This is a genomic window from Pantoea sp. USHLN256 (assembly GCF_037149875.1).
In the GTDB taxonomy this organism is placed as follows: domain Bacteria; phylum Pseudomonadota; class Gammaproteobacteria; order Enterobacterales; family Enterobacteriaceae; genus Pantoea; species Pantoea nemavictus.
In genome coordinates this window covers 115,344-951,322 of sequence record NZ_JBBCQO010000002.1, presented here as the reverse complement: position 1 = coordinate 951,322, position 835,979 = coordinate 115,344, and the positions used below count along the sequence as shown (strand labels likewise).

The window sequence follows — 835,979 nt, the reverse complement described above, 5'->3', positions numbered from 1 at the left end:
GCAGAGGGCGCGGCCAGGCGTCCTCTGCTCGGTCGCCGCACGGCATGACTGAAACTGCCTCAGCCGATGGCGAACGAAAGTCGCTCAGCGCTTAACTGATCGGCATTACGCCATAAATGGCGCCCCAATTCCCGGAGGTGCGCATTAATGCGCACCTCGATTCAGACTTTGTTTTTATAATTGAAACTAATCTGAGAGTTCTGTTCTTTCGGCAAGCGTCGTGCCTCTAAATAAACCGATTTCCAGTACGGATTATTTAACGATGAGCGCATCACGCCCTGGCTTACTGACGCATGCAGGAACTGATGATCGGTGTCATAAAAGCCGACGTGCAGCTCACGTTTAATACGGAAGAAGACTAAATCGCCGGGCTGTAAATGCGCTTGATCCACCGGCTTGCCCATGGCAATTAACTCTTTGGTGGTGACGCGATCCATTGGAATATTGAAGCGATCTTTTAGCGTGCGCCAGACAAATCCGGAGCAATCAACACCGGTTAATTGCGTGCCGCCCCACTGATATTTGGTCCCTTCCCACGAATGCATCTGATCGTGCAGCGCGGCAATCACCGGAATTAAATCGGGCTGCTTGCCGCCCTCTGCCGAGGTATCAACGCTCTCTTCAGCAGGCACATGCGAAGACTTAGAAGAACAACCGGCCAGGGTGAAAATAAACAGGCAGGCGATAACTTTGCTGGCGGCAGAATTGATCATGTGTTGGTGTTTTCGCTGAGGGAAACTGGGATGAGTGATTTATACCGTAAAGAAGTTGCAGAAATAAATAGCCTCGCGCTGAAATCTTTTAATTGCCGCTTGGTTTTACCTAAGTTTACGCTTCGGTAACATCTTGTATTTGAGTTAAAAATCTATTTTCCACACTGCTATTTTTTTGTGCAGGAGAATATTTGTTCTCCTGCACAGAATGGCATCACTTTCGGCTTACAACTGTAAGTTTAATACTTGCCGGAGAAATTCGCGCTAATACGCTGGGCCAGATAATCCTGCGCGGAAATAGGCGGATATTTTTTCTCCGGTCCCTCAATAATGACATCTTCATTGGCCTGGCAGAAAAATGCCAGGCTGTAGCGCGCCGGCACCGATTCTCCCGGCAGCGGATTACTGACGCGATGGAAATTTGACGGCAGTTTATCGTCACTCCAGCGCATTAACATATCGCCGATATTACAGGTGATTACACCTTCGAGCGGCGGGATCGGCGTCCAGATTTGCTCCTCCATCTCTCTACCCGGACACACCTGCAAACCGCCCTGCCCATCGCGCTGGAACAGCAACGTCAGGCAATCAAAATCGGTATGCGCACCGGCGCGCCACGGACCATCTGGCTCACCGCTGATGGCAAAATAATGCAGCATACGCAGCGTGCTTTGGTAGGTCTCGCGCGAAGGCTCATGCGCTTTAGCGAAGAAATCGTCGGGGAACCCTAGCTTAAGAGCAAAACATGAAAGCAAACGCATGCCGACTTCCCAGCACTGACGTTCAAACTGCAGTACATCGTGCTGGAAGTCGGGCAAAACGTCATCAGGCCATAAACCTTCCATACGCGGACGCGTTACCTGATATGACTCTTTCTGATCGGGTTTGCCGGTGGAAGGACGAATTTGTGCGCGATATTCCCAGCCCGCATTGCGGCGCAGCGGATGGCGAGCTTTAGCGCTTTGCGGCAACGCAAAAAAGCGTTCTGCATTAGCAAAAGCCGCAGTGATGTCGTCGAGTGGAATGCCGTGTCCGGAAACCTGGAAAAAGCCAATTTCGGTGGCGGCCTGCCACAGTTGATCGGCAATTTCCGCTTTGCGTTCGGCAAAATTGGAGAGATCGATGATGCGCACATCGCGCGCCGCCTCGATGCCGCGCGCGCCCATGCGCGATTCTTTGGTCAGTTCATGCATAGCAAAAGTGGTCTTTTCCATTAGTGCACCTCGTTATTGAGCAATAACGGATGACCTGCCGGCAAAAGGCGGTCATCCCCGCGCCTGGCGAATGCAACAGGCGATCGAGCAATGACCCACCGAATGAAACCACGGCTGACAGCTTCTACTCACTTTAAGCCAAGCAAAGCCTGTGCCAGCTCGATATAGCACGCACAATCAATGATTTAAAGGAAGTGACGCATCCTGTCTGCACAAAGCCGGTGCAAAAAGTGCAAGCATGCATCCTTAACGCGCAGCGGCTGAGAGAAATGTGACTGTCTGGTTGCTGTAAAGAGAATTTATTCAAAGGGTTATATCAATGGCACGCCGTTTGCTAAATCCTAACTGAGTATAAGCGGTCAGCGTGACATCAGATTCACGCAGGACATTGCTCTACAGCAATAGCTGTACCTCGTCAGGGGGCGGTGCTTTTTAGGCATCGTGATGCATGTCATACGCTGGCATCCCCTGATGACGACAACAAACTCAACGTTTATTGGGGGTTTTATGACAATGTCGCGTTTCCGTTTCTCTTTATTTATTGCGTTACTGAGCACTTCTGCACTGTCGCATGCCGCAGACAAACTGGTATTGCAAACCACCTGGGTCGCACAGGCGGAGCAAGGCGGCTATTACCAGGCTGTCGCGACGGGCATCTATAAGAAATATGGGCTGGACGTTGAGGTGCGCTCCGGCGGCCCGCAGCTGAATAACATGACGCTGCTACTGGCGAATCGCGCCGATGTGATCGTCAGCTATGACCTGCAAGTGTTACAGGGCGTTGAACGCCATTTCCCACTCAAAGCGATAGCCGCGCCGTTTCAGTTCGATCCGCAAGGCATTGTTACCCATGGCGATGTGAAGTCATTGGATCAGCTCAAGGGCAAAACCGTGCTGGTGTCAGCCAGTGGTCAAGCCAGCTGGTGGCCGTGGCTCAAAGGTAAATATCAGCTGCAGGATGGTCAGGCGCGCCCTTATACCTTCAACATGCAACCTTTCCTCGCCGATAAAAACACCGCGCAGCAGGCTTACGCCACCTCTGAAGTTCAGCAAATCAAAGCCGTCCAGCCCGACAGCCAGTTCTATCTGTTTGCCGATTATGGCTATCCGGCGTACGGCGGCATCCTGGTTACGCGTGACGATTTGCTGCAAACACAGCCCGACGTGATGAAGCGCTTTGTCACCGCATCGATGGAAGGCTGGAAATCTTACCTCGCCAATCCGGCGGCGGGGAATGCACTGATCAAAAAAGAGAACCCGCAAATGACCGATGCCATTCTGGCCTTTGGCGTGTCACAAATGAAAGCGCTGCACCTGATTGACGGCGGCGATGCCGCGAAACAGGGGCTGGGCGTGATGACGGATAAACGTTGGCAGGCGACGCGTGACTTTATGGTCAACGCCGGTTTGTTGAAAGCCTCAACGGATTGGCAGAGTGCTTTTAGCACGCAGTTCGTCCCGGCAAAAACGGAGTGAGGTGACATGAGCCAACTGTTGATTAAAAACTGTGCTGCGATACTGACCGGCGACAAACAGCATCCACGCAGCAGCGCGCGCGATATTCGCATCCGCGATGGCCTGATTGTGGCGTTGGGTGAACTCAACGCCGTCAGGGAGGAAACCGTGATCGACGCGCGTGATTGCGTGGTGTATCCCGGCTGGGTCAATACGCATCATCATCTGTTTCAATCGTTGCTTAAAGGCGAGCCGCAGGGTCTGAATCTTAGCCTTGGTGGCTGGCTTGCAGCGACGCCGTATCGTTTTCGCGGCGCATTCGATGAACAGACATTTCGCATTGCCGCGCGCGTCGGTCTGGTCGAGCTGGTACGTTCCGGCTGCACCACCATCGCCGATCACCACTATCTCTACTGGCCCGATATGCCGTTTGACGGTGCCGACATCCTGTTTGAAGAGGCCGCGAAACTCGGTGTGCGTTTCGTATTGTGTCGCGGCGGCGCGACGCAAACGCGCGGGCTGGAGAGCGACTTGCCCACCGCGCTACGTCCGGAAAATTTCCACAGCATGATGGCCGATGTTGATCGCCTGGTGGCGCGCTATCATCAACCGCACGATCGGGCGATGCGCCGCATCGTGATGGCGCCCACCACCACCCTGCACTCCACCACCCCGCAGGAGCTGCGTGAAAGCGCGCGCCTGGCTCGCCAGCTCGGCATTCGCCTGCACAGTCATCTCTCCGAAACCGTTGATTACCTCGACGCCGCCCAGGCGAAATTTGGCATGACACCGCTGCAGTTTTGCGCTGAGCATGACTGGATTGGCGACGATGTCTGGTTCGCGCATCTGGTGAAACTGCTACCGGAAGAGATTGCCATGCTGGGTGCAGCGGGTAGCGGTATCGCACACTGCCCGCAAAGTAACGCGCGTCTTGGCAGCGGCATTGCCGATTTAGTGGCGCTGGAACACGCCGGCGTGAAAATTTCCATTGGCGTGGATGGCGCTGCATCGAACGAAGCGGCAGATATGCAAAGCGAAACCCATGCTGCCTGGCAGCTACAGCGCGTACGCAAAGGTATGCTGGCGCAGCCGCGTTATGCGGGCGGAACCTATGAGGGCGGTGGCGATGCTGCCAGTATTGAAGACGTAGTTCGCTGGGGCACGTCCGGTGGTGCGCAGGTGTTGGGGTTGCGCACCGGTCATATTGCGCCAGGCATGGCCGCCGATATTGCCGTCTATCGTCTGGACGATCCGCGCTATTTCGGCCTGCACGATATCACCATCGGCCCGGTTGCCAGCGGCGGACGCGCCCGGTTAAAAGCGCTGATCTGTGATGGGAAACTGCTGATGCAGGATGACGTCATCCCGGGGTACGATCTAGCGGAACTCGGCCGCGACGCTGCGCAAGCGGTGAAAAAATTGCAGCAGCGCGCGGGCGTTTTATAAGGCGTATTTACGCCGCTGTGTTTTTCTTACGCAGCGGCGCTTCTGGCAGAAACAGTGAGAGCACAAAGGCCAGCAGCATCACGCCGGTCGCCATTTGGAAGGCAGCGTGCACCGCACCGCCAAACACCTGAAGATAGGCTTGCTGTACGTCATACGGCAGTTGATGCACGGCATTGGGATCGAGCGCGCGCGGCAGCGCTTTGCCTTGCTCCACCAGCGTAGTCAGACCCGATTTCAGCACCTGACTAAACACTGCTCCAAACAGCGCTACGCCAATCGAACCGCCAACTGAACGAAATAGCGTGACGGATGAAGTTGCTACGCCAATGCTGTCTGGCGTCACCGTGTTCTGCACCGCTAGCACCAATACCTGCATCACCATCCCCATTCCCATGCCCAATACGCAGGCAAACAGATAGATATGCCACAGCGGTGCAGAAAGGGTCAGCGTGGTGAGCAGCGCCATGCCGATGGTGGCCAGCAAGGTGCCAGCAATCGGGAACAGGCGATATTTGCCGGTGCGGCTAATAATGCGCCCGCTGACGATGGAGGTGATGAGTAATCCTCCCATCAACGGCAGCAGCTGTAAGCCCGCTTCTGTCGGCGTTGATCCTTTTACCACCTGCAAATAGAGCGGTAAAAAAGTGACGCTACCAAACAGCGACATACCGACGATAAACGCCATCAAACTGGCGAGCGAGAAGCTGCGATTGCGGAACAGCGATAGCGGAATAATCGGTTCCCACGCGCGGCGTTCTTCATAAATAAAGCCGATCACCCCAATTACACCAAACGCCAGAATGCACCACAGCAGCGGATCGGACCAGGCGCGCAAGGTGCCGCCTTCGCTGGTAAACAGCGTGATGCCGACCAGCGCCATGCTAAGAAATACTGCGCCGGGATAATCAATCTCGTGCGGCTTGCGCTTATTGTCGGTTTTGAACACCGCATTGATGATCACCAACGCAAACAAGCCCAGCGGCAGATTGATATAGAAAATCCAACGCCATGAGGCGTGCTGCACGATAAAACCGCCCAGTAGCGGACCAATAACCGTCGCCAAACCAAAGACGCCGCCAAACAGGCCCTGATATTTGCCGCGATCCTGCGCTGGAATGACATCCGCGACGGCGGCCATACTCACCACCATCAAGCCGCCGCCGCCCAATCCTTGCAGCGCACGCGTGAAGATGAGCTGCTCCATATTCTGCGCCAGACCGCACAGCGCCGAGCCGATAAGGAACAGCACCACCGAGATTTGCAGCACAGTTTTACGGCCAAACAAATCGCCAAACTTACCGTACAGCGGCACCACGATGGTGGAGGCCAGCATATAGGCGGTAACGATCCACGACAGGCGATCCAATCCACCCAGTTCGCCGACAATGGTGGGCAATGCGGTTGAGACAATGGTTTGATCTAATGCAGCGAGCAGCATGACCAGTAATAAAGCGCTCATCAGTAAACGGACGGAAGGAGGATTCTCCTCCCCGCGATCCGACTGCGGCGCGCGTGTTTGGGGTTTCATAACAGACACCAATTGAAATTAATTAAATACACAATTAATATTGCTCGCAGTCTGACATGAATCAAGTGAGCGAGTAAAGATGACCGCACAAAAACTCCCTGCTGACAAAATGGCCAATGCTGCCAAACCACGCCGCCCTGGTCGTCCACGCGGCGGTGCGATCAACGTGCAGCAGCGCGAACACCTGCTGGATATCACGCTGGAGCTGTATGCTGAAAGCGGTATTGGCGAGACATCGCTCAATGCGATTGCGCGCAAAGCAGGTGTCAGCCCGGCGATGCTCAATTACTATTTTCAATCACGTGAATCGCTACTGGATATTGTGGTTGAGGAGCGTTTCTTACCGTTACGTCAGCGGCTGGTTTCCCACTTCATGGACGACCCACGTGACCCTGTCACCACTTTTAGCGCCTTTATCCGTGAAGTGGCGGATATTGTCACCACCTATAACTGGTTTGCCCCGCTGTGGATGCAGGAAGTGATGCAAGGCGAAGGGGGTTTAGGCCAGCACATTAAAAAGCGTTTCGGTCACGGCGAGCGTGATGAAGTGAAAAAATTGATTGAAGGATGGCAGCAGCAAGGATTACTCAATGCGGATCTGGAGCCACAACTGCTGATGACGTCGATTCTCAGCCTGGTGCTGGTGCCCTTCACCCGCTTTGCTAACGATCCCGCTTACAATCGTGACATCATCGTCCAGCATACCTTGAGTCTGTTTTGTCAGGGGATAAAACCAAAAAAATCCACCGCATTTTAAAGATTGAATCCTATCTCTGATATTTCAATGGGTTATCTAAATATGGCGCGAGTACATATCTTTCATTATCCCTTACAGGGGATACGCATTATTTTATCCTCTCTAAGGGATAAGGTCATCTATATCCCCTGCTGAGGATAATTACCCTCAATCATGCTTCACTACGATGAGAATTCGAAATGATTTACAGTCCACGCCAACTTGCAAATCATGTCAGGCTGATTCGACAGAAGAACCAATGGACACAAAGTGAACTGGCGCAAAAAGTGGGTCTCAAGCAATCCACCATTTCTCACTTTGAAAACAATCCCGATCTGACCACGCTGGCAACCTTATTCAAGATTTTACAATCGCTTGATGTGAGCATGGGTGTGCAGGAAAAAGGCGAGGACGCTGCGCCAGCTCAGGAGGATGACTGGTGAAAAAGGAATTAATCACCCGGATGAACGGCGAACGAGTTGGTGTACTTACTCGCAATACCAACGGTGCACATACGTTTCAGTACGATCCTGGCTGGTTGGGAAATAGGCTGGCGAGGCCGCTATCACTTTCATCACCATTACAGCGACAAAAATGGCGCAGTTAATTGAACGCGTGGCGAAAACCCTGTCCAAGGATTTTCCGCTGCATATCGCTGAATCCCTGTTAGAGAACAGCATGCGCATGTTGGCACGCCTGCAAAAATAATTTTTCTCTAGCGAAACTTTCCTCTCTGCTCCAGCGAACTGAACGACTGAGTCACCCAAATCGGAACTCCCCTACTTCGCAGGAGCAGATAATGAAACGCATGAAATCCCTCGTTTGTACCCTGACCATCACGGCAGCACTTGGCTTGTCCGCGTTCAACGCCGGTGCCGCATTGCCGGTCGGCGCGAAAGCACCTAACTTCGAACTGCAGGGCGCGTTAGCCGGTAAGCCGTTGACCTTCTCGCTGGATAAAGCGTTGCAGAAAGGCCCGGTAGTGCTCTATTTCTTCCCGGCGGCGTTTAGCAAGGGCTGCACCCTCGAAGCCCATGATTTTGCTGAAGCCACTGATAGCTTCACCAAAATGGGCGCCACGGTGATTGGTGTTACTGCGGGCAATACCGATCAGGTTAGCGACTTCTCCAAACTGGAGTGCCGCGATAAATTCACCGTAGCAGCCGATCCCGGTGCGAAAGTGGCGGCGCAGTACCAAACCACCATGCAGATGAAGGGCAAAACCCTGTCCGATCGTACCTCATACGTGATCGCCCCCGATGGCAACATTCTGCTGAGTTACACGGATAGAAACCCCGATACGCATATCGAGAAAGCGCTTGCCGCCGTTAAGCAGTACGACGCTTCTCATCCGCAGACTAACTAAAAAAAGAGGCCAGCGATGTTAACCGCCATGCTGGCCGCCTTCATCGGCGGCATCATTCTCAATCTCATGCCCTGCGTGTTTCCGGTGGTATCGCTGAAAGCGCTCGGCCTGTTACGCCATACTGACAACGCCGCCAGCGCGCGCCGTGAAGGTTTGGGTTTTTTACTCGGTGTTGTGGTCACCATGATGGCGCTGGCAGGCATCTTACTGGCAGCGCGTGCCGGTGGTGCGGCGGTGGGCTGGGGCTTCCAGCTGCAATCCCCGCTGGTTATCGCCTTGCTGTCGCTGGTGATCCTTGCTGCCGCGCTTAACTTGCTTGGCGTGTTTGAAGTGGGCTTATCGGTTCAGCGTGTGGGGGGCTCGGTTGATGTGGGTCGCGGTGCGTTTACGCGCTCAGCCCTGACCGGCGCGCTGGCGATTATCGTCGCGACACCCTGCGCCGCACCCTTTATGGCCAGCGCCATCGGATATGCACTGGTACAACCGCCTGCCGTAGCCTTGGTGATTTTCTTTGCATTGGCGCTCGGCTTTGCTGCGCCGTTCACGCTGGTTTCACTGTTCCCGGCGCTGGCTAAATTCCTGCCGCGTCCCGGTGCGTGGATGGATGTACTCAAACGCGGCCTGGCGTTCCCAATGTTTGGCGCTTACGCGTGGCTGGTGTGGGTGCTGGCACAGCAGGCGGGTAGCGCAGCGCTGGCCACCTTGCTGGCAGCCTCGGTCGTTGTCGCCTTCGCCGGCTGGTTGTACGGTATGGCGCAACATCGTCACTTTGCCGGTAAAAGTCATAAAGTGCTGTTTGCGGTAACGGCAGTGCTGATTGTCGCGGTCATCGCCCCGCTCCCCAGCCTGATGAAACCTGGCGTGGGACTGGCGGGCGATCAACTCACGGCCGACGTCACTAAAGCCAAATGGACGCCGCAAGCAGTCGCAGCACAGCGTGGACACGGTAAAGCCATCTTCGTCGATTTCACCGCTTCCTGGTGCATCACCTGCCAGGTGAACGAGAAAACCTCGCTCTCTACCCAGGCGGTGAAAGATGCCTTAGCCAAGACCGGCACGCTGTACATGGTGGCAGATTCCACTAAATTTAACCCGGACGTGGATGACACCATGAGTGAATTTGGTCAGGGCGGATTACCGATGTATCTGGTTTATCCTGCCGACGGCGGACCACCGAAAGTGCTGCCGCAGGTGCTGACACCGAGCATTGTAGTGAATGCGCTAAACCAGGCGGCGAGCAAGAAGGCGTAAGAACAACAAGGCGGATTATGCAAACAAGCGATAGCGCGCGCGAAAGTTGGCCCGCGCTAATGGAACAGGCTCAGGCGGGCAATCAGCTCGCCTATACCCGACTGCTGAAAGCGCTGGTGCCGGTGATTCGTTCGCAAGTGCGTAAACAGATCTCTGATGAGGCGCTGGTAGAAGATGTGATTCAGGATGTGCTGCTAACGGTGCATCGGGTGCGTCACACCTATAATTCCGCCTACCCTTTTTTACCCTGGCTGCTGGCAATTATCTCGGCGCGCGCCATTGATACACTGCGGCGACGGGGTCGTCATCAGCAGTGGGAAGTGAATGACGAGGCACTACCGGAAGCGGCCAGCGCCCCCATTGCGCCGCGGCAGGAGTCGCAGGAAGAGCTGGCCGGTTATCTGCGACAGCTACCGGCGCGTCAGCGCGACATTGTCGAACATGTGCATCTGCGCGAAATGAGCCTGACGGAAGCGGCCGCGCATAACAATTTAAGTGTGTCGGCGGTGAAATCGCTGTTGCACCGCGCATTAACCAATCTGCGCCGCTTTGGAGCCAATCATGACCGATCATGAGCTGTTAATTGAAAAACTCGGACGCGAGATGCGCCCGGTTAAGCCGCTGCGATCTACCGGCTGGCGCGTCTTCGCCTGGCTGCTGCTGGCGTTACCCTGCGGGATTGCCGCTAGCCTATTGGTGCAGCGCAGTTTCACCGATTGGGCACAGCCCGGCGCGCTGCAGGCCATTTCTCAACTGGCGCTGGCCTTTGTACTCGGCACACTGGCGATCCGCAGCGCCTTTGATATGAGCATCGCTGGACGTCGCAGCATCAGCTGGAAAGCGCTGCTGCCGATCGGTTTGCTGTGGCTGGGCATGAGCATCAGCCAGATTCCCGGCGAAGTGCCACTGGTGCACGACAACGACAGCACGCGCTGCTTTACCTTTCTGTTAGTGGTGAGCACACCCATGATGGTGCTGATGATCGCCAGCCTGCGCCGCACCCGCGCGCTGCATCCGGTACGCAGTTTAGCCATGGCAGGACTGGGCGTTTCTTGCATGGCGGTGACGCTGCTGGCATTTTGTCACCCGGTGCATCTGCATCCGCTGGACTTTATTATGCATCTGGCGGCGATCGTGACGATTGTGGCGATGACGGTGCTGGTGGGGAAGCGCTGGGTGACGCTGAAGTGAAGACGAAATAAACAAGGGGGATTTTAATCCCCCTTGCATCTCAACCGCCCGCTGCCAACTGCTGCACTTCACGCCAAACGCCCTCATCCACCGGAATGCCTTCCAATCTATTACGCTCACGCGTGGCTTTTTGACGCTGACCCGGCCAGGTGACGCTGCTAAATCCTTCCGCCACAGCGGATCCATTCACATACTGCTGGATAGTTTCAGCCAACTGCTCAGTAAACCCTTTGCCGCTTAGCTGCGCGGGATCGAACACCATAAAGATCTGACTAGCGCCGGTACAGCTGCCTTGTTGGATAGCATCGATCTCAGCAGTACAGCTGCCCCCCGACAGCAGCGCAGCCATCGCATCCAGCAAAATCGCCATGCCGGAGCCCTTCCAGAAACCGGTGGGCAGAATGCGCATGGATTGCTCGATGGGCGCGGGATCGCGGGTCAGGTTTCCTTGCTGATCAAAGCCGCCAGGATACGGCAGCTGTTCTCCTTGCAGACGCGTCACCTGCAACTTGCCATACGAATATTGTGACATTGCCATATCCAGCACCAGCGGCCCCTGCTTGCCTGGCACCGCCATCACAAAAGGGTTATTGCCGAGGCGAGTATTTTTACCCCCCCATGCCGGCATGCAGGATTCGGTGTTAGTCCAGCAAATCGCTGCCATGCCCTGCTCTGCCGCACGCCAGCCATAGGTGCCTCCACGCATCCAGTGCGTTGTGTTGCGCATGGCCACCAGCCCCATCCCGTGCTCACGCGCTAACTCTGTCGCGCGATCGACAGCCAGAACAGCATTGGTAATGCCCGCTCCGCGCTGTCCATCCCATACTTCCATTACGGAAAGACTTTTTACCCGTTCCGGCACCGCATGCGTATCAACCCACCCCTTTTGCAGGTAATCGACGAAGCGCGCTACCCGGTTGAGGCCGTGCGACGGAATACCGTCACAGCTGGTCTCAGTATGAATTTGTGCGCACAGTGCCGCGGGTTTAGCCGCCATACCAGCGTTGAGCAGGGCCTGTTCGATGGTGGACTGCATGATCTCAAAGGTTATGCGTGTCATGTTGCTGGTTTCCTTTAGCCGTAAGGTTTTCAGCGCGTGGATCAATGCGCTGCATAATATCGTTCTTGCCCCATAAACTGGCCCACGGCCAGCCGGTAAGTTTTTCGGCCACTGCGCGCGTCTCAGCGGACGCCTCAGCGCCAGTGCCACCTGCATGACGACGCTGGATCTCGGCGATTAACAGCGCGTGATTGTGGCGATTCAGGCTGAAGCCGCGTGCGCTAAATAGGCCGACGACGAGGAAGATCAGCGCGCCAATACCAAACACCAGCGCGATGCCGTGAACGGCTTCAGGTGGCTGGCTCACCGCACCTTTGCCGGCAAAACCATAGGATTGCAGTACCAACCCAACGATAAACAGCGCCACCGCCTGCACCGCTTTGCGCACAAACGTCATCACGCCAGCAAAAATGCCTTCGCGACGCTGGCCCGTCAGCATTTCATCCACGTCAGGAATAAAGCTGTAGATGTTCCAGCAAACGTACTGCGTCCCCGAACGTCCCATTCCCATCACAATGGCCGCACCCCATACCATCCACATCTGCGCGCTAATGCCAAACGCGTAGAAACTGATAAACAGCGCCACGCTGGTCAGCATCAGGTACTGCGCCAGCTTATAGGCCGCGCCGTTGCCAATATGAATGCAGAAAGGAATCCACGCCGCGATGCAGAAGAACTGCACTACTGACATAAAGGTCATGCTGTTGGCGGCATCGATGGCGCTATGGCCCAGGACAAAGATGATGTAATACGCCAGCACGGCGCCAAGTACATCGAGCGCCACATAAGCCCCGAGATACATGCCAACATGCTGACGGAAAGTACGCACCTGGAAGGTGGAGAGCAGTGAACGAAACAGCGCTTTCATATCGCGCTTGAACTCAACCGGCGCAGGCTTCTCAGTGATTTCAATGGCGCGCTCCCAGGTAAAGAAGTAGAGCCCAAAAATCACGATAGCGAAGAGCGTGGCAAAGATAACCGCCATATACAGGAAGGAGGATGACGCATCATCACCCAGCACAGCAATAATTGCCCCTGGAAGCCAGGCGGCAAGAATGCCCGCGCCCATGGAAAAGAACATGCGGACGCCGGTGAGACGGGAGCGCACATGGAAATCGTGGGCCATTTCTGCCGCCAGCGTTTCGTAAGGCACGATAACCAGCGTGTAGCAGGCGTAGAACAAGATGTATGTGGCGAGGTAGTAAGCGAATCCCATGTCGCTCACCCACATCATGATGTAGCTGAAGAACACCAGCGGTGCGCCGATCAGGAAGAAAAAGCCACGGCGACCAAAGCGCTGACCAAGACGATTGCGCCAGAAGTTGTCCGTGACATAGCCCATTAACGGATCAAAAAAGGCGTCCAGCAGACGTGCGAAAGCGATAACGGCACCGGCTTCTGCCGGGCTTAATCCGCCGTAAGTGGTGTAAAAATACATTAGCCAAAGGCCAAGTATCGTGAAACTGCCGCCACCAAAAACATCGCCGCCGCCATAGGCCAGCATGTTTCTCAACTTGATGGGTTTCTCTTCGGAACGGTTAATCATCAGCAGCACCTTGTCAGGAGTTATGCCTTAATGATTTACATTTGATTAACTGCCATACAAGAATGTTTCTAATGTTTTGTGAGACTCAACCACTTTTCACCATGAGGGGGCGATTAAATTGTGACCGGTAAGAGATTTTGGGGATAACCATGAAATTGCGGATTGACCAGGCGGTCCTGTGAGCTGCACTGACGATGAGAAAAAGAACGCTCCAAATCGGTATCGGCGTGCTACCAGAATAGCTCTCCTGGATGGGGCGGTACTGAAGTGAAGTAATGATACCTATAAGGTTATTGTTTTGATGCGAGAGACAAGAAGCAGAAGATTAAAAATTAGCGCAGTCACATGGTAAAGGTCACATTTGTAAACTATAAAATAATAGCAATAAGAGAACTATTCCCATCATTTACCTCATCCAAGGACACGTATGAAAAAATTAATTTTCGTATTATTAGCAAGCTCATTATCATTTAGCGCCTTTGCTGCAGAGCTAATGACAAAAGTAGAGTTTGAAAAGGTAAAAGATCAGTATGTTGAGGTGGGCGAGATTTCTACCTCAGGTGAAACCGATGCTGCCAGTGCTAAAGAGGAGTTGTCGAAAAAGGCCGATGAAAAAGGTGGCGATATTTATATTGTTACCTCAGCGAATACCAATAACAAAATATATGGTACCGCCATCGTCTACAAGAAAAAGTAATAGCAAAAACGGCCTTAGCATGGCGTTATAATATAACTACGGCTTAGGCCGTTCTTTTTTCTTTATAAGTCTGGCCCGCCGTATTGCAATAAAAAAGGGCGATTCCAGCGAACCGCCCTTTTAATTCAGCGAACTTTTACTGCGGAATGACCTTCTCCGCCTTCAGCCGATTAAATAGCTGTGTGAATGAATCCAGCGTGGAACGATAGCCGGTGAAGCCCGCTTTGCGGCTCTTGCTCATGTCGGTAAAGGCTTCCATCGGACGGCCCAAATCGGCATCGGTGTGCCACCAGGATGCGAGCTTAGTAATGTCCGCTTCGCGCAGCTGATAACGTGCTGCCACATCACGCCAGGCGTCCGCCGCTTCTTGCATGCGCCCTTCCAGCGGCATCATCTGTGCCGGATACGCCGCCGCTTCCACGCCGAAATAGGCCGCCAGACGTGGCCACAACCAATTCCAGCGGAACACGTCACCGTTGACTGCGTTGAAATCCTGATTGGCCGCTTCGGCCGCCGTCGCCGCCCACAGCAACTGCTCGGCCAGCAAACCGGCATCGGTCACATCGGAAACACCGTTCCACTGCTCTGGCGAGCCTGGGAAAATAAACGGCAAGCCCTGCTCGCGACACAACGTGGCGTAAACCGCCAGCGTCTGGCCCATATTCATCGCGTTACCCAGCGCAAAACCGACGATGGAGTGCGGACGATGCACGCTCCAGCGATAGCCATATTTCTCCGCACCGGCAAAGACTTCGTCTTCTTGCGCGTAATAGAAGTTATCGACCGGCTGACGCCCCTGCTCCTCGCGGAATGGCGTAACCGGCACCGCGCCTTTACCGTAGGCTTCAAACGGACCGAGGTAATGCTTCAGGCCGGTTACCAGCGCCACATGCGCGCCATTCAGGCGTTCACCCAGGGCTTCAATCACGTTACGCACCATGCCGCCATTGACGCGAATGTTCTCTTTCTCATTTTCCTGACGCGACCACACGCTAAAGAACAGGGCATCCGGCTTCTCCTGCGCCAAAGCGGCACGCACCGCGTCTGCATCAGTGAGATCGGCGGTCAGGCTGCGACAACCTTCCGGCACCGCGCCGCGTCCACGTGATAAGCCGCTTACCTGCCAGCCTTCGCGCTGCAGTTTTTCTGCCAGCGCGCGCCCAATAACGCCGCTGATGCCTACAATCAATGCCTGCTTTTGCATTTTAATTCTCCTCAGTTTCAGTAATGATGAGTTTAATAGAGAATTAAATTCCTATCTCTGGCATTAATTCACGGCATTCACAACCTGAGTTCACTAATCAATGCACGATCAACGCCTGAAAGATATCGTCCCCTTTGTCGCCAGCGTGGAGAGCGGCAGCTTTGCCGCGGCTGCCGAGCGTCTGCACTTAACCGGTTCCGCAGTGAGTAAGAGCGTCACGCGGTTGGAAACACGCCTCGGCTCGCGCCTGCTGGAGCGTACCACGCGCAGCCTGAAACTCACCGACGCTGGCAACGCTTATTACCAAACCTGTTTGCGCATTATGGAGGAGCTGGCTGAAGCCGAAGCGGTGCTGGCGGCGCAGCGCACCATTCCCTCTGGCCGCTTGCGCCTCGCGGTGCCGAATACTTACGGTCGCCTCGGCGTGATGCCGCTGTTGATTCCCTTTTGTCTGCAGCATCCGGATGTCGAACTGAATCTGACGTTTTCCGATCGTTTTATCGATCTCTTCGACGAGGGAATTGACGTGGCGGTGCGCATTGGCGGATCGCCCGATCTGCCCGCCTCGCTCGGCTGTCGCCAGATGGGTCGCGAACGCATGGTGTTTTGCGCCTCAGCGGATTATCTGGCGCGCGTCGGTCGACCGAACAGTGAAAGCGAGCTGTTACATCATCAGGCGATCCTGTATGAACGCGTCGATGGCAGCACCAAACCGTGGTTATTCACTACCGAAGATGGTCATCCACACTGGCGCAACGTGCCGCACCGTATGGCGCTGGGCGATGTGGATGCACAAGTGCAGGCGGTGTGTGGCGGGCTTGGCATCGCGCAGATGCCATCGTGGTTGATACGTGAGCCGCTGGCGCGCGGCGATCTGCAGATCATTCTGCCCGAACAGCAGCCGGACGGGTTAGCCTTAACGCTGATCTGGCCGCGCCGCAAACAGCTGCTTCCCAAAGTCGATGCGTTGCTGGCAGCGCTAGAAGGATTATCGATCCGTTAAATTGCGGGTGCGCATTAATGCGCACCCTACAGTGTGTTTTGTAGGGTCGCCATTTATGGCGTAATGCTCGTCAGTTAAGCAGCGCAATGGCTCCGCGGGGGTTCCGCCCGCTAAGCATATGGCAGTTTCAGAATGTGTGAAGCAGGCGGCCGGGCTAAGGTCCGAAGGCGCGGACCTTAGCAATCCGCGCCTGCGCCGTCCTCGCTGTTCCCTCGCTTATCACTCCGGCCTGACGGACCGCGCGGATTCGCCATCCCTGGCTCATGCCGCGCTTTCGCCGACGTCGTGTCGGCTCATCCTGGCCGTCACTCTGCGCTCGGCGCTGCGGATAGCGCCCAACACCATCGCCTGCCATTACCGTATCTGGTTTGAAATTTTGCAGGCTGAAGATTTTGGGTTACCTGGTCGCCATGAATGACGACCCTACAGGCGTTACAGCGGTGATAATTCAGGACCAGGCATTGCTGCTGCAGCGCGGGTGTTGAGGCGACATCCCAGCCCGCTGAGCGAGTGAGTGATTCCAGGGCGAGCCGCAGGGATGCGGCGAGAGGCGGCGCTGAGCAGGAGCGAATCGCCGCCGGTCCGTCAGGAATTGCGAGGGAGCGAAGGCACCGCGCAGCGGCGGGATGGGCTGGCGCAGGGCCCGGGAGTGCAGAGGGCGCGGCCAGGCGTCCTCTGCTCGGGCGCCGCACGGCGTAGATGAAACAGCCCCAGCCGAGGGCGAACGAAAGTTGCTCAGTGCTTAACTGATTGGCATTACGCCATTTATGGCGACCGCTCATATCAGCGGTGATTTAGCCTGCGCGACAACCTGTCGCCAAAAAACTGCAATACCGCGACCAACGCCACCAGCACCACAATCACCGTCAGCATCACCTGCATATCAAAGCGCTGATAGCCATAGCGATATGCCAGATCGCCCAAACCACCGGCACCAATCGCGCCGGCCATCGCGGAGGCATTAATCATCGTCACCAGCGTAATGGTAAATCCGCTGACGATGCCCGGCCGCGCTTCGGGCAACAGTACATGCCAGATAATATGCCAGCGATGAAAACCCATCGCCTGCGCCGCTTCGGTCAATCCTTTATCCACTTCACGCAGGCTCACTTCGGCGATGCGCGCAAAGAACGGTGTTGCCGCCAGCGTGAGCGGCACTACCGCCGCCCACACGCCGTAGGTGGTGCCGACGATCCAGCGGGTAAAGGGGATCAGCGCCACCATTAGGATTAAAAACGGAATCGAACGGAACAGGTTCACCACCCAGCCAAGCACACGATTCAGCAGCGGACTGGGAAACAGATCGCCGCGTCCAGTCACCACCAAAACCACCGCCATCGGCAAGCCCAAGGCCAGCGCCAGCAGCGACGACACGCCAACCATAAGCAGCGTATCCAGCAGCCCCACCCATAAACGATCAATAGCCAGTGACATAGCCCGCAATCTCCAGTTGGTCAGCAACAGAGGTTAATAGTGCACGCGCAGCGTCAGATTCATGGCGCGCATCTAGCAGCAGCAACATCTGCCCGGTCGGTTTGCCGTCCACCCACTCCACCGCGCTAAACAGCAGAGTCAGCTCACCGGCAACGCGCGTACTGAGCGCGGCCAAGTCCGGCTGCGCGCCTTGTCCGGTGTAGCGCAGCCGCACCAGCAGACGCGAATCGCTGCGCTGGCGCGTCGGCGTCAACAGCGGTTGAATCGCTTCCGGCAGCGCGCTGAATTGCGGATTCAGCAGTTGCCGCGTGGTCTCCTGCTGCGGATCGCTATACACCTGCCACACCGGCCCGCGCTCAATGATTTCGCCCTGATCGATCACCGCCACCTGATGACAAAGATCGTGTACCACGTCCATCTCATGGGTGATCAAAATGATGGTGATGTGGCGCTGTTGATTGATCTTCTTCAGCAACGCCAGAATCGCGCGCGTGGTTTCCGGATCGAGCGCCGAGGTTGCCTCATCGCACAGCAGCAGTTCGGGATCGTGCACCAAGGCGCGCGCAATGCCGACCCGCTGCTTCTGGCCGCCGGACAGCTGCGCAGGCCAGGCGTGCTGGCGCTGTTCCAGCCCCACCAGCGCCAGCAGTTCATCCACCTTGCGCCGCCGCTCAGCCGCAGGCACGCCCGCCACTTTCATCGGCAGCTCAATGTTTTCACGCACCGTTTTGGCAGAGAGCAAATTGAAGTGCTGGAAAATCATGCCGGTACGACGTCGCCAATCTACCAGCTGACGATCGCTCAGGCTGCCGAGATCGATGCCGTCAATCACCACCTGCCCGCTTGTCGGGTTTTCCAGCCGGTTAAGGCAGCGAATCAGCGTTGATTTTCCGGCGCCGCTGCGGCCAATAATGCCGAAAATCTCGCCGCGCTTAACCTGCAGATCGACCGCTTTCAACGCGTCCAGGCTTTGTCCGGGATAGCGTTTACTTAAGCCGCGAATCTGCACGTGCACTCTCCCAGCCGTCTCGGCCGTCGGTGACAGCAACGCATCGCGCTCGCCGGGTAGCGTCAGGCTAACCATGCTTACTGGCTCCAGCCCGGCTGATACAGCTTGCCGTAGAAGTCATCCAGTTTGGCGCGCACTACCGGTGAATGCTGGTAGATATCGACAAACTTCGCCAGGCGCGGATCGTTCTGATGGCCATCACGAATCACGAACTGAATCACATATTCCGGATGCTCAAGGCCATCAAACAGCAAGGCCTTGTTGGGATCGATGGTCTTCGACAGGCGCAGATAGTGCGGATAGCCTTGCGCTAAATCGACTTCATCCAGCGATCGCGACAGCTGCACCGCTTCCACTTCGATAATCTTCAGATGCTTTGGATTGCTGACAATGTCATCCACGGTCGATTTGAGGCCCGCGCCCGGTTTCAGCGTAATCAGTTTGGCTTTTTGCAGCAGCAGCAGGCCGCGCGCGCCATTGATCGGATCGTTAGCAATCGCTACCGTGCCGCCATCGGGAATCTGGTCAATCGCAGTATGTTTTTTCGAATAGAGGCCGATATTGTTGATGATGGCGGGTGCAAAAGGCACCAGATGGAATCCGCCCTGCTGGTTGGCGTTCTCAAGGAACGGCTTATGCTGGAACAGGTTGACGTCGATGTCGCCGTTTTCCACGCTGACGTTTGGCGCCGTCCAGTCGGTGAACTCCACCAACTCAACGTTCAAACCCTGTTTCTTCGCTTCGGCCACCGCGGTTTCCAGCGGCGGCGCAAAGGCTGCGGTGGTGCCGACTTTGAGCGGTCCGCTGTAGTTCTCGGCAGCGACGGCGCTAAACGCCAGCAGTGCGACGCTGGCAGCCAGCGCGAATTGACGTGCAATTTTCATATCAGATCCCTGAGGTTAAATTAACGAAGGTTAACGCCGTCGCGCCAGCGTGCCGCCGGATGACGATCGGGCAAACGGTCTTGCTGTTGAAAGATTTTTTGCCGTAACGAACCGGGCTGATAGGCGGTTTTAAAGCGGCCGCGCTGCTGCAATTCCGGAACAACCAGATCGATAAAATCACGGTAGCTCTGCGGGTTGAGGATGCGCGTCAGGTTAAAGCCGTCAATATCGCCTTCATCGATCCACTTGATCAACGCATCGGCGACCTGGCTCGGATTGCCGACGATCAGCGGATAGCGGCTGCCCATCGCGTGCTGCTCCAGCAAGCGACGACGCGTCCAGCCGCTAAAGGCTTTGCTTACCGATTCTATCGCGCGCGTGTCGCCGGTCTGAATCGGCTCATCCAGCTCGAAGGCCGCCAAATCCAACCCAATCGAGCTGGAGAAGTGGGCGATGCCGGCTTCCGGGCTGGCATAGTCGAGATAGCTGCGCTGCTTCTCCTGCGCCTCACGCTCGCCAGGCGCCACAATCACGCTGACGCCCATAAAGATGCGCAGATCGTCAGGATGGCGTCCGGCAGCCACCGCCGCCTGACGCAGACGCGTGGATTGCTCGCGCATCGCCGCCGGTGACGCCGCATTAACAAAGCTGCACTCGGCATGACGCCCGGCAAACTGCATGCCGCGCGTCGAGGAACCGGCCTGAAATAGCAGCGGCGTGCGCTGCGGTGATGGGCTGCTGAGGTGATAGCCCTGCAGCTGATAAAACTCGCCCTGATGATTGATTTGCTTGATCTTGCTGGCATCGGCGTACAGACGATTGGCCTTATCCTGTACCAACGCATCGTCCTGCCAGCTGGCTTCCCACAATTTGTAGGTGACATCCAGAAACTCATCGGCCTGATCGTAGCGGCGATCGTGCGCCAGCAGCTGATGTTGGCCCATGGCGCGCGCGGCGCTATCAAGATAACCGGTGACGATGTTCCAGCCGATGCGCCCATTGGTCAGGTGATCGAGCGTGGAAAGTCGGCGCGCGAACGGATATGGCGCTTCATAACTCAGGTTGGCGGTGACGCCAAAGCCCAGATGCTGCGTAACGCTCGCCATGCCGGAAATCAGCATTAGCGGATCGTTAACCGGCAGCTGAATCGACTCTTTGGCGGTCAGGCCAATACCCTGCTGATAGACGTCATACACACCGAGAATATCGGCGATAAACAGCCCATCAAATAGCCCGCGCTCCAGCAAACGCGCCAGATCCAGCCAGTAATCGAGCGAATTGAAATCCACTGAACGATCCTGCGGATGTGTCCACATGCCGTGATGAATGTGCCCAACGCAGTTCATATTGAAGGCGTTAAGCAGAATCTGTTTTTGACTCATATCGTTCCCCGACGCGGTGGCAGCACGCCATTCAGCAGGTAGTTGCCAATCGCCGGATATTTCCAGCGCACCGGATCGTGCAGGGTGTGGGTGCGCGCATTGCGCCAGTGGCGGTCAAAGTTGTGTTCACGCAGGCTGGAACGCGATCCGCCCAGTTCAAACAGCAGATTACTGGCCTCCAGCGACACTTCAGTGGTCCAGGCGCGCGCCTTCGCCACGTCGACTGAAGCTAGCGCCACGTTTTCCGCACTGGGTTCGCGCTGCGCCACGTCAACGGCGTCACCGGCAATTGCCAGCAGCGCATCACCGGCGCTAAGTCGCGCGGCAAGGCGACCGGTACGATCGAGCGTCAACGGATCGTCGCTGGCGCATTCCACACCGCTGTCCGGCCACGGACGTGCACGCTGGCGCAGAAAATCAAGCATGTCATTAAAGGCTGCACGCGCGATGCCTTGATCGATGGCGGCATGCATAATCTGCGCAAACGGCCCAACGGTGCTCGGCCGCTCAAACGCCGTCTGGAAGGGCACCACATCTTCCGGCGCAATCGCCACATCGCGGAACTGCACGCTGCCGCTGCCGGTGGTGCGCTGACCAAAGCCGCTCCAGTCATCGATCACGTTGACGCCTGGCTGCTGGCGCGGCACAAACACCAGCTGTTCTTTACCGTCATCGGCAATCGCCAGCGTCGGAATACGATCGGCGTATAACGCGCCGGTGCAGTAAAATTTGTTGCCGTTGAGACGCAATCCCTCAGCCTGCTGCGAAACTGCAGTTGATCGCTGATGCGCGGCCGGCGAGCTGAACTCCGCCAGCGCATTGCCGTGATGCACGCCGTCCAGCACCTCGGCATACAGCCGTTTTTTCTGCGCCTCGCTGCCGTTGATGCGCAGCACTTCCAGCGCGTAAAAATGGTTCTGCGGCACCTGACCAATCGAACCGTCGGCAGCGCTTAACATCACGAAAATCTCAGCCAGTTCAGCGCTAGAAATTTCAATGCCACCGAAGGCGCGCGGCACGGTGATGGCGCCGAGCCCGGATTGAAACAGCTGCTGCAACTCGGTGTGCGGCAGCTCACGTTCGCGGTCGCGCTGGGACGAACCGGCACGAAAACGCGCTGCTAATTCCTGCGCCACCTGTAACGCTTGCTGGGCTGTCGCGATGCGCGTCGCGCGCTGTTTAGGCAATACCTGCGTCATGGTTGCTCCTTAAATCCACGCATGACGCGCAGGCAGCGCATCATTGAGGTAATAGTTGCCGATAGCGTGGGTTTTCCAGCGCACCGGATCGTGCAAAGTGTGGGTGCGCGCATTGCGCCAGTGGCGATCGAGCCCGTGGCGCAGCAGCGTGCCGCGACTGCCGCCCCATTCCAGCAATTTCTCACTGGCGCGCAGCGCAACGTCGGTGGTGAGCACTTTGGCTTCCGCCACCGCAATCGACGCGCGCGCACAATTTTCAGCGGTCAGCGCTTGCCGATCGATGCTGTCCAGTACGCGGGCGGCACGCGCCAGCAGCGCATTGGCGGCGCTCAGTTCGGTGCTGATGCGGCCCACGTCGGCGAGAATATAGGGATCGTCGGCATTGCGGCTGACATTGGCATCCACCCACGGTCGCGAGCTGCTGCGCACAAACTCCAGTGCCTCATCCAGCGCGCCCTGAGCAATCCCGGCATCAATCGCTGCCTGAATCAGCTGTGAAACCGCGCCGCGCAGCGTCGGCTTTTCCGGCGCAGGCAGCGACATCAGCAGCGCCGGATCCACCACCACCTGCTGCAGTTTCACCGTGCCGCTGGCAGTAGTGCGCTGTCCAATGCCAGACCAGTCATCGACAATTTCTACGCCCTGCGCTGGCAACGGAATAAACGCCATGGTCGGCTGCTGGTCATACATGGCGGTGGTGACCAGAATGTCGGCGAATAGCGCGCCGGTAGAGTAGAACTTCTCCCCAGTGAGCTGCACACCTTGTGACGTTGTCACCAATTGCGCTTGCACATCGCGCGTGTGTTTGGTGTTTTTCTCTGGCCCTCCATTGCCAAGGCGCTTGCCGTCGACCACCGCATGCAACAACTGCTGTTGTTGCGCTGCAGAACCTTCACCGAGGATGAACTGAATCAGGCCAAAGTGGTTTTGTGGGATTTGCCCGAGCGACGGATCGCTGGCGGAGATCAGTCGAAATACCTCGGCTACCGTCTGGAACGACAAGCCTGCGCCGCCAAATTCACGCGGCACGCTGATGCTACCAAGGCCCAATAAGGTGAATTGGTTCAGCAGCTCAATCGGGTATAGACGTTGTTGATCGCGCTCGACTGCACCGCTTTTCGCCTGTTCGGCTAAATGGCGTGCGGCGGCAATCGCCTGTGCATCGCTGCTTAATACCGCGGCGCGGTTAATAATCTCGTCACTGTTTTGCGTCATAGCTGATTTCACTTTTACTGCACAGCGAATAGTAAGCCTGCACTGAATAAGCCAGCAGGCGGTGGAATTAATAACGGGTTGAAAGCGATGATAATCAGCGGAGTTTAAGCAAGTAAATAGCGCGGTTATGCTATATCTGGCAATGGGTTGCCATTATTAAGCTATCGATTTATTTAGGCACAACAAAGGGCTACAGGCGGCGCTGCGAGGCGTAGCTGAGTATAAAAAAGCGGCGAGTAATTCTTAAGATCAAATAACGCTAAGAAAAGTTTTATTTTGCAAATAATGATGTTTGCACATACTCGTAGCGGCGCAATTTATTGCGCGTCTCAGTTTAAACGTCAAAAGAGCGCGATAAATCGCGCCGCTACAAATTGTGCGAAGGTTAACAGCGGCGCTGGACTATTAATTATTTAATTGCGCATCAAACTGCGCGGCGGCGAATAAACGGCTCGATTCGCTTTTCGCGCTGTGCGGGATCTCTACGCTGTCGATCAACTGCGCCAGCTGATAGGTTTTCACCGTCTCATTTTGCGTCAGCTGCTGCGAATAGTTTGCAGTCAAATCCCCTTTCTTATTCTGCGTCACCGACGTCTGGCTGCGCTCTTCATCATCAATCAGATGATATTTGTAGTTCTGCGACGATTTCTGTTCGGTGAGTTTCACCGCTGAGGCGGAATCCAGCGCGGTATGGAAACTGGCTTTCAGTTTAAACAGCGTCTGCTGGCTCAAATCCTGGCTATCGCCATGCTGCTGCGTGGTGGTTTTTTGCGCCACATTGAGTGAGAAGCTATCTTCCTCTTCCGGCTTATACGGATTGCCGGAAATCGGCGTCTGCTGATAAGTGGCGGAGAAATCGGCCAATCCGCTGATCGCGCCACTCTTCGCCGCATTGGCATCAATCGCTTTCACTCGCTGCGTATTAATACTTTCGGCCGCTTTGCCTTCGGTGGTATTGAGCGCACGGAAGCTCTCTTTAAACAGCGACAGCATGGCACTGTTGCCATGACCGCGTGCCGCCGCCTGGTCAAATTTGGTGCTCCACTGATCCAGCGCCGCGGCTTGCTGCGCCGCACTACCCGCTTGCGTCAGTTTCGACATATCGGTGTCCAGTTTGATGCTGACATCACCATTGTGGAAACCGAGCCAGCGCTCTTGATCGTCGGCATGCAGATTCAGCGACTGCGTGACATTATTGCCGTTGCGCAGATCGGTCTTCAGATCGACGCTTTTCAACACCGAGCTATCAAACTTCATCAGATCGCTGATATCAAGTTGAGTCGTGCTGGCATCCAGGCCATCCAACGCCTTCTGCAAACCCGCTGACAAGCTGCCAATCGCCGCTGCTTCATCGTTATTCAACTGGCCACCGCTGGTTTTCAGCTCCACCACCATGCCGCCCTGCTGGCGCGTCATTTGCAGGCTAACCTGCACGCCAGATTGGGTGGTGATGGTCAACGCCAGCGCACTTTGGCTGCTGCTTTGTGCGCTGTTAACCGCGTCGGTTGCGGGAACGCTCAGGGTCACATCACCGCGATTGCTGGCCAGATTACTGAGCAAGGAGCTGCCCAGACCGTTCATGCCAACGCCTTTCGCCTGCGCGGCACCGTTCAGCTGCGCTTGCAGGCTGCTGGTGACATCCACGGAGCTTTGTACCTGTGCAGGCACGATTTTGTAGATCGCGGCGATGGCGTCACTCGCCTCGCTGAAGGTCACTTTGGTGGAGGCTTCTGCCGTTAAGGCATTTTGCGCGGTTTTGTTGTTGACCGTCGCTGTAACCACCGCGTTAGAAGCGATTAAATTTCTCAGTACGCTGCTGCCAATCCCATTTAGCATGAAAATAATCCTCGTTATGTACTATTCCGCTATGTTATCGGCGAGAATTTCGGCAGCTTTAGTGTTTTGTCACCCGCACCCCACCACGGGTTGGCATTTCTGGCACAGCATCTGTCTGGTTAAACACAGCCCGCACCACGCACCTGACTTAGGTTATTCATCAGCACATCTCTCACTCACGAGGAAAGGTCAGGATGAATAATCTGCATTACAAAAGCTTGCTGGAAATTGGCCGTCTGATTCAGTCGGGCGACATCTCCTCGCTTGAGGTCACGCAAACGCTGCTGGCGCGTATCGATACGCTGGATCGTGACTTACACAGCTTCTTCTACATCATGCGTGATAGCGCGCTGAAGCAGGCGGCCGAAGCCGATGCAGAGATTGCCCAGGGTAAAATGCGTGGCCCGCTGCACGGTGTGCCGATTGCGTTGAAAGATCTAATCTGGACTAAAGATGCCCCCACCAGCCACGGCATGATCATCCACAAGGATCACTATCCAGACGAAAACTCCACTGTGGTGGAACGCTTCCGCGCGGCGGGTGCGGTGATTCTCGGCAAGCTGACGCAAACCGAAAGCGCCTTCGCCGATCACCATCCCGAAATCACCCGCCCCAATAATCCATGGGGCAGCGCGTTGTGGACCGGCGTCTCCTCCAGCGGATCCGGCGTGGCTACCGCAGCGGGCTTGTGCTTTGGCTCGATTGGCACCGATACCGGCGGTTCCATTCGCTTCCCGTCTAACGCCAACGGCCTGACTGGCATTAAACCAACCTGGGGTCGCGTGACACGTCACGGCGCCTGTGAACTGGCGGCATCCCTCGACCACATCGGCCCTATGGCGCGCAACGCCGCTGACGCCGCCGCCATGCTGCAAGCCATTGCCGGTCGCGATGACAAAGATTCCACTTCCAGCAGCGAACCGGTACCTGATTATCTGGCGCTGATGACGCGCGGTATTAGCAAAATGCGCATCGGTGTCGATAAAAGCTGGGCGCTGGAGAAAGTGGATGAAGAGACGCGGGCGGCGCTGCAAGCGGCTATCGCCACGTTGAGTTCGCTTGGTGCCACGCTGGTGGATATTACGCTGCCGGATACCGAACAAGCCGCCGCCGAGTGGAGCGCGCTGTGCGCCGTGGAAACCGCGCTGGCACATGAAAAGACCTATCCAGCGCAGAAAGATCAATACGGTCCGGGTTTGGCGGGTCTGCTGGATCTCGGTCACAGCGTCACCGCACTCGAGTATCAGCGGCTGCTGCTCAATCGTGCGGCGCTGCGCGGCGATATTTCCGCACTCTTTACTCAGGTCGATTTGATTCTCGCTCCCGCGACCGCCTATGCCGGATTAACCTGGGACACCATGACCCGTTTTGGTACCGATCAGGCACTGTTTAACGGCGTGCTGCGCTATACCAGTGCATTCGATGCCAGCGGACATCCCACCATTACCTTGCCGTGCGGCATGACGGCAACCGGTGCACCTATTGGTTTCCAGCTGGTCGCGGCGCATTTCGCTGAAACCATCATGATTCAGGGCGCGTGGGCCTTCCAGCAGGTTACCGATTGGCATAAACAGCATCCTGCGCTGTAAATCTTTCGCCTTTGCCGCCTCGACAGCATCGGGGCGGCCCTTTCACCCGCTGATGGCCTGAAACTTGCTTTAACTCCTCTACTTCCGCCCTTTTTCGCCATGTTTAGGGGATGCTGATATGAAAGAGCTGTTCACCACCGATGATCTCGATAATCGTCATCGCTTCGATGCCTGGCGCGATGCGGTGTGCTCACGTTTGATCAAGGCCGAAGCGCGGCAAATGCACGCCGGTGCGTTTTCCGGCAGCTTCGCCTATTCGATGTTAGGCCAACTGGACATCGCTAATCACGTATCGCATACCGCGCTGATGTGGCAACGCACGCCGGAGTGCATTCGCCGCCATCCTAATCACGATTTCTATCTGGGTTACGTCAGTGCGGGCAGCGGTACGCTGCGTCAGAATGGTCACCAGTCACGCGTTAGCGCTGGCGACGTGGTGATTTACGATGCAGCCACGCCGTTTGATTTTGCGATGGACAATGTCGCCATCAATATCGTGCATCTGCCGCGTCACATCATGGAGAAAGAGGCACCTGCCACGGCAAAACTGGCGGGTAAAACGCTGGACCTTACGCGGCCCGGCATGACCTCGCTTAAACAACTGCTGCAGGAAGCCTTTGTGTTTAACGCCGAGCGGGAGAATGCGTTTCTGGCCGCGCAGTTTGCTAATACGCTGCTGAATATGATTTCGGTCAGCGTTAATTTGCAGCACAGCGAGCAGGCGTTGAAACCCGATCTCTATTCGCGCGTAGTACTTTTTTTGCGCCAGAATCTGCAGGAGCCGGAGTTATCAGTGGCGCAGATAGCCAATGCGCATCACGTTTCTCCGCGCACCATCAGCCGGGTGTTCGCCGCTCACGGCACCACCCCGATGAACTTCCTCTGGCAGGAGCGCCTGCACGCCTGCCGCCGCATTCTGGCGGAAGGCAAAGCGCGCAATATCACGCAGGTGGCGCTGGATCATGGCTTTAGCGACATGTCGCACTTCAGCCTGGCGTTTCGCAAAGCCTTTGGTTATACGCCCAGCAGCCTGCTGCGACTGCCGGACGCTCAGGCGCAGGAGTAACTACTTTTGCAGAGTATTAATCACGCGTTGCGCGGTAAATTCCAGGCTGCTGCGCGTGTTCATCGCTTCACTGCGCATTAAACGATACGCGCCGGACTCATCAAGGCCAAAGGTTTGCATTAGCACGCCCTTGGCCTGCGCTAACCTTTCACCACGCGCTCTGCGCACCTGCAGCCGCTCGCGCTGGCGCACGGTTTTTAACGTGCCGATGATCTGCACAATCAAGGCAAAGGGATTGATTTCTCGCTCGGCGATGGCGCTGGGCTGAAGTTGCAGCAGCAGCGGAAACAGCCGCGCATTGTGGCAATCGGCCAGCGCAACAAGGGGGATGTCCCGCTGCTGGGCGCTGCTGAAGAGGCCAGGCAGCGCGTGCTGCTGATGGGCGTCAATCGCCACCAGCAGCAGTTGTGTTTCCGCAGGGAATGACGCCGCGGGCGGCCAACTGTGTTGCGCGTGACAGCCCAGCTGCGCCAGCGAGGCGCAAAACGCGCGCACGCTTTGTGAGTCAGGATGGAAAATATGCAGCCGAACACCAGAAAGCGTTGCCAGTAATGATTGTTCAATCATGATTCATCCTATGCGCATCCCGAAAAAGGAAGCTTCACAGTAAGCGAGCGGATGAGTTAACGCTTTGCTGATGCTGCCGGGTGCTGTGTCAGGGAGGACAAACGTGCCGCCAGTCCCTAACCCTCTCCCGCAAGCAGGAGAGGGAACCGTTCGGCGCGCTTCTCCCACCCTCTCCCGCAAGCGAGAGATGGCTGGGGTAAGGGCAATCTACCTCACACGTGAAACCCCAAAAACTGCTCGGCCACGCTGGCGCTCGACTGGGTTTTCGGATCGATTTTCTGCACAATCTGCCCCTTCTCGATCACATGAATCTGGTCGGAAAGCGCATACAGAAACTCAATATCCTGCTCCACCAGAATGATTGAAATATCCATCTCATGGCGCAGCCGCTGTAACGTCGCAATAATCTCCTCGCAAATATTCGGTTGAATCCCCTCCGTCGGCTCATCCAACAGCACCAGCTGCGGTTGCCCGCACAAGCAGCGCGCCAGTGCCAGCAGTTGCTGCTCGCCACCCGAAAGCGCGCCGCCGGGCTGTGCCAGCAGGCGTTTCAGGCGCGGAAAGATCTCCAGCATCTGCTCGATAATCTGCCCGGCGCGTGAAAAGTGTTTCACGCAGCCCATGCGCAAATTCTCTTCTACCGTTAGCAGCGGAAAAATCTGGCGCCCCTGCGGCACAAATCCAATCCCCGCCGCCGCGCGCTGGTGCGCCTGGTAACGCGTAATGTCGATGCCATTCAGCGCAATGCTGCCCTGCCAGGCAGGCAGTTCGCCCATAATGGTGCGCAGTAGCGTGGTTTTGCCCATGCCATTGCGGCCCAGCACTCCGGTAAAGGATTTAGCACCGACAAACAGCTCGGATAGGTTCAGCACCGGTATTTTGTTATAGCCCGAGACCATCTCTTTTATTTCAAGCATGTTTAATCTCCAGATTGCCGAGATACGCCTCTTTCACCAGCGGATTTTGCGTCACCTCGCGAAAACTGCCCTCCGCCAGCACCGCGCCCTGATTAAACACCGTTACTCGCTGCGCAATCATGCTGATGAACTCCATGTCGTGCTCCACCACCACCACCGTGCTCTGCTGGTTAATGGTTTTGATCAGCTGCGCCGTTTTGCGCACCTCCTGATGCGTCATGCCTGCCGCCGGTTCGTCCAGCAGCACCAGCTGCGGTTTTGAGATTAGAATCATGCCCAACTCCACCCACTGCCGCTGACCGTGTGCCAGCTCCGAAAGCACCGCATGCTGCAGTTCGGCGAGCCCGATATCCTCCAGCACGCGATCAATCGCCGCCGGCAGCGCGGCTTTTGCCAGCTTATTCGCCGCCGCCTGCCACAGGTTTTCCCGGATGCTTAAGCCCTCGAACACGCTCGGCACCTGGGTTTTAATGCCGATCCCCAGACGTGCAATCTCCCACGGCCGTTTACCGGAGATCACCCGATCGCGATAGCGACACTCGCCGCGCGTTGGCGTCACCTGCCCGCTTAACATTTTGAAAAAGGTACTTTTGCCGGCACCGTTTGGGCCGATCAGGCAGCGCAACTCACCTTCATGCAGAGTAAAATCCACCTCTTTTACTGCATGAACGCCACCAAAGCTGACGCCCATCTTGTGGGTTTCCAGCAACACATTGGCCGTCATGGTTTCACCTCACTCACCTGCGCACGGCTGGCCGTGGCGCTCATCGTTCGCTTGCGCCGCACCAAACGCTGCAGCGTGGGCAAAATGCCGCCCGGAATCAGCAACACAAACACCGCCAGAATCACCCCCAGCACTAAATTGACGTCCACGGTTTGCTGCGCACCCAGCCGCGTCACCATCCACTGCAACAGCACGCAGCTGATCACCGGGCCGAGCAGCGTGCCGCGCCCGCCGACAATCACCCAAATAATGATCTGCGCTGACTGGCTGATGCTGAACACGCCAGGACTGACAAACGCGCCCCAGTTGACGTACAGACAACCGGCTAAACCGGCAATCGCTGCGCCGATGGCAAAGGTCGCCAGCTTATGTGCCGGCACGTTATAGCCGAGCAAACCGGCGCGCTGTTCGTTCTCGCGGATCGCCACCACGGTTTTGCCGAAACGGCTCAGCAGCACAAATTTCAGCAAGGCGTAACAGAGCGCCAGACAGCCCGCCGTGACCATAAAGATCGCTTCCGGTGACAAAATAGCGTCGGGCTGGAACGGCAGGTTGAGCGTCGGCACCGACGGAATCCCATTGAAGCCGCCCAGCAGCGCCTCACCAAGGTGATACTCGCTACCGGAAGTGGAGTTGATCCAGTTAAACAGCACCAGACTCACCGCCAGCGTTATTGCGCCGAGATAAACATCGCTGACGCCGCCATAAAAAATCACATAGCCGAGCAGCAGCGAGAACAGCGTAGGCAGCAGCACCGCCATCACCACCGCCCAGGTGGAGTCGCCCCAGTTAATCGCGCAGATGGCATAGGTGTAAGCGCCCAGGCCGAAAAACGCCGCCTGACCGAAGCACAAAATACCGCCGTAACCCCAGATAAACGCCAGACTGAGTGACAGCAATCCCATCACCAGAAACACCGTCAGTGATAGCAAGGTGTAGAGCTCAATCGTGCCGGAGAGCCACAGCGCCACTAGCACCATTACCAGCGCAGTAAGCACAATCTGGACTTTCTCAGAGAAAAATTTCATTACAACGATCTCCTGAAGAAGCGTCCGGTGATGCCCTGCGGCATCAGGCGGAGCAACACAATCGCACTCAGCAGCAGCGCCACCGCCCCGAACACCGGCGTGGAGGCATAGGTCACCAGCTGGGAAATGGTGCCGAACAGCGTGGATGAGGAGAGCGTGCCGGCGATAATCGCGCTGCCGCCGCCGATCACCGTGATAAAGGCTTTGGCAATAAAGCTGACGCCAATGGTTGGGATGACGCCGGTGATCGGCGCTAACAGCGCGCCGCCTAAACCGGAAAGCGCCGCGCCGAGTCCAAACGTCAGGCTGTAGATTTTGCCCGGATTGCTGCCAAGCGCCGCGGCCATGCGGGCGTTTTGCATGGTGGCGCGAGCGCACAACCCTAAGGTGGTAAAGCGCAGCAGCAGCCACAGCGCCCCGATCAAGCCCAGCGCAAATACAATCATGAACAGCGAATATCCGCTGGTGCTGTAGCTGCCCACGTTAACGCTCGGCAGCGGTGAGCTGATGCCTAAAGTGGTGTTGCCGAACAGCATGGTGGCGGCACCAATCAAGGCCAGGCTCAAGCCCCAGGTGGCCAACATGGTGTCGATCATCCGCCCATACAGATGACGAATGATCACGCGCTCCACCACCGCGCCGAAGACGCCCACGGTGAGCGGTGCGATCACCAGCATGGCGATCCAAATCGGCACGCCCCACTGGTTGGTTGCCAGAATCGCGCTGTAGCCGCCCAGCATCATGAATTCGCCGTGCGCCATATTGACGATTTTCATCATGCCGAATACTACCGCCAGCCCAACGCTCATGATGATCAGTACGGCAATGGCATTGAGCACTTCAATGCCGTAGATAATGAACAGATCCATAGCGGCTCCTGTTACAGCTCAATTTGATACTGTTTGGTATCGCGCGGATTTTTCTTCAGATCGCACACCATCGCGGTATCCACCGGTGCTTGATTGGGGAAGGTTTCCAGAATTTTCATCTGATGGTTTTCCACTTCGGCGATGTGCACATCCAGCGAACAGTGATGGGTAGCCGGATCGACGCTGAGCTTGCCGCTGGGCGACGTTAGCGTGATGCCGGATTCCAGCGCCTCAATCACCTTCATGCGGTCAATATCGCCCGCTTTGCGCACCCCCTCAGCCCAAATCAGCATGCCCTGATAGGCGCCCATGGCTAAATCGCTGATATACGGCGTATTGGCACCGTAGCGTGCATGGAATTTTTCGACGAAGGCCTGGTTCTCTGGCGAGGGAATTTCCTGCATATAGTTGGCCGCCACCAGAATGCCGTTGCTCTCTTCCGGCGATAGAATGATGTGTTCGTTGCCGCCGCCAAACACCGTCGAGGCAATCGGGATCTTGCCGCTCATACCGGCGGCATGCCACTGGCGGTAGAACGAGATGTGCGCGCCGCCCACCAGCGCCGACCACACCATGTCGGGTTTTGCGCTCTGGATTTTAGAAATTGCGGCACCAAAATCGGTGACATCCAGCGGGAAGAATTCCACGGTCATTACTTCGCCACCGTTATCACGCACCGATTTTTTCACCCAGGCAGAGACGATTTGACCGTAGTTATAATCCGCCGCCAGCACGTAAACTTTTTTACCCCACTTTTTCACCGCATAAGGCACCAGCTTTTCCACGGTTTGTGCCGGAGTAGAACCTGAGGAGAAATAGTTGCGGTCACACACTCCACCTTCATACTGCGCCGGATAAAAATAGAGCGAGCGAAAACGATCCAATACCGGACGAATTACTTCGCGTGAGGCTGAGGTTATTCCACCGTGCACCACCGCCACTTTGTCTTTTAGCGCCGCCTGCTGCGCATATTGCGCATAAAGCTGCATGTTGGACTGCGCATCGTAATTAATTACCTGCAGTGGACGCCCTAATAATCCACCTGCGGCATTGATCTCTTCCGCGGCCAGATTAACCGCATTCGACATCGGCTTACCGTAGATATCGAGGCCGCCGGAGAGGTCGAGAATACTGGCGATTTTAATGGCGTCCTTGCTATCGGCGGCGAAAGTAAATTTAGGCGCTACGCCCGCAGCTAATCCCAATGCCGATACCGCTGAACCCTGGATAAATGAACGACGACTAATAGCCATAACATCCCCTTAAGGAAGTAAAGAAAAATAATTGGGAGGTTTCCGGGAGGCCGGAGAGAATAAGAGAGATCGGCAGACGGCGTTGTCTACATTAACCAGAGGGTTGCCACAGCGTTGGGGCGTTATTTTTTATAAAGCAAGAAGTGGGCCAAATAACATAACCCCCGCACATTGTCGTAATAGCGTGATTAAATGCGCAATAAATTGCGCCGCTACGGCAATGTGCGCACTGTTAAATGGCAATGGGCACCAATAAGGTGCGAAAGATTAAATATAAATTTAATGCAGACTGTCCGTTTAAATATAATGGATGGCACGACTAACCAAGACGTTATTAACGGTCGCCATAAATGGCGTAATGCCGATCAGTTCAGCGCTGAGCGACTTTCGTTCGCCATCGGCTGAGGCAGTTTCATCTACGCCGTGCGGCGACCGAGAAGAGGGCGTCTGGGCCACGCCCTCTTCACTCCCCGGCCCTGCGCCAGCCCATCCCGCCGCTACGCGGTGCCTTCACTCCCTCACGATTCCTGACGGACCGGCGGCGATTCGCTCCTGCTCAGCGCCGCCTCTCGCCGCATCCCTGCGGCTCGCCCTGGAATCCCTCACTCGCTCAGCGGGCTGGGATGTCGCCTCCACACCCGCGCTGCAGCATCAATGCCTGGTCCTGAATCATCACCGCTGTATCGCCTGTAGGGTCGCCATTCATGGCGACCAGGTAACCCAAAGTCTTCAGTCAGCAAAATTTCAAATCAGATACGGTAATGACAGGCGATGGTGTTGGGCGCTATCCGCAGCGCCGAGCGCAGAGTGACGGCCAGGATGAGCCGACACGACGTCGGCGAAAGCGCGGCATGAGCCAGGGATGGCGAATCCGCGCGGTCCGTCAGGCCGGAGTGATAAGCGAGGGAACAGCGAGGACGGCGCAGGCGCGGATTGCTAAGGTCCGCGCCTTCGGACCTTAGCCCGGCCGCCTGCTTCACACATTCTGAAACTGCCGGATGCTTAGCGGGCGGAACCACTGCGATGCCAGTGCGCTGCTTAACTGACTTGCATAACGCCATAAATGGCGACCGCAATCCCCCCCCCCCTTAATTAAAGAACTTGATATCCGTCGGCGTCGCGATCTTCGCCACCTCGCCCGCGGCTTTTAACGCACCGCTTTCCGCATCAAAATGGAACAGGGTGATGTTGTTAGTGAACACGTTTGCCACGTACAAATATTTGCCGCTAGCATCAAAGGCGAAGGCGCGTGGCTCGATACCGTCCGCCTTATAGCGCACCGGTGAACCCAATGAGCCATCCTGCTCAATCCTGAACACCACTAAACTGTTGTCGGAACCTCGGTTAGCGGCAATCAGATACTTGCCGTTCGGGCTAAGGATGATGCCGCCACCGCTTCTGTACTCGGCGCTGCTGTTTTCTGTATTCAGTTTGACCGCCGCTTGTCGCTCCAAACGATCGTCCTGCACGGCAAACACCACGACTTCAGCGGCCATTTCGGTGGTGACATAAGCGTGTTTGCCATCGGGTGAAAACACCATATGACGCGGGCCCGATCCGGCCGGGAAAGTGACGTCACGCGCGGTATCCGCCTGCAGCGGCTGGGTTTTCCCCGCGTGATAGGCGTAAGCGTGGAGTTTATCGCCGCCGAGATCGGCCGCGTAAAGATATTTGCCGTCGGGGGTGAAGGTCGTAGAGTGCGCGTGACCGCCATCCTGACGATCTTTCACCGCGCCGCTTCCATCGGCAAATGGGAAGTTCTGCACCTGTTCGCCGAGTGAACCATCATGATGAATCGGGAATACCGCAACGCTGGCACCACCTTTTGCCACCGAGTAGTTGGCAACAAACAGGAATTTGCCATCCGGGCTGATGGTCGCATGAGTGGGTTGTTGGCCGTGGCTATCCACCGCATTGATCACCCGCACCTTGCCGCTGTTATCGATGGCGAGCGCGGTAACGGCGCCGGCATTTTCTTCATTGGTGGTATAAGCAAAGCGGCCGTCGTGGGATTTCACGATCCACGAGGGGCTTTTCATTTTGATGAAATCAAGTGGCGTTAAGGTGCCGTCGCTATTGACCTTCAATCGGTACAAGCCTTCGCTAGGATGTCCCGGATTTTGCACTAACGGCGCATCCGGAATGCTGGTCCATGTGCCGACTAACGCCGTTTGGTTGTGGTGTTCCGCTGCAGTTGCCATTGCACTTCCCGCTAAGATGAAAACAACCGCAGATAATGCCATGGATAGGTTGGATGCTAAACCCTGCCTGTTAAAATTATTTGATTTATTCAACTTAACACTCCGCCTAAATAATAGATTTACCGACTGTTAAGCGAATATAGCGTGCGTCAGATGACAGCACGGCCACTGAAGGTGACCGCCTTCACATTATTGAAGTAAACACGCTAATTAAACCCGCCACGTCATTCTGCGATAAGTTTATTAGCGCCAGGTGAAGCAATCTGCATGGAAATCCTTAAGGTTAATTTCGTGTTGATTTACAGCCTGAATGAGCGATTTTTTCAGACCTTCAGGACCACAGAACCAAATATCCAAGGCTGCCGAGTGCAGATTATCTTTGATTGCGCTCACGCGTTGTTCCAGAGTTTGTATAGCGTTGGCGGTAAAATAGTGCAGCACCACATCTGTTTGCTGACACAGCGCTGGTAAATAGTCGGGATAACTAATTCCACTCTCGAGTCGGGTGAAATACCACAATTCTACGCCAGAAAGTTTTTCGCCTCTTCTGGCGGCGTCTTTAAGTTTCGCCATAAATGGCGTAATACCAATTCCGCCGGCAACCCACAATTGCTGATGACCTGTCGCCTTGAAGGTGAAATCACCATAAGGCCCCTCCATGTTTACGCGCTGGCCGGGCTGCAGATGGTGAGCCAACTGCCGGGTATAATCGCCGAGTTTTTTTATCGATAAGGTCAGCGATTGCTGTTGCGGATTAATATCAGACAGCGTAAAGGGATGACGCTCGGTTGAGTGTTCAAACTGAACGAAAGCAAATTGCCCGGGTAACATGGCGATATTGGCAGGGTTGCGCAGTTTAACTTCTACAATATCTTGCGGTGCCGCAACGACTTGTAGAATCTCGCCCTGAGCGGAATGACGGCGCCCGGTGCGTTGAAACAGCGAGATTAACGCACAGCCAACCGCAACCAACGTTACCAGCGCCAGCAGGTAAGCCGCCGGTGTTTGCCACCACTCGGTTTTAAAGAGTGAGGTCATTACATGATACGCACAGGCAATATACACCACCGGGAAAGCTTTGTGCAGATAATAGAAAATATGATATGGAATCTTTTTAGTAACGGAAACCAGTGAAAGCGCGATTAAAATATACAAACCATACTCTGCCAGTATCAGTCCAAACTCTAATAAACTCTCCTGCCATGACGTCATGACTATATGGCCCAATTCACCGGGATGAGTAACCACCCCGGCATCAACTAACCAATGCGGCACTTTCTCTGCCAGCCAGTGAATAAGCGCAAACACTACCGATGAAATAGCACACCACTTATGCAGCTTATACGCTTTATCCAGACCGCCGCACCAGCGAGAAAGTAACGGATGGCGAATACTCAGAATAATGGTAAACGACATGCCAAACCAAGCTAATACACCTGCCAGAAACACCGTATTCTGCCGTAAACTCCACAATAACGCATTGGCGTTAATATTGGCATATTCTGCTGAGAGCAGATAAGTCAGGAGCGCGACGATAAAAATAGAGAGATAGAGGTGTTTAATTTTCTTCATTGATTAAGCACCTCGTTATTAACATTTATTCCAATCGGGTATAACAATTCCATTCTGATAGCAATCATATTCATCCCTCATAAAGTTGCCGGATAAATTATCACGCTCAATATCAAGATTTATAAGCAAGCTAAAAGGAGATTAAACATTGTGATAAGAACGTGGAGTCACTTACGGCTGAATTAGCATAATAAGAATGAATTGTGTGAGTGCAGCATTAATGCCTGCATGCAGCGCGATAAATTGCCCGCGACGAATAGTGCGACTTGTGACATCACGTTGTGATTTAATAACACTCCATTTACATGCCAGGGATGCTGACATTGCTATGTTGCAGTTTTCAAATGGTTTTCTGCTGAGTTTATCGTTGTGCCTGGATATTGGTCTCGCCAATATCGCCATGATTACGCTGGCGATGCAGCGCGGCTATTTTCACGGTTTCTGGCTGGGGATTGGCACCTGCATTGGCGACCTGGTCTATGCGCTGCTGGCGCTAGCGGGAATGGCCGTGGTGTTGCAATTTACTGCCGTACGTTGGGTGCTATGGATTGGTGGCGGCGTGCTGTTGCTGTGGTTTGCCGGCAAGATGCTGTATGCCGCACTGCGTAAACAGACAGAATTGCCGGAAGCGGAACAGCAGCCGTACCGATCGCTACTGCGCGAGTTTAGCCGTGGCGTGATGCTGGCGATGTCGTCACCTACTGCAATTCTGTGGTTCGCCAGCGTGGGCGGTGCCTTGATTTCGCGTATGGGACACGGCAGCGCCGCCGCCACCTCATCCTTCCTCGGCGGCTTCTTTATTGCGGGCGTGGTGTGGACCTGCGTACTCTGCCTGGTGGGCAGCATGGGCGGTAAGTTGCTCGGGCAGCGCTTGCTGAAGTACTCCTATCTCGCCTCGGCGTTGATCTTTGTCTATTTTGCGATCTATGTGATTTGGTCGGGTTATCGGGAATTTATTCTGGTTTGATGGGAGGTCGCCATAAATGGCGTAATGCCGATCAGTTAAGCGCTGAGCGACTTTCGTTCGCCATCGGCTGAGGCAGTTTCATCTACGCCGTGCGGCGACCGAGAAGAGGGCGTCTAGGCCACGCCCTCTTCACTCCCCGGCCCTGCGCCAGCCCATCCCGCCGCTACGCGGTGCCTTCGCTCCTTCACGATTCCTGACGGACCGGCGGCGATTCGCTCCTGCTCAGCGCCGCCTCTCGCCGCATCCCTGCGGCTCGCCCTGGAATCACTCACTCGCTCAGCGGGCTGGGATGTCGCCTCAACACCCGCGCTTCAGCATCAATGCGTCTTACTGATTCATCATCGCTAAAACGCCTGTAGGGTCGCCATTGATGGCGACCACAACCAAGATTACAAACCGGCAATGCGCTTCAAATCGGCTTCTGCACCCGGTGCCACGGCCAGTACCTGCGCGCCTTTCAGCAGACGTTCGCCTTCGGTGTTGAACGGGTGATACCAGCCGCCCGCCTCTTTCACCAGGCAATAACCCGCCAGACAATCCCACGCATGCATGTAAGGCTCGTAATAACCGACCACGCGGCCGGCGGCGACCCATGCCAGCATCAATGCGCCCGAGCCGATGCGGATAAAGTTGCCGCCCGCCGCCAGCAGCGAGGCGAGAATTTTGCCCACTTCATCCGGGCTGACGTGGCTGTTGGCACCAAATCCGGTGACGTGGTTTTGCAGCGTGCGCGTCGCGTCCACCTGCAAGCGCTTGCCGTTGAGCGTCGCGCCCTGACCGATCGCTGCCACGTAGCACTCTTGATAATAAGGCGCGAAAATCACGCCAATTACCGGCACGCCGTCATGTAACACCGCCACTGACACGCACCAGTTTGGCATGCCGTTCAGGAACGGACTGGTGCCATCGATGGGATCGACCACCCACGTATAACCTGATGAACCCTGCTGCAGCCCGTACTCTTCGCCGAGGAAACCGTCATCCGCAAACTGCGCGCGAATTTGCTGATCGATCATCTGTTCCACTTCACGGTCAGCGCGCGACACCACATCCTGCAAATCGTATTTGGTTTCCACCACTAAGGTCTCGCGCTGATGGAAATACTCGAGCGCTTTGGCACCGCCGGCGCGCGCGACTTTTTCCGCCAGAATCAGGCGTGATAACAGCGGATCGTTGTCTAATTCACTCATCATCCATCCTTACATTAACGGGCAATCAGGGCCAAACCCTGAGGTTTAAAATCGATGGCGACGTTCGATGCCAGCGGCAGCTGCTGCTCCATCTCCGCATCGACAATGAACAGCGAACCCAATTCGGTAGCCACCTCATATTCGATATGGTCGCCGAGCCACGTGCTGTGCGTCACTTCCCCGCGTAGTGCTCCCGCGCCCTCACCGCGCAGCGTAATGAACTGTGGCCGCACCGACAGCTGTGCTGCACCGGTTTTCAGGCCATTACCGCGCACGCGATAACGCTGGCTGCCTAAGCGCACCAGCGCTTCGCTGCCTTCCAGTTGCTCCACTTCGCACGGCAGAATATTCGCTTCGCCCATAAAATCGGCGATAAACACCGAGTTTGGCGCGTGATACAAGCTTTCCGGCGCGCCCTGCTGGGCAATATCCCCCTCTTTCATGACAATAATCTTATCGGACACCGCCAACGCCTCTTCCTGATCGTGCGTGACATACACAGCGGTGAAACCGAGTCGCTGCTGTAGATCGCGGATATCGGTGCGCACGCGCCGCCGTAAACGTTCATCAAGATTAGAGAGCGGTTCATCCAGCAGCAGCACCTGCGGCTCCAGCACCAGCGCGCGCGCCACCGCAATACGCTGCTGCTGCCCACCGGAGAGCTCCGACGGCAGCCGCTGGCCCTGATGTTCCAACCCCACCAGCTTCAACCCTTCGCGCGCACGGTCCTGCGCTTCTCGTTTATTCATGCCGGACGATTGCAAGCCATACATGATGTTGTCGAGCGCGCTCATATGCGGGAACAGCGCGTAAGACTGAAACACCATCGCCACGTCGCGCTCGTTGGCCGGCAAGTTGGTGACATCTTTGCCACCAATCAAAATGCGCCCGGCGGTGGGATGCTCCAACCCGGCCAGCAAACGCAGCGTGGTGGTTTTACCGCAGCCGGATGGACCCAGCAGCGTGACCAGCGTGCCGGGCTCAACAGTCAATGAGAGATCGGGAATGGCATCAAAACCGGCGAAGCGTTTCGAGACATGTTCAAACACCACAGAACCGGCGGTTACGCGTGTCATACGGCACTCTCCTGAGTTAATGAAGTTGAAGCAGGCGGCACAACGAGATCGACCGGACGGGCTACGCGGCGTAGACGCCGTTCCCCCACCAGCCACTGGAACATGCCGATAATCAGCAGCATCACCACAATCAGCACCGTGGAGTAGGCAATCGCTACGCCGTATTCGCCGTTTTCTACCAGCCCAACGATATAAGACGTGGCCATGTTGTACTGCGCACTGACGAGGAAGATCACCGCACTGATTGAGGTAATGGCACGCACAAAGGCGTACACCAGCGCGGCGCTGATTGCCGGTTTCAACAGTGGCAGCACCACTTTGCGCAGCGTGCGGAAGCTATTGGCGCCCAGCGTTAATGACGCTTCATCGAGGCTTTTATCCAGCTGGCTCATCGCCGCGATGCCGCCGCGTACGCCAACCGGCATATTGCGGAACACAAAGCAGGCTACGAGGATCATCGCCGTGCCGGTGATCTCTAGCGGCGGCAGGTTATACGCCATCACGTAGCTCACGCCGATGACCGTGCCGGGAATGGCGAAGCTGAGCATCAGCAGGAATTCGAAGGTCTGACGACCGGCAAACTTCTGCCGCACGATCAGCCAGGCGGTAAGCAGGCCGACGATTGCCGTTAGCGGCGCAGCAATCAACGCAATCTCCAGCGTGGTCCAGAAGGAGTTCCACGCCACGCCGCTCCACAGCAGATGTCCATTGCTGAAGCTGACGCCAAAGGCACGCACGTAGTGCTCGATAGTAAGCGCATCATTTAAGCCCCACGACTGCACAAAGCCGCCCACCACAATCATGCCGTAGATCACCAGCGTGAACAGGCCCCACGGAATCACCATGCCGTAGACGCCGTAACGCAGCACGCGCGGCAGCTGCACGTGTTTACCGCCGTCGCCTTTACCGGTGACGGTGGCGAAGTTTTTGCCGCCCAGCCACCAGCGTTGCAGCACAAAAGCGGTGAGCGTGAAGCACAGCAGAATCATCGCCAGCACCGCAGCGCGGCTGGGATCGTTTTGCGCGCCCACCACCGAGAAGAAGATTTCGGTGGAGAGCACGCCGTGACTGCCGCCCAGCACCATCGGGTTACCGAAGTCAGCCATGCTTTCAATAAAGCTAATTAAAAACGCGTTGGCTAAACCCGGCGCCATCAACGGCAATGAGACGCGAGTAAAGGTGCGCCAGCGATTGGCACGCAGCGTTTGTGAAGCCTCTTCCAGTGAGGGACTGACGCCTTCCACCACGCCAATCAGCACCAGAAACGCAATGGGCGTAAACGACAGCACCTGCGCGATCCAGATACCGGTTAAGCCATACAGCCAGCGACCTGGTTCGATGCCAAACAGCGCCGCCAGATGTTCAGTGACCACACCGGAACGACCAAACAGCAGAATCAGCGCCAGACCAATCACAAACGGCGGCGTGATGATGGGCAAAATGGTCAGCATGCGCAGCGCCTTTTTGCACGGCAGCGGCGTGCGGGTTGCCGCCAGCGCAAAGGCCAGGCCGAGCAGCGTGGAACCGGCGGCGGTCATCAGCGCCAGCCACAGCGTGCGCCACGCGGTGCCACAGGTGCCGCCCGACAAACAGGAGAGACTCCAGATGGAGGGATCCTGAAGGTTGCTGATCAAGCCATCCGGCTTAAAGCTGCCGTCCACATCCTGTACGGACACCACGAACATGCTCAGCACCGGATAGAGCACAAAGATGCTCACCAGCGCGGTGAGTAGCACCAGCGATGCCACCACAAACGCATCGCCTTTCATCACGCCGCGTTCGGCCAGCGCGAAGGAGAACAGCAGCAGGAAGGTAGTCAGCAACAACAGTGCGCCTGCCCCCATAGCCGGTTGACCGGACGCCAGCGCGCCGAAGCGGTTTTCCAGCCACAGCCAGCTCCAGCCGCTGTAACCGATGGCGTGGCCTTCAACGATCAGGAACAGCACGCCGAGCGCGCTAAACAGCAGCAGCAAACGGCTGCGCACGGCGCTGGGCAAGACACCACAGGTGCCGCATAACACCCACAGCGCGATGGCGACCATCAGCCACGGATGTTCACCCAGTTGCCAAAGTGCAGGCGCGCTGGCGCTGTCGCTCCACAGGCTGGTTAGCCAGCCGCTGCTGAAGAAACCGGCTTCCAGGCTAAACCACGGCAGCAGCAGCAATGCCACTGCGCCGATAGCCAGCGCGCCTGTCAGACGGCGATTATGTGCATTCATGCATTCCCCCAAAGTGTCATTGCGTGCACGTATCCGTAGCGGCGCGATTTATCGCGCGGTTTTAACGGCGCGCAATGAATTGCGCCGCTACGATGTCTGCAAATCATCACTGCGCGCTAGCGCCGATCTCTTTATCCCAACGTCCCAGCAGCGCTTTGCGTTTTGCCGAATCGCCGTAGGTTTTGAAGTCGTAATCGATCAGTTTGATGTTCTCGAAACGCGGCGCGTACTCCGAAATCTCCGCGTTGCGGTTCGACGGCAGCTGGAAGGATTTGGCCTCTTTCATGTGCGATTGCGCTTCGGCACTCAGCGCCCAGTCGTACCAAACTTTGGCATTCGCCAGGTTGCGTGCCCCTTTCACAATCGACATCGAGCCAATTTCATAGCCGGTGCCTTCGCACGGCGCGACGGTCTTGATCGGGAAACCATCCACCTCCATCGCCACCGCATCATGCATAAACACGATGCCGACGGTGGTTTCGCCACGCGCGGCGGATTTCACCGGGGCGGAACCGGATTTGGTGTACTGCGAAATGTTGGCATTGAGCTTCTTCAGGTAATCGAAGGCTTTATCTTCGCCCATGATCTGCACCAGCGTGGCCAGCGTGTTGTAGGCCGTGCCGGAGGAGTTCGGGTTAGCGATCTGGATTTCACCTTTGAAGCTGGGATCCAGCAGATCGGCCCAGCATTTCGGTTCTTTCAGCTTTTTCGATGCCAGCAGCTTGGTGTTGTAACCCCAACCGAGCGCACCGGCGTAGATGCCTACCGTGCGATAGCCGGAGTTTTCCGCCTGCTTCTGCGCCCAATCCTGCTGCTGATCGAGCAACGGCGATTTGTACACCTGCGTCAGCCCCTCTTCCGCCGCCTGCATATGCGGATCGCCGGTACCGGCCCACCAGATATCGGTGCGTGGATTGCGCGCTTCACTGCGTAGACGTGCATAGGCTTCGCCTGCTGAGAGTCGCACCATGCTGACTTTAATATCCGGATGCGCCTTGCTGAAGATGTTGGTCATGTGTTCGCACACCACCACGTCGGCGGAACAGACCATATTCAAGTTGCCCGCTGCCGAGGCGGCAAACGGCAGTGCACTGCAGCAGAGGGATAGCGCGATGGCCATTGAGGTGACTCGCATAGTGTTCTCCTGGATTGTAGGGTTGGTGCTTCATTGGCACCTTTTCTTGCACGTGTGTGCAAAGTAGTAATGAACAAGAATTGTCCTGTCAAACACCACAGTGCGCAAATGTCAGGCGATGTCACAAAAATGCAACAAATGAGATCTCAAGCTGTTTGCACAGCTTTGCAATCTCAGGCAGACTCTGTTCAGCCAGAATGTGAAGAGGTGTGGAGCATGCAGTATGAGAAAGCGGTGGTGAGCGCGCAGGATGTGGCCGATCGTGCCGGCGTTTCGCGCTCAGCGGTATCGCGCGCGTTTACGCCAGGTGCCAGCGTGTCGCCGGCGACGCGTGAACGCGTGATGAAGGCGGCGGAAGAGTTGGGCTATCACGTCAATCATCTGGCGCGCGGGCTGGTGCGTAACCGCAGCAGTATTGTCTGCCTAATCGTCTCGGAAATCGCCACGCCGTATCGCGCCAGTCTGGTGCGCTGGCTGACGCAATTTTTACAAGAAGCGGGCAAAGTGGCGATGCTGATCAACACCGACCGCTCGGATAACAGCGTTTCAGCGGCGCTGCAGCAGGCGATTAATTTCCGCGCCGATGCTTCGATCATCCTCTCTGGCATGCCGGATCGCACCATCACGCGCCAGTGCTACAAACATGGCCAGCGCATCATTCTTATCAACCGTGACGAAGCGTTACCCGGCTCGCTCAGCATCAATCTTGATGCGGAGAGTGCCGCACAAACCGCGGTGATGGCGTTTCAGCGCGCTGGTTGTCAGCACCTGGCGTTCGCCAACTCGCTGGCGGGCACGCCGAGCCTGAAAAAACGTGAAGCCACCTTTGTCACGGCGGCGGAACGCGCTGGTTTAAGCGTGACGGTGGAGCGCTTTGGCACCACCTCCTACGAGAGCGGGCAAATTCTGGCGCACCGCTTACTGACGCGTCATCAACGTCCAGATGGCGTGTTCTGCGTGACGGATTTGGTGGCCTGCGGATTTATGGATGAAGCGCGGCACCGCTTTGCGCTGCGCGTGCCGCAAGACCTCTGTTTGATCGGCTATGACAACATCGCCCAGGCTGGCTGGTCATCTTATAATCTCACCACCTTTGCCCAGCCGGTAGAGCAGTTCGCCCAGGACGCGGTGAAATGGTTGATACAAACCGAGCAGGACGACACCGGCTTCACGCCACAAGGTGAACAGCAGCACGACAGCCTGCTGTATCAGGCCGATGTGGTGTGGCGCGGTTCGGTACGCGGCGGCTGACAAACACATTTTACTACGCCGCGCAGCCAACGATGTGCGGCGTCATTTTCCAGCCTGGGATGCCACAGTTGTGACACCGTCATTTCAGGCGTCGGGAACGGCAGTTCAAACATCGCTAACCTGTTGCTGTTTTTGATCAATGGATGATGAAGAAACAGTGAACGCGGCACCAGCGCGACAAGATCCGATTCCTGCGCCAGCGCCACCGCCGTTGAAAATGCGGGCACCACCGTCGCCACCTTGCGCGTTAAGCCGGCCTGCAGCAGCGCATCATGAATCGGCCCGCCCAGCTCACCCCGGCGTGACGCCACAATATGTCCAAAGGCCGCAAACTGCGCGATATCCAGCTGTTGCGTGAGCGCATGTCCGGCACGCACCACGCCAACAAAGCCATCGCGAAACAGCGCCTGCAAGCGAATCTCCGGACCCATATTGCCCAGCACACCAATCTCCAGATCGATATTGCCTTCACGCAAGTCGCGCGCGCTTTTTTCCGGCTTTGGCACAAAACTGAGCCACGCCTGCGGCGCTTGTTCGGCCACGGCGGCGATTAGCGCGCCGCCGAAGGCTTCGACAAACCCTTCATTGGTGCGCAGGGTGAAACAACGATGTAACTGGCGCAAATCCAGCGACTGCGCCGTCGGGCTTAACACTGCCCGCGCTTCACCTACCGTGTGATGGGTGCGCTCACGAATGGCTTCGGCATAAGGCGTCAGCACCATCTGACGCCCGGCACGCACTAATAGCGCATCGCCAGTAGTGGCGCGTAAGCGCCCAAGCGTGCGGCTCATCGCCGATTCGCTCAGGCCCAGACGACGCGCTGCGCCAATCACGCTGCCTTCAATCAACAGCGCATCCAGGGCAATTAACAGGTTTAAATCGGCATTATTCATGCGCGCTATCCTCGCTGATTCATGGCCAGGTGACAAGGCGTTTGCTGCAGGTTATCAATGCAGATGCTGCGTATTCCGCCTGCCCTCACCCGACGCTACACTCTTTGCATCGCATCTACACAAAGGAGAGCTCGATGAGCGAAGCAACACGCGTATTACTGATTGGCGCTTCACGCGGACTGGGTTTGGCGCTGGCGGAAACCCTGCTCCAGCGCGGGTATCAGGTGGTCGCCACCGGACGTGAAAACTCAACTGCAAACCTGCAACACCTGGCGCAGCGCTTCCCGCAGCTGATGACGGTGGAAAGCGTGGACATCAATCAATCTGAACAGGTGCAAGCGCTGCACACGCGGCTGGCGGATCGGCAGTTCGATATGCTGTTCGTCAACGCCGGGGTAAAAAATGACGACCGCGAAACCATCGCTGATGTGTCAACCGAGGAGTTCATCCGCGTCATGGTGACTAACGCGCTGAGTCCACTGCGCGTGATTGAGACCTTTAAAGATCGCGTCAGCGCCACTGGCACCATCGCGGTAATGTCATCCGGCCAGGGCAGTTTGACCAACAACACTAACGGCAATTACGAAGTGTATCGCGGCAGTAAAGCGGCGCTGAATATGTTGATGCGCAGCTTCGCCGCGCGGAGCGCCGACGATCGTACGCTGTTGCTGATGGCGCCGGGTTGGGTACGCACCGACATGGGCGGACCGGAAGCGCGTTTAACTATTGAAGAGAGCATCCCGAATTTGCTGAACACCATGGAAAGCTACGCCGGACGGCGCGGGATTCATTATTTAGATTATTTAGGGCGCGTGGTGCCGTGGTGAGTTCGCTGGTCGCCATGAATGGCGACCTTACAACATGGCGGTAGGGGCGCCATTTATGGCCACCTCAAAATCTGCTTACTCTTTATCAACGTACGTAACGTGTCCCGCAGCCAGCAATTGGCGGCATCTTCGCTGCGCGCGTTGTGCCACAGCAGCGAAACCTCATAATCCGGCATGCTAACCGGCACCGGCGCAGCGTTCAGGTCAAACAGCTCACGCCAGGACTCCACCAATCCTTGCGGCACCGTGGCAAACAGCGGCAGGCGTTTTAACAGCAGCGGTAACGAGGAAAAATTCGGTGTGACATAGCGCACGCGTCGCGTTAAACCCTGCTGCAACTGGCGATCCAGCGCGCTTTCGCTCACGCCACGATACGACACCAGCGCATGCTGGTAGCGAACAAACTGCTCTAGCGTCAGCGGTGCATTTAAGGAAATTTGCTGGCGATCCCACAGGGTGCTGAAACCGGCACGCAGGATCTTCTCTCGCGTGAGATCGCGGCTGGTTTCATTACCTACCGCGATCGCCACATCGGCCTGCTGCTGCTCCATTAACGGCACCGCCTGCCACGGATCGGCGGCTATCACTTTCACCTCAATATTCGGCGCTACGCGCGCCAGCTCAGCCAGCAGATCCGGCATCAGCCAATGCTCCAGCCAATCGCTCATGCCGATACGAAAACTGTGGCTATCCTGCGCGGCATTAAACGGCTGCTGGGTGAAGATCACGCGATGCAGATCCTGCATCAACGGCGCAAACTGCTGCACCAGTTGCTCAGCACGCGGCGTCGGCGTCATGCCATTTGAAGCGCGCACAAACAGCGGATCGTCAAACATTTCACGCAGTCGTTTCAACGCCGCGCTGACCGCTGGCTGTCCCAGATAGAGCCGATGTGCCGCCTGCGTGACGCTGCGCACTTCAAACATCACCAGCAATACCACCAGCAAATTCAGGTCGATGCGGCTGAAATCATTTTCATTGATGTTTCGCATGATTTTAATCGATTTAAATAATGTTAGTGCCGTCAGTATAGTGAGGCTTCTTCGCTGATACCAAGCCATAAGGAGCACCTGATGACGATTCGCGTGGGCGATTGCCTGATTACCAAAGTGAGCGAACAAACCGCATCCTTGCCAATGGGCGTGCTGTTTACGCCGCATCGGGCGGAAATGAGTGATGAACTGGCTCAGCAGCCAGCGGAAATATCGATCCACAGCTGGGTGGTGCGCCACGCTGAACAGACCATCATTATCGATACCGCGACCGGCAACGGACGCCATCGCGATAACAAGCCGCTGTTTCATCAGCTCAATACGCCGTATGCAGAAAACCTGGCGCAGGCGGGTGTCGATCCGGCAGAAGTGACGCTGGTGCTGATGACGCATATTCATACCGATCATGTCGGCTGGAATACGCATCTAAAAGACGGCCAATGGACTCCGATGTTTCCCAATGCGCGCTATATCTGCTCGGCACGCGAACTGGCGCATTGCCAGCACCATCCGGCAACTCAGGAACTTTATCGCGACAGCATTTTGCCGCTGATCAAGAGTGGGCAACTGGAGAGCATCGACGTGCAGCAATCGCCGCAGTTTGCTGGCGTGCTGCGTTATCTCTCCACGCCGGGGCACAGCGGCGATCATGCGTCGATTGAGCTGGAGAGTGCCGGTGAGTGCGCCATTTTTGCTGGCGATGTGATGCACAATCCGATTCAGTTCCAGTATCCGCATTGGAACTCACTGTTTTGTGAAGATAAAGCGCTGGCCGTTACTTCGCGTCAACGCGTGATGGACTGGTGCGCACAACATCAGGCAATCTGGTTCAGCACCCACTTTACTGGCAGCTCGTGTGGACGCGTCACGCGCGACGGGCAATGGATTCCGCTGGAGGTTTAACCTGATGCAATACGCCGATTATCTCACCGCTTCAATCAACGACTTACTGCAGGCGCTAGCGCAACGCACGGTGAGCGCTCGCCAGTTAACTGCCTTTGCGCTGCAGCGCATTGCCGATGTAGATCAACCACGCTACAACGCCATTACGTGGCTGTTTGCCGAAGAAGCGTTAGCAGCGGCGGACGCCAGCGACACGCGTCGCCAGCGCGGTGAGCGGGTGCGACGGCTGGAAGGTATTCCGGTGCTGATTAAAGACAATATCGACGTCAAAGGCTGGCCAACCAGCGCCGGTTCGGTGCTGCTGCGTGAAGTGATTGCCAGCGAGGATGCGCCGCTGGTCACCCGGCTGCGCGATGCAGGCGCGATTCTGATCGGCAAAACCGCCATGCATGAGCTGGCGGCGGGTATCACCGGCGCGTCGTCACTGAGCGGCTTCACCCACAACGCGTGGGTTGCGGGGCGTTCACCGGGCGGATCGAGCAGCGGTTCCGCCGTGGCGGTGGCGGCTGGCTATGTACCGCTGGCGATGGGTAGCGATACCGCTGGATCGGTGCGCATTCCGGCGGCGTTTAATCATCTGTTCGGATTGCGCATGACGCGCGGCGGCATCAGCACCCAAGGCATTGTGCCGCTGTCGCCAACCCAAGATATTCCTGGCCCGATGGCGCGTTCGGCGGCGGATTTGCGTTTAGCGTTGGAGATTTTAGGCGAACAACCGTTAGCAGTAAGCGATGAACCGCTGCGCATCGGCATCTGGCAGCAAGGTTTTGCGCAGGATGAAGATGAGATTAATCAGGCAGTGCGTGCCGCGCTGGCCGATTTTGCACCGCGAGAGGTGAGTTATCCGCAGCTGGCAACGCTGGCCGCTGAGGCCAATATCATCGGCTATGAATTTGCTGCAGCGCTGGCGGCCTGGCTGGCAGATAAACCGCAGGCCAGATGCCGAACGCTTGCCGATGTGGTGGCCTCCAGGCGCTACCATCCGCAGCTGGAAACGGTATTTACTTCGCGTGCGCAGCATGCGGGAACCGACAGCGAGGATTATCGGGTGGTGCAACAGCGCCAGCACGATCTCTATCAGCAACTCGCGCAGTTCTTCGCTGCGCATCAGATCAATCTATTGGCCTATCCGGTGGTGCGCCATCCGCCGGTTAAGCACGGTGAGATGCAGGAAGGCAGCAATGCGTTAGTTTCAGCGGTGACCGGTGCGCCAGCTATCAGCATTCCAGCCGGATTTAGTCAGGAAGGTTTGCCGATTGGGCTGGAGTTGCTGGCGTTACGGGGGCGGGAAGATTTGTTGCTCAGGGCGGCGGAGAGGGTAGAAAGCGCCCTCACCTTAGCCCTCTCCCACAAGTGGGAGAGGGCATAATTAGGTGGAGCGAGTGATGAACGTTAAAACCGCACTTGCGATTCCCTCTCCCGCCTGCGGGAGAGGGTTAGGGTGAGGGAAACCCCGCACTAACCGTGCAACGCCAGTCCCTTAATCGCCTTATCCACCGCCTTCTTCGGGCCGCGTAGTGCGATACCCACCAGGTTCAGATTATCGGCGTCCTCCGCCTTAAACACTGCGCGGTTGGCCGCGTCGTGCCCGGTGGAAAACATCGCTTCCACATACGGAATGAGGGTTAATTCACGCTCTAGCCCCTGGCGATGCGCGCGCTGTAATCCCGCTAAATCACCGGCAAACACCAGCATCGGCTGACCGGCCATATTGCCGTACTGACGCTCTTTGGCATCAACATAGGGTGCACCCATCATTTCGGGCGCGGCGGAGGCCACGCCGGTGGCGAGAAATGCCACCACGTTCAGGCGCTGCCAGGTGGCTAGATCATCACGTACGATCAGGGCGATTTTGGTATCAAACATCTGTAACAACTCTCCGATGACAACAAAAACCTTATCATCTAAGAGCTGGCAGGGAAGCGTATAGAACGTTTGTGCACTGGCGTTGATAGGCGGCGGGCGTCATGCGATAGGCACGCTGAAACCAGCGGCCAAGATGGCTTTGATCGGCAAATCCCACCTGCGCCGCCACCTGCACCGGTTCAATACCCTGCGCCAGTAATGCGCGCGCGCTGCGCAACCGCAGGCGTACCAGATAGGCGTGCGGGGATTGGCCAAATGCCTGTTTGAACTGACGTGTGAGACGAAAACGATCGATGCCGGAGAGGCGCGAGAGATCATCCAGGCCAATATCCTGCGCCATAAAATCGTGCAGATAGTCGCGCAGCAGCTGCATCTGGCGCATGGCTTCGCTGCGCTGCACGCTGGGCTTGGTGTCCAGATGGCGCGACAGCAGGGTAAGTAGATGATCGAGGCTTTGATCGCGTGCCAGCCGCCCTTCGCCCTGATGCACCGCAAACCACGCTTGCTGAATCGCACTCGCCAGCAGCGCGTCGTCGGTGAGCGTGTGGCGGAAAGCGCCTTCAATCTGCGACACGTCGCCCAAGCCGCGACGCTGCATCATCTCCGCCACCCAACGCTGCGGCAGATAGAGCATGACATAGGTGAAACCTTCAGCGTCCGGCGCGTGCCCATCATGCACTGCGCCCGGCTCAATCAATATCGCCCGGCCCGGCGTGCTGGTGTGCAGCGCGCGGTGGCAGTTGAAACGTTGTAACCCCTGCTGCGTAACGCCCACCAGCAGTTCATCGTGATCGTGCGGATCGTAAGCGTGCCCGCGAAAATGCGCGTTCACGCTCTCAATTCCGGTCTCGTCGTCACGACGAAAATCAACCCAATCGTTATTGGCTGGCATACAGCATCTCAGCGAGAAAGTTCAGACATAGCCTAGCAGCCGAAACCACAGGTAATCCAGCGGTAACAGCAGCAGCACGCTGAACAGGAAGATCAACGCGCACAGCTGCAAACCGGCTTTGGCCGGCACGTTACCTAAGCCCATCGCCACCACCACCGGCGATGCCTGGTAAGGCAGCAAAGGCGTGGCGTAAGCAAACACCTGCAGCATGATGATGGTGAGCAGCGGAAAGCCGGATGCATGCGCCAGCTCTTGCGCCATCGGCGTCACCATCGCCGGTACGCCATTGGCGGTAAGCACAAAATTCATCAGCGACACCAGCGCATTCAGCACGCCAAAATTGCCGAACGAGGGGTGATCCTGCAACGGCAGCACGCTGAGCAATGCGTTGGCAATCATGCGCCCCAAACCGGAATCCACTACCAGCGTGGCAACGCCAAGTATCCCGGCGATGTAAATACAGGTGCGGAAGTTCACGCCGCTGGCAAAATCCTCGCCGGAGATAAAGCCGACGCGCGGCAGCAGACAAATACAGGCCGCTGTTAATCCGACCCAAGCGGCTGGCAGGCCGTGTACGCTGTCGGTCATCCATAGCATTAAGGTAATCGTGAGCAGGCCGATTAATCGCCATTCGCTGCGGCTTAACGCGGTTAATCGATCGCGCTGCAGCACCGCCTGAGGTTTGGCACGAAACAGCCACAGCAGGCAGCCAATCAACAGCAACCCCTTGCCGATGCCGACCACCGGCATGTGCAGCAGCCACCACGGCAACCACTGCAGATGTAGCTGATACGCGCTTTCTGCCGCCCCGCTCAGCACCAGATTCGGCACGTTGGCGGGCAGAATACTGGCGGAGAGCTGAAAGGTGCCAAATCCGACGGCCAGCGCCAGACCGATGCTGCCGCGGCTGCCCGCTTTGATGCCCGCGCGTTCGCCCATCGCCAGTACCACCGGCATCAGCAGCGCGATACGGCCCATGTTCGAGGGCATGACAAACGCCAGTAAATATGTGAGCAGTACCGTTCCCGCCACCATGCGCGGCCAACTTTGGCTCAACGGCACCACCAAATAGTTGGCCCAACGCTGCGCGAGGCCGACTTTGCGGATCGCCGCACCCAGCACAAAACCGCTCAGTACTAGCCAAAATGCCGACGATGCAAAACCGCTGAACACGCTGCTGGCAGGCGCCAATTTTAACAGCATCGCCGCGGCAAAAAACAGCAGCGCGGTAACGTATTCCGGTAAATGCGCGCTGGCCCACAGCACAATGGTGACAGCAACCACCAGCGCGGTGAGCCAAAAATTGAGATCTGAGGTCACGACTGAACTCCCTTTCCTCGAGCCATTACTGCAAAGCGCAACAGCTTACTGCAAACCTATGCAGAGAAAGATGAATTTGTTAACAGTTTTTTAACTTGAAAGCGCCGTGAGCCAGTTGATCAGCGCATCGCTGCCGGGCTGGCTGAGCGAGCGCTGTGGCCAGGCAAGGAAATAGGGTTTGCTGAGCGGCAGGCTGAGTGGATCGACCATCACCAAATCACCGCGCGCCAGTTCGGCAGATATTAATCGGCGCTGACCGAGCAGCAAGCCCGCGCCTGCCACGGCGGCATCAATCGCCAGCGACGTGAGATTAAAGCTGAACGACGGCTGCGGCGGCGGATCGTCAATCCCTTTAGCCTGAAACCAGCTGCGCCAGTCAGGCAAGAAACGCCCTTCGTTGCCCCAATCAAGATGAATCAGCGGCGCCTGCTGCAGAACGTCCTGCCCGGCAAAGCGTTGCAGCAGCGCCGGACTGGCGACCGGCACGACCTCGTCGCGGAACAGCAGCTGCTTATCGAGTTGTGGGTAACGATCTTCCCCAAAACAGATGACAAAATCAGCCGGCGTGGCGTTGAAATCTACCTGCGTATGCGTGCCGTGCAGGGATAAATCGATCCCGGGGCACTGCTGGCGCCACTGGGCAATGTTGGGCAGCAACCATTTCGATGCTAAAGCCGGCAATGAATAGAGCGTCAGCTTTGGCGCCGCTGCCGCATGGCGCAGGTTTTGCTGGCCGAGATGCAGAATGTCGAACGCCTCGGTGACGTAGCGCAAATACTCTTTGCCGATATCGGTCAGCATCACGCCGCTTTGGGTGCGCACAAACAGCACGCTGCCCAACTGCTCTTCCAACTGACGAATCTGCTGGCTGACGGCGGCAGGCGTTAACGCCAGCTGCGCCGCCGCTTTCGCCAGGCTGCCTAACTCCGCCGCCACTTTAAACGAATGAATGACGCTGATTTTTGGCAAACGCGGTGATTGCGCAGGCATTAAGGTTTCCTTAGCAGGGTGTTAAATATTTATCGTTACGCACTAACATATCAGCGAGTTACAGTGATTACCCACCCGTAAACAATGAGAACTGCTGCTATGTCTGCCTTGATTCGTTTCGATCTGCATCCGCTGGCCGACGCCGACTGGCGCCGCACCTGCCGCGAGCAACTTAACCAGCACGGCGCGCTCGTGTTGCGCCAGTTCTTACAGCCCGCAGCGCTGCAAACCATCATTGCCGAAGGCGATGCGCAGCGCCATCTGGCTTATCACACCGCCAGCAAACACAACGTCTATTTGCTGAAAAAGGATGAAAGCTTCAGTGACGAGCATCCGCGCAACCGCGATGTCATCAGCACTAAAGGCTGCATCACCGATGACGTGATTGGCAGCGATTCGCCGCTGCGTCAGCTCTACAATGACGCCTTGTTCAAAAGCTTCCTGTGCGATGTGCTCGGTGAAGAGGCGCTTTATCCGTATGCCGATCCGCTCTCGTCGATCAATCTGCACTACGCGCCCGACGGCCAGGAGCTGGGCTGGCACTTCGATAACTCCTCGTTCGCCATCACTCTGCTGCTGCAAAAACCGCGCGCGGGGGCGGTGTTCCAGTATGTGAAAGATCTGCGCAACGCCGATGCCGGTGAGATGAACTTTGACGGTGTGGCGGCGGTGCTGGATCAGCGCCATCCGGTTGAGGCGCTGGCGATTGACGCCGGGGATCTGGTGCTGTTCCGCGGACGAAATTCACTGCATCGCGTCACGCCTACCGAAGGCGATATCACCCGCATGTTGGCGGTGCTGGCCTATAACACCGCGCCGGGTATTGCGCTGTCGGAAACCGCACGTATGACGTTTTATGGCCGGTTATAACGTCGCCAGCAACGCACGCCAGCCGCGCACAAAGATCTGCTGAGTGCGAAACGCCACCAGCGCCCGCCAGTCGGCATCGGCGGGCCAGAATCCCTCCACTAACGCCTGCTTGATCACCCGCCCTGGCTCGCTGGCGGGATCGCCTTGCAGATGCAGCCAGTGATCGTCGCGCACGCGGCGATGCATCTCTTCGCCAGGATAGGTTCCGCACTCCACCACCAGTGGCAAAATCTGCACCTCAGGTAACGCGGTGAGTAAAAATTGCGACAGATAACCGGTGGCGGTGGCGGTCACGCCGGTTTCACTATCGCGACCTGCGCCGGTAAACAGCAGCGTTAGCCATTCGCCGTATATTTCTTTGCCCCAGTCGTGCGCGGCGAAACGCTGCTCGGCAATCGACAGCAGCATCGGATGTCCCCACGCGCCCGCGCCGGTGTGCAAGTCGAAACTAATAACGGTTTTCGCCTGCGACAAATGGTTAGCGATAATGCTTTGCAGGGTGCGGTATGACCAACTGGCTTGCTGACCGCCGTAAAAAAAGCCGTCCGCCGCGACATATTGTCCCGCTTCCACCACGCGTTTGACGGCCTGCCAACCGGCATGGTTTAGCGTCTCCGCAAGCAGTTGATCGGCGTGACTGCGCTCGCCGTGATAGATGCCGTGCCATGCAGCGTAATCAGGATTCGCCGGCGCAGGATGCGAGAAATCGATGAAGTTACGGTTAAGGTCGATGTTGTCCTCATTAACGCGCCGCAGGTGCGCGGCACCCCACGGATTCAGCAGATGCAACAGCACAATCGCGGTATCAGCGGGCAGCGAGGTGAGATTGAACAGATCCAGCCAGGCAATCTGACAATCGGAGCCGTAATACCCTTCCACGCCGTGGGTGCCGGAGATCACCAGCATCAGCTTTGCAGCGTTAGCAGCACCGATGACGGCAACATCGGTAAACAACTCTTCACCTTGCGGGCCGGGTAACGGATGGGGGTAAGAGGTTAATGCGCCGTTATGGCGTCTGACGGCGGCAAGAAAACGCGCGCGCTGGATAGTGTAGTGAGGTAAGTCAGGCATGATTGATCTTGCTCTAATTAATCGCGGTCGGGATTGATCTGACCAGCATGGTACGGTTTGCGGCGAGGTCGCCATAAATAGCGACCCTACGGGAATTGTAGGGTGCGCATTAATGCGCACCGTTCCAATGGCCGCGCCTTCTGATTACGGGTAGACCTTGAATTTAAAATACTTCTGCGCCAGTTGATCGTAGGTGCCGTTGCTGTGCAGTTCGGCCAATGCGCTATTGATCAATTTAAGGTTGGCCTCATCACCTTTGCGTAGTCCAATGCCCACGCCGTTGCCGAGGATCTCTTTATCTACCAGCGTGGCGCTGATGACGTAATCTTTGCCTTCCGGCGTGCTGAGGAAACCCTGCTCAGCCGAGACCGCATTCGCCAGGCTGGCATCAAGACGACCGGCGACAAGGTCCGGATAGATCTCCATCTGGTTCGGGTATGAGACCACGTTCACCCCTTGCGTCGCCCACTTCCCTTTAGCATAGGTTTCCTGAATGGTGCCCTGTGCCACGCCAATCTTTTTACCGCGTAACGCTTTGATGTCGCCAGTCAGCGGACTTTTTGCCGGTGTCAGCAGCGCACTCGGCGTGATGTAGAGCATGTCACTGAAAGCTACCTGCTCGCGACGCTTCTCGGTCATCGACATCGCCGAGAGAATGGCATCAAATTTCCTCGCTTGCAGCGCCGGAATGCTGCCATCAAAGCCAATCTGCACCCACTGGCATTTAACCTTGGCCTGGGCGCAAATCGCGTTGCCGAGATCGATATCAAAGCCCTGCAGCGAACCGTCGCTGGCTTTGGATTCAAACGGTGGGAAAGTGGGATCAACACCGAAGCGCAAGGTTTGCTCGGCAAACGTCACATGGCTGAAAGCGCTCAGGGAAAGCAGTAACGCGAAGGACAGCTTTTTGTTCATTGTTATCTCCGGCAGGCAGGTAAATTCACAACAGCATGCAGAGTTAATAACATGATGGAAACAATGTCACCACTAAAAAGAGGGTTAGTGTGCAGATGAATTTCTTATTAAACAGAAGGAGTTAAGTGATTTTATCTCCGGCAGTAAGAGAAACTTAATGCCGGAGATAGCGCGCATCAGACCGCAACGGGACGAGAAACGTGTTCAGCTGCCGCCTGATTGGCTTTGTCTGCTGCATCCACCAGACTGAGGCCCGCCAGCAGCGCCTGACTCAGCACCCCGACGAAGCAATCGCCCGCGCCATGTGTACTCACCAGCTTGACCGGAATGGCCGCAATGCTAAACGCCGTACCGCCCGCTTCACACAGCGCCAGCCCGTGTTCCCCCGCCGTAACGATCACCTGCGGGAAACGCTGCGCCAACGCTTGCGCCGCTTCACAGGCCGAGGCCAGGTCGGTTACCGCGATCTGACACATATCACGCGCTTCCACCGCGTTGACGATCAGCAGCTGTACGCACTCCGTCAGTTCCGGCGCGATGTCACGTGCCGGAGCCGCGTTGATGCACACTGGAATACCCCGCTGCTGCGCCTGCTGCGCCAGTTGCATATTCACGCTGGCCGGCACCTCGTTTTGCAGCACCAGCATACCGGCATCGCGCCACAACTCAGCGTTCAACGCCGCGACATCAATATGCAGATTGGCATTCGACACCACCACCGCGCCGTAATCCCCTTCGGCATCGCTAATTGCCACGCTCATACCGGAAGGCGTGCCGGTCAAAATCGCCACCGCCTGGGTATCCACGCCCGCTGCCTGCAGCGCGCTGATGAGAAATTCGCCCTGCATATCATCGCCCACGGCGCCGACAAAACTCACCGGTACACCGGCACGCGCCGCCGCAACCGCTTGATTACCGCCTTTACCACCAAATTTATAACTGCAGCCGTTCCCGATAACCGTTTCGCCTTTTTCCGGGCGATGGTGAGCCGCCAGCATAATGTCGTAATGCAAGCTTCCGGCAACAATGATTTTGTTCATGGTTTAAAAGTCCCGCAGGTCCTGAACCGCACGCTGGGTTTTCATCAGATTAGTTTCTGCCAGCTTAAGATCTTTTTTGGCAATCGCGACGAATAACGCATCGAGAATATTTAACTGCGCGATACGTGAAGCGGCATTTTCGCCAAGCAGATGCGATCCCTGAGAAGTTGATGTAAGAACCACATGCGCAATTTGCGCAATAGGCGACTCGGCATAATTCGTAATCGCAATAATTTTTGCGCCGTTACGTGCCGCCAGCTTAATAGGATCATTTACCGCGCGTGTGGCACCGGAATGGCTGATGGCGATAACCACATCATCATCAGACAATACCGCTGCCGACATCAGCATAATATGGGCATCATCATAAGCCGTCGATTTAATACCAATCTTGAGTAGCTTATGCGATAAATCGCGCGCCACTGTGGCAGAGCCACCCACAGCATAAAGATCAATATGACGTGCTTTAAATAATATATCTGCCGCGCGGTTAAACTGCGCAATATCCAGAATTGATAAGGTCTCTTCTATCGCCTGAATCGAGGTTCTGAATACTTTCGCCAGCAATTGTTCCGACGAATCATCCGGCTCAATTTCCGCATGCAAACCGGCCACTTCCGACTGATTATAATAGATCAGCCCGGTACGAAAATTACGAAAGCCGGTAAAGTTAAGCTTCTTGGTAATTTTCACAATCATCGCCTGTGAGACACCATTTTCCTCAGCGATCTCTTGCAGCGATGTTTGTTCATTAATGTCGGTTCTGGCAATAATCGCTTCTGCTACGCGTCTTTCTAGCGGCGTCAGTTGCGGTAAGCGCATGCGAATTTGAGCGCCAATGGCTCGCGGATCTTGCTTCATTACCTGCCTCTTGTCGCCCGGTCAATCAACATCGCTATGATAATGATTAGGCCTGTAGCAAGCAATTGATAAAAGGCCTGAATATTTAGCAGAGTCAAGCCATTACGCAAGGCACCGAGAATAATAGCACCAATTAACGTGCCGATAATGCTGCCTTTGCCGCCCATCAGCGAGGCGCCACCAATGGCCGCCGCCGCAATGGCATCGAGTTCCCACAAATTACCGATGGTGGGTTCAGCTGCCCCTAAGCGACCAATCAGAATTAACGATGCCAGAGATGCCAGCGTGCCGGAAATAATATACACCGTGACTTTAGTGCGCTTAACCGGTACGCCAGCCACGCGCGCCGCTTCTTCATTACCGCCCACCGCAAGAATGTATTCGCCCAGCGGGGTTTTATTCATTACTACCCATAACAGCAGCGCAATCACCGCCACAATCACAATCGGCGTCGGCACACCGAATACCGTACTATTAATAATACTGCGGAATTCCATCGGAATACCAAACACCGGATTACCGCCAGTATAGATTAGCGCAATGGCACGGAATAATGATAAACCGCCGAGCGTAACAATAAACGGCTGCAATCCCGCGTAGGCAATTAATGTGCCGCTAAATACGCCGCACAGTGCGCCAATACCCAGGGTGGCCATAATCGCTACCGGTACCGGTACGCCCGCTACCATCATGGTGGCACCTAATACCGCAGACAGCGCTGCCGTAGGCCCCACGGAAAGGTCAATGCCGCCCGAAATAATCACCAGCGTCATACCTAACGCAATTAAAGCGTTAATCGATGACTGCTGCAGAATATTCAGCAGGTTTGGTACGGTAAAAAATACCGGCGATAAGAATGAAAAGGTTACGACGATAATGATCAGACCGATTAACGTGCCCGCGTCGCGCAGATTAAATTTGAGCAGCGCCGACGGCGCAGTCGTAGACTGAGTGGTACTTTGCGTCATCATAATTTAGCCTTGATAGAATAAGCGTTAAACGGCTTCTTTAATTTCTTTAATCGCAAAGCTCGCGATATTCTCTTCGGTAATTTCCGCACCCTGCAGCTCGCGGGTAATTTTTCCTTCGCGCATCACTAATACGCGATCGGATACCCGCAGTATTTCCGTCATTTCCGAAGAGACCACCACAATAGCTTTGCCTTGTTGTGCCAGTTTCTCAATCAGATTATAAATTTCTGACTTGGCACCGATATCAATTCCCCGGGTCGGTTCATCAAATAAAAATACGTCTGCATCTGCCGCTACCCAGCGACCAATAATCACTTTCTGCTGATTACCGCCGCTGAGCGTGCCGATCGGTTTTTCGATATTCAGCGGGCGCAGTTTCAGATCTGACATCACCTCCTGCGCCACCTGGTTCAGTTTGGCTTTACGGATCAATCCGCCCAGCGTGAAGTTGCGCATCGACGGCAGCGCCATGTTCATTTTCACGGCGCGCGCCTTGATGATGCCCTCTTTCTTACGATCTTCCGGCACTAAACCAATACCGGCACGAATGGCGGCGCTGACATTGTGATTGCGCACCGCTTTGCCGTTAACGCGCACTTCACCCGCGCTGCGTTTATCGATGCCCGCAATCAGCTTCAGCAACTCGGTTCGACCGGCTCCCACCAACCCGGCAATGCCCAGCACTTCTCCCGCGCAGACAGTGAAGCTGGCCGGTTTAATCTCGTTGCCGCGTGCCACATTTTCCACCTGCAGCACCTGACGATCGCTGGCCCAGGAGTGATGTTCCAGCTTTTCGATTTTACGCCCGACCATTTTGGCGACGATGCTCTCTTCGGTTTCATCGAAGATGTTCACCACGCCAACCTGGCGACCATCGCGCATGATGGTGGCGCGATCGCACACCTGGAAAATCTCGTTCATCTTGTGCGACACGTAAATCAACGACACACCGGTGGATTTCAAATCCGCAATCAGTTCAGCCAGACGGTCAAACTCGCGTGGCGTCAGGCTCGAGGTGGGCTCATCCATGGCAATGATTTTGGCCTCATCCAGCAGCGCGCGGGCAATTTCGACGATCTGCTGCTGTGATACCTTGAGATTCTTAATCGGCTCGGCCGGATTAATGCTCGGGTCAAGCTGCTTAAGAATGTGCACCGCTCGGGCCAGCTGTGCGCGCTTATCGACAAACAAACCGTTCATGGTGGTCAGCGGGCGACCGAGAAACATATTCTGGGCTACGGAGAGCTCGGGAACATGCTGTAATTCCTGGTGAATCATCGCGATGCCGGCATGGCGTGCGCTCAACGGATTCTTCATCTGCACCTGCTGACCGTTGACATAAATCTCACCGCTGTCAGCCGGACGCACACCGGAAAGAATGTTCAGCAGCGTCGATTTACCCGCGCCGTTCTCACCGATGAGCGCGTGTACTTCACCTGGCCGCACCATAAAGTCCACCTCTTGCAGCGCCGCAGCGCTGCCGTAGGTTTTTGTGATGCTGCGCATCATTAAGCGATACTGTTCCATACGCTCTCCGCCTGTTTTACTGCTGTGCCAGCAACTGACGCAGTTTGTTGTTGTCTTTGGTTGAAAACGCCTCGGCGTTATCTTTGGTGATCAGCGCCTGCGGCGTGGTCACCACGCGCGACAGTTTCTGACCACCGATCAGACGCAGGATCACTTCTGTCGCCACTTCCCCAGTCAGCACCGGGAAGCTATCCACCGTGCCGGTCAATTCACCGCGCTTGATTGAGGCATAGGCATCTGAAATGCCGTCGGTGCCAAATACCGCAGTTTGTTTGGCTTTATTCTGCGCGCTCACCGCTTCAACTACGCCCAACGCCATGGTGTCGTTATTGGCGTAGAAACCGATCAAATCAGGATGCTGCTGCAAAATGGTCGACGCGGCGTTGAATGCCTGCTCACGGCTCCAGTTGGCCGGCACGCTGGCCACGATGTTGAACTTGCCATTAGCCTGCAGCGTTTCTTTGAAACCGGCGGTGCGCTGGCCTGCCGCATAAACGCCCGGCTGCCCTTCAATCACCGCCACTTTGCCGCCTTGCGGATGGTGCTGGATAAACCATTTCGCCACGCGTGCCCCGTTATCTTTCTGCACGTTGCCCACGTAATATCGCGCGCTTGGTACCACCGCATCGTTAACGTTCACCACCGGAATACCTTTGCTGCTGGCGCTCTCCAGCGCCGGTTCGAGGTTGATATCCGTTTGCGGCGAGACCAGCAGGCCATTAAAGCCCTGCGCAATCAGCGTTTCGGCAATCGACAGCTGACCGAGCTGATCGTCCTCATTGGCCGCCGCCTGGTACGCCACGGTGAAACCATATTTCTTCGCGACGTTTTGATAGCCTTCGCCGAGAGAACGCCAGTATTCGTTGGTCAACGTTTTCGACACGCCACCAATTTTCAGTTTGGCATCGACTTTAGGCATCGGGCCGTACTTGCTTTCCAGTTGCGTCCAGTCGGTGCGATCCGGCTCGGAATCGGATTTCAACGGCGCTAATGTGGCGGCGTAAACGCTGGAGCACAACAACGCTGAGGTCAGGGCAGAGAGTAAGAGTTTTTTCATGGTGTTAGCCTTTTTATAGTTTTCGCGGAACGTTGGTGTTGTTGGTTTGCTTAACGGGCAAGCATGATGTCATTGACAATTTGTTGCGATGCCACCGCATCCTGACGGCTGATGGCTTCATCCAGCGCCGGATTATTATTGAGTTTCTCGCACAGTTTCAGCAGGCGAGTCACCGTCGCGATATTGATTTCCGCTTCACGAATCGGATCCAGACCGCTGGCATCCGGGAAGGTATCGAAGTAGTACGCGCCCTGATAACCGTCGCGCTGCATCTGCCAGAGGAATTCCAGCGTGGCGCGCGGATTCACCGAACCGGCCATCAAACCGTCATCGCGTTTGCCCCAGCCGTCGTTAAGATCCAGACCCAGCAGGCGCGAACGGCGCGCAACCATCGCGGCGGCAAAGGCGGGGATTTCGTTAGCAAACAACACGTGGGCGAAATCCAGCGTAATGCCGAGGTTGGCGCAACCGGCCTCTTCTACCGCCAGCAGACACGTAGTGGCGTTCGGGAAGATGCTGTAAGCGCGTGGTTCGTTGGGTTTGTATTCGATGCTGACGTCGATATCTGGCGCATATTCCGCAACTTCACGTACCGCGCTCACCGCGTCTTCCCACATCTTTTTATAGTCAGCCTGGAAGCAGTAATCGAAGCCGTCCTGCCCCATCCACAATGTCATTAAACGTGAACCGAATTCGCGACCGGCGTCGATACCACGCTTAGTCAGTTCGATAGCTTCGCGACGAATCTTCGCATCCGGGTTGGTAAAGGCACCAATTTTGAACTGCGGCGCATCCCAACGCATCTGCATGCCGTTGACGGCTAAGCCGGCATCGTCAATCGCCTGGCGCATGGTGTGGATATCCGTGGTGATGTGCTGCGGATAGTTGAGGTCCAAATGCGTGAGCCCCTGCACTTTTCCTGCACGCGCAATCATCTGTAAAACAGAAGGTTTTCCCTGAAGATCTGGCCAGTAAAGGTGCGCCCCAGAGGCGAAAGAGTTCAAACGTGTAGCAAACTTTAATTCGGACATGAGGAAGGATCCTTGATGACGGTTGTAATGTACTTTCCGTCTTCACGATTATTTGTGAAGTTATGGGATAAATTACACTCAGTTTGTCTTTTGGCAAGCAGTGACGCTCTGGAACTATTCAAAATGCGAGGATGTTCACGAAATTTTTGATCGATTGCGCGGGATCGACATATGCGTTTTGGTCGATGTCATTCTTTTGTCATAACTCGCTCACCCTGCTGTCAGCGCCTGTTCCCTATCCTGTAGGCCAACCTTCGCAATCAGGATTAACCAAATGAAAATGAACAAACTGACTCTCGCAGCGAGCATGCTGCTGGCTATCGCAGGCGGCGCGGCTCAGGCTCAGGCGCAGCCGGTGAACAACATTGTGCTGGTGCACGGCGCGTTTGTCGGCGGTGCCGGCTGGCGTCCGGTGTACGATCGTTTAACGCATGATGGCTACAAAGTGACGCTGGTGCAGGAGCCGCTGACGGGTTTTGCGCAAGATGTGACGGCGACGCGACGCATTATCGATCAGCAAAACGGGCCAGTGATTTTGGTCGGCCACAGCTACGGCGGCGCCATCATCAGCGAAGCCGGTAACGACAATAAAGTCGCGGGCCTGGTTTATATCGCTGCCCACGCGCTGGACAACGGCGAGACGGAAGCCAGTAATGGCAAAAAATTCCCTAACAGTGCGCATCCGTTCGCGAAATCGAGTGATGATTATCTGACTATCGCCCCCGAAAATTACCACGGCGATTTCGCTGCCGATTTACCGGCTGCCCAGGCCGATTTTGAAGCCCACGCACAGATGCCAACTAACGCGGCGGTGTTCACCGCCAACATTCCTGATCCGGCGTGGAAGACCAAGCCTAGCTGGTACATGGTGGCGAAAGCTGACAAAATCATCAGTCCCGATCTGGAGCGCATGTATGCCAAACGTGCGCACAGCCACACGGTGGAAATTGCCGGTGCCAGCCACTCGGTCTATCAATCGCATCCTGATGATGTCGCGAAATTGATAGAACAAGCCGCGCTGCACGCGCAGCCCTGAAACTTTGTCCCGCGGAGCAGCGCATGAAAATTTTGGTGATTGAAGATGAAGCCAAAGCGCGCGATTACATGCGCAAAGGATTGACGGAAGCGGGATTTATCGTCGATGTGGCGGATAACGGCCAGGATGGCTTGTTCTATGCGCAGGAGCATCATTACGATTTGATTTTACTCGACGTAATGATGCCCGGTATGGATGGCTGGCAGGTGATGGCGGCGCTGGATAAACAGACGCATACGCCGGTGATTTTCCTCACCGCCAAAAGCACGCTGGAAGATCGGATCAAAGGGCTGGAGCTGGGCGCGGATGATTATCTGGTTAAACCCTTCTCGTTTGCCGAGCTGCTGGCGCGCGTGCGCACGCAGCTGCGGCGCGGCGGTCAGCAGAAGCTGCCGGATATTCTGCGGCTTGCCGATTTGCAGCTCGATTTCTTGAAGCGGCGCGTCGAGCGTGGTGGCCAGCGCATCGATCTCACCAACAAAGAGTTCAACCTGCTGCACCTGTTCATGCTGCATCCGGGCGAAGTGCTGACGCGTACTTTAATTGCTTCACGCGTGTGGGACATGAATTTTGATAGCGACACCAACGTGGTGGATGTGGCGGTGAAACGTCTGCGGCAGAAAATTGATGGCCCGTTTGCTCAGCCGCTGATTCATACCGTGCACGGCGTGGGTTATCGCTGCGAAGCCGAATCATGAAGCAACGTTCACTCGCCGCACGCCTGTCGCTGCTGCTGAGTGCGACGGTGATAGTGATTTTTTCCCTCAGCGGCCTCGCGCTCTATCACTCGCTGGCGACGCAAATTGGCGTGCGCGACGATGCGGCGCTGCTCAATCGTATCGATCAGATTCGCACCCTGCTGCGCGATGAAGATGCCGTGACGCTGATTCAGCAGAAGCCGCGCTTGTTTGCCAACATGCTCGGCAATACCGAGTCGCTATTGGTGCTGCGCTTTCCCGGCCAGCCGCCGCTGATCGTGGTCAATCCCGGCCAACGCCCGATCCCCACGATTACGCCGGTAGCGGCCGATCAACCCTTATCGCTTGCGTCGGTGCATCATCTCGCCGCCGCTGACGGCACGCCGTTTATCTCGGCTGCGGCGCTAACGCCCACGCGCGATGGCAGCGGAGAGATTGAGATCATCACCGGCCGCCTGATGAGCGATCGTACGCAAACGCTGAACAGCTATCGCGATCAAATCATCCTCACCACCGCGCTGGCGGCATTGCTGGTGGCAGCGATCAGCATTTGGCTGGTGCGGCGCGGCCTAATTCCGCTGCGGCGTTTGGCGGCGCAGGCGGATGCGATTGATGTGCGCCACTTGTCACAGCGCATGCCCGAGCGGGCGCCTGCAGAACTGCAGCCATTGGTCGCCGCGTTTAACCAAATGCTCAGCCGCCTCGAAAGCGGTTATCAGCAGTTAAGCCAGGTCTCAGCGGATATGGCGCACGACCTGCGCACGCCCATCGGCACCTTGATCGGTCAAACCGAAGTGGCGCTCAGCCAGACCCGCAGCGTCAGCGACTATCAGGCGCTGCTCGGCTCCAATTATGAGGAGCTGGAACGTCTGGCGAAGATGATCGACAACATGCTGTTTCTGGCGAAGGCGGAAGATGCCAGCCAGGCGATGGATGTGCAAAACATCGATCTGGCGCTGCTGGGTGAGAAGTTGCAAGCGTACTTTGACGGCATGGCGGAAGAGCAGGCAATGCGGCTGGAGATGACGCTGTGCGGCGAACTGCGCGCCGATCCCCAGCTGTTGCAGCGCGCGCTGGCGAACCTGATGGCCAACGCGCTGCGCTATGGCGATGGCGATAGCACCATCCGGATTTTTAATCACGGCAGCAGCCTGATGGTGGAAAATCACGGTCCAGCGCTCAGTGCCGAACAGCAGGCGCGCATCTTTGATCGTTTCTGGCGTGCCGATACATCGCGTCATCAGGGCAGCAGCGGATTGGGATTATCGATTGTGCGCAGCATTATGCGCCTGCATCAGGGAAGCTGCGAGGTGCACAGCGAGCATGGCGTGAACCGCTTTACGCTGCGATTTCCTTAGCGTAAGAGCGGCCATCGAAAGGGTGCGCAGCAATGCGCACCCTACGACAGGCAATCCGGCGTCAAATGAAGGTGAAAATCTCTTCACGCGGCAAGCGTGATTTTGGTAACGCGGCGTTGAAATCATCTTCGCTGCGGTAACCCAGCGACACCAGCACCACGCTGGTAAAGCCCTTCTCACGCAGACCGAGCGCCTGATCTAACGCGCGCGGATCAAATCCTTCCATCAGCGTGGCATCAATGCCCAACATCGCCGCGCCCAGCAGCAAACCACCCAGCGCCAGGTAAACCTGTTTTTCCATCCACTGCGGCACATCGCGCTGCTCGTAACGATGCATATCCACGTAGCTGCGGCGGCTCTTATCCTGCCCCGCTTTGCCTTCCGGCTTAGCGAATCGACCGTCAGCCTCTTCCTGCGCCAGCACATTTTGCAGATGCGCTTCATCCAGATCGGTACGCATGCACAGCGCGATAACGTGCGACGCGTTCAGCACTTTCGGGCTGTTATAGACGAACGCGCCGTCAGTGGATTTTGCCATCTGCTCGCGACCAGCAGCCGTTGATGCCACTACAAAGTGCCACGGCTGCGAATTTACCGAAGACGGGCTGTTGCGCAGGACGTTCAGCAAGGTATCAATTTCGTCCTGCGGTAAATTTTTGCCGCCCGCAAAGGCTTTTACAGTGTGACGACGGGCAACGGCATCATTGAGTGTCATGTCAGATTCCTTGTTTTCGGATCAATAAAATTCTGGTGTCGACATTGCGCGATAAATCGCGCCGCTACAGCAGCGTGCAGTTATCTGTAGCGGCGCAATTTATTGCGCATGGTTAAAGCTTAAAACCCGCTCAGCACAATCTTGCCGCGCGCGCGTCCGCTCTCGATCAGCGCGTGGGCTTTACGCAAATTAGCGGCATTAATCGTGCCGTGATGTTCTCCCGCCGTGGTTTGCAGGGTTTTGTCATCAATCAACTGGCTGATGCGCTGCAGAATTTCATGCTGACGCTGCATATCGGCGGTGTGGAACAGCGAGCGGGTAAACATCAACTCCCAGTGCAGCGAAATGGCTTTACGCTTCAGCGGTACCGCATCCAGCGTTTCTGGATCGTCAATTAACGCCAGTTTGCCCTGCGGGGCGATAGCATCGATCAGCTGCGGGTAATAGCTGTCGGTATGGGTGAGCGAGGCGACATAGCGCACCTCCGGGTGGCCAATCGCTGCCAGCTGCTCGCCCAGCGGACGGTGATGATCAATCACATGATGCGCGCCCAGGGAACGTACCCAATCGGCGGTTTCCGGGCGCGAGGCGGTGCCGATCACGGTCAGTTTAGTGAGTTTGCTGGCGAGCTGAGTCAGCATCGAACCGACGCCGCCGCCTGCGCCGATAATCAGCAGTGCCGCGTTGTCTTCGGCCTGCACTTCCAGACGATCAAACAGCAACTCCCAGGCCGTAAGCGAGGTCAGCGGCAGCGCGGCCGCATCCGCTTCGTTCAGCGAACGTGGTTTGTGCCCGGCGATGCGTTCATCCACCAGCCCATATTCGGCATAGCTGCCCGCGCGCGTGATATCACCAGCGTAAAACACGGCATCGCCCGGCTGGAACAGCGTAACGTCGCTGCCAATCGCCTCCACCACACCGACCGCATCCCAGCCCAGAATGCGCGGCTTATCGGTGGGCGCACCGGCGCGCACTTTGGTATCCACTGGATTCACCGCAATCGCGTGAATTTTTACCAGCAGATCGCGTGCGCCGGGTACCGGCTTCTCTACATCGAGTTCATACAGCGCATTTTCATCAGAAATCGGTAAACCGTTTTGGCTATAGACGATGGCTTTCATCGGACAGATCCTTATTCATCAGCAGGTTTCGTTAATTGAACTCAGCATAGCGGGCTGCAGCGGATTGAAAAATGCCAGTTGCAGGTGAACACTTTCACTCTTAGAGTGAAAATCCCTGCTGACTACCCTGGCTAGAAAGAAGATGATCCGACTGGAAGATGTCACCCTATTTGTGCGTTCTGCCGCGTTAGGCAGCTTCTCGCGCGCGGCGCGTGAGGTGAATTTGTTACCTGGGCAGGTCAGCGCGGCGATTCAGCGCCTGGAGCGGGAGTTAGATCGTCGCTTGTTTGCCCGTTCCACACGCAGCCTGCGCCTGACCGCGGAAGGAGAAAAATACCTGCCCTATGCGCAGGAGATGCTGGCGCTGATGCATGCGGGCGCCGACAGCCTGCAAAACGATGAGGACGCCCTGAGCGGCGAACTGAAAATCGCCCTGCCATCCGATATTGGTCGCAACATCTTGCTGCCGCTGATCACCGACTTTTGTCGTCAACACCCTGCGCTCGCGGTGCGTCTCTCGTTCTCCGACCAAATCAGCGATGTGTTTCGCGATCCGGTGGATATTGCTATTCGCTACGGCAAGCTGGAGGACAGCAGTTACGTCGCGCTGCCGCTGGCCGAGGACAATCGCCGCGTGATGGTGGCATCGCCGGATTATCTCGATCGCCATGGACGCCCAGAAAAATTGGAAGATATCGCGCAATACCATCACTGTTTGCTGTTCATCATGGGCGGCCATGTTTATGACAAATGGACCTTTCCGCAGGAGGGCATGCGCCGGCAGATCACGGTGAAAAGCCGCATGCAGTGTGATGACGCCGAAGTGGCTCGCCGCTGGGCAATGGCGGGCATGGGTATCGCCTATAAATCCTGGATTGATGTGTGTGAGGATGTGCTGGCAGGAAGGTTGGAGATTGTCATGCCGGAGATGCCGGGTGAAAGTACCCCGCTGCATCTGATCTGCCCACACCGTAAACAGTTTTCTCCAGCGATTCGCGCGCTGCATGAGGTGTTGCGCCAGCCTCTCCGTGCCTTAACGGCGAAGCTATGAGTTGACTCGTCCTCTCATCATCCGTACATCACCGATGAGATCGCCTATGGAATATACTTTGTCACCACCCCACCTGATTTTCTGAAATCGATAACCAGCACGTTATTATCTTTAAACGCGTCATAATCAGGCCCCTGAGAATGGTATTCCCGCGGCTTAATCATTCTCATTTCATCGCTGGCCTCCACGGTTTTTAGTGATAAGTTGACTTGCCACATCATTGCCTGCCAAATCCAGGGTTCTGACTCACCCAGCATTTTCATCCGAATAGGGTTGATGATCGGGAAATTACGAATATTAATTCTTACGTCAGGTGCATCATTTAATTGTCCAATAAAGGCGACTGAGTCAATGGTCTGTGCAGGGAAAGAGGAGAAATCCATTTTAATTTGGTTCATCACACTCATTTGATATCGCTGGTCGTTGACCACCGTATTGAAACACACCAGCATTAACACCAAATGGTAGCACAGCAGAATAAGGCTCGAGCCTGCTAACAGTTTTATGCCGCGAGGAAATGCCAGCGTGCCCACATAAAAACAGAATAATAATGTAATACTCCACGCCATTAACATGCGCGGCGCAAACAGAGGCATCGCTAGCGCCAGTGATAAACCTGGCACCGCCAACACAGCGATAAAAAACGCAGGCAACAATAGCCATTTACCCGAGCTTGCATGACGTTGCACAGAACGGATTTTAGAGCTGATAATCAGTGTACTGATCAACGCTATCGCAATCGGTAGCAATACCAACGCCAGCGCAGCCGCAGGATAGGCGTTAAGAAAGAATTCGCTATAACGCTTTATGCTGGTCTGCATCACCGCCAATGATTCGAGATTAAGTGGCAATAACGTGAAGTGTTTAAGGGTATACCAATCCATTTTGACCGGTAATAAATAGCTGATAAATAATTTATAGGCCAGGACCGCAATCAGCAAAGCCGCAACTTTACTCAACAGCCATTGCCATACCGGTTGATGGTGATAGACGCGAAAAAAGATAATTAACGCGATGCAGGCGATGTAAATATTCAGGCCGGATTGATAGAGCGTTTGAACCAGCAATAATAACAGCACACAGCAGGTAATCGATTTATAGCGGCGGATTCCCTCTATTTGACTTGCCATCATCGCGCAGGAAATAGAGACCAGCATCGTTAGGCTGTCATAAGAGTAGAGCATCACCTGCGTTAAAAAAGGATTCAGAACAATGAACAGCGGAGGAATTAATGCCCAATAGCCATCGAGCCTAATTTGCAGCCTCTCGGTAAACACAACGCTGGCAATACTTAACGCCAGCAATCCTATAATAAGGTTTAGCGGCGAGATATCACTGACGCTCTGCCCGAATGAGAGTATGGATTGCATAATCCAGGTCGCCGGTCTGCCGTTGGTTAACCAGGTTTCCGTACTGCCATTCAGCACCCGATAGAGATCATCGCGGTAATAAATTTTACTGCTCCAAAGCGGGAGTGTTGCCAGTAAAGCTATCGCCATGGTGAAAACCATTTTATTCATGCGGCTGACGATAAAGGCATCATTGGCAGGCATTTCCACTCCGAATCAGTTGATTGATGAGCAAAATTTTACGCGGTCACTCAGTCAATATAGAAGGAAACGCTTAAGTCATTGAGACTATTCTCGTACCTTGCGTCAACTCTGTGAACGTTAACGGTAAAGTTGTCATGCGCAATTGCGCATAGCTTATGCAAACATGCGTTTTGGCTTAGCCATCACCGCGCTTTATGATTTTGCAATCATAAACTTTCAAGGATTTTCCATGCGCGCGCTGACCTCGCGAATGATCGCGTCACTCACTCTTGCTGCTGCCTTTTATAACGCCAAGCTGCTGCCGAAACCGATCAATGCCCAGGCGGTTGGCACCTGGCAGCCGTCAGCACATTAATTAGATATTGCTGGCTCTGTAGCGGCGATCTGACGCTGGGAGTCAAAATGTCAGGCGGCGAACAAGTCGATTTAATTGTGTAATGCGCAAAACGCATTGAAGGGGCATCAAACTGATACCCCTTCACATCCTTACGGATACAACCCGCGCTCTTTGCGTGCTGTCAGAATCCGTTCACACGCCACCGCATAGGCAGCCGTTCTTAAGGTTGCGCTAATTTCCTGTGATTTTTGCCACACCGCCAGCAGCGCTTGTTCCATGATGCGGTCCAGCCGGGCGTTGATTTCATCCTCGCTCCAGAAAAAGCTGGAGAAGTCCTGTACCCATTCAAAATAACTCACGGTTACGCCACCAGCGTTACAAATCACATCAGGAACCACGATGATGTTTCGCTCGCGCAAAATGTCATCCGCGGCGGGTAAGGTTGGACCATTTGCTCCTTCAAGGACCAGGCGGCAGACCAGCTTTCTGGCACGATCGGCGGTAATTTGTCCTTCCAGCGCCGCCGGGATCAGAATGTCATAGCCTTGCTCCCAGAAGGCTTCGTGGCTGATGGCGGTGGCGCCGCTAAAACCGGCAATGCCGCCCTTCTGCTGTTGCCAGGCGACCAGCGCAGAAATATTGATACCATTCGCGTTGTAGAGCGTGGCGCTGTGATCCTGCACGCTGACCACTTTCGCTCCGGCCTCACTGAACAACTCGGCGGCGACGCTGCCGACGTTCCCCAATCCTTGCACCGCCACGCGGCAGTTTTCCAGTGACAACCCGATGCGTTGCGCCATGGCTCTGCCGGTGATAAATACGCCGCGCCCGGTCGCTTTCACACGCCCCAGTGAACCGCCGAGATGGATTGGTTTGCCGGTGACCACGCCGGTGCAGGTGGTGCCGACATTCATCGACCAGGTATCCATCATCCACGCCATCACTTGCGGATTGGTACCGACGTCTGGCGCCGGAATATCCTGCTGCGGTCCAAGAATAGTGCCGATTTCACTGGTATAGCGGCGCGTCAGCCTTTCCAGTTCTTTATGTGACAGCTCGCGCGGGTCGACACGAATGCCGCCTTTTGCGCCGCCAAACGGTAGATTGAGTGCGGCGCACTTCACCGTCATCCATGCTGACAGCGCCATCACCTCTTCCAGCGTGACATCTGGATGATAGCGCACGCCGCCTTTGCCGGGGCCGCGTGAGAGATTGTGTTGTACCCGATAACCTTCGAAATGACGCACGCTGCCATCATCCATTTCTAATGGAATATCAACGATTAATGCCCGCTTCGGGTGACGCAGCGTGTCGGCCCAGCGCGCCAGCTCTCCAAGATGTGGCAGCACGCGCTCAACCTGCGCCAGGTAGGTCGCCCACGCGGAATTGTTATCTGCTGAAACATACGAAAGTACACTCATCATTTCACCTTATTGCCGGATGCAGGGCGCACGATGGCCTCACAGGGCGATGTGATAGTTAGATGTTGCTGAGAAATGGCCGCGCGAGGCGGCCTGGATTATTTGCTGCGGCTGGCTTCGACGGTAAATTCATTCGCGGTAGCGAAGCCGCGTAAACCGCCAACCAGAACCGACATCAGCTGGGTTCCCACCTGTTTTTCCGTGAGTCCCACCGTGTCCAGCAAATCAAAAATTTCACGTGGATCGAAAAGGATATTCCACAGGAACACCGCCTTATCGCCGATATCTGGCAGTTCCATCTCTTCCATCGCTTCGCGTAGCGCGGGTCGCAGCGCGTCAGCCTGTACTAGCAGGTATTCCGCGCCTTCCCATAAGCGTTCCAGATAGCCGCGCCGATTACGCATCGGCACCATCGCCGCACCGCGCTCACGTACCAGCTTGATCCAGTAACGGCTGACTTTTTCCAGCTTCAGTAAACCGCTGCAGGATTGTTCCAGACTGTAATCCAACAGCAGTTGTCCCACGTCCTGACGATAAGCATTCAGCACCTCTTCTACCGACGTAAACTGACGATAGGCGGTGGCCACGGAGACGCCAGCTTCTGAGGCGATTTCCGTCATGCTTATCGGGGTTTCGGAGCGCTCAAACAAGCGGGCAGCTGCCTGAATCAGGTTCTTGCGGTTTCTTTCGGTATCACTGCGCATCGGTTTTCCCGTCATGGTGGGTGTGCTTCCTCAAACTTGCTGATGTTACTTGAAACTGGCCAGGCCGCGCTTCAAACGGCGCACACCTTCAATGATGGCTTCACTGCTGGCAGCGTAAGAGAGGCGTAAATGCCCTTCGCCCGCCGCGCCAAACTCACTGCCAGGCCGCACCGCGATGCCTTGTTCGCGTAGCAGCGATACCATATCAATCGCCGGAATCGACAACGAATAAGCCGGGAAGCAGTAAAACGCGCCTTCTGGTTCATTCAGTTTTAGCTCTGGAATGGCCGATAATCCTTCCATCATCAGCACGCGACGCTGGCGGTAGACATCATACATACGTTTTACGTCATCTTTACACTGCGTCAGCGCCACCAGCGCCGCACGCTGCACCGCGCTGTTCACCGATCCGTTCACCGTATTGTGCACGCGCGCCGCAGCGGCGATCATCTCCGCTGGCCCCGCCAGATACCCCACGCGCCAGCCGGTCATCGCGTAGCTTTTAGAGAAAGTCTGACAGAACAGCGTGCGTCCGGCAAAAGCGGCAATGTGCAGCACCGAAGTAAACGGACGATCGGTAAACACCAGATCGCTATAGGCTTCATCGGCAATTACCAGCGTATCGTGCTTATTCACCAGTTGGCCGAGCGCGTCAATTTCCGCGCGGCTGTGCACAATGCCGGTGGGATTGCCGGGATTGCAGAACACGAACAGTTTCGCGCCGTCGAGCGCGTGATCCAACCGATCCAAATCCCAGTGCAAATCAGCCCGGCACGGCATTGGCACGCAGATGCCGCCTGCCATATTTACTAAATCCGCGTACAGCGAATAGGTGGGATCGGGGATCACCACGCGGTCGCCAGGATTGACGATGGAGAGAATCGCCGCCGCCAGACCGGCGGTGCCGCCGTGGGTGACAAGGATCTCACCGGCTTTCACCGCTTTGCCGCTCTGTGCTGACACCTCATCCGCCAGCGCGCTACACAGTGCTTTGTCACCGAGCAACGGCGCGTAATGGGTATATCCCGCCTGCAGTGCTTCCACCGCCGCCTGCACAATCCGCGGCGGCGTGTCGAAATCCGGTTCGCCCATCGCCAGTGAAACCATATCGCCGCTGGACGCGGGTTGCTGCACCCGCAGCGAAGTGCGCTCTACGCGTAACACCGCCTCGGCGGCTTTAAACATTTGGCTCGACATAAGGTGTCCTATTCAGGTTTTTCACGTTCGGCCTGGCACGTTGCCGGGGCATTTTTCCAGCGGCTGATCTCGAGATCGCCGGAGAGATCGCGCAGGAAAGTCGGCGCGACAATCAACTCTTCCACCACCGTACGTGCCGGCAAACTGGCACACAGCAGAATGGCTTCAGCCACATCTTCCGGCTGCACCATGCCATCGCGAATTGCCTGAGCCGGTGGATTGGCGCGGTTATCCATAATCGGCGTGTTCACCTCTCCCGGCAGAATGCAGGTTGAGCGAATGCCGTCATTGCGAAAGGTGTTGTGCAGATAGGTCATGAAGTTACGCACCGCCGCCTTCGCCGCGCCGTATGCCGCGCCGCCCAGCAGATTAGGCCGCAGCGCAGCGAGCGAGGAGACGGTGATGATGGTGCCGTCCTTGCGCGCTAACATCTCCGGCAGCAGCGCCTGCGTAAGCAGGAACACCGCTTTCATATTGACGTCCTGTACCTGATCCCACTCCTCTTCGGCAATCCAGCGCGCGTTCAGGGTTTTACTGGCGCTACCGGCATTGTTGACCAGAATATCGACGCGTCCCAATTCGGCAATCGCCCACGCCACCAGCGCATCAACCTCGGTTTTTTGCGCGATGTCTGCGGCATAAGCGCATACCTTGCTGCCCTGCGCCTGCAAGCTTGCTGCGACCTCGTCCAGCACCGACTGGCGACGCCCCACTAACACCACCTGGGCGCCACGTGCGGCAAATCCCGCCGCGGCTGCTTTGCCAATGCCGCTGCCAGCACCGGTAATCAGCACTACTTTTCCCGTTAACGAATCCATGCTTTAGCTCCTTTTAGCTTCATTCAGGTTCACGCCATAATCACGCAACGCGCCTGCTTCAGTGATGTAACCTTCCTGTACGTCCCACAAAATGGCCTTAAGATCGCGTTCGGCCACCGGCATCTTGCCGCCGCCACCTGGCATTTGAATGGTGACTTCATCGCCAGGTAACACATCATGGCGGCCGACCGGTTTCGCCAGCGATTCGCCGTTAATTGCCACAAAGTTAGGCGCACCCGCCGCCGCGCCCAAAACGCCTTCTGCCGCGTGTTTTTGTCGCGAATAGAACATGCTGTGCGAAAGCGGATATTTGCTGGTATTACGAATCACCATGCGTTGCGCCACGCCGCCACGATAGCGACCGGCACCGCCGGAATCGGGAACGATGGATTTCTGCAGGAACAGCAGCGGTGTGGCAGATTCAATCAGTTCCACCGGCGTGGAGGACATGTTGCCGGGAAAGCCGGTGACAATGCCGTCTGCGGCAGGGCGTGCGCCGGTACCGCCGTTCACGCACAGGCTTTCAACAAACCGCCGCCCGTCATCAAACTGCCCGGCGAACACATCGCAGGTCACCGGCGCACTGCCGGAGTGGCCCATCACGCGATCCGGCATGATCTCCGCTAGCGCAGTAAAAATCGCCGCGTGCGCCATATGCCCAACACGGTTGCGCATCTCGACCGCACAAGGTGGACGCGCATTGGCAATCGAGCCTTCCGGCGCGGTGACGGTGATGGATTTGAAGCAGCCTTCGTTATTCGGCAGATGCGGCTCCAGCAGGCACTTCAGCGGATAAACGCTGTAGGCATAGGTGAACGATATCGGACAGTTGCTGCCAAACAGCGATTCCGCGGAGGAGCCGGCGTAGTCGATAGTGATGTTGCTCCCCTCAACAATTACCGCCACGTTGAGATGGATATCCCCTTCATAGTCACCAATATCGACCGCCGCTTCATAGCGCCCATCCGGCACCGCCTCAATCGCTTTGCGCATGGCGATTTCAGTCAGCGAGTGAATTTTTTCCGCCAGCGGCGTAACGGATTCCAGCTGCAGGTCATCCATCAAACCCAGCAGACCGTTGGCACCTATCTGATTAGCCGCCAGCATGGCGTGCAGATCGCCCTCAACCTGATCCGGCGAGCGCACGTTGGCAAGGAACAGATCCAGCAGTTGCTGATTCACCTCACCCGCAATCATCAATTTGCTTGGCGGGATCAGGAAGCCCTCTTCGAACATGTCGCGCGACGATCCCATATTCAGCGAGCCGCCAATGTCCGACATGTGCGCCGCCGCGCCGGTAAACGCCACCAGCTTGCCCGCGCGGAACACCGGCGTAACCACCGTCACGTCATTGAGATGGCCGGTGCCGAGCCAGGGATCGTTGGTGATCAGCGCATCACCGGGTTTTAGCGTCTCCGCCGGGAATTTTGCCAACAGATGGCGCACCGTGGCGGGTAGCGTGCCAATAAACACCGGGACGCTGGTTTTCGGTTGGGCCAGCGAACTGCCGCTGGCGTCCATCAGCAGGCAGGAGTAATCGCCAACTTCGCGGATAATGCTGGAAAACGCCATATTGACCAGCGTGGCCGCCGCTTCTTCCGAGATACTGACCAGCCGATCCCATGTAATGCGCAGACTAATGGGATCGTCGAGAAAACGCAGATGATCGGGGGTTGTCGCACTCATCAATTCAGCTCCATCAAAATATTGCCTTGTGGGTCCAGCTGCGCTGACGCGCCAGGACCGACATAAATCGCGCACTCTTTTTCCTGCAGCAGCGCCGGGCCGTGAATCGCTTCACCGGTTACCAGCAAGCTGCGCGGGATCACGCGGCAGGCGCTAAAGCCCTGCTCGCGCCCCAGATACACCTGCAAGCTTTTCTCACGCGCTTCGGGTTCAGCGTGGCGCAATCGATCGCTGGTATTCAGCGTCGGCGGCGTGGTCTGCACGCGGCCACGCCAGTTCACCACTTCCACCCCTTGTCCCGGCAATGTGCGACCAAAGCGCGCCAGGTGCGCCGCTTCAAAGGTATCAATTAAGGCGGTTACATCGCCTTGGGTGAGGAAGGTTTCCGGCAGCGTCACGGTCAGTTCCGAGCCTTGACCAACATAGCGCACGCCCGCGAGTTTCTGCTGAAGCGCTGTGTTGGGATCGGCGTTAGCCGCCGCCAGCGTAGTGATCGCTTCGTCAAAACCTTCGGCAAACAACGCCGCGATGCGTTTGACATCAATGCCCGGCTGCAGGCGGCAGCGATCGCTGCGTACGAAGTCGGCGCTTGGCGGTGCGGTTAGTAAACCGAAGGCGGAGTAAACGCCCGCACCATTGGGGAAATAGACGCGCTTGACGCTCAGCTGTTTTGCCAGCGACCAGGCGTGGCTCGGGCCTGCGCCGCCGAACGCCAGCATGGTCATCTGTGCTGGACTCACGTTTTTCTCAACGCAATGGGTGCGCAGTGCCTCGGACATTTTGCTATTGGCGACTTCGTGAATGCCCCAGGCGGCATCTTCAATGCTCAATCCGAGCGGCTCGGCCACGCGGCGTATGGCCTGACGCGCCGCCGCGACATCCAGCGGCATGCGTCCGCCGAGGAACGCATCGGGATCGAGCAAGCCCAGCACCAGGTTGGCGTCGGTGACGGTTGGCCGTTCGCCGCCGCGCGCGTAACACGCCGGCCCCGGCCAGGCGCTGGCACTTTCCGGACCGATTTCCAGCAACCCGAGTGAATCGACGCGGGCGATACTGCCGCCGCCGGCACCAATCTCAATCATGTCCACCACCGGCAGCTTGACCGGCAACCCGCTGCCTTTCAGCAAGCGATCCGCACGCCCGACTTCATAATCAATGGTGATGGAGGGTTGGCCATCGCGCACCACACAGGCTTTGGCCGTGGTGCCGCCCATATCAAACGCCAGCACCTGCGGCTGGGCGTTTTTCCGGGCAAAAGCGGCAGTGGCGACAATACCGCCCGCCGGACCAGATTCTATGATGCGCGTGGGATAATCAGCGGCAACCTGCGGTGCCATTAACCCCCCGTTTGATCCCATCACCAGCCAGTCGCAGACGAAGCCGCCCTCACGCAGTTTGTTCTCCAGCCGCGCCATGTAGCGTCGCGCTTTGGGCTGAACAAACGCATTCATGGCGGTTAATACGCCGCGGTCGTATTCGCGGATTTCACGCGACACTTTGTGCGAAACCGAGATCGACACACCGGGCAGTTCGCGGCTGAAAATAGCCTCGATTTGATTTTCATGATCCGGCCAGGCATAGGCATGCATACACAGCACGGCAACCGCTTCATAGCCTTTGTCGCGCAGCTCTGCGGCCAGCTGCACTACTTCGGCTTCGTCGAGCGGCGTAATTACCGCGCCGCGCGCCGTCACGCGTTCGCTAATTTCATATGACTGCGAACGCGGCAGTAACGGCTGTGCCGGTGCACCGTTCAGGTCGTAGATGTCATAACGATACTCACGCCCCAGCACCAGCACGTCTCGGAAACCGCGCGTGACCACCAAGGCGGTCTTCGCGCCCCGTCGTTCCAGCAGCGCATTGATAGCCAGCGTGGTGCCATGGGTGATGGTATAGATGTCGTTGGCTTTAAGCCCGGCCATTTCCACCAGCTGAGTTAAGCCGGTGTAGGCACCTTCCGAAGGATCCTCCGGCGTGGTGAGGGTTTTATGCCGCAGCGCTTCGCCAGAGATATCATTCAACAGCACCAGATCGGTAAAGGTGCCGCCAATATCAAACCCTATCCGCCAGGGTGACGCGTTTTTCATAGTGACCTCGAAATCCAGATGTGAGCTGATTGCTACGGCGTTCACTCGGCAGCGAGTGGCTTACCGGCGGTTTCTTTCAGATACAGCGTGCTGATGAGCGTCAGCGCGGCGGTGAAAATCACCATATAGCTGGGAATACTGGCGATGCCGGTCAGACCGATTAGCCAGGTCATTAGCAATGGCGCGGAGCCGCCAAAGATCACCGTGGAGAGGTTGAAACCGATGCTGTAGGCGCTGTAACGCACGTTGGTAGGAAACATTTCGGCCAGCGTGGCTTGAATCACGCCAGCATGTCCGGCGAAGGCAAAGGCCAGCAGAATCGCCGCCATACACGCCAGCGGGAACATGCCGAGCGTCAACAGCCAGAAACAGGGCCAGGCCAGCACCGCCATGGCGATAGCGGAGGCCACCAGCAGCGGCTTACGCCCCAGACGATCCGACAGCCAGGCCATCATCGGAATCGCGCCAATAATGGTGATCAACCCGCAGGCGGTGACCATCAGGCTTTGAATCTGCTGGAAGTGCATTACTTTGTTCAGATAAGTCGGCATGTAGACAAAAAGGATGTAATAGCCAGGTCCGTTGACCGCCGGCAAGGTGATCGCCAGCCCAATCGCTTTCAGATGACGCTTTGAGGAAAGCACTTCACGCAGCGGATTGCGCACCACGCGCTTGTTGGCTTTTACCATCTGAAAGTGAGGCGTATCTTCAATGCGCGTGCGGATGTAGACGCCAATCAACGCCATTGGAATAGCCAGCAAAAACGGCACGCGCCACACCCAGGCGGTCATCGCCTCGCTGCCGAACACGTTGATCAATCCACTGATCAGCAAGCTGCCGAACAGCAGAGCGATAAACGATCCCATTACCAACGGTGACATCACCATCGCACGGCGGTGATCTTCGGCATACTCCGCGACGAACGAACCGGCGCCGGAGACTTCACCACCGGCAGAAAAGCCCTGCACAATGCGCAGCAAAATCAGCAGCGCCGGTGCCGCCCAGCCGATGCTGGCGTAGCTGGGCAGCAGGCCAATTGCCGCTGTCGCCAGTGAAATCATCAGCAATAAAATCGCCAGCAGCTTCTGACGCCCCATTCTGTCGCCGAGATAACCGCAGATCACGCCGCCAAAGGGGCGAACAAAAAAACTCACGGTGAAGCCGAGGTAAGTCAGCATCAGGCCTGAGTCGCTGCTACTCATGTCACTGGCGGAAAACACCAGCACCAGCGAGCTGACTAATAGGCCGTAAATACCGTAGTCATACCATTCAACAAACGAGCCGACACCGCCCGCCAGAGAGGCGCGACGTACGACGTTATTTTTGGTTGTTCCGTCCTTCGGCAAAGCGTAATCCATTGTTACCGCATGTGATTTCGTCATTGGTTTGCCCTGAAAGTGTGTTGATACATCCCCGGAATTCGTGAAGCCAAAGGCTTACTTATATTGACGCGTCACTTCTGCCGTCATCTCTGCTTCACGGCGCGCGACTTCCTGCACCGCCGCTAATACCGCCTCTGCACGCCAGAACGGAATGATGATGACGCCATCATCGTCGCCGACCACAATATCGCCGGCGCAGCACACCACGCCGCCAATCGCGACCGGCTCACCGATGACGCCAGGACCGTTTTTGAACGGACCTGCCGGCGTGGTGCCGCGACAGAATGTGGGTAAGCCGGTGGACTCAATCACGCTGCGATCGCGAACCGCGCCGTCGATAACCTGCGCCACCGCACCGGCATGCTGAAAACGCTGCGTCAATTGCTCGCCCACCAGCGCCCGATCGATGTGTCCCTGGCCGTTGATCATCATCACGTCGCCCGGCTGGATGTAATCCAGTGCGCGAATCACCGCAGCGTTATCGCCTGCCGTGACCTGCACCGGAAAGGCAAAGCCGACAAATGCCGTTTTTGAGGAGACCGGAACAATGCCGCCATCGCACATATTCAGTCTTTCCATCGCATCACCAATATTGGCAACCGGAAATTCAGCAAATGCCGCCAGCCATTTATTCTCTGGGCGCTGCCATGAGGTAGAAATACGCACTTCAGCCGTTTCAAGAGCCATTGTTGGTCACCTTTAAAATGAGAAATAATTAGCAAGTGAGAAACTTTTATCATTTTAAAAAATGGATATGCAACGGTTTTTTTACATGAATATGACAGGTGCGTGGTTTTAAATTAACCACGAGATGGGGAACTCACACGAAAGAATCACAAATAAACATATGATAGATAACAATAATTTTAGTAAGTTATTTATTACCTGCAGCTGGCATAAATCGAAATAAAGCGGATTGTACGCAGATATATTGTTTTCTTATGTCGATTTCATGATGAGCAGCACAAATTCAGTGCACTACTTATTAAATTGAGGGATGAGCGTCACAAATTAGTGCAGGAGTTAATAAATCGTCATAAGCAAATAAATAATACCTGCAGTTTTCAGCGGTTAAATATTTGCGGGTAGGGTTAAATTGCACCGTTGCGGTGCGTAGAGGGATGAGTGGTCGCCATAAATGGCGACCCTACGAACGGCTGTGCCGGTTTTCCTGGATTAACTCACCATCATCACATCAATTTTCCCTGGAAAATCGGCACTGATTCGAACAGATAACCGTCGAAGTCTGGTGCATCCGCATCGGACAACTCTAGCAGCGTGTTCTTGACGTTTTCCAGGTGCTGCCACATCGCCTGCCAGGATCCCATCACATCACGACGTCGCAGCGCCGCCAGAATCGTTTGATGATCGCCTAACCACTTCAGGCGATAGGCGCGGGTTTCATACTGCGGTCGCAGTTGCTGCCAAAGCGGGCTGGCTTCGTGATGACGCCAGACGCTGGTGACCGTGTCGAGCAGCATCTGATTTTGCGTTGCGCCCGCTAACAGCAAATGAAATAACTTGTCGTTATCCTGGCTGCTGTCATTGAGTGCGATGGCGCGCTGCTCCTGCTCCAGCGTACGACGCAGGTTTTCGATATCGGCTTTGGTGGCCATTTTGGCGGCGAAGGCTGCAATGTTGCTCTCCAGCAGCTGACGCGCCTGCAACATCTCGAACGGGCCGACATCGCTGCGGAAAAAGGCCTCTTCCGCATCTTCACTGGCGGAAGGAATGCGCATCACGTATACGCCGGAGCTCTGGCGAATATCTACGGTGCCTTCCAGCTCCAGCATCAGCAACGCTTCACGCACAATGGTGCGGCTCACGCCCCAGGTTTCAGCTAACTGGCGCTCAGGCGGCAGTCGTGAGCCAACGGGATAATGGCCATCAAGGATTTGCTGACGCAGATGTTGACCAATTTCCTGATACTGCTTTTTCTCTTGTGGCGCTTCGGCTTTTTCCACGCTCTCACCCTTTTCCATCATGGTGCACCAGGTCCGGTCGCATCCTCTGCGAGCCGGAACCCTACTGCTATCTGGGCGCTAGTGTACCAAAGCCAGCGCCTGATCGAGTACCTTTGCACCATTCAACGTGCCGTAAGCCACGCTATCAATCACCGCAATCGGCAGCTGATAGCTGTCGGTCAACTTTTTATTCTCCTCCAGCTTAAAGCGTACCTGCGGCCCCAGCAGCACCACGACCACCTCCTGGCCGTAATTTTGTAACTCTTCACGCAGGTTTTGCTCGGGGATGGCATAAATTTGATACGCAAGGCCACGTGCTATCACCTCTTTTTCAATGCGGGTGACCAGCAGCGAAGTCGACATGCCGGCCGCGCAGGCAAGAATAATACGTTTCATAGGTCGTCCTTATTTGGCTTCATCGTCAATATTGAGGGTCAATTGCTGCGAGTCACGCAACTGACGGAACCAGTGCGCCGATTTCTTCATCCGCCGCTGGCGTTGATTGTCGAGATCAATCTCGATCAGTCCGTAGCGGTTTTTGAACGCATTCATCGGTGAAACATTGTCGGTGAACGCCCACAGCATATAGCCCAGACAGTTGCTGCCCGCTTCACGCGCGCGCACCGCCTGGTAAAGATGTTCAGCAATAAAGTTAATGCGGTAGTCGTCCTGAATTTCCCCCTGCGCATTCTTAAATTGCGCTTCGTTTTCGATGCCCATGCCGCTCTCCGCCACAAACCACGGCAGATTGCCGTACTCCTCTTTCATACGCTGCGCCATGTCGAAAACGATGCGCGGCTGAATTTCCCAACCGCGCGAACTGTTCATGCGGCGGCCCGGTAACTCAAAATGCTCGTAATAAAAAGCGGGGTGAAACGGCGTCTCCGGATGCCAGGCACGGGAAGGCGCTTTCACGCGATGCGGATAGTAAAGATTGAGCCCCACTTCATCGACGGTATTGGCGCCGATGATCGCCAGCTCCTCCTCCGTCGCGTCCCACTGCACGTCATGTTTAGCCAGCAGCTGCAGCAGTTCAGCGGGATAGGTGCCTTTGATCGCCGGGTCGAGAAATACCCGGTTATAAAACAGATCGTAGCGTTGCGCGGCTTGAACATCGTGCGCGGCAGACGATCGCGGATAAGTCACCTCAGGATTAAGAATGGTGCCAATCGTGCCGGCGTATCCCTGCTGGCGGAACAGTTTCACCACCTTCGCCGTGGCAAGATTTTTATGGTGATTCCACTGCATCCACTTATGCGTGTTCTGCTCATAGGGCCAGCGTATCGCATCAAGATAGACGCGGGTCTGCACCACAATCGGCTCATTAAAAACAAACCAGCGCGTCACTTTTCCGGCGTAGCGGGCAAACACCTTTTCGACATAGCGCGTAAATAGCTCGACCACATGCTTTGACTGCCAGCCGCCATACGCCTCCAGCAATTGCAGCGGCAGTTCGTAATGTTCGAGGCATAACATCAGTTCAATGCCCTGGCGCTGCATCTCATCAATCAACTGGTCGTAATAGGCCGCGTACTCTTCATCAACAATCGCGTTTTCATAATCGGTGAGAAAACGTGACCAGTTGATGGAGGTGCGATAGTGCGTCAGCCCTGCCGCTTTCATTAACGCCACATCTTCGCGAAACCGGTTGATAAAATCCGTCGCCACTGCCGGCCCGTAACCGTTATGCCAGACATGACGATCCTGCTGATACCAGGCATCGAGGTAAGAGTCCTGCCCCGCTTTTTTGCCACTCCAGCCTTCGGTTTGCCAGGCCGACGCCGCCGCGCCGAGAATAAAGCCTTCCGGCAGCCTAATGGTGTGCTTACTCATAGGTTCTCCTTAATTTTGTGCCAGCTCTGCCTGCAAATTTTTCGCTTCCGCCGCTTCAGCTCGACGCGCAGCTACTTTGACAAAGGGCAGATAAATCAATACCGAAACCACGATGCAGATAATTTGTGTCACCACCGCACCCATCGAACCGGCGGTAGAGAGCCACGCGTTGATGATCGGCGGCGTGGTCCAGGGAACCATCACCACCGCTTTACCGGCGAAACCCATCACCGTGGCGAAATAGCCAATCGAACCGGTAACCAGCGGCGTAATGATGAAGGGAATGGCAAGAATGGGATTGAGCATGATCGGCATACCAAAAATCACCGGCTCATTGATATTAAACAGGCCCGGTCCAAACGACAGTTTGGCGATTTCACGCATCTCTTTACGTTTGGTGGCAATCATCACCGCGGTTAACAAACCAATCGTCAGGCCTGAACCGCCAATGCTCATATACACATCCCAGAACGGCATGGTGATGATGTTTGGCGCTTCCTTACCCTGCTCGAAGGCGTTCATGTTGACCAGAATTGCCCCCAGCAGCAGCGGCTCGCGAATCGGTTTCACCATTTGGTTGCCGTGAATACCAATCACCCAAAACAGCTGGGCAACAAACATCAACAGCAGAATGCCCCACAGGCTCTGCACCACTGACTCCAGCGGCTGCTGCACCACTTTATATACGGCGTCATACAGGTACATGCCGGTGATCTGATGGAAGATAAAGCCAAAGGTAGCCACCAGCGTGACGGTGATGATCGACGGAATCAGCGCGGAAAATGACGCGGCCACGTTCGGCGGCACGGTATCCGGCATCTTGATTTTCAGCCGCTCAACCTGCTCCAGCCGGCAGTAAATCTCCACCGAGAGAATGGCAATAAACATGCCGAGGAACAGACTTTTGGTATCGGAGAACTGTTTCGCCAACACATCGGTGACCACATGCATCTGCCCGTCCACCAGCATTTGCAGTGTGGTGGGCGTGACGGAGATAAAACAGATGATCGCCAATAAGCCCGGAAACAGCGTTTTAATGCCGTTGATGCGGCCGAGTTCAATACCAATCAGGAACACTGCGCCAATATTCAGAAAGCTCAGCGTCGCGTAATTAATGCTGCTGGTGATCGGTTTTAAATCGGCGAGAAACGACAGTGACGCGAAACTGGCGAGGCCATTTTTCGGATCGAGCACCATGTTAGAAATCAGCACCGAAAAAGCACCGACTATAATCACCGGCATCAATGTAATAAACGAGGCTTTGATCGCCATGATGTAGCGGTAGCTGTTGAATCGCGTGGCAAAGCTACCCAGTGAATCGATAAGACGTTCCTGTAGAGACATTGGTCAACCCTCAGCGGTTTTAAGTGTTATGCGTGAGCTTGATGGTTCGTGGCATACCAAAATGGCGATCATCGTGATTAATTTCTGTGATCCTGCTCGCGGAACCTCTTTTTGGTATTCCGGTAGCATCGTTAACGTTAATTTGGCATACCAATAAGTGAGGCGGCTATGGATTTTGAACAAACGATGATGGAGTTGCTGATTAATGCCGGTGAGGCGAGATCGCAAGCCATGATGGCGATTCAGCAAGCCCGCAAAGGCGACTGGCAAGGGGCGGATGACGCGTTAGCGGCGTCGGACGAAGCTGCAAAGGCGGCGCATAAGATCCAGACTGCGTTAATTGGCGCCGATGAAGGCAGCGGCAAAGTGCCGGTCACGCTGATTATGGTGCATGCACAGGATCATCTAATGACGGCGATGCTCTGCCGCGACCTGGCGGGCGAGTTAGTGCTGTTGCGTAAGGAGTTGCAAGGTCACTGAAGTTAAAACAGCAAAATCCAAATGGAGAATGAATTTGATACGGCTATTAACCGTACGCATTGACATGATTATGCGGTAAGGGTAATTTGTCCACATACGGTTATCAGCCGTACAAGGCTAACTGAATTGAAAGACATCACTCATAATGCAACGCTGCATAAGTTTAAGGACTGACGTCAACAGGAGGCGTTTTTACTCTACGAGGCTCTCGCTATGCCAAAAGCACCCGCACTTAGTACCGATACACGCGCTGTTAAAGATGCGCGCGTCGAATTAAAAACCAGTTCAAATCTTAAAGAAGTTCTTAAGGAAGCAGCTACCGCTGCAGGATTAGATTTGAGTGCCTTTATCTTAAATGCGGCGCTTGAGCGTGCAGAAACCGTTTTGGATAATCAGCGACGTCGTCAGCTTTCTGAAGAGAGTTGGCAGCAAGTGAATCAGCTCATGTCTGAACCTGCAGCTCCGACGCTGGCATTACAAGCGTTGATGCGAAGGAAAAGAGCAGATGGAAAAGTCGACAAATAGCACCGACGTTATGGTGTGCGCTTACAAGGCAGACATCACCTATCCCGGCAATAAACACTTCGATTGCGGCAATGCAATCATCAATTCCTTTGTACGAAACTCGCTTAAAAAAAGCGTAAAAGATGGAAACTGCGCAGCTAAAGCGTTGATCGACGCTAACACAGGCGAGCTATTAGGAATATGTACGTTCAGCGCTTATTCCCTATTGAAACAGAAACTTACTGGTGTGTTGTCAGGTTCATTGCCAGCTGAAGTAGGCGTTGTGCGCTTAGTCATGCTGGGAGTGGCAATCCGTGAACAAAAGAGAGGTTATGGCCAGGATTTGTTGGGGGCATTCTTCGACCACGTCAAAATTATTCATGAAGCATTGCCTGTAAAAGGCGTTTATCTGGATGCCGAACCGCAAGCCGTGAATTTTTACACCCGTCTGGGGTTTGTAACATTGCATGAGCCGCCAAATGTATTTGGCGCAATCCCGATGTTTCTGGCGATTCAACACATTCTGGCGGCATGAAGCATATTCATTAGGAAAGCAGCCGTCTGGCCGATATAACAGAATGTTAACAAAGCCATCGCAGAGGAACCTATGGCGCTTTCACATGAATTGATTTTGATCTACACCACTTATTTCGTCGCCACCGCCAGTCCGGGTCCCAGCAACATGGCGATTATGGGCACGGCCATGAAACAGGGACGCGGCGCGGCGTTAGCCTTAGCCAGTGGCGTGATTGGCGGTTCGATGATGTGGGCGCTGTTGGCGGCCTGCGGCGTACTCACCGTGTTGGCTACCTTCGCGCAACTGCTGATTGTGCTGAAGATTGGCGGTGGTTTATATCTGCTGTGGCTGGCCTACAAGGCTGGAAAATCGGCACTGCGTAAGTCGGATGTCGGGGAATTAGCGCCGGGCAACGAAAAAGCGCGTTTTGGCACAATGTTCCGTCAGGGGATTTTAATGCACGTCGGCAATCCCAAGGCGATCCTGACCTGGGTAGCCATCATGTCGGTAGCGCTTAAACCGGGCGCCGCTGCGTCAACCTTACCGATGATTATCGCTGGCTGTGCGGCAATTTGCGTGCTGGTGTTTGGGGGATATGCGCTGCTGTTTTCCACCGCAGTGATGGCGGCCTTCTATCGCCGCATCCGCCGTGGATTAGATGCGCTGCTGGCCTGTTGCTTTACCGTTGCGGGTTTGAAGTTGGTGTTCAGTCGCAGCTGAGGTCGATACGGTCGCCATAAATGGCGACCCTACAGAACACGCGGCGCACAAAGCAAAATCAGGAATTATTCGGCGGTGTAGCGTCGGTTTCACTGAACGCTGGCTTCTGACGCGTAACAGAATAAACCACGTTTTTTGGGCTGTTTGGATCGGTGGTGACATCCACGGAAGCAATCGTCACTTTGCCAAAACCAAATAGCGTCTGCACGTAACCACCAATCTGGTGTTTACCTGGCGCCACGCGAATCTCGCGCTTCTCACCCTTCTTCAACAAACCGGCATCCTGACCATCAACCGTCACATAAACGGAAGAGCCGTCATCGGTGCGCGTGACCAGATGCGAAACGTTGATTACCGTTGGGCCGGTCTCAAAAGGAGAAGGCGAGTCATTGTTGTCGATGGGTGCGCCGGTCGCAGGCTGGGCCGCGGAGGTATCAGCGGCGGCTGTGGTGTCAGTGGATGTACCGGTAACGGCGGCAAGGCGAGCGCAGCCGGTAAGCATGATTGTTGCCATCAAAGTGGCCAAAGTGAAACGCGATAACATCGTGACGAAAAACCCCTGCTAAATGAGAAGCGTTCATTTTAGCGTGCCTTGCAGAGTGATGACAGTCACACAAATACAGTATTTTCCGAAAACCGGTCAGGAAATGTTTCATTGGCAGGCGTGCCGCACGCGATGTGCAACGAAACGGCGGCCGGTCAGGCCGCCGCGGGAATTACCAGCTGTAGTTAACCGAGGCGACGATCGAACGACCGCTGCCGTAGAAGCAGGCGCTGGAGTTACTGCAAGAGGCCACGTAGTGCTTATCCGCTACGTTATTAACGTTCAGCTGCAGCGTGGTGCCGCGCAGCGAATTCATCGCTTCACCCAGCTCATACTTTGCCATCACGTCATACAGCGTGTAGTGCGGCACGTTGTCGGTGCCGGTCTCATCCGCTGGCGTGGTGCCGGTGTAACGTACGCCGCTACCCAATGTAAAGCCGTTCAGTACGCCATCGAGGAAGGTATAGCTGCCCCACGCTGACGCCGCATGACGCGGAATGCTCGACGGTGAGTGACCAATACGTTCGGTGATGCTGCTCTCTTTGGTCACCGCATCGGTGTAGGTATAGGCGGCCAACAGTTTGATCTCAGGCGTAATCTGCGCATGCGCTTCGGTTTCAATACCCTTCGAACGCACTTTACCGATCTGCTCGTTATAGCCAGTCACGTTGTTATAGGCAGTGATATTTTTCTGCGTGATATCAAACGCCGAAACGGTAAAGACCGCATCCCAGCCAACCGGCTGATACTTCACGCCCACTTCCGTCTGTTCGCCGGTGGTCGGTTTAAACGGATCGGTGCCCGGCGCGCCGCTGCTCAGGTTTGGCTCAAATGAAGTGCTGTAACTGACATAGGGTGAAATCCCGTTATCAAACGCATACAACAAACCCGCGCGGCCGGTAAACTTGTTGTCATTCTGCTGGGTTTCGCTGTTATCGGTGCGATCCTGGGTGCGAATTTCGCTCCAGTCATGACGCCCCGACAGCAGCAGATTCCACTGATTCCACTCCAGCTGATCCTGCAGATAAACGCCAACCTGATCGAGCTTCTTGCGCGTGCTGGTGGTCAGCGTCAGATCGCTCTCGTTAATACTGATACGCGTAGGATTAGCCCAGTCGAGAATGTATTGATCGCCGCTGTCGCGCCACAGTTTGTTATCGACGTCGCTCCACTTGTAATCCAGCCCGCCGAGCACAGTGTGCGCGACATTGCCAGTATCAAAGATGGCTTTTAGCTGGTTATCAAGGCCCAACTCTTTCGACTTGATCTTGTCGTGCTGCGGACGACGGTTGATCGAGTGATCGTTATCGGCATCAAAGGTATACACCAGATATTTGTACGATTCGTCCATGTTGCTGTAGCGCAGATTCTGCGTGAAGCTGACGTTGTCGCTCAGGTTGTGCTCGAAGATATACCCGACTGACGTCTGCTCGCGCTTGGCTTCATTGAAGCTCGGATCGCTAACGTTGAAGTCGTAAGGAATGAAGCCTGCGCTGCTCTCTTTCAAGGTCCCGCTGGCGGGCAGGAAGTTACGATAGCCCGCTTTTGGCTCGTTCTGATACATCGTCAACAGTGTGAAGCTGGTATCGGCATTGGGCAGCCAGGTGATCGCTGGCGCAATCGCCATTCGCTGCTGTTTGTTGTCTTTGACGAACTCATGTTTGGTGCTGGCGATGCCGTTCAAGCGGTAGAACAGCGTGTTGTCATCATTCAGCTTGCCGCCGAAATCAAACGCCGCTTCCCCCAAATGCTGATTGCCGCTACTGAGCTGTACTTTGTGAATGCTCTGCGCGGTCGGGCGTTTGCTGGTCATGGCAACAATACCGCCCGGATTAACCTGGCCGTACAGCACCGAGGCTGGGCCATGAATCATCTCTACGCGCTCCAGCAGCCAGGGATCGATCTGCCCTGCTGCGCCCCCCTGACCGGACAAACCATAGCTCAGGCCATCCAGGAACTTCGGCGCATAGCGGAAACCGCGCGCAATGATCTCATCGTTACGATTGGAGTTGCCGCGATAGTTAGTCAGCACGCCGCTGGTGTAGCTCAGCGCATCCGCCACCGAGGCCGCCGCCTGGTCGTCCATCTGCTCGCGCGTAATCACCGAAATGGATTGCGGCGTTTTACGCAGCGGCGTGGATGTTTTAGTGCCTGCCGCGCTCTCTTTCGCCACATAACCCTGCAGCGGTGAGGTCACACTTTCACGCGTGTCGGCATTCACGGTAAGGGTTTCTTCCGCGGCCGCGCTGAATGCCGCAGGTGCCAGCAACAAAATTGAGGCCAGAGAGAGATATAACCGATTGAATCTGAATTGCAGTGCCACAGCAGGTATTGCTGATTTTTTTGCGTTAACGGACATAGTTGCCATCTCTATTTCAAACTGCCTTGTAGATGAAATAATCCGTTCGTTCGCCATGCCCAACGGCGCGGCTGTAACGGATTGAAATATTACTGCCTTGAGTTATTTACGGTCCTAATCTCCCTGCGTGACGTCCTTCACAAAATAATCCACTGAAAATACGAAGGTTTATTAGGCGCGAAAAATCATATTGCAAATGTAAATCGTTATCAATAGCATTTGCATTAGCTTTGATTAAGTAAAGATCATGAACAAAATGTGGAGATGGATTGCAGGATGTTTCTAGCTAGCGCAGATAAAACGACAGATGAGTGGTTGCCCGCCGGGACAGTTGCGCAATGGTTGCAGCAGGCAGATGTGGGTGAAGATGGCTGGTGGCAGCGGCTTTACGCCGCTGGAACGCCGCTGGTGGAGCGTGACGACACCGGTCAAACCACCATGCACTTCTTCTGGCGCGATCCCGAAGGTCATTCCGCACTTTCATCCACGCAACGGGTGTATGTCGATATTAATGGCGTAACCGATCACCACAGCGAAGCACCGGAAAGTTTGCAGCGGGTGGGCGACAGCAACGTCTGGCATTGGTCGACGCATATTGAGTCAGACTGGCGCGGCAGTTACAGCCTGATCCCCGCCACCGCGCAGCAGTTGCCGCCGCTGTTTTGTGGCGACGAAGAGGCGTGTCGCGCGCTGCAGCGCAAATGGTGGATTTCGCTGATGCCGCTGGCGATTCCCGACAAACTCAACCCCACGCCGCCGTTTCTCAGCAGCCGACGCTTTGCCCTGAGCAACGCACATATGCCGGATGCGCCGGATCAATCGGCATGGCGCGCGCTGGATGCCGGACTGGCTGAAACCTGGCCTGATGCGCTGCAAACCTTGCAGTGGCACAGCGAGTTGCTCAACGTGACGCGCAACGTCTGGCTGTACAGCACCGGGCAAACCGATCGGCCTGAACAGCGTCCGCTGGCGATTCTGCTCGACGGACAAAACTGGGTGTATGGCCAACCGATTTTCAGCGCGCTGGATCAGGTCACCGCGGATGGCGAACTGCCGCCGACCTGCTGGCTGTTTATCGATGTCATCGACAGTCAGCATCGCGAAGCTGAATTGCCGTGCAACGCCACCTTCTGGCAAGCAGTGCAGCAGGAACTCTTACCGCTGGCGCGCCAGCACGCCGCGTTCAGCAGCGACGCCAATCGCACGCTGGTGGCTGGGCAAAGTTACGGCGGACTGGCCGCGCTCTATGCCGGTTTGCACTGGCCGCAGCGCTTCGGCCGCGTTCTGACCCAATCCGGCTCCTTCTGGTGGCCCAATCTGCAGTACATCCGCGATTACGCCAACCGCGAGCATCACGCGCCTGGCCTGCTGCTACAGCGTCTGCAGCAAGGCACGCTGCCGCCGGGCAAGCTGAAGATCTTTCAGGAAGTGGGCGATCGCGAGGCCGACATGGTGTACGTCAACCAGCAGATCGCCCCGGTGCTTCAGGCTGCAGGCCATGAATTACATTTTCGCCGCTACGCCGGAGGGCACGATGCGCTGTGCTGGCGTGGCGGTTTGATCGACGGCTGCCGCTGGCTGCTGGCCGATTTTCTTTCCCCAACCTCACCCTCTGAAGGTACTCATCATGTCTGAACAACAAAATCCGTTTGATAACGATGCGCTGGATTTTCTGGTGCTGCTCAACGCGCGCCAGCAATACAGCCTGTGGCCAGCGTTTGCCCCGGTACCGGCGGGTTGGCATAACGTGGCAGGGCCGCTAACGCGCGCCGCCGCCATCGCGTTTATTGAAGCCAACTGGCACGACATGCGACCAGCGACGCAACAGACGTCGTCTACCGCAGCCTGATTTTCACTTTTAATCATTTAATTAATTTATTCCCATCATCCTTCGGGTTGCAGCCAACGCCGCTGCAGCCTGAAGGATGACGGGAATCAGACAGGAATTGTCCTTTGGCAACGTACAAACAACCTCCCTCTGCGGCCTATCCTTTGGTGGCGGCGCAGCCCGGCATCTGGATTGCTGACAGTATTGCGCCGCAGCGCAATCAATTTACCGTGGCGCACTACAGCGTATTGCACGGCAACATCAACCGCGCCGCGCTGGATAGCGCTATTCGTCAGGCGATGGCCGAAGCGGATACCGTGCAGGCGCGCTTTGGTCTCGACGATGAGGGCAATCCAGCGCAGTGGTTCAATGCACAAGCACCCATCGCACCGGAATGGCACGATTTCAGCCAGCGCGCCGACGCCAGCAGCCAGGCACACAAGCTGATGCAGGCGGATCTCGCCGCTGAGCTGCCTGCCGACGGCGACAAACCGCTCTATCGCCACGCGTTATTACGCATCGGCGACGGCAGCTGGCTGTGGTATCAGCGTTATCACCATTTGCTGGTGGATGGTTTCAGCTTTGAAGCGCTGACCCAGCGCGTCGCAGCGATCTACGCCGCCGTGTGTGCCGGTGAAATGCCAGCGCCCACGCCGTTTACCCCCTTCACCAGCGTGATTGAGGAGTATCAACAGTGGCAAAATTCTGCCGCCTTTACTCGCTCAGCCAGTCACTGGCACAGCTACGCAGCGGACCTGCCGGAAACCCTTTCGCTCTCCAGCGAAAGCGTGATCGCTGCTGGCGCGCGCCCAATCAGCTGTCAGGTGACGCTGCCGCAGCTGGCAGCGCTGCGCCAACAACCACAGCTCGCTGACAGCAGCGAAGGCGATATCGTCAGCGCCCTGTTGGTCGCTTATCTTGCACGCATGAGCCATCGTGCGCGCTTATCGATTGGCTTCCCGTTTATGCGTCGCATGGGTTCAGCGGCAATCTCAACGCTCGGACCGGTGGTGAACGTCTTGCCGCTGATTTTTAGCGTCAGCGATGAGATGACGTTGCCGGATTTGGTGCAGCAGCTGCAGGGTGAAATCCGCAAGGCGCGCCGCCATCAGCGCTATGAGGCGGAGCAGCTGCGTCGTGATTTGGGTTTGGTTGGCAGCAGCCAGGCGCTGTATGGTCCGGTGATTAACGTCAAGGTCTATCACGACGATCTGCAATTCGATGGTCATCCTGCCGCCACCCATACGCTGGCGATGGGCCCGGTTGACGATCTGGAATTTGAAGTGGGCTTCCGCGATGGCGCACTGCAGCTGACGCTGGTGGCAAATCCGCAACGTTACGATGGGCAAACGCTACAACGTCACGCTGATCGCATCAGCCATCTGTTAAGTCAGCTCGCCTCACAACCCACACTCACCCTTAGTGCACTGTCATTATTGGCACCGCAGGAGCAACGCGATCTGCAGCGCTGGTCTAGCGGCCCAACTATCCTGCCACCCGCCAATACCACCACTATCGTGGATATCCTGCTGCAACGTGCCGCGCAGCATGGCGATGAGATCGCGGTGGTGTGCGGCGAGCATAGTCTGAGCTATCGCCAGCTCGCCGATCGCGCCATGCAGCTCGCGCATCTGCTGATCGCCCGCGGTCTGCGCGCTGACGACGTAGTCGCCATTGGCATTCCGCGTTCGGTGGATTCACTGGTGGCCATCTTTGGTGTGCTGGCGAGCGGCGCGGCCTATATGCCGCTCGATCTCGATTACCCGCGCGAACGTTTAACCCTGATGTGCGATGACGCACAGCCTAAACTGCTGCTGACACACACCAGCACGCTGGCGCAGATGCCGGTGCTGCCGCATCTGTGCATCGATGATGCAGCGCTAAACCATCAACTTAACGCCCAGGCCAGTTGTCCGCCGGTCACCCAGCTGTGCGGTGACGATCTGGCTTACATGATCTACACCTCGGGATCGACCGGACGTCCCAAAGGTGTGATGAGCACCCATCAGGGCTTGCTCAATCTGTTCCTGTCGCACCGCGAACACCTGTTCGGCCCGGCGATTGCGCGCTTTAGCGCCAATAGCCCGCGCCGCATGCGCGCCGGTCACACCGCGTCATTCTCCTTCGACTCCTCGTGGGAACCGCTGTTCTGCATGCTGATGGGCTGCGAGCTGAATATCTTTGACGAAGATCTGCGCCGCGATGCCTGGGGATTGATTCAGCAGATGAATGCGGTGCCGGTCGATTTGCTGGATATCACGCCGTCTTTCTTCTCGCAGATGATCGACAGCGGCCTGCTGGAAGCCGACAACCATCGCCCATCGTTTGTGATGATTGGCGGGGAAGCGGCGACGCCGACATTGTGGAAGCTGATGCAGCAACAGCAGCAGATGGAGATCCACAACTATTATGGCCCGTCGGAATACACCATCGATACGCTCGGCGCCAATGTCATGGCCTCGCCGCAGCCGGTGATTGGTCGTCCGGTGGGAAACAGCGAAGTCTATCTGCTGGATAACCAATTGCGTCAGGTGCCCATCGGGTGTGCTGGCGAACTGTATATCGCCGGAACCGGCATCGCGCGCGGCTATCTGCGTCGTCCCGATCTCACCAGCGCACGCTTTGTTGCCAACCCGTTCCGCGCGGGCGACGTGATGTATCGCAGCGGCGACCTGATGCGCTGGCGTCAGGATGGCCAGCTGGCCTTTATTGGCCGTACCGATCACCAGATTAAAGTGCGCGGCTTCCGCGTCGAACTCGGTGAAGTAGAGAACGCGCTGGTGGCGCTGCCGGAAGTCAGTACCGCCGTGGTGATCGCCGAAGTGATCGGCGCGACGCATCGCCTGATTGGCTACTGCTCGGTGCAGGATGACGCGCTGCGTGCGGATAGCGCGCTCAACGCGCGTTTACTGGCGCAGCTCGCCACTCAGCTGCCGGATTACATGGTGCCGGCGGTGTTGATGGTGATGGCGGATTTGCCGCTTAACGTGAATGGCAAGATTGACCGTCAGGCGCTGCCGAAGCCGCAACAGGCGCAGCAGAGCCAAGGCCGCGCCGCCAGCACGCCGCAGGAGCAGCTGATTTGCTCGGCGATCGCGGGCCTGCTCGGGTTGGAAAGCGTAGGTGCCGAAGATGACTTCTTTGCGCTCGGCGGTGACAGCATTTCGGCGATGGGACTTAGCACCGCCGCGCGCCGCGCCGGTTATCTGCTGCGTCCGCGCGAAATCTTCGCTGAACGTACCGCTGCACGCATGGCGCGTGATTTACAGCCGCTGGCGCAGCACACCACCAGCGAGCGCGTGGCGCAGCAGGGCGCGCTGGGCGGATTGCCGATCCTGCACTGGTTCAATGCGCAAGCGGGCATCAACGCACGCTTCGCGCATGGCGTGCTGCTGTCGGTGCCGCCGCAGTTACAGCTCGCGCAGGTAGAACAGCTGATCGATCAACTGGCGCAGGCGCATCCGGCACTCAATGCCTTCACTCGCGGCGATCGACTGGTGGTCGGTGAAACGCTGGCGTCACGCCCTGCCCGCGTACGCGCCTTGGCCGTGGAGGATCGCGATAGCGCGGCGGAGCAGGCGTTTAGCGAGGATGCTAATGCGCTGGATCCGGCGGCCGGTGCGCTACTCAAAGCCACGCTGCTGCAACAACATGGCGCCAGCTGCGCACTGGTGCTGACGCTGCATCATCTGATCGTTGATGGCGTTTCCTGGCGTGTGTTGCTCGATGAGCTGCAACTGGCCGGTGAAGCGCTGCTGCATAACTCGCCGCTGACCCTCCCCGCCGAGGAAACCTCGCTGCATGATTGGTCGGCAGCCTTGCTGGCGAACCTCGCAGCGCGCGCTAACGAAATGCCCTTCTGGCAACAGATGCTGGCTGAACCGCTGCCGCCCATTGGACAGCGCGCCATGCAGCTCAGCGATCGCCAACAGCATCAACGCACCCTGCTGGATGCAGCCACCACGCATGCGCTGCTCAACACGCTGCCGCACCATTATCGCGCTACTAGCGAAGAGTTACTGTTGACGCTGCTGACCCTTGGGCTGCGCCAGCATTACGGCAGCGCCTTGCAACGCGTCACGCTGGAGTCGCACGGTCGCGCTGAACTGCATGCGCAGCAGGATCTGGCGCGCACCGTCGGCTGGCTGACGGCGGAGTTCCCGCTGCTGCTGCCGTTGCCAGACAATCCACACGCGCCGCTCAATGACAGCGTGCGCGCGGTGAAAGCGGTGCTGCGCGCGGTGCCGGATCGCGGTATCGGTTACGGTCAGCTGCGCTGGCTCGATGCGCATCGTAGTGTGGCGCTGGCCCAGCTGGCGGCACAACATGCGCCGCAGGTGCTGTTTAACTACCTCGGCCGCTTCACGCAGCGCAGCGGTTACTGGTCGCCACAGCGCACTGCGCAGCAGTTCCGCGACACCTTTGCGGTGCTGCAGGATGAGGCGCTGCCGCTGCAGCACGCGCTGGAACTCAACGTCTTCGTCGAGGAGCAATCTCACGCGGCGCAGCTGGCGCTTAACTGGAGCTGGGCCGCCGGCGTGCTGAACGCCGAAGCGATTGACAGTCTGCATCAGGCCATGGCCAGCGGCGCACAGGCGTTAAAGGCACTGGCTCACCAGCAGCCGCAACAGGCCGCCAACACGCTGGTCGCCGCCGACGTCGCGCTTGAAGGCATCGACGATGCGGTGCTGCAACAGCTGCATGCGCGTCACGGCGCTTTTAGCCATGCGTTGCCGCTGCTGCCGTTACAAAAAGGCCTGCTGTTCCACGCACAAACCAGCGCACAGCAAGGCAGCTATAACTCGTTAACGCGCCTGACGCTGAGCGGCGCTATCGATGTGACCTCGGTACAGCAGGCGCTGAACGCGGTGCTGCGCCGTCATCCACAGCTGGCGGCACGCTTCGACGCCGAACTCAGCCTACAGCCGCTGCAGCTGTTACCAGCAGGTGAACTGCACTGGCCGCTGGCGGTGCATCAGTTGACTGAGGAAGACGAAGATCAGGCGCTGCTGGCGCTGGAGCATCAGGCGCTGGCGCAGGATCTGTTCAACCAGCCGATGATGCTGCAGGCCACATTGATCGCCCATCGCGACGGCCTGCACTGGACGCTGCTGCTCAACGCGCATCATCTGGTGGTGGATGGCTGGTCAACGCCGGTGATCCTCCACGATCTGCTTTGTGCGCTGCGCCAGCAAACCTTGCCCGCGCACAGCAGCAGTTACGCCGATATTGTGCGTCAGCTCAGCCAGCGCGACAGCGATGAAGCGCGACAGCAGTGGCAGGCGTGTCTGCGCGAGGTGCGGCCGACGCTGCTCTATCCGCAGGCCGCCGACAGCGTGGTTCATGAGCAGCGCATTACGCTGGATGCCACGCTGGAGCGCGACCTCTATGCGCTATGCCGCGCACGCGGATTAACCCTGAACAGCGTGATGCAGGGCTTATGGGGCCTGATGCTGTCCGTTGCCAGCGGTCAGCAAGATGTGGTGTTTGGTGCCCCAGTGTCCGGTCGTTTTGGTCATATCGATGGCATCGATGCGCACGTTGGCCTGTTCAGCAACACGCTGCCGGTACGCATGCGGTTCGATCATCAGCGGCCACTGCTGGAGCAGCTGGCCGATCACCAGGCGCAGCAAATTCAACTGATTGAGCAAGATTGTCTCGGTCTGGCCGAGATTCAGCAGCTGGTCGGCGCGGGTACGCTGTTTGATACCCTGCTGGTGGTGGAGAACTATCCGGACAACCAAACGCTGCTGGATGCCCATGCTGCCGTGCGCTGCGAAGCGATTCACAACCGTGGTTACACGCACTATCCGCTGACGCTGCTGGTGCTGCCGGGCGAACAGCTGACGCTGTTAATGGAGTATCGCGACTGCGTCACTGAGCCGCAACGCCTCGCCGAGCGGCTGTTACTGCTGCTGCAGCAGCTGGTCTCCACGCCGGATCTGCCGCTGGCGCAGTGGCGACTGCAAACGCTAGCTGAGCAATCGCTGCTTGCCTGGGTCAACAACACTGGCGTGCAGCTGGAAACCGAAACCCTGCAGCAGGCGATTGCCCAGCAGGCGGCGCGTACCCCGGACGCGTTGGCGCTGCTGGACGTTGAACATCAGCTGAGCTACGGCGAAATGCAGCGTCAGGCAAGATTACTGGCGGATCGTCTGATTGAAGCGGGCGTGATGCCGGGCGATATCGTTGCCGTGGCGCTGCCGCGCTCGGTTCGCCTTAGTATTGCGCTCACCGCCATTCTGCAAGCGGGTGCGGCGTATCTGCCGCTGGATATCGGTTATCCCGATGAGCGTCTGGCTTATATGGTGGACGATGCGCGGCCATGGGTGGTGATCACCGAATCCGCGCTGGAGAGCCGCTTCGCCAGCTTTGGTACGTTGATGCTGTTTGATGCCTTAGCCGCCAGCCAGGCGCAGGCCCGCCACAATCTGCCGCCAGCGGATGCCCAGCGCCCGGCATACGTCCTTTATACCTCGGGTTCCACCGGCAAACCGAAAGGTGTGGTGGTGAATCAACACGCCATCGTCAACCGCCTGCGCTGGATGCAGGCCAGCTATCCACTGCGCGCCGACGATGTGGTGTTGCAGAAAACGCCGTGCAGCTTTGATGTGTCGGTATGGGAGTTCTTCTGGCCGCTGATGACCGGCGCGCAGTTGCTGATGGCGCCGCCGGAGGCGCATCGCGATCCGCAGGCGCTGTGGCAGCTGATCGACGACTATCACGTCACCACCCTGCACTTTGTGCCCTCGATGCTGGCCGCGTTTGTCGGCCATCTGGCGGCGCAGACTGACCAGGCTTGCCCGAGCCTGCGTCGCGTATTCTGCAGCGGTGAAGCGCTGGCGTGCGATTTGGCGCGCAGCTATCAGGCACTGATTACCGCGCCGCTGCACAATCTGTATGGTCCGACCGAAGCCGCCGTCGATGTCACCTGGCAACCGGCCAGCGGCAGCGCGCTGGAGGGGCTGAACGGGCCGGGCGTGCCGATTGGTCGTCCGGTATGGAACACGCAGCTGCATATTCTGGATAGCCTGCTGCGTCCGGTGCCGGTAGGCGTGCCAGGCGATCTCTATCTCAGCGGCGTGCAGCTGGCCGATGGCTATTTGCATCGTGCCGATCTCACCGCGCAGCGCTTTGTCGCCGCGCCGTTTGCCGAAGGGGAACGCATGTATCGCACCGGCGATATCGCCAGCTGGCGCGCCGACGGTGCGGTGGAGTATCTGGGGCGCAGCGACGATCAGCTGAAGATGCGCGGACAGCGCATTGAGCCGGGCGAAATCGAACAGGCATTAGTCGCGCTGCCGGGCGTGGCGCAGGCCGTCGTTGCGGCGCGCAGCCTTACGCAGCAGTCGACACCGGGCGTCGATAACCGTCAGCTGCTGGGCTGGCTGGTAGCAGATGCGGGCGCCACGCTGGACATCGAGCGCGTGAAGCAGCAGCTGGCAGAACGTTTGCCTGCGCATATGCAACCGGCCAGCTATCTGCTGCTCGACGATCTGCCGCTGAGCGCCAACGGCAAGCTGGATCGCAAAGCGCTGCCGATGCCGCAGCTCAGCACGCGCAGCGGTAGAGTGCCGGACAGCGCCAACGAACATCTGCTGGCCGATCTGTTCCAACAGCTACTGGGCTGCGACAGCGTGTTCGCCGATGACGATTTCTTCGCGCTCGGCGGCCATTCGCTGCTGGCAATGCGCCTGGCGGCAGAACTGCGTCGTCGTGATGTGCCGCCGCTGAGTATTGGGCAGATCATCGCAGCACGCAGCGTGGAGAAGCTGGCGGCGCTGCTCGACGGCGACGCCAGCAGCGAAACCGGCGGCAACGGTGAACTGCTGCCGCTGCGCGCAGGCAGCGGCCCCACGCTGTTCTGTATCCATCCGGCATCCGGTTTCGCCTGGCAGTACAGCGCCCTGCTGCACTATCTGGACGGCGACTTCCCAATTGTCGGCCTGCAATCGCCGCGCCCTGGCGGGGTGATTGCGGCGTGTCACAGCGTGGAGGCGATGTGCGACCAGCATCTGGCGACGATCCGCCAGCAGCAGCCGCGCGGGCCTTACTTCCTGCTCGGCTATTCACTCGGCGGCACGCTGGCGCAAGGTATCGCCGCACGTTTGCAGGCGTTAGGTGAAGAGGTGGCCTTCCTCGGCCTGCTGGATACCTATCCGGCAGAAGGTCAGGACTGGCGCACGCCGGATGCCGATGAGGCGGAGCGCGAAGTGGCACGCGAGCAGGCCGAGTTTATGGCCGCGACCGAAGACGAACGCGATCCACAGCTGCGAGCGGAGAAAGCGGCGATGTTTAGCACCATCGTGGCCAACTACAAAGACGCCGTAGCGCGCCTGGCGGAAGCGCGCACCCCGCGTTATGCCGGCAGCGCCACGCTGTTTATGGCGCAAAAAACCGTGCCGCCGGATATGGATGTCCGCGCCAGCTGGGCGCCGTTTGTGGATGAGCTCACCCTGTTCCCACTGGATTGCGAACACGCCGATATTCTCTCAGCGGATTCGCTGAAAGTGTTGGGGCCGTTGATAAATCAGCTGTTAGCTGGGCGTTAAACAAGGCACACACCGTAGCGGCGCGATTTATCGCGCTCTTTTTAAAGACGCGCAATGAATTGCGCCGCTACGGGTGATGCAAATGGGATTTATTGTTGGAGATATATGGCTAAGCCCTCGATATTTTTAGATTTTAGTTTGTTGAAAAACAACGCATCGTTCCGCGCGATTTTCTGCGCTCGCATGCTATCGGTGTTTGCGCTCGGCATGCTGGCAGTGGGCGTACCGGTGCAGATTCAGGCGATGACCGGCTCCACGCTGCAGGTGGGCGTGGCGGTGATGCTCGATGGCATCGGCATGTTTATCGGCCTGCTGCTCGGCGGCGTGCTGGCCGATCGCTACGATCGCCGCAAGCTGATTCTGTTCGCACGCGGCACCTGCGGCATCGGCTTTGTGCTGCTCAGTCTGAATGCCTTCAGCCCGGCGCCTTCGCTGCTGGCGCTCTATTTCCTCGCCTTTTGGGATGGCTTCTTTGGCGCCCTGGGCATGACCGCGCTGATGGCGGTCATCCCGCTGATTGTCGGTCGCGAACATCTGGCGGAAGCCGGCGCACTCAGCATGCTGACGGTACGCCTCGGCGCGATTCTGTCACCCGCGCTCGGCGGCATGATCATCGTCGCAGCAGGCGTCGGCTGGGCCTTTGCCGTCGCCGCTATCGGCACGCTCGCCACGCTAATTCCGCTGGTGCGTTTACCGACGATGCAGCCTGAACAGCAGGAGCCAGAGCATCCGCTGCGCGCGCTGGCGAGCGGCATGCAGTTTGTCTGCCAGCATAAAGTGGTCGGCGCGGTGGTGCTGGTTGGATTGCTGCTGAGCATGGTCGGTGCGGTGCGTATCCTGTTCCCGGCGCTGGCGCTGGCGTTTCACGCCGATGCCTCGGCATTAGGTTTGATGTACTCGGCGGTGCCGCTGGGTGCGATGATTGGCGCGTTTACCAGCGGCTGGGTGCGACAGTTAACGCGTCCGGGGCTGGTGCTGATTGGCTGTGCGCTGCTGGCGTTTACCTGCATCGCCTCGCTCGGTCTCTACAGCCATTTGCTGCCCGCGCTGCTGGCGCTGGTGTGTTACGGCTACAGTAACGCCATCGCCTCGCTGCTGCAGTTTATGCTGACGCAGCATCATACGCCGGATGCGCTGCTGGGCCGCGTGAACAGTCTGGGAACGGCACAGGATGTCACCGGCGATTCGGTGGGTGCGCTGGGTTTAGGCGCGCTGGCACGGGTGCTGGCGCCGCTGAGCAGCGTGCTGTGGTTTGGCGGCCTGGCCGCGGGCCTGTTGGTCCTGCTGTCGCTGGCGGCGCGCGGCCTGCGCACCGCGCGTCTTAGCCATCAACCGGAGACACCGCAGCCGGCCACCGCCGATGCTTAATGTGAGAACTGCCGCTCGATGCTGCTGAGCATATTGCTGGCGCTGTAGTAATCGAGGCGGAAAGTGTCGTTACCCATGGCAAAAATGTCGTGCTGCTGCACCGCTGGCAAATGGGCGAGGAACGGATTCTTCGCCACCTGCGGCACGGTTTTTTCATCGGCGGCAAACAGCAATAGGGTGTTGCCGGTGATGCCATCGGCCATGTTTTCCCCGCTCATCTGGATAATGTCATTGCGCTTGCCCATGCTGGTGCTGCCCTGGAAACTGGCGGGCGGCGCGGCTAAGGTAAAACCCAAATCCTTTAACAACGCGCCCTGCGCCGACGCCGGTGTCCACAGGTTTAAACCCCGCCCATCTTCGTAGTAGACCAGCGCAGAAGTCGGCTGCGGCGGCAGCGTAATCTGGTCGCGCACCGCGGCAACGCGCTGATCGAACGCCGTAATGACCTGTTGCGCATCCGCGTCGTGACCGGTGATCTCGCCCAGCTGCAAGGCCAGCGCCTGCCAACTCTTATCGCCGTAGTCGATCACTAAAACCGGTGCAATGGTGCGTAGCTGATCGTAAAGACGCAGCGCCGAATCCCCGCCGGTAGCGGCCATCACAATCAAATCCGGGGCTTCGGCAGCAATCGCTTCGGCGTTCGGCTGCGACACATACAGCGGTTTTACCTGACGCGCTTTCGCCACTTCACTCCACTGAGTAAAGAAGCCCTGCGCATCCGCGACGCTGCTGTTGCGGCTGGTGGCGCCAGAGCCGATCAGCGGCGCGTTAATTGCCAGCAAGGTGCCGCTCAGCGTGACGCTGGTCGAAACAATACGCTGCGGCGGCTGTTGCAACGTAAATGGGCCTTGCGGTGTTTCGATGGTGCGCGGCCAGCTGGCGTTGGCCTGGACGTTAGTGCAGATGACAAATAGGCTGAGCAGCAGAGAAAGAGCGGGGAAACGCATCAGGTTGTCCATGACTTGATAGTTGAGAATAAATATCATTATCAAAAATACAGCGGTGTGCAAGCGTAATTCTTTGTGTATTTCGGTCGCCATGAATGACGACCCTACATATTCGTAGGGTGCGCATTAATGCGCACCTGGCAGAAGTTACTGCAGTGAATAACGCGCCATCGGCGCCACATCCTTAATCACGCCATTCGCTTTCATATAATCACCAAATGCCTGATAGCGCGCCCGATCAAACTCTGCGCTGTGCGCAGCGAAGTACGGCAGCGTCGCCTGCCACGCTTGATGATTCAGTTTGGTGTTCAGCTCCGGATATTGCTTGATAAACGCCTGCCACGCCTCTTGCGGATGCGCGCGCAGCCACGCCACGCCGGCATCCAGACCGCGCAGGAACGCCGGAATACGTTTATCCTGCGCCGCTGTTTTCTGGTTCGCCAAAATGATCAGCTCGTCGTACGCTGGCACACCATGATCTTCCGGCTTGAACACCGTCGGATGGGCGCCTTTGTCCTGCAGATCTAACAGCTCATAGTTGCGGAAAATGGTCATTGCACCATCAATCTTGTGCGTCAATAGCGCCGATTCACCGTCCATATTCAGGTTAATCAGCTTCACTTTATCGGCATCAACGCCCTGCGATTTCAGCATATTGCGGATCGCTACATCCTCGGTGCCCGGCACGGCGTAGCCCAAGGTTTTCCCGGCAAAGTCCTTGAGCGAGTGGATATCACTCGACAGCGTCGTCAGCGTGTTCAACGGCTGGTTGACCATAGTGCCAACGCGGATCACCGGCACCTGTTTCTCCACCAACGTATACAGCTGCGGCTGGTAGCTGATAGCGAGATCGACTTTCCCCGCCGCCAGCAGCAGCGGCACGGATGCCGAATCGGCCGGTGCGATCATCTCCACCTCCAGCCCCTCTTTTTTAAAGGCGCCGCTGTGCTGGGCAGCAAAAATCGCCGCGTGGTTCGGGTTGATAAACCAGTCGAGCAGCAGACGAACTTTCTCTGCAGCGTGCGCGCTGCTGGTCGTCAGCAACAGCAAAGCGGTGATGGCGATACGTAGGGTGTTCAAGGTGCATCCTTATAGAGTTTGCCAGAGGGTTTTCTTACGAATAAGCGCTACGCTGCCGGAAAGCAGCAGCGCCAGAATCAGTAACAGCAGCAGCGCAGCAAAGCTGGTGGCGGTTTCAAGGCGAGCGTTCGATTGCATCATCAGATAGCCCAGCCCTTCACTCGCCCCAACCCACTCACCGATTACCACGCCGATCGGTGCCAGCACTGCCGCCATCTGTAAGCCGGAAAAAAACTGCGGTAAGGCGGCGGGCCAGCGCACGCGCCAGAAGATGCGGAAGCGCGATGGCGTGGTGGTTTGCGCCAGCTCCAGCCAGCCGCTCGGCGTGCGGCACAGCCCATCGAACAGTGACAAGCACAGCGGAAAAAACAGAATCAACGCCGCCACCACCACTTTCGACGCAATGCCAAAACCGAGCCACAGCACCAGCAGCGGCGCGAGGGCAAATACCGGGATCGCCTGGCTGGCAGTCACCAGCGGAAACAGCACGCGACGCAACAGCGGGCTGGCGGCCATCAGCACCGCCAGCGTCACGCCGGCACCCACGCCGAGCAGCAGCGCCAGCACAATTTCCGCCAGCGTATACAACGTGTGATGCCAGAGCAGTTGGCGATGCAGCCATAGCGCTTCAAGCACCGCCTGCGGAGCGGGCAGTAAAAAGGTCGGCACGCCGCTGTGACGCGCCAGCAGCCAGCCGCACAGCAGCACCACGCACAAATAGATCGCGCTAAACAGTGTTTTCATGGGTATTCAATCGGGAGAAAAGTTGCGCCTGTGCCTGCAACACGCCGGGATCATCGAACGGTCGCGGTGTTACACCGTCAGGCACCGGCCAGTTTTCGATGTCCAGCGGTTGGCCATCGAGCAGTAAAATGTCATCGGCCATGCGGCAGGCTTCCAGGGGATCGTGGGTCACCAGCAACACGGTTTTACCTTGCAGCAAGCGTGCGGTCAGCGTCTGCAGGCTAAGTTTGGTCATCACATCAAGCGTGGCGAACGGCTCATCCATCAGCACCACCTCACGCTGCGCATAGAGCGTGCGCGCCAGCGCCACGCGTTGCCGCATACCGCCAGAGAGTTGATGCGGCGGTGCGTGTGCCACCTCGCTGAGCTTTACCTGCTCCAGCAGCGCCAGCGCGCGCGGACGATCTGCTTTTTCACCGCCCAGTCGTGCCGATAACATCACGTTTTCCAGCACCGTCAGCCACGGATAGAGCAGATCCTGCTGCCCCATCCACGCCACATTGCCGCTCAATCCCTGCACCGCGCCCTGTTGCGGCTGAAGTAATCCCGCGATCAAGCGTAGCAGCGTGCTTTTGCCGATGCCGCTGCGTCCCAGCATCACCGTGGTTTTGCCGCCGCGCAGCTGCAGATTCAGCTGCTGGCACAGCGGTTTATCGCCCCAGCTAAAGCTCACGTCGTTGAAAAGAATGTCGTGGCTCATGGGCGATTTGCCGCCAGAATCGCCAGCTGGTTAAAGCCACGCTGCGCCAACACTGCAGCGGCCTGCGCGGCACGAATGCCGCTGGCGCACACCAGCACAATGCGTTGCTGCGTCGGTGGCTGCCATGTGGCGATCGCCTGCGGCAGAAGGCGTTCAACGCTCTCTGCGACGCTGACTGGCGCTTCTTCATGGCTACGCAGTTCGACAATGCAGTCATCCGCCGCCAGCAGTTGCCGATCGATAAACGGCACCGCCTGTTGCGGTTCTTCGGCCTGATCAAAGCGGAACGGGCGGAAGTGCCAGTTAACAAAATCACAGTTCACCAGACAGCCAAGCGGCGATGGCTGCAGCTCAAGCAGCACGCTGAGCGCCATCTGCGCCTGCATCGCGCCCAATGCAGCGACCGCCGGCCCCATCACGCCTGCGGTGTTGCAGTTCGCCGCCGAGGAGGGCAAGCGGGGAAATACCGCGCGATAGCTCGGCGCTCCGCCACAAAAACCGCCCACGTAACCTTGTCTGCGTAGAACCGAGGCGCTGATCAGCGGGATGCCCGTTAGCATGCACGCATCGGAGAGCTGATAGGTGACGGCAAAATTATCCGCCGCGTCGATCACCAGATCGCACTGCGCCAACGCCTGCTGCACATTGCTGGCGCTCAGTGACTGCTGCAGCGCGTCGATCTGCACCTCGGGATTACGCTGCTGTAATGCCTGCTGTGCGCTGAGCACCTTGGGCTGGCCGATATCCTGCAGAGTAAACAGCGTTTGCCGATGCAGGTTATGCAGCGCCACTTCGTCGTCGTCGTAGAGCCGAATATGGCCGACGCCCGCGCCCACCAGCTGCGGTAGCAGCGTCGCGCTTAACCCGCCGGCACCCACCACCACTACGCGCGCGTTGCGCAGTTTGCGCTGCCCGTCTTCACCCACTTCCGGCAGCATCATCTGGCGTTGATAGCGTTCCATATCGCCGCCCATCAGTTGAGATTTGCCAGGCCAAAGATGGGCGTGGACGCACTCGCCATATCGCGCTTCTCCATCAATCCGGCGCTACGTGCCGCTCGCCCGCCTTCAATCGCCTGACGGAAAGCGTTGGCCATCACGATGGGATCGCCCGCTTTCGCGACCGCGGTATTCAGCAAAATGCCATCGAAACCCATCTCCATCGCCTGCGCCGCCTGCGACGGCGCACCAATCCCGGCATCAATGATCAGCGGAACATCGCTAAACCAGGCGCGCATCGCGCGCAGGCCGTCGATGTTGCGCAATCCCTGGCCGGAACCGATCGGCGCGCCCCACGGCATCAACAGTTCACAGCCTGCCGCCAGCAACTTTTCGCCAACGATCAGATCTTCAGTGGTGTAGGGAAATACCTGGAAGCCGTCTGCACAGAGAATGCGCGCCGCTTCTACCAGCGCGAACGGATCGGGCTGCAGCGTGTCGGCGTGGCCGATCACTTCCAGCTTGATCCACGCGGTATTGAACAGTTCTCGTGCCATATGCGCGGTGGTGACCGCCTCTTTCACCGTGTGACAGCCGGCGGTGTTCGGTAACACGCGGATGTTGAGTCCGGTCAGCAGATCGCGAAATGCTGCACCGGCAGCGCCTTCACGTCGCAGGCTAACGGTGATGATTTCGCTGCCAGAGGCGGCAATCGCCTGCTGTAAAATCGCCGGCGAAGGATAGCCCGCGGTGCCGAGCAGGAAGCGTGATTGGGGATCATGATCGTAAAACATCGCTTAGCCTCCCTGCATCGGTGACAGCACTTCCAGCTGGCAACCTTCATCCAGCAGCTGCGTGTGGTACTGGCTTTTCGGCACGAAGGCGCCGTTAAAGGCGGTGGCCACGCAGGCCACATCAATTTGCTGCTCGATCAACAATTCGCTCAGGCTGGTGGCCTGGGTGCTGATGGCGCGGCCATTAAGCTGAATGTTCATAGGATTGCTCTCCAGATAGGCGCTGCATCAGCTGCTCTGCCAGCATTGGTGCCAGCAGAAAACCGTGGCGATACATGCCGTTGAGATAAAAGGTGTCATTTTGGTAGTGAATTTCCGGCAGATTGGCCGGATAGGCCGGACGCAGCCCGCTGCCGCTCTCGATGACGCTCGCTTCCGCTAATGCTGGATGAATAGCGTAAGCGGCGCTGAGTAACTCCATCATGGCGCGGGCACTGATTGGGCTGGCATCGTCGCTCTCAACCATGGTGGCGCCGAGCATGAAATGGCCGCCGCGACGCGGCACCAGATAGCAGGGAAAACGCGGATGCAACAGGCGGATCGGACGGGAAAACTGCACCTCATCGCTGTGCAGAATCAGCATCTCACCGCGCACTGCGCGCAGGCGCGGCAGTTCAGGCGCCGCATGGATACCACGACAATCGATAATCTGGCCGCTTGGCGCATGCGAGCTGAAGGCTACGCCGCGGGCGATCAGCTTTTCACGCATCTCCTGTAGCGCCAGGCGCGGATCGAGATGCGCTTCCTGAGCGAAGAACAGACCGCGCGCAAAGCGTCCTTCCAGCGCCGGTTCGATGTGGCTGGGATCGACCCATTGATGTTGCTCGGTCATGCGGGCGAAACGGTTGAGTTCCTGGCTATCGCGTGGCGGCGCCACCACCAGCGTACCCTGATGCTCGACGCTGCTGACGCGCTGTTGCCACCACGCGGCAGAGTGCTGTCCAAGGGAGATCACCTCGCGCGGTGCGCTTTCGGCTTCGCACCAGGGCGCCAGCATGCCACCCGCAAACCAGGAAGCCGGACGCCGCGATGCATCGCCGATCACCTCAACGTCTTCACCGCGTTCCGCCAGCAACGTTGCCACGCACAAGCCGGCCACGCCGCAGCCGAGCACGCTCCAGCGGCTCACAGCGCCTGTTCCAGGATGTTTAAAAAGGGGAAGTTCACATCGGCCTCTCAGTGTTGACTGAGACCCGCAGATACAGGAGAAGGGAAAGGGCGCCAACCATCGAGCTTGCCTTAGCGCCAGACAGCCAAACTAACAAGCTGTCAGTCTTCCTACGCCAGTATCAACTGGGTCAGGTTCAAAGGGTCGCTAAGCCGCGCAGTGCGCTATTAGCCTCTCAGTCTCTGTGGCGAGACTCCCCCGACGCGTCTATTTGTATTGCAGGCGATGGTCGCCGTCAAGCGCGGAATAACTGCACTAAGGGTGTGGTTAAATTGTCTTCTCCATACTTAAACCCAAAATAATTCGAGTTGCAGGAAGGCGGCAAGTGGGTTCATCCCCAGGAGCATACTGAAGTATGTGACTGGGGTGAACACGCGCAGCCAACGCACCTGCAGCTCGAAGTATGACGGGTTTCGCGTCGGTGGATCATAAACGTAACATATGGTATACAAACACATTATTATATGCGCAAGAACAATTACAGGTGATGTCGGAATAATCATGAACAATATTAAAATTGCATTTATTAAAGCCGGATGGCACAAAGAAATTGTCCATAACGCTCTGGTTGGTTTCGAAAAAGAATTAGCCGATCAATCCGTTGAAGCGCAATTAAAAGTGCTGGAAGTGCCTGGCGCATTTGAAATGCCGCTGTTGGCTAAGCGTCTGGCAGAAACCGGCAAATACGATGCGATTGTCTGCGCGGCGCTGGTGGTGGACGGCGGTATTTATCGCCATGATTTCGTCGCGGCAGCCGTGGTGGATGGCCTGATGAACGTACAGCTGACGACCAACGTGCCGGTGTTTTCCGTGTCATTAACCCCGCATAATTTCCAGCCGGTTGATGTCATCGAAAACTTCTATACCGAGCATTTCATCAAGAAAGGCAAAGAAGCCGCGCGTGCTGTGCTGGCTATTCATAATCTTTCGATTGATTGAAACGTATAAAAGGGAGCAACGGATTAGCTGCTCCCTTTTTAATTATTACGCGTACTCAAGGTTAAATTTCAGAATAGTGCCAGCTGCATATAGGCAATTTTCCGTCCCCCTTCCTGACTTGCCTCGACTTAATGTTTCACACTCATCAAATGATTTTCCTTTACCTGTCGGCGCGGCTCGGAAGGATTGATATCGCACGCTTTTGGCAGTAATAGCGTAAAGATGCCCGCAATCACCAGCGATCCCGCCAGCCAGCAAATCGCCACGTTTTGGCTGTACAGCAGCGTCATGATGCCCACCAGATACGGCCCACAGAATCCGCCCAGGTTGCCTAAACCGTTAATGACACCGCGTGCGCTCCCTGCCACTTCCGGCGCGGCGATACGTCCGGGAATCGACCAGAATGGGCTGGTCGCCGCTTTCAGGAAGAAGCCGCACACCACCAGCGCGATGTAGGCGGCGACGACGTTGTCATGCAGCACCACCGAAGCCAGCAACGCAGCGGCGAAACAGAACAGCGAAACCATCACCCACAAACGCCGCTTGCCGGTGCGATCGCTCAACCAGGAAATGGCGTAAATGCCCAGAACTGTGGCGACAAACGGAATCGCCGCCAGCAGGCCAACGCCCGCCATATTGCTGCCGGTAAGATTTTTCAGGATACTCGGCAGCCACAGCGTGTAACCGTAATCCCCGGTTTGGTAGAAGAAGTTCAGCGCCACCAACTTCATCAGACCCGAGTTCCGGAACACCGCTTTTAACGGCGCTTTGCTAACCGGTTCCTTTTTAAGATGCTGGGCCTTTTCACGTGCCAGCTCGCGCAGCAAATACTCTTTTTCTCGGGCGGGTAACCAGCGCGCATCCTCAGGACGATCGGCGATCACTAGCCACCACACCAGCAGCACAGCGGCAGAAAGCAGGCCTTCAATAATGAACAGCCAGCGCCAGTCCAGCACGTTAATGATGTAGCCCGATATCGGGGCGGTGAACATGCCGCCCAGCGGCGCGAACATCATGACAAAGGCGTTAGCGCGTCCCAGCTCCTTTTCCGGAAACCAATTGCTGACCATGGTTAATACCACTGGCAGCATGCCGCCTTCGGAAATCCCCAGTACGAAACGCAGCGCCAGCAGCTGATAGTGATTGGTGACAAACCCGGTGGCGATCGAGACCACCATCCACGCGGCCAGCGACCAGGCAATAAAACGTTTCCCGCTGCCATTCACCGCGATACGACCGCCAGGCACTTGTAAAAACAGATAACCGATAAAGAAGATGCCGCTGACCACACCGGCCATTTGGCTGGTGATCGCCAAATCCTGATCCATACCGCCAGGCAGCGCGAAGCTAATATTGACGCGATCCATGAATGAAACAATGCAGGTGATAAGAATTGGGGCAATGACGCGATACCAACGCGTTCCGGGGATTTTTTCGTGCATGCTGCCCTCTCCATGTTTAGCCATGATGCTTAGGTTCAATGGCTATCTATTAAAGAGAGTATGGAAATAATTATTGCGATCTTAATCACTGCAATTAATGTTAAGAAAAAGTGTTACATACGCTGTGATCGCGCATAAAAAAAAGCAGCGCGATGGCTCGCACTGCTCTTTGCGCTCTTTTTAATCATTAACGCTGCGGATGATTCACTTCCAGCGGACGCAAATCAAATACCAGCACTTCCGCATCATCAGCGTTAGCGAACTGCAGCGCAGTTTCGTTGCGAACCCGTGCACCGTCGCCCTCTTTGAACGTCACACCGTTCACTTCGATGCTGCCGCGTGCCACGTGAATATAGGCGTAGCGATCGGCATCCAGTTCGAAAGTCTGCTGCTCTGCTCCGTCAAACAGTCCGGCATAAATACGAATATCCTGATGCACGCTGAGCGAACCGTTGTCGCCGTTTGGCGAAATGATCAAACGCAGCTGGCCGCGCTTGTCACTCTCTGCCACGGAAACCTGCTGATAACCCGGCTGCGTGTTACGTTCAGCAGGCACAATCCAGATCTGCAGGAAGTGCACCTTATCCGTTTTCGAGTGGTTAAACTCGCTGTGCGTGACGCCGCTACCGGCGCTCATCAGCTGCACATCGCCCGGCACAATCACCGAACCGGTGCCCATGGAATCTTTATGCTCCAGCGCGCCTTCCAGCACATAGGAGATGATTTCCATATTGTTGTGCGGGTGCGCACCAAATCCACGGCCTGCGGCAACGCGGTCATCATTGATCACCAGCAGATCGGAGAAGCCGGTCTGTTGCGGATCCCAATAGTTAGCGAAGGAAAAAGTGTGATGTGAGTTCAACCAACCGTGGTCACCCACTCCGCGTTGTTCTGACAGGCGTTGTTCAATCATGATCTGCTCCTCAAATGTGCTGTTGGAGGGCGATTACCCTTCCCGTTGCAGATCAGTATACGTAAACTGTTTTGCCTAACAATGCGTTCAAATGACAATGAGTGTCACCGATGAGTGGACAATATGCAGATTGAAGATCTCCGCATTTATGTAGCCGTAATCAAAGCCGGTAACTTCACCGCCGCCGCCGAACAGCTCATGCTGTCGAAACAATATGTCAGCCGCCGTATTGCCGCTCTGGAAGAGTCGCTCGGCACGCGTCTGCTCAATCGTAATACGCGTAAGTTATCGGTGACGGATAACGGACAGCTGTTTGCGCAGCACGCGCAGCGCATTCTCGATGATGTGCAGGAAGCCGAGCTGGCGGTATCGGGACGCCGTCAGGCGCTGCAAGGCAGTTTCCGTCTCAGCGTGCCGATGTCGTTTGGCATCAGCCATCTGTCGCCGTTTATTGCCGAGTTTCTCAGCTTGCATCCGGGATTGCAGTTCCAGGTTGAACTGGCCGATCGCTATGTCGATATGGTGGGCGAAGGTTTCGATATGGCGATCCGCATTGGCACGCTGCCCGATTCCAGTTTGATCGCCAAACGACTCGGCGAGTTCCGGCGAGTCATTTGCGCCAGTCCGGCCTACCTGCAGGGCGCCGGCGCACCGCGCACGCCAGAAGCGCTCACCGAGCATTTGTGCCTGCGCTACGGGCGCGAAAGCCAAACGGGCTGGGAACTGTTTAGAGGCGATGAGCGCAAAGTGATTAGCGTGCAAGGGCCGATGGTTAGCAATAACGGAGAGATGCTGCGCGATGCGGCCGTTGCCGGGCTGGGGCTGATTCTGCTGCCCGAGTTCATCGTGGCACCGGCGTTAGCCAGTGGCGAGCTGATTACCGTGCTGGAAGAGTGGCAACCGGCAACGCTGAATCTGAATGCGCTTTATCCACAACATCGCCAGCGCAGTGAAATTAATCGGGTGTTTATGGCTTTTTTGCAGGAGAAGCTGGCGTAATCAATGACTTGCACCAAACGTAGCGGCGCGATTCATCGCGTTTACCAATGGAGGCACTATGCCCATCCTGGCAATGCGCAATAAATTGCGCCGCTACGGTGTGTGCTTATTAATAAGTATCAGTGACTTTCGTGAGCAAAAGTGATGGATTTACGGCGCGCATCGCGCATCGCCACCGCATGAATCAGCAGGCCTAACACCGCCAGAATCGCGCCCACCCAACCGGTTGACTGCCAGCCCAGGCCAGCTGAAATGGTGACGCCGCCCAGCCACGCGCCGAGTGCATTCGCCAGGTTAAACGCCGAGTGGTTCATCGCTGCCGCCATGGTTTGCGCATCACCGGCCACGTCCATCAAGCGGATTTGCAGCACCGCCGCCAGCGCCACCATGGTGCCCACCAGCATCACATTGATGGCACCCGCCAGCGCATAGTGCGCGGCAAACACAAAGGCGCTGAGCACCAGAAATGACCAGATCAGCAAAATGCGGATGGTCTTTTCAATGCCGCGATCGGCCAGACGGCCACCGGCAATGTTGCCGATAATCATGCCCAGCCCGAACAGCGCCAGCACGGCGGGAATCCAGCTCACCGGCATCTGCGCCAGTTCGGTCATGGTCGGTTTAACGTAGCTAAACACCGAGAACAAACCGCCGCTACCCACCGCGCCAATCGCCAGCGTTAAAAGCACCTGTTTGCGCGTCAAAGCGGAGAGTTCGCGCAGCGGGCTGGCCTGTTTGTCGCCAGCCACGTTCGGCACCCACAGCCAAATTAACAGCAAGGTCACCAGCGCCAGACCGCCGACAATGGCAAACGCATCACGCCAGCCGAACCATTGACCTATGGCAGTGACGGCGGGCACGCCGAGTAAGTTGGCGATAGTCAGGCCAAACAGCACCATCGACACCGCCTGCGCGCGCTTTTTGCGTTCGACCAGGCCAGCAGCTACCAGCGCCGCCACGCCAAAGAAGGTGCCGTGCGGGAAACCGGCGAGGAAACGCGCCAGCAGCATCGAGTAATAGCCGGGCGCAATCGCACTCAGCAGGTTACCGGCGGCAAACAGGCCCATCAGCGTCATCAGGAAGTTACGACGTGAGGCGCGCGCGCCTAACACCGCCAGCAGTGGCGCACCAATCACCACGCCGAGGGCGTAAATACTGATGAGATGCCCAGCGGAGGGAATCGATACGTTGAGGCCTTTGGCTGCATCGGGCAGCAGGCCCATGATGACGAATTCGCCGGTACCAATGGCAAAACCGCCGGTGCCGAGCGCGAACAGGGCTTTCAGCACGCTCTGACGCGGCAGCGATGCCTCATTCGGCAGCTGAGTAAGTTGGGGTTGTACTGATGACATGAGTTTTCCGAACCACAGGTGAAGAACTCAGTCAGGATCGTGGGCGCATTAAACAGCAACCATCGTCGTAACTGAGTTAAGTAAGCGGCATATGATAGCGTAAAAACCCGCACATGCCGTAGCGGCGCAATTTATTGCGCAAAATAGGAATTGGCACACTGCAGCCAATGATTCGCGCGATAAATCGCGCCGCTACAAAACGTGCATGAATTCAGTATTGGCGACTTTGCCGGGCCAATAGCGCGGCGCCCATCATGCCGCCGTGATGCGCGAACTCGCCGGGAACCACTAAACGCTGTGAGGTGCGGCGTAATACATAGCCCTGCACCACCTCGTCCAATGCTGCGATCAGCGATGTTACGGACGCCAATCCGCCCCCCACCGCCACGCGTGAGGCACCAGTAATATTGATGCTGTAGGCCAGCGGCTGACCGACCAGCTGTAGCCACGCCTTGATGGTTTGCTGTGCCAGCGCATCCTGCTGCTGCCAGCGTGTAATTATCTCAACGCTGCTGGCGGTGCAGTTATGTAACGTCTGATGCAGATTCTCCAGACCGCGCGCGCCTCCGTAACTGTCGAGGCAGCCCTTTTGTCCGCACGGGCAGCTCAGGCGCGGCAGGCGCACGGTGGTGCCATCAATTTCCACTTCGGTGAGCGTAATCGGCCCGTGTCCCCATTCGCCGGTCAAACCATTTTGTCCGGTAATAATGCGGCCATCCGCCACTAATCCGCCGCCCACGCCTGAGCCGAGGATGGCGCCAAACACCACTTTATGCCCTTTGCCGGCACCGGCTAACGCTTCGGCCACGGTAAAGCAGTCAGCATCGTTATGCACAATGACCTGGCGGTGCAGCAGCGCGCCCAGTTCGTTAGCCAGACTGCGCTGATGAAACGCGGGAATGTTACTGGCAAACATCTCGCCTGACTCTGGCGCCACAATGCCGGCGGTGGAGATCGCCAGCGGGCTATGGGTGGCAAAATGCGCCTGATGTTGGGCAATCATCTGGCTAACCAGCGCGGTGAAATCTTCCCAGCTGGCGGCCGGGATCGGTCGCTGATCGAGCAGGGTTAATTGATCCTGCGCATCCATCGCGCCTAACTTGATAAATGAGCCGCCCAGATCGAGGCAAATTACCGCAGGTTGTTCACTCATAAACGTTTATCCATCACATCACGTAATCCATCACCGAGCACGTTGAAGCCCAGTACGGTAATCAAAATCGCCAATCCGGGAAAGAGTGACACATAGATATTCAGGCCAAGGAAGTTGCGCCCGTCGCTCATCATTGTACCCCACTCTGGCATTGGCGGCTGCACGCCTAAGCCGAGGAAAGAGAGGCTGGCGGCAGAAAGCACCACTGCGCCCGCCGTTAACGTCGACTGGACAATCAGCGGGCCAATTGAGTTGCGCAAAATATAGTGCGTGATGATGCGCGGATAGCGCACGCCAAGCATATGCGCCGCTTCGATGTACTCCATATTCTTCAGGCCGAGTGTCAGGTTGCGGCTCAGGCGCGCATACACCGGAATCGAGAACAGCGAGATGGCGATCAGCATATTGGTAAGTCCTTCGCCCAATACGCTAACAATCAAAATCGCCAGCACAATGCCGGGAAAGGCAAAGATGATATCCATCACCCACATGATGAGCGCATCAATCTTGCGTCCGGCCAATCCGGAGATGATGCCGAGCGGAATGCCGATCACCATGGATATTGCCACGCTGAGGCTCACTTCAAATAGCGTGATGCGCGCACCGTAAATCACGCGTGAAAAGATGTCGCGACCATAATCGTCGGTACCAAACCAGTGCGCGGCCGAAGGCGCTTGTAAGGTATTAAGTAAATCCTGCTCGACCGGATCCCAATGGGTAATCAGCGGAGCCAGCGCGGCGGCGAGGACTACCAGCAGCACCAGCGCGCCGCCAATGGCAATTGACGGATTGGCGATCAGGATTCTGAGCAGGTTTTGGCTGCGCGAACGCGGCGGCAGCGCGGCGCTTTCAATACTGTTCATCAGTCGAACCTTATTTTCGGGTTGAGCAAGCCAATCAAAATTTCGCCCACCAGGTTCATCAACACCACGCCGGTTACGGCAACCAGGGTGACGCCCTGAATCACCGGATAGTCGCGGTAACGCACTGAATCCACCAGCAAGCGGCCAATCCCCGGCCAGTTGAACACCGATTCGGTGACCACCGCGCCGCCAATCAGGCTACCGAAGTTGAGGGCGACAATGGTGACGATGGGGATCAGCGCATTACGCAGCGCGTGCTTCCAGTGAATGCTGCCAGAGGACAATCCCTTGGCTTTGGCGGTGCGAATGTAATCCTGACTCAACACATCCAGCATGCTGGAACGCGTCATGCGGGCAATCATCGCCATCGGCAAGATCGCCAGCGTGACGGTGGGCATGATGTAGTTTTTCCATGAATCAGCGCCCAGCAGCGGCAGCCAGCCCAGCTCTACGGCAAAGTAGTTCATCGCCAGTAGCGCCAGCCAGAAGTTAGCAATCGACGCACCGGCGATGGTCAGCACCATAACGATTTGGTCGGGAATGCGCTGGCGATAAATTGCGCCAGTCATCCCCGCCGGTACACCAATCGCAATCGCCAGCAGATAAGCCAGCGCCGCCAGCGATAAGGTGTAGGGCAACCGCTCACTGATTTCCGTCATCACCGGACGCTGCGACTGCAGCGACAATCCGAGGTTGCCATGCAGCGCTTCCCCGGCAAACTTGACGTATTGCAGCGGCAAGGGCTGATCCAGCCCCAGCCGCACGCGCATACTGTCCACCGCTTCCTGCGGCGCTTCCGGGCCGGCCATCAGCCGCGCCGGATCGCCCGGCAGCGCACGGATGGCGATAAACACGATGATCGACACGCCGAAGATAATGAGCGGCAGCGAAAGCACCTTTTTTGCGACGTACGCTTTCATTTCACATCAGCCATTGGTTTATTGCTTCACCGCATCGCGCACGACAATTTGTCCGCCCGGCTGCATGATCACACCGCTGATATTTTTACGTGCGGCATAGAGATCGTCCTGATAGAACAGCAGCACCTGCGGCGCTAATCCGCTGATCTGCTTTTGTGCCTGGAAATAGAGATCTTTGCGTTTGGCATCGTCGAGCGTGGAGGCTGCGGTATCGATGAGTTCATCCGTCTGTTTGTCGCTAAAGAAGCCGAGGTTGGCGCCGCCCGGCGCGAAACTGCTGGTGTGATAGAGCGGACGCAACTGCAGGTCTGAGCCGTATAAGCCAGAAGACCAGGATGCCAGCACCGCATCGGTCCCCTGCGCGGCTTTCTCTTTGCCATCGGCAAAGGCGGCTTTGGTCCATACGCCGCTCTCCATCTGGCGCACGGTAAGTTTTACGCCAATTTTGCTCCACATGCCCTGTAACACCTGCGCGGTGCGCGCATCTGGCGCCTGTACCGCAATCGAAAGCGCGAAGCCATCGGCGTAGCCCGCCGCTTTCAGCAGATCTTTGGCTTTCTGCACATCGTACGGATAGTCGTGCAGATTCTTGTCGTAGTTTGGATCAACCGGTGCCAGCGCAGAGTTAGCCGGTTGCGCATAGCCAAACATGATGGCTTTGACCAGCGCCTGTTGGTCCGTGGCGAAATTCAACGCCTGGCGCACGCGGACATCGCTGAGCGCTTTGCTCTGGGTATTGAGATCGACCCAGAACACCGCCGCACCCGGCGACTGTTTCAGATTGACGTTGGCATTGTTTTTCAACATGCCAGCAAACTGCGGCGGCACCGGGTTAATAATATCGACCTGCCCCGATTGCAGCGCCATATTCATTACTGAAGGTTCGCTGCTCCACGTCCATTTAATTTCATCCGGACCGGAGGATTTTCCCCAATAGTCAGTATTCTTTTGTTCAAGCACATATTCGCCGGATTTGTATTGCACCAATTTATACGGGCCCGTGCCGTCAGCTTTATTGTTAATTGTGCCGTCTTTATCTGCTTTTGGGCTCACCATTAAACCCGGACCAGAGGCTAATACGGTTAAAAATGCCGGATTGATTTTTTTCAGCTGAAACGTGACAGTCAAATCGTCTTTTTTCTTCACATCCTGAATAAAGGTGCGAATTTTGCCGCTGCCCGCTAAACCGCGCTGCGTATTTAAATGGCGCTGAAAGTTTTCTACTACCGCATCGGCATTAAATGGCGTGCCGTCATGGAATTTCACATTGGGCCGCAGGGTAAATGTCCAGTTGAGTCCGCTTTCATCGGATGTCCACGACAGCGCTAATGCCGGAATGATTTTGCCGTCATCACCGAGACGTGTAAGGCCTTCATACATCGGGTCCAGCACCGTACCGGTAAAGGTCGCGGTTTGGTTGCCTGGGTCCATGCTGCGCGGCGGTTCGTTTTGCATGATCACCAGCTGACTGGCGAAAACGGAGGCGCTCGCCAGTGACGCCAATAGACAACCGGCCAGCGTCAGTACCTTGAAATGCTTATGTTTGCTTTCCATGAAGGCCCTCAATGAATCATTGAAACGATCGGTGAATGAATGCACGTCATTACCACCACGCACCATCTGTAGCGGCGCAATTTATTGCGCAATAAATTGCGCCGCTACGAAATGTGCGGGCAGCGATACGATATCTACTGCTTTGTTGATAAACATTGCGCTATATAAGCCACAATCCCTAAACAAAAGCCAAGACGTAGGTTCATATAATTTACTTATAATTAGATCTGCATTCAGAAAATTAACTAAATATCGTTGTATTTGTTTTCTGGCCTTATTATTGTCAGCGCATAAGTGTTAACGCTGTGAGAACCCGCATGCTCAATCCCCATCAGCAACAAATTTTACGTTTGCTTATTGCCTCGCATGGGATGAGCCGCACCGCGCTGGCGGAAAAGATGAAGTTGAGCAAAGCCGCAATTAGTCCGCTGGTAAAAGAGATGCTGAGCGCCGGACTGCTGGAGGAGAGTGCTGCTGAATCTACTGGGCAGGGTCGTCCATCAATTTTATTAAAAATGCGCGCCGACAGCGCCTATTTTCTCGGTGCTTCGCTGCTCGGTGAGCGCGTGGTTTTAGTGTTGATTGATATGCATGGCCGCACGCTGGCTTCCACCGACATGGCGCTGAATCTCGATCCTCAGCAGCTGGCGGTGACCATTGCAGCTGCGATTCCGGCGCTGATTGCGCAAAAAGCGATTTCGCCTGATCAGCTGATCGGTCTTGGCGTTACCCTCTCCGGCTTTGTCGATGAAAATCAGGCTGTTTGCGTGCAGTCGGCGCTGCTGGGCTGGAAGAATGTGCCGCTCGCCGAGCTGTTGAAACAGCAAACCGGGCTGGATGTTTCGCTGGAGAACGATGCCAAAGCGCTGGCGGTGAGCGAGAAGATATTCGGGGTGGCGAAAAAGGCGCGCAATTTCAGCCTGATTTCCCATGGTGATGGCATTGGCGCGGCGCACTTTTTTCAGGGGCAACTGCATCGCGGGGCGCACGGCGGCGCCGGTGAAATTGCCCACTGCACCATCGAACCAGGCGGGCGTCCCTGCCGCTGCGGCAAACGCGGCTGCCTTGATACGCTGGCGTCGTTAACCGCCATTCGTGAAAGCATGCGCGATAAAGCGCTGGAGAGCGGTTCGATTACCGAGCTGGAGGCGCTGGCGGTGAAAGGCAACAGCGCAGCGATCGCAATTTTACATCAGGCCGGCCATGCGCTGGGCCTGGCGATCGCCAACATAATCCAGATGAATGACCCCGAAATGATTGTGATTGCCCATCAGCCCGATGCGTTTGACGGGCTGCTAAAAACCGTGGTGCTGCAGGCGATTGATAGCCACGTGTTGCCATCGATTATCGGCAAAACGCCGATATCCAGCATGGTCATTGATGAAGAGAGCTGGGCCAGAGCCGCGGCCAGTGTGGCGGCGTATCGTTTTATCATTCACTTACCCGACTAGCGGAGGCTGCTATGCGCATTGCTTTTGGTGGAATTCATACTGAGTGCAGTACTTACAATCCGGTGCTGAATTATGCCGACGACTTCCGCATCGTGCGCGGTGATGACCTGATTACCAACCCCTACTTTGCCTTTCTGCAGGATTATGATGCCGAGTTTCTGCCCACCTTCCACGCGCGCGCCATCGCCGGCGGCCCGGTGGCTCGCATCACTTACGAAGATTTTAAGCACGATTTCCTGACGCGCCTGGCCGCACATTTACCGGTGGATGGCGTTTATCTCGCCATGCACGGTGCGGTGTACGTCGAAGGCATGGAAGATGCCGAAGGCGACTGGATCAGCGCCACCCGCGAGTTAGTTGGCGCAGATTGCCCGATTACGGTGAGCTACGATCTGCATGGCAATGTTACGCAGCGTATCATCGATGCCATCGATATGTTCTCCACCTATCGCACTGCGCCACACATTGATGTGGAAGAGACCATGCGCCGCTCGGTATCGATGCTGGTTAAAAGCCTGCAAAGCGGGGTTAAACCGGGCGTGGTGTGGGCGCCGATTCCGGTAGTGTTGCCCGGTGAACGTACCAGCACGGAAGATGAGCCAGCCAAAAGTTTGTATGCACGTTTACCTGCAATTAATGCGCTGGAACACATCTGGGATGCGTCGCTGATGGTTGGCTACGTTTGGGCCGATGAACCGCGTGCCACCGCCGCTGCAATCATGACCGGTACCGACGCGGATGTGTTATCTGAGCAAGCCGCCAAACTGGCATTGGCTTACTGGCAGGCGCGCGACGAATTCAGTTTTGGCTGCGTTACCGGCAGCATTGAGGCGTGCGTAACCATGGCCATCGCCAGTGAAACCGCACCGGTAATTCTGGCTGATTCTGGTGATAATCCTACCGGCGGCGGCGTGGGCGATCGTGCTGATGTGTTGGCCGAACTGATTCGCCAGCGGGCTCAGAACGTTATCGTGGCAGGAATTACCGATAAACCCGCCACCGATGCGGCGTTTGCCGCTGGCGTGGGCGCCACGCTGCAGCTCAACGTGGGTGCCTCGCTCGATCCGGCAGGCGGAAAAGTGCAAGGCGAATTCGTGGTGAAGCATCTTAGCGACGATGCCCGTTCGCTGGCAAAACAGGCGCTGCTGCAAATCGACGGCATTACGCTGGTGGTGGCCGATCGTCGCCGTCCCTATCACAATCTGGCGGATTTCGCCCTGCTCGGCCTCGATCCGGCAAGCGCCAAAATCGTGGTAGTCAAATCGGGCTATTTGTCGCCGGAGCTGGCGCCGCTGGCTAATCCCAATTTAATGGCGCTGTCGGAAGGCGTAGTCGATCAGTATGTGGAACGCTTAACACGCAAGCGCAAATTGCAGCCTGCTTACCCGTTTGATACTAACTTCAGCTTCCTGCCGGTAAGCCACCTGTCAGCGCGTTTTGTGGCAGCGAAATGAGCAACTCTTCTGCAGCAGTCGAACCGGTTCTGCGCATTGAAAATCTGACGGTCGCCTTCCGCGTTGACCATCAATGGCGCGAGGTGGTGAGAAATGTGTCGTTAACCGTCGCGGCGGGCGAAACGCTGGCGATCGTCGGTGAATCGGGATCGGGCAAAAGCGTTACCTCAATGGCGATTATGCGCTTACTCAACATGCGCCACGCGCGCGTAAGCGGCAAGGTTATGCTCAATGGCGTTGATCTGCTGACGCTGAGCGAGTCCGCCATGCGCGATATGCGGGGCAACGCGGTAGCGATGATTTTTCAGGAGCCGATGACCAGCCTCAATCCCTCCTTCACTATCGGTAATCAAATTGCGGAAGCGCTGATCAATCATCGCAAAATCAGTAAACGTGCCGCGCGTGAACAGACGATTCGTCTGCTGGAGAAGGTACGCATCCCGAACGCCGCCAAACGTTTTAATGATTATCCGCACCATTTCTCCGGCGGGATGCGTCAGCGTGTGATGATTGCCATGGCGCTGGCGCTGCGGCCAAAGCTGTTGATTGCGGATGAACCCACTACCGCGCTCGACGTGACGATTCAGGGGCAAATTCTCGACCTGATCAAAACGTTGCAGGAAGAGGAAGGCACCGCCGTGCTATTTATCACGCATGATATGGGCGTGGTTGCCGAAGTATCCGATCGTACGTTGGTGATGTATCAGGGCGATGTAGTAGAAACCGGCACCACCGCCGCCATCTTCTCGGCACCCGCCGCCGATTATACCCGCACGCTGATTGCCACCGTGCCGCAGTTAGGTGCGATGCGCGGTATTGATGGCCCGCGTAAGTTCTCCCTTGATGATACGGCGACAGCGGTCGCCGCAGCTGCCGCGACACCGCACCAGCCGCTGTTATCAGTGAAAAATCTCAGCACCCGCTTCAGTATCCATGAAGGGGTCTTTAGCCGCAAAACCGGCGCGGTGCATGCGGTGGAGAACATCTCATTTGATTTAATGCCGGGCGAAACCTTGTCGCTGGTGGGCGAATCGGGCTGCGGAAAATCGACCACCGGACGATCGTTAACACGGCTTGTTACGCCAGCGGCGGGCGAAGTGGCCTTTGATGGTTACGACGTGCTGAATCTCTCCGCCAATGAACTGCGCACCCTGCGCCGCGCCATGCAGATGATTTTCCAGGATCCGTTCGCCAGCCTTAATCCGCGTATGTCGGTGCTGGAGGCGCTTACCGAACCCTTTCTGCAGCATCGCTTAGGCAGCAAAGCCGAGGCGCGCGCAAAAGCGGCGTCACTGATGGAGCGCGTTGGCCTGGCCGCCAGCATGATGAAACGTTATCCGCATGAATTTTCCGGCGGCCAGCGCCAGCGCATCTGCATCGCGCGCGCTTTAATGCTCGATCCTAAAATGATCATCGCCGATGAATCCGTGTCGGCGCTGGATGTCACGGTGAAAGCGCAAATCATCAATCTACTGCTCGACCTGCAACAGAGTCTTGGCTTGTCGTATCTGTTTATTTCACATGATATGGCGGTGGTAGAGCGCATTAGCCATCGCGTCGCGGTGATGCTGCTGGGAGAAATCGTCGAGATTGGCCCGCGTGCGGCTATCTTTGAAAACCCGCAGCATGACTACACGCGCAAACTGTTGTCCTCGGTGCCGGTGCCCGATCCGGCTCGTCGTCATGTGAAACGTCAGATTGACATCAGCGAACTAAAAAGTCCGGTGCGCGCGCTGGGATTTGTCCCGGAAACGCGCCGCTACCGTGAAGTGAGCGCTGGGCATTGGGTGATGGAGTAATTTATATTCACCCATCGCCTATGCTGTAGCGGCGCAACTTGTTACGCACAGATTTATATGCCATGCGCGACAAGTACGGTTCTATTGGATCATACCCAATTCAAACATTTCGCCGCTGCTAAAACTCCAGTCTTCGGGTTGAGTGTGTTGAGTAATGATCATCAGATCATTGGGATCGAGCCCAAGCCGCTGCTGCAGGCGTTCACTCAACAGGCGATAGGTTGCTCGCTTCTGTTCCATGCTGCGCGGCTTACCCGCCACGATAGTGAGCAGCACATAACGGTCGCTGCGACCGCCGCTGAGGTAGCTGCGATCATAAATAAATCGCTGCGCGCTGACGGTTTCAATCACCTGAAAACGATCGCTGGCTGGCACGTTAAATTCTGCCACCAATACCTCATGAAGCGTCTCTGATAATGTCTGCAGATCGGCATCGCTCCAGCCGTCACGCACCGTTATTCGGCTAAAGGGCATGAGTGGTTCTCCTCTTGCAGCAAAGCCAGTGCAGTTACCGCCGCAGGCCATCCTGCATAAAAAGCCTGATGAGTGAAGAGTTCCACCAGCTCTTCCCGGCTCAGTCCGTTTTTCTGGGCAAAATCGAGATGCCACGGCAGCTGCTGCTCACGACCGAGCGCACTAAGCGTGGCGAGAGTAATTAGACTGCGCTCACGCGCTGACAATAGCGATCGCTGCCAAATATCGCCAAAAAGCACCTGCTCGGTTAATTCGGCTAATTTCGGTGCAACGCGCTGTAACGAATCACGATCGAGTGGCTTACTCATGTTTTTCTCCGGCCTTGAACATGCAGCGATTGTGATGCGCTGCTACAATCCTGAAAATCAAATTATTCAGGACTGATAATCCCGATTTGAAGGATGGTTATGGAGAAGATTCCCGTCTCGCTGGATAGCGATGCGCTGCGCAGTTTTGTGCTGGGGATTGAGTGCGGTAGCTTCGCGCTGGCAGCGCAGCAGCTGTGTCGCTCAACATCGGCAGTCAGCGCCCAGCTGAAAAAGCTGGAGCAGCAGTGCGGCATGGAGCTGGTGACCAAATGTGGACGTCATCTGGCGCTTACGCCCGGCGGCGAAATCCTGCTGAGCTACGCGCGTCGTCTGCTTTGTCTGAACGATGAGGCCTGGCGCGCCGTGCGCGGCGAGCTGCTGCAGGGCGCAGTGCGTATCGGTATGCAGGAGGATTTTGGTGAGTCACTGATGCCGGGCATTCTTGGTCCCTTTAGTCGCCAGCATCCCAGTGTGCGTATCAGCGCGCGCGTGGATCGCAATCAGCCGTTACTGCAGGCGATGACGGAGCAAAGTCTCGATATGGCGCTGCTGTGGCAGGGTGATAATCTTCCCGCGCAAAGTGAACTGCTGGGACAAACACCGCTGGCGTGGATCGGCGCTGAGGATTTTTCTCTCAGCGCCCTTCTCTCAAGCGGCGACGCCTTGCCGCTGGTGATGTTTGACGCTCCGTGTCTGATGCGTTCACGTGCACTTGCCGTGCTGGAGCAAGCGGGCATCGACTGGCGCGTGGTGTTCACCAGCCACAGTCTCAGTGGCGTATGGGCGGCGGTGCAGGCTGGGCTCGGCATCACGTTGCGTAGCCAAATTGGGTTACCTGCGGGTTTACGCTCGTTCAACGCCCAGTTGCCGTCGCCTGGCAGCATGGGCATCGCCCTGTGGCAGCATGACGCTAACGATGCTGCCCAGCAGATGTTGGTGCAGCTCACCACCCGCGCGGTTGCAGGCTACCTTTAAGGAGATGATGTGACACAACTCAATCAATATGGTCAGCCCGTTGGTGTGGCTTTACCCGACTGGCAACCCGCCACTTTTCCTCCCACGGCAGTGCTAACGGGCCGCTTTTGTCAGCTAGCCCCGCTGCAGCGGGTGCACAGCGAGGCGCTGTTTACTGCCTTCTCGCTGGCACCGGACGATCGCGACTGGACCTGGCTGGGCGCTGCCAAACCGCAATCATTAATTGAGATGGAACAGTGGATTTCCAACAAAATTAGCGACAGCGCATTGGTGTGTTATGCGGTGATCGACAATGCACGCCAACAGGCTGTCGGTGCGGTGTGCTTTGCCAATATCGATGTGCAAAACGGGGCAATCGAGATTGGCCATGTCACCTGGTCGCCGCTGATGCAGCGCAACGTATTGGGCAGCGAGGCGTTAACTCTATTACTCAAACAGGCCTTCGCACTGGGTTATCGCCGCGTCGCCTGGCGCTGTGACTCGCTGAATCAGGAATCGCGTCGCGCGGCAGAGCGCATGGGATTTACCTTCGAAGGCCGTTTCCGTCAGGCGATGACGCGCAAACAGCGTAATCGTGATACCGATTGGTTATCCATTATTGATAGCGAATGGCCGGTGATTGATCAGGCATTAAGCCGCTGGCTGGCGGCGGAGAATATCGATGAGAGCGGGCGCGAGCGGCAGAAACTGCGCTTTTTTTTTCCAGACCCAACCCGTGTTCCATAAGCCGTCAGTGGCGCTAACCACAATCGCATCCTACACTTGCCAGCTTTCAAACCCACCAGAGAGGCCTATATGTCCAAGGTATTTATCATTGGCGGTGCGGGAAATATTGGTCGCCGCCTTGCTGCCCTGTTGGCTAAAAAGGGCCATGTTGCCCATCCACTGTTCCGTAAAGCTGAACAGGAACAGCCGTTACGTGAGCTGGGCGCCGAGCCGATTAACGGCGATTTAACCGCGCTGGATGTGACTTCTCTCGCAGCATTGATGGCGGGCAGCGACGTGGTGGTGTTTACCGCCGGGGCCGGCGGCAAAGGCGGCGAAGAGATGACAAACGCTATTGACGGCGAAGGATTAAACACCGCCTTAGCCGCCGCGCAGCAGGCCGGCATTGCACGCTTTTTGCTGGTTTCGGCGTTTCCGGAAGCCGGCAGAGCTAAGAACCTCTCCGGCACCTTTGAAAACTACATGCGCGTGAAGAAGATGGCAGACGTCGCGCTGGCGGAAAGTAACCTTGATTGGGTGATCCTGCGCCCCGGCACGCTGACGGATGAGAAAGGCAGCGGCCTGGTGCGCGCCGGGCTGGCGATCCCTTATGGCGATATCTCCCGCGATGACGTCGCGGCTACGCTGGCAGAGCTGGTCGAGCAGCCGGGCGTCAGCCGCATCATCATCGAGCTGACAGGTGGAGAGGTGCCGGTGCAGGAAGCGATCAAGCAAATGGTAAACCGCTAAAACCTATTGCACCTCATTATTCGGCTGGCGGGATCGGCCGAATAGCTTTTCGTTTTACCATCAACTTTACAGACAATGTGCCGATAACAGCTGCGGTTATTTTATAAGGGAAGGAATACCGCATGCTGTTATCCATTCAATCATTGTCACGCCTGGTGGCCTTTATTCCGGCTAGCCTACTTGCAGGCTGCTCCGCGCTGTTACCGCTCGACTATAAAGATTATTCAGGTGCTGATGCTGCAACCTTGGTGGTGCAGGAATATAAAGGCCATGTCGGCACACTTTATGTCGCTTTCTATGAAAAGAAAGGCGATTGTTATGACCGCGTTGAACGTTACGAATTAGACTCCAGCGTGCTGGGCGCCGATGGCAGCGTCATCACCCGTAAAGTCCCGCCAAACAGATTGGTTGCTTTTCAGCAGCTGACCGGCGGCGGACCCAATGCCGTGGTCGCCGGACAGTACCTCTATAACCCATCTGGCTATGTGATAACCCAGTGGGTTTCGTTGATTCCAAAACCGGGTAAGCGCTATTTCCTCGCCCCACGCTACGGTGCGCGCGAAATTCCACAGTCGTACACCATTATGGCTAAGACCAATCCCGCGAATGTGTTTACCGAATTCCAAACGGTGCCGGAACCGAGCTGGGATGTGAATAAACGTTGTACTCACCTTGTTGGCGGCAGTTAATTGTTTTCACCGGGCGCAGCGCAAAGGCGCCCTTTTACATCAGACGTCACTGTTATTCATCCAGCGATCGCAAATGATCTCTCTTATTTAACGTCATCAGTGCTGGAATACTGATCGCGGCGGTCACCATAATGTACCAGGCCGGAATATCCAGATTACCCGTTTGTTTAATCAGCGAGGTGATGATCAGTCCCGCACAGCCGGAGAAAATCGCATTGGATAATGAATAGGCCAGTCCAAGTCCGGTGTAACGCACGCGCGTTGGGAACATTTCCGCCAACATCGCCGGGCCCGGTCCGGCCAGCAATCCGACAATTCCACCCGCGACAAACACCACCATCGCTTTGATCAGCAGCGTCGAAGATTCGGCCTGTAATACTTTCAATAATGGAAGCGCCAGCACCAATAATAAACAGGCCGCGATCACCATTACGCTGCGCCGACCGATTTTGTCGCTGAGGATGCCCGCCGGAATGATGGTCGCCGCAAAGCCAAGATTCGAGATCACCGCAATCAGCAGCGCCTGATTAAAACCGGTGTGCAGCGATGACTGTAAATAAGTAGGCATAATCACCAGATAGGTATAGCCCGCCGCCGACCACACCATCACGCGGCTAATTGCCAGCAAGATAGTTTTTAATGTTGCCCCCACGCTGGCGCTAACCGGTTGAGGTTGGCGCTGTTGTTTGGCCTGTTGCTGACGCACAAAGCTCGGCGTCTCTTCCATGCTATAGCGCAACCACAGCGCTACTGCACCCATCGGCAAGGCGAGGAAGAACGGAATACGCCAGCCCCAGCTGTGCATCTCATCCGCCGTCAATAGCGCAGAGAGCAGTGCCACAATGCCTGCCCCCGCCAGCAGGCCTAATGCCACGGTGAAAGATTGCCAGGCGCCGTAGCGTCCGCGCTCTCCTTTGGGCGCGAATTCCGTCATCAGGGAAACCGCGCCGCCGTATTCTCCACCGGCGAACAGGCCCTGCAGAATACGCAGCCCGGTAATGATCAGCGGTGCCGCCACGCCAATGCTGGCGTAGACAGGAATGAGACCAATGGCTGTCGTCACCAATGTCATCATGATTAAGACGAAAATCAGCGTAGGCTTGCGCCCAAGGCGGTCGCCCATGCGGCCAAAAAATATCGCCCCCAACGGCCTGAAAAAGAAGGCCACCGCAAAGGAAGCATAGGTCAGGATAATACCGGTCAGCTCCGCTTCGCCCTGCAGACGAAAGAAGTTTTGCGCGATCACCGTGGCGAGAAAGCCGTAAACGGCAAACTCATACCACTCAATGAAATTACCCACAGAACCGGCGATCAACGCGCGCTTCTGGGCATCGGATGTAGTGTGGGGCTTCGGCATGCGGCAGTCTCTCGTCCAATGATGAGTCAACAGAATGCGTCATGCGCCATCAAGGTCAAGGACATCGTCTTATTTATCCGATTTATGTGAAAGCGTTCAACGAGATATAAACAGCTATTCAGCCACTTCTCTCATAGTACGGCTTCCGCCCTTTATCGCTACCAGCGTGCCGAGCAGCGCGCTGCCCGCCAATCCCCACATCACTGCTTGAAAACCTAAGGTCGCAGCGGTTTGATAGATCTGTGTAGCGATCGCCAGTCCTAACGCGCCACCGAGATTGTGCAGCGTCCAGGAGATGCCTATTCCCTGCGCATGGCGCGCCGCAGGTAATGCGCTGAGCGCGGCGGCGACTGAGGGTCCAAGAATTGCGCCCCAGCCAGCTCCCATCAATACCAATGCCAGCATGTAATGGGATAACGATGAGCTGCTTATGCTCTGCAGCAATGCAGAAGCGGTAAGCAGGGCAAATCCTGCCGCCATCACCGGCCAGGCCGTTAAGCGATCGGCAAGACGACCGGCTAAGGGCGAAATTAGCGCCATCACCAGCGTCACCGGCAGCAGCATCAGGCCAAGCTGCGCATCGTTTAGATGGAAAATGGCAATCAACCGGAACGGCATCAGCATAAATGCGCTGCAGTAAAATATCGCCAGCAGCACCGATAACAGACAAGCGGCCGCAAAGCCACTGTTACGCAGCATGCGGAAATCGATGACCGGTTGCAGCGAACGTCTCTCCACCATGACAAAGGCCAGCAGCAACAGCAGCGATAGCGTCAGTGTTAAAATTGACGGCAGCGATAACATGCCCCAGCGCGTGACATGGCTGGTCCAGATTAGCAATGGAACCAATCCAGCGGTCATCAGCAGCCAGCCGGGTATATCCAGCCGGGTGTCAGCACATCTTTTTGATGCCGCCACGCTGCCGCAGCAAAACAGGAAGCTCAGCGCCAGCAGTGGCACATTCAGCAAGAACACCGCACGCCAACCCAGCCAGCTGACCAGCACGCCGCCCGCCACCGGCCCCAGCGCCAACCCGAGGCCGTTGGCAGCAAACAGCCAGCCAAGCGCGCTCCCCCGTCTGGCTGCAGGCATCGCCTCCATCAGAATAGTGGCGCTAACGGTATACAGCACCGCGCAGCCCGCCCCCTGCAGCAAGCGAAAAATATTCAATGCCAGTAGGTTGAATGCCAGTCCAGCGCCCAGCGAGGCGATACCAAACAGCAACATTCCAGCGTACAGCACCCGACGTGCACCAAAACGCTCAGCCAGCCTGGCGGACATGACCATGCAGCAACAGAGCGCCATCACAAACAGCGTCATCGCCCACTGCACATCTTCAATATCGCCGCCAAAGTGCCGCTGTAGCGCGGGCAACGCGGTATTAATAATTGTGAAATCAATACAGCCGAGAAAGCTGGCCAGGCAGATACCGAGCTGTAGCCTGATCAAGGTTGCCGGAGAGTGTGAGATTGGACGGGTCATGCCAGGTTTCCAAAGAAGAAAACCTTAGCCTGCCACGATTTTAATTCGCCAGTTACGCCATTAATTCGCCATACTGACGAATTAACATCGCCAATAAAGCGAGCTTACTGATGATTAACGTCGACAGGTTGAACAGCATCCGCGCCTTTGTGCAGGCCGCGCAGGCCGGTGGATTTAGCCCGGCAGCCGAGCAGTTGGGATTATCACGCTCGACGGTGGGAAAAGCGGTGGCCCGCCTCGAATCACGTTTGCAGGTAAAGCTGTTCCAGCGCACCACCCGTTCACTGTCGCTCACCAGTGAAGGTGAACAGTTTTACCAGGATTGTTTGCAGATCCTCGCCAGCCTCGACGCGGCAGAGAATCGGCTGATGTCACATGCCAGCGAACCCACAGGACAGCTGCGCGTCGCGGCCCCGCCTCTGCTGGGCGAAAAATGGGTGATGCCGGTGTTATTGCCTCTCACCCAACGCTGGCAAGGTTTGTCACTGGATGTGCGACTCTCCACCCAGCGTATCGATCTGGCAGCGGACGGTGTGGATTTGGCGATACGGATCGGCGCGCCTGGGCATCATGCCGATCTCACCGCGCGCCTCATCGGCCAGCAGCCGCTGCTGCTGTGCGCCGCCCCTGCACTGCTGGCAGCGGGTAAAGCGCTGGCACAAACTGACGATCTGGCCCACTTCCCGCATCTGACCCTGCTTGAGCAAGGGCGATCCCAGCAGTGGCTGCTGAAGAACGCGCAGGAAGAGATGGTTTATTGGCAGCCGGACGAGCGCTTGCGCTTCAGTAGCATGAGCGCGGTGTATGCGGCGACGCAGCAAGGTTACGGCATCGCGCAGTTGCCACGCTGGCTGGTCAGTCGGGATATTGAGGAGAAAAAGCTGATTGAGGTCTTGCCGCAAACGCGCAGTAACAGCCTACCGATTTACGCGGTGTGGTTGAAAACCGCCGCGATGCCCCAGCGGCTTCGCTGTGCGATTGATGCGCTTAAAGAGGCCTTTGCGCAGCAACCTCTTTAGGGGCGCTTGTGATATCCACCGTTTGTGGCATGTTTCGGCTGAGTAAGCTTGACCTCACTCTTTCATACACAACAGACAAAGCGCGGCCCGGTGCTCACCGTGATGGGTATAAAAATATTGCCAGGCGTGTTCAGACGAATAAAAGGATCCCATAAACACACGATTGTTATAGGCAGGGCTCAAACGGCAGCCATCACGATGAAGATAGCAGCAGCCATCAGCATCTTCCCGACTAAACACGTAGAAATCGGTTACGGTTAATTTCATCTGCTACTCCACATGAGGCATAAGATAAATAGGATTAACACCACTCTTAAAAATCGCCCTTTGCGGAAGCTGTCTTGCACGCTTTTTTAGCAACCAAATCAGAATGAGCCATAAATTAATTATAGCCCTATGAAGTCCGCCACCTCTAATTAAATAGCAACCTAAATAAGCCGAACGGAATAAACGCCAGGTTAATTAATTTAATATCATATGAATGAATATCGCTGCGCTTAATAGTGCCAATCATTACTAAAAATAATAACCTGCACCCTTCGCTTATAGCTCAATGCTCGTTAGGATTTATCTTAAACTGGAAATAAAATTTTCGGACGAATTAAAATTAAGTAAACTTAAATTTTATTTAGCCGGAGATGACATTATGCTCAGTTACACTATTCGCATCGAACTGAAAGATCCCACTGCAGGCACGCAAATTGAACTGCTGTATGCCATGCTGGAACATGGATTTTCGCGTAGCCTGGTCTGTGAGAAAGGTTATGCTTACGTTTTACCCACCAATGAATATGTTTATGTAGGCAGTGAAAATATAAGGAGTTTAACCGATAGGATTGTTACGTTAGTGAGTGAGTTTAGCGAGGAACCCTCGGTGATGATTACCCAGTCGGCGGCGCGCTGCTGGTCAGGCCTGCGTGGGGTAAATCTGGCATGAACCACAGGATAAACGTCCTCTCGCAGCGGCGATGACGTTTTATCAATGCATTTAGCTTTTCTTACATTAATCAAATAAATGCACTGCGTTTAATTCTAAAAAAGCAATTAAAGCGAAGCGTAATATTACGACGCTAGACAGAGTGTGTTTTCCGATGAAGCCGGTTATTTGAGGAAATTAAAACCGGAAATGGTATCACTCCCGGTTTTGCACAGCAGCGTTAACAACAAAGTAAATTAGCCAGGATAAATACCGCGATCTTTACGTGCCAGCAGAATACGTTCGCAGGCAACAATATAAGCGGCGGTGCGCAGTGAACAGCGTTTTTCTGCCGCCTTATCCCAAACGTGAATCATCGCTTCGGTCATGATGCGATCCATACGCTTATTAATTTCGTCTTCGCTCCAGAAGAAACTCGCCATATCCTGCACCCACTCGAAGTAACTGACCGTTACCCCGCCGGCATTACAGATCACGTCCGGAACCACCTGCACGCCACGGTTGGCCAGTACATCATCGGCATCCGGGTAAGTTGGGCCGTTCGCCCCTTCAAGTACCAGTTTTGCACTGATAATTTCCGCACGCTCACGCGTAATCTGCCCTTCAAGCGCCGCCGGGATCAGAATATCCATCGCCGTGGTCCAGAATTGCTCTTTCTCGATTTCACGCGCACCGGGGAAACCGGCGATCTGCTTGTGCTCAATCTGCCACGCACTCAGCGCATTCAAATCGATCCCGCCCTCGTTGAACAAGGTAGCGGTGTGATCCTGAATCACCACCACGCGCGCCCCGGCTTCGGCAAATAGACGGGCTGCTTCGCTACCTACGTTACCAAAGCCCTGCAGCGCCACGCGTGCACCTTCAATGGTGATGTTAGAGCGTTGCGCCACTTCACGTCCGGTGATAAATACGCCGCGGCCAGTGGCTTTTTCACGGCCTAGCGAGCCACCAAGATGGATCGGTTTACCGGTCACCACGCCCGTAATGGTGGTGCCATGGTTCATCGAGTACGTGTCCATCATCCAGGCCATGACTTTGCCGTTGGTACCGACATCTGGCGCTGGAATATCTTTCTGAGGCCCAATAATCAGACCGATTTCACTGGTATAGCGGCGAGTTAATCGCTCCAGCTCACCTTCTGATAACGCATGAGGATCAACGCGGATGCCGCCTTTTGCCCCGCCATATGGCAGGTTGACCGCCGCACATTTGATGGTCATCCAGGCAGAGAGCGCCATCACTTCGTTCAGGTCTACCGCTGGATGGTAACGCACGCCGCCTTTGCCTGGCCCGCGCGATAAGTTGTGCTGCACGCGATAGCCTTCAAAGTGGCGGATGGAGCCGTCATCCATCTGTACCGGGATGTCGACAATCAGTGCTCTTTTGGGATGACGCAGCGTTTCAATCCAGCGAGACAATTCACCGAGGTAAGGCGCAACGCGGTCAATTTGGCTCAGGTAGGTAGTCCAGGGAGATGTACTGCTTTCAGACGCGTAAGATAACTTTTCCATGAGAAGCCTGTTTATTCAGAGTTATTTATATTGAAAAGACGTGGAAAGGTAATGCATTGCACTAGGCAGGCTTTAATTTAGCACTTTTAAAAAAACAGAATCACGACGAAAAAAGAAATCATTAATTTTTCCCATGCCAAATCGTGTTGATGAATGAATAAATAAGCAATGAAACGTCCCTTTAAGGCATGCATTTTTATGCATAAAATATTCACCAAACTGCATAATGTTGGATTTTTTTCCTATTTTTCAGTTCTTTGATGGTCATCAAAAAGTGAATAAAGTGTTATTTTATCGCATTGACTTTGTTAACTCAGGCAACCACGATGAGTGAAACTCAGCGGGAAATATCGATCATGAATTAGGCTTTTATTAGTTTTGTTTTTCTTTCAACTATTTAAACGTGCCTGTTTCACTGCGCTTAACAGATTCGTTTAGCTTTGCCTTTGCGGAAAGAATAAAACCCTAACTTGCCACTGATGCTTGCGGGCAGGCATCGCTATGCGCCTCTTTGCCAGACTGAAGGAATTATTGTGTCTAACAAACCGATACGAGAGCAGATTCAGCCTGCTCGGGCTAACGACGCCCCGCAAAAACTGCAGCGCGGGCTCAGCGAACGTCATATTCAGATGATCGCGCTGGGAGGCTCCATCGGCACCGGGCTGTTTATGGGAGCAGGACGCAATATTGCCGTTGCCGGAACCTCTATTTTGATCATCTACATTCTGGTCGGTTTTTTCAGCTATATGGTGATGCGCGCGATGGGTGAGTTGCTGCTGACCCGGCTGGACTATCGTTCATTTGCCGATTTTGTCGGTGATTATCTCGGGCCGAAAGCCAGCTTCTATTTGGGTTGGTCGTATTGGCTGAGTTGGGTCGTCACCTGCATTGCCGACGTGGTGGTATGCGGCGCCTATATGCAGTATTGGTTCCCGGAAATGTCGGCGTGGATACCGGCACTATTTACCTTAGGCATTCTCTGTCTGTTTAACATGCTGTCGGTGAAAGCCTTTGGTGAAGCGGAGTTCTGGTTCGCACTGATCAAAGTGATTACCATCATTGCGCTGATTTTAACCGGTGGATGGATGGTGTTTACCGGCTGGACCTCGCCTGATGGCGTCACCGCATCGCTACATAATCTGACCGATCCCGCCGTGTTTATGCCGCATGGCATCACCGGCTTTCTCGCTGGTTTCCAAATCGCTATTTTCTCTTATACCGGGATCGAGCTGATAGGCACCATGACCGCGGAAACGCGCGATCCCGAGAAAATTCTGCCGCGCGCCATCAACGCTCTGCCGCTGCGTATTGTGGTTTTTTACCTGCTCTCGATGATGGTGATTATTGCGGTCACCTCCTGGCAGGGCGTTTCGCCAGACACCAGCCCGTTTGTCACGCTGTTTGCTAAGGCAGGCCTGCCTGCGGCGGCGGCGATCATCAATTTTGTGGCGCTCACATCGGCGATGTCTTCCGCCAATAGTGGCGTCTATTCCAGTACCCGCATGTTGTATGGCTTGTCGGTTGAGAAGCATGCGCACTGGCAATTCCGCATTCTGTCGCGCACCACGCGCATTCCGCTGCGCAGCCTGCTGTTCTCCTGCTTCTGTATGCTGAGCGGTACCCTGCTGCTGTTCCTGGTGCCGAATGTCACTACGCTGTTCACCATCGTTTCCACCCTGGCCGCGATTCTGGTGATCTACTGCTGGGGAATGATTCTGGTGTCCTATCTGGTGTATCGCCGGCAACGTGCGGATCTGCATCAAAAATCGAAATTTAAAATGCCCGGCGGCGTCGTCATGGCCTGGGCCACGCTGATGTTCTTCCTGTTCTCGGTAGTGATTATGGTATTTGATCCCGACACGCTCGCCGCTTTAGCGGTTTCGCCGACGTGGTTTATTGCGTTGTGGTTAGTCTGGAAGGTGAAGGAGAAGCGGGCACGATCGTTGAATGGTGAGTTGAACGCCAAATCTGCCTCGTCCTGAGGCAGACATCTTAGCCGTAACCCGATTTTGCTGACGTTTCCCACTTTAGCGCCTGACTCATTTCCATCTCCAATCGAATAGCAGCGCAGTTCGTCTCAAGATGCTCCACTTTACTTTCAAAGTCGCTGAGACTGCTGCTCTCTATTTCGAGGATCATATAGGCGATCTCATGGCGACACTCTTCACCAAAGGTTTTCAATTTTTTCTCTTTAAGCAGCCACTGAACCAGCAACTCTTTTTTCTCCTCTTCTGGTGTTCGCCGCTTACTGAATTTCAGAAAGCGAACCTGAAGCAGTAGCTGATGGTAAAAGTGAGCAATGCTATCGAGTTGTTTTAGATTCATGTCGCATCCTCTTTTATGAGTCGATAAAAATGAGGAACCAGCCTGCTTTCACAGGCTGAGGAAAGCGCTTAAAGCGGGGAAGCAGGTGCAGCAGCTTGATCGTATCCACCCCAGACTGACTGATCGAACTCAATCATTGAGCCGGTCATCAATCCGGACTCTTCGCTGGCGAGGAATGCCACTGCGCGCGCCACTTCTTCCGGTTGGATCAGGCGGCCAAACGGCTGAGACGCCGCCGCTTTCTCCAGCCAATTATCCTCTGCGCTGTGATATTGCTTCATGATGCGATCTTCGCCTTCCGATGCCATCCAGCCAATGTTGAGGCCATTCACACGAATGCGGTTACGCAATAAGGCGTAGGCGGTGTTGCGTGTCAGGGTGGCCAGCGCGCCCTTGGACGAGCAGTACGCGGCGATAAAAGGTTGCCCCGCCAGCGATGACATCGAACAGATATTCACGATGCTGCCCGCAATGTTATCGCGGCGCATTAGCTTAATGGCTTCCTGCATCAGAAAGAACGGGCCGCGTACGTTGGTGGCGAAGATGCGGTCGAAGAGTTCGGGATCGGTATCTAAAATGGTACCGCGATCGCTCATGCCGCCGGCGTTAACCAAAATATCGACGCGGCCATGCAGTTTATCTGCGGTGGCGATGACGTGACGGCAATCCTCTACGTTAGATAAATCCGCGCGCACGAAATCCACTTTAGTTTCACTTTCCCCGTTTAAACGCTCGGCAACCTTGGTCCCTTTCTCCTGATTGCGACCACAAATCACCACTGCGCTAGCACCCAACTGCGTAAACTGACGCGCAATCGCTGCGCCCACGCCTTGCGTACCACCGGTAACCACGGCCACTTTACCTGTTAACTGGTTCATCATAGTGCTCCTGAAATGACTGAATAACCGGCTGCGTCGAGCGCCGAACGAAGTGTTTTATAACCAAGAAGCGCGTATTCCAGCGGCGGTGCTTTCGCTGGGTCTTGCTCTGCTTCCACCACAAACCAGCCCTGATAGCCGATTTGCGCCAACTTATTAACAATGGCACTGAAATCGATCATGCCATCGCCGGGGACGGTATAAATCCCTTGCAGCACCGCATCGAGGAAGGAGTCGCGATGTCGATCTAAGGCGCGCAGGACCTCTTCGCGCACGTCTTTGGTATGCACGTGAATGATGCGGTCGCCATGTTTTTCCAGAATGCGCAATGGATCGACGCCTGCAAACACCAGGTGACCGGCGTCAAACAGGAGCCCAACCTCTGGCGTGGTGACGGCCATCAAGCGGTCAATATCATGTTCATCCTCAATGGCGGTTCCCATGTGATGATGGAAAGCCAGCGGCACGCCGTAGTCCTGGCAAAACGCTGCAAACTGGATCAGTTTTTCGCCGTACTCGCGCATCTGTTCATCGGTAAGACGACGACGCTGCGCCAGCGGCACATGTTGCTGATTTTGGATAGTGCCGGCCGTTTCGCCATACACCAGGCAAGTCGCGCCGCAATCACGAAACAGCTGCATTTGCGGCAGTGATTTTTTGATCTCCTCCTCCACGCCGTTGTCCAGCAAGGTGCCGGAGTACCAGCCTGACACCAAATCCAGCTGATACTCTTGCAGTAGCGGCTTTAGCGCGTCAGCAGTTTTGGGAAACTTACCGCCGGTTTCGACACCCTGAAATCCCGCCTGATGACTTTCAGACAAGCAGGTCGTGAGCGGCGTATCCCCACCCAACTGCGGCAGGTCATCGTTCGACCAGGCAATGGGCGCGATGCCCAGTTTGGCTTTTAACATCATGAACTCCCTGATTAAATGCCGACGCGCTGCGCCAGGCGACCCTTTACGTGCTCTTCACGCGCCTGGTTAACGCTGTCTCGTGCGCTGACTTCCGGCACGCCGACATCCCACCAGGCATCGCCCGGCGTCCAGTCAAACGGATGAGTATCGATGGAGATGACCGTGGTGCGATCGTTTCCTTTGGCCCAGCCGATCGCTTCCTCAAGCTCATCCAGCGAGGAGACCTTGCGCGCCAGCGCCCCCATGGATTGCGCATGAGCGACGAAATCGACGTGAAACGGCTCCTGTACCCGACAATCTTTCAGCAGGTTATTGAATGAGGCGCCGCCCTTGGCATTTTGCAGACGATTGATCACCGCATAGCCGCCGTTATCGCACACCAGCAAAATGAATTTGTGGCCCGAAAGAACGCTGGAGTAGATATCGGAATTCATCATCATGTAGGTGCCGTCACCAATCATCACGAACACGTCGCGATCCTGCTCAGCCATCGCCACGCCCCAGCCAGCGGAGAGTTCATAGCCCATACAGGAGAAGCCAAATTCGCAATCAAACGTGCCTGGATTCTTCACCCGCCAACCCTTCACCAGTTCACCGGGCAGTCCGCCCGCCGCGCTGATGATGTAATCTTCTGCCGCCGCCGCCGCATTCACAACGCCAATCACCTGCGCGTAGGTGGGATCGCCCTCCGATACCGTGCGTTCCTGCCGCGCCGCAATCAGTTCGTTCCATTTGGCAAACGCCCGGCGACCTTTTTCCAGCCAGCTATCGGCTGCTTTCCAGCTGCCGAGCGCCGTGTGCAGTTCGCTAATGCCTTCACGGGCATCACACTCCAGCGGGATGGCCAGATGCTTGTGCGCATCAAAGCGCGCGGCGTTGAGCGCAATAAATTGTGCTTGATGATCGAATACCGTCCATGAACCGGTGACGAAATCCATCAAACGCGTCCCCACCGCAATCACCACATCCGCCTCGGCGGCCAGCGCATTGGCCGAGGTTGAACCGAGAATGCCAATCGGCCCGCAATGAATCGGGTCATCGTGGGTAAACGCGCCCTTTCCGGCGATGGTTTCCACCACCGGGATGCCATGCGCCAGGGCAAACTGCGCCAGTTCTGCTTCAGCCTGCGAATAGCGCACGCCGCCACCGGAAATAATCAGTGGACGTTTCGCCTGTTTCAGGCACTCAGCAGCGCGTGCCAGCAGTTGGCGATCGGGACGTGGACGTGGCATCAGATGCAAACGCGGAGCAAAGAACTCTTCTGGGTAATCCCACGCCATCTCCTGGACGTCCTGGCATACGCCAATAAAGGCTGGGCCACAGTCGCCGGGATCGCGCATCGTTGCCACGGCTTGTGGCAGAGAGGAGAGGATCTGTTCAGGATAGGTAATCCGATCCCAGTAGCGCGACACCGCTTTAAAGGCATCATTCACCGTTTGGGTCGGATCATTGAAATGCTCGACCTGCTGCATTACCGGATCGGGATGGCGACGGGCAAAGCTGTCACCGCAGATCATTAAAAGCGGCAGACGACTGGTATGCGCTACGCCCGCAGCGGTGAGCAGATTGGTGGTGCCAGGACCAATCGAGGCGGTAACTACCATGATTTGACGTCGCACCATCGCCTTGGCAAATCCCACGGCAGCAAACGCCATCGACTGCTCATTCTGCCCGCGCCAGGTGGGTAATACATCTTGCGCCGCTTCTAGCGCTTCGCCCAGGCAAGTGACATTACCGTGGCCAAAAATGCCATACACGCCCGGGAACAGCGGCACGCGTTTGCCATCCACCTCGGTAAACTGATTGCTCAGATAGCGAACTATCGCCTGAGCCGTCGTGCAACGAATCGTAGCCATATCCTTACTCACTTTTCAGAGATGCTGCTGTGCAGCATGGTGTTATATTTCACAACTTAAATTGCTAAAAACAAATTACCGCAATATAAGTTGCAACTTCAGGCGACAAAACTCCCACTCAGCTGCGAGCGGGAGCCCGTTAATTCAATTAGGCGCGGTTGCGTTTACGCGGTGATTCTGTGCGCTTCTCACGTTCAGTAATGGTTTCGATGCGCGGCTGCGCCACTTCCGGCTGCAATACTGCTGCCAGCGCCATGGCGATGCTTTGCGCCAGACACACCGGCGCGGCCAGCGATCGCGAAAAGCTGTACTCCTCTTCCGGAATGTTGAACAGCACGCTGGCGCTTTTCGCTAAGGGTGATAGCGGCCCATCGCTAATGGCGATGACCGGAATGGTGCGCGCGCTGGCATGGTCGGCAATGGCGATCACCTCTTTGGCATAATGGCGAAACGCGATGGCGATAAGCACGTCACTTTCACGCATATTGTTAGCCATTTCCGGCGCCAGCCCGCCGGCGGAATCCAGCAGGATCACCCGGCGATTCAGCATGGTGAGCAGGTAGCGTAGCAATAACGCAATCGGCTCGGAGCGCAACTGACCGGCGATATAGATAGTTTCCGCCTCCTTCAGATACCCCGCGGTCGCATCGAGATCGCTTTCCGCTACGTTGCTCAGCAGCTCCTGCAGCGTAGCGATGTCCCGTATCACCAGGCTTTGCAAAAAGCCGAGGCTGCCCTTCTGCTCATTCTTGCGCAGATCATTCTCCAGGGCGGTGATGCGCTCGTTGTAACCCGGTGCCGCCGTGGCGAGTCGGGTCTGAAATACGCTCTGCATCTGTTTAAAACCGCTATAGCCAAACACCTGCGCAAAACGCACGAGCACCGAGGGGTGCAGACCACATTTCGCGGCGACAGCGTTAATCGATTCCAGCGCCACCGTGTTCGGGTTTTGCGTCACATAGCGTGCCGCCTGCTGATGCCGCACCGACAGCTGCGCATAGCGTTTAGTAATCTCATCCACAATTTGCTCGTAATTTTCATGCGGCAGCGTGGTTTGCATCTTCTCAATCTTGCTCATCCATCATTCCTTTTCGGCGTACAGCCCATCTCGCCAGCACGCTACCGCAATAAAAATTGCAAGTAAAACCTTAATGCAATTAGTTCTAACCCATTCGCTGCCAACAGGGAAAAGCTCTGCGTGATATTTGTGATTTGGTTCGAAGAATTCACTTTTAGTCTGAATGAAACACCTTTTCCGACGATACTCAACCCACTTTAGGTTCTGATTTATATAGATAATTTAAACTAAAACCTCAATTTAACCTCACGCCTGCCATTGCATTGCAATTTTTATTGCTCCAATCCTAACATTGCAACTATCAATGCTGCTGAGGGATTCCCATCCCAGGTCTTCCCTCCCAGCTGACCGTTTCAGGCTGTCGCTTAAGCCTGAAACCGCTACCGGAGGAATGGATCAACATGTATCAAAACTTTGGACAGTTTATTAACGGCGAATGGCGTCAGGGCAGCGGTGCAGAACCGGTGATCGTCACCGATCCCGGCAACGGGCAAACGCTGGGTGAAATTGCCGCCGCCTCTGTTGCCGACACCCAATCTGCGCTGGCCAGCGCAGAAGCGGCGCTGGTCGCATGGCGAACCACCTCAGGCTGGGCGCGGGCGGATTTGCTGCAGGCGATGGCAAAAGAGATGACGGTATTGGCGGCAGAGGCCGCACAGATCATCTCGAAGGAGAGTGGCAAACCGTTGGCGCAGGCCAGGCGCGAATGGGAATTATCGACCGACCAATTTATCTGGTACGCCGAAGAGGCGCGTCGTATCTATGGCCGCATTGTAGAAAGCCGGGTGCCAGGCGGACGCTGTGAAGTGTCGCACGAACCGGTCGGCGTGGTGGCGGCGTTTACCGCGTGGAATTTTCCGGTGGTGCTGGTGGCACGCAAGCTTGCACCCGCGCTCGCGGCTGGCTGCACGGTGGTATTACGTCCATCCAGTGAAGTCCCCGGCTCCGCCATGATGATTTTTGAGTGCCTGCGCAAAGCGGGACTGCCGGCTGGCGTGGCAAATTTGGTTGTTGGGCCGACTGCCGCAACCTATGAACCCTTGATTGCTTCGCCCGTGGTGAAGAAAGTCTCACTAACCGGCTCAACGCAACTCGGCCAGCAGATGATTCGGGATTCAGCGGCCACGATTAAGCGCCTTAGCATGGAGTTGGGCGGCAACGCGCCGGTCATCGTCTATGACGATGCCGATCTGGAAAAAGCGCTCGACCTTTCCGTGGCCACCAAATTTGCCAACTGTGGCCAGGTTTGTGTCACTTGCGATCGCTTTTATGTCCACCAAAGCCGCTATCACGACTTCGTACAAGGCTTTGCCGAGCGTGCGAAAAAACTCAAGGTCGGTTACGGGCTGGATGAAGGCACGCAAATGGGCCCGCTGATCAATCCTCGTCGCCTCAAAGCCATCGAGGCGATCGTGGCGGATGCGCGCGAGAAAGGAGCACGCATCGTGGTCGGCGGCGAACGTATCGAATTAAACGGCGGCTACTTCTTCGCTCCAACCGTGATTGCCGACGTCCCCGACGATGCGCTGGCGATCGCCGAAGAAAATTTTGGTCCGATTGCCGCCATCACCTCATTTAGCGACAGCGACGATCTGTGGCGCCGCGTTAATAACTCTGATTTTGCCCTCTCCGCTTACGCCTTTACCCGCGATCCGGCCCGCATTCGTGAAACCGTGGCGCGCCTCGAATCCGGCATGGTCGGTATTAACAGCTATGCGCTGGCCGCTGCCGAAGTGCCGTTTGGCGGCGTGAAAGCCAGCGGCATGGGGCGTGAAGGCGGAAGTGAGGGTATTCACGACTATATGAACATCAAACTGGCGCAAATCGTGCTGTAAGGAACGGATTGATGAAGCTGAATAATATCAAAGCACGCTGGAATGCAGGGCAAACCGTACTCAATGGCTGGCTTAGCATCGCCAACGCCTTCACAGCTGAAATCATGGCTGAGCAAGGTTACGACGCGCTAACCATCGATTTGCAGCACGGCTTTGTCGGCTATGAGCAGGCAACGCATATGCTACAGGCGATGCGCGCCAGCGGCGTTGCCCCAATGGTGCGCGTGCCCTGGCTAGAGCCGGGCATCATTATGAAGTCACTGGATGCCGGTGCATGGGGCATTATCTGTCCGATGATCAGCACCGCAGAGCAAGCGCAGACGCTGGTCTCCTGCGTGCGTTATCCACCCCACGGTAGCCGCAGTTTTGGCCCAACGCGCGTGACATTCTCCGCTGGCCAGGATTACGGCCAGCAGGCCGACGATCACGTGGTGTGCCTGGCGATGATCGAAACCGCCGAAGCCTTTGACAATATCGAAGCGATTGTCGCTACCCCCGGACTGGACGGCGTCTATATCGGCCCAGCCGATCTGACGTTAGGACTTACCGGCAGAAAATATCGCACGGGTTTTGATCGCACTGAACCGGAAATTGTCGATGCGATTAAGCATATTCTCGTCACTGCGCATCGTGCTGGGAAAAAGGCGGGGCTGCACAATGGTTCTGCCGCTTATGCGGCCAACGCGGCGCAATGGGGATTCGATTTAGTCACGCTTTCTAACGACGTCCAGCTGTTGCGTGGCGCAGCAGCCAGTAGCGTGCAGCAATTCCGCGAACTCAACGGTAACGGCCAGGCAACGCCATCAACCCAGCCGGGAGGTTACTGAGATGCCAAACATTCTGGTTGCCGGAAAAATTCATCCGGCCGGGCTCGATATTCTGCATAACGCGCCTGGATTCAACGTGCAGTTGGTGCACGAGGTCAGCGTGGCGAGTTATGCGCCCTTTATTGCCGAAGCGGATGCGCTATTAATCCGTACGCAGCCGCTTACGGCTAAAGAGATCTTTGCTGGAAAAAATCTGCGCATGGTGTCACGTCACGGCGTGGGTTATGACTCGGTTGACGTTGCCGCCCTTACCGAACGCAACATTCCGCTGACCATTGTCGGCAATGTGAATTCACTTTCCGTGGCGGAACACACGCTGTCCTTGCTGCTGGCTCTGGCAAAACGCATCTGCTATTTCGATAGCAGCATTCGTGAGGGTGAATGGAATCGTCGCAACAGTTTTTCCGCCGTAGAGGTGGCTGGCAGAACCTTATTCATTCTCGGTTTTGGTCGCATCGGCCGTGAAGTGGCGCGCCTGGCGAAAAGCTTTCGCATGAAAGTCATCGCTTACGATCCTTTCCTGCCCGATAACAGTTTCGTAGAAAGCGGCGTAACCCGCGTTGCAGACATCAATGAGGGCCTGCAACAGGCCGATGCGGTGACTATCCATCTGCCTTTAAGCGGTGATAAAGCGGTGATTGGCGCGGACGAACTGGCGCTAATGAAACGCCACGCCATTTTAATCAATACCGCGCGCGGCGGCATTGTCGATGAAGAGGCGCTGGCAACCGCCCTGCAAAACGATGCATTGGGTGGCGTGGGTCTTGATGTATTACAGCAGGAGCCGCCCGCGCTAAATACCGCGCTACTGGCCCAGCGCGACAAATTAATTCTCAGCCCACATTCCGCAGGACTGACCGAAGAGGCGGCGATGCGCATGTCGATTTCCGCTGCCACCAATATCGTCAATTTTTTCACTGGTCAGCTCGATACGGATCTGGTGGTCAATAAGCAGGTTCTGGCGCTTAACGACCTGATGAGCCAATTGCCCTGATAACAATAAACCTCTCGACCCGGAGAACATCATGCTCAAAATTGCCATCCTCGGCGCTGGCCGCATTGGCCAGGTTCATGCCGCCAACGTGGCGCGTCATAAAGACGCTCAGCTGGTTATGGTTGCCGATCCCTTTATTGAAAATGCCCATGCGTTATCTGCCCTGTGGGGCGGCCGCGCGGTGCAAGATCCGCTTGAGGCGATTAACGATCCGGCTGTCGATGCCGTGGTGATCGGGACACCGACCGATACCCACGTTGAGCTAATGCTGGCCGCGGCCAACGCGGGCAAAGCCGTGCTGTGCGAAAAACCGGTCGACCTTGATATCCACAAAGCTCTGGCGGCCGAAAAAGCGCTGGGCGAGAAGGCCAGCAGAGTGATGCTGGGTTTCAACCGTCGCTTCGATCCAGGCTTTAACGAAATTCATCAGCGCATTGCTCAGGGAGATATTGGTGACCTGCACCAGGTGGTGATCACCAGCCGCGATCCTGGTTTGGCACCGTTGAACTATCTCAAGCATTCCGGCGGTATCTTCCGCGATATGGTGATCCATGATTTTGACCTCGCGCGCTGGATTTTGGGTGAGGAACCCGTTGAGGTGTTTGCCACCGGCAGTCGCCTGTTTGAGCCTTCGCTGGAAGCGTTAGGGGATTACGACACGGTGATGGTGCAGCTGCGCACCGCCTCCGGTAAACAGTGTCAGATCAACTGCAGCCGCCAGGCGGTATATGGCTACGACCAGCGTCTGGAAGCGTTTGGTTCTGGTGGCATGATGATCAATGACAACCATCGTGAAACCACGGTGCGCCATTTTGGCGCCCAGCACACCGAAGTGCGTGGCCCGCTGCTGGACTTCTTTATGCAGCGCTACACCGATGCCTATCGGCTGGAAGTCGACGCTTTCATTCAAGCCATCGGCAACGGCAGCGCGCTACCTGTCACCATTCATGATGGCTGTCAGGCGCTGCGACTTGCCGATGCCGCTCAGCTGTCAGCCGACACTCAGAGCGTAGTGAAATTGAATTAAGGACTTTATTGGCAAGGACGCCACCCTAATTTTCGTTATTACTCTTTAAATCACGCACAAAATTAAGCGCGTTGTTAGTAAACCCTACGTAAGTGAAGTGAATAATAAAACACCCGACATCAGATTAGTTCTGAGACTAATAATTAACGTGGAAGACCATTATGAAAAAATTCATCTTACTCTGTCTTACCTTACTTTCGCTAAGCCCTGCAGTGAATGCCGTACAGGTTGGCGTCAGCATCGCCCAAATGGATGATGTATTTCTCTCTCGCCTGAGAGGCTATATTATCGAGCAGGCGAAAACCCATCCGGATATGAAAATTCAATTTGAGGATGCTCAGGGCGCCGTTGATAAACAATTGAGCCAGGTGCAAAGTTTTATTAACGGTAAAGTCGACGTAATTATTGTTAACCCGGTTGATACCCAGGGAACCAAAAATATGGCTGATGCGGCACGCGCCGCTAAGGTCCCCCTCATCTTCCTCAACCGTATGCCTTCAGATGCGAAAATGGGTGATGGCGTGAGCTATATCGGCAGCGATGAAATAGAAGCCGGACGTTTACAGATGCAGTATCTGGCAGATCAAGTGAAAGATCGTAAAAGCGTTAACGTCGCCATCATGAAAGGGTTATTAAGCAATGATGCTACCCGCTTCAGAACCCAGGGAGCAAAAGAGATCATTGCCAAACATCCTAATATGCATGTGATTGTTGAAGATACCGCGAAATGGATGCGTGAAGATGGCATGAATCTGATGAATAACTGGATTCTATCGGGAGACAAAATAGATATTCTTTCTGCCAACGCAGATGAAATGGCTATTGGTGCCGCCATGGCCATTAAAAGTAATGGCATTAAAATTGGTAAAGATATTTTAGTCGGTGGTACCGACGGCGGACCAAATGGATTGCAGGCGATTAAAACCGGCTTACTTACCGTTACCGTATTCCAGGATGCAAAATCACAAGCTTATGGCGCGGTGGATATGGCAGAAAAAGCGGCCAAAGGTGAAAAGGTCCAGGATATTAACTTTATTCCGTTCCAGTTAGTCACACCGCAAAATTACCAGAAGTTCATGACAAATTAACCGTCGTTTTTTTCTGTGTCTGACGTTGGCACCTGTGAAGGTTGCAGGTGCATTTTTTAATTTGGAGACGTTATGAAAACCATTAAAGGCCCTGCGGTATTTCTGGCGCAGTTCGCTGGCGACGATGCACCATTTAACTCTTTATCTGGCATGGCTGGCTGGGCAGCGGAAAAAGGATTTAAAGGCGTTGAAATTCCCAGCTGGGATCATCGCCTGATTGATTTGGCGCAAGCCGCCGAGAGCCAAACCTATGCGGATGAGATCCTTGGCGTGCTGGCTGAACATGACCTGCAGTTGACCGATTTAGCCAGCCACTTGCAAGGACAGCTGGTTGCGCTGCACCCTGCGTTTGATTTACCCGCCGATAGCTTTGCCCCAGCCAGTCTGCGCAATGACCCACAAGCACGCCAGCAGTGGGCAACTGAACAGCTTTATCTCGCAGCGCGCGCATCACGCCGCTTAGGCCTGGAGAAACATGTCACTTTTTCCGGCACGCTGCTGTGGCCATTCCTCTATCCCTATCCGCAGTGGCCAGAAGGCTTGATTGATGAGGGCTTCAACGAGCTGGCACGGCGCTGGACACCGATTCTTAACGCATTCGACGAACAGGGTATCGATCTTTGTTATGAAATCCACCCCACGGAAGATTTGCATGATGGTTTGACCTTTGAGCGTTTTTTGGAAAAAACCCACAACCATCCACGCTGCAACATCATGTATGACCCCAGTCATCTGATATTACAGGGCATCGATTACCTGACCTATATCGATCACTACCACCCACGCATCAAGGCTTTCCACGTTAAAGACGCTGAATTTAGGCCGAATGGTAAAACCGGCGCCTATGGCGGCTATCAATCCTGGACCAGCCGCGCTGGCCGCTTTCGTTCACCCGGCGATGGCCAGACCGATTTCAGCGGCATTTTCTCTAAATTGACCGGCTACGGCTTCGATGGCTGGGCAGTGCTGGAGTGGGAATGCTGCTTTAAAAACCCGGAAGATGGCGCACGTGAAGGCGCGCAGTTCATCAGCGACCACATTATTCGCGTTACCGATAAACCGTTTGATGATTTCTGTAAGTCCTGGGCCGACCCATCACTTAATCGTAAAATTTTGGGCATTGAAGGAGCAAAACATGCATAGGTCACCGTTGAGTGGACGTCGTATCCGATTAGGCATGGTTGGCGGTGGCGAAGGTGCCTACATTGGCGGAATCCATCGTTTTGCCGCACGTCTTGACGATCAGTATGAACTGGTCGCGGGGGCGTTTGACGTTGATGCCGAGCGCGGGCATCGCTTTGCAGCGCAAAACTACATCGCGACCGAGCGATCTTACCGTGATTATGCCAGCATGGCGCAGGCTGAGGCGGCACGCGCTGACGGCATTGATGTGGTCGCCATCTGCACCCCAAACTTCACCCACTTCCCCATCGCGAAGGCTTTCCTCGAAGCCGGCATTGATGTGATTTGTGAGAAACCGCTCACCACCACGTTACAGGATGCTGAAGCGTTGGCCGAGGTTGTGAGTCAGACCGGACGCTTTCTGGGTGTCACTTATACCTATTCTGGCTATCCGCTGATTGTGGAAGCCCGGATGCGCGTCCAGGCCGGGCTGATTGGCAAAGTGCGAACGGTGCAGGTGGAGTACCCGCTGGAGTGGATGGCAACCGGCGTCGAGCTGAAAAACAATCAGCAGGCGGCATGGCGAGTCGACCCGCAAAAGAATGGGCGCGGCGGCTCGATTGGCGATATTGGTACCCATGCTTATCATCTCGCGGGATATGTGACCGGCTTAAAAGCGGAGAGCGTGATGGCTGATCTAGCCACCTTTGTAGAAGGACGTGCTCTGGACGATAACGCCCACGTACTGATTCGCTACGAAGGCGGCGCGCGCGGCATGCTGTGGTCTTCGCAGGTGGCGATTGGTTGTTCCAATGCGCTGCGGCTGCGGGTGTATGGTGAAACCGGCAGCCTGACATGGGCGCAAGAGCAGCCAAACGAACTGATTTACACCTCATTGGAAGGGTATACCCAGATCATTAAACGGGGACGTGACGATCTGGATGCGATAACCCGGGCGCGCACCCGCACGCCGCCCGGCCATCCTGAGGGTTATATCGAAGCCTTTACCAATCTGTATAGCGGCTTCGCGGCGGCACTGCGGGCGCGTGATGAAAAGCGTGCTGTTTCAGGCATTGGCGCAGTTATCCCACAAATCCATGATGGCCTGAAGGGCGTAGCCTTTGTCGATGCGGTGGTCGATAGCCACCAGCAGGGAACGGTGTGGAAACAACCGAAATATCGCTGATGCCCTCTGAAGCCTGACGCCGTCAGGCTTCTTAGGTGTACATGTTGTAGCGCATGATGATATTGATACGCGAATAAGGCGCATAGTTGCGCTCTTCCGGCAAAAATCCGTGAAACTCCAGCAGTGTTTTGAAAGAGTGTTGCGCATCCAGTTGCAGATTATGCTCAATCAGCGCATCGATTTTTCCCGCCTGCATCAGGGCGCGATTCTCCCGGTCCAGATCGTGCCCAACAAAAACCTTCGGCTGAATGTTACGTTCATCCAACGCCCGCAAAATCCCGCCATTTCCTCCGCCTACGGTATAAACCGCATCGATGTGAGGATGATCCTGCAGAAACAGTTGCAAGGTTTCATACATCAAATGGTCAATGCCCGATCCACCCGCGATAACCTTAATCTGATGCTGTGGGGAAAAGGATTTCATCCCCTGCTGAAAGCCGCGAATACGATCCTGCTCACCGACAAAAGCTTTATTGCCGGTAATTGCGGCAATGGTGCCCGCTTCGCTTCCCAACCACTTTGACATCAGGAAGGCCGCTGACTGGCCCGCGCTAACGTTGTCCATGCCGATATAACGCAGGCGATGACTGCCGGTGATATCCGTGACCACCGTGACCACCGGAATACGCTGCTTAATCAAATTATTAATAACTGGCACCAGCTGACTCGAATTCATCGCTTTGAGGATGATGCCGTGCGTGCTAAGCGAGCACTTTTTCAATAGCCGTTCAACTTCGTCCACCGTCATCTCTTCACTGCAGTGGAAGCGGAGCTGGATTTTAAATGAGGCGAAACTGGATATCTGGCTGCTGAACGCCTCTTTCACCAGCTCACTGAAACGCTCCGGCGTATGCATGATGACATCGAAATAAAGTGTTCGCCCTTGCGCCAGGCTGCTTTTCTGCTGCAGTTCCAGGTCGGCTAAGGCTTGCTGGATGCGGTGCTGCGTTTGAGGATGCACACGACCGCGATTATGCATGGCACGATCAATGGTGGCGAGGCTCAAACCGGACTGAGCTGAGATCTGTTTCTGGGTAAATTTAGGCATAGGTCACATGATGTAGTTGTGAGGTTTTTTTGATGTGCTGTTAATGAAATGTAGCTGCTATTTTAACACTCATCAACCCTGTCATGCCGCCTGCTGATAACCTGCTGGCGTACGATGACACTCTATCACTCCATCAATAAAATGAGGTCGTTATGATGTCACCCTATTTTGCCCGTGAAGATCAGGTCTCTGTTGAAGACTTCAAAACATTCTGTACCCAGCAGCTCGATGCCAGTGAATATCCGCTGGCGAGCGAAGCGGCGGCAAACGTGCTGATTTACGATCGTGTCACGCTGGATATAGCGGCCGAAAAAGATAAGAAAGCGTTGCTGAGCGAGTTGCACAAAGCGCTCTCATACGGCCCTGGCGTGTTCGTGGTGCGGGGGTTATTCAGCGATCTTGACGTTATTGATCGCGCCTCGCAGGTTTTCGAAACCATTATGAGCAATGAGGCCAAATCCAAAATTCAGGCCGATCACTTCTCGCGAGCGGGCAACAATGGTCGTATCTGGAATGCGCTGCAAAAACTGGGTGAAACCAGCCCGCAAACCTTCGTGGATTACTACGCCAATCCGACGCTGGAGTTAATTTGTCAGGCCTGGCTGGGCCCGGCGTGGAGCATGACCTCGCAAGTGAATCAGGTGCGCCCCGGCGGTGAAGCTCAGCAGCCGCACCGGGATTACCACCTTGGCTTCCAGCAAAGCGCATTTGCTGCAGAATTCCCGGTGCCGGTGCAGATTCTTTCGCAATATCTGACCTTGCAAGGTGCTGTAGCGCATACCGACATGCCGCTGGCGTCGGGCCCGACGCGTTTACTGCCGTGGTCGCATCAGTATGAGCTGGGTTATATCGCCTATCGTGACCCGGCGTTCGTTGAGTTCTTTAACCAAAATTACGTCCAGCTGCCGCTGGAAAAAGGTGATGGTCTGTTCTTTAACCCGGCGCTGTTCCATGCCGCAGGTAACAACACCACCACCGATCACATCAGGACCGCGAATCTGCTGCAGGTTTCCTCCGCATTTGGCGTGCCGATGGAGAAAGTGAACCACGAACAGTTACTCAAGCTGATTTATCCGTTGCTGAAAAACAGCCAGCTTACCCAGCAGGAGCTGAACACCGTAATCAACGTGGCTGCGCGGGGTTACTCCTTCCCCACCAATCTCGACACCGATCCACCGCTGGGCGGAATGGTGCCGCAAACGCAGCAGGCACTGGTACACGAAGCGGTGCAGCAAGAGTGGAGCGCCAGCCAGTTCAATCAAAAGCTGGATGAGCAAAGTACCAGAAGGGAAGCGTAAAGCGTCAGGCCGGACAGTTGTCCGGCCTGATCACTTCATCAACACCTGAAACTGCGGATTAAACTCGTCGAAAATCGGCAGCGCTGCGGCGCCAAGCGCGGCGGTATCGCTGCCGGTCATACCGATTTTTAAGCGGGTGCCGGTGAGATAGCGGCCACGCACCGATTGATACAGCGGCGGCAGGCGACGGATGATTTTGTCCAGCAGCGCGGCGGGCATCATGCCGCCGATGATCACGCTTTCGGCATCGAAGATGCACTCCAGCAGATTAATCGCCTGGCGCAGCGGCGTGAGCATGGTATCAATCCAGCGGTCGAACAGCGCCGGATCGACCTCGAGCAGATCTTCCGGCAGCGCCGTCATCGGGTCGAGGCCACAGAACTCATACGCCGCCTGTAGCGACACATAGCGCTCAAGACAGCCGTGATTGCCGCAATAGCATTCGCGTCCGCCCGGTTCAACCACCACATGTCCCACTTCACCGGCGTTATGCGCGTGGCCGCTGTATACGTGACCATCCATGATGATGCCCGCGCCCAAACCGGTGCCAATGTAGAGATAGATAAACGAGTTCAGCTGGCGCGCCACACCATGAAAACGCTCGCCAATCGCCGCTACCGTGGCATCGTTCTCCAGCGTTACCGGCACGCCACTCATCGCTGCCAGTTTGGCTTCAATATCCACCTGCTCCCAGCCGTGCAGCGTGGTGGGTCCAACCGAAGAGATGCCCTCAACGCCAAACGGTCCCGGCATCACCACGCCAATGCCGAGCACCTTTTGCCAGCGATCACCCAGTTGCGTTTTGATCTCGCTCAGCACCGCTTCAATACGCGCTAATGTGGCATCCGGCTCCGGCTTTTGCACCAGAATCAGGCGGCGGAAGTGAATTTCGCCGGTGAGATCCACCAGCACAATCAGCAGCGTTTGGTGATCAAGATGGATACCAATGGAAAAAGCGCTGGCCGGATTGAGCGTCACCGGAATGGCCGGCTGTCCGCGCCCTTGCTTACGCGGTTCGCGGCTGGTCAGCAGTTCCGCCTGCTCCAGTTCAGCGACGATGTTTGACACGGTCTGCGGGGTTAGCGCGGTCAAACGAGCCAGTTCGGCGCGGGTCAATTCGCCATGCAGGCGAATGGCTTCAATGATTACGCGACGATTGTGCGCGCGTGCATGTTCCAGATTGGTTCCCGACGTTTTCACCTTGCTCCCTTACCTCTTCAACCGCGCTGTGAATAGCCGCATCAATATCCCTGATCGCCCACAGTGATTACAACCCCTTCGGGGTGTTGAATGGGTGTTGGTTGTGCGCAACAGCAAATTGGCCATGCCGGTAGGGACACTAAATTAACTTAATAGCTAACTTCGCGTTGCTGATGAAGAATGACATATATCTTGATAGTTATTCATCGGGAAGCTGGTTAGTGAGTTTCTGGTTGATAGCAAATCTTTAGTTACTAAATGTCCGCAATGTGCCATAAGCGGAAGTTCGACATTTTGTACAGATCCTCAACACAACATTTTCTCCATGCCAAAAATTTTTTGAAAATATCGAATGGCGGAAGCCTTTCACAAGCGTCAGACAGGCAGCGCGCGATCTTTCACAACCGTTTTCATAACCAGTGTTGAGGTAAGCCGCTGCACGCCTGACATACCAGAGAGTTTTTCATCGTACAGCTCCTGAAAAGCCGGCAGGTCACGGGTGATAACATGAAGCAGATAATCCGGATCGCCAAACAGTCGCTGCGCCTGAATAATTTGCGGTATCTCCTTTACTGCCTCCTCGAAAGCACTGACCGCCTTTCGGTCCCCTTCGCGCAGGGTAACGAAAACTATGGCTGAAAAGTTCAGCCCGAATCTTGCCGCATCCAGATGCGCCCGGTAGCCGGTGATTACCCCTTCCTGCTCAAGGGCTCTGACCCGGCGCTGGCATGATGACAGGCTGATCCCCACCCGTTCCGCCAAGTCAGTGAGCGAAAGCCGCCCGTCCTTCTGTAGTTCTGCAAGAATATTGCAGTCTATTCTGTCCATTACTGAAAACCTCCCGTAATGCCTTCGTTTTTAAGCTGTAAATGAAAGCACATTCCGCATAATAAGAGATATTCTTTCTTCAACTTTTAAAAGTATTTGTCAGGTAAAAGTTTCCCCTACATGCAAGTTTCAGGCACTGATAAATGGCCGTTAAGAGATGAGGTCAATGAGGATAACGACACATGTCACTGAGTATGTTCGCCGCCTTCTGGGCTGTTTCCGTGCTTTTCGTAATCACGCCCGGCGCCGACTGGGCTTACGTCATTTCAGCCGGCATCCGGGGACGCCGCGTAGTGCCGGCGGTTACCGGCATGCTGAGCGGCCATCTAATTGCAACACTAATAGTGGCTGCGGGGGTCGGCTCAGTCATTGCAGGCACACCGGGCGTACTGACGCTCCTGAACGTAGCCGGGGCGGCCTATCTGCTCTGGCTCGGCCTCGGCATGCTGCGCCATCCAACAGCGCCAGCGGCGGGGCAGAATGATGATGCAGGTTCGCCACTGAAATGGGCGCTCAAGGGCTTTTGCATCAGTGGACTTAATCCGAAGGTTTTTCTGTTGTTTCTAGCCCTGCTGCCCCAGTTCACTGACGTCCACGCTACCTGGCCGCTTCCAATGCAGATGATCGCGTTGGGGCTGGTGCATGTAATCAGCTGCGGCGTGATCTACCTGCTTGTGGGGTATGGCTTCGGCACGGTGCTTAAAACGCGACCGCGCGCCGCACTGAACGTCAGCCGGATTTCGGGCAGCCTGATGATCATTATTGCGGCCCTACTGCTGACAGAGCAGTTTCTCTGACGCCTGGCCATAAAGGCTTGTAACAACGCATCATGCTGCAGGAACTCTATGAATACATTCAACGTCATGGAAACGTCAGCCCGGGATTTATCGCGTCTTGCAGACCGAGCAATACGGTTAGCATTGCGAAAGCGGATATTATCGCCCCCGCAACATCCCTCATCAACGTAACGAATTAGCAGAGAACACCATGTCATCTGTCACACTGACACATCTGAAAAACCTCAAGCAGCGCGGCGAGAAAATCACCATGCTCACATGCTACGACGCCACGTTTGCACACGAGCTGAGCACGGCTGGCGTTGAGATGCTTCTCATCGGCGATACGCTGGGAATGATTCTACAGGGTCATGACAGCACCCTGCCGGTCAGGCTGGAAGATATGGTTTATCACACGGCCTGCGTTAAGCGGGGAAACAACGGCGCCTTCATCATAGCCGACCTTTCATTCATGACCTGCTGCTCGCCTGAGCAGGCACTGCATAGCTCCGCGCAGTTAATGCAGGCCGGTGCGCAGATGGTCAAGATTGAAGGTGGAGAGTGGCTGTGCGACACAGTGCGTCAGCTGACGCGTAACGGTATACCGGTTTGCGCCCATATTGGACTCACCCCTCAGTCGGTTAACGTTTTTGGCGGTTTTAAAGTGCAGGGACGTGACAGCCATCAGGCGGCCGCACTGGTCGACACCGCGAAAAAGCTTGAAGAAGCTGGCGCGGCAATGGTGCTGGTTGAAGCCGTCCCCGCTTCGCTGGGCAGAACGCTTAGCGGGGCGGTGTCCGTCCCCGTCATCGGCATCGGCGCTGGCCCGGATACAGATGGACAGGTTTTAGTGCTGCACGACATGCTCGGCCTTAGCATCACCGGCAGGTCCCCGAAATTCGTCAAAAACTTTATGAAAGGTCAGGATGACATTCAGGGCGCATTAAAAAGTTACATTGCTGCCGTCAAAGACGGCAGCTTCCCGTCTGCGGAGCACTGCTACTCAGAATAAGTAACAGATGTGACCTCTTAAATTAGCGGCTTATACCTGTAATCTAGCTAAAGAGACTAATCACCGACGTCCGCTGATCGCTCATAGCGGACCTTATTTCCGCGTCCGCTTCGTGCCATCAACGGACGTTTCTAATATCTGTATGTAATAATCTAAGGAGAGCAGATCTATCTGCATATTCATGCATGCGCACAAAAATAATCGGGTATGTTTTTAAACATGATGTGCATTAAAGATGCCAGAAAAGGCTATCCCACCTTAAAATGGTGCTAAGGCGCAGTGTGTAGTAGCAGTAGAAAGCTTATATGACATGTATCCTTGCTGGAAAGCGGAGCCGTACAACTGAGGCCTGTAGTCTGGTTAACTGACAAAAACAGGGAGAGTTATGACAGGAAAAATTATCTACGTCGTGCACAGTCCCAGCCCCACGTTGGGACGATCACCGCTGCAAAAGGGATATTTTCCTTACGCGCTTACAAAAAAGTATATCGAGTCGCTTCAACGAGAGTTGGATAGGCTCGACATAAACTGCAGGGTTATTGCTGACGATACAGAGTCCGATATTGAGGTATTGATAACGCGCTACCCTGTACTTCTCGTCTGCGCCCCGGGACTTCGTTATCAGTTTTACCATCAGGGTTTCGACAAACAAAAAATTGTCTGGTTAGGCGTCATGGAATATTGCTCGTCAGATCCCCGTTCTGCGCTCAAGAAGCTGGCGGAACTGGCTTTTGCTGATTTTTAGCAGGGTTGTTATTATTGATGTGGTAGAGCTACTCAGTCGCCATGTTTTTGACGTCCGCTCCTCGCTCATAGCGGACGACAGGACGATGAACCTGTCAGTAAGAAATAGCGACTATTCTGCCGGCGTTTCCATTCATGAGCTCTTCCAGCTCGCTCAATCCCCTGCAAGTGGTTTCATCAAGCGTGGGTATGCCTGAGATAAATACGTGATGATGGAGCAACAATAGCGTCGGTACATCGCCTACTATTATCCGGCGCGGCATGAATATCTGAAACCTGTGCTCTCAACCTCTAAACGTCATCAGCAACCAACACTAATGACGTTAATTTGCCATTATGGCATGCGCGTTAATATCGCAATGCACAATGCATCTGCACCTAAACCATGCATCCTGAAAAGAGTTATTGCGACCTCTTAGGCTTGCCCTCATTTATACCCGCCTGAATATCTATGATCGGCCACACAATTTACAACCTGTTTACCTGACAGCCACAAAAATCTGTGCCAAAAAGTGTCCAGCGGCATTCGAGATTTATGCCCTGGCACGTCAATTGCTTTAGCTACCCGATGTCAGCTGCAGCAATCTGACAACCTGTGTGCATTATTAAATCCATCAAATTGATTTAATAAATTGCTTTCCATTAGCTTCAAGGCGGAAACACCATGAAAATCCGATTCAATCCAGTCATAAAAGGTTGTTTTGCAGCGGTTCTGTTAGCCAGCGTTGGCAGCGCGGCGGCGGCAACCACGTTAAATGCGCTATTTATGACGCAGGCGGCGTACAGCGAAAATGATATTCGCGCGATGACGCAGGAGTTTCAGAAAGCGCACCCGGACGTGCAGGTTAATCTTGAGTTTGTGCCGTACGAAGCCCTGCACGACAAAATTGTCGCAGCGCGTGGTGCAGGCGGTAACGGCTACGATGTGGTGCTGTTTGACGCCATCTGGCCGGCGGAATTCACCAAGTTTGATCTGCTGCAGGATGTTAGCAGCCGTATCAGTGCCGACGAAAAAGGGCAGATTTTTCCTGGCGCGATGAACACCGTGCAGTTCAAAGGCAAAACCCTCGGCATGCCGTGGATCCTTGATACCAAATATCTCTATTACAACAAAGCGATGCTGGAAAAAGCCGGTATCACCACGCCGCCTCAAACCTGGCAGCAGGTGATGGACGATGCGCGCATCATCAAGCAGAAAAATATCGTCAAATATCCGCTGGTGTGGAGCTGGTCGCAGGCAGAAGCGCTGGTGTGCGATTACACCACGCTGGTATCCGGCTTCGGCGGCAAATTCTATAACAACGACAAACTCGATTTCTCCTCACCTGCCTCGCTGCAAGCGGTCAAGTTGATGAAAAGCTCGCTGGATGAAGGCTTGAGCAATCCGGCCTCGCGCGAGTATCTGGAAGAGGACGTGCGTAAAGCCTTCTCCAACGGTGATGCGGCCTTCGCGCTCAACTGGACCTACATGTACAACATGGCCAACGATCCGAAACAGAGTAAGGTCGCCGGCCAGGTGGGTATCGTTCCAGCGCCGGGCGACGCGCCAGGCAAATTTGGTGCGGTAAACGGTTCGATGGGCCTCGGCATCACCAAAGGCAGCACACATGCAGATCAGGCATGGCAATACATTAGCTACATGACCTCACAGCCGGTGCAGAACAAATACGCCACGCTGAGTCTGCCCATCTGGAAAAGCTCGTATCAGGATCCGGCGGTGCTGAAAAATCAGGAAAGCCTGATCGCCGCCGCGGATAAGTCGCTCAACGTGATGCTGTCGCGTCCGGAAACCGCCGACTATTCACGCCTCTCCAATACCCTGCAGCAGCAGTTGCAGCAGGTGCTGGTCGGCAGCGCGACGCCAGATGCCGCGCTGCAGGCGGTAGATAAAAGTGCGGCGCGTCTGCGCTAAGGGGCAACAATGCTGAGTTTGCGTCAACGCGAACAACGGCAGGCATGGGTGCTGCTGGCACCCATGCTGTTGGTGATGCTGTTACTCACCGCATGGCCGCTGTTACGCACCATCTGGCTAAGCTTCACCGATGCCGCCTTAATTGGCAGCGGTGATGCGCCGGGCTGGATTGGTCTGGAAAACTACCTGTTCGCGATTACCGATGAAGATTTTCGCAGTTCACTGTGGCGCACGCTCTATTTCACCGTGGTGTCGGTGGCGATTGAGGGGGTGATTGGCGTGCTGGTGGCACTGTTGCTAAATCAGAAATTCGCCGGACGCAACGTGCTGCGCGTGCTGGTGATTCTGCCGTGGGCGCTGCCAACCATCGTTAACGCCATGATGTGGCGCCTGAATTTCAACCCGGATTACGGCAGTATCAACGCCCTGCTGACGCAACTCGGCATCATTGACGGCTATCGTAGCTGGCTGGGTTCGCCCGATTCGGCGCTCAATGCGGTGATGTTTGCCGATATCTGGAAAAACTATCCGCTGGTGACCTTGCTGGTGCTGGCAGCGCTGCAATCCATACCGGACGATCTGTTCGAAGCCGCGCGGCTGGATGGCGCATCGGCATGGCGCCGTTTTCGTGCCATCACCTTCCCGGCGATTGTCGGTCCGCTCAGCGTGGCATTGGTGCTACGTACCATCGACGCCTTCAAAATCTTCGACATCATTTATGTGATGACGCGCGGCGGCCCGGTTGATAGCACCAAAACCCTCAGTTTCTACGTTTATCAGGAGTCATTCAGCTATCTGCGTGCCGGCAGCGGCGCGGCTTACGCGATGTTGATGACCTTGTTGTGCGCGGTGCTGATCACGCTTTACATGCTGTTACTGTGGCGGCAGCGCCGCAAAGGAAGCGCGCATGAAGCTTAAATTACGTCATGTCGGCAAATATGCTGCCGCACTGTTGGTGGCGTTTTCAGTGCTGGCACCAATGGGTTGGCTGTTCTTGATGAGCGTCAGCGCCGCCAGCGATCTTACCCGCGTGCCGCTGGAGTGGCTGCCGCGCCAGTGGGATTTCACCCGCTACGGCAAACTGCTGTCGCTGGAACCCGGCCAGCCCGGCGTGCTGTTCCTGCATGCGCTGGGGAACAGTTTGCTGGTGGCCACCGGCGCGACCCTGATCTGCTTGTTGCTGGCCATTCCGGCAGCGTTCAGCTTCTCACGCTATCGCGGTCGCGACGGCTGGCTGTTCGCCTCGCTGGCGATCTATATGGTGCCACCGGTGGCGTTTGTGTTGCCGCTCTACTTCCTGTTACAGCAGTTTGATCTGTTGAACACGCGGCCTGGGCTGATCATCGTTTACTGCTCGCTGATTCTGCCGTTCCTGACCTGGATGCTGAAAAACCAGTTCGATACGCTGCCGCAGGATATTGAGCAGGCGGCACGGCTGGATGGTTTGCGCGTCTGGCAGGTTCTGCTGCGCATCACGCTGCCGCTGGCCAAGCCGGTGCTGGGCGCCGCGGCGCTGTTTGGCTGGCTGCTGGCGTGGGATGAATTTTTCTACGCGCTGCTGTTCACCAGCAACATCGCAGCACAAACTTTGCCGGTCACCATTGCCGGATTCACTGCCGGTCGCGCCACCGATGATGGCTTGATCGCCGCCGTCGGCATTCTGGCCTCTGTGCCACCGCTGTTTATTGCCATCTGGCTGCAAAAGACGCTGGTCAGCGGCCTTGCTAGTGGCGGGAGTAAAGGATGATGGAACATAAACTCACCGCCACGCTCTACGTGGTGGGTAACATTAATGTCGATTTGATCATGGGCACGCTGGATAGCTGGCCGCAGCGCGGCACCGAAGTGATGCTCAATCACAGCGAGCTGCGCCCTGGCGGATCGGCCGGCAACTGCGCGCTGGCGCTGGAAGCGATGCAGGTGCGCCATCGCGCGGTCGCCAATCAGGGCAACGATGGCCTAAGCGCCTGGCTGGCGAGCCATTTCCCTCACAGCGCCGCGCACTGGACGCGCTACAGCTGTGAAACCTCGCTCACGGTTGGCGTCACGCATTCGGATCACGAACGCTCCTTCCTCAGCAATCTCGGGCATATCGTGAAACTCAGCGCGCAGGATGTGCTGGATCAGCTGCCCACTACGGCGGCTGACGGCGATATCGTGCTGCTGTGCGGTACCTTCTTGTGTCTGCACTTGTATGACGAATATCCCGCGCTGCTTGGCGAACTGCAGCAACGCGGCTTTATCACCGCCGTAGATACCGGTTGGCCACCGCAGGGCTGGAGCGACGAGGTGCGCCAGCAGGTGATGCAGTGGCTGCCGCTGTGCGACTGGCTGCTGCTCAATGAAGTGGAAACACGCGGATTGGCAGCGGCAGAGAATCTGACGCAAAGTGCGCAATGGCTGTCGCAGCAGCTGAGCGGACGCGGAGGCTGCGTGGTGAAATGCGGCCCGCAGGGCGCCAGCTGCTGGCAAACTGAACATACCGTAAGTCAGCCTGCGCGTGCGGTGACGGTGGTGGATACCATCGGTGCAGGCGACAGCTTTAATGCCGGATTTCTCACCGCCCTGCTGCATCAGCAAGATCTTAATACGGCTTTGCAATGGGGCATTGCGGTGGCGTCGCTGGCCATCAGCACACTGCCGCGTCGCTATCCCGACTGGCATCAACTGCAACTTTCTCAGGAGTGTTAATTTATGGCCAGTGTTGAACTCGTTAAAGTGGCCAAACGCTACGCAAAACAGTCGGTGCTGCATCCGCTCGATCTCACTATTCCTGACGGCAGTTTTACCGTTTTGGTCGGCCCATCCGGCTGCGGCAAATCCACGCTGTTACGGCTGCTGGCCGGGCTGGAAAGCCTGTCGGACGGCGCGATTTTGATGGACAAGGTGCAGATCAACGATCGCGATCCGGCCGATCGCGATATCGCCATGGTCTTTCAGAGCTATGCGCTCTATCCGCACTTAACGGTGGCGGAAAACCTCGCGTTTCATATGCAGGTGAAGAAAGTGAAGCGTGAGGAGCAGCAGAGCAAAATTGCGCGCATCGCCGGGATTCTCGGCATCGACAAGCTACTGCAGCGCTATCCTCGCGCCTTATCAGGCGGGCAGCGCCAGCGTGTCGCGATGGGCCGCGCGATGGTGCGGAATCCCAAAGTGTTTCTGTTCGATGAACCGCTCTCGAACCTTGATGCCCAGCTGCGCATGGAGCTGCGCGCCGAGATCAAATCGCTGCATCAGCGATTCAAAACCACCATGGTTTATGTGACGCACGACCAGGTGGAGGCGATGACGCTCGCCGACCAAATCGTGGTGATGAAGGATGGCCGCATTGTGCAGCAAGGCGCGCCGCTGGCGATTTACGATCGTCCGGCCGATACCTTTGTTGCGCGCTTTATCGGCTCACCGCCAATGAACCTATTACCGGCGCAGCTGATCACGCGTGATGGCGTGCCCGGCGTGCAGTGCCAGGATCTGTGGCAACCGCTGCCCACGCGCTGGCAAGCGGCGGCGCGCGAGCGTGCAGGCGCAGCAGTGACGCTCGGCGTGCGTCCACACGATTTGCTGGAAAGCCGCAGCAACGCGGCGGCGCAGGTGAAAGTGGTGGAGATCACCGGCGAATCAACCTTGTTGCATCTTGAATGGCACGGTCAGGCGCTGCATATGCAGATCGCCGGTCGCCATGCAGCGGTGAGCGGCGACAGCATTATGCTGGGCTTTAACGCCGAGAAGATTCATTTGTTTGATGCGGAGACCGGACTGAGGTTAGGTGAGTCTTAATTTTATCGTTTCCAGGTGCGCATAAATGCGCACCCTACAACATACGGGTGCTGACTTGTAGGATCGCCATTTATGGCGACCAGAACTTAGGTGAGTGCAAAATACCTTTACCCTTCCGCCGTTACCGGCTGAAAGGTGCGGCGATTGAGGCTGGTGAAAATCACCAGCAGCGCCATCATCCCCAGCTCTACGCCGAGCGTGCCGGTAATCGCCGTCAGATGATTACCGTGCGCGTAGATCTGCGTGAAGACCCCGCCGAGCAGCATCGGGCCTAAACCCAGCGCCGATTGCTGGACGGTAGAAAGCACCGCACTACCGGCACCCGCCTGGTGATGCGGCACACCGCTCATGCCGATGCGGTAGAAGGTACTGACGATAAACGACTGGCCAAAACCAATCAGCACCGTGGCGGGAATCAGCGTGAAAATGCCGACCTGCGGCCAGGCGAGTTGTAACGTTGCGATCAGCACCAGCAGGCCAACCATCTGAATACCGCAGCCCATCAACAAGGTTGCACGCTTGCCTAAACGCTCGACGACACGCGTCGATTGCATCGCGCCAATAAAATACGCTACGCCAAGCGCAATAAACGCGTTACCCGACTGAAACGCCGTCAGCCCTAATCCGGCCTGCAACGTCAACGCCACTGAGAACATAAAGCCGCTCCAGCAGGAGAAGAACAGCACCGCCAGAGTTAAACCAAAACGCACGCTTGGCAGACGTAGCAAAGAAGGTGGCAGCAGCGGCGCTCCTTGTGCCGCTTCCAGCCGCAGCGAACTCTGGCGCAGACGATGCAGAAACAGCGGGAACAGTACCAGCAGCAAAATGCACGGCCACGACCAGTGCAGTAGCGGACCTAGCGCCAGGGCCAGCATCAGACAACCAATCGCGCCCGCCAGCAGCAATGTGCCGCTAACATCTACCGGCACTCGCTGGGTGTTCTGGGTTTCCGGCACAAAGCGGCGCGCGGTGATCAATACAAACAGGCAGATCGGCAGATTAATCAGGAACACGCTGCGCCAGCCGTAACCGCCAATGTCGGCTTTGATAAGAAAACCGCCCAGCACCTGACCGATGATAAATGCCAGTCCGCCAATCCCACCGTACAAGCCGATAGCGCGCGCGTGCGCTCTGCCCTTTAGCGTGATGTGCAGCGTAGCGAGGATTTGCGGCACGATAAAGGCTGCGCCCACGCCCTGTAACGCACGGGCAAACATCAACAGACTGACGCTGTTAGCGATGCCGCATAATAAAGATGCAATACCAAAGATCCATACTCCCGCGAGGAATACGCGACGGCGTCCGTAGTTATCACCCAGACGTCCGCCCATCGCCAGACAGATGGCAAAGGCAATGCCGTACACCGCAACGATTAACGCCAGCTCAATCGCAGTGGCCTGTAGCGTGTGGGCCATCGCGTCCAACGCCACGTTAACAATTGAAAAATCGATCATGGGCAGCAGTTGCCCGGCAAGCAGGACCATCAATCCTGTGCGTTGTAGTTGCGATGTTTGCATCGGTTTTACCCTTGTTTTTGGTTGCTATACCACATAGCATCACCTAACCGTTAAACGGGTACCAGTTCTTGTTTATCATGGTATAAATACTACCCGCTTCGTCTAAGGATCTGTTTATGAGCCTGGCATCCGCGCCTGTTAGCGCCGAACATAACAACCGCAAATTACTGGGGACTTTTCTGCGCACGCGGCGTGAAAACCTTGACCCTAATCGTCTGGGTTTGCCGCGCATGCGCCATCGCCGCACACCAGGTTTGCGACGTGAAGAGGTCGCGCAGTTAGCGGATGTCGGCGTCACCTGGTATACGTGGCTGGAACAGGGGCGGGATATTAAGGCCTCGCCGAAAACCCTGACGGCGATTGCAGCCGCGTTGCAGTGCAATGATGTGGAAACCCAGCACCTGTTTTCGCTCGCCGGGCATTCGTTGCCGTCAGTGCGCGTTGCGGCGGCCTGCTGCAAAATCGCCGCACATAATCAGCAAATGCTCGATGCCATCCAGTTGCCCGCCATTATTGAGACGCCGCGCTTCGATATCCTTGGCTACAACGCTGCATGGTGTGCGCTGATGGGCGTCGACCTGGCCGAAATCGCGCCGGAAGATCGCAACTGCATCTGGCTGGCGTTCAACCATCCGATATGGCGTAACGTCATTAGTGACTGGGATGAAGTGATGCCGCAAATGGTGGCGATGTTTCGTGGGCAGATGGGCGAGCACCTTGGCGATCCACACTGGGAAAGCTATCTTGCCCGCTTATTGAATAGCTCAGATGAGTTTGCCCACACCTGGCAGCGCTATGAATTGGGCCAGGTGGAGAACCGGGTGAAACGTTTCTACCGCGCGGAAGTGGGTGAACTCACGCTGCGGCAAAATAACTGGTGGTCGGCGTCGCGCAACGGCGATCGACTGTTGGTGTATGTGCCGGACGATGAAAACAGCGCCACGGCACTGCAACAGCTGATCAAGCCCTAATCGGCTACGCCTTGCCCGTCAGCGCCGGAATCGGTGTTTGCGGGCGAGCGTCCTGCTGGCGAGTCAACAAGATCTGTCCCAGCAAGCTATCTTTGTTCACCACGCCATATTTCAGGTTAGTGTCGAGATATTTACGATCAAACCCCGTCAATTTGGTCAGCGGCGGCAGCACCGCAGGCAAACGATCCACCATCAACATGCGGCTCAATTTAACCGGACGCCACTCCACCAGGCTCTGATAAAGCAACGCGCTGGCTTCGCATTTCCGCAGATAGAAGTTGTATTGATTGTTTTCGCGTAACGCCTGCTGCTGTGCGATATACACCACCAGATAATCGGGCGGCGTAATGCCCTGCACAATAGTTTCATAATCAGGCAGCGCGAGCAGACGACGAAAAAACTCATCGGCACCGACTTCCACAATCGGGCGGAAGAAGTGCAGCCAGCGCGCTATAAAGGCGTTATTTTTCGGCGCGGCAAGAAACCAGGATTCAATCACCGGATAGGCTTTATCCAGCGTGGAGCTGTCGCGATAAAACGCGATCAGGTCATAACGATCCGCGCTGTTTACCGCCAGCAACTCATCCATGGTGCGATTGAGAATAATGGTGGCATCCATCCAGATCCCGCCGTAGCGATGCAGCAGTTCCAGCCTGATGACATCACTTTTGTGTGAAGGTCGCATATCCTGATGCACGAAGTGCAAACCCGGCAGGTAGTCCTGAATATTCAGGTTATTAATCACCGTAACCTGATAGCCGGGATTTTCGCGCACGATTTTATCGACAAAAATCTGCACTTCCGCCGGCAACGTTTCACTTTCCCAATACATCCAAATCTGACGCGGTATGGCTGCAGGTGCCGTCTGGCGCGGCAGCAAATTGATATCCTGCTCCGCAGCCGGATTGTAGTCAGGTAGCGTTCTGCGTTTGGTAAGCTTTTTCTCTGCCAGTAAACCTAATGAGACCAGATGGGTTTTGAATTTATTCTTTTTCATGGTTTCTCCAGCAGCACGGCCGCTAGTGACTTAATCATTGCTGTTAAAAAAAGGCGTGCATTAGCCCTACGGCAAAGGGTCGTAGATAGCTGATAAAAGCCCGGAAAATTGAGACAAAATTAACAAACAGCACCCGGAACGACAATTTAATAAACGGGTTAAGCGTCACTTTAAGAGAATACGTAGAACTGTGGGGTCGCCGCGCCCCTGGTTTGTGAAACGTTACGCAAAGCCGAACATCTTACAAGAACGGTTAAAATTAATACTGGATATATAAACAGTAATGCGTATACTAATCCAACAGCCAAAGGGCTAAGTGAGTCTGCAAGAGGTGATAATGATGATGATCTCAACCGAAAGTCTGTCTGCTTTGAATACATCCTTGTTGATGGGCAGTCGTGAAATTGCCAGGGTCACAGGCATCACACACGGTGAAGTGAAACGACTGATTAAAAGTCTGGAAACTGCCCAGCGTCTTTCCCAGCCGCTGACGGTTAATCATTATGAGCATCTGGGTGAAATGCGGCAGGAGTTGCAGCTCAATAAGCGGGACTCATTGTTAGCCGTGGCGCGACTCTCGCCCGGTTTTACTGCGGAAATACTCGATCTTTGGCAGCAGCGTGAACAATTTACTCATCTGCCCGATTTCACCAATCCGGCCGAAGCGGCCCGCGCCTGGGCGGAACAGTTTGAACAGCGTCGCGCTGCCGAACAGCAACTTGCGTTATCTACGCCTAAGGCTGAATTCTTTGACCGCTTTGTCGAAGTTGAAGACTCGCTCGGCTTTCGTCAGTTATGCAAAATGTTGAAAGTGAAGGAAACGGAGTTTCGTGAATTTCTTTTAGCGCGCAACATTATGTACCGTGAAAAAGGCACCCTGGCACCACAGCAGCATCATATGCAGGCGGGTTATTTTACGCTGCGATCCGGCCGCGGCGAAAATCAGCATGCGTTTTCGCAGGCACGTTTCACCGCTAAAGGCGTGAAATGGGTGGCGAGTTTATGGGCGGGACATATGTCGGACCAACCGAAAGGTGTCGCGGCCTAGATGTGCATTTTGCGCATCAGGCCTGGCACGTATGACGCACCTGACGGTCTCGTCGGGTGCGCACTGGAATAATTACAGCGTCATCAGCATCTCGTGCCACGCCATCCCGCCATGATCGGACTCGGACGGTTTGATGTATTGATATCCCCACTTTTTATACAGCTCAACGTGCTGGGTTTTACACATGAGGTGAATGGTTTGCTTGTTCATCAGCCTCATGCGCTCAATAAACTGGCGCATCAGCAGCGACGCATAGCCTTTGCCCTGGAAAGTAGGATCGAGCACTACTGACATAATCACCGCATTGGGTGCAGCAGGATCGTGGCCGATAAGCTCTTTGAAATCCTCATCCGACATCACCACGTCCCACGCACAACCCGCATTGATAAAACCGATGACTTCACCGTCTGCTTCCAGGCACAAAAAGCCCTGTGGATATTGCGCGATGCGGGTAGCGATTTTCTCGTGCGTTGCCGCCTCATCGCCTTCATAGGCTTCAATTTCAATCGCGTAACAACGATCCACATCTGCCCGCTTCGCTTCTCTAAACACTAACGTCGACACAACTAAACCTCATCGTTTTACTTCTGAACGACGGTCATTCTAACAGGCGAGGAGAATAGGCGTGCTGATTGATCTGCCTGCTGCATATAAAGTTACCTGGTCGCCATGAATGGCGACCCTACAGGCGTTAAAGCGATGATGCTTCAGGAATAGGCATTGATGCTGCAGCGCGGGTTGAGGCGACATCCCAGCCCGCTGAGCGAGTGAGGGATTCCAGGGCGAGCCGCAGGGATGCGGCGAGAGGCGGCGCTGAGCAGGAGCGAATCGCCGCCGGTCCGTCAGGAATCGCGATTGAGTGAAGGCACCGCGAAGCGGCGGGATGGGCTGGCGCAGGGCCGGGGAGTGCAGAGGGCGCGGCCAGGCGACCTCTGCTCGGTCGCCGCACGACATAGCTGAAACTACTCCAGTCGATGGCGAACGAAAGTCGCTCAGCGCTGAACTAATCGGCATTATGCCATTCAGGGCGACCGATGAACCGAATATCAGGTTAATCGATGGTCACCACGCGATTTTCCCGCGCGCTGATAAAGGCGGCATCCAGCACCGCCAATACGTCAATGGCTTGTTTGGCGGTCACCGGCGGTTCGTTACCGTTACGCACCGCTTCGGCAAAGGCTTCATAATAGGCGTGATAGGCGCCCTGCTCCGACGGCACCGCTTCGTCGCCCTCTGCGTGGTGTAAAGTGCCCCAACGGTCACGTGGCTCGAAGCCCCAGTTGGCCAAATCATCCGCTGGGCGCTTACCGGCAAAAATCGCCTGCGCCTGTACATCGGTGCCTTGAGAAAGATAGCTGCCCTTCTCGCCGTAAACGCGCAACTCACGCGCGACAAGATGATTCACCTTGCTGGATGAAACTTAGGAATGGCTGCCATTTTTATGCGTGAGTGTGATGAAGAAGCTGGCGTCGGTTGGACCTTCATCCACCTCAATAATGTCCAGTTGTGCGTACACGCTGCATACCGGGCCCAGCAGCCATAAAGCCTGATCGACCAGATGACTTCCCATATCACGCAGCAAACCGCCGTTGGGGCCGCCTTCCAGTGTTTGCGGTTCGTCGAGATCCATACGATTATGCAAACGCCATACTTTGCCCAGGCGTTGCTGCTCAATCAGTTTCTTCAGCGTCTGGATATCTGCATCAAAGCGACGGTTGTGATAAACCCCTAACACCACGCCTTTCTCCTGCGCCGCCGCAGCCAGCTCACGGCCGGTTTTGGCATCCGGCGCAAAGGGTTTATCGGCTATCACCGCCACACCCGCATCGATCGCTTCCAGCACCAACTCACGGCGGGTTTGCGGCGGCGTGGTGATGGTGACGATATCTACCCCCGCCGCCAGCATTTCGGTCAGGCTGGCGTAAATCGGCACGTCGGGGAAATCCGCTTTCACTTTCGCAATGGTTGCCGGTGCGCGGGCGACAATCCCCGCCAGCTCAAGCCCTTTTGCTGCCGTGATAAAGGGGGCGTGGAAATTTTTGCCGCCGGTGCCGTAACCCACAATGCCAATTTTCATGCTTGCTCCGTGTGCGTTAAAAGAGAAGTTAATGTCATTACCAATAACATATTAGTAACAACTTAACGCGTTCAGCCACACAAAATTGGCATAAAAATATCATTTTAATAGAAAATGGCTTTACTGTGCCGCCGGGAAATTCCGTTTGATCGGGGCGAATTCTTCCACACTTTTCCCCAACAGACGCTGCGGGCGGAAGTCACTCAGTAATTCACTCGCCACATCCTTGACCAACTCCTCAGCCACCAGCTTGCCAATCAGCGGCGAAAGCGTGATTCCGCTGTGCGTCACCGCCACATACACGCGCTGATGCGGCGTCACATAACCCAGCGCGGGCAAACCATCTGCAGGTCGCGCACGTTGCCCCACCACGATCTGTTCAATCTGCAACTCGCCAGCATCGTCAAACAACGCGTGATAACGTTCGCGGAACTGCCCGGCGATATCGCGGTGGAGGGATGGTGGTGCGGCGGAATCGGCCAGATGATCCAGCTCCAGCGCTTGTAGCAGCAAACGTCCGCCGCCATCCGGGCGCACGTTAAGCTGCGGCGAGATAAGATTGGCGTGCAGCGACAGCGGTTGCGGCGCGGTACGCACCAGGAAGCTGCAGGCCACCGCGTTGGGTTTGCTGGTATCCAGCAGCGCCAGATTGAGGCCAAGTGAATTCAACAGCTGATTGGCCCAACGCCCGGTGGCCAGCACCAGACGATCGCCCTGCCACTGCTCGCCGTTTTCAAGTTGGAGGGTAACTTGCGTAGCACTCTCGCTGATGCTGATGATGCGCTGTTGCTGATACAGCACCGCGCCATGCGCTTTAGCCTCTGACCATAAACGCGCCAGATAAATCGCGGGATGCAACACCGATTCGCTGGGGAAATGCCACACGCTGCCGCTAATCGCTTGCGCGCGCAGCTCAGGAATATCGCGCAGCACATCAGCTGGCGAAGCTTCACGCGCCGCATAGCCAAGCGACTGCAGCGACGTTGCGCGCTGCAGTAAGCGCTGCTGCGCATCGCCCTGCGCGGCCCACTCCCAGGTGCCGCCGGTCTCCAGCCAGCGCAAACCGTTCGGCTGCGCCTGTTGCAGTTTGCGGTGCTCTTCCATTGATAGCGCATTAAGCTGGTGATAACTGTGCGGCTGTTTGCCGTTGGAGTTAACCCAGGCGAACGTGGTGCTGCTGGTTCCTGCACCGATATGCTGCTGTTCGAATATTGTGACTTCAATGCCCTGCAAGGCTAAAGCGCGCGCCACCGCTAAACCGATAACGCCGCCGCCAATAATTGCAATTCTTTGTGCTGTCATAATGGGCTCCTGAATAAAGTGCCAATAGCATAACAGCCCAAACAGATGAGAATTGCGATATCTTAATAAGGATTGTGGCTCAGGTTATAAGAATTTCATCTGAATACCGACATCATAATTATACCGCCGTCAGAATCTTCCCATCAGCGAAATAGGCCAGCAAATTCTCCAGTACATTATTGGTCATTTGCGCACGTGTTTCATGAGTTGCGCTGGCAATGTGGGGAGTTAATAGCACATTATCCAATTGACGCAGCACCGGATTAATAATCGGTTCTTGCGGATAGACATCCAGCGCCGCACCTTTAATGGTTCCCTGCTGTAAAGCAGCGATCAGGTCCGCTTCATTGATGACCGTGCCGCGCGCGATATTGATCAGCACGCCCTCTTTACCCAGCGCTGTCAGTACTTTTGCATCAACTAATTGCAGGTTTTCCGCGCTGCCCGGTAATGCCAGCACCAGAAAATCGCTAAATGCTGCCAGCTGCTCAATGTTGTCGCAACGCTTGTAACTCACCTCTTTCGCCGTGCGCGCGGTATAAGCCACCTGCATGCCAAAGGCTTCGGCTCGGCGGGCAATGGCTAATCCAATTGCACCCAAGCCAGCAATACCGATTCTTTTCCCGCTGGCGCGGCTGGATAGCGCCACCGCGTTGTTTTCCCAGGCTCCCGAACGCGCAAATTGATGGTAAGCCACCAGATTGCGGGAAAATGCCAGCGTCAACGTCAGAGCTAAATCCGCAACGTCATCGGTGAGGATATCGCGCGTAATACTGATCTGAATATCATGCGCCGCAGCATAATTAAGGTCGATACGATCGGTGCCCACGCCAAATACCGCAATCGCTTTACACTCTGGCAGCTGCTCCAGCAGTGCAGTCTCAACCCCAACGTCGCCACGCGTGACAATCGCCTTAATCGCTGTGCCGTGCCGCGCAATAAATACCGCCGGATCGGGCTGTTCATATAAACGATAGCAGTGAAAATGCTGGGTTAGCTTTTCATCCAGCTGTGGCATCAGCGGCTGAATTATCAAAATGGCAGGTTGTGAAGTTGTCATTATATTTTCCATTAGGTGTATTTATTTGCCACCAGCCTAACGGAGTTATTTATGTTACGGCGCAGCTGTTACTTTTTTCGCTAATACGATCACACTGAAAAGGGGAAATGATAAATCGCGTGGAATGAGAAAAATGACAGTTAGTATCCATGGTTTAGGTAGCGCACAAGGTTTTCTTGCTCGAAATCTTGCCTAATTTTATGGCAACAGGCCCAAATATTAATAAAAATACAAAATCAACGAGGTTAAATTAGAAAGCGAAACTTGTCTAAAGCACTTACTGTCATAGGTAAACCTTGTCGTAAAAGAGAACTAAGATAATCGGTCACACACATTTCAGGATTTTTAAAGCATGCGCGCTGAGCATTCACTGCTTGCAATACCAACGCCTGATTTAAGTCGAAAAGATCCATTATAAACTCGTCAGGGTGAAGGGCTTCAATGTGAAATTCTGTCATCAAATCTGCTGGAAAATCTTTTAAATTCATCGTGACAATGATTTCAGCCTTACACCTGATAGCGGTCGCTACCACATGGCGGTCATTCGGATCGGGCAGTGTGATGCCTGGAATTAGCGGCTCAAATCCAGATACCATGGCATCCGGAAGCGCTTTTTTCATCAACGCCTCAGTACGAGCAAGCTGCTCATAAGTTATTTCAGGTCGATTTGCGCGTAAATTACGCTGCCATTCATTCTGAATAATTGAGGTCCATTTCGGTTGGTAAAGCCCCGTCAAACCAAGACGAATCAATACATCACGCAACGTGGATGGATATAAAACACATGCATCCAACACGACGGCAAAAGGTGAATGGTTCATTAGTAAAAATTAAGTTCCTGGCCTTGGTCAGCCAACGCTTGCATTGCATCATTGCTCTCTTGGGCGCGTTTTTCTTTGAAATTCATAAGATCAGCGAAGAGTACGCGACGATGACGACCTGTTTTATGGTATGGAATCTGACCTTCTTCTAATAGCTTCACTAGATGTGGACGTGAAACGTTTAAAATATTCGCCGCTTCCTGCGTTGTTAATTCAGCGTGTACAGGAACCACCTGAACTGCATTTCCTACAGCCAATTCACCCAACACCGACATCAGCAGCGTTAGCGCCGACGTAGGAAGTTCGATGTAATGTGTCTCGTTATGCACATCCTGAATGGATATTTTTTGCGTTTCCAGTTTGGTGGAAAGATAAGTCGCGAGATCCCTCTGCCCACGCAAAGCAGCCTCAATCTCCTTCGGAGCCGGGAGGCTCAAGTTATCCAGAATTGAGTTTTTCATAAGTTTTCCAACTAGCAGTGAGTGATTAACACGGGTTTTAATGAGCGAATAGTAATCGAAACAAACGAAAAAAACAATATTCGAAATAAACGAAAAGAACCGATACCGATCACAACGTGAAGCAGCTCAGATTTAAGTCAATCCTACCCTTGGGGTGTTCTAAATCTTTCGACCACGCGGCGCCCGCTGGCGAACTCACCTTACGCAGTCTACGGTTAATCAAAAAGCATAAAAATTTCACCAACCATGGATAGCCACGATGACCGCCCATGTCGATACCACAGCACATCAGGAAAGCGAACTTCTTCAGCTGCAGCAAAATTTACAGGCACATCTTGAACATTTGCTGCCTGCGGGTCAGCCTACCGATCGCGTGCGTGCCGCCATGCGGGCCGGGACTTTGGCGCAGGGCAAACGCATTCGACCTTTATTACTGATGCTGGCCGCGCGCGACATGGGGTGCGAGCTGACTCAACATGGTCTTCTCGATCTCGCCTGCGCGGTAGAGATGGTGCACGCAGCATCGCTGATTCTTGATGATATTCCATCAATGGATAACGCGCAGATGCGGCGTGGTCGCCCCACCGTGCATCGCGAATTTGGTGAAAACGTGGCGATTCTGGCGGCCGTCGCCCTGCTTAGCCGTGCTTTTGAAGTGATTGCGATTGCACCCGGCTTGCTCGCGCAGCATAAATCCGAGGCGATTGCTGAACTCTCCTCAGCCGTTGGCCTGCAGGGATTGGTGCAAGGGCAATTTCAGGATTTGCACGAAGGCGCGCAAAGCCGCAGCCCGGAAGCCATCGCGCTAACCAATGAATTGAAGACCAGCGTGCTGTTTCGCGCCACGCTGCAAATGGCGGCGATTGCCGCTGATGCTGCGCCGCAGGTGCGGCAACGTCTCAGCCTCATCGCTCAGGATTTGGGTCAAGCTTTTCAGTTGCTCGACGATCTCACCGATGGCTGCAAACACACTGGAAAAGATGTGAATCAGGATCAGGGCAAATCCACCCTCGTACAAATGCTTGGTGCTGATGGTGCGGAACGCCGCCTGCGCGATCACCTGCGCAGCGCTGATGCGCATCTCGCCAGCGCCTGCCATCGCGGCATCGCCACTCGCCAATATATGCACGCCCTGTTTAATCAACAGCTGGCGATGTTCAACTGAGCGCGGCTCCGCCCGTGGGCCACTTTGCGGTGATTGCGCCGCCGCTTTACAGCCACTTTCACGCCTTGCAGGCGCTGGCACAAACGTTGCTGGCGCGCGGCCATCGCATCACGTTTATTCAACAAGCCGATGCGCGCACCTTGCTCAGCGACGAACGTATTGATTTTGTTGCCGTCGGGCAGCAGACGCATCCTGCCGGATCGCTGGCGCCGGTGTTGCATCGCCTGGCGTCGCCGGGCGGCTTATCGCTGTTTCGCGTGATCAGGGATCTTGCCAGCACTACCGACATGCTGTGCCGCGAGCTACCGGCAGTATTAAAGGCATTAAAGATTGATGGTGTGATTGCGGATGAAATGGAGGCGGCGGGAGGTTTAGTCGCGGAGGCTTTACGTCTGCCGTTTGTGTCGGTGGCCTGCGCGTTGCCGGTCAATCGTGAAGCCGGCATTCCACTGGCGGTCATGCCCTTTCGCTTTGCCCAGGACGAGAAAGCGCTGAAACGTTTCCAGGCCAGCAGCGATATCTATGATCGTATTATGCGGCGTCACGGCGAGGTGATCCGCAAACATGCACGCGCATTTAACTTAACCGAGCGCAGCGGTTTGCATCAGTGCCTGTCGCCGCTGGCGCAAATCAGCCAGATGGTGCCCGCGTTTGATTTTCCGCGTCAACATTTGCCAGCCTGTTTTCATGCGGTGGGCCCGCTGCGCGCCCCGATTTCGCCTGCGCCGCTCAATGCGCCCTGGCCAGCGCTACGCCAGCCGGTGGTGTATGCCTCGCTTGGTACGCTGCAGGGACACCGTATGCGGCTGTTTGTGCGTCTGGCACAGGCGTGCCGCCAGCAGCGGCTGTCGTTGGTGATCGCCCATTGCGGTGGCCTGAATGCGCATCAGGTGCACCAACTTGAGTTGGCCGGTGCCGCGTGGGTGACCGATTTCGTCGATCAGCGCGCGGCACTGCAGCATGCGCAGCTGTTTATCACCCACGCTGGCTTGAATAGCGCGCTGGAAGCACTCGAGTGCGGCTCGCCAATGCTGGCGCTGCCGATAGCCTTTGACCAGCCCGGCGTGGCGGCGCGCATTGAGTGGCACGGCGTGGGCCGCCGCGCTTCACGTTTTAGCCGCGTCCCGCAACTGGAACGTCATTTACACCAGCTGCTAAACGACGAGCGCTATGTGCTACGCATGTCCGCGATTCAGGCGCAGCTGCAGCGCGCAGGCGGCTGTCAGCGTGCGGCGGATATCGTCGAGCAAGCGTTATGCCAGCAACAAGTTGTGCTCGCGGAGGCCACCTAATGCACGCCCAGTATGATGTGATTCTGGTCGGCGCCGGACTGGCGAATGGCCTGATTGCGCTGCGCCTGCGCCAGCTGCAACCGCAATTGACTTGCCTGCTACTGGAGAGCAACGCGCATCCGGCGGGAAATCATACCTGGTCCTTTCATCGCAGCGATCTCACTGCTGAACAGCTGAATTGGCTGGAACCGCTGATTTCCGTGCGCTGGCCGGGTTATCAGGTTCGTTTTCCCGCGCTGCGTCGTACATTGCACGGTGAGTATTGTTCGATTTTCTCAAGCGATTTTGCTCGCCAGCTGAAAGACGTCATCGGCGACGATCTGTGGTGTAACGCGCCGGTAAGCGTGGTTTCACCTACGCAGGTGACGCTGGCAGATGGCCGCGAACTTCATGCGCAGGTGGTGATCGATGGTCGCGGCTTGCAGTCAACGCCGCATCTTCAGTTGGGTTATCAGGTGTTTGTCGGACAAGAGTGGCAGCTGGCACAGCCGCATGGTTTGCAGCAGCCAATATTGATGGATGCCACCGTCGATCAGCAAGCGGGCTACCGTTTCGTCTACACGCTGCCGCTCAGCGCCGACCGCCTATTGATTGAAGACACCTACTACGTTAATCAGCCCACGCTGGACGAAAACAGTGTACGCCAACATCTCGCCGACTATGCCGCGCAGCAAGGCTGGAAGCTCAGCATGCTGCTGCGTGAAGAGCATGGCGTGTTACCCATTACTTTAAGCGGTGATATCGATCGGTTTTGGCAGCAACAGCGCGACCAGCCTAGCAGCGGGCTGCGTGCCGGATTATTTCACGCCACCACCGGCTATTCATTGCCGTCAGCCGTCGCACTGGCAGAACGGGTTGCCCGCAGCTTGCCGGGCGACGCCAGCACGATCAGCCAGCAGATCGAACGTTTTGCGCGTCAGCAGTGGCGCGATCAGCGCTTTTTCCGCCTGCTGAATCGCATGCTGTTTCTCGCCGGACGTCCCGAGCAGCGCTGGCGCGTGATGCAACGTTTCTACCGGCTCGACGCCGGACTGATTAGCCGCTTTTACGCCGGGCGACTGCGCCTGCGCGACAAAGCACGAATTTTATCCGGCAAACCGCCGGTGCCCATCGGCGAAGCGCTGCGCGCGCTATTGATGACTTCAGGTAATACAGGGAAGAAAAAATGAAACGCACTTACGTGATTGGCGCAGGCTTTGGTGGCCTGGCGCTGGCGATTCGCCTGCAAGCCGCGGGCGTGCCGACAACCTTGCTGGAGCAGCGCGATAAACCGGGCGGACGCGCTTATGTGTTTGAGGATGAAGGTTTTACCTTCGATGCCGGGCCAACGGTGATCACCGATCCCAGCGCCATTGAAGAGTTGTTCACGCTAGCAGGAAAATCGCTCAGTGATTACGTCGAACTGATGCCGGTGACACCGTTCTATCGCCTGTGCTGGGAAGATGGTAAACAACTCGATTACGATAACAATCAGCCGATGCTCGAGCAGCAGATTGCCACGTTCAACCCGCAAGATGTCGCTGGCTATCGCCAGTTTCTCGCCTATTCGCGCGAGGTGTTTAAAGAGGGTTATCTGAAACTCGGCACGGTCCCGTTTTTGCATATTCGCGACATGCTGCGCGTCGCCCCGCAGCTGGGTCGTTTGCAGGCCTGGCGCAGCGTTTACAGCATGGTAGCGAAATTTATTCAGGACGATCACCTGCGCCAGGCGTTTTCCTTTCACTCATTGCTGGTCGGCGGTAATCCTTTTGCAACCTCATCGATCTATACCTTAATCCATGCGCTGGAGCGTGAATGGGGGGTGTGGTTTCCGCGCGGAGGCACCGGCGCGCTGGTTAAAGGTATGGCGCGACTGTTTGAAGATCTCGGCGGCGAACTGCTGCTGAATGCCGAAGTCAGCCAGCTTGAAACCACAGGTGACCGGATTAGCGGTGTTGAGCTCAAGGATGGCAGACGTTTCGCCGCCGCCGCCGTGGCCTCAAATGCCGATGTGGTCCATACCTACGACACGCTGCTGCGCCATCATCCGCACGCCCGCAAGCGGGCGACCTCGCTGAAGCGTAAGCGTATGAGCAACTCGCTGTTTGTACTCTATTTTGGCCTGAATCAGCCCCATACGCAGCTCGCGCATCACACGGTGTGTTTTGGTCCGCGCTACCGCGAGTTGATCGATGAAATTTTTAACAGCAGCGAGCTGGCAGAGGATTTTTCGCTCTATTTACACGCGCCCTGCAGCAGCGATCCTTCGCTGGCACCGCCGGGCTGCGGCAGCTTTTATGTGTTAGCGCCGGTGCCGCATCTCGGCACCGCTGACATCGACTGGCAACAGGAAGGACCGCGCTTGCGCGATCGAATTTTTGCTTATCTGGAGCAGCACTATATGCCGGGACTACGTCAGCAATTGGTGACACACCGCATGTTTACCCCGTTTGATTTTCGCGACACGCTGCATGCCCATCACGGTTCGGCGTTTTCGCTGGAACCGATTTTGACGCAAAGCGCCTGGTTCCGTCCGCACAATCGTGATGCTGATATCAGCAATCTTTATTTAGTTGGCGCGGGCACGCATCCCGGTGCGGGCGTGCCGGGTGTGATTGGATCGGCCAAGGCCACCGCCCAGCTAATGCTGGAGGATCGCCACCAATGAACCGTCAGCCACTCCTTGAGCAAGTCACGCAAACCATGGCGGTAGGTTCGAAGAGTTTCGCCACCGCCGCAAAATTATTCGATGCGCCAACGCGCCGCAGCACGCTGATGCTGTATGCGTGGTGCCGCCACTGCGATGATGTGATTGATGGACAAACGCTAGGCGAAGGGGGCACGCAACACGCGGTGGAGGATGCGCAGGCACGCATGCACCATCTGCAGATTGAAACGCGTCGCGCCTACAGCGGTGCCCACATGGATGAACCGGCGTTTAAGGCTTTTCAGGAGGTGGCGATCATCCACCAGTTGCCTCAGCAGCTGGCGTTTGATCATCTGGAAGGTTTCGCCATGGATGCGCGCGATGAACACTACGCAACCTTCGATGACACGCTGCGCTACTGCTACCACGTCGCGGGCGTCGTCGGCTTGATGATGGCCCGCGTGATGGGCGTTCGCGATGAAGCGGTGCTGGATCACGCCTGCGATTTAGGGCTGGCATTTCAGCTTACTAACATTGCTCGCGATATCGTGGAAGATGCGCAAAACGGCCGCTGCTATCTGCCGCAAACCTGGCTCGAGCAGGCTGGATTACGTGCCGAAACGCTTGGCGATCCGCAACATCGTACCGCGTTGGCATTGCTGGCAGCGCGCTTAGTGGCGGAAGCGGAACCTTACTATCATTCGGCACGATCCGGCTTGCCGGGTTTGCCGCTGCGTTCGGCGTGGGCCATTGCCACCGCACACGGCGTTTATCGCGAAATTGGGCTAAAAGTTCAGCAGGCCGGCGCGCACGCCTGGGATGCTCGGCAGCGCACCAGCCGGGCGGAGAAACTGGCGCTGCTGGTGAAAGGTGCGGGTTCCGCCATTACTTCACGCGTGGCTCGTCCTGAGCCGCGTCCGGCTGATTTGTGGCAACGTCCTCGTTGAGTTTGCGTCCGTGACGCTGGCGCAGCGTGGCCTGCAGCTTGCTGAGCGACGGCGCATACAGGAAGCCAAATGATACGCAGCCTTCACGTCCACGTACCGCATGATGCATGCGGTGCGCCATGTACAAGCGCTTAAGATAGCCTTTGCGCGGGATGTAGCGAAACGGCCAGCGTTGATGTACCAGACCATCGTGCACCATGAAATAGAGCGCGCCGTAAGTGGTCATCCCAGCGCCAATCCACTGCAGTGGCCACAAGCCCTGCACACCGACATAAATCAGCACAATCGCCAGCACCGCAAATACCACTGCGTAGAGATCGTTAAGCTCAAACTTACCGCTGTGCGGTTCGTGGTGTGATTCATGCCAACCCCATCCCCAACCGTGCATGATGTATTTATGCGAGAGCGCCGCGACGATTTCCATCACCACCACGGTCGCTAACAGAATAAGCGCGTTCCATAACCAGAGCATTGTTCGTCCATTTGTGGAAAAAGGGGGAAATACTAAAGGTGGACGCGGATAGCGGATGGCGCAAGGTAAGATGATTGAGTTTTTCAGGTTTATGGGAGGCGCGCATTGAAGTATCAGCAAACATCACACATACTCATCACACATACTCATCACACATGTTTATACACGTGTAATGTACACGGGGAAATTATGCCATCTACAACTGTAAGACAAAAAAAAACAGTCAGTGTGACACTTGAACCCACTTTGCTTGAACAAGCGAGAGAAGCTGGCCTTAATCTATCAGCAATCCTCTCCCGAGCTTTGCAACATGAGATCCGAGCAACAGAAGCAGAAAGATGGAAGCGTGAAAATAGCGAAGGTTTACAAGAGTTGAACCGCATCACTGAAGAACATGGATTACTGTCGGATGAATACAGGACGTTTTAGCAATGCAATATTTCATTTATCGCAACACTAACAAGAATAGCGAATACCCTTTTTTGATAGATGCCCAAAGCGAGATTATCGGCGAGCTGGCCTCGCGAATCGTTATTCCACTTTATCCCGTTAATCTATTCAAAAAAAACCAGGTGAAGCGACTCAATCCGGTGATTAATGTTGAAGGTGAGGAATACTTAGTCATGACCCACGAAATGGCAAGCGTACGCGAATCACTTCTCGGCGATCAAGTTATGGATGCGCATGTTTATCGACAGCGCATTAAAGATTCGATTGATTTTATCTTCGATGGGTTCTGAGAACTTTACATCAGCACATCCCCTCGTTAATATTGCCCTCCTTTCAGCGGCCTGCCGCCGCTGCGTAAGCGTTAACGTCAACCAACGCACCATATGCAGACCTGGTCTGCCTCATTGCTATGGTGCGAAAATATGACCCATACCGCCTTATCTGCGAATCCTGCCCTACGTCGTTCTGGTTTTTTCCTGTTTTTGCTGCTGCTGACGGCGGCCAATTTGCGCACGCCGATTACGGCGGTCGGTCCGGTGCTGGAAAATATTCGTCTGACGTTTGGCCTGAGCGCCAGCGCGGCGGGGGTGATTAACTTCTTACCGCTGCTGATGTTTGCCACCTTAGCGCCACCGGCTGCGTGGTTCGGCAATCGTTTTGGTCTGGAGCGCAGTTTATGGGGCGCGTTGCTGCTGATTACGCTGGGATCGGTGCTGCGCATTAGCGGCAGTGAAAATGCCCTGTGGGCCGGCACCGTAATTCTCAGCTCCGGTATTGCTGCCGCCAATGTGCTTCTGCCGCCGCTAATTAAGCGTGATTTCACCGAGCATACCGCGCGTTATATTGGGCTGTATGCAATGACCATGGCGATTACCGCCAGTATCGCGTCTGGCGTTGTCGTGCCGCTGGCAGAGTTGAGCAGCGCAGGCTGGCGTCTTTCGCTGGCGGTATGGCTGATTCCGGCGGTAGTCGCGCTGCTCGCCTGGCTGCCGTATTTGAAAAAGCCCGCCACTCAGAAAAAAGGTACAGCCAGCGCCACTCTCACGCGATCGCCCTGGCGCGCCGCATTAGGCTGGCAGGTTTCCCTGTTTATGGCTTGCCAGTCGCTGGTGTTTTACACCTTAATTGGCTGGTTCACCCCTTTCGCGCAAGACAGCGGCATCAGTCAACTGGAAGCCGGCGGCATGCTGTTTGTGTATCAGATAGTGGCGATCGTTTCGAATCTGGCCTGCATGAGCGCCTTGAAGAGAATGCGCGATCAGCGCGTAATCGGTTTTCTCGCGTCACTGGCAATCTTTGTGGCCGTAGCAGGGTTGCTGCTTGCGCCGAACTACGCGCTACTGTGGCTGATTCTGGCGGGGCTGGGGGCGGGAGCATCAATGGTGATTTGCCTGACGCTGTTTAATCTGCGCACCGGTGATCATCTGCAGGCCGCGAAATTATCGGGCATGGCGCAATGCGTCGGTTATGGATTGGCGGCGCTCGGGCCGTTGTGCTTTGGCCTGCTGCATGACGTCAGCGGCAGCTGGCAGTGGCCGCTAATGTTGCTATTAGTGATTGCGGCGTTGCAGATGGTGGTGGCTACGCTGGCGGGCCGCGCGCGGGTTATTTAACGTGGAACTCATTCAGCGTGGCGGTGGTGAGCGCATCTTGCTCAGTGGCACTCAATAACGAATCCAGTAAACCGGGAAAACGCGCGTCGAGATCGTCGCGTCGCAATGACAGCAGGTTTTCGCGGCCGGACGGTTTCTGCCAGATAATGCCGCCCTCGCGCAGCACGCGCCAGTGATGGGTCAAGGTGGATTTCGATACGCCTTTCAGCAGCGATCCGCAGGTATGTTCACCGCCATCCGCCAGAATGCTGACTACCGTCATGCGCATCGGATTGCCCAGTGCCGCCAGTACATTTTCCAGACGAATATCAGCGCGCGGTGGGTGATTTTCCAGCATGGCTTGCCTCTCAATGGTTCGTATAAGCACGAATTATCAGGCAGGCGCTGGAGGAAGTACAGCACACGGCGAGCGCAAACCCGCCGTGTATTGCACCTTACTGGCTAAGGGTTTGCTTGAGTGCCGCAATTGATGAGGTGATGCCGGCGTCCACCGACATGGTAAGATCTTCCATCTCCAGCGATACCCAATCGTTGTAACCCATCATGCGCACCACCGAGAAGAACTCCTTCCACCACTGCAGATCCTGGCCGCAGCCCACTGCAACATAGTTCCACGCACGGTTGGCAACGTCTTCCACCGGTTTGGTTTCCAGTAAGCCGTTAATGTTCACCAGCCCACGTTCCAGTCGCACATCCTTGCCGTGGCAGTGATGAATCGCCGGGCCGAGCGCGCGCGCGGCAGCAATCGGATCGGCTCCCATCCACAGCAGATGGCTGGGATCGAGATTCAGCCCGACCATATCGCCCACCGCATTGCGCAGACGGAACAGGGTTTCCGGATTCCACACCAGCATCGAGCTGAAGTTTTCAAGTGCAAACTTTTCGACGCCGCTGGCTTTGGCACGTTCCACCAGCCCTTGCCAGTAAGGAATTGCCACTTCATTCCACTGATAATCGAGGCAGTTTTTCAGCGTGGGCGGCCAGCTTACGGTGTAGGTGATCCAGTTGGGAATGGTGTCATGCGGGCCAGCGGGCGGCAGGCCACTCATCATGACGATTTTCTTCACGCCCAATTCACCGGCCAAAACCAGCGCGTTTTCCGTATCGCGCTTGTGCTTATTGCCCAACTCGCCCGGATCGAGCGGATTTCCCGACACATTCAGCGCCGCAATTGACATGCCGCGACTCTCCAGCGCCTGCAGCAACTGCTGCCGTTGCGTCGCGCTCCCCAGCAGCGCTTCGGTGCGCAGATGCGGCGCCGGGGACCAGCCACCGGTGGTCATTTCAACGCCGTAAACCCCCAGCTCCAGCAGTTTATCCAGCATCTGTTCAAACGGCAGATGACCCAGGCTATCGGTACAAAAAGAGAGTTTCATGGCATTCCTTATTCGTAATTAACCCAGCTCGCGCCGTTATCCGCAGACCGCACGCAGTTTTCGATCCAGCGCACACCTTCAATCCCGGCGTTGATGTCCGGATATATCAGGTTATCGAGCGTCTGTTGGTCGCCGCGTTGCGTGGCGCTGATGGCGATGGCAAATTTGAGATAGATATTGGCCCAGGATTCCGCCAGCCCTTCGGTATGCAGCGCCCCGAGACGTTCATCAGCCAGGGCGCTTTCGTGCAGATACGGCATGCCGTGATGCATAATCTGATTCGGTTGGCCCTGCACTTCATACTTCAGCTCGCCCGGGTTGTAATCGCTCCACTCCAGGCTGGCGCGCGAACCAATCACCCGAATGCTTTGGCTGTCCATCGAACCGGCGTTGATGGAGGACGCCCACATGCGCCCTACCGCACCGTTGTCGTAATGCATCAACACCATCGCGTTATCTTCCAGCGGCGCGCGTGACGGAATAAAGCTCTGGCGATCGCACAGCAGCGATTTCACTTTCAGCTGCGGCAGCACCAGCTGTGAGATGTAGAAGGTGTGAGTAGAGATATCCCCAAGGACAAACGAAGGTCCGGCAATTTTGGGATCGACCCGCCATTTCTGCGCTTCGCTGAACTTGTCGGCGCTGTCATTGGCGCTAAAGCCGTGGGTGTATTGCAACTCCACCATGCGCACATCACCAATTTCGCCATTAGCGATCATCGCGCGCATCTGCATCAGCAGCGGATGGCCAGAGAATCCGTACGTCACGCCAACGATCAAGCCTTTCGTCGCGGCCAGTTGTTTGATTTCCTGCGCTTCGGCACAGGTGAAAAACAGCGGCTTCTCGCAAATCACGTGAATACCAGCATTCAGAGCGGCTTTGGTAATTTCATAGTGAGTGCCATTTGGCGTGGCAATCGATACCACTTCCACGCCATCTTCCCGCTTCGCCTCTTCGGCCAGCAGCTGCTGATAATTGTCGTAGCAGCGTTCTGCCGCCAGGCCGAGATTGACGCCAAAATCGCGACCGCGCTCGGCATCAATATCAAACGCGCTCGCCACCATTTGATAGGCGGTGTTATCACGCAGGGCGCCAGAACGGTGTTTATAGCCAACCTGGCTTAAACGACCGCCGCCGATCATGGCCCAGCGCAATGGACGTGGGATACTCTTTTCACCGTTGAGCATAACAACTCCTGTTAATTTTGCACCCGGGTGCAAACTGAGTGACAGTAAGATTCGAGGGTATTTATTCTGCTAACATTAACTTTGTTACCGGGTGCAAAAAAGCCTGCACTCATGAGTATAAACGCCATTTTCTCGCGTTAAACTGAGCGAAATGTCAGCGATATTGACTTTCCCGTCAATCTGGCAAAGTGCAAATCAGCGAAATCGATCACAAAATCTTAATGTAATGCACCCGATTGCAAAAAATGTTGCAATCGGGTGCACTGATCAAACATAATCGCAACATCATAAAAACAAGATTATTTGTCGCGCTTTGCGCCAAATGCGTGCGCTCAGGTGTTTATTTTCCGTTGGCTTTAACGTTCAATGCTGGGGGTCTTCCGTTAATACCCCTACGCAGGTGCTATGAGTAAACCAACCGATAAATCACACAAAGCCACCGCCAGCGACGTTGCCCGGTTGGCAGGCGTCTCGAAATGGACGGTCTCGCGCGCTTTTACGCCGGGCGCGTCAATTTCTGACAAAGCGCGCGAACGTGTCATGGCCATTGCCAGCGAGCTCGGCTATCGCCCTAACCTGCTGGCACGCAGCCTGTCGCAAAAGAAGACACATATTATTGGCGTGGTGATCGACGAGCTAAAAAATCCGCACACCATGTTGATGCTCGACACTGTCACCCGCCAGCTGCAACAGCGCGGTTATATGGCATTGCTGTTAAATATCGGCAGCGGCGAAAATTATCGCGCAGTGCTTTCGCTGGCCGACCAGCTGCAGGTTGATGGCATGCTGTTTCTCGGCACGGTGCTGAGTGATGAATTAATCGCCGTAGCGCGCGAGATGCACCACATTCCGTTAGTGCAGGTGTGCCGTAACAATGATGAGCCTGGCATTGAAGTGGTCAGCATTGATGGCTTACATGCGGGCAAAAAGCTAGGTGAACTGCTGCTGGCACAGGGTTATACGCGCATCGGTTACATGATGGGACCCGCCACCAGAAGCCACCACACGTTGCGTCTGGAGGGCCTTCAGCTCGCGCTGAACGATGCCGGCTTGCAGCTCGACGTGCTGCTGATGGCAGGCGCTTATGCCCGCGAGTGCAGCTATACGGCGTTAACCGATTACCTAAACGCGCAAGCGCCCGATCAGCGCATCGAAGCGCTATTTTGTGAAAACGATGTGCTGGCACTCGGTGCGTTAGCCGCCCTGCGCGAAGGTGCAGGCAATAAATTTATGGCAGTGGTGGGCTTTGATGACATCGATGAAGCCAGTCTGCCGAGCTGGCAGCTCACCAGCTTCAGCCAGCGTATTGATTTGATCATCACAGAAGCCTTAAACCGGCTGATTGATGGACGTGCCACTCCAGGTGGCGTTTGGTCTCAGGGAGAATTGCGTGTTCGTCGCTCTCACCTGAAGCCGTGAGGTAACAAGGAGGAGAGATGAAGTTGTCGTTGCATGGCGTGTCTGTTTGGTACAGCAATGCCGTCACTCAGTTACGCATCGCCCATGAAACGGGCTTTAGCGGATTAGAAATCCTGCCAGAACATCTGTATCGCTATCTGGATAACGGTGGCAGTTATGCCGCCTACCGCGATTTGATGGCGAAATACAGCATCGAGATTACCTGCATCAATGCACTGAAACGTATTGGTCGCCATGAGCCACAAGCGCGAGCCGAGCTGCTGCAAGAAGCGGAAAAAATCTGCCAGGCCGCTGTGGAGCTGCGTTGTCCAGTGGTGCAAATCATGGCGCTGACCGAACTCGATCACCTGACTAATGCCGAGCGCGATGCCATCCTGCTGGACAACATCTCCGCGATTGCCGATATCGGTGCGCCACTCGGCATCAAATTCCAGATTGAAGTAGTGGCGTTCACCGCATTCAACTCACTGCAGCACGCGCTCGATCTGATCAAACAGAGCGGCAAAGATAACCTGGGTGTGGTAGTGGATTTCTGGCATCTGCATGCGGGCGGCGCTACCACGCCAGCGGAAGTGGCGCGCATGGATAAAGCTCTGATTTACGGCGTGCATTTCTGCGATGGCCGCGCGGCTAAACCGGGCGAGGCCTGGGACGAATGGGTGCAACGTAACTATGCGCCGGGTGAAGGCGATGTGGATATTGCCGCCTGGGTCGAAGCGGTGAAGGCTACCGGATACGATGGCGTCTGGTCGCCAGAATTATTAAGCCCGCATAACTGGGAAGATGACCTGTGGGATATTTCCCGTCACTGCATTGATGATATGAATAAATATATTAATTAACAGAAAGGGAGCCCGATTAACGGGTTTCCCGTGAAGCTTATTTGCCATGGCGCGGAAAACCTCCAGCCTGATAAATAGCGCGTTGGCCCTATTGCAACGCGCGATGCGTATTTTAATACCTTCTGCCAAAAAATAATAACGAACGCGGATTCGTCGATGACGCCTGTGCGCTATTTGCATTGGGCATCACTGCGTCTGTCAGTTTAGAACGTCGTGCTCTGTAAATAATAATCTGTGGTGTCCATCTGAGGATGGAATGATTAAGGGATAAGAAGTATGAACCGAAGAGAAGCGCTCTTTTCACTCAGCGGCATTGTTGCATCGCTCGCCGTCGCGCCGCAGCTGCGCGCCAAAGAGCTGCATAACGTCCCGCTGGAGACCCAACTCAGTTCTGATCACCTGCCCCAGCCGGCATGGCAAGACGGCTATCAGGTACTCACCAACCCATTGGATCGACAAAACCTGGCGGCCATTTTTGATCGTCTGATCCCCGCCGATGATCTTGGCCCATCCGCCAGTGAAGCGGGCGCGATTGAATTCCTCGATAACCAATTAGCGGGTGATTATGGTTCTGGCGCAGCGCTCTATTTACAGGCGCCGCTGCACCCGGAAAATGAAGAAGCATTGATGGGCAGCCCGCAATTTCTCACGCCACCGAAAGCGCGCTATTTAACCGGCTTAGCGGCGCTGGAAAAGTGGGCACAACAACATCATCAGGCCTCATTGCATACCTTATCTGCGCAGCAGATCGATGAATTTCTGACAAAGATGGAAGACGGCAAAATTGATTTAGGAGCAGACGTAAATAGCCAGGCGCTGTTTGAATTAATGCTGCAAAACGCGCGTGAAAGCTATTTGGCCGATCCGATTTATGGCGGTAATAAAAATATGGCGGGCTGGAAGATGATCGGTTTTCCCGGTGCGCGCTATGACTATCGTCCTTATATCGAACGCCGTAACGAAAATCTGGCACTTATTCCCGTCAGTCTGATTCCTAACGATTAAATAGCCGGAGCTGAGTTAATGTCACTAGTAAGAAATAAAGCTGACGTGGTGATCGTCGGCCTGGGTTGGGCCGGTTCGGTGATGGCGGAAGAGCTATCCCGTGCGGGACTCAATGTGGTTGCCATTGAGCGCGGAGCCTGGCGTGATACCTCGACCGATTTCCCGGTCGCCATTGATGCCGATGAACTGCGTTTTCATACCCGCCGTAAAATTTTGCAGCCAATGAGCGTGGAAACCACCACCTTCCGTAACCGCAGCGATCAGCTCGCCGCCCCGGTGCGTAACTGGTCAGCGTTTCAGTTTGGCTGGAACGTCGGCGGCGCAGGCACACACTGGGCTGGCATGTCATGGCGTTTTACGCCGTGGGATTTTGAAGTGGCAAAGCAAACCCGCGAGCGCTACGGCGTTAAAAAGATGCAGGGTTTGCAGCTGCAGGACTGGGGCGTGACCTACGACGACATGGCGCCGTTTTACGATCGCTTTGAGCGTATTGCCGGGACGTCTGGAATCGCCGGCAATCTCAACGGTCAGTTGCAGAAAGGCGGCAACGTGTTTGAAGGACCGCGCTCGCGCGACTATCCGACGCCACCGCTGAAAGATACGCACTGGATGAGCAAATACCGTAAAACCACCGAGAGCATGGGTTATCACCCCTTCACTATCCCTGCAGGTAATCTCTCTCAGGCTTACGTGAACCCACTCGGCGTCAGTATGGGCCCGTGCACCTATTGCGGCTTCTGCGACTTCCACGGCTGCGGCAACTTTTCCAAATCATCACCGCAAGCGTGCATTCTGCCGGTGCTGATGCGCCGCCCGAACTTCACGCTGCTGACCGAAACCGAAGTGCTGCACGCGGTGAAACATGACGATGGCAAAACGGTAAAAGGCGTTAAATTCATCACGCAGGATGGCGTGGAAGGCTTCCAGCCAGCCGATATCGTCTGCATCACTGCTTATCAGATGGATAACGTGCGCCTGATGCTGCTCTCCGGCGTAGGCGAGCAATACAATCCGCTGACCGGTCGCGGCACCATTGGCCGAAACTACAACTATCAAACCTGCTCCACGGTCACCGGTTACTTCGATAACGAATATATGAACCCGTTCATCGGCGGCGGCGCGCTTGCGGTGCAAATCGATGATTTCAACGGCGATAACTTCGATCACAGCGAACTCGATTTCATTGGCGGCGCGGGCATCATGGGCTTCTCCACCAACGGCCGTCCGATTCAGAACATGAATAGCCTGCGTCCTGGCACCAGGCGTTGGGGCAGCGAGTGGAAAGCGGGCTACAAACGCGATTACCAAAGCGCTGGCACCATCTTCTGCCAGGGCACCTCAATGCCGATGCGTGAAGCCTATCTCGATCTCGATCCGAACTATAAAGATCGTCACGGCCAACCGCTGATCCGCACCACCTTCGACTGGAACCAGAACGATGTGCGCATGGCGAGATATGTTACCGACCGCGCTATCAACATCATGAAAGAGATGGGCGGCCAGCACATGGTGGTCGATAACCAAGCAGAGAAGAGCTGGAACCCTTACCAGCAGCACAGTTCGCATACCATTGGTGGTGCGGTGATGGGCGCCGATCCCAGCACCTCGGCCCTCAATCCTTATCTGCAAAGCTGGGATGCGCACAACCTGTTTGTGGTGGGCGCGTCGGCCTTCCCGAATAACGGCGGTTACAACCCCACCATCACCATTGGTGCGCTGGCGGTTCGCGCCGCACAGGCGATTCACCAGAAGTACATCAACAATCCGGCACCGCTGGTGGGGGCGTAATCATGGCGAAAGCAAAGAAAATAACTTACACCCTCGCCGCGCTGGCGGTGCTGGCGGGCATTGCGGCAACAGGCAGATTATGGGTGGTGTTAGACAGCGCTCGCTCCAACGTTGCCGACGATAAGGTGCAGTTGGCCGATTTTCACAGCAACGATGATGCGGCCATCAAACGCGGCGAATATGTGATGCGTCTTGCCGACTGTGCCGCCTGCCACAATGCCGACTTCTCCGGCGGCTACAACATCGATACGCCGTTTGGCGCGCTGAAAACCTCGAACATTTCGCCAGATCGCGCCACCGGAATCGGCAAAATGACCGAGCGCGATTTCTTCAACGCGGTGCGTCAGGGACGTGGCGATCACGGCTTCCTGTATCCGGCGATGCCGTACACCGCGTACACCCAGATGAACGATGGCGACATGCACGATCTTTGGGCCTACTTCTCGGCGCAAAAACCGGTGAACAACGCCGTGGATGAAAATGCGGGCATGAACTTCCCGTATAACATTCGTCTGGCGATGGCGGGCTGGAACCTGTTGTTCTTTGATAACAATGCGTTTAAACCGCAAACCGCGCAGAACGACGAGTGGAATCGCGGCAAATATATCGTGGACGGTCCGGCGCACTGTAGCGTTTGCCACACCGCACGCAACGCGCTAGGCGGCGAGATCGGTAGCCAATATCTGCAAGGCGGTAATCTGGGCAGCTGGTACGCACCGGATATCACGCCAAATCCACACGCTGGCATTGGTAAATGGAGCGACACGCAGATTGCCGACTACCTGAAAACCGGCTCCAACGGAGAGAGTGTGGCGGCAGGCCCGATGGCGGAAGCGGTTGAACACTCAACGCAATATTTTAACGATCGCGATCTGCAATCCATCGCTACCTATCTGCGCAGCTTACCGGCGTCGTCCAGCGCAAAAGCCAGCGGATTTGTGATGGATAAAGCGCGTCAGGATCAGGCCGCACTGCGTTATGAAGTGGATTGTTCTGCCTGCCACGGTTTGTCAGGTGAAGGTATCACCGGTATGGTGCCAGCCTTCGCCAACAATGGCGCAATGCAGAACGATCCGACCAACATGATTCATGCGCTGCTGGATGGCGCTCGTGCGCCGCACACCGAAGGCCGCCCAACGTCCGCAGGCATGCCGGCATTTTCCTGGAAGCTTAACGATCAGGAGATGGCCGACGTGCTCAACTACGTAAGAAACTCGTGGGGCAATCAGGGTGCAGAAGTGAAAGCCAGTCAGGTTGCCGATCTACGCAAAGCCACCGGCGCAGGCGATAAGTTGAAACTGCCCGCGATGAAATAAACAGTCATTGTTTTCATCAGAAGCGGCGCAATTTATCGCGCCGCTTCACGTTGGATTATCAGCGCAGCAGCTGGGTAATTCCCCACAGCGCTAACGCATGATCGTCTGCGGAAGGTAAACCACTGATGGTGACGGCGCCGAGGATCGCGCCCTGAGAAGTCAGCAGTGGGAAGGAACCACCGTGATCGGTGTAATCTTCCTGACGGATATTGCGCTGCTGTGCCATCCGCTCGCCCTTCTGCTCATTAAAAAGCCCCACGTACATCGACGAGTGACCGGTTAACAACACGGTGTTACGTTTGCGTCGCATCCATTCCAGATTCTCTGGCGCGGAACCTGGCAATGCAGACAGAAACAGCACCTGACCAAATGCATAGACTTCGATAGCGATAGGCGCATTCTCTTCACGGCCACGCTGCTGGATGCTTTGTCCAATTTGCCAGGCTAAATCGAAATCAAACTGCGGTAAACGGTGCTCGGCTTCCTGCTGCAACAGGCTGTCCAGAGACGGGAGCGATGACATGATAGAATCCTCTCAAATTGAAATTAATTTTCCATATTTTATAACATGGAATATATTTTTCGCACGTGATGAGGCTCTCAGTTCATTAGTCACTGAGCGGAATCGTGCGCCACCCTCTCAACCTCAAGATCATAGGCGCGCCGCTGGACCACGTTGACGCTCAGCGTCGGCAAGCGTCCTTAAGCCAAATCCGTCGGCAGCGCGCCGAAATGCACCGCGAGCCACACGGTTGGGCCGCTGCTGTCCGTCCAGTTAACGCGATGGCGGCAGCCTGCTGGAATCTCGACAAAATCGCCGGCATGCAGATGGCGCTCCTGCGCTTCGCCTTCCAGCTGCAATCCGGCCGAACCTTGTAAAACCATCACCCATTCACCCTGCGTCTGGCAGTACCAAAAATCGGGTGGACTCGCTTGCCCGGTCGAAACGATGCGTTCGATATGCAGATTAGGCTGCGCCAGCAGCGCTTCATACGTCTCAGCGCTGCCGTTCTGTGCGGCGGCGGGGAAATCGCGGAATAGGTTGGTTATCATCGCGCGGGCTCTACAGTTAATGAAAACAGCCCGCACTGTAACGCAGGCTTCACCCAGAAGGCTCACAGAATTTCGCGCTGCCGATTGACGCGCTGCGTGCAAATCACCATTATCCTGGCCACGATTGGCTACCCGGAGCGTGAAGGTGTCGGAACTCAGTAATGCACTGCTTGAAGAGATAGTTAGCGAAGTTCGCCCATTAACCCAGCAGGGAAAAGTGGCGGATTATATTCCGGCGCTGGCCGATGTAGACGCTGATCGGCTCGGCATCGCTATTTGCACGCCCGATGGCCGCTGTTTTCAGGCGGGCGATGCTGCGACCCGTTTCTCCATCCAGTCAATCTCCAAAGTGTTGTCACTCAGCGTGGCGCTGACGCTGTACGAAGATGGCGAGATCTGGCAACGCGTCGGTAAAGAGCCTTCCGGGCAGGCATTTAATTCGCTGGTACAGCTTGAGCTGGAACAGGGCAAACCGCGCAATCCGTTTATTAATGCCGGCGCGCTGGTGATGTGCGATCTGCTGGAAAGCCGCCTCACCGCACCGCGTCAGCGCATGCTGGAAATTGTGCGTCGTCTGGCGCAGCAACCGGACATCAATTACGACCGCGTCGTGGCGCGTTCTGAATACGAGCATTCGGCGCGCAACGCGGCGATTGCCTGGCTGATGAAATCGTTTGGCAATTTCCACAACGACGTCAGCAAAGTGATGGAAACTTATTTTCACTACTGCTCGCTGTCGATGAGTTGCGAAGAGTTGGCGCGCACCTTCCTGTATCTCGCGAATCACGGCCGCACTCAGGATGACGAATCGGCGGTGATCTCGCCGCGTCAGGCGCGTCAGGTGAATGCGTTGATGATGACCAGCGGCATGTACGATGGCGCCGGTGAGTTCGCCTGGCGCGTTGGGATGCCGGCTAAATCAGGCGTTGGTGGCGGTATTGTGGCCGTGATTCCCGGCGAGATGAGTATTGCGGTTTGGTCTCCTGCGTTGGATCACTCGGGCAACTCATTGGCCGGCACCGCGCTGCTGGAAAAACTCACCGAGCGGCTGGGACGATCGATTTTTTGATTTTCTCGGCCCGAGCGGTAATGTTTCTTCTCTGTTTTTATCAAGTTACATAGGGGTTAACAAACGCGGCGCGTTAAGTGACTATTTTCAAAAGGTGCGAATTTTTTCTTAAATAGCCTCTATTTTTTTAACCCATCCACGTCAATCGCGTTACACTTCGGCCTCATTTAAGGAATCATCCACTAGCAACCATGACGTTTACACATCACTTCCGCCAGCGTTTGACTGCCTGTGTCGCCATTGTGGCGGTGCTGCTGCTGTTCGTCGCGCCGATTGTGTCGAAAACGTTGATGGAGCGGCAAAACCAGATGATGGCGATGCCGCAACACAGCATGATGACCAGCTCGATGAGCCATCATGAGATGATGATGGCGGATATGCCGATGCCCGGCATGAGCCATCACATGATGGATGACGGCGAGTTCGCCTGTGGCTATTGCGATCTGCTGGTGCATGTCCCGCTGCTGATGTGGGTGTTCATCCCGTTCATCTGGCTGATCATGGTGATTTCGCGTGCGCCGCCGCTGCCACATGTGGTTGCGCCGATTGTACGTCGCATTAGCAGCATCCATCGACCGCGCGCCCCTCCTGCACTTCTTCCCTGCTGACTTAATTTATTGCAGTGCACGCTCAACTGTAGCGTTGCGCTAAGACAATTTCTTTTTGGAAGGAAGACGGCTTTGTCTGCTGCTCACTCTGCAGCACCGCGCGGTGCGGTGCTTAATTTGCTACGTCGCTTACATTTTTACATCGGTCTGTTTGTCGCCCCGTTCATCTTTATCGCGGCACTCAGCGGCACGCTTTACGTGTTAACACCCCAGCTGGAAAACCTGATTTATGCCGATGCGCTGACCGCCGAACCGCACGGCAATGCGCAGCCGCTGTCGGCACAAATCACTGCCGCGCGCGCTTATGCTGGGGAGAACCAGCACATCTTCGCGGTACGTCCGGCGCCCGGCGCAACGGACACCACGCGCGTGCAATTCAGCGATTCGTCACTCGGCACTTCGCAGTCGCGCGCGGTGTTTATCGATCCTTACAGCCTGAAAGTAGTCGGTGATCTGCCGGTGTATGGCACCAGCGGCGTATTGCCGCTGCGTACTACCATCGACTTACTTCACAGCAGCCTGCTGCTTGGCGATTTCGGGCGCAATTACAGCGAACTGGCCGCATCCTGGCTGTGGGTCGCCGCACTTGGCGGTGTAGTGCTGTGGTTGGGAACGCGTCCAAAACGTAAGCTGAAACAGCCGCGCAAAGGATTTGCCTTCAGCCGCCACTGGCATGTCACGCTCGGTTTAACGCTGGTGGTCGGATTGGTGTTCTTCTCGGTCACTGGCCTGACATGGTCGCAGTGGGCGGGCGGCAATATTGATCGCATGCGTACCGAGCTAAACTGGCTGACGCCGCAGGTCAATACCTCGCTGAACAGTGATGCGCCCATGGCACCGGCCGATCCGCATGCCGATCATATGCCGGATATGGATATGGCGGGCATGAATATGTCGATGTCATCCATGACCAAACCGGCGGCGGCGCCGGCAAAACCGATGCGTAATAACGCCGCCGATGCCGATTGGGATCGCGTGCTGAATGCGGCGCGTCAGGATGGACTCAGCGCGTCCAAACTTGAATTGCGTCAGCCAAAAAGTACGGAAAAAGCGTGGGCGGTAACGGAAATTGACCGCAGCTGGCCAACTCAGGTGGATGCGGTTTCGGTTAATCCACAGGACTTTAGCGTGGTGGATCACGTCTATTTCGATCGTTTCCCGTTAGTTGCGAAGCTGACGCGCTGGGGCGTCGACGCACACATGGGCGTGCTGTTTGGTTTGCCTAATCAGCTGTTACTAGCGTTCTTTGGTTTGGGTTTGTGCAGCATGATCGTGTTGGGTTATCGCATGTGGTGGATTCGTCGTCCGAAAGATGTGGAAGCGAATCCGGCACAAACCCTGACCGAAAGCTGGATGGTGCTGCCGCATTATGCGAAAGGTGCCTGGTTGATGGTGGCGCTGGCGCTTGGCTATGCGCTGCCGGTGATGGGGGCGAGTTTGCTGGCTTTCCTGCTGGTGGATATTCTGCGCTGGCGCAAGCAGCAACGTGCGCCGCTGGATGAGGCGGCCCTGCTGGCTTCTCAGCAATCGCCGCTGGGCATTATCCGCGCGCGTTTTGCGGTGAAGCGCAAAGAGATGCGCTACTTCCTGCGCGGTTTGTTTATTCTGGCGCTGATTGTTGGCACCGTGATGAGCAATGCCATTATCGGTGGGGTGATCGATCAATATGGCATTCCGTTTAGCCATTGGTCGCTGACCATGTATATCACGCAGGGCTTTATGATCGCGTTGTATACCACGGTGTTTACCGCGCTAACGTCGATTCCGTTGTGGTATTTCTTCCTCGGCGAGAAGGATGATTCGCGGGGCTGATGTAAAACGGTGCGCACTTTTTCTTTATCAATGCACTAAGTTGTAGCGGCGCAATTTATTGCGCGATAAATCGCGCCGCTACGGTATGTGCTAATACGCGTTTAAAAATCCGCTTTCATCACCACACGATAATGCGCTTTACCCGCGCGCACGTGATCCAATGCGGCATTCACCTGCGACATCGGAAACTCCTCCACCTGCGGCGCAATATCAGTACGCGATGCCAGTTTCAATAATGCACGCAGTTGTCCCGGTGAACCGGTAGACGAACCCGTTAACGCCCGATCGCCCACAATCAAACTGAATGCCGGCACTTCAAATGGCTTCATCACCGCGCCGACGGTGTGAAACGCGCCTTTGCGCGCCAGCGCCTGATAATAGGGCTTCCAGTCCAAATCTACCGCCACGGTGCTGATAATCAGGTCAAACTGCCCTGCCAGCGCGCTTAACGCCTGCGGATCGCGGCTGTTCACCACCCGATCGGCGCCCATCGCCTTGATCGAATCGGTTTTCGTCGCTGAGGAGCTGAACGCAGTAACCTGAGCGCCCATGGTGCGTAGCAGTTTGATCGCCATATGCCCCAGCCCACCGATGCCAATTACGCCAACGCGACTGGTGGCCGAAATATTGTGCATCAATAGCGGTTTGAACACGGTGATACCGCCGCACAGTAAAGGGCCGGCAGTGGCGATATCCAGCGCCTCCGGCAGCGGAATCACCCATTGCCAGTTGGCACGCAGATGGCTGGCAAAACCGCCGTGATTATTGATGGTGGAGGTTTTACCGTTTTCGCAGTTCACCTGATCGCCTTCGATGCAGGCATCGCAGTGTTGACAGCTTTTCGCCGTCCAGCCGATGCCCACGCGCTGGCCTAATTTCAGCCCTTTATTGTGCGCCGCATCACCCAACGCCACGACGCGACCAATCACTTCGTGGCCAGCGATCAGCGGATAGCGCGAACCGCCCCATTCGTTATCGATCATCGACAAATCGGAGTGGCAGACGCCGCAATAATCCACCTCAACCTGCACATCTTCCGCGGCCAGTGGACCGGCATCATATTCGTAAGGCACCAGCGCCTCACCCGCCTGCAGAGCGGCATAGCTGGAAATCTTCATTGCTGTCCTCGATGTTGGGTTTGCTGGCAGCAGTTTATCAAAGCACCACGTAATATTGTGCCGAATAATCAGGTGATTAAGAGGGTGGATGCTGTTTGAAGGGAGGTGAGTGCAGTAAAACGGTGCGCAGCCGTGCGCACCTTGCGAACTGAGGTCGGCATTCATGCCGACCTGGTCATCTGAGGTTAGAAATCAGCTTTCAGAACCACGCGGTAATTGGCTTTACCCGCGCGTACGTGATCCAGCGCTTCATTGATTTTTGACATCGGGAACTCTTCAACCTGCGGCGCGATATCCGCACGCGATGCCAGTTTCATCAGTGAACGCAGCTGGCCTGGCGAGCCGGTGGATGAACCCGTCACCGCGCGATCGCCCATAATCAGGCTAAACGCTGGCACTTCGAACGGTTTCATCACCGCGCCAACGGTGTGGAACTTGCCGTGCGGCGCTAACGCCTGGAAGTACGGCTGCCAGTCAAGATCGACCGCGACCGTGCTGATAATCAGATCAAATTGTCCAGCCAGTGCATTCAGCGCCTGCGGATCGCGGCTGTTCACCACCCGATCGGCACCCATCGCTTTAATTGACTCGGTTTTGCTGGCATTGGAGCTGAACGCCGTCACTTCTGCACCCATCGCGCGCAGCAGTTTAATCGCCATGTGGCCTAAGCCACCGATGCCAATCACACCGACGCGGCTGGTGGCGGTGACATGATGCATCAACAGCGGTTTAAACACGGTGATGCCACCGCACAACAGCGGGCCTGCTGAAGTGTAATCTATCGCTTCCGGCAGCGGGATCACCCATTGCCAGTCGGCACGCAGATGGCTGGCAAAACCGCCCTTGTTCATGATGGTGGGCACGGAACCATTTTCACAGTTGACGTGTTCGCCGTTGATGCAGGCATTACAGTGCTGGCAGCTTTTTGCCGTCCAGCCAATGCCCACACGCTGGCCGACTTTCAACCCTTTGCTCTGCGCTGCAGCACCTAACGCGCTGATACGACCAATCACTTCATGGCCGGCAATCACCGGAAAGGAGGAGATGCCCCATTCGTTATCAATCATCGATAGATCTGAGTGGCACACTCCGCAGTAATCGACCTCAACCTGCACCTCTTCCGCAGCCAGTTCACCTGCCTCATACTCGTAAGGCACCAGCGCTTCACCCGCATTCAAGGCGGCATAACTTTTGATTTTCATTACTGTCCTCTGTATCTACGTTTTTGACAGGGCAAGTCTAGCAGAGCGTGTTTACCGCTCATGACCATAAATCCGCCACTTAGTCACTTTGCCGCGAATAGACAGGGGAAAAGCATCCAGGGTTAAAGAGGATCGTGATTAAGCGGCGAGCGGTACGCCACGCGCGCTTCTTCTATCAGTTGGCTGGCGGTGACCGTGGGCGGTAAGCGCATCAGCACTTTGCTCGCTTGCCAGTAACAGAGCACCATTAATTCATCGGTTTCGCTTTCAGCCATCTCCAGCAGCCGCTCGCGCAGTGTGGGGACATCCAGCGTTTGTTGCTCATCCATGAGTTCTGCAATGGTTTCATTGAGAACCTGATGGATGATTTTCCAGGAGAGATTGGCAAACACATTGAACCTCGATGCTTAACGTTTGGCTCCAGGCAAATGAATTAAAAATGCTGCAAGAAACAAAATTGAAACAGAACTAACTATAGTCGCTTATTTTATGCACAAAGGCGCTGCGGGCTGACTTTCTTGTAGCTCGCGGATCTATAAAACGATTTTTATTTCAGCGCATTTTCGCTAGCCGAATGGCCTTGTAACAAAAAAGCACAAGCCTGCACTGGCTGTCGGCGCAGCGCTTTGCCAAAGTAAGGCAGCGTTATCCGTTCAACTGCATTTCTACAGGGAATAACAATGAGCCAATCCGCCGCATTACATGCCGACCCGCTGGTTTGGGGCCACGGCCCCAAGGTGTTTGAAGTGTTTCTGGAGCCGACCTGCCCGTTCTCGGTACGTGCATTCAATAAGCTGGATGCGCTGCTGCAGTTAGTGGGAGAAGAGAAGATGACGCTGAAGATTCGCCTGCAATCGCAGCCCTGGCACATGTATTCCGGCGTGATTGTGCGCTACATCCTTGCCGCGTCCACCCTGCCCGAAGGCAAAGCGGCCGCTAAAAAGGTGCTGCAGGCGGTCGCCGATCATCGTGAAGAGTTCGAATTTACCGATCACAGCCACGGTCCAAATATGGATGCCACGCCCAATCAGATACTCGATCGTCTGGAGAAATACAGCGGCGTAAACGCTCGCGAGCCTTTCCTGCGCGCCGAGTTGCAGAACGAGATTAAATGGCACAGCAAGTATTCGCGCCAAAATGGCATTCATGTTTCACCAACTTTCATCACCAACGGTTTGGTGCAGCTGGATATTGGCAGCGGTGACGACATCGAATCCTGGGCAAAGCGCATCCTCGCATAGCCGCTTCGGCCCGTTGCGACGGGCCTTTAGTATGATTTCGCAATAGATTTTCACTTGCACTGTCCGCACTAATTCCGATAATCGTTATCTACCTAATTATATAGCGAGAAAGGGAATGCGATTTACTCACCTCAGCGCGCTGCTGCTTACCGTCGGCGCGGGCTTTACGCTGCATGCACAAGCCAATACCGATATCCGCGTCACTTATGCCGGTTCGATGGGTAAAGTGATGGATCAATCTTTAGGTCCAGCTTTCGCTAAACAAAACAACGGCAACTATGAAGGCCAGGGTCAGGGCGCCTATGGCATGGCACGTTTGCTGGCGAGCAAGAAAATCACCGCTGATGTGTTCGTCTCGATTACGCCGGGGCCGATGCAAATCCTGAAGGATGCGGGATTGATTGATGACGCGATTCCAGTGGCGAGCACCAGCATGGTGGTGGCCTATAGCCCAAAAGGCAAATACGCGCAGCAGTTCGCGCAGGCCAAAGGCAGCGATGCCAGCTGGCTGAAGGTACTGGCAACGCCGGGCATTAAATTTGGTCGCACCGATCCGATCAACGATCCCAAAGGTCAGAACATCATCTTTACCCTGCTGCTGGCTGAGAAATATTATCAGCAGCCTGGCATCGCCGATAAAATCATGGGCGGCTATCAAAACCCGGCGCAAACCCATCTGGAAGGCGGCCTGCTGACGCGTCTGGAGAGCGGCCAGGTGGATGCTGCGGCGGGTTATGAGAGCGAGGTGATCTCCGCACACCTGCCCTACGTGGCGCTGCCCGACGAGATTAATCTGAGTAATCCGGCGATGGCGAAGCAGTGGTACGACACGGTGAGTTTCAATGTGAAAGACAGCGCAGGCAATGACGAAGTGCTGCACACCCAGCCGCTGGTTTACTACGCTGCGGTGCTGAAAAATGCCCCACACGGCGCGGCTGCAGGTCAAGCCTTTGTGGATTTTATGCTGAGCCAGCCGGGCCAGGCGCTGTTTAAACAGAATGGTTATGCCGCGCCAAAAGGCGGTTCCCTCTACCCGTAATGAAAACCCGTCACGCCACTGCGCTATGGCTGTCACTGCCGGCACTGCTGCTGTTGGCGGTGCCCTTTATCACGTTGATTGGCGTTACGCACTGGCAGCATCTGCAGCTGGCGTGGGGCGATGGCAATGCCATCGCGACCTCGCTTGGCCTGGGTGCTGTCGCGCTGATACTGATTTTTGTCAGTGGATTGCCGGTGGCGTGGTGGTTGTCGCAGGCACGCGGTCGTGCGCGATTGATCGTTGAATTGCTGGTGATGATTCCGCTGCTGACGCCGCCGCTGGCAATGGGCATTTTGCTGGTAAGCGCTTACGGCCCTTATAGTTTGCCAGGTGAGCTGTTGGGGAGGTTTGGCTGGACGCTGGTTAACAATCCTGCCGCGTTTATTCTCGCGCAATGGTATGGCGCGCTGCCCTACTTCGTCACCACCGCACGTTCCGCGTTTGCCGGTGTACCGCAGGATATTCTGGAAGCGGGTCGCACGCTTGGCGCTTCTGCGTGGCAACGTTTCTGGCGTTTGTCGATACCGCTGGCCGCGCCGGGATTGGCCTCCGCTAGCGCACTGGCATGGGCGCGAGCAATGGGCGAATTTGGCATCGTGATGATTTTTGCTTATTTCCCCCAAGGCATGCCGGTTCAGCTGTATAACAACCTGCAAAACAACGGTATTGATGCGGTTTATGTACTGCTGTGGCTGCTGCTGCTGTTTACTTTGCCGGTGCCGTTGATCAGCTTTGCGCTGTCACGACGCGTTTAAGGTCGTCATTGATAGCGACCAGGTGCGCATTCAAGCGCACCTTACGCAAAACGATTACTGAATCGCTTTCAGCGCATCCATCGCACAGGCTTCATCCAGATTACCGCCCGGCGCACCGCCGATACCAATCGCGCCAATCACCTGATCGCCGCTTTTCACTGGCACACCGCCAGCCAGCAGCAGGAAGCCTGGAATATCACGCATATTCTGCGCACCGGCATTGTTCTGCGCCGCTTCCATCACTTTACCGCTTGGATTTTTGGTGCTCAGAGCGGTTTAAGCTTTCATCTGACTGGCTTCGACGGTATGCGGACCGGCGTTATCCATGCGCTGCACGGCTTTAACCAGACCAGCGCGATCCACGACGGTCACGGTAACGTTATAGTTTTTCGCTGCGCACGACTGAATCGCGGCGCTTGCCAGCTTCTGTGCATCTTCCAGCGAAAGGTTGGATTCGGTAAATGCCGCGTGGCTACCGAAGGAAACAAAGGCCGCCGCAGCGGCAATCAGAGAAAGGCGAATGTTCATGGGTCACTCCTGAATAGTTGATGAGTGACACTTTACGGTGCAGAGCGGGAAAGAAATATTCGGGCGATTACGCGTTCGGCCTGGTAGTTATACCTGGTTTAGCTGCTGCCAGGCGTGAATCAGCTGGGCGAGATTACTCAGCTCCAGCTTGGCAAACACCGCAGCCCGGTGCGCTTCAACGGTGCGCGGCGACAGCGATAAATCCCGCGCGATCTCTTTGCTGGTTTGCCCGGCAATCATCAACTGCATCACTTCACTTTCGCGCGCGGAGAGCAGCGCAAACCGCGCCTGCAAACCCTGTTGCGATTGCCAACGTTGCGCGCGCTGCTCACTTTCGTTTATCGCCTGGTGAATGGTTTCCAGCAGCGGTTCAATATCCAGCGGCTTGGTGAAGAACTCAAACGCGCCCTGACGAAACGCGCGACGGCAGGCTTCAATGGTGCCGTGGCCAGTCATAATGATCACCGGCAGCAGCGGATGACGATCGCCCTGCTCCGCCAGCCAGCTCAGACCGCTAATGCCCGGCATGCGCACATCCAACAGCAAACAGCCGCGCAGCGGCTCCAGCGCTTGAGTGGCCGCTTCAAACGAGGCCAAATCGGCAAAATCTGCCACGTCGTATTCCAGTGTTTTCAGCAGAAAACCGAGCGATTCCCGTACCGATAAATCATCGTCCACTAACCAAACCTTCGCGCCCATTCCTTTACTCCGCCAGTTGGAAAATTAAGGTGATTTCCGCGCCGCCCTCAGCGCGATTCCCCAGCCTAAGCTGGCCATTCATACGTAACATCAAACTCTCGACCAGCGTCATGCCTAATCCCATGCTGTTGGCGCGCGAGCTATAAAACGGCATACAGGCCTGCGCTAATCCTTCCGCAGAGAAACCCGGGCCGTTATCGCTGATGATGATTTTGATACCTTGCGGAACCTGTTCCGATGCAATGTTCACCCACGCATCCGGGCGTCCCTGCTGCATGTGAATCGCGTTTTGCAGCAGGTTATGAAACACCTGCTCCAGCCACTGGGGATCGCTGAGCACCTTCGCCTGACCATGCTGAAACTGCTGGCGCAACGCCACATCACCATCATCCAGCTCCTGCTGCAGCAGGAGCGTCACGCGCCGCCATACCGCTTCGGGGCTAACGGCAGTCATTGCCACCGGACGTTCACTGACGATGTCGCGAAAACGTTGCAGCAATCCCGCAAGGCGCTCGGTTTGCAGACTCATAGCATTGAGCGCTTGCGGCAGATTCTCGTGTTTGCCCTGTTTCAGCAGCAGTTGGCTGCTGTGCAGCCAGGTGTTGATTGCGGTCAGCGGCTGATTAATTTCATGGATAATGCCCGCGGTGAACTCGCCCAAGGCTTCGCGACGCGTGCGCTGAAAATAGTCGGCACGCAAACGCATCTCTATGTGCTGGCGCCAGTGGCGCAGCAGCCACCAGCCGAGTCCGCCGATCACCAGCCACAATAGCAGCGCCAACATAAACGGCAGCGCATGCAGCGCGCGCAGATCAGGATTAGCGCTGCCTTTGAGTAAAAACGGTTGATAGTGATTGATGAACGGTCGCTGCCATTGCCAGCGGGCATTTGCATCATAGTTTGGCGTCTGAATCGCCGTTGGCGCATGAATATGAAAGGCCAGTGCCAGCGCCACGTCCGAGGTTTGCAGCGCAAAATGCAAATCCACCAGCATGCGTATCTGACGATAGGGATTGTAAAGCCAGTATTGACCGCCGCTGACCTCTTCAAAACGCGGCGCTGTTAACGCACGATTCACCGTGTGTTCGATCAAAACCAGCTGCGGAAATTTCGACTGTAACAAGGCAAGATCTTCGTCACCGGTCAGTAACGGCAACAGCGTTTCATTCTGCGTTTGATAGGCCGCGAGTCGATTAAACTGTTGGTTAAAATGCGCTTCGCCCGCGCGCTGTTGCTGCAAAATTTGATCGGCGAACAGTGCGATCAAGGTGATCAACGTTAACAACAGCCAGACCAGCCAATACCTTTTCATCCATGGTCGGTAAGTGTGAGGCATAAATTTCCATCGCTCTGCAGTCAAAAAAACCTCCATTACGCATAGCGAGGAGGTCAGCTCTTAACGAGTTAAGTCAAACGTTGTAACCCGCGCCGTATAGGGATTCAATGACTTTCCCTGGATTGCTATGGTTTTCAGAAGTCTACCTGGATTGACCATAATTATCAGTGGATCTTGCTATGGATGGTGAAGGTAAGATTTTAGCATTACGGCAATCCAGGCTGCATGCCATGAGCAGGGCTCTACGCCGGTCGTTAGATAGTGATGTTGAGATGAAGCCATTGCTGTATTCGGTGCTGGCTCAAAGGGGTGCACGGGCATCCAGATAGTGCTGCTGTTTCATATGGCGGATCAGCATGCGGCCTTCCGGCATAAATTCGGTGCCGAAGCGAACCAGCCCGATCTCTTTAAGTTCGGCATCAATGGCATAACGCAGCTCGCCGGGCATATTCTGTTCCAGTAACACCACGTCAAGGCGCTTCAGGCGCGGCTCGTATTTCAGCAGCACCGCAGAGAGCGTATACAGCAGCTGATGCGCGGTGCCGGGCATGCCCTGCAGGATGCGCGTCATGTCGGGCAGGCCGTAATCGGGGAGATGCGACAACGATCCGGCGCGGGTGTTAAGGATGCGCTGCATATTATCGAGCACGGAAAGGATCACCTGATCCTGCTCCTTGACGCGATCCAGCTCAAGACCACCAGAAAAGCTGCCTTTCAGCAGCTCATACAGCGAAGGTTGATGATTGCCGCCACTCATGGTTTTGCCTCGCTGATCAGGCGCAGGCTGTTGCTGCTTAACTCAATCACGCGTGCTTTATCCGGATCCAAATCGTTGCGCTCCAGCACCAGCCGCCAGCTGTTTTTCATCATATCCGGCTGCTGGAACAGTGCGACTACCGCGACAAATTTTGCTTCTTTTTCCATCGGCATATTCAGCGACACGTCGCCGCCCGGCGTCAGCACCACATCGCGATCGGCGAGGAGTTCTGACTTGAGCACGTCCGCCGCATCGCCGGTCAGATGCTGATATACCGCGCCGTCGAACGCCTTACGCTCGCTGAGCTGGAACACGCGCACCATCACCGGCTGCGACAGCGGATTATGCTCGCGGCTGTCGCTGTTGAGGCTTGCGCGCGCGCTGAAATCAAGGTGCAGGGTTTTAATCTGCTTGTGGAAAATCGCGTCAAACGCCGCAACGGATCCATCAGTGACTTTCTGCTGCAAACCGCAGCCGCCAAGCAGCAACAGTGCGCTGCACATCATAATGTTAATCAAAGTGGTAACTGACACGTCGCTGCTCCTCGCAGGGTTTGACCGGGCTCATGCCTGCATAGCAGCCCAGTTCAGTGGTAAAGGTTTGGGGGATATCGCTGCACCCGTGGTCCGCGCCGAGCACGCCGGTCATGCCGAGCCAGAACGGCGCATCGCCCAGTTCCGGCGGGGCCAGCAGTTGGGTATCAAGACACAGCCGGATGCGCGCGCGATAGCGCCAGCCAAGGTACACCCGCAGCATCACCAGAAAGTCCTGATACAGCTGGCCATCCGGCAGCCAGCGATGAGCCTCATCCGGGCAGGCGGTCTGCAGTTCAATCAGTAGCTGGCTGTTAGCATCCATCGCTTCTTCGCCGAGCGGCGCATTGCCGTCGAGTACGAACTCGCATTCCAGCGGATGGCTTACCGGCACCGGGCGCAGACAGTGCGGCTGCACGCGAACCGAGGTGCCAGGCGCCAGTAAACGCACCAGCGCGCGAATGCCCTCTTCCGTTCTGCCCGGCTGGCGCATGACGCCGAGTAACGCCAGAAAGCGCGAAACCGGCGTGGCGATATGCCTGCCGGTGCCCGGAATACCCAGCCCCACCAGCCCGAGCAGCGACTGCGAGGTCTTATCGCTGCCGCCCGCTTCAAAAGTTGCCGGATACGAGTATTTGCGCCAGATGCGATAAAACTGCGTCAGGATGCGATGATTGAAAATATCGAGAAAACCCTGCAGCGCTTCATACCCTTCATCGCGCTGGGTGATGTCATCGATATAGCTGCCGGGCAGCGGCGAATCCACGCCGTATAAACCCAAAAACGTGGTGCGCACCACCGGCGGCGCGGCGGCATCGGTTTCAGGGTATTCAACCGCTTTCAGCTCGCCAGCCGGAAAACCCATGCCGGGATGCGGCAGCAGCCGCACCGCGTCGTTTTCCGGTTTATTAGTGCTGCCCAGCGGCGGCTTATCTTTGTGTTGATGCTCTATCAGCTGACAGAAGCGGTAAAAGTTCAGCCGTGTTAGCTCCTGCTCCAGCCGTGGCGTCAGCCGGAGATGCGGCGATTGTGCTTCTCTTCCCATTCGAGGCGCTCTCCGGTTGGCTGCAGGATTAAAATCAGACGGTTAAACAGGTGGATATCGGTATACAACGCGAAGAAGCGGCTGAGCATTTCGCCAAACAGGCAGATATCGCCGCTGCCGGCAAAGCCGCTGCTGTCGAGGGTAATTTCAATCTGCACGCCGCGCAGCAGATAACCCTGCTCAAAGCGTTCGGTCTCTTTGTGGCAAACGTGCAGAATCGCCTCCAGACGACGGCAGTTCATTTCACTGTGCGTCCAGTCATACAGCGCCAGCGTGCCGCGCAGTACCTCGGCGTTATCCATCATCCACAGGAAGCTGGAACCGAGATGGCTCAGCACGCGCCAGTGAAAACGATCACGATTGGGCGGATAGCACGGCAGCGTCGGCGCGCACAGGTTGCGCACCTGCATCGCCACGTCGGTGCTGCTCACCGCGGTATCCAGCAGCGTGCTCTGCAACGCGCGGCGCGGCAGCTGGCCGTTGGTGCCGGTGACGCTCACCGACAGGCTTTCGTTCTCCGGCAGGCTGTGATTATCAAAGGCTTCGCCACCGAGGATCATCCAGGTTTCATGCAGCCCGGACGGGCCGCGCCGCACGCGCGTGTGATAGTAATGTTCCGGCGCGTCGTGACGCAGCATGCCGCCTTTGTGGCGGAAGCTGCTGAACGGTACGTACGGCAGACCTTTCGAGGAAATCACTGAATCCACCGAGTAAATTTCAGTATGTCCGTCCTGCACGCGCATCGGTCGCAGCATATACTCGGTCTGTAATCCGTTGATCATCAGCGGATCAGATTCCATCGCGAACAGATTAATCACCGGCACGGCGTTGAGGCGCAGATGTTTTTCGCTGAACTGGAAATCATGCTCCCAGCGCTGGGCCAGCACCACGTCGAGTTCAAACCACGGCAGAGAGGCGGGCAGCGCCACCTGCTCCAGCCCGCGCAGGTTCACCGCCATAAACTTCTCGCGGAAGGTGAAGTATTCCAGCAGCAACTGATAGCCGCTGAAGCTGCCCTCATCGCCCGGCCACAGCCGATCCTCCTCGCTGAAGCCCTGCGCGCTGAAGTGCCCGTCGAAGCGGCGGTTGTCGGTTTCGCCTGGCAAACGCAGTGCGATGCTGGCGACGTTAAGCGTCAATGCTTCGTGCAGCGCGCAGGCCAGCGGCGCATCGGCATTGAGATAGAGTGGAATGTGGCTGACATCGATGCGGCTCCAGTCGGCCAGCGCGCCGCCGTTAAAGCGCAGGCGGATCATCGACCGGCCGGCGGCATCGGTGTTTAACTTTGCCGACTCCAGCGCCAGCGGCAGCACCTGCACCTCACGCGTGGTGGTGTAGCGACAGCGCGTGCCATTTTCACCCACCGGACGTGAAATCACTTCAAAGCCGCGCGCCAGGCGCATCGGTTCCTTCATCTCACGCCAGTCGGGCGTGAATTCCACCACCGACATCGACGGAATGGTGCGCAGATAGTGCGGCCACAGCAAGCTCACCAGCCCTTCGGTGAGCTCAGGCAGGTCATCGTCGAGCTTTTCCCGCAGTCGACCGACCATAAAGGCAAAGCCTTCGAACAGCCGTTCAACGTAAGGGTCGCGGGCACCGGCTTTGTCGAGATTGAGCATCGCCGCCTGTTCAGGGTGCGCGCGGGCGAACTCTTCGCCCGCTTCCTGCAGGTAGCGCATTTCAGCGTCGTAATAACGCAGGGTTAAGTCGTCCATGGTATTCACTAAGTAATGTGCCGGCGGAGTGAATCAGGCGGCAGAAAGTTGAAAGGCGGATGTCAGCTGCAGAGGATGGCGGCCCTGACCGGGTCAAGCGTGATAAGGCCGGACAACAGCGCGTCCATTTCCGGTTGAATGCGCGTGCGTTCCCTTTCGCTACGCGCCGCTCTGGCACGCAGCAACTTCAGTCGTCGGGCTCGCACTTCGAATAATAAGGTTGGTTCCCACTGTGCAAGCGTCAGTGCACCTGCCTGCTGGTTAAGTTCATCCAGCAGATGCAGTGCCATTTCGCTCTTACCAAACTGCTCGCACACGCGCGCCATAAGCAGGCGCAGCAGCCACTGATCTTTCGTATTGCTGGTGCCCGGACGCATTTGCAGCCAGCCGAGTGCGGCTTCGACGCTTTCCGCTTCCGCTTTTTCCGCCGCTTCACTTTCCAGCGACAGAATGTCGTTGCCCGGCCCGGCAAACGGCGCGTTGCTCTCTGTTAAGCGCACATCGCCCATCACTTTCTGCGCGATCCAGCTGCGGGTCACCTCATCGGCAAACGGAGTGCCGTCTGAATACGAGAGCGTTTCCAGTCCCGGCAGCCTTGATAAAAGCCCATGCAAATCCTGCTGCACAATGTTCGCCAGCGCCGCGCCCTTGTCCTGACGATTCAGCGCTTCACAGGCGTACCACTGCAGATCGAACCACACGTGATTGATGGCCTGCGCAAACAGCGAGTCGGTCAGTTCCAGCAGCTCCGTCCAGCTTTGCTGCAGATACAGGCGCTTGAGATGTGCACGATGATCGGGTTTCGGCGGTGGCAAACGCGTATTGCCGCCGGGTCCGAGCGCGGGAAGATTGAGGATGGTATCCCAGCGCACGCTTTTCATCAGATGATGTGCCGAAAGCCAGCCGCCGGGCTGCTCGCGCAGGTAGTTTGCCAGCACTTTTGCCTGCGCCTTTAGCGTTTCACCGGAGTTGACCGGCGCGAGTGCGGCAAGGGCTGAATCATCCACGTCCGCATGCGCCGGGCTGTGAAGCGGCACCATAGCGCTGGCTCCGCCGTTCTGCGCCAGCCGCAACTCCAGCGCACGCAACAGCGGCTGAAGTCCGTTACGCTCATCTTCACTGAGCGCATCTTCAATCAGCAACAGCGCGCCGCTGATACGACAAACCCGCGCGATATCGGCTTCCGGCCACAGCGTCAGGCTGTCGAGCATTCTGGCGCTGCCGAGCCAGGCCAGCGCGCCCTGGCGACTGCGGCTGCGCTGCGGATGAAGCTGGTCACCATACTGATGCAGCGCGGCCGCCAGCAGTTCCAGTCCTTCCGCCAGCCCCTGCTCACCGTCCTGATGCAGGCGCGCCCACGCGTAAAAAGTGACCACGCGGATGTCCTTGCTTACCGTTGTCAGCAGCGATTCAGCCAGGCGGGCAATGGCGTCGGTATCAAAGCCGGAAAGCTTGTTCACCTCTTCGCGGATCTGCATAAACTGATCGTCGTAAGCCGGATCGTCTCCGGCGGGCAACGCTTGACTGATTGGTTTAAGCCAGCGCGCCCAGTCGCTGCGGCGCTGTTGTGCATCGGTTCTCAGCGTAGACTCATCCACGCCGCAGGCGTGCACCAGTTCGGTCATCGCGCTCATTATTATGCTCCGTCCATATTGGTGGTGAAGTCATCCGTGCTTGTTTCACGCGGGGCCATCGCTTCTGAAGCACTCGCCGCATCCACGCTGAAAATTTCTGTCGGCAGCGTAAAACCACGCAAACGTAGCAGCGCCAGCGGACCGTCGCGCATCTGGGTACGCAGCACCCACGTCAGGCTGCGTTTATCCGGCGTGGTGAAACTTAGCAACCAGCGGCTGCGATCGAGGCGCTCACGTTTCGCCTGCTCCAGCCAGCGGATAAAGCCCCAGGTGCCAGGATAATCGCCGTATATCTGTGCGCTGCTTTTCACACCGGTCCAGGTCAGCAGCGTACCCGGCTTCAGGCTGTCGCCCGGCCAGCGCATCGCCTGCCACGTCGCCATCTGGTTGAAATACCGCAGCGGCTGACCATCAAGCATTAGCTGGGTTTCAATCACCTCCGGCGCAGCGCGGCCCTGCAATTCAAAGCTGATGCCCTGCGTGCCGTCGGTAAACAGAATATCGGACAGCTCGCGCAGCTGATTTACCGCCTTGAGGAAAGCAGGATTGAAGGTCAATCCCTGGCTGTGCGCCGCATCCGGTACCCAGCTGCTGCCCTCTTTTTGCAACACGCCACCGAGGCGGCTGCTGAGAAAGCTGTCGATACGTCCGGCGTCGCGGCGGATAAACTCCGCCAGCATCGGCAGCGACGCGTCGCTTTGCCCGGCAGCAAACGGATAACGACCATCAAACGCAGTGCGCCAATTTTCCACGATGGCGCGCTGCCACTGCGCGTTCAGGCTCACCGCCGACGGCTGCAGGATGGTTTCCCACGCCTGCGTCAGCGGCTGCACAAACATCGTCTGCCCGAATCCACTCCACTCTTCGCCGAGGCTCGCCGCCATCAGGCTGCCGTACTGCTGGGTATCGGTGAGATCAACGCTCTTGCCCTGGAAAACCGTTTGCGCCAGAGTTTGCAGCATCTCCTGCGGATCCGGTGCGGCGGCAACCTGCTGCAGACGCAGGCGCACGCGGGTGATGCGGGTTAAATAGGTCTGCAGCGTCAGGCTGCTGTCGGCGGCCATCAGCTGCGATCCGCTGTTTTTGCCAGTGAGCGCCAGCAGCGGGCCGAAGGTCACATCCAGCGGACCTTCGGGGCCGGTGGCTTTCTGGCTGATAACCGGCTTGTCTTTCTGGCCAATCAGATCTCTGGCCGAATTGATCAGCGTGTCGGACAGCGCCTCGCGCTGCTGCCCGGTCTGCCCCTGCCATGCCAGCGTGTTCATCAGCGCAATCAGCGGCGACTGCCGCACGTCGCTCATCAGCGTCAGCTGGTCCGTGACGTCGGCAATGTTCTGCGCCGGGTTAAGCCGGATGCCGTTAAGGACGTTGAGCCAGCTGGCGGCAAAGTCACTGAAATAGCGCTCAGTTAACCGCGCCTTCAGCGCCTCGGGGGAAATTTCCTGCGGCACGGCGCTGCGGGTGTCACTGAGCACCCAGTCGATTTCATCGCGCCGGGTGTTAGCCGCTTTCTCAATCTCCTGGCGCACGCCGCCTTCCCACGCCTGGCGCGTAAACACGCCGGGCACTATGTCCTCGCTGCTGAACAGCCGGCGCATATCGGTGCCCGGCGTCATGTCTTCCAGCGTCAAATCGGTATAGTTGCGGCGCACGTCGCGCAGGACGTTTTGATACAACGTCATCTCGGCGTTGCGCTGGCCGGTCTGCAGCAGCAGTACCTGACGCGCCTGACTCAGCAGCGACGCATCAAGTTTGATGCGCCAGCCCGGCTGCGACGGCAACGACGCGGCATAGAATGCCCACAAATTCGGGGCCAGCGTCTGCCACAACGACGTGGAAATGCCAGGATATTCCGGCTGAACGGTCGCCATGGTCTGCGCATAAAACGCCGGTTCGGCACGCTCCGGGCGCGCCATCATCAGCCAGGCCTTTAACTGCTTATAACCCGGCTGCGCCAGCGTGGCGCGCAGTGAGCTGGCAGCAGGTAAACCAGCCAGATAAGTCAGCTTTTCTTCCAGCGCGATGCGCGCCGGTTCGTGGATCAGCCGCTGCGCCGCGACGCCGTACCACGGCAGCAGCGCATCATGTAGCTGCTGCGTATGGTTAATGCCAAAGCGCTGATACCAGGGCGCGCCGTGCTCCAGCCAGTGCTGCTGCTGCCCGAGGTCATTACGCAGGCCGTGCAGCGCAATCAGCTGCGCATCGTCAACCTTCGTTGAATTCACCAGTACCTGGGCTTTTTCCGCCGCACTGACAATCTGATGACGATTGAACAATGAGGAGGCCAGCATGCCTGCACCAGCGAGCAGCATCAGGCTCATCAGCGACCAGGCCAGCGTCTGTTCCCACGGCAGCCCGGTGCGACGCCCTCTGGCGCGGTCTGACGAGATTCCCTGCCAGAGCGCGCTGTCGGATAATGCATGAGGATGCACGCTGTCCAGCGCAGGCTTTGCTTCCGGCAGGCTGAACATCAAGCCTCGCAGTAAACTGCGACGCGCCGGGTCCAGCCACGGCGCTAAGCGCTGCTGCCAGACCTGACTTTCACCGCTGGCAAGCTGCTGCGACAGACGCAGCAGCCAGTCGTGGCTAAGGCTATGATCGACCTGCGCCAGACCGCGTTCACGCAGCGGAGCGACCAGGCTTTCGAGCTGTTGAGCTATATCTTCCGGCAGCGCTTTCGCCGGAAACACTGCGCCTACCGCGTTGTTTTCACGCTCTGGCTGCGGCCAGTCACTGTGACCGAGCTGCCAGATCCACACCGGCGCACGCCAGCGCAGCGCGGTGGCAATCTTATCCAGCGAGCGCATCGCCGCATCGCTTTTTTGTGGTGTGAGAGTGGAATTGGAATCCTTAACCAGCACAATGCCGTCCAATGGGCGGCTGCGGCGCAGCTTGCGCAGGAGCTGAACCAGCATTGCATTCTGCCCAGCCTCAAGACTCGCACTGTGAATCAACACGACGCCATCGCCTTCTAGCCACTGCTGTTTAACCAGGCCGGGAATCAGTGATTCAAGAGCGGCAGTTTCGCCAGTAACCAGTAGCAGGCGCACTTTCTTGCGCCACAACCAGCCATAGCGCGCACTGAGATGCTGGCGCAATGCCAGAAGCGTCTCATGCGCACTGTTTTCCGTAACCGCTTTTTTAGATGCTGCAGGTTCTGAAATGACGGTTCGTTTGATCCACAAACGCCAGACAATTACTGAAATTACGGCCAGGCTGCCCGCCATGATCCAGACCAAAAAGCTGACCAACAGAAGCGGGCGAAGCTGCTCCCACTCAGTGGTTAGCTGTAAAGAAAGCCACCACCAGAGTGCGCTGCCGAAGAGATCGGCTAACGTGATGAAGATAAAGAAGAGTGCTGCGGTGGCCACCGGTGAGATTGCGGCAGGCTTTTGAACCTTATCCATAGGTTTTAACTATTCCCGTGGTGTAACCCGCAACCGGATCGCGTGCAATCCAGCCGCTGGGTTTTCCTTGCTGTTGCGTATGAAGTGCAGCGAGTGACATGACAACCAGCGCTTCCATACTTCCTGTGTTTCCCCAGTTACCGTCCTGAATATGGTGCGTCAGATTCCATCCGCTGGCAGCGGGCATATCATTTTCAGGCAGAGAGAAAAGCAAACAGGCATCAGGCGGCTCGCTTATTTCGCCCTGTTCCATGGTGCGTAAACAGGCAGCGGAAAGTGCGTCAGCATCACCCGCATCGCTGATTTCACCACGGGTTAACTGCACCTCGCCTTCACGGCCTACCAACCAGAGCACCGCCGCTTCGCCAGCAGGTAGAGCGGCATCCGCCACGGCGAGATGCGATTCGCAACCAGCGACGAGAATAGTTTGCTCTGCTGTAAGATGTGGCATCTTCTCTGCGATTGCCGACAATGAAGCCTCTCCCAGCCAGCACTCGGGATATTCCGGTAATGAAAGTTCAGGAAAGGTCACTGATGCCTGTTGAATGAAAGCCTGCCAGGCATCCTGCGTGCCCTGCCAGAAACAAACTCTTGGGGATGTTAACAGCGTATCCGCTTTATGTTCCCGCCACTGCATCACCAGTAAACGCGCCAGTTGCGCTTCGCGCGTGGTTTGACTTTTACTGAAAATCTGCGGTAAACGCAGTGCCTGAGCGTTGGATTCCAATACAGAGTGCGGCGATCGATGCTCTCGTAGCAACAGCCGATTCCAATGCTGTAGCTCCGTTCCAGCGGGGCCAAGCAATACGATGTCCTGAAGACCAATTGCCTGCCGATGCTGGCTCCACCACTGCTGCTGCTCGTACTCCACCAGTTGCTGATGAAAGCGGCTGTTATGCCGGGCGCAGCGATACCACAACATGCGTGTGAGCCAAGCCATTAACAGCAGCATCATAATTACCGCCGCCGCCGCGATAGTGTTCAGTCCACGCTGTTCCTCCGGTGTGAGTAAAGCGATTACCGCAGAGCTGAAGGACAACAATGCGGCACTGATAAGCAGCCAGCGCTTATTATTCAGCGATGCTGGTTCAGGGCGCGGCGGAAAAGAAGGCGGCAGCCTCACGATGCGATACCGCAATCCGGAAACGAACTGACCAGCGTGCAGCCACAGGCGCATTTATGGCCATGAAGTGCAACAGGCTGACCATCGATTTTCGCCAACGAACTGCCTTCAGCAATCGAATTCATACCGTGAAAGTTGCACTGAACCGGATCGCCGACCACGGCGATACCTTTACCAAAACAGAGATAATGTCCTGCCAGAACTTTACCGCCGAATTCCCATAAGGCATCGCCTTCTCGAATGACTTGTATCATTGGAATTCCTTTTCTTAACACCAGATATCTCGATAGGGATTTATTAACTACTTATCTGTTTAAAGCCTGCTATGACCACAACTCTGCTATCGCCGATTTGGTGCTGACAAGCTGTTCCTCGTTAATAGAATGCTGGATGGCATCACTTCCTGTAACTGTATTTGTCAACGCTAACTGAACGGGTAATTTGGATGTATTTTCTACTTGAAGATTTTCCGACGAATTTATCAGGGAGATTTTCTGGTTGATGCATGTACCAGAAGCTTCGGCTGAAGCTGTTGGCATTTTCTCATAACGTTCAACCACTACGCCAAGCCCTGGAACGGCTTTTTTCATTTGCCACTCAAGGAAACGACCATATTTAATTATCGGTGTGACGTTCTTACTCATCACCTCACCAAAGTAGATCATGCGGTAAAGGAAATAACTTCCCCAAGGTTCTCTGTCACCAAAGGTTCCATGCAGAAACCAGGCTCTGGAGTCGTGTATCTGATCATCGAACAATGCAACAACCAAGTTTTTAGCAGCAGAGTCATCGTTTTGTGATGAGAATAATATCTTAACTTTATCGGTAGCCGATTTTTTAATGCGTTCATATTCAGCAGATTTATCATCATCACTGAATATGTAAACAAAGCTAGTTAGGCTATCGGCAAGACGAAAAATATAATTACCAGTGCGTGGTCGAGGTTTTTTCTGATAATCGGCACGGAACTCTTCCGCGGCTTCGCGTAATTGCGTTTGACCCAACGCAGGATCAAAGTCCTTTATCCCGGGGGGTAGTGAGATATATTCACTGTCCCAGCGTGACATTCTTAGCTTTGTTCTTTCAGCTTCAGTTTTAGCTTGAGCTTTATCGCGTTCTGATTCAGATTTCTCCCTAATATCGGGGGCGCTATCTTTGTCCATTCCATCTGCGGCGGAATCGATGTAAAAGCGTATTGTTTTATAACTTCCATTTGCATAGCGACCTATACGCCATGCAGTGATCCAAGCAAGTTGATCATTTATAGCTTCTATAATATTAACAGGGCAACGAATAGGTTTATACTGATAGGTGTCCTCATCTGAAACTTCGTAATCACTGTAAATATTCAATGTTAATTGCCGCCAGCTGTTAAATTTAGCAGCCAGAGACTCGGTTGTAGAAAACTCAATGACCTGCTCAGCTGATAGCGCTCTCCATTTATCATTGACTAAATCATTGGGTAGTGATTCTTTAATTACTTTCAAAGGGGCCCCGGATGAGAATGCAGCAGCATACAAATCATTAAGGGCTATTTGAGATAATAGGTCATCACCATTACTTCCACTAGCTTTTCCCTGGTCTCCCGGTGGATAACCGCCGCCGATATCCGAGTGCATTCCTGGATAGACAACTTCTTTAGCATAGGAAGGATAGGTTCCATCATGGCGACAGATTGAATCCATTGGAAAACAGAGTCGCTGCTCATGGGCAGAAGCAAAATGTACGCAGTTTTTAATCAACCCGTTATCTGGCAACTCCATTGCACCATCTGCCCATCCCATATGCCCTTCCGCAAACGGAGAAATATGAGCCACACCAACAGAGGCTACCGTATCAAGTAAACCAAGAAACTCAACACTCAGAGGGAGTTTCCAATCAGCTCCATCAAGTGTCAGACAAAGTTCCGGCTTTGCATTTTGGTTCAATCCTCCCGGCAAGAGCCTGACTAACCAATTAATAAAAGCCCTAGCGGATGCAGCACCACGAGAAAAACCATAGACATAAAGCTTAATGCCTAACAGCTTAGGTTTTCCAGGTTCAGGTTGTTGTAGTGCCAGCTTAAGACTGGGTTCGATATCTTTTAATAATTTTCTGAACTCTCTCAATCTTGAGAAATACCCGGGTACGGAACTGGATACGATTTTGCTCGTCATCGCTTTTACAGATTTCCAACTCTCAGCATCGGAGAGTTCAGGCAATCCCAGCGTGCGTCGTAGTGCATCGATAATTCGAATCAATGCCCAGTTAATTCTTTCTTCACCATAAGTCGCCGCTGCAAGTCCTGGTGTACTGTAATCAAGGTCCATCACTTCAGGAAACGGAGTTCCGACACCAGGAATATAATATTTATAGTATTTATTCCCAGATGTATCCTTAGGATCAACCAGTGTTTCACCATTACCTGGAACCCCACCTGCGTATCCCTGGCCAATAGTGGCACGAAATAATCGAGATATATTGGTTGGATGTTTTATTTTAGATAAAAAAACATCATTATTGATATTATTTCCGGTACCATCGAAAAAAATACTAATGTGCAATGTTTTGCAGCAAGGCGGCTCAACTCTACGTTCAGCTACTTTACAAAGCTCATTCCGATAAGCCAATTCCAGGCTATCCTGTTGCTTACAATTATAGCCCACCAAAACAGATCTGGTAGGCAGCCGTCCTTTTCTTGGGAATAATGGTGGGTACCAGGAAATATCTAAATTCACTTTGGACATGACTTTGGCTCCTCCATTTCAATGGGTTCTTTAATTGGATATCTAGGGTTACCATATCCATCACAACTGGTTGTCACCTTTATTTTATCGCAAGGAAAAAAATGGACAGTAATGCCACATGTTTTTTTTCCATTGTAATCTGGGACAGGTACAGTTTTCGTGATGTTTCTATGACTATTTATTATCATCTTTTCCCATGCACGGTATTTTTCAGTATTTTCAAAGCCAGGAAAATCTTTAGTAGAAGCCTCACCTGTTTGCCAATCGACTTTCACTGTCATTCCTGGCTTCCATTTTTCTGAAACACCAAAACAGCACCCCCCACCACCACCCTGCCAGGGACCAATGATATCAATTGCTGATTGATTATTTACGCTAAAATGATTGATTGCCCAATGTGTATGATTTATTCCTTTAATTGTACCACCTCCGCCACGAGCATCATCACCACGATCACACCCCGTGATGGAAAGAATGCTTAGGAAAATAAAAAATAATGTAACAACCTTTAAATTTTTCGTTATTTGCACTCTGTAGGCCCCTCCATTTCAATAGGTTCTTTAATTGGATAGCTTGGGCTCCCATAACCACCACAACTGGTTGTCACCTTTATTTTATCGCAAGGAAAAAAATGTACCGTAATGCCACAAGTTTTTTCTCCATTGTAATCTGGTAAAGGTGCATTTTTTGTGATGTTTCTGTGACTGCTTCTTATCATATTTTCCCAAGCGAGATATTTTTCGGTATTTTCAAAGCTAGGAAAATCTTTAGTGGAAGCCTCACCTGTTTGCCAATCCACTTTCACTGTCATTCCTGGCTTCCATTTTTCTGAAACACCAAAACAGCAACCGCCACCTCCGGCTTGCCAGGGACCAATAATATCAATGGCAGATTGATTATTTACACTGAAATGATTGATTGCCCAGTGAGTGTGATTGATACCTTTAATCGAACCTCCTCCACCGCGAGAACTATCAGTATCATCGCATCCTTTAAGTAACATTAAAGAACCAGCAAGAATTAATAAGAAGACTTTCATAATGGGTTCATATTATTTGGCGGAGAATCGTTCATAAATCGACCTTCAGCAATACCTTTCATAACCCATTCATACCTTTTTTCTTCAAAGAGAACATGATTTTTGGTCGCATCTAACATGCCATTAAAAGAATAAAAAAACTCAGCTTCTTTTGAATTGAAGTAATGTTCAGGAAACGGTTGATATCGGAGATATTGTTTCGCATCTGATAAACACATCAGGCTTTCAAATTGATGGTCGGTTAAGGTGAAAGGCTGGCAAGGTACATCATTCTCTCGAATAGAACCGTCCCCCTGTTTTAAAACAGGTTTTCCATCTCTATCTAACCAACTCCAGAACAGTGCAGGATTGTTAAGAGCCTGTTGCTGATCGTCATTAAGTATATGACTAAATAAAAAAGGGAATAATCGACAATCCCAAAACCGAAAAATTCCTGGTCTTTCCTCGTGATTAGCATCTGTACACTGCCCAAGCCATTCAGATAAGTCTTCAAATGACCAGGAGGAGCCTATTACCATTAAAGGCGCATTGCTTGCGACTTCACGAGCAAGCTCATACATCCAGATAATTTGCTGCTCTTTTTTCAGATTAATACGTACTAATAGTGGAGCATCTTCTAAATAGATGTTCTCAGGCAATCCTTCATAAAGCGAATGCCATCTAATCTCGGAACCAAAAGCTTTAATCGCCGGAATAACGGAAAACCCAGCACCGCATTGATCAATAATAATATCAATGTGCTCATGTTCTATTTTTTGGCAAGTCAGCTCGACTTTATTCAACCAGTGACTAATGTTATCCATAATTACGTCTCCCTCGGCACAAAGCCTTGCGCCCGCTGCTGAGCTAATTTGAGACACTCTTTACAAACTGATGAAGGCAAATCAGGTGCAGGAAAATCCTCACTGGCCGGCCCTTGCCAGTCATGCTGGCCTTTCAGGCTAATTAAACCCGGTCCATGAATTTCGATATCTCCCGCTGGCGTTAGCTTGATATACGCACCACCGCAGCCAATAGTAATGCCATTTTTGGCCGTGAGTTGCAGGTGGCCTTGCGTGGACTGCACGCTGATATCTTTTAGCGATGTCAATGAAAGCGTATCGGCGTGAGATTCAACCTCTAACGGACCTTTCGCCGAGACCAAACGCATACCTTCCTGTTGGGCAAGCAGCGATATTCCTTTCGTTGCATTAGCTGACAATCGCTGTGCACTGGCAAGGTTTACTTCACCCTGACTCTGTAAATACAGCCCTTTACCACTGTTGAGCAACATGCCTTCCGGCGTCACGACAGCAATGCCACCAGGCGCGCTTAGCAGCATGGCCGAACCTTTAAGTTCATCCGCGCTTTTCTGCAAAGACTTCAGTGGCTCCACATCTGGCGAATAATTACGGTGTGTCTCCGTAACACTTCCCCATTCGGTAAGCTGGTTGATCGCCCCTTTCAGTAGGCTGATCGATTGCTTCATCTCCAGCGCTTTACCCTGCGCCGCCGCCTGCCCGTCGGCGCTGATAAACAGCCCTTTGCTGGCGCGGATGGCTCCCCAGCTGTCAGTGCGCAGCTCAAAACCTTCGCCGCGCGGCTGGCGCTCACCGTCCACCAGATGTCCGAGATTCAGCTGGCTCTTGCCGCCGTACTCGGTGCTGAGCTTGATGTGCTCCTGGCCGCGCGTGTCATCGAGGCGCAGCTTGTTGTTGGCTGGCGTGCGCAGCACGTTGCGCTTGTAGTTGCGGATGGTGACGTGGTCGGCACGCGAGGAATCGTGCAGCACGCCAGCTATGTACGGACGGTCCGGGTTGCCGTGCTCGAAGCCAATCGCCACCTCGGTGCCCGCCAGCAGCGGCAGATGCAGGCCGTAGGTGTCGCCGGCGAACGGGCGCGCCTGGCGCACCCACAGGCTTTCGAAGCCGCTCTCCCAGCCCGCGCGGTCAAACAGCATATTGACGCGATAGCGTCCGTCGCGGTCAATGTGCCCGTAGGTATCGTTGGTGGTGGTGCTGGTGATGCGCGCCGGTAAGGTGCCCGCCATCACCGGGCGCGGTGCGGGTTCCGGACGGTAGCCGTAGCGGCCCTCAGCCGGGATGCCGTGGAACGCGGTTTCCATGCTGCTGTCGCGCGCCGCGCGGCAGACCAGCGCGGTGATGACCACGCCGCTGCGGAACACCTCCGCCGCGTTGCTGCCGCTGGCGCGCACCACCACGCCCGGCAGCAGCGCCGCGCTGCTGGACCTGCCGCTCAGCTGCGCCTGGCCGTTGAGGTAGCGCTCGTGGCGCAATCGGGCGTAGAACGCGCCGCTTTCCGTCGCGGGGTTCGCGCTGTATGCCTCGCCCGCCTGCAGATAGTTATCCGCCCAATGATAGGCTTCGCCGTAAGTGGTGTCGTCGCCGCCGGTGACGTCGGCCTGCGCGTTCATGTCGGCGCTGGCATCGCGGTAGTTGTAGTCGCGGGTGCTGACGGTTTTCTCCACCACGCGATAGCGGCTCTCCATCGCCCACACCGACTCCACGCCGCTGTCGTGCAGGCCGGACGGCGGCACGGCGGGCAGCGTCAGGCCGGTCACGTAGCCCTGCGGGCCGTCGTAAAACTCCACCACGTCGATGTTGAGGCGCGTGTCGGTGGTGAAGCGGAACCAGATGCCGACCTCCGCCAGCAGGCGCGAGATGAAGCGCAGGTCGTCCTCGTCAAACTGCATCACCTGCTCGCGCTTCGGGTAGTCGCGGCTGAGGTTAAACATGAAGTCCTGCCCGCGCATGCCGTGGCGGTCGCGCAGGATGGCTTCGACAATCTGCGGCACCGACATGTCCTGCCAGATGGCGTTCTGACGGGTGCGGGCAAGCAGCGCCAGGCGCGGCTGCAGCGTAATGGCGTAGCGCGCTTCGTCAGCCGACACGCCGAGCGCATCAAAGCCGGTGACCACGCCCTGCACCACGCGCAGCGGTTCATTTTTTTTCAGCAATTCGCTGAGGCTCTGCTGCGACGACTGCAACGTCAGCGACGCGGCTTTCATCAGCATCGCTTCGCGGCTGATGTGCTTGTCAGTGCTGGTGAAAATGATTATCCAGCTGAACGGCGCGCTCAGCGCTTCTGCGCCTTCGAAGCTCAGCACGTCGAGCGATGAGGTACTGTCGGTAACTTTGAGCAGATGATGATTGTGGCTGAAAAAGGGAATGGGCGGGTTATCACTCATGAATAAATCCTTTTATATCGCCTTCATGGCGTCAACGTTTTCCCGCCACGGCGACGGCAGCGGGAGAACCCGGAAAGATCAGGCCTGAGGTTCCTGCGTGTTTTCATCAGTGCTGTCAGACACGCTGTGAATGCTGTCACGGGTGTTCTTTTGCACCGCTACGGCACCAAACAACGTCATAAAGAACGACACGCCATAAAAGCCTTTTTCACTCGGCATCAGAGTGGCATTCCACAGACCGGTAACCAGCAATATCACGGCAATAGTGAACGCCATCAGGCAAACCATGTGGTAAAGGTGTGTGGTCGGGATACCTTCCAGTCGATCACGCACGGTTTTCTGCAGCGAAACCGCCGCGAACAATCCAAGAATCAATACTGCAAAATAATAACCTTTTTCATTGAGCTGCATTTCTGCACGCCACAGGCCCGCCAGATAAACCAGCATGCCGCCCAGCATGGCAACCCAGGAAATCGCGATAAATGCGGGTGAAACGGGAACATTTTGTGTTTTCATACACACTCCTTGTCATTAAAAAGAACGTCACGTGTTCAGAAGATGAAGACCACTTCCCCTTCTTCATTGGTGTCCAGCGTCAGGCAGTTGCTCAAGGTGTCGCTGGCGCGGCGCTGCAAAATCATCTGGCTCAGCACCGGCAGGATTTGCTGATTGAGCAAACTGTCGACGTTGCGCGCGCCGGTGTCTGGTAGCAGGCAGGCGTCGGTGAGCATGTCGTACAGACCTTCGCCGATGGTGGTGCGGATGCCGTAATGGCGTTGCAGCCGCTGGCTGACCTGCTTCAGTTTCATTTCTACGATGATGCGCATTGCGTCGCGCGCCAGCGGACGGTAAATCACCGTCTGGAACCGTGCCAGCAGCGCGGGCTGGAAGTGGTCGCGCAGGATCGGGCGCAGGCACTCCTGCAGGTCGGATTCGGTAGCGTCCGGCGTTTCGTCCAGCAGCTGCATCAGCGCATCGCTGCCGAGGTTCGAGGTCATCAGAATTACCGTGTTGCGGAAGTCGATTTCGCGCCCTTCGCCGTCGCGCATAAAGCCACGGTCAAATACCTGATAGAACAAATTGATGACGTCGCGGTGCGCCTTTTCCACTTCGTCGAGCAGCACCACGCTGTACGGACGCTTGCGCACCGCTTCGGTGAGGATGCCGCCCTGGCCATAGCCGACGTAGCCCGGCGGCGAGCCTTTCAGCTGGGAAACGGTGTGCGCTTCCTGGTATTCGCTGAGGTTGATGGTGATTAATGACTTCTCGCCGCCGTACAGCAAATCGGCCAGCGCCAGCGCAGTTTCGGTTTTGCCGGTGCCGCTGGTGCCGACCAGCAGGAACACGCCCTGCGGGCCGTTTTCCGAAGTGAGTCCGGTTTTGGCGGCGCGCAGGCGCTGGGCGATGGCGCTGATCGCCGCATCCTGCCCCACCACACGCGTCGCGAGCTGGGTTTCCAGCGTCAGCAGCTCCGCCTGCTCATCCTTCATTAATGAAGAGAGCGGTACGCCGGTCCAGTCGGCAATCACGCCCGCCACGATGCGCGCGTCGACGTCAGCGGTCAGCAGCGGCTCGCCGGGCTGCAGCGTGTCCAGCTCGGTCTGGAGCTGAGTGATGGCGCTGCGCTGGCTGGCGTCTTTGCGCCCCTCCAGCAGCTGCTGCATCAGCGACTGCACGATGCCGTAGCGCTGCTCCAGCGCTTCCAGCTCTTCATCAGTGAACGCAATCTGCGTCGCGATGTCGGCCAGTCGCTCCTGCGGAATGGCGCCGCCGAGCGCTTCATCGTCGAGGATGGCGCGCTGCTCAATATTGAGCGCGTCGAGTTTTGCTCTGAGTCGTGTGATGGCTTCTGGCACCGTGTCCTGGCTCATTCGCACGCGCGCGGCGGCGGTGTCGAGCAGGTCAACCGCCTTGTCCGGCAGTTGGCGGCCGGTGAGATAGCGACGCGACAGCGTGACGGCGGCGCGCACCGCCGCATCGGTGATGTGCACGCCGTGATGTTCGGCGTAGCGGGATTTCAGGCCGCGCAGCATCAGGCAGGCGGTATCGTCATCCGGCTCGTCGACTTTGACCATCTGGAAACGGCGCTCCAGTGCGGCGTCCTTCTCGAAATACTGTTTGTACTCGCTCCAGGTGGTGGCCGCGATGGTACGCAGCTCGCCGCGCGCCAGCGCCGGTTTCAGCAGGTTGGCCGCGTCCGCGCCGCCCGCTTGGTTGCCCGCGCCGATGATGGTGTGCGCTTCGTCGATAAACAGCAGGACCGGATGAGGCGCAGCCTGCACCTCGATAATGATGTTTTTCAGGCGCTGCTCGAACTCGCCCTTCACCCCCGCGCCGGCCTGCAGCATACCGAGATCCAGCGTATGCACGCTGACCGGCTTCAGGCTGTCCGGCACGTTACCTTCAACAATGCGCAGCGCCAGCCCTTCCACCAGCGCGGTTTTACCCACGCCCGGCTCGCCGACCAGAATCGGGTTGTTCTTGCGGCGACGCGACAGGATATCGACCATCTGACGGATTTCGTTGTCGCGGCCAAACACTGGGTCGATTTTGCCGCTGCGCGCGTCAGCGGTGACGTCGCGGGTGAAGCGGGCAAGGGCTTCGGTGGTTGGGGTTTCGGTTTCACGTGCCGCGGTTTGTTCGAGGCTGCTGACGGGCATCTCCAGCTGTTCCGCTTCCGCACGCTCCTCAGACTGCGCTTCGAGCATCGGCTGTAAACGCTCAAGCTGGCTCATGCGTAGACTGAGCAGCGGCCACAGCCCTTCGCAGCGCACCAGCGACGGCTGTTCGGCCAGCGCCATCAGCAGATGGATGCTGCGGATTTGTGGGGCGTTATCGGAAGCCGACGCCATCAGCCACGCCTGCTTTAACAGGCTTTCGAGCGAAGCGGAGAGCTGGGGACGCCCGCGCACAGCGCGCGGCTGACGGTCGAGAAACACCAGTAAATCCTGCCAGATGGTGTCCATATCCCACTCGTAGCGTCGCGCGATGACGGTGATGTCACCCTCGCCCTGCTCCAGTAGTTTGAGCAGCCAGTGTTCCGGCTGGATTTCTGCGTGCGCGCGGGTCTGACACAGCGACGCGGCAGCCTCCAGCGCCTGCGCGCAGAAAGGGTTGAGGCGACGCAGCAAGGCGGCTGACTGACTGTCCATAGCAAAGTTCTCCTGATTGGGGGCACGCTACCGCCCCTCGCCGTGTACCGAAGCGCATAAGGTCAGCAGGTCTGAGGTGGAAATGACTTGTGGTTTCACCCGTCGAAGATGAAATCACCAGGCATCTGGCGTGGTGGGTATTAAGGTCGCCATAAATGGCGACCCTACGATCCGGCGGGTGTAGAAATCTCCGCCCGGCGGAGGGATTACGCTAAATAGTTCGTGTCGCAGGAAGGCGGCAAGCGAGTGCAGCCCCGGGAGCTTACATAAGTAAGTGACCGGGGAGCGCGAGCGCAGCCAACGCCGTTACAGCACGAAATATGACGCGTAATCAGGCGGTGGCGCGTTCGTTCCACGAGTCGGAATGAATAATGTTGCCGTCTTTATAGGTCCAGGTGATTTTTTCGTAGCGCAACTCAATCTGCTCCAGATGGTTGTGCTTCTCTTTCGACGGGTCTTTGACGTCATGCATGATCGGATTGACCTTCACCACCTTCACGTTCTCGAGTTTGGTGTTGAAGTACTCCACTTCCTGACCGGCATCGCTGATGCGGTACCATTTGAACTCCGCCGACTTCAGCGTCTGACCGGTGGTGACCGCTTTATAGAGATACGGGCTGGATGAGTCGATTTCCTTGGTGAACAGGAACGGCGTGTGAATGCGCGTGCCGGTCAGCTTGCCGGTGTTGTTATCGGTCGGGATGTAGAGGTTGTGCTGCTGCGCCACCACCTCAATGCTGCCCTCACGGTCCTGCACGTCCACCGATCCCTTGATGTCCGCACCGCCGTCGTCCTTCAGCCACAGATAAACCGGAATTGCCATGTTGTTACTCCTTTTCTTCATGATTGCCGTCACCATCCTGTGATGACGGAGGGATTGCGTCCGCTGCCTGGCAGGCATCAGCCTGCGGCACCAGACTGATTTCAACGCGCCGGTTGGCTGCGCGGCCTTCGGTGGTATCGTTGGACGCCATTGGGCGACTCTGGCCAAAGCCCTGCACCGCGAAACAGCTTTCATCCACATCACCGGTGTCGCGCATCCAGTCGCGTACCGCTTCCGCGCGCTTCAGCGACAGACGCTGATTCAGCGCCGGATTGCCGGTATCGTCGGTATAACCCGCGACTACAATCAGCCAGCCCGCGCGCGCTTTGATGTTGACCAGCGCGTTCACCATCACTTTGGTCGAGTCCGTTTTCAGATCGGATTTGCCGGAATCGAACAGCGACATCGCATCCAGACGCACCAGCGTCGGCTGCGGTTTGGGCTTCGGCGCCGGTTTAGGTTCAGGCTTAGGTTCAGGAACCCATGAACTGATGGCGTGCAGCACCGGCAGACGCAGATGACCGCCCTGATACAGTCCCAGCCCCAGGCGCAGCGGCACGCCCTGACGCGCATAGTTATCAAGCTGGCTGGCGTCCTCGCGCAGCACATGTACAGCAGCAAGCTTCGGCGCGTAATCCGTCATAGCAATGCGGTGGTAGTGTTCGAGGTCGAATACAATGCGCCGGATCAGCGACTGGTTATTCCAGGCCACCGCACAGAGTGCAATGACAGCGGCAACGGCGAAGGCCGTGATCGCCCTGTGCAACGCACGAATGACTGGCGTCACGCCACGGCCTTCTGGAAGCAGCGGAAGGATAAAGTCAGGCAGGATGACGGCTGTATTCGCTGCGGCACCGGCGCTGCGGATGGTGGTGTGCTGCCACAGCCAGGCGCACCACAGAGAGTCATTGCCAGTGCCAGGCGTAGCGGGTTGCAGCTGCAACACATATGCGGCGGGTATCACGGCGGCGACATCACTGTGTGCCTCCGACAGCACGCGCAGCACATGCTGGCGCGTCCACGCATCCAAAGAGTTGAGCAGGACCTGCTGCTGCATCGCCACGCTGCCACCCGACTGCAGCCATTCGCTGGTGCCACGCGGCGCGGCGTCATCCTGCCAGATTTGTGGGCTGTTTCCCGCCAGCTGCACCTGCCAAAGCGGTGCAGCACACTGCGTCATCTCGCTGGCAACACCGACATTAAGCAGCAGCGGCAGCGACTGGCGGGTTTCACGGCGCAGCAGCGCGATTTGCCAGCGCAGAGCAAACAGCGCATTTTCCAGCACTGCGCTGTCCTGCTGTTGCTGGGGACTGATATTGAGGCAGATTGAAATCTGGCGGCCCCAGTCAGGGCGTTGCTGCAGCAGCTGGCGCACGCTGTGTTGCAGTTCGCTGCTGTCTTTCACGCGAATAAAACAACCCTGCGGCAGAATGCGTACCGCTTCCTCGTCTGACAAGCCACCTGCATCGCAGCACAGCACCACCGGCTGGCGGTAAGCGGCATCGGGTAAATCAGTCCATTCCTGACTCACTACCTGCCTGCGGCGGCGCAGCACTCTGAACGTTACCGTGCCAGCAACCAGCAGTATCGCCAGCAGCACGAGAAAATCGCTGCTGCGCGCAAAGCTTAGAAACTGCGTGCACAACACCGCTGCAAGCAGCCAGATCCAGAGCACCAGCAGGCGGGGAAGCAGCGGCTTCATCCTTTAACTCCGGGCAGCAGCGTCGTGATGAGGTGATCTAGCCAGTGATTCAGTCCCCACCACAGCGCGGCCAGCAGCAGCGCGGTCAGGCCAAGACGTGCGGGCCAGCTACTGAGCCAGCCCGCGCGGAGCCCACCGCTTGCCAGCGATAACAACGGCGCATCCGCCGCTCGCGTGAAAGGGGGGACGCGTTTAGTCAGCGCGCTCATCAGTTGCTGGCGTGCGGGCGTATCAGCAGACACATAACCGCCAAGAAATCCCAGCATCATCACGCGATGAAAGCAGGTCAGCACCCTCTCGTCGGCTTCCGGCTGTGCGAGAACCTGCTGCATGCGATCGCACAGCGTTTCACCCGCGTCCATGGTTTGCAAAAAATGGCCCTGCAGCGGCATGTGATACCACTGCAGGCAGGCATCATCCTGCACGCCGCGCCCTTTCACCGCCTCATCCAGCAGTGCGCACTGCGCCAGCAGAATGTCCTGACAGCTCTCGCGGCTGACGCCCGCGTCACGCAGCGCCAGCTGCACCCGCTCCGCATCAGCGACGCAACGCTGCCACAGCACCAGCCCTTCACCGTCGGCAAATTCCGGGCCGTGTCGCAGGCTGATCACCTGCAGCCAGGTGTTTTGCAGCAGCGCATCAATATCGATATTTTTTGCTTCAGCACTCATGATCTCAGCACCGCGAAGAGTTCCAGTTCCGGGTCGCCCAGCGTGCCGGGGACATAAAACATGCAGCTGGCGCTCTCGAGCATGACGCGTGCCGCCGGATGCGACAGATCCAGTGAGAAATACTGGTTCTCCAGTCGCAGCGGAATGGCGGCCGGCACGTGGCTGAGCGGTTTCAGTGGAATACCCAGCTGCGAGCTGTTGACCAGCGCAGTCACGTCATCCGGACTGCCCACTTTGCACTGGCGCGGGAACTGCTCTTGAAGTTGCGCCACCGGCAGCGGCGAGCGCACCGACAGGTAGAAATCCGCTTCCTCGCGCAGGCGTGGATCGTTGAGACGCGCCTGCCACTGGCGCAGTCGACGATCGTGGCTCATCTCTATCGCCACCATGCGCGAAGGCAGACTCGCCTCGAGCAGCGTGCCGAGCAGGCTGAACAGCGGCGGGAACACCTCATTCAAATTGTCATGGTGGTAAGCCGGGATAGCGCTCACCTGATGCTCCAGCGAGAACGTCAGCAAACTGCCCGCCAGCCTTGCCAGCTCCGGATAAAGCCGTTCCGGTGGGCTTTGCGGATGGCGCAGAAAATCAGCCAGCAGCGGTTCGGCACTGTTGAGCGCGTTGAGCAGCCAGAACAGCGACACATCGGCAACGGCGAAATCGGCCATGCGCTGGTTGCTTTCGCGGCGCATCGCCATCAGACGCACCAGCCGTGCACGCAGCTGCGTCACCAGTTGTTCAAGTGCCGTCATCAGCCACGGGCTGGATTGCAGGGTCAGCAGCGGCGGCAGGAACTGGCTGTCCAGCGCCCAGCCGCCCTGCGCATCCTGCTGCAGACGCGCCACCGCACAGGTCAGCCAGTCGCTGTTGTCCTGATGTGCATAACGCAGCGTCAGTTCAGGATGCAATACCGCAACCTGCCGGATGTCATCTCCGAACAGGTTGCGGATATCGCGCCAGCGCTGGCGAAAGCGTACCGGGCGCTCGGCCACGTCGCTCTCCTGCAGGCAGTTGCCGCCGTTGGCATAGAGCTGCGGCAGCGCCAGAACAACCGTCACTTCCTTCTGCTCCGCCTCAAGCGTCAGCGTCGGTGGCAGCGGATCGGCGTTGTGCGTATCCACCAGCGTGCCGTCGCGAAAGCGCAGATGCAGATGGCGCGGCTTAAGCCGACCAAGCTTCAGCGCTTCCGGCTCAAACTCAACCTGAAATACGCCCCACGGCTGATTAAGCCCCATGCGCGCAATGCACTCGCTTTGCCACGCCTGCCAGGCGGACTGCTGCTGAAAGTGCTGGGGCGAGATCATGGTGCCCCGGCCCCAAAGTGGTTGTTCTGTTTTCATCCCTGAGTTCCGCCTTACGCTTTAGCTTTTGGCATCTGCGACACCAGCGACAGGTTCACGTCCATGCCTTCCACCTGGAAGTGCGGAATGGCGAACAGCTTGACGCGGAAGAAGCCCGGGTTGTCTTCGATATCTTCCACCAGCACTTTGGCATCGCGTAGCGGATGTGAAGACTGCAGCTCGTCGCCGGGATCGGTCATCTCGGTCACCAGCGTGCGCACCCAGGTATTCAGCTCCAGCTCCAGCAGGCGGCGATCCTTGGTGGTGCCGATGTTTTCGCGCTGAATCAGCTTCAGGTAGTGCGCGATGCGTGACAGCAGGAAGATATACGGCAGACGCGCGTTGATGCGGCTGTTAGCGGTGGCATCGGCGGTGTCGTAGATTGCCGGTTTCTGCGTGGAATTGGCCGAGAAGAAGCAGGCGTAATCGCGGTTCTTGTAGTAAGAAAGCGGGATGAAGCCGAGGTTGGCGAACTCAAACTCACGGGTTTCCGGGATCATCACCTCAGACGGGATTTTCACCTGGTTGCCGGTGCCGAGATCGTAGAGATGGATCGGCAGATCCTGCACCGCACCGCCCGCTTGCGGGCCGCGAATTTGCACGCACCAGCCGTTGCTGATGAAGCTCTGCACCATATTGGCAGCAAAAGCGAACGAGGCGTTGGTCCACAGATATTTGTCGTGGTCCGGGCCTTTCACCTCTTCAACGTAGTTGAAGCTGCGCACCGGCACGGTGTCCGGGCCGTACGGCAGACGACCAAGCACGCGCGGCATGGTCAGGCCGATGTAGCGTGAGTCGTCGGTGTCGCGGAATGATTTCCACTTGATGTATTCAGCGCGGTCAAAGTAGTTGCCGATGTCTTTGATCGCCGCCACCTCTTCCATCGAATCTTTCAGGAAGAACTGCGGGCCAACCGAACCGATAAACGGCATGTGCGCCGAAGCGGCGACTTTGGACAGATTACGCAGCAGCGCCACGTCCTGCGCCGAGGCATCGAACTCGTAAGCAGAGATCACCGCACCAATCGGTTCACCGCCCGGCGTGTCGTATTCCGCAACATAAGTTTGCAGGTAAAGGCCGCTCTGGATAATTTCCGGCGCATCTTCAAAGTCCTGACGCAAATCGTCTTTCGACACGTCCAGCACTTCGATCTTCACGTTCTGGCGGAAGTCAGTTTTATCCACCAGCGACTTCAGGCCGCGCCACGCCGATTCCACTTTCTGGAATTCGTCGTGGTGCATTACCGCGTCCAGCTGGCGGCTAATCTGGCGATCCAGCTCGGCGATGTGATGATCCAGCAGGTTTTTATCCAGCTTTTCTACTTTCGCGCCGCTGATTTTCAGACGCGTCAGGAACACCTGCATGGCTGCGGTGACGCGCTCGTCAGCGGTGGCATCCGACATCGCCTGGTTGTCCTGCCAGACATTCAGGTCACTCAATTCTGACACCGGATTGAGGTTAATTTTTTCAAACAGCGACGCATAGACGCCGCCCGCCGCAGGGCGATCCAACACGGTGGTTGCGCCATTGGCATGGGTTTCATTCTGAACTGACATCAGCATTCTCTCTCAATAGTCCGTTACGGGGATGTTTAGGCTTGATCGGTGGCTAACGCAGACAGTTCGCTGCGCAGTTCGTCGCTGAGGGCGGGATCTTTCAGGATAACTTCCAGCTCCTTGCGGAAGGTGACGTTATCCAGCAGGTTGGATTTGAGGTCGCGCAGCAGGTTGCGCATCGCCAGCATGGCGCGCAGCTGGGGGATTTGGCGCGCAACCTGCTCCGGCTCGAAGTCCTTCATGTCGCGGAAGTTAAGCGCCACGCTCTCTTCGCTGCCGTCGCCGGCCAGCGTATTCGGCACGGCAAAGGAGACGGCAGGCGCGATATCGGCCAGCACGCTGTTGAAGTTGTTTTTGTTGACGTTGATTTTTTCGCGTTCAGACAGCGGGCGATCTTCTGCGCCGTTACTGAAATCGCCGGTCACCAGCAGCTTAAGCGGCAGCTCGGTTTTTTTGGCTGCGCCACCGGTGTGCAGGTCGAGCTTCAAATTTATACGGGCTTTAGGGATTTCATTCTGATAAGAGTTGCTCATGTTTACTCCTTGTAAAAATGGCGTGGAAAGCACGCGTAGGCACACTTCCCCTGTGTGTTACCGCGTGAATATATAACTGAATAATTTGGAAGGCAATAAAGCGGAGCGATGAATTTCATCTGATTTTTATAGGAAAATTCTTTCTTCCTAGGTTAAATCATTGATTGACGCTGGAAGTACACCTAAGATTAATCTCAATGTAAGTTTTTTTAAATCACGTTGATTTAATACAAGCGATACTTTTACGCGAATAAATAATTCAATTTCGCTAATTCTTAATGAATTGAGAGGGGTGAGGCTTGTCAGTTGCGGAAAAGAGCACCAGCTCAGTTGAAAGCTGGTGCAAAGGGGAGTTATCGGCAGGTTAACTGTTGCGCTGTAAGTGACTGCTTACAAATGCGCGGCAGCGCGGGGAGATGGGATCGCTAAATACCTGCTGCGGCGAACCGGCTTCCTCAATCTTGCCCTGATGCAGGAACACCGCTTTGTTCGACACATCGCGCGCGAAGCCCATTTCATGCGTCACAATAATCATGGTGCGCCCCTCTTCGGCCAGGCTACGAATCACGCGCAGCACTTCACCTACCAGCTCAGGATCCAGCGCTGACGTTGGCTCATCGAACAGAATCGCTTTCGGCTGTTGCGCCAGCGCTCGAGCAATCGCGACGCGTTGCTGCTGGCCACCAGAAAGTTGCGACGGCCAGGCATTGCGCTTTTCGTACAAACCTACCTTATGCAGCAGCGCCTCAGCCTCTTCTATCGCCTCTTTACTGCTGCGCTTTTGCACATGTACCGGCGCTTCGATGATGTTCTGCAATACCGTTTTGTGTGGCCACAGATTGAAGCTCTGGAAGACAAAACCCAGCTGCATGCGCATCAACTTGATGCGTCGCTGCTGCTCGCGGCTGAGCTTCTCATCGGGATTATCGATAGTGACCACTTCGTCGCCCACCGCAATTTCGCCGCCCTGCGGTACTTCCAAAAACGGAATGCAGCGCAACAGGGTACTTTTACCTGAACCGCTGGCACCAATCAGCGAAATCACGTCGCCATCCTGCGCCGTCAGGCTGATGTCGTGCAGCACTTCGTGCCCGCTATAACTTTTTCTGAGATGGCTCAGGGCAATAGTGGGTTTACTCATGGACGTGCTCCAACGTGATAAGGGGACAAACGGCGCTCCAGCAGCGCCACCGCTTTACTCACCAGCACGGTCAGTAGCAGATAGATAATTGCCGCGCTGATAAACACCTCCAGCGCGCGGAACGTCTCAGAGACGATCGAGTCGGCAATGCCGGTCATCTCCATCAGGCTGATGGTGCTGACCAGCGAGGTTGATTTGATCATCGAGATAATTTCATTGCTGTAAGCCGGCAGCGCCTGACGCACCGCCAGCGGCAGCGTGATGCGCCGCAGTAGAGTAAAGCGCGACATGCCGCTCACTTTGGCCGCTTCCAGCGACTGCACGCTCACCGCATTGAGGCCGCCGCGCAATATCTCCGAGGTGTAGGCCGCATCGTTAAGCACCAGCGCAATCAAACCGCACCAGTACGGATCGCGCAGCAGCGGCCACAGCACGCTTTCGCGTACCGCCGGCAAGCTGCCAAGGCCGTAATAGATCATGAAGATCTGTATCAGCAGCGGCGTGCCGCGAAATACCCAAACGTAGAAGCGCGTGACATAACTGCCAAGCCGATGCTGCCGCAGCAAATTCAGCAGCAGCGCCAATACGCCACCGCCCAATAGCGACAGTAGCGCCAGGTTGAGCGTCAGCGGCAGGCCGCGCAGTAAAGCAGCTAAGGTGTGCTGCAGGAAAGTGACATCCATCGTGGCTCCTTACAACCGCGCGCGTTGTTGCCCGCGCATGGCCACTTTTTCCACATAGCGGAAAACAAAATCGGAACAGGTGGTGATGATCAGATAGATCACCGCGCCAACGCTGTAGAAGAAGAACGGCATCTGCGTGGAGTTCGAAGCAGTGGAGATCTGGTTCATGGTTTCCACCAAACCGGTCACTGAAACCAGCGCCGACTCCTTGATCACCGATTGCCACTGATTGCCCATGCCCGGCAGCGCGGTTTTCAACGCCTGCGGCACAATCATGCGGCGGAACAGCATCAGACGTCCCATCCCGGTCACCGTGGCGGCTTCCAGCGTCCCTTTCGGAATCGCGTAAAATGCCCCGCGAAACACGCTACTTTGATAGGCGCCAGAGATCAGGCCGATGGCGATCGCGCCGGCGACAAAGCCGTTTACATCGAACGGGCCTTGCAGGCCAAGGCTTTCCCCCACAAACGACACCACCTGACGACCACCAAAATAGAACAGATAGATCACCAGCAGCTCCGGCACGCCACGAAATAGCGTGATGTAGCCGTTGGCGAGGCGCTGTTGCCAGCGCGCACCGCCAATCTGCATCCAGCACAATAGGCTGCCGAGGATTGCCCCGAGCAGCCACGCACATAACGAAACGGTGACGGTCACCGTGGCGGCGTTAAGCAACACGCCGCCCCAACCTTCGTCACCAAAACCTAAAATTTGCCAATCAATAGCCATAAGCGCCTGGAATTACTCTTTAGGTGCGACGTTTTCGCCGAACCATTTTTCAGACAGCTGCTTCAGCGTGCCATCTTTGATCATCGAATTTAACGCGCTATCCAGCGCCGCTTTCAGCTCAGGATTGTTTTTCTGAATCGCAATCGCCGAGCCCTGGCCGAGCACGCCGCCCGAGAAACCATAGCCGGTGCTGTTCACGGTATCCGCATGTTTTTTCACGTAAGCGTTGAGGTTAGTACGAGACGCCATGACCGCATCAACGCGCCCATTCAGCAGGTCAGCGAAGGTTTCCGGACCGGCCTGATAGGTGCGAATCGTCGCCACGTCGGCCAGGTATTTATTCAGGAAGTCAGCCTGAATGGTGGCAACCTGCACCGCGATGGTTTTGCCTTTGAATTTCGCTTTTAGCGCATCAATAGATTTGGTCATGCCGGCTTCGTCATCCGCCAGCACCACTTCGCCATTGCCCGGCAGCGTATCCACCGCGCTGCCCTTCAGGGTGACGAACCCCGAAATACTCACGGTGTATTGGCGCGAGAAATCCACCACTTCTTCACGTTTTGGCGTTACGGTCACCGCATCTATCACCGCGTCATATTTACCGTCAACCAAACCTGGAATCATACCGGACCATTTCTGCGCCACGATTTCATATTTGAAACCGGCACGTTTGGCGATTTCAGCCACCATATCCGGTTCATAACCAACGATTTTGCCGCTTGGCGTCGATTGGTTAAACGGGGGATAGGCCGCTTCAGTAGCGAATTTCAGCGTACCAAAATCTTTAGCCTGTACCAGAGCGGAAGAGGCAAGCAGCAGCATGCCAACAGAAGCGGTAAACAGTCCTTTACGCATCATCATAAGACCTCAGAGTTGGTTATTTTTTAAGAGAGTAAATCAATGGCTAAACGGGCTAGCGCCTGCGTGCCGGCATGGATACTGCGCTCGTCGGGTTGATAATCCGAGTTGTGCAGATGGTCGTCGCGTCCCGGAGCGCCGGATCCAATGTGGATCTGGCAGCCTGGCGCACGCTCGGTAAACAGGGAGAAATCTTCGGCCCCAAAGCTGGCGCTCGGTTTAGCAACAATGGCTTTACCAAACTGGTGCGACAAAATCGGTTCCAGCGCATCAATCAACGCATCATCATTCATCAACGGCGGCACGCCACGCTGATAATTGACCTCAACGCGCACGTTCAGCGACAGCGCCACACCGGCGCAGACACGTTTAAACGCCTCTTCGATATGCGCGCGTGCGGCAGGAGATTTAGCGCGCACTGTGCCCTGAAGCAGACAGCTGTCGGAAATGATGTTGTGAGTGGTGCCACCATGAATGTGACCAATGGTCAGCACCGCCGAATTAGCGGGATCAAGTTCGCGCGAAATAATGGTTTGCAGCTGGCTGACCAGATTCACCGCCGCAATGATAGGATCGGTGCCCATGTGCGGCCGGGCGGCGTGGGTAGATTTACCGTGCACCACCACATCAAACTCGTCGCTGGAAGCGGTGCTGGCACCGCGCGTCAGACCAATTTCACCGGCGGCCAGTTCCGGTTTGTTGTGTAGCGTGATGGCAAGGTCAACACCTTCTGCCGCGCCGTCGGCGATCATCGCTTCAGCACCGCTATCGGGCGTCTCTTCCGCAGGCTGGAAAATCAAACGTAAGGTGCCATGCAGCTGCTCGCGGTAGTGCGGCACAATCGCCGCGACACCCAGCATGGTGGCGGTGTGAATATCGTGGCCGCAGGCGTGCATTTTGCCGGGATATTGGCTGCTGAAGGGCAGGCCCGTTTGTTCGTGAATCGGCAAGGCATCCATATCGGCGCGTAACAGCACGGTTTTGCCGGGATGCGCGCCAACAATATCCACCATGACGCCGGTTCTGCCGACGCCGGTTTTTGGCGTAAGTCCAAGGCGTAACAGCTCCTGCTCAACGATGTGAGCGGTGCGCACGGTGTCGAAACCCAACTCTGGGTGCGCGTGAATGTCACGGCGAATGGCGATGAGATGCGCTTGCATGCTTTCGCTTTTGGCGCTGATGTTCCTGGCTAAAACATCTTTATGATCGGTCATATTTGCGAAGATCTTTCTCAGGCGCGAGCCTGGCCTTTATGGCATTTTTATTAAAATTGATTCCGTATTTATTCACAGCATCCAGCAGAATGCAACGCGCAATATTTTTGGTTACTTGCTGAATTTGCGCGATATTTTGCTAATCCACTGCGCAAGCAGGATAAAAGCCCATGTCTGCATCATTAAGCAGTTATAACATTCATGATCCAAGGTGGATCATCAGTTTTACTGATTTCGTTATTGAACAAATATCAGCCGTTAACCTGAGCTAATAGCCAGTCGCGCACCGCTTTTACCGTCGTTTGCTCACGCGGACGCTTTGGCCATATCAGATACCAACCCGCCTCCAGGGCCATTTGCCTGCTAAACGCCGCCACCAATCGCCCACTCGTCAGGTCGTTCTGAACAAAATGCGGGCTAGTGAGCGCTATACCTTGCCCGCCAATTGCCGCCTCAAGCGCCAGCGCGGTTTGATTGAAACGGAGATGATGGGCGTGATGCAGCGACAGGCTGGGAAAGATAAACGCGAGAAATGCCGGCCACAGGTGATGCCCATCATGCACCAGAGCGTAGCGCTGGAAGTTCTGACTCTCGGCCGGATCGCCCAGCTCGGCCAGTAAGGTGGGGCTTACCACCGCCAGCACCGTTTGGCTAAACAGCAATGTAGCATCGAGGCCGGCGCCGAACGGCGGGCGACCATAGCGTACCGCTAAATCAACGCCTTCATGATGAAACTGAACCAGCCGTTCCGAGGCCAGCACGCGCAAATCGATATCTGGCCAGGCGGCGGTAAAACCCGGCAGGCGCGGCAGCATCCAGCGGCTGGCAAAGGTGGGCGTCACGCTCAGGGTTAAGCGATTTGGCTCCGGACGTAATGTCCGCGTGGCCTCATCAATCAGCTCAAATGCCTGGCGAATACTGACCGCATAACCTGCACCCGCACCCGTCAATGCCAGACTGCGCGGCAATCGCTCAAACAGTTTTAGACCAAGGCTGGCTTCCAGCCCACGAATTTGCTGCGCAACCGCGCCTTGTGTCACGCCTAGCTCTTCCGCCGCCAGACGGAAATTAAGATGGCGCGTGACGGCTTCGAATACCTTTAACGCATTCAACGGCGGAAGCTGGCTAAATCCGTGACTCATCCTGTAGTTTTCCTATCGTCAAATGACAATCAAACTGACTCTCTGTGGCTGAAATTACCTTTTATACTGGCTTAAATCGATTTTTAATTGAGAGGATAGCGGATTATGACAGTAGAAAAAGTTGCAGTGATTGTCGCTGGCGGCAGCGGTATGGGGGCGGCAGCTGCCGAAAAGCTGGCAAGTGACGGCTATAAAGTGGCGATTCTCTCTTCGTCCGGTAAAGGCGAAGCGCTGGCAGAACGGCTGGGTGGGTTGGGCGTAACAGGCTCCAACCAATCGGTAGACGATCTGCACAAGCTGGTGGAACACACGCTGGCACGCTGGGGCCGTATTGATGTGCTGGTTAACAGCGCCGGACACGGTCCACGCGCACCGATTCTGGAGCTGAGTGATGAGCAGTGGCAGCTCGGCATGGAAACGTATTTTTTAAATGTGGTGCGCGCCACGCGACTGGTGACGCCAATCATGCAGAAACAAGGCGGCGGCAGCATTATTAACATCTCATCAGCGTGGACCTTTGAGCCCACCGATATGTTCCCGACCTCCGCGGTGTTCCGCGCTGGTTTAGCCTCGTTCACTAAAATCTTCGCTGACACCTACGCGACCGATAATATTCGCATCAACAACGTGCTGCCTGGCTGGATCGACAGCCTGCCGAAAACCGATGAACGCCGCGATAGCGTGCCATTGCAGCGCTACGGTACGTCTGCAGAAGTGGCGGCGACCATTGCTTTCCTCGCCTCGCCGGGCGCGGCCTACATTACCGCTCAGAATATTCGCGTAGATGGTGGCGTAACACGCAACGTATAACCAGACAATTCCTTACCGAAATTCCGCGCATGGATCAGGTCCATTCGCGGCTTTATCTTGATTAGCTGTTCATCATTTGCGCACAAAACCAAGACTGGTCTTGTCGATCTCATTCCTTAAAAGCAGTCAGAATGTTCTCATTCGCTGACAGTATCTTCTTACTGCAGCTTGCGAGTTAATCATTTAATTTTCGGAACTGAGGTCACTATGCAAACCCTTATACGCACTCATTTTTCTACTATTTTTAACGTCGAACGTCACCGTGTTTGGCAACTGGTATTGTCCGGTTGCGCGCTGTTCTGGATTCTGGCTGTCGTCGCCGTCATGGCGATTCGTTAAGTTAATGTGCCAGTAAACGGCCGGACAACTGTTCCGGCGGTAACAACTCAAACGCCCGCTTCATTATCCGCGCCTCTTCTGCCGGGCTTCGACCAAACATCCGTTTGAACTCACGATTAAACTGCGAGTCGCTCTCATAACCTACGCGCGCTGCCGCGCCAGCGGCGGTGAGATTATCGCGGATCATCATCAAACGCGCCTGATGTAAACGCAGCGATTTAACATATTGAATCGGCGAGGTTTGCGTGACGGTTTTGAAATGCAGATGAAAACGCGGCACGCTCATTCCGGCTTCGTTTGCCAGATGCGGCACATTTAGCGGCTGACGCCAGTCCTGATGAATACGCTGCAGAGCACGGGCGATGCGGCCAAAATGGCCTTGATAGGTTAACGCCGCGCGCACCGCGCCGCCCTGCTCGCCCATCAGCACGCGAAAACAGATCTCTTCAACCCGCGCTGGCGCCAATACTTTGGCTTCGAGTGGATCGCTCAGCGCTTCCAGCAAGCGTAAGGTACTTTCCGCTAATGCCTGATCAATGGGCGTCGAGATAATGCCCGCTGGTGCCGCAGTCATCGCCGTTTCAACGCTGGCCAGCTGCGCCACCAGCCGCGCCACCATGGCAACATCCAGGCGAACAGCAATACCCAGCAACGGCTCTTCGGAGGTTGCCTCAGTCTCAGCAGAGAATGGCAACGGTACCGACAGCACCAGAAAATGCTGTGCATCGTAGCGATACATTTTGTCGGCCAGAAACGCGCGTTTCGAACCCTGGCAAATAATAATGATACTGGGTTCATACAGCACCGGCGTGCGCGCCCACTGCCGATCGGCACGCATAAAGCGCACGCTGTCCAGCAGCGATTCGGTATAGCCTTCCTGACGTGCCAGCTGACTGAGCAATGCGCAGGTACGTTGTTGAACTGAGAGCGCCATAAATGATGTTCCGCAGAGAGATTCAGGCAAAGCATAGCCATCAAGGTGATAAATACACAATGGTAGCGAGAGAATCAGGCAAACATGCGCCACGATCGGGTCTGTCGTCTAACGTATGATTCATCAACAATAGCCTCGTCAACTTAACGAGGAGTACGTCATGACCCACTCAAATCCTAAAGTGATTATTTTAACCGGCGCCAGTAGCGGCATAGGCGAAGGCATTGCACGTCATCTGGCGCAGCAAGGTCACAAACTGATTCTCGGTGCTCGTCGCGCCGATCGCCTGACGGCGCTTTACGATGAGCTGCGTTTAGCGGGCGCAAGCGTGGATTATTTGCTTACCGACGTCACTCGGCGTGCCGATACACAGCAGCTGGCCGATTTTGCGCTGGAGAAATATGGCCGCATTGATGTGATGATTAACAATGCAGGTGTCATGCCGCTGTCGCCGATGAGTTCTATGAAAGTCGAAGAGTGGGATTTGATGCTGGACGTCAACATTCGCGGCGTGCTGTATGGTATCGCGGCAGTGCTTCCTACCCTGCAGACCCAGCAGTTTGGCCACATCATCAACATCGCGTCGGTTGGCGCCCTGACGGTTTCCCCCACCGCGGCGGTGTACTGCGCCACTAAATTCGCAGTGCGTGCCATTTCCGATGGTCTGCGCCAGGAATCACAGCATCTGCGCGTTACGGTGATCAATCCGGGCGTGGTGGAGTCTGAACTCGCCGATAGCATCAGCGACCGTGTTGCGCGTGAGGCAATGAAGAGTTATCGCCAGATTGCACTGCAGCCGGAAGCGATTGCCAAAGCGGTAAGTTGGGCCATCGAACAACCTGGCGAGGTTGATACCAGTGAAATCACCGTGCGCCCTACTGCCAGCGCACATTGAGGGTAAAAATCCGTGGCGATTTCAGGCTGAAATCGCCAGATTTCATACTCATCTGTCGTATTAGCGCTTTAGCCTTGCCGCTGCCTGCTCGGTTGCCAAACGGCGTCGGGCAATAAAATCCTGCATCTGATTTTTCGCCTGGGCCAGTCGCGCTGGTGAGGCGCTGCGCGGAGAGCCAGAGTGGAATGGCGGCGCCGGATCGTACTCCATCTGCAGCTGAATATTCTCCGCTATCTCGCAGCCAAACAACTCCTGCGCCACCGTTAAGGCAAAATCAATGCCTGAGGTGACGCCCGCGCCGGTGATGCGGTTGCGGTCACGCACCACGCGTTCCGCTACCGGCGTGGCGCCTAAAAGGCTGAGCTGATCCAGCGATCCCCAGTGCGAAGTTGCCCGATATCCTTGCAGTAATCCCGCAGCGCCTAACACCAGCGAGCCAGTGCACACCGATGTCACCCATTGCGCGTTTTGCGCCATACGCCGCACAAAATCCAGCGTTTCGTCGTCGTCCATCAGCGCGATTTGTCCTGGACCGCCGGGAATGCAAATTAGATCAAGTTGCGGACAGTCGGCAAAGGTCGCGGTTGGCACAATCGCCATGCCACGATCGGACATCACCGGCTGGCGATCTTTCCAAATCAGATAATTTTTGACGTTGGGCATGCGGGCAAACACTTCCCACGGGCCGGTGAGATCGAGTTGCGTGAGGTTGGGAAACAGCAGCAGACCGATAGTGAAAGGCGAAGAAGCCATGACAATCTCCTTGAGCAATCAGAGCGTTATCATGGCCTTGCTTTTAAAGTGAACGCAATGGATTAATTCAGCAAACTGCACACGACCAATACGGCCACGTTACAGCCAGCCGGCCTTTTTCAACCGCCACCACATCACGCAGCAGATGACGATTGTCACGCCCACCACCGCCGGATAACCGAAGTGCGTGTGCAATTCCGGCATATCGGGAAAGTTCATGCCGTACATACTGAAAATAATCGTCGGTACAATCAGGATCGCACCCCAGCCGGCGAGCTTTTTATTCACTTCGCTCTGCTGCACCGACACCAGCGCCAGATTGACCTGCATCGCGCTGGTGAGCATCTCACGCATATCTTCCGCATCAATCATCACGTGATGCGCATGATCCTGCACATCACGCAGATAGGCGCGCAGATTTTTCGGGATGATATCTTCATGAAAACGCACCAGCTGCTGACAAATTTCTGTCACCGGCAGCGCCGCATTGCGCAGCGCTAACAGTTCGCGACGCAGGTGGTAAACGTTTTGCAACGCATCGCTGTCGAAGCGAGTGGTAAACATGCCCTCTTCCAGCCCACCAATTCGATCGTTTAGGGATTCGGTGATTTTGCTGTAGTGATCAACGATGAAATCGAGGATGCAATAAAGCGCATAGCCCGGACCTTCACACAGCATCGATTGATTTTTTTCCGCTTTAGTGCGAATCGCAGCATAGCCTTCTGACGATCCATGACGCACGGTGATCAAGAAGTTTTTGCCAAGGAAGAAGTGCGTTTCACCAAAAGTGATGCGCTGCAGATCGTCCATATGTGCGGTTTTCACCACGATAAATACTGAATCGCCATATTGCTCAATCTTCGGTCGCTGATGTGCCACTAGCGCATCTTCTATCGCCAGCTCGTGCAGGCTGAACTCCTGTTGCAGCGTCTGCATAAAGGCCGGTTCAGGTTGGTACAATCCCATCCAGACAAAGGATTTCTCCTCTTTCAGCACTTCGCTGATGTCCGCAACATCAACATGCTCTTCACGCTTACCGTGGCGATACGCAACGCAGTTAATTACCATATTCGCGCGATCCTTGTTGTTTGCACTGTTTATCATTTTAAGCCTTAAAGCTCGCGGACCATTTCAACACAGGCGAGATCGGCTTGCGCCAGCGCCGAAGGGTATAACGCGTCACGCACCACGTGAAAACCGTGGCGTTGATAGAAACTGCTGGCGTTGGGCGTGGCGGCGAGCGTCAATTGTTTAAAACCGCGCTGCCGTGCTTCATCAATGATCGCCTGCATGATCGCGCTGGCATAGCCTTTGCCATTACAGGCGGGCAGCGTGAAAATTGCCTCTACGCTGCCGTTATGGAGATCGAGAAATCCGGTAGCGGCCACGCCTGTTCAGGATCGTCTATCACAAAGAACGGATTGCGTTTTACCGCCGCAAAGTAACCAGCGGGTAACGCATCGGGCGTCCATGCATTGATGACTTCTGCCGGATAAACACCCTGACAACCGTGGCGTATGGCGAGATTGCGAATGCGCCACAACGCGGCAGTTTCATCGCAGCGGGCTAAACGCGGTTTCATATAGGTTCCTGTTTGCTGTTGTTCCGGGATATCACACAGTAGCAAAAAGGTTTAAGGCACGCCTAAATAACGCAACAATGCCGTCATCAGCGCAGCGCCAATGATGACTAAAATCAACGGGGTGCGACGCCACGCGAGAAACACCGCAAACAGCACGCCGGCGATACGCGCCACTCCGGCGAAGTGGGTACCTTCAAACAGTGCGGTGGTGACCGCCACCGCCAACAGCAAAACGGTGGCGGCATCAGATAACATGCTGCGTACCCGTTCCGACATCTGCATGCGGCTGCCAAGGCGGTAACCCGCAAAGCGGATGGCATAGGTGCCAACCGCCAGCAGTGCTATGCCCGCGATGATCAGATTATTTTGCATTCTTACGCTCCCGCCAGCTCAATAATCCGAGTAGTGAAAACAGCACCGGCATCCCCGCCGGAACAAACGGTGTCGCCAGTACCGACAATGCCGTGCCAAGCGTCGCCGGAATAAGCGTACGACGCTGGCGCAGCGCGGGGAAAATCAAGGCAATCAGGATCGCCGGAAACACCGCATCAAGGCCAATAGAGGAAACGTCAGGAATAAAGCGTCCGATCACCGCACCGCCAATCACTGACAATGGCCAGATGGTAAAAATGCCTAAGCCACAGATCCAGAACGCCGCCCGCCGCTGTGGCAGGTTGGGTTGAGAAATGCCGAACACCACGCTTTCATCATTCATGATGTGGCAGCCCAAAAGGCTGCGACTGCCCTTACCGACCAGATCTTTCACCGCAATACCAAACGGCAGATGACGCGCATTGACCAGCAAACCGGCCGCTGCCGCCGTCAGCGGACTGCCGCCACCGGCCACAATGCCGATAAACAGAAATTCCGATGCGCCTGCCAGCACCAACGTCGAGAGGGCAATCGGCACCCACAGCGGAAAACCTTCTGCTGCTGCCAGCGAACCATACGAAAGCCCGACAATACCGTCGGCCAGACACACCAGGAAAATGGCTTTTATTACTCCGCGATCAAGCGGCACTGCACCCAGACGCATCACAATTTGATCTCATATCGAACAGGAAAGCCGTTATAATGAACGCAGTGTGATTGTTTTACAAGACGAACAAATCGTTCGATATAAAGAACAGGAGTAGGTTTGACCACGCCAATTGATATTATTGCTGCCGGGTTATTACGTGAACGCCAGCGTGCAGGGCTGTCGCTGACAGAAGTGGCGCGCCGCGCCGGGATTGCTAAATCTACACTTTCGCAGCTTGAAGCAGGTAACGGCAATCCTAGCCTCGAAACCTTGTGGGCGCTGTGCGTGGCGCTGAATATACCTTTTGCGCGTCTGATGGAGCCGGAAGTGAAGCGCTTACAGATCATTCGCCGTGGCGAAGGGATGATTGTGTCGGCGGAGATGGCAGATTATCAGGCGGCATTACTGGCCAGTTGCCCACCCGGCGGGCGACGCGATCTTTATCTGGTAACCAGTCAACCTGGCGCGCCGCGCGCTTCCGAGCCCCATCCGCCGGGTTCAGTTGAACATATCATCATCGCCCGCGGCCGGGCGCTCGTTGGCCCTAGCGATGCACCGGTTGAATTGCATCCAGGCGATTATATTTGTTACCCCGCCGACGAACCGCACGTGTTCGAAGCCTTAGAGCCAGATACCATGGCGGTGCAGCTTTCTGAGCAAAATTAATTGCGGATTGTTCCAGGTCGCCATGAATGGCGACTCTACGCTGCAGGATATCAGCCATCACAATTTCCTATTGTTAAATCCGGTGATTAGCGTGCGGCGTGGTGGCATGCTGTGATTTTCTACGCTGATAATCAGGAACATATGGACATTATTCCCGCCAGACCGCATCACGCAGCGGCCATTCAGAAGATCTACGCCTGGCATGTGCTGCACGGCACCGCAACTTTTGAAACCGAACCGCCTTCTGCGAGCGAAATTCTCAATCGCGTGCAGGATGTGCAGCAGCGCGGCGGTTTCTGGCTGGTGGCACAAGAGAATGAACAGGTGCTGGGTTATTGCTATCTGGCACCGTACCGCCCGCGTTACGCCTATCGCTTCACGCTGGAGGATTCGATTTACCTCGATCAGCAGCAAACGGGTAGAGGCATTGGACGCGCGCTGCTGCAAAAAGCCATTGCGCTGGCGGAAGCGGCTGGATTTCGCCAAATCATTGCGATCGTTGGCGATAGCGCCAACGCAGGATCGCTGGGGTTACACCGGGCGCTCGGTTTTGAGCACACCGGCGTAATGAAGTCGGTGGGTTTCAAACATGGCCGCTGGCTCGATACCGTGGTGATGCAGCGTTCCCTCGGTCTCGGTGATAGCCAGCCGCCAGAACGCTAATTCCGGGTTTCCATTGCGATTACCCGATGCGTACCTTTTTCCAGCAGATCGCGATCGTGGCTCACCAGCAGCACCGCGCATTGCTGCTCGCTTGCCAATGAGGTGATGAGCTGAATGGTTTGCTGTTGCACCCGCGGATCAAGCCGCGATGTGGGTTCATCGGCGAAGAGAAACACCGGTTCCAGCAGCATTACGCGTAGCAACGAGAAGCGCTGTAGCTCGCCGCCCGAGAGCGCATCGGGCCGACGTTTCAACAGATCCGGTGCCAGCGCCAACTGCTCCATCAACGCATCTCGCCTTGTGGAAGCAATGCGATGACGTCGCAATAGATCGTTCAGGCTCTGCCCTAGCGTGCGGGTTGGTGGAAATAACGCGGATGGATCCTGATAAATCTTCTGATATTTCAGCGTATCCACCGCAGCATGGCGCGTAATGCGGCCTCGCTGCGGCGTTAATAATCCAAGCAGTACATCGCCAAAGCTACTTTTCCCGCTACCGCTGGCACCGTACAGCCCAACGACTTCACCCGCGTGCAGCGTGAAGTTTTCCGGCACCCCGAGCATTTTCCCTCTGCGCTGCAGCTGAATCCCCTCGGCACTGACTACTGGTTTACTTGCAATGAAAGTTTGCTGCCGCGCGGGCCATGCGGCCGGATCGGCGGCGAGCAATTTGCGCGTGTAGCTTTGCTGCGGTGAATGCATTACCTGCTCCGCCCTGCCCTGTTCAATGACTTTCCCTTTGTGCATCACGATCACCTCGCCGCCCAGCTGTCGGGCCAGGGCGATATCGTGCGTGATGGTGAGTAGCGTGCCGCCCTCAGCCACTTCCCTGCGCAACAAGGCCGCTACCTCATCACGACGCGCCACATCCAGTCCTTTGGTTGGCTCATCGGCTAGCAATATCTGCGCACCGCCTGCGCGAGCGGCTGCAAAGGCGGCGCGCTGCGCCATACCGCCGGAGAGTTGCCACGGATAACGGGATGCCGATTGTGCCAGGCCCAGCTGCTGTAAATCACTGCTGGCAGCGTTTTCGCTGTCTGCTTTTGTTTGTCCGCGCACAAAACGATAGCCTTCCGCCACCTGCTGTAGCACTGACATGGTGGGATCGAGCGATAACCAGGGTTCCTGTGGCAACGAAGCTAAGGTGTGGCCCCACAAAGTGCGTAATAGCGCGACATCCTGCGGTAGAGTGAAGCATCGATCGTTGATAATAAGCGTGCCGCTCGCCTGCAGATCGTCTGGCAAAATACCCATGATGGCCTGCGCCAACAGGCTTTTACCCGAACCCGTTTCGCCCAGTAACGTGAGTGGCTGACCTGGCAGCAAGGTGAGATCTACCGGTTCCACCAGCGTCTGGCTGGCGGTGGTAACGCTGATGCCGATGGCGTGTAATCCTTTCATCGACGCTCCTTTTTCATTAAGAGATTCAGACTAATGAGCAGCAGAAATAGCGCAATCACCGGCTGCATCAGCAACCACGGCGCTTCCCAGGCAAATGGCAGTAGCTCAGTCATCATCAATCCCAGTTCCGGCGTCGGTGGGCGCACGCCAACGCTGATAAAACCGAGTGCCGACACCGCCATGATGGCGCTACTGAAAGAGAACAACGTCAACGTCGTTAACACTGGCGCTAAGGCTGGCAACAGATGTCGGCGGAAACGGTAGAACGCCGAGAAGCCAAGCAGCATTGCCGCCTGCATACCGGGCGCATGCACCACTGGACGTAAGGTGGCACGTGTCACGCGGAAAAATTCCACCCACAGCACCAATGAAATGCCCAGCCACAGCATGCCTGGGGAATCGGGCGCAATCGCGGCTAAAAGTAATACCAGCAGCAAACCCGGCAGCGCGAGGCACATGTCGCCGAGCATGCTGAGTGCGCGATCGAGCCAGCCGCCATAGAGCGCACTTATTACGCCAGCGAATACACCGACCAGCATGGCGCTTATTACGCACAGCGCCGCGAGGCCGAGGGACAGACGCAATGCCGCACTGAGGCGCGACATCATGTCGCGACCAAGATGATCAAACCCGAGAAGGTTGCCGCTGCTGGGCGCATGCAGGATCTGCAATAGATCCTGTTCCAGCGGATCGCCGTGATGAACCAGTGGCAGCAAGAAGGCGAAGCCGAGCAGTGAGCACAACATCAGCCAGCCAATCAGACGTGCAGGCGAAAGCATCATGCGCGTCTCCCTCTTGGATCAAGTAGATGACAACCCGCATCCACCAGCATGTTGAGCAAGACAAACAGCAGGCCGAGCGTCATGGCGCTCGCCTGAATCACCGGTACATCGCGCGCAAAAATGGCATGCACCAGCGCGTGGCCAATGCCCGGCCAGGCGAACAGCGTTTCTACCACGACGACCCCTTCCACCAGCCAGACGAACTGCATGCCGAACCAGGTCATTACCGGCGATGCCAGATTTCGTAACCCATGACGGCGCAACAACGTGGCGGGCGCTAAACCTTTTTGCGCGCCCCAGCGGTAATAGCCGGACGTGACAACCTGAAAAGTGGCTTCACGCACCACGCGGACGCCAACGGCGGTTAACGATAACGCCAGCGTCAACGCCGGTAACAGGAAATGACGCAGCTCGCCGTGACCGGCGCTGGGTAGCCAATCAAGCTGAAGTGCCAGCAACACGATAAGCAGCATACCCAGCGCGAAATGCGGTACCGATTTCAGCAGCGCGCTCAGCCAGAACAACGCACGATCGAGCTTACCGTGGGCGTGGCATCCCGCCCAAATACCTAACGGCAAGGTGAGCAATAGGGTCAGAACAAGCGATGTGCCAGCGAGCGCCAGCGTCTGGCTAAGCTGCCAGCGCAGCTCATCCATTACCGGCTCGCCCGATACCAGCGAACGGCCAAAATTGAACTGCAGCAGATCGAACAACCAGTGCAGCAACGCGCTGCCCTGCTGTAATGATCCACTCAACTCCTGCTGTACCCGCGCGACTGCGTGGGCATCCACGCGATCGTAGCCATAGCGACCGCTGGCAATACGCCAGGCCATGTCGCCCGGTAGCGCCTGCACCAAAAACCAGGTGAGTAAACCGACCGCCAGCATCACAAAAACCGCTTGTCCAAGGCGCCAGCCAAGAAGCTTTATCATCATTGCTCCCACTGCATCTGACGCAGACCAAAGTGACGTTCAAACGCATCGAGCGTGACGTTTTTCAGCTTGCTGTTAATCGCGGCCGATTGCTGATACCAGGCGATAGGGATCACCGGCAAATCCTGCTGCAGTGAGGTGGTGATCAGATGACGGGCCTGCGCACGTGCAGCCTCATCGGTGGACTGGGTGAGCGTATGCAACGCCGCGTTAAACGCTGCCGGATGCCAATTCATCGCCCCCCAGTCGCCGCCGTGGGTGGCGTAATCCTGCAGTAAGGTGCCGGTTGGATCAGGCGTTAGGGCAAAGTTGCGGGAGAACAGCGCCAGCTGCAGACGATTACTGTGATGCTGTGCAGGAATTTCGCTGGCGTTGGTGGCGTTGATCTTCACTTCAATGCCCACTTTGCGCAGTTGCTGCTGGATCACCATCGCCATTAGCGGCAGTTCGGGACGATCCGGGAACGTCAGCAGCGTCAGGCTGAAGCGCTGACCGTTGCGCACTAAGACGCCATCGGTCCCCACTTTCCACCCCGCCGCCTGCAGCTGTTGTGCTGCCTGTTGCAGGTTGAACTGCAGCGGTTGCAGGTTGCTGTTATGCCAGGCGCCCATATTGGGTGGAAACAGTTGGCTGGCCGCGCCCGGATAACGCAGCACCGCCATCGCCAACGCGTTACGATCAATCGCCATGCTGATCGCTTCTCGCACCGGCTGCTCGGCTAACAGCGGATCGCCCAGGTTCAGCTTTAGCATTAGGGTGCGCGGCACCGGAATGGCCGGCAGTTGCAGCGATGGCTTACGGGCTAAGCGCTGACGGCTGGCGGCATCAAGATTGAAAACGTAATCTGCATCACCGCTTTCCGCCAGCAACGCGCGAGTTTCAGCACGTCCAGAGGAGAGATAACTGGCGGCTGCAATGGCAGGCTTTTCGCCCCAGTAATCATTGAAGCGTTTCACCGTCAGCGACTGTGGTGGCTGAAACGATGTCAGCATGAACGGACCGCTACCGATGATACGAGTGATCTTGTCCTGCGCATCCCAGCTGGCTAAAGCAAGAATCTGCGAACGACTGTCTGCCAGCACCGAAAGCAAGGGGACGAAGGGTTCGCGTAAAGTGATGGTGACCTGTTGCCCTTCTCCGCTGATTTCGGTAATCGGCGTTTTATCCAGTAGACCCGCTTTACTCCGCGCGGTGTTCAGTGATTTCACCACAGCGGCGGCATCCAGCGGCGATCCATCATGGAAACGGACGTTATCGCGCAGCTGTAATTGCCAGCGCAAACCATCAGCAGAGACTTGCCAGCTTGCGGCCAGCGCCGGGATAGGCTCGGCGCGTTCGTTAACTTCCACCAGCGTTTCGACCACATCCATGCGTAGCAGAATGTCACCGGAGAGCGCGGGATCGGCACCTTTGATTTCGAACGGTGCCGCAATACGCACAGGTTTATCCTGATGTTCCGCCGCTAATGAGGCGCAAGAAGCCAGGCCTACCGCCGAGGCGATAAGCAAATTTTTAATTGATTTCATTATGTTTTCCGTAAAATATCGCGACAAAAAGAACGCTATAATTACGTTATAACATAACAATTCACATTTCAACACAGATTGAATTTATGGAACGCTGAACGGATTAGCGGCAGGCTACATTTTGCTGAGATTCACGCTGCCGGATTGCCTTTGCCTGAGGTATGCTGAAAATCGATATTCACTGTCAAGGAGAAGCAGATATGCCAGAAATCGTTGTTTATGCGGCAGAAGGTCGCACCGTCGAGCAGAAGAAAAAGTTATTAAGGGCCGTCACCGCAGCGGTGGCGGATTCGTTCGAGATCGATGCTAATTCGGTGACGGTTTCCATCATCGAAACGCCAAAACACCATAAGTCCAAAGGTGGCGTGCCGTTTGATGAGCGTTGATTTTGAGTTTCGCATTATGAAAAGCCCCAAAGGGGCTTTTATTGTTTTTAAAGCATTTATTCGTGATATCCATGCTGATCGAATACTTCGCCCGCCGCAAAAAGTCAGTATCATAGCGTTCTGCCGCTTACCGGATTGAGTGAACCAACCTGCTATGACCGACCCAACAGCACTATTTTCGCGGCTTACTTCTACCCTTGCCGATGAGAGCCGCACGCCGCTGTACAAACGTTTCGCTAGCGCGATTAAAGATGCGGTGCGCGATGGCGTGCTGGTGCATGAAGAGATCCTGCCGAGTGAACGTGAATTCAGCCAATCGCTGAGTATTTCGCGTATTACGGTCCGTAAGGCCCTGGATGCGCTGGAAAAAGAGGGGGTGGTGCTGCGCTCACGCGGCTACGGCACGCAGATTTGCAGCCAGTTTGAGTATTCACTGAAAGAGCCGAAAGGTTTGTCGCAACAAGCGGTATTACGCGGTAAGAAGCCGGATACGGTGTGGATTAACAAAAGTAAAATCCACTGTAGCGCCGAAATTGCCGGGAAGCTGGGCGTGAGTATAGGCAGTGAGGTTTTTCTGCTGAAGCGAATTCGCTATGTCGATCAACTGGCGGTGTCTGTTGAAGAATCCTGGGTGCCGGCGCGCTTGATCGCTGATGCAGATGAGATTGGTATTTCGCTTTACGACTATTTCCACCAGCAGCAAATCCTGCCGGTGAAATCGCAAAGTAGAGTGAGTGCTCGCATGCCTGATGAGGCGCTCCAGCAGCAGATCGCCCTGCCCGACAACGTACCCATTTTGGTTATTAAGCAGCTGGCGTTAGATGCGCAGGGCAATCCGCTGGAGTACAGCATTAGCTACTGTCGTAGCGACATGTATGTGTTTATTGCTGAGTAAGGCGCTGCTGCCAATAGGTGCTTAACGTGGCGCGGTCGGGCGCGCAGTCGCCGCCGCGTTGTGAAACCACATAAGACGCGACGATGTTGCCCAGCGCGACGCTCTCCGCCAGCGACCAACCTGAAGCCAATCCCGCCAGCAGACCACCAGCGTGGCTGTCGCCTGCGCCAATGGTGTCAACGACCTGAGTCGGCAGCGCTGGTATCCAGCCGTGAGCGTCAGCGTCAGCGTCAACGAAACCTGCACCTTCGCTATCAAGCCGCACCACCAGCGCAGCATCAAAACGCTGCTGCCAGCGCGTCATTAACTGCTGCACATCAAAGGGTTGATGCTCATCGAGACGTTCATGCCACAGCAGTTCTGCTTCCTGTCTGTTCACTGTAATCAGTGGATGGCAGGCCATAATGCGATCAAAATGTGTATTAGCGATATCAGCCAGCCGTGGTCCAAAATCCACCAACAGCTGATAGGGCTGAGTTTGCTGCTCCAGCCAATCGATCAGCACTTCACCGCTTTTGCTGGTGAGTTGATAACCTGAAAGGTAGATCCAGCGATTAGCCGGCTGCGGCAGCGAGCTGAGCAGTGCAGCATCCCACTGGTTTTCCACGCCGCTTACTGAAAGAAAGGTGCGCTCGCCATCCGGTTCAACTAATGCCAGGCACCAACCGTTATCGCCTTTCACTGTTTCCAGTACGCTGTGAATCCCGTATTCCGTTAGCTTCTGCCGCACGATGCTCGCCCAGATGCCATTGCCGAGCGGCAGCGCGTTGGTTGATGGAATACCGAGTCGATGCAGCGCAATCGCTACATTCAATGCACAGCCGCCTATATTGACGCCCTGCTGGTGGAGCTCGATATCGCTGCCGCGATGCGGCAACGAGTACGCATCGGCAATCACATCCACCACCGCCGCACCAATTACGCACACCGGCAGGCGCGCTTTAAGTCGCTTTAGATCGTCAGGCTTCAGCATAAGCGGCCTCGCGCTGCTGGCGGAAAACGAGAAAGGCTTGGCTGTAGCGCGTGAAATCCAGTGCGTTAGCGGCATCAAGTTCGGCTTTCAGCTCAGTATCAATGCTATCGATACCGTGTAACGCGCCGCAAATAGCCACCGCCATCGCGCCAATCGTGTCGGTATCGCCGCCGAGGTTAGCGCAGAGAATCGCACAGCGATTAGGATCGGTTTCTGCCAGTTCCACCATGGCAATCGCTGCCGGTACCGATTCAATAGTGCTGGTGCCGGTGCCGACCAGATCGTAAATCTGCTGCATGCTGGATTCCACGCCCCTGCCCTGCTTAACCACGCCCAACGCCAGCTCCAGACGCGCCGCCATTGACGCGCTAAAGGTAGTCACGCGCTTTTCCTGCGCCTCACGTGCGATGGCAGGCAGCTCATCGCAAATGGTTACCCAGCTAGCGCCATCAATAGCGCGCGACACCGCCCAGGCAATCACCGTGGCACCGGAAATCGCAACATCTGATTTATGCGTTGGGCTCGATGCCAGCGCGACGGCATCAATAAAAGTGGAGAGATCGCGGGCTGGTAGCAGGCAACCGAGCGGCGAGACGCGCATTGCCGCGCCGTTGGTCATACCATTATTTTCCAGCTGCGACACCGGCGTGCCGGCTTTCATGGCATTGAGCGCGATTTTTGAGGTTGGCCCCAGTACGTTTTTATTGAAGGCATCAAACGACTCCGCCCAGTGCAAAATATTCGCGCCAATGGTTTCCGCATTGATCTCGCCATGATGAGTCACGATCGCATCAGCTAATGCCAGCGCCATCGACGTATCGTCAGTGAAAGATGCGCGTCCAAAGTAACAGGCGGCGTTATTTTCTGCCGGACCGGGCAGGAAACGATCGATCCAGCCAAAATGTTGTTTCACGCGCGATCGCGGCCATAATTCTGATGGCATGCCCATCGCATCGCCCAGCGCCTGGCCATAAAACGCGCCTAAAATCCGTTTTTCTTGCAGTGTCATCGTCATGGTGAAATCTCTTATTTATGGCTTTCAGCAGTTGCTGAGTTATCAAAAGCGGTCAGTTCATCGCTGCGTTTTTTGCCGTCGCGGAACAGCACAATAAAGGCGATGGTGATTATCACAATCATCACGCTGCCAAACATCCACATGCCCGCCCAGTTGAACGTCTGGCCATTGCGCGGCTGGTCATAGGCGAACATTTCCTGCATCAGATAGCCGCCAAGACGATAACCGAGCAGGCTGCCGATGCCCTGGCAGGCGAGCGTTATCAAACCTTGCGCGGCATTGCGCATCGCCACGGGCGCTTTCTTATCAACGTAGATATAGGCAGTAATGAAGTAGAAATCGTAGCTGACGCCATGCAGCAGAATGCCCATAAACAGCAAACCGTAAGTCAGCATGTTTTGATCGCCGCCGAACACAAAGAACACATAGCGCAGTGCAGCGGTGGTTAACCCCAGCAGCAGCACTTTGCCGATGCCAAAGCGCTTAATGAAGAAGGGCAGCGCCAGCAGGAAGAAGATTTCAGATACCTGTCCAAGCGTCATCCAGCCGGTCGCGTGCGGCAAGCCGACTTCGGTCAGATAGCCTTCAGCAAAGATGTAGTAGAACGCCAGCGGCATGCTGAACAGGAACGAACAGATGAAGAAGACGAGGAAGCTACGATCTTTGAGCAAATGCAACGCATCCAGGCCAAGCGCTACGCGCAGGCTGAATTTACCGCTACTTTTCGGCTCCGTTGCGGGCAGTGTCAGCGCATAAATGCCCAGTAACAGTGAGCTGGCGGCGGTGATCAATAGCGGCACATTACTTGCGGAGATATCGCCATATCCCAGCAGCGGCGGCAGAAAACCGCAAACGATGCCAGACGCGATCCAGCCAATCGTCCCCATCACACGAATGCGCGGATAATCACGCTCCACATCAGCGACATGCGAAAAGGCGATGCTGTTGGTGAGCGCAATGGTTGGCATATAAGTGAGTGCATACAGCAACAGCAAAGGGAAGAAGCCGCTGAAATGCGTTTGCTGGGCGGCAAGAAACATCAGAATAGATCCGACGATGGTCAGTAGCGACAGTACTTTCTGTGCCTGGAAGAAGCGATCGGCCAGCGATCCTACCAGGATCGGTGACAGGATGGCGGCTATTGAGGTGCAGGCGTAGCACCAGGCGATCTCAACCGGCGAGAAGCCGTTTTTGCTGAGAAATGCCCAGAGCGGCACAAACCATGCGCCCCAGATAAACCACTCTAAAAACATCATGAATGACAGTTTTGGGATTGTTGTTTTCATTTAAATTGGACTCCCCGGTGTAGGTGGGGCAAATCTAACACCAGATGTAATACCTTTATAATACCACTGGTGGATATTTTGAACTGGTCCACAACATTTTAACGGTTGTGTAACGGTCTTAGGCGGGGATGCAGGCAGGAGTAAGGGCGCGGTTTACGCGCCCCTGGAGAATTAACGGCGGTTTTTCCACACGGTTTGAATGTTACAGAACTCATGGACACCAAAACTTGAGAGCTCACGGCCATAGCCGCTTTTCTTCACGCCACCAATAGCGACACGCGGATCTGATGCGCCATTGCCGTTGATGAAGACCGCGCCAGTTTCCAGCTTTTCTGCCAGTTCATTGGCAACGGCTTCATTACTACTCCACACCGTGGCGCTCAGGCCGAATTCGCTGTCGTTGGCCAGTTCAAGCGCGTGCTGCGCATCTCGCGCTACGGTAATCGCGGCAACTGGGCCAAAAATTTCCTGCTGGAAAGCGGTCATGGCTGGCGTGACATCTGCAAGGATCGTTGGAGCGTAATAGTTACCAACGCCATCGATCTTATGACCACCTAACACTAAACGCGCACCTTCTCTGATGGTTTGCTGAACCTGATTATCAAGTTCATCGCGTAGATCGTAACGCGCCATTGGTCCGATGTAGGTTTCTTCATCTAAAGGATCGCCGATCTTCAGTGCCTGAACCGCTGCGCTGAAACGCGCCTCAAACGCTTCTGCGACGCTTTCTTCAATGATGAAGCGCTTGGCTGCCATGCAGACCTGTCCGGTGTTCTGGTAGCGTCCTGTGACCGCTGAGGCCACTGCAGCATCGAGGTCTGCATCTGCCAGTACAATGAAAGGATCCGCGCCGCCCAACTCTAATACCGTTTTCTTTAGTACCGCACCGGCTTGTGCTGCAATTGCGCCACCAGCACGTACGCTGCCGGTGACCGCTACCGCGGCAATGCGCGGATCCTTAATCGCGGCTGAGACGCCATCGTTGTCGACGTTAATTACGGTGAATCCACCTTTTGGCAGATCGGTCGCATCAAACAGTGAAGTCATCAGATTCGCTGATCCCATGACGCTTGGCGCATGTTTTAGCACATAGGTATTACCAGCCAGCAGCATGCTCACTGCGCCACGCAGCACTTGCCAATAAGGGAAGTTCCACGGCATGACTGCGAGGATCACACCTAGCGGTCGAAATGACTGCCATGCCTGCTGATTTTCTACCAGCGTCGGTTTGTCGGCGAGGATCGCGGGACCATGCTCTGCGTACCAGTCACAAAGGTTGGCGCACTTAAGAACTTCAGCGCGCGCCTGAGCGATGGGCTTGCCCATTTCCAGTGTGGCCATTGTTGCCAGCTCATCCTGACGCTGACGAATTTGCTCTGACAGCTGACGCAATACTTTTACACGTTGTGGCATTGCGGTGTAACGCCATTCAGCGAATGCATTTGCGCTTTCTTGCAGTGCAGACTGAAGCTGAGCTGGGCTTTGCAGCGGATAGGTCGCAATGATTTCGCCGTTGGTGGGATTGCGAGAAATAACGTTGTCAGTCATGGAAATGTCCTCTGCCTTAGTGAAGTGATGCTCAATGGTGTTTACCTTACGCTCGGCAGAAGTTTCTTTAAAATGAATAATAATGAGGAAGTTGTTCATATCAGGAGAAGTGGGAGGATCTTCCTTGCCAGGAACTGATGGTTTTAAGGGATCGAAAGGTATGTTGACGCGATGAAGGTGTTTTAGGTGTTTTAAGGGGTGCAAGCCGCTTCAGAACTGATGTTGTTCAGTTATACAGTGAATAGATCTTAAAGAAAGATCATATAGAGATCTTAAAGAGATCCTAAGAGATCCCCGATCGTCGCAGGCCGCACCCCACAAGGCCTTAGAAGGTGATCACGTTCACTATAATGAGTAAAGTGTCCACTGTAGTCAGTAGTTTATTCACTATAGAGAGTAGAATGTTCACTATAAACAGTGTTAATGTTCACTGTAATCAGAAAACGACCCTTTTCATCCACAGAATGAAGATCTCAGGCTATGGCAGATAAAGAGAGTGAAAACAAGGCGTTACTCGAGCCTTTTCTGTCGGTGACAAAAAACAGTGGTGAAGTTATTCAACTGCACCCAAATAAAAATAACACCGTACAACCGGTCGCTTTGATGCGCCTAGGTCTGTTTGTTCCTACATTGAAATCAACTGCGCGCGGTAAGTCCGGTGCGATGGCATCGACAGATGCGACAAAAGAGTTGAAAAACCTTTCACTGGTGAAGTCTGAAGGCTATGAAAAGATTACCATTACCGGCGCAAGGCTGGATATGGATAATGATTTCAAAACCTGGGCTGGCATCATTCAGTCTTTCTCGCGTTATCCCTCAAAGGGCGATACCGTGACGCTGCCGTTCATCGATTTCGTTAAGATGTGCGGGATCCCGTCAGCGAACTCGTCAGCAGCGCTACGTAAGCGTTTAGATGCTTCTTTGCGACGCATCGCAACCAACACGTTGTCCTTTGAAGGTAATGGCAAAGCCTATCACACTCACCTTGTGCAATCGGCGTATTACGATCGTGAGAAGGATCTGGTGCGAATCCAAGCCGATCCAAAGTTATTTGAACTGTATAATTTTGACCACAAGGTGTTGTTACAGCTGCGTGCGATTTCACGCCTCAAACGTAAAGAGTCGGCGCAAGCGTTATACACCTATCTTGAAAGTCTGCCGACGAACCCCGCGCCGATTTCACTTGCTCGTTTACGTATGCGACTCAATCTTGGTTCAAAGACTACAACGCAGAATCACGTGGTTCGACGTGCAATGGAGCAACTGAAAGAGATTGGCTATCTCGACTACTCGGAAGTGAAACGTGGCCGCTCGGTGTTTTTTATCATTCATAGCAGAACACCAAAACTTGATGGCATTAGCAATCTTGAAAGTATCGATTCGCTGGAAGATATCGAGTTTGAAGAGTGATGCGCTCTGTTCACTGTAATCAGTAATCGCCTATCAGCGGTGTCACTTTTTGAGCAAAAGTGACACCTGCTTTTTCCCCTTCGTTCACTGTAATCAGCAATCCTCGCGGCATTCACTGTAATCAGTAGTGTTCACTGTAATCAGCAACTCATTGCCAAATGCCATTCATCGTAAGAATATCATTTCAACGAATCCACGTTTTCACTGATGATTAGTGATAGTGAGTACTTACAAGGGCGGTTCTGCATCACGTCATACAGGCTTATATCCTTATTCTACTGTTCACAGTGAACGTCAAATACCACGAGTAGCTCTACTGATTGCAGTGAATGACGTAGACTTAAAGTATTCCTGATTACAGTGAATGTTTAGGTGTAAATTTTTGAAAAGATTACGGTTTTATTGCTTTTGTTGTCAGCGTTCATTGTAATCAGCATTTATCCTGTTGATACGAACAGTAAAAGTGACAGGGTTGGTCACAACACTGATTACAGTGAACGTTGAGCTCATCTGCTTATTACAGTGAACATAGTTGAAGCACTCTATTAAGGACTAAAGTGTCATCTTAAAACAACGTCACGCCGCCACTGATTACAGTGAATGTTTGTCTCTCCTCCCCTGCCCTGTCCGGATTTGAAGCAAAATAACCATCATCGGAAATGCATCCGTTTTACTGAATACAGTGAACGTTCCCGGCTGAGTTTCTCGTGGTAAGTTTACTGATTACAGTGAACACCAATACCAAAACCCCGAGTTAATCCGACCGAATGAAAGTGAAGTGCGTACTGATTACAGTGAATGTTTAACTCAACGCGCGCACGGTATCAGCATCCTTTTTCCGGGCATTACATTCTCTGATTTAGACTGCCAGAAGATGCCCTACTGATTACAGTGAATGTTCTTCTTCGCGTCATAACATTTACTGATTACAGTGAATGCCCAGCTCATCTTTCCGATTTGGGTTACTGATTACAGTGAACGTTAAACCAAGCCACTTGGTTATCCACTGATTACAGTGAACGTTTGCTGGAATGGAGCTCAAGCCATTTTGCTGATTACAGTGAATGTTTATTGCCGTTAGGTCGTTACCATCCAAATGTGCTGATTACAGTGAACGCTCGGTTGGTCAAGGTTAAACCGTAGCGTATGTTCCAGAACGGAAAGAACAAATGAGGTCCCCTGATTACAGTGAATCTTTATCGGAGGGTTACTGATTACAGTGAACCTTTTACTGATTGCAGTGAACGTTAGCTTTCAACTGATAACCTCTGCTGATTACAGTGAATGATTGGCCTATTTCAGTCGTAATCGCCCTCCTCTGCCTTTTCTTTAAAGCAGCAAAAGTAAGAACCCAGTTGCTGATTACAGTGAATCTTTACGTAACGAAGAAAGAACGAGCGATTCATTTCTGAGCGAAATAACCTGAAAGATTAAAACGTGATCACTGATTACAGTGAACGTTTGCGATAAGCCCATCTTAATCAAGGTGATTTCGCAGAACATATTGTTCCTGTGTAGAAGAGATATATTTGCCTCATGTGCAGGATTTATGTATAAAGTCATAAATCCTACATGTGTGGAGCAAGTATGGCTAACGATGAGAAGCAGGTTCTGAAAGTCGCACAACGTTCAGAGCGCATGCTAATGAGCCTGACCGAACAGATTCAGGCACAGAAAGAAGAGTTGCGTGAAAACACGTTTTATCAGGTTTACGCGAAAGCGGCGTTAGCCAAACTGCCTAAATTGACGCGTGCGAGCGTTGATTATGCGGTGAATGAAATGGAAGAAAACGGCTATCCATTCGATAAACGCGCGGCGGGTAGCTCTACCAAGTATGCGATGTCGATTCAGAACATCATCGACATCTACCACCACCGCGGCGTACCTAAGTATCGCGACCGCCACGCTGAAGCGTTCACCCTGTTTGTGGGTAATCTTAAAGGCGGCGTGTCGAAAACGGTATCCACTGTCTCGCTTGCCCATGCTTTGCGTGCGCATCCTCATTTGCTGTTTGAAGATTTGCGTATTCTGGTCATCGATCTTGACCCGCAATCTTCAGCCACCATGTTCCTGAATCATCAGCGTTCAGTGGGATTAGTGGAAGCGACAGCCGCCCAGGCTATGCTGCAAAACGTCAGCCGTGAAGAATTGCTCAATGAGTTTATCGTTTCGTCGATTATTCCCGGCGTCGATGTGCTGCCGGCTTCGATTGATGACGCCTTTATTGCCTCACGCTGGGAAGAGCTTTGTGCTGCCCACTTGCCGGAGCAGAATATTCACGCGGTCCTGTATGAAAATGTGGTGGCCAAGCTGAAGAAAGATTATGACTTCATCTTTATCGACAGCGGCCCACATCTGGATGCCTTCCTGAAGAACGCTATTGCCGCTTCAGACCTGCTGATGACGCCAGTGCCCCCCGCGCAGGTGGATTTCCACTCCACGTTAAAGTATCTGACGCGTTTGCCGGAGCTGATTGGCATCATTGAAGAGTCAGGCGCAACCTGCCGCTTACAGGGCAATATCGGTTTTATGTCAAAGCTCTCCAATAAAGCCGACCACAAACTGTGCCACAGCCTGGCAAAAGAGATTTTTGGCGGCGATATGCTGGATGCTGCGTTACCGCGTCTGGATGGCTTTGAGCGCTGTGGTGAGTCGTTTGACACGGTAATCTCAGCCAATCCCTCAACCTATGTGGGCAGCACCGAGGCCTTAAAAAATGCGCGTTCAGCGGCGGAAGATTTCGCCAAAGCCGTATTTGATCGTATTGAATTCATTCGCCTGAACTGAGGTTATTATGAGCGCAAAAAGAATCACTATTGGCCGAACCTTCAGCCAGACACCTTTGCAAACTGAGGAGAGCGCGGATAGCCATTCTCAGACCTTCATCCTTTCAACCGGCAAGCGCGCGCTGTTCACGCTTGAACACATCACGGCGAAGGAAATAGAAGAGAAAACCTTCGTCAAGATGGAAACCAATGGTCGTGATCAGTCAGGACTGACGCCGGAATCATTGCGCGACATTATCCGCACCATCAAACTGCAGCAATTTTTCCCGGCAATTGGCGTGAAGCGCGATGACCGCATTGAAATCCTTGACGGCTCCCGTCGTCGTGCTGCGGCGCTGCACTGCAAAACCGGGCTTGATGTGTTGGTCACCGAAGTCGCTATTACCGCTGATGAAGCGCGCCGATTGGCTCAGGATATTCAAACCGCGCGAGAGCATAATCTGCGCGAAGTGGGCATGCGTCTACTGGCACTGAAAGACGGTGGCTTGTCGCAAAAGGAAATAGCGCAGAGCGAAGGTCTTTCGCAGGCTAAAGTGACGCGTGCTTTGCAGGCCGCCAGCGTACCGCTAGAGCTGGTAACGTTATTCCCCAATCACTCTGAATTAACCTATCCAGATTACAAAACGCTGCTGCAGGCCTACGAAAAACTGCAGGAAACCGGCCAAACGGTTGATGCGTTGATCGATACCATTAGTATGGATGTCGATACCGTATGCGCTCGCGATGGATTGGCAGAAGATGAAGTGAAGAATGGCATTCTGCGTCTGGTGCGCAACGGCAGCCAGACGCTGATTCAATCGCCGACCAAAGACAAAACCATCGCAACTCCGCTGTGGAGCTTTGCAGACAAAGATCGCTTTGCGCGGAAGAAAACGCGTGGACGTATGTTTAGCTATGAGTTTAATCGTCAGTCGAAAGAGCTACAGGAAGAGCTGGACAGGGTAATCAACGAGACGCTCAACAAATATTTAAATCAATAATCGCAATGCCGCCCTCGGGCGGTTTTTTTTGCCCTTCTCTTTCCTTCGCCAGTCCGATTTCATCGCTAACTGTATGAAAAATAGGTTGTCGCCAACGAAATTTCAGGCTGAAATCGCCGCTATTCCAAGCCAATCATTGTCGGCTACCCAAACCAATTAACCAGTACTTATTAACTAACTGCAGGCTATTTGACCAGCTGCATGCTCAAACAACAGCAGCCAGTTTAAGAAGAGATAATTATCGGTAAGAAGGGTGAAATTTCAGCTATTCGCCCAATGGATTTCAATGTTATATATATGAATGTAAAGGGTTTTTATAAATAATTTCAGGGTGAAATCGCCAGCTTATAACGCTTATTTAGCCTGAAATCTCGTTTCCGAGTCACGTTTAGCCAGATGATATTCAATGCTTTATCCACAGAAAGCGTGGATAACTTTAACCGTGAGAATTACTCAACCAGTGATAACGCTGATGAAAACTGCCAGATTGCATCACGCACGCGAACAGGTTTATTAATCAGCCCCAACGCATAAAATCGGTCAGCAATAATTTGCTGCTCTTTAATCACTTCAAATGCCATGGCGCGGGTTTTATGACTGCGGCGCGTCAGTGCACGTTCAACCGATGCGATTTCCATCCCTAGTTCAAGCGCCAATAAAGCGGAAGCTTCGTGACGATGACTATCAATAAATAATCCCGTCTGTTGCAAAGTTTCAACCAGCTGCCTGAGAATATCATCATGCTGCTCAACGTAATCACGTCGCGCCAGGTAGAACTGATGATTACGCACGCGCCCTTCACCATTCACTAAAATGCGCAGTGCTGGATTGCTTTCGGCCGCGCTAAGCAGCGGATCCCACATCATCCACGCATCAACTGACAGATAATCACTGGCCGTTAAGGGATACTTTGGCGGAGTGTAAACCACTTTGAGTTCCTCAAGACCGATTCCCGCCTCCTCCAGTAATTGCAGCAATAACCAGTGAACGTTGGAACCTTTATTAACCGAAATGCGTTTGCCGCGTAAATCACTGACGCTGCGAATATCACTATCTTGTGGCACCACAATGCCAACGCTGCTTGGCGCCGGGGGTTCCCAGGCGATATAGGTCACGGTGCTACCGTTGGCCTGTGCGAAGATCGGCGGCACTTCGCCAGTGGTGCCAAAATCAATCTCATTATTTTGCAGCGCGTACAGCAGTTGCGGCCCTGCCGGGAATTCACTCCACACCACATTAATGCCCTGCTGAGCAAAGCCGTGTTCAAGGCTCTGGCGTGCTTTCAACACGCCAAGATTACCGAACTTCTGATAACCAATACGTAGTTCACGCTCTTGCGTGCCCTGCGGATCAGACACAGTTGGTGATAGCGTGACCTTGCGGCGTCCTTTAATCACACCCTGATTTGCCAGATGCGTACGTAACGTATGCCGACTAATACCCAGCAGCGTAGCGGCCTGGGTTTGATTCTGTTCGGTCATCTCCAGCGCATTATTAATCAGGCTGTTGATGACCCGGTCAAACAGCTGCAGTGGTTGATTACTTAGCTGCTGCTTGAGAAAGCTGTCGAGTGTGGAATCTGTGGTGTCGTTGAAGCCGCGTTCACTGTAACCAGCAAGTCGCAGTTGCGCTGGCGTCAGCGTTTCTTCGCGGCTAAGCAATACGGCATTGTGTAGCGTATTTTCCAGTTCACGGATATTGCCCGGCCAGCTGTACTCAAGCAGCGCTTCAAGTGCATCAGGCGAGAGTCGACGTGCGGGACGTCCCAGCCTTCGTGCGTAGAGGGCGAGGAAATGTTGTGCCAGCAGCGGAATATCGTCACGCCGCTGGCGCAAAGGCGGCAAAGGAACCACGGCAATATTTAACCGATAAAACAGATCTTCGCGGAAGCGTCGCTCGCGTATCGCCTGAGCCAGATCCACATGCGTGGCAGCAATCACGCGCACATCCACCTTAATCGGTTTGCGCGAACCCACTCGCGTAATCTCACGCTCCTGTAAAACGCGCAGCAATTTAACTTGCAGCGATGGACTCAGCTCTCCAATTTCATCCAGCAACAAGGTGCCGCCTTGCGCTGATTCGAACCAGCCGGGATGTGATTGAGTCGCGCCGGTAAACGCGCCTTTCTCATGGCCAAACAGTTCGGCTTCAGCCAGGCTTTCGGTCAGTGCTCCGCAGTTGACGGCCAGAAAAGGGCCATGACGTCGCTGACTGTGATGGTGAAGATAGCGCGCGACCACTTCTTTGCCAGTTCCCGTCTCGCCGACAATCAGCACTGTGGCATCAGTCGGGGCGAATTTATCCAGCAGCGACTGGAACGCCAGAGAAGCGGGATCGACAAGGCGAGGAGAATCATTAAGGTTGGCGTAAGGCGTTAACATGGCAGTAAATCCTTGAGCGAGCGTAGCACCACGCTAAATGCTCTCGCAGACTAAGAACACCATGAAAAAAGCATAAGCAGTTGCATATGCAGCAATTGCTGTTGTGCCTGAGTTGCAAACGCGACTGTGATCAAATCGGGTCTAAGTGCTAACAGCCTGATATACGGCGATTCGTACGAAAAAGTGACCTGGCACGCTTCCTGCTAAGAGCTATATAACTAAATAAACACTTCAAAATAATCATTTATTAATAAAGTTATATAGGAAAAGCATAATGGCCGATTCCGCGAACGATAAAATTAATGTCTTCTGGTTTTTACCGACACACGGCGATGGACGGTATCTTGGCACCACTGAAGGTGGACGCCCGGTCGATTTACCCTACTTACAGCAAGTGGCGCTGGCCGCCGACAATCTCGGCTTCTACGGCGTGTTAATTCCTACCGGCAAAAGCTGCGAGGATTCGTGGCTGGTTGCATCGGCCTTAGCGCCTATCACCCGCCGCTTGCGTTATCTGGTGGCGGTGCGTCCTGGCTTACAGCCGCCAACGCTCGCCGCGCGCATGGCAACCACGCTAGATCGTCTATCCGAAGGCCGCCTGCTGATTAACGTGGTGACCGGAGGCGATCCGATTGAGAACAAAGGTGACGGCATTTTCCTCAACCACAGTGAACGTTATGAGGTCACCAAAGAGTTCCTTGATGTCTACAGTCGCCTGATGCGCGGTGAGAAAGTGGACTACGAAGGGAAGCATATTCATGTGGAAGGGGCGGAAGTGCTGTTCCCGCCGGTGCAGGAAAATGGCCCACCGCTCTATTTCGGCGGCTCCTCTGAAGCGGCAATTGATGTGGCGGCTGAGCAAATCGATACCTATCTTACCTGGGGCGAACCGCCAGCCCAGGTTGCTGAGAAGCTAGAAGTGGTGCGTGCACGTGCTGAACAGCGTGGACGAAAACTAGAATATGGCATCCGCTTACACGTGATTGTGCGTGAGACTGAAGAAGAGGCTCAGGCGGCGGCTGATAAACTGATTGCGCATCTTGATGAAGAGACCATCGCGCAGGCGCAGAAAATCTTTGCGCGTATGGATTCCGCCGGTCAGGCGCGTATGAGTGCCTTGCACAACGGCTCGCGCGATAATCTCTACATCTCCCCCAATCTCTGGGCGGGCGTGGGGCTGGTGCGCGGTGGTGCCGGAACTGCACTGGTTGGCAGCCCAGAGCAGGTGGCGGAGCGCATCCGTGAATATCAGGCTTTAGGCGTTACTAACTTCATTCTTTCGGGTTATCCGCATCTGGAAGAGGCCCATCGCGTAGCCGAACTGCTGCTGCCGTTGTTGCCACTGGCTAACGGTCAGCAGCAGCGTGAACGCACCATTAATACCGGTCCGTTTGGTGAAACCATTGGTGGCGACAAACGTCCGTCAAAACAGACAAGCGCCAGCTAATGCAGGAGAAGGCGATGGCAACGGCACAGGTAATCATTGTGGGTGGCGGCTTCAGCGGTACTGCGTTGGCGATTCATCTCGCACGTTATTCGTCATCCGAATTACTGATTACAGTGGTCGAACCGCGCGATCATCTCGGCGGCGGCGTTGCCTATTCCACGCAGGAGCCTGCGCACCGCATCAATGTGCCTGCTTCACGCATGCAGTTGAGTGGTGAAGAGCAGGGCGCCTTTGATCGCTGGTATCGCGCTCAGCCGGAATGTTCACTGGATTCAGTAGCGCATTGCGCTGATGGCGCGGTCTATCCGCAGCGTGGGATGTTTGGTCGCTATCTGACAGAGCAGTTTGCGGCAGCAGCGCAAGCGCATCCGCACATCACGTTGCGCCACATTCAGGCCAGCGCGATTGCCTGGGAAGGGCAGCAGTTGTTGCTCAGCAACGGTGAAACCCTGCGAGGTGATGTGCTGGCATTAGCAATCAGCCATCCGCCGCCGTCGCTGCCGCGTGCGTTGCAGCCTTTTTCGGCGCACCCGGCGTTGATAGCCAATCCGTGGCAGCATGGCGTGTTAGATGCCATCGATCCGGCGGTATCGGTAGCGATTATTGGCACCGGTTTAAGTATGGCTGACGTGGTGGCGTCGTTGGGAACGCGTCAGCATCGTGGTCCGCTTATCGCCTTCTCGCGCCGTGGACAGCTCTCGCGTGACAACCTGAGCGGTGACTGGCCAGAATGGACGTTAGCTCCGCAGGATGTGCCTAGCGCACGTCACTGGCTCCGTCATATCCGCGCGGAAGTGGCGCGTGCAGCGCAACAACAGTTACCCTGGCAGCGCGTGTTGGATCAGGTGCGTGTGCAAGGTCAGGACATCTGGCAATCGCTGCCGTTACGCGAGCAGCAGCGTTTTGTCCGCCATTTGCGCTCGTGGTGGGATGTGCATCGCTACCGTATCGCGCCGCAGGTCTCCGCAGTAATCCGCCAGCGTCAGCAGCAAGGCAGCCTTAACGTGCAGGCTGCGCGCCTGGCCGCTATTGCCGCGCGCGGTAAGCAGCTGGAGATTACACTCCGCACACGCGAGGGCGATCGCCAAACGCACCTTCTCGATCATCTGATCGTCACCACCGGCCCCGGCCATGAAGCCCTAACTGCCAGCCAACCTTTGCTGCAATCGCTCAGCCAGCAGGGTTTGATTCGCCCCGATCGGCTGGGCTTCGGTATTGATGTCGACAGTCAGTCGCAGGCACTCAACCGCGCAGGCGAGGTAAACGCGCGTCTGTGGGTCGTGGGTCCGGCGGCCCGTGCACGCTTCGGTGAACTGATGGGCTTGCCGCAGGTCGCCGATCACGCCGCCGATGTGGCGAAAAACATTTTAGAAGAACTGCAAATCGCTCAGGTCGAGCGATGTCCCCCTTCAGCGCTTTAATCTCTCAACATCCTAAAAATTAACTGACGAACGCCGGGTCGTAACACGATCACGGCCTCGCTATGGAGATTGCTATGCCATCGCAACGTGAAATTCGCTTGAATGCATTTGATATGAACTGTGTCGGACACCAGTCGCCGGGCCTGTGGGCGCATCCGCGTGACCGTTCCTGGCAGTATAAAGATCTGGAATATTGGGTGGATTTGGCGCGCCTGCTCGAGCGCGGCAAATTTGACGGTCTGTTTATTGCAGACGTGCTCGGCGTTTACGACGTGCTGAACGGCAACGGCGATGCAGCCATTCGCCAGGCGACGCAAGTCCCGGTTAATGATCCGCTGGCGCTCATCACCCCGATGGCGTTGGTCACCGAACATCTCGGCTTTGGTCTCACGGCGTCATTGTCGTTTGAACATCCTTATCCATTTGCCCGCCGCTTATCCACGCTCGATCACCTGACCAAAGGGCGCATTGGCTGGAACATCGTGACCTCTTATCTGGAGAGCGGTGCGCGCAATATTGGCCACAAAGCGCAGACCGATCACGATAGCCGCTACGATTATGCCGATGAGTATCTGCAGGTGGTGTACAAGCTGCTCGAAGGCAGCTGGGAGCAGGATGCGGTGTTACGTGACCGCGAACGCCGTATCTTCAGCGACCCGCGTAAAATCCATCCTATCAATCATCAGGGTACCTTCTTCAACGTGCCAGGCATTCATCTGTGCGAACCGTCACCGCAGCGGACGCCCGTGTTGTACCAGGCTGGTGCATCCAGCCGTGGTAAGCAGTTTGCCGCAGAACACGCTGAATGTGTATTTGTCGCTTCCCCGTCGAAAGTGTTGCTGAAGAAAACCGTCGCCGATATTCGCCGTCGTGCGGTGGAAGCTGGCCGCGATCCCTACAGTATTAAAATCTTCAATCTGCAAACCGTGATTGTTGGTGAAACCGACTTAGCGGCGCAGGCCAAGTGGAAGGAGTACACCAGCTGGGTGAGCTACGAAGGCGCGCTGGCGCTGGTATCGGGTTGGACAGGTATCGACTTCGGTCAGTATCAGCCGGATCAGGTACTGAAATACATCCACACCAACGCCATCCAATCAGCGGTTGAAACCTTCTCCACTGCCGATCCCGATCGCCAGTGGACGGTGCAAGCGCTGGCGGATTGGGTGGGCATCGGCGGCTTTGGCCCATTGATTGTTGGCAGCGCAGAAACCGTCGCCGATGAGTTGCAGGGCTGGATAGAGGATACCGACGTCGATGGCTTCAACTTCGCCTACGCCTTGACGCACGAAACCTTTGAAGATGTGGTTGAGCTGCTGATCCCGGAACTGCAGAAGCGCGGTGTTTACAAAAAAGAGTACGCGCAGGGCACATTGCGCGAGAAGTTATTTGCTGCCGGTCCACAGCTGCAGGCACCGCATCCGGGCGCGGGTTACCGCGTCAAAACTTCCACGCCGCAGGAGGTTTCATGATCGAGATAGATCAGCTAAGCAAGCACTACCGCGCGCCGGACGGCCGTGTGACCGAGGTGCTGAAAGCTATCAGCCTGCAAGTACCGCAGGCCAATATCACTGCGGTGGTGGGGCCGAGCGGCGCAGGGAAATCGACGCTGGCGAAATGCATCAGCCTGCTGGAGCAACCGAGTTCTGGCAGCATTCGCGTTAACGGCAGCGATCTCTCCCGGCTGGATGGCGAAGCGTTGCGCCAGGCGCGTCGTTCAATCGGCACGGTGTTCCAGTCTTCCGCACTGCTTCAACGCAAAACGGCGTGGGAGAACATCGCGCTGCCGCTGCACTATCTCGGCGTGGTGGATCGCGACATCACAGCGCGCGTGAATGAACTGCTGGAGAGCGTTGGCCTCAGCCACAAAGCCAAAGCCTATCCCGGTCAGCTCTCCGGCGGCCAACGTCAACGTATTGGCATTGCGCGTGCGCTGGCGTTGCGTCCCTCGGTGTTGCTGGCCGATGAAGCCACGTCCGGCCTCGATCCTGAAGCCACTGTCACCATCCTCGATCTGCTAAAAAGACTGCGCGATGACTACAAGCTGGCGATTGTCCTGATCACCCATGAAATGGACGCGGTAAGACAAGCAGCCGATGCGGTCGCCGAAATTCGCGATGGCCAAATTGTGCAGTATGGCGTGGTGAAAGAGCTGCTGGCACAGCCGGATTCTGTGCTGGGTCAGCGCCTGTTCCCGCTGACGCCGCAAGCGGGCGACGCCGAGCTGATACTACAGCTTAGCTATCGTACCGATGTGGCAGTTGCCAGTGACTGGATCTCACGCCTCAGCCAGCAGTTGGGTTTGCGTATTGACCTGCTCGGCGCGCACGTCGAGCAGGTCAATGGTCTGCAGGCCGGACGCTTGCAGGTGGGCATTCACTTCCAGCATGAGCGTGTTCCTCTGGCGCGTTTGCTGGCGCAATTAGAGCAACTGGGCTTAATCGCCAGCGTTTCGGGCAGCGTGTTACCACTGAGGGAAGCGGTATGAGCGTATCAGTGATAAGTCAGGATACGCCGTGGCCAGAAATCCCGGCATTGATGCTGCCCGCACTCGGTGAAACGGCGCTGATGGTCGCCATTGTGATGCTGTTCGTGGTGACGTTCGGCGGCGTAGTGGGCGTGGTGCTGTTTAACACCTCGCCGCGCGGTCTGTTTCCACATCGCGGCATTCATCGCGTACTCAGTTGGATCGTCAACATGGGCCGCTCGCTGCCCTTTCTGGTGTTAATGGCCGCCATCATCCCGTTCACCTTCTGGCTGACCGGAACCACCATCGGCATTCCGGCAGCGGTAGTGCCGATGATCGCCGCAGGCATTCCGTTCTTTGGTCGTCTGGTGGATAACGCGCTGCGCGAATTGCCTGGCGAAGTGACTGCGGTCGGCCTGGTATGCGGCGGTTCGCGCTGGCAAATCATCCGTTCGGCACAGCTCAGCGAAGCGCTACCAGCGATTGTCGCGGCGGTGACGCTCAATTTGATCTCCATGATTGAGTACTCCGCCATTGCCGGTACCATCGGCGCGGGCGGTATTGGCTATCTGGCGGTGGTGTACGGCTATCAGCGCTTCGATAACCACATCATGATCGCCACCATCGTGGTGCTGATCGCCTTAATTCAAACCATCCAGTTTCTCGGCGACCGCCTGGTTACCGCATTACGCCATCCTCAGGGGACCTCGTTATGACAACACAAGATTTTGAACTGCGTAAAACGCGGCGCTGGCCGTGGCTGCTACTGATTATAGTGGTCGTTGTACTGGCGGCAGGCGGTTGGTTCTGGCGCAGCCAGCAGCCGCAGGCGGTGGTATTTGGCAGCACGCTGAAAGTGCATTTTGAGCCGGCAATGGCGGGCGAACAGAAGTTGATTGAATACGTTGGCGAGCACATTGCGCCGGATTACGGCCTAAAACTTGAAGCCGTTGGCGTGCAGGATCCGGTGCAGGCCGACCGTGCAGTGGCGGAAGGGCAGTATGCCGCCACGGTGTATCAGCATCAGTGGTGGCTGAAGCAAGTGGTGGATGCCAACGGCTTTGCGCTGACTTCGGCATTACCGCTGTTCCAGTGGGCGTTTGGTATTTACTCCGATCGCTACAAATCAGTGGCCGATTTGCCGCAGGGTGCGACAGTTGTGGTGCCGGATGACGGTGCTAATCAGGGCCAGGCATTATGGCTGCTGGCGCGTCAGGGCTTAATCACGCTCGATCCCAACGTGGAGCCGCGCACCGCCAAGCTGAAGAATATCGTCGGCAATCCACACGGTTTTGTCTTTAAAGAGCTGGATTTGTTGACTATGCCGCGCGCGCTGAACTCGGTAGATGCGGCGATTGGCTATGTGTCGCAGTTCGATGCCGGTAAGGTACCGCGCGAGAAAGGTATTCTCTTCCCGCCTGCGCCGCGCACTTTCGCTTCGCAGCTGGTGATTGGTACGCCGTATCTGGAGCAGGAAAATATCGAGAAACTGAAAAAGGCTTTCTCCGATCCGCGCGTTCAACAATGGCTCAAGACCACCGACGATCCGCTGGTAAAAGGGGTGCTGGTGCCGGTTTCTGCTGACTAATTTTTCCCTTATTGCTACCACCCGGACTCGCCATGCGCGTCCGGGTTTTCCTGTTGCCTGATTTTAATTATGTTATTGATATATTTGTAAATTTATATCACTAAATGTTGTTTTGGCTCTACAAATTAAACGCTTATAACAACCTCACCTGCACTACAAAACAACAACGTGAGGCGTTATGAGTTCTCTTCCTTTAGAAAACACCTTTCCGTTATCTGAACCGGTGCGTTCGGTCAGTGACGTGTAGCGCGCTGGCGTCAGGCAGTGGCTGCACGTCATAAAAGTAGGGTGCGCATAAATGCGCACCCTACGAAACCCTCGTCAAATAACTGCACGGCGACCAGCTAGTTTGTGATGACTTACTTCTTATCCAGCGACCAGGTTGCGCTGCGTACATCCACTTTTACCGGCAACAAACCTACACGCGTAAAGGTATCGGCTAATGCCTGCTGCTCATCAAACACCTGCGGTGTCATGCGTGATGCGCCGTAAGGCAGACGTTTGATGGTGGTTTGCCAGATGGCTTTATCCAGGCCGGTTGATTTCGATAGAATGGCAGCGGCTTCGTCCTGATTCTTATTCGCCCAATCGCTGAGTTTGCTGAGCTCATCCACCACTTGCTTCGCGGTATCAGGATGGCCTTCGGCAAACGGACGGCTGGCAAGATAGAAGGTGTAATGTGGGACTAACCCTTCGGCGTTGCGGATTTCACGCGCATCGGCGTTCGCTTCTACTTCTGCAAGGTACGGATCCCAGATTACCCATGCATCAATCGCACCTTTCTGAAACGCCGCGCGGGCATCGGCCGGCGGCAGATACACTGGCGTGACATCCTTATAATTCAGTCCAGCATCTTCTAATGCTTTCACCAGCAGATAGTTCACGTCGGAGCCTTTATTCAGGCCAACACGTTTACCTTTTAAATCGGCAACGGTTTTAATCGATGAATCTTTAGGCACCACAATGGCTTCGGTTTTAGGGTTGGCGGGTGAATGGCCAAGATAGATTAAATCGGCTTTGGCTGCCTGAGCGAAAGCGGGTGGGGCATCGCCGGTAGCGGCCAAATCAATGCTGCCAACGTTTAATCCTTCCAGCATCTGCGGACCCGCCGGGAATTCTACCCAACGAATGTTGATGCCTTCTTTTTTAAAGGTTTCATCCAGCGTGCCGCGATATTTCAGCAAGGCAAAGATATTGGCTTTTTGATAGCCAATAGTGACGGTTTCTGGGTTAGCGGCAAAGGCGTGTGCGGAGAGCAGGCCAACGCTGAGGGCTAACGCACTCAGGACAGGAAGTTTTACTTTCATGATGATTCTCTCGTGGTTTTTTTGCCACCTTAGCAAAGGCCTTATATAACCAATAAATAACTAATTTCGATCGCTTATAACTGATTTTTATGTGATCCAGATCATTCACTGTAATCAGTATCCAACGCAATAGGGCACAGATATTTCCATAGATGCCCACATAATTAGCACGGTAATAATTTGTATAACAAATCAAAATGCCATTGCGATAAGCTTCTGTCAGGATAAGTAATTCCGCTGCCTGCATAAGGTCTTACCTGTTCTATGAAGTGGTTTTCACGAAGCGCAGTGCTGTTCTCTGCCAAAACCTGTCTTGCAGCCTTTCTGGCTTTTTATATCGCTCTGGAACTGAATCTCGATAAACCGGCCTGGTCACTGACTACAGTGTACGTTGCCTCACAGCTCTATTCGGGGTCGACAGTATCGAAATCGATTTTCCGCTTTTTCGGCACCGTGCTGGGCGGGCTGTTTACCCTGTTGATCTATCCCGCTACGGTGCAGGATCCGCTGCTATTTAGCCTGTGTATCTCGCTGTGGGTGGCGGTTTGCCTCTATCTTTCACTGCACGACCGCACGCCGAAAAGCTATGTGTTTATGCTGGCAGGCTATAGCGCGGCGATCATGGGCTTTCCCGACGTGGTGTCGCCCTCGGCCATCACCTACACGGTGATTTCCCGCATTGAGGAGATTACCGTGGCGATCATTTGCAGCAGCCTGGTCCATCGCCTGCTTTGGCCGGTTTCGATGCGCAATCTGTTAGAGCAGAGCGTCAACCTGTGGTATCAGAACGCGCGCAAGCTGTGCAGCGAACTGGTCACGGTGATGCCGGCCGATAAGTCAGTCGAGCGCGAGGATATTCTGGTGCAGATGGCTAACTATCCGCTGAATGTCGAAACGTTAATTACCCATTGCGTCTATGAAGGCGATGCGGCGCGGCGGCTGGTACGCTTAGTCAGCGTACAGTATCAGCACCTGTCATATTTTATTCCCACGCTGACGGCGATTGAATCGCGTCTGAATCTGCTGGCGCAGCAGCAAATCCACTTTCCTGACTACATCGCCGAGGTGTTCCAGCAGTTCTTGCTGTGGCTGAACGGCGAAGATCAGCTGCCGGTGCGCGATAAGCTGACTGGCGCGCAACAACAACTGAAGCAGGCCTGGCAACAGGGCAGGCTCAACAGCGAAGAGAGCATTCTGCTGATGGGCTTGCTGGAACGCTTGCTCAATTTCGTGCGCATTGTCGATGCCTATCAAAGCGTCAGCGAGCGCGTGAGTGAGTGGACGCCAGCGGTGAAAGCCGGAAAAATGGCGCGTGCGCACAAACATGTTGATAAAGGATTGCTGTTGCTGTCGTCGTTTACCGCCTTTATCGCCACGTTTGTGACCTGCGTATTCTGGATTGGTAGCGGCTGGGTTGATGGTGCCACCGCGCCGATGATGGCGGCCGTGCTCTGTTCCTTCTTTGCCGGAATGGACAGTCCGATTGCGCCGATGAAGTTGTTCCTAAAAGGCGTGTTGATCTCGGTGGTCATCAGCCTTCTCTACATCACCTTGCTGATTCCGCAGGCGGTCACCTTCGAAGCGCTGGTGATCTGCCTTGCGCCGGGTTTGCTGGCGCTGGGCTTGGTAATCGCCAATCCGTCGACCAACCTGATTGGTTTGATTGTCGCCACGCAGATTCCAGGCTTAATTGGCATGAGCCACAATTTCAAACCCGATCTACAGCTTATAGTGAACGCTATTCTCTCGACGCTGGTGGGCATTGCTTTCGCGGTGGTGATTACGGCGCTGATCCGCAACAAGCGTCCGTCGTGGACCGCTAAACGCGCGGTGCGCAAAGGTATACGCGAGCTGCTGCACTTTATCGCCACGGTACGTCTGAACAGCGTCACGCTGACGGCGCGCCAGCAGTTTGTCTCGCGCACGCTGGATAAGGTCAACATTATCCTGCCGCGTAAACGTGTCGATCCGGTACCGGAGCTGGTCTCTGGTGGCAATCTGATTGCTGAAGCCTGGTTGGGCGCGAACTGCTATGACTATTACACACGTCATCGCGAGCTATTACTTGCGCATCACATTGAGAGTGCGGCGATGTTTCATGAATTAAGCCAGTTTCTTAAACGTCGGCTGAAGTCGTTACAAAGCGTGCCACAACCAGAATTACTGGCGGAATTGAATACGCTGCTACTGCGGCTGGAGGCGGCGGCAATGCAGGAGAATTCGCTGTTTGCGCCGATGTTCCACCTGTTCAATATCCGCCTATCGCTGTTTCCCTCAGCGCGCTGGCCGGAAATCCCGTACAGTGCTGAACAGGATGTTTAAAACGGAGTTAAGCAGATGAAAGTGATCGGATTAATTGGCGGGATGAGCTGGGAATCTACCGCGCTCTATTACCGCATTATCAATGAACAGGTGAAACAGCAGTTGGGCGGTTTGCACTCTGCACGCAGCCTGATGTACAGCGTCGATTTCCATGAGATCGAAAAGTTGCAGGCCGCGGGTGAATGGCAAAAGGCGGGTGAAATTCTGGCAGCTGCCGCCATCAGCCTTGAGAAGGGCGGGGCGGATTTCATCGTGCTTTGCACCAATACTATGCACAAAGTGGCGCAGCAGATTACAGATGCGGTGAATATTCCGCTGCTGCATATCGCTGATGCTACGGCGCAGCGTATTCGGCAGGCTGGTGTGAAAAAGGTGGGTTTGCTGGCGACAGCGTTTACCATGGAGCAGGAGTTCTACAAAGGTCGGCTTCATCGGTCGGGAATTGAGGTGTTGGTGCCTGAAGCAGCAGAACGCAAGGTGGTGCACGACATCATCTATCAGGAGCTGTGTCTTGGCGTGATCCGCAACGAATCGCGGGCGCGTTATCGCGAGATTATCGCTGGGCTGGTGGAGCAAGGTGCCGAAGCCATCATTCTCGGATGCACTGAAATCACCCTGTTGGTGAAGCCCGAAGATGCCAGCGTGCCGTTGTTTGATACCACGTTGATTCATGCTGAAGATGCTGTAAAGCTGGCGCTATCGTAGGGTCGTCATTCATGGCGTAATGCTTGTCAGTTAGAGATGAAAACGCCTACCGAGCGCACACATTGTAGCGGCGCCATTCATTGCGCGATAAATCGCGCCGCTACGCAATGTGCGGTGTGTTGATGCGGCGCTTCACTGATCGGTAGCAGGCGATTCATGGCGACCTGGTTAACTACCGATCAATCTCCTCAAAATGCTGTTTCCAGTGAATCTGTGACGCAATAATCATCATCCACCAGCGGCAGATAGCGCCATTTATCGAAGGCAGTGCACGGATGCGAAATACCGCAGCCTACCCAATCGCCGACTTGCAGCTTTTCGTCGTCTGGCAGCAGTAAATACGCGTGTTGATCGTTAACGTCGCTGATGCGCAGGTGAGTCGCCGCGCGCGGTGCACTGCCATCGGCATTCCGGATCCATAAAGGATTGGGTAAATCCTGGTCGAAAGGCACATCGCGACGACCAAAATCCACGAAGGCTAATCCCGGTTCGGGACGTGATAATACGCGGCCCCAAATCTCGAGCGCAGCGTCAAAATGATGGCTTGCGCCCGGCTGGGCAAAGGGTGCAATGCGTGCGTACAGTCCGCTATCGTGCGCCATATAAGCACCGGAGCGAATCAGCGGCGTCATCGGCAGCGGCAGTTTGGCGGCAGTAAAACACGCTGTCACCACATCAAACCAGGCACCGCCACCGGCGCTGAGAATAATATGATCGCTGCTAAATAGCTGCTTTTCGGCCAGCAGTTCTGCAGTAGCGATCATCATCTGGCAGTAATCTTTGACTCGCTGAATACCTGCCGCATCGCGCCCTGCGCCCAGCGCGCCTTCATAACCGGCTACGCCAACCAGCTTGAGCGCAGGGCAGGCGGCGATAGCTTTTGCGATCGCCACCGCGTCCTGCGGGGAACGGCAACCGGTACGCCCGCCGCTGACTGACATCTCCAGCAGTACCGAGATCTGGCTATCGCCAAGATGTTGTGCCAACAGTTTTACGCCTTGCAGTGAATCGACGTAGCAGAGGAAACCGTGATCGGGATGCTGCCGTTGCCACTGCGCGATCCAGCGAATGCCCGCCGGATCGACCAATTGATTGGCAAGAAACACATTTCGAATGCCGAACTGCCGCAGTGCACGCACCTGCGCCGGCGTTGCCGCCCCCAAACCCCAGGCGCCGCCTTCGGTGATAGCGCGGCGCAGAATGGCCGGAGACATCGAGGTCTTACCGTGTGCAGCCAGCAGCACACCGTTTTCGCGGCAGAAGGCCGCCAGCTGACGCAGATTATTCTCCAGAGCTGACTGCTTCATGATCATCAGCGGAGAAAATACCGCATCGCTGCTCAGCACCGCTGTACCGAGAGCCAGCGGCGTATCGCCGGCGCCGGCTACCGATTTAAAACGGGGGGCGGGCTGTTGTGCATCGAGCAAACCTTCTGCCTGCAGTGGAAAACGAATCGACATAGCTCCTCCTTAATGCTCAAGTACGCGGGACAAAAACTGCTGGGTGCGCGGATTCTGCGGATTAACGAAAATCTGCTCGGGCGAACCCTGTTCAGCAATCACGCCTTGATCCATAAACACCACGCGGTCGGCGGTTTTACGCGCAAAGCCCATTTCGTGCGTGACCACCACCATCGTCATGCCTTCGCGCGCCAGGCTGCGCATCACTTCCATCACTTCACCCACCAATTCCGGATCCAATGCCGAGGTGGCTTCATCGAAGAACATGATTTTCGGCTCCACCGCCAGCGCGCGGGCAATCGCTACGCGCTGCTGCTGCCCGCCGGAGAGTTGTGCCGGATAATGATGTGCGCGTTCAGCGAGCCCAACGCGCGTCAACGCAGCCATACCGCGTTTGTTGGCTTCGGCTTCTGACAGCTTTTGCGCTTTGATCAGCGCCAGCGTGACGTTGCCGAGCGCGGTTTTATGCGGGAAGAGATTGAACTGCTGGAACACCATGCCGACGTGACCGCAGATTTCGCTGGCACGCTTGCGTTCGTGCAGCGGCACTGCGTTAACCCAAACTTCGCCGCCGTCGGCCACTTCCAGCCCGCTCATAATGCGCAGCACGGTACTTTTGCCGGAACCAGAGGCGCCAATCAGCACCAGCACTTCTCCCGGCGAAACATCAAGGCTGATCTCTTTCAATACCTGGGTTGAGCCAAAAGATTTGGTGATCCGGCTCAGCGTAATGGCGGATTTGCTCATGAAATTTGGCTCCTGGTTTGATGATGTTGAACCCAACGGGAAAGCGGGAAGCAGACGGCGAAATAGAGCAGGGCCACCAGGCCATAAACCACCACCGGCTGGCCGATACGATCGACAATCGCCTGGCCCTGATGCATCAGTTCGGACATGCCGATCATGCTGACAATCGAGGTGTCTTTAATCAGCGAAAGATATTGACCCGCCAGCGGCGGCAGCACGATGCCGCGCGTTTGCGGCAGGATGACGTTGATAAACGTCTGGCGCTTTGACAGCCCAAGAATCCATGACACTTCCCACTGGCCTTTCGGCACCGCTTCAATGCCGGCACGAAATACTTCGGCGATATACGCGCCTTGATAGATGCTCAGGCCCAGAATCCCGGCGGCAAACAGGTTGATGTCATAGCCAAAATAGGCCACACCGAAGTAGATGAACATCAGTGTGATCAGCACCGGCGTACCGCGAAACAGTTCGGTGTAGATAACAGCGATTTGTTTGGCAACCGGCAAGCGGCTGGTGCGCAGCACCGCAGCCAGTAGGCCGAGTAGCGTACTGCCAATAATTGCGGCGAAGGACAGCAGTAGCGTGATACCCAATCCTTTCAACAGAATCGGTAACGAACTGAAAATGAGGTCATTCATAGCGCGTTCTCCCGCTTCATCGGATTAGTCAGCCATTTTCTTGCCCACCACCAGGCGGACTTTTTTACTGGTGTCACCAGCGGCGGGTGGAACATGCGCCGTCCTGTAACCGTGCCCAACCATGAGAACAAATTACTCAATGCCAGATAGACCAGCGCAACCACGCTGAAGGTTTGGATATACAGCAGCGTCCGTGCGTTGATTACCGTGGCGGTGCCGGTCAGTTCTGGCAGCGCAATCGCTGACAAAAGTGAGGTGCCGAGCAGTAGTTGAATCAGGTTATTGATGATGGCCGGCCACACCGCGCGGGCCGCCTGTGGTAGCACGACGGTGAGAAACACCTGACGACGCGGAATACCCAGCACCCATGCGGCTTCGAGCTGGCCTTTCGGCACCGACTGAATACCCGCACGGAAGGTTTCGGAGAGATACGCACCGACGTTTATCCCCAGCGCCAGTACACCTGCGGTAAAGGCGCTCATGGTGATGCCGAGCGAAGGCAGGCCAAAGAAGATGATGAAAATCTGCAATAGCACCGGTGTATTACGGATGAACTCCACATAGCAGTGGCTGATCCAGCGCAGCGGCGCCAGCGGGGACGATTTTGCCAGCGCAGACAGCAAGCCGAGTACGACCGCCAGCCCGAACGCCAGCAGCGTCACCTGCAGGGTCAGCCATGCGGCTTCGAGGAAGGTGTCGGCATAGCGCCACAGGGTTAGCCATTGATAGCTCATGGTTCTGCTCCTTGGGGCGGCGCAGCATCAACTGCCGCGCCGCGTGCCATCAAAATTGCGGATTCAGCGGGTAGCGCGGTTTGTTACCAAACCATTTCTGATACAGCTGGGCGTTTTCGCCAGAGGCGTTAATTTCAAACAGGAATTCGTTTAGATAGTTGGTCCACACCTGGTCACCCTGTTTCACGCCGAAAGCGTTGTACTCCAGCGGGACCAGCGCTTCGTTGGTGACGGTTAAGGTGGGGTCGAGCTTGGCCTGATAGGCGAGGAAGTTGTTATCCTCGATCATCGCATCGGCCTGGCCCTGTTTCACCGCGAGAATCGCCGCCTGCGATGAGTCATATTCCTGAATCTTCACGTCGATACCCAGGTTGCGCACTTCGTCGCCGTTGGTCGAGCCTTTCACTGTGGCAATGGTTTTGCCGCCCATGTCGTGGGCCGATTGAATGCCGCTATTTTTGCGTACCAGCATCGCTTCACTGGCCACCACATACGGATGGGTGAAACCAATCTCTTTGGCGCGCTCCAGATTGCGAGTGAAATTACAGAACACGACATCCACTTTATTGGTTTGCAGATTAGGAATACGGTTGGCGCTGGTGGTATTGACCATTTCCAGCTTCACGCCCATCTCTTTGGCCAGCGCTTTGGCAAGGTCAACATCGTAGCCATCCGGGTTGCCGTCTTTATCGTAAAAACCAAACGGTGCGAAGCTCAGGCAATCACCCACGCGCAAGGTGCCACGCTGCAATACGCTTTGCAGGGCCGATTGCGGTGCCGCACCGGCTTCTTTTTTTTCTTCCGTTGGCGTACAACCCGCCACAGTCAGTAATACCAGCGCACTGGCTACCGCCTTGACGCCTGTTTTTAGCGATGTTGTTTTCATATCTATGCTCTCTTAAAGAATTTTGACGAGACGGCTTATTGCCGTTATTCAACAGCAAAATAGAAAGGCATCAATTAATAACAGGCTGTCCTGGTGTGAGCGCGGAAAGTAAAATTTCGCCAGCCTGATTTAACGGTAATAATTATTTACGGTCGGCGCGGAAACATTTCATATCTACTTCAACTTTGCAGTCGACGACCAAATCCTGCACGCTACAAATACGCGCTGGCGGATTGCCACTGAATATCTCACTGAATACTTTATTGAATGAACTGAAATAGCGTGCGTCGGTTAATACGGCAGTAACGTGTACCACATCTTCTACACGGTAACCGGCTTCGCGCATGATGGTCAGGCAGTTCTCGAAGGCTAGCTGCGTCTGTTCGATGATGCCGCCTTCTACCACTTCACCGTCGCGCATCGGGGTTTGGCCGGAGATATAGAGCCAGCCATCAGCCTCAACTGCCCGAGCGAACGGTAATTTTTGCCCGCCGGTTCCTGTTCCGCCTTCAACGCCATAACGTTTAATCGTCATTCCCTGCTGCTCCTTTTTGCGCATGGACGCGCATTCTGTGTTGTCTGGTATATCAGATTGCTATCTGCAATACCGGATAGGGCAAGATTTGCACAGGACGTTTTCATTTGCAATATGTGAAAGGCTATTTAATTTTTTGTGATGTCGTCGGGATCGCAAAATAAAACTCTGTGAGTAAGAATTAAAAATAATAGTGTGATGGCTATCGTGATTTTATAAAATCCGTAGAGATGCAATGCGCCATAATGAGGCCCCAAAACTGTACGCATTAATAAAGTGGTCATAATTAATTTTTATTTAATCCGGGATGGGTAAAAGCAGGTGTGCGGTGTATGATGTTTTTCTTTTATCGCCTTAACTATTGGTATCAGTGCAACAGGAGAGTGAGTGTATGCCGGATGAAAAACCCTCGCGGGCGCGCGGCGTTGACCGGGTTATCGATATATTTCGGCAGTTGCATAGCGCTCGCCAACCGATGTCAATGCGCGATCTGATCGAAGCGACAGGTGCGCCGCGATCCAGCATTTATGAATTAGTCAGCCTGCTGAGTGAAGCCGGTTTAGTTGAGCTGGATGCAGAGGGCGCGGTGTTTTTTGGCCGGGAGATGCACTATTACGGTGCGGATTATATGGCGCACAATGATCTGATTCGCCGGGCACATGAGCTGATGGTGGAGATTGTGGCGCGACACGGTGAAACCGTGCAGCTCTGTATGCTGGAGGGCAACAAATACACCGTGGTACTTTCTGAAAGTAATGCGCATCCATTTAAAATCACCTCTGATATTGGCGTGCGCGTGCCGATTACCTGGACGGCAACGGGCCGCTTGCTGCTAAGTAATTGGTCAGATAGCGCAATCCTGGAGCTGATCCCCGAAGAGGATTATCGTCTGGCCAGCGGTCAGATTCTCGACAAACAGGCGTTTCTCAATGAAATCCATCATGCCGGTAAACTCGGCTACTGCATGACAGAAGGGTTGTCCGAGAGCTTCACCTGCTGCATGGCGGCGCCTATCCGTTCGCGCAGCGGCCAGGCGGTGGCGGCGATCTGCTTTATGGTTAGTCGCGATACGCCGCAGGAACGGCGTCAGATGCTGCTACAGGAATTGATCACTTCAGGGCAAAAGCTGTCAGATTTCACCTAGCCAGCCAAATGCAAAACTCCGTTACAACTGATTGAAGTGGCGTTTATTTCCGTCACTTAAGGTTGTGTTAAGGTAATTGATAATAATAACTATTCTTCTTACCACGGAGTTTTGGCATGAAAACGCGCCTGCTTTTGGCAATGGGGTTACTGGCTTCAACGGCGGCTGCCGCCACCACCTATCCGCTCACCGTCACCGATATGGACGGCAACACGCAAACTATCAGCAAAGAGCCGCAGCACATCATCTTGCAGGACGGGCGCGACATCTTAACGCTGGCGCTGCTCGATCGGGACGATCCATTTAAGCGCGTGGTCGCGTGGAACAACTTGCCGAAAAAGCAGGACACGCAATTCTGGAATGTGCTGAAAGGGCGCTGGCCGGAAGCAACCAAAATTGTTGATATGGGCTTTAACGATCAGGGCCAGGTCGACCTTGAAAGCGTACTGGCGCAGAAGCCGGACCTGATGATTGCGCAGCTGCGCGCCAAACCGGCATTACAGCAGTCTGGCGTGCTCGGCACCCTGAATAATCTGCATATTCCTGTGGTGTTTGTTGATTACGAACTGCACCCGGCACAGAACACTGCGCCGAGCGTCACGCTGCTGGGTAAAGTGTTGAATCGCGAAAGCCAGGCTGCCGCCTACACAGATTTCTACCAGCAAAAATTTGCACGCATTAGCAAAGGCGTGGCTGAAGTGAAAAACAAGCCGACCGTCTTCATCGAACCGATCGCCGGTAATAGCGATAACTGCTGCTTCACGCACAGCCACAACGGCTGGGGTGGACTGGTGGAAGCGGTGGGCGGGAAGAATATTGGATCGGAGTTACTGCCAGGTAATGCCGGGTTTGTGGCACTGGAAAAGATCATTGCTATGAAACCTGATGTTTACATCATGACCGGTTCTAAGCGTCCGAATGCCAACGTGCTGCCGTTTGGTTATGGCGTCCAGCCGCAAGAAGTTAAAGCAACCTTCCAGACGCTTTTGAAACGCACCGGTTTAGCGCAGATCGAACCGGTGAAAGAAGGGCGCGTATATGGCGTTTATCACCACTTCTATAATCACCCGTACAACATCATTGGCATGGAAATTCTGGCGAAAGATCTTTATCCGCAGCAGTTTGCCGACCTGACACCGAACGCAGATTTCCGCACCCTCGTGAAAACCTTCACTACCTTGCCGGATGACGCGATTGACTTGAGCTACCCCAACAATCAGTAATCTTCGTTTGCCAGGTGCGCACAATGCGCACCTTACCTCTCCCACTCTGGTTTTATAGCGGCTATCCGCAATCAACCCACATTCCTCAATGACAATATTAATTGTTATGTTATAACATAACGAAAACATCAGCACACTTGTCTTTCCATGTTGTGAACTTTGTCTTTTGAAGGAGTTGTCATGTCTGCAAAAAACCATCCATCCCGCGAATACAAAAAACTGCCGGTCACCGTGCTTTCCGGTTTCCTCGGCGCGGGTAAAACCACGCTGCTCAACCACATTCTCAATAACCGCGAATGCCTTCGCGTGGCGGTGATCGTCAACGATATGTCCGAGGTGAATATTGATGCTGCGCTGGTGCGCGACGGCGGGGCGGAGCTATCGCGTACCGACGAGAAGCTAGTGGAAATGAGCAATGGCTGCATCTGCTGCACGCTGCGTGAAGATTTGCTGCTGGAGGTGAACCGTCTGGCAAAGGAGGGGCGTTTCGATAACCTGGTGATTGAATCCACCGGGATTTCCGAACCGCTGCCGGTAGCCGAAACCTTTACCTTCGCCGATGAAGAAGGGCAGAGTTTGTCTGCAGTGGCGTCGCTCGACACCATGGTGACGGTGGTCGATGGTTTCAATTTCCTGCGCGACTATGAATCAAATGAAAGTATTCAGTCACGTGGTGAGTCGCTAGGTGCAGAAGATGAGCGCACGGTGGTGGATCTGCTGGTCGATCAAATCGAATTCTGCGACGTGCTGATCCTGAATAAAACGGATCTAATAAACGAGGCAGAAAAGGAGCGTCTGATGGCGATTCTGACCTCACTCAACCCGCGCGCCAATATCATCACCTCTGCATATGGCAAAGTGGAGCTGGACCAGGTACTCAACACCGGATTATTCGATTTTGACGCTGCGGCGCAGGCGCCAGGCTGGCTGCAGGAGCTGCGTGGCGAACACACGCCGGAAACCGAAGAGTATGGCATTCACAATTTTGTCTTTCGTGCGCGCCGTCCTTTTCATCCAGTGCGCTTTTCCCAAGTGATTGAAAACGAGCTCAACGGCGTGGTGCGCTCCAAAGGATATTTCTGGCTCGCCAGTCGTCCACGTCATGCCGGTTCATGGTCACAAGCGGGTGGTGTGTCACGTCAGGGCTTAGCGGGAATGTGGTGGGTCAGCGTGCCGAAAGAGCGCTGGCCACAAGACGAAGAAAACCTGCAGTACATTCTCGATAACTGGGTTGATGGTAGCGGTGATGCGCGCCAGGAACTGGTATTTATCGGTATCGATATGGATGAAGCGGTGCTGCGCGACAAGCTGGAAAATGCGCTGTTAACCGATGACGAGATGGCGTCTGGGCCGGATCGCTGGGTAGAACTCCCCGACCCGTTCCAGCCGTGGTTTAATTAATACGTTACCTCTGCGGGAGGCTTGCCGGCCTCCCTAAGGCTTCCCCAACCACATCGACACTTCCACGCCATCATTAAACGGCAGCGAGATGAATTCGCCGCTGCCGTGCACCAGCTGGAGATATTCCGGGCTGAAGTCAGCATCATCCGCGACGATCAGCGCGCCGGGACGCAAATACGGTTGCACTAACGCCAGAATCTCCGGATAGATCGCTTTCGCACCGTCCAGCACCAGCATATCAATGGATGCAGGTAAATCGCTGCTCAAGGTGGCTAACGCATCACCTACGCGCACTTCAATCAGATCATTGACGCCGGCATCAGCGAAATGATTGCGCGCCAGAGCCACTTTACCCGGCTCGAATTCGCAGGTGATGATGTTACCGCCGCCGTTATCACGTAGCGCTGCAGCTAAGTGCAGCGTGGAAATACCAAACGAGGTGCCAAACTCGATGATCGTTTTTGCTCTGCTACTGCGTGCCAGCATATAGAGCAACTTGCCGGTTTCGCGCGAAATCGCCAGCGGCACATCTTTCAGGTGAGCATACAGTTCGATGTAATCAGTTTTGCTACGCAGCAGGCGATTTTGCTCTGCGTCAGACATCGTTCTAAACGCTTCATTAGTGGGATGGGCCATATTATCGGCGAGCTCAAACAGGTAGTTCAGCAACGGGGCTAATGGCGCGGAGGTTAAGGTGTTCATGGTTTTTTCCGTATATCAAAAAGTGGATTAAGCTGTGCGAACAGAATACGATGAATCATTCGCATTTCACTATTCGTGTTCTGGAGTTACTGATGACGGAAAGACGTAACGCTAAGATTTCTGAGAGAAAACGGCCAAAGCAAGCGCGCTCCAGCGAGTTGGTTTCGGCTATTTTACAAGCCGCTACTCAGGTTTTAGAGCAGGAAGGCGCCACGCGTTTTACCACCGCGCGCGTGGCGGAGCGCGCGGGCGTAAGTATTGGCTCGCTTTACCAATATTTTCCCAATAAGGCCGCTATTCTTTTCAGATTACAAAGCGAAGAGTGGCAGCGCACCGGCAATCTATTAGGCGCGATATTACGCAATAGCGCCGCTACACCGCGCCAGCGTTTGCACGATCTCACTCTGGCTTTTTTGCAATCGGAATGTGAAGAAGCTGCGATGCGCACGGCGCTTAATGATGCCGCGCCGCTCTATCGCGATGCCCCGGAAGTTCAGGAAGCACAAGCCGCCGGCGAGAACGTTATCAGTGATTTCCTGCTTGAACTGCTGCCGCATTCGGAGGAGGAAGATCGGGCGCGTGCCGCCGATTTGATCAACAGCACGCTAGGCAATGTGGGTAAACATTTTTCTGAATCGCCGCGCACGGCCGCTGAGATTAAAGCCTATGCACATGACATGGCGGAGATGTTCTGTGCCTGGATCAGAGAAAAAGGCGCTGACTTACAGTAAAAGATGGACTGGAAATCTCTGAAAGCGGTGATCAAACTCATTATTCACATTCTCAATAATCCACACCGCGAGTAAGCTTAACAAAGACCTTTTTAAAGCCAATGGCGAGCAAATACGGGAGAGCAAAATGGCAGTGAAAATGATTGCAGTGGACATGGATGGAACGTTTCTCGACGACAATAAGCAGTACAACGTGCAACGCTTTGCGCGTCAGTATGCGCTGTTGAAAGAGAAGGGCATTCGTTTCGTGGTCGCCAGCGGCAATCAATATTATCAACTGCAGCGCTATTTTCCTGATATCAAAGATGAGATTGCCTTTGTAGCGGAAAACGGCGCCTGGGTTTCTGATAATAATGAAGAGATCTTCTGCGGCGAACTGGCGCCGGAGCGCGTGCATCAAATCCTCGATATTTTGGCCAAAGAGCCGGACATTAGCACGGTAGTGTGCGGCCGTAACGGCGCCTATGTGCACACATCGATGCCCGATGAGGTGATTGGTATGTTGGCGAATCACTACCATCGCCTGGAAAAGCGCGACAATCTTTACGATATCGATGACACCATCTTCAAGTTTTCCCTGAATCTGGCGCATGAAGGCGTAGAGGCTTTGATGGAGCGCCTGCACGCCGAACTGGGCGCGATTGAAAACATTATGCATCCGGTTTCCAGCGGATTTGGCTTTGTCGACCTGATCATTCCTGGCTGCCATAAAGCACACGGCATCGCATTGCTGCAGGAAAAATGGGGTATTGATGATTGTGAAGTGGTAGCGATTGGTGACAGTGCCAACGACATCGAAATGCTGCGTCAGGCCTGTTATAGCTTCTCAATGGCTAACGCCGCCGCACCGGTGAGCGCGGTATCGCGTTACAGAACCGAAAGCAATAATGATGAAGGCGCACTGAATGTGATAGCCCGCCTGCTGGCGCGCGAAGAGCCATTTAGTTAAGTACGCCGTTCATTCACTGCACATCCTGAAGCGGCGCAATAAATTGCGCCGCTTCAATGCCTAAACAGGCTAACTAAAATATCCCGCCTCATTCATATCCTGCAGTAAACCCGGTCCGTTTGGCTGCCAGTTAAATGTCTGGCGCGTCCACGCACTGGATGAAGGATTATCAGCCGACGCAAAGAAAGCCATCCAGCCCAGCCAGGTTTTGGCTTCTTCCAGCGTCAGGCTCTTCACCGGCAGCGCTAATCCTGCACCGATAGTTTCGGCAATCTGCCGAAACGGTATACCTTCCTCCTGCACGGCATGCAGAATGGTACCCGGTTCAGCCTGTTCAGCGGCAAGGCAAAATAGCTCGGCGGCATCGTCGCGATGCACCGCAGGCCAACGATTTTCTCCTTCGCCGACATATACCGCTGCGCCTTTTTCCTTCGCCATATTGATGATCATCGGGATAAAACCATGGTCGCCCGCACCATGCACCGTCGGCGGCAAGCGAACTAACGCCACGCGCACACCGCGATCGGCTAGCGCCAATGCGGCGACGTTAGAATTAGACCGTGGATGTGCGCCCGCTGCCGGACGAATCTGTTCGGTGGCGAGTTGTCCTGGTGCGACTAACGCGGTGCCGGTGGTGACAATCAGCGGGCGGTTGGAGCCAGCCAGCACGTCGCCCATTGCCAGAATAGCGCGTTGATCGACTGCGGCAGCATGATCCATGCGGCTAAAATCGTGGATGTATCCGGCATGAATGACGCCGTCGCTTTGCTCTACCGCACTGCGTAAGCTGGCGAGATCTTCCAGCTCACCGCGTATTACCTGCACACCTTGCTGATGTAATTTCTCTGCTGAAGCTTCGCTGCGTGCTAAACCCAGCACTTCAGCGCCTCGTGCCTGCAGTTTTTTCACAATGGCGGAACCAATAAATCCGCTCGCCCCAGTCACAAAAATTCGCATAATCGTGCTCCACTTTTTCAAAGTTGAAGCACTATCATAAAAGTCTGCGTGGCGGCGAAAAGCCGTGAGCTTATACAGGTATACGCACTAACAGGATGAAGGCATGACTCAGCAAGATGACAATGTGCTCGGCAACTATCTGCGTGAACGCCGCCAGCGGCTGGATGCAGCGAAACTCGGTTACACGCTGCTCCGCCGTCGTACGCCGGGCCTGCGTCGGGAAGAAGTGGCGGTGCGCGCCTGCGTCAGTACCACATGGTACACGTGGCTGGAGCAGGGCAGAGGTGGCGCGCCCTCTGAAGAGGTGCTGGAACGCCTGGCCAAAGCATTAGAATTGAGCGCTGCTGAGCGCGATCACCTGTTTTTGCTGGCGCAGAACCGGCTGCCGGGCGTGACCTGGCAAGCAGGCGTAGACGTTTCGCCTTCGCTGCAACGCGTGCTCGACAGCATGGAACACACGCCCGCGCTGGTGAAGACCGCTGAGTGGCAAGTGGTGGCGTGGAATCGTGCCGCCACCAAAGTGTTTGTGGATTACGCCGAGTTGCCGCCGGAACAGCGCAACATTTTGCTGATGATGTTCCGCAACGAAGAGATGAAAAAACGTTTACCCGATTGGCATCAGGTCACTCGCGGCATGGTGGCCAACTTCCGTGCGGACGTGGCGCGCACCGGTGCCAGCGAGCATGTGCGCGCGCTGGTAGAGGAGCTGAGCGAAATGAGCGAAACCTTCCGCCAGCTATGGCAATCGCAGGAAGTTAGCCAGCATGGCGAAGGCATCAAACAGTTGTGGCTGCCGGACGAAGGCGTGCTGGAGCTGGAGTACAGCACCTTTGCCGTGGAGGGCAAACCCGGCTTGAGTCTGGTGGTATTTAATCCGCGTCAGCAGCGCGATCGAGATTGTGTGGCTCGACTGATGACGCGTCCTTAGCATGGCGATAGCAGGTTTCCATTTCATCCAGCGCCGCCTGATTTTCCAGTCCCCACTGATACATCTGCTCGATCGGTGCCGCGAACGTCATGCCGAGCGGCGTTAAGCGGTAATCCACTTTCGGCGGTATCACATCATAAACATGGCGGGCGATCAGCCCGCGCTGCTCCAGCTCTTTCAACGTTTGAAACAGCATCTTCTTCGATATCCCCTGCAGGCTGCGCTGTAACTCACCGGTGCGTGCACGGTGATTCGGCCAGTGATACAACGCATGCAGCACCATGCTGCTCCATTTCACAGAAAACAGATCCATTAAGCGTCGCGGCGGCGAATCCGCATAAAAAAATAGTTTACCGTCAACGATTGCGGGCACCGTATGCGCCTCCTGTATGGTTACCAAATGGTAACTACTATCAATTCTGCACCATGTTCACTATAGTCTGCCGCCTTCAGTTAGCCAACGCCAGCCCATTTTGGAGGCAGTATGAAAATCAATGCATTAGTGGCGCACGACGCGACCAAACCTCTCTCATCCAGTCAGATTGCGCTGCGTCCGCTGCAGCAGCAGGATGTCAAAATTGAAATTCTCTACTGTGGCGTATGCCACTCCGATTTGCATATGGCACGTAACGAATGGGCGGTAAGCCGTTATCCACTGGTGCCGGGCCATGAAATCATCGGACGTGTGGTGGAAACCGGTGCGGATGTGACGAATTTTAAAGCCGGCGATGTAGTAGGCGTGGGCGTGATGGTGGATTCCTGTCGTGAATGCCATTTCTGCCAGCATAAAGAAGAGCAGTATTGCGAATCCGGTTTCGTCGCGACTTACAACGGTATCGATAAATACACCGGCGACAGCACCTGGGGCGGCTATGCGCAAAACGTGGTGGTTGATCAGCATTTTGTGGTTTCGGTACCGCAGACATTGCCGTTAGCCGGCGTTGCGCCGCTGCTGTGTGCCGGTGTAACGGTGTGGTCACCGCTGCGTCACTTTAATGTTAAAGCCGGTGATAAAGTTGGCGTAGTCGGTTTGGGCGGCTTGGGTCATATGGCGGTTAAATTGGCGAGCGCGATGGGCGCAGAGGTCACGCTATTTACTACTTCGCCTGCTAAAGGTGAGGACGCATTGCGCTTAGGAGCGAAGCGCGTCGTCGTTTCCCGTGATGCGCAGCAGATGGCCGCCGCGCAAACGTCACTGGATTTCATCGTTGACTGCGTTTCTGCACCACACGATCTCGATCCTTATCTCGCCACGCTGAAAACCAACGGCCGTTTAGTGCTGGTGGGGATTCCGGAGCAACCGCATCAGTCGCCTAACGTGACGCCAATGGTAAATCGTCGATTAAGCATCAGCGGTTCTTCGATTGGCAGCATTCAGGAAACCCAGGAAATGCTGGATTTCTGCGGCAAGCATAACATTACCGCCGATATCGAACTGATTGCCGGTGAAGAGATTGAAACGGCCTTTGCACGTATGCTGAAAGGCGAGGTGAAGTATCGCTTCGTTATCGATATGCAAGCGACTCACTGGTAAAAAAGTACCGCCCGTGCCTTGGCATGGGCGGTTTCAGTCTGAAATCGCCACATCGGAAGGGCTATAACTGATTGATGTGGTTGGAAATAAGCAAAGATAAAGTTCTGAAATTCTCCCTTCATCAAAATTACGCCATATAGTTACAACATACTGTAATGCATAGATTGAACAGCGCCGAATTTTGACTTCTGCAAATGCATTGTTTAATCAGGGGAGGTTGGCAGATGTGGTCAATCACGATGAAATCCTATGCATTTTACATCGTGAAGTTTTGACATCCTCCCCCTTATATCCGCTAGTGTTTAATTCCTTTTCAAGGAAAAACTTCTTCCTGGAGAGATAAAGCTAAAACTCTATATCATTGAAAAAACTCTGTTATTTTTATGGCATATAAATTGCAAAGATTGGCGCAATGTAGGATGTACCTCCGACGCGTGAAATGATTTTCACGATGAAATAAGAGGTTATCTGTTCTCTCTTTCAATCGGCTATGAAATGAAAATAATTATTACCTTTGGCACCTTTGACGTTTTCCATGTAGGGCATGTGAATATTTTGCGACGCGCAAAAATGCTGGGCGATCGGTTGATTGTGGGAGTTTCATCAGATGCACTGAATTTCCATAAAAAAGCACGCTATCCGATCTATGAAGAGAGTGACAGGTTATCAATAATCGCGAGCATGAAGTATGTTGATGAGGTTTTTCTGGAAGAGTCTTTGGAGTTAAAGCCTGACTATATTAAACAATATAACGCAGATATTTTAGTTATGGGTGATGACTGGAAAGGCAAGTTTGACCACTTCTCATCGCTGGCTGAAGTCGTTTATCTAGAGCGCACGCCGACTATTTCAACCACATCGCTGATTGAGGTGATAAAAAAGCGGTTATAACATCAATCCTGTCACCAGACTGATGTTTATGTAGCCGCTTTCAGTCTAATGCTTGTATAGCATCAACAATGACCTGTGCTGCGCGCATACCCGCGCTTCCATCATTAAATGCATCACAATACTCAGTCTTGATATTTTGCAGCGTGTCAATATTGTTGCGCCAGGGATACTCATCAGATAAATAATGCCTGATGTCTGGCATATCACGCGCTACGGGTAGAAATTGTCGAACTTGTTGTTCCGGGCTTTGGTGATTGCTATAGGATTTATTATCTTTTAGTAAGTCACCCATTCCTTCCCAGTCCAGTAAAATAATTTTTTTATCTGCGTTGATGGCGTCAAAAATAAAACCACTATTATCGCTAATGACATAATCTGCATGTTTTAGCAGTGCAAAGGTGGCGCTATTATCCACTACAATTCTTTTCAGGAAACGCTTGGCCGTTTTGAGTGCCTGTCTTTCACTCGCTTTATAGAGGGTCGCATGATGCAATTTAGTGATGACATTGTATTCAGTGCTCAGACGGCCCAGCCGTTCTGCCCAGTGTGGTAATGAGCTTAGATCGCCATAGGTAGGCGCATAAAGAAGCGTGGATTTGGTTGCAGATAGTTTCAAATTATCCGGAATATCTTGCGAATAAGTCTTGTTATGCCAGTCATCAAAGCGCGGATTACCGACAACCTTAACACGCGCAGGAAGATTTAATGATTTTTCCGTATAGTGGCTATAACATAAAATAGAGTGATATTTTTTATTCCATTCAGCATGATTCCATTCGTTTTTAGCCAGACCATAAACGGTACGAATATGAACTCTGGCCATATCCTGAGCATAGGGAAGGTGATAAGGACTAACAAGACATAAGTATGTTTTAGACTGTTTTATTACCGTGGATAGCAAAGAACAGGTTAGCTTTTTAACCTTAACTGTGCGTAAGAAATCGAGCATGTTTTTGACAAAATCATCTTCTATCAAGTCATTAATAATAATTTCGCACGAAATTTTACTATCAAGTAGTTTCAGAATGATGTTTCGATAGACATCATAATGAAACGATGTCTCCATAAAAAAACCTACAGCAGGTCCTTTATTGAGCGTAGTAGATGACATAATTATTTTAATCCTGAGCAGAATGATGTTTGTATGAAGCAAAAACCATGCCAGACAAAAAATGTGTCATGACGGGGAATTCAACGCGGAACGGCGGATGCTGCGGAAGCCACATTTCCCGTAGCGGAAAAGGTAATACCACGAGAAAATAGTCAAGATATGAAAGTATGGCAGGGCATTTTAGCCGCTTTCATATCTTATTTCGTCAGGTAACCGTTATAGCAAGCCTATCCATGCGACTTTTCGGAAGTGCGTCACATCCTGCAATCACTTTTAACGCAATCCCTAATAAATATTTTCCGCCGTGTTCCGATAACTCCCTTACAAATCTACAAAAACAACAAACGCAGGAGTAGGGAACATGGGGCTGGTATCCCGTTTACGTAATGTGCGCATTACCCGTAAGTTGTCGGCAGGATTCGGCATCGTACTGTTGTTAGTGGCGCTAGCCACCGGATTAAGCGTGCAGCGCTTTAACGCCATTCATGACATCTATCAGAAAACCAACCTGATTTATGACATCAATATTGAAGTGTTTCAGGCCAAAATTAATCGCCTCAAATATCTTTATGGTGATGACAAATCCGGTCAGGTCATGGCGAACTACGTCACTCACGCGCAACAGTTGACGAGTGAAGCGAAACAGCTCTCCTGGACAGAAGGTGCCAAAGAGCGGGTTGATGAATTGACGACGCATCTCGCCAGTTTCCACAACAGTATCGGCGCAATGACGCAGGCCACGCAGCAACTCAACAGCCTGCGCTCGCAGCTTGATAGCTTAAGTCAGCAGGATATGACGTCACGCTACACCCAACTTATCCGCACTCCCGTCACCAATCCCGATCTCACCAACCAAATTTATCAGCAGCTTTTTGCCATCAGTAATGTGCGTGAAGAGGCGTGGGCGCTGCGCTTTAACGTCAGCGATGCGCTGCGTAAAACGCTGGAGAACCATTTCCAGCAGGCCGATCAAGGTATGAAAGCTTTACTTGCACAGCTGCCGCCAGAACAGCAGGGTGAATTTAACGCGCTGTGGAATGAGACACAAAAATTCAAAAGTTTGAGCCTGCAAGCGGCAGATGCCTATGGGCAACTGCGTAGCGCGGAAGACACCGTTAAAGTGGCAGGCGATAAGAGCAGCGCCGCAATCAAACAGATTATTACCATCGTCAAAGCGCGTAACGATGAACTGGCCAACGGCTCGGCGGCGATTTCGTTGCTGATAGGTGGCCTGGCCATTCTGTTTGGCGTTTTGGTGGCGTGGTACATCATCCGCCAGATTACGCGTCCGGTTTTCCACAACCTGGAACTGGCGGAGCGTATCGCCAATGGCGATCTCAGTTCGCAGTTTGCTACTGACCGGCATGATGAATTAGGTAAATTGACTTCGGCGATGGGTCGCATGAACGAACGCCTGCGCAGCATGATTGGCGATGTGTTGAGCAGTGTCAGTAGCGTATCGCAGGCGGCCAGCGCGATTAATCAGGGTAACCTGGATTTGTCATCGCGCACCGAGCAACAGGCTGCGGCAGTAGTGCAAACGGCCGCCAGCATGGAACAGCTCACCGCCACGGTGAAAAATAACGCCGCGAATGCGCGTCAGGCGAGCCAGATCGCCGCTGAAGCCTCACACAATGCCAATAAAGGCGGCATCGCGGTGCGCGATGTGGTGAATACCATGGGCGAAATCTCTGAAAGCTCGAAGAAAATCGCCGATATCACCGCCGTGATTAACAGCATTGCTTTCCAGACTAACATCCTCGCGCTCAACGCTGCGGTGGAAGCGGCGCGTGCCGGTGAGCAGGGACGCGGTTTTGCTGTGGTCGCCAGCGAGGTACGTAATCTGGCCCAGCGCAGTGCTGGTGCTGCGAAAGATATCGAGCAGCTCATCAGCGAATCGGTGGGCCGCATCAGCAATGGCCACCAGCAGGTAGCGCGCGCCGGTGAAACCATGGATCACATTCTCGGCAGCATTGCGCGCGTGAATGAGATTATGGGGGAGATTTCAGCGGCGTCCGATGAGCAGAGCCGCGGCATCGAGCAGATCGCCCGAGCGGTCGGCGAGCTGGATACCACCACGCAGCAGAACGCCACGCTAGTAAGCGCCTCTTCACACTCGGCGAATTCGCTGGAAGAGCAGGCGATGATGCTGGAACGGCTGGTGGCGCAGTTCCGATTGCAGGGCGCGGCACGCTAGGCCACAGGGCAGTGGACGTCGGTCCAGACTGATCTCCACTGCCTCTCTTTTGCACACAATGCGATATTTTTGTTCTTCTAGTAAAGCGCAAGGTAAATATTCTTAAAATAAAGCGATCCGCGGCTACTTTTTCCCGTTAAACTGCAATTCTTGTCGCCCTGATATCTCCCATGCATGAACTACTACTCACCTGACGATAGCCATTTGAAGCGGCGTTCCCAACGCTTCGTACGTCGCATGTTCATCATGCGTCAGCTCGGCACGATTTTATGTTTTTTCCCGATTCTATCGGTATTGATGGAGATGAATCGCAGCGTGGGATTTAGCGCGCTGTTATTCGTGAATGCCTTTTTCTGGCCGTGGCTGGCTTATCGCCGCGCGCTACGCGCCGAGGACTCTACGACCAGCGAGCGACATAATCTCACCCTTGACGCCGCATTTGGCGGCATCTGGGTGGCGCTGATGGCGTTAAGTCCGCTGCCCTCGTTTATCATCATGGCGGTGCTGGCCTCCGATCGCTATGCCGCTGGCGGCGCGGCACAGTTAATCGCCGCGATGCAGGCCTTTCTGTTTGCGTTTGTGCTGGTATGGCTGGTGGATGGTGCAGGCGTGCATTTGGCGTTTAGCACGCAAACCGTGTGGTTAACGTTGCCGCTGGCAACCTGCTACATGCTGGTGCTGAGCGTCACGTCATACAATCTTACCTGGCAACTGCGCAAACGAAATCGTGAGCTGGAGCGCATCGCGCTGATGGATCCGGGCCTGGAGATCCCTAACCGTCGCCTGTTTGAACGTCGGCTGGAAAGTGAATTTCTCAGTACCCGGCGCGGTGACAGCGCGGGCTATTTATTGCTAATGGATCTCGATTACTTCAAATCGGTAAACGATACCTGGGGTCACGAGGCGGGCGATTTCCTGTTAGCGGAGATCTCGGCGTTGCTGCGTAACCATGTAGGATTGCAGGATATCCCGGCGCGTTTTGGCGGCGATGAGCTGGGCGTGATTGTGCACCATGCCAGCGACGAATCGGTGGTGGCGCTGGCCAGGCGTTTGCAAGAGAAAATAGCGCAGGTGCGCCTACCGGCTTCAGCGGAGTTTCATTGCTCGGTGAGTATTGGCATTGCTTCTGCGGCACATGCGGAATCAATCCGTCAATGGCTGCGACATGCTGATGAGGCGCTATACGAAGTGAAACGCGCCGGACGCAACGGTGTGCGCTTATGGCAACCCTCGCTGGCCGGCGCGGCCTGACTTAACTGAACTCGGGTGCGCAATTTACCGGAAAGTTAAGCGAATTGGCGATAAAACAGGCCTCATGTGCCTGATGATGTAGCGCGCGCGCGCGGTCCGCATCTGCCGGGTCGCGCAGCGTAATTCGCGGCTTCAGGGTAATCTGGGTAAAGCGACCGCGCGTCCCTTCAATCATGGTGCCTTCTGCCGCATCTTCATACGCTTCCACCACAATCCCGGCATCTGAACAGAGATGCAAATACCACAATTTGTGGCAGGCCGAGGCTGAAGCCAGCAGTAACTCTTCCGGATTCCAGCGCGCCGCATCGCCACGAAATGCCGGATCGGCGCTCAACGCCACCGTCTCTTTTCCTGCGGCAATCAGCTCTGCGTTACGATCGTAAGCGGTATAGGATGCCGTGCCGTTGCCGCGATTGCCGGTCCAGCGAACCGTGACTTGATAATGATGTTCCCGTGCTGCCATTTCTGAAGCTCCTTTCGAATGAACAATGCCTCAGCAGACTAACATGGCGCCCCGCGCGCCAGATCCTCAATATCCAGCTTTTCCGTCTGACAGATGGAGATCAAGCTGGCGGCTTCATCACTCAGACGCACAAAAGTATGGCGCATGGTGCTGTCGATATAGGCGCTATCGCCTTTGGCCAGCCGCAGCGGTGCGTACAGCTGCGTGTGCAACATCACTTCACCACTTAGCACGTAGATAAACTCTTCGCCCGCATGCTGCGACCAGGCTTCTGGCGGCGGCAATTGCTGGGTTTCAATGCCCATCACCACCGGAATCATGCCTTTTACCAGCAGCTCAGCGGCGTGCACTTCATAGCGAAACCACGGATTGGTGAATGCAATTCCTTTGCCCGCCAGCGTATAAGTGCGACGCCCCTGAATGGCGCCGCGGGTCAGCGGTGAATCAGGCAGCTCTTCAGCAAAGAGTTCGGCCAGCGAGTAATCAAAAGCGCTGGCGATTTTGGCGATGGTATCGAACGACGCCGAAACCTGGCCTTTCTCAATCTTCGACAACGTGGAGATCGATACGCTGCTGAGCTCGGCAACCTGCTCCAGCGTGAGTTCACGCGCCTGACGTAGGGTCTTGATGCGCATACCAAAATTCTGCTCGCCGGTGGTGGCTGCGCCCAGCCCGGAGGCTTCATGCTGTCGGGTGGTTTTCATCGTGCTGACTCTCTTCCACAGAGTGAATATGAACACTAATTTCTCACATATGATAAAAAATTTCCTATAAGAAAATTGTATTGGTCATAGTGTGAGTTACGTAGCAGCTTAGAAAAAAACTTCTGGGAGCTGTAGTCATGACCGCCATCACCATTGCCAGCGTCACCTTAACGGCGTTTTACGATAAAGCTCGCAATCTCAATAACCTGCTGGCGTGGATGGAGCATGCGGCGCAGGAAGGTGCCGATCTGGTGGTATTTCCAGAGCAGATTTTACAGGGCTATCTGCCAGACACGCTCAACTGGAACGGCGATGCGGTGGCGTGGCAAATGGCACAGGCCGAAGTGGTGCCGCAGGGTGAAAGCGTTCAGGCACTGCAGCGCCTGGCGACTCAGCTTGGCCTGCATGTGGTGTTCGGCATGACGGAGCGCCACCCCGAACGTGCCGAAGTGCTGTTCAACAGCGCGGTGCTGCTGGGGCCGCAAGGTTTAATCGGCGTATATCGCAAGGTGCATCAGCCGGGCGATGAGAAGCACGTTTACTATCCTGGCAGCGACTTCCCGGTGTTTAACACAGCGCTGGGTCGCATCGGCATGCTGATTTGTTACGACAAGGTGTTCCCGGAGAGTACGCGCGAGCTGGCGCTGAAAGGGGCGGACATCATGATCATGCCCACCGCGTGGGGCTACGGCGGTGATGACAGCGCTGAGGATGCCGACCCCATGGTCGATAGCTACACGCTGTTTGGCCGGGTGCGCGCCCTGGAGAATCAGTGCTGGATGGTCGAATCCAATCTGTGCGGGCAGCACGGCAATCTGCACTATCACGGCCACAGTCGCATCATTGATCCGCTCGGCAAGATTATTGCCGACAGCGGCAGCCGCGAAGGCATGGCGCTGGCCAACGTGGAGATCCAATCCGCCATCCTGCGTGCGCGCAGCAGCGACTATCTCGGTTATCACTTCCTGAAAGATTACGTTCCGGTGCAGGCGCCGCCTTCACCCTTGACGGTTCAAAATCGCCATGCGCGACCTCTGGGGGAAAACCATGACTAAGGTACTGGAAGCCGCAGGCATCCATAAAAGTTATCCGACGGCGGGCGGCGAAGTGACGGTTCTGCGTAACCTGAACTTCCACGCTAACCAAAATGAATTCGTCTCGTTTGTGGGGCCGAGCGGCTGTGGCAAATCGACGCTGTTCAACATTATTACCGGCCTGCTCATGCCCGACAGCGGCAGCATTCTGCTGAAGAATCGTGAAACCACCGGCACGCCATCGCCGGAACTCGGTTATGTGCTGCAAAAAGATCTACTGTTTCCGTGGCGGACGGTGATCGACAACGTGATTCTCGGCCTGGAAGTACGCGGCACGCCGAAAGCCGAAGCGCGCGCCAGAGCGCGTGAACTGTTTGAGCTCTACAAAATGACCGGCTTTGAACAGAAATATCCTGCGCAATTGTCCGGCGGCATGCGCCAACGCGTGGCGCTAATGCGCACCATGGTGACCAACCCGGAAATCATCCTGATGGATGAAGCCTACAAAGCGCTGGATTACCCGCTGAAAATCGCGCTGGAGAGCGAGTTGCTCAGCGTGGTGAAGGAGCAGCATAAAACGGTGATTTTCATTACGCACGATATCGAAGAGGCGGTGACGATGTCGGATCGCGTCTACGTAATGAAAGCGCGTCCAGGAGAGATCGTGCAGGAAATTAAGGTCGATCTCGGCACCGACAGCTTATCTATTCCCGAACGCCGCCTGGCGCCGCGCTTCAATGAATATTACGAGCGCATCTGGCGCAGCATCGGCACGCAACCTGAGCCGGTTAACTAACGAGAGGATCACATGGTGATGAATACGCTGTCTTCGCGCCCGACGGTCGGCGCGACCGCAAATCGCAGCAGCCGCGAAACCTTCTTCCGCTCGGTTAACGCGCGCCGTTACACGCTGCTGGTCCTCCAGATTGCGATTGTGGTGGTGCTGCTTGGCGGTTGGGAACTCGGGGTTCGCAGCGGCAACATCAACGCGTTTCTGTTTTCCAGCCCATCGCAGGTCTGGGAAGTGCTGGTGGCACGCTTCCACAGCGGCGAAATGCTCACCGACATCCGCGTCACCGCGGTGGAAACGCTGGTTGGCTTTGCGGTGGGCGCGATTGGGGGATCGATCCTTGGCCTGCTGCTGTGGTATTCCCGCTTTATCTCCGATCTTGCCGCGCCATTTATCGCGGCGATTGGCTCAATTCCGGTGCTGGCGATTGCACCGATGACCATCATCTGGTTCGGCACCGAAATGCTGTCGAAAGTGGTGATCGTGGCGTTCTCCTGCGTGGTGGTGTCGTTGACCACCTCGTATAAAGGCGCGATGCGTACCGATCCTGACCTGATTAATCTGTTGCGCTCCTTCAATGCCGGGCGCGGCACGATTTTCTTCAAGCTGGTGGTGCCGTCAGCGATGTTGTGGGTGCTCTCCGGTTTACGCCTTAACGTGGGTTTTGCGCTGGTCGGTGCCATCGTTGGCGAATACATCTCGTCCGATGCGGGCGTCGGGCACATGATCCTGCTCGGCAGCTCCAACTTCGGTATGAACATTGTGCTGGCTGGCATCGTGCTGGTCATGCTGATGATGCTGTGTTTTAACGCGCTGGTGGCTTTTCTTGAACGCCTCATTCTCTCCTGGGACAGGAAATAATCATGAAAACATTTCGCTTCGCTACGATCTCTGCCGCAGTTTCTTTGGCTTCATTGGTATGTGTCAATTCGGCGTTAGCTGCTGACACGCCGGTACGCATCAACCAGGCTTTCCAGTCGCTGCTTTATCTGCCGCTGTACGTGGCGCAGGAGCAGGGTTTTTTTAAGCAGCAGGGCGTTGAGGTAAAAATCAGCACCGGCGGTGGCGGGGCGCAATCCTGGGCGGCGGTGATTGGCGGCTCGGCGGATTTCTCGATTCAGGATCCGGTTTTTGTGCCGAAAACCCGGGAAAACGGCGGTAAAGGCGTGGTAGTGGCGGGTGTGCAGAATGCGCCGACCATCTTTGTCTTCGGCAAAGAAGCCGCTTCGCTGCAGGACAATTTGTCGCTGTTATCCGGTAAACGCGTGGTGACCAGCCCGCAGCCGGATACCACTTGGGCGTTCATGAGTTATCTGATCAAACAGAACAACCTCAAGGACGTGAAGCTAGTGCACGTGGCGATCGGCAATGAAATCCCGGCGGTAGCGGCGGGGAGAGCCGATTACGCGCTGGCAGCGGAACCGCAGGTCACTATGGCCGAGCAGCAGAATGGTTTGCATGTGGTCTATTCGTTTTCGGCGGCACAATCCTGGTATCCGTTCGCCTTCTCCAGCCTGACGACCACGCAGCAGTACATCGACAAAAATCCTCAGGCGGCGCAGGCGGTAGTGACCGCATTCGAACAGGCTTCGCGCTTCATCTATAAGCATCAGGAAGAGTCGGTACAGATTGCACGCAAATACTTCCCGGCGTTGCCGGAAGCGGTGGTGAAAAAAGCGGTACAGCGTGAGATTGACGCTAAGGGTTATCCGGAGAATGTACTGGTGTCGCAGAAAGCGTGGGATAACAACATGAACATTGCGCTGTATGCCAAAAACATCAAAGCCTATCCCTCGGAAGCCACCTCTTATCAGAACAACGTGAATGTCGATCTGGCAACCAAAGCCAAAGCGGCGGTGGATGCGCTTGGCGATAAATAAGGAGCCGCCATGGAGAGTATTGCACTACGGCTGGCGCTGATTCAGCGCCACTGTGCGGCCGATGCCGCTGAGCTGCAGCATTTACTGACCGATTGCGAAGCGCGTGCGGCGGGTGTCAGCGCCTTTGCCGCGCAGCACTTCCCGCCAACTTTATTGCCGGCGCTAGCGTGGGTTTCGGCTTTACAACCGCCGCTGGAGTTGCCGCATGACTGAACTTATTGATGCCTCGATGCTGGCGCTGGCGCAGCAGCTGCGTACGCGACAAACCAGCGTGCCCGAGTTGGTGGAAGCCTGTCTGGCACGCGAGGAGGCCACCCGCGATCTGAATGCGTTTACTGAGGTCTATGCTGCGCAGGTGCGGCAAACGGCCAAAGCCAGTCAGCGCCTGCTGGAGCAGGGTTACGATCTTGGCCCGTTGCACGGCATGCCGATCGCCATCAAAGCCAATATCGATCTGGCGGGTGAAGAGATGCATGCCGGCAGCAAAATCCTCAGCGGTAACATCGCCAGCCGCGATGCGGTGGTGGTGCAGCGTCTAAAGCAGGCGGGCGCGCTGATTATTGGCAGCACCAACATGCATGAGTTCGCGTGGGGAGGCACCACCAATAATCCGCATTATGGCGCCAGCAGCAATCCGTGGGATGACTCGCGCATCCCTGCCGGTTCGAGCGGCGGCTCGGGTGTCGCGGCCTCGGTGCGCAGCGCCGTGGCAACGCTGGGAACCGATACCGGCGGATCGATTCGTTTACCGGCATCGATGAATGGCATCACCGGTTTGCGCCCGGGCGTTGGCCGGCTTTCCACCGAAGGCATTTTCCCGCTGGCCACCAGCCTCGATACCGTGGGTCCGCTGGCGCGTTACGCTGAAGAGTGCGAAGTACTGTTCGATGTGCTTGAGGGCAAAGCAGGAAAACTCAGTGCCATGCCAGAACTGGCAGGCTTGCGCATCGGTTTGTTGCCGGATGTGCATCAGCAGGTGCAAGCGGATGTAGCGAGCGCTTACGATCAAATGGTGCAGTGGTTTAGTGCCGCCGGCGTGCGTTGCCAGACGCTAAGTTTCACCGGGCTTGATCAGGCGGTGAATGCGCTGGTGCTGATCAATCTCGCAGAACCGGCCTCGCTGCACGCTGCGTGGCTGGCAGACCGCCCGCAGGAGTACGGCGCGGACGTACGCAAATTATTACAGGCCGGGTTGAGCATTACGGCGGTGGAGTATCTGCAGGCGCAGCGCTTCCGTACCGGGTTACGCATGCAGATGCTGCAACAGCTTAATCAGGTGGATGTGATTCTGGTGCCGACGCTGCCGTTTACTGCGCCGCATAAAGGTCTGGAAGTGATTCAGATGGGCGATCGCGAAGAGAGCGTGTTGACCGGCAACATGCGCTACAACGCGCTGGCAAGTTTGTCGGCGCTACCGGCCATCAGCCAACCCGCGGGTTTTGATCGCGACGGCATGCCGATTGGCATGCAGCTGATTGGCCGCGACGGCGCCGAACGTCAGCTGCTGGCACTGGCACGCCGCTTCCAGCTGGAGCACGATTATCACCAGCAAACGCCTGGACGGTTGCGCGCGTGAAAGCGCTGTCGCTGCGCGATGTGCTGATTCTGGTACTGGTGGTCAACGGTTGGGCGTTTAACGTCATCGCCATGAAATTCGGCCTCATGGAGCTACCGCCGCTGTTTATGTTGACGCTGCGGTTTATGCTGGTGGCGACGATTCTGCTGCCGTTTCACCGTCTGACACGGCGCCAGCTGCCCGGTATGTTGTTGCTGGCGTTCACCTTCGGCTTTGTGCATTTCGGGCTAATGGTGATCGGCATGCAAACCGCTGATGCCGGTACCACCGCGGTGTGTATTCAAATGGGGACGCCGCTGGCCATGTTGCTGGCGGCGTTCTGGTTGAAAGAGCGGCTCGGCTATCGGCAAATTTCCGGTGTGGCGGTGGCATTTATCGGCGTGATGATTCTGGCGGGCACTCCTGCGCTTACGCACTGGCAGGGCATGATGTGGCTGCTGATCAGCGCCTGCGGCTGGGCATGCAGCACGGTGATTATCAAGCGTCTGCCGCCCATTGCACCGCTGGCGATGACCGGCTGGCTATCGTTGTTTGCCATCCCGCTGGTCGGCATAAGTTCGCTACTCACCGAGCAACATCAATTCACTTTACTGCTGCAAGCGGGCTGGCGTGGCTGGCTGGGTGTGATTTACAGCGCATTAGGTTCTTCGGTGTTCGCCTATTCGCTGTGGTACGGCTTGCTGAAACGCTATCCCGCCAGCCAGATTTTGCCGTGGTCGCTGCTTAGTCCGGCGCTGGCGCTGCTGATGGGCGTGGCAATCCTGCATGAAACCCTCGATCACAGCAAAGTACTCGGCACGCTGCTGATTGTGGGTGGGATATTGCTGGCGGTGGTGCGGCGGCAGGTGTTCAGACGGCGGATGCTGGCATAAACAAGTGACGCACTGTCACGGCATAAGCCTGAGTTCCAACTCAATGCTATTTAATAAAGTAGTAACGCTACCGAAATAGGATAGGCAAAGAAAGTGAACGAGAAAATGAAGTGAACTGAAGGTTGAATAGTTCGGTAATGACAATTCTACCCGACATATCTCCCGGCTTTTGCATAATTCGGGAGATATGCCAGGTTGGACCTGCATGACCATTTACTCACCAGTCAAAATAGGCCCATCGCTCTTCTTCACCTGGGGTATATCCCACGACGACTTTGAGCGCATTAATTAATACATCAAGTTGTGCTTCATCAGAGGTGTTTTCAATGGCTGCGATGAGATGCAGAATCATGGCGCTGCTGGTGAGGTTCTCTCCATGATTCATAATGTCGCGAATTGCGGCGTCCATCACGGCCGCTTCTGCCGAAAACTGGTCACCCGCACTGCGGAAGTGGTGAATAATATTTGCTTCGACAGACGACTGCTGCGTGCTTTGGTGCATTTTATTTTCTCTCCTTTGTCCGTTAGGCGGGGCAGTGTGCTTATTAAGAGAATCTCTGTGCTGTTATCAGCCATGCGGAGACAATCTCGGTACTCATCAACCTTCAGGCCACAGGCTGACGCATGGCGAACTTTCCTAAAAATATAGCCGGTGATGTCTAAATGTAAAGTTATACATGGCTGGAAAACTTGTACAGCGATTGTCTTTATGTACAACCTAATTTTTTATGCAAAAAGTGCTAATTGTTCATCAAAAATGAGGAAGTTCGCCTCTGGCCGGGTTTGCTCTTGGTGAAGAAAAATGACCAGCATATCGGCAAGTTCCGTCAGGCTGGCTTGAGCACAATAACGGCATAGCGGCACACTTCGTCAGTGTCATTTCTGAATACACAATCGGCGGGATCGCCCAGCTCAAGGCAATCGCCCGTGAGCATCTCAAAGGTATGCGTGCCTTCCTCAAACGACAGTTTGCCCTCAATCACCCATATCAGCTGGCGGCGTGAAAGATACGAGATGGCTGGCATCGGCACCGCCGTGTTGGGCGGGAGCGCGACACTGACCAGGTCAACGGGCATTTGTCCAGGTGAGACATGGCGGCGGATGTAGCCGGTTTCCGGATCCTGCCAGACAGCCTGATTCTCATATTTGACCAGCGTGCCCGATCGCATCTCTGTTAGCGCCAGAAGTTGCGACATGGACATATCAAACGATCCTGAAAGTCGTGCCAGCAGGGTGGCGGTCGGGCTACTCTCTCCGCGTTCGATTTTGTGGATCATCGCCCGCGAAACGCCTGAGTTCTGAGCCAGATCCGTTAATGACCAGCCCCGTTTTTCCCTTTCCTGTCGTACCTTCTGCCCGATGCGGGCGCTGAGCTGATCTTCTTTACTAGACATTTCATCTAACATAATGGATAACTACGATAGTGTACGATTTATCTACTTTAGTGAATCAACGATGAGGTGTCTACCATGCTTATTCGTAGTGCAACAGAACGCGATGCGGAAGTGATTGCGGAGATTTATAACGATGCCGTGCTTAACACCACCGCAATCTGGAACGACAAAACTGTCGATTTTGTTAACCGCATCAAATGGATTAGCGAGCGGCACGCTGCCGGTTTTCCGGTCATCGTAGCGGTAAACGAAATGGACGCGGTGCTGGGCTATGCGTCTTATGGGGACTGGCGTCCCTGGGATGGATACCGATATACCGTAGAACTCTCGGTATACGTCCATAAGAGTGCACGCGGGAGCGGAGCAGGGACTGCACTGATGCAAGAGCTTATCCGGCTGGCGACAGAACAGGGCAAGCACGTGATGGTCGCTGGCATTGAATCTGAAAACGTCGCATCCATTGCGCTGCACAAAAAGCTAGGTTTTGCCGAAGCGGGCCGTATGGCCGAGGTTGGCACTAAGTTTGGCCGCTGGCTTGATCTGACGTTTATGCAGCTGTTTTTGAACACATCTGAAGCAAGCTGAAACGGGCAGGACATTTCTAACCTGCGAACCGGCGCGATCCTCCAACGCAGAGGATCACGCCCAGCGTGACCGCAATCATCAAAGGGCTGACGGCTTCATCCAGCAATGTAGCGGACAGGCCAAGCCCAAAAAAAGGTTGCAGCAGCTGTAGCTGACCCACAGCGGCGATGCCACCGATGGCGAGGCCCTTGTACCAGAAAATAAAGCCAATCAGCATGCTAAACAGTGACACGTAGCCAAGCGCTAACCAGGCGGATGTACTGATGTGACCCAAGGATTCAGGCAGAGTGACAAATGATGCCGCCAGCATAAAAGGAAGCGAAAGAATCAGTGACCAGCTGATGACCTGCCAACCTCCCAGCTGACGTGAAAGTCTGGCCCCCTCGGCATATCCCAAACCACAAACCACCACCGATGCGAGCATCAGCAAATCGCCGGTTAATGAGACGGCAACCTGCTGTGACAGCGCGAACCCCACCACGAAGAGACTGCCAAGTATGGAAAATATCCAGAAAGCGAATCGTGGTCGCTCTCCTCCACGAATGACACCAAAAATAGCGGTAGCAAGTGGCAGAAGACCGAGAAATACAATTGAATGCGCGGAGGTAACGTGCTGTAAAGCCATTGCAGTTAACAGCGGAAAACCGACCACGACACCCAAAGACACGATGATTAATGAGCAGACCTGGCGAGTATCAGGGCGCTTTTCTCTGAAGCAACCAATTAGCATCAGTGCCAACACTCCAGCGATGGACGCTCTTATAAAGGTCAAAAAGAACGGGTTTATTTCTTGCACCGCAATGCGTGTTGCCGGAAGTGAGCCGCTGAAAATAATCACGCCCAGCAGGCCATTCAGCCAGCCCGACAGGGCGCTTCGGTCCCTGTTATTAACCACCGTATTAACCACGTTAAAACTCCCTTGAGTGATGTGTACCGATGAATATTTTCTGACACGTTGACGCTGCGGATGGTAAACGCCAGAATCCATAACAATCAAAATATTGTCATGGATACATTTGATGAAGGCTCGCTATAAGGCAATTGTTGACGAATTCGCGGCTGCTATTCGCGCAGGTGGTTTGTCTGCAGGTACGCGTTTGCCGACTCACCGTGCGTTATCTGCGTCGCGGCGCATCTCACTGGCCACCGCAACGCGCGTTTATGCAGAGCTTGAAGTGATGGGGCTGGTCAGCGGCGAAACCGGGCGTGGAACCTTTGTCAGGGAGATTTCCCTGCCGCCGGGTCTGGGAATGGATCAGCAGGTGGTAGCCACCGATGTAGTGGATCTCAATTTTAACTATCCCTCTTTACCAAACCAGGCAGAACTGCTGCGCGATGCGCTACGCCATCTCACGACCTCCGGTGATTTAGCTTCGTTGCTGCGTTATCAGCCTCATGCTGGCAGACAAAACGATCGCGAGGCCATTGCAAGTTGGCTTACCGCTTCAGGTCTCAAGGCGGCGGCTGAAAATATTCTCATCGTTAACGGTGCTCAGCATGGATTAACCGTTGCCGCGATGGGGATGCTGCGCCCGGGTGATGTAGTCGCTGTGGATGCGCTGACTTACTCGGGATTCAAAGCGTTGGCCAGTCTTTATCATCTGGAGCTGGCTCCCATCCCTGTCACGGCGACAGGTCCAGATCTGAGTGCGCTGAGACAGCTTTGCCAACGTCGCCGCATAAAGGCGCTATACACCATGCCAACCCTGCATAATCCACTTGGCTGGGTATTGGACCATGCGCAGCGCCGTGAGATTAGCGAAATTGCGCGTCAACATGATTTGGTGATTATTGAGGACGCTGCTTATGCTTATCTCGCGCACGGTTCTCCACCGCCGCTGGCCCATTTCGCACCGGAAAGAACCCTGTATGTAACCGGCTTTTCTAAAAACATTGCTACCGGCCTGCGGGTTGGCGCGGTGGTATGTCCGCCGGCTTTTCGTCCTGCGCTTGAACGCGCTATCCGTGCCACTGCCTGGAACACGCCCTCGCTGATGACGGCGTTGGTATCCGGTTGGCTGGAGGATGGAACGATTACCCGGCTGGAATCGCTCAAACGGCAAGATGCTCGTCAGCGGCAAACACTCGCGCGGGAATGTCTGGCACCGCTCGACTATGTGAGTCATGCCAGCTCTTATTTTATCTGGCTGCCGCTGCCAGAAGAGATTCGTGCTGAACAGGTGGTACGCCAGCTGATGAATGAGCAGATTTCTGTTTCATCAGCCGAACCCTTCAGTACGACTCAAAACGTCCCGCATGCCATTCGCCTCGCCTTAGGATCCGTAAGCCTGGATAAGCTGAAAGACGCGCTAAATAAAGTCAGGGAGGTGGTTGAGTATCAGCGCTATTTATAAGGAACCTCGGCAATCCGGTTAATTAGATACGCGGCAGCCGCGGCGGGCATCAGGTATATTTTTCCGTTACTTTAACTACACGATCTGAGGCGTGGGGTTAGCGATAGGTCATGGTAAATGATGCCGTGGCGCTCACCGAGCCTGACTGGGCATTCGCTGAGGTCATGTAATATGCGGCTTTAAAGGGAATATTAACGACCTCCCCTGGCGAGGTTGTTGTGCCGTAGTTAATGAGCTTGCCGAACTGAACAGGCACATCGTTATATTTCAGCTGAATGCCCAGCCCTTTTGCTGTCGAGCTGCTGTTTAACCCCAATACGCCGTTGGCAGGATCGGCAAGCGGGCTGACGTTATCCAGCGTCACATTGACTGCGGTCTGTTCACTACAGATAAGCGGTATGGAAAAGGTCACTGGATTTTGGGTGCTGCCCACACCGTTAAACTTCGGCAACAACGCAATCCCCATATTGATATTCAAATTTTTATCTTCGATCTGACAGGATGCGGTGCTGATATTCATCGGCGAAAATATATATTTATAAAGCGGCAGGCGTGTAATGTTATTGCTGACCGGCGTGCTGTATTCCATATTTATCGTCAGCGCGGGTATTAAGCCCGTCGCTGGCGTGGTGCTGGTTTTGATTAGCTCAAAGGTATCCGTGAACGTTGATACGCCATTCTGGAGAATTCCTCGCCTCCAGCTCGCGTTATTGAGGTTCATTCGTGAGACAAACTCGCTGGTAGACGTGGTGCTGGAAAAGTTCTTCCACCGGATGCCAATGCCCTGAACCTCCGTCGCCCGCACGTTGGCCAGCGGCGAGGTGCCATAATCCGCATTCGCCCCCGAGAGCTGAATAAACCACGAGCCATCGTAGCCAATGACCTGCCCCTCAGGATCACATTGCATGGGATTAGTGGTAGTTATGGTTGCTAATACCGTCCCAACGGGCGCATCCCGCTGAACGACAATATTGTTATCAAAGTTGATCGATACGTCATTTGCAGAACAAAGCGCTAAGGCGTTAAGAGAGATAGCGCTACCCATAGCAGCCGTCGAAATTTTAAATACGGTGGACATTGTATGTTCCTTGATTTTAGGCGAGGCGTAGGCCTTCTCTCGCAAAAGCAATAATGCGAATCAACGCAGTGAGTAATTTAACGACATGCTGCGTTGGTGCGCTGAATTTTACCCGGTAACGCGTTCAAGGTTATTTTGGCGCGGCAGGTATTCGCTCCCCACTGTACCGTCAGGCCGTCACCGTCGTTCAGTCCGCTCATATAGACCTCGCCGTCGCTTCCCACAATGCTCATCGCATCGCTTTCGTTAAGCTTGACCATCGCGCCAAAGGGCACCGGCGAGTTCTGATACATCAGCGTTATTAAAGCCCGAACCCCAGTTCGCGTATTGAATTTAGCGCGCACCACGGCGCCGCGCGTAGGCACAACGTTGACCACAGACTCGTCAACATCCACGTCCGCCCCCAGCGATCCCGTGTCTAGCGCAATACGGTTTTCCTGATAGGCACTGGCATAGGGCACCACCGCGTAGCCGCGCCAGTCCGTTTTAACGCCGGGGTTATTGCGCACCCTCACGCCGGATGCGCCGCCCTGTGCCTCCAACAGCACAACCGTATCTCCCAGCGGCTGAGAAAACGTCACGCCATGTTCATGGGCGACGATCCCGCCCTGCAGGCCGAAATTCAGTTGGCTATTCTGTTGGCTGTGGTTGTAGCCCGCGCTCACGGTGCCATAGCCGCCCTTATAGGTCCCACTTAGGGAGCTTCTCGATTCCCCACCCGAAGAGGTATAGCCCTGCTGAACCAGGTAGCTCAGGTTATTATCGGCGAGCGCGGTGCCGCTCAGCCCCACCTGGTGCGTTTCAGGGCCGTTCTTTTGCATATTCACGCTGTAGCTGCCCCAGCTTTGCGGTAGCCACTTGCTCAGCGGCACCTGCAGGCTAAAGGCCAGAATCTGGTCCCTACGATCTTTACCGGGCGTTTCGCTGTAGGTGTAGCCGAGCGAGTAATTGATATCGCTGATACTGGTGTTAAAGCCGGTACTGACGTTGCGTTCATAGCCCCGTTTGCTCCAGTAATCCTGCTGGTATGCCGAGATATAAAAATTTCCCCAGCTTTGCAGTGACTGGCTGAGGTTGAGCTGCAATCGGCTTCGCTTGTTGTAGCGCTGGCTGCTGAATTCATTCACTTCCTGAAAGGTATAAAACCCTTCCGTGGAGTAGCGATAGCTGGCGAGCGTCACGGTGGTGTCGGTCGTGGCCACCGTTTTCGAATACTGCACGCGATAGGACTGCCCCCGGCTGCGGCGGTTTTTCTCATCAACGAGCTGGCTATCGGCAGCGGTAATGTCCGCCGACAGCGAGCCGATATCGCCAAAGCTGAGGCCAGTACCGAGTACCCCGGACGCATAGTTGCTCGCCCCCAGGACGCCGGCGTACAGCGTGAGATTATTGGAGAGGCCATAGGCCAGTGTGCCCAGGCCGAATGAGGGCGTTTGCGCACCACTCTTCGTGGTTCGGTACTCACCTGCGCTCAGCGCATACTTCACGCGTCCTTGCCGCAGCATGACGGGAACCGCAGAGAAGGGCTGCACGAAATGCTGGACGCTGCCGTCGGCTTCTGTAACGACAATGTCCAGATCGCCGCTCGCCGACGTAGGATAGAGATCGCGAATTTCAAAGCTGCCGGGCGCCACGTAGGTTTGATAAACCGTGTAACCGTTTTGCTTCACGGTAACCGTGGCGTTGGTGCGGGCAATCCCCCGAATGATGGGGGCAAAGCCGCGCATGCTCTCCGGCAGCATGGTGTCATCGGAAAAAATTTGCGCGCCGCGAAACATCACGCTGTCAAACACCTCGCCAGGTGTGCTGGTTTCCCCCAGCTGAAACTGCCCTCGCAAAAACTGGACGTCGCGGCTCAGGGTGGTATTTAGCGACGAAAACGACTGTTTTCCGTTGTTCTTCGTCGCGATGCTGTAGTTACGCAGGCGCCACGGCCCCGCGTTAATACCGCTTTGCAGGTTGGTATATAACTGCTCCTGCGTCTCACCGTCCCTGCTCCAGTTGCGCGATCCGTTGATGCTGTAATTTACCAGCAATGCAGAAATACCCTGGTTCCAGAGCGACGGGTCAACGGTGCCGCGCGCGCGCGCGTTAAGCGCCGCTTGAGGGATAGAGATATTCAGTCTCTGCTTGTCAAAATCCAGGCGGGTGGTGGCATCCGGTATAAACGCGCCGGGATCGGTAATAATGACCTCGGCCGGCAGCATGGCTAATTCAGGAAATGCCTTAACCCTGACGCCGAGTGATTCCAGCACTCCACGGTTAAGCTCCGGCGCCAGCCCGATTCCATTAACAGGAACAAAAGAGATATTTTCCGTTCGGATATAATTTTCATTAAGCCATATTTCCACCCTGTAGGTGCCGGGTAACTGCTCTCCCCGCTCGAAGCGGCCCAGATCGATTCCTCCGGAAGTCGAGTGTGTTTTTTCAAGCGCATCGGCCATGAAATAAAGATCGCCCGCGGCTGCGGGGAAAACGCCCGAAATAAAAAGTGCTATCGTCGAAAGCTGACTAATGCGGTTAGGCCACGAGTCAGAGAAAAATGCATATCGAGAAAAAGAAACAGTATTCACCTTGCTTACCTGCGCGAGTGACATAGCGTGTTGTTAATATTTTTATTTCAGCATCTGGCGTTTTTCTGTCGTTACTCCACCAAAATCATTTATGGCTTTCCAGGCCACTTGATTTCCACTTCCGGCTATCGTTTCTGAACCAAAGGGTGAAATCATTGGCGGCTGCGTAATCGTTTTATTGCCAATCTTTAATGAATGAAGGGAAACATAGAACGGCGTCGGATTAATAATCGCCAGGTGTTCGCCGTGCGGCTCAAATTTTAATTGCATCCATGCATCACCTGCTTTTTCTGATGACAGCGCCGCAGGACGATAGAAAAGTTTCATGCGCGCCTTAACGGCAATGAGCAGTCGATTTTCATCTGACCGGGTCATCGAGGGAATAGACTTTACGTTTAGCCAAAAAATAGACTCGCGATTTTCAGGTAGCTTCTTCTCGCCGGTATAAATGACCCGCAGCGTATTTTCATGACCACCGTCGAGGCGGAAAAGCGGCGGCGTGACGATAAAAGGAACCTGCTCCTTCGAGTTTTCACTTAACTCTACCCAAGACTGAATTAAATAGGGAACGCCATCCTGACTGTTACTCACCGGGAGTGAGGCTTCGTTTTCAGGCTCATTATAAATTAAGCGCGTTCCACCGACGGTTATGCTGGCCTTACCCGGCAGGGAGAGCAAGCAAGCCCCTAATAATATAGTCGTTCGAATAAGTTGACTCATCATACTTCCCCGACATTTCAGCAAGAGACAATAGGGCGTACCTTAGGTACGCCCGGCGTATTACTGATAGGTAATAGTAAAATCTGACGTTGCGTTTGCAGTTCCCGCAACCACGGAAGCCTGCATCGCTTTATATTTCGCCACGAAGGTCATTTTATTGCTGTTAGCGGGTTCTTCGCCTGCGCTGGTATCAAGCGTGATGCTCTTAGACTGAGTAGCCAACGGAATCGCGGTGATGCCATCCTCTTCATAAAAGGCAATGCCAACGCCCTTTGCCGTTTGACCGCTGTTCAGTGCAAGAATATTGGTGTCGGAGCTGTCTGCATTACCATCAAACTTAATGGAGGCAGAGGTAACGGCCGCTGGGCAGTTGTTCAACATAATGCTGAAGCGGGTTGCGGCAGCAACGGCCCCGGCCGCGTTAAACGAGCTTTTAGGGATTTTGCCGAGGTTAACGGTCTGATTCGCCGTATTGGTATCAATCGTACAGGCAGAATCCAGAATGGTGCCGGTAAAGTTGATCTTTCCATCTGCTGCGCTGGCGGCAAAGCTTATTCCAGAAACGACTGCAGCCGCGACCATATTTCGAAAGACACTGCTTAACTTTATTTGCATTGCTATATATCCTCAGGATTGAAGTTGTCTGCACAAAAATAATTTTTGCGCAGGAAGGGCGGAACAAGGCCGCTAAATTAGATTTTTTATTCGACGCAATGAATAGACGTTATTTATCTATGAGCATTTCAGGCTCTGCGATGATAAAAGTAAAATAAGCTGTTTCATCTCCAGGCCGCTGCCTAACGCCAGACGATTTTGCACATGATAATTTTTGTTATTTTCACATTTATTTCTGATTCGATACTGGCCCGTCGATTTATCATAAACCCTCAGAAGAAAATTTAAATGTTCGCTCGATAGTCGCGTCGATAGCCTCTTATACAATATGTCTTTTAATAAACATGGGCTTTCTGCTGCCCGGTATCGAGTGACGCGATCACACAGCTGCTTAAGATCTTTAAGCGTGGTGACAAGCTGGAAGTCTTTTAAATAAACGTTATCCTTATTGCTCTCTGGCGCAATAAAATAGGTTGAACGTAATAACTCCCTCGCCGCAAGTCGGAAACAGAGCCACCGTATGTCTTGGCTATTTTCTCCTATTGTATCGATAAGAATGTTAGATTTATTTAGGACGGTCGCGCTTACTAAAAACTCTAACCGGTTGTCAAAATAAAATATTTTTCCATTGGCTGTGGTTAATGAAGAAATTGCCTGTTTCATGACAAAATTTCGTGAGAAAACCAATAGCGCTGTCAAAATTTAATCCTTACGAAATTAATGATCGTCATTGTGAAGAAGGTTTGAATATATATATGCGTTCTAAAAATTCGCTGTCGATTTTGTACGCTTTCCTATATATCCTTGTAAAAGGGTAGCGTTCAAATCCCACGCTATTGAACGCGTTTTGGATTTTCTTCATCATTGACAACAAATAGGATTTCGAGCAACGGAGTCCATAATCTTCGAAAACGTGTATGATGATGTCATTGTCGTAGACTATTTCATTATTCATCCCCGCCAGGAGATACTCGAACAGTCTCGCTTTCGTCCTACCAAATCTTTTAATACGTCCATTCTTGGTGTTAATAAGCGTTCTGGTTGAAAGCCGATACTCAAGATACTGGAAAATCGTGTATCCATACAGACGCCCGTCAGAGACTAAAGGCACAAAGACTCCTTAGAAGTTTAACGTTCCCATTTCCATGTCAGCGCTCTCTCCATTCGATAAGGTGTCGGTGATCATCTGGTGCAATAAATGTTATTAAAATGGAGAAAATGTGACAATGGGACTGATTTATTAAAGTAAATCACTATTTTAAACATTGAGTGCGATACAAAAATCTATTTGATGAGTTTTTTAAAGTTTAAAAAAACAAATGTTTCTTTTTTGTTTCGGTTATTCACATTGCAAAACAAGAAATTTACTAAAATATATTTAGCTAAAATTCACATAAAAACAGCAAAAAAACCTGCATTAGCTAAACATCATCTTATAATCAATGGGTTATAAAGATAATCCAGTTCTGTTAAACCTAGTCTTAATAGGGTTGTTTTAGGATTTTTCATGGCATCTATGACGATCTTTCCAAACGGAAACAAACAAACCATCTGCCCACAGCGGACGTGGTTCACACATCGCGTTAGGGCTTGGCGGTATCCGAAGTGGCATATACGGTATTGAACGTTTGTGTGGCTGCTTTCAGTCACGGATATGCCCTTGGTTCTGGCCATGGCGACGCGAGCACGGTTTGTCAGGAGAAATGGTTTATCAGAAGGATGCTGGGCTTCGTCCGCTTCAGCGAAAAGCGGACGATAGCAACACGGAGCGTATGAAAATGACTGAGTGGCTAACGACACGCATAATGATTCCCGCCATCAAGACGGGTAGAGCATTGCCATGTCGTTAGAACGTCAACTGTATTTTTGCCGCACTTTCTTTATCTGACGCCGTTTCCAGGGCGGTAACGGCATCTTCCATGCTAAATTCTGCAGAGAGTAGTGGGAGCGGGTTTATTTTACCGGACTCCAGCCATCTGACTGCGGTCGTAAATTCATCAATGAATCGGAATGAACCTCGCAGCTGAATCTCTTTTACCAGTAATGGGCCGACCGGATAATTTACCTCAGCAGTTCCCATGCCCAGCTGGACGATAATGCCTGCTGGACGTGTGTAAGACACGACAGAAGCGATGGCAGCCGCTGCGCCTGAGGCCTCGAAGCAGACATCAAAAAGTCCCCCATCGGCAGCCCAGGATGAGCACATTATTTCGTCACGCGGGTCATATGCGGCTGAAGCGCCCATAGTTACTGCCAGAGCGCGGCAGCGCTCACTGATATCGGTGGCGATCACTTCCGTTGCGCCTGAAGCTAATGCGGCGGCAATGATAAGACAGCCGATTGGACCGGCACCGGTGACCAGCACGCGGCTGCCTGCTAAGTTCCCCGCTTGCTTCAGCGCGTGGATGCATACCGCGAGCGGCTCGGCAAAAGCGATAATTTTTGCATCAGCGTATTCTGCGTAAGGAACGCACTGCTGCGGGCTGACGACCACATACTGCGCAAAGCCGCCGTTCACATGCGGAAAGAACTGTGCGCTACCCATAAAGCGCATTGATCGGCAAAGATTTTGCCTGCCGCTGCGGCAAATATTGCATTGCTGGCATGGCTGCGAAGGGTTGATGGCGACAAGCTGGCCAGTGCGAAGAGGACTCGTGGAAGGCGCTTGTTCAACGACGCCGACAAATTCATGGCCCAACACCATCGGCGATTTCAGCACCGACATTCCGGCTTTGCCGTGTTGAAAATAGTGGATGTCTGAACCGCAGATCCCGCCGCGCTCGACCCGTACCAGGACTTGTTCTTCATCCCAGCTGATTATTTGCGTTTCTACGGACACCTCGCGTGCCCCTTTAACCATGACCGCTTGCACTGTTTTCTGCTGCATAACTTATCCCTGCACATTTGATGGCGTATTTAAGGTGTTCTCTTCGTGACTGTTTTGTTCTTCACCTGGTGGCGTGATCAATTCAATTTTGCCGACCAGGAAGAGATAGGCGAGGAAACCGGCCAGCGCGACGGCGGCGATATACCACATCGCATATTGGAAATTCTGCGTACGTTGCAGGATTACGCCGATGATGATCGGGCTGGCAATACCGGAAAGATTGCCAAAGATATTGAGGAAGCCGCCGATGGTGCCGATCAGATGACGCGGAATAACGTCACTGCATACCACCCATCCCAGGTTTGAGAAAGCGTTGGCGAAGAAGGCGACAGACAGGATACCAATGGCAATCACCGGTTGATCCTGGAAGAAATTCACCAGGGCAATCGAGCAGGTCAGCAGCATGCCGACCATCACCGGTAGTTTGCGCGCAAAGGTACGGCTGCGACCGCGCTTAAGCAGCATGTCACTTAAGGTGCCGCCACACAGCACGCCCGCCATCGCCATCAAATAGGGAAACATCGCGCCGATGCCGGCTTTATCAATCGACAGATGTAAGCCTTTCTCCAGATAAACGATGAACCAGGTCAAAAAGAAATAGAGCGTTGAGGAAGCGGCGAACTGCGCGATGAACAAGCCCCACGTAGTGCGCTGACGCAGGATATAGCGTACCGAATGCCAGTTTACCCGGCTGTGGGTGTTTTGCGAGGCGGAACCGTAACCTCCACCTTTACGGATGATTTTCAGCTCGGCCTGATTTACCGCGCGACTGTGCTGCGGGTCGCGATAGGCGACCAGCCAATAAATACCAAAAATGATGCCCACCGCGCCGGAGAGATAAAAGGACATCTCCCAGCCCCATTTGCTGACGATAAACGATAGCGCCGGAGTCAGCAGCGCCAGGCCAATGTATTGCGCACTGGAGTAGGTTGCGGTGGCGCGTGCGCGCTCATGGTCCGGGAACCAGGTTGCGATGATTTTTGTATTGGAAGGGAAAGACGGCGCTTCGGCCATGCCAACCAGCGCGCGGCACGCCAAAAGCATCATAAAAGAGGCACTTGCGGTGGTGAAGAGGTTGTGCGACGCAAAGCCCATCAGTAACGTGAAGACGCTCCACAAAACAATGGCGCTGCCGTATAGCCAGCGCGAGCCAATCCGATCCAGCAAATAGCCGACAGGGATCTGACTCATGGCATAAAACCAGGTAAACATGGAAAACAGCAGGCCCAACTGCGTGGCCGACAGGGCGAATTCACCCTGAATATGTGAGCCTGCGACGGACAGATTTGCGCGATCCATGTAGTTAATTGCGGTGACAACAAACAACAGGGTCAGCACCGAGAAACGCGTTCGAGTAGGTTTGGTCGTCATGAATGTGCCTGTATCAGTAAGCATTTGAGGGACGCGTTAACATTTCGACTTTGCTGTTGAACGTCGTCAGCACGGTTAACAGCACGGCGAAAACCAGCGATCCACCCATGAATACATAAGATGCGGCCGGGCTGCCGGTCAGGCCGTTCAGATAGCCGACAATCCATGCGCCGATAAAAGAACCGAGCGCGCCGAAACAGACGACGAAAGACATCGCGCCCGCGACGACATTGCGCGGAATCATTTCGGGAATCGCGGCGAAGAAAGGACCATAAGGCGTATACATCGCGCCGCCGGCGACCACTAACAGCGTGTAAGAGATCCAAAAGTGCGAGGCGCCCAGCGTGAACGACGCAATAAAGCACACTGCGCCAAGGCCGAGGAAAGTCACTACGATAGCTTTGCGCTGCTGATATTTGTCGGAAAACCAGGATGCAGCCAGCATCAGCGGTACGGCGAGTAAATAAGGTGCCGCCGACAGCCAGCCGGTGGCGATGATGCCAAGTCCCGAGGCAGTTTTGAGAATCGACGGCAGCCACATGATGAAACCGTACATGCCGATGTTCCAGAAGAAATGAATAAACGCCAGCGCAATCACTTTGGGCGAACGGAAGGCTTCACGGTAATTTTTAACCGGCTTGATTGCCTGCTGTTCGGCAGCCAGCGCGTTCTCCACAGCACGTTTTTCGGCTTCACTGAGCCATTTGGCATCTTTTGGCCGATCGGCGTAGACCGCCCACCAGATAAACGCCCACAGGATGGCCGGCACCCCTTCAATGATGAACATGCCGCGCCAGCCAAAGGCGTTTACCAGATACCCGGAGAGAATCGACATCCACAGTACGGTGATGGGATTACCGAGAAACAAGAACGTATTGGCTTTGGAGCGTTCTGCGCGAGTAAACCAGTGGCTCAGGAAGATCAGCATCGCCGGCATCACCACACTTTCGGCGACGCCAAGCAGAAAACGGATAACGGCCAGCAGTGCAACGTTGTGCACCATGCCGGTAGCGGCGGCCAGCGCGCCCCAAAGAATCAGGCTCCAGAAAATCAGCCGTTTCGCGGAGTGCTTTTCTGCATAGATTCCACCCGGTACCTGGAAACAGAAATAGCCGAGGAAAAACAGCGCACCGAGCAGGGATGACATCGCGGGCGTGATGTTGAGATCTTCCGCTAATCCAGCTGCCGCGCCGAAGCCATAGTTGGCGCGATCAAGATATGCCAGACTGTAGGTGATGAAAGCGATGGGGATCAGTCGCCCCCATCTTTTTGTGGGTAATATCCCTGCAATGGTCTGATTCATGGTTCTGACCTCTTATGGTTTTGTCGGTAGGGTAGGTTTGCGTCTTGATGCTCAGAGGATCGATGGCGAACGCTATAGCGTGGCGAGCCAGCCGCCATCCACGTAAATCATCTGGCCATTGACGTAGTTGGAAGCGGATGACGCAAGATACACGGCGGTGCCAATCAGCTCTTCGGGTTTGCCCCAGCGGCCTGATGGATTGCTGTTACAGACCCACTGATTGAATTCCTGGTTATCCACCAGCGCGGCGTTCATGTCGGTCAGGATATAGCCGGGACCAATACCGTTTGTTTGGATATTGTGTACAGCCCATTCTGCGGCCATTGATTTGGTCAGAAGCTTAATCCCGCCTTTTGCTGCGGTGTAAGGCGCAACCGTCGGGCGCGCGGCTTCGCTGGTCAGTGAACCAATATTAATGATTTTGCCGCCGCTGTTACGGGCAACCATTCGTTTTGCTGCCGCTCGCGCGACCAAAAAAGCGCTGGTGAGATTGACATCCAATACGCGCTGCCAGTCACTCAACGCCAGTTCCAGCATCGGCTGACGAAATTGAATGCCGGCATTATTGATTACGATATCAACGTGAATATTGGCGCGATCGAGCTGGTGGAACACGTTCTCAATTTCATCTTCTTTGGCCACGTCAAAGATAAAGCCGGAGGCGTTGTAGCCTTTGCCCTGCAGCTCGCTGAGTGCGGCATCCATGTGATTCTGACGTGTGCCGTTCAGGATGACGTTGGCACCGGCTTCAGCTAATCCGCTGGCATAAGCTAATCCCAGGCCACGAGTTGATCCGGTAATCAGCGCAGTTTTACCTTCAAGGTTGAAAAGGGAGTTCATTGCACATCCTCATGTAACATGACTAACAAGTTGATGTGGATTGTTGTACTTGAGGTTATGGAAACCGGCAATTCCCCTGAAAGCAAAATGCAAGGTGCTTCACAAAAATTGGGTTTACTCAGTTGCAGGATTAAATTGAGGTTTAATCGTTAGATAGCTGATAAATAATAAATTAAGCTAAATGCAAATGGTGTCAGGCTAGCCTGTGCTGGCAAAATTTATCTTGTGCTGCTTAGCCATAAACGATACAAAACCAAACATGTAGGACAAGTGAGTAATGATTGTGACACTGGAAAGCGTGCCAAAACATAACATCGTGGATGTCATCTACGAGCAGATGAAGAAAAACATCCAGGAGGGCATCTGGGAGCCGGGGTGCAAATTGCCTTCAGAGCCAACGCTTACGGCTACTTTTCAGGTGAGTCGGGTGAGCGTGAGGAGTGCGGTACAAAAGCTGCGAGACCTGGGCGTAGTTGTTACACATCACGGTAAAGGTACCTACGTTACGCGCGATGTGGCACGCTACGGAGCGTTCAATGATAACCAGCCAATTCTGCATCTTTCACAGGAAGAGTTTGATCACATGCGGGTTTTTCGTCAGACGGTTGAGTTTCGCTGCATGGAGCTAGCGGTGCAAAATGCCACCGATGACGACATCAAAGAGTTGGAAAAAGCATTAAATCGTATGCTGGTGAATAAAGATGACTATAAAAAGTATTCGCTGGCAGATTACGACTTTCACCTCGCAATCGTGAAGGCATCACATAACTCCATCTTTATACATGTGATGGAGTCGCTGAAGGGCATTTACGTTCATTATCTGGAAGAACTCAACCGCGTGTTGGGGATTACGCTGGAAAGTGTTGAAGCCCATATCAAAGTCTTTATGGCGCTGAAAAATCGTGATGCCGCGCTGGCCACTGAAACGTTGAATAGCGCCATGACCCACAACGTGCACGCTATTGAAGATGTACGCCACAATTAAATTATCCCAAAAGCCCGCTGGGCTTTTTAAAGCCTATTACATGTAGGACATCTTACAAGATATTGAGAGGTAGCATGAGCCAGCTGAAGATTACAAACGTTCAAACCATTCTGACTGCGCCCGGCGGCATTGATTTGGTTGTGGTCAAAATTGAAACCAGTGAACCCGGTTTATATGGCTTGGGCTGCGCCACATTTACGCAGCGTATTCACGCGGTAGCTGCGGCGATCGACAATTATATGAAGCCGTTTTTGTTAGGCAAAGATCCCGCGCGCATTGAAGATATTTGGCAATCGGCAGCAGTAAGCGGCTACTGGCGTAATGGTCCGGTGATGAACAATGCCCTGTCTGGTGTGGATATGGCGCTGTGGGATCTAAAAGGCAAAGTGGCCGGCTTGCCGGTGTATGAGTTGCTTGGCGGTAAATGTCGTGATGGCGTGGCGCTTTATCGGCACTGTGACGGCGCTGACGAACTGGAAGTGGAAGACAACATTCGTGCGCGCATGGAAGAGGGCTATCAGTACGTGCGTTGCCAAATGGGCATGTACGGTGGGGCAGGAACGGACGATTTGCGATTGATCGCGGGTAAACTGGCGAAGGCGCGCAATATTCAGCCCAAAGTTTCGCCGCGTACACAAACGCATGGGGTTTATTTCGATCCTGATGCCTATGCGCGCGCAGTGCCGCGCTTGTTTGATCACCTACGTAACAAGCTCGGCTTCGGCGTGGAGTTTATCCATGATGTGCACGAAAGAATCACGCCCATCGCCGCGATTCAGATGGCCAAATCGCTGGAACCCTATCAACTGTTTTTCCTCGAAGATCCGGTTGCGCCAGAGAATATTGATTGGCTGGATAAAATGCGCGCACAGAGCAGCACGCCGATTGCGATGGGCGAACTCTTTACCCAGATCAACGAGTGGAAGCCACTGATCCAGAATCATTTAATTGATTACATCCGCTGTCATGTCAGCACTATAGGCGGTATCACACCCGCGAAAAAGTTAGCCACTTTTGCAGAGCTTTACGGTGTAAGGACCGCCTGGCATGGGCCAGGAGATATTTCACCCATTGGTGTGGCGGCGAATTTGCACATTGATGTGAGCATCACGAATCTTGGTATTCAGGAATTTACACCGGTTAACGACGCATTAATGGAGGTGTTTCCAGGGTGTCCGGAGATAGATCGCGGCTATGCATATCTCAGCGATCGTCCAGGGCTCGGGGTCGATATTGATTTGAAAGAAGCAGCAAAATATCCGGTGATGGGAGATATTCCTGAATGGACTAATGCTCGCTTACCGGATGGCACTGCAGCACGGCCTTAACAAGCTATTCATCACCAATAGGTAGTGCGCCAGAAAATATGCAGTAGCGCGCACGACCTAATTTTAGTACTACCAACAGTGAATCATGCCGTTCATACGATTGAGATTTGATTAAAACCGTCTTCTGTCAATTAATTCCGCTTCGGTCACGAAGCGGATGCGCGAGGCATGTCCGTGATAAGCAAAAAGCGGACGAACTTACCCTAAAGTGTATGTCTGCGCTTCCACTCATCTACCACATCCCCTAGATTTTTTGGTACGTCATTTTGTATCCATGCCATAAACTCGCGATCAAACCGGAAATCTGGACCGCACTCATCCACCATAAAACGGCGAACGTTTTGTGTGTTTTTGTAGTCTTTATCCACGATTGTAGAACGTGTTAATGAAGAACTATGCCAGTCAATTTTCACTTGTTGACACCTGTATTAAAAAACGTTAGCAGCGTTAAAATTTAACACACTGACTATGAAATGCCCCCTTCTGGCATAAAGCAGACAGATTTATCGACGCACAGTCCGTTAAAAACGTTTCCGGAAAAGTGAGAATCTTGACCTGCTGAATAGCCGCCTGTTCAATTTATTCACAGATAAAGTCGCTGAAGGTACTCAACCGCTAAGCATCAACCTAAATTCGTGCTCCCTTATCAAGAGTAGCTAAGTGGGCAATCGGTGGGCACGAACAAACTTCCCCATTTTTTAAAGTGAGGCCACGAGTTTTGCATAACTGCCTTTTCTCTTTATTAGCGTAAGATGATCGCCTGTTTCTGTTATTTTCCCGTGCTCCAGTAGGAAGATACGATCGGCATTTTTCAACATTGATAATCGATGTGCGATCATAATTATGGTGCGAGTTCCTGACAGGGAATCTAATGCTGCAATAATTCGCTTTTCATTTTCACTGTCCAGTCCTGCTGACGTTTCATCCATTACAATTACCGTCGCCGGACTGATCAACGCACGCGCCAGAGTAATGCGTTGACGTTGTCCGCCAGAAAAAAGCGAGCCGCCATTTCTGCAGATGGTTTGATATCCGAGTGGCAGTTGGTTAATAAATTCGGCGGCCTGTGCGAGTTGTGCAGCACATTCCACCTGGGCCATGGTTGCACTGGGATTACCAAGTCGTATGTTGTTCTCAATGGTATCGTTAAATAACCAACTTTCCTGAGATACCCAGGCAATGTGATGGCGAAGGGTAGAGAGACTCACATCAGAATATTTGTGTTCACCCAAAAAGAACGTGCCAGATTGTGGGTCATAAAATCGCAGAAGCAGATGTGCTAAGGTAGTTTTACCGCTTCCTGATGTACCTGCAATAGCCACTCGCTCACCCGGTTCAATGGTTAAACTCAACTCTTCCAGAACTTTTATCGAACTCTGCGGATAGCAGAAGCTGACGCGATCAAAATGGATGCCAAACCCCTGCGGTTGCAGAGTCGAAGAGGAATCCTCTACGCTGTCAGGTAGACGCTGCAGATTAAATATTCTTTCTGCGCTGACTTTGAGAGATTCCCATTGCCCACCAAGATGTAAAACTTCCAGCACCGGTAAAAGTGCTGCTGCCACAATGCTGATAATTAAAGGCAACCTCTCAATGGGAAGTGTTGATCGCTCAACCATAAAGAGGCTGCTAGCTAATAGAGTTATGAGTGTTATGGACATCAATGCATCCAGCAGTGCCTGCCCCGTTCCAACGCGCCTGCCATAATCACGTTGTGCCCTAATGAGCTGTTTATTGGCATTCTCAAGCTTTCCGGCATAACGATGTTCAGCCCCGAACATCTGAATATCTTTCCAGCCATGAACTAACTCAATGATCTGATTATTGAGTACCTGTTTCAGGTTAAGTGCCGTACTGCCTTGTATTTTTAAACGCCCGGAGGAGAGTAATGGAGTTGCCATGATCATCAGGGCACAGGGTAAAAATATTAGGCAAAGTAGGGGGGAAAGTAGTGCCAGCATAAGCAGCGCGATGCAAGGCATAACAAAAGCAGTCAGGTAATCAATCAGCAGGTGCGCATAAAAACGCTCCATAAATTCCGCATCACTTGTTGCTGTTGCGGCAACCTCACCGAGTGAATGTGTTCCGGTATGCGCGGGTGTCCCGCGTGCCAGTCCATCAAAAATGTCCATTTGCAGGGTTTCAATCAGGGCGAAAGCCAAATCGTGTGATAACCATGCCAATGCCCATCGAGAGACCGCAGTGATTATTACGCACCCGATGAGGAGTCCACCATAAAACATGACTGTATTTGGCGTTGCCCCACTTAATACGCTCATGCAGATCCAGCCAGCCATTACTATGCAGGTAAAGGCACCGCATTGTGTCAACAAACCGACAAGTAACGTCATAAACAGGTGGCATTTATGCTCTGCCATAGGCGACATAAGCGATTGCCATAGAGAAGGATGTTTTGTATTCACGTTGCACTCTCCACGGATGTCTTAATAGAAGCGTAATATCCATCGAGTCGGCTTAGCTGGGCAGGTGTGCCCTGCTCAAGAATCTTGCCTTCATGCATCACCACAATATGATCAGCCTGAGCTACCGTGGTCAGACGGTGGGCAATGCTAATAAGCGTGCATGTCCCACGTAGTGAAGCAATAACTTTCTCAAACGCTGATTCATTGGCTACGTCCAGATTCGAAGTCACTTCATCGAGGATCAGAATGGGTGATTTTTTTAACAATGCGCGTGCAATTGCCAGTCTCTGGCGTTGGCCACCGGACAGCAACCCACCATTATCGCCAATATTCGTATCCAGCTGATGCGTAAGCCCCCGAACCCAGTCATCCAGTTGTGCCTGTTGCAATACCTGCCAGATTTCCTCATCAGATGATTCCGGTCTACCTAAACGCACGTTTTCACTAAGCGTACCCTCAATAAGAAATATGTCCTGTGTTACCCAACTGATACGCGATCGCAGGTCTGCTATGGATAGCTGTTCAATGGGTACATCACCGAGAGATATCGCGCCGCTTTCGGGGCTGACAAAACGGGTTATTAACTGAATCAGGGTACTTTTGCCCGAACCTGAAGGACCAATAAATGCGGTATGACGGTTTTCGGCGATCTGAAGAGAGAGATTTTCAAAGAGTGGCTTCTGTTGGCCTGGCCAACGGAATGTCACCTCTTCAAAGTGCATATTATGATGAGCGGATGGGGTGTAAGGTGAAGTCGGCTCATGAATGCTTGCAGTCGTTGCAGCTAACGCTTCCACCGCAGGTCGCATTGCTTGCGCAGCCCACAATGTATGGAAGACATTTTCCAACTGTAAAATGGGGCGGAAGGCTTCCCATGAAATAAATAGCGTAAACAGTAAGACGTCCGTTTCAATCTTGCCTTCAACTGCACGCCCCGCATTAATAATCAGCAGAACCGCGATGCCCAGTAAAGAAATCAGACGTGTCAAACCGCCACGTATCATGGTGACACGCAGGGTTGACATCGATTCATGACGCAAAAGTGCAGCGCGATCGGCCATTCGTGCGCGAAATAGGTGAACGGCATTAAACGCCTTTAACGTGAGCATACCGCGCAGCGTATCCATCAGATCATCGGCAAATTGTTGCATGGCCGCAAAGACGCCCACAATATGCGGCCGCTGATGGCGCATAAACAGCGCATCGAGAACAGGGCAGGCTACCAGGAACAGCAGAAGAATGACTCCGGATATCAGGTCAATGCTCGCCAGCGTAACGACTGTAATGATTCCTCCGATGATGGCCAAAAGCAGGGCGGGCAGATAACGACTATAAAAGCTTTCCATCGCTTCTACGCCCGCTAACAACGTTGCCTGCAGTTGCGCTGCGGAGTGACTTTGCAGTACCGCATATCCGGGAGCCAGAAGTGGACGAAAGAGCTGCTCACGAAATCGGGTTCTTACGTCGGCTGCCAGCTGTTCGATTTGTGTAGACCGTAGAGCAATCAGCAATGCCCTTACCAACACATTGCCGACTAACGTCAGGATCAGAGCGATATTCATGCCGGTATTAGGTAAGAGGGCATGCTGGATAATGTGGGTAAACAGCCATGCCTGTGTCAGATAGCTAGCGGTGATCAACATCCCATAGAGTAGGTTTACTACGAGTGAAGGCGTGAGTTGGGCAATGAGTCCTGCAGAAGGTGATTTAATCATAACGGTCCTTAGGGCAGCGGCGTAATTACCGCTGCCACTTACCTTATTTGACCGGCAACGCGGTCCAGAATGTTCCCTGTAGCGGCACTGAGAGCCACTCGCTGATTACCGTATGCAAGGTTGCGTCGGGATCAACATCAGCAAACAGTGATGGATGGAACATTTTTGCCATCGCTTCAATGCCGACGAAGTAGAGAGGGCTATCGAAGAAGAACAGCCAGACGCCCCCCGTGTGTCCTGCTTTCACTGCCGACAAGTTGGCTATTTCCGCCGCTTTCAGCAAATGCGTGCTGCTCTGAGCAACCTGTTGAGCACTCGCTCCCGTGCCTATCTGTAATCCGTCTCGGCTAACGGCTGAACCGCCGCCCATCAGGTAAAAATCAGGATTGCGTGAAAGGACATATTCCGGATTGAGCTTGCCAATCGGTGCACTGATCTTATCAGCACCAATATTGTGGCCTCCCGCCGCCGCGATAAAATCACTCATATTGCCGGGACCGGAGGTGAAACAGCAGTCGCCTTTACCGGGATTGAGATGGAAGAACACGGAAGGACGCGTGCTGACCGAATTCAGTCGCTTTTGAACCTCATCCATATGTTGCTGCCAGAAGGCAATAATGTGATCTGCTCTTGCCTTCTCATCCAGAACATCACCCAGTAATTTCAGGCTCGGCACGGTATTGGCCAGTGGTTTGCGGAAAAAATCCACGAACACATAAGGAATGTGCGCAGCATCCAGTGCCTTGAGATCCGGCGGAATCGGACCGTAGAGGGTGAAAATAACCAGATCGGGTTTAGCCGCAATGGTCGCTTCCATTGAGAAGGTGCCACTGTTCATGGTACCCAAAACGGGAATATTACGTGCCGCTGGATATTGCTTTGCAATCGCATCCCAGGTAGCTGGTGAATAGCGTTGCAAATCGTCGCCCCAGCCAACCAGGTTGCTGATAGGATCTTTCTCCAGCAGCGCCAGCGTTATAATGTGGCGGCTTTCGCCCAACACAATGCGTTTCGCGGGGCCCGGCAAAGTGACCTGACGCTGCAACATGTCGGTAACGGTTATTGAGGCCCAGGCGGATGAAGTGCTCCATGCAAAGCACATCATAATCAGCAATGAAAACCAGCTTATTCTCTTCATAAAATCCTTCATAACTTACCAGCGATAGGAAAGGGTGGCGCTCAGTGAGCGGTCATAGCCGGTGCTACAGCTGGTGGTTGAACAACTCACCCAGTAATGTTTGTTGAACAGATTGTTCGCGTTGAGCGCCACATTCAGTCCCTGCAGCTGGCTATTTAACTGGCCAAGATCGTAACGAATGGCGGCATCCACCAGCGTGTAGTCCGGTACCTTGATGGTGTTGTTCGTATCGGCCCAGGTAGAACCGACATAGCGCACTCCTGCACCTAAGCCCAACGAGGCCAGTGGACCGCTTGCCACGGTATAGTTGCTCCACAATGAAGCCATGTTTTCCGGCATGGCGACGGGCGTGTTGCCCTGGGCACCTGCCACGTTGGATTTTGTGGTTTCGAGATCATTCCAGCTGTAGCTAGCGATAAGCTTCCACTGCTCCGTCAGGTTGGCTGTCGCCGAGGCCTCGATTCCTTTTGACGTGATCTGGCCGGTCTGGACTTTGTTCAGTGAGTTATTGGGATCGCTGGTCTGAACGTTATTTTGCTGCAAATCAAACCAAGCCAAGGTAAAGAGCGCATCTATCTGTTCAGGCTGATATTTCACCCCCACTTCCCACTGCTTACCGGTGGTGGGTTTATAGGTTTCACCGTAAATATTTGTCCCCAGCACTGGGGCAAAAGAGGTGGCATAACTCACATAAGGCGCCACACCGCTGTCGGTTATCCAGCTCAGGCCGGCCCGCCAGGTGGTGCGATGGTCATCCTGCGAGGTGTAAGTGTTATTGAGGCGATTTTTGGTATTGACCGACGCCCAGTCCTGACGCGCGGAAAGATCTAAATTCAGATGCTGATACAGCGCCAGGCTGTTGGAGAGATACACACCGGTTTCATTGGCATTCTGCTGTGTGCTGGTGAACGCCGTGGTAGCGGGAAAGCGACCACTGCCGGTCGGCTGATAAATATCAATGCTGCTGGCACGTCCGTAGTTGAGATAGTAGTCCTCTCCGGTGTGACGAAAAGACAACCCAGCAACGCTGGAGCCGTGAACCGGCCCGGCATCCCACTCTTTTTTGAGGTTGTTATCAGTAGCGAAGATCTTTCCCTTGATACCAAACTCATAGGCAGCGCGATTGAGGGTCCGCATATCTGCTGCCAGCGCCGTGCCGGAGAGCGTTTGTGTCATCAGGTCAGTTTCGGTATAGCGACTCGCAGAGTGGAAGCTCCAGCGATCGCCAAAATTGTGGTCCAGTTCGTAACCCAGATTGGTCTGGGTCATGTGATTGTCGAGGTTGGTGCCATCGAGATAACTGTTGCGATCAACCTGACCGTTAGGATTCGTGCGCAGCGTGCCATAGAGCGGCAAGAATGCGCGCGGCGGACCGAATTTATTACGGTTCACTGAAGCCAGTACTGTAAATCGGGTATCCGCATCAGGAAGCCACGTCAGTGATGGTGCCAGATAGAGGGTGTCATCGGGTACGTTGTCGAACTGCGTATTACTGTCACGCGCAACACCGACGATCCGATAGAGCAGCGTCTTATCCTCATTGACCGGTCCTGACGTATCAAACTGCCCCTGCATACGACCGTGGCTGCCCGTTTGAATACCGACTTCATGCTGGGCGTTGAGCGTGGGGTGCTTACTGATGCCATTTACAATGCCGCCAGGTGAGCCCGCTCCGTAAAGAAAACCGTTCGGTCCTCGCAGCACATCAAGCTGCTCTAGCCCGTAAGGTTCATAGCGTACGTAGGACTGTTGGGTAGTGGAGCGTAATCCATCCAGCAGCGTACCGTTCAGCGTGGAGTCAAACCCGCGAATATTGAAATAATCGAAACGCGATGAGATGGCAGAGGTAGAGGCAAAAACGCCGGGCGTGTACTGTAACGCCTGCGTAGTGCTCTGGACGTTGCGATCATCCATTTCACCCCGCGTAATGACGGAAACTGACTGAGGTGTTGCCAGCACGGATGAGTTGGTGCGGCTTGCCGTGGTGCTGGTTTGCGAAACGTAGCCTTTATCTGCAACGGTATCCCCACCGGCTGTAACGGTAAGCGTCTCTTCCGCCTCTACAAAACCGGCGTGTACCAGCAATGCGAGGCAGGTTAAAGGCGTTGTCCAGCGCGCCCAATTTTTATTATTGTTTTCCAAGGTGTTCTCCGAAAATGTGTCGACTTATTTGTCGGCTAAAAGTGTGTCAGTGAGGCACTGAGCAAACAATTAGCAACACTTTCGCTTGCGGAACTCTTTCTTTAGATGGAAAGCAAAAAGGGAACTTCCCGGCTTATCCGGGAAGCTAAGCAGGTAATCAGGCGTGGTTTTTCCGCCACCAGGCAATTTGAGTATCGATATACCAGGGAATAATGTGACGGAATAATCCAATAACAAACGGTGGATCTATTCCCTCATCTTTGGCCCATTCTAGTCGGTCCATCAGCATGCTATCCACGCGTTCAGGGGCCGGAATGCTCTCAACATCAGGTTTGAATTGTGATGCAGCCAGCACATACGTCAGGCGCTGCTGCAACAGGGATATCAGATGGCGATCGATGGCATCGATACCGGCACGTATTACCTGCAAGTTTTGGCAATCTTTAGCGGCAATCACAGGTGCTCCTTATGGCATATCGAGGGGAAGTGGGGTGAGTTCCTGCATCAGGCATCGCAAAACGGCCTGCCAGTGCGTTGTCAGATAAAAGTGGTCACCCGGCCAACTGAGTAATTTGAAGTCATTCAAGGTGAAATTTGCCCAACGTCTGGCTTCAGGCTCGTTAACTTCACTGTCTTCGGTGCCGTGTAACACGGTAATGGGAGAGGTGAGCGTCATGGAGGATGTAGGCTGGCAGCATTCGATCAGCGCGTAATCATGGCGCAACTGCCCCAGCACTAATTCGCGCAGCGCAGGAAACTCAAACACTGAAGCTGATGTTGCAGAAAAGCGCGATACTTCAGTGATCAATGCCTGGTTGGATGCGAGATGAAACTGGGTCTGGCGCTGCCTGTCAGGCGGCGTTTGTCCCGAAACAAACAACTTACACACCGGGTTGCCCGAGTGCTGCATCGCTAAGGCCAGTTCCCAGGCCACGGTGGCGCCCATGCTATGGCCAAACAGAATTCGTGGTCGAGGCGGCAACTCTGCAAGTTCTTCCATGAGCTGAGAAATCAGCATACGCATATCACTGATCGGGTCGTGGTCCAGCCGCTCTTCGCGTAACGGTAGTTGCAGGGCCCGCAGCGCCACGCCCGTGGGCAGTTGCTGCGCCCAGCGCTGAAAATAGCTGGCGCTACCTCCCGCATGCGGAAAACACAGCACTTCGTGGTGTGGATGCGGGCAGCTATCGAGCCGGGAGAGTATTGCGTTGCGCATTAAATCGCCCCCTCAACGTTCTCTAGCAGCGACGGTAGCTCCAGCCAGCAAAAATTAGCAATCTGGCGTTGCAGATATTGCAGCGTCTCAGCAGGCGGCAGTACATCCGCCGCAAAATGCAGGCCTGCGGGCACCGCGCGCTGAATCACCTTTAATGCGGCAAATGCGGTCACCGCAGCCGTTAATTGCGCGCCCGATTCACATTCAATTACGCAAGCCCGACGCTGCAGATGTCCCTGTTTTTCCCCATAAGCTTCGACTGCCATCACATGCTGTAATCGCTTGCCTGCAAACGCTTGAATGCTTAAAGCCACCAAAGCTTCTACTGCCTGCTCTTCACGTTGAGAACGTTGTGTCAGCCACTGGGTCAGCGCCTCCGAAGCAAAAAGGTTGTACCACGTCAAATCAAGTGCAGGTTGTGATGCACCGATGCGTTGCCATTCATTAGTCATAAACGGGAAGGCTGCTGCGCTTGTTTGCGCCAGCGGCAGCTGGATGGGTTCACCGCCCGGGCACAGTTGCAGTTCACCCTGGCGTAAGGCGGTGCCAGCAACGCCATATCCATTGTCCAGGCTGGCGAGAAAGTCAGCAGCGCCGCCGAATGAAAAGGGCTCGCAGCTAAGCGCATAGCCTTTGGCTTCCTGCAAATGGTCAAATGCGCTGATGGCACTGCGCAGCAGCAAGCCGGATAACCCAGGTAACATCCCCGCCGATAAAATGAAATGCCGCTCGGGATTCACCTTGCCCTTAAGCAAAGAATAAAGGTTATCGTCGCCGCCGGGATCGACGTAATCACAATCCGACTCCGCCGCCATGCGCGCAACCCGATCACCAATCTGGCAACCGGGTGCCGCGCAATTGATGATCAGCTGACAGCCATGGCAAAAGTCGTGTAATGCGTCCTCATCAAACAGATCGACTTCCCGATAATCAACACCGGGATGTTTGCGCACAGGAAAACCGCGGCTGCCCGCGCGCAGGGGCACGACGTCCGCCAGTAGTGCAATCACCTTGTCTCCAACAGCACCGCGAGCACCCAGAATGCCCACCAAAGGTTGGCTGTTCATTGGCTGCCCTCATTCAGACCCAACGCGCGTAAAACATGCTGGCAGTGCTGGGCGCTCATGCAGCTAAAATGATCGCCAGGAAGATCATGTATCCGTAAAGGATGCGGACTATGTTGCTGCCAGTAAGCGGTCATCTCACTGTTCATTGCCGGTAAAACCTGCATCTCACCGTGCTGACGCAGGAAGGTAAGGGGATCGGGATATGCCCGTAACGCGTGCCCATTAACCGCCAGCAAGCTATGCCGAATCAGGCGATATTGTTCAGCAATGCGTGTGGGAGTGTTCAACTCACTGTCGGCAAAGGCGGCATGGTCGCGAATACGCTCCAGGCGCGCTTCAGAACTCATTGCTGCTAAGGTTGTGATTGCTGTTGCACAGAGGTCCTGTTTTCCCGAAGAGAACCGGGCGAGAGAGCCTTGTGGGATAACGCCCGGCGTCTCATGAAGGATGTCGTTTAGCAGCTGCTGGAACGCTTTTTCATCCTGTGGATAGCCAAGCGCTTGTGGGTTGGCTTGCATCACGCGTGCAAAAATATACTCAGCCAGAAGATCATCTTCGATGCGGAACGGCACCGGATAGCTGCTGATAATACTAAGTTGCGCTACATTGCGTCCCATATAAGTGAGTCTGGTGGCAATCTCCTGCGCCAGCATGCCGCCCAGGCAGTAGCCGACAATGTGTAATGGCGCGGTATCTTCGTGGTTCGAGATGATCTCTACCGCCTGATCTGCCAGCCAGGCAATGCCATTTTCTGCAGGATGGGCGAGGAACGGTTCTGGGCTGTTCAGTGCCATGCCCAGCACGCGCTGTTGCGGTCCGATGTTTTCAAGCAGCTCACGATAGGGTGCAAGGGTACCGCTGCCATCATGGATCAATAACAGCGTTGATTCGCTTTCTTTGCCGGGTTGCAGCTCCAGCAGACGATAGTTCGAGACGCTTTGTTCGCCGAAGCGAAGCGCGAAAGCCGCCAGGTGCTGCTCGTTCATCATGGCACGAAGCAGCGTATCCCAGCGCCATCCTGCGGCCTGCGGTAAGGTGGCGCGAAGTCGGCTGACTACCTGAGCAACCAACAGAGAATCCCCACCCAGCGTGAAAAAGTTGTCGTAGCGGCCAACGCTTTCAACTTTAAGTACCGACTGCCAAATTTTGGCGATGTCTTTTTCCAGTGCGGTGATCGGTGCTTCAGCCACTCGCATCCCTTCCGCAGGTTTTGACGGCACCAGCGCGGCGAGTGCGCGACGATCAATCTTGCCGTTAGAGGTCAGTGGCAGCTGCTCAAGCTGGTGGATAGCATCGGGCAGCATCCAGCCAGGTAACCATTGCGCGAGATGGTCCTGCAATGCTTGGTGTTTAACGCTGGCCTGCTGGGTTTTGAAACGTGCCGCAAACACGTGTTGACCTAAATCCTGTAACCCAAGCTCATCATTAGGGGCAATGACTATTTCCGTTGCGCCCGCCTGCTGCAGATAATTCTGCCATTCATCGACGCCCATAAAGGTCGTACCTTGCTCACGGCGACAGTCTTCAAAGCCGGTTAACCCTTCTTTAAATTCCATCGAGGACATAATCTGATAGCTGTTGCTGGTCGCTTCGATAAACACCAGCCAGCCACCGGGTGTCAGAATCTCTTTTAGCTTGCCGATGACATCAGCGGCATGACGTGAATTATGCAAAACGTTGGCGCACAGAATCACGTCACGTGAAGATGCCTCAATTCCCTGCGGCAAAGCGGGCTGATTGATGTCATACAGGCCATAACGCACCCACGGCCATTGGCTAAAGCGTTTCTCTGCTTCATTGAGGAAATAATTCGACAGGTCACTAAACAGATAATCCACCGGGAAATCATCCAGCGCAGGTATCAGGTCAAGGCTGGTTCCTCCCACGCCCGCACCCACTTCCAGCAAGCGCAGTGTATCCCCGTTCTTTTCCCGGGCAATCTGACGCACTGTGGCGCAGACCAGACTGTTCACGGTTCGGCTGACTAAATTGTCACGATAAGCCGCTTCTGCCACGTGCGTCTGCCCTTGAGGAAACAACAGATCCAGCGGATCCGCTTCATTGCGCATGAGCGCCGGCAGGGCGAGATGGCTGTCATGCATATAACGCAGGATGGCGGCACCCCAGTTCACCTCCTTTTCCAACTGGTGGAGCCTGCTCCAACGCTGCTCTACATCCTGAAGCGTGATGTGCCGCTGTGCGCTGAAATGCGTTTCCGTTTTCTGCTGTAAAAAGCCGTGCTCGGTCAGAGCACGCAGCCAGCGGCCAATCAGACGCTCATGGCGTTTTGCGACTGCGCCGCTGGCAACCAGATCGCTAAGGGTTACCGGAATTTGCGGATTGCTAAACTGTGGCAGGCTTAAAAGCGCCTGCGCCATAGCGTATAACGACACCTCTTCAATGCCCTGCGCCAGCTCTAATACGGTGGCCCGGTTCATTTCTCCTGCGAGTGTCTTTGCATGCTGAGGGAGTATTTTTGCTACATCCGAGCCTGCCTGAGAAACCGCTTGTTCTGCCGCAGTGACAAAGGCCAGCAGTCGCTGCGTGCTTTGACCACGATCGGTGACCAACACGCTGGCCGCTGCAATATCCTGGTGACGAATCAGCGTGCTTTCGATTTCGGCCAGTTCAATGCGGTGGCCGCGTACTTTAAGCTGATCGTCTTCACGGCCAAGAAATTGCAGGTTGCCATCTGCTCTGTAAGCCGCCAGATCACCGGTACGGTACAGGCGTTCGCCACTTTTCGGGTGCGTGATAAAGCGCTGGGCCGTTTTTTCAGCATCACGATCGTATCCGATCGCCAGCCCGGCGCCGGCGATAAACAGATCACCGGCGACGTCTTCGGGACACTCATTCAGTTCGCTATCCAGCACATACATGTGTTGGTTGGGTAGCGGGCGGCCATAAGGAATACTGGTCCAGTCAGGCTGAACATGGTCAATGGGATAGCAAACCGACCAGATCGCGGCCTCGGTGGCGCCGCCCAGACTGTACAGTTGCGCATTCGGTAAGGGCTGGCGGGCGCGTTCAGGTAAATTAACCGGGATCCAGTCTCCCGATAACAACGCCGCGCGCAGTGAAGGACATTGTGCATCGGATTCACTCTGCAAATAATCCACCAGCATGGCGAGCTGTGCAGGCACAGAGTTCCACAGAGTGATGTGATCCGCTTGCATCAGACGAGCCAACTGCCACGGATCGCTGCGATGACGGGGTTCTGGTAGCACCAGTGCTGCACCGGTAGCTAGAGTGCCAAAAATGTCGTAAACCGCGAGGTCAAAACTGAGGTTAGCCAATCCAAGCACGCGATCACCTTCATGCGGATTGAGCATGCGGTTAATGGCTTCAACCGTATTACGTGCTGCCTGGTGGCTTATCATCACCCCTTTAGGTTCACCGGTAGAACCAGAGGTGTAGATAACATAGGCAAGGGCATCAGGACTAATTTCCGGCCAGCTTAGCGGCAGTGTGCTTTCATGCTGCTCATCGACGAGAATGAGAGGAGGCAAATCACTGTCTGTTTCCGCAAAAGGAAGCTGGCCGCTGTCGGCCAGAATGGCATCCGGGCGCGCAAGTGAAAGCAGCCACTGTTGGCGTTTTACCGGGAGTGAGAGATCTAAAGGAATCCAGGCGGCGCCCGCCCGCATTGCGGCGAGAACAGCAACAACCTGAGAGATGCTTTTTTCGATGGCGATCACCACCCGGCTTGCGGGTGTAAGGCCTTGTTGTAGCAGGCGCGCCGCGAGTGCATCGGCGGCAGCGGTTAATTGCTGGTAACTCAACGTTTGATGCGCATCCTTCACCGCCAGCAGGTCGGGAGTACGCAGCGCCTGCTGCCAGACGGGGGCATGCAACACTCCCTGCGGCAAAGCCGTCGTGGTGTTGTTCATTGCCAGACGGCGTTGCAGCTGTGCTGCCGGTAAGGGCACGTTAACCGGGATATGCCACGCACCCGCGTTTTCACACAGCGATTCAATGGTTGCGCGGAATGCGGCAAACATCTCTTTCGCCGTTGCAGCAGAGAGCATGCCTTCACGAATATCCCAGTTAATATTCAGGCCGTTTTCGCCTGGGCTGATTTGGCAATCGAGGGCCACCTGAGGCGTTTGCGTGATGCTGTAGGTTTGTTGCGCGCCTTGCAGCAGATGCGTACAGCAGTCCGTGCCGCTACTTATTGCGCTGGTAAATGCAACCGGATACAGCGCTGCTTCTCGGCCTCGCCGGCGGGCCAACTCGCGCAAAACATCGATGCCGGTGAACGCGCTATGGTCGAGATCGCGCCATAATTGTTCCTGAATGACCTGAACCTGGCAAAGCAGGGAGCGCTGAGCCGCCAGTTTGATGTCGAGCAATTCTACTGCGCTAAAATCACCGATCAGCTGATCCACCGACGGATGCAATGGCTGGCGCTGCATCATGGTGAGGCTCAGGCCAAAATGGCTACCGGCTCCCCAGCGCTGGAGTGTCGCCGCATACAGGGTGACAAACAGCGCACTTAATCCCACCCCGTGCGCGGCGGCGGCCTGCGCTAATTGGGAAAATTGAGCGGGCGCTAGCACAAAGCTTTCGCGGAAGAATTTTGGTGTTAAAGGCTTTGCGCAGATAGGCAGCGCCGGTGCGGCTGGCAATGTGTCCACTCTTGCCAGCCAGTAATCACGCGCCTGCAAATAATCAGCACTTTCACTCTGGAGCTGACTATTGATCACGTAGTCGCGGAACGTGATTGCGGGGGCTGTTACCGTTTGGCCCTGATAGGCCGCGCTTAACTGCTTCAGCAACTGACGCGCGCTCTGGAAGTCACACACCAGCAAATTGAATGAGATGTGGAGCACGGCGCAATCACTCATTTGCGTCACTTCCAGGCTAATCAGAGGCCAGCAATCGGGTTGGCCTTGATAATGGCTTAGTGCTTCCCGACGCTGTTGCAGGCATTGCTGCTGCTCTGATTTCGTTCGTTTGCCAATGTCTTCAACGTTGATCGTGGCCTCTGGCACATCAGCGAGCGTCTGCTGCGTGCCGCTAGCATGAACGATAGTGCGCAACATATCGTGGCAGGCGATAAGTGACTGCCAGGCCGTGGTCAGGCGGGCAACATCCAGTTCTGCAAAACGAAACTCGAGGTAGCCATGGCAATCAACCCCTCCCAAAGTAAAAGCTTCACTGCGTCCCATTAAATAGGCAGATTGCAGACCAGTCAGCGGGTAAGGCGCAAACCGCTGGGTCGGGTCGTCATGCCACTCAGTTTTGGTTAACGCCGCGATAAGTTCGGGCTTGTGCAGCTTCAGTAAAGAGACGCGTTCAGGCGTCATGGCACCCGCGGGCGCGCGATAGCGTAACGTGTCACCTTCGCACCATAGGACAATACCCGCCGCTTTTAGCTCACTGATCAATGTGGACGAATTCATAATGCTCCCTCTTCGGTGGTGGTATTGGCAGAACAAGTTGAGGTGATAAAGGTGGCCAACGCCGCCAACGTAGCGTTGCTGAGAAATTGACGCAGCGAGAGCTGTACGCCATACGTTTGATTGATGCGGTTGACCAGTCGCATCGCTTGCAGACTGTTACCTCCCGCCTGGAAAAATGTCAGACGGATATCGCAGACATTCACTTCAAGTATTTCCTGCCACATCAGGCGCAGTTGTGCATGCAGGGGACTTTCATCGTGGCAGGCTTCGGTCAGTGGCGTTGCTTGCGGTGAGAGGTCAGCAATCATCTGTTCGAGCGCAGCACGGTTAACTTTGCCATTGGCGGTCAGGGGTAAGTTGCTGACAGTGTGGATGCGTGAAGGCAGCATATAAGCGGGTAGCTTTGCCGCGAGCGTAGCCAGTAATACCGCAGTGTCGAGTTGACTGTCGGACGTGAGAGCCGCTTCGAGACGCTGATTTACCACCAGACAGAATGCATCGATTACACTCGGCAGTTGCTGCAGCGCTGACTCGATTTCAGTCAGCTCGATACGATTGCCATCCACTTTGACCTGATGATCCTGCCGCCCGAGAAAATGCAGCAAGCCATCCTCGGAATAGCAGCCGCGATCACCCGTGCGATACCAGCGCTCCCCCTGATATTGAACAAAACGGCGGTCGGTCTGAGCCGCATCACCGATGTAACCCCGCGCAAGCCCCACACCGCCAATCCACAACTCACCCGGTACACCGTCTGGGCAGTCACTGTGATGGGTGTCCATGACGCGAAACTTTTGGTTGGCCAGCGGATAACCGTAAGGAACACGGGTTGTGCTGTCAGTCTCGGACATTATTTCAAAGGCATTCGACCAGATAGCTGCTTCGGTGGCGCCGCCCATCGCAATAACCCGCACTGGATGGGGTATTCGCTGACGCAAACGCTTTGCCAAATCCGGCGCTACCCGATCACCGGAAACCCATGCCTGTCGAAGTGTCGGCAGGAAGGGCTGGTTTGAGGTGGTTAATAACAGCATTTCCAGCAGCGCCGGGACTGAATTCCACAATGTTACTGCGTGCTGCTGCGCCAAAGACCGCCAGCTATCCGGATCGCGACGCTTATCTTCATCAGGCATGACGAGGGCGCCTCCCGCGGAAAGTAAGCCGAAGATGTCGTAGACCGATAAATCAAACTCCAGCCCGGAGATCGCCAGCACGCGATCGTCATGAGTGATGCCAAAGCGGCGATTGAGCGTTGCTATGGTGTTCCATGCCGCGCGATGCGTGATTGCTACGCCTTTAGGTTCTCCCGTGGAGCCCGAGGTATAGATAACATAGGCCAGGGTTTCGTCATTGCCGCTGGCTGGTGTTTTCAGAGTACGGGAATGAGGGTGACTGATTAACTCACTGGTTTGATAAACCAGCACCGATTCCGGCCACGGTTCAGCCTGGTGAGTGATGACACAGACCACCTCTGCGCGCTGGCATATCGTTATGCGTCGGGCGAGGGGATGATCAACGGCCAGAGGCAGCCAGCATGCGCCGGTGGCGAGCACACCCAGCACGGTGGCAATTTGTTCAATGCCTTTAGGGACATTGATGGCAACAATATCCTCGGGTTTCACGCCGCGCTGACGCAGTTCAAAACCAATCTGCAGTGCGCGTTGCGCTAATTCCTGATAGCTGGTGGTACGATCGGCAGTAATAACGGCGGGTGCGTGTGGCTGATGTTTTGCCTGTGCAAAGAAACCGTCATGCAGTCTTGCGGGCTCAATACTGAGTGCCGTGGCGTTGACCCGGCTGCGCATGGCCTGAGTAACGGGAGGCAGGGCGATATCGGGCACATCACGCCACTCCTGTTCAATCAGCGTATGCAGGCGTGCTAACCAACAGCTGAACATCGAACTGACCATCTCAGCAGGAAATAAGCTGTCCACGCTATCCCAGTTAAGTAGTAGGCCTTCACGCGTTGGGTAGCTTTGATGATCAATCCAAACCTGAGGCGTTTGAGAAATCATCCAGTGCAGTGTGCCCAGCGTTTGTTCCGCAGCTTCCGGAAGAAAAGGCTCGCCGAGGTTAAGAGCAAATACCACAGGCGCGGTGCGGGGAGCAGTCCCTTCCAGACGTGCTAAATCACGCAACACCTCTACACCTGAGTAATCGGCCTGGGCAATGTCACGGTGCAGTTGTGACTGCAACTGTTGCAGGCGCTGCACGAAGGATGCCGGTTGGCGGAAGTCAACTTCCAGCAGCAGCAGCGTGGTGAAGTCGGCGACCATATCGCCTACGTCTGGCACAAGATCGTTGCGATTGAATAACGGCACGTTGATCAGGAAATGTTTGTTCTCACTCCAGCGCGCCAGTACTTCGCAATACAAGGTCAAAAAAACCACGGCAAGGGTGATGCCATGCTGTTTGGTTTTGTCTTGCAAAATCGCCAATTGGTGGTGCTTGATCAGATAGTCGCGTCGGGTGAAACGCGGTTTGGTCACCATTTCGGGTTGCTGAGCCAGCGGAAGTGCAGGCGCACCGGGCAGTGAACTCAGCCGCTGCTGCCAATAGGCTTTTGCCTCACGGTAACGTTGCTTGCTCTCAATCCCTTGCAGGTATAGATGCTGGAAAAAATTAGCCTTTAAGGGAGGTAGAGCGTTATCTGGCTGGTTGTAGAGCTTAGCCATATCTCGCAGCAGAACATTTATGCTCAGAACATCCGCGACAAGCAGGTCTATATTCAGGTGAAGCCGGGCCACATTCCCTGGCAGGCGTGAAAGAGCAACCCGCAGCGGCCATCCCTGTTCAACATCCGCGCGATAGTGGGAAAACTGCTGACGATATTGCTGTAGCCTCACGTCAACCTGATTGGCGGACATGGCGCGTAAGTCAGCCTCTTCAACCGAAAAAATACGGTCGCACACTGGCACATGCTGCTCTCCTTGTGCGGAAAACTGCACCTGAAGCATGAGATGCCGTTCGACTAAACGCTGACAGGCCCGGCGCAGGCGCTTCGGACAAATATCAGCGCCCTGTAGTTCGATATACACCTGACAGCTATTGCCACCCAGCGGTTGATCTTCCTGTCTGCCCATCCAATAGGCTTGCTGTACCGGAGTTAATGCGATTGGCTGCGCAAGATCCTGTGTGGGAATTTCAGCGAGTGCAACTGTGCTTGCCGTTGCTTTATCGGGAAGCAGAGCAAGCCAGGCAGTGAGAGTAGGGTGCTGTTTTAACGTATCGAAACTGCAATGGACACCCTGTTTGCGCAGCAGGTTTACCGTTCTCATCAGGCCGATCGAATCGACACCTTGCAGCAGAAGAGAGTGATTGGCCTCTAATGCCTCCACAGGCAATCCGGTTAAATTAGCCACATGATTCAATAAAAGTTCTTTGAGACGCGGCATTTATTTCTCCTCCGGATTAAAGAGAAAGGCTTGCTTTAATTTCGCACGAAGTTGTTTTTTGCTGACTTTACCGACACCGGTTAAATTAAACGCCGTAGTGAAAATAAATCGATCTGGAATTTTAAAGCTCGCCACGCCTTGTTGAGTGAGAAACTGGCGCAGTTCTGTGGCTGAGGGCGCAGGAGAATCATATAGAATGAAGGCACAACACTGCTCGCCTAAATAATCATCATGAATGCCGACCACCGCCGCGTCTTTAACGGCGGGATGGCGCAATAAAATATCCTCAAGTTCACCGCAATCAATTTTTTCACCACCACGGTTAATTTGATCTTTATCGCGGCCTTCAGAAATAATATCGCCATCCAGAGTAAGTCTGACTAAATCACCACTACGATAAAAACCCTGGTCGGTAAACGATGCGGCATTAATTTCGTCAGGAGCATAATAGCCACGGATAGTGTAAGGGCCGCGCGTAAGCAAGAAGCCCATTTCACCCGCGGCTACCGCTTCGCCATGCTCATCGACAACCCGAATCTCATCTGCGGATGTCATGGGTTTTCCCTGAGTGGTTAATGCCCGTAGTGAGACATCGCCAGGCTGAGTAAAACAGATCAGGCCTTCTGCCATACCGAACACCTGCTGCAAACTGCATCCGAGCACCGGGCGAACACGTTTTGCAGCTTCATAACTCATTTTCGCGCCACCCACCTGCAGCATCTCCAGTGAGCACAAGTTGGGCTGATAGACTTCAGCCGCATCCAGCCAGACCATAGCCAGTGGTGGTACTAACGCGGTTACCGTGACGCGGTGTTGATTAATCAGATCAAAGCAGTGATCGGGATAGTTTTTATCGCTAATGACCACTTTTCCGCCTGCCAGCAACGTGCCAATGAAACCGGGACAGGCCAGCGGGAAATTGTGGCCCATCGGCAACACCGTCAAATACACGGTTTGAGGTCCAAAACCACAAGCCTTGATGGCAGCGCGGATATTACAGAGATAATCCCGATGACGACGCGGAATCAATTTTGGTATGCCGGTGGTACCGCCAGAAAGTTGAAAACACGCAAGATCGTCAGGATGATGATCGGGAAGTAGGCGCTGCGGGGCGAGCTCAGCAGATAATGTTTCGTACAGGGAAGCGCCTTCCGCAATGCTTATCTGCTGAATATCAGGTAACGCCCGTGCCAGACTTTGAGCAACCTCTTTTAGCGAATCTCCATCGAGAGTTTCCTGATAAAAATAGGCCTTAGCATTGGCAGCCCGGGTAACAGCCAGAATCTCATTTTCTCTGTGCGCAGGAAGCACGAATACCGGCACAATTCCGGCGATAAAGAAGGCAAATAACGCCTCAACATAATTTATTGAATTCGGTAAGTGAAGGATGACTACATCACCTTTATCGATATTCATTTCTTTAAAGCGCGCAGCAAGCTGAATACCGCGATCGCATAGTTGGCCGTAGGTCCGTTTTTCGTCATTGAAGCAGATTGCTATTTCATCGCGAAGCGCATTTGCAATATCATGAATACATTGACCGAATGTCTCTTCATTCCATAATCCCTGACGAAAATAATTCTCACGATATTCCTGTGGCCATTCTGCGAGCGTATAGCGCGCAGTCAGTGAGGGGTTATTTTTCATATTTAACCTGCCAGACCTTAACGTTATTACTGAATGATTCAGGGGCAACTGCCCTGAGATAAAATCGGTAATATTGTTATGCCTTCAGGTTATTAATAACAATCATCAGAACTTTAGCCGTAGGAACTAATTCTTTAGAAATTATGAAAGTCTGGACCAGTTAAAACTGTAACCCATTATCATTATGCGGTTAATAACATCAGATATTAAATTTTCAACACCTAAAGTGATAGACAGTTATTTACATTGCCTTTACAGTGAGAATGATTATCAATACCATTTTTCGCATAAGGAAGATCGATGATGGAGCGACAACAGCGGGGCATGAAAGAGCGAGTTGAAAGCGGTGCACAGATCCTACTGAATGGCGATATTGCGCTGACCAGCGGCAGTGTAAAACCGCAACGTGCCATCTGGCACGATGAACAGCTTCATCTCGGCTTGAAAGTCATCATCATTGAAAGCGGTGAATTGTTGTGCCGCTTCCCCCAGCAAAAAGAGTTACATATCAAGGGACCTGCGCTGTGCGCTATCTGGAATCAGGATATCGCACAGGCCAGCCAGTGTTTTCTTCCGGGTGCGGACCTGCGGTTCACTGCCGTTAATCTCTCCACTAACTCATTGAGTCAGTATCTGTGTGAAGATTCAATGAGCCGGTTAGAAGCAGGTATGCATCTCGATCTGTCTGCTAAATCTAAAATGCGCGTACAGGCCGCGCCAAAATGCCTGTGTGGACTTAAAGCCCAGCTTTTTACCAACCCTCTTGAGGGCGTTGCCCGACAGCTCTATATGACGGGCAAAGCACTGGAGATCGTAGCGCATACCCTTGACAGTTTGAGCGCGAAAAATGGCGCGATTGAACCCGCGATGCCGCGTTTGAGTAGCGGTGATATCGCACGTTTGCACGATGTCAAAACGTTGCTGGCCGAGCGGATTGATTCACCGCCCTCTATTACAGAAATCAGCGCACTGGTGGGTCTCAACACGCGAAAACTCACCACCGGGTTCAGACGATTGTTTGATCAAAGCATATATGGCTATCTCCAGACACTTCGACTGGAAACCGCGTGGCACATGCTCTCAAGCGGAGAGGCCAGCGTGTCGTCAGTGGCTTATCAGGTAGGCTATTCACCGGCTCATCTGTCGGTCGCATTTCGCAAGAAATACGGCTTTGCGCCTAAGGATATGCGGTGCTGAAGATAAATTGGACGAGATAATGTTGGTTGATTAAGTACAAAACCCTGCCAAAACGGCTGTGCAGAACATCCAGCAGCATTGATTTGTCGAGGCTCAGCTCGGCAATGAGTTTCTTAATGTCAATAACGGTTTATAAGTGATCCACTTTTGGCACGAAGCAGACATTGCACAGTAGCTCCGCTATGAGTGAAAAGCGAACTAACGTTTATCCTGGCAGCGCGGAACTGTTACCGGCATATGCCAAAGTCTTTTTATCCATCCTTAAATGATTTTATCTTTTATGATAAACCCTTCTGTAAGCTAACCCGGTTCATCAGGGATAAAAATAACAAGGACTAAACTCATGCCTACCGCAACTATTCGTGCCGCGCTTGGAGGGACTCTTTTATTGCTGTCAGTCTTAGTCTCAGCGTCTGCAACTCAGTCTATGTCCATACCTGCAGAGCATCCGAACTCGCAGCTTATCTCTGTACAGACGCAAGGCTCAGGAGCGGATGTCATATTAATTCCGGGGTTGGCATCGTCACGCGAAGTTTGGGGCGATTTAGCATCAGGTTTACGTAAGAGCCACCGCATTCATCTTGTTGAGCTTGCGGGCTTTGCGAGTACGCCTGCCATTGCCAATCCAGAGGGAAAGGTCATCGCTCCGGCAGTTGACGCCATCGCTGATTACATTCAAACCCAGCACATCAAAGCACCGGTAATTATTGGCCATTCTCTTGGGGGAGAAATGGCAATAATGCTGGCGGCCCGTCATCCCGACCTGGTCGGTCGTTTGATGATCGTCGATGCGTTGCCGTTCTATATGCTGATGATTGATCCTGCGGCGACCCGCGAAACTGCTGCCCCACGTGCTACTGCTACGCGGGATTGGCTACTGAGGCAGTCGCCGGAGCAAATGGCAGAGTTTCAGAAAGCATCCATAGCCCGTCTGGCTAAGACCGAGGCGATGAGGCCAGCTTTGGTGACGGCGGGGATTAATTCTGATCGCAAAACAGTGGCGGATGCCGTGTATGAATTAATGATTACCGATCTGCGTCCCGAACTTGGTCGCATTAAAGCGCCGATTGAGGTCGTGTACGCATATGACACCTTATTCGGGATTCCTGCCGCCAGCGTGGATGCGATGTACCGTCAGGCCTATGCTTCTGCGCCAGATATTCATTTCACACGTATCGATAACAGTTTTCACTTTATTATGCTGGATCAGCCAGAACGGTTTTCCAACGAAGTAGAGTCATTCTTAAATCAATAGATGCTGCTGCTGCACATCAGCTCGGCTGTGAGAGAAAAGCAGCCGCTCTTGTTTTCAATAACGATGTATAAGTTATCCACTTACTACTGTAGGTGATGGATAATTAGGGGGGATGGGATTTTAAATAATAACTTAACCTTTTTAGAGAACGGATTAATATAGGCGACCCAAACGCTCAATATTATTTAACATGTGCAGAAACAACCTGTGAAGACATTTTTGCTGTTTCTATGAGTCTGCGCTGAGACATGCCCTGATAGGCTGCAGCAGATAACCCTTTCAATGTCACCACAATAAAGTCTGTAAGGCATTCAGCTGATTGTGGACACTTAGCCTTAAGCCAGTTATGAATGGCTGTAGTTCCTGGCTGAGCTATCTTACAGGCGACTTCCCGGGCATCTTTATCATCAGCGCGCATGCCCTCAGTAACCAAACAACCACGCTGATGCGCATGACGCCCGTATTGTCTGGCTGCTGCAATAAGCAAAGCTTCCACACCTGCCGCAACAGATTTCTCGGGTGATAAAAGTTTATCTAGAGGAAGCGCGCTCTCCTGTGCGTAACGTTCCAGTGTCCTCTGGTATAAACCCACCTTACTGCCATACGCAGCATAAAAACTGGGTGGCTTAATGTTCAACGCCTGAGTCAGGTCAGCAATGCTCACTGCGTCATAGCCATGTTCATGAAATAGCGCCTGTGCAATGGCCACACCAGCCTCGCGATCAAAAGCAGGGCGTCGCTGCCTGTTTATCTGTGTCATCTCGCCTCCTGAATGCTATTTATATAGTAACCGCTAAATGATAAAGCATCAAAGGTTAAATTTATGTAATTGAATTTAATCGATTTATAAATAGCCATTAAAATAAAGCTTGTGCATGAACCTTTTTCTATGTAGTGATCACTACATGTTCAATCACTACCAGAAAGGAAACATCACCATGCCTCAGTCATTCCAGAACAAAATCGCAGTTGTAACCGGTGCGTCATCCGGCATCGGTCTGGGTATCGCGCAAGAGCTTGCCGCACGCGGTGCAACCGTAATCATTACTGGCCGAAATAAAAATAAACTTGAGTCGGCAGTCAGTACTTTAGGCCCTGATGCGAGTCAGGTTCAGCTGGATGTATCAAGCCTCCCCGATCTGGATACATTTTATGAGCAGATTAAATCCCGATTTGGTCGCATTGATATTTTAATCGCTAATGCAGGCATGGGAGAAATTGAACCACTCGGGCAAATTACTCCCGAGAAGTTTGATCGCCAGTTCACCACTAACGTAAGAGGTATTACATTTACCGTGCAGAAAGCCTTACCGCTGATGAAACCCGGTAGCAGCATTGTTATTACAGGATCGACGGCCTCAATTAATCCCGGGGAGGGGATGAGTATTTATGGCGGTACCAAGGCCGCATTACGCGCAATGGTACGTAGCTGGATATTGGATATCAAAGGTTCAGGCGTTCGCATAAATGTTCTCAGTCCGGGCCCGGTTGATACGCAGTCTTTACGCGACTTCCTGCCACAGCCTGTGGACGTAATTTTGCAATCATTAAGAGACCGCAGTCCAATCGGGCGCATCGGGCAGATAAGCGAAATTGCAAAAGCGGTTGCTTTCCTTGCCAGTGAGGATGCCGCCTATATCAATGGCGCTGAAATATTTTCTGATGGCGGTGCATCGCAGATCTAATATTTTTAATGTAACGCTTAGGCTAACAATTATATCTCATCTGCCGAGTGACGTTGTTCATCATTTAATGTGAGCAATACATTTGCTGCACTGCTGGATGAATGTGTCAATTTCACGCTTTCTGAGTCTGTTATCAAATAAAGTTAATTATACCCGTCCGCTTTTAAAAGTATGTGGAGTTTAATCCTATCCTGAGGAGTTCTAATCATGACTAACTTTAACAAAGTTGAAAATATTCAAAATTATATCGATGAATTACAAATACAGCGTTTGCTGGCTATCTATGTTCACAATCTGGATGATGGGAAATTTGCCGAAAACGCTGAATTGTTCCAGCATTCCGAATTTATCGTTTTAAGTGATATTGCACAGGGTCGCGAAGAGGTTGAACAATTTCTTATCCATGGCGTTCAGCGCCATGAAGACGGAACGCCCCGGACGTCGCATAACGTTTCTAATGTACTGATAGACATCTCGCCGGCCGGTGATACAGCAACGAGCGTCAGCTATTTCACCGTTCATCAGGAGCTGGATGGATTTTCATTGCAGCCAATTTGCACTGGACGCTATTTCGACAGTTTTGAGAAACATGACGGTCAGTGGCGCTTCACATCCCGCAACGTTGTTCCGCGTTTGATGGGTAATCTTCAGTTCCATGTTGGCAACTCTGCCGCCCGTTCACAGGCTGAGGAGGCGTAGTGGACACTAATAAGAACGCTCTCGTTACCGGAGCAAATAAAGGTATTGGTTTTGCAATCGTCAAAGGTCTGGCAAAGGCCGGTATGACCGTCTGGATGGGCGCGCGCGACCGCAGGCGGGGTGAAGACGCCGTTGAACGTTTAATCCAGGAAGGTCTTGACGTCAGACTACTTGAACTGGATGTCTCGGATGAAGCAAGCGTGACCAATGCCGTTAATGAACTCTCGCGTAAAGTCGCATCACTTGATGTCCTTATTAATAATGCCGGCATCATCAATGATATTCATATCCCACCAAGCCAGGTCAGTATTGAGGATATAAAAGCGGTGTATGAAGTTAATCTGTTTGGCCCGATTCGGGTGACACAGGCTTGCCTACCTCTGCTTAAAGCGTCCAGCAATGCCCGGATTGTCATGATGGGCAGCGGCGTAGGATCCTTAACGCTAATTACCGATCCGACTTCAATATATTCAAGCGTAAACCTGCTAGGTTACACCTCTTCAAAGGTTGCTCTGAACGCTGTTACCGTTTCATTCGCGAAAGAACTCGAACCTATGGGTATTAAAGTCAATGCCGTTGAACCCGGCCATGTGCAGACCGATTTAAATGGCAATACGGGTTTTCTGACGCCAGATGAAGGAGCCATTACAGCCATAAAAATGGCATTAACGGAATCAGATGGGCCGACGGGTGGTTTTTTTGGTAGCCATGGTCGTCAGCCCTGGTAGTGGCGTTCTTGTTGGATATTTGCTGGCTTAACCGAAGCTGATGAGTAAGTTGTATAACAGCTAAAGCCAGGGATTGAATGACCGACATTTCATCATTCTCTGAATGGCCGTGTTGAGCACAAGAACACCGAGAACCATGGATGATAAAAAGGCGTGACGTGCAAGGATGCACCTGCCAGTCCCTAGAAGCTGTGAAGCAAGGGACGCGCATTATACAACGATTGTTCATATTACAGGTTTTGTCAGAGGCATAACGGCGAAAGGCCTAAACAACGGCAAGGCACAGTCTGTTTTTTGATAATGTCAATACAGAGATAAACATCGCGGTGTTTAATCCACGGCAACATTCATTAATGTCCGCTACTGGCACTGATTGAAACTTATAAAAATGCGGCTTAGGTGTTGTTTATTATTCAGCCACAACCTTTTTGCCTTCTGCTGGCTCCCACGCATTCCACATCTCCCAAAATATCACCGCAACGACCTCCTTGAGCATTTCAGGTGGGAACGTTTTACGCTGAGAAATCGTTCCAATACTTGCATCAATGCGTGCTTCAACGTCCCATGTTCCCATATTCATGGCGAAGGAATCACAGTGCATCGTTAACCAAATAATTCTCCCACAGGTGCAAGAGGAGGGGTTATGCAGGGTAATATTGGTTACTGCTGGGGCTTCAGGCATATTCATTGTGCCACATCCTTTAATATTAAGTTGGAAGCAATGGCCGGTGGATTACCGGCCTGGTAGATGCAAGGACCATCGCCGCTTTAATTAGCGAACCTAAATGCGTCCGATCGTCTGTTAATAAAATGCTTGGGTTAAGATGTGCCCGAAAGTTTGATGTCCTTCAACATACTGAATGCCAGCTTCATATGCTCTTCGCTGACAACAAATGCCCGTAATGCCCCGTCTTCATCACGGCCTTGAGCAATAATGCCTGACGGGGATAACGCCATATCCCAATGATAAGCTGCATTCGCTGGATCGCCCGCCAGGTGAAGCGGCATATCCGGCGTTTTAACCTTGATCAACATGGCTGGCAGCATCAGTTTGGCGTCGTGACCGGTAAGGTTTTTAGCCAGCGTCATTGCCGCAAGGGTAGCGGGCTGCAGATAGGGCATCAGTTTTCCCTGAATCTCTGCACAATCACCCAAGGCGGAGACATCGGTAGCCGAGGTGGCGAGAGTGTCATCAACCACAATTCCACGACGTGTTTCGATTCCCGCACTCTGCGCCAGCGTAAGATTAGGGCGTAAGCCAATGGCACACACCACGGCGTTAAAAATCCTCCGTTGTCCGTTACTGAACGTTGCCTCCAGTAAATCATCATGCCGTGAGATTTTGCTGAGTTCATGCCTGAAGAGAAACTCTACCCCGTTGTTCATCAAACGGTTTTGCAGACGAGCACTGATTTCCGGCGGTAACAGCGCCGAAAGAAGGCCGTTACTGCGGTCCATTACCGTTACTGCTTTACCTGCACGGTTAAAATCCATCGCGAGTTCTGTGCCGATGAGACCACCGCCGACCATCAATATTCGATGCGCATCTATCAGCGCGTTGTCATAGCGGCGGTATTCCTGCTGACTGTTCAGCGTGAAGATCAGATCACTGCCCTCTATCGCCGGTACGATGGCCTCGGCACCAGTAGCAAGCACCAGCTTGCCATAGACGTAATCGCCAGCGGGAGTTCTGATAACCTTTGCTGCCGTATCAATGCGCGAAACCGTGGTAAAAGGATGCAGCATGATGTTCTGGTTTTCCGCCCACTCTGCTGCGGTTTGTCGAGTGAGTGCCTCAGCGCGATAACCCATACTGAAAACATGACTGAGTTCGGGCTTGTTGTATTCATCACAGCTATCGGCCGCAATGATGCGAATCGGCACATGTTTATCCAGATGCCGGATGTTTTTGACCAGCTGGCGGGCGGCGAAGCCTGAGCCGACAATCACAATGTCTGCTGACATGGACTCAGCCCTCGTAAGGATCAAACACGGATTTGCCCAGCGCGCATCCAGGGCATAAGAAATCGTCTGGCACGGCTTCCCATGCGGTTCCGGGTAGGACATCCTGGTTTGGTTCGCCCTCGGCCGGGTCGTAAACCCACTGACAAACCGTACAAATCATTTTCTGCCCGATGTCTTCACCCGCTTCTACCACACCGACGCCACCCTGGTTTATGGGTGCGGAAGCTACCATAACCGCAGCGGCAGTATTCGCTGCGACGACGGCTACCGGCAGCGGCGAGAGCGCCCATTCACGGGCGATTTTGCGGCCATGCTCGCGGCACTCTTCCAGCGCGGAGAGGTCGGGACGCCACTTGGTTTTGAGCGCAATCGTCATATCAAAACCGGCATCCTGCAGGCGAGTGGCAACGCGATCCACCGCTCCGCCAGTCCAGCCATAAGAACCGAACGCGGAGGCGCGTTTATTGCGGAATTTCAGGCCGGTAATCTCTTCCAGCATGCCCGCCACCTTCGGCATCATCACATTGTTCATGGTGGAGGAACCGACCAAAATGCCCTTGGAGCGGAAGCAGGAGGTGATGATTTCGTTTTTGTCGTGGGTGGAGACGTTGTAAACCTTCACGGCAACGCGCGGATCGGTTTCGCGGATACCTTCGGCGATCGCATCCGCCATCATGCGGGTGTTGTTAGACATGGCGTCGTAGAACAGGGTGATGCGATCTTCCTGATAATCCGCAGCCCATTGCAGGTACAGCTCTACAATCTGGGTGGGTTTATCGCGCCACACCACGCCATGCGAAGTCGCAATCATGCTGACCGGCAGATTAAAGCCGAGTATCTCATTGATTTTTGGGGTAACCAGACGCGCAAAAGGCGTCAGGATATTGGAGAAATAGCGCTGGCATTGATCAAACAGTTCGTGTTGGTCAACTTCATCGTTAAACAGATGTTCATCGCAGTAATGCTGGCCGAAGGCGTCATTACTGAACAGCACGGCGTCCTCTGTCATGTAAGTCATCATGCTGTCTGGCCAATGCAACATCGGGGTTTCAACAAAGATCAGTTTTTTGCCGTTGCCGAGATCAAGCGAATCACCGGTTTTAACCACGTTAAAATTCCATTCGGGATGGTGGTGATGACCATTGATGGAATCAACGCCGTTAGCGGTGCAGTAAATCGGCGTGCCTGGAATCAGCGCCAGCAGTTCGGCGAGTGCGCCTGAATGGTCTTCTTCTGCATGGTTAATTACGATGGCATCGATTTTTTTCAGGTCGATTTCTTCTGCCAGATTCTTAACAAAATCAGTTCGGAATTTCAGATCAACCGTATCGATTAGGACGTTTTTGGCTTCGCGAATAAGATAGCTGTTATAGCTGGTGCCCCGCTGCATCTTGTACTCTTTGCCGTGAAAGTGCTCAACTTCCCAGTCACGTTTGCCGACCCAAAAAATGTTGTTTTTTACGTGAATATTCATTTGATGCCCTGTTAGCGTAAGTTGGTTTCACACTCGTTGTGCATCAAGCGTGCCAATATTTAACTTACTGATATTCATATGTTTACATATTGGATGTTGTTTAAATTACAATAACCAATTTTGTGTTAGTGACAACTAATTGTATTAATGACAATTTACAGGCATAAAAAACCCGCCGCAGCGGGTTATATATTCAGTGCAATTAACAGCGCCGGTGGATAGATGATGCCGCTGCCCAACGCAGGGCATCAGCGGCCGATGCAATTTGCTGATCGCTAAGCGCCTGACTGTTATGTTGTTCTGACACGGTGATACTCCTGAGCTACATTATCTAATCTGATAAGGCATATTCCGTGCCATTGCATAACACGTTGATTTTAATCAAATGTACAATTTCATATTGTGTTAAATACAATGTCTTTGCTTGTCTTTGAGCCAATTCATGTGCGGGTGACAATATGACTCTTTCTGTTCAGACGCTGGCGGCACTGGCTGTTGATATTCAAAATGGAGTGCATGGCCGCGACCGGTTTATGCGGATGATTAACAGCATCCACGGCGCGTTAAACTGTGACGCCACCGCGCTATTACGTTATGAGAATCAGCAGTTTCGTCCGCTGGCCACCGCGGGTCTGGCACCGGATGTGATGGGGCGGCGATTCAATCTTGATGCTCATCCACGACTTGAGGCCATCGCGCGGGCTGGCGATGTGGTGCGCTTTCCCGCCGACAGTGATTTACCCGATCCCTATGATGGATTGATTCCCGACCAAGGCGATTTACACGTCCACGCCTGCGTCGGCATGCCACTTTTTGTTGGGCAAACGCTGATCGGCGCCCTGACGCTGGATGGCATTAACGCTACTCAATTTGATAATTACAGCGATGAAGAGTTACGAGTGCTGGCGAGCCTGACGGCGGGTGCACTGAATAATGCCTTGCTGATGGAGCGTTTAGAAAAACCCGCCTCATCCTTTGCACCGCCACCACACCGGCCCGAAGAGAGTGAGGAGGTGGAGATCATCGGTGATTCGACGGCGTTAGCGCATCTCAAACAACAGATTGGTGTGGTTGCTCCTTCCGATCTCAGCGTGTTGATCATGGGCGAAACCGGCACCGGTAAAGAGTTGGTTGCTCAGGCCCTTCACCAACATTCTCATCGCGCAGCGCGGCCGCTGGTTTATCTCAACTGTGCAGCCCTGCCGGAAAGCGTGGCGGAGAGCGAGCTGTTTGGCCACGTCAAAGGGGCGTTCACCGGCGCCATTCACGATCGGCCGGGCAAATTCGAATTGGCGGATAAAGGGACGCTGTTTCTTGATGAGATTGGAGAGTTGCCGCTTTCGCTGCAGGCCAAGCTGCTACGCGTGCTGCAGTATGGCGATCTGCAGCGAGTGGGCGAAGATAAGCCGCTTACCGTGGATGTGCGCATTATCGCCGCAACCAACCTTGATATGCGCAAGGCGGTGACCGATGGCAAATTCAGGGCTGATCTTTATCATCGCCTTAGCGTCTTCCCGCTGTTCGTCCCGTCGCTGAATGAACGTCGTGACGATATCGTACTGCTAGCGGGCTATTTCTGTGAAAAGTGTCGGGTAAAATTTGGCCTGTTGAGCGTTGCGTTAAGTGCTGGCTGCCGCGCTATGCTGCAAGCCGCAAGCTGGCCGGGAAATGTGCGCGAGCTGGAACATGCTATATATCGTGCCGTGATCATCGCGCAGGCCGAATCACGCAACGGCGAAGTCATTCTGCTTCCACAACATTTTCAACTACAGGATGGCGGAACCGTTCATGCAGAGCCGATCAAAACGTTGCTAACCACGCCAGTGGTGAACCTCAGCGAGGCGACGCGTAAATTTCAGTACGACTACATTAAACAGGTTTATGAAAGCTGCGATCGGGTGTGGGCTAAGGCGGCTAGAAAGCTGGAATTGGATCCCGGGAATCTTCATCGGCTGGCAGTCAAATTGGGACTGAAATAAAGGGTGATGTTAATCGCAAAGATAAAATAGGTCACCTGCCGTTTAGCCAGGAAGACGCGCAACTGTTCTTCCGATGGAATGAGATGCATAGGTAAATACTCATGGCTAATAACTTACCCGCATTGTAGTGCGGGTAAGCACGATCACTGAATCAGTTGAATACCATACCGCCGTCGATTAATAGCGATTGCCCGGTCATGTAATCGGAGTCGGGTCCCGCCAGAAAGGCAACGCAGGCAGCTACATCTTCCGGCTCAGATAGGCGGCCCAGAGTAATGCGTTTGGCAAATTCCTCAGTGCCATACCCGGCCGGTTTACCTGCCGCTTCTGAGATTTGTTTGTCGATGGATTGCCACATGGGAGTGTTAACAATCCCGGGACAGAAGGCATTAACCGTGATGCCTTTAGGCGCAAGATCCTTGGCCGCTGTCTGCGTAAGCCCGCGAACGGCAAACTTGCTGGAACTGTATACGGCAAGTTCCGGATTGCCTACATGTCCAGCCTGAGAGCAGGCATTAATGATTTTGCCGCCGTGATTCTCCGCGGCGAAAGCGTTGATCGCCGCCTGCATTCCCCAAATCACCCCCTTGACGTTGACGTTATAGACCTTATCCACAATCTCTTCGGTGATATCGCTGATGGGTGTTGATGGCGCAATACCGGCATTGTTTACAATCACATGGAAATCGCCCAGCGCATGGCGTGCCTCTTCAACAGCGTGAAATACCTTGTCGCGTTGGCTGACATCAACCTGCAGCGCCAAAGCCTTTCCCCCCGAGCGGATAATCTCATCAGCGACATGCTGCGCTGTTTCAAGATTGAAATCCGCGATGGCAACGGCAAAGCCGTCTTTTGCCAGGCGTAAGGCGATGGCAGCGCCAATGCCTTGGCCGGCACCGGTCACAAATGCGACTCTGTTTTTCATAATGGCATCCTTGATATTTATTTAGAGAAGTTGACTGAGGTGTAACTGACTCATCAGCAATGGGTTATCGCTGTAGTCGACCGGAATAGCGACCACTGCCGGGCCATTGACATTCATGGCTCTGCGCAACGTTGGTTCCAGTTCAGCAGCACTGTTTACTGAGAAGCCGGCAGCGCCGAACGCTTCGGCATAGGCTTTAAAATCAACCGGGCCAAAATTGACACCTGAAATGCGCTGATACTTTTTCTCTTCCTGCATGGCAACCATGTTGTAGGCGTTATCGACCCAGATGATGTGCAGAATATTGGCCTTGAGCCTGACGGCAGTTTCCAGCTCCATGCTTGATTGTAAAAATCCGCCATCACCGGAGACCGATACAATTTTGCGTGAGGGATCAACCAGCCATGCACCGATAGCCCAGGGCAGGGCGACGCCCATGGTCTGCTGACCATTGGAGATCATGATTTGGCGCGCGCGGAAGCTATACAGATATCGCGCAATCCAGATGTGAAAGCTTCCCATGTCAACGGTAAGGCTGATGTCAGCGTTAATGATGTCCTGCATCGCGCGCACGATGCGCAGTGGATGCAGCGCAAACTGATTTAAGCTGGCGCCTTGCAGTGCCAGTAATTGCCGTTGCTGCTGCCGATCTTCCAGCACAGAAGCTGCGATGGTACTGAGCTGAAGCGGCGCGGTGATGCGGGTGGCAATCTTGCTTACGGTCTGGGCAATGTCGCCGACCAGTTCTGCGTCAGGCAGGTAAAGGTTATCCGTATCAGCAGGCAGCACATCAATATGGACCAGCAAAGCTTTGCCGCTGTTCCACATTGCCGGCTCATACTCAACCGGGCTGTACCCGATAGTGATGATCAGGTCTGCCTGCTGTAATAGACGGTCTCCGGCCTGGTTGTTAAATAGTCCAACACGTCCGGCAAACCGTGAGAAGTTCTCCTGTCTGACGGCACCTGCGGCCTGGTAAGTACTGGTTACCGGGATCTGGCTTTTCGACAGTAATTCATGAATCGCAGCGCTGTTTTCTGGCTGACTGGCCATCAGGCCCAGCAGAATGACCGGATTTTTTGCCCGAGTGATCTCCTGGCTGACCGCCTCAATCAGGGCATCGGGTGCGGCGCCCAGCTTGATGTGTCCATTGCTGTGCAAAGGGCTGCCGGACACAGGCTGGTCGACAATATCCTGTGGCAGGCTGATAAATGTGCCGCCGCCGCGTCCGTTTTCAGCATGACGAAATGCATTGGAGACACATTCAGTTAGCGCGGAGGGAGAGGTGACCTCAACAGCATATTTTGTGACCGGGCGAAACATCGAAACGGTATCCAGGCTTTGGTGAACCTGTTTGGCGCTATCCGATCGTTTTACCGCTCCGCCAATGGCCACCACCGGATCGCCTTCGCTGGTGGCGGTTGCCATGCCGGTAACCAGGTTGGAACAGCCGGGTCCGGAGGTCACGAGTGCAACACCTGCATGCCCTGTGAGTCGGCCTACTGCTGCGGCCATAAAAGCAGCATTAGCTTCATGTCTGACAGGGACCAGTTGAATGGGTGAATCCACCAGCGAATCAAACACTTTATCGATCTTGGCTCCGGGGATGCCAAACACGTGATTAACCCCCTGCGCTTCAAGTTGTGCGACAACTAAATCGGCGCCGCTGTTCCAAATAGTGTTGGTTTTTAACGTTTTCATAGTCACCTCTACGGTTAGCTTTCAACGGCTCGAATGGCTTCATCAAGATTGTGAGGATTGAGCTCTGCCTGGAGGAATTCGGTATCCCGGGGGAGATCAATCACCAGCTTGCTAATCGCGCCAAAGGTCAGCGTTCCCTCCTCGAGCACATAGTCGAGGATGTGTCCGCCGCCTTGCCGGTCATCCGTAATAAAGTGCTCGTGATAACCGGCCACGTTGATCCCCTGCATGTACTGCGGCGTCCGGAAGCCAATCAGTTCACCCGGGGTCTGTTTGAACGCGAAGGTTGGCTGATCGCCCAGCACCTCAGGCATCGAGCGATAAGGGCGGCACTGACAGGGAACAGTACGAGTCTGAACCGCCTGGAAGTGGCCACTGATGCGCATGGCGCAGAACTGATTGTCTGAAGTGATTTTACTGTCGATAACCCGGTGAACCTCTTCTCGCGTCGCGGTTCCGCTAAAGCGGTGATGATGTTCCGGTTTGAAAAAGGTCATTACTGCAAACGGCGTTTGTTGCTCGGGTTTGGCAGGATTGGCGCTGCCATCGGAGCGTAACTGATAGACTTTGCTGTCGAAGGCGATAAGTTCGCCATCAAGCTGGTTGAACGTACCCAGACCAAAATCGCCTTTGTTTAATAAGTCCGACACCGTGGTGGATCCGTCATAAACACCACTCAGCAGCGCGCTCATCAGGGAGGTCTGATAGATAACCTTTTCTGGTGAATCATCATGGAGTTTTAAGACGGTCTCTTTCAGCTGTTCCTCGCATGAACAGTCAGATACAAAATTACACATTTGCCACCTCGCAAACCAATAGTTAAGCCGTGTTAATATCATGGTGGGCTTTTTAGCTTACGGAATCCAATAGCGAAACCTGTTAACTTTGAGACGTATTTGATATGGAACTTCGCCATCTGCGTTATTTTGTAGCCGTTGCAGAGACGCTACATTTCACTCGTGCCGCAGAGATGTTGGGCATTTCTCAGCCGCCGCTGAGCCAGCAAATCCAGCGGCTGGAACACGAGATTGGGACACCGTTACTGAAACGTTTGACGCGCGGTGTTGAGCTTACCGACGCGGGCAGGGCATTCCTGAATGATGCCGCAGAGATTGTGCAGCTGGCTGACCATGCGCTCGAGAAAGCTCGAGGCATGGCGCGGGGCATAAGCGGGCAGATGTCGCTGGGGTTCGCCAGTTCAGTCGCCTTCGGTGCACCGGTGTTTGATCTTATTCAACGTTTTAAAATACGTTATCCGGCGATGGAGCTCATCACGCGTGAAGAGAACATGGCTTTACTGATGCAGGATTTGCGGGATGGATTGCTCGATGCGGCGTTTATTCGCCTGCCGTGTGAAAGCAGCAAAGCGTTCAACCTGAAGGTTATCGCTACTGAGAGAATGATGGTTGCGTTACCTGTGGGTCATGCATGTAGCCATCTGCACACCATTGCGCTATCACAGCTGGTGGATGAAACATTGATTATGTTTCCGCGTGAAGTCGCTCCCAGTCTCTATGAGCTGATCGTCAGCACGTGTCTGCGTGCGGGGTTCATAACGACACGATTTATTCAGGCGCCACAGATTACGTCGTCTCTCGGCATGGTTGGCGCAGGTTGCGGAATCGCGCTGGTGCCAGAGTCAATGTGCTGCGTGAACAACCCACACATCACGTTTTGTGAAATAGAGAATAACACTCTGTTCACCGATATCGCTTTTGCCTGGCGACGCAATAATCCCTCCAGGACAGTGATGCATTTGCTCAATTTAATTAATGCGTGAAATCAGGCATTTTATTCAGGTCATAATGATGCCCAATATTAAATATCACTATAAGCGCTGAATAAAAATCCGACCTGAAATGCCTCAGCTCGGAATACGCAGTGTTCCGGGAGACTTGCCTGTCACGCGTTTAAATGCCCGACTGAAAGCGGCTTGCGAGGAGTAACCTAAGCGTTGTGATGCAGCGTCGATGGTGATTTTTTCTGACGACAACCAGCGGATAGCCAGTTGCATGCGCACTTCCGTTGCATATCGTAGGGGAGGTATACCGATTGTTGCCTGAAACCTCTCCGCGAATGCGGATCGGGAGATATGTGATTCAGCGGCGAGCTGTGCCACACTCCAATCCCGAGCCGGTTCGCGATGAATGGCCAGAATGGCGCGGGCCAAACGCGGATCACGCAGGGCCGCTGCCAGTCCTGAGCTGTTATCACAACCGTTTTCCACCCAACCCCTGATAAACATTGCGGCAACGACATCGGCCAACCTGGCAAGGATGCCGGCATAGCCCACGCGTCCGGAGCATATCTCGCGTTTCATCGCATCAAGTATATGCATGAGTCCAGGCCAGTGAGTGCCCTGTGCATCGGCAAGCATAATTTCGGGCATCGCCCCTGCTAGCCGCTGCATGCTGCCTAAGTTGATCTCCATGCAACCAAAAAACATCACCGCACTGGGCGTCTCTTGGGTGCTGGGACAGCTATCCAGTCCACTCACGTTGTCATCCAGTGGTGCTGTCTCTAAATCATCGATATTCATCACCTCAACGGTGGTTGCCGACAACAGCTGATGCTCTATGCCGTGGGGAATAAAGACCGCTTCACCCGCTGAAAGCGTAAGACAATGGCCTCCTGAGGTTCTAAGCAGCACATCTCCCACGGCAACATAGTGCAAATAAGCGTGACCAGGCCGACTGAGAAAGTTCAAACCAAAGGTATTGCCAGTCTGTATACGCCGATACTGCACGCCATAAAGCCGCAGACCTGCAAGCAGTTCACTGATGAGTTCAGACGAGAGGGCAAAGGGATGAGTTGCGTTCATATTCGGGTTTTGGGTTAAAAACTGAGGGTTTTAGAGCATAGATCATCCACGCCCGCCTGCATAGACTTCGGCCTTTAAACTATTTAGAAGGAAAAACGGGAATGACAAACGAAGTCTGTGTGAATGCGCACGAGGAAGTCTTAGACCGTGATGAGCAAATTCGGCCTGCCTGGCGGGCGGTGTTTTCGTTAACCATGGGCGTATTTGGCTTGCTAACCGCAGAATACTTGCCGGCGAGTTTATTAACGCCCATGGCGCAGGATTTTCAGGTGTCAGAATCACTTACAGGCCAGGCCGTCACGATTACGGCGTTAATTGCGTTATTTGCCGGGTTAATGGTCCCGCGCCTGACGCGTGCGATGAATCGGCGCACCATATTGTTGAGTTTTACGGTGTTGATGATCGTTTCAAATGTGCTGGTGGCGCTATCTACAAGCATCGTTATGTTGCTGGCGATGCGCGTCTTGCTGGGGATCGCTCTCGGTGGATTCTGGAGCATGGCGGCGGCGGTGGCAATGCGACTGGTGCCTGAGAGGTTAGTACCGCGCGCACTGTCGATTATTTTTAGTGGTATCGCGTTAGGCACCGTTGTGGCTGTCCCTCTGGGAAGCTACATTGGCGGCCTTTTTGGCTGGCGTAGCGCCTTTTTTGTCGCCGCTGCAGTGGGGGCAATCACCTTAATTTTTCAGTGGTTCACGCTTCCCGGTATGGCGCCGGTTGTTCGGGGTAAAACAGCATCGGTTTATTCTCTTCTGCAGCGGCCTGGCGTTAGCGTGGGGATGCTGGGCTGCGTGCTGGCACACACCGGGCAGTATGCGCTTTTTACTTACATACGTCCGGCACTTGAAACGCTCGCGCATGTTGGAAGTGAAACACTTGCGCTAATTTTGCTGGGATTTGGACTGGCTAATTTTGTTGGGACGCTAGCGGCAGGATGGTTGATGGAACGAAGCTTACGCCTGACGCTGATCGTGATGCCCACGTTAGTAGGGGCGGCTGCACTCGCTATGTTAACCCTGCCGGTATCACTGACAGGACTTACTCTGCTGGTTATGTTGTGGGGCTTTGCATTTGGCGGCGTGCCGGTAGCCTGGTCCAGCTGGGTAGCGCGTGCTTTACCCGATGAGGCTGAGAGTGCAGGAGGAATGGTGGTAGCCGCCGTTCAATCCTCAATTGCCATCGGTGCCGCTATTGGGGGACTGGTTTATGGCATAAGCGGCATCACCGGAGTATTCCTCACCGCGGGATGCATAATGCTGGTTGCGGCAATGGTTATTGCCTATCGGGTTAGGGTATCGCCAGTCGTGACCGGTACCGGAAGCCGGTCATTTCACTAAAACCAACGGCAGGTTTACAGGTAAATGCCTGACCTGCCAATTATCTCACCGTTCATTGCTCTCACTCACGGCAGCATGAAGGGTGATGAGTGGATAACCCGATGATTCTGTTAGCAGAAAGAATCCTAAAGAGTGAGTTGAATAAACGCTTGTATATCTTCGACAGCTTCGCGGTGCTTTGCCGGGCTATGGTTTATTGTGAGGCTATCGGCATATCCGTTAAGCAAAGCGCCAAGTTGCCGGGTAAAACGCGCGGTTTCAACAGGTCGGTAAATGCCAGCGGCGATACCTTGCTCAACGATCTCGGTGATGAAAATCGTCCACTTTTGAAGTAACAGTTCTGCCAGTTCAGCAAATGCGCTATCGCGTCCCGCCATTTGCCACAGAGAACCGTAAAGCTGCCAGGCGGCGTCAGGGGCATCCGGTAGATAATTTTCAATAACCGTAATCAGTTTTTCGGTGGGTGATATGGATTCTATGGATCGTGAAAAAGTATCCAGCTCATTCTGCATATATCTTGTCAGAGCTTCTATACATAGCGTCTGCCAGTCGCTGAAATAATAATAGATATGGCTGCGGGAGATTGAGAGCCGCTCGGTCAGTTCGCGCGTTGAGACATTCTCAATACCTTTCTCTGCGAATAGCAAAGCAGCGCCGTCCAATATACGTGCTTTAAGCGCTTCCTTTATTTCTTTCATGGCATGGCTCCGTTGACTTTGAGCAGTTGCTCAAATAGACTGCGATTCTAAATTTGAGCACATGCTCAAATTAATATTAACAGAAAATGGACCTATGCAAACGCATGATATTACTGATCCGGTCAAGGTAACCGGCAGCGCGGTACAAACGCTTAAACGACTTGGACGCCGTCATAGCAAAAAGCTTTTCTTTACCCTCATGCTCGTTATCGCCGAAAACCTGACCTATCTGCTCTATCCACTGCTGGCCGGCTTTGCCATAAATGCAATCGTCGCCGGTAAGGCATGGCATGCAGTATTTTATGCGCTAATGGTTTTTACCATGTGGGTGATTGGTGCCGCCCGGCGCAGCCTGGATACGCGCACATTCGCAAGGATATACGCCGAACTGGCAGTGCCGGTTATTCTTGCCCAGCGTCGGGAAAATCATAGCCACTCCACGATCGCCGCCCGCGTTGCGCTTTCAAGAGAATTCGTCGACTTCTTTGAAAAACATCTGCCGGTATTGATTACCTCCCTGGCTTCAATTACCGGGGCGGCATTCATGCTGCTCGCGATTGAATTTTGGTCCGGGATCGCCTGTTTGGCCGTATTGCTATTCTTTTCGTTTTTCCTGCCCGGATATACGCGTAAAAATGAGGCGCTTTTTTACCGGCTTAATGACCGACTGGAAAAAGAAGTGGGCTTTGTCAGCAGTGCCCCGGTTGCCTCTTTGAGCAGGCATTATCGGGTAATTGCGGGGCTGCGTATCCGCCTGTCAGATCGTGAAGCGATGGGATATCTTTCTATCGGGGCGGTCACCGCGTTGTTATTTGCTATGACTATTTTCACTATGGCACTCCGAGGCGGGACCGACGCTGGTCACATTTACTCCGTCATGACCTATCTCTGGATGTTCGCGATGAGCCTTGACGATGCGCCACAGTTGCTTGAAAAATATTCGCAGCTTAAAGATATAGGTAAACGAGTGAATACCGATCTTATCTGAAGCGCGGACTATTAACGCAATATTCAATTAGCACGTTATGCGCGTAAAGAAGGTGAAAGGAATTTGAGCCTTGAATACTGGAGAGCAGAGCATAAAGCTTTTTACCAGAGCAGGTTTTTACTCTGAAGATATGGAGCTAGTTGCAGAAGAATATGAGGTTATTGAAGCGCTATAATTCAACTAATTGATAAATAAAATCCTGGCAGTGTTGCTACAGCCATTTTTTAATAATTACCATCCTGTATGGTGTCACCCATTTTAAACAGCATGGCAGTCAGTTAATTCTCTCAGCAGAGCGAGTCTCTCTGCTGAGTTGAAAATTTAAGGAAAACCTTTTTTTCTGTTAACTGCTGATATAAAAATAGCTGTCGAAACATTCTTATTCAGGGGCTTAGCATCATGGTCAAAAAGACCACTCAGGAGCAGCGTCGCGAGCTGGGTGCATTTCTTCTCAGTCGCCGGGCGAGATTGGACCCAGAAGAGTTCGGCATGCCAAAGGGCACCCGCCGCACGCCGGGATTACGCCGTGAAGAAGTAGCCATGCTGGCTGGTGTGAGCGTCAGCTGGTACACCTGGCTGGAACAGGGCCGTGAAATCAAGCCTTCCTCTGAAGCGCTGCAGCGTATTGCAAAGGTGCTCAGACTTAACCGCGTAGAGTCATCGCATCTTTTTGCCCTTTCACCGCGTGAGGAGCCGGAACCGCGTCAGGTGGATATGGGTGTCAGCGATGGGCTCGACATGCTGGTTCGCGCCATCAATCCAATCCCTGCATACGTGCGCAATGCGCGTCTGGATATTCTGGCGTGGAATGACGCCATCGCCGACCTTTTCATTGATTACAGTTCATTGCAGCCGCACGAACGAAATACACTGCGCCTGCTGTTTCTCTACCAGCCTTATCGGACGCTGATTCTGGACTGGGAGCAGATGGCGCGCGGAATGATTTCCGTATTCCGGGCATCGCGGGCGCGGGCGCAGAATAAAGCGCATTTCGACGCCCTGATCGATGAACTGAGCGAGCAGTCACCTGAATTTCGGGAGTGGTGGCAGGATACCGACGTACAGGGCATGAGTGAGGGGAGTAAAAGGCTGGCACATCCCACCTCAGGACACATTGAATTCACCTATGTCGCTCTGACGCCAGAGGGCAGACCCGATCTTTCACTGGTAACCTACATTCCCAGACATGTTGCCAGTGACCATCAGTAATAGGATAACAACACGCCTTCCTGAGATTTTTGGGCGCACTTAAGATGGATTTCAGGCAGCACAATCATGCTGCACCCATCACTCAGGAGGCTTCAAAATGACATCTCAATCTGCTAATCCAGTTTCATCTGACATCACCTTTGCGGTATCACGCAATCCGGCGACCGATGAATTCATTGCTAATTATGCCTACCAGACCACTGAAGAAGTGGAAGCGCTGCTGGAACAGAATGCGGCCGCGTTTCGCCTGTGGCGCGCCACCCCTTTACGCGAACGTGTTACGGCTTACCGCCGTCTGTCGCAGATTCTGCGCGAACGCACTGATTTACTGGCCGGGTTGATCACTGCTGAGATGGGCAAAACCTTCTCAGCAGCCCGCGCGGAAGTCGAGAAATGCGCGGCCACTTTAGACTGGATTGCAGACAACGGCCCATCAGTGCTGGCTGACGAACCGGTGTCCGTCGATAACGGCGACCAGGTGTATGTCTCCTATTTACCGGTGGGATCAATCCTGGCGGTGATGCCGTGGAACTTCCCGCTGTGGCAGGTTATCCGCGCATCCGGCCCCATCATGCTCTCGGGCAACGGCTTTATTCTCAAGCATGCTCCTAACGTCATGGGATCGGCCTATGCCCTGCAGGATGCTTATGAAAGCGCAGGTTTTCCTGCTGGCCTGTTTGCCAACCTGGTGACGGACAATGATACGGTGGCGCGCGTCATTGAAGATGACCGTGTCGCCGCAGTAACCCTGACGGGAAGCATGCGAGCAGGATCTGCCGTAGCGGCTATTGCGGGCAGAGCGCTGAAAAAGAGTCTGCTTGAGCTGGGCGGTTCAGATGCTTTTATTGTTCTTGCTGATGCGGATATCGATCAGGCAGTGCGTGCCGCCGTTGAAGCCCGCTTCCAGAACGCAGGTCAGGTCTGCCTGGCGGCAAAACGGTTTATCCTGGAAGCGCCCATTGCGGAGGCGTTTACGCAAAAATTTATCGCTGCGGTTAGCCAGCTGAAAGTGGGTGATCCGATGGATCCTCAGACCCGCGTTGGCCCAATGGCCAGAAAGGATCTGCGCGATGAGCTTCATCATCAGGTTGAGCGTACGCTGGAAGACGGGGCAACGCTCCTGCTGGGCGGACACAAACTGGAAGGAAGCGGTAATTTCTACGCGCCTACGGTGCTGGGTAACGTGGTACCGGGTATGGCCGCTTTTGACGAGGAAACCTTTGGTCCCGTTGCGGCTATCACGGTTGCGGATAATGCTGAGCACGCCATTGAACTGGCAAACACCAGCGACTACGGTCTGGGTGGTAACCTCTGGACGGCGGATATTCAGCGTGGACAGCGGATGGCCCGGCGTCTGGAAACGGGCGGCGTGTTCATTAACGGTTTTTCTGCCACTAACGCCCGCATTCCTGTCGGTGGCGTGAAAAAAAGTGGTTACGGCCGTGAGCTGTCCCACTTCGGGTTGCGCGAATTCACGAATGCGCAGGCTGTCTGGGCAAAAGAGCTGGACTGAGTCTGCAACAATGACGTTTCTTCTGTAGAACCGGCTTGCGCAATGGTTTGATGTGACTGTGAAAATACCGAAGCCGTTCTGCGTCCTAGTTGTTTTAAAAATAATTCTGAACATGACATACAATCTTTGTAGACGACCGGTCTAATTGATGTTAGTTTGGTTTCACGGCAACTGTCAGGGCAAACGAGGTTGCTTAAAATCGGGGCAATTGCATAGCCATCAGGTTTAAGCAAAGCAACCGTCAGCACCAGGACAGGAAATGCAGCAAGTTAATAGACGACTGGTCTAATTTAATATCACTAATCGACATACTGGAGAATGACAATGAAAGTTTTAATGGTACTGACCTCACACGACACGCTGGGCAACACCGGCCGTAAAACCGGCTTCTGGCTCGAAGAGCTGGCCGCTCCTTACTACGCCTTTAAGGACGCCGGTGCGGAAATCGTGCTGGCCTCACCGAAGGGGGGTAACCCACCGCTGGATCCAAAAAGCAATGAGCCGGACTTCCAGACCGAGCTTACGCACCGCTTTGAAGCTGATACTGACGCCATGGCGCAGCTGGCGACCACCGTCCGCCTCGACAGTGTCTCTCAGGCCGATTTCGACACCGTGTTTTATCCGGGTGGCCACGGTCCGCTGTGGGACCTGGCGGAAGATAAGGACTCCATCGCGCTGATTGAATCTTTCTTTGCCGCTTCAAAAAACGTGGCGTTCGTCTGCCATGCACCTGGCGTACTGCGTCACGTGAAAACGCCGGAAGGCAGACCGCTGGTCGAAGGACGCAAGGTCACTGGCTTCACTAACACGGAAGAAGAGGCGGTAGGCCTGACCCACGTGGTGCCATTCCTGGTCGAAGATGAGCTGATTGCGAAGGGCGGTATTTATTCCAAAGGCGCGGACTGGAGCTCATATGTGGTTACTGATGGTCTTTTGATCACCGGTCAGAACCCGACCTCATCAGCAGCAACCGCAGCGCAGCTGATCAAACAGCTGGCACAGTGATATGACTCCGGCCGGCTGCGGGGGATTGCCCAGCAACTCTCTCAGCACCCGGTACAGCAAACTCAACCTGTTTATGAAAGAGAGATAAAAAATGTTCAAAAAAACTGTCGCTTCAGCCGCTTTAAGCCTGGTTCTGTCTGTCTATGCTCAGTCATCGCTGGCCGAGCCGGTTAAAAATATCGTTCTGGTCCACGGGGCTTTCGTTGATGGCTCCGGCTGGAACCCGATCGCCCGCATTCTGCATAAAGAGGGCTACAAGGTGTCGATTGTTCAGGAGCCGCAAACCTCCCTGGCAGACGACGTGGCCGCAACAAAACGCGTACTGAAAATGCAGAGCGGCAAAACGCTGCTGGTCGGACACAGCTACGGCGGCATGATTATCAGCGATGCGGGTAATGACCCGTCGGTGGCAGGGCTGGTCTACATCGCAGCGATGCAGCCGGAAAAAGGGGACTCGCTGCTGAGCCTGGCAAAAAAATACCCGCCCGCCGCGCATTCGATTGCTGAAACGGACGATCATTTCCTCTATCTGAAACCTGAGTCGTTCCACGCGGACTTTGCCGCCGATCTGCCGGAAAAAGAGACCGCGCTGCTGGCACAGTCTCAGGTCATGCCCGCGGTGGCGGCCTTCAGTGCGACAGCTGGCGAACCGGCGTGGAAGCATAAGCCGAGCTGGGCTGTGGTAGCGACGGAAGACCGCGCCATCAACCCGCAGCTGGAACGTTTTATGGCCGAGCGTGCCGGCAGCAAGGTGACCGAACTGAAAGGTAACCACGCAATTTATGCCTCACAGCCCGGTAAGATTGCGGCCGTGATTGAAAAGGCAGCACAGAGTTTGTCGCACTAAATGTTCGTAACTTAACGCCGGAGCCACTAAGCGGTCCCGGCCAAAAATTCTCTCTACTACTCAAATCACTTTACTGACTGAAAGGAAAATATCATGAAAATCATGACTAAAGCTGTTGCACTGTTCGCCATCTCTACCGCTTCATTACCTGCATTTGCCGCTAATCAGGTTCAGGATCAACCTGCTGGCGAGCAACGTATCGGCGTTATCTCAGCCTCGGCTGCCGGAAGCAATCTGAGTGAACTGATAAACCGACTCGATGCGAAAGCGACAGCCGAAGGTGCCGGATCCTATCGCGTGGTTTCTGCCGGCGGTCGCAATTATCTTTACGGCACGGCGGAAATTTACAAGTAAGCATGAGGTATCAGTGTTGGAATCTAGCGGGTGGGCTATATCACCTGAGCTGAAAATCTTCATCACGGGGAAATTTCCGGATGTATTTACTAGTCGACTGATCTCATTGTTGGTTGATTGAAGAGATGAATATAGCCGATCGGCCTAGGGTTACGTTAATACTAGTCGACCGGTCTAATGTGATTTTTTGCAGAGATACTGGAGAATAGAAATGCAACATGAAGCGCTGTTTCATCCGATAAACCTCGGGCCCTATACCCTGAAAAACCGGATTGTATTCCCTCCACTGACGCGCCAGCGCAGCGGCCAGCCTGGCGATCTGCCAACCGGCCTGATGGCAGAATATTATCAGCAACGTGCCAGCGCGGGCTTTATGGTCAGCGAAGGAACTCAGATTGAACCGCGCGGTCAGGGTTATGCCTGGACACCGGGCATTTACAGCGAAGCGCAGATTGAGGGATGGCAAAAAGTCACGGATGCCGTGCACGCCAGCGGAGGTGTGATATTCGCCCAGCTCTGGCACGTTGGCCGCGTTTCCCATACGTCACTGCAGCCTGAAAATGGCGCACCGCTGGCACCGTCGGCCATTCAGGCTGAAAAAGTTAAGGCATTTATTGAAACTGGGCCAGGGACCGGAACTCTCGTTTCACCCTCCGCGCCGCGTGAACTGGGAATCGCGGACATTCAGGAACTGGTGGAGCTTTACGTTCAGGCTGCCAGAAACGCGATTCGTGCCGGCTTTGATGGCGTGGAAATCCATGCGGCCAACGGCTACCTGGTGAACCAGTTTATTTCTGAACATGCCAATCATCGTCAGGATGCTTACGGCGGCTCACTCGAAAACCGTCTGCGGTTCCTGCGTGAAATTGTGCAAGCTGTCAGCGCGGCTGTCGGTGCCAATCGCCTCGGTGTGCGATTCACCCCGTTATTTACCAGTACCGACGAAGATCGCGTTTATATCGGTCTGGTGGAGAGCGATCCGCATACGACCTACGTGGAAGCGGTGAAAGTCCTCGAAAGCGCAGGTGTTGCCTACGTTTCAATTGCTGAAGCGGACTGGGACAACGCACCGGATATGCCAGAGGCCTTCCGACGTGAGATACGCCGTGTGTTCAGTGGCCGCATCATTTATGCCGGACGTTACACGGCAGAGCGTGCAGAAAAAATGATCCGCAGCAATTATGCCGATCTGATTGCGTTTGGCAGACCCTTTGTGGCGAACCCTGACTTACCGGCACGGATTGCCAACGGCTGGCCGCTTAACGCGCTAAATGCCGCCCGTCTCTACGGTGGTTCTGAGGAAGGTTTTACTGATTATCCAGTTTACCCACCCGCAACGTCAGCAATGAAGGAGAATACCCATGAATAACGGTATCGAAGGCAAAGTCATTCTTATCACCGGTGGTAATTCGGGAATTGGTGCTGAAGTTGCTCGACTGCTGGCGATGCGGGGCGCAAAAATCGCCGTTGCGGCACGCAGACAGTCAAAAACGGATCAGGTTGTACAGGAGATTACCGACGGCGGTCATGTCGCCCGCGGTTATCAGCTGGATGTTACCGATAAGCACCAGTTTGAAGCCGTCGTCGCAGAGGTGGTCAGCGATTTTGGCCAGCTGGACGTGCTGATTAATAACGCGGGTCTGATGCCGATCCGCCCTATGTCTGAAGTGAATACTGACGAATGGGATGCCATGATCGACGTCAACCTGAAAGGGACACTTTATGGTATCGCCGCTGCGCTGCCGCGCTTTCAGGCTCAGGAGAGTGGACATATCATTAACCTGAGTTCAGTGGCGGGCATCAAAGTCTTTGCGCCTGGAGGCACGGTGTACTCCGGAACGAAATTTGCGGTCAGAGCCATATCGGATGGTCTGCGTCAGGAGATAGGCGGCAACATCCGCGTCACCTGTATTGAACCCGGTGCGGTGGAGAGTGATTTAAAATACTCCACGACCGGCACGGCCGCCGAAAATGTTCTGGCGTTCTACAAACAGGCTATCCCTGCCTCGTCGGTAGCGCGGGCCATTGCGTTTGCGATTGAACAGCCTGCGGATGTAGACATTAATGAAATCGTGCTTCGCCCGACTCGTCAGGAGTTCTGACCGCTTCACGATGGCTGCGCTGCAGCTAATTGTTCAGCCGGCCCAGCATCTGGGCCGCAGCGTCAGGAGATAAGCTGTCAGGATACCTGACAGAGTATTTTTGCCATCAGGTACAGAAACATTGGCATATCCCTGCTGAAGGAGAAATCGGGGTTTATCGCCTTGCGGGCAATCAGTCCGTCAATACCCTTCCTGGTCCAATCATTACCACATGCCTGGCCTTCCAGCCCGTAGCACCGAGGGCACTCGTAATCTAAATAGCAGCATTGGATTTGGGTGCTCCGGCCGATCCGGGTTTTCAGGCATTAATGGCAGTCGATATAGCCACCTGAATTTTAAATTTTCGGTGGTACTTTCTCTCCCGAAGTTTTCCGGAATGTCAGTAAATGCCTGCAGTTACACGCCTTTCTCTGGTGGGCCCGCGCATAATTAAGCATATCGGTATGTCAGCCAGCGCCATTTATGTGCAGCCCTGCACCTGACTCCGCGCACCTTCTCGAAACAGCGTGGAGGGGCCTTGGACGTCTTGTTCATTACTCAACGCCACGTCCGCTTTTAAAACGCGCAAGCACTTGCACGTCCTTACAAACTCAATGGTTGTTGATTAATTCTGAAACTGATTTTTTTCACACTCGCCAGCAGGGGGAAGGATGAAGATTATCGTGGGGGGGAAGGGCTACCCGGAAAAGAGAAACATCATCACAGTCCCTTCACATCGCTATCTGGATTACCGGTCCAGAAACATATGGACCTGGATCAACGTCATAAGGCAGCGCTTGCTGCACCAAAATAAACTCTTTATTTTCCGCCCGCTGCCCCTGATGTCTTCAGTTGATGCGGACATTATCCACCTTTTCAACGAAGTCTCTTCGGGCCCTGGCGACTGGGTAGCGACCTTTGAAACCGAACTGCCTCGTGTTCTGCCCGTCGGCGGAATACTGAAATTTGACAACCCCGAGCTGGCGCGCGAACTCCGGTATGTTTGCTCTTCGCGCTGCAAAGGCATCATCGCTATCTCAGAAGCCACACGGCAAATCCAGCTGCGGCTGCTGGAGCATTTCCCCAGAGAGCAGGCCATCATCGGGCCTAAACTGCACGTACTGCACCCCCCGCAGCCGGTGATACAGGAAAAAAACGCTACGGTTCAGGAAGGTCCGCTGACTTTTATCTTCGTGGGTAAGGAGTTCTATCGCAAGGGAGGGGCAGAAGTTGTTCTGGCCGTCAGCCAGCTGTTAAGGGAAAACATGATAAGCATGAACGACGTGCGCGTAAATATGGTGGGGGATCCTGGCAGGACGCATAACGTGGCCCACCAGCAATTCCAGGACGATGCCGCTTTTCGGGCAAGTATAGAGAACACGCTACGTGAATGCCCGATATTCCGGCACCATACATCGCTCAGCAACGACGCGGTGCTGGAGCTGATTAAGACCTCTGACGTTGGGCTACTTCCCACCTGGCAGGAGACCTACGGTTTTTCCGTTCTGGAAATGCAGGCCTGCGGCTGCCCGGTGATTACAACTAACGTCAGAGCCCTGCCGGAAATCAATCCGGAAAATGCCGGCTGGCTTATCCGCTGCCCCCTGAACAGTATGTCGGAGCTGACGGTAGGAGCGCTCAGCGACAAAACGGTACTGAGAAGCGCCATCGTTAGTCAGCTGAAAGCCCACATTTTGCAGATCATCAGCGACAGAAAAGCCGTCAAAGATCGTTCTAAAGAGTCTGTCGCGCGCATCCGTCGGGAGCACGACCCGGTGGTGTTCAGAGAGCGGCTCAGTGCGATATATAGGGATTTTGACCCAGAAAAAAAGAAGTAAAACGTCACTCTTCATTGCGCGCACGCGCAACTCTGGTTGCCATGAAAACAGGCAATACACTGCGCTGCCTGAACCAGGCCGCAAAGAAACCTGTCACCAGCAAGAGTTCAGCCAGATCACCGCCGTAGTACATCCATTGTGCCGCAGACTGCGCCTCATCGAGGCTGCCAGACATCCCCTGTGGATATCCGTATCCGTACATCAATTTGCCAAGAACAGCATGCGCCGCTGTTGCCAGAAAAACGACCACCAGTCGCAAACTTCTTGAGGGACGATGAGGTGCCGGATCGGGCCCGGCAATGGACCAGGTAAACAAATAGCCAGACAGAACAAAATGCAGATGCATTAGTACAAATAAAACCGGATGGGACATGCTCAGACCAAATAAAGGCGTGAGGTAAAGCAGATACATTCCGCCGATATCCAGAATGGCTGCGGTGACGGGATGAATAAGCAGTCTGATCGGTGGCAACCGCATAATATTCATGAACCGGTGTGCACCCGATTTCGTCAGACTTAGGATTAGCAGCGTGCCGGGTGCACCGAACACTAATCCGAGTGGACCAAACATCCCCAGCAACAGGTGCTGAAACATATGACCGCGCAGATCATGATGTGCCCAGGGCGCGATTGGCGGCAACACGGCTATCACAATTAGCATGATACCCGCAGTGAAACTCGCCATGCGCCATCCGCTCCATCCTGATGCCTCACGCCTGCGAAAGGCGGCTATGGCATAGAGGCATAGCAGACACAGTAGGAAGAGGGTAAGCAACAAGACCAGCACAGAGGAACCCGGGGGTGGGCCATGATGGATCATCTCCTCCAAGGGGCACCCTCCGTTCTTCGTGCACGTCGGTACAGAAGCCAGCCAACTAACAGCATCAGCAGTCCCGCGCCATTCCACACCAAATCGTAGGTCAACAAATCATCCACATACCGTATCTGATGAAGTCTGAGTAGCTTGTGGTCGACAATGCCGTCGAAAATCTGAAAACCTCCCAGACCCGTAAAGAAACCGGACCATGCAGACAGTCTGCACAGGCTCTGGTGACGGATAAGGTTAAGCATCATGAAGGCGCCCGCTACAAAGGCGATGAGTTCGGCAGAATGTAGTAACCCATCGGAAAATAGACCATAAGCGGGAGTGCCCCAGTCAAAGAAGTGATGCCAGGCCAGCAGCTGATGAAATATGATCTCATCCACTGATGCCATCACACCAATACCCAGCGGAACGGCAGAGAGGAAAGAACGTTTAAGGTCGCGATATTGAGTCCGGTTGGTTAATGACAAATCAGTCTCCATGAAGGGGGGCTTTACAGGTGAACTCAGACTGGGTTGTACCAGCCGGGCATGGAACCGAGGGCCTGCTCAGGATTTCTTTTTATGCCATTTATCGTCGTTGCCTTTTTCGTACGTATGCTTGACCGCAGCCCAGGCCACTTTATGTGACACTTCTTCCCGCGAGCTGTCATCCTTACGGTCTTTTTTATCTTTATACTCATCCCACGCGCTGTTAAAAGCCGCAAGGTAAATATCCTGCGCATGTGCAGGAAGAACATGTCTGACGCTATCTGGCAGGGAGTTTCGGGATTTATAGGGCATCTATGGCTTCCTCTGATTAGAGACTTAAGCCTGGTTCACTTGTGAAAATTTTCAAAGTCCATGTATGCGATTGAGGTCAATGTTGTGGGGCCTGGTTTCCAGAGCTGAGGGAGTTTGATCATCCGGCACGTAACAATCATAGCTGTTCAAAGAGTAATGCTGATGATGTACCGATATGAGCAATAACTAAAAATTCACTGCGTTTTAGTCTGCTGACCCTATGGTTTGCTTCCAGTCAATAATGAGCGACATGTGCATATAATTAGTTCTGCTCATTCTTATTAATAAATATCTGCAGATTGAAAAAATCTGCCATTATCGGGCTCAACGTCCGCTGTGAACGAGAAGCGGACGTTGGCTATTATTCATTTTCACAGACACAGAAAAATGGCGACCTTAGCGATTGTAATATATTCAGATTATTTCATTTACATATAAATGAATTCGTATTTAACGATGTAGGTTCCAATTTTATTAACACGAGCTGATACCCATACTCCTGTCATTCCTTGCTTACGGTGGCTGCGTAGAAATTCTTTATTTGTACAAAGCTGTATCCATCTGGCGGTGTTCTGATCTTTTAACCAGATCCCTGCTTCACAATGCCCATGCTTGCCCCTCGATGGTCCTGGGAAGACAACCTCATATTCAGATTTATAGCCAATTATTTTGTCTGGGAAGAGATAAACATAGACATCGTAACAGTTTAAGCTCAATACAAATCCCAGGCAAAAACCGCCAAAGAATGCATTGCAAAGATACTTTATTGTTTTGTTAAAAGTGCGAAGATAAAAAGCGTGAATAAAAGAGAAGCTTCCAATCAATACACCAAAAGAAATATACGTTGTCCATTCAGGCACCGATTTTATTAAAATGGTATTATGGGAGATGCTTGATGCCCACAACATATACCAGAACCATCCACCCATAATGATGCATACCACGGCTGTAATGGACCATTTTTTATATTTACTTTCGAAATAATAACTTTTATTCATGATTATATTTTTGTATCTACCAAAAGATGATAACAGCATTACCGTGCACGGCTATTTTAACTTGTAAATTAACTGTATCTACATAATTTTTAACGTCCGCTTTTGGCAAAGAACAGTCGAGTCAGTTGGCTGGAAAGTCTGCTTTGTGCGGAATGCCGAAGCTCATCACACCTTAAAGACTCTGCAGTAGCCGGAAATATGAACTAGCTCGTCTGGAATCGGGTTGGTTCATCTAATTTATATAAAAGTAAGTAATTCTTTTATTCATCATGATGGCTGGCAATCCCGCCATAAAATAAGGTCCTCTGCGGACACCTTTCTTTCATTAGAAGGTTCCCGTTTGGACGCTACAGAGACGTTCCATGCATAGCTTTGGGACGGGTTGTATTTGAAATTGCCGCTCGTCACATTATTGACGAGAGCACGCTCCGCTAAATAAATCATTGAAAATGATAGAATAAAAACCCTAGGTAAGCTGTTCGCTGCCTGATTCCATTCACAGAAATTAAAGGGATATGGCAGGCACAAAGCGTTAATCAGCTTGCCTGCCTGCTAATTAACGGATCACACTGACATTTTCCAGTTTCACCGGGGTTTCAGGCTTATCACCGACCTGCATAGCGATTGGAACGAAGATATTAAGCTCCTGGATCCAGGCGAGTTTGTCACTGCTGGACACTTGTCCCTCATTGGTTGCACTGCACTCAACTAACAGATATTTCCCGCCGAACACTGGCGAAAGGGTATTTGCATCGCCCTCGTTTGTCACTTCACATCGTAATGTGGAAGCCGTGACTTTCTTATCGGCGTCAATACTTTCCCACTGCGCCTGATAACGTTGCCCTGTGACTAGCGGGAAGCGCAGATCCGTCTGTAATTTATTGAGCAACGATGCCCCAGAGCTAATGGACATGGTGTATTTAAGTTGTAGCAGATTGGCCAGCGTTACCCGTTGCACCGTCCAGATACCGTAATCTTCCAGCTTGCGTACGTAACCATCGGGTTGCGCATCCAACTGCACGGCGACCTTAGCGAGCGCGCTGACTTCGGTATAACCAACCTGTTTGAAGCGTGGAAGCGCCCAGGGTTTAATCAATGACTGAGCCTGATGCTCAATGGCAGCAGTAAGAGGATATTTTTTCAGCCACTGCGGATTATTATTGCTCAGGTCGGGCATTGATGGCCCCATCACCGTTGACGCCCGCTTATTCGCGGCAGGCACAAAATGCCCTTCGGCAGTAAATTGTTTCCCGGAGGGTAAATCGCAGAACTCCCCGAAGCGCTGCGTCATCTGAGAGGTGATTTCAAAGCTACTTTGGCGGCGAACAATGTCAGCTGTTATGAGTGAGTCCGTCACGCGCCCCTCGCTGTCAAAGTTCATCGCTGTAACAGCCTTACCCTGATGGGTCTTGCAGTTGTATATGTAGTGTTCAATCTTTAATACCAGCGGCGCGTCGTAAGGCGGCTCCCAGACGATATCTGCCATGTCATACCCCATGCGCACGGATAAGTTGTCCCCATTGCGCTGAATGCTATTCACATCGACCAGATTGGTGATGCCAAACTCTGACGTGGCGGATAACTTCTCCCACCTGACCTCTTTTATGGGGAGCTGACAAACCGTACGGATATCCTCCGGTGTCATTTGCTTATCATCCTGTGCCGGTGCATATCGCAGATAGCTGTTGCCGTATGAGCGCGTGGAGGTATAGCCCTGGTCATTCAATAAATCCATGTACAGAAGCTGTGCCTTCCCCTGTTTACAGTCAACAGAACGCCATTGCTGAGCTGTCTTTCCGTTGCTGAAGTTCAGAGACACCATATAATTCACACGATCGTGAATTCTGACTATGGATAAGGGATTCGTACCGCCGCCTGTCAATGTGGGCTTTTCAGCAGCCTGAGAGAAAGCAAGAGGGAAGAGCGACAGAAAAATAAGCGGGCGAACTGCAGGTCGAACGAAGTACATACATGTTCCTTCATATATTGACTGAGGACTAATGGTATCGGCAACAGGGGGGAAATTATTAGTCTGACTTGATATGACTAAAAATATCATTGGTATGAGAGGTTACTTTCAGCCGATTTAGGCGGATGGCTGCCAATAAGCAGTAGAGCGACTCCCAGCCCATTAAATCTCATATCCACATCTACCGTGGAGTTCATGACTTGGTTGAACTAACCATCTGACTATTTATATGGATGTAAAATACTTAATATGTGTGGGCGTTGCTTGACCTGCTCCCCGATGATTGACACCGACTGTTGTAAGCTACTTGCGCTTTTGGCACGAAGCGGACATGTCAGCCTAAGGTCCGCTATGAGCGAGGAACGGACATTAGAGAAGAAGAGAATGGGAAAATGGTATCACTCAGCAGTCTCGTTTAAGACTTCATAGAAAAGCCACTTACGTGGCTGGACGATACTGAACTCCTGTCCTGCTTCCATCAGCGCCTTGTAAACCTGTTCAGCATCTTCTGCACGACCATGAACCTCATAAGCAAGCGTGCCGGCCACACCTAGGCGAAAAATCCTCACTTCGGTGCCCTCGACGGGAAGATCACTACCGAAGATGCGGGCAGTGCGATGCCAGATGAACCGGATATCTCTTAATGATTCACTGGTAGCTTTCTCAAGGACGCTTAGCGAAAGAGGACCACCGAGTTGAAACAGAAAAACCTTTCCCGTCAGGTCTTCTGTCCGGACGTCGTATATTCCATTGCCTGCCAGGTACTCCAGATATGGAGAGAGAAAATAGGAAACAAATTCGTCATTATCATTATGCTCGCCGAGCAGGAGTTGTTCCAACATCATGAGATTGCCTGGTTGGAAACCGATAAGAATAGTCGCGCGGCGAAATTTTATATGCAGCTTGGTTGGGTTAATGAAACAGATCTCAATGGCACTGACATCAAATTAGAAAAATCTCGTGGCGCTTAATTAACAGCAATTCCCATCGATGTCCGCTTCTGCCACACAACTGTCATTCCTTCTAAAACTGTTTCCCTCTCATGCTCTTCGGCAAGCTTCGCCGCACAGCATAAGTATGCGTTTCGGGAAAATTGGCGTAGGTCCGATGGCAATAGAAAAGGTCAGGCAGTGAGCGGTGCTAAATTTAGGTATCTGCTGAACTCCGTATTTTCACCATTACTTCTTTGTTTTGATTATGTGAACTTCCTACCTTGCTGTTCGTCGGGGGGCAATTTGAATCGCAATCAGGTAAATCGCCCACATATTAGCTTCCATCTCGTCTTCAAAGATTGCGGCTGTGGGTGATGGAATTAAGGGGCAAGAATGGGGAAGGGGGGGCTAAAAATTTGACATGGAGTTGATAATTATTATCATTTATGCAGATTGTGCAAGGAGAACACATGAAAATCTACTGGACCCTAAAAAGCATTCCCGAACTGGCCGGCCTAAACCTGTGGGAGCGCGGAAGACGGTGGCGTAGCGCATATAAAGCAGCATTCCGCCATTGGCAGACCTGGGCGGGCCTCGCCGTCTGCGGGGCCTTTGGCTACGCAGGATCGTATTTTTTCGGTATTGTCGGCACAGTGCTTCTGGCCGGGCTGGGCGGCTTTGTGTACGGTCAGATTGTGACACACGTAGTCCTTAAACATTATCGTTACCGGCTGCGCGGCGAAGCAGGCTGATCTTTCTGGGCTGTACGGCCTTCGCGCGTAGCAGACCCGCACGCGACAGGTCTTAGTTCAACGCATCCCAGTGAATGTAGCGCTGCGTCAGCTCAAAGTCAGCCAGTAGTAGTACTGGCTCCAGGAGCCGGGGAAAAGAAGACAGCGACGCACCAGAAACGTAGCGGCGCTCAGCTTCAGTCACGTTTTCTGTCGTTCAAGCGCGCTATGGTGGTGAAACCAGCCCAAGCTAAGTCCTTTTGCTGGCTGCGGAATAAGCATTTAACTGACGTAAACAAACATTGTTCATCATCTGTTCATCCAGCAATTAAAGCATGGTTGATAGAACATCTGATTCTGGCTCGCGGCATTTCTAATGCAAGCTTAAGGACGGCTATGAGCGATAAGCGGACGTCAAAATGATAGCTACAGGGATGTGTTCCACATTAAACATATTAACCCAGTGCCGAACCGATCATCGAGTACACCTATTGCCGCAATAGTTAGCGCGATCACAATACCAGCACTTATTGTTAATTATGCAATAGTAACTATGGTTATCATTATCCCATCGAAAGCAAACGCGCTTTCAACCATACAAACCAAGGATAAAGACCATGAAAACCATTAAAGCTATGTCTATCGCCGCCGTTGCCGCTCTTTCACTGATGTCAGCAGCCAGCTTCGCGCAGAGCGTTACCGCAACGTCCCTTACTATGGACGGTGCCGAGGCTAAAATCGCCGCGCAGGCCCAGCAGCAGGGCGCACAATACAAAATCATTGAGGCCAGCAATGGCAACGTCGTTCACATGACCGCTGAGCTGTACAAATAACGGATGGTCGCAAAAGGAAGTGCCAGGAAAGGTCGCCCACGGGCGGCCTTTTTTGTATCTGAACCGTTATACAGGCAAATTGAACAGAACATCTCAGCAGCGAACCTAAGCAGTGCCTTCAGCTGGCGTTCCCTGGTGAAAAACCAGAGTCCAATGCCCTTTATCCGAATACAGCCAGCAGGAAGAACGCAATGCATGACGCCTGCCGTCAGCATTAGACGTCCGGTAGTGAAGCATGGCGCAGCATCCCCCCATTTCGGTGAGTCGGAAATTAATGCTGATAATCGGCGATGCAGTTTTCTCGTTTAATAGCGACGTGATTGTCTTTGAACGGTCAACCATCACACCTGAGCGTGTTATTTGCAGGAATTCAGGGTGGGGAAGCCACTCCCGGTCGTTTCGCCTGTCATCGTGAAGGCTGCATTCCAGCAACCTGAGCTTTTCCAGAAGCATTCTGCTTATCATCAAGTGATCTTACCGAATGCTCTCTTCTAACATTAAAGTGCTTCACTGAACCGCTGTAGGCTCTCATCGTGATTGGAACTTAGAAGCAGTTTTGAGCGGGAAACGGTCTTTATCCCATGTAAGTAATACCCTGTACGTCATATGTTTCATTACGCAACGATGTCATTAATGTTTTATTTCCACTCGTGGCACGATGTGAGCGAAGAAGTAGGTCCGATTAGAGCAAAAAACGCGATTTTTATCTAAATCTTCACAACATGACTGACACCGCTGTGGAATAATTAATGGGAAGTGGATGAACGTTAAGCTTCTTTGTTAATTCCCGTATTCAACATCTTTCAAATTAGAACAGCGAGGCATTGCGCTCCATACCAACCTCGGCTCCTTGGATGTGGTAAACGTGACAAGCGCACTTGTAGGCCCAATTTGAACTTCGTCTATTCGAACGTTTACGTCATCAGTTGTAAGATTTTGAGATGCAAAAACCCGATTATCCGGCCTTGTCACATCCTCAACTACTGCATCGGCCACCTGTTGTACATTTAAAGCTGGGCAGGCCTCAGTATCCGCCTTAATGCCAAGTTTAATATCAGCATAAACAGCCATAAAGCCTAAGGCTGAAAGTGAGGCTATCCCAGCGATTATTTTAATAAAAAAATTCATCACACATTCCATTTCATTGGCTTCATTCCATACGGGTTAAGATGATAACTTCTCAGCTTATATATCCCAAGAACAACTTTTTATATTGGCAACTTGCTTAAAGTTTAATATATAAGGCTAAATTAATTAGAGTTTACCCCCTCCCACCGGTATGGTGAGCCTTACCGGAAAAAACCAGTGAGGTAAAAATGGACTTCGATACAGTGGCAACTTCAGTAAAACCTACCCTGCATCTTTTATGCGGAAAAATTGCATCAGGTAAATCCACTTTATCAGCACAATTAGGTGCTTTACCTGGCTCTGTAATTATTAGTGAGGACGACTGGCTAGCTACGCTCTATGCAAATGAAATGCAATCAGTGGCGGATTATATTCAGTGTTCCTCAAAGCTCAAAAGCGCTATGAAGCCCCACCTGGTGGCACTACTCAACGCGGGTTTATCCGTTGTTCTGGACTTCCCGGCAAACACACGGACACAGCGTGAATGGATGAAGAGTATCATTAGGGAGTCAGGTGCTGATAATCGTCTGCATTATTTGAACGTACCTGATGAAGTCTGTAGAGCCCGGCTACACGCCCGTAACGCGGAGGGTGCGCACGACTTTGCAGCTACAGATCAACAGTTCGATACCATAACGAGTTATTTCTCTGAACCCAAGGTTGACGAAGGGTTTAATATTATCGAATACCTTTAAATACATCGTCCGCGATTAAGCCACCATCGAGCCGCTTTTTTTTCGGAAATTGACGGCACTTATGATGCCATAACACATGCAGCGTCCGCTTCTGGCACTAGGCGGTCTGCAAAAGGTTCAAATTTCGAGTGCACGCTTATAGTCGAGCCTTAATAAAGCCCCTGAATACGGCATCTTCTCTAAAAGCGTTTCCGATATTCCTCGTCGCGCTGAGGTGATATACAGATAACGATCATTATCTGCAAAGGCACAGCTTGTCGGTCGCTGCACGGGGAGATTAATCCATCGCTCGATTTCTCCTTCCGGAGATATCCGCGCAATGGCAGCGCCATCAAAGAGTACACTCAGGAGAAATCCGTACTGATCAACGATCAGTCCGTCAGGCTTACCTTTTTTGGGATTAATGCTGGCAACTTCCCTTCGATGACTGACTTCGCCTGAGTCAGGATCGTTATCATATCCGTAAATTACGCCACGTCGGGAATCAGTGACGTAGAGTGTTTTGCAGTCGAGACTCCAGCTGATGCCATTGATAAGCGTGAAACCAGCATCGACGGTGTGCCACTTACCGTCTGGATCGAAGCGATACAAATAGCCTGAACCGTCTTTCAATTCTTCATCTATCAGCCCAACCCATAGGCGGCCTGAGGAGTCCAGGCTCGCATCGTTGAGGCGAAAGCCCTCCTGTGCGTGTGGCGCAGTGGCGATCCTTCGTCTCTTACCGGCTCTGTCAATTAGCTCAACATGGCAGCCTATGCCAATGATTAACTCTCCCGTATTCTTCTCCACGACAAAGCCCAGCGGTCCGGGCATGGCATGTTCCACATTCCGGCCCGTTGCGGGATCAAAATAATTGAGAGAAGCCCCAAGTGTATCAACCCATAAAAGCCTGGCTCTTGACCAGCTCCAGATGGGTGACTCTCCCAGTACAGCCTTGCCTGGAAATACCACCGAAATACCATTCACTGTCGCGGTTCCACATCAGGAATAGCGATCGACTGCCAGTTCTCTGCAACCTCCTGAGCAGTTGATGCCTTAACGGCGCGAAGATTTCGCGGATAGTCCACATTTGCGGCCTCCCTCATTTTGGTTGCGTGAAATTGCCCGTTCGCGGCACGAAGTATCCATCCCCCATCGGTGCATTCTGCTGAGGCAAGATAGGCCACTCCCGGTGCCACTTCCGAAGGGTGGAGCTCAGCAGGTTCCCCCTCTATCCCCCACATACGTGTCTGGGCAACGGGAGAAATTGCATTGACGATAATTCCATCTTTTTTGCCCTCACTGGCAAGGACATTGGTGAGTCCTATTACGGCCATCTTGGCTGCGGCGTAGGAGGCAAGACCATTATGAACATACTGCGGATAGAGCGCCCGGCAAGAAGTCGTCATAATGATGCGGCCAAAGCCAGCGGCTTTCATTGCAGGCCAGGCCGCCTGTGCCAACCAAAGAGGTGCCTTGGCAGCAATGGCCATCATATGATCAAAAGAACTTTCATCTATCGACTCGATATTCTCGTAAGCCACCCAACCCGCATTATGGATTAATGCATCCAGCCGACCCGCGACTTGAAGGGCGTCTCTGCACAAATTGTGGCAGCTCTCGCGTGTGGTCAGTTCCCCCTGGATCGCATGCACATTCAGCCCTTCGAATCGAAGTGTCTCTGCCGCCAGTTCTGCAATATTAGGGTCGACGCCCTCGCCATCAGAATTGGCACCGATATCCTGAATCAAAACCATCGCGCCAAGCTGACCCATACAACGGGCATACGCGAATCCCAATCCGCGACCCGCACCGGTGATAAGCACGACCCGACTTTTAAAATCAACCATGTCACCCTCGCCGTTTTCACTAAGTGATTGAGAAAACAACATAGAGTGATAACTTTGATATATAAAATACTATTTATATGACCTGGTAATACTTTAATTGTATCGTGGCAAGCTTGATTCAAAAACAAGAGGTATGGCGGGATATGGCGACAGAGAGTCGGGGACGGATCACTTTACGAAGAATGGAGCAATTCATTGCTGTCGCGGAGGAGTTACATTTTCACCGGGCCGCTGAACGGCTGAATATGTCGCAGCCTCCGCTGACCAGTGCCATACAGAAACTGGAGGAAGATCTCGGAGTCACTCTTATCGAGCGTGGTAATCGCGTTCTTGGCCTGACCCCTGCGGGAGAAAATTTTGTCATTGAGGCACGCGAAACCCTGCGACAGGCTGAAAAAACCATTGTTTCTACGGTAGATGTGGCTGAAGGACGAACTGGTTTTTTACGTGTGGGTTATGTAGGAAGCGCACTTTATGGCCGATTGCCCGATATTATTCGTGAATTCAGGGCAAGCCATCCGAAGGTACGACTTGAATTGCGAGAAGCAACAACCGCCGCACAGATTGCTGCTCTACGCGACGGGACGTTAGACATCGCTGTACTGATCCCCCCTTTTGAAAAGGCTGATGACATCAAACAGATCAATTTCGACAGTGATCGTCTATGTATGGCTATCCCAAAAGATCATCTTTTCAGTAAGCGGTCAGACCTGACGCTTGCCGATCTTGCAGGTGAACCCTTTATTTTGTGGCCAATGCCTGAGGGACGGAGCTTCCATCTGCAGGTTATCCGACTTTGTGCTAATGCCGGCTTTGTGCCGATGATTACTCAGGAAGCACATGGAATGCATGCAGTCTTATCATTGGTGTCTGTGGGAGGAGGTGTATCGGTCGTTCCTCAAAGTATGAGTGGCTTTCGAGGAGACCAGATTAGTTATCATCCCTTATCAGGTGCTGAGATTGAATTTGATCTCGTCATCGGCTATCGCCATTTATCTCCATCAGCGCATGCCTTCGTTCTTTCTGCCTCAGACTAGCAGCAGGGTTTATCAAATTCACTATGAAAATTTTTCCAGCCGTCGGTGATGGAGGTGTCAGCTATGCTTTCAGCGAACCCTTTTCCAAACAATTCTACTGGCGTAATGAACCCTGAGCGTGCGAGTCCAGACAACACTCTCCTTGCAGCCTCAGTTGCAGCCAGTGCAGTAAAGCTGTAACCGTTGACAGTGTCTAGCAGCATTCTCACTCTCTTTCCTTCAGCATCGACGACTTCGGCAGCAGCCTGATAGCGATTGCTTGCACGCTCCTCGGCTGATGGACCATCTGGTATCGCGGATAAATCCCCCTGAGGGAACCCATTCCCACTAACGTGTACAAACGTAGCGATGTCAGGGATACCCGTTGCTCTCCAGACAGTGATCAGATCTGGCAGGGTTACAGGAAAACATTCTCGTGCGCCTTTGCCAAAATCGAATGATCTCAGTTCTTTAGGATCCGTCGGTACGAGCTGCCCATTGAGTCTGGCCAAACATTCCGGCGAAAGATTCTCCAACGCGCTTACTGCTGAACCTCGTGACATCGATCCTGTCACATTTAGGGCCAGTGAAATGCTTCTGGGTGACTTAACCCGATCTGCGGCATGTCTGGCGAGGCAACCCAGCATCGCAACACTTCCACCGCATCCTGGAAGCAACATAACGCCCTCAGCGCTGGCTTCGCTATCATAGGCTTCAGCCAATCTATAGCTGTCATGTTCGGCGGCAATATCAAGGTAATGCACCTGATTGCGTACTGCTGCTTTTATCAGAACGTCAGCCGTGTGGAAAAATGGGCCCGCGCAGTTAAGCAGTACCGTTACACCTGCAAGCGCCTGATCGACAACAGACGGGTCTTCCAGAGTGAAAACGTTAAAAGGTAAGTTCAGGTCATTGGCCATAGCGGCCAATTTCTCTTTATTACGCCCCGCAATAATGACCGAAATGCCGGACGCTAATACGTGTTGAACAATCATGCTGCCGGTATAACCGGTTGCGCCATAAATCATCAACGTCTTCATATTCGACCAGCTTGTTGCCAATTTTTGTATACAAATTCAAGGGTATATCCATCGGGATCCCGGACCTGTGACGCGTAATAACGAGGGTCATAATGCCGTTGCGTGCCGGGAGGGTGAATTTCGGTTGCCCCCGCAGCGAGTGCTTCAGCATGGGCGTCGTTGACCATGTTTTCCGATTCTGCATTGAAACCTACGTGAACAGCATCCGGGCAAACGACTCCCTGCCTGAGCCAAAAAAATATCCGGCCATTTGCACCAAAGCCTTTCAGGTCTGGATGCCCAGAAGGCCCCTGTTTACCGTCATAATCATGACGGTTTACGATGCCGAGAATAGGCAGAACGCGCTCATAAAATGCGATGGAACGTTCAGGATCGCTGACTGAAATAAAGATATGGTCGAGCATAGTGTGTTCCTTTTTCAGACGTGAAAGCCGCCCGCAACTTCAATTGACTGTGCACTGATCCAGCCACCATCGGACGTTAATAGTGAGGCAATCACGCGCGCGACTTCATGAGGTTCACCTACGCGTCCTAACGCCGTTTGTGCAGCAAGCAGAGATTCAAGCTCATCATTAAGTCCACCGCCAAGCTCGGTGCGGATGGGGCCGGGCGATACCGCGTTCACCCTAATTCCACGACTACCAAACTCCTTAGCCATATAGCGAGTGAGGACTTCAAGGCCACCTTTGAACGCCGCATAAGGGGCTACGCCAGCGATGGCTACGCGTGTGGTGGCGCTGGTAATATTCACAATACTGGAATCTTTACGCAGTAAAGGCAGCAGCTTCTGAGTTAAAAAGAATGGCCCTTTAAGATGCACATTCATTAAGCCATCAAATTGCGCTTCAGTGACTGTATCAAGCGGATTAAACAGTCCGTAACCGGCGTTGTTAACGAGACCATCCAGACCAGATGCATTCCATTGGGTTTTCATCGCCTGCTCAAGTGAACTGCGGAATAGATCAAAACTTCCAACATCACCCACATCCAGCTGCATCGCAATGGCTTTACCGCCTTCAGCCTTGATGCGTTCAACAATAGATTGTGCAGATTCACCTTGGCTGTTCCAGGTCAGAATGACGCCAAATCCACGTCGGGCACACTCTATCGCTGTACTGGCACCTATTCCCCGGCTACCGCCGGTAATCAGAACATATTTCATCATTGCTCCTGTAAGTTAAAGAATACGCTTCACAGGTTACGCATCAGGAGGAACGCTGGCGTATGCGATCCTCTTCGATTGTTGCCCAATTCTGCTTTTATGCTGTTGCTGGATACGGAGGCGTGCTATCAATCGCGGATGGAAAATAAATTACACGAACTAAGAGAGCTGGCTTCCGGAGCTGGAAATCAGCGGACAGAGACGGGAATACCGCGGGTGGCTATGGTGCAGGGAGAAATTCCTGAGCACAGACTTTCTGCTGTTTATGAGCCGATGATTAACCTGATTCTGACGGGTTCAAAAAGTATGTCTGTCGGTGGCAGGACCTTACACTATAATCCTGCAACTTACTTTGTGATGTCGGTAGACTTACCCGCTGTAGGTAATGTATTTCCTGATGACGTTACCAATGCACCTTATTTGGCCGTCAGTTTGACGCCCAAAGCTGAAATTATTGCAGACCTATTGGATAGTATTCCCAAAACCGGCACGGCTAATCTTTATCATTCAGGATTTTCGGTAGCGCCGGTAACGCAGGAATTACTGGATGCCTGGTTAAGGATGCTTAGCCTTATCAGAAAGCCAGATGAAATAGCCGCTCTGGCACCAGCGTATGAACGGGAAATTCTTTTTCGGGTACTGCAGGGACCAATGGGTTGGATGTTACGGGATATCGCTACGCCTGATACCCATCTTGCACGTATCTACAAGGTAATTAACTGGATTAAGAGAAATTATGCGCAATCTTTGCGGGTAGAGGATCTGGCTGGAATGGCAGCACTAAGCGTATCCGCCTTTCATCGCCATTTCCGCGCTATTACCGCCCTCAGCCCAATGCAATACCAAAAACAAATTCGCCTGATGCAGGCCCGATATAAGCTTGCCACCTCCGGCGAAAATATTATGAATGTCGCGCTTTCGGTAGGCTATCAAAGCCACACTCAATTTAGCCGAGAATACGCAAGATATTTTGGATTGCCACCTTCAGCGGATATGAAAAAAAATCTCACTTCAAAGGGCTAACACTTTTAATTAACGAGGGACAAATAGGACATTGATTTTCATCGCTGCATTCATTGCACTGCCAGTGGCATAAGGAAAAGAGAATGGTTAAGAATCGACTCGTGCATAAGTTGAGGATCCCGGAACGTGATGCTGAAAATAATTAGCGTTATAGGCTCCCGACAACGTACGCTTCTGGCACACAGCGGACATTTATAGTTACAAAGGCAAGGGCATTACGACTCTCACGCTAAACCCTTCAGTTAATCATTTCCAGAATATGAAGACTGAAATCATTGGAATGACTGATGGATATCCAATTCGCTCATCCCACCCCGGGCGACCCGGGGTTTGTTGAGCTAAGAACGCAGAGCATGGCTGAAGGATTTAATATACTACGCAGGCTGGAAGAAAATTGGCTTAGCGGAAATAGTTTTAAATTACTTAGTCTGTTATTTAATATTCTGATATTTCCTGCCTGGCTCTCGCCAGCGAATCACTTTTGGACATCCGATAATTTGACGCTATCTCATCTGCATAATCAGAAATAAAATATTCAAGATAAGCAGGATACTCTTCTTGCGTCATTAAGCGAAACGAGACCATCATTTAATCCTTATTAGTAAGCTTATAGATAGAAAAGAGCAGATTAATAGCATTAACAACGATATAACGGTAATGATATTAATTTAAAGAATTATAAAGTTACCGTGCGATTACTTGAGTTGACATCTCATTTTCCTCTACTGGCACAAAGCAGACAGCTGCTAGACAGGGTCCCATATGCGCGAAAAGCAGGCATTATCTTATGTAGTTTTAGTTCGTTTCCAGACCCTTGCCATGCCTTCACTCACAGGGCTGACTCGCATGAAGCCAAATTTTTCGTACAACTCCGGGACATCAGCCATGAGAGTTACATAAGCACCATCACATGCATTTTTATCGAGCCAGTTTGCCAAACTTTCCATTAACTTGCGGCCCAGCCCTCTTCCCTGATGCTCTGGATCAACAGCTACATCGACAATTTCCATATTAATGGCGCCGTCACCCACTATACGTCCCATGCCGACGACAGTATTCTGCCAGCATATATGTACACCATAACAGCTGTTAGGCAGCCCCAGACGGACACCCTCTGCGGTACGAGGCGTCAACCCTGAGATAATGCGTAAGCGGCAAAAATCCTCTACGGACGGAACAGTTTCAACAAGCTGATAGTAATCAGACAAAAGGGTATCCTCTGGTTTAAGTCCACTTTTGAGCACAGAGCGGACTGACTTGGGCACAAGGTCCGATATGAGCGAAAAGCGGACCTTAATCATATGTATTTTGGAGTAGTAAGCCCGCTAATTAGCGGGCTTAAGGCCATTATTTTTTTAACATGTATATGCAGGAATTGACGGTATCCCCATCATCCGTAGTAACTGTGACGGGCACGCGCTCGTATTGACTACCTTCAAATTCGTCAAGTACATCCCAGTGACGCTGCAAATTCTCTGACGTAAAAAGAAATCCTTGCACGCGATTGCCTGAATTATCCAAAATAATACCGGGATAGCCCATTTCGGCTCCCCATCCCTCATTGATAAGAGAGCCTGCGACATGCCCTTCGCGCCATGCACCACCTATCTTTTCGAGAATATGAGCGTTAGGACGGCCTGGTCCCAACGTTCCGTAAACAAACAGACTTTCCATGCATCCTCCTGTTAAAAGTAATAATCAGAATATCTTACTATCAACTTTTTCTTCCAGAGTAGATGCGTAGCAAATCCATCAACGTCCGCTCCTGGCACAAAGCGGACGGTTCAAATAACAGTAACCGTTAGACTTCAAGTGCGGCGAGGATTACGGTTTCCATTTTTTCCGGGGTGGTGAAGGGTGCAAAGCGCTTGAGCGGTTTGCCGTCGCGTCCGATCAGGAACTTAGTGAAGTTCCACTTGATCCGTCCACCCAGCACGCCGGGCAATTCCTCTTTCAGATAACGAAACACTGGGTGCGTTGCGGTGCCGTTGACTGCCACTTTCTCGAACATGGGAAAGCTCACACCGTAGTTGATGTGACAGGTCTGCGCGATGTCGTCGGCACCGCCGGGTTCCTGCTTACCAAACTGGTTGCAGGGAAACCCAAGCACCACCAACCCCTGAGCGGCGTACTTTTTATAGAGCGTTTCAAGGCCAGCGTATTGTGGCGTAAATCCACAATGGCTGGCGGTATTAACCACCAGAACCAGTTTGCCAGCGTACTCGGCCATCGAGATGGGCTGGCCTCGCAGACTGGTGGCAGTAAGTTGATGAAAGGGGGCCATGTCGCAATCCTCAGAGCAAAATCCGCACTACCTCGCCATTGCCAGTCGACTCGTTGCCGAGGGGCACGGAGTGGGCAGCAGCATTAAGCTACCCAATATGACATACGGACGGTCTTAATTCTCCGCATTCATACATTCAAATCAATCACCACTTGCCCTGCCGGAATAGACGGCGATTGGCGAAAACGGCGTCTGGTTGATGAAGCCTTCTGGCCAGTTACAGTCAGCGAAGATCAGTGCGTTAACGGAGTTGCTGATTGCATGGTTTGCTGTTCCACGTTGGTAGCCGGTGTAAATGAGGTCTTGAAGCGACCGGCAAATGTGACCAAAATAGCCAATGGTCACAAATCGTCACTCTTCGCTCAATGAGCAGGTTTAAAAAAATGACAGAGCAAAAAAATCCCGCCGCCACGCGGGGTCCTTCCGATCACACCATTCGCGACCAGATTGTCGCTGCCGCAATGGAATACTTTAGCCACTACGGTTTTGAAAAAACCACCGTGTCCGATCTCGCGCGATCCATCGGATTCTCTAAAGCCTATATCTATAAATTTTTCGGCTCTAAACAGGAAATTGGCGAAGTCATCTGTGTCAATTGCCTCACAGAGATTACTGCACGCCTAAATGGCGCGCTGGATAGTTCACCGTCTGCCACAGAAAAAATAAGGCAACTGTTTAAAACACTTGCGGTGGCAGGCAGTGAGCTGTTCTTCCGCGAACGTAAACTGTATGACATCGCCGCGGCGTCCTCGCGCGAGCACTGGGCCGCTGCCGTCCAATATGAAGCTTCACTGCGCGCAACCGTACTTGCCATCCTGCGTGAAGGACGCGCTGCGGGAGAGTTTGAGCGTAAAACGGCGCTGGATGAAACGGCTGCCGCGGTTTATCTGGTGCTCAAACCGCTGGCCGATCCTCTTCAGCTCCAGACCTCCCTTGATACTGCCGAGGAAGATGCAATCCAATTGGCGGCATTAGTGCTAAGAAGTCTGGCACCGTAATTAGTGACCATTGACATAATTGGTCACTAGTCAGAGAATGGGTACTCACACTTTCCTTGAGTAAGGTAACCCATGCTCCGGCATCTCCTGTTTTTCTCTGTCGCCTGCCTTGTGACCGGCTGCGGCGAACCGGCATCGTCCGCTGACGATCCGCGTACCCAACCGCCTCTGATCAGGACGGCTGCGGTGCAGCCTGCCGCAGAAAATGCGCGGGTTTTTACCGGCACGGTTGCGGCGCGCGTCCAGAGCGATCTTGGATTTCGCGTATCAGGCAAAGTCCTCGAACGTCTGGTTGATAAGGGCCAAAGCGTCAGGCGCGGTCAACTCCTGATGAAACTCGACCCGGCCGATCTGGCTTTGCAGGTACGCGCAGCGGAAGGAGTGGTAAACGCCGCGCAGGCACGGGCGCGACAGGCCGGCGATGATGAGAATCGCTATCGCGGACTGGTCGGCACCGGTGCGGTTTCTGCCTCCTATTTCAGTCAGATCCGCGCAGCAGCAGAGGCAGCGCGCGCCGATCTGAGCGCTGCGCAGGCGCAGGCACGCGTGGCGCTCAACGCTTCGCAATATGCCGTACTGAGCGCTGACGCAGATGGCGTGGTAGTCGATACCTTGGCCGATCCCGGTCAGGTGGTCAGCGCCGGTCAAACCGTTGTGCGCCTTGCGCGAGCCGGGCAGCGTGAGGCGATGGTCAGTCTGCCTGAGACGCTACGGCCGCAGGTCGGATCGACAGCGACGGCCGTGATCTATGGCAGCCAGATCGTCAACGAGGCCAGGTTGCGCGAGCTGTCGGACGCGGCTGATGCTGCAACCCGTACCTATGAAGCACGCTACGTGCTGAGCGGTGTCGCTGCCAGTGCGCCGCTGGGTTCAACGGTCACGTTACGTATTCCTGAATCTGCCGGTGCCGGAGAGTCCTGGTCGATTCCGCTCGGTGCATTATGGGATGCCGGGAGCGGTCCAGGCGTCTGGGTGGTGACAGGTAAACCCGCAAAAGTGACCTGGCGCGCAGTCACGCTACTCGGCATCAGCGATGACAGCGCACGCGTGTCGGGTCCGCTTCATGGCGGGGAGCAGGTGGCAGCGCTAGGCGCGCATCTGCTTCATGAGGGTGAAGCGGTCCGCAGCGGAGCGCCAGAGCCAGAAGGCGTCACGCCATGAGCCAGCATCGCTTTAATCTTTCGGCCTTAGCGGTGCGTGAACGGTCAGTCACGTTGTTCCTCATCCTCCTTGTTACGGTAGCAGGTGTGATCGCTTTTCTCGGACTGGGGCGAGCTGAAGATCCGCCGTTCACCGTCAAGCAGCTCACGGTGATCACCGCCTGGCCGGGTGCCACTGCGCAGGAGATGCAGGATCAGGTTGCCGAACCGCTGGAGAAACGCCTGCAGGAGCTGAAGTGGTACGATCGCAGCGAGACGTACACCCGCCCCGGTATGGCTTACACCATGGTCTCGCTGCAGGACAGCACGCCGCCCGCGGAGGTGCAGGAGCAGTTTTACCAGGCGCGGAAAAAGCTCAGCGATGAGGCGCGCAACCTGCCGCCTGGTGTAATCGGGCCGATGGTTAACGATGAATTCTCGGACGTAGTTTTTGCCCTCTATGCCCTGAAAGCCAAAGGTGAACCGCAGCGCTTTCTGACTCGCGATGCCGAAAAACTCCGCCAGCAGTTGCTGCACGTGCCGGGCGTAAAAAAAGTGACCATCACCGGGGAGCAGGCCGAGCGCATTTATGTCTCCTTCTCCAGCGATCGCCTCGCCACGCTGGGCATAGCGCCAGAGCAGATTTTCAACGCGCTGAACGGGCAGAATGCCCTGTCGCCCGCCGGTTCTGTTCAGACGCGCGGCCCCGAGGTGTTTATTCGCCTTGATGGCGCGCTGGATACGCTGGAAAAAATTCGTAATACGCCGGTCGTTGCGGCTAACCATACGCTGCGGCTTGCGGATGTCGCGAAGATCGAGCGCGGTTATGTTGACCCGCCAGATTTCCTTATCCGTAATGATGGCGAGCCGGCGTTGATGTTGAGCGTCGTAATGAGGGAAGGGTGGAACGGCCTTGAGCTGGGTAAGGCACTGGAAAAAGAGGTTGGTAACATCAATGACGGCATGCCGCTGGGCATGACTCTGAGCCGGGTTTCCGATCAGGCGGTAAACATCAGTTCGGCTGTCGATGAGTTCATGATTAAGTTCTTCGTGGCTTTGCTGGTGGTGATGGTGGTGTGCTTTATCAGCATGGGCTGGCGTGTGGGTATTGTGGTCGCTGCCGCAGTGCCGCTGACGCTTGCCGTGGTGTTCGTGGTCATGGCCACCACCGGGAAAAACTTTGACCGCATCACGCTGGGTTCACTTATTCTCGCGCTGGGTTTACTGGTTGATGACGCCATCATCGCGATTGAGATGATGGTGGTAAAAATGGAAGAGGGCTACGACCGCGTTAAGGCGTCGGCCTATGCCTGGAGCCATACGGCGGCACCCATGCTGGCAGGTACGCTGGTCACGGCGATTGGCTTCATGCCCAACGGCTTTGCGCAGTCAACGGCGGGAGAATATACCAGCAACATGTTCTGGATCGTGGGGATTGCCCTGATTGCCTCATGGGTGGTGGCGGTGGTATTTACCCCTTATCTCGGCGTAAAGATGTTGCCTGATATCAAGCCGGTAGCCGGTGGCCACGCGGCAATCTACAACACCCGTCACTACAATCGCTTCAGACGCTTACTGGCAACGGTCATCACGCATAAGTGGTGGGTGGCTGGCGCGGTGGTGGGCTGTTTTGCCGTCGCTATCCTCAGCATGGGAGTGGTGAAAAAGCAGTTTTTCCCCACCTCCGATCGTCCTGAGGTGCTGGTTGAAGTGCAGATGCCCTACGGCACCGCTATTCAGCAGACCAGCCTGACCACCGCGCGGATTGAGCAGTGGCTGCGCAAGCAACCTGAAACCAGTACGGTAACCGCGTATATCGGGCAAGGTGCGCCGCGCTTCTACCTGGCGATGGCCCCGGAGCTACCGGATCCCTCTTTTGCGAAAATAGTGGTGCTGACCAATGGGGAGCAGGAACGCGAAGCGCTGAAGCTGCGGCTGCGTAAAGCGGCGGCAGATGGGCTGGCGCCGGAGGCGCAGGTGCGCGTGACCCAGCTGGTTTTCGGCCCTTACTCGCCTTATCCGGTGGCTTACCGGGTGATGGGCCCGGATCCTGACAAGCTGCGTCAGCTGGCGGCGCAGGTAAAAGCGTTGATGCAGGCCAGCCCAATGATGCGCACCGTCAACACCGATTGGGGCTCACGCGTACCGGTGATGCACTTCAGGTTGGATCAGGATCGGTTGCAGGCGATGGGGCTGACGCCTGCCACGGCAGCTCGGCAGCTGCAATTCCTGCTGAGCGGTGCGCCTATCACGGCAATCCGCGAGGATATCCGCTCTGTGGAAGTGACGGGGCGCGCAGCAGGAGACGTGCGCCTCGATCCTGCACGCATCGATGCACTGACGCTCGCTGGCGCCGATGGTCAGCGCATTCCCCTCTCGCAGCTTGGTGAAACCGAGATACGCATGGAAGAGCCGCTGCTGCGCCGGCGTGACAGAACGCCGACGATCACGGTGCGTGGAGATATCGCCGACGGACTGCAGCCCCCGGATGTGTCATCGGCACTCCTTCAGGAGCTTCAGCCACTAATGGCATCGCTGCCACCGGGATATCGCATCGAGCAGGCTGGCTCGATTGAGGAATCGGCTAAGGCGACAAAAGCGATGCTTCCACTGTTCCCGATTATGATCGCCCTGACGCTGCTGATCATCATTCTGCAGGTCCGTTCAATTTCGGCAATGATTATGGTGTTTTTGACGGCGCCGCTAGGGCTGATCGGCGTGGTTCCGATTCTGCTGCTGTTCCAGCAGCCATTCGGCATTAATGCGCTGGTCGGACTGATCGCGCTGTCAGGTATTCTGATGCGCAATACGCTGATTTTGATAGGTCAAATCCACCAGAATGAGCGGGAAGGTTTCGATCCGTTTAATGCGATTGTCGAGGCGACAGTGCAGCGTGCCAGGCCGGTATTATTGACCGCACTGGCGGCCATTCTGGCGTTTATTCCGCTAACGCATTCGGTTTTCTGGGGCACGTTGGCATACACGCTGATCGGCGGTACGTTTGGCGGCACTATCATGACGTTGGTGTTTTTACCGGCGATGTACGCCATCTGGTTCCGCATCAGGAAACCCGCTGCGCCGTCATCTGCAGTTTCTTCGATTGCCCAATGAAAATCCGATAATCACCCGGAAAATGGCGGTTCCGGACACCTGGCGGGTCTGGTGTCCGGTTCGGCTATTTTCGCAGTGAGTTTGACAGCCATTGCCAACCTGGGAAAAGCAGTCCACAGCGGGCGCGTTCACTCCTGCACCCGCTCAAAGGTCGCAATCACCCGGTCGATATGCTTCTTCATCGCGGCTCGGGCTGCCTTCGCATCACGTTTTTCAAGCGCCGAGAGAATGTCCATATGTTCGGTTTCCGAAACCAGCGGCATATCGCTGGGCGTATAGTGCGCCTGCAACATACGGAACATGCTGCCATAGCGATGGCCGAGCAGGTGGCCAATGATAAAACCATACGCCGGATTGCCGCTCGCCTGAGCGATGCGAATATGGAATAAACGGTCGCCGGGATGGGTGCGCGATTGCGCGCGATTATCTTCGCAGTTTTGCAGATAGGCCGCGCGGATCAGCGCCAATTCCTGATCGCTGGCATGCACAGCGGCCAGGGCAGCGGCCTCCGGCTCAATCAGGCGTCGCGCTTGCAGCAGCGAGAACGGCGGCAGCTCGGTGGAGAAATCCAGATTGATCCCCAGCTCATCGTCCGGCTCAATCCACTGGTTGCGCCCGGCCTGCATCATCACCGGCTCCTGCGTACTCGACCGCGCTTTCACAATCACGCCATTGCCGACTTTGACATCCACCAACCCAATCACTTCCAGCGCAATCAGCGCTTCACGTACCGATGCGCGACTCACCTGCAGCTGCTCGGCCAACTCGCGTTCCGCTGGCAGGCGACTGCCGGGAGGAAATTCGTTGTTGTCGATAAGCTTGATCAACTGGTCGGCTATCTGTCTGTAAAGCCTGGGGTTTTCCATCTTTTTTATCGGCATCGCACTGCTACCTGTCTAAATAAATTAAGTGATCGGATGCACAAATAATCATCAGCACACTTGTCAATGTTACGCAATTGTCAATAAAACGTAATGCGTCAGCGAAAAAGTTGCCAGCGTTATTTGCCCTCTCACAAGGGTAAAACTCACTTTTAATGGCCTGACCATTAGATCTTTGGACCAGAGGAAATGCAATGAATTTATCCGGAAAACGCGTGTTAATCACCGCCGCCGGGCAAGGCATCGGCTTGGCCAGCGCGCGTTACTTTGCGCAGCAGGGCGCAGAGGTTATTGCCAGCGATATCAACCTTGCCGCGCTACACGATCTGCAAGGTATCCGCGCTTATCAGCTGGATGTCACCGATCGTCAGGCAATTAGCGCGGCGGCGCAGGAGCTCGGCACGCTCGATGTGCTGTTTAACTGTGCCGGTGTGGTCCACAGCGGCAGCCTGCTGGCGTGCAGCGAAAAGGAGTGGCAGTTCGCGCTCGACCTCAACGTCACGGCGATGTTTCACATGATTCAGGCATTTCTGCCGGGGATGCTGCAACAGCAGCAGGGCTCGATCATTAACATGTCATCGGTGGCATCCAGCGTGAAAGGCGTGGTCAATCGCTTTGCCTACAGTGCGACCAAAGCGGCGGTGATTGGTCTGACGCGCTCGGTGGCGGCGGATTACATCGGTGAAGGCATCCGCTGCAACGCCATCTGCCCCGGCACGGTCGATTCGCCTTCGCTACGCCAGCGCATCGCCGCGCAGGCCGAGGCGGAAGGCCGCACGGAGGCGGAAGTGTATGACGCCTTTGTCGCGCGTCAGCCCATTGGCCGTATCGGTACCACAGAGGAGATCGCTTATCTGGCGGCCTATCTGGCTTCTGATGCCAGCGCTTACATCACCGGCACCGCACAGATTATTGATGGCGGCTGGAGCAACTAACAGGAGTGCAGTCATGAAATTATTACGAGTGGGCGAGCCGGGAAAAGAGCGTCCGGCAATGCTGGATCAACAAGGTGAACTGCGCGATTTGTCGCACTTTATCGATGACATCGCCGGCGATGCGCTACTGCCTGCAGAACTGGAAAGGCTGCGTCAGCTGCCGCTCAGTGAACTGCCCAAAATCAGCGGCCAACCGCGCATTGGTGCCTGCGTTGGGCATATCGGCAAATTTATCTGTATCGGCCTGAACTATGCCGATCACGCCGCCGAAACCGGTGCCGACATCCCGCAAGAGCCGGTGGTGTTTAGCAAATGGACCAGCGCCGTGGTGGGGCCAAACGATGCGGTGCGCATTCCTCGCGGTTCGGTGAAAACCGACTGGGAAGTAGAGCTGGGCGTGGTGATTGGCAAAGGCGGCAGCTACATCGCAGAAGCGGATGCGCTGTCACATGTGGCGGGTTACTGCGTGGTCAACGACGTCTCGGAACGTGAATATCAGATAGAACGCGGCGGCACCTGGGACAAAGGCAAAGGCTGCGACACCTTTGGTCCGATTGGTCCGTGGCTGGTGACCGCCGATGAAATCGCCGATCCGCAGCAGCTCGATCTGTGGCTGGAAGTGGACGGCAAGCGCTATCAGAACGGCAACACCCGCACCATGATCTTCACGGTCGCACACATCATCAGCTATCTCAGTCGGTTTATGAGCCTGCAGCCGGGCGACATCATCTCAACCGGCACACCGCCGGGCGTCGGCATGGGACAAAAACCGCCGGTCTATCTGCGTGCGGGGCAAGTCATCAGGTTAGGTATCGCCGGGTTGGGCGAGCAGCGTCAAATCACCGAGGGCAGCGAACAATGACCAGACTTACCGCACTGCGGGTGGAGGATATCCGTTTTCCCACCTCCGAACAGCTTGACGGTTCGGATGCGATGAATCCGGATCCGGATTACTCGGCTGCTTACGTCATCATCGAGACGGATAACGCGGCGATGAGTGGTCACGGACTCACCTTTACCATTGGGCGCGGCAATGAGATTTGCTGTGCGGCGATACGCGCCCTGGAACACCTGATTGTCGGCCGTCAGCTGGAGTCAATCACCGCCGATATGGGGCAGTTCTGGCGCGACATCACCAGCGACAGCCAGCTGCGCTGGATCGGCCCGGATAAAGGCGCGATTCACCTGGCGACCGGCGCGGTGGTCAACGCAGTATGGGATCTGTGGGCGAAATCGGAAGAGAAGCCGCTGTGGCGGCTGGTGGCCGATATGTCGCCGCAGGAGCTGGTGCGCTGCATCGATTTCCGCTACCTCACTGACTGCATCACGCCGGATGAAGCGCTGGCACTGTTGACGGCGCAGCAGGCTGGCAAAGCGCAGCGCATCCGTGAGCTGGAGCAGCACGGTTATCCCTGCTACACCACCTCGGCGGGCTGGCTCGGTTACGACGACGATAAACTGCGTCGCCTGTGCCAGCAGGCGGTCGATGCCGGGTTCTCACACATCAAGCTGAAAGTCGGACGTGACCTCGCAGATGATATTCGCCGTGTGCGCATTGCGCGTGAAGTGCTGGGACCGGATCGCCAGTTAATGATCGATGCCAACCAAGTGTGGGAAGTGAATGACGCGATTGATTGGGTACAGCAGCTGGCCTTCGCGCGACCGTGGTTTATTGAGGAACCCACCAGCCCGGATGATATTGAAGGGCATCGCAAAATTCGCCAGGGCGTCGCGCCGGTGAAGGTGGCAACCGGTGAAATGTGCCAGAACCGCATCATCTTCAAGCAACTGATTATGCGCGAAGCGATTGACGTAGTGCAGATCGACGCTTGTCGCCTCGGCGGCGTAAATGAAGTACTGGCGGTGATGCTAATGGCAGCGAAATATCAGTTGCCGGTGTGTCCGCATGCCGGCGGCGTTGGATTGTGCGAATACGTCCAGCACCTGTCGATGATCGACTTCGTTTGCATTACCGGTAGCCATGAAGGCCGGGTCATTGAGTATGTCGATCATCTGCATGAACACTTTTTACATCCGTGCGAAGTGCGCGGCGCCGCCTATATGCCGCCCACCGCGCCCGGCTTCTCGATCGAGATGTATCCCGCTTCGCGCGAGCATTACCGCTATCGCGCGCAGGGAGGCTGAGGTGCGAATCGACGCTCATCAGCATTTCTGGCGCTACGACGCGGAGGATTATGCGTGGATCGCGGAATCCATGACGCGCCTGCAACAGGATTATTTACCGGACGATCTCGCACCGCTGCTGGCGCAACGTCAGTTGCAGGGCTCAATTGCGGTTCAGGCGCGGCAGTGTGTAGCGGAGACGCAACAGCTGTTGCAGTGGGCGCAGCAGCAAGCGGCAACACAGGTGGTTGGCTGGATTGACGTCAGCGCGATGGACCTGACGCCGCAGCTGGAAGCGTTGCAGCATCCGCTGCTGCGGGGATTCCGCCATCAGGTGCAGGATGAGCGCGATCCCGCCGCATGGCTACGACAACCGCGCGTGGCGAGCGGCATCCGTCAGCTGCAGCAGCGTGATTACGTATGGGAAATGCTGGTGACCTGGCGGCATCTGGCAGACGCCACTCAATTTGCCGCGCAGCACGATCGCCACTGGCTGGTGCTTGATCACCTTGGCAAACCGGATATTGCGCGCGGCGCGCAGGCGTGGGGCGAACAGGTGGCGGAACTGGCCGCAATGCCGCACGTGGTCTGCAAATTATCGGGTCTGGTGACCGAGGCGCCGCAGGGTCAATGGCACAGTGCGCAGCTGCGGCCTTTTATCGATGAGGCGCTGGCGCGTTTCGGTCCGCAGCGCCTGATGTTTGGCTCAGACTGGCCCGTCTGCCTGCTGGCAGCGGAGTACCACGCAGTGGCGCAGCTGATTGAGGACGCGACGGCTGAGCTTGCAGCTGACGAACAGGCCGCCATTTGGGGCAACACGGCGGCGCAGGTATATAGCCTGACAGGAGAGAAGCATGAATCTGTTTTTGCAGGATAAAGTGATTATCGTCACCGGCGGCGGATCGGGCATCGGTGCCGCCATCTCACGTTTGCTGGCGGAAGAGGGCGCCATTCCGGTGATCGTCAGCAACGCGCAGCCCGATGAGATGTGGCTGGCCAGCCTGCGCGAGCTGCAACCGCAAACGGAAGTGCTGCTGGCCGATCTGTGCGATGAGCAGAACTGCCAGCGTGCGGTTGAAGCCGTGCAGCAACAGTTTGGCCGCATCGACGGACTGGTGAACAATGCGGGCGTCAACGATGGCGTTGGGCTGGAAGCGGGGCGCAGTGCTTTTGTCAGCTCGCTGGAAAAGAACCTTATCCACTATTACCAGATGACGCATTTCTGCCAGCGCGCGCTGGAAAACAGCAGAGGAGCCATCGTTAATATTGCCTCAAAAACCGCGTTGAGCGGGCAGGGCGGCACCAGCGGCTACTGCGCGGCGAAAGGGGCAATTCTGGCACTGACGCGGGAGTGGGCGGTGTCACTGCGTAGCAGCGGTGTGCGGGTTAACGCCGTGGTGCCCGCCGAAGTGATGACGCCGCTGTATGAGCGCTGGATCGGCACCTTTGCCGATCCGCAGGGCGAACTGGCGAAAATCACCCAGCGTATTCCACTCGGCCAACGCATGACCACACCAGAAGAGATCGCTAACACCGTCGTGTTTTTGCTGTCGTCGCGCGCTTCCCACACCACGGGCGAGTGGCTGAGCGTTGATGGCGGCTATCTGCATCTCGATCGGGCGCTGTTATGAGTGGCGTAACCGAACGCTATTGTCTGGCGCTGGATCTGGTGGATGAGGCCGACAAGATCGCTGAATACCAGCGCCTGCATCAACGCATCTGGCCGGAAGTGGCGCAGCATCTGCGCCAGCATGGCCTCGTCAATATGGAGATCTACCGGCTTGGCACCCGACTTTTTATGGTGATGGAGGTGAACGATCGGTTTAACGCGCAGGATTTTGCTCAGGCCGCTGAACAGAATCCGCATATTCAGCGCTGGGAAGCGCTGATGTGGCAGTTTCAGCAGCCAACGCCGTGGACGCCCGCAGGGGAAAAATGGGTGGCGATGGCGCGAATATTCTCTTTGCAGGACCAATAACAACACTTACCGACTGTACCCTACGAGGATATAACCATGTCTACACAACGCGTCGAGACGCCAGAAAATATGGGCGTCGGGGGAACTATTAGCCTGCGCTGGGCGTTCATGCTAATTACCACCCTGTTTTTCATGTGGGGCGTGTCATACGGCCTGCTGGATGTGCTGAATAAACACTTTCAGGAAACGTTAAACGTCACGAAAGCGCAATCGGGACTATTACAGGCGGCCTATTTCGGTGCCTATTTTATTGTCGCGCTGCCGGCCGGCTATTTTATGCGTCGTCACGGCTACAAGGCCGGCATTTTGGCGGGATTATCGCTGTACGCCATTGGTGCGCTGCTGTTTGTACCCGCGGCGATGGTCAATGATTTCTCGGTATTTCTGTTGGCGCTGTTCGTGCTGGCTTGCGGGCTTGGCTGCCTGGAAACCGCGGCTAACCCGTATGCCACGGTGCTGGGCGATGCCAACGGCGCGGAGCGTCGTCTTAATCTGGCGCAATCCTTTAATGGCTTGGGGCAGTTTGTTGGGCCAATGATTGGTGGCTCGCTGTTCTTTACTCATGCCAGTCAGGAAGCCGCGCAGGACAGCGTCAAAATGACCTATGTCGTGATTGCGTGTGTGGTGCTCGCTATTGCGCTGTTATTTAAACGTACCGCCTTGCCGGACATTCGTGAGTCCGCGAGCGAACATGTGCAGCAGCCCGGCGCCACGTTATGGCAGCAAAAACACTTTGTCGGCGGGGTGATTGCGCAGTTCTTCTATGTCGCCGCCCAGGTTGGGGTTGGCGCCTTCTTTATTAACTACGCCACCGAGCACTGGCACGGCGTCACTAACCAAAGCGCGGCTTATATGCTTTCGGTTGCGATGATCTGTTTTATGGTGGGACGCTTCTTTTCCACCTGGCTGATGGGCCGAGTGAAACCGGCAGCGATGCTGGCGGCCTATGCGCTGATCAACATCGTGCTGTGTGGCATTGTGATGCTGGGCGCTGGTGATGTCTCCGTCATCGCGCTTATCGCCATCTTCTTCTTTATGTCCACCATGTTCCCGACCATCTTTGCCATGGGAGTGAAAAATCTCGGTCAGTCTACCAAACAGGCCAGCTCGTTTATGATCATGGCAATTGTCGGCGGTGCGATAATGCCCTATTTCATGGGGCTGATCTCTGACAAAGTCAGTACGGCCGTGGCTTACGGTTTGCCGCTGCTGTGCTTTGTCGTTGTGCTGGTCTATGCGCTTAGGCAGCGGAGATATGCATGATGGCGTCTTTGATTATGCACGGTTTCCCAAGCCGCCCGCGTGCGGATCAGCAGGTCATGAGGTCGACGTTGAGCTTCAGTCACTTAGGCCACTTGCAGTATCGGGCAGGGGGCAGAAACTAATGCTTAAACGGAACCAAACGTAAGTTCAGAGCACAAGGGCCATGTTATGGCCCGTTTCATTTTCTAATAGAAGCCGTAGTTTAAAATTTAAATCTGCTTATTGATGCGATGTGAACACTGTCAGGATGCGGTGGTATTCAATACCCGCCTTTGGCACAAAGATCCTAAGCTATGGCATTTTATTAAAAAATGATGCGGAGCAGCCGGATTAAATAATCTGGTTCTCTGCTCCATTAGTGAGTAAAAAGATCACGTATAAATTACAACTTTAGTTGGTTTCCTAAAATAGCATCGGCTTCGCGCAATGTAACATCGAGTCCCGCAGAAGGGGTAAATGTTAACTCGCCAAAAATAACGTAACCATTGAGAAGATAAAAATCAGCACGGACAAATTTAAAATCTGATGCTAGTTTAATCGCATAATCTTTCATTTTATGAAAGCCATCTGGCATTTCTGGGTAATCATTTTTATTTATCAACTCAACTGTATCCTCAAAAGGAAGTGGATTCCAGTTCATATCAAAATAATATAATTTGGGATTTCCATTTTTTCGTTCTTTGCAAACCATTACTGCGTAGGGTTTTCCATTAAAGCAGTAGAATTTATAATCATCAGGGAAATCACCTCGTTCATTTTCAATGTATTTTTCACATAATATTTTCCTTTCTATCTTCTTGTACTGCGGCTCAATAAAATTGGCTGAGAAATCCTCTTTTAACCATTTACTGAGCTGTTTGTTGGTCTTTTCAAAGTCAAGTGATGATTTGTTATTGCAGATTATGTTATAGCCCGCGCCATGGTTGCACTTAAGGGCAAACTTATTGGGTAGTGCATTGTAGTCTATATCTTGCGGATCATCATACACACCGTATAGGACATTAAGAATCTCATCGCATCCTTTGGAAGAGATATACTCCCTGACCTTGTATTTATCAGCGCATATAGTATAAATGTCACCGTTGTACTCATTAAATTTTAACCACTGAATTTTTTCATTGAAATTTGTCGGGTTGGTTAAGTTTAGTTTTTTCTTGAACTTAATAAAATAGTGGGTTTTAGCACAAAACTCAGGGTACATATAAGCGCTTATTTTTAATGCAGATCTCACTGTGTTTTTTATCATTTTCATTAAGGTTATCTCGGTTTGAAAATGTTAAGGTGCATTTTGAAGATTGTTTTATTTCTGAAAAAATAATTAAGTAACGTGCAAGATAAAATTTCGACAATCAAGAAACAGTATGCAGCACCATTTATCCCGAAAGCATTAATCATTAGCCAGGACAATGGTATAGTTAAGATGCAGCATAAAACCATTTTTTTAGCCAGGTAAGTGTATCCAGACTCTTTAATCATATAGCGATAGCAAATTGTTCCTAGTGAAGAGAACATTGTGCCAATAATGATAATGGGAATAATATTGACTGAACCCATATATTTATCGCCATAGAGTAAATGTATGAAGAGATCGCCGAAAATATAGAAGCCACCCAAAGCAATAAGCGAAAACAGGATGACAAGCCGATTGATTTTCATGAGTAGCATATCAATGGTTATTTGGTTCTTTTCACTGTATATTTTTGAGAAGAAACTTGTTATCAAGGCCAGAACTACAAATGACCATGCACCTCCTATGGTCAGCGCTACGCTATACACGCCTAAGTTAGAGTACGAAAGGATATTAGCCAAAAATATGCTCGATATCTGAGTGTAAATATCTGCTGATAAACCTGATAAAATTAAAGCTCCCCCAGTGTACAACATATGCCGGTTATACATTCCGGCACCCTTGCTCTTTTCTTTTAAGCTGGTGGTTTGCTTAAAATAGATGATACGCATGATGTAAGGGATGATTGGGATAACGATAATAGGTATTGTGAAGTAGTAAATGGGCAGCTTAAAATATGAAATGTAGAACCTGATTAATAACGCGACAGACAAACCCACTACATTTGTTATCGTGTTTATTTTAGATTTCAATTGAGTGTTGTTGTAGATGGAAAAGAAGTCCATCACAATATAATATGTAGCGATGCAGTTGGCAATGCCGAATAAGAATACAATCAAATCAGTGAATAAATAGAGATAGATTAAAACTGCGGCAGAGGATAGGAGGAAGAATATACGCCGCTGATTTTGGGTATGCATCGCCAATGCAATTCCGGAATCTGTTTTTTCACTCATCCGTTTAAATATAATATTTTGACCACCAAACCAGGATAGCGTTTGCACGAATATAAAAAGAGAGGTTGAGATGTTTATCTTTCCATAATATTCAGGGCCAATGTATTTTGCCATAAGGGCATTGATATATATCAAGCCAATAATGTTGACTGACTTTTCTAACATGATCCATATTGAGTTAGAGTACATTTCACGTCTCACATATATGTGGTTTTGATAATTTCTTTATTTGTGATGTATCTCTCATAATAATTCTTTCTTCCGTTAGCATGGGCGCTATATGTCGTTAAGGGGCAGGCACGTAATCGAAAAGCCGCTTAACTGCTACCATTATTTTGTTCTCAGATTTTATTTGCTCGATAGTTTGGCTGCTGATATAAAATTAGTGAAGGGTTTTTTAAATTAATCAGATAAATGACAATTTTTTCCAGATATTGCGTCCATTATTTAGTAGGGTGTTGCAGCCAGGTTGGGAAATAGAGATCGGGATTATTATTGGTCCTATTAATACGTGAAGGCTGTATTTAAAAATATATCCTGAAGCAAGCGGCGCAGGACACGTCGTTGGGGAGAGTCAGACACAGCTTTGGCTTATGCAAAAGAGATTCTTTATTGTTGGATATTTTAACCTTACAGAGCATCTCAACCAGCATGAACATCCGCTCTTGTAATGCTATGGTTATCGTCGCTAAATAAAAGAGGAAAAGCGAATGATTGTAAGGACATGGCACGGTTGCGTTCCGCTAAGACATGCGGAGAGCTTCGCTAAACACCTGGACGAAACAGGCGTGGAGCACTCAGCCAGTGTGCAAGGAAACAAGGGCGCATTTGTGCTGAGGCAAACGCAGGGTGATTGGGAGCATTTCTTCCTGGCGACGTACTGGCAGGATTTGGCTGCAGTACGCGCATTTGCCGGAGAACACTATCATGTGGCTGTGACGTATCCGGGTGATGAAGTCTTTGAATTGATCTCTGATCCCTATGTTTTTCAGCATGAGGTTGCGTCTCTTTCACCTCTATAGCTTATTTCCGGGGCAATCTGCGGGTTTCCCCGAAGATGACTTATTTTTGGTTCTGCCAATCGACATCAGCCAGAGCGAACATGACGCGATATCAGCTTTCTTCGCCGTTACCTTCACAACCCGTCACCTGCGGATAAGGTCGGCAAACCAGCATCATTTTGTTCTTCGGTTCAAAGCCATGGTCGATCATACAGCGTTGCGCTTTGGCTGTGCGTCCAATGCTGGCGACCTGCAGATTCGAGCCGAGAGGTTTCGGATAACCGCAGGCGTACATCATCGGCAGCGCTTGCTGATTGTTGGCAACCTCAACTGAATAGTGTTGTGATGCTCCCACTTTACGCCAGCTAACCTGCATATCTTCAGATCGGCCCGAATCCGGCTTTATCGGGTAGAAGCCCTCATCAGCGTCAAAAGGCAACGCTTCAAGTTGGGACACGCTAAGGGGATGCCCCTGTTTTGCCTCAACGCAGGCCGGAAGCGTTTTCCTGACTTCACAGAAATCGAATCCACTTTTCCGGGTAAAACCAAGCCGCTGCATACACTGGAACTGCAACGCCTGTTCGTTAGCGGGCAAGCGGCTTAATGAACCTGCCGTAGGTTCGCCACACTCTGCCATCGCTGCCCTAACGTCATCTTCGGTGGTTGAAGGGCGCTGCCATTGGGTGAAATCGGCAGGCGGCGGGCAGCCGGTGAGTAGAAATAGCGATGTGATTAAAATGGGTAAGCCGACCAGCTGAGGTTTGCGCAACATAAAAATCCTTATTTATAAGGCAGTCATTTTACATAACTGATTGACGTCGCAAAAGTTGGATACAGCAATCATTCCAGCATCGCATCATCAAATTTAAGGTAATAAAAAACCCTGAGCTTCAGGGTTTAATGGTATCACCAGCAATCATTATTCTGAGGAGATAATTGCATGGTCGTGTTGAGGTGACCGTTCAATCATCTTCCTGATTTTATTGTCATCCACGACGATCTAAGCCAACTCTTTAGTCGCGGCTTCAGTCAGTGTTGCCCTCACGTGAGGCAGGCTCTGCGGATAATTTTGCTGAATAAACTCAATCATTTTTTCCCGCACGTAGCAGCGCAAATCCCAGGCTGTAGGGGAGTTCTGTGCCGTCATTAATAATCTGATCGTCATGGTTTTATCATTAGTATCGGTAACCTGGAGCACCTGAGTTTGTTGATCCCAGAGTTTGGTTTCACTCAATACTTTTTCAAAATGTTTACGCAGAGGATCTAAGGGCATAGAGTAATCAAGGTAAAGAAAAACCGAGCCTAATATTTGCGCATTATTCCGCGTCCAGTTCTGGAAGGCATTTTCGGTGAAGTAGGTAATTGGCAGCACCAACCGGCGTAAGTCCCAGATGCGCACCACCACGTAGGTTAGATTTATCTCCTCAATCCAGCCCCATTCATTTTCAACCACCACCGCATCATCAATCTTTATCGGTTGCGTAAAGGCGATTTGAATACCGGCGAACAGGTTCACCAACGATTTCTGCAGGGCAAAACCAATGATTATCCCGGCAACCCCGGCACCGGCGAGGATTGTCGTGCCGAATTTTCGCACTCCCGGGAAGCTCAACAGAATCAGAGAGAGGCAGAATGACACGAGCAGTACGATCGCGACCTTTTTAACGTAGATTATCTGAGTGCGTATTTTTCGGGCGCGTAAATTATTTGAAAGATTAATGTCATAACGGATAAACAACATATCCTGAGCGACATTCGTCAAGCGAATTAAAATCGAGCAAAGTGATAAGATAATAAATACGTTGGTGGTGGTGGTTATAAAGGCAAGTGAATCCGGATGAATGCTTATATAGTTAACCCCCACATTTATCAGCAGCAAGGGAATAAAAAGAAACATCGACCCACTAAGATGCTTTTCAAGCGATTTGAAGAGCTTTCTGTCACGGCTCTGCCAGTAGCGAATGAATCTGAGAAGTATAAATCGAGCCAGGAAACCCAGTATGAGTGAAAGCGTGACGAGCAATACAGCAGGCACCCATACCGGAGCACCAGATAACTCACCAAATAGTAATGGCATTGTTTTCCCTTATATCCAGCCAACAACCTTTGGTTGTCAGGTAAGTCACAAAAATTCAGTAACCGTTGTCTTCCCGGTTATCTGCGGATTACATGGTTAACGCACCTTAAGTTTATGAAAAATTTAGCCAACTGACGTCCCTGGCCGTTAAAAAAAGGAATTGAGAGAGTGACTTGATGGTGGGGGATAGCGCAGGTTATTGAAAATTAGCGTAAAAACTCATTTTTGCTGTTAGCTAACAGGATGCCCGCAAAGCCAGGCCTGCACGTCGATGGCCGCAATGACCTGCCATAATGTGTTACGCAAATTTTAGACAATAAAAAACCCGCACGAAGCGGGTTTATTTATTATCAGCAGAACTTATCTGCTCAGGCTGTTGCCTTCATCGCTATTGTAAGCGTCACTGATAATGGGCGGGGCTTACAGCGGCGTTACGTTGCCAGCTGCAGGGCCTTTAGCGCCGTTTTCAATGGTGAAGGACACTTGCTGACCTTCATCAAGAGTTTTGTAGTTGTCGCTCTGGATAGCAGAGAAATGGACGAATACATCCTTGCTGCCATCGTTAGGCGTGATAAAGCCAAAACCTTTATCAGAGTTAAACCATTTTACTAAACCAGTCATTTTGTTAGACATAGATACTTCCTTAATTGATGAGCCACTCAACGCGGCGATAATGGCCTGAAGTGAAAGATTTACTTATTGGGCACTTAGGAGGAGGCTCTCGAAGAAGGATATCTAGGGATAACACTTGAACTGAGGACTGCTTTACTAAAACTGCTTTCATAAGGTCTGTGTTCCAAACCGATGACGCATTAAGACATAGCGATAATAATTTAGCAACGTATATGTTTATTTATTTTAACCGTTTAAATACCTGGATGGCTGAACGGCCGCTAATTTTTAAGCGGCCAAAGAGTGTTTAATCCCTAATGAGAACGCGCTAAATACTATCAATCATCCGCCACATACCAGCAAACACGCCACTCAGACTCTTGTTTCCCACCTCTGAAAGGTGGTTATCATCGCGGTACAGCGGCACGTCGTCTTTTGCACCGTAGCAGAAGTTGCTATCACAAAGTGCCTGAGTGGCATCGAGCAGTGCGACATTGGGGGATTGTGCGGCGATGGTATTTAACATCGCCAGCGTCTCCTGATTATGTGATTGATATTCTGCTCGCGTTTGCTGAATGGCCAATGCGTTGCCGCGCATGGCATCGCGCGACATGCGGTAAATAACGTCGTAACCAAACTCGGGCACGGGCGTCATGATAAATACCCGGCGATGAGAGGCGAGCTGTTTTACTACTGCGCCAAAATGCTGTTGATAGGCAGTAATCGAGCTCTTCTCATTCAGGAAGCTATAGTCGGGCGTCGTGCTTCCGCTGCCAAAACTGCCATGCAGGTAGAAGGATAAACGGTTGATAATGAGCACCGAAGCGTGGGGATATTTCCGTTCGATATCGATTAGCGCATTCTTCACAAAACCGCCGCAGTCGGGGCTGGCGCTGCGATGAATATCCGGCATTGACGGGCATCCCGACTGCGCAATAAACACTACTGCATCATTGGGTCTGGCACTTTCCACAATTGAAGACAACATTGCCGCCGCATGGCTGTCACCCAATACCACCAGGTTTACCTGGCGAGCCCGACCAAATACGCATTGCGGCGAGGTTGTACCACTAAAGACAAAACACTTTTCGCCGTTGACAAAACGCTCCTGTGAATAGTGTTTGATGCTGGCGATCACCTGCGGAGCGCGTGAAGGAAGCCCGGCGTTTGCCACAATGAACACGCCCACTAACAGTACCAGCGCAGTTTGTCCCAGTGTGACGTAGGTTTTGCCACTCAGCCAACCCTGCTTGTTTTCTATTAGCAACCACGAAGCCCAACCCGCAGCCAGTGATAGCAGGATCAGCAGCGCCTGGCTAACCAGCGTGATAGGCCAATTGACCAGATGCCAGAATACCCACAGCGGCCAGTGCCATAAATAAACCGAATAAGAGGTTTTACCGATGTGCTGCACAATGCGGTTGTTCAGCCACCGGCTGTTTTGCACGCCGGCATGGATGATCAGTGCCGTCAGCAACACAGGAATGAGCGTCATGATGCCGGGCCAGGCCATGCTTTCATCAAAACACAACGCACAGATTATGAGCCCTGAAATAGCGACGGGTGGGATCCAGCGTTGGCCGCTCAAGGCCGTTTTCGGTGTCAGATACAGCAGTCCGCCTGCCAGCATCTCCCATGCGCGCGTTGGTAACAGATAATAAGTTGCCGTGAGATGAAAATGGGTAGCCACCATCACCAGCACCAGGCCGAATGAAAGTAGTGCGGCGATTGCCATTGCCCAGGCAAACTGCTGGTGCAGGAAACGCGCCGTGAACATCAGTGCCAGAGGTAATAGCAAATAGAATTGCCACTCGACGCTTAATGACCAGGTGTGCAGTAACCATTTATATACCGAACCGCTATCAAAATAGCCACCCTGTTTGAAATAGACCACATTGGAGATAAAACTGAGGCTGGATACAGCGTGCTCCGCCATTTTATTATATTCATCCGGCGGCATCAGAAAATAACCCATCAGCATCAATATCACGCACAGCACCATCAGGGGCGGTATAATTCTCCGGCAGCGCGCGGCATAAAATGCCAGTAAAGAGAAACGGTTATTTCTAAGGCGAGACAGGATAATACTCGTCATCAGATAGCCTGAGATGACAAAGAACACGTCAACTCCGAGAAACCCACCGCTCACCCGTGTAAAACCGAAGTGAAAGAGAATAACTAACATTACGGCATAGGCGCGCAGCCCATTAATGTCGGTGCGAAAATTCATTCGGCGTTATCCACGTAAGGAATATACCTGACAATGTAAATAGTAGAGTAATGCTAATCAACAGCGCTAAACTTCATCAAGATAAATTAATTACGCGCTGAATGGAACTGACTGTAGGGTAATTTATCTTATTCTACATTTATCCCAGTTTATCTTTCATCGGGTTATCTATTAATGAATTTTAAATGACCAGATACATGCCGATATTAAAAAGTAGAATTACGCCTGGATATTCAGAATATCCCTGATACCTCCTCCTCTAATGAAGCAGTAAAAAACTGGCTCAGCAGCTGCCACAGATAGTGCGCGGCGGGCGTCAAACGGTGATCGGCGCTGCGCAGCAGATGACACTGACTTTCACGTGCGATGCGATGATCGATCGGAATCGCCACCAGTTCGCCGCGTTGCAGCGTGGCTTTCACCGATTGCGCGGTCATAAATGAGATGCCTAAACCCGCCTGCGTCAGGGCAATGGCGCTGGAAAACAGGTTGCAGCAGTAAGACGGGGTAAAGATAAGGCCTTCACTTTTGAAGATCGCGTTGATGTAGCGCTGCAAGCCAAAATTCTCATTCATGGCGATTAAGCGATGCTGGGTTAATGCGCTGGCGCTGACGGCGGAAAGGCCAGCCAGCGGATGATCCGGCGGCACAATGGCGCAGATCGGCCCGCGCTGAAAACTCAGGCACTTCACGCCCGGTGGTCCAGCCGGTCCGAAGCTAACCGCCATATCCACTTCGCCTTTAGCAATCAGCATTACCGTGGTTTGCATATCGCCCGACATGATGTTCACAAATACGCCCGGATAGGCACGGGAAAACGCCTGCACCACATGCCTGACCACATCGTCCACCATGCCTTGCCCGATGCGAATGTTGATCGAGCCGCCACGCATATGACGCAAATCCTGCAGCTGGCGCTCCAGCATCTTGCGGCGCTGGCTGGTCTGCGCGAAATCCTCCGCCAGCATCCTGCCCGCTTCGGTCAGCACCACGTTACGGCCCCGTCGTTCCAGCAGCGGCAGTTGCAGGCTGCGTTCCAGTGACGACAGCTGCCGACTGATCACTGAGGGATTGATGCCGAGCGCATCCGCCGCGCGTCGAATGCCGCCATGTACGCCAACTTCATACAAATAACTTATGGCTTTCTCGGGATAAGTGGACAGCGTCATATTTTTTGCCAATCTGTTGCTCTCAGGGCAACAATATTAACATTTACTCCTCATTTTTTAACGGCAATGTTTCTGCGCATACTGGCTCGGACACTAAGACAGATGGGTAATAACATGAAAAATATAAAAGATTATTTGCAACAACATGCCGCTGAGATTCTGGGAGACATCAAACGTCTGGTGGCGGCGGAATCGCCTTCGCTCGACAAAGCAGCGGTTGATCGCTGTGGAGACGTGTTGCAAAGCCTGTTCCAGCAGCGTTTAGGCATCAGCGCCAGCGTGTCGCCAGAGCCTGAGTACGGTAATCACCTCAAGTTCACGCTCGGCGAAAACGGGCCACAAACCACCATCATTGGCCATTTCGATACCGTCTGGGATCACGGCGAACTGGCGCTGCGCGAAGAGGATGGCAAGTTGTTCGGGCCAGGCGTGCTGGATATGAAAGCCGGTTTGGTGCAGGCGATGTGGGCGGTGCGAGCGCTACAGGCGCTGGACCAGCTGGCGGGTAAGCGCATCGTTTTCCTGTGCAACAGCGATGAAGAGCTGGGCAGCCCAAGCTCCAGCGACTGGCTGGCGCAACATGCGCCAGGCGCCGATCAGGTTTTAGTGGTTGAACCGGCGGTGGCGGGCAGCGGTGCGCTGAAGGTCGCGCGTAAAGGCACCGGGCGTTATGACATCACTATCACCGGTCAGGCGGCGCACGCCGGTAACAATCCGGAAGAGGGCGTGAGCGCGATCCATGAGATGGCGCAACAAATTCTGCGGCTACATGCGTTGAATGCGCCAGAGCGCGGCACCACGGTCAATGTCGGTATCGCCAACGGCGGCGGTCGCATCAATGTGGTCGCGGATAAAGCGGAGTTGGGCATTGATACGCGCGTTACCTGCGAAGAGGAAGCTGAGCGCATCGATGCAGCCATCAGCCAGCTAACCCCCTCTAGCGCAGGTATTGGTATAAACGTCAGCGGCGGACAGAAACGACCGCCGATGCGCCAGACGCCGGCTTCATTGCTGCTGTTTAAACACGCACAGCAGGTGGCGCAGTCATTAGGCTTTGCGCTGGAGGGCAAATCGGTCGGCGGCGGTAGCGACGGCAACTTCACCGCAGCGCTGGGTTTACCGACGCTGGATGGCCTGGGCGCGACCGGCGCAGGCATTCACGCGCGCCACGAACACATCATTATCGCTGATATCGTCCCACGCGCGGCGCTGGTGGCGGGCCTGATCCTCGCAAACGATGGGGAGGAAGCGCCATGTCGCAGCTAAATATTCAGCAGGCCAGCAGCGCGGCACCGGTGCAGGAGAGCGGGCAAAGCCCGTATATGCTGCTGTTCATTATTCTGGTGCTGGCGACGGTTGCCACCTGGCTTATTCCAGCCGGCGTATTCGATTTTGTAACGCGCGACGGCATCAAGTTTGCGGTGAAAGATAGCCTGCATGCGGTGCCGCAAAGCGGGGTTTATCCGCTGGAAATTTTTACCGCCATTGCCAAAGGGATGGTGAAATCTGCGCCGATTATCTTTCTGATCCTGTTCACCGGCGGCGTACTGGCGGTGGTGGAGGAGACGGGGGCGATTGCTACGGCATTAAATTCGCTCTCGCGCAGCACGCGCCTGAGTGATACGCGCATGGTGTTAATTTTCGGCACTATCTTCGCCCTGCTCGGCACCACCGGCGTGGTGGTGAATGCGGTGGTGGCGTTTGTGCCGATTGGTCTGCTGGTGGCGCGATCGATGGGATTGCCGCCGATTCTCGGTGCCTCGCTGGTTTATCTTACCTGTGCAGCGGGCTTTAACGTAGCAATCCTCAACCCGGCGACCACCGGCCTGACGCAGCATCTGGCGCAGCTGCCGCTGTTCTCCGGCATGCTGTTGCGCGGCATCACCTGTTTGCTGTTTGTGGTCAGCGCCGTGGCTTATCTGATCTGGTCAATTCGTCGCGCACGTCAGGATGGACATCTGCGTCCACAACAGGCGCAAGGTGCCGGGCAAACGGCGCTGGTTACCGGTCGTCACAAGCTGATTTTGAGTACCGTCGCGCTGTCGCTTATCCTGTTCATCAGCGGCGCGGTGAAGTTTCACTGGGGCACCAGTGAGATGTCGGCGATGTTTATTCTGCTCTCCATCGCGGTGGGATTGATGGGACGCATGAGCGGTTCGGACATCGCCAATACGTTCCTCGGCGGCTGTTCCAAGCTGGTGAAGGGCGCGTTTATCGTCGGCATGGCGGCCTCTATTTCGCTGGTGCTGCAACAGGGCAACGTGCTGGATCCCATTGTCGGTTTCCTGTCCGATCTGCTGGCACCGATTCCGCCCACGGCGGCCGCGATTGGTATGTTTATCAGCGCGGCGTTGATGCATTTCGGTATCTCATCCGGTTCCGGCGAATCGGCGTTGTTGATTCCGATTTTCTCCCCGCTCGGCGATAACCTCGGTTTGACGCGTCAGGTTATGGTGCAGACGGTGCTACTCGGTGAAGGCATCGTCAACTGCATGAGCCCAACCTCAGGCGTGCTGATGGCGGTGCTGGCCACGGCCAACGTGTCGTTTGGTAAATGGCTGCGCTTTGTCGCGCCGGTCATTGCCGTGTGGTTTGTTATCTGCGTGGTGATGCTGCTGATTGGTGTGGCGATCAACTGGGGACCGTTCTGATATAAAACCAGGAAGCTCGAAGGAGCTTCCTGGTCACTTCGCATACTCAATATTAAACCCAGCTAATTGATTTGATTTACTGGTTCAACTCCTGTAACAAGCGCGTGTTCATATATAACCTCTCGCGGCCGTAACTGAGTTCCTCAAGCACGCCGATCTCAACCAATTGCTTAAGATAGATTGATGCCGTCTGACGTTTTGCTACTCCTCGCTCTACCAAGTTTTCAATTCGACAGTAAGGTTGCGCAAATAGCACCTGTAGTAATTCGTGGGTATACACTTTGGGCAACTTTTCACGTACATACTCGGTAATTTCAGCCATAAGTGCGCGAATCTGAGCTATTTTTTTCGTTGTCCAACGGGCAGTATTCTCGACAGCTTCAAGCATAAATAATATCCAGGATTCCCAATCTTTTTCGACTGTTACTCCACGAAGAAGGGAGTAATAATCATCACGCCTTTCCAGAATGAAACGGGAAAGATAGAGAATAGGCAGTGACAGTAACTCCGTCTGGATAAGATAAAGAATATTCAGGATACGGCCAGTACGGCCGTTACCATCTGGAAATGGATGAATGCATTCAAATTGATAATGTGAAATCGCCATTTTAACCAGCGGATCAATATCATCGTCACCATGTATAAAACGTTCCCAGTTTGCCATTAAGTCGCGAATCGCAGTTTCACCAACAGGTGGCGTGTAGACTACATCGTTGTTCTGGTCGCGCAGTACTGTTCCAGGAGTTTTCCGAATATCTGTCTGCACGGCGCGCAACTTCGTGCAAATCGCTATAGCTGTGTTAGTGCATAAGGGATGTGTTTCCAGATGGGTATAACCATTGTAAAGCGCAGTGCGATAGCGGAGTGCTTCCTTAGTGGCAGGATTGGCGTTTTCTTCGCGATCGGCATACTGGAAAAGTTGATCACTGGTTGTCACGATGTTTTCAATGCGTGAAGAGTCTTTTGCTTCCATTAGCGGAAGTATGTTTATCAGTAAACCTTGATCCGGGATCAACTCGCCGGCAGTTTTCAGCTCTGCTATCGCTGCACGTGCAGTAATGCACGCCTTAAGTACCTTTCGCGTTTCAATGCGCTCGAGATTAGGCGGAAGTAAGGGAAGATCGTTGAAAGGCGTTTCCGGTTTCCAGTTCATATGTTTAAAAAAGCCAATTTTATCGACATATCGCCATAATATGTCGATGGCATCGACATGTCACGATGTCATGTTTATAAAAACGTATTTTATCGACATATAGGCTTAACGTGTCGATGGCGTAAACAAGTTGACGCCATATGTTTATAAAAGTGGATTTTGTCAACATATAGCCACAGCATGTTTCGGTCTGTCAGAGATTTCCTATAGCAATAACAAGCAACTATAATCTAACCGGTTAAGTGGCTTGATCTGCTTCCTGAGCACGTCAGCTTTTCCACACCCTTTTTCTGGCGGTGCATTTCAGAGGCATAAGACTATGCGAACTCTTCAGACGACCTGGTTTCTCATCCTGATTCTGTTTGTCTTCCCCGCCACGGCGGCCAACTCGCTCAGTGATGGTTGGGACTGGCTTAAGCAGGATGTTTCTCAAACCTGGCAGGAGCCGCAGTATTACGATCTCTATTTGCCCTTCATCAGCTGGCATGCGCGCTTCGCCTACGATAAAGACAAGACGGATAACTACAATGAAACGCCGTGGGGCGGTGGGTTAGGCGTGTCGCGTATTAATGAAGACGGTAACTGGAGCGCACTCTATGCCATGGCGTTTAAAGATTCGCATAATGAATGGCAGCCGATCATCGGTTATGGCTGGGAGAAGGGCTGGTATCTGGATCAACAGCGCGATTTTCGTCTCGGTCTCGGGCTAACCGCCGGTATTACCGCGCGCGACGATTTCGCCAACTATGTGCCGCTGCCGATTGTGCTGCCGCTGTTCTCTGCCGGTTACAAGCGTCTGAATGTGCAGTTCACCTATATTCCAGGCACACATAATAACGGCAACGTGCTGTTCGCCTGGGTGCGCTATGCCTTCTGATTTAGCCAACGCGTTGCACAACACTAAAATCAGCAAGTTTCTGAAGCGAATTGCGCTGGCTTTGCTGGCGCTACTGGTCATGTTCCTGCTGATTCGTGGCTATCAATCTGAGCAGGGGCCGCCGTTGCATCGCTGGCATACCTGGTCGGCACATGAAATGTCGACGGATGAGATTGATGGTGCCAGCTTCGCCGATTATCTGGCACGCGAAGATGACATCTTCCACGATATGCAAGCCAACGTGACCGATCAACTCAGCGACGAGGATAAAACAGCACTCAACCGCTTTAACCCACAAAGCCCGGTATATCCGGCGCGATTTGACACCAACTGGAATCGCTCGTTTATCCTCGAACCACAGGGCGAGGTGAAAGGGGCCGTGGTGCTGCTGCATGGCTTAACCGATTCGCCCTACAGCGTACGTTATCTGGCGCAGGCGTATCAGCAAAAGGGTTTTGTCGCGGTGGTGCCGCGTCTGCCGGGGCACGGCACGGCGCCAGGTTCGCTGACCAAAGTCGACTGGCAAATGTGGATGGCGGTCACGCGCTTAGCGGTACGGGAAGCCACGCGTCTGGCAGGAAACAACGTGCCTTTGCATCTGGTCGGCTACTCCAACGGCGGCGCGTTAGCCGTAAAGTACAGCCTCGATAGCCTGCAAAATAACGCGCTGCGCCAACCGCAACAGCTGGTGTTGCTGTCGCCGATGATTGGCGTCACCGCCTATGCGCGCTTTGCCGGATTAGCGGGCTGGCCAGCGATTATTCCAGGCTTCGCTAAGGCGGCCTGGCTGAATATCGTTCCGGAATATAATCCGTTTAAATACAACTCCTTTCCAGTACGCGCGGCGCGCCAATCGTGGCTGTTAACCCAGGCGATGCAGGATCAGATGCTGCACGTCATCCGCAGTGGAACCCTGCAGGCGTTCCCGCCGGTACTAACCTTCCAGTCGGTGCTGGACTCCACCGTCAGCACCCGCGCGGTGGTGAACTCTTTTTATCGCTATTTACCGGATAACGGCAGCGAGCTGGTGATATTTGACGTTAACCAGGCGGCAAACTTACGCGCACTCTTCAGGCCCGCACTCTATTCGGCAGTCAGCAATTTGTTACCACCGGCACCGCGCCGCTATGCCTCAACGGTGATCACCAACGCGTCAGCCAGCACTTATGAAACCGTGGCGCGCATAACGCCAGCCGACGAAACTCAGGAGAGGGTGCGTTCGCTGCACGCCGCGTGGCCACAGGATACCTATTCTTTATCGCATATCGCCGTGCCGTTTCCGCTTAGCGACTCGCTGTATGGCCGCCAGCCGACAGAAAAGAATCGTTATGGCATCAGCTTTGGCACCATTTCGCTGCGTGGAGAAACCGCGAGCCTGATCGTCGGTCTGGATACCTTAATGCGCAATACATCCAATCCGTTTTACGATTTTATGATGCTGCAAATAAAGGGTCGTATCGACTGCAGCAGTCAGGCGGATGTTGCGCCATGCCTTAAAGGGTTATGACTTTTTTCAGCCAGCCGCTGGCAAGAATCAGCCGCGACAACAGCACCGAGGCGGCAAAAGTGACCACAATTAGCGTCAGTTTGGTGGCCAAAGAGGTGATGGGAATCAGTGCCGTGACGAGGTGGAAAACCGAGTAGTGCAGAATATAGACTCCGGTCATGGTTTTGCTGATGGTCGCCAGGATGGCTTCTTTCACTTTCGCATTATGGCGAAAACGTACCCGGCTGGCGGCGATCACCAGCACTACCACCAGCAGATAGATTTGCGATCCGGTCAGGATAAAGGCATTGCGATCGGCTTTGAATAACGCAAAGAAGAAATGCTGCTCATAAAACCAGGTAAACAGGTAGATAAAGGGCAGGGCGATCGCCGCGCCGCGCGCCACCTTTTTGCGCTCCATCCAGTCGGCAATCAGCGGATCGCACAGCAGCTGGCCGGTTAAGTAAAACAGCAGCCAGGTCCAAAGCCGATATTGCGGCTCCAGCCGGAACAGCGCCTCGTCCGGGTGCAGCACCGCCAGCAAATCGTAACCGTACGAGAATACCAGCAGCACGAAAACCATTGCGCAGAATGCTCGCCGATGCTGACTGAGCCATGTCATTAACGGATGAAAGCTGTAGATGATAATGAACGAGAAGACGAACCACGGTTGAATCAGATAGCCGCGCTGATAGGGTTCCCACAGGTAGTAGACCGTCATCCAGAAAAGAAACACGATCACCACATTGCGAATCTTACTCATCTGCCAGCTGAGATCCTGCTCGGAACGGGCATCCATAATCCCGGCGACGACAAAAAACAGCGGTGTAGCGATAGTGGAGATAAAGGTCAGAAACGCCAGAATCCAGTGATAGTCATAATCGTAGCGATCCCAGGTGTTGTAGACGGTGAAAAACGTCACCGCCGCCATACATCCCAGCGTTTTGATAACATTGAGGCCGGTGACATTCATGGCGCGGTCGCGTCCGGTTGACGATGGAAGCAGGCATAAATCACCGGCAGCACCAGCAGCGTCAGCACCGTGGCAAAGCCCAGACCAAACATAATCACCACCGCCATGCTCTGGAAGAACACATCGCGCAGCAGCGGCGCCAGCCCCAGCACGGTGGTGAACGCCGTCAGCAGAATGGGACGCAGACGGGAAGTTGCGGCGTAGAGAATGGCATCGCTCTGCGGCATCAGCTGTTTCTGCTGCTCAATCTCCTCGACCAGCACAATCCCATTACGGATCAACATGCCGCTCAGGCTCAGCAGGCCGATAAGCGCCATAAAGCCAAACGGAATGCCGGTAATCAAAAAGCCCGGCGTCACGCCGATCAGCGCCAGCGGTACCGTTAGCCAGATGGCGACGGCATTCTTCAGCGAGCTGAACATCAGCACGGTAATCACGAACATCACCAGATAGCCGAGCGGCAGCGACGTAAACACCCCTTGCTGCGCTTCGCTGGAGCTTTCAGCATCGCCGCCCCACTCAATGCTATAGCCGTGCGGCAGTGGGATTTGTTCAATTTGCGGCCTCACGCGCGCCAGAATATCGCCTGAGGTGTCGCTGCTCAGCGGATTGGGATCGGTTTGAACCGTCAGCACCCGGCTGCGATCGCGACGCAGAATCAGCGGATCTTCCCATTGCAGAGAGAAACCATTCACCACGTTGCTGAGCGGAATATATTGCTGCTGGCTCTGACTCCACACCAGCACATTATTAAGATGATTGGCGTCCTGCCGCTCGCTGACCGGTGGCCGCACCATCACCGGCAGCAGATCGGCGCCTTCACGGTAAAGCCCCACGCGACTGCCCGAGAAATTCATCTCCAGCGCGTTATCAACATCCTGTTTATCGACGCCTAACTCCCGTCCCAGCGCCAGATTATATTGTGGGCGAATCACTTTGCTGCGGTTTTGCCAATCATTGCGCACGCTGTCGGTGGCCGGGTCGCGGGTGAGAATCTCGCCCACTTCGCTGGCAATCAGGCGCATTCGATCGGGATCGGGACCTTTAATGCGCACTTCAATCGCGCTGCCGCCGGAAGGGCCAAACATCACGCGTTTAGTGCTGGCGTTTACCTGCGGATATTGGCGCGCAATGTCGCTATCAATCCGCCGGGTAAGCGCTGCGATATTGCGCTGATCGTCCATGCGCACCATGATTTGCGCATAGTTGCTGTACTGACGCTGTCCGTTATAGGTGAGGATAAAGCGCATGCTGCCCTGACCAATGGTGGTCACGGTAGAGAGCACGCCTTGCTGGCCGGTGATCGATTTTTCAATGTCACTGGCCATCTGCTCGGTGGACTTAATATCGGTGCCATACGGCAGCCACAGATCGACGAAGAAAATCGGCGTATTTGCCGAAGGGAAGAAGTTTTGACGAACCGAACCGAAGCCCCAGATAGCCAGCGCCAGCAGGACCGCCATCAGCGAAAGCGTCAGGGTTTTCTGCCTGAGCAACACCTGTAATACCCGCTGATAGCTGCGATAAAAGCCGCCATCATAAGGTGAGGCGGCGGCCTTAGCAGGGGCTGCCGCCTGCGCTTTAAACAGCCACCATTTAATCAGTACCGGCGTAATAGTGAGCGCCGAGAACCAGCTCAGCAGCAGTGAAATCAACAACACCTGGAACAGCGATTTACAGTATTCGCCGGTGGAATCCTGCGACAAGCCGATGGGGGCAAAAGCCAGAATGGCGATGATGGTCGCGCCGAGCAGCGGAAAGGCGGTACGGCGAATAACGAAATTGATGGTGGTGACGAGCGGCGAGTTTTGCTGACGCGCAATCAGCACCCCTTCAACAATCACAATGGCATTATCCACCAGCATACTGAGCGCGATAATCAGCGCGCCCAGCGAAATACGCTGCAGTTCAATGCCGCACAGATACATGATCAACAGTGTGCCCAGCACATTCAGCGCCAGCGACAGCGCAATGATAATGCCGCTGCGCACGCCCATAAAGATCAGCAGCACGCCGACCACAATCGCCAACGCCATCAGGAAATTAGCGATAAAGCCATTGACGGAGTGCGCCACTTCCGCCGCCTGATCGTAGAACACATTGATCTGAATACCAGCCGGTTTTTCCGCTGACATCTGCTGCAGTTTCGCTTCCAGCGCGCGTCCCACGTCAATCACGTTCACCCCAGGAATGAAGGAGATTCCCATGGTGACCGCCGGGCGTCCGCTGGCATGGTAAATGCTGGAGGGCGATTCGCTCAGCCCGCGCGACAGCGTAGCGATGTCGCGCAGGCGGGTAGTGGCGTGATCGCCCGGCGGGCTGACCAGCAAATCACTCAACTCCTCGATGTTTTGAAATTCACCGGTCGGATGCAGGCGGATGGATTCCGTTCCGGCTTTGATCTCTCCGGCGCTTGAAACCACGTTAAGACGGCTCAGCACGCTGGAGAGTTGCGGCAGAGTAATGCCGCGTGCCGCCATCATCGTCAGCGACACATCAACATTAATTTGCTGGGGGATAACCCCGCCGAGCGCGACTTTTCCCACCCCCGGTACCAGCACCAGTTCACGGCGCAGTTGCTCGGCGTACTGCACCAACTCCGGGTTACTGAAGTTGTCGCCGGAGATGGCGAAGAAAAAACCAAACACATCGCCGAAATCGTCATTCACAAACGGCGCAGCGACACCGGGCGGAAAGGACCGTGCGGCATCACCGACTCTGCGCCGCAGTTCATCCCAGATTTGCGGCAGTTGGTTGGAGTGGTAGCGCGAGGCAATATTGACGGTAATCTGTGACAAACCGTTGGACGAGATCGAACTGACGTTGTCCAGATACGGCAACTGCTGCAGCGCATTCTCCAGCGGCAACGTCACTTCTTCTTCTACCTGCTGAGCGGAGGCGCCGGGATAGTGCGTCACCACCACGGCGGTTTTGATGGTGAAGGCGGGATCTTCGAGACGACCAATATTGAGCAGGGCAAAAATGCCGCCGACGCCCAGTAACAGAATGGCCAGCCAGACGCGAACCGGATTATCGATAAACTGCCGGGAGATATCCATTACAGCCCCCGCTCACGCGTCCAGATGCGCACTGGCTGTTGGGCATGCAACTCATTGACGCCAGCAGCGACCACGCGTTCACCTGGTTGTAGGCCGGAGGTAATCACTACGCCGCGATCGGTCACATCCCCGACGCTGACTTTACGATCCTCAAGGTGCAGTTGATCGCCGCTGCCTTGTACCACCCAGACGTGCGGCTGATTACGCTGGCTGTTATCGGGATTGAATACCGCTTCCACCGGTACCACCAGCGATTCGCGATGCACATTGGCGGGCAGATTCGCCAGATTAATCGTCACCGTGCCACTGACGCCGCCCACGGCCGGGAAATCCACCGGGCGGGGCATGGTTAAAATCACTTGCCAGGTCAAGGTGTTGCTACTGCTGCTGCCGGTATGTTCTTTGTACTCGGCCTGGAACTCCCGATCGGGCAGGGTGTTGATGCGCACCACCGGACGGTAGGTCATGTTGCGCATATCCAGCGCGGTAAATAAATTTTCCGGCACGCTAAACACCACGTCGAGCAGATCGGTGCGGGTTAGCGTCGCAATGGTTTGGCCGGCGGCAACCACCTGATGGTTGCGCACATTGACGTTAGCGGCAGTGCCGCTAAACGGCGCGGTGAGCGTCATTTGGCTTAGCTCTTCACGTGCGATTTGCAGGGCAGCATTCGCCGCATCGCGATTGGCGCGCTGCACATCCATATCCGCCTGCGAAATAGCCTGCCTCCCGGAGAGCGTTTGGAAGCGAGCAAATTGCCGTTGTGCCAGCGTGGCTGCGGTTTGGCGTTCGTTGACGCGCTGCTGCGCTTCACGCGCCGTCAGCCGGGCAATCTGCTGTCCCTGCTCGACGCGCGTGCCCTGACGAATATCCAGCGATTCAATTTGTCCGCCGCGCTTGAATGACAAATCGGTAGAGTCGCCGGATTCAATACGTGCCGGGAAAATGCGTTGTTGAGATTCGCCGGAAGCCACGACGTCAATCACTTTAACCATGCGTGGCGGTGCGGCGACGTCCTGTTTTTTTTGATCGCAAGCGGTTGTTATAAATATAACAATCGCCATCAGCGTAAAATAACGAGTCACTGTTTTATCCTCAGCAACAACGAGTGAATTGTTGACGTTTTATTCGTGGCTTATTTATCTGCCAAGCATAGAAACCACCGCATAGGTGAATAGTCCGACAGCAGAGCAAGTGACAATTGCAAAGACAACATAAAGACTTAAACGCAGCAGGCTATAACCATGCATCGATGCCTCCATTAACCATGACCGTAAGGAAACTGTGCCATCGCTATAAAAGGTGAGAGGTGTTAACAGCGTGATTTTGTTAAAGATGAGCATAGACGCATAAGTCAAAAAAAGTAAAGGCAGATAGATTGTAATATTTTTGTTGATATTGATGGCATTTAACTCCATGAAAATGGATTGTATTGGGTTTGTGTTCCACTTGGTTAGAATAAAATTCTGTCATCAAATAATCATTATTTTGGGGTTGATTCAGGCATCCTTATGAATTTTATCTTTATTTATAAATTAATCATTTAAACAGCGAGTCGGCGCTAACAGTTGGATGCGCAAGCCCAAAACTTTTATTGCGAAATGAATGCGTTGAATTTCCCTGTGCTACGTTTATAGCGTTCATTTTTCAAAATCTTAAAGTTTTCCGTATAGATAATTCGGCTGCCCGGCTCCAGCTAAGTAGCCATAGATGACATAGAATTCAATCCTAAGCGGACCTCTTCTCAGTCCGAGGAAGTCAGGTCTCATTTTTTTCGTTCAATGGCGATTTGTTAATCATGGGATATCACCGCCTTGATTTCCGAAACAGGATTTGAGGAGAAAGCGATGAATACTGCTAAACCGGAAAGTACTTATTATCAACTTTCTGTTGATGAAACGCTGGCCAGTACCCAAAGTTCGACCGAGGGAATAAGCAGTGCTGAAGCGGCGACACGCTTAAAACAGTACGGGGAAAATGCCCTGCCGCAGAAACCCGGTAAACCGGCCTGGCTGCGTTTTCTTGCCCACTTCAATGATGTTTTAATCTACGTTTTGCTGGCCGCCGCGGTGCTGACCGCCGTAATGGGACATTGGGTCGATACGCTGGTGATCCTCGGCGTGGCGGTGGTGAATGCATTAATTGGCCATATTCAGGAGAGCAACGCGGAAAAATCCCTGCAGAGTATTCGTAATATGCTCTCCAGTGAAACCGTGGTGATTCGCGGCGGGAACCATGAAACGCTGCCCACTACGGCATTGGTGCCAGGCGATGTGGTCGTAATTCGCGCAGGCGACCGTATTCCGGCGGATCTGCGCGTGATCGAAGCGCACAACCTGCGGGTTGAAGAAGCGATTCTCACTGGGGAATCGACCGTCGTCGAGAAGGGCACCGATGCGCTGTCCGGCGATTTGCCGCTGGGCGACCGCACCAATCTGCTGTTCTCCGGCACTACCGTCAGTTCCGGCGGCGGTAAAGGGCTGGTAGTGGCCACCGGTGGCGCGACCGAGTTGGGGCACATCAACCAGATGATGTCCGACATAGAAAAGCACCGTACGCCGTTACTGGTACAAATGGATAAACTCGGTAAAGCCATTTTCCTGATCATTCTGGCGATGATGGCTGCGCTGTTTGTCTTTAGCCTGCTGTTCCGCGATATGCCGGTTTCAGAGCTGATGCTGTCTCTGATCAGCCTCGCCGTGGCATCGGTTCCCGAAGGATTACCGGCGATCATCTCGATCATTCTTTCGCTTGGCGTGCAAACCATGGCGAAGCAGCAGGCGATAATCCGCAAGCTGCCGACCGTGGAAACGCTGGGGGCGATGACGGTGATCTGTTCGGATAAAACCGGCACTCTGACCATGAACGAAATGACGGTGAAAGCCATTATCACCGCCGATCAAATTTATCGCGTTGATGGCGTCAGCTATGAGCCGGTCGGCGCGATTCATAAAGCCGATGATGCGTCGCCGATAACTGTCGCGGCCGGTTCGATACTGGAGCGCTATCTGCGCACCATCGATCTCTGTAATGACAGCCAGTTGATTAAAGATGAGAACGGCCTGTGGAAAATCACCGGTGGCCCGACCGAAGGGGCGCTGAAGGTACTGGCGGCCAAAGGGCATTTACCGACGGTAACCACCGAACTGCGCAGTAAAATTCCGTTTGATTCGCAATATAAGTACATGTCGACGCACTATCGCATTGGCGAAGAGGAGTGCGTGCTGCTCACCGGTGCGCCGGACGTACTGTTCCGGCATTGCCAACAGCAGCAAACGGAAAGCGGATTGCAGCCCATCGACCTCGCCTGGTGGGAAGCCAAAATTGAAGAGTATGCGCGTGAGGGATTACGCATGGTGGCAGCGGCGTGGAAACCCGCTACGCCGGGCCAGACTGAATTAACCCATCAGGATTTGAGCCACGGCATGATTCTGCTCGGTATCGCCGGCATGATGGATCCGCCACGACCCGAAGCGATCACCGCGATTGGTGACTGCCTGCAGGCCGGCATTCGCGTCAAAATGATTACCGGCGACCATCCGCAAACCGCCATGAGCATCGGTCAGATGTTGGGTATCGGCAATGCCGGTAGCGCCATTACCGGGCGCGAACTGGAAGTGATGGATGACCAGCAGCTGAGTGAAGCCGCGCAGGCTTACGACATCTTTGCCCGTACCAGCCCGGAAGATAAGTTCCGCCTGGTGCAGGCGCTGCAGAGCAAAAAAGAGGTAGTGGGGATGACGGGCGACGGCGTTAACGATGCGCCCGCGCTGAAGCAGGCGGATGTCGGTATCGCCATGGGGATAAAAGGCACCGAAGTTACCAAAGAAGCGGCGGACATGGTGTTAACGGACGATAACTTCGCCACCATTGCCAGCGCGGTCAGGGAAGGGCGTCGGGTTTATGACAACCTGAAAAAGACCATTCTGTTTATCATGCCGACCAACCTGGCGCAGGGTTTACTGATCATCATTGCGCTGCTGGCGGGGAACCTCATTCCGCTGACGCCGGTGTTAATTCTGTGGATGAATATGGCGACGTCTGCCACGCTCTCCTTCGGTTTGGCGTTTGAGGCGGGTGAGCAAAATATTATGCGTCGTCCACCGCGCGATCCCAAACTGCACGTGATGGATGGTTTTGCCATCTGGCGCGTCATCTTTGTCGGCTCGATGATCGCCATTAGCGCCTTCGTTCTGGAAGCCTGGTTACAACCGCGCGGCTATTCACCGGAATTTATTCGTACCGTATTGTTGCAAACGTTGGTGACGGCGCAGTGGTTCTATATGCTGAACTGCCGTGTTTCAGACGGTTTCTCATTAAGCAAAGGGTTGCTGCTTAATAAAGGTATCTGGATTGTCAGCGCAGTTTTGCTGGTGCTGCAATTACTGATTATCTATGCGCCCTTTATGCAACTGCTGTTTGGTACCACAGCGCTGCCGTTACGCTACTGGATTATCACCCTGATTATTGGCTTCGTGATGTTCTTAATTGTCGAGATCGAAAAGCCATTAACCCGAAGATTCAGAACCAAATAATCGCGCGTGACATTCAGGCCGGTTTACTACCGGCCTGAATTTATCGGGCAATAATCGGCGGTTTGACCTCAAACAAGTCCCAGCGGATAGGTTTTTCTCTATAATACATTTTGTATAGGATGAAGGATCTTTATGATGGGACTGAATGGGTTTCCTTTATGGTCAAGGCTGCTGCGCGTATTGTTAATTCTCGCCACCTTGACCATAATTCTTACCGGCATTTATCTGGCATCGCCGTTAATTAATCAGGTGATGCTCTCTCTGTTCCTGGCAATTATGCTCGATCCGCTGATCGTGCGGCTGGAAAGGAAACGCATTCCACGTCTGCTGTCGTCACTGTTGGTGATCGTGATGTTGTTATTAGTGATTGTCTTCACCATCATCAAACTCACTGTTTTAACCCCCGATTTAATCCAGCTCAGCCGCCAGGCGCCGCAGTTACTGGCCGAACGCTTTGAGCCGGTGACGCAAACTTTTGCGCATTTGGGGATTGTTTTAACGCCGAATGACATGCTGACCTTTATTGATGCTGGCGCAGTCGTGCGGTTTGTTACCGGATTTCTCACGCAAATACCCAGCATTCTTTCCTGGTGGCTAATGGTATTTCTGATGCTATTTTTCATGTTGTATGAAATGCGCAACCTGAAAGTACTCTTGCGTAAACAGGCTGAGGGAAAATACCAGGTCTATTATGTGGCGCTTGAAGAAGGTATTCAAAGTGTGATCGTTTATGCTCAGGTAAAAACTCTAACCAGTATTCTCGGTGGCATTATTGTCTGGGGCGGTGCGCATCTGCTTGGGCTTAAATTCGCCTTTTTCTGGGGCGTATTGATGTTTGTATTCAACTATATTCCGGTGCTGGGATCGTTTATGGCGGCCATCCCGCCGGTTCTTCAGAGTTATATGTTATTTGATATGCAAACAGCATTAGTGGTTGCGCTGTTCTTTGTGGCGTTGAATTTGATTCTAAGCTCAGTGATTGAACCGTTGTTATTAGGCAAGCGGCTGAATATGGCGCTGACCACACAACTGCTGGCATTTCTAATCTGGCAGGCGCTGCTCGGTATTATTGGCGCGATCCTGGCCATTCCACTGACCTTTATGTTGAAAAAGATACTGTTGGCCAGTGCTCAACATCAGGATGTTGAGTAGCAGCAGAGCCAGAGGTCGCCATAAATGGCGTAATGCCGATCAGTTAAGCGCTGAGCGACTTTCGTTCGCCATCGGCTGAGGCAGTTTCAGCTATGCCGTGCGGCGACCGAGCAGAGGACGCCTGGCCGCGTCCTCTGCACTCCCGGGCCCTGCGCCAGCCCATCCCGCCGCTTCGCGGTGCCTTCGCTCCCTCAGGATTCCTGACGGACCGGCGGCGATTCGCTCCTGCTCAGCGCCGCCTCTCGCCGCATCCCTGCGGCTCGCCCTGGAATCCCTCACTCGCTCAGCGGGCTGGGATGTCGCCTCAACCCCCTCGCTGCAGCATCAATGCGTCTTACTGACTCGTCATCGCTATAACGCCTGTAAGGTCGCCATTTATGGCGACCTCCAGACATGGCAGCATCAAATCTTTTTCGCTGGGTGAAAACTCTGATACAGCACCGGTAACACCAGCAGCGTCAGGATGGTGGCGAATCCCAGACCGAAAATGATCACCACCGCCATGCTCTGGAAAAACACATCACGCAGCAGCGGTAGCAGGCCGAGCACGGTGGTGAATGCGGTGAGCAAAATCGGGCGCAGACGCGAGGTGGCGGCGTCGAGGATGGCTTGCTGCAACGGCTGACGCTGCGCCAGCTGGCGGGTCTCCTCAACCAGCACGATGCCATTGCGAATCAGCATGCCAGATAAACTCAGCAAACCAATCAGCGCCATAAAACCAAACGGAATGCCAGTTAGCAGGAAACCGCAGGTGACACCAATCAACGCCAGCGGCACGGTGATCCAGATCGCCAGCGCATCGCGCAGCGAGTTGAACATCAGCACCGTAATCACAAACATCACGAGGAAGCCCAGCGGCAGCGCACCCAGCAGCCCGCTTTGGGCATCGCGTGAACTCTCCAGCTCACCGCCCCATTCCAGATGATAGCCCGCCGGCAGCTTAAGCTGCTCAATAGCGGGCTGTACGCGTGCCACAATCTCTGCAGCGGTACGTCCACTGGTTGGATCGGGATCGGTCTGCACCGTCAACACCCGCATACGGTCGCGGCGCATAATCAGCGGGTCTTCCCACTCGAGGCGGAAATCACTCACCAGGTTAGCCAGCGGCACATAACGCTGCTGGGTGTGACTCCATACCTGAATATTGCCGAGATGATCGATATTCTGCCGCTCTTGCGCTGCCGTTTGCAGCATGATCGGCATCAGCCGCGATCCTTCGCGCAGCAGGCCAACGCTATCGCCGCTGAAGTTGATGCGCAGCGCCTGATCAATATCGCGCTTATCCACGCCCAACTCCTGACCACGCAGTGGCGAATACTGTGGACGAATCACTTTGCTGCGCGCCTGCCAGTCGTTACGCGGCGCAAAGGCGCTGCCTTCAGCAAGGAAAATATCATCAATCTGGCTGGCAATCTGGCGCAGAGTAATCGGATCGGGGCCGGTTACGCGCAGCGCAATCGCGCTATCGCTGGCGCTACCAAAATTAATGCGTTTGATGCGCTCGGTTACCTGCGGGAAGTGCTGCCTGATGTGCTGTTCAGTGTGCTGCGCCAGCACTGCCAACTGCTTAGCATCCCGTACGCGCACCATAATCTGCCCGTAATTGCTGTACTGACGTGTGGCGTCGTAGGTCAGGGTAAAACGCATCGCGCCCTGGCCGATGGTGGTCACGGTGCTGACAACGCCCGGCTGCAGATTGATCCAACCTTCGATTTCACGCGCCGTCTGCGCCGTGTAGTTGATGTCAGTGCCATACGGCAGCCATAGGTCGGTAAAGAAAATCGGCGTATTGGAGGCGGGGAAAAAGTTCTGCTTTACGTAGCCAAAACCATAAACCGACATCGCCAGGCAAGCGGCCATCAGCACCAACGTGGTGAGGCGAAAACGCAGCAGCGTGGTGAGCACGCGGCGATACAGGCGGAACAGCATGCCCTGATAGGGCTGTGCGGTTTCTTTGCCGATCGCCTGATGACCGTCGATCCACTGCACGAATATCGGCGTCAGCGTTAGCGCAGTGAGCCAGCTCAGCAGCAGTGAAATCAGCAACACCTGGAACAGTGATTTACAGTACTCGCCGGTGGAATCCTGCGATAAACCAATGGGCGCAAAGGCGATGATGGCAATCACCGTGGCGCCAAGCAGCGGCAGCGCGCTGCGTTTCACCATCTGCATCATCGCTTGTTGCAACGGCTTGCCGCGCTGGCGATCGACCTTGATGCCTTCCACCACCACGATGGCGTTATCCACCAGCATGCTGAGCGAGATGATCAGCGCACCCAGCGATACCCGCTGCAACTCCAGCTTAAACAGATACATGATCAACAGCGTGCCAAGCACGTTGAGCGCCAGCGAGGCGGCGATCACCATGCCGCTGCGCACGCCCATAAACAGCAGCAGCGTTCCCACCACAATCGCCAGCGCCATCAGGAAGTTATTGATGAAGCCATCAACCGACTGCTTCACTTCCTGCGCCTGGTTATAAAACACCTGCAGAGAGAGGCCAAGCGGTTTGGCCTGCTGGTGCTGCTGGATTTTGGCGCTCAGCGCATCGCCGACGTCAATCACGTTGACGCCGGGCGCGAAGGAGACGCCCATCGCCAGCGCGGCGTGTCCATTGGCGTGATAGAGATTACCCGGCTGCTCGGTAACGCCATAGCTGACGGTGGCGATATCACGCAACAACACCTGCTGGCGGCTGCCGGGCACCGAGATGGGCAGCGCGCTGATTTCATCCAACGATTGGAATTCACCGGTGGGATGGAAGCGGATCGCTTCATTACCGATACGAATCTGCCCGGCATCAGAAACGGCATTGACGCTGCTGAGCAGGGCGGCCACGCGCTGTGGCGTAATACTCAGCGCCGCCATTTTCTGGCTGGAGAGCGTGATGTTGACTTGCTCCTGCTCGATGCCGGCAATCGCCACTTTCGCCACGCCGGGCACCAGATTCAGCTCGCGCCGCAGCTGATCGGCGTAGGTACGCAGTTCGCTATTGGTGAAGTTTTCGCCGGAAATCGTGAAGAAGTAACCGTAAACATCGCCAAAATCGTCATTCACCAGCGGGGCGCTGACGCCAGGCGGGAACTGGCGCGTGGCATCGCCGACGCGCCGACGCAGCTCATCCCACACCTGGGGCAATTCGGCGGCCCGATAGTGGCTGTGAATCGAGACGGTAATCTGCGACAAGCCGTTGCTGGAGATTGAGCTAACGCTGTCGAGCGCGGGCAGTCGCTGCAAGGCATTTTCCAGCGGTAGCGTCACTTCCTCTTCCACCTGTTGCGCCGAGGCACCGGGATAATGCGTGACGATCACCGCGGATTTGATGGTGAACAGCGGGTCTTCCAGGCGGCCAATATTAAGCAGTGCAACAATGCCGCCCACGCCCAGCAGCAGGATCACCAGCCAGCTGCGAATCGGATATCTAATAAATTGTTCCAGCAGGCGCATTACAGACCTCGCTCACGGGTCCACAGGCGCACCGCCTGACCATCACGCAGATCGCTCACCCCCGCGACCACAATGCGATCGCCCACTTTCAGTCCGGAGACGATTTCGATGCCCTGCGCACTCAGATTGCCCAACACCACGGGTTGCAGCTGGACGTTAAGCACATCGCCTTCACCGCTAATCAACCACACATAAGGCTGATTCGGCAGGCTACGATCGGGATTGAACACCGCGTTAGCCGGCACGCGCAGCAGCGGCGTTGCGCTGGCGGTTGGCAGGTTGTGCATCTGCACTTTCACCGTACCGCTGAGTCCGCTCACCTGCGGTAAATCCGCCGGGCGCGGCATAGTCAGCACCACTTGCCAGGTTAGCGTGGCGGCATCAGCTTCTGCGCGATGCTCTTTATATGCTGCGCGAAAGGAGCGTCCTGGCAGCGCGTTCAGGCTGATCTCTGGCTGGTAGCTGGCGTTCTCCACCTCAAGAGAGGTGAACAGGTTTTCTGGCACGCTGAAAATGACATCCAGCAGATCGTTACGGCTGATCACCGCCACCGTTTGTCCGGCGGCAACCACCTGATGATTTTGTGACACGACGCGGGAGACGATGCCGTCAAAAGGCGCGCGCAAGGTATGGTAATCCAGCTCCTCTTTGGCGATGTTGAGCGCCACGGCGGCAGTATCACGATTCGCTTTTTGCAGATCCATATCCGCTTGAGACACAGCACTGCGCGTTGATAAGGCACGGAAGCGCTGATACTGGCGTTCTGCCAGCTGGAGTTTGTTCTGCTGATCGTTGACCCGCAGCTGCGCATCAGTATCAATCAACATGCCAATAACATCGCCCGCTTTGACATGGCTACCTTCACGCACCTGCAGATGCGCCAGCCGACCGGCACGTTTGAACGCCAGTTCGGTATAATCACCGGCAGTGATGCGCGCTGGAAATACCCTTAATTGCTCAGTGGTATTTTCACTCAGCGTAAGTGCTTTAATTACCCGAGGTGTGACCGTTTCTTCACCGCTTTTATTGTCACAGCCAATTAAAATCAAACAAATTAGAAGTGCGCCCAGCACTGGCCAATTATTCATGCCCCTGCCTCAATAAGTAAGAAGGGGCAGGAATATGCCATGATGTCGACGATGAAATAATGACCCTCCGCAAGGTAAGGGTCATTAATTGAATCAAATTAACGGCGTTTAACGTCTGTTTAATTATGGTGTGATGGTTGGTTTAATTATCCTGCCATGCGTGAAGCAATAATGTAAGTAAAAAAACCGATAATAGTGGCTGATGCTAGAGTAATGAAAATAAAGGAGATAATAATTGGAATTGTCAGTTTATCTTTTTTATTCAAAATAATTCTCCATCTTGATAATAGACTATTTTCTTGGTTGCCTGAGATTAAAATTTCGATAAGTTTTTATTGAAATTCCAAATAATAACACCATGTAACCAGTGCTATCGCTATTAGCATTGCACTTCAAAATAGATAAAAACATGACCCCGGTCATTACGCTGCTGAAAATTATAATTAAAGTATGCGTTTTATTTTTGCACGCTTTTTTATATTCAACTCAATCGCACGGGGTTAATTATGACCGTTATTCCTATTCAGCCAAAACGTCCGGAGGCATCCGCGCGTCCCTATTATCAGCAGGATAACGCCGCCGTATTTAAAGCAATAAATAGCTCTCCCGCGGGGTTGAGCAGCAGTGATGCGCAGCACAGGTTAGCGACCAACGGGCCTAACGTGCTGCCGCAAAAAGCCGAAAAGTCGCTGTTTATGCGTTTTGTCGCGCATTTCAAAGATGTATTGATCTACATCCTGCTGGCGGCGGCGGTGGTCACCGCCGTGATGGGCCACTGGGTCGATACCTTTGTCATTCTTGGCGTTGCCGTTATCAATGCCATGATCGGTTTCATCCAGGAAAATAATGCTGAGAAGTCGTTAAAAAGCATCCAGAACATGATGTCGAGCGATGCCATGGTGTTGCGTGACGGCCAGCAGATGACGCTCGCCACGCAGGATCTGGTGGTGGGCGATGTAGTGATGCTGCGTCCTGGAGACAAAATCCCGGCCGATTTACGCCTGTTTGAGGTGCACAATCTGCGCGTCGAAGAAGCGATTCTGACCGGCGAGTCAACGGTGGTGTCGAAGAACACGCTGGCACTTGAAGGCGAAAAGGGGCTTGGCGATCGCCTGAACCTGGCCTATTCCGGTACCACGGTCAGCTCGGGAACCGCGCTGGGTGTGGTTATCGCCACCGGCGGCGATACCGAGCTGGGCCACATCAATGCGATGATCTCCTCCATCGAAGAGGCGAAAACACCGCTGCTGGTGCAGATTGATAAGCTCGGTAAAGCCATCTTCGCCATCATCATGTTGATGATGGTGGCGCTGTTCGTGTTTGGTTATCTGCTGCGCGACATCGCCATCGCCGAGTTGCTGCTGTCGGTGATTAGCCTGGCGGTTGCGGCAGTTCCGGAAGGTTTACCGGCGATCATTTCGATTATTCTGTCGCTTGGCGTGCAATCCATGGCGCGTAATCACGCCATCATTCGTAAGCTGCCAACCGTAGAAACCCTCGGGGCGATGACGGTGATTTGCTCGGATAAAACCGGCACGCTGACCATGAACGAGATGACGGTAAAAGCGGTGGTGCTGGCGAATAGCCAGTGGCGCATCAGCGGTAACAGCTATGAACCCACAGGCGAGTTTACGCTTGAAGCCGGCGAGCACAATGATGCATTAATGCAGGGCTTTTTGCAGGTGGTGGATATCTGTAATGAAAGTCAGCTGCGGCAGGATGCCAATGGCAACTGGGGCATTGTCGGCGGGCCAACCGAAGGGGCGCTGAAAGTGCTGGCCGCCAAGGCGGGCATCCACAGTGACAAGGTACAGATCCTCAGCAAGCTGCCGTTTGACTCAGCCTATAAATACATGGCGGTGAGCTGCCTGATTGACGGCAAACCTTGCCTGCTGATGACCGGCGCGCCCGATGTGTTGCTGTCGCTGTGTCAGCAGCAGCAGGGCGCTGAAGAAGCGGAAGTCATTGATCGCCGCTATTGGGAAGCGGCAATTACCACCTACGCCAGCGAAGGATTGCGCACCGTCGCCGCCGCATGGCGCTGGCTACCGGAAGCGCAGCATCATATCGATCACGATGATTTACGTAACGGCATGAAGATGCTTGGCCTGGCGTGCATGATGGATCCGCCACGTCCGGAAGCGATTAGCGCCGTGCGTGATTGCCAGCAGGCGGGCATCCGCGTGAAGATGATCACCGGCGATCACCCGGAAACGGCGATGGCGATTGGGCAGATGCTGGGCATTGGCAACAGCGATGCCGCCATCACCGGTTATCAGCTGGAGCACATGGACGATGCCGCACTGGGCGTGGCGGCGCGTGAATATGACATCTTTGCGCGTACCAGTCCCGAGCATAAGTTGCGCCTGGTGAAAGCGCTGGCGAGCAGCGGTGAGATCGTCGGCATGACCGGTGATGGCGTCAATGATGCGCCTGCGCTGAAGCAGGCCAACGTCGGTATCGCCATGGGCATCAAAGGCACCGAAGTGACTAAAGAGGCGGCGGATATGATCCTCGCCGATGACAACTTCGCTACCATCGCCGCAGCGGTGAAAGAGGGGCGTCGCGTCTACGATAACCTGAAGAAAACCATTCTGTTTATCATGCCGACCAACCTCGCTCAGGGGTTGTTGATCATCATAGCGATTTTGATGGGTAACCTGCTGCCGCTGACGCCGGTACAGATTTTGTGGATGAATATGGCGACCTCGGCAACGCTGTCGTTTGGTCTGGCATTCGAACCGGCAGAGCGCAACATCATGCGTCGACCACCGCGCAATGCCCGCAGCCACGTGATGGATGGGTATGCGATCTGGCGCGTGATTTTCGTCGGCCTGCTGATCTCGATTAGCGCCTTTGTGCTCGAAGCCTGGCTCCAGCCGCGCGGCTACTCACCGGAATTCATCCGCACCGTGCTGCTGCAGATGCTGGTGACCGCGCAGTGGGCTTACATGTTGAACTGCCGCAACAGCGATGGATTCTCACTCGATGCCGGGCTACTGAAAAATCGCGGCATCTGGCTGGTAACCGTGGTGCTGATAGCGCTGCAGGCGATGATTATCTATGTTCCGCTGATGAACACCCTGTTCGGTACAGCACCGCTGCCGCTGAAGTACTGGCTGATTTCGCTGGCGGTCAGTGCTGGGATCTTCGTGCTGGTGGAGATAGAAAAACAGCTAACGCGCGGCTGGCGCGTAGCGCGTTGATAGATGTTGGCTGGCGGCATGCCAGCCAACACTTTTTTTTATCTCGCGCAAGCGGGTTCTTCACGCTGCATCACCAGACTGAGTGCAGCGGGTAGGACCGTCAGCGTCATCAGCGTTCCTGCCAGCAAACCTCCTATGATGGCGTAGGCCATCGGCCCCCAAAACACCTGTTGAGAAATCGGAATCATGCCGAGTATCGCGGCGCATGCGGTCAGGAGAATGGGGCGGGAACGATGCTCTGCCGCTTTGCTTACCGCTTCGTCATGCGTCATGCCCGCTCGTAGATTGCTATCGGCTTCCATGATCAGGATGACCGCGTTGCGGATAATCATGCCGGCTAGCGCAATCATACCCAGAAGGGCGACAAATCCCATTGGCGTGCCGCTGGGCAGCATTGCCAGAACAATACCCGGAAGTCCGAATGGTGCCATCGCTAGCGCCAGTAACATGCGCGAAACGCGTTGCAGTTGCACCATCAGCAGAATCAGCATGGTAAACAAGGTTACCGGCAAGACGGCCAACACCGAGCCGTTACCTTTATCCGATTCGGTCACCGTGCCCTCTTCATCAATAGAATATCCTGCCGCTAAACCCGCACGCAGCGGCTGGATACCTGCACTGAGTTGCGCGGAGGTGGCCTCCGCCGGCATGCCTGCAGCCACATCTGTTTGCACAACAATGTAAGGAAAACCCTGACGACGCCACATCACCGGGTCCTGCAATCCCCACTGCAGTGTCGCAACCTGACCGATGGCGATTTTTGCGCCCGCAGTTGTGGTCAATTTGAGCGTTGCGAGACTGCTGAGATCCAGCCGATCGGCATCGTCAGCGCGCAACACAACATCAATCAGTCGATTATGATCTCTGACGGTAGTGGCGATTTTGCCCGACCAAAGCGTATGTAACGTCTGTGCGATATCTTCGGAAGAGACGCCCGCTGCTCTGGCTGCCGTCTGGTTCACCGCGAAGGTGATCACGCGTTCAGGCTCGCCTGCCGTCTGGTTTACGCTGCGGGTCGCGCGAGATCGCCCAAGGATGCTGGCCAATTTCTCCGCATACTGTTTGACCTGATCGTAACTAGGACCGCTAACGCGATAGCGTATCGGCCAGCCAACCGGCGGACCCAGTTCCAGCGGTGATACACGCGTCACAACCTCGCCGAAATCGCGTGCCAGCAGGCGGTCAAGCTCGGCTTTCAAGCGATCTCTTGCCGCCAGGTTTTTAGCCACCACCACCAGTTGGGCGATGTTTTCATCGTCGTTCAGCACGTCCATCGGCAGATAAAAACGCACGGCGCCGCCTCCGCTGTAGGAGGAGAAATGGTCAATGTTCTGGTTGCCGCTGAGTTTCGCTTCGAGCTGTTCCACCACCCGTAACGTGCGCGCCTGGGATGCATTCGCGGGCAGCGTGAGGCTCACGAGCAGCTCTGGGCGATCGGAGGCGGGGAAAAATTCGCCCTGCATGTGGCCCATGCCCCAAATGGCAACGACCAGCGATGTGCCGGCCAGTCCGAGGGTAAATCCTCGATGGCGCAAAACCTGTGCAATCAGACGGCGATAGAGGCGCAGCGAGATACCGGGTTCGGCATGCGTCTTGCCACGACGAGACGACAGAATCCAGCTGCCGGTCAGCGGAGAGAACAGCACCGCGACGACCCAAGAGCTAAGCAGCGAGATTAGCACCACCACGAATAGCGAATAGCAATATTCCCCCGCGCCGGAAGCCGCGAAGCCGACGGGAATAAAGCCAGCAATCATCACCAGCGTACCGGTAAGCATCGGAAATGCGGTGGTTTCGAAGGCCACCGTGGCTGCGCGCCAGCGTGAATCACCGGCCTCGATTCGAGCGACCATGGTCTCCACTGCGATCATGGCGTCATCAACCAGTAAGCCCAGCGCGATGATCAGTGCGCCAAGGGAGATGCGTTGCAGTCCAATGCCCGCCAGCAACATGCCGCTAAAGGTCATTGCCAGCACCAGAGGAATTGCCGCTGCCACCACTAAACCGGCGCGCAGGCCGAGCGACACGAAAGAGACCGCCAGCACGATAATGATGGCCTCGCCAAGAACATGCACAAATCCACTGACGGCCTCGCTGACAACCCGCGACTGATCGGCTACTTTCGTCACCTCAATGCCGTGGGGCAGTTGGCTGGCTATCAGCGACATCTTTGCAGTGAGTGCATTGCCAAAATCCAGCATATTGCCGGTCGGCGCCATCGAGATCGCCAGTCCAATCGCCGGCTTGCCGTTGACGCGATAAAGCGGCGTGGGCGGTTCGGCCGGAAGACGTGAAAGCGTGACGATATCGGACAGTGGAATATAGCGATCGTTGATATGCAGCGTCACGGCACGCAGGCTCTGCTCGGAGCTGAACGCGCCGCTGACACGCAGCGAGATGTTATCGCCGTCGGTGCGGATGATGCCAGCGGGTGACAAGGCATTCTGCGCCTGCAGGGCGTCGGTGACCTGTTGCAGGCTCAGACCCATGCCCGCGAGCGAGCGGGGAGCAAAGCTCGCCACAATCTGCTCCTCCTGCACACCGAGCAGCGCAATTTTGCCGACGTCCGGCACGCTCATCAGCCGGTCGCGGATCGACTCAACCCGATCGCGCAGCTCACGCGCACTAAAACCTTCAGCGGTAAAACCGTAAATTGTGCCAAAGGTATCGTCAAAGTCGTCATTAACGGCGGGGGCCGTAACGCCTGCAGGCAGCGTGCGGGTGACATCCTGCATCTTCTTTCGCACCTGATACCAGATCTCCTGCACCCTGGCAGGTGGCGTGCTATCGCGCAGATTGACAAAAATTTCAGTTTTACCGGGATGCGTTTCACTCTGCACATAATCCAGATACGGCACTTCCTGCAGCTTTTTTTCCAGCGGTTCAGTCAGCAACTGAACCGTATCGTTGAGATCGGCGCCGGGCCACTGCGCGGAGACCACTGCGGTTTTGATGGTAAAGGCGGGATCTTCATTACGCGGCAGCGCCTGATAGCTGAGCACGCCAGCGCCAAGGATCATTAGCATCAAAAAGGCCATCAGCTGTTGGTGGGCCAGCGCCCAGGCGGAGAGATTGAATGGATGGCGGCCTGAATGTTCACTCATGGCTGCTCATCTCCGACCGCTACAGCTTCGCCATCACGTAATGTGCTGACGCCTGCCGTAACCACGTTTTCACCCGCAGTGAGCCCACTGGCGATATAAACGTCGTTCGCGGTAAAGCGGGAAATCACCACCGTACGGCGCTGTACCTTGCCGCGCTTAGCATCCAGCACAAACACCGCCGGCTTGCCAGCCAGACGGGTCAGCACGGATGCTGGCAGGATTAAGCTTCCTTCATCGCTCTCCGGCAGCGCAACGCTGACGCTGGCGCCCAACAGCATCGCTGCAGGAGGATCGTCTAGCGTTAATCGAATTCGCCAGGTACGCGTTAGCGCATCGGCCTGCGGGCTGATATCGCGCAGATGCGCCTGCGCGGTGATCGCAGGTGAAGAGAGAAGGGAAATGCAGAACTTGCCGCCGGAGAGCGACGAGAACTCTGCCGGAGAGGGCACGTCCAGCACCACATCCCGTCGCGCACCGCTTGCCAGGGAAATCACCGTTTGACCGGCGCTGACCACTTGTCCGGCCGACGCGCTGACGGCGGTAATCACGCCGCTAAAAGGGGCCGTGAGCTGCGTCCAGCTGAGATTTTCTTTTGCACTATTAAGTGCGGCTTCGCTACTTTGCAGGCGCGCTGCGGCGGTTTCCCAGTCGGATTGCGCGCTGTCCAGCTGCGCCCGCGCAATCGCACCGGAAGGCATCAACTGCTTCATGCGATGCAGATTCAACGCCGCTACACGTTGAGACGCCCGCGCACTCTCCATGTCGGCCATTGCGCTGCGTAATGCGTTGGCGGTGGTAGTGCTCTCCAGCGTTGCCAGAACCTTACCCGCCTCCACGCGGTCACCCACGTCGGCCGGTCGCGTTAACATTCGGCCATCAAGCCTGAAACTCAGCGATGTTTCGTCATGGGCGTGAATATCGCCGGTCATCTGCACCTGCCGATCCTGCGTGGCGGGCTTAACGGTGATGAATTTTACCGGACGGGGAGGCGCGGGGGATGAGGGTTCGCGTGGCCCGCAGGCCGTCAGTGATAAGGCGATAGCCATCATGCAGGGCAACAATGGCAGCAACGCGATCAGGCGTTGCGCATCAATAATATGTTCGGCGGCCTGTTTGACCAGGCCGGTGAAAGAGTCTGTCATGGCGCCACTCCGGGAAAGGATGTCGCGCCATTAAACCGGCTGACTGTCGAGATTCTTTGTACGGCGAGTCAAGATAGTGTCAAGAGCGGTCAAAAGGTTCCAGACTGACGTGCGGCAGAAAAATCACCAGGGTGAGACCGCCCTCTTCGGGCAGTGTGGCGCTGATGCTGCCGCCGTGCGCCACACAGATGGCGCGGGCGATCGACAGGCCCAGTCCGCTGCCGCCCAGGTGGCGTGCGCGTGAGGATTCGCCGCGCGTGAACCGCTCAAACATCTCCGGCAGAAACTCAGGCGCCACGCCGGGGCCATCATCTGTGAATTCAATACTGCATCCACCCGGCACCGAGCGGGCGGTAATCTGTAACTGGCCCGCCGGTTTGCCATAGCGCAGCGCGTTTTCAATCAACACGCTAAAAACCTGGCCCAACCTGAACGGATCGGCGCGGCAGGTGAGCGTACTTTCTGCTGCAACGCTGATGAGGGCGCCACTTGCCTCGGCTTGCGGGCGCGCCCAGGTTACACGCTCCCGCGCCAATTCAGCGGGATTAATGACGTGAAGATCCAGCTTGAGTTGCCCGGCATCGGCCAGCGACAGCAGGTGAAGCTCATCGATAAGTTGGCTCATATGGCGCAGCTGTTTCATGATCATCTCCAGCTGCTGCGGTTCGGGCTGAAATACGCCATCCAGCAGACCTTGTAATCGCCCAATGGCGGCCGTCAGCGGCGATCGTAACTCGTGTGCCAACGCCACATGCGAGGCGCGGAGTTCGCGATCGTACAGCGCCAGTTGCTGGCTCATGCGATTGAAGTCGTGCGCAAAGTGCAGCAGCTCCGCCGGGGCGCTTTTTACCAGGGTGGCGGATGAGCCAAATTGCCCTTCGGATACCCGATCAGCGGTTTTCTTCAGTTGGCTGAACTGCAGCGCCAGTGGACGCGCATAGCGCAGAACCATAAAGGCGACAAACGGCGTAATGATAAACATCAGGATGATCACCATCAGCCAGTCTGCGGCACCGACCGAAGGATCGGAGTAGCGCACGCCCCAGCGTTCATCAACAATCTGGTGGAAGCGCGGCAGATTGCTTTGCGGATGCGCACGCAGCGTCAGAAATTCCTGGCGCATTTCCGGCGGCATATGGTGGATGATCCACAGATTTTGCAGTGCGAAGCGCAGGAACATAATCCCGGCGACGGCAATCACCGTGACGATCGCCAGCGTCAAAATCCGCACGCAAATCCAACGCCAAAGCGTTTGAGGAGGTGACTTTTTCATGGTTGTCTGAACCGGTAACCCACGCCGCGCACGTTGAGCAATATCGCGGACAAACCCGCGTTTTCGAGCTTCTTGCGCAGATTATAAACGTGGGTATCAATCACCCTTTCCAGCGCTTCACTATCGGGCATGCAGGTTTCAATCAGATACTGACGGCTAAGCGCACGCACCGGTGCCCGCATCAGGGTAACCAGCAGGGAAAATTCTGTCGGAGTCAGCTCAACGTGGGTGGGCCGCTTGCCTGGGTGCGTGACCATTGCGGTCATTGCCGCCGTATTGACCTCAAGTGCCTGCCAGCGCAGCACCTCATCCTCAGCCATTGGCGCGCGGCTGCGGCGCAGCACGGCCTGCACGCGCGCAACCACTTCACCCGGATGATAAGGTTTAACCACATAGTCATCCGCGCCGTGGCGCAGTGCGCCGATTCTATCGGGCGTGTCCGCCATCGCGGTAATCATGATTACCGGTGTATCGCTGCGGCGTCTGACCGCTGACAGCACCTCTGTGCCGTTCATGCCGGGTAACATGATGTCGAGCAGAATAAGATCGGGCTTCCACATCTCAACGCGCTCAAGCCCGTGAAGGCCATTGCCAGCAATCTCAACGGTATAGCCTTCACGCAGCAGATAGGCTTCCAGCACGTCTGCCGCGTCTGCATCATCCTCAATAACCAATACTCGTCTGTTGTTCATGGCTCACCTTGACAGTTTCTTCATAAATCCCTGGCACTTTATTGACAATGCTTCGGGATACTCCGATCCGTGACGCAACGCCCGGGCAAGGGGCTAAAAACAGATGGGTAACTGAGGTGACACGATGATAACGAGAAAAAAGGCGCTGTACAGTGGCTGTTTGCTACTGGCCAGTTTCAGTGCCAGCACGCGCGCCGATGACAACGCATCGCAGGATGGTGTGATGATAGGAGTGGGCGCGCAGACCACGCCGCAATACAGCGGCGCGGATAAACAGCGCTGGCAAGCGGTGCCGATGTTGCAGGCCAGAAAGGGCGCACTCTTCTTCGATTCGCAAAAGGGCATTGGTTACGATCTGCAGAGCGACAGCGGCCTGTATCTGGAGCATACGTTGGGATATGGATTGGGCAGGGCGGACAAAGATTCAGGCTGGCGCGATGGCTCTGACAAACTACGTGGCATGGGCACTATCGATGCCACGCTGAATACCGGCATTGCGGTGGGTTGGGCGATCTCCCCGTGGCTGATTCTCGAAGCGAAAGCCGTGCTGCCGCTGACAGACAGTCAGGGCGTAAGTTATCGCACCTCATTCACCTTGATTCCGGTTCAAACCCGCGCGGATAGCCTGTCATTGCAAACCTCCGCTCTGTTTGGCGACGCGCGCTATCTGCAAACCTGGTATGGCGTCAATACGCGTCAAAGCGCAAACAGTGGTTACGCCACTTATGCACCATCAGTGGGATTTTATGGGGTAGAAACCGATCTGACATGGAGTCATCAGTTTACTCAGCACTGGGGCGGCGCGCTTAGCGCAGGCTATACGTGGCTAGACCATCGCGCGGCAGACAGCCCAATCGTGTTCAGCCATAACCAGCTAATCGGCACCGTTGCGGTGACGTACGCTTTTTAGGAACTCTGCGCGATGAATCCTGACAAAGGCGTACTGACATTGCTAATGGTCATTAGCCTATGCGCCGTGGTGCATCTGGTTATCTATCTTATCTACATCGCTTAAGACAGCGTAAAGAAGAAAACCGACACGCAGGGTAGCGGTGCCATTAATTGCATGATAAATCGCGTCGCTTTCCTGCGTGCCCCAGCCAATAAATCAGCTTAGTTAATTAATCTCTCTGAACGCTTTCAACCTGCCATGAGTTCCTATTGCTGCGCATATGTACGCCACAGGAACAGATCTCAATCCGTATCCAATGAGCTTTTGTTTATGCCTTAGTGATTGATTGTGCATATGTTCATCATCCACAACCCATGCTGAGAGCACGATCACACCTTGAGCGACGAAAACTACTTAGCAGGCTTATTGTGATGACGCTCACAATGAGCAGGCGAAAAATAAGCGATAAAATATAACAAATGAACAACACGCGTTCATTTGAGCAAGGCCAACATAACCTCTGACCTCACGCTAAAAGGTTCCTTAATGAAAAACCGATACAGCACAAAAGTGCTGGCGCTTTTCTGCGCCTTGTCATTTCTGATGTACGTCGATCGCGTCAACCTTTCGACGGCGGCAGGGCTGATCAAACAGGATCTGGGCCTCAACAACACCGACCTGGGACTGATTTTCTCCGCCTTTGCTTACACCTATTTAGTGTTCCAGATTATCGGCGGCTGGTTTGTGGACCGCTTCGGCGCCCGCAAAACCATCATCATTTGCGGCAGCATCTGGGTGGTGGCGACCATTTGTACCGGTTTTGCCGGCGGTTTCGCCTCACTGTTCCTGTCACGTATGCTGCTCGGCGTAGGCGAAGGAGCGGCCTTACCTTCGCAGGCGCGCGCGATGACCTTCTGGTTCTCCAGTGAAAAACGCGGCTTCGTGCAGGGCATCACCCACTCATTCTCCCGCTTCGGTAATGCCGTCACGCCATCGCTGGTCGCGCTGTTGGTGCTGATGCACTCCTGGCGCTTCTCCTTCATTGCATTAGGTGTCATCACCGCAGTTTGGCTGGGTTTCTGGATCGCCGGCTTCCGCGACAACCCGCACCACATCGCGGAGATGAGTGATGAGGAGCGCAAAATCCTGCCTAAACTCGACGCCTATATGACGGACAAAGTGAAAACGCCAACGCCGTGGAAAGCGCTGCTCAAGCGAATTGGGCCGACCATGGGCGTCTATTTCTGCTACGGCTGGACGGGCTGGCTGTTCTTCACCTGGCTGCCGACGTTCTTCATGAATGGTCGCGGCATGGATCTGAAATCGTCTGCACTGTTCACCTCGGCGGTGTTTCTCTCCGGCGTAGTGGGCAACACGGTAGGTGGGATTGTGAGTGACAAAATCCTGAAACGTACCGGCAATGTGGTCGCCGCGCGCCGTAACGTCATCATCTTTAGCTTCCTGAGCGCCGGTTTACTGCTGATTCCGGTGATCAGTTCTACCAACATGACGCTGATCACCGCCTGCCTTGGCCTGGCTTTCTTTTGCCTCGAACTGACCATCGGGCCCATCTGGGCGGTGCCGATGGAGATCACGCCTAAGTACGTCGGCGTGGCCAGCGGTTTGGTTAACGCCGGTTCAGCGGTAGCGGGCATCATTTCACCGATTCTGTTTGGCATCATCATTGATAGAACCGGCAACTGGAGCCTGCCGTTTTATGGCTCGGTGGTGCTGCTGATGGTCGGCATCGTGCTCACCTTCTTTATGCGTCCGGACATTCCGTTGTCCGAAGATGCACCTGCTCGCGGTGAAGTTCAGCCCGCAAACAATGCTTATCACTGAGGAAATCCTGATGAAAAAACCTTCTGTTGCACTGGTGCTGGGCGATCCAGCAGGTATTGGTCCGGAGTTGGTCGCCAAAGTGCTGGCGCAACCGGCAATGCGTGAGCTGGCTAACGTCATCATCATTGCCGATCGTCACGAGCTGGAAAAAGGCATGACCATAGCCGGACAACGTTTTGACTATGAGGAGATCACCGCTAGCGCAGACATTCACTTCACGCCGGGCAAACCGTTACTGCTCAATCATGACTGGTCAAAGCGCACGCCTTTTGCCTACGGCAATGCCAGCGAACAGAGCGGCGTGTATATTCTGGAAACGCTGGCGCGCGCGGTGGAATTAACCCAGCAGGGCATCACCCAGGGCGTCTGTTTTGCACCGCTCAATAAGCAAGCGATGCACATGGGTGGACTGCAGCATCGTGACGAGTTGCACTGGTTCGCTGAACTGCTGAAATGGGACCATTTCTGCTGTGAGGTGAACGTAGTGGATAACCTCTGGGCCGGTCGCGCAACCTCGCACATTCCGTTCCGCGACATTGTGCCGAACCTCAGCGTTGAGGGCATCGTCGATACCATTGCGCTGATGGATCGCACGCTGCGCCAGGCGGGAATCGCTCAGCCAAAAATCGCGGTACAGGCGCTTAATCCCCACGGTGGGGAGAACGGCCTGTTTGGTGATGAAGAGCAAACCATTATTAAACCGGCGATGGCTAAAGCTAAACAGCAAGGCATTGATGTTTATGGCCCTTATCCGGCAGATACCACCTACAAAGCGGTGGAGACACAGCAGCTGGATGCAGTGGTCTCGATGTACCACGACCAGTTTGCCACGGCGCTAAAAATGCTGGGCTTCGAGCGCGGCATTACCGTACAGGGCGGACTGCCGATCCCCATTGCTACCGCCAACCACGGCACCGCCTACAACCTTTATGGGCAAAATCTGGCCACGCCATCGGCGTTTGAGAACGCTTTCCGCCTGCTGGTGCGTATGGCATCCAGCGCCGCTTAAGGCGGCTGTTCTGCGACAAAGCGCTGCGCGATTCTCGCCCGGCGCTGTCGAGGATCGCAACCCCACTCAAGGAGAACCTTCGCTATGTCCCATCCGCTTAAACTTGGCGTTAACACCTCAATATTCGATGGGCACGATATGGACCTCGCTTTCGGCATCATCCGTGAGCTTGGTTATGACTACGTTGAGTTGGCCTATAACCAGGGATATGTCGGCGATCTGGATGACAGCCTTTTTAGCCAGCAGAATGCGCAACGCATACGCTCGCTGCTGGACAAACATCAGCTGAAAACGTTGGCGCTAGGCTGCACCTTTAACCTCGCACGACCGGAGGCGGTCGGCTACCTGCAAACGCGCATTGGCTTCGCCGAAGAAATCGGCGTCAAACTGCTTAACGCCTGTACGGCAAAGCGCGAGGATTACGCTGCGCTGGTGAATAATCTGCGTCAGATTGCGCCGCAGCTGGAACAGGCTGGCTGCTGTTTACTGATCGAAAATGGCGGTGATAACAATTACGATGCGTTTGCCCTGGCGGCAGAGGGAGAACAGCTGTTACACGAGGTAGGCAGTACGGCGCTGGCGTTTAACGGTGACGCCGGCAATATGGTGTCGCTGCGACCGCAGGCGGATGCGATACAGCAGATGATGAAGCTGTTACCACAGATGCGTCATTGTCATATCAAGGATGTGGTGAAGCAGGGCAGTGAGTTTCATTTCCCGGCCATTGGTCAAGGGCTGCTGGATTACAAACCGCTGCTAAAGGAGCTGGTTAAGCGTGACATTCCCTGCACGCTGGAAATCCCGCTTCGTATGCATCGGCTGGCGGACAGCACGCCGCAACGCAGCGCCGCGCCGGTCGCGCTGGAACGCATTGTTCAGGTACTAAGTGAGAGTAAAAAATTTATCGAGGATGTGGCGGGTTAAGCCAAAAAAAATCCGCCCGCCAGGCAAGATAACTTGTACTAGCGGGCGGAATTGAGCGAGCGACTTATTTCTTAGGAATCTCAGAGATTTCTTTCACATCACTCTTATTCATTTGCTGCTTCACACCATTGGCGTCGACGTAACCCAGCAGGCCAGTTTCAGCATCCTGCGGTTTGCCATCGGTCACAATGGTTCGGCCATCATTGGTATGAATCGCGTAGGATGTACGTGTACAGCCGGTCAGGGCGGACAGGGCAATCACTGCAGAAATAGAAAGCAAAATTGTTTTTTTCATTAGTAGTCTCTCCAGGCTAGTAAAAGGATATTAATTATCCAGTTCGCTCATGTTGGTAATCTTGTCGCGATTGATCTGCTCAGTTTTACCGGTTTGCGCATCTTTGTAAGAAACAAGGCCGGTGTCACTGTCGATTTGTGGCTTGCCCGACGTCACGATGGTGCGTCCGTCGGTAGTCTTAATCGCCTGGTTTGATGAGCAGGCAGTTAACGTCATTGCCATAAAGGTGCCAAGAAATGCGGTTGCCAATACTGTTTTTTTCATCGTGATGAGTTCCTTTCAGTGGAATAAGTTTTAACTACCTAAATAGCTTAGAACATTTTCCCAAAACAGCCAGAAACCAGGGGCAGATGAGCTGATTATTCCTGCTCAAGTAGCAAGATCTGAATGATGTAGTTCTCCACCTTGCTAAGCCAATGAGACTTGATGCTCACCAATAGTCGGGTTTAACCGCAGGTTTTTTATGCGTCGCTACCCGAACAGGAAACTGACATGCATCCAGCTCTTCATTGGTGATTGTTCTGCGTATCCAGTGGCTATGATTCTGCAGTGAACCTGGTACACCACGTACATTACCCTGGCGGTGCGGCAAAATTATCCCGATACGAACTGCAGGAAAATCTTCGCGAATAGCCTTGAGCGCTGGTGTCATGTCGGTACCAGCCGAAACTAACACCAGCTGGGCAATCCTCTCTTCGGGTGGCAGCCTCTGCTGTTTTGCAACCAAACGATACATGCTGATGGCAATATTCACGTCGGTTTCTTTTTCTTCAAGTTCCCAGATATCCACCTTATCCAGACGTGTTGCCGGCACGCTTTTACTGATGAAACGCGGAGCCCGAGCGTGCTCAAGTCGATGACGTCCGGTAAATATATTTATTCCGGTCGTTTTCAGCGCGCGAATATAAGTATCCTGAGCGTGTCGTGATTCAATGCCGCGTGTGGCGAGATGGGGAATAACCGAGGAGGTATAATAGTTTACTCGTTCAATTATTACGGACGGATCTTGTACCCGACATATATATGAAAGCAGTAATGACAAGTTGAGCCATTTATAGGGCGTGCCTGCAAGCAGTCCATAAAATACATTGTATCCGTCGATAAATACTGCTGTACGCACTCTTATCCATCCTTTAGATACGAAAAAACCGGCTTGAGCCGGTTTTTTCACCCTAACGGCCAGTGAACTGAATCGCTGCGTACAGGGTTGAGTTGTGGGGCTAAGTTATCAGCATTACTGGCTAAACTCAAGTTGCGCAAAGTAAAAGTTAACCCATCAAGATTATTAGTTCAGGCGTTACTTTCGCTTCCAGTAATATTGCAGCAGTATTTATTGTTGAAATGCCTGGTTATATGCTAATGGTCTTACTTCAGATTAACGGTTTTTCTAATAAAAGGTAATGAATGTAGATGATATTTAAAAATAGCCGTTAACCTGAATGATTAATTTAAATAACTACCTCAGCTGACTATCCTTACTTCCGCGGCGGTTATAACCGCTAATTGCTGCCTGTTTTTTATCGATCTTGCTCTGACAATTCACGCAGTAACGCACGCCCGCTAACGCAGCGCGACGCGCTTCTGGAATAGGCTCGCCGCACTCATCACAAAACTCGGCGCTTTCACCGTGACCAATATTCTTGCGTGCACGGGCCACCGCATCATCCACCGTGGCATCAATTTGTTTGTGCACCGCACCATCTTCAGACCAGCCGCCCGCCATACGTCACCTCCGGTAAAAATACTTAACAAAAGTATAAGGCAAGCCAGGATTTATGCCGGGCCGGCAGGCGTGACTGCTTAAATCAGCCGCACTTTTAACACAGTTGACACATCATCCGCCGCCATCCTAGACTGCGGTCTGTTCCAAGGGGTGCCCGGTTAGCGGGCTGAGATTCTACCGGCTGGCGTTGATGCGCTGGAACGTAGTGACCCTCCGAACCTGATCCGGCTAATACCGGCGTAGGGATGCGGAACCACAGGGCTTGCACGCCCTGATTCCATCTTTGTGCTTTGTAGCGGACAGTTCGCACTCTTCAGGCCTAGCCTGGGAGATTTTGCACAATCGCAAAGGTGGCTACGAACATGACCGAATCGGCAATTATCCAGGCGCTGCTCACATTCCTACAGCGTGAGGATGCTTCAGACGATGATTTCAACCAGCTGGCGCTTGAAATCTTCGCTTATCAATTCCAGCATAATCAGCCTTATCGCCGCTTCGCGACTCAGCGCGGACGTACACCGTTCACCGTAAAGCACTGGCGCAACATTCCCGCTATTCCCATCTCCGCCTTTAAAGATCTGACGCTCAGCTGTCGTCCAACGGACGATATCGAAGCGATCTTTATGACCAGCGGCACCACCGGCACGGTAAAAGGACGCAGTTATCATCCAACGCTCGACGTGTGGAAGAGCTCGATGCGGCTGAACTTCCGCCGCCGCTTCATGGCGGGCATGGATCGTGTTCGCATGGGTATTTTGTTCCCGAATAACGTGGTGATGCCGAACTCATCGCTGGCGACCTATCTTGACTTGGCGCTGCAGGAGTTTGGCACGCCCGGCAGTGAAGTGATGGTGGATGAGCACGGGCTCGACGTAGCGCGCATTTTCACCGCCCTGCAGCAGGCTGAAGCCAGCGGCGAGCCTTATGCGCTGCTGGGCGCCAGCTACAGTTTTGTCCACCTGCTGGATGAGATGCAGCGCCAGCAGCGCTGTTTCTCGCTGCCTGCAGGCAGCCGCATTCTCGATACCGGCGGCTTTAAAGGTCAGTCGCGCGAAATGGAACCCGCAGAATTTTACGCTGCGATCTCCGCCGCCTTCGGTATCCCGCGCTCGCACTGCATCAACATGTACGGCATGACGGAAATCAGCACGCAGTTCTATGACGAGGGCAATGAAAACTGTCCGCCGGTCAAATCCGGGCCGCACTGGGTGCGCACCCGCGTGGTCAATCCGCTGACCGGCGAGGATCTGCCTGCAGGTGAAATTGGCGTGCTAGTGCATCACGATCTGGCACATTTCAACTCGGTTTCTGCCCTGTTGACGGAAGATGCCGGCAGGATGGTACCGGGCGGATTCCATTTGTTAGGGCGTGTGACCGGCGCCGATGCAAAAGGCTGTTCGCTGACCATGGAAGCGTTTCTGGCCGCCGCGCAGGTGCAGGCGTGAGAGAGTTTGCCGGACATCTGCCTGGTCTTTCCGCTGATGAGGTGCAGTGGCGTACGCTGAGTTTTAGCCAGCACGGCGAAAGTCTTGAGGTGTGTGTTCCGCAGCTCAACGATCAACAGATCACGGCGCTGTCAGCTCGAATTCGTGCTAATGCTCGCGCCTATCTCAGCCAGCTCAGCGTCGCGCAAATCATCGCGATTATTGATGAAGCGGTGGCGCGGCTGCTGGATCGCACCCATCCGCTGCGCATCAAAGCCGAAAAGCTGCTGCCGATGGTCACCGGTTACGATGCCGAGATGGTGCGCCTCGGCTTAACCGGCTATCTCAAAACCTTCCGCGAACCGCAGCTCAAACGCTTTCTGGCTGAGGATTTTGCCGATGCGCAGATGCTGGATGCGTTTCAGCCACGGCCTAATGGCGGCTTTGCGCGCGCATTTGGTCCGCAGCTGCTGCTGCATATCTGGGCTGGCAATGTGCCGGGCTTACCGCTGTGGAGTTTGATCTGCGGTTTGCTGGTGAAGGCCGGCACTATCGGCAAACTGCCCGGGAATGAGCCGCTGATGGCGAGCTGGTTCGCCCAACTACTGGCAGAAATCGACCCTAAACTGGGCGCATGCCTGGCGGTGGTGTGGTGGAAAGGGGGCGATGCTGAAACTGAGCCGACCTGGCTACGTCAGCCCGACGTAGTGGTTGCCTATGGCGGCAATCAAACGCTCGCCGCGATTCAGCAGCGTCTGCCGGTCACCACGCGGTTTCTGCCGCACGGGCACAAAATCAGTTTTGGTTTGGTGGCACGTTCGGCGCTCAATGCCCGCCAGGGCGCGGATCTGGCACGTCGCGTGGCGTATGACGTGATGCGTTACGACCAGGCCGGATGTTACTCGCCGCAGATGCTGTTTGTGGAGCGCGGCGGCAAGATTTCACCCGATGAGTTTGCGGCTTACGTCGCGCATGAGCTGGCCGCGTTGGAACATAAACATCCGCGTCGTGCGCTGGCGATCGAAGAGATCAACAGCATCGCGGCGTGGCGCAATGGTGAAGAACTGCGCGCGCTGGCGGGCGATCGCACCTTATACGGCGCGCCTGCCGACAGCTGGGCGGTGGTGTGCGTCGCCCAGGCTGCAGCGCTGGCTCCCTCCGCGCTGGGAAGAACGTTGAAAGTGGTGCCGGTTGATGTGCTGGATGATGCGATTGGTTTGATAGCGCCGCAGCGCGACTTTCTGCAGACGACAGGCGTTGCCGCCACGCCGCAGGAGTTGTTCCGCCTTGCCGCGCTATTAGGGCAGGTTGGCGTGACCCGCATTACCGCGTTCGGCCAGATGACGTCGCCGCAGGCGGGCTGGCACCACGATGGGCGTTTTAGCTTGCTTGATCTGGTGCGCATTACGGAAATCGAGCAGGGTGCCGAAGCCGCTGCCGATGGGTTCGCGCCTTACGCGGAATGATGTGGTCGCCATGAATGGCGGCCCTACGACGGGATGGTGCGATTCTGTAGGGTGCACATACATGCGCAACAGGCAAAATCACTCAAGATATTTTATAGGAGCCAGGATGAAATTCTCCAACCGTACGGTTTTGGTCACCGGCGCCAGCCGCGGTATCGGTGCCGCGATTGCCAAAGCCTTCGCCGCTGAAGGGGCATTGGTGGTGGTCAACTATCTGCGCAATGCAGCGGCGGCGGAAGGCGTGGTCGAGGCGTGCCGCGCGCTCGGCGGTGACGCGCTAGCGATCGCTGCGGATGTCACCTCAGAGCAGCAGGTCAATGCGATGATGGAGCAGATCGTTAACGCCACCGGCCGACTCGATGCGGTGATCAACAATGCTTTCGCTCCTTACGTTTTCGACACGGACAACCGCCAGCGTTTCTGGGAAACGCCATGGTCAGCTTACCAGACGCAGTTCGACGGCGCGGTGCAAGCCGCCTACAACGTGTGCCAGGCGGCGTTGCCCTTAATGCGCACGCAGGTGCGTGGCAGCATCGTCAATATCGTCACCGATCTGGTGGCGCGTCCCTCCGTGCCTTATCACGACTACATTACGGCGAAAGCGGGGCTGATCGGTTTTAGCCGCGCGCTCGCGACAGAGCTGGGTCCGCTGGGCATTCGCGTCAACTGTGTGGCACCGGGACTGGTTTATCCCACCGATGCCAGCCAGGCAACACGCGAAGAGGTGCGCGAATTCCTGACGACACAAACGCCGCTGCGCCGCATCGCGCGCCCGGAAGATATCACCGGGCCGGTGCTGTTTCTGGCATCAGACTGGAGCGAGTTTGTCACCGGGCAGACGCTGCATGTTGATGGTGGTTTGGTGATGAGCTGACTTTTGTAGGGGCGATATTCATGGCGACCGGTTTTCCTGGTGCGCATAAATGCGCACCTTACGGAATCAGAGCCGCCATTGGTGATGACCAGGAGGGTTATTACTGCGTAATCAAATAACTATCCAACCTAATCAACGCAATAACATACTTCGGCAACGCCTCCAGCAACGACGGCAGATGAATGGTCTCATCCGCGCCATGCGGCAAACCGTGGCCTGCCGGTAAAAAATCAGGCGTGTTTGCGGCGGTTTTACGGTAGCCGGGTCCAAAGGTAATCGCATTCGGCAGCTTCTTCGAATGGGTCACGCCGCCCATGGCATAAGGGCTATCGTTTCTGCCGGTGGTGTCATTCCACACCTGCTGCAACAGCGATATCACCGGATGCGATGCGGGCAGGAAGAAAGGTGCCACATCGCGCCAGTTTGGCTGCAAGGTAATCGCTGTGGCGGCAAGTTGCTGCTGCAGAATCTCCACTATCTGTTCGCCGCGCCATGAAACCGGATAGCGAATATCACCATCAATACTCAAGGTATCGGCTTGATGGCTGTACCACACGCCCGCGTTCAGCGTCAGTTTGCCGGACTCCGCATCTTCCAGCCCCAATCCGGCGCCGACACCATAAGGCGAAGCGAACAGCTGCACTAACGTTTCGGCCAGCTGACGTTGATGATCGTCCAACAGCTCCAGCTCGATCAGCGCGGCGAGCAGCACCTGGGTAGCATTCAGCGTGCCATCGGGGAAGGCAGCATGGCCGCCGTTGCCGCGCGCCTCCAGCGTGAAACACCCATTCTGTTGCGGCTTGATCGCAACATAGCTCGCGGCAAGACCCTGCAGCCGCGCCAGCTTTTCGCCCACCGTATCAAGATCGGCATTTGCAATGTCCACGCTGGCAAAATCCGGCACGCTGTTACTGGCGGAACCGGCGACGATGCCTGCCAGCAGGCCAGCATTCGGCACCGCGAGGGTAAACGACAACTGTCCTTTTTGCGCATTGTTCACCGGAAACATGCCATCGGTGACAATCGAATAATCCGGAACCGGACCGTGCTGCGCGAACCACGCCATATCGGCCATATTGGTCTCTTCCGCCAGGCCATAAACGATGCGCAGATTGTGGTGCAGCGGGATGTTGAGATCGCGTATCAGCTTTAACAGATAGAAGTTCAGCACGCCGGGACCTTTGTTATCGGCCACCCCGCGCCCAATGACAAAATCGCCGTGTTGTGTCAGCGCGAAGGGCGGATAGGTCCAGTTATCGCCCGCTGGCACCACATCAAGATGGTTAATCAGCCCGATATCACGCGCGTGCTCACCATGAATCACCGAACCGGCAAACCCCTGGTGACGCTCAGTTTGAAAACCGGCCTGCTCGGCCTGAGTCAAAACTTTCTGCAAAATTTCTGCACACTCGGCACCAAAAGGCGCGCCAGGCGCAGCGCGATCGGCGCGGCTAATGCTGGGGATGGCAATCCATTCCGCTAAATCAGCGGTTAATGCGGCACGATTGGCGGCGATCCATTGCTGCATTTGCGGCAACAGCGCGCTTTCCTGAGGTGATAACGACGCGGACATGAGGGTTCTCCTTAAATTTATGCACAACATAAAACATTCCACCGCGCGGGCTTAGACGCATTTGCGCGAAACATTGCCAGCGCGCAGCTAAGCGCCGCTTCATGCGCATTCCAGCAAAGCTTAGTCATTTTTGTTGCTCGTATTGCACGGCAAAGCAACGGAGATTAACGCCTTACAACGCTAAGTCACCAGTAATGCAGGAGAATTAAGGTGGATAACAGCCCCGCAGCCGGAGCGACAGTCGGCGTGGATGTCGGTGGAACCTTTACCGATTTTGTTTTATTTGATCCGCAACGCCAGCAACGTTTTTTCCATAAACAGCCCAGTACGCCTGCCGATCCCGCTCTGGCAGTAAGTGACGGGCTGCGCGCCGTGCTGCTAAAGAGCGGCCTGTCCGCCAGCGCATTGTCGCTGGTGTTGCACGGCACCACACTTGGCCTTAACGCCATCATCCAGCGGCGCGGCGCTGACATCGCGCTGGTGATCAGCAGCGGGTTTCGCGATGTGCTGGAGATCGCCCGTGCGCGGATGCCGTCCTCTTTTGATTTTCATGCCGATCGTGAACCGCCTTTTTTACCGCGTCAGCGCGTGCTGGAGATCCCGGCGCGCTTTAGTCCCGCCGGTGAGGTAACGCAGTGGCCAACGGAGGATGAGCTGGCCCGCGTCGCTGCCGATGTGTTGCCGCTCAAGGTCAGCGCGGTGGCGTTGGTCACCATCAACGGCTACGCCAACCCAACGCGTGAAGCGGAACTGGCTGCCGCGCTGGCCGCCAAGCTGGGTGAGGTGCCGGTGCTCTCCTCGGCGCAGCTGTGGCCGGAAATTCGTGAATATGAACGCACGCTGGTAGCCGGGCTTAATGCCTATATTCAGCCGCTGATGCAGCGCTACTTTAACCGGCTGAGTGATTTACTGGCGCAGCAGGCGATAGAGGTTCCATTACTGATCACCGCCTCCAACGGCGGCGTGCTGCCGCTGGAGGCTGCCCATCAGCGCCCGGTCGATACGCTGCTTTCGGGACCGGCTTCCGGGGTGATCGCTGCTGCGCATCTGGCTGCAGGTACTGGGTTTGTCTCCTTTGATATGGGCGGTACCAGTAGCGACATCTCGCTTTCCGAACACGGCGAGATCGAACGCGTTAACCGCACCGAAATTGGCGGGCTGCCGCTGATTTTGCCGGTGGTGGGGGTTTCGGCGATTGGTGCGGGCGGCGGTTCTATCGTGCATGTCGATGATTTCGGCATTCTCAAAGTCGGGCCAGCAAGCGCGGGCGCCGATCCGGGGCCGGTTGCCTATCAGCGCGGCGGAAGCCAGCCCACACTGACCGATTGCTATCTGATAAGCGGCATCTTATCCGCTGACGCGGCGCTGGCGGGCACCATTACGCTGGATCATGCCGCCGCCCATCGCGCACTGAGTGCGTTGGGCAAACCCTTAGGTTTGGATGCCGAACAGGTGGCGAGCGGCGCAATGGCGGTGGCGACGGCGCAGATGGCAACCGAATTGAATAAAGCGCTGGCGCAGCGCGGATTAACCGCAGACGAATTAACCCTGATTCCCTTTGGCGGAGCGGGTCCAACGCACGCCAACTTTTTCGCCGAAGAGGCGGGCATCCATCGCATTCTGGTGCCGCTGCGTCCTGGTACTTTCTGCGCCGAGGGGGCGATCAGTGCCGATATTCGCCGTGACTTTGTGCGCAGCCTGCGTATTAACGTCACGACGGAAAGCTACGGCAAAATCGCGCAGACCGTTGAGGAGCTGCACCAGCTGGCGCAAACGTGGTTTGCCCAACAGGCCAGCCGCCTCAGCAAACACGTCCAGTATCGGGTGGAAGCGGATATGCGCTATGCCGGCCAGGCTTATGAGCTAAGCGTTAATCTCGATAGCCCGCAAGCGATCAGCCATCAACAGCTGCTGACGCGTTTTCAGCAGCTGCATCAGCAGCGCTATGGGTTTAACACGCCGGATGCGGCCATCGAACTGACTACGCTGCGCCTGTCATTGAATGCTGCGCTGCCGCGTCCGACGGACAAACCGTTTAGCGCCGATGTACCAAATCAGCAACCCGGTTTGCGTCCGGTTTATCTGCGCGCAGGTTGGGTGAACGCGCATATCTGGCAGCGCGTAAACATCGGCCAGGCGAGCCACATCGACGGTCCGGCGGTGATTGAGCAAGACGATACCACCACACTGATCTTGCCTGGCTGGACGGCTCGCACCGATGACAGCGGCAATCTGCTGATCACGCGTGTAACGGAGGATGCGGCATGAAACTGGATGCCATTACCCTTGAAATCCTTAATCAAAAACTCACCGCGCTGACTGAAGAGATGTGCCACATCCTGCAGCGCACCGGTCGCACGCTGTACGTAAAAGAGACCGCAGATTTTTGCTGCGCGATAGCCGATTTACAGGGCCGCTTCTTTGCCTATCCGAAAGGCATCGGCGTTTCCGGTTTTGTCGGGTTGAATGCGCTCACCGCGATTCAGGCGGTGGGCGATGTCGCGCCCGGTGATGTGATTCTAACCAACGATCCCTGGCGCTCGCGCGGGCTGGCCACCCACCTGCCGGATTTGCAGGTGCTGGCGCCGTGGTTCATCGACGGGGAATTGGTTGCATGGGGCTGGGCCTTCTTGCACGCCTCGGACGTGGGCGGCCGCGTGCCGAGCAGCATCTCACCGACTAATAGCGATATTTATCAGGAAGGGCTGCAAATTCCGCCGGTTAAGTTGCTACGCGCCGGCGAACTCAATCGCGATGTGATGAATATCCTCACCGCCAACAGCCGCACGCCTGATGCAATTGCCGGTGATATTCAGGCGATGCTGGCCGCGCTCAATGCCGGACGCGATCGCCTCAATCGTATCGTGGCGCAGCATGGCGTAAACAACGTGGTGCAGGCGCAGCAGGATCTGCAGGCTTACTCCGCGATCCGCGCGCGTCAGGTGCTACGCCGCATTCCCGACGGCGTTTACCCGTTTGAAGATTACCTTGATGATGCGGCGGGCAGCGGTTTGCCGGTGCGGCTCGCCATCACCGCCACCTTCAACGATGGCAACGTGCATCTCGACTTCACCGGCAGCGACGCGCAGGTAGCCGCGGCGATCAACATTCCCAGCCACGGCGATCCGCATGCATGGCTGACGCTGCGTATTCTGGCGCTGGTGTGCACGCTGGATAAAGGCGTACCGCTGAATGCCGGTTTGCTGGCACCGGTGACGCTGTTTGCGCCCGCCGGTTCGCTGGTCAACCCGCATTATCCGGCAGCGGTGGGCGTGCGCCACGCGGCGGCGGTGCGGGTCAACGATCTGCTTAACGGCTTGCTGGGCCAGCCTTTGCCCGAGGTGATGCCTGCCGCCAGCGGTGGCACCATTATTCCGCTGGTGATTGCCGAAGTGGCGCGTAATGGCCGCGAGCAGAATGTGCAGGTGATTGAACCGATGGTCGGCGGCGGCGGGGCGCGCTTTGGTCGCGACGGCATCGACGGGCGCGACAACAGCATCTCCAACCTGGCGAATAATCCGGTGGAGATGGTGGAAGCGGAAACTCAGATCGAAATCCGCCAATACGCGTTGCGACCAGGTTCTGCTGGCGCAGGCCAGTGGCGCGGCGGCATGGGCCAGCAGATTCGCGTGCGCATTCTGCAGAATGACAGCACGCTGCTGGCGCGCGGCATGGAGCGTATGCTGTTCCAGCCGTGGGGCGTGCAGGGCGGCCAGCCCGGTCAATCGACCACGCTGACGCTCAATCCTGAGGCAAACGGCGGCGCGTCGCTCGGTAAGATCGATCTGTTGAGCGTCAATGCCGGTGACGAAGTGCTGCTGCAAACGCCCGGCGGCGGCGGTTGGGGCGATCCCTTTAAGCGCGATCCACTGGCGGTACAAAACGACGTTACTAACCAGTTGCTGAGCCATGCCGATGCGGCGCAGCATTATGGCGTGGTACTGACCGAGCGTGGCCTGGATGTAGCGGCCACCGCTGCCTTACGCAACTCACCACGCGAAACCTCCTCCTCCTTCGGCGTAGCGCGCGATAACTGGCAGACGCTCGTCGACGGCGATGCACTGACGCGCCTTAATCAGCTGCTTTATCCACTCAGTCCGGCCGAGCGCCAGCGACATCGCTCAGCGGTTTTTGCCGCAGCGCTGGTGCGGTTACCGGCTAACTTTCCCCGCTCAACGTCTCCAGAGATTGCCACAGCGCGCCAGGCGTTTGCTGATGCGCTGCGTGCGCTGGAGATCGAGCTTTCAGCTTTTATTACTTCAATACCAGGAGATGGCCATGCGCCTCGTTAATAACAAAAAAATCCTGCTCACCGCGCTGGTGGGCATGTTGATCAGCGGTGCGGTGCACGCGGCTGAAACCAGTGATTCAGTGATCGTCGGGGTTTACGGCGGTGACTGGGAGAAAAATATCCGCGCTTCCGGTCTGGAGCAGTTTGCCAAAGATAATCACCTTAAGCTCACCGTGGTGCCCGGCGCTGATGCCGAATGGTTTGCCAAGCTGCGCGCCGCCAAAGGCCGTCGCTCACCGTATGACGTGGTGGTGTTCCAGCCCGATACCGTGCAGCGCGCCCAGGCGGCGGGTTTGCTGCAGCCGCTTGATGCCAAAGATATTCCCAACCTGAACAATCTGTACAAAAGCGTGCAGTCGCGCTTTGTGTATGACAATCAAACCTACGCCGCTGCCTTCAGCCTCGGCCAGCTCGGACTCGCCTATCGCAGCGATCTGGTGAAAACCCCGCCGAAAAGCTGGCTGGACCTGTGGAATCCGGAATACAAAGGCCACGTGGCGATTTCATCGCCGACTTACGCCGCCGGTTTGCAGTTCTTCGCAGGCCTGGTGCATGCGCTGGGCGGTGAGCTGAATCAGCCTGACGCAGTGGATAAAGCCTTTGCCAAACTCGCGGAACTGCGCGGCAACGCGGTGGCCTTCCCGGACAGCCCGGGCGCGATTCAAACCTTGCTGGAGCGCGGCGATGCGTGGGTGGTGCCGTACTGGGATGGCCGCGTCTTTGCGCTAAAGCAGCAGGGCATGAAAGTCGATTTCGTCTATCCGTCCGACGGTCCGGTGGTCGGCGCGGCCAACTGGGTGATTCCAAAGGGCGCGCCGAACCTCGCCAACGCCTACAAAGTGGTGAACGCCATGTCGGCGCCGGAAGTGCAGAAAGCCTTCTCCGATAAATCACTGTATGGCATGACCAACAAAGACGTGCAGTACAGCGACAACCTGAAGAAGCAGGTGAAAGTCGGTGAAGAGGCGTACAGCAAATTGATCTGGATCGATTACAGCACGGCAACGCCGCAGCTGGCGGACTGGACGCGTCGCTGGAGCCAGGCGCTGGGCGGTGCGAAATGAGTTCAGTCGTCATTGACGGCGTAGCGCGGCAGTTTGATCACCACCGCGCCCTGAATGACGTCAGCATCACCATCGAGCAGGGCGAGTTTTTTTCCCTGCTCGGGCCAAGCGGCTGCGGCAAAACCACGCTGCTGAATATCATCGCCGGATTTTTGGCGCCCAATCTTGGCCGCGTATTGATCGGTGGCAAGGATGTCACCGCGCTGCCGCCGTATCAGCGTCACATCGGCATGGTGTTTCAAAACTACGCGCTGTTTCCGCATCTGAGCGTGGGCGATAACGTCGCCTTTGGCCTCAAGGTGCGCAACGTGTCGCGCAGTGAACAGCAGCGCCGCGTCACGGAAGCGCTTAAGCAGGTGCGACTGGAAGGGCTGGCGCAGCGCATGCCGCATCAGCTTTCTGGTGGGCAGCAGCAGCGCGTGGCGATTGCGCGCGCGTTGGCCATCGAGCCACAGGTGCTGTTGCTGGATGAACCGCTATCGAACCTGGATGCGCGCTTGCGTAAGGAGATGCAGGACGAACTGCGCGCGTTACAGCAGCGCGTCGGGATTACCACGGTGCTGGTGACGCACGATCAGGAAGAGGCGCTTACGCTCTCCGATCGCATCGGCATTCTCGGGCAGGGCGAACTGCAGCAGGTTGGCGCACCTTCCGCGCTTTATCGTCAACCGGCGAATCGCTTTGTCGCGGAGTTTGTCGGACAGGCCAATCTGTTCCATGTCGCCGCGCAAAACGGACTTTACCAGGCGCGCGATCACTTTGTCGCCGCTGGCCAGGCGCTGCAACTCAGCGCCGCGCAGCCAGCAAGCGCGTCATCGTTGCTGATTGTGCGTCCGGAGCGCGTGCAGTTCTCAACCGAACCGCAGGAATTTGCCAGCAACGGCACCGTCGCCAGCGTGAAAGAGGTGAGTTTTGCCGGCGCCACCTTGCGTGTGGTGTGCCAGCTGCCGGGCGGTGGCGAGATCCGCGTGCAGCCAGCGGAAGCACATTTTTCACAGCTGCCCGCACCCGGCGATCGCTGCTATCTACACTGGCAGGCGGCGGATGTTATCGTGCTGCCCGCGCTGGAGCACGCCTGATGAAGATCGCCACGCGTAATCTATTTCCCTGGCTGCTACTGACGCCATCCTTACTGTTTCTGCTGCTGTTTTTGCTGGTGCCGCTGCTGCTGCTGTTCGACCAAAGCCTGACCAACGTCGATAGCCTGCTCAATCCGTTGCCGGGCTACAGCCTGGCGCAATATGTGACGGTGTTTGCCGATCCGCAATATCTGCACGCGCTCTGGACCACGCTGTGGGTGTCGTTGCTGACCGCCGCCATCACCGTACTTTTAGCCTGGCCTGCGGCGTGGCTGCTGGTGACCACGCAACGGCGCAGCTGGCGCACGCTGCTGTACGTTATCCTGATTTCGCCGCTGCTCACCAGCGTGGTGATCCGCACGTTTGCGTGGATTGTGCTGCTGGCGCAGAACGGATTGATCAACGGTTTCCTGCTGTTTACCGGCCTGATTCCGCAGCCGCTCAGCCTATTGTGGAACATGAATGCGGTGATCATCGCCTATGTGCAAGTCATGCTGCCGTTTGCCGTGCTGCCGTTGATTACCTCGTTAAACGAGATTGCGCCTTCGCTGCGGCTGGCGGCGATGAGCCTTGGCGCGACGCCAGCGGCAACCTTCCGTCGCGTCGTTTTACCCTTAACGCTGCCCGGCATGCTGACTGGGTTCATCATCGTCTTTTCCCTTGCGGCAGGTAGCTATATCACGCCGTTGCTGATTGGCGGGCGCTTACAGCCGCTGCTGCCGATTGCCATTTATCAGCAGGCAATGCAGATCGCTAACCTGCCGCTGGCCGCAGCGCTAGCGCTGACGTTGCTGGTGATGACGTTGATTGTCGCCGGGATTGCGGGCGTATTCCTGAAACGCTGGGAGAAGAAGAATCATGGATAACACTCAAAGCCTATCGCAGCGCCTGACCCAGTTCGGCGTGACGCTGGCTGGCATCGTGATTTACGCCTTTTTAGCGCTGCCGGTGCTGGTGATTGTGCTCTCGGCGTTTAGTCCGGAATTTTATCCGCAGTTTCCGCCGCAGGGATTTTCGCTGCGCTGGTTTAGCGCGTTATTGCAGGATGATGGGTGGATTGCATCGCTGTGGATCAGCACCTTGCTGCTGGTGGTGGTCACGCCGGTTACCGTGGTGCTCGGCACCTTTGCCGCCTGGTCGCTGGCGCGACTGGATTTCCGCTATCGCGAAGCCCTGCAGGCTTTTATTCTGTCGCCGCTAATGATTCCGCAAGTGGTGCTGGGCATTGCGCTGCTCTACGTGCTGACGGCGGCGGGAATCGCCGGAATGATCAGCGGGTTGGTGATTGGTCATGTGGTGGTAGCGCTGCCCTATGTGGTGCGCACCGTCAGCGTCAGTCTGGCGGCGATGGATAAACGCCTTGAAGCGGTATCGATGAGTTTGGGCGCGGGTCGCTGGTATACCTTTCGCCACGTCACGCTGCCGCTGATTAAGCCCGGTATTCTGGCCGGTGCGGTATTTGCGGCGGTGACCTCTTTTGGTGAAGTTTCGGTGAGCCTGTTTCTCAGCGCGCCAGACACCATCACCGTGCCGGTTCGGGTATTCAACTATGTCGATCAGACCTTCGATCCCACGGTGAATGCTATTTCAGTGATTTTTATCATCTTTGCAGTGCTAATTTTAATGGTGATTGAGAAAACGATTGGGTTAGTGAAGTTGAGTTAGCTCGTTAGCTTATCGCCGCCGTGATGGGGAAATAACGGGTTCGTTGCGCAGTAAACAATGAATATTGTATTTGCTGAACCATCTCAGAAATTTCTTTAGTTAAACGAGTAAACCGTACTGGTAAGTGCGGTTTTTTTTATGAATACGGATCACAACTGGCTAAAATTTAGCTTCATTGAATTTTATCATGCCCCTATAGTTTTCGTGGTTAACGGAATTAACGATAGGGATATATATGTACCACAGTGATGCGGTCATACGGGCAGCTTCAGGCGCAAAGGATTCTGGCAGAAAAGCTCGACAATGCGGTTGCCGGCGTTATTGATGCAGTTTCGGATCAAGTCAGCAAGATCAATAAAGGGGCGACCCGGCTTTCATTTTATGCATCGTGTTTTACTGATGAATATATGGACGTCTGTAAAAAACAGGCGATCGAAGATAAGCGTTTCATGTTGGGAATGGTACAGTTAGTAAAAGACCGGCGCATAGTTTTCGAACTTCTAAAAACCTACATCGAATATCAGCTTGAGAACCGTTCTATGCGGCAGATTGCGGTAATTAAAAGCCAGCTGATGCGGTTGAATATTCACATTGCGGCAGGCACGCTGACATCAAACGCCTTTGCGGTCGGGGCGACAATGGCAGTGATTGTGGCAATGAATATCAGGTTTCCAGTTGCCAAAAGTATTGGTGGTTATTTTGGCGACGCAGTGGGGGTGCTGACAATATACGGTATTGTCCAGAATGCGGCAGAAAGCGCCAAAAGGTTGCAGGTCATGCATCCGGCTTATTATCAGGCGCTATACATACGCAGGCTTGAAATGATGTATTTTCTCATTGAGGACGAATTTATCCGGGCAGGTGCGCTCACGAATAAAAGGCTTTCCGAATATGAACTCGCTCAGGTGCTCGCGAAACTAATGGGAAGGGCATGAAACGTTTCCTAAAGCAATGGCTGAGGTCCCAATCAAAAATGCTGCTGCGTATCTACGTGCCGGTTATTATTACCGTGCTGTACGGTATGTTCAAATTTTACCTATACCCCGACAGCGGCATGCTGAGCGTGGGGATCGTTTACCTGTGTGCGTATATTTTTGTTGTTTATAAATGTCGAAAACTTTAAAGGATTAAATATGTCAACTCCAGCACATCTCTGGTTAGAAGATGAAAGCGGTTCGCCAATTGTGGGTTCGTGCATCATGCCGACCAGACTCGGTTCGATAGAGCTCAACTCCGTCATGCACAATATTACCATTCCGGTGGATCCGCACACCGGAAGGCTGACAGCCACACGGATTCATGCACCGATATCCGTTCAGAAGGAGTTCGATAGAACAACGCCGGTGCTTTTTCGTGCATTGTGCCAGTGCAGAGCGCTGAAATCTGCGACCATCAAGATGTACCGAATTAACGAAGCGGGCATTGAGGTTGAGTATTTTAATATCCACCTGGATAACGTCAAAATCTCCAGCATTTCACCGGCTCTGCTGCCAAACGGCCAGACCAGCACGCATCTGGAAAATATGAGCTTCGTTATGAAACGATCACATGGAAATATGTGGACGGAAATATTGTGTTCAAGGATGGATGGAATGAGAGGATGATTGCTTAGCTTCTGGCTAATACAGCTGACGCTGAGGATTAGAAATATATGAAAAGAATAGTATTGCTCAAAGACGATATAACCAAAGTATCAGTAGACGTATTTTTGAACGCGACAAATACCTCCTGAGCCGTTTTTAACGGGTAGGCGAATAAGACACTGAATCGTTTCGTTTCCCTATATCAGCACCGGGGTACATATATTTTCTAAAACGTTGAAGACTGAGATTTAGCTTCACGGTATAGTATCATTGCCCTATGGTTTGCAAGGTTAATGGAATTAAAATAGGGATATATATGTACCACAGTGATGCAGTCATAAAACAGCTTCAGGCGCAAAGGATTCTGGCAGAAAAATTCGACAACACAGTTTCTGGCGTTATTGATGCAGTTTCCGGTCAGGCCAGTAAGAACAATAAAGGGGCGATCAGGCTCTCCTTATCACGCATAATATATACGTGAGCTCTAAATGATGCATTTCCTTATCGAACCTTCATTCATGCGCGCTGATGCGCTAAAAAGCCAATCGCTTTCAGATCACGAAGTCGCTGAGGGATTGATTAAGTTAGTAGGGAAATAATGAGGAAATTTTTAAAACAATGGTTAATATCAGAATCGAAATTTCTGATCTGCACTTACGTGCCGATAGTATCAACAATAATTTTTGCGCTGCTACACATCTACTTTTTTCCAGATAGCAGTATGTTAGGTGTAGGGATATTTTATCTGTGCACTCTTTCATTTGTTATCTACAAATGTCGTTAAATTTAAGAGTGAAATAGAGTATGTTTAGCGTGCTGAAACATAATGCTCTTCAGGTTTGCATACGAGTAGGTTGGAGTGAACTAGGATGGGGTATTTGAAGAGATGGTTAGTAGAACAATTAAAATTGTTGTTATGCATCTATGTTCCGGTTTTATGTGCACTCGTATTTGGTGTGCTTAAAGTTTATTTTTATCCCGAGATTGGAATAATGAGCGTGGGCCTTGTATATCTTCTCACGCTAATAATTTCTGTTTATAAATTTCGCTAAATTCAGAGGAATTAATATGTCAACTCCAGCACATCTCTGGTTAGAAGATGAAAGTGGTTCGCCGATTGTGGGCTCGTGCATGATGCCGACCAGACTCGGTTCGATAGAGCTCAATTCGGTCATGCATAATATTACCATCCCCGTGGATCCTCACACCGGAAGGCTGACAGCCACACGAATTCATGCACCGATATCCGTTCAAAAGGAGTTCGATAGAACAACGCCGGTGCTGTTTCGTGCATTGTGTCAGGCCAGAACGCTGAAATCAGCGACCATCAAGATGTACCGAATTAACGAAGCGGGCATTGAGGTTGAGTATTTTAATATCCTCCTGAATAACGTCAAAATCTCCAGCATCTCTCCGGCCCTGCTGCCAAACGGCCAGACCAGCACGCATCTGGAAAATATTGAGCTACGATATGAAACGATCACATGGAAATATGTGGACGGCAACATTGTGTTTAAGGATGGATGGAATGAGAGGATGATTGCATAGCCTTTGGCTAACCCTGAGGAGTAGAACTGACATGAACAAAATAGCATTACTTAAAGACGACATAACTAAAGTTCCGGCAGACGCTATTGTGAATGCCGCCAACACCTCTTTGCTGGGCGGAGGCGGGGTTGATGGCGCCATCCATCGGGCAGGCGGGCCAGCGATTTTGGCTGAATGTCAGAAAATCAGGAATCGGCAAGGTGGCTGTAAAGTCGGGGATGCAGTGATCACTACGGCGGGAGATTTGCCGGCAAAATATGTCATTCATACCGTTGGACCACACTGGCATGACGGGCAACATGACGAAGAAACGCTGTTAAAAAATGCCTATCAAAGCTGTTTTAAATTAGTAGAAAAATATGACATTCAAACCGTTTCGTTTCCGAATATCAGCACTGGTATATACAGATTTCCTAAGGTTTTGGCGGCTGAGATCGCATTGGGTGTGATTAATCAGTGCTTACATGACAACCCCAACATCGAACAAGTCAATTTGGTGTGCTTTGATGAGGAAAATTACGTGCTGTATTCAAAAATGCTGGACCAATAAATTTCTGAATAATGTTGGGCCGCGAGGGGAATTTTTTCGTTTGGCAAGCGCGTTACTTTGATAGCGCGGTGAATAGCATTATTTCTCTTTCATGCACCCTAAACTGAATACAGTTGAACAGAGTGTCTGGAATTTGAGAGTGCTCCTGTAGTTTACAGTGCCTGCGTTATATTTAATGGCTTCTCATTTGGTGACCTGAGAAGCAGCCTTTTATCAGGTGAAAATGCATACCATTACCTCCCTGACTAACAAGGCAATAGCATGTTGATTTTTTTCATCAGGTTATTATTTTTTTTCACGCTGTTATTTTCGAAAGTAGTAACGGCAAATATGCCAGCGTTCAGCGAGCAGGAGAGGGAGTGGATTGCTGAAAATCGTGTGGTAAGTTATCAATTTCAGGAAGGATGGCCGCTCGATTATTTAGAGAATTTGCAACATGTTGGGTTAAGTCGCGAATACCTCAATCTTATAGCCAAATATTCAGGTTTGGTTTTCAGGATGGCGAATGAAAATGAACGGCCTGAACTGACAACCAACTCTATTCCTTCACTAATGCCAGCATCAGAACGCAATAAATGGCGTTACTCTTCGCGTTGGTTTACCTCTAATACGTTGATTGTATCTACTTTTGATACCAACCCTATTCGCTCACTAGAACAAATGGAAGGCAAGCGCGTGGCGGTACGCGCTGGAACCTGGCAAGAATCCTGGTTGAATCAATATTATCCCAATATCAATTTGTTACCCCAGCCGGATGTTCGCGCGGTATTTGAAACTGTGCTAAATGGAGCGGCAGATGCAGGATTAGGTTCAGATCTCATTATGCGTCCTTTTTTGCAGCGTAATTATTCCGATAAGCTGGTGATTGCTGCGCAAGTTCCGGAAATGGTCGCCGGAATACACATAGGTGTGCAGCATGAAAGTGAGTTGTTACTGAGTATCATTAATAAATCCCTAGCGTTCATGACAACGACTGAAACCAATCAGCTATTTGATCATTGGGTCGGAGGTCTTAGGCTGGGATATCCTTCTGCCTCAGTCATTTTATCTCTCTATACTCTCGAACTCAGCCTGTTCTTATTACTCGTGGTGGTGCTGGTTTGGGCGTTGCGGCGTGCACTGCTACATAAGCGGCGGGCGATTGAAAGTGAGACGCGTAAAAGCCAGTTTTTGGCCATGATGAGTCATGAAATTCGAACACCTATGAATGCCATGATTGCTGCACTTGAACTTATGCGCCTGCCTTGCAACCAGCAACAACGCGATGAGTATGTCAATCTGGCCTGGAGTTCATCAACGTATCTGTTAAGGCTACTCAATGACATTCTTGATCACAGCAAACTCTCGCAGCGCCAAGTAACGCTGGATAACCACTGTTTTAGCTTATCTGCCATGGTGTCTACGCTCGTCGCAGTCTATCAACCCGTTGCAGCAGCGAAGCAATTATCACTGAATGCGGTCATCGAGGATGATTTGCAGTCAATATGGATCTTTACTGACGAAGATCGTTTGCTGCAGGTGATAAATAACCTTCTATCGAATGCCATTAAATTCACCGAGCAGGGCGAGATTTGGCTCAAATTAAGTTGGCAAAGTGACAAGCTACTCATTGAAGTCGTTGATACCGGCATTGGTATTTCAGAGACAGCGCAAATGACCCTGTTCGACGCATGGACCCAGGGTGACAATACCTCTACCCGACGCTTTGATGGCAGCGGGCTAGGACTCTACATCAGCCATGAGGTGGTGGAATTGCTGCAGGGGACATTGAGTTGTCGCAGCCAGCCTGGTGGGGGAGCCAGCTTCAAAATATCTTTACCGCTGACCCGCTGTGAACCGCCGGTAAAAGTAGCGTCCGATGATGCCGAGCAACTGCCTGAATTTAATTCGAAAATCAGCGTATTGGTTATTGAAGATCATCCTGCAAATCAAAAAATGTTGGCCGCACAATTAACCTCTTTGGGCTGTCATTATGATATGGCGGGAACGGGAGAAGAGGGGCTGACACTATTAATTGACGAAAATTATTACGATGTCATTTTATTGGATTGCAATTTACCCGATATTGACGGCTATGAAGTTGCACGAAGAATTCGGTGTCTCGAAGTGGAAAATGCCATGCCTGAAACGCCGATTGTAGCAATATCTGCGTTAAGTGGCGCAGAGCATCAAGCTCTTTGTGATGAGTGCGGTATCAATGTGTTGCTGACAAAACCGATTTCATTGCCCGATTTGTCCAGGGTGCTGAATAAGTGGTTTCATGCGGTGAACGGCAACAGCAGCGCCAAAGTATCAACCATGCCGACGCAAGAAGTACTGGAAGAATATCTGCATGAAGATCTTTTTCATTTCGCGCGGGCGATTGGTGGCCTTGATATTAAATCGATGATTTATCATGTGCATCGAATAAAAGGGGTGGCGCAGATGTATCAGCTTCAGCCACTGGCAGAGTTGGCTGATTATATCGAAACCAGCCTGCGCGAGGGTTATATTCCAGTAGCGGATGAGAGTGAAAAATGGATCTCTGGCCTCAAACGGCATGCGTTCAAATTAACTCATCTTTGATAATAAATAGTTCATGGTCGGCTTTCACACCGAGCTTTCTCATGGCGCTCTGTTTCTGACCACTGATAGTCTTGATACTGCGATTAAACTTTTCGGAAATATCAGTCACCGTCATGCCGGTTAAAAAGCAGCGTATTACTTCTAGTTCTTTTGGTGAAAGAGAAGAGAGCGAGGTAGCGCGTTTAACATTATCAGAACTCAAATTTCCATTAATAAGGACTTCGCCCTGATGTTGCTGTTCCGCGAGTTGCTGAACCATTCCCGGTTCGAGATAAATCTGACCCCGACTCACCTCAATGACGGCTTTCTGTAACTCTTCGAAGGGGCGATTTTTGCCGATAAATCCTTTTGCACCGGCACGCAGCGCCAGAGCAACTGTCGCCGGATTGTAATGGGCAGAAACCACCAGAATGGGCAGCGAAGAGTGGAGGCGATGTAACATCTTTATTAATGTCAGGCCATCAACATCTGCAGGGGCCAACTCATAATCAATAATAACGATATCGACAAGTTTGGTCTTGAGGCTTTTAAGCAATTGCTCGCTGTTGGTAAATGCACCCGCTACAGTGAAATTGTGTTTCTCATTCAACACATCATTTAGGCCACGCAAAATGAGAAAATGGTCGTCTAATAGAGCAATCGAGACGTTTTTCAAAGGAAATGCATTCATCACTGGTCCCCCCTTTCAGTCGCAGAAGACGGAAGTCATCCTATGACATTGAGTTCAAATTAAGTCTAAAATTAACAGATTTTTCTGATTATAGCCTAAAACTCTTAGAGGGATAAACCTGATAAAAGGCACGATGTGTCGATTTTGCAACGTGAGAGGAATAGCGCTGGTTTTGAGAGTGCTCTCGTTTTCGCTCCATCATTATATCGTTAAATTGAGCATTACAAATGGTGCTGCGGCTAAGTCAATTTCTGATACCTAAGGAAATTTTCAGCAATATCTGGATGGATTAATAAGATCAATCGTAGGACAGCTTTATTCCAGATTAGCGCGACTTTTTTCTACATGCTCATGTGAACGAGACATGTCGTTGGAAGGGATTATGCTGCATTACACGGTAATTTTACGCGTAACCAATGGAAGCAAATCATGTTCGAAAATAAAGTCATTATCCTCGATGAGCACCCCATGTATACCATGGGTTTAAAATACATCATCAATAATGAAGAGGGATTTAATGTGGTGGATTGCTGCCACAACTATTCCGATTTGCTATTGTCACTTAGCGTGATTCCTGCCGATATTGTCATCATTGATTGTGCCAGTCATAAGGGCGACGCTGGTTTAGAAAAACTTTTAGTGCACATTAAGAGTAGCTATCCCAATATCGCGATTGTCATGCTAGGCGATAGTCCCCAGCACCAAAGTTTATGCAGCGAAATGCAGGATAAAATTCGAGCTTATCTTTGTAAGTCCTTCACTGCTGAAAATATCATTAAAGGTCTTTATCGTGTGAGACACTTTTTACTGCACAGCAATAAAAAGACCGGTTATCTAGCAAAAGAAAAAGAGGCAATCGACCTGGAATCCATTTCCTGGTTAACGCAAAAAGAGAAGACGGTTATTGGCTATCTTCAGTCGGGCTATTCGGTTACCCAAACAGCAATGCGCGTTAATCGCAGTGTAAAAACGATAAGTACCCAAAAAAGAACGGCGATGCGCAAGCTCGGTATCACCAGTGAAAAAGAACTTTATCAGCTGAACCTCAATAAAATTTGATAATACGCTTTAACTGAGTCTTCACGCGTTCCTCAGAGTCGAAAAAAACACATCACCTGCGTATAGTTAAGGTGTTCAGTGGTTTTTCACCCGGGGTAACTATCAGCATGTTTCGCTTCTGTATCGGCCTATTTGCGGCTTTTTTTGGAACGTTTATGCTTGTTGCTCAGGCCGCTCCACTGCAATTATCACCCAGGGAACAGGCCTGGATTAAGTCCCATCCTCAGGTTTACTACACCGTGAATGACCGCTGGCCACAAGAATATGTAGAAAATAGCCAGCATATTGGTTTAAGCCGCACCTTGCTGGATGACATTGAGCAGCGAACCGGTTTGAAGTTTATCTATGTGCCGCCGCAGGAAGCGCTGATTAATCCACCCATGATGATCTCAGCGTTGAATGCCAACCTGCTGACGGAGGAAGAGAGAAAACGCTGGCTGTGGACCTTTCCATGGGCCAACATCATGCCAATGATTGTGGGAAAACATGACAGCATTCGGCTGCGCACGCTCAAGCAACTGGAAGGCCAAAGAGTTTCTATTGTCGAAGGTTCAGATTACGAGCAGTGGGTAAGCAAAAATTTTCCCAGCATCCATATTGTGGCTAAACAAAACGTTCTTGATGCGTTGAAAGCGGTTGATGACGGCGAAAGTGATGCCGCGATTGCTTCAGCATTAGTCGTGATCCCTATCCTGCAGCGTCACTATGTCAATCGTTTAGCTATTTCGGCCCAAATACCTGAAATGCTCACCGACTTACGCATCGCCATCAATCCTGATTATCCTGAGCTGCAATCGATTTTGAACGAATCGATGGAAAACATCTCGGCGGCGGCGGCGCAAAAGATTCTCACCCGCTGGGTATATCTGATGGATATCGGCACTCCAGGCTGGGGCGTTATTCTCAGCCATTATCGCAATGAGCTGCTGATCTCAGGTGTACTGATTGTCTTGCTGCTCTTTTCCTTACGCAGAGCAATGCTGGCCCAGCGCCAGGCGCAGCGCAGTGAACAGCATAAAACTGACTTTCTTAATATGATGAGCCATGAAATTCGGACGCCGATGAATGCCATCATCGCGGCGCTTGAACTGTTACGGCAGTCAAAACAGAGTGAAAAGCGCCAGGAGTATGTCGAACTTGCGGTCTCATCATCCCTGGATTTGCTCGAGCTGCTTAATAGCGTGCTTGACCACACCAAAATCACGCAGCAACAGCTGGAGCTGCAGTATTCTCCGTGTGAAATCGAACCCCTGGTTGAAGCACTTTGCGATAGCCAGCGTCCGGCGGCACAGCGCAAAGGCCTATCGCTAAATCTGGAATTTGCTCCACAACTATCAACGCGCTGGGTTTATCTCGATTCCCATCGTGTGCGGCAGATCATCAATAACCTGTTATCAAACGCGATTAAGTTTACCCATCAGGGGGAAGTTACACTGGTGGTTGATGCCGATGATCGGCTAGGAGAGCTGCATACGCTCCATTTCTCCGTCAGGGATAGCGGAATTGGCATCAGCGAGGAAGCGCAACGCAGGTTATTTAATGCCTGGCAGCAGGGTTCGGAGAACATGGAGTTGCAAGCTAACGGCAGCGGATTGGGCTTGTATATTTGCCGCTCGTTAACCACCTTAATGAAAGGCACCATTACGCTGCACAGTGAGCCAGGAAGCGGCACCCAGGTTGATGTCGTCATTCCCGTGGAAGAGTGTGCCGCGCCGGTAACCGAAGAGCAGGCTAACCTTGCAATCCCTCAGTTTAATCAACGCCTCTCAGTGCTTTTAGTGGAAGATCATCATGCTAATCGTCAGTTGCTGGGTGAACAGTTAGCGCTGATGTCATGCCATTATGAAATGGTCGAAGACGGTGAAACGGCCCTCGCACGGCTGGAAGATGAGAACTACTACGACATTATCCTGCTGGATTGCGGACTGCCGGGAATGGATGGTTACCAAACCGCGCAAGCGATACGTAGTCTGGAGCAGCGCACGCAGCGCGAGGCAACAGCGATTATCGCGATCTCGGCGCTCAACTCGGAAGCGCATATTGCGCGTTGCCATGAGAGTGGTATGGATGAATTGCTGACCAAACCCATTCGGCTCAACCAACTCGCCGGGTTGCTGCGCAGAAGATTCAGTGTGGAAGATGAGGTCAGATTGGCTGCGCCTCTTACGCCAAATAAACCTGATGATGAAATCATTAACTGGCTGGGTGAAGATGTGAAGGGATTCCAGCAGGCAATGTTACGCCAGGATCTTCCCGAGATGATCTACTTTATTCATCGCATAACCGGCGTTGCGCAGATGTATGCGCTGACTGACCTCGCCAGTTTTGCCGGCCAGCTTGAGCAGAGACTGCGAGAACACCCTTCTCCAGAGCAGTGGCATGACAAGGATTGGCTGCAACAGCTCCGGCAGCTCTCCCCATCATCAGAGAATAACGCGTCTTAACGGCGCGTTATTTTTTGAGAGTGCTCTTGTATAGCGTTAATTAACCATAAAGTAACATTGCTCTATAAATTACACAGCCTTTCAGGAAGTGATTTACCGATTTAATACATCGCACTATGTCATCGGTATAGTGGTTTTTTACAATTTTATTTTGAAATAATTACCGAGGTTCATCGTGAACTGCGGTTTATCTTCGGCTGTGTGTTTTTTCTGACCTTTATCGTGAGTTAATTTAACGGAGTTAAAAATGACCAAATCAGTGCTGGCTTTAAGTTTAATTTTAGGTATGACTTCTTTTGCACAAGCCGCAACAGGAACTATTACATTCGACGGTACCATCCGCGATACCGCCTGCTCAATTGATGCAGAAAATCTGGATCAGAGCGTTTCCTTTGGCTTGATTGCTAAATCATTAATTAATCAAGGTGGTCGCTCAGCACCTGAAAATTTCTCAATTAAATTGAAAAGCTGCAGCAAAGGCACTCTGGATGAAGTGCAAACTACGCTGCGCGGCGCTGCTGGCAGTGTTGCTGATACCTTCGGTGTAACCGGTGTTAACAATGCGGGCATTCAAATTGTCCACAACGGTGCCGTAGTCAAGCCGAATGCTGCTGTAAAACAGGCGCTTAATAACGGTGATAACGTAATTGATTTCCAGGCGCGTGTTATTGGTAATACCGGACCCGGTAATGATGTGACTGAAGGGACATTTGTTAGCACCGTCACCTTTGATATTGCTTACCTCTAAAAAATAAAGATCATTGCTGAGGTAGATATTGCCTTGATAACGACGGGAGGTATTGTGCTGACCGTCGATTATTTTCACTGAATCAGAAAGAAATATGATGCGACTCTCTCGGTTTTATTCGGGTTATACCTTTATTCTTGGCGCACTTTTTTTTTCGGGAGCGGCTTCAGCATTAGAAACGCAGCAAAGCGTACAGGGAAATGTCGCTTTTGATGGCAATATTATCGAATCAGCCTGTGCGATTCACCCTGATAGCCACCAGCAAAATCTGATACTGAGTGATGTTTCAGCAGATAGGTTTATTAAGCAAGGCCATAGCGAGATGCATCCTTTCGCTATCAGGTTATTTAACTGTTCTCCTGCAAGGTCGGGCGATAAAAGCTGGCTAGCCTTTCAGATTACGTTTTACGGTGAGGCAGATGGCAATAACTTTGCCTTGCTGGGTGGCAGTCAGGGTATGGCCATTGAAATTCAGGATGACCGGGGTTTTATAGCTAAACCCGGCGTCGCAATGCCACCTCATCCCGTGCCGGAAGGCGACAGAACGATGAATTATAATCTGAGGTTGGTTGGCAACTCCAAATTATTACGCGGCGGCAGTCATTTTACCTCTTTGAATTATAAACTCGATTATTACTGAGTGATGAGTTGAAAATATGAAACTCCGGAATAACTGGAGAGTAAAAGGTAATGGCTTTTTATTTCTCTGTGGCTTCGCCTGGTTTCCTGCTGCTTTTTCCGCAGATGTCGAATTTAATACTGATGTGCTTGATATCCAGGATCGAGAGAATTTTGACTTAACCCCTTTCGCCAAATCTGGCTATATCATGCCTGGCGACTATTTGCTGACGGTTAAAATTAATGGGCACAGTCTGGTAAATGAAAAAATTATTTATCGTGAAGTTAATAACAACGACCTGCCAGAAGCAAAATTAACGCCAGAACTGGTGGCGCAATTTGCACTGAAACCGGCGTATAAAAAAGCGTTAATTTGGTCAGAAGATGGTGGGTTGGTTTATTCCTCGCTGCCGGGTATGAGTGCGAATGTGGATTTAGGCAGCTCTGTGCTAAATATCAGCGTGCCGCAAATCTATCTGGAATATATCAGCGCAGATTGGGATCCGCCTGCGCGCTGGGACGAGGGCGTGGGTGGCGCGTTGCTGGATTATAATTTCAACGCCAACACCAGTAAAAGTAACGCGTCAGGTGAGCAAAATAGCCTGACCGGTAGCGGTACCCTCGGCGCCAATTTAGGGGCATGGCGTTTTCGTGCCGATTGGCAGCTATTAAACATGCTGCCCGACCATGATGCGGCGCGTAAAGGCGTGGATATCAGCCGTTACTACCTCTACCGGGCGATTCCCTCGCTGCAAGCCAAATTTTCAGCCGGTGAGAACTATCTCGCTTCGGATATTTTTGACTCTTTCCGTTTTATGGGCGCGAGCCTGGAATCAGATGTCTCGATGTTGCCTCCCTCGCTGCGTGGCTATGCACCGGAGGTCAACGGCGTAGCCGATTCGAATGCCACGGTGATTATTAGTCAGCAGGGACGCATCATATATCAGACGCAGGTGCCTGCTGGCCCGTTCAGTATCCAGGATCTGAACTCTGCCATCAGCGGTTTGCTGGATGTTGAAATTCAGGAACAAGATGGCCAGGTCAAAAAATATCAAGTGGCGACCGCGTCGTTGCCCTATCTGACGCGTCCCGGCGCAGTGCGCTACAAGCTGACGGCTGGCCGTCCTGCGGGGTGGGACCATGCCATCGAAGGGCCGATGTTTACCGCAGGTGAAGTCTCCTGGGGAATAACCAACGGTTGGTCGTTGTATGGCGGCGCCATTGGCAGTGATGGATATCAATCGTTAGCTGCCGGTATTGGTCGCGATCTCTTTATGCTAGGTGCGATCTCTACCGACCTGACGCTATCGCGCCAGCAACTACCCGGAGATGAGCAGAGCCAGGGACGATCGCTGCGTATCAACTACGCCAAGATGTTTGAAGAGTATGACAGTCAGGTCACGTTCGCGGGTTACCGCTTCTCCGAAGAGAATTTCTATTCGATGAGCGAATATCTCGGCGCATTGCGCGGAGACAGCTATTTCCGTGGTAACAGCAAAGAGCGTTATGACCTGAGTTTCAACAAACGCTTTACCGAAACGGGTATCACCACCTACCTGACGTATAGCCACCAGTCTTACTGGAACCGTCCATCGACTGAGCGCGTAGAACTGACCTTCAGTCACTATTTTGAACTGGCGGGCATTAAAAATATTAGCGGCAATGTGCGCGCTTATCGCCAGTCCTATTACGGCAGCCATGATGACGGCCTGTCATTTGGTGTGAGTATTCCGTGGGGCAAACAGGGCTGGCTGCGCTATGACAGCTACCTTAATCGCGATCGCAGCAGCCACAGTGTGGGCTACTCAGGCAGAACAGCAAGCGAAGACAACTACAACCTTCGCACTACCGTCAACCGTAACGACAGCGACTTCAGCGGATTCTGGAGCCGTCAGGGTAACCGTGGCGATATCAGCCTCAGTGCCACGCACAGTACCTCGTCGCGCAACTCCGCCAGCGTGGGGTTGAATGGCGGCGTAACCATGACGTCTGCCGGTGTGGCATTGCACGGTTCGGGCAGCAACGGCGGGACTCGTCTGTTACTGGACACGGAAGGTGTGGCGGGTGTGCCGGTGCAGGGTGCCGGTCGCGGCGGCGTGACCAACAGCCAGGGACTGGCGGTGATGAACGGCGTGAGCAGTTACAACCGCACCCAGGCAAGCGTGGCACTGGATAAGCTGGGCGAGGATGTGGAAGCCATCAACGCCGTGACGCAGCTGACGCTAACGGAAGGCGCCATTGGCTACCGCAAAATTGAAGTGGTAGCCGGACGTAAAGGCCTGGCCGTGATTCGCATGGCTGATGGTAAAGCGCCGCCGTTTGGAGCGATGGTTTACACCGCAAGCGGTAAAAATGCCGGTATCGTCGCCGACGATGGACAGGTCTGGCTGAGCGGCATGAAAACGGGCGAAACCATGCAGGTACGCTGGGACGGACAAACGCAGTGTGAGATGACACTGCCAGATCTCGATTCCGGTGCAGAAATATCGACGCTATTGCTTCTTTGTCATCGTACAGAAGCAAAGGTGACTCAACAGACAACAGATTTAGGACGCAAAAAATGAAAGCTAATTACTCCCTCTTAGTGCCGTTGGCCCTTGCTGGCTTGGGCCTCAGTGAAGTAGCACATGCTGCGGTAGGACTCGACCGCACTCGCGTGGTGGTCGAGGGTGGCAGCACCGCTACTACGCTCAATATCCGTAATGAGAGCACCAAGCTGCCGTATCTGGCACAGGGATGGATTGAAAATGAAGCGGGCGAAAAAATTCAGTCACCGCTGCTGGTGGTCCCGCCTCTGCAGCGCATGGAGCCAGACAGCCGTGGCCAGCTTAAAGTGCAGCCGTTGCCTGCCGTCTCCGCACTGCCGCAGGACCGCGAATCGCTGTTCTATTTTAACTTGCGAGAAGTGCCGCCGAAGAGCAGTGAAGCCAACACCTTACAGCTGGCGCTGCAAACGCGAGTCAAATTGTTTTACCGCCCACAGGGGCTGACCATCGACAACAATGCGCCTGCGCCACAGCTGAAGATGACGCTGAAGAAAAATGGCGATCAGTACGTTGCGGTGAATCCGACGCCTTACTACATCACGCTCTCGGCGGTAGGCAAAGACGCAAAAGACAGCTTTGCCAGCTTTGAGCCGGTGATGGTTTCCCCGAAAAGCGAAGCACCGTTAAAGGTTAGCGTGGCGCAGGTAGGCCAATCCCCGGTGCTGACGTATATCAATGATTACGGTGGCCGTCCGCAGCTGAAGTTCAACTGTAACGCGCAGCAGTGCACCGCATCAGAAGTGAAGACCAAATGATGAGTGGCTGCGCTATCAGGCGCCTGCTACTGGTTTTGGCCGCTACCGCCGTTTCGGCTGAAGCGGCGATGCACAATGGTGAAGAGGTGCAGGGTTCCGCTGGCTGGCTGCACGTGAATGGCGTGATGCAGGAACCCGCTTGCCATCTCGCCATGGCTTCGCGCTGGCAAACCGTCACCTTGCCGCCGGTGACCACGGATGACCTGAAACGCCCGGGCGACAGTGCGCAAGTCACGCCGTTCTATATTCGTCTTAATGGCTGCGTGCGCACGGCAGGGACGGTGGCTGATAGCCAAAACAACACGGTGAAGTGGAGCGACTGGCAGCCAATTGCCACGCTAACTTTCTCTGGCGTAGCCGATGCCAACGCTCCGGCGCTGTTTAAGGCTAAGGGCGTGGAAGGGATGGGCTTACGTCTGCGTGATGCCGCCGGTAACGCGTTACAGCCAGGCGTAAAAAGCCATCCGCTGTTCTTAATGCCGGGCGATGACATGCTCTATTTCAGCCTGGGGCCAGAGCGCACATCGGCGCGCTTACAGGCAGGCAGCTACAGCGCCATCCTGGATTTTCAGATTCACTACCAATAATAAAGGAGGATATCAATGCGTAAGCTCATGATGGTATTACCGTTACTGGCTTTGCCTGCCACCAGCTTTGCCGCAGATACTGTTACGCTCAACGTGTCAGGCTCGCTGCATTTGCCCACCGTCTGTAATGTAGTGCCAACGTCGACCACCATTGCCTTTGGCGATATTTTATCATCGCGGATTAATGGGACGACATATGCACAGCCGCTGGGGGTCAGTGTCAGCTGCACCAACCGCAATCCGCTCAACAGTGTCAATGTGCAAGTGACTGGAACAGGCACTACCACCAACAAGCTGCCGGTCACCGGCTCAACGGTCAAAGGTATGGTGCTGGCGTTGAAAAGAGGAACAGCCGTCCAGAACTTCGGCACTAACATTCCGATGACCACAGATGGTTCACTGAATTTATCGCTGACGCCGGAGGTAAAAGCTGGAGAGGCGTTTGTGGCAGGTCCCTTCACCGCTTCCTTGACGGTTAGGGTGACGGTGACATGAGTTTACGTACAGCGGTGGCTGTCGCATTTTCTCTGATGCTGACCGCTGTGGCTCACGCCGATGTGGATCTTGATATCTCAGGGAATTTGTTACCTCCCTTCTGTACGGTTCATGACGGTAGCCACGGCACAATCAGCGTCGATTTCGGTGATGAAATCAACATCAACCGCCTGGATGGTACGCGCTATCGCAAGACTGTGCCGTATCAGATTGATTGTGAGGACGATGGGCAGCCGTGGCAGCTTAAACTCAAATTAGTGGGCGTGACGGCCTGGAATAATCAGACGTTGCAAAGCGACAAAGCCAACCTCGGGCTACGCTTTGAGCTGGCTGGCAGCACGGTGGAGTTGGGTCGCGAGATACCGATTGCCAGCCGTGCTAGCCTGCCGGTATTAACCGTCGTGCCAGTGAAAGATGCCCGCAACGATCCCTCGGAAGGCTTGTTCAATGCCACGGCCAATCTGCAGGCGGAATATTACTGACTATGAAGATGAAAAACCTGTTGCCACTGCTGGTGAGCTTGGCGGCATGCTCCGGGACGGCATGGGCAGCGGATAATATGACATTTTCCGGCAACCTGCGCGCTCATGCCTGCACGCTGCACCCGGATGATGCTGTGGTTGAAGTGGATTTCAACGAGATCGGTACGCGCGATCTTTACCTCAGCGGCGGCACGCCAAATCAACCGTTTAACATCCGTCTGCTTGATTGTAATACCTCGGTCGCCAGCGAACTGCTGATCACCTTTGATGGCACGCGTAATGCGGAGATCCCGGGCGCATTAGCGCTGGAAAGTAGCAGTGAAGCTAGCGGTGTGGCGGTGGTGCTGAGCGATGCCAGCCAGCGGCCAATCGCCTTGGGGACCGCGTTAAGATTACCGCTCAATAGCGGAAGTAATAGCTTGCAGTTCCACCGCCGTCTGCAGGTGGAACCGGACGCGCTGCGCGGGGAGGGGATTATTTCCGGCACCTTCAGTGCCAATAGCACCTTTACTCTCTATTATCCCTAATCAAAAAGACGCCGCATCCGGCGTCTTTTTTTATTTGACAAAACCCACCTCGAATTTGATATTCTTATATTATGCTATAATGCTCGACCACCTTTACTGGAAATTTACAAAGCCCATCCTGGAAATAACCTCTTTTAAAACGCATTAGTTAGCATTGACGATGTTTATGAAGTTAACGGTAATGTAATAACGAAATGAAAGGAAAATAACTGGGAACTATAATTGAAGAATAATTCCCAGAGAGCGGAGGATGTGGTTAAAAGTTTTTTTGGCCAGTGTGAATTATGGCCATGAGATGGTGAGAACCACAGGTTGATTAAATGAGCCACCCCAGCTGCTGGCAGTCGTGCGATATAAACGCGATGATACAGGAAAAGTCGTGCTGCCATTGACGGTTTTGGTCGCGCTATTAGGTCGCCCATCAATGGAAATATCGGTCGAGAGGGTGTCATTGACTCTTAAGCTGGAAGTTAATCCGGTTGATACTGTTACATCCGTAGTCGAACTACATGTTACCTGCACTGCACCATCAGAGGTATGTGAGTCACCCACGGATGTTAGCGTAATATTGCCGTGGGATATATTGGATTGCAAGTTAATGTCACAATGTGGTCTAGGAGGAGGTGGAGGAACGATTATAGGCCCACCACCGACTGAGGTTAATTCTTCACGGTACGCCCCTGAGCATGCCGACCCAGCCCCAGAGTGGCTTAAACCAGCGACCACGTTAATTTTCTCACCCCCTACTAAACCTTGGATCCGTACTTGATGCCTCTGAGTGCTAGGGGAAACAGAAGCAAAAGCTTCTCGCATGGGGATATTGGTGCTACCCGTGGGCGAAACAGTGACCTTTGTTGAGGATAATATCGGGCTGAATACGCCGCGTGAGTATACAGAAGCATTAACATAAATATCCGGAGCGCACACAGACCGCAGTGTATTACCCTCAACAACTCGATTATCAAAATTGCGATAATCTATATTAAAATCAAGGCGGAGACTAACGCGTCCATCTGGAGCATATTCAACGAATTTAATTTCCGCATCACTTACCAAAAGTGCGTTCGATAATGGTGAAAAAAATAATAATGCTAGGGGGAGTAAGCGCATATAAATTCCTGATTGGTTTTATTCCCCTGATATACAGGAGATATAGACGTTCAAAATAGCATTTCATCAGTAAGGCGGATACGAGACCACTCTTGAAAAGATTTAGCATATTAATGGCATTAGTAATGGCATCAGAACGTGCTGTAGAATGCTTATGGATATTTTTTTAAATACAGTTGAAATAATGAAACTGGCTTTAACTAATGCTTTTTATTTCCAACCCCATTATGTGGTTTTTATAAGTTGCATTTGACGCAGGCGGCATTATTAAAATCAAATGCAATGAATGTTGTTAAGAAATAAAAAAGCGGCCCTCAGGCCGCCAAAAACCTCAATTGCAGTGAACATTGAGGAAGGAGGGCAATAATCGGGTTAGCCTTTCACGCCACCGGCCGTGAGGCCGCTGACTAGCCAGCGTTGTGCCAGTAAGAACACCAGCGTAATCGGAATCGCAGATAACACCGCCGCTGCGGCAAAGTCGCCCCACAGATAGTTCTGCGGGTTCAGATATTGCTGCATGCCGACTGCCAGCGTGTAGCTGTTCACATCGCGCAACAGCAATGACGCAACCGGCACTTCGGTGACCGCGGCGATAAATGCCAGAATAAACACCACCGCCAGAATCGGCACCGACAGTGGTAACAACACCAGGCGGAATGCCTGCCACGGCGTGGCGCCATCCAGTGCTGCGGCTTCTTCCAGCGAACCATCGATGGTTTCGAAATAGCCTTTAATGGTCCAGACGTGCAGGGCAATGCCGCCAAGGTAGGCAAAGATCACACCGCCATGGGTGTTGAGGCCGATAAACGGCAGATATTGCCCAAGGCGATCAAACAGTGCATAGAGCGCCACCAGCGACAGCACGGCGGGGAACATCTGGAAAATCAGCATGCCTTTTAACAAGGTCGCGCGACCAGCAAAGCGCATGCGCGCAAAGGCATACGCGCAGGTGGTGGAGAGCGCCACAATGCCGACGGCGCTGATGGCGGCGATCTTCACCGAGTTCCACAGCCACAGCAGCACAGGGAACGGTGGCGGCGTGACGCGTCCATCGGCGTGCTCTACGCTGAAGCCTAACGCTAACTGCCAGTGTTCCCAGGAAATCTGTTCCGGTATCAGCGAGCCGGTAGCGAAGTTACCGGCGCGCAGTGAGATGGCGAATACCATCAGCAGCGGAAACAGAATTCCCGCAATAAACATCAGCAGCAGCAGATGCGTCATCAACAGACGCAGCTTTTGCGACTTGGGTTGCACCATAGCCATATCGCCTCCTTAATCGAATTTCATCCGCACGGCTTTCAGATTGATCACCGCCAGCGCACCCACCAGCAGGAAGATCAGCGTGGCGATGGCTGCCGCCAGGCCAAAGTCCTGCCCGCCGCCGCCTTCAAACGCAATACGCCAGGTGTAATTCACCAGTAAATCGGTGTAGCCGGCTGGCGTAGTGGTGCCGATACGATCCGGTCCGCCATTGGTCAGCAACTGCACCAGTACAAAGTTATTAAAGTTAAAGGCAAAACTGGCGATCATCAGCGGCATCAGCGGCTTTAACAGCAGCGGCAGGGTAATCAGGAAGAAGTTCTGCAGTGGCCCGGCACCGTCCATCGCCGACGCCTCATAGAGATCGTCCGGAATGGCTTTCAGCAAGCCCATGCAAAGAATCAACATGTAGGGATAACCGAGCCAGGTATTGACGATCACCAGCATGGTGCGCGCCAGCGTCGGATCGCTAAACCACGCGGGCTGGAAGCCGAACAGCGCTTTCAACATCACGTTGATTTCACCGAAGCTCTGGTTGAACAAGCCTTTGAAAATCAGTATCGAGATAAACGCGGGCACGGCGTAAGGCAAAATCAGCATCACGCGATACAACGCTTTGCCTTTCAGCGCTTCCCACTGCACCAGACATGCCAGCACCATGCCGACCGCCACGGTGAGAATCACCGTCACAAACGAAAACAGTAGCGTCCAGCCAAAGATGGCCAGAAACGGCTTCTGAATCCCTTCATCGGTAAACACGCGGATGAAGTTTTTCCAGCCGCTATTCACCGTGAAACCCGGGCTGAGCGCTTCACCGCTGGCGTTCTGATAGAAGCCGGTGTCACGATTAGCCTGATACAGCGCGCCGCTTTGCTGATTTTTCAGATCGCCGTTAGGTTGCAGCACAAACAGCGGACGCGTGCCGGAGAACTGGCGCAGCGAGCTCATTACCACGCGTCGACCATCCGGCAGTTCTGCCTGAATCTGGTTCAGCGCCTGGCGATTAGTGGTGACGATGCGCAGCGTGGCACGTTCACCGGCAGGCGGCGGGGCGCTGATCAGTTTCAGCTGTTGCGCGCCGCCAAAGGCAAACGCAGGTGAGACGAAGGTTTGCCCGTTGGCGGCTTCTGTCAGTACCAGCTGCCAACGATCGCCTGCCGGAAACAGTGAGAAATTGAGCGCCGAGCCATCCTGATATTGTCGACTGAGCAACACCTGTTGCGCCCGCTCCAGCGTCAGCTGGTTGGTGCTGCTGTAATTAGTGAAGGCAATCGCCACGGTACAAGCGAGGGGAAACAGCACGAACAGCGCCATGCCCGCCAGCCCGGGATAGACATAGCGCCAGGCGTAAGCGCGACGATTAGCATAAATCCAGATGCCGACGGCGCTAATAATCAGCGTCACCAGCGCAAACAGATATTCACCTTTTGCATACATCAGCACGAGCAGATAGCCGACCAGCAGACAGCAGATACCGAGAAAAAGAGCCTTCAGCACGGCGCTGTAGCGTGCTGTTTTCGGTTTTCCTGACATGATGCGGTTTTCCTTAACAGCCAGTAACGAGCCGGAGCGATCCGGCTCTGGTAGAGAGGATTACTTGTTGAGACGCGCCTGCGCATCTTTCAGTGCCGCGTCCACGCTTTGACGCCCGCTCAGCGCATTCAGCGTTGCTGTGCGCATGGCGTACCAGAAGGCGGCCATCTGCGGAATATTTGGCATGATGTCGCCGTTACGCGCGTTATTCATGGTGGCGGCGATGCGTTCATCCTTCTCCAGCGTCTGCTGGAAAGACTTCAGCGCCACTGCGCCCAGCGGCTTGTCTTTGTTGACGGCATCAAGACCGTTATCGGTTAGCAGGTAGTTTTCCAGGAACTCTTTCGCCAGCTCTTTATTCGGGCTAGCAGCATTGATCCCGGCACTCAGCACGCCGACAAAGGTTTTGGACGGTTTGCCGTTGAGCGTCGGCAACAACGTGACACCGTAATTTATTTTGCTCTTATCGATGTTGCTCCACGCCCACGGGCCGTTAATGGTCATGGCGGTTTGCCCCTTGTTAAAGGCAGCTTCGGCGATGGAGTAATCGGTGTCGGCATTCAGCGTTTTGGCTTTCACCTGATCGACGAGGAAGCTCATGCCTGCTTTAGCACCGGCATTATCGACGCCGGTATCTTTCACATCGTAGCGGCCATCGTTAAGTTTGAACGCATAAGCGCCACCCGCTGCCAGCAGCGGCCAGGTGAAGTACGGCTCCTGCAGGTTGAACATCATGGCGCTCTTGCCTTGCGCGCGCATTTTCTTATCCAGCGCGGCGATCTCTTCCCAGCTTTTTGGCGGCTCAGGCAGCAGATCTTTGTTGTAAATCAGCGATAAAGACTCAACTGAAATCGGATAACCGATCAGCTTGCCGTTGAAGCGCACCGCGTCCCAGGTGAAGGGGAGAATCTTCTGCTGGAAATTGGCATCCGGTGAGATCTCCGCCAACAGGCCGGACTGCGCGTAACCGCCAAAACGGTCGTGCGCCCAGAAGATGATGTCCGGTCCGTCGCCGGTGGCGGCAACCTGCGGATACTTCTCTTCCATTTTGTCCGGATGCTCCACCGTCACCTTAATGCCGGTCTCCTGCTCAAACTTTTTACCCACTTCAGCCAGGCCGTTATAGCCCTTATCGCCGTTGATCCAGATGACCAGCTTTCCTTCTTCAATTTTGGCAACGGCGGAAGCTGAAAACAGCACGGCCGTCAGGGCGGAAAGGGCAAGCGTGCGTGCACCGGTTTTCATTGTCATAACTCCATCCTGTTAGCGGAAACGGAAATCGTTTTACCCGCCACATTGTGAGCCTCTGCTGCGGCTTCTCATCCTCCCCGGCTCTACGCCTGCGGTACATCTGATGTGATCTGTGTTGCAAAACAAGCGGGTTATCACGGACTGGCGCACAGAATCGCCGCTCATCTCTGCGTTATCGATCACAAAAACCCGCGGCGGCGGCGTTGCGCCGTGCTTGCCCTGGCGTTCTCCTCCTCCCGTCTCCTCCCCCACACAGATGCGCTGCGGTGGAGGATGTCGGCCCCAATAACCTTGCCCATAGTTGTCGCCGGGGTCTGTCCGCCGACTTGCGGACAAGGATGAGTGAGCTGAGAGGAAAACATCATGTCGAGCGTTACGTTGCGCAGTGTCTCTAAGGTCTGGGGCGAAACCGAGGTGTCGAAAAACATCAGCCTGGAGATCGCGGAAGGCGAGTTTGTGGTGTTTGTCGGGCCGTCGGGCTGCGGAAAATCGACGCTGCTGCGCATGATTGCCGGTCTGGAAACCATCACCAGCGGCGATCTATTTATCGGTGACCAACGCATGAATGAGGTGCCGCCGGCTGAGCGCGGTATCGGCATGGTGTTTCAGTCCTACGCGCTGTATCCCCATCTTTCGGTGGCAGAGAACATGTCATTTGGCCTGAAGCTGGCCGGTACGCGTAAAGCGGAGATCCAGCAGCGGGTCAACCAGGTGGCGGAAGTGCTGCAGCTGGCGCATCTGCTGGAGCGGCGTCCTAAAGCGCTTTCCGGTGGCCAGCGCCAGCGCGTGGCGATTGGCCGTACGCTGGTGGCGGAACCGCGCGTGTTTTTATTGGATGAGCCGCTCTCCAACCTCGATGCGGCACTGCGGGTGCAGATGCGGATTGAGATCTCGCGCCTGCATAAGCGCCTGAAGCGCACCATGATTTACGTCACCCACGATCAAACCGAAGCGATGACGCTGGCCGATAAAATCGTGGTGCTGGATGGCGGACAGGTTGCGCAGGTCGGCAAGCCGCTCGAGCTTTATCACTATCCCGCCAATCGTTTCGTCGCCGGTTTTATCGGCTCGCCACGCATGAATTTCTTACCCGTAAAAGTCACCGCCACCGCCATCGATCAGGTTCAGGTGCGCTTACCCAACACCCAGCTGGTGTGGCTGCCGGTCGACAGCGCTGGCGTGCAGGTGGGCAGCAACATGTCGTTAGGTATCCGGCCCGAGCATCTGCTCTCCAGCGATATTGCCGATGTCACCCTTGAAGGTGAGGTGACGGTGGTCGAGCAGTTGGGTCACGAAACGCAAATTCACATCCAGATTCCCGCTATTCGTCAAAGCCTGGTGTACCGCCAGGAGGACGTCGTGCTGGTAGAAGAGGGCGCCCTGATGGGTATCGGCCTGCCGCCAGAGCGTTGCCATCTTTTCCGTGAAGATGGCAGCGCCTGTCGCAGGCTGCATCAGGAGCCCGGTGTTTAGCCCTGCAAAACAATAAAAGCAATGACCTCAGGAGATAGAAAATGTTAACTCTGCGCAAACTCCCTCTCGCGGTTGCTATCGCGGCGGGTACGCTCTCTGCCCCGTCGATGGCAGTCGATTTTACCGGCTATGCCCGTTCCGGCATCGGCTGGACCGGCAGCGGCGGGGAACAGCAATGTTTTCAAGCCACCGGTGCTCAAAGTAAATACCGTCTGGGCAACGAGTGTGAAACCTACGCTGAACTGAAACTGGGCCAGGAAGTGTGGAAAGAGGGCGATAAAAGCTTCTATTTCGATACCAACGTCGCCTATTCGGTTTCTCAACAAAATGACTGGGAAGCGACTTCTCCGGCATTTCGTGAAGCCAACGTGAAAGGTAAAAACCTGATTGAAGCCCTGCCCGGCTCCACCATCTGGGCCGGTAAGCGTTTCTATCAGCGTCATGACGTGCACATGATCGACTTCTACTACTGGGATATCTCCGGTCCAGGTGCCGGTCTTGAAGATGTTGATCTCGGCTTCGGTAAGCTCTCATTCGCCGCCACGCGCTCCTCTGAAGCGGGTGGTTCTTACACTTTCTCCAGCGATCAGATCCGCGACTACGCCACCAGCACGGCGAACGACGTGTTTGACGTGCGCCTGGCCGGGCTTGAAACCAACCCGAACGGCGTGCTGGAACTGGGCGTAGATTATGGCCGTGCCAATGCGCGTGACGGCTATCGCCTTGAGGACAATGCCTCCAAAGATGGCTGGATGTTCACCGCAGAACATACTCAAAGCATGATGAAGGGCTACAACAAATTCGTGCTGCAATACGCCACCGATGCGTTGACCTCGCAAGGCAAAGGGTTGCCGCAGGGCACCAATATCAATAACAGCGGCAGCATGTACCGCGTGCTCGATCACGGTGCGATCAATCTCGCCGATCGCTGGGATCTGATGTATGTCGCCATGTACCAGAATACCGATCTCGACAACAACCGCGGGACCGAGTGGTACACCGTGGGCGTGCGCCCAATGTACAAATGGACGCCGATCATGAGCACCCTGCTGGAAGTGGGCTACGACAACGTGAAGTCACAGCAGGTTAGCGAGCGCAATGGCCAATACAAAGTGACGCTGGCGCAGCAGTGGCAGGCCGGCGACAGCATCTGGTCGCGCCCGGCACTGCGTTTGTTCGCCACTTACGCCAAGTGGGATGAGAAGTGGGGCTATAGCAAAGACAGCGCCGGTGATTTGACCTCATTTGCGTCTAACGACAGCAGCGGCAACGGCATCTTAACCAACAGCCGTGGCAACAACGATGAGTGGACGTTCGGTGCGCAGATGGAGATTTGGTGGTAAAGCTCCCGCTGATGACCTGACTGAGACCATCTCTTTTCGGCGCGGCGCGCCATTGCCTGGTTCGCGCCGCTGCCTGACAGCTTTTTGAGGTAGCACAATGAAAATGAAAAAAACGGTTTTTGCGCTGTGCCTGAGTGCGGCGCTGCTGGCTGGCCAGAGTTTACCGGCCTTCGCCGAGGTGAATCTGGTGCCACAGGATCTCTCCGCTGCACCCACCATTCCGCCCGCCAGCCTGCAGACGTTAAGCTGGTTGCCGGTCGATACGTCGCGCACCCAGGTTAGCACGTTGGCGGAAAATGGCGCCAACCTCAACGCCACGGGCGTAACGGGTTCGGTCGCGGCCTACAGCCTGCCGGCAAACATCGGTGAACTCACCATTACGCTGAGCAGCGAAGTGCATCAGAATCAGGTGTTTGCGCCGAATGTGCTGGTACTGGATGAGAACATGCGCCCGGCGGCCTGGTTTCCGGCGCGCTTTTTTACCTATCAACAACCGGGCGTGATGGCTGCCGATCGTCTTGAAGGCGTAATGAAGCTGACGCCTGCACTTGGACAGCAAAAGATCTATCTGCTGGTATTCACCACCGAGAAAGATCTGATTGAAACCACCACCTTGATGGATCCGGCGAAGGCGTACGCCAAAGGCACCGGCCATGCGGTGCCGGATATTCCCGATCCCATTGCCCATCACAGCCGCGCAGGCACGCTTAAGCTCAAAGTGAAAACCAGCGCAGGTTCGTCGATTTTAGTCGGGCCGCTGTTTGGTTCATCGGGCCCCGCGCCGGTGACGGTCGGCAATACCCAGCCGGTGGCGCCTGCGGTGTACCATGCAGCCGCTGCACCTGAAGCCAAACGTGAGCCGATCATGACCGATACCGAAGGCTATTTTAATCAGAACATCCGCCAGGCCGTCGATCAGGGCAACATTGATAAAGCGTTGAAACTGCTGGATGAGGCCGAGCGTTTAGGCTCCACCTCCGCGAGGAAAGTTTTTGTCAGCAGTGTTAAAGGCAAGGGGTAAAGCACCCCGACAGTGCTGATTTGTTCCATCTGGTGCGCTGCGGCGCACCTTTTTTTTGCCTGGTGTGTGCTGGCTGTCCCCCATCCCGGCCTTCCCCCGCTTGCGGGGGAAGGAGACGCTGCCACATGCAGCTTCAGAACTCACATATAGCAGCATCTTCCTCCTCCATTTATGGGGGAGGACCGAGGAGGGGGACAGCCAGCACGGTCTGCCAGCACCGACAGCCAGCACGGACCGAGGCTCGAATCAATACAAAAATCAAACCTGCTTTCGCCGCCGATCGATATCTGCCAGCAACGCGTTAATCTGCGGGTCAGCAAACATCTCCTCCAGCGAGGCGCTGAGCTTGCGCCGCCAGTTGGGGTAGTGCGTGGTGGTGCCGGGAATATTCACCGGGGCGGCCATATCCAGCCAATCCTCGGGCTGCAGGCCCAACAGCGCGCTGTGGCTGTCAGCCAGATAGCGCTGCATCGCTTCACTTAACGCCCGATTCATCACCTGTGGCTCGCGCTGTGCTGCCAGACATCCGCTGCGTTGCAGGCTGCTGAACAGCGCGCGACGTGCGGCTAGACGCGCCTTGTTGAGGCCGGCCAGAATCTGTTTATCGGGATACAGCCCAAGCTCGCTGCCCAGGCGTAGATCGTCACTTTGCCACCAGCCGCGCAGCGTCGGCATATCGTGCGTGGTGGCCACCGCCATGGCCTGACGTGGCCAGTGCGATGGCGAGCGAAATGCCGTTTTAGACGTCTGTTCAAAGTAGAGCACTTTGTAGGAGTAGACGCCCGCCTGCTGCAGTTTGCCGACGATCGCCTGTGGCACCGTTCCCAAGTCTTCACCAATCACCATGCACTGGTGACGCTGGCTCTCCAGCGCCAAAATGGCGAGCAGATCGTCGATGGGATAATGCACGTAGGCGCCTTCTGCGGCACTTTCGCCCTGCGGAATCCACCACAGGCGCAGCAGCGCCATCACGTGATCGATACGCAATGCGCCACAGTCGTGCATGTTGGCACGCAGCAGCGCTATCCACGGCTCGTAGGCGCGCGCCTGCATCACCTGCGGATCCATTGGCGGCAATCCCCAGTTCTGGCCCAGCGGCCCGAGAATATCCGGCGGTGCGCCCACGCTGGCTTGCAAGCAGTACAGCTGGCGATCGCTCCAGGTTTCCGCGCCGCCCTGCGCCACGCCAACCGCCAGATCGCGATATAAGCCAATCGGCATCGCATAATGCTGGCAAACCGCCCAGCACGCGGCGAATTGTTCGGCGGCCAGCCACTGTAACCACAGATAGAAACGCACTTCATAGGTGTGCTCGATACGAAATGCTCGCACCGCCGCGCTGTCTGGCGACTGTAATTCCGCAGGCCATGTCGTCCAGTCGTAGCGCTGCGCATCCTCGGCGATCTGCGCGGCGTGCAGCGCGTCGAAAACGCCCTGATGCAGCAAACTTTCCCCGCCTTGCGCCATAAAGGTGTCAAAAGCGACCACCTGTTGGTCGTCCGCCGCGCGCTTTCTGAAGTGCTGCCATGCGAGGCGCAGTGCCGCCAGCTTCAGCGCGGTAACGGCAGAGTAATCAACCCACTCAGCGTCACGCGCCGCCTGTAACGCCTGCTGCGTAGTCGGCGAGTGCCACCAGCGCTGCGCTTCCTCACTGTGTTGAAAATCTTGCACGGCGGCGACATCGATATACAGCATATTGAGCCAGCGACGTGAAGAGGGGCTATAGGGGCTGGCGCTTTCCGGTGTAGCCGGGAACAGCGCGTGCAGCGGGTTGAGGCCAATACAGGCGCCGCCGCGCTGCGCGACCTCTGCCAGCATCTGCTGTAAATCGCTGAAGTCGCCGATCCCCCAGTTAGTCGCTGAGCGCAGGGTATAGAGCTGAATGCAGGCGCCCCACAGCGAGTTGCCCTGAACGATGGCGGGCGGCTCGTAACAACGAGCAGGCGCGACAATAATCCGGCAGTGCAACGGCTGCGGATGCGCGTTAACGCTGAGCTGGTGATAACCATACGGCAGCGAGGGCAAACGGATCGGCTGACTGGCGGTGCAGCTGCCATTCCAGCTCTCGCCCTGTTCACTGACCAGTTGCCATTCGGCGGTGACGCCAGGCGCGGGCAGCACTATTTCAGCCTGCTCGCCCTGGACGATCAGCACCGGCGGCAAGGGCGATACTGCTGGGAGGGCGGGGTGCATCGCCGCCAGCAGACGCTGGCGGGTGACTGGAGAGACAGACTGCAAACGGCCATGCGCATCGATGTAATCGGTGGCAATTTCCGGTGCGAGATTGAATGTTGGTGTCATGGTGCTACTCATCGCGCGGCCTGCCAGATACGTTGCTGATAGTCGCGAATTGCGCGATCGGCGCTGAACATCCCGCAGCGCGCAGTATTAAGAATCGCGGCGCGCGTCCAGCCATCCTGGTCGGCCCATAAGGTTTCTGCCTGCGCCTGGGCATTCAGGTAGTGACGGAAATCGGCCAGCACCAGATAAGGATCGCCGCCTGCCGAGCTGAGGCTGTGCAGCAGGGGCGCGAAGGCGCTGACATCACCGTCGCTGAAGGTGCCATCTTCTAACGCTGTGAGCGCGCGATCGAGCTGCGCATCTTTTTTGCGCCACCCATCGGGTGAGTATCCCGCGACTTTTAACGCGCTGACCTCGTCCACGGTATGGCCAAAGATAAAGATATTTTCGCTGCCTACCTGCTCGGCAATCTCTACGTTGGCGCCATCCAGCGTGCCAATGGTCAGGGCGCCGTTGAGCGCCAGCTTCATGTTGCCGGTGCCTGATGCCTCTTTACCCGCCGTGGAAATTTGCTCGGATAAGTCCGCTGCCGGAATCAGTCGCTCGGCAACCGATACGTTGTAATCTGGAATAAACACCACTTTAAAGCGATCGCCTATGCGCGGATCGTTGTTGATGGTGGCTGCGACTTTGTTTATCGCGTAGATAATATTTTTCGCCAGCACATAACCCGGCGCGGCTTTCGCACCAAACAGCACCACGCGCGGCGCCAGATTAGCCTGCGGATCGCTCACCAGCGTTTGCCATAGCGCAATGGTATGCAGCAGCGCCAGATGTTGACGCTTGTACTCATGCAGACGCTTGATTTGTACATCAAACAGCGCCTCGGGATTGACCGTAATGCCGGTGCGTTCGGCGATCCAGCGCGTCAGCGACAGCTTGTTTTGCTGTTTAATCGCGCGGTATTGTGCCTGGAATGCCGCGTGGTCGGCGTAAATTTCTAGTCCTTTGAGCTGATCAAGATCGGTCAGCCACGGGCGATCGAGCGTTTTAGTGATCAATGCCGCCAGCGCCGGGTTGCACTGATTTATCCAGCGGCGCGGCGTAATGCCGTTGGTGACGTTATGAAACTTTGCTGGCCACAGCGCGTGATATTCCGGGAACAGATCTTTCACCACCAGCTGCGAGTGCAGCGCCGCCACACCGTTGACCGCAAAGCCGCTGGTGACGCAGAGATTAGCCATGCGCAGCTGGTTGTTGTGTACCAGCGCCAGCTTCGCCCAGGTGGCGTCATCACCCGGCCAGCGCGCCTCAACCTGCTTTTTCAGCTGGGCGTTCAGGGTGTTGATGATCATCAGATGGCGCGGCAGCAGGGCGCGCACCATGCGCACATCCCAGCATTCCAGCGCCTCAGGCATCAAGGTGTGGTTGGTGTAGGCAAAAGTGCGCTGCGTAATCTGCCACGCGTTTTCCCAGCTGATTTGATGCTCATCCAGCAGCAGACGCATCAGCTCCGGGATCGCCAGGGTTGGATGCGTGTCGTTGAGCTGAATCACCTCATAATCGGGCAGGGATTCAATGCTGCGCCCGGCGCGATGATGACGACGCAGGATGTCCGCCAGCGAACAGGCACACTGAAAATATTGCTGCATCAGGCGCAGCTTTTTGCCGTTGTCATGATTGTCGTTGGGATACAGCACTTTGGTGAGTTTCTCTGCGTCGATACCTTGCTGTTCAGCACGCAAAAAATCGCCGTTATTAAAACGCTGCAGATCAAAAGGCTGAGCATGTTTCGCTTGCCACAGGCGCAGCGGTTGTGTCACCCCATTTTGGTAACCCACCACCGGCAGATCCCAGGCCTCACCGCGGATTTGCACCGCCGGTTGCCAGTGATGCACACCGTTTTGCGTCATGACTTTGCCGCCCAGGTTAACCTCGACCGTGAGCGCCGCGTTGTGGTTGAACCACGGATAGCAGTCGCGCTGCCAGTCATCAGGCAGCTCTTGCTGTGCACCATCGACAAAATGCTGGCGAAACAGGCCGTACTGATAGTTGAGTCCGTAACCGGTAGCGGGTTGTCCCACTGTAGCCATCGAATCGAGGAAGCAGGCCGCGAGGCGACCCAGCCCGCCATTACCCAGCGCCGGATCGATCTCACGCTCTTCAATCTCACTCAGCGAAATATCCCATGCGGCCAGCGCCTCGTTTACCGCGTCATACCAGCCAAGGTTGAGCAGATTGTTGCCGGTCAGCCTGCCAATCAAAAACTCCATCGAGATGTAGTTAACGTGACGCTGTGTGGTCGCCGCAGGCGGCGCGGGCTTATCTGCCAGCATATCGGCCAGCGCGCCACTCAGCGCTTGCCACCACTGGTCAGGCGTCATCTCTTTAGCGTCATGCAGACCAAAACGCTGCCACTGTCGGGTCAGCGCTTGTGTAAAACGAGAGCGATCAAATTTCATAGCCGGGTTGTCCTGTAAGGGCGGAGGTGCGTAGCGGTCATTCTGCGCGACGGGCATGGGGCGCTCCTCCTCCTGCACAAAATTCAGGGGGGAGGATGATCGGGGTGGAGAGGCTGAGGGAAATCTGAAAGCGCTACAAGAATGTGATAACCCTCGCTTTTGTTAAGTTTGCTTAATGGGTTCGCTTGCATTAGGTAAACGAATGTCTGAACGTATGTGACTATTAATTACGAAGCGTAAAATAATGATGCGCCACGTTAAGGGAGAAGCGTTCGCCGATGTTAATACCTGCAAAACTCAGCCGTCCTGTCCGCCTTGAAAGCACGGTCACGCGTGAGCGTTTGATCCAGAAACTGAGTGCCGCAGGGAATTATCGTCTGGTGCTGGTGACCAGTCCGGCGGGTTATGGCAAAACCACCCTGATCTCCCAATGGGCGGCGGAAAAACCGCATCTGGGTTGGTATTCACTGGATGAGGGCGACAATCAGCCGGAACGCTTCGTTGATTACCTGATTGCGGCGCTGCAGCAGGCAACGCTTGGCGGCTGCGCGCGCAGCGAAGCGCTGGCGCAGAAGCGGCAATATATCAACCTCAATGCGCTGTTTGCCCAGCTGTTCAGTGAGCTGGCGGCGTGGCAGCAGCCGATCTGGTTAATCATCGATGATTACCATCACATCACCAATCCCGCTATTCATGACGCCATGCGCTTCTTTTTGCGCAATCAGCCGGAAAACGTCACGCTGATTTTGCTGTCGCGTAACTTGCCACAACTCGGCATTGCTAACCTGCGCGTGCGTGAACAGCTGATTGAACTCGGCAGCCAGCAGCTGGCGTTTACCCACCAAGAGGCGAAACAATTTTTCGATTGTCGCCTGACTACGCCGCTGGAATCGGAAGAGAGCGGCCGTTTGTGTGACGATGTGGCGGGCTGGGCAACGGCATTGCAGCTGATCGCGCTCTCCACCCGCCAGGGCGCCAGTTCAGCGCAGGACTCCGCGCGCCGCCTGTCCGGCATCAACGCCAGTCATCTGGCAGATTATCTGGTTGAAGAAGTGCTGAACAACGTGGATAGCGCTACGCGCCAGTTTTTGCTGAAAAGCGCGCTGCTGCGATCCATGAACGATACGCTGATCGCCTGCGTGACCGGCGAAGAGCAAGGCCAGATGCGGCTGGAAGAGATTGAACGTCAGGGGCTGTTTTTACAGCGCATGGATAACTCCGGCGAGTGGTTTAGCTATCATCCGCTGTTCGGCAACTTTTTGCGCCAGCGCTGCCAGTGGGAACTCGCCGCTGAACTGCCGGATCTGCATCGCGCTGCGGCTGAGAGCTGGATGAAGCTGGGTTTTCCCGGAGAAGCGATTCACCATGCGCTGGCCGCCGGCGATGCGCTGATGCTTCGCGATGTACTGCTGCAGTACGCCTGGACGCTGTTTAATCAGAGCGAACTCACGCTGTTAGAAAATTCGCTAACAGCCCTGCCGTGGAAGATCCTGCGGGAAAACCCCAAGCTGCTGCTGCTGCAGGCGTGGCTGATGCAAAGTCAGCATCGCTTTTCCGAAGTGAATACGCTGCTGACGCGCTTTGAGCAGTCATGCCCCAACGAGATTGATGAGGTGCTGCGTGGCGAATTCAATGCGCTGCTGGCGCAGGTGTCGATGAACGATGGCAACGCCGAGGAAGCGGAACGGCTGGCTTTGCTGGCGCTTGATGTGCTGCCCAAAAGTCGCCCTTACAGCTGCATTGTTGCCACGTCGGTCTTAGGTGAAGTGATGCATTGCAAAGGTGAACTGAGCAGTTCGCTCAAGCTGATGCGGCAGACGGAACAGATGGCGCGTCGCGAAGAGGCCTGGAACTACGCGCTGTGGAGCCTGATTCAGCAAAGTGAAATTCTGTTTGCGCAGGGTTTTTTGCAGTCCGCCTATGAAATGCAGGAGCGGGCGTTTGTGCTGGTTAATGAGCAGCATCTGGCGCAGTTCCCGATGCATGAATTTCTGCTGCGCATCCGTGCGCAGCTGTTGTGGGCGTGGGGCCGGCTGGATGAAGCCGAACAGGCCGCGCGCGACGGGATTAAAGTACTGAAAGGGTATCAACCACAGCAGCAGATTCAGTGTCTGGGGTTGCTGGTGCAGTGCTCGCTGGCGCGCGGCAATCTTGATAACGCCCGCAGCCATCTCAGTCGCCTTGAGAACCTGCTGAATAACGGCAGCTTGCACAGTGACTGGATCGCTAATGCCGATAAAGTCAGAGTAATTTTTTGGCAGATGACCGGCGATAGCCAAAGTGCCAGCAGCTGGATGCGTCAGACGGCGAAACCTGAATTTGCCAATAATCATTTCTTGCAAGGTCAGTGGCGCAACGTGGCGCGGGCGCAAATATTGCTGGGCAATATGAGTCAGGCGGAAGTGGTGCTGGATGAGCTGAACGACAATGCCCGTGCGCTACATCTGATGAGCGATATGAACCGCAATCTGCTGTTATTAAATCAGATCTATTGGCAAACCGATCGTAAAGCCGAAGCGCAGCAGGCTCTGATTGAAGCGCTGAAACTGGCGCGCAGCACCGGCTTCGTCAGCCATTTCGTGATTGAAGGCGAAGCCATGGCGCAGCAGCTGCGCCAGCTTATCCAGTTGAATACCCTGGATGAACTGGATAATCATCGCGCCCGCAGGATCCTTAGCGAGATCAATAAATATCATCGCCATAAGTTTGCCCATTTCGACGAAGGCTTTGTCAGTCGCCTGCTCAATCATCCTGACGTGCCCGAGCTGATCCGCACCAGCCCGCTCACCCAGCGCGAATGGCAGGTTTTGGGGTTGATCTACTCTGGCTACAGTAATGACCAAATTGCCGGCGAGCTGGACGTCGCCGCGACCACCATCAAAACTCATATCCGTAATTTGTATCAGAAACTGGGCGTGACGCACCGCGCAGAGGCGATGAATCAGGCGCAGTCAATGCTGCGGATGATGGGATATGTGTAGAAGAACATCTGCTAGCGCCTGAATAAGGGAATTTTACGGGTGCATTAGCCCATCACATCTTGATGGTTTTCAACCATAACATCTGCTGGGCCTCATCATTCACTATCCTTGGGTATGTTTTCATCATTGAATCAGGAAATCATATTGTCGTCATGAAGATTGCCATCACACAAGCCGATCCGTTTTCGTCTGAATCCCAGGCGCTGGTGGAGAAGTTGTCTGCAGAACTTGCGGTGATTACCGGTGATAACGGGAAAAGTCACTTCAACGCTGAGGAGATAACCCGTGAGCGATCGCTGTGGCTGCTGGCCAGAGATGACGCGGGCAACGCCGTCGGTTGCGCAGCGCTAAGGCCGCTATCCACAAACGTGGCCGAAGTTAAACGCATGTACTCCGACCGAAGCGTACCCGGTGTGGGCGCAGCGTTGCTGGCCTATCTGGAAAGCCGCGCTAAAAGTATGGGATACAGTGAAATCCGCCTTTCGACGCGTGTCGTTAATCAACGGGCGGTTGCGTTCTATCGGCGCTATGATTACGCGCAGACCGAAAATTATGGGCCTTATTGCGGCAGAAAAGAATCCATCTGTTTTAGTAAGAAGCTGTAGACGGTTAACGCTGAGAGAAGACGAAACTGACCTGGTACGAAACAGATAATTTAATGGGAAACGCTGATGTCACTGCTTCCAGAAGAGCTTGATCGGGATTGCTGGAATAAACTGGCAAGCGGGGCGCATGCGGCCGATGCGGGTTTTCACTTTTTAACCCTCGCCTCTGTCGATGCGCTGGGCCAGCCACAGGCCAGAACGCTGGTGCTGCGCCGGGTTGATTGCCTCACGCGTACGCTGGAGTTTCACACCGATATGCGCAGCCCCAAATGGCAGGCGCTGGCACTTAATCCGCAGGTAACGGTTTTAGGGTATTGCAACAAAACTCAGCTGCGCTTGCAGGGGACGATTACGCTGCATGGCGCGGAGAGTGAACGGGCTGAGGCGGTATGGCAGCGTTTATCTCCCTGGACGCAGCAAACCTATGCCGGCCCCACGCCGGGCAGCGATGTTGATAACGAACGCAACGCTGCTGGCGGCGGCAAGGGCAATTTCGGTGTATTGCTGTTTCAGGCTAGCCTGCTGGATTGGTGCAGGCTTGCCAGGGAAAACAATCAAAGAGCTTTGTTGCGTTATAGCGCCTCGGGGAGCCTTGCCAGCGCTCAGTGGATCAATCCTTAACTAAGGCGCGCACTGTTTCTTGTTCATCTCATCCGTGCGCGCAATCGCACGCTTAGACTTGATGTTGAACAGCAGATAACTCGCCAGCGCCAATCCCCACACGCCTACGGCGCCGTATAACAGCACGCCGGAAAATCCGTCTGCCAGCACCCGCGCAGCAACATTGCCGGTCAGCGCAACCTCGCCACCACCCGCAATGCGCTCGGCCACAACCTGGGCATCATTGATGGCGGGCATGATGCGTTGCAGACTCGCCGCTACGCCTGCCACCAGCAGGCTGCCCATCAGCGCGATGTTGATTGACAGGGTGATCAGTCGCGCGCTGATATCGATTCCCGACGCCATGCCCACGCGATTGCCCGGCACTGAAGCGGTGGTGGTGTTGGTCACCGGCGTATTGGTCAGCCCGAGCGCAATGCCTGAAAGTAGCGCGCCCGGCAATAAACTCATTTGCTGTGATACAGCAAATTTCATCAGCATAAAACCCGCACCAAGAGTAAATAAACCCAGCGGGATCATGCGTGCCGCACCAAAGCGAACCACTAGCTTCTCTCCCAGCGGCGGCATCAATAAGGTTGGCAACGTGTAGGCCAGCAGCGCCAGGCCAGTGGCCATGCTGCTGTAGCCTAAGCCGCTCTGATAATAGACCGGCAGATAGATCATTAGCGGCCAGAAGCTGAAGTTCATACCTATCGAGCCCATCAGCGCACCGGAAAAGGCGCGAATGCGGAACACCGAGAAATCAAACATCGGATGAGGATGATGTCGTTCAATCCAGACAAATAACAGCGCGCTGAGCAGGGTGATCAGCAAAATAAGCTGTGCGCTCAGACTGCGCCAGCCGAGGCTGCCGCCCTGAGTGATGAGATACGTTGCCCCAACCACGGTGAGCGATAAGGTGATCAGTCCGCTAAGATCGAGTTTTTTTGCTTCGCTATCACGCGATTCCACCACGTTTTTCATTGCCAGCAATAGCGTGAGCAACGCGATAAAACCGTGTACCAGAAATACCCACTGCCAGCTAAACCACGCCACCAGCATACCGCCGATGATCGGCCCGAAGCCCAGGCCAAAACCAAAGGTGATTCCCCACGCGGCGAAAGCACGGCTGCGCGCTTTTCCCTGTGGGAACTGGAACGACAGAATGGCAATCAGGCAGGTTAACATCGCGCCACCGCTTAGCCCTTGTAGTAAGCGCGCGACAATCAGCCACAGCGGGCTTTGCGCCAGCCCGCACATCACCGAAGTTAGCCCGAAAGCGATAATGCTGATAATGAAGATGCGCTTACGTCCATAAGTATCCGCCAGCGTGCCGGTGGCCATTAACACCGCGGTGCAGGCCAGCGTGTAGGCGTTCATGATCCACTGCAGCTCGCGGAAACTGGCGTGCATCTGCTTTTCCAGCACGGGCAAAATCACCGGTACGCTGGAGATCTCCAGCCCTGACATCAACGCGGCCAAACAAACCGCCATCAGCGCCAACATGTTCTTCATAGTCAATCCCTGTGAAACGTTAAGAGAGTGCCAGCATGAAAGATTGCGGCGGCAGTGGAAATCTGTGCGCATGCCATATATCGTCAAGATCGTGCCAAATTACAGGTAATCCCGTTATGCATATCACCGCTCCGCTTGATGTCAGACATGCTGCACCGAAAAATCGTCGCCTGGTGCTGCTGGCCTATGAATGCCTGTGTACGTTTGAGTTCGGCATTGCTGTTGAAGCGTTTGGTCGCACAGATGAAGTGTTCGGCGCACCGCTGTATGAATTGTCTGTGGCATCGGTTGAAGAGGGGATTTTTGCCGCGCAGGGTGGCGTGCGTTTAGTGGTTGATGGCGGGCTAGAACTGCTGGAGGATGCCGGCACCATCGTGATTCCCGGCTGGCGCAGCGTACATGAACCGGCCTCGGAAGCACTTATCGCGGCGCTGCAAAAAGCGCACCGCAACGGCACGCGAATTGTCTCGATCTGCGCGGGAAGTTTTGTGCTCGGTGCGGCGGGATTACTCAACGGAAAACGCGCGACCGCACACTGGCCAGCACCGACATTCTGGCGCAACGCTTTCCAGACGTGCAGGTTGAGCATGGCATGATTTATGTTGATGAAGGCAGCGTGATCACCTCGGCGGGTGGCGCGGCGGGCGTTGATTTGTGTCTACATTTGATCCGTCGGGATTACGGTATTGACGTTGCCAACCGAACCGCGCGCCGCATGGTAACGCCGCCGCTGCGCGAAGGTAATCAGGCGCAGCTGATTCAGCAGCCGGTGCCACAACGACGAGCCATAAGTCTCGCTCCGCTGCTCGACGATCTGCGCAATCATCTCAATACGCCGCTGGTGATTGACCAGCTTGCCAGCCAAGCCGGCATGAGCCGTCGCACCTTTATGCGCCGTTTTCATGACGCGACCGGCACCACGCCCGGCGAATGGATGCTGAGCGTGCGGCTGGAGAAAGCCTGCGGCTTGCTGGAAAACGGCAAGCTGAGCATCGATCAGGTCGCCGAGTTGGCCGGTTTTGGCTCACCGGAGACCTTAAGACATCACTTCAGACAACGGCTGAATACCACGCCGACCCGCTGGCGCAAGGCATTCAGCCAACGTGCGTTATTGGGTTAGCGTGGTGGCATCAAACAGGAATAGTCGCGCGGCACCGGAGAATTTCACTACGCAGCTCTCCAGCATTTTCTGCGTTTCTTCGGTGACTTTGGCGTAGCTATTGGCCTGCCATTGCTGCAGCGTATACTCCTGTACATTCACATCATCCCCACAATTAACGTCCTGCGAGAGAGAGGAATTCGCGACGCCCTTGCCCGAACGATGAATAATAGTGCTAAACAGCAGCTGATAATTATCATCGCCACCCGCCAGATTTTTATAAACCAGTTTCCAGGTGATGGGCGTAATGGTTACCGCACTGTCATATTTCTTGCTGGGATGTTTATCCAGCTCGGTTTTAAGTATCTCTGTGATGCGCGGCATTAAATAGGGCAGTGAAGGGTTCATAAAGCCGGCAACTTCAGTGCCTTTAAGTTCATCCTTGGTGAAACCCGGCACGTTGCCGCCACCGGCAAACATCATCGAAACAAATTGCAGGGTTTTAAGCGCCGCGACTTTTGACGTATCGCCTTGCGTGACGTAACGCAACTGGGTGTCCGATGGGCGACTAAAGTCCGTTTCGAGCATCTGCACGCCCTCAACATCTATCTGTGATTGGTTAGCGGAGATAACCTTCTGAGTCTGCACCACTTTTGAGGTGGGCGGCAGGGGCTTATCGTTGGCACAACCGGACAGCAGTGAAATCAGGGTAAGCAGAGGGAGGGTGAGCTGGCGTGGCATTTTTTAATCCATAAAGTGGTTAATCCTAGATATGTGGCAGCATCGGCATGGGTGAGAGAAACTTTAGTGTTGATAGGTGCGGGGGACGAGATACGGCGGATAGACAGCTAAAATAATGCGCAACAGATTGCGCATTATTTAGCGATGAATTTAGTTACCGCGATAGGTTGAATAGCCAAACGGACTCAGCAGCAGAGGAATATGGTAGTGTTCGCCGTTGTTTTCCATATTGAACTCAACCGGGATTTCCGGGAAAAACGTTTTCTGATTGCTCATTTTGTAATAGTCACCGGTTTTAAACACTACGCGATAGCTGCCAGCGCTAGCCGTTTTATCTTCAGGGAACAGCGCACTAATACGGCCGTTGCTGTCCGTTTTGCCGGTTGCTAATTTCACCCAGTTATTATTTTGCTTTTGATCGAGTTCCACTTCAATACCGGAAGTGGGTGAGCCGGTTTGCAAATTTAATACGTGCACGCTAAGCGGATTTTTTGTGGTCGCAGCCTGAGCAGTAACGGCTGAAAGGCTAGGGGTTAACAGCAGTGCGCTAAGCGTGAAGAGGTGAGTTTTCATAAAAAATATCCGTTTTCTACAGGTAAATGAGCGCTAAGAGTAGAATCAGAATCGACAAAATAATAATTGATGAGACTAAATGTGAAATTTCCGATCTAGAGAAGCGGTACCAGGACAATGCGCCTGGAATATGAACAGTAATGTTTATTATTGCTCCACATTTCCCGAAGTCACACGTTTCAGCCGCGCGCAAGACCTAACCGATGATGATCTTAAAGCTAATGCTATGGGTCTTAACCAGGTAGTATCCGCTGGTTTCCCATTGCGGCTGAAGTTGCCAAAGCGCGTGCGCCGTTAAAACTGCCACCACAAATGGCGGCGCATTAAGTTAATGAGGAGCTTCGGCTCCCTTTTTTATCTTTTTGCTAACCTGAGTGATTAATCCAAAAGGTAATTAAGAATATGCTGGGCGTGAACAGAAAGTTCATAATTCGCACTAAATAATATAGCGTTAAGCCCATGCCTTATTATTAGGCTGCAAATGTTATTTGATCATGAATAAGCGAAGCGGCAAATAAGATTAGATTGATCAATAATTAATCAACCTAATGGTTTCTTGCGTGAAATAACTCTCCTGACATGATGGAAGCTGTATTTAAGCGAAGCGTAAATACAGAGTCAGGAGAGTGTTGTGCAGAAGTAAAACGCGGTTAAAAATGTATTGTTGTTAGACTAATGTTATTTGCGTCGGCTAATTTTTCCTCCTTTCCTTCCCGCTTCAATGGCGCGGTCTGGATCGTTTTTGAAATTGCCGCCACTAGCCTGACCGCCCTTGCGCCCAGCCTCGGCTGCGCGTTCCTTATTCTCTGCGAAGTTGCCCGCGCCACCACGACGTTGCGGCTTTTTTTCTTCCTCATCGGGTAGCTTCTTAGCGTCCGTCATTGGTTCTCCTCTCTGTTCAATACCAACATGATGCAAAATAAATGTAGTGCCATTTTTACCAGATTCAAGCCAGGATTAATCTTAAGGCTTAATTTAAGAATCTTGATTGTCTGACTATCGGTCAGTTTTTCATTCCTGTCGTCATGCAAATTGCATGAATGCTGATTATTATTTTTTTAACGTAAAGAGGGAAGCTTTCATTGCAAGAATAATAAGCGAAGCGGTGGGATTGTTACATTTAACCGCTCTCGCATTTCTTCGATTCATTACTTGCGTAGCGGCACTTGCTTGCTACGTTTAATTAATCTGCTCGTTTGGTTTTAATTAACGCTTCGCTTATTTCCAGTTTATTAACGTAATGAGCCGATGTAATCCCCACGGGTCGCTATCGACGGTGTTCCACCAGCAAACCGTTCTGTAACCCTGCTTTCCACTTTCGGAGCGAATTGATGACCAAAGAAATTGTTTACCTGGATTGGTTGCGCGATGCGCATGCCATGGAAAAACATGCCGAGTCTTTGCTGCAGGCCGCAGCGCTGCGTCTGGACGCCTTCCCGCTACTGCAGGCGCGTATCAAACAGTACATGCAACAAACCTGTGAACAGCAGAAGCAGGTGAAAGAGGCACTGAAGCGATACGACAGCAGCTGGTCGGCATTGAAAGAGGCGCTTGGCCGTATGTCGGCAGTGGGACAAGCGGCCAGCGATATGCTGCGCGATGAAGAGGGCGTGCGCATCGCGGTGAGCAGCTATGTGTTCTGCAACTATAAAGTGGCGACTTACACCGCACTGCTGGCCGCCGCGCAGCAGGCGGAAGACACTAAGGGCGTGAAAACCTTCCAGCGTATTTTGCAACATGAAACACAGATGGCCGACTGGTTGCTGTTACAGCTGCCGGAGGTGGCAAATGAGGCGATTCTGCGGCGCACGGAAGTGGATATGCCTGGGCTGGTTTAATCGCAGAGAAATCGGTCAGCCGTTTGATGTTGCTGACCGCGTTGGTTTTACACGCAGAAAATGACTAATCAATATATTCATAACCGCAATCTATTCGTGTTGAGTCAAATTAGCGTATGTGCGTTCAAAAAGAACATTCTTTAAAAGAAATGGCGATCAATTTCGTACTTATCTATAAATTAAGCAAAGAAATCGGTGTTGGTTCGAGTATTAATTTTTGATAAAGAAGTAATACTGATCAATGAAATCGATTTCAAATTAATTACTTTCCTGCCTCTAATGTTAAACAACTGGCTGACGATAACAGCAGAGATGCCGCAATTTAAGTTGCGGAATATCTTCTATTGATAAAATCACATTGTTCTCTTCACTACTTTTCAATCAAAATCATTGAGGTTTCTAAATGGACGTAGTTCAAAGATTTTCGCGTAATGTAAAGTTGCGGACTAAATTAACAATATCCTCTGTGCTAAATATCGCCATGCTGCTATTAGTGGCGACGCTCGGCTTAAATTCGTTATTTTTAGCGGAAACCGGCGTTAATGGCATGATGAAAGATGACTATCCAACCATCGCGCTCGGCAACCAACTGATTGATGAAATAAACGTGACGATACAGCAGCAGGCGCTGCTGCTGAGCCCTATCGATGCGCAGCGTCGGGCCGCGATTCAATCCACTCTCCAGGATGCCTCGAATAACATCACGGAAACCTACAAGCAATTGGCGCTACTGGCGACGGATGAGGAGTCAAAAACGTTTCTTGCCCGGGTTCAGGGCAAGCGGGCAGATTTTCTTAAAGAGAGAACGGCCTTCTTCGAATTGATAAATAGTGATGTGACGAAAGCGGTAGATTTTTATTTTACCGCGCTGACTTTAGCGCAAAAGAGTTATATTGCGGAAGTGGAGGGGTTTATTACGCTGCAAGAGCAGCAGATGAATGGCTCTTACGACAGCTTTATGGCGTCCTACAGCAATACTAAAATCTCCATGATAATTATTTTTATTGTAGCTATTTTGCTGTCGGCGTTTATTGGCTGGATTATTATCCGTTCGATTACTGTGCCATTAAGAAAAGTCATTGCGTTTCTTGGTCGGGTGGCTGATGGCGATCTCAGCTCTGATTTTCATGAGCAGCGTAAAGATGAAATGGGGCAGCTAATTAATGCCATTCAGCAAATGCAGGAGAAAATGTCGGAGATTGTTAGCCATATTCGTATTAGCGCAGAACAGATATCCGGTGGCGCCAGCGAAATAATGTCGGGCACCCACGATCTCGCTGCCCGCACGGAAGAGCAGGCCAGTTCGGTGGAACAAACCGCGGCTTCGGTTGAGGAGTTCAGCGCCACTATCAGTAACACCCGCAACAATACCCACGTAGCGGCGGATCTTTCAACCAAAGCGGAAAGCGCCGTGGGGCAGAATGCCAGCATGATGGACAATGTCGCGACCAAAATGGCCGAGATTCATGATTCTGCTAGCCGCATGGCTGACATTATTAACCTGATCGATTCTATCGCTTTCCAGACCAATATTCTGGCGCTCAATGCCGCTGTCGAGGCCGCACGCGCCGGCGAACATGGCCGTGGTTTTGCCGTGGTGGCGCAGGAGGTGCGAGCTCTGGCTCAGAAAACCGCTACCTCTTCGCATGAGATTCGTCACTTAATTGAGGAGTCTTCGACGCGCATCGCAGATGGTCGCGATATGGTCACTGACGCCAATACCTTGATGTCCGACATGATGTCCAACGTTGCCAGCATGAAAGAATTACTGGTGCAGATAAACCAGGCCAGCAGCGAGCAGGCGGATGGCATCAGCCAGATCAATACCGCCATCAGCCAGATTGATATCACCACGCAGCAAAATGCATCGCTGGTAGAACAGTCGCTGGCGGCCTCGGCAATGCTGAACGAGCAGGCAAACAATATGGTGAACAGCGTTAGCGTGTTTACGCTGCGCAGAACGGCATAAGTTGCGGATACAGAATCCCCTGCGGATTCTGTATTCCCCTATTTTGCGTCTAAAGAGAATGCGTTAGCGGCCGATAATCGAACCCGCAAAGGCTGCACCAGCAGCAACATTTAAGGAAAAATAGTGAAAAAGGCATTGATAGCATTGGCAGTTTTGACACTGGCAGGATGCGCCAGACCTTACGGACCCGCCACCACCATCATCAATCAGCAGATGGTGACTCCTGACGCCAGCAAGCAGCAAACCAAAGTCACGGTGACGCGTAAGAAGCAATTTATCGGTAGTGCCAGCGGCAATCACTGCAAGTTTGTGGTGAATATTGATGGGCAGGACGTCGCGATGCTGCGCCAGAACCAGTTTGTCAGCACCTATCTGGAAAATGGGCTGCATAAACTGCGCGTCAGCAATGACTGTTCAGTGCTAAGCCTGGGCATGCGTAAAACGCTGGATGTTGTTGCCGATGGCACGCCACAAGAGTATGCCGCAGAAGTCGGTTTCTGGGGGCAATACCGCCTGTGGCGCACCAACTAATTCGGTTGCTCAGCGCATAGCGCGAGTGTGTTCCATGCTTGCGCTAAATCGGCGCATAGTCGCCAGTGCCTTCTGGCCACGGCGTCAGCAAATCAAAACCGGTTTCCGTCACGGCGATGGTGTGTTCCCACTGCGCTGACAGCGAGCGGTCTTTGGTCACCACCGTCCAGCCATCTGACAACACGCTGGTGCCCGCTTTGCCGGCGTTGATCATCGGCTCGATAGTGAAGATCATCCCGGCCTGCAGCGCTAATCCCGCACCCGGCGTGCCGTAATGCAGGATTTGCGGATCGCCGTGATACACCTCGCCAACGCCGTGACCACAATATTCCCGCACCACCGAGAAGCCAGCTTTTTCTGCGACCTGCTGAATGGCTGCGCCAATATCGCCCAGCGTCGCGCCCGGCTTCACCACGTTAATGCCCGCCACCATCGAGTCGTAGGTGATCTCCACCAGTCTTTTCGCCCGCACCGACGGTTGGCCGACGTAATACATGCGGCTGGTATCGCCGTACCAGCCATCTTTAATGATGGCGACGTCGATATTAACGATGTCGCCATCCTTGAGCTTTTTCTCACCTGGAATGCCGTGACACACCACGTGATTGACTGAAGTACAAGTGGTGCGCATATAACCCTGATAGCCGATATTGGCGGGCACCACTTTGAGCTCGTTGACGATATAGTCGTGGCAAATCGCGTCCAGTTCATCAGTGGTGACGCCAGGTTTGACGTACGGCGTGATGATCTCCAGCACTTTGGCGGCGGCGTGTCCGGCGGCGCGCGCCAGTTCGATCTCTTCAGCGGTGTGCAGTTTGATGCTCATGACGCGATTCCCTGCGATGTGAATAAAGGATGGTCGAGCAGCTGCGCTAAATCAGCGCCGCTGTCGCGTTCGACGCGCATCAGTAAGCGCGTCAATTCCTGATGATTGAGGGTGGGATAAATCTCGGCCAGCATGCCGATCTTCATCCAGTGTTCTGCCTGTGCGTTGATGGAACGGCTCATGGCCGTGCTGGCAATGCGCAAGTTCTCATGCATTAAGTCGGAGATTTTTACGATACCCATAATGTGGCCTATATATAAAACGTATGCGTTATGTATATAGGTTATCACATGTGTGGCGATTGAAAAACGCATTGGGTTTGTTAGCGGAAAACCGTTTACGGTTAATAGGGGATGCCAATCCATGGCGAACAACATCCTAAGGCGCCTTACTCAGACTTCGTTGGAGGACGACGGCTTATTTTGCCTCCTTTCCGGCCCGCTTCAACGGCTCTTTCAGGGTCGTTTCTGAAGTTGCCACCGCTGGCTTTGCCTCCCGCACTGCCAGCTTCTTTTGCACGTTCCGGATTGTTAGCAAAATTCCCTGCGCCGCCTCTGTAGCTCTGTTTGTTCATAGGAAGACCTCTTATCAATGTTCCATTAGATTTAAGGACTAGCTAGTCACGCTGAAATTCTAGTCGGTGGTTTTGGTAAAGCCAGGGCGAAAAGCATGATCATTTGAAACAGATCAAAAGAAGTTTTATTGGCTATCGCGTTGTTCCAGTAAGCAATGACGTCGATCACACCCTTCACAGTGCGTTTTCTAACCGATTAACAGTGACCTTCGTCACATTTTAAAAATCCTGTCTATACTTTTGCCTTTTGGGATTACGCCTTTGCGCCCGCCCGGCGCGTTCAATATGCAGGGAACAGGAATGGAAACATCGCAGCAAAACAATGAAGACGACTCAGCACTAAGCAACCTTACCGTGAAACAGCGCCTGTTTTTTGTGGTGCTGGTGGCCACCATGGGAGCGCTGGCGTTTGGTTATGACACCGGGATTATTTCCGGCGCGTTGCCGTATATGACCTTACCGCCCGATCAGGGCGGCCTCGATCTCACCCCCTTCACCGAAGGTTTAGTGACGTCATCACTGATCTTCGGCGCCGCACTTGGCGCTTTTCTTAGCGGTTACTTCTCCGACCGCTTCGGTCGCCGCATTACGCTGCGCAGTCTGGCGCTGATCTTCGTCGCCGGCGCCATTGGTACCGCATTGGCGCCTAATCTGCATGTGATGGTGGCGATGCGTTTCCTGTTGGGTATCGCGGTGGGTGGCGGATCGTCAACCGTGCCGGTATTTATTGCAGAAATTGCCGGGCCTAAACGTCGCGCACCGTTGGTGAGTCGCAACGAGCTGATGATCGTTTCCGGCCAGCTGCTGGCGTATGTGGTCAGTGCGCTAATGAGCTATTTGCTCAATGATTCGCATATGTGGCGTTACATGTTAGCGCTGGCGATGATTCCGGGTGCGTTACTGTTTATCGGTACCTTCTTTGTACCGGCTTCGCCGCACTGGATGGTGGCAGAAGGGCGCATCAAAGAAGCGAGCCGTATTCTGCACAAGCTGCGTGAAACACCGCGCGAAGTGCGAAAAGAGATGGCGGAGATGCGTCAGCATGCCAAAGCTTCGCGTCAAGGACCGTCCGCTCGTGAACTGTTGCAGCAGAAGTGGGTGATGCGGCTGCTATTGGTGGGGGCCGGGTTGGGTATTGTTATCCAGTTCACCGGCGTGAATGCCTTTATGTATTACACGCCGGTGATTTTGAAAACCACCGGCATGGGCACCAACGCCTCGATTGCCGCGACCATCGGAAATGGCGTGGTTTCGGTGATTGCGACCATGGTCGGTATCAAAGCGGTGGGACGTTTTGGACGTCGTACCATGCTGATGACCGGGCTGACGGTGGTGATTGCCATGCAGCTGGCGCTGGGTTGTGTGCTGCTGTTGATGCCACAAAGCATGACGCAAAGTATGTTCGCGCTGGCGGCCATTCTGGTGTTCCTGTTCTTTATGCAGATGTGTATTTCACCGGTTTACTGGCTGCTGATGTCGGAGCTGTTCCCGATGAAACTGCGCGGCGTGCTAACCGGTGCGGCGGTGTCGTTCCAGTGGATTTGCAACGCGGCGGTGGCCTTTGCTTTCCCACCGTTGCTGGCCGCTACCGGCAACGCTGCCTTCTTTATCTTTGCCGCCATTAACGTCGCATCATTGATCTTCGTTATTACCATGTTGCCGGAAACCAAAGGCAAATCGCTTGAGCAGATCGAAAATGAGATGCGCGATCGTTTTAGCGAGCAGGATCAGGAAGCAGCAGACGGCGTCGCTTAACCGCGCTTGAGAATTCCTGGCTGCGGGGGGAAGATACGCATCTTTCACCGGGCCAGGAATTGCCATGCTGATCACCGCCGAGAACACCCGCACCTTTAATACCGACATTCGCCTGGCCTGCACGCTGGCTGCGGTAGCTGGCGCGCTCAACACCGCCGCGTTCGAGACCGTCGGTTTCTTTTCGGCAAACATGACCGGCAACGTCTCCTCGCTTTCCGATCATTTGGCGAAAGCCAATCTGCACGTCGGCCTGTTTTTTCTCCTCATCGTCTTGCTGTTTATCGCCGGTTCATCGGTCTCAACCTTGATCATCAACTCCGGCAGAAGGCGCCAAATCCGCGGCATCTACGCGATCAATATCCTGATTGAAGGCATTGCGCTGCTGGCGCTGGGCGTGATGGAAAGCGCGTTTCGATTCAGCGGCTCTGGCGTGCTGTTAGTGCTTAGTCTGAGTTTTCTAATGGGCTTGCAGAACGCGGTAGTGACGCGCATCTCCAACGCGCGCGTCCGCACCACGCATGTTTCGGGCACTGCCACCGACATCGGCATTGAGTTAGCGATGCTGTTTGATGTGCTGCGCCGCAAAGAATCCCCCAAAGATGCGCCACTGTATATCGAGCGGTTAAAACTACATTGCTACACCGTACTGGCCTTTCTTGGCGGCGGCGTTTTGGGGATTTGGCTGCTGCAGGTGATGAGCTATCTACTGTTAATCGTGATTGGTGCGCTGCTGAGCGCGCTCGCGTTAACCGCGCTTAAACGGAGCGCATCGTCGCAGTAAACAGTGATGTGCTTCACGCTTTGTCATGCCGCTGCGGAAAATTGCTTGCCACTTTCCCCACGCTGTAAGCAAGATAGCCCGCGTTAAGGATTGTTACTGTTCGGCAGGCAAAACCTGAGGCGCGCCCTTTTTCATTTCGAAGAGGGCGCGCCTCAGGTTTTTTTTTGCGCGAAATTCGGGGCATAAATGCAGGGCATTGTTCAGGAGAAAGAGTGATGCAATATCAGGAACTTGCGGATGAGATCGTTGCCGGCGTCGGCGGCAAAGCGAACATTATCAGCGTGATGCACTGCGCCACGCGTTTGCGCTTCAAGCTCAAAAACAGTCAACAGGCGCAAACGGCGGCGTTGAAAAACAATCCTGCCGTGATCATGGTAGTGGAGAGCGGCGGCCAATATCAGGTGGTGATTGGTAATCAGGTTGCTGAGGTCTATCGCGAACTGACCGCACGTCATGCGTTGGACGATCGGAGCGACGCCACCGATAACGAAGCACCACAAGGCCTGTTTGCCCGCTTTATCGATCTGGTTTCCGGCATTTTCACCCCGTTTATTGGCGTGATGATCGCCTCCGGCATTATTAAAGGATTGCTGGCGCTGGCATTGGTGATCGGCGTGATGGATGCCAGCAGCGGCAGCTACAAGGTGCTGTTTGTCGCCAGCGACGGTTTGTTCTATTTCCTGCCAATTTTGCTCGGCTACAGCGCCGGGAAAAAATTTGGCGGCAATCCGTTTGTCAGCATGGCGATTGCCGCTGCGCTGGTGCATCCGATGATTCTTGAGGTGCTACAACAGCAGCAGCAGGGCAACGCGCTGACGTTCATTGGCATTCCACTGGAAGTGCTGAACTACAGCTCTTCGGTGATCCCAATTATCTTTGCCGCCTGGGTTTCCAGCCTGATTGAGCGCTGGGTGCATCCGCGTTCGCCCAGCGCGGTGCGTAACTTCACTACGCCGTTATGCTGCCTGCTGATTACCGTGCCGCTGACTTTTCTCGCCATTGGCCCGGCGGCCACCTGGCTAAGCCGCATGCTGGCCGAAGGCTATTTGTGGATTTATAGCCTGAGCCCAATGATTGCCGGTGCGGTGATGGGCGCAATCTGGCAAGTGTGCGTCATTTTTGGTCTGCACTGGGGATTGGTGCCGATTATGCTGAATAACCTCGCCAACTTTGGTCACGACACCTTGCTGCCGCTGCTGATGCCTGCGGTGCTGGGGCAGGCGGGCGCGACGCTGGGCATCTTCCTCCGTACCCGAGAGGCTAAGCTGAAAGCGATGGCGGGATCGGCCTTCACCGCCAGCATCTTTGGCATCACCGAGCCGGCAGTCTATGGCGTCACGCTGCCGCGCCGTCGTCCGTTTATCTTCGGTTGCATTGGCGGAGCGCTGGGCGCGGCGATTCTCGGTTTCTGGCACACCACCATTTACTCCTTTGGCTTCCCGAGCGTTTTCACCTTTATTCAGGTGGTACCGAACAGTGGCATTGATGCCAGCGTGCTGGCGGCATTCGCCGGTGCAGCGGTAGCGCTGCTGTTTGCCTGCGTCACCACCTATCTATTTGGCCTTAGCGAAGTAGCCGCCACGCCGGCAGCGGCAGTAACACCGGCGCCCGCCGCAGTTGCGCCGCCTGCCAGCCTGACGCGACGCGAAAGCGTGGTGAGCCCGATGGCGGGAGCAGTGATTCCGCTGGAGCAGGTCAAGGATGAAACCTTTGCCAGCGGATTGTTAGGCAAAGGCGCGGCGATTATCCCGCAGCAGGGGCGCGTGGTTTCCCCGATAAACGGCGTGGTGTCGTCGATATTCCGCACCGGTCATGCCATTGGCCTGACCTCAGAACAGGGTGCGGAAGTGCTGATCCACGTTGGCCTCGACACCGTGAAGCTGGACGGACAATTTTTCCACCCCAGGGTCGCGAACGATCAGCCGGTTAAGGTGGGGGATGTGCTGCTGGAATTCGATCTCGATGCAATCAAAGCCGCAGGATTCGATCTCACTACGCCAGTGCTGGTGAGTAACAGTGATGATTTTGTGGATGTATTAACCCTGAGCCACACGGCGGTGAGCGAAGGCGCTCCGCTGTTGGCCGTGCTGAAATAACCAAGGAGTAAGCAAATGACTAAACGTTTCCCGGATGAATTTTTATGGGGTGGCGCGGTTGCCGCCAATCAGGTTGAAGGGGCTTATCAGGAAGGCGGTAAGGGCTTATCCACGTCGGATTTACAACCGAAAGGCATTTTTGGCGCGCGCGTTGAACGCAGCGGTGATGACTTTGGTATCAAAGATACCGCCATCGATTTCTATCACCGCTTCCCGCAGGACATCAAACTATTCGCTGAAATGGGCTTTACCGTGCTGCGTACCTCAATTGCCTGGACGCGCATTTTCCCGCAGGGCGACGAAGCCGAGCCGAATGAAGCGGGGCTGGCCTATTACGATCGTCTGTTTGATGAGATGGCGAAATACAACATCACGCCGCTAGTGACACTGTCACATTATGAAATGCCGTATGGCTTGATTAAAAAGTACGGCGGCTGGGGCAATCGCATCACCATTGATTGTTTCGAGCGTTATGTGCGCGCAGTGTTCACCCGTTTTCAGCATAAGGTGAAGCTATGGCTGACCTTCAATGAAATCAATATGTCGCTGCATGCGCCTTTCACCGGCGTGGGTCTGGCGGAAGAGAGCGACCAGCAGGCGATTTATCAGGCGATTCACCACCAGCTAGTGGCGAGTGGTCGCGCGGTAAAAGCCTGCCATGAAATCGTGCAGGACGGCAAAATTGGCAATATGCTGCTGGGCGCGCTGCTTTATCCATTGAGCTGCCGACCGGCGGACGTGCTGGAAACCCTGCAGCAAAACCGCGAATGGCTGTTCTTTGGCGATGTGCAGGTACGCGGCGCTTATCCGGCGTATATGAAGCGGTTCTTTGCCGATCGCGGCATCACTATTGCGATGACCGACGAAGATAAACGCGACTTGCAAAACACCGTCGATTACATCTCCTTCAGCTACTACATGACCGGCTGCGTCACTACCAATGAAGAGGATAATCAGAAAGCGCGCGGCAACATTCTCTCAATGGTGCCGAATCCACATTTACCGAGTTCTGATTGGGGCTGGCAGATTGATCCAGAAGGGCTGCGCATTCTGCTCAATATTCTTTATGACCGTTATCAGAAGCCGCTGTTTATCGTGGAAAACGGGCTGGGCGCCAAAGATGTGGTAGAAGCCGATGGCACTATTAATGATGATTATCGCATTCAGTATCTCAACGATCATCTGGTGCAGGTGCGCGAAGCGATTGAGGATGGCGTCGAGGTGATGGGCTATACCTGCTGGGGCCCGATTGATTTAGTCAGCGCATCCAAAGCCGAGTTTTCCAAGCGCTACGGTTTTATCTATGTTGATCGTGATGATGCCGGCAACGGCACGCTGGAACGTTCGCGCAAGAAGAGTTTCTTCTGGTATCAGGACGTGATCCGCAGTCATGGTGAAGCGTTGAAATAACGTAGGTGGCGAGGTTTTCGTAGGATGCGCATTGATGCGCACCCTGTTTAAGCCTCGTCGGCATCTTCCTGCAACGCCAGCGTCTCTTTGCGCACGCGTTCAATATGAATCGTCAGAAACATGCGTTCTTCGCTGGAAAGTTCATACAGATATTTCTGCTGAATATGTTGGTCGATTTTCATCGCACATTGATAGGCAAGGGGATATTTGTCGCGCACCACATCATGCAGTGATTCATCCTCGCTCCACACGCCGCGTTTACCCAACATGCGCTGGGCGAAAAACTTCAGGTGGTTGACGAAGCGGTTGTAACTCAGGCTATCGGTGCGGTAATCGAGCTGCAGCCGATACTTCACGATATGCAGAATCTCCTGCATAAACTGCGTGATGTGCGAGACATCAGCGAAGTCGCTGCCGAGCTGCGCATTCACCAGATGTAACGCAATAAAGCCGGCCTCATCTTCCGGCAGCATGACACCCAGTCGCTTACTGATCATTTCCAGCGCTTCAAGGCCAAGTGAGAACTCCTTCGGATACAGCGTTTTAATCTCCCACTTCAACACGTTGCGAATCGGAATGCCCTGCTGATGACGCTCAATGGCAAAGTGACAGTGATCGCACAGCGCGATGGAGAGACTTTCATGTAGCGGTTGGCCAAGCTGCTGACGTGCGTTGGCGATAATCAGTTCGCTGGTGGTAATCACCTCCAGCGGAATATCCGACAGCAGTTCGCTGAGCCGTCCGGTTAAAGCATCGCTTTGTAGCGCAAACACTTTCTCGATCTCCTGCGCATCCAGTGTGTCGCCGACGCGCTTCTGAAACGCTAAACCGCGTCCCATCACCACCTGCTCTTTGCCGTTGTCGCCCAGCACCACCGCGACATTATTGTTGAGGATCTTCGCGATTTTCATTTTTCTCAGCCCTGAAAATAAAAAACCTGACCCACCGGGAGGACGGCGTGTCAGGTTTTGCCTGCGCTGAACGCAGTAACAATCTCGCGAGATCATAATCGGCTGAGGATTTCCGACAAGCAGAGCGACAGTTAAATGTGAAATGCATCATGTTTCCTCGGCGATTAATCAGGCGCGTTTGAGCCTGCCTAAACCTTGATAGGTTAAAGCGTAAAGATAGTGTAAGGATTTGATCAGAATTTCTTAAAGTTTGCGTTAGGGGTGCCGATAGTACCGTAACGTTAAATTAACAGGAGTTGCGTACATGACTGGGATTTCAACTTTAGGCGTCGGTTCAGGACTGGGTTTGAGCACCATTCTCGACAAGCTGACCGCGGCCGAAAAACAATCGTTATCGCCAATTTCAAAACAGCAGTCGGCCGCTACCGCCAAGCTTTCCGCTTACGGCACGCTGAAAACTGCGATTCAGACTTTCCAGACGGCAAACAATAAATTAAACGATGCCGCGCTTTATACGTCGACTACCACAGCATCCAGTTCCAGTGCGTTTAGCGCAGATTCCAACGGCAATGCGTTGGCCGGCAAATACACCATCAGCGTGCAGAAGCTGGCACAGTCGCAGACGCTGACGAGTGCGACTCAAACCGATACCAAAGCGGCGATTGGCAGCGACGCAGCCACACGCACCATGAAGTTTGTCACCGCAGAAGGTAAAGAGAAGAGCATTACGCTGACCAAAGATCAGACTTCACTTGCTGCTATTCGTGACACCATTAACAAATCGGATGTCGGCGTCACCGCGAGCCTGATTAAGGTATCGGCAACCGAATATCGTCTGTCGCTAAGCTCAAGCGCATCGGGCACCGCCAATGCAGTGAAATCACTCAGCGTAACCGGTGATGACACCTTGCACGACTTTATTGGCTTTGATGCTGCGGATACCGCAGGCAGCGGCATGACGCAGAGTGTCGAAGCGCAGAACGCTAAATTAACCGTTAATAACGTGGCGATTGAGAGCAGCAGCAATGTCATTGCCGACGCGGTAGAAGGCATCACGCTGAAACTGAATGATGAGACATCCGGCAACCAAACGCTGACCGTCAGCAGCGATACCAACAAGGCCAAGACCGCCATTACGGATTGGGTGAACGCCTACAACTCGCTGCAGGATACGATGGCGAGTTTGACCAAATATACGCCTGTCGATGCGGGTAAAGATCCGGATGGAAAAAATGGTGCGCTGATCGGCGATGGCACGCTGCGCAATATTCAGGTGCAGCTGAAAAGTATTCTGGCGAACAGTTCGGGCTCCAACGTTTACAAGACCTTATCGCAGGCGGGTATTACCACCGATCCAACCAGCGGTAAGCTTAATCTTGATGCAGCCAAACTGACCAGCAGCCTGCAGGTTAAACCGGAAGCGATTCGTGACATGTTCGTCGGCGATAGCAAAAAAACCGGTGTATCGACGGTGATGAATAATACCTTTACGGCTTTCCTTAGCAGCAAAGGCGTACTGCAGGGCGCGACAGATACCATCAGTAAGAAGCTGAATACGCTGACCGATCAGTACAATATCGCCAGCAAACGCATTGATGACACCATCGCGCGTTATAAAAAGCAGTTCACTAATTTAGATAAGATGGTCAGCGTACTGAATAACACCAGTAACTATCTGACAGAGCAGTTTAGTAGTACTACTAAGACGAATAAATAGCGTTTCTTCGGGTCGCCACTGATGGCGACCTGGTGGCAATAAGGTTATTTTTTCTTATTAAGCATCGCTTTTAAATCCGCAAAAGGATTATAGGTGGCTTCACCGACATCCTTTTGCGCATCTTCCCCCGCTACCACGCTGGTGCCGTATTGATCGGCTTCCGTGTATTTAGAGTGCTCGTGGTCATGGCAATAGAGACACAATAACTCCCAGTTGCTGCCGTCTTCCGGGTTATTGGTGTGGTCGTGATCGATATGGTGCACCGTCAATTCACGTAGGTTGGAGTAAACAAATTCTCGCGAGCAGCGTCCACACACCCACGGATAAATTTTTAATGCTTTCTCACGGTAGCCGCTTTCCAGCCGGGTGTAGTTTTTGGGAATCAGAGCCATTGCCGAGGTACCTGTTAAAAGAGAGTGATTTATTTTGATTGCTGCAAACTATTCCAGACAGCAGGGTACTGCAAGTGGCGAGCGGAGTCAGCTATTGGCTCTTAAAACGGGAAGGGGAAATCGTGGCGATTACAGCGTGGCTAGCACTCAGTCCGGTTGCGGGTTCAGGAGCGGGAAACCTCACCGCGCAATCCAGACTGAGTTAACTTCAATTACTCAACTCTTCGGCGAGATTATTTCGCCTGCAGTTCTTTGCGCACGATCTCTGCGCCGGCACTTAACGCATCCAGCTTGCCGCGCGCGACGCCACGCGGTAACGGGATCATGCCACAGTTGGTGCACGGATAGAGCTTGTCGGCATCGACATACTGCAGTGCTTTTCGTAGCGTAGCGGCAACTTCCTCAGGCGTCTCTATGGTGTTGGTCGCCACATCAATCGCACCAACCATCACCTTTTTACCGCGAACCAACTCCATCAACTCCATTGGCACGTGCGAGTTTTGGCACTCCAGTGAGATGATATCGATATTGGATTTCTGCAGTTTAGGGAAGATCTCTTCATACTGGCGCCACTCTGTACCCAGCGTCTTTTTCCAGTCGGTATTGGCTTTGATGCCATAACCGTAGCAAATGTGCACAGCGGTTTCACACTTAAGCCCTTCGATGGCTCTTTCCAGCGTGGCAATGCCCCACTCATTCACTTCATCAAAGAAAACGTTAAATGCGGGTTCATCGAACTGAATAATATCGACACCCACCGCTTCTAATTCTTTGGCCTCTTCATTGAGGATTTTAGCGAATTCCCACGCCAGCTTTTCACGGCTTTTATAGTGGTTATCATACAACGTATCAATCATGGTCATAGGACCAGGCAGCGCCCATTTAATCGGTTGGTCAGTTTGGGAGCGTAAGAATTTAGCATCCTCAACAAACACCGATTTTTGGCGGCTTACCGGACCAACCACGGTTGGAACACTCGCTTCATAGCGATTACGGATTTTAACAATTTCACGCTTCTCAAAATCAACGCCGTTGAGGTGTTCAATAAAGGTAGTGACAAAGTGTTGGCGCGTTTGCTCACCATCACTAACAATATCGATACCCGCCTGTTGTTGATCTTCCAGACATAAACGAAGCGCATCTTGTTTGCCGTCGATTAATTCCTGATCTTGCAATTTCCACGGTGACCACAGCGTCTCCGGCTGAGCAAGCCAGGAAGGTTTAGGCAAACTGCCCGCAGTGGACGTCGGTAATAATTTTTTCATCGCAGGTGACCTTATTTTTTTATCAATCAAAGAACGGAATTGGCAAACCATTGCTCAAGAATAGTTTGATATGGTTTGATGAAGTTCTCTTCAGTGAACTTTCCTTGTTCAATAGCCAACTGGCTACGTTCTTCTCGATCATAAACAATCTGAGTTAACGAAAAATCGAGGTGGTTCAGGCTTGGCTGATAGTATTTTCCGGCTGCAGAGTTAGCGTTGTAGATCTCAGGACGATAGATCTTTTGGAAAGTCTCCATCGTGCTGATGGTACTGATCAGCTCAAGATTGGTGTAACCACTGAGTAAATCGCCATGGAAATAAAATGCTAAAGGCGCAACGCTGTTAGCAGGCATGAAATAACGCGCACGTAATCCCATTTTGCCGAAATATTCATCCGTCAGGGAGAGTTCATCCTGCTGATACTCTACGCCGAGTACCGGATGTTCATTGCCGGTACGATAATAGGTGTTTTTGCTTGAAACGCTGAGGCAGATAACCGGCGCTTTTTTGAAGTTATTTTTATACGCCTCCGAGTTAACAAAATATTTGAAGACGTTGCCATGCAGTTCACCAAAGTTATCCGGGGTGCGGAACTCTGGATGATTTTTATTATGCTCGGACAGCAATACGCTGAAGTCATAGTCGCGCACGTAAGACGAGAAGTTATTGCCAACAATGCCTTCAATACGTTCATTGGTTTTTTTATCAACGATATTGGTTTTCAATATCTCAATCACCGGGAAGGTATTGTCATTGCCTGCTGTAGCGATCTTTAACTCAACGGAGACGATTTCGAGTTCAACAGCGTAACGATCCGCTTTGGGGTTATCCCAATGCGCCAGAGAATTGAAGCGGTTATCAATCATCACTAAAGCGTTGCGTAAATTATCCTGGCGTTTTTCGCCCCGCGCTAAATTCGCAAAGTTGGTGGTGATACGCGTGTTCTCGGAAGGATTATAATTTTCGTCGAAACGCAGCGTCTTCACAGCAAAGTCAAAATGGTTAGTCATCGCAATCTGGCACCTTAGTGTCGAATATCAAGCCTGATTGACTTGCAGGATTTCCCAGCTTTTCTTCGCTGGTACTCTCAGGGAGTAGGCTTGATATTATTTTAAGTTATTAACAATGCATCTTTTATGCCTCAGTCTCTGGGTGAAAAAAAGTGATTTAATTTCAACGAACATGAACGAATTTCATGATGGCGTGCAGGATGAGGTATGGAGCAGATGCAGTAGGAGCCAAAATCCCAGTTTATGGCTAGCGATACTGCGAAATAGCAAAGGTGTTTGCCCAGCGCTGGCAGAGGTTGATGACTTAGGAAGCTTTGGCGCCATACACCATCTACAACATATTGTTACATTATAACATGCTCATTCTTCTCGCTAGATTGAACCCATTCTCAACCTCGTCGTCTCAGCAATGGCACGTTTTTTACAGGGAACGAATTAATCTAGTTACACTAATAATGAGGCAAAGATGTTTAAACGGGGTTGGCTTGAGCAATTTTACGTACCGGGATGGGTATCGTTGTATGTCGGCATTTTACTTAATATTCCTATTTTCATTCGTCGCTATCATCAACTGCAATTTGACAATGTTCTGTCGGTCATCATTGAAGTCGTCGCCGCATTTTGTTTGGTGATGTTTTTAACCCTATTAATGTCATTAACCGGCAAGATGATTTCTCGGCTATTGATGACGCTGCTGGTGATATTTTCTAGCGCCGCCAGCTACTACATGATCTTTTTCAATATTGATATTGGCTATGGGATTATTGCTGCGGTGCTGGCAACGGATTCGATTGATCTCTCAAAGGAATCCATTGGCTGGCATTTCATCTTGTGGCTGGTGGCGGTCAATATTATTCCGTTATGGCTGATTTGGCGTGGATTACGCACCAGCTCAGCTGCCACGATTAATAAAAAACGTTACTGGTCTTATAAAACCGTTGCCATTCTGGTTGCTGCAATGGGTTGTTGGTTACCGCTCAACCTGATGGGTAAAATGCAAGATGAGCAAGACAAACACAACAATCGCATGATGGCCAGCTACGGCGGTATCGTGGCCGGGACCTATTCTCCTTCGAATTGGTTATCAGGCGTGGGATTACTGGCTTACAGTTCCTACAGCCAGGCGGAAGATAATCAAAATCTTTACGACCCAACGGATCATTATCGCTATAACCCGCCCAAGGATGCTGACAACCTTTATATCGTGTTTGTGATTGGCGAGAGCGCACGCCGCGATCATATGGGACTTTACGGTTATGACCGTGACAACACGCCTTATCTCGACCATGAAAAAAATCTGGTTCACCTCCAAGGTTATTCCTGTGATACCTCAACTAAACTCTCGCTGCGCTGCATGTTTGTGCGCGAAGGCGGGGCGTCAGAAGCACCGCAGCGAACGCTGAAAGAGATGAACGTATTCACGGTAATGAAGAAACAGGGCTTTTCTGAAGAACTCTATTCTATGCAGAGTGAAGCCTGGTTCTATAACAAAGTTATGGCAGACAGCTATGCATTACGGGAATCTATTCAGGCGGAAAAACGCCATGTAGGGCAACCGGTGGATGATATGGCTTTAGTCACGGAACTCCAGGATTCTATTCAGCGCCATCCTCAGGGCAAGCATATCGTTATTCTGCATACTAAAGGTTCGCACTATCTTTATACGGAACGTTATCCTCGTGCATTTGCGCGTTATCAACCGGAGTGCCAGGGCATTGATGATGCATGCAGTACGCAGGAGATGATTAATTCGTATGACAATAGTATTTTGTATACCGATTACTTTCTTAAGCAGACGTTTGATAGCCTGAAAGATAAAAATGCCATTGTCTTTTATGCCTCCGATCATGGTGAATCGATTTCCGATAACCTGCATTTCCACGGCACGCCGCGTGACCATGCACCTATGGCGCAGCGCACTATTCCAATTATGGTTTGGGCCTCGGATAAATTCCTGAGTAATAAGGATCACAAAGCCTCGTTCGCACAATTAGAGCAGCTGCAAAATAATAAAACGCCGGTGTTTCACGAGAAGCTATTCGACACTATTTTAGGCTGTTCTGGCTTTACTTCTCCTGATGGTGGTATTAATCCGGCGAGAAACTGGTGCGCCCATACGGAATAGGGGTTATTGCTGCATAGCGTGACTGAGGGGAAAGTGGCTATCATCGCTTCCCCTCTTACGGTCACCAGGCTGGCACAGCCGCGGACATTCCAGCTATAATCCCCCAAATTCTTCAACCGGTTCAGACCTAACAATGACAAAACTCACCTTACAAGAGCAGATGCTTAAAGCTGGATTAGTCACCAGCAAAAAGATGGATAAAGTGCAAAGAACGGCCAAAAAATCACGCGTTCAGGCGCGTGAAGCAAGAGAGGCCGTTGAAGAGAATAAAAAAGCGCAGCTTGAGCGCGATAAGCAGCTGAGCGAACAACAAAAGCAAGCGGCCTTATCCAAAGAGTATAAGGCTCAGGTGAAGCAACTGATTGAAATGAACCGCATCGACATTTCGAAAGGCAATATTGGTTTCAACTTCACCGACGGTAATTTAATTAAAAAAATAATGGTGGATAAAACCACCCAGGCTCAGCTGATTAGTGGTCGTCTGGCCATTGCGCGTTTGGTGGTTGATAACAATGGTGAGAGTCAATACGCCATCATTCCCGCCAGCGTAGCCGATAAAATTGCGCAACGAGATGCGAACAGCATTGTCTTAAACAGCGCCCTGAGTCAGGAAGAGCAGGATGAAGAAGATCCGTACGCTGATTTCAAAGTGCCTGATGATTTGATGTGGTAATCCCGTTAATTGTGCTTCAGAACGGGCTGTTGCTGCGTGCAGTTATCCACTCTGCCGTGATGGGATGAACAAAATGCAGCGCGCTGGCGTGCAGCATCAGCCGTGAGGTTAGTTCGGTCCCCGGCAACAGGCGGCCGCCATACAGGTCACAGCCCCAAATCGGGTGGCCCAGCTGCTGGCAATGAATACGCAGCTGGTGAGTGCGCCCGGTTTCCGGGCTTAACGCAACCCGCGTTAACGGCAGTAACGTCCCATCATCACACTCGTGATAAAAACGCTCAATCACCTGATAGCGCGAACGGGCGGGCTTACCGCGGATGGCGCAAATCGACATCCTGGGGAACAACGCCGGATCTTTCGCTATCGCCGCGTCTATCACGCCCTGATCATGTTCCAGATGCCCACACAGCAGTGCGCTGTACTCCTTGGTCACGCTGCGCTGACTGAATTGCTGGCACAGCGCGGCATTCATCGTTTTATTGCGGGCAATCACCATCAAACCTGAAGTCCCAAAATCAAGGCGGTGAACCAGCGTGCAGCCGGGAAACATTTTTACCAGCCGGTGATGGACTGAATCGAGATTTTGCGGATTTTTCCCGGACAAGCTGAGCAAGCCAGCAGGCTTGTTGATCAGCAGCAGATGTTCGTCCTGATAAACAATCTCTATCTCTTCAGGACAGGGCGGGGCAATAAAGGTATCGATAATGGAAGACATCAGGCTGCCCGGCTGGAAGGTGGGGGCGGATAATAACCAATTTTCCGCTGACTGGCGAATCTGACCCGCCGCAGATTCGCCGCGTGGAAATTTATCGTCCACACTTACCCGGTAGACGTAGTCTGCGCAGGCATTGTGCATTACACTGCGCGCTGAAAAAACTGAGTAGATAACGATTAGGTAGGCGGTAATGGCGATGAACGGAACGATCACAACCTGGTTTCAGGATAAAGGTTTTGGATTTATCAAAGATGAGAATGGCGATAACCGCTATTTTCATGTGATTAAGGTCGCTAATCCTGAGCTGATTAAAAAAGATGCCGCGGTCACGTTTGAACCGACCACCAATAACAAAGGCTTGTCAGCCTACGCGGTGAAAGTGTCACCCGAAAGCAAATACATCTATATTGCTGGCGAACGCCTGAAACTCACCTCGATCAAAAATTACGTGGTATATAGCGAAGAAGTACCGGTCGAAACACGCATTGATAAAGAGAATCCGGTGTTGTCGGTGGGTATATTGATGAACAGCATTAAGCCGAAGAAAGATGTTAAGCCTGATGAAATGCGCACGCTGAAAAAGCTGGCGATCACCACCTTCCAGGGAAGCACGCTCATTTTCTCGGCAGATGAGATAGACGTGGATGCCACGGTGAAAATGCTTAAACTTTAAACCACTATTGTCTATTCCTGCTGATTATTAAGGTGCGCACTCTGCGCACCTTTAAAACCTCGCCATACACTTCCATTCCCTACCGCCGCAACCCCTGAAGCAAAAAGCGCACCTAAGAAAGACCCGGCTTGTAGCCTGAGACGACGCATTATTGGTAATTTCTGAACGTTATAAATGTAGTCAGAAAATATATAATTCGTTTATCAAGGAGTTACAAATATGATACCAGGAAATGTATCACACTCAGCAAATTCCCTTTCCCGTCCCGCTATTATTTCCATTACATCCGATGCTCAGGATTCCGGTTTAATCTTACCCGGCGCAACCACGCTGGATCGCACGCCAACGCTGGCGGGCAGTGCTGCTCCGTTCAGCATGCTACGCATCATGGACGGCGATAATGTGATTAAGGTGGTTGCAGCCGATGCAAAAGGGAACTGGAGTTTTACTCCCGTTCTGGCCAACGGCGAACATCGTCTGAGTGTCATGACGGCAGAAGGCATGCGCAGTGACGAGTACAGCGTTAATGTCGCCGCCATTCATCCACGCGAACCGCAAATCAGCCATATCTATGACAACATCGGCAGCGAAGGGTATCTGCGCCCGGGACAGTCTACTGACGACCAGTCACCGAAAATCTACGGTACCGCGCAGCCAAACCAAATCGTAACGCTGTACGCCAATAATGAGGCAGTTGGCAGCGTGCGCGCAGGTGAAGATGGCAGCTGGATGCTGGCAGAGAAATTGTCGCCGGGCGCGCAGCAGTTACATATCAGTGCTGGCGGTGAATCCAGCCAGCCTTTCAGCATTGATGTGCATGATTCATATGTCGATTTTGTTGGCCAAACGCAGATTGATAACGTTGAGGTATTACTGGCGAACGGCGAATGGGCGCCCGTCAACCACGATGAAACCGTGGGTTCCGCAACGCTGCAGTTAGGCGGCAAAGTGACCTCGCAATACACCACGGTAGAGATTTACCTCAATGGTGAACGCGTTTATCGCGACTATTCAGACTATAAAGGTGAGTGGCACTTCGAAGCCCAGCTTCAGGAAGGCCGCAATGAAATCAGACTGGTGACTGAAGAGGGCGGTAGCAGCGATATTTTCGTGGTTAATTACTCACCGGTGGTGGTTGAGGAAGAGGTCGCGCAGGAGTTCAGTTCACCATTACTAATTGACTTCGCCATTCAGGGCAGCTTTGTAACAGCTGCATCGGTGTTGCTGGTGGGGGTTGCCGAACCGAATACGCTGGTGCGCATTTTTGTTGATGGCAAAGAGATTGGCAGCACGATGAGTAACGCCGGCGGCGACTGGAATGAAAGAGTCGAGGTTAACAGCGGCGGGAATTATAACTTCCATGTCGTGGCGGGCGATCAGCGCAGCGCTGATTTTAGCTTCAACGTCAATGCGAGCAAATTCCCGCGCCCAACCCTCAACAGCATGCTGGATGATGTGGGCGAAGGCGGCATCATCCGCAATAACGGCACCACCGACGACGCACAGCCAAAAATGTCCGGTACCAGCACGCGTAACGCGATAGTTGATATCTACGCCAACAACCTATTTATTGGCAGCGCGAAAGCCAATGAGCAAGGCGTATGGAGTTTTGAACCAACTTCGCCTCTGGCCACCGGTCCGCACCAAATCGAAGTGAAAGCCAACGGTATCACCAGCCAGAGTTTCTTCCTGAACGTCATCCCCGTTGAAGTTGAGCCAACGCCAGAACCGACTCTGTTTATCGACGGGGCCATTCAGGGCAGCGCCGTCACTGCTGCATCCGTATTGCTGATGGGCTTTGCTGAACCGAATACGCTGGTGCGTATTTATGTTGATGGCAAAGAAATCGGTAGCACCATGAGCCAGGCCAGCGGTCACTGGGATGAAAGAGTCATTGTGAGCAGCGGCGGTAATCATGGCTTCTATGTGGTTTCCGGCGATCAGCAAAGCGCTGAATATCAGGTCAACGTCGATGCCAGCCGATTCCCGCGCCCAACGCTCACCAGCATGCTGGATGATGTGGGCGAAGGCGGCATCATCCGCAACAACGGCACCACCGACGACGCACAGCCAAAAATGTCCGGCACCAGCACGCGTAATGCGATAGTTGATATCTACGCCAACAACCTATTTATTGGCAGCGCAAAAGCCAATGAGCAAGGCGTATGGAGTTTTGAACCGACTTTGCCTCTGGCGACCGGCCCGCACCAAATCGAAGTGAAAGCCAACGGCATCACTAGCCAGAGTTTCTTCCTGAGCGTTATCGCGGTTGAAGAAGTTGAGCCAACGCCAGAGCCAACTCTGTTTATCGATGCGGCCATTCAGGGCAGCGCGGTGAATGCGGCATCTGTACTGCTGATGGGCTTTGCCGAACCCAATACGCTGGTGCGTATTTATGTTGATGGCAAAGAGATCGGTAGCACCATGAGCCAGGCCAGCGGTCACTGGGATGAGAGAGTGATTGTGAGCCGCGGTGGTAATCATGGCTTCTATGTGGTTTCCGGCGATCAGCAAAGCGCTGAATATCAGATCAACGTCGATGCCAGCCGCTTCCCAAGCCCAACGGTCACCAACATGCTGGATGATGTGGGTGAAGGCGGCATTATCCGCCATAACGGCACCACCGATGATGCACAGCCTAAAATGTTCGGCACCAGCACGCGTAACGCGGTGGTTGAAATCTACGCCAATAATCAGTTTATCGGCAGCACCAAAGCGGATGCGCTGGGCGCATGGAGTTTTGAACCTGAATCTGCTTTGGCAACCGGCGCTAACCAGATTGTGGTGAAAGCCAACGGTATCGCGAGTCAGAGCTTTAACCTGAACGTCATTGCCGTTGAAGAGGTTGAGCCAACGCCGGAACCTATTCCTGAGCCAGCTCCAGAACCTATTCCAGAACCGAAACCGGAACCGACGCCAGAGCCAACGCCAGAGCCAACTCCGGAACCAACGCCGGAACCGACGCCAGAGCCAACGCCAGAGCCAACGCCAGAGCCAACGCCGGAACCAACTCCAGAACCCACCCCGGAACCCACTCCACTGTGGATCACCGGTGTCTGGGAAGATGAGGCGCAGTCTCAGATCATCGATTCAGGCGCAAAAACGCAGTCAAACGACCTGTTTGTCACCGGTACGGCACCTGCAGGCGAACTGGTGCTCATCTATTCAGGCAAAAATGTTGTTGGCAGCGCAAGGGCTGATGCTGAAGGTAAATGGGTTGCCCAGACCACGCTCACCGCAGGTCAGCATCAACTGGAAATCGCCATCAATGGTCAACGACTGGATTTCCAGTGGGGAGTCCATGTAGAAGCCTTGGTGACCGAACCGGCACCGCAGCCAGAACCTGAGCCGCTGCCAAAACTGGCCATCACGTCAGTGATCTCCTCGGAAGGCAACATTGATGCGCTGAAACAGAGCAACGGCCTGACCGATAAAGAGCCGCTGATCGCTGGTTACGCACCGCCGCATTCCACGGTTGAGATCTGGGTGAATGGACGCCTCTCGCTCACTGAACGTGCCGATGCGAACGGCAAGTGGAGCGCGAGTCGCTGGTTTATTGATGCGGAACATACCCTGCAAATCAAGGTCGGTTCTCTCACCAGCGAAGCGGTGAAAATTACCGTTTCAGCCTACAACCTGCGTAAATTCATTGCCGCACAAGAGGCGAACGAGCAGGAAAATCTGACCCCAATCGTAACTGAACCTGCGCCAGAGCCAGCACCTGCGCCAAAACTGGCCATTTCCTCCGTTATCTCCTCGGCAGGCAACGTGGATGCGGTGCAACAGAGTAACGGCCTGACCGATAACGAGCCGCGCATTACCGGATTCGCGCCACCGCACGCAAAAGTAGAGTTGTGGGTGAATGGACGTTTGTCGCTGACGGAATATGCTGATGCTGACGGTAACTGGAGCGCCAGCCGTTACTTCATCAGCACCGAGCATACTCTGCAGGTCAAAGTGGGTTCGCTGAGCAGCGAGCCGGTGCAGATTAAGGTGAACGCCCACAGCCTGCGCCAATACATCGCAGAGCAAGCCGCAGAGCAGGAAGCGCAGTCGATGGCAGAGACGTTTAGCTACAACGCGTTACTGGCAGATGAAGCGCCTCAACTGTTCCAGGCGTTTAGCACCACCGCTGCCCTGCCAGAGATGGAGTTGGTCATCAGTGACGCGGATATGCAAGTTGAAACCGGCTTAGAAGGGGTTAACACCTTGATGAGCAGTGACACGCTGTCAGCTGAACAGATGCAGGATCTGCTGCAAGCGTAATCAGTTACCCGTCGTGGGCGTCGCTTGAAATCCCTATCGCCCACGATCTTGACCAAGCCGCTATCGCCGAAGATAGCGGCTTTTTTTATTGAAATGTTGGCGTTATGCAAACGCCTTTCATTGCAATCTGCATTGCGAAAACAACGATAAATCAATACCTAAAACCTGAATCTCACCAATCCAGGCCGCATCTCGTATTACCTCAGCGCTTCATTTGAGAAAATTCCCATATAACCCCACCCGTCTTCCTACCGGGCTGGTTCAGTAAACACTCTGGCGGATTGAGACATGACATTAAATCTTACGTTGTTAAACGATGGCGTTGCTTCGCAGCGGGTCACGCTGCCGCAAGGCAAAGCATTCAGGCTTCAGGCCGTGGCGGGCAACCGCTATGTGATCACTCAGGGCGCGGAGAAAACGGCGGCGGGTCCTGAACATCTGTTGCTTAAACGTAAGGGTAAAAACCTTGAGATCCGCCAGCCCGGCGAGGATGAACCGCAGCTGATCATTGTGGATTACTACGATCTGCCCGGCGATGTGATGGGGCTGGATGCCAGCGGCGCGCTGCACGAGTACATTCATGCCGCCGATGCCAGCATTGACGCTGATGCGTTCACCGACGATCAAAGCGCGGTGATGATCATGAGCCGCAGCTCGCAGGGGCCGGTCTCCGCCTATTCACCGCTGGGCGACAACGGCTTTTTAAAAGCCATGGCGGCCTTTGCCGGTCTGCTGGCGCTGGGCGGCGGCGTGCTGGCGCTGCAGAACCAGCACAGCGGTAAAGAGAGCCCGATTCCGGCACCAACCATCGTGCAGGGGCATGATGAGCGCGGCGGCGAATCCGCCAGCCTGCAGCATGGCGCGGTCACCGGCAATGCGCAGCCGGATATCAGCGGCCAGGGCAGCGCGCCGGGCAACCTGATTCATATCTACAGCAACGGCGAATGTCTGGGCTCCGGGGTGGTGGCGGAAGATGGCAGCTGGAAAATTAAGCCGCTGGCTATGGCGGAAGGGCGACATCAGCTGACGGCGGTAGAGAGCACGCCGCAGGGCAAAATCAGTGCGGCGTCGGTTCACTTTGAGCTGCACATTGACCTCACGCCGCCGGCGGTATCGCTGGATAATCTGGCGGATAACGTCGGCAGCCTGACCGGCGATATTCCGTCAGGTGGGCTGACCAACGACACGCAGCCGTGGCTGAGCGGACGCTCAGAGCCCGGTGCAAAAATTGAAATCACCATCAACGGCACGGTGGTCGGCACGGCGATAACCGACGCCGACGGCAACTGGCGTTTCCGCACGCCGGTGATGGAAGAGGGCGCGCAGCGTATCAGCGTTACCGCCACGGACGCGGTGGGCAACACCAGCAAGCCGACTGCGGATTACCGGGTTGAAGTGGATACGCAGATTGCGAAACCGACCATCAGCAGTATTACAGATGCGGTTGATGGCGGCGTGACCGGCGCGATTGCTAACGACGGCACCGGGCTGACCAACGATGCTCGCCCGGTACTGAGCGGCAAGGTCGAGGCGGGCAGCCTAATCACCATTTATGACGGCAGCACGGCAATACACAGTTTTGTATCCACCACCTCAACGTGGACGTGGCAATTCCCGGCAGATTCCGGCTTCAGTGACGGTGAGCACGTGCTGCGCGTGAAGGCGGTGGATAAAGCGGGCAACACATCGGTGCTGTCCGACCCGTTTACCATTAACGTCGACACGCAAATCGCGCAGCCTACTATTTCCAGCATCGTTGATGGCGTGGCGGGCGGCGTCACCGGCGCAATTACTAACGACGGCACCGGCCTGACCAACGACAACCGGCCGGTGCTTCGCGGCACAACAGAAGCGGGCAGCCTGATCACCATCTTCGACGGCACGACGGCGATCCACAGCTTTGTCTCTACCACCTCAGACTGGACGTGGCAGTACCCGACCACCGGGCGCTTCAGCGACGGCGAGCACGTTTTGCGCGTGCAGGCGGTGGACAAAGCCGGCAACACCTCGGTGCTGTCGGACTCGTTCACCATCAACGTCGATACCCAGGTTGCACAGCCAACGATTTCCAGCATCGTTGATGGCGTGGCGGGCGGCGTCACCGGCGCGATTACTAACGACGGCACCGGGCTGACCAATGATGCTCGCCCGGTACTGAGCGGCAAGGTCGAAGCGGGCAGCCTGATCACCATCTACGACGGCAGCACGGCAATACACAGTTTTGTATCCACCACCTCAACGTGGACGTGGCAATTCCCGACGAACGGGCAGTTCAGCGACGGCGAGCACGTTTTGCGCGTGAAGGCGGTGGATAAAGCGGGCAACACATCGGTGCTGTCCGACCCGTTTACCATTAACGTCGACACGCAAATCGCGCAGCCTACTATTTCCAGCATCGTTGATGGCGTGGCGGGCGGCGTCACCGGCGCAATTACTAACGACGGCACCGGCCTGACCAACGACAACCGGCCGGTGCTTCGCGGCACAACAGAAGCGGGCAGCCTGATCACCATCTTCGACGGCACGACGGCGATCCACAGCTTTGTCTCTACCACCTCAGACTGGACGTGGCAGTACCCGACCACCGGGCGCTTCAGCGACGGCGAGCACGTTTTGCGCGTGCAGGCGGTGGACAAAGCCGGCAACACCTCGGTGCTGTCGGACTCGTTCACCATCAACGTCGATACCCAGGTTGCACAGCCAACGATTTCCAGCATCGTTGATGGCGTGGCGGGCGGCGTCACCGGCGCGATTACTAACGACGGCACCGGCCTCACCAACGACAACCGCCCGGTGCTTCGCGGCACAACAGAAGCGGGCAGCCTTATCACCATCTACGACGGCAGCACCGCGATCCACAGTTTCGTGTCGACCACCTCAGACTGGACGTGGCAGTACCCGACCACCGGGCGCTTCATTGACGGCGAGCACGTGTTACGCGTGCAGGCGGTGGATAAAGCCGGCAACACTTCGGTGCTGTCGGATCCGTTCACCATCAACGTCGACACGCAAATCGCACAGCCAACCATTGCCAGCGTGACCGACGCGGTTGCGGGCGGCGTGACCGGTGCGATCGCCAACGACGGCACCGGGCTGACCAACGACAACCGCCCGAGACTGAGCGGCACGGTTGAGCCAGGCAGCCTGATCACCATTTACGACGGCACGACGGCGATCCACAGCTTTGTCTCCACCACCTCAGACTGGACGTGGCAGTATCCAACCACCGCACGCTTCATTGACGGCGAGCACGTGTTACGCGTGCAGGCGGTGGACAAAGCCGGCAACACCTCGGTGCTGTCCGATCCGTTCACCATCAACGTTGATACGCAAATCGCACAGCCATCGATTTCCAGCATCGTTGATACGGTGGCGGGCGGCGTGACCGGCGCGATTACCAACGACGGCACCGGCCTGACCAACGACAACCGTCCGGTACTCAATGGCACGGTTGAGCCGGGCAGCACTATCACTATTTACGACGGTAATACGCTGATTCACAGTTTTGTTGTGTCCGGATCGACCTGGACGTGGCAGTACCCGACGACCGGGCGCTTCAGCGACGGCGAGCACGTGCTGCGCGTGCAGGCGGTGGACAAAGCCGGCAACACCTCGGTGCTGTCGGATCCGTTCACCATCAACGTCGATACCCAGGTTGCACAGCCAACGATCTCCAGCATCGTTGATGCGGTAGCGGGCGGCGTCACCGGCGCAATTACTAACGACGGCACCGGCCTGACCAACGATAACCGCCCGGTACTGAGCGGTACGGTCGAGCCGGGCAGCCTGATCACCATCTACGACGGCAGCACCGCGATCCACAGTTTCGTTTCAACAACATCTGACTGGACATGGCAGTATCCAACCACCACGCGCTTCGGCGACGGCGAGCACGTGCTGCGCGTGCAGGCAATAGACAAAGCGGGCAACACCTCGACACTGTCGGATCCGTTCACCATCAACGTTGACACGCAAATCGCTCAGCCCACCATCACCAGCGTGACCGACACGGTAGCGGGCGGCGTGACCGGCGCGCTGCCGAACGATGGCACCGGACTCACCAACGATGCGCGCCCGGTGCTTCGCGGCACGACAGAAGCGGGCAGCCTGATCACCATTTACGACGGCGCGACGGCAATCCACAGCTTTGTCTCCACCACCTCAGACTGGACGTGGCAGTACCCGACAACCAAGCGCTTCAGCGACAGCGAGCACGTGCTGCGGGTACAAGCTGTTGACAAGGCCGGTAATATCTCGGCGCTGTCCGATCCGTTCACCATCAACGTGGACACCTCGGAGCCGGTCGCACCGGTCATTACCATCGGCAGTGACAATGTCGGAGCACTCACCGAAGCGATCTTTAAAGGCCGCATTACCGATGACACCACGCCGACCTTCAGCGGTACGGCCGAGCCGAACTCGGTGGTGTATTTGTATGATAACGATAACTTCCTCGGTTCGTTCCAGGCCGACGGCACAGGCGCGTGGAGCTGGACGCTGCCCGAACTGATGCCTGGCCTGCACAATCTCACCGCCTATAGCCGTGATGCGGCGGGGAACAAATCCGCGATCTCCGAGCCGTATGATTTCAAACTCGGCACGGTGTGGGATTTCAATGACGGCACCTTTAACGGCTGGACTATCCTTGGCAATTACACGCGCCCTAATGACACATTCGTTAGAGCCACTGCAGGTGGGGGTTATCAGCTGGAGTTCATCACGGCCAGTTCAACAGTTGACTACGGCGGTGACGTCATGAATCTGCAAATCAATGTTCAGGCAGGTGAAACCTATGACTTCAACTTTATTCTGAGTCGAATTACGTCGTATGCGTTGATAAACCCTGCACAATTGGCATTGACGGTGGATGGGGTACCGGTAAGCAGCTACTACACGGTTTCAAGTACGCCACAAAAAGTGGAGGGTTCCTGGGTGGCAACCACCACCGGCACCGTTACGCTGGCGATCAACAACCGCGTCAGTACGGGAAACGGGAATGACTTCTGGATCGATGATATCGCCATTGCGCTGCACAAAGAGGCCGAACCCTCGCCAGCGGTTTCAAGCCTGGCAGATGCACCAGCCATCGCGTCCAGCGAGGCTGCACATCAAATCGATATGAACGAGCAAAACCTCTCCACGCTGAGCCTGAATCTGCAGGATGTGCTCAGTGGCGGCGAAAGTGACCTGTTTATCAATGACGGCAAAATTCAGTTAAAAGTTATCGGAGAAGCGGGGCGTGAGTTGACGCTAAGTGACTTGATGCCGGATGGCTCGGACAGCGGTGAATGGAATAGCGTCGGTAACGTAAAAGTAGCGGGCGTGGAGTATCAGGTGTTCCAGCACAGTAACCAATCGGCGGAACTGCTGGTGCAGATGGGGATCCATACCACGTTAGATAATCACTAACTTTATTTCAGTCTGTAAATTAAACCGCTGCCCTGAAAGCAGCGGTTTTGTTATTTAATCGCTGTAACGCACCCATAAACTCACTGGCTTGTATCAATCGTATTTGCTTGAAATAACGTAGAAAAACCCTCTTTCCTACAGCTAAATCCTCCTCATTCCTACATTCCAAGACCCGGCTTGATTCAGACGATTCTTATAGTTGGTAGGATCCTAACATCTGGGGAAATCTCTCAACTGTTGAAGACTCTCTCAGGCTCACTCTGCGTCGCCCGGAAGGTTGACGTCAAAATCAATTCACACTTAAGGGATCATCCATGAGTGCAGTTCAGGTAAATGCGGCAGTCGTTGAGAACAACACGATTGTCAGAGCGGAAGTGTTAACCAGCGCCAAGGCGGTGAAGGTTAAAGCGATTCCGGGCGGCAAATACATTCTTTCTGAAGGCGAGAAAGGTTTTGCCCCGGAAAACATCACATTAAAGCGCGTAGGCAAAGACCTGCACGTGGTACTGGAAGGCGCGGATCTTGAGCATCCGGCGCTGATTATCACTGACTACTACGACAACGCCGGTGAGCTGGTAGGTAAAGGCGAAGACGGCCAGTGGCATGAATACACCGCAACCAGCGGTGAAGAGGGCGATGAAGCCGCCTTCCTGATGGACGGTGAAAGCAGCGCCGTGGCGCTGGGCGCCGTAGAGTTCCCGGGCGCAGCGGGCCTGAACAACCTGAGTATGGCCGGCTTTATGCTGTCGCCGGCACTGATTGCGCTGGGCGCACTGGCGGCGCTGGGCGCGGCCACCGGCCTCGGCATGCTGGTTGGCAAGCACATGGCGGAGAAAGACAACAACAACGGCAATGGCAACGGCGGCGATAACGGCAACGACTACGACGACGGCAGCAACGGCGGCCCGAACATCCCGACCTCCATCGTGGTTGGCAGCGTGCGCGACCAGCAGGGCAACGTGATTAACCCGGGCGACCACAGCGCAGAGAAATCCCCGATCTTCACCGGTACCGGCAAGCCGGGCAACAAAATTGAAGTGACCGACGGCGGTAAAATCATCGATGAGCTGGTGATCGGCGATGACGGAAAATGGACCTGGACGCCAAAACCACCGCTGGACGACGGTGAGTACGATATCGTACTGGTTGAGCGCGACCCCATCACCGGCAAGCCAAGCCTGCCGCTGCCGGGCTTTGAGATGGTCGTGGATACCGTGGCACCGGGCCGCGCTGAAATCGAAGATCTGCACGACGAAGACGGCGTGTCGATCATCAACCCCCCTTCCTTTGAAATTGCCGGCACCTTCAACGCGGGCGAAATCTACACCAACAAAAACAAGCCAACATTGATCGGTAACGCCGAGGCTAATACCTTCGTCGACGTCTATCTGAACAACGTCAAGGTCGGCGAAGCCGAGGTCGGCGCCGACGGCCGCTGGCGCTATACCTTCACCAACGAGCTGGCGGACAATCGCTACAGCTTCCACGTGGTGAACCGCGACAAGGCCGGCAACACCGGCTTACCATCCCCCACTCTGAGCATCATCATTGACACCCAGGCCCCGGCCGAGCCGGTGATTACCGCCATCGAAGATTCGGCGGGTCAGCCGATCACCGGCGGCAGCACCCCGGACGGCGAGCCGGTGTTTAAAGGCACCGCCGATCCGTCAGAAGCCGGCGCGAAAATCGAGCTGCGCGACCAGAACGACAACCTGCTGGGCACCGCCATCGTCGGCACCGACGGCAGCTGGGAGGTGCGCGTCTCCCCGGCGCTGGCCGAGGCGGAGTACGACATCATTGCCGTTATCATCGATAAAGCCGGCAACAAAACCGAAATGACCACCCCGGTGCGTCTGGAAGTCGATCAGACCGCGCCTGAACTGCCGGGCGAGGGCGGCGTGGGCCTGCCGGGCGACGTGCTGGAAGGCGCGTGGGATAACGTTGAGCCGCGCACCGGCTGGATCGACCCGACCGTGCCGACCAACGACCCGCGCCCTGAGTTCCGCGGCGCCGGCCTGGAGTCGGGCGACACCGTCTACATCTATGACCGTTCCGAGACGCCACCGCTGCTGATCGGCACCCAAGTGGTCGGCACCGACGGCACCTGGAGCTTTGAGCCAACCACCGACATGGGCGAAGGCGAAAAGCGCATCGTGATCGTGGTGCGCGACGCCGCCAACAACGAAAGCGAGCCGAGCGACGAGTTCGTGTTTGAAATCGACCTCACGGCACCGGCCGACCCGAGCCCGGGCATCGGCCTAGGTCAGCCGTTTGAAGGTGCCTGGGATGACCAGGGCGACCAGACCGGCTGGATTGCCGACGGTACCGTCACCGACGACGCCCGTCCGGAATTTAAGGGCGCAGGCCTGAACCCGGGCGACATCGTGGTGATTTACAACGGCGCGGTCGCGATGCACAGCGTGGTGGTAGAGGACGACGGCAGCTGGACGTGGACGCCGGAGCTGCCGCTGATGAACGCGGACTACAGCATCTCGATCGCCATCCGCGACGCAGCGGGCAACGAATCGGCGAAAACCGACTCGCTGGACTTTACTCTCGGCGCGGGCGGCCGTCCGGCGGTGCCGGGCATCGACGGCATCTTTAACGATGACGGCGACAGCCTGATCCCGATCAACAACGGCTACCACACCAACGACAACACCCCGCTGATGAAGGGCACCGGCGTAGACGGCACCGTCATCATCATCCGTAACGGCCCGGGCCCGGACAACATCGTCGGCTCTGCCACCGTCACCGGCGGCGCGTGGGAATGGAATCCGGATCCGGCGCTGGACGACGGCACGTACAACCTGAACGCGACGGCGCGTACCCCGGCGGGCAACGAAAGCGGCACCACCGGCGATCGTCAGATCATCATCGACACCGAAGCACCGGCGGCGCCGGGCGGCATCGTGCTGTGGGATAACGTCGGCACCACCGGTCCGGTTGCGGCAGGCGGCACCACCGACGACAGCACCCCGCAGCTGCGCGGCACCTCGCCGGAGATCGGCGCGAAGGTCATCATTAAAAACGCCGCGGGCACCACCATCGGCACCACCTACGTGCGGGATGACGGCAGCTGGCAGTTTGACGTACCGGAACTGCGCGACGGCACGCACAGCCTGACGGCACAGGTGGAAGACCTGGCCGGCAACCTCGGCCCGGCGTCACCGGCGTTTGAATTTGTTACGGATACCAGCGGCGTGGGCGTCAGCATCACCGGCATGGTGGGCAACGCCAACGACGACCCGCTGGACGTGACCAATAACGGCGTGGTCAACGACACTACCCCGACCCTGAAGGGCACCGCGACGCCGGACTCGGTGGTCAGCATCTACATTGACGGCGAGTTCTACACTACCACCACCTCTGACCGCAACGGGCGCTGGGAGCTGCAGATTGAACTGGCCGACGGCGAGCGCGGCTACGTGATCCACGCCACCGTGACGGGCAGTACCGACCCGAGCAACAACTTCAACGTTGAGCTGGACACCACGGCGCCGGACGGCACCTTCGACAGCATCACCGACAACGTCGGCAACCCGTCGGCGACCCCGTCGATGCCGGTGGCCAGCGGTGAGTACACCAACGACCGCTCGCCGGTGATGGCGGGTACCGCCCCGACCAACACCATCGTCTACATCTATGACGACGCGCGCGGCCTGATTGGCACCGAAGTGGCGGTTAACGGCACCTGGAGCCTCAGCCCGGGTACCCCGCTGAACGACGGCGAGTACAACCTGCGCGTGGTGTTTGAAGACGCGGTGGGCAACAAGTCCGACGCGAGCGACCCGGCGTGGGTAATTATCGTCGACGCCACCGCCCCGGCCGAGCCGGTGCTGGAAGGCATCGAGGACAGCAGCGGGCAACCGATCACCGGCGGCCTGACCAACGAGCCAAGCCCGGTGTTCAAAGGCACCGCCGATCCGTCCGAAGAAGGCTCACTGATTGAGCTGCGCGACCAGAACGACCGCCTGATTGGCAGCGGCGTGGTGCAGGCAGACGGCAGCTGGGAAGCGGTGGTTTCACCGGCGCTGACCGACGGCGACTACGCCATCACGGTCGGCATCAAGGATCCGGCGGGCAACACCGTGACCATCCCGGCACCGATCAACCTGGAAATCGACCAGAGCGAGCCAACCCTGCCGGGCGACGGCGGCGTGGGCCAGCCGGGCGACGTGCTGGAAGGCGCGTGGGACAACGTTGAGCCGCGCACCGGCTGGATCGACCCGACCGTGCCAACCAACGACCCGCGCCCGGAGTTCCGCGGCGCCGGCCTGGAGCCGGGCGACACCGTCTACATCTATGATCTGTCTGAAACGCCGCGCCTGCTGATCGGCACCAAAGTGGTGGGCACCGACGGTACCTGGAGCTTTGAGCCGACCACCGACATGGGCGAAGGCGAAAAGCGCATCGTGATCGTGGTGCGCGACGCCGCCAACAACGAAAGCGAGCCGAGCGACGAGTTCGTGTTTGAAATCGACCTCACGGCACCGGCCGACCCGAGCCCGGGCATCGGCCTTGGTCAGCCGTTTGAAGGCGCCTGGGACGACCAGGGCGACCAGACCGGCTGGATTGCCGACGGCACCGTCACCGACGACGCCCGTCCGGAGTTTAAGGGCGCAGGCCTGAACGAAGGCGACATCGTGGTGATCTACAACGGTGACGTGGCGATGCACAGCGTTATCGTGCGCGCCGACGGCACCTGGACGTGGACGCCGGACCTGCCGCTGATGAACGCGGACTACAGCATCTCGATTGCCATCCGCGACGCAGCGGGCAACGAATCGGCGAAAACCGACGCGCTGGACTTTACTCTCGGCGCGGGCGGCCGTCCGGCGGTGCCGGGCATCGACGGCATCTTCAACGATGACGGCGACACCCTGATCCCGATCAACAACGGCTACCACACCAACGACAACACCCCGCTGATGAGGGGCACCGGCGTAGACGGCACCGTCATCATCATCCGTAACGGCCCGGGCCCGGACAACATCGTCGGCTCAGCCACCGTCACCGGCGGCGCGTGGGAATGGAATCCGGATCCGGCGCTGGACGACGGCACGTACAACCTGAACGCGACGGCGCGTACCCCGGCGGGCAACGAAAGCGGCACCACCGGCGATCGTCAGATCATCATCGACACCGAAGCACCGGCGGCGCCGGGCGGCATCGTGCTGTGGGATAACGTCGGCACCACCGGTCCGGTTGCGGCAGGCGGCACCACCGACGACAGCACCCCGCAGCTGCGCGGCACCTCGCCGGAGATCGGCGCGAAGGTCATCATCAAAAACGCCGCGGGCCAGACCCTCGGCACCACCTACGTGCGGGATGACGGCACCTGGCAGTATGACGTACCGGAACTGCGCGACGGCACGCACAGCCTGACGGCGCAGGTGGAAGACCAGGCCGGCAATCTCGGCCCGGCGTCACCGGCGTTTGAATTTGTTACGGATACCAGCGGCGTGGGCGTCAGCGTCACCCAACTGGTAGGACATGCCAACGCGGAAGACCTGATCGTCAGCAACAACGGCGTGGTCAACGACGACACCCCGACGCTGAAGGGCACCGCGACGCCGGAGTCGGTGGTCAGCATCTACATTGACGGCGAGTTCTACACTACCACCACCTCGGACCGCAACGGGCGCTGGGAGCTGCAGATCGAACTGGCCGACGGCGAGCGCGGCTACGTGATCCACGCCACCGTGGCCGGCAGCGCCGACCCGAGCAACAACTTCAACGTTGAGCTGGACACCACGGCGCCGGACGGCACCTTCGACAGCATCACCGACAACGTCGGCAACCCGTCGGCGACCCCGTCGATGCCGGTGGCCAGCGGTGAGTACACCAACGACCGCTCGCCGGTGATGGCGGGTACCGCCCCGACCGGCACCATCGTCTACATCTACGACGACGTGCGCGGCCTGATCGGCAGCGAAGTCGCGGTGGGCGGTACCTGGAGCCTCAGCCCGGGTACCCCGCTGAACGACGGTGAGTACAACCTGCGCGTGGTGTTTGAGGACGCGGTGGGCAACAAGTCCCGTCCGAGCACCCCGGCGTGGGTGATTATCGTCGACGCCACCGCCCCGGCCGAGCCGGTGCTGGAAGGCATCGAGGACAGCAGCGGGCAGCCGATCACCGGCGGCCTGACCAACGAGCCAAGCCCGGTGTTCAAAGGCACCGCCGATGCGTCCGAAGAGGGCTCGATCATTGAGCTGCGCGACGCGGGCGGCCGCCTGATTGGCAGCGGCGTGGTGCAGGCAGACGGCAGCTGGGAAGCGGTGGTTTCACCGGCGCTGACCGAGGGCGACTACGCGATTACCGTCGGCATCAAGGATAAGGCGGGCAACACCGTGATCATCCCGGCGCCGGTCAACCTGGAAATTGACCTGAGCGAGCCTGAACTGCCGGGCGGCGGCGAAGTGGGCATGCCGGGCAACGCGCTGGAAGGCGCGTGGGATAACGTTGACCCGCGTACCGGCCCGATTAGCGCCGGCGACGTCACCAACGACCCGCGTCCGGAATTCCACGGCGCCGGTCTGGAAGCGGGCCATACGGTCTACATCTACGACCTGTCGCAGGATCCGCGTCAGCTGATCGGCACCAAAGTGGTGGGCACCGACGGCACCTGGCGCTTTGAGCCAACCGCCGATATGGGCCCGGGCGAGCACCGCATTGCGATTATCGTGCGTGACCCGGCGAACAACGAGAGCGCGCTGAGCGACGAGTTCGTGTTCGAAATTGATACCGACGCACCGGACGCACCGGAAGTGATCGGCATCGAGGACAGCAGCGGTAACCCGGTGACGGGCGGCGCGACCAACGACAAAAAACCGGTGATTATCGGTACCGGCAACCCGGACGATGCGGGTTCCATCGTTGAAATCCGTGACGAAGACGGCAACGTGGTCGGCACCGGCGTGGTCGGCGGCGACGGCGGCTGGCGCGCGGAAGTCGACCCGGAGCTGGACGACGGCGACTACAACCTGGTGGTGGTGATTGTTGACCCGGCCGGCAACGAAACCGAAATGGAAGGCGCGCCGATTGAGCTGGAGATCGATACCGAAGTACCGGGCGTACCGGAAGTCATCGGCATCGAAGACACTGACGGCAACCCGCTGGGCAACGTGACCAACGTCACCAACCCGGTGATCGTCGGCACCGCGCCGCCGGAAGACGCCGGCCTGGTGGTCGAAATCCGTAAACCGGACGGCAGCGTGGTCGGCAGCGGCGTGGTGGGCCCTGACGGCGGCTGGGAAGCCCCAATTTCTCCGGCGCTGACGGAAGGGGATTACGAGCTGATCGCGGTCATCAAAGACCCGGCCGGCAACGAAACCGAAATGACCGGCGCACCGATCGATCTGGAAATCGACCTCACGCCGCCGGGCGAGCCGGAAGTGATCGGCATTGAGGACGCGGACGGCAACACCCTCGGCGACGTGATTAACGTCACTAAGCCGGTGATTGTGGGCACCGCGGATCCGGCCGACGAAGGCATGCTGGTGGAAATCCGCGACGTGGACGGCACGGTACTGGGTACCGGCCGCGTAGAGGAAGACGGCAGCTGGCGTGCACCGATCGATCCGGAGCTGGAAGAGCGCGAGTACGAGCTGGTGGCGGTCATCGTTGACCCGGCCGGTAACGAAGCGCCGATGACCGGCGCGCCGATTGAGCTGGAAGTGGACATCACGGTACCGGAAGCGCCGGAAGTGATCGGCATTGAAAGCGTCGGCGCCGAAGGTGGCGTCACGCCGCTGGCGGTACTGGAGCTGATCACCAACAAACCCGATCCGGTGATTATCGGTACCGCAGCGCGCAGCGAAGCCGGGTCGAGAGTTGAACTTCGCGACACGGAAGGCAACGTGCTCGGTTCGGGCATTGTGACGGGTGAGGGCACCTGGCGTGCGCCGATCGACCCGGCGCTGCGCGACGGCACCTATGAGCTGGTTGCGGTGCTGATTGACCGCGCCAACAACGAAACGCCGATGCGTGACACCATCAACCTGACCATCGACACCGTAGCACCGGTGCTGCCGGACGGTGAGATTGGCCCGGGCAACGCGTTTGAAGGCGCCTGGGATGACCAGGGAGATCGTACCGGCTGGATTGCGGAAAGCGCGGTAACTGACGATGCGCGTCCGGAGTTCAGGGGCGCAGGCCTCGACGCGTTCGTGGGTGACTTCGTGGTCATCTACAACGGCGACACCGTGCTGACGACCGTCGTCATTCAGAGCGGCGGCACCTGGACGTGGACGCCACCGGCGGATCTGCCAAACGCCAGCTACGACATCAGCATCGCAATTCGCGACAAGGCGAAGAACGAGAGCGAGCGCAGCGATACGCTGAGCTTTGAGATTAACAACGGCGTCGCGCTGCCTGCAGCACCGGTGGTGACCGGGATGTTCAACAACGAGGGTGGCAGCGACGTCGCGATCACTAACGGCTTCACCAACGACACCACGCCAGCGATCCGCGGCACCGGCGTGAACGGCACCATCGTGACCGTTTACAACGGCACCACGGCAATCGGTTCGGCACGCGTTGTCGGCGGGGTGTGGGAAGTGATCCCGGACCCGGCGCTGACCGAAGCGGTCTACACGCTGACGGCGAAAGCCGCCAACGCGGCCGGTAACGAAGGCGCGGCGAGCCCGGCGATCAGCCTGACGGTTGACACCACGGTCCCGACCGCACCGGTCATCACCCGCATCGAGAACGACAGCGGCGCGGAGATTATCGGCAGCACCACCGACCGCGACCCGCTGTTCAAAGGGACGGCGGATGCGTCGGAAGTGGGCGCGAAGATCGAACTGCGTGACGCCAGCGATAACCTGCTGGGTACTGGCTACGTGCGTGGTGACGGGACCTGGCAGGTGCTGGTAACGCCACGTCTGACGGCGAACCAGAGCTACAACATCAAAGCGGTGATTACCGATAAAGCCGGTAACACTACTGAGATGGCAAGCGGTGTGAATCTGCGTATCGATGCAATAGCACCGATTCTGCCGCCAATTGGGGAAGCGGGCGATGGAGGCTTTGTTGGTGACCGATCCAGTCATGATATGGCGATATATGCATTTATTGGGAAATTAGAAAAAAATAAGGTTTATACATCTTTAGGTGGAGCAAGCTTTATCTCTACAGGTGGAGTTGGCGCAGTTGAATCGACCAGTGAGCTAACCTGGAATGCCACCTGGAATATTCCCGATGGATGGAATAAAGGAGTATTAAGATTCAGCCAGGGTAGCAAAACCGAATTCCATTTCAATACGGATGAGCAGATCAAATTCAATATAAATATACCTGGTAGCCCGGGTAGAGGCTTCCTTTCGCTTTTCGATGGTGAAGGTGCGTTTATTGAACGAATTGAAATTCTTAGTACTGGGACTCGTTTACAAACTGTTTACCCGCCTGCAGGTGGTAAAATAGGTAAAATTGTGCTGGAGGCATATAGCGGTCCGATAGAAATGTCTAATCTTACGGTTTCTAAGGCTAGTGGTATGTCTGCGGTAAAAGCAGGTAAAGAGGCATTTGATGCTTTCAGCGAAGGGGATATTTTTTCAGCAAGTAAATGGCATGATCTAAGTAGCGGTCTCAGTGTTTATAGTACGGCTGGGGCCAGTATAACAGCTGATCAACAATTGAATCTTTCAATTTCAAATACGAAGCGCGTTGAACTCAAGGTTGGTCCAGCTCATTATGTTACGTTTTACTCAGATGTAGCAATTAATGACGTTAAAATACAGTTGGTTACCGACAAAAATGTAATGTTTGACACCATCATTGGCATTAAAGAAGGAAGGAATGTTCTCAATGCAAAAAGTATTGAAGGGCTAGTGATTGGTCGAATAATCATAACAGGAAATAGTGATGTCGATATCAATATTGATAATCTCGTTTGGGGGAACAAACCATCGACTTCTATTAATAAACCGCCATCTGCTATTCCATTGCCAGTAATTTCCCCTAATACTGAATTACTGGAAGACTTTAATAGTTATGGTCATACATTCCTTCCTTGGGAAGAAGCAGTAACTATAGATGGTCACAAACGATACTTACGCTATCTCTCAAATGGTTTAGTGTACGAGTCAAACCATAATCCTTGGGTAGCAGACTCATACAAAAGATTGGACATTAGAATGTATGACGGTCCAGCTCCAACGCTGAAATTTGGTACAGGCGCATCTACAATAAAATTCAGCGCAACAACTAACGGAGGGGGAGGAGGCAATCCGCAATTCCGTATATATGACATTGATGGCAAGGTTATTACCACACGAAGTATTTCTGGTGACAATAGTTGGACATCCTATACTGCTCCAACAGGCAGGGTGATTGGAAAAATTGAGTTCTTTGGTGGTGGTGCAACCATTGATAATGTTACATGGACCACGCCGCCGGCCAAAAGCCGTAGCATGGCAGATGCAATTGAGGATGAAAATTCGCTGTTGTTAAATGACGAAATGGTACAACTGGCGAAATTAGGTGAAGAGCAGCAGGACGAAATTATCGGCACCGAAGGCAGAATCGATATTCTGGCGGTACAGGGCGAAGATCAGCTTATCGATCTGACCCGCCTCGGTGAGATGGTGAAATCGGTGGAAGTGATCGACCTGACCGGCAGCGGCAATAATACGCTGAATATCAGCCTCGGCGATATTCTGGCGCAGGGTGGCACGAACCTGTTTATTAATGACGACACCACGCAAATGATGGTGAAAGGTAATGAAGGCGACGTATTAAACCTCAGCGATTTAGTCGAAGGCGCCGATTCCGGTGACTGGGCGAAAGTCGAAGGCACGGTGCAGGTTTCCGGTGTCCGCTATGAGGTTTATAAACACAGCTCGCTGGAAGCAGAGTTATTAGTGCAGGAGGGGATCCAGACCAACCTGTTGAATAACTGATAACCCTTAACCTTATTAACCATTATTACATTCCGGCTCCCTGATAAAGGGAGCCGCGGAGGAGTCATGACTATTTTTAAATCTTCAGCCCTTGTTCTGGCACTAAGCGGCGCGCTATTTGCTGCAGCACCAGGCACGGCCGCGCCAGCAGCCACCGCGTTTGCCGGCAACTATCAGCCGGTGGCCAAAGTGGCGGCATCGCAGGCGCAAATCGTCTTCTACCGTGAAGCCGACCAGCACGCCGGCAGCGCCAACGTCTACGTCGACGGCGAATTCCAGGCGGCGCTGCTGCCGCAGGGCTTCACCACCTTCTGCGTGGCACCGGGCACCCACAGCCTTGGCGCGTTCGTTAAAGACGCACCGATGTACGCCGGCAAACGCAGCCAGCCGTTTCGCGCCAGCCTTGAAGGCGGCGAAACCTACTTTGTCAAAGTGGGTGACGGCCTGAGCGGCATGCCGCAGTCAGTCACGCGCAGCGACGCCGAGCGCGCCATGAAAGCGATGCGCCAGCAGGCGCACACGCTGTCCCGCGCCTCTACCGTCGAAGCCTGCCAGTACGTCGGCGTGGCGGAGAAGCAGTACAAGGATTACTCGCTCTCCAGCGACGTGCTGTTTGCCTTTGGCAAATCCAGCCGTGCGGATATCACCCGCAACGGCCACACCGCGATTCGTGAGCTGGTGCAGCAGATCCGCCGTGAAAACACCACGCTGCGCAACGTGCAGGTGATCGGCCACACCGACCAGATCGGTTCCGCCGCCGCCAACGAAGCGCTGGGTCAGCGCCGTGCGGAAACCATCCGCCTGCTGATGGTGCAGGCCGGCATTCCGGCGCGTGATATCACCGCCGCCAGCGCCGGCATGAGCGAGCCGCTGGTGCACGACTGCTACGGCAGCAAAGCCGAGCAGATCGCCTGCTACGCACCGAACCGCCGCGTGGCCATCCGCGTAGACGGCAGCAGCGAAGTGCAGGAGTAAGCATGCTACGCGGCGGCATTGAATCCGCCACGCAATAAGCCAACATCCATCTCAGGGCCGGTTAATACCGGCCTTTTTTGATACTGTTTTCTGGAAAATTCTGAGTAGAATTAAGAAATTACCCTTTTTAAAAGCATCATTTCCAAGACCCCGCCCTCTTACGTCAGCTATCTGAATTGTTAGCATTTCCCTCTCTGAAAATACGTTCACATGACGAATGTATCTCTCAGGCTCACTCTGCGTCGCTCACCTCAGAGCGTTAAAAATCAATACACACATAAGGGATTATCCATGAGTGCAGTTCAGGTCAATGCGGCCGTTGTTGAGAACAACACGATTATTAAAGCGGAAGTGCTAACCCGTAACAAAACGGTCAGGATTAAAGCCATTCCGGGCGGTAAATACATTCTTGCTGAAGGCGAACAGGGTCTTGCACCGCAAAACATCACATTAAAGCGCGCCGGTAAAGATCTGCACGTGGTGCTGGATGAGTCAGAGCTTGAGCATCCGGCGCTGATTATCACCGGCTACTACGACAACGCCGGTGAGCTGGTCGGTAAGGGCGAAGACGGCCAGTGGCATGAGTACACCGCCGCCAGCGCGGAAGAGGGCGATGAAGCCGCCTTCCTGCAGGACGGCGAGAGCAGCGCCGTGGTGTTAAGCGCCGTGAAATTCCCGGGCGCGGCGGGGCTGAATAATCTGACCATGGCGGACTCTGTGATGTCGCCGGCGCTGATTGCGCTGGGCGCGCTGGGCGCGCTGGCGGCGCTGGGCGCGGCTATCGGGCTGGGTGTCCTCGTCGATAAGCACATGCTGGATAAAGACGATAACGGCAGCAGCAACAATAACGGCAACGGCAATGATACTGTCGGCGGCGGCAGCGCCTACGACGACGGCAGCAACGGCGGCCCGAACATCCCGACCTCCATCGTGGTCGGCAGCGTGCGCGATCAGCAGGGTAACGTGATTAATTCTGGCGACCACAGCGCAGAGAAATCACCGGTGTTTACCGGGACCGGCAAGCCGGGCAACAAAATAGAAGTGACCGACGGCGGTAAAATTATTGATGAGCTGGTGATCGGCGACGACGGAAAATGGACCTGGACGCCAAAACCCCCGCTGGACGACGGTGAGTACGATATCGTACTGGTTGAGCGCGACCCCATCACCGGCAAGCCAAGCCTGCCGCTGCCGGGCTTTGAGATGGTGGTTGACGGCATCGCGCCGGGCCGCGCCGCAATTGACGATCTGCACGACGAAAACGGCGTGTCGATCATCAACGCTCCTTCTTTTGAAATTGCCGGCACCTTTAACGCCCGGGAAATCTACACCAACAAAAACAAACCGACGATGCTCGGCAGCGCCGAGGCCAACACCTTCGTTGAAATTTATCTCAACAACGTCAAGGTCGGCGAAGCGCCGGTCGGCGCCGACGGCCGCTGGCGCTATCCGTTCACCGACGAGCTGGCGGACAACCGCTACAGCTTCCACGTGGTGAACCGCGACAAGGCCGGCAACACCGGCTTACCTTCCCCGGCCATCAGCATCATCATCGATACCCAGGCCCCGGCCGAGCCGGTGATTACCGCCATCGAAGATTCGGCGGGTCAGCCAATCACCGGCGGCAGCACCCCGGACGGCGAGCCGGTGTTTAAAGGCACCGCCGATCCGTCGGAAGCGGGCGCGAAAATCGAGCTGCGCGACCAGAACGACAACCTGCTGGGCACCGCCATCGTTGGCACCGACGGCAGCTGGGTGGTACGCGTGTCCCCGGCGCTGGCCGAGGCGGAGTACGACATCATTGCCGTTATCATCGATAAAGCCGGCAACAAAACCGAAATGACCACCCCGGTGCGTCTGGAAGTCGATCAGACCGCGCCGGAGCTGCCGGGCGAGGGCGGCGTGGGCGAATTGGGCGACGTGCTGGAAGGCGCGTGGGATGATCTGGAGCCGCGCACCGGCTGGATCGATCCGACCGTGCCAACCAACGACCCGCGCCCGGAGTTCCGCGGCGCCGGCCTGGAGGCCGGTACGACGGTGATGATTTATGACATGCGCACCGTCCCGCCGACGCTTATCGGCACGAAAACCGTCGATGAATATGGCAACTGGGCCTATGAGCCAGAAAACGATCTGGATGAAGGTGAAAACCGCATTGCGATTAAAGTGCGCGACGCCGCCAATAACGAAAGCGAGTTCAGCGACGAGTTCGTGTTTGAAATCGACCTCACTCCTCCGGACAACCCGAGCCCGGGCATCGGCCTTGGTCAGCCGTTTGAAGGCGCCTGGGACGACCAGGGCGACCAGACCGGCTGGATTGCCGACGGCACCGTTACCGACGACGCGCGTCCGGAATTTAAGGGCGCAGGCCTGAACGAAGGCGACATCGTGGTGATCTACAACGGTGACGTGGCGATGCACAGCGTTATCGTGCGCGCCGACGGCACCTGGAGCTGGACGCCGGATCTGCCGCTGATGAACGCGGACTACAGCATCTCGATCGCCATCCGCGACGCAGCGGGCAACGAATCGGCGAAAACCGACGCGCTGGACTTTACCCTCGGCGCGGGCGGCCGTCCGGCGGTGCCGGGCATCGACGGCATCTTCAACGATGACGGCGACAGCCTGATCCCGATCAACAACGGCTACCACACCAACGACAATACCCCGCTGATGAAGGGCACCGGCGTTGACGGCACCATTATCATCATCCGTAACGGCCCGGGCCCGGACAACATCGTCGGCTCTGCCACCGTCACCGGCGGGCAGTGGGAATGGAATCCGGATCCGGCGCTGCGCGACGGCACCTATAATCTGAACGCGACGGCGCGTACCCCGGCGGGCAACGAAAGCGGCACCACCGGCGATCGTCAGATCATCATCGACACCCTGGAGCCGGCGGCGCCGGGCGACATCGTGCTGTGGGATAACGTCGGCACCACCGGTCCGGTTGCGGCAGGCGGCACCACCGACGACAGCACCCCGCAGCTGCGCGGCACCTCGCCGGAGATCGGCGCGAAAGTCATCATCAAAAACGCCGCGGGCGCTACTATCGGCACCACCTACGTGCAGGATGACGGCACCTGGCAGTATGACGTACCGGAACTGCGCGACGGCACGCACAGCCTGACGGCGCAGGTGGAAGATCTGGCCGGCAACCTCGGCCCGGCGTCACCGGCGTTTGAATTTGTTACGGATACCCGCGGCGTGGGCGTCAGCATCACCGGCATGGTGGGCAACGCCAACGACGACCCGCTGGACGTAACCAACAACGGCGTGATCAACGACGAAACGCCGACCCTGAAGGGCACCGCGACGCCGGACTCGGTGGTCAGCATCTACATTGACAACGTGCTGTACACCACGGTCACCTCGGACCGCAACGGCCGCTGGGAGCTGCAGATCGAACTGGCCGACGGCGAGCGCGGCTACGTGATCCACGCCACCGTGGCGGGCAGCGCCGACCCGAGCAACAACTTCAACGTTGAGCTGGACACCACGGCGCCGGACGGCACCTTCGACAGCATCACCGACAACGTCGGCAACCCGTCGGCGACCCCGTCGATGCCGGTGGCCAGCGGTGAGTACACCAACGACCGCTCGCCGGTGATGGCGGGTACCGCCCCGACCAACACCATCGTCTACATCTATGACGACGTGCGCGGCCTGATTGGCACCGAAGTGGCGGTTAACGGCACCTGGAGCCTCAGCCCGGGCACCCCGCTGAACGACGGCGAGTACAACCTGCGTGTGGTGTTTGAAGACGCGGTGGGCAACAAGTCCGACGCAAGCGACCCGGCGTGGGTAATTATCGTCGACGCCACCGCGCCGGAAGCACCGGTGCTGGAAGGCATCGAGGACAGCAGCGGGCAACCGATCACCGGCGGCCTGACCAACGAGCCAAGCCCGGTATTTAAAGGCACCGCCGATCCGTCCGAAGAAGGCTCAATCATTGAGCTGCGCGACCAGAACGACCGCCTGATTGGCAGCGGCGTGGTGCAGGCAGACGGCAGCTGGGAAGCGATCGTTTCACCGGCGCTGACCGACGGCGACTACGCCATCACGGTCGGCATCAAGGATCCGGCGGGCAACACCGTGACCATCCCGGCACCGATCAACCTGGAAATCGACCAGAGCGAGCCAACCCTGCCGGGCGACGGCGAAGTGGGCATGCCGGGCAACGCGCTGGAAGGCGCGTGGGACAACGTTGATCCCCGTACCGGCCCGATTAGCGCCGGCGACGTCACCAACGACCCGCGTCCGGAGTTCCACGGCGCCGGTCTGGAAGCGGGCCACACGGTCTACATCTACGACCTGTCGCAGGATCCGCGTCAGCTGATCGGCACCAAAGTGGTGGGCACCGACGGCACCTGGCGCTTTGAGCCAACTACCGATATGGGCCCGGGCGAGCACCGCATTGCGATTATCGTGCGTGACCCGGCGAACAACGAGAGCGCGCTGAGCGATGAGTTCGTGTTCGACATTGATACCGACGCACCGGACGCACCGGAAGTGATCGGCATCGAGGACAGCAGCGGTAACCCGGTAACCGGCGGCGCGACCAACGACAAGAAGCCGGTGATTATCGGCACCGGCAACCCGGACGATGCGGGTTCGATTGTTGAAATCCGCGACGAAGACGGCAGGGTGGTCGGCACCGGCGTGGTCGGCGGCGACGGCGGCTGGCGCGCGGAGGTCGATCCGGAGCTGGAAGACGGCGACTACAACCTGGTGGTGGTGATTGTTGACCCGGCCGGGAACGAAACCGAAATGGAAGGCCCTCCGATTGAGCTGGAGATCGATACCGAAGTGCCGGGCGTACCGGAAGTCATCGGCATCGAAGACACCGACGGCAATACGCTGGGCAACGTGACCAACGTCACTGACCCGGTGATCGTCGGCACCGCGCCGCCGGAAGACGCCGGCCTGGTGGTCGAAATCCGTAAACCGGACGGCAGCGTGGTCGGCAGCGGCGTGGTGGGCACCGACGGCGGCTGGGAAGCCCCGATCGCTCCGGCGCTGACCGAAGGTGATTACGAGCTGATCGCGGTCATTGTTGACCCGGCCGGCAACGAAACCGAAATGACCGGCGCACCGATCGACCTGGAAATCGACCTCACGCCGCCGGGCGAGCCAGAAGTGATCGGCATTGAGGACGCGGACGGCAACACCCTCGGCGACGTGATTAACGTCACTAAGCCGGTGATTGTGGGCACCGCGGATCCGGCCGATCAAGGTTCGCGGGTGGAAATCCGTGATGAGGACGACAACGTGCTCGGCACCGGCGTGGTGAATCCTGACGGCACCTGGCGTGCACCGATCGATCCGGAGCTGGAAGAGCGCGAGTACGGGCTGGTGGCGGTCATTATTGACCCGGCCGGTAACGAAGCGCCGATGACCGGCGCGCCGGTTGAGCTGGAAGTGGACATCACCGAGCCGGAAGCGCCGGAAGTGATCGGCATTGAAAGCGTCGGCGCCGAAGGTGGCGTCACGCCGCTGGCGGTACTGGAGCTGATCACCAACAAACCCGATCCGGTGATTATCGGTACCGCAGCGCGCAGCGAAGCCGGGTCGAGAGTTGAACTTCGCGACACCGACGGCAACGTGCTCGGTTCGGGCATCGTGACGGAAGCGGGCACCTGGCGTGCACCGTTCGATCCGGCACTGGACGACGGCACCTATGAGCTGGTTGCGGTACTGATTGACCGCGCCAACAACGAAACGCCGATGCGTGACACCATCAACCTGACCATCGACACCACCGCACCGGTGCTGCCGGAAAGTGAGATTGGCTTAGGCAACGCGTTCGAAGGCGCCTGGGATGACCAGGGCGACCAGACCGGCTGGATTGCGGAAAGCGCGGTCACCGACGATGCGCGTCCGGAGTTCAAGGGCGCAGGCCTCGACGAGTTTGTCGGTGACGTGGTGGTGATTTACAACGGCGACACCGTGCTGATGACCGTGACCATTCAGCCTGGCGGCGTGTGGACGTGGACGCCACCGGCTGACCTCGGCAACGGCAGCTACGACATCAGTATCGCGATCCGTGACAAGGCGAAGAACGAGAGCGAGCGCAGCGACACGCTGAGCTTTGAGATCAATAACGGCGTTGCGCTGCCTGCCGCGCCGGTGGTGACCGGGATGTTCAACAACGAGGGTAGCAGCGACGTCGCGATCACCAACGGATTCACCAACGACACCACGCCAGCGATCCGCGGCACCGGCGTGAACGGCACCATCGTGACCGTTTACAACGGCACCACGGTAATTGGTACGGCGCGTGTTGAAGGCGGCCGCTGGGAAGTGATCCCTCAGCCGGCGCTGACTGAAGCGGTCTACACGCTGACGGCGAAAGCCGCCAACGCGGCGGGTAACGAAGGCCCGGCGAGCCCGGCGGTTAGCCTGACGGTTGACACCACGGCACCGACCGTACCGGTCATCACCCGCATCGAGAACGACAGCGGCGCGGAGATTATCGGCAGCACTACCGACCGCGATCCGCTGTTCAAAGGCACGGCGGATGCGTCTGAAGTGGGCGCGAAGATTGAACTGCGCGACGCCAGCGACAACCTGCTGGGTACCGGCTACGTACGCGGTGACGGTACATGGGAGGTACAGGTGTCACCACGCCTGACGGCAGACCGAGACTACAACATTAAAGCGGTGATTATCGATAAAGCCGGTAACAGCGCGGAAATGGCGAGCGGAGTGGATCTGCGGATTGATCCGACCTCATCAATATTGCCGCCGGGAGGTGTGGGCGAGCTAGTAGATATCGATGGAGGAAGAGACGCAAAAATAGGGTTGTATACCGGCGCGCTTGAAAACAACAAAATTTATACAACTCAGAGTGGCATTCAATTCGTGTCAACGGGAGGCAGCAGAGGACCGATTGGAACTGCAAGGGTAAACGGTATTACCGAGCAGCAAATGTATGATTATTCCAAGCAACAATGGATAACGGTTTTAGGTGGCGGAGGCGTTCAGGCTGGTGCCCTACAGTTCAGTTACGGTAGTAAAACCGAATTCCATTTTGGTGCACAGGATAGAGTGGCAATGAAATTCAATGTGCCAACATCCGGCGAAACTTGGGTATCGATATTTGATGAAAATGGCTCGCTAGTTCAGCGTTTGCAGCTTCCTGCCGGTGATTCTGTAGAAACCTTTAGTGCCTCAATGGGGTTAGGTATCGGAAAAATAGTACTGGAAGTAAACACCAGAACAGTTGGTGTTGTCAGCGTGTCTGATATGAAGTTATTTGAGCATCAAATTCTTGAATGGTCTCCAGGCGGAATAACACCAGAAGGGAAGTCAGGAAGCGAACTATTTAGTGCATATAAGAAATATGACAAGCTTGAAGCTGGCGTAGTACATGAATTCGCAGATGGCTTGACACTGCAATCAAGTGTGCAAGGAGAAGCTGACGTTGACGGCAGGCTGAGATTTAATCTCAATACTGCTAGAGGAGATGCAGTAACACTGGATGTTGGTTCGGCTGAATACGTCCATATCAAAATGAAAATGACCTCATATGGTTTAATTAGAATTTTTGATACGAATGAGGAGTTATTGCAAGTCATTGAACCTTCGACCCTGGAGACAAATGAACGATTCATTGCGCCGGAAGGTAAAATGATCGGAAAAATATTAATTAGTACTAATGGTAAAGCCAGTAATGCATATGCCTATATCGACGAAGTTACATGGGGTGAACTTCCAGGGGCGAATCTAACGCCACCAACAGATATTTCATTGCCTGCTGGACCAGCTCCTGGAACAGAGCTACTTGAGACATTTAAAACCTCTGGTCGCGTCATGTCGGGTCACAAAGTTGTCTATGATGGAGTAACGCAATATGCTAACTACTTTGACAACGGGTTAACTTTACTTTCGCGCACGACTCAGATGTCGGGTTATCTTTCGAATCAAAGCATCCTGATTTACGATGCATGGGATAGCATTGACTATAGAGCTACATTGCTCTTTGGCACAGGTGCAACGCAAGTATCCTTCGATGCGCTTAAAGCTCATAACGTTCTTGAGCCTAGCAGCCGTAGGCAATATAAAGTTTACGATACCGAGGGGAACCTTTTAGTTACACGCGGTATTTCAATGAGTAATAACTCATATGTAGCTCCTGCGGGTAAGATTATTGGAAAAATTGAGTTTATTAAATATGAAGGACTTATTGATAACGTCAAATGGACTACACCACCGGTAGTGTCAACTTTCAATACGCAGGAAGACGACAACCTACTAATGTTAAATGATGAGATTGTGCATCTTAGTAATCTGTCAGAAGGTAATGAAGGCACTATTATCGGCACCGAAGAGAGAATCGATATTTTGGCCCTCCAGGGCGAAGATCAGCTTATCGATCTGACCCGCCTTGGTGAGATGGTGAAATCGGTGGAAGTGATCGACCTGACCGGCAGCGGCAATAATACGCTGAATATCAGCCTCGGCGATATTCTGGCGCAGGGCGGTACTAACCTGTTTATTAATGACGACACCACGCAAATGATGGTGAAAGGCAATGAAGGCGACGTATTAAACCTCAGCGATTTAGTCGAAGGCGCCGATTCCGGTGACTGGGCGAAAGTCGAAGGCACGGTGCAGGTTTCCGGTGTCCGCTATGAGGTTTATAAACACAGCTCGCTGGAAGCAGAGTTATTAGTGCAGGAGGGGATCCAGACCAACCTGTTGAATAACTGATAACCCTTAACCTTATTAACCATTATTTAATTCCGGCTCCCTGAGACAGGGAGCCGTGGAGGAGTCATGACTATTTTTAAATCTTCAGCCCTGGTTCTGGCACTAAGCGGCGCGCTGTTTGCCGCAGCACCAGGCACGGCCGCGCCAGCAGCCACAGCGTTTGCCGGCAACTATCAGCCGGTGGCCAAAGTGGCGGCATCGCAGGCGCAGATCGTCTTCTACCGTGAAGCCGACCAGCACGCCGGCAGTGCCAACGTCTACGTTGACGGCGAATTCCAGGCGGCGCTGCTGCCGCAGGGCTTCACCACCTTCTGCGTGGCACCGGGCACCCACAGCCTCGGCGCGTTCGTTAAAGACGCACCGATGTACGCCGGTAAGCGCAGCCAGCCGTTCCGCGCCAGCCTCGAAGGCGGAGAAACCTACTTTGTCAAAGTGGGTGACGGCCTGAGCGGCATGCCGCAGTCGGTGACGCGCAGCGACGCCGAGCGCGCCATGAAAGCCATGCGCCAGCAGGCGCACACGCTGTCTCGTGCCTCTACCGTCGAAGCCTGCCAGTACATCGGCGTGGCGGAGAAGCAGTACAAGGATTACTCGCTCTCCAGCGACGTGCTGTTTGCCTTCGGCAAATCGAGCCGTGCGGATATCACCCGCAACGGCCACACCGCGATCCGTGAGCTGGTACAGCAGATCCGCCGTGAAAACACCACGCTGCGCAACGTGCAGGTGATCGGCCACACCGACCAGATCGGTTCCGCCGCCGCCAACGAAGCGCTGGGTCAGCGCCGTGCGGAAACCATTCGTCTGCTGATGGTGCAGGCCGGCATTCCGGCGCGTGACATCACCGCCGCCAGCGCCGGTATGAGCGAACCGCTGGTACACGACTGTTACGGCAGCAAAGCCGAGCAGATCGCCTGTTATGCACCTAACCGCCGCGTGGCCATCCGCGTGGACGGCAGCAGCGAAGTGCAGGAGTAAGCATGCCGCGCGGTGGGCGATATCCCCCGCGCAGTTATGCAGCAAAGTTCTCAGGGCCGGTTAATACCGGCCTTTTTTTATGCCCTCAAAACGCAACATAACTTTGCACATTTTGTAGCGGGGCAATTTATTGCGTAATGCCGCTCACTTAAGCAAATAATTGCCTGTTTATGCAGGTGCGCATGAATGCGCACCCTACGAAAACCCAGCTCTGTATACGTAGGGTCGCCATTCATGGTGACCGATACACGCTTAACTGACGAGCATTACGCAATTTATTGCGCGATAAATCGCGCCGCTACGATATGAGCGGTGATTGAAGGGTGTGCATATTTGATGAGTTATTTATGGGTGATGACGAGAATTGGTGACAAATGGCGAATAAGGAATTTTATTATTGAATGTTTGACAGGGCGGAGATGCTGTTTTCAAGGTAGGTTTTCGATTTCAGCATTTCAATGCGCTAACCCGAGCCAGTAACCTTATCTGAAAGGGTGCCGGGTGCGGTACCGCCACAATCCTTCCGCTATATCTGATCTCTGCAGGTGCCTGGCACCTGCACTCCACTTAAATATCATCAGGTCTGAAACCTGTAGAATAGCGGAAAGCGTCATCATCTCTTTGGGATGTTTGAAGAGTATTGCTGTGGGCAGTGCAACTGCGCAGATTAAAGCATGCATCTGGTTTAAGCGTTACTGATAGCCTTAATGGGAAATAGACTACGCCCATCCGCATTTGCAGGAAGGGCAGCCATAATTATCTGTTGCAATTATTATGGCTCATTGCCGTTAAGTTTCCCTGGCGTATTTATAAACGTCATCAGCTTCACTTAATGAAGAGGAGATGTTTCAGTAAACAGCGTGAATCTTGTTGATGTGTGCCTATCAATATAATTAAAATTTGTATCTATTTTATTGTCACCGTAGCGACAGCAAGATATCAAATGCTTCCGAAGACTGTCAATTGAAGCTAAAAAAGAAAATTTCTACGTGCCAGGTCAACAATATCAATGACGTTATTGGTCGCCATTTTTTGCATCATTTTCACTTTATAGGTGCTGATAGTCTTATTACTCAGGTTCATTTCCTGAGAGATGGTTTTAATCGATTTTCCAGCGCCAAACATCCGTAACACCTGAAATTCCCGGCGGGTAAGCGAGGATAAAATACGGGCATCATTCGGATATTTATCTTTGTGCTGGAACTGCTCTTTAGAGTATGCGTGCTTGCCTTCTTCAATCTCCTCAATGGATTCAAATAACGTCTCTAACGGCCAGGATTTACACACATAGCCTTCAATGCCCATCTGCAGGCTTTGCTGAATATGATAGTAACTCTCTGAAATAGATAGAATTAACGTTTTAAGTTTTGGGTTATAAGTACGCAGCAGCTCCAGTTTTTCATAGGCTGACTGATCCTGAAATAACGGCTCCAGGATAAGGATCTGCGGTTTGTGATGAATGTTGCTTAACAGCATGTCATCTAACGTTTCGGCGATAACAGCAATGTTATAACCGCGTTCAGTTAAAATACGTTTTAATCCGCGACGTATAAGCGGGTTAGTTTCAACTACAGAAATAGTGGTCATCCTGAAATAATCCTCCTTTTAAACAACCGTAAATTACTCTAACACAGCATTTAGCGGATATTGACCAAGACGTGTCTTTTAAAAAATATCACAGGAGAATTACTCTCCGTCAGCGGTTAACTGACGTTCAAGTTCTTCCACTCTCTCTGTGATCGCTATTAATGCTTCACGAAAATCGTTAATAGTGCAACTTTCGTCCTGACTGATATTTTCCAGCAGGGCACAGGCTTCTTCCAGTTCATTTCTCTGCATAATTCGTGCACCTCCGAGTAATCGGTGCGCCATTTTGGCTATTTGCAAACGATCACCGCTCTCCACCATTTTTGTCAATTTGTGCAGATCGCTGCGATTAGTGCGAATAACTTCTTCGTGTAAAAATTTTAATGCCTGCAGACGTTTCTGATCGTCGGAGATAATATCTTTAACCGGGGTGAATGCGCTGCGGCCCATTAATCGATTCACCGCGTCATGTAATTGCGCGCTACGCACGGGCTTGAAGAGACATTCGTTCATGCCGGCTTCACGGCACTTATCCACCACGCTGGATTGTGCATGCGCAGTCAGTCCCAGAATTGGCTTGGGCGCTTTATTGTGCTGCAGCTCCCATTGGCGAATATGGCGCGTCAGCTCAAAACCATCCATGCCAGGCATTGTGACATCGGTGGTGATGAGATCGATCGCCACGCCAGAATGCAGGATTTCAAGCGCCTGCTCGCCACTCTCGGCGGCTGTTACCTGGTGGCCCATCATCTCCAACTGCTGGGTCAGCAGCAGGCGATTGGGGCTGTGATCGTCAACAATCAGTACATGCATCGAGCGCTCGTCATCGTCGGCGCTTAGCGCGATGGTTTCTGCAGCGCAGGCTTCGGCGGAGAAGTAAAACAGGAAGCTCGCGCCCTCGCCGGATTCGCTCTCAACGTGCAGTTCACCACCCATTAACTCCGCTAAGCGGCGACAGATACTCAAGCCCAGTCCGGTGCCGAGCCGCGCTTTGCGTCCCTCAACCTGAACAAACGGAGCAAAAATGCGTTCCTGCTGTTCGCTGGTCAATCCTGGACCGGTGTCCGTCACATCGATCACCAGATCGCTACGCCCGTCATTGACCTCCTGAGATTGATAGACGCTTATCGTCACGCTGCCGCTGTCGGTGAATTTGATAGCGTTACTGACCAGATTGGAAACCAGCTGATTAATCATCAACGGATCGAGCAGATAGGTTGTATGTTCCAGCTCGACTTCCAGCGTCAGATCCAGATCTTTTTCCCGCGCGCGATTCTCAAACAGATTGACCACGCTGCTGACCAGCTGCGGCACATCAATACAGCTTGGTCGTAGCTCATAGGTGCCCGACTCAATCTTCGACAGATCAAGAATATCGCCAATCAACAGCAGCAGTGACTTGGCCGACTCCCAGGCCACGCGCACGTTCTCGTTGTTGATGCCCTGCTGCTGATGCTCATTCACCTCCAGCTCAAGCAGTCCAATAATCGCATTCATCGGCGTGCGGATTTCATGGCTCATACTGGAGAGGAACACACTCTTCGACTGGTTAGCCAAATCGGCCTCATCTTTGGCGCTGCGCAGGTCATTCACCAGCTTCTCTTTTTCGCTGATGTCGAGCCAGCCGCCAATCACGCCCACTACCTCGTTGTTGGTGTCACGCCACGGCACAATCCAGTGGTGAACAAAGCAGATGACGTTATTTAACTTCAGCGGGCCTTCGTAAACCTCCGGTACGCCATCGGTCATCACCCGTTTAATGATGGTGCGCAGACGATCCTTAACCTGTTCATCCAGATGGTCACTTTCCAGTAAATACTCCGCGAGCGTCTTATCCTCTCCCGCGTTTAACGCCTGACGTAGCGCCGGGTTGGAGTGCACCAGGCGCTTTTCACGATCCATGACGTACAGCGCAATCGGTGAGGCATCAATGAGCGTGCGCACAAAAGCGAGTTGATCGGCGAGGGCACGTCGTGCGCTTTCACGCTGCCGGCTAACACGGTGAATGTGGCGATTCCACAGCAGCAACAGCGCAACCACCAGCACAATGCACGCCGCCACTTTCACAATCACACCCTGCCAGTCGCGCCACGACGGCTGGCGCAGCGCGTTGTTTTTCGGTTGCCAGTGCGCATTAATGCGCTGCAATGCTTCAGGCGGGAGATCCAGCAGCGCTTTGTTCATGATGCTGACCAGCAGCGGATTATCTGGGTTAGCGGCCATGGCAATTCGGGCGATGTCATCGCCTAAACGAATGCCAATTTTGAAGCCGCGCTCGGGATCAGAGGCAAGCAGATAATTCGCGTCAAACTGGGTGGTCACTACGCCGTCGACTTCCCCTTTTTTCATCATCGCGTAACCCATTTCCACCGAAGGATTGGTTACGATGGCGATATCGGGATAGTGCTGCTGCAGCCACGGCGTTATCGGATTGAACTGCGTGACCGCAATTTTGCGCCCGCGCATCGCCGTCAAGCTGCTGAGGGTGGGCGAGGTGGCATTAACCATCAGCACCACCGGCGTCATCAGATAGGGACGAGTGGTTAGCACATTCCACGTGGTTTGGTAATCTGCCGTCATCGGCACCACCGCGTAGAGCGCGTCCGGATGCTGCTGGCCGAGGCGGATCATCTCGGCGCGCCCGTGTGCCGCTATGAAGTTAAACTTCATGCCATAGCGGGACGCCAGCGTATTCATCAAGTCCACCACCACACCGTTGAGCTTGCCCTCTTTATTGATAAAAGCGTTGGGCGCCGTGGTGGCGTTGAACAGCACGGTGATTTCCGGGTGGGTGCGCAGCCAGTTCTGCTCTTCCGCCGTGAGTGCGAGCGGATTGGCTTTAATCACATTGTCGCTGGTTAATCCCCAGCGATTGGCAATGCCAATACGGCTGGCGAGCGGGATGCGGTTTAAGGATTCATTGATCGCCCGCAGCAGCAGTGGATTACTTTTACTGACGCCAAACGAGAGATTGAGATTGCTGAGTACCGGGCTTTGAATAATCCGGAACTTAGTCGCGAAACCATTCCGGATAATGAAATCGGCGGTTGAGCTATTAATCCAGGTCGCGTCGCTTTGCCCCCACGCCACGGCAGAAACGGCATTGATGTAGCTTAATTCGGGTTTGATACTGGCATCCGGATAAGCCTGCGCCAGCTCCGAAGCGCGACTGTAATCGGCAATATAGCTCAGTGTGCGTCCCGCTAAGTTCAGCGGCGAGTTCGATGGCTCTTTATCGCGTAACAGCAATACTGAGTGATCCAGCAACCAGGGCAGGCTGGGAACGATGCTGTCGCTTGGGTACAAATCGGCATTGTAGGCGCTGAGTAAATCGATGCTGCCCGCCGCTAATGCGGCCTGCGCGTCTGCCGGGCTGGCAAAGCGATGCACTTCAACTTTGACATCCAGCGCGCGTTCCAGCACATGGATGTAATCTGCGGCTAAGCCTTCATAGGTTTTGGGATCCACGCTCAAATAAATCGGCGGCTGATCGGGGCCCCAAACGCCCACCTTTAAGGTTGGATGCTGAGCCAGCCAACGGGTGATGGGCGCATCAAATTTAACCTGGGTGGTGATGACCTCGCTGCGTGGAACTAACGTCAGAGGTGTGGAAGCCGCTGATACCGCAGTGGCCAGCAGGCTTAATAGCACCAAGGCAATTCCTGAGTTAAGAAGTTTTCGCAGCATAAAAACGTGAGGTCCTGTAGGAAAATTTGCGTAGATCACCGCAGGTTAACGAAGGGATCAGGTTGCTGTTAAGCGTAAAGATAGGCGGGAAGTGTAGCTTTTTCCTGGATGCCCGACGAAGAAATATCATGGTTATGAATCAATGCAAGACACGTCTTGCCGATAATCAGCGCGTACCATCACATCACGCAGCAATATTCATTTAGCGCTAATTTTCTTAGTGGCAGATAAGCGTCACTGACAGCGTGTTCAGGTGACATTTTGCTTGCTAAAAGCGGCAAAACTCTGCGCCCGAAATAAACCAAGATGAGTCTTGTATCCGATATGTAAGAAAATTCCTACTATCTGCCGCATCCGATATCGCGTCTAACCAATGAGTCAGTTGCGATATTTCTATCTCAACATAGGGTTTAAAATGAAAAGTATCGTCACTGCTATTAGCGCCGTTTTATTACTGTCCGGTTGCGTGGCAGCCAATAAATCGACTCCTGCACCTGAAATGAAATCCGTGGTAACGGCTCCTGCACAACCTTTACGTGTTTCTGCTGCCGAATCTCAGACTCAGGATTACGCCTCGCGTATTATGCAGTGCCGTAAAGAGTTGGATGCACTGCAGACCTATAACGTGGCGAAACATCAGCAATTTAAAAATGAGTTTGATAGAACCGCTGGTCAATTGAAAAAGTATCTCGAAGTAAAAAATGGCATCAGCAGTGATGTAAATGATTTGGCGATGCCTAAATATCAATTTGCGATTCGCGATGTGTGCTTCCGGGTAAAAAGCGAGCTGGCTACCAGCATTATTAAGGCAGCTTAAAGAACATCATCATTTAAACCCTGTTCAACGAAAGAACGGGGTTTAATATTTTATCAAGTTTTAAAACCGGGATACATCTTGTTCCAATAAAAAGTCAATTTACCTAGGCTGGCGGCAATTAAAACGTTGTAGAAGGTGGCGGCATGCTGCCGCTCTATTTAGACATTTCCAGGGAAATCTAAAATGCCTGCTGCTAAGCGTCTGGTGATTGGCTCGCTGCTGTTTGCTGCCGTTGTACCTTCGGTTATTGCCTCGACTGTTTCAACCAATCCTTTTGGTGAGGCTTATCGTAAACATCAACCGGTGACGCAAGCCCTGAGCCAGGTGGTGTTTTATCGGCAGAATGCCCTCGTTACCGCCAGTGGTGGAGCAAATATCTATATCAATGGAAAAATGCACACCAGCCTATTGCCCGGCGGTTACACCTCTTTCTGTGTGCAACCCGGCACTCACCATCTTGGCGTAAGGTTAGGGCGGTTTTTACCAGCCTCGGGAGAGCATAAAAGCCAGTTTGTGACCACCATGAAGCCCGGACGCACCTATTTCTTGCGGGTAGATGAGCATACCTTGATGCATGAACCGCCTAAATCGGTCAAATCTGCGTTAGGGGAAGATGAGTTAAAACAGACGCGTCGCCAGGCGCATTTGCTGTCCCGCGCCACGTCCGCGCTGCCCTGTGCCTTTGATTATGCCTTGACGCAACCCAGGGTAGATTATCTGTTACCCAGCCAATCGCTGTTTTTATCTGATACCACTTTGTCGCAGCAGGGACGCGAAGCCATCGCCGATTTAGTGGTGCAAATCCGCCAGGACCACGCGTGGATCAATCAGCTGCAAGTCAATATGGTCGATCCTGGTAGCACCCGGCCCGCGCAACAGCAGCGTGAAGCGCAGTTCCGTCAGGCGCTTATCGATGCCGCCATCTCTCCCGACAGCATCACCTTCGTGCGTAATGCGCTGCCGCAGCAAAACGTCTTTGTTCTGCAGGTCAATTAATTTCTGTTGGCAGTATCCGTGATAACACAATCGGCACAATCAAGACCTGGCTTGTGGTGAAGTTATCGCCAGAACACCAGAATTGTCTGATATGGCGGGACAGCGAGTGCAGCCCGTCTTTCAGCAATTCTGATGTGAAGAAAACTGCAACTTCTGCGGCGAATGAGGATATTCACAATGAAATTATTTACTCCTACACTGGCTGGCACCGCCCCGACTGCGTGGTTGTCCAACCTGATACAGCAAAACTTATCTACAGATCGCGCTGATAAGTTCAAAGCCCATGATTGGCAGAATTTTGATGTGCGCAGCCATGCATGGTCAGAAGGCGGGCAATTGATGCAGTCTTTGAACCAGGCCAACGGCGTAATGACGTTGCATGGCATGTTGGTGCACGGCTCCGCCGCTTCGTTATTGGCGCTTGGCGGCATGGCGGCAATGGACCGTGAAAGTAGTTATGAAATGGTCATGGCGAGTGCAAAAGCCGCTGCGGCAGTGACTAAAGTTGAGCTGGTAGACCAGTGGGCGGCCATCGCTGCTGATACAGAAGTTGCGCAGCCAAAAGAGCCGCAGACGTCTAAAACTGAATCTGAAGAGAGCGACGTTTTTCTCGCAACGGAAACTCTGCATGAGATCGTATCTGAGATTGAAAATATCTCTTTGAATATGCAGGCCGAGTCACAGAGAGCAGATGCTGGTTTCACCCAGCTCGAACTGGCTGCCAGCGAACTTGAACTGTTAGACGAAGCGGTGATTGATTCATCGCTGAATGACGCCAGCAACTTCAGCTTTGAAGTGCTCAATCAGCGTCAGGAATCTCTGCTGGATGCCACGCTATCTGATGAAGATCGTTTGACGTTCGCCGGTAAAGCCGCACCTGCAACGCTGGTTGAAGTCCTTAACCAGCATGGTGAAGTGATGGGCAGCAGTGTGGTGGATGCCAGCGGTAACTGGTTTATTCAACTACAAAAACCACTGGCGGAAGGGGATTATGAGTTCAGGCTATTTACCACTGACACCCAGGGTGTACGTGAAATTGCGGCAGAACCGATTCGACTGGTCGTGGTTCAGGCCAAACCCGTGGAGAGCGATGATGTAAGTCTGTCGGACTTGATCAGCGCGGTTCCGCTCATCACCACCGTGCCGTTAATTGACACCGCTTCACCGATTAATCTGACGCCGGTTGAGCCGGTTATTCAGCCAGCTAAAGTTGACTTTGCTTTTGGTCTCAGTGAATTACTGCCAGTGGGTGAATCAGATCTGTTCTTAGACGAAATGCCGCTGGAGCTGTCGCCACCATTGGATGAATTAAGTCTGCAAATGTTGATTCATCCACAAGGCGGCATCACGCTGTGGGAAGAGGAAGAGACATTAATGCTGACGCAGTTGGGTGATGTCGCCAGCTTTGTGGCTAATCCGCTCGAGCCGCTGCTGGATAACCGACTCTCAGATAATACCTATTAAGATGGAAGGCGGGTATTTTAATCAATACCCGCAAAACTACGATGACAAAAAGAATTTTTCTTCTGACCCTTTTCATGCTGTGGATGAAAAATGGTTTTGCAATTCATCCCACCCCAGAAAACGCCTCAACCATTGAATCAGCCTTCGTACAAAGTGAGCTTGGTCAGGATCAGGCGCGCATCGTTTATTATCGTAAAGACGATCGTTTTACTGAGGGAACGGCTAATTTATATGTGAACGGTGAATATCACGCCTCGCTACAGCCAAACAGCTATGTGGTATTTTGCCTGACGCCAGGGGAACACTTTATCAGTGCCTGGACAAAGGAAGCGCCGCACTATTTAGGCAAGGAAGCGCTGACCGGCGAATATCAACTGGCGCAAGGTGAAACGGTATATCTGCGCGTAGACAGTGAAATTAACGGTCGCTCGGTTATTAAACCCGCGTCAATGGCGCTTAATGAATTAAGTGGACTGGATAAAAGTATCCATTTACTTTCGCGCGCATCTGCCATTCAGGTTTGTCACAAGGGCGTTGTCGCGCCTTAATTGTTACTTCATATCAACCCAATAAACCCTAATTGCATTAGGGTTTATTGGGTTTTTTGCCATATCGGTCTTTTTTCCAATCATCTTAATCCTAAAAGAAAAAGAATTTTCTTATTTCTGTGCCTCAGACCTTAAAGCAACCAAGACCCGGCTTGTATCTCCCCTCCCTCCCGTCTGTCAGAATTTTCTCAAATCGCAGGAATATTCCTGCACGAAGAATTGCCACCAACGACACACCGACTGAGATGCTGAAATGGATGCGAATTCGCTGACAGAGCAACAATCTGAATTGCAAGCCACTGCGCGCGTGCAAACACGTATTGACGACACACTACTGCAAAGCCTCTCCTGGGTTTGCCACTACTACGGCTTAGGTAAAAGTGATGACGCCTTAATGGCCGGCTTGCCAAAAGGCACGCTGCTGACGCCATCGCTGGCACTCAAGGCGCTGGAAAATGCCGGCATGACCGGCGGTCTGGTAGAGCGTCAGGCGTGGGAGCTGCCTGAGCAGGTTATGCCGATTATTCTGATTCGCAAAGGCGCGGGCGGGACGCTGTTGTTAGGCCGTGAACGTCGCAAAAACGAAGAAGATAAAATGACGGTTTACTACCAGTTGATCATGCCGGAAGTCAGCATGTCACCGGTAGAGATCACCCATGAAGAGCTGATGGAGTGGTACGCCGGTTTCGCCATTCTGGTGAAACCCACCGCGAAAGTGGATCCGCAAGTGGCAGAAGACCTGCCACAAAACCAGAAGCATTGGTTGTTCAGCACCTTGTGGGTGTATCGCCGCTATTACCGCAGCGCTGCATTGGCGGCAGTGATCGTCAACGTGCTGGCGCTGGCGAGCATCTTCTTCACCATGAACGTCTACGACCGCGTAATTCCAAACCAGGCGTTTGTCACGCTGTGGTCATTAGCGATTGGCGTGGTGGTAGCGATGGTATTTGAAGCTGTCACACGTTACGTGCGTGCGCACCTGCTTGATGTGGCGGGGAAAAAAGCAGATCTGATTTTGGGCAGCGTGCTGTTCCGCCAGGCTCTGGCGGTGCGCATGGAGAATAAGCCGTCCTCATCTGGCCTGTTTGCTAACCAGCTGCGTGAGTTTGAATCGGTACGTGACTTTGTTTCATCTGCAACTCTGGCGGCGATTTCTGACTTGCCGTTTGTCCTGCTGTTTGTTGCCGTCATCTTCACCATCGGTGGCCCGCTGGGATGGGTGCCGTTGATGATGATTCCAACCATTATCCTGGTCAGCCTGATTATTCAGTGGCCGCTGAAGAAAATCATGCGCAGTAACTTGCAGGAAGCCTCATTGAAGCAAGGCGTGTTGATTGAATCGATTGAAGGCATGGAAACCCTCAAAGCCGTAGCGGGTGAAGCCCACATGCAGCGCCGCTGGCAGAACTTCAGCGCCATGCAGGCCACCAGCGGCATGCAATCAAAGCGTATTTCTACCGCCGCGATGGGTGCCGTGACGTTCCTGCAGCAGTTCCAGACCGTGTTGTTGATTGTGATTGGTGTGTATCTGATCTCCGATGGCACGCTGACCATGGGTGCGCTGATCGCGACCGTGATGTTGTCGGGCCGCGCCACGGCGCCGCTAGGCCAGGTAATGGGGTTAGCGGTGCGTTTTCAGCAGGCGAAAGCGGCTCTCGATTCGCTTAACAAGCTGATGGATATGCCGACCGATCGTGACCCACAGCAGAACTATCTGCCGGAGCCGGAACTCAATGGCGACATTGAGCTGAAAGAGATTGCGTTCTCTTATCCAGCACCGCCTATGCGCCCTAATCCGGAAATCCTTACCGGCATCGGTTTCAACATCAAAGCGGGTGAGCGTGTGGCGATTTTGGGCCGCATCGGCAGCGGTAAATCGACCTTGCTGCGCATTATGGCGCGCCTGTATCAACCCGTGAAAGGGCAGGTATTTGCCGGTGGGCTGGACATTAACCAGATCGACCCTGCGGACTGGCGTCGTTCGGTGGGCTACGTCGGCCAGGATGCACGTCTGTTTTACGGCACCCTGCGTGAAAACGTGATGATTGGCCAGCCAGACGCCACCTCCAATGAACTGCTGCGTGTGCTGCGTCTTACCGGACTGGATCAAATTGCTGCGCGTCATCCAAGCGGGATCAACCTGCCGGTCGGCGAGCACGGCAACGCCTTATCGGGTGGGCAGCGTCAGCTGGTCTCCCTGGCGCGCACCTTGTTATTACGCCCTAAAGTGCTGCTGCTTGATGAACCCACCAGCGCGATGGACAACCAAACCGAGGCCATTTTCCTTGAGCACCTGAAGCGTGCCACGGCGGAACAGACGCTGGTGGTGGTGACACATCGTCCCTCACTGCTGGCTCTGGTTGATCGCATCATCATCGTCGAAAACGGCAAGGTGGCCGCTGACGGTCCTAAAGACAAAATTCTGGCGAGCCTGCGCGGCGATAACGCTCAGCCGCGGGCGCAACAGAAGGCCGTTGCTACCCCGCAGGCCTCAGCGAACGAGCCCGTTAACCCAGAGGCGCAAGCTGAGGAGAAGACAGTATGAAATGGCTCCGTTTCGGTTTCGGCAAAAAGAAGAAAACGGTCTCTGCCGCCGATGCCCAATTTATGAGTGACATCCAGGAATCACTGATGTCACAGAGCACGCCGGGCTCGCGCCTGGTGCTGTGGATGATTCTGCTTATTTTTAGCTCCGCCATTATCTGGGCCAGCCTGGCGAGGGTGGAAGAAATTACGCGCGGCGACGCCACCATTATTTCTAAGAGCCGCGAGCAGGTTATTCAGAGTCTTGAAGGCGGTATCCTGGCGGAGATGAACGTGCGCGAAGGCGGCATCGTCGAGCAGGGGCAAATCCTGCTGAAAATTGACCCAACGCGTGCGCAATCGAGCTATCGCGAAGTGCTGAATAAAGTCATTGGCCTGAAAGCCACCATTACGCGTTTGCGTGCTGAAGCTTACCAAATGCCGCTGAAGTTTGATGAGCAGGTGATGTCCGACCCGGCGGTGGTTCAGCAGGAGACGCGTGCCTACAACTCGCGTATGAAAGCGCTGGATGAGAGCGTTGAAGCCTTACAGCGTAGCTATGCGCTCTCGATGCGTGAAGTCTCGCTGGCCGAACCGCTAGCGAAACGCGGATTGCTGTCAGAAGTCGAGCTGCTGCGTATGCGCCGTTCAGCCAACGATCTGCTGTCGCAAATCGTTGAGCGTAAGAACCGCTTCCAGGCCGATGCCAACTCCGAGTTAATCAAACTGGAGCTGGAGCTGTCGCAAACCTCGGAAAACCTGATTGGTCGCTCTGACGTGCTCGACCGCACCAGCATTAGTGCTCCGGTGCGCGGCACGGTGAAGAATGTGCGCGTCAATACCATCGGCGGCGTTATTCAGCCGGGCGAACACATCATGGAGATCGTTCCACTGGAAGATCAGCTGCTGGTGGAGGGAAAAATCCGTCCTTCTGATGTCGCCTTCCTGCGTCCTGGCTTACCGGCGATGGTGAAGATCACTGCCTACGACTATGCGATTTATGGCGGTCTGACCGGGAAAGTGGAGTTTATCAGTCCCGACACCTTAAAAGATGACCAGAAATCCGCTGCGGGTCGCCCGGATGACACCTATTACCGCGTGATGGTCCTGACGGATAACAGTTCGTTGCACGCAGGTGGCAAGGAACTGCCGATTATCCCTGGAATGATCGCCACGGTTGAAATTCGTACCGGTGAGAAAACCATCCTTGACTACTTGCTGAAACCGGTGATGAAAGCCCGTGAAGCATTCCGTGAGCGTTAATAATGAATAACTCTACTTCACAGATGAAAACGCAGGTTGGCTTGTTGGCGCTATTAATTGCTGCGCAATTTTGGATGGTTCCGGCAGATGCCAGCACAGAAGATGACGAGCTGTTAGCGTTCGTTACGGTGGCGCAGCAGGGCGCAGCTAAACCTGTGCCGGCACCTGCGCCGGCGCCGGTAAGAATGCCTGCACCTGCGGTCATCATCCCATCAGCACCGGCTCCAGCACCTGTGCTTGCGCCGGTGGCACGATCCTCGCCGCTGACCGCAGCACCGCCGCGCCCTGTAGCAACCCAGACACCGGCACCGATTCGAGCGGCGGTGCCCACGCCGGTACCCGCCAAACCGCCGGTGCCTGTGACGGCTCCGCGCGCGACGGATCGAACCGGCGGCATGCTGGTGTGGGAAACGGCGCCATCCAAGCCGGCCGGACAACGTGCGCCGCAGGCCTCGGCCAGCTCTGCGCTGCCACAACCCACGTTAGTGGCGGAGAAAGTCGCCACACCGGTGGAGGTGAATAAAGTTCAAGGACCCGCGGTAACCACGCAAGCGCAGCAAAAGGCGGCGCAGGAGCTGTATCAGCAACAAAAGCTGGATTTCGATCCGTTCACCGCCGTACCGGAAGAGCCGGTTGCGGCTTCTACTAAGGAAGCGAACCAACTTAACCGGATTAATGCGTTACCGCCTGCTAGCGCGTTGAATCGCAGCCATCATGTTGGTGGTCCGGATGAAAATGCGCTCAGAGCCATTTTCTATCGCGCCACCCAAATTGCGTTGCAGACCAGTCCGCAGCTGCGTAGCGCGCAGTTCAGTGCTCAGGCCGCCGATGCCAGCGTCGACGAGGCGAAAGGCCAACGCTGGCCGCAGGTTGATGTGGGCACCAGCTCGCGTTCGTATCAGTTTGGCGGTGGCGAGAAGAGTAAGCAGAGCAATACGCCGGCAGTGAATCTCAACATGGCGACCACGCTGTATGACTTCGGTCAAACCAGCAACACCATTGAGAGCCGCCAGAAAACCGCGCAAGCGGCCGGTATTGCGGTAAATGCATCGGCAGAAGATTTGGCATGGCAGGTCAGCTCTGCGTTGGTTGAACTGAGTAAACAGCGCCTGATTATCGAACTCAGCCAGCAATATGTGGCGCGGATGAAAGAGCTGGTGAGAATGCTGAGTGGCATTGTCGGTTCGGACCCAGGCCGTCGCAGTGAATTAACCCAGGCCAGAGGACGTGAGCTGCAAGCGCAATCTTCGCTGGATAACGCACTGGCCAAAGCGCGCGAAACCGAAATCACTCTGCATAAGTTAATCGGGCAGACCGATATTCCGTTACCGCGCACCGCGCAGTGGAATGTCAGCCTGGCGTCGATTGAGCGTTTGCTGGGCACAGTGGATAACCATCCGGTGATTCGTCAGGCGCGCGCGCAAACTGAAGCCGCTGTCGCTGAAGCGAAAGCGGTGCGATCATCAAATTTGCCTAAGATTAACTGGGTAGTGAGTAAGAATACCGCTGAGGATCAGTTTGGTCGCCAGCAGGCGTGGCAAACCGGCGTGAATGTCAGCTGGGGTCTGTTCCGTGGCGGTTCAGGTACCGCTGCAGAACAGGCTGCACTGCAACGTGCTGAAGCGCAGCGCGAACAAATTGCAGAACAAAAGCGCGATCTTGACTATCGTATACGTAACGCCGACCAGGACGCGCGCTCCATGCTGCAGCGTGCTGATCTTTACCGTAATTTGACGGTCGAGTCCGATCGTATTCGCCTGGCGTTCTTTGACCAGTGGTACCACCTGGGGAAAAGGACTTTGCTTGACGTGTTATCTGCAGAATCTGATTACTACAACAACCGCGTGGCCGAAGTGACCAATCGCTTCGACAGTTACAGTGCCACCTTCCGCGGCTACGCCAGCGCAGGCCAGCTCATTCCATGGCTGAGTGGCAACTTACGCTGATTTCACTGGATATCAGTCAAACAAAGAGATTATTTACTGAGGTCATTAAAGATGAGTTGGTTATCTGATAACAAAAAAATATCTATTGTTCTACTGGATGATCACCCCATTATCCGCAGTTCGCTGCAGATGGTGATTACGGATGAAAAAGATTTCGTGCTCAGCGGCTGTTTTGGCCTGAGCAACGAGTTAATGCGTTACTTACGTACCGATCGGCCTGATGTGTTGATCCTCGATTATATTTTGGGCGATGAAGAGTTAGATGGATTATCGCTAATTCGTCAGATTTTAAATCATTATCCGGCGATGAAAATCTTGCTCTCTTCTTCAGTTGAGAGCCTGGCGGTGATCCGTACGGCTTATAACATCGGTATTCGTGGCTACGTGAGTAAACGCGCGACGATGGAAGAGTATTTTCATGCTATTCGTCAGGTTGCTAACGGTCAGATTTACCGCCCGGAAAATATTAAACATGAGCTGCTGGCCATGCCGGTAAAAGCGCCATCTGCCCCAATAAATAAGGGCGAAGAGGGCGTTGAAGGTGAAGCGGCAGAAAGTCGTGAAGATGTTTTCCGTAATGTGCAATTGCTTACTCCGCGTGAATCTGAAATTTTGCGTTGCTTCCTCGATGGCATGACGATTTTGCAAATCTCCGCCAAAATAAAGCGCAGTCGCAAGACAATCAGCGGCCACAAACAATCCGGCATGCGTAAGCTGGGTATCAAAAGCGATATTGAGCTGTTCAAATATCGCGATGATTTATTCAACTGATCATTATGAATAACGTAATCATTGTCGAAACGCTCGAGCAAAGACGAAGAGTCATTCAGTCTGTATTACTCACGCAAAATATGCGGGTATTAGGGAGTGCTACTAATGGTTATGAAGCCCTGCAACTGGTAGAAACTGTTGCGGCGGATACAGTAATAATGAGCACGGAATTACCCGCTATTTCGGCTATTGAGGTGCTGGAACTGCTCAATAAGCGTCAATATGCAGGAAAAACTATCCTGATTGCCGCGCAGCCCGAGCAACAATCAACGGAGGCTTTTCGTCGCTGTGGCGCGGCAGCACTGATTGGCGAAGATAATCTTCCCCAGGATCTGCCGCGCGCCATCGATGCTGTTCAGGACGGCTACGCTTTTTTTCCATTGCAAACCTGCAGTGATGTGGTGGAATTAAGTGCCAGCAATTCAGCGCACTCGCTGGAAGAGAAACTCTCGGCGCAAGAGCATAAAGTATTGCAATTCCTGCTGCGTGGATTAAGTAACAGTGAAATCGCGCAAATGATGGGGCTGAGCTGTAAAACGGTCAGCACCTATAAAGCGCGTGTGTTACAAAAGACCCAGGCAAGAAATTTGGTTGAGTTGGTCGGGAAGTTATCTCCCGCGACAAAGCTGTATTGACACGCTATTAAGAAGAGAAGCCGCTGAGGGTTATCGAGTTGACCTGCTACAAATGAGGGTTTTAACGTGAAAGGAGCATTATGAGATTTTGGCGTCGGGTCAGATTACAGTTATGTCTCAGCGTATTTATCCTAAGTTGTGGATTGACTCAGGTTATGGCTGCAACCGAACAAATGACCCTGCTCAGTCGTGTAGATTTTGCAACGGACGCTATTCCTAAACTTTCGTTATCGCCTGATGGTGAACGGTGGGTTAAACAACATCCAGTATTAAAGGTCGGCGTCTCTTCACGAGATTGGCCGCCGTTCACCTTTCGCACCAGTCGCAATGAATTACAGGGTATTTCGGCTGAATATCTCGCGCAAATTGCTTCTATGTTAGGCGTTTCCGTTGAGGTCACTCGCTTTAATAATGATCAGGCGCTGTGGCAGGCGCTAAAAGAGAATAAAATTGATGTTATTCCCTCCGTTATCGCCTGGAATGCGCCGGCTGGCAGTCAACTCACTCAGCCTTATACCGGAGTGCAATCAATTATTGCGGTACCCTCGAGGCAAAATCAGCAGCCGGGGCATTATTTAACCGACCGTACAGTGTCAATGGTGCGCGGTTATATGCCAGAAGCGATATTCAAGCGTTATTATCCACTGGCTAAACTGCAAGTTTACGATAACTATCAGGATGCAATCAGTGCGGTAGCATTTGGCCGAGCTGATGCCTATTTCGGTGATGCTTATCCGGTCAGTCGTAATTTTCTAAATAATTTACGCATCGCACAATATGCCAGTACACCAGAAGCGAAAATTAGCTTTGCAGTGAACGCCAATAACGCGACCATGCTAACTATCTTCAATCAAGCAATAAACCTACTGCCACCCGATTATTCCCGCTATGTATTAGCGTTTTGGGTGCCCGGCCGAGGAGGATTGCTGCAGGAAGGTCAGCATATCCAATTAAGTAGCGAAGAGCTGCAGTGGATACGAAATCATCCGCAATTAGATGTGTTAACGCTTAATAATTATGCCCCGATTTCGTTCATTGATAATACCGGCAATGTAAGAGGCGTCGGCCCCGATGTCCTTGCACTGGTGGCTTTGCGCACCGGCTTGAATTTCCGCTTTAGTCGTGCCGATGATGTTGAATCGATGATTAGCCAGGTCAATGAAAATAAAGCAGACCTCATCGTTGCCTTAACGCCCAGCGCTAAGCGCCAGGAGACGCTTCGTTTTAGCCGTGGATATTTGCGCAATGCTTTTGTGTTAGTCGTGCCTAAAAATGATCGTAAAACATTGGCAGTAGCCGATTTGCGGGGTAAACGCCTGGGTGTCATTGCCGGTACGGCGTTAGAGCCGATAATTACACAACAATATCCCGATATTAAAATAGTTCATGCCAGTGATGCCAGCCACGTAATGGAATTGCTGGATGACGGCAAAGTAGATGCTGTCATTAATACGTTAGTGAATACCGAATATCAGCTAGTCAGTATTTATCATGATGCCTTTAAAATCGTTAATACGGTCGGCGATAATCCTGCGTATATCTCTTTCGCCGTGTCGGCAAATGAACCGATGTTGCAACAGATTATTGATAAAGTTTTACTCTCCTATGCGCCTGATGAGTTAGATCTTATTGGTAACCGCTGGCGACCAAATAATATGGTGGTGGAGGACAGCTTCTGGTATCGCTACGGCACCGTCATTATCGCTTCATTAAGTGCTGCGTTAGCGTTAGTACTCATCTCCGCCGTTTGGGCCTTTTATCTGCGTCGCCAGACGATACTGAAAGAGCAAGCGCAACAGGCTCTGGATGATCAAAACCAAAAAATGCGTCATCTGCTGGATGGCATGCCGTTCCCGATGTTTACCCGCGATGTGCAGGGACGCCTGATCGACTGTAACCGCCACTATCTTGATATCGTGGGTCTGGAAAGATCGCAGGCGCTGGGCAAAACCATTCTGGAAGAAGCGCCTTTTCATCGGCAGGAGCATGCAGTTCGCATCCACCAGATTTTTATGAATGTGATGAAAAATAACCAACCCTATTTTGTCGATGAAACCTTTGATGTAAACCCCAACACCGGGAAAAAGATGTTTATGGCCTTTTACTCCTGGTTTTTGCCTTATCAGGATGCCTCCGGGCAAATGGCTGGCGTATTAGGCGGGTGGATGGATATCACCGAACGCATGCAGATGACGGAAGCGCTGCGCATTGCTAAAGAGCAGGCCGAAGAGGCCAGCCGGGCTAAATCTACCTTCTTATCCACCATGAGCCATGAAATTCGTACCCCGATGAATGCGATTATTGGCATGCTCGATATTGCTATTCGTAAAGGTAAAACTGGCGAGCTGGATATGCAGGCACTGGAAGTGGCGTCAGATTCCGCAGAGGGATTAGTCGAGTTGATCGGCGATATTCTCGACATCTCGCGCATCGAAAATGGGCGCGTGGAGTTAATGCCGAAACCCGGCAATATTGTGGATATCGCGCAGAGCGTGGTGAATACCTTTAAAGGGTTGGCATTACAAAAACAGATATCTTTGTCACTGCAAGTTCCGTCTCATGCGGTTGAGAATGTGGAGATCGATGCGCTGCGTATTAAGCAGGTGATGGCCAATCTGTTAAGTAATGCGATTAAATTTACCGACAGCGGCGGCGTGCTACTGGAAGTTGAGCAGCAGTTAAACCAGATGACGCATCAGGCCGAAATTACGCTGCGCGTCAGTGACAGTGGTATTGGTATCCCTCTGGAGCAGCAATCTCAGCTTTTTCAGCCTTTTGAACAGGCGGATAACCGTCGAACCGGCACCGGGTTGGGACTCTATATTAGCCAGTCATTCTGCCGCATGATGAATGGCGACATTACGCTTGAGAGTAAGCCGTCGCAGGGCACGCGCGTAACCGCAACGATTTTACTGCCGGTGGCCAGTCAGTTACCCGCCACAGAGATTGCTATGCCGATCAGCAAAAACCTCAGTGAAATGCGTATTTTGATGGTGGATGACAATGTTGCCAACCGCCTGCTGATGAATAAACAGTTAAGCCATTTAGGGCATCAGGTGACAGAAGCGGCAGACGGGCTGGCGGCGCTGGCGTTGATTAATCACCAACGCTGGGATCTGGTCATTACCGACTGCAATATGCCGGGCATGGATGGTTATCAACTGACCCGCGCCATTCGTGATTTGGAGCAAGCTCAGCAACTGCCCGCGCTACCGATTATCGGTTTTACGGCTGACGCCATGAATGAAGCACGCGATCGCTGTTTACAGGCCGGGATGAATGGCTGCTTATTCAAACCCTGTACGCTGGACGACGTGCGGCGCGCGCTACTTGAGGTGTTCGCTCAACCCTCCGATGCCGTGCCGACCTTCCATCTGGCTGAAATAACCGGCAACGATAGTCAACTTAACGCGCAGATCATCGGGCAACTCAAACGCAGTAATGCCGATTATCAGGAAGAGCTGAACCAACTGCTGGCAAAAAGAGATGGCAAATCGTTACTTGAGCTCAATGCGCAAATTCGTGCCTCGGCACAGCGTATTCACGCAGATTTTATCCTGCGTGCCTGTGACAGCGTTGAGCAAGCCAATGAAGAGGAGCGTATTCAGGCGGGATATCAACTGCAAAGTGCTTTACAGCAGTTAGCTGTCTTACTTGATCAAGCGTAAAGCGCTAACGGTATAAAATGCCCTCCACAACAGCATTGTGGAGGGCAGCGCATTAAAAACTCTGCCAATCCGCGTCATTCACCAGCGCAACGCGCGAGGATTTCACCGGTGACGGCGTGCGCGCCACCGCTGCGGGCCGATGAACCTCTGCAGTCTCTGCAACGTGGAACTTACCCACCAGCTGATTAAGATTCCCGGCTTGCTCCTGCAGTGACTGCGAAGCCGTAGAGGCCTCCTCCACCAGCGCGGCGTTCTGCTGCGTGACGTCATCCATCTGATTTACCGCTTGCTGCACCTGCACAATGCCCTGACTCTGCTCGACGGCGGCAGCGGCGATCTCTTCCACCAGCTGACTCACCTGATGGATGGCATCGTTCATCACGCTCATATTGCGGCCGACATCGCTCGCCTGCTCAGCACCCGCTTCGGTCAGACGGTGCGACTCTTCGATTAGCGTCTTAATCTCACGCGCGGCGGTGGTTGAACGTTGCGATAAACTGCGCACTTCGCCTGCCACCACCGCAAACCCTTTCCCATGCTCACCGGCACGCGCGGCTTCTACTGCGGCGTTCAGCGCCAGAATATTGGTCTGGAAGGCAATGCCTTCAATGATCGAGACGATTTCCGTTACCTTGCGCGAGCTGCCGCGAATATTGTCCATGGTCGAAAGCATGGTGGTAAGCGATGCGCTGCTTTTTTCCGACAGTCCGCTGGCGTTAGCGGCAAGCTGGCTGGCTTGATGGGTGTTATCCGCCGTCTGACGCACAGTTTCACTTAGCTCGGTCATGCTCGCGGCGGTTTGCTCCAGCGAGGCGGCTTGCTGCTCGGTACGTGAAGAGAGATCTTCGTTGCCAGCGGAGATCTGCACGGAGGCGCTGCTGACCGATTGCGAAGCCTGGCGCACAGACGATAGGGCGCCTGACACACGCTCCATCAGGATATTAAACGAATGCGCCATATTCCCGACTTCATCGCGACGGCTTTCGTCTGCTTTCAGGGTGAGATCGAGGTTTTCGCTGGCGGCCATCATCACCTTGCCGGCAGCGGACAAGCTACGACGGATACGCAACACGGTGAACAGCGACAGCAAGCCAAAAATCACCACGGTGGCAATGACGCCGGTGATGGTGGTCCAGAGTACCGAATGGAAGGTGCTACGGTTGGTGGCGCGCAGTTCATCGCCGATGGCAATATTCAGCGCCAGCTGCTTTTGGTAATCCGCAATCAATTGACGAATCGCGCCGCCGATGCCGTTTTGCTCTTCAATCAACGCCAGGCTAAGGTCATTTTGATGGGCGCGGGAAGCCGTCCGAAAGGCCGGAAGCGCGGCGCTCACCCGCTGAATATTGTCGTAAGCGAGTTCGGTTAAACGCTTATCTTCATCGCTGGAGATATCGTGTGCCATGTAGTAATCGGTAAGCAATTTCAACTCAGCCAGCTGCTTAGCGATCTCCTCTTCAACCGCCGGCATTTTGTTGTCATCGGTTTGGCTTTTATGTTTATACAGCGTCAGCGCCAGACGATTACTTCCGTCGATCAGCTTACCGAGATCTTTGATCGAGGGAATCGCATTGGCTTGCACATATTCAAAACGCTCCTGAAAGCCGGAAAGCAAACTGATGGCGAGAACGGCTTGCAGAATGATGGCGGCGAACAGCATGGAAAAGGTCAGGAACAGGCGTTGGGAGATGTTCATCTTATTATCCTTAATCTAAAAGCCTCCCTGCGAACGGCGCGCAGAGAACAGGGCAGATTAATAACCATCGGCAGATGAGGGAATTTAGTTAATTTATTTTTATCAGCGGGCGCAAAAATCGTTGCGGAAAGCGAGCGTTGGCGAGAATCACAACAGAGCGCGATAAATCGCGCCGCTACGGATACGTGTGCTCATTCTGTAGCGGCGCAATTTATTGCGCATTCAGCAAGAGATGATTACGGTCTGCGGAATAGCGCCATACTTCGGCCTTCCAGCTCGAAATCCTTCTCTTTGGTAATCACCAACCCCTTTTCTACGCCGTCGGAGGTAGAGAGCTCCAGCACCCAACCGCCTTCACCGAACTGCGGGATGCGGAACGGTACGTTGCCTTCGTACGGATTAAACAGCATCAGCACGTCATGCCAGATGCCATCTTCCGGCTGCAGGTCTGGGCGGCCAAGATACACGCCGAGCGTGGTGCCATCATCCCATTGGTCGGCCTGCTGGAATCCGCCACCGGCGTTGAACCATTTGATATCCATACCATCGCGCCAGCTTTCACGGCGTAGCAGCGGCTGAGCGGCTCTCAGCGCCAGTACCTGGCGGGTAAAATCGCGTAGTGCATCGGCTGAGGGCGGCAAATTCTCCCAGTGCAGCCAGGAGATTTCACTGTCCTGACAATAGCCATTGTTGTTGCCGAGTTGGCTGCGGCCAAATTCATCTCCCGCCAATAGCATTGGCGTGCCGTGCGAGAACAGCAGGGTGGCGAGGAAGTTGCGCTTCTGCCGCTCGCGCACCGCGTTGATACCTTCTTCGTCGGTTGGGCCTTCAGCGCCGTAGTTATACGAACGGTTCTCGTTGTGGCCATCGTTATTGTCTTCACCATTGGCTTCGTTGTGCTTCTCGTTGTACGAAACCAAATCATTCAGGGTGAAGCCATCGTGGGCGGTGAGGAAGTTGATGCTGGCCCAGGGCCGACGGCCGCGCTGATCGTAGAGATCGCCGGAACCGAGCAGGCGTGCCGCAAAATCATTGGTGACCATGTCACCTTTCCAGTATTCACGCACCGTATCACGATACTTGTCGTTCCATTCCGCCCAACCCGGCGGGAAGCCGCCCACCTGATAGCCGCCCGGGCCGATATCCCACGGCTCGCCAATCAGCTTCAGTTTGGAGAGCACCGGATCCTGCATGATGGCATCGAAGAAGCCGCCACGCTGATCAAAGCCTTCCGGTTCACGTCCCAACACGGTACCGAGATCAAAACGGAAACCGTCCACGTGCATGGATTCAGCCCAGTAGCGCAGCGAATCGAGGATCATCTGCAGTACGCGAGGATGTGAAGTATTTACCGTGTTGCCGGTGCCGGTGTCATTGATGTAGTAGCGATGCTGATCTGGCAGCGTGCGGTAATAGGAGTAGTTGTCGATGCCTTTAAACGACAAGGTTGGGCCCAGCTCATTGCCTTCGGCCGTGTGGTTGTACACCACATCCAAAATCACCTCGATCCCGGCATCGTGGAAAGCGCGCACCATATCGCGGAAACCCTGAATGCCGCGCGGACCAAAGTAGCGCGTTGCCGGCGCGAAGAAGGCCAGCGTGTTATAGCCCCAGAAGTTTTTCAGGCCGCGATCCAGTAGATGCTGATCGTCTGGAAAACCGTGCACCGGCAGCAGCTCAACGGTGGTGACGCCGAGGCTTTTGATGTAGTCGATCGAAGCCTGATTGCTCAAACCATCATAAGTGCCGCGCATTTCAGCGGGCACCGCCGGATTGAGCTGGCTGAAGCCTTTCACGTGCGCCTCATAAATCACCGTTTTCGACCACGGAATATTCGGGCGATTAGCATCCTGCCAGTCAAACTCGTTAGGATCGATGACGCGACATTTCGGCGTGAATGGCGCGCTGTCGCGAGTATCGAAGCTTAAATCTTTATCTTCGTGCAGCAAATCGTAGGCAAAGTGCGATTCGTCCCAATGCAGTTCGCCCGCCAGCTCGCGCGCGTAAGGATCAAGCAACAGTTTGTTGGGATTAAAGCGGTGACCGTTTTCCGGCTCATACGGGCCGTGCACGCGATAACCATACAGCGCGCCAGGCTGTAAGCCGGGAATATAGCCGTGCCACACTTCGTGGGTATATTCCGGTAAATCGAAACGCGCGATTTCGTTTTCACCGCTCTCGTCATATAAACACAGCTCAACCCGCTCGGCACAGGCCGAGAACAGGGCAAAATTCACGCCCTCGCCATCAAAGTTAGCGCCAAGCACTTGTCCCGAACCTGCTGTAATTTCTGTAGGCTTACCGTTTTCCATGTTATTTCCTCAAACAGCGTTAACAGACAATGTGTTAGTTGCTAAGCAGCACTAATGGCGCACTCGAGGCCGCCTCATCCAGCGCGATAGAATCGCCAATCGTCACGGTTGCGCCGGTCCAGAGATTGCGGTAGTGGCGATGGGCAAGTGATTCGGTCAATACCACTTCAGTTTGTGTCCATTGGGCGTTGTCGAAACTCAGGCGCGGCAGGATCACCAGCAGCGCGTGGTCGCTGTCCTGGCGCGCAAAGGCAATCACTTTCTCCTGATGTTCGCCGCTGACGTTTAACGGCTGATAATCACCCATGCGGAACAGCTGCGGATAATCACGACGCAGCTGCAGTAAGCGCGCAATCACCTGCTGTTTAAGCTTGCCGCTTAGCCAGTGTTGCGCATCGTTAAAGTCGGGAGACGCCGATTCATCCAGCTGCTGTTCCAGCTGCTCAAAGTCGGGTGTGCGGCGGTTATCGGGATCGACCAGGCTGAAATCCAGCGCTTCGCTGCCCTGATAGATATCCGGTACGCCCGGCGCGGTCAGTTTAATCACCGTTTGCGTCAGGCTATTGATCAGCCCAGCCTGAATAAACGGCTGCAGCGCGTGGCTGAAATCACTGAGGAACAGCTGATTGGCAGGCGACAGCAGGTGGCGCGCGTAATCCAGCACCGCTTTTTCATAGGCTTCGTTGTTCTCAGCCCAGTCAGTGCGCAGCTTGGCTTCGCGTAACGCTTTTTCGACAAACGGGATAAAGCGCGACGCCAGCTCGCTGGCGTCCTGCGGTTGCAGAGTCGTTGGCCACACGCCAGCTAATGCCTGATACAGCATCCACTCCACCGCGGGTTCCGGTGCGGCACCGTCCTCCAGTTCAACTACCTGCGCTTGATTAATCTGGCGCCAGCGCGTGACATTTTCGGCCCACAGCGAAGGGGCTTCGCTTAGCGTATACAGACGCGCGCGCGCATCTTCACCGCGTTTAGTATCGTGGGTTGACGTGGATGAGATGCCGTCAGGCTGCTGTTGCAGCCGCGTCTGCATTTCGCTGTGGAAGTGCGCCAGCGAAAAGGCGTGCGGCAACGGTTCAGCGCCCACTTCATTGATGGCTAACGCCACGTGATTGCGGAAGAACAGGGTATCTTCCACCGACTTCGCCATCAGCGGTCCGGTTAACTGCTGGAAGCGTACGCGGAATTCATGGGCATGGTGTTCGCTCTCTTCAGACACCGCGCCCAGTAAGATTGCCTGCAGCAAACTCAGCACCGTCGGCGAGGCGCTGTTTTTCACCCTCTCCAGCACCTGTTGCAGCAGCTCCTCGCCCTCCAGCGGCATGCCATCCAGCTGACCGTAAGTGCGATATACCGGGAAGGCGATGAGGATCTCCCGCAGCGCAACGTGCAGTTCTGCTTCGCCAAGGTTGCGGTGTTCCGAGCCGGCAATCTGCGTCGCCAGCTGCAACAGGCGAGAAAACTCGCCGGCGAAATTGCGATCGACCATCAGTTCACGCGCCACGCGTAATCCGGCTTCAACGTTGTTGCGTTCGCCGGTGGTGGACTCATACGCCAGATGCAGCGTATCAATCTGCGCATCGTCGATCAGCGCATGTGAGAGCGCAGCAATAAACTCGTAACCGGTGGTGCCGGAAATTGGCCAGTCGGCGGGAATGTGCTCACCTTCGGCGAGGATTTTTTCCACCGTGATATAGCAATCCTCACCGGTGGCGCGGCGTAGCTGCTGCAGATAGCCTTGCGGATCGGCCAGGCCATCAACGTGATCGACACGCAAACCGCTGACTGCGCCGGAATGCACCAGCTCCAGAATCAAGCGGTGAGAATCGGCAAATACGGCCGGATCCTCCACGCGCACGCCCACCAAACCGGTAATCTCAAAGAAGCGGCGATAGGAAAGTTCGCTGCGTGCGTCGCGCCAGCTGATAAGGCGCCACGGCTGTTGCTCATGCAGTTCAGCAATCGCTTTGGCATCGGTAATGGCAAGTACTTCATCGGCGCGATCCTGCCAGCTTGCGGGCGTGAGCGGGTAGAAGCTGTCAAAATAGGCCAGCGCCGGATGGCCGGTTTGCGGATCTGCCTGAATGCTCAGCTCACCGTTTTCCAGCACGTTGTCAAAGCTGTCGCCAAGAAACGGCAGCGTCAGGCGGCGCGTCCAGTCGATATCAAAGTGATTGGCATAGCGGCTGCTTTCGCCATACTCAATCACATCACGCCACCAGCGATTCTCCAGCGAGGCCGCCATATGGTTCGGCACGATGTCGAGGATCAAACCGATATCCGCCTGCTGCAGCGCCGCAACCAAACGATCAAAACCGGCACGACCGCCAATAGCCGGTTCGATCTCATTGGCATCGATCACGTCGTAGCCGTGCGTCGATGCGGCGGTGGCGCTGAAAATCGGCGAGGCATACAGATGGCTGATGCCGAGGCGTTTGAGATAAGGCACCAGCGCAGCAGCGCGATCAAAGGTCATGCCGTTACGGAACTGAATACGGTACGTCGCGGTTGGAATACTCATGTTGTTGCTCCCTGTGCCAAACGCACCACGATGGCGTGTTGTGGCAATGCTTCAGCCTCTTGAGGCCAGGCGAAAATCGTCCTGCCCGGCATATCCGGCAACGGTTGGTTTTGTGTACCGATATTCAACGCCAGCGACAGCTCGCCCTGCGGGAAACGCCAGCTAACGGCAACAAAGCCTTCAGCCGTAGCGAGCACCTTGCCGCTGTTGCCGCCGGCATCTGCCAGCAGCGGCACAATATATTGCTGGCGCAGCGCCAGCAGCTCGTGCGTCAATGCCAGCCAGCTTTGGCCCGCGGGCGTTTGCAGTTTGTTCCAGTCGAGTTTCGAACGCGTGAAGGTTTGCGGGTCGTTGGGATCGGGCACCTCTTCGTCATGACCGGCGTGGCCGGTAAACTCTTTGGCCCGGCCTTCACGTACCGCTTTGGCTAAATCACCGTGGAAATCGGTGAAGAACAGGAACGGATTAGTTTCGCCGTACTCTTCGCCCATAAACAGCAGCGGAATATGCGGTGACAGCAGCAGCGTCGCCAGCAGCACCTTAGTGCGATCGCTGCCGGCGAGGGTGATTAATCGATCACCCTGCGCACGGTTGCCGACCTGATCGTGGTTCTGAATGAAATCGACAAAAGCCACCGGCGGCTGACCGGCGCTGGGCACGCCACGACGTTGACCGCTTTGCGGCGACAGTTCGCCCTGGTAGGCAAAACCTTCGGTCAGCACGCGCGCCACCAACTTCTCTGGCACGTCGGCGAAATCCTGGTAATAGGCGTGGGTTTCACCGGTGGCGAACACATGCACCGCATTGTGGAAATCATCGTTCCATTCGCCGCTAAACAGCGGCGCGTTACCCTGTTTGTCGCGCGGATGCAGGAAGATGACGTTGCGACAATCTTCGGTGGTGAGATGAATAGGGCGGTCGGGAATCTCCCGGCGAATACGCTCGGCGATCTCAATCAGAGCATGCTTGCTGGAGCTATCTTCAATTTGATCGATGGCATCAAAACGCAGGCCATCGAGGTTATATTCCTGCAGCCAGTAAAGTGGCGCTTCAACGATATAGCGGCGTACGGCATCGACATCATAAGCAATGCCCGCGCCCCACGGCGTCATACGCTCCTGATGGAAGAATTCAGGTGCCAGCAGCGGCAGATAGTTGCCTTCCGGACCAAAATGGTTGAGTACGATATCCAGCACCACCGATAAACCGTGCGCATGCGCGGCGTCGATAAAGGCTTTGAAATCATCCGGCGAACCGTAAGCGGAGTGAGGTGCGTAGAGCAACACACCGTCGTAGCCCCAACCGCGATTGCCACCAAACTGCGAAACCGGTAGCACTTCCAGCTGAGTGATCCCTAACTCCGCCAGCCACGGCAACTTCTCAATCGCTGCCCGAAAGGTGCCTTCAGGTGTGAAGGTGCCGATATGCAACTCATACACCACGCTCTCCTGCCAAGGCCGACCTTGCCAGGCGGTGTGCTGCCAGCGATAGCTGTGCGCATCGATCACCAGGGAAGGGCCATTGACGTCGCCCTGCTGCGCGCGTGCGGCGGGATCCGGCACCACCGTGCCGTCAGCCAGCACAAAGTTATACTCTGCACCGGCTACCACGCCGCTGAGCTGCAACTCAAACCAGCCGTCGTCCACCTGCGCCATGGCCGTATCCTTGTCGGCAAGTCTCAACGTAATCTGCTGCTGCCCAGGTGCCCAAACACGAAAACGGACGCTGCTATCCGCAAGAATCTCAGCGCCCCAGGATTTTTCAAATGATCTGAATTCCATTCAATTGCCTCGTTTAGCCCACGCAGGGGCAATGGACGACATCAAGCGATTCGCTACTGGCTGAAAACGATATAAAAATCGGGATAAAAGTTGGGTCGGACATCAAATCATAGTCGATATTTTGGCCTTTTCTGGCGCTTACCAACGGATTTCAGGCGGGTTTCGGAAATTATCGAATAAGAGGGGGATTTTAACGCTTCGCTTAGTAACAGATGAGGTTGCCAGCAGCAGCAACCTCATTGATTTCGCAGGCTGTAAGTTAAGCCGGTTTATGCTTCGTTTTGCGTTTACGCAGCTTATCAATCAAGCGATGCGCTTCCGCTTCCGTCGCCACCGCCGGTGATGAACCTTTCAGCGGTTTACGCGCCGTTTCACTCAGCGTTAATACGGTCAGCAAACCAATAATTCCGGCACCCATCATGTAGTACGCCGGCATCATATTGTTGTGCGTAGTGTCCACCAGCCAGGCAGTGATCAATGGCGTGGTGCCACCAAACAGCGAAACCGACAGGTTAAAACCAATCGCCAACGCACTGTAACGAATGTCCGTGACAAACAGCGCCGGTAACGTCGCTGGCATGGTGCCGCTGAAGCAGGTATGTAATAACCCCAGCACCGCCAGTCCGGCAAATACCAGCAGCATATTGCCGGTGCCGATCAGCATAAAGCTCGGGATTGCCAGCAAAATTAATCCCAGCGCACCTAAACCAATGACCGGACGGCGACCGATGCGGTCTGTCAAATGTCCCCACATTAACGTCAGCGGCATCATGATAAACATAATCACCATCACCAACATCAGGCCGGACAGTTCACTCATGCCGAGCACGCCGGTGAGATAGCTTGGCATATAGGCGGTGAGCATGTAGTTGGAGACGTTAAACAACAGCACCAGACCAATACATTTCAGCAGCGGTTTGCGCTGATCGCGCAGCATCTGCCACACGCTCAAGCGCGGCTTGTTGTGCTCCATCTCTTCACGCTTGTCCATATGATCTTTAAACGCCGGCGTTTCTTCCAGCTTCAAGCGGATATACAGGCCAAACAGACCCAAAGGTGCGGCGAGGAAGAACGGCACACGCCAGCCCCAATCCATCATGGTTTGATGCGGTAAGAAGGCGATCATGGCGGTAACCAGGCTGGCCCCCAGCAGATAACCGCCGAGCGTACCGAACTCAAGGAAACTGCCCATAAAACCGCGACGCTTATCGGTGGAATACTCCGCGATAAAGGTGGCGGCACCGCCATATTCGCCGCCGGTGGAGAAGCCCTGCAGCAAGCGCGCGGCGAACAGCAGAATCGGTGCGGCGATGCCAATGCTGGCATAGCTCGGGATCAGTCCGATGCAGAAGGTACCAATCGACATCATGATCATGGTTATCGCTAGCACCTTCTGACGACCAATGCGGTCGCCGAGCGGGCCGAAGACCAGGCCACCGATGGGGCGTACTAAGAATGCCGCCGCAAAAGTCCCGAACGAGGCAATCAGCTGGGCAGCCGCGCTGGCATCAGCGAAAAACACCTGGCCGATAATCACGGCGAGATAGCTATATACACCGAAATCGAACCACTCCATGGCATTACCCAACGCGGCAGCACCGACGGCGCGTTTGAGTAATTTGTTGTCGATGACGGTGATATCGTCCACGGTCAATCCGCTGGATGTGGCCGACTGATGGGTATTCGCTTCTGTGCTCATAAACCTCCATGAGAAAAAGTGGCGCGATCTTATAGCTTTCGCAGCCATGTTTTCACGAAAGGAAAAGAAAGCTATAAGAGTCTAAAGAAGCGCAAACCCTAGTAAAGATTTTAACAATGCGCAAGTTTGTGACATTTATCACTGTAAAGCGTGGAAATAAACAAATGTTGCGCTAAAGATGTGGGGAATGGGAAAGGAATCAATTGCGGAGATTAATGCACGTATGAAGGGGGCTGCCACTTAACCGGATGGAAAATCACGCCGCTAATAGCCCCATTACCGAGCAATCAGGCCAGGTAAGCGGCGTACTGTTTGCGGCGTGGCGCTTTTAATTCAACCCGGGCCTTCGCTGCCGGCCGCCAGCAGCGGGACGATCACATCGCTGATCGGTGTCGCAATGCCACGAGCACGGCCATAACGCTGAACCACGCCGTTGCGGATATCCCACTCCAGCGGGCGATCGGCCTGGCGATCGGCCAGAATAGAGGTGCCTAAATCGGCCGGTGCCCGATGGAAGCGCTCCACGATCTCCTGTGGTACGTCATCGCTTAGCGCAGCGCCTTCTGCACGCGCCACTGCCAAACATTCGCGCAGATAGGCGAGCGCCAGCGCGCTGATATCCTCACGCTGAAACATGCCAGCGCGCCGGTTCGACAGCACCATCAAGCCAGCAACCGCGTTTTGCAGCAGCTTGCGCCAGGCAATAGTAAGGAAATCATCAGACAGCTCAACTGCACAGCGCGTGTCACGCAGGGCGGCAACCACCCGCTGCGCCTGCGGCGTATCAGGCAGCGTTAGGCGCGGCTTTTCCCGCAACCACACTGAGGCATCCGGTTCGCGCTGGGCTGGGAACCACACCACCGAGGGCAGCACGCTGGCGCCGTTAACATACGGCGCAAGTTGGGTTTTCTGCTCCACGCCATTCTGCAACGCACACACCACGCTGTGCTCGCCACACAACGCTGACAACCACGCGGCGCTATCGGCCACCTGCGTGGTTTTCACCGCTAAGAACACCAGATCAAACGGCTGCGCAATTTCAGCCGGATTGGTGAGCACCGGACCAGGAACGATAATCTTACCGCTGTCGTGACGCAGCTCCAGTTGGGGGTGCGCAGTTCGACCACAAAGGGTGGGTGTGCGCCCAACTTCATGCAGGGCCGCCGCAATGGTGGTGCCAATCGCGCCCGGTCCAATAAGGGCGATGGAGGGATTCTCAGACATCTTTTATGCTCCTGATTATCAAGTGCCGCCACAGAGCGGACGCGTTTTCGGTTCAGCACCGAAGCATAGCGGGTTACAGCAGAGTAATGTTCTTTTTCCGCAACAACTGGCACATTTCGTCATCGGGTGGCGCATCAACAATCAACGTGCTGGCGAGTGTTAAATCGCCAATCGCGAAGGCTGACGCGACAACCTAATCGGTCACTGATTACTCGTGATACACCTGGCTACGCCCGCCATCGACCAGAATATCAGTGGCGTTGATAAAACGCGCTTCATCGGATGCCAGAAACAGCGCGGTATACGCCACTTCTTGCGGTTCACCAATACGTTTGCAAGGTAGCAATGCCGCCTGCCGCTCACGCTCTGCTTGTGGATCATTACAGCTTGCTAGCCAGGCTTCAGCCGCCGGTGTCAGGATCAAACCCGGTGAAATGCTGTTAACCCGAATCCCCTGGCTGGCATACTCCACGCCTAGCGAGCGCGTCATGCCAATCAAACCGTGTTTAGCGACCGGATAGGGAAACGCGCCGGGAATGATTTTATGACCGTGTACCGACGCAACGTTGACGATGTTGCCATACTGGCGCGCCAGCATACCCGGCAGCACGCTGCGAATCAGGTTGTAGGGTCCTTTAAGATTGACCTCCATACAGCGCTGCCAGTCGTCATCTTCCAATGCCAGCGGATCGCGAAACACATTCACGCCCGCACAGTTGATCAGAATATCAATAGGGCCAAGGGTTTGTTGCGCCGCCGTCACCGCACCTTGCACCTGATCGGTCTGCGTGACGTCAGCGCACCAGGCCAGACAGCGCTGACCGCTTTGTTGCTGCAATTCCGCAGCCAGCGTTTCACTGATTTCACTATTGAGATCAAACAGCGCCACGCGGGCACCTTGTTGCGCAAACAGTGTAGCGATCGCGCTGCCAATGCCGCTGCCAGCACCAGTAACAATCGCGGTTTTATTGTGTAATCGAGGTGACATAAACGCTTCCTTATGCCGATGATGGCAACACCAGCCAGTCAGGGAAGTGCAGCGTACGCTCACTACGCTGCACCTTAATCATGGGCCATTCGCCACTGCGCGTTAACGCTTCGCAACCTTCAACAGTGAGCAAAAAAGTATCTTCACTTTTTACGCCCTTTAGTGTGGGATTCCACGCCACAGCACTATCGTTGCTTACGTTGCCCGGCGTTTCTGGCGTCACGATCATGTCGCGGCAACCATAACCGGCGGGGCCGCCCTGATGATGGTCACGCCATGCATCAACATGTCCATGCTGCTGGTAGGCAGCTTCAATCGCTTTAAATAGCGCTGACCAGCTGTGGCCCGGCTGCATCGCACAGAGAATATCGGCGTGGATCTGGCACAACGCGTTGAACCGCTGGCGTAATACGGGTTCAGGTTCGCCGATATGCACCAACCGCGTCAGACTCACGTGCAGCCCATGGCGCTCGGCACCGAGCGTAATCAACATTTGCTGTTGCAGCTTTTTCTGCGTCGGCACCGGATGTTTAAACGCGGCAATGCGCTCATCGGCCGCGATTAAGATGCACATTGGACGAATTCCGCGTGCCAGACAGGCTGCAGCAATTCTGGCCTCAACCTGCCATTCCGTCACGCCCGACTGTAATTGGCGCGCCACGCCCTCGACAATTTGCGCGGCTTCGCGCCCCAGCACTCTGTATCGCTTTTGCTCGTTGGCGTTCAGCCCCTGACGCAGCGCGATCATCGATTGCTGAATATTAGTCATGCCGCTTTGCGGCGTATCGCTGCCAAAATGATCCAACGGCAACATGCCATTTAGCGACTGAAACCACGGAAAGCTCAGCGCTTCATAGGCAAACGGCAGTGCTTCTTCAGCGACGATGCGCGGCATTTCATTTTCGGGGGCGAGCAGCAGAACCTTATCCTGCGTAATGAACAGGCTGGCTACGCCGGTTTCGGCGCGCTCCACTACGTAAAAACTGGCACCTTCTGTTAGCCATGCAATGTTATCGCGCCGGGTAAGTAGCACGCCGTCGAGCTGCCAGTCGGCGAGCGCACGCTGCAGGCGAATTAATTTTTCACTCATAAGCGGGCTCCTTGTTCTCGCTGAGGTGTGTCTGCAACAACAATTCAGCAGCACGATGGGCCACCGCCATCACAATGGCATTGGTATTGCCGCTAATAATGTTGGGCATCATTGAAGCATCGACCACGCGCAGGCGGTTAACGCCACGCACGCGCAGATCATCGTGTAACACCGCCAGCGGATCGTTATCGTGGCCCATGCGGCAAGTGCCAACCGGGTGATAGCCGGTTTTCACCATGCGTTTGCAGTGTTCGGCGATGGCTTCATCAGCATTGATCTCTGCGCCGGGGAAGATCTCTTGCTGCACCATCGCGCCGATGGGCGTAGCGGCAATCACCTTACGCGCAAAACGGAAGCCGGCGATGGTGCGTGCTAAATCGTCGGGATGACCAAAGATGCGTGTATCGATTATCGGCAAGCTGCTGGCGCGGCTATCGCGCAGGGTTACCTCGCCGGTAGCTTTGGGCCGAAGCAACAACGAATTGACGGTGACGCCGTGACCGGGATCGGCACCCATGATGTCGCGGTCGAGGTATACGGTAGGCACACAGAACATCTGAATGGTTGGCGTTGCACTAAAATCGAGAGGATCAAAGAAGGCGCAGGTTTCCACGCCAGTGGTGGTGACTGGGCCGGTTTTAAACAACATATATTGCAGGCCGGCTTTAACCATCGGCCAGCCACGATCCTGACCATAGTAGCCAAACGCACCATTGGTGCTGGCTACGACCGGCACTTCATAGTGATCCTGCAAATTTTTGCCGACGCCCGGCAAATGCTGACGCAGCGTGATGCCATGCTGTTTAAGCTGCGCCTGCGGACCAATGCCGGAGAGCATTAGCAGCTTGGGTGTTTGATAGGCACCGGCAGCAAGAATCACCTCTTTGCGTGCGCTGGCAAGTTGTGGATGGCCATCTTGTGCGTAGCGCACGCCGATGGCGGTTTGGCCCTCAAAGATAATCTCTTCTACCTGCGCACCGCTGGCGATGGTCAAGCGCGCGTCCTCGCGCAGCGGCGTGATAAAGGCATCGACCACGCTACAGCGCTGGCGCGTCTCTCCGTTAATGGTGTGCTGCATAAATCCCACGCCAAACGGATTGCCGGTATTGAAATCTGGCGTGTAAGGAATGCCTAAACCTTGCATCGTCTTCACGTAGGCGCGGCTGAGTGGACTGAAGTGGCCGAGATGCGACACTTTCATTGGCCCGCCGACGCCGTGATAGGGTGCACCGAGATGATCATTATCTTCGATGGCGGTAAAGTGCGGCAGCAGCGCATTCCACGACCAGTCAATGCCCTGATTGCCCAGCGCGCTGTTCCAGTCGGCGTAATCCTGACGATGGCCGCGCATATATACCATCGCATTTACCGTCGAACCACCGCCCAGCACTTTCGCCTGCGGCACAATCACGCCGCGTCCGTTAAGCTGCGGCTGCGGCTCGGTCTGGTGCAGGGTGAGGAATTTGTCGCTGGCGAGAAACTTCATGTAACCCGCCGGCATTTTTAGCACTGGATGATACTCATCGCGCCCGGCTTCCAGCAGTAGTACGCGCGCGTTGCCTTTCGTGACTAACCTGGCGGCGACGATACAACCGGCGCTGCCGCCGCCCACCACAATGTAATCAAACTCTTTCATGGCTCTCTCTTTACTCTGAAGCGACAGAATCTAAACGGCTCAGGCGCTGCGCCTCGGGATTATGCTGCTCGCCGGGATCAAGCGGGCTGAGCAGGAAGCACCAGGAAACGATGGCGCTGACCAGGTATAAGGCGGCGTAACCCCACACCACGCCCGAGGTGCCAAATAGCGCGTTGAAGGTGCCATAAAGCGCGGGGCCAAAAAAGGTGGAGAGTCCGGCGGCAAAGCAGTAAATCGCCATTGCGTTGCCTTTATCTTTGGGTTGGCACAGGGATGAGAACAGCGCGGCAGCGGGAACATAGCCGCATAAGGTGATGCCATATAAACAGGCGCAGATGACGCTGAGTACAAAGCTACCGTGGCTCCACTGTGGTACGAAGTACATCAGCAGCATTGAAACGCCGGAGCCAAGTCCACCAAATACCGTCAGCACTTTGCGCCAGCCGATGCGATCGCTGAGCTTGCCGACAATCGGGTTAAAACTCATGCCGACTAATCCCATGATGGTGATTAGGCTGAGATATTCGGTTTGCGTAAATCCGATCTGATCGGTGAAAAAGCCGGGAAGAAAGATAAAGAAGCCGAAGTACGGCGTGGTATTGATGATGCGTACCACGGCAGCGGCGGCAATCCGTGGTTCACGCCACAAAATATCGATACCGCCCATCAACGTGCGAGCGACGCTCTGCTGACGCTGTTGCTCATCAAGTAACGATTGATAGCCGCTGCGCTCTTTCAGTGCGACCACCATGACCAGCAACCCTAACGCGACCAGCCCAAGCGATAGCCAGAACGTGGCGTATTCTCCGATTAACTTTATTGAGAAGATCGCCACCAGCGAGCCCAGCGTTGGCAAGCCGCCGGTAAAGGCCAGCCAGAACCAGCCGGTTGCTGAACCGCGCATATCGCTGGGCGCTGCGGCCTGAATCCATACCAGGAATGCATAGGCAAACATCGGATAGGCGACGCCACGTAAACCATAGGTTAACGCGAGCAGGGCGACGCTGTGGGAAGGTAAGGCGATGGCGAGGAACAACACTTCAAACACAATCCAAATCACACCGCCTGCCAGCATCACTTTACGCGGGCCAATCAATGTGGAGAGTGAACCGGCCAGCCACGAACCGAGCGTAACGGTGACGCCGTAGAAGGCGATGACCGCCGCCGCGATATTGAGGGTAAAGCCATTTTCATGCAGGTAAGGCGCGAGATAGTTCGATTCCACGCCATCGCCAATCATAAACAGCAATACAGCGATGTAGCCCCAGGCCAGCGCGGGTGGGATGCCAAGGCGGACCAGCCACGAGTGTTTTGCAGGTGATGTTGTCATTTTTAAATTTCTCTTGAGAGGTGATCAGGTTTTTTTGTTATTGGCATGAGGACGAACTCTAGAGCAATGGTTGTGGGCAGGATGGCGAAACCATCACAAAAGACAGTAAACTCTGTTTAGTAAACGGGTTGATGCACGGCGGTGGAGAGAGGATGAAGCAGGTTGGACTGAACAATTTCCAGGTGCGAAAGCATAATAAGGCGCTGTTTATTGAGCTGATGTGGCGTCATAAACAGCTAAGCAAATCGCAGCTGGCTCACCTGAGTGGTTTGACGATTCCCGCCGCCAGCAAAATTGTGCAAGCACTGCTGGAGGAAGGAAAACTGCAGCACTCTGATGCATTGATGAGCGCGCGCGGTAACAGCAACGGCAGTTTTCAGCTGCCATCCAACGGAGCCTGGACGCTGTGTTTATGTGTCAAACCAACCAGCATTGAATTGCAGCTGGCCGATGCGCAGCTAGTGGCGCAGGGCGAATTTCAGCAAAACACCATCAAAGCCGACACGCCCGAGGCGTTGCTGAGTGAGATTGAAGCGGCCTGGCGGAAAATCTGCAAACAGTGGCCTAAGCGGCGCATTAATTTAGCGTTAGCGGTGCACGGACAGGTCGATCCAGTGACTGGTGTGTCACAGCATATGCCGCAGGCCGCGTGGAGAACGCCGCTGCAGATGAAATTTTTGCTGGAGGAGAAGCTTGGTGTGGAAGTGCGCGTGGATAATGACTGCGTGATGTTGGCTTTGGCCGAGAAATGGTTGAATCAAAATGCTCTCAGCGAATTCTGCGTGATCAATGTGGATTACGGTATCGGCTCATCATTCGTGATAAACGGTGAGATTTTTCGCGGCAATCTTTACGGCAGCGGCCAAATCGGTCACACCATCATTGAGCCTAACGGCCAGCGCTGCAGCTGCGGGCGCCAGGGTTGTCTGGAAACGGTGGCCTCACTCAGCACCTTGAAACAGGTGGCTCATCAGCGCGAACCAGATGCGCCGCAGCCCAGCAGCAAGCAGTTACTGCGGGCGTGGCAAGCGGGCGAGCCCTGGATTGTGGCGTGGTCACAGCGCGCCGCCGAAGCGATTGGCATGAGCTTATATAACTTTCTTAACACGCTAAATATTAATCAGATTTGGTTGTATGGTCGTAGCTGTACCTTCGGTGAAAGTTGGTTGCAAGCCATTGTTCGGCAGATCGATTTCAATCCGTTCGATCCGCGTGATGCGTTGAAAAGCAAAGGTACTAATGTGCATTTTGGTCAGTTGAATCGGGCGCGGCAGGTGTTGGGAATTGGTTATTTGTATGTGGAGGCGGATCTTAGTGCGGCTTGAGAGAGCGGTCGCCATTAATGGCGACCCAATGCGCATCACACCTGCGCCATACCGCCATCAACAAACAATTCAGCGGCATTGATAAAGCTGGCGGCATCTGATGCCAGAAAAGCCACCACTTTGCCAATCTCAGCGGGTTCGCCAAGTCGGCCTAATGGCACCTGCGCCGCTAACGCATCGAACAATCCCTGCCGCTGATCTTCACTTACCAACCCGCCCAAACCTGGCGTATGCACGGGACCTGGGCTGACGACATTGACGCGAATACCGCGATCCTTCACATCCAGTGCCCATGAACGCGCAAAGTTGCGCACTGCCGCTTTGCTGGCGCTGTAAACGCTAAAGCCGGCGGTGCCCTGAACCGATGTGGTGGAAGAGGTGAGAATGACCGAGGCTTTGTCACTCAATAGCGGCAGCGCTTTTTGCACGGTAAACAGCACGCCGCGCACGTTGGTGCCGAAAATACGGTCAAAATGTTCCTCGGTGATGGCGCCCAGCGGCAACATATCGCCGCCACCGGCGTTGGCAAACAGAATATCCAATCGGCCTGCCTGCTGAGCGATTTCGGCGTAAACGTGGTCGAGATCGCTCAGCACGGAGGCGTCAGCGCGAATGCCACTCGCGCTGCTGCCGATGCTGGCCACTGCCGCGTCAAGTTCGGCCTGACGACGACCGGTGATAAACACGCGTGCGCCTTGTGCCGCTAACTCCTGCGCCGATGCCAGGCCAATGCCGGTCGTGCCGCCAGTTACCAGCGCTATTTTACCGTTCAATGCGTTCATGTTGACGTTCTCCCATTTAAGTTGAGTTGTGATGACTGCGATGCAGTGCATGACAGCCAATGTAACGCTCAGCTATTTGTTGATAAATGGTGTAAAATAGAAAGGACTATTCCTGTGTGTGGATAATCATTTGGGTGGAGAACGGGATGGACCAGTTAATGGCGATACGGGCATTTGCCCGCGTAGTAGAAGCCGGCAATTTTACTCGCGCCGCAGATTCGCTCGACCTACCCAACGCGACGCTAAGTAAACTGGTGCAGGAGCTGGAAGCCCATCTCGGCATTCGCTTGCTACAACGCACCACGCGCCGTGTGACGGTGACGCCGGAAGGGCGCGACTATTACGAAAAAGCGCTGCGTATCGTGCGCGATTTGGAAGATATCGATCACTCGTTTAACGCGGAAAGCGCCCGGCCCAGTGGCTACCTGCGCATCGACATTGGCGGCTCAACCGCGCGTGACGTCTTTATTCCCGCGCTGCCTGATTTCATCGCGCGTTATCCGGAAATCCGCCTCGATCTGGGCGTTGCGGATCGCGCCGTGGATTTGATCAGTGGCAATGTCGATTGCGTGATTCGTGGTGGCCCACTGAGCGATTCCTCGCTGGTGGCGCGTCATTTAGGCGATGCCGAGATGATTACCTGCGCTGCACCAGGCTATCTCAAAACCTATGGCGTACCCGCTTATCCGCAGGAGCTAAAAAACGGGCATCGACTGGTGAGCTATTTGTCACCACAAAGCGGCAGGGCGTTTCCGTTTCGATTTGTGCAGAACGCAGAAAAGATCGAGATCAAAACCGAGCATCGCATCGGCGTCAATGAGAGTAACGCGCATCTGGCCACGGCGGTGGCGGGATTGGGGATTATTCAGACGTTCCGCTATGCGGCGGCAGCCGATCTGCAGGCGGGCAGATTGGTGGAAATTCTTGCTGCGTGGCGTCCGGCAAACTATCCGTTCCATGTGGTTTATCCGCAAAATCGCCATTTAACCCAGCGCCTTAAAGTGTTGATTGAGTGGCTTAAGGAAATCTTTCCCGCGCGTCTGAACGGATAAAAAAATCCCCGCCATTTGGCAGGGATTTCGCAAGCGCGCATTGCTGCGCACCGGGGGAAAAATCGATTACAGCGTACCGGTACCGCCGTCAGAACACCAAACCTGACCAGAGGTAAAGCTGTTATTCACCTGAGCAAAGGTGACGTACAACGGGGCAATCTCTGCCGGTTGACCCGGACGCTCTAGCGGAGCCGAGGCACCAAACTGTTCCACTTTCTCTTGCGGCTGTCCGCCACTGACCTGCAACGCCGTCCAGTAAGGGCCGGGCGCGACCGCATTCACGCGGATTTTATCTTTACCCAACTGTTTCGCCAGCGCTTTGGTGAACGCGACAATTGAGGCTTTAGTCTGGGCATAATCCAACAGGATGGCGCTAGGCTGATAAGCCTGAACCGACGAAGTATTGATGATTGAGGAGCCAGCGGGCAGGTACTCCAGCGCCGCTTTAGTGATCCAGAACATCGCATAAACGTTGGTTTTGAAGGTCGCATCGAAGTCTTCAGTAGAAAGCGTACGAATCGACTCGTTAAACTGCTGACGTCCGGCATTGTTCACCAGAATATCCAGCCCGCCGAGTTGTTCAGCCGCCTGATGTACCAGCTTATTACAAAACTCTTCAGAACGAATATCGCCTGGAATCGCCACCGCTTTACGGCCTTCTGCTTCAATCAGTTGCACCACTTCCGCCGCATCAGATTCCTCTTCCGGCAGATAGTTGATCGCTACATCAGCACCTTCACGTGCATAAGCAATGGCAACGGCGCGGCCAATACCTGAGTCGCCGCCGGTGATCAGCGCTTTGCGTCCGGTGAGTTTGCCGCTGCCACGATAGCTGGTTTCACCATGATCGGGACGGGGATCCATTTTACTCGCTAAACCTGGCATCGGTTGCGTCTGCTTTTTAAAAGGCGGAACCGGATACTCTTCAGTAATTAAGGTTTTATTGGTGGTTTGCGTCGTCATATATATCTCCTTGTCGCATGAAGTGAATAATTAAAGCCTGGCATAAATGTGATATTTGTCACGTCAGAAAGTGAGCAATCAGATTTATTAACCCTAAGTGGTCAATCGAAAAGCTAAAAATCAGCATCAGTTACGCAAGGTAATTAACAGTCATTTTTTCAGGGGGATAATGCGTGATGGGATATTTCTGAGGGCATCCATGCCCAGGCGGGCTTCCAGGGTGTTGCTTACTCTTTAACGCGGCGATACCTACTTCTTACCGCCTTTCTTGCCTGCTTCTGAAGCTTTCTCGGGGTTGTCTTTAAAACTACCGCCGCCTTTTTCTCCGCCTTTCTTACCGGCATCAGACGCTTTCTTTTTGTCGTCAGCGAAATTACCGGAACCGCCTCTATGCTCAGCCATAAAACATCCTCTCATGAGTTGTTGTTGCATGGCGGAAATAACCTCTTCGACGCCATGCCCGTGCTGCAAATTTAAGATTAGCGAGGTTCCGGTTAATCACAAGCGCAGCGCGAGCGATTATTTATCATCCGTGGCACTGATTAACGTAAAATAGGTACCGCTAAAGGGAATCGGTAAAAAATCGTGGAAAATCTGCTGCAGCGTCTGCTCAGGTTCCACGTCGGCAAACAGCTGGGGATAGAGCGTTTTCGCCATAAACTCTGTCGCGGCAATATGCCACGGGCTGAGATAAAAGTTCATCCAGATGACTGCCGAGTGACCATTGTGCACTGCGTTCAGTTCGCGCAAACCATTCTGCTGCGCGGTGAGCTGCCTGAAACTGCTGAGCACCGTTTCGGGCGCCACCTCAGGACCCAACTTGAGCAATCCCTGAGAAGCGTTATCGCCAAAGCCGGTCGCGATGTAGTAATCCGGTTGCGCGGCGATCACGCTCTCTTCGCTGAGACGACCAAACACGCCATGCTGCGTTTTATTGGCAATGTTGTCGCCGCCTGCTGCATTCAGTAATTCACCGAGGCTACCGTTAATCGCCGTCACGCAGCACTCATTTCGCCGGCCAAGATGCAGCTGCAGCAGCACCGAAGGTTTCGGGCCGTGATAGCGGTCGAGGCGTTCACGAATCACCTGCATATGCCGATCGTAAAAGCGATTAAATGCCTGAGCCCGCGCTTGCTGATTCAATACTTCACCTAAAATTTCCACGCTGCGGCGGGTGTTTTTCAGCAGATGTACGCGTAAATCGATCTTCACCACCGGGATATGCGCTGCTTTCAGCATGGTCACCAGCCGCAAGTCGGCATCATCGTAGCGCGCCAGGCTTGGTAAAATCACCACGTCCGGTTTCATGGCCAGAATTTGCTCGGGATTGATGGCGTTAGGTCCGCCGGAACCCAGCGAAGGGATTTTCAGCATCTGGGGGAACTGGCGCGCAAAGCTATTCCAGGTTTGGCTATCGTATTTTTTCAGGTCCTGCGGCCACGCCACAATGTGTTGAAACGGATCGCCCGGTTCGAGTAACGCCAGCGTATACAACATGCGGCTTTCACCCAGCACGATGCGCTGCGGATGGTCGGGGATCGCCACGTGGTTTCCATCGATATCGATGATAGTTTTCGCCCACGCCGCGCTGCTTAAGAGCAGCAGGAAACAGGCCAGCACCCGCAGCATCGGGCCGAGTAGGGAAGGCGCACGTCGTGCGCCTGGTGAAAAAATCGCATCAGAATTCAACGCTGGCCTCGAGCATCAGATTACGGGTTTCGCCTTCGCGTACGCGTAAATTGCCGCCGCTGGAGGTGTAATAGTGTTTGTTAAACAGGTTATTCAGATTCAGTTTGAGCTGCGTTTTCTCGCCAAACAGCTGATTGTTCCAGGCAATAAAGCTATCTGCCACCACGTAATCGGGCATGCTGAAACTGTTTTCCGGATCGCCGGCGCGCGTGCCGACATAGCGTGCGCCGCCGCCCACGCGGAAATCACCCGGAATGCCGGAGATTGCCAGATTATGGCTCAGATAGAGCGCACCGGAATGGCGGGGCGCGTTCTGCAGGCGATTGCCGTTATTGTCGGAGTTAACGCCATCATCGACAATCTCTGCCTTGTCATAGCTATAGTTAGCGCTGAGATCCCAGCCCGGCATCACTTCGCCATTTAACTCAAATTCTGCGCCGCTGGAGCGGGCTTTATTAATGGCGCGCGTGGTGCCGTTAATGCTGAGCGACATGTCACGCTCATTGATGCGATACAACGCTACGCTAGCAAACAGCTTGGGTGAAATCTGCCATTTGCTGCCTACTTCCCAGGTGGTGCCCTGTTCCGGTTTGCCGACGTTGCCATCGTCATCCACATCGGTGGAAGGGGTGAAGGATTTACTCACACTGGTGTAGAGCGAAACGTCAGGTGTGATTTTGTAGATTAAACCGGCCTGCGGCAGGAATTTATTGCCTTCGCTGTCCAGGGTTTGCACCACCGGATTGAAACCTTTCGAGGCACGTTGTTCATAATGCTGATAACGCCCACCGAGCACCGCAATCCAGTTTTCAGTCAGGCTAATGCTGTCTTTGGCATAGAGTGAACGGCTGTGGGTGCGGTTAAGGTTATTGGCGTTAGCGCTATTTTCCGTGCTGCTATTCGTCACTGGCGCGAGGATGTCATATTGCGGATCGTAGAAATTAAATCCGTTGTTGGCTTTGCCCTGGTACTGATGCGCGCGGTAGGTTTGGATCATTTCGTAATCGGTGCCTAGCACGATATCGTGCGTCATGCCGAACACTTGCTGTGAACCGATCACATCCCATGAAACGTACTTGGTTTTATGATTAAAGCCGCGATTGGCGTCGGCACGACGTGTCACTGCGCCCGTGGTGGGATTCACCGCGGTGACGCGCACTTCATTGTTGTCGTATTGGCGCTGGTTCCAGCCCAGCGTCACGCGGGTGCTCCACGCCTCGTTAAATTGCCAGTCGTAGTGCGCGTTGAGGGTTTTGTTGTGGCCCCACGCGTGGTTGGCTTTGTCATCCAGGCGATTTTTGTAGCCAATATCCAACGGCTTGCCGTTAATAAATGCGGTGCCGCGATCGTACGGAATATCGTACTGATAATCGGCATAGCTGATCAGGAAGCTGGCTTGCTCGCCAAACCACTGTAACGAAGGCGCGATCAGCTGGTGCTTTTCACTACCAAAATTGCGCCAGTAATCCTGGTTCTGTTTTTCGGCAATCAGTCGAAAGGCAAAGCCGTTGCCGAGCGGACCGGTGACATCCACGGTACCCGCGCCGCCGCCTTCACTTGAGGTTTTGCCGCTGACTTTGGTGTGCCACTCATACTGCGGCTTCTTGCTGATGACATTGATGACGCCGCCGGGATTCTGGATCCCGTACAGCAGTGATGCGGAGCCTTTCAACACTTCAACCCGCTCGGTGGTGGCATCAAAATTCAGTCCCTGGCTGCTGCGCACGCCGTCACGGTAGATCGAACCATCTGAATTGCTGCCAAAACCGCGCCGCACAAAGCCATCTTCGGTGCCAGCCAATGTGTTGCCTTCGCTGACGCCGCTGACAAAACGCATCGCTCCGGCAAGGTTTGATACCTGATAATCTTCCAGCTGCTGCTGGGTCACCACGCTGACGGATTGCGCCTCATTCAGACGCGGCGTGGGCGTTTTGCTGCCGACGGAGCTGCTGGTGGCGTTATAACCTTGCGCATTACTCTCCTGCGCCGATACGGTCAGAGTGTGAGTTTCTTCCGCCGCCATGCTATTTGCGGAAGTCCACATGCTTACGCCATAAATAGCCGCCAGAATGGCGGGATGACGCTGGGATTTAACAGCGAACGTCTTATTGTTATTCATTATTGGAACCTGGTGTGATGCAATTGAGAATCATTCAAACATGAAAAAATGTAGTAGTAAATGGAAATGATTGTGCAGATACTACAGCAGGATGGGGGCTGGTAATCGGGCTTATTTGATCAAGGTTATCTCGTATAATTTGTTTATTAACAAGTAATTAAATTTTCATTTCTCGCTATTTTCTATCCTGATGTAGCGGGCTGCTGATGCAGTGTAAAGGCCATTGGATCGACAATTTCACTACAAATCGATCGCAGGCCGATAGACAATTTTTCTTTTTATCGAGTGCAGTTAACAGATGAGTAGAAATAGGATTAAAAGCCGTGTGGATATATTGGGTGAACGTTATCGGCTACGCGCACCGACATTATCTACGCGTCTGCAAACAGTGGCGCGATATATCCACGATAATCGTGAGGCAATATTGGATGCCACCGCGATGGAAATAGCCGATGCAACTCATACCTCCGATGCCACAGTGGTGCGTGCGGTTCAGGCGCTAGGATTTGCCGGTTTGCGTGATTTAAAAACCACGCTTGCCGCCTGGTTTGGTCCGGCGATGAATTCGGAAGAGAAGATGAGCGCCACCGTGGAAGAACTCTCTTGCGATATCAATTCGGGCATCGATTTTGTATTAAGCGGCCATAAGCGCGCCTGCGATGCGTTAGCAGAACCGCACAATCGACAGGCCGTGGCGCAAGCGGTCACGCATCTGATTGATGCGCGTCAGGTTGCCCTGTTTGGCATCAACGCTTCTGGGATTCTGGCGGATTACAGCGCGCGACTGTTTACCCGTATTGGTATTCCCGCGGTGACGCTGAATCGCTCCGGTATTGCGCTGGCGGAACAGCTGATCACGCTACAACGCGGCGATGTGCTAATTATGATGGCGCAGAAATCGGCGCATCGTGAAGGCATCACGGCGCTAAAAGAGGCGAAACGGCTGGGCATGCCGGTGATTTTGCTGACGAACGCCATTGATTCGGCTTTCGCTCAGCAGGCGGATGTGATCATTAACGTGCCGCGCGGCGGCGAGAATGGACGTATGCCGCTGCACGGCACGGTGCTGGTGTGCCTGGAAATGCTGATTCTGTCGGTGGCTTCAGCGACCTCAACGCGCACGGTAAAAACCATGAAACGCATTCAGGATCTCAATCGATCGCTGAAGCCCGGCGGGAAAAAGTAAGCCTATTTATTCGCGCCGCTCTTTAGCGTGGCGCGCTTGCCCAATCCATTACTGGTCACCAGCCACACCGCACAAACAATCAGCAGCGAGCCGCCAATAAAGCCCTGATTTATCTGCTCACCCAATACTAACCAGCCCCACAAAATACCGAAGGGCGGGATCATAAAGGTGACGGTTAAGGTGCGTAGCGGACCAATATCGGCCAGTAGACGGAAGTAGAGAATGTAGGCGAGGGCGGTACAGATAAAACCAATCGCCAAAATGCAGGCCCATACTTGCGGGATTTGCCAGCTGGCGGCAGGCGTTTGCGGCGCGCTGAAGGCGAAGAACGGCAGTAAAAATAGCGATGCGCCGAGTTGGCTACCAAACGCTACCTTGGTGGCGTCTAATCCGCCACGCGCGCCGATCCAGCGTTTCGCCAGAAAACCCGCCACGCCGTAACAGGCGGTCGCCACTAAACAGGCCAAAATCCCGAAGATTAACGCACTGCTTAAGTGGGCTTCGCCGGTGGTGCTGATGACAATAATGCCGGCAAATCCAGCAATCATGCTCAGCACTTTATTGAGCGTCAGCTTATCGTCGAAGAATGCAGCACCGATAAGCACGCCCATGAGCGGCGTGGTGGCATTGAGAATCGCGGAGTAGCCGGCAGGCAGCACGCGCGCCGCCAGACAATACATCAGGAACGGAATGGCGGAGTTGATCACGCCCAACAGCATCGCCCAGCCCAGTTTGCCGTCAAAGCGACGCGGAATACGCATCACCGCCATGATAATCAACAAACCCAACATGCCGCATAACACACGTAAAAATGCGGTGTTTACCGCGCCCAAGGCCGGCACGGCAATGCGCATAAACAAAAAACTGGCACCCCAAATCGCTGCCAGCAGCAGCAGTCGCAACAAATCCGATGTTCGCATAAGTTTCACAATTGTTAAGAAAGATTCGCGCACAGAATAGCAAACAACCCACTGCGTAGGGTCATCATTCCTGGCGACCGCCTCCCGCTTTGAAGAAAGATTCCCTGGCGGCGCAATCATCATGTACTATTTAGGAATTGATCATTTCCTAAATATGCGGAGAGTCACTATGTCAGCTTCAGTATTAAAAGACGCCCCCGGTTGGACGCAGCCCTTTGCGCCACTCAACGGTTTTTCTCAACATTACGCCACCGTTGATGGCGTGCGCTTGCACTATGTCAGCGGCGGTAACGTAAACGGTGAAACCCTGCTACTGCTGGCCGGTTTTCCGCAAAGCTGGTTTGCCTGGCGTCAGGTGATGGCGCTGTTGGGCGATCGTTACTTTATTGTCGCGCCGGATCTGCCCGGGCAGGGCGATTCCGACAAACCGCTCAGCGGCTACGACACTACCTCGCTGGCGCAGAAAGTGCAGGGCTTGATGCAGCAGCTGAACCACTCGCGCTACTACCTTGCCGCGCATGATGTGGGCGCCTGGGTTGCCTGGCCGTATGCTACGCTGTATGGCGATCAAGTGAAAAAGCTGGCGCTGCTCGATGCCGGTATTCCTGGCGTCACCTTACCGGAAGCATTGCCCGCTACGCCGGATAAAGCCTGGAAAACCTGGCACTTTGCCTTCCACCTGTTGCCGGATCTACCGGAAGTCTTAATTGAGGGTCGCGAAACGGTTTATCTCGAATGGTTCCTGAAACGCAAAGCGGCTAGCCCGATGGTATTCACCGATGAGGATATGGCGGAATACACCCGTTTATTACAGCAGAAGGGCGCCGTGCGTGCGGGGATGGCGGCTTACCGCGAAGTGACGGTGTCGGCAGCACAAAATCGGGATTTGCTGCATGAACGGGGCAAATTAACGCTGCCGCTGCTGGCTATCAGCGCCGATCAGGGTTCGATTGCCGATATGGCGTTGCCGCTTGGAGAGTTTGCGGCAAATGTCACAGGAATTAAGATCGCGCACTGCGGTCACTTCATCCCAGATGAGCAACCGCAGGCGCTAGCCGAAGCGTTAAGCGAGTTCTTTATTTAGGTGACGCTGTCACTTAATCAGAACGACATTGTTACTCCGGCATAATAAGCGCGGCCCGGTTCATTGTAGGTTGAAGCACCCGAATTCTCGCGGTAAATGCGTTTATCAAAGAGGTTGTTGATACCTGCATTGGCGCGCAGATTTTTGGTGATGTCGTAATTGACGTTCAGACCAAACACCGAATACGGGCTGATCTCTCTCGAGGTCATGTTGCTGGCATCGATAACGGTCTCAACATTCTGACGCGGTTTCTGGCGGCCATACTGCGTCCAGTTGATATTGGCGCTGAGGTCCTGTGTCGCCTGCCACTCCAGCTGGGAGTTTATGGTAAATTCCGGGATCACTGACAGCGGATTGCCGGTTTTCTTGCTCTCAGAGCGGAACATGTAGGTGGCGTTGGTGCGCCATTCCAGCGTATCGGCAATCAAAGGGATGGTTAGGTTACCTTCCAGCCCTTCAACAATCGCCTTTCCGCCGTTTTCCCAGCGCAGCACGTTGTAAGTTGGATTAGTGCTGGAATAGACCGGTTCGGTACCAGAAACGATCTTGTTCTTATAATCGTTGCGGAACCAGGTGATGCCCGCCACATAACCCTCATTACTGAACTCCAGCCCAATCTCTTTATTGACGCTGGTTTCCGCATCAAGGTCTTTATTGCCTAATAAATAGCATTGGCTAAGGCCAATTGGGCAACCGTTGCCGCGCGTCGAAAGCAAATAACCCGGCGTGGACTGATACAGATTGGGTGCTTTAAACACCCGTGCAATACCGGCTTTTAAGGTGAAATAATCCCCCAGGCCTTGCGAGACGTTGAGGCTCGGGCTCCAGTTCGCGCCAAATTGATCGTGATAATCAAATCGCAGGCCGGGAATCACTTCGGTGCTATCGGTCGCGGCGATGTTGTCTTCAAAAAAGAGTGAACTGAGGGTGGCGCTATTTTTACTGCTGCGCTGCGACGGATCGCCAGAGCTGTCGGGCAGATTCACACCGGGCGCGCTGGCCGCCAGCATTGAAGCCGGATCGTTCAACTCATCGCGGTTCCACTCGGCACCGAGAGTAACGGTTTGATCAACCAGCAGCTGCAGCGGGAAGTTGATTTCACCGCCTGCACGATAGCTTTCTAATCGGCTGGTGGCATAGGTGTCGCTGTTGATCATCCCTTCGGTACGGCCTGCGGTACCTTCCTGCAAGCGGGTGTTATTGGTTTTCTCGTAGTTGAAGTTGAGCTTCGAGGTGCCCCAATCCCAAATCCCGTTATGCGCAATACCATAGCTCTGGCGATACATGCGGTTGGTCTCATCGCCATACAGCGATTCCACTAAGCCGCCGGTGCTGGCGTTGCTATTACTGTTTTGCGTATCACCGGCGTAGATATTGCCCTGACGGCTGTAGCCGTAGGAGAAGTCAACGATTTGCAGCGGGGTGATTTTCCACGACAGCACCGTGTTGATGTCTTTGTTACGCACGCCCTCGCGACCTGCCGCGTAGGAGCCATTTTCAGCGGTGTTGATATCGAACGCATCGGCATCGGTACGGTTGATGTTGCCGTACAGCCTCATGGTTAGCGCATCACCGGCCAGTGGACCGCTGAGGTTGAAGTTGGCGCGGCGCGTATCACCCTCTTTGTCATTTTCTGGCTGGCTGGTATAGAGCGACAGCGAACCGTGCCAGTCGTTGGTAGGGCGCTTAGTGATGATATTCACCACGCCACCTGCCGCCCCGGAACCGTAGCGCGCAGCGGCTGGACCACGAATCACTTCAATGCGCTCGACCATCTCTGCGGGCACCCAGTTGGTGTCGCCACGAGAATCGCGTTCGCCGCGCCAGCTATAGCGCACCGAGTTACGAGAGGAGACAGGCACGCCGTCAATCATCACCAAGGTGTTCTCCGGGCCCATGCCACGGATATCAATTTGTCGGTTGTTGCCGCGGCTGCCGCTGGCACCGTTTCCGGTCAGGTTGACGCCCGGCATTTTGCGGATGATGTCTGAGAGATCGTTAACAGGGGGATTTTTCTTGATGTCTTCAGCGGTGATGGTGGACACACCCGGTTGCTGTTTGAGCTCCTGCTCGGCGGTGACAATCATTGATTCATCGTCAGCCAGCTTTTCTACGGTTTCAGCTGCAAAAGCCGGCGAGGTTAGCAATCCCGCTAAAAAAAGCGCAATCGGACGCTTTTTGCCACGCATAGTTACATTCACTTAAGTTTTCTCCCTGTTAGGTTAACAATTGTAAGTAAATGCGCATGATAATGATAATGCTTCTCATTGTATATCTAGCGCGGTAGCGCCTCCTTTATTTCTCCATGATTGCGCTGTTTTAGGCAGCAAAGGTGAAGAAACGTAAAGTGAGCGTAAGTCAGGCGGCAAGAGGGCAGGAGAACGGGGCACGACACGATTTTATTAGTAAAAGCCAATCAAAATCATCATGATGAGAAATATAAGTCACTCGCAGTAATTATCAGGTTGATAAAGTACCCTGCGAAACCTCACTGGAAACGTTGAAAAATGTGTCGTTCGTTAAGGAGAAATTGTGCGCCATTTCATACAAAGCTTTACATTCTTGCTGAGTGTTTTACTCAGCTTTAGCTCAGCTAAGGCTGGCGAAAATATGGATTTATGGCAGTAGGCCAATTGTTACAGGCAGGCCGCTGAGCAGAATCTTCCGGGTAACTTACCGCGTTTTGCCACTAAAGAGTTCGAGCCTATCCGCAAACGCTTAGATCGATAGGTTATGTTTTAGACCAAAATGGATATTCGCGGCTGAATAAGCAGGCCGTTGATTATGTGCCAAATTCTGAATTCCGCTGTCTGTTCCGCGCCTCAACTGGCGCGGAAATCCCCTGTTGAAAAGCTGCAGCCGTCTATTCCCGTTTTTCGGCAATAGATATGTATTTTTTGCATTTGTGATTGTTATCTAAGTTCCAGAGAATGCTAATCGGGACGTAATGAGGATGACAATTCCTTCCACCACGCGCCTTCGCGCGGGTGAGTCTGGAGAAAAAACCATCGCTACCTCAACGCCTTTTCCCTGTGGGGAAACATTTTATAAATCAGGAGAAAGGTTCCAGTGAAATTCGCAAAAGGTTTAACTCTTTTTGCGCTCGCTCTGAGTGCACACACCGCGTTCGCCGCCGATGAAAATGTCCCAACTGACAGCTCAATCCATGTGCAGGCCGATCCTGCATTGAAAAGCCTGCTGCCTGCAGATGTGGTTAAACGTGGCTACATTGTGGCCGGAACCAACCCCAACACGCCGCCAACTACCTTCTATAAAGAAGACAACAAAACCCTGGCCGGTCGTGAAATCGATATCATGAATGCCGTGGGTGAGCGCCTGGGAATCCAGGTTCAGTGGCGCGATACCGGCGGTTTCGACAACATTATTCCGGGCCTGAAAACCGGTCGTTACGATGTGGCGCTCTCAAACATCAACGCCACCCCGGCGCGCGCCAAAATCATCGACTTTGTCGGTTATTACGATGCTAGCCGCCTGGGCATTATCTCGCGTAAAGATGCCAATATTGCCCCGTTCAAAAACCTGTCAGATGTCTGCGGTAAAGAAGTCGGTGCCGGTTCCGGTACCACGCAGGTAACGCGTCTCGAAGAGGCCAGCAAAGCCTGTGAAGCCGCCGGTAACAAACCTATCAAGGTGTCGGTATTCCCGGATCGTCCAGCGGGCGTGCAGGCAGTGGTAAGTGGTCGCGTGCCGATGTTCCTCGGCCCGTACGAAGGTTTGCTGTGGCAGGTGAAAGTGATCAAACCGTTGACCATGAGCGGCGAAATCACCGTGCACGATGCGCCAGTTTCTGTCGCCTTCCCGAAAGATTCAGCGCTGGAGCCAGCGGTACAGGCGGCACTAAACTCGCTGATCAAAGATGGCAGCTATAACAAGATCCTCGACAACTGGGGCATCGGTTTTGGTGCTGTTAAACAAGCCAAACGCAATCAGGAAATCTTTCAATGAGTGACATTCACCACCATACCGACGACCTGAAAATCGTCGGCAAACGTTACTACGGACGCTGGCTGAGTGCGCTGGTGGTGCTGTTGTGCGTGGTGGCGATGGCGCACTCGATGATTAACAATCCCCGCTTCGAATGGAGCGTTATTGCGGAGAACTTCACCGGCGAGTCGATCCTGCAAGGCGTGTTGATGACGCTGCAGCTCACCGCCATCTCTGTGGTACTGGGGTTTGCTTTTGGTACGGTGTTGGCGCTGATGCGCCTCTCCTCCAATCCGGTGCTGGTGGGCGTGAGCTGGTTTTATACCTGGTTCTTCCGCGGTGTGCCGATGCTGGTGCAGCTGTTCCTGTGGTACAACATTGCGGCGCTTTATCCGACTATCGCACTCTCGATTCCCGGCCTTGGTGAAATCTGGAGCACTCAATCGAACGCGCTGGTGAGCCCCTTCAGTGCTGCGGTGATCGCGCTGGTGATGCACCAATCCGCGTACGCCGCTGAGATTGTGCGTGCCGGTATCCAGAGTGTCGGCAACGGCCAGCTGGAAGCGGCGCGTGCGCTGGGCTATCGCCCGTCACAGATTTTCCGCCATACCGTATTACCGCAGGCGATGCGCGCCATCATGCCGCCGGCCGGTAACGAAATTATTGGTCAGCTGAAAACCACTGCGGTGGTCTCGGTGATCTCACTGCAGGACGTGCTGTTTTCGGCGCAGATCATCTATCAGCGTACCTATGAAGTGATTCCGCTGCTGCTGGTTGCCACGCTGTGGTATCTGCTGATGACCTCGGTGTTGTCGGTGGGACAGTTCTATGTGGAGCGCTATTTTGGACGTGGTGTGACGCGCCGGGAAAAACGCAGCCTGTTGAAATCGCTGCCGGGCTTCTCAGCGGCCAAAGCAGAAAGGAGCGTCAGCAATGGGTGAAGCCATCGCCTTACGTAAAGTCACCAAGCGCTTCTCAGGCGTCACCATTCTTGATGAAGTGAATCTGGATATTCCGGCCGGTTCGGTGACGGTGATCCTCGGACCATCGGGCTCAGGAAAATCAACGCTGCTGCGCTGCATCAACCATCTGGAAAAACTCGATGGTGGCACCATTCGCATCGGCGGCGAAATCATTGGCTATAAGCAGAAAGGCCAGGCACTGCACGAGTTGAGCAGCAGCGAAGTGGCGCGCCAGCGTGCCGAAATCGGCATGGTGTTCCAGCAGTTCAACCTGTTCCCGCATCGTACCGTGTTGCAAAACATCGTTGATGCGCCGATGCGGGTGAAGAAGCAGAGCCGCCAGCAGGCAACCAGCAAAGCGTTGTCGCTGCTAAAGCAGGTGGGTTTATCCGGTCGTGAAGATGAGTGGCCGCAGAATCTTTCCGGTGGACAACAGCAGCGCGTGGCGATTGCCCGTGCGCTGGCCATGGATCCTGGCGTGATGCTGTTTGATGAACCTACCTCAGCGCTCGATCCAGAACTGGTCGGCGAAGTATTACAGGTGATTCAACAGCTGGCGCACTCCGGCATCACCATGGTGGTGGTGACGCATGAGATTGGTTTTGCGCGCGAGGTTGCCGACAACATTGTCTTTATGGAGAGCGGCAAAATCGTGGCGGCAGGGCCAACCCAGCAGGTCCTCGACGACCCGGAAAACGGGCGCGTAAGAAACTTTATTGCCACAGTCCTCTAGGATTGCAACGGTGCCTCAGGCACCGTTTTTCATTTTTAATGCCAGGAAAAGTGATGACGCAAAAATCGGTAATGCACAGCGCCCACTGGGGCGCTTTTCATGCCCAGCAACAGGGCGATCGGCTCAGCATCGAACCGTTTAAGGGCGATCCCGATCCCAGTCCGCTGCTACAAAATTTCCGTACCGCCTTAAACCATCCGGCGCGCGTCTCCCGCCCGATGGTGCGTCGTGGCTGGCTGGAGAGTGGCCCGGGCCCGGACGATCGGCGCGGTAACGACGAATATGTGGCGGTGAGCTGGGACGAGGCTTACGCATTAGTGGCGCGTGAACTGCAGCGCGTCGGCGACAGTTACGGTCCGGAAGGCATATTCGGCGGCTCTTACGGCTGGTCGAGCGCGGGACGCTTCCACCATGCACAGAGCCAGGTGCATCGCTTCCTCAATACCACGCTCGGCGGCTATGTGCGCTCGGTCAACAGCTACAGCTCGGGTTCCGCTTCGGTGTTGCTGCCGCATATCGTCGGCGACATGAATGAGATTGCGCGGCGCGGCGTGAGCTGGGAGGAGATCGCCCAGCACAGCGAAATCGTGCTGGCGTTTGGTGGTCTGGCGCTGAAAAACTCGCAGGTTGCCAGCGGTGGTTTAAGTGAACACACCGAGCGCGGTTTTATGCAGCAGGCGGCGGAGCGTGGCACGCGCTTTATCTCGGTCAGCCCGCTGCAAAGCGATCTACCCGCTGAAGCGCAGGGCGAATGGTTGGCGCTGCGCCCAGGCACCGACGCGGCCTTTATGCTTGGCGTGTTATCGGTATTGATTGCCGAACAGCTAACCGATGAAGCCTTCCTCGCCCGCTACACCGTGGGCTGGCCAGCAATGGCGGCTTATATTCGCGGGGAAGAGGATGGCACCCCGCGCGATGCGGCGTGGGCAGCAGAGATTTGTGGCGTAAGCGCTGAATTTATCCGCGATTTTGCGCGCCAGCTGCACGGCAAGCGCGTGCTGGTGACGGTGGCGCATGCCTTACAGCGCGCGGAAAACGGCGAGCAGCCAGTGTGGCTGGGACTGGTGCTGGCGGCAGCGCTCGGTCAGCCGGGTTTACCGGGCGGCGGCTACACGTATGCGCTTGGCGCGCTCGGCCATTACGGCAAACATCACAATCTGGTCAGTTTCCCGGCGCTGCCGCAGGGCAAAAACGGCATCGATCGCCTGATTCCGGTGGCGCGCATCGCCGATATGCTGCTCAATCCCGGCAAGCCGTTTGACTACAACGGGCGGCGCTTAACCTATCCGCATATTCGTCTGGCGTATTGGGCCGGCGGTAATCCGTTCCATCATCATCAGGATCTGGCGCGCTTGCGCCAGGCATTCTGTCAGCTGGATACGCTGATCGTGCATGAAATTGCGTGGACCGCCAGCGCGCGCCATGCCGATATCGTCCTGCCCGCTACCATGACGCTGGAGCGTGAAGACATTGGCGGCGCCCCGACCGATCGCCATCTGTTCGCGATGCAGCCGGTGGCAGAACCGTTCGGCGAAGCGAAAGACGATTACGCGATTTTCACCGAGCTGGCGCGCCGTTTAGGCCGGGAAGAAGCCTTCACCGAAGGGCGCGATACGCGTGGCTGGTTGCAGCACCACTACGCGCAGCTACAGCAGAAGCTGGCGGCGCATCAGGTGGAGATCCCTACGTTTGACCAGTTCTGGCAGCAAGGCGTGCTGGAGTTACCGCAGCTGAAAGATGGCGGCCGTATGATTAACGCGTTCCGCGCCGACCCCGCAGTCGCGCCGTTGCCAACGCCGAGCGGTAAAATTGAGATCTTCTCAGCCACCATCGCCAGCTTCAATTATGAAAACTGCCCGGGTCATCCGGTGTGGCGCGAACCGCAGCAAAAACCGAATCCCGATCATCCATTCTGGCTGATAGCCAATCAGCCGGCGACGCGTTTGCATAGCCAGCTGGATTTTGGTGATTACAGTCAGAGTGGTAAACGCGATGGTCGCGAGGTGTGCAGTTTGCATCCGGCGGATGCGGCGTCCTTAGGGATTCGCGATGGCGAGATTATCGAGCTCTACAACGAGCGAGGCCACGTGCTGGCCAGCGCGCGTCTGACCGAAACCATCATGCGCGGCGTGGTGCAATTGCCCACCGGTGCCTGGTACGATCCGGTCGATCCTACGGCATTGCGTCCGCTGTGCCGCCACGGCAATCCCAATGTGCTCACGCTGGATATCGGCACTTCGTCACTGGCGCAAGGCTGCAGCGGACAAATCACCGTGGTGCAGGTTCGCAAATACCGCGGCGAATTGACGCCGGTGCAGGCGTTTATTCCGCCAGGTTCTTCATGATTCTCGGCGGGTAAAGGTAAATCGGTCGCCATAAATGGCGACCCTACGTTAATTTGGCGACATTTTCGTAGGGTGCGCATTTATGCGCACCTTCAACTACGCCGTGGTTTTACGATTCTGCGTTAAATCTTTCACCGTTTCCGCCGCGCGTTTGCCGGCAAGAAAGGCGTGATCGGAGTTGTAATACTCCCACTCGCTGTAGCGTCCTGACAGTTGAATACTTTGCGTCGCCAGCCAGCTTCGTATCAACGCGACATTGGCGCTGCGCTGGTGGTCATAGACAACATAGGCGTACGGCATATCGACTTCACTGGCGGTGATAATTTTATCATCGGCATTGATGATGCCGACCCGAATGCAATCCTTAATGCAGCGCTCAATCAAGGCGTCACCTTCGCAAGGCAGCGGCTGATCGTCGCGATAGGTCATTTCACAGGTCAGGCCAAAACCGCCCGGCGCATTACACTGCGGGCTGGCGTTACCTTGCAAAAAGATGCGGTGAAATAAGGTGTCGCCGGGATAGTAAATCCAGTGTTTATCGCTGATTGCCGCGCGCCCTATGCCTAGATTGACGCAGCGCACCGAGATATGTCGCAACTGTTTTGCGGCCTTCTGCACCGCTTCCGGGGCGAAATTGCCCATCAGTCGTACCAGTTCTGGCAGCGGCAAGGTGCTGATCATCTGGTCATAATGGAATTGTCGTCCATCCTGCAAGCGCACACGGCGTTGCAGCGGTTGGATCTCAGTAACCGCTGCCTCCCGTTCCAGCGTACAGCTCAGGTGCGGCAGGAACCCCTCCATTAATGCCTGAAATCCACCGCGCAGCGGATAGCCAAAACGCGCGTTGGGGCCGACCGGCTTCTCCAGCGGGGCCAGTGCGCCGCTAATAATTTGCTCGAGATCCGGCAGCGGTACGCGCCCGCCGAGCCAGGAGGTTTCCATATTTGCCAGCGGCGTTTTCCACAGCTTTTGGTTATAGGGCAGGGCGAAATGGTGAGCGATGCCTTTGCCCCAGGTACGGAAGATAAAGCTCTCAAAATCTTCGCTCTCTGTTTGCGCCGCAAAACTCTCACCATCCGGTATCGCACCATCGGCGCAGCAGTCACGACGTGTCTCAGAGGTCACCGCTTGCAGCGCCGCCGGATGCGCGCCGTAACGCGCTTCGATTGCCCCCAGCACACATTCACCGATCACTTCGGCGGGCAAACCGTGTAGCGCCGACTGGAAAGGATAGCGCGTGTAAACATCATGGCTGTAAACCCAGGCTTCACGCTCTTGCCAGTGCTGATTGTCGCCGAGCAAGGTGTCGTATAAGCCCAGCACGTAGGGATCGTTGGAGAACATGATGTGGCCGGCATGATCGAAGGTGAAACCCTGATCTTTGATAGAACGGCACCATCCGCCCACCGAGCTATTTTTCTCTAGCACCACCGCGCCTGCGCCATAGTGATAACCCGCACTCAACCCGGTTGGCCCGGCTCCGAGAATGAGACACTCAATCGGGTTTTGCGCCAGCGGCTGTGGACGTGCAGCGATAACCTCGGGCTGGGAAAGGTCACGTTTGTTTAGCGCGACGATATGCGTCTGCATCTCCTCAACGGTGCGATCCCATGATGTTTCCGCCACCCGTGCTGCCATGATTTTCGCTAACTGATAGCGCGTTTCAATCGGCATGGTTAGCGCCGTTTCGCAAGCGGCAATAAAGGTTTGCGGTGAATCGGCGATGCTGACAACTTCGGCATAATGGCGCACCACATCAGCAATCGCGGTGCTGACGATCGGCAACTGCGCCGCCATATACTCCAGCACTTTGGTGGGACTAATAAAGCGGGTGGAGGAATTCAGCGCAAACGGCATCAGACAGACATCCCAGCCGGCAAGGAAGTGCGGCAAGGCCGCGTAGGGTTGCTGGCCGAACCAGTGCAGGTTGCTGCGCTGCGGCAGGCTGGCGAGGTCTATTTTCACCACCGGGCCGACCATCACAATTTGCCAGTCGGGATGGGCATCCGCCAGCGCGGCGAGCAGTGGCAAATCCAGACGCTCATCAATGACGCCGTAATAACCCAGGCGCGGTTTCGGCATGTTCTCCTGCAGCGGATGGCTGTTGGTGCGATCCAGCGCCTGTTCGAAATGCGCCGCATCCACACTGCTTGGATAGCAATAGACGTGGGCATGGCGATGCTTTTTGGCTTCATACAGGCTGGTGCCGCCGGTAAACACCACATCGGCGCGGCTCAGCAGGGCCGATTCACGCTGCTGCAACTGGCGCGGTGCCTGGTTAAAGGCCGAGAGCTCATCCATGCAGTCATAGATAATCGCGCTGGGGTTAAAACAGGCCAGCAGTGGTAGCGCCATCGGGGTGTAAAACCATACCAGCGGCGTTTCATCTGCGCCGAGCAGCTCGGCCAGCAGCGGTTGCAGCACGGCGATTTGGCTATCATGAAAGCCCGGCGCGGCGACATCGGTATGCGGTTCAATCACCGTGACGTTGGGCGCCGGTTGATATTGTCGTAGCGCCGCTTCGCCAGGCTGGTAAATCGGCTCTTCGATAAACACAATGCGGTGAAACTGAGCGAGGCGCGACAACAGATGCTGCGGACGCTGAAACACGAATCCCCAACGCAGATGACTAAAAACCACTAATACCGATTGTTTCATGACGCATTCCTCTGGCCAGCTGGCCGCGGTGATATGACCCTGAAAGCGGGCTACTATTTGTTGTGATTGCTGCAATGACGCGGCATAAACCGGGTTGAGCACCCGTTTTTTGTGGGGATCGACATCCCACAAGCCGCTGCGTGGCCAGTGTTCGAGATCTTCCCAAAGGGGACGATCGATAATGGGATAGAGACAGATGCCGCGGATATCGCAGCCACTCAGCTGTGCCTGTACGACATCGGCGGTAACCTGAGACAGCCAGGCGGCGCGTCCGCTACCGACATGGCTGGTTTCGGCCAGCAATAGCGGCCGCTGATAGCGCTGCGATAACGCCGCAAGCATCCGGTGCAGCGGCACGCGGCGTGCATCCCCTAAATGCCACTCCAGCCGGCAGCCGGACCAGGTCAACCACTGATTACCGTGGTAGTAATTGGCACCGACCAAATCGAGATAACGCGGCTTGCCGCCCAACTCGGGTTCGCGCAAACCGGCGATCATGTCCCATGCCTGGTACTGCGAGGCGATAATCTCTGCGCTGCGCTGGCGGCACGCATCGCTGTCTTCATCAGGTACCACGTGAATGATCGGGTCACAGTGCAGGAAGCGCGCACGGGGATCGACGCTCTCAATGGCGGCACATCCGGCCAGCGTGGCGCGAATGAGCTGGCGTTTAATCTCATCGGGATCGCTGTGCGCATTATTGCCAAACAGTCCAACCGAAATTCCCCACGCCATAAATGAGATCTCATTCATCGGCGAATAAATCGGTGCGTCTTCATAATATTCTGCGAGAAACAGCGCCATGCGCTGGCAAAAGTCGGCAAAGCGTGGCACGAATTCAGGCGCGAATAAGGTGAGATCGTCAGGCCAGCCGTAATGACAAAAGCTCCAGTTAATTTGTAATCCAAACGAGCGCGCCGAATTCATGCGTTTTTTCAGGTTGGCAAAAGTCTCCTCTGGCGCCATTTCTGCCAGTCGCCAGCCAATACTTTCTCGAACGGATGTAATACCGAACTGCTGCAGCGCGGCGTAATCGTTATGGTATTGAGTTAAATGATCATTCACTGCATTCATGGAAAGTTTTTCGCCGAAGGGATTGATATGGTCCGCACCCTCGTAACCGGCCTGCCAAAAGCTAGAAAATGGCGGCATGCTGTTCCCCCGGAATAATATTCAGGAAATAGAGATAAATAATAATGAGTTAATTATTAACAGCGTGATGTGAATCAATGCTTATCAGTAAGATATAAATGCCAATTTTAACCAGCGCACATTTTGTAGCGGCGCAATTTATTGCGCGATGAATCGCGCCGCTACGGATAGTGCGGTAATTGTTTGAATCATTCGTCTGTTGGTAAAACGTTCGGGGATTAAATTATGAAACTTATTTTAAATTATAACCACGGTTTAGCTTAACGCAAATTATTGAGCATAAAAGAAAATAAGCACAGCGCTAATTAGATTTACTATAAGTGAAGCGGTAGATGAGTTTTAAATAAATGCACCTTAAATATTTCTTACGCTTAACTCACATATTGAAGAGAATGCCATTGGGCTATTTAACGGCATTACTACACTTAAATAACCCAATTCGGGTTAATGGAGGTACCTATGTCAGAGCGTCCAGATGATGATGATGTAATTCCCCTGCCAGGCGATGATGAACCTTTACCTGACGAAGATGATGATTTACCTCGCGACACTGAATTTCCCGAAGATCAGCAACCTAAAATCTGAAAATCGCTAGAGCCGCCGCTGGCGGCTCACTATTTAGATAGCACTCTGTGACATTTCCCCCATAATAGCTCTCCAGGAATTCATTCTTATTTTTAACATCCAAGGGAGAGATACGATGGTCAACGACTATTTCACACAGCCACCGATTGGCGTCACTGTAGAACAACACAAGCGCACCGTCGCGGTGGCAGCGGCGTTAGCCGTGGCAAAAGAGTCGGTTAGCGCCTCCACCTCCGCCAGCGGATCGAAGGCATCATGGGATTTGCAGGCGGTTGCCAATGAGATTGCCAATCTGGCCGATGCCATTCAGGACGCGCTGGAACCGGTAGAGACGCTCTAAAGTAGCAACTGGCTTAACGCCGCCAGATCAGCGGTGTTGCGCAGCGCGCTGCTGTGCAGCAACTGCTGCTGGCGTTGTGGCATCTCCTGCTGCAGTGCTGCCCGCAGTTTACCCGTGACATCTACCGCATCGGCTAGCGATTGCTGTCTTGTGCGGCGCTGCTGCAGCTGTGAGCCATCGCGCAAGGTGAGGGTGACCAGGTGAAAGCGCAGTGCCGGATTAATCGCATCCGGTGGCGCATTTTCATCCGGCGTGCGGCGTACTTTAGCCGCCAGCGGCATGACGGCGTGGTTAAGCTCGCCCTCAGCAAAATCCTGCAACCGCAAGTCGTCGTACATCAACATCGCGGCAATCACATACTCCAGGCTGAAACGCGCTTCAATGCCGTTGGCTGGCACGCGCACCGATGCCGCAATATCGCCACCCGGCGGAAACGCCACGCTAATGTCAGCGATGTTGTCCAGCAACGCTTGCAGTGAATGACCGTTTGCCAGCCACTGCTGACGCAACATTCGCGTCGCTTCGGCTGCGCTGTGCGTACCGGCGCAGGTGGGGAAGGGTTTGAACTCCAGGCCCGGCGAAACCATACGCCACGGCTCAGCCCAGTTATCAATCAGCTTTTCCGGCTGTGCCTGGCCATTGCTGGTGGCGGAGATAAAGGCTTCAATCACACCATCCTGCTTGCCGTCAAAACCCGCCAGCGTCAGCTGCGCGGCGGTCACCGCACGTTCAGCGGCAAAACCGGCGTGCAGCGGTTTTACCGCCGAACCAAATTGCGCGCGTAAACCGCTGGCCTGGGTGGTGGCGATGCCAATCAGCGTTGCCGTCGCAGAAGTATCTGTCCCGATTAATCGCGCCAGCGCGGCGGCAGCGGCAACTGTGCCGAGCGTCGCGGTATTGTGATTGCCGAGCGCATAGTGCTGCTGGCTGACGGCGAGCCCCAAACGACCCGCCACCTCTACGCCAATCACATAAGCATCCAGAAAGTCGTCCAATTCAGTCGGCTGATGCTGCTGCCAGGCGAACAGCGCGGGCAGAATTACCACGCTGGGATGCCCGCGAAAATCGGCATGAAAATCATCGTAATCCAGCGCGTGGCTGGCATAACCCAGCAGCAGGGCTGTTGAGCGGGCGCTGCCGTCGCCATACACGTTGCGTAACGCCGGTAAACCGCTGTCCGGCACCTGGCCTTGCAGCACCGGCCAGCTGACGGCAAGAAAATCACGCACGCCTTCACGCGCCGCCTCGCGAGCAGCGGCGTCCGGTTGGCTGTGAACAATGCGCTCAGCCAGCGCGGCAGTGAGGTTCATCAGCGAGTGTGCTCCAGGCTGCGCAATGCCGCCAGCGCCAAATCGCTGAGATAGCGCGCGGTGGGCAGCAGCACCTCATCGTTAATGCGGAATGCCGGATGGTGCAGCGCGTAGGGTTCACCGGTGCCAATCATCATAAATGCGCCTGGCAGTTGCTGCTGATAAAACGCGAAGTCTTCGCCGATTGGGCTGGCTTCCACTACGCGCGCCTCAAAGCCGCTGGCACTGGCCTGCTGCAGGGCGAAATCCGCCCAGTGTGCATCATTCACTACCGATGGCGGCCCCGCATGCCAGTTAAATTTCACTTCGGCGGCAAATGCGGCACCGATGCCTTGCACAATTTCGCGGAAGCGCTGCTCAAGGCGCTCGCGCGTCTGTTGCGAGAAGGAGCGCACCGTGCCTTCCAGCCAGGCGCTGTCGGGAATCACGTTCCAGGTGCTGCCGCTGTGAATCTGGGTAATCGACACCACCGCGTTATCGCCAGATGGCGCATTGCGGCTGATCAGCGTCTGCGCAGCGGAGACAATTTGCGCGGCGATAACAATCGGATCGTTGCCCTGATGCGGTTTGGCTGCATGGCTGCCGATGCCGGTGATGCTGATATCAAAGCGATCGACCGCGGCGGTTAACGGACCGGCTTTGCAGCCAATCACGCCCGGCGGCAGCGACGGATCGTTGTGAATACCAAAAATCGCCACCGCATCATCCAGCGCGCCGGTCGCAATCACATCGGGTGCGCCCTGGCCGGTCTCTTCGGCGGCCTGGAACAGAATACGTACGCGGCCCGGCAGCGTGCTCTCCTGCTGTTTGAGTAAAATCGCCGCGCCCAGCGCCGCCGAACTGTGGAAGTCGTGGCCGCAGGCGTGCATCACGCCGGGACGTTCAGAGCGGAAGGTAACATCAGACTGCTCCTCAATCGGCAGCGCATCGATATCGGAGCGCAGCACGATCAGTGGACCCTGCTCCGGGCCGATCTCAGCGACTAAGCCGGTTTTGAGCGGCAGATCCAGCACGCGGATGTGATGTTGTTCTAACTGCTGGCGAATGCGTGCGGTGGTTTCGAACTCCTCGTTGGAGAGTTCGGGAAAACGGTGCAGTTCATGGCGGAAGGCGATCAGCTGTTCGCCGAGGGTGTCGAGGAGTTGGCTCATGCTTTAATTCCTTGTTGAGCGGCCTGACGCGTTAACCACGCATCATGAGCGGCTTCATCCAGTACTTTCTTCATATATTGCGTGATGTGGCCTTTGCCGAGATCGGTAGTGTGCATCAGCTGAAAACCGCGCTTTTTATACATCTCAATCAGCCATGGATGGCTGGTGGCGGTGCCGAGCGAAACGGCAGGGGCGCGCAGTTTGCCGAGCAGGATCTCCTGCTCTAGGTGATCCTGCACCTGACGGCCATATTGGCGTCCGGGATAATCGGGATGCGCACCAAACCAGCCGATATGCGGCAGGCCAAACGGACCCGGCAGCGGCCCCCACGGATAGCGCACGGTGACGGATGAGACCATCACGTCATTGGCATACAGCGCATACACACCGTGACTTTGCAGATGACGCAGGGTTTTAGCGCGATCGGCCGTGGCGGCATCAAACTTGATGCCCAACGCCAGCGTCGGCGCATAGGCGGCATGCATCAATGCCTGATAGGTTTCCACCTCGTCTTCTCTAACCTGACGAAACTCAAGTGACATAGATATCCCCGGAAAAACCGCCAGCTGGCGGAGAAAAAAAACATGCACATTCCGTAGCGGCGCAATTTATTGCGCAATAAATTGCGCCGCTACGGAATGTGCTCGCCATCACCCTTTCATACAAGGCTTATCAGATTACCAGCAAAGCTAACCCGCTCTATATGTGAAAAATAACTAAGCTAATGCGAATTTGTGAAAATGAAATCGCCGGTTTTGCATTGCTTAAATCGTTATTTACCGTAGTATGCAGAAAATACATAGCGCTATAACTATTCTGTATTAACCCTCTGAATTAACTTAATTTAATCCGTTATAGCCTTATTCTTAATCAGGGTGACGCCGTGTTAGCGATCAAATCTCCGCGTGCTTATGCACATGAATCCGGATTGCGTGCGCGCGCCGGTGAATTTATCAAACCTTATGCCTCACATATTCGCATCTTTACTTCTCCTCGCGCCTGGCAGGCGGTCAATCCAGAATTAACGCAGAGCCTTGAGGCCAACGGTATTTGCTGGGAATTAGAGTATCTGCCGGGTGAATGCACCGATGCCGCGATTGAAACACTCAAGCAAAATGTGCAGCAGCAGGGCGCAGAACTGCTGTTTGCCATCGGTGGCGGACGCGTGCTGGATGCGGCGAAAGCGGTGGGCAGCCAGCTACCCGATCTCAAAGTGATCAACTTTGCTACCGTGGCCGCTACCTGCGCAGCGTGGTCGCCGGTCGCCATCATTTACAACGAGCAGGGCGGACACGTTCGCAGCCAGCCGCTGGGTAAAATGCCCGATCTGGTGTTGGTGGATAGCGAAGTGATTGCGCGTAGCGATGTGCGGTATCTGAAAGCCGGCATCGTGGATGCGCTGGCGAAATATTACGAGTTCTACCCTTATCAGCGTCACAATCCCCACGATCTGGCGCTGGACCTTAAAGTGATGACCGCTAAGCGCGCGCTCGATCGCTATCTGCAACTGGGCGCGGCGGCGGTTGCCGCCAATCAACAGCAGCAAGTAACGCCGGAGCTGGTGCAGATCATCGATGCCAATATCGTGCTGGCGGGTCTGGCAAACAGCGTGCGCGATGTGTTACCGACGCCGGGCTTTGCCCATGCCATCCACAATCGCCTGACGCATCAGCCGGAACTGCACGCATGGCTGCACGGCGAGAAAGTGGGCTACAGCCTGCTAGTGCAATCGTTGATTGAACATGACGGCGTGCCGGATGCCGAGCTGCTGGCGCTGCTGCGCGACTACGACATGCCGTTAACGCTGGCGCCGTTAACCGGCGATCGCGCGGCGACGATCCGCAGCATCGCGGAACAAATCAAATTCCCGGCGGCCAGCGCAGAACGTCTGCCTTTCCGCATCTCTGCAGATGCGCTGGAGCAGGCGCTGCTGGCGACCGAGAACACCTTTTAAAACGCATTACTTTTTATTCACCAGGACAAATTTATGGCTAATTCACAACCACCACGCCGCATCCGTTTAGGCCTTTTCGTACAACCGGTAGGACAACACGTTAGCGGCTGGCGCTTAACGGAAAAGCTCGGCGATCCCACCGATATCGACTGGCTGATCACCATCGCCAAAAAAGCCGAAGCGGGCAAATTCGATCTGTTCTTCGTCGGTGATGCGCTGGCCACCAGCATGTACCGCCTGCCGTCCACCATGGCTCGCCTCGAACCGCTAACCTTGCTGTCGGCGCTGGCAGTGAACACCAAACGCATTGGTCTGGCGGCAACCGCCTCCACCACCTTTAGCGATCCGTTCACCATGGCGCGCAGTTTCTCTTCGCTGGATCACATCAGCCGCGGCCGCGCCGCGTGGAATGTGGTGACGTCGTTCTCTACCGATGTGGCGCGTAACTTTAGTCGCAGCGATATGCCGAATCACGCCGAGCGCTACGCGCGGGCGCGCGAATTCCTTGAAGTGGCGGACAAGCTGTGGGCTGGTTGGGAAGAGGGCGCGGTGCAGCCAAACAAAGAGACCGGCGCCTACTTCGTTGATGAAAAAATTCAGCCGATTAATCACCAGGGCGAACATTTCCAGGTGCAGGGTCCGCTTAACATCACCCGTTCACCGCAGGGGCGTCCGGTGATCATTGAAGCCGGTTCGTCAGCCGATGGTCAGAAGCTGGCGGCTGAAACCGCCGAAGTGATTTTCACCGCTGCCGCCAGCCTCGAAGAAGCGCAAACCTTCTACCGCTCGCAGAAAGATCAGGTGATCGCTGCCGGCCGTAATCCGGATCACGTGGTTATCATGCCGGGCGTGATGCCGATTGTGGGACGCACGCGCGAAGAAGCCAAAGCGCTGTGGAAAGAGCTGAACACGCTGGTGGATATTGAAAATGGTCTGCGTCAGCTGTCGCTGCGCTTCAGCATGGACCTCAGCCAATATCCGCTGGATGGCCCGGTGCCGGAAGTGCCGCTGGGTGAAGGTAACCAGAGCCGCGTCAAATTGATGACCGATATGGCGAAGCGCGAAAATCTAACGTTGCGCGAGCTGGCCGCTGTGGCTGCGGGTTCACGCGGGCATCGCGTGATTGTCGGTACCGCCGAAGATATCGCCGATGATTTCGAGCTGTGGCTGAAAGAGGGTGGCGCAGACGGTTTCAACATCATGCCAGCCATCATGTCTGAGCAGTTGGATCTGTTTGTGGAACTGGTGATTCCGGAACTGCGTCGTCGTGGCCTGTTCCGTGACGATTATGAGTTCGCCACGCTGCGCGAAAACCTCGGCTTGCCGGTGGTGGTTTAATCCCCTTCAGGAGCACTACATGGTCACCTTATCTAAGCGTGTGCAGTCCGTGTCGCTCTCTGCCAATGCGGCGGCGCGCCAACTGACGCGCCAGTTGAAAGAGCAGGGCGTCGATATTCTCGATCTCACCACCGGTGAACCCGATTTTGATACCCCGCCGCATATTCGTCAGGCGGCGGTCGCGGCGATGGAAGCCGGTGAAACGCGCTACACGCCGACCAACGGCACCACGCCGCTGCGTAACGCGGTGTTAGCTAAGCTGAAGCGTGAAAATCAGCTTGATTATGAGTTGGGGCAGATTTGTATCGCCAATGGTGCCAAGCAGATCATTTTCAATGCTTTTGCCGCCACGCTGAATGATGGCGATGAGGTGATTGTGCCGGTGCCGTATTGGCCGACCTTCCCGGATAGCGTGCGTTTTAACGGCGGAAAAGCCGTGCTGCTGGAGTGCGCGCTGGAACAGGAGTATAAGCTGCAACCGCAGCAGCTGGCGCAGGCCATCGGTGACAAAACGCGCTGGCTGGTATTAAACAATCCGGGCAATCCTTCCGGCATGGTGTACAGCGCCGAGGAGCTGATCGCACTGGCGGCGGTGCTGCGCGATCACCCTAATGTGTTGATCATGTTGGATGAGCTGTACGAACACATTCTGTTTGATGGCCGTGAACATGTCAGCCTGCTGCACGTCGCGCCCGATCTGGCGGATCGTATTTTACTGGTGGGTGGCGTGTCGAAAACCTACGCGATGACCGGCTGGCGCATTGGCTTCGGTGCCGGGCCAAAAGCGTTGATTGACGCGATGGTGGTGGTGCAGTCGCAAAACAGCTCGGGTGCCAGCGCCATCAGCCAGGCCGCTGCGGTTGCTGCATTCAATGGCGGACTCGATTTCCTGCCGCCGCAGCGCACGGCTTATCAGGATCGTCGCGACGCGATTATGGCGTTGCTGCAGCCGGTACCGGAGATTGAAGTGCTCAATCCTGACGGAGCCTTCTTTATTTTCTGCCGCTGTGCCGGTTTGCTGGGCAAAACGCGTCCTGACGGTCAGAAAATTGAGAGCGAACAGGATGTGATGAATTATCTTTTGGAAAGCGGCGTATCTGGCGTTGCCGGAAGTGCATACGGCTTATCGCCATATTTCCGCCTGTCGATTGCTACCGATATTGATACGGTGCGTGAGGCAGGGCGAAGAATTGCCCAGGCGTGTGCCGTTCTAAAATAGCAACGTGCAGATATTGTAGCGGCGCGATTTATCGCGCTCTTTAAATAAACAGCGCTGCTGTTAAAAAAACGCGTAAAAGCGCACCGCGATGCTAAAAAAAATAAGGTGGATAGTGATATCCACCTTATTAAATCAGATCAGAAAATCATCCAATGAACCGCCTGCATCCAGTGCGGCTTTAATTGGCGATGGCGTGCGGCCCTGACCGGTCCACAATTTCTCGTTACCCTGCTCATCGATGAATTTATACTTGGCTGGACGCGGTGCGCGTTTCGCTTTAGGTTTGGTTTCCGGCTGGTTTAATTGCGCAAGGTCATTAATATCGATGCCGTCTTTCATCAGCATCTCTTTATACAGCGCCAGTTTTTCTTCTTTTTCGCGCTGAGCTGCAGTTTCTGCAGCCGCTTCTTCACGGCGCTCTGCGACCACCACGGCGAACTTCTCCAGCATCTCTTCTAATGCTGCCACCTCTATTTCACGCGCCTGAGCACGCAGCGTACGAAGATTGTTCAATGCTTTAAGTGCATCGCTCATGAATAAATCCTTATAACTTATTTAACGAGTATCAAAGCGCGCATTCTACGAGATTTTTTTTCAAATTAAAATAATTACGCGAGGGCAGAATCGTCCGGAAAATATCCATTCGATCAGAAATTTCTTTATATTTGCAGCAGGTCACACAATTTATTTGGCTTATTACTGACCTGGCCGATTATAAAGATAATTAACAGTGCTCATTTATTATGCATTTAATCTACGTTAGCGGCATGATTTGGTCGTCATAGAGGTCGATCCTGCATTGCAAGGTATGCATCGATAAGCTGCGGGTAAGCTTATCGCTCACCAGAATCCTTTCAATTTCACAGAGTTGCCAAAAATCCAAACGTAATCATTCCGGAAAATAACGCTGCTCAACTATTACTCGTTGAAGAATAAGGCATTTCTATAAGTGTAAAAGTGTCAGTTAACCGGTAACAATTTCTTGCATTGGAAATCTTAATGCGTATATTTCTCATTTGCTTTCTTAACGGCTTCCTTACTGTCGTTCCTCTTGCAGACGTCAGCAGCGGTGCCGCAAAAAAATAATGATAAGTTGATCGAGGAATCGTATGTCTTGCGAAGATTTGAGCGTCAGGAACCCGGGCAGTGCTCCACAGCGCGCGCTGCGTCTCTCTTTACTGGCTATGTTGGTTGCGTCAGGTATCGCGCAAGCAGCTGAAACCACGCCCACAGAACAAACGCTGAACGTTGACGCCAGCGCCAATGCCGACCAGCAAGAGCAGGCGGCAAAAGACTACAGCGTGCCAGTCACACGCGCCGGTACCAAAATGGCGCTCACCGCGCGCGATATTCCGCAATCGGTTTCGATCGTTAGCAAGCAGCGCATGGAAGACCAGCAGCTGCAGTCGCTGAATGATGTGCTGGCCAATACCACCGGCATCCACGGCGTCTCTTCCGATATGGATCGCACCAACTACTTTTCGCGCGGTTTTACCATTGACAACTATATGACCGATGGTATTCCCACTGCCTTCGCTTCGCGCTGGAACCTCGGCGATGCGCAGAGCGATATGGCGCTGTATGAGCGCGTTGAAGTGGTACGCGGCGCAACCGGTTTACTGACCGGACCGGGCAATCCCTCAGCCTCAATCAACATGGTGCGTAAGCACGCTGATAGCAAAGAGTTCACCGGTAGCGTCTCTGCCAGCTACGGCAGCTGGAATAAGCAGCGTTACGTTGCGGATCTCTCTGCGCCGCTGTCGCCAGAAGGTAACGTGCGTGGACGCCTGGTGGCGGGCTATGAAGACAAAAACAGCTTTATTGAACGTTACGGCGCAGACAAGAAGTTCGTCTACGGCGTGGTCGATGCCGATCTGACCGATGCCACCAAGTTGTCCGTCGGCTATGAGTTCTCTCAGGTGAATACCGATTCGCCCATGTGGGGCGGCTCACCGCGTTGGTATACCGACGGTTCACAAACCAAGTTGCGCCGTGGTTATAACACCGCGCCGGATTGGGCTTACAACAACAAAGAAAACAAAAAAGTCTTTGTTAACCTGCAGCAGAACTTTGATAACGGCTGGAACATCACGCTTAACGGCACGCACAACGAAATGTTCCTCGACAGTAAACAGCTGTATATCGATGGTTTCTTCGATAAAACCACCGGTGCGGGATCCTCTTCTTACGCCGGCTATCCGGTGATCGGCGGTACGGGTTACAACACCGGCAAGCGTAAAGTGGATGCGGTGGATGCGTTCGCCAGCGGCCCTTACGAATTGTTGGGCCGTCAGCATGAGTTGATGATCGGCGTTAACTACAGCCGTCAGGACAATAAGTACTTCAGTTCGTGGGAGAACATCTCCTCAGAGCAGTTGGGTAACTTCAACGACTATAACGGCGATTATCCAGAGTCCAACTGGAATCCACGTGAACCGGCATCAGATACCCAGCTGGTGCGCCAGAAATCTGCCTATCTGGCTACGCGCATTTCACTGGCCGATCCGCTACATGTGATTCTCGGTGCACGCTATACCAACTGGAATCGTCAGACGCTGAATGCCGAGATGGAGAAGAACAACATCACGCCTTATGGTGGCGTGATCTGGGACTTCTACGACAACTGGTCAGCGTATGCCAGCTACACCTCGGTATTCCAGCCGCAGGATTATCAGGATGCTTCAGGTGCTTACCTGGCGCCGGTGATTGGTAAAAACTACGAAGCGGGCGTGAAGTCAGACTGGTTTAACAGCCGCCTGACCACCTCTGTTTCGGTGTTCCGTACCGAGCTGGATAACGTGGGTGAAGCAACCGGCCAAACTAACCCTGAAACCGGCAATGCGATTTATGTTGGTAAAAAAGGCGTTGTGAGCCGTGGCGTAGAGTTCGAAGTGAACGGCGCAGTCACCGATAACTTACAAATGACCTTCGGTGGTACCAGCTACGTGGCGGAAGATGCGAATGGCGATCGTTACAACTCCAATCTGCCGCGCACCTCATTCAATCTGTTCACCAGCTATCGCTTGCCGATGCTGGATCAGCTGACCTTGGGCGGCGGTGCAACCTGGCAGTCGAAAACCTACGGCGATATCGGCGGACCAGACGGCAACGGTACCTGGCGTGCACGTCAGGGCAGCTACACGGTGGTGGATCTGTTCGCACGCTACGACGTAACCAAAAACGTCTCGCTGCAGGCAAATATCAACAACCTGTTCGACAAAGAGTACGACACCAACGTGAGTAACGGCGGCATCGTTTACGGCGATCCACGTAACTTCTCCGTCTCCGCGACCTATCGTTTCTGATGTTTTTTGTAGGGTCGCCATTCATGGCGACCTTCCTTAAAACCTCATCCACTCTGCAATAATCTGTCCATACAGCTGCTCGGCTTCCCCCAGTTTACTCACCAAACAATACTCATCGGTTTGATGTGCCATTGTTGGTTCGCCCGGACCTAAAATGATACACGGCGGATTGCCCAGCGCGGGCAGCAGCAACGACGCATCGGTGAAGTAGGGCACCACGCGCGCGTCGAGTGGCTGGTCGAAAAACGCCTGACACAACCCATAGATCGACTGAATCCAGCGATTCTCTTCGCAACTCAGTACCGCAGGCAGATCAACCAGGGTGGTGATATGCACCGCTTCGCCCAATAACTCGCTCAGCTGCTGGCGAATCGTAGCGTGCTGCAGGTTAGGCGCGCTGCGAATGTCAACATCAAATGCCGTGCGATCCGGCACCGAATTAATGTTCAAGCCGCCCTGAATGCGCCCAACGTTGAGCGTCGGTTGCTTCATTAACGGATGTGGCGCACCGGGAGAAAAGTGGCGGATCTTACCGAGCGCATCGGCGGCGAGATAGATGGCGTTAATGCCCAGCTCCGGCATCGCGCCATGCGCAGTTTTTCCACGTGTCTCGCAGCGTAGCCACAATGCGCCTTTATGACCTATCACCGGATAGTTGGCTGTCGGTTCGCCGACGATCAGCGCCCCCATCTCCGGCAAGCTGCCGGCATCAATTAACGCCCGCGCGCCATCGCAGCCGGTCTCTTCACCACCGGTGATCAGCAAAGCCACGCCGCGCCCGGCGCGAATCGCCGTTTGCTGCTGGATGCAGGCGAGAGCAAACGCCGCCACCGCCGCTTTCATATCACTGGAGCCTCGGCCATACAGCCGATCGCCCACCACATCCGCGCCAAAAGCATCGTATTGCCAGGGTTGGTTGCCGAGCGGCACAGTGTCCAGATGTCCGGTAAACGCCAGCGGTTTGCCTGGCGTATCACCCCGCAACTGCGCAATCAGATTGCTGCGACCTGCGCCGAACGAAGAGAGCTCAACTTCAAAACCCTGTTCGCTGAGCCAATCGGCCAGAAACTGCATGCATGCGCTTTCTTTGCCCGGCGGATTAATGGTGTCAAAGCCGAGCAATTGCTGCGCAAGTTCCAGCGAAGCGGGGCGCATCAGGCGCGCTCCGTGAGCCAGTCAAAGCAGTTAATCCACAGCTGGCGATAGCCCGGCCATTGGGTAAACTCTTCCGGCAGCCAGTGCGCCGACATATCGCTGGTCCACACCAGCGAGCGACCTTTTTGATATTCACGCACCGCTAATAGAGGATGCGTGGTACCCGCGACTGTCGCCAGAAGCGTGCCTTCGGGCTGCATTTCCACTTCGTTGTAGCCCAGCATCCACGGCCACTCGCCGGATATGTGGTTAAAAATCGCGTGCGATTGCGTCAGCTCCAGCGTCGAGCCTTCCGGCGTTTCAATGCGGTCATCCCAGGCGAGGCAGCGCACCGGCAGAACTTTTTCCACCAGCGTGTTACGAAAGCGCGCGCCACCATTGATGCCCTGAAAACTGAAATAGCCACCAATCATCATCAGGCTGCCGCCTGCGGCCACGTAATCATGAATCAACGTCAAGCGGTTGGCGGTGCGCCGGCTTTTTAGCCAGGTATCGGGATGCAGCAACAGCGTATTGGCACCAATATCCGACAGAATAATCACATCCCACTGCTGCAGCCCTTCAAGCGTGAGCGGGAAATCGGTGGCGGCGGCATGCGCTGGCATATGCGTGACGGCGTAATCGCTATCCTTTAACGCCGCCATAAAGTCGCTGGCACCAGTGTGCCAGGTGGCGGTGGCAAACTGGTCAAAGCCTTTAATATGGTTCGAGGTGCTGGTCCAGGATTCGCCCACCAGTAACACGTTCTTCTGCATGATATTTTCCTTTTACCCACCAAATACGCGCTGCGGGTTAGCAATCATTAAGGTTTCGAGTTGTTCGCCGCTGACGCCGTGACGTTTCAGGCGCGGGACAAAATGTTTGAGGATGTAGCCATAGCCGTGGCCACCAAAACGCGTCAGCATGGTTTTCAGGAACACATCCTGCGACAGCAAAATCTGCTGGATGTAGCCGTCGTCGATCAATTCGCAGATGGCGCGCGCGTTCTCTTCATCCGAAGGCGATTGCGCCGCTTCATCGGCGTAGTAATAACTCATGCCGATCATGTCGTATTCGAGAAACACGCCGCGATCGGCCAGTTCACGCTGATAGGTTTTATCGGCAAAGCTGGGGTTCATATGGCACAGCACGGTATGACGCAGGTCGGCGCCTTCCTGCTGCAAAATATCCAGCACCTTATGTCCTAAGCGCTCCCAACCCGGAAGATGCACCTGAATCGGCACGCCGGTTGCGGCACTGGCGCGTCCGGCCGCGCGCAGCGACTTCTCTTCATCGGCGGTAAAGCGGCTGGAGATGCCGATCTCACCAATCAGTCCGGCAATCACCTCCGGTTTTTCCGCTGCGCCACCGAGGTCAAAGATCAACTTCTCGCTGAGCTGTTCAACGCTGATGCTTTTCACCCATTCGGGATGTGACGGCTCAAGATAAAGCCCGGTGCCCATGACAATGTTGAGGCCGGTTAAGCGTGCGATGCGTTGCAAACCTCTCGGATCGCGGCCAATGCCGATATTGGTGGGATCGACGATGGTTTCTCCGCCCAGCGCGCGGTACTTCATCAACTCTTCAATCGCCAGAACGACGTCAAACAGTTGGCAGTTATCGCGGCTCATCAACGGGTTCATGTTGAGTTCGCCGAGGTTCTCCATCTTGACTGGCATCTCGGCGATATGCCGATCGCTGCAACAGCAGGGCGGCACCCATTTTCCGGACGCATCGAGCAGAATATGTTCGTGCATCAAGGTCACGCCCATCTCGGCCAGCGGTAGCGGTCCTAACACCGTCATCACGTAGCCACTGGTAACGCCAAGCGGTAACGGATCCGCATGACGGAAAATCGATCCTTTCATGGGCTATCCTTTTGCCGGCGCGCGGGTGGGGTTGAGAATGCGGGTGTTAAGCCAGATGGCGAGCAGAATGATGGTGCCGGTGGCAATTTGCGTATAGAACGGCGAGATGTGCGACAGAATCAGCCCGTTCTGGATGATGGCAATCGACAGGGCGCCCAGCAGCGTGCCGATAATGGTACCGAAGCCGCCAAACAGGCTGGTGCTGCCCAGTACCACGGCGGCAATCACCTGCAACTCAAAGCCTTCGCCCTGATTGGACGAGCCGCTGCCCAGACGCGCAGTGATAATCATGCCCGCCAGCGCCGCTGCCATGCCGCTGATAATGTAGACCTTCATGGTCACCGCTTTGGTATTGATGCCGCTGCGGCGTGCGCCTTCGGCATTGGATCCAATCGCCGTAACGTAGCGACCAAAACGCATATGGTTCAGGACAACGTGCCCGGCAAACAGCACCAGAATACCAATCAGCGCGGGCATGGGAATGCCGAGCACCCACGCGCGGCCCATCAGGGTAAACAAACTGTCTGCTGGCACCGGAATGGAGTAGCCCTGAGTGACCAGCAGCGCGATCCCGCGTACTACCGCTAACGTGGCTAAGGTGACGATAAACGCCGGAATCCCCTCAAAGGCGATAAAGAAGCCGTTGATGGCGCCGACGACACCGCCGAGCAGCAATCCGCCAATCAGCACCACCGGCCACGGCAATCCCCAATTATTCAATGCGATAGCCGAAAGCGCGCCGACTAAAGCCAGCGTTGAACCTACCGACAAATCAATGCCGCCGGTGGTGATCACCAGCGTCATCGCGGTGGCGACAATCAGCAGCGGTGCGCTTTGCCGAATGATATTCAGCCAGTTAGTGCTGGTGAGAAAGTTGCTGGTGATCAGCGAGAACACCACGCAGCAAAAGATGAAAAACAGCGCAATGCTCACCACGCCCGAGTGGTTGTGCAACAGGCGACGCGGCAGCGAATGCTGGATCATGCGCGAACTGCTTAAATTCATGATGCTCATCCCGTTACCTCAGTGTGCCGCCGCAGAGTGAGCCGTAAATTTCTCACCCACGATCAAATTAACGATATCGCTCAGGCTGGTATCCGCCACGCGGCGCTCCGCCACATTGGTACCTTCGTACATCACCATGATGCGATCGCACACCAGGAACAGATCCTGCAGGCGATGGGTAATGAGGATGACGCTGACACCGCGCGCGGAGACGCGCCGAATCAGCGCCAGCACCGCTTCCACTTCCGCCACGGCGAGTGCAGCGGTCGGTTCATCCATGATCAGCACTTTGGGATCAAAAGCCGCTGCGCGGGCAATGGCGATTGCCTGACGCTGACCGCCGGACAAATTACGCACCAGCAAGCGCGTATCCGGAATGGAGATGCCTAAACCTTGCAGCATTTCGCGCGCATCGGCGTGCATTTTGGCCTGATCGAGAAAAGGAATCCCCAGCACGCTTTTCATCGGTTCGCGGCCCATAAAAAGATTGCCTGCGACATCAACGGTGTCGCATAGCGATAAATCCTGGTAGACCATTTCGATGTGGCAGCGGCGCGAATCGGCAGGATTAGTGAAGTGCTGCTGCTCGCCATCAATGCGAATGGTGCCGCTGGTGGGCACCACCGCGCCGGAAAGCACTTTGGTGAGCGTCGATTTTCCGGCGCCGTTATCGCCCACTAATCCCAGCACTTCACCCGGTGCCAGTTGCAGATTGACACCGCGCAGGGATCGTATCGAACCGTAAGTTTTGGTGATGTTAATCATCTCTACCCGAGCGGGGGTAGCGTGTGGCTGCTGCATCTGAACACTCCCAATTTGTTGCCGGGAAAATTGCCTGCCAGCGCGAAAATGCGCTATCTGACACGATTTACCCTCTAGTAAACCGGTTTACCTGCCAGATAGAACACAGTCCAACGCTTACAGGGCAACACGTTTCAACGATATTTGTTTGCCGCTGAGATCGTTGCAGGTTCTGTGCCAGGTTAGAATTTAGTCATTTTGGCGTTAAATAAAATAGTGATGAATCAATGAATTAAAAAATAAGCGTTAAGTAAACCGGTTTACCTCGCGACCGATTGAGGTACCGCGTTGATCAACTTTTGCGCCAAGGCTGTGCAATTTAGCGCCATTTTGGGTCAGGGTTGCTGAATCTGGATCGAATCTCGGCCAATCCATTCCACCGGCAGGCGCGTTTCGAGCGGGATATTGGTTTCGTTATTGAGCAGGCGCAGCATGATATCCACTGCGGTGTAACCCAGCTCCCGCGCGGGTTGGCGGATGGTTGAGATGCGTGGCTGGGTGAGGTCGGTGTAGTTGGCGTCATCAAAGCCAACCAGCGAAAGGGCGGACGGAGCCTGCAATCCACTGGCGCGTAAACCGTCCAGCAATCCCAATACCAGATAATCGCTGGCGGCAAATACGGCAGAAGGACGCTGCGGCTGGCTGAATAGCCGTTGCAAGGCCTGCTGGCCGAACTCGCGCTCATAGTTGCCATACATTACCCATTCGGCTGGCACCGGCAAACCGGCCTGCTTCATGGCGGTGCAGTAACCTAAATAGCGCTCACGTACGCTCATCAACTGCTCGGGGCCACCGATGAAAGCGATGTGGCGATGTCCGGCGGCGATCAGCTGTTCAGTGGCGATACGCCCGCCTTGCACGTTGTCGGCAAATACTTTGGGGACGCTGCTGCCGGGAATGTCTTCATCGAGCAACACAATATGCTGGTGGCGCTGAATCTCTTTACGCAACAGGCCGTTATCCGGTCGGTTGGTGGTAAATAGCAGACCATCAACCTGACGCGTATCCAGCCAGCGAATAAACTGCGCTTCTTTGTCAGGATTGTTGCGGGTAATACACAGCACCAAACTGTAACCGCGCGCCGACGCTGCTTCTTCAGCGGCATCGGCCAGTTCTGCGAAGAAGGAGTTGGTGATATCGGGCAGCACCAAACCGAGCGTTTCGCTGCCGCCTTTACTCAGACGGCGCGCCAGGCTGTTGCCGCGATAATCGAGCTGGGTGATTGCCGCTTCAATGCGGTCAATCGTCTCCTGCGGCAAGACAATGCTGTGGTTCAAATAGCGCGACACCGTGGCTTTAGAAAGCCCAGCTCGCTTTGCCACGTCGGATAACAACACGCGTTTTGTACTCATTTTCCTCGCCATACTGATTTTTCGGTCGTCATGAATGACGACCCTACAAAAACGCGCCGAACAATTGTAGGGTCGCCATTTATGGCGACCTCACAATAACGCGCGGAGTCGCAAGAGGATGCGTTTTTATCCACACAGATATCTGTAACACAGTTAAGCGCGGCTGATACAGCGCTTTCCCTGGTGCACTGGCGCATAAATAAACACTTGACAAAAAAAGTCACTCGACGAATTGTATGCACAGTTTACCGCAATACCGGGAATCCATTCCCAAACCGGCTTAAGTTATTTCATCAGGCGTTCCTAACGGATGGGTTGCCGAAAAACACTTAAGCAGGATGTTATAAAACACTGTAACTGTGCAGTGAATAAATCATTCCATCGATATTTGCCCGCCAAAAAATAATCTCAGTGTCTTAACGCTGAGAAACGCTGATTATTGTTTATTCCCGACGAGGAACACCATGATGTTATCTTTCACCGGAAAACTGCGTTCATTGGTTTTGGCAACAGGTCTATTTTCTGCGGGTGCTATTTTTACCCTGGCACAAGCCGCACCCACGTATGCCTTAGTACAAATTAATCAGCAGGCGCTGTTCTTTAATCTGATGAATCAGGGCGCGCAAGAGGCCGCCAAAGCCAGCGGTAAAGAATTGGTTATATTCAATGCCACTGATAATCCGGTTGCGCAGAATGATGCGATTGAAAACTATATTCAGCAAGGTGTGAAGGGTATTTTGGTAGATGCCATTGACGTCAACGGCATTATGCCAGCGATCAAAGAAGCCGCCGCTGCCAAAATTCCGGTGATTGCCATCGATGCCGTATTACCGGCGGGCCCCCAAGCGGCACAGGTTGGCGTAGATAATATGGAAGGCGGAAAAATTCTCGGCAAATATTTTGTCGATTACGTGGCGAAAGAGATGGGCGGAAAAGCGCGTTTGGGTATTGTTGGCGCATTAAACTCGGCCATTCAGAACCAGCGTCAGAAAGGCTTTGAAGAGACGATTAAAAACAACAGCAAAATCACCGTCGCCGATGTAGTGGATGGCCAGAATATTCAGGACAACGCCATGACCGCAGCGGAAAACCTGATCACCGGCAATCCAGATTTAACCGCGATTTATGCCACCGGTGAACCGGCGTTGCTCGGAGCGATTGCGGCGGTAGAAAACCAGGGTCGCCAGAAAGATATCAAAGTCTTTGGCTGGGATCTGACGGCTAAAGCCATCAGCGGTATCGATGGCGGCTACGTCACCGCCGTACTGCAGCAGGATCCGAAAAAGATGGGTGAAGAGGCGTTGAAGGCACTCAATGCGCTCTCTGAAGGCAAAACGGTGAGCAAAACCATTCTGGTTCCGGCCACCGTGGTGACCAAAGCGAACGTCGACAGTTACCGTCCGCTTTTTAAGTAACCGATTACTCGCTGCGCACGGCGAGCAGCGCAGCGAGTTCCGCGGGTGTAGGAAACGCGTTTAGAGTGCCGGTGCGGCTCACCGTGATGGCAGCAGCCTGGCTGGCGTGCCGCAAGGCAAGGGCATCGGGTTGCACACCGCGTAATAGCGAGGATGCAAGCAGCACGGCGAGGAAGGTATCGCCAGCGCCGGTGCTGTCCATCGCTTGCACCGGTGTGGCCGGGCAGAAGAGGCGTTGAGCGTCGGTGATGAGCCAGACACCCGCAGCGCCTTGGGTAATGACCAGCGTGTTAACGCCAGCCGGTTGCAGTAAATCGGCTTCCAGCTGGTTCACCACGGCGATATCGACCAGCGGCCAGAGTTGTGCGAAATCAGGATTGACGGGCGAGGGATTGAATACCGTTTTCAGGCCGTTGGCTTTAGCCCACATGAAAAGGAGGCGGGTTTTCTCAACGGAGAAATTGCCCTGCTGCAGCAAAATATCGCCGGCCTGGGCATCGGCTAAATGAGGCAGCATCTGTTCAATGCTTAAGGCGTCTGCTGCCGCCGTGGTGGTAATAATGGCATTATCGCCATCGCTACTGTTTAAAATAATTGAGGCGTCGCTGTGAGAAGATGAATATTCAGTGGGAAAAAGAGTCAATGTTTCATGTGATATTTTCTCACGCATCCAGCGGCCATTAATATCGTGACCGATGGCCGCAATTAATCGTGTGTCGATACCACAGCGAGAAATAACGATCGCCTGATTAGCGCCTTTGCCGCCAATATCCTGCGACGTTTTCACGCCGTGAATAGACGCGCCTTTTTGCGGCAGATCGCCAATCGACCAGGTTTCATCAACAACAATATTCCCTGCAACATAAATTCGCATGATGGTTCTCGTTAATAAGGTGGAGAAGATGGTTTCTATATCAGCAGGAAAAGTCAGCGCAATTCAAGATATTTTTTCCAGAAAGAAAGCGGTGATTGGTGTGGTGCATTGCGATGCTTTCCCAGGCTCGCCAAAATATCGCGGCAAGCCACTTTCAACAATTATTGAGCGAGCGCTACGCGATGCCGATAATTATATTGCCGGTGGCGTGCACGGTTTAATTGTGGAGAATCACGGCGATATTCCTTTTGCCAAGCCGGAAGATATTGGTCCGGAAACCGCCGCTTTTATGGCGGTGATAACGGAAAAGATTCGTGAACGTTTTGGCGTGCCGCTCGGAATTAACGTGCTGGCCAACGCCGCCATTCCCGCCTTCGCCACCGCCTTAGCGGGCGGCGCGGATTTTGTGCGGGTCAATCAGTGGGCCAACGCCTATATCGCCAACGAAGGCTTTATTGAAGGTGCCGCGGCGAAAGCGCTGCGTTATCGCAGCCAGCTGCGCGCCGAGCATATTAAGGTGTTTGCCGACAGCCACGTCAAACATGGCAGCCACGCCATTGTCGCCGACCGATCGATTCAGGAACTGACGCGCGATGTGGATTTCTTTGAAGCGGATGCGGTAATCGCCACCGGGCAGCGCACCGGCGATAGCGCCACGCTAGACGAGATCGACGAAATCCGTGCCGCCACCGAGCTGCCGCTGCTGGTGGGTTCCGGCGTAACCCCGGCTAACGTGTGTCAGATTCTGGCACGTACTCAGGGCGTGATTGTTGCCAGCACGCTGAAAGTGGATGGCGTGTGGTGGAACGAGGTGGAGCTTGCACGCGTGAAACACTTTATGTCCGTGGCGCAAGCGGCGCTGGAGGAAGCCTGATGAACAGCTTCACTGACCAGCTTTTGCAGCAGCACCCTGCGTTATGGCAGGCGATGCAGCAACATCAGTTTGTGCTAGATATCGAGCGCAACCAGCTACCCGAAACGGCGTTTAAGCGTTATCTGGTGTTTGAAGGCAACTTTGTCGCCACCGCCATCAATATCTTCGCATTGGCAGTGAGTAAAGCGCCCGACATTCGCCAGCAGCGCTGGTTAATCGGCGTACTCAATGCGCTAGTGGATACGCAGATCGCCTGGTTTGAAGAGGTGCTGGCACGGCGCAACATCAATCCGGCGGATTATCCGCATGATGTGCCCGGCGTCACCGCGTTTCGCGATGGCATGTTGCAGGTGGCGCAGCAGGGCAGTTTCGCCGAGATCATCACGCTGATGTTTGGCGCCGAGTGGATGTATTACCACTGGTGCGCACGCGTCAGCGCCCAACCGCTGCTGGATGACGATATCCGTCGCTGGGTCGATATGCATGCTGAAGAGGCGTTTCATCAGCAGGCGCTGTGGCTGAAAACTGAGCTCGACCGCTGTGCACAGGATCTCAGTGAGGCAGAAAAAAACCGCTTATCCCTGCTCTACGGCCAGGTGCTGCAGTGGGAAATCGATTTCCACAGCGCCGCCTATCTCAGCGCTGGGGAGGGAAGATGACGACGTGTTTTATTGAGGCGCGCAACATCTGCAAACGCTTCGGTGCCTTAACGGCACTTAACCAGGTCAATCTCACCATCCATCGCGGCGAAGTGCTGGCGCTGCTCGGCGATAACGGTGCCGGTAAATCCACTTTCACCAAAGTGCTGTCAGGCGCTTACAGCGCCAGCGACGGCGAACTGTGGATTGACGGCCAGGCGGTGAAATTCACCTCGCCGCGCCAGGCATCCGAACACGGCATCGCCACCATTTACCAGGAGCTGGCGTTGGCGGAGAACCTCAGCATTGCTGAAAACGTGTTTCTTGGTCGCGAGCTCAAGCGGCGCGTGCTGGGCATTCCTTTTTTACGCCGACGCGAGATGCGTGAGCAGGTCGATCAGCTGTTAAAGGATCTCGACGCGCATATCTCCGATGCCGAAGCCTCGGTCGGCAGTCTCTCCGGCGGACAGCGCCAGGCGGTGGCGATCTGCCGCGCGCTCAACCTCAACGCGCAGCTGGTGATCATGGATGAGCCAACCGCCGCGCTGGCGGTAGCCGAAACGCAGAAAGTGCTGCAACTAACGCGGCGACTCGCCGAGCGTGGCTGTGCGGTGGTGTTGATCAGCCACAATATCAGCGATGTGTTCGCGGTAGCCGATCGCATGGTGGTGTTCCGCCGTGGACGAAAAATTGCCGAGCGCCGTCACGCCGAAACCTCACCCGATGAAATCGTTTCACTGATTACCGGTGCGCATCCCGATGCGCGCGTGTTTGAGAATCAGTAATTGTTATGCCATTAACCCAGGGGAAATAAACATGCGTCGACTCACTACTGCAGTCTGTTCTCTCTCATTACTGTTTTCAGGTTTTGCCATCGCCGCTGAGAAAGTGGCCTTTGTGCCGCAAATTATCGGTATTCCCTATTTTCAGGCGATGGAAGCGGGCGGTAAACGCGCGGCCAGCGATCTGGGCGTCGAGTTTGTCTATAGCGGTCCGGTAGATACCAATCCGATGGATCAACTGCAGATCGTGCAGAACCTGATTGCGCAGAAGGTCAACGCGATCGGCATCAGCGTGCTCGATGCTTCCAGCATCGCGCCGGTGCTGGCGCAGGCGAAAGCGAATAATGTGCACTTGTTTACCAGCGACAGCGATGCGCCTGACAGCGGACGCCCGGTGTATGTCGCACAGGCTACCGATCAAGGTTTGGGCGAAACCATCATTGATGAAATGGTCAAACGCGTCGGCGATCGTGGCAAGATCGGCATCGTGTCCGGTGAAGCCACGGCCTCTAACCTCAACAGCTGGATTGGTTTTATGCAGCAGCGGGTGAAAAGCAAATACCCCAACATCACCTTGCTAAAACCGCAGTATGCCGGCGGCTCGGCCAGCCGCGCGGCACAGATCGCCACCGATTTAATGTCAGCTAATCCGGATATTAAAGGCCTGATCGCCATGGCATCGACCACCTGTCCGGGCGTGGCGCAGGCGATTGAGACCGCCGGTAAAAAAGGCAAGGTCATCGGCAGCGGTTTCTGCAGCCCGAACACCGCGCGCGCCTATCTGAAAAGCGGAGCCTTTGGTTACACCGTGCTGTGGGATCCGGAAAAACTCGGCTATCTCACGGTGTGGGCCGGTAAACAGCTGATTGATGGTAAAGCCTTCAGCGCCGAAAACCGCGTGCCGGGCTTCGCCGAGCCGGTGAAGTTTGACAGCAAAACCGGCGTACTGCTGCTGGGATCGCCGGCGGTATTTACCAAAGAGAATGTCGATCAGTTCAAATTCTAATGGGGATGCGCATGCATATGACTTCACGGGAGATCGCCTTGCTGGCGATTGCCCTGTTCGCCAGCGCCGGCTTCTTCTGGTTCTCACCCTGGTTCGCCACGCTCGATAACCTGCTTACCATCCTGCGCAACAGCAGCGAGCTGCTGTTAATTGCGCTGGGTATGACGCTGGTGATCGCCATGGGCGGCGTGGATGTTTCTGTCGGCGTGGTGATGGGCGTAGCGGCGTGGGCGGTTGGCCAATTGCTGCTGGCCAACTCGCCGTGGCTGGCGGCGCTGGCGGGGCCGTTACTTGGATTGGGGCTGGGTTTAATCACCGCGCTGGTGGTGGTGATGGGCCGCATTCCGGCGATTGTCGGCACGCTCGGTTTGTTCGGCGTGTGGCGCACCGGGCTGTTTGCGCTGCTGGGTGGACAGTGGTTATCCGGGCTGCCCGGCAACCTGAGCAGCGGCTTAATGCACGCCTTTTTGGGCGTACCGGTAATGGCGTGGATCATCGTGTTGGTGTGGGCCAGCGTATGGCTGATGCTGCGCCACACACCGTACGGTTTGTGGCTATTGGCGGCAGGCAGCTCTGAGGAAAAAGCCCGGCTGGCGGGCATTCCGGTCACTCAGGTGCGCATCGCTACCTTCATGATCAGCGGTTTGCTGTGTGGCATAGCGGCAACCTGCTATATCGCCACCTATCGCAATGTCGAAATGACGGTGGGCGGCAGTCTGGCGCTGGAAGCCATCGCCGCAGTGGTGCTGGGCGGCACGCGCATTACCGGCGGCTCCTGCAGTTTATTGGGCACACTGCTCGGTGTGTTGCTGCTGCGCATTCTGCAAAACGGTTTGCTGCTGGTGGGGATTCCATCGCTGTGGCAAACGGTGGTGACCGGCGCAGTGCTGCTTATCGTATTGAGCAGTGAAGCGGCGAGTGGGCGAGTGTTGGCATTCAGGAGGATCGCATGACCTTGTGGCGCAAATCTCCCGACTTAACCTTGCTGAGCGCGCTATGGCTGCTGTTGGCCATCGGTATCGTGCTGGTGTTGCCGCAAATGCTGGCTTCCTGGTCGATCACCTCGATCCTGCAGTTCGCCACGTTGCTGTCACTGGTGGCGCTCGGCCAATCGTTAGTGGTGATGACCGGTGGCGGCGGCATCGATCTCTCGGTGGGCGGCAACGTTTCGCTCTCGGCGGTGATCGGCATGCTGGCGCTCGATCAGGGCATTAATCCGCTTTGGCTGCCGCTGATTTGCCTGATAACCGGCACGCTAGCGGGTGCGCTCAACGGCTGGCTGATCGCGCGGCTGCGTCTTTGGCCGCTGATCGTCACGCTGGGCAGCTTCTATCTGTTTTCCGGACTGGCGCTGGCGCTGACCGGCGGCGCCGCGCTTGCCGGTGTTCCAACGGCGTTAACCCAATGGGGGCGCGGCACGCAGTTCTTCATCCCACTACCGTTTCTCACCTGCGTCATTCCGGCTTTCCTTATTGCCTGGCTGATTCTGAGCAAAAGCGCGTGGGGGAAATGGATTTACGCCTGTGGCTTCAATGAACACGCCACGCGCTTAGTCGGCATTCCTGTCGATCGTCTGCGCTTGCTCGCCTACTGCCTGAGCGGCTTGCTGGCGGGCTGCGCAGGATTCGTCTCGCTGACCTGGTTAGGCAGTGCGCGTCCGGAAATTGGCGTCAATCTGGAACTCGAATCCCTTACCGCGGCTCTGCTCGGCGGCGTGGCGATCTTTGGCGGGCGCGGCAGCGTGATCGGCGTATTAGCCGCCGCGCTGATGCTGGTGACGATCAAAACCTGCATGTTACAGCTGGGGTTAAACAGCGTCTGGCAACTGGGCGTGGTGGGCATTTTGTTGATTATGGTGTTGATGGCACAACGACTTTTTATCTATCGGAGATAACCAATGAATCTGACCGAACACATTAGCGCGCACGTTGATGCGAGCGCAGAACGCATCGCGCAAACCCTGTGCGATCTGCTGGCGTTTCCCTCTATCGTGAAAGTTGATCCGCGTGAAGCCGGACCGGGCGAGCGCGATTGCCAGCTTTATCTGCAGCAACGTCTTGCATCGCTAGGCATGGAGACCGATTTATGGGATCCCGACGGCCCAGCCCTGTACGCCAAATATCAGGGCCGACCGGGCGCCAATAAGGGCCGCACCTTTGAAGGCCGACCTAATCTCGGCGGCACGCTAGCGGGCGCGGGCGGCGGCAAATCGCTGATGCTCACCGGCCACATTGATGTGGTCCCGCCAGGCCCGCCGGAACATTGGCACACCGATCCCTTCGTGCCGCAGATCAAAAACGCGGCGGTTTATGGTCGCGGCGCAGTAGATATGAAAGGGGGCGTCGCCTGCATGTTGATGGCGGTGGAGCTGTTGCAGGATCTCAATATTCGTCTGGCGGGCGACGTGGTATTTACCACCGTGGTCGATGAAGAGATTGGCGGCATGGGCTCGCTGGCGATGGTCGATCGCGGATTTAAAGCCGATGCCGGCATCATGACCGAGCCGACCGCCAACCGTATTTCACCAATTTGCCATGGCATTCTGTGGGGCCGCATTATCCTCGACGGCATTGGCGGCCACGCCGAACTCACGCCAAACAGCTGGGACAGCAGCGGTCCGGTTGATGCGGTGATGCTGTGTCGGCAGATGCTGGATGGCCTCGATGTGCTCAATCGCCGCTGGCAGACGCAGCCGAGCAAAAATCATCCGCTGATGGAACTGCCCAACCAGATTATCGTGACGCAGCTGAAAGTCGGTGAACACCCGGCCTCGATAGCCGGGCGCGCAGAGATTGTCATTGATGTGCAGTATCTGCCAGCCGAGAAGGATGAGATGGGGCTGGGCGGCCACGTTAAAAAAGAGATTGAAGCGCACGTTGCCAGGGTTTGCGCGCTCGATCCCTATCTGGCAAAGCATCCGGCTAAAATCGAGTGGATTCTGGATGCCGATTGTGCAGAAATCGCGGCGGAGCATCCGTTTGTTACCACCTTCCAGCAGGGCGTGACCGATGCGGCACTGAATCCGCAGCTGGCGGGGTTCGGCGCGCACAGCGATATTGGTTTGCCAAGTACGCTGGGCCAGACGCCAACAGTGAACTTTGGCCCGGGCGATCCGGCGATGTCGCACCAGCCCAACGAACACGTACCGATTGCCGATCTGGTGGCGTGCACCAAGGCGATTGCGTTGACGTTAGTGCGCTGGTGTGGCGTGGCATCGTAGGCTCGCCATCAGGGACGCCTCTTAACAGAAAGGGCGGATTTGCCCACGGAAGTGAAGATGGCGTCATCCTGCGGCGTGTGGATGCGACCGCACAGTACGTTGCGTAGGTGACGTTGTAACGGATGGTGGCGCGTTAAGGCGTGATTGCCGATGCTCTCCACCATCAGCTGCACGCTGCGAATGGCGTTTTCGGTCACCACCTGTTTGATTTGTGCGGCATGTCCACTGGCGATGTGGCCGTGTGCGGCGCTGCTCAGCAGGGTTTGATTGGTGAACAGCAGTGTATCGATGCGACCCACCAGCTCATGAAAGCGCGGCAGTGAAGCCAGTGGCGCGCCCAGATTGGCAGGCGCCCGCTGCTGTAAAAAGGTGATAAACCAGTCACGCGCGCTCTGCGCAATCGCGTCGTACAGCGAGCCGAGCAGCACCGCCATCCACAGCGCTTCCTCTTCATTCAGGCCGGCTCGCGGCTCGCTCCACGGCGCCACGTTAACCGCGTGGTCAAGCGGGATCAGCACGTCATCCAGCACCACGCGATGGCTGCAGGTGCCCCGCATGCCGAGGTGATCCCACTCATCGATAATCGTAATGCCAGGCGCGTGGGCGGGCACCAGATAGCCGCCGACCAGCGGATCGGCATCATCGCTGCTGGCCCAAACCAGCATCCAGCTCAGCCCATAGCTGCCGGTGGAGTAAATCTTCTCGCCGCTGATGCGCCAGCCCTCAGATGTGCGGCGGGCGCGGGTGGCGGGCAATCCGCCGCGCGCCGGCGTGCCCAACTCGGGTTCGACGCGCAGTGCATTGATCAACGCACCTTCAGCAATCACGCTCGCCGCCACTTTGCGCCGTATTGCTTCCGGCCAGCTTGAGGTGTCGTCGAGGCGACGTATATGGAGGTACTGCATGATGAGGATTAGCGCGGCGGAAGGTTCACCGCGTGCCACCGCCTGCACAATCGTCTGGCAATCAATCAGGTTTCCGCCGCCACCACCTAATTCAAGCGGCAATGCAAAATGCAGCAAACCCTGTTGCTGCAATACGCTGAATGCCGCTTTAGGGAATTCGCCGCTGCGATCAACCTGTTCGGCATCTTTTTCTAACGCGCGGGTTACCACCGGCAATATTTCAGCCAGGAACGGCAGGTTATTTGCCATGCGTAATTAATTCCTCTGTGCAATAAGCGTTAATTGTTTACTTTTCCTTTGTGGCTGTAAAAGCAATAAAGCGGGTATAGACATGCGTAATCGGCATAATTGCGCCGCCGTTTGAGGTGTTAATTTGCAATGGCTGTTTCTGCGTATCGCATTAATTAGGGTTAACCCTTCACCTGCATATTTTTTTTCGGAGTTATTTAATGCCAAATAATTATTTACTTTCGCGTCGGCATTTTCTGGGATATTCCGCTGCGGCGGCGATGGCGGCAACCTTACCGGGAAGGGCGTTTGCCGAGGATCATATGGCGGGCATGCCGATGCCGGGCGATTTACTCAAGGATGGCCCAGGTAAATGGGCGCTGGCAAAACCGACGCACGTGCGCCTTGCGGTCAATCTCAATGCCATTTGCCTCGCACCGGTTGTGGTGGCCGATCAGCATAACTTCTTCAAAGCACACAATCTGGAAGTGGAGTTCGTTAACTTCGGCAACTCAACCGAGCTGCTGCTGGAATCGATTGCCACCGGCAAAGCGGAAGCGGCAATTGGCATGGCGCTGCGCTGGCTCAAAGCGCTGGAGCAGGGCTTTGACGTTAAACTCACCGCCGGTACGCACGGCGGCTGTATGCGTCTGCTGGCGCGCGATGGCGGTCCAACCACGCTGGAGCAGTTGAAGGGCAAAACTATCGGTGTCACCGACATGGCTGGCGCAGATAAAAACTTCTTTTCGCTGATGCTGAAAAAGCACGGCGTCGATCCCAATAGCGATGTCGACTGGCGCGTATTCCCGCAGGATTTGCTGCCAATGGTACTGGAGAAGGGCGAAATTCAGGCCGCCAGCGGCTCCGATCCGGTGATGTGGCGTTTGACGCAGAAGCCGGGCTATCGCGAGATTGGCACTAACTTAATGGACGAATACGCCAAACTGAGCTGCTGCGTGGTAGGCACGCGCGGCAGCCTGATTCGCGAGCAGCCAGAAGTGGCCGCCGCCATTACTCACGCCATTCTGCAGGCGCATGCCTATGCGGCGGCGCATCCGGAAGCGATTGGCAGCGAGTTTAACGGCCATGCGCTGAACACCACGCCACAAGAGATCGCCAGCGTGTTGAAAACCCATACGCATGGGCATTACTCGGTGGGCAATGCGTTTGTGAATGAGATCGACGTCTATGCGCGGGATTTGAAGGCGATCAACGTGTTACGACCGGAGACCGATCCGTTGTTGTTTGCCAAAGGGATCACCAGTAACGTGCTGGCTTAATGGGTAAACCAGGTCGGCATGAATGCCGTAATGCTCGTCAGTTAAGCAGCGTACTGGCTCCGCGGGGGTTCCGCCCGCTAAGCGTATGGCAGTTTCAGAATGTGTGAAGCCGGCGGCCGGGCTAAGGTCCGAAGGCGCGGACCTTAGCAATCCGCGCCTGCGCCGTCCTCGCTGTTCCCTCGCTTATCACTCCGGCCTGACGGACCGCGCGGATTCGCCATCCCTGGCTCATGCCGCGCTTTCGCCGACGTCGTGTCGGCTCATCCTGGCCGTCACTCTGCGCTCGGCGCTGCGGATAGCGCCCAACACCATCGCCTGGCATTACCGCATCTGATTTGAAATTTTGCAGGCTGAAGATTCTGGGTTACCGGGTCGCCATGAATGGCGACCCTACAGGCGTTACAGCGATGACGAGTCAGTAAGACGCATTGATGCTGCAGCGTGGGGGGTGAGGCGACATCCCAGCCCGCTGAGCGAGTGAGGGATTCCAGGGCGAGCCGCAGGGATGCGGCGAGAGGCGGCGCTGAGCAGGAGCGAATCGCCGCCGGTCCGTCAGGAATCGCGATTGAGTGAAGGCACCGCGTAGCGGCGGGATGGGCTGGCGCAGGGCCGGGGAGTGAAGAGGGCGTGGCCCAGACGCCCTCTTCTCGGTCGCCGCACGGCGTAGATGAAACTGCCTCAGCCGATGGCGAACGAAAGTCGCTCAGCGCTTAACTGATCGGCATTACGGCATGAATGCCGACCCAACGAGATTGTAGAGTGCGCATTCATGCGCACCTCGACGTTCAGGCAATTTTTCTCGATGTCTGCACGGCGCTCGCCAGCTTGAGCGATTCGGCCGGCACCTGATGCGCAAACAGCTGGGTGGTCAGATAACTGCTGCCGCCATCTGCCAGCAACACCACAATGCGCTTGCCATGATTCTCCGGCCGTGCCGCCACCTGTTGCGCTGCCCACAGCACCGCACCGGATGAATCGCCCACCAGCACACCTTCGCTTAGCGCCAGCTGCCGTGCGGCGGCGTAAGCCTGCCAGGTCTCCACCGCGATCACCTCATCGTAAACGCGATGATCGAGATTGGCGGGAATGCGTTCCGGCGTCTGATTACTGAAGGCATGAACGCCGGTGATCTCCAGCGGATCGGGACGCAGTTCGCTGGGCTGTGAGCCGACGCCCGGTTCCACCGCAATCACCTGCAAACCCGGATGCTGCTGTTTAAGGTAGCGCCCGGTACCGGATAGCGTGCCGCCGGTGCCAACCGCGGCGATAAAAATATCCAGCTCGCCACCGCTGTCGCGCCAGATTTCCGGCCCGGTGGTGCGCTCGTGTACCGCCGGATTGGCGGGATTATCCAACTGCAGCAGGAAATGCACCTCCGGCTCTGCGGCGGTGACTTGCTCGGCCAGCCATTTAGTGGCGGCGACGAAATCGCCGTTGCTGGCATCGTAAAACGCTTTGAAACCTTCGATGGTGCTGAATGGCACCACTTCCGCACCGTAGGCCTGAATGATCTGGCTGCGTTCGATGCTGACAAAATCATTGATATAGACGCGAAATTTGTAGCCTTTGGCCGCGGCAATTGCAGCCAGGCCAATACCGGTATTACCGCTGGTGGTTTCTACCAGCGTATCGCCAGGCTGGATGATGCCGTTGCGTTCGGCAGCTTCAATCATGCTGAGGGCGATGCGATCTTTTACGCTGTGATTGGGGTTAAACAGCTCCAGCTTGGCGACCAAATCGGCCTGGATCGCCTGCTGCTGCGCATAACGCGACAGGCGCAACAGTGGCGTGTTGCCAATCAGTTCAGTGATAGAAGCAGAAATTTTTGCAGCCATAATCGACCTCGGCAATGGATGATTTGAACCGAATATCTGCGCGATAAATCGCGCCGCTACGAATGCATGCACATACCGTAGCGGCGCAATTTATTGCGCAATGTGTGTTGTTACCATTTCACCGCGCTGCGCTGCCACGACAGCAGCCGGTCGCGAACCAGGAACAGCAGGGAGATTAGCGAGGAGAAGAGCAGCGCCATCACTATCAGCGCGGCATACATGTTGGCGTAGGCCGCCCAGCCTTGCGCCCACTGCAGATACCAACCCAGTCCGGATTTCACCCCCATCATTTCCGCTGCCACCAGCACCGAGAACGAGGCGCCCAGCCCCATAAACAGGCCGACAAACAGGTGCGGCAGCGCCGCAGGAACGGCTACACGCAGCACGAGAAACAGCGAATTAGCACCTAGCGTGCGCGCCACGTCGTAATAACGGGTATCAACGCTGGAGACGCCGGACCAGGTGAGCACCGTTACCGGGAACCAGGTGGCGAGCGCGATCAGGAATACCGCCGCAGAGAAGCTTGACGGGAAGAAGTAGAGCGACAGCGGCAGCAGCGCGGTAGAGGGAACCGGGCCAAGAAACCGCAGAATCGGATGTACCCAATATCCCAGCCCGCGCGACCAGCCAATCGCCACGCCCGTCACAAAGCCCACCACGCTGCCGTAGATAAAGCCGAAAGCCAGCAGGCGCAGCGAATTCAACACGCTATCGAGCAGGCGCGGCCAATCGGTGGCGTAGGCCTCCACCAGCGCACGCGGCGGGGCGAAAAACGGCGCTGGCAGCAGCGCCAGTTTGCCCGTCACGATTTCCCACAGACCGATCAACAGCGCCAGTACAATCAGCCACGGTCCGCTGCGCTTGAGCGGTGCCAGCAGCGTCAGGCGTGGAAACAGGCTGGAGGCGATGGCCAGCACGCTGAGCAACAGCGCAATGCCGGCAAACAGCTCATGTGTCTCATTAACAAAGCGCGGGGCGGCAAAACCCTGCGGCTTATCCGGCACCGCCACCATCAGCGCTACCAGCGCCCACCACAGCAGCAGCGCGCCCCACACCGCCGGTTGAATACGGCGCGGCTCGTCACGGTTGCGGGTAATCGTCAGGGTTTCACTGGCCATCATCGTCTCCTTAGCTCGACATATTGCTCATGTGCGCCATGTTGCTGGCGTGCTGATGGCCGGATTCCGCTGGCAGCAGCTCCGGCACATAGTGCTCGGCGAAGCGCTGCGCATCGGTATCCGGGCGGATCACATTGATTTTCTTCAACTCATCGATGTATACCGCCACCTCTTTGCGCAGCTGCGCTCCGGTGGAATGGTGGCTATGGGTATGCTCTTTCAACATCGCGGCAATATCCTCAACCGCCACGGAGCCCGGCACAAACGGCTGGAAGATTTTCGCCGTCTCTTCCGGGTGCTCGGCGGTCCACTGCTGCGCATCGACGATCGCCTGCGTGATGGCGCGCGCGGTAGCCGGATCGTCACGCACCAGCGAGCCGCGCAGACCCAGCACGCAGCAGGTGAGGTTGGCGTATTCGCCTTTTAGGTTGTTATCCACCTCCACCAGATCATGCTGCTTCTTCAGCAGCCAGCCCTGCGGGTCATCGGTGGCCAGCGCCTGTACTTCGCCTTTGCGCAGCGCTTCGCCAAACAGATCGGGCGGATATTGCAGCCAGTTCACCTGCTTATCGGGATCGATGCCCTGTTTCGCCAGCTGGATGGCAAAGAAGTTGCGGATCGGGCTAGCCTGATCGCTGACCGCCACCGATTTACCCACCAAATCTTTCACATCACGAATACCGCTGTTTTGCGGCGCGAGCAAACGCATGCAGCCGCCGTGGGTGCCGACCGTGAGGTCAACATCAAAGCCTTGCTCCAGCGGCTTCAGCCAGCGCAGCGCCATACCAATACCGCCATCGGCTTGTCCGGTGGCAATCGCCTGCAGCAGCGCATCCGTTGGGCCGCTGAAGTTCACTGGTTCAACATTCAGGCCGTACTTTTTAAAGAAACCTTGCTTCAGCGCTACCGAAATCGGTGACTGACACACCGCCGTTTGTCCCCATGCCAGCTTGATAGTTTTGAGGGGTTTGTCGTCGGCAAATACCCTGCTGCTCAGCAAAGGATTGACCGCTACACCGGCACTGAAAAGACCCAACCCGCGTAATAACGCGCGTCGGCTCAGAGAGAATTGTTGAAATGCCATCCTGTCTTCCTTGTAGATAAAGTTCACAGGCACTATGGCAAAGGTGCTAAGCGCGACCAAATAACAATCCCGCATGACAACATGCAGTTTTTCATTATGAGTATTTGCGGATAAGTTTGCCGAAATGGCTATTTCGAGGTGTGGCATGTGCGGCTTATGCTTTATTTCTTAGCTTATTTTGCTGGAGCGGAAATATGACCCATACCACGGCGGGCGTTAATATCGCAATTGAGAAAGTTAATCATCACTTTACGTTAGAAGGCGAAGATTTGCCGGTGCTGGAGAATATTAATCTGCAGGTGAAAGCCGGTGAATTTGTCGCGCTGTTGGGGCCTTCCGGCTGTGGCAAATCGACGCTGCTGCGTCTGCTGGCAGGGCTGGAACCGCCAGCCAGCGGCTTACTGGCGGAAGAGGGCAAGGCGATCACCGCACCCGATCCGTCGCGCGTGGTGGTGTTTCAGGATCCGACGCTCTATCCGTGGCGCACTGTGTATGACAACGTCGGTCTCGGCCTGCAGATTCGCGGTGAAAGCCGTCCGGTGCGTGAACAGCGTATCAACGCGATGCTCGATCGCGTGGGGCTGAAACAGTTTGCGCGCGCCTGGCCGCATCAACTCTCCGGCGGCATGGCGCAGCGTGCGGCACTGGCGCGCGCGCTGGTTAACGTGCCGCGATTGCTGATTCTCGATGAACCGCTGGGTAAGCTTGATTCACTCACGCGGTTGCGCATGCAGCAGGAGATTGTTGACCTGTGGCAGGAGCAGCAGTTCACCACGCTGATGGTGACGCACGATGTGGAAGAGGCGCTGGTGATGGCTAATCGCGTGGTAGTGTTCAGCCCACGTCCGGCAAAAGTGGTGGATGTAATTGATGTTGATCTGCCGTGGCCGCGTCGGCGTGACGATCCGCAGCTGGTGGCACTGCGCAGCCGGATTCTGGATTTGCTGGGGGCGGATCGGGTGGCGGCTTGATACAAAGAGCCTTTATTGTAGCGGCGCAATTTATTGCGCGATAAATCGCGCCGCTACGGCATGTGCGGTATTGGACTACTTTAACTCAGTCTGCTCCGGCAAGTGCTGATAATATCGTCCTTAGCCTGATATTCACTGGTCTGTACTCCCGTCAATCCCAGCAGGGTGGAGAACAGGTTATCTTGTGAAAAGCTTTGGTGCGCCGCTTGCTGGTCAACACAGGCTTTGCTGACGCCATAGCGCTGTTGATAGTCTGGCGACAGCCACATCAGCATCGGCACATGTTTCTGCACATCCGGCGCAATGGCATACGGCATACCGTGCAAATAGGCGCCATTTTCGCCTAACGACTCCCCGTGGTCGGAGAGGTAGACCAGGCTGGTGGTATATTCATCCTGATGCGCTTTAAGCACCTTAATCGCTTTGTCGACAATATAATCGATATACAGAATGGTATTGTCGTAAGTGTTAACCAGCTGCTCTTGCGAACAATCCTGAATTTGATTGGTATCGCAGGTCGGAGTGAATTTTCTAAACTGTGGCGGATAACGATTGAAATATGTCGGTCCGTGGCTGCCAATAGTGTGCAATACGATCACGCCATTGCCTTTGAGATGTTTAATATAGTCCTCAATACCGTGGAATAACACCTCGTCATAACACTCACCGTCATGGCACATATTCGGCAGATTCAGGCTGGTCATATCCTGATGCGGGACACGATCGCAGGCGCCTTTACAGCCACCGTCGTTATCATTCCACAGCACCTGCACACCGGCACGCTGGATAATATCGAGCAAGCCTTCCTGATGATCGGCAAGCTGATCGTCATAATGGCTGCGCGGCATATTGGAGAACATGCACGGCAACGAAACCGCCGTGGCGGTGCCGCAGGACTGCGTGTTGGGAAAATAGGAAACCGCGTCCTTAGCCAGCAACGGCGTGGTCTCCCGCGCATAACCATTTAGCTGAAAATTCACCGCGCGCGTGGTTTCACCCACCACCAAAATGGTGAGATTTTTCTTTGGTCCAATCAACATCGCGGGTTGTTGCTTTGCGTCTAAACCAATCTTCACCAGCGGCAAATTGGCGGTGCGGCTGTGGTTATACCAGGAGATCGACGCCACAATGGCGTTCGACGGACTGAGTGATTTAATCAGCTCTTTTTGATTACGAAATAGCGAGGCGTAATCTTTATAGAAAAACATGGCCACTAAGCAGATACAAATAATCGATACCAGCATCGACGCGGCTCGTTTAGCATAACTTTTCCACAATGGTGTTCCATTATTAATACGCAGCCAAAAAGCCAACACGGCGACCAATAAGCCGCTGCAGCCCAACGTAATAATCAGTTTGGGTGACAATAACGCAAAGGATTCAGAAGCGGTGGTATCGAGAATATTCACGATCATCGAGCGGTCGATGACAATGCCGAAGCTCCAGATAAAATATTGAGCGGAAGCCGCCACCAATACGAATAACGCCAGAACAATGCGGTCGAGCCAGACCAATGAGGCAAGCGTTGCAATAATATTGATAACGCTAAATGCCACTAGCGGCATTGAGACGAACACCAACATCGTGCGTAGATTATCGAGCGGCATGGCGTCAATAACCTGACGGTAAAAGGCGATGTTCAGAAACAGCGCAATATAGATCGAAAACAGCGTAATAAAAGTTAGCCGACTTACCGTCGGTCTTTTAGACAGCGAAAACGTCATGGGTTTATCCGAATAGGTAGAGAAGGCGAGAGCTTAATAAACCAAGGTTAAGTGAACCTTAATTAAGGCAAAGCATTGACGCTCGACTTAACAGACGGGCGTGCTACCAGGAGAACCAGACGGTAACAAAACTCACTACGGCAAATACGCTGACAGCAACAGCCAGATATTCGCTAAACGGGCGGGACATCATCGATTTCATGGAAAATTTCCTCTTTAGTTGAGGCTATTTTCAGTGCTGAAGATTAAGTGATCCTTAGCGTGAGGCGAATAAATCCCTTTAAGAGCTATAGTGATCGGCAGCGACAGTTTATCGACCCTCATCGCCGCCTACTTAGCTACCGCCGTTTATTCAACGCTCGGGCAGCGCTAACGTTCGGACTCAAATTGCCGTGGCGAACAGCAGTTCGCGCAACCAACGATGCCCAGCATCGCGGTGTGTGCGTTCGTGCCACGCTACGGTTTTAGTGAAGCCCTGAATCGCCAGCGGCGGTGCGCACACTTTTAAACCCGCGTGATGCTGCGCCAAACGACGTGGCACCACGCTAATCAGATCGCTGACGCGCAAAATTTCGGGCAACACCAGGAAACTGCATACCGAAAGCGTGACGCGCCGCGAACGTCCGATTGCCGCCAGGGCTTGATCGGTGACGCCGTGAAAATTGCCGCCGAGATACGAGACCAGCGCGTGATCCTGTGCACAGAAGTCGTCCAGCGTAAGGGTTTCCTGTTGCGCCAGCGGATGGTCATCACGCATCAGACACACATACTCTTCATCATATAACGCGCGGGCATGCAGGTCGGGCGGCGCGCTATCGGGCGTGATTAAGGCGATATCCACCGTTCCGCGTTCAAACTGCAGCGCTAACTGCTCATTATTCACCGGCAAAACCGCCACACGTATGCCCGGTGCCTGCTGACGCAACGCCGCCATAAACGGCACAACCACCGCCCGCAGGGCGTAATCGGTGGCCGCGATATTGATGGTCATCTGTGCCGTTGCCGGATCAAACTGCTTTGGCTGCAGCAGCTCACTGACGTCGGTCAAAATAGTTTTCACCGGCAGCGCCAGCTCCAGCGCGCGCAGCGTCGGCACAATACCGCGCTGGGTGCGGGTAAACAGCGGATCGTCAAAACATTCCCGTAAACGCGTCAACATGCCGCTGACGGCAGGCTGCGTGAGTGACAGACGCTCTGCCGCACGCGTGACGTTGCGCTCGTCCAGCAGGGCATCAAGCGCTTTCAATAAGTTGAGATCCAACGTACGCAAATCGGTTTTCATGTTAATTCACCAACAGCCGGGAAGGTGTGCAGCATAACCTTGTTCAGTTATCACGATAAGTAATATCAGAAATAAAAAATGGCGATTGGCCTTATTTCTTTCGCAGCGGAATACTGCATCCGTCCGCTACCGACGGCGGTGGCTCATCGAACAACATGAGAACGTATCAATGAAAATGAACGCGATTAACTGGCCGGAAGGCTTCGTACCCGGTTTTACTGACAATTACTGCTCGAATGAAGTGATCGTTGCTGGCCTGACCACCCGTGAAATCTGGCCGCTGCTCAACACGCCGGCACTGTGGCCGACCTACTACAAGAACTCAGCGAACGCGCGTTTTTATGACAACAAAGGCCCGGAGCTGGCGCAGGGCGCACGCTTTTACTTTGAAACCTTTGGCTTTCCGGTGGAAGCGTTGGTTACCGAGTTGGTTGCGCCTGCTGCGGGTGAACCGGCGCGCGTTTCCTGGCACGGTTGGGCAGGCGAGCCGGGCAGCGATGATCGTTTGGACGTGCTGCATGCGTGGCTGATTGAAGATCTTTCCGATAACCGGGTGCGCATTCTTACCCAGGAAACGCAAAATGGAAAACCGGCTGTTGAGCTGGCAAAAGCGCAGCCTAATCCGATGATAAATGGTCATCAGGATTGGCTGGATGGTTTGGTCGCTGCGGCAAAAGTCCGTCAGTAATGTATTAAAGCCGATTAGACAGATTTGGAATCAGCATAATACTCAATTTGTAAAGGCGCGATTTAACGCGTGTTGTTTAAGGGCGCGCAATAAATTACGCCGCTACGGTGAGTACAAACGTGGCGTAGCCTTTAAACAGTTGCATCGTGCTAGCGATTAAACAACGTTGCGAATAAATAATAAGCGGCAGACATTAGGTGTGCTGCTTATTTGTACGTCACTTCGATGATTTTAAAATTATTTACTGTTTTGACAATTACGGTGCCCAGTTGATAAGGCAACGTTTGTGTTTGTCTGTTGAATGCAATCGTGCGCACTTTGTTAATACCTTCGCGATTACAAGTAACTGACGTACGTTGTTGCAGCGTGGACGTGGTACAGGCGGGTTCAACAATGGCACCGCTGAAGTTAATCGTTCCACCCTCGGCCATCGCCGTTTGCAGCATCACAAGGCCTGACAATACAACCAGGATTTTTAACATATGACATCCTCCAAATACCTTTAAGGATTTTCGTCCTCGTATGGTTAAACTTTAGAGGATAAGAAATGGAGTTAAGAAAAATCTTGGTTTTATTTTTGTAATTACATGAAGTACACAACCTTCAGGCTTGGAAGTCACTGCTGAAAGGTGATTGCCACGCCTCATACATGCGTTTAAAGGGTGAGGGATGTTGAGTACTCTCCGCGCAGCAGCCCAAACAGCCAGTCGTTATGCCACGCATTTCTCAGCCAGTAGCTTTCCCGCAGTTCCCCCTCCAATACGAAGCCAACTTTTTCTAGCAGTCGACGTGAGGGCATATTGCCTGCGGTAACGGTTGCAGTAAGCCGCCGGATGCCGCCGTCCTTAAACGCATAGTCACACAGCGCGATTAGCGACTCATACGCATAGCCTTTGCCTTGCGCTTCGGGCGCGAACAGAAAGCCGACCTCGGCGCAGTCGCTGTCGCGATGAATATAGCCGCTAACGCCGATGCGATTGCCCGACTGTTTTTCACGAACTATCAGGCACAGCCAATGTTCGCTCTGGGGCGACCAAAGCGGCAATCTTGCTGAAAAATCTGCGAGAATTTTTTCTTCGGATTTTTGGTCCGCGACGTAGTGCATGACCTGTGGCGCTAGCTGTAGCTCTCGGTAGAAAGCCCAGTCGGCTTCCTCGAGTTGCGCGTAGGTGAGTCTGGTGGTTTCGAGATGCAATCGGCTGGTCAATGTTCACCTGCATAAATCCGACAAGGAAGATGAAGGTATTTTAGAACGCACGTAACGTAGCGGCGCAATTTATTGCGCAATATCTGGATGGGCACGGAGTCGCGACTAATACACGCGATAAATCGCGCCGCTACAAATATGTGCAATCATTCTGTAGCGGTGCAATAAATTGCGCTGATCTTTACTGCTGAAACCTTAACGCCACGCCAAACGCCTGTTCAGCACCGACAATAATCGCGGACTCCTCTTCGCGGAACGGTACGTCGCCAAGTAGCAGGCTCGCTTTCACCTTGCGCAAATCAGTAGTGCGCAAGGTTAATCCGGCCATGCGCGCGCTGCCGTCGTAATCGAGCGGTAAACTGGCAAAGCGCTGGGTGACGTACTCCGCGGCGGCAAAGCGCACCGTCGCCACGCCGGCTTTCAACACAAACGCGCCCTCCTGACAGGCAGTAAGCTTATCGGCGCCAAACAAACGGCTGTAAGGCTGTGCGGCGGCGGCGGGATCCTGTGCAACCACCACAAACTCAACGATATCGCTTACGCCATTAGGATGGATGCGCCACGCGTCCTGCCATACCGAATCTGGCGTGTCGTGCTGGCAAAAGAAGCTGCGGCCATTGGCAACCAGCGACGGACGCAGCCGCACGGTGCGGAAACGCGCTTCCTGCTCGCTGCCATCCGGCAAGGTCACCGGACGGAAAAAGCTTGCCGGTTGATCGCCGTCGATATCCTGGCTCTCCAGATAGCGCCACACCGCATCGGCATCCTCGGTTTTCCACACTAAACCGCTCAGGCCAATCGGCGACTGCCACAAATCCTGGCGCAGATTGCCGCGCCCGGCTTCAAAACCTAATAACTCCAGATAGTTATCACCGAAGATCGCCAGGTGATTGCTGGAACCGAGCGAATGATGGCCGCGCTCGGTGAGCTGAAAACCCAGACGGCGAAACAGCGCGCTGGCGTCGTCTAGCTGGTCAGCAACATTGATCACCACATGGTCGAGACGGGGAACCGGTACAGGAATCGCCATCGCTTTTTTCCTTGCTCTTAGGGTCACGATGCCAGCGCCTGTTGTTGGCGCAGCGTCAGCAGCGCGCGCTGCGCCAGCTCGGTGAAGTATCGCACCGCCGGTTCCAGCATCGCTTCATCCGGATCGAAACCGGCGTGATGCAGGCCAAACTCACTGGCGCTGCCAATGCTGACGAAAGCGCCTGGCAGCTGCTGCAGGTAAAAGGCAAAGTCTTCGCCGCCCATTTGCGGCGTGCCGACTTGCGTTTCATAGCCCTGATCGGCAGCCAAATCCAGCGCGAAATCGGCCCATTCCGACGTGTTGACCAGCGATGGCGGACCTTCCTGCCACACCAGCTCAACCTGCGCGCCAAATCCGGCGGCGATACCGTTAATCAGCGCCGTCATTTTCTGCGGGATTTGTGCCCGTATCTCAGCGTTGTGGGTGCGCACCGTACCTTCCAGCTCCACCGTTTGCGGCAACACATTCCAGCTATTGCCGGCCGTGAAGCGCGTTACGCTAACCACCACCGATTCCAGCGAGCTGAACACGCGGCTCGGCAGCGTTTGCAGCGCGGTGACGATGTGGCTGCCAATCACAATGCTATCGATACCTTCATGCGGTCGCGCGGCGTGCGCACCTTTACCGGTGATATTGATTTGGAAACGATCGACGTTGGCGTAATAAGCGCCACCGCGAGTTCGCAGCGTGCCGGTGGGCAGATCCGGCGCGTTATGCAGGCCAAAAATCGCCTGCACATCGTTAAGTGCGCCTGCCGCCAGCAGCTGTTTCGCGCCGGTGAAAATCTCTTCCGCGGGCTGGAACAGAATGCGCACGCGGCCAGGCAATTGGGCTTCGATGCGTTTTAGCTGCTGTGCCACGCCGAGCATTACGCTGCTGTGCAGATCGTGTCCGCAGGCGTGCATCACGCCCGGCTGCTGCGAGCGCCACGGTTGGTCGGTTTGCTCATCGATCGGCAGGGCATCGATATCGGCCCGCAGCGCGATCAGCGGTTCGCCGTGACCAATTTCAGCGACCACCCCGGTTTTCAGCGCCAGCGGCAGCAGCTTAACGTTGAGTTGTTGCAGCCAGCGCGTTAGCCGCTCGGTGGTGGCAAACTCCTGATCCGACAGTTCGGGATGCTGATGCAGCTCGCGTCGCCAACGCACCAGCTGTTGAGGGGAAAGATCGGTCATGGTCATCCTTGGGTTTGTGCAGGTAAGAAAGGTTCGCCGAGCGTCAGCATCAGGCGGTTCGCCCAGGCAAAGAAGGCGGCGGATTGAATCAGATCCAGCAATTCCAGCGTGCTGAATCCCTGATCGCGCAGCGCTTGCAGCTGCTTCAGGCTGGTGGCAGCGGGGGTGATCGATAAGGTCGCCACCAGATCGATCTGTGCCGCCCAGCGCGCCGATTGTCCGTGCGACAATTCGGCACCCGGCGCAACATTCAGCAACTTCTGTACCGCCGGTTCATCTTTCGACAGCTGGCTGGCTTTGCGCGCGTGGACCGAGGCGCAGTAAATGCAGCCGTTAACCTTGCTTACCACCGTCGCGGCAATTTCGCGTTCCGCGCGCGAAAGTCCACCCGCGGTATAGAAGATGCCTTTATCGGTGAGCGTGCGCTGCTCCAGCAGCGGCTGGTTGCGTCCCAACAGGCGGAAGTAATCGGAATCGCTGTGGCCGAATTTCGCCAGCGTGGCCTGCTCGTCAGCGCTAAATTCATTGAGCGGTTTAGCCGCCAGCCACGGCTCCCAGCCGAGTTCCTGCTGGGTAAAGGCGGTGAGGGCGGTTTTGCCGCTCAGGGTTAACGGCGCATCGTGCCACTTTCCGGCCACCGCATGCGGCTGCGCAGCCGTCTCTTCGCCGCTGAGTAAACGCAAACCGAGCAGCAAACGACTCTGGAAGCTGACAAACGCAATCAGCTGCGCCAGCGTGACGATACCGCGCGGCGACCAGCCGGCATGTTGCAGTGTCTCGATGTGCTGCGGCGCGGCCTCCACCGGATGCAGACTGAGCAGTTCAGCAAACGCTAAACCGGCGTCAAAGCGTGCGTTTTGCGCTGGCGGTTGTGCCTGCTGCTGATAATGCGCCTGCAGCGCGGTTACGCCGTGCCAGGCCGCGACCTGTGCGGCGAGCGCAAAGCGTTCGGCTAACGGAAAATCCTCATCATCTTGCGTAAACAGCACCTCGTAGCTGCCTTGCGTATGCTGCGTGGCGGCGGCGCGTTCAGCACGGGCTTGCGCCAGTTCGGAAGCGGGATCGATATCGGCCAGCGCACTAAGTAAATCAAACGGTTGGGACATACAATTCTCCAGTTAAAGCATTAGTAGGGTCGCCATTTAGTACCGTGCTGGCTATCCCCCACCTCGGTCCTCCCCCATAAATGGGGGAGGAAGATGCTGCTATATGTGAGTTGGGAGCTGCATGTGGCAGCGTCTCCTTCCCCCGCTTGCGGGGGAAGGCCGGGATGGGGGACAGCAAGCATCTTCTAATGTTACCCATCAGCCCGGTTTGTACCTTTATGGTGACCGCACCGACTTAGCCACGCAGCGCGGGCGCGATGTGGTCGGCAATTAACTCTATGGAACGCAAAATGTCGGCGTGCGGTGGATCGATGGAGTGCACCTGGAAGCTGATATCGGTGACGCGTTGCAACACGCTATCGGCCAGCAGCGATTGCCGCACCCGGTCGGCATCACCAAAGTGTGCGTCCAGCTGACGCGCCTGCTCGTCAAGCGTATGGCCAATAACATGTCCTGACTCGCGGAAATGAGCGGCCTGGCGCTGTAAACCGGGCTCGGCAAGACGGCGCGCGTAGTCATTGGAGTCAGCGACAAAAGCGGTGCGCGACGCCAGAATGCGCGGTGCGATGCCTGGCGGTAACGCCGCCAGATAGGCGTCGATCATCGGGTTCTGCATCTGATCGAGCGTTAAATCAGGTTGACCCGCCGGGCGCGGCTGGGTGCGCGACAGCATCAAACCGTGGCCCGCCTGGCCCGCGCGTGCCGCACCCTCTACCGAAAAGGTGGCAATCCACACGCGCTGCGCCAACGTCGGCGCGGCAGGATAGAGATGATTATCCGGATGTCCCAGCGTATCGCCGCGCCATGCGCTAAGCAGCTGATGCAGATGATCGGCAAACACGCTGGCGCGTTGATCGATGGTGATGCCGAACGGCAGAAACGAAGTGGCGGTGCCGCCCGATCCTAAACCGACCTCCAGCCGCCCGTTACTCAGCAAATCCAGTACTGCAGCATCTTCAGCCACGCGCAGCGCGTTCTCCATCGCCAGCGTGATGATGCCGGTGCCGAGGCGAATGGTGCGGGTATGCGCGGCAACGTGTGCCAGGAACAGCAGCGGCGACGGCAAGCCGCCCTCTTTTTCATGAAAGTGGTGCTGAGCGATCCACGCACTGTCAAAACCGGTACGCTCGGCGTGCTGAATCTGTTCGGTGGCCAGGCGATAGCGCTGTTGCGCGCTGGTGTCATCCAGCAGGCGGGTGAAAAAGCCAATGCGTTTACGCGTCATGCAGACTCCTTAATCAGCGGACGGAAAGCGGGAATCGCGTCAATCAGCGCGCGGGTATAGGCATGCTGAGGCGCAGAAAATAGCGTGACGGCGTCACCTTGCTCCACCACTTCACCGGCGCGCAGCACGGTGACGCTGTGCGCAATGCGGCGCACGGTGGCGAGATCGTGGGTGATAAACAGGTAGGTGAGGCCGAGTTCGCGTTGCAGTTGCTGCAGTAGTTGCAGAATCTGCGCCTGTACCGTGACATCCAGCGCTGAGGTGGCTTCGTCCAGCACCAGAATCGCCGGCTGCAGAATCAGGGCGCGGGCAATCGCCACACGCTGCCGCTGGCCGCCGGACAACTCGCGCGGTTTGCGCGTCAATAACTCGAGCGGCAAGGCGACGCGTTGCGCCACCGCTTCGACGCGCTGACGACGCGTTTCGCGGCTGAGTTTTTCAAAGTTAAGCAGCGGCTCTTCAATAATGGCGAACAGCGTTTGGCGCGGATCGAGCGAAGCAAATGGATTCTGATAAACGAACTGAATTTTGCGGCGCAGCTGGCGCTGGGCTTCACCGCGCAACGCGGTGGCATCGATGCCGTCGATCACTACGCGTCCGCTATCGGCCTGCTCAAATCCCAGCAGAATGCGCGCCAGCGTGGTTTTACCGGAACCGGATTCGCCGACCAGCGCGTGCGTGGTGCCGCGCGCCACGGTGACGCATACCTCTTTGGCCACCTGCAGCTGCTGCTGGCGACCGAGAGAGAACTGTTTGTTGATGCCGGAGAGCTGAATCGCCGGTGATGAGAAGTTGGCACGGGCAGGAACGGCCAGCGCGGCTTCACCGGGATCGGCATCCTGCAGTAGCTGTCGCGTGTAGGGATGCTGCGGCGCGTTGATCACCTGCGCCGCCGGACCTTGCTCTTGCACTTCGCCGTGACGGAACACCAGCAAACGATCGGCGCGTTCTGCCGCCAGCGCTAAATCGTGCGTGACAAACAGCACCGCGGTGCCGGATTCGCGGCGCAGCACGTCCAGCAGATCAAGGATGCGCTTTTGCACCGTCACATCCAGCGCGCTGGTCGGTTCATCGGCGATGATGATTTGTGGGCGCAGGGCGAGGGCGATAGCAATCAGCACCCGCTGTTTCATACCGCCAGAGAGTTGATGCGGATACTGCTTCAGGCGTTGCTCCGGATGGCTCAAACCCACTTTTTGCAACAGCTCCAGCACGCGCTGCTGGCGCTCGGCTTTGCTGATTTTCAGGTGCAGCTGCAGCATTTCACCCACCTGATCGCCGATGGTTTTCACCGGATTGAGCGAGTTGCCCGGATCCTGTGGCACTAAGCTGATGCTGACGCCGCGCAGGCTATCGAGCCGTTTTGACGACCAACCGGCGATATCGGTGCCGTTCAGCACAATCTTGCCGCTATCACGGCGGCCGTTTTCCGCCATCAAACCTATGATCGCCTGCGCGGTGGTGGTTTTACCGGAACCGGATTCCCCCACCAGTGCCACCATTTCACCGGGCTGTAATTCGAAACTGACGTTGTGTACCACCGCGCGCCACTCGCCGCGCTGGCGATAGCTCAGGGTTAAATTCTCAATGGCTAATAGCGCGCTCATGCGTCACCTCCGGCCAGTTGACGGCTGATGCGATTGGCGGCCAGCACGATGGCGACCACCACGATGCCAGGGAAGGTAGTGAGCCACCAGGCGGTGGCCAGATAGTTGCGGCCTTCGGCGATCAGCAAACCCCATTCTGGCGTTGGCGGCGGCGTGCCGTAGCCGAGAAAACTGAGCGTTGATAACGCCAGAATCGCCTGACCAAACTGCAGGGCGGCGAAGGCGATCACCGCCGTGAGCGAGTTGGGCAAAATATGGCGCCACAGCACGCGCCAGAAACTGCCGCCGCTGCCGTAAGCGGCTTCGACGAATTCACTGCGGCGCACGCGCACCACTTCACCGCGCGCCAAACGGGCAAAGCTGGCAATCGACGCGATGCCGACCGCCAGCGCGGCGTGCACGGTGCCGAAGCCGAGCAGGATCAGAATGCTCAGTGACAGCAGCAGCGACGGAATCGACAGCAGCACATCGACTACGCGCATCAGCCAATTCTCGCTGCGTCCGCCTATCGCGCCCGCCAGCACGCCGAGCGTGGTGCCGCCAATCAACCCCATCGCGACGGCGGCGACAGCGGCCGACAGCGACTGTGATGAACCATAAATAATGCGCGCATAGAGATCGCGGCCCAGCTGATCGGTACCGAGCCAGTAAGCGGCCTGCGGCGGCAGACGCTGCGCGCCTGGCACGCCTTCGGTTGGGCTGAAATGGGTAAACAAACTGGGTGCAAAGGCCGCCAGCAGCGCCAGTAGCATCACGCCCCACGCCAGCCATAAACCCGGCTGGATATGTAGCGCGCGCGACGCACGGGCCTTGCCGTTGCTCTGACGCGCAGTTGAGTAATCGACCAGGCTCATCGGTGGCCTCCGGCAATGGATTGCAGACGCGGATCGAACAGCGGCATCAGCGCATCGACCAACAGGTTAATCAGCACAAAGGCCAGCGCAGAGATCATCACCACCGCTTGCAACACCGCGACGTCCTGATTATTCACCGCCTGCTGCGTCAGCTGACCGATGCCGCTCAAACCAAATACGGTTTCGGTAATCAGCGCACCGGCAATCAGTTCGCCGAGCAGTAAGCCGGCGACGTTGAGTACCGGCAGCAGCGCATTGCGCATCACGTGATGCCACAATACGTGGCTTTCACTGGCGCCTTTGGCGCGTGCCACCGCCACAAACGGTTGGGTGGAAACCTGATCGATACTGCGTAACAGAATCTGTGCCAGCGGCGCGGAGATCGGAATCGCCACGGTAATCACCGGCAGGATTAAGCCTTGTAGCGCTGAAGGGTTGATTACCGGGATCCAGCGCAGTTGGAAGGAGAACAGCTGAATCAGCGCGATGCCGAGCCAAAAGGTGGGCAGCGAGATAAACAGCGCGGGCACCGATTGCAGCACGGAACGCAGGAAGCGCAGTCCCGGCAAACGCGACAGCGCCGCCAATGCAAAGGCAATCAGCGTGGCGAGCGCAAAACCGAGCAGCGCCAGTTGCAGCGTGGCGGGCAGGTTGCTGACCAGCTGTTCGCTGACCGGCACGCCCGCCTGCACCGAGTAACCAAAATCGCCGCGCAGCATCGCCAGCAGCGTGTGCACGTACTGCTGCCAGAGCGGATTATCCGCGCCGTAAGCCAGTCGCATTTCGGCGATTTGATCCGGGCTGAGGCCCAGATCCGGGTTCTGAAACTTTATCAGCACCGCATCGCCGGGCAGCACCTGCAGCAGAAAGAACGACAGGGTAAACGCGGCCCACAGCACCAAAACGCTTTGACCCACTCTTCGCAGCAGTGAACGTTGCATTATTGACCTGCCTTAGTGTTTTTCCAGCCACGCGCCGTAGAACGACGGGCGACCCACGGCTTCAAAATTCACGCCTTTCAACCACGGCGCGCCGGCAAAGACCTGCGGTTCTTCGAAGATGGGAATCACATATGCCTGATCGAGCAGATAACGCTGCGCATCGGCGGTCACCGCCAGGCGCTTAGCCGGATCGACCTCCGACGAGATGCTCAGCAATAGCGTGTTGAGCTTGTCGTCGCGGAAGTTCTGCACCTTGTCGCTGGAGCCGCCTTTCTGCAGCAGCGCATCGCGGTTAGTCGGATAAAACTGGCTTTTCACCACGTCGGGATCGGCGCGGCCCACTTCGGAAACCACCAGCGGAGTTTTCAGCGGATCGAGGTTATCCAGCACGCGGCTACCGGCATCACCGGCTTTTACCGCCAGCGCCACGCCGACCTGACGCCACTGCTGCGCCACCAGCTGCAGCACTTCTTTGTTCTGCGGCTGCGGCAATGACTCATAAATGGTTAACGCCAGTTTCTTACCATCCTTCTCACGAATGCCGTCGCTGCCCGGTTTCCAGCCCGCTTCATCCAGCAGTTTTTTCGAAAGCGTTGGATCGTATTTCAGCTTGTCGGCGAGGTTGACGTAACCGGCCGCCGAAGTGGCGATCACCGAGGTGGCCTGCGGATAGTTCGGCGAGAACAGGGTTTGCACCACCTGCTGCGCGTTAGTGGCGTGCAGCAGCGCCTGACGCACTTTCACCTCGCTGACCAGCGGGTTATCCGGGCGGAAGCTGATGCTGTCGTTGACGCCGCGCGTGGGTGCGGCATAAATCGGGAAGTTTTGCTGCTGCGCCTGCTTCTCGTCATAGGCTTGCACCTGACGAATAAAGTCGGCCTGACCGGCCAGCAATGCGCCAATGCGCACGCTGTCTTCCGGCGTGACGATAAACTTGATGCCGTCGAGATTGGCAGGACCTTGCTGGGCGCTGTTTTTCGGGCCCCACTGGTAATCTTTGCGCGCGGTTAAATCGACTTCGCGCCCGAGTTTTTCATCGCTGACCACAAACGGGCCGGAGCCAATGATATGGCGCGCATCGCCTAGCTGATCGAAGCTACGCTGCAGAGTGCTGAGGGAAACCAGACCTGACCCAATGGTTGCGGTGCCCTGCAAAAAACCGGGGGACGGTTTTTTGAAATAGAATTTCACCGTCTGCGGATCAATAACCTCACTGCGATCGTAATTATTAATCACTTCGGAAACCGGCAGGCGCTGGGCTTTATTTCCCAGCCCGTAAGTATCAAAGTTTTTTGCCACCGCATTAGCATCTAATGGCGTGCCATCAGAGAAAGTCACGCCGGGACGAATTTTAAAGGTGTATTCGGTTTTATCGGCGTTGCTGCTCCAGCTTTCGGCAATCCACGGCTCAACCTGTAAGGTTTTTGGGTTTTGCCACGTCAGCTTATCGGTTATTTGATTCAGAATACCGCCATTCGGATAAAAGCCGCCAGCGGGTGGATAAAGGTTGGTGTGCGCCTGTTGTTCAAGATAAACCAGCGTACCGCCTTTGACCGGCGTGTCCGCCGCGTGGGCGCTAAAAATCCCTGAGAGCAGGGCTAAACTGAGCGCCTGCAAGTGAAAATGCTTAGTCATGGTGTTTCCCTTTTTTATCAAAGCTTGAGCGGTCTGATTGCATCATCAAATGCCGCATCCGGGAGTTGAACCAATGAATTGCACTAAGCTTTGCCGAAAAAAATAAAAAGGATTGGAGAAGGTGAACAGATGTCGTGGCGCTTCTTAACATCTTTGTTGATATGAACAACGATATTGCTTATCCCATGAATTGTAGCGGCGCAATTTATTGCGCGATAAATCGCGCCGCTACACAATGTGTGAATATTAAATAACCTGCTCACTCCTTATAAATGAGCGTTGTTACATCACCCCCATTAATCGCGGCAGCCACAGCGATAATGCCGGGATATAGGTGATCAGCATCAGCACAATAAATAACACACCATAGAACGGCAGCATGGCCGTGACCACTTGCTCAATTTTCTGCTTACTCACCGCGCTGGCCACAAATAATACCGTGCCGACCGGCGGGGTGATTAAACCAATGCCAAGGTTGGTCAGCATGATCATGCCGAAATGTACCGGATCAACGCCCAGTGCAGTCGCCACGGGCAATAATACCGGCGTCAGAATAAGGATGAGCGGTGCCATGTCCATTAGTGTTCCCACTACCAGTAACAGCAGGTTGATGCACATCAAAATCACATACTTGTTACTGGAAAATTGAGTAAAGGCCTCGGTAATAATGGTAGGTAATTGCATAAAGGTCATTACCGCACCGAAACCGGCGGCGAAGGCAATCAGCACCATCACTATGGTCACTGTTTTGATGGTGCGGAATACCAAAATATGCAACTGAGTCCATTTGAAATCGCGGTAGATAAACATCGTCACGAAGAACGCCCAAATACAGGCTATTGCTGCCGACTCAGAGGCGGTGAAAACGCCCGAGAGTATCCCGCCGAGAATAATAAATATGGTGAACAGTCCCCAAAATGCATCGAAGAAGATTTTCAACGCCTGCTTATAAGGGATGCGCTCGCCTTTAGGATAACCCCGTTTACGCGCAAAGATCAGGCACATGATCATTAAGCATAAACCGAGTAACAGACCTGGAATGATGCCGGCGACAAACAGCGAAGAGATAGTGACGATACCGCCGGTGGCGAGTGAATAAATCACCGAGTTGTGACTGGGCGGAGTTAAAACCGCTTGCACCGAGCCGCTAGCGGTTACTGCTGCAGCGAAATCACGCGGATAGCCTTTCTCCTCCATCTGGGGAATCATGACCGAACCAATTGAGGCGGTATCGGCAACCGACGAGCCCGAAATGGCGCCAAAGAAGGTTGAGGCGACAATATTCACCAGTGACAGTCCACCACGAATGAATCCGACAAATATATAGGCGAAATTAACCAACCTGCGAGCAATGCCGCCTTCCGCCATAATGGCGCCAGCCAGAATAAAGAAGGGAATGGTCAGCAGTGAAAATTTGTTAATACCGTTAGTAATCTGAATCACGACGGCTTCCCACGGCAAATCGATCCACCACGCGCCGATAAATGCGCTTAATCCTACGGCAAACGCGACCGGGAAACCGAGCAACAGCAATACCACCAGACTGCCAATTAAAATGAGTGCGTCCATTTTTTGCTCCGCTTAATGGGTGCCACCAAGAGTGACGATTGCGCGCTGGCTTTGATCGCCATTAATTAATCGCTCAGCGACAAACAACAGCGTAAATACCGCGCCGATCGGGATGGGCAGATACATTTCGCCGTAAGTCACCATGGGTAAAGAAGCCAGCGTTTGTACCCACATCGCTTCGCACAGGTTGTAACTGGCACGGAAAATCACCACACAGGTGACGATCATCAGCAGATCTGACAGTTTTAACAGCCAGCGCTGATTGGCTGGTGAGAGTCGGTCAGTCATCATTGACACGCAGATATGCGTACCCGCGCGGAATCCCACCGGCGCGCCAATAAAGGTAAAGATGATCATGCAAATAATGGCGACCGGTTCAGGCCAGGAAAGCGCATCATTTAACACATAGCGAGAAAAAATCCCGATGGGAATTACTGTCACCATGATCAACAACGCTACGGCGGCAATCGCCATGCACAGTAAATAAAGCCCATCCATCAGACGAGAATATGCAGTCATCGTGTTTACCTGAGTAAAACGCCACGCAGAGACGTGGCGTGGAGAGGATTACTTCACATCAGCAATCTGTGTCATCAGATCCTGATATTTGCCACCAAATTGATCGCGCACTGGCTGCGTCGCCTTGACGAAGGCTTCACGATCGGTTTGCTGGAAGGTCACGCCACCCGCTTTCATCTTTTCAACGGATTGTTGCGTGTAGGTGGCCCATAACTGGCGTTCTTCATCCTGCGCCTCTTTGCCTAATTTCTTCAGCAGGGCCTGATCCTCAGCGGATAGACGATTCCATAAGGGTTTGGAGTAGAGGATCATTTCGGGCTGAATGAAGTGACCGGTTAGGGTGTAGTACTTAGTGACGGGCATGTAGTTATGGGCGACAAATGTCGGGGGATTGTTTTCGGTGCCATCAACAACACCCGTTTGCATGGCGCTAAACACTTCACTCACGCCCATCGCTACCGGATTCGCGCCCATCGCTTTTAACGTTGCCAGTGAGATGGCACTGTTTTGTACACGGATCTTCATACCCTTGAGATCGTCGGGTTTGGTGATCGGCTCTTTGGTGATCATGTTTCGCACACCCGCGTCAGTCCAGCCGAGGAAAATCATGCGGGCGTTCGGGTCGTTATCGAACTTTGTGACAATCTGTTTGCCGATATCGCCGTCTAACACCTGATGCATATGATTCTCATCGCGAAAAACATACGGCAAGGTCAACACGCTGGTTTCTGGGGCGATGGTGGTGACCGGGGCCAGCGACACGCGAATCATATCGATAGCCCCAAGCTGCACCTGCTGTAACGTTTGATCTTCATCGCCTAACACGCCGCCAGCATAAATTTTCATTTCTAAGCGCCCGTCAGTGGCTTTTTTAAGCTTCTCGCCCATGTGCTCAAGCGCCACGACGGTGGGATAGCCTGCGGGTTGGACTTCCGCCACTTTGATGACTTTCGCTGACACCACGGCAGGGCAAAATGCTGCAGCGGAGGATAACGAAACTACCAGCAGTAATTTTTTTAACGTCATTCTTTTTTCTCCAGCAAAGGATGAGGCAGAGGTGCGGCGCAGTGATTTTCCGAAGGGAGCCGCGTGGTGCCAGCATAGATAAAATGTTTCGTGGAAAAATAAGGCAATTGCGATTGAATGAATTACGTCACGTTTTGAAACGATGTTTTAATAATTTTATACGGAATGTCACATTTTCAAAATATCTCCATAACAATCCCCATTCGGTTTTCTTAATTGTGTGTTTTAAAAGGGATTTAACGAGATTGCCTTAGCCTATCTATCTGATATGCATAAAGTAAATATAGATACGACAATATGATGTTTTACGAATCAGTGATTACCACACCAAACTACTCGCCATATTCACGTTGATAAGGATAAGGCGCATGTCATACCGACTGAGTTTGCTGGATAAATCGCCGATTGCCGATGGAGAGACCGCCAGTCACGCGCTACATCGCACTTTACAGCTGGCGCAACAGGCAGAAGCCTGGGGCTATCACCGCTTCTGGTTGGCCGAGCATCACAATACCGATCGTCTGGCGAGCCCTTCGCCGGAACTGCTGATCGCCTGGATCATTGGCCAGACACAACATATTCGCGTTGGCTCCGGTGGCGTGATGCTGCAGCACTACAGCCCTTACAAGGTGGCGGAAAACTTCAACTTACTGGCATCGCTGGCGCCGGGCCGCATCGACATCGGTGTTGGTAAAGCGCCGGGCGGCTTGCCGCTCTCCACGCGGGCGCTGCAGCTCGGTGTCCATCTGCAGGAGAAAGGCAGCTTTGCGGAGCAGCTAACGCTGCTGGATAGCTGGCTGCAGGTGCCGCCGGTAGGCGATGAAGAGATTTTGCGCGCCACGCCGCAGCCGCCGCGTCCGGCGAATCGTTTCCTGCTGGGTGCCAGTGAAGAGAGCGCCAAACTGGCGGCTGAACTCGGCTGGCAGCTGGTATTCGCTGCGCATCACAACGGCGATCCACAGCTGATGGAGAAAGTCCTCAATAGCTATCGTCAGCACAGCAACGGCCAGCGTGCGCTGGTGGCGGTGCAGGTGGTGGTGGCGGATTCTCCGGCGGAAGCCGATCTGCTGGTGGATACGCTGCGCGTCTATCACGTCAGCGTAAAAGATGGCCCTAGCGTCAACGTCGGCAGCGTTGAGCAGGCGGAACGCTATGTACGTCAGGGCGGCTACAGCGATTACGTGATTGAACCGCGCACGCCATCGTTGCTGAAAGGCACCGCCGCGCAGGTGCATGCCAAGCTGGATGCGCTGCATCAGAATTTCGGCATTGAAGAGTTCGTGATTGATACGCCGGTGGCTGAAGAGCAGGCGCGCGTGAAATCACTCGAACTGTTGGCCACGCACCGTTTAGTGACGGCATGATTCGCCGATTCCGGAGGCAGGTATGACGCAATTTAGCGAACATCAGCTGATCGACTGGCGGCGCGAGCTGCACAGCTGGCCGGAGTTATCCGGTCGCGAAGTCGAAACCACTGCGCGCCTGCGCCGCTGGTTACAGGACGCCGGTTTGCGTCTGCTGGACTACCCGCTGGAAACCGGCGTAGTGGTAGAAGTGGGACGCGGCGACACGCTGATTGCGCTGCGTGCCGATATCGATGCGTTACCTATTCACGAAGCCACCGGACTCGCTTACCGCTCGCGCAATAGCGGTGTGATGCATGCCTGCGGTCACGACGTGCACAGCGCCGTAATGCTGGGTGCGGCATTACAACTGAAAGCGATTGAAGATCAGTTGCCAGGCCGCATCCGTATTCTGTTCCAACCGGCGGAAGAGAACGCTACCGGTGCACGCCAGCTGATTAATGCCGGGGTGCTCGACGGCGTGCAGGCGATTTTCGGTATGCACAATGAACCCGGTTTACCGACCGGCACCTTCGCCACGCGCGGCGGCGCGTTTTATGCCAATGCGGATAAATTTATCGTACGCGTGGGCGGTAAAGGCGCGCATGCGGCGCACCCGGAAGAGGGCGTCGATAGCATTGTGGTCGCCAGCCAGATCATTCAGGCGCTGCAATCGCTCACCAGCCGAAGCTTCAATACGCTGGATAGCTTAGTGCTGAGCGTCACGCGCATCGACGCCGGCAAAACCTGGAACGTGCTGCCCGGTTAGGCTGAATTTGGCGGCACGGTACGCACCCATGACAAGCAGGTGCGCGCCGAGCTGGAGCAGCGCGCACGCACCCTGGTGGAGAACATCGCGGCAGCCAACGGTGCCAGCGCTACCTTTAGCTGGCATCCTGGTCCACCGGTGCTGGAGAACGATGCGCGCTGGGCGCAGTTTGCCAGCCACGTGGCGCAGCAAGCGGGTTATCGCGTGCAAACCGCCGAGCTACATCTTGGCGGTGAAGATTTCGCATTCTACTTACAGCACATCCCCGGCGCGTTTGTCAGCATTGGCAGCGCCAGCGAGTTTGGTCTGCATCATGGCGGCTTCAACCCTGATGAAGCGCTGATTGCCCCCGCTGCACACTACTTTACGCAACTGGCTCAGCAAGCGTTGCAGCACCTCAATGCGCGATGTCGTGACGCCATCCTGAACTAGCTCGATTCACTCATTTAATACCTGTTCTGCACGGCGACGCTCTGTCGCCGTCAGGCTGCGCCTTGGCAAAAGAGAGAACATTATGACTGCAAGACAACTGCGATTGGGCACCATCCTGCATGGCGCATCTGGCAATATGTCCGCGTGGCGTCATCCGGCGGCGCTGGCCGATGCCAGTATCAATTTTGACTATGCCAAACACATCGCGCGTAAGGCGGAAGCGGGCAAGCTGGATTTCCTGTTTGTCGCCGATGGTCTGTTTATTAACGAAAAATCGATCCCGCATTTTCTTAATCGCTTTGAACCGCTGACGCTGCTGTCGGCACTGGCGGGCGTCACCGAGCATCTCGGTTTGGTCGGCACCGTGTCCACGTCCTATAGCGAACCCTTCACCGTGGCGCGTCAGTTTGCCAGCCTCGATCATCTGAGCGGCGGTCGCGCCGGCTGGAACGTGGTGACCTCGCCGCTGGAGGGATCGGCGAAGAACTTCTCGCGTCAGCAGCATCCGGAACACGCGCTGCGCTATCGCATTGCCGATGAGTATCTGCAAGTGGTGAAAGGGCTGTGGGATTCGTGGGAACACGATGCTTTCGTGCGCAATAAAGAGAGCGGTCAGTTCTTTGATACCAGCAAACTGCACACCTTGAATCACCACGGCGATTTCTTCCAGGTGCAGGGGCCGCTGAACATCGAACGCACGCCGCAAGGCCGCCCAGTGGTGTTTCAGGCGGGCGCGTCTGAAGATGGCAGAAAGCTGGCGGCGCGCCATGCCGATGCCATTTTTACCCATCAGCCGACGCGTGAAGAAGCGCAGGAGTTCTACCGCGATGTGAAAAAGCAGCTGGTGGCGAACGGCCGTGAGCCAGGCGATTTGCACATTTTCCAGGGCGTCGGCGTGATTGTGGGCGATAGCGCGGAAGATGTGGAGCAGCAGTATCAAACCACCGCGGCGCTGGTTTCCATCAAGGATGCGCTCAACTATCTCGGTCGCTTCTTCGATCATCACGACTTCTCGCAATATCCGCTGGATGAACCGTTCCCGGAACTCGGCGCTATCGGTCAGAACAGCTTCCGCAGCACCACCGACGAAATCAAACGCAAGGCGCGCGAGCACGGTCATACGCTGCGTCAGGCGGCATTGGAGGCTGCGACGCCGCGTCCATTGTTCCACGGCACGCCAGAGCAGGTGGCTGACGGTTTGCAGCTGTGGTTTGAGAGCGAAGCGACCGATGGCTTCATCATTCAGGGCGGCACGCCCGATACCTTCGAACGCTTTGTCGATCGCGTGGTACCGATTCTGCAAGCGCGCTGCTTAACCCGTACCGAATATCCCGGCACCACGCTGCGTGCCAGCTTTGGCCTAAAAGATCCGCTTAACCAATTCACACAACAATAAGAGTCGAGAAAACGCTATGCAGAAAAAATCCCTTATCGCGCTGCTGTTGCTGGGCATGAGCAGCGCCGTATTTGCCGAGGATGTGGCGGTTAACGGTCAGAATGTCAGTGTGGAAGCCAACAAAACGCCGATCAATACCGCGAAGAATGACGCCGCTGTGGCGCAGATTCCGGCCGGACATCACTTCGCGGTGCCAGGTTCATTCACCGTGGCCGTCGCCGCGCTCAACTCACCGCCGCTGACGGTGTTCAGTGATGACAACAAAACCCTGCTCGGCAGCGAAGTGGATATCGCCCGCTTAGTCGCCGATAGCCTGGGTTTGAAACTTAACGTGGTGCCAACCTCGTGGGAAGACTGGCCGCTTGGCGTGGCATCGGGTAAATACGATGCGGCGATCAGTAACGTGACCGTCACCAAAGAACGTAAAGAGCGCTTCGATTTCGCCACCTACCGCAAAGATTCACTCGGTTTTTACGTCAAATCCACCAGCCCGATTAAGGCGATCACCAAAGCAGAAGATATCGCCGGACTGCGCATTATCGTTGGCTCCGGTACCAATCAGGAGTCGATCCTGTTGGCCTGGGATAAAGAGAATCAGGCCAAAGGGTTGAAGCCGTTTACGCCGGTGTATACCAAAGACGATGCGGCACAAACCCTGGCGCTGCAGTCGGGTCGCGCGGATGCCTTTTTTGGCCCCAACGTGATTGGCGCGTGGAAAGCGGCGTTGACTAAACAGACGCGTTTGGTGGGCAGCGTCGATGGTGGCTGGCCGAAAGCGGCACACATCGCGGTGACGGTGAAGAAAGATGGCGGCCTGGTGCAGCCGATCAACACCGCGCTGAATGGCGTGATCAAGAACGGTGATTACGACAAGGTGCTGAAGCGCTGGGGGGAAGGCGTCGAGCGCATCGACAGTTCCGAAATCAATCCAGCCGGCTTGGGCGACTAAGGAGGCCGCATGAGCGAGCAATTTTTCCGCGAAGTGTCACCGGAAGCGCCGGAGCTGCAGCCGATTTTGACTGGACTGTTTGGCGAGTATACGGCGCGCTACGGCGAATTCTTTACCAGCCAAAAAGAAGTTGAGCTGACCGAATGGTATTTGCCGCCGCGCGGGCTATTTATTGTGCTGGAGCGCGACGGCGAGATTATCGCCATGGGGGCTTACAAACCGTATGACGCGGTGACCGCCGAGTTCAAGCGCATCTGGACGCGCAGCGATCTGCGTCGTCAGGGTTTGGCGCTGCTCATCCTGCAGGAACTGGAGCGGCGCGCGCTGCGCGCGGGTTACCAGCGCGTGTTTCTCACCACCGGTTTCCGCCAGCCGGAAGCGGTGAAGCTGTATATCGGCCACGGTTATCAGCCACAGTTTGAGCTGCTGGAAGATATGGAGATCTACAGCCGCCCGCCACACGATGGACGCTTGCGCTTCCTGAAAGTGATTGATGTGCATAGCGTGGCGCAGGCCAGCTAAGGAGTAACAATGAGCGATCAACAACGATTAACCGTGGTGCCGGCGCGATATCCGGCACGTACCGTCGGCGCGATTGTCGCGCTGTTTATTCTGGCCAGCGTGATCGATTCCGTTGCCTTTAACCCGCGCTGGGAATGGGGCGTGTTCGCCAAATGGTTTTTTGATCCGGTGATCCTCAGCGGTTTAGGGCAAACGCTGCTGCTAACGCTGTTTGGCACAATTCTCAGCCTGATCTTCGGCGGCCTGCTGGCGTTGGCGCGGCTTTCGTCATCGTGGCTGCTGAGTACGCTGGCGTTCGGCTATATCTGGCTGTTCCGCTCGCTGCCGCTGATTGTGGTGCTGATTATCCTGTACAACTTCTCCTATCTGTACGACACGCTGTCGCTCGGTATCCCGTTTACCGCGCTGTCGTGGGGCCATTTTCAGACCATAAACGTGCTCGGCCAGTTCCCGGCAGCGGTGATTGGGTTGACGTTGGTGCAGAGCGCCTACAGCGCCGAGATCATTCGCGGCGGCTTTTTGGGTGTCGACCACGGTCAGTTTGAAGCGGCATCGGCGCTCGGTTTGTCCTCAACGCGGCGTACTTTCCGCATCATTCTGCCGCAGGCGCTACGCGCGATCATTCCTACTACGTTTAATGAAATTATCAGCCTCGCCAAAGGCACCTCAATGGTGTACGTGCTGGCGATGCCGGAGCTGTTTTACACCATCCAGATGATCTACAACCGTACCCAGCAGGTGATTCCGCTGCTGATGGTCGGTGCCGCCTGGTATCTGATTATCACCACCGTGTTGTCACTGCTGCAGCACAGCGTTGAGCGCTGGCTGGCGCGCAGCGTCACGCGTGAACCGCAGCCGTCGCGCTGGCGTCAATGGCGTAACCGCAGCGCCAAACCTGCAACCGAGGAGCTCTCCCATGTCCGAAGCCATTGATTACCGCAAGAATCTGCATACCGCTGGCGCAATTAGCATTACCGGCGTGAGCAAATCGTTCGGCAAGCTAAAAGCGCTGGATGACGTGTCCCTGGAACTGGAACCGGGATCGGTCACAGTAATCCTCGGTCCATCCGGTTCGGGTAAATCGACGCTGCTGCGCACCATTAACCATTTGGAGCGCGTCGATGAAGGGTATATCCAGATTGATGGCGACTATATTGGCTATCAGCGGCGCGGAGACAAGCTGTATGAGCTGAAGGAAAAGGCGATTCTGCGTCAGCGCATCAACGTCGGCTACGTGTTCCAGAACTTCAACTTGTTCCCGCATCTGACGGTGCTGGAGAACCTGATTGAAGCGCCGATTGCGCATCGTCAGCTGTCGCGGCGTGCAGCTATCGATCGCGCGGGCGATCTGCTGGATGTGGTGGGGTTGCGCCACAAAGCCGATGCCTGGCCGCGTCATCTCTCCGGCGGTCAGCAGCAGCGTATCGCCATTGCGCGGGCGCTGATGCTCAATCCACGCGTGATGCTGTTTGACGAACCGACATCGGCGCTCGATCCCGAGCTGGTGGGCGAAGTACTGGACGTGATTAAAAAGCTGGCGCGTTCCGGTACCACGCTGGTGATTGTGACGCATGAAGTTGGCTTTGCACGTGAAGTGGCCGATAACGTAGTGTTTATGGTCGACGGCCGCATTGTTGAGCAGGGCAGCAGCCATCAGGTGCTGAATCAGCCGCGCCATGAGCGCACTAAACGTTTTCTGGCACGGGTACTTTAATGCAACGTGTAATTATTACAGCGCTACTGAGCGCGATGTTGGCCTCTCCGGCTATCGCGGCAGAAACGCTGGATGCCAAAAATAACGAAACGCCGATCAATATTGCCGCCAATCCGCAGGCGATTGCCAAAATTCCGGCCGGTTTTCATTTCGTTAATCCAGGCTATTTAACGGTAGCGACTACCGCGATGAATTCACCGCCGATTGGGTTGTGGGCGTCGGATAATAAGACGCTAATTGGCAGCGATCCGGATATGGCGCGCCTGCTGGCGGATAGTCTGGGCCTTAAATTGAAACTGGTGCCGGCGGCGTGGGAAGATTGGCCGCTGGGCATAACCGCCGGACGCTATGACGTGGCCATGTTCAATATTGCGGTGACCGAGGAGCGCAAGAAGAAGTTCGATTTCGCCACCTATCGCGCGGATAACCACGCGTTTGCGGTGAAAACCAACAGCGCGATTACCGCAATCAAAGGGCGCGAGGATGTGGCGGGTAAACGCATCATCGTCGGTTCCGGTACCAATCAGGAGCGTATTCTGCTCGGCTGGGATGAGAAGAACCGTGCGCAGGGCTTAGCGCCGGTGCAACCGATTTATCTCAATGATGATGCGGCGGCGACGCTGGCGCTGCTTTCCGGACGCGCGGATGCGTCGTTTGGCCCGCAGGCGCTGGCCGCATGGAAGGTTGCTTCACGCGGACAAACCAAAATCGTCGGCCACGGCCCGTTCCGCGCATGGGTGGCGGTAACGACGAAGAAAGGGAATGGCTTGGACGTGGCGCTGCAGCAGGCGATTAACGGCGCTATCGCCAGCGGCGAGTACAAACAGGTGCTGGCGCGCTGGGGTGAACAGGAGGAGGCGGTTGAAACATCTCAGGTTAATCCACCGGGCATTGTTTATCAGTAATTGTTTTTAATTGGCCTGATTTAGCGAGAAAGCTCACGATGTAAAAGTCGTGGGCTTTATTGTTTTATTTAGATGGCTGCGCATTTTATTGCGCCATTTAATAAGTGATTGCGCTAGGTCGTATTTTTTTAATTTCCACTTCTTATGGCAAACGCTAATGTTTTTAAATAATTGCTGTGCCACGATACTGATGGTTTTGGGCGAGTGCGGTGTTTAACGTTCACCCTATTAAAAGGGATTTTGATGATATGGCTTACCGTCGACCTGCATCACCCAATCAATAGCAAACAAGATTGGGGTGAAGTAATGTTAGCTGAACCGTTAAGTAAAAGCGTTATCAATTATTCGTGCCGTCGACCTAAATGCGATCAAGGCGGACAACCACCGGGCGGAGGAAAAGGAATGCAAGAACGGGTTAAAAGGCTGGAAGATAACGTGACCGTATTGGTCGCGGATGTGGCAGTTATTAAGTCGAACTATGCCACGAAACAGGATGTGGAAGCCGTTAAGGCGGATGTGGCGGTAATCAAGTCAAATTATGCGACAAAGGAGGATGTGGCTGCGGTGAAAGCGGATGTGGCGGTGATCAAGTCCAATTACGCCACTAAAGAGGATGTTGCGGCGATAAAGGTAGATTTGTATAAAGCGATGATGACGCAAACTAAATGGATGGTGACTACCCAATTTGTAACCTTAGGGGCGGGTCTTTCACTTGCGAAATTGCTGTTTTAATGAGTATGCCTTGTACCGGTCGCCATTAATGGCGACCCTACGAGATCGTAAGGTGCGCATTAATGCGCACCGGGTAAATAGTGATTTATATTTTGGCTTTTTTAATCCATAGCACTGCATCGGCCACGGGAAGCGGTCGGGAAAAATGATAGCCCTGGAACAAGTGACAACCTTTATCGCGCAGGTAAGTAAAATATTCCTCGCTTTCGATGCCTTCGGCGAGGACCTTCATCCCCATTTCACGCGATAGCTCAATGGTTTTCTGCACTACTATTGCCGATGATTCATTCTTGAATATTTGCATAATCAGCGATTTATCAATCTTAATATCATCAATAGCGAAGTCGCTAATTGATTTCAGCGACGAATAGCCCACGCCAAAGTCATCAATCGCCCACTTGATACCTAACTGGCTGAAGTGGTTGATAACATCGCCAATGCGCTTTTGATCGTAAATAAACGTCGTCTCAGTGATTTCGAACTTCAAGCGTTCAGGTCGAATTTTGTAATGTGACAGTGCCAGTAACGTGTCCTGAGTAAAATCTCTGTGCATTAACTGCAGTGGACTGATGTTAATAGAGAAGACTAAATCGCCCAGATATTGCGCACGATCCCATTCGGCGATTTGCTGCAGAGTGCGCTCCATGACCCATTTACCGATTTCGATAATTAAGCCGCTTTTCTCCGCGACGGGAATAAACACTTCAGGGGAGATAAATCCTTTGGCAGGGTGCTTCCAGCGCAATAGCGCTTCGAAACCAATCAGCTTTTTATCGCTGTCGACCTGAGGTTGGTAATAGAGCTCCAATTGGTTTTTACCCATCGCCAGCGCAAGCTCACGTTTGATTAGGTCAGTTTCAGAGTAGTTACCGCGCAGGGTAAAGGCGGTTAATAACAGTGAAATCATCGGTACCGCGCAGTTTACGATATAAAATCCCGATTCTTGCGGGAAATTAAAATGGAACTGTTTGAACTGCCAGGTCAATCCGGTCGAAATGAAAAACAGATAAACCGCCAGACAGATTAGCGGAAATATCTTGCTTAAATAGGGTGATTGCTGACGTAACACCAACGCCGATCCCACGGTTAACGCAATCAGATAGTTGTATTCGGAGTGTTTTTCAATCGCATGACCATTATCCAGCAGGAACAGTAGCATTATGATCAGTAACAAAGCATGGACGATGACATACAGATGTTTATTCAGCTGGTCACGAAAAGCGGCGGCTGAAATATAAAATCCAAAGGCCGTGCTCAAGCAATATAGACCTGCAATCTCATTGTGCCCGCTGTAGAAATTGCTTACCACCATATAGGTGCCGGCTAAAATGCTTGAAAACCCTGCAATTAATAAGGTTAAGCGTAATTTTTTCTCAGGACTGTCACCTTGTAAAATAAAGGGCAGGTTCTTTACCATAGAATATCTGGAATTAAAATAAGAGATCATCTGCAGTTCTCATTTCTTTACTGTCATATTAATTTAATATTTTGCTATAACTATTCTAGGGTTAAGCGAGGCGAGTGCCATAACTTTTTGCTGAAATTTTGCATTTGGCTGAGCTGATTTAAAATTTGGCCCAGGCAATGACAATTGTCTAATTTCTTCTGCTCTGGTGGTTCAAGCGTTCAGCAATTTTGCGCAGTGCGCGATGAGCTAAACACATCCCGATCAACTGTGCTTTGGCTGATGAAAGAGATTGTTCCTACCCAGTTAACCCTTCACGCGTTAGAATGAAAGCATAATCAACAGGCTGTCTCAGAACGTAAATTCACACTTAACTTACTGATTGCAATGAAAATACGATTCCTGTCCGCAAATGAGCTAAAGCTGGCCGAGGTGCGTACCATCCTTGAGCCGGTGGGCGTCGAGGTTCTTCCTATCGCACGCCGTATCGAAGAGATCCAGACGGAAAATGAAGTTGAACTGGTGCGCGATAAGCTCACTAAGGCGTTCTCGATTATTGGTCGCCCACTGTTCGTTGAGCATACCGGATTGTATCTGGACGGCTTAAATGGCTTACCGGCCGGTCTGACGCGCATCTTCTGGAGCCGTCTCAATGCCGAACGTTTTACCAAACTGGTGAATGGTTTGGACAGTCCCTGCGTCACGGCGAAAACCGTGCTGGGCTACTGCGACGGACAAAAAATGTATCAGTTTGAAGGTGAGCTGCGCGGCACTATTGCCACTAAGCCTGCCGGTCCGCAAGAGTTTCAGTGGGACTGTGTGTTTATCCCGGAAGGCCACACGCAAACCTTTGCCGAAATGGGCGAATTAAAAAATGAGATCTCCATGCGCCGCCTGGCGCTGGATCGCTTCGCTACCTTCTTGAAAACATCGCGGGGACTGGCATGAAACCGGAGCTCAAACGCGCCTACGACGCCGGTAAACTGATCCTGTTTGCGGGTGCAGGTATCTCGCGCAATCTTGGCCTGCCGGAGTGGCATGAGTTGATTGCCCATTTGGCTAAAGAGTTGGGTTACGACCCGAAGATTTTCAATACTTACGGCACGCATCTGTCGCTAGCCGAATATTATAAGCAGCGGAAAGGTTCACTCGGGCCGCTGCGTAGCTGGATGGATCGCGAATGGCATCGTCCGGATATCGACGTACGCAGTTCTGAAATTCACACTATGATCACCCAGGGCAATTTCTCACGCATCTATACCACCAATTATGACCGCTGGCTGGAGATGGCGCATGAAGCGCATAACGTGCCTTACAGCAAGGTAGCCAATGCCGCAGACCTGGTGTCATTGACCGAGGATAAACGCCATATCATTAAACTGCACGGCGATTTCGACGACGATACCTCGATTGTATTGGATGAGAGCAGCTACTTTGAGCGCCTCTATTTCGATTCGCCGCTCGACATTAAATTGACGCATGACGTGATGGGTAACTCGGTATTGTTTGTCGGCTACAGCATCAGTGATTTCAATATTCGTCTGCTATTCTACCGCCTGACAAAAATGTGGGGTCGAACCGGACTGGCCACCGCGCGCCCCAAATCCTATCTGTTCACCAACCGTAATAATCCGGTGGCGAAAGAGGTGCTGGGACAGTGGGGCATTGAGATGATCGTTTCTGAAGAGGACGATCCGCGCAAAGCGCTGGCGCTCTTCCTGGAAGAATTACTGGCTTAAGGGCAGAAAGTGATTGCCTGAAAAAGTTTGATCAGAATATACTGTATATAAATACAGTCAATCGAGGTGCATCATGGCAGTCGAAACCAAATATGTTGTAGTCAGAAAGGGTGAAGAGAAGATGACGTTTGCCAACAAAAAAGACGCGGATGCCTGGGACAAAATGCTCGATATGGCAGACGCCTTTACCGATTGGCTGCAACAGCATCAGCCAGCTCTGGATGAAGCGCAGGCCGAAGCATTGGGTCTGCTGTTGGCTGAACAGAAAGACGCGGTGCAGCATATCCTGCGTACCAGCAAACTCCCGGACGTGGTGAAGAGTGACGCGGCGGAAGTTGCCGAACCTGCTGATCTTACTGAGGCATCTGCGGAACCGGATGCTGAAGCGGCAGCGCCGGAAAAGAAAGTCCGCGCGGTTAAAGCAGCCTGATATCACTCCACGCACACACTGTAGCGGCGCAATTTATTGCGCTATCTTTCAATGGGCACGGCGTCGCCATTGATACGCGCGATAAATCGCGCCGCTACGAAACGTGCGGTGATTTAGCTAAGTGCTTATTAACAGATTCATGCGCACCGGCGCGTTTTAACGTTTGATCTGGTAGCGGGTGCTGCGCCCGCCGCCGGGTAATTTCTCCAGACAGCCTTTCATCACTAATTCCGCTAAATGGCGCGTCGCCGTGGCTTTACTCACTTTCGCCACCTTCTGATATTGGCCGGCGCTGATGCCATCGCTAAAGCCCTGTTCACCGCCATCCAGCAAACGATTCAACACGCGGGTTTGTTCCGCACTTAGCTCGGCCGCATTGTGCATCAACCAGAAGCGTGCTTTATTTTGCGTGCGCGTAACGGCCTCCAGCGCGTGCTCCAGGCTGTCATTCAGCACATCGAAAAACCACAGCAGCCAGGCCGTAACGTCCAGTTCACCACGCTGCGTCTCCTGCAGAATGCAGTAATAATCTGCACGTCGCGTCAGAATCGACGCCGACATGGCATACAAACGGATGCTTTGGCTATCGGCCTGTGCCAGTGCGAGGTCGGTCAGGGCGCGGGTGATACGTCCGTTGCCATCATCAAACGGGTGCAGCGTGACAAACCACAGGTGGCAAAGCGCGGCGCGTAGCAGCGGATCAAGTAGAGGATCTTCGCGGCTATGATTAAACCAACTGACAAATTCGTTGAGCTGCGCTTCCAGCCCGGCGCGCGGTGGCGCTTCGAAATGCACTGTTGGTCGATCGATACGGCCCGAAACCACCTGCATCGGCTCTTCACCGCGCAGCGTTCCGACATTCAATCGCTTGAACGTCCATTCACTTGCGGGGAACAACCAGCGATGCCACTGGCACAAACGTGGCAGCGTGAGCGCTTCATCGCGCTGAGTGATGGCGTCCATCATCATGGTTGCCAAACCTTCTGAACGTTCGGAAACCGGATAAGGTTGGTTGAGCGAAACGCCTAAACGGCGCGCAAGAGACGATCTTACCGACTGCGCATTAACGCGTTCATCCTCAATTGCTGAGGATGCCAGGATGTTACTCAGCAGCGTATCCAGCGTCTGTTGATCGCTATTATCTTGCACGCTGGCGCGCCCCAGCAATACGCCACGTTGCTGCTGCAGCTGGCGCAAGCGTGGCAATAATTTTTCATCCTGCCAGCGGAACTGCGGCCAGTCAGGCTGCTGCCAAATCCACATCATGAAGTTGCTCCGGAGTCGCATGAGTCGAATAGCGATGCTATTCGGCTCAGTTAGTGAGCTGAATAATAGCCTGTAATCGGCTCATTAACCAGAAGGAAAGGAGCGGGTTGGTGATGAGAGAGAATCAGTGATTACAAAATTTCGGCAAAAGTAATATCGGTAACGCGCTATTCAAATTTATCCCAGAAACTATAGGGAAAATAAGCGGATAAAAAGTGCCGAATATTGCGCATATTTACCCATTAACCCGGCGAAGTGGTTAATGAATTCTAAAATTTACAGCGAAGTTAAAAAATATTTGTACCTGTGATTATTAATGGCAAAGGGAAACATATTTTGGATATCGCAAATCGAATAACCAGACTTTCGCTCTGGAATATCTTGTTCGCTACGGTTTTGCTGCTGCTCGGCATTGCATTAGCGGCAGGCGGCGGCTGGCTGGTCGCGCTAGGAGGTAATTGGTATTACGTGCTGGCGGGGATAGGTTTAGTTATCTCTGCCGTGCTGATCTTCATGAAACGCACCAGCGGTGCAGCCTGGTTTACGCTGGTGTTTATCGGCACGTTAATCTGGACCATTTATGAATCGGGTCTCGACTATTGGCGTTGGGTGCCGCGCTTCGCACTGATGCTGATATTGGGCATCTGGTTCGCTTTCCAGCTGCCTAATCTGGCGCCACGCGTCAGTCGTGGTACCTCACGCGTGTTGGCGAGCGTGTTAATTGTCGCTTTCATCGTCGCCGCTGCGCTGCCGTTTGCCCCGCTTAATGAAACGCCGGCCAGCAACGTTCCAGCAGCCGGCTCGGCCAACTTTATGGCGGATACCGGTAGCGGCAAAGCCTCCACGCCGGACAGCGGCGACTGGTATACCTATGGCGGATCGCTGGCGTCTCAGCGCTTCGTCAATGCCAGTCAAATCACGCCGGACAACGTCAAAGATCTCAAGCTGGCGTGGCAGTTCCGTACTGGCGATTTGCCTAAGGCGCGCTGGGGCGGGGAGAACACGCCAATTAAAGTGGGCGATACACTCTACACCTGTAGCGCGCGCAATAGTGTGTTTGCGCTGGATGCCAGCACCGGCAAGGAGAAATGGCACTTTGATCCTAAAGTTAGCGACAAATCCATTCCTTATACCGCGGCCTGTCGCGGGCTGACATGGTATGACAGCCAAACCAACAGCCACGTCACCGCCGGACAAAACAGCGCAGTGACGAGTGCGCCAGCCGGCGATAACAGCGATTGCCAGCAGCGCATCATTCTCGGCACGCTGGACGCACGCATTATCGAACTGAATGCGCAAACCGGTGAAGTCTGCCGCAGCTTTGGCAATCAAGGCACGGTAAATCTGGCTGAAGATATGGGCGAAACCTATGACGGTTATGTGGCGATTAACTCCGCGCCGGTGGTGATCCGCGATACCTTAGTAGTGGCGCACCAAACCATTGATGGTCAACGCGCATTTGGCCCACCGGGCGTGATCAAAGCGTACGACGTGCGTACCGGTCAGTTGAAGTGGGCGTGGGATGCGGCAGCACCGGATACCGCGACGCCGAAAACCGGGCCGAATGCCTATAAACGCGGTTCGCCAGATGTCTGGACCTCGTTCACCGGTGACGACAAGCTCGGACTGGTCTATTTGCCGGTGGGCAACGCTTCGGGGGATTACTGGAGCGGCACGCGGACAGCGGCGGAGAACACGTATTCGGTATCGCTGACGGCACTGAATATCGACACCGGTTTACCTGCCTGGTCATTCCAAACCGCACATAAAGACGTGTGGGATTACGATCCTGGCTCGCAGCCTACGCTGGTGGATTATCCGGATAAAAACGGTGGCAAAATCCCGGCTATCATCATGCCGACCAAGCAGGGTGAGATTTACGTATTGGATCGCCGCACCGGTAAATCACTGTTTGGCGTCGAGGAGCGTAAAGTCACCGGCGGCGGCATTGAGCCGGATCAGCGCTCGCCCACGCAGCCCTATTCGCTGTTCCATCATCTGAGTAAGCCGGATCTGACGCCGCAGGATATGTGGGGCTTAACCCCGGTTGATCAGCTGGTATGCCGCATTCAGTTCCAGAAGGCCAGCTACCGTGGTCAGTACACGCCGCCGGAAGCCGATCGTCATTCGATTGAGTATCCGGGCTACAACGGCGGTTCTGACTGGGGCAGCGTTGCCGTGGATCCTACTCGCGGCATCATCATTGCGAACTACAACGATATGCCGAACTACAACATTCTGGTGCCACGCGCCAAAGCGGATGCGTTGGGCTGGAAACCGCGTGATGAGATTCCTTACAACCCACACGATGAAGGGCATGCGGAAGGCGCCGGCGATCCACAAATTGGCGTGCCTTATGCGGTCAACGTCAATGCGGGCTGGCGCTTGCCGTTCACCGGCATGCTGTGCAAAGAGCCCCCGTACGGCGGCATTCGCGCTATTGATATGCGTGATGGTCGCACCATTTGGGATCGTCCGCTCGGCACGGCGCGTCGTAATGGTCCGTTCGGTCTGCCGACCGGTTTGCCGATTAATATCGGTACGCCGAATAACGGCGGTTCGGTGGTGACATCGAGCGGATTAATCTTTGTTGCCGCAGCAACCGACGATTTGATTCGCGCTATTGATATGCAAACCGGCAAGCAGGTGTGGAGCACTGAATTGCCCGCGGGTGGCCAGGCCAATCCGATGATCTACACGCAGAATGGGCGTGAATATCTGGTGATTGTCGCTGCCGGTCACCACTTTATGGAGACGCCGGTTGGCGATTACGTGCTGGCCTACGCGTTGCCGGAGAAAAAGTAACGCTTAAGGAAAAGACCGGCATTGGGCGCTGGCCTGATGCCGGTCGCCCTCTCAAAAGCGCACATTCCGTAGCGGCGCAATTTATTGCGCGATAAATCGCGCCGCTACGGAATGTGCGATGCTTTGATTCAGCGCTCTGATCCGACCTCCTTCGCCATCAAGTTCCCCCGCCGCGCGCCGATAGTCTCTTCAAAGGGATGTACGCGCACAGGGAGTGGTTCTGATTACCGAAAAGTGTCAACTCCAGGAGCGCCATAATGGCCAAACACGCATCACCTAAGAAAACCATGAGCACCCGCACGCAGATGCTGCTGACGGGCGCCTTGACCATCACGCTCGGCTTTGCCGTAACCATCGGCGTGCTGAGCTGGCAATCCAGTAACGAACAAAAGTCGCTGGCCGAAAACTACCTGCAACAGATCGCGCAGAGCCAGGCGCTGCAAATTCAGCATCAACTTAGCTACGCGCGCGATGTTGCCCACAACCTCGGCCATAGCCTGATCGCGCTGCCCGCAGCGGGCATTCAGGATCGTAAGGTCGCCGACAAACTGATGGAGTCGGCACTGCGCGACAATCCAGACTATCTCTCGATCTCGGTGATCTTCGAAGAAAACGCCTTTGACGGCCGCGACGCGGAGTTTGCCGCCCAGCCGAATGCGGCGCCAAAAGGTCGCTACGCGTTTTTTGTCGATCGCGACCAAACCGGCAATTTCAACCTGCATCCGCTGACCTCAATCTTCACTCCAGGCCAGGGCGATTACTATTTGCTGCCGCAGAAAAGCCAGAAAGACACGCTGATTGAGCCTTACAGCTACGCCTACAACGGCGTGCCTACGCTGCTGACCTCCGTCGCGGCACCGATTGTCAGCCAGGGCAAGCTGTGGGGCGTAGTGACGTCGGATATTTCGCTGGCTTCGCTGCAGGAGAAGGTGAATAAAATCAAACCCTGGGATGGCAGCGGCTATGCGATGTTGCTCTCCAGTGCTGGCAAGGTGGTTTCGTACCCGGATAAAAGCCAGACCAGCAAAGCGTGGAAGGGCGATACCCACAACTTCAGCCATAGCGTAACGGAACAACACGATGCGTTGCTCGGTGAAGATGCGCTGGTGACCTGGCAGCCGGTGACAATCGGTAACAGCGATCAGCAATGGTATCTCGGCGTGGTGGCGCCGGTGAGCAAAGTGATGGCCGCCGCGCATCGCCAGCTGATCCACGCGGTAATCCTGATGATCATCAGTATTCTGGTGGTGTGTACGCTGCTTGGCATGCTGTTTAACCGGAAGGTGCTGAAACCCATTGGTGGCGAACCGCTGGAGGCGGCAACCATCGCGCTAGCGGTGGCCGATGGCAAATTGGATAACGTCATCACCCTGAAAGGGCGCGATAACAGCAGCTTGTTCTATGCGCTGCATACCATGCAAAACCAGCTGCGTGAGATCGTTGGGCAGATTCAGGACGCCAGTTCATCGGTACGTCAGGGCGCGGGTGAGATCGCCAGCGGCAACCTGAATCTGGCATCACGCACTGAACAGCAGGCTGCCGCGTTGGAGCAAACTGCTGCCAGCATGGAGCAGATCACCGCGACGGTGAAACACAACGCCACCAATGCGCATCAGGCGACAACGCTGACCGATAACGCCACGCACATCGCCAGCCGTGGGGAAACGCTGGTGGGTGAGGTGGTGCAAACCATGGCGCAGATCGACGACAGCGCGAAGAAGATTGGCGATATCACGGCGATTATTAATAGCATCGCCTTCCAGACCAATATTCTGGCGCTAAACGCCGCAGTTGAAGCCGCACGTGCCGGTGAGCAGGGGCGCGGTTTTGCCGTGGTGGCATCGGAAGTGCGGAATCTGGCACAGCGCAGCGCCAATGCGGTGAAGGATATCGGTGCGCTGATTGAGGAGTCGACGCAGCGCGTTGGTAGCGGGGTGCAGCTGGTGCAGGATGCCGGCAGAACCATGCAGGAGATGACGCAGGCGGTAAATTCGGTGCGCACCATCATCGGTGAAATTGTTATTGCCTCCGATGAACAAGCGCGCGGTATCAGCCAGGTCACTATCGCAGTCAATGAAATGGACAGCACCACGCAGCAGAATGCCGCGCTGGTGCAGGAGATGTCCGCCGCCGCCAGTTCGCTGGAAGATCAGGCATCGCAGCTGGCGAACACCGTTGGGCGTTTCCAGCTGAGTTGATGTCTTAAGCGTTTGGCACCCGTTCCTGGGTGCCAAACCGCTGCCGGTACTGGCCAGGCGTGATGCCGGTGAGTTTACGGAATATTTTACGGAAGGCGGAAGGATCGCTATAGCCAATTTCCCAGGCGATCTGATCGACAGCACGATTGCTCAGCTCCAGCGCATCGCGCGCTTTCATAATACGCACCTGCTGCAAATAATCCGTTGGGCGCATGCCGGTCGCTTTCTGAAAATGACGCAGGAAAGTGCGTGGCGTCATGCTTGCCAGCTCGGACATGGTCTCAATGCTGTGCTGTTCGGCATAGCGTGCATGCAGGTGATGCTGCGCGCGCAGAATCTGACTATCCCCGTGCTCAAAGTTAGGAATGAAAGCGGAATAGGTACTTTGTTCACGTCGCGGCGGATCGATAAGCAAGAAGCGCGAGGTGGCTAACATGGTGCCGGTGCCTAACACTTTTTCGATCAGCGTCAAACCTAAATCCGTCCATGCCAGTATCCCGCCAGCGGTAATAATATCGCCATCGTCGATAACCATATTTTCTACCGCCACCTCAACCGCCGGAAAACGCTCTGCCAGCGTCTGCGCAAACGCCCAGTGCGTGGTGGCGCGGCGATGATCGATTAGCCCGGTTTCAGCCAGCACAAATGCGCCGGCGCATACCGAACACAGGGTAACACCCGCGTTATACAGCTCGCTCATCCAGGCGGCAGGCACCTTCATCGGCACCATCCTGGCGGGCACCACCAGGCTTGGCGGCGCAATCACGTAGCTTAAACGATGCGGCGTCTCAGGATGACTATCCCAGACGCACTGCATGTGGTCGCTGTTTGGGTCTATCTGCCAATGCGATACGCGGATGGTTCGTTTGCGTTCCTCTCCGGAGATATTCTCCGCCCACTCTGCGGCGATCCTGAACATATCGGTTAGCCCATATATCGCCGCGAGCTGGCAATCGGGATACATCACCAGGCCGACCTCGGCAACAACGTGGTTTTCAGCTGAGTTCATTATTTGTCACTTACGGCCCTTAATGTGTCATTAATGACAATATTACACCTTGCCGTTTTCCCTGACAATGCATCCATCGAACAGCAATCAGCGTTAACAGGGATTGAATATGTCAGGTGCAGTGATTGAACAGCTAGCGATTTCACGACGAAGTTTATTGATTCTTGGCGGTACGCTGTCAGCCAGCATCGGGCTGGCGCACTCGGCCTTCGCCACCGGTTTAACATCATTATCATCACAGTCTGGAGATTCTAAAATGAGCAACGGCATCATCACTACTAAAGACGGTACCCGCATCTTCTACAAAGACTGGGGTCCAAAAAACGCGCAACCGGTGGTGTTTCACCACGGCTGGCCTTTAAGCGCAGATGACTGGGACAACCAAATGTTGTTCTTCTTAGCCGAAGGTTACCGCGTTATCGCCCACGACCGTCGCGGACATGGGCGTTCCGATCAAACCGACAGCGGCAATGATATGACCACCTACGCTGCCGACGTCGCGGAACTGGCCAGGGCGTTAGATCTGCGCAACGCCATCCATATTGGTCACTCCACCGGCGGCGGCGAAGTGGCGCGTTATGTGGCGCACGCTGAGAAAGGTCGGGTGGCGAAGGCGGTATTGATGGGCGCGGTGCCGCCAATCATGCTGAAAACCGCAGCCAATCCGCAAGGTTTACCAAAGTCGGTGTTTGACGGTTTCCGCTCGGCGCTGGCAGCCAACCGCGCGCAATTCTTTATCGATGTGCCGGCAGGACCGTTCTACGGTTTTAATCGTCCTGGCGCGAAAGTCAGCCAGGGATTGATTGATAACTGGTGGCGTCAGGGCATGGCGGGCGGTGCCAAAGCGCAATACGACTGTATCGCTGCCTTCTCTGAAACCGATTTTACCGAAGATTTGAAAGCGATTAGCGTGCCGGTATTGGTGCTGCATGGTGAAGACGATCAGGTGGTGCCGATTGATGACTCAGCACACAAAGCCATCAAATTGCTGAAGCATGGCACGCTGAAAACTTATCCGGGTTTGTCACACGGTATGTTCGCGACCCATCCTGAGCAGATTAACCCCGATCTGCTGGCGTTTGCTAAAGCGTAACTAACCTCTCATGAGCCGGACATCCGTCCGGCTTTTAGCTTTTTGCGTTCATTTTGCTGTAAGCCGAGGGCGTCATACCGGTTACCCGGCTGAACACACGCCGCATGACATCCGCACCCGAGAATCCGCACTGCAACGCCAGCGCTTTTGCCGGCAGTGATTTTTGCTCCAGCAGTTGTTTAGCTTTGGCGACGCGTTCGCGCTCCAGCCATTGTCCTGGCGTCATGCCTAGCGCCTGGCGAAACAGCCGCGTCATATGGCGCTCACTGATCGCCATATGTTCTGCCATCATTGCTACCGTTTTGACCTCTGCCAGATGGGAGATCGCCCAGCGCTGTAGCTCCTGCAACGCCGAGCGGCCATTAAGCGATGCGCCGTTGCTGCGCATAAAGTGCGTCTGATTCACCGGACGGCGGAAAAACATCACCAGATGCGCGGCAATCTCCATCGCCACGTCGCGTCCCAAATCCTCCTCAACCAGGCGCAGCGCCAGATCCAGCCCGGAAGTCACGCCAGCCGCGGTGCGCACACGTCCATCGGCAACGCATAACGCATCGGCATCTACCGTTATCTCGGGATAAAGCGCCGCCAGCAAACCCGCGCACTCCCAATGGGTGGTGACGCGTTTGCCCTGCAGCAAGCCAGTGCGAGCCAACAACAATGCGCCGCTGCAAACCGATCCGAAACGCTGGCTGCGCTCGCATAAACCGGTTAGCGCGTGCAGCGTGCTTTCATCGGCGGCGAAATCGGCAATGCCCGGCGCGCCCGCAATCAGTAAGGTGTGTGGCGTAAAGTTGTCGCTATTTTCCAGCAGGAGATCGGCATTCAACCTTACGCCGGAGGAAGCCTGAACTTCAGCATCGGTGACGGAAATAATCCTTGATGAGTAAACCTGGCGCTTAAGCAGGCGATTGGCTTCGGCGAAAACATCCAGCGGGCCGCACACGTCCAGCAGCTGAACGCCCGGTATTGCCACAATCGCTATTTCATGACTCATTCTCTTTCTCCTGTCCCAAAACAACGCAATGTCCTTAATCATCTTTATTGAACACTTCAAGACTTTAGCTTGCGCTTTATTCTGGCTGTAGACAACCCACAGGAGAGAGAACATGAGTTTGAACATTACCGGCATCCGCATCCCGGATAGCAAAATGGCGCGCGAAGCGACAGAATTTGTGCGCGATACCGAATCAGAGTTGCTGTTTAACCACTCCAGCCGCGTGTATTACTGGGGCGCGCTGGCTGGACAGCAGCGCGGACTCAGCGTGGATAGCGAGCTGCTGTATATCGGCTGCATGTTTCATGACATTGGGCTGACGCATGAACATTGCAGCTGTGATAAACGTTTTGAAGTTGATGGGGCAAATGCCGCACGAGATTTTCTGCAAGGATACGGCATCGCCACCAGCGATATCGACAAGGTGTGGACCGCCATTGCGTTGCACACCACGCCGGGAATTCCCGAGTTTATGGCGCCAGAAATCGCGCTGGTTACCGCTGGGGTGGAGATGGATGTGCTGGGCATCGGCTATGAGCAATTTGCTGAGGAGCAGATTGGCGCGGTAACGAGCCGCTACCCGCGTTCGACGGCGTTTAAAGAGGAGATCATCCAGGCGTTCTACGATGGCATCCGGCATAAACCGGACACCACCTTTGGTAATGTCAAAGCCGATGTGATCAAGGACAAACAGCCTGAATTCTCGCCGCTCAATTTCTGCAGTGTTATACGTCAGTCTCGCTGGCAGGGCTGAGTGATACTTTGGCTCTGCTGCTCATCGCTGGGAAACCCTGATGTGCACGTCGGGCAATCGCTAATGCGACCAACAGCAATATGAGGATCGCCCACGGGAACGATTGGGAACCGGCATGCTTGAGCAGCAATCCGCCGGTTAAACCGCCGAGGGCGATGGCGCTGTTCCATGTTACGACATTCATCGAGAGCGCGACGTCGGCATATTCACCGGCAGCATCGGCCAATGCCGTCTGGAGCAGCGTCGCGGCACCGCCGAATGTCAGCCCCCAGACGGCGACGCCTGGATAGATTACGCCGGGTGTTAACGTGATCAAGCCAAACACCAGCGCTACCGCCGCAAACATCGACAGGGATAACAGCACCGCTTTGCGCAGATGGGTATCGATAATTTTGCCGGTGATGAAAATCCCGCCCAGCGCGGCAATGCCAAAGATCAGCAGTACCAGATCCACTCGCGCCGCCAGTCCCGCCGAGGCAATAAAGGGTGCGATATAGGTATAGAGAATGTTATGCGCCAGCATCCACGCCAGCACCACGCCAAGCACGGAGCGTACGCCGGGCAGGCGTAATACCGCCGCGAGCGGCATTTTTTGCTTGGCGGAATGGCCGGGATAATTCGGCACGGCCAGCAGTATCCAGCCAATCAGGATGATCGACAGCCCCGACATCACGGCAAAAGTCAGACGCCATCCAAGTAACGATCCCATCCAGGTTCCCGCTGGAACGCCCAATGAGAGCGCAATTGGCGTGCCTACCATGGCGAGTGCCAATGCACGTCCCTGCAGCGAGGGAATCACCATTCTGCGTGCATAGCCCGCAATCAAACTCCACGCTAAGCCAGCCGACGCCCCGGCTAAAAATCTCGCGATTAAAATGAGGGTGATGTTAGAAGAGACGGCGGTGAGCGTGTTAAAAACCAGAAATCCACCGACGGTGCTCAACAGAACCACGCGGCGTGACCAGCTTCGTGTCAGCAGCGTCAGCGGAATCGCTGCGATCAGGGAACCGGCGGCATACGCGGTAACCATCTGACCCGCCAGCGCAGGCGAAATAGCCAGTCCCTGACTGATTTGCGGCAGCAAACCAGCGGGTATCGTCTCCGTCAGAATACAGATAAAGCCCGCCATCGCCAGCGCCAACAGCGCCAATATCGGCAGTTGCTGCGCTTCTCCATGTTTATCTAATTTCATCGTTAAGCCTTTAGTTGAGTAAGAACAACGCCATCGCGCAATATCAATATATGTATCGATCGGTATTTATATTGCGTAGTGGTGCTGTACGTTGTCAATGAATTCTGTATCGATTAGTATAAATAGCGGAGGAGTTGATGATGAGAACAGGCAGACCAAGACAATTTGACCGGGATGAAGCGGTAGTGAAAGCCATGCACCTCTTTTGGCAAAATGGCTACGATTCAACCTCGCTCGCGCAACTGAAAGCATCGATAGGCAAGGGGATAACCGCGCCAAGCTTCTATGCCGCGTTTGGATCGAAAGAAGCACTGTTTGCTGAAGCGGCGAACTGTTATCTGCAAACGCATGCCCAGGTAACGGAAGCGTTGTGGGATAGCCGCTTACCCGCCCGGCAGGCGCTGGAGACGGCGCTGCTGAACTCCGCCAGAATGCAGTACGATCCTTCGCATCCGCGCGGATGCATGGTTGCGCTCAGCGTGATGTCATCCTGCGCTGAAGAGAATCGTCACGTGCTGAGACCGCTTGAGGCGTCGCGCATGCGTACCGGTGCAGGCATTAAGCATTGCGTTGAGAGAGGCATCAGCAGTGGAGAGTTGAAAAATGATGAGGAGACGCTGGCACTGACGGTCAGCTTCAACAGTTTTATGCTGGGCATTTCAACGCTGGCGCGGGATAACGTTCCCCTCGTGGAGGTTGAGCGGGGCATCGCGCAAATGATGAGATTGTGGGATGCGTCGCGGCGCTGATGTGCTTTACATTCCAGCGCGCATTGAGGCCTCAATGCGCGCTGGCGACCTGAGTGAGCGCTTTATTCTTTACGCTGCAGGGTAATGCGAGTTAACTCCGATGGTCGGCCTAAGCGAACCGCCATGCCCGGCCAAAGTGCGGTTCCATTGTTGACATAGAGTTGCATGCCATCCACCTGATACAACCCCGAGACAAAACCCGCGTTAGGTTTGGCAAACAGCCGGTCAAAGCCCACAATCAGGCCGCCGTGCGTATGTCCGGACAGCTGCAGATCGATGTTCTTCACGGCGTTTTGCCGTGCATTGCGCGGCTGGTGATCGAGCAGAATTACCGGCGCATTTTCCGGTGCACCTGCCAACGCCAAATCTAAATCCGGCCCTACGGCACCACGACGTGAAGCTGAGGTATCCGGCATGCCGGCAATCACCAGCTCTGCGCCATGGCGGTTAATCACGGTATGGCGATTAAGCAAAGGTTCCAGCCCCAGCGATGCCAAATGCGCGGTCCAGCGCTCCTGCTCGAAGAAATATTCATGGTTGCCGGTGATGGCAAAAACACCATCAGACGCATGTAAACCGCGCAGTGGCTCCACGTCCGCGCGGCGATTGTGCAACGTGCCATCAATCACATCACCGGTCACCAGAATCAGATCGACATCCAGCGTCATGGCTTTTTGCACCAGCGCGCGCGTCCACTTCTCATTGAACAGTTTGGTGATGTGCATATCGGTCAGCTGCAGCAGCTGATAGCCTTCGAACTCGCGGGGAAGATCTTTAATGGCGATCGTCACATCTTTAACCGGCGGAACGCGTATCGCCTGATAAACGCCGACGGTAGCAAGAATGAAAGCAAAAGCCGCCGCCACATAACGAATCGCCGGCACGATTTCAAACGGATGACGGAATAACAGCGAGATCAGCGCCACCACATCAATCACAAACTGGGTGAGCGCGAGAAACAAAACGGCGCTAAAACCCCAGTTGAACAGAATGACGATGGCGCGGGGCATTTCCGGCGAGAACATGCTGCCGGAGGTAAATCGACTGACCAGCAGATACTGTGAAGCCAGTAACACCAGCAGAGAGAGAACAATTTTTAATAGCAGCGGCATCGCTAACGGGAATATAAACCGCGCGATTACATACCAGCTCGGTATGCTGAAAATCAGATGAAACATCATTCACTTCCCTGGTTTAAGGGCGCTGTTTCAGCGCAAAAAAATCAATACGCAGTGTAGTCTTTACTGATTAGTATGATGGCTTCGCACGTGCTTTTTTTGCGCGTGGCTCACCACGGAGGATGCATGACACGCCAGCAGCTGTTCGACTACATATATCAGCACTATCAGGTAGAACCCGATTATCCCTGGAAAAAACACAGTGAATACGCGGTGCTGCGTCATCCGCGACATCGCAAATGGTTTGCGCTGGTGTTCCCGCTGGAGAGCCACAAACTCGGTTTGCCGGATGGACCGGTGATCGACGTGATGAACATTAAAACCCGGCCCGAACTGAATGGTTCGCTGCGTCAACAGCATGGCGTCTATCCGGCTTACCATATGAATAAAGAGCACTGGCTCAGCATCACGCTGGAAAACGGCTTGCCGGATAGCGAGATTTTAGCCTTGCTTGACGACAGTTTTAGTCTGACGTTTTAGCCACGCTGCGTGACGTTGTCACTACGCGTGTTAACGTGAGCGACGCGATGGCATCATGCGCAATAACGTATTGTCTTTGAACAGATAATGGTGCGCTAAAGCGGCAACCGCGTGAATGCCAATCAGCCAATAGCCATAAGGCGCGAGGGTTTCGTGCCAGTCTGCAATCATGTCAGCAAAATCGGGATCGGGATCGCCACTCACCGGCATCGGAATGCCGAAAATCCACCATGTGCGGCCCATATAGAAGCGCGACAAAATGCCCAGCGTCGGCAATACGATGAAAAACAGGTAGATCGCCAGATGCATCAGATGCGCCAGGCCGGTTTGCCAGTGCGGGGGCTTGGGTATAATTGCCGGGCTGCGATGACGAAAACTCAGCATCACGCGTGACAGCATCAGCACCAGCACACAACTGCCGGCGCTGAAGTGACCAATGATCATCGCGAAGCCTTGCCATGAACCGCGCGTCGCCAGTCCACGAAATTCCATGGTGCAATACGCAGTGACGACCAACAGAAAGGTCAACCAGTGAAGAAATATTTGCGACGGGGCGTATTTGTTGCTCATCTCTAATCCGTAACAATGCCGGGCGGGAGGCATACTTTAACGGAAAAAGCGCTGAATTAATTCATATTTTGACACATCGATAACCGCGAATTAACTTCCCGTTTCGCTTGCCACCAGCAGCTGACTGAGCAGAGATTGCAGTTGCTGCTGTTGCGCATCATCCAGCGTACTCAGCAAGTGGTTTTGCGTTTGCGTATGCACTTGCAGCGCCTGCTCAATCTTTGCGAGGCCAGCGTCGGTGAGCGCCACCAGCGTGCTGCGCTTATCCTCGGGATCGGCGATACGCATAATCAAACCCACGTCTTCCAGTCGATTGAGCCGATTGGTCATGGCGCCCGAAGTCACCAGCAAGGATTTATACAGCTGCGTTGGCGATAAGCGATAGGGCGCATCCGCGCGCCGCAGCGTCGCCAGCACATCAAATTCGCCATCACGGAAACCAAAAGGTGCCAGTGCCGCCGCGCGGGTTTTCGCCAGATGCTGCATGATGCGCAGCATGCGACCAAACACCGCCATTGATGATGCATCCAGCTCAGGCATAGCGCTGGTCCACTGTTCCATTACAAAATCAACGTGATCCGCCAATCTGATTCTCCATTCATTAACTTTTATACATTTTGCACCATCCGTAGCGGCGCGATTTATCGCGCATCTCAATGACGGCTAAATGCGCCCATACAGGCATTGCGCAATAAATTGCGCCGCTACGATTGGTATGTGTTATTCAGCCTTGCCCTCCTAACTTTTAATTTGTTGCTTTGTGCGCAGGGGCTATTGCTGTCGCGAAAAGTATCTTAACGTTAAGATACTTTTAATGTGCAAGGAGTTGCAAAGTGAATCGTACTTTACCTGCGGTTGGGATGTTTGCCTTACTGGTTTTTGTTATCGCGCTGAATCTGCGACCAATTATGGCGGCGATGGGGCCGCTATTTCCGCTGCTGCAACAGGACGCGCACCTTAGCGCCACGCAGCTAAGTCTGCTGACTACCTTACCGGTGATCATGATGGGATTAGCGGCGCTGGCCGGTCCGCTGCTGCTGCGTACGCTTGGCGAAGTGCGTGGCATAGCGGCGGGATTGCTGTTACTGGCGCTGGCCAGCCTGGCGCGTGGATTCGACCAATCCGCCACTGCATTGATTGTCAGCGCGCTGGTGGCGGGCTGTGGCATTGGCTTAATTCAGGCGTTGATGCCAGCGCAGATTAAACGTCACTTCGGCGCGAAAGCGGGCACGCTGATGGCGCTGTTCACCACCGGCATCATGGCAGGCGCAGCGATTGCGGCAGCCAGTGCCGTGCCATTGGCGAACTCCTGGGGCTTGGCGGTAACGCTCGCGATTCCGCTGTTACCTGCTGCGATTGCACTGCTGTTGTGGCTGGTAGGTTCGTCCGGCAGCGCGCCAGCACAACACCGCACCGCTCCCCGCGCGGATCGCGCACGCCGTGCCTGGCTGCTGATGATCTTCTTTGGTATCGGCACCGGCGCTTATACCTTAGTGCTGGCGTGGCTGCCGCCGTTTTATATCCAGCACGGTTGGCTGCCGGAGCAGAGCGGTTACGTGCTGGGGGCTTTAACGCTAACCGAGGTGGTGGCGGGGTTTGTGCTGTCGGCGCTGATTCACCGCTTCCGCGATCGTCGCCGTCCGCTGCTGGTGGTCTTGGCCCTGATTTTGTTGGGTTTGATCAGCCTGATATTACTGGGCGGCGCGCAGGTGTGGCTGCCCACCTTGCTGCTGGGATTGGGCATCGGCGCGTTGTTCCCGCTTTCGCTAATTGTCACGCTGGATCATGCGCACACGCCAGAAGAGGCGGGCGCGCTGCTCTCCTTCGTGCAGGGCGGTGGCTATTTGCTGGCAGCACTAATGCCGCTGATTGCCGGCATGGTGCGCGATCGCGCCGCATCGCTGGATAGCGCGTGGGCAATAATGAGCGTGGGCATTGTGCTGCTAATGGTGATGGCGTTACGTTTCAAACCGCAGCAATAAAGAGTGTGATAAAACGTGGGGCAGTTTTTCGATAACCTCAGGTCGTCATTTATGACGACCTGGCAAACAAGGAGCACATATGTCGCCACAAGTGGGCATCGGCGTGTTAATTTTTCGCGATGGGAAACTGTTGTTAGGGCAGCGTAAAGGTAGCCATGGCGCAGGGGATTGGTCCGCGCCGGGCGGTCATCTGGAATTTGGTGAGGCGCCGGAAGCGTGCGCGCGACGCGAAGTGCTGGAAGAAACCGGCTTGCAGCTCGGTGAGGTGCAAAACGGCGCCTTTGTGAGCGATGTGTTTCCCGAGGTCAACAAGCATTACATCACGCTGTTACTGGTGGCGCAGGACGCTAGCGGCGAGCCGCAGCTGATGGAGCCGGAAAAGTGCAGCGGCTGGCACTGGTTCGCGCCCGAGGAATTGCCTGAACCGTTATTTGCGCCGCTGCGTAGCTGGATTACGCGTGATGGACTGGCGGCGCTGCAGGCGCTGGCGAAATCATCTTAAATGACCAACTTCATCACCGTCACATCTTCATTAGCAATCTCGCGCTGTTCCACATCTTGCCAGCCGAAGCGGCGATAGAGCGCTTGCTGGTCGGGTGTATACAGCCACAGCGCCGCGATGCCACGCAGACGCGCTTCGGCAATTAATTGCGTCACCAAAGCACTCGCCAGGCCTTTGCCACGATGTTCTGACGCGGTAATGACCTCGCCGAGCCAAAACTCGCGCTCGCTGAGATCGCCTAATTCGTAGTGGATGATGCTGGCGGTCGCCATTAACTCGCCAGCTGTGGTGGTCGCTACCAGCGTGACCGTTTTAGCCCGATCCGCGTTGCGTGCCTGCAAGCGCTGCTGAATAACAGACGCATCGCGCCAGTTTGGTAAATCTGACCATTCACGATGCAACATCTGGGTGACTGCATCGAATAACTGTGGCTGCTGCGCCAACGGGCTGATGTGCATGCAGAGTCCTAAAAGTGAGCAGGCGAGAGTGACAACATAGCGGTTAGCTATTGATATTGCCAAACAAACTGCGCACCACGCTGGCGCCCGGCATCATCTGCTGAATACCTTGTTGTCGCCGAGATTCACAGTTAACCTGGCTGGTTGGCTAACGCCACCGCATCTTCACCGGCAGGAATGCGCATCGGCGCATCGGGATCGGTTGCCGCGCGCCACACCGCTTCAGCAACATCGCTCGCTTTGGTGGTCGGCTGCGGCTGTTGCATCGCGTTAAACACGCCATCAAGCAGCGGCTGATACGGTTCAAGCTGGGTGTTTTCCATGCGCGGCATCGCGTTCTTGCCGAAATCGGTGGTGGGAGCCAGACCCGGCAGCACCAGACGCACGTTGATGTTGAACGGTTGTAGCTCCAGCGCCAGCGATTCGGTAAAGGCATTCACTGCGGCTTTACTGCCGGTGTAAACCGCCAGCAGCGGCAAGGATTTCAGTGTGACCGTCGATGTCACGTTGATAATGGTACCGCTCTGCCTGGCACGGAACTGCGGCAGCACAGCCTGCGTCAGTGCAATCGTGCCGAGCGTGTTAGTTTCAAAGACGTCACGCACGGTCGACATTGGCGTGCCTTCCAGCGAGGTCAGCACGCCAATTCCAGCATTATTCACCAGCACATCAATATCGCCCGCTGCGGCGATAGCCTGCTCGATACTGGCCGCATCGCTGACATCCAACTGCAGCAAACGCAGATTATCTGCAGCGGGAAACAGGTCGGCACGCGGATTGCGCATGGTGGCGATCACGTTCCAGCCGCGCTCAAGGAAATAGAGCGCGGTGGCGTGACCAAAGCCGGAAGAACAGCCGGTGATTAGAATCGTTTTCATCTTTCACTCCTGCATTGCCTTAGGGTAGGCGATCACTATAGAGTCAATGTGCTGGACTCACTACAATGCAGAGTCCTACTTTCATTAGCAGGAGTCCAAATGATCGATCCCTTAGCTGAGATGGTTTCGTTGCTACAGCCGCAAGCAGCTTTCTCCAAGCGTGCGCGAGCTAATGGTAGCTGGCGCGTACATCGTAGCGAAACCGGCCAACCATTCTATTGCCTGGTGCTGGCAGGCCGCAGCCAATTGAAGATGAAAGGGCATGCGCCAATAAACCTTGAGCAGGGCGACTTTGTACTGATTCCGGCCGCATGGGAATTTTGCATGACCAGCGCTGAACCACCTGCCGACGATGCGCCAGAAACCGTGCCGCAGATGCTCGCACCCGGCGAGTTCTGGATTGGCGATCAGCAGCAGCCAGCCGACGTGGAAACCTTAATTGGCTATTGCCAGTTCGGCGCGCCCGATGCTGGATTGATCGTCTCGCTGCTGCCGCAGTTTATTCAGGTGCGCGGTGAATCTCGCCTGACCACCTTGGTGCAATTGGTGATGGACGAATGTCGCGCGCAGCGGCCGGCGCGCCATGTGGTGCTGGAGCGCTTGCTGGAGCTGCTATTAATAGAGGCGCTGCGATCGATGCCGATCTGTAATACGTGTCCGGGCGTAATGGGCGGATTAGCCGATGAGCGCCTGGCGGCAGCGATCCGCGCTATTCACGCTAATCCGGCGCACAGCTGGACGGTGGCAGAACTGGCTAAAGCCGCTGCGCTTTCGCGTTCCGCTTTCTTTGTGCGTTTTCGGGCTGCAGTTGGCGTCGCGCCGATGGTTTATCTGCTGACGTGGCGCATGGCGCTCGCGAAAAATCTGCTGCGTGGTAAAAACATGGCGGTAGCCGAAGTGGCGGAGCGCGTCGGTTATCGCTCTGCCAGCGCGTTCAGCGTGGCATTCAGCCGCTACGTCGGCCAGCCACCTGCATGGTTTGCGGCCGAAGAGGATGTTTAGCGATAAAGCTTCAAATTGCCGGTTAAACGGGTAATTTTTTTCCTGGGACCGATCAAACCCAACGCCACCAACTCAATATGATCGCTGTGCGCGTTGGCGATACGTTCGCCATATTCATCGTAGGTTTTGCAGGATTGTGCCAGCGCGCTGAACGGCATCGCAAAGATCTCATTATCGACGCCGCTTATTTGCTGCAACTCGCGCAGGTAATTGCCATCCGCCAATAACACCGGCAGCGGCGCGTAAATAACGCCAGGATAGCTCACGCCATCCTGGCTCTGCTGGTCCGGCCCCACCAAATTGCCTATCAATTTTCCAAAACTAATGCCGATAACGCTACAAGCGTTCATTGCCAATCCTGCGGGCAGTTGCTGATCAATCACGATGGTGCAGCGATGGATGTTTGCGTCGAAATTCATGATACAGCCTTCACTTTGAGTGGGTTTAGAGGTGCGCGGTTCAGCGAATAATCTGGTCTGCCTGGCGCGCATAAATGCGCACCCTACGACGTAGGGTCGCCATTCATGGCGACTTCCGTGCAATGATTCTGATGGCAATCATCAAGTGAAAAGTATGCGGCAAGGCGAAAGAAAAGTGCTTGCGGAATGCATTGCAAAAAGGACGCGTTAGGGATAAAAAATCCCTAAACCGCAAGTCTACGGAAAGGATTATCCCGTTATGAGCTTAAGCAAGACAGATATCAAAATTCTTCAGCAGTTGCAGCAGGACGCGCGCATCACCAACCAACACCTCGCCGACGAAATTGGCCTCTCCGCATCCCCCACCTGGCGCAAAGTGCGCAAGCTGGAAGAGGATGAAGTGATTCAGGGTTATCGTGCGGTACTTAATCGAAAAAAGATTGGCCTTAATGTGATGGTGTTCGTGCGCGTCTCTATTGATAGCCACAGTGAAGCCGAAGCGCGTAAATTCGAACAGGAAGTGATGTCGCTGGATAATGTGGTGTCCTGCTATAGCATCGGCGGCGATGCCGATTTCTTATTGCAGGTGGTGGCGGCAGATATGGATGCGTATGCCGACTTCGCGATGTCGGTTATTCGTAGACTGCCGGGGATAAAAGAGATGCAGAGTATGTTTGTGCTGAAAGAGATAAAGGGCTTGGCGGCCTGGCCATTGAGGACTGGTAGTTAGTCATTCTTATGAAATTTTTATTGGCGATTTCATCAAAAAAGTGTAATTTCTACTTTGTCAAAAAAAATCAATGTATTTTGCATTTTGCTCACTCTATAGAATCGGGCATGCAATAATTATTATGGTCACCGCGTTGAAGGAGCAGCAATGGTTGATATTGAAGAAGTTATAACAAAAAAACGAAATTCACTGAAGGCAGATCGATTAGATATGTCTTTTGGTGAGCTCATGAATATGTATGAGGATGGGGATTTATTCATCACTCCAGAATACCAACGTGCCTTTCGATGGTCGATATTTCAGCAGACTCGATTCATTGAGTCTGTCTTATTAGGAATTCCAATCCCTCCCATTTTTGTAGCTGAAGATGATAAAGGCAAATGGGAGGTGGTGGATGGCCTTCAAAGGATATCAACAATTTTTTCTTTCTTTGGAATATTAGCCAACTTTCCTGAAAGAAATAATCTTAAACTTTGCGAAGGAGAAATGGTTGCGGAACTTGACGAAGTAACCATAGATAATTTTCCAATCAGGCTTAAAACGACAATTAAGAGAGCAGTATGTAGGGTGGAAATTGTTAGGTGGGATAGTAATGAAGATATAAGGTATGAGTTGTTTAATAGGTTAAATACCGGTGCTAGTCCTTTGTCCGATCAAGAAATAAGAAATTGTATTTTTAGATCTTATCCTGTTGATCTTAATCAAGTTTTAAGAGATGTTGCAGTTTTACCAAGTTTTAATCACCTTATAAGCCCATCTCCTACTAAAAAGGAAGAGATGTTCTTAGAAGAATTAGTGCTTCGCTATTTTGCGTTTAAACACTTTGATGGTGATTTTAAGACAACCATTCCTAATTTTCTCTCAGATTTTATGAGAAATGTTTCTAAGGGAGAGATCGAGTTTGATCTTGAAAAAGAAAAACGTTCGATTGTTGAATTTGTTGATTTTTTAGTCAAGAATAATGGTAATAGAATGTTCCGCCCGAAAGGTCCATTTGCTCAACATTTATTTGATTCAGTATCATATGCTATGCCTAAGGTTTTTGATTCCATATTAGGAAATGAAAAAAGAATTCTGAAGGCAATTGAAATTCTATTAAACGATAAGCAGTATCAAGATATTAGTGTGCAAACTTTTTCAACAACGCGAATTCGATTGAGAATGGATCGTGCACTTGAGATATTCAAAAGTGCATAGGTTGATTGATGAAATCAATGAAATGAATGTTTGGCGTGATGGAGAGTTTGCAAAATTTAAAATCAATCCTAATGAAGTTGATTCACAATTATGGGCCAGAATGTGCGTGCCCATGATATATGCTCATTGGGAAGGCTTCGTTGTTAGCTCTTTGAAAATGTTACTCAAGCATCTAAATGCACTAAATTTGAGACCAACTCAAATTCCGACAAAACTCATAGTTGTAGGTTTAGGAGACTATTATAGGACGTTAAGTGGAAAACAATCATTCAGCCAACGTTGTGATTTTACTGATAGGTTCCATAATTTACTTTCAGATACTATTAAATTCAAAACTAAAGTTGAGACAAAATCAAATTTGAAAAGCGAAGTTCTTAATGAACTTTGTCAGATGTTTGATTTTGAATTTAAAAAATTCAAAGAAGTGAATCCAATATTAGATCGTCTGGTCCAAGTGCGAAACTGTATTGCTCATGGTGAGAATTCAATTATACCATCTCAGCAAAACATTGAAGACTATATTAAAGCGGTACAAGACGGTGTCGATATATTAATTGGTGAAATAGATAACTACTTGACTCATCAAAACTATCTCTATGCGCGGTCAGCTTGACAGTTAAGCCTCTTCATAGAAGGGGCTTAATTGAAAATTAGTATAGATAACTATTTGCTTGATGATAAAAGTTGATGATATGCAGCATTATTAGATTGGCTTAATAATTACTGCATCCTTATGACATATTTTACTTTCTGAAGATGATAATTAGATCCAATAGTTAGGCTTTATTTGTTAGCCAAATTCCTAAATCCTCTCTCCCATCTCACAAATCCTTAACTCAAACTAGACGCTAACCCTACCTAGCGTTGATACTCATTTCACCCAATTTCAAACATTAAAAACCTGAAACAAAATAATTCAGTCAGTTAAACAAACCTGAAGCGTACATCCGTACGCAATTTGTCTTTTCTCTGTTGAGGAAAACATTGTGTTTAAATTAAATCCGGTGTTACTAAGCCTTGTGGCTGCGCAAGGCATGATGTTCCCTGTGCTGCCGACAACGGCTGCGATATTAAAGCCCTATACGCCTGAAATTAATGACAATAAGGTGGGGGCGTACTGTTTATGTAATGGCAGCACGCAAACGCTCAGTGGATTACCGCAGTTTACGCCCGGTGAGAATGGCACGGGCAGCGTGACGATTGGTGAGTTGCGCACTATTGGCCGAATTATCAATGACAATGTCATTGGCGAAGCACGACTGCAAATCGGTCAGCAGAGCTATTTAATTGGTATTCCTAATTATGAGGAAAATACTTACACCACATATTCAGTGTTTAAAACGTCTGAAATTGTCGATCTTCCCGCAGTAGGTCTGGATACCGTAGTGCCAGATTATTTTGATGTAAACGACAAACAATATATTAATGCACGCGTCGCTGCCGTCAGCAATGGCACGCTTAATATCGATATTGGCGAGCATAACGCAGCGGCCAATTCCTCAACGAATAGCTGGTCGATGGCGGCGAAGCAAAGCCAGTTATTTACCGCCAGCAACAAAGGCAACCTCAATTGGAATTCCAATAATCGCATCACCTTCACCGCAGGCACCACGCCATACGGCGGCGATCGCCTGGCTTATGACGTGGACAACGTGGTGCAATATGCGGGTGTTTTCACCGTCAACACGCTGGACGGCGGCACCAGCACCTTCAACGTCACCAATCTCAATGATCTACGCAATTACAACGATTGGCTGATCGATCAACTGTCCAACGCCAATCTCAGCACCGACAGCTACAACGCAGAATTTAACAAAGCCTACGCGCTGCGGGACGGACGCGTGGTCTATCGCATGAGCAGCAACAACTTCGACGATGAGGTGGCGCTACCGATTTTCGATCAGGTGGTGCTCAGCGCCGATGGTCCTAAGGCGACGGTCAAAATCAATCGCGGCAAAACGCTGGAGGTGGTGAACAGCAATAGCGTGGTGATGCGCGCCATAAATGGCGCGAAAGCGATTATCAATGGCAAGCTCTCCAGCACCGGTTCTGGCCTGGAGTTGCTCAACGGCGCGCGCGGAATAAACAATGGCGTGATTAATGCCGGTTTTCTTAATAATGCCAACGGCAAAGGCGTCGATAGCAGCACGGTTGGTACGGCCGGTAGCGCGGTGACCGCCAATTACAGTAGCCACTTTATCAATCGAGGCGTCATCAATCTGCAACCCGGTGCGGACTTTAGTACCGGCATCAGTTCCTACAACAGCAAGATAGTGAACCACGGCAATATCAATGTCGGCGTCAGCGACATTTCCGGCGCTGGCGGCGCGGCGGGCGTGCTGCCGAGCAGCGATGGAAACGGTAGTTTCGTGAATGCCAAAGACGGCACTCTCTATATCGGCCGTGCACCGCAGAATCGTAAAAATGATCGCAGCGAAGAGGTCGCCGTTAATTTGAGTGGCGGTGTCAGCGGCATTTATCAGCTGCTGGATTCAAAAGTGATTAACGATGGCCGCATCGTGATTGGTTCCAAAGTACAAAATGCGGTGGGAATGCGGGTAGAACTTGCGCCGAACGCCGTTACCCGCAACAACGGTGTGATCGATGTAAATGGCAAAGCGCAATATCAGCCCCTTGAAAACGTTGGCATGTTGGCGATTAATGCCGGCAGCGGCGGTAAGGTGGGCAATGCTGGCACCATCAATCTTAATGGCGATAACGGCACCGGCCTCAAAGTCATCGCGCGTGATGGTGACAGCGCTAGCGCTTACTCCAGCGGCACCATTAACCTGCGTGGTGATGCCGATCGTTTTAGCGGCACCAACAATACCGCGGTTTGGGTAATAGGTGAGCCGGGCAGCAGCGCTACGGCTAATCTCAGCGGGAAAATTAATTTGCGCGGCACGGCAGGCATCGGCATCCGCGCTGAAGGCAATGCCACAGTCAACGTCACTCCCAGCGCCGTGCCCTCATCCGTAGGCAATGGAGACTTTCTCGCTCAGCGACAAATCAGTTTTTACACCATCGGGCCCAACGCCAAAATCAACTTGCCGGCTAACGGGCACTACGCCACATCTAGTAACGGCGGCACGCTTTTTCGCCTTGAGCAGGGCGCGGATTTTGATGGCCGCGGCACGACGCTCTCCATGAATGCGCCCTTTGCCCTTGGCGTATTTGCCGCTGGCGACGGCAGCGAGATCGCCACTCACGGTGCGACCTTCAATCTGAACAGTGATTACGCTTCCGGGCTGTGGATTACCGACGGTGCACGTGCCACCGTTGATGCGGCAACCAAGGTCAACCTTATCGGTCAAGATGCCCGCTGGGCTCAAGTGGACGGTAATCGCTATTTGTTGCAGGGCTCTGTGGTTAATCCCGATACGCAGTTTAATGAAAATACCTTGTTAACCAACCATGCAGCGCTAAGCGGTAATGATAAATTTCAGCGTGGTTTGATTGCGCGTAATCATGCGCAGGTGATCAATACCGCCAATATCAGCTTAATGGGGTTGGCACCGCAGGCTATCTATGCGACTAACGGCGGCAAGGTGACCAATAGCGGCGTAATCAGCGTCGCCAATAATGGTGTGGCGCTGTATGCCGATGGTTATGAGTTTGTCGGCGACAAGGTGACAACCACTGACATCAACAATACCGGTACGCTGAATATTTACTCGGGCGCCTACGGCTTTGTTGCCTATGACCGGCTATCCCGCATCAATCAAAACAGCACCATGAATCTGTTTGGCGATTACACGGTCGGTGGACTGGTGAGCGCGGGGGGACAGGTAAACCTTGGCCCGCAGAGTAGCGTGGTGTTTCATCATCCGCAGCAGGTGGGCTATCAGATTCAGGATCACGGTTCGCGGCTGATCAGCAATGGTGGCAACGTTAACGTTAGTACTGAAGGTTCGACGCTGTATGAAGTCGCCACAGAGGGGTGGCTCTACCCGCAGGCCGCCGGCACCGTTACGCTCAGCGGCAAAAACACCACCGGTATTGTGGTGTCAGAGTCGGGATCCTACGTGTCTGGGACCGATAATTATCTTGTTACCGGCAAGAATGCCACGGTGATGCGCGCAACCTATAACGCTTCCGGCGTATTAACCAACACCATCACGCTTAACGGACGCAACAATACCGCGGCACAGGCGAGTACCAATGAAACGGAGATCTACGCCGCGGGTTTAATCAACGGCAATGGCCGCCATGCCACCGCTTTTGATGTCAGCGACGGCGCGCGCATTTTCAACCAGTATCAGGGCGCAGTCGATCTGCGCGGCCCCAACAGCACCGGCGCGCGCGTGCATGACGGCGGTAATTTCATTAACCGTGGCAGCATCCATATTGCTTCGGGCACGGGCGTAGACGTCAGCAGCGGCTACGGGCAATACGTGCCAATGGATAGCTCCCTGCGCGTTGACGACGGCATCGCCGCGTTGCGTGTTGGCGACGGTGGCTGGCTAAAAATCTATGGTGACGGGCAGGGCGCGAGCACGATACAAGCGATGCGCAAAGCCGACGGTTTGCTGCTCGATAGCGGTGCGCAGGGCGTTGAAGCCAACGACATCATTATCGGCGCTTTAGGCAGCGGAAGTGCCCTCAATAACCGCGCTGAAACCGCCAACATCTCGCTGGATAACGTGATGCTTGAAGTATCAGGCGGCAACGGCGTGCGTTCGGCCACCTCATTTGATCCTAATGGTCGCGTGCTGATTAACGTCAGCGGTACCGGCACCGGCTATCGCTTCGAAAATGAAGATGGCTCGACCACCAGTAACGATCTGGTGATCGGCAAGGACTATTCGATTCTGGTTTCCACGCAGGGCACCGGCGTCCGCGCCAATACCAGCGGCAGCGTCATTTCGCAGGGGTCGATTAGCATTCGCGATGCTAACGGCGGCTCGGCGATTAAGACCAGCACCGCCAGCCAGGTGATCAATCAGGGATCGATTAGCTCACTCAGTCGCGTCTCTCCGCTAATCGATTTGCGCGGCGGAAACACGGTATTTGTCAATGAAGGCACCATCAACGCACCGTTCCCGGATCAGGTCGTGGTGGCCGGTGGCGCAGGCAATGATGTGATCGCGCTCCTTGATGGTTCGGTAATCGGCGACGTGAATACCGGCAGCGGCAGCGATGAGCTGATCGTTACCGGCGGCACGCTGAACGGCAGCCTGACGATGGGCAGCGGTGCGGCGAATCAGGCGACGGTGCAAAAAGTCAGCCTGGCGGATACGCGCCACATCACCACGGAAAACGGGGCGGGCAGCACGCTTAACCTCAGCACGCTGTCGGCGCGCGGCGGTTCCTTTGCCAGCGATGATGCCAGCAAAGGCACCAACCTCGGCGCGGGCTGGAGCACGCTCAACTTCTTCGATACCCAATGGACGCTGACCGACAATATCAAACTGGCACACAGCACCATCAATATTGATGCCGGCAGTACGTTGTACGCCGGTGATAACGTTAATCCGCTGCTGCAGGGCGCAACCGGCGATTCGCTGGTGGTAAACAACGCCGGTACGCTGGATCTCACCAACGGCGACAACGCAGCGGCGAATACCTTAACCATTGATGGCGATTTGGCATCAACCGGCGGCAACCTGAAACTCAATTCGACGGCAACGCAAAGTGATTTGTTACGCGTCAACGGCAATGCCACGGGCACCACTTTGATTGAGGATAAACTGGCTGGCGGCCCGCTGCTGAATAGCAACCGCGATGGCGTGATAGCTGCCAACGAAGGCGTCTCGCTGGCGCAGGTAACCGGTAACGCCAACGCCACCAGCTTTGTGCTGAAGAATGGCTATGTCGCATCTGGGCCGTGGCAATACGGCTTAGCCAGCTTCGCGCCAGGCAGTTCGGCTGCGGGCGCTTGGGATTATCGTCTCGCCAACACCTTCGTCTGTGAAGACGGCTCGCTGTGCCAGCCGCGAGCGGGCAGCGGCCAGCGTGCGGCGCGCCTGGCCGTTACACCGCAGGTGCCATCGTATATCTCGGCGCCGGTCGGTCTGGCTTACTACTCGCTGGCGGTGACTGACGACTTGCATAAGCGCCTCGGTGAACTGCGTCAGCAGCAAGGCGGGCCTGAAGGCGTGGGCGGCGAGATGTTTATCCGTTATCTCGGCTCTAATCTGAAGTACCAAAGTAATCGCGGTTTAGCCGATTACGGTTACGACTTCGACCTGGATTACAGCGCGGTGCAACTGGGCGGCAATCTGCTGCAGGTGGATGGCGCTGAAGAGAGCCTGCGCGGTGGGGTGGCGTATACGCGGGGTAATACGCGTATTCGTCCACAGGCGGCGGACGGTTACAGCTCCACCAGTTTCGATAGCGACACCATTTCGCTCTACGGCACCTGGCTGCGCGACAGCGGATTCTACCTCGATGGCTCATTGAGTTGGGGCTGGTATCGCGGCGAGACGGATATTGCGCGGCAGAAAGAGGTGGCATCACCGAAAGGCAACGGCTGGACGGCCTCGGTGGAGTCGGGCTATCCGTTCACCTTCGCCAACGGCGTGCGCCTCGAACCGCAGGCGCAAATTACCTGGCTGCAGATGAAGATGGATAGCTTCACCGATCGTGATAACACCCGCGTGTCGTATAACGATTACGATCAAACCATTGGCCGCCTCGGCGCGCGCCTCGATCGCACCTGGCAAGACGGCAGCCAGAACGCCTATACGCCATATGTTCGCGCCAATTACTACAAAGGCTGGGGCGGCACTGCGAAAACCAAAATTGGTGCGGCGGATGCAGAAGGCAGTCAAACGTTTGACAGCGGTAAAATCGGCCAGATGTGGGATGTCGGCCTGGGCGGCAGCGCAACGCTAAACAAGGATGTATCGTTGTATGCCGAAGCGGATTACCGCAAAGAGATCGACGGCAACGGTGCCAAAGGCTGGCGCTATAATGCAGGCGTTAGGTGGTCATTTTGATTGATCCAGGTCGCCATGAATGGCGTAATGCTCGTCAGTTAAGCAGCACACTGGCTCCGCGGGGGTTATCTGGTCGCCATGAATGGCGACCCTACAGGCGTTATAGCGATGGTGATTTGGAAAAACGCATTGATGCTGCAGCGCGGGTGTTGAGGCGACATCCCAGCCCGCTGAGCGAGTGAGGGATTCCAGGGCGAGCCGCAGGGATGCGGCGAGAGGCGGCGCTGAGCAGGAGCGAATCGCCGCCGGTCCGTCAGGAATCGTGAGGGAGTGAAGGCACCGCGTAGCGGCGGGATGGGCTGGCGCAGGGCCGGGGAGTGAAGAGGGCGTGGCCCAGACGCCCTCTTCTCGGTCGCCGCACGGCGTAGATGAAACTGCCTCAGCCGATGGCGAACGAAAGTCGCTCAGCGCTTAACTGATCGGCATTACGCCATGAATGGCGCCCCTACAAATTTCACGCTTCGTAGAGGCGCCATTTATGTGACCGAAAAAACGCTTAACTGACGTTCAACACGCTATGGATGGCAACCGTTCGAATCCCTTTCAAACTTCGTCGGTAAAATAAATTCTGCTTGGATTTAATATACGCTTTCGCTACATTCGAATCATACTTGAATTAACGCGCCTATTGCCAATCAATTTCGCACATAGTTAACCCATTATTTGACTTAATATGATAAGGAACTTCATTCGATGATCACTTCGGCTGCTGAGCTACATCGCTTTTTGCTAAAAAACCAAAATTTTGATTTCCATCCTGAACATTCTCGCGATCTTGATCTGTATCGAAAAATGAAACAGCGGTTGGATTTACCCGAAGGTGAGTTCATTTCAGCATTGGAGTCGCGTCATGTTTCTGCCGAAGCATATTTGCGCGCCTTGATTGCTGTAGCAGAACCGTTATCTAAAATGTATGCCGATATTATTAATTATTGTGAACGTTTTAACTTCCTTACAGCAAGCGGCGAAGGTTTAATTCAATGGCAAGTTGAAACAGACAGTGGTAACGTGGATTTTACCATGGAAGCATTTCGTCATTTTGAACAACTCAAAACCTTGATGCCCGGAGATTACGAGCAGATGCGGCGGGTCAAGAATGATGTGATGGATTGGATGGGGCATGAAGTTATTAATAAACTTTCCATTGATATTAGCGATAATAACATTGACTGGAGTGCATTAGAGCTTTTTTCAATTCTTAAACGCGCAAACAAAATCTACGGCGATGAACATTATACTATCTTTAAGGGGTTGAATAATTGTTACATTGGCGATAGACATCATGAAAAAAATGGCCATATTGAAGAAGTTGTCGAAAATCATCCTGGTTATGCTGAGTTACTAACTGAAGTCCAAACCCATTTCAGCAATGAAAATATCGAACAAATTGCCAGTGAATTTATTGAATTGCCCTTCTGGAAATTCAGATGGCAAGTGTATGAAATCTGGGTAATTGCTATTAGCTGTCAGCAATTATCCCGCTGCGGATTCCAGCTCAAAGCCGCGCAAGATGGCCGCTCGCCGCTGGCGCTAGGAAAAACAGTAACGCTTGCGACGCATCCGCATTCTGATTACAAGTTGATTTATCAACCCCGCTATGTGAACCAAGATAATGATGCTATTCATCCCGATTTAGTGCTTACCACTGATGAAAATGTTACTGCTCAAAACTCAACGTTAATTATCGAATGTAAACAACGTATCGAATTGACCGATGCGCATATTGATATTGTGTTCAATAAATATTCTGCCGGTGTTTGTCCGCAACATGGACAGGTGGTGGTAGTTAATTATGATGGCATTGATAATCACCGTCATGTGAATAACAGTCGCCAAATGCTTTTCACCCAAGTCTCACCAGATACGACAGAAACTCAGGCGTTTGAAGATTTTTTACAACAAACACACCTCTTTAAACGCCATCTCAATGAAGTATGGTATATCGATATATCACATAGCATGCGCCATTATTTTAATGGGGAATTCCAGGATTTTGTTACCGAGAAGGCGGATTTATCCGCTGAAGGCGGGCAGGTTAAAATTTGGACCTTTGCCCATGAGGTTATGAGTTATGAAGGGGAGAGCTATCCCGGGTTAATAGATATGTCGGGTGAAACTGACGGGGTAAATAATGAGGTTAGAGGAATGGAAAGGTTGTGCCAGCACATAATCAGCCAACAAATACATTATCCTGGAAGTCGCATTTATATCATTACTGATTTAGTGGATGATTTAGGTTACATGCTTAGGCAACAGGGTATTGAGTCAGACACCGTGAGTATAATTAATCCCAGTAAGTAATGTTTCGAGATATGGAATAACTCTTGCATCACCTTGTGCGATAAATCCTTTACACAGGGCGATGTAAGTGAACCTCAACACCTATAAATACTTCAACGAAGTCGCTGCCACCGGATCGATCAGGCGCGCAGCGGATCGTCTGCACGTCGCGCCCTCGGCCATTAGTCGGCAAATCGCCTTACTCGAACATACGCTTGGCGTGATGCTGCTTGAACGTAGTAATACCGGCATTCGCCTGACCCCGGCAGGCATGATGCTCGAGCGCTTTACGCGCAAGATGTGTCGCGACCTCGATCGCATTCACGAGTCGATCAAAAACTTAAAAGGGTTGCGCGAAGGCGAAGTGAAAATTTGGGTGATTGAAGCGGTGGTACAGGCTATTTTACCGCGCATCATGACTGACTTTAATGAAAACTACCCCGCGATTCAGTTCTCCATTAACAGCGAATCTTCCGATCGGACCATTGAAGCCATCATTCGTGATGAGATCGATATTGGCATCGTCTTCAACATGGGCGATCGCCCTGGAATAGAAGTGATTAAGCGCTGTCCTGCACCAATTCAGTGCCTGGTTTCCCCGCAGCATCCGCTTACCCAGCACCAATCCCTTACCCTTGAAGACATCTGTTTTTATCCGGTGGCGCTGCCGGTGTCCAGTTTTGGCATGCGGCAAACTTTCGACAAAGTCACGCGCAGCCTGCATCTCAACCCGCGTTCGATAGTGAACACCAACAATCTCGAACTGACCAAAGCGATGGCCATTGCCGGGCGCACGTTAACCATTGGTCCGAAACAAATAGCCGCACGTGAAATAGAACAGAACAGATTGATTGCCATACCGATTGATAACGAAGCCATGGAATCGGCCAACATCGAGATCTGTGTGCATCGCGACCGCACGCTCTCCTTTGCCGCCCATCAATTTCTCAAGCATGTGTGCCGGGAATTTAATTGAGTGATCGACCCGGTTGGTAGCGTCGCGATTTTTGGCGACCGGATCGAGGTGCTGCACGTCCCGCGCGTTCTAAAAGCGGCAACGCCGCGTGCTGCATTCGATATTACAGCTGGCAGGAAAGTGCATGGTACTTATTAGTCATCGCTGCAGACAGGCAAAAATCCACCAGGGGGAAATCGATGCCGAGCATCATGACTAACGGAATTCGCACCCATTATAAAATTGCGGGACAGGGACCGACGATCATTTTTGTCTCCGGACTCGGCGGAACCGCCGCTTACTGGCAACCACAGGTCAGTGCTTTCGCGGATGACTTTACCGTGGTGACTTACGATCAACGTGGTGCGGGCCAGTCCGATCATCCTACCGGACCTTACAGCATCGATACGCTGGTGGACGATTTGCAGGCGTTGATTGCCGCGCTGCAACTGCATCGTCCGATTTTAGTCGGGCACTCTACCGGCGGCGCGATTGGCCAGATTCTGGCGGCACGTCAACCGCAGCTGCTGGCGGGCATGGTGCAGTACGCCAGCTGGGCCAAGTCAGATATGCATTTCAACTGGTGCTTCCGTATGCGCCGTGCGCTGCTGCTAGGTAGCTCACTGGAAGAGTATGTGCATGGCAGCGCGCTTTTTCTCTATCCGCCAGAACATATCAAGGCCAACGCCGACACCTTATCGCCCGCGCTGCTGGCTTCGGCAACACGCTTTCCGGCGCGCGACGTGGTGCTGAGCCGTATTGACGCGATTATGGCGCACGATGCCAGCGCCGCGCTGCCACAAATCCAAACGCCAACGCTGGTGATGTGTGCGCAGGACGACATTCTGACGCCGCCCTATCAATCACGCCTGCTGGCCGAGAACATCCCCGGCGCGCAGCTGAAAATTGTGCCGCAGGGTGGCCACAGTTTTTCCGAGACTGAAACCCCGCTGTTTAACCAAATTACCCGAGACTTTATGGCGAGCCTTCACTCGCCTGTGCATTGAATCGAGGAGTTGAAATGACTAGCGCGAAAAATGTTGAGTTCGGCGTCTTTCTGCCGGTTGGCAACGGCGGCTGGATTACCTCTACCACCAGCCCGCAGCTACCAGCCACATACGATTACAACAAGCAGGTGGCGATGCTAGCGGAACAGCTGGGATTTGATTTTGCGCTGTCGATGGCGAAATGGCGCGGCTACGGTGGGCCCTCACAGCATTGGGACGTGACGCTGGAAAGCCTGACCACCATGGCGGGGATTGCCGAAGCCACCAGCCGTATTGGCGTGTGGGGCACGGTACACACCATGGTGTTTCATCCGGCGGTGGTAGCGAAAATGAGCGCGGTGCTGGATCAAATCTCGCAGGGACGTTTTGGTCTGAATATCGTCTCCGGTTCAAATCCCACCGATCAGGGGCAAATGGGCTTGTGGATGGATCTCGATCATGCCGAGCGCTACGAACTGGCGGCGGAGTGGCTGACGGTGCTGAAGCGGTTATGGACGGAAGATCGCGTCGATCATAACGGCAAGCATTACCAACTGACCGATTGCATGTCGAACCCAAAACCGGCATCGCCGCCACCGATTATCTGTGCTGGCGCCTCAGACCGCGGTTTTCTGTTCACTATGGAGCACTGTACCGGCAGCTTTATGCTCGGTTCGGATCACGACGACTTCATCAAAACCGGGCTGCGTGCCAAAGAACTCGCTATGCAGCAGGGCAAACCGGACTTCAAAACCTACGGGCTTTTCACCATCGTGCCAGGCGCAACGGATGCTGAAGCACATGAGCGGGTGGCGCTGTATGACGCGGGCGTCGACACCATCGCGCTGGATAATCAGACGCGCGAATACTCCGGCGATAAGAGCTTCAAGCAGAACACCATGGCGCAACGTTTTGTGTCGCAGGGCGAGCAGCGCAACTCCATGACGCGCGCCGCGTTGGTCGGGTCGCCTGAAACCATCGGCAGCAAATTGGCCGCGATTATTAAAGGCGCACAACTTGATGGTGTGACGGTGATAGTACCGGACTTTATTGACGATTTGCGCACGGTTGGCACTGAGGTGCTGGAAGTGCTGGAGCAGCATGGCGTCAACACCCACGCACGCGAATACCAACGCGCGAATGCAGTGTAGTGCCGTCATTGATGGCGATTGGGAACAATACATAGTCACCCACCTTTTTTCCGCGATGCGGATTGCCAGGAGTCGAGCGATGAAAATGAAAATGATGTTGGCTGTTGCAGTAGCGGCGGCGATGGGCAGCAGCGCCATGGTGCAAGCCGATGAGAGCAAACCACGCGTGGCGGCACTGTTCACGCAGACTGTCACCCAAGGTTCATGGGATATGGCGGGTTATGCCGCATTCAAATCGATGGCCACGCAACAGGGTTTCGCGCCGAGCTATCTTGAACATACCACTTACGAAGCAGCGCCATCGGTGTTACGCCAGCTCGCCTCTGACGGCGTGAAGCTAATCATTGCGCACTCATCCGGCTATTCCGCGGCGATCAAAGAGGTGGCACCGGCATTCCCCAACACTCAGTTTGTCCTCTATTCCTATGAGGGTTCGACCAATAATCTACCTAACTACTCGGCATGGTCAGTGGATTGGGATGAATACGGTTTTGTGCTCGGTGCTCTGGCGGCCTCCGCCAGTAAAAGCGGGCATATTGCGGTCATCAGCGGTGAACCGATTCCGTCGGCAGAACGCACCGTGCAGTTCATCAAGAAAGGTGCCGCCTATGTTAATCCCAAGGTCGTGGTCGATTCCGCCTACGTTGGCTCCTTTACTGACGTGGCGCGCGCCAAAGAGATCGCGACAGGCGCCATCGCGCGCGGTGCCGATTTCGTTATTCCTTCTGCTGATACCGCCGATGCCGGGATTCAACAAGCGGCGGATGAAGAGGGCGTGCTGACCATTGGTTCTTATACCGATCAAGCCAAATCGTTTCCTAACTCGATTATGACCTCAACGGTGATGAACTTTGATAAATCCTACGCCGATATCGGCAAGCATTATGCCGATCATCAGTTAGGCAATCGCATCATTACCGAAAACCTGAAAACCAACGGCTGGACCCTGTCGAAACCCTTTGCCCACGTGGATAAAGCGGTGCAGGACAAGGTGTTTAAGGTGATGGACGACATCAAATCCGGCAAGGTCAAGGTTGAGGATTGATATCATGTCGAGCCCGCTTATCGAACTCGATCACGTCTCAAAGCACTATGCCAACGGCTTAGTCGCGCTGGACAAGGTTTCGTTGTCGCTCTTTTCCGGCGAGATTCACGCGTTGCTGGGTGAAAACGGCGCGGGCAAATCGACATTGATGAACATTCTGTATGGCGTGCATGAGCCAACGGAAGGCGGAGTTCTGATGGGCGGACGTCAGGTGATTCACCGACGACCAGCCGATGCCATCGCCAATGGTATTGGCATGGTGCATCAGCATTTCAAACTGGTGGCACCCTTCAGCGTCGCAGAGAACCTCACGCTGGTGGCACGTGGCGATCGGCGCAAAGCGTTTCGCCGTCATGCTGACATCCGTGCCTTTATGCAGCACTACGGCGTTGATCTCGATCCGGCAGCGCGGGTCGCTCACTTGCCGCTGGCGTTGCAGCAGCGGGTTGAGATTCTCAAAGCGCTGGTCAATGACACGCGCGTGCTGCTGCTGGATGAGCCTTCCACCATTCTCACCCCCACAGAGATCGCTGCATTGTACGCAACACTGCGCCGCATCTGTGCCAGCGGCACGGCGGTGGCGGTGGTCACGCACAACGTCGATGAAGTGCTGGCAAATACCGATCGCTACACCATTTTGCGTCGCGGTAAAACCAACGGCAGCGGATTAACCGCTGGCTGTTCGCCGGATGAACTGGTGGAGAAAATTGTTGGGCGCGCGGTCAGCAGCGGCACGCGACTGGGTTTACAGCGCAGTCGCGGAGCCGAGCAGTTGCGTCTGAACAACATTCAGGTGCGTCCTGGCAGCGGCTCTCCAGGTTTGCATGACATCAACTTAACGCTGGCTGCACGCGAGGTGATTGGTGTCGCGGGCGTGGAGGGTAACGGGCAGAGCGAGCTGTTTGCCTTGTTGGCGGGTGAACTGCAGCCGGAAAGCGGTGACGTCATGCGCTTGAGTGACAACGTCACCCTGGCGCTGGTGCCGCAGGATCGTCATCACGAAGGGTTGTCGCTTGATTTGCCAGTTTCACACAACTTGCTCTATCCCAACATTATGCGTGGCGCCTATCGTCGCATGGGGTTGCTTGATCATCCGGCGATTGCCCGGCGCGCCAGCGAGATGATCGAACACGCCGATATTCGCACTCATTCCCATGCCAGCCCGGCGCGCTCGCTGTCGGGCGGCAATCAGCAAAAGATTGTGGTGGCGCGCGCACTGGCGCAGGCGGCGTCAATTATCGTGGTGTATCAACCGACGCGCGGTCTTGATATGGCCGCAGCTGAAGCGGTGCTCACACGCCTCGCTGATGCGGCAGATGCGGGCACCGCGGTCATGATTATCTCCTCAAACATTGAAGAATTAATTCGCGTATCGGACCGCATCGTCGTGATGAACGGTGGACGTATTACCGGCACTGTAGTGGGTGATGAGATGAATATGGAACGAATTGGCACCTTGATGACATCGGGTCACAGTGCGCAGATGACTGGAGGTGTGCATGTCTGATTCCGTCACCACGCTGGCACAAACCAGCGCTTCCTTGCGCCGCGTGCTGGCACAGCTCAGCGCGTCACGATCGTTGTGGATCACACTCAGTGCCTTTGTCGGCTCTTTAGGGGTGGGCTTAGCCCTCATCGATGGCATGGGCGTGCCGATGCATGCGGCGCTGTCCACCGCCATTGACGGCGCATTCGGTAATATCCGTGCATTTTCGGACACGCTGGTGTTTATGACGCCACGCCTGCTGGTGGCGCTCGGCGCACTGATCGCCATTCGTGGCGGCATGTTTAATCTCGGCGGTGAAGGGCAGCTGCAGATGGGAGCGATTGGCGCGATGTTACCGTTTCTCGCCTTCGGTGATGTGGGGGCGGCGCTGCTGCCACTGGCAATTATCAGCGGTGCTTTGTGCGGTGCTATCTGGGGCGCGATCCCGGCACTGCTGAAAGTGTGGCGTGGCATCGATGAAATCATCGTTACGTTGATGATGAATTTTATCGCCATCTATTTGCTGAAGTATCTGGTGCAGGGACCGATGCGCCCGGTGAACTCAAATTTCAATATGTCAGCGCAGCTTCCGGGCGATGGCGTATTTCAGCAGGTGATTGAGGGCACGCGACTGCATGCGGGCGTGTTTCTGGCGCTGCTGATCGCCGTGGCAGTGTGGGTGATGCTCAACCATAGCGCCTTCGGTTTAAAACTGCGCGCCAGTGGGCAAAGTCCACGCTTTGTGCGCTTACAGGGACAATCTGCCGCTAAAACCGTGCTCTCCAGCATGGCAATTTCTGGTGCCATCAGCGGCCTGGCGGGCACCTTTGAAGTGCTCGGCGTGCAGTATCGCCTGATCGACGGCTTCTCATCGGGGTTAGGTTTTGAAGGACTGGCGGTGTCATTTCTCGCCGGACTGCAACCGTTTGGGGCGGTAATCGTCTCACTCTACTTTGGTGCGGTTAACAGTGCTGCGCTGGCACTACAAACTACCTTTTCGATTCCTGCGGCAATAGCCGATGTTCTGGGCGGTATGCCGATTCTGATTCTGGCGGTTTTAAGCGGCTTAATGCTGGTGAAAGGGAGGCCAGTATGGAATTCAACACTGTAACTCTGGCGCTGTTTCTTGCGGGTGGGTTGCGCCTGTGCGTGCCGGTGTTGCTGGCGGCGCTAGGAGAAACCGTTTCTGAACGTGCGGGGGTTTTCACCATTGGGCTGGAAGGCTTAATGCTCTTCGGTGCTTCTACCTCGGCGCTAGGGCTGGCTTTAACCGGTTCGCCGCTGCTGGCGCTTGGCGCGGGCATGCTGGGTGGTTTGCTCGCCGCGCTGCTGCTGGCGTTAGGTACCGTGCTGGCACGCGCTAACCAAATCGTGATGGGCATCGGTTTTAACCTGTTCGCCATTGGCGCGACCTCGCTGATTCGCCAGCTATGGCTGAGTGGTGCGCCTGCAGCCGGATCGATGCGTTCGGTTTCGATACTTAAGCTGCCAATCCTGGCGGAGTTGCCGGTAGTGGGACGCGCGCTGTTTTCCCAAAGCCCTGTGTTTTATCTGGCGGTCGTGATCGCCATTGTTTTGTGGGGCGTGCTGCGCTTCACCCGCGCCGGATTACTGCTGCGTGCGGTGGGTGAGAATGCATTAGCGGCCGATGCCGCCGGGCATTCCGTGCTGCGAATTCGTTTCAGCGCTACGCTTTTCACCGGCCTGATGGCGGGGTTGGGCGGCGCGTACCTGTGTATTGTCGCCTCAGGCGGCACCTTCGTTGACAACATGACCGCGGGACGCGGCTATCTGGCGATTGCCATCACCATATTTGCCCGCTGGATGCCGTTGCGCGTATTGATCGTCGCCACGTTACTCGGATTGCTGGAGGCATTGCAGTTTCAGGGCCAATACCTTGGCGTGAACATTGCGCCCGCGTTACTGATGGCGATGCCGTTTGTCGTCGCGCTCATTGCCTGGATCATGATGGGCAAAGCTGGTGCCGCACCGGGCGATTTAGGCCGGCCTTTCTTACGTCATTCAGGACGTTAACCCTTAACTATTATCGGGAGATGTAGATGAATCAGGCAATTAATCCACAAGGTTGGATCATCGGAAAAACGGCCACCGGCCTTAATCACCTTAATTGGGGAGTTAAAGCGGGTAATCATGTCTACGTCGCGGGGATGCTATCCACCGATCCGGTTGATGGCAGCATTGTGGGCATCGGCGATATCGAAGTGCAGACGCGGCGCGTGCTCGACAGCATCAAAGTGGTACTGGAAGCGGCGGGCAGCAGCATGGATCATGCGGTGATGAACCAGATCTTCCTGCGCGATCTCGACGATTATCACAAATTCAATGAAATCTACGTGACCTATTTCCCGGCACTGCTGCCGGCGCGTTTCTGCGTGAAACTTGAAATGGTGCGTCCCGAATTTCTGGTTGAGATCGCCACTACCGCGGTAATTCCCGGCTAGTTGTTGGGTTGTCCTTTATCGCGATCAAATAGAGAGGATGTGTACATGCAATACCGATATCTCGGGCGCAGCGGGCTCAAGGTTTCTGAAATTTGTCTTGGCACCATGATGTTCGGCGGCGCCACCGACGAAATGACGTCAAAGCGCATCATCGCCGACGCCCGTGACAGCGGCGTGAACTTCATCGATACCGCCGATATGTACAACAAAGGTGAATCCGAGCTGGTGGTTGGTCGCGCGATTGCTGACGATCGCGATAATTGGGTACTGGCCACCAAGGTTGGCAATCCAATGGGCGATGGTCCGAATCAGCGGGGCATGTCGCGCAAGTGGATTCGCGAGGCGACGCACGCATCGCTGACGCGCCTCGGTACGGATTACATTGATGTGCTGTATATGCATAAAGCGGATTTCGCTGCGCCATTGGAGGAGATGGTGCTGGCGTTTGCCGACCTGATTCGTGAGGGAAAAATCGGCTATTTTGCCGTCTCAAACTTCAAAGCCTGGCGTTTAGCGGAAACCGTGCGCCTGGCGCGCGCGGCTGGCATTGCCGGGCCAATAGCGACGCAGCCGTTATATAACCTTGCTAACCGCGAAGCCGAGGTGGAAATTTTACCGTCAGCGGCTTACTTCGGCGCAGCAGCCGTGTGCTACAGCCCGTTAGCGCGCGGTATCCTGACCGGAAAGTATCGCGTGGATACGGCTCCTGAGAGTGATAGTCGCGCTGGACGAGCCGATCCGCGCATGATGGAAGCGGAATGGCGCCCGGAATCACTCAAAGTAGCGAGTGAGCTGGCGGCCTATGCCGAGAGCAGCGGACGGCAACCGGCGCACGTGGCGCAGATGTGGGTGATGCGTAATCAGCTGGTCACCAGCACATTGATCGGACCGCGTACCTTTGAGCAGTGGCGTGAGGGGATTGCCGCGCTGGATTGTCCGTGGACGGTGGAGGATGAACGCTTCTGCGATCGGCTGGTATCGCCGGGTAAAGGTTCCAGCCTCGGACCGGGCGATCCGCATCATCCCATTGAGGGCCGTATCATGCGCGAGAGCCAATCATGACAGAGCATGCCATTCCCCTTGCCGATGCTTATCGCGGTGGTATGCGCCAACTGGCGGCAGGCGTATGTTTAATTACCGTAAATCATCAGGGGCAGCCCGGCGGCATGATCGCCACGGCGGTCACCTCATTAAGTGCGGAACCGCCTACTTTGCTGGTATGCGTTAATCGCAACGCATCGATGTTTGCGATGCTCATTGAGAGCGGGCAATTTTGTGTCAACGTATTAGCTGCGGATGCGCGAGCGCAGGTGGAGATGTTCAGTAGCTCTACCCGCCGACATGAGCGCTTTAACAGCGGCCAATGGCACACTGGCGCGAATGGTGCGCCAGTGTGCGCGGATTCACTGGTGACATTTGAGTGTCGGCTGGCGCAAACCGTTGACTGGCAGACGCACGCGATTTTCCTAGGTGAAGTAACCGAAGTACGGCATCCGCGTAGTAATGTCGCGCCGTTAGTCTATTACGATCGGGAATTTCATCAGCTGGTGGATGTCGCGCGGGAGTAAGAAGAGGGCGCCAGGCCGCGCCCACTGTTCAATCGGTCGTATTTTATCATCTCATCAACGCTGCAACGCTTGTAGGGTCGCTATACGTGGCGACCCGCTAAATTAATCAGTAACCTGTATTCACAGCGGCAGCATAATAACCACATCAATTTCCAGCATGAGCTCGGGTTCTGCCAGCGCGGCAATCTGGAATAGCGTACTGGCGGGCAATTCCAGTCCGGTGAAAAATTGCTGGCGTATCGGATGAATTTTCGGGACGAGTGCAAGGTCGGTCACATAGGTGGTCGTGCGCACAATCCAGTCGCGCTGTGCGCCCAATCCTTCCAGTAATCGATCGATGTTGGCATAAACCTGCTCGACCTGTTTTTTCATATCACCAATGCCAACCACGTCACCGTTTTCATCCCACGCCACCTGGCCCGTGGGAAAGACCGGCGTGCCCGGTCGGATTTTTACGTGATTGTAATAGCTGCGTGCCTTGAGCCCAGCGGGATTGACGATGCTCATCATGTTCCTTAATCGTAGGTGATATCTGGCCAACAAAACATTAAGGCTACCATTTGCGTAAAGGAGTGCGTAATCGTATTTCGGCAACGTGGCGCTGCCCTTTAAGCAACACCATAAGATTGGCAAGTGGATTACTTTAGTGTTTCACCACTATTTATCGCTAACCTTATGCAGATAATGAATTTCGTCCCGAGTGATGGATCTAGTATGGTTCGTGAAAGAATATTAACTCTTTGCATTATAACAATTAATTATTGCTTTTCGCATTCATCACCTGGGGTTTAACCATGCTAAACATAAAATCTCTGTTAATGGGATCGCTATTAACGTCAGCCTTATTAGCAAGTTCTGCGCACGCTCAGGAGGAGAGCGGTGTGGCAGCCAAAATTAATTTTCAGGTCGCATCGGATAAAAAACTGCAGGCTTTATTACCCGAAGAGATAATTAAAAAAGGTTATGTCATTGCCGGCACTAATCCAAATACACCTCCCACCACCTTTTTCCTTGAAGATAATAAAACCTTATCCGGACGCGACGTTGATATCATGAATGCGATTGGTCAGCGTCTGGGTTTGAAAGTCATCTGGAAAGAGACCGGTGGCTTCGACAATATTATTCCCGGCTTAAAAACCGGACGTTTTGATGCGGTGCTTTCTAATATCAGGCCAAGTCAAAAACGCTTTGCGCAAATCGATTTCATTAGCTATTTCGATAGCTCGCGCCAGGCGGTGATTTCACGGAAAGATCGTAATGTGGCACCGTTCAAAGCCTTAACCGCGCTGTGCGGCGAAACCGTCGGGGCGGGAGTGGGCACCGCGCAGATTGAATTTCTCAATGAGGCGAGTAAAACCTGTCTGAGCGAAAATAAACCGGCGATCAACGTGGCGGTATTCCCCAGCCGTCCTGATGGTGTGGTCGCGGTATTAAGCGGCAGAATCTCGTTCTATTACGGCCCGTGGGAAGGTTTAGCGTATCAAGCTGCGCAGCTGAAGAATCTGGCGATAACCGGTGAAATAAGCGTGCAGGAACCGCCGATGTCGATCGGTTTACCCAAAGGTTCACCTATTGAGCTGGCTGTTCAGGCGGCACTGAACTCCTTAATCCAGGATGGCACCTATCAAAAGATTCTCGATAGCTGGTTCATCGGCTACGGCGCAGTGAAAGAAGCCAAACTGAATCAAGATATCTTCGCCTCACAATCATAGGAAAAGCGATGAGCGGTTTCCGCATAATAACCAGAACGCGAAAAGCCAGTGCGCAGCAAATAGCGGCCTACCAGGATTTACCGGTGGCAAATATTAGCGATGCCATGCACCGCCTGACGGCAGGCGGCGCCAATCTGCGTCCTTATCACGCCGGTGGATATATGGCGGGTGCTGCGCTGACGGTGAAGTGTCGGCCAGGCGATAATTTGCTGGTGCACTATGCATTGAATATTGCAGAGCCGGGCGATGTGATTGTGGTGGATGCTGGCGGCGAGGTGACCAACGCCATTGTCGGCGAACTCATGCTGACGTATGCGGCGAAGAAACGCATTGCAGGCGTGGTGATTAACGGCGCGGTGCGTGACAGCCAAAGTATTCGAAAAAATGCCTTGCCGGTGTATGCGGCGGCCGTTACTCATCGCGGACCTTATAAAGACGGTCCTGGTGAAGTGAATGTGCCCATTTCACTCAACGGTATGGTGATTGAGGCGGGCGATTTAATTGTGGGTGACGACGACGGCGTGCTCTGTGTGCCGTATCAACAAATCGATGAGATACATGCGCTTGCCAGCGAGCGCCGCAGTGGCGAAATCGCCAAACTGCAGGCTATTGCGGAAGGGCGCAATAAACGCGATTGGGTCGAGAAAAAATTGCGCGAGTTGGGCTGCATTTTTCCTGCTTAGCGACGCCATTTATGGCGATCAGGTGCGCAGCAGGTGCGCACCTGCCCAATCAGCTGTGCACCTGCTGCGTGCGGCGATCTCTCACCGTTACAAACACAAACGCCAACACAAACAGCGCGGCATAAATCACCACGATGGTTGGACCCGGTGCGCTATCGAGGAAGAACGACGCATAGACGCCGCTGAAACCTGTCACCATGGCAATGCCCATCGCCAGCAGCATCACATGCAGAAAACGGCGCGCCAACAGCAAGGCAATGGCGCCTGGCGCAATCAGCATGGAAATCGACAAAATCACCCCTACCGATTTCAACGCGGCGACGATGGTTAATGAAATCAGACACAGCAAGCCGTAATGCATCAGTTTGCCGTTGATGCCGCAGGCGCGCGCCTGATTGGGATCGAACGCATGCAGCAGTAAATCTCGCCATTTCATGCCAATCAGCACGCTGACAATCACAGCGATCACCGCGGTCTGAATGATATCCGCCAGGCTGATGCCCAACATATCGCCGAACAAAATGTGGTCGAGATGCACTTCAGGTTGCAGCTTCAGGTACAGCACCAAACCTGCGCCAAACATGCCCGAGAAGACAATTCCCATTACCGTATCGGGTTTGATGCGGCTATTTTCGCTGATATAGCCGGTGGCGACGGCGCACACCATTCCGGCGATAAAGGCGCCGATAGCGTAGGGCAAACCAATCAGCCAGGCGATCACTACGCCGGGAAACACCGCGTGGCTCATCGCATCACCCAGCAACGACCAGCCTTTAAGCACCAGAAATGCCGACAGCATCGCGCAAGGCAGCGACAGCACCAACGTGGTGATCAGCGCCATGTTCATAAACTCGAACTGGAAGGGGCTCAGCAATAATTCACTCATTGACGCCATCCTCCATGGTTAGACGTGCGCGACGACGCGCAGCCAGCACGCCATGTTTCGGGGCAAACACAAACGCCACTAAAAACACCAGCGTCTGCGCCACCACAATCACGCCGCCGGTGGCACCGTCAAGAAAGTAGCTGCTCCAGGCGCCGAGAAAACTGGTGACGCTGCCGATGGTGACGGCAATCAGCAACAGGCGCGGAAAACGGTCCGTCAGCAAATAGGCGGTAGCGCCCGGTGTCACCACCAGACAAATCACCATAAAGGCGCCAACCGTTTGCAGCGCAGCAACGGTGGAAGCGGACAGCAGGGTAAAGAACAGGATTTTTAGCCGCAGCGTATTTAAACCCAGCGAGCGCGCGTGACTTTCGTCGAAGAACGTCACCATCAGGTCTTTCCACTTCAGCAGCAGAATGGCGAGGGTGATAAAACCAATGGCGCCGAGCTGCCAGATATCGGCAGGCGCGACCGATAAAATATTGCCCAGCACGATGGTTTGAATATTCACCGAGGTGGGATTGAGCGACACCATAAATAGCCCGATGCCGAAAAATGACGAGAAGATCAGGCCAATAATCGCATCTTCTTTTAAGCGCGTGCGCTGATTAAGAAAAAGCATGCTGCCCGCCGCCAGGCCGCCGGAGAGGAATGCGCCAAGGGCAAAGGGCATTCCAAGCATATAGGCGCCTGCTACGCCGGGCACAATCGAGTGTGACAGCGCATCGCCAATCAATGACCAGCCTTTTAGCATCAGGAAACAGGAGAGGAAAGCGCAAATCGCCCCGACCAGCGCGGCGATCCACATCGCATTCAGCATGTATTGATAGCCGAACGGCTCAATAATCCACGACATGGTTAGCTCCCCGCTGCGGATTTTTGTCTTTCATCAGCTGCATTAATACCGCGTTACGCTCGAGCAGCGCGCCATCAAAGGTTTGTGCCAGGTTATCCGCGGTGAACGTCTCATGCAGCAAGCCACTCGCCAGCACGGTATTTTTCACCAGCACGCAGCGGTCGCAGAAATCCGGAATGGCGTTGAGATCGTGCGTAGAGACCAGCATGGTGCGGCCTTCGTCACGCAGCTCTTTCAGCAGGGCGATGATCGCGGCTTCGGTTTTGACATCCACGCCGGTAAAGGGCTCATCCAGCAGGATAATCTGGCCACTTTGCGCCAGCGCGCGCGCCAGGAAAACGCGCTTTTTCTGCCCGCCGGACAACTCACCAATCTGTCGATGGCGATAAGCGCTCATCCCGACACGTTCCAGCGCCTGATCAACGCTCTGTTTATCGGCCGCACGCGGAATGCGCAGCATGCCCATATAGCCGTAGCGGCCCATCATCACCACATCTTCCACCAGCACCGGAAAGCTCCAGTCGACCTCCTCAGATTGCGGCACATAGGAGACGATATTGTGTTTCAACGCCTTATTGGCCGGCATTCCGGCCAGCGTCACCGTCCCGGAAGAGAGCGGGACAAATCCCATGATCGCCTTGAACAGCGTAGATTTTCCGGAACCGTTGACGCCAATCAGCGCGGTGATGCTGCCGGCGGGCACGCTAAATGAGGCTTTACGTAGCGCGGTGTGGCCGTTGCGGTAGGTGACGCCGACGTTTTCCACGCTCAATCCTGCGGCGGCATTGACTTCGATTCTGCTCATTTCTGGCTTCCTTCGGTAATGCCTTGCACCACGGTTGCGGTGGTGACGCGCAGCAGATCAAGATAGGTCGGTACCGGGCCATCGCTATTGCTCAGCGAATCCACATACAACACGCCGCCGTAATGAATACCGGCTTCGCGCGCCACCTGCTGCGCCGGTTTAGCCGAAATAGTGCTTTCACTGAAAATCACCGGAATTTGATGGGTGCGCACCGCATCGATCACTTTACGCACCTGCTGCGGCGTACCTTGCTGATCGGCGTTGATCGGCCATAGATAAAGCTCTTTTAAGCCGAAATCACGAGCCAGATACGAGAAAGCGCCTTCGCTAGTGACCAGCCAGCGTTTATCTGCTGGAAGTTTATCGATAGCTTCGCGCATCGGGGCAATGGTTTGCTGGATCTGCGCTTTATAGCGGTCGGCGTTGGCCTGATAAATCGCGGCATTGTCAGGATCATATTGCTGCAGCGCTTTGCGAATGTTATCGACATAAATCAGTGCGTTATCTGGCGACATCCATGCGTGCGGATTAGGCTTGCCGTTATACGGTCCTTCGGAAATGCCCATCGGTTCAATGCCTTGCGTCACGGTAACCTGCGGCACATCGTTCAGACGCTGGTAAAAGCGGCTAAACCACAGCTCAAGATTAAAGCCGTTCACCAGAATCAGATTAGCGCCCTGCGCGCGACGAATATCACCCGGCGTGGGTTGATATTCATGGATTTCGGCGCCGGTTTTAGTAATTGAGGTCACCTCGGCGGCATCACCCGCCACGTTTTTTGCCATATCCGCAATCACCGTAAAAGTGGTCACCACTTTAAGTTTTTCTGCCGCTGATGCCGCAAAGGGCAACAGCGAGCTAAGTGACAGCAGCATGACGACGGCAGGCACAAGGCGTTGAGCAAACATGATCATCTCCAGAGGAATATAGCCAATGCTATAAAAGATAGCTGATGCTATCTATATGAGTCATTTTTGTGCAAAATGCCAGTGTGAAGACAAAAATTTACGAAACAGGCGGGTCAAAGTAAGGCGGGATTCTGTAGGGTGCGCATTGATGCGCACCAGGCAACATTAGATATTTAAAAGCAGCGCACCAATTAGCTGGCGTCGAAAATCACATACAGTTTGCGCATGGTGTTTTCAATTACCCAGGTGCCTTCGGTATTGGCTTCAAAGAACAACGAATCGCCGGGCTGGAAATAGAGCGTCTCTTCGCCATCCGGCGTAAATGAGCCGTTGCCGTTGAGAAAGTGCATGATTTCAGCCTGTTTTACCGCGCGACGATAGGAACCTACGCCGCATTCGAAGATGCCGGTGTCGATATCTTCTTTTCCGGGAATCACTTTTTGTATGCCGGATAATGCAATGCTGCCGCTACCCGGCAAACCTGCCACGCTGCCCCACGGCTCCATAACTTCAATGGCTGCCGGCTGGGTGATTTTTTGTACTTTCATGTTTTCCCTTGCTAATTAAGAACTATACCAACCGCACATTTCGTAGCGGCGCAATTTATTGCGCAATGCCTCGATGGGCATAGAGCCGTCATTAATGCGCGCGATAAATCGCGCCGCTACAATTTGTGCGAGCAATAATTAATGAGTTCAAGATTAAAGCGTTCGCGAAATACAGGATGTAATGAATTGCCGCGCAAATAACCGATTCATGCGCTTATCAGCGCGGCTTTGGCAGAAACTTTCGCGGCGGATTAAACCGCCTGCTGGCAGCAGGCGCAGGTCGTCGACACCACGTTGCCCAGCACGCGGCGCAGGAAATCTTGCGTGCGTGGCTCTTGAGGTTTGAGCAAAATCTGATCGGCGGGACCTTGCTCGACAATCTGCCCGCTGTGCAGGAAGCAGACGCGATCGGCGACTTCGCGCGCGAATTGCATCTCATGTGTCACCACAATCATCGTCATGCCTTCACGCGCCAGGTTGCGCATAACCTGCAGCACTTCGCCCACCAGTTCTGGATCGAGCGCCGAGGTCGGTTCATCAAACAGAATGGCTTTGGGCTGCAGCGCCAGAGTGCGCGCAATCGCCACGCGCTGCTGCTGTCCGCCCGAAAGCTGGGTTGGCCATGCGTTAATCTTCTCGCCAAGACCAACCATCGCCAGCAAATCTTTAGCCCTTTTTTCCGCCACCTGACGCGGTTCGCCGTTGACGTGAATCGGGCCTTCCATCACGTTTTCTAACACGCTGCGATGGGGGAACAGGTTGAAACGTTGGAACACCATGCCAATCTGGCGACGTAGATCATTGATGCTTTTATGTTTGTTGTTGACGCGCTGACCCAGCACGTCGATGTCGCCGCCTTCATAAGTTTCGAGGCCGTTAATGCAGCGCAAAATGGTCGATTTTCCTGAGCCGGAAGGGCCGATCAAACACACCACTTCGCCCTCGCTGACGCTAAAACTCACGCCTTTCAGCACCTCGACATGACCGAATCTTTTGTGCACATCACGAATTTCAATCATCTCAGGCTCCTTTAATCTGACGTTTTTCCAGCTGTTTAGTCAGTGCCAGCAGCGGCAGGCACAGCACCAGATAGAGCAGCGCCACCAGCGTGTACACCGTGGTGTTATCGAACGTGGAGGCGGCAATCAGCTGGCCCTGACGCGTCATTTCGGTGACGGCGATGGTGGATGCCAGCGCAGAATCTTTCAGCATCATCACCAGCGTATTGCTGTAAGGCGGCAGCGCGACATGAAATGCCTGCGGCAACACCACGCGGTACATCGCTTTCGGAAAACTCATGCCCATGGAACGTGCGGCTTCCAGCTGGCCGCGATCGACCGACTCAATACCGGCCCGAAAAATCTCCGCGATATAGGTTGAAAAGCAAAAGGCAATGCCAATTACGCTGGCCTGGAATGACGACAGCGTGATGCCGATATCCGGAAAGACAAAATAGATATAAAACAGCACCACAATCATTGGCAGGCCGCGCGTAATATTAATGACGGTCGCGATGGGCCAGGAGACTATTTTCCACGGACACATCTTCGCTGCGGCGAAAATCAGTCCCAGCGGTGTACTGATTATCAGAGACAAAAGGGTGATGTAAATCGTCATTTCTGCCCCTTGCAACAGGAAGGGCAGATAAACGTGAATACTACTCCAATCCATGATAATCCCCTGCAGGTTAATTTCATTATAATGAATATCCCCGATAGCAAATCACTGTCAATCAATACCCGCCGGGGAGAGATAGCTTTTACTTATTATCGCCATATGAACAAGCTATAGGTGTAATAATGCATGTAATCAAAGGGTTTATCTGTGAATTGTGAATTCACGCATTTTGCTTAAATAAAATATTGACACCCACCTGACTAATTTCATTATAGTGAAAATGACGTTCGCCCTTTTCATTTGATTCAGGAGTGAGTTATGTCTGCTAATCGTTCCCGGTTATTATTCGCCTGTCTGGCGGCTGCATTTAGCCTCAATGCCCAGGCTGCGGCGCTCACCGCGGGCTCGCCGCCGTCCAGCGCGCCGACCACTTTCCTCGATACTAAAAGCGGTAAAATTGAAGGCTTCATGCCCGACGTAGCGGCAGAAGTGGCTAAGCGCCAGCACCTTGAAATTAATTACACGGCGATTCCTTTTTCCACCCTGATTCAGTCGGTGATTGCCGGCAAAATCGACATGATCGTGGCGGGTATGACGCCCACGGAAGAGCGCGCCAAACGTATTACTTTCTCGCAGCCCGTGACCGCATTTGGTGCCGGTTTAGTGGTGCGCGATGACAACAAGAAGACCTATAACTCGTGGCAGGATGTGAAGGGTGACATCGTCGGCACCATGGCAGGCACCGATTATACCCAAAGCCTGATGGCCAGCGGCATTGCCAAAGAGGTGAAGGTTTATGACAGCCCGGCTGATATGACGCGTGATTTATCGCTGGGACGCATCGCGGCGGGGATGAATGATTATCCGATTCTTAAAGCGCAGGAAAAAGCCGGTGGGTTAAAAGGCATGCATGTGATTGACGGTTATAAGCCCGAACATGTTTCGCCGATGGCGTTTGGCGTGAAAAAAGGCAACGATAAATTAATGGCCGAAATTAATAGCGCCTTAACCGCGATGAAAGATGACGGTACCTTGCAGACCATTAAAACCAAATGGGGCATGCCATAATATTGCTGCGGCATATATTGCTGTCTCGCACCCTTAATTTCAGCGAAAAACACAGTATCAGGGAAATAAACGCGGCGACTGCGCTGTGCGAAATTCGATAAAGTTATCCGCTGGAAGGGTTAAAGCCGATGAAAAAAGTGAATATCAGTGACGAAGCGACGGGCGCGCAGGAAGCGGATATTGGATCGCGCCTGAAACGGATTCGCAAGGCGCGCAATATGACCATCACTGATTTGGCGCAGCTGGCGAATGTATCCGCTGGCGCCATTAGCCAAATAGAGCGCAACCTGACCAATCCCACCGTGCGCGTGCTGGAGCAGCTGCGGCTGGTGCTGAAGGTGCCGCTCTCTGCCTTTCTCGAAGAGCACGCATCGACGCTACGCGGCGCGGAACACTATGTGCGGCGCGCCGTTGAGCGACCGCATTTCAACGTCGGGAAACGGGGCATCTCAAAGGAGATGCTGTCAGCGGCGGGCGAACACGATTTGCAGTTTATGTTTATCAATATTCCACCGGGCGTGCGTTCCGACGAAATGTTGATGGGCAAGGGCGAGAAGGCGGGTTTAGTGATGGAGGGTGAGTTGATGCTGGAGATTGATGGCGACAGCGCCCGATTACGCGCTGGCGATAGCTTCCAGTTTCAGAGCCATTTACCGCATAACATTTTCAACCATAGCGCGAGTGAAGCCAGAGTGTTGTGGATCATGCACATCCCCTCTGAACATCATTTGTGATTTCGTCACCCTAGTGGCGTGCAGGACTTAAGACGATGCGCATAAAAGTTAATGCAGTTGCAGACAGTGAACGCTTTCCCGAATCCGTTGATGTGATTGTGATTGGCGGCGGCATTATTGGCACCTCGGTGAGCTATGAGCTGGCCAAACAGGGCGTTTCAGTGGCGCTGTTTGAAAAAGGGGTGATTGGCGGTGAGCAGTCCGGGCGCAACTGGGGCTGGGTTCGTCAGCAGAACCGCGACCTGTACGAATTGCCGATGGCGATCCGCAGTTTACAGCGCTGGGATGAGTTAAGCCGCGAAATCGGCCTCGATCTGGGCTTCTCACGTCAGGGCATCACTTACGGTACACAGAGCGAAAGCGATCTGGCGCGCTGGGAAGCGTGGGGAAAACAGGCGCAGCAAATCGGCTTTGTTAGCCATTTGCTATCAGCGAAAGAAGCGCGCGATCGCATCGGCAACAGTTCGCCTTGGGTCGGCGGCGTGTGGTCACCGAGCGATGGCCGCGCTGAGCCGTCACTTGCCGCACCGGCCATTGCCACCGGCGCGAAAAATCTGGGTGCTTTTGTGCATCAACGCTGCGCGGTGCGCGGCCTGGATGTCTCCGGCGGACGCGTGACGGGCGTCTGGACCGAGCGCGGCCTGGTAAAAGCGAACCGCGTAATTTGCTGCGGCGGCGCGTGGAGTTCGCGCTTCCTGAAGCAATACGGCATTGAATTGCCGAGCGCCAATATTCTCGGCACCGCGTTCAAAACCACCGCCGCCCCGGAAGTGATCAAAGGTTGTCTGAGCACCGGTGGCTTGTGCATTCGCCGTCGCCAGGATGGCAGCTACACCGTGGCGCTTTCCGGGCGCGGGCAGATTGACCTCGCGCCGCAAAATATCCGCTATGCCACCAAATTCTACCCGATGTATCGCAGCAAAATCGCCAAGAAGCTCAAGGTGCGGATTAACGGCTCTTTCTTTAACGGTCCGGAAGCGGCGGGTACGTGGTCGAACCAAGGCGTGTCGCCGTTCGAGAAGATCCGCACCCTCGATCCAGCAGCGGATAATGACATCGTGCAGGAAGCAATGCAGGCGCTGGTGCAGCTTTATCCTCAGCTGAACGGCATTAAAGTCGATCACGCATGGGGCGGCTGGATAGATACCACGCCGGATCTGGTGCCGGTGATTGATGAGATGAATAACCTGCCAGGTTTGTTTATCGCCTCGGGTTTCAGCGGGCACGGTTTTGGTATCGGCCCCGGCGCGGGTTTGCTGTGCGCGCAGCGGGTGAATAATAAACCGCTGTTCACCGATATGACGCCGTACAGTTTGGCGCGGTTTGCCAAAGGTCAGGCAATCCGTGAACCGCAAATGATGTAATTTTCCGCAGATACCGTAGCGGCGCGATAAATCGCGCCGCTACCGAAAATGTGCGGTATGAAGCCTCTTCGTCTCAAACATCCAACCGATGTATCACATTCACAAACTCATGTACGCCGCTGTTAATCTCGCGCAGGCTGCGTGACAGCACGCTGATTTTATCCTGCTCGGTCACCACAAACTGCTTCACCTCATTCAGCTGCTGCTCCATTTGCGCAATCAGGCTGGCGTTGTGTTCAACCACCTGAGTGATCTGCCTGGTGGCGCTGGAGGTTGATGCCGCCAGGCGCCGCACTTCGCCCGCCACCACGCTAAAGCCGCGACCGGCTTCACCGGCGCGCGCGGATTCAATCGCCGCATTGAGTGCCAGAATATTGGTTTGTGAGGCGATCAGGTTGATGGTCTCGACCACCTCGCTGATGCTTTTCGCCGAGGCGTTGAGCTCGGCACCGATGGCGGTCGCCGCATTCACCTGTACCGCGACAAGGCCCGAGTTACGGATGGTTTCATCCAGCACTTCGTTGGCGTTATCGGTGATTTGCGAGGTCTCTTCCGAGGTGGTGAGCGCAATATCGGCCACCCGCTTGGCGGCTTCTACGCGCGCGGTGATGTCCGACGCAATCTTAATCACCTTGTAGACTTTGCCATCCGCGTCATACACCGGGTTGTAGCTGGCTTCCAGCCAGATACGCTCGCCGCTGGCGGTTTTGCGCTCGAAGCGGCCAACGAAATGTTGTCCTTTGGCAATTTTGCGCCAGAAGTCGGGATTCTCGTGATAGAAGTTATCGAAGCAGAACAGACGATGGTGCTGCCCAACAATTGCAGCCAGCTCATAGCCCATGTGAGTCAGGAAGTTATTATTAGCGCTGAGGATCTGGCCATCCGGCGTGAATTCAATCACCGCCATGGAGAGGTCGAGCGCGGTAATCACCGCCTCTTTATGCTCCAGCTCCTGATGACGTTCGGTGATGTCGGAAGCGACTTTAATCACCTTATAAACATGCCCTTTCTCATCACTTACCGGGAAATAAGTGGCACTCAGATAGAAGCGCTGATGTTGCTTATTGAAGCGCTCAAAAATGCCGGTAACCGATTCGCCAGCCGCCAGAGTTTGCCAAAAGGTGAGGTAGCTGGAGGATTGGCTGTACTGCGGGCTGCAGAAGATGCGGTGATGCTTGCCCTGAATCTCATTGAGCTGATAGCCGGTGGTAGCAAGGAATAGGGGATTAGCAGTGATGATTTCGCCGTGGGGCGAAAACTCAATCCATGCAACATGCTGTTTGATCGCATTGATATCTTTAATCACATCGCCACTTTTATAAAACGGCAATGAAAGACTCGACTTTTTCACACCAAACATGGGCAGCCTCAGGCGATAATTATGCTGTTGAACATAAGGCGCGCAGCGTAATGGCGATCGCGCCGCAATGCGCAACCTCAGCTGCTTCGCAAGATTCCCCTTCGCCGGACACTTCTGTATGTGTCTCTCTGCGCTTCAGCGCCGCATGGGGTTATTAAGTAACCGACCTGATGTTTTAAACGAACCGTTTAACGGTTCATCTTTGGTTATCGGCGGGATGATCTAAAGGTTTAATTAAAATGCATGTCATCACCGCGCCCGCAATTTTGCAGCAGCAAACTGGTAATACCTCCGCTTCATGACTAGATATTTAACGTCCTTGTTATCACTTTGCGCATCCCTGATGCGCCTTTGCTGGCCTGCGCTGCTGTGACTGCCCGCGCGCGGTTTACCCTTTTCGGAGTTGATGATGAAAAACCCTAAATCTGCACTTTCTGCTGTTGCGCTCGCCACGCTCAGCGCCTTGCTGACGCCAGTTTCCGCGCTGGCGTGGGATAACCTGACGGTGTTTGGCGATAGCCTAAGTGATGGCGGCAACGTGGGTCGCTTCACGTTCGATGGCGCGCAACATCCGCTGTATGACGAAATTCTTGCGGCGCATCTCGGACAAAATCTGCAAGCCTCGTCGCGCGGCGGCAGCAACTATGCGCAGGGTGGCGGGGTGGCGGTGCCAGAAATTGATCCCAACCTGAATACGCAGGATCAGCTGGCGAGCTATCTGCAATCCACCGGCGGTCGCGCTGACAGCAACGGGCTCTACATCCATTGGGTCGGTGCCAACGACATCGCCGCTGCCGTCACCAATCCGCTGACCGCGCGTGAAACCATCAGCACCAGCGCCACGGCCGCAGTGGCCCAGGTCAAAACCCTGTTAGATGCCGGTGCCGGCGCGGTGATTGTGCCGAACGTCCCGCAGCTGGGTTCGACGCCCTATATGGTGGAAGCGGTTTTAAGCGTGCTGGGTTCGGCTGCCACACCGGCGCTGGTGGCGGCATTTCAGTCGCTGGATAGTGCAGCAACGCCCGATGCCGCCGCGCGCCAGCAGGCGGTGCAGCAGGCTTTTGATCAGGCGGCAGGGCAGATTTCGTCAATCCCGCTGGTGCGCGATGCACTGGCACAGCAGCTGTATGCCGCATGGCAAGTGCTCACCGAGCAGGTTACCGCACTGTCTGATGGCTACAACCAACAACAAGAAGCGGGATTGGCGGCGCTGCGCGGCAACATCGTGCGCGTTGATATCGCCGGTTTGTTTAATGAAGTGATCGCCAGCCCCACGCAATATGGTTTGACTAACACCATCGGCATGGCCTGTCCGGTGGGAACGTCGGCGGCGGAATGCACTTCCGGCACACCCGGTTTTACCCGCGCGCAGGATTATCTGTTTGCCGATCACCTGCATCCCAGCCCGGCAGTCCATGCGATGATCGCCGATTACATTCAGTCGATTCTTGATGCGCCCGCGCAGGTGGCGGCGCTATCGCAGTCACCGCTGATGATGGCGCGCGATATGCAAAACACGCTGGACGGACATCTGCAGCAGCAGCGTCAACAGCCGTCTAGTGCCGGTCAGTTCAGCGTGTTTGGCGGTTATGCCGGGCAGCATGTCGATTATCGCGGTGAAAGCTGGAATAACGGTGATGCTAACACCGCCAACATCACGCTCGGTATCGGCTATCAGCTCACCGATAACTGGCAAACCGGCGTGCTGTTCTCCAACAGCAACCAACGTCAGCGACCCTCCTCCAACTATGATTACAAGCTGCGCGGCAATCTGGTGGCGCTCTATAGCCAGCTGACGCTGTTCGATCAGGGCTGGATCAACGCCGATCTGCACTATGCCGATCTCGATTTTGACAGCATCGAACGTGACATTCACATCGGCCCGGCGCAGCGCACTGAGCAGGGCAGCAGCAGCGGAAAATTGCTCGGGATGCGGGTACAAACCGGCTGGGCGCTGCCGTTGGGCGAGCATCTGAGTACCGGACCCATGGCCGGTTACGCCCTGGATTACGGCCGCGTTGGCGGCTATAGCGAAAACAGCAACAGCAGCACCGCGATGCGCTATGGCGATCAAACCACGCATTCGCAGATTGGCTCGGTTGGCTGGCGCATTGATAGCAAACAGTGGCCGATCAATCCGTGGGCGCAGGTCAGTTACAATCACCAGTTTGGCGATAGCGATGCCACGGTGCGGGCTGGGCTGAAATCAACGCGAACTTCTTTTGAGCGCAGCATTGAAGCCGGCGACAAAAACTGGCTGGACATGTCGCTTGGCGCCAACGTGCCGCTCGGGCAAACGGTGAATGCGTTTGCCGCCGTTTCAACCGTCGCCGGTAACAGTGATTACCATCAGGTCAGCTGGAATGTCGGCCTGAACGCCACGTTCTGAGCCGCGCGGCCAGTAACTCATAGTTACTGGCCGCTTCACTGTTGATGAAAATAAATCAATTCTCCGCTGAGGAAATCACGGGTATTACCCGGTATTTACGGCTTATTCGCGCCAATCAAAGCCACAACCTGCCTGCGAAAATTCTGTTAATCATCATTTTGTCGCTGCGCTTTTTATCACAATTCATGGTGTTGTCTTAAGCAGAACGCCAGGCGGGTTCTCAATGCCGTTGTTTAGATTGGTACTCAGCAACATATTAATTTTCAGTTACTTATACTGCAGGGGGCAGTTACTTTCTCTTAACGGTTAAGGGGTACACCATGACGAATTCGTCCGGCAATACCAATATCACGCCGCAAAATGCCGTTGCGGCAGCGGCATCTGTGATTCAGTTACGTGATATCGCACAACTACGTGCGACGGAGCCGTCAACCGCAGGTGAAGTTGCTTCGGTACTGGAATATACACAAGGCACTAAAATGGGCGGTGGTGTATTTATCTACGATGCTTCCGATACCACAACCGTAGATGATGGCGGACTGAACTTTGTTACCGCAGGAAGAAAGCGCTGGAAGCGTGTGCTGTTCGATTACAACGCAGTAACGGTGGTTGATTTTGGCGCGGTCGCCGATGGTAAAACTGACTGTGTTGAGGCGGTAAAGCGCATGTTTGCCTGGTCACAGCGCGTATTGCCTTCAGCTGGGATTCGCTTTACCGCAGGCGTGTTTAGCATGTCGACGTTTGATATCTCGGCCACTGAAATCAACCGTTTTAAAGTCACCGGCGCATCGGTTAACTTCGGCTATTTTCCTACTACCACGCTGGTGTTTAACTGGGAAACCAAACCGCGCGGCCTGCATTTCTTCAAAGTAAAGGCGCGTTACGCCGAGGTTTCCGGTTTTGTCATCAAAGGGATGAGTTCCAATAGTGGTGAGGATGGCGGCACAGCGTTTAACAAAGTGGGCTTCTTTGCTAACACCATCACAGGTGGCCAGTTCCTGCGCGTCAGCAGCATGGAGTTCCGTTATTTGGGGGGGCGCGCACTCGATCTGATCGATACGCTGGATTGTAAAATCGACCAGTTTTATGCGCGCGGCTGCCAGGACAGCATCGTCTATGCGCGCTGGTCCGATCAGGCTCAGGGTGCGTGGGATCATTCAACGGCGATTGAGCTATCAAATTTCAACCTTCAAGGCGGCACCCTTAAACCGGTGTTGGATTTGCCGCGTTGTACCCAATCCTTTATCCGCAATGGCTGGATTGAGCATTCCGAATTTGCCGGTGACCTAACGAACGGTCAGTGGGTGATTGAAGGTTTAGCGATTGAGTCGACCGCTAATCCGCTCAAACTCGGCTACTGTCGCGCTACCATTATTCAAAAGAGCATTCACAATCAGAGCGCCGGTTTTGATTACAGCACCGATGGCATTGAGCCCTGGGCTCTGCTGGCGGAAGGCGATCGTGGCGTGATGGAGATCTCTGATTGGGGCGCGATTATTCAGGGCTCGCTTAATTACGATGTCATCACTTCGCAGCACCATATGGATAACCGTAAAGACGCTGACCAGTGGTTTTACGTCGGTGAATTCAACTTTTCAGGGTCGTCCACGCAAATACACGTGCGCATTGTCGGCACCGCGCAATATCTTTCGCAAAGTGAAACCCAGGTCGACTTCAGCAATCGCACGCCAGAAGGCGCCGCCAATATCTATTTGCAGGCGCGTGACAATGCCGATTCGATTGGTAGCTGGCACAGCGAAGGCTCCAGCCCGGTGGTGAAGGTGCACATTTCCGGCCAGGGCGCGCGCACCAAACTCTACGTCAAAATCGCCGCCTATACCGGTTTCTCGATTGCGCTGGTAGAGACCAATGGCAAAGATCGTTATCAGGCCGGTTTATGCTTTATTTTCCGTAAAAGTTTTACCGCCTGCAGCGCCGAAGAGAGTAGAACGCTGGATGCGGCAAAAGTCGTGGCGTTTGAGCAGCACTGGATTGGCAATAAAGATGTCGGCTTTGGTTACAACAATAATAAAGAGCTGCTGCTGCATGGCCCGACATTTGAAAAAGCGGTGCAAAATCCCGATGGCAGCTGGCGTACCCGACGTTTTCTTAAGGTGCGGGTGAACGGGGTGGAACGCAGTATTGAATTAATGAGCGCCACCGATCCCTATTAATGAAAATAGCCAGCAACAGGAGGTTGCTGGCGGATATTACGTTAAAAATCGTATTGCAAACTTAAACGGTTTTGCCAGAAGTGACTATCGTACAGCGGTGACGTTTGCACCCCGGCGAAATCAGTCACACTCAATCCTTTTAGCACGCCGCTGAAAGCCCAGGTGAAATAGACCAGATATTCAGATTGATTAATACTGTCCGAAGCGGCTGAAGGTTTAAGATCCATAAATGAATATTGCGTACCCAGTGAAAGATTTTCATTCAGCACGTAATTCAGATTGGTTGAATAAGCATTGCCGCTACCTAAATCCTGGGTGCTGGTAAAGAACGGCTGGGCGAAATAGGGGCCGGATGACGTGTTATGCGCATACGGCACGACCAGCGAACCGTTGCCCCAGCTATTGGCACTGGCGGCGATGTGGTTATAACCCAGCTTCCAGCTCAGCGCTGGGGTAAAGCTTAGCGCCAGCTGTGCACCGTAAGAGGTGCTGTTCACTTCACCTGCTAACGCTTTGCCGTCGCTGGTGCCGCGCATAAATTGCAAGCCCACGTCCGGCTGGAATAGCGTTTGTTGCCACTGCAGATGACTCTCACCGTACACCAGGCGTGAATAGTCGGCGTACTCTTCGTACCACAACTGACCCGCGAGCTTTTTATCATCCCACTGCGTACCGCGCCCGCCGCCAATCGCCCACATGCCGTTAGTGCGCTCATCAATATCGGTGTAGGCGGTGGTGTTGAGGAACTGATCGTCGCCCCAGGGCTTATAACGCCAGACTTTGGTGGCATGGAGATAATTGGTGCTGTCGCCGTAATTAGCATCCACGCCGCGGAACAGAATTGGCGTAATACGCCAGTCGTAGTCGCCGACAAAGGGAATATTGATGCGCTGATCGCCGGCGGTGATGTGGAAATCATCCTGCTGCCAGCTTAAATAGGCTTCACCGACGTTGGTCTGATTATCACCAATATCACTAATCGTATGTGCTTCATCGGGATGATCGATGCCACGCAGGAATATCGCGCTGACACCCGCACGAAAACCATAGACCGGCGCCGTTTCATATTTCAGGCTGCCGCCATAGCTGGCGGTATCCTGATTGAACCCTTTGGCGAAATACGCATTATGCGTGGAGTAATAAAGCGTGCGTAAACTGCCGCTCACCGTGCCGCAGGTAAATATATCGCTAAAGCTATTTACCCCGCTGGCATCGTACTGACAATCGCTGATATTGCTCTGCGTGGCGGCGAATGCCGCCGGAGCCAGAGGGAAAAACAGCGCAGCCAATCCGACACATTTAAGTGTTTTCATTTGCACATCCCTAATTAAAATAAAATGATCAATTCACGCCCGGAATAGGCACATCCGGTAACGTGTCACGCACTTCCCAGCCGCGTAATTTGCCGGGATTTAATAAATTATGCGGATCGCAGGCGCGTTTCATCGCCACCACATCGGCGCGCACCATGCCTTGTTTGCCATCTTCAATATGAATCACGTGCGGATTATTTATTTTCACGCCGTTAGCGCGGTAAATATCCATGATGGCGTTAAGACGATCTTCGTCGCTATAGCGCACCAGCGGCAAACCGCTACAGGTGATACTGCCGTTCATGTCGCGCAGGAATTCAATATGCGACATCACTTCATCGGAGAGTTGCGCTTCCAGCGCTACGGCTTGCTGCTGATAGTTCTCCGCCGTATAGGCGGTTTGCAGGTAAGTGAGCGTTTTATCGATTTTCAGCGCCTGCAGCGTGGTGTGGTTCCAGCAATATTCGATCAGCGAATGGCCGCTGTTTTCCCCTTCAGCGAAATGGAGTGCATTGCGGCCAGCGTGTTGGGCAACCAGCGCAGCTAGCAACCCATCGCTTTCGCTGCCGACCACTGCAATCACGCCGTGCTTGCCCGCCACATCAGCAGCGGCCAGATCGGTGAAGTAATCAAGAACCGGCGCAGCGAATACGGCAATCTGGCGTTTTACCATGCCGGGCGAGCGTGCTAACGCATCGGCGAAGGCCATCGCTGCCGGGAAGTCAGCGAAGAGGTCGAGACGCTCGATCCAGTTATGACGTGGCGCCAGCGCCAGTTCAATCTCCAGTACGATGCCGTTGCTGCCATACGCATGATGCAGCAGCAATGCGTCCGGCGCTTGTAGGGTAATAATGCGCGGCGTCTCTTCCATGGTCATCAGCCGCACCGACAACACGTTACCCGGCGCGGCCAGCGGACCATAGTTGATCGATCCAACACCGCCAAATCCACCACCAAATAAGCCGCCGAGCGTCGCCAGTTTCCAGGTGGAGGGCATGCAGCGCAGTTCCCAGCCGAGCGGACGCGTATGCGCTTCCAGCTCGCCAAGGCGAATGCCCGCCTGCGCGCGCACCGTGCCGTGACCAACGGCGGTAACGGCGTTGAGCCGCGTCATATCGACCATCAATCCGCCGTTCAGCGGAATCAGCTGACCATAGTTGCCGGTACCGCCGCCGCGCAGGTTCAGCGGCACGCGCTGTTTGGCACAGGCCGCGACGATTTGCGTGAGCTCCTGTTCATCACGCGGTCGCACCGCCAGTTCTGCAAACTTCTCCTCCAGCTGCGGTTTCAGCACCGGGCTGAACCAGTGGAAATCACGCGACAGACGTTTAACCTTCGGCGCTTCTTTGATCCAGTCGAGTTCAGGCAACGCCGCGACCAGCGCCGCCAGTGCAGACTGGCGATCGGAATCAGACATGTTTTATTCCTATTGTTTATTGGGTTCTGGCGCCGCACCTGATGCATGCACATGTTCGTAGCGGCGCGATTTATCGCGCTGTTTCACACTCACCGTGCCAGCAATGCGCAATAAATTGCGCCGCTACGTTGGGTGCGACCATTAGCTGGGACTTAGCTCACTCTCATGCCATGCCGCCAGCACGCGGCGCGTCAGCCACGACATCAGAGCGAACAGCAGGAAGCCAGCCAGCGAAATCAGCAGAAGCGCGGCAAACATCAGCGGGATATTGAGCTGATAACCGGCCTGCAAAATCTGGTACGCCAGCCCGGTATCGGTGCCGCCGGTGCCGGCAACAAACTCCGCTACCACCGCGCCAATCAGCGACAAACCGCTGGAGATCCGCAACGCGCCGAAGAAGTAGGGCAGCGCGGAAGGAATACGCAGGCGCAGCAGAATCTGCAGCCGCGAGGCGTGATTGAGACGGAAATAGCTCAGCAAACCTGGCGACACGCTACGCAGACCTTGCGTGGTATTGGAAATTATTGGAAACACCGCCATCAGCGTGGCGCACACTACCAGCGACAGCGTGGTGTCTTTCACCCAAATGATGATCAGCGGGGCGATGGCGACGATCGGCGTTACCTGCAAAAACACGATATAGGGGAACAGCGCGGTCTCGATAAAGCGATTTTGCACCAGCAGAAACGCCACAATTGAGCCGATAATAATCGCCAGCACAAACGAGATGACGGTGATTTTCAGGGTGTAAAGCAGCGACATAAACAGCGTCGGGAAGTTTTGCACCAGGCTTTGCGCTACCACCAGCGGTGAAGGGACCAGAAACGTTGGCACCTTGAAGGTGGTGACCAGAAACTGCCACAGCAGCAGCATGGCGATGGCGACGATAGCCGGAAATAGCCACTGCTGAAATTGGCGATGTGCCGCTAGCGGTTTCATCATTGACTCTCCTTGCTCGCTGCCAACAGGCCGCGCTGCAGCTGTTGGGCATATTGGGTGAAGTGCTGGCTGACGCGGAATTCATCATCACGCGGCGCACTACTTTCAATGCGGATGTCATCCACCACGCGCCCCGGCCGCGCCGCCATCATGATCACCCGCTGCGAGAGAAACACCGCTTCCTGAATCGAGTGGGTGACGAACACCACGGTCAGCTTCTGCTCCTGCCATAAATCGAGCAGATCGCTATCCAGCTTGTTACGCGTAATCTCATCCAGCGCACCGAACGGTTCGTCCATTAACAGCACTTTGGGACGCGTCACCAGACCGCGCGCAATCGACACGCGCATCTGCATGCCGCCGGAGAGCTCGCGCGGCAGCACGTGACCAAACTGGCCGAGACCAACCAGCTCAAGGATCTCACGCACGCGCGTATCGGCTTCGGCACGCGGTACACCGGCTAAATCGAGCGGCAGACGCACGTTTTTATGCACGTTGCTCCACGGCATTAGCGTGGCTTCCTGAAACACGAATGACAGCGGCAGATCGCGCTGATTTTCACGGCGATCGCGACGAAACAGCAGCAATTTGCCATCGGTCGGCTCAATCAGCCCGGCGATCATTTTCAGCAAGGTACTTTTGCCGCAGCCGGAGGGACCGAGCAGCGAGACAAATTCGCCCTGACGAATGGTGAGATCGACCGGCAGCAGCGCGCGCGTGCCGTTGGGATAGATTTTTTCTGCTGACAGCACTTCAATTGCCGGCGGCGCCGCAGAACGCGGCACCGCTTGCGCATCGTGATTCAGCAGCGTCAGATGGCTGGCGGTATTCATGGCAGAACCTTGACGTCTTGAATGAATTTAAGCGTGTAGCTGCCATCAAACGGTACTTTGGCCGGATCGATCAGCTTGGTATCGACCAGCAGTTGCCAGGTTTGCTTGAGACGCGCTTCAGTCATGATGCCGATACCGCCGGTTTGCGCATCGCCGCCGGTCAGCATCTGATATTTCTTCATCTGAGCGATGCCGAAAGCGATCTGTTCATCGCTCATTTGTGGGTTCTCTTTCTTGATCAGCACGTTACCGGCGCTGGGATCCTGCAGGTAATTCTTCCAGCCCTGCATCGAGGCCTTCACAAACGCCGCAACTGCGGCGGGACGTTTCTCAATCGTCGATTTCATGCACACGATGCTGTTGCCGTACGGTGGATAACCCCAATCGCTGATCGGATAAACATTGGCCTGCGCATTGGCCTTCTGCACCGCAAACGGTTCGGAGGTGATATAGCCTTGCTGCACCAGAGTTTTATCGGCGAGGAACGGCTGAATGCTGAAGGTATAAGGGCGCACGCGGGCATTTTTCAGGTTCAATGCGCTCTGCGCCCACGGCCAATAGGAGGTGTAAGCTTCAGCGGCCAGCAGGAAGGTTTTGCCCTGCAAATCGGCCTGACTCTTCACGTCCGGATGGGTGAGAAACGCAATGGCCGAGTGCTGGAAGGTGGTGGCCACCGGCATCGCTTCCACGCCTTGCTGCCAGATTTCCAGCGCCTGCATGTTATCGCTGATGATGCAGTCCGCCTGGCCCGCGGCCATCAGCTGCATGGTATGCACCTGCGGACCCCCCATTTTAATCGTGACGTCGAGACCAGCATCGCGATACAGATTCTGCGCCTGCGCCTGGTAGAAGCCGCCGTGCTCGGCCTGCGCATACCAGTTGGTCATAAAGGTGAATTTCTCAGCCGCCATGCTCGGGGCCGACAGGGCCAGCGCAAGTGCGGCAGCAATGCTCAATGTTTTTTTCATCAATATTCCCTAGCGCGGTTGTAAAAAGGCGGCTGCGTCGTTGTGGTCTAATACTTTGCCTTGCCACTGGCCGGTGCCCCACGCCGGTTCGGCGCGTGTCACCCACGTCATTTGATGCACTTCGGTAATGACCTGCGCCCAGCTTTCCGCCAGCGAGTCGAGGATCGCCGCGCCTTGCTCAGGCGTGGAGGGCAACGGATCGCCAATCACGCCGCTGGGACCGAAGTCGTAAGAAGCCCACGCCGCCATCGGTTTGTTGGTTGAGAGCGTTGGGCAGGGGAATGCCGGCGGATAGTTAGCCACCGCTTTGTCCATTTGCACGGTGTCGGGCGCCAGCGCCAGCATCAGCGCGGTTTCGGCGTGACCGGCGTGCATCGCCATTTGCCGCTCTTTATCATCCATAAAACTCTCGGCGCAGTTCGGAACTTTGAAGGTGTCTTGCATGATGATGATCATGTCGCCGTGGCGCAGACGCAGCTCGCGCGCCGCCATCTGCAACGGCTGCGGTTGACCGCCGTGGCCGTTAACCATCAGGAATTTGCGGAAACCGGCGCGATAGAGTGATTCGCCAATCTCCAGAATGGTGTGCAGCAGGGTTTCGCCGGTCAGCGTCAGCGTGCCGGGAAAATGCAGATGTTCATCTGATTTGCCATAGGTGATGGGCGGGATGGCGTAAGCCGGGATCGCCGCCGGTAAACGCGCCAGCGCATGACCGACCACGCCCGAGGAGATCACGCTATCCACCGCGCACGGCAGGTGTGGGCCATGCTGTTCAATCGCGCCGGTTGGCAACACGATAACGGTGTTGGCTTTATCGTCCAGCGTGGCGATATCGGTCCAGCTCAGATACGGCAAAAAGCGGTTTGCCGGAATATAACCATGCAACATTTCAACTCCTCGTGTTATTGCGGCAACCACGCCGTGGCTTCAACTTCAATCAGTACGTCCGGGCTCGGCAGCATTTCACTCACCTGCACCACGGTAGAAACCGGCGGTGCATCAGGGAAAAACTGCTTACGCACCCGGCTGTAGTGGGGGAAATGGTCGAGATTGCGGAAATACTGCACCAGCTTGAAGACATCGCTCATCTGGCCGCCCGCGCTTTCGATGGTGGCGCGAATGCTCTCCAGCACGTACCAGCTTTGCGCCAGAATCGGCCCCTCTTTGATATCGGTGGAGAACTCACCGCTGCGACCTAGCAGCCGCTGCGCCGCTTCAGGAATGTCGTCGTAACCGCGCACGATGGTGGCAGTTTGCGGATTCACCGGGATAATGCCGGAGAGGAAAATGAAGTCGCCCGCGCGTCGCCACGCAGCATATTTCGCCAGCGGTTTTCCCGCTCCTTCATCAAGCGCCATCTGTTGTTTCTCCATAACGCACACCGTTTTTTAGCCGATAGCGCTGGCGTTGACGTAACGGCCAGCTCGCCACCTCAGCATCAGGAAATATCACTAAATCGTTGGCCTGCAGCGCGCTGCGTTGGCAGATCAGCGCCGAGGCCTGATCAAACGCCGCGTCGAGTTGCAGACTGAGCAAACCGCTAAACAACGTATCAAGCGGGTCATAGCTGCCGAACGGGCAAAACGCGTCCTGCACGTTGTCGGCGCCGAGCAGCAGCGGAATGCCGCGCGCCTGCGCCTCTTTTACCAGCGTTAACCCGCGCTGACGCGGCGTGCGATCCGGCACCGCATCCTGTAACAGCAGATTGGTGAGCGGCAGCGCAATCAACGTGACCTTATGTTGAGCCAGCACATCGAGAATCTGCTCCGCATCCTCCTGCTGCGATAACGCACAGCTGTGGCTACAGGTGATCTGCCCGCTAAAGGGATGCTGCTGCAAATAGTGCGCCAGCCAGCGTAATCCTTGCGCTTGCGGGTTAAGTTCTTCATCAATATGCAGATCGACATCCAGCTGCCACAGCTCGGCGGCGTCCAGCAGATGCTGAAACGCCTGCGCATCCCAGTTGCTGCTGTGAATAAAACCGCCCAACAGCGCGCCCGGACCGCTGGTCGCCACCTGCGCGGCAATGTGCTGTGCATCGCTGGCATCGGCGAAGAAGGTGAGGGGCGCCAGCGCCACGCGTTCGAGATTGCACAGCGGATGGTGCAGATCGCCAATCACTTGCCACGCTAATGGTGCATCAACCGAGAACCAGTCAATGTGCGTGCGCAGCAAACCGACACCGGCTTCCACCGCCCAGTGCAGCGCCTGCGTGGCGCGCTGCTGCAAATCTTCGGCGTTCCAGTGCACACGGTCCTGATGCATCGCTGCAATCGCCGCCAGCAAGCCGGGCTGTTGCGCTGGACTGCGCTGAATTGTGAAGGTTTTATCCAGATGCGCATGCGGCTCGATAAAGGCCGGCAGCACCAGCGCGCCGTTGAGCGGCAGATATTCTGGATGTGGCTGATGGCTGGCAGGTTCGAACTGCAGACCCGCCGCGTGGAAATGTAAGGTGGCCAGCTGCGGTTGCTGGTTCGTCAGCGGCCAGTTTTCTGGCAGCAGCCAGCGGGGTAAACGTGCCCCGTTCGCTCCAGGATAACGGTTCATAGATCCAGCACCAGCAGTGGGGATCGTGCGCGCGAACAGCACAGCACGATGCAATTATTGGCCGCGCGCTCTTGCTGGCTCAGCACGTCATCGCGGTGATCCGGCTCGCCGGCTAATACGCCGGTAATACAGGCGCCGCACATGCCCTGTTCGCAGGAAAGTTCGATTTCAATGCCCGCCTCCTCAAGCACTTCCGCGATAGTTTGTTCTGCGCCCACGGCATAGCGTGCGCCGGAAGAGGCGATTTCCACGTCAAACGCGCCGCCAGCCGTCACTGCCGCTGTGGGTTTGAAGCGTTCGCTGTGCAATTGATCGGCTTTCCAGCCCTGCTGCAACGCCCGCTGCTGCAGAGCGTCCATAAAACCGGCCGGGCCGCAGGCGACCAGTACACTGTTGTGCGGCTGCCGGAGATCGTCCGGGATGTGCTGGCGCAGGCTGTCGCCTTCGCTGCTGTAGTGGACTACCAGCTGTGCGCCAAGCTGGTTGAGGCGTTCACTGAATGCCAACTCATCGGCGCGTTTGAGATAAAGATGCAACGTGAAATCCGCCTGACGCGCCGCCAGCGCTTCGGCCATCACCAGCAGCGGGGTTAATCCGATACCCGCAGCAAACAGCAGCGTGCGCGGCGCGTGTGGCAGGGGAAAATGGTTGCGAGGTGCGGAGATCTGTAAGCTAGCGCCGCAGTCGACTTGCTGGTGCAGCCAGCGCGAGCCGCCGCTGGAGTTATCATCAAGACGCACGCAAATTTCGTAACGATCGGCCGTTGCTGCCGCTGAACAGAGTGAATACTGGCGCGTACCGCAGTCGGGAATCACTACATCGATATGCGCACCGGGCGTGAAGGCCGGCAGCGGCTGGGCGTTGTCACTCGCCAGCGTGAATAACACATTGCCTGCACCGTTGACCTGCTTTGCGATGACGGTGACAGGGAAGTTGGTCGATTTCATAATCTGTCTGCCTGAACAGGGATGTCACCAGCGTTGCAGCTACGCAAACCCTTGTTTTTATCATGGCGACGATTATTATTTTGCCCATGTGTAAGCGTCCATCTGTTTAATTCGCATGATGCGTTGCAAAAAAGAGAGCACCCCTTATGTTCGCCTTCTCTCGATTTCTGCTTTATTTCACTGAGGTGGCCCGCCAGGGTTCACTGCGCAAGGCTTCTGAGGTGCTGCACGTCTCGGCATCGTCAATCGATCGACAGATATTGCGGGTGGAGGAGCAGCTGGATATGCCACTGTTTGAGCGCCATCCATCAGGATTACGTATGACCGCCGCCGGTGAGATCCTGCTGAATGCAGCAAAAAACTGGCAGCGCGACTTTGGCCGCGTCTGTACACAACTGGACGATCTGCGCGGGTTGCGCCACGGTCATGTGCATATCGCCACCATCGATGCCATTAATCGCGGCTTCTTCTCCGCGATTTTGCAGCGCATTCGCGCCGACTATCCGGGCATTTCGTTTACGTTGACCACCATGAGCAACATTCATATTGCCAACGCGCTCACGGCGGGGGATGCGGATTTCGGCATCATGCTCAATCCGCAAAGCTCGCGCGAGCTGCTGGTGAAATCGTTTGCTGATTTACGTCTGGGGATTGTAGTGAGTAGCCAACATCCGCTGGCTAATCTGGAATCAATTCGCTTTAGCCACTGTGAATCCTGGTCGTTTATCGTACCGGCTGCGCCGCTGATGCTGGCCGATCCGCTGGACGCGTTGGTAAACAGTTCGGGGATTAAGATTAATGAAGTGGCGCGCACCAATAACATTCACATGCTGCGTTCGCTGGTGCGGGATGACGTGGGCATCAGCCTGATGTGCTGGCTGGATATCGTCGATGAATATCGGCGCGGTGAACTGAAGTTTATCCCGCTGATCGATACCGTGCTGAAACCCTTTACCTTATCGCTGTGCGTCGCGCCGCAGCGTCAGCTGTCCATTGCCGCCTCCATGATGCTGCGTGAACTGGAGTCGTTTTTTGCCTTGATGCAGAGTGAGGAGTTGCTGGCGGGAAGTGACAACATTGAATAGCGGTAGAAACAAGAAGCCCCAGCAGAACTGGGGCAATGATTCTTGCGCTTGATGTCTTAGATCTGGCACCGCACAGGTCGGGAGAAGAACGTCAGACTAGCTACGCGCTTATTCTATTCTGACGATAAAAATATTGCAATCGCACTGAACGCTTATCTGGAGTATAAATTTAACCTCTATAGGGAAATTATAAGTAGCGCAACCATGCCGAATAATTTTGATTTTACTGATATGGTTCGACTTGTCTCTCCAGCAAGACTCACCAGTTATCATACAGCGTTTTCAGTAACTAATAAGGCTGAGGTTTTTGGTCTTTATAGTTGGAATCTGGAACTTTCGGGTAGTATCAATAGTTTATTGCAACTGGTTGAGGTCGCATTACGTAATGCTATTAATGAAGCAGGTAAAGATTGTATTGTCGTCACACCTCATCAACTTTGGTTTGAACAGCTTCCTTATCATCTTATAACCGATGAAAATACAGCTCCTTCTGCTAATGGATTAAAGCCCTTAATTAAGGCCAGCCAGGTGAGAAATTTTGAGAGCGGGTTTGCAAAAGCGAAAAAGAATGCGCAGAGACTGCTCAGAAAAAAGCTCGGAGCAAACACAACAGCTGTTGCCACGCTTGACCAGATCATCTCTCAGACCGATTTCAGTGTCTGGGAGTATATTTTTGATAAAAGCTTTTATGACGGAGATGCTTCGAAAGGATTCCTTTGGCCTCGAGGCTTTTTGACAGCCTTCAAAAGGTTGCCGCACGTATCAGGCAAAAATCAGCAATTCCAGCAGCGTGATATTATCCGACGAAGAGTAGAATCAATCCGCATGTTAAGAAATCGTGTTGCGCATAACGAACCGGTTTGGAAGGATGTAGAATTTAGTGATTGCGCCGCTATTATTGCGGGCCTAACGAAAAAGATAGCTGAAATTGTTGAACTGACTTATTGGATTTCTCCCGTACTCAATACGTTTGTACGTAACAGTGCATTGATGCACAGACTAAATATGCTTCTTTGTGTGCATGAAATGGAGAATGCGACTTATCATAACGGTAGTCTGGAAATGACCAGTATGGATACGTTACACGACACCCTAATAAAAAGCGGTCAATACAATAGGAGGGTGTTGATTTCATTGCGAGGATTGAATGGCGTTATTCACGCCAGGAAGCACAGATTCAATTAAGAGTGTAATTAATATGCCGAAAGTCTTAATTTAATTTTGCCACGCTTTATTTTTGAAAAGCTAGGGCTATGTGCCCCAGCGACTTCTCAGGTAATTCACCGCCTCCTGCGTTTGCGGCTGATTGAGGTAATTTTCGCGGAACAAAATGGTGCCGTTAATTTGCGGCACCGACTCATTGAGATCGAGCTGTTTTTTCAACTCCGGCACGCCGCCGTTGACCGTCCAGTCGGGTTCGCTTTTCGAGGCTTCGCCGATTTTATACAGCGCGACGCCAATATACAGGCGCGTGTGCGTCGGCTTCACCACATCGGCCCACCAATTGGCCAGGACGTCGTAACGTGCTGCCTGGCGTGCGAACGGCCAGTAAAGCTGCGGCGCGATGTAATCGAGTAACCCCATTTGCACCCAGCGGCGCGTATCGGCATAGGCTTCGTCGTAAGCGGCCGCACCGCGCGTGTCGGAGCCCGCCGCATCATGGGAAAGATTGCGCCACACGCCCGCTGGGCTGACGCCAAATTCAACGTTTGGATTGAGCTGCTTAATGGTGCGTGAAACCTGCTCAATCAATAACAAGGTATTGTTGCGCCGCCAGTCAGCCTTAGAGGCAAAGCCCTGACCATATTGGCGGAAAGTGGCGCTGTCGTTGAGCATCGAACCGGGCGTTTCGGTATAGAAATAGTCATCGAACTGCACGCCATCAATGGGATAATGCGACACCACTTCTGCAACGATGCTGGTGATCCAGTCACGCGCCGCAGGAATGCCTGGATCGAGCACGAAGCGGTCGCTGGCGGTGCGGATCCAGTCGCGATGCAGCACATACACGCTAGCCGGCTGCAGCGCTAACGTATTGTTCAACGCATTCATGGTGGAGGGTTTGACGTTGGTAGAGACGCGGTAGGGATTAAACCACGCGTGCACCTTCATACCGCGTTGGTGCGCCTCATCGAGCATAAATTTCAGCGGATCGTAGCCGGGATCTGCACCGATTTTGCCAGTCAGCATATCGGACCACGGCAAAATACTTGAACGCCACAGCGCGGTACCGTCCGGTTTGACCTGGAAAAACACGGTATTGATGCCGAGGCTTTTCAGTTTATCCAGCTTGTCTGTCAACGCTTGTTGCTGCTGGTGAATACGACTGGCCGGGCTGGCATTGACAGAATTAATCGGTGGCCAGTCAAGGCGCGAAACCGTGGTCAGCCACACGCCACGCACCGGTTCTTTGCTTAACGTGGGTTTGGTGGGCATCGGCGGCTTGTTGACCGTTGGTAAAGGCGTTACCAGCGATTTCGGCGGCGGTGAGGAGCAGCTGGCGAGAGAGAGGGCGACAGCAATGGCCAGCAACGCAGCGGATTTTTTGTTGGTGTTAACCCAGGGAAAACGATGTGAACAGGCTATGATAAACTCCATTTCTTGCAACTTTCTGTTCGAAGAGCCTCATTCTCTTATCATGCGAACTAAAGTCAATATAATCGCACCTCATCAATGCGATGTAATACATTGCGCGATGAATCGCGCCGCTACAGATAGGTGCAATGACGTTGTAGCGGCGCAATTTATTGCGCGCAGCTAATTAATTCGAGGAACCCAAGACCTATGCAATACGAAGACCTTTATCGCCGTATCGGCCAGATCATCTTTAGCTGTGGCCCACAAGGTGCGCGGGAATTGATCGTCCAGGCCGAACTGTTTGCGGACGATGATGGCGGGCAATTTCAATTCGATTACATCGATGAAAACGGTGAGCCGGATTGGTTTGAACCGGATGCGCGGGCGATAGGCGATCTTTCGTTAGCGCTGAAAGACTTTCAGCAGTACTTCATTGATAACAACATGACCAACGGCTTGCCGGTGTGGCGAAAGTGCGCCATTAACCTTAATGTGCTGGAAGAGTCGATCAGTATCGACGTGCAGTACGATTAAGTTCCACGGCATCCTTGCCCGGAATTCAGCGCTTATGAGCGCAACGCCACCATCTCCTCACTTTTACGCGCTACGCGTTTACGCTGCACAATGCGACTGGCGGCCACCACCGCCAGCGTGAGCAGGCCGGTAGCAATAATCTCTGGTCGATGTTGCTGATTAAACAGCATGGCAATCAACACGCCGACGATGAATACCATCGTCGCCCACGTCAGGCCAGGGAACAGCCACATGCGATAGCTGAGCGTTTCGCCGCGCGCTTCGCGCTTTTTGCGCAGCACCAGATGCGAGGCGGCGATCACTAGATACACCAGCAAAGCGATGGCACCGGAACTGGCCAGCAGGAATTCAAACACCGCGCTGGGCGCCAGATAGTTAGCGATCACCGCAAGGAAGGCCGCTGCCGTGGAAAGCAGCACCGCCACCCACGGCGTGCCGCTGCGCGTGGTACGTGACGCCATGGCGGGTGCATCCTGACGGCGTGACAGCGAGTAGATCATGCGCGACGCGGTATACAGCGCCGAATTGAGACAGCTACACACCGCAATCAACACCACCACATCAACGATCTGTTTGGCGTAAGGCACGTTCATCATCTGCATCGCCGTCTGGTAAGAACCGGCTTTCATCAGTGATGGCGTGTTCCACGGCACCAGCGCTACCACAATGAAAATCGACAGCAAATAGAACAGCGCAATACGCCAGATCACCGAGTTGGTTGCCTGAGTAATCTGCTTCTTCGGCTCGCGCGATTCCGCTGCGGCAATGGTGACGATCTCCGTGCCCATAAACGAGAACATCGTGGTGAGAATCGCCGCCAATACCGCGCTGATGCCGTTTGGCATAAAGCCATGCGTATCATACAGATGCGAAATGCCTTGCGTGCTGCTGCCAGGCATTAAACCGAATACCGCCAGGCTGCCCGCGCAGAGGAAAGCGACAATCGCCACGACTTTCAGCAGAGCAAACCAAAACTCGAACTCGCCATAATTTTTGACGCTGAACAGGTTGCTGATGGTGAGAAACGTGGTGATCGCCAGCGTGTATTCCCATACCGCAACCTGTGGAAACCACGAATGCAGAATGGTGCCTGCCGCGTTGGCCTCCAGCGGAATTACCAGCACCCAAAACCACCAGTAGAGCCAGCCGATGGTAAAACCGGCCCAACGCCCCAGCGATTTGTCGGCGTAAGTGGAGAAGGAGCCGGAATCCGGTGAGGCCACCGCCATCTCCGCCAGCATACGCATAATCAGCACGACCAGCGCACCGGCGGCAAGGTAGGCCAGCAGCACGGCGGGACCGGCCTCAGCGATGGCATGACCCGAACCGACAAACAGTCCGGCGCCGATAACGCCACCAATCGATAACATCCGCACGTGGCGTGGCTTCAGGCCTTGCGCCAAAACATCGGCATTCTGTGAACTCATCAATATTTCTCCAAAGCGTCTCTCAGGCAGCAGCGGTCGCCACCAGGTTACAACAGGTGAGAAGCCCAGCCCGCAGCGCGGGCCGGGAAGAGTGGCAAAAGCCTAAGAATCGAAATGCTGACTCAGCACGCTGCTGAGAATCTCCAGCGCCTGGCTGAATTGCGCATCAGGGATGGTGAGCGGATAGAGGAAGCGGATGACATTGCCCTGTGGGCCGCAGGTCAGCAGCAGCAGCCCGTGCGCCATCGCCTGTTGCTGAATAGTCTGTGCGGTTTGCGCTGAGGCGAACTCCACCGCAATCATCGAGCCAAGACCACGAATATCGGTGATCGCCGCGCACTGGCTACGTATGCCGTGCAGAAAATCGGTCAGCTGTGCGCCGAGTTGTTGAGAACGCTCACACAGCTTCTCATCGGCAATCACGTCGAGCACCGCGTGTGCTGAGGCAATGGCGAGCGGGTTGCCGGCGTAGGTGCCGCCGAGACCACCGGGACCCGGCGCATCCATAATCTCGGCGCGACCGCTTACCGCTGAGAGCGGCATACCGCCCGCGAGACTTTTCGCCATCGTGATCAGATCTGCTTTCACCGCATAGTGTTCCATGGCGAACAGCTTACCGGTGCGGGCAAATCCGGATTGCACTTCATCGGCAATCAGTAAAATGCCGTGTTCATCGGCCAATGTGCGCAGGCGGTTGAAGAACTCAGGCGGGGCGACGTGGAATCCGCCTTCACCCTGAATCGGCTCGAGCACGATGGCGGCAACATCCTGCGGTGCGATGTCCTGAGTCAAGATATCCTGCAGGCTGGTCAGCGCATCCTCCACGCTGATGCCGGTGACGCTGTTGGGATAGCGCGCGTGCCATACCGAAGCAGGCATCGGGCCAAAATCGCGTTTGTAGGGTGCCACTTTGCCGGTCATCGCCATGGTCATAAAGGTGCGCCCGTGGAATGAATTGCCGAAAGTGATGATGCCGTGGCGCCGCGTGGCTGCACGCGCCACTTTCACCGCGTTTTCGACCGCTTCGGCGCCGGTGGAGAAGAAGGCGGTTTTGGCTTTGCCCGCAATGGGCACCACGCGGTTAAGGCGTTCGGCCAGCGCCACATAGCTCTCATACGGCGTGACCTGGAACGCCGTATGGGTAAATTTCTCTAACTGTTCGGCAATCGCCTGCACGATGCGTGGATGGCGGTGACCGGTATTCAGCACCGCAATGCCGCCGGCGAAATCGATCCAGCTATTGCCTTCACCGTCGCGCAGCGTCGCGTTTTCGGCGTGTTCTACATACCACTGACAAAGATTACCGGTGCCGCGTGGCAGGGCGTCATCTTTGCGTTGTTGCAACTGGCTGTTTTTACCTTCCATAACCTTTCCTTAGCGATACGCGTCTTTACAAATCACGACAAACACGCTTATTTATGCTCGGGCTGCGTTATGATGCCAGAGCCACTTTTAGAGAAAAGAGGGGAGCCAATTGCGAAGTTTGTACGCCGATCATGTATTAGAGCGCATGCAGTTTATGCAGGAAGGGACGTTGCAGCAGCGTTTGCTGGCTTGCATGCAAATCGCTATCGCTGAAGGGATATTTCCGCGCGCCACGCGATTACCCGCCACTCGCGATTTAGCGCGTGAACTGTCGGTGTCACGCAACACCGTGTTGAACGTGTATGAGAATTTGATGGCGCAGGGCTACGTCACGGCGCGCACCGGCAGCGGCACCTGGATTGCAGAAAACCTGCCGGAAGGCTCGCTGAACACGCCGCGCAATGACGCGGCCATGGCGCCATTAACCAGCAAACCGGCGGCAATTTCTAAACGCGGCGCATCTTTGCTCGGCCATGCCAATGCGTCGCCGTATCAGTGGGGAGCATTCGTTCCGGGTGCGCCCGATGTCACGCAGTTTCCGCATAAACTTTTCAGCCAAATTCAGGCGCGCCTGAACCGTGAACCGGATATTGAGCGGCTGATCTACAGCAGCAACGGCGGCTGTCCGCATTTACGCCAGGCATTGGCGGAGTACCTTAGCGTGGCGCGTTCGGTGCGTGCCGATGCCGATCAAATCATCATTACCGAAGGCATTCATCAGGCCGTGGATCTCGTGTCGCGCGTACTATGCGATCCCGGCGATCAAGTGTGGATTGAGGAGCCCGGCTATTGGGGAACGCGAAATTTGCTGCGCATTAATGGACTGAAAATTAATGCCATTTCAGTAGATGAGCAGGGCTTGATCCCGGAATTACCCTCGCGCAGTCGGGCACCCAAGATGATTTTCGTGACACCGTCACATCAATATCCCCTTGGCGTGCATCTTAGCCTTGAGCGCCGTAAACAGCTGCTGGATTTGGCGCGCAAACACAAAAGCTGGCTGGTTGAAGATGATTACGACAGTGAGTTTCGTTTCTCCGGCCAGCCGTTCCCATCACTGCAAGGGTTTGAACCGGATGCGCCAGTGATTTACATGGGCACCTTCAGCAAGACGCTCTATCCGGCACTGCGATTAGGTTATCTGGTGGTACCGAAAGCGCTGGCACAACCGCTGCGCGTGGCGGCGGCGGAACTCTATCGCGGCGGTCATCTGTTGGTGCAGCGCGCGTTGGCCGAGTTCATCCAGAAAGGGCATTACGTGGCGCACATCCGCCGCATGCGTAAGCTCTACAGCCAGCGCCGACGATTTATGATCGGCCTGATTGAACGCTATCTCGGTGCGGCGTTTTTACCGCTGGTGAATCATGAAGCGGGTTTGCATCTGGTGATGAATTTACCGGCTGGCTGCGACGATGTGGCGGTGGCCGCGCTGGCGCTGCGGCGTGGCGTAAAGGTGCGTCCGCTGTCGCAATACTATATGCATCCGCAGGACCGGCGCGGCTTGCTGCTGGGATTTGCCTGTGTCGACGAACGGCAGTGCCAGGATGCATTTGGTGTGCTTAAAGGTTGTTTGGTAGACGCAGGAATCGTTTAGACGATGACACACACTGTAGCGGCGCGATTTATCGCGCGTTTTAATGGCGGCACGTTGCTCATCCAGAAATCGCGCAATAAATTGCGCCGCTACGATAGGTGCTTTATGCCTTTCCGATGCTGTCTAAACGCTCAACCACTTCTGGCGTCAGCGTCACTTCGCGACTCGCTAGATTCTGCTTCAAATGCTCTGGCGATGAGGTGCCGGGAATCAGCAGAATGTTCGGTGAACGTTGCAGCAGCCACGCCAGCGCGACTTGTAACGGCGTAACGTTCAACTCGTTCGCCACTTCGGTTAGCCGATCCGACTGCAGCGGTGAAAAACCGCCCAGCGGGAAGAACGGCACGTAAGCAATTCCTTGTGCTGCCAGCTGATCGATTAGCGCTTCATCCTGGCGATTGGCCAGATTGTAGAGGTTCTGCACGCAGGCAATCGGCGTCATCGCCTGCGCATCGGCTACTTGTTTGGCGGTAACGTTGCTGAGCCCGATATGACGAATCAAACCACGCTCTTTCAGTTTGATCATCGCCTCCACCTGCGGCTCCAGCGAGCCTTCCTTCGGTCCATGCACGTCCAGCATCGAACGCAGATTCACCACTTCCATCACCTCAAGTCCGAGATTACGCAGGTTATCTTCCACCGCCTGCGTCAGCGCTTCCGGCGTAAATGCCGGCAGCCAGCCGCCTTTCTCATCGCGCCGCGCGCCCACTTTGGTGACGATCACCAGATCGTCAGCGTAAGGGTGCAACGCTTTTTTAATCAGCTGATTGGTTATGTGCGGGCCATAAAAGTCACTGGTGTCGATGTGATTGACGCCAGCGGCGATAGCATCGCGCAGCACCTGTAAAGCGCGTGCTTCATCTTTCGGCGGACCAAATACGCCGGGGCCAGCCAACTGCATGGCACCGTAACCGAGTCGTGCAACCTGGCGATCGCCAAGTGTATAAGTCATTGCGGGATGAGACATGGAAAGCTCCTTGGTCAGTGTGTAGAGAGATTGTAATCGCCCTGTCGCTGTGCAACTATCCGTGCAAATCGGGACACAGTGTACGGGGTGACGGACAATGGCGCTGGATATCGCACTGCTTCACGCAGTTGTAGCAGTAGCAAAAGCAGGTGGATTTCGTGAAGCGGCACGGATGACCGGCAGTAACCCGTCGCGCTTGAGTGATGCGGTGCGGCGCGCTGAAGAGCAGCTCGGCGTGCGGTTGTTCAATCGCACCACGCGAACGGTAGCGTTAACCGAAGCCGGCAGGGCGCTGATGTCGCGCTTACTGCCCGCAATGAATGAAGTGGATGCCGCACTGGATGCGCTAAATAATTTCCGCGATACGCCGGGCGGTACCTTACGTCTGAACGTACCGGTGAGCGCAGCACGCATCGTGTTACCGGCGATTGTGCCGGGCTTTCTGCAGCGCTATCCGGATATCCAGCTGGAAGTGGTGGCAGAAAGTAACGTGCAGGATGTGTTCCGCGATAGCTGCGATGCAGGGATTCGTTACGACGATCATCTGGAGCAGGATATGGTGGCGCTGCCGATTGGACCTCGCACTCAGCGTTTCGCCGCGGCGGCATCGCCCGGCTATCTGGCGCAGTTTGGTACGCCGCAGCATCCGCGCGAACTGATGCAGCATCGCTGTTTGTACGGGCGCTATGCGACGGGCGTGGTGGCCGAGTGGGAATTTACCCACGGCGAGGAAACCGTCCGCCTGCAGCCGCAGGGGCCGCTCATTTGTAGCATTGGCGCAGCAATGGATTTGACGGTTGAAGCGGCGATTGCCGGTTGCGGCGTAGTGTATCTGTTTGAAGATTGGATCAAACCGGCGCTCAACGATGGCAGCCTGCAGCCGATTTTGCCGCAATGGTGGCAAAGCTTTTCCGGCTTATGGCTCTACTACAACGGGCGTCGCCTGATCCCCGCGCCGCTGCAGGCATTTCTTGATTATGTGCGCGAGCTTAATGCTCAGACGTCTGTAGATTAATCAGCAAACAAGAGTCGCGACGACCACGACTAAAGGCCAATAAAAAAGCCGATAACCGTTGCCAGTTATCGGCTTTTTCGCATCACAGGTTATTACGCGTTCAGCAGCTGATCTGCCGTTTTCTCAACCAGCGCCAGCAGGACTTTAACATCCTCGAGCGTCATGGTTGGATTCAGCAGCGTCAACTTCAGGCAAGTTACGCCCTGGTTCTCAGTCACGCCGACGTTGGCACGGCCTGAATCCAGCAGCGCATCGCCGATACGCTGGTTGAACAGCGCAATCTGCGCGGTATCAGTCAGTTGCTCTGGACGGTAGCGGAACAGTACGCTGGCCAACTGTGGCTGCATCACCAGCTCCAGACGCGGTTCAGAGGTGACAAACTTCGCCACTTCCTGTGCCAGGGTAACACCGTGATCGATGATCGCGGCATACTGTTTCTGCCCCAGCGCTTCCAGGCCCATCCACAGTTTCAGCGCATCGAAACGACGCGTGGTTTGCAGTGACTTGGATACCAGATTCGGTACGCCTGCCTCTTCGTCAAACTCAGAGTTCAGGTAAGCCGCCTGATAGCGCATCAGCTCATAATGACGCTCATCTTTCAGCAGGAATGCACCGCAGCTAATGGTCTGGAAATACTGTTTATGGAAGTCCAGCGTGACAGAATCCACCAGTTCCAGGCCATCAAGGTAGTCGCGATACTTCTCGGAAAGCAGCAGTGCGCCGCCCCAGGCTGCATCAACGTGTACCCAGATATTGTGTTCTGCAGCGATACCGGCAATTTCACGCAGCGGATCGATAGCACCTGCATCGGTGGTACCGGCGGTGGCAACGATAGCCAGGATCTGTTCGCCGTTAGCGTCGGCCTGAGCCAGTTTGGCTTTCAGGTCTGACACATCCATACGAGCAAACTGATCGGACTTCACCTGTACCACAGACTGATAGCCGTGGCCGAGCAATGCCATGTTCTTCTGTACTGAGAAGTGCGCATTTTCTGAACACAGCACTTTTATCTTACGCAGATCGCCAGTAATGCCGTGCTGTTGCACCGAGTGCCCCTGACGCTGATAGAACGCATCACGCGCCAGCATCAGGCCCATCAGATTGCTCTGTGTGCCGCCGCTGGTGAAGACACCCGCATCGCCAGCCGGATAACCAACCTGTGCACGCAACCACTCGATCAGTTTGATCTCAATGATGGTGGCAGAAGGGCTCTGATCCCACGAATCCATACTCTGATTGGTGGCGTTAATCAACACTTCAGCCGCCTGGCTTACCACCAGGCTAGGGCAGTGCAGGTGCGCCACACACTGTGGGTGATGCACTGAAAGGCTATCTTTTAGGAAATATTCAATCGCGCGTTCAATCGCGGCCTGGTTACCCAGGCCGTTTGGATTGAAGTCGAGCGTGATACGCTCGCGCAGTTCGGCAACTGTTTTGCCTTGATACATCTCAGGCTGTTGCAGCCACTGCACAACCGCGGCGCTGCTTTGGGCAATCGCCTGCTGGTAAGCCTCAATGCTCGATGCAGAGGCGGCCAGAATCGGGTTTACTTCAGACATTTACTCTTCCAATCAAACAGGTTTGACGCCAGCGCCAATCAGCGCCTGCTCAAATTTATCCAGGAAAATCGCCAGCTCATCGTTGGTGATCAGCAGTGAAGGCAGCAGACGCAACACTGCGCCATGACGGCCACCGCGCTCCAGAATCAGACCTGCTTCGAAGCACTTCTTCTGCAGCAGCGCAGAGAGTTCGCCGTCTGCCGGGAAGCTGCCCATGTGGTCTGCCGCTTCGTTCGGTTTAACGATCTCAATACCGATCATCATGCCGAGACCGCGAACGTGACCAATCACCGGGAAACGTTTCTGCATAGCGGTCAACTGCGCTTTCAGCCATTCGCCCTGCGCCGCAACTTTGCCCGCGATATCCTGCTCTTTCAGGATTTTCAGCGTGGTCAGGCCGGTGGCCATCGCCAGCTGGTTACCACGGAAGGTGCCGGTGTGGTGACCTGGAGACCAAACGTCGAACTGCTTTTTGATGCCCAGCACCGCCAGTGGCAGACCGCCGCCGACAGCTTTAGACATCACAATGATGTCGGGTTCGATACCCGCGTGTTCGAAGGCGAAGAATTTACCGGTACGGGCAAAGCCAGCCTGAACTTCGTCAAGAATCAGCAGAATGCCGTGTTCCTGAGTCACTTTACGGATACGTTGCAGCCACTCAGCTGGCGCTGGGTTCACACCGCCTTCGCCCTGAACGGCTTCAAGGATAACTGCCGCAGGCTTGCGCACGCCGCTTTCCACGTCGTTGATCAGGTTATCGAAGTAGTAAGTCAGCGCTTTAACGCCGGCTTCACCACCGATGCCCAGCGGGCAGCGATACTGGTGCGGGTAAGGCATGAACTGGACTTCTGGCATCATGCCATCAACCGCCTCTTTAGGCGCCAGGTTACCGGTGACGGACAGCGCGCCGTGCGTCATACCGTGGTAGCCGCCAGAGAAGCTGATCACACCGCTACGACCAGTGGCTTTCTTCGCCAGTTTCAGCGCGGCTTCAACGGCATCGGCACCGGAAGGACCGGTGAACTGCAGGCAATAATCCTTACCCTGGCCAGGCAGCAGCGAGAGCAGAGATTCAGAGAACTGATCTTTAAGAGGCGTAGTCAGATCAAGAGTATGTAACGGCAAGCCGCTGGTAATGACATTTTGTATGCTCTGAAGAACATCAGGATGGTTATGACCCAGTGCCAGCGTCCCTGCGCCAGCCAGACAGTCAAGATATTGTTTATTCTCAACATCTGTGATCCACACGCCATGGGCTTTAGCGATCGCTAAAGGCAATTTGCGCGGGTAACTCCTAACGTTAGATTCAAACTCAGCCTGACGGGCTAAGAATGCGTCGTTGTTTCCGTTGAATGCATTGGCACCAAAACTATCAATACGGACTTTATCCGTCATCATATCTCTCCTTCAACCGGGGCTCGTATGGCTCGCCAATTGACTAATTGAACAAAAAAGTAACAGCTGTGAAAAAACGCGGCCAATATAGAGCCTTTTGACCTACATCACAATGATTAATTTTGTTTAGATTTGTTTACTCTTTCCATATATGAATCAGGGCGTTGGCCAGAAATTGGCCGCTTAATTTCGCACCGCTAATGGGGTGGTTAAAAAATAATCGAATGAATAAAGTGACTTATAGCCGCTAAGGCGATCCATGGACCAAAGGCGATAGCGTGATTGAGCTCGCGCCGCCAGGCCATTCTGGCAATCAAAACACATGAAATAGCGCCAGCCGAAGCGAATAACAGCACGGAGGGTAAAAGTGGCCAGCCTAGCCAGGCGCCCATTGCTGCCAGCAGTTTTGCATCACCCATTCCTAGCGCTTCAATGCCTCTAATTTGTTGATATACGGCGGCTAAGAGCCATAAAACGGCGTATCCGGCGATGGCACCTAATACGGCTTCGTGTAACGAGCCTGGCAGCCAGCCGAGGGTTTTAAACAGCAGACCGGCCCAAAGTAAAGGCAGCGTAATTACGTCGGGCAACAGCAAATGTTCGAGGTCGATTAGGGCGAGGACTATTAGCGCCCACAGCAATAGCAACGCGGCCATCAAGTGCAGAGTGAAAGGTAAAAGCCAGATAAACAGCAGCGTTAAAAGTGCCGTTAACAACTCGACCTGTGGATAACGCCCGCTAATTTCGCCACGGCAATACCGACATTTTCCGCGCAGCAGCAGCCAGCTCAGCAGCGGAATATTGTCGCGCCAGCGCAAGGGGGTAGCACAATTTGGACAATGAGAAGGTGGGTAGAACAAACTGAGCGCTAAGCCCGGTTGCAGCAATTGCCGCGGCAAACGATAGATCACCACATTGAGAAAGCTGCCAACCGATAACCCCAGCAAACTGCCAATTAACCCATATTCCCATTCCATTGCCGCTACTCCGCACCATCCAGCTCATTGGTGCCGAGACGTTACGCCGTAGCGAGCAGGAGTGCGAGAGGAAAAGGGAGGTTGCAGCGGCTTACATCAGAATTGCAGAGCGGGCTCGAGAATCAGCTGGTTCAAAATGTTTAAGACTGCTGTTTAAACAGCTGAATGGCTTCCTGCACGTTACTGGTAGCAAGCGACATGATGCGGTCGTTATTGAGAAACACATCATAGTGATCGGCATTAAAGCGAAACACATAGAGATCGCCGCGATAACGTAACCCTTTGGTCTTCACGCCAATATGGTGGCGGCGCAGTGCAGCCTGAGAAAGTCTGTCTGTCGCGTTACTCATCGCAATCTCCTCCAGTCGTTATAAGACATAACCTGACTCAGTATAGGGTTAAAACCTTAGGATAACCTTAAGAACAGTGCTGGTTCATGCTCAATAATGAGCAAATGCGACTTTTCCTCTACCAACCTTCAACGTGTCAGAAAAAGGCCATTGAGCACCTGACCCATTTAATGTTGCGTTAAGTTTACCGGCGTATTTTGGATTGCATGGTCGTAAAAAACACTTAAATCCAAGGTAATGCTATGAATTTTTTACCCTTTTCACGCCCTTCGCTTGGCGAGGAAGAGTTAGCAGCGGTCAAAGCGGTATTTGAATCAGGTTGGATTACCACCGGAACGAAAAACGCAGAACTGGAACAGGCCTTTTGCCAGCTGACCGGCAATCAACATGCGATTGCCGTCAGCTCCGCGACCGCCGGCATGCACGTTGCGCTGCTGGCGCTGGCCATTCAGCCCGGCGATGAAGTGATTACGCCTTCACTGACCTGGGTCTCCACGCTCAATATCATCACGCTGCTGGGTGCCACACCGGTGATGATAGATATCGATCGAGACACCTTAATGGTAACGCCGGAGCAGATCGAAGCGGCCATCACCCCGCGTACTCGCGCCATTATTCCGGTGCATTACGCCGGTGCGCCGGCCGATATGGACGCCATTCGTGCCATTGGCGCGCGTCACGGTATCGCGGTCATTGAAGATGCAGCCCACGCGACGGGTTGTTACTACCAGGGGCAGCACGTCGGTCATCAGGGCACCGCCATCTTCTCGTTCCACGCCATTAAAAATATGACCTGCGCCGAAGGTGGCTTAATTGTGACGGATGATGCGGCATTGGCCGATCGGATGCGCAGCCTGAAGTTCCACGGCTTAGGCGTGGATGCCTACGACCGACATACGCACGGGCGTAAACCACAGGCGGAAGTGATCATGCCTGGCTTTAAATACAACCTGCCGGATATCAGCGCCGCTATTGCGCTGGTTCAATTGAAGAAGTTGCCCGCTATTAACCAACGCCGTGCCGCCATCGCACAGCGCTATCTTTCCGAGTTGGCGGATACGCCATTTATGCCGCTGGCGCAGCCTGGCTGGCGACATCAGCACGCCTGGCACCTGTTCATCATTCGCGTCGATGAAGCGCAGTGCGGCATCAGCCGTGATGCGCTGATGGAGGCATTAAAAGCCCAGGATATCGGCACCGGGCTGCATTTCCGCGCGGCGCACACGCACAAATATTACCGCGAGCGCTATCCGCAGCTGTCGCTGCCGAATACCGAATGGAACAGCGATCGCATCTGCTCAATACCGTTGTTCCCTGATATGCGCGACGAGGACGTCGCTCGCGTGGTTAACGCGTTACGTCAGATTGCTGGAGTTTGACATGCTGGAAGAGAAAGCGATTCGTAAAGTATCCGTGGTGATCCCAGTCTATAACGAGCAGGAGAGCCTGCCGGAACTGCTGCGTCGCACCGACGCGGCCTGCGCGGGATTGGGGCTCGATTATGAAATTTTGCTGGTAGATGACGGCAGCAGCGATCGCTCCGGCGAGATGATCGCCGATGCGGCGGATATGCCCGGCAGCCACGTGGTCGGCGTGTTACTAAATCGTAATTACGGTCAACACTCGGCGATTATGGCCGGTTTCAGCCACGTCAGCGGCGATGTGATCATTACGCTGGATGCCGATCTGCAAAACCCGCCGGAGGAGATCCCGCATCTGGTGCATGCCGCGCTGCAGGGTTATGACGTGGTCGGCACGGTGCGGCAGAACCGTCAGGATAGCTGGTTCCGTCGCCGTGCATCGCGCACCATCAACCAGCTTATTCAGCGCGTCACCGGCAAAGCGATGGGCGATTACGGCTGCATGCTGCGCGCCTATCGCCGCCATATTGTTGATGCGATGCTGAACTGCCATGAGCGCAGCACCTTTATCCCGATCCTCGCCAACACCTTCGCGCGACGCACTATCGAGTTGCCCGTTGCGCACGCTGAGCGTGAGTTTGGTGATTCCAAATACAGCTTTATGCGGCTGATCAACCTGATGTACGACCTGGTGACCTGCCTGACCACCACGCCACTGCGTTTGTTAAGCATCGTTGGCAGCTTAATCGCCTTAACCGGTTTCGCCTTCTCGCTAGTGTTGATCGTGCTGCGCCTGTTCCTCGGCGCCGCCTGGTCTGGCGACGGCGTATTCCTGCTGTTCGCCGTGCTGTTCATTTTTGTCGGCGCGCAGTTTATCGGTATGGGCTTACTCGGCGAATACATTGGACGTATTTACAACGATGTTCGCGCGCGTCCGCGCTACTTCATTCAACGTGTTATTCACCCACAGCAAGACACCGCTTCAGTACAGGAAATTAAGCAATGAAAACAATCGTCTTCGCCTACGCCGAAATGGGCTGCACTGGCATTACTGCGTTGTTGAACGCGGGTTATGAAATCAGCGCTATCTTCACTCACGCTGACACCTCGCCAGAGAGCCACGCTTTTCCTTCGGTGGCGCGGCTGGCTGCGGAACATGGCATTGCGGTGTATGCGCCGGAAGATGCGGATCACCCGCTGTGGGTCGATCGCATCAAATCGATGACGCCGGATTTCATCTTCTCCTTCTATTATCGCAAGCTGCTGAGCGACAACATTCTCAATTGCGCCCGCGTGGGGGCGTTTAATCTGCACGGCTCGCTGTTGCCGAAATATCGTGGCCGTGCGCCGCTCAACTGGGTGCTGGTGAACGGTGAAAAAGAAACCGGTGTTACGCTGCATCGCATGGTGAAACGTGCTGATGCGGGCGACATCGTGGCGCAACAGCGCGTCGCCATCGACGAACAGGACAATGCGTTAACCTTGCATCGCAAACTGGTGGCCTGCGCCACGCAGTTGCTGGAAAGCGCACTGCCCGCGTTGCAATACGGCGATATCGTGACAACGCCGCAGGATCACAGTCAGGCGACGGTGGTGGGACGCCGTACGCCGGATGATGGGCGCATCAAGTGGGAGCAGTCGGCTCAATCTATTAATAATCTGGTGCGTGCGGTAACCGATCCCTGGCCCGGCGCGTTCGCGTTCGCCGGTACGGTGAAATTTGTGGTGTGGAAAGGGCGCGTGCACAGCACTGAGCAGCACGCTAAACCCGGCACCGTGCTATCCGTCGAACCCTTCATTATTGCCTGTGGTGAAGGGGCACTGGAAGTGGTCACCGGTCAAAGTGACAACGGTGTGTATATGAATGGCAGCCAGCTGGCACAGAGCCTCGGCATGGTGAAGGGCGCGTTGCTCTATTCCCAGCCGGTGGCTGCGGTGAAACGCCGCACGCGTGTGCTGATCCTCGGCGTGAATGGCTTTATCGGTAACCATTTGACCGAACGTTTGCTGCAGGATGATAACTTCGAGGTTTACGGTTTAGATATTGGTTCTGATGCCATCAGCCGCTTCCTTGATCAGCCGCGCTTCCACTTTGTTGAAGGCGACATCAGTATTCATTCGGAGTGGATTGAGTATCACATCAAGAAGTGTGATGTGGTGCTGCCACTGGTGGCGATTGCGACACCGATTGAGTACACCCGTAATCCGCTGCGCGTATTCGAACTCGATTTTGAAGAGAACCTCAAAATCATTCGTGACTGCGTGAAGTATAAAAAGCGCATTATTTTCCCTTCAACGTCCGAAGTGTACGGCATGTGCACCGATCAGCATTTCGATGAGGATCACTCCAACCTGGTGGTGGGGCCGATCAATAAACAGCGCTGGATCTACTCGGTCTCCAAGCAACTGCTGGATCGGGTGATTTGGGCCTACGGCGAGAAAGAGGGGTTACGCTTCACGCTGTTCCGTCCGTTTAACTGGATGGGGCCGCGTCTGGATAACCTCAACGCCGCGCGTATTGGCAGCTCACGCGCCATCACTCAGTTGATTCTCAATCTGGTGGAAGGTTCGCCGATCAAGCTAATCGATGGTGGCGCGCAAAAACGCTGTTTCACCGATATCAGTGATGGCATTGAAGCGCTGTTCCGCATTATCGAAAACCAGCACAACAATTGCGATGGCCAAATCGTGAATATCGGTAACCCGGAAAATGAAGCCAGCATCAAAGAGTTGGCTGAACGGCTGCTGGCCAGCTTTGAGCGTCATCCACTGCGCAGCAACTTCCCGCCGTTTGCCGGCTTCCGCGAAGTGGAAAGCAGCAGCTATTACGGCAAGGGTTACCAGGACGTGGAACACCGCAAGCCGTCGATCAAGAATGCGCGCCGCCTGATCGACTGGACGCCGACGGTCGAAATGGACACCACCATCGATAACACGCTGGACTTCTTCCTGCGCACCGTTGAGCTGCAGGAGAAGCCATGAAGAGAGTCGGTTTACGCGTTGATGTGGATACCTGGCGCGGCACCCAACTTGGCGTGCCTGCTCTGCTGGAGCAATTCAGTCTGCATCAGCTGCAGGCCAGTTTTTTCTTCAGCATAGGACCTGACAACATGGGACGCCACTTGTGGCGGCTGATGAAACCGCGCTTTCTGTGGAAAATGCTGCGTTCACGCGCAGCATCGCTCTACGGCTGGGATATTTTGCTGGCCGGCACCGCCTGGCCGGGACGTGAAATTGGTCGCGGCCTGGAGGAGATTATCAGCGCCACTGCCGACCACCATGAAGTGGGGTTGCACGCCTGGGATCACTTTGCCTGGCAAACCTGGGCGGGTGTCTGGCCAGCAGATAAGCTGGAAGAGCAGATAGCCCGTGGTAAACAGGCGCTGGAGGCGATAATTAGTGACAATGTCACCTGCTCTGCGGTGGCGGGCTGGCGGGCAGATGGCCGCGTGGTAGCCGCTAAACAGCGCTTTGGTTTTCGTTATAACAGCGACTGCCGCGGCAGCGGACCCTTTTTGCCCATGCTCAGTGATGGCAGCACGGGCACGGTGCAGATTCCAGTGACGTTACCCACATGGGATGAAGTGGTCGGCCAGTCGGCTAGCGCCGAAGGATTCAATGACTACATCCTTGAGCAAATTCATGCCGCGAGCGGCTCGCCGGTTTACACCATTCATGCCGAAGTGGAAGGCATTGTTGGCCTTGAGGCGTTCGGCGATCTGCTACGACGTGCGGCGCAGCAGGAGATCTGTTTTTGCCCGCTGAGCGCGCTGTTACCCGATGATCTCACTACGCTGCCACAGGGCTCCATCGTGCGCGGACATATTCCCGGACGTGAAGGCTGGCTAGGCTGCCAACGTTAATTTTCAACAGGATTCACGGATGCGAACAGGCACCAAAACCGCGCTGCTCTTGGCACTCTTTGCGCTGTATTACCTGATCCCGATAGAATTCCGCGCCTTATGGCAGCCGGATGAAACCCGCTATGCCGAAATCAGCCGCGAAATGTTGTTCAGCGGTAATTGGGTGGTACCGCACTTCTTTGATTTACGCTATTTCGAGAAGCCGATTGCCGGTTATTGGGTGAATAATCTCGGCCAACTGCTGTTCGGACACAGTAACTTTGGCGTACGCGCCGGCGCGATTTTTAGCACCACGTTAAGTGCGCTACTGATCTACTGGCTGGGTATGCAGATGTTTGCCCGTCGCCAAATCGCACTGAGCGGCAGCGTTATTTTCCTGACTTCGCTATTAGTATACGGCGTGGGAACTTATGCGGTGCTTGACCCGATCCTGCTGCTGTGGCTGGTAGCGGCGATGTGCAGTTTTTGGCTGGCCGCCCAGGCGCAGAACACGCAGCAGCGCTTATGGGGTTATGTGCTGCTCGGCGCCGCCTGCGCCATGGGTTTCATGACCAAAGGTTTTCTGGCGCTGGCGGTGCCGGTGCTGGCAATTCTCCCCTGGGCCATTTGGCAGCGTCGTTTTACTGAGCTGTTACGCTGGGGTCCGCTGACTATCGTGGTTGCCGCGCTGCTCAGCTCGCCGTGGGCGCTGGCAATCAATCAGCAGGAAGGCGATTTCTGGCACTACTTCTTCTGGGTTGAGCATATTCAGCGTTTCGCCGAGGCGGATGCGCAGCACAAGGCGCCATTCTGGTACTACCTTCCGGTGCTGCTGGCGGGATGTCTGCCGTGGCTGGCGCTGCTGCCCGGATCGCTGATGGGGGCGTGGCGCCAGCGCAGTCAGCATGCCGGAACGGTGTATCTGCTGAGCTGGGTGCTGCTGCCACTGCTGTTTTTCAGTATCGCCAAAGGCAAACTGCCAACCTATATTCTGCCGTGCTTCGCCCCGCTGGCGTTGTTAATGGCGCACTATGCGCACAGCGGATCGGCGCAGGTGATGGACGCGCTCAGAGTGAATGGGTGGATTAACCTGCTGTTCGGCGCGCTTACCACACTGGTGTTATTGGTGGTGCTGGCGCCCTGGGGCGTGGCACAAAGGCCGGTTTACAGCAGCGATGAAGTCAGCGGAGTGATCTGTGCGGCGCTTATCTTTATCGCATGGGGCGTGATGGGCTGGCTGAGCCGCAAACCGCAGCAGGGCCGCTGGCAGTTAGCCGCGCTCTGTCCGCTGGCGCTGGCGCTGCTGGTTGGTTTTGCTATCCCACACAAGGTGCGCGACTCAAAACAGCCGCAGAGCTTTGTCAGTGCGGTGCATGACCAACTGGCATCCAGCCGTTATCTGCTGGCAAATAATCCTGGCGTGGCATCGGCGGTTGCGTGGGAGCTGCAGCGCAGCGATATCAATTTCTATGATGCGAAAGGTGAGTTGCAATATGGCCTGAGCTATCCGGATGCGCAGTCGCATTATATTGATGCAGATGACTTTGCCGACTGGCTACGCGTGCATCGTCGTCAGGGGCGAGTTTCGTTGGTGTTGATGATGAGTTCGAGTGACAGCACGCCGGACAAAAACTTACCGCAACCCGATGACGTCTATCGTCAGGGGCGGCTGGTTTATTACGGCTACGATGCGAAACCATGAATCTACTGCTGATTTTATTAGTAAGCGTGCTGAGTTGCGCCGCCCAGCTTTGCCAAAAGCAGGCGGCACATTTGGGCCTTCAACGCGGTAAAAAACGCCTGCTGATGTGGATCGCCCTGAGCATACTGCTACTCGGCGCGGCAATGTTGTTGTGGTTGATGGTGCTGCGCGTTGTGCCGGTCAGCGTTGCTTATCCGATGCTGAGCCTTAATTTTGTGTTAGTGGCTGTAGCCGCGCGGCTGATATGGCGGGAAACGTATAGCGTGCAGCAGTGGATCGGTACCCTGGCGATTGTCGCCGGCGTGGCGCTAATGGGAAGTCATCTATGAAAGGGCTGACGCTGGCGCTGTGCAGCGTGTTACTGGTGTCGTTGGCGCAGTTGGTTCTGCGCCTGGCGATGCTCGATCTCCCACCGTTTAGGGAGATATTGCAGATGCATCACCTGAAACCGCTGCTGTTACTCGCCATCGGCCTCGGCGCCTATGCGCTGTCGATGCTGTGCTGGATGCTGGCGTTGCGTCATCTGCCACTGAATCGACTCTATCCATTACTGAGCTTGAGCTATGTGCTGGTTTGGCTGGCCGCGATTTCATTACCGACATTCGGTGAAAACTTCCGTTGGAGCAGCTTTGCGGGCGTAATGCTGATCGTGCTGGGGTTGCTGCTGGTGTCGTTACCGAAACGAAGCTAAGCCCATTTCATAGTGGGATAGGATTCAGCCCGTAATCCGCAGATGCTTTTCCCCTAAATCCGCCAATGCAGCCGCGCCCAGCATGCCTAAATCACGACTGATCTCGCTGGTAATCAAGTCAATCGCCAGGTTCACCCCCGCCGCGCCGCCCACGGCGCAGGCATAATTAAAGGGCCGTCCAACAAAGCAGGCTTGCGCGCCCAGCGCGATGGCTTTTATCGCATCGGTACCGCGCCGAATGCCGCTATCAAACATCACCGTCATATCCCCGACGGCCTCAACAATCTCCGGCAAAACGTAGAGTGGCGGAATCACGGTATCGAGCTGGCGCCCGCCATGATTGGAGACCACAATCCCATCGATGCCGATAGCTTTACAGCGCAGCGCATCGGTACGACTGAGAATACCTTTGATCACCATGGCGCCCGGCCAGCGGCCGCGAATGTGTTCAATATGCTGCCAGGTTAAATGGCTTCGGCCGCTGAAATCCCGCACCGCGTTTTTCGAAAAAAGCGGTGCGCCACGCTGCGCGCTATTGTTCTCGAAATAGGGCATGCCGCTTTTTAACACCGTCTTTAGCAAGGTGCCGGTTAACCAGCGTGGATGCGTGATGCCTTCCCATGCCAGCCGCAGGCTGGGACGGAACGGCGTAGCGAAACCGGCGCGCACGTTATTTTCGCGGTTGGCTTTGACGGGCGTATCTACGGTGATGACCAGCACCGGAATGTCTGCGCGTTTTACCCGATCGATCAGGGCATCAATCTCTTCCAGCGTTTTCGGTAGATAGGCCTGAAACCACATGTTGGGATTGACCTGCGCCACATCTTCCAGCCGCGTGAGCGAGGAACCACTCATGATAAACGGCACGTTTTTCTCCTTTGCGCAGCGTGCCAGCGTAATGTCCCCATCAAAACCGGTTAAGGCAGAAATGCCCATCGGCGCTATACCCACCGGTGCGGCGTAGCGATGGCCAAATAGATCAACGTGGATGTTGCGCTGCGACACATCCACCATATTTTCCGGAATCAGGCTGTAACGTGCGTAGGATGCGAGCGTATTGCGCAGCGCAATATTGTCTTCGACGCCGCCCGAAACATAGGCGAAGAGCGGATGCGGCAAATGACGTTGGGCGTACTTTTCGAAGTCATTCAGGGATAGACAACGCGACAGCATATTGCGCATGGAGATAGCGATCCGATTAGGCGAGAGGTGCAGGAAAATGTTGAAAATAAAGGATATTGCATCGGCGAACTTTTACAAATCCCTAAACCGGCAATGCTTCTGCGAAAAATGCATAAGTAAAAACTGCAGAGCGGCAAGTCGCCGCTCTGTCAGGATATCAATGCTGTTGCCACTGATGATATTCGCCGTTGCGGCGACCTGGCGCAGTTTCGGGCAACCGCAGTAAACCAATGACCGAAATAACCCCCAACACCGCGACATACAGCGCTAAACCATACCAATGCCCCTCGGTCATTTGCAGAATTTTAACCGCCACTAATCCCAGCACGCCGCTGCCAATTAATGAACCGACTTGCCAGATCACTGCGATGCCGCTGCAGCGAATGTGAGTAGGGAAGAGCTCCGGGAACCAGGATGCTTGCGGCGCGTAACACATGCTGTGGCCCAGCGTCAGCGCGATGATCATGGCGATCTGCGTCAACCAATAGATGTTTTGCTGCAGGGCGAGGAAGAACGGCACAATGGCGATGACGATCAGCAGCGCACCCATCATATACACCGGCTTACGGCCAATTCTGTCTGACAGTGCGCCCATCAGTGGAATGGCAAAGACTTCAAGAATGATCGCCACAATCATGCTGTTCATCAGAATGCCGGAATCCAGGTTATTGGTTTTGCCCCATGCCAGAATAATCACGGTAAACAAAGCAAACGCACAGGCTTCAATCAGTTTGGCTGCCACGCCATTGATCACCAAACGCGGATTGCCACGAATCACCTCTTTTAAAGGACGCGACTCCGCGGCTTTGGTTTCCCGGATGGCGGCAAATACCGGTGACTCATCAATGCGCAGGCGGATGAACAAACCGACAATGACCAGCAACGCACTCAACAGAAACGGCACGCGCCAGCCCCAATCCATCATTTGATCTGACGACAGCGTCGCGTTGAGGATCGCGAAGAGCGCCAGCGGCAGTAGAAAACCAACCGGAGCGCCAATTTGCACCCAGCTGGCGAAGAAGCCGCGTCGGGCGGGCTGCGCATACTCCGCCGTCATCAATACGGCGCCAGCTTGTTCACCCCCCACGCCAAAGCCCTGCAACAGACGAATCAAAATCAGCAGCACCGGCGCCCAGATACCGATCTTTTCGTAGGTCGGCAGTAAGCCGATGCAAAACGTTCCGAGTCCGACAATCAGAATGGTGGCGACCAGCGCTTTTTTCCGTCCTACTTTATCGCCGATATGGCCAAAAACGATGCCGCCAATCGGGCGAGCGAGAAACCCGACCGCATAGGTGGCAAACGCGGCAAGGGTGCTGATGAGCGGATCGTGGCTCGGAAAGAAAAGGTGGCCGAAAAACAGCACGGCCGCCGTGCCGTAAGCAAAGAAATCATAGTATTCGGCTGCAGTACCAATTGCGGATGCACTGGCGACGCGCTTAATCAGCGAAGTGTTATCTTTCTCGGTGGCTGGCGTTTGCGTAATGGTTGTCGATGCCATGGGGTAAATCCCTGCGCTATAAATGTTCTACTACCATACAAGGGTGTTTACCAGGATGTTGCGAATATGATCACAGATCGTAAGAGACAAAATGAGGTGCGAAAGTGATTGCGGATAGATGTCGTTGCGGCCTAATGCAGCGTGTGTTTTCAAAACCCTGTTATTTGAGACTTCTAATTAATATCGACTACACAGCGCCTCGAAATGTGCATTATTAATTATGCATACAACTATATATAGCAACCTGAAAATTTAAGCTTTTAACTTCAATTTATTCTGGTCCTATTTATTGCTCTATTTAATTGATCTGCCACAACTTGGTTTCTCTACCTGAGCAGTTGTTAACTGCTGAATCACAACGGTAAATTCTTAATTTGACTTAATTTTATCTTGTTCTCTTATCCCGATCTGGACGTTTTCTTTACAAAGTGTTGTGATACCGCAGTTCAGAACTCTACATATTTATATTTTCAATATCACTTTCTAAAAAAACGTCATGCCTGGCGGCGTTTCGCCGTGCCGAAAATTTTATTTTCTCTCTGGAGGAAAGAATGTTGTTTAAATTAAAACCCCTTGTTATTAGCCTGCTGGCCGCGCAGGGCATGATGTATCCCGCGGCGCAAACTTCAGCCGCTATTATTCAGCCATTTACGCCTGAAAAGAGTGACAACAAAGCTGGCGTATTTTGCGTGTGTAATGGCAGCACACAATCGTTGACCGGCTTGCCGCAGTTTACCCCGGGTAAAAGCGGTGAAGTAGCAACCACCCTGGGTCAGTTACAAGACGAGGGGCGCATCTTTACCGACAGCTTAACCGGTAAAGAGCGCCTCTCGCTCGGGGCGCAAAATTATGACGTGCTGGTTTCGGATGTCGCCAACGGCCTTTATAGCCACTACGCAACCTATGATTCAGCCGCGCTGCGTAATCTGGCCCCCATTAGCCTTAATCAAGCCGTGACCGATTATGAAGATGTGACCGATCAGCAATATCTCAACGCCCGCGTTGCATCAGTGAGTAACGGCACCATCAATGTTCAACTTGGCTCGGCCGGCGCATCCACCACAGCCAACGGTTGGGAGATGGCAGCCAAGCAGAGTCGGCTGTTTACCGCCATGAGCAGCGGCAATATGAACTGGGATAGCGACAATCGCGTTGATTTCAGCGCCATCCAGGCTCCAGCCGGTGCGCGCTGGGCTTACAGTGACGATGCGCTGGTGAACTACAGCGGCAATTTCACGGTTACCACCAAAGATGGCAAGGTGACGAATTTCAATGTCACCAATGTGAGCGATCTGCAGCGTTATAACGATTGGCTGATCGCTCAGTTACAGAGCGCGAATCTCGATCCTGCGACTTACAACAGCGAATTTGATAAAGCCTTTAGCTTCACCAGCGGTAGCGTGGTATGGGCGCTGAACACCCGCGATCCTGACGATGAAGTACTGAAACCGATCGGTGAACGCGTGGTGCTGAGTGCCGATGGCCCCAAAGCCACTGCGACCATCAATGCCGGTAAAACGCTGGAAGTGGTCAACGCTAATGGCGGTGCAATGCGCGCGGATAACGGCGCTACGGCCACCATTAATGGCACGTTATCCAGCAGCGGCAACCGACTCACCGACAACAATGCCTTGGTGTTAACCAACGGCAGTCGCGGCACCAATAACGGCGTGATTAACGGTGGCTTCCTCAATAATGCCGATGGCAGCGGGGTGGATAGCAGCACGCTGGGCTATAACGCGGCGACCGTCGAAGTCAACAACAGCCGTTTTACTAATAATGGCGTGCTCAATCATGCGCTATCAGACGGCTCAAGCGCCATCACCTTGCGTGATGGCAACGCGGTAAATAATGGCACCCTCAATCTTGGGGTCACCGAAACGGTGGAAACTGGCAGCAGCGCAGGCGTGGTGCTGGGCGGTACCACCTCGAGCTTCACCAACAACGGCACGCTGTATATTGGCCGCACGCCGCAAAGCAGTGCCACCGACGCCACCACTGACGTCGCGATCAACCAGAGCGGCGGCACGCGCGGCATGACGCAGCTGTTTGACTCCAGCGCGGTGAATAACGGCCATATCGTGATCGGTTCTTTGGTGCAAAATGCCACGGCGATGCGCGTTGAAAACGCCCCCGATGCCGTGACGCTCAACAATGGCATCATCGATGTTAACGGTCGCGCGCAGTTTAAGCCGGCAGAAAACATCGCTATGCAGGTGATCAATTCCGGCAGCGGCGGCCAGGTAGGCAATGCAGGGATCATTAATCTTAACGGGGACAACAGCACCGGTCTCAAAATCACCGCTACGCCGGGTAATAGCGCGCATGCGTGGTCAACCGGCGCGATCAACGTTAGCGGCGATGCTGACGCCGCTAACGGCACGCGCAATACTGCAGTGTGGGTAACGGGCGAGGATGGCGGCGCCGCGTCTGCCGATCTCAGCGGGCCGATCACTCTTAGCGGTGGAGCGGCGATCGGTATTCGCGCCGAAGGCAATGCCACGGTAAACGTAGCACCGAGCGCGGTGCCCATCTCCGGTAGCGGGCAGTATCAAATCAATTTTCTGGCTATTGGCCCGGATGCCAAAATCAATTTGCCCAGCAACGGTCAATACGGCGTTTCCAGCGGGTACTCGACTATTTTTCGCTATCAGGATGGTGCAGATTTTGATGGCAGCGGCATGACGCTAACACCTGATGCATCCTTCTCTACTGGCGTGATTGGCAGCGGTGAGGGCACGGATATCAATACCCACGGCGCAAGATTAAATATTGGTGGTTATTCCACGGGCGTAGTGGTTGAAGGGGGCGCGCAGGGAACGATCGATGCGGCGACACAGTTGAATTTTGGCAATTATAATAGCCTCGCGGCGCTGGTTGATGGCAACAAACACGATCTCACCGGCTACATCACCAATAGTGTTGCGCATCCTTTCAGCAATACCAGCCTGACCAACCATGCGGCCATGCGCAGCGATTTTGATCGTCAGATGGGCTTGATTGCGCAAAACCAGGCGCAGTTGGTCAACACCGGGAATATCGCGTTTGGCGGAAGCGATACGATTGGGATTCAGTCGCTTTGGGGCGCCAATGTCACCAATAGTGGCGATATCAGCGTGACAAATGGCAGCACCGCGCTGTATGCACAAGGTTATTCGTTCAGCGATCCGCGGGCTGCAACCATCAACAACAGCGGAACACTGAACGTCACCGCAGGTAATGCGCCCGGTTATGCGCCATCGCACGGCATATTGGGCGTGGGCGACAATGTGGAGATTAACCAAAACGGCACCATTAATTTGTACGGCAGTAACGCAGTGGCGGCGGAATTATCCGGCGGCGGGCTGTTAAGGCTGGGGGAAAATAGCAAAGTCGTTTTCCATGATACGAATCAGACGGGTTATGTCTCAACGGCGGCTTTCGCTAATATCGTCAGCAGCGGCGGGCAAACCGATGTCAGCACCGCGGGATCGACTTTGTACCGCCTGGCGGCTGGCAGCATTTTCTATCCCCTGCAACCCGCGGCAATTACTTTGAGCGGTGCGAATACCACCGGGATCGACGCCAGCGGCGTGGGCACCACGCTATTTGGTAGCGATCAATATAACGTCACTGGCGAAGGAGCCACGGCGGTGCGTGGCTCAGAGGGTGCATACGGCTCGGTGAATAACGCCATCACCTTGAGCGGAAATCACACCACTGGGGTGGCAACCGACAGCGGTGGTGCGAACCTGTATCTCACGGCACCGATCACCGGTTCTGGTGACAACGTCACGGCATTAAGCAGCGGCAACGGCGCCCGCGTGCAGAATTTCAGCACAATCGATCTGTTAGGCAATAACAGCACCGGTGCGCACCTCTATGCGGGTGGCAACTTTATCAACGCGGGCAATGTGCACGTAGCCAATGGGGTTGGCGTTGATGCCAGCACCGGCTACGGCCAATACACGCAGATGAGCGGTCAATTGCAGGTTGATAATGGCAGTGCGTTACGCGTGGGTAATGGTGGGGTGCTAAATATCGTCGGAGATGGTGCCGATGATTATTTCAATTACACCAGTACCACTTTTGCCAATAACCATGCCGATACGGTTTTACTGGATCGCGGCGCAAGCGGTTTTATCGCCGACCACGTGGTACTCAGCGCTAACAAAGGTAATGTGATCAACAACCGCGCAGAGACCAGCAATATTTCACTTAACCGGGTGCGGCTGGATATTAACGGCGGCACCGGGATTCGCTCCGCCACCTCATTTGATGAAGGCGGCAGTGCTTATATCAATGTCACGGGCAGCGGCACGGGCTATCTGTTTGCCAATGAAGATGGCTCAACCACCAGCAATGATTTGGTGATCGGACCTGATTACTACATGTTTGTTTCCGGTGACAGCACGGGCGTGCGCGCTAACACCAGCGGCAAAGTGATCACTGAAGGCACCATTGCGGTCTATGACCAAAATGGAGGTTCAGCAATTGTCACCAGTACCGCCAGCGAAGTGATCAACCGTGGCGGCATCATTTCGCTGAGCACGGTATCGCCCATCATCGACTTACGCGGTGGCCAATCGGTGTTTATCAACGAGGGCAATATCAGCGCGCCATTCCCCGAAACCGTTATCGTGGCGGGCGGGGCGACTAACGATCAATTCGCTTTGCTGTCCGGCAAGGTGGTCGGTGACGTCAATACCGGCAACGGTAATGACACTCTGCAACTCTCCGGTGGCACTCTTGATGGCAGCCTGACGATGGGCAGCGGCAGCAATCAGGCGCTGGTAGAGAATGTCAGCCTTGCCAACACGCGCCATATCACCACTGGAAACGGTGTCGGCAGCACGCTGAGCTTTAATCAGATAACGGCACGTGGCGGTTCGCTGGCGGCAGACGATCTCAGCAAAGGTACGAATCTTGGCGGCGGCTGGAGCACCATCAACTTCGCCAATACGCAATGGACGCTCACCGACAACCTCAAACTGGCGCACAGCACCATCAATATTGGCGCAGGATCGACGCTATTTGCCGGCGACGGCGTGAATCCGCTGCTGAGTGGCGCCACTGACGACTCGCTGGTAGTGAATAATGCCGGCACGCTGGATCTCACCAACGGCGGCGGTGCGCCAGGCAACACTCTGACGATTGATGGCGATCTGACCTCCAGCGGCGGACGCGTGAAGCTAAACACGCAAATCGCAGCGGGCGGAACCAGCGACACCCTACGCGTGAACGGCAACACCCGTGGCACCACCTTGCTTGATGTCACGCCAGTGGCAGGCAGTACGGCAATCCTCTCGCCGGATCACGGCATCTCTCTGGCGCAGGTGAGCGGCACGGCCAGCGCTAGCAGTTTTGCGCTGAGCAACGGTTATGTGGCAAGCGGTCCGTGGCAATATGGGCTGTACGGAACACAAAACGCGGCCGCATGGAATTATCGCCTGGCAAACAATTTTATTACGGATGCGGCAGGGAGCGTGGTGCGGCCGAAGGTGACGCCGCAGATGCCCGCGTATATCTCTGCGCCGGTTGGATTGGCATATTACAACATGGCGGTCATGGACGATCTGCATAAGCGTCTTGGCGAGCAGCGTTCAGATAGAAGTGACGCCAGCGGTGAAATGTTTATCCGTTATCTCGGTTCAAACCTGAAGTACAAAACTAATCGCGATGTTAGCCAATACGGCTATGACTTTGACCTTGATTACAGCGCAGTTCAGCTCGGCGGCAATCTGCTGCATCTGCAGGGCGCCAACGACAGCTTGCGGGCGGGTGTGGCTTACACGCGCGGTAATGCGCGTATCCGCCCCGATGCAGTCGATGGCTACAGCTCGACCAGCTTTGATAACGACACCTTGTCGCTATATGCCACCTGGCTGCGCGACAGCGGTTTGTATCTTGATGGCGCGCTGTCGTTTGACTGGCATCGCGGCGACACCGACATTGCCCGGCAAAAAGAGGTCGGCAAGCTTAAAGGCAATGGATGGGGCGCCTCGCTGGAAAGCGGTTACCCATGGCAATTTGCCAACGGCATCCGCCTCGAACCGCAGGCGCAGCTGATGTATTTGCAGCTGAACATGGATGATGTGGTCGATCGCGATAACACCCGCGTGAGCTGGGGCAATTACGATCAAACCATTGGCCGCGTGGGTGCGCGTCTCGATCGCACCTGGCAGGATCAGGCCGGTCAGCAATATACGCCCTATTTGCGGACCAGCTATACGCGCGGTTGGGGCGGATCGGCGACTACGCGCGCCGGTGCCAGCGGTGCGCCAGACAGCGTGAGCTTTGACAGCGGCAAGTTCGGTCAGATGTGGGATATTGGCCTGGGCGGCACGGCAACGCTGAAAAGTGATGTATCGCTGTATGCGGAAGCGGATTACCGCCAGGAGATTGACGGTAATGGTGCTAAAGGCTGGCGTTATAATGCGGGACTACGCTGGATGTTTTAAATTAAAGCGTTTTGTTTCCAGGTGCGCATAAATGCGCACCCTAGGAAACCAATCCGTGCATTTCATGATAACCGCGCTGTTATTCTGTTGGGTCGCCATTCATGGCGACCTTTTTATTTATTACCAATCCAAAACCCGCTCAAATAACTATCTCCCCACCTGATGTAATTCCATCAAAATAAAAATCGCAAAATGCTTGAACTCACATTTCGGAAATTATATTTCAAATAAAAATTAACATGAAATAAAAACGTCGATAGCGTAAAGGTTCTGTTTTGTTCTGCCGTATTTCCTTAAGCATTTTTTACCAGGAGGTATTATGGAAAGAGAACTTTTTATATCGACCAACACGGCATCAGGCCCAAATAGCATCACACGAACTGAACCTTTTGTTAAAATTATTGCGCTGGTCGCGACGCTGGGTGGGTTACTGTTTGGTTACGATACCGGCGTGGTATCGGGCGCTTTACTATTTATGCGTGACGATCTACAGCTCACGCCTTTTACCACCGGATTAGTCACCAGTTCACTGCTATTTGGCGCCGCCTTTGGTGCACTGCTTGCTGGCCATTTTGCTGATGCATGGGGTCGCCGCAAGATTATCATCTCTCTGGCCTTTATCTTCGCGCTTGGCGCCATCGGTTCGGCCTTCGCACCCGATGTCATCTCAATGATCGCTTCACGCCTGTTTCTGGGCATCGCCGTCGGCGGCGCGGCGGCTACGGTGCCGGTGTATATCGCAGAGATCGCACCGGCAAACAAACGTGGCCAGCTGGTGACCTTACAGGAGCTGATGATTGTCTCGGGCCAGTTGTTGGCTTACGTTTCCAACGCCACCTTTAATGAAATCTGGGGCGGCGAACACACCTGGCGCTGGATGATTGCCCTCTCCACCGTGCCAGCGGTACTGCTGTGGTTTGGCATGATCTTCATGCCGGAGAGCCCGCGCTGGCATGTGATGCGCGGTAATAACAAAGAGGCACGTAAAGTACTGGAGAAAACGCGTGCGGCCGATGATGTCGATTGGGAACTGGAGGAGATTGAAGAGACGCTCGAAGAGAACCGGCAGCAGGGTAAAGGCCGCCTGCGCGATCTGCGCACGCCGTGGCTGCGAAAAGTGTTCCTGCTCGGGATTGGTATTGCCGCGATCCAGCAACTTACCGGCGTCAATACCATCATGTATTACGCACCGACCATGCTCACGGCAACCGGTCTAAGCAACGATGCAGCGCTGTTTGCCACTATCGCCAACGGCGTGATTTCTGTCGTGATGACGCTGGTGGGTATCTGGCTGATCGGCAAAATTGGCCGTCGCCCGCTGGTGCTGGTCGGTCAGATGGGCTGCACCGCTTGCCTGTTTTTAATCGCTGCCGTGTGCTTCTTTATGCCGGAATATTATCAGGCGGGTGAGGTCAATCTGCTGCGTGCTTATCTGGTGTTAGCGGGCATGTTGATGTTCCTGTGCTTCCAGCAAGGTGCGCTGTCGCCGGTCACTTGGCTGCTGCTGTCGGAGATCTTCCCCGCGCGCATGCGTGGTATCTGCATGGGCGGCGCGGTGTTTGCACTGTGGATGGCTAACTTTGCCATATCGATGGCGTTCCCGCTGCTGCTGGCGGCATTTGGTCTGGCAGGCGCGTTCTTAACCTTTGCCGTGATTGGCATTGGCGGTTCGATGTTCGTGCTGCGCACGATTCCGGAAACCAAGGGACGCAGCCTGGAGCAGGTCGAGCACTATTTCCATGAGTTGTATAAATGATGTTGCGCTGATGTAAATCCATCAACGTTCTGGCAGAGCAGCATTAAAAGATAGCTTACTATCGCCAGATGTCGTCGCGTCACAACAAAACAGAAATTAAAACAACATCATTATTTCAGGATAGAACACACCATGACCTACAAAATAAGCCATGACCGACTGTGCGTTAATCGTAAAATTGCCCCTAACCTCAGCATTGAGCGTTTTTTCTCGCTGGTTGAACAGCTGGGTTTAAATAAAGTTGAAATCCGCAATGATATGAAAAGTGGCCGCGTGACCGATAATTTATCCGCTGAGGAAGTGCGTGATCTCGCGACTCAACATGCTTTCACCATCGAAACGATTAATGCAGTTTATCCGTTTAATCAATTAACCGATGAGGTACTGGAAAAAACGCTCGGCTTATTAAAAGATGCGCAAGCAACCGGTGCTAAAGCATTGGTACTTTGTCCATTGAATGATGGCACCGCTATTTCCCAGCAGCAAACCATAGACGCGTTGAAAACCCTTGCGCCGCTGTTTGCCGAATATGGCATTGCGGGTCTGGTTGAGCCGCTCGGCTTCCCACAAAGCTCACTGCGTTCTGCCGCGCTGACACAACAGTTGATTACGCAAGCTGGTGCACCGTTCAAAATCGTACTGGATACCTTTCACCACCACTTGTACGAAGGCGCTGAGCAGGATTTCGCTGGTGGTATTGAGGTGAGCAACATCGGGCTGGTGCACTTGTCAGGTGTGACCGACGCGCGTCCAACGCATCTGCTCACCGACGAAGAGCGGATCATGCTGAGTGCTGATGACTTGCTGAAATCAAAACAGCAGGTGCAGCGTCTGGAAGAGAGGGGTTATCGCGGTATTTATGCCTTTGAACCTTTTTCTTCGGTGATGGAAGCATGGAGCGAAGAAGAGATTGCTCAGCAAATTAAATCCAGCATTGCTTACCTGAATGACTAACCTCCCCCTAAGGAACACTCCATGACGCTCAATATTGGTGTAATTGGCACGGGCGCGATCGGCCGCGAACACATTCGTCGTTGTAGCCAGGTGCTGCAGCATTCACGCGTGGTGGCGCTGAATGACATCAACCGCGCTAACTGCGAACAGATCATCAAGGATCTGGCCATTCAGGCCGAGATCTACGACAACGCACACGACCTGATTAACGCGCCCGAGGTGCAGGCAATTCTGGTTACTTCGTGGGGGCCGACGCATGAAGAGTTCGTGCTCGCGGCGATCAACGCGGGTAAAGCGGTGTTCTGTGAAAAACCCTTGGCGGTCACCGCGCAAGGTTGCATGAACATTGTTGAAGCCGAAATGGCAGCCGGTAAGCAATTGGTGCAGGTTGGCTTTATGCGACCGTACGACAGCGGCTATCGCGCGCTGAAAGCGGTAATTGACAGTGGCGAGATTGGCGAACCGTTGATGCTGCACTGCGCGCACCGTAATCCCGAGGTGGGCGATTCATACACTACCGACATGGCGATCACCGATACGCTGATTCATGAGCTCGATGTGCTGCGCTGGTTGCTAAAAGACGATTATGTCAGCGCGCAGGTGATCTATCCACGCACAACCCGTAAAGCCTCTGCGCATCTGAAAGATCCACAAATCGTGTTGCTGGAAACCGCCAAAGGTGTGCGCATCGACGTTGAAATCTTCGTCAACTGTGCTTACGGCTACGATATCCAGTGTGAAGTGGTGGGCGAAAGCGGTATTGCGCGGCTTCCTGAGCCGATGTCCGTGCAAACACGCAGCGCGGCGAAGCTCTCTACCCGCATTCTCACCGACTGGAAAAAGCGTTTCATTGATGCCTATGACGTGGAATTGCAGGACTTCATTAACAACGTGTTGTCCGGTGAGATGACCGGTCCTTCGGCGTGGGACGGTTACGCGGCGGCGGTCGCCGCCGATGCCTGCGTGGCGGCGCAAACCTCCGGTGACATCGTGCCGGTCACCATGCCGACGAAACCTGCATTCTATCATTGAGTCACTCTCCTCTCGCCAAACGCGCGTTCAGATTCAGCTGACGCGCGTTTTATCTGGTTACAAACTCTCTTCTTAGCGTTATCCCGTGTATCATCGCCGCCTTTAAGCTGTTTTGTAGGGAATAAGTGATGACGGAGATGACATTGTCCCGCCGCCAGCCTTCCGTTTGGTGGGGCGCGATGATTATTTGCGGCACCGTGGTGGGCGCCGGCATGTTTACGCTGCCGGTGGTGATGGCGGGTGCGTGGTTTGGCTGGGCAATGGTGCTACTGCTGATCAGCTGGGGCGGCATGCTGCTATCCGGCTTACTGTTTATGCGCGTGAGCCTGACCTATCCGCCGGGCGCGGGCTACGATACCTTGACCAAAGATCTGCTGGGGCGCGGATGGGCAGCGCTCAATGGCCTCAGCATCTTGTTTGTACTCGGCATTCTCACCTACGCCTACATTTCCGCCAGCGGCCCGGTCTATCAACATTCACTTAACCAGGCGGGATTGCCCATCTCCACCGCTGAGGCGAAAATTTTGCTGGCCGTGTGTGTGGCGGCGGTGGTGTGGCTCGGCACCACCGGCGTCAGTCGTTTAATGACCTTCTGCGTACTGGCCAAAATTCTGCTGCTCATTCTGCTATTCGGCGGCTTGCTGACGCAGGTGAATGTGCCATCGCTGCTGAGCGCGCCAGCGGCCGGGGAACGTTACTGGCCGTATGCGCTGGGCGTACTGCCGTTTTGTCTCGCCTCGTTTGGCTATCACGGCAATATCACCGGGCTAGTCAGCTATTACGCCGGCAATAAAAAACACATCACGCGCGCTTTGGTGTTGGGCACGCTGATGTCACTGGCGCTGTATCTGTTTTGGCTAACCAGCACCATGGGTAATCTGCCGCGCGCGGCGTTTCCCGCGATCGTGAAGCAGGGCGGCGATATCGCTGCGCTGATGGCGGCGCTGCGTGAACATCTGCACGTCAATGCGTTATCGCTCATGATGTCGATCTTCTCGCATTTTGCAGTAATCGCCTCATTTCTGGGCGTAACCGCCGGACTGTTTGATTTCATCGCCGATCGCCTTAGCCTCGGCAATTCACCGGGTGCACGCCTGCAAACGGCGTGTCTGACATTCTTGCCGCCGCTGATGGCTTCGATCCTGTGGCCGCACGGATTTGTCGCAGCGATTGGTTTTGCCGGACTTTTTGCGACTTTGTGGGCGGTGTTTATTCCGGCGCTGCTGGCATGGAAGTCACAGCAGCGCTGTTCGCTGGCGGTGATATTACTGCTGGTATTTGGTGCGCTGAATATTCTCGCCTGGCTGCTGAGCTGGTTTCAGCTGCTGCCGGCGTTCGATGGGCGCTAACGAAAACAGAAGACAACGTCATCTAGAGGTTGTCTTCTGTTTTATGGGGGAGTTAATCGCCTGAAGCGGCTAAAACCTTAAGAGCATGGGAGAAGAAATCGCGCCGGCCAAAATTACCCGATTTCAATGCCAGCGCCAGCGGCCGATCGCGCTGAGCAAACAGCGCCGGCACGCCGGGATCGATTTCGCGGCCAACCTGCAAACAACCTAAATCAAGCGCACTGACGACCGCACCCGACGTTTCTCCGCCGCCCACCACCAAACGCTGAATGCCCGCTTCATACACCAGCTTGCGTGCGCTGTCTCCAAACAGCTGATCAAGACGTTGTGAGATGTTGTGCTGACCAAACTTTTGTTGCGCTTGCTTTACGCTGGCCGGATCGCCAGATGAGTAAACCAGCGGGCAATCATCCTGATGCGCAAGGATAAAGTTCACCACGTCATCGGCGTGAATGCGTTGCGCCATCACATCCTGAATCTCTATCGCCAGCACCGCATGGTGTTTTTGGTGCTCCTCAATCTGCCCGCGCGTAGCGCCAGAACAGCTGCCCACCAGAATCGCACTAGGGCCAGCGATCGCGGGGAATTTACGGCTATCTCCCTGTGCCTTACCGGCACTGATAAAGTTGTGCGGTAACGCCAGGGCAATGCCCGAACCACCGCTGATCAGCCGCGCTTCCGCCGCCGCGACGCCGATTATCGTCAGGTCGTGGTCGCTCAGCGCATCGACAACCAGTAATTGCGGCTCATCTTCGCTATGGGCTTGCAACCTCTCACGCAGTTGTTCACCGCCTTGTACCACCTGCTGCCAGCGAATGTGGCTGACGCGCGTGCGAGCCTGACGCGCCAGTAAGCGGCGAATATCAGCATCTTTCATCGGCGTGAGCGGATGATGTTCCATCCCGGACTCATTCAGTGGGCGATCGTGGACAAACAGATTGCCCTGATAAACCGTACGTCCCATGGCGGGGAACGCAGGGCAAACAATGACGCGCCGCGCTTCTAAACGTGCGGCGAGTGCGTCGAGCACCGGGCCAATATTGCCGTCGTCGGTGGAGTCAAAGGTGGAGCAGTATTTAAACACGATCTGCGTACAGCCCTGATCCAATAACCATTCGCAGGCGGCCAATGATTGCTGCACCGCTTCAGCGGCGGGCAGGGAGCGCGACTTCAGGGCGATAACGCCGGCCTCAACGTCTGCCGTTGCAGGCTGTTGCGGTATGCCGAGATATTGCGTGGTATGTAAACCGCCTTCACCCGCCAATCCTTTCGATAACGTCACGGCAATATCGCTGGCACCGGTAAAATCATCGGCAATGACCCCAATCAGCATGATGCACCTCCGATGGCCAACTGCATTTTTTTCACTGCCGCGTGCGGCGCGGTTAACACGGGAATCGCCACCTGCTCACGCACGGCGGCTGCGGCACGCGACGTTGAGAAGTGCGCCAGCATAATTACATCGCAGTGGCTCAGCTGGGGCGCGAACTCTGCCACTAAACGGTTGTGGCTGGTGACATCACCTTTACGCAGCAGATCGATAGCGTCCGGAACCAGCACGGTTTCCAGCGTCGCGTTTGAGCCAATCTGCGCGGCATAGTGGTTAAACTCATCGCACATGGTTACCAATGACGGTCCAAAGGTGGCCAACATGCCAATTCGCTCACCTTGCTGCAGTGCCGCTTCAAACATCGCTTCATTGGGTTTCAGCACCGGCACCGGCAGTGCCGCAGCGAGCTCATCAATCGCCGGGCCAAAAGCGGAACAGGTCACCAGAATGCCATGCGCATTCATCGCATAACCGTAACGGCCAAACGCCACAAAGCGATCGATCAGCGGGCGCGACAGCTGTTCCTCTTTGGCGCGATCGAGGGTCAAACCATCATCCAGTAAGTTCACCACTTCGGCTTCAGGCCAAAGATCGTTAAACGCTTCCTGAATAGGGGACATCGCCACCGGGGTGGCATGCAATAAAACTATGCGTTGGCTCATCATTCTCTCCGTCACCAGCGATACACAAGTGAATTACAGCACACCATACTTAATCTTAGATGAAAATGTAAGGGCTTACATTTGTCTTGATATAGTGACAGCTGTCACATAAAAAAACTGTGTATCTGGCAGGATATAGATTGGAAGCATTCGTCAGAATGCCTATTTTGAAATCGCTTACTTATTGGATAACACTGAGAACGCACTATGACCATTCGTGGAGAAACCACCGCTATTAACGTAAACGTGACACCCGAAGCGCAGGTGCGTCCTGCGAATACGGTGCCACGCCATTTTCGTGACTTGCTGGCGCTGGAGGATTTTGAACGTCACGCGCGCAAGCGGTTACCCAATATGATTTATCAGTACGTTAAAGGCGGCGTGGAAACCGGCAGAGGATTGGCTGCCGCCTATGAGGCTTACCAGCAATATGTGTTTGTGCCGCGCATGTTTCGTGACGTGTCGGGGCGCGATCAGCGGGTTAATTTGCTGGGTCATGACTGGTCGCATCCGTTTGGCGTTGCTCCGCTGGGCGGCGCGTCATTTGTCAGTTACCGCGCAGATCTGATGCTGGCGAAAGCGGCAAGAGCGATGAATGTCCCGATGATCCTCAGCGCATCGTCATTGATTCCGCTGGAAGAGGTGATTGCTGCCAACCCGGAAGCCTGGTTCCAGGCTTATCTGGCGGGCGATCAACCGCGTATCGATCGTTTAGTCGATCGCGTTGAACGCGCGGGCTACAAAACATTAGTGGTCACCGGCGATACGCCAATGCTGGGTAATCGTGAACATAACACCCGCAGCGGCTTCAGTATGCCGATAAAACTCACGCCAAAAGTGATGTGGCAAAGCGCGATGAGCCCACGCTGGCTGCTGGGTACGGTGGCACAAACCTTCCTGCGCCATGGTGCGCCGCACTTTGAAAATACCGATGCCGAACGCGGCCCGCCGATGATGTCGAGTAAAGTGCGCAACACCAATGCCCGCGACCAGCTGAGCTGGAAACATGTCGAAGCGATCCGCAAAAAATGGAAAGGTAATCTGGTGATCAAGGGCTTGATGTCACCGGATGATGCGTTCATTGCGCGCGATCTCGGGGCGGATGCGGTGATTCTTTCCAATCACGGCGGCCGCCAGCTTGATCACACCGTGCCGCCTCTGCATACGCTGGCGGAAATTGCTGCCGCGAAGGGCGATATGAAGGTGATTATCGACAGCGGTATTCGCCGTGGTACCGATGTAATGAAAGCCATGGCGCTGGGCGCCGACTTCGTGTTTCTGGGACGCCCATTCCTGTATGGCGCAGTGATTGGCGGGCAGGCCGGTATTGAGCACGCTATGCATATCCTGCGTGATGAAATTGACCGCGACTTAGCGCTGATTGGCGTGACGCGCCCTGACCAACTTGACGCTGCGCTGCTGCGTCGCGCACCGCTTTTCGCGCGGGAGGCTTAAGCATGGAACTGCCGATCTACAGCGCGCTGGCACTGAGTGCGCCCTTTACTACGCTGATTCCCGCATGGCAGGCGCAACAGCCTGCGACACCGCTGGCGATTCGCTGGCATCCCAGCACCATTATTGAAAAGGAGCTCAATGCGGGCGCGCAGGCCGAGGTGGTGATTGCGACCGTTGAAACGCTCGATCGCCTAACAGAATCGGGTATCGCCGATGCGCGCACGCGGATTGAACTGGTTGATTCGCCGATCGGTGTCGCGGTGCGGGCAGGCGCGGCACAGCCGGATATCAGTAATCGTGACAACCTTGTCAAGGCGCTGCTGGCGGCACGCTCGGTAGCCTGGTCAGAAGCGGGGGCCAGCGGCGTATGGTTTTCGCAGCTGTTAAAACAGCTCAATATCGATGCAGAACTGCGCGCGCGCGGTACGGTGATTCCGGCAGGGTTTACTGCGGAACAACTGGTGAACGATAAGGCCGATCTGGCGATACAGCAGATTAGTGAATTGCTAATGGTAGAGGGCATTGATGTGGTTGGGCCGCTGCCGCCCGGCACGCAGCAGGCCATTTCGCTTTCTGCGGCGGTGTTGAGCCGTGCTCAGCAGCCAGAGCGTGCGCAAACCTTTCTCACCTGGCTGAAAACGCCGCCGGTGACGGACGTGTTCAGCCGGTTTGGCATGGTCAGCCGCGATTAACGCTCCTGACGGGGCACCGAGCCGCTGCTGCCCCGTACAATCAGTTCGGTACCAATCTGCGTATGCGTTTGTGCCGGCAGATTGTTCAGCGTGTTCAACAAATAGTTGGCTGCATGTTCGCCAATTGAGGCTAAATCGACGCGCATGGTGGTCAGCGGATGCTCCAGATGCTCGGCATATTCGTAGTCGTTGAAGCCGACAATGGAGATATCATTAGGGATGCGCAAATAGCGCTCGCTGGCCGCGCGCATCGCCCCAAACGCCAGCAGATCGTTACCGCAAATGATGGCGGTAGGCGGCTGCGGGCCATCGAGTAGGCGGAACACCGCTCGGCGCGCATCATTCATGCTGAAGGCGTTATCAATGAGATGCGTGTCCGGCAGCGTTAATCCGCGCTGCTGCAAAGCGCGGCGCGTACCGTTGAGACGTTCGGAAATACGATCATTCGACGGCGGCGTGCCGACAATCACCGCAAAATGCTGGTGCCCTAAGCCCAGCAAATGCTGAGCCATGCTCTCCGCTGCACCCTCGCTGTCATAGCCAACGCAAGGTCTTTCGCTGTCTTGCGAAAAGGTCTGCACGCAGGCGATCTCCTGCTGAACAATGCGCTCCCAAAGCTTCGGATGGTGGGTATTTCCCACCAGCATCAGGCCATCAATGCCGTATTCAATCAGCTTATTAACTTCTTTCAGCTCGGTTTCCGGATCGAAATTTGAGTTGGCCAATAGCAGCGTATAACCGGCTTCGTGAATCAATTGCTGAAAAGCCGCCAACGGGCGCGAAAAGGTTTCGGTCGCCAGCGTCGGCACCACCGCGCCAATGGTCATACTGCGGCGTGAGGCGAGGGTGCGAGCGGCGCGGTTGATGACATATCCCAACTCCTCGCAGGCTCTCTCCACGGCTTCACGACGCGACGCCTTTACCGTAGTGCTGCCGTTGAGTACGCGCGAAACCGTCGCCGTTGATACCCCTGAGAGACGCGCAACATCATCCAGTGATACGCGGCCAGATCCATTTTGCTTCTCACTCATCAAGTCACTCCTGCAGAAAGAGTGAGCTTGCCCACAAAAATTGCAGACAACTCACTATCAATTTTGAAAGCGCTTACTTTTGGCTTGACTGAATTTTGTAATCGCTTACTTTTGACATCATGTTATCAGGTTGGGTGTGCCTGCTCACGTTTTTTAACACGTTTATGACCTGTCACCCCCAAATTTAACCACAACGCGGGCTGCGGGCGTCGCAGGGCCGCAGAACCTTTGTTACCTCTCAATAAATCATAAAGGAATTCACCATGCGCAGATATCCACGAATTCGCTGGCTGATGATCGTGTTCTGCTTTTTCGCTATCGCAATCAATTACATCGATCGTATTAACCTTGCGATCGCTGCACCGCACATCAAAGCCGATTTAGGGCTGGATGACACCAGCATGGGGCTGATTCTGGGCGCCTTTTTCTGGACCTACGCGCTGATGCAAATCCCCGCTGGACGCTTACTCGATCGCCTCGGTGCCCGCGCCGGTCTGGCCATCGCGGTAGGCTGGTGGTCGTTGTTTACGGTGTTTACCTCGTTTGGTAAAGGTTTCACTTCACTTTTTGCGGCACGCTTAGCATTAGGGTTGGGTGAGGCCGGCGGAAATCCGGGCTGTGTGAAAGTGGTTTACAGTTGGTTCCCGAAAAAGCAGCGTGCGACGGCGAGCGGTATTTTTGATGCCGGCCCGCGTGCTGGCAGTGCGCTGGCGCTGCCGCTGGTCGCCTGGCTGATTAGCGTGTGGAACTGGGAAACCTCCTTTATCGTGACTGGCGCTTTAGGGCTGATTTGGGTGGTGATCTGGTTAGTGTTCTATCGCGAACCGGAAGAGATGAAAGGCCTGGATGAAACCGAGCGCCAGAATTTGCTGGAAGATCGCGCTTTACCCACCACGCAGGCCAACGCGAAAGTCGAGTTGTGGTCGCTGTTCCGCCATCGCAATGTGTGGGGCATGATGATTGGCTTCTTCTGCATGAATTTCGCCACCTACTTTTTTGTCACCTGGTTCCCAACCTATCTCACCGTTGCGCACGGCTTTTCGTTGAAAGAGCTGGGTACGCTGGGCGCCATTCCTGCTCTGATGGGGATTCCGGGCAGCCTGCTGGGTGGGGTGGTCTCAGATGCCCTGTACCGCAAAGGGTTTAGTCTGACCGTAGCACGCAAAACCTGCCTGATTAGCGGCATGCTGCTCTCCAGCGTCATTGCCTTCGCGGCCTTTACCGACAGCATTGCGGTCATTCTGACGCTGTTCTCCATTACTTACGCCGGTTTAGCGTTTACCGCCGCCAATATTTGGACGCTGCCCGCGGACGTGGCGCCAGCCAGTAATTACGTCGCCACGCTGGGCGGTATTCAGAACTTTGCCGGCAACCTCGCTGGGATTGTCACCGCGTCATTCACCGGCTTGATGTTGAGCCTGAGCCACGGTTCCTTTGTGGTACCACTGCTGGTTGCGGGCGGTATCTGTGTGCTGGGTGCGCTGACCTTTATGTTTGTGCTCGGCAAGCTGGAACCCTTACCGATCAGCCCCAAAGGTGATACCAACGTGATTGCCACCGCCAACTAATAGGAGTGATTTCGATGCAAAATGAACAGTCGTTGCGTGAGGAAATTTGCCAGGTAGGAGCCGATTTGTTTAATCGCGGCTATACCACCGGCACGGCGGGTAACATCAGTGCTCGCCTGGAGGATGGCTGGCTAATTACGCCAACCGACGCCTGCCTGGGGCATCTGGAGCCGGGCCGCATTGCTAAGGTCAATCGCGATGGCGAATGGGTTTCGGGCGATAAACCGTCAAAAACGCTGTTGCTGCATCGCCAGATTTACGATCGCAACCCGGAAGCGCACGGCGTGGTGCACACCCATTCCACCCATCTGGTACAGCTTACGCTGGCAGGCGTTTGGCAACGCGACAGTATTTTGCCGCCGCTCACGCCGTATCAGGTGATGAAAGTAGGGCGCATCCCGTTGATCGATTATCGCCGTCCGGGCCATGCCGACGTTGCGGAGCAGGTTGCTGAACTGGCAAACGAGGTGCGCGGCGTGATGCTGGAAAGATTAGGGCCCGTGATGTGGGGCAAATCAGTTTCGACGGTGAGTTTTGCCCTTGAGGAGCTGGAAGAAACCGCACGACTGTGGCTGAACTGTGTGGATAAGCCTGACGCGCTGCCGGAGAAAGCGGTATTGGAGTTGTGTGAGCACTTTAATACGCGCTGGTAACTCGATCGCTGTCCCCTACAAAAAAGAGACCTATCAATGAACAAGACGGTAATGGCCGCCGGCATGATGCTGTTTGCATCCGCGGTAATGGCGCAGGAAAAGTCATTTGTCTACGTATCTAATGGCGACAGTGGCACGGTGACGGCCTATGCGCTGAATAAGACCCAGCAGCAGCTCAAGCCGGTGGGTGAATATCCCAGCGGCCTGAAAAGTATGCCAATGGTGGTATCGCAGGATAAGAAAACGCTTTACGTCTCGGTCCGCAGCCAGCCATACCATGTTTCGGCCTGGCATATTCAGCCCGATGGAACGCTGAGCCATTTTGCCGATACGCCATTGCCTGAAGCGATGGCGTATTTAGCGCTGGATAAAAGCGGGCGCTTTCTGCTCTCCTCCTCTTACGGCGGGGATCTCTTCAGCATTAATCGCATCGCCAGCGATGGCAAAGTAGAGAGTGCGCCAGTACAGGTGGTGCATACCGGCAAGCGGGCGCATGCGATCCAAACCGATCCCAGCAATCAATTTTTATATGTACCGTTGCTGGGCGCCGATCAACTGCTGCAATATCGGTTTGATAGCAAAAGTGGAAAAGTGACGGCCAATAGCCCCGCCTTTGTGAATATCCAGCGCGAAGCCGCCACCGGGCCGCGCCATTTCGCCTTCGCACCGCAGCGTGATGGGCGAGGTGAACAGAATCTATATTTGCTGACCGAAATGGCGGGCAACATTTCGCGCCTCACGCTGAATAAAGATGGCACGCTGACGGAGCATGAGGCGACGCCATCACTCGATCCGCTTATCGCGGCGAACATGCAGCGCGGTGAAGCGCGGCCACTGACTGGCGATGATGATTTGCCGAAATCGGCCAAACCGCGCCTATGGCAAGCCGATATTCACCTCACCCCTAACGGCCGGTTCCTGTATTCCACCGAACGCACCAGCAGTAATATTACGGCGTTTCGCGTTTCCCCGCAGGATGGCCGCTTAACGCTAATTAATAGCACCCAAACAGAAGCACAACCGCGCGGATTTGCGATTGATAATTCTGGCCGCTATTTAATTGAATCGGGTCAGAAATCAACCCAGGTGTCGCTCTACTCCATTGATCAAGACAGCGGCAAACTCACATTAATTGAGCGTGTGCCCACCGGAAAGGGCGCAAATTGGGTCACTATCGTTGAGTAAATAAAGCACTCATTATTTTCTCTGTGTAATTGATGAACGTTATTTTTTCGATGCGTTATATATATTGTCAGTAAAGGAGTTTTTATGTCGACTATTCGCAAGACATTACTGAGCACCTTATTTTGCTCAACCCTATTTAGTGTGGCAATGCAGGCGCAGGCTGCAGAAAAAGGCGTCGCCACCCATCTTGAACCGCTACATCACGTTATTCTGGAAAATAAATACGTCACCGTAATGCGCGTGTTGATTCAACCGGGGCAATCTACCCAGTTTCATGAGCAGCATCTTGATTATGTGAATACACATATTGAGGGCAGCCCGGTGAAAATTGAATATCCGGATAAACCCGTTAACAACACTGAAATGAAAAGCGGTAATGTTAAATTTGGCGCGCATCAGGGCAAGTCAGAAACCGATAAAGTGACCAATACCGGTAGCACCGTTAATCATCAGGTCGCTTTTGAAATTAATATCCCCGGGCCGCAACATTTTGGTAACGCCACCCGGCCTGCCAGTGATGCTTTTCAGCAGGTGCTGGATAAGAAAACCGTCCGCGGCTGGAAGGTCACACTCAAACCGGGCGCCAGCACCGGAGAATACACGCAACACGGGCCTGGCGTGCGCGTGTTCTTTACTGAGGGGCGGGTTCTGGTTGCCGATCAGGCTCACGCCAATCGGGTAAAAGAAATTTGGGTCCATCCCGGCGATGCGTTTTTAACCGAACCTGGCAAGGTCGATATAACGGCCGCCAGTGGCGAAAATATCATCTTCAATGATTATGAATTGTTATAGCACTGTTTGTATTTTGTGAATCTAAGCGTTCTGATAATCTGCACTTCTGTGGCCTTGCTGCAGAAGTGCATTATTGTTTTTACCATACTAATAATTATTTACCGGAAGCAATTACAATGAAAGCAAGAAAGGTGAGACAGAGTTGTCTGCCTTTCGCGTTGAGCATTCTCATGTCGGCAACATTTTCAGCACATGCTGAAAGTGCGGACGATGCTGCGACTCTTATTGCGAAAGGCAAGTATCTGGCTATTGCCGCGGACTGTGGCGCATGCCATACCGCACCGAATCAGGGCAGGGAAATGTCCGGCGGTTATATTATCTCTTCACCACTCGGTAATATCGTCGCCAGCAATATCACTCCGTCTAAAACAGCGGGGATTGGTAATTACACCGAACAAGATTTTGCTAAAGCAGTACGCAGTGGAATAAATAAGCAGGGACAGCATCTTTATCCGGCGATGCCTTATACCTCATACGCTAAAATTTCAGATGCGGATATTCACGCTCTGTATGCTTATTTTATGCACGGGGTGAAAGCGGACGATAATGTGCCGCCAAAAACGGATTTACCTTTCCCGTTTAATATTCGTTCAAGCATGCTTTTCTGGAATATGCTGTTTGCTGATGATAAACCGTTTATTCCGGCCCAGGATAAATCGGTGCAGGTTAATCGCGGCGATTATCTGGTCAATGCTCTGGCGCACTGTGATACCTGCCACACACCACGTAATGCACTGATGGGGCAGAACAACGATCGCGCGCTAAGTGGCGGCAGCCTTGGCAGCTGGTATGCGCCGAATATCACGCCTGACAATCAAGCAGGCATCGGCAACTGGAGCGATGCGGAGATTGCGCAATATCTCAAAACCGGCCACGTAGCGGGTAAAGCGCAGGCGGCGGGTCCGATGGCAGAAGCGGTAGAGCACAGCCTGCAGCATCTGTCGGATGATGATATCAACGCGATGGTTGCTTACCTGCGCCAGGTTCCCGCCGTGGGCCAACCGACCCGTCAACCACGGGATCGCATGGGTAAACCGGCAAGCGATGAAATGGCACAGCGCGCACTTAACCATCCCGACGCGGGCTGGCAGGTTTACGCCAGTTCCTGTGCCAACTGCCACCAGGCGGACGGTGCGGGTAATCAATTCTATCCTTCGCTATTCCATAACACCGCAACCGGTGCGCCACAGGCGGATAACCTGATCGCCACCATCGTCTATGGCGTACATCGCCAGGTAAATGGCAAAGATGTCGCGATGCCAGGCTTTGGCCCGGATGGATTGTTTACCGATCGATTAACCGATCGGCAAATCGCCGACGTCAGTAACTATGTGCTGAAAAACTTTGGCAATGCCGAACTCAACGTCACGCCTGATCAGGTGAAAACGGTGCGTGAGGGCGGAGAGCGTCCATTGATCGCACGTCTGGCGCAGCCTGCAGTTTGGGGCGGAGGCGCGATAGTGGTGATTATTTTACTGGTGCTGCTGTTTGCCATTACGCGCAGGGGGAAAAAACATGGCGCATAACCTTTCCCGACGTCGTCTGCTGCAAGGCATGGGGATTTTGTCACTGGGTGCGATGTGTAATTCAATCTTCCCAGCCCGCGCGCGCGCGGCGGAACAGATAGCCGACAGTGGCTTCCTTGATGTTTCAACGTTTTTGGTCAGTCGCCCAGTGGGTCCGATCCTCGGCCAGCGCTATTTCGCCGCTTTGCTGCGTCATGATGCAGCCTTCGCAGAGAAACTCGCCCAGCTACGTTCGTTACTGCAGCAGCGCAACTTTTCCCATGTGGATGATTTTCTTGCTGCATTCGGTGCAGATAAACCTGAATGGCAAACGGCTAAACGCATTATCTCCGCCTGGTACACTGGCGTGGTGGGTGACGGCAGCGATTTGGAGCTGATTGCCTATGCAGAAGCGATGATGTACCTGCCCACCAAAGATATTCTGGTGGTACCGACCTACGGCGGCGGGCCGTTCTATTGGGCAGTGACGCAATATGGCAAAGTGGCAACCACAGGAGAAGGCGCATGAGTGCACCAAAAGTTGATGCCGATGTCATCATTATTGGCTCGGGCGTAATGGGCGGTTTAATCGCCTGCCAAATGGCAAAAGCCGGCAAATCGGTGATCATTCTTGAAGCGGGCCCGCGCGTCGCTCGCCAGGAGATCGTCGAACGTTTCCGCAACTCGCCGTTCAAGATGTCGTTAACCAACATTAAATTGCAGGGCGTTGGCTCGCCTTATCCCAACCCGCCGCATATCCCGTCCACCTATGGGGATTATTTGCAGCAGGTAGGCCCGGTAAAATATCCCACCAAGTATTTGCGCGTGGTGGGCGGAACCACGTGGCACTTCGGTTCTGCGCTGTGGCGTATGATTCCCAATGATTTTAAGCTCAACACGTTGTATGGACGTGGACGGGATTGGCCATTTGGCTACGACGAGCTGGAGTCCTGGTATGGCAAAGCCGAGCATGAGTTAGGCGTATCGGGCGTCGATGGCCAGGATGAAAGTGGACAGGGCGGCAAAGCCTGGCCGCCGCGCTCCACGCCGTTCCCAATGCCGGGATTGCCAACCAGTTATCTGTTTGACCGCTTAAGCGCAATGCTGGGTAAAGGCGGCTACAAGCCGGTGCTGGAGCCGAACGGGCGCGCGACCAAGCCGTGGGGCAAGCGTCCGATGTGCGGCGGCAATAATAACTGTAATCCGGTCTGTCCTATCGCCGCTAAATATGATGGCTCAATGCATATTGATGAAGCGGAACGGCTGGGCGCAAAACTACTGGATAACGCGGTGGTTTATCGTATCGAAGCGGCTGATGACGGCAAGATCACCGGCATTTGGTATAAAAAACCGGACGGCTCTGAGCATCATTTAACCGCTAACTACTTTGTGCTGGCGGCCTACGGCATCGAATCGCCCAAACTGCTGTTGATGTCGACTTCGGAGAAATATCCCAACGGCATCGCCAACTCGTCGGATCAGGTTGGGCGCAACCTGATGGGTCATACCGGCATCAGCATGAACGTGATGATGTCTGAAGATGTCTGGCCGGGTCAGGGGCCGACCGAGCTGCTGGTATATCTCAACAATCGCGATGGCGCGTTCCGCAAGGATTTTCCCAGCTATAAGATTAAAGTGCGCAACACCGTGCCCACCGCTGATTATGCTGCCTCGCTGATTGAGAAAGGGGTGCTGGGTTCTCAGCTTGATGCAGAAATTCGCCGGCAGTCGGCCCGCTCGCTCAACTTTGCCATTGATTTTGAGACCTTACCGCTGGCGGAAAACCGCGTTACGCCGAGTAAAACCAAGAAGGATGCCATCGGTATCCCGTTACCGGAGATCTACTATAGCGTGACGGATTACTGGCATGCCGGGAAAGAAGAGGGTATTAAGGATTTCCACAAATTTGCCGAACTGCTGAATGCGGAGATATTGTCGATCGATACCAAATTCCAGGATCGCCAGCACATTATGGGCACCACCATTATGGGCGACGATCCAAAGAACTCGGTGGTCGATAGCCATTGCCGCACGCACGATCATCCCAATATGTGGATTGCTGGCACCAGCGTCATGCCATCGGCTTCCTGCATGAATCCAACATTAACCGGAGCAGCCCTGAGTTTGCGGTTGGCGCAGCATATGTTGCAGACCATGCAGGCGAGTTGAACCAGTAAAATTAAAATCGGCGCGATTATCGCGTAATGCTCGTTAGTTAAGTAGCGCACTGGCTCCGCGGGGGTTACCTGGTCGCCATGAATGGCGACCCTACAGGCGTTACAGCGATGGTGATTCAGGAATAGGCATTGATGCTGCAGCGCGGGTGTTGAGGCGACATCCCAACCCGCTGAGCGAGTGAGGGATTCCAGGGCGAGCCGCAGGGATGCGGCGAGAGGCGGCGCTGAGCAGGAGCGAATCGCCGCCGGTCCGTCAGGAATCGTGAGGGAGTGAAGGCACCGCGAAGCGGCGGGGTGGGCTGGCGCAGGGCCCGGGAGTGAAGAGGGCGTGGCCAGACGCCCTCTTCTCGGTCGCCGCACGGCATAGCTGAAACTGCCTCAGCCGATGGCGAACGAAAGTCGCTCAGCGCTTAACTGATCGGCATTAGCGATTATCGCACCATTTTTTTACGCTTTATTTGTAATCAATGTGCCTTTCAAACCGTGCGGTTCGGAACGCAGATACTGCGGTGGCGCTTTGGCTTGCGCGCCCAGCTCGGCGGCGGCATGCCACGGCCAGCGTGGGTCATACAGCACCGCGCGCGCCAGCGCAATCAGGTCAGCATCGCCAACCTGCAGCGCTTGTTCAGCCTGCTGCGGTTCGGTAATCAAACCTACTCCAATCACCGGAATCTTCACCTGTTTACGGATGTCACGCGCAAACGGCAGTTGATAGCCTGGCCCAACCGTAATCTTTTGCTGTGGTGAAAGCCCGCCGCTGGAAACGTGCACGTAATCACTGCCCGCGGCTTCCAGCTGTTGGCTGAAGATAATCGACTGCTCAACATCCCAGCCGCCGTCTACCCAATCTGTGGCCGAAAGACGCACGCCAACCGCAACGGAATCTGGCAACGCTTCACGCACCGCATGGAAAACTTCCAGTGGGAAGCGCATGCGATTTTCCAGCGAACCGCCGTACTCATCGTCGCGCTGATTACTTAATGGTGACAGGAATTGATGCAACAAATAGCCATGTGCGGCATGCAGCTCAATCAGCTGGATACCCAGTTTCGCCGCACGCCGGGCGCTATCTACGTAAGCCTGTTTCAGGCGCTCAAGACCTTGTTTATCCAGCGCCGCTGGCGCGCGATCTTCAGGATTAAATGCCTGCGCAGAAGGCGCAACAGTTTGCCAGCCGCCCTGATCCAGTGACAGCTGCTGACCACCTAACCACGGCGCGGCGCATGACGCTTTACGTCCGGCGTGACCAAGTTGAATACCGAACGGAATGTCAGAGTAGTGGCGGATATCCTGCAGCACGCTTGCCAGAGCGGCTTCTGTTTCATCGTCCCACAAGCCTAAATCGCCCGGAGAAATACGACCTGCGGCTTCTACCGCGGTCGCTTCAATGATCAGTAAGCCAGCACCCGACAGCGCCAGTTGGCCTAAATGGATGCGGTGCCAGGCAGCGGCTTTACCATCCTGCGCGGAGTATTGGCACATCGGAGCGATCACGATGCGATTATCGAGTGTTAACTTACCCAGTTGCGTAGCACTAAACAGTAAACTCATTGAAACCTCATCAATAGTGGCTGGATGTCTTAAAGCTTAGGGCTAAAAGCGCATTTTGCAGAGGGCTATGAGTTTGAATGTTGTAGCAAAAAGTAAGTTAAGCGGAATGTGCCACCATAGGAATAACTCGGGATATAAGGCGAGGATGCTAATAAATCATTATTTAAAGACTTTAAAAGATAAAATATTAGCACTTTAGCGATATTGTGGTTCGCGCCGATCAAAACGCCGCTGAACGCCAGCCGCGCGCTTTATCATTGCCGGTGCGCACTGCCAGGGAATGGGCAGCGTGTTGCGATCGCGCCATCACTTCCCGTTGATTAAGCTGGGTAAATTCACCGGCGCGCAGCAGATAGGCACCGTCGACAAACACATCACTCACTTCGTGGCCGAGCGCGGAATAGACCAGCGAAGAGACCGGATGATGGATCGGCGTCATTGCTGGATGTGAGGTATCAACAATCACCACATCAGCGCGCTTACCCACTTCCAGCGAGCCTACCAGATGATCGAGACCAATCGCCCGCGCGCCGTCGATGGTAGCCATCTCCAGCACTTTTTCCGCCGTCATAATCGTCGGGTCACGATGCACGCCTTTCTGCAGCAGCGCCGCCACTTTCATCGCCTGGAACAGATTGTGATTGTTGCTGCTGGCGGGACCATCGGACCCTAAACCTACGGTTAATCCGGCGGCCAGCATTTCCGGAATCGGCGGCACGCCCGAGGCGAGATAGAGATTGCTGCAAGGATTATGCGAGACGCGCGTGTCGTGATGCTTCAGCGCCCGGATATCGCGTGAGTTGCACTGCACACAGTGGACCGCCAGCACATCAGGGCCAAGGAAGCCGATATCGCTGAGGAACTCGGTATCGGTTGCCTGAAAGCGCAATGTTGCCTGCTCGATTTCAAAATCGGTTTCGGCCACGTGGGTGGTGATCAGCACACCGGTTTCATTCGCCAACGCGCGCGTGCCGCGTAGCACTTTTTCATCCAGCGCCCAAATCATGCTCGGTGCCAGCCCGACTTTTACCCGGCCATCCACCTGGTGATAGCGCTCAATCACCGCGCGCGCATCGGCCAGCGCCTGCTCTGGCGTCTCAATCAGTTCGGCGGGAATACCATGCTCAGCGCCGCTGGTGAGGAAGCCACGACAAACATGGCCACGAATACCGCTGATTTCAAAAGCTTCGATCACTTTCGCGGTCAAACCTGGGCGCGGATGCGCATACATAAAATCAACCAGCGAGGTGACGCCAGAACGCAGCGATTCCATACAGCCGTGCAGCGCGGCGGCATAGACATCTTCTTCGGTCAACGCCACGGCGCTCGGCCCGGTCATGCAGGTGAACCACTTTTTCAGCACCATGTCATCGCCGAGACCTTTCAGCAGCGTCTGGAACAGATGCGTGTGGGTATTCACCATGCCGGGCATGATAATGCGCTCGCGACAGTCGATAATTTCTGCTTCCGGATAACGCCGTTGCAAATCCTCGCGCGTACCGATGGCAGCAATGTGATGGCCTTCAATCAGCAAACTGGCCTGTTGCAGAATCTCGCGCTGAGCATTCATGGTGATGATCCAGCCGTCAGCCAATAAATAACTCATGATTCACGCTCCAGCTGCTGTTGTAGTTCCCGTGCCTGCACCACAAAACCAAAGCACTGCTGCACGTTATACAGCGTGGCGTCGCGACAATAGTCGGGCGAGGTGGTGGCGCTGCAATCTTCCAGCAGCAGGCAATCGTAACCGCGGAAGTTGGCATCCTGCAGGGTGCAGAGCACGCACTGATCGACATTTACCCCCGCAAACAGCAGGGTGGTGATGTTGAGATTGCGCAGGATGCTGTCCAGCTCGTTGTCCTGAAAACCGGACATGCGGTATTTATTGACGCGAATGTCCTCTGCACATGGCGTCAGCTCATCGATCACCTCCGCCGCCCAACTGCCCGCCTGCAGCACCGGCGCGCCGGAAACCGGCAGCGGATCGCCTAAACCCACGCCATCACCGTGCGGGTTGTAGACATGCAGCAACGCCGGGCTGAGATTGAGCTTATCGGGGCGATTGCCCCAGTTGAGCCAAATCACCGGCACGTCGGCGGCGCGCAACGTTGGCAGCAAGCTTTGCAGCGGCGCAATTGGCGCGCGCGCCGGCGTGACATCAACGCCGATATGCCCAAGCCAGCCGTCGGGATGACAGAAGTCGTTCTGCATATCCACCACGATGATGGCGGTGCGCGTTACGTCAAAAATCACCGCACGATCGCGCGTCGTCAGCTGCACCGCACGCGATGCCGGATGCGGACGTCGCGTGTCGATCACCTGCGCTGAGACGCGCCACTGATTATATCGACTGCTGCCTAAAACATTTTCCGGCATATCAGGCTCCCGTTAAGATGCGCAGATCTTCTGCATCCAGCGTGACAGGGTCACCGCTACGAATCAGTTCCGAAAAGCCTTCATTCGGCGTCATCACCGTCAGCGTATACAGCTTGCTATCACCGGTATTGCGGATGGCGTGGTCGTTGCCCGGATGCAGCAGCAACGAATCGCCTTTTTTGATCGCCAGTTCCGCATCGTTGCAGCGCGCGATACCTTCGCCATGTAGCACATAGAAAAATTCGTGCGCGCTGGCGTGTTCATTCGGCGGCGTCGCGCCGCCAACGTTGAAGATCTCTACCACGAAGATGTTTTCAATGCCGTCTAACGGTTTGTCGAACAGGATGGCGAAGTAGTTACTGCTATCCGGAGTGATACGAAACGCCTTAACATCGGCAAGATTGTTGAAACGAAACGATTTCATAAGTTATTCCTTTCGATAAGGCTGCGTTAACGCGCCGGGTTGCAATGTGCGTCCCACCACGCCAGACATCGCCAGAATGGTGAGCAGATATGGCAGGGCCAGCAGTACCTGCGGCGGCAGCGTGTTTTCAAACAGCTGCAGCGACAGTTGTAAGGCATCTGCGGCACCAAAAATAAAGGCAGCGATCAGCGCTTTAAGCGGGCTCCAGCGACCAAAGATCACAATCGCCAGCGCGATAAAGCCTTGCCCGCTGACAATGTTGTCGCGGAACAGACCGATCTGCGCGGTAACCAGATAGCTGCCGGCTAAACCCGCACCCACGCAGGAGAACAGCACGCCCCAGGTGCGGATCTTTAAGACGTTAAGGCCAGCAGCATGCGCCGCGCGGGGATTTTCGCCGACGGCGCGCAACGACAAGCCAAAGCGGGTGTGAAACAAGCCAACGTGCGCCAGCACCGCCAGCAGCAAGGTGAGATAGAGCGGCAGTGGCTGCTGGAACAGAATCGGCCCGATAAACGGCAGCGAAGAGAGCAGCGGCACATGCCAGGGTTCGAGCATGGGAATGGTCGGAGAGGATTCATTGCCCATCACCAGCGCGTAAATCCAGGTGGCGAGTCCAGCAGCGAGAATATTGAACACGATGCCAACCACAATCTGGCTGGCATGGGCGCGTAAATAGAGCGCGGCCAGCACGCAGCCAACCAGCAACCCTCCGACGCCACCGGCGATAAATCCCAGAGCGGTCGAGCCGCTTGCAACCGCCATCATATAGCTGGAGAGCGCGCCAAGCAGAATAGTACCTTCAATGCCAATATTGAGAACGCCAGAGCGTTCGGCGTAAATCTCGCCCAGCGCTGCCAGTAAAACCGGACCGGCCAAACGCACCGCCGCCGCCAGCCAGCTGACGAAAAAGGCGGTATCCAGGTTCATCCACAGACTCATGATTGCTCCTCCGCCAGTTGGCTGCGGGTTTTACCCTTGCCGGGCAGATTGATGCGGTAATAACGCAGCAGATCGCCCGCCAGAATCAGCAGTACCACCAAACTTTCCAAAATCAGCACCACCGACGTCGGCAATCCGGTTTGGCGCTGCATCGCGCTACCGCCCACTTCCAGTCCGCCGTAAAGTATGGCGGTCGGGATCACCAGCAGCGGGTTGAGACGTGCCAGTAACGCCACCACCACGCCGATAAATCCCACGCCGCCGGAGATGCCTTCCATCAGGCGATGCTGCACGCCTAATACCGCGCACAATCCTGCGAGCGCCGCCAGGCCACCGCCGAGCAATACCGCGCTCATTTGGCGACGATTGACATCAACGCCGCTGTAGCGCGCCGCGCGCGGATTAAGGCCGGCGATTTTTATTTCGAAACCGGCAGGCGTAGCGCGCATGAGCCAGAAGACAAATACGGTGGCGACCAGTGCGATGGCGATGCCCCAATGCGCGCGCATACCGGTCATCACAAAGGGCAGCCAGCTATCGACCGGTAATCGCGGTGTCTGCGGCAAATCGCCCGGCGCACGCATCGGGCCGGAGACCAGATATTGCACGATGAACAGCGCGACATAGTTGGCCATCAGCGAAATCAGCACATCGTTGCCGCCGAAGCGAACGCGCAATGCACCGACCCAGCCAGCCCAAATCGCCCCAGCGAGAAAGGCGGCAATCAGCACCATCGGCCAGTAGAGCGGCGCCGGAATTGCCCACGGGAAACCTTGCGGCGTGCCGGAGAGCGCAATCCAGCTGGCGGCGGCGGCACCTAACAGAAAACAGCCTTCAAAGCCGATGTAGCCGAGTCCGGCGCGCCACACCACAATGGTGGCCAGCGCGATCAGCATCAAAGGCGTCGACTGCACCAGGCTCAGGCCAAAACTGCGTAGCGAACCAAAAGCGGCGTCAAACAGGAAGCCGTAGGCTGAGAGCGGATTGCCACCAAACGGAATAAACAGCAAGCCAGCAATAATGAACGCGGCAACGATGCCGCAAGAACTGGTCAGCACCAGTGCACCGGTGGATTCCGCCGGGGCCAGACGCCGTTCAAGCAGCTTCTTCATGTTTGCCTCCGCTTTTTTTCAGATGCGCCCCGGCCATCAGTTCGCCGAGGCGTTCCGGCGTGGCGGCGGCGGCATCCAGCTCACCGGCAATCTGACCGCTGTACATCACCGCAATGCGATCGGAGAGATTAATAATCTCCTCCAGCTCGGCGGAGATCATCAAAATGGCGCAGCCACGATCGCGCGCGGCCAGCAAACCTTGCCAGACGCTCTCAATCGCGCCGACATCCAGCCCGCGCGTCGGTTGCTCCACAATCAGCAAGCAGGGATCGCTGGCGACTTCACGGCCCAGAATCAGTTTCTGCAAATTGCCGCCGGAGAGCTTGCCCGCTTCAAAATCGGCATCCGGCGTGCGCACCGCAAATCGGGCGATGATATCGCGCGCATGTTGGCTAATACGCTGGCGGTCGAGCAGCCAGCCGCCCGCGCGGGTAAAGCTGCGTTGGCGGCCGAGCAGGGCGTTGTCGTTAATCGAAAGGTCGGTCACCGAACCCACGCCGCGCCGATCGGCCGGAATAAAACTGATGCCTTTACGACGCCGCGTGGCGGGTGAATCGTCGCTGATATCTTCGCCGTTAAGCAGAATGCGACCGGCCTCCAGCTCGCGCAAATTGAGCAACGCTTCTGCCAGCTCTGATTGCCCGTTGCCTTCTACGCCGGCAATGCCAAGGATTTCCCCAGCGGCCACGTTCAGCGAAACGCGCCAGATTTTTTGCTGTCCGCTGGCGTCGCGCACCGCGATGCTATCAACCTGCAGCACGTTTTTACCCGGTTGGCACGGCGTTTTTTCCATGCGCAGCACCACATCGCGGCCCACCATGCGGCGTGCCAGATCGCGTTCAGATGTCTCTTTAATATCGACCGAATCCACCATTTTTCCGCCGCGCATCACTGAAACGTGATCGGCAATAGCCATGATTTCATACAGTTTGTGCGTGACGATCACCACCGAACGGCCTTCGGCGCACAGCGATTTCAGGGTCGCGAACAGCCCGGCTTTCTCTTGCGGCGTGAGCACCGCAGTGGGTTCGTCGAGAATCAGCACCTGCGCATCGCGATACAGCAGTTTGAGGATCTCCACACGCTGCTGCACGCCAATAGGCAGATGCTGCACTTTGGCCCAGGGATCAATCGCCAGCCCGTGCTTGTCTGACAGCGCCTGCAAGCGTGCCGCCGCTGCATGCAGGTTGAGCACGCCGCTGGCGCTCTCTTTCAGCCCCAGCACCACGTTCTCCACCACGCTCATCGGCTGTACCAGCATAAATTCCTGATGCACCATCCCAATACCGCAGGCGATGGCATCGCTTGGATCGCGAAAACGCTGCGCTTTGCCATCCACCACGATGCTGCCCTCATCGGCCTGATACAGGCCATAAAGGATCTGCATCAGCGTGCTTTTCCCAGCGCCGTTTTCACCCAGCAGCGCGTGAATTTCACCCGCTTTAATGCTGAGCGAGACGTCGTCGTTAGCCACCACGCGTGCGAAGCGTTTGGTGATGTTGTTAAGCGCGACGCGGATGTTTGCCGTTGCTGTCATGAGTCGATCCCGCTTATCAAACCGTTGGCTTCAGCGCGCCGCTGTCCAACTGCTGCCAAATCTGCTGGAATTTATCCCAGGCGCTGGCACTCACCAGTTTGGCATTGTAATGCTCGCTGCCGTTGACCACTGACCAGGCTTTAGCGACGGTTGGATGCCATTCGTCGCCGCCTTTAAAGGTTTTGTTTGCCACGGATTCGCCAACCTGTTCCACCATCCAGTCGAGGTTCTGGCGGAAACTGCAGGCCACGTAGTCGGGCGCGACGTCGCGTTGATCGACATAACAGCCGATGGCTTTCACTTTCGCCGCCGCTGCGCCTTGCATCGCGCCGAGGCCGGTTACGTCGGCGGCGTGCCAAATCACATCGGCACCGTTGCCAATCATGGTGGTCGCGGCTTCGCGTCCTTTGGCCGCATTATCGTAATCGCCAGTCACCACGCCCATGCCTTTAATGCCCGGACGGGTTTTCTCTGCAGCCTGGATAAAGGCGCGCATCATCGCTTGCTGAGTCGGGTTATCGCCGCCGCCGACAAATCCTACCGCTTTACCTTTGTCTGAGATCAGCGCAGCCAGCGCGCCGGCGGCATAAGCGCCTTGCAGGTAGGCGAGGTTCACGTACTCAACGTTGCCCGGTGATTTTTCCCCTGGCTTGAAGGTTGACGCGAAGAAGTAGGTATCGGGATATTCCGGCGCGATTTCAGCGAATGCCGAACCATATTCAAAGCTGTGACCGATGATAAGCGTGTAACCATCGTCGGCGTAGCCGCGAATAGTCTGGTCCATCTGCGCCTGCGAGACGCTTTCGCTGTGCGCCACGCTAAAACCGGCTTTTTGCAGGCTTTGCAATCCCGCATAGGCCAGCGAACTCCAGCCGCCATCAGCAACTGAACCGGGCAACAGCAGGGCGATTTTTATGCTGTTATTCGCCGCCAGCGCCTTGCGCGACAACATCGGTGCCAGCGCGGGTAACAACAGCGCGCCAGCCACTAACTTCGCAAACTTTCTGCGGGATACGTCTGCCATCATGTGTTCTCCTGGTGTGGTTTTGATGTATTAATCACCGGAAGAGCATTATCTTAAAAGCATCATTTTTAGCACTTACCGATGCCTAAAAGGCAACGCAGGATGAAACATGCTTCAGCACCGTTTGTTTGTTTATATCGATCAGGTGGCGCGCAGCGGCTCAATCCGTAAAGCCGCCGAGCGTTTACACATCTCCGCCTCGGCGATTAACCGTCAGCTGATTGCGCTGGAGGAGGAGTTAGGCACGCCGCTGTTTCAACGTCTACCGCGTAAAATGATCCTCACCGCCGCCGGTGAAGCCTTGATTCATCACGTGCGGCAGAGCTTTAAAGAGATTGAAATCGCGCAGATGAAGATCGAGGAGCTGAAAGGGCTACGGCGCGGCGAAGTGACGGTGGCGATGATGAGCGGATTGGCGGCGAACCTGATTCCACGCGTGGCGTCTGAATTTCGGCGCGCTAATCCGCGGGTAAAACTGCTGCTGCAACAGCTCACCACCGGCGAAAATATTACCAACGCAGTGGCCAGCGGCGAGGCGGATCTGGGAATTGGTTTTGATTTCGATTTGCAGCCGGTGCATCGCAATATTGCCAGCGTGCCGGTGCGATTGGGCGCGGTAGTGGGAGCAGGGCATCCGCTGGCGGACAAATCCAGCTTGCGCCTGAGTGATTGCCTGCCTTATCCGGTGGTGATTGCTGATAAATCGATGGTGATCCGCCCGTATCTGAACGAAGTATTTGCACGCGCCTCGATCACTCTGCAGGCGGTTATCGAGACTAACTCGATCGAGGTGTTGCGCCAGTCGGCGATGATGGATCAAACGCTGACATTTTTGACGCCGATCGATATCGAATCCGACCAGCGCAGCGGCCGACTGATCTATATCCCGGTGCGCGAACTGGCGCAGCACACGCAAACGCTGATGCTGATCGGCCACGATCGCGGCACCAGCGCGATTGGCAGCGTATTCGCCGAAACCATCAAAGGCATGATGTCAGAATTGCGCTAACAAGACGCGCAATGAATTGCGCCGCTACGGAATGTGCCGGTATTTGTAGCGGCGCGATTTATCGCGCGTCTTTGTATGCGGTTCGCTCAGTAAGAAAATCGAGGTCGAAACTGTGCACCTCGCGCGCCAGTTTCAGCAGGGCGTGCGCGGCGCGATCGGTGGCGATAGCACCGCGTTCGGCATCGGCGGCCGCAGCGTTACCCGTGGTGCCCGAAAGATGCAGGTCCTGCGCCATCCAGCCAAAGCCAATGCCGCCTTCGGGCGTCAAAATACCGCCGCTGGCCTCGAGCGCCACCGACGCAGACACAAAATCATCCGCATACTGCATCTGCACCAATTCTGGATGGAGATGCAGCATCATGCTGGTCTCGGACTCTCCGCCGTGAATGCCGTGATTGAGTTCATGCGTGCTATACAGGTCAGAAGCATCAATGGTGCGGAACCAGCTGGCGCTGACGGCAAACATACCGAGTTCAATGCGCAATTGGCGACAGACGATTTCCATCAGCTGCGGCTGTCCGCCATGCGAATTCCAGAAAATCAGCTTGCGTATCCCGGCGCGCCAGGCGCTCTTCGCCACTTCAAACCAGACTTTGCCTAACACGTCATAAGGCAGGGAAAGGGTGCCGGGATAGGCGAGATGTTCGTCCGATTTACCGATCGGCAAGGCGGGCATCACCAGCAGCGGTAGATCGTCAGGCAGCAGTTCGACGGCGCGCTGAATAATTCCAGCGTTGAGGGCCGCATCCACACGCACCGGCAGATGCGGACCATGTTGTTCTACGGCACCAATCGGCAGGACGGCGACGATATTCGCCATATCCAGCTCACTGAATTCCCGCGTAGAGAGATCCCACCACCAGGGCGAAGACGGTTTAAGCATGTTTACCTCCATTTTTTCCCCAACATAGCGGGTTGGCAGTGCAATGGAAGCAACAAAATTCGTACTCAGCGTTGCGTTTTAGGCATCGGAAATTTTCCGGTTCAATGCAGGATGGCCTTTGCAGGCCACCGACGTAACGCTAGCATCACTGAAAACACCCGATCTTACTTCTGATTTTGACTGGTGAATTCCTGATAGTTGTCCAACGTAACCGTTTGATAAGGCACCCAGTTGTAGGCTTCAGTTTGCTTACCATTAAGCATATTGTTGGCCACATCGACTGCGCCAGTTGCCTGACCTTTTGCATCCTGGAAAATGGTTACGGCCATTTTGCCGTTCTTGATGAACTGCAAACCATCCGGCGTGCCGTCGATACCGGCCACCAGCACATTGCTTTTCTTCAGCTGATCCAGCGCCATGATCGCGCCAATCGCCATTTCATCGTTGTTAGCGATAATGGCATTGATGTCATTGCCATCCTGCAGCCACGAAAGGGTTTTATCCACTGCTTCGTTACGCTGCCAGTTGGCGCTCTGCTTCTGGATCACTTTCAGGCCGGGATGATCTTTCACGTAATCTTCAACGGCTTTGGTGCGCTGGCGCGCTTCCTCCGTGGAGAGGGCGCCCATCAAAATCGCGATATTGCCTTTATTGTCCAGACGTTTTGCCAGCGCTTCGATCTCCATCTTGCCGCTTAATGCAGAGTCAGACCCCACGTAGGCCATCTTGCCACTCAACTTCACTTCAGGTTTGCGGTTAACGAAAATCAGCGGGATGTTGGCTTTTTTTGCAGCGGCAATCACCGGCATCACGCCCTGAGTATCTACCGGGTTGATAATAATCGCGTCAGCTCCCTGATTGATAAAATCATCCACCTGCTGAATCTGTAGCGAAACATCCCCTTTGGCATCGGCGAACTGGCTCTTCAGACCTTTCTCTTTTAACTGTTTTTCCATCTGACTACGTAAGATGGAAACAAAGTTCAGATCGAGGTTAGCGAGGGCGACGCCGACCATATAGGTTTTCGCCTGGACGGTGAACACGCTAAGCAGACCACAGATTATTAACACCACTTTGATTAGTTTCATTTTTTTATCTCTGTAGGGGAAGGTTATGATGTTATTGCAACCGGGTGCAAAATTAACGAGATTAAGCCCAACGTAAGAGATTCGATATGCGAGGGCTTACCGTTTAAGCGTTTCCACTTTCGGATGCGGTTGAATATTAGTCAACGCTGCAAAGCGCGAAGTTAACACCCTGGTCACAAAATCATCACGATCTGCTTCCATTTTTGCAACCGGGTGCAAATTTTACAAAAGTAGCAGTTAGCCCGACAAACTTGCCGGGCTAACAGGTTATTGTTCGATACTGGTTAACAGAGCGTTTTGAATAATGCGTTGGGCTTTCAATGGGTTTTGTTCACGCTGTGCATCCTGTAAGGCGGCGATATCCAGTTTATCCAGCGCGCGATAGATGTGTTTTAAGAAACGAATCGATAGGTTGGCGGCTTCGACATGATCTTCACGGAATGGGAATTGATCGAGTTGCCACACGCCATCCCAATTGTTGATCTTCAACACATAGAAGAACTCAAAAATCTCAGTCATATGAACGGTGCCGACCACCAAGTCGTCATCCCAGCCGCGCAGATTGTCATTCACATCCATTCCAAACAGACGACCGCGATCGATGATCAACTGCGCGGAGTCGGCCGGAGATTCACCCGCAAACAGCGCATGGCCGAAATCGAGCAGCACACCGACGTTATCCAACCCGATATCTTCAATGCCGAGCAGGGTGCGCGCTGCAGAATCCCACGTCATTTTTACCCGTGGTTCGCGGGGCTTATATTCAATGGCAAATTTGACGTCAGGATTCGCACTCGCCAGTTCGCGCATGCCGTCCACCGCCATTTTCCACAGGTTTTTATGATCGACCTGGAACGGATAATCCCAACCATCCTGTCCCGGCCAGACTTTCACGTAGTTGGCGCCCAGTTCGCGCACTACAGTGGCGGCTTCATGCATCAAATCAAACGCCTGTTTACGGATGGCGGCATCGGGGTTGGTGAAGGCACCGCGGGAGAAACGGCGCAGATAGATCTCCGGTGTTACGCCGATCGCTTTTAATCCGGCATCTGCTAACGCTTGCTTAACCTGTGCGACCGTCACGCCTTCGGTAAACGGATAGGGCACATCCACGTAAGAGAGGTCTTCAACGCTGCCGGCGAGTTTGATCTGATCGAGCGTACTCAGTGCAGGCCCGTAACCGTCAACGGCGTAGCGATCGATATAGTTGGCAAAGTGCCATAATCCGGCACCGAATTTCGGATACGTATAGCTACTCATAGGGCCTGCTCCTCAGAGGATTGATGGTTGAATATATATTCATATATGGTTATATATTCCATTCTGCGCCTCGTGGTGCGCAGTTAACCAGCAATCAATAGTGAAAGTGCAGGTTTAATCACAGATTATTTTCATGCCTGGAAGACCAACACCTTGACGCTTTAAAGGGGTTGGGGCACGACAGCAACGCCAGGTCTTCGGTTCCACTTGCTCGTTTTCAGGGCAAAGAGTGCACCATCAGCTCACATTTCAATCATTGTTCTCTGCTAAAAATGGCCATCTGCTTCATCTGTTGTAAGCCTGTTTATCCCCCTGAATCGCGTCATTACTTGCTACACCAGAAATATTGCTAGCAATTTGGCTAGTGTGGCATGCCGCTTGCTTTACTTCTTCCATCGCTCCAGGTGTGTTAATTCAGGAGGCCGTTATGTCATCACCGCAGATTATGTGGGATATCGCCAGCCATCAGCGTTATGCCTACAGTTCCATTGAGCATCAGGTTTTGCCCGTGTGGCCGCAGGGTAAAGGTTTGGCGCTGTATATCGCTATGAATCTTGAGCATTTTGCCTTTGGTATGCCGGAAGGCGCGAAGCTGTCGCAAGGGGCAAATCGTCTCGATGTGCTGAACTACGCGTGGCGCGACTACGGTAATCGGGTCGGTGGCTGGTATCTGGCCGATCTGTTTGCCGAGCTCGGTATTCCACCGGCGGTGATCGCTAACACCTCCATTCTCGATTACTGCCCCCAGCTGCTCGATCGCTGGGTTAGCTTGCCCGGTAGCGAGCTGATTGGGCACGGTCATACCAACTCGCAGCGCCAGGGCGAACTTAGCCGTGAAGATGAATATGCGCTGATCGCCCGTTGCCAGCAGCGACTGAGCGCCTATCAGCAACGGCCGGTAGCGGGGTGGTTATCGCCGTGGATCTCAGAGAGCCACGACACGCCAGACCTGCTGCGACAGAACGGCTTCAGTTACACGCTGAACTGGGCGCATGACGATCGTCCCGTCGCGCTGCAAACCTCGCACGGCGATCTGCTCTCGGTGCCTTATCCGCAGGAGATCAATGATATCCCCACCATCATTCCTAACGGCACCTCGATTGAAACCTTTTGCAGCATGATCGAGAGCCAGTTCATCGAGATGAAACAGCGCGCCGAGCAGCGTCCGCAGGTGATGGGCATTGCGCTGCATCCTTACATTGTTGGTCAGCCTTTCCGCCTGCACCATCTGCGGCAGACGCTGCAAAAAATTATCGCGCAGTGTGAAGACGTATGGCTTACCACGCCGGGCGAGATTGCCGCCCATTCACTCAATATTTCTGCAACAGCCAATACCTTTGTCACGGGAGAGCAAGTATGTCGGTAGCACCTGAAGAAGTAGAGATTGTGAAAGCGTTTCTGGCAGCGTCAATGGCGCCCGATCCAGACCGCGCCGCAGCACTGATGTCGCCTGAGGTGCTGATTACCTTTACCGGTAAGCGGGTGATGCCAACGGTTCACGGCGTCACCGCCTTTAACGCCGCGCGTTATCAATGGGTTAAGAAGCAGCTTGGTGAGTTTGACTGGATGGAGAAAAGCCCGGGCCATGTGGTGGTCTACTGTACCGGCTTTCTCTATGGCGTGTGGCCGGACGGCCGCGAGTTCGCCGGTAATCGCTATCTCGATCGCTATGAGGTGGTTGCAGGGCAGATTACCAAAATGGATGTCTGGAACGACAGCGCCGAGTGGATTCTGGCTCCGGAGCTCAATCAGCAGGCGTAGCTTGTCACACCTAATCGCCGTGATATGAAGAACACAAAATGAACTGGCATTGGCTTTGCATGCATTGCTAGCAATAACTCTAGCATATTGATGAGAGATAAATAATGAAGCAACTTTTGCTGTCGTTGTTAGTCGCAGGTTCGTTAGGCCTTAGCAGTCACGCTGCGCTGGCGGAGAACGTCGTGCGTTGGGCCACCGATGCGGACATCCCGACGCTGGACCCGGATGCGTACGCCTCTACCAAGGCCCTGACTTTCCAGAACCACATCTATGAGTCGCTGGTACAGCGCGATAATGACTTGAAGATTCAGCCGTGGCTGGCGCTGAGCTGGCAGCAGCTGGACGACACCACATTGCGCTTCAAGCTGCGCGAAGGGGTGAAGTTTCATAATGGCGATGAGCTGACGTCTGAGGACGTGGTGGCCTCGGTCGCCAGGGTGACGGATCCGGCGTCGGGGATTCGTGCCAACGCGTCGACCATTAAAGATGCGGTAGCGGTAGACAAATACACCGTGGATATTCATCTGGTGAAAAAGACCGGTATCGCCATCAATGAGCTGACCGGCGTGATGATCATGGATAAGAAGTGGCTCAGCGAGCACAACGCCCTGAAACCTACCGATATCAGCCAGGGTACGGAAGGTTACGCCACCAATAATACCAACGGCACCGGGCCGTTTATTTTGCAGAGCCGTCAGCGCGATACGCAGATGGTGCTGGTGCGTAATCCGAACTGGTGGAATGCCGCTGCGGGCACCACCAATATCGACAAAATCATCTTTAAGCCAATTTCGTCCGATGCCACGCGGCTCTCAGGCCTGCTGGCGGGTGAATACGATCTGGTGACTTCGGTTCCCCTGCAGGACATTCAACGATTGCAGAATAACCCGGCGGTGCAGATGCAGGTCAGCCCATCGCTGCGCGTCGATTATCTGACGCTGAACATGCGTGACACGCTCAATGCTAAAAACGCCAAAGCGGACAACCCGCTGAAAGATATCCGCGTGCGCCAGGCGCTCTATATGGCCATCAATCGTGAGGCGATCACACAGAAAGTGATGCGCGGTCTCACCAAGCCAACCAGTAACTATCTGGCGCCGGATATTCCGGGCTACGACGCGAAAGCCGGCGTCGATTTCCCGTATGACCCGGTTAAAGCCAAAGCGCTGCTGGCAGAAGCGGGCTATGCGCAAGGATTCAACCTCAACTTTGATTGCCCGGAAGGCACCTACATCAATGCCGCTCAATGGTGTCAGGCGGTGCAGAGTTACTGGTCAAAAATTGGCGTGAAAGCGGCACTGAACGTGCATCCGGCCAGCGTCTATGACCCGATTCTGGTGAATGGTCGTACCGATGTCGGCGTTTTGGGCTGGGCCAACCTGCCAATTATGGATCCCTACAGCGTGGCGGTGCAGCTGCTGCACACCAGCAACGGGAAAAGTCTCGGCACCTTCAATATTCCCCGCTACAGCAATCCGGCGGCCGACAAGCTGATCGACGACTCGGTCGGCGAGTTGGATAACACGAAGCGTCTTACCATGCTGAGTCAGGCGGTGGCGCTGGCGAATAAAGATCTGCCCTATCTGCCGATGCACTTTGAACCCACCGTCTGGGCGATGAGCAAAAAGCTGACGCTGAAACAGACGCCGGATAACGTTCAGCGTCTGTGGTACGGCAAAGTCAGTCAGTAATTTTTAATACATGCACGTAGCGTAGCGGCGCGAAGTGTCAATCGCGCCGCGTTGAAGTCAGGAGGCCGTTATGGTTTTTTTTGTGCGCAAGTTACTGCAGGCGCTGATGTTGCTGGCGGGCGTCGCGCTGCTGTCTTTTATTCTGTTTCAGTACCTTGGCGACCCGGTTGCCAGCATGCTGCCCGAGAGCGCAACCGAAGTCGAACGCGCGGCATTGCGCACCAGCCTCGGTCTCAACGACCCGGTAATTATGCAGTTCTGGCACTACATTACGCGCCTGCTGCACGGCAATTTTGGCATCTCTTATTACAACCAGGTTTCGGTATTTCAACTGATTATGGAGCGCTTGCCCGCCACGCTGGAGCTGGTGTTTGTTTCGGTGGTGCTGGCGATGGCGATCGGTTTTCCGCTTGGCGTCTGGTCTGCCATCAGCCGTAACAAACTGCTGAAAGAAGGGGTGCAGATCCTGTCGCTGATTGGCGTTTCTCTGCCGTGGTTTCTCACCGGCATCATCCTGATTATCGTCTTCTCCGTCTGGCTGGGATGGTTCCCCTCCAGCGGTCGTGGCGATGTCGTGAAGCTCGGTTTCTGGCGTACCGGGTTATTAACTGCTTCGGGTTGGCACTCTATTGTGCTGCCAGCGCTGTCGCTGGGACTGTCGATGGTGACCATCATCATGCGACTGATTCGCACCGAAATGCTCGAGGTAATGAAGTCCGATTACGTCAAGTTTGCCCGCGCTCGCGGCATTGAAAACTACCGCATCTGGTTTCGTCATGCGCTGAGGAACGCCTTATTACCGGTGGTAACGGTGATTGGTTTGCAGATTGGCGGACTGATCGCCTTCGCCATCGTGATCGAAACGGTTTTTCAGTGGCCGGGCATGGGATTGCTGCTGATTCAGTCAATTAACTTCGTTGATGTGCCGGTGCTTTCCGGCTACCTGCTGTTTACCGCCCTGATTTTTATCGTGATCAACACCCTGGTTGATCTGTTGTATTACCTGATCGACCCGCGCATGCGGGCTCAGTAAGGAGTTGTCATGATTAACGATAATTTTCCTCCTGCGGTCGCGCCCGTGCGGCGGCGTACCCGGCTGGCTCAGCAGTGGCGAGCCTTCACCGACAGCGATCTGCTGTGGCTGTTCTGGCGCAGCAAAAGTACCGTGGTGGCCTTCAGCTGCTGCCTGATCATCCTGCTGTGCTCAATCACCAGCCACTGGATTGCGCCGCACAATGTGTTTGATACCACCAGTTTCGACCTGATGGATTCAGAGTTACCGCCATCGTGGATGAGCGGCGGCGATGCGCGCTTCTGGCTGGGCACTGATGTGCAGGGGCGCGATATTCTCTCGTTGATGCTGTATGGCCTGAATATCTCGTTGATCATTGGCGGGATTAGCGTGCTGCTGTCGGTGATGCTGGGCGTGGCGCTCGGCGTGTTGAGCGGTTACTTCGGCGGTTTAGTCGATACGCTGATCATGCGCTTTGCCGATGCCATGCTGAGTATTCCCACCATTATGTTCACGCTGCTGGTCAGTGGCGTGGCACGGGTGGTGATCCCGAAAGAGTTAATGGGGCACTTTGCCCCGGCGATCCTCACCGGCGCGATTGCGCTGACCGGCTGGATGCAATATGCGCGTACGGTGCGCGGTCTGACGATGCTGGAGAAAGGGCGGGAATATGTTATGGCCTCGCGCATCAGCGGTGCGCATCATATCCACATCATGCTGCGCCACATTGTTCCGAACGTCCTGCGTCCGGTGCTGGTAATGGCAACGCTGCACCTCGGCGTAGCGATTCTGACCGAGGCCACGCTGTCGTTTCTCGGCGTGGGGATGCCGCCAGATCAACCTTCGCTGGGCACCTTAATCAACGAAGGCAATCAATATCTGTTCTCCGGACAGTGGTGGATTGTGGCTTTCCCAGCCGCGCTGCTGGTGATCCTTTCTCTCTCATTCAACATGTTGGGCGATTGGTTGCTGGACGCCCTTAACCCGAAATTACGTTAGGAGCGCGCCATGGCACAGCAGAGCCAGACAGCCAGCGAGACGTTGCTTGACGTTCGCGATCTGAGTATTGAATTTCTGCACCGTAAAGGAAATTTGCAGGCGATCCATAACCTCTCGCTCACCATGCAGCCGGGCGAAGTGCTGGGCATGGTGGGTGAATCCGGCGCGGGGAAATCCCTGACCGGCGCCGCCATCAGCGGGCTATTGCAAGAGCCAGGACGCCTTAAACAGGGTGAGATTTGGTTTCAGGGACAGCGCATCGATAACCTCGATGATGATGCGCGCCGTAAGCTGCGCGGCAAAGCCATCAGCTGTATTTTCCAGGATCCGCTCACCAGTCTCAATCCGGTGCTGACTATTGGCCAGCAGCTAACCGAAACCATCCGCACGCACTTGCCGCTCTCCGCCGCCGAGGCCCGTGAACGGGCGATTACGCTACTCACCGAAGTTGGCATGAGCAGCCCAGCGCAGCGCATGGAACAGTATCCTCACCAGCTCTCCGGCGGGATGCGTCAGCGCGTCGTCATCGCGCTGGCGCTCTGCGTTGATCCGCAGCTAGTGATCGCCGATGAACCCACGACCGCGCTGGATGTTTCGGTGCAGGCGCAGGTATTACGGGTGCTTAAACGTCTCTGCCAGCAGCATGGCACGGCGGTGATGCTGATTACCCATGACATGGGCGTAGTGGCGGATGTGTGCTCGCGAGTCGCGGTGCTGTATGCCGGACGGATTGTCGAGATGGGCCCGGTCGCGGAGGTGATTCGTGCCCCTAAACACCCCTATACGCGCGGTCTGATCAACTCGATTCCCTCGATGCGCAAACGCCATGAATTCCTGTCGCAGATTGATGGCGCCATGCCGCGCCTCAATTCGCTGCCGGGCGGCTGCGCGTTCCATCCACGCTGCCCACATGTTACCGAGCGCTGCCGCCAACATCAGCCCGACATGCAGTTCAGCCATCTGTCGCAGATCGCCTGCTTTTACCCCTACGGAGAGACGCCATGAAAAGTGAAAAAGTGCTGCCGCCTGAAGTGTTGAACGTGCGCGATCTGCACATTCGTTTTCAGCTCGGGCGTGAAAAGCGCAGCTCGCTGTTTCGTCGCGGTGCCAGGCGCGAGCTGCATGCGGTGCGCGGCATCAATCTCTCTATTCGTCAGGGGGAAACCTTTAGCATTGTTGGCGAATCCGGCTGCGGTAAATCGACTATCGCGCGGGCGCTGGCAGGGCTGTATACGCCGTCAGAAGGCGCAATAAAGTTCGCCTGGCAGGGTGACGCCAGCGAAACGCACGCGGCACAGAACGGTACCCAGATGATCTTTCAGGATCCGTATGCCAGCCTCAATCCGCGCTGGCGCATTGGGCGTTCGCTGGCCGAGCCGTTGGTGCTGAGTAAAAAAGTGGGCAGCACGCGTCAGGCGCGCAGCTATTGTGGTCAGCTGCTGGAACAGGTTGGGCTCTCCGCCAACGATTTGGATAAGTTTCCGCATGAATTTTCCGGCGGTCAGCGCCAGCGCATTTCCATTGCGCGTGCGCTGGCGACCCAGCCGGGCTTTCTGATTTGTGACGAGCCAACCTCGGCGCTGGATGTCTCGGTGCAGGCGCAGGTACTAAACCTGATGCGCCGTTTACAGCAGACGCATGGGCTAACCTACTTTTTCATCAGCCATAACATGGCGGTCATTTCCCATATTTCCGATCGGGTTGGCGTCATGTACCTCGGTCGTATTGTCGAGCAGGGCAGCGTGGAGGAGATTTTTTCCCGTCCCGCGCATCCCTACACCCGTCTGTTGATTGCGGCGATCCCACAGTTTGATAGCCCGTCGACAGAGCGCGAACCGATCGTCGGCGAAGCCCCCAATCCGATGTCACCTCCGCCGGGATGTGCCTTCGCGGCACGCTGCAGTCACGCACAGCCGCTGTGCCAGCAAATGATGCCGCCGGTGCATAACTTGTCGGAAGAACATCAGATTGAGTGTCATTTCCCGGCGGCGGTCGCTGCGGCCTGTTAATCATGAGGAGAGAGCTGATGGAAAGTCTATTAATTCAACACGTCACGCCGTTTGATGAAAGCCAACCCGTTGACCTGTTGCTGGAAAATGGCGTGATTGCAGCGCGTGGCGCTAATCTGCCGCCAGCACCCGGCACCACCCTGATTGATGCGCGCGGCATGCAGGCTTTTCCTGGCCTGGTAGATGGCCACGCTCATCTGGATAAAACCTTGCTGGGACGCGACTGGTATCGCAATGAAGTGCCGCGCAACCTTGCCGCGATTATTGCTAATGAGCGTGATTATCGCCGCGAACAGCAGCCCGATGCGCAGCTGCAGTCAGAGCGCATTACGCGGCGCGCGATTGCGGCGGGAACCTCGTTTATTCGTACCCATGTCGACATTGATAACGAAATTGGCCTGGCAAACCTGGAAGGTGTGCTGGAGACGCGCCGTCGGTTGGCTGACCAGGTCGATATTGAGATTGTCGCGTTTCCCCAGAGTGGCATTCTGCAAAGTCCGGGAACGGAAGCGTTGCTGGATCGTGCGCTGGCGATGGGCGCGGAGCTGGTGGGCGGCTTAGATCCCTGCTCATACGATAAAGATCCGGTACGCCATCTGCAGATCATCTTTGACCTGGCGGTGCGCCACGATAAAAAGCTGGATATTCATCTGCATGAACGCGGTGAACTGGGCGCGTTCAGTCTTGAGCTGCTGCTGGACTTTACCCGCCGTTATCAGATGCAGAATCGCGTTACGCTGAGCCACGGCTTCTGTCTTGGCATGGTTGAACCGGCGCGCCAGCAACAGTTTGCCGAAGAGATGGCAGAGCTGGGCATGTCGGTGGCGACGACCGCGCCGGCGGATATCGCGGTGCCGCCGTATGAATTGCTGACCGCAGCAGGCGTCGCCTTTTGCGCCGGTAATGACGGCGTGCGCGATACCTGGAGCCCGTATGGCAGCGGCGACATGCTGCAGCGCGCGGTCACCATGGGACTGCGTTATCGCTGGCGTCAGGACCGGGAAATTATGCGCGCCGCCGAGACCATTACTTACGGCGGTGCCCGCGTAATGGAACTGGATAACTATGGTTTGCAGCCGGGCAATCGCGCCGACCTGGTGCTGATTCCCGGCCGCAGCATGGTGGAAGCGCTAGTGGAGTTGCCGCGCAATCGTAAAGTGATCAAAGGCGGCAAACTGATCGCCGAAAATGGGGAGTGCCTGTTCTGATGAGCGAGAAAGTAACCCGCCTGCGCGCCGCTTGGGTAGTGGGCTATCGCGATGGCGATCACTGCCTGCTGCCGGATGGCGAAGTGGTGTGGCAGGGCGAACGCATTCTGTTTGTTGGTTTTGATTACACCGGCCAGGTTGATGAAGAGATCAATGCCGGGAATTGTCTGGTCGGTCCTGGATTTATTGACCTTGATGCGTTGGGCGATCTCGATACCACCGTGCTGGCGTTCGACAACCAGCCGGGCTGGAAAAAAGGGCGCATTGTCGCCGCCGAGTGGCACCGGCGCGATCTCTACAGCCGCGAGCAGCTTAACTTCGCCAAGCATTATGCCTACAGCCATCTGCTGCTTAATGGCATCACCAGTTTTGCGCCTATCACCTCTATTCTTTACCGCGAATGGGCCGAAGATTTCGATGAATACCTGTACGCCGCCGATGTTGCTGAATCTCTAGGCGCGCGAGCATGGCTGGGACCGGCGTTTATGGCCGGCTACTACGCCAGCGATAATCAGGGGCAGTTTTCATGGAACGGCGATCGTCAGCGCGCCCAGCAGGGATTAGACGATGCGGTTAATTTCTACCAGCGCATGCAGCAGCGCGGCGTTTCCACCCTGAGCGGCATGCTGGCTCCCGATCGCATTGAGGGTGGGGATGCCGTGTGGTTAAAAGATCTGAGTGACGTTGTCACGTCATTAGCGTGCCCAACGCGGCTGCACTGCTGCCAGAGTGAGCTGGAGGTAGGTGAAATCGCCCGGCGCTATCAGGGGCGCAGCTCGCTGCAGGTTCTCGAAGAGAGTGGCCTGCTTAATCGCCATATGCTGTTGCCGCATGGCCAGTTCCTCGGCGGCGTGAATCCCAATTCGGCAAGCGTCGCTGAAGATATCGTCAGGTTGGCACAATCTGGCGCGTCCGTGGTGGCCTGTCCGCTGGTTTCCGGTCGCCACGGCAAATATCTGGAGCACTATCCGGCACTCAAAGCGGCTGGCATCAATCTGGCGCTGGGTAGCGATACTTTTCCTGCGGATATGTTTACCAATATGCAGATGGGCGTGGTACTTACGCGCGTGGTTACCGGCGATATCGCGGCTGCTAGCGCGGCAGATTATTACCGCATGGCGACGCTAGGCGGTGCCCAGGCGCTGGGACGCGACGACCTCGGGCGGCTGGCGGCGGGATGTCAGGCCGATATGATGCTGGTCAATCTCGATCAACCCGCGCTGGGACAGATCTTCGATCCGATCACGTCGCTGGTATTGAACGGCAATGGCCGGGATGTCTCCGGCGTGATTATCGCCGGACGCAAAGTGGTGTGGGATCGCGAGTTGGTGAACAGCGGGCAGAGCGCCGCCGCGTTACACGCCGAGTCGCAACAGGTCTTTGCGCACATCATTTCTACTTATCCGGAGAGAACCGTGGGCCATCCGCCGGTGGAAGAGATCGTCACATCGTCATTTCCCCGCGTAACCCGAGGCGCAGCCCATGAGTGAACACTATCTACTGACCAACGTCAGGTTAGAGACCGGATTTATTGAAAATAACGGTCATATTCAGGGTACGCGTAGCGATCTGTTTGCACTTGAAATTAACCACGGCCGCATTGTCGCCATCACGCCGCAGCACGAAGCACCAAGCCCATTGCCGCAGGTGGATGCGGGCGGCCTGCTGATGTTGCCGACACTGCGCGATATGCATATCCATCTGGATAAGACGTTTTATGGCCGACCGTGGCGAGCCGCTAAGCCGAATAACGAGCAGGATATTTTCCAGATGATCGCGCTGGAGCAACAGCTTTTACCGACGCTGTTAGCGGATTCGGTGGAGCATGCACAACAGTTGATCACACTGCTGCTGCGCAACGGCACGACGACAATACGCAGCCACTGCAATATCGATCCGGTGAGCGGACTGTGCAGCCTTGAACATCTGCTGCAGGCGCTGGAAGCGTTTGATGGCGTCATCAACTGCGAAATTGTGGCGTTTCCGCAGCACGGTCTGTTGCGCTCGGGCGTAACCTCGCTGATGCGTGAGGCGCTGGCACTCGGCTGCCAATGGACCGGCGGGCTTGATCCCACTAAAGTTGACGGCGATATGCAGCGTTCTCTGGACATCATGCTCGATCTGGCGCACGACAGTCACAGCGGCGTGGATATTCATCTGCATGAAGATGCCAGCAGCGGTATTGCCTGTATTCGCTATCTGCTGGACAGAGTAGAACAGGCGCCGAGCCTGCAAGGGCGAGTGACGCTGAGCCATGCTTACTGTCTGGCGCAAATTGGCGATGCTGAAGTGCAGGCGCTGGGTGAACGTATAGCGGCGCTGGGCGTTAGTCTGGCGTCCGGTTTACCGTTGGGGAAAAACGTTATGCCGTTGCCGTTGTTGCGCCAATGTGGCGTAAAGCTGATGACCGGTACCGACAGCGTGATTGATCATTGGTCGCCATTTGGCAGCGGCAGCATGCTGGAAAAAGCCAACTTGTGGGCTCAACTTTATGGGCGCGGTACCGAGTTTGCGCTTAACCGGGCGCTGGCGATTGCCACCGGCGATATACTGCCGCTGAATGAGCAGGGCGCACGCGTCTGGCCAATGGCGGGCGACGCGGCTGATTTTATCCTGCTCAACGCCAGCTGCTCAGCCGAAGCGGTGGCGCGTCTGCCAGCAATTTCAGCCAGTTACTTCCGCGGCCAACGCGTTTACCGCGCCTAAATGATGTATATTTCAGGGGGACCGACATGACCGATACAGGATTGAGTATGGGCGCGAAATTAACCCCCAGACAAAAAGAGATCACCCGCATTTATGATTCGCTAACCATGGCCATTGCCCAGCATAAGCTACGGCCGGGAACGCGATTGATTGAAGCGCAGATTGTTGATGCACTTACGGCAAACCGCAACCATGTGCAGGCGGCACTGCAGCGCATGGCGTTGCAGCATATTGTCACCATTGAGCCCAATGTAGGTGCGATTGTTGCACAGCCATCCGCCACTACAGCGCGTGAAATCTTCACCGCTCGCCACGCCATTGAATCGGCGATTATTGCCTGCATAACGCCGGAAAAAATGGCGGCATTTGCCTGGCAATTGCAACAGCAGCAAAAAGAGGAACACGAGGCGATTCATAGCCAGGAGCGGCAACGGGTGGTGTATCAGCTTGGCGCGTTTCATCTGCTGCTGGGCAAAATTGCCGATAACAAAGTGCTGGAAGATATTCTGCATAATTTAATGGTGCTAAGTTCGCTGATTGTCATGCTTTATCAGCGTAATGAGATGCCGGTGTGCCAATGTGATGAGCATCAGCACATCATTGATCAACTTAACGCCGGAAATACCGCCAATGCACAGCAGCTGATGCGCGATCATCTTATTGAACTTGAGCAGCAATTGGATATTTCAGAAGCCTCGCCTTACGCCATGACGCTGGTGCAGGCGCTGCATAAGGTCAATTGATTTAACCTGTGCGGGGAATCTTTAATTTTCCCCGTGCCACGCTAAATGATATTTCGATTAAAGTGCCTTGATGGCAGCTTCAATTTTTGCAGCTGTAGACTTTATGACCGCTTTAGGAATTGCATCATCTAATGTTTTAGTCATCGTGGTAAATGTGGCGGCAACGTCGCACACTTCCTCAATAATGGTATTAATGATTTTCTCGCTAATATCAGCGGATTTCCCGGCCTTTATTAGTGCTTTACGACTGATTTTCGTGCCGTAACCAGCGACTGATGACTGATGCTGCCCACCAGGCCCCATTTGTAAGGTGAGATCGTAGGCGGGTGAAACTTGCCACTCTTCATTCTGGTTAAGGGTAAACGCGAAGTTCTTCGCATGATCGTCCTGGTTATTCATGATCACATTGAATACCATACGACGCGCCTGGACCTCGCGCTCCACGGCAGATCGCGTGACCATCGCTGTCGCTTGCAAAATATCGCTGTAATCGAGGCAGGGAAGTCGAAAGTCTGCCTGCAGTACGCCCGCCATACTCAGTGTCGGCACACGCATTCCCTGATAGCGATCGAAACGTTTAACGCCAAAGGCCGCGAGGCCATCTTCTAGCGGAAACCAGCGGCTTTCCGGGAATTCAATACCGGCTTGTCTCGCCATACGCGCATAAACCTCTTCCAAAGCACAGACCCAAGCCGATTCCTGCGCTGCGGGGAATTTTATCAGCCAGGGATCGCTGCCGGAAAAGGCCGATGAATTTATGCGTCCGCTAGCAGAATCAAACTCCACCAGGACTTTGGGTCGAGCACCGTGCGGCGAACCGCCAAGGCGTACCAGTTCAGGCAGCACATCGGAGTCTTGGCCCGCTACCTCAATCTCAATTTCCCGAGCTAGCACCATCAGGTCGCTGATACTATGTGGATTCGTTTCGTGGCCTGGCACGTCCAACAGCGGGCGGTAAGTAAGCGCACCCATGGTATTGCTGCCTAGCATCGCTAACCGATCCAGTGGAGACAAGGTAGCAGGTTCAATATCATTGCGGCGCAGCAGTCGATCCATCAACAAACGTCCCCAACCATCAGGTAGAGAGTCGGCAATAAATCCTGGGATACCTTCCTGATGGCGCTCGAAATCGCTATAAGTGGTGTTGGCCGGTGGATGAAGCACAGGCGAAAACTCAATGCCGCGCTGAATGCTCTGTTCTGAGAACTCGAATAACCATTCGCCGCGTTGTCTACCCGCCGCGAGTATGCCTAAACACCACTTTTCACCCCAGCCTTCATAGATGACCTCCATTCGTTGCAGTGGCGCGAAGCTAACGTTTGATTTTCTCATTCCGCCTTATCACCTTTATTGAGGGTTAAGGAGTTTGCTTTGGGCCGTGCGGCCCGCTGACGAATCGGTGCATTGAGAGCCTCAACCTGAGCTATGCTCAGCGCCGGCGCAGAGAATAAATTCATCATCTCTTTCTCCAGACGTAACGTAAAAACCACCTTCATAAAGTTTTCCAGCGTCACCTTGCCATCATTTTCCAGCTTTTTTAGTGCTGACACCGAAATTCCCGCCTTATGAGCCAACTCTTTCTGTAGCATGTTACGTCGCAATCGATGATCTTTTAGGCGTTGCCCCAGCGCAGCTATCATGGCAGATTCTGAATATAGATTAAGGGACATATAAAGAGCTCCTGTGTTTCAATTACAAACTTAAGGGCTTCAAATTAAGCCATTATAGTAGCATTACCATGAAAGATCTGCATAAAATTAGAGCTGTTTAAAGCAACTTTATAAGCTCAATTCAATGATAAGGTTGTTTTAAAAACCTTTTAAAGCTATCGACGCTCTTTGGAGGAACCATGGAATTAGAGACCACTCGGCTGCGACTGGAACCTTTTCAACTCGCCCATTTTGATGGCCTGCATGCGATGGAAAACGATCCGGAGATCATGCGTTACATCAGCAATGGCGTGGTAAAAACGCCGGAAGAGACATTAGCCACGATTGAGCGCGTGCAGGCACGCTGGCAGCAGTATGGATTTTCATGGTGGGCACTGCGGGAAAAAACCTCCGGTGAGGTAGTTGGGGCGGCATGCCTTCAGCATTTGGCCAATCAGGATGGTGCGCCGCTGGAAATTGGCTGGCGTCTCAATGCCAATCATCACGGCAAAGGCTATGCAACAGAGGCGGCGCAGGCGATCGTTAAGTTTGCGGTTGAGGATATCGGCGTGAACTATTTAGTCGCTGTTGCCGATCCTGAAAACAGCGCTTCGCACAAGGTGATGCAGCGGCTGGGAATGACCTACAAAGGCATTGAGCGACATTACGATGTACCTTGCGTGGTGTATGAGTTGCAGATGACAAAGTGAGGCACTTGAAGGCCATTTCAACTAGCCAGCAGGCTTGCTGGCTAAGTAGAACATTTACCAATGCGATTTTTCAAAAGAGCAGGTGATAGGACTGAACAAGTTTAGAGTGCGCGTTTAGGTATTTCATTTAACATAATATACATTACATGTACTTAGATTGTAGTAGCCCAATAGTAATGTCCGCCTGGGAGATGCGGATATTTTATTGGACTGCCTCTGTCGCTGTGTATCACCGGCTTTTCTTTTTCTTGTAGCGACGCCTTCCGGCTCGTTTAACAACGGCTGCTCTTCAGTCATCAACCTGCGGAAGAGTTCTCGGAGATGCTTCATTAGTCATTTTTAGTCCAGCATGACGCACAATGTGCATGAGAGGACAACCTCTCACACGTCAGAGTTTATGACTACAAACTTAATTATGGCTGGGGTAACGAAGTCTCGTGCAGGTGGCGCCAGATCACCTCACCATCATTATTCAATTCGAACACAACAGTTGAAAAACGGAGTGTGGGGTTTTGCTCAGGAAGCTTCTGCAACTCTTTATAAATTACAGTTGCCCCCTTTTCACCCTCAGCGATAATCTGCATATCGATGATATCAATTTCTAAACCCGGGCGCGCTCCACGCTGAGTTCGGAAGAATGAGTCTAATGTTGCGAAGTCCAGCAAAGCGCCACTTGGTGTAACCATGGCGTATTTAGGGCTGAAACGCGCTAATAGATTTTCGCAAACCTCAATATTTGCATCTTTATTACCTAACCAGCTTCGAATTAATACATGAGCGTCCAGCACTTCCTTAAAATAACGATTCATTTTTGCTCCTTATTAAGTGTAAAGATCACTTTCTCATTTGCAATGCGGAAACAGCACAGGACAGGAATGACCACGCTGCATGCCGCTAACACAAAGCAGATGTGATAAGACTGTTCTATGGGCATGCCTGTATTAGCAATCAAATTAAACAGTAAGCTGACCAGCGTAACGCCAAGACAAAAACTGAGCTGGCGATTGATATTCCATAGAGCACTGGCATCGGCCAGTTCATGATCGGCGATTTGTATAAAAGCAGAGCTTTGAGCGGTGCTGCTGCACAAACTGCCACCAAATCCCATGAATGCGAATGCCAGCACACAAATAATGGCATCCGCTGTCTGGCCTGTTAGCGCCAACATGCCAATGCCCACGGCCTGAACCAGGCATCCGGTTATAAATAGCGGGCGCGGCCCCCAGAGATTGAATTTTTTACCCGTTAAACTAATGGCAGCAAAAGAAGCCATTGACCACGGCAGCATGAGCGCGCCAACAAAACTTGCATGCATATCCAATTGGTTTTGTAGGTAAAGCATTGTGATCATACTAACGCCGGTAAATACGCCTGGTATGAACTGATAAATCAGCATGGCTGTTTGTAAGAGTGGATCCTTTACCAGATGCAGATTAATCAGCGGGCGATCTTTTTTGAGCGCGTTCCAGACATAGCCCCCCATAGCCAAGGCACCAACGAGAAGCATCAGCGCTCCCTGGTGAAGTCTGCCTGCTTCACCCAGATATGTCAGTCCCAGGAGGATCAGAGTGAGTGCTGCACAACCGCTGATTAAACCCACGATATCCAAAGGGTCCGATGACTTCACCGGGCGGTCAGCTTTAAGCCAGCAACCCGCAAGCACAAATGCGACGATTGCCAGTGGCAGGCTGACAAGAAATACCCAGCGCCAGCTGAGGCTTTCTACCAATACGCCTCCAATTACTGGCGACAATGCTGGCGCAAGTAATGCAACCAACATAACAACTGAAGATAACTTCGCGCGTTCATTACTCTTGTACAAGGCATAGGTCATTGTCTGCCCGATAGGGATCAATAACCCGCCTCCGATGCCCTGCATCCAGCGCCACGCGATGAGCTGTGTAACCGATGTTGATGCAACCACACCGCAGGTACCAACGATAAAAATAAGCAAGGAGAGCATAAACAGACGTTTAGCCCCCATACGGCGTGCCAGCCAACTGCTTAGCGGTATGACCAACGTCAGGCCGAGGATGTAGCCATTACTTATCCATGCCAGCTGACTAACAGGTGCATCAAAACGTCGGCCAATCTCCGGATAGGCAACGTTTGCAATAAACATGTTTACCAAATCGATAAAGAATCCCAGCAAATACACACAGGCCACGCGCACTCGATAAGTCATTTTTTTCTCGGGAAAGACAGCATGAGGCGCGCAGTATAAGGTCATAAATAATCAGGATAAATTCACTTTACCTTGTTACACTGTCAAAAATATTTTGACAATAAGCTTTGAGGAAAGGGTCCACGATGATCAACATGCAACGGCTGGGAATCTACGTAGCCGTGGTGGAGACTGGCAGTTTTACCGGTGCAGCTCAGACGCTCGGATTAACCAAAGCGGTGGTGAGTTTTAATATTAAACATCTTGAAGAAGAGCTGGGGGTCTCGCTACTCATCAGGAGTACCCGGCGAGTTTCAGCGACTGATACCGGCGAAAGATTTTACCATCGCTGCCTTCAACTGCTTCAGGATGCGGAAAGCCTTCTGGAGGATGTCCGAAGCGATCACTCAGGATTAAGCGGTTTACTGAGAATAACAACAACCCCGGAGTATGGTGCTCGCGTCATAGTACCTGCACTGTCTGCCTTTGCTGCTAAACATCCTCAGTTGCGAATTCAGCACGTGTCATCATCAAAAAACGACGACCTCATTGCTGGTCGCTTTGATGTAGCCATCCGACTTGGCCATCTTGCCGATTCAAATCATCACGCCCGCCTCATCGATCAATTTGAAATCCTGGCGGTAGCAGCTCCCGGATATTTGAACTCCCTGGGTGAAGAATCAATCCAAGACCTGGCACAACTTGCTTCAGCGAAATGGATTGCGCATAGCCGTTTATCAACGCCATTAAGCTGGCAGGTGACAACACCGAAGGGAGAAAATGTACTTTTAAGCGCACAAAATCCGCCCATGATCACGGCTGACAGCGCGGCTTCGTTGCTGGCTTTCGCTTTAGCAGGTGCCGGCGTTGCGATCCTGCCAGCCTGGTTGGTGCAGGATGAGGTAGCTAAAGGGGAATTAACCCAATTGCTGCCAGATCATCATTTTCCCCGACAAGGGATTTATGCGCTTTACCCCAATACACGTCATGTTCCAGAGAAAGTACGGACGTTTATAGACTTCCTACATGAGCGTTTAGCGCTCATGTAGGCAAACAAGCTGCAATTCAAGAGTTAAATGAATATCCATGCCGTGTAGAAAACTCAAGAGGCAAAGCATTTGTGTGGGTTTAAATCAATGCCCATGCACCGTAAACCCAACCAACCGCACCACAATCGGGCGCACCACCAGAATGCAGACAAAAGCCGCGGGCATTGCAACCTGATACGCATTCATCACATTTTCCATGTAATGCGGCCCTACTCCAAACTCGGCGAAAGTAATGACTAAACTCATCAAAAACGCCATGATGGTCGCCATATAGAGAGCAAAGATGTAGGGTGTGGTGTGCTTTGGCAGGCGGATGCGGGCAGAATTTCTCGTGGTAGCTTCAGTCATTAACTTCTCCTGTTCAGTCGGGGTTAGCGCAACAACGGCTAAACTATCAAGCTAATTGGGATGGCGGTAGCACGCATCTGCTTTAATCATTGCTCAATAAAAGTGACGAATCAGGCGCTGGAGATAGTATGGATTTGCTGGGGTTAATCGGGACGTTTATTCGTGTGGTGGAGAATGGCAGTATTGCTGCGGCGGCGCGCGCCAAAGGGATGAGCCCGGCGGCGGTAAGCCAGAGTATTTCTCGTCTGGAACAACACCTCGGCGTGCGTTTGCTATCACGCACTACGCGCAGCATGGCGTTAACCGAAAGTGGTAAACGCTATTTCGAGAAAGTTCGTCATATTCCTCAGGATATCGATCTCGCCTCGCAGGCGGCGGCCATTGAAACGAAACCGCAGGGTTCACTTTGCATCGCGACTACGGCCGCGTTTGGCCGCTACGTTCTGGCGCCATTGATGCCCGCTTTTAAGCACTCTTATCCCGATATCGATGTTGAACTGATTAGCACCGACCGTAATGTTGATCATCGGCTGGAGGGTATCGACGTCAGTATTCGCATTGAAGCACAGCTGAATGACCAACTGATCGCCCGAAAAATTGCTTCACTGCCATTTGTATTTTGCGCATCTCCGGGATATCTGCAGCGCGCGGGCATGCCTAAAACGCCCGAAGATCTTATCCAGCACGCCTGTCTGGTTTTCCGCTATCCCACAGATGGACGTTTTCTTCCCTGGACTTTTAGGGTTAATGGCCAATCGGTTAGCGCCAGGCTCAACCCTGAGTTTATTAGCGATGATATTGATATTATTGCAAAAATAGCAGTCAACGGCGGCGGCATTGCCCGTCTTGCAAGCTTTGTTGCTCAGCCATTGTTAGACAGCGGCCAATTGATCGCCTTGTTCGACACCGATCAAAGTGATGAAAATCGAGCGCAATCCTTACCGATGAATATCTTTGCCTGCGTCAACGAACGTTCGGCATTGAATGCCAAAGTAAGAGCGTTCATCCAGTTTCTGGAACAGGCGATTGAGCAGCCCAGTCATTAGGCATTGTCTCATGCGTTTACACTTTTTAACGCTCTGCTTTTTCACCGTGACTATGCTGTGTCAGGGCTTATTGTGCCCTGCTAACTAGAAAGGAAGGAATCCTGATGCGTAAGTTTTCATTCATCGTGCTCACTGCCGGTTTATTGTTGTCTGTTACATCCCAGGTTGAAGCTAAAGGCTGCCTGAAAGGCGCTGCAGTCGGCGGCGTTGCCGGTCATATGGCGCATCATGGCGTTGCGGGTGCGGCGGCGGGTTGCGCTGTGGGTCACCATATGGCCAACAAGAAACAGAAAGAAGCGGATAGCAAACAGCAGCAGTCGAAGTAAGTTTTTATAACGCGTCGCTCAACGGCCCATCCACATCGCGCTGGATGGGCCGCTTTAATGTTGATGCCTGGCAATTACCCGTAGTTGTTACTCTTTGCTTTTCTCAGCGTTGCTTAAACCCTGTGCGGCAAATATCAGGGCTAAGTGGCTCAGTCCCTGCGGCATATTGCCCCGCCATGACTGGCTACGGACATCATACATTTCATTGAAAATATCGACGTTACCGCGTCGATTGAGCAGCGCCAAAATCTCCGTCATCATCTCTTCCGCGCCTGCACCATCCCCCATCGCCGCCCAGGCTTCTACCATCCAGAACGAACACGCCAGGAAGGTACTCTCTTCGCGATCCACGCCGCTGTAACGATAGAGCATCACGCCGTTATTACCCAGCTCGCGACGGATCACGCGGTAGGTTGCGCGCATTCTTTCCGGGTTAACACTGTTGCCGTAGTGATGCATCAGCGTTAGCGCGGCATCCACCTGCTCATCGCTGCCGACATAAAAGGTATAGCTCTGCAGTTTTTCCGACCAGCAATGGCTTTCAATCCACTGACTGATACGGTCACGCTCGCGCTTCCAGCGTTCAACCCAGGTAGGTTCGATGTATTTTCGCTCGGCTAAAATCACCGCGCGATCCAGCGCCAGCCAGCACGCCATCTTCGAATGGGTGTAATGTTGCTCCTCCGGCAACTCCCAAATGCCAGAATCCTTTTGGCGCCAGCTATCCGCACAGCAGTTAGCCAGCTCACCCAGCAAGCGCGCAGTGGTGAGATCCAATACGTGCCCGGCTTCCACAAAGCCCTGCGCCGTGGCCAGCATATCGCCATACATGCTGAGTTGAATCTGATCGCGCGCGTTATTGCCAACGCGTACCGGTTGCGAATCCTGATATCCGCGCAGTGCTGGAAAGCGCTCTTCAGGGACGATATCGCCTTCCAGCGTATAGCAGGCACGCAACCTGACGCCGTGATCGATAATGGTTTTAGTGAGCCAGGAAAATGCGGCCTTACAATCTTCCAGCGCGCCGAGGCAAATGAACGCTTTAATGATCAGACAGGCATCGCGCACCCACGCGTAGCGGTAATCGTAATTCTTCTCTTTACCGATGCCTTCGGGCAGCGAAGTGGTTGCTGCGGCTGCCAGTGCGCCCGTTGGGGAGTACCACAGGAATTTTAACGATAGCGCTGAACGTATGACTAATGACGAATAACGGCCGCTGTAGCTCAGACTGTTGACCCAGTCGCGCCAGGCCGTGTCGCTGGTGTCAATGCGTCCATCGATGGCCTTCATGTCCGGTACCGCCAGCGGCTCTTTTTCCGTTACCAGCAAAGCGCAAAGTGAACGAGCACCTTTACTCACGGTTAAGGTGCCGCTAATCCGTTCATCGTCGACGTGGTCGAGGATGACATCTTCGCTGGTACGCAGCATCGCCATCAAATCGGCAATGTGATACACCTTGCCTTGCGCACTGTCAGCAATCCACGGCGAGCGCGTCTCGGCGGCAGTGGCAAACCGCAGCGTAATTTTTAAGGTGACTTCCCCCTCCAGCCCATCAATACGCCTGGCCAGCTCGCTCCAGGGTAAGCGCCCTGCCAGCGTGCTGTTAATCGACTCGGTCAGCAGTACCGATCCGCTATCGGTATCGTAACGGGTCTCCAGCACATTACTGTTTTCGCGATAATTGCGCGTCACCCGATAATCCGCCAGCGGCACGATCTGAAAGAACCCGCCAATCTGCGGGTCAAGGATCTGGTCAAACAGGGGTTTGGAATCAAGATTGGGAGCGCACCACCAGTCAATCGAACCATCAGGCGCGATGAGCGCAACCGATCTGCCCTCCCCGATGGCCGCATAGTCGCCCAGTCCGGCGAATCCTTCGCTACGTTGTGGATTTAAATATTGCTGATTTTCCAAAATGGTTTTCCTGAATTGCATAAAAGTGAAGTGGTCAAACCCTGCGGCCACGCAATTAAGCCCGCATCAATCCTGGCAGAAAATTCGGATTTCTTTCAGGTCATTGCTTGTCGAAATATATAGCCAATACAGTAGTCACCCATATAAAACACTTTAAGTAACGCGTGACAGGATTATTATTTAGCGAGATGCGCTAAAGATATTTCTTAAAAACTCAGCCATTCTCGACTTTCAAATAATTGCTGCTAAACCTGAAGAGGTAATAACAGTTTCGGCGGAGATGACGAATGAAAAAGATATGGGTTGGTGTAACGCTCGCGGCGGCGATCAGTTGTTCAGTGATGGCATCTCAGGGTGTCTTCGAGGTGAAGCCGGTGATGGCCCAGCATAGCAGCCACCAGCCAGCTAACTGATAGGCAAAGGGCGGGAATCTCTATCCCGCCCTTTGCTGTTTACGCCGCCACGGTCAGGGCTTTTTTACTGCGTGACCAGACACGGTGCGATGCCATTACCGAAAGGAAATCTGCCATAAAGGTCCCTTCTGCTTTAACGTCTTCGACCAAACCTTCTTCTGCCTCATTATCCTGCACGTTGAACTGCGCTTTGAACCGACGCGCGTCACCGCTGAGACCAATAGGTTTGAGATGCTTGTAAGCCTCGAGCAGGAAATAACGCGCATCGCCGCTCAGCAGTAAGGCGTCAATGTTGCCATCGGGAACAATCACCGCATCAAACGTCAGTGAAGGAAGCCCGCTGAAAGTGGCATCAATTGGCAGCACTGAGCCATCATCCGCCAACACCTGCCCCATATGCGCCGCCAGAATTTTGGCATGCACGCCCTGCGCTTTCAGCGCCTGAAGCACCGCCAGCACATCGGCTGCTTTTGCGCCATCGCTGAGCAACAAAGCGACCTGACGCCCTTTAATGTCACCGCTCGGTTGCGCATAAAGACTCAAACTGTCGTCTTTTTTCAGACCGTTGACATCTTTTGGCGGCGCCGTGTTCAACTGCTCATCACTCAGTTTCAACCCCAGATTTTTCGCTACGCCTTCGGCCAGCGTGACGTCAATCTGCAGCAGATGATCCACCACGCGCTCACGGATATACGGTCGCGCCACCTTACTTAACTCAAATGAATACGCGCCGATGATGTGCTGCTGCTCTTCAGGCGTCTGGCTCAGCCAAAACAGTCTTGGCTGCGAATAATACTCGCCAAACGATGGGCTACGTTCGCGCACTTTGCTGCCTTCCACCCGCTCCTGATAACTCTCAAAACCGCCCGCTTTGGCTGCCGGTGGCACTTCACGTGGCCAGTTATTATTGATGGAGTTGGGTTCGTAATTGGCTGGATTAGTGTCGATTTCCGTACGATGCATGCCCTGGCGCTGGAAGTTATGGTAAGGACAAACCGGGCGATTAATCGGGATCTCATGGAAGTTCGGACCGCCAAGGCGACTGATTTGCGTGTCGGTATAGGAGAACAAACGTCCTTGCAGCAGCGGATCGTTGGTGAAGTCCAGCCCCGGCACGATATGACCTGGATGGAACGCTACCTGCTCGGTTTCAGCAAAGAAGTTATCCGGATTGCGATTCAGGACCATTTTGCCCACCAGCTCGACTGGAACCAACTCTTCTGGAATCAGTTTGGTCGCATCCAGAATATCGAAGTCGAATTTAAATTCGTCCTCCTCTGGAATCAGCTGCAGTCCTAACTCATATTCCGGGAAATCGCCGGCTTCGATGGCTTCCCACAGATCGCGGCGATGGAAATCTGGATCGCGCCCGGTGAGTTTCTGCGCTTCATCCCACAGCAGCGAAGCTTTACCCGCTACCGGTTTCCAGTGGAAACGTACGAAGGTGGCTTTACCCTCAGCGTTGATCAAGCGGAAAGTATGAATACCAAAACCTTCCATGGTGCGATAACTGCGCGGGATACCGCGATCAGACATCGCCCAAATGACGTTATGCAGCGTTTCAGGCTGCAGCGACACATAATCCCAGAAGGTATCGTGCGCGCTCTGCCCTTGCGGGATTTCATTGTGCGGCTCAGGTTTCACCGCATGCACAAAGTCCGGGAATTTATGCGCATCCTGGATGAAAAACACCGGCGTATTGTTGCCGACCAAATCAAACACGCCCTCATCGGTGTAGAACTTGGTGGCAAATCCACGGATATCGCGCACGGTGTCCGCCGAACCGGCGCCGCCCTGCACAGTGGAAAAACGCACAAAGACGGGTGTGGCTTTGTCGGGGTCGCAGAGAAAACCCGCTTTAGTCAGCGCTTCCAGCGAACGATAAGGCTGGAAGTAGCCGTGTGCGGCAGAACCGCGCGCATGCACGATACGTTCAGGAATGCGTTCATGGTCAAAATGCGTGATTTTTTCACGCATGATGAAGTCTTCCAGCAGCGTCGGCCCGCGCGCGCCGGCAGTCAGCGAATTCTGATCGTTGGCAATGCGCGTGCCCTGATTCGTGGTCAGCCCCGCGTTTTCGCCATTCTTGCGGTATTCATTCAGCTGATCGAGCTTATCGTTTTTAATCTCTGGCGCTTTCAGGCTGCCGGGTGCAGTGGGTTGTTTTCCCGGCGGCGTCGGCTCAGCGGCAGGTTTGTGTCCGCCATCTTTAGGCGCTAAGTCACCTAATCCCGGTTGAGAGGTTTCTGGCCCCTTATGTGGCGCGGTATGTTCTAAATTTTGTTCTTTTTTATCTTTCGACATGTCACATGCTCCTCCAGTTAAGACCCTATTAACTGTAGAGCAAAATTTCACTTAAATAGCCGCTTCACTTATAAATCATGCGCAAAGGGATAATTAGTCTCAATTTAAACTGAAGTAATTTTAAGCGAGGCGCTTAATTAACGCGCGATAACGCCAACATATCGCCCTAAATAATCGCTTCGGTTTATTTTTAATTATCTATTTCGCCGAAAAATTCACCTTATAAAGGCTTATCAGCGACTAGCAGAGATTCCGGATAATTCTTTTGCAAATGCCGACTATGCTTATCTCTCTATAACCATACAAAAACAGGTTCTATCCTGATTTCTCTTTTCATTTACTGGAGATTTGGCATGAGCAGCCATAGCGCATCAGTGACTCTGCGAGTTAATGGCGTCCGCCAGCAACTCGACGTCGATACCCGCACCACGCTGCTGGATGCCCTGCGTGAGCATCTGCACCTAACCGGCAGCAAAAAAGGTTGCGACCACGGCCAATGCGGTGCCTGCACGGTGATCGTCAACGGGCGGCGCATCAATTCTTGCCTGACGTTGGCGGTAATGCAGCAGGATGCCGACGTCACCACCATTGAGGGCCTCGGCAATCCTGACCAGTTGCATCCGCTGCAAACCGCATTCATCGACCACGACGGCTATCAATGCGGTTACTGCACGCCGGGACAAATCTGTTCTTCGCTGGCGGTACTGGAGGAGATCAAGGCGGGTATTCCCAGCCACGTTACCCATGATCTGGTCTCGGCACCGCCACTCTCCGCTGATGAAATTCGCGAGCGGATGAGCGGCAATATCTGCCGCTGTGGCGCCTATGCCAACATCCTGGCGGCAATTGAGGAGTATGCGGAGGGACAAACGCCATGAAAGCCTTCAGCTACCAACGTGTGAAAACCGCCGCCGAAGCGGCTGCCAGTGCGCAGCAACACGCCGGTGCGAAATTTATCGCCGGCGGCACCAATCTGCTTGATCTGATGAAGTTGGAGATCGAAACCCCTGCTCATCTGATTGATGTCAACGGCCTTGAGCTGGATAAAATTGAAGCCACGGCGCAAGGTGGCTTGCGGATTGGTGCGCTGGTGCGTAATACCGATTTGGCGGCCGATGCCAGAGTCCGACGCGACTATGGCGTGTTAGCACGCGCCCTGCTGGCGGGTGCCTCTGGACAGTTACGCAATCAGGCCACCACGGCGGGCAATCTGCTGCAGCGTACGCGTTGTCCTTACTTCTACGACACCAATCAGCCCTGCAACAAGCGCGTGCCCGGTAGCGGCTGTGCCGCCCTTGATGGTTTCAGCCGTCAACATGCGGTGGTGGGCGTGAGCCCGGCCTGTATCGCCACTCATCCCAGCGACATGGCGGTGGCCATGCGCCTGCTGGATGCGGTGATTGAAACAGTCAGCCCGGACGGCACGGAACGCCAGATTCCGATTGCGGAGTTTTATCGTGCGCCAGGCACCACGCCACATCTGGAAACGGTGCTGAAACCCGGCGAGCTGATTGTCGCGGTGTGCTTACCCGCGCCGCTGGGTGGCACCCATATTTATCGCAAGGTGCGCGACCGCGCATCCTACGCCTTTGCTCTGGTCTCCGTGGCGGCAATCATTCAGCCCGATCGTTCGGGTCGCGTGGCGCTCGGTGGCGTAGCGCACCAGCCGTGGCGCATGGAGGCGGCTGACCATGCCTTAATTCAAGGTGCGCAGGCGGCAAGCGATCGGCTGTTCGCCAGCGCGCAGCCAACGGCGGAAAATGAATTCAAGATCATTCTGGCGAAGCGAACGCTTGCCTCGGTGTTAGCGGAAGCGAGGGGGTAACTGATGAAGTTCGAAAAGCCTGCAGGATCTAATCCCATCGATCAGCTTAAGGTGGTCGGTCAGCCGCTTAATCGTATCGATGGACCGCTTAAGACCTCCGGTCTGGCGCATTATGCTTACGAGTGGCATAGCGAAGCACCCGATGCCGCATACGGCTATGTGGTCGGCGCGCCGATTGCGAAAGGCAAAATCACGGCAATCGATACTCACGCCGCTCAATGTGCGCCAGGAGTGCTTGCGGTGGTCACCGCAGAGAGTGCCGGCGAGCTGGGTAAAGGTGATAAAAATACCGCCCTGCTGCTGGCTGATGGCAACATTGAGCACTATCACCAGGCGGTAGCGCTGGTGGTGGCTGAAACCTTTGAACAGGCACGCGCGGCAGCCAGTTTGGTGCAGGTGCAGTGTCAAGGTGTAGAGGGCGCCTATGATCTCGCCGCCGAAAAAGCAGCGGTCACGTCGGCGCCCGAAGATGAGCCGGATAAACGCGTCGGAGATTTTGAGCGGGCTTTCGCTGCTGCCGAAGTGACACTGGACGCGCACTACACCACGCCGGACCAAAGCCATACCGCCATGGAACCGCATGCCTCGATGGCGCGCTGGACCGGCGATAAACTGACCGTCTGGACCTCAAACCAGATGATAGACTGGTGCCGGACCGATTTGGCCGCCACGCTCAATCTGCCATTAGAAAACATCCGCATTATTTCGCCTTACATTGGCGGCGGCTTTGGCGGCAAGCTGTTCCTGCGCAGCGATGCGGTGCTGGCGGCATTAGGCGCGCGTGCTATCCAGCGTCCGGTTAAAGTGATGCTGCCGAGGCCGCTGATCGCCAATAACACCACCCATCGCCCGGCAACTATTCAGCATATCCGCATCGGCACCGATCACACCGGCCACATTACGGCGATTGCGCATGAGAGCTGGTCGGGCAATCTGCCGGATGGCACACCTGAAACCGCCGTGCAGCAGACCGAACTGCTGTACGCCGGCGCTAACCGTTTTACCGGCTTGCGTCTGGCGCAGCTCGATCTGCCCGAAGGTAACGCCATGCGTGCACCTGGCGAAGCGCCAGGACTGATGGCGCTGGAGATCGCCATTGATGAGATCGCAGAAAAAGTCGGCATCGATCCGGTTGCGTTTCGCATCCTTAACGATACCCAGGTGGATCCGGCACATCCCGAACGCTTCTTCTCACGTCGCCAATTAGTCGAATGCCTGCACACCGGCTCGGAGAGATTCGGCTGGCATCGCCGTCAGGCGCAACCGGCTACCGTTCGGGATGGCCGCTGGCTGGTTGGCATGGGCGTAGCGGCAGGCTTTCGTAACAACATGGTGACGACCTCAGGCGCGCGCGTGCAGCTGGATGCGAGAGGCATTGTTACCGTTGAAACCGACATGACCGATATCGGTACCGGCAGCTACACCATTCTTGCGCAAACCGCGGCGGAGATGATGGGTGTGGCGATCGAACAGGTTGTCGTGCGGTTGGGCGATTCAAGTTTCCCTATCTCAGCCGGTTCCGGCGGGCAATGGGGAGCCAACACCTCAACCTCCGGTGTTTACGCCGCCTGCGTGAAGCTCCGCGAAGCGGTCGCTGCCCGGCTGGGATTTGATGCGCAAACGGCCACGTTCAGCGATGGCAGGGTACATGATGGCCAGCACAGCGCGTCGCTGGCCTCGGCTGCCGCAGAAGAGACCATTTCGGTGGAAGACAGCATTGAGTTTGGCGATCTGGATCAGCAGTTTCAGCAATCCACTTTTGCCGGGCATTTCGTCGAGGTGGGCGTCGATGTCGCCACCGGGGAAGTGCGCGTTCGACGCATGCTGGCGGTTTGCGCCGCCGGGCGCATTCTCAATCCGAAGACGGCGCGCAGCCAGGTAATCGGTGCCATGACGATGGGGCTGGGCGGCGCCTTGATGGAGGAGCTGATTGTCGATAAACGTCTGGGCTTTTTCGTCAATCACGATATGGCGGGCTACGAAGTGCCGGTTCATGCCGATATCCCTGAACAGGAAGTGATTTTCCTCGACGACACCGATCCGATCTCCTCGCCAATGAAGGCCAAAGGCGTGGGCGAACTGGGGTTATGTGGCGTCAGTGCGGCGATTGTGAATGCCATTTACAACGCTACCGGCGTGCGCGTGCGCGAATATCCGGTCACGCTGGATAAATTGCTGATGGGCCTTCCCGCTCTGGCCTAAACGTCCGCACAGGAGATGCAGCTTGCAACAGGTTTTGATTGATCAGGATGTGCAACCGCGGATAGAGCCGCAGCAGGCTTTGCAGACCGACGACAGCGCAGCCATTCTGCGGTTTGCCGCTGAGGCACTCGACGCCGACCTCGCGGCGGTGCTGGTCACGCTGGTGGAGATTCGCGGCGGTGCGGCCAGAGCATTAGGTGCGCAGATGGTGGTGCGTGCAGATGGGCGCTATTGCGGCTACGTATCGGGTGGCTGCGTCGAAGCGGCGGCGGCTTACGAAGCGCTGGAAGTCATGGCCAGCGGCAAAGATCGCCTGGTCAGCTATGGCGAAGGATCGCCCTATCTGGATATTGTGCTGCCGTGCGGGGGCGGCATTACGCTGTTATTTCACCGCTTGCGCGCGGCCCAGCCGTTACATCAGGTGCTGGAATCGCTCGCACAGCGAAACCCCGCCACGTTGTGTTATCTACCCTCCTTCCAGCGGCTCACTCGCGTTGACGCCGCGCAGCCGACCGGCTGGCAGGATGATGCCTTCATGATGCGCTATCAACCTAACACCCGCATTGTGGTGTATGGCCGTTCCGTTGAGGCGCAGGCAACCGCGTCCATTGCTCAGGCTGCTGGCTACGACGTGCAGTCCGGTGATGAAGTTAAGGCGCAGGCTATTGATGCATTTACGGCGGTGATTCTGCTGTATCACGATCTCGATCGCGAGCTGCCGGCATTATTAGCCGCACTACGATCCACGCCCTTCTATATCGGCGCGTTGGGCAGCCAGCGCACCCACGCCAGACGGGCAGAAAAATTGCTGGCGCTGGGCTGTAGCCCGTCGCAGATTGCGCGCATCAAAGCGCCCATCGGCATTTTCGCTCAGGCGCGGGATGCGCGCACGTTGGCGTTATCAATTATTGCCGATGTGGCTGCCGCGCGCCTTGAAGCGATTGATTAACCACGTTCACAGGCTATCGATATCCCGTTGCACCCGGACATCTGCGGGCAAGCTCAGCAGCAGTTTAGGGTGCAACAGCGATCGCGCACCTTCATCACCGCGCAGCTGACGCAGCGCATCAGCAAATGCGTGGTTAAAGCCGACCGGATGGCCGGGTTTAGCATCATGCGTCAGGCGCACCTGTGGCGCGCCCTGCTCCAGCGCGCGCCATACCTGCTGGTAATGTTCTGCAGCTATCCACGGCATATCACCCAACGCGATGATCCAACCCGACCACATCCCGGTCATCGCTACCCCAGCGGCAATCGTTTCACCGCTGCCGCAACTGTCACAAACAATCAGCTGTACGCCAGCCTTAGCCGCATGCTGTTGCACCGCCTGATATTCCGGTCGCGTCACCAGCGCCACCGGCAGCCCGCTCAGCTTCGCCTCGGCGATGACCGTTTCAATCACCGTGGTGGTCTGGTCGTCCAGCCGGGCGAGCAGCTTATTTCCGCTACCGCCGCTGGCGATATAGCGCGTTCCTTTCCCCGCGGCGAGGATCAGAATGCCGGGCGTTGCTGCTGTCATCGGTGTTTACCCTCTCGTCGCGTAATGAGTGCCGGGGCAATCATAGCCGCTTTTGCGAATCAGCATCGAATAACATCGCGCGGTCAGCATCCAGGGTCACCGGCAGGATATCGCCCGCCTGTGCGCCGGAGCGCTGGGTGGTGAACAGCATGATGTCGTGCCCCAATAGGGAACCATGAATCAGTTCGGATAAACCGGTCGGTTCCACCAGCGATACCTCCAGCGGCAGCGTATCGGCGGTTCCCGCTGCAGCAATAGCGATATTCTCCGGGCGAATACCGTAAATCACAGCGCGTCCGCTCGGTTGCGCCGCCCAGTCAACATTCAGCGGCAGCTGCGCGCTGTCGCCGATACGCACGCCACCTTGAGCCATCACGCCCTGGATGAAGTTCATGGACGGTGAGCCGATAAAACTGGCAACAAACTTATTCGCCGGCGTGTCATACAGCTCCAGCGGCGTACCGACCTGCTGAATCACACCGTTGTTGAGCACCACGATGCGGTCAGCCAGGGTCATGGCTTCAACCTGATCGTGCGTGACGTAGACAATGGTGTTGTTCATCTGCTGATGCAGTTTCTTAATCTCGACGCGCATTTGCCCACGCAGCTGTGCATCAAGATTCGACAGTGGCTCATCGAACAGAAAAACCTGTGGCTGGCGCACGATGGCGCGTCCCATGGCCACGCGCTGACGCTGGCCGCCGGATAACTCTTTCGGTCGGCGATCGAGCAGATGCGTCAGGCTGAGAATATCCGCTGCGCGCTTCACTTTTTCTTCAATCTCCGCCCGTGGACGCTTCTGAATCTCCAGGCTGAAGCCCATATTGCGCGCTACCGTCAGGTGTGGATAGAGCGCGTAGCTTTGAAACACCATCGAGATATCACGATCTTTCGGTGCCACATCGTTCATCAGCTGATTACCGATGCGGATATCACCGCCGCTCGCCAGCTCCAGTCCGGCGATGGTACGCAGCAGCGTAGATTTCCCGCAGCCGGAGGGGCCAACCAGCACCACGAATTCGCCATCTTTAATGGTGAGGTTAATATCGCGCAGGACTTCTACGTTGCCATAGCGCTTGTCGATCTTTTTGAGCGTAATTTCAGCCATCATTTACCCCTTAACCGCACCGGCGGTGAGTCCCTGAACCAGATAACGTTGAATAAAGGCGAAGAACAGACACGCGGGAATCAACGCTAATACCACCGCCGCCATCATTTCGCCCCACGAAACGGCGAACTTCGACACGAAACTCAGCAGCCCGACCGGGAAGGTCATCACTTCGTTTTTATTGATCAGCATCAGCGAGAACAGCAGCTCACTCCACGCGGCGGTGAACACAAAGCCCAGCGTGGCCGCCATGCCCGGCAGCGTTAACGGCATCAGTACGCGATACAGCGCCTGAAAACGGGTACAGCCTTCCAGCATCGCCGACTCTTCCAGATCTTTCGGAATGGCATCGAAGAAGGACTGCATCAGAAACGTGGCAAACGGCACGTTGAACGCGGTGTAGATCAGAATCAGACCCAGCAAACTGTTGGTCAGGCCAAGCGGCGCCATCACCTTGTAGATCGGGGCAATGATCATCACCAGCGGGAACATCTGCGTAAACAGCAGCAGCCCGGCAATGAGCACTTTGCCGCGAAACTGAAAGCGGGAAAACGCGTAGCCGGCTGCGGCGGCAATCAGCGTGGTCAGCAGCGCGGTACTGAACGAAACAATCAGGCTGTTGCTGAAAAACGTGGGGAAATCGCTGTCGGTTAACACCTTGCGGAAATGATCAAGCGTCACGCCGCTCGGCAGCAGCGTGACGCCTTGACTGAACAGCAATTTATCCGGCGTAACGGAGATTTTGATAATCCAGTAGAGCGGAAACAGCGCGAAGACCAGGTAAGCCGCAATGCTCAGACGATGCCCTATCAGCGGTAACAATCGCATGGTCGCTCCTTATTTCAACAGCTGATGGCGTATGCGCAGTAACACCAGCGCATAACAGGTCATCAGCAGTAACAGAAACACCGCCATCGCCGAGGCATAGCCGAAATCGAGCTTGCGATAGGCGGTGGTGAAGATGTAGCTGGAGAGAATCGAGGTCGAGCCTGCTGGCCCGCCGTCGGTCATCACCACAATCAGATCGGCGAAGTTGGCGATCCAGATGGTGCGTAACATCACGGTGATAGCAATCATCGGCGCGAGAAACGGCAGCGTCACGCGGCGAAACTGCTGCCAGCCGCTGGCGCCGTCAATCGATGCCGCTTCGTAGAGATCTTTAGGGATCGATTGCAACGCCGCCAGCAGCGTAATGGCAAAGAACGGGATGCCAAACCAGACGTTGGCGATCACCGGTCCCCACATCGCCAGTTGCGGATCCGACAGAATGTTATAGGGCTCGCTCAGCACCCCCAAATCACTCAGCCACTGCGGCAGCGGCCCCACGACCGGATTGAGCAGCCATGACCAGGTCAGCCCGGAGAGAAACGCCGGCACCGCCCACGGCAAAAACACCAGCGCCTGCACCCAGCGACGCATGCGGAATTCACGTTTGAGCAGCAACGCCAGCGCCAGGCCGAAGAAGAACTGCAACAACAGAGAACTCAGCGTCCAGTTCAACGTGTGGCCCAGCGCTTTAAAGAAGCGCCGGTCATCAAACATCTCGCTGAAGTTGTCCCAGCCTACCCAACCGGTTTCCAGCGGATTGAGCAGATTTATGCTCTGAAAGGCGTACGAGATGCCGATCGCCATCGGCACAAAGATAAACAGCGCGATCAGCAGTAAGCCCGGCGACAAGTACCACCACGGCTCAGCCAACCGCGTCCAGCGCAGGCGCCGGGTGCGAGCAGTGCTGTTAGGCAGGGAAGTATCAAGCATCATATTTGAACTCCGCGTGTTCAGGGATTACTGGGTAGCCAGCCAGGCTTGCTGTTCTTTGCTGAGATATTTCGCCCAATCTTTCACCATGCTCTCGGTGTCGTTTTCTCCCAGCAGGGTTTCCTGACTGCTCTCTTTCACAATCACCGAGTTAAAGTAGCCCCAGCCTTTGAGGTGGGTCGGCATGGTGAGCGGCACATAGTTAGGATCGTTCAGCTCTTTAAACCAGCCGGCGAACTGCGGCGTCTGATAGAACGGGTCCTGCTCGGCCCCTTTATAAATCGGCAATGTGCCAACGAATTTCGACCACGCCAGGTTGTTGGTTTTGTCACTGAGGAAGGTAATCAGCGGCCAGGCGAGATCCTTTTGCTTGCCCTGCTTGAACATCGACCAGCCGGTGTAGCCAATCGTCGGGAAGGCTTTGCCTGATGGACCTACCGGCATCGGTGCTACGGCAAAATCATCAGCCGCCATGCTGTTTTTGATGGCGATTAGCGCATCCGGATCCTGATCGAGCATCGCGCACTTGCCGGAGTAGAAACCCGAGACGATCTCATTAAAGCCCCAGTTGACGCTGTCTTTCGAAGCGCCACCTTTTTGATACATATCCACCAGCAGCTGCGCACCTTTGATCGCGCCCGGCTGCGTCAGCGTGCTGTTACCCTGTTTATCGAAGAATTCCGGCGATCCGTTCATCGCCGCCATAAACATCATCCAGGCGTTGGTGCCACCGACGCCGCCGCGCATGCAATAACCGCTGATGCCGTTGCCTAACTGACTGATGCGCTGCGCATCGCTGGCGAACTCCTCCATGGTTTTCGGCGGCTCGCTCAGGCCCGCCTGCTGAAACAGTTTTTTATTCCAAAACAGCGCACGCAGATAAAAGCCATAAGGCACCATGGTGGCTTTACCGTTCGCGGCGCGCGCCATGGCCAAGGTTTTATCCGTCAGCTGCGACGTGGCATCCCAGCTTTTTAGGCGTGGTTCAAGGTCTTCCAGCATATTATTGCTGGCATACAGGCCTTGCCAGGTGTCCGGCATCTCCACCACATCCGGCACCTGTCCGCTTTGCAACATGGTGCCGAGTTTTTCAAACGCCTGGCCCCACGGCAGGGAGATCAGTTCGATCTCGGTACCCGGATGCTGCGTCTTATATTCATCAAGCATTTTTTGCAGCAGCGCCGTGCGCGGCGGGCTGGTGATCACCTCCACTACCGTGAGTTTGGCGGCGAGGCTACTCATGGCGGCACTTAGACCAACGGTTAAAACCAGCGCTTTCAGGGCAAAACGTGTTGTCATGACATTTCTCCAGTGATTGATTACGCGCGGTTAGCGCTGGCAAGGGCTTGCTGCAAATCGGCCCACAAATCGTCGGTCTCTTCCAGGCCCACCGAAATGCGGATCAGCCGTGGCGAGACGCCAAAATCGACCGCCGAGTTAAATTCATTGGCCTGATTGATCACCGAGATCGCCGGCATCACCAGACTTTCAAATCCGCCCCAGCTCACGCCCATATGGAACAGTTCCAGCGCGTTACACAGCTGCGGAATATCCACTTGTTCAGCCACCTCGAAGGCGAAAAGACCGCTGTAGCCGCGCAATGTGGACCACGGCTGCGGGTGCAATCCCGGATGGCACACCGTCGTTACCAGTGGATGTTCAGCCAGTTTTTGCGCAAGGGTGAGCGCACTCTGATGATGCTGCTTCATACGTAATGGCAAGGTGCGCAGGCCGCGCATCAGCAGCGACGCTTCATGCGCCGACAGCTTGCCGCCAAGGTAAGGACTGATAGAGCGGGTAATGTTGTTGATGAGCAGCTGGCTGGCGATCACCACGCCGGCGACCACATCACTGTGGCCGCTGATGTATTTCGATGCCGAGTGCACCACGATATCGATACCGCACAGCAGCGGCTGCTGGAAAATGGGCGACGCCCAACTGTTATCAATGATGCTAATTACGCCCGCTTCACGCGCCAGCCCGGCGAGCTTATGCAGGTTTTGTTCGCTCATTACCCAGCTGGACGGGCTCTCCAGATACAGCAGGCTGGCGTCGCTCAACGCGGCGCGAATTGCGGCCTCATCATCGCCATCAACAAATTCGGTAACAATGCCGAAGCGCTGACAGAAGCCACGCAAGAAGCGGTAGGTATCGGGATAAACGTGATTAACACACACCACTTTCTGCCCCGGCACCACCACACTGAGAATGGCATTGCTGATCGCCGCCATGCCGCTGCCAAAGGCCAGGCAGGCTTCGCCGCCTTCAAGCGCGGCCATTTTCTCCTGCAGTGCCTTTACCGTCGGGTTATCGACGCGCGAATAGAGTGGCTGATCGCTCTCGCCGCGAAAGCGCGCAATCATGCTGTCGTAATCGCTGAAGGTGAACAGCGAGGATTGGTAAATCGGCGTGGTCACCGCGCCGTTTTCATGGCGCCGATCGTGGGTAAGCAGCGTTTGCTGGGCAAGCGGTTTATCGTTTGGCATTAATCACATCCTTCATGTCGCGTTCGGTGATATCGAGAATTTGATGGCAGATAGCGCGTGCCGCCGCGCAATCGCGCTGGCAGATGGCGTTAAAGAGTTCGCGGTGCAGTGGGAAAGAGTCAGAAAACAGCGCCTGTTCCGGTGGGGATTCGAAAAAGGCGTGAAACGAGTCATAAATGCCGTTGAGCATTTGCAGCAGCAGTGGATTACCCGCCGCGCGATAGATACTGGCATGAAATGCCCAGTCTTCTGGCCCGGCTGAACCAATCGCCAAATGCACCCGCTCCATCTCCTCCAGGCGCTGCTCAATGGCATGCAGGTCTTCTGTCGTCGCTCGCTGGGCGGCAAGCACGCAGGATTCAGATTCGATAATGCGGCGCACTTCCAGCGCGTGCAGCATGTTGGTTGAGTCATTTTTAAAGCGCAGCGATAAAAAGCTGTCATTAATGCCGACCTCAGCCTGCAAAAAGGTGCCGCTGCCCTTCTTGCGCAGAATAATGCCTAACGCTTCCCAACGTTTTAGCGCCTCCCGCACCGTATTGCGGCTCACGCCAAGCTTCTCTGCCAGCACCCGCTCAGGCGGCAAACGGCTGCCGGGCTGTGCACCGGACTGCGCCATATAACGCGTGAGCGCATCAAGAATCAGCGTGTCGCTGCGCGGGGTGGAAATAGGATGAAGCTCAACCGGTATCTGCATGGCATTGCCTTAATTGGTCCAACATCTCTACCAATCGATTAGCAACCGCCGTGCCATATTTTCAGGTGCATGAAATAAATGAAATTTGTTAGCGGTAATAAGCGCAGGTTATGCATTTTGCCGGTGCAAATGGGTGAGATCTGCACCAGATAAGGACGGGGAAGGTGAATGCTGAAATAAACGAAGCGGGAAGTTTTGCTTACCAGGAAGAGACGAGTGGGGATGTTAAGCCGTTAGCGAATATTTACCGTTTAGCGCGCGACAGCCTCTGCGCGCTAAACGTGTACATTTATTTGTTTAGCAACTGCCAGCGCTTATAAACGTCCAGCGCCTGTGGGCGAGGCTGATATTTCATTGGCAAGCGACGCTGCTCAATGGGTTTACTGTACTCATCGTAGAAAGTATCCAATTCAAAATATTTCCGGTCATCACGATAATAAGTTGAATACTCTTCACGCTTAGTAATATAAATGACCTGCTTGGGACTACAGTAATAAAGTGCGCCTAAACACATTGGGCAAGGGCTGGCGAGAATATAGATTTCGCAGTCGGTAAGATTTTCACTACCCAGTTCACAACAGGCCTGGCGAATAGCCAAAATTTCGGCATGCGCGGTAGGATCTTTAGTCTGCGCAACACGATTAGCACTCTCTGCCACCACCTTACCGTCACGCACAATTACGGTTGCGAAGGGCCGCCCACCCTCCTCAACATTTTTCATCGCCAAATCAATAGTACGTTGTACAAAGTCCATTCATGCCTCACTTTTCCAATTCAATAATCATTGAACCTATATTTCAATTTCAGCCTGGTTCAATTTTTTGATATTAGAAAGCGAAGGATATGTCGAACGCATACAATTTAACCGTTGAGTGAGTAAGATTTTGTTTCCATCCAGACTTACCAATGGTTGCTATTACGACTGGCATCTATCTGGCCGGGAAGCGTTTCTAACTCACATTGGTTAGTGAAGGTTTGCGCAACCCCTCCATGTGATAAGGGTGCAACCGTACGCAATTTTATTGCGCGATTAACCTTAGGCAGCCACTCCTCGAAGTGTTTGCAGTAGGTATCCGCCAGATGCTTGTCATGCGTGCGGCCCAGGAAGAGTTTGCTCTTGCTAAGACGGCTCAAATCGGTGGCGTAGATTTCATAAAATTCGCCGCACTGCGCCATTTCGATTGCTGTGAAATGCATATGCGGCCAGAAGCTGACCTTTGCTTCAAAATTGCTGTAGTTCATCTAATTATCGCTTATTTTGGGGGGTTGGATCTTGCCAGTTAAACCTGGTCTGTCCAGTTATCATAACCCAATTACCGTGGTGTATTACTGTCAGATTAATCCTGATTCAGGAAAAAACATCTTCTTAAAGCCAATATGTTAATTTTACGATTATCTTCCTCGCAATATTAAATACCGGCATCGTCCGGCGTTCGTCCGACGACAATCTGCAGCGTGCTGCGTAAACACTCCTGCAATGCTCTGTCATGCGTACTCTCCAGCTCGGCAATAAGATGCATAATAATGTTCTTGTTGGTGACGCTTTTCTTGTCCGCAATCAGGGTTCTGATAACCGAGCCGAGAATTTCGGCTTCGGATTTTAAATGCACCGAACCACAGTTAAAATAGCTGACAAAATCGGTACTCATATTATTTTTTTGCATGACTGCTCCCTGGTAATTAAGACCAGCATTAAGTGGGATACTCATTACATCTACATCGTCGTAAACTGCGCGAAAACGGTGTTTTCTACTCAGTTCAGACATTCAGGCACCGATAAGCGAAAGTCGCGCTTAGCAGTGATTGTTTGGTTTTTTAACAACCGAAGGGGTCGTAATAGGAGGAAAATATTTTTTAAGAAGTAGAAAGTATCTATCAAGAGAGCCTGCTGAAAGTAAGTATATTTTGAGGTTTAGCACGAAGGATATTTTCTCTTTCGCGCCGGATGACAAAAATATACAAATGCACATTGAGAGTACAGAATTATCTTTGTAAAAAAACGCTGCTAATTTAAGCAGTTAAAATAAAGTCATCCAGAACAGTCAGTTGCGTGATAGTTAGAGAGCAAAGAGAATTGTAAATTAGTCACAAATAATGATTATTGCCCCTTTGGAGTTAAGCCCGTTCTCCGCCATTAAATTGCAGAAGCGCGAATTACTGCGCCTCTGCAATACCCTTTATGGTGTTACCGTATCTCGCGCTACCGTCTCGCTTAATTGCTGACTCTCTTTCTCTTCGCGGAACTTAAGGCGATCCCATACACGGAAGAATGGGTAGTAGATCACCAGTGAAATCGTTAGATTGACCACCTGCAGCACGGTGCCGGAAATATGCCCGCCGGTTGCCAGATACCCGCTAACGAAAATCGGCGTGGTAAATGGCAGCGCAATACCGGCGGGAGGCGCAACTAAACCGCTGCTCATCGCGGCCCAGGAGACAATGACTAATACCACCGGCGTCAAAATAAAGGGCAGGAACAGATACGGGTTCATCACCAGCGGAATACCGAACACCAGAGGTTCGCTAATATTGAACAGCGCGGCTGGTGCGGCAATCTTACCCAGTTGCTTCATCTGACGACTGCGTGCGCGGA

Annotated in this window: 698 protein-coding genes, 11 pseudogenes and 2 riboswitches (1 of these 711 only partly in view); of the genes and pseudogenes, 338 read left to right on the top strand and 371 right to left on the bottom strand. The window is 54.5% G+C overall.

What is annotated here, in order from left to right; genetic code table 11:
* Nucleotides 1-161: 161 nt before the first annotated feature.
* Together WFL93_RS09250 and WFL93_RS09245 are read right to left on the bottom strand one after the other, a co-directional pair.
* A complete protein-coding gene (locus WFL93_RS09250; protein ID WP_007889009.1) occupies nt 162-713 on the bottom strand; it encodes a C40 family peptidase in 552 nt (183 codons plus the stop codon).
* Nucleotides 714-952: 239 nt separating this feature from the next.
* Complete coding sequence (locus tag WFL93_RS09245) at nt 953-1,927, bottom strand: isopenicillin N synthase family dioxygenase (RefSeq protein ID WP_007889007.1); 975 nt, start codon at nt 1,925-1,927, stop codon at nt 953-955.
* Between the two features lie 507 nt (nt 1,928-2,434).
* Between WFL93_RS09245 and WFL93_RS09240 the strand changes: the two genes are divergently transcribed.
* Together WFL93_RS09240 and WFL93_RS09235 are read left to right on the top strand one after the other, a co-directional pair.
* The gene (locus WFL93_RS09240) at nt 2,435-3,403 is read left to right on the top strand and encodes an ABC transporter substrate-binding protein (protein ID WP_036620826.1); all 969 of its coding nucleotides are present in this window, start codon (nt 2,435-2,437) and stop codon (nt 3,401-3,403) included.
* 6 nt (nt 3,404-3,409) lie between these two features.
* Nucleotides 3,410-4,828: an amidohydrolase family protein gene (locus WFL93_RS09235; protein WP_336777954.1), complete on the top strand. Its 1,419-nt coding sequence runs from the start codon at nt 3,410-3,412 to the stop codon at nt 4,826-4,828.
* 7 nt (nt 4,829-4,835) lie between these two features.
* On the opposite strand, the gene WFL93_RS09230 is transcribed toward WFL93_RS09235, so the two are convergent.
* Nucleotides 4,836-6,356: an MDR family MFS transporter gene (locus WFL93_RS09230; protein WP_007889003.1), complete on the bottom strand. Its 1,521-nt coding sequence runs from the start codon at nt 6,354-6,356 to the stop codon at nt 4,836-4,838.
* A gap of 79 nt (nt 6,357-6,435) precedes the next feature.
* Here WFL93_RS09230 and WFL93_RS09225 point away from each other — a divergent pair, with 79 nt between their 5' ends.
* The 7 genes and pseudogenes from WFL93_RS09225 (at nt 6,436) to WFL93_RS09195 (ending at nt 10,900) form a co-directional block, all read left to right on the top strand.
* Nucleotides 6,436-7,113 (top strand): TetR/AcrR family transcriptional regulator, encoded by a 678-nt coding sequence (locus WFL93_RS09225; RefSeq protein ID WP_336777953.1) that lies wholly within the window; start codon nt 6,436-6,438, stop codon nt 7,111-7,113.
* Between the two features lie 179 nt (nt 7,114-7,292).
* Nucleotides 7,293-7,535 (top strand): type II toxin-antitoxin system antitoxin HipB, encoded by a 243-nt coding sequence (gene hipB, locus WFL93_RS09220; RefSeq protein ID WP_049851704.1) that lies wholly within the window; start codon nt 7,293-7,295, stop codon nt 7,533-7,535.
* A gap of 20 nt (nt 7,536-7,555) precedes the next feature.
* A pseudogene (locus WFL93_RS09215) lies at nt 7,556-7,681 on the top strand (HipA N-terminal domain-containing protein); the annotation flags it as partial.
* 210 nt (nt 7,682-7,891) lie between these two features.
* Nucleotides 7,892-8,458, top strand: coding sequence for a peroxiredoxin (locus WFL93_RS09210; RefSeq protein WP_180824275.1), 567 nt, complete (start codon nt 7,892-7,894; stop codon nt 8,456-8,458).
* Nucleotides 8,459-8,473: 15 nt separating this feature from the next.
* Entirely contained in the window at nt 8,474-9,709 is a 1,236-nt protein-coding gene (locus WFL93_RS09205) for a protein-disulfide reductase DsbD family protein (protein WP_336777952.1), read from the top strand.
* A gap of 17 nt (nt 9,710-9,726) precedes the next feature.
* The gene (locus WFL93_RS09200; protein ID WP_336777951.1) at nt 9,727-10,284 is read left to right on the top strand and encodes a sigma-70 family RNA polymerase sigma factor; all 558 of its coding nucleotides are present in this window, start codon (nt 9,727-9,729) and stop codon (nt 10,282-10,284) included.
* Nucleotides 10,271-10,900: an NrsF family protein gene (locus tag WFL93_RS09195; RefSeq protein WP_336777950.1), complete on the top strand. Its 630-nt coding sequence runs from the start codon at nt 10,271-10,273 to the stop codon at nt 10,898-10,900. Before WFL93_RS09200 ends, WFL93_RS09195 begins: the two co-directional genes overlap by 14 nt.
* 40 nt (nt 10,901-10,940) lie before the next feature.
* Here WFL93_RS09195 and yiaK read toward each other — a convergent pair whose 3' ends face one another.
* Nucleotides 10,941-11,960: a 3-dehydro-L-gulonate 2-dehydrogenase gene (yiaK, locus tag WFL93_RS09190; protein ID WP_336777949.1), complete on the bottom strand. Its 1,020-nt coding sequence runs from the start codon at nt 11,958-11,960 to the stop codon at nt 10,941-10,943.
* Entirely contained in the window at nt 11,941-13,506 is a 1,566-nt protein-coding gene (locus WFL93_RS09185; protein ID WP_336777948.1) for an MFS transporter, read from the bottom strand. Before WFL93_RS09185 ends, yiaK begins: the two co-directional genes overlap by 20 nt.
* 427 nt (nt 13,507-13,933) lie before the next feature.
* Between WFL93_RS09185 and yahO the strand changes: the two genes are divergently transcribed.
* Nucleotides 13,934-14,203 (top strand): DUF1471 family periplasmic protein YahO, encoded by a 270-nt coding sequence (yahO, locus tag WFL93_RS09180; RefSeq protein ID WP_007888991.1) that lies wholly within the window; start codon nt 13,934-13,936, stop codon nt 14,201-14,203.
* A gap of 136 nt (nt 14,204-14,339) precedes the next feature.
* Here the strand turns inward: yahO and WFL93_RS09175 are convergent, their stop codons facing one another.
* Nucleotides 14,340-15,407: an SDR family oxidoreductase gene (locus WFL93_RS09175; RefSeq protein ID WP_336777947.1), complete on the bottom strand. Its 1,068-nt coding sequence runs from the start codon at nt 15,405-15,407 to the stop codon at nt 14,340-14,342.
* A 100-nt stretch (nt 15,408-15,507) separates the two neighbouring features.
* On the opposite strand from WFL93_RS09175, the gene WFL93_RS09170 reads away from it, so the two are divergent.
* On the top strand, nt 15,508-16,410 hold the full coding sequence (locus WFL93_RS09170) for a LysR family transcriptional regulator (protein ID WP_336777946.1): 903 nt from the start codon (nt 15,508-15,510) through the stop codon (nt 16,408-16,410).
* Nucleotides 16,411-17,193: 783 nt separating this feature from the next.
* Here WFL93_RS09170 and WFL93_RS09165 read toward each other — a convergent pair.
* The 7 genes from WFL93_RS09165 to WFL93_RS09135 form a co-directional block, all read right to left on the bottom strand.
* On the bottom strand, nt 17,194-17,844 hold the full coding sequence (locus WFL93_RS09165) for a methionine ABC transporter permease (RefSeq protein ID WP_336777945.1): 651 nt from the start codon (nt 17,842-17,844) through the stop codon (nt 17,194-17,196).
* Nucleotides 17,828-18,928, bottom strand: a complete 1,101-nt coding sequence (locus WFL93_RS09160; RefSeq protein ID WP_336777944.1) for a methionine ABC transporter ATP-binding protein — start codon at nt 18,926-18,928, stop codon at nt 17,828-17,830. Before WFL93_RS09160 ends, WFL93_RS09165 begins: the two co-directional genes overlap by 17 nt.
* 2 nt (nt 18,929-18,930) lie before the next feature.
* Complete coding sequence (locus WFL93_RS09155) at nt 18,931-19,737, bottom strand: MetQ/NlpA family ABC transporter substrate-binding protein (protein WP_049851714.1); 807 nt, start codon at nt 19,735-19,737, stop codon at nt 18,931-18,933.
* Nucleotides 19,738-19,757: 20 nt separating this feature from the next.
* Complete coding sequence (locus WFL93_RS09150) at nt 19,758-21,119, bottom strand: LLM class flavin-dependent oxidoreductase (RefSeq protein WP_336777943.1); 1,362 nt, start codon at nt 21,117-21,119, stop codon at nt 19,758-19,760.
* Nucleotides 21,116-22,318, bottom strand: coding sequence for an SfnB family sulfur acquisition oxidoreductase (locus WFL93_RS09145; RefSeq protein ID WP_336777942.1), 1,203 nt, complete (start codon nt 22,316-22,318; stop codon nt 21,116-21,118). The genes WFL93_RS09150 and WFL93_RS09145 overlap by 4 nt, the downstream gene beginning before the upstream one ends.
* A 9-nt stretch (nt 22,319-22,327) precedes the next feature.
* Nucleotides 22,328-23,533, bottom strand: coding sequence for an SfnB family sulfur acquisition oxidoreductase (locus WFL93_RS09140; protein ID WP_336777941.1), 1,206 nt, complete (start codon nt 23,531-23,533; stop codon nt 22,328-22,330).
* 405 nt (nt 23,534-23,938) lie between these two features.
* A complete protein-coding gene (locus WFL93_RS09135; RefSeq protein ID WP_336777940.1) occupies nt 23,939-25,369 on the bottom strand; it encodes a hypothetical protein in 1,431 nt (476 codons plus the stop codon).
* Nucleotides 25,370-25,563: 194 nt separating this feature from the next.
* Between WFL93_RS09135 and WFL93_RS09130 the strand changes: the two genes are divergently transcribed.
* Both WFL93_RS09130 and WFL93_RS09125 read left to right on the top strand, forming a co-directional pair.
* Nucleotides 25,564-26,958, top strand: coding sequence for an amidase (locus WFL93_RS09130; protein ID WP_336777939.1), 1,395 nt, complete (start codon nt 25,564-25,566; stop codon nt 26,956-26,958).
* Between the two features lie 118 nt (nt 26,959-27,076).
* A complete protein-coding gene (locus WFL93_RS09125) occupies nt 27,077-28,024 on the top strand; it encodes a helix-turn-helix domain-containing protein (protein WP_180824263.1) in 948 nt (315 codons plus the stop codon).
* Here WFL93_RS09125 and WFL93_RS09120 read toward each other — a convergent pair whose 3' ends face one another.
* From WFL93_RS09120 to WFL93_RS09085, 8 genes are all read right to left on the bottom strand, one after another.
* Nucleotides 28,025-28,591 carry an ANTAR domain-containing response regulator gene (locus WFL93_RS09120; RefSeq protein WP_336777938.1) on the bottom strand — a complete coding sequence of 189 codons (567 nt, stop codon included), beginning with the start codon at nt 28,589-28,591 and terminating at the stop codon, nt 28,025-28,027.
* A gap of 212 nt (nt 28,592-28,803) precedes the next feature.
* The gene (locus WFL93_RS09115; RefSeq protein WP_009128387.1) at nt 28,804-29,508 is read right to left on the bottom strand and encodes an ABC transporter ATP-binding protein; all 705 of its coding nucleotides are present in this window, start codon (nt 29,506-29,508) and stop codon (nt 28,804-28,806) included.
* On the bottom strand, nt 29,501-30,232 hold the full coding sequence (locus WFL93_RS09110) for an ATP-binding cassette domain-containing protein (protein ID WP_049851722.1): 732 nt from the start codon (nt 30,230-30,232) through the stop codon (nt 29,501-29,503). The genes WFL93_RS09115 and WFL93_RS09110 overlap by 8 nt, the downstream gene beginning before the upstream one ends.
* Nucleotides 30,229-31,260, bottom strand: coding sequence for a branched-chain amino acid ABC transporter permease (locus tag WFL93_RS09105; protein WP_049851723.1), 1,032 nt, complete (start codon nt 31,258-31,260; stop codon nt 30,229-30,231). The genes WFL93_RS09110 and WFL93_RS09105 overlap by 4 nt, the downstream gene beginning before the upstream one ends.
* A complete protein-coding gene (locus tag WFL93_RS09100) occupies nt 31,260-32,129 on the bottom strand; it encodes a branched-chain amino acid ABC transporter permease (RefSeq protein ID WP_009128382.1) in 870 nt (289 codons plus the stop codon). The genes WFL93_RS09105 and WFL93_RS09100 overlap by 1 nt, the downstream gene beginning before the upstream one ends.
* 11 nt (nt 32,130-32,140) lie before the next feature.
* Nucleotides 32,141-33,382: an urea ABC transporter substrate-binding protein gene (locus WFL93_RS09095; protein ID WP_336777937.1), complete on the bottom strand. Its 1,242-nt coding sequence runs from the start codon at nt 33,380-33,382 to the stop codon at nt 32,141-32,143.
* 1,088 nt (nt 33,383-34,470) lie between these two features.
* On the bottom strand, nt 34,471-35,583 hold the full coding sequence (locus tag WFL93_RS09090; protein ID WP_336777936.1) for a lactonase family protein: 1,113 nt from the start codon (nt 35,581-35,583) through the stop codon (nt 34,471-34,473).
* Nucleotides 35,584-35,826: 243 nt separating this feature from the next.
* Nucleotides 35,827-37,155: a ferredoxin reductase family protein gene (locus WFL93_RS09085; RefSeq protein WP_336777935.1), complete on the bottom strand. Its 1,329-nt coding sequence runs from the start codon at nt 37,153-37,155 to the stop codon at nt 35,827-35,829.
* Between the two features lie 328 nt (nt 37,156-37,483).
* Here WFL93_RS09085 and WFL93_RS09080 point away from each other — a divergent pair, with 328 nt between their 5' ends.
* On the top strand, nt 37,484-38,122 hold the full coding sequence (locus WFL93_RS09080; protein WP_009128369.1) for a LysE family translocator: 639 nt from the start codon (nt 37,484-37,486) through the stop codon (nt 38,120-38,122).
* Between the two features lie 389 nt (nt 38,123-38,511).
* On the opposite strand, the gene WFL93_RS09075 is transcribed toward WFL93_RS09080, so the two are convergent.
* The 4 genes from WFL93_RS09075 to WFL93_RS09060 form a co-directional block, all read right to left on the bottom strand.
* Nucleotides 38,512-39,312 carry an inositol monophosphatase family protein gene (locus WFL93_RS09075; RefSeq protein WP_049852849.1) on the bottom strand — a complete coding sequence of 267 codons (801 nt, stop codon included), beginning with the start codon at nt 39,310-39,312 and terminating at the stop codon, nt 38,512-38,514.
* Between the two features lie 14 nt (nt 39,313-39,326).
* Nucleotides 39,327-40,388 (bottom strand): ABC transporter ATP-binding protein, encoded by a 1,062-nt coding sequence (locus WFL93_RS09070; RefSeq protein WP_009128366.1) that lies wholly within the window; start codon nt 40,386-40,388, stop codon nt 39,327-39,329.
* A complete protein-coding gene (locus tag WFL93_RS09065) occupies nt 40,385-42,607 on the bottom strand; it encodes an ABC transporter permease (protein ID WP_336777934.1) in 2,223 nt (740 codons plus the stop codon). The genes WFL93_RS09070 and WFL93_RS09065 overlap by 4 nt, the downstream gene beginning before the upstream one ends.
* A 106-nt stretch (nt 42,608-42,713) precedes the next feature.
* Nucleotides 42,714-43,742: an ABC transporter substrate-binding protein gene (locus WFL93_RS09060; RefSeq protein ID WP_049852846.1), complete on the bottom strand. Its 1,029-nt coding sequence runs from the start codon at nt 43,740-43,742 to the stop codon at nt 42,714-42,716.
* A gap of 216 nt (nt 43,743-43,958) precedes the next feature.
* On the opposite strand from WFL93_RS09060, the gene WFL93_RS09055 reads away from it, so the two are divergent.
* Nucleotides 43,959-44,993, top strand: a complete 1,035-nt coding sequence (locus WFL93_RS09055) for a LacI family DNA-binding transcriptional regulator (protein ID WP_009128361.1) — start codon at nt 43,959-43,961, stop codon at nt 44,991-44,993.
* On the opposite strand, the gene WFL93_RS09050 is transcribed toward WFL93_RS09055, so the two are convergent.
* Nucleotides 44,951-45,886 (bottom strand): LysR family transcriptional regulator, encoded by a 936-nt coding sequence (locus tag WFL93_RS09050; RefSeq protein WP_336777933.1) that lies wholly within the window; start codon nt 45,884-45,886, stop codon nt 44,951-44,953. The two genes, WFL93_RS09055 and WFL93_RS09050, sit on opposite strands and share 43 nt — an antisense overlap.
* 134 nt (nt 45,887-46,020) lie before the next feature.
* On the opposite strand from WFL93_RS09050, the gene WFL93_RS09045 reads away from it, so the two are divergent.
* Nucleotides 46,021-46,713 carry an SDR family NAD(P)-dependent oxidoreductase gene (locus tag WFL93_RS09045; protein ID WP_336777932.1) on the top strand — a complete coding sequence of 231 codons (693 nt, stop codon included), beginning with the start codon at nt 46,021-46,023 and terminating at the stop codon, nt 46,711-46,713.
* Between the two features lie 53 nt (nt 46,714-46,766).
* Here WFL93_RS09045 and WFL93_RS09040 read toward each other — a convergent pair whose 3' ends face one another.
* Nucleotides 46,767-47,705 (bottom strand): LysR family transcriptional regulator, encoded by a 939-nt coding sequence (locus tag WFL93_RS09040; protein ID WP_336777931.1) that lies wholly within the window; start codon nt 47,703-47,705, stop codon nt 46,767-46,769.
* An 81-nt stretch (nt 47,706-47,786) separates the two neighbouring features.
* Here WFL93_RS09040 and WFL93_RS09035 point away from each other — a divergent pair, with 81 nt between their 5' ends.
* Together WFL93_RS09035 and WFL93_RS09030 are read left to right on the top strand one after the other, a co-directional pair.
* Entirely contained in the window at nt 47,787-48,608 is an 822-nt protein-coding gene (locus WFL93_RS09035; RefSeq protein WP_336777930.1) for an MBL fold metallo-hydrolase, read from the top strand.
* Nucleotides 48,609-48,612: 4 nt separating this feature from the next.
* Entirely contained in the window at nt 48,613-49,977 is a 1,365-nt protein-coding gene (locus WFL93_RS09030) for an amidase (RefSeq protein ID WP_336777929.1), read from the top strand.
* Nucleotides 49,978-50,066: 89 nt separating this feature from the next.
* Here WFL93_RS09030 and WFL93_RS09025 read toward each other — a convergent pair whose 3' ends face one another.
* The 4 genes from WFL93_RS09025 to WFL93_RS09010 form a co-directional block, all read right to left on the bottom strand.
* Complete coding sequence (locus WFL93_RS09025) at nt 50,067-50,474, bottom strand: DUF2000 family protein (protein ID WP_180824252.1); 408 nt, start codon at nt 50,472-50,474, stop codon at nt 50,067-50,069.
* Between the two features lie 34 nt (nt 50,475-50,508).
* A complete protein-coding gene (locus WFL93_RS09020; RefSeq protein WP_336777928.1) occupies nt 50,509-51,366 on the bottom strand; it encodes an AraC family transcriptional regulator in 858 nt (285 codons plus the stop codon).
* Nucleotides 51,367-51,387: 21 nt separating this feature from the next.
* Nucleotides 51,388-52,686: an SLC13 family permease gene (locus WFL93_RS09015; protein WP_336777927.1), complete on the bottom strand. Its 1,299-nt coding sequence runs from the start codon at nt 52,684-52,686 to the stop codon at nt 51,388-51,390.
* A gap of 90 nt (nt 52,687-52,776) precedes the next feature.
* A complete protein-coding gene (locus WFL93_RS09010; protein ID WP_180824249.1) occupies nt 52,777-53,676 on the bottom strand; it encodes a LysR substrate-binding domain-containing protein in 900 nt (299 codons plus the stop codon).
* A 99-nt stretch (nt 53,677-53,775) separates the two neighbouring features.
* Here WFL93_RS09010 and WFL93_RS09005 point away from each other — a divergent pair, with 99 nt between their 5' ends.
* The gene (locus tag WFL93_RS09005) at nt 53,776-54,546 is read left to right on the top strand and encodes a 2OG-Fe(II) oxygenase (protein WP_009128333.1); all 771 of its coding nucleotides are present in this window, start codon (nt 53,776-53,778) and stop codon (nt 54,544-54,546) included.
* Here the strand turns inward: WFL93_RS09005 and WFL93_RS09000 are convergent.
* From WFL93_RS09000 to WFL93_RS08965, 8 genes are all read right to left on the bottom strand, one after another.
* Nucleotides 54,541-55,617: a DUF2817 domain-containing protein gene (locus WFL93_RS09000; RefSeq protein ID WP_336777926.1), complete on the bottom strand. Its 1,077-nt coding sequence runs from the start codon at nt 55,615-55,617 to the stop codon at nt 54,541-54,543. The genes WFL93_RS09005 and WFL93_RS09000 overlap by 6 nt on opposite strands.
* A 144-nt stretch (nt 55,618-55,761) precedes the next feature.
* Nucleotides 55,762-56,532 (bottom strand): transporter substrate-binding domain-containing protein, encoded by a 771-nt coding sequence (locus WFL93_RS08995; protein WP_336777925.1) that lies wholly within the window; start codon nt 56,530-56,532, stop codon nt 55,762-55,764.
* Between the two features lie 176 nt (nt 56,533-56,708).
* Complete coding sequence (locus WFL93_RS08990) at nt 56,709-57,572, bottom strand: ribokinase (RefSeq protein ID WP_336777924.1); 864 nt, start codon at nt 57,570-57,572, stop codon at nt 56,709-56,711.
* Nucleotides 57,573-57,575: 3 nt separating this feature from the next.
* Complete coding sequence (locus WFL93_RS08985) at nt 57,576-58,433, bottom strand: MurR/RpiR family transcriptional regulator (RefSeq protein ID WP_336777923.1); 858 nt, start codon at nt 58,431-58,433, stop codon at nt 57,576-57,578.
* The gene (locus WFL93_RS08980; RefSeq protein WP_009128327.1) at nt 58,433-59,404 is read right to left on the bottom strand and encodes an ABC transporter permease; all 972 of its coding nucleotides are present in this window, start codon (nt 59,402-59,404) and stop codon (nt 58,433-58,435) included. The genes WFL93_RS08985 and WFL93_RS08980 overlap by 1 nt, the downstream gene beginning before the upstream one ends.
* Before the next feature lie 24 nt (nt 59,405-59,428).
* Nucleotides 59,429-60,931 (bottom strand): sugar ABC transporter ATP-binding protein, encoded by a 1,503-nt coding sequence (locus tag WFL93_RS08975; RefSeq protein WP_336777922.1) that lies wholly within the window; start codon nt 60,929-60,931, stop codon nt 59,429-59,431.
* Nucleotides 60,932-60,947: 16 nt separating this feature from the next.
* Nucleotides 60,948-61,988 carry a sugar ABC transporter substrate-binding protein gene (locus WFL93_RS08970; protein ID WP_009128323.1) on the bottom strand — a complete coding sequence of 347 codons (1,041 nt, stop codon included), beginning with the start codon at nt 61,986-61,988 and terminating at the stop codon, nt 60,948-60,950.
* A gap of 50 nt (nt 61,989-62,038) precedes the next feature.
* Nucleotides 62,039-63,019: a TIM barrel protein gene (locus WFL93_RS08965; RefSeq protein WP_049852831.1), complete on the bottom strand. Its 981-nt coding sequence runs from the start codon at nt 63,017-63,019 to the stop codon at nt 62,039-62,041.
* 274 nt (nt 63,020-63,293) lie between these two features.
* Between WFL93_RS08965 and WFL93_RS08960 the strand changes: the two genes are divergently transcribed.
* Genes WFL93_RS08960 through WFL93_RS08950 form a run of 3 tightly spaced genes read left to right on the top strand, consistent with a single transcriptional unit; the run spans nt 63,294 to nt 66,111 of the window.
* Complete coding sequence (locus WFL93_RS08960; RefSeq protein ID WP_336777921.1) at nt 63,294-64,055, top strand: alpha/beta hydrolase; 762 nt, start codon at nt 63,294-63,296, stop codon at nt 64,053-64,055.
* A 23-nt stretch (nt 64,056-64,078) separates the two neighbouring features.
* On the top strand, nt 64,079-64,753 hold the full coding sequence (locus WFL93_RS08955; protein WP_009128303.1) for a heavy metal response regulator transcription factor: 675 nt from the start codon (nt 64,079-64,081) through the stop codon (nt 64,751-64,753).
* On the top strand, nt 64,750-66,111 hold the full coding sequence (locus WFL93_RS08950) for a heavy metal sensor histidine kinase (protein WP_336777920.1): 1,362 nt from the start codon (nt 64,750-64,752) through the stop codon (nt 66,109-66,111). Before WFL93_RS08955 ends, WFL93_RS08950 begins: the two co-directional genes overlap by 4 nt.
* A 61-nt stretch (nt 66,112-66,172) precedes the next feature.
* Here the strand turns inward: WFL93_RS08950 and nfsB are convergent, their stop codons facing one another.
* The gene (gene nfsB, locus WFL93_RS08945; protein WP_336777919.1) at nt 66,173-66,826 is read right to left on the bottom strand and encodes an oxygen-insensitive NAD(P)H nitroreductase; all 654 of its coding nucleotides are present in this window, start codon (nt 66,824-66,826) and stop codon (nt 66,173-66,175) included.
* Between the two features lie 119 nt (nt 66,827-66,945).
* Nucleotides 66,946-67,947, bottom strand: coding sequence for a zinc-binding alcohol dehydrogenase family protein (locus WFL93_RS08940; RefSeq protein ID WP_336777918.1), 1,002 nt, complete (start codon nt 67,945-67,947; stop codon nt 66,946-66,948).
* 142 nt (nt 67,948-68,089) lie between these two features.
* Between WFL93_RS08940 and WFL93_RS08935 the strand changes: the two genes are divergently transcribed.
* Nucleotides 68,090-68,998, top strand: coding sequence for a LysR family transcriptional regulator (locus WFL93_RS08935; RefSeq protein ID WP_049852827.1), 909 nt, complete (start codon nt 68,090-68,092; stop codon nt 68,996-68,998).
* Nucleotides 68,999-69,042: 44 nt separating this feature from the next.
* Here WFL93_RS08935 and WFL93_RS08930 read toward each other — a convergent pair whose 3' ends face one another.
* Complete coding sequence (locus WFL93_RS08930; RefSeq protein ID WP_336777917.1) at nt 69,043-70,551, bottom strand: glucosyltransferase domain-containing protein; 1,509 nt, start codon at nt 70,549-70,551, stop codon at nt 69,043-69,045.
* Between the two features lie 163 nt (nt 70,552-70,714).
* Between WFL93_RS08930 and WFL93_RS08925 the strand changes: the two genes are divergently transcribed.
* Nucleotides 70,715-70,906 (top strand): hypothetical protein, encoded by a 192-nt coding sequence (locus WFL93_RS08925; protein ID WP_336777916.1) that lies wholly within the window; start codon nt 70,715-70,717, stop codon nt 70,904-70,906.
* A gap of 131 nt (nt 70,907-71,037) precedes the next feature.
* Here WFL93_RS08925 and WFL93_RS08920 read toward each other — a convergent pair whose 3' ends face one another.
* The 12 genes from WFL93_RS08920 to WFL93_RS08865 form a co-directional block, all read right to left on the bottom strand.
* Nucleotides 71,038-72,309 (bottom strand): Glu/Leu/Phe/Val family dehydrogenase, encoded by a 1,272-nt coding sequence (locus WFL93_RS08920; RefSeq protein ID WP_336777978.1) that lies wholly within the window; start codon nt 72,307-72,309, stop codon nt 71,038-71,040.
* A 98-nt stretch (nt 72,310-72,407) separates the two neighbouring features.
* On the bottom strand, nt 72,408-73,028 hold the full coding sequence (locus tag WFL93_RS08915) for a TetR/AcrR family transcriptional regulator (RefSeq protein WP_082204297.1): 621 nt from the start codon (nt 73,026-73,028) through the stop codon (nt 72,408-72,410).
* A gap of 30 nt (nt 73,029-73,058) precedes the next feature.
* Nucleotides 73,059-74,210 carry a pyridoxal phosphate-dependent aminotransferase gene (locus WFL93_RS08910; protein ID WP_180824237.1) on the bottom strand — a complete coding sequence of 384 codons (1,152 nt, stop codon included), beginning with the start codon at nt 74,208-74,210 and terminating at the stop codon, nt 73,059-73,061.
* Nucleotides 74,211-74,218: 8 nt separating this feature from the next.
* Nucleotides 74,219-75,028 (bottom strand): SDR family oxidoreductase, encoded by an 810-nt coding sequence (locus tag WFL93_RS08905; protein WP_336777915.1) that lies wholly within the window; start codon nt 75,026-75,028, stop codon nt 74,219-74,221.
* Between the two features lie 3 nt (nt 75,029-75,031).
* Complete coding sequence (locus tag WFL93_RS08900; protein WP_336777914.1) at nt 75,032-76,714, bottom strand: hydantoinase B/oxoprolinase family protein; 1,683 nt, start codon at nt 76,712-76,714, stop codon at nt 75,032-75,034.
* On the bottom strand, nt 76,714-78,801 hold the full coding sequence (locus tag WFL93_RS08895; protein WP_336777913.1) for a hydantoinase/oxoprolinase family protein: 2,088 nt from the start codon (nt 78,799-78,801) through the stop codon (nt 76,714-76,716). Before WFL93_RS08895 ends, WFL93_RS08900 begins: the two co-directional genes overlap by 1 nt.
* A 41-nt stretch (nt 78,802-78,842) precedes the next feature.
* Nucleotides 78,843-80,183 carry an MFS transporter gene (locus WFL93_RS08890; protein ID WP_049852820.1) on the bottom strand — a complete coding sequence of 447 codons (1,341 nt, stop codon included), beginning with the start codon at nt 80,181-80,183 and terminating at the stop codon, nt 78,843-78,845.
* A gap of 54 nt (nt 80,184-80,237) precedes the next feature.
* Entirely contained in the window at nt 80,238-80,870 is a 633-nt protein-coding gene (locus WFL93_RS08885; RefSeq protein WP_049852819.1) for an aldolase, read from the bottom strand.
* A gap of 503 nt (nt 80,871-81,373) precedes the next feature.
* The gene (locus WFL93_RS08880) at nt 81,374-82,147 is read right to left on the bottom strand and encodes an FCD domain-containing protein (protein ID WP_036621357.1); all 774 of its coding nucleotides are present in this window, start codon (nt 82,145-82,147) and stop codon (nt 81,374-81,376) included.
* A 78-nt stretch (nt 82,148-82,225) separates the two neighbouring features.
* A complete protein-coding gene (locus WFL93_RS08875; protein WP_336777912.1) occupies nt 82,226-82,543 on the bottom strand; it encodes a PTS sugar transporter subunit IIB in 318 nt (105 codons plus the stop codon).
* A 9-nt stretch (nt 82,544-82,552) separates the two neighbouring features.
* Nucleotides 82,553-83,980 (bottom strand): glycoside hydrolase family 1 protein, encoded by a 1,428-nt coding sequence (locus WFL93_RS08870; RefSeq protein WP_336777911.1) that lies wholly within the window; start codon nt 83,978-83,980, stop codon nt 82,553-82,555.
* Nucleotides 83,981-83,989: 9 nt separating this feature from the next.
* Nucleotides 83,990-85,324: a PTS sugar transporter subunit IIC gene (locus WFL93_RS08865; protein WP_049852816.1), complete on the bottom strand. Its 1,335-nt coding sequence runs from the start codon at nt 85,322-85,324 to the stop codon at nt 83,990-83,992.
* A gap of 168 nt (nt 85,325-85,492) precedes the next feature.
* Here WFL93_RS08865 and WFL93_RS08860 point away from each other — a divergent pair, with 168 nt between their 5' ends.
* From WFL93_RS08860 to WFL93_RS08845, 4 genes are all read left to right on the top strand, one after another.
* Nucleotides 85,493-85,804 (top strand): PTS lactose/cellobiose transporter subunit IIA, encoded by a 312-nt coding sequence (locus tag WFL93_RS08860; protein WP_009128272.1) that lies wholly within the window; start codon nt 85,493-85,495, stop codon nt 85,802-85,804.
* A gap of 213 nt (nt 85,805-86,017) precedes the next feature.
* Entirely contained in the window at nt 86,018-86,329 is a 312-nt protein-coding gene (locus tag WFL93_RS08855) for a type II toxin-antitoxin system TacA family antitoxin (RefSeq protein ID WP_336777910.1), read from the top strand.
* Complete coding sequence (locus WFL93_RS08850) at nt 86,310-86,843, top strand: GNAT family N-acetyltransferase (protein ID WP_336777909.1); 534 nt, start codon at nt 86,310-86,312, stop codon at nt 86,841-86,843. The genes WFL93_RS08855 and WFL93_RS08850 overlap by 20 nt, the downstream gene beginning before the upstream one ends.
* Before the next feature lie 72 nt (nt 86,844-86,915).
* The gene (locus tag WFL93_RS08845) at nt 86,916-87,545 is read left to right on the top strand and encodes a LysE family translocator (protein WP_180824231.1); all 630 of its coding nucleotides are present in this window, start codon (nt 86,916-86,918) and stop codon (nt 87,543-87,545) included.
* Between the two features lie 58 nt (nt 87,546-87,603).
* Here WFL93_RS08845 and WFL93_RS08840 read toward each other — a convergent pair whose 3' ends face one another.
* Complete coding sequence (locus tag WFL93_RS08840) at nt 87,604-88,089, bottom strand: hypothetical protein (protein WP_007891284.1); 486 nt, start codon at nt 88,087-88,089, stop codon at nt 87,604-87,606.
* 172 nt (nt 88,090-88,261) lie between these two features.
* Nucleotides 88,262-90,448 carry a TonB-dependent siderophore receptor gene (locus WFL93_RS08835; RefSeq protein ID WP_336777908.1) on the bottom strand — a complete coding sequence of 729 codons (2,187 nt, stop codon included), beginning with the start codon at nt 90,446-90,448 and terminating at the stop codon, nt 88,262-88,264.
* A gap of 276 nt (nt 90,449-90,724) precedes the next feature.
* Here WFL93_RS08835 and fes point away from each other — a divergent pair, with 276 nt between their 5' ends.
* From fes to entS, 4 genes are all read left to right on the top strand, one after another.
* Nucleotides 90,725-92,083 (top strand): enterochelin esterase, encoded by a 1,359-nt coding sequence (fes, locus tag WFL93_RS08830; protein WP_336777907.1) that lies wholly within the window; start codon nt 90,725-90,727, stop codon nt 92,081-92,083.
* Entirely contained in the window at nt 92,076-92,297 is a 222-nt protein-coding gene (locus WFL93_RS08825) for an MbtH family protein (RefSeq protein ID WP_049851145.1), read from the top strand. The genes fes and WFL93_RS08825 overlap by 8 nt, the downstream gene beginning before the upstream one ends.
* A gap of 104 nt (nt 92,298-92,401) precedes the next feature.
* On the top strand, nt 92,402-100,828 hold the full coding sequence (locus WFL93_RS08820) for an amino acid adenylation domain-containing protein (protein WP_336777906.1): 8,427 nt from the start codon (nt 92,402-92,404) through the stop codon (nt 100,826-100,828).
* Nucleotides 100,829-100,933: 105 nt separating this feature from the next.
* Nucleotides 100,934-102,196, top strand: a complete 1,263-nt coding sequence (gene entS / locus WFL93_RS08815; RefSeq protein ID WP_336777905.1) for an enterobactin transporter EntS — start codon at nt 100,934-100,936, stop codon at nt 102,194-102,196.
* Here entS and fepB read toward each other — a convergent pair.
* The 8 genes from fepB to WFL93_RS08775 form a co-directional block, all read right to left on the bottom strand.
* Nucleotides 102,193-103,143, bottom strand: coding sequence for a Fe2+-enterobactin ABC transporter substrate-binding protein (gene fepB, locus WFL93_RS08810; RefSeq protein ID WP_336777904.1), 951 nt, complete (start codon nt 103,141-103,143; stop codon nt 102,193-102,195). The genes entS and fepB overlap by 4 nt on opposite strands.
* 147 nt (nt 103,144-103,290) lie before the next feature.
* Nucleotides 103,291-104,223 (bottom strand): ABC transporter substrate-binding protein, encoded by a 933-nt coding sequence (locus tag WFL93_RS08805; RefSeq protein ID WP_336777903.1) that lies wholly within the window; start codon nt 104,221-104,223, stop codon nt 103,291-103,293.
* A 9-nt stretch (nt 104,224-104,232) separates the two neighbouring features.
* Nucleotides 104,233-104,967 (bottom strand): ABC transporter permease, encoded by a 735-nt coding sequence (locus tag WFL93_RS08800; RefSeq protein ID WP_072093394.1) that lies wholly within the window; start codon nt 104,965-104,967, stop codon nt 104,233-104,235.
* On the bottom strand, nt 104,951-105,667 hold the full coding sequence (locus WFL93_RS08795) for an ABC transporter ATP-binding protein (protein ID WP_336777902.1): 717 nt from the start codon (nt 105,665-105,667) through the stop codon (nt 104,951-104,953). Before WFL93_RS08795 ends, WFL93_RS08800 begins: the two co-directional genes overlap by 17 nt.
* Entirely contained in the window at nt 105,664-106,629 is a 966-nt protein-coding gene (locus tag WFL93_RS08790; protein ID WP_180824222.1) for a HesA/MoeB/ThiF family protein, read from the bottom strand. Before WFL93_RS08790 ends, WFL93_RS08795 begins: the two co-directional genes overlap by 4 nt.
* A gap of 11 nt (nt 106,630-106,640) precedes the next feature.
* On the bottom strand, nt 106,641-107,399 hold the full coding sequence (locus tag WFL93_RS08785; RefSeq protein WP_336777901.1) for a thiazole synthase: 759 nt from the start codon (nt 107,397-107,399) through the stop codon (nt 106,641-106,643).
* 3 nt (nt 107,400-107,402) lie between these two features.
* Nucleotides 107,403-107,600: a sulfur carrier protein ThiS gene (thiS, locus tag WFL93_RS08780; RefSeq protein ID WP_336777900.1), complete on the bottom strand. Its 198-nt coding sequence runs from the start codon at nt 107,598-107,600 to the stop codon at nt 107,403-107,405.
* Nucleotides 107,584-108,528 carry an FAD-dependent oxidoreductase gene (locus WFL93_RS08775; protein WP_336777899.1) on the bottom strand — a complete coding sequence of 315 codons (945 nt, stop codon included), beginning with the start codon at nt 108,526-108,528 and terminating at the stop codon, nt 107,584-107,586. The genes thiS and WFL93_RS08775 overlap by 17 nt, the downstream gene beginning before the upstream one ends.
* A 129-nt stretch (nt 108,529-108,657) precedes the next feature.
* A riboswitch (TPP riboswitch) is annotated at nt 108,658-108,777 on the bottom strand.
* Nucleotides 108,778-109,068: 291 nt separating this feature from the next.
* On the opposite strand from WFL93_RS08775, the gene WFL93_RS08770 reads away from it, so the two are divergent.
* Nucleotides 109,069-109,506 (top strand): 6,7-dimethyl-8-ribityllumazine synthase, encoded by a 438-nt coding sequence (locus WFL93_RS08770; RefSeq protein WP_007891239.1) that lies wholly within the window; start codon nt 109,069-109,071, stop codon nt 109,504-109,506.
* 128 nt (nt 109,507-109,634) lie between these two features.
* Here the strand turns inward: WFL93_RS08770 and WFL93_RS08765 are convergent, their stop codons facing one another.
* Nucleotides 109,635-110,948, bottom strand: a complete 1,314-nt coding sequence (locus WFL93_RS08765; protein ID WP_336777898.1) for an MFS transporter — start codon at nt 110,946-110,948, stop codon at nt 109,635-109,637.
* A 187-nt stretch (nt 110,949-111,135) separates the two neighbouring features.
* Nucleotides 111,136-111,861: a pirin family protein gene (locus WFL93_RS08760; protein WP_336777897.1), complete on the bottom strand. Its 726-nt coding sequence runs from the start codon at nt 111,859-111,861 to the stop codon at nt 111,136-111,138.
* Nucleotides 111,862-111,984: 123 nt separating this feature from the next.
* Between WFL93_RS08760 and WFL93_RS08755 the strand changes: the two genes are divergently transcribed.
* Nucleotides 111,985-112,860 (top strand): LysR family transcriptional regulator, encoded by an 876-nt coding sequence (locus tag WFL93_RS08755; RefSeq protein WP_007891233.1) that lies wholly within the window; start codon nt 111,985-111,987, stop codon nt 112,858-112,860.
* A gap of 119 nt (nt 112,861-112,979) precedes the next feature.
* Here the strand turns inward: WFL93_RS08755 and WFL93_RS08750 are convergent, their stop codons facing one another.
* The 5 genes from WFL93_RS08750 to WFL93_RS08730 all read right to left on the bottom strand — a co-directional run bounded on the left by WFL93_RS08750 (nt 112,980) and on the right by WFL93_RS08730 (nt 118,702).
* Nucleotides 112,980-114,212, bottom strand: coding sequence for an MFS transporter (locus tag WFL93_RS08750; protein WP_007891232.1), 1,233 nt, complete (start codon nt 114,210-114,212; stop codon nt 112,980-112,982).
* 211 nt (nt 114,213-114,423) lie between these two features.
* Nucleotides 114,424-115,365 carry an ROK family protein gene (locus WFL93_RS08745; protein WP_336777896.1) on the bottom strand — a complete coding sequence of 314 codons (942 nt, stop codon included), beginning with the start codon at nt 115,363-115,365 and terminating at the stop codon, nt 114,424-114,426.
* Nucleotides 115,362-116,228 carry an ABC transporter permease gene (locus WFL93_RS08740; protein ID WP_336777895.1) on the bottom strand — a complete coding sequence of 289 codons (867 nt, stop codon included), beginning with the start codon at nt 116,226-116,228 and terminating at the stop codon, nt 115,362-115,364. The genes WFL93_RS08745 and WFL93_RS08740 overlap by 4 nt, the downstream gene beginning before the upstream one ends.
* Nucleotides 116,228-117,148, bottom strand: a complete 921-nt coding sequence (locus tag WFL93_RS08735) for an ABC transporter permease (protein ID WP_336777894.1) — start codon at nt 117,146-117,148, stop codon at nt 116,228-116,230. The genes WFL93_RS08740 and WFL93_RS08735 overlap by 1 nt, the downstream gene beginning before the upstream one ends.
* A gap of 18 nt (nt 117,149-117,166) precedes the next feature.
* Nucleotides 117,167-118,702 carry an ABC transporter substrate-binding protein gene (locus WFL93_RS08730; RefSeq protein WP_049851158.1) on the bottom strand — a complete coding sequence of 512 codons (1,536 nt, stop codon included), beginning with the start codon at nt 118,700-118,702 and terminating at the stop codon, nt 117,167-117,169.
* Nucleotides 118,703-119,019: 317 nt separating this feature from the next.
* On the opposite strand from WFL93_RS08730, the gene WFL93_RS08725 reads away from it, so the two are divergent.
* The 3 genes from WFL93_RS08725 to WFL93_RS08715 are packed head-to-tail and all read left to right on the top strand — an operon-like array spanning nt 119,020 to nt 123,406.
* The gene (locus WFL93_RS08725; protein WP_336777893.1) at nt 119,020-120,153 is read left to right on the top strand and encodes an ROK family transcriptional regulator; all 1,134 of its coding nucleotides are present in this window, start codon (nt 119,020-119,022) and stop codon (nt 120,151-120,153) included.
* A gap of 11 nt (nt 120,154-120,164) precedes the next feature.
* A complete protein-coding gene (locus WFL93_RS08720; RefSeq protein WP_336777892.1) occupies nt 120,165-121,607 on the top strand; it encodes a M81 family metallopeptidase in 1,443 nt (480 codons plus the stop codon).
* Nucleotides 121,604-123,406, top strand: coding sequence for an ABC transporter ATP-binding protein (locus WFL93_RS08715; RefSeq protein ID WP_336777891.1), 1,803 nt, complete (start codon nt 121,604-121,606; stop codon nt 123,404-123,406). Before WFL93_RS08720 ends, WFL93_RS08715 begins: the two co-directional genes overlap by 4 nt.
* Before the next feature lie 81 nt (nt 123,407-123,487).
* On the opposite strand, the gene WFL93_RS08710 is transcribed toward WFL93_RS08715, so the two are convergent.
* Both WFL93_RS08710 and WFL93_RS08705 read right to left on the bottom strand, forming a co-directional pair.
* Nucleotides 123,488-123,880 (bottom strand): tautomerase family protein, encoded by a 393-nt coding sequence (locus WFL93_RS08710; RefSeq protein WP_049851161.1) that lies wholly within the window; start codon nt 123,878-123,880, stop codon nt 123,488-123,490.
* A complete protein-coding gene (locus WFL93_RS08705; protein WP_049851162.1) occupies nt 123,862-124,188 on the bottom strand; it encodes a carboxymuconolactone decarboxylase family protein in 327 nt (108 codons plus the stop codon). The genes WFL93_RS08710 and WFL93_RS08705 overlap by 19 nt, the downstream gene beginning before the upstream one ends.
* A gap of 99 nt (nt 124,189-124,287) precedes the next feature.
* Between WFL93_RS08705 and WFL93_RS08700 the strand changes: the two genes are divergently transcribed.
* From WFL93_RS08700 to WFL93_RS08685, 4 genes are all read left to right on the top strand, one after another.
* The gene (locus WFL93_RS08700; RefSeq protein ID WP_336777890.1) at nt 124,288-125,163 is read left to right on the top strand and encodes a LysR substrate-binding domain-containing protein; all 876 of its coding nucleotides are present in this window, start codon (nt 124,288-124,290) and stop codon (nt 125,161-125,163) included.
* 9 nt (nt 125,164-125,172) lie between these two features.
* Nucleotides 125,173-125,889: a GNAT family N-acetyltransferase gene (locus tag WFL93_RS08695; protein WP_336777889.1), complete on the top strand. Its 717-nt coding sequence runs from the start codon at nt 125,173-125,175 to the stop codon at nt 125,887-125,889.
* Between the two features lie 69 nt (nt 125,890-125,958).
* Nucleotides 125,959-126,618 carry an NAD(P)-binding oxidoreductase gene (locus WFL93_RS08690; protein ID WP_336777888.1) on the top strand — a complete coding sequence of 220 codons (660 nt, stop codon included), beginning with the start codon at nt 125,959-125,961 and terminating at the stop codon, nt 126,616-126,618.
* A 122-nt stretch (nt 126,619-126,740) separates the two neighbouring features.
* Nucleotides 126,741-127,307 (top strand): hypothetical protein, encoded by a 567-nt coding sequence (locus WFL93_RS08685; RefSeq protein ID WP_336777887.1) that lies wholly within the window; start codon nt 126,741-126,743, stop codon nt 127,305-127,307.
* A 52-nt stretch (nt 127,308-127,359) separates the two neighbouring features.
* Here WFL93_RS08685 and WFL93_RS08680 read toward each other — a convergent pair whose 3' ends face one another.
* Together WFL93_RS08680 and WFL93_RS08675 are read right to left on the bottom strand one after the other, a co-directional pair.
* Entirely contained in the window at nt 127,360-128,664 is a 1,305-nt protein-coding gene (locus WFL93_RS08680) for an MFS transporter (RefSeq protein ID WP_336777886.1), read from the bottom strand.
* A gap of 114 nt (nt 128,665-128,778) precedes the next feature.
* Nucleotides 128,779-130,146: a DHA2 family efflux MFS transporter permease subunit gene (locus WFL93_RS08675; RefSeq protein ID WP_336777885.1), complete on the bottom strand. Its 1,368-nt coding sequence runs from the start codon at nt 130,144-130,146 to the stop codon at nt 128,779-128,781.
* Nucleotides 130,147-130,256: 110 nt separating this feature from the next.
* Between WFL93_RS08675 and WFL93_RS08670 the strand changes: the two genes are divergently transcribed.
* Nucleotides 130,257-131,165 (top strand): LysR family transcriptional regulator, encoded by a 909-nt coding sequence (locus WFL93_RS08670; protein WP_336777884.1) that lies wholly within the window; start codon nt 130,257-130,259, stop codon nt 131,163-131,165.
* Nucleotides 131,166-131,219: 54 nt separating this feature from the next.
* Here the strand turns inward: WFL93_RS08670 and WFL93_RS08665 are convergent, their stop codons facing one another.
* Nucleotides 131,220-131,432 carry a hypothetical protein gene (locus WFL93_RS08665; protein WP_007891215.1) on the bottom strand — a complete coding sequence of 71 codons (213 nt, stop codon included), beginning with the start codon at nt 131,430-131,432 and terminating at the stop codon, nt 131,220-131,222.
* Between the two features lie 379 nt (nt 131,433-131,811).
* Between WFL93_RS08665 and WFL93_RS08660 the strand changes: the two genes are divergently transcribed.
* A complete protein-coding gene (locus WFL93_RS08660; protein ID WP_049851171.1) occupies nt 131,812-132,102 on the top strand; it encodes a hypothetical protein in 291 nt (96 codons plus the stop codon).
* Between the two features lie 236 nt (nt 132,103-132,338).
* On the opposite strand, the gene WFL93_RS08655 is transcribed toward WFL93_RS08660, so the two are convergent.
* Nucleotides 132,339-133,613, bottom strand: coding sequence for a Glu/Leu/Phe/Val family dehydrogenase (locus WFL93_RS08655; RefSeq protein WP_049851172.1), 1,275 nt, complete (start codon nt 133,611-133,613; stop codon nt 132,339-132,341).
* A gap of 548 nt (nt 133,614-134,161) precedes the next feature.
* Between WFL93_RS08655 and WFL93_RS08650 the strand changes: the two genes are divergently transcribed.
* Nucleotides 134,162-135,595: an amino acid permease gene (locus tag WFL93_RS08650; RefSeq protein WP_336777977.1), complete on the top strand. Its 1,434-nt coding sequence runs from the start codon at nt 134,162-134,164 to the stop codon at nt 135,593-135,595.
* A gap of 10 nt (nt 135,596-135,605) precedes the next feature.
* Here WFL93_RS08650 and WFL93_RS08645 read toward each other — a convergent pair whose 3' ends face one another.
* The 5 genes from WFL93_RS08645 to WFL93_RS08625 form a co-directional block, all read right to left on the bottom strand.
* Nucleotides 135,606-135,938, bottom strand: coding sequence for a hypothetical protein (locus tag WFL93_RS08645; protein WP_180824207.1), 333 nt, complete (start codon nt 135,936-135,938; stop codon nt 135,606-135,608).
* A gap of 68 nt (nt 135,939-136,006) precedes the next feature.
* Nucleotides 136,007-136,816 (bottom strand): SDR family oxidoreductase, encoded by an 810-nt coding sequence (locus WFL93_RS08640; RefSeq protein ID WP_336777883.1) that lies wholly within the window; start codon nt 136,814-136,816, stop codon nt 136,007-136,009.
* A complete protein-coding gene (iolE, locus tag WFL93_RS08635; RefSeq protein WP_336777976.1) occupies nt 136,816-137,727 on the bottom strand; it encodes a myo-inosose-2 dehydratase in 912 nt (303 codons plus the stop codon). The genes WFL93_RS08640 and iolE overlap by 1 nt, the downstream gene beginning before the upstream one ends.
* 14 nt (nt 137,728-137,741) lie before the next feature.
* Nucleotides 137,742-139,586, bottom strand: a complete 1,845-nt coding sequence (gene iolD / locus WFL93_RS08630) for a 3D-(3,5/4)-trihydroxycyclohexane-1,2-dione acylhydrolase (decyclizing) (RefSeq protein ID WP_336777882.1) — start codon at nt 139,584-139,586, stop codon at nt 137,742-137,744.
* A 148-nt stretch (nt 139,587-139,734) separates the two neighbouring features.
* On the bottom strand, nt 139,735-140,664 hold the full coding sequence (locus tag WFL93_RS08625; RefSeq protein ID WP_180824203.1) for a MurR/RpiR family transcriptional regulator: 930 nt from the start codon (nt 140,662-140,664) through the stop codon (nt 139,735-139,737).
* A gap of 401 nt (nt 140,665-141,065) precedes the next feature.
* On the opposite strand from WFL93_RS08625, the gene WFL93_RS08620 reads away from it, so the two are divergent.
* The 7 genes from WFL93_RS08620 to WFL93_RS08590 all read left to right on the top strand — a co-directional run bounded on the left by WFL93_RS08620 (nt 141,066) and on the right by WFL93_RS08590 (nt 148,743).
* Complete coding sequence (locus WFL93_RS08620) at nt 141,066-142,499, top strand: NAD-dependent succinate-semialdehyde dehydrogenase (RefSeq protein WP_336777881.1); 1,434 nt, start codon at nt 141,066-141,068, stop codon at nt 142,497-142,499.
* 11 nt (nt 142,500-142,510) lie between these two features.
* Nucleotides 142,511-143,326: an HpcH/HpaI aldolase family protein gene (locus WFL93_RS08615; RefSeq protein ID WP_336777880.1), complete on the top strand. Its 816-nt coding sequence runs from the start codon at nt 142,511-142,513 to the stop codon at nt 143,324-143,326.
* A gap of 1 nt (nt 143,327) precedes the next feature.
* The gene (locus WFL93_RS08610) at nt 143,328-144,320 is read left to right on the top strand and encodes a hydroxyacid dehydrogenase (RefSeq protein ID WP_180824201.1); all 993 of its coding nucleotides are present in this window, start codon (nt 143,328-143,330) and stop codon (nt 144,318-144,320) included.
* Nucleotides 144,321-144,351: 31 nt separating this feature from the next.
* A complete protein-coding gene (gene iolG, locus WFL93_RS08605; protein WP_336777879.1) occupies nt 144,352-145,347 on the top strand; it encodes an inositol 2-dehydrogenase in 996 nt (331 codons plus the stop codon).
* Between the two features lie 161 nt (nt 145,348-145,508).
* Nucleotides 145,509-146,435, top strand: coding sequence for a substrate-binding domain-containing protein (locus tag WFL93_RS08600; RefSeq protein ID WP_049851183.1), 927 nt, complete (start codon nt 145,509-145,511; stop codon nt 146,433-146,435).
* A 72-nt stretch (nt 146,436-146,507) separates the two neighbouring features.
* Nucleotides 146,508-147,578 (top strand): sugar phosphate isomerase/epimerase family protein, encoded by a 1,071-nt coding sequence (locus tag WFL93_RS08595; protein WP_336777878.1) that lies wholly within the window; start codon nt 146,508-146,510, stop codon nt 147,576-147,578.
* Nucleotides 147,571-148,743, top strand: coding sequence for a Gfo/Idh/MocA family protein (locus tag WFL93_RS08590; RefSeq protein WP_336777877.1), 1,173 nt, complete (start codon nt 147,571-147,573; stop codon nt 148,741-148,743). Before WFL93_RS08595 ends, WFL93_RS08590 begins: the two co-directional genes overlap by 8 nt.
* A 31-nt stretch (nt 148,744-148,774) precedes the next feature.
* Here WFL93_RS08590 and WFL93_RS08585 read toward each other — a convergent pair whose 3' ends face one another.
* Nucleotides 148,775-149,791, bottom strand: a complete 1,017-nt coding sequence (locus WFL93_RS08585) for a substrate-binding domain-containing protein (RefSeq protein ID WP_336777876.1) — start codon at nt 149,789-149,791, stop codon at nt 148,775-148,777.
* Nucleotides 149,792-149,943: 152 nt separating this feature from the next.
* Between WFL93_RS08585 and WFL93_RS08580 the strand changes: the two genes are divergently transcribed.
* Entirely contained in the window at nt 149,944-151,089 is a 1,146-nt protein-coding gene (locus tag WFL93_RS08580; RefSeq protein ID WP_336777875.1) for a phytanoyl-CoA dioxygenase family protein, read from the top strand.
* A gap of 30 nt (nt 151,090-151,119) precedes the next feature.
* Here the strand turns inward: WFL93_RS08580 and WFL93_RS08575 are convergent, their stop codons facing one another.
* Entirely contained in the window at nt 151,120-152,289 is a 1,170-nt protein-coding gene (locus WFL93_RS08575; protein ID WP_180824197.1) for an ROK family protein, read from the bottom strand.
* Nucleotides 152,290-152,664: 375 nt separating this feature from the next.
* Complete coding sequence (locus WFL93_RS08570) at nt 152,665-153,117, bottom strand: Lrp/AsnC family transcriptional regulator (protein WP_336777874.1); 453 nt, start codon at nt 153,115-153,117, stop codon at nt 152,665-152,667.
* Nucleotides 153,118-153,299: 182 nt separating this feature from the next.
* Here WFL93_RS08570 and WFL93_RS08565 point away from each other — a divergent pair, with 182 nt between their 5' ends.
* The 8 genes from WFL93_RS08565 to WFL93_RS08530 all read left to right on the top strand — a co-directional run bounded on the left by WFL93_RS08565 (nt 153,300) and on the right by WFL93_RS08530 (nt 161,338).
* Nucleotides 153,300-153,914: a LysE family translocator gene (locus WFL93_RS08565; RefSeq protein WP_336777873.1), complete on the top strand. Its 615-nt coding sequence runs from the start codon at nt 153,300-153,302 to the stop codon at nt 153,912-153,914.
* Between the two features lie 190 nt (nt 153,915-154,104).
* Nucleotides 154,105-154,905 carry a 3-methyl-2-oxobutanoate hydroxymethyltransferase gene (gene panB, locus WFL93_RS08560; RefSeq protein ID WP_336777872.1) on the top strand — a complete coding sequence of 267 codons (801 nt, stop codon included), beginning with the start codon at nt 154,105-154,107 and terminating at the stop codon, nt 154,903-154,905.
* 385 nt (nt 154,906-155,290) lie between these two features.
* Complete coding sequence (locus WFL93_RS08555; RefSeq protein ID WP_336777871.1) at nt 155,291-155,650, top strand: hypothetical protein; 360 nt, start codon at nt 155,291-155,293, stop codon at nt 155,648-155,650.
* A gap of 663 nt (nt 155,651-156,313) precedes the next feature.
* Complete coding sequence (locus WFL93_RS08550; RefSeq protein WP_007891184.1) at nt 156,314-157,561, top strand: extracellular solute-binding protein; 1,248 nt, start codon at nt 156,314-156,316, stop codon at nt 157,559-157,561.
* Nucleotides 157,562-157,570: 9 nt separating this feature from the next.
* Nucleotides 157,571-158,479 carry a carbohydrate ABC transporter permease gene (locus WFL93_RS08545; protein WP_049851191.1) on the top strand — a complete coding sequence of 303 codons (909 nt, stop codon included), beginning with the start codon at nt 157,571-157,573 and terminating at the stop codon, nt 158,477-158,479.
* Nucleotides 158,469-159,308, top strand: coding sequence for a carbohydrate ABC transporter permease (locus tag WFL93_RS08540; protein ID WP_007891180.1), 840 nt, complete (start codon nt 158,469-158,471; stop codon nt 159,306-159,308). Before WFL93_RS08545 ends, WFL93_RS08540 begins: the two co-directional genes overlap by 11 nt.
* Nucleotides 159,308-160,252, top strand: a complete 945-nt coding sequence (locus WFL93_RS08535; RefSeq protein ID WP_336777975.1) for a carbohydrate kinase family protein — start codon at nt 159,308-159,310, stop codon at nt 160,250-160,252. Before WFL93_RS08540 ends, WFL93_RS08535 begins: the two co-directional genes overlap by 1 nt.
* Before the next feature lie 3 nt (nt 160,253-160,255).
* Nucleotides 160,256-161,338: an ABC transporter ATP-binding protein gene (locus tag WFL93_RS08530; protein ID WP_336777870.1), complete on the top strand. Its 1,083-nt coding sequence runs from the start codon at nt 160,256-160,258 to the stop codon at nt 161,336-161,338.
* A gap of 107 nt (nt 161,339-161,445) precedes the next feature.
* On the opposite strand, the gene WFL93_RS08525 is transcribed toward WFL93_RS08530, so the two are convergent.
* Entirely contained in the window at nt 161,446-162,855 is a 1,410-nt protein-coding gene (locus tag WFL93_RS08525) for an MFS transporter (protein ID WP_049851195.1), read from the bottom strand.
* 116 nt (nt 162,856-162,971) lie between these two features.
* On the opposite strand from WFL93_RS08525, the gene WFL93_RS08520 reads away from it, so the two are divergent.
* A complete protein-coding gene (locus WFL93_RS08520; RefSeq protein WP_180824192.1) occupies nt 162,972-163,826 on the top strand; it encodes a helix-turn-helix transcriptional regulator in 855 nt (284 codons plus the stop codon).
* Nucleotides 163,827-163,830: 4 nt separating this feature from the next.
* On the opposite strand, the gene WFL93_RS08515 is transcribed toward WFL93_RS08520, so the two are convergent.
* Nucleotides 163,831-164,823, bottom strand: coding sequence for a glycosyltransferase family 32 protein (locus WFL93_RS08515; protein ID WP_336777869.1), 993 nt, complete (start codon nt 164,821-164,823; stop codon nt 163,831-163,833).
* Nucleotides 164,824-165,163: 340 nt separating this feature from the next.
* Between WFL93_RS08515 and WFL93_RS08510 the strand changes: the two genes are divergently transcribed.
* Entirely contained in the window at nt 165,164-165,871 is a 708-nt protein-coding gene (locus WFL93_RS08510; protein WP_193372784.1) for a phage antirepressor KilAC domain-containing protein, read from the top strand.
* A 72-nt stretch (nt 165,872-165,943) separates the two neighbouring features.
* Here the strand turns inward: WFL93_RS08510 and WFL93_RS08505 are convergent, their stop codons facing one another.
* The 6 genes and pseudogenes from WFL93_RS08505 to WFL93_RS08480 form a co-directional block, all read right to left on the bottom strand.
* Nucleotides 165,944-166,435 (bottom strand): GNAT family N-acetyltransferase, encoded by a 492-nt coding sequence (locus WFL93_RS08505; RefSeq protein ID WP_336777868.1) that lies wholly within the window; start codon nt 166,433-166,435, stop codon nt 165,944-165,946.
* Nucleotides 166,436-166,922: 487 nt separating this feature from the next.
* Nucleotides 166,923-167,948, bottom strand: a pseudogene (locus WFL93_RS08500) (Gfo/Idh/MocA family oxidoreductase).
* Nucleotides 167,949-168,068: 120 nt separating this feature from the next.
* On the bottom strand, nt 168,069-169,250 hold the full coding sequence (locus tag WFL93_RS08495) for an NAD(P)/FAD-dependent oxidoreductase (protein WP_336777867.1): 1,182 nt from the start codon (nt 169,248-169,250) through the stop codon (nt 168,069-168,071).
* Nucleotides 169,251-169,368: 118 nt separating this feature from the next.
* Nucleotides 169,369-170,310 carry a 2-hydroxyacid dehydrogenase gene (locus WFL93_RS08490; RefSeq protein ID WP_336777866.1) on the bottom strand — a complete coding sequence of 314 codons (942 nt, stop codon included), beginning with the start codon at nt 170,308-170,310 and terminating at the stop codon, nt 169,369-169,371.
* A 245-nt stretch (nt 170,311-170,555) separates the two neighbouring features.
* Complete coding sequence (locus WFL93_RS08485) at nt 170,556-171,131, bottom strand: PIN domain-containing protein (protein ID WP_336777865.1); 576 nt, start codon at nt 171,129-171,131, stop codon at nt 170,556-170,558.
* Nucleotides 171,131-171,592, bottom strand: coding sequence for a helix-turn-helix domain-containing protein (locus tag WFL93_RS08480; RefSeq protein ID WP_336777864.1), 462 nt, complete (start codon nt 171,590-171,592; stop codon nt 171,131-171,133). The genes WFL93_RS08485 and WFL93_RS08480 overlap by 1 nt, the downstream gene beginning before the upstream one ends.
* A gap of 259 nt (nt 171,593-171,851) precedes the next feature.
* Here WFL93_RS08480 and WFL93_RS08475 point away from each other — a divergent pair, with 259 nt between their 5' ends.
* From WFL93_RS08475 to crtB, 5 genes are read left to right on the top strand one after another with little or no spacing between them, the layout of a single operon-like run.
* The gene (locus WFL93_RS08475; RefSeq protein ID WP_049853044.1) at nt 171,852-172,757 is read left to right on the top strand and encodes a polyprenyl synthetase family protein; all 906 of its coding nucleotides are present in this window, start codon (nt 171,852-171,854) and stop codon (nt 172,755-172,757) included.
* Between the two features lie 14 nt (nt 172,758-172,771).
* Nucleotides 172,772-174,049, top strand: a complete 1,278-nt coding sequence (locus WFL93_RS08470; protein ID WP_336777863.1) for a glycosyltransferase — start codon at nt 172,772-172,774, stop codon at nt 174,047-174,049.
* Complete coding sequence (gene crtY, locus WFL93_RS08465) at nt 174,049-175,218, top strand: lycopene beta-cyclase CrtY (RefSeq protein ID WP_336777862.1); 1,170 nt, start codon at nt 174,049-174,051, stop codon at nt 175,216-175,218. Before WFL93_RS08470 ends, crtY begins: the two co-directional genes overlap by 1 nt.
* The gene (locus tag WFL93_RS08460; RefSeq protein WP_336777861.1) at nt 175,215-176,696 is read left to right on the top strand and encodes a phytoene desaturase; all 1,482 of its coding nucleotides are present in this window, start codon (nt 175,215-175,217) and stop codon (nt 176,694-176,696) included. The genes crtY and WFL93_RS08460 overlap by 4 nt, the downstream gene beginning before the upstream one ends.
* Complete coding sequence (gene crtB / locus WFL93_RS08455; protein WP_336777860.1) at nt 176,693-177,622, top strand: 15-cis-phytoene synthase CrtB; 930 nt, start codon at nt 176,693-176,695, stop codon at nt 177,620-177,622. The genes WFL93_RS08460 and crtB overlap by 4 nt, the downstream gene beginning before the upstream one ends.
* Here crtB and WFL93_RS08450 read toward each other — a convergent pair.
* The gene (locus WFL93_RS08450; RefSeq protein WP_336777859.1) at nt 177,561-178,094 is read right to left on the bottom strand and encodes a sterol desaturase family protein; all 534 of its coding nucleotides are present in this window, start codon (nt 178,092-178,094) and stop codon (nt 177,561-177,563) included. The two genes, crtB and WFL93_RS08450, sit on opposite strands and share 62 nt — an antisense overlap.
* Nucleotides 178,095-178,283: 189 nt before the next feature.
* Here WFL93_RS08450 and WFL93_RS08445 point away from each other — a divergent pair, with 189 nt between their 5' ends.
* The 3 genes from WFL93_RS08445 (at nt 178,284) to WFL93_RS08435 (ending at nt 180,157) form a co-directional block, all read left to right on the top strand.
* Nucleotides 178,284-178,523 (top strand): type II toxin-antitoxin system CcdA family antitoxin, encoded by a 240-nt coding sequence (locus WFL93_RS08445; RefSeq protein ID WP_071531055.1) that lies wholly within the window; start codon nt 178,284-178,286, stop codon nt 178,521-178,523.
* Between the two features lie 2 nt (nt 178,524-178,525).
* Nucleotides 178,526-178,834 (top strand): CcdB family protein, encoded by a 309-nt coding sequence (locus tag WFL93_RS08440; protein WP_336777858.1) that lies wholly within the window; start codon nt 178,526-178,528, stop codon nt 178,832-178,834.
* 132 nt (nt 178,835-178,966) lie between these two features.
* A complete protein-coding gene (locus tag WFL93_RS08435) occupies nt 178,967-180,157 on the top strand; it encodes an MFS transporter (RefSeq protein ID WP_336777857.1) in 1,191 nt (396 codons plus the stop codon).
* Here the strand turns inward: WFL93_RS08435 and WFL93_RS08430 are convergent.
* The 3 genes from WFL93_RS08430 to WFL93_RS08420 form a co-directional block, all read right to left on the bottom strand.
* Complete coding sequence (locus tag WFL93_RS08430; protein WP_007889758.1) at nt 180,150-180,494, bottom strand: ArsR/SmtB family transcription factor; 345 nt, start codon at nt 180,492-180,494, stop codon at nt 180,150-180,152. The genes WFL93_RS08435 and WFL93_RS08430 overlap by 8 nt on opposite strands.
* Nucleotides 180,495-180,591: 97 nt before the next feature.
* Nucleotides 180,592-181,533 carry a sugar phosphate isomerase/epimerase family protein gene (locus WFL93_RS08425; protein ID WP_336777856.1) on the bottom strand — a complete coding sequence of 314 codons (942 nt, stop codon included), beginning with the start codon at nt 181,531-181,533 and terminating at the stop codon, nt 180,592-180,594.
* A gap of 8 nt (nt 181,534-181,541) precedes the next feature.
* A complete protein-coding gene (locus WFL93_RS08420; RefSeq protein ID WP_007889761.1) occupies nt 181,542-182,720 on the bottom strand; it encodes a Gfo/Idh/MocA family protein in 1,179 nt (392 codons plus the stop codon).
* Between the two features lie 405 nt (nt 182,721-183,125).
* On the opposite strand from WFL93_RS08420, the gene WFL93_RS08415 reads away from it, so the two are divergent.
* The 5 genes from WFL93_RS08415 (at nt 183,126) to WFL93_RS08395 (ending at nt 189,090) form a co-directional block, all read left to right on the top strand.
* The gene (locus tag WFL93_RS08415; protein WP_336777855.1) at nt 183,126-184,139 is read left to right on the top strand and encodes a LacI family DNA-binding transcriptional regulator; all 1,014 of its coding nucleotides are present in this window, start codon (nt 183,126-183,128) and stop codon (nt 184,137-184,139) included.
* Nucleotides 184,140-184,156: 17 nt separating this feature from the next.
* Nucleotides 184,157-184,981, top strand: coding sequence for a sugar phosphate isomerase/epimerase family protein (locus WFL93_RS08410; protein ID WP_336777854.1), 825 nt, complete (start codon nt 184,157-184,159; stop codon nt 184,979-184,981).
* A gap of 276 nt (nt 184,982-185,257) precedes the next feature.
* The gene (locus WFL93_RS08405) at nt 185,258-185,986 is read left to right on the top strand and encodes a gluconate 2-dehydrogenase subunit 3 family protein (RefSeq protein ID WP_336777853.1); all 729 of its coding nucleotides are present in this window, start codon (nt 185,258-185,260) and stop codon (nt 185,984-185,986) included.
* Nucleotides 185,987-186,004: 18 nt separating this feature from the next.
* Complete coding sequence (locus tag WFL93_RS08400; protein WP_336777852.1) at nt 186,005-187,774, top strand: GMC family oxidoreductase; 1,770 nt, start codon at nt 186,005-186,007, stop codon at nt 187,772-187,774.
* A 2-nt stretch (nt 187,775-187,776) separates the two neighbouring features.
* Entirely contained in the window at nt 187,777-189,090 is a 1,314-nt protein-coding gene (locus WFL93_RS08395; protein ID WP_336777851.1) for a c-type cytochrome, read from the top strand.
* A 58-nt stretch (nt 189,091-189,148) separates the two neighbouring features.
* Here the strand turns inward: WFL93_RS08395 and WFL93_RS08390 are convergent, their stop codons facing one another.
* Both WFL93_RS08390 and WFL93_RS08385 read right to left on the bottom strand, forming a co-directional pair.
* Nucleotides 189,149-189,613: a heme-degrading domain-containing protein gene (locus tag WFL93_RS08390; protein ID WP_336777850.1), complete on the bottom strand. Its 465-nt coding sequence runs from the start codon at nt 189,611-189,613 to the stop codon at nt 189,149-189,151.
* Nucleotides 189,614-189,792: 179 nt separating this feature from the next.
* Nucleotides 189,793-190,143: a cupin domain-containing protein gene (locus WFL93_RS08385; protein WP_336777849.1), complete on the bottom strand. Its 351-nt coding sequence runs from the start codon at nt 190,141-190,143 to the stop codon at nt 189,793-189,795.
* A gap of 145 nt (nt 190,144-190,288) precedes the next feature.
* On the opposite strand from WFL93_RS08385, the gene glsB reads away from it, so the two are divergent.
* From glsB to WFL93_RS08370, 3 genes are all read left to right on the top strand, one after another.
* Nucleotides 190,289-191,212, top strand: a complete 924-nt coding sequence (gene glsB / locus WFL93_RS08380) for a glutaminase B (protein WP_336777848.1) — start codon at nt 190,289-190,291, stop codon at nt 191,210-191,212.
* A gap of 191 nt (nt 191,213-191,403) precedes the next feature.
* Entirely contained in the window at nt 191,404-191,820 is a 417-nt protein-coding gene (locus WFL93_RS08375; protein ID WP_336777847.1) for a DUF2946 domain-containing protein, read from the top strand.
* Between the two features lie 72 nt (nt 191,821-191,892).
* Entirely contained in the window at nt 191,893-193,632 is a 1,740-nt protein-coding gene (locus tag WFL93_RS08370; RefSeq protein ID WP_336777846.1) for a DUF2534 family protein, read from the top strand.
* Between the two features lie 101 nt (nt 193,633-193,733).
* Here the strand turns inward: WFL93_RS08370 and ahr (WFL93_RS08365) are convergent, their stop codons facing one another.
* From ahr (WFL93_RS08365) to WFL93_RS08355, 3 genes are all read right to left on the bottom strand, one after another.
* On the bottom strand, nt 193,734-194,750 hold the full coding sequence (gene ahr / locus WFL93_RS08365; protein ID WP_336777845.1) for an NADPH-dependent aldehyde reductase Ahr: 1,017 nt from the start codon (nt 194,748-194,750) through the stop codon (nt 193,734-193,736).
* A 185-nt stretch (nt 194,751-194,935) separates the two neighbouring features.
* On the bottom strand, nt 194,936-195,952 hold the full coding sequence (gene ahr, locus WFL93_RS08360) for an NADPH-dependent aldehyde reductase Ahr (protein WP_336777844.1): 1,017 nt from the start codon (nt 195,950-195,952) through the stop codon (nt 194,936-194,938).
* A 122-nt stretch (nt 195,953-196,074) separates the two neighbouring features.
* The gene (locus tag WFL93_RS08355) at nt 196,075-196,344 is read right to left on the bottom strand and encodes a hypothetical protein (RefSeq protein WP_007889782.1); all 270 of its coding nucleotides are present in this window, start codon (nt 196,342-196,344) and stop codon (nt 196,075-196,077) included.
* Nucleotides 196,345-196,632: 288 nt separating this feature from the next.
* Between WFL93_RS08355 and WFL93_RS08350 the strand changes: the two genes are divergently transcribed.
* From WFL93_RS08350 to WFL93_RS08340, 3 genes are all read left to right on the top strand, one after another.
* Nucleotides 196,633-197,193, top strand: coding sequence for a thioredoxin (locus WFL93_RS08350; protein ID WP_336777843.1), 561 nt, complete (start codon nt 196,633-196,635; stop codon nt 197,191-197,193).
* 115 nt (nt 197,194-197,308) lie between these two features.
* Nucleotides 197,309-198,232, top strand: coding sequence for an extracellular solute-binding protein (locus WFL93_RS08345; protein WP_336777842.1), 924 nt, complete (start codon nt 197,309-197,311; stop codon nt 198,230-198,232).
* Nucleotides 198,232-198,987 carry a molybdate ABC transporter permease subunit gene (locus tag WFL93_RS08340; RefSeq protein ID WP_180824169.1) on the top strand — a complete coding sequence of 252 codons (756 nt, stop codon included), beginning with the start codon at nt 198,232-198,234 and terminating at the stop codon, nt 198,985-198,987. Before WFL93_RS08345 ends, WFL93_RS08340 begins: the two co-directional genes overlap by 1 nt.
* 54 nt (nt 198,988-199,041) lie before the next feature.
* Here WFL93_RS08340 and WFL93_RS08335 read toward each other — a convergent pair.
* The 30 genes and pseudogenes from WFL93_RS08335 to WFL93_RS08190 form a co-directional block, all read right to left on the bottom strand.
* Nucleotides 199,042-199,515 (bottom strand): annotated as a pseudogene (locus WFL93_RS08335) (GlcG/HbpS family heme-binding protein).
* An 87-nt stretch (nt 199,516-199,602) separates the two neighbouring features.
* Entirely contained in the window at nt 199,603-200,214 is a 612-nt protein-coding gene (locus WFL93_RS08330; RefSeq protein ID WP_007889789.1) for a response regulator transcription factor, read from the bottom strand.
* 4 nt (nt 200,215-200,218) lie between these two features.
* Nucleotides 200,219-201,526, bottom strand: a complete 1,308-nt coding sequence (locus WFL93_RS08325) for a sensor histidine kinase (RefSeq protein WP_336777841.1) — start codon at nt 201,524-201,526, stop codon at nt 200,219-200,221.
* A 325-nt stretch (nt 201,527-201,851) separates the two neighbouring features.
* On the bottom strand, nt 201,852-202,307 hold the full coding sequence (gene tssE, locus WFL93_RS08320) for a type VI secretion system baseplate subunit TssE (RefSeq protein WP_049853070.1): 456 nt from the start codon (nt 202,305-202,307) through the stop codon (nt 201,852-201,854).
* Nucleotides 202,304-202,840 (bottom strand): type VI secretion system lipoprotein TssJ, encoded by a 537-nt coding sequence (gene tssJ, locus WFL93_RS08315; protein WP_082204300.1) that lies wholly within the window; start codon nt 202,838-202,840, stop codon nt 202,304-202,306. Before tssJ ends, tssE begins: the two co-directional genes overlap by 4 nt.
* A complete protein-coding gene (gene tssG, locus WFL93_RS08310) occupies nt 202,818-203,885 on the bottom strand; it encodes a type VI secretion system baseplate subunit TssG (RefSeq protein WP_336777840.1) in 1,068 nt (355 codons plus the stop codon). The genes tssJ and tssG overlap by 23 nt, the downstream gene beginning before the upstream one ends.
* Nucleotides 203,849-205,603, bottom strand: coding sequence for a type VI secretion system baseplate subunit TssF (gene tssF, locus WFL93_RS08305; protein WP_336777839.1), 1,755 nt, complete (start codon nt 205,601-205,603; stop codon nt 203,849-203,851). Before tssF ends, tssG begins: the two co-directional genes overlap by 37 nt.
* 62 nt (nt 205,604-205,665) lie before the next feature.
* Nucleotides 205,666-207,237, bottom strand: coding sequence for a type VI secretion system protein TssA (gene tssA, locus WFL93_RS08300; RefSeq protein ID WP_336777838.1), 1,572 nt, complete (start codon nt 207,235-207,237; stop codon nt 205,666-205,668).
* A gap of 2 nt (nt 207,238-207,239) precedes the next feature.
* Nucleotides 207,240-210,644, bottom strand: a complete 3,405-nt coding sequence (locus WFL93_RS08295; RefSeq protein ID WP_336777837.1) for an ImcF-related family protein — start codon at nt 210,642-210,644, stop codon at nt 207,240-207,242.
* Nucleotides 210,637-211,599, bottom strand: coding sequence for a hypothetical protein (locus tag WFL93_RS08290; RefSeq protein ID WP_336777836.1), 963 nt, complete (start codon nt 211,597-211,599; stop codon nt 210,637-210,639). The genes WFL93_RS08295 and WFL93_RS08290 overlap by 8 nt, the downstream gene beginning before the upstream one ends.
* A gap of 164 nt (nt 211,600-211,763) precedes the next feature.
* Entirely contained in the window at nt 211,764-212,021 is a 258-nt protein-coding gene (locus tag WFL93_RS08285) for a PAAR domain-containing protein (RefSeq protein WP_336777835.1), read from the bottom strand.
* A 69-nt stretch (nt 212,022-212,090) separates the two neighbouring features.
* Complete coding sequence (locus WFL93_RS08280) at nt 212,091-214,493, bottom strand: T6SS phospholipase effector Tle1-like catalytic domain-containing protein (RefSeq protein ID WP_336777834.1); 2,403 nt, start codon at nt 214,491-214,493, stop codon at nt 212,091-212,093.
* Nucleotides 214,481-215,023: a DUF3304 domain-containing protein gene (locus WFL93_RS08275; RefSeq protein ID WP_442955884.1), complete on the bottom strand. Its 543-nt coding sequence runs from the start codon at nt 215,021-215,023 to the stop codon at nt 214,481-214,483. The genes WFL93_RS08280 and WFL93_RS08275 overlap by 13 nt, the downstream gene beginning before the upstream one ends.
* Complete coding sequence (locus WFL93_RS08270) at nt 215,014-215,532, bottom strand: DUF3304 domain-containing protein (protein ID WP_336777833.1); 519 nt, start codon at nt 215,530-215,532, stop codon at nt 215,014-215,016. The genes WFL93_RS08275 and WFL93_RS08270 overlap by 10 nt, the downstream gene beginning before the upstream one ends.
* Nucleotides 215,529-216,335, bottom strand: coding sequence for a DUF4123 domain-containing protein (locus WFL93_RS08265; protein ID WP_336777832.1), 807 nt, complete (start codon nt 216,333-216,335; stop codon nt 215,529-215,531). The genes WFL93_RS08270 and WFL93_RS08265 overlap by 4 nt, the downstream gene beginning before the upstream one ends.
* A 2-nt stretch (nt 216,336-216,337) precedes the next feature.
* A complete protein-coding gene (locus tag WFL93_RS08260; protein ID WP_336777831.1) occupies nt 216,338-218,719 on the bottom strand; it encodes a type VI secretion system Vgr family protein in 2,382 nt (793 codons plus the stop codon).
* Nucleotides 218,720-218,797: 78 nt separating this feature from the next.
* Nucleotides 218,798-219,235 carry an inner membrane protein YiaA gene (gene yiaA, locus WFL93_RS08255; protein WP_336777830.1) on the bottom strand — a complete coding sequence of 146 codons (438 nt, stop codon included), beginning with the start codon at nt 219,233-219,235 and terminating at the stop codon, nt 218,798-218,800.
* A gap of 35 nt (nt 219,236-219,270) precedes the next feature.
* Entirely contained in the window at nt 219,271-221,871 is a 2,601-nt protein-coding gene (gene tssH, locus WFL93_RS08250) for a type VI secretion system ATPase TssH (RefSeq protein WP_336777829.1), read from the bottom strand.
* Nucleotides 221,872-222,202: 331 nt separating this feature from the next.
* Nucleotides 222,203-222,694, bottom strand: coding sequence for a type VI secretion system effector Hcp (gene hcp, locus WFL93_RS08245; RefSeq protein WP_049853083.1), 492 nt, complete (start codon nt 222,692-222,694; stop codon nt 222,203-222,205).
* A gap of 4 nt (nt 222,695-222,698) precedes the next feature.
* Nucleotides 222,699-224,396, bottom strand: coding sequence for an OmpA family protein (locus WFL93_RS08240; protein WP_336777828.1), 1,698 nt, complete (start codon nt 224,394-224,396; stop codon nt 222,699-222,701).
* Nucleotides 224,393-225,067 carry a type VI secretion system protein TssL, short form gene (gene tssL, locus WFL93_RS08235; RefSeq protein WP_180824152.1) on the bottom strand — a complete coding sequence of 225 codons (675 nt, stop codon included), beginning with the start codon at nt 225,065-225,067 and terminating at the stop codon, nt 224,393-224,395. Before tssL ends, WFL93_RS08240 begins: the two co-directional genes overlap by 4 nt.
* Entirely contained in the window at nt 225,064-226,404 is a 1,341-nt protein-coding gene (tssK, locus tag WFL93_RS08230) for a type VI secretion system baseplate subunit TssK (RefSeq protein WP_336777827.1), read from the bottom strand. The genes tssL and tssK overlap by 4 nt, the downstream gene beginning before the upstream one ends.
* 14 nt (nt 226,405-226,418) lie before the next feature.
* A complete protein-coding gene (gene tssC / locus WFL93_RS08225; protein ID WP_336777826.1) occupies nt 226,419-227,966 on the bottom strand; it encodes a type VI secretion system contractile sheath large subunit in 1,548 nt (515 codons plus the stop codon).
* Between the two features lie 29 nt (nt 227,967-227,995).
* Nucleotides 227,996-228,493 (bottom strand): type VI secretion system contractile sheath small subunit, encoded by a 498-nt coding sequence (gene tssB / locus WFL93_RS08220; protein ID WP_336777825.1) that lies wholly within the window; start codon nt 228,491-228,493, stop codon nt 227,996-227,998.
* Nucleotides 228,494-228,857: 364 nt separating this feature from the next.
* Complete coding sequence (locus tag WFL93_RS08215; protein WP_007886047.1) at nt 228,858-229,634, bottom strand: ABC transporter ATP-binding protein; 777 nt, start codon at nt 229,632-229,634, stop codon at nt 228,858-228,860.
* The gene (locus tag WFL93_RS08210; protein WP_007886048.1) at nt 229,631-230,317 is read right to left on the bottom strand and encodes an ABC transporter permease; all 687 of its coding nucleotides are present in this window, start codon (nt 230,315-230,317) and stop codon (nt 229,631-229,633) included. The genes WFL93_RS08215 and WFL93_RS08210 overlap by 4 nt, the downstream gene beginning before the upstream one ends.
* A 9-nt stretch (nt 230,318-230,326) precedes the next feature.
* Nucleotides 230,327-231,046 (bottom strand): ABC transporter permease, encoded by a 720-nt coding sequence (locus WFL93_RS08205; protein ID WP_007886056.1) that lies wholly within the window; start codon nt 231,044-231,046, stop codon nt 230,327-230,329.
* 12 nt (nt 231,047-231,058) lie between these two features.
* The gene (locus WFL93_RS08200) at nt 231,059-231,907 is read right to left on the bottom strand and encodes a transporter substrate-binding domain-containing protein (RefSeq protein ID WP_180824146.1); all 849 of its coding nucleotides are present in this window, start codon (nt 231,905-231,907) and stop codon (nt 231,059-231,061) included.
* A 23-nt stretch (nt 231,908-231,930) separates the two neighbouring features.
* Nucleotides 231,931-233,118 (bottom strand): M20 metallopeptidase family protein, encoded by a 1,188-nt coding sequence (locus WFL93_RS08195; RefSeq protein WP_336777824.1) that lies wholly within the window; start codon nt 233,116-233,118, stop codon nt 231,931-231,933.
* 251 nt (nt 233,119-233,369) lie between these two features.
* Nucleotides 233,370-234,260, bottom strand: coding sequence for a LysR substrate-binding domain-containing protein (locus WFL93_RS08190; RefSeq protein WP_336777823.1), 891 nt, complete (start codon nt 234,258-234,260; stop codon nt 233,370-233,372).
* Nucleotides 234,261-234,365: 105 nt separating this feature from the next.
* On the opposite strand from WFL93_RS08190, the gene WFL93_RS08185 reads away from it, so the two are divergent.
* Nucleotides 234,366-235,070, top strand: a complete 705-nt coding sequence (locus tag WFL93_RS08185; protein WP_336777822.1) for an SDR family oxidoreductase — start codon at nt 234,366-234,368, stop codon at nt 235,068-235,070.
* A gap of 340 nt (nt 235,071-235,410) precedes the next feature.
* Here WFL93_RS08185 and WFL93_RS08180 read toward each other — a convergent pair whose 3' ends face one another.
* Nucleotides 235,411-236,343 (bottom strand): AraC family transcriptional regulator, encoded by a 933-nt coding sequence (locus WFL93_RS08180; RefSeq protein ID WP_336777821.1) that lies wholly within the window; start codon nt 236,341-236,343, stop codon nt 235,411-235,413.
* A gap of 160 nt (nt 236,344-236,503) precedes the next feature.
* Here WFL93_RS08180 and WFL93_RS08175 point away from each other — a divergent pair, with 160 nt between their 5' ends.
* Complete coding sequence (locus WFL93_RS08175) at nt 236,504-237,238, top strand: SDR family oxidoreductase (protein WP_336777820.1); 735 nt, start codon at nt 236,504-236,506, stop codon at nt 237,236-237,238.
* A 60-nt stretch (nt 237,239-237,298) separates the two neighbouring features.
* Here the strand turns inward: WFL93_RS08175 and WFL93_RS08170 are convergent, their stop codons facing one another.
* The 5 genes and pseudogenes from WFL93_RS08170 to WFL93_RS08150 form a co-directional block, all read right to left on the bottom strand.
* Nucleotides 237,299-237,991, bottom strand: a complete 693-nt coding sequence (locus WFL93_RS08170) for a DJ-1/PfpI family protein (RefSeq protein WP_336777819.1) — start codon at nt 237,989-237,991, stop codon at nt 237,299-237,301.
* A 99-nt stretch (nt 237,992-238,090) separates the two neighbouring features.
* Complete coding sequence (gene corA, locus WFL93_RS08165; RefSeq protein WP_049853099.1) at nt 238,091-239,059, bottom strand: magnesium/cobalt transporter CorA; 969 nt, start codon at nt 239,057-239,059, stop codon at nt 238,091-238,093.
* Nucleotides 239,060-239,103: 44 nt separating this feature from the next.
* Nucleotides 239,104-239,573: pseudogene (locus WFL93_RS08160) on the bottom strand (GNAT family N-acetyltransferase).
* Between the two features lie 51 nt (nt 239,574-239,624).
* A complete protein-coding gene (locus WFL93_RS08155; RefSeq protein ID WP_007886078.1) occupies nt 239,625-239,945 on the bottom strand; it encodes an AzlD domain-containing protein in 321 nt (106 codons plus the stop codon).
* Complete coding sequence (locus tag WFL93_RS08150; RefSeq protein ID WP_336777973.1) at nt 239,935-240,609, bottom strand: AzlC family ABC transporter permease; 675 nt, start codon at nt 240,607-240,609, stop codon at nt 239,935-239,937. The genes WFL93_RS08155 and WFL93_RS08150 overlap by 11 nt, the downstream gene beginning before the upstream one ends.
* Before the next feature lie 102 nt (nt 240,610-240,711).
* On the opposite strand from WFL93_RS08150, the gene WFL93_RS08145 reads away from it, so the two are divergent.
* Nucleotides 240,712-241,260 carry a helix-turn-helix domain-containing protein gene (locus tag WFL93_RS08145; RefSeq protein WP_180824139.1) on the top strand — a complete coding sequence of 183 codons (549 nt, stop codon included), beginning with the start codon at nt 240,712-240,714 and terminating at the stop codon, nt 241,258-241,260.
* Between the two features lie 141 nt (nt 241,261-241,401).
* The gene (locus tag WFL93_RS08140; RefSeq protein WP_336777818.1) at nt 241,402-241,923 is read left to right on the top strand and encodes a GNAT family N-acetyltransferase; all 522 of its coding nucleotides are present in this window, start codon (nt 241,402-241,404) and stop codon (nt 241,921-241,923) included.
* Here WFL93_RS08140 and WFL93_RS08135 read toward each other — a convergent pair.
* The 4 genes from WFL93_RS08135 to WFL93_RS08120 are packed head-to-tail and all read right to left on the bottom strand — an operon-like array spanning nt 241,920 to nt 246,563.
* Entirely contained in the window at nt 241,920-243,323 is a 1,404-nt protein-coding gene (locus tag WFL93_RS08135; RefSeq protein WP_336777817.1) for an ABC transporter ATP-binding protein, read from the bottom strand. The two genes, WFL93_RS08140 and WFL93_RS08135, sit on opposite strands and share 4 nt — an antisense overlap.
* The gene (locus WFL93_RS08130) at nt 243,320-244,105 is read right to left on the bottom strand and encodes an ABC transporter permease (protein WP_336777816.1); all 786 of its coding nucleotides are present in this window, start codon (nt 244,103-244,105) and stop codon (nt 243,320-243,322) included. Before WFL93_RS08130 ends, WFL93_RS08135 begins: the two co-directional genes overlap by 4 nt.
* The gene (locus WFL93_RS08125; RefSeq protein WP_336777972.1) at nt 244,102-245,037 is read right to left on the bottom strand and encodes an ABC transporter permease; all 936 of its coding nucleotides are present in this window, start codon (nt 245,035-245,037) and stop codon (nt 244,102-244,104) included. The genes WFL93_RS08130 and WFL93_RS08125 overlap by 4 nt, the downstream gene beginning before the upstream one ends.
* On the bottom strand, nt 245,037-246,563 hold the full coding sequence (locus WFL93_RS08120) for an ABC transporter substrate-binding protein (RefSeq protein ID WP_336777815.1): 1,527 nt from the start codon (nt 246,561-246,563) through the stop codon (nt 245,037-245,039). Before WFL93_RS08120 ends, WFL93_RS08125 begins: the two co-directional genes overlap by 1 nt.
* 200 nt (nt 246,564-246,763) lie before the next feature.
* Here WFL93_RS08120 and WFL93_RS08115 point away from each other — a divergent pair, with 200 nt between their 5' ends.
* Nucleotides 246,764-246,949 carry a tautomerase family protein gene (locus WFL93_RS08115; RefSeq protein WP_007886101.1) on the top strand — a complete coding sequence of 62 codons (186 nt, stop codon included), beginning with the start codon at nt 246,764-246,766 and terminating at the stop codon, nt 246,947-246,949.
* Between the two features lie 154 nt (nt 246,950-247,103).
* Nucleotides 247,104-247,844, top strand: coding sequence for a GntR family transcriptional regulator (locus WFL93_RS08110; protein WP_336777814.1), 741 nt, complete (start codon nt 247,104-247,106; stop codon nt 247,842-247,844).
* On the opposite strand, the gene WFL93_RS08105 is transcribed toward WFL93_RS08110, so the two are convergent.
* The 4 genes from WFL93_RS08105 to WFL93_RS08090 form a co-directional block, all read right to left on the bottom strand.
* On the bottom strand, nt 247,831-248,817 hold the full coding sequence (locus WFL93_RS08105; protein ID WP_336777813.1) for a PfkB family carbohydrate kinase: 987 nt from the start codon (nt 248,815-248,817) through the stop codon (nt 247,831-247,833). The two genes, WFL93_RS08110 and WFL93_RS08105, sit on opposite strands and share 14 nt — an antisense overlap.
* A complete protein-coding gene (locus WFL93_RS08100; RefSeq protein ID WP_442955883.1) occupies nt 248,804-249,832 on the bottom strand; it encodes an ADP-ribosylglycohydrolase family protein in 1,029 nt (342 codons plus the stop codon). Before WFL93_RS08100 ends, WFL93_RS08105 begins: the two co-directional genes overlap by 14 nt.
* 11 nt (nt 249,833-249,843) lie before the next feature.
* Nucleotides 249,844-251,118 (bottom strand): nucleoside permease, encoded by a 1,275-nt coding sequence (locus tag WFL93_RS08095; RefSeq protein WP_336777812.1) that lies wholly within the window; start codon nt 251,116-251,118, stop codon nt 249,844-249,846.
* A 171-nt stretch (nt 251,119-251,289) separates the two neighbouring features.
* Entirely contained in the window at nt 251,290-252,666 is a 1,377-nt protein-coding gene (locus WFL93_RS08090; protein ID WP_336777811.1) for an aldehyde dehydrogenase family protein, read from the bottom strand.
* A gap of 480 nt (nt 252,667-253,146) precedes the next feature.
* Between WFL93_RS08090 and WFL93_RS08085 the strand changes: the two genes are divergently transcribed.
* From WFL93_RS08085 to WFL93_RS08075, 3 genes are all read left to right on the top strand, one after another.
* Nucleotides 253,147-254,076, top strand: a complete 930-nt coding sequence (locus WFL93_RS08085) for a RepB family plasmid replication initiator protein (protein ID WP_007886110.1) — start codon at nt 253,147-253,149, stop codon at nt 254,074-254,076.
* A gap of 1,587 nt (nt 254,077-255,663) precedes the next feature.
* Nucleotides 255,664-256,863, top strand: a complete 1,200-nt coding sequence (locus WFL93_RS08080; RefSeq protein ID WP_336777810.1) for an AAA family ATPase — start codon at nt 255,664-255,666, stop codon at nt 256,861-256,863.
* A 7-nt stretch (nt 256,864-256,870) separates the two neighbouring features.
* On the top strand, nt 256,871-257,842 hold the full coding sequence (locus WFL93_RS08075; RefSeq protein ID WP_336777809.1) for a ParB family protein: 972 nt from the start codon (nt 256,871-256,873) through the stop codon (nt 257,840-257,842).
* Between the two features lie 449 nt (nt 257,843-258,291).
* On the opposite strand, the gene WFL93_RS08070 is transcribed toward WFL93_RS08075, so the two are convergent.
* The gene (locus WFL93_RS08070) at nt 258,292-260,223 is read right to left on the bottom strand and encodes a sigma-54-dependent Fis family transcriptional regulator (protein WP_336777808.1); all 1,932 of its coding nucleotides are present in this window, start codon (nt 260,221-260,223) and stop codon (nt 258,292-258,294) included.
* Between the two features lie 274 nt (nt 260,224-260,497).
* Here WFL93_RS08070 and ssuD point away from each other — a divergent pair, with 274 nt between their 5' ends.
* The 6 genes from ssuD to WFL93_RS08040 all read left to right on the top strand — a co-directional run bounded on the left by ssuD (nt 260,498) and on the right by WFL93_RS08040 (nt 267,143).
* Nucleotides 260,498-261,670 carry an FMNH2-dependent alkanesulfonate monooxygenase gene (gene ssuD / locus WFL93_RS08065; RefSeq protein WP_007886124.1) on the top strand — a complete coding sequence of 391 codons (1,173 nt, stop codon included), beginning with the start codon at nt 260,498-260,500 and terminating at the stop codon, nt 261,668-261,670.
* A 14-nt stretch (nt 261,671-261,684) separates the two neighbouring features.
* Complete coding sequence (locus WFL93_RS08060; protein ID WP_336777807.1) at nt 261,685-263,091, top strand: FAD/NAD(P)-binding protein; 1,407 nt, start codon at nt 261,685-261,687, stop codon at nt 263,089-263,091.
* A gap of 74 nt (nt 263,092-263,165) precedes the next feature.
* The gene (locus WFL93_RS08055; RefSeq protein ID WP_336777806.1) at nt 263,166-264,560 is read left to right on the top strand and encodes an LLM class flavin-dependent oxidoreductase; all 1,395 of its coding nucleotides are present in this window, start codon (nt 263,166-263,168) and stop codon (nt 264,558-264,560) included.
* Nucleotides 264,557-265,576, top strand: coding sequence for a methionine ABC transporter ATP-binding protein (locus WFL93_RS08050; RefSeq protein WP_336777805.1), 1,020 nt, complete (start codon nt 264,557-264,559; stop codon nt 265,574-265,576). Before WFL93_RS08055 ends, WFL93_RS08050 begins: the two co-directional genes overlap by 4 nt.
* Nucleotides 265,573-266,271 (top strand): methionine ABC transporter permease, encoded by a 699-nt coding sequence (locus WFL93_RS08045; RefSeq protein WP_049853116.1) that lies wholly within the window; start codon nt 265,573-265,575, stop codon nt 266,269-266,271. Before WFL93_RS08050 ends, WFL93_RS08045 begins: the two co-directional genes overlap by 4 nt.
* Nucleotides 266,268-267,143, top strand: coding sequence for a MetQ/NlpA family ABC transporter substrate-binding protein (locus WFL93_RS08040; protein WP_336777804.1), 876 nt, complete (start codon nt 266,268-266,270; stop codon nt 267,141-267,143). The genes WFL93_RS08045 and WFL93_RS08040 overlap by 4 nt, the downstream gene beginning before the upstream one ends.
* A 359-nt stretch (nt 267,144-267,502) precedes the next feature.
* On the opposite strand, the gene WFL93_RS08035 is transcribed toward WFL93_RS08040, so the two are convergent.
* Complete coding sequence (locus WFL93_RS08035) at nt 267,503-268,450, bottom strand: sulfonate ABC transporter substrate-binding protein (protein WP_336777803.1); 948 nt, start codon at nt 268,448-268,450, stop codon at nt 267,503-267,505.
* Nucleotides 268,451-268,714: 264 nt separating this feature from the next.
* Here WFL93_RS08035 and WFL93_RS08030 point away from each other — a divergent pair, with 264 nt between their 5' ends.
* Nucleotides 268,715-270,772, top strand: coding sequence for an FUSC family protein (locus WFL93_RS08030; protein WP_336777802.1), 2,058 nt, complete (start codon nt 268,715-268,717; stop codon nt 270,770-270,772).
* A gap of 15 nt (nt 270,773-270,787) precedes the next feature.
* A complete protein-coding gene (locus WFL93_RS08025; RefSeq protein WP_336777801.1) occupies nt 270,788-271,477 on the top strand; it encodes an aspartate/glutamate racemase family protein in 690 nt (229 codons plus the stop codon).
* A 188-nt stretch (nt 271,478-271,665) separates the two neighbouring features.
* Here WFL93_RS08025 and WFL93_RS08020 read toward each other — a convergent pair whose 3' ends face one another.
* The 6 genes from WFL93_RS08020 to WFL93_RS07995 all read right to left on the bottom strand — a co-directional run bounded on the left by WFL93_RS08020 (nt 271,666) and on the right by WFL93_RS07995 (nt 276,480).
* Nucleotides 271,666-272,937 carry an alanine racemase gene (locus WFL93_RS08020; protein ID WP_049853123.1) on the bottom strand — a complete coding sequence of 424 codons (1,272 nt, stop codon included), beginning with the start codon at nt 272,935-272,937 and terminating at the stop codon, nt 271,666-271,668.
* Nucleotides 272,938-272,946: 9 nt separating this feature from the next.
* Nucleotides 272,947-273,684: an amino acid ABC transporter ATP-binding protein gene (locus tag WFL93_RS08015; protein ID WP_180824117.1), complete on the bottom strand. Its 738-nt coding sequence runs from the start codon at nt 273,682-273,684 to the stop codon at nt 272,947-272,949.
* Nucleotides 273,681-274,325: an amino acid ABC transporter permease gene (locus WFL93_RS08010; RefSeq protein ID WP_336777800.1), complete on the bottom strand. Its 645-nt coding sequence runs from the start codon at nt 274,323-274,325 to the stop codon at nt 273,681-273,683. The genes WFL93_RS08015 and WFL93_RS08010 overlap by 4 nt, the downstream gene beginning before the upstream one ends.
* On the bottom strand, nt 274,322-275,059 hold the full coding sequence (locus WFL93_RS08005) for an amino acid ABC transporter permease (RefSeq protein WP_336777799.1): 738 nt from the start codon (nt 275,057-275,059) through the stop codon (nt 274,322-274,324). Before WFL93_RS08005 ends, WFL93_RS08010 begins: the two co-directional genes overlap by 4 nt.
* A 49-nt stretch (nt 275,060-275,108) precedes the next feature.
* Entirely contained in the window at nt 275,109-275,945 is an 837-nt protein-coding gene (locus WFL93_RS08000; RefSeq protein ID WP_336777798.1) for an ABC transporter substrate-binding protein, read from the bottom strand.
* Between the two features lie 142 nt (nt 275,946-276,087).
* Nucleotides 276,088-276,480 carry a RidA family protein gene (locus WFL93_RS07995; RefSeq protein WP_008109150.1) on the bottom strand — a complete coding sequence of 131 codons (393 nt, stop codon included), beginning with the start codon at nt 276,478-276,480 and terminating at the stop codon, nt 276,088-276,090.
* A gap of 391 nt (nt 276,481-276,871) precedes the next feature.
* Here WFL93_RS07995 and WFL93_RS07990 point away from each other — a divergent pair, with 391 nt between their 5' ends.
* From WFL93_RS07990 to zigA, 3 genes are all read left to right on the top strand, one after another.
* The gene (locus WFL93_RS07990) at nt 276,872-277,624 is read left to right on the top strand and encodes an IclR family transcriptional regulator (RefSeq protein WP_336777797.1); all 753 of its coding nucleotides are present in this window, start codon (nt 276,872-276,874) and stop codon (nt 277,622-277,624) included.
* Between the two features lie 116 nt (nt 277,625-277,740).
* On the top strand, nt 277,741-278,847 hold the full coding sequence (locus WFL93_RS07985; RefSeq protein ID WP_336777796.1) for an ABC transporter substrate-binding protein: 1,107 nt from the start codon (nt 277,741-277,743) through the stop codon (nt 278,845-278,847).
* A 180-nt stretch (nt 278,848-279,027) separates the two neighbouring features.
* A complete protein-coding gene (gene zigA / locus WFL93_RS07980; protein WP_336777795.1) occupies nt 279,028-280,248 on the top strand; it encodes a zinc metallochaperone GTPase ZigA in 1,221 nt (406 codons plus the stop codon).
* Nucleotides 280,249-280,281: 33 nt separating this feature from the next.
* Here zigA and WFL93_RS07975 read toward each other — a convergent pair whose 3' ends face one another.
* The gene (locus WFL93_RS07975) at nt 280,282-280,950 is read right to left on the bottom strand and encodes an O-methyltransferase (RefSeq protein WP_336777794.1); all 669 of its coding nucleotides are present in this window, start codon (nt 280,948-280,950) and stop codon (nt 280,282-280,284) included.
* Between the two features lie 92 nt (nt 280,951-281,042).
* Here WFL93_RS07975 and WFL93_RS07970 point away from each other — a divergent pair, with 92 nt between their 5' ends.
* Together WFL93_RS07970 and WFL93_RS07965 are read left to right on the top strand one after the other, a co-directional pair.
* On the top strand, nt 281,043-281,681 hold the full coding sequence (locus tag WFL93_RS07970; RefSeq protein ID WP_049853132.1) for a TetR family transcriptional regulator: 639 nt from the start codon (nt 281,043-281,045) through the stop codon (nt 281,679-281,681).
* A gap of 127 nt (nt 281,682-281,808) precedes the next feature.
* On the top strand, nt 281,809-282,630 hold the full coding sequence (locus WFL93_RS07965) for a Cof-type HAD-IIB family hydrolase (protein WP_336777793.1): 822 nt from the start codon (nt 281,809-281,811) through the stop codon (nt 282,628-282,630).
* Nucleotides 282,631-282,699: 69 nt separating this feature from the next.
* On the opposite strand, the gene WFL93_RS07960 is transcribed toward WFL93_RS07965, so the two are convergent.
* Nucleotides 282,700-283,587 carry an SDR family oxidoreductase gene (locus WFL93_RS07960; RefSeq protein WP_336777792.1) on the bottom strand — a complete coding sequence of 296 codons (888 nt, stop codon included), beginning with the start codon at nt 283,585-283,587 and terminating at the stop codon, nt 282,700-282,702.
* Nucleotides 283,588-283,690: 103 nt separating this feature from the next.
* Between WFL93_RS07960 and WFL93_RS07955 the strand changes: the two genes are divergently transcribed.
* The gene (locus WFL93_RS07955) at nt 283,691-284,515 is read left to right on the top strand and encodes a helix-turn-helix transcriptional regulator (protein ID WP_336777791.1); all 825 of its coding nucleotides are present in this window, start codon (nt 283,691-283,693) and stop codon (nt 284,513-284,515) included.
* Here the strand turns inward: WFL93_RS07955 and WFL93_RS07950 are convergent.
* The gene (locus WFL93_RS07950; RefSeq protein WP_049853136.1) at nt 284,457-284,888 is read right to left on the bottom strand and encodes a winged helix-turn-helix transcriptional regulator; all 432 of its coding nucleotides are present in this window, start codon (nt 284,886-284,888) and stop codon (nt 284,457-284,459) included. The two genes, WFL93_RS07955 and WFL93_RS07950, sit on opposite strands and share 59 nt — an antisense overlap.
* Nucleotides 284,889-284,999: 111 nt before the next feature.
* Here WFL93_RS07950 and WFL93_RS07945 point away from each other — a divergent pair, with 111 nt between their 5' ends.
* Complete coding sequence (locus WFL93_RS07945; protein ID WP_336777790.1) at nt 285,000-286,049, top strand: NAD(P)-dependent alcohol dehydrogenase; 1,050 nt, start codon at nt 285,000-285,002, stop codon at nt 286,047-286,049.
* Between the two features lie 495 nt (nt 286,050-286,544).
* Entirely contained in the window at nt 286,545-286,940 is a 396-nt protein-coding gene (locus WFL93_RS07940) for an adenylyltransferase/cytidyltransferase family protein (RefSeq protein ID WP_336777789.1), read from the top strand.
* 40 nt (nt 286,941-286,980) lie between these two features.
* On the opposite strand, the gene WFL93_RS07935 is transcribed toward WFL93_RS07940, so the two are convergent.
* Entirely contained in the window at nt 286,981-288,051 is a 1,071-nt protein-coding gene (locus WFL93_RS07935) for a CDP-glycerol glycerophosphotransferase family protein (RefSeq protein WP_336777788.1), read from the bottom strand.
* A gap of 361 nt (nt 288,052-288,412) precedes the next feature.
* On the opposite strand from WFL93_RS07935, the gene WFL93_RS07930 reads away from it, so the two are divergent.
* Nucleotides 288,413-290,248 carry a methyl-accepting chemotaxis protein gene (locus WFL93_RS07930; RefSeq protein WP_336777787.1) on the top strand — a complete coding sequence of 612 codons (1,836 nt, stop codon included), beginning with the start codon at nt 288,413-288,415 and terminating at the stop codon, nt 290,246-290,248.
* 174 nt (nt 290,249-290,422) lie between these two features.
* Nucleotides 290,423-291,499: a diguanylate cyclase gene (locus WFL93_RS07925; RefSeq protein WP_049853140.1), complete on the top strand. Its 1,077-nt coding sequence runs from the start codon at nt 290,423-290,425 to the stop codon at nt 291,497-291,499.
* A 1-nt stretch (nt 291,500) separates the two neighbouring features.
* On the opposite strand, the gene WFL93_RS07920 is transcribed toward WFL93_RS07925, so the two are convergent.
* Both WFL93_RS07920 and WFL93_RS07915 read right to left on the bottom strand, forming a co-directional pair.
* Nucleotides 291,501-291,962, bottom strand: coding sequence for an OsmC family protein (locus WFL93_RS07920; protein ID WP_007885200.1), 462 nt, complete (start codon nt 291,960-291,962; stop codon nt 291,501-291,503).
* A 38-nt stretch (nt 291,963-292,000) separates the two neighbouring features.
* Entirely contained in the window at nt 292,001-292,666 is a 666-nt protein-coding gene (locus WFL93_RS07915; protein ID WP_336777786.1) for a helix-turn-helix domain-containing protein, read from the bottom strand.
* 137 nt (nt 292,667-292,803) lie between these two features.
* Between WFL93_RS07915 and WFL93_RS07910 the strand changes: the two genes are divergently transcribed.
* Genes WFL93_RS07910 through WFL93_RS07880 form a run of 7 tightly spaced genes read left to right on the top strand, consistent with a single transcriptional unit; the run spans nt 292,804 to nt 298,818 of the window.
* On the top strand, nt 292,804-293,721 hold the full coding sequence (locus WFL93_RS07910; protein WP_336777785.1) for a carbon-nitrogen hydrolase family protein: 918 nt from the start codon (nt 292,804-292,806) through the stop codon (nt 293,719-293,721).
* Nucleotides 293,714-294,496, top strand: coding sequence for an ABC transporter ATP-binding protein (locus WFL93_RS07905; RefSeq protein ID WP_336777784.1), 783 nt, complete (start codon nt 293,714-293,716; stop codon nt 294,494-294,496). The genes WFL93_RS07910 and WFL93_RS07905 overlap by 8 nt, the downstream gene beginning before the upstream one ends.
* Before the next feature lie 18 nt (nt 294,497-294,514).
* On the top strand, nt 294,515-295,351 hold the full coding sequence (locus WFL93_RS07900) for an ABC transporter permease (RefSeq protein WP_336777783.1): 837 nt from the start codon (nt 294,515-294,517) through the stop codon (nt 295,349-295,351).
* Between the two features lie 2 nt (nt 295,352-295,353).
* Complete coding sequence (locus tag WFL93_RS07895) at nt 295,354-296,370, top strand: ABC transporter substrate-binding protein (protein ID WP_336777782.1); 1,017 nt, start codon at nt 295,354-295,356, stop codon at nt 296,368-296,370.
* Between the two features lie 9 nt (nt 296,371-296,379).
* On the top strand, nt 296,380-296,583 hold the full coding sequence (locus tag WFL93_RS07890) for a hypothetical protein (protein ID WP_336777781.1): 204 nt from the start codon (nt 296,380-296,382) through the stop codon (nt 296,581-296,583).
* Complete coding sequence (locus WFL93_RS07885; RefSeq protein ID WP_336777780.1) at nt 296,576-297,946, top strand: amidase; 1,371 nt, start codon at nt 296,576-296,578, stop codon at nt 297,944-297,946. Before WFL93_RS07890 ends, WFL93_RS07885 begins: the two co-directional genes overlap by 8 nt.
* 5 nt (nt 297,947-297,951) lie before the next feature.
* A complete protein-coding gene (locus tag WFL93_RS07880; RefSeq protein ID WP_442955888.1) occupies nt 297,952-298,818 on the top strand; it encodes a DMT family transporter in 867 nt (288 codons plus the stop codon).
* Nucleotides 298,819-299,035: 217 nt separating this feature from the next.
* On the opposite strand, the gene WFL93_RS07875 is transcribed toward WFL93_RS07880, so the two are convergent.
* Nucleotides 299,036-299,320 (bottom strand): biofilm development regulator YmgB/AriR family protein, encoded by a 285-nt coding sequence (locus WFL93_RS07875; RefSeq protein ID WP_007885172.1) that lies wholly within the window; start codon nt 299,318-299,320, stop codon nt 299,036-299,038.
* Nucleotides 299,321-299,645: 325 nt separating this feature from the next.
* The gene (locus WFL93_RS07870; RefSeq protein ID WP_336777778.1) at nt 299,646-300,224 is read right to left on the bottom strand and encodes a helix-turn-helix domain-containing protein; all 579 of its coding nucleotides are present in this window, start codon (nt 300,222-300,224) and stop codon (nt 299,646-299,648) included.
* Between the two features lie 63 nt (nt 300,225-300,287).
* On the opposite strand from WFL93_RS07870, the gene WFL93_RS07865 reads away from it, so the two are divergent.
* The gene (locus WFL93_RS07865) at nt 300,288-300,797 is read left to right on the top strand and encodes a GNAT family N-acetyltransferase (RefSeq protein ID WP_336777777.1); all 510 of its coding nucleotides are present in this window, start codon (nt 300,288-300,290) and stop codon (nt 300,795-300,797) included.
* 16 nt (nt 300,798-300,813) lie between these two features.
* On the opposite strand, the gene WFL93_RS07860 is transcribed toward WFL93_RS07865, so the two are convergent.
* Entirely contained in the window at nt 300,814-301,704 is an 891-nt protein-coding gene (locus WFL93_RS07860; protein ID WP_336777776.1) for a DMT family transporter, read from the bottom strand.
* Between the two features lie 112 nt (nt 301,705-301,816).
* On the opposite strand from WFL93_RS07860, the gene WFL93_RS07855 reads away from it, so the two are divergent.
* Nucleotides 301,817-303,151 (top strand): aminotransferase-like domain-containing protein, encoded by a 1,335-nt coding sequence (locus WFL93_RS07855; protein ID WP_336777775.1) that lies wholly within the window; start codon nt 301,817-301,819, stop codon nt 303,149-303,151.
* A 97-nt stretch (nt 303,152-303,248) separates the two neighbouring features.
* Here the strand turns inward: WFL93_RS07855 and WFL93_RS07850 are convergent, their stop codons facing one another.
* The 9 genes from WFL93_RS07850 to WFL93_RS07810 form a co-directional block, all read right to left on the bottom strand.
* A complete protein-coding gene (locus WFL93_RS07850) occupies nt 303,249-304,229 on the bottom strand; it encodes a fimbrial protein (RefSeq protein ID WP_336777774.1) in 981 nt (326 codons plus the stop codon).
* 77 nt (nt 304,230-304,306) lie between these two features.
* Complete coding sequence (locus WFL93_RS07845; RefSeq protein WP_442955887.1) at nt 304,307-306,673, bottom strand: fimbria/pilus outer membrane usher protein; 2,367 nt, start codon at nt 306,671-306,673, stop codon at nt 304,307-304,309.
* A 171-nt stretch (nt 306,674-306,844) separates the two neighbouring features.
* Nucleotides 306,845-307,522 carry a fimbrial biogenesis chaperone gene (locus WFL93_RS07840; protein WP_336777772.1) on the bottom strand — a complete coding sequence of 226 codons (678 nt, stop codon included), beginning with the start codon at nt 307,520-307,522 and terminating at the stop codon, nt 306,845-306,847.
* Nucleotides 307,523-307,582: 60 nt separating this feature from the next.
* Nucleotides 307,583-308,137: a fimbrial protein gene (locus tag WFL93_RS07835; RefSeq protein WP_336777771.1), complete on the bottom strand. Its 555-nt coding sequence runs from the start codon at nt 308,135-308,137 to the stop codon at nt 307,583-307,585.
* A gap of 117 nt (nt 308,138-308,254) precedes the next feature.
* Nucleotides 308,255-308,800, bottom strand: coding sequence for a hypothetical protein (locus tag WFL93_RS07830; protein ID WP_336777770.1), 546 nt, complete (start codon nt 308,798-308,800; stop codon nt 308,255-308,257).
* 1,183 nt (nt 308,801-309,983) lie between these two features.
* Complete coding sequence (gene idnD / locus WFL93_RS07825) at nt 309,984-311,024, bottom strand: L-idonate 5-dehydrogenase (protein WP_336777769.1); 1,041 nt, start codon at nt 311,022-311,024, stop codon at nt 309,984-309,986.
* A 3-nt stretch (nt 311,025-311,027) separates the two neighbouring features.
* Nucleotides 311,028-312,395: an MFS transporter gene (locus WFL93_RS07820; RefSeq protein ID WP_336777768.1), complete on the bottom strand. Its 1,368-nt coding sequence runs from the start codon at nt 312,393-312,395 to the stop codon at nt 311,028-311,030.
* Between the two features lie 13 nt (nt 312,396-312,408).
* Nucleotides 312,409-313,698, bottom strand: coding sequence for an MFS transporter (locus WFL93_RS07815; protein ID WP_336777767.1), 1,290 nt, complete (start codon nt 313,696-313,698; stop codon nt 312,409-312,411).
* Nucleotides 313,699-313,770: 72 nt separating this feature from the next.
* Nucleotides 313,771-314,538 (bottom strand): SDR family oxidoreductase, encoded by a 768-nt coding sequence (locus WFL93_RS07810; RefSeq protein WP_336777766.1) that lies wholly within the window; start codon nt 314,536-314,538, stop codon nt 313,771-313,773.
* Between the two features lie 283 nt (nt 314,539-314,821).
* Between WFL93_RS07810 and WFL93_RS07805 the strand changes: the two genes are divergently transcribed.
* The gene (locus WFL93_RS07805) at nt 314,822-315,523 is read left to right on the top strand and encodes a FadR/GntR family transcriptional regulator (protein WP_336777970.1); all 702 of its coding nucleotides are present in this window, start codon (nt 314,822-314,824) and stop codon (nt 315,521-315,523) included.
* Nucleotides 315,524-315,597: 74 nt separating this feature from the next.
* A complete protein-coding gene (locus WFL93_RS07800; RefSeq protein ID WP_336777765.1) occupies nt 315,598-316,851 on the top strand; it encodes an enolase C-terminal domain-like protein in 1,254 nt (417 codons plus the stop codon).
* Nucleotides 316,852-317,054: 203 nt separating this feature from the next.
* Here WFL93_RS07800 and WFL93_RS07795 read toward each other — a convergent pair whose 3' ends face one another.
* The 11 genes from WFL93_RS07795 to WFL93_RS07745 all read right to left on the bottom strand — a co-directional run bounded on the left by WFL93_RS07795 (nt 317,055) and on the right by WFL93_RS07745 (nt 336,999).
* On the bottom strand, nt 317,055-317,264 hold the full coding sequence (locus WFL93_RS07795; RefSeq protein WP_336777764.1) for a DUF6434 domain-containing protein: 210 nt from the start codon (nt 317,262-317,264) through the stop codon (nt 317,055-317,057).
* 285 nt (nt 317,265-317,549) lie between these two features.
* Nucleotides 317,550-319,274, bottom strand: a complete 1,725-nt coding sequence (locus WFL93_RS07790; RefSeq protein ID WP_336777763.1) for an ABC transporter ATP-binding protein — start codon at nt 319,272-319,274, stop codon at nt 317,550-317,552.
* The gene (locus WFL93_RS07785) at nt 319,271-320,989 is read right to left on the bottom strand and encodes an ABC transporter ATP-binding protein/permease (RefSeq protein WP_336777762.1); all 1,719 of its coding nucleotides are present in this window, start codon (nt 320,987-320,989) and stop codon (nt 319,271-319,273) included. Before WFL93_RS07785 ends, WFL93_RS07790 begins: the two co-directional genes overlap by 4 nt.
* A gap of 43 nt (nt 320,990-321,032) precedes the next feature.
* On the bottom strand, nt 321,033-322,127 hold the full coding sequence (locus tag WFL93_RS07780) for an ABC transporter substrate-binding protein (protein ID WP_336777761.1): 1,095 nt from the start codon (nt 322,125-322,127) through the stop codon (nt 321,033-321,035).
* Between the two features lie 15 nt (nt 322,128-322,142).
* Nucleotides 322,143-324,269 (bottom strand): TonB-dependent siderophore receptor, encoded by a 2,127-nt coding sequence (locus tag WFL93_RS07775; protein WP_336777760.1) that lies wholly within the window; start codon nt 324,267-324,269, stop codon nt 322,143-322,145.
* 157 nt (nt 324,270-324,426) lie between these two features.
* On the bottom strand, nt 324,427-324,726 hold the full coding sequence (locus WFL93_RS07770; protein WP_336777759.1) for a chorismate mutase family protein: 300 nt from the start codon (nt 324,724-324,726) through the stop codon (nt 324,427-324,429).
* A 9-nt stretch (nt 324,727-324,735) separates the two neighbouring features.
* Nucleotides 324,736-325,485, bottom strand: coding sequence for a thioesterase II family protein (locus WFL93_RS07765; RefSeq protein WP_336777758.1), 750 nt, complete (start codon nt 325,483-325,485; stop codon nt 324,736-324,738).
* Entirely contained in the window at nt 325,485-326,552 is a 1,068-nt protein-coding gene (locus tag WFL93_RS07760; protein WP_336777757.1) for a hypothetical protein, read from the bottom strand. The genes WFL93_RS07765 and WFL93_RS07760 overlap by 1 nt, the downstream gene beginning before the upstream one ends.
* Nucleotides 326,549-331,957: an amino acid adenylation domain-containing protein gene (locus WFL93_RS07755; RefSeq protein WP_336777756.1), complete on the bottom strand. Its 5,409-nt coding sequence runs from the start codon at nt 331,955-331,957 to the stop codon at nt 326,549-326,551. Before WFL93_RS07755 ends, WFL93_RS07760 begins: the two co-directional genes overlap by 4 nt.
* On the bottom strand, nt 331,954-335,352 hold the full coding sequence (locus tag WFL93_RS07750) for an amino acid adenylation domain-containing protein (protein WP_336777755.1): 3,399 nt from the start codon (nt 335,350-335,352) through the stop codon (nt 331,954-331,956). Before WFL93_RS07750 ends, WFL93_RS07755 begins: the two co-directional genes overlap by 4 nt.
* Nucleotides 335,353-336,999 carry a (2,3-dihydroxybenzoyl)adenylate synthase gene (locus WFL93_RS07745; RefSeq protein ID WP_336777754.1) on the bottom strand — a complete coding sequence of 549 codons (1,647 nt, stop codon included), beginning with the start codon at nt 336,997-336,999 and terminating at the stop codon, nt 335,353-335,355.
* Between the two features lie 300 nt (nt 337,000-337,299).
* Here WFL93_RS07745 and WFL93_RS07740 point away from each other — a divergent pair, with 300 nt between their 5' ends.
* Together WFL93_RS07740 and WFL93_RS07735 are read left to right on the top strand one after the other, a co-directional pair.
* Entirely contained in the window at nt 337,300-338,196 is an 897-nt protein-coding gene (locus WFL93_RS07740) for an AraC family transcriptional regulator (RefSeq protein WP_336777753.1), read from the top strand.
* A gap of 343 nt (nt 338,197-338,539) precedes the next feature.
* A complete protein-coding gene (locus WFL93_RS07735; RefSeq protein WP_336777752.1) occupies nt 338,540-339,451 on the top strand; it encodes an alpha/beta fold hydrolase in 912 nt (303 codons plus the stop codon).
* Between the two features lie 181 nt (nt 339,452-339,632).
* Here WFL93_RS07735 and WFL93_RS07730 read toward each other — a convergent pair whose 3' ends face one another.
* On the bottom strand, nt 339,633-340,211 hold the full coding sequence (locus WFL93_RS07730; protein WP_336777751.1) for a TetR/AcrR family transcriptional regulator: 579 nt from the start codon (nt 340,209-340,211) through the stop codon (nt 339,633-339,635).
* Nucleotides 340,212-340,389: 178 nt separating this feature from the next.
* Between WFL93_RS07730 and WFL93_RS07725 the strand changes: the two genes are divergently transcribed.
* The 3 genes from WFL93_RS07725 to WFL93_RS07715 all read left to right on the top strand — a co-directional run bounded on the left by WFL93_RS07725 (nt 340,390) and on the right by WFL93_RS07715 (nt 342,563).
* A complete protein-coding gene (locus WFL93_RS07725; protein ID WP_336777969.1) occupies nt 340,390-341,136 on the top strand; it encodes an SDR family NAD(P)-dependent oxidoreductase in 747 nt (248 codons plus the stop codon).
* Nucleotides 341,137-341,343: 207 nt separating this feature from the next.
* Complete coding sequence (locus WFL93_RS07720; protein ID WP_336777750.1) at nt 341,344-341,835, top strand: nuclear transport factor 2 family protein; 492 nt, start codon at nt 341,344-341,346, stop codon at nt 341,833-341,835.
* Complete coding sequence (locus tag WFL93_RS07715; RefSeq protein ID WP_336777749.1) at nt 341,835-342,563, top strand: SDR family oxidoreductase; 729 nt, start codon at nt 341,835-341,837, stop codon at nt 342,561-342,563. The genes WFL93_RS07720 and WFL93_RS07715 overlap by 1 nt, the downstream gene beginning before the upstream one ends.
* Before the next feature lie 409 nt (nt 342,564-342,972).
* Here WFL93_RS07715 and WFL93_RS07710 read toward each other — a convergent pair whose 3' ends face one another.
* From WFL93_RS07710 to norV, 3 genes are all read right to left on the bottom strand, one after another.
* Nucleotides 342,973-343,251, bottom strand: coding sequence for a hypothetical protein (locus WFL93_RS07710; RefSeq protein WP_336777748.1), 279 nt, complete (start codon nt 343,249-343,251; stop codon nt 342,973-342,975).
* A gap of 131 nt (nt 343,252-343,382) precedes the next feature.
* Nucleotides 343,383-344,528, bottom strand: a complete 1,146-nt coding sequence (gene norW, locus WFL93_RS07705; RefSeq protein WP_336777747.1) for an NADH:flavorubredoxin reductase NorW — start codon at nt 344,526-344,528, stop codon at nt 343,383-343,385.
* Between the two features lie 4 nt (nt 344,529-344,532).
* Nucleotides 344,533-346,002: an anaerobic nitric oxide reductase flavorubredoxin gene (gene norV, locus WFL93_RS07700; RefSeq protein WP_336777746.1), complete on the bottom strand. Its 1,470-nt coding sequence runs from the start codon at nt 346,000-346,002 to the stop codon at nt 344,533-344,535.
* A 458-nt stretch (nt 346,003-346,460) separates the two neighbouring features.
* Here norV and norR point away from each other — a divergent pair, with 458 nt between their 5' ends.
* Nucleotides 346,461-347,981 (top strand): nitric oxide reductase transcriptional regulator NorR, encoded by a 1,521-nt coding sequence (norR, locus tag WFL93_RS07695; protein WP_336777745.1) that lies wholly within the window; start codon nt 346,461-346,463, stop codon nt 347,979-347,981.
* 151 nt (nt 347,982-348,132) lie between these two features.
* Here norR and WFL93_RS07690 read toward each other — a convergent pair whose 3' ends face one another.
* From WFL93_RS07690 to budA, 3 genes are read right to left on the bottom strand one after another with little or no spacing between them, the layout of a single operon-like run.
* Nucleotides 348,133-348,906, bottom strand: coding sequence for a (S)-acetoin forming diacetyl reductase (locus WFL93_RS07690; protein ID WP_336777744.1), 774 nt, complete (start codon nt 348,904-348,906; stop codon nt 348,133-348,135).
* Nucleotides 348,907-348,927: 21 nt separating this feature from the next.
* Entirely contained in the window at nt 348,928-350,607 is a 1,680-nt protein-coding gene (alsS, locus tag WFL93_RS07685) for an acetolactate synthase AlsS (RefSeq protein ID WP_336777743.1), read from the bottom strand.
* Between the two features lie 14 nt (nt 350,608-350,621).
* Nucleotides 350,622-351,404, bottom strand: coding sequence for an acetolactate decarboxylase (gene budA, locus WFL93_RS07680; RefSeq protein ID WP_336777742.1), 783 nt, complete (start codon nt 351,402-351,404; stop codon nt 350,622-350,624).
* A 104-nt stretch (nt 351,405-351,508) separates the two neighbouring features.
* Here budA and WFL93_RS07675 point away from each other — a divergent pair, with 104 nt between their 5' ends.
* Entirely contained in the window at nt 351,509-352,387 is an 879-nt protein-coding gene (locus WFL93_RS07675; RefSeq protein WP_336777741.1) for a LysR family transcriptional regulator, read from the top strand.
* Between the two features lie 84 nt (nt 352,388-352,471).
* On the opposite strand, the gene WFL93_RS07670 is transcribed toward WFL93_RS07675, so the two are convergent.
* Nucleotides 352,472-353,428, bottom strand: coding sequence for an AraC family transcriptional regulator (locus WFL93_RS07670; protein ID WP_336777740.1), 957 nt, complete (start codon nt 353,426-353,428; stop codon nt 352,472-352,474).
* A 101-nt stretch (nt 353,429-353,529) separates the two neighbouring features.
* Here WFL93_RS07670 and WFL93_RS07665 point away from each other — a divergent pair, with 101 nt between their 5' ends.
* Nucleotides 353,530-354,765: an MFS transporter gene (locus tag WFL93_RS07665; RefSeq protein WP_336777739.1), complete on the top strand. Its 1,236-nt coding sequence runs from the start codon at nt 353,530-353,532 to the stop codon at nt 354,763-354,765.
* A 125-nt stretch (nt 354,766-354,890) separates the two neighbouring features.
* On the opposite strand, the gene WFL93_RS07660 is transcribed toward WFL93_RS07665, so the two are convergent.
* Nucleotides 354,891-355,463: a TetR/AcrR family transcriptional regulator gene (locus WFL93_RS07660; RefSeq protein WP_336777738.1), complete on the bottom strand. Its 573-nt coding sequence runs from the start codon at nt 355,461-355,463 to the stop codon at nt 354,891-354,893.
* Between the two features lie 94 nt (nt 355,464-355,557).
* On the opposite strand from WFL93_RS07660, the gene WFL93_RS07655 reads away from it, so the two are divergent.
* The 10 genes and pseudogenes from WFL93_RS07655 to WFL93_RS07610 all read left to right on the top strand — a co-directional run bounded on the left by WFL93_RS07655 (nt 355,558) and on the right by WFL93_RS07610 (nt 365,298).
* Nucleotides 355,558-356,451 (top strand): ABC transporter six-transmembrane domain-containing protein, encoded by an 894-nt coding sequence (locus tag WFL93_RS07655; RefSeq protein ID WP_007885072.1) that lies wholly within the window; start codon nt 355,558-355,560, stop codon nt 356,449-356,451.
* 36 nt (nt 356,452-356,487) lie between these two features.
* A pseudogene (locus tag WFL93_RS07650) lies at nt 356,488-356,626 on the top strand (ASCH domain-containing protein); the annotation flags it as partial.
* A 224-nt stretch (nt 356,627-356,850) separates the two neighbouring features.
* The gene (locus tag WFL93_RS07645) at nt 356,851-357,660 is read left to right on the top strand and encodes a helix-turn-helix transcriptional regulator (RefSeq protein ID WP_336777737.1); all 810 of its coding nucleotides are present in this window, start codon (nt 356,851-356,853) and stop codon (nt 357,658-357,660) included.
* A gap of 97 nt (nt 357,661-357,757) precedes the next feature.
* On the top strand, nt 357,758-359,173 hold the full coding sequence (locus WFL93_RS07640) for an NAD-dependent succinate-semialdehyde dehydrogenase (protein ID WP_336777736.1): 1,416 nt from the start codon (nt 357,758-357,760) through the stop codon (nt 359,171-359,173).
* A gap of 324 nt (nt 359,174-359,497) precedes the next feature.
* A complete protein-coding gene (locus tag WFL93_RS07635) occupies nt 359,498-360,178 on the top strand; it encodes a type 1 glutamine amidotransferase domain-containing protein (protein ID WP_176971830.1) in 681 nt (226 codons plus the stop codon).
* A 91-nt stretch (nt 360,179-360,269) separates the two neighbouring features.
* Nucleotides 360,270-361,025 carry an alpha/beta hydrolase gene (locus WFL93_RS07630; RefSeq protein ID WP_007885067.1) on the top strand — a complete coding sequence of 252 codons (756 nt, stop codon included), beginning with the start codon at nt 360,270-360,272 and terminating at the stop codon, nt 361,023-361,025.
* Nucleotides 361,026-361,118: 93 nt separating this feature from the next.
* Nucleotides 361,119-361,379: a multiple stress resistance protein BhsA gene (gene bhsA, locus WFL93_RS07625; protein WP_007885066.1), complete on the top strand. Its 261-nt coding sequence runs from the start codon at nt 361,119-361,121 to the stop codon at nt 361,377-361,379.
* Between the two features lie 211 nt (nt 361,380-361,590).
* On the top strand, nt 361,591-362,748 hold the full coding sequence (locus tag WFL93_RS07620; RefSeq protein WP_336777735.1) for an alkene reductase: 1,158 nt from the start codon (nt 361,591-361,593) through the stop codon (nt 362,746-362,748).
* Complete coding sequence (locus WFL93_RS07615; RefSeq protein ID WP_007885064.1) at nt 362,741-363,481, top strand: SDR family oxidoreductase; 741 nt, start codon at nt 362,741-362,743, stop codon at nt 363,479-363,481. The genes WFL93_RS07620 and WFL93_RS07615 overlap by 8 nt, the downstream gene beginning before the upstream one ends.
* 650 nt (nt 363,482-364,131) lie before the next feature.
* Nucleotides 364,132-365,298, top strand: coding sequence for a glycosyltransferase family 4 protein (locus tag WFL93_RS07610; protein WP_336777734.1), 1,167 nt, complete (start codon nt 364,132-364,134; stop codon nt 365,296-365,298).
* A 4-nt stretch (nt 365,299-365,302) separates the two neighbouring features.
* On the opposite strand, the gene WFL93_RS07605 is transcribed toward WFL93_RS07610, so the two are convergent.
* From WFL93_RS07605 to WFL93_RS07580, 6 genes are all read right to left on the bottom strand, one after another.
* Nucleotides 365,303-366,118 carry a cytochrome c oxidase assembly protein gene (locus WFL93_RS07605; protein WP_336777968.1) on the bottom strand — a complete coding sequence of 272 codons (816 nt, stop codon included), beginning with the start codon at nt 366,116-366,118 and terminating at the stop codon, nt 365,303-365,305.
* A complete protein-coding gene (locus tag WFL93_RS07600) occupies nt 366,115-366,591 on the bottom strand; it encodes a DUF2243 domain-containing protein (RefSeq protein WP_336777733.1) in 477 nt (158 codons plus the stop codon). The genes WFL93_RS07605 and WFL93_RS07600 overlap by 4 nt, the downstream gene beginning before the upstream one ends.
* 78 nt (nt 366,592-366,669) lie before the next feature.
* On the bottom strand, nt 366,670-366,903 hold the full coding sequence (gene chaB, locus WFL93_RS07595) for a putative cation transport regulator ChaB (RefSeq protein WP_336777732.1): 234 nt from the start codon (nt 366,901-366,903) through the stop codon (nt 366,670-366,672).
* Between the two features lie 428 nt (nt 366,904-367,331).
* Nucleotides 367,332-367,901, bottom strand: a complete 570-nt coding sequence (locus WFL93_RS07590; RefSeq protein ID WP_336777731.1) for a hypothetical protein — start codon at nt 367,899-367,901, stop codon at nt 367,332-367,334.
* A 556-nt stretch (nt 367,902-368,457) separates the two neighbouring features.
* The gene (locus WFL93_RS07585) at nt 368,458-369,870 is read right to left on the bottom strand and encodes a hypothetical protein (protein ID WP_336777730.1); all 1,413 of its coding nucleotides are present in this window, start codon (nt 369,868-369,870) and stop codon (nt 368,458-368,460) included.
* 398 nt (nt 369,871-370,268) lie between these two features.
* A complete protein-coding gene (locus WFL93_RS07580; protein ID WP_442955886.1) occupies nt 370,269-370,712 on the bottom strand; it encodes a hypothetical protein in 444 nt (147 codons plus the stop codon).
* On the opposite strand from WFL93_RS07580, the pseudogene WFL93_RS24270 reads away from it, so the two are divergent.
* The 3 genes and pseudogenes from WFL93_RS24270 to WFL93_RS07570 form a co-directional block, all read left to right on the top strand.
* A pseudogene (locus WFL93_RS24270) lies at nt 370,677-370,841 on the top strand (GNAT family N-acetyltransferase); the annotation flags it as partial. The gene WFL93_RS07580 and the pseudogene WFL93_RS24270 sit on opposite strands and share 36 nt — an antisense overlap.
* Nucleotides 370,842-371,272: 431 nt before the next feature.
* The gene (locus WFL93_RS07575) at nt 371,273-371,554 is read left to right on the top strand and encodes a hypothetical protein (RefSeq protein WP_336777728.1); all 282 of its coding nucleotides are present in this window, start codon (nt 371,273-371,275) and stop codon (nt 371,552-371,554) included.
* A 596-nt stretch (nt 371,555-372,150) separates the two neighbouring features.
* The gene (locus WFL93_RS07570) at nt 372,151-372,366 is read left to right on the top strand and encodes a YdgH/BhsA/McbA-like domain containing protein (protein WP_008102115.1); all 216 of its coding nucleotides are present in this window, start codon (nt 372,151-372,153) and stop codon (nt 372,364-372,366) included.
* Between the two features lie 780 nt (nt 372,367-373,146).
* Here the strand turns inward: WFL93_RS07570 and WFL93_RS07565 are convergent.
* The gene (locus WFL93_RS07565; protein WP_336777727.1) at nt 373,147-373,494 is read right to left on the bottom strand and encodes a hypothetical protein; all 348 of its coding nucleotides are present in this window, start codon (nt 373,492-373,494) and stop codon (nt 373,147-373,149) included.
* Between the two features lie 188 nt (nt 373,495-373,682).
* Between WFL93_RS07565 and WFL93_RS07560 the strand changes: the two genes are divergently transcribed.
* Nucleotides 373,683-374,189, top strand: a complete 507-nt coding sequence (locus WFL93_RS07560; RefSeq protein ID WP_336777726.1) for an AAA family ATPase — start codon at nt 373,683-373,685, stop codon at nt 374,187-374,189.
* A 117-nt stretch (nt 374,190-374,306) separates the two neighbouring features.
* Here WFL93_RS07560 and WFL93_RS07555 read toward each other — a convergent pair whose 3' ends face one another.
* Nucleotides 374,307-375,155 (bottom strand): SMP-30/gluconolactonase/LRE family protein, encoded by an 849-nt coding sequence (locus WFL93_RS07555; RefSeq protein WP_336777725.1) that lies wholly within the window; start codon nt 375,153-375,155, stop codon nt 374,307-374,309.
* On the bottom strand, nt 375,152-376,060 hold the full coding sequence (locus tag WFL93_RS07550) for an SDR family NAD(P)-dependent oxidoreductase (RefSeq protein ID WP_336777724.1): 909 nt from the start codon (nt 376,058-376,060) through the stop codon (nt 375,152-375,154). Before WFL93_RS07550 ends, WFL93_RS07555 begins: the two co-directional genes overlap by 4 nt.
* 140 nt (nt 376,061-376,200) lie before the next feature.
* Between WFL93_RS07550 and WFL93_RS07545 the strand changes: the two genes are divergently transcribed.
* Nucleotides 376,201-377,055 carry a LysR family transcriptional regulator gene (locus WFL93_RS07545; RefSeq protein ID WP_336777723.1) on the top strand — a complete coding sequence of 285 codons (855 nt, stop codon included), beginning with the start codon at nt 376,201-376,203 and terminating at the stop codon, nt 377,053-377,055.
* Here WFL93_RS07545 and WFL93_RS07540 read toward each other — a convergent pair.
* The 3 genes from WFL93_RS07540 to WFL93_RS07530 are packed head-to-tail and all read right to left on the bottom strand — an operon-like array spanning nt 377,052 to nt 379,236.
* On the bottom strand, nt 377,052-378,074 hold the full coding sequence (locus WFL93_RS07540; RefSeq protein WP_336777722.1) for a saccharopine dehydrogenase family protein: 1,023 nt from the start codon (nt 378,072-378,074) through the stop codon (nt 377,052-377,054). The two genes, WFL93_RS07545 and WFL93_RS07540, sit on opposite strands and share 4 nt — an antisense overlap.
* The gene (locus tag WFL93_RS07535) at nt 378,071-378,478 is read right to left on the bottom strand and encodes a VOC family protein (RefSeq protein WP_007885122.1); all 408 of its coding nucleotides are present in this window, start codon (nt 378,476-378,478) and stop codon (nt 378,071-378,073) included. Before WFL93_RS07535 ends, WFL93_RS07540 begins: the two co-directional genes overlap by 4 nt.
* A gap of 14 nt (nt 378,479-378,492) precedes the next feature.
* Nucleotides 378,493-379,236 (bottom strand): SDR family NAD(P)-dependent oxidoreductase, encoded by a 744-nt coding sequence (locus tag WFL93_RS07530; RefSeq protein ID WP_180824045.1) that lies wholly within the window; start codon nt 379,234-379,236, stop codon nt 378,493-378,495.
* Between the two features lie 138 nt (nt 379,237-379,374).
* Here WFL93_RS07530 and WFL93_RS07525 point away from each other — a divergent pair, with 138 nt between their 5' ends.
* On the top strand, nt 379,375-380,259 hold the full coding sequence (locus tag WFL93_RS07525) for an AraC family transcriptional regulator (RefSeq protein ID WP_336777721.1): 885 nt from the start codon (nt 379,375-379,377) through the stop codon (nt 380,257-380,259).
* Between the two features lie 287 nt (nt 380,260-380,546).
* Nucleotides 380,547-380,666: pseudogene (locus tag WFL93_RS07520) on the top strand (GNAT family N-acetyltransferase); the annotation flags it as partial.
* A 34-nt stretch (nt 380,667-380,700) separates the two neighbouring features.
* Here WFL93_RS07520 and WFL93_RS07515 read toward each other — a convergent pair.
* From WFL93_RS07515 to WFL93_RS07495, 5 genes and pseudogenes are all read right to left on the bottom strand, one after another.
* A pseudogene (locus WFL93_RS07515) lies at nt 380,701-380,844 on the bottom strand (GNAT family N-acetyltransferase); the annotation flags it as partial.
* Nucleotides 380,845-381,044: 200 nt separating this feature from the next.
* Entirely contained in the window at nt 381,045-381,467 is a 423-nt protein-coding gene (locus WFL93_RS07510) for a GNAT family N-acetyltransferase (protein ID WP_036619826.1), read from the bottom strand.
* 139 nt (nt 381,468-381,606) lie between these two features.
* Entirely contained in the window at nt 381,607-381,933 is a 327-nt protein-coding gene (locus tag WFL93_RS07505; RefSeq protein ID WP_336777720.1) for a gamma-glutamylcyclotransferase family protein, read from the bottom strand.
* 127 nt (nt 381,934-382,060) lie between these two features.
* Nucleotides 382,061-382,543 (bottom strand): glutathione peroxidase, encoded by a 483-nt coding sequence (locus WFL93_RS07500; protein ID WP_336777719.1) that lies wholly within the window; start codon nt 382,541-382,543, stop codon nt 382,061-382,063.
* Nucleotides 382,544-382,684: 141 nt separating this feature from the next.
* Nucleotides 382,685-382,888, bottom strand: coding sequence for a hypothetical protein (locus tag WFL93_RS07495; RefSeq protein WP_336777718.1), 204 nt, complete (start codon nt 382,886-382,888; stop codon nt 382,685-382,687).
* A 38-nt stretch (nt 382,889-382,926) separates the two neighbouring features.
* Between WFL93_RS07495 and WFL93_RS07490 the strand changes: the two genes are divergently transcribed.
* The 3 genes from WFL93_RS07490 (at nt 382,927) to WFL93_RS07480 (ending at nt 387,791) form a co-directional block, all read left to right on the top strand.
* Nucleotides 382,927-383,541 carry a TetR/AcrR family transcriptional regulator gene (locus tag WFL93_RS07490; protein ID WP_180824038.1) on the top strand — a complete coding sequence of 205 codons (615 nt, stop codon included), beginning with the start codon at nt 382,927-382,929 and terminating at the stop codon, nt 383,539-383,541.
* Between the two features lie 72 nt (nt 383,542-383,613).
* Nucleotides 383,614-384,702, top strand: coding sequence for an efflux RND transporter periplasmic adaptor subunit (locus WFL93_RS07485; protein ID WP_336777717.1), 1,089 nt, complete (start codon nt 383,614-383,616; stop codon nt 384,700-384,702).
* Nucleotides 384,699-387,791, top strand: a complete 3,093-nt coding sequence (locus WFL93_RS07480) for an efflux RND transporter permease subunit (protein ID WP_336777716.1) — start codon at nt 384,699-384,701, stop codon at nt 387,789-387,791. Before WFL93_RS07485 ends, WFL93_RS07480 begins: the two co-directional genes overlap by 4 nt.
* A 128-nt stretch (nt 387,792-387,919) precedes the next feature.
* Here the strand turns inward: WFL93_RS07480 and WFL93_RS07475 are convergent, their stop codons facing one another.
* Entirely contained in the window at nt 387,920-388,672 is a 753-nt protein-coding gene (locus WFL93_RS07475) for a FadR/GntR family transcriptional regulator (protein ID WP_007885852.1), read from the bottom strand.
* Between the two features lie 194 nt (nt 388,673-388,866).
* On the opposite strand from WFL93_RS07475, the gene WFL93_RS07470 reads away from it, so the two are divergent.
* From WFL93_RS07470 to fucP, 7 genes are read left to right on the top strand one after another with little or no spacing between them, the layout of a single operon-like run.
* A complete protein-coding gene (locus WFL93_RS07470) occupies nt 388,867-389,607 on the top strand; it encodes an SDR family oxidoreductase (RefSeq protein WP_336777715.1) in 741 nt (246 codons plus the stop codon).
* A gap of 13 nt (nt 389,608-389,620) precedes the next feature.
* On the top strand, nt 389,621-390,469 hold the full coding sequence (locus WFL93_RS07465; RefSeq protein ID WP_049853218.1) for a fumarylacetoacetate hydrolase family protein: 849 nt from the start codon (nt 389,621-389,623) through the stop codon (nt 390,467-390,469).
* The gene (locus tag WFL93_RS07460; protein ID WP_336777714.1) at nt 390,466-391,752 is read left to right on the top strand and encodes an L-fuconate dehydratase; all 1,287 of its coding nucleotides are present in this window, start codon (nt 390,466-390,468) and stop codon (nt 391,750-391,752) included. The genes WFL93_RS07465 and WFL93_RS07460 overlap by 4 nt, the downstream gene beginning before the upstream one ends.
* A 1-nt stretch (nt 391,753) precedes the next feature.
* A complete protein-coding gene (locus WFL93_RS07455) occupies nt 391,754-392,608 on the top strand; it encodes an amidohydrolase family protein (RefSeq protein ID WP_336777713.1) in 855 nt (284 codons plus the stop codon).
* Nucleotides 392,586-393,362 carry an SDR family oxidoreductase gene (locus tag WFL93_RS07450; RefSeq protein ID WP_049853221.1) on the top strand — a complete coding sequence of 259 codons (777 nt, stop codon included), beginning with the start codon at nt 392,586-392,588 and terminating at the stop codon, nt 393,360-393,362. The genes WFL93_RS07455 and WFL93_RS07450 overlap by 23 nt, the downstream gene beginning before the upstream one ends.
* Nucleotides 393,359-393,709, top strand: coding sequence for an L-rhamnose mutarotase (locus WFL93_RS07445; RefSeq protein ID WP_007885858.1), 351 nt, complete (start codon nt 393,359-393,361; stop codon nt 393,707-393,709). The genes WFL93_RS07450 and WFL93_RS07445 overlap by 4 nt, the downstream gene beginning before the upstream one ends.
* 36 nt (nt 393,710-393,745) lie before the next feature.
* On the top strand, nt 393,746-394,972 hold the full coding sequence (gene fucP, locus WFL93_RS07440; RefSeq protein WP_007885859.1) for an L-fucose:H+ symporter permease: 1,227 nt from the start codon (nt 393,746-393,748) through the stop codon (nt 394,970-394,972).
* A 382-nt stretch (nt 394,973-395,354) separates the two neighbouring features.
* Here the strand turns inward: fucP and WFL93_RS07435 are convergent, their stop codons facing one another.
* Both WFL93_RS07435 and WFL93_RS07430 read right to left on the bottom strand, forming a co-directional pair.
* Nucleotides 395,355-396,224: an ATP-grasp fold amidoligase family protein gene (locus WFL93_RS07435; RefSeq protein WP_336777712.1), complete on the bottom strand. Its 870-nt coding sequence runs from the start codon at nt 396,222-396,224 to the stop codon at nt 395,355-395,357.
* Between the two features lie 5 nt (nt 396,225-396,229).
* Entirely contained in the window at nt 396,230-397,441 is a 1,212-nt protein-coding gene (locus tag WFL93_RS07430; protein WP_336777711.1) for a polysaccharide biosynthesis C-terminal domain-containing protein, read from the bottom strand.
* A 545-nt stretch (nt 397,442-397,986) separates the two neighbouring features.
* Between WFL93_RS07430 and WFL93_RS07425 the strand changes: the two genes are divergently transcribed.
* The gene (locus WFL93_RS07425) at nt 397,987-398,298 is read left to right on the top strand and encodes a hypothetical protein (RefSeq protein WP_007885862.1); all 312 of its coding nucleotides are present in this window, start codon (nt 397,987-397,989) and stop codon (nt 398,296-398,298) included.
* A 91-nt stretch (nt 398,299-398,389) separates the two neighbouring features.
* Here WFL93_RS07425 and WFL93_RS07420 read toward each other — a convergent pair whose 3' ends face one another.
* From WFL93_RS07420 to WFL93_RS07400, 5 genes are all read right to left on the bottom strand, one after another.
* Nucleotides 398,390-399,049 (bottom strand): hypothetical protein, encoded by a 660-nt coding sequence (locus WFL93_RS07420; protein WP_336777710.1) that lies wholly within the window; start codon nt 399,047-399,049, stop codon nt 398,390-398,392.
* A 228-nt stretch (nt 399,050-399,277) separates the two neighbouring features.
* The gene (locus WFL93_RS07415) at nt 399,278-400,354 is read right to left on the bottom strand and encodes a mechanosensitive ion channel family protein (protein WP_007885865.1); all 1,077 of its coding nucleotides are present in this window, start codon (nt 400,352-400,354) and stop codon (nt 399,278-399,280) included.
* Between the two features lie 420 nt (nt 400,355-400,774).
* Nucleotides 400,775-400,987: a transcription antiterminator/RNA stability regulator CspE gene (cspE, locus tag WFL93_RS07410; protein ID WP_007885867.1), complete on the bottom strand. Its 213-nt coding sequence runs from the start codon at nt 400,985-400,987 to the stop codon at nt 400,775-400,777.
* Between the two features lie 307 nt (nt 400,988-401,294).
* Nucleotides 401,295-403,196 (bottom strand): acyltransferase family protein, encoded by a 1,902-nt coding sequence (locus WFL93_RS07405; protein WP_336777709.1) that lies wholly within the window; start codon nt 403,194-403,196, stop codon nt 401,295-401,297.
* A 233-nt stretch (nt 403,197-403,429) separates the two neighbouring features.
* Nucleotides 403,430-404,365 carry a LysR family transcriptional regulator gene (locus WFL93_RS07400; protein WP_007885869.1) on the bottom strand — a complete coding sequence of 312 codons (936 nt, stop codon included), beginning with the start codon at nt 404,363-404,365 and terminating at the stop codon, nt 403,430-403,432.
* A 114-nt stretch (nt 404,366-404,479) separates the two neighbouring features.
* Between WFL93_RS07400 and WFL93_RS07395 the strand changes: the two genes are divergently transcribed.
* Together WFL93_RS07395 and WFL93_RS07390 are read left to right on the top strand one after the other, a co-directional pair.
* Complete coding sequence (locus WFL93_RS07395; protein WP_336777708.1) at nt 404,480-405,631, top strand: M20 family metallopeptidase; 1,152 nt, start codon at nt 404,480-404,482, stop codon at nt 405,629-405,631.
* Nucleotides 405,619-407,016 carry a YfcC family protein gene (locus WFL93_RS07390; RefSeq protein WP_007885872.1) on the top strand — a complete coding sequence of 466 codons (1,398 nt, stop codon included), beginning with the start codon at nt 405,619-405,621 and terminating at the stop codon, nt 407,014-407,016. Before WFL93_RS07395 ends, WFL93_RS07390 begins: the two co-directional genes overlap by 13 nt.
* A gap of 76 nt (nt 407,017-407,092) precedes the next feature.
* On the opposite strand, the gene fic is transcribed toward WFL93_RS07390, so the two are convergent.
* Nucleotides 407,093-408,169 (bottom strand): protein adenylyltransferase Fic, encoded by a 1,077-nt coding sequence (gene fic / locus WFL93_RS07385; protein WP_336777707.1) that lies wholly within the window; start codon nt 408,167-408,169, stop codon nt 407,093-407,095.
* Nucleotides 408,170-408,488: 319 nt separating this feature from the next.
* Between fic and pagP the strand changes: the two genes are divergently transcribed.
* Entirely contained in the window at nt 408,489-409,046 is a 558-nt protein-coding gene (gene pagP / locus WFL93_RS07380) for a lipid IV(A) palmitoyltransferase PagP (protein ID WP_336777706.1), read from the top strand.
* Complete coding sequence (locus WFL93_RS07375; RefSeq protein WP_336777705.1) at nt 409,036-410,553, top strand: alpha/beta hydrolase; 1,518 nt, start codon at nt 409,036-409,038, stop codon at nt 410,551-410,553. Before pagP ends, WFL93_RS07375 begins: the two co-directional genes overlap by 11 nt.
* Here WFL93_RS07375 and WFL93_RS07370 read toward each other — a convergent pair.
* The 3 genes from WFL93_RS07370 to WFL93_RS07360 are packed head-to-tail and all read right to left on the bottom strand — an operon-like array spanning nt 410,540 to nt 415,649.
* Nucleotides 410,540-411,505 (bottom strand): acyltransferase, encoded by a 966-nt coding sequence (locus tag WFL93_RS07370; RefSeq protein WP_049853231.1) that lies wholly within the window; start codon nt 411,503-411,505, stop codon nt 410,540-410,542. The two genes, WFL93_RS07375 and WFL93_RS07370, sit on opposite strands and share 14 nt — an antisense overlap.
* Entirely contained in the window at nt 411,502-414,564 is a 3,063-nt protein-coding gene (locus WFL93_RS07365) for an efflux RND transporter permease subunit (protein WP_336777704.1), read from the bottom strand. The genes WFL93_RS07370 and WFL93_RS07365 overlap by 4 nt, the downstream gene beginning before the upstream one ends.
* Nucleotides 414,564-415,649, bottom strand: a complete 1,086-nt coding sequence (locus WFL93_RS07360; RefSeq protein ID WP_336777703.1) for an efflux RND transporter periplasmic adaptor subunit — start codon at nt 415,647-415,649, stop codon at nt 414,564-414,566. Before WFL93_RS07360 ends, WFL93_RS07365 begins: the two co-directional genes overlap by 1 nt.
* 762 nt (nt 415,650-416,411) lie before the next feature.
* Here WFL93_RS07360 and WFL93_RS07355 point away from each other — a divergent pair.
* Both WFL93_RS07355 and WFL93_RS07350 read left to right on the top strand, forming a co-directional pair.
* Nucleotides 416,412-419,099: a cation-transporting P-type ATPase gene (locus WFL93_RS07355; protein ID WP_180824018.1), complete on the top strand. Its 2,688-nt coding sequence runs from the start codon at nt 416,412-416,414 to the stop codon at nt 419,097-419,099.
* Between the two features lie 135 nt (nt 419,100-419,234).
* A complete protein-coding gene (locus WFL93_RS07350) occupies nt 419,235-420,251 on the top strand; it encodes an AI-2E family transporter (RefSeq protein ID WP_336777967.1) in 1,017 nt (338 codons plus the stop codon).
* A gap of 402 nt (nt 420,252-420,653) precedes the next feature.
* On the opposite strand, the gene WFL93_RS07345 is transcribed toward WFL93_RS07350, so the two are convergent.
* Together WFL93_RS07345 and WFL93_RS07340 are read right to left on the bottom strand one after the other, a co-directional pair.
* Complete coding sequence (locus WFL93_RS07345; protein WP_336777702.1) at nt 420,654-423,698, bottom strand: efflux RND transporter permease subunit; 3,045 nt, start codon at nt 423,696-423,698, stop codon at nt 420,654-420,656.
* Entirely contained in the window at nt 423,698-424,786 is a 1,089-nt protein-coding gene (locus WFL93_RS07340) for an efflux RND transporter periplasmic adaptor subunit (protein WP_336777701.1), read from the bottom strand. Before WFL93_RS07340 ends, WFL93_RS07345 begins: the two co-directional genes overlap by 1 nt.
* Before the next feature lie 506 nt (nt 424,787-425,292).
* On the opposite strand from WFL93_RS07340, the gene WFL93_RS07335 reads away from it, so the two are divergent.
* Nucleotides 425,293-427,992 (top strand): cation-transporting P-type ATPase, encoded by a 2,700-nt coding sequence (locus WFL93_RS07335; RefSeq protein ID WP_336777700.1) that lies wholly within the window; start codon nt 425,293-425,295, stop codon nt 427,990-427,992.
* A 38-nt stretch (nt 427,993-428,030) separates the two neighbouring features.
* On the opposite strand, the gene WFL93_RS07330 is transcribed toward WFL93_RS07335, so the two are convergent.
* The 4 genes from WFL93_RS07330 to WFL93_RS07315 all read right to left on the bottom strand — a co-directional run bounded on the left by WFL93_RS07330 (nt 428,031) and on the right by WFL93_RS07315 (nt 434,203).
* Complete coding sequence (locus WFL93_RS07330) at nt 428,031-431,096, bottom strand: efflux RND transporter permease subunit (RefSeq protein WP_336777699.1); 3,066 nt, start codon at nt 431,094-431,096, stop codon at nt 428,031-428,033.
* Complete coding sequence (locus tag WFL93_RS07325; protein ID WP_336777698.1) at nt 431,093-432,238, bottom strand: efflux RND transporter periplasmic adaptor subunit; 1,146 nt, start codon at nt 432,236-432,238, stop codon at nt 431,093-431,095. The genes WFL93_RS07330 and WFL93_RS07325 overlap by 4 nt, the downstream gene beginning before the upstream one ends.
* A 79-nt stretch (nt 432,239-432,317) precedes the next feature.
* On the bottom strand, nt 432,318-433,511 hold the full coding sequence (locus WFL93_RS07320; protein WP_336777697.1) for a sensor histidine kinase: 1,194 nt from the start codon (nt 433,509-433,511) through the stop codon (nt 432,318-432,320).
* Complete coding sequence (locus WFL93_RS07315; protein ID WP_336777696.1) at nt 433,508-434,203, bottom strand: response regulator transcription factor; 696 nt, start codon at nt 434,201-434,203, stop codon at nt 433,508-433,510. The genes WFL93_RS07320 and WFL93_RS07315 overlap by 4 nt, the downstream gene beginning before the upstream one ends.
* A gap of 124 nt (nt 434,204-434,327) precedes the next feature.
* Here WFL93_RS07315 and WFL93_RS07310 point away from each other — a divergent pair, with 124 nt between their 5' ends.
* From WFL93_RS07310 to WFL93_RS07295, 4 genes are all read left to right on the top strand, one after another.
* The gene (locus tag WFL93_RS07310; protein ID WP_336777695.1) at nt 434,328-435,113 is read left to right on the top strand and encodes a MipA/OmpV family protein; all 786 of its coding nucleotides are present in this window, start codon (nt 434,328-434,330) and stop codon (nt 435,111-435,113) included.
* A gap of 528 nt (nt 435,114-435,641) precedes the next feature.
* The gene (locus WFL93_RS07305) at nt 435,642-436,937 is read left to right on the top strand and encodes an MFS transporter (protein WP_007885903.1); all 1,296 of its coding nucleotides are present in this window, start codon (nt 435,642-435,644) and stop codon (nt 436,935-436,937) included.
* 10 nt (nt 436,938-436,947) lie between these two features.
* Nucleotides 436,948-437,946, top strand: coding sequence for a 4-hydroxythreonine-4-phosphate dehydrogenase PdxA (locus WFL93_RS07300; RefSeq protein ID WP_180824013.1), 999 nt, complete (start codon nt 436,948-436,950; stop codon nt 437,944-437,946).
* Nucleotides 437,947-438,030: 84 nt separating this feature from the next.
* On the top strand, nt 438,031-438,870 hold the full coding sequence (locus WFL93_RS07295) for a sugar phosphate isomerase/epimerase family protein (RefSeq protein WP_336777694.1): 840 nt from the start codon (nt 438,031-438,033) through the stop codon (nt 438,868-438,870).
* Nucleotides 438,871-438,934: 64 nt separating this feature from the next.
* Here WFL93_RS07295 and WFL93_RS07290 read toward each other — a convergent pair whose 3' ends face one another.
* From WFL93_RS07290 to WFL93_RS07275, 4 genes are all read right to left on the bottom strand, one after another.
* Entirely contained in the window at nt 438,935-439,165 is a 231-nt protein-coding gene (locus tag WFL93_RS07290; protein WP_007885911.1) for a YgdI/YgdR family lipoprotein, read from the bottom strand.
* Nucleotides 439,166-439,195: 30 nt separating this feature from the next.
* Nucleotides 439,196-439,429, bottom strand: coding sequence for a YgdI/YgdR family lipoprotein (locus WFL93_RS07285; protein ID WP_007885913.1), 234 nt, complete (start codon nt 439,427-439,429; stop codon nt 439,196-439,198).
* Between the two features lie 166 nt (nt 439,430-439,595).
* A complete protein-coding gene (locus WFL93_RS07280) occupies nt 439,596-440,336 on the bottom strand; it encodes an NYN domain-containing protein (RefSeq protein ID WP_336777693.1) in 741 nt (246 codons plus the stop codon).
* 285 nt (nt 440,337-440,621) lie between these two features.
* Nucleotides 440,622-440,888 (bottom strand): DksA/TraR family C4-type zinc finger protein, encoded by a 267-nt coding sequence (locus tag WFL93_RS07275; protein ID WP_336777692.1) that lies wholly within the window; start codon nt 440,886-440,888, stop codon nt 440,622-440,624.
* A gap of 136 nt (nt 440,889-441,024) precedes the next feature.
* Nucleotides 441,025-441,151, top strand: a riboswitch (TPP riboswitch).
* 99 nt (nt 441,152-441,250) lie between these two features.
* Between WFL93_RS07275 and WFL93_RS07270 the strand changes: the two genes are divergently transcribed.
* The 3 genes from WFL93_RS07270 (at nt 441,251) to WFL93_RS07260 (ending at nt 444,652) form a co-directional block, all read left to right on the top strand.
* Nucleotides 441,251-442,333 carry a LuxE/PaaK family acyltransferase gene (locus WFL93_RS07270; RefSeq protein WP_336777691.1) on the top strand — a complete coding sequence of 361 codons (1,083 nt, stop codon included), beginning with the start codon at nt 441,251-441,253 and terminating at the stop codon, nt 442,331-442,333.
* A complete protein-coding gene (locus WFL93_RS07265; protein ID WP_336777690.1) occupies nt 442,330-443,778 on the top strand; it encodes an acyl-CoA reductase in 1,449 nt (482 codons plus the stop codon). The genes WFL93_RS07270 and WFL93_RS07265 overlap by 4 nt, the downstream gene beginning before the upstream one ends.
* A gap of 106 nt (nt 443,779-443,884) precedes the next feature.
* Entirely contained in the window at nt 443,885-444,652 is a 768-nt protein-coding gene (locus WFL93_RS07260; protein ID WP_336777689.1) for a 3-oxoacyl-ACP reductase, read from the top strand.
* A 100-nt stretch (nt 444,653-444,752) separates the two neighbouring features.
* Here the strand turns inward: WFL93_RS07260 and WFL93_RS07255 are convergent, their stop codons facing one another.
* Nucleotides 444,753-446,225: a Sapep family Mn(2+)-dependent dipeptidase gene (locus WFL93_RS07255; RefSeq protein WP_336777688.1), complete on the bottom strand. Its 1,473-nt coding sequence runs from the start codon at nt 446,223-446,225 to the stop codon at nt 444,753-444,755.
* A 210-nt stretch (nt 446,226-446,435) separates the two neighbouring features.
* On the opposite strand from WFL93_RS07255, the gene WFL93_RS07250 reads away from it, so the two are divergent.
* The 11 genes and pseudogenes from WFL93_RS07250 to WFL93_RS07200 all read left to right on the top strand — a co-directional run bounded on the left by WFL93_RS07250 (nt 446,436) and on the right by WFL93_RS07200 (nt 460,570).
* Nucleotides 446,436-448,493, top strand: coding sequence for a hydantoinase/oxoprolinase family protein (locus tag WFL93_RS07250; RefSeq protein WP_336777687.1), 2,058 nt, complete (start codon nt 446,436-446,438; stop codon nt 448,491-448,493).
* Complete coding sequence (locus tag WFL93_RS07245; protein WP_336777686.1) at nt 448,490-450,517, top strand: hydantoinase B/oxoprolinase family protein; 2,028 nt, start codon at nt 448,490-448,492, stop codon at nt 450,515-450,517. The genes WFL93_RS07250 and WFL93_RS07245 overlap by 4 nt, the downstream gene beginning before the upstream one ends.
* Nucleotides 450,504-451,580 carry an ABC transporter substrate-binding protein gene (locus tag WFL93_RS07240; protein ID WP_336777685.1) on the top strand — a complete coding sequence of 359 codons (1,077 nt, stop codon included), beginning with the start codon at nt 450,504-450,506 and terminating at the stop codon, nt 451,578-451,580. The genes WFL93_RS07245 and WFL93_RS07240 overlap by 14 nt, the downstream gene beginning before the upstream one ends.
* Nucleotides 451,577-452,659 carry an ABC transporter ATP-binding protein gene (locus WFL93_RS07235; RefSeq protein WP_336777684.1) on the top strand — a complete coding sequence of 361 codons (1,083 nt, stop codon included), beginning with the start codon at nt 451,577-451,579 and terminating at the stop codon, nt 452,657-452,659. The genes WFL93_RS07240 and WFL93_RS07235 overlap by 4 nt, the downstream gene beginning before the upstream one ends.
* Nucleotides 452,659-453,525, top strand: a complete 867-nt coding sequence (locus WFL93_RS07230; protein ID WP_336777683.1) for an ABC transporter permease — start codon at nt 452,659-452,661, stop codon at nt 453,523-453,525. Before WFL93_RS07235 ends, WFL93_RS07230 begins: the two co-directional genes overlap by 1 nt.
* Nucleotides 453,518-454,324: an ABC transporter permease gene (locus WFL93_RS07225; RefSeq protein WP_336777682.1), complete on the top strand. Its 807-nt coding sequence runs from the start codon at nt 453,518-453,520 to the stop codon at nt 454,322-454,324. The genes WFL93_RS07230 and WFL93_RS07225 overlap by 8 nt, the downstream gene beginning before the upstream one ends.
* Before the next feature lie 245 nt (nt 454,325-454,569).
* The gene (locus WFL93_RS07220; protein ID WP_336777681.1) at nt 454,570-455,259 is read left to right on the top strand and encodes a hypothetical protein; all 690 of its coding nucleotides are present in this window, start codon (nt 454,570-454,572) and stop codon (nt 455,257-455,259) included.
* Nucleotides 455,260-455,457: 198 nt separating this feature from the next.
* Nucleotides 455,458-455,936: pseudogene (locus tag WFL93_RS07215) on the top strand (Hcp family type VI secretion system effector).
* A 1,039-nt stretch (nt 455,937-456,975) separates the two neighbouring features.
* The gene (locus WFL93_RS07210; RefSeq protein ID WP_336777680.1) at nt 456,976-457,455 is read left to right on the top strand and encodes an Hcp family type VI secretion system effector; all 480 of its coding nucleotides are present in this window, start codon (nt 456,976-456,978) and stop codon (nt 457,453-457,455) included.
* Between the two features lie 31 nt (nt 457,456-457,486).
* Nucleotides 457,487-458,005, top strand: coding sequence for an O-acetyl-ADP-ribose deacetylase (locus WFL93_RS07205; protein ID WP_336777679.1), 519 nt, complete (start codon nt 457,487-457,489; stop codon nt 458,003-458,005).
* A gap of 261 nt (nt 458,006-458,266) precedes the next feature.
* Nucleotides 458,267-460,570 carry an ATP-binding protein gene (locus WFL93_RS07200; RefSeq protein ID WP_336777678.1) on the top strand — a complete coding sequence of 768 codons (2,304 nt, stop codon included), beginning with the start codon at nt 458,267-458,269 and terminating at the stop codon, nt 460,568-460,570.
* On the opposite strand, the gene WFL93_RS07195 is transcribed toward WFL93_RS07200, so the two are convergent.
* Nucleotides 460,551-461,240: a response regulator transcription factor gene (locus tag WFL93_RS07195; RefSeq protein ID WP_336777966.1), complete on the bottom strand. Its 690-nt coding sequence runs from the start codon at nt 461,238-461,240 to the stop codon at nt 460,551-460,553. The two genes, WFL93_RS07200 and WFL93_RS07195, sit on opposite strands and share 20 nt — an antisense overlap.
* A gap of 429 nt (nt 461,241-461,669) precedes the next feature.
* Between WFL93_RS07195 and WFL93_RS07190 the strand changes: the two genes are divergently transcribed.
* The 10 genes from WFL93_RS07190 to WFL93_RS07145 all read left to right on the top strand — a co-directional run bounded on the left by WFL93_RS07190 (nt 461,670) and on the right by WFL93_RS07145 (nt 471,501).
* The gene (locus WFL93_RS07190; RefSeq protein WP_336777677.1) at nt 461,670-462,299 is read left to right on the top strand and encodes a response regulator transcription factor; all 630 of its coding nucleotides are present in this window, start codon (nt 461,670-461,672) and stop codon (nt 462,297-462,299) included.
* 239 nt (nt 462,300-462,538) lie between these two features.
* Nucleotides 462,539-464,743: an ATP-binding protein gene (locus WFL93_RS07185; RefSeq protein WP_336777676.1), complete on the top strand. Its 2,205-nt coding sequence runs from the start codon at nt 462,539-462,541 to the stop codon at nt 464,741-464,743.
* 247 nt (nt 464,744-464,990) lie between these two features.
* Nucleotides 464,991-465,491: a fimbrial protein gene (locus WFL93_RS07180; RefSeq protein ID WP_336777675.1), complete on the top strand. Its 501-nt coding sequence runs from the start codon at nt 464,991-464,993 to the stop codon at nt 465,489-465,491.
* 94 nt (nt 465,492-465,585) lie between these two features.
* Nucleotides 465,586-466,131, top strand: coding sequence for a fimbrial protein (locus WFL93_RS07175; RefSeq protein ID WP_336777674.1), 546 nt, complete (start codon nt 465,586-465,588; stop codon nt 466,129-466,131).
* Between the two features lie 16 nt (nt 466,132-466,147).
* The gene (locus tag WFL93_RS07170; RefSeq protein WP_336777673.1) at nt 466,148-468,673 is read left to right on the top strand and encodes a fimbria/pilus outer membrane usher protein; all 2,526 of its coding nucleotides are present in this window, start codon (nt 466,148-466,150) and stop codon (nt 468,671-468,673) included.
* Nucleotides 468,670-469,410, top strand: coding sequence for a fimbria/pilus periplasmic chaperone (locus tag WFL93_RS07165; RefSeq protein WP_336777672.1), 741 nt, complete (start codon nt 468,670-468,672; stop codon nt 469,408-469,410). Before WFL93_RS07170 ends, WFL93_RS07165 begins: the two co-directional genes overlap by 4 nt.
* On the top strand, nt 469,407-469,997 hold the full coding sequence (locus tag WFL93_RS07160; protein ID WP_336777671.1) for a fimbrial protein: 591 nt from the start codon (nt 469,407-469,409) through the stop codon (nt 469,995-469,997). The genes WFL93_RS07165 and WFL93_RS07160 overlap by 4 nt, the downstream gene beginning before the upstream one ends.
* Nucleotides 469,998-470,012: 15 nt before the next feature.
* Entirely contained in the window at nt 470,013-470,492 is a 480-nt protein-coding gene (locus WFL93_RS07155; protein WP_336777670.1) for a fimbrial protein, read from the top strand.
* Nucleotides 470,489-470,974: a fimbrial protein gene (locus WFL93_RS07150; protein WP_336777669.1), complete on the top strand. Its 486-nt coding sequence runs from the start codon at nt 470,489-470,491 to the stop codon at nt 470,972-470,974. The genes WFL93_RS07155 and WFL93_RS07150 overlap by 4 nt, the downstream gene beginning before the upstream one ends.
* A gap of 2 nt (nt 470,975-470,976) precedes the next feature.
* Nucleotides 470,977-471,501 (top strand): fimbrial protein, encoded by a 525-nt coding sequence (locus WFL93_RS07145; RefSeq protein ID WP_336777668.1) that lies wholly within the window; start codon nt 470,977-470,979, stop codon nt 471,499-471,501.
* A gap of 1,482 nt (nt 471,502-472,983) precedes the next feature.
* Here WFL93_RS07145 and malG read toward each other — a convergent pair.
* From malG to malE, 3 genes are read right to left on the bottom strand one after another with little or no spacing between them, the layout of a single operon-like run.
* Nucleotides 472,984-473,874, bottom strand: coding sequence for a maltose ABC transporter permease MalG (gene malG / locus WFL93_RS07140; RefSeq protein WP_007885946.1), 891 nt, complete (start codon nt 473,872-473,874; stop codon nt 472,984-472,986).
* A gap of 9 nt (nt 473,875-473,883) precedes the next feature.
* A complete protein-coding gene (malF, locus tag WFL93_RS07135) occupies nt 473,884-475,404 on the bottom strand; it encodes a maltose ABC transporter permease MalF (RefSeq protein ID WP_336777667.1) in 1,521 nt (506 codons plus the stop codon).
* 60 nt (nt 475,405-475,464) lie between these two features.
* Nucleotides 475,465-476,655 (bottom strand): maltose/maltodextrin ABC transporter substrate-binding protein MalE, encoded by a 1,191-nt coding sequence (gene malE, locus WFL93_RS07130; RefSeq protein ID WP_336777666.1) that lies wholly within the window; start codon nt 476,653-476,655, stop codon nt 475,465-475,467.
* Nucleotides 476,656-477,018: 363 nt separating this feature from the next.
* On the opposite strand from malE, the gene malK reads away from it, so the two are divergent.
* The 3 genes from malK to malM all read left to right on the top strand — a co-directional run bounded on the left by malK (nt 477,019) and on the right by malM (nt 480,492).
* Nucleotides 477,019-478,128, top strand: a complete 1,110-nt coding sequence (malK, locus tag WFL93_RS07125) for a maltose/maltodextrin ABC transporter ATP-binding protein MalK (RefSeq protein WP_336777665.1) — start codon at nt 477,019-477,021, stop codon at nt 478,126-478,128.
* A gap of 41 nt (nt 478,129-478,169) precedes the next feature.
* The gene (locus tag WFL93_RS07120; RefSeq protein ID WP_049853262.1) at nt 478,170-479,471 is read left to right on the top strand and encodes a maltoporin; all 1,302 of its coding nucleotides are present in this window, start codon (nt 478,170-478,172) and stop codon (nt 479,469-479,471) included.
* Between the two features lie 97 nt (nt 479,472-479,568).
* On the top strand, nt 479,569-480,492 hold the full coding sequence (malM, locus tag WFL93_RS07115; RefSeq protein WP_336777664.1) for a maltose operon protein MalM: 924 nt from the start codon (nt 479,569-479,571) through the stop codon (nt 480,490-480,492).
* A gap of 258 nt (nt 480,493-480,750) precedes the next feature.
* Here the strand turns inward: malM and malQ are convergent, their stop codons facing one another.
* Nucleotides 480,751-482,805 (bottom strand): 4-alpha-glucanotransferase, encoded by a 2,055-nt coding sequence (gene malQ / locus WFL93_RS07110; RefSeq protein ID WP_442955882.1) that lies wholly within the window; start codon nt 482,803-482,805, stop codon nt 480,751-480,753.
* Nucleotides 482,802-485,195 carry a maltodextrin phosphorylase gene (gene malP, locus WFL93_RS07105; RefSeq protein ID WP_336777662.1) on the bottom strand — a complete coding sequence of 798 codons (2,394 nt, stop codon included), beginning with the start codon at nt 485,193-485,195 and terminating at the stop codon, nt 482,802-482,804. Before malP ends, malQ begins: the two co-directional genes overlap by 4 nt.
* A 278-nt stretch (nt 485,196-485,473) precedes the next feature.
* Between malP and malT the strand changes: the two genes are divergently transcribed.
* From malT to WFL93_RS07090, 3 genes are all read left to right on the top strand, one after another.
* Nucleotides 485,474-488,176: an HTH-type transcriptional regulator MalT gene (malT, locus tag WFL93_RS07100; protein ID WP_336777661.1), complete on the top strand. Its 2,703-nt coding sequence runs from the start codon at nt 485,474-485,476 to the stop codon at nt 488,174-488,176.
* A gap of 152 nt (nt 488,177-488,328) precedes the next feature.
* Nucleotides 488,329-488,781 (top strand): GNAT family N-acetyltransferase, encoded by a 453-nt coding sequence (locus WFL93_RS07095; protein WP_336777660.1) that lies wholly within the window; start codon nt 488,329-488,331, stop codon nt 488,779-488,781.
* A gap of 66 nt (nt 488,782-488,847) precedes the next feature.
* The gene (locus WFL93_RS07090; protein ID WP_336777659.1) at nt 488,848-489,402 is read left to right on the top strand and encodes a pyridoxamine 5'-phosphate oxidase family protein; all 555 of its coding nucleotides are present in this window, start codon (nt 488,848-488,850) and stop codon (nt 489,400-489,402) included.
* Here WFL93_RS07090 and WFL93_RS07085 read toward each other — a convergent pair whose 3' ends face one another.
* On the bottom strand, nt 489,403-490,896 hold the full coding sequence (locus WFL93_RS07085; RefSeq protein ID WP_336777658.1) for an MFS transporter: 1,494 nt from the start codon (nt 490,894-490,896) through the stop codon (nt 489,403-489,405).
* A gap of 116 nt (nt 490,897-491,012) precedes the next feature.
* Here WFL93_RS07085 and WFL93_RS07080 point away from each other — a divergent pair.
* A pseudogene (locus WFL93_RS07080) lies at nt 491,013-492,016 on the top strand (helix-turn-helix domain-containing protein).
* Here WFL93_RS07080 and WFL93_RS07075 read toward each other — a convergent pair.
* The 3 genes from WFL93_RS07075 to WFL93_RS07065 form a co-directional block, all read right to left on the bottom strand.
* On the bottom strand, nt 492,005-492,736 hold the full coding sequence (locus WFL93_RS07075; RefSeq protein ID WP_336777657.1) for a hypothetical protein: 732 nt from the start codon (nt 492,734-492,736) through the stop codon (nt 492,005-492,007). The pseudogene WFL93_RS07080 and the gene WFL93_RS07075 sit on opposite strands and share 12 nt — an antisense overlap.
* 150 nt (nt 492,737-492,886) lie before the next feature.
* The gene (gene uraH / locus WFL93_RS07070) at nt 492,887-493,309 is read right to left on the bottom strand and encodes a hydroxyisourate hydrolase (RefSeq protein WP_336777656.1); all 423 of its coding nucleotides are present in this window, start codon (nt 493,307-493,309) and stop codon (nt 492,887-492,889) included.
* Between the two features lie 678 nt (nt 493,310-493,987).
* A complete protein-coding gene (locus WFL93_RS07065) occupies nt 493,988-494,191 on the bottom strand; it encodes a general stress protein (protein ID WP_007886002.1) in 204 nt (67 codons plus the stop codon).
* Between the two features lie 449 nt (nt 494,192-494,640).
* Here WFL93_RS07065 and WFL93_RS07060 point away from each other — a divergent pair, with 449 nt between their 5' ends.
* The 3 genes from WFL93_RS07060 to WFL93_RS07050 all read left to right on the top strand — a co-directional run bounded on the left by WFL93_RS07060 (nt 494,641) and on the right by WFL93_RS07050 (nt 497,647).
* Complete coding sequence (locus WFL93_RS07060) at nt 494,641-495,147, top strand: DUF892 family protein (RefSeq protein WP_336777655.1); 507 nt, start codon at nt 494,641-494,643, stop codon at nt 495,145-495,147.
* 403 nt (nt 495,148-495,550) lie between these two features.
* Nucleotides 495,551-497,116, top strand: coding sequence for a methyl-accepting chemotaxis protein (locus WFL93_RS07055; RefSeq protein ID WP_336777654.1), 1,566 nt, complete (start codon nt 495,551-495,553; stop codon nt 497,114-497,116).
* Nucleotides 497,117-497,239: 123 nt separating this feature from the next.
* The gene (locus tag WFL93_RS07050; RefSeq protein ID WP_049853276.1) at nt 497,240-497,647 is read left to right on the top strand and encodes a hypothetical protein; all 408 of its coding nucleotides are present in this window, start codon (nt 497,240-497,242) and stop codon (nt 497,645-497,647) included.
* A 43-nt stretch (nt 497,648-497,690) separates the two neighbouring features.
* Here WFL93_RS07050 and map read toward each other — a convergent pair whose 3' ends face one another.
* From map to WFL93_RS07035, 3 genes are all read right to left on the bottom strand, one after another.
* Nucleotides 497,691-498,473 carry a type I methionyl aminopeptidase gene (map, locus tag WFL93_RS07045; protein ID WP_049853277.1) on the bottom strand — a complete coding sequence of 261 codons (783 nt, stop codon included), beginning with the start codon at nt 498,471-498,473 and terminating at the stop codon, nt 497,691-497,693.
* Nucleotides 498,470-498,715, bottom strand: a complete 246-nt coding sequence (locus WFL93_RS07040; protein ID WP_007886008.1) for a ParD-like family protein — start codon at nt 498,713-498,715, stop codon at nt 498,470-498,472. Before WFL93_RS07040 ends, map begins: the two co-directional genes overlap by 4 nt.
* A gap of 146 nt (nt 498,716-498,861) precedes the next feature.
* On the bottom strand, nt 498,862-499,047 hold the full coding sequence (locus WFL93_RS07035; protein WP_007886009.1) for a general stress protein: 186 nt from the start codon (nt 499,045-499,047) through the stop codon (nt 498,862-498,864).
* 300 nt (nt 499,048-499,347) lie between these two features.
* Here WFL93_RS07035 and WFL93_RS07030 point away from each other — a divergent pair, with 300 nt between their 5' ends.
* The 4 genes from WFL93_RS07030 to WFL93_RS07015 all read left to right on the top strand — a co-directional run bounded on the left by WFL93_RS07030 (nt 499,348) and on the right by WFL93_RS07015 (nt 505,089).
* Nucleotides 499,348-500,802, top strand: a complete 1,455-nt coding sequence (locus WFL93_RS07030; RefSeq protein ID WP_336777653.1) for a sugar porter family MFS transporter — start codon at nt 499,348-499,350, stop codon at nt 500,800-500,802.
* Between the two features lie 64 nt (nt 500,803-500,866).
* Nucleotides 500,867-501,583, top strand: coding sequence for a YoaK family protein (locus WFL93_RS07025; protein ID WP_336777652.1), 717 nt, complete (start codon nt 500,867-500,869; stop codon nt 501,581-501,583).
* 215 nt (nt 501,584-501,798) lie between these two features.
* On the top strand, nt 501,799-503,679 hold the full coding sequence (gene bglF, locus WFL93_RS07020; protein WP_336777965.1) for a PTS beta-glucoside transporter subunit IIABC: 1,881 nt from the start codon (nt 501,799-501,801) through the stop codon (nt 503,677-503,679).
* Between the two features lie 15 nt (nt 503,680-503,694).
* Complete coding sequence (locus tag WFL93_RS07015; RefSeq protein ID WP_336777651.1) at nt 503,695-505,089, top strand: glycoside hydrolase family 1 protein; 1,395 nt, start codon at nt 503,695-503,697, stop codon at nt 505,087-505,089.
* A gap of 47 nt (nt 505,090-505,136) precedes the next feature.
* On the opposite strand, the gene licT is transcribed toward WFL93_RS07015, so the two are convergent.
* On the bottom strand, nt 505,137-506,000 hold the full coding sequence (licT, locus tag WFL93_RS07010) for a BglG family transcription antiterminator LicT (protein WP_336777650.1): 864 nt from the start codon (nt 505,998-506,000) through the stop codon (nt 505,137-505,139).
* Nucleotides 506,001-506,304: 304 nt separating this feature from the next.
* Here licT and fliD point away from each other — a divergent pair, with 304 nt between their 5' ends.
* Nucleotides 506,305-507,717, top strand: coding sequence for a flagellar filament capping protein FliD (fliD, locus tag WFL93_RS07005; protein WP_336777649.1), 1,413 nt, complete (start codon nt 506,305-506,307; stop codon nt 507,715-507,717).
* Between the two features lie 44 nt (nt 507,718-507,761).
* Here fliD and yajD read toward each other — a convergent pair whose 3' ends face one another.
* The 3 genes from yajD to WFL93_RS06990 all read right to left on the bottom strand — a co-directional run bounded on the left by yajD (nt 507,762) and on the right by WFL93_RS06990 (nt 510,384).
* Nucleotides 507,762-508,109 carry an HNH nuclease YajD gene (gene yajD, locus WFL93_RS07000; RefSeq protein ID WP_007886021.1) on the bottom strand — a complete coding sequence of 116 codons (348 nt, stop codon included), beginning with the start codon at nt 508,107-508,109 and terminating at the stop codon, nt 507,762-507,764.
* Between the two features lie 233 nt (nt 508,110-508,342).
* Nucleotides 508,343-509,374: a methionine synthase gene (locus WFL93_RS06995; RefSeq protein ID WP_007886022.1), complete on the bottom strand. Its 1,032-nt coding sequence runs from the start codon at nt 509,372-509,374 to the stop codon at nt 508,343-508,345.
* A 26-nt stretch (nt 509,375-509,400) separates the two neighbouring features.
* Nucleotides 509,401-510,384 carry a DUF1852 domain-containing protein gene (locus WFL93_RS06990; RefSeq protein ID WP_336777648.1) on the bottom strand — a complete coding sequence of 328 codons (984 nt, stop codon included), beginning with the start codon at nt 510,382-510,384 and terminating at the stop codon, nt 509,401-509,403.
* Between the two features lie 466 nt (nt 510,385-510,850).
* Between WFL93_RS06990 and eptB the strand changes: the two genes are divergently transcribed.
* Together eptB and WFL93_RS06980 are read left to right on the top strand one after the other, a co-directional pair.
* Nucleotides 510,851-512,509 (top strand): kdo(2)-lipid A phosphoethanolamine 7''-transferase, encoded by a 1,659-nt coding sequence (gene eptB / locus WFL93_RS06985; protein WP_336777647.1) that lies wholly within the window; start codon nt 510,851-510,853, stop codon nt 512,507-512,509.
* A 133-nt stretch (nt 512,510-512,642) separates the two neighbouring features.
* The gene (locus WFL93_RS06980; RefSeq protein WP_007886025.1) at nt 512,643-513,182 is read left to right on the top strand and encodes a DUF2058 domain-containing protein; all 540 of its coding nucleotides are present in this window, start codon (nt 512,643-512,645) and stop codon (nt 513,180-513,182) included.
* Between the two features lie 16 nt (nt 513,183-513,198).
* On the opposite strand, the gene WFL93_RS06975 is transcribed toward WFL93_RS06980, so the two are convergent.
* Nucleotides 513,199-513,897 (bottom strand): RluA family pseudouridine synthase, encoded by a 699-nt coding sequence (locus WFL93_RS06975; protein ID WP_336777964.1) that lies wholly within the window; start codon nt 513,895-513,897, stop codon nt 513,199-513,201.
* 190 nt (nt 513,898-514,087) lie between these two features.
* Between WFL93_RS06975 and WFL93_RS06970 the strand changes: the two genes are divergently transcribed.
* The 7 genes from WFL93_RS06970 to WFL93_RS06940 all read left to right on the top strand — a co-directional run bounded on the left by WFL93_RS06970 (nt 514,088) and on the right by WFL93_RS06940 (nt 545,814).
* Complete coding sequence (locus WFL93_RS06970; protein WP_336777646.1) at nt 514,088-514,570, top strand: cold-shock protein; 483 nt, start codon at nt 514,088-514,090, stop codon at nt 514,568-514,570.
* Nucleotides 514,571-514,789: 219 nt separating this feature from the next.
* Nucleotides 514,790-518,836, top strand: a complete 4,047-nt coding sequence (locus WFL93_RS06965) for an Ig-like domain-containing protein (protein WP_336777645.1) — start codon at nt 514,790-514,792, stop codon at nt 518,834-518,836.
* Between the two features lie 288 nt (nt 518,837-519,124).
* Entirely contained in the window at nt 519,125-524,245 is a 5,121-nt protein-coding gene (locus WFL93_RS06960; RefSeq protein WP_336777644.1) for an Ig-like domain-containing protein, read from the top strand.
* 314 nt (nt 524,246-524,559) lie between these two features.
* Entirely contained in the window at nt 524,560-535,149 is a 10,590-nt protein-coding gene (locus WFL93_RS06955; RefSeq protein ID WP_336777643.1) for an Ig-like domain-containing protein, read from the top strand.
* Nucleotides 535,150-535,215: 66 nt separating this feature from the next.
* The gene (locus WFL93_RS06950; RefSeq protein ID WP_336777642.1) at nt 535,216-536,124 is read left to right on the top strand and encodes an OmpA family protein; all 909 of its coding nucleotides are present in this window, start codon (nt 535,216-535,218) and stop codon (nt 536,122-536,124) included.
* A gap of 291 nt (nt 536,125-536,415) precedes the next feature.
* Nucleotides 536,416-544,839, top strand: coding sequence for an Ig-like domain-containing protein (locus WFL93_RS06945; RefSeq protein ID WP_336777641.1), 8,424 nt, complete (start codon nt 536,416-536,418; stop codon nt 544,837-544,839).
* A 66-nt stretch (nt 544,840-544,905) separates the two neighbouring features.
* Entirely contained in the window at nt 544,906-545,814 is a 909-nt protein-coding gene (locus WFL93_RS06940) for an OmpA family protein (RefSeq protein WP_336777640.1), read from the top strand.
* A 969-nt stretch (nt 545,815-546,783) separates the two neighbouring features.
* On the opposite strand, the gene WFL93_RS06935 is transcribed toward WFL93_RS06940, so the two are convergent.
* Both WFL93_RS06935 and WFL93_RS06930 read right to left on the bottom strand, forming a co-directional pair.
* Nucleotides 546,784-547,401 (bottom strand): response regulator transcription factor, encoded by a 618-nt coding sequence (locus WFL93_RS06935; RefSeq protein WP_336777639.1) that lies wholly within the window; start codon nt 547,399-547,401, stop codon nt 546,784-546,786.
* 99 nt (nt 547,402-547,500) lie between these two features.
* The gene (locus WFL93_RS06930) at nt 547,501-551,088 is read right to left on the bottom strand and encodes an ATP-binding protein (RefSeq protein ID WP_336777638.1); all 3,588 of its coding nucleotides are present in this window, start codon (nt 551,086-551,088) and stop codon (nt 547,501-547,503) included.
* A 415-nt stretch (nt 551,089-551,503) separates the two neighbouring features.
* Here WFL93_RS06930 and WFL93_RS06925 point away from each other — a divergent pair, with 415 nt between their 5' ends.
* From WFL93_RS06925 to WFL93_RS06880, 10 genes are all read left to right on the top strand, one after another.
* A complete protein-coding gene (locus WFL93_RS06925) occupies nt 551,504-551,905 on the top strand; it encodes a hypothetical protein (RefSeq protein ID WP_336777637.1) in 402 nt (133 codons plus the stop codon).
* 183 nt (nt 551,906-552,088) lie between these two features.
* The gene (locus WFL93_RS06920; RefSeq protein ID WP_336777636.1) at nt 552,089-552,901 is read left to right on the top strand and encodes a DUF2846 domain-containing protein; all 813 of its coding nucleotides are present in this window, start codon (nt 552,089-552,091) and stop codon (nt 552,899-552,901) included.
* Nucleotides 552,902-553,078: 177 nt separating this feature from the next.
* Nucleotides 553,079-554,365 (top strand): Ig-like domain-containing protein, encoded by a 1,287-nt coding sequence (locus tag WFL93_RS06915; protein WP_336777635.1) that lies wholly within the window; start codon nt 553,079-553,081, stop codon nt 554,363-554,365.
* A gap of 41 nt (nt 554,366-554,406) precedes the next feature.
* A complete protein-coding gene (locus tag WFL93_RS06910; protein WP_336777634.1) occupies nt 554,407-554,913 on the top strand; it encodes a hypothetical protein in 507 nt (168 codons plus the stop codon).
* A gap of 253 nt (nt 554,914-555,166) precedes the next feature.
* On the top strand, nt 555,167-557,458 hold the full coding sequence (locus WFL93_RS06905) for a type I secretion system permease/ATPase (RefSeq protein WP_180823967.1): 2,292 nt from the start codon (nt 555,167-555,169) through the stop codon (nt 557,456-557,458).
* The gene (locus WFL93_RS06900) at nt 557,455-558,699 is read left to right on the top strand and encodes an HlyD family type I secretion periplasmic adaptor subunit (protein WP_176972936.1); all 1,245 of its coding nucleotides are present in this window, start codon (nt 557,455-557,457) and stop codon (nt 558,697-558,699) included. The genes WFL93_RS06905 and WFL93_RS06900 overlap by 4 nt, the downstream gene beginning before the upstream one ends.
* Nucleotides 558,700-558,701: 2 nt before the next feature.
* On the top strand, nt 558,702-560,645 hold the full coding sequence (locus tag WFL93_RS06895; protein WP_336777633.1) for a TolC family protein: 1,944 nt from the start codon (nt 558,702-558,704) through the stop codon (nt 560,643-560,645).
* A gap of 51 nt (nt 560,646-560,696) precedes the next feature.
* Entirely contained in the window at nt 560,697-561,416 is a 720-nt protein-coding gene (locus tag WFL93_RS06890; RefSeq protein WP_336777632.1) for a response regulator transcription factor, read from the top strand.
* Between the two features lie 5 nt (nt 561,417-561,421).
* A complete protein-coding gene (locus tag WFL93_RS06885; protein WP_336777631.1) occupies nt 561,422-562,051 on the top strand; it encodes a LuxR C-terminal-related transcriptional regulator in 630 nt (209 codons plus the stop codon).
* A 155-nt stretch (nt 562,052-562,206) separates the two neighbouring features.
* Nucleotides 562,207-565,719: a transporter substrate-binding domain-containing protein gene (locus tag WFL93_RS06880; RefSeq protein ID WP_336777630.1), complete on the top strand. Its 3,513-nt coding sequence runs from the start codon at nt 562,207-562,209 to the stop codon at nt 565,717-565,719.
* Nucleotides 565,720-565,771: 52 nt separating this feature from the next.
* Here the strand turns inward: WFL93_RS06880 and WFL93_RS06875 are convergent, their stop codons facing one another.
* From WFL93_RS06875 to WFL93_RS06830, 10 genes are all read right to left on the bottom strand, one after another.
* Complete coding sequence (locus WFL93_RS06875) at nt 565,772-567,415, bottom strand: methyl-accepting chemotaxis protein (RefSeq protein WP_336777629.1); 1,644 nt, start codon at nt 567,413-567,415, stop codon at nt 565,772-565,774.
* Nucleotides 567,416-567,651: 236 nt separating this feature from the next.
* Nucleotides 567,652-569,727: a glycogen debranching protein GlgX gene (glgX, locus tag WFL93_RS06870; protein WP_336777628.1), complete on the bottom strand. Its 2,076-nt coding sequence runs from the start codon at nt 569,725-569,727 to the stop codon at nt 567,652-567,654.
* A 34-nt stretch (nt 569,728-569,761) separates the two neighbouring features.
* Nucleotides 569,762-572,248, bottom strand: coding sequence for a malto-oligosyltrehalose synthase (treY, locus tag WFL93_RS06865; RefSeq protein ID WP_336777627.1), 2,487 nt, complete (start codon nt 572,246-572,248; stop codon nt 569,762-569,764).
* Complete coding sequence (gene treZ, locus WFL93_RS06860; RefSeq protein WP_336777626.1) at nt 572,245-574,029, bottom strand: malto-oligosyltrehalose trehalohydrolase; 1,785 nt, start codon at nt 574,027-574,029, stop codon at nt 572,245-572,247. Before treZ ends, treY begins: the two co-directional genes overlap by 4 nt.
* A gap of 259 nt (nt 574,030-574,288) precedes the next feature.
* Nucleotides 574,289-575,728: a glycine betaine/L-proline transporter ProP gene (gene proP / locus WFL93_RS06855; protein ID WP_336777625.1), complete on the bottom strand. Its 1,440-nt coding sequence runs from the start codon at nt 575,726-575,728 to the stop codon at nt 574,289-574,291.
* A 333-nt stretch (nt 575,729-576,061) separates the two neighbouring features.
* Nucleotides 576,062-576,952, bottom strand: coding sequence for an oxidoreductase (locus tag WFL93_RS06850; RefSeq protein WP_336777624.1), 891 nt, complete (start codon nt 576,950-576,952; stop codon nt 576,062-576,064).
* 208 nt (nt 576,953-577,160) lie between these two features.
* Nucleotides 577,161-577,940: an SDR family oxidoreductase gene (locus tag WFL93_RS06845; protein WP_049853302.1), complete on the bottom strand. Its 780-nt coding sequence runs from the start codon at nt 577,938-577,940 to the stop codon at nt 577,161-577,163.
* A gap of 10 nt (nt 577,941-577,950) precedes the next feature.
* Entirely contained in the window at nt 577,951-579,030 is a 1,080-nt protein-coding gene (locus WFL93_RS06840) for a M24 family metallopeptidase (protein ID WP_336777623.1), read from the bottom strand.
* Entirely contained in the window at nt 579,023-580,666 is a 1,644-nt protein-coding gene (locus WFL93_RS06835; RefSeq protein ID WP_007891714.1) for a GMC family oxidoreductase, read from the bottom strand. The genes WFL93_RS06840 and WFL93_RS06835 overlap by 8 nt, the downstream gene beginning before the upstream one ends.
* Before the next feature lie 10 nt (nt 580,667-580,676).
* The gene (locus tag WFL93_RS06830; RefSeq protein WP_336777622.1) at nt 580,677-581,996 is read right to left on the bottom strand and encodes an MFS transporter; all 1,320 of its coding nucleotides are present in this window, start codon (nt 581,994-581,996) and stop codon (nt 580,677-580,679) included.
* 152 nt (nt 581,997-582,148) lie between these two features.
* Here WFL93_RS06830 and WFL93_RS06825 point away from each other — a divergent pair, with 152 nt between their 5' ends.
* On the top strand, nt 582,149-583,321 hold the full coding sequence (locus WFL93_RS06825; protein WP_336777621.1) for an ROK family protein: 1,173 nt from the start codon (nt 582,149-582,151) through the stop codon (nt 583,319-583,321).
* Between the two features lie 35 nt (nt 583,322-583,356).
* On the opposite strand, the gene WFL93_RS06820 is transcribed toward WFL93_RS06825, so the two are convergent.
* The gene (locus tag WFL93_RS06820) at nt 583,357-584,103 is read right to left on the bottom strand and encodes an SDR family oxidoreductase (RefSeq protein ID WP_007891719.1); all 747 of its coding nucleotides are present in this window, start codon (nt 584,101-584,103) and stop codon (nt 583,357-583,359) included.
* Nucleotides 584,104-584,249: 146 nt separating this feature from the next.
* On the opposite strand from WFL93_RS06820, the gene WFL93_RS06815 reads away from it, so the two are divergent.
* Nucleotides 584,250-585,155 (top strand): LysR family transcriptional regulator, encoded by a 906-nt coding sequence (locus WFL93_RS06815; RefSeq protein WP_336777620.1) that lies wholly within the window; start codon nt 584,250-584,252, stop codon nt 585,153-585,155.
* Between the two features lie 66 nt (nt 585,156-585,221).
* Here the strand turns inward: WFL93_RS06815 and WFL93_RS06810 are convergent, their stop codons facing one another.
* The 4 genes from WFL93_RS06810 to WFL93_RS06795 form a co-directional block, all read right to left on the bottom strand.
* The gene (locus WFL93_RS06810) at nt 585,222-586,118 is read right to left on the bottom strand and encodes an SDR family oxidoreductase (RefSeq protein ID WP_007891876.1); all 897 of its coding nucleotides are present in this window, start codon (nt 586,116-586,118) and stop codon (nt 585,222-585,224) included.
* A 249-nt stretch (nt 586,119-586,367) separates the two neighbouring features.
* Entirely contained in the window at nt 586,368-586,520 is a 153-nt protein-coding gene (locus WFL93_RS06805) for a general stress protein (RefSeq protein WP_007891871.1), read from the bottom strand.
* A 117-nt stretch (nt 586,521-586,637) separates the two neighbouring features.
* Nucleotides 586,638-587,747, bottom strand: coding sequence for an ABC transporter substrate-binding protein (locus WFL93_RS06800; protein ID WP_336777963.1), 1,110 nt, complete (start codon nt 587,745-587,747; stop codon nt 586,638-586,640).
* Nucleotides 587,748-587,796: 49 nt separating this feature from the next.
* Nucleotides 587,797-589,926, bottom strand: coding sequence for a TonB-dependent siderophore receptor (locus WFL93_RS06795; RefSeq protein ID WP_336777619.1), 2,130 nt, complete (start codon nt 589,924-589,926; stop codon nt 587,797-587,799).
* 298 nt (nt 589,927-590,224) lie between these two features.
* Between WFL93_RS06795 and WFL93_RS06790 the strand changes: the two genes are divergently transcribed.
* Complete coding sequence (locus WFL93_RS06790) at nt 590,225-591,112, top strand: MurR/RpiR family transcriptional regulator (RefSeq protein WP_336777618.1); 888 nt, start codon at nt 590,225-590,227, stop codon at nt 591,110-591,112.
* Between the two features lie 2 nt (nt 591,113-591,114).
* Here WFL93_RS06790 and WFL93_RS06785 read toward each other — a convergent pair whose 3' ends face one another.
* Nucleotides 591,115-592,032, bottom strand: coding sequence for a DMT family transporter (locus WFL93_RS06785; protein WP_336777617.1), 918 nt, complete (start codon nt 592,030-592,032; stop codon nt 591,115-591,117).
* A 169-nt stretch (nt 592,033-592,201) separates the two neighbouring features.
* Here WFL93_RS06785 and WFL93_RS06780 point away from each other — a divergent pair, with 169 nt between their 5' ends.
* Complete coding sequence (locus WFL93_RS06780) at nt 592,202-593,116, top strand: alpha/beta fold hydrolase (RefSeq protein WP_336777616.1); 915 nt, start codon at nt 592,202-592,204, stop codon at nt 593,114-593,116.
* A gap of 17 nt (nt 593,117-593,133) precedes the next feature.
* Here WFL93_RS06780 and WFL93_RS06775 read toward each other — a convergent pair whose 3' ends face one another.
* Nucleotides 593,134-595,305 (bottom strand): TonB-dependent siderophore receptor, encoded by a 2,172-nt coding sequence (locus WFL93_RS06775; RefSeq protein WP_336777962.1) that lies wholly within the window; start codon nt 595,303-595,305, stop codon nt 593,134-593,136.
* A gap of 880 nt (nt 595,306-596,185) precedes the next feature.
* Between WFL93_RS06775 and WFL93_RS06770 the strand changes: the two genes are divergently transcribed.
* The 4 genes from WFL93_RS06770 to WFL93_RS06755 are packed head-to-tail and all read left to right on the top strand — an operon-like array spanning nt 596,186 to nt 601,101.
* Complete coding sequence (locus WFL93_RS06770; RefSeq protein ID WP_007894078.1) at nt 596,186-597,082, top strand: ABC transporter substrate-binding protein; 897 nt, start codon at nt 596,186-596,188, stop codon at nt 597,080-597,082.
* Nucleotides 597,079-598,002, top strand: coding sequence for an amino acid ABC transporter permease (locus tag WFL93_RS06765; RefSeq protein ID WP_180823948.1), 924 nt, complete (start codon nt 597,079-597,081; stop codon nt 598,000-598,002). The genes WFL93_RS06770 and WFL93_RS06765 overlap by 4 nt, the downstream gene beginning before the upstream one ends.
* Nucleotides 597,995-598,756 carry an amino acid ABC transporter ATP-binding protein gene (locus WFL93_RS06760; RefSeq protein ID WP_007894075.1) on the top strand — a complete coding sequence of 254 codons (762 nt, stop codon included), beginning with the start codon at nt 597,995-597,997 and terminating at the stop codon, nt 598,754-598,756. The genes WFL93_RS06765 and WFL93_RS06760 overlap by 8 nt, the downstream gene beginning before the upstream one ends.
* Before the next feature lie 53 nt (nt 598,757-598,809).
* The gene (locus WFL93_RS06755) at nt 598,810-601,101 is read left to right on the top strand and encodes a molybdopterin-dependent oxidoreductase (RefSeq protein ID WP_336777615.1); all 2,292 of its coding nucleotides are present in this window, start codon (nt 598,810-598,812) and stop codon (nt 601,099-601,101) included.
* Between the two features lie 96 nt (nt 601,102-601,197).
* Here the strand turns inward: WFL93_RS06755 and WFL93_RS06750 are convergent, their stop codons facing one another.
* Nucleotides 601,198-604,911: an FAD-dependent oxidoreductase gene (locus WFL93_RS06750; RefSeq protein ID WP_336777614.1), complete on the bottom strand. Its 3,714-nt coding sequence runs from the start codon at nt 604,909-604,911 to the stop codon at nt 601,198-601,200.
* A 459-nt stretch (nt 604,912-605,370) separates the two neighbouring features.
* Here WFL93_RS06750 and WFL93_RS06745 point away from each other — a divergent pair, with 459 nt between their 5' ends.
* Both WFL93_RS06745 and WFL93_RS06740 read left to right on the top strand, forming a co-directional pair.
* Nucleotides 605,371-605,496: a hypothetical protein gene (locus tag WFL93_RS06745; protein ID WP_007894066.1), complete on the top strand. Its 126-nt coding sequence runs from the start codon at nt 605,371-605,373 to the stop codon at nt 605,494-605,496.
* Between the two features lie 115 nt (nt 605,497-605,611).
* Entirely contained in the window at nt 605,612-605,836 is a 225-nt protein-coding gene (locus WFL93_RS06740) for a hypothetical protein (RefSeq protein ID WP_007890034.1), read from the top strand.
* Here WFL93_RS06740 and WFL93_RS06735 read toward each other — a convergent pair.
* Genes WFL93_RS06735 through WFL93_RS06725 form a run of 3 tightly spaced genes read right to left on the bottom strand, consistent with a single transcriptional unit; the run spans nt 605,833 to nt 608,839 of the window.
* On the bottom strand, nt 605,833-607,146 hold the full coding sequence (locus tag WFL93_RS06735) for an MmgE/PrpD family protein (protein ID WP_336777613.1): 1,314 nt from the start codon (nt 607,144-607,146) through the stop codon (nt 605,833-605,835). The two genes, WFL93_RS06740 and WFL93_RS06735, sit on opposite strands and share 4 nt — an antisense overlap.
* Entirely contained in the window at nt 607,146-608,297 is a 1,152-nt protein-coding gene (locus tag WFL93_RS06730) for an amidohydrolase (RefSeq protein ID WP_180823942.1), read from the bottom strand. The genes WFL93_RS06735 and WFL93_RS06730 overlap by 1 nt, the downstream gene beginning before the upstream one ends.
* Nucleotides 608,294-608,839, bottom strand: coding sequence for a GNAT family N-acetyltransferase (locus WFL93_RS06725; RefSeq protein WP_336777612.1), 546 nt, complete (start codon nt 608,837-608,839; stop codon nt 608,294-608,296). Before WFL93_RS06725 ends, WFL93_RS06730 begins: the two co-directional genes overlap by 4 nt.
* A gap of 341 nt (nt 608,840-609,180) precedes the next feature.
* Here WFL93_RS06725 and WFL93_RS06720 point away from each other — a divergent pair, with 341 nt between their 5' ends.
* Genes WFL93_RS06720 through WFL93_RS06710 form a run of 3 tightly spaced genes read left to right on the top strand, consistent with a single transcriptional unit; the run spans nt 609,181 to nt 612,808 of the window.
* Nucleotides 609,181-610,251, top strand: coding sequence for an iron-containing alcohol dehydrogenase family protein (locus WFL93_RS06720; protein ID WP_336777611.1), 1,071 nt, complete (start codon nt 609,181-609,183; stop codon nt 610,249-610,251).
* Nucleotides 610,252-610,284: 33 nt separating this feature from the next.
* Nucleotides 610,285-611,589, top strand: a complete 1,305-nt coding sequence (locus WFL93_RS06715; protein WP_336777610.1) for an LLM class flavin-dependent oxidoreductase — start codon at nt 610,285-610,287, stop codon at nt 611,587-611,589.
* A gap of 19 nt (nt 611,590-611,608) precedes the next feature.
* Nucleotides 611,609-612,808 (top strand): aminotransferase class I/II-fold pyridoxal phosphate-dependent enzyme, encoded by a 1,200-nt coding sequence (locus tag WFL93_RS06710; protein ID WP_336777609.1) that lies wholly within the window; start codon nt 611,609-611,611, stop codon nt 612,806-612,808.
* A 132-nt stretch (nt 612,809-612,940) separates the two neighbouring features.
* Here the strand turns inward: WFL93_RS06710 and WFL93_RS06705 are convergent, their stop codons facing one another.
* Nucleotides 612,941-613,342 carry an H-NS family histone-like protein gene (locus tag WFL93_RS06705; protein ID WP_049853320.1) on the bottom strand — a complete coding sequence of 134 codons (402 nt, stop codon included), beginning with the start codon at nt 613,340-613,342 and terminating at the stop codon, nt 612,941-612,943.
* 575 nt (nt 613,343-613,917) lie between these two features.
* On the opposite strand from WFL93_RS06705, the gene fhuE reads away from it, so the two are divergent.
* Nucleotides 613,918-616,113, top strand: coding sequence for a ferric-rhodotorulic acid/ferric-coprogen receptor FhuE (gene fhuE, locus WFL93_RS06700; protein WP_336777608.1), 2,196 nt, complete (start codon nt 613,918-613,920; stop codon nt 616,111-616,113).
* Between the two features lie 36 nt (nt 616,114-616,149).
* Here the strand turns inward: fhuE and WFL93_RS06695 are convergent, their stop codons facing one another.
* The 6 genes from WFL93_RS06695 to WFL93_RS06670 all read right to left on the bottom strand — a co-directional run bounded on the left by WFL93_RS06695 (nt 616,150) and on the right by WFL93_RS06670 (nt 622,285).
* Nucleotides 616,150-617,268, bottom strand: coding sequence for a M20 family metallopeptidase (locus WFL93_RS06695; RefSeq protein WP_336777607.1), 1,119 nt, complete (start codon nt 617,266-617,268; stop codon nt 616,150-616,152).
* Nucleotides 617,268-618,023 (bottom strand): glutamine amidotransferase, encoded by a 756-nt coding sequence (locus WFL93_RS06690; protein ID WP_049853323.1) that lies wholly within the window; start codon nt 618,021-618,023, stop codon nt 617,268-617,270. Before WFL93_RS06690 ends, WFL93_RS06695 begins: the two co-directional genes overlap by 1 nt.
* A 12-nt stretch (nt 618,024-618,035) precedes the next feature.
* Nucleotides 618,036-619,115, bottom strand: a complete 1,080-nt coding sequence (locus tag WFL93_RS06685) for a phosphotriesterase family protein (protein ID WP_336777606.1) — start codon at nt 619,113-619,115, stop codon at nt 618,036-618,038.
* Nucleotides 619,116-619,118: 3 nt separating this feature from the next.
* Nucleotides 619,119-620,120: an ABC transporter permease gene (locus WFL93_RS06680; protein ID WP_161804887.1), complete on the bottom strand. Its 1,002-nt coding sequence runs from the start codon at nt 620,118-620,120 to the stop codon at nt 619,119-619,121.
* Between the two features lie 18 nt (nt 620,121-620,138).
* Nucleotides 620,139-620,885, bottom strand: a complete 747-nt coding sequence (locus WFL93_RS06675) for an ATP-binding cassette domain-containing protein (RefSeq protein ID WP_161804888.1) — start codon at nt 620,883-620,885, stop codon at nt 620,139-620,141.
* 371 nt (nt 620,886-621,256) lie between these two features.
* Entirely contained in the window at nt 621,257-622,285 is a 1,029-nt protein-coding gene (locus WFL93_RS06670; RefSeq protein ID WP_036621058.1) for a LacI family DNA-binding transcriptional regulator, read from the bottom strand.
* A gap of 452 nt (nt 622,286-622,737) precedes the next feature.
* Here WFL93_RS06670 and WFL93_RS06665 point away from each other — a divergent pair, with 452 nt between their 5' ends.
* The gene (locus tag WFL93_RS06665; protein WP_336777605.1) at nt 622,738-623,688 is read left to right on the top strand and encodes an ABC transporter substrate-binding protein; all 951 of its coding nucleotides are present in this window, start codon (nt 622,738-622,740) and stop codon (nt 623,686-623,688) included.
* Nucleotides 623,689-623,692: 4 nt separating this feature from the next.
* Here the strand turns inward: WFL93_RS06665 and WFL93_RS06660 are convergent, their stop codons facing one another.
* Nucleotides 623,693-624,562, bottom strand: coding sequence for a PfkB family carbohydrate kinase (locus WFL93_RS06660; protein WP_336777604.1), 870 nt, complete (start codon nt 624,560-624,562; stop codon nt 623,693-623,695).
* 28 nt (nt 624,563-624,590) lie between these two features.
* Here WFL93_RS06660 and WFL93_RS06655 point away from each other — a divergent pair, with 28 nt between their 5' ends.
* From WFL93_RS06655 to WFL93_RS06625, 7 genes are read left to right on the top strand one after another with little or no spacing between them, the layout of a single operon-like run.
* Nucleotides 624,591-625,436 carry a BtpA/SgcQ family protein gene (locus WFL93_RS06655; RefSeq protein WP_007889997.1) on the top strand — a complete coding sequence of 282 codons (846 nt, stop codon included), beginning with the start codon at nt 624,591-624,593 and terminating at the stop codon, nt 625,434-625,436.
* Nucleotides 625,436-626,095 (top strand): TenA family protein, encoded by a 660-nt coding sequence (locus WFL93_RS06650; protein WP_336777603.1) that lies wholly within the window; start codon nt 625,436-625,438, stop codon nt 626,093-626,095. Before WFL93_RS06655 ends, WFL93_RS06650 begins: the two co-directional genes overlap by 1 nt.
* Nucleotides 626,092-626,859: an ATP-binding cassette domain-containing protein gene (locus tag WFL93_RS06645; protein WP_007889987.1), complete on the top strand. Its 768-nt coding sequence runs from the start codon at nt 626,092-626,094 to the stop codon at nt 626,857-626,859. Before WFL93_RS06650 ends, WFL93_RS06645 begins: the two co-directional genes overlap by 4 nt.
* A gap of 31 nt (nt 626,860-626,890) precedes the next feature.
* Complete coding sequence (locus tag WFL93_RS06640; RefSeq protein ID WP_336777602.1) at nt 626,891-627,862, top strand: autoinducer 2 ABC transporter substrate-binding protein; 972 nt, start codon at nt 626,891-626,893, stop codon at nt 627,860-627,862.
* Nucleotides 627,863-627,873: 11 nt separating this feature from the next.
* On the top strand, nt 627,874-628,815 hold the full coding sequence (locus tag WFL93_RS06635; RefSeq protein WP_336777601.1) for an ABC transporter permease: 942 nt from the start codon (nt 627,874-627,876) through the stop codon (nt 628,813-628,815).
* Nucleotides 628,812-629,756 (top strand): ABC transporter permease, encoded by a 945-nt coding sequence (locus tag WFL93_RS06630; RefSeq protein ID WP_336777600.1) that lies wholly within the window; start codon nt 628,812-628,814, stop codon nt 629,754-629,756. The genes WFL93_RS06635 and WFL93_RS06630 overlap by 4 nt, the downstream gene beginning before the upstream one ends.
* Nucleotides 629,757-629,759: 3 nt before the next feature.
* Nucleotides 629,760-631,082 (top strand): M20 family metallopeptidase, encoded by a 1,323-nt coding sequence (locus WFL93_RS06625; protein WP_336777599.1) that lies wholly within the window; start codon nt 629,760-629,762, stop codon nt 631,080-631,082.
* Between the two features lie 8 nt (nt 631,083-631,090).
* Here WFL93_RS06625 and WFL93_RS06620 read toward each other — a convergent pair whose 3' ends face one another.
* The gene (locus WFL93_RS06620; RefSeq protein WP_336777598.1) at nt 631,091-632,236 is read right to left on the bottom strand and encodes an acyl-CoA dehydrogenase family protein; all 1,146 of its coding nucleotides are present in this window, start codon (nt 632,234-632,236) and stop codon (nt 631,091-631,093) included.
* A 200-nt stretch (nt 632,237-632,436) separates the two neighbouring features.
* Between WFL93_RS06620 and WFL93_RS06615 the strand changes: the two genes are divergently transcribed.
* Nucleotides 632,437-633,495 carry an ABC transporter substrate-binding protein gene (locus WFL93_RS06615; RefSeq protein WP_336777597.1) on the top strand — a complete coding sequence of 353 codons (1,059 nt, stop codon included), beginning with the start codon at nt 632,437-632,439 and terminating at the stop codon, nt 633,493-633,495.
* Between the two features lie 785 nt (nt 633,496-634,280).
* On the opposite strand, the gene WFL93_RS06610 is transcribed toward WFL93_RS06615, so the two are convergent.
* The 3 genes from WFL93_RS06610 to WFL93_RS06600 all read right to left on the bottom strand — a co-directional run bounded on the left by WFL93_RS06610 (nt 634,281) and on the right by WFL93_RS06600 (nt 637,532).
* A complete protein-coding gene (locus WFL93_RS06610) occupies nt 634,281-635,330 on the bottom strand; it encodes a PLP-dependent cysteine synthase family protein (RefSeq protein WP_180823934.1) in 1,050 nt (349 codons plus the stop codon).
* A gap of 110 nt (nt 635,331-635,440) precedes the next feature.
* Nucleotides 635,441-636,448 (bottom strand): ABC transporter permease, encoded by a 1,008-nt coding sequence (locus WFL93_RS06605; RefSeq protein ID WP_152929155.1) that lies wholly within the window; start codon nt 636,446-636,448, stop codon nt 635,441-635,443.
* Nucleotides 636,449-636,458: 10 nt separating this feature from the next.
* A complete protein-coding gene (locus WFL93_RS06600; RefSeq protein ID WP_049853336.1) occupies nt 636,459-637,532 on the bottom strand; it encodes an ABC transporter substrate-binding protein in 1,074 nt (357 codons plus the stop codon).
* Nucleotides 637,533-637,726: 194 nt separating this feature from the next.
* Here WFL93_RS06600 and WFL93_RS06595 point away from each other — a divergent pair, with 194 nt between their 5' ends.
* On the top strand, nt 637,727-638,503 hold the full coding sequence (locus WFL93_RS06595) for an ABC transporter ATP-binding protein (RefSeq protein ID WP_336777596.1): 777 nt from the start codon (nt 637,727-637,729) through the stop codon (nt 638,501-638,503).
* An 80-nt stretch (nt 638,504-638,583) separates the two neighbouring features.
* Here the strand turns inward: WFL93_RS06595 and eptA are convergent, their stop codons facing one another.
* Both eptA and WFL93_RS06585 read right to left on the bottom strand, forming a co-directional pair.
* Nucleotides 638,584-640,227, bottom strand: coding sequence for a phosphoethanolamine transferase EptA (eptA, locus tag WFL93_RS06590; protein WP_336777595.1), 1,644 nt, complete (start codon nt 640,225-640,227; stop codon nt 638,584-638,586).
* A 382-nt stretch (nt 640,228-640,609) separates the two neighbouring features.
* On the bottom strand, nt 640,610-641,509 hold the full coding sequence (locus WFL93_RS06585) for a LysR family transcriptional regulator (RefSeq protein ID WP_336777594.1): 900 nt from the start codon (nt 641,507-641,509) through the stop codon (nt 640,610-640,612).
* A 175-nt stretch (nt 641,510-641,684) separates the two neighbouring features.
* Between WFL93_RS06585 and WFL93_RS06580 the strand changes: the two genes are divergently transcribed.
* Entirely contained in the window at nt 641,685-642,197 is a 513-nt protein-coding gene (locus tag WFL93_RS06580) for an SRPBCC domain-containing protein (RefSeq protein ID WP_336777961.1), read from the top strand.
* A gap of 206 nt (nt 642,198-642,403) precedes the next feature.
* Here the strand turns inward: WFL93_RS06580 and WFL93_RS06575 are convergent, their stop codons facing one another.
* The 13 genes from WFL93_RS06575 to WFL93_RS06515 all read right to left on the bottom strand — a co-directional run bounded on the left by WFL93_RS06575 (nt 642,404) and on the right by WFL93_RS06515 (nt 656,091).
* The gene (locus tag WFL93_RS06575) at nt 642,404-642,679 is read right to left on the bottom strand and encodes a hypothetical protein (RefSeq protein WP_336777593.1); all 276 of its coding nucleotides are present in this window, start codon (nt 642,677-642,679) and stop codon (nt 642,404-642,406) included.
* Nucleotides 642,680-642,852: 173 nt separating this feature from the next.
* Nucleotides 642,853-643,404: a GNAT family N-acetyltransferase gene (locus WFL93_RS06570; RefSeq protein WP_336777592.1), complete on the bottom strand. Its 552-nt coding sequence runs from the start codon at nt 643,402-643,404 to the stop codon at nt 642,853-642,855.
* Nucleotides 643,405-643,585: 181 nt separating this feature from the next.
* Nucleotides 643,586-644,434: a VOC family protein gene (locus WFL93_RS06565; RefSeq protein WP_336777591.1), complete on the bottom strand. Its 849-nt coding sequence runs from the start codon at nt 644,432-644,434 to the stop codon at nt 643,586-643,588.
* Between the two features lie 23 nt (nt 644,435-644,457).
* A complete protein-coding gene (locus tag WFL93_RS06560) occupies nt 644,458-645,609 on the bottom strand; it encodes an amidohydrolase (protein ID WP_336777590.1) in 1,152 nt (383 codons plus the stop codon).
* A 2-nt stretch (nt 645,610-645,611) separates the two neighbouring features.
* Nucleotides 645,612-646,715 carry an alkylhydroperoxidase domain protein gene (locus tag WFL93_RS06555; RefSeq protein ID WP_336777589.1) on the bottom strand — a complete coding sequence of 368 codons (1,104 nt, stop codon included), beginning with the start codon at nt 646,713-646,715 and terminating at the stop codon, nt 645,612-645,614.
* A gap of 235 nt (nt 646,716-646,950) precedes the next feature.
* Nucleotides 646,951-647,940 carry a putative FMN-dependent luciferase-like monooxygenase gene (locus WFL93_RS06550; protein ID WP_336777588.1) on the bottom strand — a complete coding sequence of 330 codons (990 nt, stop codon included), beginning with the start codon at nt 647,938-647,940 and terminating at the stop codon, nt 646,951-646,953.
* On the bottom strand, nt 647,937-649,547 hold the full coding sequence (locus WFL93_RS06545) for an ABC transporter ATP-binding protein (RefSeq protein WP_336777587.1): 1,611 nt from the start codon (nt 649,545-649,547) through the stop codon (nt 647,937-647,939). The genes WFL93_RS06550 and WFL93_RS06545 overlap by 4 nt, the downstream gene beginning before the upstream one ends.
* Complete coding sequence (locus WFL93_RS06540; RefSeq protein ID WP_336777586.1) at nt 649,544-650,401, bottom strand: ABC transporter permease; 858 nt, start codon at nt 650,399-650,401, stop codon at nt 649,544-649,546. Before WFL93_RS06540 ends, WFL93_RS06545 begins: the two co-directional genes overlap by 4 nt.
* Nucleotides 650,398-651,342: an ABC transporter permease gene (locus WFL93_RS06535; protein ID WP_036621453.1), complete on the bottom strand. Its 945-nt coding sequence runs from the start codon at nt 651,340-651,342 to the stop codon at nt 650,398-650,400. The genes WFL93_RS06540 and WFL93_RS06535 overlap by 4 nt, the downstream gene beginning before the upstream one ends.
* A 12-nt stretch (nt 651,343-651,354) precedes the next feature.
* Nucleotides 651,355-652,977 carry a TIGR04028 family ABC transporter substrate-binding protein gene (locus WFL93_RS06530; protein WP_049853348.1) on the bottom strand — a complete coding sequence of 541 codons (1,623 nt, stop codon included), beginning with the start codon at nt 652,975-652,977 and terminating at the stop codon, nt 651,355-651,357.
* Between the two features lie 282 nt (nt 652,978-653,259).
* On the bottom strand, nt 653,260-654,546 hold the full coding sequence (locus tag WFL93_RS06525; RefSeq protein ID WP_009128473.1) for a TRAP transporter large permease: 1,287 nt from the start codon (nt 654,544-654,546) through the stop codon (nt 653,260-653,262).
* 12 nt (nt 654,547-654,558) lie between these two features.
* Nucleotides 654,559-655,065: a TRAP transporter small permease gene (locus WFL93_RS06520; protein ID WP_009128472.1), complete on the bottom strand. Its 507-nt coding sequence runs from the start codon at nt 655,063-655,065 to the stop codon at nt 654,559-654,561.
* A 48-nt stretch (nt 655,066-655,113) separates the two neighbouring features.
* Nucleotides 655,114-656,091, bottom strand: coding sequence for a TRAP transporter substrate-binding protein (locus WFL93_RS06515; RefSeq protein WP_336777585.1), 978 nt, complete (start codon nt 656,089-656,091; stop codon nt 655,114-655,116).
* A gap of 368 nt (nt 656,092-656,459) precedes the next feature.
* On the opposite strand from WFL93_RS06515, the gene WFL93_RS06510 reads away from it, so the two are divergent.
* The 9 genes and pseudogenes from WFL93_RS06510 (at nt 656,460) to WFL93_RS06470 (ending at nt 664,853) form a co-directional block, all read left to right on the top strand.
* Nucleotides 656,460-657,455, top strand: a complete 996-nt coding sequence (locus tag WFL93_RS06510; protein ID WP_009128467.1) for an MsnO8 family LLM class oxidoreductase — start codon at nt 656,460-656,462, stop codon at nt 657,453-657,455.
* A gap of 22 nt (nt 657,456-657,477) precedes the next feature.
* Nucleotides 657,478-658,635: pseudogene (locus WFL93_RS06505) on the top strand (amidohydrolase).
* Between the two features lie 82 nt (nt 658,636-658,717).
* Nucleotides 658,718-660,031, top strand: coding sequence for an LLM class flavin-dependent oxidoreductase (locus tag WFL93_RS06500; RefSeq protein ID WP_336777584.1), 1,314 nt, complete (start codon nt 658,718-658,720; stop codon nt 660,029-660,031).
* A 16-nt stretch (nt 660,032-660,047) separates the two neighbouring features.
* Complete coding sequence (locus tag WFL93_RS06495) at nt 660,048-660,980, top strand: ABC transporter substrate-binding protein (protein ID WP_336777583.1); 933 nt, start codon at nt 660,048-660,050, stop codon at nt 660,978-660,980.
* A 9-nt stretch (nt 660,981-660,989) separates the two neighbouring features.
* A complete protein-coding gene (locus tag WFL93_RS06490; protein ID WP_009128461.1) occupies nt 660,990-661,502 on the top strand; it encodes a GNAT family N-acetyltransferase in 513 nt (170 codons plus the stop codon).
* A gap of 9 nt (nt 661,503-661,511) precedes the next feature.
* The gene (locus WFL93_RS06485) at nt 661,512-662,435 is read left to right on the top strand and encodes an amino acid ABC transporter permease (protein WP_049853351.1); all 924 of its coding nucleotides are present in this window, start codon (nt 661,512-661,514) and stop codon (nt 662,433-662,435) included.
* Nucleotides 662,419-663,216 (top strand): amino acid ABC transporter ATP-binding protein, encoded by a 798-nt coding sequence (locus WFL93_RS06480; protein ID WP_049853352.1) that lies wholly within the window; start codon nt 662,419-662,421, stop codon nt 663,214-663,216. Before WFL93_RS06485 ends, WFL93_RS06480 begins: the two co-directional genes overlap by 17 nt.
* On the top strand, nt 663,216-664,121 hold the full coding sequence (locus WFL93_RS06475) for an ABC transporter substrate-binding protein (protein ID WP_180823918.1): 906 nt from the start codon (nt 663,216-663,218) through the stop codon (nt 664,119-664,121). Before WFL93_RS06480 ends, WFL93_RS06475 begins: the two co-directional genes overlap by 1 nt.
* A 306-nt stretch (nt 664,122-664,427) precedes the next feature.
* A complete protein-coding gene (locus tag WFL93_RS06470; RefSeq protein WP_336777582.1) occupies nt 664,428-664,853 on the top strand; it encodes a hypothetical protein in 426 nt (141 codons plus the stop codon).
* An 85-nt stretch (nt 664,854-664,938) separates the two neighbouring features.
* Here WFL93_RS06470 and WFL93_RS06465 read toward each other — a convergent pair whose 3' ends face one another.
* Nucleotides 664,939-666,270, bottom strand: a complete 1,332-nt coding sequence (locus WFL93_RS06465) for a putative bifunctional diguanylate cyclase/phosphodiesterase (RefSeq protein ID WP_336777581.1) — start codon at nt 666,268-666,270, stop codon at nt 664,939-664,941.
* 375 nt (nt 666,271-666,645) lie between these two features.
* Between WFL93_RS06465 and WFL93_RS06460 the strand changes: the two genes are divergently transcribed.
* From WFL93_RS06460 to WFL93_RS06450, 3 genes are all read left to right on the top strand, one after another.
* On the top strand, nt 666,646-667,206 hold the full coding sequence (locus tag WFL93_RS06460; RefSeq protein ID WP_009128449.1) for a non-canonical purine NTP pyrophosphatase: 561 nt from the start codon (nt 666,646-666,648) through the stop codon (nt 667,204-667,206).
* Nucleotides 667,203-667,997, top strand: a complete 795-nt coding sequence (locus WFL93_RS06455; protein ID WP_008108794.1) for an SIR2 family protein — start codon at nt 667,203-667,205, stop codon at nt 667,995-667,997. Before WFL93_RS06460 ends, WFL93_RS06455 begins: the two co-directional genes overlap by 4 nt.
* Before the next feature lie 73 nt (nt 667,998-668,070).
* On the top strand, nt 668,071-668,427 hold the full coding sequence (locus WFL93_RS06450; protein ID WP_009128444.1) for a YebG family protein: 357 nt from the start codon (nt 668,071-668,073) through the stop codon (nt 668,425-668,427).
* A 156-nt stretch (nt 668,428-668,583) separates the two neighbouring features.
* Here the strand turns inward: WFL93_RS06450 and WFL93_RS06445 are convergent, their stop codons facing one another.
* Entirely contained in the window at nt 668,584-669,690 is a 1,107-nt protein-coding gene (locus WFL93_RS06445) for a Fic family protein (RefSeq protein WP_442955885.1), read from the bottom strand.
* Nucleotides 669,691-670,074: 384 nt separating this feature from the next.
* On the opposite strand from WFL93_RS06445, the gene WFL93_RS06440 reads away from it, so the two are divergent.
* Together WFL93_RS06440 and WFL93_RS06435 are read left to right on the top strand one after the other, a co-directional pair.
* Complete coding sequence (locus WFL93_RS06440; RefSeq protein ID WP_336777579.1) at nt 670,075-672,498, top strand: membrane-bound PQQ-dependent dehydrogenase, glucose/quinate/shikimate family; 2,424 nt, start codon at nt 670,075-670,077, stop codon at nt 672,496-672,498.
* A gap of 257 nt (nt 672,499-672,755) precedes the next feature.
* The gene (locus tag WFL93_RS06435) at nt 672,756-674,696 is read left to right on the top strand and encodes a methyl-accepting chemotaxis protein (protein WP_336777578.1); all 1,941 of its coding nucleotides are present in this window, start codon (nt 672,756-672,758) and stop codon (nt 674,694-674,696) included.
* A gap of 4 nt (nt 674,697-674,700) precedes the next feature.
* Here the strand turns inward: WFL93_RS06435 and WFL93_RS06430 are convergent, their stop codons facing one another.
* Nucleotides 674,701-675,705, bottom strand: a complete 1,005-nt coding sequence (locus WFL93_RS06430; protein WP_336777577.1) for a GlxA family transcriptional regulator — start codon at nt 675,703-675,705, stop codon at nt 674,701-674,703.
* A 256-nt stretch (nt 675,706-675,961) separates the two neighbouring features.
* Between WFL93_RS06430 and WFL93_RS06425 the strand changes: the two genes are divergently transcribed.
* Nucleotides 675,962-676,798 carry an alpha/beta fold hydrolase gene (locus WFL93_RS06425; protein WP_336777960.1) on the top strand — a complete coding sequence of 279 codons (837 nt, stop codon included), beginning with the start codon at nt 675,962-675,964 and terminating at the stop codon, nt 676,796-676,798.
* Between the two features lie 34 nt (nt 676,799-676,832).
* Here WFL93_RS06425 and WFL93_RS06420 read toward each other — a convergent pair whose 3' ends face one another.
* Entirely contained in the window at nt 676,833-677,795 is a 963-nt protein-coding gene (locus WFL93_RS06420) for a GlxA family transcriptional regulator (RefSeq protein ID WP_336777576.1), read from the bottom strand.
* A 112-nt stretch (nt 677,796-677,907) separates the two neighbouring features.
* Here WFL93_RS06420 and WFL93_RS06415 point away from each other — a divergent pair, with 112 nt between their 5' ends.
* On the top strand, nt 677,908-678,549 hold the full coding sequence (locus WFL93_RS06415; protein ID WP_336777575.1) for an HD domain-containing protein: 642 nt from the start codon (nt 677,908-677,910) through the stop codon (nt 678,547-678,549).
* On the opposite strand, the gene WFL93_RS06410 is transcribed toward WFL93_RS06415, so the two are convergent.
* Complete coding sequence (locus tag WFL93_RS06410; RefSeq protein WP_336777574.1) at nt 678,521-679,741, bottom strand: MFS transporter; 1,221 nt, start codon at nt 679,739-679,741, stop codon at nt 678,521-678,523. The two genes, WFL93_RS06415 and WFL93_RS06410, sit on opposite strands and share 29 nt — an antisense overlap.
* A gap of 137 nt (nt 679,742-679,878) precedes the next feature.
* On the opposite strand from WFL93_RS06410, the gene WFL93_RS06405 reads away from it, so the two are divergent.
* Nucleotides 679,879-680,490, top strand: coding sequence for a TetR/AcrR family transcriptional regulator (locus WFL93_RS06405; RefSeq protein WP_336777573.1), 612 nt, complete (start codon nt 679,879-679,881; stop codon nt 680,488-680,490).
* Nucleotides 680,491-680,552: 62 nt separating this feature from the next.
* On the opposite strand, the gene WFL93_RS06400 is transcribed toward WFL93_RS06405, so the two are convergent.
* On the bottom strand, nt 680,553-681,668 hold the full coding sequence (locus tag WFL93_RS06400; protein ID WP_336777959.1) for a metallophosphoesterase: 1,116 nt from the start codon (nt 681,666-681,668) through the stop codon (nt 680,553-680,555).
* A gap of 126 nt (nt 681,669-681,794) precedes the next feature.
* Between WFL93_RS06400 and WFL93_RS06395 the strand changes: the two genes are divergently transcribed.
* A complete protein-coding gene (locus WFL93_RS06395) occupies nt 681,795-682,148 on the top strand; it encodes an MmcQ/YjbR family DNA-binding protein (RefSeq protein WP_336777572.1) in 354 nt (117 codons plus the stop codon).
* Nucleotides 682,149-682,178: 30 nt separating this feature from the next.
* Here the strand turns inward: WFL93_RS06395 and cybB are convergent, their stop codons facing one another.
* Both cybB and WFL93_RS06385 read right to left on the bottom strand, forming a co-directional pair.
* The gene (gene cybB / locus WFL93_RS06390; protein ID WP_336777571.1) at nt 682,179-682,718 is read right to left on the bottom strand and encodes a cytochrome b561; all 540 of its coding nucleotides are present in this window, start codon (nt 682,716-682,718) and stop codon (nt 682,179-682,181) included.
* Nucleotides 682,719-682,808: 90 nt separating this feature from the next.
* Nucleotides 682,809-683,303, bottom strand: coding sequence for a MarR family winged helix-turn-helix transcriptional regulator (locus WFL93_RS06385; protein ID WP_336777570.1), 495 nt, complete (start codon nt 683,301-683,303; stop codon nt 682,809-682,811).
* A gap of 248 nt (nt 683,304-683,551) precedes the next feature.
* Between WFL93_RS06385 and WFL93_RS06380 the strand changes: the two genes are divergently transcribed.
* The gene (locus WFL93_RS06380; protein WP_336777569.1) at nt 683,552-684,700 is read left to right on the top strand and encodes an MFS transporter; all 1,149 of its coding nucleotides are present in this window, start codon (nt 683,552-683,554) and stop codon (nt 684,698-684,700) included.
* A gap of 79 nt (nt 684,701-684,779) precedes the next feature.
* Nucleotides 684,780-685,202 carry a nucleotide triphosphate diphosphatase NUDT15 gene (locus tag WFL93_RS06375; protein ID WP_180823906.1) on the top strand — a complete coding sequence of 141 codons (423 nt, stop codon included), beginning with the start codon at nt 684,780-684,782 and terminating at the stop codon, nt 685,200-685,202.
* Here the strand turns inward: WFL93_RS06375 and WFL93_RS06370 are convergent.
* Both WFL93_RS06370 and WFL93_RS06365 read right to left on the bottom strand, forming a co-directional pair.
* Nucleotides 685,199-685,660, bottom strand: a complete 462-nt coding sequence (locus WFL93_RS06370; RefSeq protein ID WP_336777568.1) for a GNAT family N-acetyltransferase — start codon at nt 685,658-685,660, stop codon at nt 685,199-685,201. The genes WFL93_RS06375 and WFL93_RS06370 overlap by 4 nt on opposite strands.
* 131 nt (nt 685,661-685,791) lie before the next feature.
* Nucleotides 685,792-686,538: an SDR family oxidoreductase gene (locus tag WFL93_RS06365; RefSeq protein ID WP_049853370.1), complete on the bottom strand. Its 747-nt coding sequence runs from the start codon at nt 686,536-686,538 to the stop codon at nt 685,792-685,794.
* A 99-nt stretch (nt 686,539-686,637) separates the two neighbouring features.
* On the opposite strand from WFL93_RS06365, the gene WFL93_RS06360 reads away from it, so the two are divergent.
* Nucleotides 686,638-687,540: an AraC family transcriptional regulator gene (locus WFL93_RS06360; protein ID WP_336777567.1), complete on the top strand. Its 903-nt coding sequence runs from the start codon at nt 686,638-686,640 to the stop codon at nt 687,538-687,540.
* On the opposite strand, the gene WFL93_RS06355 is transcribed toward WFL93_RS06360, so the two are convergent.
* Entirely contained in the window at nt 687,537-687,959 is a 423-nt protein-coding gene (locus WFL93_RS06355) for a DUF2000 domain-containing protein (protein WP_336777566.1), read from the bottom strand. The two genes, WFL93_RS06360 and WFL93_RS06355, sit on opposite strands and share 4 nt — an antisense overlap.
* Before the next feature lie 259 nt (nt 687,960-688,218).
* Here WFL93_RS06355 and WFL93_RS06350 point away from each other — a divergent pair, with 259 nt between their 5' ends.
* The 15 genes from WFL93_RS06350 to WFL93_RS06280 all read left to right on the top strand — a co-directional run bounded on the left by WFL93_RS06350 (nt 688,219) and on the right by WFL93_RS06280 (nt 708,760).
* Nucleotides 688,219-688,689, top strand: coding sequence for an Lrp/AsnC family transcriptional regulator (locus WFL93_RS06350; RefSeq protein WP_336777565.1), 471 nt, complete (start codon nt 688,219-688,221; stop codon nt 688,687-688,689).
* Nucleotides 688,690-688,836: 147 nt separating this feature from the next.
* Nucleotides 688,837-689,886, top strand: coding sequence for a DUF262 domain-containing protein (locus WFL93_RS06345; RefSeq protein WP_336777564.1), 1,050 nt, complete (start codon nt 688,837-688,839; stop codon nt 689,884-689,886).
* A 1-nt stretch (nt 689,887) separates the two neighbouring features.
* Nucleotides 689,888-690,499: an MAE_28990/MAE_18760 family HEPN-like nuclease gene (locus WFL93_RS06340; protein ID WP_336777563.1), complete on the top strand. Its 612-nt coding sequence runs from the start codon at nt 689,888-689,890 to the stop codon at nt 690,497-690,499.
* Nucleotides 690,500-690,872: 373 nt separating this feature from the next.
* Nucleotides 690,873-696,827, top strand: coding sequence for an autotransporter outer membrane beta-barrel domain-containing protein (locus tag WFL93_RS06335; protein WP_336777562.1), 5,955 nt, complete (start codon nt 690,873-690,875; stop codon nt 696,825-696,827).
* Between the two features lie 693 nt (nt 696,828-697,520).
* Entirely contained in the window at nt 697,521-699,128 is a 1,608-nt protein-coding gene (locus tag WFL93_RS06330; protein ID WP_336777561.1) for a hypothetical protein, read from the top strand.
* A 67-nt stretch (nt 699,129-699,195) separates the two neighbouring features.
* Entirely contained in the window at nt 699,196-700,083 is an 888-nt protein-coding gene (locus WFL93_RS06325) for a LysR family transcriptional regulator (protein ID WP_336777560.1), read from the top strand.
* A gap of 179 nt (nt 700,084-700,262) precedes the next feature.
* Entirely contained in the window at nt 700,263-701,069 is an 807-nt protein-coding gene (locus WFL93_RS06320; protein ID WP_336777559.1) for an alpha/beta fold hydrolase, read from the top strand.
* Between the two features lie 14 nt (nt 701,070-701,083).
* Entirely contained in the window at nt 701,084-702,199 is a 1,116-nt protein-coding gene (locus WFL93_RS06315) for an LLM class flavin-dependent oxidoreductase (protein ID WP_336777558.1), read from the top strand.
* Nucleotides 702,200-702,278: 79 nt separating this feature from the next.
* Complete coding sequence (locus WFL93_RS06310; protein ID WP_336777557.1) at nt 702,279-703,244, top strand: BMP family protein; 966 nt, start codon at nt 702,279-702,281, stop codon at nt 703,242-703,244.
* A 4-nt stretch (nt 703,245-703,248) separates the two neighbouring features.
* Entirely contained in the window at nt 703,249-704,751 is a 1,503-nt protein-coding gene (locus tag WFL93_RS06305; protein WP_336777556.1) for an ABC transporter ATP-binding protein, read from the top strand.
* Nucleotides 704,744-705,841: an ABC transporter permease gene (locus WFL93_RS06300; protein ID WP_336777555.1), complete on the top strand. Its 1,098-nt coding sequence runs from the start codon at nt 704,744-704,746 to the stop codon at nt 705,839-705,841. Before WFL93_RS06305 ends, WFL93_RS06300 begins: the two co-directional genes overlap by 8 nt.
* Nucleotides 705,823-706,764, top strand: coding sequence for an ABC transporter permease (locus tag WFL93_RS06295; protein ID WP_336777554.1), 942 nt, complete (start codon nt 705,823-705,825; stop codon nt 706,762-706,764). Before WFL93_RS06300 ends, WFL93_RS06295 begins: the two co-directional genes overlap by 19 nt.
* Nucleotides 706,765-706,790: 26 nt before the next feature.
* Entirely contained in the window at nt 706,791-707,192 is a 402-nt protein-coding gene (locus WFL93_RS06290; protein WP_180823890.1) for a Rid family hydrolase, read from the top strand.
* 45 nt (nt 707,193-707,237) lie between these two features.
* Complete coding sequence (locus WFL93_RS06285) at nt 707,238-708,254, top strand: aldo/keto reductase (protein ID WP_336777553.1); 1,017 nt, start codon at nt 707,238-707,240, stop codon at nt 708,252-708,254.
* Nucleotides 708,251-708,760, top strand: coding sequence for a flavin reductase family protein (locus WFL93_RS06280; protein WP_336777552.1), 510 nt, complete (start codon nt 708,251-708,253; stop codon nt 708,758-708,760). The genes WFL93_RS06285 and WFL93_RS06280 overlap by 4 nt, the downstream gene beginning before the upstream one ends.
* Nucleotides 708,761-708,880: 120 nt before the next feature.
* On the opposite strand, the gene WFL93_RS06275 is transcribed toward WFL93_RS06280, so the two are convergent.
* A complete protein-coding gene (locus WFL93_RS06275) occupies nt 708,881-709,270 on the bottom strand; it encodes a RidA family protein (protein ID WP_336777551.1) in 390 nt (129 codons plus the stop codon).
* A 284-nt stretch (nt 709,271-709,554) separates the two neighbouring features.
* Here WFL93_RS06275 and WFL93_RS06270 point away from each other — a divergent pair, with 284 nt between their 5' ends.
* Nucleotides 709,555-710,472: an ABC transporter substrate-binding protein gene (locus WFL93_RS06270; RefSeq protein ID WP_336777550.1), complete on the top strand. Its 918-nt coding sequence runs from the start codon at nt 709,555-709,557 to the stop codon at nt 710,470-710,472.
* Between the two features lie 8 nt (nt 710,473-710,480).
* The gene (locus WFL93_RS06265; protein WP_336777549.1) at nt 710,481-711,155 is read left to right on the top strand and encodes an RraA family protein; all 675 of its coding nucleotides are present in this window, start codon (nt 710,481-710,483) and stop codon (nt 711,153-711,155) included.
* A gap of 49 nt (nt 711,156-711,204) precedes the next feature.
* On the opposite strand, the gene WFL93_RS06260 is transcribed toward WFL93_RS06265, so the two are convergent.
* From WFL93_RS06260 to WFL93_RS06230, 7 genes are all read right to left on the bottom strand, one after another.
* Nucleotides 711,205-712,041 carry a metal ABC transporter permease gene (locus WFL93_RS06260; protein ID WP_049853378.1) on the bottom strand — a complete coding sequence of 279 codons (837 nt, stop codon included), beginning with the start codon at nt 712,039-712,041 and terminating at the stop codon, nt 711,205-711,207.
* A complete protein-coding gene (gene sitC / locus WFL93_RS06255) occupies nt 712,034-712,897 on the bottom strand; it encodes an iron/manganese ABC transporter permease subunit SitC (RefSeq protein ID WP_336777548.1) in 864 nt (287 codons plus the stop codon). The genes WFL93_RS06260 and sitC overlap by 8 nt, the downstream gene beginning before the upstream one ends.
* Nucleotides 712,881-713,702 carry a manganese/iron ABC transporter ATP-binding protein gene (locus WFL93_RS06250; RefSeq protein ID WP_336777547.1) on the bottom strand — a complete coding sequence of 274 codons (822 nt, stop codon included), beginning with the start codon at nt 713,700-713,702 and terminating at the stop codon, nt 712,881-712,883. Before WFL93_RS06250 ends, sitC begins: the two co-directional genes overlap by 17 nt.
* Nucleotides 713,699-714,577, bottom strand: coding sequence for a metal ABC transporter substrate-binding protein (locus WFL93_RS06245; RefSeq protein ID WP_238344519.1), 879 nt, complete (start codon nt 714,575-714,577; stop codon nt 713,699-713,701). The genes WFL93_RS06250 and WFL93_RS06245 overlap by 4 nt, the downstream gene beginning before the upstream one ends.
* A gap of 224 nt (nt 714,578-714,801) precedes the next feature.
* On the bottom strand, nt 714,802-715,158 hold the full coding sequence (locus WFL93_RS06240) for a cupin domain-containing protein (RefSeq protein WP_049853382.1): 357 nt from the start codon (nt 715,156-715,158) through the stop codon (nt 714,802-714,804).
* Between the two features lie 251 nt (nt 715,159-715,409).
* Nucleotides 715,410-716,177: an amino acid ABC transporter ATP-binding protein gene (locus WFL93_RS06235; protein ID WP_007893036.1), complete on the bottom strand. Its 768-nt coding sequence runs from the start codon at nt 716,175-716,177 to the stop codon at nt 715,410-715,412.
* Nucleotide 716,178: 1 nt separating this feature from the next.
* The gene (locus WFL93_RS06230) at nt 716,179-716,829 is read right to left on the bottom strand and encodes an amino acid ABC transporter permease (RefSeq protein WP_007893029.1); all 651 of its coding nucleotides are present in this window, start codon (nt 716,827-716,829) and stop codon (nt 716,179-716,181) included.
* Nucleotides 716,830-717,093: 264 nt separating this feature from the next.
* Between WFL93_RS06230 and WFL93_RS06225 the strand changes: the two genes are divergently transcribed.
* The 3 genes from WFL93_RS06225 to WFL93_RS06215 all read left to right on the top strand — a co-directional run bounded on the left by WFL93_RS06225 (nt 717,094) and on the right by WFL93_RS06215 (nt 719,941).
* Nucleotides 717,094-717,843 carry an ABC transporter substrate-binding protein gene (locus tag WFL93_RS06225; protein ID WP_007893024.1) on the top strand — a complete coding sequence of 250 codons (750 nt, stop codon included), beginning with the start codon at nt 717,094-717,096 and terminating at the stop codon, nt 717,841-717,843.
* Between the two features lie 128 nt (nt 717,844-717,971).
* The gene (locus tag WFL93_RS06220) at nt 717,972-718,577 is read left to right on the top strand and encodes a cupin domain-containing protein (protein WP_336777546.1); all 606 of its coding nucleotides are present in this window, start codon (nt 717,972-717,974) and stop codon (nt 718,575-718,577) included.
* Nucleotides 718,578-718,612: 35 nt separating this feature from the next.
* Nucleotides 718,613-719,941, top strand: a complete 1,329-nt coding sequence (locus WFL93_RS06215; RefSeq protein WP_336777545.1) for an NAD(P)/FAD-dependent oxidoreductase — start codon at nt 718,613-718,615, stop codon at nt 719,939-719,941.
* A 73-nt stretch (nt 719,942-720,014) separates the two neighbouring features.
* On the opposite strand, the gene WFL93_RS06210 is transcribed toward WFL93_RS06215, so the two are convergent.
* Nucleotides 720,015-721,301: a methyl-accepting chemotaxis protein gene (locus WFL93_RS06210; protein WP_336777544.1), complete on the bottom strand. Its 1,287-nt coding sequence runs from the start codon at nt 721,299-721,301 to the stop codon at nt 720,015-720,017.
* 409 nt (nt 721,302-721,710) lie between these two features.
* On the opposite strand from WFL93_RS06210, the gene WFL93_RS06205 reads away from it, so the two are divergent.
* Both WFL93_RS06205 and WFL93_RS06200 read left to right on the top strand, forming a co-directional pair.
* Nucleotides 721,711-723,690: an autotransporter outer membrane beta-barrel domain-containing protein gene (locus WFL93_RS06205; protein ID WP_336777543.1), complete on the top strand. Its 1,980-nt coding sequence runs from the start codon at nt 721,711-721,713 to the stop codon at nt 723,688-723,690.
* Between the two features lie 320 nt (nt 723,691-724,010).
* Nucleotides 724,011-725,864 (top strand): hypothetical protein, encoded by a 1,854-nt coding sequence (locus WFL93_RS06200; protein ID WP_336777542.1) that lies wholly within the window; start codon nt 724,011-724,013, stop codon nt 725,862-725,864.
* 41 nt (nt 725,865-725,905) lie between these two features.
* On the opposite strand, the gene WFL93_RS06195 is transcribed toward WFL93_RS06200, so the two are convergent.
* The 9 genes from WFL93_RS06195 to WFL93_RS06155 form a co-directional block, all read right to left on the bottom strand.
* On the bottom strand, nt 725,906-727,177 hold the full coding sequence (locus WFL93_RS06195) for a hypothetical protein (protein WP_007893017.1): 1,272 nt from the start codon (nt 727,175-727,177) through the stop codon (nt 725,906-725,908).
* A gap of 28 nt (nt 727,178-727,205) precedes the next feature.
* The gene (locus WFL93_RS06190; RefSeq protein ID WP_336777541.1) at nt 727,206-728,594 is read right to left on the bottom strand and encodes an FAD-binding oxidoreductase; all 1,389 of its coding nucleotides are present in this window, start codon (nt 728,592-728,594) and stop codon (nt 727,206-727,208) included.
* 141 nt (nt 728,595-728,735) lie between these two features.
* Nucleotides 728,736-729,536, bottom strand: a complete 801-nt coding sequence (locus tag WFL93_RS06185; protein ID WP_007893014.1) for an ABC transporter permease — start codon at nt 729,534-729,536, stop codon at nt 728,736-728,738.
* Complete coding sequence (locus tag WFL93_RS06180; protein ID WP_336777540.1) at nt 729,533-730,366, bottom strand: ABC transporter ATP-binding protein; 834 nt, start codon at nt 730,364-730,366, stop codon at nt 729,533-729,535. The genes WFL93_RS06185 and WFL93_RS06180 overlap by 4 nt, the downstream gene beginning before the upstream one ends.
* Nucleotides 730,363-731,334 (bottom strand): ABC transporter substrate-binding protein, encoded by a 972-nt coding sequence (locus tag WFL93_RS06175; protein WP_336777539.1) that lies wholly within the window; start codon nt 731,332-731,334, stop codon nt 730,363-730,365. Before WFL93_RS06175 ends, WFL93_RS06180 begins: the two co-directional genes overlap by 4 nt.
* A gap of 9 nt (nt 731,335-731,343) precedes the next feature.
* Nucleotides 731,344-732,222: a creatininase family protein gene (locus WFL93_RS06170; RefSeq protein ID WP_336777538.1), complete on the bottom strand. Its 879-nt coding sequence runs from the start codon at nt 732,220-732,222 to the stop codon at nt 731,344-731,346.
* Between the two features lie 14 nt (nt 732,223-732,236).
* Nucleotides 732,237-732,692 (bottom strand): RidA family protein, encoded by a 456-nt coding sequence (locus tag WFL93_RS06165; protein WP_336777958.1) that lies wholly within the window; start codon nt 732,690-732,692, stop codon nt 732,237-732,239.
* Nucleotides 732,682-733,881 carry an amidohydrolase family protein gene (locus WFL93_RS06160; RefSeq protein WP_336777537.1) on the bottom strand — a complete coding sequence of 400 codons (1,200 nt, stop codon included), beginning with the start codon at nt 733,879-733,881 and terminating at the stop codon, nt 732,682-732,684. The genes WFL93_RS06165 and WFL93_RS06160 overlap by 11 nt, the downstream gene beginning before the upstream one ends.
* The gene (locus WFL93_RS06155) at nt 733,878-734,828 is read right to left on the bottom strand and encodes a PDR/VanB family oxidoreductase (protein ID WP_336777536.1); all 951 of its coding nucleotides are present in this window, start codon (nt 734,826-734,828) and stop codon (nt 733,878-733,880) included. The genes WFL93_RS06160 and WFL93_RS06155 overlap by 4 nt, the downstream gene beginning before the upstream one ends.
* A 146-nt stretch (nt 734,829-734,974) precedes the next feature.
* On the opposite strand from WFL93_RS06155, the gene WFL93_RS06150 reads away from it, so the two are divergent.
* Both WFL93_RS06150 and WFL93_RS06145 read left to right on the top strand, forming a co-directional pair.
* On the top strand, nt 734,975-735,913 hold the full coding sequence (locus WFL93_RS06150) for a LysR family transcriptional regulator (RefSeq protein ID WP_336777535.1): 939 nt from the start codon (nt 734,975-734,977) through the stop codon (nt 735,911-735,913).
* A 204-nt stretch (nt 735,914-736,117) separates the two neighbouring features.
* Nucleotides 736,118-737,098: a hypothetical protein gene (locus WFL93_RS06145; protein WP_336777534.1), complete on the top strand. Its 981-nt coding sequence runs from the start codon at nt 736,118-736,120 to the stop codon at nt 737,096-737,098.
* A gap of 66 nt (nt 737,099-737,164) precedes the next feature.
* On the opposite strand, the gene WFL93_RS06140 is transcribed toward WFL93_RS06145, so the two are convergent.
* Entirely contained in the window at nt 737,165-738,511 is a 1,347-nt protein-coding gene (locus WFL93_RS06140; RefSeq protein WP_336777533.1) for a glycoside hydrolase family 10 protein, read from the bottom strand.
* A gap of 186 nt (nt 738,512-738,697) precedes the next feature.
* Here WFL93_RS06140 and WFL93_RS06135 point away from each other — a divergent pair, with 186 nt between their 5' ends.
* Complete coding sequence (locus tag WFL93_RS06135; RefSeq protein WP_007892999.1) at nt 738,698-739,024, top strand: hypothetical protein; 327 nt, start codon at nt 738,698-738,700, stop codon at nt 739,022-739,024.
* 32 nt (nt 739,025-739,056) lie between these two features.
* Here WFL93_RS06135 and gabP read toward each other — a convergent pair whose 3' ends face one another.
* Both gabP and gabT read right to left on the bottom strand, forming a co-directional pair.
* The gene (gene gabP / locus WFL93_RS06130) at nt 739,057-740,451 is read right to left on the bottom strand and encodes a GABA permease (protein WP_336777532.1); all 1,395 of its coding nucleotides are present in this window, start codon (nt 740,449-740,451) and stop codon (nt 739,057-739,059) included.
* 102 nt (nt 740,452-740,553) lie between these two features.
* Nucleotides 740,554-741,816 (bottom strand): 4-aminobutyrate--2-oxoglutarate transaminase, encoded by a 1,263-nt coding sequence (gabT, locus tag WFL93_RS06125; RefSeq protein ID WP_336777531.1) that lies wholly within the window; start codon nt 741,814-741,816, stop codon nt 740,554-740,556.
* A gap of 109 nt (nt 741,817-741,925) precedes the next feature.
* Between gabT and pdxR the strand changes: the two genes are divergently transcribed.
* Complete coding sequence (pdxR, locus tag WFL93_RS06120) at nt 741,926-743,410, top strand: MocR-like pyridoxine biosynthesis transcription factor PdxR (RefSeq protein ID WP_336777530.1); 1,485 nt, start codon at nt 741,926-741,928, stop codon at nt 743,408-743,410.
* A gap of 103 nt (nt 743,411-743,513) precedes the next feature.
* Here the strand turns inward: pdxR and WFL93_RS06115 are convergent, their stop codons facing one another.
* Nucleotides 743,514-744,377: an aldo/keto reductase family oxidoreductase gene (locus tag WFL93_RS06115; protein WP_336777529.1), complete on the bottom strand. Its 864-nt coding sequence runs from the start codon at nt 744,375-744,377 to the stop codon at nt 743,514-743,516.
* A 97-nt stretch (nt 744,378-744,474) separates the two neighbouring features.
* On the opposite strand from WFL93_RS06115, the gene WFL93_RS06110 reads away from it, so the two are divergent.
* Nucleotides 744,475-745,392, top strand: a complete 918-nt coding sequence (locus WFL93_RS06110) for a LysR family transcriptional regulator (RefSeq protein ID WP_336777528.1) — start codon at nt 744,475-744,477, stop codon at nt 745,390-745,392.
* Nucleotides 745,393-745,484: 92 nt separating this feature from the next.
* On the opposite strand, the gene WFL93_RS06105 is transcribed toward WFL93_RS06110, so the two are convergent.
* From WFL93_RS06105 to WFL93_RS06090, 4 genes are all read right to left on the bottom strand, one after another.
* Nucleotides 745,485-746,951: a pyridoxal phosphate-dependent decarboxylase family protein gene (locus tag WFL93_RS06105; RefSeq protein ID WP_336777527.1), complete on the bottom strand. Its 1,467-nt coding sequence runs from the start codon at nt 746,949-746,951 to the stop codon at nt 745,485-745,487.
* A gap of 12 nt (nt 746,952-746,963) precedes the next feature.
* On the bottom strand, nt 746,964-748,349 hold the full coding sequence (locus tag WFL93_RS06100) for a diaminobutyrate--2-oxoglutarate transaminase (protein WP_036622040.1): 1,386 nt from the start codon (nt 748,347-748,349) through the stop codon (nt 746,964-746,966).
* Between the two features lie 206 nt (nt 748,350-748,555).
* Nucleotides 748,556-749,323 (bottom strand): prepilin peptidase, encoded by a 768-nt coding sequence (locus WFL93_RS06095; RefSeq protein ID WP_336777526.1) that lies wholly within the window; start codon nt 749,321-749,323, stop codon nt 748,556-748,558.
* Nucleotides 749,324-749,463: 140 nt separating this feature from the next.
* On the bottom strand, nt 749,464-749,673 hold the full coding sequence (locus tag WFL93_RS06090) for a hypothetical protein (protein ID WP_007892990.1): 210 nt from the start codon (nt 749,671-749,673) through the stop codon (nt 749,464-749,466).
* A gap of 242 nt (nt 749,674-749,915) precedes the next feature.
* Here WFL93_RS06090 and arnB point away from each other — a divergent pair, with 242 nt between their 5' ends.
* From arnB to arnF, 7 genes are read left to right on the top strand one after another with little or no spacing between them, the layout of a single operon-like run.
* On the top strand, nt 749,916-751,052 hold the full coding sequence (gene arnB, locus WFL93_RS06085; protein WP_336777525.1) for a UDP-4-amino-4-deoxy-L-arabinose aminotransferase: 1,137 nt from the start codon (nt 749,916-749,918) through the stop codon (nt 751,050-751,052).
* A gap of 1 nt (nt 751,053) precedes the next feature.
* Nucleotides 751,054-752,040, top strand: coding sequence for an undecaprenyl-phosphate 4-deoxy-4-formamido-L-arabinose transferase (gene arnC / locus WFL93_RS06080; protein WP_336777524.1), 987 nt, complete (start codon nt 751,054-751,056; stop codon nt 752,038-752,040).
* Nucleotides 752,037-754,016, top strand: coding sequence for a bifunctional UDP-4-amino-4-deoxy-L-arabinose formyltransferase/UDP-glucuronic acid oxidase ArnA (gene arnA, locus WFL93_RS06075; protein ID WP_336777523.1), 1,980 nt, complete (start codon nt 752,037-752,039; stop codon nt 754,014-754,016). The genes arnC and arnA overlap by 4 nt, the downstream gene beginning before the upstream one ends.
* Entirely contained in the window at nt 754,013-754,897 is an 885-nt protein-coding gene (arnD, locus tag WFL93_RS06070) for a 4-deoxy-4-formamido-L-arabinose-phosphoundecaprenol deformylase (protein ID WP_336777522.1), read from the top strand. The genes arnA and arnD overlap by 4 nt, the downstream gene beginning before the upstream one ends.
* Before the next feature lie 19 nt (nt 754,898-754,916).
* Nucleotides 754,917-756,578, top strand: coding sequence for a lipid IV(A) 4-amino-4-deoxy-L-arabinosyltransferase (gene arnT, locus WFL93_RS06065; protein WP_336777521.1), 1,662 nt, complete (start codon nt 754,917-754,919; stop codon nt 756,576-756,578).
* Complete coding sequence (gene arnE / locus WFL93_RS06060) at nt 756,575-756,907, top strand: 4-amino-4-deoxy-L-arabinose-phosphoundecaprenol flippase subunit ArnE (RefSeq protein ID WP_336777520.1); 333 nt, start codon at nt 756,575-756,577, stop codon at nt 756,905-756,907. The genes arnT and arnE overlap by 4 nt, the downstream gene beginning before the upstream one ends.
* A complete protein-coding gene (gene arnF, locus WFL93_RS06055; protein WP_049853413.1) occupies nt 756,904-757,269 on the top strand; it encodes a 4-amino-4-deoxy-L-arabinose-phosphoundecaprenol flippase subunit ArnF in 366 nt (121 codons plus the stop codon). Before arnE ends, arnF begins: the two co-directional genes overlap by 4 nt.
* 24 nt (nt 757,270-757,293) lie before the next feature.
* On the opposite strand, the gene WFL93_RS06050 is transcribed toward arnF, so the two are convergent.
* Nucleotides 757,294-758,451, bottom strand: coding sequence for an alpha-hydroxy acid oxidase (locus tag WFL93_RS06050; protein WP_336777519.1), 1,158 nt, complete (start codon nt 758,449-758,451; stop codon nt 757,294-757,296).
* 157 nt (nt 758,452-758,608) lie between these two features.
* A complete protein-coding gene (locus WFL93_RS06045; RefSeq protein ID WP_336777518.1) occupies nt 758,609-759,952 on the bottom strand; it encodes an MFS transporter in 1,344 nt (447 codons plus the stop codon).
* A 551-nt stretch (nt 759,953-760,503) separates the two neighbouring features.
* Between WFL93_RS06045 and WFL93_RS06040 the strand changes: the two genes are divergently transcribed.
* From WFL93_RS06040 to WFL93_RS06020, 5 genes are all read left to right on the top strand, one after another.
* On the top strand, nt 760,504-766,392 hold the full coding sequence (locus WFL93_RS06040; protein ID WP_336777517.1) for an autotransporter outer membrane beta-barrel domain-containing protein: 5,889 nt from the start codon (nt 760,504-760,506) through the stop codon (nt 766,390-766,392).
* Nucleotides 766,393-766,711: 319 nt separating this feature from the next.
* Nucleotides 766,712-768,148 (top strand): sugar porter family MFS transporter, encoded by a 1,437-nt coding sequence (locus WFL93_RS06035; protein ID WP_336777516.1) that lies wholly within the window; start codon nt 766,712-766,714, stop codon nt 768,146-768,148.
* Between the two features lie 132 nt (nt 768,149-768,280).
* Nucleotides 768,281-769,102: a TIM barrel protein gene (locus WFL93_RS06030; RefSeq protein WP_336777515.1), complete on the top strand. Its 822-nt coding sequence runs from the start codon at nt 768,281-768,283 to the stop codon at nt 769,100-769,102.
* A 21-nt stretch (nt 769,103-769,123) separates the two neighbouring features.
* Nucleotides 769,124-770,134, top strand: coding sequence for a Gfo/Idh/MocA family protein (locus WFL93_RS06025; RefSeq protein WP_336777514.1), 1,011 nt, complete (start codon nt 769,124-769,126; stop codon nt 770,132-770,134).
* A gap of 128 nt (nt 770,135-770,262) precedes the next feature.
* Nucleotides 770,263-771,483: an aromatic amino acid transporter gene (locus WFL93_RS06020; protein ID WP_336777513.1), complete on the top strand. Its 1,221-nt coding sequence runs from the start codon at nt 770,263-770,265 to the stop codon at nt 771,481-771,483.
* Nucleotides 771,484-771,535: 52 nt separating this feature from the next.
* Here WFL93_RS06020 and otnK read toward each other — a convergent pair whose 3' ends face one another.
* Nucleotides 771,536-772,816: a 3-oxo-tetronate kinase gene (otnK, locus tag WFL93_RS06015; protein ID WP_336777512.1), complete on the bottom strand. Its 1,281-nt coding sequence runs from the start codon at nt 772,814-772,816 to the stop codon at nt 771,536-771,538.
* Nucleotides 772,810-773,475: an aspartate/glutamate racemase family protein gene (locus tag WFL93_RS06010; protein ID WP_336777957.1), complete on the bottom strand. Its 666-nt coding sequence runs from the start codon at nt 773,473-773,475 to the stop codon at nt 772,810-772,812. The genes otnK and WFL93_RS06010 overlap by 7 nt, the downstream gene beginning before the upstream one ends.
* 207 nt (nt 773,476-773,682) lie before the next feature.
* Here WFL93_RS06010 and WFL93_RS06005 point away from each other — a divergent pair, with 207 nt between their 5' ends.
* A complete protein-coding gene (locus tag WFL93_RS06005) occupies nt 773,683-774,930 on the top strand; it encodes an alpha-hydroxy acid oxidase (protein WP_336777511.1) in 1,248 nt (415 codons plus the stop codon).
* 2 nt (nt 774,931-774,932) lie between these two features.
* Nucleotides 774,933-775,622 carry a substrate-binding domain-containing protein gene (locus WFL93_RS06000; RefSeq protein ID WP_336777510.1) on the top strand — a complete coding sequence of 230 codons (690 nt, stop codon included), beginning with the start codon at nt 774,933-774,935 and terminating at the stop codon, nt 775,620-775,622.
* Here WFL93_RS06000 and WFL93_RS05995 read toward each other — a convergent pair.
* A complete protein-coding gene (locus WFL93_RS05995) occupies nt 775,619-776,653 on the bottom strand; it encodes a LacI family DNA-binding transcriptional regulator (protein ID WP_336777509.1) in 1,035 nt (344 codons plus the stop codon). The two genes, WFL93_RS06000 and WFL93_RS05995, sit on opposite strands and share 4 nt — an antisense overlap.
* Nucleotides 776,654-776,916: 263 nt before the next feature.
* On the opposite strand from WFL93_RS05995, the gene WFL93_RS05990 reads away from it, so the two are divergent.
* From WFL93_RS05990 to WFL93_RS05960, 7 genes are all read left to right on the top strand, one after another.
* Complete coding sequence (locus WFL93_RS05990) at nt 776,917-778,221, top strand: MFS transporter (protein WP_336777508.1); 1,305 nt, start codon at nt 776,917-776,919, stop codon at nt 778,219-778,221.
* Between the two features lie 14 nt (nt 778,222-778,235).
* Nucleotides 778,236-778,874 (top strand): 3-oxo-tetronate 4-phosphate decarboxylase, encoded by a 639-nt coding sequence (gene otnC, locus WFL93_RS05985; RefSeq protein ID WP_180823846.1) that lies wholly within the window; start codon nt 778,236-778,238, stop codon nt 778,872-778,874.
* A gap of 36 nt (nt 778,875-778,910) precedes the next feature.
* A complete protein-coding gene (locus tag WFL93_RS05980) occupies nt 778,911-780,059 on the top strand; it encodes a lactonase family protein (protein ID WP_336777507.1) in 1,149 nt (382 codons plus the stop codon).
* A gap of 84 nt (nt 780,060-780,143) precedes the next feature.
* Nucleotides 780,144-780,851, top strand: coding sequence for a hypothetical protein (locus WFL93_RS05975; protein ID WP_007892496.1), 708 nt, complete (start codon nt 780,144-780,146; stop codon nt 780,849-780,851).
* Between the two features lie 116 nt (nt 780,852-780,967).
* A complete protein-coding gene (locus WFL93_RS05970; RefSeq protein WP_336777506.1) occupies nt 780,968-782,377 on the top strand; it encodes a c-type cytochrome in 1,410 nt (469 codons plus the stop codon).
* On the top strand, nt 782,367-782,885 hold the full coding sequence (locus WFL93_RS05965; protein ID WP_336777505.1) for a sugar dehydrogenase complex small subunit: 519 nt from the start codon (nt 782,367-782,369) through the stop codon (nt 782,883-782,885). The genes WFL93_RS05970 and WFL93_RS05965 overlap by 11 nt, the downstream gene beginning before the upstream one ends.
* A complete protein-coding gene (locus WFL93_RS05960) occupies nt 782,882-784,525 on the top strand; it encodes a GMC family oxidoreductase (RefSeq protein WP_336777504.1) in 1,644 nt (547 codons plus the stop codon). Before WFL93_RS05965 ends, WFL93_RS05960 begins: the two co-directional genes overlap by 4 nt.
* 455 nt (nt 784,526-784,980) lie before the next feature.
* Here the strand turns inward: WFL93_RS05960 and WFL93_RS05955 are convergent, their stop codons facing one another.
* The 8 genes from WFL93_RS05955 to WFL93_RS05920 all read right to left on the bottom strand — a co-directional run bounded on the left by WFL93_RS05955 (nt 784,981) and on the right by WFL93_RS05920 (nt 793,502).
* On the bottom strand, nt 784,981-786,084 hold the full coding sequence (locus WFL93_RS05955) for an NADH:flavin oxidoreductase/NADH oxidase (RefSeq protein WP_336777503.1): 1,104 nt from the start codon (nt 786,082-786,084) through the stop codon (nt 784,981-784,983).
* A gap of 220 nt (nt 786,085-786,304) precedes the next feature.
* Entirely contained in the window at nt 786,305-787,690 is a 1,386-nt protein-coding gene (locus WFL93_RS05950) for an amidohydrolase family protein (RefSeq protein ID WP_336777502.1), read from the bottom strand.
* On the bottom strand, nt 787,687-788,460 hold the full coding sequence (locus tag WFL93_RS05945; RefSeq protein ID WP_336777501.1) for a cysteine hydrolase family protein: 774 nt from the start codon (nt 788,458-788,460) through the stop codon (nt 787,687-787,689). Before WFL93_RS05945 ends, WFL93_RS05950 begins: the two co-directional genes overlap by 4 nt.
* A gap of 1 nt (nt 788,461) precedes the next feature.
* Entirely contained in the window at nt 788,462-788,884 is a 423-nt protein-coding gene (locus WFL93_RS05940) for a cupin domain-containing protein (protein WP_009127937.1), read from the bottom strand.
* Nucleotides 788,885-788,887: 3 nt separating this feature from the next.
* On the bottom strand, nt 788,888-789,826 hold the full coding sequence (locus tag WFL93_RS05935; protein WP_009127939.1) for an ABC transporter permease: 939 nt from the start codon (nt 789,824-789,826) through the stop codon (nt 788,888-788,890).
* Complete coding sequence (locus WFL93_RS05930) at nt 789,823-790,938, bottom strand: ABC transporter permease (protein WP_336777500.1); 1,116 nt, start codon at nt 790,936-790,938, stop codon at nt 789,823-789,825. Before WFL93_RS05930 ends, WFL93_RS05935 begins: the two co-directional genes overlap by 4 nt.
* Entirely contained in the window at nt 790,922-792,475 is a 1,554-nt protein-coding gene (locus WFL93_RS05925) for an ABC transporter ATP-binding protein (RefSeq protein WP_336777499.1), read from the bottom strand. Before WFL93_RS05925 ends, WFL93_RS05930 begins: the two co-directional genes overlap by 17 nt.
* Before the next feature lie 16 nt (nt 792,476-792,491).
* Nucleotides 792,492-793,502 carry a BMP family protein gene (locus WFL93_RS05920; RefSeq protein WP_009127945.1) on the bottom strand — a complete coding sequence of 337 codons (1,011 nt, stop codon included), beginning with the start codon at nt 793,500-793,502 and terminating at the stop codon, nt 792,492-792,494.
* A 106-nt stretch (nt 793,503-793,608) separates the two neighbouring features.
* Here WFL93_RS05920 and WFL93_RS05915 point away from each other — a divergent pair, with 106 nt between their 5' ends.
* Nucleotides 793,609-794,508 (top strand): LysR family transcriptional regulator, encoded by a 900-nt coding sequence (locus WFL93_RS05915; protein ID WP_336777498.1) that lies wholly within the window; start codon nt 793,609-793,611, stop codon nt 794,506-794,508.
* A gap of 58 nt (nt 794,509-794,566) precedes the next feature.
* Here the strand turns inward: WFL93_RS05915 and WFL93_RS05910 are convergent, their stop codons facing one another.
* The 3 genes from WFL93_RS05910 to WFL93_RS05900 form a co-directional block, all read right to left on the bottom strand.
* Nucleotides 794,567-795,391 carry a creatininase family protein gene (locus WFL93_RS05910; protein WP_336777497.1) on the bottom strand — a complete coding sequence of 275 codons (825 nt, stop codon included), beginning with the start codon at nt 795,389-795,391 and terminating at the stop codon, nt 794,567-794,569.
* A gap of 164 nt (nt 795,392-795,555) precedes the next feature.
* Nucleotides 795,556-796,479 carry a substrate-binding domain-containing protein gene (locus WFL93_RS05905; RefSeq protein WP_009127952.1) on the bottom strand — a complete coding sequence of 308 codons (924 nt, stop codon included), beginning with the start codon at nt 796,477-796,479 and terminating at the stop codon, nt 795,556-795,558.
* A 267-nt stretch (nt 796,480-796,746) separates the two neighbouring features.
* Nucleotides 796,747-797,739: a sugar phosphate isomerase/epimerase family protein gene (locus tag WFL93_RS05900; protein WP_180823834.1), complete on the bottom strand. Its 993-nt coding sequence runs from the start codon at nt 797,737-797,739 to the stop codon at nt 796,747-796,749.
* Between the two features lie 427 nt (nt 797,740-798,166).
* Here WFL93_RS05900 and WFL93_RS05895 point away from each other — a divergent pair, with 427 nt between their 5' ends.
* The 11 genes from WFL93_RS05895 to WFL93_RS05845 all read left to right on the top strand — a co-directional run bounded on the left by WFL93_RS05895 (nt 798,167) and on the right by WFL93_RS05845 (nt 809,868).
* Nucleotides 798,167-799,105, top strand: coding sequence for a polysaccharide deacetylase (locus WFL93_RS05895; protein WP_049853443.1), 939 nt, complete (start codon nt 798,167-798,169; stop codon nt 799,103-799,105).
* Nucleotides 799,096-799,500 carry a nuclear transport factor 2 family protein gene (locus tag WFL93_RS05890; protein ID WP_009127959.1) on the top strand — a complete coding sequence of 135 codons (405 nt, stop codon included), beginning with the start codon at nt 799,096-799,098 and terminating at the stop codon, nt 799,498-799,500. The genes WFL93_RS05895 and WFL93_RS05890 overlap by 10 nt, the downstream gene beginning before the upstream one ends.
* Before the next feature lie 104 nt (nt 799,501-799,604).
* Nucleotides 799,605-801,191, top strand: a complete 1,587-nt coding sequence (locus tag WFL93_RS05885) for an ABC transporter substrate-binding protein (protein ID WP_009127961.1) — start codon at nt 799,605-799,607, stop codon at nt 801,189-801,191.
* Nucleotides 801,192-801,261: 70 nt separating this feature from the next.
* The gene (locus WFL93_RS05880; RefSeq protein WP_009127963.1) at nt 801,262-802,224 is read left to right on the top strand and encodes an ABC transporter permease; all 963 of its coding nucleotides are present in this window, start codon (nt 801,262-801,264) and stop codon (nt 802,222-802,224) included.
* 9 nt (nt 802,225-802,233) lie between these two features.
* A complete protein-coding gene (locus tag WFL93_RS05875) occupies nt 802,234-803,202 on the top strand; it encodes an ABC transporter permease (protein WP_082204313.1) in 969 nt (322 codons plus the stop codon).
* 9 nt (nt 803,203-803,211) lie between these two features.
* Nucleotides 803,212-804,207, top strand: a complete 996-nt coding sequence (locus tag WFL93_RS05870) for an ABC transporter ATP-binding protein (RefSeq protein ID WP_336777496.1) — start codon at nt 803,212-803,214, stop codon at nt 804,205-804,207.
* Nucleotides 804,204-805,211 (top strand): ABC transporter ATP-binding protein, encoded by a 1,008-nt coding sequence (locus WFL93_RS05865; protein ID WP_336777495.1) that lies wholly within the window; start codon nt 804,204-804,206, stop codon nt 805,209-805,211. The genes WFL93_RS05870 and WFL93_RS05865 overlap by 4 nt, the downstream gene beginning before the upstream one ends.
* A gap of 17 nt (nt 805,212-805,228) precedes the next feature.
* Nucleotides 805,229-806,419 carry an amidohydrolase family protein gene (locus WFL93_RS05860; RefSeq protein ID WP_336777494.1) on the top strand — a complete coding sequence of 397 codons (1,191 nt, stop codon included), beginning with the start codon at nt 805,229-805,231 and terminating at the stop codon, nt 806,417-806,419.
* Nucleotides 806,419-807,909, top strand: coding sequence for a chlorohydrolase family protein (locus WFL93_RS05855; RefSeq protein WP_336777493.1), 1,491 nt, complete (start codon nt 806,419-806,421; stop codon nt 807,907-807,909). Before WFL93_RS05860 ends, WFL93_RS05855 begins: the two co-directional genes overlap by 1 nt.
* Nucleotides 807,902-809,125, top strand: a complete 1,224-nt coding sequence (locus WFL93_RS05850; protein WP_336777492.1) for an amidohydrolase — start codon at nt 807,902-807,904, stop codon at nt 809,123-809,125. The genes WFL93_RS05855 and WFL93_RS05850 overlap by 8 nt, the downstream gene beginning before the upstream one ends.
* 47 nt (nt 809,126-809,172) lie before the next feature.
* Entirely contained in the window at nt 809,173-809,868 is a 696-nt protein-coding gene (locus WFL93_RS05845; RefSeq protein ID WP_009127977.1) for a GntR family transcriptional regulator, read from the top strand.
* A gap of 57 nt (nt 809,869-809,925) precedes the next feature.
* On the opposite strand, the gene WFL93_RS05840 is transcribed toward WFL93_RS05845, so the two are convergent.
* Together WFL93_RS05840 and WFL93_RS05835 are read right to left on the bottom strand one after the other, a co-directional pair.
* The gene (locus WFL93_RS05840) at nt 809,926-811,200 is read right to left on the bottom strand and encodes a type II toxin-antitoxin system HipA family toxin (RefSeq protein WP_336777491.1); all 1,275 of its coding nucleotides are present in this window, start codon (nt 811,198-811,200) and stop codon (nt 809,926-809,928) included.
* Complete coding sequence (locus WFL93_RS05835; protein WP_336777490.1) at nt 811,197-811,538, bottom strand: helix-turn-helix domain-containing protein; 342 nt, start codon at nt 811,536-811,538, stop codon at nt 811,197-811,199. The genes WFL93_RS05840 and WFL93_RS05835 overlap by 4 nt, the downstream gene beginning before the upstream one ends.
* Nucleotides 811,539-811,717: 179 nt before the next feature.
* Here WFL93_RS05835 and WFL93_RS05830 point away from each other — a divergent pair, with 179 nt between their 5' ends.
* Nucleotides 811,718-812,227 carry a GNAT family N-acetyltransferase gene (locus WFL93_RS05830; RefSeq protein ID WP_336777489.1) on the top strand — a complete coding sequence of 170 codons (510 nt, stop codon included), beginning with the start codon at nt 811,718-811,720 and terminating at the stop codon, nt 812,225-812,227.
* A gap of 413 nt (nt 812,228-812,640) precedes the next feature.
* Here WFL93_RS05830 and WFL93_RS05825 read toward each other — a convergent pair whose 3' ends face one another.
* Together WFL93_RS05825 and WFL93_RS05820 are read right to left on the bottom strand one after the other, a co-directional pair.
* Nucleotides 812,641-813,036, bottom strand: coding sequence for a DUF4440 domain-containing protein (locus tag WFL93_RS05825; protein ID WP_336777488.1), 396 nt, complete (start codon nt 813,034-813,036; stop codon nt 812,641-812,643).
* Complete coding sequence (locus WFL93_RS05820; protein WP_336777487.1) at nt 813,033-814,412, bottom strand: MFS transporter; 1,380 nt, start codon at nt 814,410-814,412, stop codon at nt 813,033-813,035. Before WFL93_RS05820 ends, WFL93_RS05825 begins: the two co-directional genes overlap by 4 nt.
* Nucleotides 814,413-814,537: 125 nt before the next feature.
* On the opposite strand from WFL93_RS05820, the gene WFL93_RS05815 reads away from it, so the two are divergent.
* Nucleotides 814,538-815,440 (top strand): LysR family transcriptional regulator, encoded by a 903-nt coding sequence (locus WFL93_RS05815; protein WP_336777486.1) that lies wholly within the window; start codon nt 814,538-814,540, stop codon nt 815,438-815,440.
* Between the two features lie 84 nt (nt 815,441-815,524).
* Here WFL93_RS05815 and WFL93_RS05810 read toward each other — a convergent pair whose 3' ends face one another.
* The gene (locus WFL93_RS05810) at nt 815,525-815,788 is read right to left on the bottom strand and encodes a DUF2798 domain-containing protein (RefSeq protein ID WP_049851613.1); all 264 of its coding nucleotides are present in this window, start codon (nt 815,786-815,788) and stop codon (nt 815,525-815,527) included.
* A gap of 128 nt (nt 815,789-815,916) precedes the next feature.
* Between WFL93_RS05810 and WFL93_RS05805 the strand changes: the two genes are divergently transcribed.
* Both WFL93_RS05805 and WFL93_RS05800 read left to right on the top strand, forming a co-directional pair.
* Nucleotides 815,917-816,834 (top strand): LysR family transcriptional regulator, encoded by a 918-nt coding sequence (locus WFL93_RS05805; RefSeq protein WP_049851614.1) that lies wholly within the window; start codon nt 815,917-815,919, stop codon nt 816,832-816,834.
* A 104-nt stretch (nt 816,835-816,938) separates the two neighbouring features.
* Nucleotides 816,939-817,160 (top strand): hypothetical protein, encoded by a 222-nt coding sequence (locus WFL93_RS05800; RefSeq protein WP_049851615.1) that lies wholly within the window; start codon nt 816,939-816,941, stop codon nt 817,158-817,160.
* An 87-nt stretch (nt 817,161-817,247) separates the two neighbouring features.
* Here WFL93_RS05800 and WFL93_RS05795 read toward each other — a convergent pair whose 3' ends face one another.
* The gene (locus WFL93_RS05795; protein ID WP_442955881.1) at nt 817,248-819,095 is read right to left on the bottom strand and encodes a glycoside hydrolase family 15 protein; all 1,848 of its coding nucleotides are present in this window, start codon (nt 819,093-819,095) and stop codon (nt 817,248-817,250) included.
* A gap of 431 nt (nt 819,096-819,526) precedes the next feature.
* Nucleotides 819,527-821,791 carry a catalase HPII gene (katE, locus tag WFL93_RS05790; RefSeq protein ID WP_336777484.1) on the bottom strand — a complete coding sequence of 755 codons (2,265 nt, stop codon included), beginning with the start codon at nt 821,789-821,791 and terminating at the stop codon, nt 819,527-819,529.
* A 353-nt stretch (nt 821,792-822,144) separates the two neighbouring features.
* Here katE and paoA point away from each other — a divergent pair, with 353 nt between their 5' ends.
* The 4 genes from paoA to WFL93_RS05770 are packed head-to-tail and all read left to right on the top strand — an operon-like array spanning nt 822,145 to nt 826,767.
* On the top strand, nt 822,145-822,669 hold the full coding sequence (gene paoA / locus WFL93_RS05785) for an aldehyde dehydrogenase iron-sulfur subunit PaoA (RefSeq protein ID WP_009127993.1): 525 nt from the start codon (nt 822,145-822,147) through the stop codon (nt 822,667-822,669).
* Nucleotides 822,666-823,616, top strand: coding sequence for an FAD binding domain-containing protein (locus tag WFL93_RS05780; protein ID WP_336777483.1), 951 nt, complete (start codon nt 822,666-822,668; stop codon nt 823,614-823,616). Before paoA ends, WFL93_RS05780 begins: the two co-directional genes overlap by 4 nt.
* Before the next feature lie 3 nt (nt 823,617-823,619).
* On the top strand, nt 823,620-825,818 hold the full coding sequence (gene paoC, locus WFL93_RS05775; protein ID WP_336777482.1) for an aldehyde oxidoreductase molybdenum-binding subunit PaoC: 2,199 nt from the start codon (nt 823,620-823,622) through the stop codon (nt 825,816-825,818).
* Between the two features lie 22 nt (nt 825,819-825,840).
* Nucleotides 825,841-826,767 (top strand): XdhC family protein, encoded by a 927-nt coding sequence (locus WFL93_RS05770; protein WP_336777481.1) that lies wholly within the window; start codon nt 825,841-825,843, stop codon nt 826,765-826,767.
* Between the two features lie 6 nt (nt 826,768-826,773).
* Here WFL93_RS05770 and WFL93_RS05765 read toward each other — a convergent pair whose 3' ends face one another.
* From WFL93_RS05765 to celB, 11 genes are all read right to left on the bottom strand, one after another.
* Nucleotides 826,774-827,337 (bottom strand): nucleotidyltransferase family protein, encoded by a 564-nt coding sequence (locus tag WFL93_RS05765; RefSeq protein WP_336777480.1) that lies wholly within the window; start codon nt 827,335-827,337, stop codon nt 826,774-826,776.
* 40 nt (nt 827,338-827,377) lie between these two features.
* The gene (locus tag WFL93_RS05760; protein WP_036621268.1) at nt 827,378-828,445 is read right to left on the bottom strand and encodes an ABC transporter ATP-binding protein; all 1,068 of its coding nucleotides are present in this window, start codon (nt 828,443-828,445) and stop codon (nt 827,378-827,380) included.
* Nucleotides 828,446-828,448: 3 nt separating this feature from the next.
* Complete coding sequence (locus WFL93_RS05755) at nt 828,449-829,273, bottom strand: carbohydrate ABC transporter permease (RefSeq protein WP_049851622.1); 825 nt, start codon at nt 829,271-829,273, stop codon at nt 828,449-828,451.
* 9 nt (nt 829,274-829,282) lie between these two features.
* Entirely contained in the window at nt 829,283-830,206 is a 924-nt protein-coding gene (locus WFL93_RS05750) for a carbohydrate ABC transporter permease (protein WP_336777479.1), read from the bottom strand.
* A 24-nt stretch (nt 830,207-830,230) separates the two neighbouring features.
* Complete coding sequence (locus WFL93_RS05745; RefSeq protein ID WP_336777478.1) at nt 830,231-831,502, bottom strand: ABC transporter substrate-binding protein; 1,272 nt, start codon at nt 831,500-831,502, stop codon at nt 830,231-830,233.
* 20 nt (nt 831,503-831,522) lie between these two features.
* A complete protein-coding gene (locus tag WFL93_RS05740; protein ID WP_336777477.1) occupies nt 831,523-832,689 on the bottom strand; it encodes a PLP-dependent transferase in 1,167 nt (388 codons plus the stop codon).
* The gene (locus WFL93_RS05735) at nt 832,676-833,386 is read right to left on the bottom strand and encodes a FadR/GntR family transcriptional regulator (protein ID WP_336777476.1); all 711 of its coding nucleotides are present in this window, start codon (nt 833,384-833,386) and stop codon (nt 832,676-832,678) included. The genes WFL93_RS05740 and WFL93_RS05735 overlap by 14 nt, the downstream gene beginning before the upstream one ends.
* A gap of 289 nt (nt 833,387-833,675) precedes the next feature.
* A complete protein-coding gene (locus WFL93_RS05730) occupies nt 833,676-834,140 on the bottom strand; it encodes a nucleoside deaminase (RefSeq protein ID WP_336777475.1) in 465 nt (154 codons plus the stop codon).
* 146 nt (nt 834,141-834,286) lie between these two features.
* Complete coding sequence (locus WFL93_RS05725) at nt 834,287-834,628, bottom strand: hypothetical protein (RefSeq protein WP_009128019.1); 342 nt, start codon at nt 834,626-834,628, stop codon at nt 834,287-834,289.
* Between the two features lie 167 nt (nt 834,629-834,795).
* Entirely contained in the window at nt 834,796-835,050 is a 255-nt protein-coding gene (locus WFL93_RS05720) for a biofilm/acid-resistance regulator YmgB/AriR (protein ID WP_009128021.1), read from the bottom strand.
* Nucleotides 835,051-835,563: 513 nt separating this feature from the next.
* Nucleotides 835,564-835,979, bottom strand: the end of a protein-coding gene (gene celB / locus WFL93_RS05715; protein ID WP_336777474.1) for a PTS cellobiose transporter subunit IIC. The gene runs 937 nt beyond the window's last position; the window shows 416 of its 1,353 coding nt (coding positions 938-1,353); its start codon lies beyond the right edge, outside the window; the stop codon is at nt 835,564-835,566.

Bases quoted from the DNA above. Each gene is read 5' to 3' on its own strand.
- zigA (WP_336777795.1), top strand. From the start codon at position 279,028: ATGTCTGCAAAAAACCATCCATCCCGCGAATACAAAAAACTGCCGGTC.
- WFL93_RS08395 (WP_336777851.1), top strand. From the start codon at position 187,777: ATGGCGAAAGCAAAGAAAATAACTTACACCCTCGCCGCGCTGGCGGTG.
- WFL93_RS06095 (WP_336777526.1), bottom strand. From the start codon at position 749,323: ATGGAATGGGAATATGGGTTAATTGGCAGTTTGCTGGGGTTATCGGTT.
- malE (WP_336777666.1), bottom strand. From the start codon at position 476,655: ATGACAATGAAAACCGGTGCACGCACGCTTGCCCTTTCCGCCCTGACG.
- WFL93_RS05760 (WP_036621268.1), bottom strand. From the start codon at position 828,445: ATGGCTGAAATTACGCTCAAAAAGATCGACAAGCGCTATGGCAACGTA.
- WFL93_RS08680 (WP_336777886.1), bottom strand. From the start codon at position 128,664: ATGCCGAAGCCCCACACTACATCCGATGCCCAGAAGCGCGCGTTGATC.
- WFL93_RS06830 (WP_336777622.1), bottom strand. From the start codon at position 581,996: ATGACAACATCACCTGCAAAACACTCGTGGCTGGTCCGCCTTGGCATC.
- WFL93_RS06735 (WP_336777613.1), bottom strand. From the start codon at position 607,146: ATGAACCTCACTGCCGCGCTGGCTGAGCGCATTGTTCACAGCCAACCG.
- WFL93_RS06660 (WP_336777604.1), bottom strand. From the start codon at position 624,562: ATGCGAATTTATGTTGCAGGGAATATTGTTGTTGATGAAACCTGGTCG.
- WFL93_RS07330 (WP_336777699.1), bottom strand. From the start codon at position 431,096: ATGAGTGAACATTCAGGCCGCCATCCATTCAATCTCTCCGCCTGGGCG.
- WFL93_RS06785 (WP_336777617.1), bottom strand. From the start codon at position 592,032: ATGCGAACATCGGATTTGTTGCGACTGCTGCTGCTGGCAGCGATTTGG.
- WFL93_RS06825 (WP_336777621.1), top strand. From the start codon at position 582,149: ATGAAGCAGGTTGGACTGAACAATTTCCAGGTGCGAAAGCATAATAAG.
- WFL93_RS07755 (WP_336777756.1), bottom strand. From the start codon at position 331,957: ATGAATTCGTCCACATTGATCAGTGAGCTAAAAGCGGCGGGTATTGTC.
- WFL93_RS06640 (WP_336777602.1), top strand. From the start codon at position 626,891: ATGCGTCGACTCACTACTGCAGTCTGTTCTCTCTCATTACTGTTTTCA.
- WFL93_RS07920 (WP_007885200.1), bottom strand. From the start codon at position 291,962: ATGGCAGCACGGGAACATCATTATCAAGTCACGGTTCGCTGGACCGGC.
- WFL93_RS06455 (WP_008108794.1), top strand. From the start codon at position 667,203: ATGAAACCGGAGCTCAAACGCGCCTACGACGCCGGTAAACTGATCCTG.
- WFL93_RS08475 (WP_049853044.1), top strand. From the start codon at position 171,852: ATGACCGCCCATGTCGATACCACAGCACATCAGGAAAGCGAACTTCTT.
- WFL93_RS08520 (WP_180824192.1), top strand. From the start codon at position 162,972: ATGAGCCTGGCATCCGCGCCTGTTAGCGCCGAACATAACAACCGCAAA.
- WFL93_RS06420 (WP_336777576.1), bottom strand. From the start codon at position 677,795: ATGAGTCATGAAATAGCGATTGTGGCAATACCGGGCGTTCAGCTGCTG.
- WFL93_RS06780 (WP_336777616.1), top strand. From the start codon at position 592,202: ATGTCAGCTTCAGTATTAAAAGACGCCCCCGGTTGGACGCAGCCCTTT.
- WFL93_RS06840 (WP_336777623.1), bottom strand. From the start codon at position 579,030: ATGAGTGAAAAATTAATTCGCCTGCAGCGTGCGCTCGCCGACTGGCAG.
- WFL93_RS06045 (WP_336777518.1), bottom strand. From the start codon at position 759,952: ATGGCATCGACAACCATTACGCAAACGCCAGCCACCGAGAAAGATAAC.
- WFL93_RS08770 (WP_007891239.1), top strand. From the start codon at position 109,069: ATGAACAATATTAAAATTGCATTTATTAAAGCCGGATGGCACAAAGAA.
- WFL93_RS08965 (WP_049852831.1), bottom strand. From the start codon at position 63,019: ATGTCCGAATTAAAGTTTGCTACACGTTTGAACTCTTTCGCCTCTGGG.
- WFL93_RS06975 (WP_336777964.1), bottom strand. From the start codon at position 513,897: ATGTCTTCCATTATCGATACCTTTATTGCCCCGCCCTGTCCTGAAGAG.
- WFL93_RS07255 (WP_336777688.1), bottom strand. From the start codon at position 446,225: ATGTCCGCGTCGTTATCACCTCAGGAAAGCGCGCTGTTGCCGCAAATG.
- WFL93_RS08800 (WP_072093394.1), bottom strand. From the start codon at position 104,967: ATGAAAACACTGTTTAGCGCGATCTATTTGTGCGTGGTGCTGCTGTGC.
- fepB (WP_336777904.1), bottom strand. From the start codon at position 103,143: ATGCGTTTCCCCGCTCTTTCTCTGCTGCTCAGCCTATTTGTCATCTGC.
- WFL93_RS05800 (WP_049851615.1), top strand. From the start codon at position 816,939: ATGCGTAAGTTTTCATTCATCGTGCTCACTGCCGGTTTATTGTTGTCT.
- glgX (WP_336777628.1), bottom strand. From the start codon at position 569,727: ATGGAAAACGGTAAGCCTACAGAAATTACAGCAGGTTCGGGACAAGTG.
- WFL93_RS08715 (WP_336777891.1), top strand. From the start codon at position 121,604: ATGAGCAACTCTTCTGCAGCAGTCGAACCGGTTCTGCGCATTGAAAAT.
- WFL93_RS08710 (WP_049851161.1), bottom strand. From the start codon at position 123,880: ATGCCCTTTAGCCGAATAACGGTGCGTGACGGCTGGAGCGATGCCGAT.
- WFL93_RS07990 (WP_336777797.1), top strand. From the start codon at position 276,872: ATGCCGGATGAAAAACCCTCGCGGGCGCGCGGCGTTGACCGGGTTATC.
- WFL93_RS05860 (WP_336777494.1), top strand. From the start codon at position 805,229: ATGGAAAGTCTATTAATTCAACACGTCACGCCGTTTGATGAAAGCCAA.
- ahr (WP_336777845.1), bottom strand. From the start codon at position 194,750: ATGAAGATTTCCAGCTATGCCGCTCTGCAGGCGGGTGAGGCGCTGGTG.
- WFL93_RS08585 (WP_336777876.1), bottom strand. From the start codon at position 149,791: ATGCCTAAATTTACCCAGAAACAGATCTCAGCTCAGTCCGGTTTGAGC.
- paoA (WP_009127993.1), top strand. From the start codon at position 822,145: ATGAGCAGCCATAGCGCATCAGTGACTCTGCGAGTTAATGGCGTCCGC.
- WFL93_RS08625 (WP_180824203.1), bottom strand. From the start codon at position 140,664: ATGAGCAAGATTGAGAAGATGCAAACCACGCTGCCGCATGAAAATTAC.
- WFL93_RS08985 (WP_336777923.1), bottom strand. From the start codon at position 58,433: ATGAAGCAAGATCCGCGAGCCATTGGCGCTCAAATTCGCATGCGCTTA.
- WFL93_RS06990 (WP_336777648.1), bottom strand. From the start codon at position 510,384: ATGACTAACCATTTTGACTTTGCTGTGAAGACGCTGCGTTTCGACGAA.
- WFL93_RS07120 (WP_049853262.1), top strand. From the start codon at position 478,170: ATGTTAACTCTGCGCAAACTCCCTCTCGCGGTTGCTATCGCGGCGGGT.
- WFL93_RS08840 (WP_007891284.1), bottom strand. From the start codon at position 88,089: ATGTTATCGCGTTTCACTTTGGCCACTTTGATGGCAACAATCATGCTT.
- WFL93_RS07900 (WP_336777783.1), top strand. From the start codon at position 294,515: ATGAATACGCTGTCTTCGCGCCCGACGGTCGGCGCGACCGCAAATCGC.
- WFL93_RS05960 (WP_336777504.1), top strand. From the start codon at position 782,882: ATGAGTGCACCAAAAGTTGATGCCGATGTCATCATTATTGGCTCGGGC.
- paoC (WP_336777482.1), top strand. From the start codon at position 823,620: ATGAAGTTCGAAAAGCCTGCAGGATCTAATCCCATCGATCAGCTTAAG.
- WFL93_RS06585 (WP_336777594.1), bottom strand. From the start codon at position 641,509: ATGAAAACCGATTTGCGTACGTTGGATCTCAACTTATTGAAAGCGCTT.
- WFL93_RS07290 (WP_007885911.1), bottom strand. From the start codon at position 439,165: ATGAAAAAAACAATTTTGCTTTCTATTTCTGCAGTGATTGCCCTGTCC.
- WFL93_RS07995 (WP_008109150.1), bottom strand. From the start codon at position 276,480: ATGACGATTAAACGTTATGGCGTTGAAGGCGGAACAGGAACCGGCGGG.
- WFL93_RS07335 (WP_336777700.1), top strand. From the start codon at position 425,293: ATGACCGTTATTCCTATTCAGCCAAAACGTCCGGAGGCATCCGCGCGT.
- WFL93_RS08150 (WP_336777973.1), bottom strand. From the start codon at position 240,609: ATGCGTCTGGGTGCAGTGCCGCTTGATCGCGGAGTAATAAAAGCCATT.
- WFL93_RS07935 (WP_336777788.1), bottom strand. From the start codon at position 288,051: ATGTCATCTACTACGCTCAATAAAGGACCTGCTGTAGGTTTTTTTATG.
- gabT (WP_336777531.1), bottom strand. From the start codon at position 741,816: ATGGAAGGTAAAAACAGCCAGTTGCAACAACGCAAAGATGACGCCCTG.
- WFL93_RS07170 (WP_336777673.1), top strand. From the start codon at position 466,148: ATGAAACTCCGGAATAACTGGAGAGTAAAAGGTAATGGCTTTTTATTT.
- WFL93_RS05890 (WP_009127959.1), top strand. From the start codon at position 799,096: ATGTCGGTAGCACCTGAAGAAGTAGAGATTGTGAAAGCGTTTCTGGCA.
- WFL93_RS09240 (WP_036620826.1), top strand. From the start codon at position 2,435: ATGACAATGTCGCGTTTCCGTTTCTCTTTATTTATTGCGTTACTGAGC.
- chaB (WP_336777732.1), bottom strand. From the start codon at position 366,903: ATGCCCTATAAATCCCGAAACTCCCTGCCAGATAGCGTCAGACATGTT.
- WFL93_RS06915 (WP_336777635.1), top strand. From the start codon at position 553,079: ATGAAATTATTTACTCCTACACTGGCTGGCACCGCCCCGACTGCGTGG.
- WFL93_RS06155 (WP_336777536.1), bottom strand. From the start codon at position 734,828: ATGAAATCGACCAACTTCCCTGTCACCGTCATCGCAAAGCAGGTCAAC.
- WFL93_RS07175 (WP_336777674.1), top strand. From the start codon at position 465,586: ATGATGCGACTCTCTCGGTTTTATTCGGGTTATACCTTTATTCTTGGC.
- WFL93_RS08205 (WP_007886056.1), bottom strand. From the start codon at position 231,046: ATGGCTATTGATTGGCAAATTTTAGGTTTTGGTGACGAAGGTTGGGGC.
- WFL93_RS07275 (WP_336777692.1), bottom strand. From the start codon at position 440,888: ATGGCGGGCGGCTGGTCTGAAGATGGTGCGGTGCACAAACAAATTGAT.
- WFL93_RS07075 (WP_336777657.1), bottom strand. From the start codon at position 492,736: ATGCCACGCCAGCTCACCCTCCCTCTGCTTACCCTGATTTCACTGCTG.
- WFL93_RS08700 (WP_336777890.1), top strand. From the start codon at position 124,288: ATGGAGAAGATTCCCGTCTCGCTGGATAGCGATGCGCTGCGCAGTTTT.
- WFL93_RS08970 (WP_009128323.1), bottom strand. From the start codon at position 61,988: ATGAAAAAACTCTTACTCTCTGCCCTGACCTCAGCGTTGTTGTGCTCC.
- WFL93_RS09050 (WP_336777933.1), bottom strand. From the start codon at position 45,886: ATGAATAATGCCGATTTAAACCTGTTAATTGCCCTGGATGCGCTGTTG.
- WFL93_RS08955 (WP_009128303.1), top strand. From the start codon at position 64,079: ATGAAAATTTTGGTGATTGAAGATGAAGCCAAAGCGCGCGATTACATG.
- WFL93_RS05925 (WP_336777499.1), bottom strand. From the start codon at position 792,475: ATGACAGCAACGGCAAACATCCGCGTCGCGCTTAACAACATCACCAAA.
- WFL93_RS06690 (WP_049853323.1), bottom strand. From the start codon at position 618,023: ATGCAGAAGAACGTGTTACTGGTGGGCGAATCCTGGACCAGCACCTCG.
- WFL93_RS06580 (WP_336777961.1), top strand. From the start codon at position 641,685: ATGAACGCGATTAACTGGCCGGAAGGCTTCGTACCCGGTTTTACTGAC.
- crtY (WP_336777862.1), top strand. From the start codon at position 174,049: ATGCACGCCCAGTATGATGTGATTCTGGTCGGCGCCGGACTGGCGAAT.
- WFL93_RS07340 (WP_336777701.1), bottom strand. From the start codon at position 424,786: ATGAATAATTGGCCAGTGCTGGGCGCACTTCTAATTTGTTTGATTTTA.
- WFL93_RS07570 (WP_008102115.1), top strand. From the start codon at position 372,151: ATGAAAACCATTAAAGCTATGTCTATCGCCGCCGTTGCCGCTCTTTCA.
- WFL93_RS08755 (WP_007891233.1), top strand. From the start codon at position 111,985: ATGCAGATTGAAGATCTCCGCATTTATGTAGCCGTAATCAAAGCCGGT.
- WFL93_RS07040 (WP_007886008.1), bottom strand. From the start codon at position 498,715: ATGGGTATCGTAAAAATCTCCGACTTAATGCATGAGAACTTGCGCATT.
- ahr (WP_336777844.1), bottom strand. From the start codon at position 195,952: ATGAAAATCAAAAGTTATGCCGCCTTGAATGCGGGTGAAGCGCTGGTG.
- WFL93_RS06745 (WP_007894066.1), top strand. From the start codon at position 605,371: ATGTCAGAGCGTCCAGATGATGATGATGTAATTCCCCTGCCAGGCGAT.
- WFL93_RS09135 (WP_336777940.1), bottom strand. From the start codon at position 25,369: ATGCTAAATGGGATTGGCAGCAGCGTACTGAGAAATTTAATCGCTTCT.
- WFL93_RS06765 (WP_180823948.1), top strand. From the start codon at position 597,079: ATGAGTGACATTCACCACCATACCGACGACCTGAAAATCGTCGGCAAA.
- WFL93_RS07435 (WP_336777712.1), bottom strand. From the start codon at position 396,224: ATGAAAATGATAAAAAACACAGTGAGATCTGCATTAAAAATAAGCGCT.
- WFL93_RS06850 (WP_336777624.1), bottom strand. From the start codon at position 576,952: ATGTCTGAGAATCCCTCCATCGCCCTTATTGGACCGGGCGCGATTGGC.
- otnK (WP_336777512.1), bottom strand. From the start codon at position 772,816: ATGCTGATTGGGGTCATTGCCGATGATTTTACCGGTGCCAGCGATATT.
- WFL93_RS07560 (WP_336777726.1), top strand. From the start codon at position 373,683: ATGGACTTCGATACAGTGGCAACTTCAGTAAAACCTACCCTGCATCTT.
- WFL93_RS06555 (WP_336777589.1), bottom strand. From the start codon at position 646,715: ATGTCCCAACCGTTTGATTTACTTAGTGCGCTGGCCGATATCGATCCC.
- WFL93_RS08890 (WP_049852820.1), bottom strand. From the start codon at position 80,183: ATGACGAAATCACATGCGGTAACAATGGATTACGCTTTGCCGAAGGAC.
- WFL93_RS08595 (WP_336777878.1), top strand. From the start codon at position 146,508: ATGAAAACCATTAAAGGCCCTGCGGTATTTCTGGCGCAGTTCGCTGGC.
- WFL93_RS08330 (WP_007889789.1), bottom strand. From the start codon at position 200,214: ATGGGCGCGAAGGTTTGGTTAGTGGACGATGATTTATCGGTACGGGAA.
- WFL93_RS07975 (WP_336777794.1), bottom strand. From the start codon at position 280,950: ATGAACACCTTAACCTCCGCGCCATTAGCCCCGTTGCTGAACTACCTG.
- WFL93_RS05895 (WP_049853443.1), top strand. From the start codon at position 798,167: ATGTCATCACCGCAGATTATGTGGGATATCGCCAGCCATCAGCGTTAT.
- crtB (WP_336777860.1), top strand. From the start codon at position 176,693: ATGAACCGTCAGCCACTCCTTGAGCAAGTCACGCAAACCATGGCGGTA.
- WFL93_RS09120 (WP_336777938.1), bottom strand. From the start codon at position 28,591: ATGATTGAACAATCATTACTGGCAACGCTTTCTGGTGTTCGGCTGCAT.
- WFL93_RS06740 (WP_007890034.1), top strand. From the start codon at position 605,612: ATGGTCAACGACTATTTCACACAGCCACCGATTGGCGTCACTGTAGAA.
- WFL93_RS08135 (WP_336777817.1), bottom strand. From the start codon at position 243,323: ATGAAAGGATTACACGCCATCGGCATCAGCGTTACCACCGCCAGCCAG.
- tssH (WP_336777829.1), bottom strand. From the start codon at position 221,871: ATGGACAGTCAGTCAGCCGCCTTGCTGCGTCGCCTCAACCCTTTCTGC.
- WFL93_RS08580 (WP_336777875.1), top strand. From the start codon at position 149,944: ATGATGTCACCCTATTTTGCCCGTGAAGATCAGGTCTCTGTTGAAGAC.
- WFL93_RS06355 (WP_336777566.1), bottom strand. From the start codon at position 687,959: ATGAATTTCGACGCAAACATCCATCGCTGCACCATCGTGATTGATCAG.
- WFL93_RS07485 (WP_336777717.1), top strand. From the start codon at position 383,614: ATGCTCCGGCATCTCCTGTTTTTCTCTGTCGCCTGCCTTGTGACCGGC.
- WFL93_RS07245 (WP_336777686.1), top strand. From the start codon at position 448,490: ATGAAACTGGATGCCATTACCCTTGAAATCCTTAATCAAAAACTCACC.
- WFL93_RS08190 (WP_336777823.1), bottom strand. From the start codon at position 234,260: ATGAGTCACGGATTTAGCCAGCTTCCGCCGTTGAATGCGTTAAAGGTA.
- WFL93_RS06235 (WP_007893036.1), bottom strand. From the start codon at position 716,177: ATGATTGAAATTCGTGATGTGCACAAAAGATTCGGTCATGTCGAGGTG.
- WFL93_RS07530 (WP_180824045.1), bottom strand. From the start codon at position 379,236: ATGAAATATGTTCTGATTACCGGCGGTAGCCGGGGAATAGGTGCCAGT.
- WFL93_RS07855 (WP_336777775.1), top strand. From the start codon at position 301,817: ATGAAGGCTCGCTATAAGGCAATTGTTGACGAATTCGCGGCTGCTATT.
- WFL93_RS06890 (WP_336777632.1), top strand. From the start codon at position 560,697: ATGAGTTGGTTATCTGATAACAAAAAAATATCTATTGTTCTACTGGAT.
- WFL93_RS06755 (WP_336777615.1), top strand. From the start codon at position 598,810: ATGACGCAAAAATCGGTAATGCACAGCGCCCACTGGGGCGCTTTTCAT.
- WFL93_RS05940 (WP_009127937.1), bottom strand. From the start codon at position 788,884: ATGAAATCGTTTCGTTTCAACAATCTTGCCGATGTTAAGGCGTTTCGT.
- WFL93_RS05975 (WP_007892496.1), top strand. From the start codon at position 780,144: ATGTCGACTATTCGCAAGACATTACTGAGCACCTTATTTTGCTCAACC.
- WFL93_RS07605 (WP_336777968.1), bottom strand. From the start codon at position 366,118: ATGATCCATCATGGCCCACCCCCGGGTTCCTCTGTGCTGGTCTTGTTG.
- WFL93_RS08450 (WP_336777859.1), bottom strand. From the start codon at position 178,094: ATGCTCTGGTTATGGAACGCGCTTATTCTGTTAGCGACCGTGGTGGTG.
- WFL93_RS09045 (WP_336777932.1), top strand. From the start codon at position 46,021: ATGAGCGAAGCAACACGCGTATTACTGATTGGCGCTTCACGCGGACTG.
- WFL93_RS08515 (WP_336777869.1), bottom strand. From the start codon at position 164,823: ATGAAAAAGAATAAATTCAAAACCCATCTGGTCTCATTAGGTTTACTG.
- WFL93_RS06245 (WP_238344519.1), bottom strand. From the start codon at position 714,577: ATGCTGCTGTCACTTAGCTCGCTGTTGCCCTTTGCGGCATCAGCGGCA.
- WFL93_RS06970 (WP_336777646.1), top strand. From the start codon at position 514,088: ATGGCGATGAACGGAACGATCACAACCTGGTTTCAGGATAAAGGTTTT.
- WFL93_RS08825 (WP_049851145.1), top strand. From the start codon at position 92,076: ATGTCTGAACAACAAAATCCGTTTGATAACGATGCGCTGGATTTTCTG.
- WFL93_RS08565 (WP_336777873.1), top strand. From the start codon at position 153,300: ATGTCACTGAGTATGTTCGCCGCCTTCTGGGCTGTTTCCGTGCTTTTC.
- WFL93_RS07315 (WP_336777696.1), bottom strand. From the start codon at position 434,203: ATGAACAACAGACGAGTATTGGTTATTGAGGATGATGCAGACGCGGCA.
- malM (WP_336777664.1), top strand. From the start codon at position 479,569: ATGAAAATGAAAAAAACGGTTTTTGCGCTGTGCCTGAGTGCGGCGCTG.
- WFL93_RS08385 (WP_336777849.1), bottom strand. From the start codon at position 190,143: ATGATAACCAACCTATTCCGCGATTTCCCCGCCGCCGCACAGAACGGC.
- WFL93_RS06020 (WP_336777513.1), top strand. From the start codon at position 770,263: ATGACGGAGATGACATTGTCCCGCCGCCAGCCTTCCGTTTGGTGGGGC.
- WFL93_RS06260 (WP_049853378.1), bottom strand. From the start codon at position 712,041: ATGAGTGAATTATTGCTGAGCCCCTTCCAGTTCGAGTTTATGAACATG.
- WFL93_RS05965 (WP_336777505.1), top strand. From the start codon at position 782,367: ATGGCGCATAACCTTTCCCGACGTCGTCTGCTGCAAGGCATGGGGATT.
- WFL93_RS08260 (WP_336777831.1), bottom strand. From the start codon at position 218,719: ATGAGTGATAACCCGCCCATTCCCTTTTTCAGCCACAATCATCATCTG.
- arnC (WP_336777524.1), top strand. From the start codon at position 751,054: ATGCTGGAAGAGAAAGCGATTCGTAAAGTATCCGTGGTGATCCCAGTC.
- WFL93_RS07645 (WP_336777737.1), top strand. From the start codon at position 356,851: ATGGTCAAAAAGACCACTCAGGAGCAGCGTCGCGAGCTGGGTGCATTT.
- WFL93_RS07815 (WP_336777767.1), bottom strand. From the start codon at position 313,698: ATGAATCAGACCATTGCAGGGATATTACCCACAAAAAGATGGGGGCGA.
- WFL93_RS06435 (WP_336777578.1), top strand. From the start codon at position 672,756: ATGGCCAAACACGCATCACCTAAGAAAACCATGAGCACCCGCACGCAG.
- WFL93_RS08790 (WP_180824222.1), bottom strand. From the start codon at position 106,629: ATGGAACGCTATCAACGCCAGATGATGCTGCCGGAAGTGGGTGAAGAC.
- WFL93_RS06010 (WP_336777957.1), bottom strand. From the start codon at position 773,475: ATGAGCCAACGCATAGTTTTATTGCATGCCACCCCGGTGGCGATGTCC.
- map (WP_049853277.1), bottom strand. From the start codon at position 498,473: ATGAGCATCAAACTGCACACCGCTGAAGAGATCGAACTGGCGCGCGCC.
- WFL93_RS05880 (WP_009127963.1), top strand. From the start codon at position 801,262: ATGGTTTTTTTTGTGCGCAAGTTACTGCAGGCGCTGATGTTGCTGGCG.
- WFL93_RS09205 (WP_336777952.1), top strand. From the start codon at position 8,474: ATGTTAACCGCCATGCTGGCCGCCTTCATCGGCGGCATCATTCTCAAT.
- WFL93_RS07540 (WP_336777722.1), bottom strand. From the start codon at position 378,074: ATGAAGACGTTGATGATTTATGGCGCAACCGGTTATACCGGCAGCATG.
- WFL93_RS06750 (WP_336777614.1), bottom strand. From the start codon at position 604,911: ATGCCGCCATTTTCTAGCTTTTGGCAGGCCGGTTACGAGGGTGCGGAC.
- yahO (WP_007888991.1), top strand. From the start codon at position 13,934: ATGAAAAAATTAATTTTCGTATTATTAGCAAGCTCATTATCATTTAGC.
- WFL93_RS09165 (WP_336777945.1), bottom strand. From the start codon at position 17,844: ATGTCACTGGCTATTGATCGTTTATGGGTGGGGCTGCTGGATACGCTG.
- WFL93_RS08285 (WP_336777835.1), bottom strand. From the start codon at position 212,021: ATGATACAAGTCATTCGAGAAGGCGATGCCTTATGGGAATTCGGCGGT.
- WFL93_RS07285 (WP_007885913.1), bottom strand. From the start codon at position 439,429: ATGAAAAAAACAGTATTGGCAACCGCATTTCTTGGCACCTTTATGGCA.
- WFL93_RS05745 (WP_336777478.1), bottom strand. From the start codon at position 831,502: ATGACAACACGTTTTGCCCTGAAAGCGCTGGTTTTAACCGTTGGTCTA.
- WFL93_RS08095 (WP_336777812.1), bottom strand. From the start codon at position 251,118: ATGAAAACAACAATCCCAAAACTGTCATTCATGATGTTTTTAGAGTGG.
- WFL93_RS06930 (WP_336777638.1), bottom strand. From the start codon at position 551,088: ATGCTGCGAAAACTTCTTAACTCAGGAATTGCCTTGGTGCTATTAAGC.
- WFL93_RS06400 (WP_336777959.1), bottom strand. From the start codon at position 681,668: ATGTTTCATCTGATTTTCAGCATACCGAGCTGGTATGTAATCGCGCGG.
- WFL93_RS08125 (WP_336777972.1), bottom strand. From the start codon at position 245,037: ATGATAAAGCTTCTTGGCTGGCGCCTTGGACAAGCGGTTTTTGTGATG.
- WFL93_RS07445 (WP_007885858.1), top strand. From the start codon at position 393,359: ATGAGTGGCGTAACCGAACGCTATTGTCTGGCGCTGGATCTGGTGGAT.
- WFL93_RS06005 (WP_336777511.1), top strand. From the start codon at position 773,683: ATGACCATTCGTGGAGAAACCACCGCTATTAACGTAAACGTGACACCC.
- WFL93_RS08610 (WP_180824201.1), top strand. From the start codon at position 143,328: ATGCCAAACATTCTGGTTGCCGGAAAAATTCATCCGGCCGGGCTCGAT.
- malP (WP_336777662.1), bottom strand. From the start codon at position 485,195: ATGAAATTTGATCGCTCTCGTTTTACACAAGCGCTGACCCGACAGTGG.
- WFL93_RS07960 (WP_336777792.1), bottom strand. From the start codon at position 283,587: ATGCGAATTTTTGTGACTGGGGCGAGCGGATTTATTGGTTCCGCCATT.
- WFL93_RS07355 (WP_180824018.1), top strand. From the start codon at position 416,412: ATGAATACTGCTAAACCGGAAAGTACTTATTATCAACTTTCTGTTGAT.
- iolG (WP_336777879.1), top strand. From the start codon at position 144,352: ATGCTCAAAATTGCCATCCTCGGCGCTGGCCGCATTGGCCAGGTTCAT.
- WFL93_RS06310 (WP_336777557.1), top strand. From the start codon at position 702,279: ATGAAAATGAAAATGATGTTGGCTGTTGCAGTAGCGGCGGCGATGGGC.
- WFL93_RS07885 (WP_336777780.1), top strand. From the start codon at position 296,576: ATGACTGAACTTATTGATGCCTCGATGCTGGCGCTGGCGCAGCAGCTG.
- WFL93_RS05905 (WP_009127952.1), bottom strand. From the start codon at position 796,479: ATGAAACTAATCAAAGTGGTGTTAATAATCTGTGGTCTGCTTAGCGTG.
- WFL93_RS07760 (WP_336777757.1), bottom strand. From the start codon at position 326,552: ATGAACAGCCAACCTTTGGTGGGCATTCTGGGTGCTCGCGGTGCTGTT.
- WFL93_RS05825 (WP_336777488.1), bottom strand. From the start codon at position 813,036: ATGAATCGTTATTTTAAGGAAGTGCTGGACGCTCATGTATTAATTCGA.
- WFL93_RS06550 (WP_336777588.1), bottom strand. From the start codon at position 647,940: ATGACGCGTAAACGCATTGGCTTTTTCACCCGCCTGCTGGATGACACC.
- WFL93_RS08415 (WP_336777855.1), top strand. From the start codon at position 183,126: ATGAGTAAACCAACCGATAAATCACACAAAGCCACCGCCAGCGACGTT.
- WFL93_RS07350 (WP_336777967.1), top strand. From the start codon at position 419,235: ATGGGACTGAATGGGTTTCCTTTATGGTCAAGGCTGCTGCGCGTATTG.
- WFL93_RS06715 (WP_336777610.1), top strand. From the start codon at position 610,285: ATGGCTAATTCACAACCACCACGCCGCATCCGTTTAGGCCTTTTCGTA.
- WFL93_RS08350 (WP_336777843.1), top strand. From the start codon at position 196,633: ATGAGCCAATCCGCCGCATTACATGCCGACCCGCTGGTTTGGGGCCAC.
- WFL93_RS08545 (WP_049851191.1), top strand. From the start codon at position 157,571: ATGCTGAGTTTGCGTCAACGCGAACAACGGCAGGCATGGGTGCTGCTG.
- WFL93_RS07850 (WP_336777774.1), bottom strand. From the start codon at position 304,229: ATGTCCACCGTATTTAAAATTTCGACGGCTGCTATGGGTAGCGCTATC.
- WFL93_RS05990 (WP_336777508.1), top strand. From the start codon at position 776,917: ATGCGCAGATATCCACGAATTCGCTGGCTGATGATCGTGTTCTGCTTT.
- WFL93_RS08795 (WP_336777902.1), bottom strand. From the start codon at position 105,667: ATGAGCCACGACATTCTTTTCAACGACGTGAGCTTTAGCTGGGGCGAT.
- WFL93_RS08900 (WP_336777914.1), bottom strand. From the start codon at position 76,714: ATGAGTGCGACAACCCCCGATCATCTGCGTTTTCTCGACGATCCCATT.
- WFL93_RS06250 (WP_336777547.1), bottom strand. From the start codon at position 713,702: ATGAGCAGAATCGAAGTCAATGCCGCCGCAGGATTGAGCGTGGAAAAC.
- WFL93_RS06110 (WP_336777528.1), top strand. From the start codon at position 744,475: ATGGCGCTGGATATCGCACTGCTTCACGCAGTTGTAGCAGTAGCAAAA.
- WFL93_RS06105 (WP_336777527.1), bottom strand. From the start codon at position 746,951: ATGTCTGAAGTAAACCCGATTCTGGCCGCCTCTGCATCGAGCATTGAG.
- WFL93_RS05935 (WP_009127939.1), bottom strand. From the start codon at position 789,826: ATGAGTCTGTGGATGAACCTGGATACCGCCTTTTTCGTCAGCTGGCTG.
- WFL93_RS08740 (WP_336777895.1), bottom strand. From the start codon at position 116,228: ATGAACAGTATTGAAAGCGCCGCGCTGCCGCCGCGTTCGCGCAGCCAA.
- WFL93_RS09010 (WP_180824249.1), bottom strand. From the start codon at position 53,676: ATGCCTGCGCAATCACCGCGTTTGCCAAAAATCAGCGTCATTCATTCG.
- WFL93_RS07745 (WP_336777754.1), bottom strand. From the start codon at position 336,999: ATGAAAAATAACCCCTCACTGACTGCGCGCTATACGCTCGCAGAATGG.
- WFL93_RS06405 (WP_336777573.1), top strand. From the start codon at position 679,879: ATGATGAGAACAGGCAGACCAAGACAATTTGACCGGGATGAAGCGGTA.
- WFL93_RS07490 (WP_180824038.1), top strand. From the start codon at position 382,927: ATGACAGAGCAAAAAAATCCCGCCGCCACGCGGGGTCCTTCCGATCAC.
- WFL93_RS09100 (WP_009128382.1), bottom strand. From the start codon at position 32,129: ATGGATCTGTTCATTATCTACGGCATTGAAGTGCTCAATGCCATTGCC.
- budA (WP_336777742.1), bottom strand. From the start codon at position 351,404: ATGTGTAATTTTGTATCTGACTGTTCATGCGAGGAACAGCTGAAAGAG.
- WFL93_RS06100 (WP_036622040.1), bottom strand. From the start codon at position 748,349: ATGATGACGGATAAAGTCCGTATTGATAGTTTTGGTGCCAATGCATTC.
- WFL93_RS06305 (WP_336777556.1), top strand. From the start codon at position 703,249: ATGTCGAGCCCGCTTATCGAACTCGATCACGTCTCAAAGCACTATGCC.
- WFL93_RS08345 (WP_336777842.1), top strand. From the start codon at position 197,309: ATGCGATTTACTCACCTCAGCGCGCTGCTGCTTACCGTCGGCGCGGGC.
- WFL93_RS05815 (WP_336777486.1), top strand. From the start codon at position 814,538: ATGATCAACATGCAACGGCTGGGAATCTACGTAGCCGTGGTGGAGACT.
- WFL93_RS07575 (WP_336777728.1), top strand. From the start codon at position 371,273: ATGAAAATCTACTGGACCCTAAAAAGCATTCCCGAACTGGCCGGCCTA.
- WFL93_RS07930 (WP_336777787.1), top strand. From the start codon at position 288,413: ATGGGGCTGGTATCCCGTTTACGTAATGTGCGCATTACCCGTAAGTTG.
- WFL93_RS07015 (WP_336777651.1), top strand. From the start codon at position 503,695: ATGACTAAACGTTTCCCGGATGAATTTTTATGGGGTGGCGCGGTTGCC.
- WFL93_RS06795 (WP_336777619.1), bottom strand. From the start codon at position 589,926: ATGAATAACAATAAGACGTTCGCTGTTAAATCCCAGCGTCATCCCGCC.
- WFL93_RS07965 (WP_336777793.1), top strand. From the start codon at position 281,809: ATGGCAGTGAAAATGATTGCAGTGGACATGGATGGAACGTTTCTCGAC.
- WFL93_RS08735 (WP_336777894.1), bottom strand. From the start codon at position 117,148: ATGAAAGCGTACGTCGCAAAAAAGGTGCTTTCGCTGCCGCTCATTATC.
- WFL93_RS08240 (WP_336777828.1), bottom strand. From the start codon at position 224,396: ATGAAGCCGCTGCTTCCCCGCCTGCTGGTGCTCTGGATCTGGCTGCTT.
- WFL93_RS06320 (WP_336777559.1), top strand. From the start codon at position 700,263: ATGCCGAGCATCATGACTAACGGAATTCGCACCCATTATAAAATTGCG.
- WFL93_RS07690 (WP_336777744.1), bottom strand. From the start codon at position 348,906: ATGAAAAACAGAGTCGCATTTGTGACCGGTGCCGGCCAAGGCATTGGC.
- WFL93_RS09130 (WP_336777939.1), top strand. From the start codon at position 25,564: ATGAATAATCTGCATTACAAAAGCTTGCTGGAAATTGGCCGTCTGATT.
- tssE (WP_049853070.1), bottom strand. From the start codon at position 202,307: ATGAGTGGCGGCAATCATCAACCTTCGCTGTATGAGCTGCTGAAAGGC.
- WFL93_RS06665 (WP_336777605.1), top strand. From the start codon at position 622,738: ATGATGTTATCTTTCACCGGAAAACTGCGTTCATTGGTTTTGGCAACA.
- WFL93_RS06600 (WP_049853336.1), bottom strand. From the start codon at position 637,532: ATGGCATTTCAACAATTCTCTCTGAGCCGACGCGCGTTATTACGCGGG.
- WFL93_RS08835 (WP_336777908.1), bottom strand. From the start codon at position 90,448: ATGTCCGTTAACGCAAAAAAATCAGCAATACCTGCTGTGGCACTGCAA.
- WFL93_RS06910 (WP_336777634.1), top strand. From the start codon at position 554,407: ATGACAAAAAGAATTTTTCTTCTGACCCTTTTCATGCTGTGGATGAAA.
- WFL93_RS07025 (WP_336777652.1), top strand. From the start codon at position 500,867: ATGCTGATCACCGCCGAGAACACCCGCACCTTTAATACCGACATTCGC.
- WFL93_RS07155 (WP_336777670.1), top strand. From the start codon at position 470,013: ATGCGTAAGCTCATGATGGTATTACCGTTACTGGCTTTGCCTGCCACC.
- WFL93_RS09105 (WP_049851723.1), bottom strand. From the start codon at position 31,260: ATGAAATTTTTCTCTGAGAAAGTCCAGATTGTGCTTACTGCGCTGGTA.
- WFL93_RS05855 (WP_336777493.1), top strand. From the start codon at position 806,419: ATGAGCGAGAAAGTAACCCGCCTGCGCGCCGCTTGGGTAGTGGGCTAT.
- WFL93_RS07365 (WP_336777704.1), bottom strand. From the start codon at position 414,564: ATGGATATCTCCCGGCAGTTTATCGATAATCCGGTTCGCGTCTGGCTG.
- WFL93_RS07180 (WP_336777675.1), top strand. From the start codon at position 464,991: ATGACCAAATCAGTGCTGGCTTTAAGTTTAATTTTAGGTATGACTTCT.
- WFL93_RS05875 (WP_082204313.1), top strand. From the start codon at position 802,234: ATGATTAACGATAATTTTCCTCCTGCGGTCGCGCCCGTGCGGCGGCGT.
- WFL93_RS07635 (WP_176971830.1), top strand. From the start codon at position 359,498: ATGAAAGTTTTAATGGTACTGACCTCACACGACACGCTGGGCAACACC.
- WFL93_RS08115 (WP_007886101.1), top strand. From the start codon at position 246,764: ATGCCAGAAATCGTTGTTTATGCGGCAGAAGGTCGCACCGTCGAGCAG.
- otnC (WP_180823846.1), top strand. From the start codon at position 778,236: ATGCAAAATGAACAGTCGTTGCGTGAGGAAATTTGCCAGGTAGGAGCC.
- WFL93_RS07895 (WP_336777782.1), top strand. From the start codon at position 295,354: ATGAAAACATTTCGCTTCGCTACGATCTCTGCCGCAGTTTCTTTGGCT.
- WFL93_RS07480 (WP_336777716.1), top strand. From the start codon at position 384,699: ATGAGCCAGCATCGCTTTAATCTTTCGGCCTTAGCGGTGCGTGAACGG.
- bhsA (WP_007885066.1), top strand. From the start codon at position 361,119: ATGAAAATCATGACTAAAGCTGTTGCACTGTTCGCCATCTCTACCGCT.
- WFL93_RS06955 (WP_336777643.1), top strand. From the start codon at position 524,560: ATGAGTGCAGTTCAGGTAAATGCGGCAGTCGTTGAGAACAACACGATT.
- WFL93_RS08760 (WP_336777897.1), bottom strand. From the start codon at position 111,861: ATGATTGAACAACGCCTGTCAGAACAACGCGGAGTGGGTGACCACGGT.
- WFL93_RS06050 (WP_336777519.1), bottom strand. From the start codon at position 758,451: ATGCGCAATATGCTGTCGCGTTGTCTATCCCTGAATGACTTCGAAAAG.
- WFL93_RS08290 (WP_336777836.1), bottom strand. From the start codon at position 211,599: ATGATGCTGCTGTTAATGGCTTGGCTCACACGCATGTTGTGGTATCGC.
- WFL93_RS06280 (WP_336777552.1), top strand. From the start codon at position 708,251: ATGACAGAGCATGCCATTCCCCTTGCCGATGCTTATCGCGGTGGTATG.
- WFL93_RS06035 (WP_336777516.1), top strand. From the start codon at position 766,712: ATGGAAAGAGAACTTTTTATATCGACCAACACGGCATCAGGCCCAAAT.
- WFL93_RS08085 (WP_007886110.1), top strand. From the start codon at position 253,147: ATGGCAGATAAAGAGAGTGAAAACAAGGCGTTACTCGAGCCTTTTCTG.
- WFL93_RS07710 (WP_336777748.1), bottom strand. From the start codon at position 343,251: ATGAATATGCCTGAAGCCCCAGCAGTAACCAATATTACCCTGCATAAC.
- WFL93_RS06965 (WP_336777645.1), top strand. From the start codon at position 514,790: ATGATACCAGGAAATGTATCACACTCAGCAAATTCCCTTTCCCGTCCC.
- WFL93_RS08185 (WP_336777822.1), top strand. From the start codon at position 234,366: ATGACAGTAGAAAAAGTTGCAGTGATTGTCGCTGGCGGCAGCGGTATG.
- WFL93_RS05950 (WP_336777502.1), bottom strand. From the start codon at position 787,690: ATGAGTTATTTATTGGCTGACGGCTGGATCATCACCATGAATGCTCAG.
- WFL93_RS06625 (WP_336777599.1), top strand. From the start codon at position 629,760: ATGAATCTGACCGAACACATTAGCGCGCACGTTGATGCGAGCGCAGAA.
- WFL93_RS07225 (WP_336777682.1), top strand. From the start codon at position 453,518: ATGGATAACACTCAAAGCCTATCGCAGCGCCTGACCCAGTTCGGCGTG.
- WFL93_RS07400 (WP_007885869.1), bottom strand. From the start codon at position 404,365: ATGACGCTGTCCACTTATCCCGAGAAAGCCATAAGTTATTTGTATGAA.
- WFL93_RS07610 (WP_336777734.1), top strand. From the start codon at position 364,132: ATGAAGATTATCGTGGGGGGGAAGGGCTACCCGGAAAAGAGAAACATC.
- WFL93_RS07590 (WP_336777731.1), bottom strand. From the start codon at position 367,901: ATGAATAAAAGTTATTATTTCGAAAGTAAATATAAAAAATGGTCCATT.
- WFL93_RS05920 (WP_009127945.1), bottom strand. From the start codon at position 793,502: ATGATGGCAGACGTATCCCGCAGAAAGTTTGCGAAGTTAGTGGCTGGC.
- WFL93_RS06805 (WP_007891871.1), bottom strand. From the start codon at position 586,520: ATGGCTGAGCATAGAGGCGGTTCCGGTAATTTCGCTGACGACAAAAAG.
- WFL93_RS06225 (WP_007893024.1), top strand. From the start codon at position 717,094: ATGTCTGCTAATCGTTCCCGGTTATTATTCGCCTGTCTGGCGGCTGCA.
- WFL93_RS06630 (WP_336777600.1), top strand. From the start codon at position 628,812: ATGACCTTGTGGCGCAAATCTCCCGACTTAACCTTGCTGAGCGCGCTA.
- WFL93_RS09085 (WP_336777935.1), bottom strand. From the start codon at position 37,155: ATGAAGAAAATTAAACACCTCTATCTCTCTATTTTTATCGTCGCGCTC.
- WFL93_RS06960 (WP_336777644.1), top strand. From the start codon at position 519,125: ATGACATTAAATCTTACGTTGTTAAACGATGGCGTTGCTTCGCAGCGG.
- WFL93_RS06490 (WP_009128461.1), top strand. From the start codon at position 660,990: ATGAGCGAGCAATTTTTCCGCGAAGTGTCACCGGAAGCGCCGGAGCTG.
- WFL93_RS06230 (WP_007893029.1), bottom strand. From the start codon at position 716,829: ATGGATTGGAGTAGTATTCACGTTTATCTGCCCTTCCTGTTGCAAGGG.
- WFL93_RS08730 (WP_049851158.1), bottom strand. From the start codon at position 118,702: ATGGAAAGCAAACATAAGCATTTCAAGGTACTGACGCTGGCCGGTTGT.
- tssA (WP_336777838.1), bottom strand. From the start codon at position 207,237: ATGAGCGCGATGACCGAACTGGTGCACGCCTGCGGCGTGGATGAGTCT.
- fucP (WP_007885859.1), top strand. From the start codon at position 393,746: ATGTCTACACAACGCGTCGAGACGCCAGAAAATATGGGCGTCGGGGGA.
- WFL93_RS07065 (WP_007886002.1), bottom strand. From the start codon at position 494,191: ATGACGGACGCTAAGAAGCTACCCGATGAGGAAGAAAAAAAGCCGCAA.
- WFL93_RS06775 (WP_336777962.1), bottom strand. From the start codon at position 595,305: ATGCGTGGCAAAAAGCGTCCGATTGCGCTTTTTTTAGCGGGATTGCTA.
- WFL93_RS09030 (WP_336777929.1), top strand. From the start codon at position 48,613: ATGCAATACGCCGATTATCTCACCGCTTCAATCAACGACTTACTGCAG.
- WFL93_RS08030 (WP_336777802.1), top strand. From the start codon at position 268,715: ATGAAGTGGTTTTCACGAAGCGCAGTGCTGTTCTCTGCCAAAACCTGT.
- proP (WP_336777625.1), bottom strand. From the start codon at position 575,728: ATGAGCACAGAAGCGAATACCCATCAGTCGGCCACATCCAGCGGATTG.
- WFL93_RS06560 (WP_336777590.1), bottom strand. From the start codon at position 645,609: ATGACCGATCTTTCCCCTCAACAGCTGGTGCGTTGGCGACGCGAGCTG.
- hipB (WP_049851704.1), top strand. From the start codon at position 7,293: ATGATTTACAGTCCACGCCAACTTGCAAATCATGTCAGGCTGATTCGA.
- WFL93_RS06000 (WP_336777510.1), top strand. From the start codon at position 774,933: ATGGAACTGCCGATCTACAGCGCGCTGGCACTGAGTGCGCCCTTTACT.
- WFL93_RS06395 (WP_336777572.1), top strand. From the start codon at position 681,795: ATGACACGCCAGCAGCTGTTCGACTACATATATCAGCACTATCAGGTA.
- WFL93_RS09095 (WP_336777937.1), bottom strand. From the start codon at position 33,382: ATGGCTATTAGTCGTCGTTCATTTATCCAGGGTTCAGCGGTATCGGCA.
- WFL93_RS08155 (WP_007886078.1), bottom strand. From the start codon at position 239,945: ATGCAAAATAATCTGATCATCGCGGGCATAGCACTGCTGGCGGTTGGC.
- WFL93_RS07890 (WP_336777781.1), top strand. From the start codon at position 296,380: ATGGAGAGTATTGCACTACGGCTGGCGCTGATTCAGCGCCACTGTGCG.
- hcp (WP_049853083.1), bottom strand. From the start codon at position 222,694: ATGGCAATTCCGGTTTATCTGTGGCTGAAGGACGACGGCGGTGCGGAC.
- WFL93_RS06140 (WP_336777533.1), bottom strand. From the start codon at position 738,511: ATGGAGTTTATCATAGCCTGTTCACATCGTTTTCCCTGGGTTAACACC.
- WFL93_RS08705 (WP_049851162.1), bottom strand. From the start codon at position 124,188: ATGAGTAAGCCACTCGATCGTGATTCGTTACAGCGCGTTGCACCGAAA.
- norW (WP_336777747.1), bottom strand. From the start codon at position 344,528: ATGTCAGCAGACATTGTGATTGTCGGCTCAGGCTTCGCCGCCCGCCAG.
- WFL93_RS08110 (WP_336777814.1), top strand. From the start codon at position 247,104: ATGACCGACCCAACAGCACTATTTTCGCGGCTTACTTCTACCCTTGCC.
- WFL93_RS06565 (WP_336777591.1), bottom strand. From the start codon at position 644,434: ATGGCGATTCCTGTACCGGTTCCCCGTCTCGACCATGTGGTGATCAAT.
- WFL93_RS09020 (WP_336777928.1), bottom strand. From the start codon at position 51,366: ATGCCAGCCAATAACGATTGGGTTGATTTTCGTCGTGACGACGAGACC.
- WFL93_RS06685 (WP_336777606.1), bottom strand. From the start codon at position 619,115: ATGAAAGGATCGATTTTCCGTCATGCGGATCCGTTACCGCTTGGCGTT.
- WFL93_RS09245 (WP_007889007.1), bottom strand. From the start codon at position 1,927: ATGGAAAAGACCACTTTTGCTATGCATGAACTGACCAAAGAATCGCGC.
- WFL93_RS07675 (WP_336777741.1), top strand. From the start codon at position 351,509: ATGGAACTTCGCCATCTGCGTTATTTTGTAGCCGTTGCAGAGACGCTA.
- WFL93_RS06615 (WP_336777597.1), top strand. From the start codon at position 632,437: ATGCCAAATAATTATTTACTTTCGCGTCGGCATTTTCTGGGATATTCC.
- WFL93_RS06655 (WP_007889997.1), top strand. From the start codon at position 624,591: ATGGTTTCTATATCAGCAGGAAAAGTCAGCGCAATTCAAGATATTTTT.
- WFL93_RS05840 (WP_336777491.1), bottom strand. From the start codon at position 811,200: ATGAGAAAATCAAACGTTAGCTTCGCGCCACTGCAACGAATGGAGGTC.
- malT (WP_336777661.1), top strand. From the start codon at position 485,474: ATGTTAATACCTGCAAAACTCAGCCGTCCTGTCCGCCTTGAAAGCACG.
- WFL93_RS08555 (WP_336777871.1), top strand. From the start codon at position 155,291: ATGACAGGAAAAATTATCTACGTCGTGCACAGTCCCAGCCCCACGTTG.
- WFL93_RS05765 (WP_336777480.1), bottom strand. From the start codon at position 827,337: ATGACAGCAGCAACGCCCGGCATTCTGATCCTCGCCGCGGGGAAAGGA.
- WFL93_RS07190 (WP_336777677.1), top strand. From the start codon at position 461,670: ATGTTCGAAAATAAAGTCATTATCCTCGATGAGCACCCCATGTATACC.
- WFL93_RS06270 (WP_336777550.1), top strand. From the start codon at position 709,555: ATGCTAAACATAAAATCTCTGTTAATGGGATCGCTATTAACGTCAGCC.
- WFL93_RS08600 (WP_049851183.1), top strand. From the start codon at position 145,509: ATGAAAAAATTCATCTTACTCTGTCTTACCTTACTTTCGCTAAGCCCT.
- WFL93_RS05805 (WP_049851614.1), top strand. From the start codon at position 815,917: ATGGATTTGCTGGGGTTAATCGGGACGTTTATTCGTGTGGTGGAGAAT.
- ssuD (WP_007886124.1), top strand. From the start codon at position 260,498: ATGGCCGATTCCGCGAACGATAAAATTAATGTCTTCTGGTTTTTACCG.
- WFL93_RS08645 (WP_180824207.1), bottom strand. From the start codon at position 135,938: ATGAATCTAAAACAACTCGATAGCATTGCTCACTTTTACCATCAGCTA.
- WFL93_RS06725 (WP_336777612.1), bottom strand. From the start codon at position 608,839: ATGTCACTTGAGTTTCGTCAGGTTAGAGAAGACGAGGTGGAAACCTAT.
- WFL93_RS08510 (WP_193372784.1), top strand. From the start codon at position 165,164: ATGATGATCTCAACCGAAAGTCTGTCTGCTTTGAATACATCCTTGTTG.
- WFL93_RS08745 (WP_336777896.1), bottom strand. From the start codon at position 115,365: ATGAGTGAACAACCTGCGGTAATTTGCCTCGATCTGGGCGGCTCATTT.
- WFL93_RS06510 (WP_009128467.1), top strand. From the start codon at position 656,460: ATGTCATACCGACTGAGTTTGCTGGATAAATCGCCGATTGCCGATGGA.
- WFL93_RS09060 (WP_049852846.1), bottom strand. From the start codon at position 43,742: ATGCGAGTCACCTCAATGGCCATCGCGCTATCCCTCTGCTGCAGTGCA.
- WFL93_RS06885 (WP_336777631.1), top strand. From the start codon at position 561,422: ATGAATAACGTAATCATTGTCGAAACGCTCGAGCAAAGACGAAGAGTC.
- treZ (WP_336777626.1), bottom strand. From the start codon at position 574,029: ATGGAATTCAGATCATTTGAAAAATCCTGGGGCGCTGAGATTCTTGCG.
- gabP (WP_336777532.1), bottom strand. From the start codon at position 740,451: ATGAGTTCACAGAATGCCGATGTTTTGGCGCAAGGCCTGAAGCCACGC.
- WFL93_RS09035 (WP_336777930.1), top strand. From the start codon at position 47,787: ATGACGATTCGCGTGGGCGATTGCCTGATTACCAAAGTGAGCGAACAA.
- WFL93_RS06675 (WP_161804888.1), bottom strand. From the start codon at position 620,885: ATGATTAACATCACCAAAACTTACGGTTCGATACGATCCCTGCGCGGT.
- tssG (WP_336777840.1), bottom strand. From the start codon at position 203,885: ATGGGAAGAGAAGCACAATCGCCGCATCTCCGGCTGACGCCACGGCTG.
- WFL93_RS08675 (WP_336777885.1), bottom strand. From the start codon at position 130,146: ATGACCCGTCCAATCTCACACTCTCCGGCAACCTTGATCAGGCTACAG.
- WFL93_RS06540 (WP_336777586.1), bottom strand. From the start codon at position 650,401: ATGAGCCTGGTCGATTACTCAACTGCGCGTCAGAGCAACGGCAAGGCC.
- WFL93_RS07545 (WP_336777723.1), top strand. From the start codon at position 376,201: ATGGAGCAATTCATTGCTGTCGCGGAGGAGTTACATTTTCACCGGGCC.
- WFL93_RS05725 (WP_009128019.1), bottom strand. From the start codon at position 834,628: ATGAACTACAGCAATTTTGAAGCAAAGGTCAGCTTCTGGCCGCATATG.
- WFL93_RS06345 (WP_336777564.1), top strand. From the start codon at position 688,837: ATGGTTGATATTGAAGAAGTTATAACAAAAAAACGAAATTCACTGAAG.
- WFL93_RS05885 (WP_009127961.1), top strand. From the start codon at position 799,605: ATGAAGCAACTTTTGCTGTCGTTGTTAGTCGCAGGTTCGTTAGGCCTT.
- WFL93_RS06995 (WP_007886022.1), bottom strand. From the start codon at position 509,374: ATGAAAAAATTATTACCGACGTCCACTGCGGGCAGTTTGCCTAAACCT.
- WFL93_RS06530 (WP_049853348.1), bottom strand. From the start codon at position 652,977: ATGACTAAGCATTTTCACTTGCAGGCGCTCAGTTTAGCCCTGCTCTCA.
- WFL93_RS07375 (WP_336777705.1), top strand. From the start codon at position 409,036: ATGCCTTCTGATTTAGCCAACGCGTTGCACAACACTAAAATCAGCAAG.
- WFL93_RS08435 (WP_336777857.1), top strand. From the start codon at position 178,967: ATGACCCATACCGCCTTATCTGCGAATCCTGCCCTACGTCGTTCTGGT.
- WFL93_RS07475 (WP_007885852.1), bottom strand. From the start codon at position 388,672: ATGCCGATAAAAAAGATGGAAAACCCCAGGCTTTACAGACAGATAGCC.
- WFL93_RS08445 (WP_071531055.1), top strand. From the start codon at position 178,284: ATGCCATCTACAACTGTAAGACAAAAAAAAACAGTCAGTGTGACACTT.
- WFL93_RS05910 (WP_336777497.1), bottom strand. From the start codon at position 795,391: ATGCTTAAACCGTCTTCGCCCTGGTGGTGGGATCTCTCTACGCGGGAA.
- WFL93_RS08210 (WP_007886048.1), bottom strand. From the start codon at position 230,317: ATGGATGTCACTTTCCTGCAGCACACCTTAGCTGCTTTACTGCGCGGC.
- WFL93_RS08195 (WP_336777824.1), bottom strand. From the start codon at position 233,118: ATGACCGATCATAAAGATGTTTTAGCCAGGAACATCAGCGCCAAAAGC.
- WFL93_RS08910 (WP_180824237.1), bottom strand. From the start codon at position 74,210: ATGTCGAGCCAAATGTTTAAAGCCGCCGAGGCGGTGTTACGCGTAGAG.
- WFL93_RS08055 (WP_336777806.1), top strand. From the start codon at position 263,166: ATGCCATCGCAACGTGAAATTCGCTTGAATGCATTTGATATGAACTGT.
- WFL93_RS06525 (WP_009128473.1), bottom strand. From the start codon at position 654,546: ATGGACGCACTCATTTTAATTGGCAGTCTGGTGGTATTGCTGTTGCTC.
- WFL93_RS06635 (WP_336777601.1), top strand. From the start codon at position 627,874: ATGCATATGACTTCACGGGAGATCGCCTTGCTGGCGATTGCCCTGTTC.
- WFL93_RS06520 (WP_009128472.1), bottom strand. From the start codon at position 655,065: ATGACTGCATATTCTCGTCTGATGGATGGGCTTTATTTACTGTGCATG.
- WFL93_RS07945 (WP_336777790.1), top strand. From the start codon at position 285,000: ATGAAAATCAATGCATTAGTGGCGCACGACGCGACCAAACCTCTCTCA.
- cspE (WP_007885867.1), bottom strand. From the start codon at position 400,987: ATGTCTAACAAAATGACTGGTTTAGTAAAATGGTTTAACTCTGATAAA.
- WFL93_RS08400 (WP_336777852.1), top strand. From the start codon at position 186,005: ATGTCACTAGTAAGAAATAAAGCTGACGTGGTGATCGTCGGCCTGGGT.
- WFL93_RS08960 (WP_336777921.1), top strand. From the start codon at position 63,294: ATGAAAATGAACAAACTGACTCTCGCAGCGAGCATGCTGCTGGCTATC.
- fic (WP_336777707.1), bottom strand. From the start codon at position 408,169: ATGAACTGGAAACCGGAAACGCCTTTCAACGATCTTCCCTTACTTCCG.
- WFL93_RS07940 (WP_336777789.1), top strand. From the start codon at position 286,545: ATGAAAATAATTATTACCTTTGGCACCTTTGACGTTTTCCATGTAGGG.
- cybB (WP_336777571.1), bottom strand. From the start codon at position 682,718: ATGAGCAACAAATACGCCCCGTCGCAAATATTTCTTCACTGGTTGACC.
- panB (WP_336777872.1), top strand. From the start codon at position 154,105: ATGTCATCTGTCACACTGACACATCTGAAAAACCTCAAGCAGCGCGGC.
- fhuE (WP_336777608.1), top strand. From the start codon at position 613,918: ATGTCTTGCGAAGATTTGAGCGTCAGGAACCCGGGCAGTGCTCCACAG.
- arnT (WP_336777521.1), top strand. From the start codon at position 754,917: ATGCGAACAGGCACCAAAACCGCGCTGCTCTTGGCACTCTTTGCGCTG.
- tssB (WP_336777825.1), bottom strand. From the start codon at position 228,493: ATGAGCAACTCTTATCAGAATGAAATCCCTAAAGCCCGTATAAATTTG.
- WFL93_RS08875 (WP_336777912.1), bottom strand. From the start codon at position 82,543: ATGAAACGTATTATTCTTGCCTGCGCGGCCGGCATGTCGACTTCGCTG.
- WFL93_RS08170 (WP_336777819.1), bottom strand. From the start codon at position 237,991: ATGGCTTCTTCGCCTTTCACTATCGGTCTGCTGCTGTTTCCCAACCTC.
- WFL93_RS07200 (WP_336777678.1), top strand. From the start codon at position 458,267: ATGTTGATTTTTTTCATCAGGTTATTATTTTTTTTCACGCTGTTATTT.
- WFL93_RS07370 (WP_049853231.1), bottom strand. From the start codon at position 411,505: ATGAATGTCACCGGCCTCAATGTTATCAAAACGCTGGGATGTATGGCG.
- WFL93_RS05845 (WP_009127977.1), top strand. From the start codon at position 809,173: ATGGGCGCGAAATTAACCCCCAGACAAAAAGAGATCACCCGCATTTAT.
- WFL93_RS08100 (WP_442955883.1), bottom strand. From the start codon at position 249,832: ATGACGATGACACTGCAAGAAAAACGGATTTTAGGCGCGTTTTATGGC.
- WFL93_RS07905 (WP_336777784.1), top strand. From the start codon at position 293,714: ATGACTAAGGTACTGGAAGCCGCAGGCATCCATAAAAGTTATCCGACG.
- WFL93_RS06820 (WP_007891719.1), bottom strand. From the start codon at position 584,103: ATGAACGCATTGAACGGTAAAATAGCGCTGGTAACTGGCGGCACGACC.
- WFL93_RS06900 (WP_176972936.1), top strand. From the start codon at position 557,455: ATGAAATGGCTCCGTTTCGGTTTCGGCAAAAAGAAGAAAACGGTCTCT.
- WFL93_RS08885 (WP_049852819.1), bottom strand. From the start codon at position 80,870: ATGGCTCTTGAAACGGCTGAAGTGCGTATTTCTACCTCATGGCAGCGC.
- WFL93_RS06190 (WP_336777541.1), bottom strand. From the start codon at position 728,594: ATGTCTGATTCCGATCGCCAGTCTGCACTGGCGGCGCTGGTCGCGGCG.
- WFL93_RS06980 (WP_007886025.1), top strand. From the start codon at position 512,643: ATGACAAAACTCACCTTACAAGAGCAGATGCTTAAAGCTGGATTAGTC.
- WFL93_RS07615 (WP_007885064.1), top strand. From the start codon at position 362,741: ATGAATAACGGTATCGAAGGCAAAGTCATTCTTATCACCGGTGGTAAT.
- WFL93_RS07035 (WP_007886009.1), bottom strand. From the start codon at position 499,047: ATGAACAAACAGAGCTACAGAGGCGGCGCAGGGAATTTTGCTAACAAT.
- katE (WP_336777484.1), bottom strand. From the start codon at position 821,791: ATGTCGAAAGATAAAAAAGAACAAAATTTAGAACATACCGCGCCACAT.
- WFL93_RS09110 (WP_049851722.1), bottom strand. From the start codon at position 30,232: ATGACGGCCAATGTGTTGCTGGAAACCCACAAGATGGGCGTCAGCTTT.
- WFL93_RS06475 (WP_180823918.1), top strand. From the start codon at position 663,216: ATGCAACGTGTAATTATTACAGCGCTACTGAGCGCGATGTTGGCCTCT.
- WFL93_RS08045 (WP_049853116.1), top strand. From the start codon at position 265,573: ATGAGCGTATCAGTGATAAGTCAGGATACGCCGTGGCCAGAAATCCCG.
- WFL93_RS06115 (WP_336777529.1), bottom strand. From the start codon at position 744,377: ATGTCTCATCCCGCAATGACTTATACACTTGGCGATCGCCAGGTTGCA.
- WFL93_RS08060 (WP_336777807.1), top strand. From the start codon at position 261,685: ATGGCAACGGCACAGGTAATCATTGTGGGTGGCGGCTTCAGCGGTACT.
- arnE (WP_336777520.1), top strand. From the start codon at position 756,575: ATGAATCTACTGCTGATTTTATTAGTAAGCGTGCTGAGTTGCGCCGCC.
- WFL93_RS09195 (WP_336777950.1), top strand. From the start codon at position 10,271: ATGACCGATCATGAGCTGTTAATTGAAAAACTCGGACGCGAGATGCGC.
- WFL93_RS07785 (WP_336777762.1), bottom strand. From the start codon at position 320,989: ATGATTAAATCACCTTCTGCAGGACTCATTGCCCAACTCACGCCTTCA.
- WFL93_RS09175 (WP_336777947.1), bottom strand. From the start codon at position 15,407: ATGCAAAAGCAGGCATTGATTGTAGGCATCAGCGGCGTTATTGGGCGC.
- WFL93_RS09075 (WP_049852849.1), bottom strand. From the start codon at position 39,312: ATGAGTGAATTAGACAACGATCCGCTGTTATCACGCCTGATTCTGGCG.
- WFL93_RS06545 (WP_336777587.1), bottom strand. From the start codon at position 649,547: ATGAGCGCGCTATTAGCCATTGAGAATTTAACCCTGAGCTATCGCCAG.
- WFL93_RS07320 (WP_336777697.1), bottom strand. From the start codon at position 433,511: ATGAAAAAGTCACCTCCTCAAACGCTTTGGCGTTGGATTTGCGTGCGG.
- iolD (WP_336777882.1), bottom strand. From the start codon at position 139,586: ATGGCTACGATTCGTTGCACGACGGCTCAGGCGATAGTTCGCTATCTG.
- WFL93_RS06515 (WP_336777585.1), bottom strand. From the start codon at position 656,091: ATGACGTTAAAAAAATTACTGCTGGTAGTTTCGTTATCCTCCGCTGCA.
- WFL93_RS07300 (WP_180824013.1), top strand. From the start codon at position 436,948: ATGAAAAAACCTTCTGTTGCACTGGTGCTGGGCGATCCAGCAGGTATT.
- WFL93_RS09140 (WP_336777941.1), bottom strand. From the start codon at position 23,533: ATGACGCAAAACAGTGACGAGATTATTAACCGCGCCGCGGTATTAAGC.
- WFL93_RS09115 (WP_009128387.1), bottom strand. From the start codon at position 29,508: ATGCTTGAAATAAAAGAGATGGTCTCGGGCTATAACAAAATACCGGTG.
- WFL93_RS06595 (WP_336777596.1), top strand. From the start codon at position 637,727: ATGACCCATACCACGGCGGGCGTTAATATCGCAATTGAGAAAGTTAAT.
- WFL93_RS08690 (WP_336777888.1), top strand. From the start codon at position 125,959: ATGTCCAAGGTATTTATCATTGGCGGTGCGGGAAATATTGGTCGCCGC.
- eptB (WP_336777647.1), top strand. From the start codon at position 510,851: ATGTTTAAACGGGGTTGGCTTGAGCAATTTTACGTACCGGGATGGGTA.
- WFL93_RS07915 (WP_336777786.1), bottom strand. From the start codon at position 292,666: ATGAAAACCACCCGACAGCATGAAGCCTCCGGGCTGGGCGCAGCCACC.
- WFL93_RS08925 (WP_336777916.1), top strand. From the start codon at position 70,715: ATGCGTTTTGGCTTAGCCATCACCGCGCTTTATGATTTTGCAATCATA.
- WFL93_RS07230 (WP_336777683.1), top strand. From the start codon at position 452,659: ATGAAGATCGCCACGCGTAATCTATTTCCCTGGCTGCTACTGACGCCA.
- WFL93_RS06185 (WP_007893014.1), bottom strand. From the start codon at position 729,536: ATGATGAAACCGCTAGCGGCACATCGCCAATTTCAGCAGTGGCTATTT.
- WFL93_RS07165 (WP_336777672.1), top strand. From the start codon at position 468,670: ATGAAAGCTAATTACTCCCTCTTAGTGCCGTTGGCCCTTGCTGGCTTG.
- WFL93_RS07395 (WP_336777708.1), top strand. From the start codon at position 404,480: ATGAAAAATATAAAAGATTATTTGCAACAACATGCCGCTGAGATTCTG.
- WFL93_RS08480 (WP_336777864.1), bottom strand. From the start codon at position 171,592: ATGAAAAACTCAATTCTGGATAACTTGAGCCTCCCGGCTCCGAAGGAG.
- WFL93_RS06300 (WP_336777555.1), top strand. From the start codon at position 704,744: ATGTCTGATTCCGTCACCACGCTGGCACAAACCAGCGCTTCCTTGCGC.
- WFL93_RS07585 (WP_336777730.1), bottom strand. From the start codon at position 369,870: ATGTACTTCGTTCGACCTGCAGTTCGCCCGCTTATTTTTCTGTCGCTC.
- arnF (WP_049853413.1), top strand. From the start codon at position 756,904: ATGAAAGGGCTGACGCTGGCGCTGTGCAGCGTGTTACTGGTGTCGTTG.
- WFL93_RS07535 (WP_007885122.1), bottom strand. From the start codon at position 378,478: ATGCTCGACCATATCTTTATTTCAGTCAGCGATCCTGAACGTTCCATC.
- WFL93_RS08270 (WP_336777833.1), bottom strand. From the start codon at position 215,532: ATGAAAGTCTTCTTATTAATTCTTGCTGGTTCTTTAATGTTACTTAAA.
- WFL93_RS08990 (WP_336777924.1), bottom strand. From the start codon at position 57,572: ATGAACAAAATCATTGTTGCCGGAAGCTTGCATTACGACATTATGCTG.
- WFL93_RS08325 (WP_336777841.1), bottom strand. From the start codon at position 201,526: ATGAAAAGGTATTGGCTGGTCTGGCTGTTGTTAACGTTGATCACCTTG.
- WFL93_RS08855 (WP_336777910.1), top strand. From the start codon at position 86,018: ATGCCAAAAGCACCCGCACTTAGTACCGATACACGCGCTGTTAAAGAT.
- WFL93_RS05730 (WP_336777475.1), bottom strand. From the start codon at position 834,140: ATGGACTTTGTACAACGTACTATTGATTTGGCGATGAAAAATGTTGAG.
- WFL93_RS06315 (WP_336777558.1), top strand. From the start codon at position 701,084: ATGACTAGCGCGAAAAATGTTGAGTTCGGCGTCTTTCTGCCGGTTGGC.
- uraH (WP_336777656.1), bottom strand. From the start codon at position 493,309: ATGAAAACTCACCTCTTCACGCTTAGCGCACTGCTGTTAACCCCTAGC.
- WFL93_RS09040 (WP_336777931.1), bottom strand. From the start codon at position 47,705: ATGCGAAACATCAATGAAAATGATTTCAGCCGCATCGACCTGAATTTG.
- WFL93_RS08550 (WP_007891184.1), top strand. From the start codon at position 156,314: ATGAAAATCCGATTCAATCCAGTCATAAAAGGTTGTTTTGCAGCGGTT.
- idnD (WP_336777769.1), bottom strand. From the start codon at position 311,024: ATGCAGCAGAAAACAGTGCAAGCGGTCATGGTTAAAGGGGCACGCGAG.
- WFL93_RS05740 (WP_336777477.1), bottom strand. From the start codon at position 832,689: ATGCCAAACGATAAACCGCTTGCCCAGCAAACGCTGCTTACCCACGAT.
- WFL93_RS08020 (WP_049853123.1), bottom strand. From the start codon at position 272,937: ATGTCGATTCGTTTTCCACTGCAGGCAGAAGGTTTGCTCGATGCACAA.
- WFL93_RS05995 (WP_336777509.1), bottom strand. From the start codon at position 776,653: ATGAGTGAGAAGCAAAATGGATCTGGCCGCGTATCACTGGATGATGTT.
- arnB (WP_336777525.1), top strand. From the start codon at position 749,916: ATGAATTTTTTACCCTTTTCACGCCCTTCGCTTGGCGAGGAAGAGTTA.
- WFL93_RS06880 (WP_336777630.1), top strand. From the start codon at position 562,207: ATGGCTGCAACCGAACAAATGACCCTGCTCAGTCGTGTAGATTTTGCA.
- WFL93_RS07470 (WP_336777715.1), top strand. From the start codon at position 388,867: ATGAATTTATCCGGAAAACGCGTGTTAATCACCGCCGCCGGGCAAGGC.
- WFL93_RS08215 (WP_007886047.1), bottom strand. From the start codon at position 229,634: ATGAGTAAACCCACTATTGCCCTGAGCCATCTCAGAAAAAGTTATAGC.
- WFL93_RS08080 (WP_336777810.1), top strand. From the start codon at position 255,664: ATGGCTAACGATGAGAAGCAGGTTCTGAAAGTCGCACAACGTTCAGAG.
- WFL93_RS09080 (WP_009128369.1), top strand. From the start codon at position 37,484: ATGTTGCAGTTTTCAAATGGTTTTCTGCTGAGTTTATCGTTGTGCCTG.
- WFL93_RS08440 (WP_336777858.1), top strand. From the start codon at position 178,526: ATGCAATATTTCATTTATCGCAACACTAACAAGAATAGCGAATACCCT.
- WFL93_RS07145 (WP_336777668.1), top strand. From the start codon at position 470,977: ATGAAGATGAAAAACCTGTTGCCACTGCTGGTGAGCTTGGCGGCATGC.
- WFL93_RS06175 (WP_336777539.1), bottom strand. From the start codon at position 731,334: ATGAAAAAAACATTGAGCATTGCTGCCGCACTTGCGCTGGCCCTGTCG.
- WFL93_RS08865 (WP_049852816.1), bottom strand. From the start codon at position 85,324: ATGTCTCTACAGGAACGTCTTATCGATTCACTGGGTAGCTTTGCCACG.
- WFL93_RS08460 (WP_336777861.1), top strand. From the start codon at position 175,215: ATGAAACGCACTTACGTGATTGGCGCAGGCTTTGGTGGCCTGGCGCTG.
- WFL93_RS07580 (WP_442955886.1), bottom strand. From the start codon at position 370,712: ATGTTGGAACAACTCCTGCTCGGCGAGCATAATGATAATGACGAATTT.
- WFL93_RS08540 (WP_007891180.1), top strand. From the start codon at position 158,469: ATGAAGCTTAAATTACGTCATGTCGGCAAATATGCTGCCGCACTGTTG.
- WFL93_RS07425 (WP_007885862.1), top strand. From the start codon at position 397,987: ATGATTGTAAGGACATGGCACGGTTGCGTTCCGCTAAGACATGCGGAG.
- WFL93_RS07345 (WP_336777702.1), bottom strand. From the start codon at position 423,698: ATGCGCCTGCTGGAACAATTTATTAGATATCCGATTCGCAGCTGGCTG.
- WFL93_RS07835 (WP_336777771.1), bottom strand. From the start codon at position 308,137: ATGCAAATAAAGTTAAGCAGTGTCTTTCGAAATATGGTCGCGGCTGCA.
- WFL93_RS09170 (WP_336777946.1), top strand. From the start codon at position 15,508: ATGCACGATCAACGCCTGAAAGATATCGTCCCCTTTGTCGCCAGCGTG.
- arnA (WP_336777523.1), top strand. From the start codon at position 752,037: ATGAAAACAATCGTCTTCGCCTACGCCGAAATGGGCTGCACTGGCATT.
- WFL93_RS07660 (WP_336777738.1), bottom strand. From the start codon at position 355,463: ATGAAAGAAATAAAGGAAGCGCTTAAAGCACGTATATTGGACGGCGCT.
- WFL93_RS08105 (WP_336777813.1), bottom strand. From the start codon at position 248,817: ATGCTGAAGCCTGACGATCTAAAGCGACTTAAAGCGCGCCTGCCGGTG.
- WFL93_RS06535 (WP_036621453.1), bottom strand. From the start codon at position 651,342: ATGCAACGTTCACTGCTGCGAAGAGTGGGTCAAAGCGTTTTGGTGCTG.
- WFL93_RS05955 (WP_336777503.1), bottom strand. From the start codon at position 786,084: ATGAGTTTACTGTTTAGTGCTACGCAACTGGGTAAGTTAACACTCGAT.
- WFL93_RS09090 (WP_336777936.1), bottom strand. From the start codon at position 35,583: ATGGCAACTGCAGCGGAACACCACAACCAAACGGCGTTAGTCGGCACA.
- malK (WP_336777665.1), top strand. From the start codon at position 477,019: ATGTCGAGCGTTACGTTGCGCAGTGTCTCTAAGGTCTGGGGCGAAACC.
- WFL93_RS05865 (WP_336777495.1), top strand. From the start codon at position 804,204: ATGAAAAGTGAAAAAGTGCTGCCGCCTGAAGTGTTGAACGTGCGCGAT.
- malQ (WP_442955882.1), bottom strand. From the start codon at position 482,805: ATGAGTAGCACCATGACACCAACATTCAATCTCGCACCGGAAATTGCC.
- yiaA (WP_336777830.1), bottom strand. From the start codon at position 219,235: ATGAAAACACAAAATGTTCCCGTTTCACCCGCATTTATCGCGATTTCC.
- WFL93_RS08935 (WP_049852827.1), top strand. From the start codon at position 68,090: ATGATCCGACTGGAAGATGTCACCCTATTTGTGCGTTCTGCCGCGTTA.
- WFL93_RS07750 (WP_336777755.1), bottom strand. From the start codon at position 335,352: ATGCCGCGTCTCAAAGAACTTTTATTGAATCATGTGGCTAATTTAACC.
- WFL93_RS06445 (WP_442955885.1), bottom strand. From the start codon at position 669,690: ATGTGGATTTGGCAGCAGCCTGACTGGCCGCAGTTCCGCTGGCAGGAT.
- WFL93_RS08920 (WP_336777978.1), bottom strand. From the start codon at position 72,309: ATGAGTGTACTTTCGTATGTTTCAGCAGATAACAATTCCGCGTGGGCG.
- WFL93_RS06180 (WP_336777540.1), bottom strand. From the start codon at position 730,366: ATGAATACCGCCAGCCATCTGACGCTGCTGAATCACGATGCGCAAGCG.
- WFL93_RS06575 (WP_336777593.1), bottom strand. From the start codon at position 642,679: ATGTTAAAAATCCTGGTTGTATTGTCAGGCCTTGTGATGCTGCAAACG.
- WFL93_RS07150 (WP_336777669.1), top strand. From the start codon at position 470,489: ATGAGTTTACGTACAGCGGTGGCTGTCGCATTTTCTCTGATGCTGACC.
- WFL93_RS08430 (WP_007889758.1), bottom strand. From the start codon at position 180,494: ATGCTGGAAAATCACCCACCGCGCGCTGATATTCGTCTGGAAAATGTA.
- WFL93_RS09210 (WP_180824275.1), top strand. From the start codon at position 7,892: ATGAAACGCATGAAATCCCTCGTTTGTACCCTGACCATCACGGCAGCA.
- WFL93_RS08915 (WP_082204297.1), bottom strand. From the start codon at position 73,028: ATGACGGGAAAACCGATGCGCAGTGATACCGAAAGAAACCGCAAGAAC.
- WFL93_RS06215 (WP_336777545.1), top strand. From the start codon at position 718,613: ATGCGCATAAAAGTTAATGCAGTTGCAGACAGTGAACGCTTTCCCGAA.
- thiS (WP_336777900.1), bottom strand. From the start codon at position 107,600: ATGAACATTCAGCTTAATGGCCGCGCCATCAGCACCCAGGCCACCAGC.
- tssK (WP_336777827.1), bottom strand. From the start codon at position 226,404: ATGAAAACAGAACAACCACTTTGGGGCCGGGGCACCATGATCTCGCCC.
- WFL93_RS08685 (WP_336777887.1), top strand. From the start codon at position 126,741: ATGCTGTTATCCATTCAATCATTGTCACGCCTGGTGGCCTTTATTCCG.
- WFL93_RS05930 (WP_336777500.1), bottom strand. From the start codon at position 790,938: ATGAAGAAGCTGCTTGAACGGCGTCTGGCCCCGGCGGAATCCACCGGT.
- WFL93_RS09185 (WP_336777948.1), bottom strand. From the start codon at position 13,506: ATGATTAACCGTTCCGAAGAGAAACCCATCAAGTTGAGAAACATGCTG.
- treY (WP_336777627.1), bottom strand. From the start codon at position 572,248: ATGAGTATTCCAACCGCGACGTACCGTATTCAGTTCCGTAACGGCATG.
- WFL93_RS08090 (WP_336777811.1), bottom strand. From the start codon at position 252,666: ATGACTGACAACGTTATTTCTCGCAATCCCACCAACGGCGAAATCATT.
- WFL93_RS08870 (WP_336777911.1), bottom strand. From the start codon at position 83,980: ATGAGTAAGCACACCATTAGGCTGCCGGAAGGCTTTATTCTCGGCGCG.
- WFL93_RS07160 (WP_336777671.1), top strand. From the start codon at position 469,407: ATGATGAGTGGCTGCGCTATCAGGCGCCTGCTACTGGTTTTGGCCGCT.
- WFL93_RS06945 (WP_336777641.1), top strand. From the start codon at position 536,416: ATGAGTGCAGTTCAGGTCAATGCGGCCGTTGTTGAGAACAACACGATT.
- tssF (WP_336777839.1), bottom strand. From the start codon at position 205,603: ATGGACGACTTAACCCTGCGTTATTACGACGCTGAAATGCGCTACCTG.
- WFL93_RS05980 (WP_336777507.1), top strand. From the start codon at position 778,911: ATGAACAAGACGGTAATGGCCGCCGGCATGATGCTGTTTGCATCCGCG.
- WFL93_RS09250 (WP_007889009.1), bottom strand. From the start codon at position 713: ATGATCAATTCTGCCGCCAGCAAAGTTATCGCCTGCCTGTTTATTTTC.
- WFL93_RS08420 (WP_007889761.1), bottom strand. From the start codon at position 182,720: ATGCTCAACGGTGAAAAGAGTATCCCACGTCCATTGCGCTGGGCCATG.
- WFL93_RS06465 (WP_336777581.1), bottom strand. From the start codon at position 666,270: ATGGTAAAGAACCTGCCCTTTATTTTACAAGGTGACAGTCCTGAGAAA.
- WFL93_RS09005 (WP_009128333.1), top strand. From the start codon at position 53,776: ATGTCTGCCTTGATTCGTTTCGATCTGCATCCGCTGGCCGACGCCGAC.
- WFL93_RS08660 (WP_049851171.1), top strand. From the start codon at position 131,812: ATGCTCAGTTACACTATTCGCATCGAACTGAAAGATCCCACTGCAGGC.
- WFL93_RS09125 (WP_180824263.1), top strand. From the start codon at position 27,077: ATGAAAGAGCTGTTCACCACCGATGATCTCGATAATCGTCATCGCTTC.
- WFL93_RS08340 (WP_180824169.1), top strand. From the start codon at position 198,232: ATGAAAACCCGTCACGCCACTGCGCTATGGCTGTCACTGCCGGCACTG.
- bglF (WP_336777965.1), top strand. From the start codon at position 501,799: ATGCAATATCAGGAACTTGCGGATGAGATCGTTGCCGGCGTCGGCGGC.
- WFL93_RS08895 (WP_336777913.1), bottom strand. From the start codon at position 78,801: ATGAAAAACGCGTCACCCTGGCGGATAGGGTTTGATATTGGCGGCACC.
- WFL93_RS08295 (WP_336777837.1), bottom strand. From the start codon at position 210,644: ATGGATAAGGTTCAAAAGCCTGCCGCAATCTCACCGGTGGCCACCGCA.
- WFL93_RS07910 (WP_336777785.1), top strand. From the start codon at position 292,804: ATGACCGCCATCACCATTGCCAGCGTCACCTTAACGGCGTTTTACGAT.
- WFL93_RS07310 (WP_336777695.1), top strand. From the start codon at position 434,328: ATGATAACGAGAAAAAAGGCGCTGTACAGTGGCTGTTTGCTACTGGCC.
- WFL93_RS08860 (WP_009128272.1), top strand. From the start codon at position 85,493: ATGGATTTTGAACAAACGATGATGGAGTTGCTGATTAATGCCGGTGAG.
- WFL93_RS07055 (WP_336777654.1), top strand. From the start codon at position 495,551: ATGGACGTAGTTCAAAGATTTTCGCGTAATGTAAAGTTGCGGACTAAA.
- WFL93_RS08175 (WP_336777820.1), top strand. From the start codon at position 236,504: ATGACCCACTCAAATCCTAAAGTGATTATTTTAACCGGCGCCAGTAGC.
- WFL93_RS08720 (WP_336777892.1), top strand. From the start codon at position 120,165: ATGCGCATTGCTTTTGGTGGAATTCATACTGAGTGCAGTACTTACAAT.
- entS (WP_336777905.1), top strand. From the start codon at position 100,934: ATGGCTAAGCCCTCGATATTTTTAGATTTTAGTTTGTTGAAAAACAAC.
- norV (WP_336777746.1), bottom strand. From the start codon at position 346,002: ATGAATATTCACGTAAAAAACAACATTTTTTGGGTCGGCAAACGTGAC.
- WFL93_RS07840 (WP_336777772.1), bottom strand. From the start codon at position 307,522: ATGAGTCAACTTATTCGAACGACTATATTATTAGGGGCTTGCTTGCTC.
- WFL93_RS07970 (WP_049853132.1), top strand. From the start codon at position 281,043: ATGACGGAAAGACGTAACGCTAAGATTTCTGAGAGAAAACGGCCAAAG.
- WFL93_RS06835 (WP_007891714.1), bottom strand. From the start codon at position 580,666: ATGAAAGAGTTTGATTACATTGTGGTGGGCGGCGGCAGCGCCGGTTGT.
- WFL93_RS07730 (WP_336777751.1), bottom strand. From the start codon at position 340,211: ATGACACAGATAAACAGGCAGCGACGCCCTGCTTTTGATCGCGAGGCT.
- WFL93_RS07720 (WP_336777750.1), top strand. From the start codon at position 341,344: ATGACTAACTTTAACAAAGTTGAAAATATTCAAAATTATATCGATGAA.
- WFL93_RS06645 (WP_007889987.1), top strand. From the start codon at position 626,092: ATGACGACGTGTTTTATTGAGGCGCGCAACATCTGCAAACGCTTCGGT.
- WFL93_RS08590 (WP_336777877.1), top strand. From the start codon at position 147,571: ATGCATAGGTCACCGTTGAGTGGACGTCGTATCCGATTAGGCATGGTT.
- WFL93_RS06650 (WP_336777603.1), top strand. From the start codon at position 625,436: ATGAACAGCTTCACTGACCAGCTTTTGCAGCAGCACCCTGCGTTATGG.
- WFL93_RS08390 (WP_336777850.1), bottom strand. From the start codon at position 189,613: ATGTCATCGCTCCCGTCTCTGGACAGCCTGTTGCAGCAGGAAGCCGAG.
- WFL93_RS07090 (WP_336777659.1), top strand. From the start codon at position 488,848: ATGTCACTGCTTCCAGAAGAGCTTGATCGGGATTGCTGGAATAAACTG.
- WFL93_RS08905 (WP_336777915.1), bottom strand. From the start codon at position 75,028: ATGGATTCGTTAACGGGAAAAGTAGTGCTGATTACCGGTGCTGGCAGC.
- WFL93_RS05820 (WP_336777487.1), bottom strand. From the start codon at position 814,412: ATGACTTATCGAGTGCGCGTGGCCTGTGTGTATTTGCTGGGATTCTTT.
- WFL93_RS07670 (WP_336777740.1), bottom strand. From the start codon at position 353,428: ATGAACGCAACTCATCCCTTTGCCCTCTCGTCTGAACTCATCAGTGAA.
- WFL93_RS06940 (WP_336777640.1), top strand. From the start codon at position 544,906: ATGACTATTTTTAAATCTTCAGCCCTGGTTCTGGCACTAAGCGGCGCG.
- WFL93_RS07845 (WP_442955887.1), bottom strand. From the start codon at position 306,673: ATGGCCGATGCGCTTGAAAAAACACACTCGACTTCCGGAGGAATCGAT.
- WFL93_RS08640 (WP_336777883.1), bottom strand. From the start codon at position 136,816: ATGAACCAGTTAACAGGTAAAGTGGCCGTGGTTACCGGTGGTACGCAA.
- WFL93_RS07725 (WP_336777969.1), top strand. From the start codon at position 340,390: ATGCCTCAGTCATTCCAGAACAAAATCGCAGTTGTAACCGGTGCGTCA.
- sitC (WP_336777548.1), bottom strand. From the start codon at position 712,897: ATGTCGTGGATTATTGAGCCGTTCGGCTATCAATACATGCTGAATGCG.
- WFL93_RS06935 (WP_336777639.1), bottom strand. From the start codon at position 547,401: ATGACCACTATTTCTGTAGTTGAAACTAACCCGCTTATACGTCGCGGA.
- malG (WP_007885946.1), bottom strand. From the start codon at position 473,874: ATGGCTATGGTGCAACCCAAGTCGCAAAAGCTGCGTCTGTTGATGACG.
- licT (WP_336777650.1), bottom strand. From the start codon at position 506,000: ATGAAAATCGCGAAGATCCTCAACAATAATGTCGCGGTGGTGCTGGGC.
- WFL93_RS07925 (WP_049853140.1), top strand. From the start codon at position 290,423: ATGAACTACTACTCACCTGACGATAGCCATTTGAAGCGGCGTTCCCAA.
- WFL93_RS07740 (WP_336777753.1), top strand. From the start codon at position 337,300: ATGATGGAGCGACAACAGCGGGGCATGAAAGAGCGAGTTGAAAGCGGT.
- WFL93_RS07430 (WP_336777711.1), bottom strand. From the start codon at position 397,441: ATGTTAGAAAAGTCAGTCAACATTATTGGCTTGATATATATCAATGCC.
- WFL93_RS06375 (WP_180823906.1), top strand. From the start codon at position 684,780: ATGTCGCCACAAGTGGGCATCGGCGTGTTAATTTTTCGCGATGGGAAA.
- tssC (WP_336777826.1), bottom strand. From the start codon at position 227,966: ATGCTGATGTCAGTTCAGAATGAAACCCATGCCAATGGCGCAACCACC.
- WFL93_RS06815 (WP_336777620.1), top strand. From the start codon at position 584,250: ATGGACCAGTTAATGGCGATACGGGCATTTGCCCGCGTAGTAGAAGCC.
- WFL93_RS07240 (WP_336777685.1), top strand. From the start codon at position 450,504: ATGCGCCTCGTTAATAACAAAAAAATCCTGCTCACCGCGCTGGTGGGC.
- WFL93_RS07325 (WP_336777698.1), bottom strand. From the start codon at position 432,238: ATGACAGACTCTTTCACCGGCCTGGTCAAACAGGCCGCCGAACATATT.
- WFL93_RS08005 (WP_336777799.1), bottom strand. From the start codon at position 275,059: ATGAGCTATCAATGGCTAACCCTGTGGCGCTATGCCGACACCTTCCTC.
- WFL93_RS08975 (WP_336777922.1), bottom strand. From the start codon at position 60,931: ATGGAACAGTATCGCTTAATGATGCGCAGCATCACAAAAACCTACGGC.
- WFL93_RS08425 (WP_336777856.1), bottom strand. From the start codon at position 181,533: ATGAAACTCTCTTTTTGTACCGATAGCCTGGGTCATCTGCCGTTTGAA.
- WFL93_RS06205 (WP_336777543.1), top strand. From the start codon at position 721,711: ATGAAAAACCCTAAATCTGCACTTTCTGCTGTTGCGCTCGCCACGCTC.
- WFL93_RS07565 (WP_336777727.1), bottom strand. From the start codon at position 373,494: ATGAATTTTTTTATTAAAATAATCGCTGGGATAGCCTCACTTTCAGCC.
- WFL93_RS07955 (WP_336777791.1), top strand. From the start codon at position 283,691: ATGACTCAGCAAGATGACAATGTGCTCGGCAACTATCTGCGTGAACGC.
- WFL93_RS06285 (WP_336777553.1), top strand. From the start codon at position 707,238: ATGCAATACCGATATCTCGGGCGCAGCGGGCTCAAGGTTTCTGAAATT.
- fes (WP_336777907.1), top strand. From the start codon at position 90,725: ATGTTTCTAGCTAGCGCAGATAAAACGACAGATGAGTGGTTGCCCGCC.
- fliD (WP_336777649.1), top strand. From the start codon at position 506,305: ATGACTGGGATTTCAACTTTAGGCGTCGGTTCAGGACTGGGTTTGAGC.
- WFL93_RS07820 (WP_336777768.1), bottom strand. From the start codon at position 312,395: ATGACGACCAAACCTACTCGAACGCGTTTCTCGGTGCTGACCCTGTTG.
- WFL93_RS06170 (WP_336777538.1), bottom strand. From the start codon at position 732,222: ATGTTGCATGGTTATATTCCGGCAAACCGCTTTTTGCCGTATCTGAGC.
- WFL93_RS05720 (WP_009128021.1), bottom strand. From the start codon at position 835,050: ATGCAAAAAAATAATATGAGTACCGATTTTGTCAGCTATTTTAACTGT.
- WFL93_RS06290 (WP_180823890.1), top strand. From the start codon at position 706,791: ATGAATCAGGCAATTAATCCACAAGGTTGGATCATCGGAAAAACGGCC.
- WFL93_RS09150 (WP_336777943.1), bottom strand. From the start codon at position 21,119: ATGAGTCAAAAACAGATTCTGCTTAACGCCTTCAATATGAACTGCGTT.
- WFL93_RS06470 (WP_336777582.1), top strand. From the start codon at position 664,428: ATGTTAGCTGAACCGTTAAGTAAAAGCGTTATCAATTATTCGTGCCGT.
- WFL93_RS07405 (WP_336777709.1), bottom strand. From the start codon at position 403,196: ATGAATTTTCGCACCGACATTAATGGGCTGCGCGCCTATGCCGTAATG.
- WFL93_RS08950 (WP_336777920.1), top strand. From the start codon at position 64,750: ATGAAGCAACGTTCACTCGCCGCACGCCTGTCGCTGCTGCTGAGTGCG.
- WFL93_RS07205 (WP_336777679.1), top strand. From the start codon at position 457,487: ATGAACAAAATAGCATTACTTAAAGACGACATAACTAAAGTTCCGGCA.
- WFL93_RS07655 (WP_007885072.1), top strand. From the start codon at position 355,558: ATGCAAACGCATGATATTACTGATCCGGTCAAGGTAACCGGCAGCGCG.
- arnD (WP_336777522.1), top strand. From the start codon at position 754,013: ATGAAGAGAGTCGGTTTACGCGTTGATGTGGATACCTGGCGCGGCACC.
- WFL93_RS07620 (WP_336777735.1), top strand. From the start codon at position 361,591: ATGCAACATGAAGCGCTGTTTCATCCGATAAACCTCGGGCCCTATACC.
- WFL93_RS06495 (WP_336777583.1), top strand. From the start codon at position 660,048: ATGCAGAAAAAATCCCTTATCGCGCTGCTGTTGCTGGGCATGAGCAGC.
- WFL93_RS08750 (WP_007891232.1), bottom strand. From the start codon at position 114,212: ATGTCATCAGTACAACCCCAACTTACTCAGCTGCCGAATGAGGCATCG.
- WFL93_RS07630 (WP_007885067.1), top strand. From the start codon at position 360,270: ATGTTCAAAAAAACTGTCGCTTCAGCCGCTTTAAGCCTGGTTCTGTCT.
- WFL93_RS07450 (WP_049853221.1), top strand. From the start codon at position 392,586: ATGAATCTGTTTTTGCAGGATAAAGTGATTATCGTCACCGGCGGCGGA.
- WFL93_RS09225 (WP_336777953.1), top strand. From the start codon at position 6,436: ATGACCGCACAAAAACTCCCTGCTGACAAAATGGCCAATGCTGCCAAA.
- WFL93_RS08980 (WP_009128327.1), bottom strand. From the start codon at position 59,404: ATGATGACGCAAAGTACCACTCAGTCTACGACTGCGCCGTCGGCGCTG.
- WFL93_RS06350 (WP_336777565.1), top strand. From the start codon at position 688,219: ATGAGCTTAAGCAAGACAGATATCAAAATTCTTCAGCAGTTGCAGCAG.
- WFL93_RS06295 (WP_336777554.1), top strand. From the start codon at position 705,823: ATGGAATTCAACACTGTAACTCTGGCGCTGTTTCTTGCGGGTGGGTTG.
- WFL93_RS05810 (WP_049851613.1), bottom strand. From the start codon at position 815,788: ATGACTGAAGCTACCACGAGAAATTCTGCCCGCATCCGCCTGCCAAAG.
- WFL93_RS06705 (WP_049853320.1), bottom strand. From the start codon at position 613,342: ATGAGCGATGCACTTAAAGCATTGAACAATCTTCGTACGCTGCGTGCT.
- WFL93_RS05755 (WP_049851622.1), bottom strand. From the start codon at position 829,273: ATGCGATTGTTACCGCTGATAGGGCATCGTCTGAGCATTGCGGCTTAC.
- WFL93_RS07985 (WP_336777796.1), top strand. From the start codon at position 277,741: ATGAAAACGCGCCTGCTTTTGGCAATGGGGTTACTGGCTTCAACGGCG.
- WFL93_RS07735 (WP_336777752.1), top strand. From the start codon at position 338,540: ATGCCTACCGCAACTATTCGTGCCGCGCTTGGAGGGACTCTTTTATTG.
- WFL93_RS09065 (WP_336777934.1), bottom strand. From the start codon at position 42,607: ATGAATGCACATAATCGCCGTCTGACAGGCGCGCTGGCTATCGGCGCA.
- WFL93_RS06025 (WP_336777514.1), top strand. From the start codon at position 769,124: ATGACGCTCAATATTGGTGTAATTGGCACGGGCGCGATCGGCCGCGAA.
- WFL93_RS09230 (WP_007889003.1), bottom strand. From the start codon at position 6,356: ATGAAACCCCAAACACGCGCGCCGCAGTCGGATCGCGGGGAGGAGAAT.
- WFL93_RS08405 (WP_336777853.1), top strand. From the start codon at position 185,258: ATGAACCGAAGAGAAGCGCTCTTTTCACTCAGCGGCATTGTTGCATCG.
- WFL93_RS05735 (WP_336777476.1), bottom strand. From the start codon at position 833,386: ATGCAGATACCGGTTGAGCTTCATCCTATTTCCACCCCGCGCAGCGAC.
- WFL93_RS07235 (WP_336777684.1), top strand. From the start codon at position 451,577: ATGAGTTCAGTCGTCATTGACGGCGTAGCGCGGCAGTTTGATCACCAC.
- nfsB (WP_336777919.1), bottom strand. From the start codon at position 66,826: ATGACACTCAATGATGCCGTTGCCCGTCGTCACACTGTAAAAGCCTTT.
- WFL93_RS06950 (WP_336777642.1), top strand. From the start codon at position 535,216: ATGACTATTTTTAAATCTTCAGCCCTTGTTCTGGCACTAAGCGGCGCG.
- WFL93_RS07270 (WP_336777691.1), top strand. From the start codon at position 441,251: ATGACCGAATCGGCAATTATCCAGGCGCTGCTCACATTCCTACAGCGT.
- WFL93_RS08070 (WP_336777808.1), bottom strand. From the start codon at position 260,223: ATGTTAACGCCTTACGCCAACCTTAATGATTCTCCTCGCCTTGTCGAT.
- WFL93_RS09025 (WP_180824252.1), bottom strand. From the start codon at position 50,474: ATGTTTGATACCAAAATCGCCCTGATCGTACGTGATGATCTAGCCACC.
- WFL93_RS06030 (WP_336777515.1), top strand. From the start codon at position 768,281: ATGACCTACAAAATAAGCCATGACCGACTGTGCGTTAATCGTAAAATT.
- WFL93_RS07780 (WP_336777761.1), bottom strand. From the start codon at position 322,127: ATGAAGAGAATAAGCTGGTTTTCATTGCTGATTATGATGTGCTTTGCA.
- WFL93_RS08725 (WP_336777893.1), top strand. From the start codon at position 119,020: ATGCTCAATCCCCATCAGCAACAAATTTTACGTTTGCTTATTGCCTCG.
- WFL93_RS06090 (WP_007892990.1), bottom strand. From the start codon at position 749,673: ATGAGTAACGCGACAGACAGACTTTCTCAGGCTGCACTGCGCCGCCAC.
- yiaK (WP_336777949.1), bottom strand. From the start codon at position 11,960: ATGACACGCATAACCTTTGAGATCATGCAGTCCACCATCGAACAGGCC.
- yajD (WP_007886021.1), bottom strand. From the start codon at position 508,109: ATGGCTCTGATTCCCAAAAACTACACCCGGCTGGAAAGCGGCTACCGT.
- WFL93_RS05900 (WP_180823834.1), bottom strand. From the start codon at position 797,739: ATGAGTAGCTATACGTATCCGAAATTCGGTGCCGGATTATGGCACTTT.
- WFL93_RS06875 (WP_336777629.1), bottom strand. From the start codon at position 567,415: ATGAACATCTCCCAACGCCTGTTCCTGACCTTTTCCATGCTGTTCGCC.
- malF (WP_336777667.1), bottom strand. From the start codon at position 475,404: ATGTCAGGAAAACCGAAAACAGCACGCTACAGCGCCGTGCTGAAGGCT.
- WFL93_RS08665 (WP_007891215.1), bottom strand. From the start codon at position 131,432: ATGAAATTAACCGTAACCGATTTCTACGTGTTTAGTCGGGAAGATGCT.
- WFL93_RS06040 (WP_336777517.1), top strand. From the start codon at position 760,504: ATGTTGTTTAAATTAAAACCCCTTGTTATTAGCCTGCTGGCCGCGCAG.
- WFL93_RS06430 (WP_336777577.1), bottom strand. From the start codon at position 675,705: ATGAACTCAGCTGAAAACCACGTTGTTGCCGAGGTCGGCCTGGTGATG.
- WFL93_RS05780 (WP_336777483.1), top strand. From the start codon at position 822,666: ATGAAAGCCTTCAGCTACCAACGTGTGAAAACCGCCGCCGAAGCGGCT.
- WFL93_RS06410 (WP_336777574.1), bottom strand. From the start codon at position 679,741: ATGAAATTAGATAAACATGGAGAAGCGCAGCAACTGCCGATATTGGCG.
- WFL93_RS06135 (WP_007892999.1), top strand. From the start codon at position 738,698: ATGCAATACGAAGACCTTTATCGCCGTATCGGCCAGATCATCTTTAGC.
- WFL93_RS06730 (WP_180823942.1), bottom strand. From the start codon at position 608,297: ATGAGCCAACTCCTCGACACCCTCGGCGAACAGCTGATCGCCTTCCGC.
- WFL93_RS08670 (WP_336777884.1), top strand. From the start codon at position 130,257: ATGATTAACGTCGACAGGTTGAACAGCATCCGCGCCTTTGTGCAGGCC.
- WFL93_RS08930 (WP_336777917.1), bottom strand. From the start codon at position 70,551: ATGCCTGCCAATGATGCCTTTATCGTCAGCCGCATGAATAAAATGGTT.
- WFL93_RS07210 (WP_336777680.1), top strand. From the start codon at position 456,976: ATGTCAACTCCAGCACATCTCTGGTTAGAAGATGAAAGTGGTTCGCCG.
- WFL93_RS07085 (WP_336777658.1), bottom strand. From the start codon at position 490,896: ATGAAGAACATGTTGGCGCTGATGGCGGTTTGTTTGGCCGCGTTGATG.
- WFL93_RS08850 (WP_336777909.1), top strand. From the start codon at position 86,310: ATGGAAAAGTCGACAAATAGCACCGACGTTATGGTGTGCGCTTACAAG.
- WFL93_RS07465 (WP_049853218.1), top strand. From the start codon at position 389,621: ATGAAATTATTACGAGTGGGCGAGCCGGGAAAAGAGCGTCCGGCAATG.
- WFL93_RS06925 (WP_336777637.1), top strand. From the start codon at position 551,504: ATGAAAAGTATCGTCACTGCTATTAGCGCCGTTTTATTACTGTCCGGT.
- WFL93_RS07500 (WP_336777719.1), bottom strand. From the start codon at position 382,543: ATGGCCCCCTTTCATCAACTTACTGCCACCAGTCTGCGAGGCCAGCCC.
- WFL93_RS09000 (WP_336777926.1), bottom strand. From the start codon at position 55,617: ATGCCTGACTTACCTCACTACACTATCCAGCGCGCGCGTTTTCTTGCC.
- WFL93_RS07505 (WP_336777720.1), bottom strand. From the start codon at position 381,933: ATGGAAAGTCTGTTTGTTTACGGAACGTTGGGACCAGGCCGTCCTAAC.
- WFL93_RS07810 (WP_336777766.1), bottom strand. From the start codon at position 314,538: ATGAACTCCCTTTTCAACCTTGAAGGTAAAACTGCGCTGATTACCGGA.
- WFL93_RS05795 (WP_442955881.1), bottom strand. From the start codon at position 819,095: ATGCAATTCAGGAAAACCATTTTGGAAAATCAGCAATATTTAAATCCA.
- WFL93_RS08620 (WP_336777881.1), top strand. From the start codon at position 141,066: ATGTATCAAAACTTTGGACAGTTTATTAACGGCGAATGGCGTCAGGGC.
- WFL93_RS06160 (WP_336777537.1), bottom strand. From the start codon at position 733,881: ATGAACCGTTATCCTGGAGCGAACGGGGCACGTTTACCCCGCTGGCTG.
- WFL93_RS06760 (WP_007894075.1), top strand. From the start codon at position 597,995: ATGGGTGAAGCCATCGCCTTACGTAAAGTCACCAAGCGCTTCTCAGGC.
- WFL93_RS07800 (WP_336777765.1), top strand. From the start codon at position 315,598: ATGAGCCAGCTGAAGATTACAAACGTTCAAACCATTCTGACTGCGCCC.
- WFL93_RS07415 (WP_007885865.1), bottom strand. From the start codon at position 400,354: ATGCCATTACTATTTGGTGAGTTATCTGGTGCTCCGGTATGGGTGCCT.
- WFL93_RS05850 (WP_336777492.1), top strand. From the start codon at position 807,902: ATGAGTGAACACTATCTACTGACCAACGTCAGGTTAGAGACCGGATTT.
- WFL93_RS07460 (WP_336777714.1), top strand. From the start codon at position 390,466: ATGACCAGACTTACCGCACTGCGGGTGGAGGATATCCGTTTTCCCACC.
- WFL93_RS06265 (WP_336777549.1), top strand. From the start codon at position 710,481: ATGAGCGGTTTCCGCATAATAACCAGAACGCGAAAAGCCAGTGCGCAG.
- WFL93_RS06240 (WP_049853382.1), bottom strand. From the start codon at position 715,158: ATGAAAGTACAAAAAATCACCCAGCCGGCAGCCATTGAAGTTATGGAG.
- WFL93_RS09200 (WP_336777951.1), top strand. From the start codon at position 9,727: ATGCAAACAAGCGATAGCGCGCGCGAAAGTTGGCCCGCGCTAATGGAA.
- WFL93_RS05970 (WP_336777506.1), top strand. From the start codon at position 780,968: ATGAAAGCAAGAAAGGTGAGACAGAGTTGTCTGCCTTTCGCGTTGAGC.
- WFL93_RS06680 (WP_161804887.1), bottom strand. From the start codon at position 620,120: ATGAATTTAAGCAGTTCGCGCATGATCCAGCATTCGCTGCCGCGTCGC.
- WFL93_RS06145 (WP_336777534.1), top strand. From the start codon at position 736,118: ATGCCGAATAATTTTGATTTTACTGATATGGTTCGACTTGTCTCTCCA.
- WFL93_RS07060 (WP_336777655.1), top strand. From the start codon at position 494,641: ATGACCAAAGAAATTGTTTACCTGGATTGGTTGCGCGATGCGCATGCC.
- WFL93_RS08485 (WP_336777865.1), bottom strand. From the start codon at position 171,131: ATGAACCATTCACCTTTTGCCGTCGTGTTGGATGCATGTGTTTTATAT.
- WFL93_RS06150 (WP_336777535.1), top strand. From the start codon at position 734,975: ATGTTCGCCTTCTCTCGATTTCTGCTTTATTTCACTGAGGTGGCCCGC.
- WFL93_RS06480 (WP_049853352.1), top strand. From the start codon at position 662,419: ATGTCCGAAGCCATTGATTACCGCAAGAATCTGCATACCGCTGGCGCA.
- WFL93_RS06485 (WP_049853351.1), top strand. From the start codon at position 661,512: ATGAGCGATCAACAACGATTAACCGTGGTGCCGGCGCGATATCCGGCA.
- WFL93_RS06275 (WP_336777551.1), bottom strand. From the start codon at position 709,270: ATGATGAGCATCGTCAATCCCGCTGGGCTCAAGGCACGCAGCTATTAC.
- WFL93_RS08280 (WP_336777834.1), bottom strand. From the start codon at position 214,493: ATGTCCAAAGTGAATTTAGATATTTCCTGGTACCCACCATTATTCCCA.
- WFL93_RS07095 (WP_336777660.1), top strand. From the start codon at position 488,329: ATGAAGATTGCCATCACACAAGCCGATCCGTTTTCGTCTGAATCCCAG.
- WFL93_RS06330 (WP_336777561.1), top strand. From the start codon at position 697,521: ATGATCACTTCGGCTGCTGAGCTACATCGCTTTTTGCTAAAAAACCAA.
- WFL93_RS09155 (WP_049851714.1), bottom strand. From the start codon at position 19,737: ATGAAAATTGCACGTCAATTCGCGCTGGCTGCCAGCGTCGCACTGCTG.
- WFL93_RS07665 (WP_336777739.1), top strand. From the start codon at position 353,530: ATGACAAACGAAGTCTGTGTGAATGCGCACGAGGAAGTCTTAGACCGT.
- WFL93_RS07195 (WP_336777966.1), bottom strand. From the start codon at position 461,240: ATGAATGCATTTCCTTTGAAAAACGTCTCGATTGCTCTATTAGACGAC.
- WFL93_RS07875 (WP_007885172.1), bottom strand. From the start codon at position 299,320: ATGCACCAAAGCACGCAGCAGTCGTCTGTCGAAGCAAATATTATTCAC.
- WFL93_RS08655 (WP_049851172.1), bottom strand. From the start codon at position 133,613: ATGGAAAAGTTATCTTACGCGTCTGAAAGCAGTACATCTCCCTGGACT.
- pagP (WP_336777706.1), top strand. From the start codon at position 408,489: ATGCGAACTCTTCAGACGACCTGGTTTCTCATCCTGATTCTGTTTGTC.
- WFL93_RS06425 (WP_336777960.1), top strand. From the start codon at position 675,962: ATGAGCAACGGCATCATCACTACTAAAGACGGTACCCGCATCTTCTAC.
- WFL93_RS08615 (WP_336777880.1), top strand. From the start codon at position 142,511: ATGAAGCTGAATAATATCAAAGCACGCTGGAATGCAGGGCAAACCGTA.
- tssL (WP_180824152.1), bottom strand. From the start codon at position 225,067: ATGAGTGCTGAAGCAAAAAATATCGATATTGATGCGCTGCTGCAAAAC.
- WFL93_RS08000 (WP_336777798.1), bottom strand. From the start codon at position 275,945: ATGAAAACAACATCGCTAAAAACAGGCGTCAAGGCGGTAGCCAGTGCG.
- WFL93_RS06790 (WP_336777618.1), top strand. From the start codon at position 590,225: ATGAGTAGAAATAGGATTAAAAGCCGTGTGGATATATTGGGTGAACGT.
- WFL93_RS07870 (WP_336777778.1), bottom strand. From the start codon at position 300,224: ATGTTAGATGAAATGTCTAGTAAAGAAGATCAGCTCAGCGCCCGCATC.
- WFL93_RS06200 (WP_336777542.1), top strand. From the start codon at position 724,011: ATGACGAATTCGTCCGGCAATACCAATATCACGCCGCAAAATGCCGTT.
- WFL93_RS06165 (WP_336777958.1), bottom strand. From the start codon at position 732,692: ATGGCGCTTGATGAAGGAGCGGGAAAACCGCTGGCGAAATATGCTGCG.
- WFL93_RS08845 (WP_180824231.1), top strand. From the start codon at position 86,916: ATGGCGCTTTCACATGAATTGATTTTGATCTACACCACTTATTTCGTC.
- WFL93_RS07295 (WP_336777694.1), top strand. From the start codon at position 438,031: ATGTCCCATCCGCTTAAACTTGGCGTTAACACCTCAATATTCGATGGG.
- WFL93_RS06415 (WP_336777575.1), top strand. From the start codon at position 677,908: ATGAGTTTGAACATTACCGGCATCCGCATCCCGGATAGCAAAATGGCG.
- WFL93_RS06370 (WP_336777568.1), bottom strand. From the start codon at position 685,660: ATGCACATCAGCCCGTTGGCGCAGCAGCCACAGTTATTCGATGCAGTC.
- WFL93_RS06920 (WP_336777636.1), top strand. From the start codon at position 552,089: ATGCCTGCTGCTAAGCGTCTGGTGATTGGCTCGCTGCTGTTTGCTGCC.
- WFL93_RS06895 (WP_336777633.1), top strand. From the start codon at position 558,702: ATGAATAACTCTACTTCACAGATGAAAACGCAGGTTGGCTTGTTGGCG.
- WFL93_RS05945 (WP_336777501.1), bottom strand. From the start codon at position 788,460: ATGCCGGAAAATGTTTTAGGCAGCAGTCGATATAATCAGTGGCGCGTC.
- WFL93_RS09160 (WP_336777944.1), bottom strand. From the start codon at position 18,928: ATGGTTAGCCTGACGCTACCCGGCGAGCGCGATGCGTTGCTGTCACCG.
- WFL93_RS08035 (WP_336777803.1), bottom strand. From the start codon at position 268,450: ATGAAAGTAAAACTTCCTGTCCTGAGTGCGTTAGCCCTCAGCGTTGGC.
- WFL93_RS08200 (WP_180824146.1), bottom strand. From the start codon at position 231,907: ATGATGATGCGTAAAGGACTGTTTACCGCTTCTGTTGGCATGCTGCTG.
- WFL93_RS07305 (WP_007885903.1), top strand. From the start codon at position 435,642: ATGAAAAACCGATACAGCACAAAAGTGCTGGCGCTTTTCTGCGCCTTG.
- WFL93_RS08530 (WP_336777870.1), top strand. From the start codon at position 160,256: ATGGCCAGTGTTGAACTCGTTAAAGTGGCCAAACGCTACGCAAAACAG.
- WFL93_RS08490 (WP_336777866.1), bottom strand. From the start codon at position 170,310: ATGACAACTTCACAACCTGCCATTTTGATAATTCAGCCGCTGATGCCA.
- WFL93_RS06810 (WP_007891876.1), bottom strand. From the start codon at position 586,118: ATGACGACGCAAACCACCAATAAAACCTTAATTACTGAAGAGTATCCG.
- WFL93_RS08180 (WP_336777821.1), bottom strand. From the start codon at position 236,343: ATGGCGCTCTCAGTTCAACAACGTACCTGCGCATTGCTCAGTCAGCTG.
- WFL93_RS09070 (WP_009128366.1), bottom strand. From the start codon at position 40,388: ATGACACGCGTAACCGCCGGTTCTGTGGTGTTTGAACATGTCTCGAAA.
- WFL93_RS08130 (WP_336777816.1), bottom strand. From the start codon at position 244,105: ATGATGCTTTCGCCTGCACGTCTGATTGGCTGGCTGATGTTGTGCTCA.
- WFL93_RS07390 (WP_007885872.1), top strand. From the start codon at position 405,619: ATGTCGCAGCTAAATATTCAGCAGGCCAGCAGCGCGGCACCGGTGCAG.
- WFL93_RS05870 (WP_336777496.1), top strand. From the start codon at position 803,212: ATGGCACAGCAGAGCCAGACAGCCAGCGAGACGTTGCTTGACGTTCGC.
- norR (WP_336777745.1), top strand. From the start codon at position 346,461: ATGACTCTTTCTGTTCAGACGCTGGCGGCACTGGCTGTTGATATTCAA.
- WFL93_RS08040 (WP_336777804.1), top strand. From the start codon at position 266,268: ATGACAACACAAGATTTTGAACTGCGTAAAACGCGGCGCTGGCCGTGG.
- WFL93_RS06460 (WP_009128449.1), top strand. From the start codon at position 666,646: ATGAAAATACGATTCCTGTCCGCAAATGAGCTAAAGCTGGCCGAGGTG.
- WFL93_RS08375 (WP_336777847.1), top strand. From the start codon at position 191,404: ATGACGTTTACACATCACTTCCGCCAGCGTTTGACTGCCTGTGTCGCC.
- WFL93_RS08015 (WP_180824117.1), bottom strand. From the start codon at position 273,684: ATGAGCAAATCCGCCATTACGCTGAGCCGGATCACCAAATCTTTTGGC.
- WFL93_RS05830 (WP_336777489.1), top strand. From the start codon at position 811,718: ATGGAATTAGAGACCACTCGGCTGCGACTGGAACCTTTTCAACTCGCC.
- iolE (WP_336777976.1), bottom strand. From the start codon at position 137,727: ATGTTAAAAGCCAAACTGGGCATCGCGCCCATTGCCTGGTCGAACGAT.
- WFL93_RS06450 (WP_009128444.1), top strand. From the start codon at position 668,071: ATGGCAGTCGAAACCAAATATGTTGTAGTCAGAAAGGGTGAAGAGAAG.
- WFL93_RS06365 (WP_049853370.1), bottom strand. From the start codon at position 686,538: ATGAAAACGATTCTAATCACCGGCTGTTCTTCCGGCTTTGGTCACGCC.
- WFL93_RS06605 (WP_152929155.1), bottom strand. From the start codon at position 636,448: ATGGCCAGTGAAACCCTGACGATTACCCGCAACCGTGACGAGCCGCGC.
- WFL93_RS09235 (WP_336777954.1), top strand. From the start codon at position 3,410: ATGAGCCAACTGTTGATTAAAAACTGTGCTGCGATACTGACCGGCGAC.
- WFL93_RS07640 (WP_336777736.1), top strand. From the start codon at position 357,758: ATGACATCTCAATCTGCTAATCCAGTTTCATCTGACATCACCTTTGCG.
- WFL93_RS07830 (WP_336777770.1), bottom strand. From the start codon at position 308,800: ATGAAACAGGCAATTTCTTCATTAACCACAGCCAATGGAAAAATATTT.
- WFL93_RS06500 (WP_336777584.1), top strand. From the start codon at position 658,718: ATGACTGCAAGACAACTGCGATTGGGCACCATCCTGCATGGCGCATCT.
- WFL93_RS08765 (WP_336777898.1), bottom strand. From the start codon at position 110,948: ATGCACGAAAAAATCCCCGGAACGCGTTGGTATCGCGTCATTGCCCCA.
- WFL93_RS06620 (WP_336777598.1), bottom strand. From the start codon at position 632,236: ATGGCAAATAACCTGCCGTTCCTGGCTGAAATATTGCCGGTGGTAACC.
- WFL93_RS06670 (WP_036621058.1), bottom strand. From the start codon at position 622,285: ATGGCGAGGAAAATGAGTACAAAACGCGTGTTGTTATCCGACGTGGCA.
- WFL93_RS06710 (WP_336777609.1), top strand. From the start codon at position 611,609: ATGGTCACCTTATCTAAGCGTGTGCAGTCCGTGTCGCTCTCTGCCAAT.
- WFL93_RS08075 (WP_336777809.1), top strand. From the start codon at position 256,871: ATGAGCGCAAAAAGAATCACTATTGGCCGAACCTTCAGCCAGACACCT.
- WFL93_RS07865 (WP_336777777.1), top strand. From the start codon at position 300,288: ATGCTTATTCGTAGTGCAACAGAACGCGATGCGGAAGTGATTGCGGAG.
- WFL93_RS08535 (WP_336777975.1), top strand. From the start codon at position 159,308: ATGGAACATAAACTCACCGCCACGCTCTACGTGGTGGGTAACATTAAT.
- WFL93_RS08120 (WP_336777815.1), bottom strand. From the start codon at position 246,563: ATGAAATCAATTAAAAATTTGCTTATCGCCTCGGCGGTAGGCCTGGCT.
- WFL93_RS07030 (WP_336777653.1), top strand. From the start codon at position 499,348: ATGGAAACATCGCAGCAAAACAATGAAGACGACTCAGCACTAAGCAAC.
- eptA (WP_336777595.1), bottom strand. From the start codon at position 640,227: ATGACGTTTTCGCTGTCTAAAAGACCGACGGTAAGTCGGCTAACTTTT.
- WFL93_RS09055 (WP_009128361.1), top strand. From the start codon at position 43,959: ATGCAGTATGAGAAAGCGGTGGTGAGCGCGCAGGATGTGGCCGATCGT.
- WFL93_RS08495 (WP_336777867.1), bottom strand. From the start codon at position 169,250: ATGACAGCACAAAGAATTGCAATTATTGGCGGCGGCGTTATCGGTTTA.
- WFL93_RS07420 (WP_336777710.1), bottom strand. From the start codon at position 399,049: ATGTTGCGCAAACCTCAGCTGGTCGGCTTACCCATTTTAATCACATCG.
- WFL93_RS08785 (WP_336777901.1), bottom strand. From the start codon at position 107,399: ATGTTTTACGATCATGATCCCCAATCACGCTTCCTGCTCGGCACCGCG.
- WFL93_RS08050 (WP_336777805.1), top strand. From the start codon at position 264,557: ATGATCGAGATAGATCAGCTAAGCAAGCACTACCGCGCGCCGGACGGC.
- WFL93_RS08570 (WP_336777874.1), bottom strand. From the start codon at position 153,117: ATGGACAGAATAGACTGCAATATTCTTGCAGAACTACAGAAGGACGGG.
- WFL93_RS07260 (WP_336777689.1), top strand. From the start codon at position 443,885: ATGAAATTCTCCAACCGTACGGTTTTGGTCACCGGCGCCAGCCGCGGT.
- corA (WP_049853099.1), bottom strand. From the start codon at position 239,059: ATGGTAATTAACTGCGTTGCGTATCGCCACGGTAAGCGTGAAGAGCAT.
- WFL93_RS06220 (WP_336777546.1), top strand. From the start codon at position 717,972: ATGAAAAAAGTGAATATCAGTGACGAAGCGACGGGCGCGCAGGAAGCG.
- WFL93_RS06845 (WP_049853302.1), bottom strand. From the start codon at position 577,940: ATGTCACCTCGATTACACAATAAAACCGCGATTGTTACTGGTGCTGGC.
- WFL93_RS05915 (WP_336777498.1), top strand. From the start codon at position 793,609: ATGCTTCAGCACCGTTTGTTTGTTTATATCGATCAGGTGGCGCGCAGC.
- WFL93_RS08010 (WP_336777800.1), bottom strand. From the start codon at position 274,325: ATGAATGACCTCATTTTCAGTTCGTTACCGATTCTGTTGAAAGGATTG.
- WFL93_RS08940 (WP_336777918.1), bottom strand. From the start codon at position 67,947: ATGAAAGCCATCGTCTATAGCCAAAACGGTTTACCGATTTCTGATGAA.
- WFL93_RS08265 (WP_336777832.1), bottom strand. From the start codon at position 216,335: ATGGATAACATTAGTCACTGGTTGAATAAAGTCGAGCTGACTTGCCAA.
- WFL93_RS08140 (WP_336777818.1), top strand. From the start codon at position 241,402: ATGGACATTATTCCCGCCAGACCGCATCACGCAGCGGCCATTCAGAAG.
- WFL93_RS07550 (WP_336777724.1), bottom strand. From the start codon at position 376,060: ATGTTGTTTTCTCAATCACTTAGTGAAAACGGCGAGGGTGACATGGTT.
- WFL93_RS05750 (WP_336777479.1), bottom strand. From the start codon at position 830,206: ATGATGCTTGATACTTCCCTGCCTAACAGCACTGCTCGCACCCGGCGC.
- WFL93_RS08995 (WP_336777925.1), bottom strand. From the start codon at position 56,532: ATGAACAAAAAGCTGTCCTTCGCGTTACTGCTTTCCCTGAGCGCTTTC.
- alsS (WP_336777743.1), bottom strand. From the start codon at position 350,607: ATGAAAACGTTAAAAACCAACACTATTTGGAACAGCGGCGCCGATTTA.
- WFL93_RS05835 (WP_336777490.1), bottom strand. From the start codon at position 811,538: ATGTCCCTTAATCTATATTCAGAATCTGCCATGATAGCTGCGCTGGGG.
- WFL93_RS06210 (WP_336777544.1), bottom strand. From the start codon at position 721,301: ATGTTTGGTGTGAAAAAGTCGAGTCTTTCATTGCCGTTTTATAAAAGT.
- WFL93_RS06800 (WP_336777963.1), bottom strand. From the start codon at position 587,747: ATGCTGCGGGTGCTGGCCTGTTTCCTGCTGCTCTTAAGCAGCGCGGCG.
- WFL93_RS07525 (WP_336777721.1), top strand. From the start codon at position 379,375: ATGGAAAATAAATTACACGAACTAAGAGAGCTGGCTTCCGGAGCTGGA.
- WFL93_RS06610 (WP_180823934.1), bottom strand. From the start codon at position 635,330: ATGGCTGCAAAAATTTCTGCTTCTATCACTGAACTGATTGGCAACACG.
- WFL93_RS06195 (WP_007893017.1), bottom strand. From the start codon at position 727,177: ATGAAAACACTTAAATGTGTCGGATTGGCTGCGCTGTTTTTCCCTCTG.
- WFL93_RS06905 (WP_180823967.1), top strand. From the start codon at position 555,167: ATGGATGCGAATTCGCTGACAGAGCAACAATCTGAATTGCAAGCCACT.
- WFL93_RS06695 (WP_336777607.1), bottom strand. From the start codon at position 617,268: ATGCGCCCCGCTTCGCTGGAACTTGCGCAGCAATTGCTCGGCTTTGAC.
- WFL93_RS09145 (WP_336777942.1), bottom strand. From the start codon at position 22,318: ATGACGCAGGTATTGCCTAAACAGCGCGCGACGCGCATCGCGACAGCC.
- WFL93_RS07765 (WP_336777758.1), bottom strand. From the start codon at position 325,485: ATGCGCAACGCAATACTCTCCCGGCTCGATAGCTGCCCGCATCCACAC.
- WFL93_RS08025 (WP_336777801.1), top strand. From the start codon at position 270,788: ATGAAAGTGATCGGATTAATTGGCGGGATGAGCTGGGAATCTACCGCG.
- WFL93_RS08410 (WP_336777854.1), top strand. From the start codon at position 184,157: ATGAAGTTGTCGTTGCATGGCGTGTCTGTTTGGTACAGCAATGCCGTC.
- WFL93_RS08525 (WP_049851195.1), bottom strand. From the start codon at position 162,855: ATGCAAACATCGCAACTACAACGCACAGGATTGATGGTCCTGCTTGCC.
- WFL93_RS06360 (WP_336777567.1), top strand. From the start codon at position 686,638: ATGATCGATCCCTTAGCTGAGATGGTTTCGTTGCTACAGCCGCAAGCA.